This window comes from Neobacillus phoenicis (genome assembly GCF_047302305.1).
In the GTDB taxonomy this organism is placed as follows: Bacteria; Bacillota; Bacilli; order Bacillales; family Cytobacillaceae; genus Neobacillus.
In genome coordinates, this window is the sequence record NZ_CP154847.1 from 1,843,675 (window position 1) to 2,766,420 (window position 922,746).

Below are 922,746 nucleotides of genomic sequence, written 5' to 3' on the forward strand. Positions count from 1 at the left end.
ATAAGTGTCAATTGGTTTGTCTATATTTGGGCTGTAAATAGTGGTCATATGATTGAAGCGAGCTTAGGGTATTATATTAACCCACTGGTCAGTATTCTTTTAGGAATGGTGGTTTTAAAGGAGAAATTAACGATTTATCAATATATCTCCTTTGTGCTGGCTGCCGTTGGGGTTGTTATATTAACGGTAGCGCACGGTGCATTTCCTTGGATTGCGATTACCTTGGCCGTATCCTTTGGTTTGTATGGTTTAGCGAAGAAGCTGATTAACGTCGATTCTGCAGTTGGATTGACTTTAGAAACCATGGTGGTAGCTCCAATTGCTGCTATTTATATGATGATTTTATTCAGTCAAGGTGCGAATACACTTCTCTCTTCAACTTTGGGAACGGATTTACTATTAATTGGGGCAGGAGCAGCAACGGCTGTGCCTTTGCTTTATTTTGCAAAAGGAGCTCAGAAAATCCCATTGTCCCTATTGGGATTTTTACAATATATTGCGCCTACCCTTACTTTGCTTTTAGGTGTTTTTGTATATAATGAGCATTTCTCGAAAGTTCAGCTTTTGTCATTTATGTTTATTTGGTCAGCGTTAACAATTTATTCTTTATCTAAAACAAAACTCTTATCGGAAAAGGGCTTGAAGTGGCGAAGTGAAAAGAGAACAAGTATGTAATAAAAGAGGCAGACTCCATTCAAAATGAGTCTGCCTTTTATTCTTATAAATAGGTTCTCTTTACTTTTTCCCAGAAGGAGTTGTCTTTTAGTTTTAATGTTTTTAGCTTTTTATCGCGGAGTTTTACTTGAATTTTATCAACATGGCGGATGCTTAAGGCTTCGTTATCCATGCCCATTGTTGGATGATCATTTCCTTCAGAAATGACTTTAAGTGTCAGGGTACGCTCACTTCCTAAAATAAAGGAAGCGCCGAGTGTCCGGTAGCGGTTGGTATTCACTGATGCAACCTCGCTTACTTGCATACAAGATAATAGTGGATCGACAACAGAACCGTTAACTGATTTATTATAGGCTGTACTTCCCGTTGGTGTTGCAACGATTAAACCATCTCCACGAAAGGTTTCGAAATGGAGTTGGTCAACAAATACATCTATAACAAGTGTTTTAATGATAGAAGATCGAATGCTGAATTCATTCAAACATGGGAACGTCCCTTGACCGTCGACGGTTACTTCAATGGTTGGATAACGACGGACTTCTATATGTTCATTTGTTGTAATTGCTTCTATCATCTTTGAAGTATCACTGATTCGAAAATCACAATACATACTTAAACTATTTTTAGTGGAAATCCCCATGTAAAGACAATCATCACGAAAGCCTGTTTTTCTAACAGCTTGCAGAAAGGTTCCATCATCGCCGATGCTGGCAATAATATTCGCTTTCCGATAATCATATACCATGGTAAAACCGTAGCGGTCAGCCAATTCAAAAAGTGGAGCTGCTTTTGAGAGCATGTCCGCATCACGCTTATGATAAAAATAGATGTTGCGTCTTAATTCCATATATTGAGCCTCCTGTAAGATGTTGGTGAAAAAATATTTAATAAAAATTAAACTCTGATAAAATTAGGTTAGTCTGAAATTAGTTTAGCATTTTATAGAGACAATATGAAAGCAGTTACATCCTTTTAGATAAAAGAAAGTGGGGGGAAAATATTGAATGGTAAACGCTGGGCCGCACTTGGAATAGCCGCGGCATTATTTTTTGTTTCAATCGTGATAAATTTTTTATCAGCCTATGCCTTTAAGGGAATTAAAACGGATTTAGGCGACCTGATGGCTGCTTCTGAACAGTCATTTACAGAAGAAGTGGTTGAAGATGGCAGTGAACTTAAGAAAATTGTCATTCTCGATATAAATGGGGTAATACAGGATTCTGGTGAATCAGGACTTCTACAGGCTGCAGGATATAATCACCAGGATTTTATGAAAAAGTTAAACTATATCAATGACGATGATTCGGTAAAAGGGGTCATTATTAAAGTCAATTCACCAGGCGGTGGGGTTGTCGAAAGTGCTGAGATTCACGATAAGCTAAAGGAAATTCAGAAGAATAGTAAAAAACCAGTCTATATTTCAATGGGCTCGATGGCAGCTTCTGGCGGATATTATATATCAACTGCAGCGAAGAAGATCTTTGCAAGCCCTGAGACGTTAACGGGCAGTCTTGGAGTTATCATGGAAGGAATTAACTATGAAGGATTAGCTGATAAATATGGCGTAGACTTTGTTACGATTAAAAGTGGCCAATATAAAGACATTATGAGCCCAACAAGAAAAATGACCGAAGAAGAGCGGCAAATCTTACAATCCATGATTAATAATTCATATGAGGGGTTTGTTAAGGTCATTTCAGAAGGACGAAATCTGTCAGTGGAACAGGTCAAGAAAATAGCTGATGGTAGGGTTTATGATGGTCGACAAGCGAAGGATTTGCATCTTATTGATGATTTTGGCTATTTGGATGATGTAATCGCTAAAATGAAAAAAGATGAAAAGCTAAAGGGTGCGAAGGTAGTCCGCTATGCAGATGATCTTGGATTCGGATCATTATTTACGGTGCAGGCAAAAAAATTAATGGGGGACAACGGGGAGTTAGCGGGACTCATGAAAGTCCTATCCAAGCCTAATTCACCTCGCCTCATGTATTTGTATGCGGAATAGGGGTGAGAGAGTGGAAGGACAAGAATATCAAGAAAGCTGTAAGGATAATAATCACCAGTGGCCTATTCGATATGCTGGTTTTTGGATGCGTTTTTGGGCATACCTTTTAGATTTAATTGTTGTTGGAAGCGTAGAAAGGATTATTATTAAACCCCTTTTTCGGGTGCTGGACATTTCTTTATCAGAATTTAATATGTTTGCACCAATCTCCATTGCCACCGCCATAATCTTTTATCTATATTTTGTTCTAATGACAAAGTACTTCGGTCAAACGCTAGGCAAAATGGTATTTGGCTTAAAGGTTGTGGATTTGAACAAGGAAGAGTTAACCTGGGGAACAATTTTATTTCGAGAGTGGATTGGTCGTTTTATTTCAGCCACTATTATTATTGGATATATTATTGTAGCATTTTTACCTAAAAAGCAGGGTCTGCATGATATCTTTTCCGATACAACCGTTATCCACGTAGAGCGTTAAACACAGCATATGAAACAAATAAATGACCTGTCAACAAAAAGTTGGCAGGTTTATTTTTTTACGATAAGCGAATAATAATAGGCTGAAAGGTGGTGAAGGAGTTTGGTTTGGGTCCTGATCATTGTGTCATTTCTAATGCTCTTATTTGTCCTACTTATTTTTTCTAAATTAACGATTCTTTTAAATTACTACCATTTTAATGACAATGATGATTTGAAGGTAGAGTTTCGGTTATGGTTCGGATTAATTAAATACAAAATAGATGTTCCCTTAATAAAGATTGATGATAATTCCCCTAGCATAATTGTTGAAAGGAAGAAGAAAAAGGGGAATGAAAAAACGAAAAAAGACAATGTATCAGTGAACCAGATTGATAAAAGTGATGTTATGACAAGTTTCAATAATACAAAAGAACTGCTCGAGCATGTGTTTAAGTTGCATCAGATTGTTAGGAAGTTTTTTAAAAAGGTATCTATTAAAAAGCTTGAATGGCATACGATGGTTGGAGTTGGTGATGCAGCCTTTACGGGTATCATAACTGGGGGCCTATGGGCAATTAAAGGAAGTATTATAGGGCTACTTAGTCATTATCTTGCCATGAAACAAATTCCGGAGTTATCGGTCACCCCTCATTTCCAAGCTGCTGTGATTCAAACAAGATTTACAGGTATTTTTCAGTTCCGAATCGGGCATGCTATTCTCGCAGGATTAAAGCTGATTAAATTCTGGAAGGGCGGGAAACCGCACTTAAAAAGTAAAGCAAAGTATGAAAATGAAAAAACTAATTCTGTTTGAAATAGGAGGAAAGATCCATGTCCGACCATCCAATTCAAGGTTTGATGACAACTGCAATGGAAAGTTTAAAAGAAATGATTGATGTTAATACCATTATTGGTGATCCGGTTGAAACCCCAGATGGAAGTGTTATTTTAACAGTTTCTAAGGTAGGGTTTGGGTTTGCTGCGGGTGGTAGTGAGTTTAAATTAGACAGCGGCCAGTCTCAAGGGCAGAGTCAAGGTCAAGGCCAAGGTCAAGGCCAAGGCCAGGGCCAAGGGCAGCCGAAGCTTCCGTTTGGTGGAGGAAGTGGGGGTGGTGTATCCATTACTCCAATCGCTTTTTTAATTGTTAACTCTCATGGGGTTAAGATGCTTCACCTGGATGAAAGCACTCACTTATATGAGAAAATCTTAGAGCTTGCTCCACAAGCAGTCGATAAGATCCAGCAAATGTTCTCGAAGAAAGATGAGAACAAACAACAGCAACAAAATCATCAACAGAGCCAACAGTCACAGCAACCAAAACAAGAGCTTGAGTTTTAAATGAATGGGTTAATCTTCTCTGAAGGGAAGGTTAACTTTTTTCATGATGCTCAATAATTGCAAAACATGCTTTGAAAAGATATATTTACACTGTACATATTAAAGCAAATTCATCTTTTTCATGTATTGCTTTAAAACGACAAAGGAGGATGTAAGGATGGCAAATGTAACTTTTAAGGGTAATGCAGTAACATTATTAGGTAATGAAGTGAAAGTAGGAGATAAGGCTCCAAATTTCACAGTATTAGCAAATGACATGTCACAAGTGACTTTAGACGATACGAAGGGACAGGTTCGTTTAATTAGTGCAGTACCTTCTCTAGATACCGGTGTATGTGATGCGGAAACACGCCGTTTCAACGAAGAAGCTAATAGTTTAGGGAATGTAAAAATACTAACTGTAAGTGTGGACCTTCCATTTGCTCAAAAGCGCTGGTGTGCAGCTGCAGGAATTGAAAATGTTCAAACTCTTTCTGATCACCGCGACCTATCATTTGGTGAAGCATATGGTGTTGTAATTCAAGAATTAAGACTATTAACTCGCGCAGTGTTTGTAGTAGATTCCACAGACACAGTGACATACGTAGAATATGTGAGTGAAGCAACGAACCATCCAAACTATGAAGCAGCACTTGAAGCTGCTAGAAACGCAAAATAAAATTGAAATAACAAGGCCTCGGCATTATGGCGAGGCCTTTATACTTGTTTAAAAAATACATACTCGTATAAAATGAATAAGGAAAATCAGTAACGGAGGGGAATAGATGAAAATTTCTCCAATAGAACAATTATTTACAGTATTTAATGAAACGGCACTTGTTTTACAAGAAGAATTATCTTGTAGTTATTTGGAGGCATTAGCCGAAACAGGTGAAAATATGTTCCAAGGTACGATTCTTCAGGAAGAGTTAAGTGAACTAACCACAAAAAGGTTAAAAAAGCAGTATGAAGAAATCCATTTGGACCAGTATTCCAAGGAAGATATTCGTAAAGCCTACCAGCTAGTTATTTTAAAAGGGATGAAGGAAAATGTTCAGCCCAATCACCAAATGACTCCTGACTCAATTGGATTACTTGTAGGGTATTTACTTGACCGTTTTGTAAAACAATCTACGTATAGGCTTCTCGATCCGGCGGTAGGAACAGGCAATTTACTAACGACTGTTTTAAATCATGTGCCTAAAGAGATAACCTCAATAGGAGTAGACGTGGATGATATTCTCATTAAACTTGCCTATGTAAATGCAAATTTACAGGAACATCCCATTCAGTTGTTTAATCAAGACGCCTTAGAACCTTTATTTATTGATCCAGTGGATGCTGTAATTGCAGATTTACCTGTTGGATTTTATCCAAATGATGTACGAGCAGCAGATTATCAATTAAAGGCAAATACTGGACACTCGTATTCACATCACTTATTTATTGAGCAAAGTGTTAGACATACAGTACCTGGAGGATATTTGTTCTTTCTTGTTCCAAGTGGGCTTTTTGAAAGTGAACAAGCTGCAGAGCTTCGTGAATTTATAAAGGAACATGTAATCATTCAGGGGCTTCTACAATTGCCTGAAACGATGTTTAAAAATAAAAGTTCGGCAAAGAGTATTTTTATTTTGCAAAAAAAGGGCGAGGGAATTCAGCCTCCGAAGCAGGCCTTGCTCGTGAACTTACCGAGTCTGTCAAAGCAGCAGGAAATGGACCGTATCTTATCACAAATTGAAAAATGGTTCCAAGAAAATAAAGGATAAAATCGGTGAAAAATCCCGGTTTTATCCTTTTTTGTTGTTTAGGAAATTATAAAAAGGTCTGAGTGTGGATAACTGAACTAGTTGTCTGAATCTAGCTCCAGCGCCTAGCCCCTCGGGTCAAATAACCTTCGGCAAGAAAAGTCAAAGGCGGACTTTTCCCGCCGAAGAACATTTGCCTGTCGGGGCTGTACGAGGCGCTTCCGCCTTTTGTTCTTTTTAGTTAAAAATAGAGAAAAATTAGAATATAATTACATTTACTCTGTAACCGTTGTCAAGCAATTTATTCCTTGAAATGTCCTATATTCAGTGATTAAATGAGGAATTGAGGGAAATAAACAATGACAGTTTGTGCAAAATAAAGGTGTACTAAACCCAAAATTTCATATTCAGGACGTTGTTATATAAAAGGAGCGGTTAGGTAAATGGCAAAAATTATTGCAATCAATGCAGGGAGTTCTTCCTTAAAGTTTCAATTATTTGAAATGCCAAGTGAAGAAGTAATTACAAAAGGTCTTATCGAAAGAATTGGATTAAACGATTCAATTTTTAATATTACAGTAAATGGTGAAAAAATCCAAGAAGTAACAGATATTCCGGATCATGAAATAGCAGTAAAAATGCTATTAGATAAATTAACTACACTAGGTATCATTCAATCATTGCATGAAATTGAAGGAATTGGTCATCGTGTTGTACACGGTGGAGAAGCATTTAATGACTCTGTACTGATCACAGATGAAGTATTAGATAAAATTGAAGAACTTTCGGAGCTTGCTCCCCTTCATAATCCAGCAAACTTAACTGGAATCCGTGCATTCCAAAGTGTACTTCCAAACGTACCAGCGATTGCTGTGTTTGATACAGCTTTCCATCAAACAATGCCGGAGAGTTCCTTCCTTTATAGTCTTCCATATGAATACTACAAAGAATATGGTATTCGTAAGTATGGCTTCCACGGAACTTCACATAAATATGTTTCACAACGTGCAGCAGAATTACTAGGTCGTCCAATTGAACAGCTTCGTTTAATTTCTTGTCACTTAGGAAATGGTGCTAGTATCGCTGCAATTGAAGGCGGAAAATCAATTGATACATCTATGGGCTTTACACCACTTGCAGGTGTAACGATGGGTACACGTTCAGGTAATATTGACCCTGCGTTAATTCCATACATCATGGAAAAAACAAACCAGACTGCAGATGAAGTTCTAGATGTATTAAATAAGAAGAGCGGTATGTTAGCTGTTTCTGGGTTCTCAAGTGACCTAAGGGATATTGAAATCGAAGCTAAGAAAGGCAATGAGCGTGCACAGCTAGCATTAGATGTATTTGCCAACAGAATTCATAAATATATTGGTTCATACGCATCCCGTATGTATGGTGTAGATGCGATTATCTTTACTGCAGGTATCGGAGAAAACAGTGATACCATTCGTGAAAATGTACTAAAAGGTCTAGAATTTATGGGTGTATATTGGGATCCTGCTCTTAACAAAGTAAGAGGAGAAGAAGCTTTCATCAACTATCCTCATTCACCAGTTAAAGTTATTATTATTCCAACTAATGAAGAAGTAATGATTGCGCGCGACGTTGTTCGCTTAGCACAATAAATCCTCAATTAAAATCTCCATAGAGGCAAAAGCTATCAATAAATGGCTTTTGCCTTTTTATCGTTCTCTTCCTTTGTGCTATACTGAAAGGAGAAGCATGTCGGAGGAGGTTCATACAATGCCATTTACAGACCGGGAAACAAAAGTATGGAATGAAATAAACGAATGGGAAAAGAATCTATTCAATTACGAACCAAATGACTTTCAATTAACATATGAAAAATATTTAGAGCGTTCTTTTTCCTTATTGCCTGAAACGGTTCAGAAACAATTTTTTTCCCTTGTTGATACTTGGCTGTTCCATTTACATGGTATGATTCAAGGCTCTCAGCTTCAAATGGACGCAAAAGAAAGAATTCTATCATCTGGTAGGGTTTTTATTCCTGATATAGAAAATATATCCGACTTAAAAAATTTGGATATTAATCAATTACAATACATAGCAGAACAGCACATTGCCAGGCATCGCCTTTATTCCTTAGCTCAAGGAGGTTTAGCGGGAACGGGAAGCTCCTTGCTTCTGGGGATGGATATCCCAGCAATGGCCGTAATAAATTTGAGGGTTGTCCAATTAATCGCCATGACTTATGGATATGAAGTTAACACTCCTTATGAAATGATGACATCCCTTAAGGTATTCCATATAGGTACCTTACCTCCAAGAATACAAAAAGAAGGCTGGATCTTGTTAAAAGATGAACTAGAAAAACACGAAAATCCGTATTTTTACGAAGGTACTGAAGAAATAACAGATATCACCTGGCTCGAACAACCCTTGCAACAATTATTTAAAGCAATGGTTATTGCCTTGTTTCGGAAAAAAATGATTCAAGGAATGCCGCTCATCAGCATAGCCATTGGTGCAGGAGCAAATTATCAATTAACGAGGAAAGTAACGGAATTAGCTCATAAATATTATCAATACCGCTATCTAAAAGAAAAAGAGGAGTTTCAAATATGAGCACGCAGGAACATAAAAGGGAAGCCCCTAAAAGTATTAGTTGTAAAATCATTACAGTCAGTGATACAAGAAATATGGACTCAGACAAAAGTGGTAAGTTGATGATTGAATTGCTTGAGCAGTCTGGACATCAAATTACCGATTACGTGATTGTAAAGGATGAAGCAATCCCAATTCAAGATGAGATTTTAAAAGGATGTAACCGGGAAGATATTGATGCTATTCTTATTAATGGAGGAACAGGAATAGCCAAGCGGGATGTTACAATTGAAACGATAAAAAGCCTGCTTGATAAAGAGATTGTTGGCTTTGGAGAATTGTTTAGAATGTTGAGTTATCAAGAAGATATCGGTTCTGCTGCAATCCTTTCAAGAGCGATTGCCGGCGTAGTAAAGGACAAGGCGGTCTTTTCTACCCCAGGTTCAACAGGTGCGGTAAAGCTTGCGATGAATAAATTAATCTTGCCTGAATTAGGGCATGTGGTAAGAGAAATAAAGAAAGATTTGTAATAGAGAAAGAGGATGACGATTTAATGTCATCCTCTTTTTAGTGATGAGCTTTTGTAGAAAGTGTTTGGTTTGCCCTATACCAGAGCCATAAGTCATTGATGATGGAGGCCAGTTCTGCAATTTCTTTGTTCAGTTGACATGAACGAATGAAGTCACTTTCATCGGAAAGCTCTGCTTGTTTATGATTAATTTGATCTTCGAGGTCTGCAATTCGGTCAGGGATTGAGCCGCGTATTTGTTCCCAATTAAAAAGAATATCTTGTTGAGTTTCTTTGCTATGTTGATCCCAATCAACGGTTAAGTCAGGAAGAAAGATACCTAGTCGCTGATCGAAAGAAAAGTGGTCCTTCATTTGGGTGCCTCCAAGTTGTGTAATAATTTTTATTTTACTACAAATTGTGGTTTCCTTCCTATCAATAACTCTTTCCATATGTAAAAAGTAAAAAAGGACATGCAGTAAAATGCTGCATGCCCCTGTATTTTTTATTCTTTTTCAGTCCGGACTACTAGAACATCACATGGTGCATATCGTGTAATATGTTCTGATACACTACCGATAAAGAATCTTTCTACTACATTCATTCCAGTGGCACCACAAATAATTAAGTCAACATTATGTTTTTTTGCCACATCTCTAGGGATTCGAACCTTAGGAGAACCGAATTCAATTTCATATTGAACCTCTTTTACACCTGCATCAAAAGCTTGTTTTTGATAGTTATCTAGCATATCTTTTGCCAGCTTTTCTGCTCGTTCACCAATAAAAGTGTCATAAGCTTCGATTAATGCGAATGACCGAGTATCTATTACATGAACTAAAAGTAAGGCAGCATCATTTCTTTTTGCGATTTCTATACCCTTTCTTAAGGCCCAATCTGCTTCTTTCGATCCATCAATAGCGACTAAAATATTTTGATATTTGAGTCCCATGATTATCATCTCCTTACCTAAATTATACATTATTTAACAACGAATAACTGTTGCAATTTTTCGAACAATAATGGAGTAGTAGCTTAGAATGAAGGGAGATTTTTGTGATGGAAAAAAGGGATCCAAATAACCAATATTCATTTGAATTCGATGAAAAAGGTTCGAATGAAGTAAGTCAACAGATAATGAATTCTTATAATAGCGGTTATATAGGAGAGGGAGCGGAAGTAGCCGTCCAAGGTGATTTTAACGCTGCCATTGCATCAGCAGATAGTGACGGGTACACAGAAAGTTAACCATTAAGATGTTCGAAGGAAAGGGCTGTCCATAACAGGATGGCCCTTTCCTTTGTGGCAAAAGGTATTTCGTAGACATATATCTCGAAAACTTCTTATATTAGGGCATCTACCCAAGAATTTAGCTTCAGAAATGCATATTGTTTAGTGTGTGAAGTAAATAAAATGAGGAGGAATATATATTGACTACTGAAATTTATGGAGTGCCTACACTGAACCAAGCGGATGAAAGGATTCGCCCTGGTTTTGGTGGCTTTGGACATTTTGGCGGTGGCTTTGGCCGTCCGGGCTTTGGGTTTGGCGGCTTCGGTCGTCCAGGATTTGGATTCGGTGGATTTGGACGTCCAGGATTTGGCTTTGGTTTTGGTCGTCCATGGGGATGGGGCTTTGGTGGATTTGGTTTGCCATTCTTGGGTGGATTAGCTGCAGGGGCATTATTAGCAGCACCATACGGATATGGCTATGGCTATGGCTACCCTTATTATGGCTACCCTTATGGTTATCCTTACCCATACTGGTAATAAAAATAAATAATAAGAGCTTTGGTTTTTCAGCAAAGCTCTTTTCCACAATAAATAAAAAATGATTAGGTATCACAGGATTTTTTTGGTAAAATGGAATTGCTTTCACTTGTAATCAGTATTCTTCTATCTATTTACTACTGCTTATATTAATTGGAGGTATGGACATGCGAATCGGAATACCTAAAGAGATAAAAAACAATGAAAACCGTGTAGCAATGACACCTGCTGGAGTGGTCAATCTTGTTAAGTTTGGCCATGAGGTCTTTATTGAAATTGGCGCTGGTTTAGGCTCTGGATTTTCAGATGAAGATTATAGAGATGCGGGAGCAAAGTTGGTAGAAAAACCTGATGAAGCATGGTCCATGGAAATGGTCATGAAAGTAAAAGAACCACTTCCAAGTGAATATCAATATTTTCGTGAGGGATTAATCTTATTTACATATTTACATTTAGCGCCGGAACCTGAACTGACTAAAGCATTAATAGATAGAAAGGTAGTAGGAATTGCTTATGAGACGGTTCAGCTTCCTAATCGAAGCCTGCCATTATTAACACCAATGAGTGAAGTGGCTGGGAGAATGGCTGCACAAATTGGTGCCCAATTCCTTGAAAAAGTTCACGGAGGGATGGGAATTCTTCTTTCAGGGGTTCCCGGTGTACAAAGAGGGACTGTAACGATTATTGGTGGTGGGGTAGCAGGTACCAATGCAGCCAAAATGGCAATTGGGTTAGGGGCTAAAGTAAGTATTATAGATTTAAATCCAGATCGCCTTCGTCAATTGGATGATATTTTCGGATCTGATGTGACAACATTAATGTCAAATCCTTATAATATTGCAGAAGCAGTGAAAGAATCTGACCTAGTCATTGGAGCGGTATTAATTCCAGGTGCAAAGGCACCAAAGCTTGTTTCTGAAGAAATGATTAAGACGATGAAGTCAGGGAGCGTTGTTGTTGATATTGCCATAGATCAAGGTGGTATTTTTGAAACCACCGATCGTATAACTACTCATGATAATCCAACATATGTAAAGCACGGTGTCGTCCACTATGCAGTGGCAAATATGCCTGGAGCAGTACCGCGAACATCAACTATTGCATTAACAAATGTAACAGTTCCTTATGCGGTTCAAATTGCGAACAAGGGTTATCGTAAGGCATGTTTAGATAATGAAGCATTGCTGAAAGGAATCAACACATTAAACGGCTATGTGACTTATGAAGCAGTCGCAGAAGCACACGGCCTTGAATTCTCAGATACAAAAGCATTGTTAGAGAAACAATAATAAGTTATGTTGCGTAAGAGGTGGGCCATAAGCTCGCCTCTTTTTTGGTATAAAACAGGTGGAATCTTTACAGAAAGTTTTTCCTACGTTACCAAAAAATGCAGTATTAAAAGTGACCCGGTCACGTAGGAGCGTTCTACGTTCCCCAAAAGGTTGAAAGGAAGGGAGTTCGGTCACGTAGGAGCGTTCTACGTTCCCCAAAAGGTTGAAAGGAAGGGAGTTCGGTCACGTAGGAGCGTTCTGCGTTCCCCAAAAGGTTGAAAGGAAGGGAGTTCGGTCACGTAGGAGCGTTCTACGTTCCCCAAAAGGTTGAAAGGAAGGGAGTTCGGTCACGTAGGAGCGTTCTACGTTCCTCAAAAGGTTGAAAGGAAGGGAGTTCGGTCACGTAGGAGCGTTCTACGTTCCTCAATAGGTTGAAAGGAAGGGAGTTCGGTCACGTAGGAGTGCCCTACGTTCCTCAAAAGGTTGAAAGGAAGGGAGTTCAGTCACGTAGGAGCTTTCTTTCTACGTTACTCAAAAGGCTGAAAGTAAGGGAATCGGGTCACATAGGAACAGACAAAATAATCAGACAAAACAAGGAATAGAGCTAAATATATGCAAAAAAACCAGCTTCTAGTCAGAAACTGGTTTTGAGTGCTAAGTATGTAGCCGCCATTGCCGTAAGAAATATAAGAAAGTTTTAAACCACCACTCCTCAAAGTGGGTGTTTTCAGAAGCTTTTCTGCGTGTCCTCCATGTCGTATAGACAGAGGCTTGTCATTCCAGCTTCAATGGTTAAACTCCCTGTTACAGCTTAAAGGTTAAAACTTTATTATGATTACGTACAACGCAGCTTGTATTAGTATATTACCTCAATTATAACGAAATTACAATGCCAAAAGCATCCAAATCTGCTACTTAATAATTTGCAGTTCTTTTGGGAATTTGGTTAATATCTTCGCTCCATCAGCAGTAATAAACACATCATCCTCAATACGCACTCCGGCAACATCAGGGACATAGATTCCTGGTTCAATGGTATAAACCATTCCTTCTTCAATAATCAGCTGATTTGTCTCGGTTAAGGATGGATATTCATGAACACTAATTCCCAGTCCATGACCAAGACGGTGTGGGAAATACTCACCGTAACCGGCATCAGCGATGATTCGACGGGCAGTAAGATCAACTTCTGCTGCGCTAACACCAGGCTTACTTGCTTCTATCGCTGCCAATTGGGCTTTTAATACTGTATCATATATTTCTTTTTGCTTGTCGTTAATGTCGCCATATGCAACAGTTCTTGTGATATCTGAACAATAACGATCCACAACCACACCCAAATCAAATAAAACTAAATCACCTTTTTGAATTTTGGTATTGCCTGGATTCCCATGAGGGGAAGCAGCATTCGCACCGGTCAGAACCATAGTTGAAAAAGACATTTCTGTCACGCCTTTTTGTTTTAAAGCAAACTCTAATGCATTAAGAATCTCTAGCTCTGTTTTCCCTTCCTTGATTTCATTAACCCCGAATTCAACGGCATAATCCGCAAGTGCACAAGCCTCTTCGATAATTTTTAATTCGGAAGCATCTTTTACCATTCGGAGGAGTCTTAGTTTTTCCTCACCTGAAACAAAAGTGGAATGAGGGAATAATCGCAAGAGCTGTTCATACCGTTCTACATTCATATGCTCTTTCTCGATAGCAACCTTTGACACGCGATCCATTCTTTTATTGATAGAATTCAAGATCATTTCCCATGGATTATCAATGTCACTATAGCCGATTAGTTCATGATCCCATCCAGATCGTTTCGCATCATGTACTTCCATCCCTGGGCAAACGAGGAATGGCTCTTCCTCTTGAAAAACAGCGAGGGCAAGTAAGCGTTCATGTGGATCGGTATAGTAGCCGCTTAAATAAAATACATTTTCGGAAGAAGTAACAAAACTAACTTCAATGTCATTCTCCTTCATCCATGCTTGCAGTTTGTTCAATCTTTGATTCATCATTTCTCCCCCTAATTTCAAATCCAATTTGAGAGTAACAATATAAATTTGAATTGTAAACTATCTGAGGTTATCTTGTGCTAAAACAAGTGGTTTATGGGTATAAATTGGAAAAGGGATTTCTATATTTTTGTGGAAGTACTATTAATCAAATATTTGGGGGGATTTAAGAAGATGAAAGTGTCATATCATGGTCATTCAGTTGTCCAAATTCAAACCAATGGAAAAACAATTATCATTGACCCGTTTATTACGGGCAACAGTTTAACAGATTTAACAGTAGACGATGTAAAACCGGATGTTATTATTCTCTCACATGGTCACGGAGATCACGTAGGTGATACGGTGGAGCTTGCTAAAAGAAATGATGCGCTAGTTATTGCAAATGCAGATTTATGCGCATTTTTAAGCTTTCAAGGGGTAAAGACCCATGCCATGCATATCGGAGGGGCCTACCAATTTGATTTTGGAAAGGTAAAGCTGACACAGGCATTCCATGGATCGGGCTATGTCATTGATGGCAGCCAAGAGATTATTTATTGCGGAATGCCCGCTGGTATTCTTTTTATGAATGAAGGCAAAACCATTTACCATGCGGGTGATACGGGGCTCTTCTCAGACATGAAATTAATAGGTGAACGGCATCCGATTGACTTGGCTTTTTTACCAATAGGAGATAATTTTACCATGGGACCGGAAGACGCGGCCTATGCAGCCAAACTGTTAGCAGCCAAAACGGTTGTGCCGATTCATTACAATACATTCCCGCCAATTAAGCAGGATCCAAATAAGTTTTTAGAAATGCTTGATGATAAAAACGGTAAAATCCTTCAACCTGGAGAATCCATCGAAATTTAATCATCTTCTTATGGAATCACAGACTTTTTTTCTCCTCGCTTGCATAAAGATGGAACAAGCAGTCTTTTTATAGGGAGGAAATGAAAGATGAAAAAGAACCGATACTTACTTTGCCTGCTTCTATGTGGCCTTATGCTTTATTTTGCTGTTCCTAGATTATCAATTCATGCAGATGGTCTTCAAGGTATATTCTCATTAGCTTGGCTTGCCTTTGCATTGATGGTCATTGCTGGTAACCTAACAGGGTTGCTTTATAGTCCAAAAAGACAAATACAAAAGCCTCAAGCTGGCCGATTAAAGAAAAAGTCAAGGTCTTTTCTCTGAGAATTAGACAACAATGTGAGAAACCGCATTGAATCAAGGCTTTTAACACTTTATAATAAAATTTAGACTAATCTGGTAGTGTTGCTACCAGATAATGGGAATTCAAATATAAAGGGTGAAGGTCTTGGCTACAAAGCACGAACAAATTTTGCAATATATTGATGGACTTCCTGTGGGGGAAAAAATTTCAGTGCGCCAAATCGCCAAGGCGATGACCGTAAGTGAAGGTACAGCCTATCGAGCGATTAAGGAAGCTGAAAATAAAGGATACGTCAGCACCATTGAAAGAGTAGGAACAATTAGAATTGAGCGTAAGAAGAAAGAAAATATTGAAAAGCTTACCTTTGCGGAAGTAGTAAATATCGTTGATGGGCAGGTCTTAGGCGGAAGAACGGGCTTGCACAAAACACTGAATAAATTTGTTATTGGTGCCATGAAACTTGAAGCTATGATGCGTTATACGGAGGCAGGGAACCTGTTAATTGTCGGTAACCGTACACAAGCGCACGAGTTAGCATTAAAAGCAGGGGCTGCTGTACTGATTACAGGTGGATTTGATTCTGAAGAGCATGTGAAAAAGCTTGCTGATAGTCTTGAGCTGCCTGTGATTTCAACCAGCTACGATACTTTTACTGTGGCTACAATGATTAACCGGGCGATTTATGACCAACTAATCAAAAAGGAAATTATCTTAGTTGAAGATATTTTAACTCCCATAACTGAGACCTATTATTTAAAAACATCAGATAAGGTTTCTAAATGGCATGAGTTTAATCAAGAAACAAAGCACAGTCGCTATCCTGTAGTCGATCAAAATATGAAAATTCAAGGGATGGTAACAAGTAAGGATATTTTAGGACAGGATTTAGACACGTCGATTGATAAGATTATGACGAAGCAGCCAATGACGGTGAATGGAAAAACGAGTGTTGCTTCTACTGCTCATACGATGGTATGGGAGGGAATAGAAGTACTTCCAGTTGCGGACGACTCCAATCGATTAGAAGGAATCATAAGCAGGCAGGACGTATTAAAGGCATTGCAAATGAATCAAAGACAGCCACAGGTTGGAGAAACAATCGATGATATTGTAACAAACCAAATGGTCCTCATTCAGGGTAAGGCAAAAGGAGAAGAAGTATATTCCTGTGAAGTAACCCCTCAAATGACCAACCATCTTGGAACCATTTCATATGGTGTATTTACAACCATTGTGTCTGAAGCCGCTAACCGTGTCCTACGAAGCTACAAAAAGGGAGACCTGGTAGTTGAAAATATGACCATCTACTTTATTAAGCCCGTTCAAATGGAGAGTACCTTAGAAGTATATCCGAAGATACTTGAAGTCGGACGGAAATTCGGAAAGGTAGATGTCGAAGTATTCAACGATGGTATATTGGTTGGAAAAGCGATGATGATGTGTCAATTAATTGATCGTCAATAACAAAAAAGAGGTTGACTCAAGGAGTCGGCCTCTTCGTTTTTTATTTTTGAGCTTCGTAGAGCTTAGCTTCCTCAATCGCAAATGGAAGGTAATGTTTATACTTTTTGAAACCGATCCAGCTGAATACGGCTCCATAGGCGATAAACACGATGGCAACTATATAAGTTAATGTGGTTTCAGCTATAAATATCAGGTGGTTTACACCGAAAAGAAAGACAAAAAGCCCTAGTGCTATATTTGATTTCGCAGAAAGCCACTTCTTTTCTACTTCACGGTTGCTTCTAAAGTATTTTGTCTTATAAAATAAGTAGAAAGCAAATAATATGACAATTAAGACAGCAAATGCAAACATGATTGGTTCCTCCAAGTTTTGAAAATCATTATTATTTTACCTTTTTTTTTATAAAAATGCCATGATTGGTTCTAAGGAGTAATGTTTATGATTAAGCAAATTCTAGAGACAATAGAACAATATGAAACCATCATTGTTCATCGACATGTCCGACCTGACCCGGATGCCTATGGTTCACAGGGTGGACTGGTAGCTATTTTACAAGAGTCTTATCCAGATAAAAAGATTTACGCAGTGGGCCAAGAGGAACCAACTCTTCATTTTATGCGCAGACTGGATGTGATTGAGGATGAGCTATACAAGGGTGCCTTAGTCATTGTTTGTGATACAGCAAATGCAGCAAGAATTTGTGATGACCGATACAAATTAGGTGATAAGCTTATAAAAATTGATCATCATCCAAATGAAGATCCATATGGTGATTTATTATGGGTAGACACAAGTGCCAGTTCCTGCAGTGAGATGATTTATGAGTTTTATTTAACCGGTAAAGAAAAAGGGTTAAAGATGAATGATGAAGCAGCAAGACTGCTATTCGCTGGTATTGTCGGTGATACAGGAAGATTTCTTTTTCCGAGCACTACAGAGAAAACCTTTGCTTATGCAGGAGAACTAATCCATTATCATTTCTCCCGTACGGAAGTATTCGATAAGATGTATGAGTTGGATGCACATATCATCAAGTTAAACGGCTATATCCTTCAGAACTTTGAACTTCAGGAAAACGGAGTCGCATCCGTTATGCTTACGAAGGAATTGTTAAAGGAATATGGAGCAAGACCAGCAGAGGCTTCATTACTAGTGGGGATTTTAGGAAATGTAAAAGGAATTAAAGCATGGGTCTTTTTTATTGAAGAGGAAGACCAAATTAGGGTTCGTCTTCGTTCAAAGGGACCAGTTATCAATGGTGTAGCTAGGAAGTTTAATGGTGGAGGGCACCCTCTTGCATCAGGAGCTTCCATTTATTCCTGGGATGAAGTAGATCATGTTTTAAAAGAACTAGATGAGGTTTGCCGGAATTATACAAAATAGGATGAATGCTAAAAAGAAGGGCTGACCTAAAAAGGGTCAGCCTTAATCTTACTCAAATTGAATCTCAAGTTGTATAGATAAGTTGGTGTAAATTACCATTTCTTTCACTTTAAGTTTGTATCGTTTATCATTGATTTTAATTGGTTTATTTTCAATTATTTTTTTCAGGAGATCCTTACTTTTATAGACAGTATCTAGATCCTTTGCAAGCATCATACTGATATCATCTTTTACGGAGTCTTCTGTCTCTGAAACACTGAGTAAATCTAGCTTATATTTTTCCCAGTTTGTAATCTTTATATTTATTTTTTGGACTGTCAGCTGTTCGATATTCCGCTTATTCATTTCCTTATATTCTTCCTGCCAAATTTTTTTTTCTTCGTTTAGATCAATAATCTTCTGTTGCTGTATCCGTAATAATTCTGTGTTTTCTTCCTGCCATACCCCGTAAATATATAGAAAGATACACCAGCTTATTGCACCGCCTACTGCGGCACCTGCAAAAAAACGCTGCCAGGAGGGTCTTCGATAATAGGGTGGAATCCTCATGATGAAATATGCTCCTGTGTTAACCAATTGATGATTAGGGCACCTGTTTGTGCGCCGCCTAATGCGGAAAGTATTAATAAAAATTGTTTAAAAATATCTTTAGTATCTGCATTAAATAAGCCCCGTTCAAAGGTATAAACCGTATCGAATGTACCTCCTATTGCTGCTACGATTGCCCAAATTCTGAGTGCTGCAGATAAGCGATAGACGGTTGTCAGAGGAGGTTGTCCCGTTAAAAAAGAAGCAATTCCGCCAATAAGTGACCCCCCAAGTACAACTCCTAAAGCAATAAAGTAGCTTTCTATAAATGTAGGAAAAAAACCAATTTCTTTCATCCCTTCAACCGCCTCTTAACATTATAAAGACTCATATATCATTTATATGGACATGTATGTACATTTATGTTTTTTGATTACTTTAATGTTAAGAATGAGAACATATTTTCTTTTTTTGAGATTAAGTTTTATAATAATTAATAGATTAAGTTAAGGAACGGTGTAGCATTATGTCTTTTATTCACCTTCATGTATATAGTGCCTATAGTTTGTTGACGAGTACAGCCTCTGTCCCAGAGTTAATTAATACTGCACAAAAAAATGGGTTTACTGCGCTTGCTTTAACCGACAGAAATGTGATGTACGGTGCAATTGAGTTTTATAAATTGTGTAAGAAGAAAAATATAAAACCAATATTGGGATTAACTGTAGATGTGGAAAGTGAAATTACTGCGAACGAATCCTATCCTCTCGTTTTACTTGCAGAAAATGAAATAGGCTTTAAAAATCTGTTGAAAATATCCAGTGCTGTTCAAACAAAATCAAATCACGGGATCCCACAAAAATGGTTAAAACATTATGCGGAAGGGATTATTGCCTTAACACCTGGAACAGAGGGTGAAATTGAACAATCAATCATTCATGGCAACGTTGAATCAGCTAGGAATCTAACTAAAAAATTAGCTGCTATTTTCGGTAACGGGAACTTTTTTCTCTCCATCCAGAATCATGAGTTAGAGCAAGAAGCTGTAGTTAACAACCAATTGAGACAAATAAGTAACGAGTTAAATATTCCTCTCGTTGCTACCAATCAAGTACATTACTTAGAAAGAGAAGATATGTTTGCCCATGAATGCCTGTTAGCTATTAAAAATGGAGATAAGCTACAGGACGATCATCGAGAAAAATTAAATGGTGACCAATATTTTTTGAAAACGGCAGCGGAAATGGTAAATACCTTTTCTGAGATACCTGATGCTTTGGAGAATACACTGCACATTGCCAATCGGTGTAATGTAAACATTGAACTAAACAAAACCTACTTACCTTCATTTCCAACCGAAAACAATACGCCTGCAGATGAATATTTAGAAATGTTATGTAAGCAGGGATTAAGTGAGCGGGTCTCTTCACTTGAAAAGGATTATTTTGAACGGCTATCCTATGAACTTTCTGTTATTAAACGGATGAATTTTAGCAATTACTTTTTAATTGTTTGGGATTTTATGAGGTATGCACGGGAAAATGGAATTTTAACAGGACCAGGAAGGGGATCAGCTGCCGGTTCACTTGTTGCTTATGTTTTGTACATTACCGATGTGAATCCAATTGAACATCAGCTTCTTTTTGAACGATTTTTAAATCCTGAACGCATTTCTATGCCCGATATTGATATCGATTTTCCTGATCATCGTCGTGAAGAGGTCATTGAATATGTTGCCGAGAAATATGGAAAGCTGCATGTTGCTCAGATTGTTACCTTTGGAACGCTCGCTGCCAAAGCAGCGCTTCGAGATGTAGGAAGAGTTTTTGGATTAAATTCGAAAGAATTAGAGCAGTTATCAAGATTTGTTCCGTCCCGATTAGGAATAGACTTACAATCTACCTATAAAGAATCTGAACCGTTTAGAAGATTTGTCAATGAAAGTCCAATGAACCAAAAGCTTTTTCATGTTGCTGTGAAGCTTGAGGGGCTTCCACGCCACACATCCACACATGCGGCAGGTGTGGTCATTAGCGAGAAACCCCTAATAGAATTGATTCCTATTCAACAAGGATCGTCTGATGTTTATTTAACACAATACTCGATGGAATACCTTGAGGAAATCGGCCTGCTTAAGATGGATTTTCTTGGTTTGCGAAATTTATCTTTAATTGAATCAATTTTGACTTCAATTTATCGCAGCACCAAACGGCGAATCGATATAGGTTCCATTCCTCTAAATGACCCCGAGACCTTTCAATTATTAGCTAGGGGTGAGACAACAGGAATTTTCCAACTAGAATCAGAAGGGATGAGGAAGGTATTAACTCGTCTAAAGCCTTCCAGGTTTGAAGATATTGTTGCGGTTAATGCATTATACCGACCTGGTCCAATGGAAAATATCCCGCTATTTATTGAACGGAAACATGGCGTTAAAACCGTGGAATACCCCCACCCAAATTTGAAGCCGATTCTTGAGAATACTTATGGTGTTATTGTGTACCAAGAACAAATCATGCAGATTGCCTCCACAATGGCAGGGTTCTCTCTAGGGGAAGCAGATCTTTTAAGAAGAGCGGTTGGGAAAAAGCAAAAAGAGGTGCTAGACAAAGAGAGAAATCATTTTGTTCAAGGAGCACTTCAAAAGGGATATAACCAGTCCCTAGCAAATGAGATTTACGATTTGATTGTGCGCTTTGCCAATTATGGATTTAACAGAAGCCATGCGGTTGCCTACAGTATGATTGCCTATCAGTTGGCCTATTTAAAAGCCAACTATCCTATGTTTTTTATGGCAGGTCTGCTTACCTCTGTTATTGGTAACGAAACAAAAATAGCTCAATACATTATGGAAACAAAACAAAAGGAAATGACCATTTTGCCTCCATCCATTAATTATAGTGTATTCTCCTTCCAAGTAGAGAAAGCGGGAATTCGTTACAGCCTGGCAGCTATTAAAGGCGTAGGGGCTGCTGCCTTAAAGGAAATCTTTCAAGCAAGGAAGCAGAAAAAATTTGATGACCTCTTTGATTTTTGCATCCGAGTTTCTTCGAAGGCCATTAATCGAAAAACACTAGAGTATCTTGTTCACTCAGGCTGTTTTGATGAGTTTGGTGAGGACCGTGCAGTTCTTCTCGCTAGTTTAGATGTTGCAATCGAGCATGCACAAATTTTTAAACCTGATGATTCAAGCCAATTTGACTTGTTTGAAGATGAATTTATGCTTAAGCCAAAATATGTTCAAGTCGATCCTATCAGTCTTGAGCACAAACTGGTTTTTGAGAAAGAGGCACTGGGTTTTTACCTTTCTGATCATCCTATCTCGATTTATGAAAAAGAGCTTAAAAGACGAGGAGCCACGGTGTTATTTAATTTAAGAAATGATGATAAAAGGGTTTCATCGGGTGTGTATATTTCAGCAATGAAGGCAATCCGGACGAAAAAAGGAGATTCGATGGCCTTTTTAACTGTGAGCGATGGAAGCGGAGAAATGGAAGCAGTGGCATTTCCAAATGTATATAAAAAGTACCAAGCCTATTTAGGACAAGGGAATTTCGTATTAATAGAAGGTAAAATAGAGGATCGAGAAGGAAAGTTGCAATTTATAATTCAACAAGTGTTTGATCTAGAACAATGGCTACAAACACAGTCTCTAAAACAACCAATATTATATTTGAAAATTTCTACAGAATTGCAAGATGAGAACATTCTAAATAAGATAAAACAGCTTTTGACGGAATACAAAGGGGACGCATCCGTTATTTTACATGATGAAGCGACTCGAAAAACCGTTAAATTAGGCGCTGAAAATCAGGTTCAACCAACCCCGGAATTACAGCAAAAATTAAGAATGATCCTTGGGGAAAAAAATGTGGTGCTGAGAGTTTAATCTTTACAACTATGGCAGATATGTTATAGTGATAATGAGACAAGTGTGGTCTGACCACTATTGATGAACTTAATTTTAATGAACTTATTTATCTATTGTAATCATTTTAAGGGGTGACATATTTTGACTTTACGTGAAGAAGCATTACACATGCATCGCATTAATAAAGGAAAATTAGAGTCAAAATCAAAAGTTCCTGTGCGGAATGCTCAGGATTTAAGTTTGGCATATTCTCCAGGTGTGGCAGAGCCATGTAAAGATATATATGAAAAGCCAGAGATGGTTTACGAGTATACAATGAAAGGAAACATGGTGGCTGTTGTTTCCGATGGTACAGCAGTATTAGGTCTAGGCAATATTGGACCAGAAGCAGCCCTGCCGGTTATGGAAGGGAAAGCCGTATTATTTAAAAGCTTTGCTGGTGTAGATGCATTTCCAATCTGTTTAAACACGACTGATGTAGATAAGATTGTTGAAACGGTCAAGCTTCTTGAACCAACCTTCGGGGGCGTAAATCTTGAAGATATCGCTGCTCCAAATTGTTTTGTTATTGAAGAAAGACTAAAAAAAGAAACAAATATCCCAATTTTTCATGACGATCAGCATGGAACAGCCATTGTTACTGTGGCCGGCCTCGTTAATGCATTAAAATTAGTTGGCAAGAAGATGACTGAAATTAAAGTAGTCGCAAACGGTGCAGGTGCTGCAGGAATTGCGATTATTAAATTACTATATAGCTATGGTGTACGAGACATTATTATGTGTGATACAAAGGGAGCCATTTATGAAGGTCGCCCACAGGGAATGAATGCAGTTAAAGCAGAAGTAGCAAAGTATACCAATCGTGATAGCTTATCGGGCAGTCTTGCGGATGTTATTAAAGGCGCAGATGTTTTTATTGGTGTATCTGTGGCGGGTGCTTTAACGAAGGAAATGGTTGCATCAATGAATCCTGATTCCATTATTTTTGCCATGGCTAATCCAGTCCCTGAAATCATGCCGGAAGAAGCAAAAGAGGCTGGAGCAAAGGTAGTTGGGACAGGCCGTTCTGATTTTCCAAACCAAGTAAACAATGTTCTTGCCTTTCCTGGCATTTTCCGTGGTGCACTTGATGTTCGTGCTACACATATTAACGAAAAAATGAAAGTGGCGGCTGTTGAAGCGATTGCGAACTTAATCAATGAGGACGAGCTCAATGCAGACTATGTGATTCCAGCACCTTTCGACCCAAGAGTTGCCCCTGATGTAGCAGCTGCGGTAGCGAAAGCGGCAATGGAAACAGGTGTTGCCCGCCTAAAGGTTGACCCAGAGGATGTAAAAGAAAAAACACAGAGGCTCGCTATTATTGGTAAAAGTGAGTGATTAAGTAAGTGACAAATACAAAAGTATATATAGAGATTGTAAAGCAACTTCGAGAAATGATTACAATGGATGGTCTAAAAACCGGAGATAAAATTCCTTCTGAACGTGAATTGTCTGAGCGCCTGAATTTCGGGCGCTCTTCCGTTCGAGAAGCCTTACGAGCATTGGAATTACTTGGATTAATTGAAACACGTAGAGGTGAAGGGACTTTTATTCGAGATTTTCGCGGACATCAGCTAGTACAGCTCCTCAGCACATTCATTCTGCAGGATGAAAAAGCAATACGAGATGTGTATGAGACAAAAAATTATATTGAGATGGACTGTCTCCGACTAGCTATCCAGCGAATGGACAATCTAACGATTGATCATATGAAAGAATGGGTAAATAAATCAGATTGTGTACAAGATGATGAATTTTTTTATCAAATCATAGAGATGGCTGATAACCATCTATTTTTAAGATTGTGGGGAATATTAAAGGAATATTATTATTCTTTAGATTTTCCACACAGGGATTATAAGAAAGAAAACTATTTACTAATACTTGAAGCATTAGCTACAAAAGATGAATCAAAAACAGTTGCTGCTTATTATGAGCTTCGAAATTTGTCATGTTTTAACGACAAAAACTAACAGATTTTGAATTCTATTTATTTTATAGTGAAATGATACAGGCCCTCTTATCAAGGGTATTTTTTACCGGATGGTGGTCTGACCACTTATGACGGATAGGTATGAAGTTGATGTAGGATAGAAAGACTTCTAGATAGAATTAGATGGAGAATCTTGCTAAATGGCAGGAGCTTTCACAAGGGAGGTTTCATTTTGGCGCTTAAAGATCTTTTTTCAAAAAATCACACGAAGAAGAAGAAATATGCAACAATTCCAACAGAAACAGCTAAAAATGACGTACCTGAAGGGATTATGACAAAGTGTACTTCATGTAAAAAAATCATGTACACAAAGGAATTAGTAAAAAACTTTAAAGTTTGTTTACATTGTGGTTTTCATTTTCAAATGAACTCATCTGAGCGGATTAACAGCTTTTTAGATGAAGGAAGCTTTGAAGAAATTAATGAGGACATGATCTCTGAGAACCCACTTGGTTTTCCGGATTATCTGGAGAAGCTAGAAAAAGACCGACAAAAAAGTAAGTTGAATGAGGCTGTTGTAACAGGTGTAGGAACCGTAAATGGCCATAAAATTGTATTGGCAATAATGGATGCCTCTTTCCGCATGGGAAGTATGGGTTCTGTCGTGGGTGAAAAAATCACCCGTGCAATTGAAAAAGCCGACGAACTATCCCTGCCTTTTATTATTTTTACCGCTTCTGGTGGTGCCAGAATGCAGGAGGGTGCATTGAGTTTAATGCAAATGGCAAAAACAAGTGTCGCGTTAAAGAGGTTTAGTGAAAATGGTGGTCTAATTATATCTATCATGACACATCCTACGACTGGCGGGGTATCAGCGAGTTTTGCTTCATTAGGTGATTTTAATTTTGCTGAACCAGGAGCACTCATTGCCTTTGCAGGACGACGCGTAATTGAACAATCCATAAGAGAAGAATTACCTGAAGATTTTCAAACAGCGGAGTTCCTATTAAAGCACGGGCAGCTAGATGCGATTATTTCACGTGAGGACTTAGTAGAGAAGATCACAAACATATTAGAAATTCATCAACCTGGAGGTGAGCTCAAATGGTAGGCGAATTAGAATTTGAACGTCCAATAGTGGAGTTAAGAAGAAAAATTACCGAACTAAAAGAGTTCACTAAAACAGCAGATGTCGATCTAAGTTCGGAAATTATTAAGTTAGAAGCTCGACTTGAAAAGTTGGAGCAGGATATATATGAAAATATTAAACCATGGGATCGTGTACAGATTGCCCGTCATCCAAATAGACCCACAACGCTTGATTATATTTCTTATCTTTTTGAGGATTTCTTTGAGTTACATGGCGATCGGACCTTTGCAGATGACGAAGCCATCGTAGGAGGAGTTGCCAAGTTTAAGGGATTGCCCGTAACGGTTATTGGTCACCAACGAGGAAAAGACACGAAAGAAAATATCCGCAGAAACTTTGGAATGCCGCACCCTGAAGGATATCGAAAAGCACTTCGTCTCATGAAGCAGGCTGATAAATTTAACCGGCCAATTATCTGTTTTATTGATACGAAGGGAGCATATCCAGGTAAGGCTGCCGAAGAAAGAGGCCAGAGTGAAGCCATTGCACGAAATTTATTTGAAATGGCGGGCCTTCGCGTTCCTGTGATTTGTATTGTTATTGGAGAAGGCGGAAGTGGTGGTGCTCTTGCACTTGGAGTGGGTAACCGAATCCACATGCTGGAAAACTCTACCTACTCGGTTATTTCCCCGGAAGGAGCGGCAGCTATTCTATGGAAGGATGCATCCTTAGCTAAAAATGCTGCGGAAACAATGAAAATCACTGCTCCCGATTTGAAAGAACTGGGAGTAATCGATGAAATTATCCCTGAAATTAAAGGCGGGGCACATAAGGATGTTAAACAGCAATCAAAAGAAATTGAAAAATGTCTGGTGTCGTCGCTTAAACAACTTCTTAAGCTATCAGAGGATGAATTAATTGCAGATCGATATAACCGCTTTAGGACAATTGGCGAATACACAATAGTTAATGATTACATTGGTGCTAAATAAAAAAATCGTGCTCCTAGGGGCACGATTTTTTCGTTGTTTAGGAAATTGTAAATAGGTCCGAGTGTGGATAACTGAACTAGTTGTCCGAATCTAGCTCCAGCGCCTAGCCCCTCGGGGCAAATAACCTTCGGCAAGAAAAGTCAAAAGGCGGACTTTTCCCGCCGAAGAACATTTGCCTGTCGGAGCTGAACGAGGCGCTTCCGCATTTTGTTCCGTTCACATAATGTTCAAGGAAATTTCTATGAAAAGTTAATGATGACGCTTTCAATTGCAAATAAAACGCTTTCAGTTCACTAATTATTCCGTCTATTATAATTACTAATATGAATCGGTTGTTAAGGTGATTTCTTCGTGTTATTTTATAAATATTCGTAGGTTTTATGTTAATAATAAAGGAAGTACATCCTGATATAATCTATTGTTATTAACATTCGTATACAGAGGGTTTCTTAATCATTGATTGAGGTGATAGGTGTGAAAAGAATTGGAGTACTAACGAGCGGTGGAGATTCGCCAGGGATGAATCCGGCCATTCGTGCCGTTGTGCGAAAAGCAATTTATCATAATGTAGAGGTTTACGGTATTTATGGCGGTTATGCAGGATTAATTTCTGGTAATATAAAAAAGCTTGAGCTAGGTTCAGTTGGTGATATCATTCACCGTGGCGGTACCATGTTGCATTCAGCTCGCTGTTTAGAATTTAAAACAAAAGAAGGACAGCAGCAAGGAATAGACCAAATGAAAGCTCATGGAATTGAAGGGCTTGTCGTTATCGGTGGGGATGGTTCCTATCGTGGAGCAAAAGCATTAACAGAACAAGGCTTTCCTTGTGTCGGTGTACCTGGCACGATTGATAACGATATTCCAGGTACAGAGCTTACAATAGGCTTTGATACCGCGTTAAATACAGTAATTGATGCAGTAGATAAAATTCGTGATACAGCTACCTCCCATGAAAGAACGTTTGTAATTGAAGTAATGGGACGCGATGCGGGCGATATTGCTTTATGGGCGGGTCTAGCTGGTGGAGCAGAAACCATCTTAATTCCTGAAGAAAACTATGATATGAATGAAATTGCCGAAAGACTTCGCAAAGGGCAAGAGCGTGGTAAAAAGCATAGTATCATTATTGTGGCTGAAGGAGTCTGCAGTGGAGTTGAATTCGCTAAGCAGCTGTCAGAAGCAACTAGCTTTGATACTAGAGTTTCAGTGTTAGGCCATATCCAGCGTGGGGGTTCTCCAACTGCAGCTGACCGAGTACTTGCCAGCCGCTTAGGTGCAAGGGCAGTAGAACTTTTAATCGAAGGAAAAGGCGGCCGTGCAGTAGGTATTGAAAAGAATCAACTTGTTGATTATGACATCATTGAAGCTTTAGGAAGAAAACATACATTGGATCTTGAACTTTTCAAATTGTCAAAGGAATTATCAATTTAAAGAATAGCGTTTGTCTTTTCTAAAATGGGAGGAAATAAAGCATGCTACGAAAAACAAAAATCGTTTGTACGATTGGTCCTGCTAGTGAAAGTGTTGAAAAGTTAACTCAATTAATAAATTCGGGGATGAACGTTGCTCGTTTGAACTTTTCTCACGGTGATTTTGAAGAGCATGGTGCTCGAATCAGAAATATTCGTGAAGCAGCAAAAGCAACTGGTAAAACAGTAGCGATTCTACTTGATACAAAAGGTCCGGAAATCCGCACAAACAATATGGTAAACGGTGCAATTGAGCTTAAGGCAGGAGAAAATGTGATTGTTTCAATGACAGAAGTCGAAGGAACAACTGAAAAGTTCTCTGTTACATATCAAGGTTTAATTGAAGATGTACATGTTGGTTCAAAGATTCTCTTAGATGACGGCTTAATCGGTCTTGAAGTAATGGAAGTGAATAAAGCCGCAAATGAAATCCATACAAAGATTTTAAACAGCGGTACATTAAAAAATAAAAAAGGTGTAAATGTTCCTGGTGTGTCAGTAAACCTTCCAGGAATCACGGAGAAGGATACAAAAGATATACTGTTCGGTATAGAACAAGGAATTGATTTCATCGCTGCTTCCTTCGTCCGCCGTGCGAAAGATGTCTTAGAAATCCGTCAACTTTTAGAGGAAAACAAAGCAACACATATCCATATTATCCCTAAAATTGAAAATCAAGAAGGCGTTGATAACATCGATGAAATCCTTGAGATTTCTGATGGCTTGATGGTTGCACGTGGTGACCTTGGTGTGGAAATTCCTGCTGAAGAGGTTCCTCTTGTTCAAAAAATGTTAATTAAGAAATGTAATGCCCTTGGTAAACCAGTTATTACTGCAACCCAAATGCTTGATTCTATGCAACGTAATCCTAGACCTACGCGTGCAGAAGCTAGTGACGTAGCCAATGCTATTTTTGATGGCACGGATGCCATTATGCTTTCAGGTGAAACAGCAGCTGGAATATATCCAGTTGAAGCGGTCCAAACCATGCACAATATTGCTTCTCGAGCAGAACAGGCATTAGATCATAAAGAAATTTTATCTACTCGAAGCAAAGACACTGGTCATAATCTTACAGATGCGATTGGTCAGTCTGTTGCCCATACGGCTTTAAATTTAGAAGTTAATGCCATCATTACGCCAACAGAAAGCGGTCATACTGCTAGAATGATTTCTAAGTATCGTCCGAAGGCACCAATCGTAGCTGTTGCAGCAAATGACAAGGTTTCTCGACAATTATCCCTTGTATGGGGTGTCTATTCACGTATCACGTCCATGTGCTCAACTACCGACGAAATGCTTGAAATTTCTGTTCAAGAAAGTTTAAGCAGTGGTATCGTAAAACACGGTGATTTAGTAGTTATTACTGCAGGGGTTCCTGTAGGTGAAGCTGGTACAACGAATTTGATGAAGATTCATGTTGTAGGCGATATTATTGCTAAGGCACAAGGAATTGGTCGTAAGTCTGCATTCGGAAAAGTAGTACTTGCTCATGATGCCAAGGAAGCCCTAGATAAGGTAAAGCAAGGTTCTATTCTTGTGACCCTGGGTACCGATCGTGATATGGTTCCTGCACTAGAAAAATGTGCTGCTCTTATCACACAAGAAGGCGGATTAACAAGCCATGCGGCTGTAGTAGGTCTAAACCTTGGAATTCCTGTCATTGTTGGAGTCGACAATGCATTAGAATTATTTAAAGAAGGTCAAGAAATCACTGTTGATTCATCGAGAGGTGTTATTTACAACGGCCACGCTAGTGTCCTATAGGAAAAAAAAGAAAAGAAGGGGAAACCCTTCTTTTTCTACATAATAAAACTATTTCGTCACCAATCGTAATATAATGGAAACAAGCCGATTGGAAGGGGACAAAACATGCGGTATTTATTTTTATTGATTATTGTGATTCCCGCTGTCGATATTGGAATTTTACTCTTGTCAGGAAAAACGATAGGTGTATGGCCAACTATAGCCATCATTATTTTAACGGGAGTTATTGGGGCCTATTTGGCAAAAAGAGAGGGGCTTCAGACCATCCGTAGGGCTGGAGAGCAGCTCCGGTATGGGGAGATTCCTAGTGAAGCGGTTTTGGACGGTATTTGTATAATCATTGGTGGAACTCTTTTGATTACTCCAGGTTTCGTAACTGATATAACTGGATTTCTATTACTATTTCCAGTAACCAGAAGGCCATTTAAATATCTAATTAAAAAAATGTGGAGAAGTAGAATTGATAAAGGAAACATAAAAATCATAAAATAGAAAAACGTCAGCTGCTACAAACAGGCTGACGTATTTTTATTAATATCTGTTAAACAAGTCTGTTGATTTCCGCTCCAGGCGCTTCGCTTTCCGCGGGCGTGCCGGGGAGCCTCCTCGTCGCTTCGCTCCTGCGGGGTCTCCCCTGCCCCGTACTCCCGCAGGAGTCTTCGCGCCTTCCGCTCCAATTAACATTGTGCCAAGGCATTTTTGATTATTTATCTGACCTTTATTATGCTTCTTTTCCTTTAATGAATGTCCATAGATCATGAAAGACATTTGCTCTGTAAAGCGTGCTGATTATAACTAAAGTAACAGGACCGACAATTAAGCCTAAAAAGCCTATGGTTTTAAATCCAACAAATAAGGCGATTAATGTGGCTAATGGGTCTAGACCGATACTAGAAGAGAGGATTTTCGGTTCCATTATCTGCCTTTGAACAAGGACAATGATATAAAGTACACCTAAACCGATAGCAAGGCCCATATTCCCTGAAATAGCAGAGTAAATGATCCAAGGTACGAAAACTGCTCCAGTTCCAAGGTAAGGGATGATATCGACAATTCCTGTTAACAGCGCTATGGTTATGGCATAATCAACCCTTAGGATAAGCAAGCCAATTAGAATGATAACGGTAGTAATAGAAATCAGTGTTAACTGTGCTTTAATAAAACCAAATAAAGCCTTTTTTAAGTCAATAAACACCTTTTGCCCGCTTGATTTTGCTTTTTCAGGTAAAATCCTTCCACCCAGTAAGGATAATCGATACCAGTCCTTGCTGATAAAGAATGTAGCTAATAATGAGAAAATAAGGACAGTGGCTGCGTTAGGAAACCATGATAAGATATTTGGAATATTTCCGAACAAACCTTGTATAAACGATCCAACGGTTGTTCCGATCTTTTGACCAACATTTTGAATGTTTCCAATGATCGTATCCTGTTGACCAGCATCGAGCTTATTGAATACACTTGTTAACTGATTATAAAGAGGAATAATCTGACCAGTAAAGTAATTCTCAATATATTCTATTAATGTATCAAGGTGTTCAGGAACGACTTTAGCTAAATAAGCTGCCCCAGAAACGATTTCAGCTACTAAAAGTGTGACTAAACCTGCAAAAAAAGCAAAGATAATAATGAGTGCAATTAAGACCGCAAGCGATCGAGGCATTTTTGCTTTGCGTTCGAAAAAATTGACGAGGGGGTTAATTAAAAAGGCGATTGCAAGAGCAATTAAAAATGGATACGTGACTTTTGATAAATAAAAAAAAGAGTACAGGGCCAAAACAACGGCTCCAATGACAAGAAGAAATCTAATTGACCGATTTATGTACTTTGAATTCAAAGACAACCCTCCTTAAAATATAATTTATAGTATAAGTTTAACATTTTATGAATAAAACTGCATAATTTTCCAAAAATGCATAGACTGTGTAATACATTACTACGGAATTAAAATAGGAAAGGTTTCAGATATTGATACAGAATTTATCCCCCATTTTTACTCCATGAAGTTATTATGGTACGATAATTTGGATAAAGGATGGTGAACAAATGGTTAGTGAGTCGTTGCTTTTTCTTTTATTGCTTCTAATCATTGGATTTATTGCTAAGAATAGCTCGTTAATCGTGGCTGTTGGGATATTACTTATATTAAAAGCCGGCGGACTAGACGCCAAGTCCTTTTCCTTTTTGCAGTCTAAAGGAATCAACTGGGGAGTGACGATTATTACGGTTGCTGTACTAGCACCCATTGCAAGTGGAGACATAGGTTTTAAGGATTTAACCGGTGCATTTAAGTCCTCTTATGCTTGGATTGCACTCATTTCGGGAATGGCTGTGGCATTACTCGCAAAAGGTGGAGTAAAATTACTAGCTGATGACCCACAAATTACAACTGCACTAGTATTGGGAACCATACTATCTGTATCTCTTTTCAAAGGGGTAGCGGTAGGTCCGTTAATTGGTGCAGGTATTGCCTATGCAGCGATGAAAGTTTTTAGTTTTTTTAGCTAGATTTTTTTTGGAATAATATTTTTTTCGATTTTTCGACGCCTTTTCATTCACAAAAATCTGATAATTGTTTATAATAGGCTTGTAAGCGTATCCTTTTCTACATAAACCATATATATATGCTGAATTACTTGTAAAATAGTTTTTTTATTGTGATTGAAAGGGCATACATCTTTTTGTGACTATCCCGAGCAATCGCTCAGTCATTTTTTACGAATGAAGCAATAGGTAGAGTATTATACTCAGATAATACCATTTGTCATTTATTACATCCGAGTTAATCAGTAAAGGGGTTTTATTTCTCTGTGTTTGTTTTTCAATGGGGATATTAAGAATGTGAGGAGAGATTTATTATGACAGTAACACGCGGTCTTGAAGGGGTAGTGGCAACAACTTCTTCCATCAGCTCTATTATTGATGACACGCTAACATATGTTGGCTATGACATCGATGATTTAGCAAAAAACGCAAGCTTTGAGGAAGTCATTTATTTATTATGGCACCGCCAACTGCCCAATGCTGAACAATTAGCAGAACTAAAACAGCAGCTTGCAGAAAATGCTGCGCTTCCACAGGAAGTGCTTGAGCATTTTAAAATGTACCCTATTAATAAAGTACATCCTATGGCAGCGCTTCGTTCAGCAGTTTCCTTGTTAGGTTTATATGATGAAGAAGCAGATTTAATGGATTCTGAAGCCAATTATCGTAAAGCAGTACGACTGCAGGCAAAAATGCCAGCAATTGTTACTACTTTTGCCCGAGTTAGAAAGGGTCTTGATCCAATTGCTCCAAGACAGGATCTAAGCTTCGCAGCGAACTTCCTTTACATGTTATCTGGGAAAGTACCTGAGCCAATTGCTGTTGAAGCAATTGATAAAGCGCTTGTCTTACATGCGGACCATGAGTTGAATGCTTCTACATTTACAGCACGTGTTTGTGTAGCTACACTTTCTGATGTTTACTCTGGAGTAACGGCTGCAATTGGTGCACTTAAAGGGCCTTTACACGGTGGTGCAAATGAAGCAGTAATGAAGATGCTTACGGAAATTGGCACAATTGAAAATGTTGAGCCATATGTTCGCGGTAAACTTGAAAAGAAAGAGAAAATTATGGGCTTTGGACACAGAGTATACCGTCAAGGTGATCCACGTGCGAAGCACTTAAAAGAAATGTCTAAGAAATTAACAGAACTTACTGGTGAGCCGCACTGGTATGATATGTCTGTTAAAATTGAAGGAATCGTAACGGGTGAGAAGAAGCTTCCACCAAACGTTGATTTCTATTCTGCTTCTGTTTATCACAGCTTAGGAATTGACCACGATTTAATGACGCCAATCTTCGCTGTAAGCCGTGTTTCAGGCTGGTTAGCTCATATTTTAGAACAATATGAAAACAATCGTTTAATCCGTCCAAGAGCAGAATATACTGGACCTGGAATGCAAAAATATGTACCAGTCGACCAAAGAGTTTAATATTTTACTTTTTTTCAAAAAATTGATTCAATATGATAGAATGAATCAAAGGTTAGAGGTAAACTCTCTAACCTTTGATTCAGCATCGTGAACGAACAAAGTTCAAAGTTTTTTACATAACTAGGAGGGAGAACAACTATGCAAGGCGAAAAAATTACTGTTACAAATGGTGTATTAAATGTACCAAATAATCCAATTATCCCATTTATTGAAGGGGACGGTATCGGACCAGATATTTGGGCTGCTTCAGAGCGAGTATTAAATGCAGCAGTTGAAAAGGCTTATAAAGGCGAGCGTAAATTAGTATGGAAAGAAGTTCTAGCTGGAGAAAAAGCTTTCAACCAAACAGGTGAATGGCTTCCATCAGAAACACTAGATGTAATCAATGAATACTTAATTGCTATCAAAGGTCCATTAACAACTCCTGTTGGCGGTGGGATCCGTTCCTTGAACGTTGCTTTACGCCAAGAGTTAGACCTTTTTGTATGCTTACGTCCAGTAAGATGGTTTGAAGGTGTTCCTTCACCAGTCAAGCGTCCACAAGATACAGATATGGTAATCTTCCGTGAAAATACTGAAGATATTTATGCAGGAATCGAGTATGAAAAAGGTTCTGAAGCGGTTAAAAAAGTAATCGACTTCCTTCAAAATGAAATGGGAGTAAATAAAATCAGATTCCCTGAAACTTCAGGTATCGGTATTAAACCTGTGTCTGAAGAAGGGACAACTCGTCTAGTACGTGCAGCTATTAATTATGCAATTAAAGAGGGCCGCAAATCGGTTACACTCGTGCATAAAGGAAATATCATGAAATTTACTGAAGGCGCGTTTAAAAACTGGGGTTATGAGCTTGCAGAAAAAGAATTTGGTGATAAAGTCTTTACATGGGCTCAATATGACCGCATTAAGGCTGAGCAAGGTGGAGAAGCTGCAAACAAGGCACAATCCGATGCAGAAGCTGCAGGCAAGATCATTGTAAAAGATGCTATTGCTGATATCTTCTTGCAACAAATCCTTACACGCCCACGTGAGTTCGATGTAGTTGCTACAATGAACTTAAACGGTGACTTCATTTCTGATGCACTTGCAGCACAGGTTGGTGGAATTGGTATTGCTCCAGGAGCAAACATCAACTATGAAACAGGACATGCTATCTTTGAAGCAACACATGGTACTGCTCCTAAGTACGCTGGTCTTGATAAAGTAAATCCTTCATCAGTCATTTTATCAGGTGTATTAATGCTTGAGCACTTAGGCTGGAACGAAGCAGCTGATATGGTAATTAAATCAGTTGAAAAAACCATAGCGTCTAAAGTTGTAACGTATGACTTCGCACGTTTAATGGAAGGTGCAACTGAAGTTAAAACATCTGAATTCGGTGATGAATTAATTAAAAATATGGAATAAGCTAACTGGAATAGGCATAAACAAGAATAGTTGCAGGGGCTGTATTTTACAGCCCTTTAAATTAAATAATCCTACATAAAAGGGGAGAGTCACATGTCATTAAAACGTAAAAAGGTTTCAGTAATTGGCGGCGGATTCACAGGCGCGACTACATCATTTTTACTTGCACAAAAAGAACTTGGTGATGTAGTTTTAGTTGATATTCCTCAAATGGAGAACCCAACTAAAGGTAAAGCATTAGATATGCTTGAAGCAAGCCCTGTTCAAGGGTTCGACTCAAACATTACTGGTACATCTAATTACGAAGACACACGCGATTCTGATATTGTAGTTATTACTGCGGGTATTGCACGTAAACCAGGCATGAGCCGTGACGATTTAGTGCAAACAAACCAAAAAGTAATGAAAAGTGTAACGCAGGAGATTGTGAAATATTCTCCAAACTGTACTATTCTTGTCTTAACTAACCCAGTAGATGCCATGACATACACAGTATTCAAAGAATCTGGTTTCCCTAAAAACCGTGTAATCGGTCAATCAGGAGTCCTTGATACTGCTCGTTTCCGTACGTTTGTTGCTCAAGAATTAAATCTTTCTGTAAAAGATGTCACTGGATTTGTTTTAGGCGGCCACGGAGATGACATGGTTCCACTCGTTCGTTATTCTTATGCTGGTGGTATTCCATTAGAAACATTAATTCCTAAAGATCGTTTAGAAGCCATTGTGGAGCGCACTAGAAAAGGCGGCGGTGAAATCGTTAACCTGCTTGGAAACGGAAGTGCATACTATGCTCCAGCTGCCTCACTCGTTGAAATGTGTGAAGCAATTCTTAAGGATCAACGTCGTGTATTACCTTCTATTGCTTACCTTGAAGGCGAGTTTGGTTACGAAGGCATTTACCTAGGCGTTCCAACTATCCTCGGTGCAAATGGTATTGAAAAGGTGATCGAACTTGACCTTACTGCTGAGGAAAAAGCAGCATTAGATAAGTCCGCTGAATCAGTTCGTAATGTAATGAATGTATTAGTATAATAGAAAGAATAAATTCGGGGTGCATGCCCCGAATTTTCTCTATATCTATGTGAAATCGTTTACAACGGAGGTGCGATGGGTGCTTTTAGGGAAGAAAAGAAAGTTAGGCCGAAAGATTGAAGAAATAACAGTTGGTGAAAAACTAGCATTAACAGAAAAAATTGAAGACAAGGATATCCTTCTATATTTAGGATTAACTGATGACGCAAACCCTTTATACATACAGCATGATTATGCATCACAAACTCCATTTGAAAAACCGATTGTACCTAACATCATGTTAACAGGCGTAATCACTTCGGCTATCTCAAAATATTTGCCCGGCCCAGGAAGTCATATTTTAAGTCAAGAACTTGACTTTCCAAAGCCTGTCTATCATTATGGAACAGTCGAATGCCTATTTGAAGTGATTGATGTAAAAAGGAAAGAACATACGATCTTAATCAGTGTAGTGGGAACCAATGAAAAAAATGAGACAGTAATTCAGGGAAAAGTTAAAGTCTGCCCTCCACATCGGTTAGAAGATATACACGGAAAAGCTTTAGAGAATTTCTAATAAAGGCTATTTTATAAAACATTGTTGATTGGAGCGGAAGGCGCGAAGACTCCTGCGGGAAAAGCGTATCAGGGGAGACCCCGCAGGAGCAAAGCGACGAGGAGGCTCCCCGACCGCCCGCGGAAAGCGAAGCGCCTGGATCGGAAATCAACAGACAAGGTTAAAAGAGCCTTAATATACGTATGAAAAGGAATGTGTTTAGCATTCCTTTTTGCTTTTTTTATAAAAGATACATATATACTTTGTTAATTTTTTGTAAAGATAATAAATGAAGAAGATGTATCTCTAGGAAATACCTGTTCTTTATTATTATAATGAAGGTATCTTGATATAGCGGGGGATATTATGAAAAACAAAGTACTTGTTGTAGATGATGAACAATCGATTGTGACATTACTCCAATATAATTTAGAACAGGCGGGCTTTGAGGTTTTAACAGCTATGGATGGCCAAGAGGGGAAGGAAATAGCAGAAACAGAATCGCCTGATATTATCGTGTTAGATTTAATGCTGCCAAAATTAGATGGAATGGAAGTATGCAAACAGCTCCGTCAAAAGAATATCATGATTCCTATTCTTATGTTAACAGCGAAAGATGATGAATTAGATAAAATAATTGGTTTAGAGCTCGGTGCAGACGACTATATGGTCAAACCATTTAGCCCAAGAGAAGTAATTGCTCGTGTGAAAGCCATATTAAGAAGAACACAGATTCAAACTGAGGTTCCAGACGAAGCAGAAAAGAATAACGATGAGCTAATTCAAATTGGTAAGTTAAAAATTTATCCTGAGAAATATGAAGCTTATTTTCAAGAGGAACTCCTTGAATTAACCTTAAAAGAGTTTGAATTACTTCTTTATTTGGCACAGAATAAAGGTCGGGTACTAACAAGGGATCAGTTATTAAGTGCTGTTTGGAATTATGAGTTTGCTGGCGATACTAGAATAGTTGATGTACATATCTCTCACCTTAGGGAAAAAATTGAAGAAGAAACGAAGAGGCCTGTTTATATTAAGACACTTCGTGGTCTAGGTTATAAGCTGGAGGGACCAAAAAAAGAATGAAAAAATCTCGTACAAGGCTGTTAATTGCACTAGTTTCCACTATTATTACAGTGTTGATTGCGATTGGAATATGGTTGACCCATTTATTTAGAAATGAGGTTTTTGAATTACTGAAGGGTCAATATAAAATTGAAATATTACTCATACTCTTCCTTATTCTTGTGATAGTCTTAATTGTCATCAGTTTCTTTTGCATTAGAACTACTTCGAGGTATTCTAAGCAAATAGAAGCAGCAACTGATGTTGCCATTCAATTGGCAAACGGCAATTACCGTGCCAGGACTTCAGTAGATATGCTAGATGGTACAGGTATGTTGGGATCTTCTATTAACATGCTGGCTGAAAATCTGCAGGAATTAGCCAAGTCACAAGAAATGCAGCAGGATCGCTTAGGTGCGTTGATAGAAAATATGGGCTCGGGGTTAGTATTAATTGATAGCCGAGGATATATCAGTCTCATAAACAAAGGCTTTGTGGAAATATTTCAAATGGATCCTACTAATTACTTAAATAAACTTTATTATGAAGTAGTTGATTCTGAAGAAATATGCCAATTGGTAGCCGAAGTGTTTCGAACCGAGCAGAAGGTAAGTAAGCAATTATCTATTCCATTATTGATAGAAAGAAAATTTTTTATGGTTTATGGTGTGCCTATTATTGGGAAAAACAATGTTTGGAAAGGGGTATTACTTGTTTTTCACGATATTACGGAAATAAAAAAGCTGGAACAAATTCGCAAGGATTTCGTGGCAAATGTATCTCATGAATTAAAAACGCCTGTTACGTCTATTAAGGGATTTACTGAAACCCTTTTAGATGGTGCGATGAATAATAAAGAAACGTTAGAATCTTTTTTATCCATTATCTTAAAAGAAAGTGATCGTCTCCAATCCCTGATTCAGGACCTATTGGAGCTTTCGAAAATTGAGCAGCAAGGATTCCAACTTATCTTAAAAGAAGTAGATTTAAAGCTGTTGCTGGAAGAGGTAATAACTCTTTTAAGTGGAAAGGCAGAAGCTAAGAACATACGCCTTGAATTTTATTATAAGCAGGAAAAGGTACAAATCATTGGTGATGTAGATCGATTAAAACAAGTGTGTATTAATTTAATCGGTAATGCCATTTCCTATACACCTCCTGGAGGCGATGTGAAAATCATCCTCTTAGAACACAATGAAAAAGTCCGAATCCATGTGAAGGACTCTGGGGTTGGTATAAAAAAAGAAGAGATTCCAAGAATTTTTGAACGTTTTTACCGGGTGGATCGTGCAAGAAGCCGTAACTCTGGTGGAACAGGTCTAGGTTTAGCGATTGTTAAACATTTAGTGGAGGCTCATCATGGGCAGATCAGTGTTAGAAGCAAATTAGGGGAAGGCAGCGAATTTATCCTAGAGCTTCAAAAATATTTGAAATGATTTTGGATGGTGAAGAAGATGGAAAAGAAGAAGCTTGTGCTGATTGACGGAAATAGTATAGCTTATCGTGCTTTTTTCGCACTACCGCTCCTTAATAATGATAAGGGGATTCATACGAATGCAGTTTATGGTTTTACGATGATGTTAATGAAAATTTTGGAGGATGAAAAACCAACGCATATGCTTGTTGCTTTTGATGCGGGAAAAACGACCTTCAGACATAAAACCTTTGGAGAGTACAAGGGAGGGAGACAAAAAACGCCTCCAGAGTTATCTGAGCAATTTCCGTTTATTCGTGATTTATTAGATGCCTATGGGATTTCAAGGTATGAGCTAGAAAATTATGAGGCTGATGATATAATTGGAACTCTTTCCTTAACTGCTGAAAAGGATGGGTATGAAGTCAAAGTTATTTCTGGAGATAAAGATTTAACCCAGCTTTCTTCGCCACATACCACTGTAGGAATCACTAGAAAAGGAATTACGGATATAGAAGAATATACTCCCGAGCATGTAGCTGAAAAATATGGTCTTACACCAGAACAGATTATCGATATGAAAGGTCTTATGGGGGATGCATCGGATAATATTCCTGGTGTGCCTGGAGTAGGTGAAAAGACTGCCATTAAGCTGTTAAAAGAATTTACAACCCTCGAAAAGTTGCTTCAATCGATTGATCAAGTAAGCGGGAATAAGCTCAAGGAAAAATTAGAGGAATTTAAGGATCAGGCATTAATGAGTAAAGAGCTGGCAACGATTGAAAGGCAGGCACCCGTAGAAGTCGATTTAGAAACAATCGCCTTTGAGGGCTATATTAGAGAGAAGTTAGTGCCGCTCTTTAAAGAATTAGGCTTTCATTCATTATTAGACAAGCTGGGGGAAGATACAACCGTACATAACAATCAGGAACTTTTGGATATTGAATATGTAATTCCTTCCGAAATAACCGAAGCTATTTTTGCTGAAAATAATTATTTTTATGTAGAACTTCTTGATGATAATTATCATTATGCAGAGATTATTGGGTTTTCCCTTGTCAATGAAAAAGGACACTTTTACCTGCCAACGGAACTAGCCTTGAAATCAGAGGCGTTTAAAAACTGGGCAGAAGATGAAGGGAAAAAGAAAACTGTTTATGATGCGAAACGTTCGGAGGTTTCATTAAGAAGGCAAAATATCCATCTTAAAGGTACAGACTTTGATATTTTAATGGCCTCCTATTTAATTAATCCTTCGGAAACCCAAGAAGATCTTGCTGCGATTGCACAAAAATATCACTTTCATAACATCCAAGCGGATGATTCCTTTTATGGGAAAGGAGCCAAACGAAAAGTCCCTGAAGAGTCAAGGCTAGCAGAACATCTTGTACGTAAAGGTCTTGCCATGGCTGAAATAAAGGATAAGTTGGAAGATGAATTAAGAACAAATGAACAATATGAATTATTTAATGATCTTGAGATGCCACTTTCACTTATTTTAGCTGATATGGAATCGTGTGGTATAAAGGTAGAACGGGAACGTCTGCAGACAATGGGCAAAGAACTAAATGAACGACTAGTGGAAATAGAAGAGAAGATTTGTGAGCTTGCGGGAGAAAAATTTAATATTAATTCTCCAAAACAATTAGGTGTCATTCTATTTGAAAAGTTAGGCCTTCAAGCATTAAAGAAAACAAAGACCGGTTATTCTACTTCGGCTGATGTTTTGGAAAAGTTAGCAGAAGATCATGAAATTATTGAGCATATTCTACTGTATCGACAATTAGGCAAACTACAATCCACCTATATTGAAGGTTTATTAAAGGTGATTGATCCAAAAACAGAAAAAGTGCATACTAGGTACCAGCAAACCTTAACCGCAACAGGACGATTAAGCTCCATCGACCCGAACCTGCAAAATATTCCGATCCGACTGGAAGAAGGAAGGAAAATTCGCCAGGCGTTTGTACCCTCTGAGGAAGGATGGGTGATTTTTGCAGCCGATTACTCTCAAATAGAGCTTCGGGTTCTTGCCCATATTGCTGGAGACGAAAAATTAATTCAAGCGTTCAAAGATGATCTTGATATTCACACTAAAACGGCAATGGAGGTTTTCCATGTGTCGGAAGATGAAGTAACCTCTAATATGAGACGTCAGGCAAAGGCTGTTAACTTTGGAATTGTTTACGGGATCAGTGACTATGGACTTTCACAGTCCTTAGGGATAACCCGTAAGGAGGCTGGACGTTTCATCGAGAGATATTTAGATACTTACCCTGGTGTAAAAGAATATATGGATGATATTATTCATTCTGCAAAGCAAAAAGGCTATGTTTCCACATTAATGCAGCGAAGACGTTATCTCCCTGAAATCACGGCCAGAAACTTTAATTTGAGAAGCTTTGCGGAACGTACAGCCATGAATACGCCTATTCAAGGCAGTGCAGCAGATATTATCAAGAAAGCAATGATAGATATGGATGAGGCACTAAAGGATAAAGGGTTGAAGACACGCTTATTGCTTCAGGTGCATGATGAATTGATTTTTGAGGCACCGGAGGATGAAGTGGCGATTCTTCAAGAATTGGTTCCAAGTGTCATGGAAAATGCTCTTGAATTGAAGGTGCCATTAAAAGTGGACTATTCCTACGGTCCAACTTGGTTCGATGCTAAATAAAAGGAGAATCTATATTGCCAGAGCTTCCAGAAGTTGAAACAGTACGAAAGACGTTAAAAAAATTGGTTCTTAATAAGATGATTGAAGAGATAACCGTCTATTGGCCAAAAATAATAAAAAATCCTGTAGAGATTGAACAGTTTATTGATGCCTTAAAAAAAGAAACCATTGTTGATGTTGGACGAAGAGGGAAGTTTCTTATCATATATACAAATCACTATGCGCTAGTATCACATTTACGGATGGAAGGAAAGTATGGACTTCATCCGAAGGAAATTCCATTTGATAAACATACACATGTCATTTTTCATTTTACTGACGGTACTGAATTACGGTATAGAGATGTTCGGAAGTTTGGAACGATGCATTTATATAAAAAGGGAGAAGAATTTACAAAACCTCCATTGATAGAGCTGGGTCCTGAACCCTTTTCAGAAGAGTTTACTCAAGAATACCTGTCTCGGAAACTGAATAAAACCAATAGGAAAGTAAAGCCTGCCTTACTCGATCAAAAATTACTAGTAGGGCTTGGCAACATTTACGTGGATGAGGCCCTTTTCCGCGCTGGAATACATCCAGAACGGCTTGCTAGTACTTTAACTGAGGACGAGGTTAGCCTTCTTCACAGTGAAATTGTTGCTACTCTAGGAGAAGCGGTGAAAAAGGGAGGGAGTACGATTCGTTCGTATGTTAATTCTCAGGGGGAAATTGGTATGTTCCAGCTTGAATTATATGCATATGGGCGAAAAGGAGAACCATGTAAGAATTGTGGAACCCCTCTTGAAAAAACAACAGTCGGAGGAAGAGGCACCCATTATTGCCCAAGCTGTCAGAAACTATAAAGTAAGCAATATGAATTTGAAAACAACAATTCAATAACAATGGATGGGCTCCTACCATATACTATCGTAGTGATTTTCAGGAAGGAGTCCTAGACGTCATGGTTCAGTTGTTCTCACTTCTCATATTAGCATTTGCCCTTAGTCTTGATAGCTTTAGTGTAGGGTTTACCTATGGATTAAGGAAAATGGTCATGCCGATCAAATCTGTTCTCGTTATTGCGACCTGTTCGGCAGCCTCTTTAATGATTGCTGTGTCAATTGGGCATGGCTTAGAAAAAGTAATATCACCGAATATTACGGCAAAACTAGGGGGATTCATTCTGATTGCCCTAGGTGCCTGGGTATTGTACCAATTTTTTCGGCCGGAAAAAGAAAAAGAATTAGTAGAACATGAAAAAACAATCGTCAACCTTGAGATACGCTCCCTGGGATTAGCTATTAGTATATTAAAAAAACCCATGTCTGCTGACTTTGACCAGTCAGGTACCATTACTGGGATCGAAGCATTAATGTTGGGCTTTGCCTTGTCATTAGATGCCTTTGGGGCTGGGATTGGAGCAGCTATGCTTGGATTTCCTCCACTATATTTAGCTCTTACTGTTGCAGTCATGAGCTCATTATTTGTCCTGTTAGGAATAAAAAGTGGCGCATTTTTCCATAAATTCGATTGGATTCAAAAGTTCACTTTTTTACCTGGGGTTTTATTAATCATTATTGGTATTTGGAAATTATGATACCTGAAAGGAAAAAAGCATGTCATTAGTTATCGGTTTAACTGGCGGAATTGCCAGTGGAAAAAGTACTGTATCAACAATGTTTAAAGAAATGAATATACCAGTAGTCGATGCAGATGTGGAGGCTCGTCTTGCTGTGAAAAAAGGTGAAGCAGCCTACTTTCAAATAATTGATACGTTTGGAAAGGACATATTATTGGAGGATGGGGAGATTGATCGGCAAAAATTAGGTTCGATTATTTTCCATCAAGAAGAGAAACGAAGGCTTTTAAATGAAATTGTTCATCCGCAAGTTAGAAAGAGAATGATGGGGCAGGTTGAAGCTGCCCGGCAGAGCGGGGCAGAAGTCATTGTCCTGGATATCCCTCTATTATTTGAAAGCAAGCTAACCTATATGGTCGAGAAGACGATTCTTGTATACGTTGATTATGACATACAATTAGAAAGACTTATGAAGCGAAATAACCTCTCGGCTGACGATGCAAAGGCACGTATACAGTCCCAAATGCCACTAAACGAAAAAATAAAATTAGCAGATGCAGTAATTGATAACAATGGATCAATAGAAAAAACAAACAAACAGCTCATCAACGTATTAACCCAATTTGGTATTAGAACAAATCAATAATGGAATAGGAGAAGGAGATAGCCTCCTTCTCTTTTTTGTGTAGACTAAGTTTTGACACTCTGTTGATTGGAGCGGAAGGCACGAAGACTCCTGCGGGAGTACGGGGCTGGGGAGACCCCGCAGGAGCGCAGCGACGAGGAGGCTCCCCGGCACGCCCGCGGAAAGCGAAGTGCCTGGAGCGGAGATCAACATAAAAGTAGAAAAAAAACTAATAAGTTATCAGAATTATAAAACATTTAAAAATCCGCAATTTATTCATCACAATAATACCTATATATGTTATACTAATTACAAGAATACAACTCAAAAGTATAACATTAATACGGAAGGGGCCGTAAAATGAAGTCACGAATTGCAATAAATGGGTTTGGGAGAATTGGAAGGATGGTTTTTCGAAAAGCAATCCTTGAAAAAAAGCTTGATGTAGTTGCAATAAATGCGAGCTACCCGGCTGAAACATTAGCACATCTACTTAAATATGATACAAATCATGGACCTTTTCAGGGAGAAGTGATCCCTTTAGATAACGAATTAATTGTAAATGGTAAAAGAATTAAGCTGCTAAGTGACCGTAACCCGGAGCAGCTTCCATGGAAAGAACTAGGGATTGATATCGTAATCGAAGCAACTGGAAAATTTAACTCCAGAGAAAAAGCTGCTCTTCATCTTACAGCAGGTGCTAAAAAAGTGATTTTAACTGCACCAGGTAAAAATGAAGACGTTACCATCGTTATGGGTGTTAATGATGAAATGCTTGATATTAATCAGCATGATATTATTTCAAACGCATCCTGCACAACGAATTGCCTTGCACCAGTTGCAAAGGTACTAGATGAGAAGTTTGGAATTGAAAGTGGATTGATGACAACAATTCATGCCTATACAAATGACCAAAAAAATATCGATAACCCTCATAAAGATCTACGGAGAGCGCGTGCCTGTGGACAATCTATTATCCCGACAACAACGGGTGCGGCTAAAGCACTATCACTGGTATTGCCACAATTGAAAGGCAAATTACATGGGATGGCATTACGAGTACCAACTCCAAATGTTTCACTTGTTGATTTAGTGGTTGACCTACACCAAGATGTAACGGTTGATGATATTAATAATGCCTTTATGGAAGCTGCACATGGCAGATTAAGAGGAATTTTAGATTTAACAATGGAACCGCTCGTATCAGTAGACTTTAATACAAACGAGAATTCAGCTATCATTGATGGACTTTCAACCATGGTAATGGGGACAAGAAAGGTTAAGGTTTTAGCTTGGTATGACAATGAGTGGGGATATTCGTCTCGTGTCGTAGACTTGGCTTTATATGTGTCAGAGCAAATAGCAAAATCCTCACAGGTGAAGGTAGGCTAGATCAGAATAAAAAGGTAAAAAAATGCTGTCGATTGACAGCATTTTTTTTGTCCTAGCCTGTTCCAGTATGGGACAGTTTAGCATAAAATGCTTTTGAACTAATGTTTTTTTTATTATTAAATATAGAGGAATATGCCCACCTAGCCTAGTTACAAAAATATCTTATGAAAATTTTATATTGATAGGTTGCAAAAAAAATATAAACAAAGTATACTAGTCATCGTGAACTTCTTGAAATTAGGTACCTATTAATTACTTAAAGGGTTAGGACCTCTCTGGACTAACTTTCCCCCGTGGTAGTTATAAGATACCGTCAATAACCGGATTTCAGGAAACCATCATAAAAGGTTAGAGGGGGAAAAAAGAATATGGAAACAATGGGACGACACGTAATCTCTGAACTTTGGGGATGCGACTTTGAAAAATTAAATGATATGGATTTTATTGAAACAACTTTTGTAGAAGCAGCACTTAAATCTGGTGCAGAAATTCGCGAAGTAGCTTTTCATAAATTTGCTCCACAAGGCGTAAGCGGTGTTGTAATTATTTCTGAATCACATCTTACAATTCACAGCTTCCCAGAGCATGGATATGCAAGCATTGATGTATATACTTGTGGTGATTTAAACCCTAATGTAGCTGCTGATTATATTGCTGAGGCTTTAAATGCTCAAACACGTGAAAATATTGAAATCCCACGTGGTATGGGTCCAGTAAATGTTAAGCAAGCAAAGGTACTTTAATCCGAAAAAAAATGATCGAAGGGGTGTACGAACTATGTACACTCCTTTTTATATTTTCCGCATTATGTTGTAAACTAATTAGAAAAGCGGAAGCGCCTTGGTCAGCCCCGACAGGCAAATGTTCTTCGGTAAAAAAAGTCCGCCTTTTGACTTTTATTGCCGAAGGTTATTTGACCCGAGGGGCTAGGCGCTGGAGCTGGACAATTCTCGAAGTCGCATTTTATACTTTCTTATAATGATGAAAAGGAAGAATTTTTGGAGGGTACTATTTAAATGAGTTTATTCGGACGCTTTAGAAGTCAAATTGAAACATCTGATCAAAATAAGGATGCTTCTTTAAATACTCATTACTATAAGGGCAACTTTAATAAGATATTTGAATCAGTTGAAAAGGTATTTCATGAAGATGCTGACTGTCGCATCTTAACGGTCTCAAAAGAACATGGGGAGATTGCGGTAGAAATCACTAAGCCTTTCTCTTGTTTCCTGATTGTGACAGTTGTTTCTGTTAAACCATTAGAAACCGCTGTAGACTTTAACCTTTCAACCGAAAGATTTTCAATCTTAGGCAATTATCCTGAACTAAAAAAGCGAATTATTGCTTATTACGAACGGATGAATCAAATACATACTTTGATTAAAGGAAAACAAAACTCCTAATACTTGTACTTGTACAAAGGTCTGCTTTTTTATAAGATAAAAGTAGGAAATTGTTCGGATTTAGTGAGATTTGGAGTTGATTAAAAATGAAATGCCCTTCATGTCAAAATTATGGTACACGCGTGCTTGATTCTCGGCCTGTTGATGAAGGACGTGCAACACGGCGAAGACGCGAATGTGAGGAGTGCGGATATCGCTTTACTACATTTGAAAAAATTGAAGAGATTCCCTTAATAGTGGTGAAGAAGGAAGGTACACGGGAAGAATTCAGCCGTGATAAAATACTCAGGGGCTTGATTAAGGCGTGTGAAAAACGGCCTGTTGCCTTAAAGGAGTTAGAAGATATTACACACGGTGTGGAAAAGGACCTTCGAAGTCAGGGGATTTCTGAAATTAAAAGTGAAGCTGTTGGCGAAATGGTAATGGATCGGCTTGCCCATGTTGATGAAGTCGCATATGTAAGATTTGCTTCCGTATACCGCCAATTTAAAGACATAAATGTATTTATCGATGAATTAAAAGAACTGATAAAAAAAGAAAAATCGTAATGAGCTAAAGGAACGTCTTTGGCTCTTTTTTCACTATTGAAGGAGAGGTTGGGATTATATGGCGCAGCATTGGCAGGAAATCCTTCCTATCGACCGTTATATTGTAGCATCCGATGGGCTGCTCCATGAGTATGACCGGAAAGTGCTGACGTTTCTATACCAGCCCTTGATCGGGTCAACTTGTTTAAGCTTGTATATGACACTTTGGGCGGAACTGGAGGAAAATAGACTTTGGTCTGATTCATCTACGCACCATCTGTTAATGAACATGCTAGGGTTAAATTTAAAGGATATTTATGAAGCGCGTCTAAAGCTAGAGGGAATAGGGTTATTAAAAACCTTTGTTAAAACAGATGAGGAGGGAGATCGGTCCTTTATTTACGAACTGATCCCACCTTTAACGCCTGAACAATTCTTTTTGGATGGAATGTTGAATATTTTTCTTTATCGGAAAATTGGAAAAAACCACTTTGCCCGTCTAAAACGGTTTTTCTCTGACCAGCAAATGCCAAAGGAAAAAGAATATCAGGATGTAACCAGGGCCTTTCAAGATGTATTTGCTTCAGCTACGCCTGGTAGTCTTCAATATCTTCAAGGATTGTCTGAGGAAATGGAGCCAGAGGTGGACCACCATTTTATTGGTCGTAATAACTCGAAACCAATACAAATTGAATTAAGTACATTTGATTTTGACTTATTGATGGCAGGGTTAAATGAATCTCTTGTACCTAAAAAATCTCTAACCCAAAAGGTAAAAGAGATGATAAGCAATCTAGCCTTCCTGTACAATATTGACCCTATTCAGATGAAAAATATTGTCCTAAGTGCAGTCGATGAATCAAGTGAAATAGATTTGGAAGAATTGCGTAAGGGGGCTCGTGATTGGTATCAGTATGTCAATCAGGATCAGCTACCAAGTTTAATTGAACGAACGCAGCCTGCGGCCCAACAGGTTCAAAAAGATGAGCCAAAAACACAGGAAGAAAAACTCATACGTTATTTAGAAACCACTTCTCCATTAAGAGTCTTAAAGGATGTTTCTGGCGGCGGAGAGCCATCGAAGTCAGATCTGCAGATTATTGAGGAAGTGATGTTTAAGCAGAAGCTTCTTCCAGGTGTAATAAATGTACTTATTCAGTTTGTAATGCTTAAAACAGATATGAAACTTACCAAAGGGTATGTTGAAAAGATAGCAGGCCACTGGGCGAGGAAGCAAATCAAAACAGTGAAAGAAGCAATGGACTTAGCAAAGAACGAACATCGTACGTATATCGGTTGGACAGATAACAAAAAGGCTGGAAGGCCAACGAAGCAAAAAACTATACGTAAAGAGCTCATTCCAGAGTGGTTTGAGGAAAGTCCGGAAGAAGGAAAACCTGCTATCCAAACGAACAAATCAGAAGAGGATGAAGCGAAAAAGCGGGCAATAGAAGAAAAATTAAAGGCGTTTAGAAAGTAGGGGGTGAATGATATGGAAAGGATTAATAGAACATTACAAAGGCTGGCATCAAATGAAAGCTTTAAAAAACGGTATGAAAAACAGCGCCAGGAGGTTCTTGAGAATCGTGACATAAAATCGTTTTTAGCTCGGCATCAGGATAAAATTACTCCAGAGATGATTGATAAAAGCATGAGTAAGCTTTACGAGTATACAAAGCAAAGTCAGGATTGTGAACGCTGTGAAAGCCTTGGGAAATGCATTAACTTTATGCCAGGTTACCACCCTGAACTCGTTTTATCTTTGAATTCAATTGATGTGATTTATAAGCGCTGCCCTAGAAAAGTGATGGCAGATGAGAAGAAGAAAAACGAAAAGCTAATTAAAAGTCTTTATGTACCTAAAGATATATTGGAAGCTACCTTTGAGGATTTTGAAGGGGACACCGGGCGACTGGATGCAGTGGACAAAGCTGCGACCTTCTTAATGAATTATGAGCAGGGCAAAAAACAAAAAGGATTATATCTTTACGGGAAATTTGGTGTTGGGAAGTCCTTTTTGTTAGGTGCGATAGCAAATGAACTCGCTAAAAAACAGATCTCATCAATGATTGTTTATGTTCCTGAATTACTGAGAGAAATGAAAAGCTCTATTGCAGACTCCACACTAAACGAAAAAATAGAGGCATTAAAAAAAGAACCAGTATTAATGTTGGATGACATTGGGGCCGAAGCAATGTCAAGCTGGACAAGAGATGAAGTATTAGGTCCAATCTTACAATTTAGGATGCTTGAAAGTCTTCCGACATTCTTCACCTCGAATTTTGATTTTCAAGGTTTAGAGCATCATTTAACCTACAGCCAGCGTGGTGAAGAGGAAAAGATGAAGGCCATGCGAATCATGGAGCGAATTCGCACCTTAAGCGAACCAGTTCTAGTTAGTGGTCCTAATAGGCGTTAGTGTATAAATAGAAGGTGTTTTTATGGGATTACCGGATTACCCGGTAGTCCTTTTTACATTTAAAGTATAAAATTCGACTTCGAAAATTGTCCAGCTCCAGCGCCTAGCCCCTCGGGTCAAATAACCTTCGGCAATAAAAGTCAAAAGGCGGACTTTTCTTGCCGAAGAACATTTGCCTGTCGGGGCTGAACAAGGCGCTTACGCTTTTCTTAATTATTATATTAAAACTGAGGCTATCTAACTTCTATTTTGGCCAAGTCCCCCATATATATTAAACAGACAATGCCTCAAAGGGGGGATTTGGTTGGCGGAAATCATCTTCCAAAGCAAGCTGGATGCACAAAAGTTTTATAACCACTTGCTGAAGTATGTACCATATAATCCAATGAATGAAACTATTCTTCTTTTAGAAGATCGACATATAGTAAAAATAGTTGATATTTGCTTTTCTACGGATTTGTTTGACAAGGTGAAATCGGCATTTTATCAGTTTATAACGATTACGAAACGGGATCATTGGTTTCGAGAGATAGTAAGTGATCACTATTATTATACCGACATTGAAGAACAGCAGCAGATTATTGATATTATCTATTCCATACTGGACGGGCAAAGAGAGGACCTTGCTGTTTTACTTAAAGAAATAAATGAAGAGCCTAATCTAATTAGGACAGCTATTGAGGAGATTCTTCATGAAAATGTCACCTTCTCTTTTGACTCTTTTGTTAAATTTCGCCTGCGTTCCTATCTGCAAACGTTAGAAAGCTATGTTGAGATAGCCATTGATGAATACAAAATGGAGCAGGAATATCAAATGTTTGTGCACATGCTAAGAGACTTTTTGGTGAACCGTGAGCCCAAAATGGATACGCTTCATTTATTGTTCGATGAAGAAATTACTTTTTTTAATGAGGATTTTATTGAAATTAAAAGAGGCGAATTAACAAGATTGATTGATAGAAGGTTATTGGTGAATCATCCTGTTTATGTTGACTCCGCTTCCATTGCACCGCTATTGTCACTTGCACCAACGTCTATTTTTATTTATACAAAAGACCCTGATGAGCCGTTGGTTAGAACCATCAAGAATATATTTGAGGAAAGAGTAACCCTTAAGGAGTATGGCGCACTTCGTGAGATTAAAAAATGGATTCCTGAAGAAAATTCTTCTGAAAATCATGCATAAAAAATAAAATAATGTCAATATTTAGTTTTATGCACCTTGCAATTTTAAAAGTAAATCATTATAATAACGTACATAGCAAATATGTAGTAAAAGTAATGATAAGGACAACAGTATTTTATTTACGGTTTCTAGAGAGGAAGACCAGCGGCTGAAAGTCTTCTAACACGGGATAAATACTTACCACCTTTAAACTTCAGCAGTGAACATTTCCTGTTTTATGGAATTAGTAATTGTTGACGGCAACAGCCGTTACCTGACCAAAGTCATGATCAATTGTTTGAATTGAACATGAAAAATTGGGTGGAACCACGTGTTAATCAAAACTCGTCCCTATTCCAGGGACGGGTTTTTTTATTTTTTTAAAAGCGATTGACGGTTCTTTTCAGAGCCCTGAAACGCTCAAAATCAAAGGAGGAATTACCATGTCAGACGTTGTTAAGATTTCGTTTCCAGATGGGGCAGTAAAGGAGTTTCCACGAGGAACAACAACGGAAGATATTGCCGCTTCCATTAGCCCTGGCCTTAAGAAAAAAGCTATAGCTGGTAAATGGAATGGACAGATGTTCGATCTTCGTCGTCCAATTATGGAGGACGGTTCTATAGAAATCGTTGTTCCTGAATCAAGTGATGCCTTAGAGGTATTGCGTCATAGTACAGCTCACTTAATGGCTCAAGCTGTAAGAAGATTGTATCCAAATGTAAACCTTGGGGTAGGTCCAGTAATCGAGGGTGGATTTTATTATGATATGGACCTTGACGTCTCATTAACACCAGAGGACCTTCCGAAGATCGAAAAAGAAATGGCTAAAATCGTTAATGAAAATATTGAGATTGTTCGCAAGGAAGTAAGCCGTGCTGACGCTGTTCAATTATTTAAAGAGGCAGGCGACCCTTACAAACTTGAACTAATTGAAGCTATTCCTGATGAAGAAACAGTGACTATCTATGAGCAAGGTGATTTTTTTGACCTTTGCCGTGGGGTTCATGTTCCTTCAACTGGGAAAATTAAAGAATTCAAGCTTTTAAGCATTGCGGGTGCCTACTGGCGCGGTGACAGCAACAATAAGATGCTACAGCGTGTGTATGGAACAGCGTTCTTTAAGAAAGAGGACTTGGCTGAACACCTTCGCCTTCTTGAAGAAGCAAAAGAGCGTGACCATCGTAAAATTGGTAAAGAGTTGAGTTTATTTACAACTAATCAATTGGTTGGTCAAGGTTTACCATTATGGCTTCCAAAAGGAGCTACTATCCGCCGTGTAATCGAACGTTATATTGTTGATAAAGAACAACGTTTAGGTTATAACCATGTGTATACTCCTGTAATGGGTAGTGTGGATTTATATAAAACGTCTGGTCACTGGGACCACTATCAAGAAGATATGTTCCCGGTTATGGAGATGGATAATGAGCAATTAGTTCTTCGTCCAATGAACTGTCCGCATCATATGATGGTTTACAAAAACAGCATTCACAGTTATCGTGAGCTACCGATTCGTATTGCTGAGCTTGGTACACAGCATCGTTATGAAATGTCTGGTGCCCTTTCTGGTCTGCAACGTGTGCGGGGAATGACTCTAAATGATGCGCACATTTTTGTTCGCCCTGATCAAATTAAAGAGGAATTCAAACGCGTAGTTAACCTTATTTTAGCGGTCTATAAAGACTTCAATCTGAATGAGTATTCTTTCCGTCTTTCCTATCGTGACCCTCAGGACACTGAAAAATATTTTGATGATGATGCAATGTGGGAAAAAGCACAGGGGATGTTGAAGGAAGCTATGGACGAACTTGGACTTAATTATTATGAGGCTGAAGGCGAAGCTGCTTTCTATGGTCCGAAGCTTGATGTTCAAGTTAGAACAGCTTTAGGTAAAGATGAAACCCTGTCCACTGTTCAACTTGACTTCTTACTTCCAGAGCGATTTGACTTAACTTATGTGGGTGAAGATGGTAAGCAGCATCGTCCTGTTGTTATCCATCGTGGTGTCGTATCAACAATGGAACGTTTTGTTGCCTTCTTAATTGAAGAGTATAAAGGAGCATTCCCAACTTGGTTGGCACCAGTTCAAGTTCAAGTGATTCCTGTTTCTCCAGGTGTTCACTACGATTATGCAAAGCAAGTACAGGAACAGCTTCAAAATGAAGGCTTCCGTGTAGAATTAGATGGCCGTGATGAAAAGATTGGTTATAAAATTCGTGAAGCACAAATGCAAAAAATACCATATATGCTCGTTGTCGGTGACAAAGAAGTGGAAGATCATGCAGTTAACGTTCGTAAATATGGAGAGCAAAACTCAGAAACAAAGCCGTTTGCTGACTTCCTAGCCGAAATAAAAGCGGATGTGCAAAGAGGATAAATTTTTCAGAAGAGAGGGTCATTCCTCTCTTTCTTTTTGTTTTTGAAAAAAATATATTGAATAATTTTGGGTTTCTTGCTACAATAAATTTCGTTGTCATGAATAAATAGTTCGTTTGACAATACGTCTTTGTTTATGTTATAGTTACAAAGGTTAAATTGAATATGATTTTGGGAAAAGAAGAAGCACCCGCTTCTCACCTGATTGACGCATACGGCAGTTGGCAGGTTTTACGTGAACTTTTTGTTTATTTACTTATGTTTCGTAAAGTGTGGGTGTATTCATCCGCACTTTTTTGTTTGTGTACTTAAGAAATAGCACTTATAAAAAGTTTTATACCTGTCGATTCCAACTAAGGTGTTTAATAATAAGGTGAATCATCCTTTACCCAGACGTTGTATTCGTGAAAAAACCTTGGAGGTGGCTAATTATTAGCAAAGACATGTTGTTAAATGAGGGCATCCGCGCTCGCGAAGTTCGTCTGATTGACCAAAATGGCGAACAGTTAGGGATCAAATCCAAAAACGAAGCGTTGGAGATTGCCGGACGAGTAAATCTTGATTTGGTACTTGTAGCACCAAATGCAAAGCCTCCGGTAGCCCGGATTATGGACTATGGCAAATTCAAATTCGAGAATCAAAAGAAAGAAAAAGAAGCTCGTAAGAATCAAAAGATTATTACTACTAAAGAAGTTCGTCTAAGCCCAACGATAGATGAGCATGACTTTAATACAAAGCTTCGTAATGCTATTAAGTTTTTGGAAAAAGGCGACAAAGTAAAAGCTTCCATCCGTTTCAAGGGTCGGGCGATTACACATAAAGAAATTGGTCAACGCGTATTAGACCGTTTCTCTGAAGCATGCAAGGAAGTAGCGACTATTGAGTCACATCCAAAAATGGATGGCCGAAGCATGTTCTTGGTTTTAGCACCTAAAGCTGATAAGTAATAAGGAGGATATTCCAATGCCAAAAATGAAAACTCACCGCGGCGCTGCAAAGCGTTTCAAAAAGACTGGTTCTGGTCAACTTAAGCGTGACCATGCTTATACAAGCCATTTATTCGCGAACAAATCTACAAAAGCTAAGCGTAAACTTCGCAAAGGATCTCTTGTTTCTAAAGGCGATTTCAAACGCATTCGTCAATTATTAACTTACGTTAAGTAATCTCGGACAGATTGATTTATTATAGGAGGGAAATTACATGCCACGTGTAAAAGGCGGTACAGTTACTCGCAAACGTCGTAAAAAAGTTCTTAAATTAGCAAAAGGTTATTACGGTTCAAAACATACATTATATAAAGTTGCTAACCAACAGGTTATGAAATCTTTAATGTATGCGTTCCGCGATCGTCGTCAAAAGAAGCGCGACTTCCGCAAACTTTGGATTACTCGTATCAATGCAGCAGCTCGTATGAACGGTCTTTCTTACAGCCGTTTAATGCATGGCTTAAAGCTTGCTGGTATCGAAGTAAACCGCAAGATGCTTGCTGAATTAGCAGTAAGCGATGCTAACGCATTTGCTGAATTAGCAAACCAAGCTAAACAACAACAAAAATAATTAAAGATATAAAGCCATTCTCTCTTGAGGATGGCTTTTTCTATAAGGGGGATACTGCGGTGGATAGTAAAGTGGTTTTACTAATGGGTTATATCATAATGAGCCTAATAGGACTTATTATTATGGGAGAAGATAAAAAGCGTGCCAGGAAGCATCAATATCGAATTTCTGAGCGGACATTATGGCTGGTAGCATTATTCGGCGGTGCAATTGGAACGACTGCAGGAATGCAGATTTACCGTCATAAAACAAAGCATTTAGCATTTCAAATCGGCTTTCCCTTTCTAGCAGGAGTCGAACTGATACTTTTAATAAAGGCTTGGTGGTAATCATATGCAACTTAAAAAACTATTTGAGATGCAAAAGGCATTGGACTCACATATAGAAGAAAAACATCAACTGCAAAATGAGGCTTTATTTGATCGCAAAGTTCTTGCTTTGCTTGTGGAAATTGGAGAATTGGCAAATGAAACTCGTTGTTTTAAGTTTTGGAGTGTCAAGCCTTCCTCAGATAAAGCAGTGATTCTTGAAGAGTTTGTGGACGGAATCCATTTCATATTGTCATTAGGGATTGAGTGTGGTTTTAATGACATGGAAATTAATTTAAAGGTGAATCAAACAAGTTCGGATGTGACCGAACAATTCCTTATAGTATATGAGACAATCAGTTTGTTTCAAAAGAGCAAAGAGTTTAATGTTTACATTAGGGTTTTTGAAGCTTATTTGCAGCTGGCTTCCTTGCTTGGATTCAACGAGAAAGAAATGGAGCAGGCATATTTTCTTAAAAACGAAGTAAATTATCAAAGACAACAAAATAACTATTAGCAGAAAATTTGTAAATTTACAGTTTTTTTATGTATAATGAAGGTCGGATATACATAATTAGGGGGGCTAAATAAGTGGCAAAACTTGATGAAACATTATTGATGTTAAAAGACTTAACTGATGCCAAAGGGATTCCCGGCAATGAGCGTGAAGTACGTGAAGTAATGAAAAAATACATAACTCCATTGGCTGATGAAGTAACTACTGACGGTCTTGGCAGTTTAATTGCTAAGAAGGTTGGTAAAGAAGGCGGCCCAAAAATTATGGTTGCGGGTCATTTAGATGAAGTTGGCTTCATGATTACACAAATCGACGATAAAGGATTCCTGCGTTTTCAACCAGTTGGCGGTTGGTGGGGACAAGTTATGCTTGCACAGCGCGTTACTATCGTTACAAGAAAAGGCGATGTGACAGGTATTATTGGTTCAAAACCACCACATGTTTTATCAGCTGAAGCTCGTAAGAAACCAGTTGAAATTAAAGATATGTTCATTGATATCGGTGCATCCAGCCGTGATGAAGCACGTGAGTGGGGCGTCCGTCCAGGAGATATGGTTGTTCCATACTTTGAGTTTACAGTGATGAACAATGAAAAGATGCTTTTGGCTAAAGCTTGGGACAACCGCATTGGCTGTGCCATTGCGATTGATGTATTACGACAGCTACAAGGCACTGACCATCCGAACGTTGTTTATGGTGTTGGAGCCGTTCAAGAGGAAGTAGGGCTACGCGGGGCGAAGACAGCCGCTGCAAAAATCCAACCGGATATTGGTTTTGCTGTTGATGTCGGTATTGCTGGTGATACGCCTGGAATCACAGAAAAAGAAGCAATGAGCAAAATGGGCAAAGGCCCACAAGTGGTTATTTATGATGCTTCCTTAGTGGCACATAAAGGGCTTCGTGATTTCGTGACAGATACAGCAGAAGAGCTAAACATTCCATTCCAATACGAGTCTATCCCTGGTGGCGGTACGGATGCTGGTTCGATCCATCTAACACATAACGGGGTACCTGCATTAGCGATTACGATTGCGACCCGTTATATCCATTCACATGCAGCGATGCTTCATCGTGATGATTATGAAAATGCGGTTAAGTTGATTGTTGAAGTGATTAAGCGCCTAGACCGTGAGGCTGTTGATAAACTTACATTTGAGTAATAAAACGGAAATCCCCGGTTGAAGTTGCCGGGGATTTTTTTGCAGAAAAAAACTGCCGAGTTCATATCGGCAGCTACACGAAAATTACTTTAACCCGTTTTCAAGTGTTTCAAGCATTTCTTTCTTCTCTTCTTCAGAAGAATTCTTCCAGATGATTTCGAATAATACACCAAGGCCAGGAAGCATTTTTTCCTCTCCATTTTGAATAGCATCTACAATTGTATCTTCTAATTGATCCTGCGTATTACCAGAGACATTGTGAATAATCGCATTTCGCAAATTTAAGTTCATAAACACACACTCCTTTTTATAACATTCATTCATTTATAGCATTTCTACTATTTGGTTTTATTATGTATACTTTTTAGGCTATAATGAGAAAATCAGAAGAGTTATGTTAAAGGAGAACCCGTTTTGAAACATATTGAATCTATAAATAATCCTAAGGTAAAACAATGGAAAAAGCTTTTAACGAAAAAAGAGCGGGATAAATCTGAATCATTTATCGTAGAAGGCTTCCATTTAGTAGAAGAAGCATTAAAGCAGGGAGAACAGGTATTAGAAATAATTGTTTCTGAGAAAGTAGGCTTACCGTCACGTTGGGATGTTAATTCTACTCCAGTTACTCTTGTTACGGAGGAAATTTCTGATCTGTTAACAGAAACGGAAGCACCGCAAGGTATATATGCAGTGTGCAGAATGCCAAGTAAGAGGACGGAGGCTCAGGCAGAAGAGGGTCAAACCTTCTTGATGATTGATGCGGTTCAGGATCCAGGAAATCTTGGCACGATGATTCGCACAGCTGATGCAGCAGGGATTGACGCAGTAATCGTCGGACGTGGGAGTGTGGATATTTATAACTCCAAGGTTTTAAGAGCTGCACAAGGAAGCCACTTTCACCTTCCAATCCTACGAGCAGACCTTCATGAATGGGTAGATAAGCTCCAGGAAAGGAATATACCGGTATACGGGACAGCGCTTGAAGGAGCAGCAGTCTACACAGAAATTGCAAGTGGAGATACCTTTGCTCTAATAGTGGGTAACGAAGGCAGTGGTGTTGATAAAGATTTGCTTTCTACCACAACGAAGAATCTTTATATCCCGATTTACGGAAAAAGCGAATCATTAAACGTAGCAGTGGCCACAGGGGTTCTACTTTATTATTTAGGCAGAGTTAAAGGATAATGTTTATTTTATAATTATGTTGATTGGAGCGGAAGGCGCGAAGACTCCTGCGGGAGTACGGGGCAGGGGAGACCCCGCAGGAGCGTAGCGACGAGGAGGCTCCCCGGCACGCCCGCGAACCGCTCGCGCCTGGAGCGGAAATCAACAAGAGACATTATTTAAAATATAGGCGAAAACTAGTTTGACCTTAAAAGGAAAATTATTATATAATAATGCAATATTGAATAGTAAAGACGATGACGGAGAAAAGTATCTGATTAAGAACCATTTAGGGAGAAAGTGTCGTGACTGAAAACACTTTTATGGAAAAGTTCAGAGAAGTTCACCTCCTGAGTTGGCATCGGGACCACTAAAAGGCGCTCGTCCTTAAAGTGTAAAGATGCACCGGCCTAAGCCGTTATCCCAATGAAGCGAACACATGTGTTTCTACATACCGTGTTTACAAGGGTGGTACCGCGAATAACAAACCTCGTCCCTTTCCAGGGATGGGGTTTTTTTGTTTGTTTTGGCAGGCCACAAACATAATAACAATTTTTAAGGAGGAATAGACATGCAAGAACGTTTAAAGGAATTGCAAGAAGAGGCTATTCAAAAAGTGGAACAGTCCACAAGCTTAAAAGAATTAAATGACATTCGTGTTGCCTATTTAGGCAAAAAAGGCCCAATTACAGAAGTGCTGCGCGGAATGGGGAAGCTTTCAGCTGAAGAGCGACCAGTCATGGGGGCTCTTGCGAATGAAGTACGGGAAGCCATTGCAGTTAAAATTGAAGAGAAACAAAAGGGATTAGAAGAAGCGGCTGTTTTAGAAAAATTAGCTTCTGAAAGCATTGATGTTACCCTTCCAGGCCGCCCTGTAAAGGTTGGAAACCACCACCCACTAACAAGAATCATTGAAGAAATTGAAGATTTATTTATTGGAATGGGCTATCAAGTAGCGGAAGGTCCGGAAGTGGAGCAGGATTATTATAACTTTGAAGCTCTTAACTTACCGAAAGGGCACCCAGCCCGTGATATGCAGGATTCTTTCTATATTACGGAGGAAATCCTTCTTCGTACCCATACATCACCCGTACAAGCGCGGACGATGGAAAAGCATCAAGGAAAAGGTCCAATTAAGATTATCTGCCCTGGTAAAGTGTACCGCCGCGATAATGATGATGCGACACACTCCCATCAATTCATGCAAATTGAAGGTCTTGTTGTCGGCGAAAACATCCGTATGAGCGATCTAAAAGGAACCTTAGAGGTATTTGCGAAGAAAATGTTTGGGGATGACCGTGAAATCCGTCTACGCCCTAGTTTCTTCCCTTTCACAGAACCGTCTGTTGAAATGGATATCTCTTGTAAAATTTGCGGTGGCCACGGCTGTAACGTGTGTAAGCAAACGGGCTGGATTGAAATTCTTGGAGCAGGTATGGTTCATCCGAATGTTCTTGAAATGGCTGGCTACGATTCTAAGAAATACACTGGATTTGCATTCGGTATGGGACCAGAACGGATTGCGATGTTGAAATACGGTGTGGATGATATTAGACACTTCTATACCAATGATGTACGTTTCTTAAAACAATTTTCAAAACATGAATAGGAGGTTACGACATGTTCGTTTCATATAAATGGCTTCAGGATTACATTGATTTAACTGGAGTAACAGCTGATGAGCTAGCTGAAAAAATTACGAAGAGCGGAATTGAAGTTGAAGGAGTAGACATTCTTAACGAAGGCATTAAAGGAGTGGTGGTTGGTCATGTTCTAGAACGCGAGCAACATCCAAATGCCGACAAATTAAGTAAATGCCTTGTTGATGTGGGTGAAGAGCAGCCTGTACAAATTATCTGTGGGGCACCAAACGTAGCACAAGGACAAAAGGTAGCAGTGGCAACGGTCGGAGCGGTTCTTCCAGGTAATTTTAAAATTAAACGTGCGAAGCTTCGTGGAGAAGAATCAAACGGCATGATTTGCTCTCTTACTGAGCTTGGTATGGAAGGAAAAGTAGTTCCAAAAGAATACTCTGAAGGAATCTTTGTTTTTCCAGCGGATGCAGAGGTAGGCGTAGATGCACTTGAACTATTAAATCGTGATGACGAAGTTCTAGAGCTTAGCTTAACACCAAACCGTGCGGATTGCTTGAGCATGCTTGGTGTTGCATATGAAGTGGCAGCGATTCTTGGTAGAGAAGTGAAACTTCCAGAAACGAGCTTGGAACCAACTAGTGAAAAAGCATCTGATTACGTTAAGGTAGTTGTTCAAGCGAAGGACGATAACCCGCTTTATGTGGCTAAAATCGTTAAAAATGTAAAAATTGGTCCATCCCCACTTTGGATGCAAACACGATTAATGTCTGCGGGAATTCGTCCGCACAATAACGTTGTCGATATTACCAACTATATTTTATTAGAATACGGTCAGCCATTACATGCGTTCGATTATGATCGTTTAGGTTCAAAAGAGATCCTTGTTCGCCGTGCTAACGATGGGGAAAAGTTTGTCACACTAGATGATGTAGAACGGACATTGTCATCCGAGCATCTTGTGATTACCAATGGTACGGAGCCTGTTGCACTTGCAGGTGTAATGGGGGGTGCCAATTCTGAGGTAACTTCAGACACAACAACGGTTTTATTAGAGGCTGCTTATTTTAATGGTGGGACTGTTAGAAAGGCATCTAAGGATCATGGTTTAAGAAGTGAGGCAAGTGCCCGCTTTGAAAAAGGCGTGGATCCAAACCGTGTCCGTGCAGCTGGTGAACGTGCAGCTTATTTGATGGCAAAATACGCTGGCGGAGAAGTGTTAGAGGGTGTTTCAGAAGTTGATACACTTACTGTCGAACCAGCAGTGGTATCGATTACTCTTGAAAAAATCAATCGTGTCCTTGGCACAGAGCTTCAAATGAGCGATGTAAAGGATATTTTTGACCGTCTTCAATTCCAAGTAAGTGTAGAACAGGATACGATTACTGTTACGGCACCAACACGCCGGGGCGATATCCGAATCGAAGAAGATTTAGTAGAAGAAGTGGCTCGTCTATACGGCTATGATAACATTCCAAAGACATTACCAATCGGTTCTACGACTCCTGGAAAGCTGTCAGAGTATCAAAAGAAACGTCGTGTGGTTCGTCAATATCTTGAAGGAGCAGGACTATATCAAGCTGTAACTTATTCTTTAACAAGTGAGGAGAAAGCGGCACAATTTGCTCTTGAAAAGCGCGATACCATCCGTTTAGCGATGCCGATGAGTGAGGAACGCAGCATCCTTCGTTTGAGCATCATGCCACAGCTTTTAGAAGTAGTAAAATACAATAGTGCTCGTCAAAACGATAGCTTAGCTGTATACGAAACGGGTGCCGTATTCTTAGCAAATGGCGAAGCTACTCTTCCGACTGAGAAAGAGCATGTTGCAGGTGCTGTAACTGGCCTTTGGCACAGCCATTCATGGCAAGGTGAGAAGAAGGCAGTAGACTTCTTCGTTGTAAAAGGTATTTTAGAAGGCATGTTTGCGAAACTTGGTCTGTCTGACAAGGTTCAATATGTTCAAGCACAGGTAGAAGGAATGCATCCTGGACGTACAGCGGAAGTTCTCTTAAATGGTGAGAAGATTGGTTTCGTCGGTCAAGTACATCCAAACGTTCAGAAAGAGCTTGACTTAAAAGATACTTACGTATTTGAGCTATCTTTACAAGCAATCCTTGAAGCAGACGCACCGGTATTACAATACGAAGCGATTCCACGCTTCCCATCTATTACAAGAGACATTGCCCTTGTGGTAAACAGAGAAACAGTGTCAGGCACCTTGAAGGAAATTATTTTAACAGCAGGTGCACCGCTTCTTAAAGAGGTTTATGTGTTTGACCTATATGAAGGCGACAAGATGGAAGAAGGCAAAAAGTCTATCGCGTTCTCATTAAAATATGCAGATCCAGAACGTACATTGACTGATGAAGAAGTAACAAAGGTCCACAGCAGCGTTCTTGGAGCGTTAGAAGAAAAAGCAGGCGCGGTTTTACGAGGATAATCGTTTTAAGAATAGAGAGAGGCCGGCCCGGAAAAATTTTTCGGGCTGGTTTTTTTATTGACTTTTTCTAATGAAGTTCTTATGTTTGTAACAAATTTCGCTAAAATTCAGCAGGGATTTTGAAATTCTTTTAGAAAAACATTATTAAATTGAAAGGAGTGAAAATGATTGGTTGTTAAAGAAAGGAATATTCCATTAGTAATGCTTATTTTAGAGGCTTTGTCTAGAAGGCTACCCTTAAATTATCCTAAATACCAGCAGGTTTTAGAGGAATTAGGCAGGAGGCAAGCTGGTTACAAAGGCGAGGTAAGTCTTGATTATTTTTTACGTTTACTCCCAATGGATAAGTACACAATACTCCACGATTTAAACCTTCCAGATGGTGACTACAACTGTCAAATTGACACTCTCCTCCTAACAGAAGAATTCGCCCTTATTATTGAAGTGAAAAATATGGCTGGCAAACTAATTTTTGATACAGAAAATGAACAGTTTATGCAAGTAAATAATGAGAAGGAAAAAGGTTATCCCTATCCTATCGCTCAGGCAGAAAGGCATCGAGATCACCTTGAGAAACTGATGGCAGAATATAAATTTCCTGTTGTTCCTATTTTATACCTTGTGGTTATCAGCAATGGTTATTCTTCTTACGTAATCACCGGAAAAAATTCTCATAAAGTAAAGGCACAAGTATGTAAAGCTGATGTTTTACTGAAAAGAATTTCTACTATAGAAAATCAGTATTCTAAACCTATCCTAAATACTAAAGAAATACGAAAGCTTAGTCGTCTGCTCATTAAACTAAATACAATTCCAACCAATTATATTTTTAAAAAATATCAAATCAATAAAGCGGATTTGTTAACTGGTGTCTTTTGCCCTTCCTGCAATCATGTTCCACTAATTCGTAAGAAAAAGAAATGGTACTGTACTTCATGTACCATATATTCAAAAGACGCTCACGTAACCGCCCTTAAGGATTATTTTTTGCTAATAGATTTAAAAATTACGAATCAGCAATTTCGAGTATTTGCTCAATTGGATTCAATTGATACAGCAGGAAGAATGTTACGATCTGAAAAAAATTTAATAGCAGATGGGACTAATAAGATGCGTGTGTATATTCCAGTTAATTTTCCTTGAATTGTACGAACGCAAATTAAACTAGATTTATCGCAAATAAACATAGTCTTTTCGCAAATAAAACTGGTACTTACGCAAATAAAAGCCCATTTTTCGCAAATAAACCTACCAAAACTCGATTAGAAAGCATAAAAAGAGGAAGTCTCTAAGTAAATTTGTAGAGACTTCCTCTTATTTTCTATTTTTCTTTATATTTTTCATAAAAATCATCATATTTCCCCGCCAAATCCACATCCAAATCAGTCAATCCGCCGGCATTCCACGAAGTGAGCCGCAAAGTGACTAATTTGTAGTCGATCGCGATAAATGGATGATGGTTGACTTCTTCAGACAACTCAGCAATTTCATTCACGAATGCGACCCCTTTTAAAAATTCACGAAAACGATATTTTTTCACGATGAATTTACCGTCGAGTTTCCAACCAGGTAGCCCAGCAAGAAATTGATCAATCTCTGTTAAACTAAGTCTATTTGCCACGATATCCCCTCCTACAATAAGTGTATTCGCCACACTTACTAGAACTTCCTTTTATTTACTAGTGCCATTGCCTTATCCGTGTTAGCAAAGTGGAGCTTCACAAAGGAGGGGAGAATATCCCGCCCTTTACTCACAATCAGCTTGGCCGCAGCTACATCTACCTGTGCCCCTGCACCCTTTGGAATCTTAAAACCTGCAGCGTCACTAAGCTTGTCTATATATTGGACGAAAGCGTAGCGAGCTAGGATACTAGCGGCAGCAACAGCTAAATGAATTCCTTCTGCTTTTGTGCTAAAACAAACATTTTCTTTAGCAATCGCTTTTTGACCTTTCAGATGCTGAAAATAAGTACTCGGCTGTACAAATTGATCAATGAGGATTGCTTCAGGTTGATCGGGCGCAATCTTCTCCAGAACATTTAATATTGCCTGATTATGAAGAATCGCCTTCATTTTGCCTTGTGACATGCCCGACTGTTGCAACTTATTATATTTGTCATTTTTCAATGTCATTAAGCTAAAGGGAACAACATCCTTGATAACCTTGGCAATCGCAATAATTTTTTCATCGTTTAAGTCTTTTGAATCCCGCACACCTAACTCTTTTAAAAGAGGAATATGTTCTTTTTTCACATAGGCTGCCACAACGGTAATCGGACCGAAAAAGTCTCCGGTCCCCACTTCATCGGATCCAATAGCTGACATTTGGCTGATTCCCGGAGGCAAATCCCCCTTAGCAGAAGTAGCTACCTTTTTAGTGCCGCCACCAACCCCAGCAGCTGATAAATCAACACTGCCCCACTTACCAGCTTCCTTTTCACTATCATTTCCCTGAAATAGCACCTTACCAGAATTGTATGCCGTAATGACACAACCAGGGGTCTTGGCCGAAAACACGCTTCCAGGTGGATTTTTTTCCAAAAGCTGCTTCGAGTAATACTTCCGCATTTCTGTAATTTCATTTATTCCTAATTTAATTACCACATTTCCCAAGTGAAAAACACCACATTTCCATTTATTATAATCTCTAAAACTCGAGCCAGCTCTTACTTTTTAAGTAGTTTGACTTTTCCAGTTCTAATAGTTCATGTTATGATAGAGAGTAGGATTCTTTGATTGGAGGCATTTGCGTTGTCAAACACACAAAAACACAGAACAACCGTAGATATTTACGGTCAGCAATACGTTATTATGGGTACGGAAAGCCCAAGTCATATTAGGCTTGTAGCATCTTTAGTTGACGATAAAATGCGGGAAATCAGTTCTAAGAATCCATCTCTGGACGTTAGTAAGCTTGCCGTTTTAACAGCCGTAAACGCAGTAAATGATTATATTAAAATTAAGGATCAATTGGACAGGCTGCAAACAGAACTACTAAAGGAAAAGGACTAATTTATCATGTTAGATTTAGCTATTATTATTCTCTTAATTATTGGATTCTTTGTTGGCCTTAAAAGAGGCTTTATACTGCAACTTGTGCATTTAACCAGTTTTATTATTGCATATGTAGTCGCTACTATATACTATGAAGAGCTGGCGCCAAAGTTGACCCTGTGGATTCCCTATCCCAACCTGGGTGAAGGAACAACCCTAAAACTATTAACGGATAGCGCCAATATGGAGACCGCTTTTTACCGTGCCATCTCATTTGTACTTATCTTTTTTGCGGTGAAAATTCTCTTACAAATCATCGGCTCCATGCTCGATTTCATTGCTCATCTGCCTATTCTTCGCCAGTTAAATGTATGGGCAGGAGGAATCTTCGGTTTCTTGGAAGTCTATCTCATTATATTTATTTTATTATATATTGCTGCGTTGATTCCAATAGAATTTTTACAAAATCCGTTGGACAATTCATTTATGGCAAAAGCAATTGTGAACCACACCCCTATCCTTTCACAGCAAATAAAGAGCTTGTGGATTGAATATACAGCTGCTTGAACTTCTCTGTAGCAGAGAAGTTTTTCTATTCTGCCATAAAGTAGGATAAAATGAAAATGCTAAATAAGAGGCGGTGAACGTAATGGAAGTAAATAAAAAAGATTTAATTCGTTTATTAGAAATGATTGCAATTTATATGGAACTAAAAGGAGAGAACCCGTTTAAGGTATCTGCTTTCCGGAAGGCTGCTAATGCACTGGAAACCGATGAACGTACCCTAACTGAAATTGAAGACTTTACAGCCATTTCGGGAATTGGAAAAGGGACTGCTGCTGTTGTTGAGGAGTACATAAAAGAGGGCACATCTTCTGTGCTGGCAGAACTTAAGGAAGAGGTCCCAACCGGGCTCATTCCGTTACTTCAGTTGCCAGGTCTTGGCGGAAAGAAAATTGCCAAGCTATACAAGGAATTAGGTGTCGTAGACGTTACTAGCTTAAAAGAAGCCTGTCAAACAGGAAAAGTGCAGGCGCTTGCTGGATTTGGCAAGAAGACGGAAGAGAAAATCTTAAGTGCTATTGCGAATGTGGGAACAAGACCTGAGCGTCTTCCGCTTGCCTATATGCTTCCAATTGCGGAGCAGATTGAAGAAAACCTAGCTGGAATTTCTGAAATAGACCGTTTCTCAAGGGCAGGAAGCCTGCGAAGAATGAGGGAAACAATTAAAGATTTAGACTTTATTATTGCAACCACTCAACCAGAGAGCGTTCGTCAATCTCTATTAGAATGGCCAAATATTAAAGAAGTCATTGGTGCGGGTGATACGAAAGTATCTTTAGTTTTTGCCTTTGATTATGATGTCTCTGTCGATTTTCGTTTGGTGAAGCCGGAGGAATTTATCACGACCTTGCATCATTTTACAGGTTCAAAGGATCACAATGTCCGTATGAGGCAGCTTGCTAAAGAACGCGGAGAAAAGATTAGTGAGTATGGAGTGGAGAATGTTGAGACCGGCGAAATACTTACATTCTCATCTGAAGAACAATTTTTCAAACATTTTGATCTTCCGTTTATCCCTCCTGAAATTAGGGAGGACGGCAGAGAAGTAGATACATTCACAGCTCAGGAAGAACTAATTGAACTTGAAGATATTAAAGGGGATCTCCACATGCATTCCACGTGGAGTGATGGGGCTCATTCCATTGAGGAAATGGCGGATGCGTGTCGTGCAAGAGGGTATCAGTATATGGCAATTACCGACCATTCTCAGTATTTAAAGGTTGCTAATGGGCTGACGCCTGAACGACTGTTGAAGCAGCGGGAAGAGATTAAGAAATTAAATGAGAAGTACGATGATTTTCTTATCCTTTCTGGTGTAGAAATGGATATTCTTCCTGACGGCACTTTGGATTACGAGGATGACATCCTTTCAGAAATGGATTTTGTTATTGCCTCTATTCATTCAGCCTTTTCTCAGCCAAGGGAAAAAATTATGGAGCGTCTAAAAACCGCATTAACCAATCACCATGTGGATTTAATCGCCCACCCAACAGGTAGAAAAATTGGCCGTCGTGAAGGGTATGACGTAGATATTGATATGCTGATTGAATTAGCGAAAGAGACAAACACAGCTTTAGAATTGAATGCGAATCCAAATCGGCTTGATTTGGCCTCAGAATATTTAAGAAAAGCACAGGAATCAGGAGTAAAGATTCTCATCAATACAGATGCACATAAAATGGATACATTAAAGCATATGGAAATAGGTGTGTCCACAGCTAAAAAGGGCTGGATTAAGAAATCTTCAGTGATAAATGCACTTGATAAGAATGAACTGCTTGAATTCCTGCACAATCGAGACTAAGGAGGATATACTCCATGCAAGAAAGAGCATTAAAGGTATTAGAATTCACCAAAGTGAAGGAACAGCTGTTAAGCCATGCCGCTTCTTCACTTGGTATGGAAAAAATAAAGAACTTGATGCCATCAACTGATTTTGATGAAGTGGTTGCACTTCAAGCTGAAACAGATGAGGCTGCCACTGTTTTACGTATAAAAGGAAATGTCCCGCTATCAGGGGTTTATGATATTCGTGCTCATGTTAAACGGTCGGTCATTGGGGGTGTTCTTAGCCCGCATGAGTTGATCCAAATTGCCAGCACCATTCATGCCAGTCGACAGATGAAACGTTTTATTGAGGAGCTTGCTGCTGAGCGAACAGAGCTTCCGATTTTATCCGAACAAGTTGAGCGAATCATCCCGCTTACAAACCTTGAGCAGGCTATCAAATATGCCATCGATGAAAGTGGAGAAGTATTAGATGGAGCAAGTGAGCTTTTACGTTCCTTAAGACATCAGCTTCGCTCGAATGAAGCGCGCGTTCGAGAAAAATTAGAAAGTATGATTCGTTCCTCCAATGCGAGTAAAATGCTTTCCGATGCGATTGTTACGATTCGTAATGACCGGTTTGTTATTCCTGTTAAGCAGGAATACCGTGGTCATTACGGCGGGATTATTCACGATCAAAGTTCATCCGGGCAAACCTTATTCATTGAGCCCCAAGTGATCGTGCAGTTAAATAATCAATTGCAGGATATTCGAGTGAAAGAGCAACTTGAAATTGAACGGATCCTTTCCGAACTTTCATCACAAGCAGCCGAGCATGAAAGCGAACTGCAGGTAATTGTAGCCGTGTTAGCAAATTTGGATTTCATTTTTGCAAAAGCTAGATACGGAAAACAAATGAAAGCTTCCATGCCGATTATGAATAATGAGGGGAGAATTGCCTTATTTAAGGCGAGACATCCATTAATTCCAATCGATGAAGTGGTTGCCAATGACATTATGCTTGGGAAAGACTACACGACAATTGTCATTACTGGGCCAAATACAGGCGGAAAGACGGTAACTTTAAAGACGCTAGGATTGTGTTCCTTAATGGCTCAGGCGGGATTACAGGTGCCTGCCTATGACGGATCGGAATTGGCTGTCTTTGATGCGATTTATGCGGATATTGGTGATGAACAATCGATCGAACAAAGCCTAAGTACATTTTCATCGCATATGGTCAATATTGTCGACATTTTAAATAAAGTGGACTTTAACAGCCTAGTTTTGTTTGATGAGCTTGGAGCGGGAACGGATCCTCAGGAAGGTGCGGCTCTGGCCATCTCTATATTAGATGAAGTGCATCGAAGAGGTGCGAGAGTAATCGCAACGACACACTACCCTGAATTAAAAGCATATGGCTACAACCGGGAAGGCGTACTAAACGCCAGTGTGGAGTTTGATGTAGAAACGTTAAGTCCAACGTATAAATTACTTTTAGGTGTACCAGGGAGAAGTAATGCCTTTGAGATTTCGAAGCGGTTAGGACTTAATGACCGGGTCATACAATCGGCACGCTCACATGTAAGCGAAGATACGAATCAAATCGATAAAATGATTGCTTCCTTAGAGGAAAGCAAACGTCAAGCAGAGAAAGAACAAGAGGAAGCCCGCGATTTCTTGAAGCAGGCAGAGATGCTGCATAAAGACTTGCAAAAGCAAATGATGGAATTTTACGAGAAGAAAGACTCCATGCTGGAAAAAGCGGCTGAAAAAGCGGAAGAGATTGTAGAAGAGGCTAAAACGGAGGCTGAAAAGGTTATTCGTGATCTCCGCAAGATGAGAACTGAAAAGCATGCAGACATAAAAGAGCATGAATTAATTAATGCGAAAAAGCGTCTTGAAGAAGCAGCCCCAGAGATTAAGAAATCAGCGAAGCTAATGAATAAGAAAAATAAGACGCATACCTATATGCCTGGAGATGAAGTAAAAGTCCTTACCTTTGACCAAAAAGGCACGCTAGTCGAACGTGTGTCAGCCAATGAATGGCAGGTTCAGATTGGGATTTTGAAGATGAAGGTCAAGGAGAAGGATATGGAGTATATGAGCACCCCGAAGCAAGTGGAGACAAAACCAATTGCTATTGTAAAAGGGCGGGACTCATATGTTAAACTAGAATTAGACCTTCGTGGTGAGCGATATGAAGATGCTTTACTTAAAGTAGAAAAGTATATTGATGATGCCCTTCTATCAAGTTATCCCCGTGTATCCATCATTCATGGGAAAGGGACTGGTGCCTTAAGGCAGGGAGTTCAGGAGTATTTAAGAAATCATCGTTCCGTTAAAAAAATTCGCTTTGGAGAAGCTGGGGAAGGCGGATCTGGCGTTACCATAGTAGAATTTAAATAATGACCGGGGAGATTAAGCTATGGACCAGTTTTGGGAGAACGAATACATTCAAATAGCTGCCTATTATAGTGTTGTTATTTTATGTATGATTGTTTTTTTAGCCATATTTGAAGTAGTAACGAAGTATAAAAATTGGGTTGAAATAAAAAATGGGAATATTTCTGTTGCGATGGCTACTGGCGGGAAAATATTTGGTGTAGCTAATATTTTTCGCCATACTATTGAGGCACATAATTCCTTACTTAATATGATTGGTTGGGGAATTTATGGGTTTACGCTTTTATTAATTGGCTACTTTATTTTTGAATTTTTAACTCCAAAATTCAGGATTGACGAAGAAATTCAAAAGGACAATCGTGCTGTGGGGCTGATTTCAATGGTCATTTCAATTGGATTATCCTATGTCATTGGCGCAGGAATTTAGTTAGGGGAGAAAAGAGTGGAGACATTAGCTAAAATCCTTCTTGGATTATGTGGCTTATTTTTGCTAATCGGAATTATATATATGGTGTTTTTTGCATAAAGAACTACTAAACAGGTGAAAGAGGCTGACTCCAATCAGCCTCTTTTTTCTGTACTATTATTCAGGGGTTTCGTTGTTAATTGTCACATACTGTACTATAATAGATAGTGAAATTAGAATTTTTATAATTATCTATACAAAAAGGGAGGTTTATTATGTTAGAGTCTAAACCGTGGTTGGACATTTATCCGAAAGACATTCCCGCTACACTGCACTACTCCCAAGATCCTGTTCAGAGTTATTTGCAAAAAACAGCGGAGAGGTTTCCTGAGAAGATTGGGATTCATTTCATGGGAAAAGAGTTAACCTATAAGAAACTTTATGAAGAATCCTTGAATTTTGCAGGGTATTTACAGGATATAGGTATCTCAAAAGATGACAGAATTGCCATCATGCTCCCAAATACTCCTCAGGCTGTCATCAGTTATTTTGGTATTTTGATAGCAGGCGGGATTGTTGTACAGACCAATCCTTTATATACGGAACGTGAGCTTGAATACCAAATGAAGGATTCCGGCGCAAAGGCCATTATCACCTTAGATATCCTCTACCCCCGTGTATCAAAAGTCATGCCGCAGACAGATTTACAACATATTATTGTAACCGCTATCAAAGATTACCTGCCATTTCCGAAAAATCTTGCCTATCCTTTCATCCAGAAAAAACAATATGGAATTGTCGTAAAAGTAAAACATGAAGGAAGTACCCATCTGTTTTCAGAGATTGTAAAAATGAAACCGAAGAAATTAACCACGTATGAAGTCAATCCTGAAGAGGACATTGCGTTACTTCAATATACAGGGGGAACAACCGGTTCTCCGAAGGGTGTCATGCTTACCCACAAAAACTTAATATCAAATACAGCCATGAGTGAAGCCTGGTTATACAAAGCGAAAATGGGTGAAGAATCCATGCTCGGAATTGTCCCATTTTTCCATGTCTATGGAATGACAGTTTGCATGATTTTATCAATAAAGATGGCATGTAAAATGATTTTATTACCTAAATTTGATGCTGTAACCACTTTAAAAACGATTCACAAACAGCGTCCAACCTTATTTCCTGGGGCACCAACCATTTATATTGGTTTATTAAACCATCCGGATTTGAAGAAATATGATCTTTCTTCCATTGAAGCCTGTATCAGTGGCTCAGCACCACTTCCACTCGAGGTTCAGGAGAAATTTGAAGAAGTTACAGGTGGTAAGCTTGTAGAGGGGTATGGCTTATCAGAAGCCTCTCCAGTGACCCATTCCAACTTTATGTGGGATGTAGAACGAGTGAAGGGAAGCATTGGGGTACCTTATCCTGATACGGATGTCAAAATCCTTTCAGTCGAGACAGGTGAGCCCGTACCAATAAAAGAAATAGGCGAAATTGTGATCAAGGGACCGCAAGTTATGAAAGGCTACTGGAATCGTCCAGCGGAAACCGAGGAAGTCTTAAAGGATGGCTGGCTATATACTGGTGACCTCGGATATATGGACGAAAAGGGTTATTTTTACGTGGTTGACCGTAAAAAAGATATGATCATAGCAGGGGGATATAATATTTATCCAAGAGAAATCGAAGAAGTTTTATATGAACATCCAGATGTGCTTGAGGCAGTTGCGGCCGGGGTGCCAGACCCATACCGTGGAGAAACAGTCAAAGCCTACATCGTTTTAAAAGATGGTTCATCTGTGACAGAAGAAGAAATGAATCAATTTGCAAGAAAATATTTGGCGGCGTATAAAGCACCAAGGCTATATGAATTTAGAAAAGAATTGCCTAAAACAGCCGTTGGAAAAATTTTAAGAAGAATGCTTGTAGAAGAAGAGTTGAGAAAAATAGAAGAAGAAAGTACTAAGCATGCCTAACAGCAATAGCCCAGCTTTTTTTTTGAATTCATAGGCTTGTCTATAAAAAGAAATCATACTATCATTAAGTTGTTCAACAGTATTTCTTGACAGAAATACATATAATCACTATTATTAAAATATGAATGATGATTCATTCATATTTTATTTTTGGGTAAAGCTTCAAAGGAGGGTTAGACATGAAAAAGAGTAAGCCAAAATATATGCAGATTATAGATGCAGCTGTGATTGCCATAGCTGAAAATGGCTACCATCAAGCACAAGTTTCAAAAATTGCGAAACAGGCTGGGGTGGCAGATGGCACCATTTATCTGTATTTTAAGAACAAAGAAGACATCCTAATCTCTCTCTTTGAAGAAAAAATGGGAAATTTCATTGAAAAAATAGATAACATGATTGCAGGAAAAGGGACGGCGGCAGAGAAATTATCAAAGATGATAGAAGCTCATTTCAGTATGCTCTATGAGGATCATCACTTAGCAATTGTCACACAGCTAGAGCTCCGGCAATCCAATAAGGAATTGAGACTCCGCATCAACAACGTTCTAAAAGGGTATTTAAAGGTAATTGATAAGGTGCTAATTGAAGGCAAAGAAACCGGTGAGTTTTCAAATGACCTTGATATTCGCCTTGCCCGGCAAATGATTTTTGGAACGATTGATGAAACGGCAACATCATGGGTAATGAATGAAGAAAAGTATGATTTACTTGCCTTGGCCTCACCAGTCCATCGACTTTTAATCAATGGACTTGGAGGCCGGTAAAGTTTAGATAGGAGGAGAAATTATTGGAATACTTAAAGTGGTCTAATCAAGATCGTATTGCTACCATTACGATTCAACGTCCTCCGGCAAACGCCCTTTCATCAGGTTTATTAAGGGAACTGTCGGCGGTACTTGACGAAATTGAACCGAACCGTGATATACGTGTTATTGTTATTCATGGTGAAGGACGCTTTTTCTCAGCAGGTGCCGATATTAAAGAATTTACGACAGTTACTTCTTCAGAAGGCTTTGCTAACCTTGGGAAGTTCGGACAAGATTTATTTGAACGCATGGAGAAATTTCCTAAACCAATTATCGCAGCTATTCATGGGGCCGCTCTTGGCGGTGGATTAGAGCTTGCAATGGCATGCCATATCCGCCTTGTCAGTGAGAATGCAAAGCTTGGCCTACCTGAATTGCAACTGGGGCTAATTCCAGGATTCGCAGGAACACAGCGTCTTCCTAAATATGTAGGTGTGGCACGGGCAGCTGAAATGCTGTTCACGTCTGAGCCTATTACAGGTGTAGAGGCAGTCCAATATGGTCTAGCTAATCATGCGTATCCAGAAAGTGAAGTATTAGAGCAGGCTTACATACTAGCAGGAAAAATTGCTAAGAAAAGTCCTGGTTCCGTTAGTGCAACCATTGAATTATTAAATTATGCTAAAACGGAAGAGTTTTTTGAAGGCTCACAAAGAGAAGCAGAGTTGTTTGGGGAGGTCTTTGTATCTAATGATGCTAAAGAAGGAATCCAAGCCTTTCTTGAAAAAAGAGAGCCACATTTTAAAGGTGAATAAAGCTTCTTAAGCGTTTGCTTAAGAAGTTTTTATAAAAAATTTTTTTCTATAAAATTTTCTCAATCTTTAGAACTGAAAAAATGTTTGAATTTTCTTAGGAGGCGAAACCATGAACATTTATGTATTAATGAAAAGAACCTTTGATACAGAGGAAAAGATTACGATTTCAGGTGGCAGAATCAATGAAGACGGGGCAGAATTTATTATCAATCCATACGACGAATATGCGATTGAAGAAGCGATTCAAGTCCGTGATGCAAAGGGTGGAGAAGTGACTGTTATTTCTGTAGGGAATGAAGAAACAGAAAAACAATTGCGTACAGCCCTTGCTATGGGTGCAGATAAAGCTGTTCTAATAAATACTGAAGATGATGTGGAAAACGGTGACCAATTTACAACTGCTAAAATCCTTGCCGAATATTTAAAGGATAAAGAAGTTGATTTAATTATTGGTGGAAATGTGGCTATTGACGGTGGAACAGGACAAGTAGGACCAAGAGTGGCTGAACTCCTCAATATTCCGTATGTAACTACCATTACGAAACTCGAGATCGATGGGACAAATGTAACTGTTACTCGTGACGTTGAAGGGGATTCAGAAGTCATTGAAACAAGCCTTCCACTTTTAGTTACAGCACAACAAGGGCTTAATGAGCCGCGCTACCCATCTTTACCTGGAATTATGAAAGCGAAGAAAAAGCCGCTTGAGGAATTAGAATTAGATGATCTTGATCTTGAAGAAGAGGATGTAGAAGCAAAAACAAAAACAATTGAAATTTATTTGCCGCCTAAAAAAGAGCCTGGAAAGGTCTTAGCTGGCGATTTAAATGATCAGGTTAAAGAACTTGTTCAACTTCTTCATACTGAAGCAAAAGTAATCTAATCGTAACTTCATAAAAATTGTTTTCAGGAGGTAAATGAAATGACTAGAAAAGTATTGGTATTAGGAGAAGTTCGTGACGGATCATTACGTAATGTATCTTTCGAAGCTGTTGCAGCAGCAAAAACAGTTGCAGAGGGCGGAGAAGTTGTTGGTGTATTGGTGGGCGAATCTGTAAGCGCTTTAGGTACGGAGTTAGTTCAATACGGAGCTGACCGTGTAGTGGTAGTGGAGCATGCGAATTTAAAACAATATTCCTCTGATGGTTATGCTCAAGCTTTATTGGCTGTAATTGATCAAGAGAAGCCTGAAGGATTAGTGCTCGGCCATACTGCATTAGGAAAAGATCTATCACCAAGAATTGCAGGTAAGCTCTCTTCAGGTCTAATCTCAGATGCAACGGCAGTAGAAGCAGCAGGAGGAAACATTGTATTTACTAGACCTATTTATTCTGGTAAAGCATTTGAAAAGAAAATTGTAACAGACGGCTTAATTTTTGCTACCGTACGTCCGAATAATATTGCCCCATTAGCAAAAGAAGAAAGCAGAAGCGGTGAGGTTTCCTCACTATCTGTGGACATTAAAGACCTTCGTGCAATTATTAAAGAAGTAGTAAGAAAAGCAAGTGAAGGTGTGGACCTAAGTGAGGCAAAGGTAGTAATTTCTGGCGGACGCGGTGTGAAAAGTGCAGAAGGATTCAAACCGCTGAAAGAACTTGCTGAAGTATTAGGGGGAGCAGTTGGTGCTTCTCGTGGTGCATGTGATGCCGACTATTGTGATTATTCCTTACAAATTGGGCAAACAGGAAAGGTTGTAACTCCAGACCTATACATTGCCTGCGGTATTTCAGGAGCAATCCAGCATTTAGCTGGTATGTCCAACTCAAAAGTAATTGTTGCCATCAACAAAGACCCTGAAGCGAACATCTTCAAAGTAGCTGATTACGGTATTGTTGGTGACCTTTTCGAAGTTGTCCCATTATTAACAGAAGAGTTTAAAAAACTTAAAGTTCACTCATAATAATAAAGTGAGGAGCGAGCGGTCAAAATCCGCTCGCTTTTATCTTTTGAAAATGTTAAGCACAATGTTGAATTTGCACTAGTTGATTGGAACGGAAGGCGCGAAGACTCCTGCGGGAGTAGCTGGTCATGGGAGACCCCGCAGGAGCAAAGCGACGAGGAGGCTCACAGACCGCCCCGCGGAAAGCGAAGCGCCTGGAGTGGAAATCAACGGCAAATTACAGATCCTTAACATTAAATTTAAAGAATACTTATTGCTTTATGGGGTAAATTAGTTGCGAAACATATTATTAGCTTGATTTTCTAAACGATGGTATACTTTCGGTAGTAATTCAGTATTTAATAGGAGGGCAATATATAATGGCTATTTCACATTTAACAGATCAAACTTTCTCATCAGAAACAGGTTCAGGTACAGTACTTGTAGACTTTTGGGCACCATGGTGCGGACCTTGTAAAATGATCGCTCCAGTTCTTGAAGAACTTGATGCAGAAATGGGAGACAAAGTAAAAATCACTAAATTAGATGTAGATGATAACCCACAAACAGCAGCTAATTTCGGTGTAATGAGCATCCCAACTTTATTAGTTTTCAAAAACGGTGAAGTTGTAGATAAAGTAGTCGGCTTCCAACCAAAAGATGCATTAGCAAGTGTACTACAAAAACACGTATAAACTGATACAATAAAAAAACCTTAGCTGGACACAATCTGGCTAAGGTTTTTTTATTATATAGTTAGTTAAAGTTGATGGTTGATTGACTATGTTTATTGGAGCGGAAGGCGCGAAGACTCCTGCGGGAAATGCGTGTCAGGGGAAGACCCCGCAGGAGCGAAGCGACGAGGAGGCTCCCCGACCGCCCGCGGAAAGCGAAGCGCCTGGAGCGGAAAACATGCAAATATAGCAGAACTTTTTATTATTACAGAACCTCCCACTTTCCTTTATGAACAGATGTGATAAAATTTTAAGGATAGAATAAAAGACGGAGGAGTGGCCGGAGTGAATGAAAATATTAAACAAAAATTAACCCTGCTGCCTGACCAGCCTGGCTGCTACTTAATGAAAGACCGTCAGGGGACAATTATTTATGTGGGGAAGGCAAAAATATTAAAGAACCGAGTACGTTCTTATTTTACCGGCTCACACGACGGAAAGACGTTAAGACTTGTTAATGAAATCGAAGACTTTGAGTACATTGTTACCTCATCCAATATAGAAGCATTGATACTTGAACTTAATCTCATCAAAAAATATGATCCAAAATACAATATCATGCTGAAGGATGACAAAAGCTATCCGTTTATTAAACTGACAGCAGAGAGACATCCTAAACTGATTATTACGAGAAAAGTAAAAAAGGATAAGGGTAAATATTTTGGTCCTTACCCGAATGTCGGGGCGGCCAACGAAACCAAAAAGCTTTTAGACCGGATTTATCCGTTACGCAAATGTGCTACACTACCAGATCGAGTCTGCTTATATTACCATTTAGGGCAATGTCTTGCTCCATGCGTTAATGAAGTATCTGAAGAACAATATAAACAAATGACGGATGAAATTTCTCGGTTTTTAAATGGCGGATATAAGGATATTAAAAAAGAATTAACCGAAAAAATGACAGCAGCGGCAGAAGAATTGGATTTTGAAAGAGCAAAGGAATTCCGTGATAAAATCGTTCACATTGAAACCATCATGGAAAAGCAAAAGATCACCATGACGGATTTCACGGATCGTGATGTGTTTGGTTATGCTGTTGACAAAGGCTGGATGTGTGTACAGGTCTTTTTTGTGCGCCAAGGAAAGCTGATTGAACGGGATGTTTCCATGTTTCCTATTTACAATGAGCCAGAAGAAGAAATCCTTACGTTTTTAGGACAATTTTACCAAAAGGCCAACCACTTTAAGCCAAAGGAAATTCTGATTCAAGATGAAATTGATTTGAATATGACTGCACAGCTTCTAGAAGTAAAGGTTCTTCAACCGAAAAAGGGACAAAAGAAGGATCTTGTTAACCTTGCGATTAAAAATGCAAAAATCGCTTTGAATGAAAAGTTTTCTTTAATTGAGAAGGATGAAGAACGTACCATTAAGGCAGTTGAAAACCTTGGAAAGTTACTTGGAATCTACACGCCGCATCGGATTGAGTCCTTCGATAATTCAAATATACAAGGGACAGATCCCGTTTCAGCAATGGTTGTGTTTACAGATGGGAAAGCGAATAAGAGAGAATATCGAAAGTATAAAATCAAGTCTGTAAAGGGACCGGATGATTATGAATCAATGAGGGAAGTAACCAGAAGAAGGTACTCAAGAGCATTAAAAGAAAATCTTCCTCTACCGGATCTTATTATAATTGATGGTGGAAAAGGACATGTGGAAGCGGTTAGGGACGTTTTAGAAAATGAATTAGGATTAGATATTCCACTTTCGGGTCTTGTAAAGGATGAAAAACACCGTACGTCACAATTGTTATACGGTAATCCTTTAGAAATTGTTCCACTTGAACGAAACAGTCAGGAGTTTTATTTGCTGCAACGTATTCAAGATGAAGTTCACCGCTTTGCTATTACCTTTCACCGCCAAATACGTGGAAAGAGCGCCTTTCAATCCTTATTGGATGATATTCCTGGCATTGGGGAAAAACGTAAAAAGTTATTGCTTAAACAGTTTGGATCTGTGAAAAAAATGAAAGAAGCGACTATGGAGGAATTTACCGACATTGGTATTCCATTAAATGTGGCAGAAGAGTTAATGAAAAAACTTCAAGAATAGTTATTGTCAGAATAAATTGACCATGCTATAATTAGTGAAAATTTAAATTACTATCACTTTATAGTACTAAAGTGAAGGTAGAGGTGCGAGCTTCAAGAGTAGTGATTCTGAGAAGGATGAGCTTCAAGGAAGAATCATGAAAGGGAATGTTCGCCGAAGTAAGGAAAGTCTCATTTCTTTCTTTGCTGGTCCTGTATTGAATAAATGCCGGATTGTCAAGACGCGTGTCTTGGAGAGCTATCTTACGTTATTTGTACAGGAATTTATTTTTCGTGTTCAAAAAGCAATGAGATGCCTCTCATTGCTTTTTTATTTATGTTTTTGTAGCAAAATAGGTAGAGCATAACTGAAAGAAGGGGAAATGATGGGTTTAGTTGTTCAAAAATTTGGGGGAACCTCCGTTGGCAGTGTAGAAAGAATTTTAAATGTAGCAGCCTGTGTAAAAGAGGAAACAGATAGAGGCAATAATGTTGTTGTCGTTGTTTCTGCCATGGGGAAATCAACGGATCAGCTCGTTGGTCTAGCAAAGGAAATTTCCAAACAGCCAAATAAACGGGATATGGATATGCTCCTATCGACAGGCGAGCAGGTAACGATCGCTTTATTATCCATGGCCCTAAATCAACAAGGTCTACCAGCGGTTTCCTATACAGGGTGGCAGGCAGGAATTGTAACAGAGCCGGTCCATGGAAACGCACGAATTTCTAATATCAAAACAGAATCCATTAAAAACCAACTTGCAGAAGGCAAGGTTGTTATTGTAGCCGGATTCCAAGGGATAACTGAAGAAGGGGAAATCACCACTCTTGGTCGAGGGGGTTCTGATACGACAGCGGTTGCCCTGGCAGCAGCGTTAAAAGCAGATAAATGTGATATTTACACGGATGTAACGGGTGTATTTACAACAGATCCGAGATATGTGAAAGATGCCCGTAAGTTATTATCCGTTTCCTATGATGAAATGCTGGAGCTTGCTAATCTAGGTGCAGGTGTACTGCATCCAAGAGCGGTAGAATTTGCTAAAAATTATCAAGTAAGACTTGAAGTTCGTTCAAGCATGGAGAAAATCGAAGGAACAGTCATTGAGGGGGAAGCAACAATGGAACAAAATTTAGTTGTACGTGGTGTTGCATTTGAAGATGAGATTACAAAGGTTACCGTTTTGGGGTTAACTAATTCCTTAACCAGTTTATCAACCATTTTTACAACTCTTGCTCAAAATCATATCAACGTTGATATTATTATTCAAAGCACAACAGAAGGGGGAACGGCTAATTTATCATTCTCCATACATACCAATGATCTGTTAGAGACATTAAAGGTATTAGAAGACAATAAGGCTGTACTTGGTTATGAACAACTTGATGCAGAAAATAAACTAGCGAAGGTTTCCATTGTGGGGTCAGGAATGATTTCTAATCCGGGTGTGGCTGCGAAAATGTTTGAAGTGCTAGCCTCAAACGACATCCAAATTAAAATGGTCAGCACATCTGAAATCAAGGTGTCTGCTGTTTTAGAAGAAAAGAAAATGTTAAAAGCAGTTGAACTCCTACACAGCGCATTTGAGCTTGGAAATTAATAAGAAAAGGCTGACTCGTTCAATTCGAGTCAGCCTCTTTGCGATGATCAAGGAAAGTATAAATTCGACTTCGAGAATTGTCCAGCTCCAGCGCCTAGCCCCTCGGGTCAAATAACCTTCGGCAATAAAAGTCAAAGTGCGGACGTTTCTTGCCGAAGAACATTTGCCTGTCGGGGCTGGTCAAGGCGCTTGCGCTTTTCTTACTAAATTACATCTTTACGATCCCATTTAACAGTAAATTGGACTTTGTTTGCTTTTTTTACAGGGTGTTCAAACGCTTCTGCAATCACTTCTTTTTGCAGTTCAATTTGTTGGGCAAGGAAGCCGGCTTCGAGTTGGAAGAAGTGTTCTGCTTTTGATTTTACACGAGAAACAATAAGTGGACTTATTAGTTCAAATTCGATTTCATTTTTCGTCTCTTTTATGATTTCAAGCTGTCCCCAAGAAGCATTAGTAAAAAACTCAACTAATGTTTCGTGGTCAGGTAATGGGAACTTTCGTGCAAGACGTTTTCCTGCCCAGTATAAGATTTCAGGGGTGTCTTTGCCTAGAATCTCTGGCAAAAGGTATTCCCTAATGATTTCATACCCAAACATTGAAATGGTTCTTGGTTCTGGCTCTTCATAATTCAAATGTTGATTAACGGCTGTACTTTCTTTCACAAGCTTCCCCTCTTTCTATCATTCTATTATATACAATTTGATTTATTTTTCAGTACTGATTTGCTGAAAATGTGAATAAATCCTTATGTGAATGATATATTATTTCGGAATATCTTATCTTATTTATCATCATAATTATCTTATCCGTTTGAGAGGAAATACCAACCGTAAGATGTTGGTAATTAAATGTAATAATATGGGTTGTGTGGGGAACTGAAGCAGCTGTTTTTATTAAATAGGTACTATCCTATTATAATATCAATATATTTTAAAAATTTTATTTTTTGATAAAGATTGTGTATCCGTTTTCTTGACGCTCTATGTCGATGGGAGTAAAATGGACATGTCACATTATTGTCACAGTGGTATTGGGTTAAGTTTCTTTAAGGGGTACATAAGAAGAAAGAGCTTAACATCATTTTTTAAAAATTAAGGGGGGTAAATGTATGGCGGGGAATCGAGAGTTTGCTAATCGCAGATTACATTCGCTGCTAGGGGTCATTCCAATTGGAGTGTTTCTTACACAGCATCTTGTAGTCAACCATTTTATCACTGGAGGTCCAGAGTCTTTCAATAAGGCAGCAGGCTTCATGGGAAGTCTACCATTCCGCATTGTCTTAGAAACTGTAATTATTTATTTACCATTACTATTTCATGCAATCTATGGACTTTATATTGCTTTTACCGCTAAAAGTAATGTAAAAAGATTTGGTTTCTTTAGGAACTGGATGTTCATGCTTCAACGTGTATCGGGTGTAATCACGCTCATCTTTATTACGTGGCACGTTTGGCAAACACGTGTAGCAGCGGCGTTTGGTGCGGAAGTATCCTATGATATGATGCATAATATTTTGACATCTCCATTTATGTTTGTTTTCTATTTAGTAGGGATCCTTTCGGCGATTTTCCACTTTGCAAACGGACTTTGGTCCTTCTTTGTTAGCTGGGGGATCACAGTATCACCTCGCTCACAGGTTATTTCTACATACGTGACTGTTGGTGTATTTATTGTTCTTTCTTTCATCGGAATTCAAACACTTATCGCATTTGTTCAATAACCATTTAATAGTCGGTAGAATATAGTATTTTTTGGATTAAGGGAGTGAGTCACGAATGAGTAAAGGTAAAGTGATCGTAGTCGGCGGCGGCTTAGCTGGCTTAATGGCTACCATCAAGGCTGCAGAATCAGGAACTCCGGTAGAGCTTTTTTCTCTTGTTCCGGTTAAACGTTCTCACTCTGTTTGTGCCCAAGGGGGTATTAATGGAGCAGTTAATACAAAAGGTGAAGGGGATTCCCCATGGATTCACTTTGACGATACGATTTATGGCGGAGACTTTTTAGCAAATCAGCCTCCAGTTAAAGCAATGTGTGATGCAGCACCTGGTATTATCAATTTATTTGACCGGATGGGTGTTATGTTTAATCGTACACCAGAAGGTTTATTAGATTTCCGTCGTTTCGGAGGAACACAGCATCACCGTACAGCATTTGCTGGTGCGACAACTGGACAACAATTGCTATATGCATTAGATGAGCAGGTTCGCCGCCATGAAGTGGACGGATTAGTTACGAAGTATGAGGGATGGGAATTCCTCGGTGCGGTTGTTGACGATGAAGGTATCTGTCGCGGAATCGTTGCTCAGGACCTAAAAACTATGGAAATCAGATCATTTGCTGCTGATGCAGTCATTATGGCAACTGGTGGACCTGGTATTATTTTTGGTAAATCAACAAACTCTGTCATCAATACAGGCTCCGCTGCTTCTATTGTTTATCAGCAAGGTGCATATTATGCAAACGGTGAAATGATTCAAATTCACCCAACAGCTATTCCTGGAGATGATAAGCTTCGCTTAATGAGTGAATCAGCACGTGGTGAAGGCGGCCGTATTTGGACATACAAAGATGGTAAACCGTGGTATTTCCTAGAGGAGAAATATCCTGCTTATGGAAACCTCGTTCCACGTGATATTGCAACACGTGAAATCTTCGATGTCTGTGTTCGTCAAAAGCTTGGTGTTAATGGCGAAAACATGGTATTCCTTGATTTATCTCATAAGGATCCGCATGAGTTGGACGTAAAACTAGGCGGAATCATTGAAATTTATGAAAAGTTCATGGGAGATAACCCACGTAAAGTACCGATGAAAATCTTCCCTGCTGTTCACTATTCAATGGGTGGATTATGGGTTGATTATGACCAAATGACTAGCATTCCAGGTCTTTTTGCTGCTGGTGAGTGTGATTATTCACAACACGGTGCCAATCGACTAGGTGCAAACTCATTGCTTTCTGCTGTATATGGTGGAATGGTTGCTGGTCCAAATGCAGTGAAATATATCAATGGTCTTGAGAAGAGCTCTGAGGCTGTTTCTTCTTCTGTTTTTGATCGTCATGTTAAGGAACAAGAAGAAAAATGGAATTCAATTATGTCTTTAAGCGGTACAGAAAATGCATACGTCCTTCACAAGGAACTTGGTGAATGGATGACAGATAACGTTACAGTTGTTCGTTACAACGATAAGTTACAGCAAACTGATGAAAAGATTCAGGAGCTATTAGAACGCTACCAGAACATCAATATCAACGATACATCTAAGTGGAGCAACCAAGGGGCAGCATTCACTAGACAATTACAAAATATGCTTCAATTAGCACGTGTTATTACAATCGGAGCATTAAACCGTAATGAGAGCCGCGGTGCTCACTATAAGCCTGAATTCCCTGAACGTAATGATGAAGAATTCATGAAAACAACAATGGCGAAGTTTGTGGATGCAAATTCAGCACCTGCCTTCCATTATGAAGACATCGATGTCTCTTTAATTAAGCCACGAAAACGAGATTACACTACAAAGCATTAATAGAAAGGGGAGTGGGTAATAATGTCTGAAAATAAAACAGTTAAGTTTCTAGTTATGCGTCAGGATACACCGGATTCTACTCCTTACGAGGAGGAATTTGAGGTTCCGTATCGACCAAATATGAACGTCATTTCCGCTTTGATGGAAATTCGTAAGAATCCTGTGAACGCAAAGGGACAAGCCTCTACCCCAATCACTTGGGAAATGAACTGTCTCGAAGAAGTCTGTGGTGCTTGTTCAATGGTTATTAATGGTAAGCCTCGTCAATCCTGTTCGGCACTGATTGATCAATTAGAGCAGCCTATCCGTTTAGAGCCTATGAGAACATTCCCAGTTGTGAGGGACCTTGCGGTTGACCGTAGCAGAATGTTTGATGCTTTAAAGAAAGTGAAGGCTTGGATTCCTATTGATGGAACTTACGACTTAGGACCAGGACCTCGTATGCCGGAGAAAAAACGTCAGTGGGCGTATGAACTCTCGAAGTGTATGACATGTGGTGTTTGCCTAGAGGCATGTCCGAATGTGAACAGTAAATCTGATTTTATCGGGCCGCAGCCGCTTTCTCAGGTTCGCCTATTTAACGCACATCCAACAGGGGAAATGAATAAGGCTGAGCGTTTAGAAGCAATTATGGGTGAGGGTGGTCTTGCCAACTGTGGTAACTCGCAAAACTGTGTTCAATCTTGTCCAAAAGGTATTCCGTTGACTACTTCTATTGCTGCATTGAACCGTGACACCACTTTCCAAGCGTTTAGAAACTTCTTCGGAAGTGACCATAGTTAATAAATCAAAGGCTTTTGCGCCTGTGATGTCATTCTTAAAACCTTCTTTTCTAGTAAGAAAAGGAGGTTTTTTTAAGTATGTTTATTACTAGAAATAATTTAAGTAGTCGTGTGTTCGGGCCTTTGGTATACTATTTTCATAATAATCGTTTAAAGAGGATGGTATAAATATTGAAATCAAAATTTCCGCTCCTTATTATTTTAGTAGGCGTAATTGTTTTAGGAATAGGAATTTGGCAAATTTTTAATGTGAAAATGCAAACCGATGCATCGCTTCAGAAAGCAAAAGCAATTGTTGCAAAGAATAATGGAGATTTCCCTGATAAGATAAAAAAGAATCTTCCTCCTCCGCAAACTGGTGATACCGTTGGGCTTTTGGAGATACCGAAAATTGATGCAGAGTTAGCAATTGTGGAAGGAACGGACCCCGATGACCTTGAAAAGGGTGTCGGACATTATAAAGGTTCATACTACCCTGGTGATCAAGGGCAAATTGTTTTATCAGGACATCGAGATACGGTATTTCGGCATTTAGGAGAGCTGAAAATTGGAGATTCACTGAAGATGCAAATGCCCTATGGTAATTTCACCTATGAAATTACTCACACTAAAATTGTTAAGTCAAATGACACAAGCATTATCACCTTACAAAAGCAGAAGGAAGAACTTATTGTTACTACCTGTTATCCATTTCGTTATATAGGAAATGCACCGAAACGATATATTATTTATGCAAAGCTTACAGGTTCCTAATTATTAGGGCCTTTTTTTTATTTTCTTATAAGAAAAAAAGTCACTACATTTGTATCGTTCACATAAGATATGGTGACTAAATATATACCCACCCCGTGTTCATAACTGGCGAAGGCAAGGAGGGTTACATTACTTGAAGGAGAATGATTATAATCACAAGCCGTTACTCACCAAACGCGAAAGAGAAGTATTTGAATTACTAGTACAAGACAAAACAACGAAAGAAATCGCTGGTGAATTATTTATAAGCGAAAAAACGGTTCGAAATCACATATCGAATGCCATGCAAAAGCTTGGTGTTAAGGGGCGTTCACAAGCAGTTGTAGAGCTCCTTCGAATGGGAGAGCTTGAACTTTAAATATGACCGGCGTCCGTTTAGGAGGCCGGTTCATATGTCTCATACCATAAAAGAGCTGTAGTTATTACCAATTGTTTGATGAATGGTTGGTAATGTAAAATTTATTTTAAGTAAATGGAAAAATGTTCAAAATAGATTGAAAAAATAATCAGTTAAATTTACAATAAAATTAGGATAAAAGATTCAATGCTATTATCTTAATTAGGGGCAGATTGCAATTTTAACTAGATAAAGATTGATTGTTCTTTTCAGCTTTAAAAGCATAAGGGTGGACTTGAATTAGACCAAAACTATTGTTCTAAACGCAAGCCAAGATGGGAATAAATCCATCTTGGCTTTTTATATAATGACAGGTAACTGCGGGAAAGGAACTGATAAAGAGAGATGAATGGTTCTATAGAAGCAATTAAGAGTGAAAAGAAACTGTTATTAAAGCATTTTTTAGAGAAAAATCTTAGCAGATTTGAAACCTTGTTTGCTTGTAATCCGGATAGTATTTTTACCATGGATTTAGAAGGGCATCTTGTTCATGTGAATCCTGCATTTGAAAACTTAACAGAATTCTCAGCGGAAGAGTCTCTGCGATTGAAACTCCAATTTCTTTTTCCCATCGAAGATATAAATAAAATATTTCACCATTTTCATAAAGCTTCTTTCGGAGAATTTCAAAATTTTGATTGTAGGATACAAAATAAAGCAGGAAAGCTCATTGATTTGAATGTCACACAAATCCCTATTAGTGTTGATAACCAAATAGTAGGCGTTTGTGCGGTTGCAAAAGATATAACCCAATTGAAAAGAAAAAAAGAAGAAGCTAGAAAAGTAGAAGTCATGCATCAGATATTAACTGATAATGTACTCGATATCATTATTAGTACCAATTTATCGGGCGAAATTCTTTATGTTTCCCCTTCTAGTGAACATATTCTAGGTTATTCAACTGAAGAATTATACAGAGAAAATATTTTTTCAATCATACATAAGGATGACACTGTTCGTGCTTTTCAGGATCGTAAAAGTGTTTTGAATGATCATGTAAATGGAAGAGGCTCCTATCGTGTTGCCAAAAAGAATGGAGAGTATATTTGGGTCGAAATGCTTTGCAAACCAGTCATTGATCCAGATACCCAACTTGTTTTAGAAATAGTAAGTGTCATAAGAGATATAACAGAGCAAATTAATACAAGAGAGCTTTTACTAAACTCAGAAAAATTAAGTGTCGCAGGACAGTTGGCTGCGGGGATTGCACACGAGGTTCGGAATCCACTTACCGCAATTAAAGGCTTTCTACAGCTAATGGAAAATCAATTAGATAATAAGACATACTTTGCTATTATCCAATCTGAAATCGATCGGATTGAGCTCATTTTAAGCGAATTATTGGTCCTTGCTAAGCCTCAGGAATTGAAATTCGAAGTAGAAAATATTGTTACACTTATGGAAAGCGTAAAGACCCTGATTAATACGCAGGCCATTATGAATGGAGTTCAAATAGAAACCATTTATAATAGTGATAGCTTTACCATTCGCTGTGATAGAAACCAGTTAAAACAAGTGTTTATTAATATTTTGAAGAATTCTATTGATGCTATGCCAACTGGTGGGGTAATTACAGTTGAAATGAAAATGCACAGTGAAGGTAAAGTAAAGATTCTCTTTAAGGATACAGGATGTGGCATGCCACATCATATCTTAAAGAGAATTGGAGAACCCTTCTTTACTACTAAAGATAGCGGCACAGGCTTAGGAATAATGATTTCAAAGCAAATTGTTGAAAATCATCATGGCAGTGTTCATTTTTGGAGTGATAAAAAGGGAACAATGGTGGAACTCATTCTGCCTGTGGAAAGCTAGTTTCCAACTCGGAAGCTGCTTTTCTTACTTAAGTCTTGAAATTTTTACGAAAAAAGTAGAAAATAAGTACAAGCTTGAGACGTTCAGCGTGGCATAAGGGCTTTAATGAAAAGTCTTGAGGAGAAGCCTATTAATAGGAGTGTATGAATAGATGAAACTCGAAAATTCACAAAAAGTGAATGGGGACGTAGTAGCGAACATTGAAAAGGATTTAAGGTATATTTCCGGTATTATTAAACAAAAAGGAAGAGAAATGCTGGGTAATTATAAGATTACGCCACCCCAATTTGTTGCATTGCAATGGCTCTTTGAAGACGGTGATATGACCATCGGCGAGCTTTCTAATAAAATGTATTTGGCATGCAGTACAACCACGGATTTGGTCGATCGTATGGAGAAGAATTTGCTTGTGGAACGAGTAAAGGACCCAAGTGACCGCCGCGTGGTTAGAATTCATTTACTAGAAGAAGGAAAGCGGATTATCGATGAGGTAATTAAAAAACGTCAGGTATATCTAGAGGAAATTTTAATTGATTTCACCTCTGAAGAAATCCTTCTTCTTCAAGACAGCTTAAAGAAATTACATCAAGAAATGCGTTAAGAATGAGGCGAGAAGTTTGAAACAACCAATAGGTGTCATTGATTCAGGTGTCGGAGGATTAACCGTTGCCAAAGAGGTAATGAGGCAGCTTCCAAATGAAAAAATCATCTATCTAGGTGATACCGCACGCTGCCCCTATGGTCCAAGGACAACAAAAGAAGTAAAGAGATTTACATGGGAGATGACCCGTTTCTTATTAGAAAAAAACATCAAAATGCTGGTTATTGCTTGTAATACCGCAACTGCTGCAGCTCTTGATGACATTCGTAAGGAACTTTCCATTCCTGTCCTCGGAGTCATTAATCCAGGAGCACGTGCTGCCATTAAAAAAACGAAGAATTATCGAGTTGGTATGATCGGTACAGAAGTAACGGTTAAGAGCGGTGCATATGAAAAGGCGTTAAAATCTTTGAATAGCCGGATATTTGTAAAAGGGCATGCATGTCCAAAATTTGTCCCGCTTGTTGAAAGTGGGGAATATGATGGCCCGATTGCTGAAAAAATTGTGAACGAGTCGTTAAAACCCATGTTGCAGCAAAACTTAGATACACTTATTTTAGGCTGTACGCACTATCCATTACTTGAACCACTCATTAAAAAGACGATGGGGACGGAAGTGAATGTGATTAGTTCTGGTGATGAAACGGCACGGGAAATCAGTGCTATCCTCGAATATAATGGTTTGCTTGAACCGAGTGAGGAAGAGCCTGAACATGAGTTTTACACGACGGGTTCAAGAAGGATTTTCTCGAAGATTGCTTCACAGTGGCTGGGATTTCCTATTAATCCTGTAAATAAAATTAAACTCTAAATAGAAGAGGTTGTCTCAAAAGGCAACCTCTTCTATTTTTGTAGGCTGTGTTAAACTTGAATGCTGATTTCCGTTCCAGGCACTTCGCTTTCCGCGGGCGTGCCGGGGAGCCTCCTCGTCGCTTGCGCTCCTGCGGGGTCTCCCCTGCCCCGTACTCCCGCAGGAGTCTTCGCGCCTTCCACTCCAATCAACATTGTTTGTTAAAACAACAGGGACCTTTAACACAGCCTTTTTATAAAAAAAAAATTTAATAGAAAAGTTCTATTTTTCTTTCATAAGGCGGTCTAAATTCTTACAAGGCTCGTATACATGTTAGTACAAACTGTCTTAGGGGGGAATTTTTGATGTCTAATAATAAAGCAAAGATCATTGGTTTAACAGTTCTTACTTCAACCGTTCTACTTTCCGGCTGTGGTTTATTTGGGACCGAAACACAAAAGAAAATCGATCCGCCAAAAACTGTAGTGGAAAACAAGACAAGTAAGGAAACAACTGCAGCTAAAAAAGAAAATGCGGAAAATGTCGTAAAGACAGAATTGTATTTAATTGATAAAAATGGCTATGTGGTACCACAGACCTTAGCTCTGCCGAAAACATCTTCCGTAGCAAAACAAGCATTAGAATACTTAGTGGCCAATGGACCTGTCTCAGAACTGCTTCCTAATGATTTTAGAGCTGTCCTGCCAGAGGATACCGAGCTATCTGTTGATATTAATAAAGAAGGTGTCGCTACAGTCAACTTCTCGAAGGAATTTAAAAATTATCAACCAGAGGATGAGATGAAAATCCTCCAATCCGTTACATGGACATTGACCCAATTTGATAATGTGAAATCAGTCAAACTTAAGATGAATGGTCATGACTTAACGGAAATGCCTGTTAATGGAACACCAATCAGTGAAAATCTTTCAAGAGCAACGGGTATTAACTACGATACAACGGATGTAGTAGATATCACGAATACGAAGCCTGTCACCGTCTATTATATTGGTGGAGAAGAGGGCTCTTATTACTATGTTCCAGTTACTCGACGGGTGAGTACAAAAGAGACAAATAATATCGTTGCAGTGGTGGATGAGTTAATAAAAGGACCTAGTGAAAAATCAAACCTTGTTTCAGATTTTATGTCTGATGTAAAACTACTTGAGGCTCCTAAATATGAGGACGGTAAGGTTACCTTAAACTTCAATGAAAATATATATGGAAGCTTCGATAAGAAGGTCATCTCTCAAAGTTTATTAGATGCACTTGTTCTATCCTTAACGGAACAAACAGGCGTCGAGAAGGTTGCTGTACAAGTTAAAGGAAAAGCTGAGTTGAAAAATGATAAAGGGAAAAAATTAACTGAGCCGGTAACTCGACCAGAAAAAGTAAACACAGGTAGTTTTTAAAAAAAAGTTTTTTGTTATACTATATAGTGACAATGAAAGAGGTTGGCTTGAAGGCCGCCTCTTCTTTATTTGGAATAATTGACATAATGCAAAGTTTTACGAAATGAAGGAGGAAGTACAAGTGCGCGTGGATGGAAGAGAACCATTACAACTAAGACCAATACATATTGAAACAAATTATTTAATGCATCCTGAAGGTTCTGTCCTAATTTCTGTTGGCAATACAAAGGTGATTTGTACAGCCAGTATTGAAGAGAGAGTCCCTCATTTTATGAGAGGGGAAGGAAAGGGCTGGATTACCGCAGAGTACTCAATGCTTCCTAGAGCGACAGAGACTAGAAACATTCGAGAATCATCAAAAGGAAAAGTGTCCGGCCGTACGATGGAGATTCAGCGCTTAATAGGCCGTGCATTGAGAGCTATTGTAGATCTTTCAGCGCTAGGAGAAAGAACTGTTTGGATAGATTGTGACGTGATTCAAGCAGATGGAGGCACACGTACAGCCTCCATTACTGGTGCGTTTGTCGCGATGACGATTGCTCTTAACAAACTGGCAGAGAAAAAGTCACTTTCAAAGTTCCCGATTACTGATTATTTGGCGGCAACTAGTGTAGGAATCTTGCAAAATAAACAAATTGTGCTGGACTTAAACTACGCGGAAGATTCCAAAGCTGAAGTGGATATGAATGTTGTCATGACAGGTGCCGGTGAATTTGTAGAATTACAAGGAACGGGAGAGGAATCCACATTCTCCTATGAACAGCTTCAAGGACTGCTTTCAGCGGCTCAGGAAGGGCTGATGGAGCTATTTGAACAGCAAAAAGCTGCCTTGGGTGAGAACATTACAAAGAAAATTGAAGCACGTAGAAAAAAATAAGAGGGGAACCATGATGAAAGAAGTTATTATTGCTACTAAAAACCCTGGGAAGGCCAGAGAATTTGAACATATTTTTGCATCAAGAGGGATGGAAGTCAAAACATTGCTAGATTTTCCAGAGATACCAGAGGTGGAAGAAACCGGCACTACGTTTGAAGAAAACGCCATTCTTAAAGCCGAGGCAGTCTCTAAAGCCTTAAATAAAATGGTCATTGGTGATGATTCTGGTTTAATAGTCGACGCTTTAGAGGGAAGACCAGGAATTTATTCAGCGCGATACGCAGGTGAACCGAAGAATGATCAGAACAATACAGAAAAAGTGTTAGTAGAATTGAAAAATGTCCCTGAGGAAAACAGAACAGCCAGATTTTACTGTGCATTGGCTGTTGCCGTACCAGGTCAGACAACGCTGACGGTGTCTGGTACATGTGAAGGTCTTATATTAAATGAACCAAGAGGAGTAAATGGATTTGGATATGATCCGGTGTTCTATGTGCCGGAGAAAGGTCTTGCTATGGCGGAGTTATCTGCTGATGTGAAAAATAAGATCAGCCACCGTGCAAATGCATTGAAAAAGCTGGATGTATTGCTAGATTCTATTTTAGAAAGTCCTGAACAGTCATGAGCAAGGTTTTAATTGTCAGTGACAGTCACGGGTTAACCAAAGAGCTCGAAGTCATTAGAGAAAGGCATTTAAATGACGTAGATGTTATGATTCACTGCGGAGATTCACAGTTAATGCCTGATGAGCGGGCGATAACCGGATATGTAACGGTGATGGGAAATTGTGATTTTGGTGGAGGCTTTCCGTTAGAGACGGTCTTAGAGATTTCTGGACATAAATTTTTTGTTACACATGGGCATCGATACGCTGTCAAAACTTCATTGATGAGTTTAAAGTACAAAGCACAAGAAATGGATGCGGACATCGTCTGTTTTGGTCATTCACATGTATTAGGTGCGGAGGAAATCGGTGGAACGTTATTTTTAAATCCAGGAAGCATACGCCTCCCTCGAGAGCGGTTGGAAAAAACCTATGTGATTCTAGATTTAATTGATGAGAAAGTGAAAATGTCCGTTTATGAGGTTAATGGTCTGGAATTGACAGATTTAGCTTGTGAATTTATTCTACGAAGATAAGGGGGAATCTTTCCCCCGAATTATTTTATAGGCCCTGTTATTATTGATTGTTGATTTCGTGTAGGTAGGAGAATCCATAGGCGGAGAATTTCCGTCTATTGTATAAAAAGGAAGCTTAAGAAACCGAAATAAGCGGAGAATTTCCGCTTAACTGCTCTAAAGTAGGACAAAATCCAACCATTTGGAGCATATAAACGGAAAATCTACCCTTATTTTTAGGGAAATAAGGGTATTTCCCAATATAAGCGGAATTTTTCCGTTTATTTTTCAAACACTGTGAAATCAATATTCAGTTTTAACACAGCCAAAAAATAAAAAGAAGAGTGTTGACTTTTTGATAGTAGGATAATATAATAAATCTTGTCTTAAAGAACAATTAATATGTCCCAGTAGCTCAGCCGGATAGAGCATACGCCTTCTAAGCGTACGGTCGGGAGTTCGAATCTCTCCTGGGACGCCATTTTCTTGTAAGATGTAAACTACATACCAATTATATCACTCACCCGCGCTGGTGAGTTTTTTTTGTCTAGGAAATTATAAAAAGGTCTGAGTGTGGATAACTGAACTAGTTGTCTGAATCTAGCTCCAGCGCCTAGCCCCTCGGGTCAAATAACCTTCGGCAGGAAAAGTCAAAAGGCGGACTTTTCCTGCCGAAGAACATTTGCCTGTCGGGGCTGAACGAGGCGCTTCCGCCTTTTGTTCTTGTTTACAAATTATGCTACACTAATGTCCAACAATATTCTGAAGGACGGTATACTATGAAAAAACGGGAACAAGCCAAAAGAAAAGATAATGTCATATACTTTCCCGGACTAGAAAAAAGGTTAACTGATAAAGGGTTGGAAAGCCTTGAAAAGAAAAAATTCAAAGAAGCAATCACTCTGTTAGAAGAAGCTAGAGAACTAGACCCGGATAACGATCATATATTAATTGGGCTAGTGCTTGCTTACTTTGAAGCAGGTTCTTTCAAGAACGCCAAGGTACTTGCGAAAGATATGCTGCTTAAGGGGATTGGTGACTATTTTCAGTTAGTTGATTTGTATTTAACCGTGTTAATTCAGCTGCATGAATACCATGAAATTGTCTCTACAATTGAAGCTCTCTTTGAAGAAAAAGAAATTCCGCCAGAAAAACATGATCACTTCTTAACCATCCTTCAATTCAGCCAAAGGATGGCGGAAAATCGTCAGGCGCCAGAAGAAAAAAGCGTTTCCGAGGAAACTATTGCCAAAGAGCTAAACCTATTAAAAATCAATAATTTAAACGAGCAGCTACTTCTTATTTCAGGCTTAGCGGAAAAAAACATTCGCCCCTATATACCTGAAATTGCTGATTATTTAAAAGCAGAAGCAGGGCATCCGTTTCTTAAAACCATGCTATTAACTCTATTAAAAGAGCAAGAAATAGATAAAGAATTTGTGGTAAAGAAATTTACGAGTGAAGAAAGCTTTCACCCAGTCAACCTGCCGGAAGTAAGGGTTTACCCAAAATTGAAAAAGGTAAAGGAACTACTAGAAGCCCAGTTAGAGAGCAATAATCCTGTTCTATTTGAACACACCATCGGAATGGTAGAACGAACTTTCTTTATCACTTATCCATTTGATTTCCAACCGGAAAAGCCAGCAGCTTGGGCTGCAGCCTTTCATTCTCTAGCTGAAGCTTATTTAGGGATGGATGGAAAAGTAGAGCGGCTATTGAGCAATTATCAAATTACAATGGAAGAAATTGAGCAGGCGAGGGCTCAAATAGAGGAAATTGAGAAAATTTCTTATCCTAATATATAGGCTTCGCTGTTGAAAGAAAACAATCCTGTGTTATAATGTAGGGGTTGCATTGTGTAAAAAACTATATTTTACATTTAAAAATGGAAGATTGGCTTGATGGACAAGACAATTTCCGACTCAATTCGTTACGAATGATATGAGAATAGATTTGTTGGAGGGAAAAAGGTATGACAGTAAAATGGGAAAAGTTAGAAGGAAACCAAGGCGTCCTTACAGTTGAAGTAAGTGCTGAAGAGGTAACAAAGGGTCTAGACGCAGCGTTCCAAAAGGTTGTAAAACAAGTAAGCGTTCCAGGCTTCCGTAAAGGTAAAATGCCACGTGGCATGTTTGAAAAGCGCTTTGGCGTAGAATCACTTTACCAAGATGCATTAGATTTCATTCTTCCAGAAGCATATGGAAAAGCAATCGATGAAACTGGAATCGAGCCAGTTGATCGTCCTGAAATCGATATCGAGCAAATGGAAAAAGGCAAAGAGCTTATCTTCAAGGCAACTGTTACAGTGAAGCCAGAAGTAAAATTAGGCGAATACAAAGGCCTTGAAGTTGAAGAATTAGATACTAACGTAACAGACGAAGACGTTGCGAACGAATTAAAAACTCTTCAAGAGCGTCAAGCTGAGTTAGTAGTGAAAGAAGAAGGAACTGCTGAAAATGGTGATACAGTTGTTCTTGATTTCGAAGGATTCGTTGATGGCGAAGCTTTCGAAGGCGGAAAAGCTGAAAACCACTCATTAGAATTAGGTTCAGGATCTTTCATCCCTGGCTTTGAAGAGCAATTAGTTGGAGTAAAAGCTGGCGAATCTAAAGATGTAGAAGTTACATTCCCTGAAGAATACCATGCTGCTGAGCTTGCTGGTAAGCCTGCTGTATTCAAAGTGACTGTTCACGAAATTAAAGGAAAAGAACTTCCTGCATTAGATGACGAATTTGCTAAAGATGTAGACGATGAAGTTGAAACTTTAGATGCTCTTAAAGAAAAAATCCAAACTCGTTTAGTAGATAGCAAAAAGCATGAAGCAGAACACCACCTACGTGATACTGTAGTTGAAAAAGCTGCTGCAAATGCTGAAGTTGAAATTCCAGAAGTTATGGTTACAAATGAAGTAAACCGTATGCTTCAAGAGTTTGAACAACGTTTACAAATGCAAGGTATGAACCTTGAGCTTTACTTCCAATTCTCTGGTCAAGATGAGAATGCACTTCGTGAGCAAATGAAGGAAGAAGCACAAACTCGCGTAAAAGTTAACTTAACTCTTGAAGCGATTGCTAAAGCTGAAAACCTTGAAGTAACTGACGAAGATGTAGAAGCTGAGCTAGAAAAAATGGCTGGTATGTACAACATGACAGTAGATATGATTAAACAAGCTCTTGGCGGTTCTGAAGGTGTTAAATCAGACCTTAAACTTAAAAAAGCTGTTGACTTTCTTGTTGAAAACAAGAAATAAATTTTAACTATTTAAAAACAAGGTGCGATTTTTATCGTGCCTTGTTTTATACATTTTTCTCATTACATATTATAATAAGGACAGGGAAACCTGTTTATTAACCAGCTATAAGAAAGTATAAAAATCGACTTCGAGAATTGTCCAGCTCCAGCGCCTAGCCCCTCGGGTCAAATAACCTTCTGCAATAAAAGTCAAAGAGCGACTTTTCTTGCAGAAGAACATTTGCCTGTCGGGGCTGATCAAGGCGCTTGCGCTTTTCTTATTGGCAGGAGTTTTATTTTTATTTTCAATGGGCAGGAAATTGAGCAAATAAAAGCGAATAATTAATTTCCAAATAGTTTTAAGACTTAATTTTAAAAAATATGGTTAAGATTAATGAGTACATAAGTTTTCCATCGACTTACACAAACAAAAAGAGTAAAGAAAAAACATAATTGCATAATGCGTTTTATTTCCAGTCCATTGGCTTCATGTGTTACAATGCAAAATACATACCAACTGAATAGTTATAAAAAATATAGACTTTTGTTTGTGTAAATCACTGCTTCAAATAGGGTACTTACAACGTTTTAAGGGGTGAAAGGTTTGTTTAAATTTAATGATGAAAAAGGGCAGTTAAAGTGTTCCTTCTGTGGCAAAACACAGGATCAAGTTCGTAAATTAGTTGCCGGGCCAGGAGTTTATATATGCGATGAATGTATCGAGCTTTGCACAGAAATCGTGGAAGAAGAGCTGGGAACGGAAGAAGAAGTAGAATTTAAAGACGTTCCAAAACCAAAGGAAATCTGTGAAATTCTTAATGAATACGTCATTGGCCAGGATCAGGCGAAAAAATCTCTATCAGTAGCGGTTTACAATCACTATAAGCGGATCAATTCGAACAGTAAAATTGATGACGTAGAGCTTTCAAAGAGTAATATTTGTATGATTGGACCAACTGGTAGCGGTAAAACATTATTAGCCCAAACATTGGCGCGGATTTTGAATGTTCCATTTGCCATTGCTGATGCCACTTCTTTAACAGAGGCAGGATATGTTGGGGAAGACGTAGAAAATATCTTATTAAAATTGATTCAAGCTGCTGATTATGATGTTGAAAAAGCAGAAAAAGGAATCATTTATATTGATGAAATTGATAAAATCGCCCGTAAGTCAGAGAACCCATCTATTACACGTGATGTTTCTGGTGAGGGTGTTCAGCAGGCATTATTAAAAATTCTTGAGGGTACGGTTGCAAGCGTTCCGCCACAAGGGGGAAGAAAGCATCCACATCAGGAGTTTATCCAAATTGATACTACAAATATTTTATTTATCTGTGGTGGAGCATTTGATGGAATCGAGCCAATTATTAAACGCCGTTTAGGCCAAAAGGTAATTGGATTTGGGTCAGATGTAAAGCAGGTGGATGTTTCTCAAAAAGAGCTTCTTTCAAAAGTATTGCCTGAAGACTTACTTCGTTTTGGACTAATTCCAGAATTCATTGGTCGTCTTCCGGTGATTGCGAGCCTTGAACAGTTAGACGAGGCGGCGTTGATTGAAATCTTAACAAAACCGAAAAATGCGCTTGTTAAACAATATCAAAAAATGCTCGAAATCGATGATGTAGAGCTGCAATTTGAAGAGGGCGCATTAGAGGAAATCGCGAAGAAAGCAATTGAACGGAAAACGGGTGCCCGTGGTCTTCGTTCAATTATTGAAGGAATCATGCTTGATGTCATGTTTGACCTTCCTTCACGCGAAGATATCACTAAATGTATCATTACGAAGGAAACTATCTTAGAAAACAGTGTTCCGAAATTAGTGTTAGAAGATGGAACGGTTGTTGCAGAAGAAAAATCTGCATAATCATATCAAAGACCTGGCTCTCTGCCAGGTCTTTTTACTTTTTGTGGTTTATTCCTTCATCCTACAGGAAATACTTATTAATATATTGTGAGTATGTAGTAGGAGGGAAATGTATGAGTTGGACGGGGATTGCCTTATTTATACAGCTATTTTTCGGAATCATCATTGGGCTGTATTTTTGGAATTTGTTGAGAAATCAGCGTACGCAAAAAGTGTCCATTGACCGGGAATCCCGTAAAGAAATGGAGCAACTTCGCAAAATGAGGTCCATTTCATTGACTGAACCATTAGCTGAAAAAGTTCGCCCTACAAGCTTTAAAGATATTGTAGGCCAAGAAGATGGGATTAAATCATTAAAAGCAGCCCTTTGCGGACCGAATCCGCAGCATGTCATTATTTATGGACCACCGGGAGTTGGAAAAACGGCTGCTGCCCGCCTCGTTCTAGAAGAGGCTAAAAAGAATCAAAAGTCACCATTTAAAGCATCCTCTGTGTTTATTGAATTAGACGCCACAACAGCACGGTTTGACGAAAGAGGAATCGCAGACCCTTTAATTGGTTCTGTCCATGATCCGATATATCAAGGTGCGGGAGCAATGGGGCAGGCAGGTATACCGCAGCCAAAGCAAGGTGCTGTTACAAATGCTCATGGTGGAGTACTCTTTATTGATGAGATTGGCGAATTACATCCAATCCAAATGAATAAACTTCTGAAAGTATTAGAGGATCGAAAGGTCTTTTTGGAAAGTGCCTATTATCATGAGGAAAATACGCAAATACCAACGCACATTCATGATATTTTTAAAAATGGACTACCAGCTGATTTTCGTTTAATTGGTGCCACAACTAGGACTCCGAGTGAAATTCCTCCGGCGATTCGTTCCCGCTGTATGGAGGTGTTCTTCCGCGATTTAAATCAGGAGGAAATTGTAGAAGTTGCTAGGAAAGCGGCTGAAAAAGTAAATTTAATAATTAACGAGACAGGTGTGAATACCTTATCTACATATGCAAGAAATGGCCGTGAAACGGTTAATATGATCCAGATTGCAGCTGGACTTGCCATTACTGAGGACCGTAATTATATCAAGGATGAAGATATTGAGTGGGTCATTCATTCTAGCCAAATGACTCCAAGAATGGAAAGAAAGATAAATGATATTTCACATGTAGGTCTGGTGAATGGACTAGCTGTGTATGGGCCAAATTCTGGCGCCCTACTTGAAATTGAAGTAACGGTCATTCCGGCAAAAGAAAAGGGATCAATCAACATAACTGGTATTGTTGAAGAAGAAAGTATTGGCGGTCAAGGGAAATCCATCCGACGGAAGAGTATGGCACGTGGTTCGATTGAAAATGTAATTACGGTTCTCCGTTCAATGGGAGTACCCGCTAATGACTACGATATTCATGTTAATTTTCCTGGCGGTGTCCCAATCGATGGGCCTTCTGCAGGTATTGCTATGGCGACAGGAATTTATTCCGCCATTTACAAAATTCCAATTGATAACACGGTTGCAATGACTGGTGAGATTAGTATTCATGGCAATGTAAAGCCAATTGGCGGCGTGTATCCTAAGGTAAAGGCAGCTAAAAAGGCAGGAGCCAAAACGGTTATCATTCCAGAGGAAAACATGCAAACCATCCTCAATGATATTGACGGAATCAACATCGTTCCTGTAACCCATCTACATGAAGTATTCGAGATTGCCCTAGTCCAATCATTTGGTAAGCATGAAGCAATCCCAGCCTCAATTGAACTAACAAAGAAAGAATCGATTTAATCGAAAAGCTATGCAAGATTTTTAAACTAAGTTGATTGAAGCGCCAGGAGCGGAAATAAACAGTAGTATAGAACTTCGGTTTGTAGAAAAATCAAACCGGAGTTTTTTTATTGCTTATTTTTCAAAACAAATCCAAAATGAAACTAGGAAGATTTCCTTACGTTTGGGGAAAATATAAATTATATTGAAAAAGAGATCCCAAATCTCTAAAAATAGACACCAAATTATAAATACGTTAGAATTGTACAAAGACTAATCTGCTATTAGTAGTAGGAAAACTAGGATTGCATGTGGAGGTGCATTTTATGGCGGAAAAGAACGAATTGATCGTCCCCCTCCTGCCGCTTCGAGGATTGCTTGTTTACCCGACAATGGTCCTGCATTTAGATGTAGGCCGTGAAAGATCTGTACAAGCACTCGAAAAAGCAATGGTAGATGACCACTTAATTTTTCTAACAACTCAAAAAGATGTATCAATTGATGATCCATCTGAAGAGGATATATACAAAATTGGTACGTTAACAAAAGTGAAGCAAATGCTAAAACTGCCTAACGGTACCATAAGGGTATTGGTAGAAGGCTTAAACCGAGCGGAAATAGTTTCATTTTATGAGGAAGATGAGTACTATTCGGTAAGCGTGGTCACGTATGATGATCCTGATACGAAGGATGTTGAAGACCAAGCCCTGATGAGAACAATGCTTGACTATTTTGAGCAATACATAAAACTCTCTAAAAAAATCTCGGCAGAAACCTATGCTTCTGTTGCTGATATTGAAGAACCTGGTAGAATGGCGGATATCATCGCATCTCATTTGCCACTCAAGCTAAAGGAAAAGCAAGAAATCCTTGAGACCATTGATGTAAAGAGCCGTGTAAATCGTGTAATTGATACCATTCATAATGAAAAAGAAGTACTTAATTTGGAAAAGAAAATTGGCCAACGAGTAAAACGCTCGATGGAACGGACGCAAAAAGAGTACTATCTTCGTGAACAAATGAAGGCCATTCAAAAAGAATTAGGCGACAAAGAAGGCAAAACAGGTGAAATTGCGGAACTGACCAAGAAAATTGAGCAGGCTGAAATGCCAGAGCATGCGAAAAAGGCGGCTCTTAAGGAATTAGATCGTTATGAAAAAGTGCCATCTAGTTCGGCAGAAAGTGCAGTTATTCGTAATTATATCGAATGGTTGATTACGATTCCGTGGTCAAAAAAGACAGAGGATGATATTGATATCCTCCGTGCCGAAAAGATATTAAATCAAGACCATTACGGATTGGAAAAGGTTAAGGAACGTGTACTCGAATATTTGGCGGTACAGAAGCTGACGAATTCTTTAAAAGGTCCTATTCTTTGCCTAGCAGGACCACCTGGTGTGGGGAAGACGAGCCTTGCTCGCTCTATTGCGACATCATTAAATCGTAACTTTGTTCGAGTGTCTCTTGGCGGGGTACGCGATGAATCTGAAATTCGCGGCCATAGGAGAACCTATGTAGGAGCCATGCCTGGACGCATTATTCAAGGAATGAAAAAAGCAGGAACGATCAACCCTGTCTTTTTGCTTGATGAAATTGATAAAATGTCTAATGATTTCCGTGGAGATCCATCTTCAGCTATGCTGGAAGTATTAGACCCAGAACAAAACCATAATTTTAGTGACCATTATATTGAAGAAACCTACGATTTATCTAAGGTTATGTTCATTGCGACAGCTAATAATTTGTCCACCATTCCTGGTCCATTGTTAGACAGAATGGAAATCATTACGATAGCAGGCTATACGGAGCTTGAAAAAGTACACATTTGCAGAGACCATTTACTGCCAAAGCAAATTAAAGAAAATGGTTTAACGAAGGGGATCCTTCAGGTTCGTGATGAAGCGATACTGAAAGTAGTACGTTATTATACTCGCGAAGCAGGGGTACGGAGCTTAGAGCGTCAAATGGCGACTATCTGTAGGAAGACAGCGAAAATCATTGTTTCCGGTGAAAAGAAGCGGGTGATTATCACTGAGAAGAATGTAGAAGAATTCTTAGGAAAGCCAAGATTCCACTATGGAATGGCGGAAACAGAAGATCAGGTGGGTGTTGCAACTGGTTTGGCTTATACGACAGTTGGAGGCGACACCTTGCAAATAGAGGTTTCACTATCGCCTGGGAAAGGAAAGCTTGTTCTAACAGGTAAGCTTGGCGATGTGATGAAGGAATCTGCACAGGCTGCATTTAGTTATATTCGCTCCAAGGCGACTGAACTGGGCATCGAAGAAGATTTCCATGAAAAATATGATATTCATATCCACGTACCTGAAGGTGCTGTTCCGAAGGATGGACCTTCTGCAGGAATTACAATGGCAACGGCACTCGTTTCGGCTTTAACTGGCAAACCGATTCGTAGAGAGGTTGGAATGACTGGGGAGATTACACTAAGAGGAAGAGTGCTGCCGATTGGTGGTTTAAAGGAAAAAACCTTAAGTGCCCATCGCGCAGGTCTGACGAAAGTCATTCTACCAAAGGACAATGTTAAGGATATTGATGATATTCCAGAAAGTGTAAGGAATGAACTAGAATTTGTACCAGTCTCACATGTGGATGAAGTTCTAAGACATGCCCTTTTAGAAGGTGAAACTCAATGAAGGTAGTAAGTTCAGACATTGTCATCAGTGCGGTTAAGCCAGAGCAGTATCCAGAAACAGATTTGCCTGAATTTGCTCTTGCGGGACGTTCCAACGTAGGTAAGTCATCTTTTATTAATAAAATGCTCAATCGTAAAGGATTAGCAAGAATTTCGTCAAAGCCAGGTAAAACGCAAACGTTAAATTTTTTCCTAATCAATGAGATCCTTCACTTTGTCGATGTTCCTGGTTATGGTTATGCCAAGGTATCGAAAACAGAAAGGGCCGCATGGGGAAAGATGATTGAAACGTATTTTACCACTCGTGAGCAATTACGGGCTGTCGTCTTAATCGTTGATTTACGCCATCCGCCAACAGCGGATGATGTAATGATGTATGATTTCTTAAAACACTATGAAATCCCATGCATTGTTATCGCAACGAAGGCAGATAAAATCCCAAAGGGAAAATGGCAGAAGCATCTTAAGGTCACAAGGGAAACATTAGACCTTGATAAAAATGACCACATGGTTGTTTTCTCCTCTGAAACGGGAGAGGGGAAAGACAAAGCATGGTCCTTGCTACAGAGTTATATGTAATAAAGGACATAGAAAAACGCCTGGCAGTTATGTGCTAGGCGTTTTTCATATGTAAAAATGGAAAATTTCACTGTTATTTTTTCTTTTTTAGTAGAAAATAAATACCAACAACAATTAACAGAGCGGGCCAGAATTTCCAAATAAAACTCATGCCATTTTGTAATAAGCCAAGATAGCCGGCAATTTTATCATAAAATAGCAGCAATACCGCTAAAATGAGAAAGAGGAATGCTTGAAACAAGCCTGTATTTGTTTTTTGAAAACGAAGGAAAAAACCAACTGATATAATAAGAATTAACATGCCAATGGTATGGCTTGGCCAAAAAGCCACATGACCGACTAGATGAAAATGAAGTCCGAATCCAGTCATGATGACTCCAGGAAGTATGGCTTCATGTTCCTTAGCTGAATAGCCCTGACCTAAAAAAGCAATTCCAACGATCATTAATAGGGTAGGCCATGTATAAAATTGTTGAAAAAAAGATATTCCTGTTTGTTGGAGTAAAAAGTATGCTCCAAAACCAATAAGAATAATTCCGGGAAAGATTCGCTGATTTTTCATTAAAAAACACCACTTCCAATAAGGTTCACTTGAATCTATTCTATTTTTTTGATACTGTACTTAAGGAAGTAATAGATAAAACTAAGTCCTATTATTTTTTTATCATAACATATCTTTCGTTTTCTGTTCACATTTTCCGAGCAAAAGTCGAAATTGCTCATGATATAATTATACTAGTTACTACTGCTAATGTACTATTAAGTGGGGGTGTACGAAACAAATGCATATTTTAGTAATCGGTCTTAACTATAAAACTGCCCCTGTAGAAATCCGTGAGCGGTTGACATTTAATGATACCGAACTTATGGATGCCATAAAAAAGTTAAACACTAAAAAAAGCATCCTGGAAAACATCATCTTGTCTACATGTAATCGTACGGAAATTTATGCGGTTGTCGATCAACTCCATACGGGCCGCTATTATATAAAAGAATTTCTGTCCGAATGGTTCGGCGTGGAGCAAACGGAATTCTCTCCATTCTTATTTATTTATGAAGACGATGGAGCCGTAGAGCATTTGTTTAATGTTACATGCGGACTCAATTCCATGGTTTTAGGGGAAACACAAATACTTGGGCAGGTACGTACTAGCTTTATGCTGGCACAACAAGAGGAAACGACTGGTTCCGTGTTCAATCACTTGTTTAAACAAGCGATTACGGTTGCCAAGCGTGGACATTCAGAAACAGATATTGGTGCTAATGCCGTTTCTGTAAGCTATGCTGCGGTTGAATTAGCAAAGAAAATCTTTGGTACTCTTGCGAATAAACATGTATTGATTTTCGGTGCGGGAAAAATGGGTGAATTAGCAGCCCAAAACCTGCACGGTAACGGTGTGAAAAAGGTAACAGTGATCAATCGTACGTACGATAAGGCAAAATCCCTTGCCAGCCGTTTTAATGGCGAAGCGAAAACGTTGGCTGACCTACAGCAGTCACTTATTGAAGCCGATATTTTAATTAGCTCAACGGGTGCAAAAGACTTTGTCATCACAAAAGAAATGATGGCTAAAGTTGAGAAAAAGCGTAAGGGTAAACCATTATTTATGGTAGATATTGCTGTACCTCGTGATTTAGACCCAAGAATTTCAGAGCTTGAGAATGTCTTTTTATACGATATTGACGACTTAGAAGGCATTGTTGAAGCAAACTTGCAAGAACGCCAAAAAGCGGCAGCCAAAATCAGACTGATGATTGAAAAAGAAATCGTTGAGTTCAAGCAATGGCTTGGAATGCTCGGTGTAGTACCTGTCATTTCGGCTCTTCGCGAAAAAGCTTTAGCGATTCAAGCTGAGACAATGGTCAGTTTGGAAAGAAAATTGCCAAATCTATCAGATCGTGATCTGAAAGTATTAAACAAACATACAAAGAGCATTATCAACCAGCTTTTAAAGGATCCGATATTACAAGCGAAGGAACTGGCTGCTAGACCAGATTCCGAACAGGCGATGGATTTATTTATGAAAATATTCAATATTGAAGAGCTTGTTGAAGAACAACATTCGAGAGCAGCCGAAGTTAATTCATCACCGGTTCTTAAACCACAGGCTTCCTTTCAGTCATAAGGGGTATTTTCTATGTTTGACGTCTTTATGACTAGGCTTCATGAATTAACGGTTGTTCTTTATGCCTTCAGTGTGTTGTTATATTTCTTTGATTTCATTCACCATAACCGGAAGGCAAACCGAATTGCCTTCTGGTTACTTGCATTTGTATGGGTTTTACAAACGGTTTTCCTATTTTTCTATATGACAAAAACGGGAAGGTTCCCTGTACTAACGATCTTTGAGGGACTCTATTTTTATGCCTGGGTATTAGTAACATTGTCAATTGGGATAAATCATTTACTGCGAGTCGATTTTATCGTCTTTTTTACGAATATACTTGGTTTTACCGTTATGGCGATTCATACCTTCGCCCCAATGCAATACCATTCTCATATCATGGCCAAACAGCTGGTATCGGAACTACTGTTAATCCATATTACAATGGCGATTCTTTCATACGGGGCATTTTCCCTGTCGTTTGTATTTTCAGCCCTGTACCTGCTTCAATATGACCTATTGAAACGGAAAAAATGGGGAACAAGATTGGTGCGTCTGGCAGATTTAGATAAACTTGAAAGATCATCTTACATATTGGCTGTCATTGGTGTTCCGATGCTCCTGCTCAGCCTTATATTAGGCTTACAGTGGGCATTTCTAAAGGTTCCTGGAATGCCGTGGTACGATATGAAAATTATTGGGTCGTTTTTGTTGCTAACGGCCTACAGCATCTATTTATATCTCCGGATCGGAAAAAACCTATCTGGCAGAAAGTTAGCAATGTGGAATACGGCTTCATTTTTAATAGTATTAATTAACTTTTTCTTATTTGGTCGATTATCATCTTTCCATTTATGGTACGCATAACCTTAGGAGGCAGTCATGAGAAAAATTATAGTTGGTTCTAGACGAAGCAAGTTGGCATTAACACAAACCAATTGGGTAATTGAACAGTTGAAGAAGCTGGACCCTCGTTTTGAGTTTGAAGTAAAAGAAATCGTAACAAAAGGTGATAAAATCCTCGATGTCACACTTTCAAAAGTGGGCGGAAAAGGGTTATTCGTGAAGGAAATAGAGCAAGCTATGCTTGATAAAGAGATTGATATGGCCGTTCATAGTATGAAAGACATGCCAGCTGTATTACCTGAGGGTCTTACAATCGGCTGTATTCCTTTCCGTGAAGACCACCGTGATGCTCTTATTTCAACTGATCATGTCAAGTTGAAAGATTTAAAGCCAGGCGCTATTGTAGGGACGAGTAGCCTTCGCCGCAGTGCTCAGCTATTAGTTCAACGCCCAGACTTAGAGATTAAATGGATTCGCGGTAATGTCGATACAAGACTAGCAAAATTACAGGAAGAAGAATATGATGCCATCATTTTAGCAGCAGCAGGACTTTCCCGCCTTGGCTGGGCTTCTGACGTTGTAACAGAATTTATTGATGCCGATATTTGTATTCCGGCTGTTGGGCAAGGTGCACTATCCATTGAATGCCGCGAAGATGATAAAGAATTATTAGAACTATTTGAGAAATTCACTTGCAAGAAAACAGAAAGAGCGGTTCGTGCCGAACGTGCTTTTCTTCAAAAAATGGAGGGTGGATGTCAGGTACCAATAGCCGGCTTTGCCCGAGTAGAAGAAAATGATGAAGTCGTATTAAATGTACTTGTTGCTTCTCCAGAAGGTCAGGAGATCTTTAAAGAGGAACTAAGAGGACAAAATCCGGAAGAGCTTGGTGTTCAGGCTGCTGATTTATTAATTAAAAAAGGAGCCAAGGACCTGATTGAAAAGGTGAAACGGGAGCTGGAAGGTCAATGATCCAATCATTGCCCTTGCTTGATAAAAAAATCCTTGTTCCTAGAGGCGAAAATCAAGCAAAATCCTTTTCTCAGCTTGTAGAAAGGGAGGGAGGGATTCCAATTGAAATCCCTCTCATTGCCTTTCGACCTATTGAAAAAGTCGATCGCCTTCAAGATTCTTTGAAGGCCCTTGATACATATGATTGGATTATTTTTACTAGCAATGTAACGGTAGAGACCTTTTTTTCTTTTTACAAAAAGGTAGAGTTGGATGAAGGATTTCCTAAAATCGCAGTGATTGGGAAAAAGACGGCAGAGTGCTTGGCGGAAAAAGGGCTAACTGCTGCATTTGTCCCATCTGCCTATGTGGCTGAGGTATTTGTTGAGGAGTTTTTGCCCTATATCCAAAGTGGTATGAGGGTTTTGCTTCCAAAAGGAAACCTCGCTCGGGAATTTATCTCAAGTGCCCTATCAGAAGCTGGAGCTACGGTTGATGAAATCGTCATTTACGAAACCTATCTGCCTGATGAAAGCCGGGAAAAGCTGGCTAGAATGCTGGCAGACGAGCAGCTGGATATTCTGCTTTTTACCAGTCCTTCCACGGTAGATCATTTGATGGAGGTTGTCAAAGATTACGGCCTTGAAACACAGCTAAACAAGTGTATCATCGGTTGTATCGGACCTGTAACAGAGAAAAAGCTTGTAGAACATGGGCTCACCGTTCATGCTTCACCAGAGGAATATACCGTAAGAGAAATGATTAAAAGCATTATTGCTTATTTAGATATGGAGGAATCATAAATGGAACTTCAATTCAAACGTCATCGCCGCCTGCGTTCTAGCGCCAGCATGCGCGCACTTGTTAGAGAAAATCACTTGAAAGCGGAGGACTTTATTTATCCGCTGTTTATTTATGAAGGGGAAAACATCCGTAACGAAGTGTCATCTATGCCAGGTGTATTCCAGGTATCGATCGACCATCTCCATGCAGAAATGGAAGATATCGTTGCTCACGGGATTAAGTCCGTACTGTTATTCGGTATTCCTGCAACGAAGGATGCGTGCGGTGAACAAGCCTATCATGATCACGGTATTGTTCAGGTAGCTACTCGTTTTATTAAAGAACACTTCCCAGAAATCATCGTCGTAGCAGATACTTGCTTATGCGAATATACAAGCCACGGCCACTGTGGTGTGGTTGAAGGGGAGAAAATCCTAAATGATGAGTCATTAGATCTTCTTGTAAAAACAGCAGTAGCACAAGCTCAAGCTGGGGCGGACATTATTGCTCCATCTAACATGATGGACGGATTTGTTGCAGCTATTCGTGCCGGTCTTGATGAAGCTGGATTTACAGAGATTCCAATTATGTCTTATGCAGTTAAGTATGCTTCTGCATTCTACGGACCGTTCCGTGAGGCAGCAGAAGGCGCGCCACAATTCGGTGACCGTAAAACCTATCAAATGGATCCTGCTAACCGCATGGAAGCATTTAGAGAAGCAGAATCGGATGTGGCAGAGGGTGCGGATTTCTTAATTGTTAAACCGGGTATGCCATACCTTGACATCGTTCGTGATATGAAAAATACCTTTAACCTGCCTATTGTTATTTATAACGTAAGCGGTGAGTATTCCATGATTAAGGCAGCTTCTGCAAACGGCTGGATTGACGAGAAAAACACCGTTCTTGAAATGTTAATGGGCATGAAGCGTGCCGGTGCTGACTTGATCATCACGTATGCAGCAAAAGATGCGATTCGCTGGTTAAAAGAAGACCAATAAACATTTTGGAAAAGAGGGAAAAGGATGCGCTCATATACAAAATCGATTGAAGCATTTAAAGAAGCCCAAACCCTTATGCCTGGCGGCGTAAACAGTCCAGTTCGTGCCTTTAAATCAGTCAATATGGACCCGATTTTTATGGAAAGAGGAAAAGGGTCTAAAATTTATGACATCGACGGTAATGAATACATTGACTATGTACTTTCATGGGGACCACTGATCCTTGGACACACCAATGACCGTGTCGTGGAAGCAATGAAAAAAGTAGCTGAGCTTGGTACAAGCTATGGTGCTCCTACACTGATGGAAAATGAGCTCGCAAAGCTTGTCATTGAACGTGTGCCATCAATTGAAGTGGTACGGATGGTATCATCCGGTACGGAAGCAACGATGAGTGCCCTTCGTTTAGCGCGTGGGTATACAGGCCGTAATAAGATTTTGAAGTTCGAAGGCTGCTATCATGGCCATGGGGATTCTCTATTAATTAAAGCCGGTTCAGGTGTGGCTACACTAGGCCTTCCTGACAGCCCAGGAGTACCTCAAGGTGTAGCGTCCAACACGATTACTGTGGCATATAATGACCTTGAAGGCGTTAGGTATGCATTTGAGCAATTCGGCGATGATATCGCTTGTATCATTGTTGAGCCGGTGGCTGGGAATATGGGTCTTGTTCCTCCGCTTCCAGGATTCTTGGAAGGGCTACGCGAGATTACTTCGGCAAACGGCGCATTGCTCATTTTTGACGAGGTTATGACAGGTTTCCGTGTAGGCTACAATTGTGCACAGGGCTTTTTTAATGTAACGCCTGACATTACTTGTCTTGGAAAGGTAATCGGTGGTGGACTTCCTGTAGGAGCATACGGCGGTAAAGCTGAAATCATGCGACAAATCGCTCCAAGCGGACCGATTTACCAAGCTGGAACTCTTTCTGGTAATCCACTTGCGATGACAGCAGGTTATGAAACATTGAGACAGTTATCGCCAGAACATTACGAGGAGTTTATCCGTAAGGGAGATCTTCTTGAAAAAGGCTTTAAGGCGGCTGCTGAAAAGTACGAAATTCCAATTACATTCAACCGTGCTGGTTCCATGATTGGTTTCTTCTTTACGAATGAAGATGTTATTAACTTTGAAAAAGCAAAGACATCTAATTTAGACTTCTTTGCAGAGTACTACCGTGAAATGGCAGAGCAAGGTATCTTTTTACCACCTTCACAATTCGAAGGATTATTCCTATCGACTGCCCACACGGATGAAGACATTGAAAAGACCATTCAAGCAGCGGAAATTGCATTTTCGAAGCTTAAATAAATTTGTTTTGGAGGCACTCACCTATTTGGTGGGTGCTTTTTTGTTGGGTGTTTATGGGTAAATATGGTAAAAATGCCGATTATCCTGAAAAATGATCCAATCCCTTCCGAAAATAAGCCAATTGTTGGTTAGATTTAGCCAATAATGATAAATTTTGAGCCAATCATTAATACTCTACAATAAAATAATTTGAATTACTCTTCGTAAACATCAAAAAAGCATTGTGTTTGGTGTAAAATTACACTAAATTAAGCTAATGAAATGATTTATCAGCGAATTTTGAGCCTTTTTCAGCGAATTTACCCAATATATCGGCGAATTTCCGATTTTATCAGCGAATCGAACCTTTTTATCAGCGAATCACGTTTCTCCTAATTCTTTTCCCGCTGCAATAATGTTTTTTATCATAAATAAATCCCATTGTTCATAGAGTGTAAGTGACATAGTGATTTTGCGTGAAGGATACGAAAGGAGGAGTCGCTTTGTCCCAAGAGAATCAATCGTGCCTACGATTTTCTTTGGAGGAATCTTTGTGGTTTAGAAAAGGACAGGAAGTCGAGGAACTTCTATCGATCTCTCTAGACCCGGATATTACCATCCAGGAAAACGATCAGTACGTAACCATACGTGGTTCGTTGGAGCTTACCGGCGAATATAAAAGTTACGAGCCTAGCAGTGAGGGTGGCGAAGAGGAATTTACGTCCCAAAAGTTTGTAGAGAGGGTGGCTGAACGTGAGGAGGGCACATGTGAATTTTCACACCGCTTCCCAGTTGATATCACCATCCCGAACAATCGGATCCAAAGCATCTATGATATTGATGTCCTGGTAGAATCATTCGATTATGCTACACCAGAGCGCAGCTGTCTCAAACTATCTGCAGAACTGACCATCAGTGGTTTATATGCTGCAGAGCAACAGGAACAAGAAGAACCTGAGTATGAAGTACTTAACCGTTACGAAATAGAAGAGGCTGAGGAAGAAGTAGCCATTGAACAAGGGGCAGTTCAAAGCACATACGAAAACAACTTCTTATTTGAAGCGGAGGCAAGAAAACAACAGGAAGAGGAAGAAGTAGAAGTATTACCGAAGTTCCCAACCTTTAACTACCAGCCTTCAGCAGAAGAACAAGAAGAATTTGAGCCGGCATGGGCCAGAAACGAAGGCGGCCAACCGGTCGAGATGGAAGAAGAGGAAGTCGGTGTTCAAGAACAAGCGGCACCACAACCAGAGGTTATTTTTGAAGAGGAAGTAGTGCATGTAGAAGAAAGCTCATCATCCCCTGAGGAAGCACCGAAGGTTAAGAAGAAAAAGGCAGCCAAGAAGAAGAGTATGACACTTACCGAATTTTTTGCAAGGAAAGACGAAAACTCCGCCCAAACCAGTTTAAGAGTTTGCATAGTACAAAAAGGGGACACAGTAAATACCCTCGCAGATCGTTATGATATTACGGTTCAAAATCTGCTACGCGAAAATAATTTGGACCTTAATCAAGATGTTTATGAGGGGCAGGTACTATACATCCCTAGTGCTTTTGCAAAAAAATAACTATTCACAAGTGTTGAGCGGGTTTTCTTTAACCTGCTCAGCTTCTTTTAAATACTATTTCGGCTTTTCCATTGAAAGAAGGTCGAGTTGACATGAATGAGTCAAATCGGATAGAAATGTTAGCGCCTGTATTAAAAAATTATTATATTGAGCCTCATTTTGTAGAAGATTTCGGCACCGTACAAAAGATTTATTCCAATAAAGGTACGTTTGCCTTAAAGAAAATCAATCCCTCTATTGGGACTGATTTCATTCGCCATGTGCATCTACTGTACCAAAAAGGGTTTAATCGCATCGTCCCAATTTATCCAACAATGGATGGCAGGTATGCTGTGCTGCACGAAAATGACCTGTACTATCTTATGCCTTGGATGCCAAATGATCTAAAAGATAACCGCGAGCAAACCAATATGCAGTTATTTCGCGAATTAGCGAGACTTCACACCCTTTCTGCAAAAGAAATCACTGTCAACAAAGAAGAACGAACAGAGCATTATGAAAAAACCATTCAAGAAATGGAAAAACAGCAGGAATTTCTGGATGGTTTCATCGATCAATGCGAAAAAAAGACATACATGTCTCCGTTTGAATTATTGTATTGTATGTATTATAACGAAGTTAGCCAAGCACTAAAATTTTCAAAAACAAAATTTGAAGAATGGTATGAAAATACAAAGGAAACCGAAAAGGCACGAATGGTAATAACCCACGGGAAACTAGCTTCTGAGCATTTTTTGTATGATGATCGAGGATACGGCTATTTTATTAACTTTGAAAATGCACGTTATGGGTCTCCGATACATGATTTGCTCCCCTATCTTTCTCGTGCAATTAATACCAGGCCGAAGCGGAGTGATACGGCGATCGACTGGGTGTACCATTATTTCAAATACTTCCCCTTTAAACCAGATGAGAAGCTATTATTTTTCAGCTATTTAGCTCTTCCCATTCCAATCATTCAGGTAGCGGAGAGCTATTATCGAAAGCAGGGGCGAAAAAATGAGTTGAAATATGTAAGCCAACTGCAGCACCGTTACTGGCATTTAAAGAATTCGGAGTATATTGTAATGAAAATGACGGAAATCGAAAACGCACAAAAAGCAAAAGAAGGAGCCCAGCAGCAGTCATAACTCTGCGAGATGGGCTCCTTAAATAATGTCAAAATAAATAGAAACGGCAAGAACGAGAAAACAGGTTAATAGTAATACATCAAATACGGTTGGTAAAAGCAGCGTGCGGATAAATTGAAAAATACTAAATGGAATTATCAATTGGGCAGCAAACCTACGGCACATAATGAACCATGGTTTGTATTTGTATTTATGAAAATTCCTCTTCATCCCAGAACCTCCCCATTGGGATTTGACTTTTATTTATATATATATTCCAAATGCCTATAGAAGTTCTCCATTACATACATACAGTATAAAAAATAAAAAAATTGGTTATCATGATTGACGTCAAACCCTTTTTTTCGGTAGTATTACAATATAATTTAAAAAACTAAGCAACGATAGGGAAGAGTACGATGCCAGCCTACTTGTAGAGAGGGAAATCATTAGCTGAAAGATTTCCTAAGAGGAACATCAGAAGGTCGCCCAGGAGCTTCTTCTGCGAAAAGGTCAAATGATCTGATTAGTTGAAGACGGATGAAATCCGTTATCCCATTAAGTGCCAATCATATTTTTTTGATTGGAAAAAAGGTGGTACCGCGAAGCAAACTCCATTCGTCCTTTTATGACGAATGGGGTTTTTTATGTTTCTGTGGAAACAGTAGTTTAAGAAGGAGGAAATTTTAATGGAAACAAAAGAATTAACGATGCCAACGAAATACGACCCGCAATCGATTGAAAAAGGTCGTTATGACTGGTGGCTGCAAGGTAAGTATTTTGAAGCAAAGGATGACGAGGGAAAACAGCCTTATACTGTTGTTATTCCACCGCCAAACGTAACAGGTAAGCTTCATCTAGGTCATGCATGGGATACAACCCTTCAAGATATCGTTACACGAATGAAACGGATGCAAGGCTATGATGTTCTATGGCTTCCTGGTATGGACCATGCGGGAATTGCCACACAGGCAAAGGTAGAACAGAAGCTACGCAGTGAAGGCAAAAGCCGTTACGATTTAGGCCGTGAAAAGTTCGTTGAAGAAACATGGAAGTGGAAGGAAGAATATGCTTCCCACATCCGTCAGCAATGGTCGAAGCTAGGTTTAGGCTTAGATTACAGCCGTGAGCGTTTTACTTTGGATGAAGGGTTATCAGATGCCGTTCGTGAAGTATTCGTTACTCTATACAATAAAGGCTTGATTTACCGTGGTGAATATATCATTAACTGGGATCCGTCTACGAAAACAGCCCTATCTGACATTGAAGTAATCTATAAAGATGTTCAGGGTGCTTTTTACCATCTGAGATATCCTTTAGCTGATGGTTCTGGATCAATCGAAGTTGCGACAACACGTCCGGAAACGATGCTGGGAGATACAGCCGTTGCGGTTCATCCGGAAGACGAGCGCTACAAGCATTTGATTGGCAAATCGGTTATTCTGCCAATCGTTGGCCGTGAAATTCCAATCGTTGCTGATGATTATGTAGATATGGAATTCGGTTCTGGGGCAGTTAAAATTACCCCGGCACATGACCCGAACGACTTTGAACTAGGGAACCGTCATAATCTTGAGCGTATCCTTGTGATGAATGAAGACGGCTCTATGAACGATAAAGCAGGAAAATATAAAGGCATGGATCGCTTCGATTGCCGCAAGCAAATTGTAAAGGACCTTCAAGAACAAGGCGTTCTTTTCAAAATTGAGGAGCATCTTCATTCAGTTGGACACTCCGAGCGTAGTGGTGCAGTTGTTGAACCTTACCTATCTACTCAATGGTTCGTTAAGATGCAGCCACTGGCAGATGAAGCGATTGCCCTTCAAAATAAAGAAAACAAAGTAAACTTTGTTCCTGATCGCTTTGAAAAAACATATCTACGCTGGATGGAAAATATTCGTGACTGGTGTATATCCCGTCAGCTTTGGTGGGGACATCGTATTCCAGCTTGGTACCACAAAGAAACAGGTGAAGTATATGTTGGTCACGAGGCACCTGCAGACGCTGAAAACTGGGAACAGGACAAAGACGTATTAGATACGTGGTTCAGCTCCGCATTATGGCCGTTCTCAACCATGGGCTGGCCGAACAAGGAAGCAGCAGATTTTAAACGTTACTTCCCAACAGACGTTCTAGTAACAGGTTACGATATCATCTTCTTCTGGGTATCCCGAATGATTTTCCAAAGCATTGAATTTACGGGAGAGCGTCCATTTAAAGATGTTCTGATTCACGGACTTGTTCGTGACGAACAAGGTCGCAAAATGAGTAAATCTCTTGGTAACGGTGTAGATCCAATGGATGTTATTGACCAATATGGAGCTGACTCCTTACGTTACTTCCTTTCTACAGGCACATCACCAGGTCAGGATTTACGTTATAGCACCGAAAAAGTTGAAGCTACATGGAACTTTGCGAATAAAATTTGGAATGCTTCCCGCTTTGCCTTAATGAATATGGACGGCATGACTTATGAAGAAATTGATTTCAGCGGTGAAAAGTCCGTTGCCGATAAGTGGATCTTAACGAGACTAAATGAAACGATTGACCATGTTACTAAGCTTTCTGACCGCTATGAATTCGGTGAAGTAGGCCGTGCGTTATACAACTTCATTTGGGATGACTTCTGTGACTGGTACATTGAAATGGCAAAACTTCCATTATATGGTGAAGACGAAGCAGCGAAGAAAACAACTCGTTCAATCCTTGCTTATGTATTAGATCAAACGATGCGCCTATTACATCCGTTTATGCCATTCATTACCGAGGAAATTTGGCAAAACCTCCCACATGCAGGTGAGTCCATTACAACAGCTGCATGGCCAGAGGTAAAACCTGAGCTTTCTGATGAACAAGCTGCACAAGATATGAAGCTACTTATGGAAATGATTCGCGCGGTACGTAACATTCGTGCAGAAGTAAATACGCCAATGAGTAAGAAAATTAAAATGCTGGTGAAAGCGAAGGACGAATCAATCCTGAAGGCGATTGAAACAAACCGCACTTATATTGAGCGCTTCTGTAACCCAGAGGAATTACAAATGGGCATCGATATTGAATCACCTGAAAAAGCGATGTCAGCTGTTATTACCGGCTTAGAAATCATTCTTCCGCTTGAAGGCTTAATTAACATTGATGAAGAAATTGCTCGGCTTGAGAAGGAATATGAGAAGTTAAATAAAGAAGTAGAGCGCGTTCAAAAGAAATTAGGCAATGAAGGATTTATGAAAAAAGCACCTGAAAGTGTTATTGCTGAAGAGCGTGCAAAGGAAAATGACTATCTTGAAAAAAGAAGCATCGTGGAAGCACGTATTAAAGAATTAAGAGGGTAACCTTTATTAAAAGGGGTCAGCCCCCACTAATATATCTGTGGGGTTAGACCCCTTTTTCTTATTAATCAAAATGGACGGGGTGTCACGAAATGTTTACTTCATACAAAGAAGCCCTAGACTGGATTCACGGGAGATTACGGCTTGGGATTAAGCCTGGTTTAAAACGTATGGAATGGATGATGGACAAGCTGGGTTCCCCTGAAAAGAAAATCCAAACCATCCATGTGGGGGGGACTAATGGGAAAGGATCGACCGTCACCTACCTTCGAAATATTTTACAAGCAGCAGGCTATACGGTTGGTACCTTTACCTCACCCTATATCGAGCAATTTAATGAGCGTATTAGTGTCAATGGAAAACCGATTACGGATGAAGAGCTTTTACACCTGGCCAATGTCATTCGACCATTAGCAGATGAATTGGAAGAAACAGAGCTTGGCGGACCGACTGAGTTTGAAGTGATCACCGCTATGTCGTTTTATTATTTTGCAGAAATAGGAAGTGTGGACGTGGTTGTTTATGAAGTGGGATTAGGAGGACGATTTGACTCCACCAACATTCTTCATCCATTAGCTTCTATTATTACAAATATCGGATTGGACCACACGAACATTCTCGGAAACACGTATGAGGAAATCGCTTTTGAAAAAGCAGGAATCATCAAGGAGCAAACTCCAATTTTTACGGCGGTTAAACATCCAGGAGCTCTTAACGTAATAGAGAATCAAGCGAAAAAAATGAAGGCACGTATTTACCGACTGAACCAGGAATTTTCAATTTCTGAGCACCAATCATTGGGTAAAGGTGAAAAGTTTACCTTAACCACACCATCAAAAGCCTTCAGTGATTTCGAAATCAGTATGATCGGTCAGCATCAAACGGAAAATGCGGCTCTTGCAGTCTGTGCAGCACTATACTTAAATCAAGAGGGTTCGTTTCCTATCAGTGAGAAAGCGATTAGAGAAGGCTTGAAACAGGCATACTGGCCTGGCAGATTTGAAATTCTATCTGAAAATCCATTAGTCATCATCGATGGGGCTCACAATGAGGAAGGGATTACAGCACTTGTCCAAGAATTATCAACGAGATATAGAGAACGGCACATCCATATTGTGTTTGCTGCATTAAAGGATAAGAAGCTGGATGAAATGATTTCTAAGCTAGATAAAATAGCGAATCAACTCTCATTTGTTAGCTTTGACTTTCCGCGAGCAGCTTCAGCAGAAGAATTAGTAAACATCAGCCAATCGGCTAATAAAGTGGCTGTAAACAACTGGGAGTCCTATCTGATGGATGAAATTCAAGACCTTGATTCAAAAAGTATGTTGGTCATAACTGGTTCACTATATTTCATTTCTGTAGCAAAGCCAGAAATATGTAAATATTTGAAAAATACGACGATTTCTTTGTGACAAGCTATTGTAAAAGTGGTAAAATGTTTTTATCTTGAATTAATGATAATTAGGGGAGGTGGGGCAAAATGGATGTAAAGCCACAAACAAAACAAGCCATTTTTCTTGTATGGTTTTTATTAGTTCCTGCAGGGCTGTGGTTTACCTATCATACGTATCCTCCTAAAATTAACGGGCATTGGATAGATCTATTAGCCTTTTTGCTATTAACCTCAGTCGTTGCCTCCATGCCTATTGTCATTAACGAAATGTTTATCTTTTTAATTCAATGGGTGGCACTGGCTACCTTTTTGCGGTTTGGTTTATTCGTGGAAATCATCTTTGCTCAAATTGCCGTCGTAGTGTTAGTTCTTAAGCTGAGGATTCTCCGTAAGGGCGAATTGTTCCGCTTACCGCTAAATTTGATTATGTTCTTTTTCGTTTCTTTTTTAAGTGGTGGTTTGTATTATTTACTAGGCGGACATACAGGACCCAAATTACAAATAAATGCGGACTTCTTATTGCTGGCAGTCTTGTACGCAGTACTAAGCTATACATTAAATCAAGTGATTCTAGCGTTTAATCTATATGTGATTTATAAAAGTAAAGATCCGTATTTTGGGAAAGAATTCTTTGTCGAGACAATCACAACGTTAATAACCTTCCCAATCGGATTCATCTTGTACATTCTCTATAATCAAGTGGGCTTATTAGCCCTTTTGTTTGTAGGAGTACCGTTTGTCAGCTTATCTACAATCTTTAATCTCTATTATTCTAGTGAAAAAATAAATGAATACCTGCAAAAGGCAGCAGAAATTGGCCATCAAATGGCTGAACGCTTATTTATTGATGATGTCGTTGACCTTTTTATTAAGAAATTAAGTGAAATGCTGCCGGTGGATTATGCTTATATCCTTGAGGCCAGCGGCGACGAACTGAAATTGATTCGCCGGATTGAATCAGGACAAGTGTTACCAAATGATCAGCAGTTTATGAGTATACATGAAGGAATCAGTGGAATGGTTTGGGCAAACCGAAAGTCCTTCCTATTCAAAACAAAGAAGGATTGGATTGAGTATTCGAATGGCTACATCCCGAAGGATGCCGAAAGTATTCTGGGTGTTCCCATCATTAGGAGTAAAAAGTTAATCGGTGTCTTACTGTTAGCTTCAAGAAGAAAACGAGCCTATGAAAAATCACAGTTAATGATTATTGATATCCTTTGTTCTCATTTTGCTATCGCAATTGAAAATGCACGCCATTATGAGCAAACCAAGAGACAGAGTGAGCGTTGTGCCTTAACGAATCTATATAATTATCGTTACTTTGAGAATATGTTAACAGAGGAATTTGAAAAACTTACCCGTTTCGAACGTAAAATGCTTTCATTAATTATTCTTGACATTGACCATTTTAAAAACGTGAATGATACGTATGGCCATCAAAGTGGAAATGAAATTTTGTGCGAACTGGCTAGTAGGTTAGGTAAGCTGGTCGGAGTCAGAGGAATAGTTGCCCGTTATGGCGGCGAGGAATTTGTGGTCCTTTTACCGGATGTATCAAAAGAAGAGGCCTATCAAATGGCTGAACTCATCCGTCAATCCATCGCAAACTGGCCGTTCAGCATAAGCCAGTCGCTGGACCAAAAGCATCAGCAGGTCAGAATCACCGCTTCCATCGGGGTGGCAACCGCACCAGAAGATGCCGAAGATTCATTAGCATTGATCCGCCATGCAGACCGTGCTCTTTATGTAGGGGCTAAGCGGGCAGGACGGAACCGGGTGGCGGAATACTCTTCGTGTTAAATAGAATAATACAAAAAACCGCAGGTTCCACTTTGGGACCTGCGGTTTTCTTAGTATTTAACTTTTGTTCCTTTGTCCTCATTAAAAATCCACTCACTAACTGCAGGAGTATAACAAGTATTTTTTGCAATTGGGTAGTCAACTAGTTTAAAATTGGAATCTAGCCTGTATGTTTTACCTGTAATACAAACCCCATATGCTTCCCCAATATTTACAATGTTGTTTGCAAAAATAGCATCTCCATATATATTAATACTTGCTGACCCTTGCAAGGTTAATTTAGTAATGTATGCATCCCCTTTAACTGTTACAGATCGTTTACCTTCAATAACGATATTATTACTAAAATATGTTGAATAATCATAAGGTTTATCTTTATTTTTATCTTTGGAGCTATTCAGCAATAAAACTTGTTGTGTTTCATTCGTTTTATAATAGGATGGTGCTGGTTTTGGCTGTCCTACTTTATTCGTTTGTGAAATTTTATCGATTGTGATTAAACCATTAACTGTTGCGGGTTCACCTGAAGCAGTTCCTTTACTCTCAAAGTTAATAATGATCTTATTTGAAACAGTATTAGAATTAGGAGGATCAATGTTTTTAAAGGTGATTTCAAATTTATTGTTAGCAGTGTCAACTTCTACAGGGGCTATACTATTCCTTAAAGATGTTAATAATGCTTCATGGAAATAATAGTCATAGGACTTAGTATTAGTTGAGATAGCTTTTTTTGCTGTAGCAGTTGCCTTTGCTGTGGTAACTAAATTAGATACTATGCGCTGATAATAGGTTATACCCATTTCTGCTAGGTCCGTAGCTTTGTTATGAAAATCAGTTTTTTTTACTTGAATTCTAGCGTTTAATGCTGCTCCACTTAGCGCTAAACCCAAAATCATGACTACTGTCATAATAATCATAACAAGAATTAACGTGTAACCTTTCTCGCTCTTTATAATAATCACCCCCTAATACTGTTTTATAACTGTGTTTACCTCATATGACTGCCCTTTTTGGTTAAAAACCTTTAAATAAATAGTCAGTGCTTCTGATGGATATATAACCTTTTCACCAGTAAATTCAACCTCATCAATTTTAATGTTTATACTCAATTCTTCATTTTTCATTGGAACGAGATCTGTGGATGATTTACCGATATATACGTGTTCACTATCAACATATTTAATCAAATAATACTCTTTTGAATTAACATCTAGGGAATGTAACGATTCTTTTTGATGGTAATTCTTTATAGTAGCTAATATTAAATTAGCTTCTTGGTTTAAATTTACTTTTCTTGAAATATTATTGTAGTTATTTTTCGAACTAATTAGTACTCCATACATGACTGAAGAAATAATTAACAGAATTGAAAGGGCTGCTAAAACTTCTACTAACGTGATTCCCTTTTGATTTTTCATGTCTCACCTTCGAATATAAGTGTATGTTTCAGATTTATTACCGGCACTTGTAGGATCTTGGACAATGATTTTAAACAAAAGTAGATTTTGGGGGCTATTTTTTGATATTTCCACTTTTACATCATACCTTGGATCTATAGTATCATCTATTAATCCTTCTAATTCAGTTTTTGTTAAAGATGTTTTTATTACCTGCTCCAACGAATTGATAATTAAATTGTCAATTAAATCTTGTTTTGTAATTTCTATTTCAACTAAGTTAACAATTTTTTGTGCAGTTTGCATAGTATCTAATTTTTGGTCGTTACTCTTGGTAAATAATGCTGACTGGCTAAAAAAGCTTATAAAAGATGTTAGAATAATTGCCAGCAATACAATAGAAACAAGGACTTCTACCAATGTTAGTCCTTTTTGACTATGGAATCTGTCCTCCATAAAAATTCCCGCCTTCTGCTTTAAAAATATTTAATAGTATTATACAATATTTATTAAGCTATTTTGTCTGATTTTTGATTAATAGAACGAATTGAGTCAGGTATTGTCAAAGAATTACTATGATAAAAGAACTAATAAGAGTGGGTGTGAATAGATGACTTTAATTTTATGGGCCTTTATCACCATGCTTGTTTTAATGTTAATATTATTCATAATCCCATTAAGACTGACGGTTAAAGGCAAACTTCTCATTGCTTTAACATGTTTCCTTTTTGCAATAAGCGGTCTTTTTTTAGTTGCTTTATTCCCACTGTGGGAAACAACATTAATGCTTTTAACACTCATCTTTTTAACAGCATACTTTATGGCTACACGAATAGGGATGTGGATCATTAACAATCCTCCTGTGTTCAAAACAGAACTTAACAAGGAATCTATTTATCAAGTTAACTTTCAAGTAAGTACAATAAATGAAAGTACTTCTTTAGAATCGAAGGAGTTAAATAAAGGCTTTTCTAAGCCAACAATTAATTTTGAAGAGGAAATAAAAATACAGAACATACCATATAAAGATAATTTAATAGACGCTGATATTTCATTCTTACTAGAGCGAAATTTTGAAATTCAAGCTGATGTGCAACGAGAGGCACATGAGAAAGAGAAGAGTTCTTTATTAGAAATAGAGGGTTTGCTAGTTGAGAAGTCCATCGGAAAGGGAAATTCTTCAAATCTCTATTGGCTTGATGATATGGACGATTTACTAGAACCCCAAGACTCTACTATGGATAAATTCGTAGTGACAAAAGAAAAGAAAGAATTATTTCAAAAATAAGTTGGGAAGTGGCTGATAAATTGAATAAAAATCAGCAAATTATCAAGTTGTTTGTTGTTTTGTTATTTGGTACAGGATTTATTTTTAGCTTCTCCTATTATGGTGCAAAAGCGTTTGATAATTCGACAAGGACAGACGGAAAGTTTTCTAATGGTACAACCATTGGGAATCTTGATGTCTCAGGAAAAACAAAAGAAGAAGCGATTAGACAATTGGAACAGAAGTATGTTGATTGGCTGAAGGAAGAATCTATTAAACTGCAATACGGAGAAATGACAGCCTCCATTGATTTAAATTTATTTCAGTTAGATGCCCAGCAAACTGTCGACTCTGTTAAAGATGGTCAAAAAAACGCAGCTATCCTTACGATTAAAAAGCAAAAGGTAATAGACCAACTTGGATCTCTTTTTCCAGAGTTGAAAAGTAATAATCTTGATTTAGACAAGCTCACTGCTAGTCTAAACAAAACAGCTTCTCTTTTCGAAACAGGTAACCAAACCTTTAACCTATATAATGAGTACCTAATAGCCAGTCAAAAAAAAGATTCAGTATTAAATACAACGGTCATAAATTTAAATGAAATTCCTAACGAATTGCAAACTTTCATTGAAAAAAATCCTGCGATTGAGCTTAAAAAGGAAACAGCATTTTCACTACTTGAATTGGCTAAGAAACATAATATGAAAGACGCCTACACATTAGATGTATTAGCCACCGGAATTTATCAAACTGTCCTTCCTACTAATATTTCAGTAGAGGAAAGAAACATCAGTATTTCTCTTCCTGATTATGCAGCGTTAGGATTTGAGGCAAAGGTAAATCAAAGTAGGAATGCTGATTTAGTGCTAGTTAACCCTAATAAAGAAAAATATATTCTTGAAATAAAATTAGGAAATAAAAAATTATTGGTTACTCTTAAAGGTCTAAAGTTTGCCTACAATTATAAAATCAGCACAAAAGACGAACAGAAGTTAACTCCTAAAACAGTTGTTAAATATAGTCCATTGCTCGTTCCTGGAAAAACGATGGTACAGACAAAAGGAATTAACGGTCTATTGATTAAGGTATATAGAGATGTTTATCAAGGTGAATCATTTATTAAAAGAGAGATAATCTCTGAGGATTACTATCCTCCAACCTATCAGGTAGAGATTCATGGCCTAGCTGGAAATGAGCAGGGAACTACGAATGACTCTACAACGACAGGCACTCAGACGACTGAATCAACTACTTCAAGTGTTACCCAAACACTAACAACAAGAGATAGAAACCAACCAGATTCAAATGACAGTGACTTATGGGGAATACCGAATGAACAACCTAAATAAAAGCAGGGATCAAAAATGAGACAAGCTCGTAAACGACTTGGGGATTTATTAATGGAAGTTGGGCTAATAACCTCTGAACAACTCCGAATAACATTGGAAGAAAAATCAAATAATCAAAAAATTGGGGAGGCCTTTCTTCAAAGAGGCTTTATTACAGAACAACAATTAATTGAAGTGCTCGAATTTCAGTTAGGCATTCCACACATTAGCTTATTTAACTATCCTTTTGATACAAACCTTTTTTCACTTATACCTAAGGAAACAGCCAGAAGAAATCTAATCATTCCTCTAAAAAAAGAGGGGAATAAACTTTTCATCGCGATGGCAGACCCAATGGATTATATCATGATAGACGACTTACGCTTATCAACTGGTTTTCAAATTCAACCCGTAATCGCTACAAAAGATGATATTCTTAGAACAATTAATAAATTTTATAACATCGATGATGGATTTGAAGAACTGCTTGGAGAATTTCAACAAAAAGAAAATGGGCGGATTGACGATGTAACCGATTTAGATTCTCCCATTGTACGCTTAGTGAATCAACTGCTTTCTGCGGCTGTCCTACAAAGGGCAAGTGATATTCATATTGACCCCCAAGAAACGAAGGTCGTAGTCCGTTATCGTATAGATGGATTATTACGTGTTGAGAGGGTACTTCCGCGCCATATGCAGGGTGTATTAACTGCAAGAATTAAAATTATGTCCAACCTCGATATTACTGAACAGAGGATTCCTCAGGATGGACGTATAAAACTAAATCTAGATTTTCATCCAGTTGATCTTCGGGTTTCTACTTTGCCCACTGTTTATGGCGAAAAAATAGCCATGCGATTGCTTGATATGAGCTCAACTTTAAATGATTTAAGTAAACTTGGATTTAATTCACTAAATATGAAGAGATTTAATGAGTTAATTGAAAAACCAACAGGAATAGTCTTGATTACGGGGCCAACTGGTTCAGGAAAATCTGCGACTTTATATGCGGCATTAAATAAATTAAATAGTGAAAATGTTAATATTATTACAATTGAAGATCCAGTTGAATATCAGTTAGAAGGCATTAACCAAATCCAAGTGAATACAAATGTTGGAATGTCTTTTGCAACTGGGCTGCGCTCCATCCTTCGTCAAGATCCTAACATTATTATGGTTGGGGAAATTCGTGATAAAGAGACGGCGGAGGTGGCGATCCGTGCATCATTAACTGGTCATTTAGTGTTAAGCACACTTCATACTAATGACTCAATCGGAACAGTAACTAGACTTATAGATATGGGGATAGAACCTTTTTTACTTGCATCTTCCTTAAGTGGGGTTGTGGCCCAGAGACTTGTTAGAAAGGTGTGCCGCGATTGTGTTGAAATACATGAGCCTTCAAAAAGGGAAATTGAGATTTTTTCAAAGCGGGGGATAAAGATAGAAAGAATCTCCAGGGGGAAAGGCTGTTCCTCTTGTAATATGACGGGTTATAAAGGTAGAATTGCCCTTCATGAAGTATTAATCATCAATGATGAGTTAAGTAGAGCAATGATGAATGGTGAGTCTTTTCAAAAGCTAAAGGAATTAGCAAATATAAATAAAACCATCTTTTTAATTGATGATGGGTTGTTAAAAATTAAACAAGGGTTAACAACTACAGAAGAGGTTTTACGTGTAGCCATTCTGGAATAGGAGTAACTGGACATGAAAGAAAAACTAGATTCTATCTTGAAGGCTGCCATTGAATATAAGGCCTCTGATGTTCATTTTACCGTAGGAGTACCACCAGTTATGCGTATTAATGGTGACTTAAAAAGGTATGGATCAGATACTTTGTTGCCAGCTGATACAGAAGCAATGGCACAAGCTATAATTCCAGATAATATGTGGGACCACTTTAAGGATAAGGGAGAACTTGATTTTTCTTATGGTGTTGCCGGCAGCTCGCGATTTCGGGTTAATGCCTATCACCAACGTAAAAGTGTATCATTGGCCCTAAGAGTGGTTGCCTCAAAAGTTCCATCTATCGAAGATCTAGATTTACCTGAAATTATCCCTAGGTTAGTAGAGAAACCTCATGGACTTATTCTTGTAACGGGTCCAACAGGTAGCGGAAAATCCACCACACTTGCTTCAATGATAGATTATATGAATCGCACGATGCGGAAGCATATTATTACTTTGGAAGATCCAATTGAATTTTTACATCGACATGGTAATTCCATTATTGATCAAAGAGAAGTGGGATTTGATACAATCAATTACGCCAGCGGATTAAAGTCAGCTCTTAGACAAGATCCAGATGTTATACTTGTCGGAGAGATGCGTGATCTAGAAACGATGTCTATTGCAATTACAGCGGCTGAGACAGGGCATCTAGTTCTTGGTACACTTCATACATCAAGTGCACCTACTACTATTAATCGGATTATTGATGTTTATCCATCCACACAGCAGCCACAAATACGTGTTCAGCTAGCTTCTGTGTTAGTTGGGGTTATTTCACAACGATTATTTCCGACAACAGATAGAAAAGGAAGAAAAGCCGCAACAGAAATTCTGGTTAATAATCCTGCAATTGCTAATTTAATCAGAAATGAAAAAATCCATCAAATTCAAAGTGCAATGCAAACTTCCCGTGCGCAAGGGATGCAAACACTTGAGATGAGTATAAGAGAACTTATTGACCGAAATCTGATTCATAAGGAAGCAGCAGCACAATATTTACAAGAAAAGATGATGATGAATGGCTAGATTTAAATATTCTGGTCGGGATCGAAATGGTAAAAGTCAAGGAAGCATTTCAGCGGCTTCCAAACGAGAAGCAATGATGAAACTAAGGGATAATGGAATCAGAGTTATTGAAATAAAGGAATTACCTGAAACTCTTTTAACAAAGGAAATAACAATAGGAAAACCTGTTAAGCTACAGGATTTTGTTATTTATCTAAGGCAGTTTTCAACCTTAATAAAAGCTGGGGTTACGATTGTAGAAGCAACATCTATTCTTGCATTTCAAACTGAAAGTAAAGCTTTGAAAAAAGCCTTGCTTAATGTGGAACAAGAGTTAAGGGAGGGCAATCCTTTATCGGAAGCTGTTTCGAATCACAAAAAAATTTTTTTACCGATGTTTATTAATATGGTTCGAGCGGGTGAAGTTAGTGGGGATTTAGATGAAACCCTTGAACGCTTGGCAGACCATTTTGAAAAACAGCATTTTACAAGGCAAAAGATTGTCTCTGCACTAGCATATCCACTAGTAGTTGGAATAATAGCGATAATGGTAGTCATATTTTTACTTGTTGCAGTTGTTCCCACATTTGTAACAATGTTTGCTGACATGGGCGGTGAATTGCCAGCTATAACTAGATTCGTTCTAGCTTTAAGTGGTTTCATGCAATCATTTTGGTGGCTTGTTCTTATTATTGGTACTCTATTTATTGTTTTCATTACTGTCCTGAATAATAACAAAGGAACTAAATATTATTTAGATGTCTTTTTGTTAAAAATGCCAATTTTCGGGAACCTATTACAAAAAGCAGCATTGGCACGTATGGTTCGTACTTTAAGTTCATTATTCTCTAGCTCTGTACCTATCCTTCAAGCTATGTCTATTGTTGAGAAGGTAGTTGAAAATGAAGTTATTGCCAGAGTTATTCAGGAATCTAGGGATTCTCTTGAAAAGGGTCGCTCAATGACAGAGCCAATGCAAAAGCATTGGGCATTTCCTCCGTTAGTTACCCAGATGATTGCAATTGGCGAGGAAACAGGTGCACTGGACGCTATGTTATCAAAAATTGCAGAGTTCTATGAGAAAGAGGTAGAAGCTGGGACTGACCGATTAAAATCATTAATTGAGCCCTTAATGATTGTGGTTTTAGCTGGCCTTGTCGGAACCATCGTATTGGCCATAATGGTTCCAATGTTTAGTATGTTTGACCAATTTCAACAAATGAATCAATAATTGACAAAAAAGTTAAGTAAATGAGCAGGAATGACAAAATACCAAATAATTCACTTTTCATATATCAGTCAATTACAGTATACTACAAGAGACAATATCACTAGGTTTATAGGCCTATAGAGGAGATGAAAGTATGTTACAAAAGTTAAAAAACAAGCTAAAAGATCAGCGTGGTTTAACATTAATTGAATTACTAGCAGTCATTGTTATATTAGGTATTATTTCTGCAATTGCAGTACCAAGTATTTTAGGAATAATTGATAAAAGCAAAAAAGATGCTAAGGTTGCAGAAGCAGTGCAAATTATTAATTCTGCTAAACTATATGTAACTACTAATCCTAATGCAACTATAATAAAAAAAGCAGATTTGACTCAGTACTTAGATAATGTTAAAGATACAAATGATTTCGTGGTAAAAGTTGTAAAAAGTGGAAATAAATTTATTTATACTCTGGGTAATCACGATGCTGCTGGAATTGTTCCGAATGAAAGTAGTGATAAGATCGATGCAGTAACGGATGTTACAGCTGAAATTGCAGGTTCAAAAACAGTAACAGAGGATGAACTCCAAAATTATACCAATGCAAAATAATCTTGTTTTAATTTATTTATTTTTAATTGGCTTAACTTTTGGGTCTTTCTTCAATGTTGTTGGACTGCGGGTTCCATTGAAAAAATCAATTGTAGCTCCAGGCTCTGCTTGTCCAACTTGTGGGCATCAATTGAGAGCATACGAATTAATTCCAGTTTTATCGTACATGATTCAAAAGGGGAAATGCCGCGGCTGTCAGTCGCGGATTTCACCTATATATCCAACTATGGAACTAATTACAGGTATCCTGTTTGCAACAGCACCTTTAGTGGTTGGTTGGTCTAGTGAATTAGTCCTAGCGCTAACACTAATTTCTATGTTTATCATTATCATAGTTTCAGATATTCACTATATGATCATCCCTGATAAAATTCTCATTTGGTTTGCAGGGATTTTTTTGTTGGAACGGATTATTTGGCCGTTAAACCCATGGTGGGATAACCTTATAGGTGCATGTGCAGGATTTACACTCCTACTCATTATCGCTCTTGTTAGCAAAGGCGGTATGGGCTTTGGTGACGTTAAACTGTATGCATTGCTAGGATTCGTTTTGGGTTTTAAATTAGTACTTATATCCTTCTTTCTTTCGACATTATACGGTGCAGTTCTCGGTGGATTAGCAATGTTGTTAAGAATTGTCAAAAGGCGTCAGCCGATACCTTTTGGACCTTTTATTGCAGCGGGAACCCTGTCAGCTTATTATTGGGGATCGGAAATGATCGAACTTTATATACGTTTTCTTAATCAAGGATTTTAACTAAGGGGTTTTTTACATGGCTTTTTCCCTCTTCTCATCCAAAAATCGAATAGTTAATATAGTGCTAAATGACCACTCCATTCGCTATTTGGAACTAAAGCATGCGAATCCTCCGACAGCTCAGAAATGGGGAGAGCGTTTTTTACCACCAGGAATTATTTGCGACGGTAAAATTGCAGATATGGATTCGTTAGTGAATATTTTGGATGAGTGCATTGATGAATGGAAAATTCAACGGCGCCAAATCCGCTTTGTTGTTCCAGATCAACTGGTCATCATCCGAAAGGTTTCCGTTCCTGCAGAAATTCAAGAGGATGAAATGAAGGGTTATTTATATTTGGAGCTCGGATCTAGTATTCATTTACCGTTTGAAGAACCCATATTTGATTATTACCTGCTTTCACAAAATGAAAAAACAAAGGATCTTCTTTTATTTGCTGCTCCGGAACAGTATGTAATGGAATATGCAAATCTATTTTCCAGTAAAAAGCTGACACCAGTTGCTGCGGATATTTCTCCGTTAGCACTATACCGTTTATACCAACAGCTTGGTTTTGGAAAAGAGAATGAGATTCTTTTTATGATTCAGTTTGATTTAACAAGTGTTAATTTATGTGTTTTTGAAGGTACAGTCCCTGTGGTTATGCGTCCATTTGCCCTCCTCTTTAATTTAGAAAATTGGGAAATACAACGTTACTCGATAGGAACTATGGATATTAAATATACAGGTGAAGCGGATGAACTGGTTATTCAGTTTGAAGACATTATTAATGAAATTAATAAATTAATGGATTTTTATCGTTATTCTCTTAACAAAGAGAAAAATGGCATATCTAAGTTTTTGCTTACTGGGGATCATCCAATGCTTCGTGCTGTATTTGATGAAATGAAAGAGAGATTTGAAGTTCATGTTGAACAGTTGTCAGTAGTTACCGGCTCCAATGGAAAGTCAGGAAGTATCCCGGCAAGTCTTTTACTAACACTAGGTCTCGCTTTAAAAGGGGTGAAATAATGCTAGTAGATATTAATTTGCTTCCACAAAATGACCCCAAAAAAATAAATATTATTCTTATTAGCTTAGGCTTACTTGCATTATTTATTCTCATTAGTGGTTATTATTTTTGGCAAACTCAAACGATAAAGGATAAAATAACATCTTTGGATAAAAAAATCACCATAATTAAAGACATTACTGATAAAGAACAGCAAAATAGTGAAATAGGTTCATCTGCTAATTCAGTAAGCCTATTAAAAAGTGCCATTGCTTGGGCAAGTGACTACCCACTCCAAACTGTACCAGTCATGCAACACTTAACTTCATTATTACCAGAACGCGGATTTATCCTATCCTTTGCATATACTGAGGCCGGAACGGTTACGCTTACGGTTCAATTTGATAGTGCTAGAGAGGCAGCCTACTTTTTAGATAGTCTCCATGAATCTAAGTGGATAGAAGAGGCGAGTCTAAATTCACTTTCAACCACTCAGCCTGAAACAGAAACCAATGCTGCTTTTAATACGGCAGCTTCGAATAGCCAAGTGACTACTTCGGGTACGACAACAAGTGCTAACCAAACGACAACCGATCCAAATACGGTTGACTATCAGAACAATACAACAGATAGTACAACAAAAACTAATCAGACGAATCAAAGTAACACGACAACTACAGCTAATCAATCAAATGTTAATACAGCTCCATCTAGTTCAACCATAAAGAAGTCAACAAATTATCTTCCACGATATACTGGGCAATTTGAGATTAAGTTTAACAAGGAAGAAATTAAGAAAAGTACGAAGAAGAACAAAACGCATGTGGACGGAGTGGAGGGCTCATGAAGCTTCATTTCTCTAAGAGAGACAAATTAATTGTAGCTGTCGGTGCTCTTTTGCTAGTATTACTCATCGTCTACGCACAATTCTTTTCGTTAACACCATTAAAGTCTGACTTACGTATTAAGCAGCAGGAATTAGAGTCAGAGCAAAAGCTGTTGGATATTGTCAGTCATAAAAAGGCGGCTTCCACCAAAACGACAACGGTTGACACTAAGGAGCTCCAGAAAAAGCTTCCTGTTGGTCCGCTTCAGGAACAGTTTATTCTAGACCTTGAAAAAGCAGAGAATGTATCGAACAGTCAGATTACATCCATGGGCTTTAGTAAGGATGCAGATGTTGCGGTTACAAGCGACCAAACAGCTGCCCAAACAACAACGACAAACACTGCACAAACAACCACGGCAGATCCAAATGCAGCGCAAACTCAACAGCCGGTAACTCCTGTACCTGCAGGTTTGAAGAAAATGACTGTCCAGTTAAGCGTGGAATCACAGAAATATGAGGATCTTGAAAAATTTATCGAAACGTTGGAATCCTTACAGCGATTAGTAGTAGTTGAGGCCATTACCTATTCAGGTGGACAAGAGATTACTAGTCTGAACCAAGAAGACGCACCTATTAGCTATAGCCTTACAGTTTCAGCTTTTTATATGCCAACTCTAGCTGATCTAGCTGCAGAACAACCAACCATCGATGCACCGGCACCGGCGGGGAAGGATAACCCATTAAGTCAGTTTCCTTCGACCGCACAAACACAGCCGTAATTAACAACACTGCGAACTTACAAATAATTTGACGAAAGTCTACGATAACAAGACGACAAAAGTCTTGTTATTTTTTTTTGCCTGTATGTTAGGATGAAACCAATGAGCTAGCGGAAGAGAGGAGTACGAATAGTGGACAAGCCTAACAAAGGCAATACAATTAAGATAAAATTAAATGGTGAAAATACAAATTTTGAGGAAGAAGCTTCAAAAAAGGAGCCAGAATTCAGCACCAACTCATCGACAAGAGTGATCAAGATAAACACAACCCCAACAGAATCGGACGGCTATTTAGAGACAGCTGCTGCACAGGAATCTGTTGATGAGAGTTTTGACTGGATTATACCTGAATCCTCTGACAATGATCTTGTGGAATATAAAATTGCCACGACTACCAATTCAAAGAAAAGCGGTCCAAAAAAAAACAAGTCCATTCCTTTAGACAGCATAAAGAAGAACGGTAGGCCGTTAGGCTCTTTCTTTGTTTCTGCGACCTTTGCCATCCTCATCGGACTAACGATTGGCATTTTTATGCTTAAGATGGTTACAGAACCTAGTAAGAAGGTGGTGACTGAACCCACAGTGGTCAAACAAACAGGTCGAACGGAAACGACGACATCTACTGGCAAAACAACGACAGCTGTTGTCGAGCAACTAACAACCAATGTCATTCAAGGAGGAGTTTTTTCTTCGAAGGATGGTGCCAAAGAGACAGCTGATCAAATTACTGCTAAGGGAATACCCTCGCAATTAGTGGAAATGGACGGTAAGCAATTTTTATTTATGGGTGTAGCAGATACCATTACTACTGCAAAAACGTTAGGTATCCAGTACAAAGAAAATGGAGTCAAAGAGGTATTTGCGAAGCCGATATTAATAGATGAGAAGAAGGTGGCCGATGTATCTGAAAAGGAGAAAGCCTTTTTAGAAGCGGCACCGACTATGTACCAGGCATTATCTATTGTGACTTCGAGTGCACTTGTTACTAAGTCCATTCCTGAAGAATCCAACAAGACATTAACAGCTTTAGGTGAGCAGTTAAAGGTAAGTGGATTGAAAAATGAGAATGTAAAAAAGCTACATGCTGAATTAGCTGGTGCGGACGCTAAAATTAAGGAGTTTCAAAAATCAAAAGACGAAAAAAGCTTAAGTGCAGCCCAACAGCACTTATTAAACTTTTTATCAGTCTACTATGCCATGTAATCGACAAAAAACCATATTTTCCGGGAAATGAATAATAACATAAAGCCTGTCCAAATAGGGGAGGCTTTTCATCGTCATAATAAGTGATAGAATTCAAATTCACATGCATAATTTGACAGATTTCTTCAAAATTTAGTTATATAAAAATTGTTTGCTTCTACAATTTCTGATAGGATTGAATTGTATCTCCCTAATGAAGCAAAAAAGGTAAGGTGATTGAATGCAGAACCTCATTTTAGCCTCTTCTTCTCCACGGCGAAAAGAACTTCTAGAAAATCTCCGCTTAACATTCGCAGTCTCAAGCAGTGATGTAGACGAAAGCTTTGACCCCACACTCTCCCCAGAGGAGGTAGTAATGGAGTTAGCCGAGCGAAAGGCACAGGCTGTTTTTAAGGACAATCAAGAAGCCTTTGTCCTCGGTTCGGACACGATTGTTGTTGCGAATAATCAAATTTTAGGAAAGCCAGCTGATGAAGCAGAAGCCGTTCGTATGCTGAAAACTCTTTCAGGTAGTCAGCATGAAGTATTTACTGGTGTTTCAATAGTGTCTCCAACGAGCAAGACCCGTTTCTACGAAAAAACAGAAGTATGGTTTTGGGAGTTAACGGAGGACGAAATCCGTTCATATGTGCAAAGTGGTGAACCGCTTGATAAAGCAGGTGCCTATGGTATTCAACAGCTCGGAAGTATGCTTGTCAAAAAAATAAATGGAGATTATTTTGCGGTTGTCGGTCTGCCAGTAGCGAGGACAATCAGAGAACTAAGAAAGGCAGGCTACCAGTTACCGTATTAACTTTTTTGTGCCTTAGCTCCCGAAAAAAATGGGAGGAAAAAAATGTCAACTGATACATTGATGATTCGTGATTTTCCACAAGACGAAAGGCCAAGGGAACGGTTTATTCAACAAGGACCACAAAGTTTATCTAATCATGAACTAATTGCGATTCTGCTTCGGACAGGAACAAAGGATGAATCCGTCCTGCAATTATCGAATCGTCTGCTGAACCATTTTGAAGGGTTACGGCTATTAAAAGGAGCTACGTTAGAAGAAATAACCGAAATCAAAGGAATTGGCTCTGCAAAGGCCATTCAAATTTTAGCAGCGGTTGAAATCGGCAGACGTATTTCTAACTTATCATTTAATGACCGTTATGTGATCCGCTCCCCTGAAGATGGAGCAAAGTATGTCATGAATGATATGCGCTTTCTATCGCAGGAACATTTCGTTTGTTTATATTTGAATACAAAAAATCAGGTCATCCATAAACAAACGGTGTTTATCGGTAGCTTAAATGCCTCAATAGTCCACCCGAGGGAAGTCTACCGCGAAGCATTAAAGCGCTCTGCAGCAAGCATCATAGCCCTTCATAACCATCCTTCCGGAGACCCGACACCGAGCCGCGAGGATATTGAAGTAACAAAGAGATTGGTCGAGTGTGGAAAAATAATTGGGATTGACCTCCTTGACCATCTAATCATCGGTGAAAATAAGTTTGTTAGTTTAAAGGAAAAAGGGTATTTATAACACTATTGTTTTATTTGACGATACGATATAATATTAGTTATGATTTTTTAGGACTGCCCTGTGAAAGGGCCAATAATAAATTAAGAAATAGACATGATAAGTAAGGCGATTACCTGCCTATTGCTATTTTGCATTTTGTATGTGTAGAAAGGGAGATACAACACTATGTTTGGAATTAGATCGAGAGACCTTGGAATTGACTTGGGTACTGCCAACACCCTCGTATATGTGAAAGGAAAAGGCATTGTTTTGCGTGAGCCTTCAGTAGTTGCCATGCAGACTGAAACAAAGAATATCGTAGCAGTTGGAAATGATGCGAAAAATATGATCGGGCGTACACCGGGAAATGTGGTTGCCCTTAGACCGATGAAGGACGGGGTAATTGCTGATTTCGAAACAACGGCATCAATGATGAAGCACCATATTCGTCAGGCTCAGAAGAGTAACAATCCTTTTTCAGGCAAGCCATATGTCATGGTTTGTGTGCCTTCAGGTATAACAGCGGTTGAGGAGCGGGCAGTGATTGACGCGACAAGACAAGCTGGTGCGAAGGATGCTTACACCATTGAAGAACCATTCGCAGCTGCGATTGGTGCGAACCTACCTGTTTGGGAGCCAACTGGTAGTATGGTCGTTGATATTGGTGGAGGTACCACTGAAGTTGCGATTATTTCTCTAGGAGGAATCGTAACAAGCCAGTCGATTCGCGTGGCTGGAGACGAAATGGATGATAGCATTATTTCATATATCCGCAAGAATTATAATTTAATGATTGGGGAGCGTACTGCGGAGTCCATTAAAATGGAAATTGGTTCTGCCGGAACACCGGATGGAATCGACAACATGGAGATTCGCGGACGTGATTTATTAACGGGTCTGCCGAAAACCATTGAAATCACAGCAAAAGAAATTGCCACTGCACTAAATGACACAGTCTACGCGATTGTTGAGGCTGTAAAGAATACATTAGAAAAAACACCACCTGAACTTGCAGCGGATATTATGGACCGCGGTATTGTATTAACGGGTGGAGGCGCGCTTCTGCGCAATCTGGACAGGGTGATTAGTGAAGAGACAAAGATGCCGGTCCTTATTGCTGAAAATCCACTCGATTGCGTTGCGATTGGGACAGGAAAAGCGTTAGACCACATTCATTTATTTAAAAACAAAGCGAAAGACTCAAGATAATAAGAGGAAGCTTCTTTTTAGGCGACGTTATTTTATCTAGAAAAATAGAGGTGTATAATCATGCCACAGTTCTTCTTGAATAAACGACTGATTATTTTGCTTGTCAGCATAATTGTTCTCGTGGCATTGATTGGGTTTTCTTTAAGGGAGAGAGAGAAGCTTACCTGGCCGGAACAATTTATTAAAGATACAGCCGGCTGGGTTCAATCCCTGGTTTCAAAGCCTACCAACTATGTTGCCGGCTTTTTTGAAAATCTCCAGGACTTATCAAATACATATGAAGAGAATAAAGAATTAAAATCACGGATTGAAAATCTTGTCAGCCTTGAAGCAGAAGTTCAAGAACTGAAAAAAGACAACAAAGAATTGCGTGACGTTCTCGGTGAAAAAGAGACCCTGAGAGATTTGAAACCATTACCAGCTACAGTTATTGGTAGAAATCCTGATCGTTGGCATGAAATGATTATTATTGACAAAGGTAGTTTACAAGGAGTCAAGAAAAATATGGCTGTTGTTACGGCAAGCGGGTTGATTGGAAAAGTTAAGAGTGTAACTCAATTCAGTTCAACCGTACAGCTGTTAAGTGCAATGGATCCTAAGAACCGGATTTCCGCAATTGTTCAAGGAACTACAGATGTGTATGGACTTGTTGAAGGCTATGACAAAGAGAAAAAACTACTCAAGGTGAAGGCAATACCTTCTGGCGAGAAGATCGAAAAAGGCCAGACAGTTATTACTTCTGGTTTAGGTGGGATTTTCCCAAAAGGATTAATGATAGGGAAAGTCGTAGAAGTAAATCCGGACCAGTATGGATTAAACCAAACTGCACTTGTCAAACCAGGAGCTGATTTCTATGACATCAAGTCAGTGATGGTAACGAAGAGGCTTATGGCCGAGCCAGATCAAAATGATTTAACCGGTGGGAAGGAGGAAGGATCGTGAAAAAATTCCTTCTTCCTCTTTTGTTTCTATTTTTGTTGATTTTTGAAAGTATCTTTGTTCAATACCTACCTGATGGCTTATTAGGTAAGGATCGCATCCTTGTACCGCACTTTCTTTTTGTAGCACTGTTGTTTTTAACGATTTTTGTGGGTAAAAAGAAAGGTGTCATTTATGCAGCTATTTTTGGGCTGTTGTTTGATGTTGTCTACGTAGAAATCATTGGAATTTATTTATTTCTCTATCCATTCATTTCATATCTTGTTTCTAAAATCATGCACATCTTGCAGGCGAATTTTATCATTGCCTTCCTCGTATCCCTTTTCGCTGTTGCATTATTAGAAGTGGGTGTCTATGAAATGGATTATTTAATCCATGTCACAAACCTTGATTTTATGAGTTTTCTTAATTTGCGTTTTTATCCAACCCTTATATTAAATGCGGCTTTTATTATCCTAGCGGGTTATCCTTTAAAGAGATTGTTTGAAAAGCATTTGGATTCATTACGAGATGAATAATGAGTTTCTGGTCTCCACTTTTAGGTTCCTTGATACTGTAAGTTTTCATTTAAAAAAAGAGGTGAATGGACGCATCATGTCGAATTATTATCAGATAGTCTGTACTTTCGATTCAGAACTAGCGTAAGGGCGTGCAAAATCTATTGAAATTTAGGGGAATTGCACGTTCCTAGACGGCTTTCTTAATTATGAGGTGAAAATTCTCCATGAAAAAACGGCAAAATGTTACAATAAAAGGAACGAAGGAAGGCCTTGTCCTTCATCTTGATGATAAGTGTTCTTACGACGATTTAAAAAAAGAGCTGGATCAGAAGCTTTCGGCAAATTCAAGAACACAGGATGACCGCCACTTAATTTCTGTTAAAGTTGAAATTGGGAATCGGTTTATTACGGAAGAACAACGAGAAGAGCTAAAGCACTTAATTCGACAGAAAAAGAATTTAGTTGTGGATGATATTATTTCAAATGTCATCACCAAAACGGAAGCAGAACGATTAAAAGCAGAAGCCGGGATTATGACCGTGTCTAGAATCATTCGTTCGGGCCAAGTTCTTGAAACTTCAGGGGATCTGCTGTTGATTGGTGATGTGAATCCTGGTGGGACAGTCGTTGCGGGCGGTAATATCTTCATTTTGGGGACCTTGAAGGGTGTGGCTCATGCCGGCTTTTTCGGAAATGAACAAGCCGTGATAGCTGCTTCAAGCATGAAACCATCACAGCTTAGAATTAGCGATTGCATTAACCGTTCGCCTGATTCCGCAAAATCTAGCGAAAATCGCGAAATGGAATGTGCTTACATAGATGATAATCGACAAATTATCGTTGATAGATTACAAGCTTTAATTCATTTAAGGCCAAATTTAACTAGATTAGAAGGGGGACATTAAAGTGGGAGAAGCAATAGTAATTACTTCTGGCAAGGGCGGCGTTGGTAAAACAACGACATCCGCAAATATTGGGACGTCTTTGGCCCTTCAAGGAAAAAAAGTATGCTTAGTGGATACAGACATCGGTCTTCGAAACTTAGATGTCGTAATGGGGCTTGAAAACAGAATCATTTATGATCTAGTCGATGTAGTTGAAAAAAGATGTAAAATTCATCAGGCGTTAGTAAAGGACAAACGATTTGATGGATTATTATATTTGCTTCCAGCTGCGCAAACCGTTGATAAATCGGCGGTTACACCAGAACAAATGAAAGAGCTTATTTCTGAATTAAAGCAGGACTATGATTATATTATTATTGATTGCCCGGCTGGTATCGAGCAAGGATTCCAGAATGCGGTGGCAGGAGCAGACAAGGCGATTGTTGTCACAACACCAGAAGTATCTGCCGTACGTGACGCGGACCGTATTATTGGTCTCTTAGAAAAACAAAGAAACATGGAGCCTCCAAAATTAGTGGTCAACCGTATCCGAAATCATATGATGAAGAGCGGGGACATGTTGGAGATTGATGAAATTACCCAGCATCTATCTATAGAGTTGATTGGGATTGTTGCGGATGATGAAGAGGTAATTAAAGCATCAAATCACGGTGAACCGATTGCCCTGAATCCAAACAGCAAAGCATCGATTGCATATCGAAATATCGCAAGAAGAATCTTAGGCGAATCGATTCCATTGCAGCCATTAGAAGAAGCAAACAAAGGTGTCTTCACCAAACTTAAGAAATTCTTCGGAGTAAGATAAATAGGAGCCTGTTCACGATCAAAAGTGGACAGGCTTTTTTTGTAAATTAAATTCAGTCATACTCTCAAAAATTCTCTCATAGACTTGTACAAAAAAGTGGGAAAAGGGTTGATGGGAATGGCGCGGTCTACACCGGAGGAAATACGGCGACGAATCGCTAAAAGAAAAAAAGAAATGGGTTCAACAACAACAAAAAGTCCAGAACGTCCAGAACGTCAAATCGCTTGGCCTGGTGATGATGATGACAAATACGGCATTAATTATATGAGCAGCTCCAAGAGTGGTGAAGGAGGAGATGACGGACATCCATTATTTAAAAAAGAAGTGTTCTTCTTCAAAATATTAGCATCCATCCTCCTGTTCTTAGTGGTAGCCATTCTGTTTCGCAATCAGACAGCGACCTTTGATCCAGTAAGAGATTATGTGACCAGTGCAATGGACAAGGACTTTAAATTTGCCACTGTTTCAAATTGGTATGAAGATAAGTTCGGCAAACCCTTGGCGCTTCTGCCATTCTCTGAGGGAGATAAAACAGACAAAAAGGAAGAAGTGGTCCAAACAGAATTTTCTGTCCCTGCCATGGGGAAAATCCTCGAAAACTTTGAAAAAAATGGCCAAGGCATCATGATTGAAACTGGTAAAGGAGCGCCAGTCCAATCCATTAATGGTGGTGTAGTCACCTTTGCAGGAGTAAAAGAGGGAATTGGAAAAACTGTTATCATCCAGCATTCAGATGAAACGGAAACATGGTATGGAAACTTAGACGAAATTAAAGTAAACCTTTACGAATATATCGAAAAGAGGACCGTCGTTGGAACAGTTTCCACATCAACAGGAGAAGATAAAACTAAAGGGAAATATTACTTTGCCATTAAAAAAGGCGATAATTTTATTGACCCGATTCAGGTGATTCGTTTTGAATAGAGCCATTTCATTACTCAGACAGGTTCATATCCACCCCTTGCTGTGGATTATCATTGCGATATCTATTGCAACCGCACATTTCTTGGAAGTTTGCTTGCTGCTAGGGATCATTTTTATACATGAAATGGGGCATGCAGCGGCAGCTTCTTTTTTTTCATGGAGAATCAAAAAAATTTCCCTGCTTCCGTTTGGCGGGGTTGCTGAAATGGATGAGCACGGCAACCGTCCGTTAAAGGAAGAATTAATTGTGGTGGTTGCTGGACCGCTTCAGCATCTTTGGATGATAGGAGCAGCGTACCTCTTACTATCGTTCTCGTTAATCTCTGAAGACCTATTTCAGCTCTTTATCAACTACAACTTAATGATTTTTATATTTAATCTTTTTCCAGTTTGGCCGCTTGATGGGGGTAAGCTGGTATTTTTACTGCTTTCATTAAAACACTCCTTTCCGAGTGCCCACCGGCTGACACTTATCCTTTCCTTTTTAAGTTTGGCCCTTTTTTCACTCGTAATCTTACTTATTGCGCCATCACATATAAACGTATGGGTGATTATCGCCTTTCTAGCCTTTTCTCTTTACCATGAATGGAAACAGCGACGCTTTATTTTTATGAGATTTTTATTAGAACGCTATTATGGAAAAAAATCAAATCCGAGTGCCTTAAAGCCGATCCAGGCTGACGAACACGAGTTATTGATCCATGTTCTAGAGAAATTTCAGCGGGGCTGTAAACATCCCATTATTGTGGAAGCCGAAGGCAAAGAAAAAGGAACATTAGATGAAAATGAACTTTTACATGCCTATTTTACAGAAAAACGATTAACTGATAAAATCAGCGACCTTCTATTTTTATATTGATTATGGTTATAATGAAGGCATCTATGAAAAAGGCTATGTTTAAGAAACATTATTGATTATTATACCCTGTTGATTGGAGCGGAGGACGCGAAGACTCCTGTGGGAGTACGGTTCAGGGGAGACCCCGCAGGCGCAAGCGCCGAGGAGGCTCGCCGAAACGCCCACGGAAAGCGAAGCGTCTGGAGCGGAAATCAACAGGAAATTTTAAAAGAACCTTGAAAAAAGTGAGGAAGCTGGATTGGAAACATTACTTGTCAACTACACAACGCGGGAAAAGAGGTTGGCTTATCTCAGAAATAACCGTGTTGAAAATATCGTTATTGACCGACCAGGCAATCAATCGCTGGTCGGTAATATTTATTTTGGGACTATTACGAAGGTACTCCCGGGCATGAATGCCGTGTTCATCGATATAGGTGAGGAGAAAAATGCCTATTTGCACCGGGATCAGCTGCCTTCTTATGTACAGTCCGCTGAAAAACACCAGAACGTCACCGCATTTGTTCACCAGGGAGAGAAACTGCTCGTTCAGGTAGAAAAGGATGCAACAGGCACAAAAGGACCTAAAGTAACGGGGATTATTGAAATCCATGGAAACTATCTGATTTATATGCCAAAAGGACGCTATGTGGCAGTTAGTAAAAAAATTGCAGATGAAAAGCAAAACATTACCCTCCGAAAAATAGGCGGCAGCCTGAAAACGGAGGAAGAGGGGATTATTTTTCGGACGTCCAGCATGACCTGTACAAAGGCGGAGATTGAAGAGGAATTGATGGTACTACGTCAACAACACCAGGAATTGCTCCAGCAAGCATCACACCTTAAGAAGCCAAGTCTCATATCCCAGAAAGATACCTTTATGGAAATGGTCCTAGACCGCGTGGCTGCCATGGAGACGGGTGAAGTAATGGTGGACGATTTGAACGTTAAGAAGATGCTTGAACAGAACAACCATCACCTTAAAATTACTTTTTACAATGGAAAAGAAAATATTTTCTCCGTCAATAAGGTAGAGCATGAAATTGACAAAGCACTCAAACGGATTGTTTGGCTGGATCATGGTTCCTATCTTATTTTTGACGAAACCGAAGCTCTAACCATTGTTGATGTGAACACAGGAAAGTTTTCTGGAAAAACGGATTATCAAGATACCGTGTTAAAAACGAATCAGCTCGCTGCTAAAGAAATTGTTAGACAGCTGCGGCTTCGTGATATCGGTGGAATTGTGCTAATCGATTTTATTGATATGAAACGTGAAAAGGACAAGCAATCGATACTTTCCTTGATGGAATCAGAGCTGTCAAGGGATGAAAAAAGAACAAAGATGATCGGATTTACTCCACTTGGCATTCTTCAAATCACTAGGAAGAAGACGAAGGTAAGTATTTCTGAGGCATTACAAGTGAAATGTCCGGTTTGTGAAGGGACGGGGCGAATCTTAAGCGCTGAAACGATGGCTTTCCGATTAGAAAGAGAACTGTTAGAGCACCGTCATGCTGATTTCGAAGCCATTCTAGTTGAGACAACGCAAGAGGTGAAGGACGCCCTCTTAGGCAGAAATGAGGCGCATAGAGAAGTGTTAGAAGACCTACTGCGGGTTACATTGTATTTTTCTATACAGCCTTCTGAAAGGCATTCTTATCAATTAAAGCAGTTCGGTACGATTCAGGAGATTTCCCAACGAGCAATGGATTATTCGTAAGGAAACTAAATAATAGGTTGACACTTTCGATTAAATTATGTATGATTTTAATGTTATGTTTGTAGCGCACCCGTGCTACAACCGCACAGAACAGGTATTAAGATTTCTGCAGATTTGCAGGAGCGCCTGTATATGGCGAGTCTGAGTTTATAAGGAGGTGCAGTTCATGTACGCAATTATCGAAACTGGCGGTAAGCAATTGAAAGTCGAAGAAGGCCAAGCTATCTACATCGAGAAATTAGATGTTGAAGCTGGTGAGACTGTTACTTTTGACAAAGTTCTTTTCGTTGGCGGTGAAACTGTAAAAGTTGGAAGTCCTGTTGTTGCAGGCGCTACTGTTACAGCTAAAGTTGAAAAACAAGGCCGTGCGAAGAAAATCATTGTTTTCAAGTACAAAGCGAAGAAAAACAACCGTAAGAAGCAAGGTCATCGTCAACCTTACACTAAAGTAATCATCGAAAAAATCAACGCGTAAGGTGTTGAAAAAAGATGATTGGTATTACGATTTATCGTACTGAATCCGGACAAATTCAATCATTCGAACTAAGCGGTCATGCCTTGTTCGCGGATCGTGGAAAAGATATCGTCTGTGCAGGCGTATCCGCTGTGTCTATTGGTGCTATCAATGCAGTGCACGAACTTACCGGCGTTACTCCAGACCTTGAACATCGGGCAGATGGCTTTCTCCGCTGCGTTATCCCGGAAGAACTTCCGGAGGACGTATATGAGAAAATCCAGATTCTTCTCGAAGGAATGGCTGTCTCATTACGATCGATTGAAGAAACGTACGGAGAGCACATAAAAATTACCTTCAAAAAGCAGGAGGTGGAATAAATGTTATTAAAATTAGATCTTCAGTTGTTTGCATCTAAAAAGGGAGTAGGTTCTACAAAGAACGGACGTGACTCTATCGCAAAGCGCCTTGGTGCTAAGCGTGCAGACGGACAATTTGTAACTGGTGGTTCAATTCTTTACCGTCAACGCGGTACAAAGATTTACCCAGGTGAAAACGTTGGCCGTGGAGGCGACGATACTCTTTTTGCAAAAGTTGACGGCGTTGTGAAATTTGAACGTTTCGGTCGTGATCGCAAAAAAGTGAGCGTTTATCCAGTAGCTCAAGAAGCTTAAGGATTACTTTGAAAACTCTAACCTGTTTGGTTAGAGTTTTCTTTTTGCTGCGAAAGTACACCTTCCATCAAAACTCTTCAAGGAAACTACTTCGTTAAGCGCATTTTTTACCACAAACTAAATCATTCAGATAAAAATGCTTACTCTTGGAAATTTTTTTGATATACTAACAGCAAACAATGTTCCGTGTTTATGTAGGAGTGTGCGTATGGAGAGAGAATGGGATATCGTTGAAGTGCTGCGGCACTCACGACACGATTGGTTAAACAAACTGCAATTAATAAAGGGAAACTTGGATTTAAATCGAATGGACCGAGTAAAAGCAGTAATTGATGAAATTGTGATTGAGGCACAGCATGAGACAAAGCTTTCAAATTTACATATGCCTTTGTTTGCTTCCTTACTATTAAAATCCAATTGGGTGAACCCTTCATTTAAATTGGAATATGAGGTCTTTCAAGACTCAGAATCAACAAAAATTGATGACGTTATGATTACAAGTTGGACAAATTCCTTTTTTTCATGTTTAAATAAGGCAATTGAAGCATTTCAGGAAAATCATTTATCAATAACAATTGAACCGCAATCAGATGGAGTTCGTTTCTTTTTTGATTTTAGCGGGATAATACTAAAAAGGGAACTGATTGAAGAATGCCTTTCTAACCATAAGAAGCCATTAGAGCTAGAGGTGAAGGAATTCACTGAAAACGAACTCTCTGTAGAAATATTTATGCCTGCTTTATAAGGGGTTGAAGGCGTTTTCGTAAGATATCAGTTTGTTTAAAAGTGTAAGTCGGGAGGAATAAGATGTTTGTCGATCAAACGAAGATATATGTAAAAGGTGGAGACGGTGGCAACGGGATTGTCGCTTATCGCCGTGAAAAATATGTACCAAAAGGCGGTCCAGCTGGCGGTGATGGCGGTAAAGGGGCAGATGTGATCTTTGAAGTAAATGAAGGACTCCGTACCTTAATGGATTTCCGCTACCAACGTCATTTCAAGGCGCCACGTGGTGAACATGGAATGTCAAAAAATCAGCACGGTAGAAACGCGAAGGATATGCTTGTTAAAGTTCCACCGGGTACGGTAATCATTGATGCTGAGACAAAAGAAGTTCTAGCCGATCTTGTTGAACATGGTCAGCGTGCAATTATTGCTAAAGGTGGTCGCGGAGGTAGAGGTAATTCTCGATTCGCTACCCCGTCAAATCCGGCTCCAGAGATCGCTGAAAATGGTGAACCTGGACAGGAGCGCGAAGTAATATTAGAACTAAAGCTTCTTGCTGATGTTGGTCTTGTAGGCTATCCAAGTGTAGGGAAATCAACCTTATTATCAGTGGTTTCATCCGCAAGACCAAAAATTGCTGAATATCATTTTACAACGATTGTTCCTAATCTTGGTATGGTTGAAACAGAAGATAATCGAAGCTTTGTTATGGCAGACCTTCCAGGCTTAATTGAAGGTGCACATGAAGGCGTAGGTCTAGGACATCAATTTTTACGACATATTGAACGGACAAGGGTCATTGTTCATGTCATCGATATGGCAGCAACCGAAGGCCGGGATCCATTTGAAGATTATTTGAGTATTAATAAAGAGTTAGAAGAATATAACCTCCGACTAACAGAGCGTCCGCAAATTATTGTTGCGAATAAAATGGACATTCCTGAAGCGGAAGAAAATTTACAAAAATTCAAAGAACGTCTCGAAGAGGATTATCCAATATTCCCAATTTCAGCAATTACTAGAAAGGGACTAAGGGAGCTTTTATTCTCTATTGCAGATAAGATTGAGCAAACTCCAGAGTTCCCGCTTGACCATGAAGAAGAGGATACAGGCGTACATCGTGTTCTTTATAAGCACGAAGCAGACCCAGAGGCTTTTTATATTACGAGAGAGCCAGATGGTTCGTTTGTTATTTCTGGTGAAAAGATTGAAAAAATGTTTAAAATGACTAATTTTCAAACAGAAGAATCTGTTCGCCGTTTCTCACGCCAGCTTCGTACTCTTGGTGTAGATGAAGCATTAAGACAAAGAGGAGCAAAAGACGGGGATATCGTTAAGTTGATGGAATTTGAATTTGAGTTTATTGATTAGTTTCTGTAAGAGATCGAGGTAGAGAGATGAAGATGGATAACGTTGATAAAAAATTTTATCTGGTCCGTGAAGATGTGTTGCCTGAAGCGATGAAAAAAACCATAGATGTGAAGGATATGCTTGAACGTGGCAAAGCAGAATCGGTGGCAGATGCTGTTCAAAAGGTTGATTTAAGCAGAAGCGCCTATTATAAATACAGAGATACGGTCTTTCCTTTTTCAACGATTACAAAGGAAAAGCTTATCACCCTATTTTTCCATTTAGAGGATCGCTCCGGCACTCTCTCCAAACTTTTAGGAGTAGTTGCATCGTCTGGCTGTAATGTCTTAACTATTCATCAAACGATTCCACTTCAGGGCAGAGCTAACGTGACGTTGTCGTTAAACACATCGAACTTGACTTTGGGATTCGATGAAGTGCTTTCTGAGTTAAGAAAGCTTGAATTTGTCGAGAAAGTAGAAGTGCTGGGAACAGGTGCATAAATGAACTGATTGTTCATTATGCTTGGCTGTTTTCAGCCTTCTTTTTATATTCTTGGGGGTGGAGAAGAATGAAGGTTGGTTTTTTAGGACCAAAAGCTACGTTTACAGAACTCGCAGTAAAGAAGGTCTTTCCTGGATTTGATCTTATGCCGTATCGCACCATTCCTGAAAGTATGGATGCCTTAGTAGCAAAGGAGGTAGACCTTGCAGTGGTACCGATTGAAAATGCCCTTGAAGGGTCCGTTAATATTACGCTTGATTATTTAACACATATGGTTCAGGTGCCGATTGTTGGGGAAATTACGTTACCAATTAAGCAGCATCTTATGGTCCATCCATCTAATGCAGAAAATTGGATGGAGGTCTCCAAAATCTACAGTCATTCTCATGCCATTGCTCAATGCCATAAATTCTTACATAATCAATTTAAAGGCATCCCATCTGAGGCTGTATCTTCCACGGCAGCGGCTGCTCAGTTTGTTATGGAACGTCCTGAATTAAAATGTGCTGCGATTGCGAATGAACTGGCTGCAAACGAATATGGGCTGGCCATTGTCAAAAGGAACATTCATGATTTTGACTACAACCATACTCGTTTTGTGGTTTTAAATGAAGCGGATTTTGATTTTTCAACATTAAGTGGATCGTCTCATTATAAAACAACATTGATGGTGACGCTTCCAGCAGATGACCAAGCCGGGGCGCTTCATCAAGTGTTATCTGCCTTTGCGTGGAGAAAATTAAACCTTTCAAAAATTGAATCAAGACCGATGAAGACAGGAATAGGCAATTACTTTTTCATTATTGACATTGAAATGAAACTTGATGAAGTTTTAATCCCGGGCGCTATGGCAGAGTTAGAAGCATTAGGCTGCGGCGTAACATTATTAGGCAGCTATCCATCAATCATGGTAAAACTAGATTAAAAGATATGGCTGTGTTAATGGTTAATTTTGTATGTTGATTGGAGTGGAAGGCACGTAGACTCCTGCGGGAGTACGGGGCAGGGGAGACCCCGCAGGAGCGAAGCGACGAGGAGGCTCCCCGGCACGCCCGCGAATCGCTCGTGCCTGGAACGGAAATCAACATACAATCATAAAAAAGGACCCGCTGGCATAAGCGAGTCCTTTTTTATGATTCCATTAAGTAGCCTTCTTCTTTTAACGCGGCTTCGGCTTTATCTAATACATCAATACTAGAGGCTGAAATGGTATGGAGGTGGATTCCATCTGTTAACTGAGATAATAACGAAGCCCCTGTATTCTGGATATTTTGCATAAACCGTTTGACCTCTTGGCGATTAGAAACCATAATCGATGCAGTTAAATCTCCGTAAACCGTGTGTTCGATCTTGACATCTTTCACTAATACACCATGATCAACAAGCAAATTAAGCTCCTTTTCAGTATCTTCAGGTGAATGTCTGCACGCAATCGTCCTTTCAAACGTACTGTTATTGGAGTTTTGTTGTAAATATATATAACCTTGGCTGGTTGCAATAATAGGTTCATTTTTTGCCTTAAGCAGTGTGATATCCCCTACAATCACCTGTCTGCTTACATTTGTTCTACTAGCTAACTCGCTACCTGTCAACGGTTTTGGGCTGTCCTTTAACTGTTGAAGAATGAGGGACCTCCTTTCCTCTCCCAATATTTTCTTTTGCTCTACCATATAATTCCTCCTATATCTAATGCTGTTTTACTATTCTAGCACAGTTTAGTTTAATTTAATAAGGGTACAACTTAAAATGTCTTTACAATAGTAACAATCGTTTTCCCAAGACGGACAACATCTTCAAGGCTCGTGCTTTGACCAAAAGAGATACGTATAAACTCCTTTGCTTCCTCCCTATTTAACCCGAGTGCCTGAGTGACTTTTGCTTGATGTTGCATTCCAATCTGACAAGCGCTTCCTGTCGATATAGCAAAGCCTAATCGATTACACTCAAGCATCAACCATTGTCCCTGGATACCGCTGATTCCAAGTCCAATGATAGAAGGAAGCTGAGACTCCCCACCAGCCTGGTAAAGCTTAATTCTGTCTTTTATGGGACCAAGTGTCTCGATAAAATGACTCCTCAACGATTGAAAGTGAATGGTATCCTCACTGAGCCTTGCGTGAATTTTCTGTGCGGCTACTGTCATTGCAGCTATGGCTGGTATATTTAACGTTCCAGGGCGGAATCCCTTTTCATGAGAGGCTCCTGGAAAAAATGGTTCCCACTTAATTCGGGGATCGACATATGCTCCCCCAATCCCTTTTGGCCCATAAATTTTATGACCGGAAAAAGATAAACTACTTACATAAGGTGCGATGGGTGTAACATCTATTTTACCAAAGGATTGAACAATATCGCTGTGCAGATGGATGTGGTTAACGTTACATACTTTAGCTATTTCTTCGATAGGTTGGATGGTTCCAATCTCGGAATTCACATGTTGTAGGATCATCAAAATCGTATCAGATTTTATTGCATGCAATAGCTGTTCTTGATCAATCAGCCCCACTGAATTAAACGGTACCAAAGTGATGTCATATCCAGACTTATTTAACCGGTTAAGCGTTCCATGGACAGATGAATGCTCGGCTATTCCAGCAATAATATGTTTCCCTTCTTTTTTAGGGGAGGACAACAAGGCCTCAATCGCTAAAAAATTCGCTTCAGATCCACCACTGGTAAAATAAAGACCACTTTTATCAATCCCGATAAGATTGGCTAGTTCTTCTCGACAATTTTCAAGTAATGAATGTGAAAGTCCACCGATATCATGGAGACTGCTGGAATTGCCATAGTATTCTGTTGCAACTTTCGTATATACCTGTGCTACTTCTGGATCCATAGGCGTTGTGGCTGCAAAATCACAATATATCATGAAACTTCTCCCATACTCAATTTTTGATAAAATCCTTAGAATCTAGAGCTCTAGTTAACTGTCCATCTATTTTTCTATTAAAGTACTTGTTTTTAGTTTAATTGTATGTAAATATATATGTCAAGACACCTGTTATGTCAGGAGGGTCAAGAACATGACCAAAGATGATGTATTAATCATTGGAAGTGGAGTTGCGGCATTGCAGCTTGCCAATCAATTAAAGCTGGATTTAAATGTGAGGATACTCACAAAAGAAAAGATAAGAACCGCAAATTCCTATCTTGCCCAAGGTGGGATTGCTGCAGCGTTGGGGGTAAATGACCATCCAACAAAACATATGGTCGATACCCTGGAGGCAGGCAGGTTTCACAATAATTCAGATGTGGTCCAACAAGTCATTCATGCCGCACCTTTGCTTATAAAGCAGATAGCTCAGCAAGGCGAAATTTTTGATAAAAATCAACAGGGCGAACTTTTTCTTGGGATGGAAGGGGCACATAGCGAGAAGAGGATTGTTCATGGCGGTGGTGATGCTACTGGTAAAAATGTCATGGAGCATTTGATCAGTCGGCTTCCCGGCAATGTCATCGTAGAAGAGAATGTCTTCGCCTATGAATTACTCCTAAATTCAAAAAAAAATCGCTGTATCGGGGTTAAAGCTAAAGACTTAGATGGGTCAATCAGAAGTTTCTATGGCACCAATGTCATTATTGCTTCTGGTGGCTGCGGTCAACTATATAGCTACACATCAAACGCCAAAACGGTAAGTGGTGATGGGATTGCGATGGCCTATTTAGCAGGAGCGGAAATCGTGGATATGGAATTTATTCAATTTCACCCTACACTCTTGTATGTAAACGGTGAAACAAAAGGCTTAATATCGGAAGCTGTTAGAGGAGAAGGGGCAATCCTTATAACGGAGGACGGGACACCTATTATGGAGGGCGTTCATCCTTTAAAAGATCTAGGCCCAAGACACGTTGTCTCACAAAGAATATATGAATGTCTGAAAAAAGGGTACCAGGTTTATTTAGATATCAGTAAAATTGCTGAATTTGAAAAAAGATTTCCTTCGGTTACAACGATTTGCAAGGAAAATGGAATCCGTATTTCGGATGGAAAAATTCCTGTTGCTCCAGGCAGCCATTTTTTAATGGGAGGAATTAAAACAGACTTAATCGGCAGGTCTTCCATTATGGGACTGTATGCGATTGGAGAAGCCTCCTGCACGGGATTGCATGGTGCCAATCGTTTAGCCAGCAACTCCCTTTTAGAAGGATTATATCAAGGCGACCAATTATCAAAATGGATTAATGAAGGCAGAAAAGAAACTCAATCTTTAGATTCGAAGCCATACTATACTCCTCTTAAGAAAGTTATCTTGGATCTCCCAGATGTCCAACAGATAAGGGATTTAATGATGGATCGGGTTGGAATTGTTAGAAATGAAGGTAATCTTATGAAGCAGTTAGCCTGGATTGACCAATACAAGTCGGAAGAAATCAATTTTGATGATTATTCTTCAGCAGAAATGACAAAGGTCTTTATGCTGATTATTTCCAAGTTGATTACAGAATCCGCATTAAAGAGGACCGAAAGCAGGGGTGGTCACTTTAGGAGTGATTATCCAATGGAAGACGACAAAATGTGGTTAAGGAAATCAATTATTCACAAATATAGACATGGAGTGGAGAAACCCAATGAACACACTAAAACTGCGCTCGCTACTTGAGCAATATTTTATTGAAGACATCGGCGAACAAGATATTACAACAGATTTAATTTTTACAGAAGATACAAATGGGGAGATTGTTTTTCTGGCAAAAGAAGCTGGAATTTTTTGCGGTGAGGAGATTATTAAAACGGGGTTCCAGCTATTAAATACTACTATTTCAACACAGGTATTTGTAAAAGATGGCCAGACATTCGAAATTGGACAAGAGCTTGCACACGTTTCAGGGAAAATTGCTGATTTACTAAAGGGAGAGAGAGTTATCCTAAATCTTGTCCAACGGATGAGTGGGATTGCCACATTAACTCGAAAAACAGTTAATACTCTTGACAGTGGTCATACGAAAATCTGTGACACACGGAAGACGACGCCAGGCCTGCGTATGCTTGAAAAATATGCTGTACGCTGTGGAGGCGGTTTTAATCATCGTTTTGGATTATACGATGGAGTCATGATTAAAGACAATCACATCTCCTTCGCCGGTTCCATTACCAAAGCAGTAGAAGCGATCAGAAAAAATGCTGGTCACATGGTTAAGGTGGAAGTTGAAGTTGAGTCGAAAGAACAAGTGCTTGAAGCAGTAAATGCAGGCGCAGATGTCATTATGTTTGATAACCGTACACCTGATGAAATTAAGGAATTGATTAAATTAGTCCCATCTTCTATCATCACCGAAGCTTCAGGTGGAATCCAATTAACAAATATCGCCGATTACCGGGATACCGGTGTTGATTTTATATCGCTTGGCTACTTAACTCATTCTTATAACGCATTAGACATAAGTGTAAAAGTCCGATGGAACAAAGGAGTGGAGTAAAGTGAATTTTTTAGCAGCGTTAGAAAAAAATAATATAATTCCTGAAAAATATAAGCAAATGACACGTGAAGAGCTCGAAACCCTGGTAATGGAGATAAAGAACCACCTGGGGTCCCGCTTGTTTATTCCAGGGCATCATTATCAAAAAGATGAAGTCGTTCAGTTTGCTGATGCGACGGGTGATTCTCTACAGCTTGCACAATTATCAGCGAAAAATGCCGAGGCAGAATTTATTGTTTTCTGTGGCGTTCATTTCATGGCTGAAACAGCTGATATTTTAACATCTGAAAAGCAAAAGGTAATCTTGCCAGATATGCGAGCAGGATGTTCAATGGCTGATATGGCGGATATCCAGCAAACAGAACGAGCCTGGGAACGGCTTCAGGAACTTTTTGACGACACGATTCTTCCTTTAACCTACGTGAATTCAACAGCAGCCATCAAAGGGTTTGTCGGTGCCCATGGAGGAGCAACTGTAACCTCTTCGAATGCTGAGAGAATGGTAAAATGGGCATTTGAGCAAAAAGAACGAATCCTTTTCCTGCCTGATCAGCATTTGGGCAGAAATACTGCGGCTGATTTAGGTATAGGATTAGACGAGATGGCCATTTGGAATCCAATAACCAATGAGTTGGAGTTTGATGGTGATATTGCAGCAATTAAAGTCATTTTATGGAAAGGGCATTGCTCGGTTCATGAGAATTTTACTGTTCAAAATGTTATTGATACTAGATACCAATACCCCAATATGAAAATCATTGTTCATCCGGAATGCCGCCGAGAAGTAGTCGAGTTAGCGGATATGGCGGGCTCAACTAGTTATATAATAAATGCTATTGAGAATGCTGAGTCTGGAACAGCTTGGGCGATTGGAACAGAAATGAATCTTGTTAATCGATTAATAAAAAATCATCCAGATAAAAAAATCATTTCATTAAATCCACATATGTGCCCGTGCCTTACTATGAACCGGATTGATCTGCCCCATTTAGTTTGGAGCCTGGAGACTTTGGAAGAAACACAAAATATTATTAAAGTTAGTCCGGAAATTTCAAAAAATGCAAAACTGGCATTAGAAAGAATGCTGCAAAATTCATAATCCCGTAAAAAAAGGTGTCATTTTCTCTAAATGACATCTTTTTTAGTTGTACAGCACTGTCTGTCCTTTCTTTCGACCTTATACATATTTTTCTGAAAATCAGCATAAGTTTTTTTGAAGAATGATAGCACTTTGCCCATTTTCACATACACTATATGGACTTATGCATAGGAGGGAAATCAGAGTGAAGATCCATATCGTACAGAAAGGGGATACTCTTTGGAAGATCGCCAAGAAGTACGGCGTGAATTTTGAAGAGCTGAAGAAGCTGAATTCACAGCTCAGCAACCCTGATATGATTATGCCCGGTATGAAAATAAAAGTTCCAACAACAGGAGGAAGCATAAAGAAAGAGACCCCTATGGGAACGAAACCGGAAACTACAATCAATTTAGGTGTAAAGAAAGAAAAGCCGATTGCTGAGCAACCGTTCGCCAAAGAGAAACCTGTGCCAATGCCGATGGTAGAAGCACCAATTGTAAAAGAGGCACCAAAAAAAGAAGTCCCAATTGTCAAAGAAAAACCTATTGTAAAAGAAGTACCAAAAACACCTTATACTCCAAAAATGCCACTACAAATCGTCCCAGAGATTGATATTAACAATTATTATATGATGAATATGCAAAATATGACGGTTCAGCAACCCCAGCTGCCGCCTAAACCAGCCAATATCCTTCCAGAAGTAAAAGAGGTACCGAAGAAAGAAGTGCCAATAAAAGAAGTGCCTATGAAAGAAGTGCCAATAAAAGAAATGCCAGTGAAAGAGAACTTTGTTCCTGCACCGCCACCAGTTGAAGCCCCAGTTGCGGAAATGCCGGTTCAAGAACAATGTGTTCCTATGACGCCGGTTATGCCAGGTCCAGGTTTTTGCCCACCGTTTGGTGGATTCCCAATGATGCCAATGATGCCTTATCCGCAAATGCAGGGAATAGGTATGCCTGCTCCAGGTATGGTTCCGGGAAATCCAGGCGTAGCTCCAATGACAGCTGCTGCACCTGGTATGACAGGCCCGTACTTCCATGATGATGAATCATCATCCTTTATGCCACAATTACCGGTCATGAATCCGGCATACAACCCAGGAACAATGATGGGTGCCCAAAACCCAGGATTCCAGCAGCAGATGCAAAATCCTTACATGGACCCAGCAGCATTTGGTCAAATGCCAGCGGGATATGGCCAAATGCCATCGGGCTACGGTCAGATGCCGTCGGGAATGGGCGAAATGCCAGCAGGTTATGGTCAAGTGCCAACAGGAATGGGCCAAATGCCAATGGACTATGGTCAGATGCCAACAGGAATAGGTCAAATGCCAATGGACTATGGTCAGATGCCAACAGGAATGGGTCAAATGCCAATGGGCTACGGCCAGATGCCAGCGGGCTATGGTCAAATGCCAATGGGCGCCGCTCCAACAACAATGCCATCACAGCACCCGGGAGAATCCATGCAAGCTGCTCCAATGATGCCTGGAACGATGTACGGAAACCCAGGAATGACAAACCCTTATGGTATGGGTGGCCAAATGCCATACGGATATCCACAAATGGGCGGTATGAACCCATATGGGGGGACAGATTTTGAATCGCCAGAAATGATGATGCCTGTTGCAGGCAGTCAAATGCCTTATATGCAAAACCCTTATCCAACTGGGGGGCTTCCAGTAGGTACAGGTGCAATGGGTGACTGTGGTTGTGGTGGTCCTGTGCCAACACCTTATATGGGTGCCATGCCAGCGGCTGAAAGTGCTCCTGCTGCAATGCCATCAACCTTTATACCACCGACTCCACCCATTTACAGTGCGCCTTATACAGGGCCAATGAATGTCGCTCAGCCACCATATATGAATCCATATGGAATGGGAGTAGCAGGAAGCACTCCTTACGGTATGCCAGGTTACCGTGATGAAAGCAATTAATAGGTCAGCTAACAAAAAAGGAGACGATGATTATTACAATCGTCTCTTCTCTTATTTTCAGTCCCAGTTTTATGAAAAAATTATCCAGTTTGTACCGCTGCGAAAAACCGTTATTTTTTTGAGAACGGAGCAAAATACTTACATTATTAAAGGCTATTCCACCAATAGCAGACTTAAACTTCAAGAAGTCTTTACTGATACACTCAAAAAGGAAGGATTTACAAAAACGTATTCCTATTTAACCCCTTTGGTCAAGGATCAGCTATTTTTTGAAGGGACTTATTTTGGATGTATCGAATATCTGATTCCACATAAAACAGCCTTTTCTTTCCATACTGAAAAAAATCGTCAAGAAGGATTGGAGCTTCTAGAACAATTTCATCAAACCACGAGTCTCTTTGAGGCCAGATATCGTACCTTGCTTCCTAAAGGACATCTACTTGAAAAGTGGACAGATCGGTTAAATATGTTCACTGCTAATTTTCCCTTTATAAAGTATTTTATCAATGAGTTGGTCTTAGCGGATATGGTTTCTTGGGCCAAATGGGCTCTTGCTGGAATGGAAAAAAAGTATCGTCATTTTTTCAAGGACCCCTTGGTGATTTTACACGGTGATGTGGCGCATCATAATTTTTTACGTGATCACATGGGGAGTTTGCATTTAATTGATTTTGATTTAATCTGTATCGGTCCACCTGCTTTTGATTATTTACAATATGCAAACCGAATTCTTCCCTCAATAGATTGGTCATTTGAAAAGCTTATCAAGCATAACCAAATGAAGAAATATGCTCATGAAGAGGCTTTTCTGTATGCACTAGCCTATCCAGCCGATATTTTTCGGGAATGGAACCGGTTAATAAGAGAAAAATCGTATACTGATTCTGTAAAATTAAAGCAAGTAACCGATTTATCGATTAAACAGTATTACGCGAGAAAAAGGTTTGTTGACCATTTACAGGAAATAGTAAAATGATTTTGCCAGAATGAAATCCCCTATAAAATAACACCCTATAAAAGAGATGGACTCAGAAAAAAGGGTCAATCTCAGGATGTTATTTTAGGGGGTTTTTCGCTTGAACAAGAAACAGTGGATAATTCCTCTTTCAGCCATCATGACAATTGGGCTGGCAGGATGTAATGGAGATAATAATAATCGAGCAGGGGTTAATGGGAAAAATAACGTAGCACAGCCTATGGGATACTACTCAAATGAAAATCATTCATCACAAGATAATCTATTTGGTGATAATGATGGTGGGATAACAGAAATAATGGATCATACGGTTGGGAATGAAGACCAGCTGACAACTGAGCATAACAGAAGAATCCTTCAAAATAGGGATGAAAATGGCAATCCGACCAATCCAACGAAACCTTTGGCAACAAAAGACCGAAATTTCTTTCAACATGATAATCGATTCAGTACCAGTGATATGAATTATCACGGTCATTTAAGTAAAAACACTGGAAATACTGGTGTTGCTACCGATTCTGATTTCCAAGATAATGTTACAGCAAAAATCAGAAGGAAGGTCGCATCCGTTAAAAATGTGCAGGATGTACGGTCAGTGGCTTATGGGAATAGCGTGATTGTTTCAGTGAAGTTAGCAGATAACAGCAAGGCAGCTGAAACAAAAAGGGCCATTAAGAATGCCGTTATGCCTTATACTAAGGGAAGAAATGTTACCGTGTTAACAGATGAGGGAACCATGGGGCGTGATCGCAACAAGCATAACGATAGTCAACCACATAAATGGGGACAATAAATGAAAGAGCAAAGCTTCAGGCTTTGCTCTTTTTAAGTGAAAAAGTATAGGAGGGATAAAAAGGCAATGAAAGGCTAAACTAGGAATGTAGATTATGTTCAATTTTAACAATAAGAGGTGAGGAGCATGAGGTTCACTTTGATAGCAATGTACCGGTTTGGATTAGCCGTTTTTGCTGTTACTCTCTTCATGTTTAGTGGCTGGGCACCGGGAATCACAGGCTCCGCTGCACAACAAGTACCCCCACAAAATCAACAGAAGAAAGAACCACTGCACATGACGGTGATTTTAGAAAGAGTCTATTTAGATGGAGAGATTAGTCAAGAGGTAGTTCACGAGACTTGCTGGTCAATGGAGAACTTTTGGGCAAAATATGAGCAGTGGCAGATGGTTGATATGGATGAGTCCACAATGGTATTTAGAAGACAAGTAGATGATATCTCCCCTCTTTTGAAAGCAAATGGCTTCTTTGGAATCACTGAAGACGGGGTATTGACTATTTTCAATGGTAGACCAGATCGTTCAAAAATCATACAATCCTTTTTTCAAATAGATATTAAGAAGCTAGAAAGTAAAACCCAAGAAGATTTGATACAAGGAATACCTATTAAATCAAAGGATCATTATGTTGAAGTGTTAGAAACCTTTAAGCCGTATTCTATAAAAAAAGAATAGTTCTTTTTCAATCAGACTGAGTGGCATTCAGCCTGATTTTTTCTTTCTCTGACCTATTTTCTTCAATTCAGTTTCATACTTATGTTAAAATGAAAGACAGTGCATATGAGAGCAACAGGAAACTAGAGGAGAGAATGGTATTGTATGAATTTATAAAAGGGACTGTTGAATTTATTAGTCCAGAATATATTGTGGTGGAAAACAATGGGATTGGCTATCAAATCTCCACACCCAATCCGTTTATTTATTCTGGTAAATTGGAGACAATGGTTACTGTCTACACGTATCATTATGTACGCGAAGATATTATGGCCCTTTACGGGTTTGAAACAAGAGAAGAAAAAAGGCTGTTTACTAAATTATTAAATGTATCAGGGATCGGGCCCAAGGGAGCACTTGCCATTCTTGCGTCTGGTGAAGTACAGCAGGTGGTTACAGCAATTGAAAATGAAGACGAAGGTTTCCTTGTTAAATTTCCAGGGGTAGGGAAAAAGACAGCCCGACAAATGATTCTTGATTTAAAAGGAAAATTACAGGACATTGTCCCGGATTTCTTCCCTAACTTATTTAATGCAGATCAACTTTCTTTACATACTCAAGAAACCAATTCTGCTTTTGAAGAAGCGGTTCTTGCTTTAAAGGCTCTCGGATATTCAGAAAAAGAAATCAAAAAGATTTCACCTGAATTAAGAAAAGAACAACTGTCAACAGACCAATACATTAAAAATGCACTAAAGCGGCTTTTAAAATAGGTGGTGATGATGGATGGAAGAGCGGATTATTTCAAGTGAAGTGAATGAGAGTGAAAAAAGTATTGAACTAAGCTTGAGGCCACAAACCTTAAGGCAATATATTGGGCAGAATCAGGTAAAGGAAAACCTAGAAATTTTTATTAAGGCAGCCAAGCTTCGAAAGGAAACCTTAGACCATGTTCTCCTTTATGGACCTCCAGGTTTAGGGAAGACGACACTGGCCGTGATTATTGCCAATGAGATGGGCGTAAACATTCGAACCACTGCAGGACCTGCCATCGAGAGACCTGGAGACCTTGCAGCCATTCTAACAGCACTTGAGCCTGGGGATGTGCTTTTTATAGATGAAATCCATCGACTGCCGCGGACGATTGAAGAGGTTTTATATCCGGCGATGGAGGATTTCTGCCTTGATATCGTTATTGGGAAAGGTCCTAGTGCACGCTCTGTTCGCCTTGATCTTCCACCTTTTACCTTGGTGGGGGCGACAACAAGGGCGGGGTCGTTATCGGCTCCATTACGCGATCGATTTGGAGTTTTAAGCAGGCTCGAGTATTATAAGGAAGACCAGCTAAAAAACATTGTTTTACGTACAGCTGAGTTGTTCGAAACAGAAATAGACGAGGCTTCTGCAGCAGAAATTGCTAGAAGATCAAGAGGAACCCCAAGGATTGCGAACCGCCTCCTTAGAAGGGTGCGGGATTTTGCTCAAGTAAAGGGTAATGGTACAATAAACCTACTTCTTGCTAGAGAAGCATTGGAGCTGCTGCAGGTAGATAGGCTTGGCCTTGATCATATAGACCACAAATTACTAAAAGGAATTATCGAAAAGTTTCGCGGAGGTCCAGTCGGTCTTGATACCATAGCTGCTTCGATTGGTGAAGAATCAGAAACCATAGAAGACGTCTATGAACCATACTTGCTACAAATAGGCTTCTTACAGAGAACCCCAAGAGGAAGAATGGTCACACCAGCAGTCTATCAGCACTTCGGTATGGAAGTACCCTCTCAACAATAGGTAACTCATTTTATACAGATTAGGGATGTCATAATATGAAAGTAGATTTATTTGATTTTTATTTGCCAGAAGAATTAATCGCACAAGTTCCATTATTAAATCGGACAGACAGCCGATTAATGGTCTTAAATAAGCAAACAGGCGAAATTAAGCATGAAGTTTTCAAAAATATTACGGAGTATTTGCGTGAAGGGGATTGCCTTGTCTTAAATGATACAAGGGTATTGCCTGCACGCCTTTTTGGTGTTAAAACAGACACTGGCGCTAAAATTGAAGTCCTCCTGTTAAAACAACTGGAAGGTGACCGGTGGGAAACACTAGTAAAACCGGCGAAAAGAGTAAAAGAAGGAACAGTTATCGACTTTGGTGACGGTCTTCTTACTGCTGTTTGTACAGCTACCTCTGAACATGGTGGAAGAGTATTGGAATTCAAATACGAAGGAATATTTTACGAGGTTCTTGATCAATTGGGTGAAATGCCGCTGCCACCATACATAAAAGAACAGCTAGATGATAGGGAAAGATATCAAACGGTATTTGCCCGTGAACCTGGATCGGCAGCAGCCCCAACAGCTGGCCTTCATTTTACAGAAAGCTTATTGGACGAAATAAGAGAAAAAGGTGTCCACATTGCGTTTATTACGCTTCATGTCGGACTTGGTACCTTCCGTCCTGTAAATGTCGAGGATGTGTTGGAGCATGATATGCATTCTGAATTTTACATGATGACAGATGGAACGGCACGATTACTAAATGAAGTAAGAAACAACGGGGGAAGGATTATATCAGTCGGAACTACCTCAACAAGGACACTGGAGACCATCGCTTCTGCAAATGATGGACAGTTTGTTGATGGCAGCGGATGGACCAATATTTTTATTTACCCAGGCTATACCTTTAAGGCCATTGATGGAATGATTACTAACTTCCATCTGCCAAAATCAACCTTGATTATGCTTGTCAGTGCATTAGCTGGGAGAGAGAACGTTTTGCATGCCTATGAGACAGCAGTTCAAGAACGATATCGCTTTTTCAGTTTTGGCGATGCCATGTTACTCATCTAAGCTTACGTACACGGAAGGAGAAAAAAATTTGACTGCAATTCGTTATGAGTTAATTAAAACATGTAAACAAACGGGAGCCCGCCTAGGACGGGTGCACACACCGCACGGGTCGTTTGATACACCAGCTTTTATGCCGGTGGGAACACTTGCGACCGTGAAAACCATGTCACCTGAAGATCTAAAAGAAATGGGTGCTGGGATTATTTTAAGTAATACCTATCACCTTTGGTTAAGACCAGGACATGAAATCATTAGGGAGGCTGGCGGTCTTCATAAGTTTATGAACTGGGACCGGGCTATTTTAACAGATTCCGGAGGTTTTCAAGTTTTCAGTTTAAGTGAGTTCCGAAAGATTGAAGAAGAAGGGGTTCATTTTAGGAATCATATGAGCGGGGAAAAGCTATTCCTTTCGCCTGAAAAAGCTATGGAAATCCAAAATGCCCTAGGCTCAGATATTATGATGGCATTTGATGAATGCCCACCATATCCTGCAAGCTTTGAATATATGAAGAAATCAGTGGAACGCACGTCACGATGGGCTGAGCGTTGTTTAACTGCTCACCAACGCCCTCAAGACCAAGGACTTTTTGGAATTGTCCAAGGAGGAGAATACGAGGAACTTCGTAAACAAAGTGCAAAGGACCTTGTCTCTCTTGATTTCCCTGGATATGCCGTTGGAGGCTTATCCGTTGGCGAACCTAAGGACGTAATGAATCGTGTGCTTGAGTTCACTACACCACTGTTACCAAACAATAAACCAAGATATTTAATGGGTGTAGGTTCTCCAGATTCTTTAATTGATGGAGCAATCCGTGGAATTGATATGTTTGACTGTGTATTGCCCACTCGTATTGCTAGAAATGGAACCTTAATGACAAGTACGGGTAGATTGGTAGTAAAAAATGCACAGTATGCAAGAGACTTCGGTCCTCTTGATGAAAATTGCGATTGCTATACTTGCCGAAATTATAGTAGAGCCTATATTCGTCATTTGATTAAATGTGATGAAACATTCGGAATTCGTTTAACGTCTTACCATAATCTATATTTTCTGTTAAGATTAATGGAGAAAGTCAGACAAGCTATTATGGAAGACAGGCTTGGTGATTTCCGCGAAGAGTTTTTTGAACGTTATGGTTTTAATAAACCGAACGCGAAAAATTTCTAATAGAACTTTTTTGAAAGGAGGGAAACAAGATGCAAGGAATTAGTACAATCATTCCATTGATTTTAATGTTTGTGTTATTTTACTTCTTACTGATCCGCCCGCAGCAAAAACGCCAAAAAGCGGTTGCGAACATGCAAAACGAATTGAAAAAAGGTGATAAAATCGTTACGATCGGTGGATTACACGGTTTTATTGACTCAATCGATGATAATAAAGTAGTCATTAAGTGTGGAGACGGCAGCCGTCTTACATATGATCGTTCTGCTATTCGTGAAGTCACTGAAGCTGGTGAAGGAAGCGTTAGCTTAACGAAGTAATCGTACACAAAAAGGAAGCCGTTTATAAAATGGCTTCCTTTTTCATTCATGTGGTTACGCTGATCTGGTATTGCCTGTTGAAATATTAACCCCAAGAATTCCACCCATCATGGCGATGAGTGTATAGCAGGTATGATATATGACTTGCTCTGCGCTAAAGAGGTGATCGTAGCCTAGATATTGGAATAAGAAAACCACAATGGAGTAAATCAGCCCAGTTAATCCCCCAATTAGCCAGCCCTTTTCTTTCCGCTTCCCTCCAGAAAGGAATCCTCCACCAAAAAGCCCGATAAAAGATAAAGCCGTAATTACATATTGAAGTGATCCTTCTTTAGCAGAGGTATACCTTAGAATAAACGCAAAAATAAGGCTTGAAATTACGGCAAAGGCAAAGATAAAAATTAATCCGTACAAAATTGATGTACCAAAGCTTTTCGATTCGATTTTAGCTCTCCTCCTTCAGTTGCCTTAGGCCAGACTCTCTAGTTTGTTAAAGTCTAAGGCCTTAGAAACAGTTTTTTACCTAGTACAAGCGTATTCGTGAAAGAAGGAAAGTAGAATTAAAATTTTATGATTTTCCTTATTTTAAAAGCGTTGGAAAATAATTCTCCTTATTTTTTTTTCCAAAACTGTAAACAATGAATACGAATGGAAAAAAGGGGCGACATTTGTGGAAGATTTTATAACGATTGTGGTTCGAACAATATTTTTTTATTTCCTGATTTTGGTCATTTTTCGCTTCATGGGAAAGAGAGAAATTGGGGAGCTAAGTATCCTCGATCTTGTCGTTTTTATCATGATTGGTGAACTAGCAGTAGTTGCTATCGAGAGGCCAAATGTTCGTATTTTTCATGCGATTTTACCGATGGTACTCCTTATGTTTATCCAAATTATCCTTGCATTGATTTCTTTAAAAAGTAAAAGATTCCGGGATCTTGTAGATGGCCAGCCCAGCATTATAATTAATCGAGGGAAAATTGATGAAAAAGCAATGCGGAAGCAACGTTACAATTTTGATGATTTAATGACCCAATTAAGGGAGAAGGATATTCGCAGCATTGCGGATGTGGAATTTGCGATATTGGAATCCTCAGGTAGCTTGTCGGTAATTGAAAAATTAAAGAATAGTAATGAACCGCAAAAGCAGGGGGATATTACCGTTCCGTTAATCTTAGATGGGTCCATTGAAGAAGAAAACTTGAAAAGAATTAATAAGACTAATTTATGGCTGCGCCAAGAACTGAAGAAAAAAGGATACCGTGATGTGAAGAAAATTTCATTTTGTAGCTATGAGAATGGTGAATTCTACATTGACCTACAGGATGAAGACTAAGAAGAGGCTGACCCTTTATTGGGTCAACCTTTTCTGTTTTTATACGGTAATAAACTTTCCAATCCAAGGAATTCGTTTAAGCTCCTCCTTTTTGATTAAACCAAAAAGGAGGAGAAGGATTGAATAGGTTAGGGTCATGAAAAAGGCTGAGTTAGCGACACGGATCACCAAATGTGTCTCTAATAGAATATTTTCAAAGAGCCAGTAGCCGCACCAAGCGGCTACTCCCATTGCTATGAACCCCTTTACATAGTCCCGGATATAAAAGGAAAATGACACCTTCTTTAGAACCGTCGCAAAATGTAGACCTGTAACAAGGACAAAGCCAACGATAATTCCTAGTGCTGCCCCGGTAATGCCAAAGGCAGGCTGGGAAGCGAGTAGAAAAATGACGGCTGTTTTAACCACCGCTCCAATTAAACTATTAATCATTGCTGCTCGTGCAAGATTTAGCGCTTGGAGTACGGCTTGCAGTGGCCCTTGATAATAATAAAAAAGAAAAAATGGTGCCATAATCTGAATGAAGTAAGATCCCTTCGCAGAACCGTACATAAGCTGCATGAGCGGGTCAGCGAGTACGTATAGTACAATGACTGCCAGTCCTCCTGTTAAAAAGACAAACCTCAATGCTTGCTGGAGGCGATACTCGATTAATTTATGGTTATTTTTCGAATTTGCCTCACTGATTGCCGGAACAAGGGAAGTAGCTAATGAAAAGGTAACAAATGATGGAAGCATTAATAACGGCATGGCATAGCCGGTTAAGGCACCGTATTGTTTCGTTGCATTCACGGCAACCACCCCTGCAAGAGCTAAACTATGTGCTACCACAATCGGTTCAAAGAACCATGCAATCGACCCAATCATTCGACTTCCCATTGTAGGAATGGCAATCTCCATTAACTCATTAAAAGTTCGTTTTCCCTTATGGATAAATTGAAAGAAATTCTTTCTGAGCTTGAATCGCTTTTTTAATTTAAACATAGTTAATAGATAAATTAGTGAAAGTAATTCCCCTAAAACAGAAGCCCCCATAGCTGCTGCTGCAGCGTATTCAACCCCATAAGGAAGGAATGTTTTTGTTGCTGTTGCAATGATGGTGATTCTTACAAATTGTTCTAATACTTGAGAGATAGCTGAAGGGCGCATGTTCTGGCGTCCCTGAAAGTATCCTCGTAAAACAGATGAGACCGCAATAATAGGCAGTGCTGGCGCAATCGCCATTAGTGGATAATACGTTCTTTGATCAGTGAAAAGCGTAGTAGATAAAAATGGAGCCAGTAATATCAAAGCAGGCGTAATAATGATTGATAATCCAATAGTTATGGCAAGAGAGACTACGAGTATTTTTTTTATTTCTGCATAATCCCGTCTCGCCTCTGCCTCTGCGATGTTTTTAGAGATAGCTACCGGAAGCCCAAGCTGTGTAATCGTGACCACAAGAATAAATGTGGGATATGCCATCATATATAAACCGACGCCTTCCTCACCAATACTGCGCGCTAGAACGATTCGATAAATAAAACCAAGTACTCTTGTAATTAATCCTGCAATTAATAGGATAAACGTCCCTTTTAAAAACTTCGACATGCTGATTCCCACCTTCTCAAAAAAGAAGAATTCATATACAATTAACTATATGCCTAAGGGTGGACAAAGCATGACAAGTAGTAAGAGCTTTTTGTAAGGTTCGATTAATCAGGGGTTTTCCCCAGGGGGGCAGTTTGAATGGATAATAGCCACGTATACGATCATTTTCGTATCCAAGTACAACCCGCATTAGCAAGTAAACTTTCAGAATTTCACTTGCTTGGATATGATTCAGTATCGGAGAATGAGCTTTGGAATTTTTTAATTAAGAAAAAGTGGAGAAAATTAAAGGATGAAATGAAGCTATACGAGATTATCCAAGAAATTCTTTCTGTGAGAGTAAGTGATTATATGAGCTATGCAACCATTGAGGCATATAAAACTGTTGAGTTTTCTTTTGATGATGAAAATGAATTGAAAGAGTTATTGAAATAATCCCACGTTTTTCAAATTGACAGCTTTTCTTAGTTATTCCATAATGGTAGCAGTGACTTTATTGTTATTTTTATATAAGGCTTGTAACGGTTTTTATGTAATAGTGCGAATGCACATGCACTAAGGAGGAACAATACATAATGGTAAAACGTAGTAGAATTATTGCTTTCTTTCTTGTGGTCCTTATTATAGGAAGCACAATGGGAGTAACAGCAAAGAACATTTTAAACAATATTAAGCTTGGACTGGACCTTCAAGGTGGATTTGAGGTATTGTACGAGGTTAAGCCAGCGAAAAAAGGTCAAAAGATTGACAAGGAAGTATTGGCTAGTACCGCTGAAGCGCTGGACAAGCGTATTAATGTTCTGGGTGTAAGTGAACCAAGCATTCAAATTGAAGGAAATAACCGGATTCGTGTTCAGCTTGCGGGCGTTAAGGATCAAAACAAGGCACGTGAAATCCTGTCAACACAAGCGAATCTAACCTTCCGTGATGCCAATGATCGTCTAATGATGGACGGTTCAGACTTAAAGCAAGGTGGAGCTAAGCAGACATTTGACGAAAACGGAGCACCAAGTGTTTCACTATCATTAAAGAGCGCAGACAAGTTCCGAAAAGTATCGGAAGAAATTATGAATATGGCTCCAAATAACGTCCTAGTTATTTGGCTGGATTTTCAAGAAGGAAAAGATTCCTTTAAAAATGAAGTAACAAAACCAAATCCAACATATTTGTCAGCTCCAACAGTAAAACAAATATTTAACCAAGATTCAGTTTCCATTGTCGGCAGCTTCACCGCTGATGAAGCTAAAACATTAGCCTCACTATTAAATGCAGGTTCATTACCGGTAAAGCTTAAGGAAGTGTATTCCACTTCTGTAGGAGCAAAGTTTGGTGAACAGGCGTTAAATGATACGATTTTAGCAGGAATCATTGGTATTGCAATTATTTACCTATTCATGATTTTCTACTATCGTTTCCCAGGTTTCATCGCTACTGTTACATTATCCATTTATATTTATTTAGTTTTATTAATTTTTGATTGGATGAATGGTGTGCTAACCCTGCCGGGGATTGCCGCGATTATTCTCGGGGTGGGTATGGCCGTCGATGCCAATATCATTACCTATGAGCGAATCAAGGAAGAGATTAAGGTTGGTAAGTCCATTAAATCTGCTTTCCAAGCTGGTGAAAAAAATGCATTTACATCCATTCTTGACTCAAACCTGACTACCATTCTTACAGCCGGAGTGCTTTTCTTCTATGGGACAAGCTCAGTAAAAGGCTTTGCGACGATGTTAATTGTCAGTATCTTAATGAGCTTCTTAACGGCCGTTTATGGTTCACGGTTATTCCTAGGTCTATGGGTTCACAGTGGAATATTCAAAAAGAAGGCTAGCTGGTTTGGTGTAAAACAGTCTGAAATTAAAAACATCGCTGAAAACTATGATACGTTAGACCTTCCTACTCGATTTGATAAAATCGATTTTGTAAAAAACCGTAAGAAGTTTTTCGTTTTATCAGGCGTTCTTATTACGGCAGGTATAATCGTACTATTAATCTTCCGTTTGAATCTGTCCATTGACTTTTCAAGTGGGACACGCGTGGAGGTTCTTTCAGACAAACCTTTAACTATAGAAAAAGTAGAAAGTGCTTTTGAAAAACATGACATGAAACCAGATGATATCGTCATTTCTGGCGACAATAAGGAAATTGGTGCGGCTAGAATGATTGGTGTCTTATCCAAAGATGAAATTGCCAAGTTAAAAACAGATTTTAAAAAGGAATTTGGTTCCGAGCCGAATGTTAGTACAGTTTCTCCTACAGTCGGTAAGGAATTGGCTAAAAATGCACTTATTGCCCTGCTAATAGCATCAATAGGGATTATCATTTATGTAAGTATTCGTTTTGAACTTGCGATGGCTATTGCTGCGATTGCATCGTTACTGCATGATGCGTTCTTTATGGTTGCATTCTTCAGTATTACGAGACTTGAAGTGGATTTAACGTTTATCGCCGCTGTTCTAACGATAGTGGGTTACTCGATCAATGATACCATCGTTACCTTTGACCGGATGCGTGAAAATATGCGTAAGAAAAAGCGTCTTAAAACATTTGAAGATATTGCTGACGTAGTCAATTTAAGTATCCGTCAAACGTTAACCCGTTCTGTAAATACAGTAATGACTGTTTTAATCACAGTTGTTGCCATGATGATTTTTGGAGGAGAATCCATTCGTAACTTCAATATTGCCTTGTTTGTAGGGTTAATTGTAGGTGTATATTCATCTATCTTTGTAGCAGCCTCACTATGGGTTGTGTTTAAAGCAAGAGAATTGAATAAAAAAGGCGTCATTAAAACCGTAAAAGAAAAGAGAAAATACTCTGATCAACCACAGGTTTAATCATTTAAAAACCGCAGACCATCTGCGGTTTTTTCTTTTGATTGAAAGAGTGTTGTTCCTCCTGTATAATAGTAAAGTCTGAGGGGTGAACACACGTATGTTAAAGTCGAAAACAAGATGGATTGTTCGCAAATCTGATAACCATCTAGTTAAACAACTGGAAAATGAATTGAAGATAACACCTCTAGTTGCGTCACTTCTTGTCAATCGTGGTTTAGATACCGTAGATTCAGCACGGTATTTTTTATTTGGTAAGGAAGAATTTCATGATCCTTTTCTCTTAAAAGGAATGGATATCGCGGTTAATAGAATTCGTGATGCGATTGAAAAACAAGAGCCTATTCTCATTTTCGGCGACTATGACGCGGATGGTGTTAGCAGCACATCGGTGTTAATGTTGACACTGCGTGACCTTGGTGCAAATGTGCAGTTTTATATCCCGAATCGTTTTACAGAGGGATATGGACCGAATGAACGTGCATTCCGTCATGCTGCGGAATCTGGAATAAACTTAATTATAACTGTGGATACAGGAATATCAGCTGTACATGAAGCATCGATAGCAAAAGAGCTTGGTATGGACCTAATTATTACGGATCACCATGAGCCGGGGCCTGTTCTACCAGAAGCCCTCGCAATCATTCATCCAAAGTTGCCTGGTAGCATCTATCCTTTCCGGGAACTGGCCGGTGTGGGGGTTGCATTTAAACTTGCCCATGCATTGTATGGTGAAGTGCCAGAGCATTTACTTGAAATTGCCGTCATCGGTACAATTGCCGACTTAGTATCCTTAACAGATGAAAACCGCCTCATTGCTAAAAAGGGCTTAGAAAAGCTGAAAGTAACAAAAAATGTTGGACTTAAAGCTATTTTTAAATTAGCTGGAGTAGACCCTTCAGCTATTAATGAGGAAACCATAGGTTTTACACTTGCCCCAAGGATTAATGCGGTTGGGCGATTAGAAGATGCCGATATGGCGGTTCAACTGATTCTGACAGATGATCCAGAAGAAGCGCAACAGCTAGCGGAAGAAATGGATGTCTTGAATAAGACAAGGCAATCCATAGTAAATGAAATTACTGCTGAAGCGATTGAAATCGTTGAAAACAACTACCCAATTGACACCAATAAGGTTCTTGTCATTGGGAAGGAAGGCTGGAATGCAGGCGTAGTAGGAATAGTTGCATCCAGACTGGTTGATAAGTATTATCGTCCAACCATCATTTTAAGCTTTGACTCAGAAAAGGGCATTGCTAAAGGTTCAGCCCGTAGTATAGAAGGCTTTGACCTATTTAAAAATTTATCGACATGTAGAGATATTCTGCCTCATTTCGGTGGACATCCCATGGCTGCTGGAATGACTTTGGAACTTGAAAATGTGGCTGACCTTCGAGGGCGGCTTAATAGCCTTGCAGAAGACCAGCTAACAGATGAGCAGCTTATCCCGGTAACCTATTTAGACGAAGAGGTTCGTCTTGAAGATGTTCATCTATCTTCATTAGATGAAATGAACTTGCTTTCTCCTTTTGGTATGGACAACCCCAAACCAAAAGTTTTAATAAATAATGTTGATATTGCCAGTATGAGAAAAATTGGCAGTGAACAAAATCATCTCAAGGTTTTGGTAAATGAGGATGGTTCCAATCTAGATGGGATTGGCTTTGGTTTAGGAGCTTTAGTAGATCAAATCTCTCCTGCCTCAAAAATTTCATTAATTGGAGAATTATCTGTTAATGAATGGAACAATATACGTAAACCACAAATCTTTATCCACGATCTCGCTGTTGAATCGTGGCAGTTATTTGACTATCGCGGGCAAAAGCGAATCAACCATATCGCCCAATCGGTACCTACCGAAAACAGAAAGCTTATTGTGTTCAATAAGGAGCATCTTGATAAAATAAATGCAAGCTTCCAGCCGGACATCACCATCATTCAAACAAAAGAAGAGGCGGAAGCCTTTGACGGACATCATGCAAATATCGTCCTGGTGGACTTCCCACCATCAAAGGAAATTCTATCTGATTTGTTCAAAGGGAAACAGCCGGCAAGGATTTATGCATATTTTTATAAAGAATCCAGTGATTTTTTCAGTACTGTACCGACTCGTGAGCATTTTAAATGGTTTTATGCATACTTGTTAAAAAAAGGGCCATTAGACCTTAATCGTCACGGCGATGTCATTGCAAAGCACCGCGGTTGGTCGCAGGAAACAATTATCTTTATGTCAAAGGTGTTTTCTGAACTGGATTTTGTTACAATAAACAATGGATTTATCACTTTGAATAATCAAGCGCAGAAGCGTGAATTAACTGACTCAAGAACTTATCAAATCAAACAGAAACAGTACGCTCTTGAAAAGGATTTATTGTTTTCATCCTTCAAGGAATTAAAAAACTGGTTCGATCAAATGATTCATGAGTCAGTTGAGACTGAGGAGGCAATTAAAGAATGGATTTAAAGGAATTTATTACAATTGTGCCTGATTGGCCTAAGCCGGGAATTAAATTTAAGGATATCACTCCTTTAATGAATAATGGTGATGCATATAGATATGCAACAGACAAAATCGTTGAATATGCAAAAGAAAGACAAATCGACCTGATTGTAGGACCTGAAGCCCGTGGATTCATTATCGGTTGTCCTGTGGCTTATTCACTTGGTGTGGGCTTTGCTCCTGTTCGTAAAGAGGGTAAATTACCTAGGGAAACAATAAAAGTAAGCTATGGCCTTGAATATGGTAAAGATGTTTTAACGATCCATCAAGACGCTATTAAACCTGGTCAGCGCGTATTAATCACAGATGATTTACTAGCAACTGGCGGCACGATTGAAGCTACCATTCAATTAGTGGAACAGCTTGGAGGCGTTGTTGCTGGTATCGCTTTCTTAGTTGAGTTAAGTTACTTAGATGGGCGTAAAAAACTCGACGGTTATGATATATTAACACTAATGCACTATTAAACATGCTAGAGGGCACTCCGAAAACGAGTGCTCTCTTTATATAATTTCGGAGCTTTCGCATCGATTTTTTCGACATATTTCTTTAAATTTTGGAAAAAAGCTTTCAATCTCTTTACATCTTCGTGATTTTTTCTGATAATAGAAACAATCATTCTAATTTAGTAACAATTTTATACGAATAACATTGAATAAATAAAATGAGATGAAAATAAAGGTGATTTCATGGCGAATGATCAAGTGTTAACAGCCGACCAAGTCATCGACAAGACCCGCAACTATTTAAATGAGGAGCATGTTGCGTTAGTTAGGAAGGCGTATGAATTCGCCAAACATGCTCACCGTGAACAATATAGAAAATCAGGGGAACCGTACATTATTCATCCGATCCAAGTAGCCGGAATATTAGCTGACCTGGAGATGGATCCTGCAACGGTAGCAGCGGGTTTTCTTCATGACGTTGTTGAAGATACAAATGTTTCTTTAAAGGATATAGAAGCAGCTTTCAACGGCGAAGTGGCGATGCTTGTCGACGGTGTAACAAAATTAGGGAAAATTAAATATAAATCGCACGAGGAACAGCAGGCCGAAAACCACCGGAAAATGTTTGTAGCTATGGCTCAAGACATCCGTGTCATTCTAATTAAGCTGGCTGACCGTTTGCATAATATGCGGACTCTAAAGCATCTTCCTCTGGAAAAACAACGTCGGATTTCAAATGAAACACTTGAAATTTTTGCACCTTTAGCACATCGTCTTGGTATTTCTAAGATTAAGTGGGAGTTGGAGGATACCGCATTAAGATATTTAAATCCGCAGCAATATTATCGGATTGTTAACTTGATGAAAAAGAAACGTGCGGAACGGGAGCAATATTTAGAGGATGTTATTGATGAAGTAAAGAGTCGAATGGGTGAAGTTTCGATTAAAGCAGAGTTGTCAGGCAGGCCGAAGCATATTTACAGCATATATCGTAAGATGGCTTTGCAAAATAAGCAATTCAGCGAGATCTATGATTTACTTGCCGTTCGAATCGTAGTCAATAGCATTAAGGATTGTTACGCGGTCCTAGGGATTATTCACACGTGCTGGAAACCTATGCCAGGTCGCTTTAAAGACTATATTGCGATGCCAAAGCCAAATATGTATCAATCACTGCATACAACGGTCATTGGTCCAAAGGGTGATCCGCTTGAAGTCCAAATCAGAACGTATGAGATGCACCGTATTGCCGAGTTCGGGGTTGCGGCCCACTGGGCTTATAAAGAAGGAAAAGCGATTAGTGATAGCTCCACTTTTGAGCAAAAGTTAACATGGTTTAGGGAGATTCTTGAATTCCAGAACGATACGGCAAATGCTGAAGAGTTTATGGAATCATTAAAGATTGACCTATTCTCAGATATGGTTTTTGTGTTTACGCCAAAAGGGGATGTCATTGAATTGCCTTCAGGCTCTGTTCCGATTGATTTTGCCTATCGGATACATTCTGAAATTGGGAATAAAACGATTGGGGCAAAAGTAAACGGTAAGATGGTCACCTTGGATTACCGTCTAAAAACAGGTGATATCATTGAAATTCTTACCTCCAAACATTCTTATGGGCCAAGTCAGGATTGGTTGAAGCTTGCGCAAACCTCTCAAGCAAAAAATAAGATTCGTGCTTTCTTTAAGAAACAGCGCCGCGATGAAAATGTTGACAAAGGTAAAGAGCTCGTCGAAAAGGAAATCCGTAACATGGAGTTTGATATTAAAGAAATCTTAACTCCGGATAACCTGAAAAAGGTCGCAGAGAAATTTAATTTTTCCAATGAAGAGGATATGTATGCTGCTGTGGGTTATAACGGTGTCACTGCTTTACAAGTGGCAAACCGTTTAACTGAGAAATGGCGTAAAAAGCGTGACAAGGAACAGTCGGCAAGCATTGCCAATGCGATTACGGATTTAAAAGCTTTTCCTTCAACAAAAAAACGTGAATCAGGCGTTCGAGTCCAAGGAATTGACAATTTATTAATCCGTTTGTCCAGATGCTGTAATCCAGTACCTGGCGATGAAATTGTTGGCTTTATTACAAAAGGGCGTGGTGTTTCAGTCCACCGCTCAGATTGTACGAACATAGATTCCAATGATGCCCAGTCTAGATTAATTCCGGTAGAGTGGGAATCATCCTTGAATGACCGGAAGGAATATAATGTAGACATTGAAATTAGTGGATATGATCGTAGAGGTCTACTGAATGAAGTCCTACAAGCTGTTAATGAGACAAAAACAAATATCTCAGCAGTAACAGGGAAATCAGACCGCAATAAAATGGCTACCATTATTATGTCTATTGCGATTCACAATGTCAGCCACCTGCAAAAAGTAGTTGACCGAATCAAGCAAATCCCAGATATTTATTCGGTTCGCCGAATTATGAATTAAGGAGTAGATCATGAGAGTAGTTGTTCAACGGAGCAAAGCGGCTAAGGTCACCGTTGAAGGAAAAGTGACGGGACAAATCACAAAAGGGCTGGTTCTGCTAGTAGGTTTTACACATGACGACAAGCCTGAGGATGCTGCCTACTTAGCTGACAAAATTGCAAACCTTAGAATATTTGAAGATGCAGATGAAAAGATGAATTATTCTTTATTAGATGTTGGGGGAGAGATTCTTTCTGTTTCGCAATTTACCTTATATGGAGATTGCCGAAAGGGCAGAAGACCTAACTTTATGGATGCTGCAAAACCAGAACAGGCAGTTGAGCTTTACGAATCATTTAACAGCATGCTCCGTGAAAAGGGTATCCAAGTAGAAACAGGTGTATTTGGGGCCATGATGGATGTAGAATTAATAAATGATGGTCCGGTAACATTGATTGTTGAAAGTAAAGCATAAGAAAAGCTTGGCACAAATTCTGTGCCAAGCTTTTTCTAATTTTCTTTGAAAAATCTAGCCAGGCCATTAAATAAACCCGATGCTGCATTTTCTTGGAATACACCTGATTTTACAGTCATTTCTTCCTCAGGATTACTTAAATATCCCAACTCCATTAACACAGCTTTTTGTTTATTCTCACGAACAACATGGAAATCACCAAATCGTACTCCACGATCCTTTAGTTTTGTTTGTGCAACTGTGGACGAATAAAGAGTGTCAGCAAGTGATTTTTGATAGTTATGATAATAATAGCCAGTCATTCCACGAACACTTCGATCTAAATTACTGTCGTAATGCAGGCTGATAAAAGCATCGGCATTGTAGGATTGGGCCGCACTTACACGAGAGGGAAGAGGAATAAAGGAATCACTATTCCTGGTTAAATAGACATGTGCGCCTGCAGCTCTTAATTTATCATACAACAATCGAGCAGTCCGAAGTGTCAGTTCCTTCTCTAGAGTGCCGCTTGCTCCTGTAGTGCCGTTATCACCGCCGCCATGTCCAGGGTCTAAAACAATTGTTTTATTTTTTAAATACCCTTCTCCACCCGATTTCTCAATCTGTGTTTTGGAATTGTTGATGGAAACAATCCAACCTGCAATAAATCCTTTTTTACCATTCTTCAATTTAATTTCATACCAATCATTCACAACGTTTAGAACAGGATAGGAACTACCTTCATTTGCCAGTTCGATTACATCGGATTGTACATTTGCTGATGCTCGGATATTTGTTCCATTATGTAAGATGGTAACGTTACGATCCTTGACCGCTTGTCCAGTTTGGGTGACCGTTTTAGATTTCTCAAGGTACCATCCCGCAACCCATCCGAATTTACCGGATTTAAATTCTATTTTTGCCCAATTGTTATTCTCTTCTAGGATCGGAAAGCTTTGTCCCCCTGTAACAGTTCCAATAATGACTGCATTTAAGGATGATCCTGAGCGGACACTTAAACTGTTGGCAGTGACTGTACCATTCATGCCGATTGGTTCATTCTTAGCTGTATCCTTACCTGCTTTTGCATCAGTATCAACAAATTCTGCACTTACCCAGCCTTTTAAATTGGCAAATCCAATTTCAAGCCAATTCTTTTCTTTAGAATAGATGGATACATTAGTTCCTTTCGTTAGCTTTCCAATAACAGTTCCACTTGCAGACGGTTCTTTTCGGATATTAAGGGTGTCTGCATTTACTATGCCGGAACTGGTTTGTTTATTGGTAGCTTTAGGTTGATTCACAGGTTCGTTTTTCAAGATTAAAAAATCCCTTGTAACCCAACCTTCACCAAATGTGGAGGAAACTTTGTACCAGTTTTCATTTTGGTCCAGTACGCTCACTTCTTGCCCTCTATTTAAGAAACCGACAATACGGAAGCTTGTCCCAGGACCTGAACGGATTCTTAACTGATCGGTGTTAGCCTTTGCAATCGTTCCTTTTGAACCACTGGATCTAATCGCACTGGATGGGTTTTGCAAGTTTTCCTTTGTAACCAGCCAATTAACGACCCAGCCAGTATGACCAAAAGACAACTCAATTTCAATCCAATCGCCTTTTTCTTTTACAATTGAAAATTTCTCGCCTCTCTTGGCAACCTTTACAAGAGGATAGCTTAATCCAGGGCCGCCTCGAACATTCACCGAATCAGATGAAACGGTTACCGTTCCGGTTGCAGCAATACTTTTTCCTTGTGGCAGGAAGGCTCCGAAAATAAGAATGATAGATAATAGCAGGAAACTAAACTTCTTAACCATCCACACCCTCCTTTTCTAGTGTCAAATTATATTTTATCGTAAGTAGAACTGAAAATCATTCCTTATTTACTAAAATTGACCAGTAAATGTGTGAATTTGCTTTCATCGATGCAAGTTTTTCATTAATAGTGGAGATAATAGGAATATTGAAGAATAGGCAGGGGGGACAAGAATATGAGATCAAGTGAAAAAGGAATGAACATCCAATCCATGGAGGGCAGGATTTTCGGGGTTGATTTTCATGATTTTATCCAAAAAGAACAGCACGCCACTTCGTTTGAGCTTGCATCAGAATTTGGATTAACGATCGGAGATGTCAGAAAGTTAAAGAAACATTTAGAGAGATCCTAAAACTCTCTTGACATTACTATCAATGCTCCGTATTATTATATAAATATAAAACACATACATGGTATAACCAATGATGGAGCATAGTAATTAAGAATACCCATGAAAAGAGAGGAAATGCCTTAGGCTGAAAGCATTTCTACATGAGCCTTAATGAATGAACACTCCGTAGGCTTCTCTCTGAAAAAAGTACTTCTAGTAGGAGATGAACGTTACAGGCGTTAACTGTAAAAGAGGAAGGGCATGGAATAGGATTCTTTGCACTTCAACTAGGGTGGCACCGCGGGATACAAACTCTCGTCCCTTGTATATTTTGTATACAAGGGACGAGAGTTTTTTTGTTTTGTTAAGAGGAAAAAAATTACATACATGTGAAATGTGAAGAGGAGGTAATCCACTATGTCTATAAGCATCCCTAGAGGAACCCAGGATATTTTGCCTGGTGAAGTAGAGAAGTGGCAGCTAATTGAAGAGAAGGCAAGAGAGCTTTGTGAAAAATATCAATATCAAGAGATTCGTACTCCGATCTTTGAACATACCGATCTTTTTTCAAGAGGTGTGGGGGATAGTACGGATATCGTTCAAAAAGAAATGTATACATTTGAAGATCGTGGAAAACGCAGTATCACACTAAGACCAGAAGGAACTGCGGCAGTGGTTCGGTCCTTTGTTGAGAAGAAGATGTTTGGTTACGCGAATCAGCCCGTAAAGCTTTATTATATGGGGCCAATGTTCCGCTATGAACGCCCGCAGGCTGGTCGTTTCCGTCAGTTTGTCCAATTTGGGGTGGAAGCGTTAGGAAGTAACGATCCTGCCATTGATGCAGAAGTCATTTCCTTAGCGATGAACTTGTATAAAGAAATGGGCCTAAAACAGCTGAAATTGATCATTAACAGCCTTGGTGACAAGGAGAGCCGAACTGCCCATCGTGAAGCGTTAGTAAACCACTTTAAACCAAGAATCGGTGAATTTTGCCACGACTGTCAAAATCGTCTTGAGAAAAATCCATTAAGAATCCTGGATTGTAAACAGGACCGTGACCACGAATTAATGAAAACGGCACCTTCCATCTTGGAATATCTCAATGATTATTCAAAGTCTTATTTTGAAAAATTACAACAATACCTAACACAACTCGATATTCCATTTGAAGTCGATGCCAATCTAGTTAGGGGGCTGGATTATTATAATCACACGGCTTTTGAAATTATGAGCAATGCCGAGGGATTTGGAGCCATTACTACCTTATGCGGGGGCGGACGCTACAATGGACTCGCTGAACAAATCGGGGGTCCTGAAACGCCAGGAATTGGATTTGCCTTAAGTATTGAGCGGTTTATCGCTGCCCTTCAGGCTGAAGGAATTGAACTAGAAGTGAATCAAGGAATCGATTGTTATCTAGCTGCATTAGGTGACGAAGCAAAGGATTACACAGTAGGACTTCTACAGCAGCTTCGAATGGCTGGTTTTTCGGCAGAGAGAGACTATCTAGACCGCAAAATCAAAGCGCAATTTAAGTCGGCTGACCGTCTTCAAGCAAAGTTTGTTGCTATTCTCGGAGATGAGGAATTAAAAAATAATAAAATCAATGTGAAAAACATGGCTACAGGTGAACAGGTAGAATTAGACTTACATTCTTTCATTACACAATTTAAAGAATTGCAAGCTTAAAGGGGGATATTTTCAATGTATGGCAGATCGTATTTTTGTGGTGACGTTCCAGAAACAGCTGTTGGAGAAAAGGTAACATTAAAAGGATGGGTTCAAAAAAGACGTGACCTAGGTGGCTTAATCTTTATCGATCTTCGAGACCGCTCTGGGATTGTTCAGGTTGTGTTTAACCCGGATTTATCATCCGATGCACTACAAACAGCTGAAAAGATTCGTAATGAATATGTTCTCGATATTGTTGGAACAGTTGTCAGCCGTGAAGCAGGAACAATTAATGAGAACCTAAAAACAGGTAAAATTGAAGTACAGGCTGAAAAAGTAACGATTATCAATGAGGCAAAGACACCTCCATTTATGATTTCTGATAAAACAGATGCATCTGAGGATGTCCGTTTAAAATACCGTTACTTAGATTTCCGTAGACCGGTTATTTTTGAAACCTTAAAAATGCGTCATCAGGTAACAAAACAAATTAGAGATTTCTTAGACTCTGAAGGATTCTTAGATATTGAAACACCAATCTTAACCAAAAGTACTCCTGAAGGAGCACGTGACTATTTAGTACCAAGCCGTGTTCACCCTGGTGAATTCTATGCACTGCCACAATCACCACAGCTTTTTAAACAATTGCTGATGGTGGGTGGAGTGGAGCGTTATTATCAAATTGCCCGTTGTTTCCGTGATGAAGATTTACGTGCAGACCGTCAACCTGAATTTACTCAAATTGATATTGAAACAAGCTTCCTAGGCCAAGAGGATATCATGGAAATGATGGAAACAATGATGTCGAAGCTTATGAAAGAAGTAAAAGGCTTAGACATTCCAACAGCCTTTCCACGTATGACTTATGATGAAGCGATGAGTCGTTACGGTTCCGATAAGCCAGATACACGCTTTGGGCTGGAACTTGTTGACCTTTCTGAGATCGTGAAGGATTCCGGCTTTAAAGTATTTGCTGCAGCTGTTGCCAATGGCGGACAAGTAAAAGCAATTAATGTTAAAGGTGCGGCAGAAAAATATTCACGTAAAGACATTGATGCCTTAACTGAGTTCGTAGCTGTATATGGTGCAAAAGGCTTGGCTTGGCTAAAAGTGGATGCTGAAGGACTAAAAGGTCCGATTGCGAAATTCTTCTCTGAGGAAGACGTTCAAGCACTAACAGCAAGTCTTGAAGCATCTGAAGGTGATTTACTCTTGTTTGTTGCTGATAAAAAAAGTGTAGTTGCTGATTCTTTAGGGGCGCTTCGCTTGAAACTTGGAAAAGAGTTAAATCTAATTGATCAAAGTGTGTTCAATTTCTTATGGATCACAGACTGGCCATTGTTAGAGTACGATGAAGAAGAAGGCCGTTATTATGCTGCCCACCATCCATTTACAATGCCATTTAGGGAAGACCTTGAATTGTTAGACTCTGACCCTGGAAAAGTACGTGCGCAAGCATATGACCTTGTGTTAAATGGATACGAGCTTGGAGGCGGTTCACTGAGAATTTTTGAACGTGATATTCAAGAGAAGATGTTCAGCATCCTTGGATTTACTCCTGAAGAAGCAAAGGAACAATTCGGTTTCCTATTGAATGCATTTGAATACGGTACACCTCCACATGGTGGTATTGCATTAGGTCTTGACCGTTTAGTAATGCTTCTTGCTGGTAGCTCGAATTTACGTGATACTATTGCCTTTCCAAAGACTGCTAGTGCAAGTTGCTTGTTAACAAATGCACCAGGTGAGGTTTCAGATGCACAATTAAAGGAACTAAATTTGTCATTAAATGTTAATAAATAGCAGGAATTCGCTTTCATGATTCCTTGAAGCAAACTTCTAAATGTGTTATGATTAAGTCAATCGAGAAGAGTCCTGAAATGTACGTTGTGTTACCTGAAGTTTTGACCGAACATTATTTATTCGGGAATCCGGAGTTTTTCTGATTGCGTAAATGCCTCACCCTTTGACGGGTTTGGGGACTTACAATACCGGGAACAGGACACCCACCTGCTGAGTGCGGGTTTCAAAACGAAGGACATAAGCGACGGCATCATTGGGACTCTTCTATTTATTTTTTAACAACAACCTCCAGCAAAATGCCATGGAGGTTTTCTTATGCCTAATATCTTTATAATTCCTATCTAAATACTTGTTTTTATATGATTGTATGTTATATTTTTTAGGGTAAAAGATAATAAAAGATAAAAATGAAAATTATTTTGGAGGAACATCATGCTGCATCAATTTTCTCGTAATGAGCTTGCCATTGGTAAAGAAGGCCTCGATATCATGAAAAATAGTACGGTTGCTGTTTTGGGAATCGGGGGTGTCGGTTCGTTTGCTGCTGAAGCTCTTGCCCGTTCTGGCGTTGGCCGTTTAGTCTTAATTGATAAGGACGATGTGGATATTACGAACGTTAACCGCCAGCTAATTGCCCTGCTTTCAACTGTAGGTAGACCAAAAGTAGAGATTATGCAGGAACGGATTAAAGATATTAATCCAGACTGTGAAGTCATTGCCCTTAAGATGTTCTACACAGAGGAAACGTATGAAGAGATTTTTGGCTACAATTTGGATTTTGTTGTAGATGCTTCCGATACGATTATGTATAAGATTCATTTAATGAAGGAATGTTTAAAGCGAAATATTCCGATCATCTCAAGTATGGGTGCTGCCAATAAGATGGACCCAACGCGGTTCCAAATTGCGGATATTTCTAAAACGCATACGGATCCAATTGCAAAGGTAATTCGTACGAAGCTTCGTAAGGAACGTATTCACAAAGGGATTCCAGTTGTATTTTCAGATGAAAGCCCAATTGTTGTTCGTGAAGATGTTGTAAAAGTTGTGGGAAAAGAAAATGCGCCAATACGTAAGGCGAAAATGCCGCCTGCATCGAATGCTTTCGTCCCATCAGCAGCAGGTCTGATCATGGCGAGCTACGTTGTTCGTGAGTTGTTAAAAGATATTAAAATTACACGTGTATCTGATGAAAAATAAATGATATATGTTGGCCCTAATCATGATCTTTGGTTAGGGCCTTTTGTGTTGGGTTGAGTGCATGAATGTGTTGTGGTTACGGAAACGTATAAGCGTCTACGTGTCCGAACCCATGAAGAAAAGAAGGAATGGGTAACGAGGAAGGCTCTACGTGCCCGACTCCATGAAGAAAAAAAGGATTGGGAAACGTATAAAGGTTCTACGTGCCCGAACCCAGTATGAAAAGAGGAGTTGGGTAACGTAGAAAGGTTCTACGTGCCCGACTCCATGAAGAAAAGAAGGAATGGGTAACGTAGGAAGACTCTACGTGCCCGAGTCCATGAAGAAAAGAAGAAATGGGTAAGGTAGGAAGGCTCTACGTGCCCGAATCCAATATGAAAAGAGGAGTTGGGTAACGTAGGAAGGCTCTACGTGTCCGAACCCATGAAAAATAGAAGGAATGGGTAACTTAAGAAGGTCCTATGTGCCCAAAACCATGAAAAACAGAATGATAGGGTAACATAGAAAGCCCAAAGCCATAATCAATAGAAGTGTAGAAAATTAAAATAGTTTTTTACCCCAGAAAACAATCAAAAACTACTCAAAAAATACCCACCGGCCATACCCATTTGCCATTAAATTCTCCATTAGTATACGTCTTAATAACTTTTTAGAATGAATCACATGACACCACTCATGGATTATAGTAGTTGTAATCTTTAATTCAGGAAAAAGAAGTCTCAGCTCCTCTACACTCCTTAAAATACCTGTTTCAAGTTCTTCCTCATATCCACAATCTACACACACCAGTTTCTTATCATCTTTACAAATTAAAAAGGAATTAGATTCAGGACAAATAATTCCTTTTTGCATTTGGTCATATCTATATGGTGGAAAACGGGAATAGGGGGATTTATTTTGATGCATCGTGATTAAGGTTTCTGCAAGTTCCCTGTGTTTGGAAGATAATTTTGAAGGAAGCTGGTTTAATTTTTTCATATAGGAATTCAGTTGAGTTGAATAAATAATTGGTTTGTTCAGAGGGGCCTGATATAAGGTGAACTCGGGGTTAATGAAGGTCACATTTCCTTCTATCGGTAAATGAAAACCAATATTTTTGATTAGCTGGCGTAAAAGAGTTGAACTTCGCTTTAATTGATCTAATGGATTCTGTACTTCGTCCCTGGATAAAGTAAAAAAACTATCTTTTTCATAGAAATAGTTCCCCTCAAAATTTTTTACTTCAAAAGGAAAAATGGTATTTTGAGAAATGGTTAAGGTATCAATTTGAAAATTGGCATTGTTAAAATCAATGCATAAATCGTTTATAAAATACAAATCATTTTGTAATTTACTAGTATATTGGTCAAACATCACCTCGCCTTGGTATCCTTTTTCGCGTTTTAAATAGTATTTTTGATCCTTTGGTGACAAATTAGTTCTCATGTATAGTGATTTCATAATGATGAGTTCATTCGACTTATACCGCGGTTTTAAGAGCATGACACACATCCTTTTTTTTTTAACACGTACAACCCTATTTTATAAAAAAATTACTAAAAACCCACTTAATTGTGTGAATGTTTTGTTAACAATTTACGAAACCATGCCCTGAAAAACAGGAAAATTCTTCTAAGATAATGTACACTAGAGTGGACGACATACGAGAGGAGAGGGAGATTGGAAACGATTATTGAGTTAAAAGACGTAACTAAAGTGATTAAAGGAAGAACTATAATCGATAATATTAGTTTTAAAGTGAATAAAGGCGAAGTTTTCGGCTTCCTTGGGCCGAATGGTGCAGGGAAAACGACAACTATTCGAATGATTGTCGGTTTAATGGGGATTACCTCAGGAGATATCCTTATCGGAGGGTCGAGCATCAAAACTGATTTTGAAAATGCTGTGGGACATGTAGGGGCTATCGTCGAAAATCCGGAAATGTATAAGTTTTTAACAGGTTACCAAAACCTCGTCCATTATTCGCGGATGGCAAAAGGGATTACAAAAGAAAAAATCACTGAAACAGTGGAACTGGTTGGGTTAACGGAACGCATTCATGATAAGGTCAAAACCTATTCGCTTGGTATGAGACAAAGATTGGGGTTAGCTCAATGTCTGTTACATGATCCAGAGGTGTTAATACTAGATGAGCCTACCAATGGTTTAGATCCTGCTGGAATACGAGAAATCCGTGACTATATTCGTCTGCTTGCACGTGAAAAAAGTATGGCAGTCATCGTTTCAAGCCACTTGCTATCTGAAATGGAAATGATGTGCGACAGGATTGGGATTATACAAAACGGGCAGTTGATCGATGTTCAACTTGTACAAGAATTTGTCCATGGAACGGAAACCACATATGAGCTGGAAGTAGTTCCTTCTGACATAGCTCTGTCATTAATCGAGACTAATTTCCCGAATATACGTGTCACTCGTTCAAGAAATGGCCTTTCGGTAGAACTTGCAAAGGATGACATTCCAAATCTAGTAAAAGTACTGGTTAAGAATAATGTTCTTGTTTACGGAATCAAAGAAGTAGCGAAAACATTAGAAGATCGCTTCCTAGAAGTAACGGCTGAAAAGGAGGCGGTAACTCGTGGGTAATTTAATCAAGAATGAATGGATGAAAATTTTTAGGCGACCTGGAACCTATGTGATGATTGCTATCCTGGTTATATCCATAGCAGTGGTTGGGATGGTAACTAAGTATCAACAAAATGGCATGGATTTAACGGAAGATAAAAACTGGGAACAAGTATTACAAGAAGAAAACAATGCTCTAAAGCAGCAGATGGAACAAAGCCAGAGCAAGATAGAAAAACAATTTTTTAAAAAAGAAATAGCTATTAATGATTATCGGATTAAGCACCATCTTTCAACAAAAGAAAAATACTCTGTTTGGTCATTCGTCAAAGATTCCTCACAGTTGATCGTCCTGGCTGGGTTATTCATTATTATTGTAGCGGCTGGGATCGTGGCCAGCGAGTTTAATTGGGGAACCATAAAGCTATTATTAATCCGGCCCATTAACCGAACGAAAATTTTATTATCTAAATATTTGACGGTATTGCTGTATGCTCTATTTATGTTGGGCATTCTCTTTGTTTTCTCAACTGTACTCGGTGCCATTTTGTTCGACATGCCAGATAAAGCAGTTCCCTATTTAAATTATAGTAATGGTCATGTAACTGAGCAAAATATCGTTGTTCATTTATTAATCTATTATGGTTTAAGTTCCATTGATACGATTATGCTCGTTACCATGGCATTTATGATTTCATCTGTTTTCCGCAATAGCTCTTTGGCCATCGGGCTATCACTATTTTTATTATTTACAGGTGCGCAGCTTACCGTCCTGTTATCCATGAAATTTACGTGGGCAAAATACATACTGTTTGCGAATACTGATCTCATGCAATATGTAGAAGGAACGCCGATGGTAGAAGGGATGACAATGTCATTTTCTATACTCATGCTCCTGATTTACTTTGCCCTTTTCCAATTTCTCGCCTTTTTTGTCTTCAAAAAACGAGATGTTGCAGCATAAGAAAAGCGGAAGCGCCTTGGTCAGCCCCGACAGGCAAATGTTCTTCGGCAAGAAAAGTCCGCCTTTTGACTTTTATTGCCGAAGGTTATTTGACCCGAGGGGCTAGGCGCTGGAGCTAGACAATTCTCGAAGTCGAAATTTAAACAATCTTATAATGTAGAAAAAGGTGTCAGGCACGATTAACAATGGTGCCTGACACCTTTTTTAGCTTTTTCGTAATAGTTTTTCATAGACTACCGCAAGTGCCTGTTCGAATTTGCCGGTTTTCTTCGGCTGGTAGTATTGTTTGTTTTTTATGCGGTTCGGCAAGTATTGTTGCGGAACCCAGCCATTTTCATAGTTGTGTGGATATAAATATTCGATTCCTCTGCCAAGCTCTTTTGCCCCCTTATAATGGGCATCTTTTAAATGATCAGGAATTTCACCAACAATCCCTTTTCGGATATCTTCAAGAGCGGTATCGATAGCTAAAATAGCAGAGTTCGATTTAGGTGATAAGCATAGTTCAATTACGGCATTGGCAAGCGGGATTCTTGCCTCAGGAAAGCCTAGTCGTTCAGCTGTTTCAATCGCTGCCAACGTCCGTGGTCCTGCTTGTGGATTGGCGAGCCCAATATCCTCATAAGCAATAACGATTAATCTGCGGCTGATACTGACAAGGTCACCTGCTTCAATTAGTCTGCCAAGATAGTGCAGGGCAGCATTGGCGTCACTGCCACGGATGGACTTTTGAAAGGCCGATAAGACATCATAGTGACCGTCCCCGTCTTTATCCGCAGCTATGCTTTTCTTCTGTAGACATTCCTCGGCCGTTTCTACATCAATTGTAATAAAGCCATTTTCATCTTCGTCAGTAGATAGAACGGCTAATTCGAGGGCGTTTAAGGAGCTTCTTACATCTCCGTTCGAGGCATTGGCGAAATGTTCTAAGGCTTCGTCAGTCATATTCACATTTAATTTGCCCAGTCCACGATCGTCGTCTTCAATTGCACGGAGCAATGCCTGCTTCACCTCATCAGGTGTCAGTGGTTTAAGTTCAAAAATTTGACAACGACTCCGAATCGCAGGATTAATCGCATGGTAGGGGTTACTTGTTGTTGCGCCGATTAGCGTGATCATTCCATTTTCTAAATAGGGAAGCAAAAAATCTTGTTTTCCTTTGTCCAATCGATGGACTTCATCAAGAAGAAGAATCACTTTTCCTGACATTTTTGCCTCAGCAGCAACAATTTCCATATCTTTTTTATTATTTGTTACTGCATTTAAGGTTCGAAAGGCATATTTGGTACTTCCAGCAATGGCACTTGCAATCGATGTTTTGCCAATTCCAGGTGGTCCATATAAAATCATGGATGTAAGCTGTTTTGCTTTCACCATTCTAGCAATTATTTTTCCATCACCAACCAAATGCTGCTGGCCTACGACTTCGTCGATCGTTCTTGGCCTCATCCGAAAGGCCAAAGGCTTTTGCTGCATAATCATCTCTCCAAAAGGTATTTCAATTTATTCGTGCTTTTATTTACGATAAGAACAGTAGAATTCGACTTCGAGAACTGTCCAGCTCCAGCGCCTAGCCCCTCGGGTCAAATAACCTTTGGCAATAAAAGTCAAAAGGCGGACTTTTCTTGCCGAAGAACATTTGCCTGTCGGGGCTGACCAAGGCGCTTGCGCTTTTCTTATACGATACCACTTTCTTGGGAAAAAAGCATATTAAAGGAGAATGTGTTATAATTTCTAATGCCTATCAATTTACTGAGGAATTACGTATTTAATATATATAGATTTTGAATAGAGGTGCTTAGTAGTGAAGATTTCTACAAAGGGAAGATATGGTCTTACGATTATGATTGAGCTTGCTAAAAAATATGGTGAAGGGCCGACGTCATTAAAAGCCATCGCTCAAGCAAATGATTTATCAGAGCATTATTTAGAGCAATTGATTGCTCCGTTACGTAATGCTGGTTTAGTTAAGAGTATTAGAGGAGCATATGGTGGTTATATTCTTACAAATGTTCCATCTAAAATTACTGCGGGAGATGTAATACGTGTTCTTGAGGGGCCGATTACGCCTGTTGAAGGAATTGAAGATGAAGAGCCGGCAAAGAGAGAGCTATGGATTAGAATTAGAGATGCCATTAAAGGCGTATTAGACAATACTACATTAGAAGATTTGGCAAATCACAGCGAAGATAATGATACAGAAGGTTATATGTTTTATATATAAGGTAAAGAGTATTAACATAGAATTATTTTGATTGAAGGTGTAAGGATGGAACGAATTTATCTCGACCACGCAGCAACCACACCCATGCATCCAAAAGTGATTGGTAAAATGGTCGAAGCTATGAATATGATTTTTGGGAACCCTTCAAGTATTCATTCATTCGGAAGGGAAGCCCGTCATCAAATTGATAGAGCAAGGGCTGGGCTTGCGCGCAGCATTGGTGCAAAGGAAAATGAGATTATTTTTACAAGCGGTGGTACGGAAGCCGATAACATGGCGTTGTTTGGTGTGGCCGAAAGTTATCAGAATAAAGGCAAGCACATTATTACTACTACGGTGGAACATCATGCTGTCTTACATGCCTGTAAAAAGTTAGAGAAGATGGGCTATGAGGTTACCTATTTACCTGTGGATGAAACAGGGATGATCTCCATCTCTGAGTTCCAAGAAGCATTAAGAGAGGACACGATCTTAGTATCCATCATGTACGGTAACAATGAAGTTGGCACGATTCAGCCAATTACAGAAATCGGCCACTTACTAAAAGATCACCAAGCGATCTTTCATACCGATGCGGTACAAGCCTATGGAATAGAAAAAATTGATGTAAACGAAAGCCATATTGATTTATTATCTGTTTCTGCTCATAAAATCAATGGTCCAAAAGGAACAGGTTTTCTTTTTGCGCGTTCAAATGTGAAGCTTTCTCCTCGCTCATTTGGCGGGGACCAAGAAAGAAAGAGACGAGCTGGCACGGAAAATGTTGCTTCTATTGTTGGTTTTCATGAAGCCGTTCTAATAGCAAATGATGAAAGAATGTCTAATAGAGAAAAGTATATAGATTTTAAAGAAGTAATGTTAGAAAAATTGCGTGAATTAGATATCGAATTTCACGTGAACGGATTGCTTGAAAATTCACTGCCACATGTATTAAACTTAAGCTTTCCGGGAACGAGTGTGGAGGCGATGCTAGTCAATCTCGATTTGGCAGGCATTGCTGTTTCGAGCGGATCAGCATGTACGGCTGGTTCCATAGAACCTTCTCATGTCCTGGTTGCCATGTTTGGTAAACAATCAGAGCGCTTGATCAATTCGATCCGTTTTAGTTTTGGCTTGAACAATACGACAGAGGACGTCGTGAAAGCTGCTGAAGAGACGGCAAAGGTTGTTATGCGTCTGAAAAAATAAATGTAACATCTAGTACGGTTAAAAGAGAGGTGAAAGAGAAATGGAGAAAAAAGATCCAAAGGATATCCGTGTTGTAGTTGGAATGTCCGGTGGTGTAGACTCCTCTGTAGCTGCACTCCTATTAAAGCAGCAAGGCTATGACGTAATAGGAATTTTTATGAAGAATTGGGATGACACAGACGAAAATGGTGTGTGTACAGCCACTGAAGACTACGAGGATGTCATTCGAGTATGCAATCAAATTGGCATTCCTTATTATGCTGTCAATTTTGAAAAACAATATTGGGATAAGGTATTTTCCTATTTCCTTGAAGAGTATAAGGCTGGTAGAACACCAAACCCAGATGTGATGTGTAATAAGGAAATTAAATTTAAGGCATTCCTCGAGCATGCACTTAAATTAGGCGCTGATTACTTAGCAACGGGTCATTATGCAAGAGTTGAATTCCGCGATGGCGAATATAAAATGCTCCGTGGTCTTGATGAAAATAAGGACCAAACGTATTTCTTAAATCAATTGACACAGGAACAACTGAGTAAAGTCATGTTCCCAATTGGAAACTTAGAGAAATCTAGAGTAAGGGAAATTGCGAAGGAAGCAGAACTTGCTACGGCCACCAAAAAGGACAGTACGGGTATTTGCTTTATCGGTGAGCGGAATTTTAAGGACTTCCTAGGTCAATATCTACCTGCTCAACCAGGTAATATGGAGACATTTGAAGGTGAGATTAAAGGGAAACATGAAGGCCTTATGTATCATACAATTGGCCAGCGTCATGGTTTAGGTATTGGCGGATCAGGTGAACCTTGGTTTGCCATTGGAAAGGACTTAAAAAGAAATGTCCTTTATGTTGGACAAGGTTTCCACAATGAAAAACTTTATTCCAACTCGATTATTGCAACTAACGTTAGCTGGGTATCGAACAAAGATAAACAGGATGAATTTGAATGTACGGCCAAGTTCCGCTATCGCCAAGAAGATAATAGCGTGATAGTACGTTTGTTAGATGACAATCGAGCAGAAGTCATTTTCAAGGAGCCTATTCGTGCGGTTACCCCAGGACAGGCGGTTGTTTTCTACAATGGCGATGAATGTCTTGGCGGCGGTACCATTGATGAAGTGTACAAAAATGGTGAACGTTTAACTTATGTAGGATAATCCGTCCAAACCCTGATTCCTAAAGGAGTCAGGGTTATTTAATGTTTTTGGCTCTTTTCTAAGACATTGTTGCTTTTATCTACCTTTTTTTAATGGTCATTCTAATAAATAGACGGAGGAATTCCGCTTATTTGGGAAACTGGTTGTAAATTGGCTCAAATAGACGGAGATATTCCGCTTATTTGATTTTAAAACGCAAAAATGGGGCACTTTTCTTTGAATAAGCGGAAAAACTCCGCTTATTTACTCCGAAATGAGCTCGATTTTGAAAATAAACGGAAAAACTCCGCTTATTGGTTACTCTTCTAAGGCTGGCTGGCAATCCAATTAGCAAGCTTTTTCGCAGTGTAGCTTTGATTCTAAATGAATAAACCTCCGCTTATCTTCCATAACAACAATGTTTACGTAAACAGCCTATTTTTTTTACGAAATATGATATACTTTCCCTTAGGATTGGAGCTGAAAAAATGGATAAAAACCAATTAGGTGTACAATACATGCAGGAAGGCAACTACGAGGAAGCAGCTAAAGCTTTTCATGCAGCGATAGAAGAAAATCCCAAAGACCCAGTAGCTTATATAAATTTCGGCAATGTTCTTTCAGCTGTGGGCGATGATGAAAAAGCCATTAAATTTTATCAAAAGGCACTTGAAATAGATGAAAACGCGGCAGCAGCTTACTATAGTATCGGTAACATAATGTTCACCCATGATCAGTTTGACGAGGCGAAAAACATGTTTGAAACAGCCATGAAAAAGGGGCTGGAGTCTGCTGATAATTACTTTATGTTAGGATTAACGCTTGTACAATTAGACAAGAGCCGCTTCGCTCTTCCCTACCTGCAGAGAAGTGTAGAACTGAATGAAGAAGATGCGGAAGCAAGGTTTCAATATGGTCTATGTCTAGCACAACTAGAATTCATTGATGAATCTATGGTTCAATTTGAAAAGTGTATTGAACTCGATCCAGGACACTCGGATGCTTATTATAATTTAGGGGTTTCTTATGCTTTTAAAGAAAATGCTACTAAAGCAATTGAAATGTTTGATAAAGCCCTGGAAAATCAGCCAGATCATTTACTTGCTGGACATGCAAAAAAACTAATTGAAAATATGCAATAGGTTGATGCCGATCTTTTTGAAAGGAGGGAGACACGAGTGGAGAAACAGGACGCGCTGGATTTATTTGCCGAGCAAGGAAAATTTGTAAAGGGAAGACCCATCGTTACCATTTTTCATAATGAACAGAATCTTTATACGGTTTTACGGATACGAGTGGATGAAACAAATCATTCTTATGATGACAAAGAAGCAGTAGTAACCGGCTACTTTCCGAAGGTACATGAGCAGGAAACCTATATCTTTTACGGAGATTTTAAAGATCATCCTAAGTTTGGTCTGCAATTTCATACAAATCATTACAGAAAAGATATGCCGCAGACAAAACAAGGGGTTATTGCTTATTTGTCAGGTGAACTGTTCAAAGGAATTGGTAAGAAGACAGCGGAAAATATCGTGGAAACGCTGGGGGAAAACGCCATTTCAAAAATACTTAACAAGCCGTCACTGTTAGATTCCATTCCTAAGCTACCTCCCGATAAGGCAAAATTACTGTATGACACACTTATGGAGCACCAAGGACTCGAGCAGGTCATGGTAGCTTTAAATCAATATGGATTCGGACCGCAGATCTCCATGCGAATATATCAGGCATATAAAGAGGAGACCCTTGGTATTATTCAAAAGAATCCTTACCAATTAGTTGAGGATATTGAGGGAGTTGGTTTCGGTCGTGCAGATGAGCTTGGCTATCAGCTTGGGATATCAGGTAGCCATCCTGATCGCATCAAAGCAGCCTGTCTGTATACGCTAGAAAATGAAAGCATGCAGACCGGTCATGTATACATACATGCTGAGCAATTACTCGAACAAGTAAAAAATCTGTTGGAAGAAAATAAGCGAGACCAAATTGAGTTTTTGGATATTTCAAATGAAGTCATTAAGCTGGAGGAAGAGGGGAAATTAATTGGTGAAGAAAAAAGAATTTACCTGCCATCCCTATATTTTGCAGAAAAAGGTTTAGTGACTAACATACACCGCATCTTGCAGCAAACTGAATATAAGGATCAATTTCCTGAATCTGAATTCCTGCTTGCTTTGGGAGGCTTGGAAGAACGCCTTGGGGTACAATATGCACCAACCCAAAGAGAGGCCATTCAAACGGCATTAATGTCACCTATGCTTATTTTAACAGGTGGACCTGGAACAGGTAAGACAACGGTTATAAAAGGGATTGTTGAGCTCTATGCTGAACTCCATGGCTGTTCGTTGGAGCCGAAGGATTATCACAAAAAAGGTGAGCCGTTTCCGTTTTTGCTTGCGGCACCTACAGGTAGAGCAGCTAAAAGAATGAGTGAATCCACCGGCCTTCCTGCGGTAACTATTCATCGATTACTTGGGCTAAATGGGATGGAAGGCATCGACCATGAGGATTCAAATACGCTTGAAGGAAAAATATTAATCGTTGATGAAACTTCTATGCTTGATATCTGGCTTGCTAATCAGTTGTTTAAGGCTCTGCCTGACAATATCCAAGTTATACTTGTTGGGGACGAAGATCAGCTGCCATCGGTTGGTCCTGGTCAGGTTTTAAAGGACTTGTTAGATTCTGAACGAATTCCGACGGTTCGATTAACTGATATTTACCGTCAGGCCGAAGGGTCATCAATCATCGAACTGGCACATGATATAAAAAAAGGCTATCTTCCCCCGGATGTAACACAAAAGAAGCCTGACCGTTCGTTTATCAGATGTTCTACAGCGCAGGTGGCTCAAGTCGTGGAAAAAGTAGCGCAAAACGCCAAAAACAAAGGTTATTCTGCAAAGGATATCCAGGTGCTGGCGCCTATGTATAGAGGCCCTGCAGGGATTGATCGGTTAAATGTGCTGCTTCAGGAGATTTTTAATCCAAACCCTGATGGTAAACGAAAAGAAATTACCTTTGGAGAAGTAAAGTACCGAATTGGAGATAAGGTGCTTCAACTTGTAAATCAACCCGAGAATAATGTGTTCAACGGTGATATTGGCGAAATTATTTCGATTATCTATGCCAAAGAAAATACGGAAAAACAAGATATGATTTATATTTCCTTTGAAGGGAATGAAGTGGAATATACAAGGCAAGATTTGAATCAAATCACCCATGCCTATTGTTGTTCTGTCCATAAATCCCAGGGCAGTGAATTTCCTATTGTTATTCTTCCGGTAACGAGAAGTTATTACCGGATGTTGCGACGAAATTTAATTTATACCGCTATCACAAGAAGTAAACAATCGTTGATTCTATGTGGTGAAGAAGATGCATTAAGGATGGGAGTAGAAAGAGCAGACGAACTTTCAAGACAGACCACTCTTCGTCAAAAACTTAAAGAAACCATTTTAGGACAGCTTCAGACTCTTCAAAATGATACAGAACCAGTCAAAGGCTTATCCTATGAGGAAGAATTAATGCAAGTTAATCCAATGGTTGGAATGGAAAACGTTACACCTTATGATTTTATGCTAAATGACTGAAACTATAAATGTTCGGGGAGGTGGGACACTCTTTGCGGACATTTTCATTATTAAAAGGACAACCAGTTTTTGAAATGAGCAGCGGAACAAAAATTGGTGATATCAGTGACCTATGTATCTCAAGCAATGGTATCGTCAAAGGCCTATTGATTAAAAAAGGCGTTTTCTTCAAACAATCGTACTTTCTGGATATTCAAAAAGTGACTACCTTCGGCTGGGATGGGGTTATGATTGAAGATAGCGGATGTTTGGAAAAGTTAGGAGATAACCCTGAATATACCTTGACACACCAGCATTCCTTAAATGGAATGATGATGCTTTCAAAAAGTGGAGATTCACTCGGTTTGTTAAAGGATGTATATTTTCAGGAAGAAGTGGGCACAATCGTAGGGTATGAAATTACGGATGGCTTCTTTTCGGATATCACGGAAGGTAAACAAGTCATTCAATCCGGTAAGCCCTTAGCGATCGGAAAGGATGCCATTATCGTAGATGTAGATAATACGTGAGGTGTCTTTTCATGTTAAAGTGTCCTAACTGTCAAAGCAAAGATATCGGCAAAATTGGTATCAACCAATATTATTGCTGGAACTGTTTTATTGAGCTATCTGTTAACAAAGGTCTAATTAACACCCATCAGGTGGAGGAAGACGGTTCACTTAGTTCCTTGGACGATTTGTTTGAAGAAGAAGAGCGTCGTTACACCCTATAATTATTATAAGAGGTGAAACGCATGAATAAAATGATGACGTCGATGATTGCTTTTGGTGCGGGGATGGCCATATATAATATGGCTCAACGAAATAATATGATGTCCACCCGCAATATGAAAAGAATACAAAAAAAGGTAAAACGAGCAATGTTTTAATGCAAATCCCCCTTGGGCTCCTAGGGGGATTTTTACGTACGTGAATATTTACCCTTCTTGTCTCTAACACTAACAAGAGGGAGGATTGCTCGTGGATATTCGTATGAAATGGCTGTATCGGATTGGTTTTATACTCCTTTTATTAGTTGCCCTTTACGTTTTTCTTAAAATTAGATTTGTTTGGATGCCAGTTGTTAGGCTTATCATAATTATCATCTTACCATTTCTTATAGCAGGGTTTATAACTTATCTCCTTCATCCTATTGTTGAAAAATTGCATGAAAAAGGATTCCACCGAGGTTTGGCCATTTTCTTGATTTATTTTATTTTTTTTGGCGGCATTGGGTTTGCACTATATAAGGGTATACCAGCCATCATTGATCAATTAAAAGACTTATCTGAAAGTGCACCGTTCTTTGCAGAACAATATCGAAGCTGGATTGATGAGCTCCAAACCCATACAAGGGCTTGGCCAGATGGTTTGCAAGCAAAAATAGATGACGGGATCAACACTTTTGAAAAGAAGATGGATACCCTTTTAACTATTATTGTCAATGTCTTAATGGACTTTTTAAATTCAGCCCTACTTTTGATGATTATTCCGTTTATTGCCTTTTATATGTTAAAGGATTTTCCTTTGTTAAAACGGACGGCATGGTATTTGACCCCTAAGAAATGGCGGAAAAAAGCTACTCTATTTTTAAGAGATGTTGACGAATCACTCGGAAGTTATATTAGAGGACAGCTATTAGTTTGTGTGATCATCGGAAGTATCTCTGCCTTGTTATTTTGGGTGTTCCATTTAAGATATCCTTTGTTACTAGGACTTATCGTTGGTGCGACAAATGTGATTCCTTATTTTGGACCGATTATCGGGGCAATTCCAGCTGTCATTATTGCTGCAACCACTTCGGTTAAGTTGGTCATCATTACGGTTGTTATTGTTTTTGGTTTACAATTCCTTGAGGGAAATATCTTATCGCCTTATATCGTCGGGAAGAGTCTTCATATGCATCCATTATTAATTATGATTGCTTTAACATCGGGTGGTGAAATAGGGGGAATCTTAGGGTTGATTTTAGCTGTCCCTGTTCTAGTGATATTGAAGGTAGGAATCATTCATGCGAAAAATCACTTTATACAAGGCAAAGCAAATGATTCTTCTTCTTAAAGTGTTTGGCCAATTGACAAACGTTTTTTGGGTGGATATAATTCGACATATAGAATATGAATGAAAATGTTGAAGGGTCGAGTATGTTGTAGTCCATCTGTAACGCTTTATTGCGCAGAAGAGAGGAGCTTTCATGGCTGAAAGAAGCTCCAGATGAAGGATGACAGAACGCTAATCCGGAGTGCAGCTAACCACTGCCGTATACCTGCGTTAAGGGTTTTTTGAGAGATGAATACAGAATGTTTGTATTCATAATCAGGGTGGTACCGCGAGGCTTGCTCTCGTCCCTGTTTGGGATGAGGGCTTTTTTGTATGCTTTTTTAAAAATAAGGAGGTCAATACATATGAAAAATTTAACTGGTTCACAGATTCGTTCAATGTTTTTACAGTTTTTTAAAGAAGAAAAAGGACACGCAGTGGAGCCGAGTGCATCGCTTGTTCCTCATGATGATCCATCTTTATTATGGATTAACAGTGGTGTTGCAACCCTAAAGAAATACTTTGATGGCCGTGTGGTTCCTCAAAACCCAAGAATTACTAATGCTCAAAAATCCATCCGGACAAATGACATTGAGAATGTTGGGAAGACTGCGCGTCACCATACTTTCTTTGAAATGCTAGGAAACTTTTCAATTGGTGAGTACTTTAAAAATGAAGCAATCGAATGGGCATGGGAGTTTCTAACGGACAAAAAATGGATGGGATTTGATCCAGAGCTATTATCCGTTACTGTGCATCCAGAAGACAATGAAGCATATGAAATTTGGAATAAAACAATTGGCATTCCAGAGGAACGCATTATTCGACTGGAAGGGAATTTCTGGGATATTGGAGAAGGACCAAGTGGACCGAATACTGAAATCTTCTATGACCGTGGTCCAGAGTATGGTGATGATTCAAATGACCCAGAATTATATCCAGGTGGAGAAAACGAACGATATCTGGAAGTTTGGAACCTAGTGTTCTCCCAATTTAACCATAATCCTGATGGCACCTACACACCACTACCAAAGAAAAATATTGATACAGGTATGGGATTAGAACGTATGGCATCTGTTGTTCAGAATGTCCCAACCAATTTTGACACTGATTTATTTATCCCTATTATCCGTGCGACAGAAGAGATCTCTGGGGAGAAATATGGAGTGAATAAAGAAACAGATGTAGCTTTCAAGGTTATTGCTGACCACATTCGTACCGTTGCATTTGCTGTAGGTGATGGTGCACTTCCATCGAATGAAGGACGTGGCTATGTTCTACGCCGGTTGCTTCGCCGTGCTGTCCGCTATGCAAAGCAGATTAACATTAATCGTCCATTTATGTTTGAACTAGTTCCAGTCGTTGGCGAAATCATGAACGATTTCTATCCAGAAGTGAAAGAAAAGACTGAATTTATTCAAAAGGTTATTAAGAATGAAGAAGAACGTTTCCACGAAACACTTCATGATGGGTTGGCAATCCTTGCAAGCGTGATTAAGAAGGAAAAAGAAAAGGGCAGTGACACCATTTCTGGTGCAGATGTTTTCCGTTTATATGATACCTATGGTTTCCCAGTTGAGCTGACTGAGGAATATGCTGAAGAAGAAGGTATGAAGGTTGACCATGAAGGCTTTGAAGTAGAAATGGAGCAACAGCGTGAACGTGCACGTGCAGCTCGTCATGATGTTGATTCCATGCAGGTACAGAGCGGTGTTCTTAGAGATGTGAAGGTAGAAAGTCAGTTTGTCGGCTATGATCAGCTTGAAACAAGCTCCACAGTGGCAGCTATTGTGAAGAATGGTGAACTAATTGATCAGGCTTCATCTGGTGACGAAGTACAGGTTATTCTTGACGTGACGCCTTTTTATGCTGAAAGTGGTGGACAAATTGCGGACCACGGCGTGATGGAAGGTTCAGGGGTATCCTTATTTGTTAAAGACGTTCAAAAGGCACCGAATGGTCAAAACCTTCATCAAGTAGTGGTTAAGAGCGGCACGCTCAAAACGAACCTACAGGTGACTGCAAAGGTGGATGCAGAAAACCGGGTTAAAATTATTAAAAACCATACAGCGACTCACTTGCTGCATCAAGCATTAAAGGATGTACTTGGCGAGCACGTTAACCAAGCTGGTTCCCTCGTTGAACCAGATCGTCTACGCTTTGACTTCTCCCACTTTGGTCAAATTAAACCAGAAGAGTTAGAGCAAATTGAAAAAATCGTAAACGAAAAAATTTGGAGAAACATTGAAGTAAACATTAGCTTAAAACCAATTGCTGAAGCAAAAGCAATGGGTGCTATGGCTCTTTTCGGTGAGAAGTATGGTGATATTGTTCGTGTGGTACAGGTTGGAGATTACAGCCTAGAACTATGCGGCGGTTGCCATGTTCCAAATACCTCTGTCATTGGTTTGTTCAAAATTGTTTCAGAAGGAGGAATTGGCGCAGGAACAAGAAGAATTGAGGCTGTAACAGGTGAGGCTGCTTATAAATCATTAAATGATCAAGTAGGCTTATTAAAAAAAGCGGCAGACAAATTAAAATCAAATCCAAAGGATATCGTCACACGGATCGATAGTCTGATGAACGAAATGAAACAGCTTCAACGTGAAAATGAGTCACTTGCAGCTAAACTTGGTAATATTGAAGCAGGTAACCTTGTTTCACAAGCAAAAGAAATTGACGGAGTAACCGTATTAGCTGCAAAGGTGCAGGCTGCTGATATGAATAACTTAAGAAATATGGCGGATGACTTAAGGCAAAAACTGGGCTCTGTGGTATTAGTACTAGGAAGTGCTCATGAAGGCAAAGTAAACATTATCGCAGCAGTTACAAAGGATTTAATCGACAAAGGCTACCATGCTGGGAAACTGGTTAAAGAAGTTGCTACCCGCTGTGGTGGAAGTGGCGGAGGACGTCCAGATATGGCTCAAGCTGGAGGAAAAGATCCTGAAAAAATAGATTCTGCACTTCAATTCGTTGAAGAATGGGTAAAATCGGTTTGATAATAGGACAAAGTAGTGTAAAATGTAGGTAATTAGTACAATTTCTCTCGTCTATAAAAAATGCGAGGTGCGTGAAATGAGTTCATTTGACAAAACGATGAGATTTAACTTTCCTGAAGAGCCCTTTGAACATGACGTCAATGACGTTCTTTTACAAGTGTATGAAGCATTGCAGGAAAAAGGATATAATCCGATCAATCAAATAGTCGGCTACCTATTATCAGGAGATCCAGCCTATATTCCACGTCATCGAGATGCCCGTAACATTATCCGCAAGCTGGAACGGGACGAAATAATTGAAGAACTAGTTAAATCCTATCTAAAACAACAACGAGAGGTTAAGTAATGCGCGTATTGGGTTTAGATGTAGGCTCTAAGACAGTTGGTATTGCCCTAAGTGATGAAATGGGGTGGACTGCGCAGGGTCTTAAAACACTCAAAATCAATGAAGAAAGACAAGAGTTTGGTTTTGAGGAAATTGGTCAAATAATAAAAGAGTACCAAGTGGATACAGTTGTCATTGGCTTACCCAAGAATATGAACGGGACGATTGGACCACGTGGTGAAGCCAGTCAGCAATATGCCAATGAAGTGGAAAGCAGATTTGCTGTGCAGACTGTATTGTGGGACGAGCGTTTGACTACAATGGCTGCAGAACGTGTATTGCTTGAAGCCGATGTAAGTCGCAAAAAGCGAAAGAAAGTTATCGATAAGATGGCCGCAATGATGATCCTGCAAGGGTATCTTGATAGCAAAAATTAATGAGGTGAATGAAATGGAACACAATCATGAGCATGAAGAAGATCGTTTTATTACATTAGTAGATGAAAATGGAGACGAACAACTTTTTGAAATACTTTTCACATTCGATTCAGATGAGTTTGAAAGATCATATGTTTTCTTCTATCCAGTAGGGGCAAATGAGGATGACGAAGAAGAAGTCGATATCCTAACGTATGCTTATATCCCAACAGAAGATGGCGGTTTCGGCGAATTAATGGAAATCGAAACGGATGAAGAATGGGATATGGTTGAAGAAGTATTCAACACATTCAACGAAGACCAAGAAGAAGAATAAGTTGAAATTGATAGGAACCAGCCATAAAACATGGCTGGTTCTTTTTAATATTGAACAGGAAAAAATTTATAAGGTGATTTCGCACCCTGTTGATTGGAGCGGAAGGCGCGAAGACTCCTGCGGGAGTACGGGGCAGGGGAGACCCCGCAGGAGCGCAGCGACGAGGAGGCTCCCCGGCACGCCCGCGAACCGCTCGTGCCTGGAGCGGAAATCAACAGGCAAGTTTCTGAGCATTTATTTTAACTAGGATAATTCTGACAAATTAATTGATAAATTGACATTTTTCTTACTATATGCTGAAATTATTACGAAAGGGGGAAAAGAATGACAACTGATGAAAAAGACCCGAAGAAAGATTTGATACGGGAAAAAATGCTTGAACACCACCGTGAAGCAAAAGTAGTTAGAAAAATTGTCATGGTGATCTCGATCTTATTGCTATTATTAATTGTTGTTATCGGCGGCGGAGGATATCTATACATACAGTCAGCATTAAAGCCTGTTGACTCTGATAGTAAGAAACAAAAAACAGTTGAAATTCCAATTGGTTCATCTGTAACGGGTATTGCAGAAAAGTTAGAAGCAAATGGAATTATTAAAAACGCAAAGGTATTTAAGTACTATGTAAAGCTTAAAAACGAAGGCGGTTTTATGGCTGGGGAATACCAACTGAGTCCTTCTATGGATGTAGCGGAAATTGTCAGCCGATTAAAAACTGGAAAGGTGCTGGCAAAAGCTAGCTTTAAAATTACCATTCCAGAAGGGAAGCAGTTAACAGAAATTGCTGTGATAATGGCAAAAGCGACTAACCAAAATGAAGCGAATGTTCTTGCAAAATTAAATGATAAAGAATTTATCAAACTGTTAATGGAGAAATACCCAGATTTATTAACAGATGAAATCTTAGATACGAAAATAAAGTATCCGCTTGAAGGATATTTATTTCCTGCTACGTATCCATTTTATAAACCGAATCCAACCGTGGAAGAAATGGTTTATGCCATGCTGGATAAAACGAGGTCGATTGTCTCTTCCTATGCGGAAGAAAGTGAAGAATCGAAGCTATCTGTTCATAAATTACTTACTATGGCCTCATTAGTTGAAGAGGAAGCGACTGAAAAAACCGAACGTAAAAGAATTGCTAGCGTTTTTTATAACCGTTTGGAAAAGGATATGAAATTGCAAACCGATCCTACGGTATTATACGCACAAGGAAAACACAAAGAACGCGTCTTATATGAGGATTTAGAAGTGAATTCTCCTTATAATACGTACAAACATACAGGACTCCCGCCTGGCCCAATCGCCAATGCTGGAAAAATGTCTATTGAAGCTGCACTCGAGCCGGAGAAAACAGACTTTTATTATTTCTTAGCTGCTGAGGATGGAAGCATATACTACTCAAAGACATTAGAAGAGCATAATAAGTTAAAAGCAAAGTATATTTCCAATAAAAAATAATGTACTATTTTGGGGGAAGCATTAGCATTCCCCCTGCTTTTGTGATAAAATAGTTCAAGTGTTTTAATACGTAATCTATAGCGTAACTCACAGTAAGGTAATTTACGGCAGTATTGCCTTAAAACGTCCTGAGTCAAATTTACTAACTTTTGACGTCCGTACCTGTGAACGCTATTTTTTCATGTCTAAAGAGGATTATTTATAGATAAACTAAAAGTATTTTACTTTGAAATAAAATGCTTTTAAAGCGAGGTGACGCAGCTTGTTAGATGAGAAGCTGCATTCATATATTGAAGGTCTTATTTTAGAGCGTAATCCATTGTTAAAAGAAATGGAGGACTATGCTCATGAACATAATGTTCCGATCATGGAACTAGAAGGTATTGAAACGATGCTTCAATTACTTCGAATTCAGGGAACTAAAAATATACTTGAGGTAGGAACAGCAATAGGATACTCCGCCATGAGAATGGTAGAAGCGCTTCCAGATGCTCAAATTGTTACGATTGAGCGGGATGATGAAAGAGCTGAATTAGCTGTCGGATTTATTGAGCGCTCACCTTACAGAGAACAGATTACCTTAATTAAAGGCGACGCGTTAGAGGTTGAAGAACAGATAAGTGGACATGCTCCATTTGATGCTATTTTTATTGATGCAGCGAAGGGGCAATATAAAAAATTTTTTGAAATGTATTCAAATTATCTTAGTTCGGACGGAATGATCATTACTGATAATGTCCTTTTTAAAGGTTTAGTAGCTGAAACAGAAATTGAATCAAAGAGAACCCGTAATCTTGTTAAAAAGATTGATGATTTTAACAAATGGTTAATGAAGCATCCAGAGTATATTTCCATTATTCTTCCTGTGGGAGACGGGGTTGCCATTAGCAAAAGAAGAGGTGAGAACAAATGAAAAAACCAGAATTGCTTGTAACACCGTTAACGGTTAACGATATCTTGCCATTAATAGAAGCTGGTGCAGATGCGTTTGTTGTCGGTGAACAAAGATATGGATTAAGACTTGCAGGTGAATTTAATCGTGACGATGTCAAAAAGGCGATTGAACTTGCTCACAGCAAGGGGAAAAAGGTCTATGTTGCAATGAATGCTATTTTTCATAATGAAAAAATAGATGAGTTGAGCGATTATATCCAATTTGTTGCAAACGTCAAAGCGGATGCCATTATTTTTGGTGATCCTGCTGTTTTAATGACTGCAAGAGAAGTGGCTCCGGAAATGAAGCTACATTGGGGAACAGAAACGACAGGAACGAACTGGTACACATGTAACTATTGGGGTAAGAAGGGTGCGAAAAGAGCTGTTCTTGCACGTGAAATCAATATGGATGCCATCGTCGAAACGAAGGAAAATGCAGAAATAGAAATTGAAGTGCAGGTTCATGGGATGAGCTGTATGTTCCAATCCAAGCGTACACTTCTTGGTAATTACTATGAATATCAAGGGAAAGTCATGGAAATTGAAAACCGCAAGATGGAAAAGAATATGTTCTTGCATGATAAAGAACGTGAAAATAAATATCCAATCTTTGAAGATGAAAATGGAACTCATATTATGAGTCCAAATGATATTTGTATCATTGATGAGTTGCAAGAGATGATTGAAGCTGGTGTTGATTCTTTTAAAATTGATGGCATTTTAAAAAGCCCAGAATATATTCTTGCCGTTACGAAAGCTTATCGTGAGGCAATCGATTTATTCATAGAAGATCCTGATGCATATGAGGATAAAAAAGACGAGCTATTAGCTGCATTGGAAGACATTCAGCCTACTAACCGTCCATTAGACACAGGATTCTTCTTTAAAGAAACAGTATATTAAAAGGAGGAGTTCAACCATGAATACAGTAAAAGATAATATTTCTGAAATAATCAATGGTAAACGTGTCATTGTGAAGAAACCAGAACTCCTTGCTCCTGCTGGTAATCTTGAGAAATTGAAAATTGCCGTGCAATATGGTGCAGATGCCGTATTTATCGGAGGTCAAGAGTATGGTCTTCGTTCAAACGCTGACAACTTTACCTTTGAAGAAATGAAGGAAGGCGTAGAGTTCGCCAAACGTTTCGGTTCGAAAATTTATGTTACAACTAATATTTTTGCTCACAACGAAAATATTGGTGGCTTAGAAGATTATATTCTAAATTTAAAAGAGACAGGAATTGCAGGAATAATTGTTGCAGACCCACTAATTATTGAAACATGTCAGCGTCTTGCACCGGAAATTGAGATTCATATCAGCACACAGCAGTCACTTTCAAACTGGAAAGCTGCACAGTTTTGGAAAGAAGCCGGGGCTGAGCGGGTCGTATTAGCTCGTGAAGTAAGTGCGGAGGAAATCAGAGAAATGAAGGAGAAGGTCGATGTTGAGATCGAAACCTTTATTCATGGGGCCATGTGTATTGCTTATTCCGGCCGTTGTACTCTAAGTAATCATATGACTGCTAGAGACTCAAACCGCGGTGGTTGCTGTCAGTCCTGCCGCTGGGATTATGACCTTTACCAGTTAGAAGGAAACGATCAAGAAGCAGCTCTCTTCGAAGAGGGAGATGCTCCTTTTGCAATGAGTCCCAAAGACTTAAATTTAATTCAAGCGATCCCACAGATGATTGAGCTTGGAATTGACAGCTTGAAAATTGAAGGTCGAATGAAATCCATTCACTACATTGCGACAGTGGTTAGTGTGTACCGAAAAGTGATTGATGCGTATTGCGCGGACCCTGAGAACTTTGTTATTCAGAGAGAATGGCTTGAGGAATTGGACAAATGTGCCAACCGTGAAACAGCTCCTGCGTTTTTTGAAGGTGTTCCAGGGTATAAAGAGCAAATGTTTGGTAATCATAGCAAGAAGACAAAGTTTGAGTTTGTAGGTCTTGTGTTGGATTATAATCCAGAAACACAAATCGTTACATTACAACAAAGAAATCATTTTAAACCTGGGGAAGAGGTAGAGTTCTTCGGACCAGAAATTCACAATTTTACTCATGTGATTGATAAAATTTGGGATGAAAAAGGTAATGAACTGGATGCAGCTAGACATCCGCTTCAAATTGTACAATTTAAATTGGACAAACCGGTATACCCTAACAACATGATGCGAAAGGAGAACTAGCATGATGCGCAAGCCAGTTGTTATTGGTGTAACCGGCGGCTCCGGCTCCGGAAAGACCAGTGTAACAAAAGCCATTTATGAAAGTTTAAAAGATCATTCCATTTTAGTACTTGAACAGGACTATTATTATAAGGATCAGAGTGAACTGCCATTTGAAGAGCGTTTAAAAACAAATTATGATCACCCGCTTGCTTTTGACAATGATTTACTCATTGAACATATTGAAAAGCTTTTAAGATATGAACCGATTGAAAAGCCTGTATATGATTATGCAATCCATACCCGTTCAGAGAAAGTCATTCCTGTTGAGCCTAAAGATGTAATTATTCTCGAGGGAATTCTTGTCCTTGAAGACGAGCGTCTACGTGATTTGATGGATATTAAATTGTATGTAGACACAGATGCTGATTTACGGATTATCCGTCGTATGACACGTGATATTAGTGAGCGTGGACGTACTTTTGATTCTGTTGTAAATCAATACCTAAATGTGGTTCGTCCCATGCATAACCAGTTTATTGAGCCAACTAAACGTTATGCAGATGTGATCATACCAGAAGGCGGCCATAACTATGTTGCCATCGATATAATGGTCACAAAAATTCAAACAATTCTTGAACAAAAGACGATTTTATGAAACAATAGCAAAAGAACTATCTAAAAATCCGTTTGGATAAATATCTTTAATGCGCGCCCTTTTCTATAAGGACGCGCTGCTATGTATTATGCGATTGGCATAATATCTACATACATTACATACACAATTCTAATGGGGGATTGTGAAGACTAGAAGGAGTGAGGGTTTTGGCTACAGAGAAAGTATTTCCAATGACACAAGCAGGTAAAGATAAGCTTGTACAAGAAGTAGAGTTTTTAAAATCAGTTAAACGTAAAGAAGTTGTAGAAAGAATTAAAATCGCAAGAAGCTTCGGTGATTTATCTGAAAACTCTGAGTATGATTCTGCGAAAGAAGAGCAAGCCTTTGTTGAAGGTAGAATTACGACCTTAGAAAATATGATTCGCAATGCAAAGATTATTGCTGAAGGTGAAATGGCAAGCGACTCCGTTACATTAGGAAGCTCCGTTACTTTTGTTGAACTTCCTGATGGTGAAGAAGAAACATATACAATTGTTGGTAGTGCTGAAGCGGATCCGTTTGAAGGAAAGATTTCTAATGATTCTCCAATTGCAAAAAGCCTATTAGGCAAGAAGGTTGGAGAACAGGTTTCTGTTCAAACTCCTGGCGGCGAAATGAGTGTACGTATCGTTTCTATTAAATAATGTTTGAAATAAGAAAACCTCGTCAAAACTTTTGACGAGGTGTTTTTTATGTGGAGAAAACGAGCCATTGGCTGGCTGGTCATTTGTATAACAGGTTTAGTACTTCTCTTAGTACGTTTAATGCAAATTCAATTAATTGAGACAGAAACCTTTTCAAAGCATAATGTGAACTTACTTGAGGAAAGTGTGAATCAACGAACACAGGAATTAGTGATTGATAATGGCAGGGGAAATTTTCTTGATCGGAATGGGACGATGCTAACACATAAAAAGGTGTCCGTGCTTGTCTTATTTCCATTTTTAAAGAAGACAGATTGGAACATCGAAAATGTTTCGGCTATTTCCGGAATATCAGTTAATTCACTGAAATTTGCAGTAGAGGCTGCAAAAAAACCATTTGCCTTCGGAGACCCAGAGCCTATTGAATTAACAAGCTCACAAATGAAAAGAATTAATGAATTAAAAATACCAGGTGTATTTGCTATTGAAAAGAAGTTTGAACGTTCTTCCATTCCAGCTGAGCAACTGATTGGACTAACGGGTGAGAACGCCAAGGAATTAAAGAAACGGTATCCAAGTAAAGAGCTATCGGAAAAGACGCTGCTGGGCGTATCAGGCCTTGAAGAGAGCTTTGATGAATTCCTGCTCCCAGAGGGTAAGTCAAAGCTTGTTTACCATGTTGATGGCGGGGGAGCCCCGCTTTTTGGAATAAATGTAAAATATGTGGACCCTGCTAACCCGTTTTATCCGGTGAATATTCGGACAACGATTGATAAAGGCCTACAGCAAAAGGCCGAGGATTTAGCCGATCAGTATCAGATTAAAAAGGGTGGACTCGTCCTCCTAAATATTGAGGATAATAGTGTGTTAGCAATGGTTTCACGCCCGGCTATCAATAAAAATGACCCCTATAATGGAGCAGGAATTACTAATTTGATGGTAAAGCAGCAGATTATGGGATCCGTTTTTAAGACGGTGGTTGCTGCAGCTGCAATGGATCATAACTTAGATGACCCAAACCGGCTTTTTGATTGCAGTAAAAAGATAAATGGAAAACCAGAATCAAAATATAATTATGGTATGTTGAACTTTACAAATAGTTTTGCAAGAAGCTGTAATCGAACGTTCGGAGAGCTTGCAAAGGAATTGCAAAAACAGGATCCGCATTTACTCGAGGATTATGCAGATAAATTATCTCTAACTGGTTCGGTGGGCTGGCAAGGTGAAGTGTATCATACCAGTGACTTCAAGCAGCTAGCTGATGAAGATAAAGGGAGGGTGTTTTTGTCTGATGAGGCAAGAAAGGATCCTAATTTTATTGCTATGTCAGGTATCGGGCAGCATGAGGTTCGAGCAACTCCATTAGCTGTTGCTAACATGATGGCGACTATTGCAAGGGGCGGTAAAAAGGAAATGGTAAGAGCAGTTTCAAAAATAGAATATAAAAATGGGACAACAATGGTCGATTTCCCAGAGGAAAGCTTAAAGGGGGATTCAATCTCACCCTATACAGCAATGAAACTGCAAAAATTGCTACGCGAAGTAATTACGAATCCAAATGGGACTGGAAGATGGTTTAAAGATCTTCCATATGAAGTTGCAGGTAAATCAGGTACGGCCGAAACAGGTAAGTTTAAAGAAGGGAAGCAATTGCATAATAAATGGTTTGCTGGTTATTTTCCATTTCAATCGCCTAAATATGCGTTAGTAGCAGTCAATTTGGATGTGATAGATTCGGAAGGCGGAGTAAATTTATTGTTCGCAGATATGGTGAAAGCACTCTATGAAAAAGATACCGAAAAAGAGTAGTGAGACCATTTTCGCTTCATGTTCTGTTAAAATCATGTTAGAATATTGAGAGCCTTTATTTTAGGAGGAAATAGTATGACTAATGATTTTAATTCTAACTCGCGGTCTGGATACCGAGCGAAAAGAAAAAAAACGAACCTCGTCTTAAATAGTTTAATCATCATTGTACTTTTACTAATATTATTCGTGGCATACAATATTTTTGCTTCAGGAAATGATCATGCAGCACCTAAGAAAGAAAGTACAAAAACAGAGCAAAAAGAAACTCAACATACAGAGAAGCAAGCGGAGAAAAAAGAGAAAACTGAGGCAGACGATGAGAGTTCATCTGATCAAGTATCTGAAGAAGAACAACAAAGTGAGGAAGCTTCGACATCTGAAAAGGCAGATGAATCACAGGAAGTGGTTACTGATGGAGGAAGTTCTTCAAATGTACTAAAGACGATTGAAAATCCCAGCTGGAAGCCTGTAGGAACAACACAATCTGGTGAGCATACCGCTGTATATGATACAAATTCAGTCGATTGGCAGGAAATGCTGGAGGCGGTATCCTATGCCACTGGATTAGATGGTAGCAACATGACTGTATATTGGCTGGGAAGAGATAAATCCACACAAAATGGCTCGTTTGCTACCGTTGCTTCAAAAGATAAGCAACAAAAATATAATGTATATCTTCAGTGGGTAGACGGTGAAGGCTGGATGCCAACACGAGTTGAGGAATTAGCGGAAATTGTAAAATAATAATTGAAACGAGGTTGACTAAAGAGTCAGCCTCGTTTATTTTTTCTTAAAATGCACCACTGCCGTGAAATAGGTTTGTCCATTTTCATTCACATGCATTTGATGGGAAACGGAGTGGACTCCCAGCATAATTGCCCGGTTCTCATCAATTTGTGACTCAATTTTTTTCTGCAGTGTTTTAAGGTTAGTTGCTTCGAAAAACTCCACTTTATCTTCGATTAAATCAAATTGAAAATTCATAAAATCATTCCTTTCATCTCTTATTTTAATTATTTATTTTTCAGCTAGCAACGAATTGTTGAATTAAAGTGAGTACTATGATAACATGTTGTTGATTAATTCATAGTATACTTATAGGAATTATAAGTTAAAATAGAGGTGTGAATTATGGGCAGAGAATTTTTAGATATATTTGAGCAGTGGGCAGATTCCTACGATGATACAGTCGTCGGACATGATCCTGAATATAAAGATGTATTTTTAAGGTATGAAGATATATTAAAAACTGTTGCCGAAAAGTCATTTGGGCATGTGGTCGAATTCGGAGTGGGTACAGGAAATCTGTCACAAAAACTATTGGCAATGGGTCTTAAAGTAACAGGAATAGAACCTTCCTCTTCCATGAGAAAAATTGCGCTAGAAAAACTAAACGGAAAAGTTGACTTACTAGATGGAGATTTTCTTCATTTTCCAAAATTAAACGCGATTAATACCCTAGTTAGTACCTATGCATTTCATCATCTAACCGATGAAGAAAAGGCAGAAGCTGTTGATAACTATGGCAAGCTCCTTTCAAAAGGTGGTAGAATAGTCTTTGCGGATACGATGTTTGAATCAGAGGAAGATTATAAGCAACAAATCGTTAAAGCAAAACATGAAGGCTTTCATAACCTGGCAAATGATTTGGAAACTGAATATTATACAACGATTCCTTATTTAAGAAATATTTTTGAAAAGAATAGTTTTAGCGTTACATTTACGCGCTTCAACGATTTTGTCTGGGTAATGGAAGGCGTAAAACAATAAGAAAGAGGTCTAAGTATGAAAATCGCAATCATCGGAGCAATGGAAGAGGAAGTAACCTTATTAAGAGATCATATTGAAAATAAAACACAAGAAACAGTGGCTGGCTGTGAATTTACATTTGGAACCATGCACGGTGTAGAGGTAATTCTGCTTCGTTCAGGAATTGGAAAGGTAAACGCAGCCATGTCAACAACCATCTTACTTGAAAAATATAAGCCTGATTATATTATCAACACTGGTTCGGCTGGTGGGTTCAACCCTGCTCTTAATGTGGGTGATGCTGTCATATCAACTGAAGTTCGTCATCATGATGTAGATGTAACAGCATTTGGATATGAATACGGGCAGGTTCCACAGCTTCCAGCTGCATTTTTAGCAGATGAGAAGTTAATTACAGTCGCTGAAAAAGCATCAAAGGAACTGGAAAAGTTTCAAATTGTCAAAGGCTTGATTGTTACTGGTGATTCCTTTATGGAAGACCCTGCAAGAGTCGAATTTGTCCGTTCGAAATTTAATGATTTACAAGCAGTTGAAATGGAGGCAGCAGCGATTGCACAAGTAGCCCATCGGTTTGAAGTTCCTTTCGTTATCATTCGTTCACTTTCTGATATTGCTGGTAAAGAGTCAGAAGTATCCTTTGATCAATTTATTGATAAAGCTGCAACTAATTCTGCTACGTTGGTTATGCATATGGTGGCGGCGTTAAAATAGTTAACAGGAGTGGAGAAATGAAGGTCTACAAAAATGTTCATGAACTAATTGGGCACACACCAATGGTAGAAATCACACAATTCCATTTGCCCGAAGGTGTTCGCATCTTTGCAAAGCTGGAATTTATGAACCCGGGAGGTAGTGTCAAAGACCGGCTTGGAATGGAGTTGCTAGAAGAGGCATTTTCTAGTGGAAAGCTACGTAAAGGTGGAACAGTAATAGAGCCAACCGCAGGAAATACGGGAATCGGTTTAGCTCTAGCGGCATTAAACAAAGGTATTAAGGTTATTTTATGTGTTCCTGAAAAATTCAGTATAGAAAAGCAGGATTTAATGAAAGCACTTGGCGCTACAATAGTTCATACCCCTACCGAAAAGGGAATGAAGGGGGCTATTGCTAGGGCAAAGGAACTCGTTAACGAGATTCCAGGGTCCTATTGCCCACAGCAATTCGGCAACCCTGCAAATCCAGAAACGTACTATAAAACACTTGGTCCAGAAATTTGGGAGCAGCTTGAGGGACAATTGCATGTATTTGTCGCTGGTGCGGGTACGGGAGGAACATTCATGGGTACAGCCCGTTACTTAAAAGAACAGAGCACTAAAGTAAAGACCGTCATTGTTGAACCTGAAGGATCCATCTTAAACGGTGGTGAATCAGGGCCGCACAAGACAGAGGGTATTGGGATGGAATTTTTACCGGAATATATGGATACGGATTACTTTGATGCTATTTATACCGTGACGGATCAACATGCTTTCGGTCTTGTAAAAGAATTAGCTGCAAAGGAAGGTCTTCTTGTTGGAAGTTCATCTGGTGCAGCCTTTCATGCTGCGTTAAAAGAAGCCGAAATTTCGTCGAGTGGAACTAACATTGTCGTCATTTTCCCAGACGGAAGCGAACGATATTTGAGTAAAAAGATTTATGAAGGAGGAATTTAAGTTGAAACGAAAAACTAAATTAATTCACGGTGGAATAAGTCAAGATCCAGCAACAGGAGCTGTATCCTTTCCTATATACCAAGTGAGTACCTATAAGCAGGAAGGAGTAGGCGGTCACAAGGGGTTTGAATATTCAAGAACTGGAAACCCTACAAGGAATGCACTTGAGGTGTTAATTAAAGATATTGAGGGCGGTACAGCAGGATATGCCTTTGGTTCAGGTATGGCAGCAATCACTGCAGTTATCATGTTATTTAATAGCGGCGATCACGTTATTCTAACTGATGATGTCTATGGTGGAACATTCCGAGTGATGACAAAGGTATTAAGCCGATTTGGAATCGACTCTACTTTTGTTGATACTAGTAATTTAGACAATATTAAGAGTGAAATCAGACCGAATACAAAGGCGATTTATTTAGAGACGCCAACTAACCCATTACTAAAAATTACGGATATTGAAGCAGCTGCAAAGCTTGCAAAAGAACATCAGCTATTGACCATCGTAGATAATACCTTCTCCACACCTTATTGGCAAAATCCAATCGAGCTAGGAGCCCATATTGTCCTGCACAGTGCGACAAAATACATTGGTGGACATAGTGATGTGGTGGCTGGTCTAGTGGTTGTAAATAGTGAAAAATTAGCTGAAGATCTACACTTTGTGCAAAACTCTACTGGTGGTGTACTCGGTCCACAGGATTCATGGTTATTAATCCGTGGGATCAAAACTTTAGGTATTCGTATGGAAGAAACCGAAGCAAATACCGCAGAGATTGTGAAGTTTCTACAATTACATCCAAAGGTAAAAAAGGTATTTTACCCAGGTATTGAATCACATCCAAATCATGAGATTGCTAAAAAACAAGCAAGAGGTTTTGGCGGAATGGTCTCCTTTGATGTAGGAAGTGCTGAAAATGCAGATCAATTATTAAGTAAGATTAAATATTTTACTTTGGCAGAAAGCCTTGGTGCTGTCGAAAGCTTAATATCTGTACCAGCCCGAATGACACATGCCTCTATACCGGCAGAGCGTCGTGCAGAATTAGGTATTACCGATGGATTAGTACGTATATCTGTTGGACTAGAAGATGTTGAGGACCTCATTGAGGACTTAACACAAGCATTAGAATAATATAAATTATCCAGGCACCAGGTGTCCCCCTGGTGTCTGTGCTTTTCTTTTACTAATATTTACATCCTCTTTCATGCTTAGTTTTATGTTAAAGTAGGTTAGTAGATTAAAAGAAAAGCAGGTGATAAGTAGTGAAGCAACAAGCGAGAAGACTTTATGAAAAAATGGTTGATTTTAAACGTTTTGCCACGATCTTATTGGCTGTTGGTGTATTTTTCTATTTAGGTGTAATTATTCCATCCGATACGAAAAGCGAGATGGATGTTAATATAATGGTTCTAGCTTCATTGTCTTTCCTTGCTTTGTCCATTTTGTTTTTTATACATTCAAAACAATGCCAAATGAAGCTATCAGAGACAGAAGAAGGGCAGGATTATCTCATGAAAAAATAAGCGACTCCCATTAGCGGAGCGCTTATTTTTTTTACCGAACAAAGGGCGTTTTAATTAATTTTTAAAAAAATTACTTCCAAAAGGTTTACAAATACCAGGTGAGTGGATATAATTACCGTAGCAAGTAAATTATTCCAAAAGGAGGTCGAAGAAAATGAATTTAATTGTAGCCTGCACACAAACAGTATATTTGAATATCACGCATTCGACCAGACTGGAATGGATTGCTTAAGTAATTAAGTGACATTACATATCCATGCCGCAGGGAGAATGACGCCTTGCGGTATTTTTGTGCCTAAAACGCTTGCCGCAAGGGATAACTTCTTGCGGCCTTTTTGTGCCCTTTTTATTCGCCAGATGGATATGTTATGCATAAATTAAAAATGTTGTTGGAACAAGAAGAAATTAGCTCTTTAAAGGAGGTGTGATACATGACTCTGAATATATTATTTTTCTCCATCACAATAAAAAAACGGAAAGCGGATCTTAAAAAAGCGGCTCAACAGGAGATGGTTGAGAAACTTTATGATCAAAACAAAGATCGTCAAATTTCCATGCATCATTTCATGTAATTAATACACATGTACTAAAAAAGGAAGTGAAAAAAATGACCCTCAATATTTTATTTTTAACCATAACTATTAACAAACGTCGAATAAGCCTTGAAGAAGCTGCTCATCAAGAAATGGTTGATAAGCTTTATGAGAAAAATAGAGATCGTCAGGTCTCCATGCACCGTTTTATGTAATAAGTAAGTATAAAACCAAAATAGAGAAAGGTGGTTGTTAATATGTTGTTTTTTCTAATGCAAGGTCGAGGAAATAGTTTCTGGGGTATGAAAGATACCACCTAGCCGTGTGAAAGAATGAAAATAGGAGGTAACCAATATGCCGCTTCATATTTTGTTATTATCATTACTCTTTAAATCAAAGAAAAAATCATAATCCTTCAAGGGTTTGTTAACAGAATGTTCATATTTCCTGAAGTTAGATACTGTGAAAATGTGTTAAATTCAAAGTAGAAAATAGCAGTCTCTAACTAAGGGGTGGGGAATATGTTTTTGGTTGTGATGGCTTTCGTCATTACTGGGGCGATCGGTTGTGTAATTTCAGCTGAACTAAGTGTTGAAGTATAATATTAGAAAGCATCGGCCAAAAGTTTTGGCCGATGCTTTTTTATTGTCCAGCTCCAGCGCCTAGCCCCTCGGGTCAAATAACCTTCTGCAATAAAAGTCAAAGAACGACTTTTATTGCAGAAGAACATTTGCCTGTCGGGGCTGACCAAGGCGCTTCCGCTTTTCTTATTTCTTTACAGTTAACTTCAGGAATTCATCAATGTCATCCAGACAAATATGAACAGCTTTTTCCCAGAATTCTTTTTTCGTTAGATCTACCTGTAGGTGTTTTTGCGCTAAATCTTCAACGGACATGGAAGCCGTATCTCTTAACAAAGCAATGTATTTTTCTTCATACCCCTTGCCTTCCTCGAGAGCCTGAGCATAGATACCTAATGAGAAAAGATAACCAAACGTATATGGGAAGTTATAAAATGGTACACCAGTTATAAAGAAGTGAAGCTTAGAGGCCCAAAATAATGGATGATATTCTTCTAAGGCATCACAATAGGCTTCTTTTTGTGCAGCCAGCATCAGCTCATTCAGCCGTTCTGCATTCACAGGGCCTTGCTTTCTTTCTTCATAAAAACGTGTTTCAAATAAGAAGCGTGCATGTATATTCATTAAAAGGGCAACAGTTCTTTGGACCTTATCATCAAGAAGAACTAGTTTTTCTTCTTCATCTTTTGCATTTTTAACTGCTGCATCTGCAACAATCATTTCAGCGAAGGTAGAGGCTGTTTCTGCCACGTTCATGGCATAATTACGGTTGAGATGTTGAACACCCTTCATCGCGAATGTGTGGAAACCATGACCAAGCTCATGTGCCAGAGTTGAAACGTTTGATGGTGTTCCAGAGTAGGTCATAAAAATTCGTGATTGGTCGCTTTCAGGAAAGAAAGTACAGAAGCCACCAGATGCCTTACCAGGTCGGTCTTCTCCTTCAATCCATTGCTCCTCAAATGCTTTACGTGCAAACGAAGCCATCTTTTCACCAAATACAGCGAAGTTTTGTTCGATAAACTCGGCCCCTTCTTGATAGGAAACCTTTGATTCTGTTTTACCAAAAGGAGCATCTAGATCATACCAGCTTAATTTATTTACCCCAAGGAGTTCAGCTTTTCGCTCTAGATACGTAACCAGCTTTTGTTTATTTTCGGATATGACTGCCCACATGGTTTCAAGCGTCTCTTTTTCCATACGATTAATGCTAAGAGGTTCTTTTAATACATCTTCCCAGCCTCTTTTTTGATACACATTTAAACGGAAACCGGATAGGTGATTGAGGGTTTTTGCAAGAAAGTCAGCCTGTTCTCCCCATGCCTTCTCCCAGTTTCTGAAAGTGGTTTCTCGTACGTTGCGGTCGGGGCTTGAGAACTTATTAAATGCCTGACCGACAGATAGGAGCTTTTCCTCGCCGTTTTCTTGTAAAGGTACTTTTATTTTTCCGACAATTAAATCGTATAATTGTCCCCAACTATGATAGCCATCGACACCAAGTGCACTGATTAATGCTTCTTCTTCTTTAGAAAGCTTTTCTTTTGCTCGATTACGTCTTTCTGTTAAAACAAAAGAAAGGACCTGTAACTGATCATCCTTTAATAACTCTGTCCAAATCTCATCATTAAATGAAGATAATAGGCTGTCAAAGGTACTTAGAGCTGTTTGGAAGGCTGCACTTAAACTCGTAACCTTTGAATCAAGAGTATAGGCTTTTTTATCATCTGTGTTTTGTGCCTGCAAACAACTAACAAATGCCCCTGCTTGACGAAGTTTTTTTGCAGCATTTTCAAAGTCTTCAAGTAATTCTTTTAAAAATGTTTGATCCTCTTGTGAATTCAACGGAGTCCAGTTGTTTACCTTTGTATGGAAACGATCTATTAAGGCTGCTGTAAGATCTAAATGGTTTGCGAATTCTAATGAATCGCTTCCGCCCTGAAAGAAAACATCAAGGTTCCAAACATCTGAATATGTAGTCGCTGTCATTCTTGTACTCCTCCTTAAAAGAAAAAACCTCAATCATGGTTGATTATTGTCTAAAAATTATTACTTTCGTTTTTCATTATAATTTACTTTTTCTAAAAATTCTATATTATTGGTTTTTGCAGAAAAAGAGACTGAATTTCTTAGAGAAAGTCAGCCTCTTATAAAAATTTTTAACAAACTCGTGTATACCACCACCAGCCTCCGAAGAGTAACAAAAGTATAAATAAGACAATGACGACTGCAATCCAAAAACCACTGCCTGCAGCATATGGAACTGGATAAGCTGGATATGGGGCCGGGTATCCATAAAAACCATAAGGACTAGGATAACCAAAAGGCATCTAGATTCCCCCCTTTATCCTTTTTTAATAGGGTATGAGCCCTTGTTTAAGCTTGTATAGGCGAACGTGTATGTCCCATCAATTCAACAAATATTTCACACCTGACTGAATCCAACCTATAGTATAATTTTACCTAGATTGAAACTGGGAGAGGAAAACCATTGAAAAAAATACTGCTTATTGACGATGAAACACGGATGTTAGACTTACTTTCCCTTTATTTCACACCAAAAGGTTATGATTGTATCAAAATGACTTCCGCTTTCCAAGCGGTTAATTACCTTGCTGAAGCGACTGTTGACCTTATCTTATTAGATATAATGATGCCAGAAATGGATGGTTGGCAAGCCTGTAAGGAAATTAGAAAATTGGGAGATACCCTGATTGTCATGCTTACTGCTCGCAGCGAAAAAATGGATATTGTTAAAGGGCTGAAACTGGGTGCAGATGATTATGTTTCAAAGCCTTTTGATGAAGAAGAGCTGATTGCACGAATAGAAGCAATTCTTAGAAGGAATAAAGGCCCCTCAAGTAAAATAGCCTTTAATGGTCTATCCCTAAATGAAGAGTCTTTCGAGGTTTCCTATCAAGGAAATCCTGTATTTGTTACTCCCAAGGAATTTTCTTTACTGACCCTTTTATTAAAAAATCGAAATAAAGTATTTACCCGTGAGCATTTGTTGACTACCATCTGGGGGTATGCAGTTGCAACAGAGGATCGGACTATAGATTCCTATGTGAGGAATTTACGAGACAAATTGCAAAAATCAGGTTTCTCTGTAGACGATTATTTGACAACAGTATGGGGACTAGGGTATAAGTGGATGGATAAGGATTCGTAAACGAAAACCTCATAGTTTAAGATAATGTTCAGGAGGTAACAAGGTGAAAGTTCAAATAAAAGTGATATTGGCTATGGTAATAGGAATATTACTTATTGCAACGGGTTGTACAAACAATAGTGAGGACCAAGAAAAGAGTCTTCAGGAGAAAAAGGCTGAAACAAAAGCTACATTTGAAATAGTCGAGTCGAGTTCACTCAATGTAAAAAATATCCGTGGCATTGGTTATCCAGGAAATGATCAAGCACTGTATGTTGCCACAAATGCCGGATTAAAATTCTACAAAGATTCAAAGTGGTATGAATCAACCACGAATCAACATGATTTTATAGGATTTCAAGCAGTGGAAGATGGTTTTTTAGGGAGTGGGCACCCTCAAAAGGGGACAGGGTTAAAAGACCCTCTTGGTGTAGTGCACAGTGTTGACCAAGGAAAGACACTTGATCAGTTGGCATTCTATGGGAAGAGAAACTTTCACTTTATGGCTGCAAGTTATACAGGCAAAGGGCTTTATGTAATTAGTGAAACACCTGAAGATGGTTTAAGCTATGGTGTCAACTATTCTACAACCAATGGTGATAGTTGGACAAAGAGCGCATTTAAGGGGTTTAATGCTGACTCATTAGGAATGATAGCAGTTCACCCTACTAATGGTGATATTGTGGCAATGTCTACACGGACGGGTATTTATTATTCATCTGACAATGGAAATACGATGAAGTTAATTACCAATCCCATTATGGTGACGGCTCTGACGTTTAGCGGGGATACTATCCTATTTTCAAGTGTGGAGAACGATAAAATTTTATTAAAAACGTTAAATCCTGTAACTGGCGAGCAAGGGGCATTGGCTTTTCCCTTCTTAGATTATGATAATCCAATTACCTATTTAGCGGTTAATCAAAAGGATCAGAATCAAATCGCCTTTACTACTTATAAAAATGATATTTATCAGTCTAAAGACGGCGGAAAGAATTGGAGCGTTCTTCTTAAAGACGGAAAAAAAGAGCAGGAGTAACTGCTCTTTTTTCAATGCGTGTTTCTTCAATTTTTTTTCTTCCGTTCTTTTTCAGCCCGATAGAATTCATGGAACATTTTCATTAAAGCACGCTTTTCTATTCTCGAGACATAACTTCTTGATATTCCTAATTCCTTTGCAATTTCTCTTTGGGTCTTTTCCTTTTGTAGGTCCAGGCCAAACCGCCCCACAATCACTTCTTTTTCCCGATCATCCAACACCTCTATATACTTTTTTATTTTCTCCAGCTCCATATTAAGCTGAATGGTATCGATAACGTCCTCAGATTCCGATTTGAGGACATCAATCAGTGAAATCTCATTGCCTTCCTTATCCTGACCGATTGGGTCATGTAATGAAACATCTTTTTTTGTTTTTTTAAGTGCTCGTAAATGCATCAGAATTTCATTTTCTATACACCGTGCAGCATAAGTTGCAAGTTTTGTGCCCTTACCTTCGGAATAGCTTTCGATTGCTTTTATTAAACCAATTGTTCCAATTGAGATTAGGTCCTCAGAATCCTCCCCGGTATTTTCAAATTTTTTAACTATGTGCGCGACTAATCGTAAATTGTGTTCAATTAACATGTTTCGCGCATGCGAATCCCCTTCCGCCATTAACCTTAAGTATTTTCTTTCATCAGCAGCTGATAGGGGCTGAGGAAAAGCATTATTCTTAACGTACGAAACAAGAAATAAAAATTCTTTCATTAAATATCCGAGAGCTGTTAAGATTCCAGACATCCACATCCACCCCCGTGCTTTCTTTTTTTGGGCTAGGGCCTATTACTAATTCCTATGAAAAAATCAGGAAATTGTGTCTGTCCATTCAAACTTTAATTTTTATTTTATAAAAAAGAAAAGCACCAACCATAAAAGTGGTTGATGCTTATTGTTGATTATTAGACTTTTTTCAGTTTAAATGAACTTACCATAAGGAATGATAGAATGATGATAATGAATAAGAACGTTTGAGCTGGCACGTAAGGAATGATTAGAAAGCTTAAGGTTGCCAAACATCCTGCTGCTGTAATAGGTAAACCAGTAAAATATCCATTACTCTCAGTAATGTTGAATCTAGCTAGTCTAAAAGCACCACAGCCGATATAAAAAACAGTAAAAAATGACCCTGGTCCGCCGAATTCATGTAAAATTCCTTGGTATAGTAATAGTGCTGGAGCCACTCCGAATGATATAATATCACTCATGGAATCTAATTGTTTTCCAAGCTCTGATTCAATATTAAACTTTCGTGCAATCATACCATCAAAACGGTCGGCTAAGGCTGCAATAAAAATTAGCAGTAAGCTTAGTCGTAAATTTCCATGAAGTCCGAATACAATCGCAAATCCGCCTAGTGATAAATTGGCAAGCGTTATTACATTGGCTGTTTGAGATTTTAATTTCTTTATTGTTTGGTCCAATACGTCCAACAAAAACATTTCTCCTCATCACTCCTTTTTTTAGCAAAAGGAAAATCAATTTTTTAGTTTATTCTATAATATTTAATTTTAAGCTTTTTATGACAGTTCGTAAAGAGTATTTTTACACTATTTGGGGGTAGATTGATGATACAAGGTTTATATCGTCTCATGATTGAATTAACGAATGGAAAGTGGACATCCAGTATTTTAAGAAGGTTTGCCCGTTCACGTGCAAGCCGTTTTGTTGTACCGTCCTTCGCAAGAATTTATCAGTTGAATGTGGATGAAATGGAAAAGTCGGTCTCGGAGTATCCTACTCTTCATGATTTATTTGTTAGAACATTGAAAAACGAATCTCGAGTTATTGACCGAAGTGTAGACTCAGTGGTAAGTCCCGTTGATGCAGTTATAGAGGATATTGGACCGATAAAAGAAACAAGTGAAATTGTAGTAAAAGGTAAAACATATTCGATTGAAGAAATGCTGGGTGATCATGAAGTCTTATCCAAATACTTAAATGGTACATACATGATTCTCTATTTAAGTCCAAGTCATTACCATAGAATACACAGTCCTGTAAATGGCACAGTTACGAAGCAATGGACACTAGGGTCTAAATCTTATCCAGTAAATAAGCTAGGGTTAAAATATGGAGTGCGTACCCTAGCAAAGAATTATAGGGTAATAACTGAAGTAAAAACATCATTTGGGCATGTGGCTATTGTAAAGGTTGGAGCGATGTTTGTTAATTCAATTGAAACAACGCATAAAGGATCAGAGCTTGAAAAAGGTGGAGAAATGGCCTATTTCAGTTTTGGTTCAACGGTGGTGCTGTTATTTGAAAAGAACACCTTCAAAGTGGAAGCATCTATTCAAACACCAAAAGATATTAAGGTTGGTGAAAAAATAGGTGTATTAAACAAATAAGGCAGGAGGTTTCTGCCTTAGAAATAGTCTTATAAAAAAAGAAAAGCCCATAATAGGGCGGTGTAAAGGTTTTAGGAAGAGAGTTTTATTTTATTATATAAGGAACGTCGGTGAATTTCGGACTCAATGAGACCGATAAAATCCGGGCTTAAGTTTAATTCCTTTGCTTTAAAATATGACTCAATTAATAATTCATCTGACAGTTTTCTCATGTCAGAATCCACCTCCGATTATTAATAAATTGTTCTATTTGATGAAAACTAAACATAAAATAGTACGTTCAATTGGTGTACCCTAAATCTACCAAATTTATCCCTATAGAACAATCGTTCTATTTATCCACAACTTATGGTGGATAAGTTGTGGTTAATTTGTTTATAAACTAAGGAAACTCAAAGAGTTCAATGGGTATAATGTTAATAAGGTTATCCACAGGACGAAAAAAAGTAGATGTTTGTCGAAAAATATTTTTTATTTTTCTTAAAAAGATGTCACATCCATTGAAAATAGCTGTTTTTCAGTTCGAGTAGAATTAGAAGTGGTCGAAATTTGTTGAAAATACATTGATTATTTTTCTTTTGAAACAAAGGGTATTTTTGGTTATGATTGTACAAGTACAGATGAAAGAGCTTTTTATATTAAGAATTATAATGAGGTGTAAGCTTAGTGTTAAAACAATTTTTACCAGATGAACATGTGAAAAGCATTCTGGATATTTCGCCTGAACAATTAAAGGAAAAAGGGATAAAAGGGATTATAACTGATTTGGATAATACATTAGTGGAATGGGATCGTCCGAATGCCACTCCTCAATTAATTAAATGGTTTGATGAAATTAGAAAACATCATATTCTTGTAACCATTGTTTCTAATAACAATGAGGAACGTGTAAAGGCCTTTTCTGATCCTTTGAACCTTCCGTTTATCTTTCGTGCACGGAAGCCGCTTGGACCTGCATTTAACAAAGCAGTTAGGCAAATGGGTATAAGAAAAGAAGAGACCGTCGTTATAGGGGACCAATTATTAACGGATGTACTTGGTGGAAACCGTAGTGGGTTTCACACCATTTTGGTTGTACCGGTTGCCCAAACCGATGGCTTCTTTACAAAGTTCAATCGTTTTGCTGAGAGAAGGATCTTAAACTGGTTCAGAAAAAAAGGAATGCTTCAATGGGAGGATTAATTTGTGAGTGAACAACATATATGTATAGGCTGTGGTGTAAAAGTCCAAACGGAAAATCCGGAATTAATAGGCTATGCACCATCTTCTGCTTTAGAAAAGGAAATAATCGTTTGTCAAAGGTGTTTCCGGCTCAAGCATTACAATGAGGTTCAAGATGTTAATCTTACCGATGATGACTTTTTAAAGATTTTAAACGAAATGGGAAAAACCGATGCCCTTATTGTGATGATTGTTGATATTTTTGATTTCAATGGAAGTTGGTTGCCGGGATTACACAGATTTGTTGGGAATAACAAGGTACTGCTTGTAGGTAATAAGGTGGACCTGTTACCTAAATCAGTTAAACACAACAAATTAATTAACTGGATGAAGAATGAAGCAAAGGATCTGGGATTACGAGCAGAAGATGTATTTCTTGTTAGTGCAGCCAAAGGTCAGTTTATTAAAGAAACAGCCGCAGCTATTGATGAGATGCGAAATGGAAAGAATGTCTATGTAGTTGGCTGTACGAATGTAGGAAAATCAACCTTTATTAATAGAATAATTAAGGATGTTACAGGCGAAGCGGACCTCATTACTACCTCGCATTTTCCTGGGACTACGTTGGATATTATCAAAATCCCGCTTGACGATGGAAAGTATTTAATTGATTCTCCTGGTATTATCAATCACCATCAAATGGCTCATTTTGTAGATAAAAGGGATCTAAAAGTGATTACTCCTAAAAAGGAGATTAAACCAAAAGTATTCCAACTGAATGAGGGTCAAACCTTATTCTTTGGTGGCTTGGCACGATTTGATTATATAAGTGGAGGTAGGAGGTCATTTGTTTGTTATGTATCCAATGAATTAACTATTCATAGGACGAAAACAGAAAATGCTACTGAGCTTTATGACAAGCATGTTGGGGAAATGCTGACACCTCCACAGCCGGAACAAGTTGATTCTTTTCCTGAATTAGTTAGACAAGAATTTGTGGTGAAGGAAGCTAAAACAGATATCGTTTTTTCAGGGTTAGGCTGGATTACGGTCAACGAACCTGGGGCAAAAGTGGCTGCTTATGTTCCTAAGGGTGTTCAAACGTTAATACGAAAATCATTAATTTAATTCATACGTAAAACAAGCCATACAAAGTCATAAATTGGGTGAGGAGAAGTAAGGTGAAAAAGCTTTTTGCTGTTTTAGGCGATCCAATAGGGCACTCGATGTCGCCAGTCATGCACAATGATTTATTCTCTTTTTATAATATGGATGCCTATTATCTTCCCTTTCAAGTAAAATCAGATGATCTACAGGATGCAGTTAAGGGATTAAAGGCAATTGGTGCAGGTGGATTTAATGTCACCGTTCCTCATAAAAGCAAAATTATCCCCTTTTTAGATGAGGTAGATGAATTAGCTGCCAGTATAGGAGCAGTAAATACAGTCGTGAATGACGGTGGGAAATTAATTGGCTACAATACAGATGGACCAGGATTTTTAAGTGGACTCCAAACCAGTCTTTCTTCTTTGGAGGGAAAGAGTGTCTTAATCATTGGTGCAGGTGGTGCAGCAAGGGGCATCTATTTTACCTTGGCAAAGGAACGGCCTGCTGTTATTGACATTACTAATCGTACTTTGGAGAAAGCCCAAAGCTTGATTGAAGCATGTCCATATACAATCTCGTCTACGGCAAAATCTATTGTCGAAGCCGGTAAACAAATAGAGGAATATGATTTAATCATACAAACAACTATGGTAGGAATGTCACCACGACTAGATGAAAAGCCTTTAGATTTAATTAATCTAAGGAAAGAGTCAATGGTTTGTGATATAATTTACAATCCGCTTACAACTCAATTTTTACATGATGCAAATGAACAAGGGGCACGAACGCAAAATGGAATTGAGATGTTTGTTTATCAAGGAGCACTTGCCTTTGAAAAGTGGACAGGAATACTACCGGATATCCAACGAATGAGAGAGAATGTGTTGAAACAATTAGGAGGAAAAACATGTTAACAGGTAAACAAAAACGTTTTTTGCGATCAAAAGCACATCATTTAGATCCAATTTTTCAAGTAGGAAAAGGTGGAGTCAATGAAAATATGATTAAACAAATAGCTGATGCACTCGAAGCGAGGGAGCTATTTAAAATTAGTGTTCTGCAAAATTGTGAGGAAGATAAAACAGAAGTTGCAGAACAGCTAGCTGAAGGAACAGGTGCTGAAATCGTCCAAATCATCGGTAACACGATTGTCCTGTATAAAGAGTCTGTTGAAAAGAAAACGATCACACTTCCATAAACCAATGTAGTAAAGGATGGCGAATGCATGAAGAAGGTTGGGATTTTGGGTGGAACATTTGATCCTCCACATTATGGTCATCTGATGATTGCTAATGAGGTTCTTTATACACTTGAACTGGATGAGATTTGGTTCATGCCAAACCAGGAGCCTCCCCATAAGAAAAAGACAGGTTCTGTTAAAAATGAAGATCGTCTTCGGATGCTTGAGCTTGCAACTCAAGGAAATTCAGCTTTTAAAATAGAAACCATTGAATTAGAAAGAGAGGGTCCTTCTTATACCATTGATACTATGAAAATGATCAATGACAAGTATACAGGATATCGATTTTTCTTTATCATTGGGGCTGATATGATTGAATATTTACCGAAATGGCAACAAATTGATGAGCTTGTTAAGCTCGTTCAATTTGTTGGTGTACATAGGCCAGCCTATAGCCATCAAACCAATTATCCTGTTCTTTATGTAGAGGTACCGGGCATGGATGTTTCATCAAGTATGATAAGAAATCGTGTAGAGAGTGGAAAGACTATTCGCTATTTATTGCCTGATGCTGTCATTGAATATATTGAGGAGAAGCACCTATATGGAACGTGAAAAAGCATTACAACTTGTTAAGGAGCAGTTAACAGAGCACCGGTATCAGCATACAATCGGGGTGATGGAAACAGCCTTAACATTAGCCAAGCTATACGGAGCAGATGAGAAAAAAGCTGAGCTAGCAGCCATCTTTCATGATTATGCTAAGTTTCGTCCAAAAGATGAAATGAAGGAAATCATTACTTCGCAAGGATATCCTCAGGATTTATTGGAATATAATGCGGAATTATGGCATGCCCCTACGGGTGCCTATTTAGTTGAGAAAGAAGCAGGGATTACTGACCGGGAGATTCTTGATGCTATCCGTTACCATACATCTGGAAGAGCCGGAATGACTTTGTTGGAAATGGTGATTTATTTGGCAGATTATATTGAACCGGGTCGTCACTTTCCAGGTGTAGAAGAAGTAAGAGAGCTTGCTAAAGAGAATTTAAATCGTGCATTAGTTAAATCTGTGCAAAATACTATATTATTTTTATTAAAAAAGAATCAAAAGGTGTACCCTGATACATTTTATACTTACAATGACCTTGTCAATAAACTGGAGGATTGATGAATGAATAATCAAGAACTACTAAAAATTGCTGTAAAAGCAGCTGATGATAAACGTGCGGAAGATATTTTGGCCCTTAATATGAAAGGGATTTCTCTAATTGCAGACTACTTTATTATTTGCCACGGTAATTCCGATAAGCAAGTTCAAGCGATTGCGAGAGAGATTAAGGAAAAAGCCCATGAGAGCGGCCATGATGTAAAAAGAATGGAAGGCTTTGATGAAGCAAGATGGGTATTGATTGATTTAGGTGACGTAGTAGCGCATGTATTCCATCGTGAGGAAAGAAGCTATTACAATTTGGAACGTCTATGGGGCGATGCACCGCTTGAAGATATCCATAGTGAGTTAAATTCATGAGTTATGAACAATTTGCCTATTTGTATGATGAGTTGATGAAGGATGCTCCATATAACGAATGGGTAAGGTTTGTTAAAGAGAAACTTGTTAAATATGAGGTTACTGGAATTCGCCTGCTTGATTTAGCCTGTGGTACGGGGGAGCTCTCCATTCGTTTTGCGGATGAAGGCTTTCAAGTAACGGGAGTCGACCTATCTTCCGATATGCTTGCTGTTGCACAGGCAAAGGCAGAGTCAAAAGGAGTTCATATTCCTTTTTTTGAGCAGAATATGATTGATTTGGAAGGTCAGGGCCAATTTGATCTGATTGGAATTTTCTGCGATTCACTCAATTATTTGCAAACAGAAGAGGAAGTTAAAGAAACGTTTTCTTCTGTTTGCCAGCATGTAACCCCTAATGGACTATTTATGTTTGACGTGCATTCCATTTATAAGATTGCCCATGGTTTTATTGATCAAACCTTTGCGTTAAATGATGAGCGCCTTTGTTATATTTGGAATAGTTTCTCTGGAGAAAATAAGTATAGTGTGGAACATGATTTAAGTTTTTTTGTCTTGGATGAATTGTCGGGTAAATATGACCGATATGATGAATTTCATTACCAACGAACCTATCCTGTTGAGCAATATTCAAACTGGTTAATTGAGGCTGGTTTTGAATTGTTAGAGGTGTGTGCCGATTTTAAATCCATATTACCCGAGCCGGAATCCGAACGGATCTTTTTTGTAGCTCGAAAAAAATAAAAAACTGCCATCTTTTCATGAAAAGATGGCAGTTTTTTATTTTTTAAGAAGGAATTTGTCTACTGTTATCGAATATTAGTTAGAGTATTGTATTTCTACCTTATCAAGGTCTTCTTTAAATTTAGCATGGGTTGCCTGAAACACATGTTCAAACACGTTCCCCAGTTCATTTTCCAAAACCTTTATTCCTTCACCCGTTATTCCACCTTTAACACAAACCTTTTCTTGCAGGGATGGTAAAGTATAATGACCTTGTTTTAACAATTCTCCTAAGCCTACAATCATCTCACTTGCAAAAATGGTAGCAGAGTCCTGGTCGATATCTGTTTCTTTGACTGCCGCTTGAATGAAACGTTGAAGAAGATAGCTAAAAAAGGCTGGACCGCAGCTCACAATATCAGAGGCTACCCTCGTATTTTTCTCGTCGATACAAACAGGTACAGATATCTTCGCAATTAAGGTTTCAATTTTTTCTCTCCAAATGTCACTACAATTTTCTCCATAGGTAAGTAAGGACACGCCGGACAATGCTCGATTCGTTATACTTGGGATCACTCGAATCACCGAACATGTTACCTTTTTTTCGATTTGACTGACACTGACTGGACTTGTTATGGAAATAAGACATTTTTCCTTGCTTAAATGTGGTTGAATGTTCTCCAATATTTTGTAAATGTCTAAGGGTTTTACACAAATGAATAACAAATCGGATTGAGCCGCCACCTCTTCAGGAGTTGCCCCAACCCTAATTTCCCTATATTTATCTTTAAGCAGCATGGCTTTAGATTTCGTTCTATTTGTAATGATCATTGAAGAAGGGGATATGGCCTTACTATCAATCAAGGCCTCCACCAAAATTCTCCCCATATTACCGGTACCGATGATACCTAGATTCATTTTCCGACCCTCCTTCGCATGCAATATTCTTTTATAACCATATGAAAAGTAAATGTGAAATATACCTTTATTTGAAAGGATGGATTCTTATGAAAGACTGGTTGTTGGAACACAAGTTTTACATGGTAGTTGCTTTATTTATTGGTTTAAGTGGTTTTTATTATTTTTCCTTCATTCAAACAGACCCTGTACCAACGGAAGCAATTTCCATGGCAAGTACGCTGAAAGAAGAAGGGCAGGAAAACACGAAGAATAATCAACCTGAACAAAAGGAAAAGATTGATAAAATTATGGTTGATGTAAAGGGACAAATCAAGCAGCCTGGGGTATATCAAGTAAGTACAGGCGATCGAGTCATTGATGTCATCAGCCGCGCTGGTGGATTAACGGAGCAAGCTGACCAAGCCCAAGTTAATTTTGCTGCGCATGTTGTAGATGAAATGGTTGTCTATGTGCCAGCCAAGGGTGAGGAAACAGCTGCTGTTGTAGCTGGTTCCATTGATGGAAGCTCCACCGGAATAGCTAGTACTAGTGATGGTCAGGCTAAAATTAATATTAATAAAGCAGATGAAAACGAACTGCAAAATCTTCCTGGAATAGGTCCAGCGAAGGCAGTTGCCATTCTGGAGTATCGGAACACAAACGGACCATTTAAGGTAGTAGATGACCTTAAGAATATTAGTGGGATTGGAGATAAGACATTTGAAAAATTAAAGGATTTAATTGTGGTCCATTGAATCATAGATTGACCTAAATGTACAAGTACCCTTACACTTAATATAAAACTTTTTATTCTAGGGAGTGGGGAATCGTGAATCGACTATCTTGGGATCAATATTTTATGGCACAAAGCCACTTGCTGGCACTAAGAAGCACGTGCACAAGGCTTACAGTAGGTGCAACCATTGTTAGGGATAAGCGTATTATTGCGGGAGGCTACAACGGTTCAATTGCAGGGGGCGACCATTGTATTGATAAAGGATGCTATGTGATTGATCACCACTGTGTAAGAACTATCCATGCAGAAATGAATGCCTTACTGCAATGTGCTAAATTCGGTGTACCTACTGCAGATGCTGAAATCTATGTGACTCATTTTCCTTGCCTCCAATGCTGTAAAGCCATTATTCAAGCGGGTATTAAGACGGTTTATTACGCGGAGGATTATAAAAATCATCCATATGCCATCGAATTATTTGAACAAGCGAATGTAAAACTTGAAAAGGTAGAACTGACGGAACAAGTCATTGACTTTAGAAAGATAACGCAATAGCTTTTTTCATGGCGCCGGTATTATCAGGCGCCATCCCTCTCAATCCCCTAAAAAATCAACCCACAAATTGGAGAAATAAAATGAATGGAAAGTATATATATATTGCCATTTCTACTTTGCTATGCGTACTTTGCGCTATTGTAACGTTTTTCCCTTACTTTCTACTTATGATTATTTATATGTATTTCCTTTATCAATACAAACGATTTTCAAAGGAACAAATAGCCCTACTTGTTGTTATTTTTACCTTCTCTCTGTTAATAGGGATGAAGGGAGAAAAAATGAATCACTCTCTAATACCTGAATCGACTACAGCCTTTACTTTGGAATATATTGAAAGTCCCAAAATTGATGGTGACTTATTACAGGTAGAGGTCAAGGAGAAATTCCACAATGAGAATCTCATCTTACGTTACAAATTAAAAAAAGAGAATGAAAAAAAATACCTTCAGAATAAAAGTTTTTTCAGTCGTGTTTGCAAGGTATCGGGTTCTTTGAAAAAACCGGTGGTTGCCAAAAATCCAAATGGATTTGATTACCGTAGCTATCTCTCAAATAAGCGTATTTACTGGATACTTGAAACCAGTGAAAATCCACTCCAACAATGTACTCCCATTCGGCCTTCCTTACTGGTTATGGTAAAACAACTTCGTTTTACGGGTACACGTTATCTTACCGACCATTTTCCTATTGAAATTGCTTCATTGTCCGCAGCATTAATTTTTGGCGATAGGAGTTTACTAAATCCAGACTTGCTTGGCAATTATCAAAAGACTGGCATCGTCCATTTATTAGCTATTTCTGGACTTCATGTTTCCTTGTTAATTGGAGTTGTTTTTTATTTGGGACTTCGGTGTGGAGTCACAAGGCAGTGGATGACAAATGTTCTTTTGGTGGCTATTCCTGTCTATGTAATCCTTACAGGGAGTTCTCCATCCGTGATTAGGGCTGGACTAATGATATTCTTAGTCCTGGTAACAACAAAATGGAAAAATCGACTTAAACTTCTACCGATTGACGCCATATGTTTGGCTTTTATCGTCTTTTTGTTCTTTGATCCACTAATTATTTTTGATGTTGGCTTTCAACTTTCTTTTTCCGTAAGCGTAGCTATTATTATGTCTGCAAGCACCATTTATTCTTTTTATCAGCACAGTTTAGTACGGATGCTAGTTACGTCTGTTATTTCTCAATTAGCAGCTTTTCCATTTTTGCTTTATCATTATTTTGAGCTCTCATTAGTCGGCATAATAGCAAACATGCTCTATATTCCTCTCTTTTCTTTTGTGTATCTTCCGGGTTTATACTTCCTCTTTGTTGTTCAACTGCTATTTAGTAACACTCCATCCATTCTTATAAATATTTTTATTAAGATCATTTCCTTTTTTAATGAACTCATCGATTATGCAGCAAAAATCCCTTTTGGGAGCTTTATACCAGGTAGACCCACTCTTATTTTTCTAATTATGGATACACTAATTATTTTGGCTATCTTTTGTAATTGGGAACATATTACTTCCTCCAAAGGGAAAAGACGTCTTATTTTGTTGAGTATCCTGCTGTTCACCCTTCAAATGGGCTCCAACAGGTTCAATCCGTATGGGGAGGTGACTATGATTGACGTCGGGCAGGGGGACTGTATATTAATTCAACTTCCATTCCGTAAAGGCACCATTCTGATCGATACAGGGGGAACGATGCAATATCCAGTGGAAGAATGGAGGCAACGAGCCAATCCTTTTGAGGTGGGGAAGGATGTTGTAGTACCTTATTTGAAAGGAAAAGGTATTACAAAAATTGATAAACTGATTTTAACACATGGAGACATAGATCATATTGGAGGTTCTTTTTCTATTTTAAATGAGCTTAAAGTAAAACAAATTTTAATACCCTCTGTCATTGACCCGTCTGATACAGAGCTTGATATCATTAAGATAGCTAAAAAGAAAGGGATACCTGTTATAAAGGTTGCGGCTGGTGATTATTGGAATATGGGAGGGTTTGAATTCTATATCCTTTCTCCCGAAAGAAATTTTGCAGGTGAAAGAAATAGTGGATCAATTGCCTTTTTCAGCAGAATAGGAGGGAGGAATTGGTTTTTCGGAGGAGACCTTGACAAGGAAGGAGAAGAGAAAATAATAAAAAGATATCCACATTTAACCATTGATGTACTTAAGGCGGGACATCATGGGAGTAAGACATCAAGTGCTGAACTATTTATTCAACAAGTTAAACCAAAGACAGTTTTAATTTCTGCCGGAGAAAAAAATCGTTTTGGGCATCCACACCAAGAAGTGCTTGATCGGTTAAAAGAAGTCAATGCCACCATTTACCGAACAGATTTACAAGGAGCAATTACCTATCGTTTTTATAAACAGAAAGGAACCTTTTCAACCTTTTTACCATAAGATAAAGCATCCAATAAGGAAATAAAAAAAGACTGCAAACTAGCAGTCCTTGATTACGATATGTAAGCCCTCATTATGAACCGATTAACTTAATAACAGTTGCGATAATGAACAATAAAGCAAAGAAGCCAAAAGAAACCCCAAATCCTACTCCAGAATCGATAGCATCGTTACGTTTGCTTTGCACGTTTTTTTCAAATTGATTCACAATCTACCCCTCCTATTTTCAAAATATAGTATAAGCTATTTGGCTGAAAAAATCCAGCCTCCCTTTATCGTTTTCCTGTAATGACAAGAGTTGTCAAAATAGTATGATTCACTTAAGGCTACACTATTATTAGGATAGGAACTCCGCCACGCAATTACAGAACCTAGGGCTGAAAATTGCAGGCGTTCATTATAGATCGGGAATTGGCACTTATTAGTTAATTGCTAATTCCCTTTAAGTACTTGTCAAATCGTCCAAGCTTCATTACGATAAGATGTGAGTGAAATGAAGGGGAGCGCTGGACAATGGTATTGGATATTTGGAGGAGAATCAAAAAAAAAGAAATTGCTCCTATCTATTTATTATATGGAACAGAGGCATTTTTAATCAATGAAACGAAGCAATTACTTCTTAATCATATATTAGATGAGGAAGAGAAGGATTTTAACTTTTCTGCCTATGATTTAGAGGAAACCCCCATTGATGTGGCATTGGAGGATGCAGAAACATTTCCTTTTCTAGGTGAAAGAAAAGTTGTTTTTTTACATAATCCCGTATTTTTAACTGCAGAGAAAACGAAGGAAAAGGTTATTCACGATTTAACGAAACTTGAAGCCTACTTGAAAGAACCAGCCCCGTATACGGTGATGGTTATTTCAGCGCCATATGAAAAATTAGATGAGCGAAAGAAAATTACGAAAGAACTGAAGAGAAACGCAGAACTAGTTGAAGCAAAAAAGTTAAATGAACATGAGTTGAAAAACTGGGTGAAGGATCGTGCCGCGGGGAATGGGATTGAAATTGAGGCTAATGCTATTGATCAATTACTGGCCTTAGTTGGAACAAATATGTTTATGCTAACTACAGAAGTGGATAAGTTAGCTTTGTATGCAGCAGATCATAAAAGAATTGATGTGGAATTAGTTGAAAAATTAGTGGCCCGTTCTCTTGAACAGAATATTTTTACCTTAATTGAAAAAGTGGTTCAACGAAAGTTGGATGAGGCGCTACGAATTTATTATGATTTGCTAAAGCAAAACGAAGAGCCCATTAAAATCCTGGCCTTACTAGCAGGGCAATTTCGCTTAATTTATCAAGTCAAGGAACTCTCTAGAAGAGGATATGGTCAACAGCAAATTGCAGGGTACTTAAAAACCCACCCGTTCCGCGTCAAATTAGCAAGTGGACAGGCAAATAAATTTACAGATGAAGAATTAGCTAAACTAATGGAATGGCTTGCGGAAGCTGACTACCAAATGAAAACAGGTGGTATGAACAAATCCCTGCTGATTGAGATGCTATTGTTCCGGTTGAAAAAATAAATTTAAACATAAAAAAACGATTCCTGTGTGGAATCGTTTTTTTATTGCGCTATATTATAGAGCGTTTGATTTTTTCATTAGACGTGATTTTTTACGAGCAGCAGCATTTTTGTGGATAAGACCTTTTGCAGCAGCCTTGTCTAATTTACTAGCAGCAGTTACTAATGCTTCTTTTGTAGCAGCAGCGTCGTTTGTTGAAACAGCAGCTTCTACTTTTTTAACAGCCGTACGCATTGCAGATTTAGCAGTTGTATTTTGAGCATTACGAGCTTCAGTTGTTTTAACACGCTTAATAGCAGATTTAATGTTAGGCATTACATTCACCTCCTACAAAGAATCGAGACTATATGAACTCGACTTTACATTCATCAATAATAATTCAGAACAAGAAGTATTTTATCAAACGATAGCCTATATTGCAATACACAAATGAAAAGTGATAATTATTTAACTTTGCATGTTTTGATTTGAAGAGGGTAAAAATAGGGAATAGTTTCTATTTGCTGGAAAACATGAGAGGAGTGAAATGCGCATGAGCATGAGTGATTCAATCGACTTAAGCCAATACTCGGTTAGAACCGATCTGGCCATTGAAGCAAGGGAAATGGTGATTGCCGGTAGAAAGGGGACTGTCGAACAAGAGGAAGACCTTTCACAAATTGAAGGAGTAATAATTAAGGAAAAAGATGTTGATGATATAAAAATTTCTTTGGTTGAGGTAACAAAACAAGGAGAGCAGCAGCTCGGGAAAAAAGCAGGAAGATATTTAACGGTTGAGGTGCAGGGAATCCGTCAGCAAAATACAGATACACAGAAAAAGGTAGAGGAAATATTCGCTAGGGAATTTGCTCACTTTCTAGAAGGGTCTGGAATTAAGAAAACAGACTCGTGCCTTGTGGTGGGCCTTGGAAATTGGAATGTAACGCCAGATGCATTAGGACCGATGGTATGTGAAAACCTTTTAATTACAAGACATCTCTTTCAGCTTCAACCTGAAAATGTGGAGGAAGGGTATCGATCTGTAAGCGCCTTGGCACCTGGAGTGATGGGACTAACAGGGATTGAAACAAGTGATATTATTTTTGGTGTGGTAGAAAATACAAAACCAGACTTTGTAATCGCTATCGACGCCTTGGCATCTAGGTCAATCGAAAGGGTTAATTCCACCATCCAAATCTCTGATACAGGTATTCACCCTGGTTCGGGTGTAGGCAATAAAAGAAAAGAACTTAGCAAAGAAACGTTAGGAATTCCAGTCATTGCTATTGGTGTTCCTACAGTGGTGGACGCAGTTTCCATAACTAGTGATACAATTGATTTCATCCTTAAGCACTTTGGAAAAGAATTGAAGGAAGGTAATCGCCCTTCAAGAGCGCTGGCACCTGCAGGCATGAGTTTCGGTGAAAAGAGAAAGTTAACTGAGGAAGATTTACCTGAAGAAAAGCATCGAAAAACGTTCCTTGGAATTGTCGGGACCCTGCCAGATGATGAAAAAAGAAAGTTGATTTATGAGGTACTTGCACCAATTGGCCATAACTTAATGGTTACTCCAAAGGAAGTGGATGTCTTTATTGAGGATATGGCTAACCTCATTGCAAATGGTCTAAACTCTTCACTTCATTCTGCGGTTGATCAGGAAAATGCAGGATACTATACAAAATAATAATCTCTTCTTAGGGGCTTGGTTTGTAACCGTTAGCCCCTTTTTCGAACGCCTAAAGCTGTTATTTGTGGTTCTACCAATTCTAGTAATGTCATAAGATTTACTAGAATCGTTTAAGCGGGGTGGAACTATGAAAAATGCTAGAACATCTGGAACGTTTTTTATCGTCCAAGGGACAAGCTTATTTAAAATAATCGCTGCTCTGTTACTCTTTATCATATTGATTTTTTCTATAAGCGGCCTTTTAACGTCACTCAAGCCACAATATAGGCTGATGTCATCTTCTGTAAACCAAGCTGCCACAAATGTGAATGGAGAACTCCTCTACCAACTGATGGGTTGGGAAAATCACCATTTTCTAAAGGTGGAAAATAATTGGGCTGCAACACCTACTCTGACCAATTTGGTATTTAAACTATCTAGTAATATTAATTTGAATGACCCACGAAGTCTACTTGGAAGAGAGCTACCGGGGTTCTATCAATTTGATGGGAAAATTCTTGTAGCAGGAGAAGGCACTAATTATACCAATATGCCAATTGAATCGGCGCCGCCCATTGAAATCATGAAGGCAGAACGGGAGGCGGCATTACAAAATCTTGAGGGATTAGATAAGCCAACAAATGAGAATCCTTCTACAACGCCAGGGCAAACGACAGGAAATCGACAGGTTGTCTATGTTTACTTCTCGCATAATCGGGAATCCTATTTACCATATCTTAAGGGTGTAACCAATCCAAATCTGGCTTATCATTCTCAAATTAATGTTACTAAAATTGGTGACCAACTTAAGACAAGCCTTAGCGATAGAGGAATCGGAAGCTTTATAGACAAAACAGATATCCAAGCAAACCTAAATAAAAAGGGTTGGAATTTTGCGAAGTCCTATGAAGAATCACGTTCTGTTGTTCAAACAGCCATGGCCTCTAATAAAGATTTGCACTATTTTATTGATATTCATCGAGATTCGCAACGAAAAGACAAAACAACTGTATCGATTAATGGAAAACCGTATGCTAAGCTGGCGTTTATTATTGGAGGTAAAAACCCCAATTATGAAAAAAATGCAAAGCTAGCAACAGAACTGCACAATCTTTTACAGAAAAAATATAAGGGTTTAAGCAGAGGCGTTATGGTGAAAAATGCAGCCGGGTCAAATAGTATCTATAACCAAAATTTATCATCTAATGCCATTCTTATTGAGTTTGGCGGGGTAGATAATACGTTTGAAGAATTAAACCGTTCTGCAGATGCTCTCGCTGAAGTATTTAGTGAGTACTACTGGCAGGCTGAAAAGGTGAATCAGGATGTTAAACAGTCGACCGACAAACAATAAGTGTAAGGGAGCAGTTGTATGAAGTTATTTATGCTTAAAAGCGTTGGTATTGCCGCTCTCATGCTAATCTCTGTTTTAACAGGCATGCAATTAGCTAATAACGGAATTCATAAAATGAAAGGTTATGACGATCCAAACTTTCATCAGGCTGTTAGCTTAAATGAAACCGATAATCACATAAGTGCTTCCATATTAGGAAATAATATTTCTAGTCATGATATTGAGGCGAAGAAGAAGAAGCTTGAGGAGATTAGCGCTTATAATTTCTTTTCCTCAATGGGGAAGAAAATGTCTGATGGGATTTCAAATGCCTCTGAAAATTTGATTCATAAAATAACAAAATAAAACAAAAGCGGTGCCTCACAAGGTGCCGCTTTTCGAATTTAATTGAATCTCGAATGCTCTACTGATATAATCAAAAATAGTGTACATGTGCGAGTATAGTAGGAGTGAAAGACCATGAACAGAGAAGAAAAACTCAAACGACAATCAAAGATTAGAAATTTTTCCATTATCGCTCATATCGACCATGGAAAATCAACATTGGCTGATCGTATTTTGGAAAAAACGAATGCATTATCATCGCGTGAGATGAAAGACCAGCTATTGGATTCCATGGATCTTGAAAGGGAACGCGGGATTACCATTAAGTTAAATGCTGTACAGTTAAAATATAAAGCGAAAGATGGAGAAGAGTATATTTTCCATTTAATTGATACACCAGGGCATGTCGATTTTACGTATGAAGTATCAAGGAGTCTTGCTGCTTGTGAAGGGGCTGTATTAGTCGTCGACGCAGCACAAGGAATTGAAGCACAGACACTAGCAAACGTATATCTTGCCTTGGATAACAATCTTGAAATTTTACCTGTTATTAATAAAATTGACTTACCAAGTGCCGAGCCGGAAAGAGTTCGGAATGAAATTGAAGAGGTTATTGGTCTAGATGCATCTGAGGCCGTTTTAGCTTCGGCAAAAGCCGGAATCGGAATAGAAGATATTCTTGAACAAGTAGTGAAAACAGTTCCAGCTCCAACAGGAGACCCGGAAGCGCCATTAAAAGCCCTGATTTTTGACTCGTTATATGACGCATATCGTGGCGTTGTTGCCTATATTCGTGTAGTAGAAGGGTCAGTAAAAGTGGGCGACAAAATTAGAATGATGGCAACAGGAAAAGAATTCGAAGTTAACGAAGTGGGAGTTTTCACTCCAAAAGCTACGCAGCTTAACGAATTAACAGTTGGAGATGTTGGCTTTTTAACTGCATCTATTAAAAATGTCGGCGACACTCGTGTTGGTGATACCATTACAAATGCAAAAAATGGAACAACAGAGCCGCTCCCTGGTTACCGAAAGTTAAACCCGATGGTCTATTGCGGACTTTATCCAATTGATACAGCTAAGTTTAATGATCTTCGTGAAGCACTTGAAAAGCTTCAGTTGAATGATTCTGCTCTACAATTTGAACCAGAAACATCACAGGCACTTGGTTTTGGTTTCCGCTGTGGATTCCTTGGACTTCTTCATATGGAAATCATTCAAGAACGGATTGAACGGGAATTCAAAATTGATTTAATCACAACTGCTCCGAGTGTTATCTACCATGTCTACATGACAGATGGTACACTTGTAAATGTAGATAACCCTTCCAACATGCCTGAACCACAGAAAATTGATCGAGTAGAAGAGCCATATGTTAAAGCGACAATGATGGCTCCAAATGATTATGTTGGTGCAATCATGGAACTTTGTCAGTTAAAGCGCGGGAATTTTATTGATATGCAATATCAAGGCGAGAACCGGGTAAGTATCGTTTATGAAATTCCGTTAGCGGAAATCGTCTATGATTTCTTCGATCAGTTGAAATCTAGCACAAGGGGCTACGCTTCTTTTGACTATGAGCTGATTGGATACAAACCATCTAGTCTGGTTAAAATGGATATATTACTAAATGCAGAACAAGTCGATGCATTAAGTTTTATTGTTCATAAAGATTTTGCTTATGATCGTGGTAAGGTTATTGTTGAGAAGCTGAAGGAATTGATTCCAAGACAACAATTTGAGGTTCCTATTCAGGCGGCCATTGGTCAAAAAATTGTTGCTCGTTCTACGATTAAAGCGATGCGCAAAAACGTTTTAGCAAAATGTTACGGGGGAGATATTTCCCGAAAACGTAAATTACTTGAAAAGCAAAAAGAAGGTAAAAAACGAATGAAACAAGTAGGGTCTGTTGAGGTACCGCAGGAAGCGTTTATGGCTGTACTAAAAATGGATGACAATAATACAAAAAAATAATAACTATTTGGAGGTTAGGACATGCCTGTAGCAGGCATTCTAGCCTCTTTTTGTTACTAGCATAAGGAAGTGTTAAAAATGATAAAAGCTGCCTATCTTCATATCCCTTTTTGTGAGCATATTTGTCATTATTGTGATTTTAATAAAGTTTTTCTAAAGGGGCAGCCAGTGGAGGACTATTTAAAAGCACTTGATCAAGAAATGAAAATAACTCTTGCAAAGTATCCAACCAATCAATTAGATACTATTTTTGTTGGAGGAGGAACACCTACCTCATTAAATGAACAACAGCTCTCTACATTTTGTGAGAGCATAAATAAAAACCTTCCTAAAAGTAATGTTGTTGAATTTACTTTTGAAGCAAATCCGGGTGATTTATCCATTGAGAAATTACAAATATTAAAGGATGCTGGGGTAAACAGAATCAGCTTGGGTGTTCAAACCTTTAACGAGGAACTTTTGAAAAAAATCGGTCGTGTCCATAAAGCGAAGGATGTCTATCAAACCATTGAAAGTGCCAAAAGAATTGGTTTTGAAAATATCAGCATTGATCTAATCTTCAGTCTGCCTTCCCAGACGGTAGATGACTTTAAAGAGTCATTAACAGAAGCTTTTTCGCTTGATATTAATCATTACTCTGCTTATTCCTTAATCATTGAACCAAAGACTGTTTTCTATAATCTATTAAAAAAAGGGAAGCTTCCAACACCTGGGGAGGATATAGAAGCAAAAATGTATGAGGTATTAATGGATGAAATGGAGAAGCATGGATTCCATCAGTATGAAATAAGTAATTTTTCTAAGCCTGGTTTTGAGAGTAAGCATAATCTGACGTATTGGAATAACGAATATTATTACGGGTTTGGTGCTGGGGCACATAGCTATGTGAATGGGTATCGACGCTCGAATTCAGGACCATTAAAAAAATACATGGACCAAGTGAATAGCGGATCGCTTCCAGTTTTGGATGATCATCAAGTAACAAAAGCTGAACAAATGGAAGAAGAAATGTTCCTTGGATTGCGTAAAACTGAAGGAGTTTCCATTTCTCATTTTATTGAAAAATTTGCTCAGGATCCCTTACAGATATTTAAAAAAGAATTGACTGAATTAATGAGTAAGCAATGGATAGAAGTGAAAAACGATAATATATATTTAACTAAAACGGGTCGTTTTTTAGGAAATGAGGTCTTCCAGGCCTTTTTGGGAGTGGTCTAGTTAATCTGTCACAAATATGGGCTTTCTTTTTAATTGACACCATCCCCCCTTTTTTGATAATTTATTAATATAATTAGCACTCGGTAACTATGAGTGCTAACAGAGGTGATGAATGTTGCTATCAGATCGTCAATTGTTGATTCTTCAGGTTATTGTTGATGACTTTATTCGATCTGCTCAACCAATCGGCTCAAGAAGCTTGTCGAAAAAAGAGGAAATTTCCTTTAGCTCAGCTACGATTCGCAATGAAATGGCCGACCTTGAAGAGTTGGGGTATATTGAAAAAACTCATACCTCCTCAGGAAGAGTTCCGTCTGAAAAGGGTTATCGGTATTATGTAGATCATTTACTCTCGCCAAAGGCACTAAATCAGCAGGATGTATCCATTATTCAATCGATTTTTGCCGAAAAAATTTATGAGTTTGAAAAAATTATTCAAAGGTCTGCAAAGATACTCTCTGAATTAACCAACTACACATCGATTGTTCTTGGACCAGCCGCTAGTATTAATAAACTGAAGAGAATTCAGATTATACCTTTGAATAAAGAAACAGCGGTAGCCATCTTTGTTACAGATACAGGTCATGTTGAAAACAGAACCTTTTCCTTACCTGCCACAATTGATGCTAGTGATCTGGAGAAAACAGTAAATATCCTAAATGATCGTCTTGCAGGTGTACCACTTGAAGATTTGAATGACAAAATTTACAAAGAAGTTGCCATGCTGCTTAGGCAGCATATTCATAATTATGATTTGATGTTGCATACTGTAGCAGATTCACTAAAAATGCCAGTCACTGAAAAACTTTTCTTTGGTGGAAAAACCAATATGTTAAGCCAGCCTGAATTCCATGATATTAGCAAAATCCGTAGTTTACTAACCATGATTGACCAAGAAGAGTGGATTTACAATTTGATTCGAAAAGATTCAGCTGGTATTCATGTCAAAATAGGAACAGAAAATAATATCAGTGCTATGGATAATTGTAGTTTGATTACTGCTACTTATTCTGTTGGAGTTGAAAAGTTAGGTACGATTGCCATTCTTGGCCCTACCCGAATGGAATATTCACGTGTCATTGGCCTGCTCCAACTGTTAAGTAACGACTTGACGGCGGTTTTGACAAGACTGTATCAAACCAAGTAGCACTGGCAATATTGAGTAAGGGTGAAATTCCTTATGTTTCACCCCCTTTTCTATGAGAAATAATTTGACTATAAATAGTAGATGCTTTAAGGGAGGTGAGTAAGTTGACAAATGAAAAAACCAATTCATTGAATGAAGAAGTAGAAATCGAGAGTGCTGACCAAGTGGAACTTACCGAGGATCAAGCGGTTTTAAATGAAGAACAAGTTTCAGAAGAAACGGTGGTAGACCCTGGTGAGGAGTATGTAAAACAAATCCAAGTGCTTAAGGATAAGTTAGAGGAAGCAGATAATCGATATTTACGTCTTCAAGCCGATTTTGATAATTTCCGTCGTCGCACTAGATTAGATTTAGAAGCGAGCGAAAAATATAGAGCACAAAAACTTATTACTGATTTACTACCTGCATTAGACAATTTTGAAAGAGCCATGCAGGTTGAGGCAGACAATGAACAAACAAAAGCATTACTTCAAGGGATGGATATGGTATACCGAAGTTTGGTAGATGCCTTGAAAAAGGAAGGTGTAGAACCAATTGAAGCCGTGGGTAAAGAGTTTGACCCACATCAGCACCAAGCAGTTATGCAAGGGGATGATGAAAACTTTGGTTCTAACATTGTTACTGATGAATTTCAAAAAGGTTATTTGCTAAAGGATCGAGTGATTCGACCATCCATGGTAAAAGTAAATCAATAAAGACTACATATTATTTTTTAGGAGGAAAAGGCAATGAGTAAAATTATTGGTATTGACCTTGGAACAACAAACTCTTGTGTGTCTGTACTTGAAGGCGGAGAGCCAAAGGTTATTCCTAATCCAGAAGGTAATCGCACAACTCCATCTGTTATTGCGTTTAAAAATGGCGAGCGTCAGGTTGGGGAAGTAGCAAAGCGTCAAGCTATCACAAACCCAAATACAATCATGTCCATTAAGCGTCATATGGGTACAAACTATAAAGTAGGAATTGAAGGCAAGGATTATACACCACAAGAACTTTCTGCTATCATTCTTCAATATTTAAAATCATATGCTGAAGACTATCTTGGCGAACCTGTTACAAAGGCTGTTATTACAGTACCAGCTTACTTTAACGATGCGGAGCGTCAAGCAACAAAGGATGCTGGAAGAATTGCTGGTCTAGAAGTAGAGCGTATTATCAATGAGCCTACAGCAGCTGCACTTGCATATGGTTTGGATAAGACGGACCAAGATCAAACCATTTTAGTTTACGACCTTGGTGGCGGTACATTCGACGTTTCTATCCTTGAATTAGGAGACGGAGTATTCGAAGTAAAATCTACAGCAGGTGACAATCGTCTTGGTGGGGATGATTTTGACCAAGTTATAATTGATTACCTTGTTGACCAGTTCAAAAAAGAGAATGGCATTGATCTTTCACAAGATAAAATGGCATTACAGCGTTTAAAAGATGCGGCTGAAAAAGCGAAAAAAGATCTTTCTGGTGTAACATCCACACAAATTTCTTTACCATTTATCACAGCTGGGGCTGCTGGTCCACTTCACCTTGAAGTGACTATGTCTAGAGCGAAATTTGATGAATTATCCGCTCCTCTTGTTGAACGGACAATGGGTCCTACTCGTCAAGCATTAAGCGATGCAGGATTAACCGCTTCACAAATTGATAAAGTAATCCTTGTTGGTGGATCAACACGTATTCCAGCTGTCCAAGAAGCAATTAAAAAGGCTACAGGACAAGAGCCTCATCGTGGAGTGAACCCAGATGAAGTAGTAGCGATGGGTGCTGCTATTCAAGGTGGAGTTATTACGGGAGATGTAAAAGACGTAGTATTACTTGACGTAACTCCACTTTCACTAGGTATTGAAACAATGGGTGGTGTGTTCACGAAGTTAATCGATCGTAATACAACAATTCCAACATCTAAATCACAAGTATTCTCGACTGCTGCGGATAACCAAACAGCTGTTGATATCCATGTCCTTCAAGGGGAACGCCCAATGGCAGCCAACAACAAAACGCTTGGTCGATTCCAGTTATCGGATATCCCACCAGCACCACGTGGTATTCCACAAATCGAGGTTACTTTCGATATTGATAAAAACGGTATTGTAAATGTTCGTGCGAAAGACCTTGGCACAAATAAAGAACAACAAATTACAATTAAATCATCCACAGGACTTTCTGATGAAGAAATCCAAAAAATGGTTAGAGAAGCGGAAGAAAACGCAGAAGCAGATAAGCAGCGTAAGGAAGAAGTGGAGCTGCGTAATGAAGCAGACCAGTTAGTATTCCAAACTGAAAAAACTTTAAAAGATCTTGAAGGTAAGGTTGACGCTGCAGAAGTTGCTAAAGCAAACGAAGCTAAGGATGAATTAAAGCAAGCAATCGAGAAAAACGAACTTAATGAAATTCGTTCTAAGAAGGATGCACTTCAAGAAATCGTTCAAGCCTTAACTGTGAAGCTTTATGAGCAAGCGGCACAAGCTCAACAACAAGCTGGCCAAGAAGCAGGTAATGCTGGTGGCAAAGACGATGTGGTCGATGCGGAATTTGAAGAAGTTAAAGACGACAAATAAGATGTTGGCTAACTAGCAAGAGAAAAAGTCAAAGTCAGTCTATGGGCTTTGGCTTTTTCTCTGTACAAAGGAAAAGTATTTTATTGCAATCTACATCTTATGGGTGATAGAATAATCTTTATGTGAAAGATTCGGGAGTGGTAATCATGAGTAAACGGGATTACTATGAAGTACTTGGAGTCAGTAAGAGTGCTTCAAAGGATGAGATAAAAAAAGCCTATCGTAAGCTCTCTAAACAATATCATCCTGATATTAATAAAGAGCCTGATGCGGCAGATAAATTTAAGGAAATTGCAGAAGCATATGAAGTATTAAGCGATGATCAAAAAAAGGCGCATTATGATCAATTTGGTCATACGGATCCTAATCAAGGATTCGGGGGCGGCGCTGATTTTGGCGGCGGCTTTGGTGGATTTGAGGATATCTTTAATACTTTCTTCGGAGGGGGCGGCGGTTCAAGAAGACGTGACCCGAATGCACCTAGACAAGGTGCGGACCTCCAGTATACAATGACTGTTTCTTTTGAAGAAGCAGCTTTTGGAAAAGAAACTGATATTGAAATTCCACGTGAAGAAACATGCGAAACATGTAGTGGTTCAGGTGCTAAGCCTGGTACTAATCCTGAAACATGTCAGCACTGCCATGGCTCTGGTCAGTTAAATGTGGAACAAAACACTCCGTTTGGCAGGATTGTGAATCGCCGTACATGTCATTATTGTAATGGTACTGGAAAAGAAATCAAACACAAATGTTCAACCTGCGGTGGTACGGGTAAGGTTAAGAAACGCAAGAAAATTCACGTCAAAATTCCTGCTGGTATAGATGATGGTCAGCAGCTTAGAGTATCTGGCCAGGGAGAAGCGGGAATGAATGGGGGACCAGCTGGAGATCTTTATGTAGTATTCCATGTCCGTCCACATGAGTTTTTTGAAAGAGATGGCGATGATATTTACTGTGAAATGCCCATCACCTTCGTTCAAGCATCATTAGGCGATGAAATTGAAGTACCTACCCTTCATGGGAAAGTCAAACTGAAGGTCCCTGCTGGTACACAGACAGGTAAAAAATTCCGTCTTAAGGGTAAGGGTGTTCCAAATGTCCGTGGCTATGGTGTAGGTGATCAGTACATTATCGTGCGTATTATCACCCCAACTAAGCTATCAGACAAACAAAAGCAGCTTCTTAAAGAATTTGCGGAGCTTAGCGGCACTTCACCAATTGGTGAACACGAAGAAAGCTTCTTTTCAAAAGTAAAACGTGCATTTAAAAGCGAGTAAGGATTGGAGTTGGTAGATGTGAAATGGTCTGAAATCAGTATTCACACAACAAATGAGGCGATTGAACCTATTTCTCATATTTTGCATGAAGCTGGTGCGAGCGGTGTAATCATTGAGGATCCATTTGAGTTGACTAAAGAAAGGGAAGATCAATTCGGAGAAATCTACCAACTAAATCCCGATGATTATCCCGAGGAAGGGGTTATCGTCAAGGCTTATTTACCAGTTAACAGCTTCCTTGGTGAAACCGTTGACGCCATTAAAGAATCGATAAATAACTTAATTATTTATAATATTGATATCGGCTTAAACAAAGTTACTATTAGTGAAGTGAATGAAGAAGAATGGGCAACAGCTTGGAAGAAATATTACAACCCTGTAAAAATATCCGAAAAATTTACGATCGTTCCTACATGGGAGGAATATACTCCAGTCAGCAGTGATGAACTAATTATTGAGCTGGACCCAGGTATGGCCTTCGGTACTGGTACACACCCAACCACCGTAATGTGTATTCAAGCGATTGAAAGGACCGTTAAGCCGGGGGACCGAGTAATTGATGTTGGTACAGGATCTGGTGTATTGAGTATAGCAGCGGCCATGCTAGGTGCAGAAGATGTTAGGGCCTTCGATCTAGATGAAGTAGCAGTAACGCAGGCGAGGCTAAATATTAAGCTAAATAAAGTGCACCAGTCGGTTACGATTTCCCAAAATAACCTGCTGGACAATGTTGAAGAAAATTCAGCAGATGTTATTGTTGCCAATATTTTAGCTGAAGTTATTTTACGGTTTACTGATGACGCAGCCCGTGTGATTAAGCCGGGTAGTGCATTTATTACATCAGGTATTATTAAACAGAAAAAAGACCAAGTAAAAGAAGCATTAGTGAACTCAGGGTTTGAAATTTTGGAAACAATCTTAATGGAAGATTGGGTTGCCATTATTGCGAAAAGAATATAGTGTAGAAAAAGTGGCATTTGTTCCCCTCAAGGCTGTCGAAAAACTCTCGGCAGCCTATTTTTTATCTAAATTCTTTAATGGTTAACGCGTTAATTTATTATAATAATATAAGGTATTGTTTTCCAATTTGTCTGTTGTTTGGCGCTCCAGGCACTTCGCTTTCCGCTACGAAAAAATTAAACGTAGCTCGCAGACTAAAAAGAGCTGCATGGGCTTTGCTAATACCGGTTACTGGATTAATGAATGTAACCAGTTCTCTTATTGAAACCTGCCAAAAAGTTAAAAGATTGCAACATACTTAACAAAGTTAGAAAAAATGTGTTGCAATGTTTTAGATTGTTTCCCCCCTGTTGATTGGAGCGGAGGGCACTCGACTCCTGCGGGAAGAAGAGGTCACTGGAGACCCCGCAGGAGCGAAAGCGACGAGGAGGCTCCAGGACCTCCCCGCGGAAAGCGAGTGCCCGGAGCGGAAATCAACAGGCCAGGTAGCAGGGAATAAAACAAATCAAAATTTTGATAAACAAAATAAAAAATTGCCGAGAAAAATACCCTTTCTCTACAGTCTGAGGAGATTTGTTCCCCTTTTTTTCATTTCCGCCTTTTAAATTGATCGCTTCTTTAGTAAAATAAAGAGTAAAATGTTTTAGAGAGGGTGCATTGTGTGCAACGGTACTTTGTTAAACAACGAGCAAATGATGATCGTTTTTTTATTGATGAGGTAGATCGTCATCATATCGTAAAGGTTATGCGCATGCAAATAGGCGACCAAATCATTTGTGTTGACATAGAAGGGAAACAGGCTGTTTGCAAGCTTGCAGAAATTACCGATGAAAGAGTCGTTGCAGACGTTGTACAATGGAAAGAAGAGTCTCCTGAACTACCGATAACAATAACGATTGCTAGCGGACTGCCTAAGGGGGACAAGCTTGAATGGATTATACAAAAAGGAACTGAGTTAGGCGCCCATCAGTTTCTCCCATTTTCTGCTGCTCGTTCAGTGGTGAAATGGGATGAAAAAAAAGCAGCAAAAAAAATAGAGAGATGGCAGAAAATAGCCAAAGAAGCTGCTGAGCAATCCCATCGTGCGGTAATGCCCGACATCATTAGCCCGATGACATTTAAAGCTTTATTGGGAAAAAGTAAGGAATATCAATATAAATTAGCTGCCTTTGAAGAGGAAAGTAGAAAAGGGGAAGCGTCACTTTTTGCTTCTACGCTAAAGCAAATGAAAAAAGGGGAAGCTCTTCTTCTAGTTTTCGGACCAGAGGGCGGTTTAGCCGATGAAGAAGTACAATTATTAAAGGATCATGGGTTTGGACTTTGTGGGCTAGGCCCGCGTATTTTAAGAACGGAAACAGCTCCGCTGTATACACTTGCGGCTATTTCCTATCATTTTGAATTATTGAGGTGAGGTTCCAATGGCAACAGTCGCGTTTCATACCCTTGGATGCAAGGTGAACCACTATGAGACTGAAGCAATTTGGCAGTTGTTTAAACAAGAAGGCTACGAGAGAGTGGAGTTTGAATCCATCTCCGACGTATATATTATTAATACATGTACAGTAACCAATACTGGCGATAAGAAAAGTCGTCAGGTGATTCGTCGTGCTGTAAGAAAGAATCCTGATGCTGTAATTTGTGTTACAGGTTGTTATGCTCAGACATCCCCTGCAGAAATCATGGCAATACCTGGTGTTGATATTGTTGTGGGTACACAGGACCGTGTTAAAATGCTTGAGTATATCGAGCAATACAAGGCAGAGCGCCAACCTATTAATGGTGTAGGGAATATTATGAAGAATCGTGTGTATGAAGAGCTGGATGTTCCTTCTTTTACTGATCGAACACGTGCTTCATTAAAGATTCAAGAAGGCTGTAATAATTTCTGTACCTTCTGTATTATTCCTTGGGCAAGAGGGTTGATGAGATCACGTGATCCAAAGGAAGTAATACGTCAAGCGCAGCAGCTAGTGGATGCTGGATATAAAGAAATCGTGTTAACAGGTATTCATACTGGCGGTTACGGAGAAGACATGAAGGATTATAACCTTGCTATGCTGCTCCGTGAGTTAGAGGCTCAAGTGAAAGGAATTGAGCGTCTTCGAATCTCTTCAATCGAAGCTAGTCAGATTACGGATGAAGTGATTGAAGTCATTAAACATTCAAATATCGTTGTACGTCATTTACACATTCCATTGCAATCCGGTTCTAATTCTGTCTTAAAAAGAATGCGACGTAAATATACTATGGAGTTCTTTGGAGAAAGACTGGAACGATTAAAAGAAGTACTTCCAGGACTTGCGGTTACTTCAGATGTTATTGTTGGATTCCCGGGTGAAACAGAAGAAGAATTTAAGGAAACATTTAATTTTATTAAAGATCATAAATTCTCAGAGTTACACGTATTCCCTTATTCTAAACGTACGGGAACACCAGCTGCACGTATGGAAGACCAAGTAGATGAAGAAGTGAAAAATGAGCGTGTTCACCGTTTGATTTCCCTTTCTGATCAGCTGGCTAAGGAATATGCTTCACAATTTGAGGGCGAGGTATTAGAAGTTATTCCTGAAGAGGAATACAAAGATGAAGGAATTTCTGGCATGTATGTTGGTTATACCGATAATTATCTAAAAGTAGTATTCCCTGCTACAGAAGATATGGTTGGTAAAATTGTAAAAGTAAAAATTACTAAAGCTGGTTACCCGTATAATGAGGGGCAATTTGTCCGAGTAATTGAAGATACGGTATCAGTGAAGGAAGAAGTTTTTACTAAAGAAGAAGCTGCTATTTAAGGACCCATTTGGGTTCTTTTTTTTATTTTAAGTAGGGCATACTACTTTTAGTAGCAAAAAATTTCTTTCTGAACCACGTATGAGTGTTTTCATTTCGAATTGAAATCGGAGGGAATATAGCATATGGCTACGTCGAATGTTGCTGCAATGATTGACCACACTTTACTAAAACCAGAAGCAACGAAAGAACAAATAGAGAAATTGTGCCAAGAGGCGATAGAAAATAAATTCTTTTCGGTATGTGTAAATCCAGTGTGGGTCCGTACATCGAAGGAATTAGTAAAAAACAGTGGAGTAAAAGTATGTACTGTTATTGGCTTCCCATTAGGGGCATCAACACCAGAAACCAAAGCATTTGAAACCAAAAATGCAATTGAAAATGGGGCAGATGAAGTTGATATGGTTATCAATATTGGTGCACTCAAGGACCAAGACGATTCCTTGGTAGAAAGTGATATCAGAGCTGTTGTCGACGCAGCAAAAGGGAAGGCATTGACTAAAGTGATTATTGAAACAAGCCTCCTTACGAAGGAAGAAAAAATTCGCGCTTGTGAGTTATCAGTAAAAGCAGGTGCAGATTATGTAAAAACCTCTACAGGATTTTCAACGGGTGGTGCAACGTTCGATGACATTGCCCTTATGAGAAAAACGGTAGGGCCTACGATTGGAGTCAAGGCATCTGGTGGTGTAAGAAGCACGGATGATGCTCAAAAAATGATTGAAGCAGGCGCAACTAGAATAGGTGCAAGTTCAAGTGTGGACATAATAAAAGGACTTACAGTAACCTCAGGTTACTAAAAAAGACGGCTTAACCGCCGTCTTTTCTTTATACTTTTTTTGGATGTCTGTCATGAAAAAATAGAATCATTTTCCCAAATTTCTCCGCAAAAGGTAAGACGAGTAACGATGTGGCAATATTAAAAATTACACTTATATGTGCTAACTGAACCTCGATGCGACTTGCCAGCAGGTTTGCATTCTCATTAAGCATAGGAATTAGCGGAATAAACAGCAAGACCCCGAAGACATTTAACCAAACATGTGCAAATGCTGCTAATCGAGATTCTTTACCTCCACCTATTGAAGCAATCACCGCTGTAATACAGGTGCCAATATTAGCACCAAGCACAATCGCGATTCCAGCATCAAGCTGTAACAAACCTGCTGTTAAAAATCCCATGGCAATCCCAGTCATGGCTGTACTTGATTGGATAATAGCTGTGATGATGGTTCCTGTTAATAAACTTAAAAAGATATGATCATTAATAGATAAAATAAAGTTATGGATGATGTTCATAGACGTTAATGGTTGTGCCAGTAGTTCAAAGCCCTTCATGGCAGTAAACACAGAAGCAATCCCAAAAAGAAGCATCCCAATACTTCGGGCTTTTTTGTTTTTAAATAAAATTAGGAATGCCCCACTTACTGCTAGCGGTACCAAAGCGGCATCAATATTAAAGGTAATCAGTTCTGTCTTAAAGGTAGTCCCAATATTGGTTCCAAGAATAATTCCGATTGACTGAGGAAAGGTCATGATCCTTGTTGAAATTAATCCAATCGTAATAACCATTACCGCTGAGCTGCTTTGTAAAAGGGCCGTTATAAATGTTCCTGTCAGCATACCTTTTAATGGTGTACTGGTTAACTTGGTTAGCCACGATTTTAGTTTGTTAGCTGATAAATTGAATAAGCCGAATCTTATTATTGTCATTCCAAAAATAAATATTAAAATACAAAGAACAAATAATAATATGTATAGCATGTCTTAGGCCCCCCTCAACATCATTGTATGGTCATAGCCAAAGGGACATGCCACTTTTCAATGGAAAATGGGACATACCTTCATCAATATCTTAAAAATTTAAAAAAGCATGTTCTATCCATGCGAAATTCAGTTGACCTTGTTTCAAGGTTATATTATAATTGCAAGGTACATGGATTGAATGTAAGTGTGTTGTGTTTCGGAGGGAGGGAAAGAGAATGTCTAAAACCGTCGTTCGTAAAAACGAATCGCTTGAAGATGCTCTTCGTCGCTTCAAACGTACAGTATCAAAAACTGGTACTTTGCAAGAGGCAAGAAAGCGCGAATTTTATGAAAAGCCAAGTGTTAAACGTAAGAAAAAGTCTGAAGCAGCTAGAAAACGTAAGTTTTAAGAGAGGGTGTAATACATGAGTCTTCTCGAGCGTTTAAATAATGATATGAAACAAGCGATGAAAAACAAGGAAAAAGACAAACTCTCAGTTATTCGGATGGTTAAAGCTTCGTTGCAAAATGAAGCGATTAAGCTTGGAACAGAGCTTACCGAAGATGCAGAGTTAACAGTCCTTTCTCGCGAAGTAAAACAACGCAAAGACTCCCTCCATGAATTTGATAAGGCTGGTCGTGAAGATCTAGTTGAGAAATTGCGTACAGAGTTGGCGGTTGTCGAACTGTATTTACCGAAGCAGCTTTCAGAAGAAGAGCTGTCTGAGATTGTAACAGAAACAATTTCAGAAGTCGGTGCAAAATCAAAAGCGGAAATGGGAAAAGTGATGGCTGCTATCATGCCTAAAGTTAAAGGTAAAGCAGACGGATCGCTTGTAAATAAACTTGTACAACAACACCTTTCATAGTATTCTGACATAAAGATCGATGGCGTTCAGCTATCGGTCTTTTTACATATGTTCGAAAAATTTCTATGAAACTTTTTACATGTTAAAACGTAATAAGTAGAGTCAGGATGAAAGGGAGAGAGGGGGATATAGATGATCGCATTTCTTACTGACCCAATTGTTGTAACGGTTCTGTTAACGATTGCCGGAGTTGGAATCGTCTTAGAACTATTTTCACCGAAATTTGGTATCGCTGGTTTCATTGGGGTAGCTGCACTATTGCTATTCTTTTATGGGCATTTTCAAGCAGGGCTGGCTGGATACGGGACATTAACCCTATTTGTAGCAGGAGTCCTTCTCATCTTCTTAGAGTTCTTTCTACCGGGGGCTGTCTCAGGTACGCTTGGAGTTGCTGCCTTGATTTTAAGCCTCTTTTTAGCTGGGGAAGATGCCCTCCAAATAGGAGTCTCCATTTTAATTGCCTTGTTCGTTTCTATAAGTGTGTTCTTTATTATGATAAAGGTACTTAACAAAAAGCTTGTTCTCTTTAATAAAATGGTTCTGTTTGAAACCGCTAGGAAAGAAGATGGTTATGTTTCCAACGTGAACCGCACAGACTTGTTAGGAATGGAGGGTAAGGCATTGACCATCCTTCGACCAGCAGGGACTGTTATCATTAATAATGAAAGAATAGATGTTGTAAGTGAAGGCGGGTTCATCGAGCAGAATGCGAAAGTAACTGTAATTAAAGTAGAGGGAGCTCGTATTATTGTAAGAGAAGTAAAATAAATAGAGGGGGTTTAATCATGGATGTTGGAAGTGGAACAATTTTTATTATTGCAGTTGTAATCATTGCACTAATCTTTTTAGGGATATTATTATCCTTTGTACCAGTCATGCTATGGATTTCAGCACTGGCTGCTGGCGTAAGAATTAGTATTTTTACATTAATTGGGATGAGGCTTAGAAGGGTAACTCCCAGCAGAGTGGTAAATCCACTAATTAAAGCACATAAAGCAGGTCTTAATGTAACTACTAATCAGCTAGAAAGTCACTATCTTGCTGGGGGGAATGTAGATAGGGTGGTAAATGCTTTAATTGCAGCACATCGGGCTAATATCGAACTTTCCTTCGAGCGCTGTGCAGCCATTGACCTAGCTGGTCGTGACGTACTAGAGGCAGTTCAAATGAGTGTTAACCCTAAAGTTATTGAAACACCGTTTATTGCGGGTGTCGCAATGAATGGTATTGAAGTGAAGGCAAAGGCTCGAATTACTGTTCGGGCAAATATTGATCGCCTGGTTGGGGGCGCTGGTGAAGAAACGATCGTAGCTCGGGTCGGTGAAGGGGTTGTTTCGACAATCGGTTCATCAGATAGCCATAGTAAAGTGCTTGAGAACCCTGATCTTATTTCACAGACGGTTCTTTCTAAGGGACTAGATGCGGGTACAGCCTTTGAAATCCTATCTATTGATATTGCTGACGTTGATATCGGTAAAAATATCGGTGCAGAACTCCAAACAGAACAGGCAGAAGCTGATAAGAAGATTGCCCAGGCTAAGGCAGAAGAGCGCAGGGCAATGGCAGTAGCTCAAGAACAAGAAATGAAAGCAAAGGTTCAGGAAATGAGAGCGAAGGTTGTGGAAGCAGAAGCAGAAGTTCCACTCGCTATGGCAGAAGCGCTTAAGTCTGGAAACATTGGCATCATGGATTATATGAACATAAAGAACATTTCGGCTGATACGGAAATGAGAGGTTCAATTGGAAAAATATCCGATGATAAGAAAGACCGTCAGTAACCCACTTTGTTTATTAAAGGAGGGTAGGCTATGGAAACAATACTTTTCATGATTATTGTAGGAATCATTTCAACCATTGTTGGTAAATCAAAAAGCAATCAAGGAAAGCCCAGAAGTAAGCCTTTCTCAGTGGAACCTATGAAGGATGTACGTACACTATTGGATGAGTTTATAAATAAAAAACCTAGAGAAACATTTTCCGTAGAAACAAAAACGGATAGTAAGCAAAGTCCTTTAGACAATTTTGAAAAAGAATATGAACAAGTCAGACAAGAATCAGAATCTAGTCGTACAAGAATGGCGGCAGCACGGAAGCAAGCTGAAAAAATAATAGTACCTTCAAAGGTGGATAATCACCAACAGGCTGAATCTTCTAGTTTAGAGCATCCAGATTTAAACACTTTAGTGAATGGGATTATTTGGTCAGAAATTCTAGGTGAACCGCGCGCAAAAAGACCTTATTTTTCAAAAAGAAGATAAATGGATTAGTTTAAAGCAACATATGGATCTAAATAGAAAAAAATGTGCTAGAACCCCCTTTCTTTTCATAAATATGAGATGAAAGGGGGTTCTTTTTTTATGGCAAAAAAATGGGCCGGGCGGGTTCGAAACTGGATGGCTAATAAAATGGATCTTCCTCAAGATGTCATGATGGATTTACCGCGAATTACGATGATAGGACAAATTCATATTTATATAGAAAACCATCGCGGCCTTCTGGCATTTTCTGATAAAGAACTCCGATTGTTGTTAAAGCAAGGTCAATTATTAATAAAAGGCAAATCTTTTGTTATTAAAACGATTTTACCTGAAGAAATTTTACTTCAAGGAAAAATTGATCAGGTGACTTATATAACTGATAACCCGGGAGGTACAAAATGAAGAACCAGTGGATAGAATTTTTTTATGGCAGGGTTACCGTTAGAGTTTCAGGAAAGGGGCTCGAGCGGTTTATAAATGTGTTAATAAGAAATGGTCTACATATTTGGAATGTAAAACGACATGGTACTGAGACCATGACATTTAAGATGAGACTTCAGGATGCTCTCCGAATCAGAAAATATGCCAGGAAAAGTGAATGTACTATCTCCTTTTTACAGCGAAATGGTGCGCCGTTTCTATTACGGAGATTGTTAAAGAATAGCGGCTTTTTAATTGGAGCAGTTACTTTTTTACTCCTTATATTTCTTCTTTCAAATGTTATTTGGGGAATTGAAATTAAGGGGGCAAAACCAGCGACGGAGTATCAAATTCGGAAAGAATTGGACAAGATGGGGGTGAAAATTGGCAAGGTCCAATTTTTTGTAGATAATGTGGAAGGGATTCAAAGAAAGTTAACGAATAATATTGGTGCGCTAACATGGGTCGGTGTGGAACTAAAAGGGACAACCTATCATCTTCAGGTAGTAGAAAAAAATGAGCCCAAAAAACCTGAAGTTTTATCACCCCAAAACTTAATTGCTAAAAAGAAGGCTATCATTGTAAAAATGTTTATTGAAGAAGGTCAAAAGGTTGTAGATATTCATGATCATGTGGAAGCTGGGCAACTACTCGTTTCTGGTGCATTTGGACAGGAAGGGAGTCCTGAATTGGTAGCGGCAAAAGGGGAGGTTTGGGGTGAAACCTGGTATAAGAGCCACGTTGAATTGCCTCTTGTTAGTAACTTTAAAGTATATAATGGGAAGGAGAAACAAAAACATTCCCTATTGCTTTGGAATACGAAAGTGCCTATTTGGGGTTTCGGTAAGCCGGAGTTTAGAGAATATGAAACAGAGGAGAATACTCATAAAATACATTTTTTAAAATGGGAATTACCGATTTCTTACGTAAATACAACGTTGCGAGAACGCGAAGAAATTACTAGAACCTATACGGTTAAACAAGCGGAGGAAATTGCGTTAGAAATGGCAAAAAAAGAAATAAAAAGCCACTTAGATGAAGATGCTATTATTAAAGATGAAAAAATTTTACACAAGGCAAATGAAAATGGTAAAGTTATACTAGATATCCATTTTAAGATAATTGAAAACATTGCGGTCGGACAACCAATTTCCAAGGAGACTCCTGAATGACAGAAAAATTAACAACAATAAATGTTCAGCTAGAAAACCCGGCAGAGGCCATCACGCTTCTCGGTAATTCAGACCAAAATTTAAAAACCATTGAACAAGAGCTTGGTGTATCCATTATAACTAGAGGAGAATCTGTAAGCTTGTCAGGTGATGAAGAGAAAGTCACGATGGCGGGAGAAATTATCGACAGATTAATCTTTGTTATTCGAAAAGGAATTAACATTAGCCAAAGAGATGTGCTATATGCCATACAAATGGCAAACAAGGGAACGCTTGATTACTTTGTTAATTTATATGAAGAAGAGATTGGGAAAAACGTTAAAGGTAAAACTATAAGAATAAAAACGCTTGGACAAAGACAATATGTACATGCTATTAAGAAAAATGACCTTGTCTTTGGAATTGGACCAGCTGGGACTGGAAAAACCTATTTAGCCGTAGTTATGGCTGTCAACGCGCTTCGAAATGGTAACGTCAATAAAATCATCCTAACAAGACCTGCTGTTGAGGCAGGGGAAAGTCTGGGCTTCCTACCTGGGGACTTAAAGGAAAAGGTCGACCCTTATTTAAGACCCTTGTACGATGCGCTTAATGATATATTAGGCGTGGAACATACCCAGAGATTAATTGAACGTGGAACCATTGAAATAGCCCCATTAGCGTACATGAGGGGCCGTACATTGGATGATGCATTTGTTATTTTGGATGAAGCGCAAAATACAACACATGCACAAATGAAGATGTTTTTGACTAGACTTGGTTTTGGTTCCAAAATGGTCATTACAGGCGATCAAACCCAAATTGACTTGCCAAAGGGCGCTAAATCTGGCCTAATTGTCGCTGAAGAGATACTACAAAATGTAAATGGTATTTCCTTTGTGTTTTTAGAACAAAGTGACGTTGTTCGCCATCCGTTAGTTGGTAAGATCATTCAAGCCTATGAAAAGATAGCCAATCAAAAGTAAGCTAGGGGGTAAACCATAGGGTTTATCCTCTTTTTTTTCAATAAACGTGAAAGTTGCCAGAAAAACTGTTATCATTTTACATAAAGCACACGTGAAGTAGTAATTTGTATTTTCTTGTGGAATCACAAAGATTTTTTATGGCGTGGTCGGGGGGAGTTAATTGGACAAACTACAGCAACACTTTATTCGTATCCGAAAGCTGCTCGATATTACTTTTTTTCGCTTACTTTTTTTCTTTGTATTAGGCTCTGTCCTTTTTTCAGCAATGTACAGTAATGTAAAGCCTGAAAAATTAGAATTAAGCTTATTTTCTGTTGCTGAAAAAACCATCCGTTCCCCTGGGACAGTTGAGGACAAGAAAAGTACCGACAATAAACGCAAAGATGCACTAGATCAGGTACAGGACGTTTATACATTAAAAAAAGAATATACTCAAAATAGAGTGGATTTAATTACCTCCATTTTTCAATCTGCAATTGATATAAATAATGAAATGAAAGAGGAATTGAAGAAGCTGGCTGAACAGGCAACTGAAGAGACGCCCATTAAAGAAGAGCCGAGTACGGAGGATAAGGTAACGAGATTAAAAGCAAAACTAACGTCTAGCGCTTCAAAGGATCTCTCTACTCAAGTTCTAACGGCATTAGTACAAGCGAATAATGATGATCTATCTATTGCAAGAGATATGACTGTTACAGCAATTAACAATGTAATGACTAAAAGGATCTCGGCAGATGAAGTTGAAAATGCAAAAAAGAGAGTTGAAGAGGAGTTAAAATATACCACACTTAGTGAAAATCTAAGAATGGCCGCGATTGAGCTTGGTAGATATGCTATTATTCAAAATGAATTTTATGACCCAACAGCAACTGAAGAACTGCGAAATCAAGCTGTGGAAAGTGTAGAACCTGTAAAGATTTTACAAGGTCAGGTTATTGTTGAAGAAGGGGAATTAATTACGCAAGATATCTATCGACAACTTAAGCTTGCAGGACTTTTAAGCACGGAAAAATCGTTTAAACCGTTTATCGGATTGATCGTGCTAGTCACTATTATTCTTTCTGCCATTTACTATTATTTTTATCAAATGAAATCGTTGCCTGGAAAAAGACAGACCTACCTTCTGTTATTTGGGATAATCTTTATCCTCTCCATCTTTATTATGAAAATAATAAGCATGCTGCAAATATTTAATTTTGCTGGTATTGGCTATATATTTCCTGCAGCGATGGGGGGCATGCTAATAAAGATCCTAATTGACGAGAAGCTAGCGATTTTTATGTCCATTATTATGGCTATTTGTGGCAGCATACTGTTTAATGAGGGAATGGCAGGAACACTAAACTTTTCTGAAGGCATTTACATTTTGTTTAGTGCTATTGCGGGGATCTTATTTTTAAGTAAAAAAAATCAACGTTCGAAAATTTTACAAGCAGGTACCTTTGCTGCACTAGTCAACCTTCTAACCATTTTGGCGTTAATGTTTCTGCCCAATGGTCAGTATTCTGGGGTTGAATATGGGTATTACTTCATTACAGCTCTTGTTTCAGGAATTGGTTCTGCAGTATTAACAATAGGACTATTACCTTTTTTTGAAGCTAGTTTTGGAATTTTATCAACAATGAGGCTGATTGAGCTATCTAATCCCAATCATCCACTGCTCAGGAAAATCTTAATGGAAGCCCCTGGTACCTATCATCATAGTGTGATGGTGGCCAACTTAGCTGAATCGGCCTGTGAGGCGATAGGAGCGAATGGGCTTTTAGCAAGAGTTGGAAGTTATTATCATGATATCGGTAAGACGAAACGACCTAACTTTTTCATAGAAAATCAGATGCATTTAGAAAATCCTCATGACCGTCTACCGCCGGATAAAAGTGCAAATATTATTATTGCTCATGTCACTGATGGCTCTCATATACTGAGAAAATATCATATGCCAAAAGAAATTGTTGATATCGCTGAACAGCACCATGGGACAACACTATTGAAATTCTTTTATCATAAGGCACTTCAAGATGAGACAACTATAAAGGAAGATGATTTCCGTTATCCTGGACCGAAGGCACAAACAAAGGAATCTGCGGTTGTAGGGATTGCTGATAGTGTAGAGGCCGCTGTTCGTTCATTGTCCAAGCCTACGCCAGAATTAATTGAATCACTCGTTAAGAAAATTGTTGCGGACAGGCTTCAAGATGGTCAGTTAAATGAATGTGATCTTACGTTAAAAGAAATTGAGACAGTCTCCCATACGTTATGTGAAACACTTAAAGGGATCTTTCACTCGAGGATTGAATATCCAGAAATGACGAAGAAGAAGGTGAAACAAGCATGACTTTACTAATTGATTGTGCTGACGAGACAAACGAATTGACTGAAGAACAAATGCTTGAGGTTGAAAGGATCTTAGCGTTTGCCGCTAAGAAACTAAATGTTGAAGAACATAGTGAAGTATCTGTAACATACGTTACAAATGAAAGAATTCATGAAATAAACCGAGAGTACCGCGATAAGGACACTCCAACAGACGTTATTTCTTTTGCTATGGAAGAACTAGGTGAAGGCGAAGTGGAACTAAAGGGTGTTGATATGCCTCGTATCTTAGGAGATATCATCATTTCTGTTCCTAAAACAAGGGAACAGGCGGAGGAGTATGGTCATTCATTTCAAAGAGAGCTAGGTTTTTTAGCGATACATGGTTTTTTGCACCTTTTAGGCTATGATCATATGACTGAAGAAGAAGAAAAAGAAATGTTTACATTGCAAAAGGAAATTTTTAATGATTATGGGCTTAAAAGGTAAAGGAAAGGCACATCCACTGCTGGGGTCATTTTCATATGCTGCTACAGGGATCTTTACCGCTCTTCTTTCAGAGAGGAATATGAGGATTCATTTAATCAGCTCGATCGTGGTCTTTCTCTTTTCCATATACTTTTCTATTACAAAAATGGAATGGATGTTTATCCTATTAGCTATTGGCGGTATGTTCTCCTTAGAGTTAATTAACACCGCTATTGAACGGGTGGTGGATCTCGTAACGAAGGAATACCACCCTCTAGCAAAACAAGCAAAGGATATAGCAGCAGGGGCTGTATTCGTTTATGCATTTCTTTCAGTAATCATTGGAAGTATAATTTTTATTCCATACATAATTAAGCTATTCAAGTAGGGTTTAATTAAACATTTTAATTGGATTTGAAATGGTGCAGGGAATTCGGTAAAATGAATTACCAACTTTCATTACTAGACAAGTTGAGTTATGAGAAAATTCTAATTTTTAAAAATTTTATATTACTTTTTCGCTACAAGTAATGATTTTCTCTCGTTTTTAAGGTAAAATAAAGAAACAGCAGAAACCTGCTGGAAGGGAAGAAGAGCAAGTGAACATCGCACAATTAATTGAAGAAGCAAAAAAAGCAAGAGATAAAGCTTATGTTCCATATTCCAAATTTGGAGTTGGAGCAGCCTTATTAACAACAGATGGAAAAGTATATCATGGTTGTAATATTGAAAATGCTGCTTATAGCATGTGCAACTGCGCAGAGCGCACAGCTTTATTTAAAGCCTATTCCGAAGGTGATCGGAATTTCCAACTGCTCGCGGTTGTTGCAGATACTGAACGACCTTGTTCTCCTTGTGGAGCTTGTAGACAAGTGATTTCAGAACTTTGTCCAAGAGACATGAAAGTTGTATTAACCAACCTAAAAGGGGATATTCAGGAAATTACAGTGGAAGAATTATTGCCTGGTGCCTTTTCTCCGGAGGATTTACATGCAGAATAATGGGAATGGAAACGGATACAAGTCAGGATTTATCTCCATTATTGGGCGACCTAATGTTGGGAAATCAACCTTTCTGAATCGAGTGATTGGACAAAAAATAGCTATAATGAGTGATAAGCCTCAAACCACACGGAACAAGATTCAAGGTGTACTATCGCTTAATGACGCTCAAATGATTTTTATTGATACACCGGGGATCCATAAACCCAAACATAAATTAGGCGACTTTATGATGAAGGTTGCACAAAATACACTCAAAGAAGTAGATTTAATTTTATTTATGGTGAACGCCGAAGAAGGTTTTGGCAGGGGTGAAGAATTTATTCTTGAAAAATTCCAAACAGTTAATACTCCAATTTTTCTTGTAATAAATAAAATTGACCAAATTCATCCAGATAATTTATTGCCAATTATTCAGTCTTATCAAGAAAAGTATGCGTTCAAAGAAATTGTCCCAATATCGGCTCTTGAAGGAAATAATGTAGAGCGCCTTCTTGATCAAATAAAATCCTTCTTACCAGAGGGACCACAGTACTATCCTGCAGACCAAGTAACAGATCATCCGGAACGGTTTATCATAACAGAGCTCATTAGGGAAAAAGCACTTCATTTAACGAGAGAAGAAATCCCTCACTCTTTAGCCGTTGTATTAGACAAAATGGAGCGCAAAGAGGGCAAGGATATCATTCATGTTATGGCAACTGTAATTGTGGAGAGAGATTCACAAAAAGGTATTGTTATTGGAAAACAAGGAAGTATGTTAAAAGAAATTGGAAAGCGAGCCAGGGTAGATATTGAAAATCTTCTAGGTTCAAAGGTTTTCCTAGAGTTATGGGTAAAAGTTCAAAAAGATTGGCGTAACAAAATGTCCCAGCTTCGTGATTATGGCTTTAACGAGGACGAATATTGAGTCAGTAACCCTAACTAAAATATTACGATATAGATCAGATTATGCATGGACAACATTAACAATTTTTTCGTCTTATGATTTTTGCGCAGGCAGGCTATGATAAATGTAAGGTTTGGGATTGAATTAAAGCTAGTCTAAATATTGAAAGGTGGGGTTTTCGATGATGGATTTTACGTGGAAAGTATTCCTCCAAACAGGTAATATTGACACATATCTTCTCTTCAAAGAGCTTGAGAAGGAAAACCAAGAAATACCCGGAAATCTGAATGATGAGCTAGCACAAATCGATTTTCCCGTTTCATAAGTTTGTCTTCGTACTACTTTAGAAGGTGACATTTATGCTTCAAAAGTGTGAAGGCATCGTCATTAGAACAACTGATTATGGTGAAACCAATAAAATAATAACATTATTTACAAGGGAATGGGGGAAGGTAGGTGTTATGGCTCGAGGAGCAAAAAAGCCCAACAGCCGCCTTTCTTCCGTAACCCAGCTTTTTACACATGGTTATTTTTTGGTACAAAGAGGATCTGGATTAGGCAGTCTCCAGCAGGGGGAGATTGCTACTTCTTTAAGGTCAATTGGTGAAGATATATTCTTAACTGCATATGCGAGTTATATTGTTGAATTAACTGATAAATGCACCGAAGAAAAAAAACCAAACCCTTTTCATTTTGAATTGCTTTTACAAACATTGAACTACATGAACGAAGGTTATGAACCTGATATTCTGATGAATATCTATGAAATGAAAATGTTAAATGTCATGGGATTATATCCAGTCTTGAATCAATGTTCCGTTTGCGGCAGTACAGACGGACATTTTTCTTTTTCCATTCGGGAAGGCGGATTCATTTGCCATAGATGTTTAGAAAAAGATCCGTACCATTTTAAATTATCACCAGCTACCGTTAAATTATTAAGGCTATTTTATTATTTTGATCTTTCTAGACTAGGAAATATATCTGTAAAAGCAGAAACAAAGGCTGAACTAAAAAATGTGATTAACGCTTATTATGAAGAGTACTCAGGACTGCACTTAAAAACAAAGAAATTTCTTAACTCCATGGATCAATTTCGTAATCTTTTATGATAGCTATGTTGACAATAGCAGAAGTTTTGGTTAATATTTTGGATAATAAAATATTTGCATTGACGGAAAAGAGTAATTAGATTTCTCTCTATAAAAGCGAACCTAGGGTGGTGAGAGCTAGGGTATAGGGTACTAATGAAGGCGTTCCTGAGCAATTAAGTGTTGATAAAGCACATTTAAGGAGGCTGCTTTTACAAGCAGCAAATAGGGTGGAACCGCGGGTAACTCTCGTCCCTATGCTAATAAGCATAGAGGCGGGAGTTTTTTTATTGCTTGAAGGCTCCCCTGTTTTAAAGGCGCTAAGGCTAGATATTTTTTAGAGAAGGAGCAATAAAAATGAGTAATGTTACGATGGAGCAGATTGTTGCACATGCAAAGCACAGAGGATTTATTTTTCCAGGATCAGAAATTTATGGTGGTCTTGCAAACACTTGGGATTACGGTCCATTAGGCGTTGAATTTAAAAACAATATCAAACAGGCATGGTGGAAGAAGTTTGTTCAGGAGTCTCCTTACAATGTAGGCTTAGACGCGAGTATCCTGATGAATCCTAGAACATGGGAAGCGTCTGGACACATTGGGAACTTTAATGATCCAATGATTGATTGTAAAAACTGTAAAGCTCGTCACCGCGCTGATAAATTAATTGAAAATGCTCTTGATGAAAAAGGTATTGAAATGGTTGTTGATGGCTTACCGTTTGAGAAAATGGAAGAGCTTGTTAAAGAGCATAATATAGCATGTCCGGATTGTGGAAGTCATAATTTCACAGGCATCCGTCAGTTTAATCTTATGTTTAAAACCTTCCAAGGGGTTACTGAGTCAAGCACCAATGAAATTTTCCTAAGACCTGAAACAGCTCAAGGGATTTTTGTAAACTTTAAAAATGTGCAACGTACCATGAGAAAGAAATTACCATTTGGTATTGCTCAAATCGGTAAAAGCTTCCGTAACGAAATTACACCAGGTAATTTTACTTTCCGTACACGTGAGTTCGAACAAATGGAGCTTGAATTTTTCTGTAAACCAGGTGATGAGCTCACGTGGTTTGATTATTGGAAGAACTTCGCAGAGGGATGGTTAGATTCACTAGGACTTACAAAAGAAAATTTAAGATTGCGTGACCATTCTGAAGATGAACTTTCTCACTATAGTAATGCAACAACTGATTTTGAATATAAGTTTCCATTTGGCTGGGGTGAGCTTTGGGGCGTTGCTTCAAGAACAGATTATGATTTGAAACAGCATATGGAATTTTCGGGTGAGGATTTCCATTACCTTGATCCGGAAACGAATGAAAAGTATATTCCTTACTGTATCGAACCATCACTCGGTGCGGACCGCGTTACATTGGCATTTTTAATTGATGCATATGAAGAAGAAGAGCTTGAAGATGGTACTTCAAGAACAGTTATGCATTTTCATCCTGCACTAGCACCGTTTAAGGCAGCCATTCTTCCGTTATCCAAGAAGTTATCTGATGAGGCAAAGGAAGTTTTTGCTACATTATCTAAATACTTTACTGTTGATTATGACGAGGCTGGTTCTATCGGTAAACGCTACCGCCGCCATGATGAAATTGGGACACCGTTCTGTATTACCTATGATTTTGACTCAAAAGAAGATCAAATGGTAACAGTAAGAGACCGCGATACCATGGAGCAAACAAGAATCCCAATCGCGGACCTAGTCAGCTTCCTTCAGGAGAAAATGGTATTTTAAAATATGCAATAAATAAAGGTGTGGGAAACCACACCTTTTTGTCATTAAAGGGATGCTTCCGCCTTTAAGATAATTAGTATATAATATTTCTATTAAAGTATAACGTTATCATAGGAATAGGGTTCATTAGGAATCTATACTAAGGGTGGTGAGGACAATCGAACTGACAAAACGCCAGGAACATATTCTACAAATAGTAAAGGAAAATGGGCCGATAACAGGAGAGCATATCGCGGATCAATTAAGTTTGACCAGAGCAACCTTAAGACCTGATCTTGCCATACTAACGATGGCTGGTTTCCTTGATGCCAGACCACGTGTTGGATATTTTTATACGGGAAAATCAGGAGCCCAATTATTAACAGAAAACCTTCAAAAAATCTATGTGAAGGATTATCAATCCATTCCTGTTGTAGTGAATGAGAATGTTTCGGTCTACGACGCTATTTGTACAATGTTTCTTGAAGATGTGGGAACATTATTTGTAGTTGATCAAAGCACTCTTTTAGTAGGTGTTCTTTCAAGAAAGGACTTGCTAAGAGCGAGTATTGGGAAGCAGGAACTTACAAGTATACCTGTTAATATTATTATGACCAGGATGCCTAATATTACAATGTGTGAGCGGGAAGATTTACTGATTGATATTGCCAAGAAATTAATTGAAAAACAAATCGATGCACTTCCGGTGGTTAAAAGAACTGAAAAGGGTTTTGAAGTAATTGGCAGAATAACGAAAACGAATATAACTAAAGCTTTTGTTGCTTTAGGGGATGAATGACGTTAGATAATTTGAATAGAGGAGCTGTTGGGGGAGAATGAGTTTACCAATTATTTATGTAGTGTCTGATTCGGTTGGAGAAACAGCAGAATTAGTGACCAAAGCGGCAATAACCCAATTTAATGGGTCTGGTATGACATTAAAAAGATTTCCCTACGTGGAAGACAAGGAACATATTGATGAAGTCCTATCACTTGTTTCTCTTGATAAGGGAATGATTGCCTTTACATTAGTCAAACCGGATATGCGTACATATATGAAGGAACGTGCGGAAAAGGAAGGAATCATTGCTGTTGATCTTATTGGACCGATTATGGATCAAATTCAACTTTACAGTGGAAAAACTCCATTGTGTGAGCCTGGCCTTGTCAGAAAACTGGACGAGGATTATTTTAAAAAAATTGAGGCTATTGAATTCGCCGTTAAATATGACGATGGCCGTGACCCAAGAGGGATTTTAAAGGCTGATATAGTATTAATTGGTGTTTCTAGAACCTCTAAAACTCCTCTATCTCAGTACTTGGCACATAAACGTTTAAAAGTGGCAAATGTTCCACTTGTACCTGAGGTCGATCCGCCAGAAGAACTTTTTAAGGTTCCTATTGAGAAGTGCTTTGGATTAAAAATAAGCCCTGAAAAGCTAAATAATATTAGACGTGAACGATTACGTTCACTAGGATTAAATGACCAGGCTAGTTATGCGAATATTGAACGGATCAAAGAGGAATTAACTTTTTTTGAAAAATTAGTTTCTAAAATTAACTGCCCTGTTATTGATGTGACCAATAAAGCTGTTGAAGAAACAGCGAATGTTATTTTAAATTATATTCAAAAAGGTAGACCGTAAGCACATAATCAAATGATTATGTGCTTTTTCATGAAAAAAACTCAAAAATTAATACAAAATAGTTATGGTAAAATGATAATGATTGTACTATAATAAAAAATTGTGATAAAAATATATCTTTTTAGGTTTAGAGTTGCATGTGAACGAATAAACTATTTATTGTTAGATGTCAAGGCAACCCCCTAAAAAAAATTCGACATAAATCCTTTTTGTAAAAGTTATCACTTTAAGAAGGAATATGCGGAGAGATGTAGAATTAATACTTATGCAAAAGCATTCCACGATTTAAGTGGATAAGATTCATGCCTGGTTAATGAGGAAATTGTCGAAATAGCTTCCGATTTTTCAGAAGAAGTTTTACTTGTTGCTTCCTATAATCACCATGACACGAACTATTCTACATAATTTTATCTCCAAAGGGAGTGTTAGTTAAGAAGAATGCTGTACAAAGTTTTTACGGCAGAATTAACAAAAATTTTGTCGAAATTTGCAGGAATTTAATAATTGCCTGCCGAATACCTGTTAGTACAAATGGAGATGTTCACATGGCAGACCGTATTGCCGAAGAAAAGATAGATCAAGTTCGTCAAGCAGTTGATATTGTTGAAATAATCAGCGATTATGTTCAACTGAAAAAGCAGGGGCGAAATTACTTCGGATTATGTCCTTTCCATGGTGAAAGCACCCCTTCATTTTCAGTTTCGCCTGATAAACAAATTTATCATTGTTTTGGCTGTGGAGCAGGTGGAAATGTTTTTTCTTTCTTAATGGAACTTGATGGCATGTCGTTCCAGGAAGCAGCCATTAAACTTGCAGCGAGAGTTAATATTGATCTCGATATTAAAATGTCTTCGGTTTCTGGAGAGAAGAAGGTTTCCAAAGAATTTCAAGCCATGCTCGATGCCCATGAGTTATTAAGGAAATTTTACCATCACTTATTAGTAAATACAAAAGAAGGTCAGCATGCATTAGAGTATTTATTAGATAGAGGTTTTTCAAGGGAATCGATTGATAAGTTTCAAATTGGGTATTCATTAAATTCATGGGATTTTGTTTATAAATTCCTATCTAAAAGGGATTTTTCGCCTGAATGGATGGAAAAAGCCGGACTTATTATCCAGCGAGAAAGAGACGGGACATATTTTGATCGATTTAGGGACCGAATTATGTTTCCAATTTCCGACCGAAATGGTAATACGATTGCATTTTCAGGGAGATCACTTGGGGCCGATGAGCCCAAATATTTAAATAGTCCCGAAACCGCAATCTTTAATAAAAGTAAAATTCTATATAATTATCATTTAGCTAAATCAAGTATAAAAAAGTTGCAACATGCTGTTTTGTTTGAGGGATTTGCCGATTGTATTGCAGCAGATCGTTCTGGTATTGAGAATGGTATTGCCACAATGGGGACATCTTTGACGAATGAACATATAGCACTTTTACGTCAAAGCGTTCAATCCATAACTATTTGCTATGATTCTGATAAGCCTGGGATTGAAGCTGCCTATCGAGCAGGTAGTCACTTAAATGATGCGGGCTTCCAAATCAAGGTGGCTATGATGCCAGATGGAATGGATCCTGATGAATATATAAAAAAAAATGGCTCTGAAAAATTTCGCAATGAAGTAATTGGTGCAAGCCTAACCTGGATGGGTTTTAAATTTCTTTATTTTAGAAGAGGAAAAAATCTTCAAATTGAAGGAGATCGGCTTGCGTATATCGAACAAATAATTAAAGAAATAAGCAAATTAAATAAGGCTGTTGAAAGAGATCATTACTTGCGACAGCTCGCTGGTGAATTTTCTCTATCATTGGATGCTTTAAAACAACAACTAAAGCAAATCTTCTTCGAAGAAAAAAGAAATTCCAATGGAAAGACTGAATCTAATAATAAACCACCATTGAAAATTGTTAAGCAGGTGAACGAGTTAAAGCCAGCACATTATACAGCTGAGAGGCGTTTAATTGCACATATGCTAAAAAATCGTGATGTTGCTTACAAGGTTCAGGATTTATTACAACAAAATACGTTTAATATTGATGAACATCAGGCAATAATAACATATCTGTTAGGATTTTACGAAGATCACTTAGAACCTGACTCCAGTGCGTTTTTAACCTATATTCAAGATGAAAATCTTAGAAGAATGGTTGCAAATATTGAAATGATGTCCATTAATGATGAATTAAGTGACCAAGAATTAACTGATTATATCAAACAGGTGTTGAATTATCAAAAAATGCTAAAGATAAAAGAAAAAGAAGTGGAACAAAAAGAAGCAGAGCGACAGGGTGAATTTAGTAGAGCTGCTGCAATTGGTATTGAAATTATTCAATTGCGTAAATCGTTATAGATTCCATTTTAGTGTCTTTGATTCTAGAAGGAGGGGGACATATGGCTGCTGAAAAATCAGCCCGTTCAAAAGAGGCCGAGAATGAACTGACCTTTGAACAAGTAAAAGATCAGTTAACTGAATTAGGAAAAAAAGTTGGTGTCCTTGCCTATGATGACATTGCCGAAAAGATGGCTAATTTTGATTTAGAATCTGATCAAATGGATGAGTTTTATGAATTCCTGGGAGATCAAGGAATCGAATTAGTCGGCGACAGTGAGGAAGCTCCAAACAGTAAACAATTATCAAAAGAGGATGACGAAGAATTTGATTTAAATGATCTTAGCGTTCCTCCAGGTGTTAAGATTAATGACCCAGTTCGTATGTATTTAAAAGAGATTGGTCGCGTTGACTTACTTTCTGGTGAAGAAGAGATTAAACTCGCCAACCGTATCGAAGAAGGTGACGAGGAAGCGAAGCGTCGTTTGGCAGAAGCAAACCTACGGCTTGTTGTAAGTATAGCAAAGCGCTATGTAGGTCGCGGAATGCTATTTCTAGATCTGATTCAAGAAGGAAATATGGGTCTAATTAAGGCTGTTGAAAAATTTGATTATCGCAAAGGTTTTAAATTTAGTACCTATGCAACATGGTGGATCCGCCAAGCCATTACAAGGGCAATTGCGGACCAAGCGAGAACCATTCGAATCCCTGTTCATATGGTTGAAACAATTAACAAACTAATTCGTGTTCAACGTCAATTACTTCAGGATCTAGGGCGTGAACCAACACCAGAAGAAATTGGTGAAGATATGGATTTAACCCCGGATAAAGTTAGGGAAATTCTAAAGATTGCTCAAGAGCCTGTTTCGTTGGAAACACCAATTGGTGAAGAAGATGATTCACATCTTGGTGATTTCATAGAAGACCAGGATGCAACGTCTCCTTCTGAACATGCTGCATATGAATTATTAAAAGAGCAATTAGAAGACGTTCTCGATACTTTAACAGACAGAGAAGAGAATGTCCTTCGCCTGCGTTTTGGATTGGATGATGGTCGGACCCGTACACTAGAAGAAGTAGGGAAAGTCTTTGGAGTAACCCGCGAGCGTATTCGTCAAATTGAAGCGAAAGCATTGCGGAAATTACGTCACCCAAGCCGTAGCAAACGGTTAAAAGATTTCTTAGAATAAATTTATTTAAAATTATTGGTTTACTCTTTAAGGGAGTAAACCTTTTTTGTTTTTTCTTTTTCTCAAAAATTTACATTGAAAGCACTTTCTCCATTTGAGTTTATTTTACTGAATTGTCTCTCATTTTGCAAATAGCCACATTGATTTATTCAATCGTTTTTATGAATTTTATTTTTTTGAAAAAGGGATAAACATGTTTTTCTATCTTATTCTCTATGTTAAAAGTGTAAATTCATCGCTTGAAAATTTATAGCGCTATTATTTTTATTATTTTTAAATAATTAATTATTTTATAAAATTTTTAAATGTTGTGAAATTTCGGTTGTTTCTTTTATAATATAAAAAGAAAGCGCATACAAAGTTGTTTCAAGGGGGATAAAAATGAATTTCGATTTAACCGCTGAACAAGATATGATTAAAAGGACCATTCGCCAATTTGCGGATGAAGAGGTAGCACCTGGTGCCATTGAAAGGGATAAAACTAAACAATTTCCAGTAGAGATTTTCAAGAAACTTTCTGAAATGGGGATTATGGGGCTTCCATTCCCTGAAGAATTTGGTGGGGCTGGAGCAGATACAATCAGCTTTGCTATTGTAACTGAAGAATTAAGTAGAGCATGTGCTTCGACAGGGATTACCTATTCTGCTCATATTTCATTAGGTGGGGCTCCACTTTATTTATTTGGCACTGAAGAACAAAAGCAAAAATATTTAACTCCTATTTGTACTGGTGAATCATTTGGTGCATTTGGTTTAACGGAACCTAATGCTGGTTCAGATGCAGGCGGTACCAGGACTTCTGCTAGAGAAGTGAATGGTGAATTTATTATTAATGGGAATAAGTGTTTCATTACCAACGCAAGCTTCGCAAAGCATTTAGCCTTAACCGCAATAACTGGTGAAAATAACGGAAAGAAAGAGATTAGTGCAATTATCGTTCCTACTAATTCTGAAGGTTTTACAGTCATTGATAATTATGAAAAGATGGGGTTGAATGCCTCAAATACCACAGAGCTTGTTTTAGAGGACGTTAGAGTTCCTTCAGAAAACCTTTTAGGCAAACGTGGAGAGGGATTTAGACAGTTTTTGATTACGCTTGATGGTGGCCGAATTGGTATTGGGGCTATGGCAGTGGGGATTGCTCAGGGTGCTTATGAGAAGGCACTTGCCTATGCAAAGGAACGGAAACAATTTGGAAAATCCATTTCCTCCTTCCAAGCCATACAATTTAAATTAGCTGATATGGCAATGAAAATTGAATTGGCCCGGAATATGGTGTATAAGGCTGCTTGGTTAAAAGATCAAGGTAGAGCGTTCTCAAAAGAAGCGGCTATGTGTAAACTATATGCTTCTGAAATCTGCATGGAAGTAACCAATCAGGCTGTACAGATACATGGTGGCTACGGTTATATGAAAGAGTATCATGTGGAAAGAATGATGCGTGATGCAAAACTGCTTGAAATTGGTGAAGGGACATCTGAAGTTCAACGAATGGTTATTTCTCGATTAATTGGTTGTTAAAAATAAATATGGGAAAGCTAAGGGAGGTAAATTAATTATTTTTCGTTAATTTCCTTCTTTTTTCATTTTTACAAAGATTATAGTGATAAAATAAGTTTAGGGCTTTTCCTTCTGTTCATTTTCAAGTAAAATAGTAATTGTTTGTAGACTATTTATTTATTAACAGATGTTTGTACATAAGGGAGGTTATTTTCATGAAACGTAATCCAGTAATTCCTTTTATTCTTATCATGGTTTTTGGACTAGTACTTGTATTTGTCATGTCTTTCAAAGGCCTTGGAGATATGAAAGAAGTCGCTAGTGAGAAGGGTGAAGGAAAAGGCAGTGAAAAGACAGAAGTTGCTGCATCTAATCCAGAAGACATTTATAAGCAAACATGTATTGCTTGTCACGGCGATCAGTACCAAGGGGTAGTTGGTCCTACGCTAAAAGGTGTTGGAAGCAAGTATTCTAAGGAACAATTAGTGGAAATCGTAACAAAAGGTAAAGGTAACATGCCTGCTGGTCTAGTTACACCAGATAAAGCGGGAGCAATGGCAGATTGGTTAAAAACTATCAAATAATTTAACGATTTAAATGAAGTCCTTTGCATAAGTGAAGGACTTTTTTTTATAATGAGAAAAGCGACTTAAAATGTTATTATAATTTGTAAAGTGGTGGTATTTTGAATACAGATAAATTGTCAATGCGTTTGGAAACAGTTGCTAAATATGTCCCTGCAGGGGCAAGGATTGCCGATATTGGATCCGATCATGCGTATTTACCTTGCTATTTAGCCAAAAATACAGGAATCTCTTTTGCTGTAGCAGGAGAGGTTGCAGCAGGTCCATACCATTTGGCTGAAAGAAATGTTCACTCAGAAGGTTTATCGTCTACTATTTCTGTGAGAATGGGCAATGGTCTAGAAGTTATTCAACCTGGAGAAGTGGATTATATTACTATAGCAGGAATGGGTGGCTCCTTAATCACAAGTATATTAGAAAATGGAAAAGAAAAGCTTGAGTCGGTTAAGCGGTTAATATTACAGCCAAATATAAGTGCGATTTCTATAAGAAGATGGTTTATGGAGAATAACTGGGAACTTGTTGCAGAAGAAATTATGGAAGAAGACGGGAAGATTTACGAGGTTCTTGTTGGTGAAAAAGGTGATCCTTCTAAACCATATCAGGACCAGTTCGAAAGCGGTCTTTTATTAGGTCCATTTTTAAGCAGAAAACAAGAACCAGCCTTTCAAAAGAAATGGACCATGGAAATAAAAAATTGGAAGCGGATAGTGGAGCAGTTAGAGGATGCAGGCGAAACAGCTGAGACATTAGAGAAAAAGCAAGAGCTATTGAACAAGATTAAGCTAGTTAAGGAGGTACTGAAATATGAAGAATCCTAACGGGCATGAGATTATTCAGCTATTTGAACAGTTTTCACCGAAATCGTTTGCGATGGAAGGCGATAAAATTGGCTTGCAAATTGGACGGTTGAACAAAAAAATTGAACGAATCATGATTGCACTTGATGTGCTAGAAAATGTTATTGATGAAGCCATAGAAAAAAATGTACAACTCATTATTGCACATCATCCAATAATTTTTCGTCCATTAAAAAATGTACTAACAGATACAACACAAGGAAGAATGGTTGAAAAGCTTTTAAAACACGATATTGCAGTATATGCGGCACACACCAATTTAGACGTTGCAAAGGGAGGAGTAAACGACCTCTTGGCTGCTGCATTAGAATTACAGGAACCAGAAGTACTTGTACCTACATTTGATACAAAACTAAAAAAATTAGTAGTGTTTGTACCAGTAAGCCATGCAGAAGAAATTAGGAAAGTACTCGGCAAAGCAGGTGCTGGCTATATAGGGAAATACAGTCATTGTACCTTCTCTACAAGTGGGACCGGGCGTTTTCTACCTGGTGAGAATACAAATCCCTTTGTGGGGCAACCTGGTCAGTTAGAAGAGGTAGATGAAATTCGAATTGAGACTATAGTTCCAGAACCGCTTCTGAAAAAAGTTATTACTGCGATGATTAAAGCACATCCTTATGAAGAGGTAGCTTATGATGTATATCCTACTGAAAATAAAGGGGAAGTGCTTGGTCTAGGTAGGATAGGAAAAATTAGTGAAATGACTCTAGGAGAGTTTGCAGAAAAAGTAAAAACGGCTTTTGATGTGCAACAGGTCCGAATAGTGGGTGACCTTAATACTAAAGTTAGAAAAGTGGCTGTTTTAGGTGGCGATGGAAATAAATATTTCATGAATGCCAAGTTTAAAGGGGCCGATGTCTATGTTACGGGTGATATATATTATCACACTGCACATGATGCTATGATGCATGGCCTTAATATGATTGATCCAGGGCATAATGTTGAAAAGGTCATGAAAAAAGGATTGACAGCAGCGTTGCAGAAGATGTGTAGTGAAGAAGGTTACGAAGTAGAGATTTTCCCTTCTGTAGTTAATACAGATCCTTTTCAATTCATTTAAAAAGAGGTCTGTGTTAAAGACCAGTGTTGATGTATACACCCTGTTGATTGGAGCGGAAGGCACGAAGACTCCTGCGGGAGTACGGGGCAGGGGAGACCCCGCAGAAGCGAAGCGACGAGGAGGCTCCCCGGCACGCCCGCGGAAAGCGAAGTGCCTGGAGCGGAAATCAACAGGCAAGTTTAACAGAGTCAAAAAGAAAAAGAACCGGTCTAACGTTAGACCGGTTCTTTTCAAATTACTCGTTTTCAGCCTTTTTAACCTTCGGTAATATTCTACTCAATTGAACTTTTTTTCTTCGTTCCCAAGTGAATTCATTGTTCGGGTCAAATTGTTCTAAGAACGTAATGACTTCCTTTGTAATTGGAGTTGGTGTGGAGGCTCCGGATGTAACAGCAACCGTCTTAGCATCCTTAATCCAATCAATTTCTAACTCGGTTATATCGGCAATACGATATGCTCTTGTACCAGCGATTTCTTCTGATACCTGTGCAAGGCGATTAGAATTATTACTTTTTGGGTCACCTACAACAATAGTAACGTCAGCTTCAGTGGCCTGATCGGCAACTGCCTCTTGACGTATTTGGGTTGCATGGCAAATTTCATTATAAACCTCAACATGAGGAAATTTTTGTTGAACCATTTTCATCGTATCTGAGACATCCCATTGACTCATAGTCGTTTGGTTTGTTACGAGAAGTTTCTCACAATCGATGGATAATGCTTCAACATCACTCGGCGTTTCCACCAGATGAACCATGCCAGGAGCAACACCTACAGCACCTTCTGGTTCTGGATGCCCTTTTTTTCCGATGTAAATGACCTGATACCCTTGTTTGGTTTTTTCTTCAATGAGGTCATGTGTTCTTGTCACGTCAGGACATGTTGCATCAATGGTTACAAGGCCTTTCTTTTTTGCAAGCTCACGTACTTCTGGAGAAATTCCGTGGGCTGTAAAAATAACTGTCCCTGTCTCTACCTTATCAAGAATATCTTTTCTGTTTTTCCCATCTAGTGTGATAATTCCTTCTTCCTCGAAGGCATCCGTTACATGTTTATTATGAACAATCATACCTAAAATGTAGATAGGACGTGGTAAAGATTTATCTAATGCGGCGTTTCTGGCAATGACCATAGCGTCGACCACACCGTAACAGTATCCGCGTGGAGATATCTTAATGATTTGCATATATGAAGTCCTCCTAAAAGACATTGTTTAATAGACTATGTATTTATTATATAAAACTAATAGATAGATTACAAAGATACATTTTTCCTTTTGGAATAGCGAGAAATAAAAAGAATGCTGTTTCCAGCACTCTTAGGTTAGATGTACATTTTCGGAATGGAATTTCCTCTTGGTTGTTGGCCGGTACTCTTAGAAGGCTTTTGCTGCTTTTTTCGACTAGATTGTTTCCCTGTACGACGATTTTCAGTTTGCTCATTCGTTGAAGATTCATCATCCATAACGCCTACTGATTGATTACTTTTATCATCCGTTGTTTCTTCCGTACTCTTAGATGCATTTTTAAATCCTTTATAGAGCTTCCACATGGCCGGGAGATTCTTGACCATTGGACCATATTGTTGAATCATTGGGCCTATGGATTGTGCTGTTCTTAATACCTGTTGAGTATTATTAAGCATATTGGATAATCCACCTGGGTTACTTAAGGATTGGAGTAATCCACCAGCTCCACCTGAAGCGGCTCTGCTGGCTCCTTGAGCGCCCATAAGTCCGCCTGCACCACCTGCTTGATTTCCTCTACCGAGTATTTTTGAGAGCAGCCCGCCACCACCATTCATTTGTCTTCCCATCGAACCCATCATCGGATTTCTTCCCCCAAATGGATTGGCAGTTGGCCCCATCATTGGGTTTCCTCCTCCAAAGGGGGGGACACCAGGTCCCATCATTGGGCTTCTTCCAGCAAAAGGATTGTTCCCAGCTCCCATCATTGGATTTCTGCCTCCAAACATACCTGGGCCCATTCCGCCCTGCATAGGTAATCTTGGTCTTGGTTGCATACCATGACCTCCTTTCGTTCCCTCATGCTTTAAAATATGCATTTACCCCAAATTGGTTTAGGTATTCTACACAAGTAATTAACTAAATTTCATTTTAAAAACCGGATAAAATGTAAAAGATGAGAAATATATAAATAGTTAGCTGGTGATTTAAGAGAAACTTTAATATAATAACATGATGGAATGAAAAGTGTAGGCACATGCTGATAAATAAACTACATAATAACCATTGGATATTTTTTAGAATAAGGAGCCCTTATATGAAAGTAAATAAATTTGATCGTTTTAAGTTTCAACCTTTTATTATAGATTCACTGAATAAGTTTGGTTTTTATAGTCCAACCGAAATTCAGGAACGGATGATTCCATTAGTTCTTAAAGGGGAAAGTGCTATTGGTCAATCCCAAACAGGTACAGGTAAAACATTCGCATATGTATTACCTATCCTTGAAAAGATTGATCCAAAGCGTCAAGAGGTACAAGCAGTTATTACTGCACCGACAAGAGAATTAGCCTCACAAATTTATCATCAAATCTTAAAAGTAACAGAAAACTGCAGTCCCGATCGTCCAATCATGACAAGATGCTATATTGGTGGAACAGATAAACAGCGGACCATCGAAAAATTAAAGGTGCAGCCTCAAATCGTTGTGGGTACACCGGGACGAATAAAGGATTTAATGGTTGAGCAAGCACTCTTCATTCATACATCAGAAATCCTAGTTGTTGATGAAGCAGACATGATGTTAGATATGGGATTTATTGAAGATGTGGATCAGGTAGCTGCAAAGATGCCGGAAAACTTACAAATGCTGGTCTTTTCTGCGACCATTCCTGAAAAATTAAAACCTTTTTTAAAAAAGTATATGGAGAATCCAAAAACGGTTCATATTGATGCGAAAAATAAAGCTGCTGAAAATTTAGAGCATGCTCTTTTACCATCCAGACATCGTAGTAAGAAGCAGCTTGTGCATGATGCCTTACTTGCCTACAATCCTTATTTAGCGATTGTTTTTACGAATACTAAAAAAATGGCTGAAGAGGTAGCCTACTTCTTAAATGAAAAAGGGCTAAAGGTTGGCCGTGTTCATGGAGACTTAAATCCACGGGAACGTAAAAAAATGATGAAGCAAATTCAGGATTTGGAGTTCCAATATATCGTGGCAACTGACCTCGCTTCAAGGGGCATCGATATTGAAGGAGTAAGCCATGTTATTAACTATGAACTTCCAACAGATTTGGATTTTTATATCCATAGGGTGGGAAGAACAGCGAGAGCTGGCAATACAGGGATTGCCCTTACCATTTATGAGAATTCCGATGAAGATGCTTTAAATAAGTTAGAAAAAATGGGTATTCAGTTTAAACATGTGGATCTTAAAAAAGATGGTTTTGTTGAAATAGATGAACGAAATAAGAGAAAGACAAGAGTTAGAAAAGAAGATGAAGCAGCTAAAACAGCTAAAACCCTAGTAAAGAAGCCGCAAAAGGTTAAGCCAGGCTATAAAAAGAAAATGCAATGGGAAATGGACAAAATAAAGAAACGTCAGCGGAAATTGAACCAGAAAAAGAAATAAGAGATTGAATGGAGAGGAACGAGATGTTGAAGATCGGGTCACACGTGTCAATGAGCGGAAAAGATATGCTGCTTGCAGCAAGTAAAGAAGCAGTATCTTATGGTGCAAATACGTTTATGATCTATACAGGTGCTCCACAAAATACGAGAAGAAAGAAAATAGAAGACCTGAACATTGAAGCAGGAAGAAAGCATATGGAGGAGAATGGAATCTCGGAAATTATTGTCCATGCTCCTTATATCATTAATATTGGGAATACCACAAATCCAGACACCTTTGAGTTAGGTGTAAGATTCCTCCGCAGTGAAATAGAAAGAACAGAAGCGCTTGGAGCAAAACAAATTGTCCTTCATCCTGGTGCCCATGTGAGCGCAGGGACAGAGGCAGGAATTAAGAAGATTATTGAAGGATTAAATGAGGTTCTGACTGGTAAGGAACAACTGCAAATTGCGTTAGAGACCATGGCTGGAAAAGGATCTGAGTGTGGGAAATCTTTTGAAGAAATTGCAATGATTATGGATGGGGTTAATTATAGTGATAAATTATCCGTCTGTTTCGATACATGCCATACTCATGATGCCGGCTATAACATTGTGGAGGACTTTGATGGTGTCTTAAATGAATTTGATAAAATTATTGGCCTGGAAAAGCTTAAGGTACTTCATATCAATGATAGTAAAAATGCACTTGGTATGAGGAAGGACCGCCATGAAAATATTGGCTTTGGTCATATTGGCTTTAAGGCCCTCAATTATATTGTTCACCATCCCCAATTGAAGGATGTTCCTAAGATTCTTGAAACTCCTTTTGTTGGAGAAGATAAGAACAATAAAAAAGCACCGTATAAACATGAAATTGAGATGCTGCGCAATCAAACATTTAATGAGAATCTATTAGATGTAATCATGCAATCATAAGGAAAAAGCTGTGCAAGTGAGCACAGCTTTTTTGATTTTTTACCATGTTGATTGGAACGGAAGGCGCGAGACTCCTGCGGGAAAAGCGTGTCAGGGGAAACCCCGCAGGAGCGAAGCGACGAGGAGGCTCCCCGCCCGCGGAAAGCGAAGCGTCTGGAGTGGAAATCAACAGGCAAGTCTATTGCTTAGTAAACTGCATTAATAATTTATTGACTTCTCGAGCTGTTTCCGGACCTGCTGCCCTCGCAATTTCTTTTACTAATTTACTTCGTTGTGTATCATCAAAAATGTTTATATTTTTACCACGTAAGTATTCTGCAATCTTCCTAGCCTGTTGCTGGTTTACTTTGATATTAAATTGATTGGCATATTTGACTAACTCTTCAGCAGTAATCGTGTTGATCTTATGATTAATGATGTTTTCAAATATTTTCACCCTCATCACTCCTCCATGCTAATGTATGAAAAACAAAGGGGAGTGTGACAAAGGATTTAAAAAGTGGATGGCACCAGCCTTGTTGCTGTATGCTTTACATTCGGAATATCGTATTGTATACTACACTAAGTTAAATCGGAATGATTCTTATAATTAGGCTGTGTTAATGAACATTTTTGATTTTTATACCCTGTTGATTGGAGTGGAAGGCGCGAAGACTCCTGTGGGAGTACGGTTCAGGAGAGACCCCGCAGGCGCAAGCGCCGAGGAGGCTCGCCGAAACGCCCACGAACCGCTCGCGCCTGGAGCGGAAATCAACAGGCAAGTTTAACAGAGCATATAATTAAAAAGTGAGAGTGCAAATCATGCAATCAATAATTGATATTCAACATTTATTTTATCGATATGAAAAGGATACAGTCTTAGAGGATATTAACATGTCCATTCCTGACGGTTCATTTTTAGCTATTGTGGGCCCGAATGGGTCCGGTAAATCAACATTGCTAAAATTGATATTAGGGTTATTAAAGCCCCAAAAAGGCGAGATCACTATTTTTGGTCAGGAAATCTCAAAATTTAAAGATTGGCAGAAGATCGGTTATGTGTCACAAAAGGCTAATTCCTTTAATACAGGTTTCCCTGCAACCGTTTTTGAAGTAGTGGCGAGCGGGCTAACAAAAAAGCTCGGTTTGTTTACATTCTTTAAAAAGGAACATTCGTTGAAGGTATTTGAAGCATTAGAAGCAGTAGGGATGAGAGAATTCAGTAACAGAAATATTGGAGAACTCTCTGGGGGTCAGCAGCAAAGAGTGTTTATTGCCCGAGCATTAGTCAGTGAGCCCAAATTGCTGATTCTTGACGAACCAACGGTAGGAGTGGATGCTGAAAATGTAAATTCCTTCTATCAAATGCTCGGTGATTTAAATAAAAATCGTGCGATTACTTTGCTGTTGGTTACACACGATATTGGCACTATTTCGGATAAGGTCACCCATGTTGCTTGCTTAAATAAACATTTACATTTTCATGGTGAAACAAAAGAATTTGAAGAGTTGAGAGGGGAAGGAATGTCTGAATTTTATGGCCATGACGTTCATTTACTCGCCCATCACCATGAACACGGAGGCGCCAGAAAATGATACAAGGAATTTTTCATTATGAATTTTTACAAAATGCCTTCTTAACTGGAATTATGATCGGGATACTGGCTCCATTGCTCGGTGTTTTTATCGTTGTGAGAAGATTATCTTTAATTGCTGATGCACTTAGCCATGTAACACTTGCGGGCATTGCAGCGAGTTTATTTATCGAAAAGCAATTTGCCATCATGGCAGGCTTAAACCCTCTATATTTAGGTATGGTTTTTTCAGTAGGTGGATCATTATTTATTGAAAAACTAAGAGGGGTATATAAACACTATCAGGAACTTGCCATTCCTATTATTTTATCAAGCGGAATTGGACTGGGAGTTATCTTTATTTCACTTGCAAATGGATTTAATACAGACTTGTTCAGTTATTTGTTTGGAAGTGTTTCTGCTGTAAGTCGTACAGACCTATGGGTTATTCTTATCATAAGTATTTTGGTTATTCTGGTTATTATTTTCTTATATAAAGAGTTGTTTTTACTGTCTTTTGATGAAGAGCATGCGAAAGCATCAGGGATTGCTGCTAAAAGTATTCATTTCATCTTTATTGTTATGGTTGCTTTGGTTATTGCAGCTTCTATGAGAATTGTTGGAATTCTACTGGTATCCTCTTTAATGACGTTGCCAGTTGCAGCAAGTATTCGAATCGCAAAGGGATTTAAACAAACTATTTTCTTATCCGTTCTTTTTGGTGAATTAGCAGTATTGGGCGGCCTTTTTATTGCTTACTATTTAGATTTGGCTCCAGGTGGGACAATTGTTATGCTTTCTGTTCTAATTCTTGTATGTTCTATTTTCTACAAAAAATTAACTGGTGCATTTGGAGGTGGTGCTAAATGAACGTAAACGAAGCAATCCAATACCTAAAGGAAAATGGTTTTAAGCAAACAGGAAAAAGAGAAGATATGCTTCAATTGTTTGCTGATAGCGATAAATATTTAACTGCTAAGGATGTCCTCGACGAGTTAAAGGATGATTATCCAGGTCTAAGCTTTGATACGATATATCGCAACTTATCCTTATTTGTTAATATGGGGATTTTAGAAATGACAGAGTTGTCGGGGGAAAAACATTTCCGTTTCACCTGTTCAAGCAGCCACCATCATCACCATTTTATTTGTTTAGACTGTGGTAAAACCAAGAAAATTGAAACTTGTCCTATGAATGGTCTAAGTGAAAATTTGAAAGGCTACGACGTCTCAGGGCATAAATTTGAAATATATGGACGATGTCCGGAATGTCTAAATTAGAGAAAAAACAGCTTGTGGGAGCACAAGCTGTTTTTATTATCCTATAAATGGGAACTGGTCATTTGAGGATTGACCCCTTGCTGTCTTAACCATTCTTCCACCCAATCATTTGCTTCAAACCAGTTATTTACCCGTATAACCCCATTTGGAATAGGATCTTGATTGTACGGGGTATCAAATAAAATAACCGGTATCTTACATTCTTCATGAATCATTATCGCATTATCATGTTTATCCTCGAAGAAGATTTCCACTTTATGCTTTTTTACTGTTTCCACTTTATCGTGGGAACCAATTAATTCTATATGGTCAAAGATTAATCCTTGGTCAAAAAACCAATTCTCAGTGACTTCAAGTAAATGGGAGCCCCTAGCACTAATAAAGTACAGTTCATGTTTATTTTTCCACTTGTTAAGGACTTTTTTTGCACCTGTTGCAAGGGGAGATTCTTTATAGATAAGTGGTTCATTCTTGGCAAACCATTGTGCAAATTCTTTCTCCGATACATTAACAAATGGCGTCAAGTCATATTGATTCACATCTTCATACATGATTTCCATTCCAAATGCTTTGTTGATAAATGGCAGTATTGATTTAGGGCAAGTTACTGTTCCATCGATGTCAATTCCAAATCTTCTTCTCATTAGGCTCACCTTCAAATTGCAATAGACTATCTTTATTTTACCAAAGACAGCTTAACAATAAAGTATTTATTTATAAGTAAATTTTTTCGGTAAATGAAATAAAAAACTAATGGAGTTAAACATTAACATATTAAAAATTTGAAGGAAGCTAACAATAATAAATGCTCCTATTACTGAAAGTGAGGGATTAGGATGGCAGACGAAAGAGACACAAGAGTGCAGGAAGCCCTTCGTAGTTCAATTATAGGCGAGGATATCCCCAATTCGCCATCTGAATTTAGGGAAGAAGTAGCATCAGAAGTTGCCGAGCCTATCAAAACTCGCTACTCATTGAAAAAAGACGATCCTGTTCCTGAAATTGGTGCATCAGTTCCAATCCACTCTCATGGATACAGGGAAGAAACAGCAGCTGAAATAGCAGCCCCAGTACCTGTAGTTCCAAGAGATGTGCGTACAGGGGATAGGGAGAGAGCAGAGGGAGGGACCGGAATAGGTACCCTTGCAATTGCCCTTTCTATTTTGTCCCTGTTTGTCATGCCAATTCTTTTTGGTGCTGCCGGTATTGTGTTAGGATTTGTTGCTAGAAGAAGAGGTGCTGAGGCTCTAGGTGCCTGGGCAATAGGTATTGGTGCCATCTCGATCATTCTTGGTATGTTTATTCTTCCGTTCTTTTAACATGAACAGCCTAGGAGCAAAAAGAAACCCGGTAGCAGATACCGGGTTTCTTACTATTATTTACTAACTTTCTCTTCCTCAGCTTTTTTACGGAAATATTCTGCCGCAACTTGGTCAATTTCCTTTTTCAATTCTTCGACCATTTGGGCCTCGGGAACTTTACGGACGATTTCACCTTTTCTAAAAAGTAAACCTTCACCGCGAGCACCTGCGATTCCTATATCAGCTTCACGAGCTTCACCAGGACCATTCACAGCACATCCTAAAACGGAAACCTTAATAGGTGCTTTGATGTTTTGGATATATTCTTCGACTTCATTTGCAATACTGATAAGGTCAATTTCGATTCGACCACAAGTAGGACATGAAATTAATGTGGCTGCATTAGAAGAAAGACCGAAAACCTTCAATAATTCTCTCGCTACCTTCACTTCTTCAACCGGGTCTGCACTTAAAGAAATACGAAGGGTGTTACCGATTCCTTTACTAATGATAGCGCCTAACCCTGCAGCACTCTTTACAGTTCCAGAGAATAGTGTACCGGATTCTGTAATTCCTAAATGTAATGGATAGTCAAAAGCACGTGCAGCTTTTTCATAAGCTTCAATCGCCAAATTAACATCTGATGCTTTCATGGAAACTATGATGTCGTGGAAATCTAAATCCTCAAGAATTTTAATATGATGAAGGGCACTCTCAACCATTCCATCTGCAGTCGGATAACCGTACTTTTCAAGAATCTTTTTCTCGAGTGAACCAGCGTTTACTCCGATTCGAATAGGGATTCCACGTTCTTTAGCAGCCTTAACAACAGCTTCTACTTTTTCACGTTTTCCGATGTTTCCAGGATTAATTCTGATTTTGTCTGCTCCGCCTTCAATGGCTTTAAGAGCTAATTTATAATCAAAATGAATATCTACTACAAGAGGAATATTAATTCGTTTTTTGATTTCTGCAATAGCATTTGCAGCTCGCTCATCTGGACATGCCACACGAACAATTTGACAACCTGCTTCCTCAAGACGTTTAATCTCTGCAACAGTTGCTTCAACATCATGAGTCTTTGTTGTAGTCATACTTTGGATAATTAATTCATTATTCCCGCCAATTGTTAAATTGCCCACTTTAACTGGCCGGGTTTTTGTGCGATGTATAATTTCACTCACGTGGAATTCGCTCCTTTAAAATTGGAATTCGAATAAGGGTCTAAAATCAATTCGACTTTATTTTATCAGTCTACCACTATTCTTGACAAGAAGAAGCGATTATCCTCATTTTTTTGAGTAATCTGGAAAAACGTAGGTGGAGCCAATCTGAATTTTCTCAGGAGCTTTTCCTGGATTGAGCTTCTTAAAATCTTCAATAAGCTTGGTTATTGAAACAGGTAGAGATTTATCTAACTCATTTTCAACGATTGAAATAACTGTATCGCCAGGTTTTACCTTTGCTTCAAATGCAGGGATATCTGTTTTAGGTTTATTATTCTTTTCTTTAGTGATATCCTCCACCTGTGCATCTACATGTTGAGGAGCTGAAGTGGGTAGTGTGCCAACAGTTAAATCAAAATATATAACATATATAATTAAAACAGATAATAACAAACCGAAAAGTTTTTTCATCGGACAAGCCTCCAGGATAGAGAGTTTGTACATACCTATGCTTGTCCTACTAAAAAAAGAACTGAATAAAAAAGTGCACTTTAAAGTGTATATTTTCCAGATTGTCGAGAAAGATTGTATCTGGGCAATTTTTCATTTTATCCGACCTAAAATACTGATTTATTATTATAAGATTGTCCATGCTAGCAGGGACTTATTTTTATTAATTATTAGTTGAATGGAAGGTTTTAATTGAATACGCACTGTTGATTGGAGCGAAGCCGCCTGGAGCGGAAATCAACATACTTATTGGAAGCTCTTTATAATAATAGTATTACGTGTAATTAATGCGGTGAATCGTTAAAGGATTCATATGAAATAAAGGCTATCGAAAGTTTTTCGACAGCCTAAATAAAAGATGCATCTTAAGGTACATCTTTTTTTATTGTTTTTGGTCTTGGAACTTCCTTAATAGCTAAGTATAAAACGATGATGACAACAAACCAATTAATTAGAGCACTGTTCGGTACAGTGGTTTTAATGGCTGCCATAATCGTAAAAAATAGCGTAGGCAACGTTTCACTGTATGCAGCCATTCTCCATAATTGACGATAATTTAGCTTCCTTCCTAATAGGTTCTTTAACATTAGACCTATTAATGCTAAAACGGACACTTCAATAAAGCTGGCTGCACTAGAGAAGAGGTAAATAAAAAGAGAAACCACAGGTATTATAACACCCTTTACTCCAGCTATTGTATCGATATATTTAAGCATTTTATCTTTTGTTAGACCGTCAAACATGGAATAGGGTGATGTGTCAGTACGTCCTCCTGCAGTAAGGACGAATTCATCCTTTAGTAAGGCAAAAGCATTTCCTTCGCTCTCCACATCGGTTTCAGTCATAGTGCCAGTTGGATCAATGATTATCGTGAAGTTCTCACGATTAATTACAACAGGTACATCGGTTTTTGCGGATAGTTGTCCATTTTTTATCGTAAAGTCTGGCGATTCATTCTTCAAAATCGTCTCAGCTGTATCGATTCCAGTGGTTAATGCAGTACTAAAATAAATGACGGCAGGTAGAACAGAGATCAATGTTAGAAAGAAAACATAAAGAATAGTTTTTCCGATCCCTTGGAAACGAAATAAGGAAATATCTTTTGGGGAGTAGATACTTTTATAAAATTGTTTAAAAATATTCATAGTGACCACCTTTATACAGATTCCATTCTATTGTATCTTTTGTATCCCTTATATACAAGAATGACTAATGAAACCATTTTGATTCTCATTCGTAAGAATTACTAAAGAAAGGACTGAAAAGATGGAAATAGTGTATTGGGCATTAATAGCCATTTTATTTATTGTAGCTTTTGTTGGATTGGTATACCCCATCATTCCAAGCGTCATATTTTTGATTGCAGGTTTTCTACTATATGGCGTTTTTTTTAGTTTCGAACCTTTTCATTGGTTATTCTGGGTAATTCAAGGATTGTTTGTCATATTATTGTTTGTGGCAGATTATATCGCAAATATGATTGGCATAAAAAAATATGGGGGTTCCAAAGCTGGTATTTGGGGAAGTACCATAGGACTTATCCTTGGACCATTTTTAATCCCGGTGTTGGGTATTTTACTTGGGCCATTTATTGGCGCAATAGGGGCAGAGTTAATCTTCAATAAAAGAAACTTTACGGATAGTATAAAAATTGGATTCGGTTCTGTAATAGGCTTTATAAGCAGTGTCGTAACAAAAACCATCATTCAAGCAATAATGATTGGATACTTTCTAATTGTTGTTTTAAATTAAAAAAGCCACCTCGGTGGCTTTTTTAATTTAAACCGCAAATTTCGAAGGAACAATTTTGGCAATCTACTTCTTGCTTTAAGCAACTTATCTTTTTAACAGTGATTTTTTGATTATCATATGAAATGATATCCTTTTCTCTAAGCTCTTTTAAAGAACGTTGGATTACCTCTCGTGTTCCAAAGGTTAAGTTAGCTAGCTCCTGATGTGTTAGAGGAAGGTCAATCAGGATCCCATCATCTGTCTTCACACCATATGAACTACACAAACGGATCAAAATGGAATACAGGCCTCCTTTTTTACCATTCATTATTAAGTCCTGGCATTTCATCTGTGCTTTAAGATAACCGGTGCTTAGCCAGTAAACGAGAGCATTCATTGCTTCTGGGTCAGTTAGGACAAATTCTTCAAAATGCTCCCTTTTGACAAGCAGCATTTCACAATCAGTTAATGTTTTCGCATAAAATTGATAATGGGGATTTGCTTTAAACAACTGATACTCAACAATTAGCTCTTGGTTATTCAATACTTTTAAAATAAACTCTTTTCCTTTTAAATGGACTCTCCCTAGTGCAATACTTCCTTTAAGTAATAAGTAAACATACTCTACTGAATCTTTCTCTTGAAACAGGACCGAACCAGATTTAATCTTTTGGATTGGTTCTTTTTTTTGAAAAAATTGAACCATTAAACTATATATTGAAACCATATAATTTTCCATCATATTCACTCCCTATACCTTACAGCTTAACAGAATAAGGGGTGGAAAAATTATGACACTTTTTCGAAAAATGATAGAGTATGAATAAAAATTTTTTAACAGGGTATTGTATCTATGTTAGTATAAGCATTATATTTGAAACTCTTTACCATCTTTGGTAATCTTAAGCTACGAAGCTTAAGAAAATTCGAAAAATCGTTGGATTTTTTGATTGACTTTGGCCAAAAAATAATATGAATACATAGGAGGAATTTTTCATGGCTTTTGAATTACCACAATTACCTTATGCAGAAGATGCACTTGAACCACACATTGATAAGGAAACTATGAATATTCACCACACTAGACATCACAACACTTATGTAACAAATCTTAACGCTGCATTACAAGGCAACGAAGAACTACTTTCTAAATCTGTTGAAGAAGTAATTGCAAACTTAGATGCGGTTCCAGAAGCAGTACGTACAGCTGTACGTAACAATGGTGGTGGACATGCAAACCACTCTTTATTCTGGCAAATCCTTTCACCAAATGGTGGCGGTGCACCAACTGGTGAATTAGCAGATGCAATTAACAGCAAATTTGGAAGCTTCGAAAGCTTCAAAGAAGAGTTTGCAAAGGCTGCAACTACTCGTTTCGGTTCTGGTTGGGCATGGTTATCAGTGTCAAACGGCGAACTAGAATTAACAAGCACTCCAAATCAAGATTCTCCATTAATGGAAGGTAAAACTCCTATTCTTGGTCTAGATGTATGGGAGCATGCTTACTACTTAAAATATCAAAACAAACGCCCAGACTATATTGGTGCGTTCTGGAACGTTGTAAACTGGGATGAAGTTTCTAAACGTTACAACGAAGCAAAGTAATACCGTAATGAGAAAAAGACAGCTGTTTTTTTTAGCAGCTGTCTTTTTGTTTGTTCCGAAACCCGAAAAATTTGAATAGAAACCACTCACTTGTTAAAGACTACCCTTAAGATAAAGGGGAGTTTTAATGGTGAAAAAATCAAAAATTTTAGGTGATGTAGAATTAACAAAAGATTTAACACTTTTGTTAGTTATTGGGGGGTTATATTCATTAAGTGTTGCTCTTTCCAATACATTTGTGAATATATATCTATGGAAACAAACAGGAAGTTATTCAGATCTTGCACTTTATAATCTTTCGATTGTCGTCCTACAGCTGTTAACGTTTATTTTAGCAGGACGGTGGGCAAAGAAAATCGACAGGGTTATTGTACTTAGAATCGGTGTGATTTTCTTGGCGGTCTTTTATCTAATGGTACTAATTACTGGGACAAAGGCTTCCTCCTTTTTATTGCTTTTGGGCAGTCTCCTTGGAATAGGATATGGTTTTTATTGGCTAGCCTACAATGTTTTAACCTTTGAAATTACAGAACCAGAAACCAGAGATTTTTTTAACGGATTTTTAGGAATCCTAAGTTCAGCAGGGGGAATGATTGGTCCATTAGCTGCTGGATTCATCATCACTAGATTTGAAAAATTCACCGGATATACGTTTGTTTTTGGATTATCCTTAGCTTTATTTGCACTTGCTGTGTTCATCAGTTTTTCTTTAAAGCCAAGACCTGCTGCAGGAAGATATTGTTTTAGACGTATTTTGGAAGAAAGAAAACTAAATGAAAATTGGCGTCTCGTTACCAATGCCCATTTTTTTCAGGGACTTAGAGAAGGGACGTTTTTATTTGTTATCTCCGTGTTTGTTTATATTTCAACTGGAAGTGAAATGGCTCTAGGTACATTTGGTTTGATTAACTCGGGCATTTCCTTTGTTGCGTATTACCTTGCATCCCGCTTAATTAAAAAGAACAATCGGAAAAAAGCAATTCTAATTGGTGGTCTAATCCTATATGCCGCAGTCTTAATCATTGTCTGGGATGTAAATTTCGTAAAATTGTTAATTTATGCAGCCATGATTGCCTTGGCTTATCCACTCTTGCTTGTTCCGTATATGTCAACTACCTATGATGTAATAGGAAACGGGTGGAAAGCTGCAGAAATGAGAATCGAGTATATCGTAGTAAGAGAAATCTTTTTAAACTTAGGTCGAATCGTTTCTATCCTTGCCTTTATTGCCGCAGTCACATGGTTTAATGAGGATAAAAGTATTCCTGTATTATTGTTAATATTAGGTGCAGGTCATTCTTTGATTTATTTGTTTATAAAAAGGGTTCAATTACCTGTAGCGTAATGAGGCTGGCAAATCAGCCTCATTTTCCATTTTGAAGAGGATTCGATAGAAAATGTCGAAAAACGCAAAATTGGTAAGGGTTATTCATAGAAAAAAAGCTCATTTTCTTATAAAATAGAGGATGTTGAGTTTAGCCTTGGAAAAAGGAAGTGTGTAAGAACCTTGAATAAAATGAAAAAAAAGAAGACGCATGTACCGTTCCGTTTAAATATGTTATTTTTTGTGGTCTTTGTTTTGTTTTCCGTTCTCGTCCTCCGCTTGGGTGAATTACAAATTGTATTTGGTGATGATTTTAAACGGGAAATAGAACGTACAGAGGATATCACCGTAAATAACCCTGTCCCAAGAGGGAAAATGTATGATCGAAATGGGAAAGTAATTGTTGATAATTCCCCTTTAAATGCTATTACTTATACGAAGAATCAAAGTACTACGCAAGAAGAAATGGTGAAAACAGCAGAAAAGTTGGCAAAATTTATTGAAATGGACACAAAAAAAATACCAGTAAGAGATAAAAAAGATTTTTGGATTATGAAGTATCCTGAAAAAGCAAAGGATTTAATTACTAAAAAAGAATGGGATAAATATAAACAAAAAAAATTAACAGATAAAGAAATCTATCAAATGCAAATTGACAGAATTGATACTAAAGATCTTGAGAATCTTGAAAAAGATAACGAGGCAATGCAGGTTCTGGCAATTTATAGGAAATTCAATAGCGGTTATGCACTAACACCACAAATTGTAAAAAATAAAAATGTAAAACCTGAAGAATTTGCGATTGTTAGTGAAAATTTAGAAAATCTACCAGGTGTTGATACAACCACTGACTGGGACCGAACTTATCCGTTTGGTGATACATTAGGGTCCATTTTAGGTAATGTTTCATCCTCTGAAGCAGGGATACCAAAAGAACAGTTAAGTAAATATCTTGCTCGAGACTATAGCAGGAATGATCGCGTGGGACAAAGTTATATTGAATTAAAGTATGAGGATGTCCTTCATGGTCAAAAAGCTAAAGTGAAAAATGTAACAGATAAATCTGGAAAAGTTCTTTCTACTGAAGTTGTTTCTGAAGGTAAAAGGGGTAAAGACCTTGTTTTAACCATTGATATGGATTTACAGAAGCAGGTAGAAAAAATTATTGAAGATGAGATGTGGGATGCGAAGAGAAAGCCAAATACTGCATTATTGGATCGTGCTTTTGTAGTAGTCATGAATCCTAAAACAGGAGAAATTTTGTCTCTAGCAGGTAAGCAAATTGGTAAAGACAAAGATGGTAAGACTGTTATGAAAGACTTTGCTGGAGGAAATATTACGTCCTCCTATAACGTCGGGTCCGCTGTTAAAGGGGCAACCATCCTAACGGGTTATAAAACGGGAGCGATAAGTCCTGGAGACACTCAATTGGATGAACCGTTAGTTATTAAAGGAACACAGGTGAAAAAATCTTGGAAGACTTTTGGAAGAATTAATGACCTAAGAGCACTTCAAGTCTCTTCTAACGTCTATATGTGGAAAACCGTTATTGAGATGGCCCATGGACGTTATGTCCCTAACGGACCATTAATTTTAGATACAGAAAAGACTTTTAATACTATGAGACAATCCTTTAGTCAATTTGGACTTGGTACCCGGACGGGGATTGACCTGCCAAACGAAGCGAGTGGTTTTCCAGGTTCAGAAAAGAAACCAGGTTTGCTTCTTGACTTTGCCATTGGTCAATATGATACCTATACACCGATTCAGCTTGCGCAGTATGTTTCTACGATTGCTAACGGCGGTTATCGTGTGCAGCCACATATCGTTAAGGAAATACGCGAGCCAATAATGGAAATTAATGAATTAGGTCCTATTATTGAAGAAATGCAACCTAAGGTATTAAATCGTGTGGATATGAAAGAAGAATGGATCAAGCGAGTACAAGAAGGGTTCCGCATGGTTATGCAGGAGGGCGACGGGACAGCTACAAGCTACTTTAGAAGTTCTCCGTACCACCCAGCCGGTAAAACAGGAACGGCACAGGCTTTTTATTACGGGTCTGATAAATCTAAATATGGTACACCAGTCATGAACTTAAGTCTTGTTAGCTTTGCACCATCAGACAATCCTGAAGTAGCTTTGGCTGTTATGGTACCATGGGCATACCAAGGAAATAGTGGGCCGAGTGTGAATAACTTAATTGGCCGAAAAGTATTGGATGCTTACTTTGAGTTAAAGAAGACCCGTGGTAGTACGGGAGATTCTTCAGCAACTGAACAACAGCAAACTGAAAGTACTTCTGATACAAATCTAAACAACCAACAATCTGGTCAATAACCATAAAAAACTGTCTCCAATTTCGGAGGCAGTTTTTTTTATATTAATTCTTAAATTTGTGCAACATAATCTTGCATACTAGAATTGGAGAAAGGGAAGTGCAAAAGAAATTTGTCGTGTGATTTACAAAACAACAATATAAATTTACAAAACCTTTACACTCCATTAAAACACAGTTTACAGTAGAGGTTTATTATTAGGAATGTAAGGGAGACAAAACATTATAACCTACAAAACTCTTAGGGGGATCAAAGAAATGAAAAATTTGAAAAAATTAAGCTTACTTACATTACTTGCAGCGTTAATGGTATTTATGGCTGCATGTGGAGGCGGAGCTTCTAAAGATAAGAATGAAGGTGCCGGCAAGACTACTGAAGAAAAGAAAGAGCTTTCTGGTTCATTAGTTATTTCAGGTTCATCTGCAATGCAGCCATTAGTTGCAGCTGCAGCAGAAGAGTTTATGGCAGACAATCCTAATGTTGACATTCAAGTAAATGCTGGAGGTTCTGGTACAGGCTTATCACAAGTGGCTGAAGGATCTGTACAAATCGGAAACTCAGACGTTTTTGCTGAAGAAAAAGAAGGAATTCCTGCTGATCAGCTTGTTGACCATAAAGTAGCTGTTGTTGGAATTACTGCTGCGGTTAACCCTAAAGTAGGTATTAAAGATATTTCAAAAGAAGATTTAATTAAAGTTTTTACTGGAAAAGTGACGAACTGGAAAGAAGTTGGCGGTAAGGATCAAAAAATCGTATTAGTAAACCGTCCGGATTCATCAGGTACTCGTGCAGTGTTTAATAAATTTGGTTTAGATGGTGCAACACCTGCAGAAGGAATTACTGAAGACTCATCAAACACAGTTAAGAAAATTATCAATGAAACAGATGGAGCAGTTGGTTATCTTGCATTCTCTTATTTCACAGATGATAAAGTTACTCCACTTTCAATCGACGGAGTAGAACCTACTGATGAGAACGTTCAATCAGGTAAATTCCCAGTTTGGGCATATGAGCATTCATATACGAAAGGTGAGCCTGATGGCCTTGCAAAAGCGTTCCTTGACTATTTAATGTCAGATGATATTCAAAACAATCTGTTAAAAGAACAAGGATACCTTCCTGTTACAAAAATGAAGGTTGAACGTGATGCAGAAGGAAATCAGAAAAACCTATAAGCAGTAAATCTTTTAAAAGTAAAGGGTAAATGCAGGATGCATTTACCCTCTTATGACGTATTCATAGGGGTGTTTGGATTTATATGGAAAAAACAATTCCTGCAAGTGAAAGATTATTGAAATCTAAAAAGAGTTTAATGAATGGAGAACTACGTGGTAGGGTTCTTGTAATATTGTGTGCTGTAATAATGATTTCGGCTACCATTTCAATCACCATTTTTCTTGGTACAAAAGGTTTACAATCATTTATTAATAATGGTGTAAGTCTCATTGAGTTCATAACCAGTACGCATTGGAATCCTACAAATAAAGCTAATCCAGAATATGGTGCTTTACCGTTTATCTTTGGATCTTTTGCGGTAACTTTCCTTGCGGCGCTTGTTGCAGCTCCATTAGGAATTGGTGGTGCCATCTTTATGACTGAAATAGCACCATCTTGGGGAAGGAAAATATTACAGCCTGTAATTGAGCTATTGGTCGGAATTCCGTCTGTTGTTTATGGTTTCATCGGGCTTACAGTGTTAGTTCCTTTTATTAGAGAAAATGTAGGTGGACTTGGTTTTAGTTTACTATCAGGGACAATCGTGCTTTCTATCATGATTTTGCCAACAATAACAACAATTGCTACAGATGCAATGAGTTCATTGCCTAAGAATCTTCGTGAAGGTTCATATGCCTTAGGAGCAACTCGTTGGCAGACCATTCGTAAAGTATTAATTCCTGCAGCACTACCTACTCTATTAACAGCAGTTGTTCTTGGGATGGCAAGGGCATTTGGAGAAGCTTTGGCGGTACAAATGGTTATCGGTAATGTTCGGGATTTACCATCAAGCATTTTAGATGCTTCAGCAACCTTAACGACAATTATTACTCTTAACATGGGCCATACAACATATGGAAGTGTTGAAAATAACACTCTTTGGTCAATGGGATTAATCTTATTAGTCATGTCGTTTGCGTTTATTCTCCTTATTCGCTATTTATCTTCTAGGAGGAAAATGTAATGAACAGCAAAACAGCGGATCGTATTGCAACTGGAGTGTTTATTGCCATTGCAATCATAATTGTATCTATTTTAGTCGGCCTATTTTATTATATTTTGGTTAATGGTCTTAAGCATATTTCCTTAGATTTTTTAACAACCCCATCTAGCAACGTGCGTGCTGGCGGTGGTATAAGAGATCAACTTTTTAATTCCTTTTATATATTAGTTATTACAATGTTAATTGCCGTTCCGCTAGGAGTGGGCGGTGGTATCTATATGGCTGAATATGCGAAGCCCGGAAAAGTGACAGATATTATTCGTTCTTGTATCGAGGTATTGGCATCTCTTCCATCTATCGTCATCGGAATGTTTGGTTTATTAATGTTTGTTAATGTAACTGGGTGGGGCTACACTATTTTAGGTGGAGCACTTGCACTAACAGTATTTAATTTACCTGTAATAGTAAGGGTTAGTGAGGATGCGCTTCGCTCAGTACCACGCGATTTAAAAGAAGCGAGTCTAGCCCTAGGTATTACTCATTGGCATACAATTAAAACAGTTTTATTACCAAGTGCATTCCCATCCATTTTAACAGGGGCAATACTTGCTTCAGGACGTGTGTTTGGTGAAGCGGCAGCACTATTATTTACTGCAGGTCTCTCCACACCAAGGTTAGATTATGCAAATTGGAATCCATTTTCACCCCAATCGCCATTAAATATTTTCCGTCCTGCGGAAACACTGGCTGTTCATATATGGTCAGTAAACACACAAGGGTTAATTCCAGATGTTGAAGAAGTTTCTAATGGGTCTGCAGCTGTTCTAGTTATATCCGTACTAATTTTTAACTTATTAGCCCGGTGGATTGGAAGTTTGATTCATAAGAAAATCACAGCAACTAAATAAAGGCAGGGGAGTTATGATGGTTACTGCTAACATGGAAGATAAATCAACTGAACAAGCTGTTCAGTCGAACAGTAAAATACAAAAAGAACTTGTTTTAAAGGTCAAGAATCTAGAGATATTCTACGGGGAAAAGCGTGCAGTTAATGGAATATCATTGGACATTGAAAAAAATGGAGTAACAGCACTTATTGGTCCTTCAGGATGTGGTAAATCAACCTTTCTGAGAAGTATTAATCGGATGAATGACTTAATTCCGGGAGCAAGGGCAGAGGGTGAGATCCTTTATGAAGATATTAATATTTTGTCTGACGACGTAAATGTTGTAGCTTTACGTAAAGAAATCGGAATGGTTTTTCAAAAGCCAAACCCTTTTCCTAAATCGATATACGAAAATATTACCCATGCACTAAAATTTGCAGGGGTCAGGAAGAAAAAAGAGCTGGATGAAATTGTCGAGGAGAGCCTTCAAAAAGCAGCACTATGGGATGAAGTAAAGGATCGCCTTCATAAATCAGCACTCTCACTTTCAGGAGGGCAGCAGCAACGTCTTTGTATCGCAAGGACAATTGCAATGAAACCCACTGTTATGCTCCTAGATGAACCCTCTTCGGCATTAGATCCAATTTCTAATGCTAAGGTTGAAGATTTGATTGTTGATTTAAAGAAGGATTATTCAATTATTATTGTCACCCATAATATGCAGCAAGCATCTCGTATTTCAGACAAAACTGCCTTCTTTTTAAACGGTGATTTGGTTGAATATGACAACACGGAAACAATCTTTACAAATCCATCTGTTAAAAAGACCGAAGAATATATTTCTGGTAGGTTTGGATAAGGAGGAAGCGTTGTGGCAATTCCAGCATTAACTAGAGAAGTTTTTAACGTGAAAGACCTTAATTTATGGTATGGAGAGCATCATGCCTTAAAGAATATCAATTTTCCTATTAATAAAAAAGAGGTTACAGCTATTATCGGTCCATCTGGTTGTGGGAAATCAACATTCATTAAAACTCTAAATTTGATGATCAATATGGTCCCCAATGTAAAAATGACCGGTGAAATTAATTATGATGGACAAAATATATTAGATGAGAAAATGGATCTTGTTGAACTGCGTAAGCATGTGGGCATGGTATTTCAAAAGGGTAATCCATTTCCACAATCGATTTATGATAATATTGCCTACGGTCCAAGAATTCATGGAATTAAGAAAAAGGTTCATTTAGACGAAGTTGTCACAAAATCTTTAATGGATGTGGCACTATGGGATGAAGTAAAGGATCGTTTACATGCACCTGCTTTAGGACTCTCAGGTGGGCAACAGCAAAGGTTATGTATAGCAAGGGCACTTGCAACTAAACCTGAGGTTTTGCTAATGGATGAGCCAACCTCTGCACTCGATCCTATTTCTACTTTGAAGATAGAGGAATTAATTCTAGAGTTAAAGGAAAAATATACGATTGTTATTGTTACCCATAACATGCAGCAAGCCGCACGGGTTTCAGATAAAACAGCTTTCTTCTTAATGGGGGAATTAATCGAATTAGATTCCACTTCTGCAATTTTTTCAAATCCTAAAAGTTCACAAACTGAAGGCTATATTACAGGAAGATTCGGATGATGAGGTGACTAGATTGAGTACAAGGTCGAATTTTGATAATAATTTAAATCAGTTAAAGGAAATGCTTTTACAAATGGCTAAAAAAGCTGAGTTTGCCATTAAGGAAGCGATGATTGCCTTGATAAACCAAGACTTGGAAAAGGCCAAGCTTGTGATCGAGGGGGACAATGAAATTAATGATTTAGAACATGAGATCAATGATAAAGCATTATTGTTAATTGCAAGAGAATCACCTGTAGCAACTGATTTAAGGCAAATCAATGTTGCCCTAAAAGTATCATCAGAGGTAGAGCGGATGGCTGATATGGCTGTGAATATTGCTAAATCTGCGGTTCATATCGGGAATGAAAAACATATAAAAGAAATGGTTGATATTCCAAATATGATGGAAATGGCTTTAGATATGGTGTCTGATTCTATCAAAGCATTTTATTCTGAGGATATTACTCTTGCTAAAAGATGTGCTGAAAGAGATGATCAAGTAGATAAAATGTTTGGAAGCCTAATTCAGGAACTTTTAGGTTATATACCTAAAAATCCTAATTCTACAAACCAAATTATCCAATTAGCATTCGTGTGTAGATTTATTGAAAGAATAGCTGACCATTCCACAAACATTGCTGAGAATGTTATCTATTTAGTAACGGGAAAACGAATTGATTTGAACGCCTAACAAAATATGTATGTATCAAAGATGAAGCAGATGATGAGTGCTTCGTCTTTTTTTTATTCACAAAGTAGGGTTTTGTCGAAAAGGAAGCAAGATACGACAAATTGCGTTTATTGTGTGCCTATTAATCTGATGATACCATTAAATTATAAGAATAATATGGATTTATATGCATATAATGATTGTTTGCAGAAATGGAGGACAAAACATGATTGAGGAAATAATTAAATTACGAGGGGACGGGCTATCGTTTCGAAGAATTGCCTTAGTGCTTAATACAACGGTTGGTAAAGTTCAGTATAGATGGAATAAATGGATAGATAACACGGATGAAATAAATTCAAATGTCCAAAAAACCACTGGTAAGAAGTCCGCTAATAGCCAAATTGCACCTGATCAAATTCCTCTTAAGGGTGAATTGAAGGCAAAACTTGTTTCCCCTCGAAAAATGATTCTTTTCTGGGAAGTTTCCGAAATACCGAAGAAAATAATTGAACTATTTTTCAAGAAAAGGTTTGAGGAGCTCGTCACGGTTATCCGTGTATATGATGTAACAGAAATTACGTTTAATGGGAAAAATGCACACCATGTTTATGAAATTCCCGCTTCTTATCAAAGTGGGCACTGGATAATAAAAGGTCTAATAGCCAATAGGAATTATGTTGCAGAATTAGGAACTTATTTTTCAAATCAAAATTTTTTCCCTCTTCTTCGGTCTAATTGCATTCAAACCCCTAATTCCCAGATAGCAAGTGGGTATGAAGGGAACTCTGACCTTTACATGAAGGTTCAAGAATATGAAGAGAAACCGCCAAAGTGGACGGAACATGTAAGTACGTATAGTTATTATGTTGAAACAACAAACAACTTGGAGGAGAAAAATGAATAAGGCATTTTCTCAACAAGATGAGGCTAATAAGCCCGCAAATAATTGGCAATTAAAAATCTTAATGCTGTGCTGGGAGTATCCACCGAATATTGTTGGCGGACTTTCGAGGCATGTAGCTGGTTTAACGGCTGAATTGGCAGCACTTGGTCATGAAGTTCATGTATTAACTGCTGGAACGGACCAACTACCTGGGTTTGAAACCATGAATGGTGTGCATGTTCATCGAGTTCAACCCATTAATAATCGTGATGAGCATTTTTTTTCCTGGATAGGCGGCTTAAATTTAGCTATGGCCTTTGAGGCTGAAAGATTATCAGAAGAGATTACATTTGATTTACTACATGCACATGATTGGCTTGTGGGGGCATCAGCCATTGTTTTAAAGGAAACCCTTAGTGCCCCATTATTAACAACCATACATGCGACTGAGCATGGGAGAAATAATGGGATTTATAATGAAATGCAGCAATTTATACATGAGAAGGAACTACAGTTAATTTCTGAATCTGATCATATTATTGTTTGCAGTGAATACATGAAGGATGAACTCCTTTCTATATTTAAAGAGACATTTGTGAATATAGCGGTTATTCCAAATGGGATTGAGTTTGTGGCACCAAAACAAGGTTTAAATGAGATTTTTCCGGAACTAAAACACAAAAAATATATATTTTCTTTAGGGAGAATCGTAAAAGAAAAGGGTTTCGAAACCATCATTGAGGCAGCCGCAATAGCCAAAGATGAAGGATTAGATTATCGATTTATTATTGCTGGAAAGGGGCCAATGCTTGAGACATATCGCCAGCATATTTCAGCCCAGCAATTAGAAAGCCATGTCCAATTCATTGGCTACATTACAGATGAACAAAGAAATGCCTTTATTAAGGAAAGTGAATTGGCTGTGATACCAAGTTTATATGAACCTTTTGGTATTGTTGCATTGGAAACAATGATTTTTGGTAAACCAACGATTGTTTCCAATACTGGAGGCATGAAAGGAATAGTTAAGCACCTCCAAACAGGGTTATTGACGGTTCCAGGAGATGCACGAAGCTTAATGGAGCAAATTAATTTTTTACATAATAACCCTAAGAAAGCACAAGAAATTGGAGAAAAGGGACGGCAAATCGTAAAGAGCTTGTATGGTTGGAAACGAATTGCCTCAGAAACTAGTAGAGTAATGGAAGATCTATTGTTAAATAAGCGCATTAATAAGAGTGAGGAAGAAGGACAGGAAAGGCAAATAATTCGTAAATAAGGTGTAAGCGATGATGAATTTAATTGAAAAAAACAATATTGAACAGACTTCCGACCGTCAACAGTCATTTGAATCATTACAATTTATTCCTGGGGTATGGGTGAACGGGAAGCACTATTGGCTACAAGACTGTACGGAAAAAGTCATTTATGATGAAGAGATGACAATTAGAGTAAAACAGGAACAAGTACATTCTAAAATCCGAATGTCCAGTATTTTCGTAAGTAATCACGGGAATCAGGAGAAAGAGATTAAAGTGTTAGCTATGCACCATTTTTCAAATGTCGGGAAAGATAATTTAACCTTTGTTTCTCCCTTAGATAATCGCATCTTTCATCATACCAATAAACAGGTTCATTTAGTTAATGCTCATTACCAAAGGATAGGGTTAACTGAATATACAGCTATGCCTCTTTGGAATGTCTATACAGACCAAATTTGGAGCTCTCTTCAAACCGGAACTTTAAAATACCAGCCAATGGCTAAGGGGCCTGCTGCAAGTGTGTTCGCTTTGAAAATGGCGATTCAACCACATGAAACAGGCAAAATGGTTACTTGGAGTATTAATGGATCGAACAAAAATGAATTAATTGCTATGGAAGATGCTCTAATAAAAAATATACACTAGCATTTCCTTTTGAAAAATGATATTATAGAAAAGTCGTATGAACGAACTAGCTTAATCGTTTGGAGGGAAATTGACATGCGTGTAAATATTACGTTAGCTTGCACTGAGTGTGGAGACCGTAACTATATTTCAACAAAAAATAAACGTAACAACCCAGACCGTCTTGAGCTTAAGAAATATTGCCCAAGAGAAAAGCGTACAACAGCACACCGTGAAACAAAATAAGCAGTAGGGCTTCCTGCTGCTTTTTTTGTTGTCCAAAAGTTATGTATGGAGGTTTCGATTGAATGAATGATAAACATTCACTACGTAAATTAATAAAAGATTCTCTCTCAGAACTAACTAGACCCCTCTATGAAGATTACTCCTATAAAATAGCAACCAGGTTGTTTGATGATCATGACTGGAAACAAGCAAATGTCATTGGAATCACTATTTCAAAGTGTCCTGAAGTTGATACATATCAAATTATTAGAAAAGCATGGGAACAAGGCAAACAAGTGGTGGTACCCAAGTGTAGCCCTAAGGACAAGAGATTGGTATTTCGAACATTAAAGGAATTTTCACAACTTGAGTCCGTGTTTTATGGGCTTTATGAACCAATCGAAGACCAAACAGCTAAGGTCGAAGCAGACGATATCGATCTTTTAATTGTTCCTGGCCTTGCATATACGAGGACAGGATACCGCGTGGGCTTTGGGGGGGGATATTATGATCGGTATTTAACCTCTTATAAAGGGAAAACCCTTTCACTTGCCTTTGAAAATCAAATAGTTGAGGAATTCCAAGTTGAATCGCATGATTTACCTGTATCAAAAATTATTACAAATGATGAGGTTATTCATATAAAATGATGGAAGCGTTAATCGTTTTTATAGGTATTCTATTGACAGGTTTAGCAGGTTATTCTCTTAAATCGTTGACTGTCTCAGGTGCACTTGCAGCTATTATTACTGGGCTTACTGTATATGTGGGTTTTGGAATAAACGGATTGGTCCTTCTTGGTGTCTTCTTTGCCTCTTCGAGCATATGGTCAAAATATAAGAGCTCCGCAAAGAGTAGTATTGAAGAAAAATTGGCAAAAGGGGCAACAAGGGATTGGCGGCAAGTGTTTGCTAATGGAGGAGCAGCCGGATTTTTTAGTATTGTTCATTATTATCATCCTAATCAGATTTGGTTAATAGGGTTTGCTGTTTGTCTCGCAAGTGCGAACTCAGATACGTGGGCATCTGAAATTGGAAGCCTTAGCCGTAAGAATCCCATTTACATACGTACATTTAAGCGGATTGAGAAAGGGGACTTCAGGTGCAATAAGTATGTTAGGCAGCACAGCAGCACTAGCTGGCTCGCTTCTTATTTCTATTTTTAGTTATTGGCTTTTTCCGTTAAGCTTTGGATTAGCTTTCCTCATTTTTTTATTCGGTTTTATCGGTAACGTGATTGATACGATTATAGGGGCTTTTTATCAACTGGTATATATTTGTCAGAAGTGTGGGATTGAGACTGAAAAAAAAGAACATTGTCATATACAGACAACTAGAATAAAGGGTTCTCCATTAGTAGATAATGATATGGTGAATTTTCTTTCAGGTGTCCTTTCTGCAATGTTAGCAATTTTAGTCATTCAATTAACAAGTTAAAAAAAACAACAAACGCACTTGTAACAAAATTGACTAATAGATAACGGTTTCATGTGGAATTTATAGCGATAAAAGATTGTGAAATAGTGTACAATCTAATTGTAGGTAAGATATAAATGACAAGTGATTAGCGCACCTTAAACTACCTATAGGAGGAATGAACCATGTTAAATCGAGTGAATAGAGTAGCATTAATTGGTACAGGATTTGTTGGTTCTAGCTATGCATTTGCCCTATTAAATCAAGGTATAACTGAAGAACTTGTACTAATTGACTTAAATAAAGAAAAAGCAGAAGGAGATGCAATGGACTTAAATCATGGACTTCCATTCGCTCCATCTCGTACAAAAATTTGGTATGGTGATTACAAGGATTGTGGTGAGGCAGATCTTGTTGTTATTACTGCAGGGGCCAACCAAAAACCAGGTGAAACACGACTTGACTTAGTTGAAAAAAACACAAAAATATTTAAAGGAATTGTTGAACAAATTATGGCTAGTGGGTTTGATGGAATATTTGTAGTAGCTACAAACCCAGTTGACATTCTAACCTATGCAGTTTGGAAATTCTCAGGACTTCCTAAAGAGCGCGTTATTGGCTCAGGTACAATCCTTGATACAGCAAGATTCCGTTTCTTACTTGGTGACTATTTCGATGTAGATACCCGAAATGTTCACGCTTATATTATTGGTGAACATGGTGATACTGAGCTTCCTGTTTGGAGCCACGCTGATATAGCTGGTACTTCTATTTCTGAATGGACAAAAAATAAAGCAGGTTTCAATCAGGATGATTTAAATCAAATCTTTCTAAATGTTCGTGATGCGGCCTACCATATCATCGAAAGAAAGGGTGCCACTTATTATGGAATTGCCATGGGCTTAGTTCGATTGACCAAGGCAATCTTACGAAACGAAAACTCTGTTCTTACAGTATCTGCATACCTTGATGGAGAATATGGACAAAATGATATTTATATTGGGGTTCCTGCTGTTGTGAATCGCAACGGAATAAGAGAAATCGTCGAGCTCGACTTAAGTGAGGAAGAAAAAGGAAAGTTTACAAACTCAGTTAATGTTCTAAAGAAAACAATGGAACCAGTATTTAAGAATATATAGAATGACAATAAGAGGCTGACTGCAAATGGGTCAGTCTTTTTTTACGGGAATTTTGGATAATATGTAAACCATTATCACAAAATAACAACAGGAGGGATGAGAATGTCACGTATGTTAACATCCATTTTAATGATTGGTTCAATTGGATATTTTGCTTATCGATACAGATATCGATTAATCAATGTGCTACTTGGTTCCGGTTGGATGCGCAGGTTAGCTGTTGGTTCTATTATGAGCTTTCCTGGTGTGAAAAATAAAATGATGCAATCAGTATTCGGAGGACCATCTGAGCGGTGAAAAGCCACAGATGGTTTTTTTGTTTATTTTATTAATAAAAGAAATGTGTAAAACGTCTATATAATTTTTATGTTAAGTTGATTGGAACGGAAGGTGCGAAGACTCCTGCGGGAGTACGGGGCAGGGGAGACCCCGCAGGAGCGCAGCGACGAGGAGGCTCCCCGGCACGCCCGCGAACCGCTCGCACCTGGAGTGGAGATCAACATCTAAGTTTCTAATATTTCATTGTTTAATTAGGGTGACTTTAGTAATTCGTTTATAATGAAAGTAATGAGGTAAAAATGATTGAAAATGTCTCTAATTGCGACTTATTCTGATATAGAAAGTAGGGTGGAAGTTGAATTATAGAGAGGACTATGTATTTTGGAGGTTGGCATATTTTTTTATATCTGAGCAGGGCTATAGAATTATTCAACTATTCGATAATCAAAAAGAGCTTTGGTTAGAAAAACTTGAAAGTAAAGGTGCTCCGATTGTTCGTTTGCTTCGCCAAGACATTGACTGGAGCAACTCCATACAAAAAGATATTGTGTTTTGTGCATCTAATGGAGAGAGAGTCCGTAGACAAGTTCGTCGTGGGGAACTAAATTTATTAAATATATATGTAAGTCAATTTCCACCTGTTGATGAATATGAGTATCGACTGGCTAAGCCATTTGTTTATCCAGAAGGAAAGAAAACTATAGTGAACTCGGTTTTGATAACCAGCAAGAACTACGATGAAGGTTTTCAACTTCTTTCAGAGCGGTATGGAAAGGAAATTACTTTTTCAATAAACGATGAATACTCAGAACAAGATGCTACAAAGTTAAAGAATACTGCTTTAGACTATGCAATAAAAAAAGTGAAATCTGAAAGAGCTATATTTACTAGCGGTAAACCGTTGTTTACCTATGTATTTATGATCATTCAAATTGCCGTTTTTTTCTGGTTAGAGACACATGGTGGAAGTACGAATAACCAGAATCTGATTAAGTATGGAGCAAAGTTTAATCCATACATTCAAGATGGTGAATGGTGGCGCTTTCTTACACCAGTGTTTCTTCATAGTGGATTTACCCATTTAGCTATGAACTCACTATCCTTATATTTTATAGGTACAGCAGTTGAAAGAATGTACGGTAGTGTCCGCTTTATATTTATCTATTTATTTTCAGGAATAACTGGGTTCATTGCTAGCTTTATATTTGTTGATAACGTTTCGGTAGGAGCAAGTGGAGCTATTGCGGGGTGCTTTGGAGCCTTACTTTACTTCGGTGTAATCTACCCGAAATTATTTGCAAGGACACTTGGAACGTACGTTATCGCTATCTTTTTAGTAAACATTGCTTTTGGTTTTTCACAAAATGGAATAGATAATGCGGGACATTTAGGTGGGCTGATTGGAGGATTTTTGGCATCCGGAATGATGCATTTTCCAAAGAAGAAAAAACCACTATTACAATTACTTTTTTTACTTCTATCAATTATGGCAGTTGTGATTTCTTTATCCTTCGGTTTTAGTGATACATCAAAATCAAAAGATGAAAATTCAAATCTCATATTAGCTCAAGAATATATAAACCATGAGAATTATAAGCAGGCATATGAAGTTCTTAAGGGGGTCGAGGAGAGGTCAGAAAACCCTTCGGCTCAAATTTATTTCCTTTTATCCTTTACTGAGATTAAGCAAAACATGCTAACAGAGGCAAAAACACATTTGCAAAAGGCTTTAAAATTGGAACCTGGTTTTCCTGAAGCCAACTATAATCTAGCTCTTATTTACTTAGAAGAAAACGACCTAATACAAGGGAAAAAATACGCCGAAAGAGCAGCCAAACTAAGTCCGGATAAAAAGGAATACTCGGCCTTAGTTCGGGAAATTGATCAACTTATTCAATCATCTGGCGGAGGAGAATAGGCTCACCATTTACTGTCTCAGTTAAAACTAATAAATGTGATTTATTCTTTGCTAGTAAAATGAGCGGAAGGGTACTGCCAATGGGGGATACAATGGTGCCATCGGCTTTTTTTATACCAAGGAAGTAATTTTTATAAAGACCTTCCCATAATTGACCTACTATTTGAGCGGAAGCTGCTTTTGAAAATCCAGATAAACTAGACTTTGCATTTTTGCTAAAAAGAGTCAGTGGGATTACTTGATAGTCATCTAAATGTATAGTAAAGTGCCTAATCCCTTTATTCCAGCTGTATTGCAGCATTCTTTCTGTTTGTTCATCTAGTTTTTGTTTCCACTCCGTTTGTTCTTTTGTTTTAGGACTGTGGAAGGATCGATTAGTGTTGTCTTGGTGAATGACGTATAAATAATCATCTGATAATGCTTGTGAACTATATATTGGGGTGTCATTTTCATGGAGTTCTCCCTGGTGAAAAGTAATTGCTTGAAAAAGAGAAGAATCCTTAATAGGGATAGGCTTCTCTTGTAAGAGCCTTGATGTATTTTGTTTCCAATTCCCAAGTTCTCCGATCAGCCTTCCATTGGAGTATAAAAATCCTGCATCCTGCCGTAAATATGCTTTTCGGTCAAGAGTGGAATCTATCGTCCAGAGTAAGGAACTAGGTTTGATTAAAGATAAAGAGGTCCTGGCAGATGTAAAGTTAACATTAGGAGCAATTGGGAAATAAGTAATACTTTCTTCTGCAACAGGTGATTTTACTTGTGAGTAAACGTAAGCAGTGATACCGAGTATTAGAATTCCAACCATGATATATATTTTTTTCACAATTTTTCTTCCTTCCGTGGTTAAAATTACACTTTGTTTGTCCTGTTACTGTTATATGGCAACATAATCATGGAAATGCCAATAAATTGGACATGTATGAATGCAGAAGGATTTTTAAAGAATAATTGAATTATTGCCTTGAGGTGGAATTTTGCTTAGGTTATACTTTTTGTTGTGAAACTAATTGTTCTCTCCATATTAAAATTTAAGGAGATCATGATGAAAACGATTTATGAAATTCAGCAATTCTTAAAGCAATTCGGAACGTTTATCTATGTAGGGGATAGAGTTTCAGATCTTGAATTAATGGAGTCGGAATTAAAGGAGTTGTATCAGGCACAGTTAGTTGAAACAAGAGAATTCCAAACGGCATTGTTAATATTAAGACACGAAATTCAATTAGAGAAAGAAAAATCAAAATAACAAACAAAGATAGGTGAATATACATTGTCAGAAAAATGGATTGCAGGCGTTGATTTAGGGGGAACCACTACTAAAATAGCCTTTATCACGATGGATGGAGAAATCGTTGAAAAATGGGAAGTGCCTACCGATAACACCAATGAAGGTCAAAATATAACATCAAATATTTCAAAAGCCATTGATGAAAAATTAATCGAATTAGGTCAGATGAAGGACAAATTAATAGGAATTGGAATGGGTGCTCCTGGGCCTGTAGATTACGAAAAAGGAATCATTTTAAACGTGGTAAATTTAGGCTGGAGAGATAACTACCCATTAAAAGCGAGTCTCGAAAAGACCACCATGCTTCCTGCTACAATTGAAAATGATGCTAACTGTGCAGCCTTGGGCGAGATGTGGAAGGGTGCTGGAAATGGAGCTAAAGATCTTGTTTGCATCACGTTAGGAACAGGTGTTGGCGGTGGCGTGATTGCTAATGGGAATATCGTTCAAGGTGTGAATGGAGCAGCCGGGGAAATTGGCCATATTACTGCTATTCCTTTCGATGGAGCACCATGTAATTGTGGTAAGACGGGGTGTCTTGAAACAGTGGCATCAGCTACAGGTATTGTTCGCTTGGCGATGGAAGAGTTGAATAAAAGCGAAACAACCGGTGAACTTAGGAAGATCTTAAACGCTTACGGAAAAATAACGGCTAAAGATGTGTTCGATACAGCCAAAAATGGGGATGTATTAGCTCTAGAAGTTTTAGATGTGGTGTCCTTTCACTTAGGTTTTGTTGCCGCTAATATTGCCAACACACTAAATCCAAGTATGATTGTCCTAGGTGGTGGAGTCTCGAAGGCTGGGAGCTTTCTATTAGAAAAGGTAAAGGGGTATTTTGTCAAATTCGCTTTTACGGCTGTCAGAGAATCCACAACCTTATCTTTAGCAACATTAGGAAATGATGCTGGTGTCCTTGGGGCCGCATGGCTTATAAAGAATAAATTAAACCAATAGTAATCATTCATTTGGAAAGTCTGCAATCATGCAGGCTTTTTCTTTTCATACAATCATTCATTTCTCTCAGGCATCCAACATATTTATTTATGATGGGAGGAGGGGAAGTATGGAAATAACAATACGATCCGGAGATACATTATCTTTTTTTAGTAGCTTATTTAAGTTACCACTCAGCCTCATAGAAGATTCAAACCCTAATAAAAGCCTAAATAACCTAAAATTGCGAGAAAAGGTTAAAATACCAGGATATATATCTATCCCCTATTCAATACAAGAAGGGGAAACTCTAGTGGACCTTGCTGCGGCTGCCGATTTACATGTGGATGCATTTCTTATCCTTAATCCAAGGATAGACTCCGAACGTATGCAAATGGGTGATACTATATATGTACCAGAGAGGATTACCACTCCATTTACTACAGTGAAATCTGCTTGTAATTATACCAGTCTAATAAAAACAATTCATTCCCTTAAGAAAGCTTATCCTTTTATTTCAGTTAATATAATAGGTGAGAGTGTCCTTGGGAATTCCATTCATGAAATTAGAATCGGCCGGGGGAAAAAGAAAATACATATGAACGCCTCGTTCCATGCTAATGAATGGATTACAACTATGGTTTTAATGAACTTGGTTAATAATTATCTTCTCTCATTAACAAATGGATCTATGATAAGAGGAGAAAAGGCTTTTCATTCATATGAAGAAATAGAGTTATCTATTGTACCTATGGTGAATCCTGATGGAGTAGACCTCGTTTTAAATGGGCCTCCTAGAGAGTTGAGGGAGGATGTAATTGAATTGAATGAAGGAAGCGATGAATTTGTACATTGGAAGGCAAATATTAGAGGGATTGACCTAAATAATCAGTTTCCTGCAAACTGGGACGTTTGTAAAAGAAATAAGAAACCAAAATCCCCGGCACCTAGGGATTTCCCGGGTGATTCACCATTAACTGAACCGGAAGCGATTGCGATGGCGAATTTAGTAAAAAATAACTCTTTTGATTATATTATTGCCTTCCACACACAGGGAGAGGAATTTTATTGGGGCTATGAAGGTCTTGAGCCAGCAGTATCGGAAGAAATGGCCAAAGAGTTTGAAAGAGTAAGCGGATACCGAGCCATACGTTATGTAAATAGTCATGCAGGATTTAAAGATTGGTTTATCCAGGAGTTCAAACGTCCAGGTTTTACTATGGAGTTAGGAAAAGGGATCAATCCTCTTCCCCTATCGCAATTTCAAAAAATACTAAAGCCATCAGAGGAAATTTTTAAGGCTGCTCTTACTTTTTCATTTTTATAGATACTATATACTTGTTTTATCAATCCATACTGATTAAAATAAATTATCAACAATAAGACATTACGTTTAAAAAGCCGGGTATACGGCTTTTTTCCTATTTTGTCTTATAAGTAAGAAAACTTGAAACATTTTTGTGAAAAAAACGTACTAACATATGAGATGCATAGAGGGAGGGGGCAGTAGAATTAAATTGGACCAACTGAATAATAAGAAACATCTATTCTTTGTATTACTATTAATTTTCTTGACCCTTCTATCAACTGCCTGTGCTGATAAGCAGCAACCAAAACAAAAAACGAATGTAACAAAAGAGACGCAAAAAGAAACGACTCCGCCCGAGGGAGCTGATTGGAAATTACCAATCTCGATACCAAAAGGCGAGTTTTACATGCTTGGTGGATGGCTTTCTGACACGGAAGTTCTTTATATTACAAATCTGGAGCAAACATCAAGCGTATATAGATATGACCTTATATCTGGGAAAAGCAAGTTAATCTATAAAAGTGAGTACCCTATCGTTACTGTAAAAATAAGTCCTTCTAAGAAGAATATTTTAATTCATTCCTCCCCTTCTTCATACGAAGGGATGGTAACCATTATAGATAAAAATGGTAGTGAACAAATGAAGCAGTCATTTGCCTCCTATGAATTAGACTTTGAGTGGAATCTCTTTAATGAATCACAAATTCTTGTAACAAAATTTGATGAGGATTGGAACTTTCATTTATCGTTATTAGATATAAGTAAATCAAAAACAGTAGAGCTGGCCTTACCACAGCCTTTTATTAAGTGGATTGATGAAAAGAACGTTGCCTATTTAAATTGGGATAAAAATACTCCAACCTTATTTGCTCCACTTATTTTCAGAAGTATAGAAACTGGAAAGGAAAAAACAGTATTACCAGAAGTAATACAATTTTCGACTTTTCCCAATCTGTTAATGACAGTTTCTATTAAGAATGACGATTCATCCATGGCGGCTTATACATTTTTTGATGAAAAAATGAAAGAGGTCTTTGCATTTTCAATCCCACAGCTAACAAAGTTCTCAGATTGGTTAGTTCCATTTTATGATTATGCTGAGAATAGAGGGCAATTTATTACTTTTAAACCTCTTAACTCAGGTGAGGTTGATTCCTATAAAGAGGGTTTTGAACTCGTTTCTTATAATATTAAGAAGAAAAAGAGTGACCTAATTATGGAGGACCTGGATAACGAACCCATTCTTTTTTCTCCTTCAGGTAATGCCTTGCTTTACGGGAATCGTCTTGAAAAAATAATTGATTTAAAAACAAAAGAAATTTATGAATTGATTAAAGAATGACACACGTATAGTCATTCTTTTTGTTTTTTTAAGCAATGTGATAAAATCACGTTGTTATGAAATATGAAATCTAGGAAAAGAAGGTGCTTGACCATGGCCATTGTAGATGTGACTGTTATTCCATTAGGCACGGAAACTCCAAGTGTCAGTAAGTATGTTGCAAGTGTGCAAAAAGTTTTAAAGAAGTATGAGCGTGCTGGGAAAATTCGATTTCAACTTACACCGATGAATACTATTATTGAGGGTGAACTACCAGTTCTATTTGAAGTAATCCAAGCCATGCACGAGGTTCCATTTGCAGAAGGAATACAGAGGGTGGCTACAACGATTCGCATAGATGATCGGAGAGATGTGAAACGAACAATGGAATATAAAGTAGACCGGGTTACAAGCCTCCTAAATGAGGAATAAAAAAAGACTGTCAGCAGACAGTCTTTTTTTCAGGCCTGTATAAGGCATTAGGTGTTTTTAGTGAGTTCCAGTAGGAAAACCATGTTCTAATACTGTCATTACTGTAAACCATCCAAAAACGAGAAAAGAAGCGATACCCCAAAATGCACCTAAGAAATTTTTATTCTTTAGCGCGCTATATCCACCATATGCAGCAAGCAGGGTTACGATAGCGAAAATAATAACTAAACCCATGAAAAGTCCCCCCCTTTTTGGTAAAATGAGGCAATATGCCTAACTCTTTAAAGAAAATTATGTAACAATATTATATACATTCGTTTCCTATTTTATATTTTTTTCTTTCATTTGTCGAGAGCAAAAACAGCAATGAGTTTGCTGCAATTTTTCTCTCTTTATTAAATAGTGTAAAATAATTATATCGTATTGATTGGAGGAACTAGAAATGAAATGGCAGCAACTTCCTTTAGGAATTATACAAACAAACTGTTACATTGTTGAAAATCCAGACAAGTCATGCTTAATCGTTGACCCAGGTGGTGAAGGAAAGAAACTACTTCATTTACTGCACCAAAGAAAACTGAAACCTAGTGCTATCCTATTAACGCACGCACATTTTGATCATATAGGGGCCGTAGATGATGTGAGACAAGCATTCAATATTCCTGTTTATCTACATAAACAGGAAGAAAAATGGCTCGGAGATCCCGCATTAAATGGTTCTCAGTTTTTTATTCAGGTTGAGTCGATTAAGGTCGCTCCTGCTGACCACCTCATTAAGGATGAGGGGACACTGAAGATAGGTGATTTTGAGTTTGTCGTTTTTCATACTCCTGGCCATTCACCGGGAAGTGTCTCTTACTTTTTTGAAAAAGAAGGAATTGTTATTTCGGGTGATGCTTTATTTCAAGGTAGTATCGGCCGTACGGATTTGCAAGGGGGCAATCAGGCACAGTTGTTAAAAAGCATACATGACAAGCTTCTGAGTTTACCTGAAGACACGTATGTTCTTTCTGGTCATGGACCTGTGACAACTATTTTAGAAGAAATGGATAGTAACCCTTTCTTGAATGGTTTTTAGTTAGAGAGTGGATAAAATAAAGAAAAACCCTTCTCGAAGGAGAAGGGTTTTTCTGGGGGATGTTCTTTTCATATAACGGGAGGGGATATTGTTAAGCTACTAACCTAACAATATAATAACTTTAACACTATGTCAATAGTGATAACCTAAAAGGAGTCTTTATGATTAGCTATTTACAACAATTAATTTCAACAGAACCAAAGAATTTAATTTCCTATGCCGATTATATTTCAACTGTCCTTTACCACCCTGAATTCGGCTATTATATGAAAGACAAACAGAAAATTGGGCGGGACGGAGACTTCATAACCACAAGTAATATTTCTGATATATATGGCAGATTAATTGCTAAATGGTTCTCTCAGGTCTGTGAGAGAAATGTAATCAACCCTGTATTCTGTGAAATTGGTGCTGGTAATGGGCGTTTTGCCAGGGCTTTTTTAGAGGAATGGAACAAATCCATCCAAACACCAATCGAGTATTTTATTGTGGAAAGTAGTCCCTACCACCGCAAATTACAGAGGGAACTGCTAAGTGAAGATTTTTCCATTACCCAAGTAGAAAACCTTAATGAACTAGAGGCATTTGAAGGAATGGTCTTTTCAAATGAGCTTTTTGATGCACTTCCTGTTCATGTAATTGAAAAAGTTAATGGAGAGCTATTTGAGTTGATGATTGGCTATCAAAATGAAAAATTGTTTGAGAAAAGAGTCCCATTAACCAATAAAGCCATTTATTCTTTTTTAGAGGACAATCAACTGTATTTAAATGAAAACCAACGGCTAGAAGTTCCGTTAATAATGGAGAATATGCTGAAGGGAATTTCAAAAACTTTACTAAAGGGACTCGTCGTTACCGCTGATTATGGCTATTCCAATGCAGAATGGATGGAACCGCAAAGGGCAAGGGGGAGTTTACGAGGCTACTATCAACATCAGATGATTGATGATGTGTTACTGAATCCAGGGGAGATGGATATAACAACTCATATCCATTTTGATGCACTAATTCGAAAAGGTGAAGATGTGAATCTGAAGTTGTTAACCAAGGTAAGACAGGATCAATTTTTATTAAAAGCTGGGATTCTTAAGGATTTAGAAAATCATTACGACCCTAATCCTTTCTCAGAGGTCAGCAAACGAAATCGAGCCATTCGAAGTTTAATTATGCCTTCTGGAATAAGTACTTATTTTCAAATCGTGATTCAGCAAAAATCTCTAAATCTTACGGAGAATGAATTGTTTAGTGAATAAAAAAACGCCGGGGTTTCCGGCGTTTTCACTTCTTAATGTCCTCCGCCAAGCGGCATCATGAACGTTGTCCAATATGTAAAGCCGACGAAGAAAACTGTTAAATATGCTCCGAACACATACATATACATACGCTCAGATAGTTTTAGATAGCTAAGCAGAACGAAGAATCCTGTTTGAGCTAAGAAAAGCATTGCCGTCTTATCCAAATCACCTAGATAAAACATTACAGTAAAAATACCAGTCCAGAAACCACAAACTCTGAACATGCGATCCATATGTACCCCTCCTTTTACCCTACGATACCATCATTACAATATTATAAAGTAAAAGGCGGTATAATGTAAATAATGGTTTCGAATTAGTTTGTGACAAGTGCCTGATAAGAACATGTTTCACAGCCAGAAATCATATTTTCTTTTTCAACTAATTCAACCGAATTAAACAATGCGCCGAACATTCCTTTTAAGAATTCATGGTGCATACTGCAAACAGTTTCTGTATGTTCTTCAGCTACTTCCTTAAAAGGACAGTTGAAAATTTGAAAATAGATCTTGGTCTTTTCTCCATTTGCTTCAAATTCAGGATAAAAACCTGCAAGTGTAGCGGCACTTTTTAATATGTTTAGCTTTTGATCGAATTCTAATTCCTCACCAAGCGATTTTTTTGCCATTTCCTGTTCAATAATTTCCGTACCAAATCGCTTTCCTGTTAAGAAGAGTGCCTGTTTACCAGCTTCCCCTAATGAAATCATCGTTTGAATAGCCACTTTAGATAAAAGCATGTAATCGCGATAAGGGAAGTGCAGTTGAATCACATCATCTGATAGACGATATAGCCTGCTTGGCCTGCCACCCTTACCTGTTTTCTTTGTTTCAGATGCTAACATATTTACATCTTCTAATTTAGATAGGTGCAGTCTTGCTACATTTGGATGAATATTAAAATTTTCTGCTACCTCTTGGACAGTTACTTCTTGGTGACGTTTGGTAATGTATTGATAAATGTAATATCGTGTTGGATCTGACAAAACGTTTGTTATCTTCAATGTTTGTTCCATCTCTATTCACCTCGGACCCCCATAATTTATTCCATTATAATACAGTCATTATTACATGGGAATGAGGTTAACAATGTTAACACTATATGTTTAGAAAATGTTCACAATTATCGACTTTATATTGTAACATTATTAGAATATTTTTGTAGTTTTTAAAAAAAATTAAAAATAAAGAAGGAAGAGATAGAATCTTGTCGAATGTTAGTTAGGAGAAAATAAAAAGGTGGTGGTATTCATTGCCAGTTCAATTGAATTATTAGCTAATCGGATCATCTCAGATGCTGCTAGAAATCAGGCAACAGATATTCACATTATTCCAAGAAAAAAAGACACACTCGTCCAAATACGTTTGACCAACAAACTCATTCCTCGACTCTCTCTTCCAAAAGAAGAATGCGACAGATTAGTTTCCCATTTTAAATTTACAGCCAATATGGATATCGGAGAAAGAAGGCGTCCGCAGAGCGGTGCTATTTTTTGTGAGGTAGACGGACATGTGATGGGCCTCAGGCTTTCCACTCTACCATCAAATAACAGAGAGAGCCTCGTCATCAGGTTTTTACCCCAACAAGAACAGATTCCCTTTCATCAACTCTCATTATTTCCTTCAATGACTAGAAAGCTGTTAGCCCTTCTCAAACACGCTCATGGATTAATTATCTTCACAGGTCCCACGGGATCTGGAAAAACGACAACACTCTACTCTTTACTAAATGAAACAGCTCATTTATTCCATCGAAATGTGATTACACTTGAAGATCCTATTGAAAAAAATTATGATTCTGTTCTTCAGGTTCAGGTCAATGAAAAAGCAGGAGTCACATATGCTGCAGGACTAAAGGCCATTTTGCGCCATGACCCAGACATTATTATGGTTGGCGAAATTCGGGATGCTGAAACCGCCAAGATAGCTGTTCGTGCTTCTTTAACAGGACACTTAGTGCTTTCAACCATGCATACACGAGATGCTAAAGGGGCTGTATACCGTCTTCGAGAATTTGGTGTGAATTGGTTGGAGGTGGAACAGACACTAATTGCTGTTACTGCCCAACGACTTGTAGAACTTACTTGTCCATTTTGCGAGGGTGAGTGTTCTCCAAATTGTTATTCGTATGGAAGATGGAAACGAGCAAGTGTATTTGAACTTTTGTCAGGAAGGAATTTACATGCCGTTATGAAAGCGGCAAGGGGAGAGGTGATGATTCCTAGGTACCGAACCATTAAGGATGTTATTAATAAAGGTATTGCCTTAGGATATATTCAAGAATCTGAATATGAACGACTGGTGTATGAAGATGAAACCTCGTAAATGGTCGGTAAATGAACAAGCCAGTTTTCTAAAGAGAACGGGGGAATTACTAGCAAGGGGATACCCAATTGCAGAAGCAACCGCATTTACAGATACTGAAGAGAAAATGCTGATATATCAATGTTTTAACCGCTGAAAATATTTATCAAAAGGGGTTTTAAGATGTATCACTTTAGGATGCGTGGAACAATTAAGGATAATGATTACGATAAGGATAAGGTGTGTGAAGTTCTATATAATAACGGTAAACTGACAGGAAATAAATTGCTAGTACAGAAGGTTAAATCTCAATCTAAGATACATAATACAGGAATGGATGCAACGGCGGTAATGTTACTGATGAGAAACATCTGTACTAATGTTGAGATATGGGGAGAGTATCCAAATATTTATTATTAATAAACAAAAATAGAAGCCCTATAACAATTCGACAAGGTAATCATACGACTAGCTTAATCTAATTTCGTTATAGGGCTTCTCACAAGCATTATTCAGCTTTCAAATGGATTTCTAAGTGGATTCCTAACAGGTACATTAAGTTCATATCTAGTGACTAAGAAACAGGCTGTAAAAAGGGCTACAGTGTACAGCATCTTAACCTAAGTCCTTCAGTGAAGAATGGCTACGTAAATATTTGTAATCAGTTTCAGAGAAGTTCCCACTGACAAACCGCTGTACTTCCTGAATAGATAACGGTAGATAAGTACGTCCATCATTAGTATTAGTAGCTGTAGACTTCACGTTAGAATCCACAAAAACACCATTCTTTCTACCAGCCTGTACTAAGATTTCCTGTATCTTATAATCAAGGCTAGTTAATTCCTTCAGCTTTCCACCTTCTTCAATCATGGTATCAATTAGCTGTTTCTTGTAATACATCATCTTGCTGTAATGCTTCTTTTCCTGTATTTGCTTCTCACTTCGATATAGCCTGTCCAGTTCCACTAGCTTTTCACCAGCTTTAATCTGATGCTGTTTAATTGCATGGTTAAGGACTAGTAAGGCTTCCTGTTTCATTTCTAATTCATCCTTATAACGCTGTAAGGACTTTTTCAGTTTATTAACGTGGGAATCATCAGTTCCTTCTAATACAGCCTTAGCAGAAGCGGACGGGATTTCCTTTTCAGTTAGGAAGCGTATTTCTAGCTGTAAGTACTCTATACGTTCTGAAGTGTCCTGTAGCCTTGTACGGAGTTCTGTTTGCTTCTGATTGTATTCCTCTATAAAGGATTCTACTTGTTGTTTAACTGTCATCTTACTTTTCCTCCTTAGTGTCGTGAATGATAAATGGACTGTTTTCATATCTAAACTTATGCACATCTTCAGGCTTAACCCATGCGATGCCGTCTACAAATTTGTAACCAAATCTCGTATCGTTAAATCTATAGGTTACAGTCCCTTTAGTTGTTACAGACCTGAACGGTTTTACCTCCACCTTTACTAGTTGATTGCTGAAGTAGTTCTGAAGGTACTGTAGTCTTTCTGTTTGAGTGGTCATTTTCATTTCCCCCTAATTTAAAAATTTCCACGTTAGGATTCCAGTACTGAAGCTGGTTGCGATGGATGTATCCTTGAATATTTACTCTGATAGTACGGTGTAGGCTACTGAAGTAAAGCTTATTTTTAAGTAAGAAGTTTACCTTTGAGGTGTAAGCTTTCTTGTTTGTAGTAGCTATCAGGTTGCTGATGCCTATAATAGCTTTGTACCTTGTCTTAGATAATAGGCTGTTTAAGGAATCCTTAGCCTTATCTGAAGCCAAATCTAACGGCTGGAGGTAGTTGATTTCTATCCTTTCAATACGGCTGATAAGTAATTCCAGCTTGATATTCAATTCCTCTTTAGTGATTTCTTCCTGGTACCATTCTTTGCTGTAGTCGATAAGTTCCTGACAGATAGAGTTAATCTCATTCATGTATTCCACATCCTTTTCTTAGCTGTATTTACCATCCTGTTTATGAGAATCAGTTCTGTGATTTCTAGTCCATATTGCTGAAGTATTTCTAGTACTATCTGAAGTTCGTAGTCCTTCCAGCTGTCAGTCTGTTGTTTATATGTGATATTAGCTTTTGTACAGCGTAGCCTAACAGCTATAGACGAATATTTGATGTTATACAGCTTGAATAAAGCTGATAGCGTAGCCGTATCTAAAAGGTTTAGAATATCGTGGTTATTCATTTAGTCACATCCTTTAGTTAAATAAGTCCACAAAAAAGAAACAGGCTTCCCAAAAGGAAACCTGTTCGTCTTTTCAGTTGTTGGAAGGGTATATAAAGTAAGTCTTTAACAAGATGGAAGTAGCTGAAGGATAAAACAGAAAGGGTAAAAACAAATATCCTACAGCTAGTTCCTACTCTTATAGGTGGTTGAAGGGGTGTAAATACTACACTAATCCTGTGTCCATTCTGTGAAACTTTTAACAGTCTAGTAGGCTGTTTTTTTTTATGTCTGTTATTAGCGTTACTTTGCTACGACTTCGGTGAACAGGGCTTTGCCACTGTATCACCTACGTCTAAGCATCCATTAAACAAAAAATCTATATCTGATACTAACACTAATACAGGTCTGGCTATCATGTGTTAGTGTCCTTTTACAGTGTATTTGAAGGTTACTAGTATATAGAAGATGTAGCCCTTTAGGGCGTACAGATTCTAGTACTAGGTCGGGGTATAGGGGTTGACAAACCCCATACGCTAATAAGTCTTAAATTACTATTCATTTCGTTATTTGGTTAGGAGGTTGATTAAGCTACAGTTCTTATCAGTATCTTATAGACTAGAGAAACAAAATGCCTTGAAAATTAGCTTCATCCCTACAGCCACAAGGGATACAGCAATTTTTTTCAACGTAGGTTTTGTGGACAATCTTGCAGTTTCAACGTAGGTTTTGTGGACATTTTTGCATGACCTACAAATAAGCAGCTATCCATACTTTTGTAAGCTGAATGTAGAACTTTGGCATACCCAACCGCCTTTATATGTACAGAAAACTATTTCCTGTCTTTTTGTAAGCTTGGGAATAGCTTCTGAATCACACATAAAAGGAGAAGCTGAAGAAGATGAAAGCTAATGATATTGAATTGTTTAGACATATAACTGAAGATGGTGAAATACAGGAAAAGCTAATTATTCATAATCCTGAAGGTTATGTAGTAGAGGATAAAGATGCCAAAGTAAGAAAGCAAAAGTACTATTTCAATCAAAAGAATTATGAACTTTTTACTGACGTAGTAGGGGGGTTTACTTTCATGTTAGTAGATACATTGAAGGCACTACACAAGGATGCACGTTTTAACGATATGGAAAAGGCTAGAATTATGTTTCTAGGTACTTATGTTTCCTATGATGATAAGGGAAGTTACCTAATGACTAACAACAATAGATTCCTTCTAAAGAAGGATTTAAAGGGGTTACTTGAAATCAGTAACGAAAAGGAATTTTATAAGTTTTATAACAAGATGATTGAAACAGGAATCCTAGAGGAAGAAGTATTAGGACGTTTTGAAATCAGGTTGAAATGGAGTAGTAAATACCACTTTAAAGGGAAGGCATCTAAAGGGGTAGCTGGTGGAACTGAAACAGTTAAAGCCTATGATAGACAGATTCAAGCGTTATATCAGGAAAAGGATACAAAGGGTAAATCAGTTAATACACCTAAGAATCTGTACATCTTATTCATGGTACTTCCTTTTATTAATGTTGAATCAGGTGTACTTTGTCATCAGCAACAGAATCCTATAGAAGATGAATGTCAGCCTATAGAATTAAATGAACTAGCTAAGATGTTCGATTATGCTAAACCTTCAACGCTGAAGAATAAACTTTTAGGATGTAAGCTTTATAGTACCAATGTTTTCTTTATCGGTGAAGGGATGAAGGGTAGAAAGAAATATACTCGTATTTTCGTAAATCCTTACGTTGCTAGTAGAAGCGGTAGAGTGCCTAATGAATCATTAAAAGCAATGTTCCCTAATACTGAAAAGGCAATTGTAGAGAAACTACAGGATAAGCGGAAAAGTAAGTAAATGATACTTTCCTCACTGGTTTATTAACTTCGCAGGTGGGGATTTTTTCGGTTGTTTCAGGGGAGACTTGAATTAGTCTTTTAGGCGGATTCTAATTAACGTATAATGAATTTGATAGGGGGCTAATATGAAAAAATTATTATTTTATGCAGGGTGCTTAATGTTTATTGTGGGATGTTCTTCACAAGCATCACAGTCTTCACCTGAAGAGACACAGAAAAAGATAGATAAGGCATTTGCTGAAGAAGAACATTTTAATAGAAGTAGGGCTAGAGAGTTTACTCAGAAGGTAGAAGAAATAAAAGGGTATGTTGGTAATGAAGTTTATGGAACTTATGATGAAGTAACCACCAGTTTCCTTCCATGGTCTGAAACAATAGATAAGGGTAATGACACCTATGAAATTAAGGGGATTAATTTTGATGATTCAGTAATAGTTAAATTTGATGATAAAGATATTCTGAAAGAAGTTATTTATGAAGAGAAAAATTAACCTTGGATATTATCTTTTTAACATTTTAAGGTGTAAGTGAATAAACGAGAAATCCTTTACTAAGGAATTCTTATTTCTTGTACAGCTGTCAGTTCACCCTGATAGCTGTATTTTTTTTACATTGATATATTCATAATGTTGTTGAAATAGAATGGTATATATAGGAAAATTATACTATTAGATTGTTCCTGCGTAGGGGGAGTATATATGATTAGTCAGAAAAGGCTATTAAGCACTTTGCTAATTGGCATCTTAATGGCTTTATTAAGTGGTTGTGGTAGTGAAACAACGGCAAGCAGCGTTGTAGAAGCTTTAAAGGATGAAGATTACGATAAGGCTACACAAATTTTTGATGATGCTGTTTACGAATCAGATGAACCATACGAGATACATGAAGCAACTTCACAGGCAATACGAGAATACCTAGATGAAATTTACGGTAATTATTATGATACGAGTGATGAAGATTCTTTCTATACTCTTTTAGATAACATTGAAAATATAGGGATAGATGATGAAGAACTATCTGATGCTATATCTGAATTTAGGGGATTTAAGGACGGAAGAGACAGTGTAGACGATAGTTATACAAATGATGACGAAAGTTATGATGAAGATGAAAGTAATTATGACGATAGCTACGATGACGAAGAATACACCGAAGATGATGAGTATTACGAGGAAGAAGAAGTTTCATCAGAAAATCCTTACACTGCTACAAGTATAGACCACGATTGTACTGACTTTGCAACACAAGAAGATGCACAACTTTTCTACGAGGCTAATGGTGGTCCTGAGTATGACCCACATGATTTAGATAGAGATAATGATGGAATGGCTTGTGATTGGAATTAAGCTGGATGTTTGGAGATGGGGAAATGAATAGACAAAAAGTCGATATGTTATACGAGTTTTTAGAGTTTAATGCAATACAACCGAATTTGCCTAAAGAACAAGCCTATTTAATCAATCAGTGTTCTAACTGTAAAAAAAGTGATGTTTTTCCTTCTGTTATGCCATTAGGATTTTGTGGTTTATCTGATTTTGATAATATAGATTTAAGCTGGGGGAGAATAAATCTCTCTAACGCTAATATTTTTGGGATTTGTGTTGATTGCCTTAAAAGAATAGAGGAAGAAAGAAAAGGTTTTAACGTGTTTTATACACTTCCAAAAAGTTTTGAATTTTTACCTCAGACACCTGAAAATGCTAACTTTTTTTTCGGTGTTGAAACACTAGCAAGTAATCCTATTCATCATGGATTAATATCCGAAGATATTTTTACATTTTCTGAAGAAGAAACAATGTACCAGCGGATAAAGGAAAATGCAGAGTTTACGGCTAAACAATTATTAGTTGAAAATAGATTATTATCAAATAAGATTAATAACATTGAAGCACTACATAAAAAAGAGTTAAAAAAGAAAATTAACTGGACTATATTCTTTACTGCTATTGTGGCAGGTGGTTTTATGGCTTGGTTTAATCATTAAGTAACAGCTGTTAATTCAGCTGTCTTTTTTTATACAGCAGAAAGTAACTGGAAGCAAGGTGATACCAAAAGGCGACACCGTAGGGCATGATTTCAAATAACTTCTAATTGATAATCGTTATCAGTAAAGGCTTTAAGCTGGATGGGGTGGGCATATTCTGACTTTGATACGATTACATCAGCTTCTTAACAGGATACAAAAACACGTTTATTAAGGTATACCTTTAAGGATAATGTAAAGATGCTTTAGTTAGTGTTTATAAAACGCCTAAAATATATTTATAAACGTTTATAAAATATTGTTTACCTTTATAAACGTTGAGTGTATTATTAAATCAATAAATATATTGTTAGGGGTTGCTAATATGAGTAATAAGACATTCGCTTACATACGTGTATCCAGTAAGGAACAGAACATCGACAGACAGCTTCAGGAAATGCTGAAATTAGGCATTAATGAGAGGGATATATTCATTGATAGGGAAAGCGGTAAAGACTTCAACAGAAGCCAATACCAAGCCCTAAAACAGTGTTTACGTGAAGGGGATTTACTTTATATTAAGTCTATTGATAGATTCGGTAGGAACTCACAGGATATTAAGAAAGAGTGGGAATGTATCACAAAAGATATTAAAGCTGATATTAAAGTGTTAGATATGCCCTTATTAGATACCACGCATGAAAAAGATAAGCTGGGTACATTCGTTTCTGACTTAGTGCTACAGGTACTGTCCTTTGTAGCTGATAGGGAACGTGATAACATAAGACAGCGACAGTCTGAAGGGATAGCTGTAGCTAAAGCTAAAGGGAAGCATCTAGGACGTCCACAGCTTAATTTACAAACACTAAGTAAGGATACAAAGGATACACTAGCACAGAACTATAAAGAGTGGATTAATAAAGAGATTACAGCCGTGGAGTTTATGGGATTATTAGGGCTAAAAAAGAATACCTTTTATAAAATCATCAAGGAATATGAAATGGAAATAAACTAGCTTAATGGCTGGTTTATTTTTTTATATAATGATTGATTATTAATAAACAAAAGTATGAAAGAAGCATGGGGTATGGGTATAGGGTGGAAGGGGTAGGTGTGACTTCCGAAAAAGAGTGTTGAAAAATTTTTCGCTATAAAAAATAACCAGTGAATAAATCTCTGGCTTTATTTATCTTCTTCTAGTCTTTTTCTAAGTTTTAAAATAGATTCTTCTAGTATTTTTAATTCTGATTTAGCACTCTTTTTATTGGTAAATGAAAAAAAATCAATTTTTTTAGTGATATTTTCATCTACTTCTTTTGGCTTTATTACTCTAATAATTTGGTCATCAATATTACTCATATAATCACCTCCAATTCAACAGTACACTCCTAAGCCAACAGCTTACAACAGTATTCATTCCAAAAGTGAATATTTTATCTACGCATATTATCCTTCAATGCTGTTTGCACTAGTTACTCTTTGAATATCCAACAAAAAAATATTAAGCTAAGTCTGAAATTAATATCCATCCCGTTATTTAAGTGTGAGACAAAAACAAAATAAAAAGGATGGATGAATATAATGAATAACTTAGAGACTCAAAAGTGGATTGAAAGACAAAATAAAACATGGAAAAAAGAGGGAAGTGTACTAAGGAAGAAGAGAAAAGATTTAGAAGTTAAGGTAAAAGATATCGCTTCATTATTATGTGTTTCTGAATCCCGTTTTTACAGCTTAGAAGTAGGGAGACCTGTTAGTGATGCTGTTCTTCTTCGTAACTCATATAATATGGCATTAGAAAAACTAACAGGGATGGAAAACATGCAATCAGAAGCTAACTATGTTTACAAAGAGGAAAATACATTTACTTTAAAGGTTTTGAAAAACAAGTTACAGGAGTGGATTAAAATTTCTTAAAAAGAAGAAACCGCTGTTTGATTACAGCGGTTTTTTTTTAATGAAGAAGAAAAGGTGACTATACTGGATTACTTCTATAGAAAACAAAATAAAAATTAGTTATAGTTCTGATTAATAACAGAAGAATTTGCAAGGTTGAAAATGTTTCTATAAATAAAAATGTGTTTACTAGTAATGTGACATTAAAGAAGTGGAGAATAAACCCAACAAAGAATATGAAAATTAGTAGAAACAACTGTATAAAAAGTACGTAGACTAGGTTAATAAGCAAGAGTTGATACAAGCTTATGGTGTCATTTCCAATTTTTCTGTTATTAGTCAGTGTTGCTTTCATCCTGTTAATGTTTTGATTATCGCTTGCAATTAAAACAGTCAATGAAGTGATTGTAAAACCAATAAGAATAGCTAGTGTGTTAGGTAAAATATCTCTTAGTTTGCTGATTGCTTTAACTGAATCACCGAGAATTAAGAATGTGATTATAACTAATGTGGATGCAAGCAGTGGTACAATCCACTCAAAGTAAACTTCTTTTCTTTTAATTGTTCTAAAATAATCGATAATTGGAATCAGCCATTCCGCGTATAATAACCTACCCAACCTCATTAAAACTAACTCCCAGTAATTCAGCCATCTTATCCAACACATCCCTTGAATTTACTGTTCCGTTGTCCTCTAGTTCCGCACGCACGTATTCTAATTTTTTCATTACCTCACTATCTAATCTTATGCTGTTTCGGTTTTCATCTTGCCCAAAAATTCTAATTCTTGTTATTTCTGAACCATCTCCAGTGAGTGATTCATAAAATCTTTTAAACATAGTTTTGCCTAATGATTCACCTTTTTTAGCTTTCATTGTAAGGATTACATTCTCTTGCATAGATAAATCTTCTCGTTGAAGTAAGCCCATTGCTTCAGAACCTAATATTCTCTTATGTTTATAAATCTCTCCTACTTTGACCTTTGTCATTCCATTTAGGCTAGAAAGGAAGTCCTCAGAAGGGATAATTCCAAAGGATATTCGGAAGTTAATAGGAAGTCCAATATTTCTTAAATATTCCTTTAGACAATGGTTTAGATACTTTCCTAATTCATTAATGGTAACTCCACTTCTTCTTTCTTCTAAAATTAATTCTGCTTCATGACTATCCAATTTTAAACATAGGTGGGTAAGTTCTTTATCTCCTTCATGTAGTTTTTTGTCGGAGTCTCTAGTAGTCCCATCAACGCTGGACATATAATCAGGAGAATGATTGTATTTACAAGATTTAATAATCATCTTTGCTAAATCAAGATAATTTATTTGTTCCACGATAGTTCTTTCAATTGAAATAGCTTTGTTACTTTTATTAATCTTCATTAAAAAACCAAAGTTATCTACGAAATTAATGAAATTTAAGAAGAATTGTTTGTCAAAAAACTTCTCATTATTACCGTACTTTTCAAAGATGACCGTATAATAGCCTATTTTTCTATCAGCAATACTCAATATAAAAACCTCCAAATTCTCCTAATTTACTACATTTATTTTATAATAGTTTCATAGAGTAAATAAAGGATGAATTGGAATTATATAACAAAAAGTTGAGTGTGTGACCATAAGAAAAGGCACCTAATTCAAAAACTAGCTGCCTTTTTGTACATTAAGCTATTTCATCGATGGAACTAAAATTAACCACAAATCCTTTATTTACCGATTCCCACAAATAAAGTGATGCTAGGGTTAAATGGGGTTTCCATTGATTTAATTTAAGTTCAAGAAGTTTCTTTCCTTCAGTATTGCTTTCTAAATTATATAACCATTTACAAGAACGTTGCAAACCAACGTCACTTAAGGATAAAACATCTGTTCTGCCCAAAGTGAAAATTAAAAACATCTCAGCAGTCCAATTCCCAATACCTTTTACTCGTGACAACTTTTGGATTACTTCTGCATTACTATCCATATGAAGTTGTAACAAATCTAAATCACCCAATAAAACCTTTGTGCTTAAGTCCTTAAGGTAGGTTACTTTCTTTGATGATACTCCAAGATTTCTTAAATCAATATCAGGAATAGATAGAATTGTTTCAGGTTTTACTTCGATACATAGCTTTTTTACTTTTTCATAAATAGTTTTCGCTGGTTTTGGGGAAAGTTGTTGTCCTATAATTGATTTAATCAGGTTCTCATACTCGTGGTGCTTTGTAGGTACTGGTATTGTTAAAGGGCCTATTACATTAATTAGCTTGCCGAGTGTTTTGTCAGAACATCGTAATGTGTTTATCTGTTTAGTGAATGAATTGGATTCAATAAAGGAACTCATCGATATCACCTATTTAGAAATTGAAGTTATTTTGTACTATGTTTTTCTTTATCAAAATATAGTATAATTTATGTCCTACTGAGTATCAAATTAAAGGTGGTAATAAAATTTGTGGAATAACATATTTCGCTTAACTGATTTCAATCATATGGCAAATGAATATAGTTTTGTTGGTGAAGGAGATTCATTAGAATTATTAAAAAAAATTAATGATGAATCTGTTGATATGATATTTGCAGACCCTCCATACAATATTGGAAAAGATTTTGGCAACAATCTTGATAAATGGAAAAATGTAAATGATTATGTTGATTGGTGTAAAAAGTGGATAGATGAATGCTTTAGAGTTTTAAAGCCAACTGGAACATTTTACTTCATGACAGCTACTCAACATATGCCTTATTTAGATATTTACGTTAGTGAAAATTACAACGTTCTTTCACGAATTGTCTGGACGTATGATAGTTCTGGAGTACAATCCAAAAAAATGTATGGTTCACTTTATGAACCAATATTAATGGCTAATAAAAGTGACAAAGCAAGCTATACGTTTAATTATGAAGATATATTAGTTGAGGCAAAGACTGGGGCTACAAGGAAATTAATCGATTATCGTAAAACTCCTCCTCAGCCCTATAATACTAAAAAGGTCCCTGGGAATGTATGGGAGTTTCCGCGAGTAAGGTTTAAAATGGAAGAATACGAAAATCACCCTACTCAAAAACCTGAAGCATTATTAGAACGTATTATCCTAGCTTCAAGTAATATTGGTGATGTTATACTAGACCCATTCTCAGGTTCTTTTTCTACATCATCGGTTGCAGTGAAGAACGGAAGAAAAGCAATTGGGTTTGATGTTAATATAGACTTTTTTAAGATTGGTCTAAGAAGAACAGGGGTTACTACTGTTTTTGATGGGGAACAATTAGTAAAGGATAAAAGTCGAAAAACAAATAATAAGTCCAAAAAGGACCATAGTAAAGACAAAGTTGAACAATTAGAGGCATCTTTTTAGGATGCCTCTTTCTTTTTAATATTAATCAATGTTGTACTCAACTTTACATTGTATTATTAATTCTGTAAGTAATTTTTCAAGTAATTCCTGTTTAATAATTACTTGTAAATACTCTTTTAATGTTTCGATAGTTATTATTTCTTCAAAGCCTGCAAGATAACGTTTATAAACAGACTGGTCAGGATATTCTGCTTTAGCTTGTTCTATTATCTTTTCCATGACTTCTTCAGGGGACATGTTTGTTTTAATCACAAAGGTAATTGGAAATTGGTTCAACTTTTCAATATCTAAAAAATATTTTCTGAAATCAAGCACCTCTGTAACCTGAAAAACTCTACCTAAAGGCTTCATAATAAAATCAATTCCACCATCATTTGCATTGGTTCTCCCTGTTTTATATAAGGTTAGTGGTATTCTTCTTAAGGTTTTTTCTGATTCCCCATAAAAAATAACTCTATCATGATAAGCATATTTTGTAATGCAAAATGATACTATTTCGAAGATTCTTGCATCTACGTTTAGGTCTAATAAACTTAAAATAAATTCTTCAGCTTTATCAGGAAACTTTCTATAATTTTCTTTGTGATGAAGGCAAGTTTCAAAGAAGGTATTGAATCCTTCTCTTTTTAAATTAACGTATGTATCAATAATATTAATAACATCTTCAGAAATATTAATATCACCAACTAATAAAAGTTTTTCATTAATCCAATACCTTTTTGTATCCAAATTGCGAATTATTGGTACTTCATTTAAAGCAGTAAAAAATTTACGAAACTCATCATTACATCTACTATTTAAAGCGTGATTTTGTAAACTTTGACCAAAGGGTAATTCTCTCTGTCTTTTAAAAGCATCTTTAAACATCATCCCGTCATAGTTTTTATACTGTTTACTAACCAAAAATCCTTTTTGTATATAGTCTTCAATTAGGACATACAATGCGTAAAGGTTAGCAAAGGAACCGCGTGCTTTACTAGATGCGTTTACTGATGTTGTTTTTCTGACAAGATATTGAATAAGTGGTGCATTATAAACTTTTTTTGAATATCTAGGGCTATACTTTTCTTCAATTATTTCCTTAATAAAATCACTCATTTTCCTTAGTCTCCTTATTATTATCAAATTCATTAAAAAGATTTGATGAGAAAAACTCTTCTAGAGTTACCTCAAGTGAGTCTGTTATTTTTTTTAAGGTTCCAATCGATATATTTCTTCTTCCATTTTCAACTGAATTTATATAAGTTCTATCTAAGTTACTCAAAAGGGAAAGCCTTAACTGACTTATATCGTTTTTATTTCTTAACTCTTTAATACGTTTACCAACATGAATCTGTAATTTGTCCAAAGGTAGAATCCTCCCATATTTATCAAGTTAGATTTAATATGCACTACTTGCAACGGACTATAAGTCACGTATAGAGTGGGTGATTAATGTGTACAATTTAATGAGGTGGATTTTATGGAAAATAAAATAGTTTGTTTTAGTGCATCTAGTAAAAACGCATCTAAAAATCACTATAAGACAGTAGAAAGCAACGTAATGGTAAGTGATATCTTAAAGTACATTGAACAGATGGATGAAAGTCTAGAAGGAATTAAAAATCTGAGTATGGTCTCAATTTGGGCACTTGGAGATAGTAAAAAGAAGTTTTCTCAATGGTCTAAGTTAAGATGCGGGGACTTAGCGGTGTTTTATTCAAATAAAAAATTCATTTCATATGGAGAGATAATTGGACTAATTGCGAATAATAAAATTGCCAAATTCTTATGGGATGATGAAACATACAAATACATAGTAATAATGAAACCAAATACAATAATTAATAGTTCTAGGGAAAGGTTATGGGGGAAATTCGGTTATTCGAATAAAGCAACAATTCAAGGAATGATGATACCCAATATAAAAAGGCAGAATGATTTTTTGAAAGACTATAATGACCTTTATAGTTTTATGAGGGATATAATGTAGTAAGTGAAATTTGGTATAATTGGGGACAATCACTCATGACATGTAGAAGCGATAGGACAAAAATAAGCCACCGTCTTAATAACGGTGGCTACACGTATTATCTAGTTATAAACCATACATTTACGAATACACCTTTTTCTACTTCTACATTTCCTTCTTCATCTACCCACGTATGAATATCATCACGTCTATAGTAAATTTTATCAATGACTAGCTTTAGTAAACGATTTACTTCAGGATAATCTTCAGGTTGTATCACTGGAATCTTATCTTCGCCTACACGTCTTGTAAGCTTTCCTTTTCGCTTTCCAGCGATTCTTCTTACTTCAGTTATCCAGCGTAATCTATCTTCATACTTCTTCACTACTGTAGCTGTATCCACTGCTGTTAAACGCTTATTTAATTCTACGATGTTAGTTTCTATTTCCTTTATTTCTTTTTCACTTTTATTTTTGACTAGCAACCATTCTTCTTTAGTAAATTCCTCATCTAAGTATTTTTCCCTTGCCTTATCTACCCTGTTTTTCAGCTTTTTCTTGGTGGAATTTAAGTTATCAATCTGTGTTTTTATCTCATTCGCTGTATCTTCTGAAGAAGTATCTAAAGCCTTTTCCCATTCTTTTCGGAATTTCTTTTCTACAGATATCAATTCATTCCAAAAGTATTCCATAAAATTCTTTTCAAGGATTCCACGCATACCACAGCGACACTTCTTAACGATTAATTGCCTTCTTGATGGATTCCATTGAAAGTTCATCTTATAGCCACACTGACAATATATTAAATCTTTAAGAATAGTCCTTACTTCACCCCTAGAACGATTCCTAACCTCATTGTCACCGCTTGTCCGTTCCTTAATGGCATCCTGTACCTTTAACCACTGTTCCATAGAAACGATGGAAGTGAAGGCATCAGGGACTTCTATATCATCAGTGATTTTCCCTTTCTTATCAGAAAGCTTAAATAACAGCGTACCAGTATATTGCTTGTTTTTTAGGATGTTCTGTACTGATTTAAAGGCAAATTTACCTCCATTACTGCTTTTCAAACCTCTTAGATTTAATTCTGATACTATTTGTTTCATGCTAAAGCCTTTTTCTGCTAGGTCGTAACATAGTTTAACTGTAGGTGCATCATTATTAGGCTTTAATGTACGGATTTTATTAACTATGCTTACATCATAACCATATGGTGCTTTAGCTGACACGTATTCACCACGTTTTGCCTTTAAAATCATACCAGTTCGCATTTGGTCTTTAATTGTTCTAAATTCACTACTATTAACCGCAGATTGTATATCATACAATGTTCTTTGTGCATTGATGTTAAGGTCAAATGTTCCTTCTTTTACAGTTATGAGTAGTACATTATTTTCAGCGAGAGTATCAGCTATAATATGACTATTTACTCCACTTCTTGCAAGTCGGGATATTTTAACAGTAACTACAGCATCATACATACCTTTTTCAATATTTTCTAATAAACGCTTCAGTTCTTTTCTTTCTTCAAACTTACTAGCACCTGAAATTATTTCTTCATATTCATCATAGGTATATCCTTTTTCTTCACATAACCTTCTTGTAATTTGTCTGTGGTTACGGAGTGTTTCATCTGTATCTCCTTCACTTCGGCTTTTACGGTTAAAGATTGCTACATGATATTGCTTTGTCATTGATATAGTACCCCGCCTTTTCTTGTAAGCATGTGGCTTGTGACTTTAATATAGATTTATTAGGTAAGGGTATTATATCAACTGGTATACATAAATGCAATTGCAGAAGCAATTGAATCTATAGCATTGCAATTACCTGCAAAACGAAAGGAGGAATTATATGATTGTTTAATTGAGTTAAAAAAAGGATTACCATTTCATGAATCATTAGACAATCTTGGATTTCACAAGGATTTAATTGGTTATGTTTATTATGCTGAGCAACATGGCAGCTTTTCCGATGCGCTCTTAGAAGGCAGTAGTCTAGCTTTAATGAAGGGTAAAGATCTGCATAAGCTTTTGAAATTACTTCAATATCCGCTGGTATTAATCTTTATAACAGGTGTCCTTTTTATTTTCGTGGAAAACACTCTACTCCCTAGATTTACCACTCTTTTTTCATCTCTTGGCCTTGAAGAAAACTTTTTTACAAAGGTTATCTTCATGTTTGATCAATACTTCCCCATTGTTATCGGTAGTCTGCTTTTGACCTTACTCCTAACATTTGTTTATTATTTTCTCATTTTTCGTAAATTCTCCATCTTGAAGCAAAGGTCGATACTTGTTCAAATTCCAATTGCTGGCAAGCTCCTCAAATTACTGTATACCCATTACTTTTCCATCCAGTTAAGCTTTTTATTATCTGGTGGCTTATCTGTATCAGAAGCCTTGCTACTATTTGAGAATAACCTAAGTCAGCCTTTTTATAGTCAAATCGCGGGAACAATTAAAGAAAACCTAGTAACAGGTGAAAAATTGGAGACTATCTTAACGTCCTTTACATTTTTTGAAATGGAATTCTCTATGATCGTCAAACATGGACAAGAAAATGGGAAATTAGAGCAGGAATTACTCTTTTTTAGTAAACATTGTCTCAACAATATGGAAGAAATAATTGAAAAAAGCTTGAAGACGATTCAGCCAATATTATATTTATTTATCGGATTTTTAGTTGTTTCAATGTATTTGGCTATACTTTTACCTATGTTTCATCTATTAGATGGTATCTAAAAATGGAGGTTTATATGATGAATAATGAAAAAGGGTTTACACTTATTGAAATGATGATTGTTATGCTGGTTATTTCCATCCTGTTGATTATTACAATTCCAAACGTAGCAAAACATAATACAAATATTAATAATAAGGGGTGCGAGGCTTATGTAAAAATGGTTCAAGCCCAAGTTCAGGCCTATGAAATGGATAAAAACAAGGTGCCCACACTCCAAGACCTTAAAACTGAAGAGTATATAAAGGATGATGCAAAAGGTTGTCCGAACGGAAAAACAGTAAATATAGATTCAAATGGGAATGTCACAGCTGTAGTAGCACCTTAATGAACTGGTGTCAAAAAGGATTCACGTTGATTGAATCACTTCTGGTCCTTTCCATTTTTATGATTATTTCCTCAGTCACTGTCTTCACCTTAAGACCTCAGCACTCTTTTATTGAAAAGGATTCCTTTTTCACCCAACTAAAAGCTGACTTGTATTATGCCCAACAGTATGCCATATCGCATCAACATGAAGTAACAGTTCAAATTGTGCCTAAAGAATACATGTATTTTATGATATGCAGTGCAGAGGAAAGACCAATTATTGAAAGAGACTTCTCACATAATGTAAATTTCACTGAAGGTACGATGCCCTTTAATTTTAAGTTTCTTCCAGATGGAAATATAAATAAGTTTGGTAGCTTCATACTGTACTATCGAAATAAAATATATCGTTTGACCTTTTTAATTGGAGAGGGACGGTTTTATGTTTCCGAATAGTAAAGGATTTTTCTTACTGGAATTACTCCTATCACTGTCTGCGTTGTTAGTGATAAGTATGTTTTTACTACCCATTTATATTCAAGTAAGAGAGCAATCACATCAAGTTGAAATAGAAAATATTGCACGAAAGTTTATGTATGAAGAATTACAGGCGAGGATGATGGATCACAATAATTTTAACAATTACTCGCTTGTTCAAGATGGAATAGAATATCAAATTTTTTGGAAAAATTCCCTTGAAAATAGCGGAAAGGTGGTATGTGTGAAAGTTGAAAGGAATCCCTTTATACATGGATCTGAAACATGTGGAATATTCGAATGAAAAGGCATTTACACTTATTGAAGTACTAATCGCTTTTTCGGTCTTTAGTATCATTGTCTTTTTTATGATGCCTATTTTTCAAATAACTCTCAATAATAATGATACGCAAGAGCGATTGCGGGCTATGGAATGGGAGGTCTTTTGCAGTCAAATAAAAAAAGAAATGCGCTACTCTAGTAATGCTCAAGTGTTATCAGGCCGCTTAATCCTAACCAAAGATACAGAGACAGTCCAATTTGAAAAATACGGTACGAACCTACGGAGACGAGTGAATTCCACAGGGAACGAAATTATACTTCAAAACGTGGCACAGTTTTCTCTAACACTGCTAAACAACGCTGTTAAAATTACGGTTGTTGACCTTTCAGGAAAAATACACACCGTAACCATTTTTTCTTTGGTCAATTGGAACAAGGGATCATGATAAATAGGGAGAATGGATTTACTTACCCACTGACACTTTGTTTGCTTCTGGTTTTTTTAGTATTCCTCACCATGCAGGTTGATCAATTACTTATGGAAAGGAAACTAGCACATGAATCAGCAACTATTCAACAGGAGGAATACTATTTTCTCTCTTCGATAAAAAAGGTGGAAGCCTTATATCAAACAGTAGAAACCATTCCATTAAAAGGTGGTTGGACATTTAGCAATGGAACGATGGAGTACCAAGCAGAAGCACCTACAGGTGGCGTTCAAAAGGTGACCTTTAATTTGGTATTAAATACCGGAATAGCAGTTACCGGCCGAGGTTCTTTTGATGTCGTTACTAAAAAACTAACTAAATGGACTGAAGTAAAATAAATTGTTTGAAAAAAGTAATCCTGGACATACTTGTAACTGAGAACGGAAGTGACCGTCTAGGGAAAGGCAGGTGCGTCCATGAAAACAAATGATTATGTCAAATACATGACCCAAACAATTGTAAAATATGCTGATCAACCAAGGGATGAAAGAAAAAGGCTCCGTGATGAGCGGAAGCAAGGACGAGCATCTTTTTGGTATCGGTGGTTTGGAATCCTACCGTATATCCTTTATTTTCAAATGAAAAAGAGACGAAAATTTTAGGAATATAATAATTGAAATCTAAAAGGCTGACTCAATTGTAAGAGTCAGCCTTTTATTCTTTATATTGCTTGATCAGTTAGATAAAACAGACCGCCATTGATAAAGGAAATATTAATCTTCGGTTCGTATTGCTCTTGAAGTGCTTTTTTTTCGGTCTCGTAATTTTCATTTTCTTCTTCTATTTCTTCATAAAAATGCTCCAACAATCTTAAATCTTGGTCCCACCGCTTTCGGGCTTCCTCAGCCCATGAATGATCATCCTCATTAATCAGCGATGTTATATAGTTTTCTATCCTTAGCATTCCACTTTTTGGTTTTACCAATGGTGATAAAGTAAAAGAGTAATCTGGGATTTTAGGTGTTAATGGTATTTGTTCTAGACGATCATGGAAATTTTCAACCATTTGACCATTTATTAGCTGTAAACCTATGGATTTATAAATATCCCGCTTACGATCACATTGATAAGAAATCTTAACATTCATACACAGCCAGGGTAATAGCGGTGTTTGGTTATGAATCTGATTATGTTTTTCGTAAAGACGAATATAACTGGCCAAATTTTTGGTGGATTGAAAAATTTGGTGAAGCCTAGGTGATCCGAAATGTATAATCTCACCCTTTATATGGTCTGGAGCGATATCTTTGTTTGTAATGAAGGTGAGTTGCATTGGATTAGGAATTCCACCTGTTTTTTCCAGGTAGTGCCAGTAAAAGGGGCGGTTCATTAATTCTTTATCCAGTTCAATCGTTAATTGTACGGTTAAGTATCCCGGTTTATTCTCGATAATTGGGCAATCATTCGCCACAAAGTAACTGATAAGAAAGTTATGAATTTCCTGCTGCTGCATGTGCCTCACCTTCCTTAATAGTTTGTGCAAATTCGATCATAGATGATAAATTTTCCATTTTAATTCTCATTTCACCTTCTGAAGCAGATTGTCCAAATATATCAATTAAATGATCCTCAATATTGCCAAATTCTAACTTCGTTAATATATCGTCCAATTCGCCAATGACCTTTTCAAACAGATTAATTTTTTCATAAAGAAGCTTTAAAATATGTTCCTCAACTGTATTTTTGATGGCGAAGTTATAAATCATGACGTCCTTTTCTTGGCCTAATCGATGAATACGTCCAATCCGTTGCTCCAGCCTCATAGGGTTCCATGGCAAATCAAAATTAATTATATGATTACAAAATTGCAGGTTAATCCCTTCACCGCCAGCTTCTGTAGCAATAAGTACTTGTGCTTGCTTTTGAAATAGCTCACGCATCCAGTCCTTCTTCCCCCGTTTAAATCCGCCTCGAAATGGAACGGAGGAAATGCCATGTTGCTTTAAATACCACTGTAGGTACATTTGAGTAGCACGATATTCTGTAAAGATAATGACTTTATCATTAACCTTTTGAATTAACTCAAGGGCCTTTTCAGCTTTTGAATTTTTTTGTACCGCTTCCACTTTACTAATCAAAAAGTTAATTTGTTCTTCGAAGGCGGGAGTGGGATCCTCCTTTTTTTGCAGCATGTTTTTTAGGGTGTAAAATACAGATTCCCTGCTGCTACATGCTTCCCTCTGCAGAGTCATGATAGAGAAGGCACTCGTTGGAAGCCAATCACTTTCACTTTTTAAATTAGTAATTGAATCATATAAGTCCTTTTCTTGCGGAGAAAAGTCAATGGGGATGGTTTCTACGTGCCTCTTAGTCCATTCAATTCCTGTATCAGCACGTCGATTACGAATCATCACCTTGTTAACTAATTCTTTTAAATGCTCATCATCATTTAAGGAACGTGCATCCCGTTTGTATTTTTCGTAGAATGCGGTTTCGCTGCCTAAATGTCCCGGTTTTAAAAGTGAAACGAGGTTAAAGATTTCCTCAATTCTGTTTTGAATGGGAGTTGCAGTTAATAATAAACAAAATTTCTTTTTAAGATTTTGAACAAACTCGTAGTTTTTTGTTTTATTATTTTTAAGTTTATGTGCTTCATCAATAATGATTAGGTCATAATCCAGCTTAGAAATAATATCTCGATGAGGGTTTCTCTTGGCTGTATCAATCGATGAGACAACCACATCACATTGTTCCCATACATAGCTTTTCCTTTGTGTAATAGCAGGGATGAAGAACTTGCTGTTTAATTCAATTGCCCATTGTGTAACTAAAGAAGCGGGTACAAGAATAAGTACCTTTTTCACTAATCCACGAATCATGTATTCTTTTAAAATCAAGCCTGCTTCAATCGTCTTTCCAAGTCCCACTTCATCTGCAAGGATGGCTTTCCCATTCATGTTCTCAATCACTTGCTTAGCTGTTTCAAGCTGGTGAGGTAGCGGTGTTAAATTGGGAAGGTGCTTTGGAGCCTGCAAGCCTTCAAATCCAGGTATGACAAGATGTTTTTCAACCCCAATCGCTAGTTTAAATAGCTCCCAATTCCCCCAAGGCCCATCGTTATCAATTCTATGTAAAAAATCATCCTGCCAAGAGGAATCAAATTCAATTTTGACAGACATTTTTTCAGCTCCTTTTGTTGTAAAAAAGACTATTGCCCAATGTATTGTTTTAATGGTAGGATGAAAATAGCTTTGAATGTTTTAAATATTTTAATAAGGTAATTTATTTTAGTAGTATAATTAGTATGACCAAATAGGAAAATATTATAATTGCGAATGACAACAAGGGGAGAGACTACCTTGGTAGCGCCGAAGGAGCAAGCAGAAAACTGTGAATCTCTCAGGCAAAAGAACTCTTGTTTGACGCAACTCTGGAGAGTGCTACCTAACTAGTGTAGCCACCAAAGGGGAAAGCCTTTTTTCGGTAAACTTTCAGGTGCAAGGACAGAGACCTTCTTATGTTTTAGGGGAGGTTTCTGTCCTTTTTTATGTTTTTAAATTAAAGGGGGATTAAAAATGACTGAGTTAAAACGTACTCCGCTTTTTGAAGTGTATAAGGAATTCGGTGGGAAAACCATCGATTTTGGTGGCTGGGAACTACCGGTTCAATTCTCTAGCATTAAAGAAGAACATGAAGCCGTCCGCAATCGTGCCGGATTGTTTGATGTTTCTCACATGGGAGAAATCGAAATAAAAGGCTCTGAAAGTCTAAACTATTTACAAAAAATGATGACGAATGATATTTCAAAAATTAAAGATGGCGGTGCCCAGTATACAGCCATGTGCTACGAAAATGGCGGAACGGTTGATGACTTGCTTGTTTATAAAATTGAGGATCATCATTACCTGCTAGTTGTTAATGCATCAAATATTGATAAGGATTTCAAATGGCTTGAGGACCATCTATCAGGGGATGTAAGCATTGAAAATCTGTCTGAAAAAACAGCTCAGCTTGCCATACAGGGACCTCTTGCTGAACAAGTTTTACAAAAGCTTACTGAAACAGATTTAAGTGGAATTGGCTTCTTTAAATTCCAGCAGGAAGTTAGCTTAGATGGTAAAAAAGCTCTTGTATCAAGAACTGGATACACAGGTGAAGATGGCTTCGAAGTGTACTGTGATGCCGTAGATGCTGAACAGCTTTGGAAAGACATATTAGAAGCAGGAAAAGAAGAGGGTGTTCTTCCATGTGGGTTAGGCGCACGCGATACTCTTCGTTTTGAATCCGTTTTAGCTCTTTATGGGCAGGAGTTATCACCAGAAATCTCTCCACTTGAAGCTGGAATTGGCTTTGCTGTCAAACTTAACAAAGAGTCTGATTTTATTGGTAAAGAAGCTTTAAAGTTGCAAAAAGAGAAGGGTCTCCCAAGAAAAATAGTGGGGATTGAAATGATTGATCGTGGAATCCCACGTCATGGCTATCCTGTTTATAAAGGGGATGTACTAATTGGGGTAGTAACAACTGGTACACAATCACCTACATTAAAGAGAAATATCGGGCTTGCCCTTATTTCTACTGAGTTTACTGGGCTAGACACTGAGGTTGAAGTAGAAATTCGCGGTAAACGCTTAAAAGCCACAGTTGTTCCAACACCTTTTTATAAAAAAGAAAAGAAATAACAGGAGGGAGCTAGGTTTATGAAACATCGCTATTTACCTATGACTGAACAAGATAAGAAGGCTATGCTCGAAACCATTGGTGTTACTTCAATTGATGATTTGTTTAGCGATATCCCTGAGAAAGTGAAATTCAAGGGTGAATACAATATTAAACCGGCAAAGTCTGAAACAGCATTAATGAAAGAGCTATTTCAAATGGCCAGCCGTAATGCAGACTTAAAAAGAAATGTCTCTTTTCTTGGTGCAGGAGTTTATGATCATTATATGCCTGTCATTGTAGATCATGTGATTTCTCGTTCCGAATTTTATACTGCATATACACCATACCAGCCAGAAATTTCTCAAGGTGAATTACAAGCCATTTTTGAATTTCAAACAATGATTTGTGAATTAACAGGCATGGATGTAGCCAACTCTTCTATGTATGATGGTGGTACAGCACTGGCTGAGGCTGCGATGCTAAGTGCAGGTCATACAAAACGAAAAACTATTTTAGTGTCAAGTGCCGTTCATCCAGAGTCTCGTGAAGTTCTTAAAACATATGCAAAAGGTCAATACCTTGATGTCGTTGAAGTACCAGTAACAGATGGTGTAACAGATGTTGACGCTTTAAAAGGACTTGTCAATGCTGATGTTGCAGCTGTCATTGTTCAGTACCCTAACTTTTTCGGCAGAATTGAACCGTTAAAAGAGCTTGAAGAAATAATCCATGAGAATAAATCAATGTTTGTTGTTTCCAGCAACCCATTATCCCTAGGTGTGTTAACACCTCCAGGAAAATTTGGTGCTGATATTGTTATTGGTGATGCGCAACCTTTTGGTATTCCAACAGCATTCGGTGGACCACACTGCGGATATTTTGCAGTTACAACTAAATTAATGCGTAAGGTACCAGGACGTCTTGTTGGACAAACAACAGATGATCAAGGAAGACGTGGTTTTGTTTTAACCCTTCAAGCTCGTGAACAGCATATTCGTCGTGATAAAGCGACATCGAATATTTGCTCTAACCAAGCATTGAATGCATTAGCTGCTTCGGTTGCAATGACTGCACTTGGAAAAAAAGGTGTACGTGAAATGGCAGCAGCAAATTTACAAAAGACTCATTATGCAAAAACCGCATTTAAAGAGGCTGGATTTGATATTGCTTATGATGGCCATTCATTTAATGAATTTATCGTGAAATTCAATCAACCAGTTAAAGAATTAAACCAAAAGTTGTTACAAAAAGGAATCATTGGCGGTTATGATTTAGGTCGTGACTATGCTGATCTTGCTAATCATATGTTGATTGCCGTTACAGAACAAAGATCTAAGGAAGAAATTGATACTTTAGTGAAAGAATTGGGGGATTTGCATGCATAATCAAGACCAGGCACTTATTTTTGAACTTAGTACACCGGGTCGAATCGGTTTCAGCCTGCCGGAAGTGGATGTACCTGAATTAGACCTTAGTAGTCTTCTTCCTGAAGGTTACGTTCGCGAAGAAGATCCTGAACTTCCAGAAGTATCTGAGCTTGATATCATGCGCCATTATACCGCGCTTTCTAGAAGAAATCATGGTGTGGATTCAGGTTTTTATCCATTAGGTTCTTGTACGATGAAATATAATCCAAAAATTAATGAAAATGTGGCTCGATTTAATGGTTTTGCACATGTGCACCCATTACAAGACGAAAGTTCTGTTCAAGGAGCACTTGAGCTATTATACGACCTGCAGCAACATTTAATTGAGATTACTGGAATGGATGAAGTGACACTTCAACCAGCCGCTGGTGCTCACGGAGAATGGACTGGATTAATGCTCATTCGTGCCTACCATGAGGCAAACGGCGATATGAAGCGTACAAAGGTCATCGTACCAGATTCTGCTCATGGTACAAACCCAGCATCCGCAACCATTGCTGGATTGGAGACAATTACAGTTAAATCAAATGAAAATGGTCTTGTTGATTTAGAAGACCTTAGAAGAGTAGTTGGCGAAGACACGGCTGCATTGATGTTAACAAATCCAAACACACTTGGACTTTTTGAGGAAAATATTCTTGAAATGGCAGAGATTGTCCATGGAGTAGGTGGAAAGCTGTATTATGATGGAGCAAACTTAAATGCTGTTCTATCAAAAGCTAGACCAGGGGATATGGGATTTGACGTAGTTCACTTAAACCTTCATAAAACCTTCACTGGCCCGCATGGCGGCGGTGGTCCTGGATCAGGTCCGGTTGGTGTTAAAGCAGATTTAATTCCGTATCTTCCAAAACCAATTATCGCTAAACGCGGTGAAGAGTACGTCCTAGATTATGATCGTCCGCAATCTATTGGACGTGTGAAGCCTTACTACGGCAACTTTGGAATCAATGTTCGTGCTTACACTTATATCCGCTCAATGGGCCCTGACGGCTTAAAGGCAGTAACGGAGTATGCGGTATTAAACGCGAACTATATGATGAGAAGGCTTGCTGAATACTATGATCTACCATTTGATAGACATTGTAAGCACGAGTTTGTTCTTAGCGGAAGACGCCAGAAGAAATTAGGTGTCCGTACACTCGATATTGCGAAACGTCTGCTTGATTTTGGTTACCATCCACCAACCATCTACTTCCCATTAAATGTGGAAGAGTGTATCATGATTGAGCCAACTGAAACAGAATCAAAAGAGACTCTCGATTCATTTATCGATATCATGATCCAAATTGCGAAAGAGGCTGAGGTTAACCCAGAGATCGTTCAAGAGGCCCCACACACAACTGTTGTAGGTCGTATGGATGAAACAACAGCTGCGCGTAAACCTATTTTAAAATATCAAAGAGATTAATTAAAAGAAAGGTCAGATTCCTTAAGTGGGATCTGACCTTTCTTATTTAAAAAAATTGGCTCTACCCTGAATAACTGTGGATAACTTTTAGCAGTTATTTCATTCATTGATGTGCAAATTCTTTTGCATGGATGTCTGTTAAACTTGTCTGTTGATTTCCGCTCCAGGCGTCTTCGCTTTCCGCGGGCGTGCCGGGGAGCCTCCTCGTCGCTTCACTCCTGCGGGGTCTCCCCTGCCCCGTACTCCCGCAGGAGTCTTCGCGCCTTCGGCTCCAATCAACAGGGTTAAAAATCAACAATGTTCTTTAACACAGCCAAAAAATTAAAGGTTCCGGAATTGCTCCGGAACCATGAGTTTATATTATTTTTTTGCTTTTACTTTACCAGACCATTTTTTAAATCCACCTTGCAGCTGGGTAAGGTCTCTATAGCCTTTACGATGTAAGAATTGAGCAGCACGTGCACTGCGCATTCCGCTTTGGCAATATAAGTAAACAGGCATATCCTGACGAATCTCTTTCATTCGCATTTTCATTTGTGACATTGGAATATTACGTGCACCTAAGATATGTCCGCCCTCGAATTCGTTTGGCTCACGAACATCTATAAGCTGTGCCTTCCTGTAGCCTGCACGGAAATCTTCTTCTGTTACCGTTTTAACAATTCTTTTCTGATAGAAATAAGTAAAAACGGAGTAGATAATAACTGCTGCAATAATGATTAATAAGGTATAAAGTGAATTCAACTTCTTTTTGCTCCTTTCAAGCTTTCCTGCACTAGTTTTTATTATATAAGTCATTCCACTAAAGATAAAGATGCATGGGAAAAAATCTTTAATTTTTCTCATACAATTATACCAGAAACATCTTATTTTGAATTCATATCAGATTTTGGTAGACTTAAGAACGAAATAATTTTATAAAATGAGGTTTTTTACATGGAAAAAGAAGTATGGCGTTTTATCGATACAGGTAATAGTTCTCCTTCATTTAACATGGCTTTGGATGAAGCTCTGCTTGATTGGCACAGTGAAGGGAAATTTCCCCCGGTGATTCGGTTTTATGGATGGAATCCTCCGACGTTATCCGTAGGATATTTTCAGAAGGTTGAAAAGGAAATTGATATGGATGCTGTAAAAGCTCATAATCTTGGTTTTGTGAGAAGACCAACAGGTGGCCGTGGTGTGCTGCATGAACATGAGCTTACATATAGTGTAATCGTTTCAGAAGACCATCCAGAAATGCCAAGTTCAGTTACTGAGGCTTATCGAGTTATTTCAGAAGGTATTTTAAAAGGGTTTCATCATTTAGGGCTAGAAGCTTATTTTGCTGTCCCAAAAACATCTGAAGAACGTGATGCGTTGAAGAATCCACGCTCTGCAGTATGTTTTGATGCTCCAAGCTGGTATGAGCTTGTTGTGGAGGGAAGAAAGGTAGCAGGTAGTGCGCAAACAAGACAAAAGGGTGTTATTCTTCAGCACGGATCGATTCTTTTAGATTTAGACGAAGAGAAGCTGTTTAGTCTTTTTAAATATCCGAATGATCGGGTAAAAGACCGGATGAAGAAGGCGTTTAAGGATAAAGCGGTGGCAATTAATGCGATTAGTCCAAGAAGAATTACGCTAGAAGAAGCGAAGGAAGCGTTTTATAAAGGGTTTGCTGAAGGGTTAAATATTGAACTTGAATCCTATCAATTAACAGACGAAGAGCTCGCTTACGTCCAAAAGATTGCAACTGAACGATATGAAAACGATGAATGGAACTTTAAACGATAATTTGAGGAAAGCGGCGATTGCCGCTTTTTTCCTTTTTTATAATACCTTTTAAAAAAAGTAGCAAGCCTCGAATTTTGTTAAAATTCCCTGTTTTAAGACGAAAATCGTAGAAAATCTTTCATTATCTCTTAAATCTAGTTATTTTTATGTTTGACAAAATAATTGTTTTTTGCCTGTTATACAACATGTAGTAGTACCGAAAATATTTTCGGTACTATATATAGATTTTTTAGTTGATTATTCCGGTCGAGCTGTGATACCTTATTTATATAAGACAACTAGATATAGCAAAAGCAATCTAGATTAGACACAATAGGTAGATTTTATTTGAAGGAGTTGTTCTCATGTCTGTAGTTTTTAGACAAAAAATGAATATTGATTTTGAAAGGTTGAATGAGGATATCCACCTTTTCCCCCAGGTTCACCCAGTAACCCCAGATATGAAAATAACTCACAAGGGTGTTTCGCGTTTGGTAATGTTGGACCGCTACACCTTTAAAGACACAGAAAAAATTACTCTCACAAACGGCGACTTTGTTGTTCTCACCATAAAAGAGGATCCAAAATTTCCAGCAAGAGGTCTTGGGTACATCCAGGAGATTGATTGGGAAAATAAAAAAGCAAAAGTATTAGTTGAAGAGGAATTTAGAGGAGTGCTAGATGACCCACAAGAAGCTAGTACAGGGGTAATTGTCCGTTCGTTAGACGTGATTGAAAAGCCACTGGAACTATTTTATGAGCAAATTGCCAAACGAAATGCAACTGGTCTAGCCTCGGTTGAAGAAACGGATGAAAAGCGACAAGAATGGTATGAAAAGTTCTACCAAGAGCTTGTTTCAATGAATTTTATCCCTGCAGGTCGTGTGCTGTATGGTGCAGGTGCGAATACAGATGTGACATTTTTTAATTGCTACGTCATGCCGTTTGTACCAGACTCACGTGAAGGGATCTCTGACCACCGTAAACAGGTAATGGAGATCATGAGTCGCGGCGGCGGTGTTGGAACGAATGGGTCGACTTTAAGACCGAGGAATACACTAGCAAGAGGTGTAAATGGAAAATCATCGGGTTCGGTATCTTGGTTGGACGACATCGCTAAATTGACGCACTTAGTAGAACAAGGCGGGTCCAGACGTGGTGCCCAGATGATCATGCTTTCGGACTGGCACCCAGATATTATTGAATTTATTATTTCTAAGATGCAAAATCCTAGGATTCTACGATTCTTAATTGAAAATACAAATGATGAAACAATTAAGAAATATGCAAAGGATAAGCTTAAGTTCACACCACTAACATTGCAGGAAACAGCGATGTATCAAGGTATTGTGAATTATAAAAACATACCAGGCTATGGTGGTTTTGATGAGAAAATCATTGCTGACGCAGAAGAAAAATTAGTTACAGGTGGTAATTACACTGTCCATAACTCAGAGTTCTTGACTGGTGCAAATATTTCCGTATGTCTAACAAAAGAATTTATGGAAGCTGTCGAAAATGATAGTGAATATGAACTTCGTTTCCCATATGTTGAGCACTATGACCAAAATGAAATGAAAATTTATAATGAAGAATGGCATAATGTCGGTGACGTGCGCGAGTGGGAAAGAATGGGCCACAAAGTTCGTGTGTACAAAAAAATCAAAGCAAAAGAACTTTGGAACCTAATCAATATTTGTGCGACTTACTCGGCAGAACCGGGTATCTTCTTTATTGATAATGCCAACGATATGACAAATGCTAAAGCATATGGTCAACAAGTAGTTGCAACGAATCCGTGTGGGGAACAACCACTTGCACCTTTTTCTGTGTGTAACCTTGCTGCAGTAAATCTTGCTGAGATGGCAGATAAGGATACTAAAACAGTTGATTTTGAAAAGTTAAAGAAAACTGTAGCGATAGGGGTAAGGATGCAAGATAACGTTATTAATGCAACACCTTACTTCCTTGAAGAAAACAAGAAGCAGGCTCTAGGTGAGCGTCGGGTTGGTCTAGGAGTAATGGGCTTACACGATTTATTAATCTATTGTGAAACCGAGTACGGCTCACCAGAAGGTAATGAATTAGTTGATAAAGTGTTTGAAACCATCGCTACAACCGCCTATAGAACATCAGTTGAAATAGCAACAGAGAAGGGAAGTTTCCCGTTCTTAAATGGTGAAACTACTGAAGAGACAAATCGATTAAGACAGGCATTTATTAATACAGGATTTTTGAAAAAAATGCCTGAGGATGTCCGCCAAGCGATAATGGAAAAAGGAATAAGAAATTCACATTTGCTTACTGTTGCTCCTACGGGGTCCACTGGGACCATGGTTGGCGTGAGTACCGGACTTGAGCCTTATTTCTCATTCTCTTATTTCCGGAGTGGACGTCTTGGTAAATTTATTGAAGTAAATGCTGATATCGTTCAGGAGTATTTGGAACAACATCCTGAGGCAGATGATAATAATCTTCCGAAATGGTTCATCACTGCAATGGAATTAGCACCAGAGGCACATGCTGATGTCCAATGCGTCATCCAACGCTGGATCGACAGCTCCATCAGTAAAACCGTTAATGCGCCGAAAGGCTATAGTGTAGAACAAGTAGAAAAAGTATACGAACGATTATATAGCGGCGGTGCTAAAGGTGGAACTGTTTATGTAGATGGTTCCCGGGATTCTCAAGTACTAACCCTTAAAGCAGAAGAAAATACAAATGAGCAGTTATCGATGTTTGATGAAAAGCCAAAGCAGCATGTTGTTCTAGTTGACACCATCAGTGACCTGCGTTCAACAGACGTAACAATTGGTTCTGAGGTTGGCAATACGTGCCCAGTTTGCCGAAAAGGAAAAGTCAAAGAAATCGGCGGCTGTAATACATGTACAAACTGTAATGCTCAATTAAAATGTGGATTATAAAAAGTATTAAAGAGAGAGGGTGGATAGCAATATTTCCATCCTTTTTCAATAAATTAAATTATATTAGAATAACTTTGCAATCAAATCGTAATATTGCTGTGAAGTCCTTGTTATTATTTCCTTGTATACTGTGATTATCAAATACATCACTCCAGGGAGGACAACATTATGCTAAAAAAACTAATCTCTGTTCTTGCGATTACAATTGGTCTTAGCTCAGTGTTTGCTACTACGGGTGATAAAGCAGAAGCGGCATACTATCATACAAAAGCAATTTCAGTTGCCAAGGCTAACCTTGGTGTTCCATATAGATGGGGTGGGATTACTCCAAGTGGTTTCGACTGTTCCGGATTAGTAAAGTATTCTTACTCTAAGGCTGGTAAAGTGCTGCCTAGAACGGCAGCGGATATGTTTTACACTAAAGGATATCGTGTAAGTTACTTACAGCCTGGAGATTTATTGTTTTATGCACCAACAAAAGCTAGCAGACCCACACATGTCGCAATGTATATTGGTGCAGGGAAAATGATTATGGCTTCATCATCAAAAGGAGTTATTGTTACCTATACAAGTAATACCTATTGGAAACCAAAATATATTGGTGCAAAACGAATCTAAATAAAATATATCCCTAGAGTATCGGCATAAGTCGGTACTCATTTTTTATGTATGGAAATAATTGTTCCAGCGGTTTCTTTTTAACTTTTTCTCGGTAGCTAATACTACATAAAAAGCATCTGAGAAAAGAGGGAGACCATGGAACCGTTTATGCCACAGTTAGTTTACATTGAACCGAAAGCATTAGAATACCCACTAGGCAGGGAACTAAAAGAAAAATTTACAAAAATGGGACTTGAGATAAGAGAAACCACTTCACATAACCAGGTAAGAGGAATACCTGGAGACAATGAATTACAGCAATATCGAAATGCAAAATCTACACTGGTGGTTGGAATCAGAAGAACATTAAAATTTGATACATCGAAACCTTCTGCAGAGTATGCCATTCCATTGGCTACAGGCTGTATGGGACATTGCCACTACTGTTACTTACAAACAACACTTGGTAGTAAACCATATATTCGGACATATGTTAATTTAGATGAAATTTTTGCACAGGCAGAGAAGTATATGGAAGAGAGAAAACCTGAAATTACCCGATTTGAAGCAGCCTGTACATCGGATATTGTTGGCTTAGATCACTTAACACATTCTCTTAAGAAAACCATTGAATTTATCGGACAAACAGAGTTCGGAGAACTACGCTTTGTGACCAAGTTTCATCATGTTGATCACCTTTTAGACGCGAAACACAATGGAAGAACTCGGTTTCGGTTTAGTGTAAATTCACGCTATGTCATAAAAAATTTTGAACCTGGAACATCCTCATTTGAAGACCGCCTAAAGGCGGCTAGAAAGGTTGCTAACGCTGGTTATCCCTTAGGGTTTATTATAGCTCCCATCTACATGCATGATGATTGGAAAGAAGGATATCGTGAATTATTCGAAAGATTAAGTGATGAGTTAGCGGGACTGGAAATACCCAACCTTACATTTGAGCTCATTCAGCATAGATATACAAAACCGGCAAAAAACGTGATAGCCAAGCGGTACCCAAAAACCAAGCTCGAAATGGATGAAGGGAAACGAAAATATAAATGGGGCCGTTATGGAATAGGAAAATATGTTTATCCAGATGAAGCTGCAAAGGATTTGGAGAGCACCATCCGTCAGTATGTGGCAGAATTTTTTCCTAACGCAGAAGTCCAATATTTCACCTAAAAAAATTTTGTTCTTGTCCGCCGTACTATTTCTACATGTTCGCGCTTAAAGATGTAACAATGAGTTCATCTTTAGGAGTGGCTGCCAATGAAAATAGACGGCGTTTTTTCTGGAGGGGGCATAAAAGGGTTTGCATTAATTGGAGCATACGAAGAAATTGAAAGTAGAGGACTGGAGTTTGTGAGAGTAGCGGGCACAAGTGCAGGGTCGATTGTTGCTGCCTTAATCGCTGCTGGCTACACGAGTAAAGAATTATATCAATTAATGGATGAACTTGATTTAACACAATTACTCGATCCTCGAAAATTAGTCATTCCTTTTCCATTTGCAAAATGGTTGTTAGTTTATTGGAAGTTAGGACTTTATAAAGGAAATGAACTTGAGAAATGGTTGAAAGAGAAGCTCGAAGCCAAAGGGTTAAGAACCTTTTCAGACCTACCACCAGATACACTTAGAGTGATAGCCTCGGATCTCTCAAATGGGCAAATGGTAGTCCTTCCAAATGATTTGCAAAAATACGGGATATCCCCAGGTTCATTTTCCATTGCAAAAGCAATTAGAATGAGCTGTAGTGTTCCTTATTTTTTTGAACCCGTTCGATTACGATCAATGGATGGAGTAAACATCTTGGTAGATGGAGGAGTCTTAAGCAATTTTCCTATGTGGCTATTCGACCAGGAAAATGTTCAAAAGATGAGGCCTGTTCTTGGTATTAAGTTAAGTGTTAGCGATTATGAGCACGAGAAGCATAAAATAAAAAACGGGATTCAATTATTTAGTGCATTATTTGAGACGATGAAGGATGCACATGATTCAAGATACATCTCCAAAAAACATGTGAAGAACATTATCTTTATTCCTGCTGAAGGCGTTTTTTTAACTGAATTTCATCTTACTGAGGAAAAAAAGCGGAAATTAATTGATGTTGGTAGGGAGCAGGCAAAGAAATTTTTGGATAAGTGGTGTTATTAATTAATACAGAAAGATAAAAATCGAGTGTCTAAAAGGACGCTCGATTTTTCTTTTTCCCCTTTTTACCGTCGATGACGGTTAAATGAGCAGGAGATTTCTTTTTTGTCTTGTTGCTTTTCTTTAATGTTGTTAACGTCCCAAGAGAAGAGCTTTTCATCGTAGAGTCTCCGCTCTTTTGCTGTAATCGTTTTTTGGATTTTTTTGCTGCTTTAAGAAATGCCCGCTGCTCTTTTTTCTGAGGGCTCGAAATTGAAAATTTACGAACAAGAAAATAAATAGCTAAACCGATCAATGCGATGATAGCAATTCTCTGAATGAAACCGGCAGGGTTAGCTGTAAATGAACCGAGTAGGCCAACCAGAGCTAGAATGACAAGTCCACCAATGACAAAAAATGATGTCCGATTTTTCAAGAAAGCCACCTCCCTAAGAGCATCTTAAGCATTTTTTTCCTCTTTTAAACACTGTAGAATAAAAGATTTAGACAATTTCCTCACTTTTCATATCATATTCAGATTCTTTTTCTCTTTTTAATAATTCTTTAAAGGAAAGAATCGCAACTTCCACTTGGTCATCGTTTGGTTCTTTAGTCGTTAATAGTTGTAGCCAAAGACCTGGAAGACCTAAGTATTTTAAAACAGGAATATCTCTTAATTTGTTTGTAATTTGTAAGACTTCAAAAGCAATACCTAAAACCACAGGTATCAAAAGAAGACGATCCACAACCCTTAACCAAAGTGGTGTTGTAGGTACAAACATGTAAACAAATACCCCAACAATGACTGTAAATAAGATGAAACTACTGCCACAGCGGTAATGGAGGCGGGAGTGTGCCTGAACATTTTCAACCGTTAACTTTACACCTGCTTCGAAGGTATTAATTACTTTATGCTCTGCACCATGATATTGAAACACCCTCTTGATAAGAGGTGTAAGTGAAACGAAATATATATAACAAAGCAGCAGCAATAGCTTAAAGAACCCTTCTACAAGGACTTGGGCAAAATCGGATGGGAAAATTGGCTTGGTTAGTACAGCTAAAAATACAGGTATTAATGTAAAAGCAAATTTTCCAAATAAGAATGAAAGGACCCCAATAACTGCTACCCCAAGATACATGGATAACTTAGAGACTTCTTTTTCCTTTATGGTCTCGTCGTCCTTTGGATCAACATCATATCTCTCAGTGGAAAAATTTAAGTGCTTTGACCCATTTGCACTTGCTTCAATAATTGCGATAATCCCACGAATAAATGGAATCTTTTTTAAGCTTGTTAGGTAAGGGTTTTCCTTACGAGGTAAATGAAAATATTCTACAGAACGATCTTTTCTGCGAACTGCAGTAACATAATGATGTTTACCGCCAAACATTACGCCTTCCACGACCGCTTGGCCGCCATAAACCGGTTTTTGAGATTTAGACATGGTTATTAACACCAACCTATAACAAAGTTGCACAATAGCAGAAAAAGATAAATCTGTTTGTACTTAAATGTATTCTACTAGAAAAATGAAAAAACCTCTAGGAATGACATAATTTTTACATTTAAATTCCGTAAAAAATTATTTTCATGCAAGGATTGGAATTCTAAAGGACATAATAATGAAGGAATTTCAGCTATCTATTTATAAAGGAATATGAAGAAGCGTGTAATTTGATGAGAATACAATTCCAATTAACAAAAAATGTACGGGGGTTGACACAATGGTTAAAGAAATAAAGAAGTCAGATTATCCAAAACCCATGTCTTTTGTTGCACTGGTTTTTTGGACAGGTTTATTTGGCGGGGTCTTTTGGGGTACAATTGGTTATATTAGCTACTTTTTTAATTTTACAGATGTTGCCCCTAATGCCATATTGGAACCTTGGACATTGGGTGAATGGAAAAAAGGGTGGATGGGAACTGTTATTTCCATTTTTCTCATGGGAGTATTATCAATAATTGCTGCTTATGTTTATTACTTTACCCTGAGAAAAGTTAAAGGTATATGGTTTGGATGGGGTTACGGGATTGTTTTATTCTTATTAGTATTTTTTGTTCTTAATCCTATCATTCCCAGTATAAAACCACTTTTTGAATTAAGCAGGGACACGATTATTACTTCAGTATGTTTATTCAGCATCTATGGAATTTTTATTGGATATTCCATCAATTATGAGTATGAACTTAGTAAAGTACAAGAGAAAGAGGCCACAACGTAAGTTTCGATTAGTCGGATTTGGTAGGTTGTGATAAAATATTTTTGTCCTCATTGAACAAAAGGAGAGTGGAGAGTAATGGAGAAAATAGAAAAACTAAGATCTTATTTTTCAACACATGGTATTGATGGGTTAGTAATAACCAGCCCATTTAATCGCCGCTACATATCCAATTTTACAGGCTCAGCTGGTGTGGTTTTAATCAGTGCGGAAAAAGCTTTGTTTATTACAGATTTCCGCTATACTGAACAGGCTTCTAAGCAATGCGAAGGTTTCGAGATTATTAAATTTTCTGGTTCCATTCCAGAGGAAGTCGCACAACAAGCAAAGAACTTAGGCATTCAAAAGCTTGGATTTGAAGAGGATTTTCTAACTTACTCTTCCTTTAAATTATATGATAAAGAAATCGAAGCTGAACTTGTTCCGATTTCTGGTGTAATTGAAAAGTTACGCTTGATTAAGACTGATGCAGAGATTAAGATATTAAAGGTAGCAGCAGATATTGCTGATGCGGCTTTTAAACATATTTTAGACTTCATTCGTCCTGGAAAAACTGAATTAGAGGTATCGAATGAACTAGAGTTCTTTATGAGAAGAGCTGGTGCAACTTCTTCATCTTTTGATACGATCGTTGCTTCCGGGCATCGTTCAGCGCTTCCACATGGTGTTGCTAGCAACAAAGTGATTGAGGCTGGAGATTTTGTTACACTAGACTATGGTGCGTATTACGATGGATATGTTTCTGATATAACTAGGACAATTGCTGTTGGAGAACCTGATGCAAAGCTAAAAGAAATTTATGAAATTGTCTTTGAAGCACAGGCTCGAGGTATGGCTGGAATTAAACCTGGCATGACTGGTAAGCAAGCAGATGCACTAACAAGAGACTACATAACAGAAAAAGGTTATGGGGAATATTTTGGGCACTCAACTGGACACGGTATAGGTCTTGAGATACATGAAGGCCCTGGTCTTTCATCAAAATCAGATATTGTTTTAGAACCAGGAATGGTTGTAACCTGTGAACCGGGTATATATATCCCAGGCCTTGGCGGTGTTCGGATTGAGGATGATACATTGATTACTGCTACTCACAATGAGGCTCTTACTCACTCAACAAAAGAACTAATTATTTTGTAATGAATTTTAGGAGGAACTTACATGATTTCTGTTAACGATTTTAAAACAGGATTAACAATTGAAGTGGATAACGGTCTATGGAGAGTTATTGATTTCCAACACGTAAAGCCAGGTAAAGGTGCGGCTTTTGTCCGTTCTAAACTACGTAACCTTCGTAATGGAGCTATTCAAGAAAAAACATTCCGTGCTGGTGAGAAAGTTGAAAAAGCACAAATCGATAATCGCAAAATGCAATACCTTTATGCTAGCGGTGACCAACACGTATTTATGGATATGGAATCCTACGAACAAGTGGAACTACCTGCTAGCAACATTGAGTATGAATTGAAGTTCTTAAAAGAAAACATGGAAGTTCACATCATGATGTTTGGTCATGAAACACTTGGCGTGGAATTGCCAAACACGGTTGTTTTAGAAGTTACTGAAACTGAACCAGGAATTAAAGGTGACACAGCTTCAGGCGGAACAAAGCCTGCTATCCTTGAAACAGGACTAAGCGTTCAAGTTCCATTCTTTATTAACCAAGGGGATAAATTAATTATCAATACAACTGAAGCATCATATGTATCAAGAGCATAATAACATAAAATTCGAAAGCCTTAGTCCGAAAAATCGGATTAAGGCTTTTTTATTCATAGCTAGGTTAATGCATTATGTTGATTTGACACACCTGTTGATTGGAGCGGAAGGCGCGAAGACTCCTGCGGGAGTACGGGGCAGGGGAGGCCCCGCAGGAGCGAGCGACGAGGAGGCTCCCCGGCACGCCCGCGGAAAGCGAAGTGCCTGGAGCGGAAATCAACAGACAATTTTAACAGAAAATCTTTAACAATTTCTCCATAGTTTCTGCTAAGTTTCTGCACATTTATTTTTTACATTAATGGTGTAGACAAAATAAAGGAGAAGATGATCATGAACATGACGCATTATATGGGGTTATTAGCAGACAATCAACCATGGAATTTAATTATCTTTATGGCCATTCCAGTTATATGTGCTGAAACTATAGCCATCACAGAACTCGGTATACTTTTAAATCCAGCCCTTCCATTCACTATTTATTGTTAATGGAATATAGGCTGTCTTCATTAAGTAAAGGAAAATTCCTTTGAAATATAAACCTGCAAATATACCTACTACCTTATTTACTTTTCTTAAGGTACCACCTAAATTCCTTGTACTTTTACTATCATAAAAACTTCACTAAATAGTAAGAAATTACATCCGTTCTACCAATTACGCTTTGCTAAAATAAACTAGTAAATATATTCATGGAAGGGGTGAACTGATTATGAAACGAATCACATCTTTTTTGTTCCTCTTCATTTTAATTGCGATCGTAGCAGCGGGTTGTAGTTCAAAAATGGAAGACGTTACCCTTGATAAAAAGCATAAACCTTTACCTGATTATGTATTGAATTCTTCAGAAAAGATTCAAGAGACATATGTTTTGGCAGCAACATATCCAGAGGTAATAGCACAGGTACCTTGCTATTGTGGATGTTTTGCCCAAGATGGTCATAAAAGTAATCTAGATTGTTATATTAATGAAATGGGTCCAGATAATGCTGTTAAAGAATGGGACTCCATGAGTATATCGTGAGACGTCTGTATAGATATCGCCCGGGAGGCGATCGAAATGCATCTTGACGGTAAAAGTCCTAAGAAGATTTATCAGTTGATTACAGAAAAATATAAAGACTTTGGGGAACCAACTCCAACACCTGAGCCCAAGTAAGGAGTAACCCATGAAAAAGATATTAATCGGAAGTTATATTTTGATTATTATTGGAATTATTGTCTGCATAAATAATAGTCACTTGTTTGAAGGTAATAGCTCAAAAGCTGTTGCTGCGGGCGAAAAACTGTATAAAAAAAACTGTCTTGTTTGTCATGGTGACACCGGTAAAGGTGAAGGGGCAAACGCAGGGACAGCCATTAACAGTCAGAAATTCTTAAGTTCGGTTTCTGATAAAGACTTATATAATTATGTTAAATACGGACGAGAAGGTACAGGCATGCCTGCTTATGGACCTAGATTGTCAGAAAAAGAGTTAACCAATCTAGTTGCTTTTATGAGAGATTGGCAAACGGAAGAACTGAAGTTTGATGTTCCTATAACCTTTGCAGGGGACCCGGAACGTGGAAAAGCTCAATATAATTTATATTGTCTTAACTGCCATGGGGAAGCGGGAGCTGGAAAATTAAAAATGGGAACGGCTTTAGCCAATCCACAGTATTTAAAATATACAACCGACAAGCAAATTTGGATCAGCACCGCTTACGGCAGAGAGGAAACACGTATGGGTCCTTCATTAAAGGGACTTGAAGGAGCTCGTCAACTTAAAAAAGAGGATATAACGGATATCGTTACATATATTCGATCCCTAGAAAAAAATAAGTAATGTAAAACCCTGAATCCAGATTGGATACAGGGTTTTATTTTTGAAGAGGATTAAAAATCATAAATCCCTTAAATGTGAACAATTTGTGGTGGTTTTTTGACGAAATCGCAACGATTTATAACGGTTAACAAAATGTTCAAGAGTGCTTCAACAACTAGGTATAGATAACGATTATATTTATTTCAAAGAGGACTATAGTGGAAAATAGTGCTACATCGTAATAAAGATTCCACTTCAAGGAGGATAAATATGCTTAAGAAAAAATTACTAGCATTTTTCGTCGTTGTATCGTTTGTATCAAGTTATATGACCCCAAAAGCAAGTGCGGAAACGACATTTCAAGCAGAAAAGTTTCCATTTAAAGAGATGCAAATTCAAGTTATGCCTGAGTTTGATTACCCTGAGGGTTGGTCGAGAGATATACCATCCTTATTAGTAGGCCAATACGGAACCATAACAAATAGTAGCGGTCAAGATTATGACGGAAAAATAGAAATCCCAGTACCAGCAATGGAAAAAGGATTTGAGGCTTATTTAGTAGCAGAATTCCCAGAAGAAAATAAACCGGAAGTACAGAGCCCCTATGATGTAAATAAGGAAAAAGGAATCATTTCGTGGAAACCAGCAAAAGCCATTAAAAAGAACGAAACTTATAAATTTGTTATTGAATACTATACAAAATCGGTAGTGGTTAAAGATAAAAAAAGTTTTACATATGAATTGATTCACAATGCTGATATTGAACTACTAGATGTCATCTTTTATGCTCCTATGAATGCAAAAGAAATCCAACTTGAGCCAAAAGCAGAAAATAATTCAAAAAGTGAGTACGGAGAGGAACTCTATTACTACCAATATAAAAATGTAAAAGCAGGAGATAGCTTAAAATATTCCTTCTCATATAAAAAAGACGGAACGGAATCTACCATGGAGGCCGTCAACAAAGCGGAACCACCTAATGATGAAAACCACAGTGGTGTGACAGCAACTGACCAGGTGAAAAATGGAGGAACAGATAACTCAACACGACCAATCATCGGTGTTGGAGGAGCATCGATTATTGGAATTGCGATAATTATTGCTGGTCTCTTTGTTTTCTTAGGTTTAAAGGGAAATAAACAGTCCACCAAAGCAGCAGCTAAGGGTTCAAAACATACGAAACAACAACCAAAGAAAACATCTATCAAAAAGGAAGATAAGTCAACAAATGCTGAAGAAAAGAAAGAGCTACGAAAAAAACTTTTAACTGGAAAAATAGACCAGGAGATGTACGAAGAAGAAATGAAAAAACTTATCTAATGAGGTGAGAGGGAATGAAGAAAAATACGATTGTTATGCTTGGCGGTTTTGTTATCGCTGCTGCCATCGTTTTCTTGCTTATGGCAGCAACTCCAGGGTCAAGTGGCGTTGAACTAACGATGAAGGAGCTATTGGCAACCCAGAATCAACATAAAGATGATTTTGTTACGGTAGAAGGGCTATTAATGGAAGACACCATTAAGTGGAACCCAGACAAAATCGAACTTAAGTTTGATGTAAAGGACAACGACGGCAATATAATGCATGTTATTCATAACGGTCCTAAACCAGATAACTTTTCTGAAGGTGTGATAACCATTCTTCAGGGAGCGCCAACAAAAAAGGATACCTTTGAAGCAGAAACAGTAAAAACGAGATGTCCTTCTAAATACGAAGGAAAAGATATGAAGGATTATGATCCTGAATCACATAAAGAAAAGTTAAATCAACCACCGAAAGAAAAATAACAGGCTGAAGTAAGAAGGTGACGAAATGTATTTATTCGCTAACGCAACAATCTATATAGGTTTAGCTATTGCCATCTATACACTACTCATTCTCACATTGGGGATTAGTACAAAGAATCAAAGGTTTGTGAATAGTGGTAAAGGTGGAGTGATTGCATTACTTGTTTGTTCATCGCTAGCAATGTTGTCCTTGTTCTACCTTTTAGCAACTTCACAGTTTCAGTACGAATATGTTCACGATTATACAAGTAGTGAACTTCCGATTATTTACAAACTTACCGCCCTATGGGCAGGTAATGCTGGTTCATTGTTACTTTGGACATTTTTCTTAACGCTTTACACAGTAATGATTGTCTTTTCAAGGAAGATGAAAGGAAACCCGATGGTTCCCTATATCTCAGCCATTCTCATGGCAAATGCAGTTTTCTTCTTCTTTATCCTTGGATTTGTAGCAAAACCATTCGTTTTATTAAATGAACTTCCGATTGAAGGTAAAGGTTTAAATCCAATGCTTCAAAACCCTGGAATGATTATACACCCAGTAACGCTTTATCTTGGGTATGTGGGTCTTGCCATTCCATTCGCATTTGCAATGGCTGCATTAATTTTAAAGAATGTTGATGATTTTTGGATTAAAATGACAAGACGTTGGACGATCATTGCCTGGTTATTCTTAAGTCTTGGTAATATTTTTGGCGGGCAATGGGCGTATGTGGAACTTGGTTGGGGTGGTTACTGGGCATGGGATCCAGTAGAAAATGCATCCTTTATGCCATGGTTAACGGCCACTGCCTTCCTTCATTCAGTAATGATTCAAGAACGAAAAAACATGCTGAAAATATGGAATATCAGCTTAATCATTGTTTCTTATGCGCTTACTCTATTTGGAACATTCTTAGTCAGAAGTGGAGTTCTGACATCCGTTCATGCATTTGCCAATTCAAATCTAGGATTATATTTCTTAATCTTCATGGGTATCGCAGTTATTCTAGCTCTTTATGTATTAATGAGTCGTTATAACCTATTAAAGCGCAGTGCAGGGGAATTTAATTCTTTTGTTTCAAAAGAAAGTAGTTTCCTAGTGAATAACTTATTACTTGTAGGTGCAGCCTTTGCTGTATTCTGGGGAACCATTTTCCCATTAGTATCAGAAGCGGTTCGAGGAACTAAAGTTACAGTAGGTCTTCCATTTTTTAATAAGGTGGAGGCACCGATTCTATTATCGATGATGTTTGTAATGGCAGTTTGCCCAATGCTTGCTTGGCAACGCTCTACTGTGAAAAACCTAAAGAAAAACTTCCTGATTCCTTCCATCCTTGCGGTTGTTGGAATGGTGCTAATGGTTGTATTAGGTATCCAAAAAGCCTGGGCTGTCATTGGATATGGAGTAATTATTCTATTACTGATCACTCATTACTTAGAGTTTTATAGAGGAGTTAAGGCTAGACGGAAGATGACCAAAGAAGCTCCTCTTGTTGCTCTTTACCGATTAATGATACGAAACCGCCGTAGATACGGGGGATATATCGTTCACCTTGGTATTGCATTTATTACAATGGGGATCATTGGATCGCAAAACTATGATTTAGAGACAATGAAAACAGTAGCATTGGGACAGTCTATTGAACTAAAAGATTATCGAATAAACTATGAGCGCCTAGACCAGAAAAAAGAAGGAATTAACGATATTGTCTATGCAGACGTTACTGTGTTTAGGAATGGCAAGAAGCTTGGCACATTCCAACCGGAAAAAGTATTTTATGGTAACTGGGAGCAGCCATCTTCTGAGGTAGCTATTATTTCATCGGTTAAGGAAGATTTATATATCGTACTTAGTGCTTGGGAAGATGATGGAAAGGCTACTTTTGTTGTAAAAGTAAACCCAATGATGAACTGGTTATGGTTTGGTTCATTCATGATTGTCATTGGCGCACTATTCGCCATTTGGAATGGAAAATATCAAAATGTCACTCCAAGATACACAGGAGTACGAAGAGAGGTGTCTTAATATGAGAAACAAACTTTATATAGGGCTCCTCATCCTTGCGTTTATCTTCCAAGGTTCATTCATCAGAGTGGAAGCGGCAAAACAAATTGACTATAAATCTGCAGAATTTAAAGCAGTTGCCCAGCAATTTGCCTGTACATGCGGCTGTGGGCAGGACCATTACGAGTGTGACCCCAACACTTGCAATCTCACTACCGAGTTTAAAAAAGACTTAGTAGAGATGATGAACAAGGGCTGGGATAAGGATAAAATACGTGATTATTATGTCAATATTTACGGTGAAGAGATCTTGACGTCACCTGAAAAAAGCGGATTTAGCTTAACTGCTTGGGTTCTACCCTTTGTTGTGTTAGGAGCAGCAGCTATCGCAGTATTTATAATCATTCGTAAATGGGTGAAAAAAAGAGGAACTGAAGAAATTGTCTCTGAATACGAGGACACAAAGGATGAAGTTGAAGGAGAAATCCTTTCTTCCATGATCGATGAAGAACGCAAAAAGTATCTTTAGGATGTGAACAAAATGCAGGATATCTCAATCATTTCAATGGTTTTTACGGCCGCAATGGCACTTACTTGTTTGTTTTTAATATTGTCACCATTATTTAAATGGGATGCCTATTTACATGCTAATGTAAATACTCAAGATTTAGCTAGTACTAAAGAAGCTCTATTGACCACTCTAAATGAGATAGAATTTGAATACAAAATGGATAAAATATCTCACGCAGATTATAAGGTTTTAAAGAAACAATATGAAACTGAAGTAGCTGGCATTATGAAGGAAGAAGAACAAATGATTGATAAAAGTATTGATGAGGATTTAATGGCAGAAGTAGAAAAAGAAATAGAGGCACAAATGCAAAGCTATAAAAATAAAAAGGGGGAAGGAAAGTGATCAAGAAAATCACAGTCTTCTTCCTTGGACTAATGTTGCTAATTCCGTTGCACGGCTTAGCAGCCACTGATTCAAAGATTTCTGTCGATATGCATTATATTGTAGTAAGTCCAGCTGAAGATGGCTCAACCAATATGATGAATATGGTTAATTATTTTAATACTTCCGGTGAGGAATATAAAGGGAACGGGGAAGGCAAGGCAGTGTTGAGTGTTGCCATTCCTAAAGGGGCAAAAGATCTTAATTTCTTAGATAATAAAATTGCTTTTAAAGAGGTTGAAAACGGCTTTATTACAACCACTCCGGTTCCCGCAAATCAAACAACGGTCCTTCCATATAGCTATAGAATGCCTAAAGGCGAGGAAATCAATATAACGTTAGATTATCCCGTCCAAACGATGCAGATACTTGTACCGGAGGGCATGGGGAGTATAGAGGTGAAGGGGGTAGAAGCAACTAGTCAAGGACTTTTTCCCTTTGATGACCAAAATTACTTTGGATATAGCATTGAAGATTTAAAAGCCAACCAGACTTTTACGCTAGTCTATAACAAAGATGTCCAGCCTCCATCAGATTCAACAACTAAAAGTCAAAATGCAAGCGCAAACGCAAACAATAGTTCAGTTACACACACGGCACCTGCATTTCATAATCCAGGTCATTTAAGGATGTGGGCTCAGTCTCCTTTACATCGGTTTAATCCGCACGTCTTTCTAATTATTATTGGTGCCATTCTTATTGCGGGCATTTCTTATTATGCTTACTTTAGAAGAAAAGCGAGGTTAGAAGAGGAAAGACTAGGAGCCGATAAAGAAGAAAAAGCATTTAAGCAGCTAATGGCAAAGCAAAAGGCTATTCTAGATAAGATTATTGAGTTAGAAGAAACTTTTGGTGATGGAAATCTATCAGAGGAAGATTATCATGCTAAGCTTGCTGCGTATAAGCAGCATCTTGTCCAAGTAAAATTAAATTTACGAAGCTATGTTGAGTAACAGCTGGAATGGGAGGGACCGCAATTGATTGACATAAAGAAGCTAACGAAGCAAGCTGACAATAAACTGATCTTACGTGGGATAGACCTCTCGATAAAAAAAGGAGAAACAGTTGCCATACTAGGTCCTAACGGTGCTGGTAAAAGTACGCTTTTAAAGGTGCTGGCAACATTAATAAAACCAACATCTGGATTGGTTAAAATAAATGGTTTAGATCTCAAAAAGGACCATATCGAGATAAAAAAAGTATTGGGTTATTTACCCCATTCCAGTCTGTTATACGATCATTATTCTCCTCTTGAAAATTTAGTTTTCTTTGGGAATATTTACGGAGTTAAGAATGTGGAGGAGAAAGCCATTCAACTTGTTAAAGAAGTGGGATTATCCTTCTTTTTGAATGAGCCGGTCAAGAACTTTTCCCGCGGTATGATACAAAGGATTGCCATCGCACGAGCCATTGTTCATGACCCAGAAGTTCTCCTGTTAGATGAACCACACACAGGGTTAGATCAAGGGGCTATAACAATTCTTAATAATGTAATCCTTTCTATGAAGGATCAAGGTGCGACCACATTAATGGTTACGCATGATTTTAAACAAGCAGCCGAGATTTGTGATCGAATTATTATTATTAAAAATGGGAAAATCGTCGATGACTTTAAAATGGAGAGACATAATTTAGGGTACGTTTCCGAAAAATACGAGCTTCAAGTGGAGGGAGTTTCATGAACTTATTTCGTACAGCCCTCTTACTAGCAAAAAAAGATTTATATTCCGAATTAAAAACAAAGCAAATACTAGTAACACAAATAATATTTGCGGGACTTGTGATTGTCGTTTTCAGCTTTGCCTTTGATCCTGCTAATAACACAACCAAGGCGGTCATTCCTGGGGTGGTTTGGGTCATTATCGTATTTGCCGGTATTTTGGGTCTTAACCGGTCCTTTATCTCCGAGCAGCGAAATGATACGATTCAAGGATTATTTGTTGCACCGATGGAAGCCGCAAGTATTTATTTAGGGAAGTTTCTTGCAAATTTCATCATGATCCTTGTGGTTGAACTAGTTTCTATACCGTTTCTATTTTTATTATTTGATTTTAAATTCTTTGGAAGTATTCCATATTTCATTTTAGTAGTTTTCCTAGGAAGCTTCGGGTTTATAGCAATCGGCACCTTCTTGGCTGCACTTTCTGCCAATTCAAAAAGCAGTGAAATGCTGCTGCCATTACTCTTATTCCCGATTACTACTCCGATATTGATTGGTGTGGTTCAAGCAACTCGAATTATCTTAACGAATATGGAGAAGTTTTCAAGCGCTTTAGCGTGGATCCAATTGGTTACCGCGTATGATGTGATATTCTTTGTGATTTGTATATTATTAATCGATTATGTTCTGGAGGTTTAAATGATGAGTATGAATCTCGAACGAGAGAAAGCTGGACTTACCGGGGCTCAGTTTGCTGATACTAAGAAACTTAATGTATCCCGTATTTTGTTTGTTGGCACAGTGATCTCCATGTTAGTTTCCCTATATTTTATTTTTATTTTTGCAGCAGAAGAAACAACCATGCATGCAGCTCAAAAAATCTTTTATTTTCATGTAAGTTCAGCATGGCTAGCCTTTATGGCGTTTTTTGTGACATTCATGTTCAGTATTTTGTTTTTAATCAAGCGAAAAAGAATTTTTGATACTTACGCCTATGTTTCTGCAGAGATTGGTGTTGTTTTCACCATTATTGTATTGACAACAGGACCAATTTGGGCAAGATCAGCCTGGAACACTTGGTGGGTGTGGGAACCAAGATTAATTACGACCTTAATCCTATTTTTTATCTATATTGCCTATATTATGATTCGACAAATGGATGGAGTGTGGGATAAAAAAGCACGACTAGCATCTGTATTTGGAATCATAGGATTCGCTGATGTTCCAATCGTATTCTTTGCTATTCGCTGGTGGCAAACGAAATTTCACCCAATTGTTTTTGGTGAGGGACCTTCCCAAAAAGGTGGTGGAATTGAAGATAGTATGCTTGTAGCGTTGCTAATCACAATTACTGGTTTCACTATTTTTTATGCCTACCTTCTTCATAAAGGTGTTTCATTTGAAAATATGAAAATCAAAGTAGAACGTTATAAAGAAAAGTTAAGAGAACAATTAGAAAACTAGGAGGAATCTAAAATGAACTATGAATATATGTTGGGTGCGTATTCCGTAGCATGGGTTGTAATTTTTGCGTATATGCTTATTGTTGGTCAAAGACATACAAAGTTGAAGAAGGAAATAGAATTCTTAAAACAACTAGAAAAATAAGCAAGGGGAGCAGGAGGAAATAAGATGAACAAACGAGTCATCAAATTGCTCGTCATGATTCTAATTGTTGGCATGTTTGCTTTCTTTGCTTATAGTCTTGTCACAAAAGGGAAACACACCGATGTAGGCGATAAGGCTTATAATTTTGAACTTCCAAACCTAGATGGCAGCAATACCAAGCTAGCGGATTATAAGGGTGAAGTAGTTATTTTAAATTATTTTGCCAGCTGGTGTGCTCCTTGTAAAGACGAATTCCCAGAGTTAGAAGCTTTCCAAAAAGATTATGGTGATCAATATAATCTTCTTATGATTAATCGTGGAGAGACAAAGGATAAAATTAATAAAGTAACTGAAAACAATAAAGCAGGAATGAATTACCTATTTGATTATAATGCTAAAGTGTCAAAATTATATAATGTAACTGGGCAGCCTGAGACGTTTGTTATTGATAAACAGGGAGTAATCAGAGAGCACTTTAACGGACCTGTTACAGAAATGCAATTGTATAACTGGGCAAAGAAATATAATAAGTAAAGAGAGGATTGACCCATCAGATGATGGTGTCATCCTCTTTTTTATATATTTCGATAGTGAAAATCTGCTGATATGTTTGCTTTTATTTTTATTTGTCCAGGTTCTAACGGAGTGGTGCTCATTGCTTTAACCATTGTTTCCGGCTGATATGAGTAGGGGTGAATCGAACTACTGTTTTCCACAATTAAACTAGGAGTGGGTATTAGTGTGACGTTTATCGAGTCGGCAATTGTTTGGGCTTTCCCGATTGCATTATTTACAGCCAGAACCAAGGCATGTTGATAATATGGCTCTTTATTTTTTACTGTGAATTGAATGTTTGAAACGTAATTTACCCCATTTTGGACAGCATTGTCTACCACTTTTCCCATCATAGTTAAATCTTCCATTTTCACCTGCAATATATGAGTTACTTTATATCCTCTAAAAATTTGTTTCCCTTGTTCATAATCGTAATCAGATTCTATTCGGTAATCAAATGTTTGTATATGTGTTTGGGGAATTCCAAGTTCCACTAAAGTTTGAATGACCTTTGTACTATGAATGGCATTTTGCTGCTGCGCTGGTATCAGTTCTTTGCCTTCCGTAATAACTCCTAAGTTTACAGTAGCTAAGTCGGGCTGGACCGACATATCGCCCTCCCCAGTTACTTTTATTAAATGCTGCCCTTTAGGATGGCCTCCACTTCGGTTAGGCTGTTGATAATGATACATATTAATTCTCCCCTTAACATAACGATTTTTCTATAAAATACTCCTTCCTCTTCAGATATGTTCCTATTTAGTAGGGAAATCACTCGGATTCAATGAAATCAGTTCTAGTAAACCTAGCAAAAAAATAGAATGAATTGACAGATTTGAAAGTCATAATGTGTCCAAGCAGGCATACATTTTAAATAATGAGAAAGGCAAATCAAGGAGGAACCAGTCATGGAAGGAATCCTAAATTTTTTACCAAAAAATATTGCAGATCTAATTAACCAAATCCCTCCTGAGCAAAAAGAAGAACTTGAAGAAATTCGCATTCGAATAAATAGACCAATCGAAATGACCTTAAAGGGAGCACCCAAATTTCTATCCTACATTATTCAACCTGAAGATGCATTTCACCTGATGAATAAAATAAGCCATTTTTCAATTTATACACTTGAGGAAGAACTAAAACGGGGTTATATAACTGTTTCTGGGGGGCACCGAATTGGGTTGGCTGGAAAGGTCATTCTTGAGGAGGGAAAGGTAAAGGCGATTAGAGATATCTCCTCTTTTAACATTAGGGTTGCAAGAGAAAAGGTAGGTATTGCTGAACCAATTGTGCCTTTTCTTTTTAAAAACAGCTGGATGCATACCATGATTATAGGACCCCCTCAGACAGGGAAAACGACACTGCTGCGTGATCTAGCAAGAATCATATCATCTGGTTATTGGTCAAAGGGAATACAGGCTAGCAAGGTTGGGATTGTTGATGAACGTAGTGAGATTGCCGGATGTGTAAATGGAGTACCACAATTAACCTTTGGTCACCGGCTTGATGTATTGGATGCCTGTCCAAAGGCTGAAGGAATGATGATGCTCATTCGTTCAATGAGTCCAGATGTATTAATTGTAGACGAAATCGGCCGCAAAGAAGATGCTGAAGCGATCCAGGAGGCTGTGCATGCCGGAATTAGACTAATCATGACCACTCACGGGACGAGCATTGAGGAGATTAGAAAACGCCCCTCTTTAAAGGAAATCATTGATCAGGACATTTTTCAACGATTTATTGTCCTTAGTAGAGCATCTGGACCAGGTACGATTACCCATATTTTAGATTCTAATGGGAAAGAATTGACGCAAAAAGTGAGAGTGACATAAATGATTAAGCTATTAGGGGCTATTATCATAATTGTTGCCACAACTTGGACAGGGTTTGAAGCGGCAAAGCATTTAAGTGAGCGTCCGAGACAGCTTCGCCTACTAAGATCGGCGCTGCAGTCACTTGAAGCAGAGATCATGTATGGACACACACCATTGCATGAAGCATCCAGAAGACTAGCTGAGCAACTTACTAATCCACTTGCCACTTTTTTTGACTCATTTGCCAAGAAACTTACAGACACAGAAACAACTGTCAAAGAAGCATGGGAAACAAGTTTAAAAGAGGTCTGGAAGGCGACAGCTTTAAAACAGGGAGAATTTGAAATTATGAAGCAGTTTGGGGAAACCCTTGGTCGTCATGATCGCTTTTCCCAACAAAAACATATTATGCTGACTCTTTCGCATCTTGAAAGAGAAGAAGCGGATGCCATCGATCGGCAATCAAAATATGAAAAAATGGTAAAGAGCCTAGGATTTTTGTCGGGATTATTACTAATTATTTTATTATTTTAGGGGGAAAAGCAATGGGTTTAGAAGTGGATATTATTTTTAAAATAGCAGGTGTGGGGATCGTAGTTGCCTTCTTGCATACCGTGCTTGATCAGGTGGGTAAGAAAGAATATGCGCAATGGGTTACCTTATTTGGTTTTATTTATATTTTATTTCAGGTGGCATCTATTGTGGATGACTTGTTCCAGAAAATAAAATCGGTTTTCTTGTTTCAATAGAGAGGGGGGCTTTGCTATTGAGATCATTAAAATTGTCGGAGTAGCTCTCATTGCCACCTTTCTAGCTCTAATCATAAAGGAGCAAAAGCCAAACTTTGCCTTCCTTTTAATTGTGTTTGTAGGCTGTGTCATTTTTCTTTTTTTAGTTGATAAAATCTATGAAATCATTCATATGCTTGAAAAATTAGCTGTGAATGCACGTGTAAATCTTGTTTATGTTGAAACCATTCTAAAGATCATTGGTATTGCTTATATTGCAGAATTTGCTACTCAAATAACAAAGGATGCGGGTCAAGGAGCAATCGCCTCTAAGATTGAATTAGCAGGAAAAGTAATCATACTCGCGATGGCGATTCCGATATTAACCGTTTTAATTGAAACCATTATTAAATTAATTCCGAGCTAATCACACTCTTTTAATGAGGTGTTTATAAAATGAAGCAGAGGCTGCAGATTATTCCTATTATCATTCTTGTATTCTTTTTTTTACTCACTCCAAGTGTCCAAGCTGCTGAAGAGCAGAAAGCTAACACTTCCTCTCTTTCTCCACAGGAACTCGTTGATGCTCAACTGGAAACATTAGATTTAGATGAATTAAAACAATTTTGGGAAGACATTACCGATAAGTATGGTGGGTTTCTCCCAGAAAGTCAGAAGGGAAGCTTGTATGATTTCATAAAAGGAGATAAGAAATTCTCCTTTAAGCAATGGGGTCAGGGGATTCTGAAATTTGCCTTTCATGAATTTGTGGCAAATGGAAAATTGCTTGGTTCGTTAATTATGTTAACCATATTTAGTATGTTCCTGCAATCTATGCAAAATGCGTTTGAGAAAAGTGCGATCAGTAAGGTTGCCTATTCCATTGTATATATGGTTCTTATCATCCTTGCGCTTAATAGTTTTCATATTGCTATCAGCTACACAAATGAAGCGATCGGGACGATGACTTCCTTTATCCTGGCACTTGTTCCTCTTCTGCTAGCATTAATTGCTGCATCTGGAGGACTAATATCGGCGGCATTTTTCCATCCTGTGATCTTATTTCTAATGAATATGAGTGGTTTATTCATGCAATATATTATTCTTCCACTTCTATTCTTAGCAACATTGTTAAGTATTGTAAGTACAATGTCCGAGCAATACAAAGTTTCGCAGTTAGCTCAATTACTGAGGAATTGGAGTATCGGTTTAATGGGTCTGTTCTTAACCGTGTTTTTGGGTGTAATCTCGGTCCAAGGTGCATCTGCTGCAGTTACGGATGGAGTAACCATAAGGACAGCAAAATTTGTTACCGGTAATTTCATTCCCGTTATTGGCAGAATGTTTACGGATGCAACAGATACGGTTGTAAGTGCTTCTGTTCTATTAAAAAATACGGTTGGTATCGCAGGAGTAGCTATTTTACTAATTATCGTTGCCTTCCCTGCAATAAAAATATTAATGATTGCTTTCATTTATAAATTTGCAGCTGCCATTCTTCAACCATTAGGCGGTGGCCCAATCATTAAATGCTTGGATATTATCAGTAAAAGCGTTATTTATGTTTTTGCTGCATTGGGAATTGTTTCACTGATGTTCTTTTTAAGTATTACAGTAATCGTCGCTGCTGGAAATCTGACAATGATGATGAGATAGGGGGGATCAATAATGGAGTTTTTAACAGAGTGGGTAACGAATATTATTTTATTTATCTTGTTAGCAACGGTAATAGATATGTTGCTTCCTAATTCAAGCCTGCAAAAATATACGAAGATGGTTACAGGCCTACTCTTAATTGCTATTATTCTCACCCCCATCTTTAAATTAATCTCCAAAGACTTTGAAACAACACTGGCATCAATCCCTTCATATCAAGCACCAGGTGAAAAAAACATGAAAAATTTAATAGATTTAAAGAAAAAAGAAATACAAGCTTCCCAACATGCATATATTTTAGAAGAAATGGCTGTCCAGCTAAAAAAGGACGTTAAGGAGGAGTTGATGGAACAATACGGATTGGAGATAGCAAAAGTTGATATAGCAATAAATGAAGAAAGCGACCAAGCATTCCCTGAAAACCTCCAAAAGGTTATGGTTCTTCTGAGACAACCGGAAAATGGCGTACAGTCAGTCGAAGCGATTAAACAAATAGAAATAAACACAGAAAAACCTCTTCCATCAAAAGGATCAACAGAAGAAACAGAAAAAATTACCTCATTTCTTTCGCAGAAGTGGAATGTAACTGAAGAAACAGTAGAAGTTTCGATTGAAGGGGGGATAAAAAAGAAAAATGGATAACAAACAAGGACCATTTTCATGGCTCAAAAAAATACTTAAATTAGATGAAAAAACAGAAAAGAAACCAAGTAAATACCAATATATGCTTCTCGTTCTATGTATTGGTGCAGCGTTTATGCTTGTGGGGAACATTGTATTCAAAACCGATACAAGTCCTACAGATATTCCAGCCTCAACAAATACAAAGGCAGAGGCAGAGGATGTCCCTGCATTTGGCTTGAAAAAGAGCTCAGGAAATAAGGCCATTGCTGAGTATGAAGAAAAGTATGAGGATCAGCTAAAGAAGGCACTTCAGGATATGTTAGGTGTGAATGATGTTACTGTCGTTGTGAATATTGATTCAACAGATAAAAAGGTTTTAGAGAAAAATAAAGTCTCAAAATCGCAAACAACGGAAGAAACGGATCGTGAAGGTGGACAACGGAAAGTACAGGAATCTTCAACCGATGAACAACTCGTTATTGTAAGAGCTGGGGAAAATGAGGGACCAATCGTTGTGGAAACGAAAAAACCTGAAATTCGAGGGGTATTGGTAGTTGCAAAAGGCGCTGACAATATTCAGGTGAAAAAATGGATTGTAGAAGCAGTTACAAGGGCGTTAGGAGTGCCAAGCCACCGTGTCGCCGTTATGCCTAAAAAATAAGAGGGGGATTTTATATGTTATTAAAGAAACAAACAGTTTGGTTATTAACAATGTTAAGCTTAGTGGTTGTCCTTTCAGTGTATTACATTACTTCACCGGAGCAAAAGTCTAATGATCTTGCGGCTGTTCAGCAAAATGCCAAAGATCAAATGGATCAAAAGCAGGCTAATTCAAAAACTGAGGCTAAGGGTGGAAAAACAATTGTATCAACTGTAGCAGGTGATGATGCATTTGAGGAACTTCGTATGAAGCTTGATGACCTAAGAAGCCAAATGCAAGAAGATTTAACGACTCAATTAGCTTCCACTAATCTTCCAGCAGATGAGCGTAGTAAGGTGAAGGATCAAATGGATCGATTAAACCAAACTGCTCAAAAAGAAGAAATTCTTGAAACATTAATCAGAACAATGGGTTATGAAGATGCTTTGGTTAGAGCTGATGGCGAGCAAGTAAGAGTAACAGTAAAATCTAAGAAAAAGCCTTCAGCATCTGAAGCAAATAAAATTATTCAACAGGTAAAGAAAGAAATTGGAGAAACCAATTACGTAGCAGTGGAATTCCAGCCATCAAAATAGTAGATAGACTTTAAAAGGAAAGTCCATGGCTTTCCTTTTTTATTGTTTATTTATTAATAATTAGGGAAAAATACTCATTTGAGGATAATCAAATTGTTAAAATTCCCTTTTTCATATAAAAAGATTAAGATAAAAGATGAAAGGGAATGAGTGAAATGTTTCAAGGAAATGATTTAGCTTATTGAACTTTTACTAAGAATTATCGTATAGTATTAGTAGCTAGTCCTAATTAAAGTGTTACAAGGGGTGTTACTCAAATGTTAAAAGTACAAGAAATTCGTGAATTAATTAAATTGGTAGACCAGTCTAGCATTGATGAATTTGTATATGAGAATGAAGGCGCCAAAATTCAAATGAAGAAAAATGCTGCTGCGGTGGTAACGACAGTTCAACCCGTTTTACAAGCTACGCCTGCACCTGTTCAAGCAGCAGCAGCTCCAGTCTCTGCACCTGCTGCATTAGCAGAAACAAAACAAGAAGCACCGAAAGTGGAAGCGACAAACCAAGCTGATACATCCAATCTACATAAAATTACATCACCAATGGTTGGAACTTTTTATGCTTCGCCAACACCTGATGCAGATGTTTATGTAAAAGCAGGAGATAAGGTATCAAAGGATTCGATTGTATGTATTGTTGAAGCGATGAAATTATTTAATGAAATTGAAGCTGAAGTAAATGGCGAAATTGTAGAAGTACTAGTTAAAAATGGTCAATTAGTAGAATACGGACAGCCTTTATTTTTAGTAAAGCCTGAATAAGGAGCGATAACAGGATGATAAAAAAACTGTTAATTGCAAACAGAGGAGAAATTGCAGTAAGAATCATTCGGGCCTGCCGAGAAATGGGTATTGAATCAGTTGCTGTTTTCTCAGAAGCAGACCGTGAAGCATTACATGTTCAATTGGCAGATGAAGCCTATTGCATTGGACCTAAAGCATCAAAAGATAGTTATTTGAACGTAACAAATCTTATTAGTGTAGCAAAACTGACTGCCTGCGATGCGATCCACCCAGGCTATGGATTCCTGGCGGAAAATGCAGATTTTGCAGAGCTTTGCAGAGAATGCAACATCATTTTTGTCGGGCCAAGTCCAGAGGCAATTAACAAAATGGGAACGAAGGATATTGCAAGGGAAACTATGCGAGAAGCTGGAGTACCAATCGTTCCAGGGTCAACTGGAATAATTAATGAGATTGAGGAAGCTCTTGAACTTGTCGAGAGAATTCAATATCCAGTTATAATTAAAGCAACAGCCGGTGGAGGCGGTAAAGGAATCCGTGTCGCCAAAAACGAACAAGAGTTAATTAAAGGCATTTCGATTACCCAACAGGAAGCAATGACAGCTTTCGGTAATCCAGGTGTTTATATTGAAAAATATATTGAGGATTTCCGCCATGTAGAAATTCAAGTTCTAGCTGATACCTACGGCAACACGATCCATCTAGGTGAACGCGACTGCACAATCCAACGGAGACTGCAAAAACTTCTTGAAGAATCACCTTCACCAGCACTTGATGGTGAAATTCGTGAAGAAATGGGTAATGCAGCAGTAAAAGCTGCGAAAGCAGTTGATTATTCGGGTGCTGGCACGGTAGAATTTATATATGACTACCGCAATCGTAAGTTTTATTTTATGGAAATGAACACGAGGATTCAGGTTGAGCATCCCGTAACAGAAATGGTCACTGGAATAGACCTTATTAAAGAACAAATTCGTGTGGCACAAGGCGAGAAGCTAACAGTAAATCAACAGGATGTTACATTTACTGGCTGGGCAATTGAGTGCCGGATTAATGCAGAAAATCCGGAAAAGAACTTTATGCCTTCTGCCGGTAAAATTAATATGTACCTACCGCCTGGCGGATTAGGTGTGCGTATTGATTCAGCGGCATATCCAGGATATACTATTCCGCCTTATTATGATTCCATGATTGCGAAAGTTATCACATATGGCAGCACTAGGGAAGAGGCAATTTCCAGAATGAAACGTGCATTGAGTGAGTTTGTTGTAGAGGGAATCCATACGACGATTCCATTCCACTTAAAGTTACTTGATCATGAAACATTCGTTGACGGACAATTCAATACGAAATTCCTAGAATTGTATGATGTGATGAAGACTATCTAATATCTGGAGGTGTTACGAATGAGCGAATTTAGTGTTTTAGAAATGGACCAAGGAAATAACGGTCATGGTAAAATTGAAATTGCTCCTGAAGTAATTGAAGTAATTGCCGGTATTGCTGCAGCTGAAGTAGAAGGTGTTGCGGGCATGAGGGGCAATTTTGCAACAGGCGTTGTAGAACGATTAGGCAAGAAAAATCACGGTAAAGGTGTTAAGGTCGAACTGACCGAAACAGGGATTAAAGTGGATGTATACTGCATGATGAAGTTTGGGGTATCTATCCCTTCTGTTGCTGGAAAAGTCCAAGACAATATTCGTCAAGCATTACTAAATATGACTGCTTTAGACGCTGAAGAAGTAAACATTCATGTAGTTGGAATTCAATTTGAAAACCAAAAGCATGAGCCAGAAGTAGATCAAGAAGTATAACCTAAGAAAACCAAAGGAGATATTCCTTTGGTTTTTTATTTATCTAACTATTCTAATAAAATGATGGAATAAGAAAAAAATGAACCTTACAGTGCGAATCTAATTTAGTTATGCTATTATCTTTTTATGTGAAAACTATCTTGAAGTTGAATTTCTATACTATGTATGAAAAATAGACAAAAATTATTTAATATATCTAAAGGAGTTAACGTTATAATGAAAAGAAGAACAGCAAGGGAAAAAGCGCTACAGGCTCTGTTTCAAATCGATGTAAGCAATACTGAACCATCATTAGCTATTGAACATGTATTAGAGGGGGAAGTGGGAGACGAGTATTTATCAAACCTAGTTTTAGGAGTGGTAGAACACAAAGAAGAAATTGACAAGCTAATAATTGAAAACCTTGAAAAGTGGTCTCTGGATCGTTTGGCAACAGTAGACCGAAACTTATTGAGAATTGCTGCATATGAATTAAAGTTTTATCAAAATGAAATTCCTGAAAATGTTATTTTAGATGAAGCCATTGAGATCGCTAAAATTTACGGGGATGACCAATCAAGCAAATTTATTAATGGAGTTCTTTCAAAGGTGAAACAAACGCTTCTTGCCAATTAATTGATTGTTTCACTCCTAGTATAGGGAGAGTTGAAAATGACAGCCACAATTATTAATGGAAAAGAGATCGCCGAGAAAAAAAGAGTTGAAATTGCTGAAGAGGTTAACAGGATAAAAGGGCAAGGGGTCACTCCAGGGTTAGCGGTTATCCTTGTAGGTAATGACCATGCTTCTCGAACATATGTAACAAACAAAGAAAAGGCTTGTAAACAATTAGGGATGAATTCACTATTAATTGAAATGCATGAGGAGGTTTCAGAAGAAGAACTTCTTCAAAGGATTAATGTGTTAAATGAAGATCCTGAGGTGCATGGAATCTTAGTTCAATTGCCACTACCTAGACATATCGATGAAAAAAAGGTGATTGAATCCATCTCCCCGTTAAAAGATGTGGATGGGTTTCATCCTATAAATATTGGCAGGATGATGACAGGACAGAATACTTTTCTTCCTTGTACACCATATGGGATTATGGTTTTACTTGAAGAATCGGGTATATCCATTCCAGGAAAGCATGTTGTGGTGGTAGGGCGGAGTAATATCGTAGGTAAGCCTGTAGGTCAATTATTCTTAAATCAGCATGCAACAGTCACATACTGTCATTCAAAAACCAGGGACTTAAAGTTACATACCAATCAAGCGGACATCCTTGTTGCTGCAGTTGGCATTCCAAACTTCATAAAGGCTGAACATGTCAAAGAAGGTGCGGTTGTTATCGATGTAGGAATTAACAGGAATGAGGAAGGTAAGCTTTGTGGGGATGTTGCTTTTGAAGAAGTAAGTAAAAAAGCAGGATATATTACTCCAGTTCCAAAGGGAGTAGGTCCCATGACGATTACCATGCTCATGTACAATACCTTAAAGTCAGCCGCTGAAAGTCTAAACCGTAATAAGTAGGTGCTTGTCCTTATCCATTATTCTTTTTGTTCTTTTTAAGTCAATCTTTCTGACAAAAAAAGAGCGAAATGTATAATGGATAAGGACAATTTCAGCTAATCAGCCGAAAAGAGGATTAGAAATGCAGGAACAAAGATATTTATCTGTGAATGCTTTAACCAAATATATAAAAAGGAAATTTGATGCGGATCCCCATTTACGAGATATGCATGTAAGGGGGGAGATTTCAAATTTTAAACAGCATTCGAGTGGACATATGTATTTTACATTAAAGGATGAGAAAGCTCGGATTCTTGCGGTGATGTTCTCCAGCCAATCCCGTCTTATGAAATTTTCTCCTGAAAATGGGATGAAGGTAATCGTTAAAGGGGATATTTCTGTTTACGAACCAAGCGGACAATATCAAATTTATATTAAGGAAATGCGTCCAGAAGGTATTGGTGAATTGTTTTTAGCCTACGAACAGTTAAAACAGCGTCTTGAATCAGAAGGGTTATTCGCAGCTGAAACCAAAAAGTCTATCCCGATGTTTCCAAGAACAGTTGGTGTAATCACTTCTCCAACAGGTGCGGCAATTAGAGATGTCATTACAACCATTAAACGACGCTATCCCATTGCTAATATTCTTGTCTTACCAGCACTTGTGCAAGGCGAAAATGCAGCTCCTTCGATTGTTAAGGCAATTGAAAAGGCAAATACCATGAACGAAATTGATGTATTAATAGTTGGACGTGGTGGAGGCTCAATTGAGGAGTTATGGGCGTTCAATGAGGAAATAACAGCACGTGCGATTTTTTTATCTAAAATCCCAATTATATCTGCTGTTGGTCATGAAACAGACTTTACAATTGCCGATTTTGTTGCTGATATGCGAGCTCCTACTCCTACAGGTGCTGCGGAGCTTGCGGTTCCACATATTGAAGAATTAATGGAAAGAATCCTTCAGCGGCAAACCCGTCTGCTTCGTGCTATGAAGGGGAAATTTCAATTTGAGCGTGAACGATTAAATCGTGCGAAAAAATCCTATGCATTTCGGTACCCACATCGTTTATATGAACAAAAATTGGAACAGGTTGACAAATTAACAGAGATGCTGGTTCGTGGGACCTCGAGGTTATCATTAATAAAAAAGGGTCAGCATGATGTCCTACATAAACGGTTACAACGTAACCATCCGAGAGAAATGATTACGGAATCAACCAATCGTTTGGAGCGTTCTCAAAAAGAAATGATCCGCTCTATGGCGCAAATACTAGCAAGGAAACAAAATGATTTTAACCGGGTGTTATCGACCTTACAAGCTTTAAGTCCATTAAAAATCATGGAACGTGGGTACAGTTTGGCTTATACAGAGGATAACCGATTGGTGAAGAGTGTTAACCAGGTAAGCGTGAATGAACAGGTACATATTCAATTAACTGATGGTAGCCTTTTCTGTAAAGTGGAGAACATAAAGGGGAGCGAAAAAAGTGACGAATGAAAAAAAGTTATCCTTTGAAGATGCAATGACAAAGTTAGAACAAATCGTAGATAAACTTGAAGAAGGGGATGTACCTTTGGAGGAAGCCATTCTTTTTTATAAAGAAGGAATGGAATTATCTAAGCTTTGTCATGATAAATTGAAAAGTGTGGAAGAACAACTTACTCAAATCATTACAGAGGATGGACGTAAAGAGAATTTTTCTATTGAAGAGGAGGAATAAGACTTGGAAACTAGGGCTTTAGAAACGTTTGCACAAGAGTATAAACAGCTGCTTGAAGATGAGCTTCGAAGGCTGGTTGAAAAGCTTAAGGCTCCTCCCATTATTAAAGAATCAATGATTTATTCTCTAGAAGCAGGAGGCAAAAGAATTCGCCCTTTATTATTGTTTGCTACCTTAGATGCGTTTGGAATGAATCCGAAAAATGGGTTATTTGCTGCCGCTGCAATTGAAATGATTCATACCTATTCCTTAATCCACGATGATCTTCCAAGTATGGATAATGATGACTTAAGAAGGGGTAAACCGACCAATCATAAAGTATTCGGCGACGCCATAGCGATTTTAGCTGGTGATGCATTATTAACTTATAGTTTTGAAGTAATAAGTCAGCTTCCGACCGACGTTTTCTCAGCTGAATCTAAGCTTAAATTAGTTGTTGAATTGGCAAAAGCTGCAGGAACGGAAGGGATGGTCGGTGGACAAGTAGCAGACATGGAAGGGGAAGCAAAATCACTTACTCTTCAAGAGCTGGAGTATATACATATTCATAAAACAGGTAAGCTCCTCGGTTTTAGTGTCTTGGCTGGTGGAATTATGGCAGGTGCTAATCAAGAACAACTTGATCACCTATCAGGGTTTGCTCATCATTTGGGACTTGCTTTTCAAATTCAAGACGATATCCTTGATTTGGTTGGGAATCAAGAAATAATCGGTAAACCTGTAGGAAGCGATACCACAAATCTAAAAAGTACATACCCTCAATTGTTAACCTTAGAAGGTGCACGAACAGCACTGAAAGAACAAATTGCCTCAGCGAAGGAAAATCTGGATAAGACAGGCTTAAATACCCACCTCCTAAGTGAAATCACTGATTTAGTAGCATCAAGGGATCATTAACAAAGGGTATTTGAGGCATTGAACTATGTGTGTTATAATTATTTTCAATGTAGAAAACGTTGACAATGCCGTTATCACTAAGTGTTAGCGGCTATTTTTTCAGAAAAAGTGTTATGATAAACAGTAAGAAATTTAAACAGATGTATAGATAGAAAAAGTATGAAAGTGAGTGGTCCAAAAATGGATCTGTTATCAATAAAAGACCCATCCTTTTTAAAAGGATTGACAAATAAAGAGTTGGAGGCTTTAAGTCAGGATATTCGTCAATTCTTGGTCGAAAAGCTGTCTGTAACTGGAGGCCATATTGGACCAAATTTAGGTGTAGTTGAACTAACAATTGCTTTACATAAATGTTTTGACAGTCCAAGGGACAAGATCCTCTGGGATGTAGGACATCAGTCTTATGTTCATAAAATCTTAACCGGCAGAGCATGTGAATTTGATACTTTGCGTCAATATAAAGGCCTTTGTGGGTTTCCAAAACGTATTGAAAGTGAACATGACGTTTGGGAGACAGGACATAGTTCAACCTCTCTATCTGCAGCTATGGGGATGGCGATTGCCAGGGATATAAAAAAGGAAAAGTCCTTTGTTATTCCAGTGATTGGAGATGGTGCCTTAACAGGTGGAATGGCATTAGAAGCTTTAAATCATATTGGCCATGAAAAAAAGGATATGATTGTTATTCTGAATGATAACGAAATGTCTATTGCGCCTAATGTTGGGGCATTACATAATATCCTTGGTCAATTGAGAACAGCTGGAAAATATCAATGGGTGAAAGATGAACTAGAAGTGATATTGAAAAAAGTTCCTGCTGTCGGTGGAGTTCTTGCAGCCACTGCTGAACGTGTAAAAGATAGCCTTAAATATTTATTTGTTTCTGGAATGTTTTTTGAAGAACTTGGTTTTACTTATTTAGGACCAATTGATGGTCATAATTTTGAGGACTTATTTGAAAACCTTGCCTATGCGAAAAAAACAGAAGGCCCTGTTCTCCTTCATGTGATTACTAAGAAGGGGAAAGGATATAAGCCTGCAGAAAGCGATAAGACGGGTACATGGCATGGTACAGGTCCATATAAAATGGAAACAGGTGATTTTGTAAAGCCGGTAAAAGCACAGCCACCAGCATGGAGCAGTTTGGTTAGTGAAACCGTTCGAAAACTCGCTCGCGAGGACGATAGAATTGTGGCAATTACTCCTGCAATGCCTGTTGGATCAAAGCTTGAAGGATTTGCCAGCGAGTTTCCTGATCGAATGTTTGACGTAGGGATTGCTGAGCAACATGCAGCTACGGTCGCTGCAGGATTGGCTACTCAAAATATGAAGCCTTTTCTAGCTATATATTCCACTTTCTTACAGCGAGCATACGACCAGGTTGTACATGATATATGTCGCCAAAACTTAAACGTATTCATTGGAATAGACCGTGCAGGTTTAGTAGGCGCAGATGGTGAAACACACCAAGGTGTATTTGATATTGCTTTTCTAAGGCACGTTCCTAATATCGTTTTAATGATGCCAAAGGACGAAAACGAAGGTCAACATATGGTATATACGGCGTTAAATTATGATGATGGACCAATTGCTATGAGATTTCCGCGTGGAAATGGTTTAGGAGTGTCGATGGATGAGAAATTTAAAAAGATTCCTATAGGCACATGGGAGGTCTTAAAAGAAGGGGAAGATGCGGCTATTCTAACTTTTGGAACAACGATTCCAATGGCGATGGAAGCGGCTGAGATCCTTGAAAAGCGAGGGATCTTTGTAAAGGTCATTAATGCTCGGTTCATTAAGCCTCTAGATGATAAAATGCTATTAGGATTGTTAGAAAAAAATATCCCTCTCCTTACTGTGGAAGAAGCGGTATTACAAGGTGGATTTGGAAGTTCTGTGCTTGAATTTGCGCATGACCGCGGCTATACACAGGCATTAATTGACCGAATTGGTATTCCAGACCAATTTATTGAACATGGTGATGTAGGGTCACTATTAGAAGAAATAGGATTAACTACTGAAGAAGTGGTCAAAAAAGTGTCCACAATGGCAAGGAAAAAACAGCAAAGGGCATAAATAATGAAAAATAAAGAACGATTAGATGTGTTACTCGTGGAGCGAGGTTTGATTGAGACACGAGAAAAAGCAAAAAGAGCGATTATGGCAGGGCTTGTATACACAAATGAAGAGCGGTTAGATAAACCCGGTGAAAAAGTGAAAGTGGACATTCCACTTAATATCAAAGGAAATATGCTGCCATATGTCAGTCGAGGCGGGTTAAAGCTTGAAAAAGCACTAAAAGTATTCGATGTAACCGTAACAGGCAAGGTTCTGCTTGATATCGGCGCTTCTACAGGCGGTTTTACAGATTGTGCTTTACAAAATGGGGCGAAAATGTCATATGCACTTGACGTAGGCTATAACCAGCTTGCTTGGAAACTAAGACAGGATGAGCGAGTTGTGGTTATGGAACGGACAAACTTTCGTTATGTAACTCCAGCAGATCTCGTTGGGGAAATGCCGGATTTTGCTTCTATTGACGTGTCTTTTATTTCCTTAACTCTGATTTTGCCAGTATTAAAAACATTACTGATTTCAGGTAGTGATATAATTGCACTTATTAAGCCTCAGTTTGAAGCAGGCCGTGATCAGGTTGGTAAAAAAGGAATTGTTCGTGACGAGAAGGTTCATTTACAAGTGATTGAAAAAATCATTCATTTTTCCGTTGAACAAGGATATATAGTAACTAATCTTTCCTATTCTCCAATTACAGGCGGCGATGGAAATATTGAATTCTTATTACACTTAAAATGGGAAGGTGAGCGCGAACTCGGTGAAAGTAATCTCCCTTTCGCCCCTATGGATATCGTAAAACAAGCTCATCTAGAATTTAAAACGAAACAGACTCCAGAAGGATAGGCAATTGCTTATCCTTTTATGTATATTAATGTATTTTTATAAAGGATTTTCATGTACAACTTTAGGAAAATGGGCTACCATATGAAGTATATACGACATTTTAGTACAAAATATTCTGATGTTTTTAAAGACTATGGGGTGAAAGAATGAATAAAGGTCAACGTCATATTAAAATTAGAGAAATTATTGCCAGCAACGATATTGAGACTCAGGATGATTTGGTTGATGAGCTTAAAAATGCTGGTTACAATGTGACACAAGCCACCGTTTCACGTGATATTAAAGAACTACATTTAGTAAAAGTTCCATTGATTGATGGTCGTTATAAATACAGCCTTCCAGCGGATCAGCGTTTTAATCCATTGCAAAAATTAAAAAGATCGTTAATTGATGCTTTTGTAAGGATTGATTCTGCGGGGCATTTACTAGTAATGAAATGTTTGCCAGGTAATGCAATGGCAATTGGTGCCCTCATTGACAATCTGGATTGGGAAGAAATATTAGGCACAATATGTGGAGACGATACCATGTTAATTATTTGTCGAACACCAGAAGATACAGAAGTAATTACAAATCGGTTCCTTGACATGCTTTAATTGGGGGAGAGTTCGTTGTTAGCAGAACTATCAATAAAAAACTTTGCGATAATTGAATCCCTTTCCGTGTCCTTCGAAAAGGGATTAACTGTATTAACGGGAGAGACAGGCGCAGGAAAGTCAATAATCATTGATGCTATCCATTTACTTGTAGGCGGTAGAGGATCTGCAGAATTTGTGCGTCACGGTGAGGAGAAGGCTGAAATTGAGGGGCTTTTTCAACTGGATGATCCAAATCATCCCATTATAATGAAATCATTAGAATTCGGTATTGATATTGAAGAAGGTATGGTGGTTCTACGAAGGGATATCTCTCGAACAGGAAAAAGTGTATGTCGAATCAATGGTAAGCTTGTTACAATATCAACCCTTCGAGAAATTGGTTCAACTTTAGTTGATATTCATGGGCAACATGAACATCAGGAGTTAATGGATGAAACAAGACATTTAACATTGCTCGATCAGTTTGGTTCTGATGAAATTGCAGGTTCACATGCAGAATACTTGGATGTCTTTCGAAGGTACGAGCAAACACTTCAAAAGCTAAAGTCATTAAGTGAGAATGATCAACAAACAGCACATCGGTTGGATTTAATTCAATTTCAATTAGACGAAATACAAAAAGCCAATCTAAAGATTCATGAAGATGAAGAGCTTTCAGAAGAAAGAAGAAAGTTAGGTAATTTTGAAAGAACATTTGAGGCGATTCAATCGAGTTATTCGGCCCTTCGCGGGGAGCAAAGAGGACTAGACTGGATAGGTATGGTCATGGGTTATCTTGAAGACGCTGCATCGCTTGACACAACGTATAAAGATATATTTGAATCTGTTTCGAATAGTTTTTACCAGCTGGAAGATGCAGCGAGAACATTACGAAATGAGTTGGATGTTTTAGAATACGATCCCCAAAGGTTAAATGAAATTGAGGATCGACTAAATGAAATTAACCAGCTCAAACGTAAATATGGTAAAACAATTAGTGATATTGTTGAATATGCAGCAAAGATTGAGGAAGAAATTGAAACCTTACAGAACAAAGAAACACATATATCGGAATTAGAAAAAGAATTATCTTCTATCAAAAAAGACCTAATTCTTGAGGCTAAACAATTATCTGAAATCCGTCATAAGTGGGCAGAAAGACTTACCAAGCTCATTCATAAAGAATTGAAAGAATTATACATGGCCAAGACTATATTTGAAATCCGATTTGAAACAGATATAGAACACTTTTCTAAAACTGGTGTTGATCATGTGGAATTTTATATTTCAACAAACCCTGGTGAACCACTGAAGCCTTTGTCAAAGGTTGCTTCAGGGGGAGAATTATCAAGGATTATGTTGGCACTTAAGAGCATTTTTTCTCAACACCAAGGTGTTACGTCAATAATATTTGATGAGGTCGATACCGGTGTGAGCGGAAGAGTAGCTCAATCGATTGCAGAAAAGATTTATAAGGTTGCATCTGGTTCACAAGTTTTATGTATTTCACATTTACCTCAAGTAGCTGCCATGGCAGATACTCATTTGTTTATTTCAAAGGTTATTACTGGAGGAAGAACAAAAACTTATGTAACACCGTTAAATGTAGAAGAGAAGATTAAAGAAATTGGCAGAATGATTTCTGGAGCGGAAATTACCGATCTTACAAAGAAACACGCTGAAGAATTATTATTTTTAGCGGGGGAAAATAAAAAAACTTGAAAAGCTATCCAATAAGGGTAGCTTTTTTATGTTGAACCGAGTTATAAATGCTTGTCAAGGAGGCAAAATTAAAGATGTAGCCATTTCTTCAAAGTAGTGAAAAGAAGCGAGGAGAGTGAAAAATTTGAAGTTAGACATAATTAGAAAGATTATTGGTGGAATTCTCCTTGTTTCATTAATTAGCTTTATCTTTTTTCAGCCTATACAGCAGTACCTTGCAATACCAAAAACCATTACAGTTTTTGAAGGCCAAGATTACACGTTTAAAAAGGCTGCCCCGGTATCAGCCGCTATACAATCTCACAATTCAAATATCACACTTGATCAGGAAAAGCATGCAGTTTCGGTAAAGGCAATGGAAAAAGGGAAAAACGAAATGCTTCTAGAATTTGCTGGTATCCCTATAAAAAAGGTCGATGTACATGTTTTAAAGGATTTTCGCGTCATTCCAGGTGGTCAATCAATTGGAGTAAAGCTAAATACAGTAGGTGTCTTAGTGGTCGGACACCATTTAATCAATACAGTAAATGGAAAAAAATCACCTGGTGAAATTGCTGGAATCAAGGTTGGAGACATTATCACAGAAATAAATGGGAACAAAATTGAAAAAATGACAGATGTCGCACCATTTGTCCAAACAGCCGGACAGGATGGAAAAGCTCTTGATATGGTTATTAGTAGAGAGAGTGGGAAATTTACGACAAAACTTACTCCTTTGAAAGATAAAGGAGAAGACACTTATAAACTTGGGCTATATATCAGGGATTCAGCAGCAGGAATTGGGACGATGACCTTTGTTCATCCACAATCTAAAAAGTATGGTGCCCTAGGACATGTCATTTCAGACATGGATACAAAAAAGCCAATTGTCGTTGAAGATGGGCAAATTGTCCGTTCTACCGTTACCTCTATTGAGAAGGGAAGTAATGGAGATCCAGGTGAAAAACTTGCACGTTTTTCTTCTGACCGTGAAATTGTAGGAAATATCCAAAAAAACAGTCCCTTTGGTATTTTTGGTGAGCTAAATAAAGATTTAAAAAATGGAATCATGGATAAACCGCTGCCAATAGCATTATCCCATCAGGTTAAAGAAGGACCTGCAAAAATTTTAACAGTTGTCAACGATGATCGAGTAGAAGAATTTAACATAGAGATAGTTAGTACAATTCCGCAAAAGTTTCCAGCTACAAAGGGCATGGTGATAAAAGTAACGGACCCTAAGCTTCTTGAAAAAACCGGAGGAATCGTGCAAGGAATGAGTGGAAGTCCGATTATTCAAGATGGAAAGCTTATTGGTGCCGTAACACATGTCTTTGTGAATGATCCTACCTCTGGATATGGAGTTCATATTGAGTGGATGCTAAATGAAGCTGGAATTAATATATACGAAACACCAAAGAATAAAGCAAGTTAAATTAGAAATATAATCGCATCTCATCCGCGATTTTATAAATAGTGTTACCCTACTTGAGCGAAATAGGTAATCCTCCTATTTTGCTTCTTCTTTTGTATAGAGATTTTTCGACAAAAATCTGTTATTTACTGGAAAAGATGCGAATTTAGTCGAATGAGTGAGAAAAACAGAGAAAAGATAAGATTTTATCACTATTTTAAGAAATATTAAAAAAATGAGAGGAATTTTTGTTGCATTGTCGAATTTGTAATTTAGAATAGAATTAAGAGACTACAGACATTAAGAAAAATGAAATAGAGAATTGAACAGATTGAGGGAGGAACTGGAATTGAAGAAAATCAAAGTTTGTGTCGTTGATGATAATAGGGAATTAGTTGGTTTATTAGAGGACTACATTTCGTCCCAAGATGATATGGAAGTTGAAGGAATCGCTCATAATGGACAAGAATGCTTGGAAATGTTAGCTTCTGCTGATCCAGATGTTCTTGTATTGGATATTATTATGCCGCATCTTGATGGGTTGGCTGTACTTGAACGCCTGCGTGAACTGAAAAAAGGAGCACTTCCAAATGTAATCATGCTTACTGCTTTTGGCCAAGAGGATGTAACGAAAAAAGCAGTTGAACTGGGAGCGTCCTATTTTATTTTGAAACCATTTGATATGGAGAACTTAGGGAGCCATATTCGTCAGGTTAGTGGTAATGCAAGTGCATTTACACGTAAGATGCCATCAACAAGTTACCGCTCTCATTCTGAGCAAAAGCCAAAGAATTTAGATGCAAGTATTACTAGTATTATTCATGAAATTGGAGTACCAGCTCATATTAAAGGATATTTATATTTGCGGGAAGCTATTTCCATGGTATATAACGATATCGAGTTATTAGGATCAATTACAAAAGTATTGTATCCAGACATCGCAAAAAAATATAACACAACAGCAAGCCGTGTTGAGCGTGCCATTCGTCATGCCATTGAAGTGGCATGGAGCCGAGGCAATATCGACTCTATTTCTTCATTGTTTGGCTACACAGTCAGTATGTCAAAGGCTAAGCCGACCAATAGTGAATTTATTGCTATGGTGGCAGATAAACTTCGTTTGGAGCATAAGGCTTCTTGAAAGGGTGAGGAATAACTTACCTAAGTCCAACCAAAAGAAAGACCAATGAATGTTCATTGGTCTTTTATTTATGGTTAGAAAGCACTCCCTAATTTTTTAAAAAATCTGATAATATAATGCGTGAACTAGTCTTCATTTTACATATGTATCGGTGCTGAAAGGATGTAAAACCTCTTGTTTGAAACATTACTGTTAAATTTCCTATTTATACTTTTACCAGTTGTCATTTTTTTAATCTTCTTTGAAAATAGGTCAAATTCGTTCAATAAAATAATCCTTATTTTTCTGTCAACAGTAACTATGGTTCTTTGTATGACTATCCCAATTAAATTGAATGTTGGATTTAATGTTGATTTGCGATACATTCCAGTTATTATTGTTGCCCTTTTTGGAGGTTACAAAAAGGTATTTCCGCTATATATAGTATTAAATATATACCGTTATTATTTAGGTGGAGATGGAATACTTCAATCATTTTTATATTCTACGGGAGTCATTATCCTTTTACCTGCTTTTAGTCAAAGGTTCAAGCAATTAAGTTCCAAAAGGAGAATTTCTACTGCCGACAATGCACCAAGTGGAAGTCCAATTCTGTTTTAATAACACACTAAAAAAGAGATATGATAAGAACCAAATACAGCAGTGTTTAATAAATTTATTAAAAAACGGAATAGAAGCTATGAAGGAAAAAGGCGGCACACTACTGATTGATATCTTTGAACAAAAGCAAAATATAGTATTTAAAATTCAGGATACTGGAGTTGGAATGACAAAAGAAGAAATTTTACGTTTAGGTAAACTGTATTATTCTACAAAAGAAGAAGGTACAGGTCTTGGGATGCTAATGGTATATAGTACCGTTAATAAGGTAAAGGGGAAAATTGAGATTGAAAGTGAGAAAGGGAGAGGTACAACTTTTCTCATAACGATACCAGTATAAGCCTTCATCCTATGATGAAGGTATTTAATTATTGGCTGTGTTAAAGAACATTGTTGATTTTTAACTCTGTTGATTGGAGCGGAAGGCGGCGAAGACTCCTGCGGGAGTACGGGGCAGGGGAGACCCCGCAGGAGCGAAGCGACGAGGAGGCTCCCCGGCACGCCCGCGGAAAGCGAAGCCGCCTGGAGCGGAAATCAACAGGCAAGTTTAACTGAGCCTAATTATTAATATGTTATAAAAGAAGTTCTACTTATTTTTCTTGTTTCTTTTCCAATTCCATTAGTTTTTGGATTAGAATATGTTGTGGCATATGCATAAGCTGTTCTAATGGAACGTTTAACTGCTTAGAAAGTTTGATGGCTGTTTCTGGCGATAATTGTAATGGTTTCATAATAAAGTTCCTCCATTTTTGAAGTTGGGAAGTGAAAAAATGACACAGATTTTTGCGCATCGTGGTTATTCGGCTTCTTTTGCTGAGAATACAATGGGCGCCTTTTATGAAGCGGAAAAGGCAGGAGCAGATGGTATAGAGCTTGATGTTCAATTAACAAAAGACGGCGAGATTGTCGTAATTCACGATGAAAAAGTTGATCGAACCACAAGTGGCACTGGGTTTGTTAAAGATTTTTTATTTAAAGAAATTAGAAACCTAAATGCTAATCATAAAGGTCTTAAAAAAGAACCGATTCCATCCTTAATTGAAGTACTGGAGTGGATGCGGACAAACAAGCTCTTATGCAACATTGAACTAAAGAATGGTTTGATTCCCTATGAAGGAATGGAAGAAAAAGTCGTTCAGCTTGTTCGTAGGTATGGATTAGCTGATCGAATTATTATTTCCTCCTTTAATCACTATAGTATAGTCTATAGTTACAGGATAGCCCCAGAAATTGAAACAGCACCTCTATTTATTGAAGGGATTTATATGCCATGGATTTATTCACAATCGATTAGAGCAAGAGGAATTCATCCAAAACATTCTTCGATGTCGGATAATATCATCATGAATACTATGGACAACGGAATTGCTGTTCGGCCGTATACGGTCAATAAGGACGGTGATATGCACCGTTTCTTTAATATTAATTGCACAGCTATTATTACTGATGATCCAGTAAAGGCGCTTCGAATAAGGAAACAATATGAAAAGAGACCGTAACGGCCTCTTTTTTATTTTTTAAATTTCGTTTGTACTTTATTTCTTTTACGATCTCTATGGAAGATAAAGCCAGCTACAAATCCTAGACCTCCAATAAAGAAAAGTAAGCCCACGATAAATTGTAGTAGTAAAAATGGAAAGGGGGCTTGGAGAATACCAAATGTCATATCACGCATTAATTTGATCCCTAAAGCGGCAAAAATTCCTGGAATGACTAAAATAGCAAGGGCGATAATCCGTTTCATACATAAATCCTTCCAACGTTTAATTTTATTTAATGTTCTACCTCAAGAAAATATTAGTACATAGATAAAATTTGTCAAGGCATCTTTTTGGTAATAAAATAAAACATGAAGAAAATTGCATGGGTTTGTTAAAATTAAATGAAAAAAATTTCTTTTTTTAAAGGGGTATTAGTCATGCAAAACGTGATGATTGTTGGCGCTGGAAAAGGCGGTACTGCAATCTTAAAATTTCTGAAAGAATCAGAGGTGCTGAGGGTTGCAGTAGTAATAGACCGTAACGAGGATGCACCGGGCATTTTATTAGCCAAAAAAGAGGGAATTCAAACAGGGACAAGCTGGAAGCCATTTATTACAGGGAATGTAGATATTATTATTGAAGTGACTGGAAATGACGTGGTCTTTCAAGAGTTACGAGATACAAAAAATAAGAAGACAGTATTGATTCCGGGGAGCGTGGCATTCCTAGTATCACAGCTAATGGAAGAAAAAGAAGAACTGGTGCAAAAACACCAAAATGAATCGTATCAACAGGAATTGATTTTCAATGCAACGAACGATGGGATGGTTGTTATTGATAATCATGGAAAAGTCATTTTGTTTAACAAGCGTGCAGAAGAAATAATGGGGGTGAAGAAAGAGCAGGCAATTGGCAGAAACGTAGTGGATGTAATCCCTACAACCCGCCTCCCTTTGATTCTTGATACTAGGAGAATAGAGGCAAACCAGGAGATGGTGTTAAGTAATGATAGAAAAATTATTACGACACGTATTCCAATTATTGAAGAGAATGGAACATTAATAGGGGCTTTCGCTGTTTTTAAAGACATAACAGAGGTGGTTAATCTAGCGGAAGAAATTACGGATTTAAAGGAAATTCAAACGATGCTTCAAGCTATTATTCACTCTAGTGACGATGCCATTTCCGTTGTTGATGAAAATGGACGAGGGATTCTTATCAATCCTGCATACACTCGTATTACTGGACTAACACAAGAGCAAGTCATTGGAAAACCTGCGACTGCAGACATTTCCGAAGGAGAAAGTATGCATATGAAGGTACTCCAAACCAGAAGAGCGGTCCGTGGTACCCCCATGAGAGTTGGCCCTAATAAGCGAGAAGTGATTGTAAATGTTGCCCCAATTATTGTTAAGGGAAAATTAAAGGGCAGCGTGGGCGTCATTCATGACATGTCAGAAATTAAATCTCTTAATCGGGAGTTAAATCGGGCTAGACAGTTGATCCGTAAATTGGAGGCAAAGTATACCTTCGAGGATATTATTGGTCAATCAGATGAAATGATGCTGGCGATTGAGCAAGCAAAGCTTGGAGCGAAAACACCTGCAACAGTCCTCCTTAGGGGAGAGTCGGGGACAGGAAAAGAATTATTCGCCCATGCTATACATAATGCAAGTGATCGAAAATACAATAAGTTTATTCGTGTTAACTGTGCTGCCATTTCTGAAACGTTATTGGAGAGCGAGTTATTTGGGTATGAAGAAGGTGCTTTTTCTGGGGCAATAAGAGGTGGAAAAAAAGGCTTTTTTGAAGAAGCGAATAATGGCAGTATTTTTCTTGATGAAATTGGGGAGCTTTCGGCCAATACACAGGCAAAACTATTAAGGGTACTGCAAGAAAATGAAATTACTCGTGTGGGTGGAACGAAGCCTATTTCTATTAATGTCAGAGTCATTGCTGCTACCCATGTTAATTTAGAAAAAGGTATTGCGAGTGGTTCCTTTAGGGAAGACTTATACTATCGGTTGAATCGAATGCCTATTCATATTCCGCCATTAAGAAAACGAAAGGAAGAAATTCCTGTTCTCTGTGCGAGGTTAATTCTAAAAATTAATCGTGATTATGGAAGGAATGTAGAAGGAGTTACTCCTGCAGCGTTATTCCAGTTAATGGGATATGATTGGCCGGGGAATGTTCGGGAAATAGAAAATATACTCGGTAGAGCTATTATTTTTATGAATTACAATGAGACATTAATTGATGTGCATCATTTACCTGAATTACAAAATAAAAAAGGTGCGGATCAATCCCAAACCAAGCCTAACGAACCTTTCACATTAGGGCAATCCCTATCGAATTTATTAGAGGATTATGAGGCGAAGATTATCCGACAAACACTTACCCGGTTGAATGGCAATAAAACTTTAACAGCAAAAACATTAGGTTTATCAGTAAGGAATTTATATTACAAGCTCGAAAAATACAATATTGAAAAAAATAGCATGCAATAATTTTCATACTATGAATTTTATTGCGCGCTGATCGTGTATGAAATGAAGCGTTTTCATATTTGAAAGTTGGCACGAAACTTGCATATTAATTAAACGGAGTTGCAGGAAAGGGAGAAAGGGTTGATAACAACTTGTTGCTAGACTCATTAATTGAAAAAGCAACCCGGGAAGGCACTAATACGGTTGCTGTTGCTGCCGCAGAGGATGTAGAGGTAATTGAAGCAATTTTAGATGCAGTCAATCGAAACCTCGCTCGTTTTATCCTGTTCGGCGACCAAAATAAAATAAAATCTTTACTAGAAATGAAAAAATATGATGATCGGGGAAATAACTTATTAAAAATCGTTCATACAAATTCAACAATTGATTCAGCTGAATTAGCTGTCAAGGCTGTCTTTCAAAAAGAAGCCGATGTTTTGATGAAAGGCAATCTTCCTACCAACTTCATTTTAAAAGCTGTCTTAAATAAGGAATTTGGTTTAAGAACGGGAAATGTGCTATCACATGTTGCTTTTTTTGAGGTTCCGGGATTCGAGCGGTTTACCATTGTTACTGATGCTGCTATGAATATTGCACCTGATCTGCAACAAAAAGCACAAATTATTAATAATGCTGTTTCTTTAGCAAAATGTATAGGGATTGAAACACCAAAGGTTGCTCCTTTAGCTGCTGTAGAAGTGGTAAATCCTGCGATGCAGGCAACAGTAGACGCGGCCTCACTAACCATGATGAATAAGCGCGGTCAAATTCCTGGTTGCATCGTTGATGGCCCTCTTGCCTTAGATAACGCAGTTTCGGCATTAGCGGCAGAGCATAAAGGGATTCAGAGTGAAGTAGCCGGCCAGGCAGATATTTTGTTAGTCCCGACTATTGATGTTGGAAATGTATTATATAAATCATTAATTTATTTTGCTAAAGCGAAGGTGGGGGCTGTTATTGCTGGGGCTAAGGCACCAATTGTTTTAACATCACGAGCAGACTCAGCAGAAAGTAAGCTTTATTCACTCGCATTAGCTTTATGTTGTGTTACAAAATAGAGATTTCTTAACATTCGAGGAGGAATATGAACATGGAAATTTTTAAGTATTTAGAGACTTATGATTATGAGCAAGTGGTATTTTGCCAAGATAAACAATCTGGTTTAAAAGCAATTATTGCTATTCATGATACTACACTTGGACCTGCTTTGGGTGGAACACGCATGTGGACATATGAGTCAGAAGATGCAGCAATTGAAGATGCACTTCGATTAGCAAAAGGAATGACTTATAAAAATGCTGCAGCAGGTTTAAATCTTGGTGGAGGAAAAACAGTTATCATTGGTGATCCTCGAAAAGATAAGAACGAAGAAATGTTCCGCGCATTTGGACGCTACATTCAAGGGCTAAATGGTAGATATATTACTGCCGAAGACGTAGGTACAACTGTTGCTGATATGGATTTAATTCATGAAGAGACAGATTATGTAACAGGTATCTCTCCTGCATTTGGTTCTTCAGGTAACCCATCTCCTGTAACTGCTTATGGTGTTTATAGAGGAATGAAAGCGGCAGCCAAAGCAGCTTTTGATTCAGATTCTCTTGAAGGAAAAGTAATTGCCGTTCAGGGCGTTGGAAATGTTGCTTACAACTTATGCCGCCACTTGCACGAAGAAGGGGCTAAGTTAATTGTAACTGATATTAACAAAGAAGCGGTTCAACGTGCCGTTGAAGAATTTGGAGCACGTGCCGTTGATCCTAATGAAATCTATAGTGTTGAATGTGATATTTATGCACCTTGTGCATTAGGTGCAACAATCAATGATGATACAATTCCACAATTGAAAGCGAAAGTAATTGCTGGAGCTGCAAACAATCAATTAAAAGAAACTCGTCATGGTGATCTTATTCATGAGATGGGCATTATTTATGCACCTGACTATGTAATCAATGCGGGTGGAGTTATTAACGTTGCGGATGAGCTTTATGGATATAACCGTGAACGGGCATTAAAGAAAGTTGAGCAGCTCTATACAAGTATTGAAAAGGTTATCGAAATCTCTAAACGTGATGGTATTCCAACCTATCTGGCTGCCGATCGTATGGTTGAAGAGAGAATTGAAAGAATGCGTAATTCAAGAAGCCAGTTCCTTCAGAACGGACATCACATTTTAAGTCGCAGAATCTCAAGATAAACACATTCTTGGAATAAGAGTAGGAGCAGAACGCTGAATACGATATTCAGCGTCTTTGCCTTTTGATAGATGTCTAAAATGGAGGTAACAACGTGCTAGATAAAGAATATCGAATTCTCATCATCAACCCAGGCTCAACATCCACTAAGATCGGAGTCTTCGATAATGAAGTTTCAATTTTTGAAAAAACCATTCGTCATGATGCAGAAGAAATTAATTCCTATGCCAATATCATTGATCAATATGAATTTAGAAAAAACACAATTTTGGAAACACTCGATAATGAAGGAATAAATATCTCTAAACTATCCGCTGTTTGTGGCCGTGGAGGTTTGCTTCGTCCAATTGAAGGGGGAACCTACGCTGTTAATGACATGATGTTAAATGACCTCCGATCTGGTTTTTCGGGCCAGCATGCATCGAATTTAGGCGGAATTATTGCTTATGAAATTGCATCAGGTCTAAATATTCAATCCTTTATTGTGGATCCTGTTGTAGTAGATGAACTTGAGCCTATTGCAAGAATTTCTGGATTTTCCTTAATTGAAAGAAAGAGTATCTTTCATGCATTAAATCAAAAAGCTGTCGCAAGAAGAGTTGCAAAGGACCTTGGAAAAATATACACCGATTTAAACCTAATCGTTACCCATATGGGAGGCGGAATTACGGTAGGCATACATAAAAAAGGTAGAGTTGTTGATGTAAACAACGGTCTGCATGGTGATGGACCATTTAGTCCAGAACGTGCCGGAACAGTACCTGCAGGTGATTTAGTTGCCCTTTGTTTCTCAGGAGAACATTATCGTGAAGAAATAATGAAAAAACTTGTTGGGCAGGGTGGGCTAGTAGGCTACCTCGGAACAAACGATGCAATTAAAGTAGAACAGCGAATTGAAGCTGGAGACCAAGAGGCTAAGCTAGTTTATGATGCCATGGCCTATCAAGTGGCAAAAGAGATTGGTGCCGCAAGTGCTGTATTATCAGGAAAAGTAGATGCGATTATTTTAACAGGCGGCCTTGCATATGGAAAAGGCTTTGTGAAATCTATCACCGATCGGATTAATTGGATTGCAGACGTCATTGTCCAACCAGGTGAGAATGAACTCCAAGCGCTTGCAGAAGGAGCCCTTCGAGTCCTTCGTGGGGAAGAAGAAGTGAAAACGTACCCAGGAAATTTTTCAACTGCAAAAATCTAAGGAAAATGGGGAGGAATTATAAGTGGCACAAGAATACGATTTAGTCATTCTTGGCGGGGGAACTGGCGGTTATGTAGCTGCCATTCGCGCCTCACAGCTCGGGCTTAAAACAGCAATAGTGGAAAAAGGGAAACTTGGTGGGACTTGTCTGCATCAAGGATGTATCCCTAGTAAGGCACTACTTCGAAGCGCAGAAGTCTTTGCTACAGCCAAACATAGTGAAAATTTTGGGGTAGTTACTGGCGAAGTGTCTGTTGATTTTGGAAGAGTACAGGAAAGAAAAAATAAAATTATTGATCAGCTTCATAAAGGTGTTCAACATCTAATGAAACAAGGCAAGATTGATGTTTTTCATGGAATTGGTCGTATCTTAGGTCCATCTATTTTTTCACCAATGCCTGGTACGATATCAGTTGAAATGAACAATGGTGACGATAATGAAATGTTAATTCCAAAAAACGTGATTGTAGCAACTGGTTCAAGACCTAGAACACTTCCTGGACTTGAAATTGATGGAGAATATGTGATGTCTTCAGATGAAGCGTTACAGCTTGAAGCGCTTCCAAGTTCAATTGTTATTGTCGGTGGAGGTGTCATCGGAATAGAATGGGCATCGATGCTTTCTGATTTCGGAGTAGAAGTGACGGTGATCGAGTATGCTGATCGAATTATACCGACTGAAGATAAAGAAATCTCCAAAGAGATGCAACGTTTAATGAAGAAAAAAGGAGTTAAACTGGTAACTAGCGCGAAGGTACTTCCAGAAACTCTCGTAAAGGATAATGGTGTGCGCATAAGTGCTGAAGTGAAAGGTGAACAGAAGGAATTTAAGGCGGAAAAGCTTCTTGTATCTGTGGGACGTCAAGCAAATACAGAAGGAATCGGACTTGAGAATACCGAAATACAAGTTGAAAAAGGCTTTGTTGTTACAAATGAATTTTTCCAAACGAAGGAATCACATATTTATGCCATTGGTGATGTAATTGGTGGTTTACAGCTAGCGCACGTTGCTTCCCATGAGGGTATTGTAGCTGTTGAGCATATTGCTGGCAAGGATCCGTCACCTTTTGACTATAATCTAGTTTCAAGGTGTATTTACAGTAATCCAGAGGTTTCTAGTGTAGGAATAACAGAGGAACAAGCAAAGGAAAATGGGCATAAAGTGAAAATTGGAAAGTTTTCCTTTAAGGCGATTGGAAAGGCACTTGTTTTTGGAGAATCAGATGGATTTGTGAAAATTGTTGCTGATGAAGAGACCAATGATATTCTAGGGGTGCATATGATTGGTCCACATGTGACAGATATGATTTCTGAGGCAGGACTCGCAATGGTATTAGATGCAACACCATGGGAAATTGCTCATACCATCCATCCACATCCAAGTCTTTCAGAGGCAATTGGTGAAGCCGCACTAGCGGTTGACGGGAAGGCAATACATTCATAAGTAAATTAAGGTTATTAGCGAACAAATGGGAGGTAAGAAATAAATGACTGAAAATCGTCATGAAGCTTTAGGATTAAGCGATGGGAAAGTTTTAGAAATGTATGAAACGATGCTTCTAGCCCGTCGTATTGATGAACGTATGTGGTTATTGAATCGTGCAGGTAAAATACCTTTTGTCATCTCATGTCAAGGACAGGAAGCAGCACAAGTAGGAGCTGCATTTGCACTAGATAGAGAAAAGGATTATGTTCTTCCATATTATCGTGATATGGGTGTTGTGTTAACGTTTGGTATGACACCAAGAGAACTAATGCTTTCAGGGTTTGCAAAAGCAGAAGATCCAAATTCAGGTGGACGACAAATGCCAGGTCACTTTGGGCAAAAGAAGAATCGAATTGTAACAGGATCTTCTCCCGTTACTACCCAGGTTCCACATGCAGTAGGAATTGCACTAGCAGGGAAAATGGAAAGAAAAGATCTAGTTACGTTTGTAACCTTTGGTGAAGGGTCATCGAACCAAGGTGACTTCCATGAGGGGGCTAACTTTGCAGGCGTGCATAAACTCCCGGTTATATTCATGTGTGAAAATAATAAATACGCTATTTCCGTTCCGATTGAAAAACAATTAGCATGTGAAAAGGTATCTGACCGTGCCATCGGGTACGGTATGCCAGGAATCACTGTTGACGGAAATGATCCATTAGAAGTTTATAAAGCAGTGAAAGAGGCTGCCGATCGTGGCCGTCGTGGTGAAGGACCAACGCTTGTTGAAACAGTTTCTTACCGTCTTACTCCACACTCATCTGATGATGACGACCGTTCTTACCGAGCGCCTGATGAAGTAGCAAAAGCAAAAACGCAAGATCCGATTATTACATTTGGTGCATATTTAAAGGAAACTGGTCTCATGAATGATGAGTTGGAAAAAGAAATAAACGACCGCGTGATGAAACTGGTGAATGAAGCTACAGATTATGCTGAAAATGCACAATATGCTGCACCAGAAGAAGCGTTGAAATATGTTTATGCACAGGAGTAAGGGGGATATAACATGGCGATTATTTCATATATTGATTCAATAACTATGGCCATTCGAGAAGAAATGGAACGGGATCCTAAGGTTTTTGTATTAGGCGAAGATGTTGGGGTAAAAGGCGGTGTGTTTAAAGCTACACAAGGCCTGTATGAACAATTTGGCGAGGAACGCGTTATAGATACACCTCTTGCTGAATCTGCCATTGCTGGGGTTGGAATTGGTGCAGCAATGTACGGTATGCGCCCAATTGCAGAAATGCAATTTGCTGATTTCATCATGCCTGCTGTCAATCAAATTATCTCAGAAGCAGCGAAAGTCCGTTATCGCTCGAATAATGATTGGAGCTGTCCAATCGTTATACGTGCTCCTTATGGCGGCGGCGTTCACGGAGCGTTATACCATTCTCAATCAGTTGAGGCTATATTTGCTAATCAACCGGGATTGAAAATTGTCATGCCGTCTACACCATATGATGCGAAAGGATTGTTAAAGGCAGCCATTCGTGATAATGATCCGGTTTTATTTTTCGAGCATAAAAGGGCTTATCGTTTAATTAAGGGAGAAGTTCCAACAGATGATTACACATTGCCAATTGGAAAAGCTGATGTAAAGCGTGACGGTGATGACATTACTGTTATTACCTACGGTCTTTGTGTACATTTTGCCCTTCAAGCGGCTGAAAAATTAGCGAAGGATGGAATCTCTGCACATATTCTTGATTTGAGAACCGTATACCCTCTTGATAAAGAAGCTATTATTGAAGCAGCTTCAAAAACAGGAAAAGTCTTACTTGTTACCGAAGATACAAAAGAAGGCAGTATTATGAGTGAAGTATCAGCTATTATTGCCGAAAATTGCTTGTTTGAATTGGATGCTCCAATAATGCGTCTAGCTGGACCTGATGTACCAGCCATGCCATATGCTCCAACGATGGAAAAATTCTTTATGGTAAACCCTGATAAAGTCGAAAAAGCAATGAGAGAACTTGCTGAGTACTAGGAGGTTTGAGTAGTGGTTATTGAACAAATTAAAATGCCTCAGCTTGGGGAGAGTGTTACTGAAGGTACGATCAGTAAGTGGTTAGTATCTGTTGGTGATAAAGTAAATAAATACGATCCCCTTGCAGAGGTTATGACAGATAAAGTAAATGCAGAAGTCCCATCCTCCTTTACAGGTGTGATTAAAGAACTAATTGCTAACGAAGAAGATACCCTAGCGGTTGGAGAAATCATTTGTACAATTGAAGTTGAGGGTGGCGAAAGTCCACAGGCTAAAACAGAAGCTGTAGCTCCAGCATCATCAAGCAGTGCGGAAACTACAACTCCAGTTGACCAAGGAAACAAAGCGCGTTATTCTCCAGCAGTTTTGAAAATATCTCAAGAACATGGAATTGACCTAACGCAGGTGTCAGGCACCGGTGCAGGTGGAAGGATTACAAGAAAAGACCTACTCAAATTAATTGAATCAGGAACCGTTCCAGTTGCAGGTCAAAAAGTAGAAGTAGCTAAAGAACAAACAGGAGTAGAGCCTGTACAACCTCCAAAGCAAGAGGTGACACAACCTATCTCTACAGCGACACCAAAACCAGCAGCACAGGCGGTTAATATTCCTGTCGCAGCTGGTGATATTGAAATTCCAGTTACTGGAATACGCAAAGCGATCGCTGCCAATATGCTTCGGAGCAAGCATGAAGCGCCACATGCTTGGACTATGATGGAAGTGGATGCAACCAATTTGGTTGACTACCGTAATTCTCTTAAAGATGAGTTTAAGAAAAAAGAAGGCTTCAATTTAACATTCTTTGCTTTCTTTGTGAAAGCAGTTGCACAAGCATTAAAAGAGTTCCCACAAATTAATTCTATGTGGGCTGGGGAAAAAATCATTCAGAAGAAAGACATTAATATTTCGATTGCCGTTGCAACAGATGATGCCTTATTCGTACCTGTAATCAAGAATGCGGATGAAAAAACAATAAAGGGAATTGCCCGTGAAATTTCCGAGCTTGCTGTCAAGGTAAGAACAGGAAAGTTAAAATCTGAAGATATGCAGGGTGGAACATTTACAGTGAACAACACTGGTTCATTTGGTTCTGTTCAATCCATGGGGATTATTAATTACCCGCAAGCAGCGATCCTTCAAGTGGAATCCATTGTTAAGCGACCTGTAGTAATGAATAATGGAATGATTGCTGTTCGTGACATGGTTAACTTATGTATGTCGCTAGACCACAGAGTGTTAGATGGACTTGTTTGCGGTCGTTTCTTACAACGTGTGAAGGAAATTCTAGAAAATACATCAAAATCAACAACTTCCATTTACTAAGAACAATAACCGCTGCCAAAATGATGGCGGCGGTTATTTGTTTAGTTGCCTGAATTCTGTTTGTACCATAAAATAGTACTTAGTAAAATTAATTGAATTTTATTTCAATTATGTATATGGAAGGGGGATGAGGAGTTTGGAAAAAATAAAGAATCAGTCTTTTCCTTTTATGTCAACAAATGAATGGAAAGAAAAAGCAGAAAAATCGTTAAAAGGCAAAACAGTTGAGTCCTTACAAACGGCTACATATGAAGGGATTATTTTGAAACCGCTTTATTCTCGAGAGGATGAACAGGCAGTTCCAGTTTTTCCAGGAGGCTCAGATTATAGAAGAGGGATTCACCCGCTTGGATATTTGACTAATGAATGGAAGGTAGCACAGCGTATATCCTATCAAACATTGGAAGAATTGAAAGAAAAGCTCAAGCAAAACTTTGATAAAGGGCAATCTGCCCTTTCTTTTGAAGTATCAAAGTCTTTGTTTGAAGAGGATGAGACGCTAGAAACTATTCTTGGAGAATCCTATCATCAATACCCTTTCTCCATTAACGCCAAGGGTCTCCACTCTGTATTACTTGCAGCTCTAGAAACAATTGGAGAGAAAAAAGAAACCAGCGACATAATTAGTGGTTATATAGGTTCTGATCCAGTCGCTCTTTTTGCTGAAGAAGGCAGAATTTCAGAAGAATTTTTCAATGATTGGATGACAACCATTGTCCAATCAAGCGTGAAAATACCTAACCTAAGAACCATTTTAATCAATACATCGCCATATCATAATGGTGGAGCAAATGCTGTTCAAGAGCTTGGAGTTGCATTGGCAGAAGGAATCTATTATCTTGAAAAGCTTCAGGAAGCTGGAATGGAACTGGAGGACATTTTTTCCAAAATGATCTTTCAATTCTCTATTGGCGGCCACTTCTTTATGGAAATGGCCAAACTCCGGGCAGCAAGAATTCTATGGAATCGTGTGGCCGAAGTTTATGGAATTCATGTAAATAATCGTGGGATGCATATCGCTGCAGAAACTTCTAGATTCACTAAAACTGTACAGGACCCGCATGTCAATCTTCTTCGTGCAGGTAATGAGGCTTTTGCAGCAGTTATTGGCGGCGTACAGTATTTACATGTGGATCCTTTCAATAATCTTTCGGGTTCCACTCCTGCTTCGGAAAGAATTGCAAGGAACACACAACTCTTACTAAAAGAAGAAGCTCAGTTAAAACAAGTAATTGATCCTGCTGGTGGTTCTTGGTATGTCGAAAAATTAACCAATGAACTTGCCGAGAAATCCTGGGAATTCTTTCAACAAATTGAAGCCCATGGCGGCATCGTTGAGGGATTAAAATCAAACTGGCTGCAGAAGGAAATAGCGGCAGTGTATGATAATAGAAATAAGGATTGTCAGACAAGGAAGCAAAGTATGATTGGCACGAATGTTTATGCCAATCTTGATGAAAATGTTCCTAATCTCAAATCTCAAAATAAAGATTCATATGTACAAGAAAAAGGAAATTCGTTATTAAATATCTGTGCAATTCCTCAACGCAGACTCTCAGAGCCATTTGAAGAATTGCGTATTAAGGCAAGGGACTTTGAAGAAACAGCAGGCTATAAGCCATCTCTAGGCTTAATTTGTCTTGGTGAGTTAAAAGAGCATAAGGCAAGGCTAGATTTTATGAAAGGTTTTCTAGCTGCCGGTGGGGTGAAAGCTGTTGAAAGTGCTCCAATTGTTTCTTTTGAGAATGCTAGATCATTTGTTTCTACTCTTCCTGTTACAAAATGTTTTTGCATCTGTGGTACAAATGAACAGTATGAAACAGCAGGTCATGAGATTTTAACTAGTCTAAGAACGGAATTCCCTGATCGAGTTTTTTACCTTGCTGGGCTCCCCGAAAAAGACATGCAGTCCCAGTGGACGGCTGAAGGAATTAAGCAGTTTATTCATATGAAAAGCAATTGTTATGAAACTCTCGATGCCATTTTTAAAGAGTTGGAGGTGAGCACGGTTGAAGAAACAAAAGCCTGATTTTCGTAACATTTCTTTATTCAGCAACCAAACATTCATGACTAAAGAAGAATGGCAGGAGAGCGCTCAAAAAGACATTGATGGCTCCATTGATGATTTACTCTTTGAGACAAATGAACAAATAAGTTTAAAGCCTCTCTATACAAAAGAAGATCGGAAAGACCTTGAACAAATTGGCCATCTGCCAGGGCTCCCTCCTTTCACAAGGGGACCCTATCCAACGATGTATGTCAATCGACCATGGACAGTCAGACAGTATGCAGGATTTTCAACTGCGGAGGAAAGTAATGCTTTTTACCGACGTAATTTGGCAATGGGACAAAAGGGGCTTTCGGTTGCATTTGATTTAGCCACCCACCGTGGCTATGATTCTGATCATCCACGTGTGGTTGGCGATGTAGGGAAAGCAGGGGTTGCAATTGATTCTATTCTGGATATGAAGACCCTTTTTGAGGGGATACCTCTAGACCAAATGTCTGTCTCCATGACCATGAACGGGGCTGTCTTGCCAATTCTCGCTTTTTTCATTGTAACAGCAGAAGAACAAGGTGTAAGTCAGGAGAAGCTTGCTGGAACCATTCAAAATGACATTTTAAAAGAATATATGGTCCGCAATACATATATATATCCGCCAGAAATGTCAATGAAGATTATAGCCGATATTTTCGAATATACGTCAAAATACATGCCAAAGTTTAATAGTATAAGTATTTCAGGTTACCATATGCAAGAAGCAGGAGCGCCTGCAGATCTGGAGTTAGCTTATACGCTGGCAGATGGATTGGAATATGTACGAACGGGCCTAAAATCTGGTATAGAAATTGATTCATTTGCTCCAAGGTTGTCCTTTTTCTGGGCCGTTGGGATGAATTATTTCATGGAAGTAGCCAAAATGAGGGCAGCGAGGTTAATTTGGGCAAAAATGATGAAATCATTCAATCCTAAAAATGAAAAATCTTTAGCACTAAGGACACATTCACAAACATCTGGTTGGAGTTTAACTGAGCAAGATCCGTTTAATAATGTTACTCGTACTCTAATTGAAGCCCATGCTGCAGCTATGGGTCATACTCAATCTCTGCATACAAACGCCTTGGATGAAGCAATTGCATTACCAACGGATTTTTCTGCACGAATCGCTCGTAATACCCAATTGTTCTTACAGGAAGAAACAGGAATAACACAGGTGATCGATCCATGGGCAGGTTCCTATTATGTTGAAAAGCTTACCGATGAATTAGTTAAACGTGCTTGGACACATATTGAAGAGATAGAACAACTTGGAGGGATGGCCAAAGCGATTGAAACGGGCTTACCGAAGATGCGAATTGAAGAAGCGGCAGCTAGAAGACAGGCTCAAATTGATTCAGGTAAGGAAACGATAATAGGTGTCAATCGCTACCGTCTTGAAAAGGAAGAAGCTATTGATATTTTAGATATTGATAATACGGCTGTTCGCCTAAAACAAATTGAAAAATTACAGGGATTAAAAGCAAGCCGTGATGACCATAAAGTGAAGGCAGCATTAGATGCGTTAACAATCGCAGCGGAAACAGGTGAACATAACCTATTAGAGCTAGCAGTAAAAGCAGCAAGGGTAAGAGCAACTCTAGGAGAAATCTCCGATGCTATTGAAAAGGTTGCGAGTCGACATAAAGCGGTGATTCGCTCAATTAGCGGAGTGTATAGTACTACCTTTAGCAATGAGGAAGAGATTGTAGAAGTTCAAAAAATGACAGATGAATTCCTTGAAAATGAAGGAAGACGGCCAAGAATACTGATTGCTAAAATGGGTCAAGATGGTCATGATCGTGGGGCCAAGGTAATCGCGACCGCCTTCGCTGACCTTGGTTTTGATGTCGATATTAGTCCATTATTCCAAACACCAGAAGAAACGGCAATTCAGGCAGTAGAAAATGATGTTCATGTGGTTGGAATGAGCTCACTTGCTGCAGGGCATAAAACGTTACTTCCTCAATTAGTGGAGGAGTTAAAAAAATTAGGAAGAGAAGATATTTTAGTGGTAATTGGCGGAGTCATTCCGGCTCAGGATTATCAATTTCTATATGATCATGGTGCTTCAGCCATCTTTGGTCCAGGTACCATTATTCCAGTGGCTGCTCAAAAGGTCATAAAGGAAATATATGCACAACTAGGTTATGAGGAAGTGTCACAATAATGACTTCTGATAAAAAACCGGAATGGAGCGATCCAAACGAACCTGATAAATGCTCAAGTATTGTAAGAAAAGGTCAAGAGCAGGAAGGTCAAATGGCATCCATTCAAAAAAATATCCGCTTTCAGAAACGCAAAATCTTAGAACTCTCAACGGATGAACTTTATGAAGGTGTAATAAAGGGTGACAGGAGTCTTTTAGCTAGAGCAATCACACTTGTTGAAAGTAATGCTGATCAGCATTTTCAAAAAGCCCAGGAGCTTCTGCAAAGGCTCCTGCCTAAAAGTGGGAAGTCTATTAGAATCGGAATCACAGGTGTCCCAGGGGCTGGGAAAAGCACATTTATTGAGTCCTTCGGCACGTATCTTTGTAATTTAGGACATCGAGTTGCCGTTTTAGCCATTGACCCAAGTTCAAAGTTAAGTGGTGGAAGCATTCTCGGAGATAAGACGAGGATGGAACACCTATCAAAAAACCCGAAGGCCTTTATCCGACCTTCACCTACAGCAGGGAAGCTAGGTGGTGTTCATCGAAAAACGAGAGAAGCCATGTTGCTTTGTGAGGCTGCCGGATTTGATGTGATCTTAATTGAAACTGTTGGGGTTGGCCAAAGCGAAGTCATTATTAGAGATATGGTGGATTTTTTCCTGCTGCTCGTCCTGACAGGTGCTGGGGATGAACTTCAAGGAATGAAAAAGGGAATTATGGAGCTTGCCGATGCGGTCATTGTGCATAAAGCAGATGGGGACAATAAACGAAGAGCAGAACAAACCAAACATGAATATAATCGGATTCTACACTTTCTACAGCCAGCTACTAAAGGTTGGGCAACAAAAGCTTATACTTGTTCATCGGTAAACGGGGAAGGCATTGATGAGATTTGGGGCGTGATTCAAAAGTTCGAAGAGACCGGAAAAGGTACAGGGGTATTTTCAGAACGAAGAAAGGGACAGCAAAGAGACTGGATCTATTCATTGATTTCTGATCAGCTTCATTACAGCTTCTTTCACCATCCGGTTGTAAAACAAAAACTCCCACAATTAGAGAATGAAGTTATGGCTGGAACAAAGACAGCAGCTTCCGCTGTGGGAACTTTATTTGATGTTTTCTTATCAGGTAAAGAATATAACTGAATCAATTATTGCAGTTCATTTGAAAAAAACATATTTTAACTGTTATGATGTAGTTATGTACTAACAAGAAGGAGTGATAGTAAATGAGTATGAATTTCAACTTTTTTATGAATGATGTTGTTAACCAGGCACGTCAAGAAATCGTGTCAGCTGGATATAAGGAATTAAAAACCCCTGAAGAAGTAGAAGAAGCGTTTGCACAAAAGGGAACAACTTTAGTGATGATTAATTCTGTTTGTGGTTGTGCAGGTGGAGTTGCTCGTCCAGCTGCTGCCCATGCCCTTCATTACGATAAGCGCCCGGATCATTTTGTGACAGTGTTTGCCGGTCAAGATAAGGAAGCAACCGAGACGGCTAGAAGCTATTTCACTGGCTACCCTCCTTCCTCTCCATCTTTTGCGCTATTAAAGGACGGGGAAATTATTACAATGGTAGAAAGACACCAAATTGAGGGCTTTGACCCTGCATCCGTCGTTGCAAAGCTTCAAAATGAATTTGAAAAGCATTGTGAAGAACTATAAGATACATTCGTTAAAAGGCCAATTCATTATGAGTTGGCTCTTTTTTATTGTCGAAATACAAGTTTTTGTGTATATTTATTAATTGAATCGTAACTTTAATCATTTTAAGAGGAGAGTTTTGACTATGAAGGAATTATTAAAAAACTATTTAGAAACTATTCAAAACAAGTTATGGGATATAAGTGACAAATTATATCATCACCCAGAGCTGGGTGATCAAGAATATGAATCAATGAAACTTTTAGTAGAGTTTTTGGAGGCGCACCATTTTACTGTTGAAAAAGGAGTTGTAAACCGACCTACAGCCTTTAAAGCTGTTTATGATAGTAAGAAAGAAGGTCCAACAATCGCCTATCTTTCTGAATATGATGCGTTGCCGGAGATTGGGCATGGATGTGGGCATAATTTAATTGGAACGATGAGTGCGGGAGCAGGGGTCCTCTTAAGTAAAGTAGTAGATGAGATTGGAGGCCGTGTGGTTGTTTTAGGCACACCAGCAGAAGAAACGAATGGAGCAAAGGTTCCGATGGCGGAACAAGGAGTTTTTGATGACATTGATGCTGCGATGATATTGCACCCGGCAGATGAATCTTATGAGAGCGGGGATTCTTTAGCTATGGATGCCATCCAATTTGACTTCCGTGGCAGAACAAGTCATGCTGCTGCATCTCCGGAAAAGGGCATCAATGCACTGGATGCTGTCATTCAATTATTCAATGGGATCAATGCTCTTCGTCAACATGTAACATCAGATGTAAGAATTCATGGAATTATTAAAGAGGGTGGGGTTGCAGCCAATATTGTCCCAGATAAAGCAATTGCTCAATTCTATGTTCGTGCAAAGAACCGCACCTATTTAAACGAAGTTGTTCAAAAGGTAATTAGTATTGCTAAAGGTGCATCTATGATGACTGGTGCAGAGGTGCATATTGAAAATTATGAATTGAGCTATGACAATATGGTCACGAATCATACTTTATCCCAGCTTTTTTCAAATAATCTGTTATCCACCGGTGTTAAGAAGATTGAGGAAGCGAAAGATTCTTACGGCTCCATTGACATGGGTAATGTGAGTCATGTGGTTCCAGCTATTCATCCTTACATTGGTCTCGATTCACCTGGGTTAATTGCTCATACAAGAGAATTTGCAGATTTAACCATCACAGAAAACACTCATCAGATTCTGGCAAGAGGTGCACTGGCTCTTGCTATGACGGGCTATGATTTAATCACCAATAAAGAGGCATTTGAAAAAATGAAAAATGAATTCCATCAAAATGTATTAAGATAAGTCTGACAAAAAAGTACTTCTTTTTGCTTAGAGGTACTTTTTTGTTTTTCTTTATTTTAAATTTTTTGAATATTTTTATATTAAAATAATATCTTTTCAAATGCATAAGCATGTGTTATTATTCGTTTTGTTGAATAAAAATTCAAATTCGAATCAAAAACATATGAAACTAAACAGGGGGAAAACAACATGAAAAAATCTATTTTATTCTTATCAATTATTTTTACATTAGTAGTTTTGTCTGCATGCGGTCAAAGCAATAAGGATGGGGCAACAAGCGGAGACAAAAAGGTACTTACAATGGCAACATCTGCTGACTTTGCACCATTTGAATCGAGAGATAAAGCAGGAAAAATTATTGGGTTCGATATTGATTTAGCAAAAGCGATTGCTGATGAATTAGGGTACAAGCTTGAAATTAAAGACATGAAATTTGATGGTTTAATCGGTGCATTACAAGCAAAGCGTGTAGATATGGTTCTTGCAGGTATGTCAGCTACAGAAAAACGCCAAAAGAATGTTGATTTCTCTACTGCTTATAACCACTCTGGTGAAATGTTTATTACGAAAAAAGACTCTACTGTTAAAACAGTCGATGACCTTAAAGGAAAAACAGTTGCAGTACAATTAGGTACCATTCAAGAAGAAGGTGCAAAAAAGCTTCAAGAAAAGGTAGATTTCACTCTTAAGCCATTAGATAACTCAACAACGTTAATTCAAGAGCTATTATCAGACCGTGTTCAAGTTGCTTACTTAGATAAATCAGTTGCAACTGGATATATTAAGGAACAAGGACTTGCAGGATTTGATGATCCAACATCAAGTTCACCTGGTATGGCTGTTGCATTCCCAAAAGGCAGCGATCTTAAAGATGATGTAAATAAAGCTCTTAAAAAGTTAGAAGAAAACGGAAAGCTTCAAGAATTAAAAGATAAGTGGTTAAAAGACCAACAGTAATTTTCACAACAGGAATGTATACAAAATATTGAAGTGAGGTGTAAGGCATGAATTTGGATTTTAGCCAAATTGTGCCTTATATTCCTTTTATCTTAGAAGGAATATGGGTAACATTAAAATTTGTTATTATATCTATTGTTTTTGGATTTGTCCTCGGGACAATTATAGCTTTACTTAAAATTTCACGTATAAAGGTATTAAATTGGTTCGGCGATTTTTATACATCTATTTTTCGTGGAACTCCTTTGATTCTACAATTAATGTTGATTTATTTTGCGATTCCACAATTAACAGGCTATGATATTTCACCATTTTTATCATCAATCTTAGCCTTTGGATTAAACTCTTCTGCCTATGTCTCTGAAATTATTCGGGCAGGAATCCAAGCGGTTGATAAAGGACAAACAGAAGCAGCCCAGGCACTTGGTGTTCCATATAGTCTGATGATGAAGGATCTTATTTTACCGCAAGCCTTAAAAAATATCTTACCAGCACTTATGAATGAATTTATTACTTTAACAAAAGAATCAGCTATCGTTTCAACCATTGGTTATTTAGATTTAATGCGACGTGCCCAAGTGGTGGGAGCGGATACGTATCGAAACTTCGAACCATTAATATTTGTTGGGTTAATTTATTGGGTATTAGTTATGGTGCTGACGTTAATTGGTAAGCGGGTTGAAAGGAGGATGAAATATAGTGATTAAAGTTGAAAACCTCCATAAAAAATTCGGGGAAAATGAAGTGTTAAAGAATATTTCTACTAATATCAATAGTGGGGAAGTAGTTTCTATTATTGGGCCATCAGGTTCTGGTAAATCCACTTTTCTTCGTTGCTTAAATTTGCTGGAAACTCCAACAAAAGGTAAAGTATGGATCAACGGCCAAGAGATTACCGATTCAAAAACAAACATCATGAAGGTTCGTGAACAAATCGGAATGGTTTTTCAGCACTTTTATTTGTTTCCGCATAAAACAGTGTTAGAGAACTTAACCTATGCTCCGATGAAAGTAAAAGGAGAAAGTCGAGAGACCGCAGAGAAAAAAGCTCGGGAACTGCTTGCAAAAGTGGGACTTAGTGAAAAAGAATCAGCTTATCCAAATAACCTTTCTGGCGGACAGAAGCAACGGGTTGCTATTGCGCGAGCTCTTGCAATGGAGCCACAATTAATGTTATTTGATGAGCCTACGTCAGCACTTGACCCAGAAATGGTTAAGGAAGTACTAAATGTAATGAAGGACCTTGCACAGTCAGGAATGACCATGGCAATCGTCACACACGAAATGGGATTTGCAAAAGAGGTTTCTGATCGGATCATGTTTCTTGATGAAGGGGTGCTCTTAGAGGAAGGCACGCCGGATGAATTCTTTACTAATCCTCGCACAGGCAGAGCAAAGGACTTTTTAGAAAAAGTTCTTTAGTGCTTAAAATGATGATTACTTGCAAAAAATGCTTAAATAGGGATATGTTAAAGATGGTCTAAAAGATCATCTTTATTTTTTTTAAGGAGAATAAGTATGAAATTTCGAATTGGTTACCGGACACTTAAAACTGCTGTTGGCACAGCTATTGCCATACTTATTGCTCAGCAGCTTGGTTTACATAATTTCGCTTCTGCAGGCATTCTAACGATTCTTTGTATCCAAGTAACAAAAAGGAGATCGCTTCGAACAGCATGGGATCGGTTTTTGGCCTGTGTATTAGCGATGCCCTTCTCTGCAGTTTTTTTTGAGGGAATTTCCTATCACCCGATAGTCATTGGTTTGATGCTGTTTTTCTTCATCCCTACTATTGTCATGTTAAGGGCGAAGGATGGTGTGGTTACAAGCAGTGTCATTATTTTACATATATATATGGCCCAAAAGATCTCTATGGATATTTTTTTAAATGAGCTTGGTGTGATTGTGATCGGAATAGGCGTGGCCCTCCTAATTAATCTATATATGCCTAGTGTTGATAGTAAGTTGATAAATTATCAAGTTAAAGTGGAGGAAAACTTTAAGATTATTCTTTGTGAAATGGTTCGATATTTACGTACGGGGGATAGTACTTGGGATGGAAAAGAAATTACCGAATGTTCCCAGCTGCTTGATGAGGCAAAAACGTTGGCATTTAGAGATGTGGAAAATCATTTTTTACGGGAAGATACTACGTATTTCCATTATTTTAAAATGAGAGAAAAACAGTTTGAAATTATTGAACGTGTGCTACCCATGGTAATCTCTTTAACCAAAACGATAAAACAAGGGAAAATGGTCGCCGATTTTCTTGAAGAGCTTTCTCTAAACATCCATCCTGGGAATACAGCTTATATTTATATCGAGAAACTAAGAGAAATGAAAAAAGAATTCGAAGAGATGGAACTGCCAAAAACGAGAGAAGAATTCGAAACACGTGCCGCATTGCTCCAACTAGTAAATGAGATGAATGAGTATCTTATCATCAAAAGTTCTTTTAAAGCAAAGAAAACCAAGATGCATGAAAGAAAGAAAATGGAAGCAAACTAGGTAAAAAAAGGCAGGTGGCTGTTTTGATTAAACTCTTATCGCCGATCCTGATTGCTTTTTTCATCTCACCCATTTGGCCATTAGGCCAAAATCCTATGCCAGGTGATCCTTTTGTTATTGTGAATAAAAGTAGCAATGAACTGGCCTTTATTAATGAGAATAAAGTCCAAACAGTGGTTAGTGTCGGGACAGGAAAGACACAGGAGTTAACCCCTGAGGGTCTTTTTACCATTACGGTTAAGGCAAAAGAACCTTATTTTCGAAAAGAGAATATCCAAGGTGGTGACCCTAAAAACCCACTGGGGGCCAGATGGATCGGCTTTGACGCTAAGGGGACTGATGGAAGGACCTATGGGATACATGGAACCAACCAGCCAGCTTCCATAGGCAAGTATGTCTCACAAGGCTGTATTCGTGCCCAAAATGAAGTGGTTTCCTCCTTATTTCCGTTAATTCCATTAGGAACAAAAATATTAGTTGTGTCCTCTAAAAAAACATTTGAGGCTCTAGCACAAGAGCAAGGTGCAATTAAATAGGTAAAGGGACTGTTCGTCTATGAACAGTCCCTTTTATATGTTTATGATAAGAAAGTGCCGATTCCTATTAGGAGGGTGGAAGCAAGCATCGCAAAGAGCATCAAATAAACAATAATTTTTCTTGTTTTCTTTTTAGTCAATTTAGGTACCTCCCTTATTACATTTGGCTATATTCCTATTTTACAGGGAAAAGCCCAAATGAACAACGGAACAACTAAGTAATTTAGGAAGGATTTATGAACTTTTTACCGAATAAGAGTAATTGTCGAATTTATTTTAATATTGGAACAGAGGGGTATATATGATTAAAAAAGTCGACCATATTGGAATTGCCGTGAAATCTCTTGAGAATACACTACCATTTTATACAGATGTATTAGAGCTCACATTATTAGGAATAGAAGAGGTTGAGACCCAAAAAGTAAAAGTTGCTTTTTTACAAGCAGGTGGAACCAAACTCGAACTCCTTGAGCCGACATCTGGGGAAAGTCCGATTGCTAAATTTATTGAAAAGCGTGGAGAAGGTATTCACCATGTGGCATTGGGAGTGGAATCAATTGAAGAAAGAATCATAGAAATGAAAGAAAAAGGCATTCAGATGATCGATCAACAGCCAAGACTAGGTGCAGGTGGCGCACATATAGCCTTTATGCATCCAAAATCGTCTACTGGTGTTTTGTATGAGTTATGCGAAAAGAAAGGGATGAAGGGGTAATATGTTAGACATCTACGAAAAAATTAGTGAATTATACGATAAACGCAGAGAAGTTGAGCTTGGTGGTGGGGATGAGCGGATTGACAAACAGCATGAAAAAGGAAAACTAACCGCAAGAGAACGAATTGAACTCTTAGTGGATAAAGGGTCGTTTGTCGAATTGAATCCGTTTATCGAACACCGCACGAATGACTTTGGTTTGGATGAGCAAAAAGGACCTGGTGATGGTGTTGTCACAGGGTTTGGTAAAGTGAACGGACGTCCCATTTATTTATTCTCCCAGGATTTCACGGTTTTTGGTGGTGCATTAGGGGAAATGCATGCGAAAAAAATTGCGAATGTCATGGATTTAGCTGCTAAAAATGGCACTCCATTTGTTGGACTAAATGACTCTGGTGGAGCAAGAATTCAAGAAGGTGTCGTTTCACTAGATGGGTATGGTCATATCTTTTACCGAAACGCAATTTATTCAGGTGTCATTCCGCAAATCTCTGTTATTATGGGACCGTGTGCTGGTGGTGCGGTTTATTCTCCAGCTATTACGGATTTCGTTTTTATGGTTGAAAAAACAAGCCAAATGTTTATTACCGGGCCAAAGGTCATTGAAACAGTAACAGGTGAGAAAATCTCTGCGGAAGATCTTGGGGGAGCAAATGTCCATAATTCCATTAGTGGAAATGCCCATTTCCAAGCGAATTCAGAAGAGGAAGTATTACAAAGTGTTCGCAAGCTATTAAGCTATCTCCCTCAAAATAATGAAGAAAAACCGCCAAAACAGGAAGTGGAGCATGAAAATGATTACCGTCCAGATTTAACGGATGTGATTCCTTTTGACGCGGTTCGCCCGTATGATGTTCGCAAAGTCATTGAACAAGTGACAGATGCGGACTCCTTTATGGAAATACAAAAGGATTTTGCTAAAAATATAGTCGTTGGCTTTGCGAGGATTAAAGGGGAGTCAGTAGGACTTGTTTGTAACCAGCCAAAGGTGATGGCGGGAGGTTTGGATATTGACTCATCAGATAAAGCAGCCCGCTTTATCAGGACCTGCGATTCTTTCAATATCCCAATCATAACGTTTGAGGATGTGACTGGCTTTTTCCCAGGAGTAAAACAGGAACATGGAGGAATTATCCGCCATGGTGCTAAGATTCTATATGCCTATTCAGAAGCAACTGTACCGAAGCTGACGGTAATCTTAAGAAAAGCATATGGCGGAGCATATGTGGCTTTAAATAGTAAGTCAATTGGTGCTGACTTAGTGTTTGCTTGGCCCAATGCTGAAATTGCGGTCATGGGTCCTCAAGGTGCAGCTAATATTATCTTTGCTAAGGAGATTAATAACAGCGAAAATCCTGAGCTGACACGCCAACAAAAAATCGATGAATACCGCGAAAAGTTTGCCAATCCATATGTTGCTGCCAGCAGGGGAATGGTGGATGATGTTATCGATCCTCGTGAAACTAGGATTAAAATTATTCAGGCTTTAGAGATGCTGAGAAATAAAAAAGAGTCACGTCCATATAAAAAACATGGAAATATCCCACTTTAAGATGAATCAGATGCTCTTTCATTTGATGATATCCGTAAGAAAGAGGTATACTGAAATAGAAAAAGTGTAAAGCGCCTTGCTAAGGCGCTTTCTCCTTGACGATTGTAAGTACATATATTGGAGGGTCAATCAAATGGTGAATCAAGAACGTCTTTTGAATGAATTTTTAGAGCTTGTGCAAATTGACTCAGAAACGAAATTTGAGACTGAAATTGCAAAGGTATTAAAACAAAAATTTTCTGATTTAGGTCTTGAAGTTTTTGAAGATGATACCATGTCTGTAACAGGACATGGAGCAGGGAACTTAGTTTGTACGCTTTCAGCAACTAAAGACGGCGTAGATCCAATTTATTTTACTTGCCATATGGACACAGTTACACCTGCTAAAGGGGTAAAGCCTTCTATTAAAGATGGTTACGTGGTTACTGATGGCACGACAATTCTTGGTGCAGACGATAAAACTGGTATTTCTGTTATGCTTGAAACCATCCGTCTTTTAAAAGAACAAAATTTACCGCACGGATTAATTCAATTCGTAATTACGGTAGGAGAAGAGTCCGGTTTAGTAGGGGCAAAAGCACTTGATCCTTCGTTAATGAAAGCGAAGTATGGTTATGCTCTTGATAGCGATGGTTTAGTTGGTAATGTGGTTGTTGCTGCTCCAACACAAGCAAAAGTGAAGACTGTAATTTATGGGAAAACAGCACATGCTGGTGTTGCTCCTGAAAAAGGTATTTCTGCCATTACGATTGCTGCAAAATCCATTGCTAAAATGCCGTTAGGCAGAATTGACCATGAAACCACTGCTAATATTGGCCGTTTTGAAGGCGGGCAGGCAACCAATATCGTTTGTGACCGCGTGGATATTTTAGCAGAAGCACGTTCACTTATACCTGAAAAAATGCAGGCACAGGTAAGCAAGATGAAGGAAGCATTTGAAACAGTTGCTGCTGAGATGGGCGGCAGAGCAGAAGTAGATGTGGAAGTTATGTATCCTGGCTTCAAATTTGGTGAAGGCGATCTTGTGGTTGAGATTGCTCGTAAAGCAGCAGCAAAAATTGGCCGCAGCTGTGAGCTTCAGCATAGTGGCGGCGGTAGTGATGCTAACGTTATTGCCGGGTTCGGAATTCCAACTGTAAACCTTGCTGTTGGCTATGAAGAAATCCATACAACAAATGAGCGCATGCCACTTGAGGAATTATACAAGCTGGCAGAAATGACGCTTGCTATAATTGATGAAGTAGCTAATCAATAAGAAAAGTTTAAAGGAGGGTCTTAGACTCTCCTTTTTGCTATACTAGACCTATAAATGGTTTAAGGATGATTAACATGAAGGAAATGTATCCAAAAAACGGCCGAGTCATTTTACATGTGGATATGAATAGCTTTTATGCGTCCGTTGAAATGGCCTTTGATCCTAATTTAAAAGGGAAGCCAGTAGCAATTGCAGGAAATGTGGAGGAGCGACGTGGTATTATTGTGACCTGCAGTTACGAAGCAAGAAAGTTTGGTGTAAAAACAACGATGCCGCTCTGGGAAGCAAAAAAACTATGTCCCCAGTTAATCGTAATGAAACCGAATTTTGAGAGGTACCGGGCAGCATCTATTGGGATGTTTGATATTCTGAGACAGTATACCGAAATGGTGGAACCCGTTTCAATAGACGAAGGCTATCTAGATATTACAGAGAGTTTTGAATTTGGCAGTCCTATTGACATTGCTAAAAGTATTCAAAAAAGAGTTCTTGAACAATTGGATTTGCCGTGCAGCATCGGCATTGCTCCGAATAAGTTTTTGGCTAAAATGGCTTCTGATATGAAAAAACCGATGGGCATTACGATTCTTCGTAAGCGTGATATTCCGAAGATTTTGTGGCCTTTAAATACAAATGAAATGCACGGTGTTGGGAAAAAAACAGCAGAAAAGTTAACGACAATTAGAATACACACGATTGGTGATTTAGCAAAAGGCAATGAAATTCAACTTAAATCACTCCTTGGTATTAATGGAATTAGGATTAAAGAAAGAGCCAATGGTATCGACAAAAGGCCTGTTGATCCCGGGGCCATTGAGGAGTTTAAAAGTATCGGTAATTCGACCACACTTCCTCGCGATGTAAGCAATCAGCATGAGCTTTATCTTGTGTTAGATTCACTTGCTGAAACCGTTTCAGTTAGGTTAAAGCGAAAAAACGTCCTTACAACTACTTTGGGTATTACGATTCGGTATAAGGACAGAAGAACGATTACAAGAAGTAAAAAACTTCCTAACCCAATAAATCATAAAGAGGACCTAGCTGTATTTGCAAAACAGCTCTTTTTAAAATCCTGGAATGGGGATCCTGTTCGTTTATTAGGGATAACAGGCAATGATTTGGTAGATCAAGATAACGCCTATAAACAGTTAGATTTATTCTCCTTTGAAAAGGATGCGAAAAAAGAACCCCTGCTTAAAACATTATCCAGCCTTCGTGAGAAATATGGTAAAGAGATTATTGAGAACGCTGGCTCCCATAAGGTAGATCCTTCACACAATGTAGGGACGGGGACAAGCTTTAATAAAGATTTCTTACGTTCATTTCCTATGAAAAATAAAGAAGAAGACTAAAAAGCTCCACTTTGCTTGGAAACAAAGCGGAGCTTTTTGACATTAGGTAAGTATAAAATTCGACTTTGAGAATTGTCCAGCTCCAGCGCCTAGCCCCTCGGGTCAAATAACCTTCTGCAATAAAAGTCAAAGAACGACTTTTCTTGCAGAAGAACATTTGCCTGTCGGGGCTGATCAAGGGGCTTCCGCTTTTCTATCCTTACTTACAATTATCTACGTCTAAATCTGTAACAGGCCACCAGAAGAAGCCATCCTTTTCCAATAGTTCCTCCGCAGCTTGTGGTCCCATTGAACCGGAAGCGTAATTTGGGAACTCAGCCTTGGTTCCTTCCCACACTTCCGAAATTTTATCTACAAAGGCCCAAGAATAGGCAACTTCATCCCAATGGGTAAAGTTGGTCGCATCACCGCGCATGCAATCATAAAGCAGCTTCTCATAGCCTTCAGGAGTGTTCATCGCATTAATTCCTGTGTTAGCAAAACTCAACTTAACTTCTTGAGCATCTAAATGTCCGCCAGCCTTTTTTGCATTAAGGTGAAGGGTAATTCCCTCTTCTGGCTGGATATGAATCACAAGGAGGTTTGGATTCAGCATTTTTTCTGTCTGATAATATAAATTCATTGGAATGTCTTTAAATTGAACGACAATCTTTGTTGATTTTGCTGCCATTCGTTTACCTGTTCGAATATAAAACGGAACGCCTGCCCAGCGGAAGTTATCGATCATCACTTTCCCTGCGACAAAGGTCTCTGTATTCGATTCCTTGTCTACCATTTGTTCATCACGATAGGCTGGAACACTCTTGTCAGCCATCATTCCCTCACCATATTGTCCGCGGACAAAGTAATCATTTACTTCGTCACCCACAACCGTTCTGAGTGAACGAAATACCCTTACTTTTTCGGAACGAATTTCATCCGTTGTCAATTTAATTGGAGGTTCCATCGCAAGCAAGGCTACCATTTGCATCATATGGTTTTGCAACATATCACGTAAAGCTCCGCTTGTTTCATAATAACGCCCTCGTTCTTCGACACCAAGTGTCTCACTAGACGTAATTTGGATATTGGAAATGTAACGGTTATTCCACAGCGGTTCGAAAATAGCATTAGCAAAACGGATTACTTCAATGTTACGTACCATTTCTTTACCTAGATAGTGGTCAATTCGATACACTTCTTCTTCAGAAAAGGCTGTTCTAATTTGTTTATTTAGCTCTTTGGCAGATTCTAAATCATGTCCAAACGGTTTTTCAATGACTAGGCGTTTGTAGCCTTTTACATTGGTTAAGCCATCTGATTTTAAATGAAGCGCGATTGGTCCGAAAAACTCTGGTGCCATCGCGAGGTAAAAGATGCGATTTCCTTCAAGTTGATAATTCTCATCAATCTCATGAGCTAATTTATTTAATTCTGCGTATGAGCTTGAATCGGCCACATCGTGTGATTGGTAATAGAAATGAGAAGCAAACTCATCAAGATTATCCTTGTTCCCTAAGGCTGCCAATACTGAATCCTTTACTGATTGCTGAAAATCATCATTAGACATGGATCTTCTTGCAACTCCAATGACAGCATATTTATTTAATCTCCCTCGCTCAAATAAACGGTATAGGGAAGGAAATAGCTTTCGATGTGCTAAATCCCCAGTTGCTCCGAAAATCATAATTAATGAAGTCATGTTTTTTTCCACGGGTTAAAGACCTCTTTCCTTGTAGCATAATTTACTTATGTAGTTTGAAGAAAAACCATTTCTTTATCCAAATATTAAATTTAGCTGTTTTCATTATCTTTCGCAAATATATTGATTTGCATGTAAGCAATATGTCTTTCTGTTATTGCTGAGATAAGAAGAAATCCAAACAAGTTTATGTTATATTATCAATATTGGCTAAGGAACGGTGAAAGGAGAATGGAACTTTGGATTTATTTTTTTTAGGAACGGGGGCAGGAATGCCGGCGAAACTCAGAAATGTCACATCTATAGCCTTGAAATTGCTCGAGGAACGGGGAGCAGTATGGTTATTTGATGTGGGTGAGGCGACGCAGCATCAAATTTTACACACATCCTTAAAACCGCGGCGGATTGAAAAAATCTTTATTACTCATTTACATGGTGATCATATTTATGGTTTACCTGGTTTGTTATCCAGTCGTTCGTTTCAAGGCGGGGAGTCAGAGGTTACGGTTTATGGACCAAAAGGAATTAAAGAATATATCGAGATGAGTCTGTCGTTAAGTCAGACCTATTTAAAATATCCCTTGAGCATCATCGAAATTAGCGAAGGAATTATTTTTGAAGATGACCAGTTTGCAGTGGAAGCTCGGCTGCTTGAACATGGGATTCCTTCGTATGGATATCGAATCATGGAGAAGGATAGACCGGGTACTTTGCATGCTGATAAGTTAATTAAAGCGGGTGTTCAACCTGGGCCACTCTTTAGACAAATAAAAAACGGTGAATCGGTTACTCTTGAAGATGGACGGGTGCTTGATCCGAATGAGTTCCTTGGCCCTGAACAAAAAGGAAGAGTAGTTACCATTCTTGGAGACACAAGATATTGTGAGAATGCGATGCTATTAGCTAAAGAGGCAGACCTTCTAATCCATGAAGCAACCTTCTCAAAAGGGGAGGAAACCTTAGCCTACGATTACTTTCATTCAACGACCTATCAGGCAGCAGATATTGCTAGAAAGGCTGGTTGCAAGCAATTATGTTTGACCCACATCAGTTCACGATATGATCGGAATGATTGGCGCGAGTTAGTGGCCGAGGCAATGGAAACCTTTCCTAATACAGACATCGCGGAGGATTTTAAAGAGATTCATATTCCGCTTAGGTAAAAAAAGCACTTACTGAAAAATCAGTAAGTGCTTTTCCTTTCTTATACCCAGCCACGTTCGTATTGTTTCGGTCCTTCAATGGTTACACCAAGTTCTTTGGCTGCTGTTCGCGGCCAGTATGGGTCACGCAGCAACTCACGTGCTAGGAAAACTAAATCTGCTCGATCATTCTGCAATATTTCCTCAGCCTGAATTCCCGTAGTGATTAGGCCAACCGCACCTGTTGGAATTTCAGCACCATTTTTAATCGTTTCAGAATACTTTACCTGATAACCTGGATACACATGAATATGTGCGGGTACCACAGCACCTGAGCTTACATCCACTAAGTCTACACCTTGTTCTTTCATCCAATCTGCGAACACTATGTAATCTTCAGGTGTTAATCCATCCTCGTGATAATCATGTGCAGAAACCCTTACAAACAAGGGACCTGACCAAACCGTTTTAACAGCAGCAATGACCTCACGCAGTAAGCGGTATCGGTTTTCAGCCGAGCCGCCATATTCGTCTGTACGTTTGTTGGAAAGGGGGGATAGAAATTCATTAATTAAATAACCATGTGCTCCGTGAATTTCAATTACATCAAAACCAGCCTCGGCCGCTCGGGCCGCCCCTTTTTTAAAAGCTTCAACGGTCTCTTTAATATCAGTGACTGTCATCTCTTTCGGAGTTTTCGATTTTTCATTAAACGCAATCGCTGAAGGTGCAATGATTTCACCTTCTAATACAGCTTTTCTACCAGCATGGGCAAGCTGTATGCCTGTTTTCGCCCCATGTTCTTTCATTAACCCCACAAGCTCTTTGAAGCTCTCAATATGCTCATCACTCCAAATACCTAAATCCTGTGGAGAAATTCGGCCTTGTGGAGTAACTGCTGTTGCTTCAACAATAATGAGACCAACCTGACCGACTGCTCTGCTTGTATAGTGGGTACGATGCCAGTTTTGAACATGCCCGTCTTCGTTATGGCTAGAGTACATGCACATTGGTGACATGACAATTCGGTTTTTTAATGTCACTCCCTTTATAGTAAGGGGAGAAAATAATTTTGTTGTCATCTAAAAGTCCCTCCTGTTTCTTTACTAACCACTTTAGTATAGCAAAAGGTATAAATTTAATGTAAAATCCTGCTTCAGTCGTGATCTCTTAGTTCACTTAATCGGTAAGTCGTTCCTCTCCAAACAATTCCACCACGTTTAAAGGTAAGCAAGCTTGCTCGAATAATCGAATAAATAAACAGTAAAGCAGTAATGGGAAAAACGAGAAACAGTACAGGCGAAAAGACCGTCATTCTTTTAATAATTAACAGATATAGAATTCCACTTGTAACAATATTACCTAAGCTTAGAAAGGCTATGGTTTTGTTTGTAGAAAAAATCGTCAGGAACGGAAGTACATTGGTGACAAAGACCCCGAAGATCGAAAAAAACACCATCCTGACTTGATAATTTAGGCCTGCAAACGTATTTTTCTCCAGACCGATAAATGCCTCCCTTAAACTTCCATACCATTCGACTTCAATTAGCCTCAGTGCGGTGACAATTCTTTGATGGTAGCCTGCCTTTTTCATTTTCATCCCCAGCTGTAAGTCATCGTCTGGTCGCATTTTTAGTCTTGCGTGTGTGCCAAATGATTCATAAGCCTCTTTAGAAACAAGATTAAATGCCCCAATTCCTGTTCCAATTTTTGATTTTGGATTATTTGCCATCCATGGCCGCTTAAAATAGGAAAAGCCAAACAGAAAAAAAGCAACAAAGGTTTTTAGCCAAAAATGATTCGCGCTTAAATTGGGTGCAGCTGTTAAATGATCGAGTTGGTGTTTTTCAACGTAATGGAGTGCCTTTGCAAATGCTTCCTTTCCATATTTCACATCGGCATCAGTGAATAGTAGCCATTTTCCCGATGTATGAAGTGATCCCTTGTATAAGGCATGATTTTTTCCAAGCCAACCTACAGGTAATTCCTTCACATGAATAACCTTGACCCGAGGATCTTCTTTCATCAATTCATCAAGAATTTTTCCAGTTTCATCCGTGGAGCGGTCATCTACTAAAATCCATTCCACATTTCTATAGGTTTGCTGCAGCTGGCTTAGGATACTCGCCTTTATTTGTTTTTCTTCGTTTCTAGCTGCTACGATCACCGATAACATGGGTCCTGTTTCTAAACTTTCTTCGTTTTCAAGCGAGTCTAATTGACGGAACCCGATCAGTGCATCAATTAGAAAAACAATCCAAACGAGAATTCCTAATGAGAATAATATTGTTAGCATGAACCACACTTCCTGGACCTTTTTCCCTAGTTTATAGCAAATGAATCGAACATCCAACTAGGAAGGCTGATCCGCTGTCTCAAGTTGTGAACGTAAGGCAGTCCCCATTTTTTTAGACTGGGCAGTCGCTGCCTTTATACAAGAAATGAACGCTTGCTGTACTCCGTTTTCTTCAAGGACTTTAATTCCAGCTTCTGTTGTTCCGCCAGGACTAGTTACTTCCTTGCGCAGTTGTGTAGAGGACTTACTCGATTTTTTGACCATCTCTGCTGCTCCCAGCAATGTTTGAACAATAAGCTCACTAGCCATTTCTTTTTCAAGACCAACTTCAACTGCACTTTTCTCCATTGCTTCGATTAGATAATAGATGTATGCTGGACCACTTCCAGATAGGCCTGTGACCGCATCCAACTGTACTTCTTCAACAAAAGTAGTTAATCCAACCGTACCAAAAAGGTTTCTTGTTTTTTCTATCTGCTCGTTGGTAACCCGCTGATTCATAGCGACCGCAGTTGCAGATTTGCCAACTGCGGCTGAAGTGTTTGGCATGGACCGTACAATCGAAAGGGGTTTTCTTGCCAAGGTTTCTATAGTACTCATGGATACACCTGCTAAGACGGAAACGACTAGCATGTGTTCAGTAAGCTGTTCGCGTATGGCTTGAATTGCTGTCGCTGCATCTTTTGGCTTCATCGCTAACATAACAATATCTGCACCATCGAAAAGAGCATTCAAATCATACGTGCTACTAACACCATACCGCTCCTTAAGACTATTTAGCCTTTCCTTATTTGAATTGTTTGTTACCCATACATTTTTTCTATCAATTAATTCATTCTCAAGAATTCCCGAAATGAATGCTTCAGCCATGGAACCTGCACCGATAATCGCTATTTTGTTCATTTTTTTTCCTCCTTTTTCTCCGTAAAATAAAATAGACCCTTCATCCGTAAAGGACGAAAGGTCTAACTTCCGTGGTACCACCTTCATTTACCCCCATTTAGCCAATTTTAATTTGGGGGTTCACTCGACTCCGATAACGCCGGACGTGCGTTAGGTTTTCCTAAGTGCTCGTAAGGTAGGTTCAATGATTAAGAGGGCGGTGAAGCCTTTCAGCCTATGGGCATCACTCTCTTTTGCCATTTCTCATTTACTGGCCTTAGTCATCGCTTTAACGTAGCAAATTTTAATTGTGATTATGCAAGAGAAATAGGTTGTCTGTCAAGTGAAATGTTGTAAGAATTTTTTATTTTTTCTAAAAAATTATGCAGAAATAATGACAATTAGGGAATAAATCGTTACACTTTATTTTATACATTTAATGACAATACTGTTCATATCTTTCTATTTTCATTTCTTTATTTAATGCTCTGTTAAACTTGTCTGTTGATTTCCGCTCCAGGCGCTTCGCTTTCCGTGGGCGTTTCGGCGAGCCTCCTCGGCGCTTGCGCCTGCGGGGTCTCTCCTGAACCGTACTCCCACAGGAGTCTTCGCGCCTTCCGCTCCAATCAACAGGGTATAAAATCAACAATGTTCTTTAACACAGCCTTATTTAACAATAATATTAAGGGGTTTTCATTATGACAGAATGGAAAAATGGAATTGCTAAAATTACCTTACCAACACCATTTCCTGTTGGAGATGTGAATGTTTTTTTGATTAAAGGAGAGAGGTTAACACTCGTTGACGTGGGAGTGAAAACAGAGGAATCTTGGAATTCATTAAAAGAACAGTTGGCAGAATTACATATACATCCGGATGATATTGAACAAGTGATCTTAACGCATCATCACCCCGACCATGCAGGAGGACTAGACTTTTTCCCTGCTTCTGTAGAGGTTTATGGTCATCTGTTGAATGAACGGTGGATCAACCCGACAGAAGCCTTTTTTCAAGAACAAGAGACTTTCTTTCGCTTATATTTTAAAGAATTTGGGCTTCCTGAGGAGTATTTTCCGTTCCTTTCTAAGCTTAGAAAAACGCTGAAGTATTCTTGTAATCGTTCCCTAACGGGACATCTTTCTGAGGGGATGAGGCCATTAGGGCTTAGTGAGTGGGAGGTCATTGAAACGCCTGGTCATGCTCAAAGTCAAATTGCTCTCTTCCGAGAAAAGGATGGAGTATTAATTGGTGGTGATTTAATTTTGGCTCATATTTCACCAAATCCATTGCTTGAGCCGCCTGCACCTGGTGAAACAGAAAGACCAAAGCCGCAGCTTCAGCATAACGATTCGATGAAAAACTTGTTGGCGTATCCTATTCAGTGTGTGTACACCGGGCACGGTGAAGAAGTGTATGAATTAGAAGCGCTTATTGAAAAACGACTCACAAGGCAGCATGAGCGGGCGATGACTGTTAAAAACTGGCTGCAAGAAGAGGAACTCTCTGTATTTGAAATTTGTCAACGCCTTTTTCCGACTGTCTATCAGCGTGAACTCATGCTAACCATATCAGAAACGGTCGCTCAACTTGACTATTTAGCCTCTATCGGCGAAATTAGTAGTAACGAAAAACAGCCCGTTCTCTACAAGGCGATCTGAAGATCGAGTAACGGGAGTAGCGAGTAGAGGTGTTCATGTGGGAAGGGAACTACTAAAAGAAAAAAATATTGTGATTACCGGTGCATCGGGAGGAATCGGTGCAGAAATCGCTAGGCTTTGTGCAGCAAGTGGTGCTAACCTTGTATTACTGGCAAGAAGTATAGATAAGCTTGAGAAGTTTAAAGTTGAACTGAAGGAAACCCATCAAGTTAACGTGAATGTTTTTCAGCTTGATGTATCTGACACGGTACAGGTAGAGAAGGTATTTAAGCAGATTTTTGAAACGATTGGTCAGGTTGATATCCTTGTCAATAATGCAGGCTTCGGCATTTTTCGTGAAGCGCATAAAGCAACAATGGATGAAATCAAGGGTATGTTCGATGTGAATGTAGTGGGGCTGATGGCGTGTACGAACATGGTGCTGCCGAAAATGCGGGAGAGACGTTCTGGTCATATCATCAATATTGCCTCGCAGGCAGGGAAGATTGCTACACCAAAATCAAGTGTATACTCAGCTACTAAACATGCCGTTCTTGGCTATACGAATGCACTAAGAATGGAACTTGCGGATTACAATGTGCTCGTAACAGCCGTTAATCCAGGACCAATCGCTACTAATTTTTTTGACATTGCAGATGAACAAGGGACATACGTAAAAAATGTGCAGCGATACATGCTTCAGCCTGAATATGTTGCAAGTAAGGTGGTTGACAGCATGCTGACGAAAACAAGAGAAATCAATTTGCCGCGCTGGATGAACATGGGAAGCGTGGTTTATGTTCTTTTTCCACGGTTGTTTGAGCGCCTTGGCAAGCGGGCGTTTAATTCAAAATAGTTTTAATTAATCGGCCTCTATTTTGAGGCTTTTTATTTTGCCTAGATTTCATCCAGCTAAGAAATCATAAACGGTGTCATTTATGATTTCATGTAAATCTGCTTTTGGTTCTTCTTCTTTTACTAGCAAAATTTTATTGAGCAGATTCTCCAAATCTTTTTCCCCAATGGGCATGGATTCAGTTGAATAATACTGTTTCAGACAGTTTAAAATCATTTTCTTAATCAGCTTTTTCTCCACAAAAATACACCTCACTCCTATTATAACGGTTTTTTAGCTAATCTCTATACGAAAACTTGTCAAAAAATTCCCATTGAATACGAACGCATATTCGCTTATGATTAGGAATATAATAATTAAGAACAGATGTTCGAATAATAAAGTGTGAGGGAAACTCCATGGTCGATTACAGTACGCTTCCGCAAAATAAAATTTTATGTGTGGACATGAAAAGCTTTTATGCAAGCTGCTCAGCTGTCATGCTTGGCCTCGACCCTTTGAATTGCTATTTAGCTGTTTGCGGTAACAAAGAACGTCAAGGGAGTATAGTACTTGCTGCTTCGCCGCGATTGAAAAAAGAATTCGGGATTAAAACGGGATCGCGAATGTTTGAGATTCCAAATGATCCAAGAATCCAAATTGTTGAGCCGAAAATGGCAACCTATTTACGTATTTCTACGGAAATTTCGCGCGTGTTTAACCGGTATGTACCAAAAGAGGCCATCCATACGTATAGTGTCGATGAAAGTTTCATTAAAGTCGATGGGGCTGATCATTTATGGGGAGATGCCCATACCATTGCTCAGAAAATAAAGGATGATATTGAGCGGGAATTTCAGCTGCCCTGTGCAGTGGGGATTGGTCCCAATATGTTAATGGCAAAGCTTTGTCTTGATCTTGATGCAAAGAAAAAAGGCGTGGCAGAGTGGACATACGAGGACGTCCAAACAAAGCTTTGGAAGGTATCACCGCTTAGAGAAATGTGGGGTATTGGCAGACGTGTGGAAAAAACATTAAATAGTATGGGGATTTTTACTGTCGGGCAGCTGGCCCGCTATGATTTGGAAACGCTGGAAAAGAAATTCGGAATTATGGGAAATCAGTTATATTATCATGCCTGGGGAGTGGATCTCTCTGATTTAGGAGCAACCATTATCCAAGGGCAAATCAGCTTCGGAAAAAGCCAAATTCTCTTAAGAGATTATAAAGAGGAAGAGGAGATTAAGGCTGTCATGTTAGAAATCTGTGAAGAGGTGGCACGAAGAGCAAGAACACATCGAAAGGCAGGGAGAACGATTAGTCTTGGAGTAGGATACAGTCAAGATGAATTTGGCGGCGGTTTTCATCGTTCAAGAACCATTCATCAGCCCACAAATGTAACGATGGAGCTTTACCGTGTCTGTCTGGAATTATTTCATGAGTACTATACGGGAAAGACAGTACGGCAAATTTCTATTTCTATCGGCAACATTGTTGATGACCGTGAGCTGCAACTCGATCTTTTTGACAGGGGTGCCTATAAGAGACGAGAGCTTGGCTATGTGGTGGATGCTGTCCGGAGACGCTTCGGTGCAGGATCTCTGTTGCGCGCAGTTTCTTATACAGCTGCAGGAACAGCCAAGCATCGTGCCACATTGGTTGGGGGACATAAAATGTAACGAAAGAAGGAGAGCGTATGATTCGCGACCGTGGGAGGATCAAGTGGACGTCGATGATGCTTCCCGAGCATGTGAAATTGCTTAGGGATTGGGTGAAGGAAGATGGATTTGAACAAAAACGGGAAATGGATGAACAGCAACTGGAGCTCATGAATGAGACTCTTTCGGAAGCAATCGAGTTCGACCAGTTCGTTACCGTTACTCACTATCGGAATCGAAACTATGAAATTGTCATTGGAAAAATCCATTACTGGGATGAACTGCTGCAAAGACTTCATATCGTTGACCGCTTTGAAGAGATACATCGCATTCCCATTATGGATATTGCCGATATCAGACTGACCGATTTGTGAAAAACAAAAAGCGGCCCCTGTTGAAGGCCGCCCATTATCCTAATCCTCTTTAGGAACACGAACTTGAGAGTCAAATTTCCCTTTATGTGAGCCGTCACAGTATGGCTTGTTGTTTGATAATCCACAGCGGCAGAGGGAAAAGGCTGGTTTTGATGGATATACATTACCTTCGCCATCAAGCAATTCTACATCACCTGTAATTCGTAATGAACCGTTATCATTTACTTTGATTTGTACTTTTGACATAGCAAACACCCCTTTTGGAATTTCGTATTAATCTTGAGAATAACTGGAATATAAGGAAAATGCAACAAAAGATGAGCAAAAATAATAAGAATCCCTTACAACCTATGCTACAATCACGATATGCTTAAAAAAGGGGAATTAATCATGCAAATCGATATAACAGCGGCAGCAATAGAGAAAATAAATGAAAGAACAGCGGACCGCAAAGGGTTTTTAAAATTAAAATACGATACAGATGGCTGCGGGTGCGCGGTAAATGGGGTAATCGCCCTGTGGTTTGTACCGGCAATAGATCAAGATGACGACTTGGCTATCGAAACAAATGATCGACCGGTATATGTAGAAAAAGCGAAAACTGTTTTTTTAGACGATGATATGAAAATTGACTTTTCTCAAACCGCTAATTGTTTTCAACTAAAAAGTCCACAGCAAATCTTAAATGGACGTATGAGTCTAATGATTAAAGAAAAAACAGACTGATCCCCAAGTGGACAGTCTGTTTTTTTAAATGGAGGGATGAACATATGTCTCCAAGAATTCATCGATAACTCGCTCATAATCGGCACGGTTTTCGTTAAAGGACTGTGCATGCCGTCCATTTTCAGCCAGGTATAACATTTTAGGGCCCTTTTTTTGCTCAAATAAGTCCTTTGACATGGTAGGGAGAATAAAATCGTCCTTTTGACTGTGAATGAACAGAACGGGGTGTTTAATATTTTCAATAACCGAAATGGGCGATACGTGTCGAATGGAATACTTGTCTCGAAAACGCAATAGAATATCACCAATCGGAAGTAACAGTCCGGGTAGTAGCTTAAAGTCTTTTTTTATGAGATAGGCAAGCTGCTCCTTAAAATCAGAAAATGGGCAATCTGCAATGTAAAAGTCAGCCCCATCCTCAAGGAGCCCCGCGTACAACAGCATGGTAGCGGCTCCCATGGATTCCCCGTGAATGCCAAGCTCAAGGTTCGGTCCTTTTTCTTTTTTTAGCCAATCTACAACCGTTTTTAGGTCAAATTTTTCATAGTGACCAAAGCTGGTTGTTTTTCCACCGGATTCTCCGTGACGGCGATGGTCGTAAATGAAGGCATTAAACCCTCTCTCTAGAAAGAGGTTCGCATATTTAATCGAATTAATTTTCGTTTCCGTTACGCCATGAGAAATAATGATATATCGGTTCGTCTTGTGTGGTTCAATAAGAAGTCCTTTAATCATGTAACCAAATGGTGAAGGAATATCAACGTCCTGTTTTGGCAAAGATTCGAATTCATCAGGCTTATATCGGCCAGCTTCCTTTTCGCGCCTTAAGATTAATTCTTCATCCTTTTTTTTCATATACATCAGACGGTTGGTAAAGTATAGAGCAAGAGATAACCAGAAAAATAACACAATAAACAAGGTCCGAAATGCCTTCCTCACAATTGGCACCCCCCGAAGTCATTACTATAAACTATGAAGGTCACGTTTGTAGTGCCCATAAATTAACAGTTTTAATTTTAGCATAAAAAAAGCCGCTCACACCAATAAGCGGCTTTGCTTATCACTATTGCTCTGCATTTTGCCTTTTTGTTGGATGTAGTGCTTTTTCGAGTTCCTCGGCAGCAATCATCCGTTTGCCGCCACCAGCTGAATCGGCATAATTTTTACCGCTTTGACTGTTACCTTTATCTCGTTTTTGGCTCATAAAATCTAGTCTCCCTTCATGGTGGTCTCAATAATTAAGATGGATTACCAGAAGACCGATTATTCACGAAAAAAGAGATTAGCTTCTAGACAGTTTGAGCATGAAGGCGATAATAACTGCTTTCGATGGGTCTTGAAAGATGTGGACGTACGATTTCAATAGCATCAAGGAGTTTATCCAGGCTTACACCTGTGTCAATTCCCATCCGTTCAAGCATATACACTACATCCTCCGTCGCGGCATTACCTGCAGCACCAGGAGCAAAAGGGCAGCCGCCAAGACCGCCAGCGGACGTATCAAACCGATCAATTCCTGCCTGAAGAGAAGCGAGAATGTTCGCAAGTGCCAGCTTCCGTGTGTCATGAAAATGGGCAGTTAGTATGGTTTCAGAAAACGCATTTTTTAACTGTGAAAACAAGGAATACGCTTCATTCGGTGCGGCCATGCCGATGGTATCGGCCACACTTAATTCATCTACTCCTGCCTCTACAAATTCAGAACATAGCTTAATTGTATCATTTTCATTCATTTTCCCTTCATACGGACAATAGAAGGCGGTCGAAATACAAGCGCGGACAAAATAGTTTTTTTCTTTTAGCTCCCGGATGATTGGTTTTAGTTCTGCCATACTATCCTGCGTAGTTTTGTTGATATTTTTTAGATTAAAACTGTTGCTAACACCAACAAATACGGCTACCGCTTTGCAATCAGTAGAATACACCCGATCAATTCCTTTACGGTTTGGAGCAAGGACAAAGTTTCTCGCGTTTCCATCAAGGCAATCTGCAACAATTTCTGGGGCGTCTCCCATTTGAGGCACCCATTTTGGAGACACAAACGAGGTCAGCTCCATTTCCTCAAGTCCAGCATTCCTCAGCCCAGAAATAAATTGTTTTTTGATATCAGTTGGTACAAATAACTTCTCATTCTGCAGTCCATCTCGAGGACCAACCTCGATAATCGTCACTTTTTTAGGTAAACTTAGCATCATTTTCCCTCCAAACAATTCATACTTTCATTGTAGAGGTGGTAAAATCAAAAAATCAAGAATAATAGAAATTTTGACAAAATAAGAGGAATTTCTGTATTTAACTAGAAATAGTAAATGAAAAGAGGTAGAGGGGAGAACGGAAATGAGCCAAACAGAAATAGTAATTGTCAGTGCTGTACGTACCGCATTAGGAAATTTTAATGGTAGTTTAAAAAATGTATCCGCACCTGAACTTGGCGCAACAGTTATTAAAGGGGCGCTTGAAGCAGCAGGAGTAAAGCCTGAACTAGTGGATGAAGTGATTATGGGAAATGTCCTTCAAGCAGGGCTAGGGCAAAACCCAGCAAGACAGGCAGCTATTCAAGCGGGAATTCCTGAAAGCGTTTCCTCGATGACGATTAATAAGGTTTGTGGTTCTGGCTTAAAGGCAGTTCACTTAGCAACTCAGGCAATTTTGGCAGGAGACGCTGACATTGTGGTTGCAGGTGGAATGGAAAATATGAGCCAGGCACCATTCCTATTAAAAAATGCCCGCGATGGCTTTAAAATGGGTGATCAAAAGCTAGTCGACACCTTGACCTCCGATGGTCTTACATGTGTGTTTAATGATTATCACATGGGGATAACAGCTGAGAATTTAGCGAGTAAATATTCCATTACAAGAGAAGAGCAGGATGAATTTTCTGCGTGGAGTCAGGCGAAGGCAGTGGAGGCCATTGAAGCAGGCAGATTTAAAGATGAAATCGTAAAGATTGTCATTCCGCAACGCAAAGGGGAACCTATTGTTTTTGACACAGATGAATACCCAAAAAAAGGAACCACTGCAGAGAAGTTGGCGGGATTACGTCCTGCTTTTAAAAAGGACGGCAGTGTAACGGCAGGGAATGCTTCTGGAATCAATGACGGAGCAGCGGCTGTTGTTGTAATGAGTAAGGAAAAGGCAGATGAGCTAGGGCTTAAACCTTTAGTAACAATAAAAGCCAATGCAAGTGCAGGGGTAGATCCAAGTATTATGGGAATTGGACCAGTAACAGCGGTGAGAAAGGCGCTTGAAAAAGCTTCCGTTTCAATGGAGGATTTGAACCTAATTGAGGCAAACGAAGCTTTTGCAGCCCAATCACTGGCTGTAGACAGGGAGCTTCATTTTAATAAAGAAATTTTAAACGTGAACGGCGGGGCTATTGCACTTGGACACCCAATTGGGGCAAGCGGTGCAAGAATTCTCGTCACCTTAATTCATGAGATGAAAAGAAGAAATGCGAAAAATGGATTAGCTACACTTTGTATTGGTGGGGGTCAAGGGGTAGCAACAATTGTAGAGTTAGCGTAAAACATTTGAGGGAGAGAGAGCAAAAATGAAGAAAATTTGTACATCCTTCCAGGATGCGGTTGCCGATATTCATGATGGAGCTACGTTAATGGTTGGAGGATTTGGCCTGTGTGGTATTCCGGAAAATCTCATTTTGGCCTTAGCTGAAAAAGGTGTGAAGGATTTAACGGTCATTTCTAACAACTGTGGGATTGATGAGTGGGGCTTGGGACTTCTTTTAAATAATAGACAAATCAAAAAAATGATTGGCTCCTATGTGGGAGAAAATAAAGAGTTTGAGAGACAAGTGTTAACAGGTGAACTTGAGGTAGAACTAACACCACAGGGAACCTTAGCTGAAAAAATTCGTGCGGGTGGTGCTGGTATCCCAGCATTCTATACTCCTGCCGGGGTAGGAACACCGATAGCTGATGGGAAAGAAACAAAGGTTTTTAACGGAAGAGAGTACCTATTAGAAGAAGCACTGACTGCGGATTTTAGCTTAGTCAGGGCATGGAAAGGGGACAAAATGGGGAATCTTGTTTACCACAAGACAGCACGAAACTTTAATCCGATGATCGCAGCAGCAGGTAAAGTGACGATCGCAGAAGTGGAAACCCTTTATGAGATTGGTGAATTGGATGCTAACTTCATTCATACCCCAAGTATTTATGTTCAAACAATTATTGAAGGAACTCAAGAAAAGCGAATAGAGAGACTAACCGTTAGGAACTAGAGTCGGTGAAGGGAGAGAACTTGAATGGCAAATGAAAAAGTCTCTGTCAGAGAGAGAATTGCGATTAGGGCAGAGAAAGAAATAGAAAATGGCTTTTATGTAAACCTAGGAATTGGAATGCCTACCCTTGTAGCCAATTATATGTCAGCGGATAAACAGGTTGTCCTGCAATCAGAAAATGGACTTCTTGGTATCGGTCCATATCCACATAAGGACGAGGTAGATCCTGATTTAATTAATGCAGGCAAGGAAACGGTAACGGCAATTGCTGGTTCAGCTTATTTTGACAGTGCTGAATCATTTGCAATGATCCGTGGTGGTCATGTCGATATAGCGATTCTTGGTGGTATGGAAGTATCTGAAACTGGGGACCTTGCAAACTGGATGATACCTGGAAAGATGATTAAAGGTATGGGTGGAGCCATGGACCTTGTTCATGGGGCTCGAAAGATTATCGTCATTATGGAGCATGTAAATAAAAAAGGTGAATCCAAAATTTTAAAACAGTGCACTCTTCCGTTAACGGGAAAAGGGGTAGTCAACCGGATAATTACTGAGCGCGCAGTCATGGATGTAACAGACTACGGATTAAGGCTCGTAGAGGTTGCCGAAGGTTTTACTGTTGAGGATGTTGTTAATTCAACAGAAGCCACCTTACATGTGGATGAAAATGTGAAACTAGAAGCTTATTAATTGTGAAAGCAGGTTGTTCAAACGGACAGCCTGCTTTTTTGTAGGGATTTAAAAAGTGATGATATACTATTACTAAATTAAATCTTAATTAAGGGGAAGTTAGAATGAAAAAGAAATCAAAGCAAACAAGACAAGCAGCTCCAAAAAAAGATGATTCAGCCGTAACATTAAAAGATCTAATCAATCCCAATTTAATAAAGCAACTAAAAGAACAGCAGGATCAGTTAAAGGCAGAGGAAGAAAAAAGAAAAGAAGCAGAAGAACAGCGGAAACGGGAAGAGCGAAGATTAAAGGAAAAAAACAAATCGTTCGAAGAACTTTTAAATGAGAGCGGGATGAATTGGAAAGAGTTTAAATAAAAGGGAGAGCGCATGCTCTCCCTTTTTCAGGCTGTCGAAAAACTATCGATAGCCTTTTATTTTATTTATTCGCTTTAGTAATCAAATGCGTTAATTAGTTGGGTAAATAGAATATGCTTTTTTAACAGGTGTATCAAATAAAGACTTCAACTTACATTAAATGATATAAATAAGGTAAATTCAATGTTTAAGCCAAAAAAGTGTAGCCAAAATGAATATAAAATTTTTTCTATTAATGAATTAGTTCCAGATGACTACCTTTTTTGTTAGATTAACAAATAACAAATAACAAATAACAAATAGATTGATTTCTCGTTTCTTGAAAAAGTTCGTCCTTATTATAGTGAGAATAATGGCCCCAACTGGTACCCATTCTTTTTTATTTGATGTTTACAAGGTACCTTTTGGGGTATGTTCAGAAAGACTAAAGGAGCACAAGAAAAGGTGTGTTGCTGAACTTTAGGTTGGATTGCCTCCCTGTTGATTGGAGCGGAGGGTACTCGACTCCTGCGGGATGAAGAGGTCACTGGAGACCCCGCAGGCGCCAAAGCGCCGAGGAGGCTCCAGGACCTCCCCGCGGAAAGCGAGTACCCGGAGCGGAAATCAACAGGCCAGTTAGCAGGGAGAAACATTATATAAATATCTGAGAAAAATTCACTTTTTTGACATGCTGCCTTTTAACGGTGTTCATTATAAATACTAGCTTTTGTTAGTTCTCTAATCATCCTTATTTCTTCATTTGTCAACGCTTGACTTCTAACTGCATTTGCATTTCTCTTAATCTGACCGGGGCTGCTGGCACCAGCCACAACAGAGGCAACTGCCGGGTTAGCTAGATTATACTGAAGGGCAACCTCCGTAAATGAACGGGATGAAGCCACCTTTTCCTTCAATAAAGGTAAAATGTCCTGTAGTTCTTCCAAAGAATAGTCTAAGTACCCTTTTTCAGAAGCTTTATCAAGTAGCTTATCGCTTAACAGTCCCTTTGCAAGAGGTCCGCGAGTGACGACGCTAATTCCATTCTCATGAAGAAGAGGTAATACTGTTTCTTCCGGTCTGCGGTCAAGTATGCTGTATTGCATCATTACAGACACGATACTAGACTTTTTTACGTATTCCCGTATGACATTCGGTCGAATGGATGATATGCCATAATATCGAATGAAGCCTTCTGCTTTTAATTCCTCAAATGCTTCAATGGTTTCATCAATCGGGTCATCAAGGGTACCGCCATGCAATTGATAGAGATCAATATAATCTGTACCTAAACGCTTTAGACTGTTTTTAACTTCTTCCTTTATATACGTCTTAGAAGGGTCCCATGACCAGCCAGTTCGCTCCTTGTGCCAGCGGTTACCAACCTTCGTCGCAATAATAACTTGTTCGCGGACATCTTTTAAAGCCTTGCCTACTATTTGTTCATTACTACCAAAATCATATAAGTCAGCAGTATCAAAATAATTAATGCCTTCTTCAAGTGCCGCTTCAATAATAGGTCGTGCAATCTTCTCCTCCATTCCAATGGACATACAGCCAAGACCTAGTTCAGTTACAAATAAATCAGATTTTCCTAACTGCCTTTTTTTCAAAAAAAATCACCCCGTCCTTTTCTATCATTTTAGTAAAGAAAAGGACAGACTACAAACGGCAGGTATTATTTTTGAGGAACATTTTTAACCCAGTCAGATACAGTGATGTATTCCTTGTTATACTCCTTTAGCTTTTGTACAATCTCCCAGCCTTTTCCAACAAGAATGATCCCCTTTTCATGCACATACACTTTCATCCCATACTCCCCCAATTAAAGTATGGTAAAATGTATGAGCAGAATATAGGAATAGAACAGGAGTGGCCTTTATGAGTAATCTCGAAGAAAAAACTCTCCATAGCGAAGAAATCTTTTCAGGAAAAGTCATCAGTCTTCATTTGCAGGATGTGGAGCTTCCGAACGGTAAGCAGAGCAAAAGAGAAATTATAAAACATCCAGGAGCGGTGGCAATACTAGCAATAACGGATGACAAGAAAGTAGTCATGGTTGAGCAATACCGGAAAGCATTAGAAAGAACCATTGTGGAAATTCCGGCAGGAAAGCTCGAAAAAGGAGAAGAACCCCCTATTTGTGCTCGTAGAGAATTAGAAGAAGAAACAGGGTATGAGTGTGAAAGCCTGGAGTTACTTACTTCCTTTTATACTTCGCCAGGATTTGCGGACGAAATTGTTCATGTATATCTTGCAACAGGTCTAACCAAAAAGGAAAATTCAGCTGCCCTTGACGAAGATGAGTTTGTTAATTTAGAAGAATTGACACTTGAAGAAGCGCAACAATATGTGCAAGAGCAAAAGATTTATGATGCAAAAACGATTTTTGCTGTCCAATATTTACAATTACAAGAGGCGTTGAAAAATAAATGAACTGCTACTATGTAGATCTACATATTCATATCGGGCGAACGTGGACGGGGAAGCCTGTTAAAATTACAGGTGCTAAATCGCTTACGTTTACGAATATCATTGAACATGCTAGACATGAAAAAGGGCTGAATATGATTGGAATTATTGATAGTCATTCACCCGAAGTAATTCTTGAAATGGAAAGTCTTATACAAAGTGGAGATGTGGTTGAACATCCGGATGGCGGCTTAGTATTTGGGGATTTAACTGTTATTCCTGGTTCAGAATTGGAGATTTATGATGAACAATGTAAGGGCCCCATTCACTTGCTTTGTTATTTTCCAAACCTTTCTGTCATGAGGGAGTTCTCTTCATGGCTATCTGGTCACTTGAAAAATATTCAGTTAAGTTCCCAACGAATATATGTATCAGGTCTTGTTTTGCAAAAGAAGGTAAAAGAGTTAGGTGGAATTTTTATTCCTGCTCATGTTTTTACGCCATTCAAAAGTCTATATGGTAAAGGAGTGACCCAATCATTAACAGAGGTGTTAGATTCCGAGTTGATCGATGGAATAGAACTGGGATTAAGCTCAGATACGAGCATGGCGGATCAATTAAAGGAATTACACCATTATACCTTTGTAACCAATTCTGATGCCCACTCGCTTTCCAAAATAGCACGTGAATATCAAGTAATCGCAATGGAGGAGCCCACTTTCAAAGAGTTGCACAAAGCATTAAAAGGAATCGACGGTCGGAAAATTGTTGCCAACTACGGCCTTGATCCATTACTTGGTAAATATCATAAAACAGTTTGCGTAGAATGTCTCAATTCTGCCAAAAGTGACGAACAACTTTGTTCACAATGTGGAAGTAATAAGTTTATCAAAGGAGTTGCTGATCGAATTCTTGAACTTAAAACTGCAGATGCAAGTCCAGTGTGGCGGCCTCCATATGTACATCAAGTACCGCTCGAATTTATTCCTGGTCTCGGGCCCCGGTTACTCGAGAAGCTAGTGAATCATTTTGGGAGTGAAATGGCGATTTTACATGAAGTTCCTTTCGTGGCTCTAAAAGAGATTGTCACGCCAAAAATCGCTGAGCTGATAATGAAAGCTAGAGAAGGAAAAATAAACCTAGCTGCCGGCGGAGGAGGAAAATACGGTAAAATTGCAGATTAACACGGTGAAACCCGTCAGCCAGTGGCTGTCGGGTTTTTACATTAAATCTATTAAATTTGGTCATAGAAATACTAGACTGGCATAGAATGTATTAATCGATTCAAGTAAAGTAGGAGGAACGCAGATGAAAAAACGATTGTACCAGTCCGATGCCGCTAGTTATTTCCGTGAGCACTCCTCAATCTTTTTATTTATTGTCATTTTGTTTCTAATGGGAGTTATCTTTGGAGCTATTGTTGTAAATAGCATGAGTATTACACAAAAGGAAGATTTATTCTATTATTTATCACAATTTTTTGGACAAGTCTCTGATGGAAAAGTATCTGAAGACAATGATTTATTTTTACAGAGCTTCTTTCATAACAGTAAGTTTATTGGGCTTATGTGGATATTAGGAATATCAATTATTGGACTACCGGTTATTCTCATTCTCTTATTTATTAAGGGGATGGTTGTTGGATTTACGGTTGGTTTTCTAGTTAGTCAAATGGGGTGGAATGGGTTTATGTTAGCCTTTGTTTCAATCCTGCCGCAGAATTTGATTATCATTCCAGTGTTTATCATGATGGCCGCTTTATCCGTGATTTTCTCACTTAGAATGATAAAAAAACAATTTATGAAAAAATATGCCCAGCCGATCATGCCGTTTTTTAAAAGATACATTATAGCCTTGATTGCAGCAGTCATCTTTATTTCCGCTGCCTCAGGAATTGAAGCCTTTTTATCTCCCTGGCTAATGAAAACTGTGGTTAGTTCTGGTATTTTAAAGTGATAATTATTTAATAATTATTATAAATTGTTGTTTATAATAATTTTATTTTGACTCTCTTTTCTCATCTGTTATAATGAGAATTAACAGTGGCGAGGGAGGACCTTCAGGATGGAAACTAGAATTGAGAGAATAAAGAAACAGTTGCATTCAGCGAGTTATAAATTAACACCTCAGCGTGAGTCAACCGTTCGAGTTTTGCTAGAAAATGAAGAGGATCATTTAAGTGCAGAAGATGTGTACCTCCTCGTAAAAGAAAAATCGCCTGAAATTGGTTTAGCAACTGTTTATCGAACACTCGAATTGCTAACTGAACTAAAAATTGTTGATAAAATTAATTTTGGTGACGGTGTTTCCCGCTATGATCTTCGTCAGGAAGGTGCGGCACATTTTCACCATCATCTTGTTTGTATTGAATGTGGAGCTGTTGATGAAATTCAAGAAGATCTATTAGAAGATGTGGAAGAGGTTGTAGAACGCAGATGGAATTTTAAAATTAAAGACCATCGACTGACCTTCCATGGAATCTGTTATCGATGCCAGGATAAAGAAAAAGAAGAGAAAACTGAATAACATAAAAAAGTCCTTTTTTACTGAAATGGGCTTTTTCTTTTTATAGAGGACTAAAAAGAAAAGATGAAATATTTCCCCCTATTAATAGAGAACAGGTATAAAACTTGTACATTCTGGCATAGCTTTTACTAGTAATCATTAATTGGGGGAAGTTAGATGTCTTTTATTAAAGTAGCACTACAAACAATAAAGGTTTTTATCCTTTTCACTGGGTGCACGATTCTCTTTTATTATGGTATCATGTGGGTATCTGAAGAATATCAAAATTATCATCGCTATGATGAACCGGAAGGATCTGCACTGAAAGTGTCGAATGCAGTAGAAGAAGAAAGTTCTTCCTTGTTAGATCGGCTGATGTTGTTTTATTTAAATGGGGAGTAATGTGATGGAAGATCAATTAAAGGATTTTATGCACTTTTTAATAGTGGAAAAAGGGCTGGCTAAGAATACGATTGTGTCTTATGAGCGGGATTTAAAAAGCTACCTTCATTATATAAAAAATGTTGAATCCGTCCTAACATTAAATGATGTACAACGTATTCATATAGTACATTTTTTAGGATTTTTAAAGGAACAAGGGAAATCCTCTAAGACTTTGGCAAGGCATATTGCCTCAGTCCGAGCTTTTCATCAATTTTTATTACGTGATAAGGCAACAGATCAGGATCCATCTGTATTAATCGAAACACCCAGGTTGGAGAAATCTTTGCCAAAGGTATTGAGTTTGCAGGAAGTAGAAGTTCTTCTAGAAACACCAAAGCAGAAAGACCACTATGGAATCAGAGATAAAGCGATGCTTGAGCTTTTATATGCAACGGGGATTCGTGTTAGTGAGTTAATTAATTTAGATATTGAAAATGTCCACTTAACAATGGGATTTGTTCGTTGTATTGGCAAAGGAAATAAGGAACGTATTATACCTATTGGGAGTACAGCTTCTGATGCCATTAAGCTTTATTTAGATAGGGGTAGACCACAGTTTGTTTCAAAAAAACACCGGGAGCAGGCTTTGTTTTTAAATCATCAGGGAAATCGGTTAACGAGACAAGGTTTTTGGAAAATATTAAAAAAGTTAACAAAAGAGGCAGGCATAGAAAAGGAACTGACTCCACACACACTCAGACATTCTTTTGCTACCCATCTCTTGGAAAATGGCGCAGATTTAAGAGCAGTCCAAGAAATGTTGGGGCATGCAGATATTTCCACGACCCAAATTTATACCCATGTAACAAAAACAAGACTGAAAGATGTATATAGTAAATTTCATCCTAGGGCTTAAAAGATTAATAGTATGTAAGTCACAAAAGTGTCAAAAAGCTGCCGAAATTTTCGGCAGCTTTTTCTTGTAATTTCCTAAACATCTAGTAAAATAGAGATGTCAGACTTCTGACGAATAGATTAGGTCTCATAATCCTAATTTAAAGAGGGAAACATAGTATTGTAATGTGACCATTTGCAAACGGTTTCTATGGATAAAAGGAGGAAGAATCGTATGGCTGCAAATACATATAAACGAATTTTTATTATTGTTATGGATTCAGTAGGTATTGGTGAAGCACCAGATGCTGAACGGTTTGGAGATAAAGGCTCTGATACGCTGGGCCATATTGCTGAGAGAATGAATGGACTTAACATGCCCAACATGGGTAAGTTAGGTTTAAGTAATATCCGTGAACTGAAAGGAATAGAGAAAGCGGAAAAACCGTTAGCATACTACACTAAAATGATGGAAGCTTCTAATGGAAAAGATACCATGACTGGTCACTGGGAAATAATGGGTTTAAATATTCAAACACCTTTCCGTGTGTTCCCTGAAGGTTTTCCGGATGAACTTGTTTCCGAATTGGAAAAACGCACGGGTAGAAAAATTATCGGGAATAAACCGGCAAGTGGAACAGAAATTCTAGATGAACTCGGTGAAGAACATATGAAAACAGGCGCCATAATCGTCTATACTTCTGCCGATTCAGTACTACAAATTGCGGCTCATGAGGATATTATTCCAATTGAAGAACAATATAAAATTTGTAAAATCGCTCGTGAATTGACACTTGATGAGAAATATATGGTTGGTCGTGTCATTGCCCGTCCGTTCTTAGGGGAACCAGGAAACTTTAAACGTACAGCAAACCGTCATGATTATGCTTTAAAACCATTTGACCGGACTGTAATGAGTGAATTGAAAGATGCGGGTCTAGATGTTATTGCAATCGGAAAAATTTCCGACATTTATGATGGAGAAGGAGTGACAAAGTCACTAAGAACTGTCTCTAATATGGACGGAATGGATAAGCTTGTTGAAACCTTTGACATGGATTTCACAGGCATCAGCTTTGTAAATCTAGTTGATTTCGATGCATTATATGGTCACCGCCGTGATCCAGAAGGCTATGGAAAAGCATTGGAAGAATACGATGCACGCCTGCCTGAAGTATTTGCAAAAATGAAAGAAGACGATTTACTAATGATCACAGCTGACCATGGAAACGACCCTGTTGCCCCAGGTACAGACCATACGCGTGAATATGTTCCACTTCTCGTATATTCAAAGAGTATGACTGACGGTAAAGAAATTCCATTGAGAGAAACCTTTGCTGATCTTGGAGCAACTGTTGCTGAAAACTTCAGTGTTAAGATGCCTAAGTATGGAAAAAGCTTTTTAAATGAATTGAAATAAATGAGATGTGTAAAAAAATAGCTATATTAAATAGCTTGAAAAGGAGTAAGAGAATGAACTTCGAAACAATCAATAATGCAGCTTCTTTTTTGAAGAGAAAATATGCAAATACACCGAAAATTGGATTAATCCTAGGTTCAGGTCTTGGTGTATTAGCAGATGAAATTGAGAATCCAGTTAAAATTCCTTACAATGAAATACCAGATTTTCCTATTTCCACAGTTGAAGGTCATGCTGGACAACTTGTATTTGGTTTATTAAGTGAAGTAGAGGTAGTAGCTATGCAGGGCCGTTTCCATTTCTATGAAGGATATAGTATGGATAAAGTGACATTCCCTGTTCGCGTAATGAAAGAATTAGGCGTGGAAATGCTCATTGTGACAAATGCAGCAGGTGGTGTAAACGAAAGCTTCTCTGCAGGCGATTTAATGATCATTACTGACCACATTAATAATATGGGGACAAACCCATTAATTGGACCAAATGATTCTAAGCTTGGTGTACGATTCCCAGATATGTCCGAAGCCTATTCAAAAGAATTACGTGCTGCAGCGAAAGAAATCGCTAGCCGTTTAAACATAAAGGTTCAAGAAGGGGTTTATCTTGGAAATCCAGGACCTGTTTATGAAACACCTGCAGAAATTCGGATGGCACGAGTGCTGGGCGGAGATGCAGTCGGAATGTCCACAGTTCCTGAGGTAATCGTAGCGCGTCATAGTGGAATGAAGGTTCTTGGTATTTCATGTATTTCGAATATGGCAGCAGGAATTCTTGATCAGCCGCTAACACATGATGAAGTAATTGAAACAACAGAAAGAGTGAAAGCTGATTTCCTTCGCTATATAAAAGAAATAGTAAAAGGTATGGCTAAATAAAAATAGATACTTTAAAGAAGTGGTGATTAACATGAGAATGGTTGACTTAATAGAGAAAAAAAGAGACGGTCATGAATTAACAACAGAAGAAATTAAATTTATTATAAACGGGTATACAGACGGTTCAATTCCTGATTATCAAGTAAGTGCATTAACGATGGCTATTTACTTTAAAGGAATGACTGAAAAGGAAAGAGCCGATTTAACTATGGCAATGGTTGAGTCAGGGGATCAAATCGACTTGTCCCAAATTGAGGGAATTAAAGTTGATAAACATTCTACTGGAGGTGTGGGCGATACAACTACTCTAGTTCTTGGACCACTTGTTGCTGCTCTAGGTGTACCAGTTGCTAAAATGTCTGGTCGTGGATTAGGACATACGGGTGGAACGATTGATAAATTAGAAGCAGTTGAAGGCTTCCATGTAGAAATTGAAAATCAAGAATTTATTGATCTTGTAAATAAAAACAAGATTGCGGTTATTGGTCAAAGTGGTAACTTAACACCTGCAGATAAAAAGTTATATGCTCTTAGAGATGTAACGGCAACTGTTGACAGCATTCCGCTTATTGCAAGTTCCATTATGAGTAAAAAAATTGCTGCTGGTGCGGATGCAATTGTCCTTGATGTTAAGACAGGTGCCGGTGCGTTTATGAAAACACTTGATGATTCAAGAGAACTAGCTAAAGCAATGGTCCGCATTGGAAACAATGTTGGTAGAAGAACAATGGCAGTAATTTCTGACATGAGTCAGCCTCTTGGGTATGCAATCGGAAATGCGCTTGAAGTAAAAGAAGCGATTGATACGTTAAAAGGGGAAGGCCCAGAAGACTTAACGGAGCTTTGCTTAACACTTGGCAGCCATATGGTTTATTTAGCTGAAAAAGCAAGTTCATTAGAAGAAGCACGTACCCTCCTAGAGAACGTCATAAAGGATGGTTCTGCTCTTGATAAATTAAAAGTATTCTTAAGTTCACAGGGTGGAGATGCCTCCATTGTTGATGATCCATCTAAGATGCCACAGGCTAAATATGTTATTGAATTAGAAGCAAAAGAAGATGGGTTTGTTTCTGAAATTGTTGCCGATGAGGTAGGAACGGCTGCGATGTTACTTGGAGCAGGAAGAGCTACGAAGGAATCAGTTATCGACCTTGCTGTTGGACTTGTTTTGCGAAAGAAAATTGGGGATCAAGTGAAAAAAGGTGAATCGTTAGTAACTATCTATAGTAATTTTGAAGATGTTAACGAAGTAAAAGAAAAACTTTATGAGAACATCACTATTTCATCTTCAAAGGTAGAAGCTCCAATTCTTGTACATGAAGAAATCACTCAATAAATAATTAATACAAATAGAGGCTGACTCGAAAAGAGCAGCCTCTATTTTTTTATTCAATTGAAGGCAAATATTGTATAAAGTAAGTTATTTTGGAAAAAATGGAGGCTATAAAGAATGGAGGGTTATGCGAATGAAACGATTTGTCTCTTTATTAGTGACATCTTTATTACTTACAAGTTTGTGGGGTCCATCAGCTTTTGCTGCTGAAGAAAAGAAAAGTACTGATATTGTTAGTAATGTTAAATCTGCTATATTAATTGAACGAGATACAGGTGCGGTCTTATATGAGAAAAATAGTAAGGATGAATTGCCACCTGCAAGTATGACTAAAGTTATGACAATGCTCTTAATTATGGAGGCCATTGATAAGGGAAAGTTGACATGGAATGAAAAAATTCGTGCAAGTGAATATGCCGCTTCAATGGGAGGTTCACAGATTTTCCTTGAACCTGGTGAAGAAATGACCACTAAGGAAATGTTAAGGGGTATAGCAATCGGTTCAGGAAATGATGCATCGGTCGCTATGGCTGAGAGGATTGCAGGTTCTGAAGAAGCATTTGTCGATATGATGAATGATAAGGCGAAAGAACTTGGATTAAAGCATACTTTCTTTAAAAATACAACGGGTCTTCCAGTGAGTGGTCATTACAGCACAGCTGCTGACATGGCAATCATGGCAAAGGAATTGCTCAAATATGAAGATATAACCAAGTTTACAGGAATGTATGAAGCGTATTTACGTGAGAATACAGATAAGAAATTTTGGCTTGTAAATACAAATAAATTAGTTCGGTTTTACCCAGGTGTAGATGGATTGAAAACAGGTTTTACGGCTGAAGCAAAGTATTGTTTAACCGCAACCGCACAGAAGGATGGAATGCGTGTGATAGCTGTTGTTTTTGGTGCCCCTACATCTAAGGAAAGAAATGCACAGGTAACGAAAATGCTAGATTATGCCTTTAGTCAATATAAAACACATCCAATGTTTAAACGTAATCAAATCATTGGTGAAGCAAAAATAAGTAAAGGAAAAGACAAGACGGTTGAAGCAGTTACAAGTGAACCACTTTCCTTACTGACAAAAAAAGGCGAAAAGACTGAAAATGTCAAACAAAAGGTTGTGATGGCAAAAAATCTTAAGGCGCCAATCGCCAAAGGGGATCAAGTAGGGACAATCCAATTGATTAAAGATGGAAAGGTCATTCTTGAAAGTCCTATAGTGGCAAAAAAGGCTGTAAAAGAAGCCGGATGGTGGACACTATACAAACGTTCCTTTGGAATGTTTACAAAAGCTGGTAAATAAAACCTGTTGTCGAAACAACCTATAATGTAACTACTTTTAGCGAAATACGACTAGTTTTGTAATTCGAGAAGGATATTACCTTCAAAAAAGCGAATTGACTCACTATACCAGATTAAGGAGGACGGGGATAGTGAGTCTTAACATTAATATGGAAACAAAACATGACGTATTATGCATTCGCTTAAGTGGTGAACTGGATCACCATACAGCAGATGACTTACGCGAACAAGCGACAGTGGTTATTGAAAAGAATAACATCCGTCATATTGTCTTAAATTTAGAACACCTCTCTTTTATGGATAGCTCTGGATTAGGAGTTATTCTAGGAAGATACAAACAAATTAAACAGGTGCACGGTGAAATGGTCGTTTGTGCAATTTCCCCTGCAATACAAAGATTATTCGATATGTCTGGTTTATTTAAAATTATCAAAATGGAACCGACTGAGGAATTTGCATTGCAAAGATTGGGGGTGGCCTGAGTGAAGAATGAGATGAATCTTCAATTCAGTGCTTTAAGTCAAAATGAATCGTTTGCCCGTGTAACTGTTGCGGCTTTTATTGCCCAGCTAGATCCGACAATGGATGAATTAACAGAAATAAAAACAGTTGTTTCTGAAGCCGTAACAAATGCAATTATCCATGGATATGAAAATGATCCGAATGGAACAGTAGTGATTCAAGTAATTATCGAAGATAGCTTGATTGATATGACCATAAAAGATAGTGGATTAGGTATTGTTGATGTGGAAGAAGCTCGTCAGCCATTATTTACAACAAAGCCGGACTTAGAACGCTCCGGTATGGGTTTTACCATCATGGAGAATTTCATGGATGAGGTAGAGGTTCATTCACAGCCAGGTCGAGGAACCGAGGTTAGATTACGAAAGCATTTACAATCCCGCAAAATGCTTTGCAATTAAGGAGACTTGCCGATGGATGTGGAGGTCAAGAACGATAAAAGTCAAACGTATTTAAAGGATCACGAAGTGAAAGAGCTCATTAAAAGGAGCCAGGATGGGGACCAAGAGGCAAGAGATTTAATTGTTGAAAAAAATATGCGTCTTGTTTGGTCAGTCGTCCAGAGGTTTCTTAATCGGGGATACGACCCAGATGACCTGTTTCAAATTGGGTGTATCGGTTTATTAAAATCAGTTGATAAGTTTGACCTTTCCTACGATGTTAAGTTTTCCACTTATGCTGTACCAATGATCATTGGTGAAATACAACGATTTATCCGCGATGATGGAACAGTAAAGGTCAGCCGTTCACTGAAGGAAATGGGAAACAAAATCCGTAAAGCCAAGGATGAATTATCTAAAATACTTGGTAGGATTCCAACGGTAAACGAAATTTCAGCCCATTTGGAGCTATCGCCGGAGGATGTCATCCTTGCTCAAGAGGCAAGCAGGACTCCTTCGTCCATTCATGAAACAGTGTATGAAAATGATGGTGACCCAATTACATTACTTGACCAAATTGATGACGGTAATGAAGGAAAATGGTTTGATAAAATAGCCTTAAAAGAAGCCATTCGCGAATTGGATGAACGTGAAAGACTTATTGTCTATTTAAGATACTATAAAGATCAAACACAGTCAGAAGTGGCACTGAGACTTGGAATATCACAGGTTCAGGTATCTAGACTTGAGAAAAAGATATTACAACAAATGAAAGACCGTATGGATCTATGATCCTACGGTCTTTTTATTTTTCTTAGAAGTGGTGCTTTTTGTCCATTCATACATGAAATGCTTGTTTCTTAACCATACTACACATACGAGGAAATAAATGTGTGGGAAGTGAATGTTTTGGATAAAACAATCTACATCCGCATGCGGAATCGTGTACAAGCCCAGCCTGATGGAAAAATATTATTAAAAGATGTAGCCCAAATAATCGCACCAGACACCTTACTTCCGGCTCTTAAATCTATGATGATCTATCAACTTACAGAAATGGACCGTAATATTGTTGTGATTGATGTAATGAAAGTTATCGATTTGATAACAAATAAGTTTGGAGCCCTGGAGGTCCAAACAATTGGACCAGCTCAAACCATCATAGAAGTAATGGTTAAGAAAAAGGGATTAAACATTCCATTCTTTCTTTTAATCTGGTTTCTTTTATTTTTTGGTTCAGCAATGGCAATCATGAATTTTCATGATGATGTAAGTATGAGAAGTGTACAAGAAAAGCTATATACCATTATTACAGGCAAAAAAGAAGCAAAACCATTATTATTTCAAATACCTTATTCCATTGGCTTAGGCCTTGGAATGATTCTTTTTTTTAATCATGTATTTAAGAAACGAATCAATGAGGAGCCCAGTCCTCTTGAAGTAGAAATGTTTAATTATCAAATGGATTTAGATAACTACGTGATTATTCATGAAAATAAAGAAAGTATGAAGCATCTCCATGATAACGATTAAAATTCTTGCAATATGTTTTTTAGGAATAGCAAGTGGATTAGCGGTTGGCTCAGGATTTGTTGCTTTCCTTACCGTATTAGGAGTCATTCCAAGGCTAACGCAGCTTACCAAAACGATGAAAATGATCCAACAATATGAATGGGCGGTAGTTATCGGTGCACTTACTGGAGTAATAGCCAGTCTCAGAGATCCAGTATTACATATTTGGCCTTATGTACTAATCTTCTTAGGAGTAAACGGTGGAGTGTTTGTTGGCATGTTAGCTGCTGCACTCACCGAAGTGTTAAATGTTTTTCCAATCCTTGTAAAAAGAATCCGTATGGATGGGGAATTAGTCATTTTAATAATGGCAATTGTACTGGGGAAAATTTTTGGGTCACTCTTTCAATGGCTTTATTTTGTACATCATTAATGATAATAAACTGTCAAGCATGAAGCCTAGCAGGTTGTATAAATGACTTGCTAGTTCCACGCTTTTCTAATGAAAGGACATCAAAGAATGAGTAATCGGAGACGAGTCATTCTAATAACGGACGGTGATGAATATGCAAAAAGAGCTATCGAGCATGTTGCGAATGAGATTGGTTGTCGCTGTATTTCCCGTTCCCAAGGAAATCCCTCTAGATTGTCAGGTCCTGAACTTGTCCGGTTAATAAAAAAGGCAGCACACGATCCAGTATTGGTTATGTTTGATGATAGTGGCATTGTAGGGGAAGGGGCTGGTGAGAAAGCATTAAAATATGTAGCCACCCATAAAGACATTGAAGTTCTCGGCATTATTGCAGTTGCTGCAAAATCGAGACACGAAGAATGGGCGAGGGTGGATGTAAGTATTGATCGTGATGGAGTGTTAACACCCTATGGAGTAGATAAATTTGGTATACCTGAACTTGAAATCGGCAGAATAAATGGAGATACAGTTTACTGTCTTGATGAGTTAGATGTGCCTATTATCGTAGGAGTGGGTGATATAGGGAAAATGGCAAGACACGACTCCTATAAACAAGGTTCCCCAATAACAAAGAAAGCAGTTGAACTTATACTAGAAAGGAGCGGCTTCCATGGCAAGAAGTAATGAGCAAAAATGGCCTATCCCTGAATCGGTCCATGAGACTGAAAATTATATGAAACAACGGGTGGGACTAGGAGTAAGTTTTGATTTAGGCGTCAGGAAACTAAAAGTCCTTAAGACAGATGTCCAAATTTATTTCTGTAATGGATTATGTGATACACGTTTCGTTATTGAGTTAATTGAAGAGCTAGTGCAACTCAATGACCATGAAAAACTCTCAACGGATATTTATAAACTCATTTATAATCGTCTCCTAAACCAATCTGTTCAACCGATTAAAACACTAAATGAATTGGTGGACTTTGTTTTATCTGGATTAATTGTTGTAGTAATCGATGGTGTAGATACAGCCCTTGCAGTTGATGTTAGAAGTTATCCAGGAAGGTCTCCTCAAGAACCTGACACAGAAAAAGTAGTTCGTGGTTCTCGTGATGGATTTGTAGAAAATATTATATTAAATACGGCATTAACAAGAAGAAGAATTCGTGATGAACGACTGCGCTTTGAAATGTTAAAGGTTGGAGAACGGTCGAAAACGGATGTGGCCTTAGGATACTTAGAGGATGTTGCCGATGCAGAACTACTAAATATTCTCAGAAAAGAAATCAACGCTATACAAATAGATGGCATTCCCTTGGCAGATAAAACGCTGGAAGAATTTATTGTAAAACAAGGGTGGAATCCCTTCCCAATGGTTCGATATACGGAGAGAGCGGATGTAGCTTCTGCTCATATTTTAGAAGGGCATATTGTCATTTATTGTGATACTTCTCCAAGTGTCATCATTACACCAGCGACCTATTTTCATCATGTGCAACATGCAGAAGAATTCCGGGAATCACCAGCAGCTGGGACCTTTGTACGGTGGACCCGTTTTTTAGGTGTATTAACATCAATTTTATTACTTCCATTATGGCTTTTATTTGTATTAGAGCCTTCTTTACTACCTGAAAAAATATCGTTTATTGGACCTAACGAACAAACCAATATTCCGGTTGTCGTGCAATTAATATTAGCGGATTTTGGGATTGAGTTTTTACGAATGGCAGCGATACATACACCAACCCCATTATCCACAGCAATGGGCTTAATTGCAGCAGTATTAATTGGTCAAATTGCCATTGATGTTGGTTTGTTTGTTCCTGAAGTCATTCTTTATGTTGCTGTCGCAGGCATTGGTTCATTTACCACACCAAGTTATGAGTTAGGTGTAGCTAATAAGATGCTCCGATTAACATTGACCATTTTAGTTGCCATCTTCCATACACCAGGTTTTATTATTGGTGCAAGTTTAATGTTTATTTTTCTAGTTAAGATGCGTGTCCTTAACACACCTTATCTATGGCCTTTTCTTCCGTTTGAGCCTAAAGGGTTTTTGCAGATTCTCGTTCGAAGAGCTATACCTGGGTCACTACTTAGACCAAGCATTGTTCATCCGCGAAACCGTTTCAGACAGCCACCTAAAGCTAACGAGAAATAATTGCGGTTTTATTTCAGTTATGCTAAAGTATTTTTAATTAAATAGAGTGATAAAGGATTATGAATAGGCAGTATCTTATGTAGATTCTGCCTATTTGTTTATATCTTTTAACATTGTCTACATAAAATATAGTGAGCTGTTATGGAGAGTGGGGAAGGAAATGTACTTTTATGGATCAACGGGAATTAATAAAAGCGGAAATTTAGAAATAGGTGGAGTCGATGCTATTGAATTGGCACAAGAATTTGGTACTCCTTTATATGTATATGATGTTGCGTTAATGCGAGAAAGAGCTCAGGGCTTTAAACGAACTTTTGAAGAGCAAAATATTAAAGCTCAAGTTGCGTATGCAAGTAAAGCATTTTCGACAGTTGCTATGATTCAGCTGGCAGAAGAGGAAGGGTTATCTCTTGATGTGGTTTCGGGCGGGGAGTTATATACCGCAATAGTTGCTGGATTCCCAGTCGAGAGAATTCATTTTCATGGGAATAATAAAAGCCGGGAAGAACTGGAGATGGCGTTGGAACACCAAATTGGCTGTATTGTTGTAGATAATTTCCATGAAATCGAACTTCTAAAATCTATTTGCCAGGAGAAAAATACAAAAGTTAATATTTTATTAAGAATAACCCCTGGGATTGAAGCGCATACCCATGATTACATTTTGACCGGGCAGGAGGATTCAAAATTCGGATTTGATCTTCAAAATGGTCAGGCGAAAAACGCATTAGAAACAGCACTTCATTTTGATTATTTTGATGTTCTCGGGCTACACTGCCACATCGGTTCGCAAATCTTTGAAACAACAGGATTTTTACTTGCTGCAAAGAAAATTGTTGAAAAGATGGCAGAGTGGGAAAATGAACTTTCATTTAAAGCTAAAGTTTTAAACCTAGGAGGCGGTTTTGGGATCCGTTATACGAAAGAGGATGAGCCAATTCCACCTGCACAATATGTTAGTGAAATCATTAAAGAAGTAAAAAAATTGACAGAGCATTACTCTATGCAAATGCCTGAAATCTGGATTGAACCAGGGCGTTCACTCGTAGGAGATGCAGGCATCACCCTCTATAAGGTAGGCTCTTCAAAAGAGGTCCCAGGTGTGAGAAAATATTTAGCAGTTGATGGAGGTATGAGTGATAATATTCGACCTGCTCTTTACAGTGCAAAATATGAGGCCGTTCTAGCTAATAGACCCTTAGCCAAATCAAAGGAAACCGTCTCCATTGCAGGGAAATGCTGTGAGTCGGGTGATATGTTAATTTGGGACTTACCTCTACCTGAAGCAGGGGAAGAAGATATTCTAGCTGTATTTTGTACAGGCGCTTATGGCTATTCCATGTCGAATAATTACAATCGTATTCCACGTCCAGCTGTTGTTTTTGTTGAAAACGGCAAAGCTACTCTTGTGGTTAAAAGAGAGACATACGAAGATCTAGTAAAACATGATTTACCATTAAAATAATAGAAAAATGATTGTCTATGCTAACTGGCCTGTTGATTGGTGCGGAAGGCACGAAGACTCCTGCGGAGTACGGGGCAGGGGAGACCCCGCAGGAGCGAAGCGACGAGGAGGCTCCCCGGCACGCCCGCGGAAAGCGAAGTGCCTGGAGCGCCAATCAACAGACTTGTTGTTAACGCGGTTAATTGTTAAAAAATGAATAAAATAAAAGGCTATCGGAAGTTTTCCGATAGCCTGGCTGCCACTAGAGGCAGCTTTTTTATTTATTAAGAGAAGATGGACTTAATAGCATCGATCAACCAAATGAAGAATTGCTTGACCTTTTCTAAGAATCCTTGACCTTCTTCCGATTCAAGGAATTTAGAAATCCTATCCTTTGCCTTATTCAGTTGGTCGCTCACTTGGTTCCAGTCGATATCTAAGTTCTTCAACTTATTAAATAAATCAATTAGACGCTGCATTTCTTCATCAGTAAGACTAACATTTAAATCTTTTGCAGCTTGTTCAATGATTTTTCGCAATTCTTCATCATTTTGCGGCTTATTCTTGGCTATTTCTTCTTTTACTTTCGCGATTAATGCCGCAGCATTTTTCTCTCCAATCGAATCACCAAGTTTGGCCGTTTCAACCATTTCTTGATTGGCTGCCTGCTTGACCTCTTCTGGTATAGCTTTATCCGCCGAGATTTCATATGCTTTTATGATTCCAGTTAAAGCAGCTGTCCCAGAAACAGAAATAGGAGCTGTGATATAGATGTTTGCATCCTTTACGCCGGCAGTAATTAATGCATTCACATACATTTCATCTGTAACCCAATTGATATTATTGGTTTTTACTGTGATGCCTGATCCCTTAGGAGCAATGGTGATGGCAGAAGAAGAGATAGCCTTTGTTCCGATAAGTGACTTTGCTACATATTTCCCTAAGTATTGGTGTTCTTCCTGATTGGATACGGTCACTATTTGTACATCCTGAGGGGCATCCATTTCTTTTAGAAGTTTATCCTTTTGATCCTCGGTAAGGTTTTCCCCTAAAGTGACAATCATATCCCCTTCAGCAAGATCTGCAAAGCTTCTGATCGGTTGAAAGAAAATTAAAGTTACTAATAATAAGGTGAAGAATTTTTTCATTATTTGCCTCCTTGAAGTTTAAGCAGTTAATAAATATATGCTCATTTATAATATAACCGAAACCTTAAATATAAACGAATAAATGCATTAAGAAGTTTCATAGTTTTAAAACTTTAGTGATAATACGTAATATTTGTAATAGGAAATAGATTATTTCCGTCATTTGGTGTAGAATGGGTGTCATGAATGAACTCTTTCGGAGGATGCTTTTATGAAAAGAAATTGGGTGTTATTTAGTATACTAATTGGAATTTCTGCCATTTGGGGAATAATCTACTGGCTATTTATTGGACCAAAGCAATAGGATTTAGTAATTTTTATCATTGATGATTGCCCATTAATTATGTATGATGGTCTTTAGTGAAACACTATAAATTTAATTACATATAATAAAATTAGGTTTATTAATGAGTTGTTTGGTAAAAATATACTATTGCTAAACCAAATTACCAATGGTTTATTTAATATAATGAGGGATCAAAATGTTAATTCGGTATAAGAAAACATTCGAAAAAATTGCCATGGGATTACTGTCTTTTATGCCAAATGAAAAGGACTTAAAAAAGCTACAGTTGACCATGAAGGAATACGAGACGGAAGAAAACTGGCAGCTTTTCTTATGGAAAGAGGAAGATATTATTGGACTGCTAGGAGTTCTTTATCATGATGAAAAAAACACTCTCGAGATCCAGCATATTTCTGTTAACCCTTCCCATCGGTACCAAGGTGTGGGGAAAAGAATGGTGAAAGCATTAAGAGAGATGTATTCAGATAAAGTAATTATTCCAAATGAAAACACTGCACCATTTATTGAAAAATGTGATGTTTGCTGAAATAACAAGAGGCTGACCCTTATAAGTCAGCCTCTTTTCTCATTTTTAAAGATTCATTTCTTTCTTGAATCACATTTGTTCGATCCCTTAATTTATGGCGTTGAATGAGGTTAATATTGGTCATATCACTATCTCTACCCCATTGGAATTTAAATTGCTCACAAGTAGCAAAACATAGTTCCAATAAACAGGGATCACTAATTGGTATATTAAAACTTTTATATAATTGTTCTGACGTAATGAGTTTTAAACGTTCTTCTACAATTTGAAGAAGTTGCACATAGTCCAACCCAAGTTTTTTAACACTATTTTCTTGTTTTATTAGAATGGTTAAGGCCTTTTTTAATGTTCTTAATGCTCCGTTAAAGTTTTTTCTCCGGTGATGATAAGTGGATACCGCCAATAAAATCAGACCTACCCAAATGGAATCTTTGTTTCTAGAGTCTGTCTTTTTCCAATATTCTTCAAGGACTTCGTGACACTCGAAATAATCACGATCCCCGTGAAAATGGATTAAAAATTGAATATATTCTCTAGGATACAAGATATCCCCCCTTTACAACGTACTATAGTAAGTTTATCACATTCAAAGTTAGACCTTCTTAAAAATGAATACAATCTAGAAAAAAGAAAAGACCCGTCAAAAATGACGGGCCAGTACTTCGGCTTATTTTAGCTGTGTTAAAGAACATTGTTAATTTTTACATCCTGTTGATTGGAGCGGAAGGCGCGAAGACTCCTGTGGGAGTACGGTTCAGGGGAGACCCCGCAGGCGCAAGCGCCGAGGAGACTCGCCGAAACGCCCACGGAAAGCGAAGCGTCTGGAGCGGAAATCAACAGGCAAGTTTAACATAGCTTATTTTTTAATAAACCCAGGAAGCACCAACAATAATTAACAAAATGAATAGAACGACGATTAATGCGAAACCAGTACCAAAGCAGCCATCAGACATATTCAAATACCTCCTAAAATGTTTTTGTTCTTTTCCTTGTCATCATATGTAGGATATTTGTCCATTGTTATGGGCAAACATCTATTTTGGATATAAAGCGCTTAAGGTTGAATTTTCTATTGGATAACAGAAATGAATACTCTATACTATTATTAGTCGTAATGACGGGTAACGAATTTATCTTTATAGAATTTTGGTGAAATATAAATGCCATACCAGGTGAAAATTGATGCGTTTGAAGGGCCGTTGGATTTACTTCTCCATTTAATTAACCGGCTCGAGATTGATATATACGATATTCCGGTTGCTCAAATCACTGAGCAATATCTTATGTATATTAAAACAATGACTGAACTTAAATTGGATGTAGCTAGTGAATTTTTAGTTATGGCCGCTACCTTACTTGCGATTAAGAGTAAAATGCTTTTGCCAAAACATGAAGAGTCCTACGTGGATGAGGACCCAGATATGTCTTTCGAAGAGGATCCTCGGGACGAGTTGGTTGAAAGGTTGATTGAATATCGGAAGTATAAAGAGGCAGCACAGGACCTTAAATCGATGGAAGAAGAACGAGGGCTTATGTTTACAAAGCCACCTAGTGACCTTTCTGACTTTGCAAAGGAAAAACACCCTGAAAGAACAGAGTTAAATGTTTCTTTGTATGATATGTTAGCTGCATTTCAAAAATTATTACGTAGAAAAAAGCTACAACGTCCAATGGCAACTAAAATTGCTAGACAAGAAATTTCTATTGAGACAAGAATGATAGAAATTATGACCGAATTAAAACAGCTTAAGGGAAGGAAAAACTTTAATGAGTTGTTTCCATATCCAGCTAAAGAACATATTGTGGTGACCTTTTTAGCAGTTTTAGAGCTAATTAAAAGAAACGAGATCGACGTGGAACAACAAGAAAATTTTGGTGAAATCTTTGTTGAGGCTGTCAAGGAAGGGGCATATTGAAGTGGATATTATTAATTGGACAAGCATTGTTGAAAGCCTTTTGTTTGCAGCAGGAGATGAGGGGCTTTCATTAAAGCAATTAGCTGAAGTACTAGATGTCGATGAATTGAAAGCGAATGAGGTCCTTGAGGACTTAAAGAAAGAATACGTACAAAACAATAATCGTGGAGTCATGATTGTTCAGTTGGCAGGGACCTATCAACTAGCTACCAAAAAGGAAAACGCGAATTATTTAAAAAAATTGGTTGATTCTCCACATACCTCCACTTTATCACAGGCTGCGTTAGAAACATTGGCTATTGTTGCCTATAAACAACCTATTACTAGGGCAGAAATAGAAGAAATCCGAGGGGTGAAAACAGAAAGGCCCCTGCATACATTAATGGCAAAGGTTTTAATTAAAGAGGTTGGCCGTGCAGAAGGAGCAGGAAGAGCCTATCTATATGGTACAACAAAGGAATTTCTTGATTATTTTGGACTTAAAAGTCTTAAGGAACTCCCTCAACTTCCGGAAAAAGTAGATGATGAATATATTCAAGAGGAAGCCGATTTGTTTTTTGAGAAATTTCAAGAAACGATTAACTCTTAAAATGGCTATCAAAATGACCAATTTATGCTAAAATAAATATACGTTTTCAAAATGATTTATCAGTTATACTTGGTATTAACTGAGCATTTCAACAAGGGGCGGGATTATCTTGCAGATTAAAGAGTGTAAAGGTATTGAATTAGAAAAAGAAAAATCAAATACTTCAGAGGATTTTTTTAACAGAAGTGAAGTAACCTTTATCGACAACGGGGAAGAAAAAACACTTCATGTTTTATACGTAAGGTATTTTGATGAGTTTCTCCAAGAGTTGACACCGTTTAAACAGGACCCCATTTTGGTTCAAAATGAAAATGAGATATTTTTTAGGGATATCGTAGCACTGTGTTGCCTTATTAAGAATCCAGGTCTGAGAAGCAGAAAACGTCTATATATTAATTCAAAGAATGAATTTGCTTCTTATTTTCAGGATATAAATTTTGAAAAATTACCTGAAGTCTTTCGTGCTCTTAAAGAAAAGAAGGGTTTCGAACTCCATTCACCACTTGAATTCATTTTGCAACCGCAATAAAGAAGGCTCGATGTTAAATTAGGGAGGTAACCATGGGAAACTCGTTGGTAAAATCACAACTAAATGATGTGAAAGAATTTTTAAGTAAGTCAATTGCAACTTTAGAAAACTTTCTAAATGAAACAACCCTCTCACAAATGAATGTAGAGAATGAAGAAGACAGTCAGTATAATAAATTAATTTTTTCTAGTTTAAGAAAGTTAATTGTCTATAGCGAGGAAAGTTTAGAAGCCTGCTCTATTATTTTACAAAGTGAACCGTTTCAAAAAGCGGCTGCGGAAAAAACACTCTACAAAATCTACCACCAATGCATTGAAGAGTTTTTCTCACCGAAAAATGATGCGTGGTACGAAGATAGTCGATCCGCCTATACGGGCAGAAATTCAATTAAATTCTACCGTAGTGTGTCAGAAAGCATCTTACAACTAGTCAAAAGTTTAGAAGGTGATTTCCAGCGGGTAAGGGAAGAACTTGAGTATTATGAAACAGATTACAGAACAAAGATGATTCAATCAAAGTAATAGGTAAATCAGGCTGCCCTTGTAAGGCAGCCTTTTTCTATCATTAATTTATCTCCCACCTCATACCATTTAGGTAACTACATGACACCACACGCAATTGTGGAAGTCAGAAATGAGGGATATAGTGGATCGGTTTAGCAAGTATGTTAGTGAATTGTTTAAATGGAATGAGCAAATGAAACATTTTCTCCAGTCAGAAAAGGTGGGGCAGGATTCTGAATTGTGGAATCAGCTGGATGCTTTTACTGAACTGATTGAGAGTACGAATCGCGAGTTGTCAAACGAAGAACTGCTTGCCCTCCAAACGAAAGCAGAGAATATCCATATTCAATTGGAAGATTACTTCAAAAGAAAACAGGAAATCGGTAATATATGGATAGTTGAAAAGAAACTATCACCAGGGGGACATTCTCTCCCTGATTTACCCTACCCTTATAATGGATTAGAACCTTATATCTCCGAGGAGATTATGAAACTGCACCATGATAAGCACCATCGCTCATATGTAGATGGGTTAAATCGAGCAGAACTCAATCTGAAAAAAGCCAGGGAGACTAACGATTTTTCTTTGATAAAGCATTGGTCAAGAGAGTTAGCGTTTCATGGATCTGGACATTATCTGCATACGATTTTTTGGAAAAATATGAGTCCGAATGGCGGTGGCAGCCCTCAAGGTCCACTAAAAGAGGAAATTGATAGTTATTTTGGTAGCTTCACAGCATTAAAAAAACAGTTCACCGAGGCGGCAAAGCAAGTAGAGGGAGTGGGCTGGGCTGTTTTGGTTTGGGCGCCGCGAGCAAGACATTTAGAAATTCTCCAATCAGAGCGACATATGCTATTAACACAGTGGGACACCATTCCCTTACTTGTATTGGATGTATGGGAGCATGCCTATTACCTCCAATACAAAAACAACAGAGCTGAATACGTGGAAAATTGGTGGAATATAGTGAATTGGCATGATGTGGAAATGAGATTTGAAAAAGCAGCAGATATTAAATGGCCCGCGTTTTAAGGGAATTACCAAGCATCCGGCATGGTCGGGTGCTTTTGCTTTGCTTAAAATTTATCATATTCATCCTTGTCCTGCATAAACTTGTACAAAGCTAAATAAGTAGAAGTTTAGAAGGAGACGAGGTTGATCTAATGAGAATGATTTTAAAACTAATAATTTTTTTCCTCTTGGTCTCACTGTTCATGACAAACATTCCTCAGAAGGTGGACGCATCCGTTTCCGTAAGTGCCACAAGTGCTGTGCTGATTGAACAGAAAACTGGTAGAGTCCTTTTTGAAAAAGATGCACATACAAAAAGAAGAATTGCAAGTATAACCAAGATTATGACGGCAATTCTAGCGATTGAATCGGGAAAAATGAATCAATACGTAACAGTCAGTGAAAAAGCGACTCATGCGGAGGGATCATCCGTTTATTTAAAACCTGGTGAGAAAATTAAACTAAATGATTTAGTTTATGGATTAATGCTGCGCTCAGGAAATGATACGGCTGTGGCTATAGCTGAATATGTTGGGGGCAGTGTAGAGGGTTTTGCATATCTGATGAATGAAAAGGCAAGGGAAATTGGAATGTATAATTCTCATTTCTCCAATCCACACGGTCTTGATGATCACGAAGATCATTATTCAACTGCCTATGATATGGCTATTTTGATGCGTTATGCTATGCAAAATAAAACTTTTAAAAAAATCTCTGGTACAAAGGTACATCGGGCACCGAATCCAACGGAGAAATGGGATCGAGTTTGGAAGAACAAGAATCGTTTGCTCTCAAAGTATAAGTTTTGCACCGGTGGGAAAACCGGTTATACAAAAAGAGCGAAAAGGACGCTGGTAACTACTGCGACAAAAGGGGACATGAATCTTATTGCTGTAACCCTAAATGGGCCGGATGATTGGAATGATCATATTTCCATGTATGAAGGCGGATTTAAAGGGTTTGATATGGCAGAAGTGGTACCTAAAGGAAAAATAGAGATTGAAAATAATAAAGATTACAAAGATAAATTGTATGTGAAAAAGTCAATTGTCTATCCGGCAACAAGCGAGGAAATGAACTTATTTTCAGTTAAATATAAGTTAAATAAGTCCAAGAGTTCCCAAAGTACGAAGAGTAAGGAACTAGTTGTTGGGAAGGCTGCCGTCTACTTAGATGGAAAAGTGGTACAAGAAACACCGATCTATTTTCAAAATTCGGTCAAGAAAAAGAAAGGTTTGTTTGATTTTATAAAAGAAATATTTCTCACTGCTATTGGTGTGAATGCTCATGGTTAATTATGTTTGGGTGCTTATGACTATTATTGGAATTGTCTTTGCATTATTCAATGGCACAATGGAGGCGGTCAACAAAGCTGTATTTGATGGTGCCAAAGAGGCAGTAACATTGTGTATTGGACTAATTAGTGTCCTTGTTTTCTGGCTTGGAATGATGCGGATTGCTGAAGAGTCAGGCCTTCTAGAACGTCTCTCAAGGCTGTTTCGTCCGCTTGTGAAAATTTTGTTTCCTGAGGTTCCTCCAAACCATCCAGCCATGGGATATATTTTGTCTAATATGATTTCTAATATGTTTGGATTAGGAAATGCTGCTACTCCACTGGGTATTAAAGCAATGGAGGAATTAAAAAAATTAAATGGTGGTAAAACTTCTGCTAGTCGGTCGATGGTTACTTTTTTAGCGATAAATACAGCCAGTATTACAATCATTCCCACAACTGTAATTGCGATTCGAATGAACTATCATTCCGTATCGCCTACAGAAATTGTTGTCCCAACTATCATTGCAACTATAATATCGGCAATCGGTGCAATTCTCATTGATCGGTACTTTTATTACCGTAGAAGCCGAAAAGGATGAGCATGTATGCAGCTAATCTCAGTTATTTCGTTAACATTTATTCCTTTACTTATTGGATTCATTCTTCTATACGGCACATTTAAACGTGTGCCCACGTATGAAAGTTTTGTTGAAGGTGGAAAAGAAGGCATCAAGATTGCCATTTCTATCATTCCCTTTTTAGTGGGTATGCTTGTTTCGATCTCGATATTTCGTGCTTCTGGTGCATTAGATGCATTAATGAATTGGATTCGCCCGTTTATGCAATCAATGGGAGTACCGGCTGAAATTGTACCATTATTAATAATAAGACCTATTTCTGGAACGGCGGCTCTAGGTATGACTAGTGACTTAATCGCTGTTTATGGACCTGATTCATTTATTGGAAGGCTTGCCTCAATATTACAGGGCAGTACAGATACCACCTTTTATGTGTTAACAGTGTATTTTGGTGCTGTTGGGATAAAAAAAATGGGGGATGCTTTAAAAGTAGGTCTCCTTGCTGATGTGTTTGGAATCATTGTTGCAATTGTTGTGGTAGTATTGATTTTCGGAACTAAATAGCTTTAAGTAGAAGGTGTGTTCTAATTGGAACACGCTTTTTTTATTTTTGTTAGACTTTAAAATCCGTTACTTTGAAAAGTGGAGAAATTGTGTCATAATTCATTAAGATGGACTTAGGATTGAGAAATTTGAGGTGGAAAAATGGAAAGATTACAAAAAGTTATCGCCCGAGCAGGCATAGCTTCAAGAAGGAAATCTGAAGAATTAATTAAAGAAGGCAGAGTTAAAGTGAATGGAAAGGTTGTTACTGAACTTGGTCTAAAGGTCACTTCTTCTGATCGAGTGGAAGTAAATGAAATACAAATTGAGAAAGAAGAACCTGTTTATTTCCTTTTATATAAACCAAGAGGGGTAATCTCTAGTGTAAGTGATGATAAAGGCAGAAAAGTGGTCACTGATTTCTTCCCCATGTTAAAAGAACGAATTTTTCCTGTAGGCCGACTGGATTATGATACATCAGGACTACTGTTAATAACTAATGATGGGGAATTTTCCAATCTGCTTACGCATCCAAAGAATGAGATTGATAAAGTGTATGTAGCAAAAGTAAAGGGAATTCCATTAAGGGAAGACCTAAGAAAATTAGAAAAAGGAATCAAACTTGAAGATGGTAAAACTGCACCAGCAAAAGTAAAATTTTTATCGGGAGATAAGAAAAAGCAAACCGCTATTGTTGAAATAACCATTCATGAAGGACGAAATAGACAGGTTAGACGAATGTTTGAAGCGATAGGCCATGAAGTACTAAAGCTAAAGCGTGAACGATATGCATTCTTAACACTAAACGGGTTAAAGGCAGGAGATGCACGAGAACTGACCCCTCATGAGGTAAAACAGCTAAGAGCATTTGCAATGGATTCATCTAAGAAAAATTCATAATATCGTCACAATTACTTTTCTGTATTAGCACTATGCGAGTGTTGGTAAATGCTATAATTAGACAAACTGTGTAATGGAGTAACTGGAGGTTTTTTTATGAAGAAACGGCGATTAGTGATGAGATCCCTTATTTTACTTGTTCTAGGTGCTGCCGTTGCCTATTCACTGTATGCGAATTTAACGAAAGATAATAAACAGAAAGTGGCGGTCGGAGATTTGGCTCCTGATTTTGCTTTGGTAGATATGCAAGGAAATAAACACCGCTTATCTGATTATAAGGGACAGGGAGTGTTCTTAAATTTTTGGGGAACCTGGTGTCCACCCTGTAAAAAAGAAATGCCATATATAAATAATCAATACCATCAGTATAAGGACCAAGGGGTTCAGGTTTTAACTGTAGATATTCAGGAACCCGAGCTTGCTGTCCAACAATTTGCTGAGCGCCTTAAGCTGGATTTTCCTATCATGATTGATACAGATAAAGAAGTCATGAGTACATATGGTATTGACCCTCTTCCTGCCACTTTTTTGATTGATAAAAATGGCAAGGTAGTTAAATACCATACAGGAGAACTAACCGAAAATAAAATTAGGGATTTTATGGAGAAAATAAAACCTTAAGGTTGTAGGGAGATTTTACAATGAAAGATGTTAAATGTGAGTGCGGCCATGTAAATCCACATGGTACCGTCCTATGTGAAGCTTGTGGAAAAGTGCTTGATGAGCAAGAGAATGATAAACAGCTTCTCGATATGCGCTATGAAGGAAGTGCACGCCGCTCACAAACCTATAATAAAACCTTTATTGACAAAATTTGGAATTTCTTCTCTTCTGTAAAGGTAGGAGTTTGGCTTATAATTATCACCTTAATTGCTTCAACACTAGGAACCATTCTTCCGCAGGAAATGTATATAAATCTGCCGCCGGAAGTCTATTATGAACAAGAGTATGGCTGGTTTGGAAAATTATATTACAATTTAGGTTTTCATGATTTATATGGATCTTGGTGGTACCTATTATTAATTGCTATGATTGGGATTTCTCTTGTAATTTGTAGTCTAGATAGGGTGGTGCCCTTATATAAGGCGTTAAAAGCCCAACGAGTTACACGACATGAGGGATTTTTAAAGCGTCAGAGGGTATTTGGTGTCAACGAAAACATTGATACAGATGATATAAATACAATTAAAAAGCATTTAAAAGAAAGAAGATATAATGTCCGTGAGGAAAATGGTGATTTATTGGCGGAAAAAGGCCGTTTTTCCCGTTGGGGGCCCTATATTAATCACGTAGGGTTAATTATCTTTTTATTTGGTGGGATGCTGCGGTTTATTCCTGGATTTTATGTAAATGAAGACTTATGGGTTCGTGAAGGAGAGACGGCTGTAGTACCAGAAACAAATGGACAATTTTTTATCAAAAACAACCAATTCATACTACAACACTATGATAAAAATAAAGACAAAACCTTTGAAAAAGCAATCAATCGTGCGGGTGAAGTGGTAAAGAATTATCAATCAAATGTTGTGTTATATAAACGGGTCGGAAAGAATCTTCCTGGTGAGAAACCAGAACTTAAAAAAGTAGAAGAATATAAAATACAAGTAAACAAACCGTTATCTTATGAAGGATACTCAATTTTTCAGGCTTCTTTTAGGTCTGAGATGAATTCAATGTCATTTTCATTAATTGATAAAAGCACAAACCAATCTTATGGTGACCTCAAAGTGGATCTTTTAGATCCAAAAGATAAATATGATTTAGGTAATGGTTATTCAGTTGAGATTCTTAACTTTTTCCCGGATTTTGAATTTGATAAAAACGGGGAACCTACAACAAAATCACGAGTACCCAATAATCCTGCTTTCGTTTTTCGTATGGTTACTCCCGATAAACCAAAGGGAGAAACGGCCTTTATTGCGATTAGACAAAACATTGAACCATTTGGTGATAATAAGTATAAGATCGCATTTAAGGGTATAGAAACAAAGAATGTCTCTGGATTTATTGTCCGAAAAGATTCGTCATTATGGGCCATTATTTTAGGTGGTATAATATTTATGATTGGTGTCATTCAGGGTGCATACTGGAACCACCGTCGAATCTGGGTACAAAACAAAAACGGACAAGTATGGATTGCCGCTCATACAAATAAAAATTGGTATGGAATAAAACGGGAAATTGAAACGATATTAGCAGATACCAAGGTTGGCATTCCAGATGACCAACTTCAAAAAGAAAATATAGATAAGGAGGGAGTCTAGTTGGCAGCACTAAGTAGTAATTTATTATTTGTTTCTTTTATTCTTTATTTAATAGCGACGTTGTTTTTCGGCGGCTCTATTAAATCAAAGAAAGAGTTTAATGAGAAGAAGGGAACCAACAGGTGGGGGCACATTGCTGTGTTTTTAACAATAGTTGGTTTTATTTCGCAGCTAGGTTATTTTATCACTAGATGGATTGCAGCTGGACACGCTCCAGTAAGTAATATGTTCGAGTTTACCACATTCTTCGGAATGGCGCTTGTTGGTGCATTTATTGTTATTTATTTTATCTATCGTACAACTTTACTTGGACTATTCACCATGCCTGTAGCTATATTGGTAATTGCCTATGCGAGTATGTTTCCAAGGGATATTACACCATTAATACCAGCACTACAAAGTTATTGGTTGCATATTCATGTGACCACTGCCGCAATCGGGGAAGCTATTTTGGCAATTAGCTTTGCAGCCGGGCTAATTTATTTAGTGAAGGCAATTGATCAAACAAAATCTAATAAACAAACCTTTTGGTTAGAAATGGTTATGTTTGCATTAATTACAGTACTTGGCTTTGTTACTGTATCATCTGTATTCTCAGGAACAGGCTATCATGAGAAATTTAATTGGATTGATAAGCATGATGCTGAGCAAGTTCTTGAATATACGATGCCTGCTCTTGTTGGTCCACATAAAGGGGAACTAGTAACAGAGAGTGGGTTTAAGCCTCTTATTGAAGTACCGGCTTTCATCAATGCGAAAAAATTTAATACGGTTATCTGGTCATTATTTGGTGGTCTGGTGCTTTATAGCTTAATAAGACTAATCATTAGAAAGCGAATTGCAGCCGCACTTAAGCCACTTGTCAAGAATATCAAACTTGATTTTGTGGATGAGATTAGCTATCGCTCAGTATTAATTGGTTTTCCTGTTTTTACATTAGGCGCGCTCATTTTTGCAATGATATGGGCACAAATGGCCTGGTCTCGTTTCTGGGGATGGGATCCAAAAGAGGTCTGGGCATTAATTACATGGCTTTTTTATGCGGCATTTTTACACCTTCGCCTTTCTAAAGGCTGGCATGGAGAGAAATCAGCTTGGCTGGCTGTTATCGGTTTCGTTATCATCATGTTTAACCTAGTTGCCGTTAACTTGGTAATTGCAGGACTCCATTCATATGCTGGGTAAAATAGTAAGACAAGACTTATACTAAATTTTATAGCCTTCACTTCAAAGTGAGGGCTTTTTTAAAATAATGCTATATTAGAGGTGTTTGTTGTTTTAAAGACAATTTTAATTGGAGCGGAAATCAACAACAAATCCTAAAAAAAATGGATTGTCAAATAATTGACACTTTTTAGAGGAGTATTTACTACGAAAAGATAGCAAAATACGATACCATTTTGTAAAATAAACCTCATGGGGGGATTAATAATGGATAATGACGTAAAAATTTTAGTCGTAGATGATGAAGAAAGAATTCGCCGATTATTAAAAATGTATTTAGAGCGTGAAGAATATAGTATTGATGAAGCAGAAGATGGTAACGAGGCATTGACAAAAGCCATTGCTAATGATTATGACGTTATTCTGCTCGATCTTATGATGCCTGGTAAAGATGGAATTGAAGTTTGCAGGGAACTTAGAGAGAAAAAGGCAACACCAGTCATTATGTTAACGGCAAAAGGTGAAGAAATCAATCGTGTCCAAGGCTTTGAAGTTGGCACAGATGATTATATTGTTAAACCCTTCAGCCCTAGGGAAGTGGTCTTACGAGTGAAGGCACTGCTTAGAAGGTCATCACAAACTAGTTATCTGCAGACTGAAACCACAACAAAAGACGTCATTGTATTTCCACACCTTACGATTGATAATGACGCTCATAGGGTAACTGCTGATGGTAAGGAAGTAAGCTTAACACCAAAAGAATACGAATTATTATATTTTCTATCAAAAGCACCAGATAAAGTCTTTGACCGCGAACAGTTGTTAAAAGAAGTTTGGCACTACGAATTTTTTGGTGATTTACGGACAGTTGATACGCATGTGAAACGTCTCCGTGAAAAGTTAAATAAGGTCTCTGAGCAAGCAGCAAGAATGATTGTAACAGTATGGGGAGTGGGCTACAAATTTGAGGTAATTAATGAATGACCTTTTTACGAAGTGTTGTAGGTAAGCTTTGGTTTACCATTCTTTTATTGGTTTCCTTTATTTTGTTTATCTTAACCGTCATGCTCCTAGAGTTTTTTCAAAACTACAACATTCATGAGACAAAAGATAACCTTACTAATACTGCTGAAAAAATCGCAAATGTTTTGGAAGAACATCCAAATGAGAAATTTCCACTAGGGTTAGAAATCTCATGGGAAATTATCGATGATGTTACTAAAGTGGTCATTGTAAAAAATGAGAATGAAATCTACTACTCTCCGAATACGGAAAAAGAAAAAAAACTAACACTGACATATATTAAAAATGACAATGAATTAGCAAAAGTCTTTCAAGAAAAGACGGTAGAAAAAATATCTGATCTTTCGGAAAAGACGGGAAGAAACGAATCGGATTATTCGATTATTGGTGTACCGTTGCATTTACCTGGCGATGAACATGGTGCTGTATTTATTTATCAATCATTACGGGTGATGCAGGAAACTACCCATTCCACAACAAAGTTTATCCTGCTTGTTGCAGGTGTCGCAATTATTTTAACAACTATCTTTGCTTTTTTTCTATCAACGAGAATTACAGCTCCATTAAGAAAAATGAGAGAAGCTGCTTTTGAAGTGGCAAGAGGGAAATTTGATACAAAGGTTCCCATTCTTACTCATGATGAAATTGGAGAACTGGCCACTGCCTTTAACCAGATGGGACGACAATTAAAGTTTAATATGAATGCTCTTAGTCAAGAAAAAGAACAGCTCGCCAGTATATTAAGCAGTATGGCTGATGGGGTCATTACCTTTAACCGCGATGGAACCATCTTAATTACCAATCCTCCTGCAGATCGATTCCTTCAATATTGGTATTATGAAAAAGGAGGAAATACTTCAGATGTTGAGGCCATTCCATCACAGGTAATGAATCTCTTTCAAAAAGCGGTAGATACTGAAAAGGAACAGGTGGGTGAAATCTCACTTCAAGGTCGACACTGGGTTATACTAGTGAGCCCGCTATACAGTAATCAATTTATTCGCGGAGCAGTTGCAGTTTTAAGAGATATGACGGAAGAAAGACAATTAGATAAGATGAGAAAAGATTTCATTGCTAATGTCTCACATGAACTTAGAACACCTATCTCCATGTTACAAGGTTATAGCGAAGCCATTGTTGATGACATTGCTGAATCCCAGGAAGAGAAAAAGGAAATGGCCAAGGTCATTTATGATGAATCATTAAGAATGGGACGTCTTGTTAATGAACTACTTGACCTTGCAAGAATGGAGGCGGGGCACCTTCAGTTAACTATTGAAGAAGTAGATCTTTCTTCATTTATCAATCGCATTATTCACAAATTTCAGGGATTGGCGAAGGATAATGAAATTCAATTGACAGTAGAAATTGGTAGTGGTATTGCAACCGTTTCCTTTGATCCTGATAGAATAGAACAAGTTTTAACCAATTTAATTGACAACGCGATCAGACATACTCCAAAAGGTGGATTGGTTAGGTTAACTGTTTCAAATGAAGAACAGGCAATAAAAATAGAAGTCAAAGACTCAGGCTCTGGAATCCCTGAAGAAGATTTACCGTTTGTTTTTGAACGTTTTTATAAAGCTGATAAAGCGAGAACAAGAGGAAGAGCGGGTACTGGTCTTGGCTTAGCAATTGCTAAAAATATTATCGATGCCCATCGAGGTCATATTTCTGTTCAAAGTAAGATGGGACTAGGAACGACATTTTCCTTCCTTCTCCCTCGAAAAAAGTAATATTTACAACTATCTTGCCGATTCATCTTGATTCACGGGAAACAATTATAGGAAAAACCTTTGCCAGATATATAAAAGATGCTCATCCATTGGATGAGCATCTTTTATATATTTTACGTGCTCCTATTTAAATGGAAGAATGATAAATGACTTGATAACAACTTCCATCAAATACCTTCCTTTTTACCAAAAAAAGGTCTATATTTATAAGGTGTAACCTTTTATACATATCTATCGACTAATATTATTGAACGGGGAGGGGAATTGATGGACTCCGTTTTCGATGAACTTTATCAAAAATATCATCATGACGTTTTTCAATTTCTATTTTATATGGTCAGAAATAAAGAACACGCTGAAGATCTTGTACAAGAGGTCTATATAAGGGTATTTAAGTCTTATAATCGCTTTGAAGGGAAAAGTAGCGAAAAGACTTGGCTATACTCAATTGCGAGAAATGTTGCCATCGACTTTTTTCGAAAGCAAAAAGGCTGGAAGGAAAGATTACTCGAAAAATTTGATTGGTCAACCAATCAAGTTAAAGACGAATTTCCAATACCAGAAGAAATTACGGTTCAACGAGAAGAAATCAAATGGGTATACAAATGTCTTGAACATTGCACGATTGACCAAAGGGCAGTTATTATTTTACGTTACCTACAGGATTTATCCATTTCAGAAACTGCCCAAGCATTGGGATGGTCGGAAAGTAAGGTTAAAACTACACAACACCGCTCCTTAAAGGTTTTAAAAAGGCATATGGAAATGTTTTATGATAAGGAGGGATTAATTAGTGAAAAAGTCAGAGTGGAGCGATAGAGAGCTCGAAGAATTATTAATGCAAATGCCAAAAATAAAGGATCATCGCAATCCTCGTGACATTTACCAAACTCTTTCTCTGAAAAGGCGAAAAACTAAAACGTGGCTGTTACCGGGTTTGGCGACTGCGGCTGCATTATTTCTATTTTTCATTTTAGTCCCTAAACTAATGGATGGAGCCAATTCATCTTCTGATAAAAAAGCAGAAATGACCTCGTTCAATACTGAAATAAAAGATGCCGCTCAAAAGAAAAATTCGACATTTGCCTTGGATAAAGGTGATTCTTCTTCAAAAGAAAATGCTATATCAGGAACTCCTAAAAATGAGGTTATGTCAACGAGTACTATAAAAACAGCTATATATTCAGATGATGTTGGTAATGGAAAGGTGTTAACGTATTGGATTCCAGACCCACAAGGACAGATACTAATACCAGTTTCTACGGTTATAGCAAAATCTGATAAGGAATCATGGCTGACCCTATTTAATGAGAATATGGCAAACTTAAAAGAGGAAGAATGGGGACTTACAGATTTTTATCCACTAAATGGAACGATGAGTATGAATTCAGATAACACTACCATTCAAGTCGATGTTCCTCTAAATCATCAGTACGGACAAGGATCAACTAATGAAACAAGCTTTATTAATGTGATAAATAAGGACATATCTTCGAACAGTGATATTAAAAAAGTGAAATTTTCAACGAACGGTGAACCGGGAATTGAGTTGGGTAATTTCGGTAATAAGCAGGAATTAGATATTAATGTGGCAAAGAAACATGGCTTCTTCTTTTATTTACCTACCGGAAGTGATGTTCCATTCCTGGCACCGTCAACTACTACCTATTCAGATATTAACAAAGCTTTAGATGCAATGAAAACGGATCAAACAGAATTAGGTCTAACAGGATCTCTCTCACCACTATTGCCGATTAGTAACGTTTCTATTACAGATAAAACGTTAGTTCTATCATTTAAGGGGAATACAAATTTACAGGATAACCAAATGACAGTATTTGCCTTTGAAGCTTTATTGCTAACTGCTAAAGATTTTGGTTTAGAAAAAGTAGTAGTTAAGGATTCACCAATCATGCAATTGGGTCCGTTCGATTTAACAAAGGAAAACCAAGTTCCAGTAGCTCCGAATCTACGTTTAATTCAATAAACAAAAAAATCAACCGTTTTAGGTTGATTTTTTTTGTATAAAATAACAGAGCTCTCCAAATTATAACAAGTATGTGCCATTCCCTCTTCAAAAACCATATATGTTCTAAATGGAAGGGTTTAAACATAGTGTGGAGAAGAGGAAAAGTTTAAGGAGGAAAAGAAAAAGAATGCGTGACTACATAAAGAGGTTTCTTATTGCCATAATTATGGCGCTTTGTGTCAGTTTGTTATTTTTAGGTGGACGACATACAGAGGCAGCAAGTGGATCTGCAACAGCTGAAATAAAAGAGCAATGGATTTGGCCGTCAGATGGAATTATATCTGATACATTTGGAACAAGAAAGGGAAAACATAAAGGAATTGATATTGCTGGTAACTTAGGTACCCCTATTCTTGCTGTTGATGATGGTGTGGTTATAAAATCCTATTTTTCTACTACATATGGTAATGTGGTATTTATTAAACACCCAAGTAACTTTGTAACAGTGTATGCACATTTAAACATGAGAAATGTTATGGTGGGACAAAATGTTAAGCAAGGTGATATGATCGGCAAAATGGGAAAAACAGGACAAGCTACAGGTACACATCTTCATTTTGAAACACATCAACTTGAGTGGAGATACGATAAGAAATTTGCGTTGGACCCGGAAGTTCTACTAGGGAAAGCAGACGTGGGTGAAACAGTTCAAGGGGGAGTGGCTAGTATAGGTGATCATATACTAGAGGCAAGTTCACATTTTAACACGAGTGATGATAATAGCAGGATTCAAACAACTGAACCGTCAGTAAATGACACTTATATCGTTAAACAAGGTGATACCTTGTACTCAATTTCAAGAAAGAGAAATACATCTGTTAATAAAATTAAAGAATTAAACCGGCTGACTTCTGATTTGATAAGACCAAAACAAATATTAATTATCGAAAAATAACAAGACTTGCAGATTTACATCTGCAGGTTTTTTCTGTATATGTTACAAAAAAGAAAAATAGCAATCCTTTTACTTAACAAAATCTTGGTCCTGCATTATAATTAAATTTGTAATTTAATAACGATCTATCTTCGGGGCAGGGTGAAATTCCCGATCGGCGGTATTGAGCATTGCTCTAAGCCCGCGAGCCTGTATAGGCAGGATTTGGTGTGATTCCAAAGCCGACAGTATAGTCTGGATGGGAGAAGATGGAGGTTCTGCAGACGTTCAAAAATGATATTTCAATGGACGTTTATTAAGCGTGCCTTTGTAAACTCCCTCAAGTTAACTGCTTGAGGGTATTTTTATTCTTGATGTCGTCTCTTTGCTGAACCTCTCTTCCTAACGTGATGGATCAAAAAAGGAGAGAGGAAGATGGAAAAAATGAAGAAAACGAAGAAAATTAATGTAAAGGCATATGTTTCAATTGGTATGCTGAGTAGTATTGCATATCTATTAATGCTACTAAACTTTCCGCTGCCGTTGTTTCCTAACTTTTTATTTGTTGATTTCAGCGATATTCCCGCTTTAATTGCTGCATTAATTTTTGGCCCAATTGCGGGTATATTGGTTGAGTTTTTCAAAAATGTGCTTAATTATCTTGCGACTGGAAGCCAAACAGGGATTCCTGTAGGACATATTGCTAATTTCCTAGCTGGTATTGTGTTTGTTCTTCCAACATATTATGTATACAACAAACTAAAAACAAAAAAAGGTATGACAATAGCTTTAGTGGTTGGAACTGTAACAATGGCTGTGGTTATGAGTATCCTTAATTACCTTATCATTTTGCCGGCATATACTGTATTAATGGGATTTCCAGATATGAGAAATCTAGTCGTTCCAGCTATACTGCCATTTAATATATTGAAGGGTGTCATGATGTCATTCATTTTCATGTTGTTATTTATTCGGATGCAGACATGGATCCATAAATTTTCAATAATAAAAGGGGCATAAAAAAACAAAGGTCCATTTGTGGACCTTTGTTTTTTGTTGTTGAAATGAAAAACCCCTCCTGTTTTAGAAGGGGTAGTAGCTTAAGAATATTTTATTAGCAAAATATTATTCAAATTTAGTTGCATTACCATCAAATGGTTCGTCTGCAACTTTAATTGAATCAGTTGGGCACCCTTCAAATGCATCCATCATATCATCGATTAATACATCTGGAATCTCAACGATACCTTCGTTATCATCAAGTGTTACAAATGCAATACCTTCATCATCGTAATCATAGATATCTGGTGCAGCTGCGCCGCATGCACCACAAGCGATACATGTTTCCTTGTCAACAATTGTGTACTTTGCCATGAAAAAAACCTCCCAGTAAATTAACAAAATATTCTTGCTAATTTCCATTGTAAAATGGAAACGCATAACTCATTTCTATTGTAAAACTGTATGGGCAACTTTTCAATAGAAAAATGTTATTATAGCCTTGCATCTGTAAATTGAATTTCTTAAAGTTACACAATTTTCAGCAACAAGTACCTCCATTTCATGTTAAAATAATAATAGAAAAAATGGATATTTTGTCGAATATAAACAAGAAAAAGTGGTGAGGTGGAATGAAGCAGATAGAATCCATTATTCTTTATTGCTTAAAACAACTAAATTGCGAGCGAACAGTTTATTCCATCTTTCATTTACTTAATGGAAAAAAGTCTTCACAAACGATTCAGGATGCCCACTTGTTCTCCTTGAAAAATTATTTTGGGATTTATGAACCCCTAACAAGAGAGGCTTTTGAAGAGATTATCCAATCCATGGTACACCAAAATCAAATCGCCTTTTATGGTGACCAGCGATACCATCTTACCACTCTTGGGAAGACACTCCTTGAAAACAATCCACCTACGTCTTATTTGGATGGGTGGAAATATCATTCATTTACTAATATATTTTGGGAAAGACTGTCGTTATTCGTTCAGGTTACTTCAAATCTTGTAAACGGAGAAAAAAGATATATTCCTATACAAAAAAACAAAGAACACCATCAATGGTTGAAAAGTGTATTAAAAGAGATAAAAGTCCAAAAGAAAGCAGTAGGTGAAATGGTTTTTGCTGAATTGGTGAGTTGTTTTGACCATTATAAAGGTGTGGACCCATCTATTTTTGTTTTTCGGCTGACTGGTTTTAAAAAGATTGGTTTAACGCCACAACAGACTGCTAGGAAGATGGAGATGGATTTGCATGATTACCACCTTGCTTTTATTCAAATACTTCATTATTTAATACAAAAGATTAGGCAGGAAGCAGATCAATTTAGCATTTTACCTTTACTTATTCGAGACCTTAAACAAACAGATGAATTAACTCTTTCATCTAGGAAAACATGGAATTTATTAAATCAGGGATACCCACTTGACCACATTGCCAATCTTAGACAGTTGAAAATGAGTACCATTGAAGATCATCTTGTTGAATTTGCTTTACATGTAAATGATTTTTCCATTGATACATATGTGAGCAAAAATCTACAAGAGGAGATTTTATCCATTGCTCGAAAATTGGAAACGAGACAATTAAAGCTGATTAGGGATGAATTAAATACAGCCACATATTTTCAAATAAGGTTAGTCTTAGCGAAATATGGTGATAAGTCATGGAACTAGAAATACTTTTAGAGCAATATTTTGGGTATCATTCATTTAAAACAGGACAAAAAGAAGTCATTACCTCCTTACTTGAAGGGAAACACACATTGGCCATGCTACCTACCGGTACGGGGAAATCTTTATGCTACCAGTTACCTGGTTATATCTTAAAGGGCCAGATTTTAATTGTTTCACCACTTTTATCCCTAATGCAAGATCAAGTAGAGCAAATGAATCGGTTTGGAGAAAAAAGGGTCGTGGCATTGAATTCCTTTCTTCCTGTAGAAGAAAGGAACAAAGTGCTGAATCGATTGAACAATTATAAATATATATTTATTTCACCTGAAATGATGGGGATTCCATTTATTTTAAGAAGACTTCAACAGCTTACCGTTTCATTGTTCGTGGTGGATGAGGCTCATTGTATTTCACAATGGGGCTATGATTTCCGACCAGATTATTCAAAACTAGGGGATATACGCCAAAAACTCGGAAATCCCTTAACATTAGCACTTACGGCTACTGCTACTAAGAAGGTAAGGGAAGATATTATTACATCCCTTGGATTAGAAGTAGTTAATAAAATTGAATCAACGATCGATCGTCCGAATATTTCTTTTTATGTTGAAGAATTGGCTGATTTCAATGAAAAGCAGAATCGTATAATTGAACTTGTATCTAAACTGAAGAAACCTGGAATCATTTATTTTTCAAGTAAAAAAATGGCCGAACAAATGGCATCTTTATTAGGTGAAAAAGGAATCTGTCAGGCTATGGCCTATCACGGGGGACTGGAACAGAATACAAGAATTCTGATCCAACAACAATTTATTCACGATCAACTAGATGTAATTTGTGCAACTAGTGCTTTTGGTATGGGAGTAAATAAGGAAAATATTCGTTTTATCATTCATTATCATATGCCAATGCAAATGGAATCTTATCTTCAGGAGATTGGAAGGGCAGGGCGTGATGGTAGTCCGAGTATTGCGATTCTCCTATATTCTCCCGGTGATGAACAATTACCAATCCAGCTTGCAGAGGGAGAGCTTCCATCGGTACAACAAATTGATTGGTTGTTCCAGCAAATTATGCAAATCCAACAGTTAGACGATGGTGGTATTAGTCTCCATAGTGACTTAAGAGATTTCGGAGGCTTTACTGAAGTACAGTGGAGAATAATTGTGGAACTTATACACCAGCGATATCAACCAGATATGAGTATTGACACTTTACGATATACAATCTCAGAGTTTGTTAATGAAAGAATAAGGATTAAAAAGAGTAATATATATCAAATGAAAAAATGGGTGGAATCAACGACGTGCCGCCGTGAATTTATTCTGAAACATTTCGAAGAAACACTCACCTCCAAGGTTTCATTATGCTGCGACAGATGTGGGATACATCTAGAGAATTATGAATCAAAAGGAAATCTTCAAATAAGAAGACCTAGTGATGGAGATTGGAAGGATTATTTAACCAAAATTTTATTAAATAGTGAGATGAGTGAATGAAGAAAAAGTATAACGAATTAATCGCCAGCTTAACAGACAAAGAACTACTTTCCCATTTATATTTAACACAGGTCATTCTTTTAATCATTTCTTTCATTTTAGGAATTCTTTTATTTGACCATTTTTCTTTTTTAAAGACTTTCAATTTGATGGATCGGAACATAATTGTAATAGGTATTCCTGCAGGTGTGGCAGTAGTTATCATAGATATTATATTAATGAGAATTCTGCCTTCATCTTTTTATGATGATGGGGGATTGAATGAAAGGATTTTTAAGAATAAATCGGTCTTTCATATCTTTATCATTGCGGCATTTGTAGCATTTAGTGAAGAATTACTTTTTAGAGGGATCATACAAACAAAGGTTGGACTACTATTTGCCAGTATTATTTTTGCTATTATCCATTATCGATACCTTTTTAATTGGTTCTTGTTTTTAAATATTATTGTCCTTAGCTTTTTAATCGGTAGCATTTATGCTTATACAAATAATTTAGTTGTTACAATCATTATGCATTTTGTCATTGATTTTCTTTTAGGTATATATATAAAATTTAAACGTTCACTAATTGATGTCCAACAAGAGGGGGGTCTCCATGAATAAAGAAGAACCATATAGGGACCAAGCGGAAAGGTTAAAACAACGGATCCAAAAAATAAATGAAAAAGTGGAGTACGGTGATGAATTACCTCCACGAGAACAAATCCATCGGCAAAAAAAGAAGAAAACAAAATGGAAGCTAAGATTTCCTGTGATACGATTATTAGTATTATGTTTTATCCTTTTACCAATTATTATCTTTAGTGTTATTTCATATCGTGATAGCGGTAAAAAAATCATAGGGACAGAAAAAACCTCAAGCGAATCTATCGGATATGAAACCATTAATCTTGACAATAATGAAGATGAAAGCAAGGCGGATTCTGAAAAAACTGAGGATAATATTCAAGACGATTCAAATGTGACTAGTCCCAAGGAGCAAAGTGAAATTCCTTTGGTAGAAGAAAAATCAACCGAAGATAGTAATCAGCTGAACACCGAGAGTGTGCCTGCTAGTTCTAATAATGCTCCGGCTGACCAACAGCAAACAGATAAAAACAGTAAAGCACAAACAGAAACTAAAAAAACAGTGCCCACTGTTAGAATAAAATATCATACGGTCCAACCTGGAGAGGGACTATACCGAATTGCAATGAATTATTACCAGTCTCAAAAGGGGATAGACATTATTAAAAAGGCTAACCATCTAACCAGTGAAAATATTTATGCTGGTCAAGTATTAAAAATCCCATTAAACAACTAACCGATCATCCTTTGGTCGGTTTTTTTTATGGAAAAAACATATTGTTCAGGACAAGTTCATAAATATATATGGAGAAATGGAGGGATAAAATGGATTCTCCAATCCAATTACTTGAACATACGGACCAAGCAACTAAACAAATGTTAGAAAACGTAAGAAAACGGAAAAAAAAGTTTGATGATACAAAATTTTGGCATTATATTTCGATATATGCGACCCTTTCCCTTGCGTTAATCTTTATTGCCTATTTTTATTTTACAATTTATCTGCATTTTTCTTATTCTTTTTTAGCTGCATTATCCGCAACTCTCAATGATTCAGTCAGTGTGTCGCTCTTAACAATTGTCCTTATTGGACTAGGGTCCATGAATGTGTTAAAACAACAAAAAGAGAAAAAGGAAAAGGAATATCAGGAACTAAGATGTGAAATTGTCGACCGGAGCAAAGATTTATGGAAAAAGGAAGAGGAATGGAAGAATCGTCATTTAGTGTTTGAGACTATGAAGAAAAAATACGATATTAACCTCTATCATGAAAAAAAATAAGAAGCAAAGACACTTCTGCTTCTTATTTAACTTTACAAGAGAGTATAAAATTCGACTTCGAGAATTGTCCAGCTCCAGCGCCTAGCCCCTCGGGTCAAATAACCTTCTGCAATAAAAGTCAAAGAGCGACTTTTCTTGCAGAAGAACATTTGCCTGTCGGGGCTGATCAAGGCGCTTGCGCTTTTCTTATTAAAAGTATTTTTTCTTGTCGCGTTCTTCCTTTAATATCTCCACAGCTTCACGGAAGCGAAGGGAGTGAACAATCTCACGTTCACGTAAAAAACGAAGACTATCATTAATATCCGGATCATCACTTATGTTTATTAACCATTGATAAGTAGCACGTGCCTTTTCTTCTGCAGCAATATCCTCGTATAAGTCAGCAATAGGATCACCTTTAGCCGTAATATATGTTGCTGTCCACGGTACTCCCGCAGCATTATGATAGTATAATGCACTGTCATGATCGACATAATGTTCACCTAGTCCTGCCGCTTTTAATTGCTCTGGTGTTGCATCTTTCGTTAATTTATAGACCATTGTAGCAATCATTTCGAGGTGAGCAAATTCTTCTGTTCCGATATCTGTAAGTAGCCCAATTACTTTATCGGGAATAGTATATCTTTGGTTTAAATACCGGAGGGCAGCAGCAAGTTCTCCATCTGCACCTCCATATTGCTCAATTAAATACTTTGCTAATGTTGGGTTACATGTGCTCACTCTTACGGGATATTGTAGTTTCTTTTCGTAAATCCACATGAATAATAATCCCTCCTTCTATTTATCTAGCTCCAGCGCCTAACCCCTCGGGTCAAATAACCTTCGTCAATAAAAGTCAAAAAAGCGGACTTTTCTTGCCGAAGAACATTTGCCTGTCGGGGCTGACCAAGGCGCTTCCGCTTTTAAACTTGCCATGGCCAAGGACTGTCGTCCCAATTCCATGGATAGCCTGAGTAACTGTTTCCATATTGTAATAACGGGCCAAATTGGCTTTCAAACGCTTTTTTTAATCGTTTTCTTTCTTTTGCATAATGATTGAATTGATTAATAGATTCAAGGTCGTCGTTATGTGTGTCTAAGTATAGGGTTAGCTCGACTAAAACAAAGTCAACGGCTTGGAGCTGTTCCATTAATTGATAATATTCAGCGGGTACCTGGTTCATGATGGTAGACCCCCTTGTGCTTTTTCAGAAGAATTAAAATAAGGATCATAAAGGTCCTTCCATAGTGTGCCAGCTCTAAGTGCATCAAGTGGAGAAAATTGTGGAAGATTCGGTGGTTGGAATCCCATATATAAATGAGGTGGAGTGGAATAGGTTTTTTCAAGTATTGGCTTACAAGGGTCAAACGGACTCGCGTAAGGATGATAGGTTTTAAAATGAGTATTCATTGTAGCCCTCCCTATATTCAACATCAATTAATCTTATGAAAAAATTACCGTTTCATGACATAAAACTTTAAGATATTAAAGGGATTTATTATCTGTTTGTAGAAGTATAATGAGAAGAATGGATTATTATTTTGAGGTGATGGGATTTGTTCGTAAAAAATATTATGATACCAAAGCATGAATGTTTTACTGCGCAGGAAGATGTAACGTTGAAAGATGCCCTGGATATGTTAGAAAAGTATCAAATTGATGGGTTACCTGTTTTACGTGGAGAGGTATATTTAGGAGTTGCGACTCGATATAATATCTATGAAAATTATTTTCACTCAAATAAAGATAAAGAGGAGTACTTAAACTCAACTTACGTGAAAGATGTCCTTTCTTATCAAGGGAAATTTTTACAAGGTGGAGAGATTTTTGAGAAAACGCTAATTGATCTAAAGGACTTCCCGTTGATGGCAGTAGTGGATTTAAATAAGCATTTCCTTGGAGTGGTTACACGTTCTGATGTAATCGGTTCTTTTGAAAGTGCTTTTGGTGTAAACCGTCCTGGTGTAAGAATTGCATTTACCTCAGTGGAAACGGAAGGCCGGATTGCCCGACTTTCTGAAATTGCCCATCACTTCCATGAACATATCATTTCACTAGTAACCTTTGATGAAACAGATAAGTTAGTAAGAAGAATTGTAATGAAGATTGAGAAGAAGGATAACATCGACAAGTTTACGAAGAAGCTGGAAGAACATGGATTTAGAATTCTAAGCATTCAAGAAGTGTAATAAACTAATCAGTAAAGAATCTTAATCCCTCTCATACATTTTATATGGGAGGGATTTTCATGTTTTTTAATGTAGGCATGCTGCTAGTCACTTTCTTATGCGGCTATTTAACAATTCAATGGATACCTATTACACATCCGTTTGTCCTATCTGACTTTTTTATTAGTCTTGTAGTCAATCCATTAAAGTTTTTTGCAGCTTCTATGGCTTTTTTTATCGGGATCATCTGTGCAGGAAGTGAGATTCGAGTGATCTTACATACAACCATAAGAACCTGGAAAAAGGACATTCATTTAAAGTTGTTATTTTACTTCAAGATTGGAGGACTCTTAGTAGTATTCTTTTTCCTTTTTCAATTGGGCTGGGAGCATACACTTGTTTTTTTTAGTTTAAGTATAGTTTATGGTATTATTTCCGTAAAACATTAAGACAGAAAAGGGGAAAGATGATAATGATTATTTTATTGGTAGCCCTTTGTATTCTTGGGGCATGCCTACTTGCATATATGTTATGGGAAGCTTTCAGAAATAAAGTTTTAGAACATAGGCTGGCCTTTCCAGACTTTCCGGAATCTTTGGGAAGTGTTTCACTATTTTTTATTTCAGATATACATAGAAGAGAGATTTCGGAAACCATTATTAATACGGTTAAGGGAAAGGCGGATTTTGTCGTGATCGGGGGCGACTTAACAGAAAAAGGTGTGCCGTTCGATAAGGTTAAAGCCAATTTGATGAAATTAAAGGGGATAGGTCCTGTATATTTTGTTTGGGGAAACAATGATTATGAAGTGGATTATCATGAATTAGATGCTATTTTGCTAGATGCAGGTGTTAAAGTGTTAGATAATACAGCAGTAACCTTTGAATCCAGATTGGGAGAGAAATTATGTTTATTGGGTGTTGATGATTTAAATCAAAATCGAGACCGACTTGATTACGCCCTCCAAGATGCTGAGGAAAGTAGTTTCAAAATCTTAGCATGCCACTATCCAAACATTACTGAGAAGATAGTACCAGAACACAGAATTCGATTAGTGTTAAGCGGACATACTCATGGGGGGCAAATACATATTTTGGGGTATAGCCCCTACAAAAGAGGCGGTATTAAAAAGTTAGCAAATACCATACTTCTCATTAGTAACGGATATGGGACGACAGCTCTTCCTTTAAGATTAGGGGCACCTGCTGAAACACACCTAATAACTTTATGCAGAGAGCAATAACAATAGGACCATGTAGACAATTCACCAATAACCCCTTGAGGCATAAACTGAAAATAAGAGTTATGTCACGGCAGGGGGCAAAAGCATGCGCTTAGAACGCTTAACGGCCAATAAAATAAAAATATTTTTAACCTCTGATGATTTATTTGAAAGAGGACTATCGAAAGAAGATATTTGGAAGGATTCAAGCAAATGGAATCAGCTCTTTCATGATATGCTTGAAGAGGCAAGTGAGGAGTTTGATGTAGATATACAAGGTTCAGTGGCAGTTGAAATTTTTTCCCTTCAAGCTCAAGGGATGATATTAATCATTACAGTTGACGATGTAAAAGATGATGAAGAGGATTTGTTGTATGATGGATTTATTGAAATGCAGGTTAGGCTTGAAGGCTGTGAAGATCTTTTATATGAATTTAAAGACTTTGAAGATATCATAGACCTTTCAAAAAGGTTGTCCATTGCAGATATAAGGGGAGGCAGTTTATATTCCCTAAATAACAGATATTATCTTCTGATGGACCAAGTGGAAACAACAAAAAAAGAAATAGCTGCCTGTATATTATCGGAATTCGGAAACCCATCGATTATTAGTACTTACGTTCTCGCTGAATATGGAAAAGTAATTGTTGAAAATAAAACAGTGGAAACCATACTTCTATATTTTAAGTGAAATATTATAGTAACATTTTTTTCGAGGGGGCTTCGGTCCCTTCTCTCTGTTTAATGGACTAAGAATAACAAAATTGGGAGTAGAAATTTTTCAGATTCCCTATTAAAATAGGGATGATAGCGTTTACATGTTTGTGAAATAAATTATCTACATGTGCATTTTTCTTCTTGCATAAATCATTTAAACGTGTATACTTGTCTCTGAAAGCGGACAACATTCGTAAAAGCGATTTCTTAGGAGGATTACAAATGGTAGCCGAAAAAGCTAATGAAAAGACTAATCAAGAGGGAAATCATGATGTGTTGAAATCAACACAGACAGTTATACATAAGGCCCTTGAAAAGTTAGGTTATCCAGAAGAAGTATATGAGCTCTTGAAAGAACCGTTGCGTATGATGACAGTTAAAATTCCAGTAAGAATGGATGACGGTTCTATTAAAATATTTACTGGCTACCGTGCACAGCATAACGATGCGGTTGGTCCAACAAAGGGTGGAATCCGTTTCCATCCAGGTGTAACTGAAACAGAAGTGAAAGCCCTTTCCATTTGGATGAGTTTAAAGTGTGGTATAGTTGACCTTCCATACGGTGGTGGTAAAGGTGGTATTGTTTGTGATCCACGTGATATGTCCTTTAGAGAGCTTGAGAGATTAAGCCGAGGATATGTACGAGCTATTAGCCAAATCGTTGGGCCAACGAAAGATATTCCGGCGCCAGACGTATTTACTAACTCACAAATCATGGCGTGGATGATGGATGAATATAGCCGGATAGATGAATTTAATTCTCCAGGTTTTATCACTGGTAAACCTCTTGTTCTAGGTGGATCACATGGACGTGAATCTGCAACTGCGAAAGGTGTAACCATTTGTATACGTGAAGCAGCTAAAAAGAAAGGCATTCAAATTGAAGGTGCCAAGGTAGTCGTCCAAGGGTTCGGAAACGCAGGAAGTTACTTATCAAAATTCATGCACGACGCAGGGGCTATCGTCGTGGGGATTTCTGATGCATATGGTGCCTTGTACGATCCGAATGGATTGGATATAGATTATCTATTAGATAGACGCGATAGTTTTGGTACGGTGACAAAATTATTTAATAATACCATCACCAATAAAGAATTGTTAGAGCTTGAATGTGATATACTTGTACCTGCTGCAATTGAAAATCAAATTACTGCAGAAAATGCTCATAACATTCGTGCAAGCATAGTAGTGGAAGCTGCAAACGGTCCAACCACTTTAGAGGCAACCGAAATTCTAACAGAACGTGGAATTTTACTTGTTCCAGATGTCCTTGCGTCGGCTGGCGGTGTAACAGTATCTTATTTTGAATGGGTTCAAAATAATCAAGGTTACTACTGGTCTGAGGAAGAAGTAGAGGAAAAACTTGAAAAAGTAATGGTTAAATCATTTAAAAGTATTTATGATACAGCTCAAACACGTCGCGTAGATATGCGCCTTGCAGCCTATATGGTTGGGGTTAGAAAAATGGCGGAAGCTAGTCGCTTTAGAGGCTGGATTTAAATAGTAACCTTTTGTTCTTGAAACACATAAGAAAATCTCCTATCATTATACGGTAGGAGATTTTTTTATGTGAAATTACAATCTACTTCATATATTTTAAATTTTGGCTATGTTATAGCATAAGGTTGATTTTTTGCACTCTGTTGATTGGAGCGGAAATCAACAGACTTGTTTAACAAAGCTTAAATTTTAAGGAGATGTACCAAGTTGGAAATTGAAGATGTAATTATCATAGGTGGGGGTCCCTGTGGATTAGCTGCAGCTATTTCATTACAACAAATTGGGAAAAAGCCTTTGATTATTGAAAAGGGAAATCTGGTTAATTCTATTTATCATTACCCGACACATCAAACCTTTTTTAGTACAAGTGAAAAATTGGAAATTGGTGAAGTACCTTTCATAACAGATAGCTACAAACCTAAAAGGAACCAAGCGCTAGTTTACTATAGAGAGGTAGCCAAACGAAAACAATTACGTATTCATTCATTTGAGACTGTTTCTAAAGTATCCAACAGCGGAGAAGTATTTCTAGTTGAAACAAATATGAGGACATATAATGCCAGGTATGTTGTTATAGCAACTGGCTATTATGACCATCCGAATTATATGAAAGTACCAGGGGAAGACCTGCCAAAGGTTTTTCACTATTTTAAGGAAGCTCACCCTTACTTTGATCAAGATGTGTGTGTAATTGGAGGGAAAAACTCTAGTGTGGATGCTGCAATAGAACTTGTTAAGGCAGGTGCAAGGGTGACTGTTCTTTATCGAGGGGAGAGATACTCTCCAAGTATTAAACCATGGATTCTTCCAGAATTTGATTCATTAGTTAAAAACGGTACTATTGTTATGGAATTTCAGGCTCATGTAAAAGAAATTTCAGAGGACCATCTTGTTTATGAAAAGGATGGAAATCTACACAAGATTGAAAATGATTTTGTCTTTGCTATGACGGGGTACCATCCAGATCATCAGTTTTTGAAAACAATGGGCGTTCAGATTGATGAGGAGACAGGAAGGCCATTTTATAATCCGGAAACAATGGAAACAAATATAGAGGGAATTTATATCGCAGGTGTTATTGCTGCAGGAAATAATGCAAATGAAATCTTTATTGAAAATGGTAGATTTCATGGTGGGCAAATTGCACAGTCAATAGTAGAAAAAGAAGCCAAAGGGTGAGTGCATATGAAAAAGGTTGTATTATTAACAACTGGTGGGACTATTGCCAGTAAACCTAATAAGGATTCAGGAAAATTAGCTTCAGGTGCTATCACAGGGGAAGAACTGGCATCTATGTGTAATTTACCAAATGATATTGAAGTGATAGTTGAATCTGTTTTTCAAAAAGCAAGTATTCATATTACATTTGATGATTTAATAGTCCTAAAGAATAAAATCGAAGAATACTTTAGAGATGAAGCTGTTTCAGGAGTGGTTGTTACACACGGGACGGATACAATGGAAGAAACAGCATATTTTCTTGATTTAACTATTAATGATTCCAGACCTATTGTTGTTACGGGCTCACAACGATCCCCTGAGGATCAAGGTAGTGACGTCTATATTAATATGCGACATGCCATTTATTCCGCTTGTTCTAGTGATTTGAATGACGTGGGAACAGTTGTTGTTTTTAATGAACGAATCTTTGCTGCTAGATATGTAAAAAAGGAACATGCATCAAATATACAAGGGTTTAATGCTTTTGGTTTTGGATATTTAGGAATTATTGACAATGATAAAGTACAGGTTTTTCAGAAACCAATTAAAAGAGAGTATTTTAACATCCAATCATCTATTCCGCAGGTTGAAATCATTAAATGCTACATCGGTGCTGATGGGAAATTTGTTAAGGCTGCTCGTGAAGCGGGTGTTTCGGGTATAGTGCTTGAAGGAGTTGGACGTGGTCAAGTTGCTCCGTTAATGATGGAAGAAATTGAAAAGTCGATAGCTGCAGGAATCATATTAGTGGTCACAACTAGTGCGGAAGAAGGAGCAGTTTATACGACCTATGATTATGAAGGAAGTGCCTATGACCTTTATAACAAAGGGGTAATTCTTGGTAGTGACAATGATTCCAAAAAGGCAAGGATTAAATTGGCAGTAGCCATGGCCAGTGGATTGAAGGATATTCATTTTTGAAAAATCAAACTTTCATTTTCTTTATAAAGGTTCCATGATACGATAAAGAAAACGGATTTGAAAAGAGGTTCATCATGCTTGGAATATTATCAGCCGGGATTGCCCCTGGACTGGCCCTGCTAAGTTATTTTTATTTAAAAGATGAATACGACTCAGAACCGATATCATTTGTTCTTCGGACATTTTTGTATGGAGCACTTCTTGTGTTTCCCATTATGTTTGTTCAACATGTGCTTGAAACGGAACATTTATTAAAATCTGATTTAATTAATGCGTTTCTTAGCTCAAGTCTTCTAGAGGAATTTTTTAAATGGTTTATTCTTTTTTATGCTGTTTACCAGCACGTAGAGTTTGATGAACCTTTTGATGGAATTGTATATGGAGTAGCTGTCTCTCTTGGATTTGCAACAGTTGAAAATATATTTTATCTTTTGGCTAATGGTATTGAACATGCAGTCACTCGTGCACTTTTACCTGTTTCAAGTCATGCCCTTTTTGGGGTCATTATGGGATTTTATATTGGAAAAGCCAAGTTTACTGAGGGGATGAAGGTAAAATGGGTGGTTCTTTCGTTATTGCTGCCTTTTCTTCTTCACGGATCATATGATTTCATATTAATATCACAAGAGCATTGGTTGTTTATTATTTTTCCGTTTATGATTTTCCTATGGTGGTTTGGCTTAAGGAAAGTAAAAAAGGCAAAAATTTTGAGTGCGACACATATGAAAAAACAATATTCCGTTCAAAAAACCCTTCATTCTTGAGGGGTTTTTTAATTATTTGTTTTAAATGGAATAAAAACACCAAGATAACAAAAAATAGGGTTACTGTTAAAAAGATTCATTATGGGGGTTATTATTCCATGTTAAAGAAAAAAATCCTATTCAAATGCTTCTTAGTTACCTTTTTCTTTACTATGCCATTTTCTTTTATGGGAAATCATGAGGCCCATGCTTTCTCCGGTCAGATCATTCAAAAAGGAGCTGTAGGAGATGATGTCATTGAGTTGCAGTCCAGACTTCAATATATAGGTTACTATAATGGGAAAATAGATGGAGTATTTGGGTGGAGTACATATTGGGCTTTAAGAAACTTTCAATATGAATTTGGATTACCCATTGATGGACTGGCAGGGACAGCAACAAAGGCTAAACTTGCCAAGGCTAGTAAATACAATGAACAGTTTGTAAAGAAACAAATCAACAATGGTAAAAAGTTTACCCATTATGGCGGAGTCGATCAAAGTAAACAAACAGCACCTAGTCCAAAAGTGCCAGCCCAAAAGGCTCCCGCTAACAAAACAGCACAAAAGTCGCCTGCACCTAAAGCGAAAGCGCCAGCAGCACCGGCACCTAAAGCAGCGGCAACTAAGAAACCAACTGCAGCTAACACACCAAATGGGTTTTCACAAAATGATATTCGATTAATTGCCAATGCTGTCCATGGTGAATCCAGAGGAGAGCCCTATATCGGTCAAGTTGCCGTAGCAGCTGTTATCCTAAATAGGGTGAATAGTTCAACGTTTCCTAATACCGTTTCTGGTGTCATATTTGAGCCTGGCGCATTCACTGCGGTGGCTGATGGACAAATTTGGTTAACACCAAATGAAAGTTCAAAGAAAGCGGTTATGGATGCGATAAATGGCTGGGATCCAACGGGTGAAGCGTTGTATTATTTTAACCCAGACACGGCCACTAGTGGTTGGATCTGGGGTAGACCTCAAATTAAACGAATCGGGAAACATATTTTTTGTAAGTAGAGAGGTGAATAGAATTGATTAGAGGAATATTAATTGGAATACTAGTCGTAGGCGTTGCAGGCACAGCTTATTGGGGGTACCAAGAGCACCAAGAGAAAAATGCTATTCTTTTAAACGCGGAAAATAGCTATCAACGAGCATTCCATGACCTTACCTATCAAGTTGATTTATTGCATGATAAAATCGGAACGACTTTGGCGATGAATTCTAGAAAATCACTTTCCCCATCATTAGCCGATGTATGGCGGATTACTTCACAAGCACATAGTGATGTTGGGCAACTTCCATTAACCTTACTACCGTTTAATAAAACGGAGGAATTCTTGGCGAAAATTGGTGATTTCAGTTATCGTACGGCTGTCAGGGATTTAGATAAGGAACCTTTATCGAAGGATGAATATGAGAAGTTAAAGGTATTATATAGTCAGTCAGGTGACATTCAGAACGAGTTACGAAATGTGCAGCATATGGTTTTAAAAAACAATCTTCGTTGGATGGATGTTGAACTTGCACTTGCTTCTGGTAAAGAGCAGACCGATAATACAATTATTGATGGTTTTAAAGCTGTTGAAAAAACCGTATCAGGGTATGATGAATCTGACCTAGGTCCTTCTTTTGCTAATATGCAATTAAAGGATGAAAACTTTAAAAAGATTAAAGGGAAAACTATTTCACGTGACGAGGCTGTTAAAATAGCTAAAAAATATATGAATTTCGATGGAAATGCAAAGGTCAAAGTAACGGAGAATGGAAAGGGTTCAAATTACGGATTTTACAGTGTATCTATTAAAAATAACCAAACAGGCCAGGAAGCAAGTATGGATATTACGAAAAAAGCTGGACACCCTATTTGGTTTATTAATAATAGAGATATTAAAAAACAGGATATCAGTTTAAATGAAGCTGATAATAAAGCTGCTGCCTTTTTAAAGGAAACAGGTTTTAAAGATTTAGAAGTGTTTGAAAGTACTCAATATGATAATATCGGCGTATTTAACTTTGTTACTAATGTTAATGGAGTTAGAATTTATCCTGAAGCAGTTAAAGTAAAAGTTGCTTTAGATAATGGAGATATTATTGGTGTATCCGCTGATGAATATTTAAAGTCCTTCCAAACTAGGGAAATAGGAAAACCATCAATTTCTGTGGAGCAGGCGCGTAGTAAGGTGAATCCCAACTTTAAGGTCATGGAAGACAGGCAAGCAATCATTGTTAATGACCTTAATAAAGAGGTGCTGTGCTACGAGTTCCTAGGAACGATTGGAAATGATACGTATCGGATATTTATCAATGCTGTAAGTGGAGTTGAAGAAGAAGTCGAGAAGCTTAATAATGCAGAGGCTGTTTACGAAGACGTGCTATGAGGAAAAGCTTTGCTTTTCCTCCTTTTCATTTAGAATAAAATGAAAAGATCGTTCCCATACTATTACTATATGTATTCTGGAGTGGTAAGTATGAAGAAGGTTGAGCGAATATTAATTAAAGTTGTTATCATTCAGTTTGTTTTTTTGTTTTTATCACAATTAATCTTTCATCAAATGGATGTATTTCCTCAAATTAAGCAATTAACTAAATACGAAGGTGTAAATGAAAATACATTCACAGAAATCCTCCAAACCTTCCAAGGAAAGTAAAAAAGCAGGCAACCCTGCTTTTTTTTAGGCTTTCGAAAAACTTTCGACAGCCATTATTTCACACGAATACTTTAACGGTTTTCCGCACTAACTAATAATAATTCTTTTATTATAAAGGACTTTTAATAAGTATGTTGATTTCCGCTCCAGGCGGCTTCGCTTTCCGCGGGCGTGCCGGGGAGCCTCCTCGTCGCTTCGCTCCTGCGGGGTCTCCCCTGCCCCGTACTCCCGCAGGAGTCTTCGCCGCCTTCCGCTCCAATCAACAGTGTGTATTCAATTAAAACCTCCCATTCAACTAATAAATAATAAAAATAAGATAAATGTATAAGCCCAAGAGTTTAACCTAAGTCCATGTGGATTTGTGTCTATTTCTGAATTAGATCATATCTAATTCAGAAAAACTGCTTTATAAATTTAGAAAGGAAAAAATGAAGATTTACATACTTGATAGAGCTTCATGGGCTCCTCTACTGTTGGTTACGGGGATTGAAGAATTGCACGTGAACAGGTTCCTTTTACGACAGCCTGCCAAAATATAAAATGATTGCAAAACAATTAGCTAGGTAAGATAAAGTGTGTTGCAATACTTCTGGTTGATTTCCCCCCTGTTGATTGGAGCGGAGGGTACTCGACTCCTGCGGGATGAAGAGGTCACTGGAGACCCCGCAGGCGCCAAAGCGCCGAGGAGGCTCCAGGACCTCCCCGCGGAAAGCGAGTGCCCGGAGCGGAAATCAACAGGCCCGTTAGCATGGACAATCTAATAATTATTTAGATCGGATAAGAATGAAAAATTGACGAGAAATATAATCTTTCTCGTCAATCTAGTAAAAAAGCAGGCAACCCTGCTTTTTTATTTTTATAAGATCAATTATTAAATAATTCATTTTAAAAATGTTAAAAAAAAGAGGCATTTCTTCATCTTGTGGTAAAATAAGTAGAAGAGAAACTAAGACGATCATGATGGCCATATAGGAGGATTTATGGAAAAGAAACTATCAATTGCAATTGACGGCCCTGCTGCAGCCGGAAAAAGTACCGTAGCAAAAATTGTAGCTGAAAAACTATCTTACATTTATATTGATACTGGGGCAATGTACCGATCATTAACATATAAAGCTATCGTGAACGATGTTAATTTAGAAGACGAGGCTTCTTTATTGGACACGTTATTATCAACTACAATTGATCTACAGCCCTCGGAAAAAGGGCAATTAGTGTTTTTAGACAATAAAGATGTAACAGACGAAATTCGGTCTGCAGAAGTAACGAACTCTGTATCTTATGTTGCAAAGCATGAGCAAGTTCGCAAAGAAATGGTTAGAAGGCAGCAGGCATTCGCTGTCGATGGTGGCGTAGTAATGGATGGCCGTGATATTGGTACTCACGTACTACCCAATGCTGAAGTAAAAGTATTCCTACTTGCAAGTGTAAATGAAAGAGCAGTGCGGCGTCATAATGAAAACTTGCAAAAAGGATACCCATCAGACTTAGAACAATTGAAGGAAGAAATTGCCAAAAGAGATAAAATTGATTCAGAAAGAGAAGTAGCACCTTTGAAAAAAGCGGATGATGCAATTGAAATTGATACAACCTCTTTAACCATTCCAGATGTGGTTGAAAAAATAATGGCTCTGGTGCTCGAAAGGATTGAATAAGTGTGACGTTTTATGATTTTGCAAAGTCGGTAGTTTCTGGGGTTTTTAAACCTTGGTACAGAATTGAAGCTATTGGGGTAGAGAACTTCCCTAAAGAAGGGGGAGTTCTACTTTGCTCTAACCATATTCATAATTTTGACCCTATAGTTGTAGGTATTATGGCACCACGGCCTGTTCACTATATGGCGAAGGAAGAGATTTTTCGAGTACCTGTTTTGGGGAACGTTGTAAGAAAATGTAATGCCTTCCCTGTAAAAAGAGGATTTGGCGATCGTGAAGCATTAAGGTCGGGATTAAAAGTCTTAAAGGAAGGGAATGTCTTCGGTCTATTTCCTGAGGGAACTAGAAGTAAGACAGGGGAATTAGGGAAAGGACTATCTGGGGCAGGTTTTTTTGCTTTAAGATCTGATGCTTTTGTGTTACCATGTGCAGTAATTGGTCCATATAAAAGTTTCAGTAAATTGAAAGTGGTATATGGGAAACCTATTGATATGAGTGAGATGAGAAGTGAAAAAGCTTCCGCTGATGAAGTGACCGAATTAATTATGTCAGAAATTCAAAAACTGATAAATGAGCATCAATAGGTTCTGCTTGACAAAATTGTCTATTTGTAAGAAGTTAATAAAAAGGGATTTTTTTTGAAAATTCTTTTCATTTAATTATGTTTTATATGTGGTGTATACTGCGTGGTATTCACCAGATCATATATAGACTTTTCAGTAAATGGATTAAGGAGGAATACATAATGTCTGAAGAACTAAATCAAGTAGAAGTTAAGAGCTTTGAAGTGGGTGACAAAGTAACCGGACAAGTTACTAAAGTCGAGGAAAAGCAAGTTCTAGTAGCTATTCAAGGCAGTAAACTTGATGGGATTATTCCTATTAGTGAGCTTTCAAGTCTGCATATTGAAAAAGCAACTGATGCAGTGGCAGAAGGCCAAGAATTAGAATTAGAAGTTCTAAAGGTAGAAGAAGAAGCATTAATTCTTTCCAAAAGAAAAGTAGATGCTGAAAAGGCATGGGAAAACTTAGAAAAACAATTCCAAAGTGGTGAAGTATTTGAAACTGAAGTGAAGGATGTTGTAAAGGGCGGCCTTGTAGTTGACCTAGGAGTCCGTGGTTTTGTACCTGCCTCCCTGGTGGAAACCCACTTTGTAGAGGATTTTAGCGATTATAAAGGACGTACACTTACTTTTAAAATTGTTGAACTCGATAAAGAAAAAAATCGTCTAATTCTATCACACCGAGCTGTTGTAGAAGAAGAAAAAGGAAGACAAAAACAAGACCGTATTGGAGCATTGCAAGTTGGCCAAGTAATCGAAGGTACGGTCCAAAGGATTACTGATTTTGGTGCTTTCGTCGATATTGGTGGTATTGATGGTCTTGTTCATATTTCTCAATTATCTTACGAACATGTTGATAAACCAACAGACGTTGTCCAAGAGGGTCAAAAAGTTCAAGTAAAAGTGCTAAGTGTTGATAGAGACAATGAAAGAATTTCCTTGTCAATCAAAGAAACTCTACCTGGACCATGGTCAAACATTTCTGAAAAGGCACCTAAAGGTAGTATTTTAGATGGTGTAGTAAAAAGATTGGTATCTTACGGTGCGTTCGTAGAAGTGTTCCCTGGCGTAGAAGGTCTTGTTCATATTTCTCAAATTGCACATAAGCACATTGGTACACCTCACGAGGTACTAAAAGAAGGTCAAGAAGTAAAAGTAAAAGTGCTTGATTCAAATGAAAAGGATCAAAGATTATCTTTAAGTATTAAAGAACTGCTCGAGAAAGAGGTAGAGGAAAACCTTGATTATGAGCTTCCGGAAGAGTCAAAAGGCTTCCAATTAGGTGAAATGATTGGCGATAAATTAAAGAATCTAGGAAAATAATGGTGATATTTAGTGTCTAGATCGGAACGGAAATGGGATCACATTCGCTTTGCCCTTCAAAAAAGGCAAAACAGCTTACCTTTTTTTGATGATATTAAATTTATTCATCAAAGCTTACCGGATATCAGTGTGTCCGATGTACGATTAGACCACAAAATTGGCGAACTTTCTTTAAGTTCGCCAATTTTTATCAATGCAATGACTGGTGGCGGCGGCGAAAAAACGTATCGAATTAACAAAGAATTGGCTATGGTAGCTAGCCAGATGGGACTAGCTATGGCAGTTGGCTCACAAATGTCAGCAATAAAAGATAAAAGTGAGCGGTTTACTTATGAGATCGTGCGAAAAGAAAATCCAAAGGGAATTCTAATTGCTAATCTCGGCAGTGAAGCAACAGTAGAAAATGCTAAAGCGGCAATTGATATGATCGAAGCGAATGCATTACAGATTCATTTAAATGTTATTCAAGAATTAACCATGCCTGAGGGAGACCGAGATTTTTCTGGTGCCTTAAAAAGAATAGAAACAATTGTCGAACATGTTCATGTACCTGTTATTGTTAAAGAGGTTGGTTTTGGTATGGCAAAAGAAACGGTCCAATCCCTTATTTCTGTAGGAGTAGCTGCAGTGGATGTGGGCGGGGCTGGGGGAACAAATTTTGCAGAGATAGAAAATAAACGCAGAGAAAAAGCTCTGCCGTTTTTCCAACAATGGGGTATTCCTACACCGGTATCTATCATAGAAGCCTCTACTGTTAAACAAGGTTCTATTATTGGCTCTGGTGGCTTTTTAACAGCTAGTGATATTGCAAAGGGTTTAGCCATCGGTGCGAACGCCATCGGATTTGCGGGACATTTTTTGCGTATTCTAGTAGAAAATGGAGTTGAATCCTTGAAAAACGAAGTGGAGACCCTTCACTACGAATTAAAATTAATTATGACTGCTTTAGGAGCGAAATCTATTTCAGATATACAAAATGCTCCTCTGATCATTTCAGGTGAAACATATCATTGGCTGAGCCAAAGGGATATAGATACAAAACACTACAGTCAGCGTTCGATTAAATAAAGCTCTCGCCACAGCGAGAGCTTTTCCTTTTTCTTGCTATCTTTTCCCATCGTTTAGTCCCCGTGCTTCTTCGGGAGTGGATAGTTTGGTTGCACCAGGATAATGTAATGCTTGGTCTCGGTCAGATTCAACTCTTCCACTTTCTCTTAATTTTTTTTCTTGGCGGTCTTTTCCCATGATTCACACCTCCTCTTAATAAGATGATACACATTGGAAATATTATTCGAGGAAGTATGAAAGTACATAAAGATTACCAATAATGAAAATAATAGGAGGTGTGTGAAATGGAAGGGGCAATGTTTTATTGGATAAGTTGGTCAATTTGGGTTTACCTGACATTCATATTAGAAAGACAAAATCCATATCGTTTAAAACTATCAGTATTGATTCTAATCCTAATAATTTTCTCATCTATCCATCTAATGTATGGGGAAGTTGAATTTTATGCTAGTGGTATTTATTTATTAATCATATCCTATGTGTTTATAAGCCAGGAAAAAAGAGGAGCTATCATTTATTTTTTTATTTGTTCGTGCATTGTCTCCATGGCGTATGTGACCTTTCACTTATTTGAGATTTTCGACCCAATTTGGATTATCTTTAAAAAGGAATGGTTGATGGGAATTTGTTTTGGCTATTTAGCAATACTATTGCAAAAAACATTAAAAGGACGATTAATTATTATCTTGACTGGAACAATAAATGGGGAGTTTTTATACGCGTATATCCTTAGTAAATATCAGTTTCCATACGCAATTGGCGCTTATGATTATTTGGATGTTTATGCATTAATTTCTGCACTTCTCATAGGTTGGAGTATGATTGAAAATGCGGGTGTACTTTTACAAAATCATTTTCCTTTTTTCGAAAAAGGAAAACAAAAATCATCATGAAATAGATTCATGGCAAGCTTTCCATTGCGGGAAAGGATTAACATTTGTTAAAATAATAAAGTTAGGCCCTTCTACATAACAGAAGGGTTTCTTTACTTAATAAGAACTCTATAAATGTTGCTAACATAATAATATATATTTTTAATATATGAAAAAGAAAGGATGGCGATCATAATGGTTAAACCTGTTATTGCCATTGTAGGGCGACCGAACGTTGGAAAATCAACCATTTTTAATCGAATCGTGGGTGAACGAGTTTCTATCGTAGAGGATATTCCAGGAGTAACAAGAGATCGTATTTATAGTTCTGGTGAGTGGTTAACACATGACTTTAATGTAATCGATACGGGTGGAATTGATATTGGTGATGAACCGTTTTTAGAGCAAATTCGACAGCAGGCAGAAGTGGCAATCGATGAGGCGGATGTCATTATCTTCTTAACAAATGGTAGAGAAGGAGTAACAGCCGCAGATGAGGAAGTAGCAAAAATTCTTTATAAGTCTAAAAAGCCAATTGTATTAGGTGTAAATAAAATCGATAATCCTGAGATGCGTGAGCAAATTTATGATTTTTATGCACTTGGATTCGGTGAGCCAATTCCAGTTTCTGGCTCACATGGCCTTGGGCTCGGGGATTTACTGGACGAAGCAGCTAAACACTTTCCGAAAAATAAACAAGGAGAATATGATGATGATGTCATTAAGTTTTCTTTAATAGGACGCCCGAATGTCGGAAAGTCTTCTCTTGTTAACGCCATATTAGGTGAAGAACGTGTTATTGTCAGCAATATTGCTGGGACAACTCGTGATGCTGTCGATTCACCATATACGTATAATGGAGATAAATATGTCATAATAGATACAGCAGGGATCAGAAAAAAAGGAAAAGTGTATGAAACTACGGAGAAGTACAGTGTGCTTCGGGCACTAAGGGCGATTGAACGTTCGGACGTGGTCTTGGTTGTTATTAATGCCGAAGAGGGTATTATTGAACAGGACAAGAAAATTGCAGGATACGCACATGAGGCTGGACGAGCTGTTGTTATTGTGGTTAATAAATGGGATGCGGTAGAAAAAGATGAGAAAACAATGAAGGAACTGGAACAAAAGATAAGAGAACATTTCTTATTTCTTAGCTATGCTCCAATTGTATTCTTATCTGCAAAGACTAAGAAGCGAATTCATACACTACTGCCAATGATTAACACAGCAAGTGAGAACCACTCCATGCGTGTAGAAACAAGCGTATTGAATGATGTTATTATGGATGCAATTGCTATGAATCCAACACCAACTGACAAAGGGAAACGCTTGAAGATTTATTATGCAACACAAGTTGCAGTAAAGCCTCCTACTTTTGTTGTTTTTGTCAATGAACCCGAATTATTGCATTTCTCCTATGAACGTTTCCTAGAAAACAGAATTAGAGATGCGTTTGGTTTCGAGGGAACCCCTATCAAAATTTATGCTAGAGAAAGAAAATAAAGATAAGGTGGGTGTAACATATGCAGGATCAGAAAGCAGCAGTGGCTGTTGTAGGCGCAGGAAGCTGGGGCACAGCACTTGCGATGGTTTTAGCCGATAACTCACATGAGGTACGTTTGTGGAGCCATAACGAACACCAGGTAAAGGAAATAAATGACTGCCATACAAACAAAAAATATTTACCTGAAATTGGTCTCCCAGATTTAATAGTTGGTTATTCATCCCTACGTGAAGCATTGGATGGAGTTGACACTGTCATCTTAGCAGTCCCAACCAAAGCAATTCGTGAGGTTCTAGGGAAAATACGTGAGGTCATTTCAAATCCAATTACCATTGCTCATGTTAGTAAAGGAATAGAGCCAGATACACTTTTACGTATATCAGAAATGATAAAAGAAGAAATGCCCAAAGAACTGCTGCGGGATGTTGTTGTTCTTTCTGGTCCAAGTCATGCGGAAGAGGTAAGCCTAAGACATCCTACAACTGTTACCGTTTCTTCTGAAAATATGGCTGCTGCTGAAAAAATTCAGGATCTTTTTATCAATCATAATTTCAGGGTATATACAAACTCAGATGTTATCGGAGTTGAAATTGGTGGTGCATTAAAGAATATTATTGCATTAGCTGCCGGGATTACTGATGGTTTAGGGTACGGAGATAATGCTAAAGCTGCATTGATGACTCGAGGATTGGCGGAAATTGCTCGTCTAGGCACCAGAATGGGTGCTAATCCGTTAACGTTTTCTGGTTTAACTGGAATTGGTGACCTTATTGTGACATGTACCAGTGTTCATTCGAGAAACTGGAGAGCGGGAAATTTGTTAGGTAAAGGGAAAACGTTGGATGAAGTCCTTGATAATATGGGTATGGTTGTAGAAGGTGTTAGAACAACAAAGGCAGCATATCAGTTAGCTAAAGAATACAATGTAAACATGCCAATTACAGCGGCCCTATATGATGTCTTATTTAATGGGAAAAACGCCAAGGACGCTGTTGATGTATTAATGGCGCGTGGTAAAACCCACGAAATGGAAGACTTAGTTAATGTTTTAGATGAACGAAATATATAGTCTATTCGAAGCCGTCTCAATAGTGACAGTTGACCTGTACTAATAGATAATTTTGGAATGATTTATTTTCTTGTGGAAAAATGTGCATTTTTATAAAGAAAATAGGCGTTCGATGATACGCTTTCTATGTAGATTGCATACAATGCAACGAAGCAACCTGGTAGTATGACGCAGGAGTTTGGGTTATTTAGTCTAATTGGCTGAAGTAAAGAATTCGCCCCTCTTTACTTCAGTTTTTTTCTGTCCGAAAGTTATTTAGAAAAGGACAAGGTATGTTATAATTAGTTTTTGAAAAAAGGGGGAATTAAAATTGTCACCAGCAATGATAAAGATGTGGATTTCAATTGCAGGAATGGGTTTGATGTTTCTTGCCATTATTACCATATATTTTAGCAGGTATAAGTTAAAAGGAGTTCTACGTGTTATAACAGCCATTTTTGCTTATTTATTTATGATTGTCGCGGGATTGACTTTGCTTATTGTTTTCTTTACTTGATATCCTATTACATAAATCTAAAGGTGATTTAATGAAAATGAAAATGTTAGGCCTCATACTTGTTATTATTGCTGCTCTTTTATCGGGGTGTATGTATCCTAAAGAGGAATTAACCCAAAATCAAGTACCATATAAAGATCAAGTTCAGGCAGTACAAACGGCCGTTGATGATTTTAAAAAGGACAATGGCGGTATTCTCCCGATAAAAACGAAGGAAGCTGAAACACCTATTTATCAAAAATATCCGATTGAGTTTAAGAAGATTTCTCCTAAGTATATGGCAGAGCCACCTGGAAATGCCTATGAAAGTGGAGGGATTTTTCAATACGTGCTTGTTGATGTGGAAACAAATCCAACTGTTAAGTTGATTGATTTAAGGATGACTGAAACGATACGTGAACTTAAATTAAGGCTGAAAACCAAGGGATACCCACCCTATAAAGAACAGATTGCAAGAAATGTATTTACTATCGATTACAAAAAGCTAGGATATAAGACTGCTCCGTTTGTTGCAAGCCCATATACCAATCAAAACCTCTCCTTAGTGGTAACGGGGAGTGCTGAGGTGTACGTAGATTATCGACCTGATTTATATCAAAAGTTAAAAAATAGCAAAATAGAGGTAAAACCAGGGGAGGACATTCGCTCTATTCTGGTCAGTGATTCCATGTTTGTACCTGCATATTCCTTACCGTACACGATTGATGAAAAAACCAAAGAACCTATTTTCTTAGAGGAATAATTGCTGTTTCTACTTAGATATTTGTCATAACCCTTTTCCTATGAAATATATTGTAGGAGAAGGGTTTTTTTGCTGAAAAAATCTATCGTGATATGGAAGTAACCTTTCATATCCGTGACAATAGTTAGAAACCCTCCATATCATTGACCGTTCTGAGAAATACAGATATCAGTACATCTAGTGAATTTTTAATAAGGGGGGTAAAAAATTTTAGAAAAGTGTCATAAGAATGTAGGACAACGTCATAAACATATACTGTCCAAAAATACCTAATATGGATGATATTATCCCACTTTACTCTATGATCGGGAGGGGATCACTTGGAAAAGGTAGATATTTTTAAAGATATTGCCGAAAGAACAGGAGGCGATATTTATTTAGGAGTAGTAGGAGCAGTTCGTACAGGAAAATCAACGTTTATCAAGAAATTCATGGAGCTTGTTGTCTTACCGAATATAAACAGTGAAGCTGAGAGATCACGGGCACAAGACGAGCTGCCACAGAGTGCAGCAGGTAAAACAATCATGACGACAGAACCTAAATTTGTGCCTAATCAGGCAGCTACGGTTCATGTCGATGAGGGATTAAATGTTAATATTAGACTCGTAGATTGTGTTGGCTACACAGTACCTGGCGCCAAGGGGTATGAGGATGAAAATGGTCCTAGAATGATTACAACACCTTGGTATGAAGAACCAATTCCGTTCCATGAGGCAGCAGAAATTGGAACGAGAAAGGTCATTCAAGAGCATTCAACAATCGGAGTTGTTGTGACAACAGATGGAACGATTGGAGAAATACCAAGAAGTAATTATATTGAAGCTGAGGAAAGAGTCATTAACGAACTTAAAGAAGTCGGTAAACCGTTTATTATGGTCGTTAATAGTGCTCAGCCATACCATCCAAGTACAGAAACACTTAGATCAAGTTTAGCTGAAAAATATGACATACCAGTCATTGCTATGAGTGTAGAAAGTATGCGCGACAGTGATGTACTAAATGTCCTTCGTGAAGCACTCTATGAGTTCCCGGTACTAGAAGTAAATGTAAATCTTCCAAGCTGGGTGATGGTATTACGTGAAAACCATTGGCTTCGTGAAAGTTATCAAGAGGCTGTCAAAGAGACAGTAAAAGATATCAAGAGATTAAGAGATGTAGATCGGGTAGTTCAACAATTCAGCGACTTTGACTTCATTGATAAGGCTGGGTTAGCTGGAATTGAAATGGGCTCAGGTGTGGCGGAAATTGATTTATTTGCTCCTGACGAATTATATGATGATATCTTAAAAGAGATTGTTGGGGTTGAAATCCGTGGAAAAGATCATCTGCTTGAATTAATGCAGGATTTTGCTCATGCAAAAGCAGAGTATGATCACATTGCAGATGCTTTGAAAATGGTAAAGCAGACTGGTTACGGAATTGCTTCACCAACTCTTTCCGATATGAGCCTTGAGGAACCAGAAATCATCCGCCAAGGAGCGAGATTTGGAGTAAGATTACGTGCTGTTGCACCATCTATTCATATGATTAAAGTAGATGTGGAATCAGAGTTTGCTCCAATTATCGGGACGGAAAAACAAAGTGAGGAGCTTGTACGCTACTTAATGCAAGACTTTGAGGATGATCCATTATCCATTTGGAATTCTGATATTTTTGGACGAAGCTTGAGTTCCATTGTTCGAGAAGGCATCCAAGCAAAGCTTTCCTTAATGCCAGAAAATGCAAGATATAAATTAAAAGAAACATTAGAGAGAATTATAAATGAAGGATCAGGCGGCTTGATTGCCATTATCCTTTAGCGCTGGACTCCCTTTTGGAGTCTTTTTTTTGTTAATCACTCAAAATTTGTAAGGGAAAAAGGTCCAATATAGTAGAAATTTGTTGAAACAAAGAAAAGATTACCATTATTTCATGAAATCTTCTTGATATGCGGAATTGATTGTGATAATCTTTTAACAGAATTACGTTATATACCTAATAAAACCGCGCTATGACGTATAGAAATTAGAAAAATTGTTTAGAAATGTAGATAAGTAATCTTATTTACGAATCTTGATAATTTCTTTGGGAGGAGGTGAAAGGCATGAACAAGACAGAACTTATTAATGCAGTTGCTGAAGCTAGCGAGCTTTCTAAAAAGGACGCTACTAAAGCAGTTGATGCTGTTTTTGATGCGATTTTAGATGCTTTGAAAAACGGTGATAAAGTACAATTAATCGGATTTGGAAACTTTGAAGTACGCGAGCGTGCAGCACGTAAAGGTCGTAACCCACAAACTGGTGAGGAAATCGAAATCGGTGCAAGCAAAGTTCCAGCTTTCAAACCAGGTAAAGCGCTTAAAGATGCAGTAAAATAATTACATAATTTATTGCTTTAAGCGATAGGCTAAAGCAAAAAGGTCATGGTAAACTCCATGGCCTTTTTTCTTTTTCCTAACGGATTAATTTGTTACTTAAAATACTTTGTTTTTGCTTGAACTGTAAATTGTGCTAATATGTATTTGTCATATATACTTAACAGATATACATTAGGAGGAATTTAGAATGTCACAAGTAAATCGTGCCCAAATCGAAGAGGCGGTACGTTTAATATTAGAAGCAATTGGTGATGATCCAAATAGGGAAGGCGTTCTTGATACACCTAAACGTGTGGCAAAAATGTATGAAGAGGTTTTTAGTGGTTTAAATGAAGATCCAAAACAGCATTTTGAAACCATTTTTAGTGAAGACCATGAAGAATTAGTATTAGTTAAAGATATCCCATTCTATTCTATGTGTGAACACCATTTGGTGCCGTTTTATGGAAAAGCTCATGTAGCGTATATACCTAAAGATGGTCGAGTCACTGGATTAAGTAAGTTAGCAAGAGCAGTAGAAGCTGTTGCAAAAAGACCTCAACTACAAGAGCGAATCACTTCAACAGTTGCTGATAGTATGATGGAGAAACTAGAGCCACATGGTGTCATGGTAGTTGTTGAAGCAGAGCATATGTGTATGACTATGCGCGGTGTGAAAAAACCTGGCTCGAAAACTGTTACAACTGCGGTCCGTGGAACTCTTGCCGATGATGCAATTGCTCGGTCTGAAGTGCTTTCCTTAATAAAATATTAAGGCGAATTATTTTTACTATTGGAGTGAAGAAAGTGGAAAAGCGCAATCCGCAAAATAACGAGTATGTGGTCATAAAAGCTATTGAAGATGGAGTAAGTGTAATTGGCTTAACAAGAGGCACTGATACTAGATTTCATCATTCAGAAAAGTTGGATAAGGGAGAAGTGCTTATTGCCCAATTCACTGAGCATACTTCAGCTATTAAAATTCGAGGAAATGCCCAAATTCTCACACAGTATGGTGAAGTGGAAAGTGAAATAAAGAAATAGATGTTTGAAAGTTATAATTGATTAAATGATTATTTTGTGAATTCCTGCCCATAAGATACCTTTTATGATATAATGGTGTCTGCCTTGTTTTTAAAGATATGAATAGGATCTTCTTTATTTTATGGGCATGAATTATCCTTTTTAATTAGGAAATAAGAATACATAAAGACATTACTTCGGGGAAGCAAGGGTGATTATATTGCAGGACATTCGACATAAATTTACAAATATTAGAGAGCAGGTCGAAAAAAAGGTTTTTGACTCATACCTGCTCGAATATATTGAGACGCCCATCATTGATGAAGATAAGCTCCTTATCCTTATTTCAATTATGGATCGTATCGAATTGTCTTATAGTAAAATGCAAGATTACACCATGTCAACAATGCTTATACAAATTGCCCTTGATACCCATGAACATATATCAAACTCTTCTAAAGATGAAAAGAGCCGTCAATTAACGGTTTTAGCTGGGGATTATTTTAGTGGACTATATTATAAGCTGCTTGCTGATTCGGAAGATATAACGCTTATTAAGGCGCTTTCTGAAGGAATCAAACAAGTGAATGAACAGAAAATCTCTGTTTATCAAAAGGAATCAGATGGTATCGAGAAGTTAATGACAAGTATTAAGTTAATTGAGAGTGCATTACTAATGAAACTTTCTGAGGTTTTTAAAGTAGAGTTGTGGAATGACTTTTTATCACATTTATTTTTATTCAAACGATTATTAAAAGAAAAAAACCAATTTATTCAGACAAAAAGTTCAGTATTATTCGAGGCACTGAAAAAAATTGTTTTTCCAATCAGTGAATACAGATTAAATGAGATTTCTAATGAACAACACAATCATTTACTAATGATATGTGATCAATACACTGAGCTATCAAGACAAATCATTGAAAAAGGATTAAACCAGCTTCCTTATTTAAATGATGCGCTAGAGGCCAGGATTTCTGCGTTATTAAAACAATATAAGCCATATGCAAAAACTTTTGTGGAAGAAGGGTAAAAACATGCAGCAATCGAAAGAACAGCGAGTTCACAATGTGTTTGAGAAAATTTCTGATAACTACGATAAAATGAACTCTGTCATTAGTTTTCAGCAGCATATCAAGTGGCGAAAAGACACCATGAAAAAAATGAATGTACAACCTGGTTCGAAAGCTCTGGATGTTTGTTGTGGAACAGCTGATTGGACGATTGCCTTAGCAGATGCTGTTGGACCTGACGGTAAAGTTGTTGGCTTAGATTTTAGTAAAAATATGCTTAAAGTAGGCGTTGAAAAGGTAAAAGAACTAGGATTAAAGCAGGTCGAACTCGTTCATGGGAATGCTATGGAGCTTCCTTTTCCAGATGATAGTTTCGACTATGTAACAATTGGTTTTGGTTTAAGAAATGTACCAGATTACCTACAAGTGTTAAAAGAAATGCGCCGAGTTGTAAAACCGGGTGGGATTGTTGTTTGCTTAGAAACATCGCAGCCAACCTTGATCGGATATAAACAGCTTTACTATTTTTACTTCCGTTTTATTATGCCGATGTTCGGTAAGTTACTCGCAAAGAGCTATAATGAATATGCATGGCTTCATGAATCAGCCAGGGATTTTCCAGGGATGAGGGAGCTCGCCCGAATGTTTGAACAAGCAGGCTTAACCGAGGTAAAATACAAGCCTTATAGTGGTGGGGCTGCAGCTGTTCATATTGGTAAAAAGAAATAATGGATTGAAATCGAAGACAGGATGAAAAGCAGGGTGAATACAATGAAATTAAAAATGATGTATTCATTTTTGAATTCGGATATTAACTTAATTGAAAAAAAGCTTGAAGAGACGATTCAAACTGAATCTCGTCTGCTTAAACAGGCTTCTATGCATACATTACAAGCCGGAGGAAAAAGGATTCGTCCTGTTTTTGTTTTGCTTGCAGGTAAATTTGGCCATTATGATATTCATGTGATGAAAAATGTTGCTGTAGCCCTTGAGCTTATTCACATGGCTTCACTTGTTCATGATGATGTGATTGACGATGCTGACCTTCGCCGCGGTCAACCCACCGTTAAATCCAAATGGGATAACAAAATTGCCATGTACACTGGTGACTTTGTTTTTGCTCTTGCATTAGAATTGATGACATATATTAAAAATCCCACTGCCCACAAAATACTAGCCAATACAATCGTAGAAGTGACTGTAGGAGAAATTCAGCAAATAAAAGATAAATATCGTTTTGATCAAAATCTCAGAGATTATCTCCGCAGAATTAAGAGAAAAACGGCCCTATTAATTGCTGTTAGTTGTCAACTAGGTGCAATAGCTGCTGATGTTGAAGATTCTGTTCATAAAAAACTGTATCGTTTCGGGTATTATGTGGGGATGTCATTCCAGATAACGGATGATATTTTAGATTTTACAGGTACAGAAAAAGAACTTGGAAAGCCTGCAGGAAGTGACCTTCTCCAAGGAAATATCACTGCACCAGCACTTTACGCAATGGAAAATGCTGCAATTCGCCAAGAAATCCTAAAGGTACATGCAGATATGAATCCTTCCGAAATCACTAAAATTATCTCACTAATTAAACAATCAGGTGCCATTGAGAAATCAATTGCCCTAAGTGACCGCTACTTAGATAAAGCTTTAGCTGTGCTTGAAGAATTACCTGCAAACAAAACACAAAAAACACTTCGAGATATTGCTAAGTTTATTGGGAGAAGAAAGTTTTAAATGCATTCATTTATTTATATCAACTTGCACAATATTCGAAAAAATGGTAACATTTTTCATGGATTGTTTTTGACTAACAATCATTATACATAATTAATTAGGAGTGGAATTCATGGAAAAAACATTTTTAATGGTAAAGCCTGACGGCGTACAGCGTAATTTAATCGGGGAAGTTGTTTCACGATTTGAAAGAAAGGGCTTCCAATTAGTTGGAGCAAAGTTAATGAACATTCCTACTGAACTTGCTGAGGAGCATTACGGAGAGCATAAAGAACGCCCTTTCTTTGGAGAGTTAGTAGACTTTATTACTTCCGGTCCTGTATTCGCAATGGTTTGGCAGGGTGAAAATGTAATTGCTACTGCACGCCAAATGATGGGATCAACTAATCCAAAGGATGCAGCGCCTGGAACAATCCGTGGAGACTTTGGTTTAACAGTTGGTAAAAATGTTATTCATGGATCTGATTCTCCTACTAGTGCTGAGCGTGAAATTGGCTTATTCTTTAAGGATACAGGAGTAGTTGAGTACACAAAATTAGTAAACGAATGGATTTACTAATCTAAATAATTTAAAGGCACTTGTATAGTTAATATACGAGTGCCTTTTTGTATACGATTACAAAATATTTTTCCATATTTTCTGAATAGTTATACTAGGTTTATTGAGCATGATATGTTATATTGATACATAATTCTTTAATGAGTTGAAGGGGGAAAGAGAATGGGGATTAGATACTTAACAGCGGGAGAATCTCATGGACCACAACTAACAACAATACTAGAAGGCTTTCCTGCTGGGATGCCATTATTAGCTGAGGATATTAATGAGGGACTAGCAAGACGTCAAAAGGGTCATGGACGTGGCAGAAGAATGCAAATCGAGAAAGATACGGCAGAAATCGTATCAGGTGTTCGACATGGACAAACACTCGGCTCACCAATAGCCCTTGTAGTTAAGAATAATGACTGGAAGCACTGGACGAATATTATGGGTGCTGAACCCTTGAAAGAAGGACAGGAAGACGAAATTAAGCGTAAAATAACGCGTGCTAGGCCGGGTCATGCTGATTTAAATGGAGCTATAAAATATGGCCATCGAGATATGAGAAATGTACTTGAACGTTCATCAGCTCGTGAGACAACGGTAAGGGTGGCAGCAGGTGCAGTTGCAAAGAAATTGTTGTCCTTAGTTGGAGTGGATGTCGTTGCTCACGTAGTAGAAATTGGCGGAGTGAAAGCCAAGGTTGACTCTTCGTTATCCATCATTGAACTGAAAGAAAGAGCAGAACAATCTCCTGTTCGTGTGGCAGATCCAAATGTGGAAGTAGAAATGATGGAAGCCATTGATGATGCAAAGAAAAATGGAGATTCAATTGGTGGGGTTGTAGAGGTTATTGTCACAGGCATGCCTGCCGGAGTAGGAAGTTATGTCCATTATGACCGGAAATTAGATGCAAAACTAGCAGGTGCAATTGTCAGCATAAATGCCTTTAAGGGTGTTGAATTTGGAATTGGCTTTGAGGCAGCAAGAAAGCCTGGAAGTGAAGTGCATGATGAAATTGCTTGGGATGAAGAGATGGGCTATTACCGCAAGACCAACCGGTTGGGTGGCTTTGAGGGAGGTATGACTACAGGAATGCCGATTGTTGTTAGGGGTGTGATGAAGCCGATACCAACTCTATATAAGCCTTTGATGAGCGTGGATATAGAGACGAAAGAGCCTTTTGCTGCAAGTATTGAACGTTCAGATAGCTGTGCAGTTCCTGCTGCGGCTGTAGTGGCAGAACATGTCATTGCTTGGGAACTGGCAAATTCACTAGTGGAACAATTTTCTAGTGATCGTTTTGATACATTTATGGATGAAATTAAAAGGCAGCATGAATATGCGAGGGAGTTTTAATGGAAACCATTCAAATTCACACGGCGTCAAAAAGTTATCCTGTCTTTGTTGGGGACGGTGTAAGAAAAGAATTAAATGATTATATAACCAATCATCTTACGGGCCTAACAAGAATATTAATTATTACGGATGAAACGGTTGCCACCCTCCACCTACAAGAACTACAAACTGTTCTAAGTGCATGGAATCCTATTGTTTTTATCGCACCAAGTGGTGAAAAGGCGAAAACCTTTGAAGTATATTATCAAGCTCTGTCTAAAGCACTCGAAAACGGTCTTGACCGAAAATCTCTCATTCTTTCTTTTGGTGGTGGAGCAGTAGGAGATTTATCAGGCTTTGTTGCAGCTTCTTATATGAGAGGGATTCCGTTTATCCAGATTCCGACTACCATATTAGCTCATGATAGTGCGGTAGGTGGCAAGGTAGCAATTAATCATCCTCTCGGGAAAAATATGATAGGAGCTTTTTATCAGCCAGAAGCTGTCTTTTACGACTTGGAATGGTTAAAAACGCTACCTGTGCAAGAAATTCGCTCTGGATTTGCAGAGGTTATTAAGCATGCACTTATTTCTGATCCTGACTTTTATTATTGGCTGCAATTACATGTTCGTGATATCCAATCAATTAACAATGAACGTTTAGCGGATTCGTTAATAAAGGGAATTAAAGTTAAAAATAAATTTGTATCTCAGGACGAAAGGGAAACAGGAGTACGAGCGTATTTAAATTTTGGTCATACATTAGGACATGCGATTGAATCAGAAATGGGATATGGGAACTTTACACATGGGGAAGCCGTGATGATTGGAATGGTTTATGCCCTAAAACTGAGCACTCAATTACTGAATTTATCGTTTAATGTAACCGAATTTGTTAAATGGGTGACAGAACTTGGATATGATACTAAATTGCCAAGTCATTTATCTATGGACCTTTTACTGAGTAAAATGAAACAGGATAAAAAGTCAGTTGGAGAATCCTATCGTTTTGTATTATTGCAACAAATTGGCCAGCCCAAACTACAGGAAGTATCTGAGAAGGTTTTGTTAGAAGAACTAAAAAGGTTATAAAAAGGGGGATTTTCATGATCAGAGGGGTAAGAGGAGCTACGACTGTTACTGAGAATTCAGAAGAGATCATCGTTTCTGCAACTGAAGAGCTTCTAACAAATATGATAGAAATGAATGAAATACATCCCGATTCTGTTGCATCTATATTCATTTCCACAACCGAAGATGTTAATGCAGCATTTCCGGCAAAGGCACTACGGAGGTTTCAAGGATGGACCTATGTGCCAGTTATGTGTATGCGCGAAATTCCAGTTCAAAACTCATTGGACATGTGTGTAAGAATAATGATGCATGTAAATACATCAAAATCTCAACAAGAAATCCAACATATCTATTTAAATGAAGCGAAATCACTAAGGCCTGACCTTGACAGTAAGTTATCATTATAAGAGAATCCTGTTAAAAGAAAGTTATTACCATAAACGATTGGAGTGGGGAAAATGAGATGGAAAGAACAATTATTAACACTGACTCCCTATCAACCAGGAAAATCAATTGAGGCAGTAAAGAAAGAGTTCAACTTGGATCAAATTATAAAATTAGCATCAAATGAAAATCCCTTTGGATGTTCCAAGCAGGCAATGGCTGCTCTTCAAGGCCATCAAACCAGTATGGCCATCTATCCAGATGGCTATGCGACTCATTTAAGAGAGACACTTGCTTCTTTTTTAAATGTTAATGAGGAAGAACTTATTTTAGGAAATGGGTCAGACAACCTCATTCAAATTATCTCTAGAGCACTATTACATCCCAATGCTAGTACGGTTATGGCAACACCAACCTTTTCCCAGTACAAGCATAATGCTGTCATTGAAGGTGCGGTTATTAAGGAAATTCCGCTTGTTGAAGGTGAACATGACTTAGATGCAATGCTTGAGGCTGTTGACGGACAAACCAATATTATTTGGGTATGCAGCCCAAATAACCCAACAGGTACATATATACCAGAATATAAATTAATTAATTTCCTTGATCGTGTTCCATCACATATTCTTGTTGTTCTTGATGAAGCGTACTATGAGTACGTTGTGGCGGATGATTACTATGATTCCATTAATCTAACACGAAAGTATGAAAATTTAATTGTCCTAAGAACTTTTTCGAAAGTTTACGGACTAGCAGCTTTAAGGGTTGGATATGGGGTAGCAAATCGAGCGATAATCAAAGCACTGGAACCTGCCAGAGAACCGTTTAATGTCAATACTTTAGGGCAATTAGCAGCAGCTGCTGCCGTTAAGGATCAAGGGTTTGTCGAAGAATGTAAAACAAAAAATAGACAGGGTCTTGAACAATTCTATTCATTTTGTGAGAAATTTGAACTAAGTTATTATCCTTCTCAGACAAACTTTATACTGATTGATTGTCAGACAGACGGGGACGAGGTTTTTCATTATTTACAAACAAAAGGTTATATCGTACGTTCTGGTAGACCTCTTGGCTTTCCAACTGCTGTTAGAATTACCGTTGGTTCTTTTGAGCAGAACGAAGGTGTATTAAACGCATTAAGCGAATTTCTAGCTGAAAAGTAACATGTTCTTGCGCTTTTCATAATAGGGGGAAAAATCAATGAAAGGCCGGGTTTTTGTTATTGGTTTAGGGTTGATTGGAGGATCATTAGCTTTATGTATCCAAAAAGAGCATAAAGCAACTATTATCGGATTTGATATTAACAGCGAACAAGTCCGTCTAGCCAAAATGTTGGGAGTAATTGATGAGGTAGCTGAAAGTATTATTGATGGTGCAATAAATGCAGATTTAATTATAATTGCTGCACCTGTTAATGAGACAAAACAAATTATTCAGTTGCTTTCAGAGTTACCATTAAATCCGAATGTCATTGTAACTGATACAGGTAGTACAAAAACGAAAATTGTAGAAAGTTCGGCTAGCTTAAAGGAGCAAGGTATCACTTTTATTGGTGGGCATCCGATGGCTGGCTCTCATAAAAGTGGTGTTTCTGCTGCGAAGGAAATTCTCTTTGAAAATGCATTTTATTTGCTAACGCCTGAAAGCCATATTGAGAATAGTAAGGTAAACCAATTGAAAAATTGGTTAAAAGGGACTAGTGCAAAATTTTTAATAATAACCCCCGAAACTCATGACTATCTTACCGGCATCGTTAGCCATTTTCCGCATATTATTGCGGCATCAATTGTTCGACAAACAGAAAAATTAGCAGAAGCTGAAAATCTAATTCCACGTTTGACTGCGGGCGGATTTAGGGATATTACACGTATTGCCTCTAGTAGTCCTGAGATGTGGAAAGATATTTTGCTTAATAATCGGGAGATTTTAATAAGTTTGCTAGAACAATGGCAGGATGAAATGAATGGGATTAAAACATTGCTTGAAAATCAAAATAGTGGAGCAATTTTCAATTATTTCAAACAAGCAAAGGAATTCCGTGATAGTCTTCCACAAAAGGAAAAAGGAGCTATTCCTGCCTTTTATGATTTATTTGTAGATGTACCAGATTACCCTGGCGTAATTTCTGAAATAACTGGCTACTTAGCAAAAGAAAACATTAGTATCACCAATATTAGAATTTTAGAAACAAGAGAAGATATAAATGGAGTTTTGGTTATCAGTTTTCAATCTGAGGAGGACCGGCAAAGAGCAGAACAATGTATTGGTACCTACTCATGCTATGCCACCTCCATTGGTTCCTAACAAAAAATGATTTAAAAAGGTGATTTTATGGCAGCATTAACACTTAAGACTGATATAGGTCGTTTAATTGGTGAGGTAACCATTCCTGGAGATAAATCAATCTCTCACCGATCGGTTATGTTTGGTTCCGTTGCACACGGTGTGACAACGGTAACTAACTTTCTAAAGGGTGATGATTGTTTAAGTACCATCTCCTGTTTCAGGAAACTCGGTGTAAGAATTGAAGAAAATAATGACCAAATACGTATTTACGGAAATGGGTTCGAAGGGTTATCAGAGCCCAATGAGCTATTGGATGTTGGCAACTCTGGGACGACTATTCGATTATTAATGGGTATATTGGCTGGAAGACCGTTTTTCTCATCGTTAATTGGTGATGAGTCAATTGGAAAAAGGCCAATGACAAGGGTAACAAATCCATTATCAAATATGGGGGCAAAAATAGATGGGAGACATAGTGGATCCTATACTCCGCTTTCTATTCGTGGGGGGCAATTAAAATCAATTAATTATACACTCCCTGTTGCAAGTGCACAGGTGAAATCAGCACTCATTCTAGCGGGTTTACAAGCGGATGGTGAGAGTCAGATAATAGAGCCTGCTGAAACTCGTGACCATACTGAAAGAATGATTCGTAGATTCGGTGGAGAAATCGAAAAAGATAACAAAGTAATAACGGTCAAAGGTGGTCAAAAGCTAACATCTGCTTCGATTCATGTTCCTGGTGACATTTCTTCAGCTGCCTTTTTCTTAGTTGCAGGAGCAATCATACCTGGGAGTGAAATTCACCTTAAAAATGTTGGCCTTAACTCAACTAGAACAGGGATTATAGAAGTATTGCAAAAAATGGGTGCTGATTTAGAAATTCATGAAAATCAGGACAATCAGTTTGAACCTACCGGAGACCTAATTATCAAGTCGTCATTTCTAAAGGGAACAATCATTGAAGGTGATTTGATTCCAAAATTAATTGACGAGATTCCAATTATTGCTCTTATGGCAACTCAGGCTGAAGGGGATACAATCATTAAAGATGCAGAAGAGCTAAAGGTAAAAGAAACCAATCGCATTGATACGGTGGTACTAGAACTAAAAAAAATAGGGGCATCCATAGAGGCGACTGAGGATGGGATGGTTATCCATGGAAAGTCTAAATTACATGGTGGAGTTGTTTCAAGTCACGGAGACCACCGCATTGGGATGATGCTGGCTGTAGCAGCCCTCCTGAGTAAGGGAGAGGTTCTCCTAGAAAAACCAGAAGCTATTTCTGTTTCATACCCGAACTTCTTTGAGCATTTAAATAACCTTATTCAATAAAGCTGCAATGACTGCGGCTTTATTTTTTTGGCCAAAACAATCTCGAAGTCATAGTTTTGTCTATTTGAGCATAGCTTGTCTTAAAGAGGAAAGCGGGTGGTGTGCTCTTGTATATCATTGAAAATGCCAATATCCTTAAAGGCGAGAGGTTAACTTCATGTTCAATTCTAGTCACAGAAGATCGCATAACTACAGTTCAAGGTAGTTTGCCTCATTATCGGTTAATGAAGATGGATGTTGAACCATTTTTTATGACCCCTACTTTTGTTCTTTTAAATTCAACCATCCCAAGTATACGGTCATTTCCAGACATGAAAAAATGTTTGATTGAACAATTCCTGTTAAAGGGCTGTACTACTTTATTTACCTATGCAAATGTGTTATATGAAAATGAATTAGAAGAAAAGATAAATGAAGTAAAAACCTCTTTAATTAGTTGCCCGATTGATTTTATTATTGGAGTGAAGATTCCTGCGCGCCTTATAACACCAAACTTTATTAGAAATTGTAAGAAAAATAAGCTGCCAGCTATATTCGTTGAGCTTACAAATCAAGATGAGTTAGAAAAAATACCTTGGGGATGGATAAGGGAAGCCTCTTTTTCCTTTCAATTGCCCACTTTTTCCAATAATTTCTCCTCCACTAAAGAAGGAACAAAAGGCAGTTCTGTCGAAATGGAAAGGTATCATGTTAAAAGAAAAAATACCTGCACACTACGAGGAAATTGATGAAAATCAACCTTTGCCAGTACCGTTATTAAATAAAATTGGTTTATATCCGCAAAAAGCTAGCCTAATGAGCGGAACCGAGTTAAGCTATAATTTGTATTTAAAAGGTAGAGAAATCAAGAAGGTTGATGAACTTCATTTATTTCATTATCATGGTGATAGACTTGCAGTTACAGTTCACAAAGGAAAGGTGATCCGTTCAGCGGGAAATGTTTTATTTAAACCTGGAAATGGAGAACATGTTAAGGTGCGAACCCCATCTTATTTTTCTTTGTAATATCAAGGGGGAGAAGAGGTATTATGCCAATGGACAGAGTAAATAAAATTATTAGCATGTTAGAAAACGGCCAACATAATGAGGCTTTAACTGAATATAATGTTGTATTAAATAGCGGCATGCCTGAAGAGAAATTTATACTTGGAGAAGAGTTATACCAATTTGGTTTCTTAGAGGAAGCTAAGGCTTTAATTGAAAATCTGTTAAAAATTTACCCTGAAGAGGGAGAGCTTCTTGTTTTGCTCGGTGAAATATTAGTTGAGACAGGAGAAGAAGAAGAAGCCATTTTAGTCCTAGAACAAATTTCAGAACAAGATGCTAATTATGGACAGTCATTATTATTGCTAGCAGATCTTTATCAAATCCAGGGGCTTTATGAGGTATGTGAAAGAAAACTTTTAAAGGCTAAAGAAATATTGCCCAATGAAGTAATTATTGATTTTGCTTTAGGTGAGCTATTTAGTGAACAAGGCGAAGTAACAAAGGCATTGAATGCTTATGAAGTGGTATTAAAGGAAGAACACGAAATTGCTGGGGTCAATATTCATCAAAGAATGGCTGACCTACTGAGTGCTTCGGGTGCTTTTGAGGACGCGTTGATGTACTATGATAAGGCACTGGATGAAAAGTTAGAGATTAATACATTGTTTGGTTATGCGTTTACCGCGCTCCAAGCTGGTTACAATCGGACTGCTATTGAAAAATTTAATGAACTAAAAGGACTTGATCCTGAATACCATTCACTTTATTTACATCTTGCAAAGGCATATGAGCGGGAAGAAGAACTAGAAAATAGCCTTGAGGCAATAAAAGATGGAATTAAACAAGACGAATTTAATAAAGAACTATTTTTTTATGGTGGTAAAATCGCTATCAAGCTAGGCAAGGTAAAAGAAGCAGAGGAATTATTTCGTGAGTCTCTCGCCTTAGACCCGGGGTTTACGGAAGCTGCACTTACCTTAAATAAACTATTTTTTCAACAAGAACGGTATGATGATGTTATTGATCTAATTTCTCAAATTGAGTATGTAGAGGATGAAGAACCTCAGCTTTTATGGGATTCTGCCCATGCATTTGAGAAGCTTGAAGAATATTCATACGCATTAGACAAATATGAAAGTGCATATACTTTTTTTAAGAATAATGAAGCCTTTTTACTTGATTTTGGATATTTTCTAATTGAGGAAGGAAAAAACGACCGAGCCGCCGAAATTTTTAAACAACTACTTATTGATGATCCAACAAATGTAGAGTACTTAGACTTACTCGACCGTTTAACCGAAATACAAGATTAAGAATGCTGACTATGCAGAGGAGGGAAACTATCATGGCAACCCCTGTTTCTGTCAACGAGAAGAAAGACTTTATTCGCTGGTTTTTAAATCACTACCAATTAAAGAGGAGAGAATGTGTTTGGATCTTAAACTATTTAATGAGCCACGATCAGTTAATGGAAAAGGTTCATTTTGTTGAGCAAGCACAGTACTGTCCAAGAGGATTAATTATGTCTACACACTGTGTAGATAAAGTACCATTTCGATTCTATAAGGAAAATGTCATGACAACCGATGCAGAAAAATCCTTTCATGATATCCGGCTTAATAGGGATGAGGATATATTTATCCAGCTAAACTTTCATGCTTCAAATCAAGCTCATCAATATGTTGCTGTTCTAGAAGAAAATCCCTTCGTTCCCAAACATTTACAAGTGAACGAAAAGGATGGAATAATTGCAGAACAACTCTTACAGGATAGTATAAAACGTTTTCAACGTGAGAAGTTACTTCAATTGATTGATGAAGCCCTTGACAAACAAGATCGCATGGCATTTGAAATGTTAACAGAAAAATTAAATAAACTAATGGCTGTTCAACAAAAGGGAAGTTTGCTCTAAGCATTCTTCTTTTTTTATTTTGCTTTTGTTGTAGTAAAAAATAATGATAATATATGGTTAGTAATCAAAAAGGTTGGTGTAAATATAATGAAATGGGTTCCACAAGATATTGAGACTTACATAACTGCGAAGGAATACGTAGATACTGCTATTATACCGCTTTATTCTGTTTCAGTTGGAGAGGATATGAAACAATCAGCCGCATCGGCAGAGTTTATTACTTTATTAACAAATCATTTAGAAAGGCAGTTTACAGGAAGAATATTATTATTCCCGCCTTTTACTTATCTCAAAAATGAGGAGAGAGAAAAAAGTGTAACAGCCTTACAGGAGTGGGAAAAGTCGATTTTACAAGGGTCATTTAAGCATTTGTTTTACATAACATCTGACATTGATTGGCGAAGTCGGGAAGAAGATCTAAATGGCTCAATAATATGGCTGCCAACTCTCCCGCTTGAACATATGAATAATTCTCAGAAAATGGAAATGATTGACAGCCAAGTTAAGCAACTTTTTATTCTTTTTACGCAAAAATGGCATGAAAATGAGTAAAACTATTCATATTATATGTTTTTAAAATAGTATGATATTGACCTTGCTTGCAGATTGATATATCATTGTTATGTCCTAGTTTTATATGTGTTTAATTTATTGTCCGCTGGACTTAACTTCGTGAATAGAGGGGGGATAATCATGAGTAAAGAGCGCGTTTCAAGACGTCAATTTTTAAGCTACACATTAACTGGTGTAGGCGGTTTCATGGCAGCCGGAATGTTAATGCCAATGGTTCGTTTTGCAGTAGATCCTGTATTAAAGGCTGAAGAAGGCGGAGACTTTATTGCAACAAAACAAAAAGTTTCTGAAATTACTAAAGAACCAGTTCGTGTTGACTTCACCTTCAAGCAAAAGGATGCTTGGTATGAGTCTGAAGTAACAAATACTGCTTGGGTTTACAAGGATGATGATGGTAAAATTGTTGCTTTATCACCTGTATGTAAGCATCTAGGCTGTACAGTTGGCTGGAATACTGATAAGAAATATCCAAACCAATTCTTCTGCCCATGCCATTATGGTCGATATGAGAAAAACGGTAAAAACATACCAGGAACACCACCGTTAGCACCACTTGATACGTATCCGAACAAAGAAAAAGACGGGTACCTTTATTTAGGAAAAGCTCAACCACGGAAGGAGGCGTAATCATTGTTAAACAAAATTTACGATTGGGTAGATGAACGTTTAGATATTACGCCTTTGTGGCGCGATATCGCAGACCATGAAGTACCAGAGCATGTTAATCCAGCGCATCATTTTTCTGCGTTTGTATATTGCTTTGGCGGTCTAACATTCTTCGTAACTGTCATTCAAATTTTATCTGGTATGTTTTTAACAATGTACTATGTACCAGATATTAAAAACGCTTGGGAATCTGTATATTATCTACAAAATGAAGTTGCTTTTGGACAAATCGTACGTGGAATGCATCACTGGGGTGCAAGTTTAGTACTTGTCATGATGTTTTTACATACACTTCGCGTCTTTTTCCAGGGTGCCTATAAAAAGCCTCGTGAATTGAACTGGGTTGTCGGAGTTCTTATTTTCTTCGTTATGCTTGGTTTAGGGTTTACAGGTTATTTATTACCATGGGATATGAAAGCGTTATTTGCAACTAAAGTAGGTCTTCAAATTGCTGAAGCCACTCCATTCATTGGAACTTATGTGAAGGTTTTACTTGCAGGTCATGAACACATCGTTGGTGCTCAGACATTAACTCGTTTCTTTGCAATCCACGTATTCTTCTTACCTGGTGCATTGCTTGGATTAATGGGAGCTCACTTTATCATGATTCGTAAGCAAGGTATTTCTGGCCCACTATAAAATTAATCTGACATAGTATATTTTTTCTAATCTCTACGGAAAAAGGAGGGGATTTCTCGATGCATAAAGGTAAAGGTATGAAGTTCGTAGGTGATTCTCGTGTGTTAGCACCTGAAGCACGTAAACAGATGCTTCCTAAAGATTATTCAGAATACCCTGGTAAAACAGAGGCATTTTGGCCGAACTTCCTTTTGAAAGAATGGATGGTAGGAGCTGTATTTCTAGTCGGGTATTTATGCTTAACAGTAGCACATCCAGCTCCGCTTGAAAGGATTGCTGATCCAACTGATACAGGATATATTCCATTACCAGACTGGTATTTCTTGTTCTTGTACCAATTATTAAAATACTCATTTGCATCTGGTCCATATACAGTTATTGGTGCAATGATTATGCCTGGACTTGCTTTTGGAGGACTATTATTGGCACCGTTCCTTGATCGTGGACCGGAACGCCGCCCAACAAAGCGTCCTCTTGCTACTGGATTTATGTTATTAGCGTTGGCTTCCATCGTGTTTTTAACGTGGGAATCCGTTGCTACTCATGACTGGGCCGCTGCAGAACGTCAAGGTAAGATTGTTCCTAAAGTGGAAATCGATAAGTCAAGTGAAGGTTACCAAATTGCTAGTAAAAACACTTGTATAACTTGTCATGGTGAAAATCTTCAAGGTGGTGCAGGCGCACCAACACTCATTGGAACTGGTTTATCAGCTGATGAGGTAGCAAAGATTGCTAAAGAAGGTAAAGGCGGTAAAATGCCTCCAGGTGTCTTTAAAGGTACTGATGAAGAGTTAAAGAAACTTTCAGAATTTATTTCTGGATTGGGTAAAGAATAATTAAATCGAGAAAAGCTGACGGGGAATCGTCAGCTTTTTTATTACATATCCTTAAAAATAGAAATTGAAAAGGGGAGATTTTGTGCGTTGGGTTTATCCTCTCTTGGCAAATCGTTCAATCCTTCAAATCTTACTTTTAATTAATATAGCAGGAACATTATATGGATATTATTGGTATGGGTGGCAATTAAAGGAGACACCAGCCATTTTTCTTTTATTTGTGCCAGATAGTCCAACTGCAAGTTTATTTTTTGTGTTTGTCCTTCTTGCATTTTTATTAAAGAGAAATTGGCCGATATTAGAAGCTTTAGCAATTGTCACACTTTTTAAGTATGGCATCTGGGCTGTTGTAATGAATATCCTTGTTTACTTTGTTCAAGGAGAATTAGATTGGATTGGCTACATGCTAATATTCTCCCATTTTGCGATGGCAGTTCAAGGACTATTATATGCGCCTTTTTACCGCTTTAAATGGTGGCATTTAATTGTTACGGCTATTTGGACTCTACATAATGATGTCATTGATTACGTATTTTTCATGTTACCTAGTTATCATATGCTCAATCGCTACACGCCACAGATTGGATACTTCACTTTCTGGCTCTCAATTGTTTCAATAGGACTTGCATATTATTTTGTTATTCGACCTGGAAGGTACACACTTGAAATAAAATAATCTAACATGGTCTAACCTTGTCCAGCTTTTCATACATTTTAATAGTGATGAAAGGGGGGACAAGGATTGAAAATGAAATGGTTATTTATATTTGCAATTGTCATTATGCTCACTCCCATAACTGTACATGCTGAACAGCAATCGCCAATGGAGAAGCTAGATGATATCTCTGATGAGGCTCTACAAATGGTGAAGTTTCATAGATATGAGGATGCAAAAAAATTACTTGATTACTTTTCAGATCAGTTTATAAGTATTACTGGGATGGAAAAGCCCTTAACAATGGATGAGGTTAGGATTGTTAATACCTCCCATGATGAAGCGATGGAAGCTGCTGTTAGTCCCAATATGAAATATGAGGAAAGATTAAATAAACTAACAAAATTCCGTCTTGTCATTGATGCAATCGCAACTAGTCATCAGCCTTTATGGACAGAAATGGAAGAGCAAATAATGACTGCGTTTCACCAAGCGAAGAATGCAGCAATAAATGGTGATACTGCCCATTTTCACTCAAACTTTAATACTTTTTTATCATTATATAATGTCATATATCCAAGTATGAAAATTGATGTACCAGTAGAAAATATACAAAGATTAGATGCACGAATTGATTTTATTAATGAGTATCGTTCCCAGGTTTTAACTAATACAGACAGTCAACAAGAGTTGACTGCACTTGATACAGATTTGAAAAATCTTTTTGCTAACATGGAAGAAGATGAAGCAGATCCATCACTGTGGTGGGTGATTATTTCAACAGGCAGTATTATTATCATGACATTATCTTATGTAGGCTGGCGCAAGTATCAGGGTGATAAAAATTTGAAGAAAAACCGCTCAAGAGACCTAAAAGATTGACGCATCTAATCAGCTTTACTAAAATGAATAGCATCAAGAGCTGATTGGGAGGATCAATATGTTATACCTTGTTTACTTTGCAGTTATTATTCTTATTCCACTTTGGGCCCAATTTAAAGTTAAAAATACCTTTTCAAAATATTCCCGGGTTTCTTCATCAACTTATGTTAGAGGGGCTGAAGTTGCAAGACAAATATTAAATTCTAATGGTCTCTTTAATGTAGCAGTTGAAGAGGGTAGAGGCTTTTTAAGTGACCACTATGACCCAAGGACGAAGACTGTACGTCTATCGCCAGAAAATTATCATGGTCACTCCATAGCAGCAGCTGCAGTAGCGGCACATGAATGTGGTCACGCACTTCAAGACTCTGAGGGTTATGCCTTCCTCCGTTTTAGACATGCCTTGGTCCCAGTTGCCAATATAGGGTCAAATTTTTCTTGGATTCTGATTATGATTGGAATATTTGCACACATGAGTGGTATGCTTTTACTTGGAATTATTTTTATGGCAGCAGCTGTTCTTTTTCAAGTTATCACCCTGCCTGTTGAATTTAATGCTTCCAACAGGGCGATGGATCAAGTAGTTTCTTTAGGCTTAGTAGGGAATGGCGAAGAAAGGGAAGCCAAAAAAGTATTAAATGCAGCAGCTTTAACTTATGTAGCAGCAGCAGCTGTCGCTGTACTTGAATTATTAAGACTGGTCCTTATCTTTACGGGTATGAATAGAAGTGATGATTAATATCAAAAGAAAAGGCTGACTCCTGTCAGCCTTTTTTCAATATTTCTCGGCAATTTTTCATTTTTATCCAACCTAAAATACTGATTATTATAAAATTGACCATGCTAACGGGCCTGTTGATTTCCGCTCCGGGCACTCGCTTTCCGCGGGGAGGTCCTGGAGCCTCCTCGGCGCTTTGGCGCCTTTGGTGTCTCGAGTGACCTCTATATCCCGCAGGAGTCGAGTACCCTCCGCTCCAATCAACAGGGGTAAATCAGCCTGAAGTATTGCAACACACCTTATCTAACCTTAAATGTGTTGCAAACTTTTTATATTTTGGCAGGCAACCGTAAGGAGAACCTGTTCACTTACATTCTTTCATCCCCGTAACCAACAGTAAAGAAGCCTATAAAGCTCTTTCGAGTATGCAATTCTTCGTTCATTTTTTTTATTCTAAATTTACAAAGCAATTTTTCTGATTTAGAAAAAAGAACTAATTCATCAATAGACACAAATCCATATTCACTTTGTCTAAACTCTTTGGCTTAAACAATTATTTCACCAATTATTATTATTTATTAGTTGAATGGAAGGTATATTTGAATACTCACTGTTGATTGGAGCGGAAGGCGGCGAAGACTCCTGCGGGAGTACGGGGCAGGGGAGACCCCGCAGGAGCGAAGCGACGAGGAGGCTCCCCGGAACGCCCGCGGGAAAGCGAAGCCGCCTGGAGCGGAAATCAACATACTTATTGAAAGCCCTATATAATATTAGTATCACAGTAAATTAATGCGGTGAATCATTAAAGAGCTCTTGTGAAAAAAAGGCTATCGAAAGTTTTTCGACAGCCTTTTTTAATCTCCTATTGGCATCTTATTTTCATCCAGTGTAAATCCTTCTCCATGAACATCATGAACCACTGAAATAGAAATAAATGCATGTGGATCAACCGAGGTAATTAAATTTTTTAGTCGGATTAACTCATTTTTAGCTACGACACAATATAAAACGTCACGTTCATTTTTAGTATAAGAACCATAACCTTTAAGAGCAGTAACTCCTCGATCCATTTCTTCCATAATTTTTTTGGCAATTTGTTCGTTCTTTTCAGAGATAATCATTGCTCCTCTTGCAGAGTATGCCCCTTCTTGCATGAAATCAATGACCCTTGCTCCTACAAAAACTGCCACTAACGTATACATAGCTTCTTTATAATTTAAGTATGTAATAAGTGAGAGTGTAATGACACAAGCATCAAAAAGAAACATCGTTTTGCCCATGCCCCAACCAAAGAACTTTTGGGCAAGCCTGGCGATAATATCAACTCCACCCGTTGTACCACCAAAACGAAAAATGATTCCTAGGCCAATACCAGCGAAAACACCTGCAAACAAGGCGGCTAACGTTAAATCACTCTTAAGGGGCATATCTACTGGATTGCGTTGAAGTATCCATAGAAAAATGGAAACACCAACTGTTCCGATGATTGTATATAAAAACGCATTTTTTCCTAGCATTTTCCATCCAATAAAAAATAGGGGGATATTCAATATTAAGTTTGTATAGGAAGGATTCCAGCCAAACAAGAAGTAAAGCAATAGTGTTATTCCAGTGAAACCACCTTCAGCAAGTTTATTCTGCATATTAAAATTAACTAGGCCGAATGAAAAAATGGCAGCGCCTAATAAAATGAAAAGAATATTTTTTATTTTAAGTCCAAATATCATGATCATGCCTCCTCTTCCATATATTTCTCTCTTATGGCGGTTCTTATTATAGCGAATTAATATGGTTAGAGCAATGCGAATGGGAAAAGTGCCTATTACAAACGAAAACATTTGTAAATCATCCTTAATTTAGCTAACATAAAAAATGATATACAGAGTGATTAAGTAAGTTTTACTAGTGTTGCGAAAAGAGGTGAAAATATATGGCTGCAAAGTCAATGAAAGAACTTCAAAAAGAGGTTGATACATACATTGGGCAATTTAAGGAAGGGTATTTTAGTCCTTTGGCTATGCTTGCTAGATTGACTGAAGAATTGGGAGAGTTAGCAAGAGAGATAAATCATTACTATGGTGAGAAACCAAAGAAATCAAGCGAAACCGAAAAGGCGATAGAGGAAGAGCTTGGCGATCTTTTTTTTGTAATCATCTGTTTAGCTAATTCCTTACAAATTGATTTAGAAGAGGCTCATGATATAGTCATGAATAAATTCAATACTAGGGACAAGGATCGCTGGACAAGAATTAATCAAGATAATATGGGGTGAAGAAGATGAGTAAAGTTAAGATAATTATTGCTGGCCCACGTGGACGTATGGGGAGTGAAGCTGTAAAGCTTGTAACAAATACAGAACAATTTGAACTAGTGGCGGTACTTGATCATAAATTTGATGGTATGATGCTTAGTGATATTGAGGGGTTCCAATCAATCTCAAGTGTGCCTGTATATACTGACATTGTGAAATGTCTTCAAAATATAGAGGCAGATGTGTTAATTGACTTAACCACTCCAGAGGTTGGTATGTACCATGCCAAAACTGCCCTAGAGTATAATATCCGCCCTGTCGTTGGTACAACAGGTTTTTCCAAAGGGAATTTAGATGAATTACAGCAAATTTGTGAAGAAAAGAATTTAGGTTGTATTATCGCACCAAATTTTGCAATCGGTGCGGTTTTAATGATGAAGTTTTCGCAGATGGCAGCTAAATACTTTAATGATGTCGAAATTATTGAAATGCATCATGATCAAAAACTTGATGCCCCTTCTGGTACGGCTGTAAAAACAGCTGAGATGATCTCTGCTGTAAGAGAGGCAAAGAAACAGGGACATCCTAATGAAAAGGAAACACTGTCTGGTGCACGTGGTGCAGAATTTAATGGAATGCACGTTCATTCTGTACGATTGCCTGGGTTGGTTGCACATCAGCAGGTTTTATTTGGTTCAGATGGTCAGACGTTAACGATTCGTCATGACTCTTACAACCGCAGCTCATTTATGTCAGGTGTAAAGGTAGCGGTAGAGTCAGTAATGAAGAATCCGTCCTTTGTTTATGGACTTGAAAATATTTTAGAATAGAGGTGAATTATGAACATTGCATTAATAGCGCATGATAATAAAAAAAATGATTTAGTACAATTTGTCACGGCATACCAAGTGATTTTTGGGAAACACACTCTATTTGCTACTGGGACCACAGGATTAAGAATTAATGAGGCCACCGGCTTACCAGTGACACGTTTTCAATCAGGTCCGCTTGGCGGTGATCAAGAAATCGGTGCATTGATTGCAAAAAATAAAATGGATGCCATCTTCTTCTTTCGAGACCCGCTAACAGCACAGCCTCATGAACCTGATGTGACGGCTCTGGTTAGATTATGTGATGTGTATGCTATCCCTCTAGCAACTAATATGGGTACAGCTGAATTACTGATTAGAGGTTTGGAGCTAGGGTTAATTGATTGGAGAAATATTGTAAAAAAGACTGGTGACGAAAATGAAGGGTGAACATTTACATATTCTTGCTTTTGGGGCACATGCTGATGATGTAGAAATTGGCATGGCCGGTACCCTTTCGAAGTTTTCTTTAGAAGGGAAAAGGGTAGGAATTTGCGATTTAACGGAAGCTGATCTTTCTTCTAATGGGAACGTTGAATTGAGAAAAGAAGAAGCTGCACATGCAGCAGAGATTTTAGGAGTATCGTACAGAGCTTCCCTTGCTATGCCTGATCGAGGATTATTCTTAAATGAAGACTACATAAAAAAAATAGTAAATGTCATCAGAACACATAAGCCCAAGATTGTATTTGCCCCCTATTTTGAAGATCGCCATCCGGATCATGGTAATTGTTCCCGTCTTGTAGAGGAGGCGGTTTTTTCTGCAGGGATAAAAAAATACCAGACAGGTATAGAAATGGAACCCCATCGGGTAGAGAAAGTATATTTCTATATGATTAATGGGTTTCATAAGCCTGACTTTACTATTGATATTTCTCCATTCATTGAAAAAAAACTCTCTGCCCTACGTGCTTACCGGAGCCAGTTTGAACAGAGTGATCAGAGTATTGATACTCCATTGGTAAATGGATATATTGAAACGGTAGAAGCAAGAGAAAGAATGTTTGGGAAATTGGTCGGTGTAAGCTATGCAGAAGGATTTAAAACAAAAGTGCCCGTACTATTGGATCGTGATTTGATAGGAGATTAACAATAATGAAACTTAAAATAGGTATAACTTGTTATCCAACTGTTGGAGGTTCGGGTGTAGTAGCAACCGAGTTGGGTAAAATGCTTGCAGAAAGAGGACATGAAATTCATTTCATTTCTTCGAGCATGCCGTTTCGGCTAAACAAAATGTATCACAATATTTATTACCATCAAGTTGAAGTTAATCAGTATTCAGTGTTTCAATACCCGCCCTATGATATTGCTCTAGCTAGTAAAATGGCAGAGGTTGCAAATCGAGAAAAACTAGATGTTCTTCATGTCCATTACGCAATCCCACATGCTGTTTGTGCGATTCTAGCCAAACAAATGTGTAATCGAGATATTAAGATTGTCACCACCTTACATGGGACAGATATTACTGTGCTGGGTTATGACCCATCCTTAACGGATGCGATTAAATTTGGAATTGAAAAATCTGATATTGTTACTGCTGTATCGAATGCACTAGTGAATCAAACGTATGAACTTATTCATCCTGATAAACAAATCGAAACAGTTTATAATTTTATAGATGAGCGAATTTACAAAAAGACTGGTTCTTCTTCATTGAAAGCTGAATTTGAAATAAAAGACAATGAGAAGGTTATTATTCACGTTTCGAATTTTCGGGCAGTTAAAAGAGTTAAGGATGTCGTGAAAACTTTTGCGAAAATATCTGCACTCATGCCTGCTAAACTATTATTAGTCGGTGATGGTCCTGAAATATCCATCGTGTGTAAGCTTGTTAAACAGCTAGCACTGGAAGACCAAGTCATTTTTCTTGGTAAACAAGAGAATCTTGAGGAATTGTATTCCATCAGTGATTTGAAGCTATTGTTGTCTGAAAAGGAAAGTTTCGGGCTCGTGGCTTTAGAAGCTATGGCATGTGGAGTTCCTTGCATTGGTACGAATGTTGGTGGTATACCAGAGGTCATACAACATGGTCAGAACGGGTTTATATGTGAAGTAGGAGATATAGAGGATATTTCCACTAAAGCAATATCATTGTTAAGTGATCCTAGACTTCATCTTGATTTTTCCAATCGCGCCCTGGAAACAGTAAAAACAAAATTTATGGCTGACAAAATTGTAGAACAATACGAACAAATATATTTTAAATTAATGAATTAAGGTGAAGTGTATGATAGAACCTTTCTTATCAGCTATTCCTGTACTAAAAATGCTAGAAGATGCTGGTTTTGAAGCCTATTTTGTTGGCGGGTCAGTTAGAGATTACCTATTAAATAAGCAAATTAGTGATGTGGATATTGCGACATCCGCAACGCCTGAAGAAGTGAAAAGAATTTTCTCAAAGACTGTTGATATTGGAATTGAACATGGAACAGTCCTTGTTCTGTTCAATAAAGGATCGTATGAAGTAACTACGTTTCGATCTGAAGCAGAGTATCAGGATTTTCGTAGACCGAAAGAGGTTTCTTTTATTCGTAATCTAAAAGAAGACCTACAAAGAAGAGATTTTTCGATGAATGCGATTGCAATGGACCGGAATGGAACTTTAATTGACCCTTTTAATGGTCAGTCGGCAATAAGGAGAAAAGTAATTCAGACGGTGGGCCTAGCAGAGGAGCGGTTTCACGAGGATGCCTTAAGAATGATGAGAGCGGTTCGCTTTGTAGGCCAGCTTTCCTTTTCAATTGAACAGGAAACATTGAATGCATTAAAAAAACATACACATTTACTTGAACATATAGCGATTGAACGGAAGAGAGTAGAATTTGAGAAACTGTTATCTGGTAAAAGTCGAAAGGAAGCTTTTCAACTTTTGCTCTCTACTGATTTGTATTCCTACTTGCCAGGAATGAGCAATAATAAAAAGCTCTTAGAAGAGTTGGTACACTATCAATGTGACCATTTAGGAAGTAAGGAAATGTGGTCCTTGCTAATCTATTGTTTAAAACTAGAAGGGAAGAAAGTCGAGTCATTTTTAAGAGACTGGCGCCTTCCGCTAAAAGAGATTAGGAATATCCAGCTCATTTTACAATTTACAAGATTCAGGCTAGAGAAAGAATGGACTCTAAGCCAGTTATTTTTTGCTGGTCGAGATGTTCTTATTTCTGTTGAAAAACTATACCAAGTAATAACGAACCAAATTTGTGATGACTCTGTTTGTTACTGGGTTGAACGCTATGAGAAGCTTCCAATTAAAGAACGCTCAGAAGTAACTGTAACGGGAACTGACATAATGAACTGGTTTAATAAAAGTGGAGGGCCATGGCTAAGAGAGACCATTTCTGAAATTGAGAATGCCATTTTAGAGGGAATAGTGGTTAACGATAAACAGAAGATTAAGGAGTGGCTTATAGAGTGCAGTCGGAAATAAGAAAAGAATTGCTTGATGCCTTTACGAATGCTCGTGAAGATTTTTTATCGGGACAACAGTTAGCTGAATTAATCGGCTGCTCAAGAACTGCTGTATGGAAGCATATTGAAGAATTACGTAAAGAAGGATTTGAATTAGAAGCTGTTAGAAAAAAGGGATATCGCATTATTAAAACACCTGAAAAAATCACAGCAGATGAGATAAGATTGGGTTTAACGACAAAATTCATAGGCCGTAACATCCATTATGAAGAAAGTGTCGAATCTACTCAAAAGATTGCTCATCGCTTGGCTGCTCAGGATGAACCAGAAGGAACTGTAATAATTGCGGAAGAACAACGTTCAGGAAAAGGGAGAATGAATCGGAAATGGCATTCACCTAAATATACTGGAATCTGGATGAGTCTCATCCTTCGTCCTAATATCCCGCTAACAAAAGCACCACAATTAACCCTCTTAACTGCTGTCGCAGCTGTTCAGGCCATTGAAGAGATGACTGGACTTAATCCAGAAATTAAGTGGCCTAACGATATTTTGCTAAATGGAAAAAAGATTACGGGAATATTAACAGAGTTGCAGGCAGAAGCAGATCGAATTCATTCCATCATCATTGGCATTGGTATAAATGTGAATCAGAAAAAAGAAGACTTCCCGGTAGATATTCAGGAAACAGCCAGTTCTCTTTTTATTGAAAAGGAAGAAGTTATCTCCCGAGCAAGTTTAATTAGAAGTTTTTTCAAGCACTTTGAAAAATTATACTTACTTTATTTGGATCAGGGCTTTTTCCCTGTAAAAATACTTTGGGAAAGTTATGCAATCAGTATTGGCAAGGTCTTAAAAGCAAGAACATTAACCTCTACAATTGTGGGAAGAGCATTAGGAATTACGGATGAGGGCGTGTTGAAATTGGAGGATGACACAGGTGTCATTCACCACATTTATTCGGCCGATATTGAACTATAAACAGCTGTAAGATAATACTTGCGCGAATCTAGTACTTTTTGTATGATAAACACAATGGGCAGTATCCTTGAGAACTGCACCGCTTAAATTATGAACTAACAATTTAAAAGGTTTCTGCCTAGATCCGTTATGCGGACCGGGACAGAGGGATGGAACATGCAAAAGAGTAACGGGATCCTCTGCCTTCAGAAGGATCTTTTTATTTGCTCTTCAAACTCGTTTTGTCGCCTCTCCCATATCTTAAGGAGGGAAAATGATGAAGCAAACAACAGATTTCATGAAAATGAAGGAAAATAATGAAAAGGTTGTCATGTTGACCGCCTATGATTATCCATCTGCTAAGCAAGCAGAGCAAGGTGGGGTTGACGTAATTTTAGTGGGTGACTCTCTTGGAATGGTTGTTCTTGGATATGATTCTACTATTCCTGTGACGATTGAGGATATGATTCATCACACAAAAGCTGTGAAACGAGGTGCCAAAGATACTTTTATTGTAGCAGACCTTCCATTTTTAACCTACCATTTATCTATCAGAGATACTTTAATAAACGCAGGTAGACTCATGCAGGAAGCGGGCGCACATGCTGTTAAACTGGAAGGTGCGGATGAGGTTATTGAAAATATTTCAGCATTAACCCGTGCAGGCATTCCTGTTTGTGGACATTTGGGCTTAACACCACAGTCTGTTGGAGTATTGGGCGGGTATAAAGTTCAAGGGAAAGATGCCCAGGCCGCAAGAAAACTAATAGAAGATGCTAGAAAAGTGGAGGAGGCAGGTGCCTTCGCACTAGTTCTTGAATGCGTTCCTAAGCAGCTTGCTGAAGAAGTTTCAAGAACCGTGGCTATTCCTGTTATTGGTATAGGGGCAGGAATGGATGTAGATGGGCAAGTTCTCGTTTACCATGATGTTTTGGGATACGGTGTCGAGCGTGTACCTAAGTTTGTGAAACAATACCATTCTGTCAATCCATTTATGATTGAATCCATTCGAGCGTATGTTTCGGATGTTAAGAAGGTACTGTTTCCTGAGGATAAGCATTCTTTCACAATGAAAGAACAGGAGCTCAAGGTACTTTATGGAGGTAAGGAATGAAGGTCATAGCAACTATTAAGGACATGCAGGCAGAAATTAAGAAACAAAAGGCATTATCTAAGACAATAGGCTTCGTTCCCACTATGGGATTTCTTCATGAAGGGCACTTAACACTTATTAAGCAAGCAAGACAGGAAAATGATATCGTCGTCTTAAGCATATTCGTGAATCCATTACAATTTGGACCAAAAGAAGATTTTTCATCCTATCCTCGAGATTTCGAACGGGACCGGGCGTTAGCTGAATGCGAGCAGGTGGACTATCTCTTTTATCCATCCGTAGAGGAAATGTATCCGAATGCCCCGTCTGTCAAAGTTGTCGTTCAGGAGCGAACAGACGTCTTATGCGGAAAATCCCGTCCAGGTCATTTTGATGGAGTTGCAACAGTGCTGACAAAGCTGTTTAACATCGTCATGCCAACGAGGGCCTATTTTGGTATAAAGGATGCTCAACAAGTTGCAGTTGTTGAGGGATTAATTGCCGATTTTAATTTTCCTATTGAGTTGGTTGCTGTAGACATCGTTCGTGAAGAGGATGGGCTTGCAAAAAGCTCTCGAAATGTAAACTTATTACCTGAAGAAAGACAACAGGCACCCGTTTTATTTAGAAGCCTACTGACAGCAAAAATTGCTATTGAAACTGGAGAACGTAATTTAGAAAGAGTAATAAAACAAATTACTGAAATGATTACTAGTGAATCCAACGGCTTGATTGATTATATTGAGATTTTTTCCTATCCACAGCTAAAGCCACTGGAAAAATTAGAGGGTACCATTATTGTAGCACTTGCAGTAAAATTCTCTAAGGTTCGATTAATAGACAATTTCATTATCCATATAGAAGACTAGATAAAGGCATCCATAGAGGAGGAATACAATGTTTCGTACCATGATGAGTGGCAAAATCCATCGGGCGACAGTTACAGAAGCAAATTTGAACTATGTTGGCAGTATTACTATTGATGAAGATATTCTAGATGCAGTTGGAATGACAGCCAATGAAAAAGTACAAATTGTTAACAATAATAATGGTGCAAGACTTGAAACCTATATTATTCCTGGTGAAAGAGGCAGTGGTGTTATATGTCTAAATGGTGCCGCCGCACGCCTTGTCCAGGTAGGGGATGTTGTTATCATTATTTCCTATGTCCTTGTACCAGACGAAAAGGTCAAGGATCATACACCTAAAGTTGCGATTATGGATGAAAATAATCACATTATAGAACTTCTACATGCAGAACCAGCACTCACTATTATGTAGCTAAATCCCCATTTTGGGGATTTTTCTTTTTAAAAATTGAATAATAATATTAAGTGGACAATAGTTTGTTTAAAGTAGAATTGTTTTCTTTTTAGTATTTTTGTGATACCGTTTAATGAACGAAGGTTTGGGGTGTTAATAACATGTTAAATAAATTCGTCGTTATTGATTTGGAAACGACAGGGAATCTTCCAAAAAAGGGCGATAAGATCATACAATTTGCTGCAGTTGTCATTGAAAACGGAACGATCACAGAGCAATTCTCATCACTTATTAATCCTCAAAAGGCCATCCCTGCTTTTATTGAAGAATTGACAGGAATAAATGATGAAATGGTGAAGGGAGCTCCCTTATTTTCTGAGATTACTGAAAAAATCCAATCATTATTGGAAGAAGCCTATTTTGTAGCTCATAATGTTTTATTTGATTTATCTTTTCTTCAAGAAGAGCTCATTCAAGCTGGACATGAGGGATTTTATGGTCCAGTTTTAGATACAGTTGAAATGGCAAGAATCCTTTATCCAACTGCTGATGGATATAAGCTTACTGATTTAGCAGAGAAAGAGAATTTGCGTCATGATCGTCCACATCAGGCTGATAGTGATGCCCAGGTTACTGCTGAATTATTTTTGATTCTATTGAAACGGTTGACAGCACTTCCATCACTAACACTAAGGCAGATCACACACCTTTCAGGGGGATTAAAGGGTGATTTGCAACAGCTTTTAGATGAATTGTTGATAAAAAGGGATAAAAGGAAACTAGATAATTTATCAGAAACTATTGAAATATTTCATGATATTGCCTTGAGAAAAAATCAGATTGAGCTCAAAGATGTAGCGACAGAGAGCGACTTTTCTTACCCAATAACTGAAGAGGAAAAATCGGATGTTGTTAAACAGGGATTTGACGTTTTTGAGAAAAGATCAGGCCAATTTAAAATGATGGATACCGTTTACCAGGCTTTACATTCAGAAAGGCATGCTCTGATTGAAGCCGGAACAGGTGTCGGGAAATCACTAGGCTATCTATTACCACTGGCTTATTTTACAAAAATACATAAACATCCAATTGTTGTAAGCACACATACCATTCAACTTCAGGAGCAAATCTTAAAAAAGGAAATTCCATTGCTGACTGCTATTCTCCCTTTTAAGATTCGAACTGTTTTATTGAAGGGGAGGAATCATTATTTAAGTCTAGAAAAGTTTTCCCAAACACTAACGGACGAAAATGATAATTATGATACCACCTTAACGAAGATGCAAATACTAGTGTGGCTGACTGAAACGGAAACCGGAGATAAGGATGAATTGAATCTTTCTTCTGGTGGTCTGATTTATTGGAATAAGATTAAAAACGAGGCAACCGTGTATTCCCAAAATCAGCAGTGGCAGGAAAAGGATTTTTATCTTAAAGCGAAAAGAGCTGCACATGATACAGATATCATTATTACTAATCATTCTTTATTACTAAGTGATATTAAGGGAGAAGGCTCTATCCTACCTAACTTTGAGTATGTTGTGATAGATGAAGGCCATCATCTTGAAAAAGTAGCGGGACAATTTTTTGGCCATTCCTTAGATTACTTATCTACACGGCTGCTTTTGGGCCAATTTGGCGTTTTTGAACAAAAACAGCTATTCTATGATCTAGAGAAATTGCTTTCTCAAACCACTGTTAAAAAGCTAAATTTCCAAACTTCAGAGATAAATCAACTTGTTATTGATATGAACTATGAAATGGATGAGTTTTTTAAAATGATAGCTTTGTTTGCGAAAACAAAGTTACCAAAGAATAAAGGATTCAATCGAGTTAAGGTCCGGTATACTCATTCAGATGGTGGCAAGGAAGGGAATGGGTTAAAGCATTGTGCAGAGAGATTTGCCTTTTTACTAAAAGATTTACACGCTAAAGTTATCGAACGTCTTGATTTGATTAATAACGAGATTCAAGCTTTATCAATAGAGCAGAAACATAAAATAGAAGAAATTAATCTGTTCTTAAAAGAACTTAGTGAACTTAGAGATACCATAATGAATTGTTTTATTAAAGAATCGAAAGACGTTAAATGGATTGAGATGGATACCCGTTCACCTCAAAACGTAACAACTTTTATTGCACAGCCTGCTTCAGTGGCTTCATCACTAAAGAAGTTCTTTTTTCAAAAGAAAAAGTCAGTTATCCTAACATCTGCAACGTTAACCGTTAATAACTCATTTGATTATATGATGAAGGAAATAGGGATGGATAACGACTCTCCGATTCAAATGATCATTCCATCACCATTTGAATATAACAAACAAGTTCAGCTATTTATTCCTGAGGATTTACCAGAAGTAAATACAGTAACGTTAGATGACTATGTGATAGCAATAACTGAACATATTATTACCATTGCAGAAGCCACAAAAGGAAGAATGCTGATTCTTTTCACTGCATATGACATGCTTAAGAAAACCTATGAGTTGATTAAGGAAAGTGGTTTTTTAGATGAATTTGTCTTAATAGCTCAAGGGATAACAAGCGGAAGCCGAACGCGTCTTACGAGAAATTTTCAACGATATGATAAAGCTATTCTTTTAGGGACGAGCAGTTTCTGGGAAGGAGTAGATATTCCCGGTGAGGATTTATCTTGCCTAGTGATTGTTAGATTGCCTTTTAGCCCACCAGATGAGCCATTAACTGAGGCAAAATGCCAATTAATTGTTCAGAATGGAGGTAACCCCTTCTCAGAGTACTCTCTGCCTGAAGCCATATTGCGTTTTAAACAAGGATTTGGACGATTGATTCGCACCGAGAATGATCGAGGGGTTATGTTTGTATTTGACAAAAGAATTATCACCACAAAATATGGAAAGTCATTTTTACAATCTATACCTTCAGTTCCAATAAAGAAGGGAACAATTGATGAGCTTGTTCTACAAATTCAGCCTTGGTTAAATTAGGAGAAGCTGATTTAAGCTGTATACAGCATAAAATTTGGAAAATTACACATTCTATTCATAATGGGAGGAATGTGTATGAGAACACTGCTCATTTTATTAGCCCTATTTATTCCTTGTACATTAATTAAGGCTGAGGAACCAAATGACAATCAAGTGGAAAATATCGATTTACACTTAAATGTTCATGAAGCTGCAGTCACTTTTTTGGGCCTTTCCGGAGGTGAAGCAGTTTTGCTTCAAGCCGCTAATGGTAAAAATATATTGTTCAATGTGGGTGGCAAAGGAACGAGGGCAGAGCTTGAAGAAGGGCTTTCTCTATATGATGTAAGGGAAATTTCAACTCTTTTTTTAACAACTGATGATGATGTATCGATAAATAAAATCAATCAGTTAATCTCTAGCTATAACATAAAGGAAATAATCACTACTTCAGAAATCTCTGCCCAGCTGACTAATGAATTAAAATCGATCAATCATATTCCAATCCTTGCGTGGGGAGTAGGAACTAAAAAGGAAATCCTTCCTGATTTGACAGCAGAAGTGGAATTTGTGGGAGAAGAATTAAATGAAGGTATGGATTTGAAATTGCAATTTTTTAACCATACTATTTTTTTGATGAGCTCTAATAGTCCCCGAGCAGAACAGGTCCTGATGAAGAAAAATTTAAGAAATATCAATGTTTTTAAGATTCCTAACGGCAATATGGAAGGACCTTTGTCGGATCAACTAATACAGTATCTTAATCCTGAGATATCCATTTTATTCGAAGGGAATAATAGTAAGGACACTAAAATCCTTCGTGATTTGAATGAAATTTGGTCAGAGGTCTATTCAACAAAAAAACATGGCACCGTAACTGTTAAGTTTACAGAAAATAATTATGAGGTCATTAGGATTCCAGTAAATTTAGAAGAATAATCTACCTCTAAAAAATTCAATTAATTTAATTATTATTAATAACACGGTTTCAATTTATCCTGTTATAATAGTTAGAAAGATTCTTAACAAGCAGAGTTTTGGTGGGAAAAGGAGAAATTTAGATGGAAAGTAAAATTGAAGTTATGTCTACAGTTAAAATTCAGTACAGTTCTGATTTATATAAAATTGTTGATGCCTTAAATCGAACCTTAAAGCAAAAAGATCTCATGTTTGGTCTTGCTCTAGATCATGATGATAAAAATAAAGCGATCTTTACAATATATCGTACATAAAGAAGTGAATTAAAAGTGAAAAAATGGATTCTATCAATTGTCATATTTTTTGTAGTACTTATTGGGATATTGATTAAGGTGTATTTGTCTGCAATGAATCCAGTAAGGGCTGCAGAAGAAAAAGCGGTCTTATTGGCAAGTAAAAAGGCACAGTTAACTGAAGTACAGGATTTTCATCTTTACAATGGCTTAGAGACAGTTAATGTCATTGAAGGGAAAAATAAAAAGGGTGACAAGATTATTGTTTGGATTCCTGAAAAAAGTAAAAAGGTTTTTGTGAAAAAAGCTAAAAATGGACTTTCTAAAGAAGAGGCTGTACAAAAACTGATGCAGGAAAAGAACCCTAAAAAGATTATATCCGTGCGCCTAGGAATGGAAAAAAATATCCCATTATGGGAAATTTATTACCGTTCTGAAAATAATTTAATAAATTATTATTATGTTCACTTTGAAACAGGTGAGTGGCTAAAGAAAATTGAAAACCTATAAATAGGGATGGAGAATGGAGGAAGTATTGGTAATGGAATTAGCACAAAGGGTGTTGGCACTCACACCTTCCACAACATTAGCTATTACGGCAAAGGCAAAGGAATTAAAGGAAAAAGGTGAAGATGTCATTGGATTAGGAGCGGGGGAGCCTGATTTTAATACTCCACAGCATATTTTAGACGCTGCAGTAATCTCAATGAATGAAGGATATACGAAATATACCCCTTCAGCAGGATTACCGGCGTTAAAACAGGCCATTATCAAAAAGTTTGCATCAGATCAAGGTCTATCATATAAGCCAAATGAAATTATTGTGGGCAATGGTGCAAAACATGTACTCTATACTTTATTTCAAGTTCTTTTAAATGATGGTGACGAGGTAATCATCCCGGCTCCCTATTGGGTAAGCTACCCTGAACAGGTTAAATTGGCAGGTGGCGTTCCTGTATATATTGACGGGTTAGAACAAAATCAATTTAAAATTACACCTGATCAATTAAAAAATAACATTACGAGCAAAACGAAAGCTGTCATTATCAATTCCCCAAGCAATCCTACAGGAGTATTATATACTTCTGAAGAACTTTTAGAATTAGGTAAGGTATGTCTTGAAGAAGACGTTCTTATCGTCTCAGATGAGATATACGAAAAGCTTGTTTATGGAAATCATAAACATGTTTCAATTGCAGAGCTATCTCCACAACTGAAAGATCAAACGATTGTCATCAATGGTGTTTCCAAGTCTCACTCTATGACAGGGTGGAGAATTGGCTATGCGGCGGGAAATCAGCAGATTATCGAAGCAATGACTAACTTAGCAAGTCATAGCACTTCAAACCCAACTACCACTGCCCAATATGCAGCAATTGCTGCATATAATGGGCCACAAGAGCCGGTGGAGGAAATGCGAAAAGCTTTTGAAGAGCGATTAGAGATTATTTTTGATAAGCTAACCTCTATTCCAGGATTCACTTGTGTAAAACCACAAGGTGCATTTTACTTGTATCCAAATGTGAAAAAAGCAGCACAGATGACAGGATTTAAGCACGTGGATGACTTTGTTGAAGCACTACTAGTTGAGGCAAAAGTCGCTGTCATTCCTGGTTCTGGTTTTGGAACCCCTGATAATATCAGACTCTCATATGCCACTTCATTGGAACAATTAGAAAAAGCTGTTGAAAGAATGAGACAGTTTGTCGAAAAGAAAGCTAAATTATAGCCATTCGATAAATAAATTTAGTAAACTTATAAAAAGTCTGCATTATGCAGGCTTTTTGTTTTTCCTTTCCAAAGCTGGATGCCTAATACTCTTACTAGGAATGATTGTTCGTGGTATACTAATCAAGAGGTGTCCAAAGATGAAAACAAATATTTTAGCATGGCTTCAAGAAGGAACAATAACCGTTCCTAGCTTATTATTTTCTGAATATCGAAATCTTAATTTAAACGAAACAGAACTTGTTCTTTTATTAAATATCTTAACCTTTTTAGAAAAAGGAAATGAATTTCCTACCCCAGAAGAACTTTCCGCTCGAATGACTATTTCCATTGCTGATTGTAATGAAATGTTAAGAAGATTGATTCAAAGAGGATTTATAGAAATTATTGATTCCTATTCAACTGAAGGTATACGTTATGAAACATACTCTGTCAATCCACTTTGGGAGAAACTTGTTGATCAATTCCTGATAAGCAAAAAAATGGTGAACAAACTGGAAAAAAAGACAGAAGAAACAGACCTATATACCTGCTTTGAAAAGGAGTTTGGCCGTCCCCTTTCACCATTTGAATGTGAGTCTCTTGGTATGTGGATGGATGACGACCACCATGATCCAATCATTATAAAAGCAGCACTTAGGGAAGCTGTTATGTCCGGAAAATTAAACTTTCGGTATATTGATAGAATTCTGTTTGAGTGGAAGAAAAATGGTATTCGAACCATTGACCAAGCGAAAAACCATGGACTTAAATTCAGGCAAAAGCAAGTACAAAAAGGAAACGTGAAAGAAGACACGCACCAACCATCCGTTCCTTTTTATAACTGGTTAGAGCAATAACAACAAACGAGAGAATCATCTCTCGTTTTTATTTAATATTTACAGGATAGGTGATCGTTTTGCTGAATAATACACAGATTCGATTTTGTTTAGACCAAATGGGAGCAATGTTTCCCGATGCACATTGTGAATTAAACCATTCCAATCCTTTTGAACTGGTTATTGCAGTAGCGCTATCCGCACAATGCACAGACGCACTGGTAAATAAAGTGACAAAGGATTTGTTTAATAAATATAAAACACCAGAGGATTACTTAAATGTTCCACTTGAAGAGCTTCAGAATGATATTCGTTCTATTGGCCTTTATCGAAACAAAGCTAAAAATATTCAAAGTCTATGCCGAATGGTCTTGAATGAGTATGGTGGAGAAATACCAAAAGACAGAGATGAGTTAACCAAGCTTCCTGGAGTGGGTAGGAAAACGGCAAACGTCGTTGTGTCAGTGGCCTATAATATCCCTGCTATTGCTGTCGATACACATGTTGAAAGAGTAAGTAAGCGATTAGGGATTTGTCGTTGGAAGGATTCGGTCTTAGAAGTGGAAAAAACATTGATGAAAAAAGTTCCAAAAGAGGAATGGGGCGTTACTCATCATCGGTTAATTTTTTTTGGCCGCTATCATTGTAAAGCCCAAAATCCACAGTGTCCAAGCTGCCCGCTGTTAGAGCTATGCAGGGAAGGTAGGAAAAGGATGAAGGGTAAGGTCGAATAACATGAATAAGCAAAGCGATGTAGCTTCTACGATTTTGAGTGAATGGAAACAAATAGACAAACAGCTTGAAATCCTTTTTTCTGAACGTGACGGAAAAAACTCAAAAGAATCGATGGAAAAGGGGATTAACTTATTCCTTCAATTTTTAATGGTCTCAAATGATACTGACTACAACAGCAGTGGTCCAATTCCATATGAAAGTTTCAAATATAAGCCGGTAAATGTTGTAGAAAGATTGGAGTTTATCCAATCAAGACCCACTTTGTTTCATTCATATCGTCAGTTGTCTGAACTAATGTTGGAACAACAAAAGCTTTATGCAAAGAAATTAATAAAAAAATCGTCTAAGCCATTAGCCTAGACGATTTTTTGTTGATTAAGTAATTGTAAAAAGATCTGAGTATGGATAATTGAACTAGTTGTCCGCATTCAGCTCCAGCGCCTAGCCCCTCGGGTCAAATAACCTTTGGCAAGAAAAGTCAAAAGGCGAACTTTTCCCGCCGAAGAACATTTGCCTGTCGGATCTGAACGAGACGCTTCCGCCTTTTATTCTTGGCTGTGTTATAACTGATTGTTGATTTCAAAGTGTTTAAAAAATAAAGGGAAAAATTCCGCTTAAATTGGGAAATACCCTCATTTCCTTAAAAATAAGGGTATTTTTTCCCTTTATTTGATCCAAATCGTTGGATTTTGTCTTATTTTAGAGCAGTTAAGGGGAATTTTTCCGCTTATTTCTGCTTATTAAGCTTACTTTTTATGCAATAGAGGGAATTTCTCCTCATATGATTTTCATACCTACAAGAAAATCAACAATGACTGATAACAGACATCCATGCAAAAGTATTTACAAATCAATGAATGAAATAACTGCTAAAAGTGATCCACAGTTATTCAGGGTAGAGCCTTATTCTTAATAAGGGTCACGCGAACCCGAACTTTGCCCATTTGAAGGAGTTACTGGAAGTGTAGCCGGAGGAGTGGTTCCACCTTGTTCTCCACCGGCATTCCCGTTGCCGCCTCCATTGTTGTTGCCATTCCCGTTTCCATTATTTCCATTTCCTTCACCGTTGTTGCCATTCCCATTGCCATTCCCATTCCCTTGGTCAACTTCAGGAATAGGAATCTCAATGGCAGTAGTAGCAGGGTCACTCCTTTTATTATCTACAATTGCAAGAATTGAGAAGGAATATTTTGCCCCTGGAATTGCTGGTAGCATGAATGTAGTTTCTGCTTGAGTGTATTTCTTCTGAGCAGAACCATCATTGACAGTAATTTCGAACGTAACTGGTAAGTTTTTAGGGTTGTTGTAATTCCATGTTAATGTAATGTTTTTAGTTCCTTCATCATATTTTGCAGCTGCGTTTGCCGGCGCCTCAAGTTTGGTATACTTCTCAGATACCTTTTTAGGAGCATGACCTTTTACAGCATATTCTGTAGTGATCTCACTATCCGGTGTATATTCACTAGCAAGTACAGGAGGCATAGATCCTTTTTCAATTCTAACCTTTTGCACACTGTTAGGAATCTTAAAATCCGGTGTTTCGATATCTTTTGAAACATAGGCCATAAGATTTTTGAAGATTAGCTGTGCAATTCTTTGATTGTCTCCGACAGCTGTAATTGGTGTTGAGCGATCCTTGTATCCTGTCCAAATCGATGCGGTGTAATTAGTCGTATATCCAGTAAACCATGCATCTGGGACGGAGCTACTGCTTTTAATATTCCAAAGTTTCATTTCTTCATCTGAATAGTTTGTCGTTCCTGTTTTTCCAGCGATTGGGAGTCCTGGTACCTTCGCTCTTGTTCCTGTTCCAGGTGAAACGAGAACACTTTTTAACATATCTGTAATCATAAAAGCGGTTGAATCCTTCATGACTACCTTCGGTTTAGGTTCTGAACTAATCATTGTACCATCACGCAATTTTATCTTTTTAATAGCATGTGGTTTAGTATACACACCATTATTTCCAAATGCACTATAGGCACCAGCCATTTCTATAGGAGAGACACCTACCGTTTTTCCACCAAATCCTCCAATAGCATAGGATTCATAAATTTCCTTTAGCGGGATTCCAAGACCTAATGCAAAATCCATTGCTTTATCTAATCCCACTTGTTGAAGAGCTTGGACGGCTGGTGTATTTCTTGATAATTGTAGGGCAGTTCTGATCGTCATTGGACCTTTATACTTCTGATCCCAGTTCCCAAATTTTTTACCAGAAGAATAAGTAATTGGTTTATCCTCAATCATTTCATATGTTCCCCAATTTAAATATTCAATCGCAGGACCGTAATCAAGGACAGGCTTTATTGTCGAACCTGGTTGGCGTTTTGCTTTGGTTGCGAAGTTAAATCCCCGTTTTACTTGTTGGTTCCGTCCGCCCCCAATGGCACGAATTTCTCCTGTTTTTGTATCTAAAAGTGCAACACCAGCTTGGAATTCTTCATCTGGGTATTTAATAATTCCTTCTTTGGAATTGAGGACTTTTTCGACATAATCTTGGGCATTCGTATCTAAGGTTGTATAAATCGTTAAACCATCTGTAAAAATATCAAAATCGGTAGTTGCTTTTACTTCATCAATGACAGTATCAACAAATGCACCATAAGGGTCTTCATCTAACTTACGTTGATCCGGTGGTAAGACAGTGGATGCAACAGAAACCTTTTTAGCGTCATCCATTTGCTCTTTTGTGATATATCCATGCTGATGCATTAAGGTTAAGACAATGTTCCGTCTTTTTTCAGCCAAGTCAGGGTGTGTAAATGGATTATAGTTATTAGGGCTTTGAGGCATCCCTGCAATTTGAGCTGCTTCAGATAACGTTAAATCCTTTAGTTCTTTGCCATAATAAATTTTGGCCGCTGTGGCAATTCCGTGACTGTTTTGCGATACGAACACCTTATTTACATACATCTCAAAAATTTGGTGTTTTGTATATTGTTGTTCAAGTTTATAGGAAAGCCATGCTTCTTGAACTTTTCGCTTTAATGTTTTTTCATGAGTTAAAAATGAGTTTTTAACTACCTGCTGGGTAATGGTACTACCGCCTTCTGCACCAAATCCGTGTTGGAGGTTTGCAATAACAGCTCCCCCAAGGCGAATGGGGTCAATCCCATGGTGCTTGTAAAAACGATAATCTTCAGTAGCTAAAATAGCATTTTCAACTTGCTTTGGTATGTCCTTATAATTAACATATTCGCGGTTTACGGCCCCTACTTCAGTAATCGGCTTGCCATCTTTATCTAATATCTTAGAAGGGATCGGATCTTTCAATAGTTTAGGGTCAAGTTTGGGAGCATCCTTTACTAAATAGGCGAAAGTCCCCACTCCAGCAATAATACCTACGATTCCAAGAACAACAAGGCTTAAAAATATTTTTTTAAAAAGTCCGCCTGATGTTTTCTTGGCTTTTGGTTTTCCTTTGGATTGGAGTTTCTTTCGGCGCTCCTCTCTTGATTGGTATTGTTCAGACATATGATAATTCCTTCCTTTCTAACTAACACTTTTCCATTGGTTGAAACTCTATAGTCTTTCTATTACTTTAATATAGTCAATTCTTGGCTGGAATCCAAGTGGAATGCGATGACCTTTTTCTTCAATTTCCTCTTTGGTAATTGATTTTCTTCCTCCGTTTTTCATTCGTTCCCAATATGTCAACAGATGTTTTGCTTCTAGCAAATAAACCAGTTCATATTTGGTAAAACGAAGAATAACGAAACAAATACCTCCCTGTGAAATGACCTCTTCCATATGATGAATTTGGTGCTCATGGAAGTTTTTCAAAGGAAAAGAGGTAGGGTTTTGTGTTTCCTTTGCTTCAAAATCAATATATTTCCCTTTATATACCCCATTATAGTCAGTAGTAGACGCAAGCTTAAAATAAGCTTCTTTAATAACCGCAGCACTTCGATTTGGATAGTCAACCTGAACGATTTGAACAGGTGTAGGCTTTTTGTGAATCACCGCTATTTTTCTTTCACGATAGTATTCATTCGTTTCATTTAAATCTTCCTCTAGTGTCATACCTCGATTACTATAAGAACTATTTTTCTTTATTTGGGTTGTATTTCCAGATTCCTGTTCCTTGGGTTTGTATTTTTTTCCATTTGGATAGTTAAAATTCATATATTTGCACCTCTCAAGCTAATCCCTATCATACCAAATCTTAGAGTAATTGAGGTGTATAAAATATAGTTGTTAACACACTCTAATAATAATTGTACCGTGAAAGGCATACATAATCATGATTCATTTTTCTTAAAAGGCGTCAATCCATAGGACTCATACTCTATTAAAAAATATAAGGGAAGATGAACAATGAATGTGAATCACCTTACGATACAGGAACAATCAATCATTCGTCAAATTATAAATGAAACGAATAAGAAAAACCTCGATAACGTATCAAGAACAGATGCCTATTTTATATATTTTAAAAAAAACCCCGATATCATTTGGTCGTTTCTTGCAAGTATGGTTTCAAGAAACGGCGGATGGAATATGTGTGACCTCGAGGGAACTATATTTCCTCATCTTTTAGCAGAAAAAGTAAGGAAACAGCTTTTTCTTACGTACGAGCGTGCTAACTGGCTTATTTTCCATGACGTTTTTCCACAATTGCTGCTTTACCAATATTCGACGAAAATAAATCGACCAATGTTTCATTTACTTCCCTATTTCAATGTATCTTCCTTTATACAAAAAGAGTGGGAAAGATACTGGATTAATAATGATAAGGAAAGGCTTACAAGAGCTTTAATAATTAATGAGCAAAATGTAATCCATACGCCTGTGATTGAACATCCTGTGTATAAGAAAAAGGTATTTCATTCTATGATTTTTTCTTTCCAAGACTGGCTCCATTTTAGCTGTGTGCTGTTTCCAACATGCGGGGGAGAAGTTTACGGTGCAAGTGTAAATGGATTTAAATCGCTTTCTAAGAGAATCAATCTAGGGAAAAGATTGGCGAGTATACTATTTCATCCAAGACTGTTTCCATACTTTTTGGAGTTTGCGGAGAAAACACCCCATTCTGGTTCAAGATTTGATTATGAACAGTATTTCAAAGTGAAAACAGTTAGAAGGACTCCTATACTAAGAGCAACCTTTCCAGTTATTGAACATCATCAGCGTGCTTACGATGACTGGAGTTTAGAGAGAAGAGTATCCCCAGTTTGGTTATATTTCCCTGCCCGGCATCGTCATCCCATTCATCTTACTGATTGGTACTTTAAGAAGTCTCACCAGCTTCAATTAATGCTGTCACTCCATCAAGTATTACAATTGAAAAAATGGGAATAGAAAAAGCAAGGTTCCCCTTGCTTTTTAAAGCTGTTTTTTTAAGTAGATGGACGATTTGGTCCATCAAGCTTTTTATCACCATAGCCTGCTTTTTTTCCTGCTTCTGATTGTGTTTGTTTAGTGTTTTGGTTTTTGTTTTGTGCCATTTAAAACACCTCCTATACTAGCTTGTGCGGTTTTTGATTTTTTCATGCGAATTTAAATAATGTCGAAAAGTTAAAGCTACTATGCAGTTTTGACACTATCTTTGACGAATTGCTTCTAGTTTTGTCATGCGAGAAGGAAGCCTATAAAAGAAGGAGAATTATACCTAATAGAATAATGCGAGGAGGATTTATTAATGAATAAGCCACTGTCCGAAAAGGAAAAATTGCTTACCATGCTGACAGAAATATACGATCAATTAGAAGAATTGGAGTCCGTTCTTGAAGCATCATTCTCCGACCTTCGCTACAGTTTAAATCAAGAGGAACAGGAAAAATTAACGATACCCGTCCAAAAACTTTCAGCTATAGAAAAGAAAATAGAAAACCCAAGTGTTACTCAAGGGATATTGGATGAGTACACAGAAAACAACCAAGTAGCAAAAGCTCTAAAACTTGAATTAGGCTTTTAATTACCGCTAAAATAATAGTACTTGTTAAAAGTAGCAATGTGAATCGGCTACTTTTTTATTTTGTATTAGTAGAAGGGAATAAAAGAAATGTTAGAAGAAGTTATCCATTTAACAGAAAAACTTTTGAATTATAACCAATTATTCATGAAATATTACCAGGAAGGTCGGAACACAGGCATAAAGTATGAATTTAACGATGTAATTAAACCGTTTTCAGATGAAGTGAAAAGCATAAATGAAGAGTGGAAAAAAGAAATGAAAAAATGGCTGACAATGAGCGATCATAAACATCTACATTTAAAGCAAATTGACACAACATCAGAACATATTGAGCAATTATCCATTCAGGCATTCTTTCCTGAAACTAGTAGAACAAGGTTTTTAAATGCACATCGTACAGTTGACTATTTTTTGCAGGAAGTAATAAAAGAAATAAAAAAATAGAAAAGAGATGCTGAGGCATCTCTTTAATAGGTGTTTATGAATTTTCGATGAGGGAGTTTTCGCTTTCTGTCTTAGGAATTACCGCACCTTGATTTTCAAGCTCACGGACAAGAAGGCGATATTCTTTAATGCTAATTTCGTTGTGAATATACGCCTTCTTAGCAAAATCCATTAATGCGTTAACGTCATCTGTTTGATAGTCCCGACTTTGAATAAATTTGCTTTTTAATTCGTGAATGTCCATATTTAGCTCCTCCTTCATCCTTTTTACTATCGTAACACGAAAAGAAAGGATTCCTAGTTTTTAAAATATTTAAACTTTAGACAAAATTCCTCTTTATTAGACAATGTCCTTTGCTAGAGGCTGTGTTAAAGAACAGTGTTGATTTTTATACCCTATTGATTGGAGCGGAAGGCGCGAAGACTCCTGTGGGAGTACGGTTCAGGGGAGACCCCGCAGGCGCAAGCGCCGAGGAGGCTCGCCAAAACGCCCACGGAAAGCGAAGCACCTGGAGCGGAAATCAACAGACTAGTTTTACAGAACAGTGCTATAAAATAATCACCTTTTTATTCTGTTCTTCATAAACTGTGTAATAGAGAAAGATAAAGAGGAGATGTTTGCCCATGATCGGTGGAAAAAGACCAAATCATTTCTTTAATTATGGATACTCGGGGCAAATGATGCACCAAGATCCGGTAAGCACTCAATGGCAGCAACCGTATATGAATCGAAACCAGCCATATCCTTACCAAACTCAAGCTCAAAATTATGAATGGAATCCATTTCAACAACAAAATCCATATTACCCGCAGACTTTTCAGCCATATAATCAAAACTATCAACCAGGCTATGTTCCACAAAATGCGACATACCAGAATCAACCATATTCTCAAAAGGATTCGCAATTTCTTTTCCAAAACCCTTTGCAGCCAAAGGAGGAAATGAATCCTCCTCAATCCTATATGCCTATGAATGGATACCCGGTAATGAATCCTTATCCAAAATCAAATATGATTCCTAAACAACCAGGTGGAGTACAATCATTATTAAATTCCTTTAAGTCACAAGATGGATCGGTAGATTTTACGAAAATGGTAAATACAGCAGGACAAATGATGAATGCAGTAAATCAAGTATCGTCGCTTGTAAAAGGATTTGGTGGAATTTTTAAAGTATGATAGAAGAGGCTGACTCATAGCTACTTGAGTCAGCCTCATTGCTTTTATTGCTTTTTAATCTTCAATTTCAATAATCTTTCCTTTTTCTTGCGGGATTTTAATTTGTAGTAAGCCGTCCTTGTAGGAGGCTTTTACCATTTTTTCATTGATTGCATGTGGAAGTGAAATGGTCCGGGATGATTGCTGTCGAGTAAATCTTTGGCGATATATTTTATTTATGTCGTCTTCCTCTGTTTCTAGCTCTTTATTTTCTACTGAAATGGTTAAGTAATTTCCCGTAATATTTAAATTGATTTGTTCTCTTTTTACCCCAGGAAGTTCAGCCGTGATGATATATTCTTTTCCTGTTTCAACCGTATCTACATGAAAACCAGATCCAACTGGAAAAGGAGTTTTAAAGAAATCATCAATTGTTTGTAAAAATCCCCTTACTGGTTTTTCGGTTAAGAAATCATTCATCGATTTAAACAAATCACGAAAAGGCTCGGGCAATGGTCTCTTTCCGTTATTTTTATCTTCTGGAAGCATAGATGACATAATAGTTCCCCCTCTTTCCAATATTTCACTCCATATTATATGCAGATGAAACTAGGTAGGTGTCGCCATAATATGGCTATAAACTTTTGAACGATTTATTACAACTTGAATTTCTGTGATATATATCACATTAATAATGAGTGTTTGTTTGTATGCTAGGCAGTAGTTTTAGGAAAGTGAGGAAAAAAAATAAATGTTCTGTTATCAATGTGAACAAACACCATCAGGTGGATGTAAAGTTATTGGAGTATGTGGGAAAGATGAAACCATTGCCAGTTTACAAGATACGATTATTTTTGGATTAAAAGGGATAGCAGCCTATCGCACACATGCTAATCAACTGGGATATACAGATGCTTTTGTAGATGCAACCACACATGAAGCATTATACTTAACGTTAACCAATTCTAACTTTAACGTGCAGGAACATATCGAAATGGCGATGAAAGTAGGGCAGGCAACTGTTCGTGTAATGGGAATGCTTGATGAAGCCCATACAAACCGTCTAGGAATACCTAAACCTATCCGTGTAAGTCAAAATAAAATTGAGGGTAAATGTATCGTTGTTACTGGACATAATCTTTTTGCATTAGAAGAGTTATTGAAACAAACAGAAGGTAAAGGCATAAATATTTATACTCACTCTGAAATGCTGCCTGCTCATGGTTATCCTGCATTAAAGAAATATACTCACTTAAAAGGTAATATCGGTAAAGCATGGTATGATCAGCGCCGTCTTTTTGAGGCATTTCCTGGTGCTATACTGGCAACTACTAACTGTGTTATGCCTATTAAAGGGACTTATGCGGATAGAATGTTTACATATGAAGTGGCCGGGCTAGAGCATGTAGAAAAAATTGTGAACGATGACTTTTCTCCTTTAATTGAGAGAGCATTAGAGCTTCCTGAAGCAGCAGTAGATTCAAATGAGACATTACTAACTGGGTTTCATCATGAAACTGTTTTAGGTTTAGCACCTGAGGTGATTGAAGCGGTAAAAACAGAGAAGATTAAGCGGTTCTTTGTTATTGCTGGATGTGATGCTCCTGGGCATGGAGGTGATTATTACCGTGAACTTGCAACATCCCTGCCACCAGAAGCAGTTATATTAACTACCTCTTGTGGAAAGTTCCGCTTTAATGATGTGGATTATGGGGTTGTGCCTGGGACTAATATTCCACGATACATCGATCTTGGTCAATGTAATAACTCCGGTTCAACAGTGAAAATTGCGATGGCATTAGCTGATGCTTTCGAATGTGAAATTAATGAGCTTCCAGTAAGTATAGTATTATCTTGGTTTGAACAAAAAGCGGTTGCTATTTTACTAGGACTTTTCAGTTTAGGCATACAAGATATTCGCATTGGACCTAAGCCGCCAGAATTTATTTCTGAAGGAGTTCTTCAGGTTCTTCAAGAAACATTTAATTTAAAGTTGATTGGTACTGCAAAAGAAGATATGGAAGAAATGCTTCAGCTTGCTGTAAAATAACAAAAAACCCGTCATTTTTGGCGGGTTTTTTGTTGATTCATTAGATTAAATGAATTTCTTCCATTAGTATCTCTAAGTCAAGGATCATATTGCCTTCTTCATCTACTTCGATTAATTCATCCTTTTTCATCTTAGTGAGTGTACGGCTGATGGTTTCGCGTGTAGTACCAATCATGTTGGCCAAGTCTTTGTTGGTGAATTCTGATTTTAATAGAATAGTTCCATCACCCTGTTCTTGACCGTGCTTTTGTGCAATACGTATGATCAGCTTAATAATCTGTTCATACGTATTATTTAAAATTTGTTCTTCTAATCGGTTTTGTAAATCTACAATTTTTTCACCTAGTACCTTAAATACTTTTATACATAGTTCAGGGTTTTCTATGAGCACGGATTCAAATTTTGATATTGGAACAGCAATTAGTGTGGATGGTTCGATAACTTCAGCATAAGCAGGGTAATCTCCTTTTCTAAAAAATCCAACATGAGGAAACATTTCTCCCTTTTTTGCTATTGCTACAATTTGTTCTTTGCCGTTAATATCACTTTTGTAAATTTTAATTTTGCCATCATAAATAAAGTAAACATTTTCAAGTGGGTCCCCTTGAAGGAAAACATGGCTCTGTTTTTTCCAATCTCGGGCAATTGCGATGTCAGTTATTTTTGTTAATTCCAGATCGTTTAATTCTCGAAAAAGCGAGAATTCAGAAAGAACTTTCTTAATTGCTTCTATTTTCATTCTATCACCTACAAAATTATTTCAGTTATCTTCTATTGTAACAAAAATTCCATCAATAGTTTATTTTTATGATATACTTTTTTTACGAACGTTCATTCGCTGGAATAGAAGTAACGAGGTGAAGAGCATGTATGGAAAGAAAAGTCTGCAAGAAATGTTAATAGATTTGAAATTAAAGGAAGATTTTAAAGAAAATATTGTTACTTGGCATACGATCCCGGAAAAAACCGCACAATCTGTTTCACTCCCAGACGAGCTGCACCCGGTGTTGATACAATCATTAAAAACAAAGGGAATAGAGCAGCTATATACCCATCAAAAATCAGCCTATGAGAAAGCTATGGCTGGGAAGAGTATCGTTGCTGTTACACCTACGGCTTCTGGGAAGACCCTTTGCTACAACCTCCCAGTTCTCCAATCGATTTTACAGGATCCTAATTCGAGAGCATTGTATTTATTCCCTACTAAAGCGCTCGCTCAGGACCAAAAAAGTGAAATTAATGAAATTATACAAGCTGCAGGGGTAGATATTAATAGTTATACGTATGACGGCGATACACCCGCTACTATTCGCCAAAGGGTAAGACAGGCAGGACATGTAGTAATTACAAATCCTGATATGCTTCACTCAGCGATCCTTCCGCATCACACTAAATGGGTGTCTCTTTTTGAAAACCTTAAATTCATTGTTATTGATGAACTCCATACGTATCGGGGAGTGTTTGGAAGTCATGTTGCCAATGTAATTAGAAGATTGAAGAGAATATGTCGTTACTACGGAAGTAACCCCGTTTTTATTTGTACATCTGCAACCATAGCAAATCCATTAGAACTTGCGGAGAAATTAACAGAAGATAAAATGTATCTAATTGATAACAACGGTGCACCCAGTGGAAGGAAGCATTTTCTATTTTATAATCCACCCATTGTAAACAAACCGTTAAATATTAGAAGAAGTGCAACGCTAGAGGTTCGAAAAATAGCCGGAGAATTGTTAAAAAATAAAATACAAACGATTATTTTCGCGAGAAGTAGAGTAAGAGTTGAGATCATCCTGACATATTTGCAGGAGTTGGTAAAGAATCAGTTAGGGGCAAAGTCCATAATGGGCTATCGAGGAGGATATCTTCCAACAGAGAGAAGAAAAATTGAGAAGGGGCTGCGCTCAGGTGATATATACGGTGTTGTTAGCACAAATGCACTTGAATTAGGAGTTGATATCGGCCAACTCCAGGTCTGCATTATGACTGGTTATCCAGGAACTATTTCCAGCGCTTGGCAGCAGGCTGGAAGGGCAGGAAGACGTCATGGTGAAGCTCTTGTTATAATGGTGGCTAGTTCAAGCCCACTAGATCAATATATCATTCAAAACCCTGCATATTTTTTGGAAAAGAGCCCCGAGACAGCAAGGATAAATCCAGATAACCTGATTATCTTGATTGACCATATGAAATGCGCTGCATACGAGCTGCCATTTAAAGCAGGAGAACAATTTGGATCTGTAGGAACGGAAGAACTATTGGAGTATTTAACAGAGGAAAGAATTCTATATCAGAATGGGGATAAATGGTTCTGGATGAATGATTCATTCCCTGCACATAACATTAGTTTGCGATCGGCATCTCAAGAGAATGTGATAATTGTTGATCAATCGGATGTGGCAAATGTGAAAGTCATTGGAGAAATGGACCGTTTCTCCGCAATGACACTCCTACATGATGAGGCCATCTATCTACATCAAGGTACCCAGTATCAAGTGGAAAAATTGGATTGGGAAGAAAAAAAGGCGTTCGTGAGGGAAGTGGACGTAGACTATTTTACAGATGCTAATTTAGCCGTTCAATTAAAGGTATTAGAAGTGGACAAACTTCTACCATTACAGGAGGCAGAAATAGGTTTTGGTGATGTAAGTGTAAGGGCTATGGCAACAATTTTTAAAAAAATTAAATTTGAAACACATGAAAATATCGGTTCCGGGCCCATCCATCTTCCAGAAGAGGAGCTTCATACCAATGCGGCTTGGATTTCACTAAATAGACCCCTTGGTGAAATGGGACATGAGCGGCTTGAACAGGGACTGATTGGTACGGCACATGCACTGAGGTCTATCGCACCTCTATTTGTAATGGCTGACCCTCAAGACATCCATGTGATCCCACAAGTAAAAGCGGATCATAATGAAAAGCCAACCATCTTTTTCTATGATCGCTATCCCGGTGGAATTGGTTTAAGTGAGAAATTATACACGGGTATGTCAATGGTGTTTATAGAAACAAAAAACATGATTAATCGTTGTCAATGTGAATCAGGATGTCCGTCATGTATTGGAACAGATACAGTAAGTGAGACAGCTAAAAAGGATGCCTTAAACATTCTTGAAGCATTTCTTCGTGTTTCGGAAATAGACAAGGATGTGGAGACATGTCTTTAAAAACTAAGTTAAATCGGCTAAAACCTCATTTATCAGCAGGAGTAACAGGAGAGGTTAAAAAACCTCTCCCAACGGACATCCCTGTCAAGGAAGTTCCTTACCTGAAACAATGGGAGCAAGAAGGTGTTTTCCCGTATTTTATGGATGAGGATTACTGTTTGATTAGAGAAGTTAAATACCCCCTTTCACAGAAGCATGGAAAATACTGTTTTGGTGATTTTCTTACAGCAGTAGATGTATGGAATAGACAGTCTATTAATCATCCCTTGTCAGCACAAGGACATCACGCAGAGGAATTATTCTTTTTTGACACAGAGACAACAGGTCTTGGTGGTGGAGTGGGGAATACGATCTTTTTGCTTGGGTATGCTAGTTTTTCGGGAGAAGAACTAATCTTGAGGCAGCATATTCTTCCCCATCCGGGAGCGGAGGTTCCGTTATACCAAAGCTTTTTGGAAAACGTCAACTATAAAACATTAGTGACCTATAATGGGAAATCGTTTGATTGGCCACAGGTGAAAACAAGACACATGCTTGTGAGAGAGCATGTGCCTAAGTTGCCAAAATTTGGTCACTTTGATTTATTCCATGCTGCAAGAAGGCTATGGAAGCACAAATTAGAGCGCTTAAAATTGTCTATTGTTGAAAAAGAGGTATTGAGTGTTGAAAGAATTGATGATATTCCAGGATTCTTAGCACCTATGATTTATTTTGATTTTATTGAAAGTAATCAACCTGATGGGATGCTTGGTATATTAAAACATAATGAAGTTGACATCCTTTCGCTCGTTACTTTGTATACCCATTTAACCTTTCAATTGTGTGGAATCGATAATAATCAGACAAGGGCTGAAACATATGAGGTGGGTCGTTGGTATTCCACATTAGGAGAGAAGCAGGAAGCTGAAAAAGTATTGACTAAGCTTACTACAGAGAGAGATGTTACGTCATTTCAGGCTAAGCTTACCCTTGCGTACCAATTTAAAAAAGAGAGGAATTGGGAGCAAGCACGGAAATTGTTCGAGGATGTTGTCGAATCGGATGAGGAAGAGATGATATTGATAGCTTGTGTAGAGGTAGCTAAAATTTTTGAACATAGACAGAAAGAGTACCGCCGTGCAATTGAATATTGTCAAAAAGCGATAACCCTCATAATTCAATCGAAAAATCACAAGTCTTTAAATGGACAAATCTCATTAGAACAGCTTAAAAACAGGTTAGAACGATTAAAACGAAAATTTGCGAAATTTCCCAGGTAAGCGCAAAATTCGTCAAAATCATTTGTTAATTATTAATTTTCGGCATGGTTCGATTGATTGCCACAAAATCTTAACAATTAATTTTAAAAAACCAGCAATTCCATATTGTCTATTGTAGTTGAACAAGGTAAAATGTGAAATTGGATTGAGAAAAAACGACTATAAAACTTATGGAGCTGGTAATTTTGTATAAAGCCATTTTATTCTTATTTTTTATTGTCGTATGTTTGACTGCTGTTGTTTTTACAAGCTTGAAAGATAGCTTTTATTCGATGTTATAGATTGCTTGTCCATTTTAACATTAATAAACAATTAGACTTCTTTGGATTCTCTGATTTGTAAAAAATAGGTGTTTTCCTTAGTACAAGAGTAACTCCTTTAACATAGGCTGTTAATGTAAACAGAATATCTGAAGGGAGAGCAATAAAATGTATTTAGGAACTAATTTTGCGCCGCCAGTCATTCATCCGACACAACAAATTGTGAACCACACATTTTCAACAACGGTGGTGCCACATATTCATCCAGTACACACTACAACGGTAAATCACCATATGTACCAACATAAACACTTCTGCCCACAAACAGCATCATGTTGCGAAGAGGTATGTAATCAGCATATTAACTGCTGTAATCCATGTGCACCAGGAGTGATGCCAGCTCCAAATGCCGTGCCAAATATGATGCCGGGCATGGGAGCACCAGGTTTTGCGCCAGGAGGCCCAGGCTTTGGACCAGGAGGCCCAGGCTTTGGACCAGGTGCACCAGGCTTCGCACCAGGACCATTCATGGGACCTCGTCCTTAAGAAGACTGTTCTAATTGCAAGGGCTTTTAGCCCTTGTTTTTTTTCTGTTTACTTTATTATATGCTTGCTTAATAAAAGTGTTTGTCCTAATTAAAAAATTTCTTATGAAAAGGAGAACATTCTTTGATAAAAGTGCTTGCGATTTCAGGATATAAACCATTTGAATTAGGAATTTTTAAGAAGGACCACCCATCTACTCAATATATTAAAGCTGCTTTTAAGAAGGCATTACTTCCTATGGTAGAACAGGGGTTAGAATGGGTCCTTATAAGCGGACAATTGGGAGCAGAATTGTGGGCAGCAGAAGTTTTGTTTGATTTAAAAACCGATTTTCCTGGGCTCAAACTGGCAGTCATCACCCCATTCCTTGACCAACAAGCATCCTGGAATGAAAATAACAAAGAATGGTACGAATCCGTTCTTGCTAGAGCAGATTTTATTGATTCTGTAACAAAAAAGGGGTATGAAAAGCCATGGCAATTTAGATTAAAAAATCAATTTTTTATTGAAAAGAGCGACGGTCTTCTCCTATTTTTTGATCTAGAAAAAGACGGAAGCCCAAAATACCTGTATGAAATGGCTTTACAATTTCAAAAAAATCATGAGTACCCTGTAGAGTTAATTACGTTTTACGATTTACAAATGATTGTCGATGAAGAACAATTAAAACAAATGGATTTTTAGGGTATGTTTACTACTCTAATTGCATATTTTTAGAATGTTTCATAAATCATTCATTACTCAAAACAAAAAGAAAATTGACAAAAGGACTTATTTTTGAAAAAATAATAGGTAATGATTGGCGAATACTGAGGTGATTTTAATGCTTTCCGATAAAGTAAAGTTAACGGCTAAGGATATTTTAGAAAAAGAGTTTAAGACTGGTGTACGTGGTTATAGACAAGAAGACGTTGATAAATTTTTAGATTTAATTATTAAGGATTATGAAACCTTTCATCAGGAAATCGAGGATTTACAGCAAGAAAATCTTAGACTGCGTAAACAAGTAGAAGATAGTTCGAAAAGACAGCCAGTGGCACAACCTGCTGGAACAACTAACTTCGATATTTTAAAGCGGTTATCTAACTTAGAAAAACATGTTTTTGGCAATAAACTCTACGATTAACAGATTGTACTGTCATTTCCTAATAATAACCATTGAATAAACAGCATGAATTACATATAATAATAAATGTCTTCATTAATGACGTTCGGGTAATCGCTGCAAGGTGCTTTTGCAACTTGTAGAGGAAAGTCCATGCTCGCACGAGCTGCGATGCTCGTAGTGTTCGTGCCTAGCGAAATCATAAGCTAGGGCAGCTGGGTCTAGCATCCAGTTGACGGCCGGGAAAATACCTAAGTCCTTTAGGATATGGTATGAATACCTATAAAAGTGCCACAGTGACGTAGCCTTTCCAGAAATGGAAAGGGTGGAACGGGTAAACCCCACGAGCGAGAAACCCAAATTATGGTAGGGGCGCTTTCTCTAAGGAATTGAACGAGGAGAAGGACAGATTCATTATGAATCTGTAGATAGATGATTACCACCTAAGTACGAGACTAAAAGTCGCTTGCAGTACTATGGTACAGAACATGGCTTACAGAACGTTATTAATGGGAAAGTATGCTGGATATTAACGGCTCTCCTGATAGGGGAGCTTTTTTATTATTTTACTAAGTAAGTTGCATTCGTTAAGAGCTTTTTGTCAATAATGATAGCGAATCATAGGTCAATTCTGTAAATTAAATAATACATACATGTAATAAGTTAAGGGTGAAAACATGGGAAAATATCAATTAATCGCCACTGCTGCGATGGGACTAGAAGCACTAGTTGCAAAAGAGGTTAGGTCGTTAGGGTACGACTGTGAGGTTGAGAATGGAAAGGTCATCTACACGGGAGATGAATCTGCGATTGCCCGCAGTAATTTATGGCTGCGATCAGCAGATAGAATAAAAATTAAAGTTGGGGAATTTAAGGCATTTACATTCGATGAATTATTCGAGAAGACAAAAGCGCTTCCTTGGGAAACATTCCTGCCAGAGGATGCGGAATTTCCTGTGATCGGTAAATCAGTCAAATCAAAGTTATTTAGTGTATCTGACTGCCAGGCAATTGTTAAAAAAGCTGTTGTCGAACGGCTGAAAAATCATTATAAGCGAAGTACCTGGTTTGAAGAAAATGGTGCTCTTTACCGTATTGAAGTTGCTTTGCTAAAGGATGTTGCTACCATTACGATTGATGCTAGCGGTCAGGGTCTTCATAAACGAGGTTACCGTATTGATCAAGGGGAGGCACCTTTAAAGGAGACGCTTGCAGCTGCCCTTGTTATGCTTACAAATTGGAAAGCTGACCGTCCGTTCATGGATCCATTTTGCGGCTCAGGAACGATTCCAATTGAGGCTGCCATGATTGGGCAAAATATAGCACCAGGCTTTAATAGAGAATTTGCTTCTGAAGGCTGGAATTGGATCCCTCAGAAGGTATGGGATGATGCACGGAATGAAGCAGAAGATTTGGCGAGGTATGACCAGCCTTTAGATATTTTAGGTACAGATATTGATCACCGAATGGTAAAAATCGCACAAGAAAACGCTTTTGAGGCTGGTTTTGGGGATCTCATTCAATTTAAGCAAATGCAAGTAAAAGATATTTCTACAACGAAGGAATATGGAGTAATTGTAGGAAATCCTCCTTACGGTGAAAGACTGGGGGAAAAGAAGGCTGTTGAACAAATGTATAAAGAAATGGGTCAAGCATTTAGCAAGCTTGATACATGGTCCATTTATATGCTGACTTCGAATGAGGAATTTGAGCAATTCTACGGAAAACCAGCTACAAAGAAAAGAAAGCTTTTCAATGGTTTTATTAGAACAGATCTTTATCAATACTGGGGAAAGCGTCCACCAAGACAAGAGGAATTGAAGTAATTAGCTATTATTAAATAGTAAAAAGAAGAATAGTTCTTTAGAACTAGGGTGTCTAATAGAGGCGCTCTTCTTTTTTTGGAGGGATATTATGCAAAATCGGATGCCGTTTGAAGTCTCAAAAACAGAATCCTTTTATGACAAATTAAGTGAATGGATCGGCGATTTATTTTATGATATTTTGCCAGAAGCCGGCTTTGAATTAAGGGATGAGCAAATTTTCATGGCTTTTCAACTTGAAAAAGCGTTCAAGGACAAAAAAATAATGTTTGCTGAAGCCGGTGTTGGAACAGGAAAAACGATTGTTTATTTACTTTACTCGATTATGTACGCTCGGTATACCAATAGACCTGCAATCATTGCTTGTGCTGATGAGACGTTAATTGAGCAACTTGTGAAAAAAGAGGGCGACATTGCGAAACTGGAAAAAGTCCTCAAATTAAATATCGATGTTCGGTTGGCAAAATCCAGGGATCAGTATTTATGTTTAAAAAAGCTGGATCAAGTAAGAAATAATGACTTTTCAGATGATATTTCTGAAATCTATGAGAAATTACCTGATTTTGTTCACTCAGGAAGCTCTATGCAAGCGTTCGAGAAATATGGTGACAGAAGGGAGTTTCCGAGTCTTTCTGATGACAAATGGAGTAATGTAAATTGGGATTCACTACAGGATTGTTTTTCCTGTGAGAAACGCCATCGATGTGGCCTGACATTACACAGGGAATATTATCGTCATTCTACAGATTTAATTATCTGTTCGCATGATTTTTATATGGAACATGTTTGGACGAAAGAAGCACGAAAACGGGAAGGGCAGCTCCCGCTATTACCTGAGCACTCATCTGTTGTTTTTGATGAAGGGCACTTACTTGAATATGCCGCACAAAAAGCATTAAGTTATCGCTTTACCGATTACACATTGGAAACACTGTTAACTAGGTTAATGGAAAACGAAGTACGTGAAAAGACACTGTATATGATTGATGAAGCTTTACTAGAAAATGAAGCATTTTTTAACACGATTTCACAATTTTCCTCTCAATCAGTAGGCTCAGAAAAACAAATAATTACTAAACATCCATTAGTAATGAAATCTTGCAGAAAACTGCTCTCGACTCTTCAAGCGTTAGAGGAAGAATTGGTATTTGAAAGTGAATTATATGTTATTAATGAATATGACCTAAGAATTGTAGAAGAGTATTTAGAACAAATTACGTATTCTTTATCGCTATTTCTACAAGAATTAAACGGAATTACTTGGTTTGAAGAGAACAGGGGCGAAAGGACACTTGTCATTATGCCGAAAATGGTCGAAGAAGTGATGAGAGAAGAGGTATTTTCCCAAAAGAAACCGTTTATTTTCTCTTCAGCAACACTGGCTAATCAAAAGTCCTTTGATTATATTGCTAAAAGTCTTGGTGTACAGAACTACCTGTCATTTTCGGTTTCATCTCCATTTGATTATGAAGAAAAAATGGAGATCTATCTTCCAAGATTTTCAACTGGAAATCTTATTGAAAAAACAAATTACCTTGTAAAAATGATCCACAAAACCGAGGGTCGCGCACTTATTCTTTTAAATAATAAAGAAGAACTGACCTACTTAAAAAGTAAATTAGTAGGGGAAGTTCCATATCCAATTTATTTTGAAGGTGATGAAGAAATAAGTACGCTTGTTTCCAGGTTCCAAAATGAAGAGCAGGCTATCCTATGTTCCATTCATCTATGGGAAGGTCTTGATATCCCTGGTAGGTCACTTGAAAACGTGTTTATCTATTCTCTGCCATATCCACCTAATGATCCTGTTTTTACTGCTAAAAGAGAAGGAGTGGCGAATCCATTTGAAGAGGTGGACTTACCTTATATGCTCCTTCGCCTGCGTCAGGGAATTGGACGCTTAATCAGAAGTGAAACCGACGAGGGAATGGTCCATATCCTTTTAGACGAAGACATAAATCCTGAAGTTTTACAAAAAGTTAACGACGCCTTACCTACCGAAGGCAAAGAAAATTAAACTTATAAAGCGGAAGCAGCCAATTAAGGTGCTTCCGCTATTCTTTAAACTCCCTAATAACTTTAGACCTTCAGTTGTCATTTTTTCTGGGGACCATGCTGGTTCCCAAACAAGATTAACTTCTACATTTCTTGTTTCTTCAAGTCCTTGAACACAATATCGGACCGAGGAGGCTCGCCGAAACACCCACGAACCGCTCGTGCCTGGAGCGGAAATCAACAGCCATGTTTAACATAGCCTATTTTTTAAATCCTCGCGCACATCCAGTTCAATAATCCGTTGTTACATTTAAAACACTCCTCTAATTTTAATAGAATAATTCCTGTTGTAGTGCCTCACGGTCGATTAAGTAAAATCCCTCATCGTCCTGTATTACGTATTCTTTCTTTTTCACTTGATTTATTGTGCGGCTTACGGTTTCCCTAGAAGTTCCAATCATATTGGCTAATTCTCGATTCGTAAATTGAGTAGTAAGCCGATATCGATCTCCAACCTTATCACCGTTAGATCCACACAATCTAATTAGTAATAAAATGATCTGTTCATATGTGTTATGAAGAACTTGCGCTTCTAATCTTCCTTGAAGGTCTACAATTTTTTCCCCTAACACTTTAAAAAGTTTAATGCAGAGCTCCGGATAGAAAATTAATATTTCTTCAAACTTATCTATAGGTATTACCACCAAATGAGCATCTTCCATAACTTCCGCATGTGCGGGGAAATTACCTTTTCTGAAGAATCCAGCATGTGGAAACATCTCTCCTGGTTCGAGAACCGATATAATTTGTTCCTTCCCAGCTTGGTCTGTCTTATAGATTTTAATTTTTCCACTATGAATAAAGAAGACTCTATCAAGTGGATCGTCTTGCATGAAAACATACATCTTATGTTTATAAAATCGGGTTTGTGCAATTTTTACGATGGGGTCAAGTTCTTCTGCACATAATTCCTTGAAGATCGGGACCTCGGATAGTCTTTTGATAATATCTGATTGCTTCATTTAACATCACCTTCATATTAGTAATTCAATTTAGCTACATTGTAGCAAGGATTTCACACTAGTTATGTGACCTCAGTCATAGCTAACAATCTTTTTGAAAATAATTCTCGGTTGCGTGATAAATATCACAGGGGTAGGATGAGGCGCTTCACTGTGTGAGATTGCTATCAAAGTTACAATACGAGTGTAAAGAAACATGAGAGGATGAAAGGGTATGGAAATTCAGCGGGGAACACCGGCAAAAAAAGTGGTAAAGGCAAATAAAAATGCCTTGTTGAAATCCACTTTAATTATTACCATTTTACTTAGTTTTACTGTTTTATTAGCTGGAGGCTATTGGATATTTAAGGAACAGGCCCCTAGACCATTAGAGGTTACAAATGAAAAAGGCGAGGTATTATTCACTAAAGACTCCATTATGGGAGGTCAGGCAGTTTTTCAAAAATATGGATTAATGGATTATGGAACTGTTTTAGGACACGGATCATATATGGGTCCAGACTATACGGCTGAAGCTCTAAAAATCTATACAGAAGGTATGCAGGATTTTAAAGCTAATGAAGAATATGGCAACGATTTTTTAAAATTAAATGCAGATGAAAAAGTCATTATTAAAAATAAAGTAATTAAAGAAATGCGCAAAAATAGATATGACAGCAGCAAAGATACAATGGAGCTAACAAATGCTCAAGCCTTTGGACTTGAAAAAGTGAGAGCTTATTATAAGGATATCTTTACAAAGGGTGACGGCTGGGGATTAAAGGCAAATCTTATTAAAGAAAAAGATATGCCTACTAAGGACCGTGCATATGTTGCCAGTGGTGATCAGATTACACAAATTTCAGATTTCTTCTTTTGGACGGCGTGGCTTTCAAGTACCGTTCGTGAAGGGGATAAAATCACCTATACAAATAACTGGCCATACTATGAAGACGCTGGAAATCAATTATCCTTCTCTGCTATTTGGTGGAGCGGTGCAAGTATAACAATCCTTATTTTAATGATCGGTATTATTCTTTATTTCTTCTACCGTTATCAGTTTGGTATGCAAGAGGCTTATAAAGAAGGCAAGTTTCCAAACATTGATTTACGTAAAATGCCAGTGACGAATTCTCAAGTAAAATCAGGGAAGTATTTTACCATCGTATCTGTATTATTCTTTGTTCAGTGTATGTTTGGTGCGTTACTAGCTCACTATTATATTGAACCTGATAGTTTCTTTGGAATTAAGTGGATCCATGACATTCTTCCATTTAATATTTCAAAGGGTTATCACTTACAGCTTGCTATTTTCTGGATTGCAACAGCATGGCTAGGTATGGGGATTTATGTAGCTCCATTAGTCGGCGGTTATGAGCCTAAGAAACAAGGCTTATTGGTAGATATTTTATTCTGGGCTCTAGTTGTCCTTGTGGGTGGCAGTATGATTGGAGAATGGCTTGGAGCAAATGGATACTTAGGAAATCAATGGTTCTTATTCGGTCACACTGGCTGGGAATATATTGAACTCGGTCGCGTGTGGCAGCTTATATTAATTGTTGGTATGTTGATTTGGTTGTTCATTGTATTTAGAGGTGTTAAAGCAGGTCTAAAGCGTGAGACAGATCGGGGTGGACTAATCCACCTATTGTTCTACTCAGCGATAGCTGTACCGGCATTCTATATCTTTGCATTATTTATCAATCCTGGTACTAGTTTCACATTCGCAGATTATTGGCGCTGGTGGATTATTCACTTATGGGTAGAAGGTATTTTTGAAGTTTTTGCAGTTGTTGTCATTGGTTTCTTAATGGTTCAATTAGGTCTTGTAACCAAGAAATCAACAGTAAGACAATTATACTTCCAATTAATTCTGCTATTAGGCAGCGGTGTAATCGGTATTGGTCACCACTATTATTATAATGGTTCTGCAGAAGTATGGTTAGGACTTGGCGCGGTATTCTCAGCCTTAGAAGTTATTCCATTAACCTTGTTAATCCTTGAAGCATACGAGCAATATAAAATGATGCGTGAGGGTGGAGTTAATTTCCCTTATAAAGGTACATTCTGGTTCTTGATCTCTGTCGCAGTTTGGAACTTGGTTGGTGCAGGTGTACTTGGATTCTTAATCAACTTACCAGCAGTAAGCTATTTTGAACACGGACAATTCTTAACACCAACACACGGCCATGCATCCATGATGGGTGTATACGGAATGTTTGCAGTAGCAGTTCTATTATATTCATTAAGAAACATTGTTAAGCCAGAGGCTTGGAATGATAAATTGATTAAAATTAGCTGTATTTTATTAAATATTGGTCTTGCAGGTATGGTATTCCTATCATTGCTACCAGTTGGTTTCATTCAAATTAAAGAAGCCTTCTATCATGGTTATGCAGCAAGCCGCTCTGCATCATTCCTTCAAAAGGATATCGTGCAAACTCTATTAACATGGCGTGCGGTTCCTGACACCATTTTCCTTATTGGTGTATTGATATTAGTATTATTCTGTATTAAAGCTCTCTTTAACTTACGTAAACCAACTCATAAAGAAGAAGAGAAGCTTCCTGTTAAAGATCTTTCAATAGACGAAGATTAATTATGGAATCCGCAAAGTTTAGCTTTGCGGATTTTCTGATTGTTGAGAAAGATTATATCTCTAGGTAATTTTCCATTTTTAGCATCCCTAAAATACTGATATTTCTTAAAAGATTGTCCATGCTAACAGGCCTGTTGATTTCCACTCCGGGCACTCGCTTTCCGCGGGGAGGTCCTGGAGCCTCCTCGGCGCTTTGGCGCCTTTGGTGTCTCGAGTGACCTCTACATCCCGCAGGATTCGAATACCCTCCGCACCAATCAACAGGGGTAAATAAACCTGGAGAATTGCACACACCCTTTTCTAACCTAGCTAAATCTGTTGCAATCTTTTTTATATTTTGGCATGCAGTAGTAAGGAGAGCCTATTCATTTCCATTTTTCAATCACCGTAACCGGCAGTGGCGAAGCACATGTAGCTCTTTCGATTCTGCAAAGCTTCGCTCAATTTTTTCCATTCTAAATTTATAAGGACGATCTTTTTCTAGAATGGAAGAAAAATCAAAATTTTCAATCAAGCGAAGAAGGTGGTCGTCTGGAACACAAATTCATATTCACTATGGCTAAACTCTTTTGCTAAAACATTGATTTCACCACTTATTTTTATTATGTATTAGTTTAATGGAAGGTTATAAGTGGATACACACTGTTGATTGGAGCGGAAGGCGGCGGAGACTCCTGCGGGAGTACGGGGCAGGGGAGACCCCGCAGGAGCGAAGCGACGAGGAGGCTCCCCGGCACGCCCGCGGAAAGCGAAGCCGCCTGGAGCGGAAATCAAAATACTTATTGAATGGCCCAATATATTAATAATATTAAAGTATGTTAATGCGGTAAATTGCTAATGAGTTCATATAAAATAAAAAGGCTATCGAAATTTTCTCGACAGCCTGTGAATCCGCAAAGTTTAGCTTTGCGGATTTTCTTTTTCCGGGAGATTTTTGTAACATTCAAAACAAAGTATCTCATTACTTTCTGTATGGATGCCGTTAAAAAACCCATCTAAACAGTATATTTCCTTGTTGCAGCTCTTGCATGATCCTACTAATTCCTTCAATTTTCTAACCCCCTAACTAAGAAAGAAGTATTAACAAAATCATTTCTTTGGTGTGATAATGTTGCAAACATATGTAAAGGTAATCAATGTGCCACACTATCCACCACGTGAAAAGCATCCAACAATCTTTAACGGATTTGATGAGTTATCATCAGGAGAAACTATGATGATTGTTAATGATCATGATCCGAGACCACTTTTATACTAATTCATGATGGAACGACCTGAGCAATTTTTTTGGGAATACCTTGAAGAGGGTCCTGAAATATGGAAAGTTGCAATCGGTAAAAAGTAAGTTGAGAATTTTTGTATTTGAATTTTCCAGGCTACTTAACTCTTTCTAATCATTTTACGTTTGAATATTTGTTTTCCAGTTTTTTCCCTATGAATATATTTTACAACAGAAAACTCTTTCTGTTTTTTTTTATTATTATTAATCTTAAAAAGCCAACTTTTCAGAATTATATGGTAAAATTTAAACGTTATGAAAGGGGGCAATGCTTTGAGTGCAAAGGATATTCAAATAGAAAATGAATTTTTGGATTATGTAAAAAAAATGACTGCCTATCATGAAGCACTTGGCGTTATTTATTGGGATTTAAGAACGGGAGCTCCCAAACAGGGGGTTGAACAGCGGTCAGAAGTAATTGGGATGCTATCTTCGGAAGTATTTAAAATGTCTACTTCTGAAGAAATGGCTGCATACATAGCAAATTTATCAAAAGCTGAAGTAGATGAAACAACAAAAAAAATTCTTGAAGAGTGCAAAAAAGAGTATGAACGTAATAAAAAAATTCCAGCAGAAGAATATAAAGAGTTTGTGATTATCCAATCCAAAGCAGAGAGTGTTTGGGAGGAAGCGAAAGAGAAAGCTGATTTTGCCATGTTTAGTCCGTATTTAGAAAAGCTGGTTGAGATGACAAGAAGGTTCATAAGTTACTGGGGGCATACGGAAAAGAGATATGATGTCTTGTTAGATATGTATGAACCAGGTATGACGACAGAGGTACTGGATGATGTATTTGGTAAACTCAGAGAGAGGATTGTTCCTTTAGTAAAGAAAATCTCTGAAGCAGATAATAAGCCAAATACAGATTTCTTATTTAAAACTTTTAAAAAGGAAAGTCAACGTGAATTCAGCTTAGAAATCCTGGCAAAGATGGGCTATAACTTTCAGGCTGGACGGCTGGATGAAACTGTTCATCCATTTGCGATTGGGCTGAATCCTGGGGATGTACGTGTCACTACAAAGTATGATGAAAATGACTTTCGGACAGCTATATTTGGTACCATTCATGAGGGTGGCCACGCCTTATACGAACAAAACTTTTCAAAAGAGTTAATCGGCACACCTCTATGTTCTGCTGCATCCATGGGTATTCATGAATCTCAATCCCTATTCTACGAAAATATTGTTGGTAGAAGCCTTCCATTTTGGAAAAATAACTTTGATTGCCTAAAAAAATACGCAAATGGGCAATTTGATCAAGTTGATATTGAAAGTTTTTACAGAGCTATTAATGAATCTAAACCATCCCTTATTAGGATTGAAGCAGACGAATTAACTTATCCTCTACATATCATTATTCGTTATGAAATAGAAAAAGGTCTGTTTGATGGATCCATGCAAGTGAAGGACCTTCCTCGGATTTGGAATGATATGTATGAACAGTACTTGGGAATTGTTCCGAAGAGTGATGCGGAGGGCATTCTCCAGGACGTTCATTGGGCAGGAGGAAGCTTTGGTTATTTCCCTTCTTATGCATTAGGATATATGTATGCAGCGCAATTTAAGCATAAGATGCAGGAGGAAATTCCCCATTTCAATGAATTGGTAGAAGAAGGGGATTTGCTGCCGATTAAAGAGTGGTTAACGAAAAATATTCATCAATATGGAAAATTAAAGAAACCACTTGAAATATTAAGAGATGTTACAGGTGAGGGCTTAAATGCAAATTATTTAATTGAGTATCTCATTGATAAATATCAAAAGGTTTATCAATTTCAGTGAAAAAGCTCCTTCCAATTATTCTCATTTCTTGTAGTGCTGCATTATGGGGGATTATTGCCATATTTGTTAGAAAGCTTACCGATTTAGGTTTTACACCGATGGAGATTGTCACATTAAGGGTAGTTACTGCAGCAGTATTGCTTGGAATCCTAGGTATCAGTAAATATTCGTCCCAGATGAAAATCAAATGGATGGATATTAAATTGTTTATAGGAACCGGAGTTTGCAGCATTGTGTTATTTAATTGGTGCTACTTTTCTGCAATTAATCAGATGAGTTTATCAATTGCTGTCATTCTATTATATACAGCCCCAGTTTTTGTTACAGCTTTATCCTTTCTATTTTTAAAAGAGAAAATGAATTCGATAAAATTACTTTCAGTCTTAGGGACTATTGCTGGGTGTGCAATGGTTGCCGGAGTAAGCTTTCATGCAACAAAATTTAGCTTTATCGGAATTCTAACAGGACTCGGTGCCGGCTTTGGATACGCCTTATATAGTATCTTTGGTAAATTTGCTTTAAAAAAATACCAACCCTTTACAGTCACTTTTTATACGTTTGTCATTGCATCCATCACATTACTGCCGTTAACAAATATTTGGGAAAAGGGTTCCTTACTTGTAAGTAAGGAGGTTCTTCTATACGGTATTGGTTTGGGGCTTTTTCCAACGGTATTGGCTTATTTACTTTATACAAAAGGACTTGAAAAGATAGACACTAGTAAAGCTGCTATTATTGCAACGGTTGAACCTGTAGTAGCTACTCTTTTAAGCGTTTTTCTTTATCGAGAAGGGTTTGGTGTTACACAGGCTATCGGTACTTCCTTAATTCTATTATCTGTATTAATAGTAAATCGGTCAAAAAATCATTCAAAACCAATATATGAAGAAAAGGCTTCAATCCAATGATTGAAGCCTTTTCTCTATTATTTAAACTACCATTTACTCCAAGTTTGGAAACCTTTCGATCCTGGTGGTGCATTTTGAATGATATCAATAAAAGGTATGGTGTAAGCAAAAAGAATTAAAGCAGCAGTAATACCAAGCCATAACTTCCAGTTTTCAAATACCATTGGCGCTTTTTCTTCCGGACGTTCTGCTTCACCAACTGGGAATTCTTCTTCTCCCTTTGGAGCAAAGAATGCTAGATTGATAAAGATAATTAGCACTAAGATAATTCCTAAGAAAAGAATTGAGCCACCAACTGCTTGAGCAATTTGGTAAGGGATCCACTCTGCCGCTTGCTTCGCACCACCATAGGTTGAGAAGGAAGAACGTCGTGGGCCACCAAGCAAACCTTGTGCATGCATGGAAGTTGACATGAAGGCCATTCCAATTGTCCATACCCAGCCTTGAATAATACCTAGTTTATTCATTGCTTTTGTTAATTTACGTCCTGTTAAATGCGGTACTAACCAATATGAGATTCCAAAAAATGTTAACGCAACAGATGTTGCTACCGTTAAGTGGAAATGTCCTGTTACCCATATAGTATTATGAACTACCTGGTCCATCTGGTTTGAAGCGTTAATAATACCACCAGCACCAGCTGGGATAAAGACGGCCATACCGATAAATGGAACGATAAAACGAGCATCACCCCATGGTAGAACTCTGAACCAACCAAAAAGACCAGTTGCACCTTTTGAACGGCCATATCTCTCAAAGGTTGCAAATAAAGAGAAGGCTGTCATTAATGAAGGAATAATAACCATGAAAGTCAAGATAACCTGTAAAAATTTCCATGCTGGATCAATTCCAGGTTCGGTTAATTGGTGGTGAAACCCTACCGGTATAGAGAAAAGCAAGAACAAAATAAAGGATAAACGAGCTAAGGAATCGGAGAAAATTTTTCCACCGATAATTTTTGGGATAATGGCATACCAACACATATAAGCTGGTAATAACCAAAAATAAACTAATGGGTGACCAAAATACCAGAACAATGTACGGCTGACTAAAACATCAACAGTATCCACTAAGCCAAGTGACCAAGGCAGTAATTGGAATAAAACGGTTGCAGCAACACCTAATGTAGCAACGATCCAAAGAACAGTATTCACTACAGCCATAAAGCTTAATAAAGGACTTGGTTGTCCTGGATTATTCTTACGCCATTTTGCATAAGTCAGAATCTGAGCAGAACCATCAATCCAGCTTCCGACAACTACAAAGGTTAAGCCCAAATAAAAAATCCAGTGTGCTTTTAGTGGAGCATAGAACGTATAAAGAACAGATGCTTCTTTAAGCAAAACCATTGTTGCAGCCATTAATGTACCTATCAACATGACCCAAAAACCAATCCAGCCGGTACGTCTTGCTCCTGGGGAATGTCCTCCAGTTGTTCTGCTTACTGCAGCGTATTGAAATCCCATAATAAAGAAAGTGGTTAAAACAAGTCCCATCAAAACTCCGTGGACAGTTAAAACTTGATAATAATCGATTCCCCACGGAAGCTCCCATTTACCAGAACGAACGAGGGTTTGGAGAAGTCCCATCAAACCACCAAGAGCAAGAGCGGAGAAGGCGACAAAAAAGTGTGCCATCGATAGCTTTGCATCACGTGGGTCAACTTTTACTATTACAGCTGTATTGTTAACCATTATTTTACCACCTCAATCTTTGAACTCATTAGATGGTGTCCAGCACCACAATATTCATTACAAACAATTAGATATTCGCCAGCCTTGTCAAAGGTTGTCGTATATTCACTGACATAACCAGGTTCAAGCATCATATTAATATTAGTTCCAGCTACTTCGAATCCATGAACAACGTCTGTTGTTGTTGCAATGACCCTTACTTTCGCACCTAGTGGCACTTCTACTTGCACAGGATTATATGAGAAGGCTGAAGCCACATACACTAATTCATAGTTCCATTCTTTCCCTTCAACTTTGTGAAGGCCTGGCTCAGTAAATGGTTTTGTTTGATTGACCTTCTCAGGATTAATAGTAGTTAAACAACTAGGTGGTTTGTTACCTAGATAAAAAGCACTAACGCCAATTGTGACCAAAAATACTACAAGGGCACCTATTCCAAATGCAAGCCATATTTTTTCAAATTTATGCATATGCATAACCTTTTCCCCCTTCAATCATTAAAAACGTTCTACAAATAGGTAATAGACACCTACCCAGGTGACCACAATGAAAAATCCTAAAAAGAAAACGGAAGCTAATGTTCCTTTGAGAGAAGAGCTGTCTTCGATCTCAGTTTTTTGTTTTGTTTTTAATTCCGCTTTTGCCATCCCCTTGCACTCCCTTCAAGAAAAGTAAAGATTAAATAATAAGTTCTCTTTCATAATACAAAACAATTGTGAAAGTAAACTATATAGTTTTGGAAGTTCACAAATTGTTCATTCCTTAGGTAACTACTATGTTAATGTTAAAAACTTGATATAACAGTGATTTATGTCACATTAACCAAGGGGTAAATGTGACATAAATGTGAACCATCACACTTTACCTGTGATAAAAGTAATTGAATAATATTTCACAAGCATAAAGTCCAGTTTTTGAAACCAAGTCACATTCCTGAAATAGCAAAAATAAGATAAATCATAATGAATAAGTTTAAGGCTGTGTTAAAGAACATTGTTGATTTTTATACCCTGTTGATTGGAGCGGAAGGCACGAAGACTCCTGTGGGAGTATGGTTCAGGGGAGACCCCGCAGGCGCAAGCGCCGAGGAGGCTCGCCGAAACACCCACGGAAAGCGAAGTGCCTGGAGCGGAAATCAACAGGCAAATTTAACAGAGCATAGTTAAAATTAGGAAGTGAGGGTTTTCTTTGGAAAAATATTATTGTGAACAATGTCGATTATTATATAACGCAGAACAATTTTGTGAAGTTTGCGGATTATTGGCAAATAAAAAAATAAAGATTGAAGTTCAAGCTCAACCAGAAAAACAATAAGCCACTAAAATTGGTAAAGATTATGTAATGAAGGAAAATTAAAATCGCGATATAATTTAAGAGCACAACAACAACCTTCAAAACGTTTGCTTCCCTGTCGTAGGGAGGCTTTTTTTTTGCCCAAGTAGTGACATAAACATTCGAATAATTCTCATGACTACTGGAAAAAATACCCGTACATAGAATGAAGGAGAATGTATGATGCCCACTATTCTTTCTGTTTCAGAAGTTATTCCTGCACATGAAATTAATCAAAATAAAGCAGTTGAGTTTGCGAGGGATCTTTTTGCTAACTCATTTAAGGATATTGAAAGACTCTTAAAAGCCTTTCAAAATGGACAAATCGAAAAAAGGCATTTTGTGAAAGGGCTAGAGTGGTTTAAAGGTAACCATACTTTTGAGGAGAAAAATAATGCTTACATAGATGCTGCTGTTACACTTGGTAGTGAGGCGATTACCAAATGCTTAAATAATACTCATTTTCTTGGAAAAACACTGCCTTATGAAGAAATTGACGCGATTTTTTTTATTTCAACTACAGGTGTGGCAACCCCAAGTATTGATGCGAGAATCATGAATCAACTGCCCTTTAGTCCACACACGAAGCGTGTACCTATTTGGGGACTAGGATGCGCAGGGGGGGCTGCGGGATTATCAAGAGCTTTTGAGTATTGCTTAGCATTTCCTGAAGCGAATGTTCTTGTCCTATCAATTGAACTTTGCAGTTTAACCTTTCAACGTAATGATCTGTCAAAGAGTAATTTAATAGGGGTCTCACTATTTGCAGATGGGGTTGCCTGTGCATTGATTTGTGGCGACTCTTCGAATACAAAGAATTATAGAAAAAAAGCGGCATATCCATCGATTATCGGGACACAATCAACACTTATGCCAAACTCATTGGACGTAATGGGTTGGGAGATTAAAAATTCAGGCTTGTACGTTGTATTCTCCAGAGATATACCTCGAATTATTGAAGAATGGTTAAAGCCCAATGTGAAGGAATTTCTAGATCAATATCATATGAACCTAAGTGAGATAGACTATTTTATTGCCCACCCTGGAGGTAAAAAAGTGTTAGATGCCTATGTTAAATCATTAGATATTCCTACTACCATGACAGATGTATCCTTTGAGGTCTTAAAGCAATTCGGAAATATGTCTTCGGTTACAATCCTTTATGTACTGAAACGCATCATGGAGAAGGATATTCCAAAGGATACTATCGGGCTTGGAACAGCTCTAGGTCCAGGGTTTAGTTCCGAACTGCTACTAATGAGGTGGGTGTAAATGAATAATTTTCTTCCATTCCTTGTTTTATTTGTAGTCATCATTACTCAAAGAGTAACGGAGCTTATTATTGCTAAAAGTAATGAAAAATGGATGAAGAAAAATGGAGCCATTGAGTTTGGAGTAAAGCATTATAGAGTTATAGTTGGCATGCATATTCTGTTTTTTGTTGCATTTTTCGGCGAAAAGGTCTGGCTGAATCGCGGTTTATCCTCAATATGGCCTTTATTGCTAATTGTTTTTATAGTTACTCAGTTAGTCAGATTATGGGCAATCACTTCGCTTGGAAGGTATTGGAATACGAAAATTCTTATCTTAGCCAATGCAAAGGTTATAAAGAAAGGACCCTATCGTTTTATAAGACATCCAAATTATTTTGTCGTAGCTATCGAGCTACTGGTTGTTCCATTGTTATTTTCTTCCTATTTAACGGCTATCTTGTTCACTATCTTTAATGCGATAATTTTGTCGCGTCGAATTCAGGAGGAAGAGAAGGCTCTTCAGGATTTAACTGAATATGTTGATGCCTTTCAAAATTGTAATCGTTTTCTCCCTAAGATTGTTAAATAATTGTGACAGTTGGAAAACGTTATTGAAAACGATTATCAGCTATGTTAAACTTATCTCAACGATGAAAATCATTCTCAATCAGAGCTCGATAAGGAAGGTGTTACATATGGCTTTTGCTTTTGTTGGAGGAACCGTAGTCATTTATGCATTTGTCATGAAGCACGTCTTACGAAATGTAACTCATTAAATGATATCAGTTAGAATACTTTCAAAAGCCATGGAGAAATCCTTGGCTTTTTTCTTTACGTTCAATAAGTGAAAAAACAAAATTTATTCTATAAAAGTTGTGTCAAGATAGGAAATGTTTGAATTATCGTATAAAATAAAAACATTACTAAGTTGCTAAGGGGAAAATGTAATGGTTAAAACCGCAAGTCAAATTGAAACTATTGAAACACTTAAAAATAAGATTGCTTCTTTATATAATTTTTTAACTGATGAGAATGATGAAGCACACGCTGAAAAAACGAAACAACTTGCAAAAAAATTAATGAATAAGGAGTTCCTCCTTGCCTTTTGCGGGCATTTTTCAGCGGGAAAATCAACAATGATCAATCGGGTGGTAGGTGAGAATTTATTACCCTCAAGTCCGATCCCGACTAGTGCAAACCTTGTTAGAGTAAAAGCAGGAGAGGAATATGCCAAAGTATATTTCAAACATGAAAAACCAAGGTTATATCTAGCACCCTATGATTATGGGTTAGTCAAAAATTATTGTAAGGATGGAGACAAAATTGAATCCATTGAAATCAGTCATAGGGATTCTCATTTACCAGAAAATACGGTAATTATGGATACACCTGGAATTGACTCTGCAGATGATGCTCATCGTATTGCAACTGAGTCAGCTCTGCATCTTGCAGACCTTATTTTTTATGTAATGGATTACAATCATGTCCAAGCAGAATTAAATTTCTTGTTTACAAAGGAATTAACGCAAGCAGGTAAAGAGGTTTATTTAGTCATTAATCAGATCGATAAACACAAAAATGACGAATTAAGTTTTACCGACTTTCAAAAAAGTGTGGTTGACTCTTTCGCTTCTTGGGGTGTAAGACCTGCAAGAATTTTTTACACATCATTAAAAGATGAAAATCATCCTTTCAATGATTTCTCAGAACTTCAACAGTTCATTCAATCTAAGTTGAATGATAAGGAACATTTATTAATCCCATCAGTGTTTAATTCTTTACGAAAAATTGCCCAGGATCATATCGATCAATCACATAAGAAAACAGATGAAGAGCTCATTCCTATCCTAAAAATATTAAATGAATTATCGGAGAAGGAAAGACAAGATTTAGAAGCATCCCATCAGAGAGTCTCTCGCGACCTCCAAAAGATAAGTGAAGGAACGGAAATTAAAGAAAAAAACTTTGATAATGAAATTTCACAAATCCTGAAAAATGCAATCATCATGCCATATCAGACAAGAGCATTAGCGGAAAGTTATTTAGAATCCTGTCAACCAGAATTTAAAGTGGGGTTCTTGTTTTCCAAACAAAAGACAAATGAAGAGAAAAATAAGAGATTAGAGAGTTTCTATCAAGATTTACTAGATAAAATAAAGTCACAGCTTGAATGGCATATTCGAGAATTTTTAATGCGAAGTATAAAGGAGTCTGAAATTGAAGATATCGAGCTGCAAGGTTTAGCTCAATCCTTCTCCATCCCTATTCCTATGCAAATATTAGAAGAGACCGTTAAGTCTGGAGCACGTGTATCAGGGGAATATGTTCTTCGTTATACTGAGGATGTTGCCAATGAAATAAAAAGAACCGCAAGAAATCAACTTACTGAATTTAAAAGTATGTTTGTAGAATGTATAACTATTCAAACATCCAAATTACAACAACAGTATGAAGAGGAATTTACAAAAATTAAGAGATATGTAAATGCGCTAACAGAATTGAAAAAGGCAGAACAAACCATCTTTATAAAAGATAAAAAGATTGATGAATTGTTTTCAAATCAAGAGATTCTTCAGGAGGATCGCAACCATCTTTTTAGTCAGCATGATGAAGAATATGATGTGATTAAAACTCAAGAAGGCTCTCAAGTTAGTACGAACCAAGATAAAAATTCTAAAAACATAGTGAATACAAAGATTGTTTCCATGGATGAAAGGGAGATTTTTGAGCAGTCAGATAATCATTTAAAGCAAACCGTTGAACGACTAAATCTTTCATCAAATCTGATAAAAGATTTAACCGGTTTCCAAAAACTTTCTAAAGAATTGGAAGAAAAGGCAAATCGATTGGAAAATAAAGGGTTCACTGTTGCTTTATTCGGGGCGTTTAGTGCGGGGAAGTCCTCATTTGCAAATGCTTTAATGGGGGAGAAGGTTTTACCAGTATCTCCAAACCCTACGACTGCGGCTATCAATAAAATTAAGCCTGTTACTGCTGAAAGGAAGCATGGAACGGTCCTTGTGAAGTTTAAAGATCTTGAGTCAATGCTTGAAGATGTAAATCGCTCCTTAAAGGTCTTTGATTTGCATATTGATGATTTAAACTATGCAGTGAAAATGATTGACCAGATTTTGCTTGAGAAAGGCCAAGAAGGTGTACTCGAAAAAACACATTTTGCCTTTTTACAGGCATTCAAAAAAGGGTTTGCTTCTCTAGTACCTATGCTTGGAACAACCAAGGAAACGGAAATAACTGAGTTTAATGAGTTTGTGGCAAGAGAGGAAAAATCCTGTTATGTAGAGTGGATTGAACTTTATTATGATTGTGAGCTAACAAGAAAAGGTATTACGCTTGTTGATACCCCTGGAGCAGACAGTATTAATGCACGACACACAGGGGTTGCATTTGATTATATAAAGAATTCAGATGCTATCTTATTTGTCACATATTATAATCATGCTTTTTCGAAAGCAGACCGAGAATTTTTAATTCAGCTGGGACGTGTAAAGGAATCCTTCCAGATGGATAAAATGTTCTTTATCATTAATGCAATTGATCTTGCTGAAAACGATGAAGAGAAAGAACTTGTGGCTGACTATGTGACGGACCAATTAATTAAATATGGAATTCGGAATCCACATTTGTATTCGTTATCAAGCTTGCTTGCATTAAACGAAAAACAAAATAAAACTCAAAGCCAGCAATCAGGAATGAACCATTTTGAGCAGTCATTTTATCAGTTTATTTCTAATGACTTAACGGAAATGGCTATATCTTCTGCCGATAAGGAACTGGGACGTTTAGTTGAATTAGTAAATAAGTTAATTCAAAGTTCACAGGAAGACAAAACAGTTAAGGAGCAGAAGCGAAAAGAGTTTGAATTAGAAAAGGCTAAAATAAAGGAGTTATTAGAAAACCAATCAAGGGAAAGCCTGCAAAATCGTTTATTACAGGAAGCGGAAGAATTAATTTACTACATTAAGCAAAGGGTGTTTCTACGGTTTGGAGACTTTTTTAAAGAGGCATTCAATCCGTCAACACTTAGGGACGACGGACGCAATTTGAAAAAAGCACTGCAAGCTGCACTTGATGAATTTCTAGAAAGTATTGGGTTTGATTTTGCACAGGAGATGAGGGCAACTACGGTAAGATTGGATCGGTTTATTGAAAAGATTCTTACAGACTATCATGGTCAACTAATTCGAAACCTTCTTGAAGTAAATCGGGATTTATCTTTTTCAGCCTTTGAAAAATCCAAGTATGAAAAGATTGATTTCTCATTAGCATTTAAGGATATAGATCAACAGCAATTTACTAAAGCATTGGGTCATTTTAAAAATCCAAAATCCTTTTTTGAAAAGAACGATAAGCAATACATGGTGGAAGAACTGAATCGAGTTCTAAGTGTTTTTGCTGACGATTACTTAAAGCAGTCAGGAGATCGTTTGAAAAGTCATTATGAATTTGAATTAGTAAAGGAAACAGATTGTTTGCTATCCAATTTACAGGAACAAGCTGATGATTTTTACTTAAGTCTTCTCTCTGCATTGGATGGAGGCGTTTCGCTTCAAAGGTTAATGGAGATTCAGCAAAAGCTACCAAAATAGATTGGTTTTGAGAAGGGGAGAACTTGGATGATGTTTGTGAAAGACAGGGAATGGCTGTTTAATAACTTGTATGATAGTAATATCATAATTGTCGATTGCCGATTTTCCTTAGCGGATCCGCAAAAAGGCAAAAAGGAATATCTTGAAAGCCATATCACAGGTGCATGTTACTTTGATTTGGAGAAGGATCTATCAGCCCCTGTTATGGAGCATGGCGGAAGACATCCCATGCCAAATTTGGAGGAATTGATTGGGAAACTTGAAAGCGCAAGTATCAATGAATGCAAAACAGTTATTGCTTATGATGATGGGGAGGGAGCTTATGCAGCCAGATTTTGGTGGCTCCTAAAATACCTAGGTCATAAAAATGTCTTTGTCCTTAACGGAGGATATAAACAATGGCTAGAAGCCGGCTACCCTGTGACAGCAGACATTCCTGCGCTTGAACCAGTAAAATTTCATGTTGAACTAAATCCTGGTGTACTAGCTACAACGAAGGAAGTCGAGGAGGTAGTTCAATATCGGCCAAAGGACTGTATTTTGATCGATTCGAGAGAAGAAAAACGATACCTTGGTTTGGAGGAACCAATCGATAAAAAAGCAGGACATATCCCTGGAGCTCTAAATAAGCCTTGGATGGATGGCTTACATTCAAACCAATATAAGACAGTCGAGGAACAAAAACAAAGGTTTTCAAATATCGACGTTAAAAGTAAAATTATTGTTTACTGCGGTTCAGGAGTAACAGCGGCTCCTAATTTCCTTGCTTTAAAAGAAGCTGGGTATGAGAAGGTAAAGCTTTATGTGGGGAGCTTTAGTGACTGGATTTCTTATGCTGGAAATAATATCGAATAAATGACAAGTCCAACCTATGATATAATGGAAAGCGTGTGATTAAAATAACGTTCAAAAGCAGGCAATTGAGTCTTTAGGATTTGCCGCTTAAATATAGGGGGACTTAGAAATTGACTAATCAAAAGCCTTCATTAATGCTTGTTGACGGGATGGCATTATTATTTCGAGCCTTTTACGCAACTGCAGTAACTGGACAATTTATGATTAATTCGAAAGGGATTCCAACCAATGGAATCCACGGATTTGTAAAACACTTATTCACAGCAGTTTCTTCTTTCAAACCAACTCACCTTGCCGTTTGCTGGGATATGGGAAGCAAAACCTTTAGGACGGAGTTATTCCCTGATTACAAAGGGAATCGTGGAGAAGCTCCTATAGAGCTTATTCCACAATTTGACTTGGTAAAGGAAGTAGTTGATGCATTCGATATTCCCAATATTGGATTAGCAGGCTATGAAGCAGATGATTGTATTGGGACAATTGCTCAGCATGCAAAGGATTTTGCTCATGTTTCTATCTTAACAGGTGACCAAGATATTCTTCAGTTACTTGACGAGAGTATATCAGTCATTCTGATGAAAAAAGGCTACGGAAATTATCTTGTACACACTCCTCAAACCTTTTTTGAGGAAAAAGGAATTACCCCAAGACAAATGGTTGATTTAAAAGCGCTCATGGGGGATCCAAGTGATAATTACCCTGGTGTTAAGGGGATTGGTGAAAAAACAGCGCTTAAGCTATTACAAGAATTTCACCATATTGAGGGGATTATTTCCAATTTAGATCGCTTATCAAAGTCTAATAAAACTAAGATTGAACAGGATTTAGAAATGCTGCACCTTTCAAGAAGGCTTGCAGAAATAAAATGTGATGTACCGATCACATATGTCTTAGAGGAAACAGGTCTCTTTATCGAAAAAGATAAAGCTTTAAATAAATTAATGGAAGTAGAGCTTCGTGGATTGCAGCGCCTGTTACCGCTTAATGAAGCAATTATTTCTTAAATTCAAAAAGGGAACTGGCTGTCTTACTTAAGGCAGCCAGTTTTTTTATGGTATATTATTTAGTGTTTTTTTTCTTTGCAGCATTTTCAAGCTTGCTTTTTGGTTCTTCAGCGAATTCAGCATCTTGTCCATACCCTTGAGGATTCACACCGGGTGCTTTAACCCCACGATTAGCATTATGTTTTTTACTCATGAATGTTCACCTCCCATTTAGTTAGTATTTCCACAAGGAATAAAAAAATTTTGATTTCTAACAATAAGGGTAGAGGTGATTGCATGAATAAAGGTGTTTATCTAGCACTTTTTAGCATAGGGTTAGCCCAAGGCATGAAGATTCCCATTCATTATGTTAAAAAGAAAGAATGGCGGCCCGAGCTGTTTTTTGGCACAGGTGGGATGCCTAGTTCACATTCGGCTGGGGTTTCAACACTTACCACATACATTGCCTTACAAAGAGGATTACCAACGTTTGACTTTGCCCTTTCACTAGTCTATGGATTGATTGTTATGTATGATGCTCAAGGTGTCCGCAGGCAAACAGGGGAGTTAACTTTAAAAGTAAACTCAATGAATGATTTAATTGAAAAAATCCAAAAAGACGAAAGTGTCGAGTTTAAACAAAAATCTCCGAAAAGACTTAAAGAGATGTTAGGTCATCAACCTGAAGAAGTCATTGGAGGAGCTATAATGGGTGTATTGGTAGGGGTCATTGGTCATCTCTGTACAAAAAAGAATAGAAAATCCTCCATTTTTGAGGTAAGATTTTAAAGGGATGTGTAAAGATTTGGGGGAGAGGATTGGTTAAGTCAGTGCGTACAGTGGAAGAGTATTTGCATTACTTGGAAGGAAAAGGATTTCAATTCCAAGATGATGCAATTGGTTTTATCTTCTTCGGGAAACATTATACAAATGCTACCGATGAAATGATTAACACAGCAATTGAACTGACATTAAAAGCACAGAAATGCTTTGATGGCAGTTTTTATGTTTCGTTATTGGAAACGCTTATATCAAACCAAATAGACACTAGGAAAGACGCTATAAAGTTTATCAAAGAAAAAGAATTATTAGCAATTTAAAGAAGAAAGAGGTTGACCTAGTCGACCTCTTTTTTGTACATTAATAATTTTTATTCAACCTTCTAGGCTTTTACTTTTTCTAAGTTTGGGGATCTTACTAGTTGGAAGTTCTGCAAATATCATCCCCATAAAAATAAGGATACAACCAAAAAAAGCACTTACAGACAATCGCTCATTTGCCCATGCATAACCCGCAATGGCAGCAAAAACAGGTTCCATCGCAAAAATTAATGCCACTCTTGTAGCTGAAGTGAATTTTTGGAAATTTGTTTGAATAAAGAACGCCATAGCTGTAGCAAAGACACTAGTGACGATTAAAGCAATTAGGACATCTTTAGACATAAGAATGTCTAATTGAAAGGATTTTTTTCCATTTTCAAAAATGAAAGATGAGCCAATTGATAATAAGGCTACTGTAGAAATCTGGATGACAGTCAATAAAAGTGTGGGATACTTACTACTGAATTTACCTGTTAAAATAATGTGTAAGGCGAAACTAATTGCGCAAACAAAAACGAACCCATCACCAATATTCAAGGAAGTTACATTCGTCATGGTTAGTAAAAACAGGCCGAGTGTAGCAGTTAGCACACCAGTTACGGCATTTTTGCTTGGAAATTGTTTAAGTAGTACCATTGAAAATAGTGGGACCAAGACTACACTTAGTCCAGTAATAAATCCGGCTTTCGATGTCGTTGTATATAAAAGACCAATCGTTTGGGTTACATAACCTAGATAAAGCCAGAAACCGATAATGATTCCTGAGGCAACTAGTTTGAAATTTAATTCCCTCAATTGTTTCCTTTGAAAAACTAGAAGACAAAAAATTAATAATACAGCCGCAATAGAAAAACGAATTCCGTTAAAGGCAAAAGGCTCTAAAAAATCAATCGCATTTTGGACAATAACAAAAGTGGTTCCCCAGATTAAAGTAACAAAAAGCAAACTCAAATCTGCAAATAATGGTCTTTTCATGTTGAATTAAAATGCTCCTTCACTTGAGTTTTTTTGTATAGCAAGCCTTGCCAGTTTATCTGCTACCTTGTTTTCGGCGCTTGGAATCCATTTCATAAAGAACAACTCCAATTTTCTTGATAATTTTAAGGCTTCGTCAAGTAAAGGCGAGTATTGTTTGTTTTTTACAAATTCCTTTTCCATTGCCCTATTAATTAATTCCGAATCTGTACGAAAAGACACAACTGTGTGGATCAATCCTTTTTCAAGGCATATTTTTAATGCATGAATAAAAGCATGGAATTCAGCTTCATGGTTTGACATCGTCCCAAGTGGTAAGGAATATTCTTCAGCCAAACCGTTCCCTTTAATAAAAATCCCAGCTCCACTTGGACCAGGGTTACCAGCACTTGCCCCATCAATATAGACTTCTATCATGCTGTTTTCCTCCATTTGTTAATTAATAAAGTTTATCATATTTTAACACAGTAAGGCAGGAAAATATTTTCTTCTGCTTAAGTGGGTATGATAATCATATATATTTAAGTAGAAAAACGTTTCACACCCAAAATGAGTATTTGAAATCATTCATGAGAGGCTGAATACAATGAATTATAGGTTAGAATGGAAATATAAATTGAAAAGTAACGAGAAAGTGCAATTATCATCTGAGTGGGTATCTGGTGAAATAGCCATACAAATAGGTGAAGAGCTTGAAGCTACTGGAAAAGTTACAGAACTTTATTTTTATGATGAAAAAGGGACATCATGGATTTTAAAAGAAATGAAGAAACTAATGACTGAAATAGAGGAAGAACCACATGATATTACGGTATATTTTGATGGAGGATATCAAAAGGAATCCAATCTCGCAGGACTAGGTACGGTTATTTTTTTTAAACAAGGAAAGAAGAAATACCGCATTCGGGCGAATGAACGCTTGGAGCAATTGGAGAACAACAATGAAGCTGAATACGCGGCATTTTATTATGCATTAAATATATTAGAGGATTTGGGTGTTCAGCAGTTGTCTTGCGAGTTTAAAGGAGACTCTCAGGGAGTATTAAAACAGCTGGACGGTGACTGGCCGTGTTATGAGGAAACACTCAATCGCTGGCTTGACCGAATTGAGGAAAAGATGAAAGCGCTTGGTCTTAACCCAAAATATACAGTTATATCAAGAAAAGATAACAAGGAAGCAGATCGCTTAGCTACCCAAGCCTTAGAAGGAAAAGAGATATTTGCGAAAACACTAATACTATAATCGAGGAGCGAGGTTGCTTAGTGAGAGACACTGGTAGAAAGGAATTGTTTAATCATTTAGAAAACGTAATGGTTCAATATTGTGATGGCTGCTTTTTGCATCTGCATGTAAAAAAAGAGGGTGGAAGAAGAGCAGCCCATCGTTTCTGTATCACACAATGTACTGTTGGAGAAAAACTCCAGGAATATGGAAAGAAACTTACGTAATTTGGATTATAGATAAAAAGGCTGACGATAAACGTCAGCCTTTGATTGGTTATTATTAATTAAGATTAAAGTTTTACTACGTTAGCAGCTTGTGGTCCGCGGTTTCCTTCAACGATTTCGAAAGAAACTTCTTGGCCTTCTTCTAATGATTTGAAGCCTTCACCTGTGATTGCGCTGAAGTGTACGAATACATCGTCTCCGCCTTCAACTTCGATAAAACCGAAACCTTTTTCATTGTTAAACCATTTAACTTTACCGTTTTGCATGTACTTCTTCCTCCTAAGCCTTTCAAGACACCCCTGGTGCCAAAGATAAATATTATCATGTAAAAAAACAGCAAAAATAAATTCGCATTTAATTGTTACATGATGCTTTAAATATACAATAAGGAAATTGGACAGTCAAGAAATGCAAACGTTTTTTTGGCTATTTTAACAACTTTCCTTGAAATTTAACATAATTAGAATTTTAAAGATAGAATAACATAAAATTCCAGTACACTCATATGTTAGATTAAAAATATTTGTTATAGAGGCGGGGATATCCATGTTTCGATTTTCAATCGCGGGTGAGGAATGGATTTTACGATTCTCACCACAAGTATTCATTGATGCGGCAGAAAAACAGGTAATCTTGATGTCGCTGCTTCATATTGGTGACGATTTAGCCAACTTTCCACATGGTAATGCCTTTATTATGTTCACAAAGAAAATAGGTGCTATTGTCTTTGATGTAGAAAGAATTCCATCTCTTATTTTAACTGTTTCTAATATAGTTCCTGAAGAAAATTGGTATTTACAAGAATCCGCTGTCAAAAAATTAAAGTAGAAATTATATATTCTTTGTAGGGTTACCTAAAACAGGTAACCTTTATTTAGTTTATTTTGATATAATTAATTTGGGATGCTTTGTAAAAAGGGAGCAATTTATATGAAATTAATTATTGCGGAAAAACCGGATCAAGGGTCAACATTAGCGTCAATTTTTAAGCACAAAAAGCAAAATGGATTTATTGAAATTTTTCCAAATGAAATATTTCAACAAGGAGCCTATGTTACTTGGGCAATTGGTCATATTTGTCAATTGGTTGCTCCAGAAAAGTATTCATCGGGATGGAAAAAATGGTCTTTAGATAATTTGCCGATTATACCGGACCAATTTGAATATGAAGTAACAAAAGATAAGGCGAAACAATTCCAAGTTATAAAACAGTTAGTGGCCAATCCTGCGGTTACGGAAATAATTCATGCAGGAGATGCAGGCCGTGAAGGTGAACTGATCATTCGAAATATACTTAGGCTAACTAAATGCAGAAAACCCATGAAAAGACTTTGGATCTCTTCGTTAACGCCGAATGCTATAAAAGACGGATTTAAAAAACTATTAGAGGAACATGATACACGAAATTTATATTTTGAAGCCTATACAAGGGCTTGTGCTGATTGGGTTGTTGGCATGAATGCGTCACGTTTGTATAGCTTACTACTTCAGAAGCAGGGGTTTTCTGATGTTTTTTCAGTTGGAAGAGTGCAAACACCAACGTTGGCATTAATTGTAAAACGGGAGCTGGAAATAGAGAATTTCAAGGCTGAACCCTTTTGGGAAGTTCTAGGTTTTTTTAAGATTAATGGAAAAAAATATCGCGGAAAATGGCAAAATGACGGGGAAACCCATGTGAAAACGAAGGAGTTAGCTGAAAAGGTAGCTGCTTTTTGCAGGGATAAACCTGCAGAGGTCAGTGAGGTACAATCTGAAAGAAAGGAATTTCTACCTCCTCTTCTATATAATCTGTCAGCACTCCAAGCAGAAGCGAATAAACGCTTTAAGTTCTCGCCTAAAAAAACACTTGATATCATGCAAAAGCTCTATCAAAAAGGAAATGTTTCCTATCCACGCTCAGACTCTCGATATGTAACCAAAGAAGAAGCCCATACTTTCCCGGATATCCTTAATAAATTAAGTCAGATAGAAGATTATGCTGCTTATTTTCCATTACCCAATCCATCTATTGCAGATAATAAACGATATGTAAATGAAAAGAAGGTTACGGATCACTATGCAATAATTCCGACAGAACAAATACCCAAAATTGAAAAGCTTAGTCCAGACGAGCGAAAAATATATGATTTAGTAGTTACTAGTTTAATTGCTGCCCATTATAATAAATCTATTGCAGAATATACAACGGTGACCACACTTGTAGATGGTCGTGCTTCTTTTGTTTCAAAAGGGAAAGTACAAATAGAAGAAGGCTGGAAAAGGGTAATAACTTCGAAAGAACGTGAAGATGAACCAGCACTACCATCCCTCCAAAAAGGGGAGATGGGAATAACTGAAAAGGTAGAAGTGAAAGAGAGTCAAACTCAGCCACCGAAGCGTTATACAGAAGGTCAACTAATTACATTAATGAAAACGGCTGGCAGACATATTGATGATAAGGAACTGGAGAGAATTCTATCAAGAACAGAGGGGTTAGGAACAGAGGCAACTAGAGCAGGCATTATTACAATGCTAAAGGATCGTTTATATATTGATGTCAAAAAGAACCTGGTATATGCAACTGCAAAGGCCAAAATATTAATTGAGGCGATTGGTCCTGAAATTCTGGCCTCACCAGAAATGACTGCTAAGTGGGAGCAAAAACTAAAAGAAATATCCGAGGGGTCGGCCGTACCGAAGCAATTCATGGAACAAACAAAAAAAATGGTAATCCATTTAATCTCATCAAGTCTAGAACAGGCACAAAAGTGGTCATTTTCGGAGGATGTTCGTGATCAATTTACTCCAGGTAAACAAAAAAATAAAAGACAATCGTATACTAAAATAGGCCCTTGTAAAAAATGTGATGGGACTATTGTTGATAAAGGAAGCTTTTACGGGTGTTCAAATTATCAAAAAAACAAGTGTGACTTTACCATTTCAAAAAAGATTCTTGGTAAAACTATTACCCAAAAAAATATCAAACTTCTGCTCTCCGAAGGGAAAACCGAAGTAATTGATGGATTTAAAAACAAAGAGAAAACCTTTAACGCTCGACTTTGTCTTGATGAGAAGGATAGGAAAGTAAGATTTTTGTTTCATGAGCCAGTTCCAAAATAATACAAGAATGTATGAATTAAGTGATAAAGAACCTTGTCACTTAATTTTTTCTATAGTAAACTTTTAATGATTCTTATCAATGGAGGGTACGGGATGCCAACACCAAGTATGGAAGATTATATCGAACAAATTTATATATTAATTGAAGAAAAAGGATACGCTCGGGTATCAGATATTGCCGAAGCGCTGTCTGTACATCCCTCCTCAGTAACAAAAATGGTACAAAAATTAGATAAAGATGAGTATCTAGTGTATGAAAAATATCGGGGACTTCGATTGACTTCAAAGGGGAATAAAATAGGAAAGCGCCTTGTTTTTAGACATGAATTGCTTGAACAATTCTTAAAAATTATTGGAGTAAAAGAAGAAAATATATATGTTGATGTTGAAGGGATTGAACATCATTTAAGTTGGGACTCAATTGATCGAATTGGTGATCTCGTTCAATTTTTTGAAGAAGACCAGAACAGAGTGGATGCATTAAAAGAAATTCAAAAACAAAATGAGCAAGTTGAATAAATAGAGAGAGGCTGTTACTATGACAGCCTCTCTTTTAGAATAGATTTGGATAATGGTCAAAGGTCTGATCCTGATCAGGCAGTAAGGAAACTCTTCCTTCCCCATCCTCAATGGCTTGTAGCCCCTGAATTAAACCATTTTCAGCCTCCACCAACGCTTTACGGGATGAAATAATTCGACCCTCCGAGGTCACAAAGCTGATGATTTCTCCAAAATGATTGCGGTGAAGTGCAACGATTGTTTCCACATGAATTACCCCCTTTCCGCACTAGTGTTTCTAAAAAAATTGAATAATAAACGAAAATGAACGGTAAATGCAAAAAAGAAGCCCTGGAGTGTTGTCCAGTGCTTCTTTGCTCACATAATAAGAAGGTTTAAAATTCGTCTTTGAGAATTGTCTAGCTCCAGCGCCTAGCCCCTCGGGTCAAATACCTTCTGCAATAAAAGTCAAAGAGCGACTTTTTTGCAGAAGAACATTTGCCTGTCGGGGCTGATCAAGGCGCTTCCGCTTTTCTTATTTGGTCCTACTCCCATGTATAAGGAGTTTCTTGATAAACATAATAATTAAGCCAATTTGAAAAAAATAAGTGACCGTGAGACCTCCAGCGGTTGATTGGTGGCTGAGTAGGGTCGTTGTTGGGAAAGTAATTTTCAGGCATATGGATTTCAAGCCCTTTATTTAAATCCCTTGAATATTCTTGTGCTAATGAATCAGATTCATATTCTAAATGACCAGTAATCATCACATGTTTTCTATCTCGTGAGGCAATTAATAATGCCCCGGCATCCTCTGAAGCAGCTAATAATTTTAAACGTGGATTACTTTTTATTGCTTCGATTGATACATCTGTGTAACGAGAATGGGGAGCATAAAAAAGATCATCAAAACCACGTAATAATATATCATTTTGTTCAAATATTCGATGTGCATAAATGCCAGAGCACTTTCGTTCTAATTCGAATTTGCCAATATCATATTGATAGTACAGAGCTGCCTGTGCACCCCAGCAAATATGTAAGGTAGAAGTGACATTGGTGTTTGTCCATTCCATGATTTCCGTTAACTCTGGCCAATACTTTACTTGGTCAAATTCTAGAAGCTCCACTGGGGCACCTGTAATAATCATTCCATCAAATTTTTGATTTTTAATTTGTGAGAAAGTAGTATAAAACTGTTCTAAATGTTGTTTGCTAGTATGTGTAGATTCATATGAATTTGTTTTTAAGAAGTTTACGTTAATCTGTAACGGTGTATTACCGAGTAACCGTAATAACTGTGTCTCCGCTTTTTCTTTTTCAGGCATCAAATTTAATATAAGAATATTTAATGGCCTGATGTCCTGAGTAGTTGCGCGTTCGTTGTCCATGATAAAAATATTTTCTTGTTCCAGCACTTCCCGAGCAGGTAATAGCTTTGGAATGTTAATAGGCAAGTGACCATCCCCTTTTTAATGTAGTTCCACATTTACTTTTGGCTGTGTTAAAGAATATGGTTGATTTTTATCCCCTGTTGATTGGAGCGGAAGGTGCGAAGACTCCTGTGGGAGTACGGTTCAGGGGAGACCCCGCAGGCGCAAGCGCCGAGGAGGCTCGCCGAAACGCCCACGGAAAGCGAAGCACCTGGAGCGGAAATCAACTGGCAAGTTTAACAGAGCCTAACTTTTATAAGTTAATCCATTAATACAACCGTAAGTAATACATGTCAATGAATATTTGAAAAATTCGATATTTACATTATAAACATTATTATAAATTCAGAAAAGATATTATTTTGTTCATAATTTTTATCGGAAAGAAACAGCTTATTTGATACAATTAGAGGGTAGTTTTATATTAATTGCTGAATGCGGGGGATTAATTTGGTTATGACAAAAGTAAAGTCAGACATTGAAATTGCACAAGAATCAAAGATGAAGCCGATTGTCGAAATCGCTGAAAAAATTGGTTTAGTAGAAGATGATCTTGAACTATACGGAAAATATAAAGCAAAAATCTCCAATGAAGTACTTTCCAAACTGAAAACGAAAGAGAGTGGGAAGATCATTCTTGTCACTTCGATAAATCCAACTCCTGCTGGTGAAGGGAAATCGACCGTTACTGTGGGGCTAGGGGATGCCTTCAATCGTATTGGAAAAAAAGCTATGATCGCGATGCGAGAACCATCCTTAGGACCGACTATGGGTATTAAAGGCGGAGCCACGGGGGGAGGATATTCTCAAGTTCTTCCAATGGAGGATATCAACCTGCATTTTACAGGTGATTTACATGCAATTACTACTGCAAACAATGCCCTCGCAGCATTAATAGATAATCATCTCCAACAGGGAAATGAACTGCAGATCGACCAGCGTCGAATTGTTTGGAAACGGGCCGTTGATTTAAATGATCGTGCCTTACGAAAGGTCATCATTGGCTTAGGTGGTCCACTTCAAGGTGTCCCACGTGAAGACGGTTTTGATATTACGGTAGCCTCTGAAATTATGGCTGTGTTATGCCTAGCAACTGATATAAAAGATTTAAAATTAAGATTATCTCGTATGGTCGTTGCTTATAATTATAATAAAGAACCTGTTACTGTTGGGGATCTAGGACTTGAAGGTGCACTAACCTTGTTGTTAAAAGAGGCAGTTAAGCCCAATTTAGTCCAAACAATTGAACATACTCCTGCGCTTATCCATGGCGGGCCTTTTGCTAATATTGCACACGGATGCAATAGTGTAATTGCAACAACTGCAGCAACCAAGTTAGCCGATTATGTCATTACAGAAGGCGGCTTTGGCGCTGATTTGGGTGCAGAGAAATTTTTACATATAAAATCTAGAAGTGCGGGTATTAAACCAGAAGCTGTAGTTATTGTTGCGACTATTCGTGCGCTTAAAATGCATGGAGGTGTAGCGAAAACTGAGCTAGCGAAGGAAAATGTTGCTTCATTAACACTTGGATTTGCTAATCTGCAAAAGCATATAGAAACTATAAAAAGCTTCGGGTTACCAGTTGTTGTTGCGATTAATAAATTTATCACCGATACAGATTTAGAGGTACAAACATTATTAGAATGGTGTGAACGAGAAAACGTGGCGGTTGCTTTGACAGAAGTGTGGGAAAAAGGTGGAGAAGGTGGCATAGAACTTGCTAAAAAGCTTTTATCGGTCATTGAAAAGGAAGAGAACAAATTCCATCCGTTATATGAATTGTCTGATTCACTTGAACAAAAAGTAAGAACCATTGTGCAAAAGGTGTACGGCGGAAAGGATGTTGAATTTTCACCAAAAGCGAAAAAGCAGTTGATTGACTTTGAAAAGTTCGGTTGGTCAAACTTGGCTATCTGTATGGCAAAATCACAATATTCATTATCTGATGATCCTGCTAAACTTGGTAGACCGACAGACTTTATTGTTACGGTAAGAGAGTTTAAACCATCAATTGGAGCTGGATTTATTGTTGCATTGACAGGAGAAGTAATGACCATGCCAGGTCTACCTAAAAAACCAGCTGCCTTAAATATGGATGTAGATGAAAACGGAAATGCAGTAGGTCTTTTCTAAAAGGAGTCGAATGATTAATGTTTGATCCAACAGCCTTTGATAATATGAAAGTAATTGTTGAAGGTGCACTATACGACAGGGACCTTAGTGGGGAGATTATCATTACCGATCGCAATGACATGGTCAATATGGCAAAAATGTCCCGTCATTTCAACATTAGCTTCTCCATTCCACAAGGAAAGCCAAAAGCTGTTTTAGGAAAAATAGAACTGGAATCCAAGCTTGTCCATTTATCAGCAGAGCTTCTTCCAAGCTCTCAGACTGAACAGCTTGTCGGCTGTTTAGTAAAGCTTTTTTTTACCTTTGATATAGAAGCGGTTGAAGTTGATTACCATGGACTAAATACGATTCTTTTGGGAATATGGGGAACTTCTAGGAAAATTACATTATCCATTCGACATGATCCGTTAGAGCCTAATAAAAAGAAAAAAGGGATTATAACAGTGGACTTTGAACGCTTAATAACTGAAGACCAGCTGGATGATTTAGTTGATATGACAGATGTCATGATTACCACCCAACAAAAAATAACAGAGTATCTAAATAAATAGAGGTTCTTCATGGTAAAAGGCTGTCTCATTTGAGAACAGCCTTTTATTTATGTTTAAATATTTACAATATTCAAATTAAAGGGTACGATATTATTACCTAGATAATATGACCTCATACTAATTATAAGGGGAGATCAGATTGGTCAAAACGGCTTGGGTTACGGATAGTACCGCATTTTTAGACGTGGAATTAAAAAATCATCCAGATTTATATACAGTACCATTAACCATTTTGCTAGATGGGGAGGAGTTTTCCGATGGAATTGACTTATCTCCCGCAGAACTATTTGAAAGATTAAAGCATTTGAATACCCCACCTAAAACATCACAGCCTTCTGTTGGTGCGTTTCAGGAACTATATGAACGGCTTGCAAAGGAATACGACCAAATTGTAACCGTCCTTCTTTCGGGTAAACTTAGTGGCACTGTGTCCTCTAGTGAGCAGGCGGCTAAACTTGTAGATGTCCCTGTCACTACTTTTGATTCGAAAATACTCACCTATCCCATGACGGCTATACTGAAAAAAGGAATGGAACTACTTAATAGTGGTAGCAATCTAGAATCCGTTCTTGATCACATGGGGAAAATAAGGGATACAAATGAGACCTATGTTCTTGTCGGTAGCTTAGAACAGTTGCATCGTGGCGGGAGGATGAATGGGGTACAATTTTTCTTGGGCAGTTTGCTTAACGTTAAGCCGATTATATCTATTGAAGACGGTGTATTAAATGTAAAAGAAAAAGTTCGCAGTGAGAAAAAGGCAAAGGAAAAAATCCTAGATTATTTTAAATCCTCCTACGAGAAGTATCAATTTAAAGAAGTTTATATTTTGTACGGTTTACATGAGGACCAGGCAAATAGCTGGAAGACTGAATTAGAGCAACAGTTTCCAGCATTAACAGTAATTTGCTGTCCATTAGGTGCTGTCATTGGCGTACACGCTGGAGAAAACACGCTTGGAATTAGCTGGCATAATGCGTTGAAATAACTTCTTCGTCTGAAGTGCATACTAATATCGCATTCAAAACAAAAAAAAGGAGATGCGTTATGAGTAAGCAAGGAAGGCAAAATGCAAATCAAACAAGAGCGCAAATTGAAAAACAGGATAGTAGAAACGATGTTGAACTTGGTAATGAGTTTCAAATCGGAAACTCAGGGTCTCAAAGTCAGAAGAAGAGCGGACGTCAAGTAAACAAAAAATAACTCCGATATGTCGGGGTTATTTTTTTGTCGTTTTTCATGTTAAAATAGCTAGGGGGAAAGTAGGTGCACATTGTGAAAAATCAAATCATTGAGAAAACAGAATTGTATGTCCGTAACGAACTAGGTGAAGATGTGACTGGACATGATTGGTATCATGTAGACCGTGTTCGAAAGAATGCTTTACATATATGTAAGGAAGAAAAGCAGGGAGATCCATTTATTATTGAAATGGCCGCTCTCCTTCATGATATTTCAGATGAAAAGCTAAATGAAAGTGTAGAGAAAGGAAAAGAAAAACTAGATTTCTTTCTTCAATCAATCACTCTTTCTAGTGAAGAACACTCTCATATCCTTCAAATAATCCACTCTATTTCATATAAAGGCGGCAGTAAAACAGATCTTGAATCTGTTGAAGCTAAAATAGTCCAGGATGCTGACCGATTAGATGCTATTGGAGCAATCGGAATTGCAAGGACGTTTGCATATGGCGGTAAAAAAGAGCAACAAATATACGACCCAAACATTCAGGTTAGGGAAATAATGAGCCTGGAAGAATATCGTAAAGGAAAGTCAACCAGTATCCATCATTTTTATGAAAAACTGTTAAAATTAAAAGATCTATTGAATACCAATGAAGCAAAAAGAATGGCTGAGAGTCGACACCATATGATGGTCCTATTTTTAGAACAGTTTTTCCAAGAATGGGAGGGACAAATATGAAAATGCTCACTGTAGAGAATGTTTCGAAAACGTATGGCGAGAAACAACTCTTTAATAATATTTCATTTACAATCAATGAAAAAGAGCGGGTTGGTTTAATCGGAATTAATGGAACCGGAAAATCCTCATTACTAAGTATTATCGCTGGTTTGGATCAGGCGGATGAAGGAAAGATTATAACTGGGAAAGATTATTCTATTTCGTTCTTAAATCAACAGCCAGACTTGGATGTAAGTAAAACAGTACTTGAGCAAGTATTTCATGGCGAAGCACCCATATTAAAGTTAATGCGTGAATATGAAAAAACTTTGTTGTTACTTGACAAAGCTCCTAACGACACGTCAATACAAGAAGAACTTTTTCAATTACAAAAACAAATGGATGCATTAAATGCATGGGATGCGAGTACGAATGCCAAGTCCATCTTAATGAAATTAGGAATTGAAGATTTCACTAAGAAAATTGGCGAGCTTTCCGGCGGACAAAAAAAGCGGGTTGCCTTAGCACAAGTACTAATTGAAGAGCCAGACTTACTAATATTAGATGAACCAACAAACCATCTCGATTTTGATTCCGTCAAATGGCTGGAAGATTATTTAAGCAGATATAGCGGATCCATCCTGTTGGTTACACATGATCGTTACTTTTTAGATCGTGTGGCTAATAGAATGTTTGAATTGGATGGTGGAAATCTATATAGCTATAAGGGCAATTATGCAGCATTTTTAGAAGCCAAGGCAATACGCGAAGAAAATGAAGCGGCAACATTTGAAAAGAGAAAGAATCTTTTCAGACGTGAGCTTGAATGGATGCGAAGAGGTGCCAAAGCAAGAACAACCAAGCAAAAGGCTAGGATACAACGTTTCGAAGAACTAGATGATAAACTGGCGAGTGGAAAACCAACAGGGGAAAAGGTTGATATTTCCTTACATGGTAGCAGACTTGGTAAACAGGTTTTTGAACTTAAGAACGCAACAAAGAGTTATACGGATAAAACAATCTTGAATCACTTTGATTTACTAGTTAAACCGGGTGATAGAATTGGGATTATTGGACGAAATGGTGCGGGTAAATCGACACTATTAAATATTCTAGCAAAAAAGATTCCTCTTGATGATGGGGAATTCATCATGGGGCAAACCGTGAAAATCGCTTACTATACACAAGAAAGCGAAGACATGGATGAAAATAAGCGGATGATTGAATACATTAAGGAAACGGCCGAAATTGTTGAAACATCGGATGGAAAGACGATTTCTGCCGCCCAAATGCTGGAACGTTTTCTATTCCCTCCTTATTCTCATGGAACACCCATTCGAAAGCTATCAGGTGGAGAAAAACGACGACTATATCTATTGAAGCTTTTAATGACAGCACCAAATGTTCTTTTGCTAGATGAACCAACAAATGATTTAGATACACAAACATTAACCGTTTTAGAAGATTATCTTGATGAATTTCCAGGAGTAGTTATTACGGTATCCCATGATCGTTACTTCCTGGATAAGGTGGCTGAAACACTGCTTGTGTTACGAGGTGAAGGGATTATTGATTCTTTCTATGGGAATTACACTGATTACATTGAAAAAGAAACTGCTTTAGAAGTCCAAAAAACGAATACTGTACAAACCCAACCTGTTAAAACTCCAGAAAAAGAAAAAAAGAAGAAAATGACCTATATGGAGAAAAAGGAATGGGGAGAAATAGATGAAGTAATCGCAAAAACAGAATCTCGCTTAGAAGAAGTAGCTGTTAAGATGGGGAATATAGGCAGTGATTTTACAAAAGCCCAGGAATTAATGAAGCAGGAAGCAGAATTAAACGAAAAACTAGAGCAATTAATAGAGCGCTGGTCGTACCTCTCAGAGCTTGCCGAAAACGAATGAGGTGATTGTGTTGAAAATTAAGGCGATTGAACCAACGCCAAGTCCAAATACAATGAAGATAATTTTAAATCAAGAACTCCCAATGGGAAAAAGTCATAACTATAAAAAAGAAAACGCAACTGATGCACCAATCATCATACAGGATATCTTACACATTGAGGGCATCAAGGGCGTCTATCATGTGGCAGATTTTCTTGCTGTTGAAAGGAACGCAAAATACGATTGGAAGGAATTATTGCCAAAGGTTCGATTAGCCTTTGGTGAACTAGAGGTAGAAGCAGCAGATTCGAAAAAAGTGGATGACCACTTTGGTGAAATAAAGGTTGAAATTCAAATCTTTAAAGATATTCCGTTACAAGTGAAGCTTTCAGATGGTAATGCTGAACGCAGATTCGGAATGCCAGAATACTTCTTAAAAGCAAGAGAAGAGGCCCAGCTTCCAGAAGATAATTATATTCTGCTTAGAAAATGGAAGAATCAAGGAGTTCGCTATGGGGATTTTGAACAAATTGGTCAAGATGTGGTAGAAGAATTAATTGCAGCCTATCCAATGGAACGCCTTGAAGAACTAGTCGAAAAAGCAAAGGCAAATGAACCAATCATGGAACAAAAGAGTAGGCCTATCCGAAAGAAAGTATCGACAGAGGATTTAAATCATCCTGATTGGCAAATACGTTACAAGGCTCTAGAACAAATGGAGGATCCTGATCTGAAGGATTTGCCAATCCTCGAAAAAGCTTTATTAGATGAGAAACCATCTATTCGAAGACTTGCCACTGTATACCTTGGTATGATTAAAGAAAAGGAAGTTTTACCTCTCCTATATAAAGCACTTAAAGATAAAACTGTAACAGTCAGACGAACAGCAGGCGATTGTTTATCTGATTTAGGCTTCCAAGAAGCACAAGAAGAGATGATGAAAGCACTGAAGGACCAAAGTAAATTAGTTCGCTGGCGGGCTGCGATGTTTTTATTTGAGGTTGGAGATGAAAATGCATTAGCTGCTTTAAAGGCTGCGGAGAATGATCAGGAATTTGAAGTGAGTATGCAAATTAAAATGGCTATCGAACGTATTGAAGGTGGAGAAGAAGCAAGAGGTTCTGTTTGGAAACAAATGACCGAAGCAAGAAAAAACGAGGAATAATAGTATTAAATTGCAAACTCTTGTTTGAGTATTGTATTCTAATATGGATAAAGAGAAACGGAGTGATCAATCATGTCAAATGCATATGAAGAATATATGAAACAAATGGTACTACCAATGCGCCAAGAGTTAACAAGAGCAGGGTTCACAGAACTGCAAACACCAGAAGAAGTTGAGCAGTTTATGGATAACGCAAATGGAACGACACTTGTTGTCGTGAATTCAGTATGTGGTTGTGCAGCTGGTTTAGCACGTCCAGCAGTAACTCAAGCTGTTTTAAATAGTGAAAAGAAACCTGACCATTTGGTTACTGTTTTTGCTGGACAGGATAAAGAAGCTACTGCTAGAATGCGTGAGTTCTTTGATGGGATTGAGCCATCTTCACCATCAATGGCCCTGCTCAAGGATAACAAGGTAGTTCATTTTATTCCAAGACATGATATTGAAGGTATGCCAATGGAAATGGTTATGCAAAATTTATTGAGTGCACTAGAGGCACATTGCTAGTAGGATGTCATTCGACGTCCTATTCTTTTTTAAATGAGTAAGTAGGATGATGATATGTTTATAACTACTGCAGGAAGAACAAATCAGCAAATGATTGAAAAAGCTATTCATACCGCAAAAACGTTAGAAGTACCCTATGTGCCAAGAAAAAAGAAGTCCATTCTTCTCTTGCAGCAAGAATGGGAAAGTGAGTGCCTTGTGGTAGGGAAAGAAAGATTTGAACTATATGAAAAAGGGAGCAATGAACCCTTTTTCTTTCATCCCAATTCAGCTATGTTTAGGATTAAGCGATTGTTACAAGGAGATCATGATCCTTTTGCAGATATTGCTCAGCTTTCAAAAGGGATGACCGTTTTGGATTGCACTCTTGGTCTTTCCTCTGATGCGATTGTAGCAAGCTTCCTCGTTGGGGAAGAAGGGAAGGTAATTGGAATAGAAGGACAAAAATATTTGGCCTTCATCGTTCAGAAGGGGCTTCAATCATGGGATGCTGGTTTGGAAAGTATGAATGAGGCAATGGAAAGAATTGAAGTGGTTCATTCCTCTTCACTTGATTATTTGAAGAAACAGCCCAATGTTTCTGTAGATTGTGTATATTTTGATCCAATGTTTGAGGAAAGTGTACTTGAGTCGGATGGAATAAAGGCGTTAGGCCAATTTGCTGTGTATGACGATTTAACAGAGGAATTGTTGCAGGAAGCAAATAGGGTAGCCAAAACTCGAATTATATTAAAGGATCATTATAAAAGCACCCGCTTTGAAAAATACGGTTTTCAAGTAGTTAGGAGAAAAACGTCTAAATTTCACTTTGGTGTGATTAATAAATAAAGAACTCTTTGGTTCCGTTCAGATTGTCGAGAAGATTCTTTTTCTCGGCAATTTTTCATATTAACCCACCCAAAATACTGATTTTTTATATTATAGATTGACCATGCTAACGGGCCTGTTGATTTCCGCGGGGAGGCTCCCCGTCACGCCCGCGGAAAGCGAAGCCGCCTGGAGCGGAAATCAACATACTTATCGAATGGCCTATATTAATATCATATAAGAAATTAACGCGGTGAATTGTTATAGGAATCGACAGCCAGAATTGAAGGATATTCGCTTCCGTTCTTTTTATAACAATATTAAAAATATTAAACTGGTTTTTTCCATTTTTCTAAAAAAAGAAGTATAATATCTTTTAAGATATTAAAAAATTCTAGTAAATATAACTTCGATAGAATAAGGTGTGAACTAGTGATGAACAAGTGGCTTCGTAAACCGTTATTTGTATTAATTTCTATTTTAACCTTTGGTCTTGTTACACCAACACAGCTAATGAATTCTGTAAATGCGGAGAACTTCAAGGACATAGATGCTTTTGAAGCGTCGGCAGATAGAAGTATTACTCAGCATAATGGATTTTTTGAAGAATCAGAGTTTAACCGGGAAGAGTTTATGGAACAATTAATAAAGCAGGCAGAAATTCAGTCTTACCAAAAGTTTGGAACAAAAATTAAACCAGTAATTGAAGATGAATTTCGCGAAGTTATTTTGCCTAACATTGAAATGGCCATTGCCCAAACGGCTGACCAATTCCCAGAAGAGGATCTGAAGAACCTTACAATTTCTGAACAGCCAGGTTCTGGTCTTTCAGAAAAAATATTTAATATTAAAAGCAGCTTAACAGGGAAAGATATTCTACGTTTCCATGTAAGACGTGACAATCCACCACAAGCAGGTTACTGGTTTAATTTTCATTATCATACCATTTATGATGACTATCAAAGCCATCATGAATTAGGATCAATCTTCTGGGCTAAAAACACGCCTCCTAAATGGATGAGTTAGGTTAGAATTGCGAATGAGAACGAAAAAAATTTTTATAATAAATGAAACCTTTTTATGAGAAACTCGTAAATAGACTATTACTTAAAATGGAGGAATGAAAAATGGCAGTAAGTTTATCAAAAGGTCAAAAAGTTGATTTAACAAAAACAAATCCAGGATTAACGAATGTAGTAGTTGGACTGGGATGGGATACCAATAAATATGACGGCGGAAATGACTTTGACTTGGATTCATCTGTTTTCCTTTTAGGGGATAACGGAAAAGTTACCAATGAAACTGATTTTGTTTTTTACAATAATCCGCAAGGAGCAAACGGAGCTGTTGTACATACTGGTGACAATCGCACAGGTGCTGGTGATGGTGATGATGAACAGGTGAAAATTAATTTAACAACTGTTCCAGCAAATATTCAGCGTATTGCATTTACAATTACAATCCATGAAGCTGACAGCAGAAACCAAAATTTTGGTCAAGTTTCAAATTCCTATGCGCGAATTTTTAATGAAGCTACAGGTGAAGAATTAATCCGCTATGACTTAGGGGAAGATTTCTCTATCGAAACTGCAATTGTTGTTGGCGAGTTGTATCGTCATAACGGTGAATGGAAATTTAGTGCAATCGGCAGTGGCTATCAAGGTGGATTAGCAGCGCTTGCTACTGATTTTGGTTTATCCGTAGGTTAATAAATGTGCTAGAAGAAGACCCAGTTATCAATGGGTCTTTTTACAAAATGTATGTTTTATTAAAACGCAGAGCTAAAGCGCCTGAGACCATTCTTTGACCCATGGCGCTTGTGCTTTTCTACTCTGGGAGGAATTTTTTTAATGTCAGTTTTAAATCATATCTTAGACACGTATTCTCAGTTTTTTAATTGGAGTATGTGGGCAGAAGTATTAACAAATCCTGTTAGCTGGGGCTTGATTGGTACACTGGTTATTCTGGAAGGCTTATTATCAGCTGATAACGCGCTTGTTCTAGCCGTAATGGTTAAGCACCTGCCACCTGAAAAACGGAAAAAAGCTCTATTCTATGGACTATTAGGTGCCTATGCTTTCCGTTTCATTGCAATCGGAATTGGTGTATTCCTGATTAAGCTTTGGTGGGTAAAAATATTGGGAGCGGGCTATCTTGCATGGTTATCAATCAAGTACTTTATTGATAAACGAAAAGGGTCCGAAGAGGGTGAAGAAGAGGCTGAGGGGTTAAATCAAAGTGGTTTACTAATCCGCTTATTTGGTACCTTCTGGGGAACCGTTGTAGCGGTTGAATTAATGGATATTGCCTTCTCTGTAGATAGTGTTCTTGCTGCCTTTGGTGTAAGTGAACAGGTTTGGGTATTACTAGTTGGAGGTATGCTTGGCGTATTAATGATGCGAGGAGTTGCAGGTGTATTCTTAACCTTGATAGACCGTGTACCTGAGCTTGAGACGACAGCATATATCTTAATTTTAATTATTGCCTTAAAGATGCTTCTTGCTGTTTTCCATATAGATATGGGACATTTAACGTTCTTTATTATCCTATTAGTGACATTTGGAGCTACATTTGTCGTTCACTTTATGAATAAAAAGAAGGAAGAAAGTAAAGGCAATTAATTTAATTTTATAACAATATTAAAAGGGGAGCTGACGAAAGTCTGTTTCCTTTATTTCATTATAAGGAAGTATAAATCAATCTCGACTTCGAGAATTGTCCAGCTCCAGCGCCTAGCCCCTCGGGTCAAATAACCTTCGGCAATAAAAGTCAAAGAGCGACTTTTCTTGCCGAAGAACATTAGCCTGTCGGGGCTGTTCAAGGCGCTTGCACTTTTCTTATTACCTTGAACTGAGGAGATAAAATGAATTTTTTTACCTATTTCTACGAGGAGGAACTTAATCGTTTCTTCTTTAAAAGACCACAAAGCTTCAATAAATACTCTAATCGTGAGCTGTTGTCATATGGATTGGGAGCAACCCTTTACATGCCGGCAACACGTCCAAATATCCACCAAGAGATTCTTTCAAAAAAGCATGAAGGATTAACCTCACTTGTTATTGATCTTGAAGATGCGGTGGGTGACAAAGAGGTTGATAGAGCTGAAATGTTGCTAATGACAGAATTACTTAAATTATATGGAGAATTGAATAAAGGATTTTTAAGTTTTGTAGACTTACCTTTGATGTTTATTAGGGTTCGAAATGTTGAGCAATTTAGGAGAGTAAATGAACAATTAGGAGAAGCGACAAAACTTCTTACAGGTGTGGTATTACCAAAGTTCACGGCAGAACGTGGTGAAGAGTTATTAACTGAAGTCCTAAAAATTCATTCAAATGAGCACCCTTTTTATGCAATGCCAATTCTTGAGACAGCAACAGTCATTCAAAAGGAAACTAGAATGGAAGAATTAATGAACATCAAGCAACTACTCGATCGTTATAAAGATAATATTCTGAATGTTCGAATAGGGGCGACTGACTTTTGTGGGTTATATGGGATAAGAAGGAGTGCTGACACAACAGTATACGATATTGCTGTATTAAGAGACTGCATCTCAGATATTATTAATGTTTTTCAGAGATTTGATTGCCCATATGTAGTCTCAGGGCCGGTATGGGAATACTTTTCAGCTAAAAAAAGAATGTTAAAGCCACAACTAAGGCAAACCCCTTTCCGTGAAAAATATGGTGATGAAGGGTTGAAATGGAGAGCCAAATTAATAGATGAGAATATAGATGGTTTCATTAGAGAAGTCCTTATGGATATCGCAAACGGTTTGACAGGAAAGACAATTATCCATCCATCACATATTAAAATAGTTCAAGCTCTTAATGTAGTTTCCTATGAGGAATATATAGATGCGAAAAATATAATCGAAGCTGCTACTGGAGACATTGGAGTGTTTAAAAGTGACTTTTCTAATAAAATGAACGAGATAAAGCCTCACTATTTTTGGGCAAAAAAAATGATCTTAAAATCGAAGCTTTACGGGGTGTTACATGAAGAATTCACAAACATTGACCTTATCAAAAAAGAAGTATACGTTTAATATCCTTGACGCGCTTGAAACGCAAATAGAAATAGAAAAAAATTTGTACAATCTACCGATTGATGAGCTTTTTACAATGGCGGCAAGAATCAATAAAAAGCGCTCGTTCCTATTCGTAAGCAAGGTATTAGGCAAGCATTTACCCATTCTCCCTAATAAAGGACTGCTAACTGCAGCATTATTAGCTGTTAAATACATGGAATCGGTTAAGGGGATACATTGTGAGCACAAAGATGAGTTATTGTCCTTATTTACTAGAGAGGGAGAAACATATTCCCATTTTCCCTTTGTCCCAAATTCAATCCAACCTGTTGTCATAGGGTTTGCAGAAACGGCGACTGCTCTCGGACACGCTTTTTTTGATTGTTTCCATTCCGCTGAATTCTTTCATACAACAAGGGAAGAAATGTGGGACCAAGACCCATGTGTCACCTTTGAGGAAGAACATTCACATGCAACCTCTCACAGGTGCTACATACCAAATAAAATGATTAATAACCGACGGGAAATTATTCTTGTAGACGATGAAATAACAACTGGGAAAACTGCATTAAATATCATCCAGTCCATTCATGCAAATTATCCAAGAGATGAATATACAGTTGTTTCCATATTGGATTGGCGTTCTCAAGAAAATAAAAATAGCTTTCAACAGCTTGAGAACGAACTGGGGATTACGATTCATGTAGTTAGTCTTGTAGCTGGCCATGTACAAATTAAGCAACACAAAGAAATTATTAGTCAAAATCAAGAAAAAAATGGGAATAATAAGGTGGATCAGTCAGTAGAAATTCTTCAATTGTCTTCTTTATTTACCCCAGTCCCATTTACTTCTAAGACGAATGGAAATAAGACCCCATATATCCTTGAAACGGGTCGTTTTGGTATCCATAGTTATGAAAATTCCTTTCATGAAAGGATGTCGGAGGCAGCTAGTTACTTAGAGCAGAATAGGACAAGTGAAAAAACGCTTTGTTTAGGTACGGGCGAGTTCATGTATCTTCCTATGAAACTTGCTTCCAAAATGGGAAAGGGTGTGTATTATCACTCCACCACTAGAAGTCCAATACATGTTGAAAACAAAAAGGGATACGGGGCTCAGTTCGGAGTAACATTTCCCAATCCTGAAGATTTAACTGTTATAAATTTTGTTTATAACATTCCACCAGATCATTATGATGAAATATTTATTTTTTTTGAGAGAGAAATAGAGTTAAAGAATCTTCAGCCCTTACTAAACGAACTTAAACGTATAGGGGTGCAATCAGTAAAGATTGTCTTTTTTTCAAAAAGTTAGAGGTGAAAGAAATGCAAAAAACAGTCAACAAGCCTTCAATAATGGGGACTTACCAAGAAGATGATGTGCTTTTCTTACTTAAAGATTTAAGTGAAATAAAGCTTGAGGACTCAACAGCAAACCGGGAATTGATGGTTCAATCAGGGATGCATTATAGCGAATCATTACCAATCGAGTATCAGCCTCCGGAAGAATATGTTGATTTATTCTGGAAGACATTGATGGAGTACAAACAAAAAGTGGCTTTATGTGTAGGAATTGTGGCGGAACAAATCTATCAATTAAAAGAGAATAAGACCGTTCTGGTTTCCTTAGCGAGAGCGGGAACTCCAGTAGGAATCTTGATTAAGAGATATCTTAAATACCGTTACAATGTATCTTTGCCCCATTACAGCATCTCTATTATCAGAGATCGGGGGATAGATGAAAATGCCCTAAAGTACATTTTCAGTAAGCATCCTGATGGTGCTATTCAATTTGTTGACGGCTGGACTGGAAAAGGCGCCATTTCGATTGAATTAACAAAAGCTTGTCAGCAATATGAACGAAAATACGGGGCCAAGCTTGATGATACACTTGCTGTTATTGCAGATCCAGGCTTCTGTACCACGCTATTTGGAACGAGGGAGGATTTCTTAATTCCGAGTGCATGTTTAAATTCAACTGTTTCCGGCCTTGTTAGCAGGACAGTACTAAATAAAACATACATTGGAAAAGAGGAGTTTCACGGGGCTAAGTTCTACCGGGAGTTGATCCCCGCTGATGTGTCCAATGAATTTATCCATCTTATCTCTAGTGAGTTTTCAATGATTTGGGAGGAAGCGGCCGAAATTTCATCTCAGAAGAAACAAGAAGATATAGAAACGGGATTTTTAGGGATGAAGGATGTAATGAAAATCCAAGCAGAATTTGCCATTGAGAGCACGCATTATATAAAACCTGGTGTAGGAGAAACGACGAGGGTTCTTCTGCGCAGGGTTCCATGGAAAATTCTCATGCGGGATCCTTCAAGCCCATTCGTAAAGCACATTCTTATGCTTGCAGAAGAAAAAGGGGTTGAGGTCGTGGAATATCCTGAGTTACGTTATTTATGCTGCGGCATAATTAAGTCGGTGAAGGAGAATAAAAAATGATATTTGCTTCTGACCTTGACCGAACCATCATTTATTCAAAAAGAGCTATGGATGACCTGGAAGAACATCCTGTTGGGCACCCGAAGCTGGTTGAAATAAAAGATGGTGAACAAGTTGCCTATATGACAAAAGCAGCCTTCCTTGCCCTTGAAGGGCTATCTCAGAAAAGTTTGTTTATTCCTGTTACAACAAGGACAACAGATCAGTTTAACAGATTATCCATTTTTAATAACGAGATTGAATGCAAATACGCCATCACTACTAATGGGGCTGTTATTTTAGAACATGGGAAGCCTATAGAGGAATGGACTAAGAATGTCAAAGATCGATTAAAAATGGAATCCGTTTTAGAAGAGGAGCTACTCTCCATTTTCCAAAGTGAAGGTATCCATTTTGATGGGCTAAAAAAACAGGCAGGGAAGCTATTTTTCTATTTTATTTTAAATAGCCTTCCATCAAAAATCGAAATGAATTTAATTCATAAATTGGTAAAAAAGGTTGGCTGGAGAATTTCACTACAGGGGCGAAAACTATATTTTATTCCGCTTGCAATTAGTAAAGGAAGTGCCCTTGAATTTCTTTGTCAAATAGAAGGGGCCAAAGCAATAGCAGGTGCAGGGGACTCCATTTTAGATTGGGATTTTCTTCGGAATTGTCAATATCGGTTCGTTCCTAACCATGGAGAGCTTGCTCAGGCGGCAGATACGAGTGAACTTATTTTTACTAAAAGTCGTGGGGTATGTGCGGGTGAAGAAATTCTCCAACAGTTTTTAGAACTGCTGCCTCTTAAAGTTTAACTCTTTTTCATTAACCTATTAAAAACAAAAAAGTATAGGCAGGCAAATAGACTGTAAAAAGCAAAAAAGAAAAGAATGGACATGAAAAGTGAGTGCATAACGGGGAATAGAAGCAGGGTAAAGATGATACTGAAAATAAATAAGTCCAAGTAAATAAATAAATCAGAAACCATTACTTCCATTACCGTATTTAATTCCTCTTGAATTTGCTCCATTCTTGGACGTTTATATAGAAATCTCATTCGAGTCACCTACTTTAGTATGAGTACTCAAATAGTATGTAAGGACAAGAAAAAAGGTGAAAAATGAGGAGATTGTTTAAATAACGAAACATTTTTGAGACACATTCGTATAAACAAATGAACAGATTAAATAACTGTGATATGATGATAAGGAAATCTTACATAATTTTCTATTATAATGCGGAAGTGCTAAAGTGCTGAAGCAGGACAAAGTATATAGATATCTTCTTTGGAAAATAAGCTTTCGCTACTAGAGGGAAGGGATTATGAATGTATCCACCATTAAATCAATTAAACGTCCGTCCTATATCCCTAACGTATGAAAATTGGTTGGATCTGTTAAAAAAAACCTTACCAGAACGACCCCATTTTTCATTAGAAAATGGAACTATCCAGATTGGGCAAGTACTAGGTAAATTTCTAGGGATTCCAATTGACACGGATGAATATTACAACCAGTTATTTGATTATGTAAACTCGAAGGAATGCGGGCTAAAGTTATTAAGTGAGGATTCACTTGATAAAACGATAAATAATTCGTACTTTCAGTCCATTCAAAAGGTAATTAATATTAATCAAGAGCAAAAGTTATCAATTAACCGCTTTGCAGCTTTTCTTGATGGGGAGCAGCTTTTGTTGAAGTCAAAAGTACCGGTCATTCACCGGAAATTAAGGGAAGCAATGATTGCCACCCTTGAATTGTACGCTACCCTTGAGAAGGATGGGCTAAAGAATCACGAACTAAGGCGAGTTCTTGTTGATTTGGTGAAGTGGTCAATCAATCATTTACAGCCAGAATTAGACCATGCGGATCCTGAGAGGGTCATGCCCAAATATCTGTGGTATGGCAATTTTAAGAAAAGTCACCAATATTTTTTATATTATTTAATAAAGCTTGGCTGTGATATCGTTGTTTTTGATCCAGAGGGTAAAGATACACTAGCAGGTTTCGTTTCTGAACCGGTTTTCACTCATCACTATCCAAATAAACTCCCTGCAGAGACTTTTCCTAAGGAAAGAAGGAACAGGAAATCAACGGTTGCCTATCGAGCCTCAAAAGAGATTGAAACGATTTTAAACCAAGAAGGATCCGGTCTTTATAAACCATGGCAGTTAAGGGAGTATACCCCATCTTCCATTACGTTAAAAACTACATATGATGAGCTATTTATCCTTTGTAAAGAGATAGCAATGATTCGTCCGGATTTCGCGGTTGGTGAGGGACAAGTTAAGATTCCCTCTATTTTTGCTAAGGTCCAGGGTGTGAGTAAGAATCGTAAAGAATATTGGGACCGCCTTCAATCTCTTAGTCAGTTGGAATACAGTTACCTCATTCGACAACTGCCATTTACGATGCAGAGCACCAGTGATTTTCGTTTCCATTACCGAAATGCCCTTGGGAAGGATGGGTTGCTAGTCCCTGAAAAAATGATGCAGGCTCACTATTGGCCCTATTCATTCTTAGCAACTGGATTACAAAAGGGAATCGCTCATGCGATTAGGAAAATCTGTGAGAAACCAGGTTTAAAGTCTTTGCCGATGGAAAGTTTAGAAGATGTGAAAATGTATTTGTTTACTCAAGCTCTATTTATGCCAAAAAGAATTATTCAATTGCTTGAGAGATTTGATTATTCCCAACAGGTTCCTAAATTGATTATCTTTAATAATGAGTTATCCGGAATCCTTTCAAGGTCGGATGCAGCATTGCTTCTGCTACTAAATCAATTTGGAATAGATATCATCCTTTATAATCCACCAGGCCATAATGACATTGAAAATTATATCGATGAACGATTATTCGATAAACACTGGCTTGAGGAAATGGTCTTTGATTTGGAATATAAAGAGCCTTCTGTTTTTAAAAAGGGACTTTTTCAAGGAATTCTAAAAAACTTAAGGGGAGATTAAGTAGTGACATTACCTTCAAATCAATCTAGCGGCATGATGCCAATAAGCGATAATGATAATTTATTAGAGACAAAAGCTTCTGATATCAAGCTAGCACTCCGGAAAGAACCAGAAGTTCAAAATTTAGTAAGTACGATCGATGAGCGAGACCAAATTCAAGTTTTGGAATTTGGGAAAGAACCAGCGGTGCAAATTTCTCGCTTTTCCGATCAGATTCTCAGCAATATGCGGACAACGAAAGTAGAAGATTCTGGTGAACTTCTGAAGCAACTTGGACGCATCATGGATAAATTTGATGCTAAGGACTTTCAAAAGACATCTGGTGGTATTTTCGGAAAGCTATTTAAAAAGGGCGAAAAAATGGTAGAAAAGCTTTTTGGAAAATATCAGACGATGGGCTCTGAAATCGACAAGATTTATGTCGAAATCTCCAAATATCAGCATGAGATGGTTGATTCAACCAATATGCTTGAACAAATGTATGAGCAAAACTACCAATACTATTTGACACTTGAAAAGTACATTGTTGCGGGTGAAATGAAAGTAGAGGAGCTGAAGAATAATCAGCTGCCACAGCTTGAGTCTCGGGTTGCATCAGGGGATCAATTGGCATCCATGCAGTTAGATTCATTAAAAAATGCCATCGAGCTACTTGAACAGCGAATATATGACTTAGAAATGGCGAAAATGGTATCGTTACAGACAGCACCGCAAATACGTTTATTACAAAGAGGGAACACAAAGCTGATAGGAAAAATTAATTCAGCGTTTGTGACGACGATTCCTATCTTTAAAAATGGCTTAATTCAAGCAGTTGCAGCAAAGCGTCAAAAGCTTGTTGCGGATTCTATGAGTGAACTTGACCGCAGAACCAACGAAATGCTGCTTAAAAATGCTCAGAATATTTCACAACAGAGCACTGACATTGCAAGGCTGGCAGGCGGTCCTAGCATAAAAATTGAAACAATCGAAGAATCCTGGAATATCATCATCAAGGGTATGCAGGAAACAAAGGCAATAGAAGAAGAAAATAAACGTTTACGTGTTGAAGGTACAAAACGTTTAGAGCAATTACAGGAAAACTTTAAAAGATTGAAACAATCATAATTATTTCATTGTGATAATCTAAAAAATCTAATTTGAGGTGAATGATATGGCTATTAATTTGCAAAAAGGTCAGCGAGTGGATTTAACGAAAGGAAATCCAGGACTAACTAAAATCCTGGTAGGATTAGGTTGGGATCCAGTTCAAAGTGGAGGGGGCGGCGGCTTGTTTGGCGGTTTGTTCGGCGGCGGCGGTGCTCCAAATGTTGACTGTGATGCGTCTGTTATTATGCTTGGTGCGAATGATAAGCTTCAAAATAATAAAGATGTTATCTATTTTGGTAATTTAAGAAGCAATGATGGCAGTGTTCAACACTCCGGAGACAACCTGACTGGGGACGGAGACGGTGATGACGAGCAGGTAATGATTGACCTAAGTAGAGTTCCGTCAAACATACAGAAACTTGTATTCGTTGTTAATATTTATGACTGTGTTAAAAGAAAACAGCACTTTGGAATGATTCGAAATGCATTCATAAGGGTAGTCAATCCTTCTAATAATCAGGAATTAATCCATTACAATCTAACTGACAATTACAGTGGATTAACTTGTCTTGTGACAGGTGAACTCTACCGACATGGAAATGAGTGGAAGTTCGCAGCGATCGGCAGTGGTACAAATGCAGCCAGCCTAAGTGAAGTGGTACGTTCTTATAGTTAATTTGTTATTATTGTCAAAACGAGGTGATACGATTGGGAATTAATTTATCAAAAGGACAAAGAATTGATTTAACCAAAACAAATCCCGGATTAACGAAGGTCATCATCGGTCTTGGCTGGGATACAAATCGCTATCATGGCGGACAGGATTTTGACCTTGATGCTTCTGCATTTTTAACTGATGCCAACAGCAGGGTGACGGAAGATCTCGACTTTATTTTTTACAATAACTTGGTTCATGCTACAGGTGCCATTGAACATACTGGTGACAACCGCACGGGTGAGGGTGACGGGGATGACGAGCAAATTAAGATTGATTTTAGTAAGGTTCCATCCCATGTTAGTCGGATAGCCATTACGGTAACCATCCATGATGCTGAAGCGAGAAACCAGAATTTTGGCCAAGTCAGTAATGCCTTTGCTCGGGTAGTCGACGAAGAAACGAATCGTGAAATCCTAAGATTTGACCTGGGTGAAGACTTTTCTGTTGAAACTGCTGTAGTGATTTGTGAGCTTTATCGTCACAATGGTGATTGGAAGTTCAATGCAGTAGGTAGTGGTTTTGCAGGAGGCTTGGCTGCCCTTTGTAGAAACTTTGGATTGGAAGTATAGTTATTTAGAAAGAAGAGGCTAGTATTGAGCTAGCCTCTTTAACGTGTAATCCCAAATGTTACCTTAATCCTATTGGACCTTACAGACTATTACCCATGTTATAATTCTATTAATCAATTTGAAAATGGGGTAATAGTATGCGGAAATGGGTCGTTTTCATTATCATAGCTGGACTGTCCCTATCTATCATCACAACATCTCAAGCCTCTTTCGATGGGATAAGCCTCAAAGTGTACCCCAAAAATTCTATACTCTACCAATCTCTTAAAGATCAACCTTCATTATCGCTTCTGAAACAAATCATAATTTTACCAAAGCAGATGTTTGATCAAACTGAAGCAGCAGCCATCATAACTAGAATTGATGCTATACCGACTTCGCTATTGGAAAAAACAAAAAAACAGGGAATAAACGTTAAGCTCTTCACTGGAAAGCTAACAGACAATGTAACAGCAAGACATTTAGCAGGACAGGTTCCAAGAGGGTACGACTCTGCTATAACGTGGGACGAGGTACCTGGCATTGGAGGGTCTAAAGTAGTACTTGTAAAGATTGGCTATAGTGAAAAGGGGAAAGGGCATGGTTCAGTGAATTTAGAATTACATGAACTGGCACATTCGATAGACAGGTATGTATTTAGTGAGATCAGTCAATCGAATGAATTCAGTCAAATATGGAAAGAGGAGCATGAGTCAATGTTTCCTAATAACAGTTATTTCTTTTATCAGGAAGAATATTTTGCAGAAACCTTCGCCATGTTCTATTTAAATAATGAAACAAAGGAACTATTACAGACCAAGGCACCGAAGACATTTCTATTTATTAGCCATCTTCACTAAATAACATGTGAATGTTAAAATGAAAAAATATGAATGGCAGGAAGGGGAATGGACGAAGTGAAGCAATATTTAGAGTTATGTGAGCATGTATTAAAAAATGGTACCGTAAAAGGTGACCGAACGGGGACAGGAACAATTAGTACATTTGGGTATCAAATGAGATTTAATTTAGAAGAAGGATTTCCACTAGTAACTACAAAAAAACTACATCTAAAATCTATTATTATCGAATTGCTTTGGTTTTTAAAAGGCGATACTAATGTTCGTTACCTTCAGGAAAATGGGGTACGAATCTGGAATGAATGGGCAGATGAAAATGGGGAGTTAGGACCTGTTTATGGACACCAATGGCGGTCATGGACAGGCGCAGACGGAAAAACAGTGGATCAGATTAGTGAGCTAATCCATCAAATAAAAACAAACCCAAACTCAAGAAGACTATTGGTGAATGCCTGGAATGTAGCTGAAATCGACAATATGGCATTACCGCCTTGTCATTGTATGTTCCAATTTTATGTTGCTGATGGAAAGTTATCGTGTCAGTTATATCAACGCTCAGCGGATGTATTTCTTGGAGTACCATTTAATATTGCTTCCTACGCACTTTTAACCTGTATGATTGCGCAAGTTTGTGATTTAAAGCCTGGTGAATTTATTCATACCTTTGGGGATGTACATATTTATCAAAATCATCTTGAACAAATCAAACTGCAATTAGGAAGAGAGCCAAAGAGCCTGCCAACTCTGAAAATTAATCCACATGTTAAGGATATATTCTCTTTTGAGTATGATGATTTTACATTAGAGGGTTATGAAGCACACCCACACATTAAAGGAGTTGTCAGTGTATGATTTCTTTTATCGTTGCAATGGATGAAAAAAGAACGATAGGAAGAGAAAATCAATTACCCTGGCATTTACCAGAAGACTTAAAATTTTTTAAGAGGGTGACAATGGGCCACCCAATTGCAATGGGGAGAAAAACGCACGAGTCAATTGGGCGTGTCCTACCAGGCAGGGAGAATATCGTGATTACCCGTCAGGAAGGCTACCAAAGCGAAGGATGTACGATGTTTTACTCGATGGAGGAGTTTGTGAAATATAGCCGAGATGTGGACGATGAAATATTCGTCATTGGTGGGGCAGAAATTTTCCGTGAGGCATTTCCCTATGTTGACTGCTTATATCTTACGCTAATACATGAAACATTTGAAGGAGATACATTCTTTCCTCCATTTGACATAAGTCAGTGGGAGCTTACATCCTGTGAAAAAGGACCAAGAAACGAAAAGAATCCATATGATTATGAATTTAGAATTTATAAAAGGAAGCTTTAGATAATTGAATCCTCGGTTTCAATCATAAAAAATAAGCATCAGCAAATTTGCTGGTGCTTTCTTTTCATTCTATTAAAAATAGGAACCATTCACTTCGTATTCTGCTAATTTTGCAAGCATACCTCTAAATTCATGTGGATGGCAAAATTCATCTTCATGAAAGTGCTTTTTCACCCAAGCAATTAATTCATTTGGGCTATTAAAATATTCCCCACTTCGATCACTTTTTCGAATGGTGTATCTGCCATTGTCATCATCGATAGTTACCTCAACAGGGAGAGCTCCATCAAAACTGCATAGTGAAAATTCCATCCTCATCACATCCATTCCATATAATTTCCTTTAGTATATGTCCTTATGGTTCAAATTATATGCAAAAAAAGTATAGTTGTCAAAATATTTTAAAAATTCTATCATAAAAATGGTCATTGACTTAAATAGAGGTAATTGTTAAATTGTCTATAGTGTTATAAAACAAAGTTGGAAATGCTAAAAATCACTCTGCTGTTAGTTTTACACGATTTTGTGAATTTACTATGAATTTTGTTGGATATTTAACGCAAATTGTTTTTTCAATACTATAATCATAGTAGAAATATACAACACTTGAAGGGGATGTAAATCCATGTTTTCAAATATCGGAGTACCCGGACTAATTTTGATCTTAACTCTTGCTCTTATCATTTTCGGACCAAAGAAGCTTCCGGAAATTGGACGTGCATTTGGACAAACACTAAAAGAATTTAAAAAGTCTACACGCGAACTTACTGACGATGTAATGAAGGATATTGACGAAGAAAAGAAAAACTTGACAAAATAAGGTGTAAGATTTCGTGTCTTGCACCTTTTCTTCTCGGAATTTTAACTATAAATACATGCGAAAGCTTGTTAATTAATGCAGAAAAAGAAACATTTTCAACCTTTGAAATTGGTAGGGGAAGTACATGGAAGATAAAGAATTAAATTTAGTTGATCACTTGGAAGAACTACGTAAACGTATTATTATTTCCGCACTCGCTTTTATCGTCTTTTTTGCCATCGGATTTATTTATGTGGATGATATTTATAAATGGTTCGTTCGCGACCTTGAAGTGAAATTAATGGTACTTGGACCAAGTGACATTATTTGGATTTATTTTATGTTAGCTACAGTTGTAGCAGTTGCTGGGACGATACCCGTTCTCGCATTGCAAATATGGTTGTTTGTAAAACCAGCTTTAAGACCAGTAGAAAGAAGAATTACGCTTTCATACGTACCAGCCTTATTCTTTTTATTTTTAATTGGTCTATCATTTGGTTATTTTGTTATTTTTCCAATGGTTCTTAAATTCTTAGTGAATATTGGCGGTGATATGTTTGTTACCAATTTCACTGCTGATCGATATTTTAGTTTTATTATGAACATGACATTACCATTTGGAGTGTTATTTGAACTCCCGGTTGTTGTTATGTTTTTAACCTCACTTGGAATTATTAACCCGTTTGTATTGGCAAAAATTCGGAAGTATGCCTACTTTGTTCTAATTATTATTGCTGTGGTAATTACACCTCCAGACTTTATGTCTGACTTTGTTGTTACCCTGCCGCTCTTGTTGCTTTATGAAATCAGTATTAATCTTTCCAAGTTTGTTTATCGTAAACGATTAAAAAAACAACAAGAAGATGAATTAATAGAAGCATAGGAAAATGCAAAGACCTTAAGGGATGATTTCTCTTAAGGTCTTTTTTTATTTGCTTTGATAAATTGTCTGTTGATTTCCACTCCAGGTGCTTCGCTTTCCGCGGGCGTTCCGGGAGCCTCCTCGTCGCTCACTCCTGCGGGGTCTCCCGTGACCGCTACTCCCGCAGGAGTCTTCGCGCCTTCCGCTCCAATCAACAGGTGTATCAAATCATCATAATGCATTAACATAACCATTTTGTTGGATGTATTTTCCTGTATTTTCAACTTATTAAAAGAAAATATTGTAAAAATGCAGTTAAGGATACTTTGTGTACTTTTTTGAAAATTCAAGACGAATGGCCTAGTGTTATACTACAATTTCTTTGAAATCAAGTAAAATTTATTTTCATGATAAGTGGAGGGGAAAGCGGATGAAGAGACAGAAAACAGTATACGAAGCCGCGATCGACCATGGCTTTAGCAGGCGTGATTTTCTAAAAATGTGTACTGCACTTGCTGCAACATTAGGTCTAGAATTCACGCAGTCTGATCAAGTTGTGAAAGCCATGGAAACAAAAACAAGAGTACCAGTTGTATGGCTACAATTCCAGGATTGCACAGGTTGTTCCGAATCATTCATACGATCATCACAACCAAAGACTGAAAGCGTTTTACTGGAGATGATTTCACTGGAATATTCGGAAGTTCTTTCTGCAGCTTCAGGGCATCAGGTAGAAGCTTCCATGAAACAAGTATTAAAGGATTATAAAGGGGAGTACATTCTAGCTGTTGAAGGAAGTATCCCTACTGATGATGCGTTCTTAACTGTTGCAGGACAATCGGCAAAAGAAACCTTCCTAGAAATGGCAGCAGGGGCAAAGGCGATTGTCGCTTATGGTTCTTGTTCGTCATGGGGAGGAATTGCTGGCTGCACATCCAAATCCAACGGGTGCCAAGCCAGTTACAAGCTTTGTAAAAGATACTCCAACTATTCTTGTACCGGGATGTCCGCCCATTTCCGAAGTAATGACAGGAGTGATTGCTCACTTTATTACATTTGGAAAATTACCAGAATTGGATCAGTTCGGACGTCCAAAAGCTTTCTATCGTCACCGTATACATGACAAATGCAATAGACGAGCCTATTTCGATGCGGGATTATTTGTGGAATCGTTCGACGATGAAGGGGCCAAACAAGGTTATTGCTTATATAAGGTAGGCTGTAAAGGTCCAACCACTTATAACTCTTGTGCAGAGATGCGATGGAATGGCGGGGTTAGCTATCCTATTCAATCTGGTAACCCTTGCTTTGGATGTTCAGAAAAAGATTTTTGGGATAATGGCCCATTCTATACAAGAAGAGCGAAAATACCTGGAACGCAAACAACAATTGAACCTGATGAGATCGGGTTAGCAGCCATTGGATTAACAGCAGCTGGTATTGCTGTTCATGCAACTGGAACGGTAATAAAGAAGAAGAGAGACGACAAACGGGGTGAGGAAGAATGAGTGAACGAATCGTAGTAGACCCAATAACAAGAATAGAAGGTCACCTTCGTGTAGAAGTAGATGTAGATGAAAAAGGTGTTATTAAAGAAGCGTATAGTTCAGGAACTGCCGTCCGGGGTCTTGAGTTGATTGTAAAAGACCGTGACCCGAGAGATGTCTGGGCCTATGTGCAGCGTATTTGTGGAGTTTGTACTACCGTACATGCATTGGCATCCATTCGTTCTGTTGAAGATGCCTTAAAAATAAAGATTCCGAGAAATGCCCATTTAATAAGAGACATAATGAATGAAGCATTATTTGTTCATGACCATGTCGTCCATTTCTATCATCTTCATGCATTGGATTGGGTAGATGTTGTAAGTGCGATAAGTGCCAATCCTGCAGAGACATCCAAGCTAGCTCAATCCATTTCTAGCTGGCCAAAATCGTCGCCTGGTTACTTTACAGATGTACAAAATAAAGTAAAAAAACTAGTTGAAAGTGGGCAATTAGGTATTTTTGCAAATGGGTATTGGGGGCACAAGGCCTATAAACTTCCACCTGAAGTAAATTTATTGGCTGTTGCTCACTACCTAGAAGCATTAGATTGGCAGAAGGAAATCGTTAAAATTCATACAATCTTTGGAGGCAAGAATCCTCATCCGCATTATGTCGTTGGTGGAATGGCGACACCGTTAGATATTGAGAGTGATAATGGAGTTCATGCCGAACGACTCATGCATGTTTCACAATTAATTGATCAAGCCCGCGAATTTGTGAACCAAGTATATATTCCTGATTTACTCGCTATCGGCTCCTTTTATAAGGATTGGACATATGGCGGAGGGTTAAATAATTACCTTTGCTATGGAGATTTCTCTACAGGAGATATCTATGATACAAAGCTATATCGCATGCCAAGAGGAATCGTGTTAAATGGCAATTTGAATGAAGTGTTGGATGTTGATTTAAAGGATCCTAAACATGTTCAGGAGTTTATTGACCACTCCTGGTATACCTACGATGGAAATGAGGGCGGAAAAGGTAAGCATCCATTTGAAGGAGAAACGACCTTTAATTACACAGGACCGAAAGCACCGTTTAAAACATTGGATACCGACAAACAGTATAGCTGGCTAAAGGCACCGCGCTGGAAAGAGCATCCAATGGAAACAGGACCACTTGCAAGGATGATTGTAGGTTATGCGGCAGGAAAAGAAGAGATTGTAAATATCGTAGATGAAACATTGAAAAAGCTGGGTTTACCAATCACGGCCTTGCAATCAGCATTAGGACGTACCGTTACCAGGGGACTTGAAACGGTATTAATTTCCGGATGGTTGCGTAATGACATGGATGAATTATTAAAAAATGTGAAGAGCGGAAACCAAACCACTTTTGATCGGACAAAATGGGAACCAAGTACTTGGCCGGAACGTGCCAAAGGTGTTGGCTGGATGGAAGCACCACGCGGGGCATTGGGCCATTGGATTGATATCAAGGATGGGAAAACACATAACTACCAGGCCGTTGTACCTTCCACCTGGAATGCCTCACCTCGTGACCATAAAAACAATATCGGGGCATATGAGGCAGCACTTAAAGGAACACCGATGTTGAATAAGGAACAGCCATTAGAAATTATGAGGATTATCCATTCCTTTGACCCTTGTCTTGCCTGTGCTGTCCACTTAACCGATTTGGAAACTAATAATACGACCGAAATTCGATTAGGTTAGGAGTGAAACAAATGGCTGCGCCAAAATTACCGACTCAAACGCCGGGTCCGTACCCTGATAAACCGGGGATCAACAGCGAGAATTCGTTTCACACAGAAAGACCAATTGTCTATAAAGCAGTTAAAAATGAAGTCAGAGCCTATGTTTGGGAATTACCTGTGAGGATTTTTCACTGGTTAAATATGTTCGCCATCTTTGTATTAATGGGAACGGGGATATACATTGGTAAACCGTTTGCATCGGCGGGAATACCTGAAGAGGCTTACTATTCAAATCTAATGGGCTGGATGCGCTATATTCACTTTTTCGCCGCCTTCCTGTTTGTAGTAAATCTACTATTCCGTTTGTACTGGGTTGCAGTAGGGAATAAGTTTGCCACCTCTAACCCACTCAGATGGATGTTTTGGAAGGAAGTATTTGAAACAATTAAATTCTATTTGTTTTTGAAAAATAATAAGCCCCATTATGTTGGGCATAACCCGCTGGCACAATTAAGTTATTGGATTTTTATTGGCCTAGGTTCCTGGATTGTCATGTTGACAGGATTTTATATGTACTTTGAACCGCAGCAAGAGACTTTCTGGGCAAAATTGTTTGTTTGGGTGCCATATTTATTTGGTGGCGAGAGTTATACGCTTCGTTCGTGGCATCATCTAGCAGCATGGGGCTTTATGTTATTTACTCTTATACATGTTTATATGGCTTTCCGTGATGACTATCTTGAGCGAAATGGATCCATCTCATCAATGATTACAGGCTACAAAACAACCATGAAGAAATCAGTAGGTGAAAAGGATGACAAATAGAAAAGTAGAATCAAAGATTACAATTCTTGGAATTGGCAACACCCTCTTCTCTGACGAGGGTGTTGGAATCCACCTTTTGCCTTTATTAGAGGAAGCACTTAAGGAAGTTGAGCATATCGAAATTATTGAGGGGTTAACAGATGGCATGAGACTTCTGGGTCCTGTGGAGGAAGCCGAAAATCTTATTATCATTGATGCCATCAATGCGGGGAAAGAGGGTGGCACGATTATCTCACTTGTTGGGGAGGAAATTCCTGCATATTTCGGTATTAAGATGTCCATTCACCAATTAGGCTTCCAGGAGGTATTGTTAGCGGCCAAAATGAGGGATCGTTATCCCAAGCAAATTGTCATGTTCGGCATGCAGCCAACGTCACTTGAACTAGGAGTAGAGTTAACGGAAACTAACCGACAGAAACTGGGTGAACTGGCAAATGCCGTAATTGAGCAGGTGCATAACTGGAGAAATGTCTCATGAGACGAGGTGATTTCTTAAAGGAAATGGGCAGCAGTCTTTTCCAAACGGTGAAATCTGTTTATGAGCCTTTTATTAGTGAGGATTTGGAAAAAGTAGAGTCAGCAGCAGATCGTGCACTTGGGATTAGATGGGTTCCATTTATTAAAGAAAGTGAGCTTTTTTCGGAGCTAGAATTGAAGTTTATAGGTGGGAGACCCGTAATAGTAATTTGGAATGGAACGAACATGCAGGCAATGGATGGAGTGTGTCCTGTATGTTCGAATATTATTATTCTAACAACACTATATTCAAGTGGAAAATGTTTGAATTGTCAAAAAGAATACAATTTTAAGACACAGACAGGTGAGTTACAGCTTGCTTCCTTTCAAATAAAACAGAAGGAAGATTTATATTATATCGGTTTTCAGAAGAATGAGAAGAAATCGGGTGGTAGCCATGCATGAAATGTCATTGATGGGAGATATTCTTCAACTGGTGCAGGAGGATGCATTCAATAAGGGAATTCAAAAAATTGAAAAGGTGGAATTAATCGTCGGAGAAATCACAAATGCCATGCCAGATGCCTTAAGGATGGCTTTTGATATTCTTAGAGAACAAAATCTACAACTTTTCTCGGAGACTGCTGAGCTAGTAATACATCTAGAAGAGGCACAAGCTAGTTGTGTCATTTGTGGCATGGAATATAAACCAGAACAAAAGATTGTTCTTTGTCCAAATTGCCTCATTCCATCTGGAAAAGTATTAAGTGGGGAAACGTTTCAGGTATTATCATACGAAGGGAGTAATCCACAATGATGGTTACTTTAAGAACGGACGTATTAACAAATAACAATAGGGCTGCTGAATTCAACCGAGAGCTATTCCATAAAACCAAAACCTTGGTCATTAATTTAATGAGTTCTCCTGGTGCAGGGAAGACCACATTATTAGAGGAAACTGTCAGAGCATTATCTAAAAACTATCGGATCGCCGTTATCGAAGGCGATTTGGCAACGGAAAGAGATGCGGACCGAATTCGTGCAATGGGTGCAAAAGCTATTCAAATCAACACCCATGGTGGCTGTCACTTAGATGCACGTATGGTTGCGGCAACTCTAGGCGAATTTGATTTAGATGAAATTGATATTCTCTTTATTGAAAATGTCGGTAATCTCGTTTGCCCTTCAGGCTACGACTTAGGACAGCACCATAAAGTGGCGGTTTTAAGTGTACCAGAAGGTAACGACAAAATACCGAAATACCCACAAATGTTTATGAGAACAGAACTTGTGCTTTTAAATAAAATTGATTTGCTACCATATTTGGACTTCAGTGTGGAAGAAGCAAGAAAAGATTTATCGGAAATAAACCCGGAATCAATTTTAATTTCTCTCTCAGCCAGGACACAAGAAGGACTGCATGAATGGTTCTCTTGGATTGTAGGAGCATACGAGCGATGCGCACAGCAGTAAAAATTGCCGTCCGTGGCAGAGTGCAGGGAGTTGGTTTCAGACCGTTCGTTTTTCAACTAGCCGAGAAATATCAGTTAAGTGGGACCGTCCAAAATAATATGGATGGGGTGAAAATTTATCTTGAAGGAGAAGCCGGTCCTATTAAGGCATTTCTATGTGCATTAAAAAATAACGCGCCACGGCTATCAAAAATAAATGAGATTTTAGTAGATGAAGCAGTAGCGCAGAACATTGCAAACTTTACGATTATCCCAAGTGAACGTAGTGGGACATCAATGCTGGTCATTCCAATTGATTCAGCAGTTTGTGAGGATTGTCTCGATGAAATGAATGATCCGAATGATTTTCGCTACCAATACCCGTTCATTAACTGTACCCAATGCGGACCTCGTTACACGATTATTGATGAGCTACCATATGACCGCCCCTATACCTCGATGAAAAACTTTCCTATGTGTGAGGATTGTCGGAGGGAATATGAGGATCCAACAAACCGGCGGCATCATGCTCAGCCGATTGCTTGTCCCCAATGTGGTCCTAGAGTCTGGTTACTTGACCAAAGGGGAAAGCAAGTAGAGGTAGAGAATCCATTGGTAGAAACAGCGAAGTTTTTAAAAGAAGGAAGGATTGTAGCCATTAAAGGGATAGGAGGCTACCATCTTTGCTGTGATGCAAGTAATGGGAAAGCGGTAGCCGAATTACGAAGACGAAAAAACAGGCCTTTACGGCCATTGGCAGTTATGGCTTCTTCTTTGAAAGCCGTTGAAAAACTTGTAAAGCCGAATGAAGCCGAACGAAAGCTTTTGCAAAGTCCGGAATCTCCCATTGTCGTGTTAAAGAAAAGCGTACAGTATCAACTGGCTGAGAGTGTTGCACCACGTATGAACACGATTGGGGTGATGCTTCCGTATACACCATTGCATCACTTGTTATTTACTGATCCCGAACTACCATTTCTCGTGATGACAAGCGCCAATCCATCTGGAATGCCAATCCTTTATAAAGATGATGAAGCCATCCGATACTTGGAGGGAATTGCTGATTATTACCTTGTACATAATCGAGAAATTTTACATCCAGTAGATGATTCAGTGGTCCAGTTCAATGATGGGAAACTGGACTTCCTGCGAAGATCACGAGGGTATGTTCCAGACCCTTTTTCAACAACTCAAGATGTGACAGGAATCGTCAGTTTTGGCGGCCAACAAAAATCTACCTTTACGATTGGTCGAAATGAGCAAATTTTTGTCGGACCCCATATCGGTGACTTAGAAAACATCGAAACAATCGACCATTACAAACAAGAATTAAATCATCTTTTAAAATGGATTGATACCCCTAAAAAGCTGGCTGTAATTGATGCACATCCAGGCTATCATGTTCAGAAGTTAGTACAAGAATATCTGTTCGAAGAAGTGTCTGAGGTACAGCACCATCATGCCCACATGGCTGCCTGTATGGAAGAGCACCAATTGAAGGGTAAAGCTTATGGAATCATTTTGGATGGAACCGGTTATGGTCTCGATGGAAACATCTGGGGATTTGAGTTTCTCTATGGGGATGCTCTAAGTTGTCAACGTTTGGCCCATTTACACTATACTCCTCTTCCTGGAGGTGAAAAGTGTATTCGTGAGCCGTGGAGAAACGCAGCGGCTATGTTAATTTCTCTTCTTGGTGAAGAGGGGAATATTCTGGCGAAAACTATCTTCGCAGATAAAAAAGCAGAGATTGATACCTTTAAAAAGATGATTGATAGAAATATAAATACGGTTTACGCTGGCACATGCGGTAGGCTCTTTGATGCGGTAAGTGCCTTATGTGGAGTGACTAAAATATCTAGTTATGACGGGGAAGCCGCCATCCAATTGGCAGAATTAGCTGATGAAGACAACATTTATGAGCCTTATTTATTTGATTTAGGTGAACAGGATGTACTTACCATTGATTTTTCAAAAATGTTGAAAGAGATCGCACTCGAAGTTATAGCAGAAAGAGAAGTTTCGTCCATTAGTGGAAGATTTCATGAAACAGTTGTACGGGCTACGGTAGAAGTGATGGAGAGGCTGCATGCTTCAACCTCAAATGCGAATAATCAGGTTGTCCTATCAGGTGGCAGTTTCCATAATCGGTTCTTAAGAAAGAGGTTGACTGCAGAATTGATAAAAAGAGGATTTACTGTATTCGTACCAGAGAAGGTTCCGTGCAATGACGGTGGTTTATCATTTGGGCAAGTAGCAATTGCTAGTGCAAAAAGGAGTGCTTTGCAATGTGTGTAGGGGTACCAGCTAGAGTAGTGAAGAAAATGGAATACAGTGCAGTCGTGGATGTCATGGGTTCGCAGACGACCGTTGGAACGATATTTGTTCCCGAATTGGATATTGGCGATTATGTCATCGTACATGCCGGTCAGGCCATGAGTATTGTTGATGAAACGTACGCAAGACAGAGTGTGGAGGAGTGGAGGAAACTTGTCGATGCTCGAAATTCTGAAACAAACTAATAACCCGGAAATTTGCAAACCACTTGTCGCGGCCGTTATCGAAAAAGCAAAGGAATTTCAGCAAAAGTTTGGACGCAAGCCTGCATTTATGGAAGTGTGCGGTTCGCACACCATGTCTTTAGCAAGAACAGGAGTGAAGCCATGTCTTAAGGATGTGGTTAATCTTATATCCGGACCAGGCTGTCCTGTGTGTGTCACTGACCAACGTTCGATAGATGCCATGATTGCACTGGCAGAAGGCGAAAACCGAATCATCTGTACCTTCGGCGATATGATGAGAGTTCCTGGCTCTAATAAAACATTGCTAGATTCAAAAATTGCAGGTAAAGATATTCGTGTTCTCTATTCCCCAGTGGATGCTGTAAAGGTGGCTGAAGAAAATCCCAAGAAAGAAGTCGTCTTTCTTGGGGTGGGTTTTGAGACGACGATTCCGATCCTCACACTAATGGTGGGCGAAGCGGAAAAGCGCGGAATCGAGAATTTTTCAATTTGGATGACTACTAAGCTTGTAGAACCAGTTCTCCGCTACTTACTTGATGCGGGAGAAGTTCATTTGGATGGATTTTTGCTACCAGGCCATGTCTCGATTGTATTAGGTGAAGCTTCCTATCAGTATTTAGTCGATAAATATCATATTTCAGGTGTGATTACTGGTTTTGAAACGGCAGAATTGCTGTCTGGAATTTACAAAAGCATTGATTTGGCATTACAAGGAGAAACAGCCATAATCAATAACCACCCCTCTGTTGTCAGTAAAACGGGAAATCAAGTGATTCATCAGTGGATGGATCGGTACTTAATCAAGTGTGATGAAACATGGCGGGGAATAGGGGTTATTCCAAATAGCGGGTTGGACTTAAAACCTGAGTTCGATAAGTATAACGCGAAAAAGAGGTTTACGGTGGAGGTTGGAGAACCAAGAAAAACGAAATGTCGCTGTGGCGAAGTCATTCGTGGATTAACTACGCCAAATGAATGTCCGCTTTTTGGTAAAGTATGTAACCCAATGAAGCCAATCGGCCCGTGTATGGTTTCTGCTGAAGGAAGCTGTGCTGCATATTATCAATACATGAGGGAGAGCTTTTAATGGATCATTTTATCAGCCTAGCACATGGTGATGGTGGTGAGTTAAGCCACCGATTAATCAAAGATGTCTTCATCGAAGCTTTTGGTGATGGGAACTCCGCTTTATTTGATTCTGCTTCAGTAGACATACCAATTGGCAAAATTGCTGTGACAACAGACTCGTTTGTTATTAAGCCCATTTTCTTTCCGGGTGGCTCAATTGGTAAACTAGCAGTAGCAGGTACCATTAATGATTTAGCAGTTAGTGGAGCGAAGCCTGTATATCTTACCTGTGGCTTTGTAATTGAGGAAGGGTTCCCTATTATTGATTTAAAAAAAATAGTTAGTGACATGGCTAATGAGGCGCTTAAGACAGGCGTTACCATTATAGCCGGTGATACAAAAGTGGTAGAACGTGGAAGTGCGGATGGAGTGTACATTAACACAACAGGGATTGGAATCTATGAGCCTAACAAAGGATGCAGCCTTGAATTTAAAGAAGACGATGCCATTATTGTGTCAGGCACGATTGGAGATCATGGCATCGCTGTATTGGCCGCAAGAGGAGAGTTAGGGATATCTTCGCCAGTAAATAGTGACTGTGCTAGCTTAAATACAATGTTAGCGGAAGTTCTAAACTCTACTTCAGTTGTACGAATCATGCGGGATCCAACCAGAGGGGGACTAGCCACCACACTCGTTGAGATTGCAGAAGACTTTCATTTGACAATGAAAATTAATGAACTTGACCTTCCCGTAAAAGAAGAAGTACACGGGGTTTGTGATTTATTAGGCTTCGATCCACTGTACTTGGCCAATGAAGGAAAAGCCATTCTTATCGTTGCCGACCAAGAAAAGGATAAAGTCATTGATATTTTACGAGAATTCCCTGAGGGTCGAGATGCAGTTGTCATCGGTTCCATTATTGGTAAACAAAAAGGCCAGTTACTACTTGAAACCCCTCTTGGCTCCAAAAGAATATTAACTAGATTATCAGGAACGATGTTTCCGAGAATATGCTGAAGATGCCCCCATACATTATTGTGTGGGGGATTTTTTATATAACATATTTTAAATTTGCAAAAATAGAAATTTATATCTTCATTTGTTCTTTATTAAGTTATATAATGTAAGTAATAGTTCTTTATAAAGATCAAATAAACTGATAGGAGCCTGTGCTATGTACAAAAAAAACTGTCCAATATGCAATAAATCATCTTTCAGTAGTTGTGATTCTGGAACATGGATCTGCCCAAACTGCAACAATGATCTTACGTATATCAATCTTCAAGAATCAGAGTCCCTCATACAAAGCAAACCGCGATTATTTCTAATTAAAAACAACTTTCTACAAGAAAACCCACAAATAGATGCCCAAATTAAACCCTTCACTTTTAAATCATTGGACTAAAAACAGGACATCTAAAAGGTCCTGTTTTTTACTGTGATTTTTCACAAATATTTTTCTAGTAAGCAAAATTAGACACTTTTCGAGGCGGAAAAGGTGTATAATATAGTCAAACGGGTGAAAAAGAGGATTGATATTTTGTTATTCAAAAGCCTAGAGTTCAAAAATGTTGTTGGACAGAAGGTTAAAGTCATGGAAATTCCTGTATTGGAGGAAGATAGTACTTATAAATTTATGATCCAAGTCCGTTTACAGACGTTTTTAACGTCCATTAATCAGGAAAGCAAACCTAAGAGATGCTACTCCTTTAAAGATTACTTGAAAAAGGTCATGAAGTGGCCGGATTATGAACAACTATTTAAAGTTGGAGAATTAAAGAATAATGCATAGTTTCATTCGAGCATCGGAAACGGTGCTCTTTTATTTTTGCAGAAATTTATGAAAACAGTGTTTAATAGTAGAAAAGCTCCAGTTTTAGTTTCTTTCAATAGTTGAAACCTGTATAATACTAAACAGTAAGTGTAGGGATGTGACTGAATGAGTAAAATTAAAATTGTAACTGATTCAACCTTAGATATTTCACAAGAAATGGCTAAGCAACTAGGTATTATTGTTGTACCTTTATCCGTTACGATAAATGGTGAAACCTATTTAGACCGGGTGGATATAGATCCGGCTGAATTTATTGATAAAATGAGCAAGGAAAAGGAATTACCTAAAAGTTCCCAACCTGCCGCTGGTGTTTTTCTAGAGGTTTACGACGAGCTTGGGAAAGAAGGGTATGAAGTATTATCCATACATATGACAGGAAAAATGAGCGGTACAGTGCGGTCAGCTGAAAGTGCAGCACAAATGACAGATACCAAGGTAACTGTAGTCGATTCAAAGTTTATTTCTACAGCTCTTGCTTTTCAAGTGAAGGAAGCTGCTATTATGGCAGAGCAAGGGAAGGAAATGAATGAAATTTTATCCCGATTAGAAACAATCCAGGAACATACCAAACTTTATATCATGGTTGATACATTAGAAAACCTCGTTAAGGGTGGTAGAATCGGAAAAGGAAAGGCATTCATAGGTTCTCTATTAAATATCAAACCGATTGCGTCACTTGAAGGGGCAGAATATACTCCGGTTACAAAAGTTCGCAGCCATTCTCAGGTCGTTAAATTTTTGGCCAAGCAGTTTGCGGAAGACGTGAAGGGGAAAACGATCCGAGGTGTTGGTCTAGTCCATTCTGGTGCCCATGAACTATCAGTAAAAGTAAAAGAGAGCATCTTCGATTTAACCGGTTTCCGAGATATCCCAATTGATTATACGGGTCCAACAATTAGTACGCACACCGGTCCTGGTACAATAGCCCTCATGTATTATTATGAATAGAGGATTAAATAACAGGATGGTGCCTGACACCAACCTGTTATTTTTTACTGACTAGCTCGAGAGAAGACTCCTCAACTGTATAGCCTAGGCGGTGCAGATGCTTTCGAATTCCTCCACGTTCCCAGGTTTTAAGTATCGAGTTTTGCAGCATTTTCTTTGGATAAAAGATACCGATATTCGTCAGTTCCTCAAAGTTCATGCCCTGTTTTATATATTGATCAATTACGTGGTCTCTTCTGTCGATGATGGCAAGGAATGTTTCCATCGCTTGATGAAACTCTTTTTTATTGAAAATACCTTTTTGATGTCCGGTTATGTACGTATCGGCATCAAGGGAAAGTAATCGTTTACCAGAGGCAATAAAATCCTCAATATTTCCGTCACTACCGTTATACCACGGACCAAAAGACGTCATGTCATAATCCCCAGCGAATACCACACCCAATTCAGGAAAGTAAGGGCAAGATAAACCCATCGTATGCCCAGGGGTATGTAGAAATTGTACTTTTACATCTCCAAAAATATAGTTCGTTTCATATTCATAGGTTCCCGAAATCTCGCCAAGGTTTTTAACCCATTCCTGTGGAAGGGTTTTTTTCCACTGCTCGACGCCTTCAGCGCCCCATTCTTGATAGACTCCATTGACACTTGCTACCCCCTCAATTGTTAATGAGGTCTCGTACTCAATGGGATTAATTAGTTTTGTAGCATCCCTAAACAAATGATTATGGAGAGTATGGTCAGGGTGGTAGTGGGTGTTTATGATTAGCTCCACACCATATTCCCTATCAAGTTCTAACAGCTGATGTGCATCGGCCCCACTATCGATTAACACTTTTTCAGGACAATCTATAAAAAGACTTCTTGAAAAAGGGACCTTGCTATAATTTGGACCTTCTAGTATCATAATCGGACCAATTCGCTCCATTAAAATCACCTCTTAAAGTAGAAATCTGTATGATTGTTCAAACAGATACAATGAATGAATACTCATTCATTGTACCATATTGTTTTTTGCAAGGAAACCACTATGCAAATATAGGTATCCTTTTAACATGGGTAAAAATTGAATTTTTGGTAAACCTAAAAAAAATAGTATTAAAAAAGGTGCTGACAATGTTTAAGCGAAAATCCAAAAATAATCAGTCAGATGAATGTAAAAAGCATAGTTTTGATGTAGATGAACTTAAAGATCAGTTAAACAGTGAACTGGGAGCATGTTCAGATATTAACTTTCGAACCTTAAAAAAAGATGGAAAAAAGATTCTTTTTTGTTTCCTAAGTAGCTTGATTGATAAGACGAGTTTAGATGAGTTTATTTTATTACCTGTTCAACAGCAAAAAGATTCAATGGATTGGACAACAGAAAATCTAGCACAAATTTTACCTATTGCTGAACTGCAAGCAGCCAATCAATTAAACGAGGTCGTATCCTCTTTAATTGAGGGCTATGCCTATATATATATTGACGGTGAGCCATTCGGAATCCTCGCGAATATCGGTACAACAGTAGAGAGATCTTTAGAAAAAGCGGAAACAGAATCATTAGTTTATGGACCGAAGATTTCTTTTACCGAGTCCCTAATAGGAAATTTAAATATTATTAGAAGTAATCTTAAGGATAAAGAATTATGTATGGAAGATATAAGTATTGGGAGCAGGGTTAAAACACCTGGAAAGATTGTTTATATAAGAGATATTGCAGATGAAGAAAATGTAAATACCTTTAAGCAAAGAATTAATGACTTAGAGTTTGATTATATTCCAGATACAACCGTATTAGGGCAGTTGATTGAGGATAATAGTTGGACTGTATTTCCACAAATTATGTCCTCCGAGCTTCCAGACCGTGTATCCCTTTCATTAATGAGAGGGAAAGTTGCAGTCTTAATGGACCGGTCACCTGCGGCGATATATGGACCAACCCCTTTTTTAAGCTTTTTTGAATCCACTGAAGACGTTTATATGCGCTGGAACATGGGAATGTTCTTAAGATTGCTGAGGATTATAGCTATTTTTTTATCTGTCTTATTAACTCCAGCATATGTGGCGGTTTTGACCTATCATTATGAGGTAATCCCGTCTCCCTTGCTTGTATCATTAGGGCAATCCAGGGCAAATGTTCCGTTCCCTCCGGTATTTGAAGCATTGTTATTAGAATTTGTTATTGAACTCTTAAGAGAGGCTGGTGCTAGACTACCAACAAAAGTGGGGCAAACCATGGGTATCGTAGGCGGTATTGTCATCGGACAGGCTGCCGTTCAAGCTGGTTTTACCAGTAATATCTTAATAATCATTATTGCCCTCAGTGCACTTGGGTCGTTTACTTCTCCAAGTTATATCATGGGTACCGCCATTCGAATGATTCGGTTTCCTATTATACTGGTAGCGGGTATATGGGGTGGTATTGGTATCATGCTGTCATTTTGTTTTTTTCTTATTCATTTGCTGAAACTGACTTCCTTAGGGAGTCCGTATTTTATGCCAGTCTATCCGTTTCGTTGGAGGGACTTAGGTTACAGTATCATTAAATTTCCCGTTCAATACTTGTCATTTAGGCCAGTAACCAATCATCCAGTTGATAATAGTCGATTTAAAGAGAAAAAAGCGATGAAAAAGAAGGATGTAGATGAATAGGAGCGGTCAAGATGAAAGTGAATTTACATCCGAAAGAGGGACTGTTATTTGAAGCATTTCTTGTCTTGTTTATTGTCCATGCCATCCAAACGGGAGTAGGTATAGTAGGACTTCCGAGAGTTGTTTATATGGAAGCAAAGCATGATGCATGGCTCGCTGTCCTTCTTGGGGGGCTTTTTACTGCATTTGTATTAGTCATGATGGTACATATGCTTGGTAAATATGACAGTGCCGATTTGTACGGTATCCATGTTGATGTTTTTGGTAAATGGATAGGTCATGCATTAAGTATTTTCTATATGCTGTATTTAAGCCTTAGTTTTTTTATTATCCTTATGAATTATATTGAAATTATCCAAGTTTGGATTTTTCCAGATCTCCCCACCTGGCAAATTTCTTTAGTTTTAATCCTTCTAACTATTTATGCTGTAACTGGTGGTGTTCGTGTAATTGTAGGAGTGGCCTTCCTATCAGTATTGGGGACCTTTTGGCTCAACTTTTTCATCACTGTACCTATTAGGTATTCCGATTTCAAACATCTACTTCCCATTATGAACATTAATATGATGCAGCTAGTGAAGGGAATGTACAAAACCACTCTCTCCCTCATGGGATTTGAATTAATTATGTTTTTTTATCCTTATGTAAAAAACAAAAAGAGAATGTTGTTATACACGCAAATAGGAAATCTTTATACAACAGCAATATTTACATTGATTACTTTAGTTTGTATTGCTTTTTTTTCTGAAAATGGATTAGCACGAACCATTTGGCCGGTATTATCGATGTTTAAGATTGTGAAACTGCCAAACTTAGAACGATTTGAATTTATTGCTGTTTCCTTTTGGATGTTAATTATTTTACCAAACATGTGCGGTTATTTATGGGCTGCATCCAAAGGCCTTAACCGAATCTTTCAAATGAAACAGAAAAGGGGGATTTGGATCGTTGGGCTTTTGGTTTGGATAGGAACTTTTTTTATTAAGGCACGATACCAAATGAATGTAGTAACTGATTACACAGCTAAGCTCGGATTCGTTGCAGCGTTCTGTTATCCAATACTCCTTTCAATGATTGTTTCTATGAAAAAGTGGCTTCAAAGGAGGAAGAAATCGAATGCAGAAGTGTAGCAGAAGTAAATTATTAGTATTATTCGCTTCTTGCATGTTTATCATGGCAGGATGTGTGGAACAAAAGCCACTTGAAAAATTGGGTCTTATTACTTCTGCCGGATACGATTTAGTAGGCAAGGAGCAAATTAAAGGAATTGTCGTCGTGCAAAAGTTTGATCCCATGGCAAAATCAGTAACAAAGGTTATAAGCGCTATTTCAAAAACAAGCAAAGGATTAAGGCAAGCAGAAAATCTTAAATCCAATCAAAAACTGGTCTCAGGACAGCTTCGGTCGGTTGTTTATAGTAGAGAACTAGCTGAAAGAGGTATTATTCAATTAGTTGATACCTTAAACCGTGATGCAGCTATTGGGAACATGGTCTATTTAACAATTGCAGACCAAACGGCTGAGGAGATTATGAAAATTGACCAAAGTAAAACAAATATTAACCTTGGCACATATATCTATAATTTAATCAAACAGAATGTCGAAGGAGAGCAGATTATCTCACCCACCTTACAAGAATTTAATCATAATTACTATGATATTGGAAAAGATCCCGTTCTTCCCATTTTAAAATTGCAAGGTGGGGATGTGGTTATTTCAGGTGTAGGCCTATTTAAAGAGGATCGATTGGTGGATGAACTGAAGCAATCACAGCTATTCTTTTTGAAGATTTTAGTTGATAAATATAAAGCCGGAACACTCGAAATAGGATTCAAAAAAGAGGAACTTCAAGATATTATGTTAAAAGGTTTAGTACCAAGCCCTTTGTATAATAAAGTGTACCTCACCATTGATAATATAAGGAGCAAGTCTAAAATAAAATTGATTGACAAGCAGAACCTCAAATTCAAAGTGGAAATAAAATTAGATTCAAGATTATTAGAGATGACAGAGCCACTAGATTTGGCCAAACCGGCTACGGTAAAGCTACTAGAGAAAAAAATGAATAAAGCAATGGAAAAGCAAGTAGAGGATTTACTTTATCATCTAAGGGAACTAGATATTGATCCTATCGGCTTTGGCAACGAGTATGAAGTACATTACAGGGGCCAGCAAATATCCAAAGAGAAATGGAGAGAACTATACAAAAAGGCTGAGTTTGATGTTCAAGTGAAAAATCGGATTGAAAAAACAGGTGTTATTGATTGATTACTACTGTTTCTCTTTTCACTTTTGTCTTTCTTTGTTAAACTATTCACGAAATGAATAGAAAAGGTTGCAGGTGATTAAATGAAGATTCGGTTTTTGTTGTATTGTGTTATCGTTGGTATGCTTTTATTAGCTGGATGTGGAAAAAATGAAATAGAAAATGCTGTTAATTGGCCTATTAAAGATTTTACAGCAACTAGTCAGGAGCATAAGACGGTTGGATTAAAAGATTTAAAAGGTAAGGTTTGGATTTCAGATTTTATTTTTACAAGCTGTGCCGATGTCTGCCCGCCAATGACAGCTAATATGGCTAAATTACAAAAAAAGGTAAAAGATGAAGGGTTAGAAAACGTAGAATTTGTTTCCTTCAGTGTCGATCCTACAGTGGATACTCCTGAAGCATTAAAAAATTATGCTACGCAGTTCGGAGCCGATCTAAAAAATTGGACGTTATTAACCGGATATTCTCAAGCGTTTATTGAAAAATTCGCGTTAAAAAACTATAAGGCACTTGTAAAAAAACCGGAAGAAGGAAATCAAGTGGTTCATGGAACCTCTATCTATTTAGTCGACCAGAATGGGAATATAAAAAAGTCCTATAATGGATACAAGGATGTCCCCTTTGAAGAAATAATTTCTGATATTAAATCGTTACAATAGACCAATGAAATGGTCTATTTTTTTTGCCAAGAATAGGATATAGTGTATATTTGTTTTGAATGATTTGGGTCGTGGTATAATAAAATTAGTTTAGAAAGCAGGTGAATAAAGATGAAAATGTTTTTCACCGCTCTAATTCTCCCGTTATTATTTTTAAGTTCATGTAGTCAATCTAACCCTTTAGAGTTTCATCAAGAAAAGAAGGTAGCAGCACAGGTTTTTGAGCAAATTCCAGCGGATTTTTATCCGCGCAAGCTAACGGTTGTTTCAGCAGGTGATTCCTTAACCAAAGGTATAGGGGATAGTACTGGTAGCGGCGGATACTTACCCTATTTAGAGTCTATGTTAGAAAAGGAAAAAGGGATTCAGGAAGTGGACTTTTATAATTTTGGTGTAAAAGGTAATCGAACCACTCAACTTTTAAAAAGACTTCAATCGCCGGAAATGAAAATAGCAATAAAGAAGGCTGATTTAGTAATACTGACAATTGGCGGCAATGATATTATGAAAGTGGTAAAGGATCATTTCTCTAATCTTCAGGTTTCTGACTTTATGAAGGAAAGAGAAAACTACAAAGACCATTTAACTCAAATAATGGAGGCTATTGTTCAAGAAAATCCGGATGCATCCATCGTTTTAGTTGGTCTATATAATCCATTCTCCAAATGGTTTTCAGATATTAAAGAGATGGATCAAATTGTTGCCGATTGGAACCAAACTGGTCAAATGGTCATTGCCAATTATCCTCATGCCTATTTTGTCCCAATTGAGGATGTATTCTTAAATGCAGCTGAAGACCTATTGTATACAGATAATTTCCATCCAAATAATAAAGGATATGAACTGATTGCACAAAGGTTGAATCAAACACTAGGAGAAAGTGTATTACCTGATTTGGAGAGAAACTCCTATACCGTCAGTACAAAGGAGAATTAGAAATTTATGAAAAACAAGTGGAAGATGGGGTTCCTTCTCTTGTTAGGAATCAACCTATTAATCGCTATTATCGTCTTCTCTCTAATAATGATGCCAGCGAGTAATAAGGAAAGTAGCAAACAAAAAGATTTAAAGGAGGATCATGTATCCTTCCATGTAAAATCAAATAAGAATGATCTTAATCGGCTAATCAACCATTACTTGAAGGAAGAAGCTGCAGATTCACCAATAGAGTACAAAGTCGTACTTGGGGATGAAGTGGAACTATATGGAACATTACCGTTTTTTAGTGAAGAACTAAATATGAAACTTACTTTTGTACCTGAAGCGTTAAAAAATGGCGATTTGGTTCTAAAACAAAAATCAATGGCGATTGGCCGATTACATCTACCAATTGCTTACGTTTTATCATTTATAAGTGACAATTACAAGCTCCCTAGGGGAGTGGATATTCGACCGAACGATCACTTGGTTTACGTTCACATGCAGCAATTGAAGTTGAAAAGTGATTTGAAAATCCAAGCAGAAAAGTTTGACTTAAAGAAAGATGATATTGCTTTTACCATATTAGTTCCAGTGAAATAGGGGGGCTGACTCATAGTCAGCCACTCTATTTTTTTAATCCTTCACGGTAATATAATGGATTTCAGGTTTCTCTTTTACTAATCCTAAAAATATAATTGTGTAGCTTTCATTGGGTTTAAAAGAGACACTTGGCAAAGAAAGAACCACTTCTTTACTGCCCGCCTCCCTTGCTTCAAGATCAACTGTCATTGGAGTTAAGCCTAAATATTCTGTTGCTTGTTTATAAGAGACTTTAGGGAAGATTACATCTCGGTCTTTTACGGCAATATCTAGTGGAGGAGCATCTGGTGATAAGTGGATAAAGCGCACCTTTGCTTCATTCAATGGTGTTGAAGGCTCATTTTGAAATACTAGAAGGCGTAATTTTTTTACAGAGTCTATAGCCGTTAATGTATAGGACTTTCCTGGCTCGACTGTTATTTTTTTATTTAAAACACTATCTACCATGTTCCCTGCAGGATAAATATCAATATGATATTTCCCCGCCTTTAAAGAAAGTTCATTACTTACCTGTTTAAATGGTAAGTCTCTGATTACTCGCTTCCCGTTAATATAGATATCTACATTGGGTGCGTCAGGAGAGGTATGAAGGATGCGAATTTTCGCCTCAGTTTGAGATAGTGGGGGAGGGGTTCGCATAAACTGCAGGGCTTTATTCATGTATTTTAAATGTTTGCCATAATAGTGCATGTGCAGATTTGGGAGTGAATATTTATAGTATTGTGCCAACAAATCATACATTGCCGCTCTTTGTAGATAATCGGTATAAGTTCTTTTTTCAGACATTCGTTTCAACTCCTATCTATTGGTTTACATGATAATTTATTCATGCTTATTTAGGTAGGTGTCTACCATCTCTTGTTGAATGTTGAAAATTTTTCATTTTTTGTTTACAAATGGATAATTTAAACATATACTTAAAATAATTACGATTGAAAGCGGGTGAAGTGCAATGTTAATTGAAAATGTTGGTGGAACTTATTATCTGAATATTGTTTGCACAGCCCAAAGAGGTTCAATTTAGGGAGATTCTACCCTTTATTCCAATACGCGAGTAAAACCATGGGCTGTGCGTGCCTATGGTTTTTTGTTATGTAAAAAATACATTCTCGCTGGAGGAATTAAGATGAATTTAGTCACAATGGGAGTAACAGATAAAATATTAAAGGATTTTGAAAATGTTAAAACAAGTGAAGAATTTGTTCTTGGGCGTGTAGCACTTGAGCATAAGCACTTGTATCGAGTATGGACGGAGCAAGGTGAGCTGCTTTGTGAAGTATCAGGGAAATTTAGCTTTCAAGCTCAAAACCGTGAGGATTTCCCTGCTGTAGGAGATTGGGTCTGTTTGAAGCCAAGATATTCAGAAGAAAAGGGCACAATTTTGACCATATTGCCACGAAAAAGTAAATTCTCAAGAAAATCTGCAGGTGACACTGCAGAGGAGCAGATCGTTGCTACAAATGTGGATACGGTATTTTTAGTTAATTCATTAAATGAGGATCTAAATCTAAGAAGAATTGAACGATATTTATTGTTATCGTGGGAAAGTGGGGCAACACCGGTAATTGTTTTAAGCAAAGCTGATCTTTGTTCAGATATCCTTGAAAAACTTAATGAAGTGGAAGCTATTGCAATGGGCGCTGTTCCTGTTATACCAATCAGCTCGGAAACGAGTATTGGTCTAGGAAGCTTAGAGCCATACCTGAAACCAGGAAAAACAATTGCCCTGCTTGGGTCATCAGGAGTGGGGAAATCGACATTAACTAACAGGTTATTAGGGAAAGAAAAGCAACTTGTAAAGGAAATAAGGTTGGGTGATGATAAAGGAAGACATACGACAACCCATAGGGAGATGATCCTTTTACCGAATGGCTGTGTACTCATTGATACTCCTGGAATGAGAGAATTACAGCTATGGGAAAGTTCAGAAGGATTAGCTGAAACCTTCTCGGAAATTGAGAATTTGGCTGAACAATGCCGCTTCCGTGATTGTCAACATAAAGATGAACCAGGCTGTGCTGTAGTAAGGGCCATTAAAGATGGGGACGTTTCGATTGAAAGGTTAACGAGCTATAATAAGCTTCAAAAAGAGCTGGCTTATATTGAAAGAAAAACGGATAAACGAGCACAGGCAGAAGTACGAAAACAATGGAAAAACATTAATAAACAAATTAAGCAACGAAAGAGCAGATAGAAACAAAGAGGCTGATAATCAGCCTTTTTTTGCAGATTGTCGAGAAAGATTATATCTATTTTTCATTTTTAACCTACCTATAATACTGATTATTATTAAAAGATTGTCCATGCTAACAGGCCGGTTGATTTCTGCTCCGGTATTCGCTTGTTATCATTCATTTTTGATTTTCGTGTAGGTATGAGAATCATAAGGGGAGAAATTCCTGCTATTGTATAAAAAGTAAGCTTAATAAGCAGAAATAAGTGGAAAAATTCCCCTTAACTACTCTAAAATAAGACTAAATCCAACGATTTGGATCAAATAAAGGGAAAAAATACCCTTATTTTTAAGGAAATAAGGGTATTTCCCAATTTAAGCGGAATTTTTCCCTTTATTTTTCAAACACTGTGAAATCAATATTCAGTTATAACACAGCCTTATTATTAAATAGTTAAATGGAAGGTTTTAATTGAATACACACTGTTGATAGGAGCGCAAGGCGGCGAAGACTCCTGTGGGAGTACGGGGCAGAGGAGACCCCGCAGGAGCGAAGCGACGAGGAGGCTCCCCGGCACGCCCGCGGAAAGCGAAGCCGCCTGGAGCGGAAATCAACATACTTATAGGAAGCCCTAAATAATAATAGTATAATAGAGAATTAATGCGGTGAATCAATAAAGGATATATTAGAAAATCAGGCTATCGAAAGTTTTTCGACAGCTTTTTCTCGTATCAAACAGCAGATTTTATTTTTAATTTAACTTTCTATATACTTGTATTACAAACTAAAAGCATCAGAAGGGGTGGGATATATGGACAACAAATTTGAACTTGCTACATTTGCGGGAGGCTGTTTTTGGTGTATGGTAAAACCCTTTGACGAACAGCCTGGTATTATAAGTGTTATTTCCGGGTATACGGGAGGATCAGTAGAATATCCTACGTATCAGCAGGTATGCGCGGATACAACAGGCCATTATGAAGCTGTACAAATAACCTTCGATCCCGATGTTTTTCCATATGAAAAATTACTCGAATTATTTTGGCAGCAAATTGATCCAACAGATGCGGGCGGTCAATTTTATGACCGCGGACAATCGTATCAAACGGCGATTTTTTACCATAATGAAATGCAAAAAAGACTGGCTGAAGAATCCAAGGGAGCATTACAGGAAAGTGGTAGGTTTAGTAAACCAATTGTTACTCCAATATTGCCCGCCAAGATCTTTTATCCAGCTGAGGATTACCATCAGCAGTATTATAAGAAAAATCGTGCCCATTATGAGTCCTATCATATAGGGTCGGGTAGGGCAGGATTTATCAATAAGCATTGGGGCGATGAAAAGTGATAAATAAGGATAAGTTAAAACAGGAATTAACTCCAATACAATATGAAGTAACACAAAATAATGGGACAGAGCCTCCTTTCAGAAATGAGTATTGGAATGAGACTAGAGATGGTATTTATGTTGACCTTGTCTCTGGTAAGCCTCTATTTAGTTCGTTGGATAAATTTGATGCTGGATGTGGCTGGCCAAGTTTTACGAAGCCGATCCAAGAGGAAGAAGTCGTAGAAAAATCTGATTTCAGCCATTTTATGGTTCGGACGGAGGTCAGAAGCAAAACCGCTGACTCCCATTTAGGCCATGTGTTTGATGACGGACCTCATCCAACTGGCTTACGGTACTGTATTAACTCGGCCGCTTTAAGGTTTATTCCAAAGGAAAAACTTGAAGAGGAAGGGTACGGGGAATTCGCAAAACTATTTGAAGTAAAGTAAGAAAAGCGAAAGCGCCTTGATCAGCCCCGACAGGCAAATGTTCTTCGGCTAGAAAAGTCCGCCTTTTGACTTTTATTGCCGAAGGTTATTTGACCCGAGGGGCTAGGCGCTGGAGCTGGACAATTCTCGAAGTCGAATTTTATGCTTTCCTATAAAAAAAAGCCGCTCAGCAAGCGGTTTTTTTTTTACCCTTATCCCTTTTGTTTCGATGTTGAAGTCATACCTCCAGAGAGAACAAACTTCATTGCATCCTCAGGCTTAACATCGATAATCTCTACCTGGTCCTTCGGGATAAGGAAAGTAAATCCAGCTACCTGGAAGGTTTGTGGAATATAGACTGCCACATGATCCTTTAGGGGACTATAAAAATCTTCTACCTGTTCGGACGTTATAAAACCCATACTCCGCATATCAGTTCCAGGAATGACCACTAGTGCAACCTTTGAGAAAGCTTTCTTTTCACCTAGAAAGGATTGGACGGTATCTTTTATGACTGAATAAATAGTTTTAACAATTGGTATTCTTTCCAGTAGATGGTCAATCAGTTTGATTATCTTGCTCGTTATAAATTTTGTTGAAAGCCATCCTAAAATTGTAATTAAGACGATGGTGGTGAGTAGACCGAAACCTGGGATATAATCTTCCTTTAAAAAAGGTTTCAAGCTATTGCCAAGCAAGCCGTCTAAAAAGAGAAAGGTCTTATAAATAACATAGAAAACGAGAATAATTGGAACAATCGTTAAGATTCCATTAATAAAACTTTTTATTATTGATTTCATGGTTTCACCTGCAATTTTTATCATTGTCTTTCATAATATAGGCGAATGCACATACAGGTCAAGTATCTAGTTCATAAAGTAAGAGTGAAAAGAAACAAATTATCGAGGAGTGAATGTTTATGTATCATGGATACGGATATGGTGGGTTTGATGGGTGCTGTGGTTATCCAGCATACCCTGCTGCTGGATGTGGAGTTGGCTTTGGTTTTGGAGGATTCGCGTTAATTGTTGTATTGTTCATCTTGTTAATTATCATCGGAGCAAGCTGGAACTTTTGCTAAAAAGAAAAGTCTGACTCATGGATATTCTCCATGAGTCATTTTTCATGCGTGTATTTTCTGAAAATGAACCAAAAGACGAACATTAAACTTTATTACTAAAATATAGTTCGTTTTTAGTGTTGACGGTGCCCATCCATTCTGATATATTTACCAGTGGATGAGTAAAATGACTTTGGAGGTATTGGACAATGAATACGAAATATGATGTGATTGTAGTGGGTGCTGGACCCGCAGGGATTTTTACCTGCTATGAACTTACACTGAAAATGCCGAACGCAAAGGTGCTATTAGTGGATAAAGGACATGATATTTATCGGAGAAATTGCCCAATCTTACAGAAAAAAATAGAAAAATGCCCGCCTGCTGCCGGAAGAAAAGAATTTGCGGGCTGTTTGCCAGCCTGCTCAATTACCAATGGTTTTGGTGGTGCCGGCGCGTACTCTGATGGGAAGTTTAATATTACCAGTGAATTTGGTGGCTGGATGACTGATTATCTTTCGGATTCTCAAGTAGTTGAGTTAATTCGTTACGTTGATGAGATTAATTTAAAGCATGGTGCAACTGAAAGTATTACAGATCCATTAACGGATGAAGTAAGGGATATTGAACGCCGTGGTTATGCTGCGGGGCTAAAACTATTGCGTGCCCAAGTTCGTCATCTTGGTACGGAGCAAAATCTAGAAATCTTAAAAAGCATTTTTGAGTACTTAACAACAAAGATTGAGATGTCATTTAAAACAGAAGTTGAGGATTTAATTACAGAGAAAACAGTAAATGGGCATATTGTAAAAGGTATAAAACTCAAATCGGACAAAAATATTTATGCAGATAAAGTTGTTATTACCCCTGGAAGAGATGGTTCGAAATGGCTTTCTGATCTATTAAAATCTCGTAGACTTCGGATGAGTAGTAACCAAGTGGATATCGGTGTTAGAGTGGAGACTTCCAACATTGTCATGCAGGAAATAAATGAGCATTTGTATGAAGGAAAGTTTGTGTTTAACACATCGGTGGGAACGAGAGTTCGAACTTTTTGCAGCAATCCTTCGGGACATGTAGTTGTGGAAAATCATTCGGGGATTATGTTAGCAAATGGGCATGCATATAAAGATCCAAAGCTTGGAAGTCCGAACACCAATTTTGCTTTATTAGTCTCCCATACATTCTCCGAACCATTTGATAAGCCGAATGAATATGCACATGAAATTTCTCGACTTGCCAATACCCTTTCAAACGGTGGCTTAATTGTTCAAAAGTACGGGGATATTTTAAAAGGCAGAAGATCGACTGAAAAGAGGATTAAGGAAGGATTCCTTGAGCCGACTTTGAAGGAAGCGGTCCCTGGAGATCTTGGTTTAGTCCTACCATATAATACATTAAAAAGCTTGATTGAGATGACTGAGGCTCTAAATCAGGTTACTCCTGGCCTTGCGTCTGAGCATACTTTATTTTACGGTGTGGAAGCGAAATTTTACTCAGCAAGACCAAAGTTAAACGACCGATTCGAGTCTGAAATAAGCGGCCTTTATGTTGGTGGTGATGGAGCAGGAATTACTCGCGGTCTGGCGCAGGCTAGTGCTTGTGGGATTTGGATCGCTAGGGATATTATTGAAAAAGCACCAACAGAACAAAAACAAGTAACAATAATGGCTTAACCCGCAGCTTTCTGCGAGTTTTAAATACAAAACGAGGAGGTGATTTAATACCTCCTCGTTTTGTATTAAGCTTAACCAATGGTTACTTTTTCCTTCGGATAATTGAACTTTTCCTTGCTGCCTTTTCCTCGTAAAATAAGCAAACAAGTAACGATTCCAACTCTTCCAATAAACATTAAAATAATGATTAAAACCTCACCAAATGTAGTTAATCTGGGTGTTAGCCCCATTGACAGTCCGTTTGTACCAAAAGCAGAGGAAACTTCAAAAATGACTTCCATTACAGTCCCTTTTTCTGTAATCGTTAAAACTAATATAGAAAAGAAACAAAGGAACGCACCGGTTGTAATCACGATAAATGATTTGAGAATATCTTCGCTAAGTAATTCCCGTCTGAATATTTTAACCGTACTTTTCCCTCGTGCGTAAAAAACGATAGCTAATATGGCTATAGAAAAGGTCGTGGTTCGTATTCCTCCGCTTGCACTGCTAGGTGAGCCGCCGATAAACATTAAAATAGAAAGGAAAAGTTGATTGTTAGGGGTGAATTCATTGATATCCATAGTAGCTAACCCTGCACTTTTGGTTGTTGCTGAATGGAATAGTGAATAAAAAAAGGCTTCATGCCATTCTTTGTTGACAAAAAAGTTTCGGCTATCAAATATGTAAATGAACAACGCTCCAACTACTGTGAGGATGATAAATGTAGCTGTTGTTAACTTAGTGAAAAGAGTAAAATGAAACTTTTTCTTCTCCTTACGACTTAAAAAGAATTCTAAAACTTCCACGATTACAGGAAATCCAATTGCCCCTACAATCATTAAAATAATAATAGTTGTTTGAATAAAGTAGTCATTGTTAAAAGGATTAAGGGACTCTCCAGTAATATCAAATCCTGCATTAGTGGTTGCACTAATGGATGAAAAGAAACCATGTTTAAACGCAGATGTGGGGTTATCGAAATATTTCAAAAATCGTATTCCCAAAATAATTCCGCCAATAAATTCAAAAGTAATAATGATAATAAATATTCTTTTTGCCAGCTGAACCAATCCAGATAGGTTAGATTGGTTTTGATCAATCATGATTAACTGCCTTTCTTTAAGGCCCACTTTTTTCCCCAACATGATCCATAAAAATGTGCTTAAAGACATAACCCCTAATCCACCCAGCTGTAAAATGATGCATAAGAGAAATATTCCGAAGTTATTAAATGTGTCTTTTATTGAAATAACACTTAGTCCAGTCACACTAATCGCGCTTGCAGAAGTGAACATGGCATCAATAAAACTTAATGATACATTTTCACGATGTGCAAATGGAATTTTTAATAATAATGTAGAAATAATTAACGCAGTGAAATAAAAGATAACAATTAATTGAATAGTGGAGATTTCTTTGGATTTTGTTTGGATTTTTTTAATTGTGTTCATATAATCATTTCCTTCAGCAGTCTAAATGTAATTCTATAATATTACCCATAAAAAGTAAAAGACAGGCTCAAAAGCCTGTTTTTTTTCTGTCATCTCAACACATGGAAATAGAATGAAAAATCACTTCATACAATTATATAAGTGGTTTACTTATTTCGTAAAAGAAAGTGGTGTCCAAGTGGAAAATTCATTTCTAATTAAACCAATGTTGGATGAAATATATCCTGTTATTGATTATGGCAAGGGCATATATCTATTTGATATGGACGGAAAAAAATATTTGGATGCTGCCTCAGGTGCAGTAACTGCCAATATTGGTCATGGGACAGAGGAAATCATTGAAGCCATGCAAGAACAAGCTAAAAAAGTTTCCTTTGTCTATCGATCTCAATTTACAAGTGAACCAGCGGAGAAGCTTGCCAAAAAAATTGCCGAATTAACCCCAGGTGACCTTAACTGGAGCTTCTTTGTAAATAGCGGCTCAGAGGCCACTGAGACAGCAATGAAAATGGCCATTCAATACTGGCAAGAAAAAGGGATTCAAACCAAAAACAAAGTGTTATCAAGATGGGTTAGTTATCACGGGATTACGCTTGGCGCGCTTTCCATGTCTGGACACACGGGGAGAAGAGCTAGATTTGTTCCACTTCTAGAAGAATTCCCAGTGATTAATCCTCCTTATTGCTATCGTTGTCCCTATAATCTTGAGGCTCCATCCTGTCAGTTTCTTTGTGCTCAAGAACTCGAAACAGCTATCTTGAGAATAGGAGCCGAACAAATAGCTGCTTTTATTGCTGAACCAGTTATTGGTGCTGCGGGGGGAGCTATTGCCCCTCCTAAGGATTATTTTAGAAAGATTAAAGAGATATGCGAAAAACATGACATTCTATTTATTGCTGATGAAGTGATGACAGGTTTTGGACGGACAGGAACCATGCTTGCTTGTGAGTATTGGGGAGTAATCCCCGATATTGTAGCTTTTGGCAAAGGGATGGGGGCTGGATATGCCCCTATTGCAGCAGCTGTAGCGAGTGAAAAGGTGATGGAACCTATCTTGGCCGGATCAAAATCAGTGATGAGTGGACATACATTAAGTGCAAATCCCCAATCATGTGCTGTGTCCTTAGCCGTTCTAGAATACTTGGAAAAATACAAGATTATTAGTGAAGTAGAAAATAAGGGGATTTATTTAAAAAATCAAATTGAAAAGCTAAAAGGGCTATTTCCATTTATCGGGGATGTCCGAGGGAAGGGGCTACTACTTGGTATAGAATTTGTTGAAAGCCAAATTGATAAAACACCATATCCTAGAAAAGCATTAATTACACAGAAGATGGTAGCTTTAGCTAAGGAAAAAGGCTTGATCGTTTACCCTGCAGGTGCAGGGATTGATGGGATGAACGGTGACTCTATTATTATTTCACCACCATTAATCATTACAAAAAGAGAGATTGAAGAGTTAGTGGGTTTACTTAAAGAAACTTTTACAGCCTTTTTAAATGAAAGAAATGCTGAAATGGTTGGTGATGTGTGAATGGAGAATTCTTTCGGGAAAATTACTACATTAGAGACTGTTTTGAGATTTTTTCATGATGAAATGACCATCATGTTTGGGGGATTTGGCGGAGTCGGATCACCCCCGACATTAATTGACGGTATTCTGGAAAAGGAAATCCGTGAGCTCACCTTAATCGGAAATGATACAGGTTTCCCACATATAGGAATAGGAAAAATAGTGAGTCGTGGCAGAGCTAAAAAGGTCATTGCTTCCCATATCGGTTCTAACCCCATAGCAGGAGAGCTTATGCATAAAGGAAAGCTTGAAGTAGAGTTTTCCCCTCAGGGTATTTTGGCAGAAAGAATCCGCGCTGGAGGTGTTGGATTAGCAGCAATTTTATCTGATATTGGGATGGACAATGACATGGTCTCTAAAAATAAACCGCGTATTCATCTTAATGGCAAGGACTATCTGATAGAGACTGCTTTAACGGCAGAGGTTTCTATTGTTTATGCCAAGAAGGCTGATGAGTACGGAAATTTAATATATGACAAAAGCGCTCGCAATACGAATCCACTTGTCGCAATGGCAGGAGATTTAACGATTGCTGAAGTAGAAGAAATTGTTCCAATGGGAAGCCTTAACCCTGAAGAAATAATTACTCCAGGAGTATTTGTTGATTATGTCATTCCAACTAAGGGGGTGAATTGGAAATGGGCATGGGAATAGATCTTAGAGATAAACTTGCAAAAAGAGCTGCCGAAGAAATCCTAAATGGGATGGTCGTTAACCTTGGTATTGGTATTCCCTCATTAGTACCGAACCACTTAACCAAGGAAACAATGGTTATGTTCCATGCCGAAAACGGGATTACTGGAATGGGACCAAGCCCAACCAAAGGAGAAGAGGATGAAAACCTATGTAACGCAGGGGGATTTCCCGTTACATTGAACAAGGGCGGCTCCTATTGTGATAGTTCTATTGCTTTTGGAATGATCCGAAAAGGGAGAGTGGATATTACCATTCTTGGTTCACTACAGGTAAGTCAAAAAGGTGATTTGGCAAACTGGATTGTCCCCGGAAAGAAGGTACCAGGCATGGGAGGTGCAATGGAACTTGCTCATAAGGCAAGAAAAGTCATTGTTGTTATGAACCATTGTGATAAAAATGGAAAACCCAAAATTGTTGAAACTTGCTCCCTACCATTAACATCGGCAGGTTGTGTGGACCTAATCATCACAGAATTAGCTGTTTTCAAGGTTAATGAAGAGGGGTTACTTTTGACAGAACTGTTTGCGCCATACAATTTAGCTGATGTGAAAAGTAAAACTGGATGTCATTTCAAAATAGAAGAACAAATCCGCAAAATTCCGTATTAATCCGGATGCAGGTCGAAGGAGTGAGTGATTTGCAAAACTATGAAAGCCGTATCAAGCATTGGTTAAAGGAAAATCGAGCGAGAGGGGCAAGACTTTTACAAATCCTTGTACAGGAGAATAGCACTAGGGGGAATGAAAGTAGTACACAGGCCATTGTTATTGAAAAATGCCGTCAGATGGGTTTGATTCTTGATATATGGGAAATTGGCGGTGAAGAACTAAAAAACCATCCAGCCTACTGCTGTGACCGTCAGAGCTTTGAAGGGAATCCAAATTTAGTTGCCGTTCTAAAAGGAGCAGGCGGAGGGAAATCAATTATTTTAAACGGTCATATTGATGTTGTGCCTGTTGGGGATGAATCAAATTGGAGACATGATCCATTTAGTGGAGTAATTGAGTGCGGTAAGCTTTATGGAAGAGGAGCTACTGATATGAAAGGTGGAAATGTGGCTCTTTTAATGGCAATTGAATCCTTAATTGCAAACGGAATTAAATTAAAAGGGGACGTAATTTTTCAAAGTGTCATAGAAGAAGAGAGTGGTGGAGCAGGAACGCTAGCTGCCGTCTTGCGAGGATACAGGGCAGATGGAGCAATCATAACAGAACCTACCAATATGAAACTATTTCCAAAACAACAGGGCTCAATGTGGTTCAGAATCACGGTCAAGGGAAGGGCAGCACATGGTGGAACTAGATACGAAGGGGTAAGTGCGATTGAAAAATCAATGCTTGTCATAAAGAGATTACAACAATTAGAGAAAGATAGAAATGCTAAGATAAACGATCCTCTCTTTGAAAAAATACCTATTCCCATTCCTATCAATATTGGAAAGATTAAAAGTGGAGAATGGCCTTCTTCGGTGCCAGACACCGCCATTATTGAGGGAAGAATGGGTGTGTCACCAGAAGAAACGATTCAATCCGCCAAATTAGAAATGGAGTCATGCCTACAGGAATTGAATGAAGCAGATGAATGGTTACAGGGAAATCCTCTTCAAATTGAGTGGTTTGGAGGCAGGTGGCTGCCAGGATGCTTAGATAGTGATCACCCGTTAATGGATGAACTATCTAAGAGTTTTATAGAGGTGAAAGGGAACCGACCAATCGTTGAGGCGAGTCCTTGGGGAACAGATGGCGGTATTATTTCGACTGTAGGTAATACACCAGTTGTGGTGTTCGGACCGGGAATTACCGAAACAGCTCATGATGCGAATGAGCATATTGATCTGGAGGATTTGTATGCGGCAAGTGAGATTATTGCTCTAACCTTGATGAAATGGTGTGAAGTTAGTGAATAAAAGAGGGGGAAGCCAATGGGATCGATCCAACTTAGAACAAAGATTCCTGGTCCAAAAGCGGTAGAATTACTTAACAGGAAAGCACAGAATGTACCGAAAGGCCCGTTTAATACAATCCATACGTTTGCTAGTAAGGGAGAAGGGGCACTTATTACGGATGTGGATGGTAATACCTTTATTGATTTTGCAGGTGCAATTGGTTCGTTAAATGTGGGTCACTGCCCCCCGGGTGTGGTTGCAGCACTGCATCAGCAAATAGATGCCTACCTTCATCCCTGCTTCCATGTCATGATGTATGAGCCATATGTTAAATTAGCGGAAACACTTAATCGGATTTCTCCGGGTAACCATCAAAAGAAAACATTCTTCTTAAATAGTGGTGCAGAAGCTGTCGAGAATGCCGTGAAAATTGCAAGAAAATATACTGGGAGAAAAGCAATCATTTCTTTTGAAAGAGGCTTTCACGGACGTACCTACATGGCAATGTCGTTAACGAGCAAAGTAAAACCCTATAAATATGAATTTGGGCCATTCGTACCGGAAACGTATAAATGGGGTTATCCCTATTATTATCGTTCCGAATTCGAAACGCCTGAACAATTAGATACAATCATATTACAGCGCTTTGAAACCTTCTTCCAAAGTGAGGTTCCACCTGAAGAAATTGCTGCAGTAATCATGGAGCCGATTCAAGGGGAAGGCGGTTTTGTCATTCCGTCAAAGCAGTTTGTAAAAGGGGTTAAGGAGCTTTGTGAAAAACACGGAATTTTATTTATCGCTGATGAGGTTCAAACTGGCTTTGGCAGAACAGGGAAAATGTTTGCTATAGAACATTTTGATGTTGTGCCTGACTTAATGACTATGTCAAAGTCACTGGGTGCAGGTCTCCCAATTAGTGCCGTAACAGGTAGAGCAGAAATTATGGACTCACCGAATGTAGGAGAAATTGGAGGAACCTATGGGGGTAGTCCGCTCGGTTGCGTGGCTGCACTTGAGGTGATAAAAGCAATCGAGGAAGGGGAACTATTAAATCGGGCCAAACATATAGGGGAGGTCTTTCAAAAACGGTTTTCTGCTCTTAAGAAACAATTTCCTCAGATTGGTGATGTTCGTTATATTGGCGCTATGTGTGCCATCGAATTTGTAAAAGATTCAAAATCAAAAACACCAAATAAAGAACTAGTTCAACAAATTATCCATATTGCACATCAAAATGGACTTATTATTATGACAGCGGGATTGTTCGGAAACATCATCCGACTGCTAACTCCGCTTGTCATCACAAATGACCAATTAGAAGAAGGTTTGAATGTTCTAGAAGATGCCATCGGAGTATGTTGTAGAGATTAGCAATCTGATTTACATGCAAAAAGATTGGAGGATGTCTTTTGAAACAATCACTTTGGATTGGCGGTGAATATCGACCAACCCTAACTTATATAAAATTAAAAAATCCATATAACCTTGAGAAAATAGCTGATATTGCGGTCGCTGAACAGGAAGATGTTGTGGCAGCCATCACGGCAGCGCATCAGGCTGCTAGGGAAATGAAAGAAATTCCTGCATATAAACGTGCCGAGATATTAGAAAAAGTAGCTGGTCATATAAAAAGCGAAAGAGAAGAGTGTGCAAGGCTGATTTCCGATGAATCAGCGAAACCACTTAAAGCTGCTAGAGCTGAAGTGGACCGGACTATCATGACTTACACATTCGCTGCCCATGAGGCTAGAAGAATACACGGAGAAACGGTACCGATGGATGCGGCCCCCGGTGGGGAAGGCAGACTTGCTTTTACGATTAGGGATCCCCTTGGAGTAATTGTAGCCATTACACCATTTAACTTTCCTATGAATCTCGTAGCACATAAGGTTGGTCCGGCCATTGCTGCAGGAAATACAATTGTCTTAAAACCAGCGAGCCAGACACCATTATCCGCTTATAAAATTGCTGAATATTTTCATCGTGCCGGATTGCCATCAGGTGCATTAAATGTGGTTACAGGAAGCGGCCGTGTGGTGGGAGATATATTGATGAAAGACGAGAGAATTAAGATGATTACCTTCACAGGAAGTCCCGAGGTGGGTAAATATATTCGTGAAAATTCAGGGCTAAAGAAGGTAACCCTTGAATTAGGTTCCAACTCTGCTGTAATTGTCGATGAAGGGGTAAGTTTAGAAAAAATCATCCCAAGAATTGTTACAGGGGCATTTTCCTATCAAGGTCAAGTATGTATAAGTATTCAACGTGTATTTGTACATGAAAAGTTGATAGATCAGTTTGTTGAACAGTTTATTGAAGAAACGAAGAAATTAAAAGCGGGTCATCCACTTGATGAACAAACAGACATATCCGCACTTATAACTAGAGCGGATGTAGAGCGCATAAAAGAATGGGTTGATGAGGCAATTGCCAACGGGGCAGTTCTTAAAATAGGTGGAAATTTTAATGATGGAATCTTTCAACCTACTGTTCTAGTAGATGTTCCGGTTAATGAGAAGATCTCTTGTGAAGAAGTCTTTGCTCCAGTTGTTCATATTAACCGCTTCAATTCAATGGAGGAAGCGATTAACTTTGTAAATGACTCAAAATACGGTCTACAGGCAGGGATCTTCACAAATGATATACATTCTGGGTTGAGGGCAGCTAAAAAACTTGAAGTAGGCGGGGTTATGATTAACGAAATCCCTACCTTCCGTGTGGATCACATGCCATATGGTGGAGTAAAGCTTAGTGGAATGGGGAGGGAAGGAATTAAATATGCGGTTGAAGAAATGACAGAATTAAAATTAATTAGCTTTAAGATGGAGTAATTTATTAAATGTCTGGCTACTTTCAAAGCCAGGCATTTTTTCAAAAGAAGATAGTGAAGGAGTGAGAAAAATGAATCAGACTGCATCCACTATTTATATAGAGGAAAGCAGCTTTTTTATTGAAGTCTATCTTGATCCTTTTAACAAAAGGATTCGAGTTGATGATTATCTCGGGAATATACAATTGGTTCTTAAGAGGGTTGAGGAACTAGTGCAGGATCAACATGCAGAAAAGCTCATTGTAAAGGGACGGAGCAATGATTATATGGAATTAATGGAAAATGGACTACAGCCTGAAGCAGTGGTAGATAGATATTTTTTAGGTTCAGATGCTTTTTTCTTTTCAAAGTTTTACACACCGGATCGTAAGAACAACGATCATTGGATAACCGAGGATGGTATGATTCATAGTATTTATCAATTAGACCCCTCCATGGAAAAAAACTTCCCTCCTAAGGAATATGTCTTGAAGAAAGCAGATGAAAATTGTGCTGCGGAATTATCTTCGTTGTATCGTCAAGTCTTTCAGGTGTATCCAACACCGTTACATGATCCTGAATATGTAAAAAAAACGATGGAAGATGGGACGATTTACTATGTTTATTTTCATCAAGGAAATATTGTCAGTGCAGCCTCCGCTGAAATTAATTTTTTCTATAAGAATGCAGAATTAACAGATTGTGCCACCTTATCCGAACATAGGAAGTATGGATTAATGAAGATGATCCTTCAAGAGCTTGAGAGTGAATTGAAAAAGAATGGCATCTTTTGTTCTTATTCAATTGCCAGGTCGTTATCATTTGGTATGAATGCCGTTTTATTCCAGCTTGGATATTCTTATCGTGGAAGATTAATGAATAATTGTTATATTTATGATAAGTTAGAAAATATGAATATGTGGGTAAAAAATCTGGCAACCTGCTAAAAATTCGGCTGCATATGCCGAATTTTTGGCACCTTTAAAAATGGCAAGAAGGGCAGGTGATGTAATGGTTCAATTAACAGCTTTAACAGAAGAAGTTTTATCAGCTATTCTAAAAAGTATAGATGAAGGTATTCATGTTGTTAATACAGAAGGAAAAACAATCTTTTATAATGATGTGGCAGCTAAGCATGATGGCATGGAAGTAAAGGAAGTACAAGGGAAGCATTTAATTGATGCATTTCCCTCCCTGACAGAGGAATCTAGTACTCTTTTAAAAGTGATAAAAACAGGTAAGCCTATTTACAACCAAACACAGGTTTATCTAAATGTCCATGGAACAAGAATTGATACCATTAATACCACTTTACCCATTTTTTTAGGAAAAGAGATTATCGGTGCAGTTGAAATTGCAAAAGATTATTCGAGGATGAAGCTCCTTGCAGAAAGGCTATTAGATCTACAAAAAGGGGTAAATAGGACAACCAAGAAAAAGGTAATAAAGCAAGTAAATTATACATTTGCGGATTTGAAAACAGTAAACCCCATTTTTATCAGTACGAAAGAGGAAGGGAAGAAACTCGCAAAATCTGATTCTCCAATTCTTGTATATGGAGAATCAGGTACGGGCAAGGAATTATTTGTACAGGGGATTCATCACGAATCCATCCGTTCTGGTGGCGCATTTATAGCTCAAAATTGTGCAGCTATTCCAGAAACTTTATTAGAAAGTATTCTTTTTGGTACAGCTAAAGGAAGCTATACTGGTGCCGTGGACCGTAAAGGATTATTTGAACTTGCGGATGGGGGAACATTATTTTTAGATGAATTACATACGATGCCCATTGAACTACAAGCAAAGCTATTAAGGGTGTTAGAGGATGGGATTATTAGAAGGGTAGGAAGTTCGCAAAACATTTCTGTAGATGTACGCGTAATTGCAGCAATGAATGTGCATCCAAGTATTGCACTTCAAGACCAAAAACTTCGATCCGATCTCTATTATCGGTTAAATGTGTTCACTTTTTCTCTTCTCCCCTTGAGAGAAAGAAAAGATGATATTTTATTTTTAACAAACAACTTTATGAAGGAATTTAACCGTAAACTGGGGAAAAATATTTATGGTTTGGAAAAGAAACTTGAGTTGTTTTTTATTGAATATCAGTGGCCTGGAAATGTCAGAGAACTAAAACATACGCTTGAATACATGATGAATGTTTGTGAAGGGACACAGTTAAGAGTTGAAGAATTGCCGATGATGCTGAAACATCATGCTACCCCATTAAAGGACAAAAGTATTAACCAGTTTGAAAATTTGTCGTTAAGGAAAAATATGGACGATATAGAAAGAGAGCTTATTAAAAATGCTCTTGAATTGAGTGAAGGTAATGTGAACCAAGCGGCAAAACTTTTAGAGATTCCCAGACAAACGCTGCAATACAAAATGAAGAAGTGGATGGATTAAAAAAGTGCCGATTTTTCGGCATTTTTTTATGCTTTAAAAACTGAAATTTAAGAAATTTTAGAAAAAAGTACTTCCTTTACTGGTTTATAACGTTGGCACGAAACTTGCATATTATTTAATAAAGCCAGTTAGGGGGAAATGAATATGAAGCAATTCCTATATAAACCAAGCAGATATTGGAAGGATATAGAACTTTGGAAAGATGTAACTGAAGAGCAATGGAATGATTGGCTCTGGCAACTAACTAACACGATTCGTACTTTAGATGACCTTAAGAAAGTAATTAATTTAACTCCAGAAGAAGAAGAGGGGGTACGGATTTCAACAAAAACAATCCCCTTAAATATTACACCTTACTATGCATCATTAATGAACCCAGATGATCCACGTTGTCCAATCAGAATGCAATCAGTACCTATATCAAAAGAGATATATAAGACAAAATATGACCTGGAAGACCCTTTGTATGAAGATGAAGATTCACCTGTCCCTGGATTAACTCACCGTTATCCCGATCGTGTTCTCTTTCTTGTCACCAATCAATGTTCGATGTATTGCCGCTATTGTACTAGGAGGCGATTTTCAGGACAAATTGGAATGGGTGTTCCCAAAAAACAGTTGGATGCTGCCATTAACTATATTAGGCAAACACCAGAGGTACGTGATGTGTTAATATCCGGCGGTGATGGGTTATTAATAAATGATAATATTTTAGAATATATCCTCAAGAATTTACGAGAAATTGACCATGTAGAAATAATTAGAATAGGGACTCGTGCACCTGTTGTTTTCCCACAACGAATTACTGAGAACCTCTGCAATATTCTAAAAAAATATCATCCAATTTGGTTGAATACCCATTTTAATACTTCGATTGAGATTACAGAGGATTCTAAGAGAGCTTGTGAAATGCTTGCCAATGCAGGTGTACCGGTAGGAAACCAGTCTGTCATTTTAGCAGGCATAAATGACAGTGTTCCAATCATGAAGAGACTCATGCATGACCTTGTAAAAATCCGAGTACGCCCATACTATATTTATCAATGTGATCTTTCAGAGGGTATTGGACACTTCCGGGCACCTGTATCTAAAGGGCTTGAGATTATTGAGGGACTCCGTGGTCATACGTCAGGATACGCAGTACCAACTTTTGTTGTTGATGCACCTGGCGGAGGCGGGAAAATTGCTTTACAGCCCAATTATTTAATTTCTCAAAGTCCTGAAAAGGTCGTCCTTCGTAATTTTGAGGGTGTAATTACTTCCTATCCCGAGCCCGAAAACTACATCCCTGGGAGAGCGGAAGGCTATTTTAAAGAAATATATCCTGAAATGGAAGAAAAAAGGTCTGTTGCGGGTATTGCTGGTATTATGAATGACCAGCATTTTAATCTTGTTCCAGAAGGTCTAACAAGGCTTAACCGACGTAAAGATTACAATCAAGATCCTACACATACTTCATTAAAGGATAAGCGGAGTAAACGAGATGAATTAAAAGAAAAAAAATTCAAAGCGGTTACCCAGAAGGAGACGGGAACCACCGAAACACAACCAAGCGTAGATGCTATGAAAGATTAAGAGGTGGGAGTATGAAAATTGAATGTGAATGGTGTGCTAGTCCAAACGTAGATAGAATTGTTGACTCGGTATACTGGGAATTACCAGATGGGACGCGAGCAATCGAGATCTCACAAACTCCTACCTATTGCTGTAGAGATTGTTCTATGACTTACCAAAGTGAGGTAATAGTAAAGGAAATAGAAAATCACTTATTCTTAATTGATTGTAAACAGGTTTCTAAAGTAATTACCTTTGAGGATTTGATGAAAATACCAAGGTTGTTGAAAAGGAATTACTTTGACTTTTCCTCTTAAATATATAAGCTGGACGATACTGTGAGTATTCGTTATCATATATCACATAAGTGAATTTCAATAGGAAGGCGTTTGTGTGATGAGTAAATCCTTTTATCATTTTTTAATGAAATATAGACATCCAGCACCAAAAGATCGCATTAGTTTATTTGCAAACCATGCCTATATGGACCATAGCTTTCCGAAATCCTCAAAGGATTACCAGGAACTCAGTTCCTACTTAGAACTAAATGGTCAATATTTAGAGTCAATGTCTACTTTTGATGAGGCATGGCAGCTATATATTAATGCTGAAAGCAAAAATTAAATAGGTGAAAGAAATCGCTTCTTGATGGAGGCGATTTTTTCATTTTACAAATGGTATGCGCGATATCGATTCTCATGCATATACTATTGTAATCAAAATTCACGACTTAGCATTTGAGGGGATGGGAGGAAATGGCAAAACGGAGAAAACCGAAGTATAAGATCGGTGATACGGTCGTGATTACAATTTATGGTACTGTTGGCAGGGTAACAGATGTTAAATGGTTAGATGGGAAATATGTTTATGAAGTGAATAAAAGTGATGGTTTATTTTTGGAATCGGCCTTACAAATGCTATCAGAATATGAAGGTACTGTTGTGGAGCAGGAGCAAATTGATATTGAATATAAGTTTTTTTTCGGTGATTTAGTTCAGGTAAGCGGTTATGGTGCTGATTTATTTAAAGTTGTCGGCTTTCGGACAGAAATTTGGCGCTACAAAGAAGATGCCTGGGAAGATGTTATTTATGAGCTTTCAAGGGTAAGTGACGGAGAATGGCTGGAAGCAGGCGAAGAGGAATTAACACTAGTAGCGGACGCTGAAAGTGCAGATACATTTATACAAAAATTAGGTCTTTTATACTTAGTAAATAAACAGGATCAAGCAGTAAAAAATACAAACTTAAAAAATTTAATAAGGAAAGCAGAGTTTGAAGAAATAGAAAGAAAAAAAGAAAAGAAAGAACTCATTGATAATCTCTTAGATATATTTAATGATTATCGGATCCTATATGAATTGTTTCATGACCAAGAATACTACCAAGTTATGCGGGTCATTCTTAGGAAATTAGAAAGTCTTGTAAATAATGATGGTAAAAGTCCTGTATAATCCTACCATCTGGCAATCTCAAATAATAAATACAAAACAAATGGAATTCCGCCCCACTTAATTAGGAAAAACATCGTTTCCAATATTTTCTCAAAAAGTTGGAGGGTAAGACTATCCTCCTGATTAACATCTTCAACCCATGCCTCTAACATCAATTGGAATTTAGACATTGTTTTCACCCCATCGCTTTCTTTTTACTAATCCTATGCTTGTCCAAGCGATAAAAGACATGTTTTTTCATTGAAATCTCTCTTTATTTAATTTCAGTGAAGAAAAGTGGTTTATAGGCAATTGCTTTCCAAAGTAAATAGCATGAAAAGGCCATGTACATCATACATTCTGTAAAAAGGGGGCGATGCTATGAGAGAAATTGAAGTATTTATTGATACTGAAGAAATTGCCGAATTTTTCTTTCATGAGCTTGTAAAAAGGGGATACGTTCCTAGTGAAGAGGAATTAGAGGAATTAGCCGATATTACTTTTGAATATTTAATTGAAAAGAGTATTATCGATGAGGAAGTACAGGATGATTAGTAATGAATAATTCCGGGAGAAATAAGATGTTTTCTTCCTTTAAGATAAAATAAAGACGAAAGCCGAGCATAGGTTGCTCGCTTTTTGTTTTTTACAGACTTATTGAAAAATTATTTGCCATCGTGAAACCTTGTTGGGGTTTCATCGTATTAAGAAGTATGAAGAAAAGGAGGAGGATTTAATGTTAAAAAAAATCCTTAAATCAATCTTAAAAAGTAAGATGACTCACAAGTACGGCTCCTCAAGCGATGCATGGAAGAAGCATAAACACCATAAGCATAGCCATTTAGGACATCATCACTATAAGAAGAAATATAAGAGCAGAAGTTCTATATCTAGTTTTTTTAGCAGCTAGTAAGGTGATTGGATATGCTTAGGAAATTAACATTATTTATTTCTAATATTATGGAGAAACCACTACCTACTGATGAGGTTTTTGCTAACCGTTATAAGGTATTGGAGTATCTCGGAAGCGGCAGCTACGGACATAGTTATTTAGTTTTTGATTTCTTAAGCAAACAGAATAAAGTATTAAAATCCCTTCGGTATCATAAGAGAATAACCCATTCTGGAAGGAAGGGATTTGAACTAGAAAAAGAATTATTACGATCGATTAAACATCCTGGATTTCCTAAATATTTTGAGGGCGGCACCTTTAAAAGCATTCCCTATTATACAATGGAATTTATTAATGGTAAGAATTTTGAACAGCTTATTTTTAACGAAGGTAAGAAAATCACTGAAACAGAAGCTTTTAAGTTTGCAGATGAATTACTTCAGTACATTGAATTCTTGCATATTCAAAACATTATTCATAGAGACATTCGCATCCCTAACGTAATTTTTGATGGTACTAGAATTCGTCTGATAGATTTAGGATTAGGTAGGTATCTTACAAAGAAAGATAGATACCTAGAAAAGAAAAATGAAGATGTAAGGAAACAATTTAACTACCAAGCTGACTTTTACGGGCTAGGCCACTTTCTTTTGTTTCTCCTATATTCGAACTTTACTTTCGATGATGACAGGAAAGAAAAAAGCTGGGAAGAAGAACTAGATATTTCAGTAGAAGCCAAACAAATTATTAGGAGGCTCTTGCAGATAGATTCAGCGTATGAACAATGCGCACAAATAAGAGCTGATTTAAAAAAATTTCACTTAATTTAGGAGGAGAATGTTATGTCTTTCTTTGACAAAGTATTTGCAAGCGTGGGTATTGGTGCTGCATCAGTGGACACAAAGCTAGAAAAAGACACTTACATGCCTGGGGAAACAGTACAAGGGGTTGTTGAAATTAAGGGTGGAAAGGTTGAACAGCAAATAGATGAAATTTATCTTTCACTCAATACAACTTATTTAAAAGAGTCAGATGATCGAAAATATAACGTAACTGCTACCATTGATCGTTTTCGTCTAACTACACCTTTTACAATCAGGTCAAACGAAAGAAAAGAAATCCCGTTTACTTTCCAGTTACCGTATGATACACCATTATCTATTGGCAGATCAAAAGTCTGGGTAACAACAGGACTGGACATAAAAGGCGGGGTAGACCCAAGTGATAAGGATTATTTAAAGGTAATTCCTAATCAATTAATGACCGCTGTTTTTAACGCGGTAGATAATTTAGGCTTCAGAATTAGAGAAGCGGACTGTGAAGAAGCACCACGTCGCATACGAGGCCGGTTACCCTTCGTTCAAGAATTTGAATTTGTCCCAACATCAGGTCTATTTCGCGGTAAATTAGATGAGTTAGAAGTGGTGTTTTTATCTTCAGGTAATGGCACTCTAGATCTGATGTTCCAAGTGGACCGACGTGCGAAAGGACTTTCAGGATTATTCTCAGAAGCGATGGGAATGGATGAAACGAATGTAAGATTAACGGTATCTAATGCAGATCTTCCTAATTTACAACAAAAAATTCAGAATGTAATACAAAGATATTCATAATAAGCAAAAAAAAGCCTACTCGACAAAAAAAGTTAGTATTCTACAGAGGATTCGACAAGGTCTACATCTAATTATTAGAATAGAAAATAAATTCTATTAATTGGAGGTACAAGATGATCAGAGTATTAACGAGAAAGCCCTGTATCCAATATGATGTGACGATCTTTCAAACTCCAAAGTACCGTGAAAATAAAGGCTATAAACAGGTCTATAGAACGACCATTCCTGCTGCAGGCCGCGAACAATGCTTGCAAGAAACCTTTAGCCGCTTTAATGTAACTGACAGAATACCTTCAAATTACAAAGGGAGATTCCTCTCAACAGGTGACATTATATTAATTGATGAGGGACGCGGCGGACAGCATTATTATCAGTTACAGACTGGCGGATGGGTCCCTATTAATAGAATAATGATACGTTAATAAACCTAAGGGATATTTCCTTAGGTTTACTTTATTATTGCATTATCGTTATTGTTTTCTTCCACCATCAGCTCTATTTTCTTTTGCGTGTGCTTCATGCTCTGCCACAATAGCCTCAGCAGGAATGTGATTATTTTTCTTTTGACCATTGATGCGGCTTCTATGTTTTTTTCCCATTATCTATTCCTCCTTTACGTCTAAAGATAGCTTTCCACAAATCAGAAAAAACATAACTATTTCTCTGAACGGTTTCTCAATAAAAACTGTTTATGATATATTGTTTATGGTACGAAGTGTAACGTACTTATTTGATTGGAGGTTTATTTATGAGCGTACATATTGGTGCAAAAGAAAATGAAATTGCAGAAACGGTCTTGCTGCCTGGAGATCCGCTGAGAGCGAAATACATTGCAGAAACTTTTTTAGAGGATGCTAAATGTTATAACGAAGTAAGAAATATGTTTGGATACACCGGAACTTACAAAGGAAAAAGGATTTCAGTTCAAGGAACAGGAATGGGTGTTCCGTCTATTTCTATTTATGTAAATGAGCTTATGCAAAGCTATAATGTGCAGAACTTAATAAGAGTTGGTACATGCGGCGCAATCCAAAAGGATGTAAAAGTCCGAGATGTTATTCTAGCTATGACAAGTTCTACAGACTCGAACATGAATCGACTAACTTTTGGACATGTTGATTTTGCACCTTGTGCAGATTTTGACTTACTTAAAAAGGCGTATGATGCAGGTGTCGAAAAGGGACTTAATTTAAAAGTTGGAAATATCTTTACTGCAGATTCATTCTATAATGATAATGCAGAACTTGAAAAATGGGCCAAGTATCAGATTTTAGCCATTGAAATGGAAACGACAGCATTATATACGTTAGCAGCCAAGTTTAACCGTAAAGCTCTTTCTGTTCTAACTGTTAGTGATCATATTCTAACAGGTGAAGAAACTACAGCAGAAGAAAGACAATTAACTTTTAATGATATGATTGAGGTAGCTTTAGAAGCTGCCACTAAGGAATAAAGAAATATACTGCCTCTTCCAACTAGGAAGAGGTTTTTTCTGTAACGGAAAGGAACTTGGCACCATGATGGAGAATTAAATTGTAAAATAAAAAGGCAAATATGTGACTAATTAAATGATTTTATTGATAAAAATAGGGTGCAGGGGTATAGTACAAATGAGGTGAACGAAATGAAAGAGCAACTCAAAGTTGATATTACGGGAATGACCTGTGCAGCTTGTTCAGCTAGGATTGAAAAGGTTTTAAATAAGCTAAATGGTGTTGAAGCAAATGTCAACTTGGCTATGGAAAACGCATCCATTACATATGATAAAGAATTAGTTTCAAGTAATGAAATCATTACAAAAATTGAAAAACTCGGCTATGGAGCACGTTTAGAAGTGGATCAAAGAGAAACAAAGCAGCAATATAGAGAAGAAGAGATAAGACATAAGAAGCGTATGTTTTCCCTTTCTGTTATCTTGTCATTGCCACTTTTATACACTATGCTTGCCCATATGCCAATGGATACTGGCTTGCCTATGCCTAGGGTGATGATGAACCCGTGGTTTCAATTGTTGTTAGCCACACCAGTGCAATTTTATATTGGAGGACCCTTTTATATGGGTGCTTACAAGGCACTTAAAAATAAGAGTGCTAACATGGATGTCCTTGTAGCTTTAGGTACATCTGCAGCCTATTTCTACAGTCTTGCAGAAGGTATTAAAACCATCAACAATCCTTATTATTTTCCGCATCTATATTTTGAAACTAGCGCAGTTCTTATTACTCTAATATTGTTAGGAAAGTTATTTGAAACATTAGCAAAAGGTAGAACGACCATCGCCATTTCAAAATTATTAAGTCTTCAAGCAAAAGAAGCAACCGTTATTAGAGAGGGTTCGGAATATCAAATCCCAATTGAAGAAGTGCTGGTTTCGGATCGATTACTAGTGAAGCCTGGAGAAAAAATTCCAGTAGATGGACAAGTATTATTAGGACAATCCTCTGTTGACGAATCAATGATAACTGGGGAATCGATCCCAGTAGAAAAATCTGTGGGAGATCGTTTAATCGGTTCCACTATTAATAAAAATGGAACGATAACAATGAAAGCTACAAAGGTGGGAAAGGATACAGCTCTAGCGGGAATTGTAAAGATTGTAGAAGAAGCACAAGGATCAAAGGCACCCATTCAACGTATTGCTGATGTCATTTCTGGCTATTTTGTACCAGTTGTTGTTTTTATTTCATTCGTTACCTTCTTGATTTGGTATTTTATAGAGAATCCCGGCGATTTTCCAACTTCTTTGGAAACGGCTATTGCTGTTCTTGTGATTGCCTGTCCATGTGCACTAGGGCTGGCAACACCCACATCTATAATGGTAGGAACAGGAAAAGGTGCAGAGATGGGAATCCTTTTTAAGGGTGGAGAGCATTTAGAAATTGCACATAGGATAAACGCCATAGTCCTTGATAAAACAGGAACTTTAACAAAAGGTCAACCAGTTGTTACTGATTTCATTGCCTATAGAGAGGAAAAGAAGGTCCTTCAATATTTAGTGTCTGCTGAGAAATCATCAGAACATCCGCTGGCTGAAGCTATTGTTAGATATGGTATGGAAAGACGATCTAGTACACTACCAGTTAAACGCTTTAAAGCTATTCCAGGTTATGGGATCGAGGCGAAAATTGGCGATGATGAAATATATGTAGGAACTCGGAAGCTAATGGATTTAAAAGCTATTTCTTATACGGAAAAAGAAAAAGAATTACTTCAATTTGAAAACGAAGGTAAGACAGCCATGTATATTGCAATAAATTCGACCATCATGGGGCTTGTTGCGGTAGCTGATACAGTAAAAGATACAGCTATGCAGGCAGTTTCTCAACTAAGCGAATTAGGCATCGAAGTGTATATGCTTACTGGTGATAATGAACGGACAGCAAAAGCCATTGCTTCTCAGGTGGGAATTACGAATGTTATTGCTGAGGTTCTCCCGGAAGAAAAGGCAAATCATGTAAGAGAACTGCAGCATAAAGGAATGAAGGTTGCAATGGTGGGGGATGGAATAAATGATGCACCCGCTCTTGCGGTTGCTGATATCGGTATTGCCATTGGTTCAGGTACAGATGTCGCTATTGAAGCAGCGGATATCACTATTCTTGGTGGAGAACTGTCATTGATTCCTAAAGCCATTTCTTTAAGTAAAAAGACAATGCAAAACATTCGTCAAAACTTATTCTGGGCTTTGATCTACAACACTGCAGGCATTCCAATCGCTGCTTTAGGATTATTAGCACCATGGGTAGCCGGAGCGGCAATGGCATTTAGTTCTGTATCTGTCGTGACTAACTCACTTCGTTTGAAGCGGGTTAAGATATAAAAATCTTATAATAACTGAAGAGGCTGACCATCAGCCTCTTTTTTTTGTATGAGAGATTTCTCAATTATTTTATTTCTTATTAATTTCATTAACTTTTCTTTGTTAATTTTAATAAAAAGATGTTATTCTAATCACTAAGGGTTTGCTTTTTGCTTCAAACATTTGTTAAGACTAGCTAGTACATATCTTATTTTTATGGTAAATGAAAGTGGTGAAAGCTTTGGAAGGAAAGAACATTGAGCAAGAAAAACTTGAAGGAGAGAAAGTTGAACAGGAGCAAGTTACTGAGAACAGATCCGGATATATCCGATTAAAGAAGTTTCACTTTATTATGCTGTTGTTTTTGATGGTTTTCTTATCAGCAGGAATTACAACAATTGCCTTTGCATTTGGTAAAGAAAAAGTGGTAACAGTTGGAACGGAAAGGTCAGAATTCAATAAGCTTTATGAAGCATTCGATACCTTGAAAAATGGCTACTTTAAAGAAGTAGATCAGAAAAAACTTATTAATGGTGCGATTAATGGAATGGTGGAATCACTTGACGATCCATATTCTGATTATATGAGTAATGAGGAAGCAAAAAGCTTTCATAGTAGTATTTCTTCTTCGTTTGAGGGGATTGGCGCAGAAATCCAAGAAAAGGATGGACATATTGTTATTGTTTCGCCAATCAAAGGTTCTCCTGCTGAAAAAGCAGGGTTAAAACCAAATGACATGATTATATCAGTAGATAGCAAAAGTCTTCAGGGGATGAACTCTACTGAAGCAGTTACTTTAATCAGGGGTAAAAAGGGAACGAAAGTAGAATTAACTATTCAAAGACCGGGAACAGAAGCTCCAATGACCGTTCCTATTATCAGAGATACGATTCCAATTGAGACTGTCTACGGAGAAATGGTAGATGATTCAATTGCAAAGGTACAAATCACAAGTTTTTCAAGTAACACTTCAAAAGAATTAGTTACCACTTTAAATGATTTACAAAAGAAGGGTATGAAAGGTTTAGTATTAGACCTTCGACAAAACCCTGGTGGATTATTAGATCAGGCAGTAAGTATTACAAGTATGTTTGTACCTAAAGGAAAAATTATCGTCAAAGAAGAAGATAGAAACGGAAAGATTAAGGAAATTGCTTCTCAAAATCAAGGTAATCCTGACTTACCGTTAGTTGTATTGATTGATAAGGGCAGTGCAAGTGCATCAGAAATTTTTGCTGCTGCTGTAAAGGAATCCGCAGGAATCCCACTAGTAGGTGAGAAATCCTTCGGTAAAGGTACTGTACAAACGGCAGAAGATTTTAAAGATGGTTCTAACCTAAAATATACAATCGCCAAATGGTTAACTCCAAATGGTAATTGGATTCACAAAAAGGGAATTGAGCCAGATGTAGCAGTAGCTCTTCCTGAATTTGCTACATTACCGATTATTGATCCAGAAAAAGAGCTGGCCTTTTCTAATTCTTCAACAGAAATTCAAACAGCACAGAAGATGTTAAAAGCTATTGGCTATGATCCGGGTCGTGAAGATGGGTTCTTTGATGAAAAAACAAAACAAGCTGTCATTGCTTTCCAAACGGCACAAAAGCTCCCTGCAAACGGAGTATTAAAAGGTGAATCCACCTTGAAATTGATGGAACTATTAAGAGATAAAATTAAAACAAGTGATACACAATTGCAAAAGGCTATTGAGGTTTTAAAAGGGAGAATGAAATAAAAATATGATAAACTCAGCTCACAAAAGAGCTGAGTTTATTTTTTTGTGAAAAGAAGTTAATGTGTATATTTATCACCCATCTTTCCGAGAATGGACAATAATATATAGAATGGGTGGTTAGATAAATTGAGAAAGCTTTGTATTGTTGTGATTGCATTTTCTTTCTTAGGTTTTGGTCCCTTGAAATCATTTTTTCAAAATGATTTAAAAACAGATGGTAAAGAAATTGGTGAAAATTCTTTTATCCAAAAATTGAAAGAAACAACTAAAATTCTTCCCTTAAGTGGAGAAGACTCAAAAGTAGAAACTTTTTTAATAACGGAAAATGAAATTAATAATAATTCTTTAAGTCCAAATCTAGCTATGATTATCAGTCGTGACGCTTCTAACAATAAATTTTCTTATGGAACTGTTCAAATTCCTCCCTTAAATGACGAGGGGGACTTTGACACTCTAAAAGAAATAGTTGAAAAAAACTATCACATACCAATCGACTATTGTTTTATTATTGATTCTTCCGGTGCAGCTAGAATGATTGATTTACTAGCTCCTAATGGAATTACTAGTCCATTTGCTGCTGACCATGATCTGACAGATCCAGAAATATTGAAAGGAAAAGAAATTGTCGACCTTATTAATCAGTTGCGTGATATACCTAATAGGGAGGAATACCTAGTGGGTGTCATTTCAGAGATAAGTAATGAAGTGAATAAGAATCAATCTGCAAACCAATGGTTTTCAATGGTCCCAGCACTCCTTAATGAGGCTCAACATAGTGTAAAGACTGATATTGCTAAGGGCGAGTTATTGCAGATAGGTCTCTCAGCCTTTATGAACCCTATAACTAAATTTGAAAAAATTCAAATGAACGAAGATCACTCAAAGGCAGTGAATGGTGATGTCCAGGTGGATAATCAAAAACCAATGATTAATTAACGCCTAATCCAATTATTCATATATAATAAAGGGGAGAAGATAGAAGAAGGGATAGGAAGATGAAAAAAGCAGAAATTTATATTTTATCAGGATTTTTAGGGAGTGGAAAAACAACCTTATTAAAACGATTATTAGAGGATGAACGGAGCCTAGGTAGGAAAGTAGCTGTCGTGATGAATGAATTAGGACAAGTTTCGATTGACTCAGATGCAATAGATGATGACGTCGAATTGAAAGAGTTACTTGGGGGATGTATATGCTGCTCAATTCAAGATAAGCTTGAATCCCAGCTTCAAGGCTTAATTGTAGAAGAAAAACCGGATGTTATTTACATAGAAACAACTGGAGCGGCACATCCTGTGGAAGTATTAGATGCCATCCTTTCTCCATTATTTGCAGATAAGTTATCAGTTAAGGGAATTATTACGACGATAGATGGTACGAGGTGGAAAGATCGAAAGGCATTAAGTCCACAGTTGCAACAGTTAATATTAGAGCAAGTAAGACATGCGGATTTTATTATTGTAAATAAAACAAATGAATTAAATGAGAAAGATCAAGCAAGTATGACCTTTGAAATTCAATCCATTAATTCGAATGCAAGATGTCTTCTTACAAACTATTCACAGGTTGCCATAGGGGATATTCGGAAGCTCGCTGTTTCATTTGAGGAAGCTGCTAAAAAAGATTCGCAACGAATACAATTGAACCTGACAACATTCGTTTATCAGTTTAAAAGCGCAGTCAGTCACTCTGATTTTGAATTGTTTTTAAAGCAACTTCCTGAAACAATTTATCGAATAAAAGGTTATGTAAAGTTTAGTTTATCTGATTTTCCAACTTTATTTCAATTTTCATATGGTATGCCATTATACATGAAGGAAAATATGAATTTACCCTTAAACCTTGTGTTTATTGGTGAGAATATCGATTGGAATAAGTTACAACAACAGCTCAATGTACTTGAAAAAAATAAAGAATAATGAAACTTTAGTGAATGATAAATGTCTCTTCAGGTAACTCTTTTAATGTAGTCAAAAACCATTAAAAGGGGGAATGCATTTGAAGAAGGCAGCTAGTATTTTAGTATTACTCTTTATCCTCTTTAATGGACAATGTGTTCTTGCTCAGTCTGATATTGACTATAAAATAGAAATGTTAAATTGGGATGAAGTCAATCAAATCTTACCAAAGTACTCAAAATTTATTGTCCTGGATGTAGAGACGGGAAAGCAATTTCATGTGCAAAGGCGGGCAGGTAGTCACCATGCGGATGTACAGCCGCTAACCCCAAAAGATACAAAAATAATGAAAAAAATATACGGGGGTAAATGGAGTTGGAAACGACGGGCGATCATTGTTATTCACAAGAATCAGTGGATCGGAGCATCAATGCATGGAATGCCACATGGAGCAGGTGCGCTTAAAAATAATTTTCCTGGTCATTTTTGTATTCACTTTTACGGTAGTACAACTCATCGAACAAATACCATGGACTTATCACATATGCTGATGGTCTTAAAAGCATCTGGAAAATTAAATGAATACTTAAGTAAAGCAAGTCCTTATGACGTAATAGACGCGTATATCGCAGGTATCAAACAACATGATACAAGAATTACTTCACAAATTTCACTGCAAAAGAATAAGTGGAGATCAGTATTTAGATTGGTTGAAAATATTCGTTTAGGTCGAATGGAACGATTGCCAGCAGAGGATTTAACAAGCGAAATAAGTTTGGATGTTCCAGTTGAAGTTGATTGGTACATAAAAAATAGAGGCAGACAGACCTATAGTGATACGATTCATTTAGTTCGCTTTTCACCATCAGATGCCTGGAAAGTGGATTCGGAGCATTTTTTAAATAAGAACAATCTTCCATAGAAAAAAACACCTTTAAATGAGGATTGCCTCAAATAAAGGTGTTTTCTATTGTGCGAAAATTATCTAGGTTGTTCACCAAACTTAATGAAAGTTCGCTCATCTTCAATTAAACCACAAGCTCCGCATTGAACTCGATATTCTGGGCCATTGTATGGGAGATGAAATGGTTCTAGAGTGTTTTCCTCGTATTCACGAACCACTTCACCAGACTGAGGATCTAGTTTTACAGAATGGGATACTTGCTGAATGATATTAAATCGACTTCGATTGGTTTTGCAATTAGGGCATTTATATGGGGTTGTCATTGTTTTTCTCCTTTCAATAAATTGTTAAAATTTATTTTTTGCAATAATGTTGGTAAATATGTAACAATGCAATTGAAGGATAAAGGAGGAATTGAGTTGCAGCAAGGAAAGCTCGATGGATTATTAGAGGAGTATCGTTCGATTTGGAATAACCGATTATTACATAAAGGAGACTGTAATAGCGAAGAAATATTAACCGAAGCAATCAAACGTGAGCTATTAGATGAAAACTCACATCCGAGAATCAGAAAAAGTAAGTATGAAAAATATTTTTTTGCAATAAAAAGGATAATAAATTCTTCAGTCTCAGAACAAACAAAAATTGCATTAATAAAAATTCATATGGAAATTATGGAAACAATCAGTTAGGGGGAGAAAGATGAAGAAGCTCATATTTGTTTTTATATCAATTTTAATTTTAAGCCTTATGGCATCCTGTAGTAATCAGCATGAAAATCATCCAGAACAGCCCCAAATGTTAGATGTAGACTTATCTGTTAACCCTGAAAAAGGGGAAATAAACGAACCAATTACATTCAATGCAAAAGTTACACAAGGCACGGAAAAGGTAAATGACGCAGATGAAGTCATCTTTGAGATTTGGCGTTCAAAAGATGAAAAACATGAAAAAGTAGAAATTAAAAACCCGAAAGATGGTGTCTATAGCCTAAAGAAGGACTTCCAGCAAGAGGGGACTTATTATATTATCTCTCATGTCACCGCAAGAGATATGCATAATATGCCTAAAAAGGAATTTATCGTTGGAACACCGAGTGAACCAGAAGATGCAGATGTAAAAGATTCGATGGATGGAATGGAAATGGATCAGAAGGAACAAGAAAATCATAATTAAAAAACAGCCTCTTGGCTGTTTTTTTATGAAGGTTCCTCTTTTTTGGCTCTTACATTCACTTTAGCTGTTCTCCCAAGCTTTTCATTTAGTTTTTCATTTACCTTCTCACTTATTTTATCTGTAAGTTCTCCCTCATAGTTTGTTCCAATATTTAATCTCCCTGATAATTCTTTAATTCCTAACTGCCCGAAATTATTGGCGTAATCTACATGGTGAATGACTATTTGATCTACTTTTAATTGCTCAATTAAAATGTTTGGAGGGCTTTCTCGTTCCTTTGGGTCAGTAGGTTGACACTTGCTTTCTGGTTCTGCCATATGCTGAAATTCATTCATTGTCGCTTCTAAGGAAGAGATTTTCTTTTCCAATTCTGCTATTTTCATTGATAATATTTTATTAACTTTAAATAAGCGAAAGAAGAATCGCATATAAACCCTCTATTCAGAATTGGAATATGAAAGGTAAAATGTTAGGGCACCTACTTTCATCATATTTAACTTTATAAGAAACATGCAAAAAAAAAGACGTTTACAAAATTTCTGTGACGTCGATTTGTGAATACTGCATATCAATATTTTTAGGGATTTTTACTTCAAGCATATTATCTTTATAGTTAGCAGTTGCTCCTTTCTTTTTCACAATGGCTGGCAGGGTAATGACATGCTTATCCTCATGCTGTGGGATATGTTCAACAATCAGCTGGTTTGATGTATGATAAATACGTAGATTTTTTATCCATTCATCATTCTTAATCGGTATACGAACGAAAACAAAATCATGTGTTTCGAAGGCTGTAGAATTCAATCCTCCCGTTGCTGTTGGTTGTTGAACGGATGATTGAACCCCACTAAAAAAGTCTTGAGGATTCATCCCACGCATGTTTGATGGCATGATCTTCCCCAATAAATCCTGAACATAGTTATCAATTTCCTCAGGCTTCATTTTCTGCATTTTGTCCTTCATATCTTTATTAAAAGGGAAAATATTCCAAGGGAACATTACATTTCATCCTTTCAGTTTGTTAAAATTGATTTGTAATTGGTGAGGAAGGGTTCAGAATTTGGTCTTGATCACTTACATCTGTATCGGCGACTCCATTTGTAGAGAAAGAAGTGCTTGGGGAGAAATCTCCAAGTGCCATGTTTGTTCCTACCCATTTTGTATTTGCAGTATGGCTATTATGGACTGCTGGCCCTAAAGAGATATTGGCATTATTATTTATGGAATTAGTTTTGATATTAAAAATATTTATTTGAAAAGGCATGGATTTTCAGTCCTTTTACATTTGATTGGAAACAACGTTTGCCGGATTTGCAATATCCCCCATATCATTTACATCCGGATCAATAAATACATTTTCCATGGCTGCAGTAGGAGGGGCAAAATCTCCAAAGGATGCATTTTGTCCTTGTGATTTCTGATTGGCAGTATGTGCGTTATGAAGGGCTTCCCCGATGTTGACAGACCCGTTGTTAGAAACACTGTTTATTTTCAGGCTAAAAATATTTATTACAGTCTGCATCCTGTCACATCCTTTATTAGTTTTCCATTGGAGCACAATCTTTCGCGGCTCCGCTTTGGTTGTTACCTCATACTATGCAATTGATTGCCCATCCGTTATTACTTCTTATGATAATCCCATCTAGCAAGCAGGTACCTTTCTCCAAAGTTTATTATTTGCATATATAATTGAATCTTTTTAACATATAGTATAGAGAAGGATTCTAAAATAGAGAGGTAATGTTCGTGAAAAAGAAAACGGCTTTGATTACAGGAGGAGCTTCTGGCATTGGCAAAAAAACCGCAGAGCATCTTGCGGAAAATGGATATCAGCTTGTGATCAACTACCGAAATAGTGAATCAGATGCTCTATCTTTAGTGAAGCATCTGAACGAAAGCTATGGGACAAAGAATTTAGCGGTTCAGGGGGATGTTGCTAAAGAAGAGGATTGTCATCATATCGTAAGTGAAGCTTTTTCCGCCTTTTCATCCATTGATGTATTAATACATAATGCTGGACCCTACATACATGAAAGAAAAAAGCTGACTGAATACTCATCTGAAGAATGGAATTATCTATTAAATGGGAACTTAACGGCAGTTTTCTGTTTGTCGAAATTAGTTATTCCTTCAATGCGTGTACAAAGATGGGGAAGAATTGTTACTTTAGGTTATGATCGAGTTGAAACAACACCTGGATGGGTCTATCGTTCTGCTTTTGCGGCAGCAAAGGCAGGATTGGCCTCGTTAACCAGGACAATTGCAATCGAGGAAGCAGAATTCGGAATAACTGCTAATATGGTTTGTCCTGGAGATATTACAAGTGAGTGGAAAGTAAGCAGTATTAAAGAGTCTCTTGATGCTAATAATGGATTGATTGGCAGACAGGGAACTGGAGAGGACATTGCAAGAGTCATTGCCTTTTTAACGGATGAAAAGTCCGATTTTATTACAGGGAGTATTATTCCAGTCACAGGTGGAGTAGATGTATTAGGTAAGGTATCAAAATCATAAATCCATGATAACCAAATTTTTAGAACAATTTGATTTTCCCGAATGAAAACAATTCCTTTTGTGGATAATAGATAGTAATCATCCATGAAAGGAGCAAAGAATATGAGTTTTAATATGAATAGAATTAATCCAAATCAAACACAAGTATTTTTTCATGATGGCCGCTTTGAAACGTTAACAAATGAGGAATTAGAAGATTTTTTGCTCCAGATGGGTCTAACTGATATGAATGAATCGATAGAGCAAAACGTAACGGATTAATATAGTTAATATATAAGTAAAAAAGCAATCGGTATTGAACCGATTGCTTTTATGCCTCCAATAATTGTTGGTCGTCTGTTTGTGATAAACCATTTCGCATGAGATATAAAGTGTATAAATCCTTTGGAATCTCGTATAAATCATATATGTCGCCACTAGCATTTAATTGTTCATAAACCGTTTTTCTTGTTTCGTTGGCTTTGACTACATAAGGAAGTTTTTCGGCAGCTTTTATGGAGCGAATATTTACCTTTCGAATGCGCATAAAAACAGTTTCAATTCCTACTTCGTAAAAAAGCTCATTGAAAAAGGCGTCTTTAGCAGGGCTATTGTATCCTTTGCCATGGTAAGGCTTCCCAAGCCAGGTGCCTAAAAACCCGGCGTTATCTTCAATATCAAATAAATTAATGGTACCAATTGGCGCGCCCCATTCATCAAGAATCGTTCTTGAGATTAATTCACCGCGCTCTTCAGCCTCAATCGTCTGTTTGGTAATAAATAAGAACTCTTCATATGAAGCAGCTTTATGACGTACAAAAGGGAAGACATCTGGGTGCGTCAATAATTCGTATAATGTGTGGCTGTCATGAAGATCACGTTTCTTAAGCATGAATATCCCTCCAGTAGGGCATACCGATCCCATGTCAAAAGAAGAAGCGGCCCACCCTCGAAATTTTTTATAAAGTTACTTAAAAAATTTCGGGGTGGGAATCGAACCCACTAGAACCAGTAAAACTGGTGGCGCACCATTTGCCTTCCCTATATCATTTTTTTTGTTAATGGATTTAGAAAAACCCCCAAAATTCTTCAGTCCTAAATGGACTCACTTAGAGTATGATACAAGAAAAATAGAAAAAAAGGAATAGTTTTTTTGGTGGAAATTCGATAATATTTTTTACCAATTTTCAACAAAATTCTACGTTTCTGAATACACCATTTCTCCACCAATCATCGTCCATTTCGGCTTTGCTAAGTAATGGAAAGGGTGATGACTCCAAAGTACTAAATCCGCATCCTTCCCTTCTTCGATACTCCCCACATTTTGGTCTATTTTTAAGTTTTTTGCTGGCAGAATAGTGATACCTTCAAGGGCTTTTTGCTCAGATAGACCTTCCCGTACAGCAATTCCAGCACAAATATTTAGATATTGTATAGGTGTATAGGGATGGTCTGTTGTAATGGATACCTCGACACCGTGGTTGGTTAATTCTTGATATGTTTTCCAGGTCTTGTTCTTTAATTCAACCTTAGACCTACGGGTTAAAGTTGGCCCCACTGATACTTTTAAATTTAAATTGGATAGCTCATTAGCAATTAAATGTCCTTCTGTGCAATGTTCTATCCGTAAGTCCAAATTAAACTCCTCAGCAAAGCGAAGGGCAGAAATAATATCATCGGCGCGGTGGGCATGAATTCTTACAGGAATCTCCCGTTTAAGTGCCATAACAATGGGAGCCGTTCTTAAATCTTCTGGAGTATCGGAATGATAAGCTTTATAAAAAGCCTCTCTAAGCATCCCCATAATACCCATTCTAGTAATGGAATCATTATTACCTTGACTGTGGATCCGCTTTGGATTTTCTCCTAAAGCAATTTTTAATCCTGCTACTTGCTGTACAATCATTTTCTTAATATTTTTACCTGTTGTTTTAATTACAGAGGTAGTCCCGCCAATGACGTTTGCACTTCCTGGCATGACATGTACTGTTGTTATTCCGCTTTTAACTGCATCGGTAAATGCCTGATCTAATGGATATACCCCATCCATAGCCCTAATATGGGGTGTTAAAGCTTCAGCTGTTTCATTTGCATCATTTCCAGCCCAGCCGGTGCCTTCATCATATAGACCCAAATGGGTATGCACATCAATAAACCCAGGAAAAAGATAGTGCTGCTGACAATCAATAACTTTTACAGAATGATCTGTAATGATACTCGAACCTACTTTTTTAATTTTACCGTTCTCAATCAGCACATCCCCTGATGAAATAGGTGTGGTGGTAATTGGATAAATAGTTGCGTTTTTTAATAGTATTTTCGTCATAATAGAACCTTTCTTCTAGGTGATAATGTATTTTATCTATTTTAGCAACTTATGTGCCTAAGGAAAAGCTTGAAATAGTTCGAATCCTTATATTTTTCCAATTTCTTATGATTTTTGAAACATTTAGAAGGATGGTGCGTAAATAATAAGGTAAGATTAAATATTTCCGATTGGGGGAAAAGAAAATGGCTCAAAGTGAAGAGAGATTGTTGGCTGCTGGTATCTATGTATTAAGTTTATTTTTTCCAGTTTTGGCTCCATTAATCATTTGGTTGTTAAAGAAGGATCAGTCATCATTTATTGATTATCATGGTAAAGAATATTTTAACTTCTTCATATCTTATACAGTTTACTTTATTATTAGTGGATTATTAATGATTGTCCTTGTAGGATTTGTGACTACTCCGGTCTTAGGAATAATGCTATTGGTATATACAATTATTGCAGCGATAAAAGCATATGAAGGAAATGATTACCGGTTCCCACTAATATTCAGATTAATTAAATAAAATGCCTGCCCGGCAAAATTTGTTGTCGGGTTTATATTGTGTTTATAGTACAATAGTCTTAGATAATAAAGAAACTATGGAAGGGGGAAATAAGAATGGATTCTATCGTAAGTAATCTTCCGATAATTGCACCAATCTTGATTATCCAACTTATTTTAATTGTTGTTGCAATCATAGATTTGGTTAGGATCGATCAAACCAAGGGACCGAAATGGTTATGGGTAATTATCATCTTATTCGTAAATATAATTGGACCAATTCTTTATTTTGTGATTGGAAGGAGAAATAATTGATGACTCTCGTCCAAATTAGTGGATTGAAAAAGAGTTTCCAAGGGACGGAAGTAATAAAAGGGCTGAATTTCACATTAGAAAAAGGGAAATGTATTGCCTTATTAGGTCCAAACGGGGCTGGGAAAACTACGACACTTAGGATGCTTTCGGGGTTAATGAGCCCAACAGAGGGATCGATTTTCTTTAGTGATGCAAAAAAAGGAGAAGACATACGTCATTTAATTGGTTATTTACCGCAGTTTCCAGTGTTTTACGAATGGATGACTGGATTAGAATTTTTGTCATATACAGGAAAATTGGCAGGGTTAACAGGTAAAGAAGCCAAGGAACGGTCACTAGAGCTTTTAGAACTTGTAGGAATAGTAGAAGCGAAAAATAGAAGAGTAGGTAAATATTCTGGAGGGATGAAGCAAAGGCTCGGAATTGCTCAGGCTTTAATCCATCGCCCTCAGCTCATCATGCTGGATGAACCTGTTTCTGCATTGGATCCGATCGGTAGGAGAGAAGTATTAGATCTTATCGAAGGTTTAAGAAAAGAAACCACCATTCTATTTTCTACCCATATATTAAGTGATGCTGAAGAAGTGTGTGACGAAATTCTGTTTTTACATAAAGGGGAAATTGTGGAATCTGGCTCCATGTCGGAATTACGTGAACGTTATCAGCAAACTAAAATTGATTTGTATTTCAAAGGTAAAGCAGAGGAATATGCATCGTTCTTTTCAACCCTTGAGGTAACACAATCTGTAATGAACGAAGGCAATCGGATGAGCATTTATGTTGAAAATCTTGTTCTTGCGAGGTCGGCATTTTTAAAAGTAATTTCTGATCATAATTTACCACTCGAAAAGTTTGAGATTAGTAGTATGACCCTCGAAGATGTGTTTATGAAGGTGGTAGGAAAATGAACCAATGGATGATTTTACTACAAAAAGAATTGCTGGAAATGTGGAGAAATTTTAAATGGATATGGGTACCGATAACTTTTATTCTACTTGGCGTTCAAAAACCGTTAACGTCTTATTATATGGAGCAAATTCTGGACTCATTTGGGGGCCTTCCTGAGGGAGCTAAGGTCGTGATTCCCACACCTTCTGCACCTGAGGTATTAATTCAAAGCCTTGGAGAATACTCGTCTCTTGGTGTATTAATTATTGTTTTGACTAGTATGGGAATAATTGCTGCAGAAAGAAAAAGTGGAGTCGCTGCTATGATTCTAGTGAAACCTGTTTCTTATCTATCCTTTATAACGTCCAAATGGATGGGTGCACTACTTTTAATATGGTTTTCATTCTTCATGGGATACTTGGCGACTTGGTATTATACTGGTATTTTGTTTGACTGGATTCCATTTGCGAGCTTTTTCCAATCGTTTTTATTATACGGTTTATGGCTTACAGTAGTTATAACAGTTACGTTGTTCTTTAGTGCTTTACTTTTAACACCAGGGATTGCTGCTTTTAGTTCATTAGCAAGTGTCATTGTAATAAGTCTAGTTAGCAGTACCTTATCTAATCGTTTGGAATGGAGTCCTGCTCAACTCACAAGCTATGCAAATGAGATACTTATTCAAAAAGGATTATCAGATAATACTTTGCCAGCAAGTTTGACTACCGCCGCTTGTATCCTTATTTTATTATTTTTAAGTGTATATGTTTTCAGGAAAAAAGAGCTTGCCGTATAGCGGTTAGCTCTCCTTGGCATTTATATTCTTAACCCTTTTGGGAGAAGTCTTTTCGTTAGGCAAAAGTTCTATAATGGTCTATAATGACTATTATTAAATTTGCAAAGGTAAAGAGAAAGGACGAAGCAACCATGTTCAATCAAGTCGGCTTGGTTTTAGAAGGTGGCGGGATGCGTGGTGTTTATACCGCTGGGATCCTTGAATATTTCTTAGAACAAGAATTATTTTTCCCATATGTTATTGGAGTTTCAGCTGGTGCTTGTAATGCGGCCTCTTATTTGTCAAAGCAAAGAGGGAGAAATAAAACCGTAACGATAAAGTATGCAGCTGACCCTAGGTATATTTCATGGCAAAATTATTTTAAAAACCGTCAATTTTTTGGAATGGATTTTATTTTTGATGAGATTCCTAATAAACATGTTCCATACCATTATGATGAATTTTACAATAATCCTTCTGAATTTGTAGTAGGGACGACAGATTGTCTAACGGGAGAGCCTGTCTATTTTAAGAAGCAGGATTATGATAAGGATCTTCTTACCGTATTACGGGCATCAAGCTCCTTGCCATTCATTGCCCCTGAAGTGCGGTTTAAAGACAAGATCCTGCTTGATGGCGGAATAAGTGACCCTATTCCTATTAAAAAAGCTCAACAGGATGGTTTTAAAAAGAATATTGTCATCCTTACAAGAAATGAAGGATATATCAAAAAACCTTCCAAGTTTCATTTTCTTGTAAATCGTAAGTATCCTGAATATAAAGGCTTACAACAATCCTTAAGAAATCGATATCAAATTTACAATGAAACCCTCTCCTATTTAGAAAAAGAGGAGAAAGCTGGGAACGTCCTTATCATTCGACCTTTACAGCCATTAAAGGTAGGGAGAATGGAAAGAAACCCTAATAGGTTAGAAGAGTTGTATCATCAGGGGTATGAGGACGCCAAAGCATCTATGTCTTCCATACATCAATATATTGAAATGTAAGAGAAGTGTCCTTAAAAGGTACTTCTCTTTTCTCATTTTATAAGAAAACTCCTATCATTTTTTTGCAGTCTAGTAAATAAACTAGTATAAGAGAACGGATAAGGAGTTATCTTAATGAAAATATATGAATATTACCGAGATACAGCCAATATAAACTTAAATGGTAGTATTGCAGCTCTAGTACCAGCCATCATAATCGTGGTAGGCAATCTCTATTTTTTTAAAAGTAATGAAGTTATGTTATTAACCATTCCATTTCTTATTTATAGTTTGATCTTATTTCAATTCTGTCTATTTAGACTAAGGCAGTCCATATCAATTAGCAGAAATATGGGAGAAGCTAAGAATAGCTATTTTTCTTTAGCTTCTGCGCGGAATCTTCTAGTTTTTTACATGAGTACACCTACAGTACGCATATATCTTTATTTTCCGGATGGCTACTTAGCAGGTGTTCTAAAAAAACATGATGGTAAGTGGTTAGATAGGCTTAAGTTTAGAAAAATGTATGTGCTTTACAATTCTGAGGAAGAACCCATTGGATTCTATAAAGTAAAGGGTGGTAGCGTCCTAAAGATAGAAGTATATAATAAAGAGCTAACATATTTGGGCTGTTATAAAAGAGAAAGCAACGGTTTTCTAAAAGATAAAAAGGAATTTTTAGATCAAACTGGAAAACCTATTGGCTTTATACAAGGATCAACTACTTTTATGGATGAAAAGGTTTTAGATCATAGTCATCATCAGCTAGGTAGACTTCGAAGAGGTTGGATGCCAATATCATGGAGTCCATTATTCCCAGAGCCCAATACTCCTGTACTGTCCTTTAGAGAGGTCCTTTTAGAAAAGGACAAGCTGCTAGAAATGTCGTTATTAATTAATGAATACTTTATTGAGAGATAAAGGAGTTAGATGGTTTCCCTCATTACTAATGTTTGATATGATATATTAAATAAATTTACATATTCAAATGGGGGATATACAGTGCAGTTTGAACTAATAAAAGGTCATGGGTCAGGTAATGATTTCCTAATTATTGATGAGATATCAAATGAGTATTCTTTTACTGAAAGTGAACGAGCTAAAATGGCCCAGGTGCTTTGTGATAGAAATACTAATTTAGGTGCAGATGGAATACTTTTTGTTATGAAGAGCGACCATGCTGATGGGAGAATGCGTGTATTTAACGCGGATGGTTCGGAAGCATCGATGTGCGGCAATGGATTAAGGCTTGTTGCGAGATATATTTGTGAATTACTTGGTTTACATGAAGCAGTAATAGAAACCATGAAAGCAAATTTAAGGGTTAGTAAACAAGATGATTTATTTCCAAATATCCACACCTATCAAGTGGAAATTTCCCCTGTATTGTTCAATTTAACAGCTTTACCGTTAAATTTAGCTAAACCAACTCTTTTTAATGAGAGGATAGAAGAACTTTCTGATGAGTTGAGGTTTACTGCCCTTGCGGTTCCTAACCCACATTTAATTACAATCGTAGAAACAGAACAAATACGAGGGGACATGCAAAAGAACCTAAGTGAGAGAGTAAACAATCCAAATCATTTGTTTCCAGACGGAGTAAATGTCAGTTTTGTCAAATCCTTGGAGCCGGGTTCCATTTATGTTAGAACATACGAACGTGGTGTGGGATTTACAAATGCGTGTGGTACTGCTATGTCTGCTTCCTCACTTGTGACATGTTTAACAGGATTAAATAAATTAGAAGAGGTTATACAGGTCTATAATAATGGTGGTAAGGTCCATTGTGTTGTCCATGAACTGGAAGGAAAATACACTATTGATTTAATAGGTAATGCAACGTATCTTTATAAGACTGAGGTTACAGTTGATCTTGGTAATGAATTATTTTCAACCAAAAATCGGAATGAATTTTCCGAACAAAGGATTTATGAGAAGCTTCAAATACAAGCGCAACAATTTATAGAACATAACATGAAAGGATAAGGGCTCCCTTATCCTTTTTTCGCTATTCCTTTTTTTAAAATATCAAGCACCGGTCCAAACGGTTGAAGTAGTTTAGTTCGGAAGTAATCATTAAATGGATCTCCTTGCTCTCGTATCCGTTTTAGGGCATTTTCCATGTTAAAGGAAATCAGCTGTAGATTTTCATCTACTTCGTCCCAGTAAAGTGGTGTCGCTACACCAGCATGCTCATTTCCTCTCATAGAATATGGAGCAACAATGGTCTTGCCCTCACTATGCTGAACATAGTCTACATAGAGGCGATTTCCTCGATTTTTCTTCATTCTCTCAATGGTAAAGGAATCGGGATCTTTAGATATTAAGTAGTCTGCAATAAAGCTGGTAAAGAGTCTCGTATCCTCATAGGAATATGTGTTCTCTGGCAAGGGAAGGTAAATTTGTAAACCTTTATTTCCAGAGGTCTTAATGAAGCCAATTAAGTTTAATTGATCCAGAACTTCTTTTATAAAAAGTGCTGCTTTAATAGCCAAATGGAAGTAGTCCTTTGAAGGTGGGTCTAAATCGAATACTATTTCACTTGGTCCCCTGCTATTGATTGTTTGAAAAGGGATATGGAATTCAATGGCGAGCTGGTTACCAAGCCAAACAAGAGTCTTTAAATCATTGCAAAGTATGTAGTCAATTCCTTCTGAACTAAAGGTTTTTACAAATTTAGGAGCATACTCAGGACAGTTTTTTTGATAAAAGGCTTCACCGAACATTCCGTGTGGGTACCGAATGACTGTTAACAAACGATTTTTTAAAAATGGCAGCATATACGGAGAAATTTCACGTAAGTACAGGATATAATCTGCTTTTTGAATCTCAAGCTTCTCCCAGAGAGGTTTATCTGGGTGTGTAATCTCCAGGTCTGCTGGTAGGTTCTTTTGTGCAAAAATAAATCGTTCATATGTGCAAGAAGATGGCTCAATTTCAAAGCGAAAACGGTCAAAATGGGGCTCACGCAACTGGCTTTCGTATAGCTCCAAATACTTCACTTCAAGACAGATAGCCGGTTCAACATACATAGATTGCGCATCTTCACGTATCATATTTTGTTTAATCGTTTGTTGCAGTGCATTTTTTTCCTCCGGTTTAAATCCGAATAGGACTTGACCTACACTATAAACCTTTTTATCCTTATATACACCAACATTAAAGTATCCATTTGTTTTATCATAAGAGGTGATGAAACAGCTGACATATTTCCAATTTTTGTACTTTAACCATTGTAAGGATCGTTTTCCTTCCTCCCATTGGCTTTTTTTATATTTAGCAATAATCCCTTCACCGTCATATAAGATAATTTTCTCCCAAAGTTCACTAAAATCTTCATGCGCATTTACAAATTGAAGTAATTGCTCATTATACGGGTCGGAATCTAAGTCGAATCCTATACTGAGAAATAATTTCCTTAATTCCTCTTTTCGTTTTTCAAATGGTTGAATAGTAAAAGGCTTACTGTTTAAGAGCAATAAATCAAAAACCATTAGGCGGCAAGGAAAGATTTTTGCTTGGTCATTGATTTTTTTTTCAGATTTTAATCGACCTCGAACTTGAATAGCCGAGAAATTGGCTTTGTACATATTTTCTAGTGAAACAAGCTCACCATCTAAACGAAGAGGGAGAAATGGTTTAAATTGTTCTTCATACTTCAATAAAAACTCCTTTATCTCAGGAAATTGAGGTAAAAGGGTTTTTCCATTTCTGCTTGTTAGCTCGATCCCATTGGAGGTCCAGTCTAAAATGGCCCGAAACCCATCGTATTTAATCTCATACACCCAATCGGGACGAATGGGAAGGTCGAAAGTCAAACTAGGCAGCATCGGCTTCATGGCATAACGCCCCTTCTTTTTTTATTATCTTGTTACATTATTTGTTTCCTCATCCATTTCCAATTGTTTTTATGAATGTAGAAGAGGAAGAAACACAAAATAAAAACAAAAAGAATGGAGAATTATTTATGCATACGATGTGGAAGGGTAGTATTAGTTTTGGACTTGTAAATATCCCCATCAAGCTCCATACGGCAACAGAAGATAAAGACATAAAGCTTCGCACCTTGCATAACAAATGTCATGCCCCAATTAAATATGAAAAAATTTGCTCAGTTTGTGAAGAAGAAGTGAAACCGGAGGATATTGTAAAGGCATATGAATACACAAAGGGGAAATTTGTTGTTCTTGATCAAGAGGAACTTGAAAAATTAAGAAAAGAAAACGAGGAAAAGGCAGTAGAAATTATTGATTTTGTAAAAATAGAAGAAATTGACCCCATTTATTTTGATAGAAGCTATTACATGTCTCCTAATGAAGGAGGAGGTAAGGCATATTCCTTGTTACGAAAGGCACTGCAAGAATCACAAAAAGTAGGGTTGGCCAAAATTATTATTCGTTCAAAAGAACAGCTTGCGGTTATCCGTGTATATGAAAATACATTAGTGATGGAAACTATTCATTATCCTGATGAAGTTCGTAAAACAGGTGATGTGCCGAATGTTCCTTCAGAGGATAAAGTGACCCAAAAAGAACTAGATACAGCTATATTATTAATTGATCAGTTGACTTCTGCTTTCGAACCTGAAAAATATACAGATGAATATCGAACGGCACTTCTTGAATTAATCGAATCAAAACGGACGGGTAAAGAGACCGTTACTACAGCGGCAAAGGAAGCACCTTCTAATGTGACAGATTTAATGGCAGCTTTACAAGCGTCAATTGATCGAACGAAACCTAACAAAGTAATGACATCTAAGAAAAAAGCAGCAACAAAAGCAACGAAGGCAACAAAAGTACCACCAAAAGTAAAAAAGGAAGCATAATTAAATAATTCATAAAAACTGATTCTAATTGTAAGAGTCAGTTTTTTCTTGGCTTATCCATGTTCTTTCAATTCTTTTTTTAGCATAGGTAATAAAAATCAGCATCTAATTGGAGGAGAGACAATGGCTTATAATGTGCTTTTGTTTGCAGATCCCGGAGTAGATGATTCATTTGCAATAATGTATGCTTTACTTAATCCGAAAATAAATTTAGTTGGAGTGGTAAGCGGATATGGGAATACACCAAAGGAGCAGTCAATCAAAAATACCGCATATCTTTTAAGTCTAGCTGGGAGAGAAGATATTCCAATAATTGGCGGGGCGGCGGGTCCGTTATCAGGAGAACTCGTACAATACTACCCTGAAATACATGGGAAGGAAGGATTAGGCCCCATTAAACCTCCTGATACATTAAAAAAGGTAAAGGTATTTGATTTTAACAAGATTCTTGAAATTGTAAATCAATATAAAGGAAATCTTATTATTGTCTCTGTAGGTAGATTGACAGAATTGTCCTTGATGTTTATCCTCTATGGAGATAATGTTTTAAAAGATGTCTCTGCATTTTATATAATGGGTGGGGCATTTTTGGTACCAGGAAATATCACTTCAGAAGCGGAAGCTAATTTTTTTGTGGACCCAATTGCTGCTTATACTGTCATGGAAAAAGCGCATAATATATACCTACATCCATTGAATATCACAAATAAAGCAATTATTACACCAGAAATCATTAATTACCTCTCGGAAAATAGTCCTACTCCATTTAAACCACTAATTAAACCGGCCTTTGATTACTATTTTAATGCGTATCAAACAAATGTTCCTGGAATTAAAGGAGCTCCCCTTCATGATGTGGTCCCTCTTATGGCCTTGACTAATCCTGAACTAGTAAAGTATATCCCAAGACGTGTAAGAGTAGAGCAATTTGGTAATGCCAAAGGAAAAAGTATTGCAGATTTTCGCCCAAAACCTGACAAAGAACCAATTGAAAGTTTAGACTACATTGGAATGGAAGCAGATATACAGAAATTTGCCGAAAATTTTACAGACACATTTTTGCGTGGTGAATTTCAAAAAGAATGAAACTCTTTTAGGGTTTCATTTTCTTTATGTAAAGGGTAGTTTTCCCATGTTCAGGATTAGGAAAAAAGGAATTTTTCAATTGAACGGTGAATATTAAAAAAAGAATGGAAAGGGGGAATAGAGAAATGAAACAAGTGCTGGTTTTAGGGGGAACCCAATTTTTCGGGAAGTTACTTGTGGAAAAGCTGCTTAACGAAAATATTGCTGTGACAATAGCGACAAGAGGGCAATCGAAAGATCCTTTTGGTGAGAAAGTAGAAAGATTAATTATTGATCGTGAGGATCGGCCTTCACTTATTAATGCATTTAGTAAAAGAAATTGGGATGTGGTTTATGACCAATCATGTCTTTCGCCGCAAGAAGCAAAGGATGCTGCGGATGCACTGAAGGGGAAGGTAAAGAGGTATATCTTTACCTCAACTATGGCTGTTTATGAGTATGGGGATAAGCATATTGAAGAAGATTTTGACCCATTCAGCTTTAGCTTTCAATTTAAAACAAGAAGGGAATATCCAGGGTATTTGGGATATCAGGAGGCTAAAAGGGCTGCTGAAGCTTATTTATTTCAAGAAACCGATTTTGATGTAGTGGCTGTTCGTTTTCCACTTGTAATAGGGAATGACGATTATACCAATCGACTAAAGTTTCATGTAGAAAGGGTATTGAAGAGGGAGCCAATAGGCATTAAATTTCCGGATGCGAAATACAGTTTTATTACATCAGATGAAGCGGCTAAATTCCTTTTACATATGGGCCGTGATGTGTATACAGGAGCTATTAATCCAGGGTGTAAGTCCGATATTTCCTTAAGGGATTTTCTTGGGAAAATAGAGGAAGTTACTGGAGAAACAGCAATCATAACTTCAGAATTAACAAAGGAAAATGTCTCACCATATAGTATGGATGGTTCTTGGTCTATTAAAACTGACAGGGCGAATCAATTAGGATATCAATTTGCTGATTTATATGAGGTATTGGATGAATTAATTCAGTATTTTATGAGTGTTAAAATTAATTGACTATTAGTGTAAATTGTAATAAACTTAAATTACGCTTATAAGTTCGTTAAATATTTATTCGTTTAAGTAGTCGTAACTGCACGAAAATGTGGGTGATGTCTATTGCCCCAAACGTGTCAGTACGTCTTTTTTATTATTTTGTAAATGTTCAGCTTAAACTTAAAGTGAACAAAATCTTGGAGGTTATATTAATGAATAACGGTAAAGTAAAATGGTTTAATGCAGAAAAAGGTTTTGGATTTATTGAAGCAGAAGGCGGTCAAGATGTATTTGTTCACTTTTCAGCTATCCAATCAGAAGGCTTTAAAACATTAGAAGAGGGCCAATCAGTTTCTTTTGAAATCGTGGAAGGCGCTCGTGGACCACAAGCTTCTAACGTAAAAACAGCTTAATCTTTAGAAAATAAAAGGGTGATGCATACGACTAAAGCATCACCTTTTTATCTATATTTTTTCACTAGAAAAATAGCTTTAGAGCTAACAAACAAAGTGTTCATACCATTTATTAACTAAGTACAAGGGGTGATCGTTTTGGCATTTGGTAGAAAAAATGACGAAGAAATTAAATTAGAAGAAACGAAAATTTGGGAATGTACTTCTGATACTTGTAAATGTTGGATTCGCGACAATTTTAAGAGTACTGAGGTACCCCTCTGTCCTATTTGTAAAAGTGAAATGAGACAAACGACGAAAGAACTACAGGTAATTCATAACCATAGTAAAAATTTTATGTGATTTTTTAAAACAGGGAGCTAGACTCCCTGTTTTTTTTACACTATAGGAAAGTATAAAATTCGACTTCGAGAATTGTCCAGCTCAAGCGCCTAGCCCCTCGGGTCAAATAACCTTCGGCAACAAAAGTCAAAAGGCAGACTTTTCTTGCCGAAGAACATTTGCCTGTCGGGGCTGACCAAGGCGCTTGCGCTTTTCTTATTCTACAATGTTTTCTTTACAATAGGCTAAGACAAGCTCTTCTTCGTCCTCTTCCAGAGCAAAATCAAGAACTTTTTCACTTCCGCGCTCATAGAAATAATAGTTAGTAATCTTGTCTCTATTTTCATCAGAAACGTAAATTACTTTTATACCTATACCTTTCTCTGAATAAAGTTCGTCCTCTTCATCCACATCAAGCTCTAGAAAAAATTCATATCGGTCACCTGAAAGTAAACCAAATGGATCTTCAAGTTTTTCAACTTCATGACCAGTAATATTCAAGGGAATCATCCTTTTCTTTTTATTCGGCTTTATTATTATACACATTTTTTGTCATAACAGAAAAAGATGTGTATAAATTATTAACAACCTAAAAAAATTACTTCAAGGAATTTGAAATTAATGTGAATTATTGCGCAAAGTTAATCAAACTAAAGAAGTTTAAGGTAAGATATAACATATAAGGAAAAAAAAAAATTAGTGAAAAAATTTTACGTTATTTTGTGAAATATTTCACAAACAAGGAGAGGGTTTAATGGCTACGGCCACATCAGTACATATGGAGTTACAGTCACTATTAAAGTCTAGGAAGAATTTTTATCAACTGCTCCGTTTATTATTTCAAATGCCCACTAGGAATAATCAATATTCTGAGATTCTTACAAATTGCAATTTACAAGAATTAGAAGAAATACATGTGGGTGGAAAAATATTAAGTGGTTTTTTTCAACATCTATCCAACGACTCCCTCAAGAATGAGCGAGAAGAATATCAACGCCTTTTCCTTGGGCCTGGACCATTAGCTGCCCCTCCATGGGAGTCATATTATCGGAGTAAAGAGCAACTACTATTTGAGGAGTGGACCTATCAGGTTAGAGAACAATATCATCAATTTGGTCTTAAATATATGAGGGAAAATAATGAGCCAGATGATCATTTATTACTAGAATTGGAGTTTATGATTAATCTCATTGATTTAACATTGCTGGAAACTAAGCCTGATCGGTTTATCGAATTAATTTCTAGTCAACAACTTTTTCTTGAAAAACACTTAACAGTTTGGATTCCATACTTTTGTAAAAGAGTAATTCAATCCACTAGTAGTCCATTATTTTTAGGTGCAGCCATGCTCCTTGATGATTTTATCAATGATGACTTAACAACTTTATATGAGGTGAAGGAGGCATTAGCCGATGTCTGAAAATGGCCCGATTAACAAACTTCTAAAAAATAAAATGCAGAGAAGAACATTTTTAAAATGGTCTAGTGCAATTGGAATACCTGTTATAGCTGGAGGAGTGGGCACCAAGTTGTTGGTGGACCGCCAACAAAAAGAGGGAGTAGCAAGTGCAAAAGTAGAAGAAAAGATTATTTCTACCTGCAGTATTAATAATTGCGGTGGACGCTGCGTAATTAAGGCGCATGTGAAAGATGGCGTAGTTGTTAGGGTCAGTACGGATACGCAGGAAAGTGGTGACTTGTCCACCCCTCCATTACGGGCTTGCGTTAGGGGAAGAAATTATCGAAGTTTGCTTTACCATCCTGACCGTTTAAAATATCCGATGAAGCGAGTTGGAAAAAGAGGAGAAGGAAAATTTGAAAGAATCTCCTGGGAGGAAGCAATCGAAATCATAGCAACAGAAGTGAAACGAATTGGCGATCATTACGGGCCTGAGTCAAGATATGTAAACTATGCATCCGGGCAGAGCTGGGGGTTACATGGGGGTAAAAATGCAGCTAGAAAACTTTTGTCACTTACTGGCGGCTTTTTAAATTACCGTAATGATTATAGTTCAGGTGCAGGAAATGTGGCTACCCCTTATACGTATGGGACAAACAATTCCGGCAGCAGTTTTGATTCACTATTGCACTCCAAATATATTATTTTGTGGGGACAAAATCCTTCGGAAATGATATTTTCAACACCTTACAGGGAGTATTTGATGCAGGCAAAGAAAAATGGGGCAAAAATTATTGTTATTGATCCTAGATATACAGATACTGCTATAGCGTTCGCGGATGAGTGGATTCCCATTCTCCCTACAACTGATAATGCCATGATGGATGCAATGGGGTATGTAATAATAACCGAAAACCTACATGATCAAGAGTTTTTAGATAAATATTGTATTGGTTTTGATGACAGTCACATGCCTGATGGAATTCCTAAAGAGGAATCATTAAAGAATTACCTGTTAGGTCTGAAAGATGGTGTACCTAAAACACCGGAGTGGGCAGAAAGGATATGCGGTGTACCTGCCGAAAAAATCAGAGAAATTGCTCGTAACTATGTGAACATAAAGCCTGCAGCACTTATTCAAGGTTGGGCAGCACAACGACAGGCATATGGTGAACAGTTTATGAGGGGCGGAGCACAGCTTGCTTGCTTAACTGGAAATGTCGGTAAGCTAGGTGGTTGGGCTGCAGGAACGGGGTATTGGAGTCGATCGGATATTGTTTATCCCTTTTCATTTGAGAATCCAGTAAAAGCATCCATTCCCTGTTTCTTATGGACAAAGGCAGTTGAAAATGGAATTGAAATGACAGCAGAGGATGGATTGGAAGGTGTTGAGCGGCTAACGTCCAACATCAAATGTATCTTTAACATGGCTGGAAATATGTTAATCAATCAACATTCGGATATTAACAAAACCCGTACTTTATTAGAAGACGATAGCAAAGTGGAATTTATTGTTGTGAGTGATCTATTTATGACTCCAAGTGCTAAGTTCGCTGATATTTTATTACCAGGAACCACCTTTTTTGAACGTTGGGATATTGGTGTCCCATGGTGTTTTGGAGATTATGTAGTCCTTGGTGAAAAGACAATCGATCCTTTATACGAATGTCGTGATGAATATGATGTATTTGCCGAAGTGGCAGAAAAGTTAGGAATCAAAGATAAATTCACCGAGGGAAAAACTACTTTTGATCTAGTGAAGGAAAGTGTTGAGAGAACAAAAAAAGAGCTAGATCCAAATTTTCCTAGTTTTGAAGAGTTTAGAGATAAAGGAGTGTATCACTTTAGGTTTGAGGAACCACTAGTTGCCTTCAAAGACCAAATTGAAGACATTGAAAAAATGCCCTTTGAAACTCCTTCAGGAAAAATTGAATTATTTTCAAAGTCATTATGGGACATGAATCAGCACGATGAGATTCCGGCCATAGCAAAATATATTCCTTCATGGGAAGGTCCAGAAGATTCATTAACAGAAAAGTATCCTTTACAGCTAATCGGCTGGCATTATAAACGAAGATGCCACTCCACTTATGATAACCAATCATGGCTAGAGGAAGCAGCGAAGCAGGAAATGTGGATGAATCCTATGGATGCGGAGAAACGTGGAATAATAAATGGGGACCGTGCAAAGGTGTTCAATGAGCGGGGGACCTTGGAAATTGTTGTAAAGGTTACTCCACGTATAACTCCAGGTGTAGTAGGAATTCCACAAGGGGCATGGTACACACCTGATAAAGATGGATTGGATCAACGGGGTTCATTAAATGTTCTTACATCTCAGAGGCCAACACCACTTGCAAAAGCAAACCCACAACAAACCAACCTTGTTGAAGTGAAGAAAGCATAAGGAGTGAGGTAGTTTGGCTCAATTAGGATTTTATATAAATCAAAGTCTTTGTACGGGATGTAAAGCCTGTAGTGTCTCCTGTAAGGATAAAAATAAACATGACGTTGGTATTAACTTCCGAAGAGTATACTCCTATGAAAATGGCACTTTTATACAACAGCAAAGAAATGGGTTGGTTCAAAACGTACAAGCCTATTATTATTCTATTGCTTGTAATCATTGTACTAATCCAAAGTGCATTCCAAGCTGTCCTACGGGGGCCATTGCGAAGAATAAAGATACTGGTGTTGTAACGATTAATCAAAAGGTTTGTCAAGGGGCTCAATTATGTGTAAAAGCATGCCCATATGGAGCTCCACAATATAATCCAAAAGAATTTAAATCTGATAAATGTGATTTTTGTATCAATCTTCAAGAAAAAGGTGAGGAACCGGTTTGTGTTTCCACTTGTCCGATGAGAGCTATTGAATTTGGTCCCGTAGAAAAGCTACGGAAAAAGTATGGAAGTACAAGTCAAATAAAAGGCATGCCAAAAGCTTCAATTACACATCCAAATATTGTGATAACACCCCACAAGGATGCAAAATTGTAGGTGATATTATGTCTCTATTCATAAATTTGCTTGAAAATATGCATATAGATTTGAAGATAACAGAGAATTGTTCAAGGCAAAGTAATCTTCACTCAACCTGCACTTTTTGTGTAGAGGCATGTAAAAAGGGGGCACTATCTCTTAATCAAAAATCTAAAGAAATAATTCATGAAGGATGCAACTCCTGTGGAGATTGTGTGATTGCTTGTCCATTGTCTGCAATAGAAGGAATTGTCGATTCAAGAGAATTTCGAAATGGGTCACTACTATATGACGAGAGTTATATTCCAAACGTAAAAGAATTATTAATATATATAAAAAGGGGAATAAAGAGCATACAGACTCAAAACTTACCACTAAATGACCCGTGGAAAAAGGTTCTAACAGAAACAAATTTAGTACTAAAAGTTGTGGGTGAACCTATATTAGAGGTCATACGAAAGGAACATAAGGAAGAAAAATTATCGAGAAGGTCCTTTTTAGCCTCTTTGCAAAGAGATGGGAAACAGTTAGCGAAAAGTATGGCACCAGCATCTTGGAAACTGGAAGCGAATCACTGGAACCTTGCAAATTATTACCCTGAATATCAATTTTACACGATCCAGATAGATAGACAAAAATGTACACTTTGCCAAGCATGTATGAGGTTTTGTACCCAAGAGGCATTCCAAATTGTTAATCGAATGCTGCAGATCAATCATCAAAAATGTGTAGGATGTACAGCATGTAGAGATATTTGTTCGGAGGATGCTATTCAGATTAAAGCAGAAGTAAAGAAATTAGACAAGGAGTATGTAGGGCTTAATTCAAAAAGCTGTATAAATTGTGGAAAGTCATTTGTTACCTTTCACCCGGAAACCTTGAAATGCCATGTGTGTAAGGATAGGGACCCTTCATGGTTAAGTCCAAATTAATAATACAAGTAGAAACGCCAGAATATGGATTCTGGCGTTTTTTATTAGTGATTTCACTTTCTTTTTATATAAAAACACCTATTGGGAAGAATACAATCTGATTTAAAAAATAATTATGACATTAATTTTCTGAAAACGTTCAAAAACATCCAAAATTTTATTGTTTTTGAAAGAAAATGATTGATTTATGGAATCGTTTTCAGTATGATAATAACAAATATACAAGTTGAAGGTGATTGAAGTGTTAACACCAGAACGGCATCGAATTATTCTTCAATTATTAAAAGAAAAAAGCATTGTTAAAATTCAAGAGGTAATGGATCTGACGAAGTCCTCCGAATCAACTATCCGAAGAGATCTTTCTCAGCTAGAAGAACAACGGTTCCTAAAGAGAATCCATGGTGGAGCCTCAAGATTACAAGGCAAGCTTCAAGAGCCAAGTATGATTGAGAAATCTTCCAAAAACCTTCAAGAAAAACGACAGATTGCGAAATATGCAGCTGGTTTAGTCGAAGAAGGGGACACTATTTATCTGGATGCTGGATCAACTGTAATGGAAATGATTGAATTTTTACCTAATAAAAATATTGTCGTAGTAACAAACGGACTAATGCACTTACCACCGTTACTAAATAAAGGTATTTCTACTTACTTGATTGGTGGATTAATAAAGCCAAACACCAATGCGTTTATTGGAAGAGGTGCTTTAGCGAGTCTTAATCTTTATCGCTTTGATAAATGCTTTATGGGGGTTAATGGTATACACCCACAGCTTGGCTTTACCACACCTGACCAAGAAGAGGCAATGGTAAAGCAAAAGGCAGTATCACTTTCAAGAGAGGCCTATATTTTAGCAGATAATACAAAGTTTGCTGAAATATCGTTTGCAAAAATTGCTGATATACATGAAGCCGCCATTATTACCAATGATTTAGAAGATGAAACTCAGGAGCAATATCGAAATAAAACATCAATAAAGGTAGTGACAGCATGATTTACACATTAACTTTAAATCCATCGGTTGACTATATTGTTCAACTTGAAAGCTTTCAACTAGGTGAATTAAACCGAACAGTTAGTGAAGCTAAGTTTCCAGGTGGGAAGGGAATAAATGTTTCTAGGGTTTTAAAACAATTTGAGACAAAAAGTAAGGCGCTAGGTTTTATTGGTGGATTTACTGGTACGTATATTAACCAATTTCTTCAAAGTGAAGATATTGAAACAGATTTTGTTGAGGTTTCAGAAGATACTCGAATCAATATTAAACTAAAGACAGGAAAAGAATCAGAAATCAATGCAAAAGGACCTAACATTTCTGAAGATGCTTTCGAACTATTAAAATCCCAAATCGGAAAGCTAGATTCAAACGATCTGTTAGTATTGGCAGGAAGCATCCCTTCATCTTTACCAGAAACTACATATGAAGAGCTTGTGAAAATATGTAAGGAAAATGGAACTTCATTTGTAGTTGATGCGGAGGGAGCCCTATTAAAAAAAGTTTTACCTTACCAACCATTCTTTATAAAACCTAATCATCACGAGTTAGGCGAACTGTTTAATACAGATATTTCTAGTGCGGAAGAAGCCGTACCCTATGCTGAAAAACTGGTAGAGATGGGTGCGAAAAATGTAATCGTATCACTTGCAGGAGATGGTGCAGTTTTGATCAATAAGGATACTGTATTATTTGCAGAGGTACCAAAAGGGATTGTGAAGAACTCAGTTGGTGCCGGGGATTCCATGGTGGCAGGATTTTTAGCCGCCTACCAATCTACTTCAAATATTGAAGAGGCATTTCGTTATAGTATTGCTTCAGGAAGTGCAACAGCATTTTCATTAGGACTTTGTACAAAGGAAAAAGTAGAAGAACTGCTTCCACAAGTTTGTTTAAGAGAGATAAAGATGGGGGAGGGTAAATAATGAAAATTACAGAATTATTATCAAAGAATACGATTCTATTAAATATTGAGGGAAATCATAAAGAAGAAACGATAAATCAGCTTGTTGATACTTTATTAAAAGCTGATAAAATATCAGACGCTTCAGAATTTAAAGCAGCTATTTTAAAACGGGAAGAGCAAAGCACCACAGGAATTGGTGATGGTATTGCCATTCCGCATGCCAAAACTAAAGTTGTGAAGGAAGCAGCTATTGTATTTGGTAAATCAGCTTCCGGTGTAAATTATGAATCACTTGATGGTAAACCAGCACATTTATTCTTTATGATTGCTGCCCCTGAAGGTGCAAATAATACACATTTAGAAGCATTAGCAAAGCTTTCAGGATTATTAATGAAAGCTGAAGTGCGTTACGAGCTTCTAAAGGCAACAACACCAGAAGAAATTATTGAAACCATTAATCGATATGATAAAGAGGAAAAGAAAGAAACAAGCGCCCCTAATAAGAAGAACTTCATTGTAGCTGTTACGGGCTGCCCAACAGGGATTGCCCATACGTATATGGCAGCCGATTCATTAAAAGCAAAAGCTGCGGAAATGGGTATAGATATTAAAGTTGAAACCAATGGTTCTGGCGGAGCGAAAAATATCCTTACTAGGGAGGAAATTAAACAGGCTACGGCTGTCATTATTGCTGCAGATATCAATGTTGAAATGGAACGTTTTAAAGGTAAGCACGTTATCCAAGCCGCTGTTGCTGAGGGTATCCGTCGTCCACAGCAATTAATTGATCAGGCCATAAAAGAAGATGCACCAATTTACCATGGAAATGGGAATAATAGTAATCAAGAATCTGAGAAAAAAGGTTCACGTACTGGATTTTATAAGCACCTAATGAACGGTGTTTCTAATATGCTACCATTTGTTGTGGGTGGTGGGATATTAATTGCCATCTGTTTCATGTTTGGGTATAACTCATTTAAGCCAGATGATCCATCATATAACCAGATTTCTGAGGCATTAATGACCATTGGTGGTGGTAATGCCTTTGGGCTAATAGTCCCTGTCCTTGCAGGATTTATTGCACTTAGCATAGCTGATCGTCCTGGCTTTGCTCCAGGTATGGTCGGCGGAATGATGGCTGCAAGTGGGGGAGCAGGTTTTCTAGGAGGCTTAGTAGCAGGTTTCCTAGCAGGTTATGTCGTACTTCTTCTTAAGAAAATATTTGCCGGGCTTCCACGTTCATTAGAAGGCATAAAAAGTATTCTGCTTTACCCACTTTTTGGTATTGCGATTACAGGGTTTATCATGCTGTATGTCGTAAATAAGCCAGTTGCATGGTTAAATGGTACGATTGCAGATTGGTTAACAGGTCTAGGAACAGGAAATGCAGTTTTATTAGGGATTGTCCTGGGGCTAATGATGTCCTTTGATATGGGAGGCCCAGTTAATAAAGCAGCATATGTTTTTGGAACTGGTTTATTGGCAAGTGGTGTTTATGGGCCAATGGCAGCAATAATGGCAGCTGGAATGGTGCCACCACTAGCGATTGCCATTGCAACGACATTATTTAAAAATAAATTTAATGACCAAGATAGAGACGCTGGAAAAGCATGTTATGTTATGGGATTATCTTTCATTACTGAAGGAGCTATTCCATTTGCAGCGGCTGATCCGCTTCGAGTCATCCCTTCAGTTATGGCTGGTTCAGCCATCGCAGGTGCGCTTTCAATGGCTTTTGGTATAGGACTACGTGCACCACACGGAGGAATATTCGTTGTCCCATTGGTTGAGGGTGGCGCCCTCCTTTATGCACTTGCTATTTTTATTGGGTCAATTGTAGCTGCACTATTGATCGGTTTCCTTAAAAAACCAATTAAATAACTTTAAGAATGCGGACTCCCATATTGAGTCCGCTTCTTTGTTATCAACTCTGAGCTTCTGATTGAGGCTTAATGAACATTAAAGCAGCAATTGCAGCCAAAATACTTAAGCTGCTTAATAATATAAATATCCAATGACTTGATTGCTTTAACAATAACGCAATAATTGGGGGACCAGCAGCGACTCCAATAAACCTCATTGAACTGTAAATCGAGGAAATCGTACCCCGTTCTTCTTTTTCAATGCCTTCAGTAATTAGAGCATCGAGACAAGGGAGACTGACTCCAATTCCAATTCCACTTATTAAGAACATAGAGAGCATATACCATAGGTTTATTGAAAACCATAACGCTGCAATGGAAAATGCTGAAGCTATAATCCCGATAAAGGTCAGCCACTTCATTAAAACTTTATTTTTTTTAATTACCTTCCCGCTAATAAACGATGACAAACAAAGAGCCCCAAGGGGCAAGGCTAAAAAAAAGCCCTTTTTAACATCCTTAATGTCATACTCCTTTTCAAAGACTTCTGATAGATAAAATAAGATCCCGAAAAGAACGAGCATAAGGATCCCTCCAATAAAAAAGATGGCATAAAGCCAACGACCTTTCTCTGTAAAGGTTTTTTTTACATTGATAAAGAATTGTTTGAAGGGTATCGGTTTCTCTGTAGTCTTAGGACATTTAACTAGTAATAACATCATAATAACAGATATAGCACAAAATACTGGGATGGAGAAGAAGGGAAGAAACCAAATAAAGCCAGCAAGAAATGCTCCTAGAATGGGACTAAGTACCTTACCAAAGGTATTAGCGGTTTCAATAAGTCCTAAACAACTACTTACATCATCCTCGTTTTTAAACATATCTCCAACAAGGGGGAGTACGATTGGTGCTGCTCCAGCTGCTCCAGCTCCTTGAAGTGCACGTCCAAGTAAAATTAACCAATAGGCAGAATCTAATTTCCAAGCAGCCCAGCCAGAAATAATACCGCCAATTCCCGCAATAATTAGGCTCGGTATGATTACTTTTTTTCTTCCAATATGATCAGATAAATAACCTGCAACAGGAATTAAAAAAATCGCCACAATAGAGTAGACCGTGATGATCATACTTGTTTGAAAGGACGAAATTGATAATTTTTTTTCCATTGAAGGTAATACAGGAATCAACATTGAATTTCCTAAGGTCATAACCAAAGGAATAGACGACAATGAGATAATTGCCCACTTTTGGTTTGATACCTCACTGGATCCCTTTTTTCCAGTAGCTGATTTCTTCTTTGCAGCCGTTGGATTCTGGCATAAATGTTCAATATGTTCCATTTATCATCTATCCCGCCTTAAATTATTTTCTACCGTTAATATTCTCACTTTTAAATTAAAAAAACTCCAAACTAAAATCCTTTTAATGGAAGGTTAATTTAGTGAATAAAGTTTATATTTCGAAATTTTTTTTAATAATATTCTTGACATAAGATGTAGATGTATAATAATATAATAAACAATAAAATGAATGAAGGGCATTGACGAAGAGTAGTAACTTTTACGGATTCCATAGAGAGCTGATGGTTGGTGCAAATCAGTGAAGACGTACAAGTGAATGGACTTCTGAGCCTCCAAACCGAACTCCTATATGGTCAGTAGGCTTTGGCGAAAATCTCGTCGTTACAAGAGACAGATATTCAAGCATTTGCTTCGATATCGGTAAAGCGAGCTAATTTATTAGCTAATGAAGGTGGCACCACGGGTCTCCCGTCCTTTTTGGATGGGGGGCCCTTTTTGTATTCAAAAAATTAAATAATGTAAATCGTTGAGCAAGAGGAGTACACATGTTTTTCTTCTTTTCAGAGAGTCGGGGGAGGTGAGAGCCCGATAAGAATAAACTTGTGGAATGGACTTGTAAGAGGCATCTTGAACAATAAAGTAGGGATGAACGGAGTTCCACCGTTAAAAGGATAGGGTATCGAATCATTCTGTACCCGAAAAGAGGAAGTGGAATATGTACATCCACTTCAAGGGAGGTGGCACCGCGGTCTTAGAATCGTCCTCTATATGCGTAATTCGTTACGCATATAGAGGACGATTTTTTTTATTTCATGGAAAGGGGTTTATTCATTTATGAAAACAAAAACAAATCTTATTATAAAAGAAATCAAGGGGGACACCCATACACCCATTTCTATTCTACAGAAAATTAAGGGTACGAAGAAATTCTTACTGGAAAGCTCACATAAATATAATGACTCGGGGCGCTATTCGTTTATTGGTGTAGACCCAGCCTATGAACTTATTTCTAGGGGAGATCATAATGAAATCAAACAACGAAACGGCCAAAATGAGGTTGTAAGAGGAAATCCTCTTCGAGTACTACAGGATTTGCTCCCAGCAAAAACATATGAGGAATTTCCCTTTCCGTTTATTGGGGGAGCTATAGGTTATGTAGGATATGACATCATCAGGCAGTTTGAAATCATAGGTGAGGAATACCCGAATGGTATGGAAATGCCGGATGTTCATTTAATGATTTATGAGGAAATTATCGTATTTGATCACTTGGAAGAAAAGATATTGATTTGCGGCTTTCCACTTTCACCTAATGGTGATTTAAGAAATATAGAAAAAAGGGTAGCACAAAGAATTGAGGAGATCAAACAACCTACCTTTTATCAAGATGATGAGCCATATCATTTGTCTGATTTTGTTTCAGAAATATCAAAAGATGAATTTATTAAAAATGTTGAAAGGGCAAAGGAGCATATTCTAGCAGGTGATATTTTTCAGGTAGTGCTATCAAGGCGAATGAGGTCACCATTTAACGGAAATCCTTTATCCCTTTATCGTGCACATCGAGCCCACAATCCCACTCCGTATATGTTCTATATTGAATTCGATAGTTATACGGTAATTGGCTCGTCCCCTGAAAGCCTTATTAAAACAAAAGGGAGGAAAGTAATTTCCAATCCAATTGCAGGTACTAAAAAACGAGGAAAAAACAGTAAGGAAGATCAATTAATTGAACTGGAATTACAACAGGATGAAAAAGAACTTGCGGAACATAAGATGCTGGTTGATCTTGGGAGAAATGATTTAGGGAAAGTTTGTGAATTTGGATCCATCCATGTAAATAAGTATATGGCTGTTGAAAAATATCGCCATGTCATGCATCTAGTCTCTGAAGTAACCGGTAATCTGCTTCCAGAGAAATCAGCCATTGATGCACTTGCCGCTTGCCTTCCTGCTGGTACTGTATCTGGTGCCCCAAAGGTTAGAGCAATGGAAATAATAAATGAATTGGAAAAATCAAAACGCGGTCTCTATTCAGGAGCGGTTGGTTATCTATCTGCAAATGGAAACATGGATTTTGCTCTTGCGATCCGAACCTTAATTCTAAAAGAAGGAACGGCTTACATCCAAGCTGGTGCAGGGATTGTTTTTGATTCAAATCCAGAGTCAGAATATCAAGAGACATTGAATAAACTAAATTCTTTCCTGGAGGGCGAGAAATGATTTTATTGATTGATAACTTCGATTCATTCACGTTTAATCTTTATCAGTACTTCGGTGAGTTAGGTAAGGAAATTCTTGTTTATAGAAATAATCAGCTGAATATTGAACAAGTCAAAGAATTAAACCCTACAGCGATTATTTTATCTCCTGGCCCAGGAAAGCCCGAGAATGCAGGAATTTGTATGGAAGTAGTTAGAAACTTTTATAAAGATATACCGATTTTAGGTATCTGTCTTGGCCACCAAGCTATTGGAGCCGCCTTTGGTGGGATCATCCAACGGGCAAATGTCATTAAACACGGGAAAACATCAATGGTTACACATAATGGTGGAGAACTATTTCATGACCTGCCTGCCCCAATAGAAGTCATGCGCTATCATTCACTGATCATTGATAAGGACAGTCTACCAGAACAACTGCAATGTATTGCATTATCAAGTGACGACGAAGTAGTGATGGCAATAAAGCATAAACAATATCCTGTTTACGGATTGCAATTCCATCCAGAATCCATTGGAACACCATCTGGGAAAAAAATATTAAAAAACTTCTTACATGAAATAGAAAGGATGAATGGAAATGAAAAATTTCTTACTCCAATTAGCTGAAAGAGAGTCATTCTCAGAAAATCAAATGCAAGAAGCTGTAGACTTTATTTTAGGTGAAGAGGTTTCTGAATCAGAAATTGCTGCCTTCTTAATGGGGTTGAAATCAAAAGGCGAAACAGTGGAAGAAATTACAGGTATTGTAAAAGCAATGAAAGCAAATACTTTGACGTTTAAGAAGAAATTCTCAGGTGTACTAGATAATTGCGGAACCGGAGGAGATGGCTCCTCTAGCTTTAATATCAGTACGACTTCTGCTTTTGTTATTGCTAGTGCAGGTATTCCGGTTGCAAAACATGGAAATAGAAGTGTTTCAAGCAAGACGGGGAGTGCGGATGTTCTAGAGTATCTAGGTATAAATTTGAATTTGTCACCAGAAAGGACGGAAGAAGTCCTTCAGGAAATTGGTGTATCGTTTTTATTTGCTCCGAATGTGCATCCGAAATTGAAAAAAGTCATGACTGTAAGAAAACAATTAAAAATCCCAACAGTTTTTAATTTTATTGGACCACTTACAAATCCTATGGAATTAGACTATCAATTACTTGGCGTGTATCGAAGAGATTTACTACCAGTGTTTGCAGAAGTTCTAAATAAGCTTGGGCGTAAGCGTGCTTCAGTCATAAATGGAGCAGGGTTTATGGATGAAGCCTCTCTTCAAGGAGAGAACTACATCACCTTATTAGAGGAAGGAAGCATTACCAACCAGACACTTACTCCAGAAGATGTTAACCTTCCACAATACGATAATAATTGTATTAAGGGTGGAGATTCAAAAGAAAATGCTGAACTTCTGCTGAAAGTGTTAAAAGGAGAAAAGGGTGCTCACCGGGACACGGTGTTACTTAATTCTGGCATCGGAATCTTTACAGCGGGTAAAGCAGACACCATTAACAAGGGGATTGAAATAGCTAGAGAAATGATTGATACAGGTGCTGCATATGAAAAACTGACCAACTTGATCGTAAAGACCAAAGCTGCAGGACAGAAGGAGGCAATTTAAATGGAAACCATTTTAGATAAAATTATTGAACAGAAAAAGAAAGAAATTCTTATTCTTCGTGAAGGAAATCGTCCATTACGGGATCCGAGACAGAAGAAAAGATCACTTATTAAAACACTGCAGACTGCGGATGAAGTATCGATAATTGCTGAATTTAAACGCGCATCACCTTCTAAAGGAATCATTAATAATACTACACTTCCTTCAGACCAGGCATTATTATATGAGGATTATGGGGCTTCAGCCATCTCTGTATTAACAGATGAAACGTTTTTTAAGGGTTCATTTTCCGATTTAACTTCAGTCCGTAAGACCGTTGATCTGCCAATTCTATGTAAGGACTTTATCATTGATCCCATTCAAATTGATCATGCCTCAGCAAATGGTGCAGATATTATTTTATTAATTGTTGCAGCTTTAAGTAATGAAAGACTAGTTGAGCTTTATCAATATGCTACTGATTTAGGCTTAGAGGTATTGGTTGAGGTTCATAACCAAGTAGAACTGGAACAAGCGCTTAAGACAGGAGCAAAACTAATTGGAATAAATAATCGGGACTTAAAGACCTTTCATGTCTCCCTAGAGGTAACAGAAAAGTTGGCATCTGCTGTCAAAAGCTCTGGAGCCTTTCTGATAAGTGAAAGTGGAATCTTCCTTCAAGAGGATGTTGAGAGAGTTAGGGATTCAGGAGCAAACGGCATCTTAGTGGGTGAGGCGTTAATGAAAAGCCTGGATGTGAAACAATCATTTTTAAACTTCCGTTTGCCCTTATTAAAAGAGGTTAGAAAATGAAAGTTAAGATTTGTGGGATAACAGATGAATTTACTGGAATGGCTGCTGTTCAATTTGGTGCAGATGCATTAGGGCTTGTATTTGCTGAAAGTAAAAGAAGGATCTCAGTAGAAAAGGCAAAAGAAATTGTTTTGAAACTACCCGAACAAGTTTATAAGGTAGGTGTATTTGTAAATGAAACAAAAGAGCAAATAGAAAAAATAGCTGCTTCTGTTGGCCTTACTCATATTCAATTACACGGTGACGAAACAGCTGCTTTTTCTAAAACACTATCCTTACCTGTTATTAAATCATTTAGTTTTCAAAACAACGAGAGTTTGGAAAATATGGCTAATTTTCCTAGTGACTATATTCTCCTCGACAGTCCAAAAGGTAAATATAGAGGTGGAAATGGAACTACATTTGAATGGGATAAAGTGAATCAAACATTAATTGACGGAAAAAAAGTAATCCTTGCAGGTGGACTAAATATCGAAAATGTTGAACGGGCAATCCACATCATCAAACCGGTTATGGTAGATGTAAGCTCTGGAGTAGAAACGAATGGAATGAAGGATCTGACTAAAATGAAAGCCTTTATTGATAAGGTAAAAGGCAGTTTAATGGGAGGAAAAGAAAATGAACACATATACATTACCGAATGAAAAAGGACATTATGGAAAATTTGGAGGGAGATTTGTTCCGGAAACACTCATGAAAGCAGTGATTGAACTCGATGAAGCTTATAGGAAGGTAAAAAGTGATCCGAGCTTCCAAGAAGAGATTAATCGATTATTAAAGGACTATGTCGGCAGAGAAACGCCCTTATATTTTGCTGAAAATCTTACAAAATATGCTGGTGGAGCCAAGATTTACTTAAAAAGAGAAGATTTAAACCATACAGGTGCCCATAAAATTAATAACGCTATTGGTCAGGCATTACTTGCAGTACGAATGGGAAAAAGAAAAATAGTGGCTGAAACGGGAGCGGGGCAGCATGGTGTAGCAACGGCAACTGTGTGTGCACTATTAAACCTAGATTGCATTATCTTCATGGGGGAGGAAGATATCAAAAGGCAGGCGTTAAATGTTTTTCGGATGGAATTACTCGGTGCAAAGGTTATTAGTGTTACATCAGGTAGTGCAACATTAAAGGATGCCGTTAATGAAGCCCTAAGATACTGGGTGGCAAATGTGGATGATACCCATTATTTATTAGGATCAGTTATGGGACCTCACCCATTTCCTCAGATGGTAAGAGACTTTCAGAGTGTTATTGGTAACGAAACCAAGGAGCAATTTTTACAATCCCAAGGTGTCCTTCCGGATGCCGTGGTAGCATGTATCGGTGGAGGAAGTAATGCAGCCGGGATGTTCTATCCATTTATAGAGGATGAAAGGGTTAGTCTCTATGGAGTAGAAGCAGCAGGACAGGGAGTGGATACAGAATATCATGCAGCTTCTCTAACAAAGGGGAAACCAGGAGTGTTACATGGTGCATTAATGTATTTACTGCAAGATCAAAATGGTCAAATTCAAGAAGCGCACTCGATATCTGCTGGTCTTGATTATCCAGGTGTTGGACCAGAGCATAGCTATTTAAAGGACATCGGTAGAGCAAACTATCATTCTATTACTGATAATGAAGCACTTGACGCTTTTCGTCTTCTATCGAAGCTAGAAGGAATTATCCCAGCTTTAGAAAGTTCACATGCTGTAGCTTTTGCTGTAAAACTTGCAGCTGAAATGCAAGTTACAGAAAATATTGTCGTTTGTTTATCAGGACGTGGAGATAAAGATGTTGATACTGTGAAAAATAGGATTGAAGGGGAGAAATAAAATGAATCGATTACAACATACCTTTTCTTTATTAAAAAGAAATAATAGAAAGGCGTTCGTTCCCTACATAATGGCTGGGGATGGAGGATTAGATAATTTAGTTAATAGGATGGTAGTATTAGAGAAATTTGGAGCAACTGCAATTGAACTAGGTGTACCATTTTCAGATCCAGTGGCTGACGGGCCAACCATTCAACGGGCTGGGATAAGAGCACTAGAAAGTGGTACCTCATTAAAAGGAATTATTTCAGAAGTGGCAAAGGCACGTAGGGTTGTATCTATACCTATTATACTAATGACCTACTTAAATCCAATATATTCTTTTGGGATTGAGGCTTTTGTTAAAGAGATAAGTGATGCAGGTGTCGACGGATGCATTATTCCAGATCTTCCGATTGAAGAGGAGGACATAATTGCACCAAATCTAGAGAATGTTGAAGTGGAGTTAATTCGCTTAGTCACTCCAACTACTCCAATGGAGCGAATCAAATTAATATCCAGTAAGGGTAATGGATTTTTATATGCCGTAACCGTGAAGGGAATAACGGGGGTAAGGAATGAATATGATGCTGAATTATATCAATTTCTAAAGGCGGTACAAGAAATTAGTCTAATACCGGTGCTTGCTGGTTTTGGAATTTCCAGTGGAGAGCAAATAAATGAGTTAACCAAACACTGTGATGGAGTAATCGTAGGGAGTAAAATTGTTGATTTATTTGAGACAAACAATCTGAACGAAATGGAAGGGCTGATGTCCAGCTTTAAACAAGAATCGAAGATTATCTAGTAAAAAAAGTCTATTCTTTTTTTAAGAGTAGACTTTTTTGTTCGTGTCATTTGTTACAGCAGGGAGAAGCTATTTTTACTATAATTTGGTTGATGATTTTATTAGAATGTTAGCCTTATTATAAGGATGGGGAATAATGAAGGTTTATGAAACGGTCCTGTCAATTCATCCAGATAAAAGTCCCATTTTCTTGATTGCTACGCAAGAGGGCATATGTGGAATTTCTTATCAGGTACGTGTTAATTTTGAAAAAAAAGATTTGCCTCATTAGAATGGAAATCCAATAGGTATGGTCAGCCATTTTCAAATATTAATATGGCTAAACCAGGAAGTTTAGATGTATTCAAAAGAGAGATCTTTTCGATCAATCTATGGGATTGGAAACCTTGTTATCATAAAGAGACAGGTATTATCCTCGGAGGAAAGTACTGGTCCGTTAAATTAAAAACTAAGGGAAAAATTTACGAAAGTGAAGGGGTAGAATACTATCCAGCAAATTGGGATAAGTTCTGTCAGGTAGTTGAAAGGCTAACAGGTACACCATTTCGATAATTGGAGTGTAATGCTACGATAGGCATATTCTACTTCTTGATAGTGAAATCTAACTCCTATATAATATTGTTATATAGTTAAACTCATTTAGAAATTCGTTCGATAGGTCTTTTTATGTTTGAAACTTCCCGTTGTGGAAGTTTTGTTTGTTTCTAAACAAATATTTTATGGGCTTGACCCATTATACTCTAGGAGTGCAATATAGATGAAAGAAATTACAGTTGAAGATCTTTTTACGCTAAAGAACCCAATTATAGTTGATATACGTTCGCCGATTGAATTTAAAGACGGTGCGATACCTGGAGCAATTAATGTGCCATTGTTTTCAGATGAAGAGCGGCATGAGATTGGTATTATTTATAAGCATGAAGGTCAGGCAGCAGCCAAGTGGAGAGCAATGGAACTTGTCTCACCTAAAATCCCTGAATTGTTACATACAATTAAAGACCATCATACCAATGGAGAATTAGTCATCCATTGTTGGCGTGGTGGGATGCGAAGTAATGCAGTTGTGACTTTTTTGGAGTTTGCTGGGATATATGCATGGCGTTTAGTCGGTGGTTATAAAGCATATAGACACCACATACTTGAAAAAATACCGACAATAATTCCCCAAAATGCAGTAGTAATCCATGGAATGACAGGTGTTGGAAAAACAGAGGTGCTAAAGATTCTGAAACAAAGGAGTTATCCAATTTTAGATCTTGAAGAAATGGCTGGGCATCGTGGGTCAATTTTTGGCACCATTGGTCTAGGTGAGGGCCATAATCAAAAAACATTTGACTCACTCTTATTTAAAGGGCTTCAGGAAATACAAGGATCAGATTATTTTCTTGTTGAGGCTGAAAGTAAACGAATTGGAAAAGCTGTACAACCTGAAGAGCTAATGGATACCAAGTTTAAAGGCATTAATATTTACATTCATTCTCCGCTTGAACAAAGAGTGAAGCAACTTATTTCTGAATATGTTCTGCCATATGAGAATGAACCATGGTATGAGAGTAAAATATTTAGTAATTTGGAGAAGGTATTAAAGCGAGTCAGGGATTTGGAAGTAAGAAGCAAACTAATGGACTATTTAGATGAAAAAAACTATCACGAATTGATTCGAATTTTACTGGAATATTATTACGACCCTCGTTATGATCATGCAAGACAAGAATACGAAGGAGATTTCTACGATATTTTTGCCGATAACCCGGTTGATGCAGCTGAAAAAGTTGAAAATAAGCTTAATGAACTATCCTTCCGACCGCAATTGGAAACAAATAAATTCATGTAATTTTTTAAGCGCGGTTAAGTAGAGGTTGACTCATAAAATGGGTCAGCCTTTTTCTTATTTCGTTTATTTTCTAAGAAAATTCTAATCTCCTTCTCATCAAGGTCTCCTTTCAAAAAAGTAAAATAATATTATTAATCCTACAACTACACCTACTTCTTCACTATCAAATATTCCATGTTTATGTTTCAAAATGTATAGTAAGGAGGAATGTTACATGTTATGGGTTAGACTAATTATGGTTGGATTTTTCTCTTTAACAGCACTTTCTCTCATATCATATCAATCAGTTGAAATTCTTCATGCATTTATTGATTTTTTTAAAGACAAACATCAGTTAAAATAGTAAGCAAAAATGAATTGAGAGCGTGGAAATATGCAAAATATACTAATTATTGAAGACGAAAAGAATTTAGCTAGATTTATTGAGCTTGAACTGAATCATGAAGGTTATAATACCACAGTCACAGCAGATGGAAGAAGTGGATTAGAATCGGCTCTTTCCCAAAATTGGGATGCCATTTTACTTGATTTAATGCTTCCAGAATTAAATGGTATGGAGGTGTGCCGTAGAATTAGGCAGGCGAATAAAACGATTCCGATTATTATGATAACTGCAAGAGACAGTGTACTCGATCGTGTTTCTGGATTAGATAGCGGAGCGGATGATTATATAGTTAAGCCATTTGCAATTGAAGAGTTATTAGCTAGATTACGGTCCTTGTTTCGAAGAATCGATGCAATCAATTCAAATGAATTAACAACGCTCACCTTTAAAGATTTAGAAGTTGAACTTGAATCATGTATTGTAAAAAAGCAAGGAAAAATTATTGGTCTTACTAAGCGAGAGTTCGACTTATTAGTCATTTTTATGAGTAATATTAACATTGTGTTAACAAGAGAAGTTCTATTAAATAAAGTCTGGGGTTACAGTACTGGTGTTGAAACAAATGTAGTAGATGTTTATGTCCGTTATTTAAGAAACAAAATAGATGACCAGGTTAATGAAAGTTACATCCGTACAGTACGCGGTACAGGATATGTAATGAGATGATTAATAAAATAACACTAATGTTTAATAGATTGCCATGGCAAACCAAACTGGTGCTAAGTGGTTCTTCAGCTATTTTTCTTACGTTCTTTCTGTTTAGTTTCTTAGAATATCATACAGTTTCGAAATGGATGATGAATCGCGAGGAAATTGCTATTAATCGGACGATTACAGATATTGCTACCTTTTATAAGGCAAAGGCAGAAACGTTAACACGGACTGATATTATTGATACTGAAGAATTTTTAAGGAACATGAATGATAAAGACCAATTAATTCGAGTTTATGACAGTAAAGGTAATATTCTTGTTTCTGATAAAAACGGTAACTTTCCTGTACTGGAGCCCGTTCCTACGAGAGTTAGTACAACAGATAGGATATCAATTGAAGGAAAAGAGGCTTTTGTAGCCAGATACCCAATCAATGGAGACAAATTTAAGGGGACATTAGAGGTTGTCCGTCATTTAAATAATTATCATAAAATGATGAGCAATCTCTTTTGGGTAATGACTATTTTTGGAGTTGCAGCAATTCTTTTTAGTGCCATTAGCGGCCTATTCCTTGCTAAACAGTTGCTGCAACCTGTTAGAAGGTTAGCAAGAGGAATGAAAAAAATAAAGGAAGATGGCTTTCAGGGAAGAGTGGAAGTCTATAAACAAAAGGATGATTTAACTGAACTTACAAATGTGTTTAATGAGATGATGGATGAAATAGAAAAATCCTTTCAAGCCCAAAAACAATTTGTAGAGGATGCCTCTCATGAACTTAGGACACCTGTTTCTATTCTTGAGGGTCACCTATCCTTATTAAATCGCTGGGGGAAAAAAGATCCTGTTATACTAGAAGAATCATTAGATGCTTCATTACAAGAGCTATCAAGACTAAAAAAGTTAATTAACGACCTTTTAGTATTAACACGTGCAGAAAATCAAAGGATTGTTACTGTTGAAAAAACAGATATAGTTGATCTTGCTCTAAAAATAATTAGTAAATTAGAAATCATTCATCCAGATTATCAGTTTGAAATTAAAATGGAAAAGAATTTACCGATGATTAATATGGCAGAGCATCATTTTGAACAAATATTAATCATTTTATTAGATAACTCAATAAAGTACTCTAATGAGGATAAAACAATCTCTATCTCCGCAGTCCGAGATGAGGGTGAGGTAATTGTATCTGTTTCAGATCATGGGATTGGAATCGCTAATGAGGATATCCCAGACGTGTTTAACCGATTTTATCGAGTAGATAAAGCGCGTATTCGTGAAAACGGTGGTACAGGGTTAGGCCTTTCCATTGCTAAGCAGCTAGTAATAAAATACAATGGGTCAATATTAATTGAAAGTAAAGAAGGAATTGGAACAAAAGTGAGTATATCTATACCAACCGCCACTCATAACAGGAAATCTTGATTCCAAGGTGAATATGATAAAAGACCGCTGATACATGTTTCAGCGGTCTTTCAATGCAAAAAAATTAACGTTTTTTAAACGGCCTTAGTCCACGACGTTGAATCTCATCTTTTAAAATTTTAATCCATTCCTTTTCCTTACCTGACTTTAATGCATCCCGATACGAAACGACCAATTGCTCGTTACTCATAATTTTCAAGTTAAGAAGGCCTCCTTGGAAAGTGGATTGAATATTCAGTTTTTATTATTGTAATGGTTTTCATCCACTTTGAGAACCCTTATTTATCATTTTTTTTAAGGATCACACACTTGTAAAAAAAGGGAAAATATATTTTAAAAATATTGAATATTCTTATAAATGTGGTAACATACTTTTGAAAGCGTTTTAATTTGTCGCTTGGTTTACTTGTACTGAGGGGGATGAAGAAATGACAGCTTTATTGAATTGTACTATTGGGAAATTATTAGAAGAAAAAGCAGAATTACATCCAGACCATACAGCAGTAATCTATTCAGACCGAAATTTAAGATGGAGCTATCGTGAATTTGACAGTATTTGTAGAAAAGCGGCTAAGGGCTTTATGAAGCTTGGTATAGAAAAAGGGGAACAATTAGCAGCGTGGTCGAGTAACACTCCTGAATGGCTTGTAACCCAATTTGCTACAGGTAAAATGGGGGCTGTTTTGGTTACTGTGAATACAAACTATCGTACAGCTGAACTCGAGTATTTATTAAAACAATCTGATTCTACTACCATTCTTTTAATGGATATTTGGAAGGATTCATCATATATAGATATGATTTATGAAATTGTTCCTGAATTGAAGACCGCAGAACCTGGGAAGGTAAAAAGCAGCAGACTTCCTTTTCTAAAGAATGTAATTGTTCTTGGTGATAAGAAGTATCCAGGTGCCTTTTCCTGGGAGGATATCATGCTATTGGGTGAAGAGGTCACCGATGAAGAATTAAACCGACGGATGGACTCCCTAGAGCCTGATGATGTGATTAATATGCAGTATACCTCAGGGACTACTGGATTTCCAAAAGGTGTTATGCTCACACATTACAACATCGTCAATAATGGATTTAATATAGCTAATTGTATGAAACTGACTGTTGAAGACAGGCTTTGTATCCCTGTTCCTTTTTTTCATTGCTTTGGTTGTGTCCTTGGTACGATGGCATGTGTTTCTGTCGGTGCAACAATGGTCCCAGTTCAAGATTTTAATCCAAAAAAAGTGCTTCAAACGGTTCAAGACGAAAAGTGTACCGGGCTCCATGGTGTGCCAACGATGTTTATCGCAGAACTGAATGAGCCGGATTTTGATAATTATGACCTATCAACGTTACGAACGGGTATTATGGCAGGATCCAACTGTCCGATTGAGGTAATGAAGGCTGTCATTGAAAAAATGGGTGTTAGGGAAATAACGATTGCTTATGGACAAACAGAGTCTTCACCAGTCATTACCCAAACCAGGACTGACGATCCAATTGAATTACGAGTCGAATCCGTTGGGAAAGCACTTCCAAACGTTGAGGTGAAAATTGTTGAACCTGGATCAAACCGAGAAGTGCAACGAGGTGTGCAGGGGGAATTATGTACAAGAGGTTACCATGTGATGAAAGGATATTATAAAAATTTAGCAGCAACAAATGATGCAATAGATCAGGATGGATGGTTACATACAGGTGATTTAGCTATTATGGATGAAAATGGATATTGCAAGGTTACAGGTCGTTTGAAGGATATGATTATCAGAGGAGGAGAAAATATTTATCCCCGTGAAATTGAAGAGTTTCTCTATTCCCATCCGAAAATACTCGATATTCAAGTAATAGGTGTTGCAGACGAAGTGTACGGTGAGGAAGTTATGGCATGGATAATATTAAAAGAGGGAGAAAAAGCATCTGCAGAGGAGATTAAGGAATATTGTATGGGTAAGATTTCTAAGCATAAAATCCCTTACTACATTGAGTTTACAGAGGCATTTCCAATGACAGCATCAGGAAAAATTCAAAAATACCGCCTACGAGAGAATGCTAGAAATGTAGTGGCAAAGCATTAATTTTTTTGAAGGGTAGATGAATGGATATTGTTGCGTATCAAGGGTTGTATTGATTATACTAATAATTGGACAAAGACGGAAAGGAACGATGGCAACAATGATTCATTTATCATGGCGTGAGCGGGAAACCGTTAAGAAAGTAAAATGCGTTCATACAGATGCGGAGAAATACCTGGTCAACAATGCACTGACAGCTGGGAAAATTTATGAAGTGAAAAATGAAACAGAAGAATTTTATTATATCATTGATAATACTGGCAAAGTCGGTGGCTTTTACAAGGATTACTTTCAAGATGTATAATTAAGTTCATGAGGACTGTGAGGCATTGCCTACGGTCTTTTTTATTACCATGGGTATTGAAAAGATAGATGTTTTAGAAGGGTGTGGAGAAACAAAATGACATTATGGGGTGAACTCTTTTCACTAGAAGGTGAAACAGTACGGCTAATTCCAATTAGTTTGGACCATTTAGATGGTTTGTGGGAAGCGGCAAAACCGGTGGAAATTTGGTCTTTTACAGCTAGTAAGATCCGTTCAAAAGAAGAAATGGAGCAAATGATTAAATTAGCAATAAAAGATAGGGAAGCTGGTACCCAATACACATTTACTGTTTTTGATAATGATCATCATATTATTGGCAGTACTCGGTTCCTGGATATTTTACCAGCGCATAAAAGTGTGGAAATAGGATCAACTTGGTACCACCCAAACGTATGGCGAACGAAAGTTAATTCAGAATGTAAATTTTTACTACTAACTCATGCCTTTGAAAAATGGAACATGACACGTGTTCAGTTAAAGACAGACTCCCGAAATAGTAGATCACAGCATGCAATCGCTCGGTTAGGTGCTGTAAAAGAGGGTGTCCTCCGTAAAGATCGTATCATTGCTGATGGTTATGTTAGAGATACTGTATATTTCAGTATCCTAACCGAAGAATGGCCAAAAATAAAAACTGATTTAATCATGAAACTGCAAAAATAAAAAGATGCCTGGTACTTATACCAGGCATCTTTTTGTTATTTTTATTTTTGTTTAACCTGTACTTCAGGTTTTTTGCTTTGATAAAGGCTACGACTAATATAGGTTTGAACAATTAAAAATGTTCCCCCGACAACCCAATAAAGAGGGAGAGCGGCAGGTGCATTAAAGGAAAACATGACAATCATTAATGGAGAAAGCAAGCCCATATATTTCATTTGTTCCTGCTGTTGAGTGGGCATATTGGATTGGGATACTTTAAATTGAAAATAATAAATTAGCCCAGCAATAATGGTAATAACGATATCAGGATGCCCAAGACTAAACCATAAAAATTCGTGTGTCTTAATCTCCTCCGAACCTCTAATCGCATAATAGAAGCCGGTTAAGATAGGCATCTGGATGAGAATAGGTAAACAGCCCATATTTAGTGGATTGACACCATGCTTTTGATAAAGGCCCATCATTTCTGCTTGAAGTTCTTGTTTTTTCTTTGGATCTTTTTCGGACTTCATTTTCTTTTGAATAACATCCATCTCAGGTTTTAGTACATCCATTTTTTCTTTCATAGCCATTTGGTTCTTATATTGTTTTAACATTAATGGCATTAGGACAAGTCTAATAATCAAGGTTACAAGAATAATCGCTAAGCCGTAATTCCCACCAAAAAAATCTGCTACTGAATGAATAGTAAATGAAAATGGATTTACAAAATAAGTATGAAAAAATCCGTCATTTTTACCGCTTTGAGTCTGAGCTGAGCAAGCAGATAATAAGAATGTAGTAATAGTCAGAATAGAGATAATTATAAGTGAAGAACGTTTCGTTTTCATATTTCCTCCTAAAGTGTAAGTGTTTTTTTTATGAATATAGGAAGGAAATAGGTTCTTCAGAGTCATCCTTAGAACATTCTTTTCTACGAATATATTTAACAATTCTATTTAAAATCATATTGCCATTTAAACAGCTTTTTTTTCGGTAAAAAAACAAAGGCTGGATCATTTTTGTGTCAGCAGGATTTGTTTGAGAACCACTAAATGAATATTCAACGCCCCATGCCCATAAAAATTTTAATGTTATACCTACATATATACTGACGTATAGCGCGTTTAAGGCATGAATATCTGAATGGTCGATGAGTAATTGAAACAAAAATAATCACCTCTTTTAAATGCCAATGATATGAGTATAAAGGAGAATAGGTAAAGAATCAATTTATTGTTTGCCAAAATACCAGTTTATGAAGAGTTTGCTAAAGTTTTATCAACCTTATTAAGAGTCTGTTGTTTAAGTTTTGATTTATTGTAAATATTAAATAGGATTATACTTCACTTTTTTATAAATAGAGTAAGGTGGTGTCACGTGGAGCATCTAGATTTGCATCACATCTTTGTTATGTCTTTATTTCTAGTTATGATAGCGGCGGGTATTACAGCAATTGCCAAGAAATTTAAGCAACCATACCCTATTGCTTTAGTGATAGTAGGGGCTTTGATTGGTTTAATGAATTTTCCTGCTTTAGAACCATTAAAATACTTTATTACACAAGGAGAAGTATTCCATTTTGTTATTGTCACTTTGTTTTTACCAGCTCTGTTAGGTGAAGCATCATTAAAACTACCTTTTGGTGAGTTAAAGACCAATAAGATACCTATTATCTCTCTGGCATTTGGTGGAACATTATTGTCGTTTCTTATTGTTGGTTTATCAACCTTTTATCTTTTGGGATTAACTATTACAGCGGCCTTTGTATTTGGAGCATTGATGAGTGCTACAGACCCGGTAAGTGTTTTAAGTATTTTTAAAAGCATTGGTGTAAATAAAAAATTGGCAATTGTCGTGGAAGGAGAAAGCTTATTCAACGATGGAATGGCGGTAGTACTTTTTCAACTTTCTGCGTTTTATTTATTAACCTATATAGACTTAGGGTGGGAGGGGTTAGGTCTAGGAGCATGGACTTTTGTGAAAGTTATATTCCTTGGCTTAATAATCGGCGGTGCACTTGGATATGGATTTTCGATCTTAACAAAGTTCTATGATGATTATCCTCTTGAGATTATTTTCAGTATTATTTTATTTTATGGTTCTTATCTTTTAGCAGAAAGTATACATGCATCCGGAGTAATAGCTGTTGTTGTCGCAGCTATGATTTTCGGGAATTTTGGAGCTAAAATTGGAATGACGCCTACTACTAAACTAAATATCGGGAATTTTTGGGATGTTGCTGCTTTACTAGCGAATTCAATTGTTTTTTTAATGGTAGGACTCGAAATAACAAGAATTGGGATTTTTAATAAATGGGGAATAATTTTTGCAGCAATAGTCATTGTTTTGGTAGCGAGAAGTGTGGCAGTCTATGCAAGTTTAGCATTCATCAAAAATTTTCCTCATTCCTGGAAACATATCATTAATTGGGGTGGACTAAAGGGGTCATTATCAATTGCACTTGCATTAAGCCTTCCTTACGATTTCAAAGGAAGAGACGAGTTACTAGTTTTAACCTTTTTCGTGGTTTTCTTCTCCCTAGTCGTTCAAGGCTTATCTGTTAAAACACTAATCAAATTCCTTGGTGTAAATCCAAAAGTAGAAGCGGCCAGTGAATATGAGTATTTAATAACCAAAATTCATCAATATGAAGCTGCAATTGAAGAAATTCACAAAGTGAGGAAGAGGCTTTTTATCACAGAATCACTTTCTAATGAGCTTGTTAAGGAGTATAAAGATAAAAAGGAATCCGTTGAAAAGCAAATTCAAAAATTATATCAGGATCATACTGAATTAAAAGAAAATCAAAAAAATATACTCTTAAGGCAGGCATTATATGCTGAATACGAGGCGATTAGTGATTTAACTAAGGAGGATGTTATCTCAAATGATGTAGCAGACAAAGAACATGCCAAAATTATGGATGTACTGGTGAATCTAGATAAAGAACATTAATATCAAAAAGACTGACACCTTATAAGACGGGGTCAGTCTTTTATGATAGAATCAGCCTCGTTAAACGTTATTTTTTCTCTATTGGAGCCCTCCAATGAGCTGTTAGCATCTGATAGGCAGATTCTACTTTAGCCTCTGCTGGTGGTTCTATATGCTTGAGAGGATATTCAAGTCCAAGTGTTTCCCATTTATAAACCCCAAGTTTATGGTAAGGAAGAATTTCAACCTTCTGAACATTTACAAGGGTTCCGATGAATTCTCCGAGTTTCTGCAGATCATCTTGATCATCTGTAACTGTTGGGACAAGAACGTGTCTCACCCAGATTGGTATTTTTCGTTCAGATAAAAATTTCGCAAACTCAAGAATGTGATCATTTGCCATTCCTGTAAGCAGAATATGTTTCTTCCGGTTAATATGCTTCAAGTCTAGAAGGACGAGATCTGTGTAAAGCAATAGCTCTTCAAGCTGTTCGATGAAAAGCTTAGAATGGGAGAAACAGCCTCCGGAAGAATCTATAGTGGTATGAATCCCTTTCTTTTTGCACTCCTTGAATAGTGCAGTAAGGAAAGGAATTTGTAATAAGGGTTCACCACCACTAACAGTAATACCGCCACCTGAAGCCTGAATGAAGGGGAGATAACTCATGAGATCTTCCATTATGTCAGGAACAGTCATTTGCTTACCTGAGCCGATTTCCCAAGTATCTGCGTTATGACAGAATTGGCACCGTAATAAGCAGCCTTGTGTAAAAATCACGAATCTTATTCCAGGTCCGTCAACTGTTCCTAAAGTTTCAATGGAATGTACATTTCCAATCATGATAATATCCCCTTTCATTTTTCAGGGAGGCTGACTCATTTGTATTTGAATTGGCCTCAGTTTGCTTTTTTATAATGACTCATGGAAAGTCCGATTAATAACGTCAAGCTGTTGTTCTTTAGTTAATTTAATAAAGTTTACCGCATAACCAGAAACACGAATGGTTAATTGTGGATACAGCTCAGGATGTTCCATTGCGTCGATTAAAGTTTCTCTATTAAAGACGTTAACATTTAGATGATGTCCAGATTTAATGGCATAGCCATCTAATATAGAAACAAGGTTGCGAATTTGATTCTCTTCTTCTTTTCCTAGTGCTTTTGGTACAATGGAGAAAGTGTTGGAAATTCCATCCATCGCATAACTGTATGGAATTTTTGCAACAGATGATAAAGATGCCAAAGTTCCTTTTGTATCACGACCATGCATTGGATTGGCACCAGGAGCAAAAGGTTCTCCCGCACGGCGTCCATCAGGAGTGTTACCAGTTTTCTTTCCATAGACCACGTTTGAAGTGATGGTTAAAACAGATAAGGTATGAAATGAATCGCGATAGGTTGCATGTTTGCGTAATTTCTTCATAAAGGTCTCAACAATTTCAACTGCTATACTATCAACAAGATCATCATTGTTTCCGTATTTAGGGAAATCCCCCTTAATTTCAAAGTCAACTGCAATACCATTTTCATCACGGATTACTTTCACTTCACCATATTTAATGGCACTTAATGAGTCAGCGACTACACTCAAGCCAGCAATTCCAGTTGCCATAGTACGAAGTATTTTTGTATCGTGTAAAGCCATTTCAATGCGTTCATAGCTGTATTTATCATGCATATAATGGATAACATTTAGAGTATTAATATATAAACCTGCTAACCATTCCATCATTTGGTCAAAGCGTTGCATAACTTCTTTATAGTCCAGTACTTCTGCTGTAATTGGCATATACTGTGGACCAACTTGAATCTTTAATTTTTCATCCACACCACCGTTGATGGAGTAAAGAAGAGCTTTTGCTAAATTCGCTCGCGCACCGAAGAACTGCATTTGCTTTCCAATTTCCATCGCGGACACACAGCAGGCGATTCCATAATCATCGCCGTATTCAGGACGCATTAAATCATCGTTTTCATATTGAATAGAACTTGTTTTAATCGACATTTTTGCACAATACTTTTTGAAGTTTTCAGGTAGCTGTGGAGACCATAGAACGGTTAAATTTGGCTCCGGAGCTGGTCCTAAGTTATCTAGTGAATGAAGGAAACGGTAGGAGTTTTTTGTAACAAGAGAGCGACCGTCCTGTGCAATTCCTCCTATAGACTCTGTTACCCATGTAGGGTCACCGCTAAATAATTCATTATAATCAGGAGTACGGGCAAATTTCACTAAGCGAAGCTTCATAATAAAGTGATCTACGATTTCTTGTGCTTCCTCTTCTGTGATTGTGCCAGCCTGTAAATCTCTCTCAATATAAATATCTAAAAATGTTGATACTCGTCCAAGACTCATTGCTGCACCGTTTTGTTCCTTAATGGCTGCAAGGTATCCGAGATATAGCCACTGGAATGCTTCTTGTGTGTTAGCAGCAGGTCGAGACAGATCGAAACCATAGCTAGTACCTAATTCCTTTAGTTCATGTAAAGCACGTATTTGCTCTGCAATTTCTTCACGTATACGCATATTGTCTTCGGTCATTACCGTACTTGTATTTTTTTTATCTAGTTGCTTTTGCTGGATTAGAAAGTCTACACCATATAAAGCTACACGACGGTAGTCACCGATAATACGTCCACGACCGTATGCGTCTGGAAGTCCGGTAATAATCGCTGCTTTACGAGCAAGCATCATTTCATCAGTATAGGCATCGAAAACACCCTGATTGTGAGTTTTACGGTATTCTGTAAAAATTCTTTCAATTTCAGGATTCAATTGGTAACCGTATGCTTCACATGCGCTTTTAGCCATCCGTATTCCGCCGAAGGGCTGTAATGAACGATTAAATGGTTTGTCAGTTTGTACTCCAACTACTTTTTCCAGGTCTTCATTAAGGTAACCCGGCCCATGTGAAGTAATTGTAGAAACAGTTTCTGTGTCCATATCAAGGACACCACCGTTTTCACGCTCTTGCTTTGTTAATTCCATTACCTGGTCCCAAAGGTTTTTTGTAGCTTCAGTTGCATCAGCTAAAAAAGAATCATTTCCTTCAAAAGGCTTATAATTTCTAAGTATAAAATCTCGAACATTGACTTCTTTCGTCCAAGTTCCTTTATCAAACCCTTGCCATTGTTCCATCATTTTTCACCTCTTCAATTTATAGAAAACATTAAACTGTTTTACTGTTTATATCTTACATTTAGTATAACAGTTTAAAAGTGATAAATGTCACCTGAAAAACGGGTAAATGTTAAGATATTGTGAAGTCTGGATTTTTAGGGTTTTATTGTGTTGTATTTTGAACTTTTTATGAACGGAAAAAGAGAGGATTGTAAACTGTACTATAAAAAAATGTTAAAAAATAAAATCTGTTATACAAGAAGAATTCAATAATAACAACGTATTTATAGTGGAAACCCATGAAACAGAATAAAGGAAAAAAAGAAATAAGCAGGAGTTTGGATCCTGCTTTTAATCTACTACTATATAAGCAATCATTGGGCCATTATGTACTCTATCCTGATGAACTTCACATATGAGACGATACGTACCTTCTTTTTTAAACTGTAGGGGAACAATTGTATCTTCTCCTTTTTTTACTTTACCTTTAATGGCCGTCCCTTCAATATAAAATGGGTGCTCTTCGCCGTTGATTCCACTAATAATTAAACGGACCTTCTCTCCTTTTTCTAATAATATTGTTCCGGGATCCCAACGGTATGCCTCTATTTCTTTTCCATCTTTCATTTTAGTTTTGAATTCACCTGTTACCATATGGATTTCTCGGATATTCTTATCTGTCTTTTGATTAAATACAGTGGTATCTCCTGCTTTTACCATTAACCATGCAGAAATACTGGCTATTACGACACCTAAGGCTAAAAAAAAGAGAAGAGTCTCTTTCTTAAACACTACAAACTTCATTAATAACCGCCTCCTAAATTTGTCCTATTTAATACTTATGCATAATAGGTTAGAAAACTTGTCTTCTTTTTAAAACTTTTCATCTTACTAAATACTAGGACAAAAGGATGCATACTATTGAATTACAGAGAAAACGGTTGAACGTAAAAGAAAATGTCTACAATGAAGAATAATAAATCATCTATAACAAAATATATTTCTTTGTTTTTATTGTTGAAAAGTTTATATTTAAGTCAGGAAAAAAATAATAGGTGGTCATATTGTTGGGAATAAAGAAAGAAAAGATAGTTAAAGTAATTAAATTTATCTTTCCGCTATTATTATTAATTTTTGCAATTATAGAAATGAAAAGGTTTACTGGAGATCTGAATGTTGAGCTGCTTAAGAACGAAATCAATCAGTTAAATATATGGGTCTTATTGCTGATATTAATGATCACGTTTATTGCTGTTTTACCTATGTTGCTTTACGACGTTATACTTGTACGAATTTTAAAGTTAAAGGTAGTTAGTAGGGAACTCCTGGAACAATCGTTTATTGCAAATTCATTTTCTAATTTAATAGGATTCGGTGGTCTGGTTGGGGCCATGCTAAGAACCTACTTTTTTCATAAACTTGAACTGGACAAACGCAAGCTTCTTGGTGTAATTGCTTCAGTTTCCCTTTTTTATTTAACAGGTATATCTGTGCTTGCATGGATTGTAACCATTGGCTTTCGTCATTTTCCGCTGTTTGTTGATACAAAATGGCTATATTTTGCGGTATTAGGTGTTGGCTTGTACCTACCCATTTTCGTTAGTGTTCACATGATGAAATCAAGGAAGGAGTCATTGATTACGGCTAAAGTAGGTATAGAACTGGTCATTGTATCGATCATAGAATGGCTGGCTGTGTTTGTTGCCATTTTACTATTGAGCCGGTTATTAGGAATCCCAGTAGGAGCAAAGGATTTGTTTCCAGTCTATATTGTGGCTGCTTGTGCCGGTATTATTAGTATGATTCCAGGGGGATTAGGTTCCTTTGATTTAATATTTTTATGGGGAATGCAAGAGTTACACGTACCGGATGAAAAGGTACTAGTATTGTTGTTATTTTACCGCTTGGGCTATTACTTTGTCCCATTTTTTATTAGCCTTGTTTTTTTTGTAAAGCTTTATTGGGAGAAATGGAATCAATCATGGAATCAACTTCCAAAAGCGATAATCCAAGGGTTAAGTCACGTGATATTAACGATGCTGGTTTTTCTGTCTGGCTTAATTCTTCTCTTGTCTGCGAGTGTTCCGGGTATTATGTCAAGACTTAAGATTGCTCAGGAGTTGTTGTCATTCCCAATAATTAATGTATCCCATCAATTATCAGTTGCTGCTGGGTTTTTGTTATTAGGTTTGTCTCGCGGTATTGAATACAGTGTAAAAAGAGCATATGAGTTAACCATGCTTGCTTTAATACTTGCTGCTTTGTTCTCTATATTTAAAGGGATAGATTACGAAGAAGCTACTTTTTTAATCATAGTAGCGCTTTTACTTAGAATTTCTAAGGGGCAGTTCTACCGTGAAAGTTATGTTTTGACATGGGGGAAAACAATATTTGATGTTACGGTGATACTAGTTATCACTTCAATGTATATCTTAATCGGTTATTTAAATTTACCAATCTCGAAATTAACCATACCTGACAAATTTCTGCCATATGTTATCTTGGATTATCGTGATTTGTTTACTAGTGCAATTATTGGACTTGTCATTGCTATGATGATTTTATTTACAGGTTATTTAATTAGTTTGCCGAAGAAATGGAAGCTAGAAAAATCAATAGATCATGAAAAGGAAATTTACAATCATTTAAAAAAATATCATGGAAGGGTTTTATCTCATCTTATTTTTTTGCATGATAAATATATTTTTTGGAACAGCAAAAAGAATGTGTTAATTCCTTTTCAGAAATATGCTGATAAACTAGTCATTCTCGGCGATCCTATTGGTGAACAAAGTGAAATTTCTAATGCAATCGAGGAATTTCAAGAAATAGCTGATCTGTATGGTTTTACTCCTGTTTTCTACCAGGTTAGTGATGAAATGCTCCCATATTTACATGGACATGGCTTTGCTTTTTTTAAGCTTGGAGAAGAGGCCTTTGTAGACCTAAAAACATTCTCACTATTTGGTAACAAACAGAAAGGTCTAAGAGCTTTAAAAAATAAATTCAATCGAGAAAGTTTTGTTTTTGAACTTATTAAACCACCATACACTAACGAATTTATTGAAGAATTACGAGAGGTCTCGAATGAGTGGTTACAAGGTAGAAGAGAGAAAGGTTTTTCTCTAGGTTTTTTTGATGAAGAGTATCTAAATAAAGCTCCAATTGCAATAGTTAGAGATGAAGAAAAGAAGATTCTAGGTTTTATGAGTCTTATGTATGTATATGATAATAAACAAACCATCTCTGTAGACTTAATGAGATTTAGACCTAATTCACCAGCTGGAATGATCGATTTTCTCTTTCTCTCATTAATTGATTGGGCTAAAGAACAAGGGTATGAACGGTTTAATATGGGAATGGCCCCATTAGCTAATGTCGGTTTATCTCGATTTGCTTTTTTAAGTGAGAAGATCGCTGCACAATTATTCTTACATGGCCACTTTATATATCACTTTCAAGGTTTAAGGCAATTCAAACAGAAGTATACCAATATATGGGAACCTAAATATCTTGCTTACAGAAGAAAATCTTCATTACCATTTATTATGGCTCAAATAACATTATTGATTTCTAAAAAAAGAACATAGCGTCAACCGGTTGCTTTTAAGCAGCCGGTTTTTCAATTATTTTTATAATATTTTGTAATACTTCCAATTCATAACATTTTCTCGCAAAACTATTTATTTATTCAAAAAATCTGTTAAAATCAAATAGGGATTAAATGTAAAAGTAAGGGTGTAAAGATGAAAAAAATTTTTTCGTACCTCATATTGATTGTTTTACTCTTATTTTCCTATCAGTCCAATGTTTTCGCAGCGGAAACGCAAGAGCAATTGGATTTGAAAAGTGAAGGAGCTGTTTTATTAGATACTGAAACGAATGCTGTACTTTATGCAAAAAATGCAAATGAGAGAATGTACCCTGCTAGTCTTACAAAAATTGCTACAGCAATCTATGCTATTGATAAAGGGAATTTAGATAGCCTTGTTACGGTAAGTGCAAATGCAGTTAGGCAGGATGGTACGAGGGTTTATTTAAATGAAGGGGAACAAGTGCCTTTAAAGAAGCTTATTCAAGGGATGCTTGTTAACTCAGGGAACGATGCAGCTGTCGCGATCGCAGAGTTTTTGGATGGCAATGTAGAAAACTTTTCTGAGAACCTTAACGAATACCTTAAAACAAAAATTGGTGTAACTAATACCCACTTCACTAATCCGAATGGATTGCATGAGGAAAATCATTATACAACAGCAATGGACATGGCATTAATGACAAATTACGCTATGAAAAATCCTATTTTTGCTGAAATTTTCGGGACAAAAATTCTCGATTGGCAGGGGCAATCTTGGAAGACAAAAATATTAACCCATCATCGTATGCTCAAAGGAGAGCTGCCGTATCCTGGAATTTCAGGAGGGAAAACAGGGTACACAACCGAAGCAAAACAAACGTTGGCAACGACCGCAGGTAATGGAACCTTAAAGTTAACAGCTGTTGTTCTTAAATCGGATTTTAAAAACGATAAATATCATGATACCGCAACATTGTTTGATTATGGTTTTAAAGGTTATCAGCATGAAATGATTAAGCAAGGGGAATTATTTAAGGTAGACAATAAGGAATTTTACCCTGAAAATGCTATTCTGATCACAGAGAACATTAGTGGTAATAAAAAGAAGATAAATAATGAAGGGCTATTATCTATTGAAAATAATAATGGTCAGGTGATTCAATCGGTTCAATTAAAATTAAAAGAACCTCCTAAGCCCAAGAAAGCACCTGTAATAAGTAAGAAGGTTAACAAAAAAGAATCACCGCTTGTACTTATTAATACGTTAATTGGTATATTCATTATTCTATGTACGGCGACTTTAATTGGAATGCGAAGGCGCAAAGTATTTACTAGAAACTTTTAAAAATTATAAAAAAGCCATGGAGGGCACAGAACCTCCATGGCTATTTTTGTGTAATTGTTGTGAGTAACAAGAAAGAAAAGGAGATAAAAACCATTGTTGCAACTAAAAACCAGGCTAAATTCATATTTCCAGATTCCATTGCAATATAAATTGCTGTAGGAGCCGTTTGAGTTTTTCCAGGTATATTTCCGGCAAACATAAAGGTAGCACCAAACTCCCCTAGTGCTCGTGCAAAACTTAGAATTAACCCTGCAAATATTGATTTAATAGATAAAGGGAGAGTGATATATAAAAACACTTTAATTTCGCCTGCACCATCTACCCTTGCTGCTTCTTCGATGCCTCTATCAACTGCCTGAAAACCTATCTTGACTGTTTGATACATTAATGGAAAGGCAACAACGGTTGATGCAATTACTGCTGCCGTTGGTGTGAAAATAATTGGTTGGGCAAATATTTTTTCTAAGATTATTCCAAATGGACTATTTATTCCAAACAGGTATATTAATAAGAACCCAATAACAGTTGGAGGCAAGACAATTGGAAGAAGAAGAAAAGTTTCAAGTAAAATTTTCCCCTTGAATTGCTTTCTTGCGAATAATCTGCCAAGTAAAATACCGAGGAAAAATACTATAGTTATTGAACTAGCTGCTACTTTTATAGATAACACTATAGGTGTCCAAAATTCATCATGAAACAAGGTCATCAATCCAATACTGTAAAACCATATTTTTTGAAGATTTCTTTAGCTGTGTTGCTTTGAAGAAATTCATAGAAGTGGATGGCGGCATCTTTCTTTTTAGATGCTTGAATAATCCCTGCTGCATAAATGATTGGTTCATGGAAGCCTTCCTCGGATATGGCCACTACTTTTACCTTATTTGATATACTTACATCCGTCTTATAAACTATACCCGCATCAACGCTTCGCGTTTCAACATAGGTCAGTACTTGTCTAACATCTTTTGTCTGAACCAATTTAGGTTGCAACGCATCCCAAATCTGATATTTTTTTAAAGCTTGCTTAGCATACATGCCTGCGGGTACAGATTCAGGTGTGCCGATAGCTACTTTATGTATCTCATTTTTATCAAGATCCTCAAACTTATTTATTGGTATTTTATTGTTTTTATTAGTTATTAAGACTAACTGATTACTAAGTAGATCCACATGTTCTTTTGAGTCTATTAAATGCTTTGTCGTTAATTCATCAAATTGTTCCTTAGAAGCTGAGATAAAAACATCTACGGGAGCTCCCTGAATAATTTGTTGTTGTAAGGCCCCTGAACCACCTAAATTGAAAAGTGGGATAATTTGTTTGTTTTCTCTTTGATACTCAGTTTTTATTTCCATTAATGCATCTTTTAGGCTTGCAGCAGCAGAGATGGTGATTTCTACCTGATTTGGTTTACTGTTCTTCTCAGTATTATCAGTGGTTGAACATGCTGAAACGAGAAAAATAGAGAAAAACATCAACCAAGGTATTATTTTTTTGTACATTCAATACGCCCTCTCAATAACAATCACATATTCCACATTATTATAGCTAAATGTGATGGAATGTTAAAGATGAGAATATAAAAAACTGCCTAGGCAGTTTTCGGTGTGACGATTATTCCTGCCAAGAGGTCCATATTCAGGGGCAATCATTCTCATAATGAAGTGGGCGGGCATTAAAGGAGGATGGGGAGTCGATTTGATCTTTGTCATCGACAAAACTTCTAGTTCCGACAAAATCACTTTTATCTCCAAAATTTTGTCCAAAGCCTTGATTTTTCTTATCGGAATTATGCCATTCAGCCAAGAGGTTTTGACCAATATTTACAGCAGAAGCATTTTCGAAGGAATTAATTTTAATCATAAATATATTAATATTTATATATGGAGCTGGTACCGGCATTTATATCTCCTCCTTTTCCTTGTTTATTAATATATGTCTTTTGTGTCTGTTTATGAAGGAAGAGTAATATCTGGATTAAATTATAAATATCGTTAGTAAGATAATAGTAATAAATATCCTCTATTGTGTAAAACACGAAGTAGGAGGTGGGATTAGATGGACATGGATAAATTAAAGCAATGGATGGAAGTAGCTAAAAATATGAATGGAGGAGATTTTTGGAACAATATATTTGATCAGGACTTTGCTAAGCAATTTATGAATGAACAGCCTTATACAGCTCCAAATTCAAGTACTACTAAACAATCTGCAAGGGAAGAAAAAAACACTCCCCCATTCCCTGCTATCGATATATTGGAAGGTGAAAGTGAAGTCCTAGTTGTAATTGAGGTTCCTGGAATGAAAAAAGAAAATCTTGAATTAGGGCTGAACGGAAATTCCTTAACGATTAAAGGAAAGGCCTTATTAAATCATTCTGAATTGAAGCTTACCTATTCAGAAAGATTTTATGGAGATTTTCAGAGACAAATTAGATTGCCTGATACTGTTAGTCCTAATCAATTGAGTGCTAAATTTTGGAATGGATTATTATTTGTTAGTTATCAACGAATCGTTGAAAAAGGAGAAATCATTCCAATTGATTAGGTAGTGCTGAAAATTGAGATAAAGATCAATTTTAGATCGTCCTTTTAATAGTGGACATGTTAGACTAAATTTCCCATATATATGAAAGTAAGGTGAAAAATAAGGGAGCGTTTGTGAGCATGTCATTAAAAGATTTATTTCTAATCTTTAGCAAAAGTGATTATGAAAAGGATTTAAAGAAAAAGTTAACATCCTTAGAACTAAACATAGAGGAATTAAAGAAGTCGCTACAAACCCTCCAACAACACCCCCCAAAAGAAGAGACAGGCAAAACAAAAGATCCGCCAATTATCATTGAGAAGATAAATATTGAAAAAATCATTTTAGATAAATACGAACTAAATAATAATTTTGGTCAACTTGGAATTAAAGAACTTAAAGGGAAATTAAATATTGGTGCAACTTATGGTAGTGAATTCCAACCTAATTTAGAAAATGAAGGGGAAGGGAAGCAACAAAAGAATAATTTCAAAAGTTCTTCTTCTCAAAAGAGTCCTAAAATAAATTTCCAATCAAATAAAAAAGACTAAAGTTAATCCTTTAGTCTTTTGAAAATGTGTTATTGAAGTCTGCTTTCCACCTGTTGACATACCTCATCAGCGGACATCCCGTTTGCATCAATTACCGCACCTTTTGTAACTGTATCCTGCATACCCATCACGTTTGAATCGAGCCCAGTTACAACACAGCAATCGCAATTTTGTGCATCTGATTCCTGCTTAAGTTCAACTACATCGTATCCTTTTTCGCGTAGTGCTTGTTGAATGTTTGTAAGAGATTGTTCTACTCCAACTTTTGCCATACAAAACACCTCCTCCTGTAGATTATCATGCCTAAGTTTACCTTAAATATTCGGTATAAGTAGCAATAATCTTCCAAAAGCTATTAGGGGAGGTGTAATGATGGGTAAACGGAGTAAAAAGAAAGCAGATCCTTCGACAATTGGACTAAGTTCACCCCAAGTAGAGGGGCAAGGGACAACAACTACAGAAACAGGATCAAGAGCTGAGCCTTCTTCACGAAGAAAACAAAAACAAATGTAAGGTTAAAAAGAAGAGGCTGCCCTAACATTGAATCTAGGACAGCCTCTTATAGTTTATTTATACATTTCTGCTACTTGTTTTTGAACCTCATCATTTTCTAGATATTCATCGTAGGACATTTGTTTATCAACCAATCCTTTAGGTGTTAATTCAAAAATTCGATTTGCAATTGTTTGAATGAACTGATGATCGTGTGATGAAAAAATCAATGAGCCCTTGAAATTAATTAAACCATTATTGAGTGCTGTAATTGATTCTAAGTCCAAGTGGTTCGTTGGCTCATCTAACAGTAAAACGTTGGCACCATTTAACATCATTTTTGAGAGCATACAACGAACTTTTTCTCCTCCGGAAAGTACGCTAGCCTTCTTTAATACTTCTTCGCCGGAAAATAACATTCTTCCTAAGAATCCGCGTAAGAAGCTTTCACTTTCGTCTTTCGGAGAGAATTGGCGCAACCAGTCCACTAAATTAAGCTCGGAGTTTTCAAAGTACTCAGAGTTATCCTTAGGGAAATATGCTTGTGAAGTGGTAATTCCCCATTTAAAGGTACCGCTGTCTGGTTCCATTTCCCCCATTAAAATTTTGAAAAGTGTGGTTTTCGCAATCTCGTTAGTTCCTACAAGAGCAATTTTATCGTTCTTATTCATAAAGAAACTAACATTATCCAGGACTTTTACACCATCAATCGTTTTTGTTAATCCCTCAACTCTTAGTAAATCGTTCCCGATTTCACGGTCCGGTGTAAATCCAACAAATGGATAACGGCGAGAGGAAGGTTTAATGTCATCGAGTGTTATTTTATCCAATAGCTTCTTACGAGAAGTAGCCTGTTTGGATTTAGATGCATTTGCACTAAACCGGGCAATAAAGGCTTGTAGTTCCTTTATTTTCTCTTCTTTTTTCTTGTTAGCGTCAGAGGTTAATCTTGATGCTAACTGGCTTGATTCATACCAAAAATCGTAGTTACCCACATAAATTTGAATTTTTCCATAGTCTAAGTCAGCAATATGGGTACAAACTTTATTTAGGAAGTGACGATCATGGGATACAACAATAACAGTATTTTCAAAGTTGATTAAGAATTCTTCTAGCCACTGAATGGCTTTAATATCTAAGTGGTTAGTAGGCTCGTCCAGCAGCAACACATCGGGTCTGCCAAACAATGCTTGTGCAAGTAGAACCTTTACTTTTTCAGAACCTGTTAATTCAGCCATGGTCTTATAATGAAGGTCATCACCAATTCCAAGGCCCTTTAAGAGGATGGCTGCTTCAGGTTCAGCTTCCCATCCGTTTAATTCAGCGAATTCACCTTCAAGTTCAGCAGCTTTCATGCCATCTTCGTCAGTAAAGTTTTCTTTCATATAGATTGCGTCTTTTTCCTGCATAACTTCGTAAAGTCTTGCATGACCCATGATAACCGTTTTTAAGACTTCATATTCCTCGTACTCAAAGTGGTTTTGTTTTAATACAGCCATTCGTTCATTTGGTCCAAGTTGTACAGTACCGGTTTGGGATTCAATTTCCCCAGATAGAATCTTTAAAAATGTTGACTTACCAGCACCGTTTGCGCCGATTAGACCATAGCAATTACCTGGTGTAAATTTAATGTTTACATCTTCAAATAATTTCCGGTCACCATATCTTAAACTTACATTACTTACTGTAATCATATACAATATCCTCCAAAACAAAATATCTATTAATTATATCACTAAAGCAGTGGAAGAGCGAACTCTTTCATTAGGCTGAGTAGAAAGAAAATTTTTCTAAAAAATTTTTTCATTTTCACACTTTATTCATAATTTTGTTGTAGAATTGGATTAAGAAGTTTTAAAGAAGGTGAGAAGTATGGCGAAAAAACAGCTTACTGAACTCGTAAATAAATTAAAAAAGGCTGGAATAAAAGCTAGCTTAACTAAGCCCAAGTCCAATTACCTTTTATCTTTGCAGCAAATTAAAAAATATCCTTCATCTGTGAATTAGTGAATTAAATAGGAAAAATTGGTATTGAAAAGCGGTTAATCCTTAGGACTAACCGCTTTTTTTATTTTTTATAAGTAAACATATGTGAACTAATCAAGCTTATCCATAATTGTTTCATATACTTCATTTTTATTAAAGTCATTTCCCATAGGAAACTTTGCTATAAAGTTATTATCTTGATTGACTAAGTACGTAAAGGTGGAATGAACGAATTGTCCATTTCCGGGGTCTTTATATTGAAATTGCAAAGCATCAGTTACTTTTTGAATTTGCTCTTGGTCTTTTTTAATATTTTGTTTGTCTCCTGTTAAAAATATCCATTTTTTATCGTTTTTTATTCCAAATCCTTGCATATACCCTTGCAATATCTCAGGAGTATCACGATAGGGGTCAATAGTAATGGTAATGAATTCAATTTTCTTGCCGTATACGCCGCTCTTCTCTAAATCTTTCTTCAAATCGACCATCTTTTGTGTGGTGGTAGGACATATATCAGGGCAATGGGTATAGATAAATTCAATTAGTTTCAATTTTGTATTGTCCTTACCAAAATTATATGTAGTACCATTTTGATTGATCAAACTTACTTCTGCTGGTATTTCCGCATTTGCGTCTCTAATGAGAAAGAACGAGATTCCACCTGCAATTCCCAAAAATATAGCTAGACCGCAAATGAGATAGATTTTTTTCATAACTATCCCTCCTAACAATAAGATAATGAAGTTCGCAGAAAAAAGATATGGATATTTTGTGAACAAAATATCCATATTAATCAATATTACATATGGAAACAGGGCAATTCTCGCAGTCGTTTTGTAACCTTAGAAACTCTATATTATGAATTATGATTTTTTTGTGGTCGATAGATATAATTTTATTTCTTTTTAATTCGGCAAGCATCCTACTTACGATTTTTCTTTGAATTTTTTACTCGTTCAGCTGATTGACAAATAATTTTAATTGTCGTATTCTTTAGAAGAAATTAACTTTTTCTTATAAAAAGGAGTATGTTTTATGTTAGGTGTCGTTCTTAACTAATCCAATCAATTGGATATTTTCATTCTATATTAACCGCAATGACCTTTTAGTTTAAGTGACAAAGGAAGGTTTATTTAAGTGTGGTTAAGGAGTGAAGTTAAGAACAATGGGCAAACATAAGCATGCATTCTTTTACCAATGTAGCCTGTGTACACTCGTGTAGACAGTTTTTATTTTGGTTAAATTTATGTATGAAAAAATGAGTAAAAAGCTACTCATATCACTTAGCCGCGATGACATTGTTCATTGCGGCTATTTTTATTATTAGGAGGTTATTAAGTTGAACCATCATACTTTCCAAGTATTAGAATTTGAAAAAATTAAAGAAACGATTGCAAGTTTCGCGTTGACTAAGGAGGGAAAAGCAAAAATCGGCAGCCTTAGACCGTCAACCAATCAAAAGCAAATTGAAGCCTGGCTTGATGAAGTGTCAGAGGCGGTTGAAATATTAAAAAAGAGTGCAAGTGTACCTGTTCACGGGTTAGAAGGAATGGAACAACTCATGAATAACATGAACAAGGGTGTATCTTTAAGACCTGATCAGTTAATGAAGCTTTATGACTTTTTAGATTGCTGTGGGAAAATGCGAAGGTATATGAAGGATAAGGAGTATTACGCTCCAAGGGTGTCTTCATACGTGGATGCGATTGATGAACTGCCTGATCTCGCAAGTGAGATTAATCGTTGCATCCGTAATGGCAGGGTGGATGATTACGCAAGTAAGGAGTTGTTAAAGGTAAGAAAGCAAATTGCCATTCAAGAAGAACGTCTAAAAGAAAAAACACTCCAGCTAATCCGTTCAAATAAATACAAATCTTATTTACAGGAAAATGTCGTAAGTCAGAGAAATGGAAGATATGTCATTCCGATTAAGAAGGAATTTCGGAATAAACTTAAGGGAAGTGTGCTAGATACGTCCGCTTCAGGCTCCACTCTCTTTATTGAGCCTGAGGAAATTGCCGTTTACCAAGATCAATTAACGTGGTTGTTTGCCGATGAAGAGGTAGAGATTCAAAAGGTTCTTAGTTATTTAACAGGATTGGTGGAAGAAAAGGAACAACAAATTCTTATTGCAATTGAGACCATGGTTCATTATGATTTTTTGTTTGCTAAAGCTAAGTATTGTCACTCAATAAATGGAATGAAGGTTGGAATTAATGAATCAGAAGAAATGGAATTAATTCAAGCTAGACATCCGCTATTAGGTGAAAAGGCTGTACCGTTATCATTTAAATTGGGTAGAGAGCAGCATGCATTAGTTATTACCGGTCCAAATACTGGCGGAAAAACGGTAACAATAAAAACAGTCGGACTTTTAACGTTAATGGTTCAATGTGGACTTCATATTCCTGCTGCTAAAGAGAGTAATATTTGTATCTTTGATCGTATTTTAGTTGATATAGGGGATGGGCAAAGTATTGCTGAAAATTTAAGTACCTTCAGTTCAAGAATAGTAAATATCATTGATATCTTAAAGGAAACTAACAATCGAACATTGGTCTTATTAGATGAACTTGGTTCTGGAACTGACCCGGGAGAAGGAATGGGGCTTGCAACAGCTATACTAGAAACTTTATACGAAAAGGGGGCAGTCATCCTTGCTACCACACATTATAGTGAGATAAAGGATTTTGCTGAGAACCATGAAGGTTTTTTAAATGGATCGATGGAATTTGACTTAGCAACATTAAGCCCGACCTACCGCTTAACCATTGGGCGTGGAGGAGAGAGTCAAGCGTTTGCCATTGCTTTGAAACTAGGTATTCATCCGAAAATTATTGAAAGAGCTCACACAATTACCTATAAGGAAGCAAAGGAGTATACAACGGAAATCTCAGATAATTGGAAACTGAGAGAACTTGAAAAACAGGTAATTGTAAATAAACATCGTAGTGTAAAAAAAGCTCCAAAAACCGAAATGAAAGTTACACTCTACCAACAAGGAGATAATGTAAAGCTTTCCCCATCAAATGAATTTGGTATTATCTATAAAGGTCCAGACCAATATGGAAATTATATTGTCCAGGTGAAAGGAGAGAAAGTGTCAATTAATCATAAAAGGATTGACCTTTATATTCCAGCTAGTGAGTTATATCCTGATGATTATGATTTTGATATTATCTTTCAATCAAAGGAAAACAGAAAGAAAAGTAAAATGCTTTCTAAAGGACACGAAGAACATCTTACAATTGACTATACGGAATAAAAAAACGTCAGCTAGGATAATAACACTAGCTGACGTTTTTCTTCATTTTATATAATTCTGCATAATCCAATCTAGTACAACGCCTCCGAAATAGACACCAAACACACCTAATACGGCAGAGAATACGGGAGGAGCTGGTAGGGGCAGCTTTAAAAATCGAAACAAGATTCCAACAGCCATCCCGGCAATTAAGCTTAAGACTAACTCTTTCATTTGGTTCCCTCATCACCTAGTTTTAGTTGCATTTACAAAGCTCTTTTTCTAAGTATTAGTTATTTTTTATTTCTTATTCGGATATGAACAAATTGTTTTCTTCCTCATGATTATGTAGCTCAAAAACTACAAGTAAAGCATCGAAATATGGGATACTGCAAGCATGTGTACAAACAAATGAAGACATGCTAAGAAAGCAAAAGGCTTCGTAGGGGGACTGAATGATGTCGTTTTTTCAAAATTTCTTTTAGGTATCTTTCCCATATATCATGTTGACGATGTTCGTGGTGGGGCATTTATATCGATATAATGTTGATCAGTTTGGTTGGTCAGCAAAGTCAAGTGAGTTTCTTGAGAAAAAGCAGTTGAAATGGGGAAGTATTCTATTTCACTATGGGATTGTCTTCGTTTTCTTTGGACATGTAGCAGGCATACTCGTTCAAAAGGCATTTTATGAAACAATCGGAGTTACAGATCATATGTATCATTTTGGGGCAGTATGGATTGGTGGTATCTGCCCTTTTACTTTTTGGCATTTGGCTTTTTACCAGATTAGTTCATGTATGGAGTTTACCTTTAGAGTATATAAGCCGAAAATTTATTGTATATCGTTCCATTTTTGGAAGGCGCCCAATCGCGATGTCAACAAACCGTTCGAAAAATAAAATGGACTAAATACTGAAAGTTAGTATTTTTCAGATATTTATTAAATGTTTCTCCTTGCTAATTGGCCTGTTGATTTCCGCTCCGGGTACTCGCTTTCCGCGGGGAGGTCCTGGAGCCTCCTCGGCGCTTTGACGCCTGCGGAAAGCTAAGCGCTGGAGCTTCAATCAACAGACCTGTTAAAAAAGCATATTCTATTTACGCGACTAATTAACTCGTTTGATTACTAAAGAGATTAAATAAAATAAAAGGCTATCGATTATTTTTCGACAGCCTGAAAATGGAACCTAAGTTGGTTCCGCTTCATTATTTATTCTGAAGATATTTTAAAGCGAGCAATTTTTTCACTTCATTATAACTTAAGCCTGATTGGCTATTTAATCTTTTTACCTCTGCAATATTAGTGCCAACTTTGGTGTAACCACTGTGTTTATTGCCATCCATGGCTTAGAACCTCCTTAGAAAAGGGAATTTTGTGAAATGAAAAGTACAATTTTTGTCCATACTAACTATTAAAGGAGGCGGTTCCAATATTTTACGGTAAACGAGCAAAAGAAGAAGAAATTGAGACAATAATGGTGGATACCGAAATCTATTCCTGTCTGGATGACTCATGTATCGGATGGATGAGAAAAGAATTTGTTGCAGATGATTTATTATGTCCAATGTGCGGCAATGAAATGATACAGGAAATGAGAGAGCTTCCCAAAATTTAATAAAAATTGATGAAAAAAGACTGTCACATCAATGGGACAGTCTTTTATTCATCATAGGGACTAAAGAAATGATTATCATAGGCTTGTTGTGCTGATTCAGAGGTTGAGAAAATCGCGTCATCATCTTCAATGACATGGAACGTATCATTTAAAAATAAAGCCAATGCATTAGGGTCTTTTGGATGCTGAACAATTTCGGCAGCCTTTACATTTGCTACCGAAGGAACATGTGGATTTCGATATATGACGTAGACTTCATCGCCTGGTTTTGCATTGTTAATATCGATATAACTCATTTAAAATAACCGCCCTTTAAAGATTTTCATTTTGCTGCCGAATTTCATCACCAGTTATAACAATGTTTGCTTCTTCTAAGTATGCGTGCTCATCCACCGATTCCCCAGCTACATATTTTTTTTTTGGTATTATCCAACCATTAGTTTTGTTTGAAGCTGTTAAATGATCTTCATATTTGGCCATTGACATCATCTCCTTTAAATAAAGCATTTGCTATGTTATAACAGATTATCCCTGCCTAATTATTTACGAAACGGAAACAAATAAAAAACTCTCCAATTATTGGAGAGTTTTACAACTACTCTTCTTTTTTCGCTAAACAGTGGTCACATTCCATAAAATAACTTTCAGCCTGTTCCTCCATATGCTGACCACACTCTGAACATTCCTTCTTAGGTAAATTACGGAAAAACTCAACCGGACTCATTAACATATAAAACTCCTCCTTTATTAGTACAGTTTATTAATAACCATCTTGTTATAGTACAGTATAAACAAAAAATAATAATTTGTGTAGACTTATTTTAAAAAAAAAGAAAATTTTTAAAAAATAAGTCTTTTATCACAAGTCCTTTCCAAAGGAGGAATAGTAAATGGTCATTTAGAAGAAATTAACGGTTAAAATAAGGAGAAACGGTTCTTGATTAATAATTAAAGCTTCCATAACTTTATTGTTTACATTACAATCATAGTAGAAATAACTGTAGAAATTGGGGGAGATGCTGGTTAATGAATGCGATGATTGGAACTTTTCATCCTTATTTTATTATTATTGCTATCGGGTTAACCATAATGGCATCATATTCAGCTTTAGATATGTTCACCTTAATTAGGTCGACTGACCAAAATAAAAGACTGCTTTTTCTAGGTGGAACATTTTCCATGGGGATTGGAATATGGATTATGAATTTTATTGGACATATTTCTGCTGATACAAATAGATTTGCTAGTTACCATATTCCACTTACTATTCTTTCTATTTTTATCGGGATAGCATTTACAGGAATGGCCTTCTTTTCGTTTTTTGGAAAATCAATTGGATTCTACCATCTAGTTGTTGGGAGTACATTTTTGACGTTTGCTGTGCTGGCAGTCCAGGTCATAAGTTTATATGCTATGAATGTGACCATTAAATATAATTTTTTACTATACTTGTTTTCTGTTTTGTTAATATTTGGATTATTTTTATTTTCTTTTTGGATTCTTTACTCCACAAAAAGCTATAACATCAGTAACCAGGTTTGGTTAAAACCAATTAGTGCAATCATTATGTCCGCGGCCATTGCTCAAGGTCATTTTCTATTAAAAAGGGCTACGATTACCACTAGTGAAGTAGTTAGAGGATCAAGTACCGATAGTCCATTTTTTATTTATTTAGTATTATTTGTTGCGGTTCTAATCATTGGAGGACTCATAATTTCAAGTGCATTAATAAGTAAACAATTAGCTGCAACAGATACTAACCTAAAGGATATTAAAGCAGCACTTGACGCTGCAGCCATTGTTGCAATTACTGATCCACACGGAACCATTATTTATGTGAATGATAAATTCGAAGAGATTTCTAAGTACAATAAGGAAGAGATTCTAGGGAAAAATCACCGTATTTTAAATTCAGGATATCATTCAAAGGATTTCTTCAAAGATTTATGGAAAACCATTCATTTAGGACAAATTTGGCGAGGAGAAATTCGTAATAAAGCAAAGGATGGTACTTTCTATTGGGTTGATACGACTATTGTTCCGTTCCTGAACTCAAAAGGGAAACCAGTTCAATATATAGCGATTAGATCTGATATCTCCAATAGAAAAAAAGCTGAAGAGCATCTAAAAGAAACAATTAAAGAAATTAATGATATAAAATTTGCTTTGGATCAATCCTCCATTGTAGCCTTTACGGACGCAAAAGGAATCATTACAAGTGTCAATGATAAATTCTGTGAAATATCTAAATATAGCCGTGAAGAAATTATTGGGAAGGACCATAATATCCTGAATTCTGGATACCACGCTAAAGATTTCTTTAAAAATCTTTGGAAAACTATTGGTGAAGGGAAAGTATGGAAGGGCGAAATTAGGAATAAAGCGAAAGATGGGTCCTATTATTGGGTGGACACAACTATTGTTCCGTTTTTAAATGAACATGGCAAGCCCTATCAGTATCTTGCGATTCGAAACGACATTACTGAGCGAAAGAAGACGGAAGAAGTTCTTCACCGACAGGATAAGCTCGCTGCAGTGGGTCAATTGGCTGCTGGAGTTGCACATGAAATTCGAAATCCACTCACATCCATGAAAGGATATGCTGAGTTCTTACAATTAGATGAGAAAGACACTGAGCGAATGGAATTTCTGAATATTATTCTTGATGAAATTGAAAGGGTTAATACCATTGTTGAAGATTTCATGGTTTTAGCAAAACCAAAGGCAGTAGAATTAGAAGAAAAGAATGTGGTTCCTGTAATAAAAAATGTGGTATCTTTACTTGAATTCGAAGCTAGAAAGAAAAATGTCCGCTTGTCCTTTGACTGTAATCAGGAGATTATTCAAATTGAATGTGATGAGAATCGGTTAAAGCAAGTGTTCTTAAATTTTATTAAAAATGGAATTGAAGCCATGCCGAATGGTGGAGACCTGCACGTTAAGACCACCATTCATGAAAATAATGTACAAATATCGATTCAAGATTCAGGGGTTGGAATTCCTAAAGAAAAATTAAAGAAGCTAGGGGAGCCATTTTTTACTACAAAAAAGAATGGTAACGGCTTAGGCTTGATGGTAAGTTTTAAGATTATTGAAAGCCATAACGGTAAGGTGTTTGTTGAAAGTGAGCCTAATAAAGGAACAACCTTTAATATATTTTTACCAGCAAAAACTGCTTAAAACGAGAGTACGCCTCTCGTTTTTTTATTTCATTTGATTCCGTCGAAAAAATGCCATAATTTTTGTGAAAAAGGAAGCTACAAATGTAATAAATAGATTAAGATAGTTATATAGGTATTAATGATTGTAAGGGAGGAAAGAACGTGGGGGAACCAAACTTTGTTAAAACAATATGCGGTTATTGTGGTACAGGTTGTGGCTTAGTTCTAGAAGTTCAAGACAATAAAATAATGAAAATAAGAGGTGACAAGGAAGCGCCTGTAAATAAAGGGCAAACATGTGTAAAAGGAGCGTTTGCCTATGAATATGTTCAAGCTAAGAATAGGTTAACATCTCCACTCATCCGTAAAGCGGGTAAACTGGTGGAAACAACATGGGAAGAAGCCTATCAATATATTGCTAAGAACCTTAATCAGATCAAGAGTACTTGGGGCTCTAATGCTATTAGCATGTTTGCCTGTGCAAGAAGTACAAATGAATCCAATTTCATAACTCAAAAATTTATGAGGACAGTTATTAATAGTAACAATATAGATGGTTGTAACCGAACGTGACATGCTCCTAGCGTTGCCGGTCTGGCAACTGTTTTTGGAAGCGGTTTCCCTACGAATACACTTGAAGACTTTGATAAAGCAGAAGTACTACTCTTAATGGGTTCAAATACAACAGAAGCACATCCTATTATCGCCAATCGAATCAAGAAAGCAGCAAAGTCGGGATTAAAAATAATTGTTATAGATCCAAGGAAAATAGATATGGTAAAAGTGGCACATCGCCATTTACAAATAAATGTAGGTTCTGACATTGCGCTTATTAATTCCTTCATACGAGTTATTTTGGAAGAAAGTCTATTTGATCCAACGTTTATTGAACAATTTACTGTTGACTTTGAAAAATTAAAAAAACAGGTAGATCCGTACACTCCTGAATATGCTGCTGCAATAACCGGCGTAAAAGCTGAGGAAATTATAGCAACCGCTAGAGAATATGCTGCATCGAGTGGTTCTATGATTGCATATACCTTGGGCATTACTGAACATCATTGTGGGGTAAATAATGTATTTGATATTGCCAATTTAGCATTATTAACTGGTAATATAGGTAAACAAGGTGCAGGAATCATGCCACTAAGAGGGCAAAATAATGTCCAGGGTGCAGGTGACATGGGATGTTTACCGAACCAGTTGACTGGAGCATTGAGCCTGGCAAATGATGAATTCAGAGCACGTTTTGAGAAGGAATGGAATGTGGTCCTTAATCCACAGGCTGGTGACACGCAAACACGTACCTTTGATCGTTTAGAGATGGGTGAGCTAAAGGCACTCTATGTCATTGGAGAAAATCCAATCCTAGCCGATGTCCATATGAACCATACAAAAGAAATATTTAAAAAGCTTGATTTATTAATTGTGCAAGATATTTTCTTAACAGAAACAGCTAAATTAGCTGATGTTGTATTACCTGCCCGATCCTGGGGAGAAGTAGAAGGGACCTATACAAATACAGATAGAAGAATTCAACGCGTTCGAAAAGCTGTTGAGGCACACCCTAATACGAAAGAAGACTGGGAAATCCTTTGTGAACTGTCTACCCTAATGGGCTATTCTATGCACTATGAAAATAGTGAGGAAATTTGGAATGAAATAAGAAGGCTAGCATGGGAAATGTACGGTGGAATTTCTTATGAGAGACTCGAGAAAGAGTATAGTCTTCATTATCCTTGTCCTGATGAAGTCCATCCAGGCACATTTGTTATGCATGAGAGGTTCCATCAACAGGACACTGTAGTGAAAAAAGCGCCTTTTGTACCTGTGGACTATACAGAGCCTCTAGAGCTGCCGGATCGTGAATATCCTTTCATGTTGACGACTGGACGGCGCTATGAGTCCTATAATACACATACACAAACACGCCATTATGCAGCAGGAGTTAAGGTGAAACAAACAGAAGAGACAGTTGATATTCATCCTGAAGACGCTAGTAAACTAGGAATTTCTGATGGAGAGATCGTTCAGGTCCGATCTCGGAGAGGTGAGCTCAAAGTTAAAGCGAAAGTAACAGATCAAGTTGTTCCAGGTCTTGTTTTTATGAGTTTTCACTGGAGTGAAACACCTACGAATGTCTTAACATTAAATGAGTATGATCCAATATCCGGGACAGCGGAATACAAAGCATGCGCTGTTGCAATATCGAGAACTTAAAAAGAATATTTTTGTAAAATAGTGAAGGGTCAAACCTACACTATTTTTTTTTATCTATTATGTACAATAATTACCACTGTAGGAAATGATTTCATTAAACTTCTATAATACAGCTGTTCAGAAATGTTATTGTAATATAACTGCCATGCTTGTAAACGAATTAACATGCCCCTGTTCTTTGTTTCAGAAATTTTCATGTTAAGATGAATAAAGTTAGCTGCGAAAGAACATGGGAGGTAAAAAAATGATAAAAAAAATCAAAACTTTTATAGCAGTTGTTGCACTCTCAGGAACTGTAGGTGCTAATGTAAAAGCGGCAGAGTTAACTGTACAGGATGGAGATACTTTATGGGATCTTTCTCGTGTACATAATACATCTGTTGAAAACATTCAAAAGTGGAATCACCTTTCCACTGACCTTATTCATCCTGGAGATGTATTAACGATAGCAACTGAAAAGCAATACACAGTGGTAAAGGATGATACACTCTGGGATATTGCAAAGGAATATCAAGTATCGGTTGCAATGATTAAAGAATGGAATAAATTAAATACTGATCTGATTCATCCAGGGTTACAATTAGTGATCTATGATGAAATAAATAACTTTTCTTCTGGGAAGATGGTTGAAACAGCAAAAACTCCAGTAGTCTCTAAAGCTCCGGAGGTTTCTACTAAAGAATCAAATACTTCAAAGAGCGAGGAGACAAAAGTAGAGGCAGCTCCAACAAGTGTTGCTAGTAAACCTGAAGTTCCAGTAACAACAAAAGTCGAGGAAACTTCAAAGGAAATCACCGTTAAGGCTACTGCATATACTGCATCTTGTGAAGGGTGCAGCGGAACTACTGCAACAGGACTCGATTTAAATGCTAACCCTGGTGCTAAGGTAATTGCAGTTGACCCCTCTGTCATTCCACTAGGAAGTAAAGTGCTGGTTGAGGGATATGGTGAAGCAATCGCTTCAGATACAGGTGGAGCAATCAAAGGAAACCGAATTGACGTGTTTATCCCTTCAGAAGAAAAAGCACTTGAATGGGGTAAGAAGGAAATAAAAGTTAAAATATTAGATTAACACAATAAACTGCCGAAATTTGGCAGTTTTTTTATTGTAAAAAACAAGCCGGATTAACCGGCTTGTTTTGCAAGTGTTTTGGCTGCGACTGTTTTTCTTTGATAAAAGAACCAGTTCAAACCAAATGAGATAACATAGAATCCAATAAAGAAGTAGAACGCAGTTACAGGTGTTCCAGTCGCCTTAACAGACCATCCAAATAATTTAGGAATAAAGAATGAACCATATGCTGCAAATGCTGCAGAAAATCCGATTACAGGTGCTGCCTCTTTTGGAATAAAGATGTTTGGAATCATTTGGAACGTTGAGCCTGAACCGATTCCAGATGCAAGGAAAAGAACTAAGAAAGCAATTAAGAATCCAGCAAATTGCTTGCCATTTAAGAAGTAAATTACACCTGCTGCACCAATTCCCATTAGTACTAAAACATAAGCCGTTACTTTTGCGCCGCCAATTTTGTCGGCCATCCAGCCTCCCACAGGTCTTGCTGCAGCAGCCACTAATGCACCAAGGAAGGCAAGTGAAATGTGTTCAGGAAATTGAGACTTTAATAAAAGTGGGAATGCAGCTGAGTAACCAATGAATGAACCAAAGGTAGCTACATAAAGTGCTGTCATAATCCAAGTGTGTTTCCGTTTTACAACCGCAAATTGATCAGCAACGGATTGCTTTGCTCCTGGAACATTATCCATTTTAAAGATTGCTAAAAGTGTCATAATGACAATGGGAATGACCCAGATAAACGCAGCGTTTTGTAACCATACTTCTTGACCATTTGCTAAAACTTGTTTATCGCCAACCAGTGCAAAAGTTCCTGATGTAATAATTAATGGTGTTACAAACTGTACGACAGAAACACCCATATTTCCTAGGCCGCCATTAATTCCAAGTGCAGTTCCTTTTTCCTTTTTCGGAAAGAAGAAGCTTATGTTTGCTGATGATGATGAAAAACTTCCTCCGCCTAGACCACAAAGGGCTGCTAGGAGAAGCATGATTGAAAATGGTGTATCAGGATTTTGGACTGCAAAACCTATACCAATTGCTGGTATGGCTAATATTGCTGTTGAAATCGCAGTCCAGTTTTTACCACCAAAAGACCCAACTGCAAATGTATATACAAAGCGAAGTGTCGCACCAACAAGACCTGGTATAGCAGCGAGTGTAAATAATTGTTCTTCTGTAAAATGGAAACCAATATCGTTAAGTCTGACGGCTACAACTGACCATATTTGCCATACGATAAATGCTAGCATCAAAGATGGGACTGAAATCCATAAATTTCTTTTTGCATGTTTTTTTCCTTCTGCATTCCAGAATTTTTCATCTTCTGGATTCCAATAATTAATTCGAGCCATGTTTTTTTCCTCCTATATATGGAATCTAATTTAATAACTAATCACATGTTGTTCCTTGTGTTATTACTATAAGACACATGGTATCATGATTTTTGTGACGTTCGTCACAAAAATAGTGAAGGAACTGTGAACTCAGCTCGTTTGACAAAAAGTTGTAAAATTTATCACCCAAAACAAAAGAGACCTTCATTTTTGAAGATCTCTTTGCTTATCACATATAGTTTAGTTACGAATCTTTCTCTTCATTGAACATACCTACGTAATTTTTTGTTTCCCCGACATCATCTTTAATGGCTGTAATAGTTAACCATTCTTTATAAATCTCAGTATTTTTGCGTTTATTCCAAATATACCCTTCCCAAAATCCTTCTGTTTTTAAACGATCCCACATTTGCTTATAAAATTCATTGTCATGTTCGCCAGATTGAAGGACACTAGGTGTTTTCCCAACTACTTCGTCCTCACTAAAACCAGTAATTCTTGTGAAAGCTGGATTTACGCTCTGAATAATCCCATTTAAATCTGTAACGCAAATACCGTCAACAGCATGGTTTACGATTTTTGCTGAAATATCAAGTTTATCCTGATAGTATAGCCAAACAACAATGACTAAACTTGCAAGTGAAAATTCGGAAAGGGACATAAATCCAATTGCGTAATGACCGGTCCAATCAAATAGAATAGTCAAAATGATTGGAGGGAAGAAACCCCCTAATCCTCCCATAGCTGCAACAATCCCATTTACTATGCCTGCCTGCTTTGAAAAATATAATGGTACAAGTTTAAAAATCGCACCACTACCTATGCCGGCAAAGAAGGCAACTAATAAACACCCAAATGAATAAATAGGTAAGGATGGGGTAAAAGACAGTAGAAATCCTGCAAAGGTTAAACTGAAAAAAACCGCCATTAGGATTAGAAAAGGATTAATTTTATCTCCTAGCCATCCTCCTACTGGTCTAAAAATGGTTGCAAGTGCTATAAATCCAGCTGTACGTAAACCCGCGTCAACTTTATCTAGTTCAAAATGATTAACTAAGAAGGACGGTAAGTAGATCGTGAACGCCACGAAAGAACCAAACGTTATAAAATAAAATAAACTTAAAAACCAAAGTTTAGGGTTTTTATAAACCTCTTTCACTTGGTTAGTTAAGGAATTGTTTACTCTCTTTTCTTTCCTATCTCCAAATAAAAAATTGATAACTGTAAATATTAACATGATAACTAAAAAAATCTTTACGGTAGTTCTCCATCCATACATGTTGGCTAGTACAGGTGCTGAAAAGGAGGTAATAGCTGTGCCAATGTTTCCTGCTCCATAAATTCCATTTATGAAACCATGTTTAGCTTTTTCATAATATTTAGGAAGAGAAGTAACACCAATGGAAAACACTGCTCCACCGATCCCAAGCATAAAACCACCGAGTATTAACATGAATAATGAATTTGCGTAACTAATAATTGCAATAGGAATCAGTAAAATGATAAAGCTATTTGTAAATAGTATTCGTGCTCCATACCGATTGGTCCAATAACCAATTGGAACCCTAAGGAGTGACCCAAGTATAACCGGTATCGCTGTTGCCCAAGCGATTTCCGTGGATGAGAGTGGTATATCTGCCTTTATATGAGGCATAAGCGAAGATATGAGCACCCAAACCATAAATCCTGCGACAAGACTTCCCGTTTGAATAAAAAGTTGTTTTGTTCCTTGATTCATTTTTATCCCCCTTAACTCCCGTAACATTTTATTATTGCTAAAACATATTGTCTTACTTACAAAGTCTTCAGGTATGGAAAAATTTTCTTCAGTATTATAGAACACTTTTTTAAATAATACAGTGAGGTATGACACATGATGTGCATTTGATAAATAAAATTTATATTGTCATTTTTTGTGTATCCTGTGAACAAAGAGCTAAATAATTTATTCTTCCGAGGGTAAAAGTAGTATAAATAACCCACCTTCTTTTTGTTCTAAGGTTGGGTACAAGGAGGGACTTGAAAATGGCTAATCAATACGCGGTTATTGGTCTAGGTAGATTTGGAATAAGTATTGCCCAAAAGTTATTTGAATCTGGACAAGAAGTGTTAGGTGTCGATGTAAATGAGGAACGAGTGGAAGATTCGCATTCTTTTGTTACTCATGCTGTTATTGCGGACTCAACAGATGCAGAAGCATTAAAATCTATCGGGATACGAAATTTTGATACCGTCGTTGTGGCTATAGGAAACGATATTCAAGCAAGTATTCTAACCGTTTTACTTTTAAAGGAACTGGGAGTAAAAAGGGTAATTGCTAAAGCCTTAAATAAGCTTCATGGACAGGTTTTAGATAAGGTAGGGGCCGATTGGGTTGTATTTCCTGAGAGAGATATGGGTATGCGAGTTGCCCACCAGTTACTTTCACCCAAAGTACTAAATTTCATTGAAATTTCAAAAAACTATAGTGTTGAAGAAGTGAAAATACCTGAATCCATGATTGAAAAAACTCTAAGAGAGCTAGACTTAAGGGCTAGGTTTAATTTAAGTGTAATTGCTATCAGGCATGAAGATGAGATTAATATATCACCATCACCAGATAAGATCATAAATCATGGCGATGTATTAGTAGTGATAGGAGAAAACCGTTATTTGGAGAAATTTGCAAATATAGAATAATTTTTTTATAAAAACATTGATATAGAATAAATTTATCCCTGGAGTGTAACTTTTAATGGCCAAATTTCGCCTTATGCATTGAAAGGGGGCGAAATTTTTGCCAGGTCAATTTGAGAAGCTTTATGAAAAATATCATCAGGACCTATTTTCTTTTCTATTTTATTTGGTTAATAACAGAGAACAAGCTGAAGACCTCTTACAGGAAGTATATATACGAATATTCAAATCATATGGGACTTTTCAAGGCAAGAGCAGTGAAAAAACTTGGCTATTCTCTATTGCCCGGCATGTTGCCATTGATTCCTTTCGTAAGAATTCAGGCTGGAAAAAAAGAATAATTAGTTCGTTCGATTGGAATAAAAATGAATTTAAAGATTTATCACCATTACCTGAGGAAATTTCCCTTCAAAATGAACAATTCCATACCCTTTATTCTTGTTTAGATAAATGTTCTATTGATTATCGATTGGTATTAATTTTGAGATATATCCATTCAATGTCCATTAGTGAAACGGCTTCAGCACTCGAATGGTCAGAGAGCAAAGTAAAGACCACCCAACATCGTGCATTGAAAAAGATAAAAAAACTAATGGAGGAAGTAACGATAGAGGAAAAAGAATTTAGTGACAAACATAAATATATTTCCTAAAAAAGCACTCACGTGATTGCTTTTTTATTTTTTTGTATCTACCAAAGAGCCCAAGGAGAATTTTATGGTAATGTAAAGATAAATATATATTTTTTAAAATAGAATTGGGAGGGAATGGCGTGGACTTTCGAGCGGTTGAGACAATGGAAAAGCGATTGGAGCTCATGAGAAATCTTTCAAAAAAGTTTCTAACAAGGGCACATCAGGTGGATGTAGAAGGAAGTTTTCCATATGAAAACATCCAAGAATTAAAAGATGCGGGCTACACAACTCTAACAATTCCAACTAAATATGAGGGAAAGGAAATATCTCTTTATGAATTTATTCGCTTACAGGAAATAATAGCAGAGGGTGACGGTGCCACTGCGCTTTCCATCGGATGGCACATGGGGATAATATTGAATCTACATGAAAAGAACTCATGGAACGAGAGCATGTTTAAATATCTATGCGAACGTGTAAAAAGTGGTGCTTTAATAAACAGCGCTGCAACTGAACCAAAGACAGGGAGTCCGACCCGAGGAGGTAAACCAGAAACTAGGGCAGAAAAAAGAGATCAAAACTGGGTCATTAATGGAAGAAAAACTTTTACCACTATGTCGCCTGTTCTTGATTATTTTATAGTTTCTGCTGCCATAAATGATTCCGATGACATAGGAAATTTTCTAATCCCCCGAGGTACAAATGGAGTGAAAATTGATGAAACGTGGGACAGTATATCCCTTAGGGGAACAGGAAGTCATGATTTAATTCTTGAAGATGTAGTTGTACCAAAAGAGTTTCTTGTGGAAACATTGGTCATGGAAGGGAAGAGGGCAAACGGGTGGCTTCTCCATATCCCTGCCTGTTACCTTGGCATCGCCAAAGCAGCCAAGCGTTATGCGATTGAATTTGCAAAAAATTATGCTCCAAACAGTATAACTGGGGCAATTATAGAATTACCAAACATACAACAAAAAATAGGTGAAATAGAATTACAGTTAATGCAGGCAGAATATTTTCTATATGGAGTAGCTAAACAATGGGATCTTTCAAATGAAGTAGAAAGGAGCAAGATGGGTCCAGCATTAGGAGCAGCAAAATTAACCGTTACTAATACAGCTATTTCAGTGGTAGATTTAGCTATGAGAATAGTTGGTGCCAAAAGCTTGTCAATCAGTAATCCGTTACAAAGGTATTACCGTGATGTTAGAGCAGGAATTCATAATCCGCCTATGGACGATGCAACAATTCAATTACTTGCAAAATACAGTACTGTCAATTAGTAATAAAACCAGCCGTTCATCCAGCGGCTGGTTATTTTACAAGTCTACGATACATATTCATGCACTAACTTTTTTCTTGTTTTCTTCAAATAATTTATATAAATCCTTCATCGGAAGTGGCGCAGAGAATAAATATCCTTGAGCATAACCACAATCGAAGGATTTTAATAATTCTAATTGTTCTTCTGTCTCAACACCCTCTGCTATTACATTAAAACCGAAGCTTTTTGCTAAGGAGATGACACTTTCTACTAATGCCCTGTCTTTTTTGTTATTTAACATATTTTGTACAAAGGAACGATCAATTTTTAATGTATTTACAGGAAGATATTTCAAATAACTGATAGAAGAATACCCCGTACCAAAATCATCAATTGAGATGCTAATACCCATTTCTTTTAATGAATTTAGTTTGGCAATAACCAGGTCGATATTATCCATAGAAACAGTTTCAGTTATCTCAAGTTCAAGCTGAAATGGTGGAAGTTTTGTTTCTGATAGTACATGCTGAACAATTTCTACAAAGTTTTCTTCTTGGAATTGTTTTGAAGAAATATTTACAGCAATTTGAATAGGCTCCCGGCATATTTTAGAGAAAGTTTTTGCTTTTATACATGCTTCTTTCAATACCCATTCACCAAGCTGACTAATCATACCAATTTCTTCAGCGAGAGAGATAAAGTCTGAGGGTGGAATTATGCCTAAATCGGCATTGTTCCATCGAATGAGTGCTTCAAATCCAAATATCCTTCCATCCTTAATATCGACTAAGGGCTGATAGTTTAAAGTGAACTCGTTTTGTTTTAATGCCTTCCTAAGTTGCGTTTCGATCTTAACCATATTATGGATTTCTTGTTGCATATCACTGTTATACCATTGATAGCCATTACCGCCATTTTCTTTAGCAATATACATGGCGATATCTGCCTGCTGAATTAAATCATCCCATACAGACCCATTAGTTGGATAAATACTTATCCCAATACTGGAGGAAATAAAATATTCCTGCCTTCTAATTTTAAAAGGCAGTTGTATGGACTGATGGATGGATGAGACAATAGATTCAATCTCTTTTTTAGTGGAGCAACCCGTTAAAAATAAAATGAATTCATCTCCACCTTGACGTGCAAGACAATCCTCTTCCTTAATTGTGAGCTGAATCCTCTTTGAAACGTCCTTTAATAATTGATCTCCTACAGCGTGCCCTAAACTATCATTAATTAATTTAAATCTGTCTAGATCGAGGAAAAGAACAGCAACTAATGAATTTGTCCTAGACGCCTTCTCTAAGGCAGTTTTTAAATTCATCTCAAAATTCCATCGATTGGGTAATCCAGTTAAATAATCGTGATAAGCCATATACTCCATCTTAGCAATTACTTTTTGTAAGGAGAGTTGTTCGGATTTTAATTGATCGACTAGCCTTCCAATGGTAATCGCTACTGTGATATTTACAAGGGTTAGTATGGTTATACTCCAAATATCTTTCATTGAATAAGCATCATGTTTGTAAACGATTTCAATAAACTCGTTTATTCCATGAATCAATGTTCCAATAAATGCAGCATGTAATCCACCTTTTAAGCCGTAAAAGAAGGCAAGCCATACAGCAGGGAAAATATAGATAAGCCAAATTAGTTCCTCAGATTGATTGGTTTGATCTAAGAAAAGGGGAATTAGGTAAATGAGGATAATGGTAAACCACCGCTTATTAATTGTCATATTTCGACATGCACTCCCATAAACTTCCTTTTAAATTATATTTTAATAATAGAACTAGTTCATTTCATATGACAATAAATATACGTAAAAGTTCATATAATCTTAAAAAATACAGGCTAAAGAAAAAAGTTTCGAGGGTAAAATTCATTAAAATGGACAAATTAACGGAAAGGAGTGAGGAATCATGCCTAGAGGAAAAGAATTAGAACAGTTGCCAGTGGCAAACATTGCTCCAACGACTGGTAAAGATGTTGACAGGTATAATAAAGAAGTTCTTGGGGGTATTGTCCCCAATGACCAACCGCAACCAAGTGATATTGATAAAGAAAACGAAGATATGGTTTAAGGAATAGGATTGTTTCCCTTACTATAATAAACATAAAACTGCCACCTATACAGTAGGTGGCAGTTTTATGTTACTCTTCTACTAATTCACCAATTTCAACTGTTGATCTCTCTTCAAGTGGTCCTCTTAAGTGAACGGTAGCCGTTCTACCATCTTCATTTAACTGATCAATCCAAACTGAGGCACCATTATATTTAACCTCAATATCTGCAGAAGATGATAAGATTTGTTTGACACGATTAACATTCATGGAAATCACTCCTAAATAATTGTTTAATATGAAAAAAGATTTCTTACAAAATTAAGATTTTTAAAAGTTGGTGTAACCGCTTTCTTCTATTATATATATTGTATGACAGTATGAGGGTCTCCTTTTAAGGAATTAATGATTATATGGATAATCAATTTGAATCCCATTTATTGTTCCTGGCTCATCTACATCCTCTAAACCGGACAAATAATTCGCTAATTCCACTTTCAATTCCTTTGGAGCACCCGGCTTTAAATGCCAATTTCCAGGTTCATCAACAAAATAAGGACTTTTTGTAAATTCAGGCCTAATTCTAGGCATGTTTCAATCCCCCTAAAAAGATAAGTCTAAATTCATATTGCTTACACACCCGTTTGAGGTTTATTATATGTAGAAATGATTCCTCTTAATCGTACAAACCAAGAAACAATTTTAAAGAAATCGAAAAAATGTGAAACCATTAACAGTTTCATTCGTCATATATAGATGATAAATGAAAAAGAGTCATGTCCAACATGAGACTAACATAAAGATAAAAGGGAAAATCAAATAAAGGTTATAACCCAAGGCTGTAAGATTGAAATTGTCGAAATCGTAAAAATAATGGCATAAGTTATTGCGTTAATTTATACATAAAATGGCATAATTTATGTTTTTATTTTTATTAAAAGTATGATATAGTAATTGAGGTTCGTTTACCGGAGCATGATTGGTAAGTGAGAGGAGAGTAGAAAAATGAATAAAATAAGACTGCCTTTAAAAATAAAAAATAGCCATATTACATTTTTTGCTATTGCTGTAGTATTATTTTGGATTAAAACTTATGCAGCTTATCAAATTGAATTTAACCTAGGAATAGATAATAGCCTACAGAAATTTTTATTACTGATAAACCCACTTAGTTCGGCGCTTTTCTTCTTTGGAATTGCACTTTTATTTAAGAAAAGGACAAAGCTTGTCATGATTATCACAAACTTTCTTTTGTCCTTTTTATTATATGCAAATATTGCATATTATCGTTTTTTTAATGACTTCATAACAGTACCTGTATTAATGCAAACTAAAACAAATGCTGGGCAGCTAGGTGATAGTGCGCTATCATTAATGTCTCCATTTGATATCTTTTATTTCACTGATATGTTTATTTTAATTGCACTTGCGTTAACGCTTTTCAAGAACGTTAAAGTGTCAAACCGTAAATCATTTAAAATTGTTCTTTTATTTTCGATAACAACCTTCTTATTTAACTTAGGTTTAGCAGAGAAAGATCGCCCACAATTGCTTACACGATCTTTTGACCGTAACTATTTAGTTAAGTATTTAGGTGCATATAACTTTACGATTTATGATGTGATTCAAAACATTAAGTCTTCATCACAGCGTGCATTAGCAGACAGCAGTGATATTACTGAAGTGGAGAACTACCGAAAAGCAAATTATGCAGCGCCAAATCCAGCTTATTTTGGTAAGGCAAAAGGAATGAACGTTATTTATATTTCAATGGAGTCATTCCAAAGCTTTATGATTGATTATAAAATGCCTGATGGTCAGGAAGTAACACCGTTCTTGAACTCTTTAGCGCATGATAACAATACTTTTTATTTTGAAAATTTCTTCCATCAAACAGGACAAGGAAAAACATCAGATGCTGAATTCTTGATGGAAAATTCATTATATCCAATGGCTCAAGGGGCTGTGTTTGTAAATAAAGCTCAGAATACTTTTCAAGCCACTCCGGCTATTTTAAAAGGATATGGATATAATTCAGCTGTATTCCACGGTAATTATAAAACTTTCTGGAATCGAAATGTCATGTATAAAGCATTGGGATATGATCAATTCTACGATGCTGAGTACTATAGCATGTCAGATGAAAATACTAAGAATTATGGTATGAAGGATAAGCCTTTCTTTAAGGAATCGATGCCAATTCTTGAAAATATGAAACAGCCGTTTTACACGAAGTTTATCTCTTTGTCAAACCACTTTCCATTCGAAATGGATCCAGAAGATACTGATTTCCCAGCAGGAGATTACGGTGATACAGTTGTTAACCAGTATTTCCAATCTGCACATTATATGGACCAATCTTTTGAGCAGTTCTTTAATGATTTAAAAGCATCTGGTCTATATGATAATACTGTAATCGTTATGTATGGAGATCACTACGGTATTTCTGAAAACCACAATGATGCAATGGCAAAAGTACTTGGAGTCGATGAAATTACTCCAGCAATTAATGCTAAATTACAGCGTGTACCATTGTTTATTCATGTCCCTGGTGTTAAGGGTGGAGTTCAAAAGCAAATCGGTGGTGAAGTAGACGTTCGTCCAACGCTTCTTCATTTACTAGGAATAGATACCAAGGATTACATGGAGTTTGGTTCTGATTTGTTATCGAAGGAACACCGTAATTGGGCTACATTTAGAAATGGTGACTTTGTTTCATCAAATGCCATTCAAATCAATGAAAAGTGTTATTCATTTGAAACGGGTGACCTGTTAGATAACAATGATGCTTGTAAGGACATTGGTGATAAAGTGAATACAGAACTTCAAATGTCCGATGAGATCGTTTATAAAGACCTATTACGCTTTTATAAACCACAGGGTTATACACCAATCAATCCTAATGACTACGAATATCTAGGGCCAAAAGGAAGCAAAACGGTAAAAACATCTGAAAATAATTAATCTAAGAGAGAAGAAACTTTTCTTCTCTCTTTTTTTATAAAAATATAATGAATTTGTTGATTCTCATACACTAATTAAAATATACTATATTGCAAAAGTAAGGAGAGATTGCATGAGAGACGTCACCCTATTAGATATATTTAACCATCATATCGCCCAAAAATATTTGAATCGATCAGGGCTTGCCCATGCAATTGCAGTAGCCTATCATGCATTCCATTTAGCAAAAGAGCATCAACAGGATGTGGATATTGCTGTAAAAGCAGGACTACTCCATGATATGGGTCATTATACTTGGTATAAAAATGGAAAATGGGATTATGATTTGTATAAACAAAATGATATTCATGCCATAAAGGGGGCAGAAAGAGCTCATAAGCTTTTGATTCGGCTTGGGGAAAACCCGATAAAGGCGAAAGCCATTGCACTTGCAATATTATTTCATACTGATTCTTTTTTGCCTTCAAACGATATTGTGCGAACTCCACTACAGCAGATTGTAAAATGGGCAGATGAAAAGGATGAAGAAGAAGGCGGTCTCCATCATTATCGAACTATTGATTACGAACGTGCAAGACAAAGTATTATCCGGTTAGATCAAATGATTGATAAGGAAAGTGATTAAAAAAGGTCTGTGCTTAAATGTCCAAGCACAGACCTGAGTTCATTCTTTTATCCTCTACGTGAAAAGCCTTCTTCCTTCAAAAATTCTACGGCTTCCTCATATGTATCAAAGCTGTTATCAAGATTCAACCCAAAATAAATATTCCAGGCATCATTTTCATTTATCACTATTAGCTGATTATTTTCACTGTCTACCCAGCGCTCCTCATCATTTGAATCCCCTATAATTGCTTCTTCAAATTCAATTTTTTCATTTGGTGATAAGCCTTGTATAGAATCTTTTATAAGATCACGCAGTTGATCACCAGTAAAATCTCGAATATTGACTAATCCTTTTTCATCCGTATCATATTGACCTAAATGTCCTGCATATATAAAGCCATTCCCATTTGGATGTAAATGATAAACAATATTCTTCTTATCAGAAATACTATTTGGATACTGAAAGTTGATTCTTCCTAAAGAAACATTCTTTCTTTCTAGTTCTGGGAAAGATTCGATAATCGCTAATTTTTCATTAAAAGTAAGCATGCTATTCCTCCATCAGTTAATTCACATATTCTTTAATCATACAGATTTATTGGTTAAAGGTAAAACTATTTTATTATTTAACGATACATTTTATTTTTAGAGAATATATTGGAAAATATTCAAAAAGTAGTGTAAAATTACACTATAGGAAAAAATATCCATTCCTATATAATGATGTTGTTTATACGATGTTGAAATGGGGGGGAGTCAATGGTACCTAATACAAGAGATGAAAAAAGAAAAATATTTAGACAAGAGCTATTCACTTTAAAAGAGGAGGGGTATTTATCAGATGCCATTGTGGACACAGTGGCAAAAGCCCATCATCAATATCATTTGGATTTGTTAGAATCAGAGGCTATTCAGCAAGAGTCAGAAATAAGTATACCTATTCAACCTAAAGTAGCTGCCAACCCACCAAAAGTGAAAAAGTCACTAACACCAGAAGAGATTCGTGAAAGGAATATTACCTGGTCCTTAAATATAGGTGTAATCTTTCTGTTAATTGGAGGTTTGTTTGTCGCCACGAGTAACTGGGAGTCAATGACAAGCTTTATGAAGAGTGGGTCAATTGCTATTGTTGCGCTAGTTTTTTATGGGATTGCTTTCTTAGCGAAAAGAATCTTACATATAGATAAAACAGCCTTTGCCTTTATTGTCTTAGGCAGCTTGTTTTTACCGATCTTTATTCTTTCTCTGGGATGGTTTGGCCTTCTAGGTTCCTATTTATCCATTTATGGAGAAGGGCGATTTCTTCTAGGAATGCTTGGAAGCTTTTTACCTATTATTATTTACATAATCTTTGCGAAGAACTTAAGCTCAAGATTGTTTGTGTGGTTTACATATGTATCCTTTTCTGCAGGGATGGCATTTTTATTAGCAGGTGTGAAGTTAGAAATTGATTTTTTCTATCTTGGTATGATGATATTTAATGGTGTCCTTATACTTGTATACCATCGCATAAAGAAAACAATTTCCTTAGAATTATTTACAAAAGAATTTGTTCCATATGTACAGGTTAATCTTGTTATTTGTACACTTTTTATGCTTCTTTTCTTTAATAATGAAGTTATTTATAGCTTTAATCTACTTCTGACAGGAATCATCTATTTATCAATGATGTATGTCAGTGGAAAAAAGGAATATCATTTTATTTTCAGTGTATTGATTGTTTATGGGGCATATCAGTTAATTGAGCATAGCTTCCTTACCTATTTTGGAGAGATTGTCTACGCTTTGGTTGGTTTTGGTATAATGTTTGTTCCAAATGCTCTAGATGGGAAATTTAAGTTAGAAAAAGTCTTTCAATATACAAGTGCGGTGATATCAGGGTTCGCCTTTATTTATATTAGTTTAGAAGGAATCCTACTTAGAGCTGGAGAAGCTTCTATTGTACTTATGCTCGCCTATTTTATTATTGCAGCCAATTTTGTTTATCTTTCCTATAATAGTCCAAGATGGTTATTTCCTTATTTAAGTTCAGTTTTTGTTGCTACAGGTATTTACGAGGCTATTTCATTTTTCACTCAATGGCTGTTCACGATCAATGTTTCGTTAGCTCTTTCAGTTACAGGCTTCATTATATTGACCGTTTTTGGGCTTACACCATTATCAAAGTATTTAACAATCATCCAAAATGCTTGTAGAGATGTAGGATTAGCCATTATGGGGGTTGCCATGTTGGTCGCATTAGCTCTCTTTTTCTGGTGGGAATTAGGGGTCATTCTCCTCCTGCTTGTGGTAGCCTCCTATTTCCTATATAAAAAGGAAAAAAGAATACTATTACAGGGATTTTCTGTATGGATATTACCATCCTCACTTGGTTTGTCAGTTGTCGCTTTTGGTGAGGAGTTATGTTCTAACTCTACGCTTTATTATGAAGAATACGGTTATGCAGTAAATTTTGCTGCTGGTGCATTTCTTGTTTTATTGTCCAGATTTGTGTGGAATAGTATTGGTGAAATGGAAATAAACATAAAATCTCTTTACGTTGCAACAGTCCTTTATACGATTGCCATTTTCCATGCATTTATCAATCCTATTAATGAATTATGGGTACAGCCTCTAGTATTAGTAGCGGGAATTGGTATGTATGGCTATCTCTATAAAAAGGTTCAAACAAACTGGATTCCATATACAATCAGTGTGACAACATTACTTGCCTATTTTTCAATTATTCATGCCATTAATGAAAGTATTTCATTTTCTATTGTTGTCGATTCTTTAATCCCGTCAATCAGTTCTGTCCTCCTGTTGGTCATTGCCTATCTTTGCAGAATAAAGGACCGGAACTTAGCAAGTGCGTTTTTTTTGACCGGGCATATTTTGTTTCCATTGACCCTTGGCTTTACTTTGATTGCATATCAATCTGATGCAAGTTTCAGTTTTATGGTGGCTACCTTGGTGTATGCACTAAGTACCAGAGTTGCTTTGAGGGAATGGGTTATCAAAGTATCTCTTTATGCGTGTTTCCTATCCTTGTTTATTGTTGTTTCAACAGGATTAAACACCGTCTTAAATCACAATTATGGGTTGTATGAATTCCCCATTACTAGCGGAATCATCTTCATTTTCATACTTCTCACTAATGAACTATATAAAAAGCGTACTATGTATTTTTTCGTCCCGTTCTCCATTATTGGAGTTACAGGTATGCTATCGACCTACCCGTTTGACTTGGTTCCTTTTCTAGTAACGTGTGTCTATGTAATTTTACTAGTATTTTATTTACACAAGATTCAGTGGGATATTTTAGGCGCTATACCACTATTTTTAGCTTTTGTAGCAACTGTGGAATTTGTTTTCCTTACTGAAATGGATGTATGGTTTAAAATGCTAGTAGTATGCGTGTTAGGAATACTCATGAATTTTTGTGGTCAAATGATATATAAAAAGCTATTCGAATACGGTAAAACAATCCAAATAATAAAGTTAGATGGATACACACTCGTATCTTTATTATATTTTGGGTGTATGTATTTTTTGGAGAATCAGTTTTTTTGGGGTGATGCTTTACCTGGAATTCTAATTGCGCTAACGCTTTGGATACAAAGGAGAAGAGTCCCATCATCTGTGTCCTATGTGATGTCAATTCTTGGGGGCATATATTTACTTCAACCATATTACGCAATAATAGACGAATTAAATATTACTCCTCTATGGGATCGAGAGGTGCATGTACTTCCTTTTATTGTTTTGGTCATTTTTATTCGGAAGACTTTAAAAGGGCGCTTTTCAGATATAACAAAAATAATACAATGGGCAGTATTAATTATTGTGTCAATTTTATTAATACAAGATGGTTTGACGAGCAATACAATTTATGACGCGATCATTATTGGCTCCCTTTCCTTACTATCAATGATCGCTGGAATGTTCCTTCAAATAAAATCTTATTTCTTTGTTGGAGCAGGGGTCCTGCTTTTAAATGTATTTCTCCAAACTAGACCGTATTGGGGCAATATGCCATGGTGGTTCTATTTACTAATCACCGGACTAATTTTAATAACGATAGCAAGCTTTAATGAATGGCATAAACAAAAAGTTCAAAAAGGAGAATCAACCTTTATTACCTTCTTGAAGAAAAGGGTAATTGATAAAATTAAGCAATGGGATTAAGTAGGTTGATTAAAATAAAAAAGTTTGATATAATGAAATCAATTAAATAAATGAAGTACTTGGAGGAGTCTGTCACCAAGGGATATCTATGTCCTTTGGTTGGCAGACCTTTTTGTGTTTTAAGGAAAGAGTCTGTTTATTGAATAAACAGACTCTTTTTAATTTTCAGAAAAGGAAAGGTGATATTATGGAATTAATTTTTGAATTAGCAATTATTCTACTTGCCTCTAAATTAGCAGGGGACATTAGTGTAAAATTAGGTCAACCTTCCGTTTTAGGAAAGCTGTTAATCGGAATCCTTTTAGGTCCGGCCGTGCTAGGACTTGTCTCAGAAACAAAAACATTAGAAGAAATAAGTCAAATAGGTGTCATTTTATTAATGTTTATAGCTGGACTGGAGACAGATGTTAAAGAATTCAAACGATCTGGGAAAGCTTCGACATTAGTAGGTGTCAGTGGGATAGTTGTACCCTTGTTTGTAGGTTATATAGCAGGAATCATAATGAACATGACGAACATTGAGGCCATGTTTTTAGGCTTATTGCTTTCAGCTACAAGTGTAAGTATCTCTGTTCAAGCCCTTAAAGAGTTAAATATGATGCAGTCAAAAGAAGGAACAATCATTTTGGGTGCAGCTGTAATCGATGATGTTCTTGTCATTATTGCATTAGCGTTTTTAATGAGTATGGCAGGTGGAGACGTAAACTTAAGTATGGTGATAATTAAAAAGGTACTATTCTTTGGAGGAGCAATTTTAGTAGCTTGGAAGATTGTTCCTTGGGTCCTTAAGAAATTTGCTCCGTTAAAAGTAACCGAATCACTCATTTCAGCTGCATTAATTATTTGCTTTTTGTATGCCTATGTAGCAGAATTAACTGGTGTTGCTGCAATTATAGGAGCATATATTGCCGGAGTAGCTATAAGCGTGACCAATTACAAGCAAGAAATTTTTGAAAAGGTTGAGACAATTGGCTATTCTATTTTCGTCCCAGTTTTCTTTACCTCTATTGGCGTAAAGGCAAGCTTTGATGGAATCACACAACATATTGGTCTTATTATTGGGCTAAGTATACTAGCAATTTTAACTAAATTGATTGGATCGGCTGTAGGCGCAAGAATGGCAAAATTCCCACTGAGGAGCTCACTTGGGATTGGAGCTGCAATGGTCTCACGTGGAGAAGTCGCTTTAATAATTGCGACAATCGGGCTTGAAACTAAGTTAATTAGCCAAGAACTTTTTGCAATCTTAGTAATTGTAGTCCTGATAACTACCATAGTTACTCCACCAATGATGAAACACTTTTTTACTACTCGTTCTGATGTGAGAGAAATGAAGCCATCTGCTTGAGGACAATAACAAATCCAGCCAGAGTCTATTGGCTGGATTTGTTATTCCTTTTTAGGAGGCTGATTTTGAAATTTTGATGTCAGTTTGCTTACCAACCGTTTTTAATCCATTGAAAAATCTAATGGTAAAAATAATTGAAGCTATAATGACAAAGACACCACAAAGGGCTCCCACTTGGTCAGAACCCGTCCATTCTGGTAAATGTTCAGCCCACCGCCGTGGGGCGCTTATTTTTCCTGCGTAAAGAAACGAGCCAGCAATTCCAGTAAAGAAAAAGAAATAAATTGAAATCGCAAATTTATCAAGCCCAGTTTGCTTTTGTGTACCTTCTGTTTTATTAAAGTAATACATAAATCCGAAAATCATGGCAACTACACCCATGCCCATGTATGTGTGGAAATGTCCAGGAACCCATTTAGTATTATGCATGACGTGGTTTACAACTATAGTCGCATCAATAATGGCAGGAACCGCACCAGCAACCCATCCAAACATTGCTAAAAACATCATACTAGATGCAAAATCCCATTTAACAGCAGATCGAAATACGATCATTAACGCACCATATGCGGTAACGACCATTACTGGTAAACCATTTGCATATGAAAAAACTTGACCGATGATTAACATCCATTTTGGTACTGCAAAATCCATTAACAAATGATGAGTATATATCATTAATGTGAATAACGTTGAGAAGTTCCATGCAATCAAAAAGGCTTTATTTGATTTCCAAGGACGTCCTGTATACTCTGATAAGATTTCATAGACTGCAATAACCGCCATATAGATGGTGCAATTGGCAAAAATATGACCGAAAGCATAGGTTAGATGCTTGGCTAACATCGGATCAAAGGTGAAATTAGGATTTAAAATATTTAAAATTGATTCTACCAATGCAGTAGCTCCTGCAAGAATGCCAGTAGAATTCGCGATTATGACCATTGTTGTCGCCACCACTGCAGCAGGTGGTCCGTATCCTTTTTTTTCTCTGAAAATATAATCCCAACCTAGTGATTTTCCTAAACCTCCGTATTCTTTTATGAGTTTAGCGGCTAAGTAAAAATACATGACCAAATATCCAACACCTAAAATTAATAGACCAAAAAGAAATAATAAAGCCCCAGTTGTTCCATTAATCTTCGCTGAAAAGGATGGAAGTGGGTAAAGAAAGGTCCAACCATCAGAAAAATTAAAGACAAAAATGGCTGTAAGAATCATTACGACACCGATTAAAGATAAGATCATGTTTGCAAAAAACACCTTATGATTTAAGCGAATATACTTTGATAAAAAATACCACATGATGGCACTTCCACCTAAAGCGGCAATACCAACCATTCCCGTTCCGTGTACTGTCATGATTTTATAAAATAACTGTGATGAAATTTCAAATACATTTCCTTGATTTAATAACATCATGACGCCAAAAGTCATCATAAGTACCAGTATGACCGAGGTGACTAATAAGGATAATGACACGCCTTTTTTAATGTAATTTCTAGACGAATTCTCCATTTTATTTACCTCCTTTCGGTTTAACGATGATATCCTTCATCATCACATGATGACCCGTACTGCAATACTCTAAGCATAGGATTTTATATGTTCCTGGCTTTTCAAATGTAATCGAAACAGTATTAGTATAATCTGGCATAGCTTGTGTTTGTCCGATTAGCTTAAGATCACTATCATAAAGTCCAAAACCATGTGTTACATCTTTACTTGTCACACGAAACTGTATAGGCTCTCCAACTACAAAGTCTTCATTGCTTAAATTCCAGCTAAACTGCATACCTGTCACATCAACAACTTTACCATTCTCCTCAGCATGTGCATGCTGATCATGGTAAGGAAGTTTGCTTAGTGACATCGCTGAAGCAAAACCCATTAAAGCTAGTAACCCAAGAAAGTAGAACTTACGTATCTTGTAGCCTTTTTCTTGAATTGGTCCATACTCTTTAAATTTTCTCGATTCCCCGTACACAAAAGAAAAAGCAAGTGCTAATAGGAAAACGAAAAATAAGGTAGCATACCACGCAATAGATTGGTACATAAAAACCCCTCCCGTTATATGAATATCAAACAAGAAGTCCCCCAACTACTTGTCTGATTCCAAATCCCATTGTAAACCCCTTTTTGTGAAAAAATAGTGAAATTTATCATACCTTACTAGTAATCTTTAAAAAAACTTATTCATAGGGAGTTTTGTTTTTTTAGAAAACGACCCCCATGTTTAATAGAGAAAAGACGAATCCTTTGGTAAAGGGACCATTGATAGGTTCAAAACAAAATTCTATGGAGGTTAGATATGGGAATCGTTATTATTGATATCGACAAATTACTAGAAGCTACTTCGGGTCTAACATCTGAGAAAAATGGATACAAAGTACACACTGTTGAGATTGATCAATTACTTGAGAATACTCGCGATTGGTAATACACATATTTTTGTTACTCCACTCATAATCTTATATATATTCACTAAAGCCTTCTATTTAGATAGAAGGCATTTTTTGTTTTCAACTCAAAAATGTTCGCACTAACTTGGTATGCCGCTTTAAAGTGAAAAAATATTTTTCGTATTTCTATTGCTTTTGTTCAAAAAAAATACTAGAATAATTTTTAATATAAAAAATTTTTAGAAAATTAATATTAACGACATTAAGGGGGATCTAAATGAAGAAAAAAGTTCGAGCATTTTCCTTTGCATTAGCAGGAATGCTGATGCTTGCGGGTTGTGGCAGTAAGGAATCCTCAGGAGAAGCTGGAAAGGGTGGGGCAGAGAAAGAATTTAAAATTGGCATTACCCAGTTTGCTCCTCATCCATCTTTAGATGCTGCAACAGAAGGCTTTAAAAAAGCATTGAAGGACAAGGGGATAAAAGCTAAATTCGATGAACAAAATGCACAAGCAGATATGAATAACACCCAAACCATTGCCAATAACTTTGTTGGAGATAAAGTTGATTTAATTTTTGCAAATGCTACTCCGAGTGCGACAGCCGCATTGAATGCGACGAAGGAAATTCCTATCATTTTCACTTCTGTAACAGACCCTGTAGGAGCGGGATTAGTAGAAGCATTTGATAAACCAGGTAAAAATATTACCGGTACCACTGATAACCATCCTGATGCAACGAAAAAAACAATTAACTTTATTACAGAAGAAGTGAAAGCCAAAAAGGTAGGAGTCATCTACAACTCAGGAGAACAAAATTCTGTTGTTCAGGTGAAAGAAGTGAAGAAGCTGGCAGAAGCGAAGGGAGCAAAACTTGTAGAAGTTTCCGTGTCTACTACTGCAGAAGTAAAACAGGCTGCTGAATCTCTTGTAGGGCGTGTGGATGCAATCTACATACCAACAGATAATACGGTTGTTACTGCCCTTGATTCTGTTATATCGATTGCAAATAGCAAAAAGATTCCATTGTTCGTGGGTGAACTGGATTCGATGAAAAAAGGTGCCGTTGCTGCAAGTGGTTTTAGTTACTTTGATCTTGGCTATCAATCTGGTTTAATGGCAGCAGAAATTTTATCCGGAAAGAAAAAGCCATCTGAAATACCAGTTGAACTTCCAAGCAGTTTAAAACTTGTTATTAATAAGTCTGCTGCAGAAGCACAAGGATTAAAGGTTAATGATGATTGGAAGAAGCTAGGAGAGTTTTACGAAGGAAAATAAGATTGACACTATTTCAAGGAGGAGAACATTTTGTTGTTCTCTCCTTGATTTATACATAGGTTAGTAAAGAAATGGTGTTTTTTTATGTAAATAAAAAATAGCCATAAAGAAGGGATGATTTCAATGTTTACAGCCATATTTGGATCTTTTGAGGCAGGTATCATCTATGCGATTATGGCGCTGGGCGTCTATCTTTCCTTTCGCATTTTAGATTTTCCTGATTTAACAGTGGATGGAAGTTTTGTAACGGGAGCAGCGATTTCGGCTGTCATGATCGCAAATGGAACAAATCCGTTTTTAGCGACAATTATGGCTTTATTTGCCGGATTTGCAGCAGGCTGCATGACAGGCCTTTTACATACATTTGGAAGAATTAATAACCTGCTTTCAGGTATCCTTATGATGATTGCTCTTTATTCTATTAACCTTAGAATTATGGGTCGTTCAAATATACCATTATTAAATACGGATACGGCTTTTACAAAAATAAGTAGTTTATTTGAAAAGACTGGGATTGATTCATTATTTAATAGTATTTTGTCACTGATTGGTCTAGGTGATAGTCTTCCTGAAACATGGGGGATATTGATTTTTATGATTATTGTTACCTTGTTGATTAAATTCTTAACGGATGTATTCTTACAAACAGAAATTGGTCTTGCTGTAAGGGCAACAGGTGATAATAAACGAATGATTCGAAGCCTTTCAGCCAATACCAACCTTCTTGTTGTTCTTGGATTAGGCCTGTCTAATGCTTTAGTTGCATTCTCAGGTGCACTTATTGCCCAACAAGGTGGTTTTGCGGATGTTGGAATGGGAATAGGAATGATTGTCATTGGATTAGCATCGGTAATAATCGGTGAAGCTTTATTTGGTACAAGGACGATTGCGAGAACTACACTCGCAGTTATTGGGGGATCGATTATATATCGGATTGTCGTTACCTTAGCTTTACGAGTTGAATTCTTAGATCCGGGAGATATGAAGCTAATTACTGCACTCATTGTTATTATTGCATTAACTGCACCGAAAATTATAGAAGGTTCAAGAGAGAGAAAGCGGAAAGCGAAGAGACGAAACGAAAGAATTAACATCGTACAGTCACCCGCAGTGGCAAAGGGGGAAAATCATGCTGCACTTAAGTCAGATTCATAAAATCTTTAATGAGGGAACACCCGATGAAAAAATTGCCATTGACCATATTAACCTTACTCTTGATCCTGGAGATTTTGTCACAGTGATTGGCAGTAATGGGGCAGGTAAGTCAACACTAATGAATATTATCTCGGGTGTACTATTTCCGGATATTGGCGAAGTTCATATTGGTGGTAAAAATGTGACACATATGTCTGAATTCAATCGTTCAAAAATGATTGGCCGTGTTTTTCAAGACCCTATGGCTGGAACAGCTCCTAGTATGACCATTGAAGAAAATTTGGCAATGGCTTACTCAAGAAATAAAACTAGAACACTTAGGTGGGGTGTAACCAAAAAAAGACGTGAATATTTCCGTGAAGTTCTGGAATCTTTGCACCTAGGCTTAGAAAATCGTCTCAATGCAAAGGTTGGTTTATTGTCAGGTGGGGAACGGCAGGCTTTATCCTTATTGATGGCCACCTTTACTGAGCCTTCAATCCTGTTATTAGATGAACATACAGCAGCTCTTGATCCATCGAGGGCCGAGCTTATAACCGCACTGACGAAGGAAATTGTTGATAAATACAAACTGACAACACTAATGGTCACACATAATATGCAGCAGGCTATTGACCTGGGGAACAGATTAATCATGATGGATAAAGGTCAAGTGATCTTAGAGGTCAATGAAGAGAATAAAAAGCATCTTACAATTGAAAGTTTATTAAGTGAGTTTAAGAGAATTCGTGGGGCACAAATGGCGAATGATCGGGCTATTCTGTCATAGAAAAAAATTTTTCAAATTTATTTTTGTGTAGCCTCCTCCTAAACGAATATTTCCAACTTGTATATATTGCAAACTACCTGTGTATTCAGGTAGTTTCTTTTGTTTTTCTAAGGGAAATAACTGATTTAAATAAAATTTCTTTAATGCCTAAAAGCGGTATTGCTTTACTTTCTACTCTTGAATGGACAAGACAACTTCATATAAAATTAATTCTGAATATTATTACATTATTTAATGGAGGTTTCTCGATGAAAGAAAATAGATTAACAGCAGAACAACTTGTAGATGATTTTTTTCCTGTAAGAGATGTGGATTATATTGAAATTTACACTGGAAATGCTAAGCAGGCTTGTCACTTTTTTAGCACTGCTTTTGGGTTTCAACCCGTTGCTTATTCTGGTCTTGAAACGGGAAATCGTGAAAGCGTTTCCTATTGTTTAAAACAACGAAATATTCGTCTTGTTATTACTGGCACATATAAAGAGGACAGCAGGGTTGCACAGTTTGTGAAAAAACATGGTGATGGTGTGAAAGACGTAGCGTTATTGGTTGATAATGTAGAAAAAGCATTCGAGGAAGCTGTAAATAGAGGGGCAATTGCTATCGCACCCCCATTTGAACTGAAAGACAGTCATGGGACGATTAAGAAAGCCGTTCTTGGTACATATGGTGACACGATCCATACGTTAATTGAACGGAAAAACTACCAAGGTGCTTTTTTACCAGGATTTGAACCTTATTCAGTTGCATTGCCAATTGAGGATGCAGGATTAATCGGTATTGATCACGTGGTTGGCAACGTGGAAAGCATGGAGGAGTGGGTGGAGTACTACTCAAAAGTAATGGGTTTCAAGGAAATGAAGCATTTCTCTGACAAGGACATTACCACGGAATATTCTGCTCTAATGTCGAAGGTTATGCACAATGGTGGTCGAATTAAGTTTCCTATCAATGAACCTGCGGAAGGGAAGCGAAAATCACAAATTCAAGAGTATCTAGAATTCTATAATGGGCCAGGAGTACAGCACTTAGCGATTTTAACTGAAGATATCGTTTCAACAGTAACCACTTTAAAGAAGAATGGTGTGGAGTTCCTCAAGACTCCTGCTACTTATTATGAATCATTAGGTGAGCGGATTGGAAAAATTGATGAGGAGATAGAAAAGCTTAGGGAATTAAATATCTTAGTAGATCGTGATGATGAGGGATACTTACTGCAGATTTTTACGAAGCCAATCGTAGATCGCCCTACATTATTTATTGAAATCATTCAACGTAAAGGAGCTAGAGGCTTTGGGGAAGGAAACTTCAAGGCACTGTTTGAATCGATTGAGCGTGAACAGGAACGACGCGGCAATCTATAACACTGGAAAAATATAAGATAGTTATTGAAGAAATATTATCAGAGCAAGGGAGACGTGTTCTCCCTTGTGGACCTAATTGGTTACTTGAAAGAGTGGTGGACAGTAGTTGGAAATCTCACCAGAAACACTTGAATGGAAAGATGCATATAAGCTTTTAGTCGGATCGATTTTGCCACGTCCCATTGCCTTTGTATCAACAATAGATGCAAATGGCATCGCAAATGCAGCACCCTTCAGTTTTTTCACCGCTATTTGCGCGGACCCCATGCTCATCTGTTTTTCCCCTATGAGGAGGGGAACAGATGGGGCGAAGAAAGATACATTAGTCAATATTGAAAGTACAGGTCAATTTGTGATTAATATTGTCAGTGAAAGTATGGCAGCACAAATGAACGATTGTGCCATTGAGTTTGCTTCCTCTGTGGATGAAATAGAGGAAGTGAATCTAACAAAGGAACAAAGTATTAAAGTGAAAGTACCTCGAATCAAAGAATCACTCGTTCACTTAGAATGTGAGCTCTATCAAGTATTGCATTTTGGCGATAAGCCTGGTGCGGGCAGTCTTGTGATTGGAAAAGTAATACATGTCCATGTAAACGATGAGCTTTATGATAAAGGGAGAATTGATACATTAAAATTACAGCCGATAGGCAGAATGGCTGGTAACACCTTTACTAACCCATTGGCAAAAACGTTTGATATGATTCGAAAATAGATAATAGGTGAGTGCCATGAAATTTGTAACCTTTGAAAAAGCAGACAAAACAATCAGATCTGGGTGGCTGGATGGTGACTTTGTAGTGGATATGTACGAGGTTTCTGATGGCAAACTGCCTAAAAGCCTGCTGGAGTTTTTAGATAATAGCGAAGAAAATATGAAAATGGTGATGAATCTCGCTCCAGTAACTAGTGAACAACAAAAAGGAAGGTATCCATTAAGTGAAATTCGGTTAAAAGCACCTCTTCCTATGCCCAGGAGCTTTCGTGATTTTTATGCATTTGAACAGCATGTTAAAACAGCAAGGGAAAACCGGGGCCTTGAGATGATTCCGGAATGGTACGACATCCCTGTTTTTTATTTTTCTAATCATCTAGCATTTAAGGGTCCAGATGATGCTATCATGATGCCAAATGAATGTGAATGGCTAGATTACGAGTTGGAAATTGGCTGTATTATTGGGAAAAAGGGTAAAAACATTAGAGCGGAAGACGCCGATAAATATGTTTTTGGTTATTGTATATTAAATGATTGGAGCGCAAGGGACCTTCAAAGGAAAGAAATGAAGGTAGGTCTTGGTCCGGCAAAGGGGAAGGATTTTTCAACTTCTATTGGTCCATGGATTGTTACGAAAGAAGAGTTGGAGTCGCTTAGGGCTGATAAGGGTTATGATCTACAGATGAGGGCGCGTGTGAATGGTACTTTGCTTTCAAATGGAAATATGAAGGAACTTCATTATTCCTTTGGTGAGATGATTGCGAGAGCCTCAGCGGGTGTTATACTTTACCCTGGAGAAATAATTGGTTCAGGAACAGTTGGTACAGGTTGTATTCTCGAACTTGGCCAAAAGGTCCACAGATGGCTTTTACCAGGTGACCTAGTAGAATTAGAAGTTGAACATCTCGGTATTCTTTGTAATAAAATTACGGATGGAAATGAGGTGAAATAATGTATTACCGTCAAATGGGAAAAATCCCGCATAAACGGCATACGATGTTTAAGAAAGAAGATGGGAGCCTGTATCGTGAACAGGTAATGGGGACGAGAGGGTTCTCAGGAACCCAATCTATTCTTTACCATCAGTACATGCCAACGGAAGTATTAAAGTCAGAATTAATCGGTACTTATTTGCCTGAATATGAGGAACAGCAGTCTTTGAAGCATCGGCACTTTTTTAGTAGTAAGACGGATAAGCAAGGGGACGGTCTAACTGCTCGAAATTATCTTTTAGGAAATCAGGACTTACTAATTGGAACGGCAAATGTGACTACGCCAATGAAGAACTTCTATCGAAACGGTGATGGGGATGAAATGCTGTTTATTCATCATGGTACTGGAAAGTTAGAGACAATGTTTGGTACCATATCTTATCGACCAGGGGATTACCTTATTGTACCTATTGGAACGATTTACCGTGTAGTTCCTAATGAAAATGAAATAACAAAAATGTTATTTGTGGAGTCCTTTAGTCAAATTACTACCCCTAGACGTTATCGGAATGAATATGGTCAGCTCCTTGAACATAGCCCGTTTTGTGAGCGGGATATACGTGGACCTGAAACACTTGTAACTTATGATAAAAAGGGAGAATTTGAGGTATTAACGAAATCAAGAGGGGTCATTTCTTCACATATACTTGGACATCATCCACTTGATGTCATTGGCTGGGATGGGTATTTATATCCTTGGGCCTTTAATATAGAGGATTTTGAACCTATTACAGGGAGGGTCCATCAGCCCCCTCCAGTCCATCAGACATTTGAAGGAAATAATTTTGTTGTTTGTTCTTTTGTACCACGCCTGTATGACTATCATCCGGAAGCCATTCCAGCACCGTATTATCACAGTAATGTGAATAGTGACGAGCTCCTCTATTATGTGGAAGGTAATTTTATGAGCCGTAAGGGAGTTCAGGAGGGTTCAATTACACTCCATCCAGGTGGTATACCCCATGGGCCACATCCTGGTAAAACAGAGGCGAGTATTGGAAAAAAAGAAACGCTAGAACTAGCTGTTATGATCGACACCTTCCACCCTCTTAAAATTGTAAAAACTGCACAAGAGTTAGAAGATCCCGGCTATATGTTTACTTGGAATGAGAATTAATGATGAGGCTGACTCAGGGTTTTTGAGTTGGCCTTATTTTTTTGTCCTGTATACGCAAATAAAAAGCGCTTATACTTATAAAAATGGTATGGTAGAAATATCTATATAGTCTAAAATGAATCGAGGTGTACTCATGGAGCTTGAAAAAATAATAAACAAACTAACAAATCATACTCCAACTATTTTAGGGAGTGAGAAATTTTCAAAATATGCAGTCATGCTGCCGCTTATACAAAAAGACGATGAAATTCATGTATTATTTGAAGTGCGGTCTCTGGAATTAAGAAGGCAGCCAGGGGAAATATGTTTCCCAGGAGGAAGGATAGATTTACAGGATACAGATGAAAAGGGGGCAGCCATTCGAGAGACGGTTGAAGAATTAGGAATTAGAAGAGAAGAAATAACTAACATATTTCCACTTGATTATATGATTTCCCCATTTGGAATGATTGTTTATCCGTTTGTTGGATTGATTACTAATCCTGAGGACATACAACCAAATCCGTCAGAGGTTGGGGAGGTCTTTACAGTCCCTATATCTTTTTTTATCCATCATTCTCCATCCATTTACCACATTAACTTTAAAGCGGAGCCAGAAGAAAATTTTCCATATGAGCTAATAGCGGGTGGAGAGAACTATAATTGGCGGACGAGAGACCTGGAAGAATATTTTTATCTTTATCATGATAAAGTAATTTGGGGGTTAACTGCCAAAATCCTCTCCCATTTTATTGAAATGGTTCGCTAGATAATTAAATTAATAATAATAAACAGTGAGACTAGTTTGCTATTCTCACTGTTTTTTTTTGTTTTGTTTTTCTAGAGTGGACAAGTGTGCGTGTAGAAAGGAAAAAAACACTTGATTATTTTCAGAATTGGAATAAAATTAAGATTATATTTTCAGAGGATAGGGAGATGTAACATGAAAGTAGTTAAGTTTGGAGGTTCCTCATTGGCTTCCGGAAAACAAATGGAGAAAGTATACCAAATTATTATATCAGACCTTGAGCGAAAAATTGTAGTTGTTTCTGCACCTGGAAAACGATTTCCTAATGATGAAAAGGTCACAGACTTATTAATACAGTGTGCTGAGGCAGCTTTACAGAACCATAAAACAATGAAAAAGGTTGATGCGGTGATTGAGCGATATGCTTATATTGCTGAGGAACTTTCCCTACCTGATACTGTTATTAGAGAGATTCGTGATGATTTAATGGGAAGACTCCTAGCTGACAAAGAAAAACCAGATCGATTTTTGGACCGGGTAAAAGCAAGTGGGGAAGATAACCAAGCTAAACTAACAGCCGCCTATTTTCGGAAACAGGGCCTTGAAGCCCATTATGTTGACCCTCTTGAAGCGGGGCTCCTTGTCAGTGATGAACCAGGGAATGCTCAAGTACTATCAGAGGCTTATGAAAATTTGTACTCACTCAGAAATCGTTCGGGGATTTTAATCTTTCCAGGGTTTTTTGGTTACAGCAAGGAGGGGGAAGTGTTCACATTTTCCCGCAGTGGATCTGATATTACGGGCTCTATCTTAGCCAATGCAGTAAAAGCCGACTTATATGAAAATTTTACTGATGTGGATGCAGTCTATTCTGTTAACCCAAATATTGTGAGTAAGCCAAGAGAAATTAAGGAATTAACATACCGTGAAATGAGAGAACTATCATATGCAGGGTTTACCGTATTGCATGATGAAGCACTGGTTCCGGCCTTTCGAGCTGGAATACCTGTTCAGATTAAAAATACGAATAATCCAGCAGCTCCTGGTACAAGGATTGTTAATGAGCGGCATAACTCAAATGGTCCTGTAATTGGAATAGCGAGTGACAAAGGATTCTGCAGCATTTACGTAAGCAAGTATTTAATGAACAGAGAAATTGGCTTTGGGCGGAAACTATTGGGTGTGTTAGAGGACTTTGGACTTTCATACGAACACACACCTTCAGGGATAGATGATATATCAGTTATTATGAGAGAGAATCAACTAAATACAAGCCTAGAAAAAAAGATTCTCCATCGTATTAAGACAGAATTGCAGGCTGACTTGGTAAAAGTTGAACATAGCTTAGCACTCATTATGGTTGTCGGTGAAGGGATGCGGCATAATGTCGGTACGATGGCGAGAGCATCTAAGGCATTAGCAAGGCATAGTGTTAATATCGAAATGATTAATCAAGGATCGTCAGAGGTTAGCATGATGTTTGGAGTTAAGGAAGTGGATGAGAAACGAGCAGTTCAAGCTCTTTATGAAGAGTTTTTTGTTCCTGTTACAGTTTAATGGAGATGAAATTAGAGGCTGACTCTTTTACTTGGAGTCAGCCTTCATATATATTCTTCTTCAACTTCGCGCGAGTTTTGATTCCCGCCACAATTGCTATTACAAGACCACCTATAGTATCTGCGATTAAATCAGTCATGGTGTCTTTGTTACCCCCACCTTGTAGGGTCATATTAAAAAATTGATCAGAGCTAAATTCATAAACTTCCCACAAAACTCCTCCAAATGCGGCAAATGATAATGTAAATAAAAAAACAAACCAAGGGGAAATCTCATCTCCAGCATTTCTATGGATTAAGCGTTCGTATAAGGCAATTCCTGAAAAAGCAAGGATGGCTCCACTGACAAAGTGCATAAATGTATCCCACCAGCCTAGTCCGTACCAACCTAGGATTGAGCCAAAATATTGGGAGCCTACCAAAAAAATTAAATAAGAAATAACGATTGGCAAATTAAATTGAAGTTTGGTAAACAATGCTAAAAATAGTGGTACCGCACCACAAACAACTCCGCCAATAGCAACGGTTCCCTTAAAGCTCACACCATTTGTAAAATAATATACAGCTAATGCAGCCATAAATAGAACATAAAGTAAACTTAAAATAATAACCAGCTTTCGGTTCATATCTTTACCTCACATTATACGTTTTGTTTTCTTACTATGGAATAAATGGCTATTATTAGACCTCCTGCTAACCCAAAGAGCAAGTCTAACATGGTATCCGTATTTCCTCCACGCTGCATGGTGTGTGTAATTGGAGTCAAGTCACCTAAAAATTCATAAACCTCCCAAATGACACTTGCTAAAGCAGCAAGTGAAAGTACAAACAAAAAAAGAATCCATTTTGAGAGTTCATCGCGTACCTTTTCAGGGATACAAATTTTATACAAAGTAATGCCGGCAAGAGCAACATATAGCCCTTTATAGAAATGAAGGGTAGAATCCCACCATTTATAGTGAAGATAAAAACTAGATATCGATCCGAGAAATAAAGAACAAAAAATGAAGAGATAATATCCCAATATTAGTGGGACATTAAAAGGAATGTTTTTTTTGAATAACAGTAGAAGCGGAATGGCACTTACGAAAATGCCTCCAAGTGATACCTGCCATCTGGATGTATCTCCTTTTAATAAGTAGAAAACTACCAGAAAAACCATAAAAATAATAAATACTACACTTAACACTACAATTAATTTTCGTTTCATGTGCTCACCTCATAATAAAACGCTCTTTACAATTATGTCCAATTAATAAATTTGATATCATTGATTTATTTCTCGCATCCACATCTATAAAGAGGTATATTGAATGAGACGATAGAAACAAGTGTGTAGAATAAATAGGTGGAGGTTTCTATGCAAAAAGCACAAATACCAACATACGAGCGGATTGCAATTGATTTAGCCAGTAGAATATACGATGGAAAGTTTAAAGTTGGAGAAAAGATTCATGGAAGGTCGACTTTAGCGAGCGAATATAAAGTATCTCCCGAAACAGTTCGAAGAGCGATAAAGATATTGGAGGATGTGGACATCGTCCAATCCACAAAAGGCAGTGGGATTGTTATCTCCTCTAGAGAGAATGCCTATAAATATATTCATCGTTTTTCGAATTTAGAGAGTATTAAAGATCTTGAGAAACAAATGAACTCATTAATAGAGGAAAGAGATAAACTGGATGAGCAGCTATTTGAAACATTAAGAAAAATTATGGATTACTCAGGAAAACTTCGTCATACGAATCCATTAGCCCCTATTGAGATAGAGGTTTTCCCAGGTTGTTCTCATATTGGTCAAACAATTTCTGAGACAAAGTTTTGGCAAAATACTGGGGGAACTGTCATTGGTATGAAACGAAAGGGTGAATTGATTATTTCACCAGGGCCCTACGCATTAATTATGGAGGGAGATACACTCCTAATTATAGGTGATGATCAAACCTATGATAGGGTGCTTCATTTTTTACACGACTAGTTCTAAAAAGAAGAGGCAACCTCATAAGGGTCTGCCTCTTCTAAATAGTAGGAATGAAAATCTATTCAAGTAAACCTTCTTTGTTCAGGAATTCTTTGGCTACTTTTGCAGGTGACTGTTTGAGACTATCAACCTTATAATTCAACTCACGCATTTTTTCGTCTGTCAGTTTCCCTGATAGAGAATTTAATACTTTTTTAAGCTCTGGATGTTCCTTTAAGGTTTCTTCCTTAATTATAGGAACTGCGTAATATGGAGGGAAGAAGTGTTTATCATCTTCTAATACTTTTAATTGGAAGGCTTCAAGTAAGCCATCTGTAGAAAACGCATCAATTACATCACTCTTATGGTTCTTGAGAGCGGTATAGCGTAGTCCACCGTCTACTGCTTTCACATCTTTAAATGTCATATTATAAGTCTTAGAAAGACCGATTAACCCATCTTCACGATTAGGAAACTCTATTGTTGGACCCATAATCAGGCCGTTGCTCACTCTAGCAAGGTCGGAAATGGTGTTTAAATTATATTGTTTAGCTGTGTCCTGTCTCACTGCCAAAGCATAGGTATTATTAAATCCAATTGGTTTTAATAATTCAATATCATATTTTTTCTTAAATTCTTTTTGAACATAATTATAGACTTGATCGGGATTACTTTGTGGAGGCTGGTTTAAAATATTAACCAAGCCAGTTCCGGTATATTCAACATATAAATCAATATCCCCGTTTTTAAGGGCACTAAAGGCTACCTGACTACCGCCAAGATTCAACTTTCTCTCAACTTGGATATCTGTCTTATTTTCGATTAAATCGGCTAGCATGTTTCCTAATATTAATTGTTCACTGAAGTTTTTCGAACCAATGACAATCTTTTCTTTTGCATTTGCTGTTGAATAAACTTTAAAGGCGCCAGCAGCTACCAATAATAAGGACGCAATGGCAATCATAACTTTTTTTGCCATTTTACCTTTTTTAACAGAATTCGTGGACCTGCTTTTCTTGCTAGTATAAGAAAGTGAAGCTTCAAGTTTTCCGACAACAAAGTCAATCAAGAGCGCTAAAATACACGCTGGTATTGCTCCAGCTAAAATCATGTTGTTATCAACAGTCTGTACTCCGGAGAATACTAAATAACCAAGCCCACCTGCACCTACGAAGGCTGCAATCGTCATTAGACCAACAGCAGTAACTGCTGAAATTCTGATACCCGCCATAATCATCGGGAAGGCAAGTGGTAACTGCACCTTTCTCATCGTTTGACTTTTGGTCAGACCGATGCCTTTGGCGGCTTCCAGAATGTCTCCATCAATGTTTGTTAAACCCGTATACGTATTCTTTACAATAGGGAGGAGAGAATATAGCACGACCATTACAATTGCCGGGTTACTCCCAATTCCAATAAATGGTATAAGAAAGCCGAGTAAAGCTAAGCTGGGAACAGCTTGAATAACATTTGTAGTTCCAATTATAGGTTTTGAAAGCTTTGGTTCATTTGAAATTAAGATTCCTAGTGGAATACCGATAATAATAGCAATGAGTACAGAAATGATGCTTAAATAAAGATGCTGTCCTAATAAGTCAGTAATTTGTTCATAGTTTGAAGTTACATAGTTCCAAAAATTACTCATCAAAATGCCACCTCCAAGTCAATTAGTTGGCTACTTAAAGCGGATAATATACTGCTTCTTGTAATAAGACCAGTTAATTGGTTAGTCTGATTAACAACAGGTAAATATCCAATTTTATGTTCATTCATCATCGCTAAGACAGAGATTAAATTGGCATCTTGTGATACAGATAATACATTTTTCTCCATGATATGTTCGATTGAAGTATTCCTGTTAAGCAACTGGATGCTTTTTAAAGTAACTAGCCCCTGAAGGACGTTGCTTCTGTCAGTTACCATTAAACTATCCACTTTATTTTCTTTCATGATTTCAATCGCCTGCAAGACGTTTCGCATCGCATTAATCTTAATTGGATGATGAATCATAATATCCTCTGCCAATAATAATTCAGGATTGTTCCAAACTCTTCTTTTTCCAATAAAATCTTCTACAAAGTCATTAGCAGGATTTTTAAGAATATTTTCCGGTGTGTCATATTGTAGAATGTCTCCATCTTTTAAAATACAAATTTTGTCTGCTATTTTAATAGCTTCATCCATGTCATGTGTGACAAAGATAATAGTTTTATTAAGTTCCTTTTGCATTTGGAAAAGTTCATCCTGCAGAGAGCTTCTTGTAACTGGGTCTAGTGCGCTGAAGGGTTCATCCATTAAGATGATATCGGAGTTTGTTGAGAAGGCTCTTGCTACACCAACTCTTTGCTGTTGACCACCACTTAACTCTTTTGGAAAGCGTTGTAGGTATTCTTTTGGTTCTAAACCTACCAATGTGAGTAATTCCTTTGTTTTATTAGCAATTGCCTTAGGATCTTCTCCCTTGAGTTTAGGAATTAATTCTAAGTTCTCTTTAATGGTCATATGTGGAAACAGCCCGGTGTTTTGAATAACATACCCAATATTCCTGCGAAGTTCTATTGGATTCATTGTTGAAATATCTGTTCCATTAACAAATATATTTCCAGCGGTAGGTTGAATCAATTTATTAATCATTTTAAGCAATGTTGTTTTACCACAACCACTCGGACCAATAAAGACAACTAATTGACCAGCCTCTATTTCCAATGAGAATGGATTAATGATTGTTTTGTTGCGATATTTTTTTACTATGTTCTTAAACTCTATCAAGTTCATTCCCCCTTAAGAAATGTATTACCCAGTTAACTAACAACTTAATCATAACACAAAGGTTGTTGGTTTGTCGAACCTTGTGGTGCACTGCTTATTTGTGAGAGTGTTAGTTTAGTTGTTTTTACAGAAAAATGTTAAAATGAATTTAATATTATTTTTAGATGAGGGGGATTGTTATGGGCATTATTCGTGATAAGTTGAGCACAAAATTTTTTCTTTTTCTCTTGTTGGCTTTTTTATTAATTCATGTACCTCTTTTTGGAAATTATATAAAAATAATCAATACCCTCATCCATGAATCAGGCCACGCATTGATTGCTTTATTCGGAGGGAAAGTAGAGCGGATTTCTTTATTTATGAACGCAGAAGGAGTTACGTATAGTAGCCAGTCGACATGGATCGGTAGTTTCGTGACAAGTCTTGCTGGGTATATATTTGCTTCATTTATGGCATTTTTATCTTTTTTACTGATTGGTAAAAATAAACATACAATATTAATTGATATTTTATTAGGATTTGTCTTTTTAAATCTAATTTTTTGGGTACGAAATCCTTATGGGATATTTTGGCTTTGTTCTTTCGCTGTTGGTTTTCTTTTCCTACTCATTAAAGGAAGTCAAAATGTAAGAGAGTATTCATTATTGTTAATAGCATCAATTTTACTTGTTGACTCGGTTAAAAGTGCTTTTGAAATTCTGTATCTAAGTTTTCTTCAACCTCCTGTAGCAGGGGATGCAGCAAATCTTGCACGTCTAACAGTGATTATCCCTCCACAAATCTGGGGAATCTTCTTCTTCCTTCAAGCTATTTGGTTTTGTTATTTTGGATTAAAAAGAGGTTATTATAGACTAGGTAAATAAGGGGATAGCTGACCCTAATGAAGGTTCTGGCTTTATGAGTCAGCTAATTAAGTAATTATTTCCCTAAGTCTTTTTTGGTCATCTCACTTCGAATACTTGTTTCCTTAGAGAATTCGGTATCTTGTTTCTTATTGTTTGGATATTTATTTTTACGTTCACGGTTATCGTTACGATTGGTCATGATTGTTACCTCCCTTCTGCGTCTTCTTAAATTATTTTTAGCAGCGAGTGCTTTTTTACTCAAATTTTTATTTTGTAACTTAAAGGAAAAGCTCGACCATATCAAAGTGATACGGTCGAGCCTTAGTTATCAAAGTGATAATATTGAATCCACTTGTACGGAACGATACTCTTCTGTAAGATTGTCAATAATTTTTTGGACCGGAAGGATGTCTTTGATTTCATCCACTCTGGCTCCAGCAAACACAAGCCCATTTTCAACATCCCCTGAAACGGATGTTAGTAATGAATCTAGGGTGCAAAATCGGTATGAGCAATTTTTTAAACAATCATGGCATTTCGCGATTTTAAGTTTATTTGAACCACTAATTAATTTAGTAAACTTGTTATTTATTGCTCTGCCTTGTAAACCCACGGTGGTTTTCACTAGGACTAAATCTTCTTTCTTTGCTTTTACATACTTTTCCTTAAAAGCAAATGGAGCATCACATTCCTCACTCGCTACAAATCTCGTCCCCATTTGTACTCCAGATGCACCCATGGAAAGTGCTTTTGCAATATCATAACCATTCATGATTCCACCAGCTGCAATAACTGGTATAGATACGGCATCAACAATTTCTGGTAGGATTTCGAACATCGGACGGTCTGTTCCAAGATGTCCTCCAGCCTCAAAACCTTCTACGACCACTGCCGCTGCTCCGAGCCGTTCAGAAATTTTTGCTAGTTTTGCTGAAGAGACAATGGAAATAACAGGTATTCCAGCTTGTTTACCCCAAGAATACATATCTCTAGAAATTCCAGCTCCGGAAATAATAAAATCAACCTTCTCTTCTAAAGCGGCTTTCATTTTTTCAGCAAAGTCATTCATAGCAAAAAGAACATTTACGCCAATGTATCCTGAACCCTTAATATGATCCTTGGCTTTCCGGATATGTGCTCGTAACTCATCTACGGTTATTCCAGTACCAGAAATAATCCCAATCCCACCTGCATTTGCGACAGCCGAAGCTAGCTTGCTTAGTGAAATACCTACACCCATGCCACCCTGTATAATCGGAACCTTTGGCATCATATGACCAATTTTTAACTGCGGAAAATTCAATTTAATACCTCATTTCATGTTTTAGTTATTTCTCCTGCATCATAACATTCGGATGTATTCATGTCTGTGATTACTATCACCTGGTCATATAAGTAGGTTTTATACTTTGAAATTTTATTTGGATAAGAGTAATCTTAAGGTTACAAACTACTAAACGTTATGAATAGAGATTGGAAGGTGTAGGTATGGTCAAGCTTTTTACAGATATTGATTTAGATGGTCTGGGGTGTGGACTGATTGCAAAAATAGCTTTTGGAGATAAGGTCAATGTATACTATTCTTCATATCGAAATCTAAATCAAAGAGTTGAGTCAGTAATCACAAATCCAGAGAATGCAGAGGAAGAAATCTATATTACAGATTTAGCAGTAAATGAGCTTATTGAGAAGAAACTCGAAGAACGGTACCAGCGGGGGAAACATGTACAAATGATTGATCATCATGTAACTGCCATGCATTTTAACCAATATAAATGGGGTTTTGTAAAAACAGAATATGAAACAGGAAATCTAACTTGTGCAACCTCTTTGTACTATGATTACTTAATTGAGAATCAAATAATAGAGCGAAATAAGGCTTTAGAGGAGTTTATTGAATTAGTTCGACAGTATGATACTTGGGAATGGGATCAAAACAATAATGTCACAGCAAAACGGTTAAATGATTTGTTTTATATTTTGAATCGGGAAAAGTTCGAGGAAGAAATGCTAAAGAGGTTAACCGAAAATAAAGAATCATTTATGTTAAATGAGACAGAAAATTTGCTCCTCGATATTGAAGAGCAGAAAATTAGTCGCTATATTCATTCTAAAAGTAGGCAAATGATTCAAACCTTTGTAGATGATTACTGCATAGGAGTTGTGCATGCAGAGCAGTATTTGTCAGAACTCGGAAATGCCTTAAACAATCTTTATCCCCATTTGGATATGATTGTCTTATTAAATGTGGGTGGTAAGAAAATGGGCTTCCGAACCATTCATGATGAGGTCAATGTGGCTCAATTCGCCAAAAAGTATGGGGGAGGGGGGCACCCTAAAGCATCTGGTTCAGAAATGACAAGTGAAGCCTTTAAATTATTTATTGAGAATATATTTGAATTCATGCCACTTAAACCAGATTCAGATCGAAATGAATTCAACGTAAAAAATTCACCATTCGTTACTAGTTATCAAAACCAACAGGGTGAAAATTTTTATGTCCTGCGATTTGCAGAGGATAACCATTTTAGCATTTTACATAATGGAAAGAAATTGGAGGGAAGCTTTAAAACATTTGCCGAGGCAGAAAGGTTTCTTAAACGAAATAATTCATGTTGGCTTCGTCCAGATAATGAATATCTTAGGTTTCTCTCAAACGTTCTTCGGGAACCCCTTGAAGTGATAAAGGAAAATTACGATGAGATAATGAGCAACAGAATAATGGATATTATTGACCATTGAGGAAGAGAGCTTAGTTTATTAAGCTCTCTTTTTATTTTGGTAAATTTATCGTGGGTAATTCGGATTACTATTTCAGAATTGTAATTGATATGCAATAAAAAGTAAATTGAACAACATAATTCTGTAATCTTAGCAGGGTAGAATAATGATTAGACCAGTATGCTTAACAAATTTAGGGCTACCTTTATCGGGAAAAAGTTATTTGTATACCTTTTTGGGTCAATTATACACAACGGGGTGATAAAATGGCTTCCACTTCAAAAAGGAGTAAATATTTTGATAACGCAAAATTTATTTTGATATTTCTCGTGGTTTTTGGACATCTCATTAGTCCATTAAAAGAACAGGATGGATTTCTTTTTACTTTATATACAGTTATATTTCTTTTTCATATGCCAGCTTTTATCATGATTTCAGGGTATTTTGCAAAAGGATTTAATAAGAAAGGCTATTTATCCAAATCAGTACAAAAAATATTAATACCTTACTTTATATTCCAAATTATGTATTCCATTTATTATTACTTTAATGGTCAAGAGGAAAGGCTTAGTTTTGATTTTTTACATCCTCATTGGACGCTTTGGTTTTTACTAAGCTTGTTTTGTTGGAATTTGTTATTATATCTATTTGCAAAATTAAAATGGATGGGATTTGCCCTAGCAATAATGTTAGGAATTTGTATAGGTTATGTTGACCAAGTGGGAAGTTTTTTAAGTATATCTAGAACATTTGTATTTTTTCCATATTTCTTATTAGGCTATCTGTTAAAAGAAAATCAGCTTAGAACTTTAATTCGTACAAAGTATTCACTTCCAATAGGATTAATCATCATTGCAGGAACACTGATATACTTTGGGACTGCCTTTCCAAAAGATGCTGTTCCGTGGCTCTTAGGAGATACTTCATATGCAAATATGGGTGGAAAGAACATTTCAGATGGTTTAATAAGAGGGATTCAATATGTATTAACCTTAATCGTAATCTATGGATTTATGGTTTTAATTCCATCAGCCCACTTTAAGGTTACAAAAATAGGAGAAAGAACTCTCTATGTCTATTTGTTCCATGGATTTATTATTAAATCAGTTCAGATGTTTATGCTCGATGACAATATACATCCTATTTTAGGAAATTACCTTTTTCTATTTATCTTCTCATTTATTATCTGTTTAATTCTTGGTAGTTATTTAATTAAAAAATATACACGGCCACTTGTTGAACTACGAATATAAATTTTTGTAAATACCACAATTGGAAAATATTAACTTGATAAAACCAAGTAATAAAGAGGTAGCCACTTCAGGTTACCTCTTTACTCATTTCTAATTAGTAAGTTAATTGATTAAAAACCAAATATAGAACTAACGATATTTTTCTTTTTCCTTTTTACCTTTCCTGAATTAAGAACAAGTGGTTGATCTAATTGTGCAATTCTTTTCATTTCATTAAATTTTTCATCAAGGTCACTTAGCTGTTTAGTTAAGTGTTTTACTTGATTTTGTAAATCCTCTATTTCTTGACGATGTTGAAGAAGTTGATAAGATGCAACAGAATCTGCCTTTGTATTTACACTTACCTCTAAGTTATTAACTTTCTGTATAATCTTCTCCAAAATCTCATCCTTTTCAATTGCAGTTACTACTCCTTTTCGAACACTCTTCCTTGCTTTAACCGGAGTAATTTCTTGTAGAAGGATACCATTTTGAAGCTGTTCATGAATTGTTTTTAGTTGATTAATATCTTCCTTAGTAAAGTGATAATGCCCACGGTCATTTTTTTCCATCGGAAGCTCGAGCTGTTTCACCCATCTTTGAATGGTACTTGCAGATACCCCTAATGATTTTGCTACTTCGCTTGTATTCATGTCAAAACCTCCTAGTAATTAAATAACCCCAAACCATGAGTGACGATAGGCTAAGAAAAACGATTATGAATAAAAGGAGCTTTTAACATTTAATGAATGATCCTTAATTAGCCCAAAATTTCCACCATTTCTTTTCTTTAGCAGCAGCTACATCTCTAAAACTTGTAAGCATTTGTTGGAAAGCTAATTCTCTTTGGGTAACTTCATGACGGTATTGATTGCGCTCCTCAATGAAAAATTCCCTGTCTTTAGTAATAGCTTCGGTAAGACCTGAAATTTCGGTATTTGTTACATCAACATAATGTGCTAATTCCTCAGTTGTCTCAGATAATTGCTTTGAAAGAGTGAAAATCTCTTCTGAAGTATCTATGGAAACGTTAGCAATGCTTTTGGAAAGGTATTGTAATGATTGTGAGGTATTCTCTGATGTTCTTTCAAGTGACTCCGATAATTCTTGTATATCAGCTTTTGTTGTTGCTGAGGATTTATAGATGGAGTCAGAAATAGACTTAACTGTATGATAAGTTCCTTTATATATTTCTTTTTTTACTTCTTCAACAACTTCCTTCCGAACTACATTCCGAATTTCTTCCTTTACTTCATTTAGGAAGTTTTTCTTATAGTTCTCCATGGCTTCAAAAAATAGTTCTGTGTTATTAAATACGTCATCATGAACAGCAACAGGAGTTAGAGAATCAGCAATTACTTCTAATGGTACCTCACTTACAATAGTCTCACTTTCAGGTTCTTGTTCTTGTGTTTGCTCTAATTGTGTTTCACTAGGCGTTACCTCGGCTGGAATTGTCTCGATTTCAGCTTCCGGTCCTTTAAGCAATTGTTCACGAATTAAAACCTTGCTTAATTTTTTTGAAGCCATTTGTTTTATTTCTAGTAAGAAATCAATTTCTACGTCAGTGTAAATTCTTGCACCTTGTTTTGAACGGGGAATTTCTAATAAATCTTCAAATTCCTTCTCCCATTGGCGTAAGATTCCAGGCGCAACATTTATTTTTTTTGACACTTCTTTTAAGGTATAGGTCTTCATATAAAATCTTTCCTTTCTTTTTGTATCTAGGAAATATTTCTTCATAAATAAACTATTCACCATTAGGCATCCAATTTTCCTGCTACCTGACAAAAGCTATCAAAACAATACTGAAAACTTGGAAAACCAACATATTTTTGCAAAAGGTGCGCTTTGTTGTGGAAATATTAAAAAAGTGGTTGAGCAATGAAAAAAAGAGGTTTAATATGGGAAAGTAAATGATGAAGAGAGAAGGATTTACATGTGGATTGCAGCTGCATTTGTAACAATGGTTAGCTTCGGAGCTAATAATACTATTTTTAAGTGGAGTACTGGACGGGGTCTATCAAAAGTACATATTCAATTCTTTTTCTATTTTGTCGCCTTTATAGTAACTCTTGGTTTTGGAATGGTTAATGACTCTTTGCATATGAATCTAATAACCATTTTACTTGGCTCATTGATAGGGATATTAAATGCAAACGGGAATATCCAAATGTCAAAAGCATTTGAAAAGGGACCTGCCAGTTTAACATCTCCCTTAATTGGCATAAATGCCATATTTCCTATACTTTGTGCTGGTCTTATTTTTCATGAGCATATCACTGTTATCCAGTGGATAGGAATACTTATTATGCTTGGGTCTGCCATGATTATCCAGTATTCATCTGATAAGAATAGAAATATAAATTATATTCCATGGATTATTCGTGTTGGGCTAGCGATTGCATCTTTTGGTTTACTAGGAATCTTAATGAAAACGACATCTTATTTACATATTCAGTCATTGGAAATTTTAATCTCCATGTATGGTGGGGGAAGTATATATTTAGCAATTAGTAGTATTACAATGAAGGAAAAGTGGCAAGGTTTAGAAATAAATGTAGGAGCCGTCGTTGGCCTGATAAGTATTTTAGGCTATAGCAGTTATTTTTTTGCTTTAAGAACTGGTACAGCCAGTATTGTATTCCCGATTGTAAGTTTAAATTGTTTAGTGGTTGTCTTTGCAGGCTATTTAATTTATAAAGAAAAATTAAAAAGATATCAGATCATAGGTGTATTGTCAGCATTACTTGGGATTATTTTTACGAAATTGTAGTTCAAAAAGAGGTTGACCCTTTTGTGTAGAGTCAACCTCTTTTGATTGATAACTATCCTCTCAATTATTTCACTAGCTGAAGCCTTTTTAACCCATTATATATACCAGAGTTAGTCACATCTGTGGTTTTATGTTTTGCATATTGAAATAGTTCTGGATGACCATTCCCCATAGCAAAACTCTCTCCAACATTTTGAAGCATTTCCTTATCATTCATTCCATCACCAAAGGCAATAGAACATTCTTTATTCAAGCCAAGACGCTTTAAAACCATTTGAACCCCATAGCCTTTGTTTACTTTGTCTCTAATTACATCATAACAATGCCTCATTCCTTCAACATTGACTTGGGATAAATGGATGCCCTCCTCACTGTTATAAAGAGATGCCTCATTTTCTTGGAGATTGACCAATGTCATCCCTAATACAATGCTGTTAATAGAAGGAGAATAGGTTTCATTTTTATGTAAATGGAATTTTTTTATAAACTCATTCATCATTTCTGAGTTTAAATCTGTATAGTAGTTTTTTTCATGCGTATACAGCACTGCCTGATGCTGGTTTGCAGCCGCAATTTCTAGAAAATGTCTCACAGTTTCACTGTTCATCGGTTCTTGAAATATATCTTGTCCTTGATAAATTGCGTATGCCCCGTTATAGCCAATAAAAGAGTTAATATTCAATTCCATCGCAATGTCATCAATTTCGTGAAGCGGTCTCCCGGTTGCTAGAAATACCTCTATTCCTTTTTTCTTAATCTGTGAAATGGCTTCTTTGGTTGAATCTTCAATCGTATCCTCCGGGGTAACTAGTGTTCCATCGATATCTAAAAATAAGATTTTGTAATCAGTCATGAATGGTCTCCTTTTTGTAATCATACAATTAGTTTACCACTTATTTCATAGATATTTCACTCAACCGTGGATGAAAGATAGTTAGAAAAATTTTTCACTATGAAAATTTTATTTTTATGGTATAGTTAGTAGCGGAAAATAAAAATAAAATTCGCTTTTTGCTAAAGAGGTTCTAGCACCCCTCTCAAAAAAAACTAAGAGAAACAGCACTGCTTTCTTAGTAGTGCTGTTTTTCCTATTTAAGGAGAATGAAGGATATGAAAAACAGCAAAGCGTTAGTTGTCTTTAGTGGTGGTCAGGATAGTACTACTTGTTTATTTTGGGCATTAAAGAACTTTAATGAAGTTGAGGTAGTGACTTTTGATTATAACCAGCGTCATAGTCTTGAAATCGAGTGTGCAAAAAGTATTGCAAATGAACTTGGTGTCAGGCACCACATTTTAGACATGGCCCTTTTAAACCAATTAGCTCCTAGTGCGTTGACACGGGATGATATAGATGTTAAGGATGGAGAAGAGGGTGGATTGCCATCTTCATTTGTTCCTGGAAGAAATCTAGTGTTTTTAACGTTTGCGGGGATTTTAGCGAGTCAAATTGGCGCTAAACACATTGTGACTGGTGTATGTGAAACGGACTTTAGTGGTTATCCGGACTGTCGAGATATTTTTGTTAAATCGTTAAATGTAACACTTAACTTATCAATGGATTCACAATTTGTCATTCATACTCCACTTATGTGGATCGATAAAGCAGAAACTTGGAAATTAGCTGATGAACTTGGAGCGTTAGATTTTGTCAGAAAAAAGACACTAACTTGCTATAACGGCGTAATTGCTGATGGTTGCGGGGAATGTCCTGCCTGTAAGCTAAGAAAAAGAGGCTTGGACGAATACCTTAAAGTAAGAAAGGAGTTTTAACCCCATGTATGGCTTTCGAATTGTTGATAAACTCCAAAAGATTGATGAAGATATTAAAAAAGAACAGCTGAAATATCATCATAAGCGAGTATTAGTAAGTAAGGAATTTACTTTTGATTCTGCACATCATTTACATTGCTACGAGGGAAAATGTAAGAATTTGCACGGTCATACTTATAAAGTAGTCTTCGGATTAAGCGGTTTTGTCGATGACCGTGGTTTAATGATGGACTTTGGCGATATTAAAGAGATATGGAAAGATGAAATTGAAATTTATCTTGACCATAAATATTTGAATGAAACACTCCCCCCTATGAATACAACCGCAGAAAATATTGTTGTTTGGATTTATGAAAAAATGGCAGAGGCTCTCCTTAAAGAAGAAAGACAGCAGCAATACCTTGGTGCAAGAGTAGAATTTGTTCGCTTATTTGAAACACCTACTAGCTATGCTGAAGCTAGAAGGGAGTGGATGGAAGTTGAGTAAAATACCTGTAATGGAAATCTTCGGTCCAACTATTCAAGGGGAAGGAATGGTCATCGGTCAGAAAACGATGTTTGTGAGAACGGCTGGCTGTGATTATTCATGCAGCTGGTGTGATTCCTCTTTTACATGGGATGGGACCGGTAAAGATGATACAAAGATGATGATGCCAGAAGAAATATGGGAAGAGCTAAGAAATCTTGGTGGAGCTGGATTTTCCCATGTTACCATATCAGGTGGTAATCCTGCTTTATTAAAGAATTTATCTAACTTAATCACTCTTTTAAAGAAAAACGATATTAAAATCTGTCTTGAAACTCAGGGGAGTAAATGGCAAGATTGGTTTTTAGAAATTGATGAATTAACCATATCTCCAAAGCCACCAAGCTCAACAATGGTTACAGACTTCACGATTCTAGATTCGATTATAAAGAAGTTGGAAGGGAAGAATTCGTCCAACCGTGTTAGCTTAAAAGTAGTCATATTTGATGAGCATGATTATGAATATGCAAAAGGTGTGTTCCTCCGATATCCGACGATTCCTTTTTATCTACAGGTTGGTAATGATGATATCACAACATCGGATAATCAGGAACTGATAAGCCGTCTATTAAGCAAATATGATTGGCTAATTAATAAGGTGATGGAGGATCAAGATTTTACCAATGTAAGAGTGCTACCACAATTGCATACCTATTTGTGGGGGAACAAAAGAGGAGTATAGTAATTGAAAGCTGCAGCATGCAGCTTTTTTTTATAGAATTTTTCACATGGAGAATACTATCAAAAAAGAAAAAGTGAGGAATCCAATGAAAAAGTTACTATTTCTAATCCTATTTTTTTATTTTTTCGGACATGAGGAAAGGACGTTTGCAGAGAAAAAAGTGCCAATCTTAGTTTATCATTCTATTGCAGAATACAATGGGCATGGATCAAAGGAACTGTATGTAACCCCTGAAAATTTTGAAAAACAAATGGTTTTTTTACGAGATCATGGGTACACTCTTTTAACATTTGAACGGTGGCAAGAAGTCAACCATATAACTAAGCCCATTTTTATTACTTTTGACGATGGGTATAAAAATAACTTAAATGCCTATGCAATTTTTCAAAAATTAAGAACCCAGCACTTTAAACCGATGGGAACTATATTCGTGATTTCTGATTTTATCGGTAGGTCAAACCGTCTTTCAAACTCAGATTTAAAAAGGATGGCGGATTCAGGATTGTTTTCAATTCAATCACATACAGTTACACACCCTGATTTAACGAAGGCAGAAAATGTAGGTTATGAATTAAAGAATTCTAAGGAGCAAGTCCAGAAAATTACAGGAAAACCGGTTTTTGTTCTTTCTTATCCTTATGGAAATACCAATGAAAAAGTAATTTCAGAGGTAAAAAAATATTATAGATTTGCTCTTACCACCACGCCAGAAGTTTTTTCCCCGTCTGGAATAAAAAATGAACTTTATTTATTACCAAGAATATATGTTAAGTATTCAACGACTTTAGATGAATTCAATAATTTAGTAAAGTAACATGATATAGTCGAAGCTCCTCTTGAATATGATTTTTAGAGGGGGGAAAGCGATGACTGCAATTAATGTATGGGAAGAGCATTTATTTTGGTTGGAGATATTACAGGATCATGCGATTTTTGTTCGTGACCATTTGTCAGTTGAAGAACAAAAGGAAATATCAATTGCTGAAAGATTTATTCAATCATTTGGTATAGTACTTAATAACCTTAGACAACTTCATCCTGGGATTGAATTTTCATCTGAAGAACAAATAGCATTGGCAAAGCAAGCGTATTCAGTAGCATATGAATATTACCGATATGAAGGCCATATACAGAACCTTAGAATCCAAAATCAAATTAACCTAAACTTGTCTCCAACGTATTTAAATGGGACATTGAATGAAAATCAAGAGTATTTACGTTTATTATCTTACTTAGTAAATGGTCAAATTCCAGAGCCGCTAATGCTTGACCAACTCTTAGATTTATGGCTGGAGGATCAGTTAGGGCATATCATATTATTAAGAAATGTACTAGACCCTATTGAACTAGCGATAGAAAGACAATCGGAGGCATTCGCACAGAAGTTCCAAATGTTTATCTTGCAAAACCATCATATAAAAGGATATTTACGATTTACCGAACAGGGTTTCCCACGACAAAAAGAACTTGCATTAGAGGTAGGTAGAGCTGTTATTGAAATGAATTTGTTTGTTAGGTCGTCCGTAGAGAAATATAAAGGCGATCGAATATTAAATAAAACTACTTTACGGTTTATAGAACACCACTTTCCTGAAACTTGTTATTTCATAAAAAAACTGGCCGATTTTGCCCCAGAACTTCATTCAGAGGGTTCTCACTGTTCATTAAGAAAACCATCATTTAGTTAAAAAAATGCACCTTAAAAATGGTGCATTTTTTTAACAAGTGCATTTTACACTACTAAATCTATTAATTGTTATTATTTTAAGTGATTGATAAAATCTTGTAAACTGCCCGACATCTCTATGTAACCAAATATTATTATAATAGTGTAAACGTTATGTAGACTTTAGAAGGCAGGTGTTAATATGGAAGAGACCATAGCAAAATCATATTTGCAGAAGTCACTCGACGAGTGGAAGGATGATATTTCATTAGTCTTAAATGAAATAGCTAATGAATATGATGAAGTTGCGCAGGAATTGAAGGTTTATTCATATAAATATGGAATTACGAAGCAAGTAATACAATCAACGGTTAATGAAGAAATAATAGAAAATATTCGCCAAATGTACCATAAACCATTTGAAGAAAGTTATAATCAGCTGAAGGAATACATAAAAGATTTAGAGGAAAAAAGAAGAGTTTTTCAAATGTTCATTCAAAAAATTGAAGAAGTAACAAGAAAAGAAACTGCTAAAATTACTACATTTTAAGATAAAGTATCTTTTCATTAATCCACTAACAACCCAATCATGCCTTGATTGGGTTTTTTTGTCTTTAATTAGATTTGTAAGATTTAAGTAAGAATTGATTAATAAAAAAGAAAAGATTGCTGACTAAAATAAGTGATAAATAAAGGTGCTAAGCACTAATAACAATTAAGGATGGGATTAAAAATGAAAAAATTTTTTGTATTGTCAGTCGTTATGTTTTCATTTCTTGTAACAGGATGTTCTGTTGAAATTGACACTGGTTCATCGAAAATTACTTCACAATCAACTGAATTAGAGGCCAAGTCAGAAGCGATACAGGATCAATTTAATGAGGCAATGGATATGGCCACTGAACTTGAAGGCAAAAATACACTTACAACGAATGACCAAAAAAGATTGGCGAATCAAATTGAAGATGTCCTCTCAGTCATAACTGAATTCAAGGAAGTAAACACCCCGCTGATAGGAAAGAAAATAAAAAATATTGCTGGGAAAAATTTAGAGAACAGAGAAGAAATACTAAGGCGTATACAAGAAAAAGCTGAAGAGGGAAAAGCCACGAAAGAAGATGTACACAAAATGAAGAAAGCTCTTTCCGATGATGTGAACATTAAGCTATTTAATTAAAGAGTTAAATACACAAAGTCGCCAACCAATTTGGCGGCTTTTTTATGAACAAGTGGTTTAGTGTCATGCATATATTGAATAACAGAATTTTATTGTGAGGTGTGAAACAAATGATCACAGCATCCATTGGAAGTAAAACCTACAGAATACCAGATAACCTCGAACAGTATTTTCAAATGTTTCGCTCACATGTCATAGGGATGGATCAGGAGTTTGAAGCTCCCTTTGGAAACAAGAAAATCATTTATGCAGATTGGACGGCTAGTGGAAGACTTTATCGTCCTATTGAACAAAAAATCTCTGAGGTATTCGGACCTTACATGGCTAATACACATACTGAATCAAATATTACTAGTTTGATGATGACAGGGATCTATAAGCATTCTAGGAAAATTATAAAGGAACATGTTAATGGGGATAACCATGATGCGGTTATCCTGGATGGCTTTGGAATGACATCAGTAATCAATAAGTTGCAGCGTTTGTTAGGTATTCGAGTACATGAGAAATGGAAGCATCGGTTGAACCTATCCGAAAATGAGCGACCAATTATCTTTCTAACCCATATGGAACATCATTCAAATCAAACATCCTGGCTTGAAACAGTTGGAGACGTGGTTATATTAAATCCCGATAAAGATGGTGGAGTGGATGTGCAGCAGCTCGAACAGCTGCTTTATCAGTATAAGGATAGACCGCTAAAAATCGGTTCATTTACGGCATGCTCAAATGTGACGGGGATACAAACCCCATATCACCAATTAGCCAAAATCATGCATCAACATGGAGGTGTTTGTTTTGTTGATTTCGCTGCTTCTGCACCATATGTAAGGATTAATATGCATCCGAAGGATCCATTGGAGAAGCTTGATGCGGTCTTTTTCTCTCCTCATAAATTTTTAGGGGGACCTGGAACGAGTGGTGTGTTAGTTTTTGATTCAAGATTATATTTCAATCAGGTTCCTGATCATCCTGGTGGCGGGACAGTAACCTGGACAAATCCATGGGGGAAACACCAGTATTTTAAAGACATTGAACTGCGGGAAGACGGAGGGACGCCAGGAATATTACAAGCAATTCGAACGGCTCTTTGTATTAACTTGAAAAATCAAATGGGGATACCTAATATACTCAAAAGAGAAAAAGAACAACTTGATATTTTACTTCCTCAATTAGCAGAAATTCCTGGACTACATGTTTTAGATGGTCATATAACAAACCGTTTAGGGATTGTTTCATTTTACATGGACAATATTCACTACAATTTAATGGTTCGCCTACTGAATGATCGATATGGAATACAAGTACGGGGCGGATGCTCTTGTGCAGGAACCTATGGTCATTATCTGTTTGAAATTGATCAGAAGTCATCAAAAGAGATTACTGAAAAAATAAATCTTGGAGATTTATCAGATAAACCTGGTTGGGTGCGTTTCTCCTTACATCCTATTATGACAAATGATGAAATAAATATTTTTGTAAAAGCAGTAAAGGAAATTACCTTAAACATAAATGAATGGAAAAAGGACTATATCTACGATTCATCCAGCAACGATTACTTCTTTATTCATCACAAGCGGGAAGATATGGGGAATTTCTTTCGAATGGAATAATTTTTCAAAAAAATGGTCTATTTATGACCATTTTTTGAACCTTTACCTATACCCCTATATGTAATAAAAGTTTGTGCTATACTTCACATATAGTATTAATTAACTATTTATTCGAAAGAAGGTAATCATAGATGTCTAAGAAAATTGTTATTGTTGGTGGAGTAGCAGGAGGAGCAAACACAGCGGCGAGATTGAGACGTTTGGATGAGCAAGCTAAAATTGTAATGTTTGAAAGAGGGGAATACATTTCTTTCGCAAACTGCGGTTTACCATATTATATTGGTGGAACGATTTCAGAAAGAGACAAGCTGTTAGTTCAAACAGTTGAGGGTATGTCTAAAAAATTCAACCTGGATATTCGTAACTTAAGTGAAGTAACAAAAATTAATCGAGAGAGAAAAACAGTAAAAATCAGGCATGTAAGAACGGGTAAAATATACGAGGAATCATACGACATTCTTGTTTTATCACCAGGCGCAAGTCCTATTAAACCACCTATCGCTGGAATTGAAACAGCGGAATCACTGTTTACTTTAAGAAATATTCCAGATACAGATAAAATAAAGTCCTATGTTGAAACAAACAAACCGAAGAAAGCTATAGTTGTCGGCGGAGGATTCATCGGAATTGAAATGGCAGAGAACCTATGGGATTTAGGGATTGAAGTAACTTTAATTGAAATGTCTAACCAAATTATGGCTCCAATTGATTTTGAAATGGCTACTATTTTACATGGTCACCTTCGTGAAAAAGGAGTGAATTTAATCCTTGAGGATGGTGTAGAAGCATTCGAACAAAATGGTAAAATCGTAAAGTTAACTAGTGGTCAAAAAATTGATACGGACATGATTATCCTAGCTATAGGAGTTAAACCAGAAAATCAATTAGCGATCGGTGCAGGTCTAAAGATAGGCTCGCGCGGTGGGATTCTGGTGAATGAATACCTTCAAACAGAAGATCCAAGTATATATGCGATTGGGGATGCCATTGAAGTCAAGGATTATATCAATGGCCAACCAACTCAAATTCCATTAGCCTGGCCAGCTAACCGCCAGGGAAGAATTGTAGCAGACCATATCAATGGAATAGCTGCTCGCTACAAAGGAACTCTGGGAACATCGATAGCAAAGGTCTTTGATATGACAGTTGCCTCAACAGGAAATAACGAAAAGACGTTAAAACGCTTAGGAATTCCTTATGAGGTTGTACACGTACACCCAGGCTCACATGCAGGCTACTACCCAGGTGCTTTTCCAATAGCATTAAAGTTAATTTTTGAAAAAGAAACAGGAAGAATATTTGGCGCACAAGCTGTGTCCTATGATGGAGCAGATAAGAGAATCGATGTCATTGCAACTGCCATTAAAGGCGGGTTAACTATTTTTGATTTGCCTGATTTAGAACTTGCCTACGCACCACCATTCTCATCTGCAAAGGATCCCGTTAACATGGCGGGCTATGCAGCGAGTAATATAGCTGAAGGAAGAGTGGAAACAGTTCAATGGTATGAAATTGATGAAATTGTACAAAAAGGCGGGTTATTGATTGACGTTCGTGAACCGATTGAACGTGAAATGGGATATATCGAGGGATCCATTAATATACCTCTTGGAGAGTTAAGGGATCGATTAGAGGAACTGCCTAAGAATCAAACCATCTATTTAACTTGTCAAGTTGGTCTACGTGGTTATTTAGGTGCTCGTATCCTTTCACAAAATGGATTTAAAGTAAAGAATCTTGACGGCGGATTTAAGACCTATTCAAGTGTGTTTGAAAATTATCAAAAAAATAATGAGGTTAAAATCATTGATTCTGGCAAGATCGAGGGGATAAAAGTGAATAAGATAAATGTTGAACCTGTTGATACTATTTTAATTGATGCCTGTGGTTTACAATGCCCTGGGCCAATTATGAAGGTATACCAATCAATTGATGGTATGAATGATGGTGAGATATTGGAAGTTCATGCAACAGACCCTGGGTTTGCAAAAGATATTCAATCTTGGTCCCGTAAAACTGGAAATACGTTACTAAATAGTAAATATGAAGATAAGAAATTTAAGGCATATATTCAAAAAGGAACGAAGGAAACGATGAACCCTGTACAGGGAGCAGCTGTGCCGACAGCAAAAGATGGAACTACGATGGTAGTATTTAGTGGTGATCTTGATAAAACAATTGCCTCCTTTATTATTGCTTGCGGTGCTGCTGCTATGGGTAAAAAAGTGACCATGTTCTTTACCTTCTGGGGTTTAAATGTTCTGAGACGTAAAGATGCCCCTCCTGTACAAAAAGATTTAGTAGAGAAAATGTTTGGTATGATGATGCCCAAAGGTGCTAGTGAGCTTCCTCTTTCTAAAATGAATATGGGCGGTATGGGTGCCAAAATGATTAATCATGCAATGGAACGAAAGAACGTTGATAGCTTAGCAACTTTAATGAAAAGTGCAATGGATACAGGGGTAAAACTTGTAGCTTGCTCCATGTCTATGGACATTATGGGGATAAAGCAAGAAGAATTAATCGACGGCGTTAATATTGGAGGGGTGGCTTCTTACCTAGGTGATGCCGAGGATTCTGGATTGAATTTGTTTATTTAATGGCTATGTTAAAGAACATTGTTGGTTTTATATCCTGTTGATTGGAGCGGAAGGCGCGAAGACTCCTGTGGGAGTACGGTTCAGGGGAGACCCCGCAGGCGCAAGCGCCGAGTAGGCTCGCCGAAACGCCCACGGAAAGCGAAGCGCCTGGAGAGGAAATCAACAGACAAATTTAACAAAGCCTATTTAATAAGTATTTCGATAGACTTCTGTGGGATTATCGCTTAAAATCTATACAACAGAGGTGAGTATAATGATCTACGATGATAAGGCAATTAATCGTTTGAAACGGGCTGAAGGACAAATAAAAGGCATCTTGAGAATGATAGAGGAAGGTAAGGAATGTAAAGAAGTGATTACCCAGCTATCTGCTGCAAGATCTGCGATTGACAGGACAATCGCTGTTATTGTTAGTTCTAATCTCGAACATTGCATTCGTGAGTCCATTGAAGCTGGTAATGAAGATTCTTCAAAGCTTGTTGAAGAGGCAGTTAATATGCTAGTGAAGAGTAGGTAAAAAGGGAAACGTCTATCAAAATTTGATAGGCGTTTTTCATTTAAAACAAGGCAGGCAACTAGCAACTGGTATGGTCATATGCTATCAGAAGAAAGGTGGGATAGCATGATCCATATCGTTAAGCCCGGTGAAACGTTGAGCATAATATCAGCTAATTACCGAGTAAGTCTCCGCCGCCTTTATGCTGCAAATCCAGGGGTAGGGCATTTACAGGTGGGGCAGCATATTCAGATTCCTGGTTTGCCGGAGCCAAGCAGCATTCCCTATTCAATTCAAATATCTGTTGGGAAACGAAGACTTACATTATTCAACAACGGAAGGCTTGTTAAAATTTTTCCGATTGCCGTTGGGAAAATGTTAACACAGACCCCATCGGGTGATTACGTCATTGTTAATCGTCAGTATAATCCAGGTGGGCCATTCGGAGTATTGTGGATGTCATTATCCAAACAAGGGTACGGGATTCACGGAACCAATGATCCAAGCTCCATTGGAAAAGCTGTTTCACATGGATGTGTAAGAATGTATAATCGCGATGTGATTCAACTCGCAGATATGGTCCCCAATGGTACTCGGGTAATGATTCGTCCATAAACATAAAAAAGGCCGATTTCTAATCAGCCTTTTTTAATTCTCAACTACAGTGCCAAGCTTATTTCTTTCAGAGGAAAGATTCATACGTATCGTCCAAAGGAAATAAATAACCCCAAGGCTAAGATAAAAAACTCCTCCCATTAATCCCATTATTCGAGGTGAGATATATTCGAGTAATACTCCGGTCATAAACATGGAAATCCCTATACAGGTATTAGCGATAGTTGCGGATAATCCAAAATAAACTCCATGGTATTTAGAAGGAATCGTCTGCATAACAGCTGTATCTAAAAGAGTATTTCCTATGCCGCTAAAAATTGTTAATATCCCGAACAAAATAACAACCATAACAAAAGAGTTTGATTGGCTGATGCTAGATAGGACAACACCTTCCATAAACATACAAATAAACGCAATTGAAAGAAATCTTCCTGTAATCCATCTTGTTAAAATCGGACTTATCAAAAACCCTGTTCCAAGTACACTATATAAAATACCAACACCGAGATCTCCAGCATGGAAGATCTTAACAGCGTACACACTCAACAATACATTTTCAATCCCATTTACCAATGGAACAAGGACATCAAATGTAAGGAGCATGAATAAGAAGGACGATACCATGACAAGGGGAAGAAATTTCCCGGATGGTCTTTTCTCTTTATCCATTTCTAGTATATCTTGAGTAGGATCTAGATTTGGAATGGTACGAATAATAGATCCTGCTAGTATGAATGATAGAATATTTACGAAAAAAGCTGCTTTTGCGCCAAAAAGAAAGGAGATAATCCCTCCACTAAGTGCTCCAACTATCAATACAAACCCAAGTGAGACTTGCTCCCAGGAGTTGATTTCTTTAATATGGTCTGATTGGACAATGGCAGGAATACAAGATTTTCGTGTAGGGCCGTATAAGGCTTCTCCGCTTGCAAGAAGGAAGGAGCCAATGTAGACGATCCATAAATCACCTGACGATTGAACAAATAAGAAGGAAAGAGCAATAAATGATCTTGAAAAGTCTGTGAAAACCAGAACGCTTTTTCGAGACCACTTTTCCGCAACCTTACTGCTAAGTGGACCAAATAGAAGGAAGGGGAGCATTCGTAAAGCCATTGTGATTCCAACGGACAAGCCTGAACCGGTTAGGTGTAAAAGTAGTGCAAGTAACGCCACCTGGCTAAAGCGGTCTCCCACACCATTAATAATCCCAGCAAAAAATAATTTTCGATAGGATTTTTCTATTTTTATAATTTGAAACATCTCTCCATCCTCCAAATAAGATTATCATCTAATTAGATATACTTCTAATTAGATGATAATTTAAATTATTGAAAAAGGAAAGCTGTTTTTGTCAAAATTATAAAAAAATCCCACCTTCTAGAGTAAGAGGGTGGGACAGTTAAATTATTTATAGATTACAATTGAACCAACGGATTTATCTTTGGATTGGCCGTTAACACGAACTTTTAAACCGTAGTTATCGATATCTCGACCTGCATCTGGCATAAATGGATTTTCGAAAGATTTACTGTCATCAAAAAGTGAAACTGCTTTTTGACTTGGTGCAAATAATGTTTGTGTTGTGTAGTCTAGATTTAGCCCAGATGTAGGGTTTAATCCAAAGGCAGCGTCAGCGATATGATAGCGAGTGGTTGCTTCAACACCAGTACTCCATAAAAGGTCATTACCAAGGTGGGCATCAACTACTCCAAGGAAACCACTTCCAGGGTGAACGCCGGTCCAGTTTTCAGTAAAGCTATCATCCACATACCAAACAACTAGTCCACCATCATAACTCATTAGGGAGTTTCCGCGTTTAATATTCTTAAGACCAAGGTCAACTCCATTATGGTTACGCCATTCAAGCAAATAGTAATGATCAGTTAGTTTATTTCCGTCCATCTTAGTAAAACCATTTAAAGTAAATGAAGAAGTTGAATTCTCTGCTCCATCATCAAATAGAGTTTGTCCATCGGCAACTACTTTGATATTATCAGCAAAGAAACCGATATTTGATGTACCCCAATCCGTTGCATAACGAATGCGTAGTTTAATTTTTTGCCCTTTATACTCAGATAAATCAAACGACTGAGCTTGCCAGCCATTAGACTTACCTGTAAACCCAGGCATTGAATTCAAGATTGTTGGATAACCTTCAGGAACTACGTCGGAGCGTGTGTTCGCATTTCCTAACGATTTCCAATCCGTACCACCATCAGTAGAAACTTGAACAAAAGCAAAATCCCATTGCTCTTCTGTATCATACCATGCATCAAAAGTTAATGTTGAAGAGGTTTTTCCAGTTAAATCTACATCTGTTACCATGTTAGTATCCATTTCATCCCTTTGACCGCCCCAGTATTCATAGCTTCCTGCAGCTGGCGTGTTAACAGGGGTTTTCTTTTTAGGTAGATTAACTCTAACTGCTTGATTGTTTTGACCAAGTGGTGAATTTGATTGATCAAGTAAGAAATGTGTTCCTTTAGTAGAAACATCCTCCCAATTGACAACAGTTGGAGCTGTCCATTTACCACCAAGAGTGGATTGGAAGTATTGTTTTGCCCAAGGAGAGAATCCAGTTGGTTCTGAACCTGGTATTTTACCAGCCCAAGAGCCACTTGCCATAATAGACCAATATCCAACTGCTTCACCTGTTCCAGAATAAATGGTATCATACTCATCAGGAAGACCGAGATCATGTCCATACTCATGGGCAAATACACCAGTTGCTCCGTCTTCAGGCATCATCGTATAGTCATAGAATCCTGGTTTTCCAGTTCCAAGTCCATCTGAGTCTACAAATTTTGCGGAACGATGCGACCAGATGGCGTTATCACCTAAGGAACCACCACCAGCCTCTTGACCCATACCAGAGTGGATAATTTGAAGGTGATCGACAAGTCCATCTGGCTCCCAGAAGTTACCGTCACCATCTAAATCATGGGGATCTTCTAAATCGTAATCCTCTAATGGAATACCTGCTGCTAGTGCAGCATTATAAGTATCGATAACTAATTGTTTTGAGCCACCGGGAGTAACATTATCGTGACCTCCTGTTGATTTGTCTGACCCATAATATTTAGCAGTACCAGGAACCTTTAACCAACCGTAAGCATTGCCTTCAATTATGTAAGTTCCACCTGATTGCTCTTCATAGTATTCCTTTTGAGAAACCAATTCTTCTCCCTTAGGACCTTTAAACACGCCTTTATCTCCAAAAATCATATCTTCATAATGTTCGGGAGTATAATCCGGATAATAGTTATCAGTTTCTTCGGGTTTAATATTATTGTGAGCGAAATCAGAGTACTCTACCATTAAAGTTAAAAGTTTCCCTCTTTTCTGTATGCCTGGAGATGTACCTTCTTGTACAGGATCCGGATTCCCCTTTAACTGTCCGTATTTGTTACCTTTACCTTTCAATAAACCATTATTAAAATCTTTAAATTTCCTCTGCTTTTCAGCTTCTGCAGCTTTAACCTTTGAAGCTAAAGGATCATAGGTTGTTGATTTATCTTGCTTTCCTTTTATCACTAAGTAATTATGTAGAGCTTTTTGTTTCTCAGCAGTTGAAGCATTTTTTGAAATAACGCCACGTTTAATGAGGGCGTCTAGTAATTTGTCCTCGTTCACAACAGCCATATCTAATGAACCATAAGAATGTGAAACTGTAGTTGGTTTCTTTAGGACATCACTAGAAGTACTAGCGTAGTTGCCAGGAAAGCCGGCAAACAATGTTCCAGCTAGGACTGCAGTGGAAAGCCCTGTTTTTAATAGTTTCTTCATGAAACTCCCCCTTAAATATATTGGCTTGCTTTTCAATAATATTTTGAAAATTAGGACAAGACAATAGGAGGTTTTCCTTAATTTTCTGTAAATTCAATAAATTATAGTGAATTAGACTCATTTTTCAAGTAAGTATAAAATTTATTTTATTTTTTTCTCCACTTCACAAACCGACCATAGAAATCTAAAATAAAAAAAGGATTTAGGAAAACTTAAGGATAAAATACATATAGGGGTCTGCACGAGGGGAGATTTTCTTTTTGAAAAAAGTTCATATTATCCATGAAAATAGTGAATGGACACAGCATTTAACAAAGCGCCTAGATGAAATTGGGGTGCCTTACGAGGAGTGGCATTTAGATAGCGGTCGTCTCGACCTTTCAAAGGAACCTCCAGAAGGAGTGTTTTATAATCGAATGAGTGCGTCTTCCCATACGAGGGGACACCGTTTTGCACCGGAATTTACAGCTCAAGTACTTGCCTGGTTGGAAGCGCACGGTAGGAAGGTTATAAATGGTACACGTGCTCTTCAGCTAGAAATCAGCAAAGTGATTCAATATTTAGAGCTAAACAAATTTGACATCCAGACACCCCGAACAATAGCTGCAGTGGGGAAGGAGCAAATCCTAGAGGCTGCTGTTGAATTCTTAGATACCCCTTTTATTACGAAACATAACCGTGTAGGGAAGGGGTTAGGTGTTCAACTATTTCAAACTTATGATGGCCTGAAGAGTTATATCGAAGGTCCAGGGTTTGAGGAACCAGTTGATGGTATTACTTTAATACAAGAGTATATACAAGCACCTGAAAGTTATATTACCCGCTGTGAATTTGTAGGTGGGAAGTTCGTTTATGCAGTAAAGGTAGATACTTCGGAAGGCTTCCAATTATGTCCTGCGGATGCTTGTCAAATAGGTGATCTATTCTGTCCTGTAGGGGAAGAAAAAGAAGAAAAACCAAAGTTTGAAATCATTGAAGGTTTTTCAGATTCTATTATTAATAAGTATGAGAAGGTACTAGCTGCCAATCATATTCAAGTGGCCGGCATTGAATTTATTCGCAATGCAGCGGGTGAAATATATACGTATGATATTAATACAAATACAAACTACAATTCAGATGCAGAAGCTAAGGCGCAGAAATTTGGTATGCTAGAACTGGCCAAATTTTTGAAGTCACAACTTTAAATTGTTGTAATATCATTCATATGGAAAAAGAGGCTGCCAAAAGGGCAGCCTCTTTGGTGTCTTATAATTATTCAGCTTTAGCTGCTTGGATTTGTAGATTGATTTTTACCTTATCTCCAACTAAAACACCGCCAGTTTCAAGTGCTGCATTCCAAACTAAACCGTAGTCAGAACGATTGATTGAGCCTGATGCGCTGAAACCTACTTTTTCATTGCCCCATGGATCTTTTCCTTGACCTTCAAATGTAACAACGAACGTTTCAGGCTTCGTTACCCCACGAAGAGTTAAATCGCCAGATACATTGTATTCACCTTCGTCTGTTTTTTCAATCTTTGTTGCACGGAAGTTCATTGTTGGATGATTTTCGACATCAAAGAAATCTGCAGAAACTAAATGACCATCACGATCTTGATTACGAGTATCTACACTACCAGTCTCGATTGAAAATTCAATCGTTGCATTTGTTAAGTCAGTTGGATCTGCTTCAATAGTTGCGTTAAATGTATTAAAGCTTCCTTTTACGTTTGCAATCATCATATGACGAACTGAAAAATCTACGCTGCTGTGTGCAGTATCAAGTGCCCATTTTGTTTTTGTCATTAATATATCTCTCCCTTTTTTGTTTTGAAATCGTTTATCTTGAAATTGAAATAACTTAATTCAAGATAAATTATATGATGGGATTGAATTAAATGTCAAATGTTTTTTTATAATGATTTTTAGATTTTATCTAATACTACCTATATACCTAATTTTTGGGGGAATGAAGTTGAATGAAAAAAGTAAAAGGAGTAAAAGGAATGAGCTTTCCTTTTTTAGCCTTATGTTTAATCCATATTTGCCTACTCGGAATAACTTTCTATAAGAACAAGAATAGAAAAAATATATTTGTTTTACTTGTATCCAATATGGGATTTGCTTATCTGTTTGAGTACTTTGTTTTTAACGTTTTCAAAGGATATAAATATAAACCAAATATAGTTAGAAATAAATTTTTCGATAGTATTTTTGGTGCAGTGTTATCTCAGGCGATTTTTGTTCCATTTACCTCTGTTTTTCTTACAGCCACAAACTCAGGATGGTTAAAGAAGTTATTAGCCAGTGTTTACTTTTCATTAGTAGAGCTTTTATTTTTACGATTAGGTGTCTACAAACATACATGGTGGAAGACAATCTATACTTTTATAATGATTCCTGTGTATTTTAAATTAAGTGATATCTGGTACCACTTCATTCTTAAGAAGAATAAAATAGTTCAATTTATTTCCTTTTTTTTAATGATCATGGTGACAGAGACGAATTTATTTTTACCATTAGCACTTTTTCGTAAGTTTCGATTTGGATCGGGTAGGTATCATACATGGAGAGAACACTTTATATTATCTCCGCTGTATTCTATTTTGGTTTCATTATTTACAGCTTTTTCGCTTAGAAAAAATAATAATCTTAGTGTAAAGGTGAGGGTAATACTATTTTCAGTCTTTATAAATCGTTTTTTTGTTAGACTTAAGTTTTTAAAAAACAATCTTACATTTATTCAATATTTATTAATAAGATTTGTAATGGGTGTTGTTTATGGTCGGTATAGGGAGTGGGTGTACGGAGAAGTAGAGGAAAAGCCAATAATAAATAATCACCAATAAAAAAACGCCCTAAGTGGCGTTTGCTTTTTGTGGATAAAGAATCCTTGAAAATATTATAAGGGAATGGTAAAATAAAATTTGGTATAAAAGAGTAAAATTTTAAAATGTAAAGATAACCTATAATAACATTAACACAAATATTATTGGTTGTCAAGAAAAAAGAATAAACTATTATCTGGAGTGTGGTTAAATGAGCGATTTACAAAACAAGGACTGGCAACTAGAACAAGAAAGAGTTAGTGCAGTCGTAGAGGAAATCGACCAAAAGGTAGCGAATCTATTGGGCAATACCAGTAAGGTTACCTCAGACGTTCTAGAACTTCGTAAGACCTTTTGGGAAGATGTAACCGTAAATTTCGATGAACCAGATGATATTATCGAGACCGCAGCGAGTATTAAGCAACAGGCTGAATTGCTATCTGAACGTGAACGAACACATAAACAATTGGATCAACAACTTAAGATCTTAGCTAAATTAAAATATTCCCCGTACTTTGGTCGAATTGATTTTTTTGAAGAAGGAGAAAAGTCCTCCGACCAAGTGTATTTAGGGATTGCATCATTAATGGACCAACATGATGAAAACTTTATAATTTATGACTGGCGTGCTCCCATCTCTAGCCTTTATTATGATTATGCTCCAGGACCTGCTGAATATAAAACCCCTGAAGGAGACATTAAAGGGGAAATGTTATTGAAGCGGCAATTCATTATTAGGGCTTCAAAAATTAAAGGTATGTTTGATACAGGTGTTACCATTGGTGATGAAATGCTTCAAGAAGTCCTTGGGAACAATGCAAGCACTCAAATGAAAAGTATTGTAGCAACTATTCAACGAGAGCAAAATGAAATTATTCGAAACGAGAGAAGTAAGATTCTTATCGTTCAAGGTGCTGCAGGAAGTGGTAAAACATCCGCAGCATTGCAGCGAGTTGCCTACTTGTTATATCGCTATCGTGGAATTGTAAATGCAGAAAATATTATGCTTTTTTCACCTAATCCGTTATTTAATAGTTATGTGGCAACGGTATTACCTGAGCTTGGTGAAGAAAACATGCAACAATCCACCTTCCAAGAATACTTAACTCATAGACTAGGGAAGGAATTCGAGGTAGAAGATCCCTTTTCACAGATGGAATATTTACTTAATGCAATAGGAGATCGTGAATATGAAAGAAGAGTTCAAGGAATTCGTTATAAAGCAAGTCTTGAGTTTAAGAAAAAAATTGATGAGTATGCAAAAGAGCTATCCAAAAAGGGCTTAATTTTTAAGGATTTAACTTTTAGAGGAGATGTCTTGATTTCCAAAGAAGAAATTCAGAATCAATTTTATTCTTTGCCGGCTAGTTATTCTATTCCAAACCGAATTCAGCTTGTAAAGGATTTGATATTGAAAGAATTAAAACGTGCAATGAAACGTGAGCGTACTAGAAGCTGGGTAGAGGATGAATTGCAATACCTTGAGAAAGAAGATTTTATGGAGGCATTCAAAAAGCTGCAGGAGAAAGATCGTTTTTCAGAGAATACATTTGATGATTTTGAACGGGAGCAAAAATTATTAGCAGAAATGGTGGTCAAAGAAAAATTCAAGCCCTTATTTTCACGGGTGAAAAGTTTAAAATTTATTAATATGCCTGAAATTTATCTTCAATTGTTTAAGGGGTTGGATATCCTTACAGAAACACAACCGCCTAATTGGGAACAGATTTGCAGTCTCACAATAGATAAATTAAATAATATGGAAATTGCCTATGAAGATACAACACCCTATGTGTACCTCCAGGATCTAATCGAAGGAAGAAAATCAAATACTGCCATTCGTCATATTTTTATTGATGAAGCGCAGGATTATTCACCGTTCCAGTTTGCATTTATTCAAAAGCTTTTTCCTTATAGTAAGATAACTCTTCTGGGTGATTTCAATCAGGCTATCTTCTCTGGAGCAACAGGTTCCAAAACAGTGTTAACAGAATTGGACATCAAGGGAGAGGAAATTGAAAGGTTTGTATTAACAAAAACGTACCGTTCAACAAGAGAAATTGTTCACTTTACTAGTGGTTTGCTTACAGATGGTGAAAAAATCGTCCCCTTTAATCGGAAAGGGAGGAAGCCTGTTATAGAAATGGTTAATCACGAACAAATTAATCATTCGGTTCTTGAAAAAATTAAAGAATGGGAAGCAGATGGACATCGAACGATTGCAGTAATTTGTAGGACGGCAGAAGAAAGTAAAAATGTTTTTGAAGCACTTAAAAAAGATGTTTCACTACACTTAATCGAGAAGGGGACAGTTTCTTATGAACGCGGAAACCTTGTCATTCCATCATATTTGGCTAAAGGTATAGAATTCGATGCGGTAATTCTATATGATTGTTCCCCTTATATAAGGGAAAGTGAACGGAAACTATTCTACACCGTCTGTACTCGAGCTATGCATGAACTGCATATATTTGCCACAGGACAGGTTTCACCTCTTTTGGAGGTTGTACCAAGGGATGCATACGAGTTAGTTTAAACTATTTGAAAAAGCTGTAAGATAATCTAGTGAATCTTGCAGCTTTTTACATATACTATAGTCCTATAATGACTGAAAATGGGGAGTCACAATGTTAAAGGAACATCGATTTTTGATTGTTTTTTTGCTACTTTTTTCTACAGTACTTATATGGTCAGCCATACACCCCTTTGATCGTTTTACCTGGTGGTTGGAGGTCATCCCAGCATTAATAGGTGTGTTAATTTTGCTCTTCACTTATCGTTTCTTCACCTTTTCAACACTGGTCTATTTTTTGGTTCTTATCCATTCGTCGATTTTATTTATTGGCGGACATTATACATATGCAGAAATGCCATTGTTTAATTGGTTTAAGGATATTTGGGGATTGGACCGTAATTATTATGATCGACTTGGTCACTTTGCACAAGGGTTTATACCAGCCATCATTATTAGAGAATTATTAATACGAACCTCTCCGTTAAAAAATTCAAAATGGCTGCCTGTTACAGTGGTGTCCATGTGTTTAGCGATAAGTGCTGTTTATGAATTAGTTGAATTTTTTGTAGCTATCTTAACTGGCGAAGCTGCCGAAGCGTTTCTTGGTACGCAAGGAGATGTATGGGATACTCAGTGGGATATGCTATTAGCTTTTATTGGGGCGATTATTTCCTATCTAACACTGTCTAAAACTCATTCACAACAGCTAATGAAAATGAAAAAATAAAAACAGCCGCCGGCTGTTTTATTTTTTCCATTGCTTTTGTACTTGTTCATACGCAAGGCGGAGTATCTCTTCATTAGAAGTTTCAGGATTTGTAATGACGTTGGTTAAATAGCTTTTTCCTTCGAATGTAATGGTTACTTCAATTTGTAGCATAGGTTATCACCTTTCTTTTTTCAGATAGTTATTGTTTTATTGTTTGGATAAAAAATAGACAACATTTCAGTGTATGATTGTTGCCTTATGCGTATGACAAAAAGTATTAGCAGGACATGGAATTTGGTATAATTGTTCCATAAAGTGAGTTGTAGGGAGAGTAATTATGTCAATGTATTTTGAAGAAATAACAAAAGAAACGCTGTATATTGCTTTAGAGATGGTAAATTCAAATCCAGAATATAATGTATTTGAGAATGGAAACGAGGTACGCACACTAGAAGAAGTAGAGGAGGAGTTCTTAAGTCCTCATTCAACGAGTGCATTTATTAAGCTTGATGATACGTATATTGGAGTAATTGATTACTTGATGGAAAATCCAAAAGATCAACATCCATGGTTAGGACTATTAATGATTCATGGCGATTATCAGGGTTATGGCTTTGGCGTACAGGCATATTCATTCTATGAAAATGAGATGCTAAAACGAGGTGTCAATAAAGTTCGTATCGGTGTTTTGAGTGAAAATAAAAAAGCGATTGGCTTTTGGGAATCATTAGGATTTGACTATTATAATACAGTCATTGCACAAAATGGAAGTGGAATTTTATGTTATCAAAAACGATTGGGCTAAAAAAAACTTCCAAATGGAAGCTCTAAACTTCAATTACCATAAATTCTTCTGCAAACAACTGAACATCATTTTTATTTATTTTATTCTTCTTTAGTAATGATTCTGCCAAAACAATGTGGGCTTGAATGGAAATATTTCTTTTTAAATCACGAATTGATACCTCGCCATTCAATAATTGAATGGCTTTTTCTTTGATGTCTTGATTCTTAGATGATTTGTAAAGAAGATAAGCAATACAAGTGACCTTGTCCACAAAATAACCTCCTATCAAGAATCGAGTATCTATTGTTTTTACATATTCGACGAGAAGCCCACTTTTTCCTTCTACGAGTCTTAAGGATTATTGAAAATTCCGACAAAAATAAAATAAATATCTCGGACCAAAGTTGTAGAAAGAATCAAGCTTCTTTACGAGGAGAAAAAATCAACGATTTCTTAAGATAAAAGCATAGAACATAAATTAATCTTAAGGAGTTTTGAAAATGGAAAACAAACCAGTTGTCATGATTACAGGAGCATCGAAAGGGCTTGGTAGAGAGTTGACTATGGCCTTCGCACAAAATGGAGCTAATTTAGCCATATGTGCAAGAGGTGAAAAGAACTTATTAGAAATAAAAAAAGAAGCAGAAAGTAATGGAGCCTCAAATGTGCTTGCTGTGACAGCAGATGTATCGAAATCTCGTGATGTAGAGAGATTTGTTGCTTTGACAGAAGAATTATACGGGAAAGTAGATGTCTTAATAAACAATGCGTCAATACTTGGTCCAAGTCCAATGCCGCTGTTACTGGATTATCCTGAAGAAGATTTTTTTGAGGTATTAAAAGTTAATACAGTGAGCCCATTTTTAGTGACGAAAAGAATTCTTCCGGGAATGATTCTAAAAAATAAAGGGTCAATAATTAATGTCACATCTGAGGCTGGGAACACAGGTTATGCTGGATGGGGGGCATACGGGATATCAAAATTTGCACTAGAAGGCTTAACAGAAACATGGGCAGATGAGCTTAAGGAAACAGGAGTTAGAGTAAATATGGTAGATCCAGGTGAGATGGATACAGAAATGCATCAGTTAGCAGTTCCAGACTGCGATTATGAACTGGCAAATCCAAAAGATGTAATTAATGTTTTTCTGTATCTAGCTTCCGATTCTTCCAACCATATTAATGGTCAGAGATTTCAGGCACAGGAATTTACGGGAAGGGAGCAGTAAGTATGCACATAGAAACACTTAACTTTGAAATCCCGCCTTTCTTAAATGCCAAAATGCCGCCTGAAAGAAGGGGTGTTCGAAGAGACCATGTTAAGTTAATGATTCAGGATCGACAAACAGGGCAAACCAATCATGATATTTTTTTCAATATTGATCGTTATTTATCAAGTGGAGATGTAGTTGTACTAAACAGTAGTAGAACTGTTCCAGCAATATTAATAGCAGACTTATATCGTGAGAAAAATTGTATCCAAAAAGGAATAGAAGTCCGCCTAGCAAGGCGGAAAAATAATCACACTTGGGAAGCAATAGCCGTTTTTGCTGGAATGAAAAACGGAGATCTTCTAGTCTTATCTACAACACTTCATGGGGTTGTATCACGCGCTTCAACGAATACCCCTTTTATTACCATTCAATTCTCAAAGCAAGGAACAGCCTTGTATGATGAAATATACTCTCTTGGAGAACCTGTTCGGTATGAATATATTAACAATCCTTGGGAACTAAACTATTATCAGACTGTCTTTGGTACCCAGCCTGGTTCTGTAGAAATGCCGTCCGCAGGAAGGGCCTTCAGTTGGGAGCTATTATTTAAGCTCAAAAAAAAGGGGATTAAACTTGTATTCATTCAACTTCATACGGGGCTTAGCTATTTATTGGACGATAAGTGGGACCACTCCCCGACAGAAAACTATGAGGAATATAACATTCCAGAGGAAGCCTGGGATACAATTATTCGGGCAAAAGTCGAGGGGAGAAGAGTGATTGCAGTGGGAACAACAGTGGTGCGTGCCATGGAAACTGTAGCATTGGATGGCAGTCTAATGGGGTGGACCAATCTTTATATAAAGCCAACATACAACCTAAAAATTGCAGATGGGATTATTACAGGAATGCATGAACCAGAAGCTAGTCATCTTGATATGCTCTCAGCCTTTATTGAAAAAAATCTTTTACACAGTGCCTATCAAGAAGCGCTAAATGAAGGGTATTTATGGCATGAGTTTGGTGATATGAATCTCATTTTATAACAGGAGGCACTATGTTAAAAATCCACCATTATGCAATGGAAGTATTTGATATAAATAAAGTAAGTAATTTTTATAAAGACCTATTAGATTTTGTAGAAGATGAAAAGGTCGAATTTCCAGGAGAAGTTATTATATTCCTGCGAAATGGGGAAGCACAATTAGAATTAATAGAATCAAAACAAGAGAGTATGCTATCTAGAAATGTCCATTTGTGCTTAGAAACAGTAAATATACAAAAAGTAATTGAACGTTTTTTGGGAGCAGGAGTACCTATAGTGGAGGGCCCCTTAATGTTGAAGAATGGTTGGAAGACTGTCTTTTTTTTAGGTCCTGCAGGAGAAATGATAGAATTTCTTGAACCTTGACTCTACGGTCAAGGTTTTTAATTCGTCTATCTCCATGGTAAAATAGGTGGGGGGTTGGTGAAAATAGGTCGATTTTATAGTAAGTTTGTACCGCTCGCTTGGAATGCAATCTACAAAAATTAAAATTTGCTAATATGATAGTCTATTTTACAGAAAATTCAAATAAATTAATTTTAAAGATTCTTCTTGGAGGCGGTGTACAATGTTTCATTTCAAAGAAGAACATTTAACAGGTTTTGAAGTTAGGAAGTCGATTATAAAAGAAGAATATTCTATTAGTGAAGTTTATTTTGAAAGCACTTACAAAAAGCACTTGCAAGCCTTTTTAATTGTGCCTAATCAAACAAGTTCTCATCCTGCTGTGGTTTTTATGCATCCTGGTTTGGAAAATAGAATGAGTTTTTATAAGGAAGCGCAAATGCTTGCTGAAAAGGGGTTTGTTTCGCTAATTATTGAATCTTCGTTTTTGGGAGGCTATCATCAAGAAGGGATACAGCAAAAGAAATTCATTCAAACCATAGAACCGTTGGTGGATATTCAAAATTACACTCGAATGTTAATGGATATAAGGCGGGGAATTACTCTTCTTAGTAAGCAAGAATTTGTAGATGCAAATCGAATGGCCTATGTCGGACACGGCTTCGGCTCAACTTGGGGAGGAGTACTTGCAGGGATTGAAAACCGAATTAAGACTTTTGTTCTAATAGCAGGTGCCTCCAAAACCTCAGCCTGGCATATGACGAGTGAACATCCAATGGCTGTTTTAATTCGGAATTTTTTACCACCAGAACGGTTTGATATTTTTATTTCAAATATACGAAAATTCGATGCCGCTCAGTATATAAAAAATGCTGCACCCGCTTCAATTTATTTTCAATTTGCCAAAAATGATGAGTATGTTGATGATGACCAGGCAACTTCTTTTTACTCTGCAGCCAGCTCTCCGAAAGAAATAAGTTGGTATCAAACAGACCATGGATTTTCAGGGTGTGAAGAAGCCTTTTTAGATCGTACTAATTGGCTTCTTGATAAGATTGGACTACCTACAGACATCTTTGTAACCGAATAAACAGTAAACGAAAATTAATTCGCTTACAAACGGGAATTTTGTTGAAAATTGCTTCATTGAATGGTATTTTATATAATATTGAAGGGATAAAAGAAAAACGAGGATAGTCAGTGAATTTTACCTTTCGTCCCAATAGGGATGGGAGGTTTTTTATTTCGTTACCTATTGGCGAAGGTGGAGTACAATAACACTGGCTGATTAATGAACCTTATACATATGATTTAGGAGGAACCACTATGAAACAGGCCTTAATCAAGGATTTGTACAGAAACACAGAAAGTTATGTGGAACAAAAGGTGCAATTATCAGGATGGATTCGTACTATCCGTGATTCTAAAACGTTTGGTTTTATTGAATTAAATGATGGGAGCTTCTTTAAAGGAGTTCAAATCGTTTTTGACGAACAACTAAATAATTTTAAAGAAATAACTAAGCTTCCGTTAAGTTCAACAATTAAAGTAGAAGGAGATTTTATTTATACTCCTCAAGCAAAGCAACCATTTGAGATTAAAGCAACTGAGATTACTATTGAAGGTACTTCAAATGTAGATTATCCGTTACAAAAGAAAAGACATACATTTGAATACCTTAGAACGATTGCCCATTTAAGACCTAGAACGAACACATTTGCGGCAGTCTTTCGGGTGAGATCAATAGCAGCATATGCCATCCATAAATTCTTCCAAGATAAAGGATTTGTCTACGTCCACTCACCGATTATCACTGGAAGTGATACGGAGGGTGCGGGAGAAATGTTCCGTGTGACCACATTAGATTTGGAGAATCTTCCGAAAAATGAAGAAGGAAATACAGATACAACAAAGGATTTCTTTGGTAAAGAATCTAACTTAACTGTAAGTGGACAGCTTTCAGGAGAAGCATTTGCTTTAGCTTTCCGTAATGTATATACCTTTGGTCCAACCTTTAGAGCTGAGAATTCTAACACCGCTCGTCACGCAGCGGAGTTTTGGATGATTGAACCAGAAGTTGCTTTTGCGGAGCTTCCTGATATTATGGATCTTGCTGAAGAAATGGTTAAGTATGTTATTGGTTATGTAATTGAACAAGCACCAGAGGAAATGAACTTCTTCAATAGTTTCGTTGAAAAGGGCTTATTAGATCGCTTAAATAACGCATTTACGGCAGATTTCGGCAGAGTGACATATACAGAAGCCATTAATCTGTTAAAAGATTCAGGTGAAAATTTTGCATATCCGGTTGAATGGGGAGCGGACCTACAAACAGAGCACGAACGTTATCTGTGCGAAAAAGTGTTCCAAAAGCCTGTATTTGTTACTGATTATCCAAAAGAAATTAAAGCCTTCTATATGAGATTGAACGAAGATAATAAAACAGTTGCTGCAACCGACTTACTAGTACCAGGAATTGGAGAGTTAATTGGAGGCAGCCAGCGTGAAGAGCGTGAAGATATTTTGGCTGGGAAAATTAATGAACTTGGTATGAATGAGGAAGATTACTGGTGGTACTTAGAGCTAAGAAAATACGGTGCAACTAAACATTCTGGTTATGGCCTAGGATTTGAACGTTTGATTATGTACTTAACTGGTATGACAAACATTAGAGATGTTATACCATTTCCAAGAACTCCAGGAAATGCAGAATTTTAAGCCAAAAAGACCAATTCATTCAGTGAATTGGTCTTTTTTTGATTTTTCACATTATAAACAAGCATAAAATTCGACTTCGAGAATTGTCCAGCTCCAGCGCCTAGCCCCTCGGGTCAAATAACCTTCGGCAATAAAAGTCAAAAGGCGGACTTTTCTTGCCGAAGAACATTTGCCTATCGGGGCTGACCAAGGCACTTGCGCTTTTCTTACTGTAATTCTTCTTCAAAATAAAACGTACCTGGGTGCTCTTTAACGGTATAGGAGTATCTCTTCATATTTTTTACATACTGCCACTTTAAAATGGTGACCATTTCACCAGTTTCTTTAATGTTTACAGTTTGACCGCTACTATAACGGTTATTTGAATTCTTCATTTAATTACACCCCTTCTATATTACAACTTAAGTATAACACAAATTAATTTATTCTATTTGTCCTTCCTTTAGGTTATACTTTAAAGTTAAAAACTGGGAGGGATTCCTTTTCCTTTCATTTTTAATGCCCCTATGCTATGATAGATGAAAGTGAGGTGTCATTTTGACAAATTATAAAGCAAAAAAGAGTAACCTCAAGGCCTTATTATCTAAAAACGGCATGGATTTGGATAGTTTGGAAAAGAACACCAGTATACCTAGAACTCAACTCAATGACTATTTATCCAAGAAAGTAATGAGTTTAAATTCTGCAATGACTATTTCCAAAGAATTGAATTGCAAGATTGAAGACTTATATGTATGGACTGCGGAAGAAGCATAAACGCAAATAAAAAACAGACTCTTGTGTGAGTCTGTTTTTTATTTGCGTTTTAGTTTGATAAATCACATTTATCTAAAGGAATTAATTTAGTTTTCTTGGTGAATTTATATCCCATCCATAAGATAAGGAAAAGCGGTAACCCTATATAAGATACCAATACACCATTCCAATCGATACTGCTTCCAATAAAGGCAGAATAGTTTTGTCCTAAAACAACGAATCCACAAACAGCAAAGGCGAAAAAAGGACCGAAGGGGAAGAATTTTGATTTATATGGTAATAAACTTAAGTCCTTGCCTTGCGCGATAAAAGCTTTTCTGAATCGATAGTGACAGACTGCAATTCCGAGCCAAGCAATAAATCCGGACATACCAGATGCATTTAATAACCAAACATACACCGTTCCATCTCCGAAGAAAGAAGCAAGAAAGGCCAAGGTGCCGACTAAAGTTGTTGCGATAAGAGCATTGACAGGAACGCCATTTTTATTTAGTTTCCCTAGAAACTTTGGAGCTTTGCCTTCACGTGCTAAGTCCCATAGCATTCGAGTAGAAGCATACATACCGGAATTACCCGCTGATAACACAGCTGTTAAAATAACTGCATTCATGACAGAAGCAGCAAAAGCAATTCCTGCTTTTTGAAAAACAAGAGTAAAGGGGCTAACCGTAACATCACCATTTGCTAAGTTTTCATTTGTATAGGGAATAAGAAGACCGATTACTAAAATAGCTAAAACATAAAATAAAAGAATCCGCCAAAATACTTGTTTGACCGCTCGTGGAATTGCTTTCTTTGGATCCTCCGTTTCACCTGCAGCAACACCTAAAAGCTCTGTTCCTTGAAAGGAGAATCCTGCGGCCATAAAAATTCCTAACATTGCCATGAAACCACCGTGGAAAGGGGCGTCACCAACTGTGAAATTTTTGATGCCGATTGCTTCATCTCCCATGATACCGACAATCATTAGCGTACCAGTTATGATAAAGACAATAACCGTTACCACCTTTACTAATGAAAACCAGTATTCTGCTTCACCAAACCCTTTAACAGAAAGATAATTTAATAGAAACATAATGACTAAAAAGATTCCGCTCCAAATGAATGATGGTGTATGTGGAAACCAGAATTTCATAATCATTGTTACGGCAGCTAACTCAGCTGCAATGGTGATGGCCCAGTTATACCAGTAATTCCAACCTAGTGCAAAACCTAGGGAAGGATCGACGAATTTAGTTGCATACGTACTAAAGCTTCCGGCAACAGGCATATAGGCTCCCATTTCTGCTAAACCTTGCATCAAAAAGTAAACCATTAAACCAATAATGATATAGGAGAGAATGGCCCCGCCTGGTCCAGCTGAGTGTATGGCTCCTCCACTAGCAAGGAATAAACCAGTACCAATGGTTCCTCCAAGTGAAATCATGGTAAGGTGTCGAGATTTAAGGCTTCGTCTTAACTCAGAGGGTTCTTTTTTAGGTGATAAACCACCATTATATTCATTTTCTTTTAATACTCTTGCTGTTTGCATAATCTTTACTCCTTTTTTGATTTCTTTCTTTTTTTCGAGAAGGAGTTTGGAATAAAAAATGCCATCGAAGTAGAATCGATGGCATTATCAATACCCCGCATCATACCTTCCGAAAGATAGCTCAACACGAATGGCTGGTAGGTCCATTCGTGACAGTTCTGTTCCTATTTGGAGACAGCCCCAGCATGCTTTTTCAGAGAATAAAGCACACTTCGGCAGTTTTTCCTTTCAAACGGAGTCAAAAATGTCTCAGCATCTCATCCGCCATACTAATAAAAACCGCGACCTCTACCTCATCGGTTTGATGAGGATTTAGCTTATAAAATTATTATATTTCTAAAGTATAAATAATATCGTACATTTGTCAATATATTTTACTCCAATAACTTTTTTGCTATTACAACCTTATGCTAATTAACAGATAATTAAATCTTTTGGAAAAAAACTATTAAATTTACTTTAAAAATGATAATCGGTATTATTTTTAAATATAAATGATGGCAGTGTTCGGAGGTATTTTCCATGCGGATTTTTGGAATTATTACGGGATCACTAATTGTTGTACTGGCATTTAACCTTTTTTTAATACCTCACGAAGTGTTAAGCAGTGGACTGAGTGGTATTTCCATGATATTAGGTATGGTTACGCCTCTTAATACTGGTTTAGCAAATTTCCTTTTGAATTTTCCGTTACTGGTTATTGGGTACAAAATGTTAGGCAAAAAATTTATTATGAACTCGATCTTTTCAGTGCTCATCATATCTGTTGGGCTCTATGTTGTACCTGTCTATGAAATTGCAAATGATAGGATATTGTCTTCCATCTTTGGTGGTGCTTTAACAGGTCTTGGGGTAGGCATTGTTTTCCGAAGTTCAGGTTCTACAGGCGGATTTGATATTATTGGTATGATTGTTTCAAGAAAAAAGGACTTTCCAATAGGCACACTTCTATCAGGGATGAACGCAGTTGTTATTTTGATAAGTGGATTTTTGTTTAATTGGGATGCTGCACTGAATACCTTAGTATCTATATTTGTAACAGGTAAAGTAGTTGATTCCATCTATACGGACCATGCTAAACTAACGATAATGATAATAACAGATAAAGGTGAAGAAATGAGGTCACATCTGTTAACCAATCTGTACCGAGGATTGACAATTATGGATGGGGTTGGCGGTTACTCAAATAATAAACGAAATGTCTTAATAACAGTAATATCACGATATGAACTGAATGAGATAAAAAATCTTATTGTTGAGGTAGATCCTACTGCATTTGTCAATATTACTGAAACGATTGAAGTAATGGGACTGTTTCATCGTCCTAGTCCCTCTTAATAAAAATGGGCCGCACTATCTAATAGTGCGGCCCATTTTTTATTAATTATTAATGTATTTTTCAAATACATACCCAAAATCTTTCACACAATACTGTTTTTTACTATCATCTAGCCATTGAAAAGCCGCTTGGTTCAGCATTTTAAATTGAACAACTAAATTGCTATCCGGACTTGTTATTCGACCTAGAGTAGTAGAGGCAACATCAAGGCTTTGTTTTGCAAATTGAAGGCTGATTTCATTTTCATGAGATATTTCGGAAATTTTTATTAAAGCTTTATATAAATCCTTTACTTCCTCAATATGTTTCTTATGAACGTCAATTGAGAAAGGCTGTGAGCCAATTTTGAACTTAATTTCAACATCAAGGTCCACGGTCCCAGCTGTTTCAAGTTTAACATCAGAAATCCGATTGGTTGCATAGCTGTATCGATGCAGCATTCGCTTCTTGCTTGTAGCACTTGTACCATCAAGGTGAATTAGGGCATTATTTGTAAAACAATATTCATCCGATTTTGACTTAATTAAAAAATAAATTTTCTCATTATCTTCGTGCATGACATAATCATCAGCATCGACCTTATCGTAATTCTCCGGTTTAATGACAGAACCAACATCACTTAATCCTAAAATATCAGCAGCTACTTTTCCAAACATTCTCTCAACCTCACTTTTTAAGAATCTTGACATACATTATGTACGAACGAAGATTCATAAAGTTTCAGTTAATTATTTTTTTAGTTGAAAATCACTTGATGGTTTTCTTTTTTTAATAGAGAATACAATATATAATTTTATTTGAATTTTTAGTAAAAGGGGGTATAGGACATTGCGGCCTATCATTTTAGGTGTTTTTGCAGCTTTCTTTTTTGCATTTACATTTATATTAAACAGATCAATGGACTTGGCTGGTGGAAGCTGGATTTGGAGTGCATCACTCAGGTATTTTTTTATGGTACCCTTTCTTTTCTTGATTGTTATTAGTAGGAAGAACCTTAAACCATTGCTTGTAGAGATGAAAAGTCGTCCAACTTCATGGATAATTTGGAGTACAGTGGGGTTCGGATTGTTCTATGGACCTATTTGTTTTTCAGCTGCCTATGCACCAGGTTGGTTAATCGCGGCTACTTGGCAAGTAACCATCATTTCTGGTTCACTACTTGCCCCGCTTTTTTATGAAACAATCCTAACTAAAAAGGGCCCTATAAAAATTAGAGGGAAAATTCCTTATAAAGGCTTACTCATGTCAATGATTATATTACTTGGAATCATTCTCATACAGCTTGAACAAGCTAATCATTTATCATTTCTTACAGTAAGCTTAGGTGTTGTTCCTGTTTTAATTGCATCGTTTGCCTATCCATTAGGAAATAGGAAAATGATGGAGGTATGTGGTGGTCGTCTTGATGTTTTTCAACGCGTGTTAGGAATGACAATAGCCAGTCTACCTTTATGGATTATCTTATCCATTTATGGAGTGATAGATGGTGGATTGCCAAGCATGGGGCAAACCATTCAGTCTGGGCTGGTTGCTATTACCTCTGGAGTCATTGCAACAATACTATTCTTTCAAGCAACAGACCTGGTGAGAGGTAATATGCAAAGGCTTGCCGCTGTGGAGGCCACACAATCTATGGAGGTTTTATTTGCACTTCTTGGAGAGGTGTACATACTAAATTCAGAACTTCCAACGATGTTATCGTGGATTGGCATTCTGTTAGTCATGGGTGGAATGTTACTTCACAGCTATGTGTCACAAAGAAAAGAATTATCTAAAGACCAAGCCGTTAGTGCATAAGTTAGTATGACCCCTAAAAATCCTTATCAATATGAATTGATAAGGATTTTTAGGGGTCACTGCCATTAACCGTTAAGATAGGGGGTGAGTTTATCAATTGTGGCTTGTAAGAGAGCTGCATTTTTTTTGTACATTGCTTTTGATTTTGTACAATTAGTTTCAAGTGAAAAGATTTCTAAATCTGCCTGTGCTTTTTTTAAGGTTGCCAGTAATAAAGGACGCTGGGCAGGTTCTGGCACTTGTATCTTATCATCATATAGATCAACAGTCAGTTCACCGTAGGAATCCACCTGACCAACAAAAACATTATCAAGAGTCACACCTAGTTTTTCTAACTCGGTATATAACCAGCCTCTGCCTTTCCCTGCACATCTTAAAGGTTCATCAACAATATTCCCGTCCATAATGACTGTTTGTGGTTCTTTTTCATTTGGCATTTTCATTTGTAAATCTTTAGGTGTCAAAGGTCGGTTTTCTCGTTTTAATAAAGTGCTTAAATTTCCTCGTGGTTCTAGAACGGCAAATTCAACATCAGCAATTTTAAAAATATCCTTTTGTCGAAGTAGAGCAGATAATTCATCAATGGTGTATTTCTCTTTTTTTAGATTTTCCTCTAAGATCTTTCCATCCTTAATTACGACAGTGCCTTTACCTTCTGCAAAATCACTGAATTTTTTACTTTTTATTGCCAAATAATTCACTAAAAAGGTAACAAATCCAAAAACAATGAGTGCCAATACACCATGAAACATGTTACTTTCAAGTCCAGTAACTACTTCACCAGCAATACTTCCAATTGTAATACCAGCAACATACTCAAAGAAAGAAAGCTCAGATATTTGCTTCTTTCCAAGTACTTTTGTAGTGATAAATAAAAGCAGCAAGAAGAATAATGAGCGACCAATAATAAAAATCCAATCTGGCATAATTCTCACCTCAAATATTAGGAACCGCTATATTGGGGCTCCAGTCGTTCAAGTTCCAAAACACGATATTGAAGATCTTTCCTTATCTCACCCAAAGTTAACGTAGCTTCATGAAAAATAACTTGTGCTTCTTTTTCAAGTGAATTTAACGCCATGGAAGATAATTGTGCCTCAATTCCTTTCATGGTTGAAAGACATTGTTTAACGTTTGAAGCTATGGTCACATGAACAACTTCCTTTCAGAAATCAAAAAATGAAAAAGGGGTTGGCAGATATGCCAACCTTTTCTACCTTATTGATTGTATTGCGGCTCTTCAGTAAGAATCTCTTGAAGGCGTGGTTCTAGACTGTCAAGGACTGATTGTGTTTGTTGAGCTGCTTGTTGATATAGCTGCTTTGCATTTTGGTTATCTGTAGCTAATGCAAAGGTTTCAAAGCTTGCCTGAGCACTTTTTAACCCTGCCAATGCTTGTTTTACTTGTGTTCCTACTGTCATTTTTAATCCTTCTTTCGTGTTGTAATTGAATTACAGAAATAGTATGTGAGTTTTTGTATTGCTTATGTATTTTAAGTTAGTAACATGAGACTTAAAAATTTTCCAATTGATGAAAAGTACTTATGACTTCTGCATATAGTTGTAACATTAATAATTTCAATAGTGAGGGGTGAATTGCTTGAGACAAAGTAGCAAAGATGATTTTGTGCAAGGATTTGTGGCTAATCATAATCACGGATCAGTAGATTATACTGGGGTAAGCTCTGGTCATGTTCATCAATGTTTAGATGTCACATCACCACCTATAATGACCCAAGACGGAGGACACGTGCATTTTACTGAGGGGTATGTGTTATTTGAAAATGGTCACACACATCACTATCGTGCATACTCAGGTCCAGCCATTCCAGTAGGAAATGGTATGCATGTCCATTACTATGATTTTCATACAACAGAAGATAATGGTCATAGCCATCATGTAAAAGGAGTCGACCAGCCTGCTCCAGGATCGAAATAGTTTAAAAAAACCAATCTTTCATTTAGGTTGGTTTTTTTTGAGGATTTTTTCTAAAAAATGTAAGTATAAGATACAAATTGTAAGAATTTTGAGGTAAAATTACAGTAAACTTTATTTTGGAGGGATTTGGTGATTTTATCAAAAAAGAAAATGGATGATGAACAAAGTCAAGCAAAACTTGTTGCGTACACAATTATTTTATACATTTGTAGTTTCATCGCACCATTTGTTATAGTTTCTACTTATCAAAGTATGGTTTATTTTTCACGTACGTATTGGTTTTTTTCAACCCCTTTCTCAGCTTACATAACTTTTATGGGTGGGATGCTTTACATAGCAATTATTATCACACTTTATCTAATTTTTAGACAGAAGTGGGAGGGAGTTAAGTTTAAATGGATTACTGTTTTTTTACTTCTTGTCAGTATTCCTGCCTTTATTTGCAGTTTAACCAATTATTATTATTTGGATGATGCAGGTATTCATTACAATGCTTTAAATGGAATAGAGGAAAAGGAGTATAGTTGGGGAAAGATAGAAAAGGTTCATATTGTTTACAGGAATCATTCAGGTACAATAGGGCTATTTCAATATAAATTTGAAATGTCAGACGGAACTATGGTTACGATTCCTTATGATGATAAGCTTGCGGAACATAAATTTAAAATAGAGGAAATAATTGAAAATAATAAAATCACTGTAGTGGATAATTTTAAAAATCCAATAATAGATTAAAGGAAAGGTCATCTCACTTGGAAAGTAGGATGACCTTTTTGATTTTATATATTAGTTGGCTCTAGAACTAGTGGATGCAAGGCATTCGTTTGGTCAATAAAAATAAATGAGTCGTATCTCTGTCCCATATTCGAGGGAACATAATTCCCGAAATGCTCGTATTCGGGTCGATAAACAACACCAATTGCTCTTTGACCAATTGTCGTAGTGAATTCCTGGCGATTCTCGTCTGTAAATATCAAATATTTATTCACAGGATCACTTTTATGCATTAAGGATTCCCAGCTTCCATATTGGGCTGGAGGCACATTCATTATTTGAAAATCTTTTCCCCATTCTGTGGAGGCAATTACCGTTCCACTATAGGTCCCAAACCCGACAATATAAACAGAATCGTGAGCGTTTGCCTCTCTAATTAATTGACCGACATTAACCATACCATCATCCTTCATGTCTGTTGCTCGTGCATCCCCAATATGAGTGTTATGCTCCCATATGATTACCTTAGCATTATCACCATAAAACCTCATTATTGCATTAAGAGCTTCGACCATGTGTTTGTCGCGAATATTCCAAGATTCTGAGTCACTAGTCACCATTGTACGATAATAATCCTCAGCATTTGCTGTAACAAGAGCATTTACTTCCATATTCAAGCTGCTTTCAGGTTCGGCATCAAATGTCCATTTATTTTTTCTAATAGATGCAAGGAGGTCAAGTGCTTCTTTTATGCAGTTTTCAGATAAGTAACCAGCAGAAACAGCATAGGATTCATGATTGCGGTTATATGGCTCAAAACAGGCGAATGCTTTTTTTGCTACAGCTAGTTCAGTTGAATTCGTTTTTTCTAAATAGTTAACTATTTCATCCATACTTTCAAAAAGGCTATATACATCTATTCCATAAAAGCCCACTTTTTGCTTGGTGAGATTTTGCAGGTTATAATCCTTTAACCATTCAATCAGACCAGTGATTTCCTGATTTGACCACATCCATGTTGGCCATCGATTAAAAGCCTCAAGTACTTCTTTAACATCTTTAACTTGATGATTAAAGCCCTTTATATATTGGTTAATATTCTGACATGATGGCCAATCACTTTCAACTGCTATAAATGAAAATCCTTTTTCCATAATTAATCGTTTTGATATTTCGGCACGAAGTGAGTAATATTCAGAAGTTCCATGTGAAGATTCACCAAGTAGAACATATTTTGCATCTCCAATTTCATCTATTAAGGGATTTAGATCATCAACCGATTCGAAAGGTTTAGCATATTTTTTTATTGATTTAAGCATTTATGGCACCCTTTTCTTTGATAACTGATTTCAGATAATATTCCCTTTTTAAACTGGTTATAGTCCAATGAAAATTCAATAAAAAATCCCCTAACTGGGGATTTTTAAATTACTTATGCATTGTCCACATACCAATATCCTTAAAACCAAGTCTTTTATATATACGCCCGGCCTCTGGATTATCATAAAAAAGACAGAGGACCTTGCCCTCAGCAATTACATCTTTAAAAAGTTTTTTCATAATAGCTGTAGCAAGGCCTTTTCGTCGGTAATCATTTCTTGTGCATACCCCTACAATCATGGCAGAATGTGAATTTTCTGCAGTGGTTGATACACACGAAGTAAAAACTCCATTTTCCTCAGTATAATAGGTTCTAGCAGTTTTAGTTTCCATTGATTTTACTAGCATATCTCGTGCGTCACTTCTAATATGAAATTCCTTAATTGTAGAGCGAAGATCAATTATTTGGTCTACAACGTCTATACCAGCTTTATTTACTTCTAACTCAACGGTGTTTAAGTTTAGATGGATGTCTGAACGGCACTCAGCAAAATAGGTTATTTTTTTTTCTCCAAGGTTAAGTTCCTCAAACTGTTCAAATTTTTCTACAATGTCGGATTTTCCAGAGAGAAAAATAGGTTGGGAATAACTTTTTATGATAGAAACAAAGCCATTGACATCGAATTCTCCTTTTGCGTACGGTATAAAGGATTGATAAAAACGAAGAAGGACGGCTTTAATTCTTCCATCATAATCAAATTCCCCCCAAAGTTCTTGAAAATCGGTTTCATAGCCAAATGCCTCTATATCACCTAGAATAAATAAATTAATTGAAGGTTCTACACTTAAAAAGGCGAGGACCAGTTTTTCATCATTTTTAGTAAGCTTTCTAATCATATGTATCCCCCTTGTTTTTACCTAGATTAATGAAATGATTAATGAATTTCAAGACTTTTTTAAATAATCGTAAATGTTTTCGTTATTGAGTAAAACTTAACTTCTTCTATAAACTTTAACTCTCAAAGGTTCACGAGTTCGTCACAATGTTTCGGTAAATTCTAAATATTCTATGTTATAATCGAATTGTAAAGAAAATACAAGATAACATCTTAGGAGACTCAACCATACGTGTTCGTTCCGTTTGCGAACGAGTAGTAAGGTTATTCCAATTCAATCAATTGGTAGGTGGAGCGAAAGGATCTTAAGAAGAAAAAGCTAAATCATAACTTACGTTAAACCATTAGAATTAAAGAGCAATTGTTATAGGTTCTGGAAATGAGAAACATTTTTCTACTTATTTATAAGTACGTAGAAAAACTGCTCACACCAAAATGTATTCTTCCGAAAAAAGAATCAATAACCCAGTAACACTAAACAAATAGTTGATTTAATGACTTTTAAGCTCCTTAATTCATGGGGGACTCTTTCTAAATGAAAGATGTTAAGATTTAAAAAATGTATAACTGATTAATCAGGTACATTAATGAAGCTTTTCCCTTTTTAAGAGCTATTGCCATGAGGCCGTAATTTAATTGAGAGAATAATGAATAATGAGTCCCGTCGGTATAAAACCGACAATTTGTTTCATTTTAGGAATTTGAATTCCATTACATTACATGTGAATTAATTCCTTCAACGGAACAAACACACATTGGCTTACTCTTCAAATTTCCTTAGCTCAATAAAATGAGTAGAAGGAAATGATAAATCGAGGTAGTTTTGCTAATGTCATGGTTGGGTCCCCTAAGGTGTTATTCACATTAAGGAGTTGCTTCAAAAGGAGGCAGCTTCTTTTTAATTTTTTTGTTATTTAAAATTGGAGAGAAAATTAACTCCATGAATAACAGTAAATAAATGAAGAATATTATAGGAGATATTTGGGAAAATAGTTTCGAAAAGGAGTTGAGTTTATATGACTAATAAGAAGGAACCTACCGTTGCTCCGGGGATGGATGATCAAGAGGAATTAGAACAAAGCGCTTCAGAGAAAGAAGTAGAAGCAGGGGAGTACACAAGTGTTACAACTCTTTCATACGATGAAGTAGACCCTAGTTGAGAATGTAAACTGCCTGAACTCAGGCAGTTTTCCTGTTTTCATAATGTAAAATATGAGGAAAAAAGGCAGTAAAATATAATTAGTGGAGGAAATTCGTTATAATGTAAATAGAAAATAAAATCTGAAAGGGGAGAGATAATGTCAGGTATTCAAGAATTGAATATTATTGAACAACAAGAAGCGATAATGGCAAAAATTGAACACCGAAGATTAACCAAAAGAAAAATTTTTCAACGAATTCTACTAATCACACTTGGTGCTGCTTTAATGGCAGTAGGTCTAGAAATATTTCTGGTACCCAATAATGTAATTGACGGTGGAATTACGGGTATTTCCATCATGCTGTCTTATATTACTGGATGGAAACTAGGGGTATTCATCTTTATTCTTAACATCCCTTTCTTCTTTATAGGCTATAAACAAATTGGAAAAACCTTCGCTTTGTCCACTCTTTATGGGATAATAGTCCTTTCTATTGGAACAACCCTGCTTCATCCGGTTCCAGCGTTCACACAAGATATCCTCCTTGCTACAGTATTTGGTGGGATTGTACTTGGTATCGGAGTAGGAATGGTTATACGATACGGCGGCTCGCTGGATGGCACAGAAATTCTTGCCATTCTCTTTAATAATAAACTCCCATTTTCCGTTGGTGAAATTATTATGTTCTTTAATCTCTTTATCTTGGGGTGTGCAGGTTTTGTGTTTTCTTGGGATCGTGCTATGTACTCTCTTATTGCCTATTTTGTTGCATACAAGACTATTGATATTACTATTACAGGACTCGATGAATCTAAATCGGTATGGATTATTAGTGACAACGCAAAGCAAATTGGCGATGCCATCTTGAATCGACTTGGTCGTGGAGTAACCTATATCAATGGTGAAGGCGCTTATTCTGGGGATGATAAAAAAGTTATCTTTTGTGTGATTAATCGGCTTGAAGAAGCAAAATTAAAAGAAATTGTCACCGAAAATGATGATAGTGCCTTCTTGGCAGTAGCTGATATTGCGGAGGTTAGGGGTGGACGATTTAAGAAAAGAGACATTCACTAACGAAATGAGTTATCGTTATAATCAAATTTTGTCGCATATAGGAAGCTGAATAGAGAATCAATGATCGACCGATGTAGTTTTTATGTTTTTCTTGTCGGTTATTAGGGAAAAGGTTCTTTTTGAAGTTTATGTTTTTGTCGTACTATGCGCTTACCTAGGAAATAGTTGCGCGAAAAATGAAATATTTCCTAAAAAGATGGCAGAGTTTTCTGCCACCTTTTTTACTAATTATAATAATAATTCAAAAACCTCGTTTAATTGGGAAGCTCTTTTTTCGTCCTGCTCTTCTTTGGCATAGTTAATTTCTTTTGGAAGCATCTTATTTAAAAAAGCAATCTCCCTTTGACTTAAAGCTTGAACAAAAGAACCTTCAGATCGAAAATTACCTTCCATGAGTTTACGGTAAATATGTCTTCCCTCTGAATGGTCGTCTGTATAATTCGATAATATTTCTCTTAGGTACGCTAAAGTTTGATCCATGTATTCATCCATCCCTTCACACCTATATTTTTTGATGTATCGCTAATAATATACGTTATAAAAAGGAAGCAAATAAAAAGAACCTCACACTTCAGTGTACTGAGGTCCTACTGGATTTTTATTTTGTACAACTAATAATCCGATAACTCAAAATATTTTGGTATTTAATAACTATGTTTCCATGTTCATTTAGAATTTGAAACAGTTCAGGCTCAAAGTTTGCTGAAAAATTAAATTCTGGTGCATGGTTTCCGTGACTAAGAGGCTGTTTTTGCGTTTTTAATAAGATATTTTTAAAATTTGCGGCTTCTAATAATTTTTTCCAGTCATTTTCTAATAATAATGAATCTATTGCATAAAACTTTTTAATTTCAGATTCTTCCTGCTGACTTAATTTTGAGTTAATGGTCATTTCATTTGCAATTAAGCGACCATCTTTTTTTAATACTCTATAGAATTCCTTTAAGGCTTTAGGTTTATTGACAAAGGCTAAAACTGATTCAGATAATATAAAATCAAAGGAATTATCTTCAAAGGGGATTTCTTCAATGGACCCTTGAATTAACTGAATAGGAAGCTTTAAAGACTGAAAACGGCTTTTGGCTTTTTCAACCATTATTGGATTGATTTCCAATCCAAAAACCATAGCATTGTATTGCTGATATAAATAGGCAGCCGTTTGGCCAGTACCACATCCAGCATCTAAAATATATGAGTTTTTCGTAATATTTTCTCCAGAAAGTATATCTTTTGTTAAAAGGATTCCTCCAGGATGGGCTCCTCCAACGCCAAATTTAGCTAAAAAATCAAAATATGTTAAGCCTCTCATAGACACCACCCAAATTATCTTTTTTGCATTGTATGTAAAAAAGCGGATAGAGGTTCTTTAGCCTTATCATGCCAAGAAATGACAAAGAACGTATTGTTTCCTAGGCATATTCAAATTTATTAAGCACAAATTAAGTAAATGGAGGGGAGATATTTACCTTCCATACCATGCTTAAGGAGTGCTATTAATGAGAAAAATGAATAAAGTGCCTTTTCTAAATTTGTTCATGCCTAAACGGAAGAGTAGAGGAACCATGTGGGCCTCACTTTTAGGATTAGGAATAAGTGCTGCTGTTTTGGGAGTGAAAAGAGGAAAACGTAGAAGCATTACAAGTCCGATTCAAAATGCTGTAAGAAATTTTACACCTCAGACAAACATTAATTTAATGGACAATGCGGCTCTTACTGAATTTTCTGAGGAATTACTAACAAATGCATTAAATAATAATAAGGAATAAGAAAAAGTCCGCTAATCATGCGGACTTTTTTAATTTCTTAATACGGAGGGGCTGGTACTTTGCGTGGGATGTATTGGATATTTTCAGACGAATATAGTTTAATGACCAACATATGCCCCAATGTTCTTGCCTGAATTAAAATAGGTTGGTTATACAAGTTCTTAAATTCGAAGTCAGGACCATACCAACTAACGGTGGCATCTCTACCAGGTGGGATATAGGGAACCTTTTTACTATGAGAAAAACGCTGAACAATTTTTAAACCAGCGTTATCAACAGCATTAAATAAAGTGGAGGATACTTGGCAGATTCCTCCTCCAATATCTTCCGAGTATTCTCCTCTGATAATCACAGGGGCTCGTAAATAGCCTTTTGCAACAGTCCGTTTACCAACCACTTTGTTAAAAGAAAAGGTTTCCCCAGGAAAAACAACAGTATTATTAATTGCTTTTACGGCTAACTGAATATTAGTGGTTCTCGTTTTGTTACTAGGATTAAAGGATGTTACATACCTTCCAATACGTAAACTTCGAAGCTCTCCAAGTAATTCACTATCCACTTTCGCATAGATGGGGAGCATAGGAATTTCTAATGTACCATGCCGATGTGAAAAAAAGTATGAATAAAATTGTTCTGTAAAGGCTTGGCGGTTAATACGAGAACCTACTTGTTCTGAAATAATGGTTCCGTGTTGATTTATGTATGCATTTTTAGGCTGTGTAGAAATTTGTTTATCGAGTTGATCTAAAAACTGATTGTATTTTGCAGTATCAATTAAGGGTAAATCAATATTAGGATTGGAAAAATCCATCCTGTTTAATGTAGTAATATTGTAGCCATCCTTCGTAATTTCTAAGTGGTCTGGGGTAACTACTGATTGAGCCACCATCAATACACCAAATATCCAAGACAACATCATATCGTAACCTCCTCATTATAATATAAGTAGAAGATTGCCAATTCATGTAAAAGAAGAAAATAAATCGAAAAGGTAAAAAAGGAAAATTTTCATTAATTTTCCTTTTTGGTATTTACAAATAATGGAGTATGCATTATTATCATTATTGATAATGATAATAAAACAGGAGAAAAAACTAATGACAAAAGAATCTACAGTTGATGTGATCCTACATCCAGTACGGATGAGAATAATTCAATCCTTAATAAACCAACAACTAACAGCACAGCAAATAAAGGATTTACTTTCTGATATTCCACAAGCATCCTTGTATCGGCATATAAAGAAGCTTGTTGAAGCAGAACTTATTCACATAATTAATGAAATACCAAACCGAGGTACGGTTGAAAAGGTGTATTCAATCAATGACCCAAACAAGATGACTTTAGGTATAGAGGAATTTAACAAACTTTCGAAGGATGAACATATGGGTCTATTTATTAAATTCATGGCGAATTTAATGGGAGAATATGATAGATATTTAAAACAAGAAAAAATTGATTTAGCTGTTGATGGTGTATCTTTTCGGCAAACCTCAGTTTATTTAACTGATGAGGAGTTTGCTGATTTTATAAAGGAACTTGTTTCAGTCTATTCAAAGGTTTCTCAAAATACGCCAGAAACGGGTAGGCGAAGAAGAACGCTTGCAACAATTATTATTCCAGAACAATCAAATGGACAATAGGGGGATTAAATTATGAAAACTATAGAAAAAGAAATTACCATTCAAAGCAAAGTAGCGCTGAAGGGAACTTTAAGCATGCCAGAAACAAGATCAGATAAAAGTCCTGCGATTCTAATTATAGTGGGTTCAGGCAAATTAGACCGTAATGGAAAAGTAAACAAAAAATTAGATCTAAAGCTCTATCGTCAATTAGCTGAATTTTTAACATCAATTGGATATATTACCCTTAGATATGATAAACGTGGTGTTGCGGAAAGTGAAGGAGACTATTTAATAACAGGATTATGGGATTTAGTGGATGACGCACAGGCCGCTGTTCAGTTTTTGAAAAGTCTCCCTGAAGTAGACTCGAAAAGTGTTATAGTCCTAGGGCATAGCGAAGGCTGTATTATTGGAACTGCTGTTGCAGCTCGGGAAGATCTTGGCGGGTTGATTCTACTTTCAGGTGCTGTTGAAAGAATAAGTGAAGCATTAAAACGGCAGAGGGATCTTGCAGTTGAAGACATCAAAAATGCAAAGGGGCTGAAAGGATTTTTATTACGTCTATTTGGTACACATAATAAAGTGGAACAACAGGCGCAAAAAGCCATTAATAAGCTACTTCAGTCAACTGATGATGTGATGAAAGCTACCTTTGTAAAAACAAATGCGAAATGGTTGCGAGAACATTTTAATTATAATGTTAGAGAGGATTTATCTAAAGTAACGTGTCCAGTTCTTGCCATAACTGGGTCACGCGACGTTCAAGCGAATCCAGCAGCCCTTAACGATCTACCTCTTTACGTTAAAGTTGATGCACAATTTAAGGTGATTGAAAATATGGCACACTCTTGTAAACTTGTCACATATAACTCAACTATTTTTACGATGAAAAAAGACATTGTGGCACAAGGAGACCTTCCAATCCATCCTGAATTAAAGAATCAGCTAGAAACATGGCTTCAGAATCTCTTTGTTAACAAGGATTCAATACATTCAGATATCATATAGTAATAAAAATTAATTAGACATGTCTATTAAAGCATGATCTAGTTTTGAGTAGGAAGTACTGGGTGAACCAGTACTTTTTATATTTTTGTGAAAGTAATGAAAAATTTGTAGAAATATAGTATAGTAGCAGTGTTGTAACATGTAGAAAATTGCTAGCAATGAGATAACAGTTTTATAGGAGATGCTAACATGACTGAAAACGAAAGAATTCAATTAAATGTAAGAATCACCAAAGAAACCTCAGGAAAACTTGATGAAATTGTCGAGTATTATCAACAAGGACTGAAGCTTGGTAGAATTTATAAGGGTGATGTGTTAACAGATATAATCGAAAAATCGTATGAAGTGATGAATAAGCAGAAAAAATCTTTTAAGAGATATTAATGGAAAAAGGTTCGAGAACTTCTCGGCCTTTTTTTTATAACAAGATTATTAAATTGATTGTATACGTATATTAAATTTATTAGAATATTTAGAAAAGAATTTGAATATTTAAGTTTTGAGAGTATAATTAAACTTATAACATACTAACTGGTTAGTATGGAGAAGGGAGTGGAGAGATTGGATTTTTCATATTCTCAAAAGGTTAAAGATTTGCAAGAAAAGTTAACAGCATTCATGGGGGCTTATGTTTACCCAAATGAATCTGTGTACGAACAGCAATTAAATGAACAGGAGAGTCGTTGGAGTGCAGTCCCCCCAATCATGGAGGAACTAAAGGAAAAGGCAAAAGCAGAGGGTTTATGGAATTTGTTTTTACCTGAAAGTGAATTTGGTGCAGGTCTAACCAATTTGGAATATGCTCCTCTTTGCGAAATAATGGGGCGTTCGTTAATTGGACCAGAAGTGTTTAATTGTAGTGCACCTGATACAGGTAATATGGAAGTAATTGTTCGGTATGGTAAGGAACAACATAAGGAGGAATGGTTGAAGCCCCTTCTAGCAGGTGAAATTAGGTCCTGTTTCTCGATGACAGAACCAGCAGTTGCCTCTTCTGATGCGACCAACATTGAAGCACGAATTGAACGCGATGGTGATGAATACGTCATTAATGGACGTAAATGGTGGTCATCAGGTGCTGGTGATCCTCGCTGTAAAATTGCGATTGTAATGGGAAAAACAGATCCGAATGCTAACCGTCATGAACAACAATCTATGATTCTAGTTCCTCTTGATACCCCTGGGGTAAAGATTGAACGGATGCTTCCTGTATTTGGGTACGACCATGCTCCACATGGACATGGTGAGATTACGTATGAAAATGTAAGAGTTCCAGTCGACAATATCCTTTGGGGAGAAGGAAAGGGATTTGCTATTGCTCAAGGTAGATTGGGACCTGGAAGAATCCATCACTGCATGAGATTAATCGGTGCAGCTGAGCGAGCACTTGAGGAATTGTGTAAGCGTGTTCAAAGTCGAACCGCTTTTGGAAAGCCACTTTCTCGTCAAGGTGTAATTGGAGAGTGGATTGCTGATTCAAGGATTGAAATTGAACAAGCTAGGTTGCTAACTTTAAAAGCTGCTTACATGATGGATACTGTAGGTAATAAAGAAGCAAAAACAGAAATTGCCATGATTAAGGTGGTTGCACCATCGATGGCATTGCGTGTGATTGACCGTGCAATTCAAGCATTAGGTGCGGCGGGGGTATCTAATGATTTTACATTGGCAGCTCAATGGGGAAATGCAAGGACTTTGAGGTTGGCTGACGGTCCTGATGAAGTCCATCGTGCTCAGCTGGCAAAGCTCGAACTACGAAAATATCAATAAACAATTATTGCTTATTTGTGAACTAGATAGAGAAGGGCTGGTACCTATGAGATTAAATAAAAAGATTGCAATTGTAACTGGCGGTGGTAGTGGCATCGGACGTGCAGCGGCCGTCCTTTTGGCCAAAGAAGGAGCAAAGGTTGCGGTAGCAGACATTGATCCTATACTTGGTGAAGAGACAGTCAGCCTCTTAAAAGAGGACGGGGTAGAGGCTATTTTTGTTAAAACGGACGTGGCCGATTCAGAACAAATCAAGCAGTTAATTCAGATTACATCCAATACATTTGGCGGCTTACATATTATGTTCAACAATGCGGGTATTGGAAATTCAGAAGTACGGAGTGTGGATTTGGCGGAAGAGGAATGGGACCGTGTAGTTGATATTAACTTGAAAGGGGTATTTCTTGGAATTAAATATGCTGTCCCAGAGATATCAAAATCAGGCGGCGGTTCAATTATTAATACCTCTAGCTTACTTGGACTTAAGGGTCAAAAGTATATGTCTGCCTACAATGCCTCTAAAGCAGGAGTAGTTGTACTGACAAAGAACGCTGCACTAGAGTATGGAAAATACAATATTAGGGTGAATGCAATTGCTCCAGGAGTAATTGATACTAAAATAATTGAAAACTGGAGACAAAATGAGCGTAAGTGGCCAATCATTTCTCGTGCCAATGCACTCGGAAGAATTGGAACACCAGATGAGGTAGCAAATGCTGTTTTATTCTTAGCATCAGATGAGGCTTCATTTATAACAGGAACCACTCTTTCAGTTGACGGCGGAGGACTTACATTTTAATAATAGGGCTGTGTAAAAGGTCACTTTTGTTTTTCTAAACAATGTTGATTGGAGCGGAAGGCGCGAAGACTCCTGCGGGAGTACGGGGCTGGGGAGTCCCCGCAGGAGCGCAAGCGACGAGGAGGCTCCCCGGCACGCCCGCGGAAAGCGAAGTGCCTGGAGCGGAAATCAACATTCAAGTTTAACATAGCCAATAATTTATGATTACCACATGGAGGGGAACGGATGATCAAGAACAAAGCCTGGTTGGCACATTATCCTGAAACAATAGAAAAAAATGTTACCATTCCGAATAAACCAATGGGACAAATTCTTCATGACACAGCCTCAAAATTCCCTAACAATTTTGCCCTATCTTTTTATGGGAAAAAGTTCACCTACGGTCAACTGCAAGACTTAGCAAATGCGTTCACCTCAGCCCTCCAACAAAATGAGGTTCAAAAAGGGGACCGAGTGGCGATCATGCTTCCGAATTGCCCGCAATATGTCATTTCCTATTATGGAATTCTTAATGCTGGGGGAATTGTTACCCAGGTGAACCCTATGTCAGTTGAAAGAGAACTTGAGTATATCCTAAATGATTCAGGTACTGAAACTATTGTGGTTCTTGATGCATTGTATCCAAGGGTGAAAAGTGTTCAATCTCAAACAAATTTGAAGAATATTATTGTTGTTAGCTTACAGTCCTCAGGACAAAACTTTGCGCCGGATAGGAGCTTTGAAGACTTCCTAACAGAAGGTAACGGGAATGTGGTCCCAATTGAATTTGAACCGGAACATGATGTAGCTGTGCTTCAATATACTGGAGGCACTACAGGTCGGTCTAAGGGTGCTATGCTGACCCACCGAAATGTGCTAGCAAATGTGATCCAGTGTTCTGAATTTTTTAAACATGAATTAAATGTTGGAAAAGAAAAATGTTTAACCGTAATTCCACTCTTCCATGTATTTGGAATGAGTTCTTGCATGAATCTTTCTATATACACGGCAGGGGAATCAATCATGCTTCCTCGTTTTGATTTAGAAGAAGTCCTTAATACGATAAAAAATGAACAGCCTACTATGTTCCCAGGAGTTCCAACCATGTATGTGGCGATTACAAGTCACCCTAAGGCAGAGGATTATGGAATAAATTGTATTCGAACCTGTAACAGTGGTAGTGCACCAATGCCAGTGGAGCTACTCCGTAGTTTTGAAAGAAAAACAGGTTCAAAGATTTTAGAAGGCTATGGTCTGTCTGAAGCTTCACCAACCACACATTGTAATCCTCCATTTGCAGAGAGGAAACCTGGTAGTGTAGGTATTGGAATGCCTTCTACAGAGTATAAAATTGTCGATTTAGCAACTGGTAAGGAAGAGGTAGCTATAGGTGAACTTGGGGAAGTCATCATTAAAGGTCCGCAAATTATGAAAGGCTATTGGAATATGCCTGAAGAAACTGCTAATACATTACGGGATGGTTGGCTTTATACTGGGGATATTGCTAAGGTGGATGAAGATGGATATTTATACATCGTCGATCGAAAAAAGGATATGATTATTGCCAGTGGCTTCAATATTTATCCTCGCGACATCGAAGAGGTGTTATATGAACATCCTGCTGTTCAAGAAGCTGTTTGCATTGGTGTTCCTGACCCATACAGGGGAGAAGATGTGAAGGCGGTTATTGTCTTGAAGGCTGGAAAAACCGCAACTGATGAGGACATAATTCAATACTGTAGGCAGAATCTTGCAGCATACAAGGTGCCACGTTTGGTTGAATTTCGTGATCAATTACCTAAAACCGGGGTGGGGAAAATCCTTCGCCGTGCCTTGAGAGACGAAGTCAAACGATAGATGACGCTATATTGAGAGAGTGAAAAGCAAAATGGACAAATATTTATTCATTCATTAAAGGAGCGTTCGATAGTATGGTATAATTTCAATTAGACATTTTTTACAGATTGCGGGGACAGAACGGTGAAGGAAAAAATCACAGGACAAAGCATCCAGTTATTTGAAAAGAAGGGTTTTAGTGAAACCTCGATTCAGGATATCGTGGATTCTCTAGGTGTAACTAAGGGGACTTTTTATTATTACTTTTCAAGTAAAGAGGAATTGCTCATGGACATCCATCTAGGGTATATCAACGAGCTGCTTGTCCACCAGGAACAAATATTATATGATACATCAAAAAACTGTAAACAAAAATTATTTGAGATTGTGAATATGCTTATAACGAATATTCAACGGCAAGGCGCTGCAGCAAAGATTTTCTTTAGAGAAATGAAAAATCTAAGCTCAGAGCGTCTGGCGTTGATTGTTCCTAAACGGGATCAATTTCGTTTAAATATTGAAGCACTTATTAATGAAGGCATTACCAAAAAGGAGTTTCGACAGGGTCTAAATGCACGCATTGTTACTATGGGGATTCTAGGTATTACCAATTGGAGCTATCAATGGTTTAATCCAAATGGCATGGTTTCTGATCGTGAAGTCGCAGAGATTTTTGTCGAAATGATTTTAAAGGGAATTCAAGAAAATTGAAGAAAAAATGAGAGAGGGTATATTCAAAATACACACCCCCTCTTTTTTTAAAACATAAATACCAACCGGTTAGTATTAAAAACATATAAAATCTACATTGTTGAGTGAGGTGGATATCATCAAGATGCATGAAATACGTGTAATTGTAAGATTCGGGGAAACTGATGCGTTGGGCCATATTAATAACACAAGTTACTTCATTTATTTAGAGGAAGCACGGATTCGCTTTATTGAAGCCTTAGGTTATAAGATGGATATTGGGAAATGGAATTTTATTCTTGCCTCAACTAAATGCGATTTTATCAGTCAAGGCTATTTTGATCAAAGGCTCTTGATTAAAACATATGTGTCTAAAATAGGGAACAAGAGTTTTCAATTAGAACATGATATTATCTGTTCTAAAACAAACCAACTTATAGCTAAGGGAAATGCAATCATGGTTTACTTTGACTTTGAAAAACAAAAAAGTGAACTGCTGCCTAACTTGTTAAAAGAAGAACTTCAAAGCTTTCTTGTTCATTCTTAGACATGACAGTTATATTTTAAATAAACTGAATTTTTTGAATCGAAAGGAGGATTCATATGCCGCGCCAAATGAATAAGGATACAATTCCTGTACGAACCGGAGAAGAATTGAATTTAAATGTATTGGAAAAGTTCTTACGTGAAACGATTGATACGTTGCCAGCGGGTCCACTTGAAATTTTACAATTCTCCGCTGGTCATTCGAATTTAACCTATCAATTAAAAATGGGTGAGTGGGAAGCGGTATTAAGACGTCCTCCGCTTGGACCAGTTGCTCCAAAGGCTCATGATATGGAAAGGGAATATAAAATACTTTCCGAATTAAATCCAATTTTTCCTGTGGCGCCAAAGCCAATCCTTTTTTCAGATAACCTTGAAATTGTAGGAAGCCCATTTTTCCTCATGGAAAGAAAAAATGGTACCGTGGTAGATACATCATTCCCAGAGGGTACTAAAGTAACTAAAGAACTTTGTCGCCACCTTTCTGAACTTATGGTCGAAAAATTGGTAGAACTACATGCCATTGACTACAAACAAACAGGTCTATCATTAATTAGCAAGCCTCAGGGCTTTATGGAAAGACAGGTGCATGGGTGGATCAACAGGTATGAAAGGGCAAAAACAGATGAAATCACTTCTGTGGAAACCTTGAAAAAATGGCTTATAGACCATATTCCAAAAGAGCACGAATCCACGATCATTCATTATGATTATAAATTTAACAATGCCATGTTTAATGAACAATTTACAGACATGGTTGGATTATTTGATTGGGAGATGACTACAGTTGGTGACCCGTTGGCAGACCTTGGCGTTGCTATGGGTTATTGGAACCAAAGCGATGATTCCAATCTCATAATTAAAGGATTAGGAAGGGAACCTGTTACGGCAGTATATGATGGATTTTTAACCAGAAACCAATTTATTGAACTTTACGCCAAAAAAAGCGGACGCGATATCTCCAACTTTAATTTCTATTTGACCTTTGCTTACTTTAAGCTGGCTGTGATAGGACAACAAATCTATTATCGCTTTAAAAAGGGTCAAACGAATGATATGCGTTTTGCTAACTTTAACCATTTTGTAAAAAATCTCATCCTCCACGCATCGCATGTGGCTGAAGAAAAGCTTTAAAGAGGAGATGAAAGAGCATGACAAAAGTTCACCTTCTCATGAAGAAAGAAGATATTAAAGAAGAGAAATTAGCAGAAGGAAATAAAATTGCAGTTGTTTTAGATGTACTTTTGGCTACATCAACAATCGTTTCCGCATTAAAAGATGGTGCGAAGGAAGTTATTCCCGTTTTAAACAGCAATGAAGCCTTAGAATTAGCAAGAAGGTATAGAAAAGATGAATATGTTCTAGCGGGTGAGCTAGACGCAAAGCCCATTAAAGGGTTTGTTTATCCAAGTCCAACGTTAATTGGTGAAACCATCAATGGAAAGGCATTAATATTATCTACTACAAATGGAACTGTGGCACTAAGGAAATCACTATTGGCGGATAAAATATATATCGCCTCAATACTAAATAATCCTGCTGTCGCCAGCGCCGTTCAAAAATGTAACGAGGAGCAAACTATTCTTGTTATTTGTTCAGGGAATTCAGGAGAAATCAGCATGGAGGATTTTTATGGTGCGGGACATTTTATTGATTGCTTATTGAAAAATGGTAGTTATGACTTAACAGATGCAGCCAAGACGGCTTTGTATTTCTATAGGGGCCAGGGAGATTCCTATGAAATATTGTTAGATTCTTATGTTGGTAAACTCCTAGAAAAGTATAATCAACAGGCTGACTTGATGTTAGCGGCATCAAAAGGAATCACTTCAATTGTTCCCGTATTAAAGGATGGAAAAGTGGTAATCGAATCCATTTTAGTATGAAGATAACTTCATGACTGAAGGAAATATTTTTATGGGGGCGTGGAAGATGAGGTTTTTGCAAACAATTGCTGTAGTAACTGGTGCTGGCAGTGGAATTGGAAGAGCAGCTGCCATTCGCCTTGCAAATGAAGGAGCCAAGGTAATCTTAGTTGGACGAACAAGGAAAAAACTAGAGGAAACAGCAGAAGAAATCAATCGAATGAATAAGATTCCAATGGCAGAAATTTTCACAGCTGACTGTACAGATGTAGAAGATATAGCTGAATTAGCAGAGTATGTTAAACAGCATTATGGTGACCTTCATGTGCTCGTAAACAATGCCGGAGGTTCAAGACATTCTAAAATTTTGGAGATTACTGAACAAGAATGGGACTATGTGCAGGAAGTGAATTTGAAAAGTGTATTTTTAGTTTCAAAGGCGCTAGGAAAAATCATGATAGAAGGGGCACAGCGTGAAGAACGTAGCCGTGCAATTGTCAACGTTGCCTCGTTATCAGGGCATCAGGCGGGTGCAGAAATTCCTCATTATAGTGCTGCTAAAGCGGGGGTCATTAATTTCACACGGTCACTTGCTTTAGAATTAGCACCTTATGGCATTCGAGTCAATTCAGTCTCGCCCGGATTTGTTGAAACTCCTCTAACCGAACAGGGCTTGAAAAATGATCGATTCGTAAGAGCAATACAAAGGAACACGGCATTACAGCGTGTGGGTAATCCTGAAGAAATTGCCAGTGTCATCGCTTTTGCGGCATCACCTGAAGCATCATATATGACTGGAGCGGATCTTTTAGTTGACGGTGGTTGGCTCATTAAATAAACGTGATAAGAAACCATTTAACTATATTATTTGAAATGAAAGGAAGATGTATATGAATCAAGAACATTTAATTGTTGAAAAATTAGGACCTGTACTTTCTTTAACCTTAAATCGACCAGAAAGCCTAAACGCCTTTAGTCCGGAAATGATAGGGGGATTAAAGGATGCGCTTTATAATGCCCAACAGGATGAAGACGTGCAGGTCATTGTTTTATCAGGAGCTGGCCGTGCTTTTAGTGCGGGTGGCGATGTTAAAACCATGGGGCAGGCAAAGGGAGTTCAAGTATACGACCACATCGGCAAGCTAAATGAACTTATCTTACTAATGAAAGAGACGGAAAAACCAATTATTGCGGCTGTACATGGGTTTGCGGCTGGGGCTGGTGTAAACTTAGCCCTCGCTTGTGATTTAATTGTGGCGGCGGAAGAAAGTAAATTTGCTTTAAGCTTTTCACAGGTGGGGCTGATTTCTGATGGGGGCGGTTCTTATTTACTACCAAGGTTGATTGGGCCACATTTGGCAAAGCAATTCTTTTTTACAGCAGAACCAATTCCAGCAGAACGATTATATCAGCTGGGGGTCATAAATTACCTTGTTCCTGTAGAAAAGCTTCAAGAGGAAACAACGAAATTTGCTCTTAAATTAGCACATGGTCCTGGAAAAGCATATGGAAAGCAAAAGAAGTTAATTGATCAAGCATTCACCTCCTCACTAGAGGACATTCTTGAACAGGAGCGTCTGATACAAACACTGATGGTGCAGACAGAGGACCACCAAGAAGGCATTGCAGCATTTAAAGAAAAGAGAAAACCAGCATTTAAAGGGAAGTAGGAGATGAATGTTATGAAAGCAGTACAATTAAATGAATATGGCGGACCAGAAGTATTAAATCTAGTGGATATTGAAAAACCTGTTCCAAAAGGTCACGAAGTACTTATAGAAATCAAGGCAATTGGGGTGAACTATGCAGATACAGCACGAAGAGAAGGACAATATGTGGTAAAAACACCTCTTCCTTTTATTCCCGGTGCTGAGATTGCGGGTATAGTCGCTGAAGTAGGAGAAAAAGTAACAAAAGTAAAGCCGGGGACAAGAATTGTGACGTTAATTGAATCGGGAGGATATGCTGAATTCGCCCTTGCGGATGAACGTGCTTTAATCTCCATCCCTGAACAATTAGATTTTCAAACCGCAGTTGCACTGCCGCTCCAAGGTTTAAGTGCGTATCATATTTTAAAAACAATGGGCCGACTAGAAAAGGGTGAGAGTGTCCTCGTTCATGCGGCTGCGGGCGGCGTAGGTACCATTGCTGTACAGCTTGCGAAATTGTTCGGTGCTGGAAAAGTAATTGCTACTGCAAGTTCTGATGAAAAATTAGCGCTAGCTCGTGAAATGGGAGCAGATGTGCTGATCAATTATACTGAGCCTGACTGGGAACAACAGGTTCTCGAAGCAACAGATGGTAGAGGAGTAAACGTTGCCCTTGAAATGGTCGGGGGAGAAGTCTTCAATAAAACCGTCAGATGTCTTGCCACATTTGGTCGCCTTGTTATTTTTGGGGCAGCAAGTGGGGAACAAAGTCGTTTCTACCCATCCTCACTAATGGCAAGGAATCAATCCGTAATAGGATTCTTCCTGCCACAAATTATGAGAAAACAAGAATTATTGCAACCTAGTTTAGTAGAGCTCCTTACCTATTTAGGTGAAGGGAAACTAAAACTTACAATAGGCGGGGTTTTCCCATTAGAGGAGGCAGCACAAGTCCATACACTTTTACAATCTCGGAAAACACAAGGAAAACTTATTTTAGAACCGTAAACAGTTAGCACCTAGTCTACCCATACGAATCTAGCCATTTTTCTTATTTGTAGTAGAAAATCGAAAGGGTGAACCAATTTATGAAAAATGTTGAAACAGTTACAGGTCCAATTCCCGTTGATAAGCTTGGAAAGACACTTATTCATGAACACTTTATTTTTGGATACCCAGGATTCCAAGGAGATGTAACACTAGGTCCTTTTAAGGAAGAAGAGTTCTTAGAAGCAGCTATTGCTGTAGCAAGACAAATGCAGAGTTTTGGTGTACAAACGGTTGTTGACCCGACTCCAAATGAATGTGGTAGAGATCCATTATTCTTAAAAAAAGTTTCAGAAGCAACTGGATTACAAATTATTTGTGCGACCGGATACTATTATGAAGGGGAGGGGGCTCCTCCATACTTCAAGTTCAGACAGGCATTAGGTACTGCTGAAGAAGAAATTTATGAAATGTTTAAAAAAGAGATTTCAGAAGGAATTGCCGGAACAGGAATTAAACCAGGCATTATTAAGTTAGCATCCAGCAAAGACCAGATTACTGAATATGAAAAAATGTTCTTCCGTGCTGCTGCAAGAGTACAAAAAGAAACGGGCATCGTGATCTTAACTCATACGCAGGAAGGAACAATGGGGCCTGATCAGGCAAGAATGTTAATTGAACTTGGTGCTGACCCAAGTAAGATTATTATTGGTCATATGTGCGGCAATACTAACCCTGAATATCATAAGGATGTCATGGACCAGGGAGTCAGAATTGGATTTGACCGTTTCGGAATCCAAGGAATGGTTGGTGCCCCTTTCGATCAAGAAAGAGTGGCAACTTTAATGGATTTATTGGATGCAGGTTACGAAGATCAAATTTTACTAGCTCACGATTCCGTAAATATATGGCTAGGACGACCTCCAATTATGAACGAGCAAGTGATGCAAATAATGGAGAATTGGCACCCTGGCCATATCTTTGAAAACATCCTACCAACGCTTAGAGCGAATGGCGTAACAGAGACACAAATCGATAAAATGTTAGGCAGGAACGCTGAGGCATTGTTTACTGGAGCACCATTAAAAGTTTTATAATACTTTCCAAAAAGAGGACTTGAATATCCATTCAAGTCTCTTTTTTATGCTTTTAAATGAAAATATTAAAAAACTATGAACAAAGTATTAATTAGTAGGGAAGAATGCTCTTAATTGTTGATATGCTCAAAATTTGAGATAAACTAAAAAGTAAGTATCAATTATGTATATTAAATGGATTGCAACTCGAGAAATGGTGAAGATTCCTAAACAAGGTACTTCCACATTTCTACTTAGGAGATGAGCATTTTGAGAATATTAGTGATTGAAGATAGTAAAAGTGTTTGTTCGATGATTGAAATGTTTTTTGCCAAAGAAGGAATCGAGGGTGAGTTTGTAAATGATGGTCTAGAAGGTTATAACCGCTTTAAAAGTGGTACTTGGGATGCGTTAATTGTTGATTGGATGCTACCAAGTATGGATGGAGTAACTATTTGCAGAAAGATTCGTGAAGAGAAGTTTACTGTTCCGATTATTATGTTAACTGCAAAGGATAGTGAATCTGATCAAGTGTTAGGTTTAGAAATGGGTGCAGATGATTATGTGACAAAGCCTTTTAGTCCGCTTACACTTATGGCAAGAATTAAGGCGGTAACGCGAAGATTCCAAACGCAGATTCCAATGGAGCAGAAAAATATGGTTCAAACAGAGTACTTTAAGGTTAATAAAGATACTAGAGAAGTGATTGTTGATGGTACACCAATAACTAACTTAACACCAAAAGAATTTGATCTTTTGTACTTTATGGTGGAACATCCGCGGCAAGTTTTTTCTAGAGAGCAGCTGCTTGAAAGTGTATGGGGATATCAGTTTTACGGCGATGAAAGAACTGTTGATGTTCATATTAAAAGGCTTCGGAAGAAGGTTGAGACCACTTCACAGCCATTTTTTCATACTGTTTGGGGAGTAGGGTATAAATTTGATGAGTCCATCAAAACCGATCAAGTTTAGATATTTCTATCAGCAGTTTTTTAGTCATATTAGTATTATTATTGTTGCCTTTTTAATTCTAAGTCTCTTGTTTGCTCATTACGTGGAAAATTTAGTTTATCAGAATAAGGCAGATGAACTTATTTCGTATGGTAAAGCTATTTTAACAGATATGAAAGAAACTCCTTTCGCGACTAAAGAAATTATGAATCAATATAGTACGGTATTATCATCACGAAAAATGAGTTTTAGTATGTTTGACGAGGATGGAAATCTGTATTTAGTTGGGAAGCGCGGACCAGCTATTAAAGGGTTATCTGATAAGGAATGGAAGAAAATTACCGAAGGACAAACACTCATAGTACAAAGTGACTTTAAAAGGTTTGGTCAAGAGGGGGTAACATTTGTTGTTCTGCCCTATCATGATAATGGGAGATTTGTTGGTGGAATTTTGTTAACTTCCCCTATCAGTGGTTCTAGTGATATGATTCGTCAAATTAATAAATTTTTACTCTATACGATATTAATTGCCTCCGCTGTTTCGTTTTTATTAAGTTGGTTTTTATCAAGAATACATGTAAATCGCATTAAACGTCTTCGTGAAGCGACATCACTTGTATCAGCAGGAAATTATCATGTTAATGTTAAATCTTCCAATTTTGATGAGATTGGTGAATTAGCAAATGATTTTAACCACATGGTGGATAAAATTAATACCTCAATGGAGGAAATCGAAAGCCTGGAAAACAGAAGAAGACAATTCATGGCCGATGTTTCACATGAGATGAGGACGCCTTTAACGACCATCAGTGGCGTGATTGAGGGATTAAGAAATAACATGATTCCTGAGAAGGACAAAGAAAAGGGTATCAATCTTGTAAGTCATGAAGCTAAACGATTGATTCGGCTTGTTAATGAAAATCTTGATTTTGAGAAAATTCGTTCCAATCAAATCCAATTATTTAGAGAAGATATTCAGCTCTTAGAAGTATTGGAAATCATTCAAGAACAATTAATGCTACAGGCAGAAGAGAAAAGTAATATGCTCATTGTCGATGTTGAACCGGACATCATGGTGAATGCTGACTATGACCGCCTTGTTCAAATCTTGATCAACATTACCAAAAATAGCATTCAATTTACTACCCATGGGACCATTTGGTTAAGAGGAAAAGAGGACGTGAATTGGGTTATTATTGAAGTGGAGGATACGGGGATTGGAATAGATCCAAATGAACTAGAAAATATCTGGCGTCGCTTTTACAAAGCAGATATCTCAAGAACAAGCAATCCTTATGGAGAATTTGGTTTAGGTCTTTCGATTGTAAAGCAATTGGTATTGTTGCATAATGGAGAAATTGAAGTGTTTAGTGAAAAAGGAAAAGGGACCAAATTTGTAATTCGGTTTCAAAAAATACACTGATGAGAGTTGCAGATCATGTCTGCAGCTCTTTTTAATGAAATTCATTTTTCTTTCTTACAAATTTTCAAAACCCGTTACAGATTGTTAATAATTTCTTAAGATTTGTCGGCTAAAGTATAGACAAGTAAAAAGAAATTTGTATTCGAAAAGGAGATCGATTGTAATGGATCGTTTGAATGAAAATGAATTTGAAAGAAATGAATCTAACCCATCTGAGATGACTGAAAATGCAAACACTAGTGATCCTACAGAATTTGAAAATATAGAAGGAAATTCGAATGCGGTTGACGCGATTTTTGGCACGGTGAGTAACGAATACGAGAAGAAAAATGCACAATCAAAAGAATCTGAAAAAAAAGCAGAAGAAGCCTTTGCCGTGATTAACGAGCAGGCTACCACTCAATCAAGAGGAGAAAATCGTAAAAAACGAAATGTAAAAGGTTTTGCTTCTACTCTGGCAGCTGGAATAATTGGATCTGTGTTGACCTTGGCTGTTCTGCCACATACAGATTACTTAAAAAACCTATATTCTAAAGAAGAAAATCAGCAAGTAAACACTTTTGAGCAGAGTGGGAATACTGCTTCATCAGTAAAACCAGTAACGGCACAACCTACTGCTGCTTCATCAAATTCCGTAGCAGATACAGTTGAAAAGATTTCAAAAGCGATTGTCGGTATTGTCAATTTCCAGCAGCAGCAGAACAACTTTTACGAAAATCAAAATTCGACGCAAAGTGTGGAAAGTGGATCCGGTTCGGGTGTTATTTTTCAAAAAAATAAAGACACCGCCTATATCGTTACAAATAATCACGTAGTTGAAGGGGCGTCAAAGCTTGAAATTTCATTGTATGATGGAGAAAAGACAACAGCAGAAGTAGTTGGAACAGATGCTCTTACAGATCTTGCAGTATTAAAAATTGATGCCAAATATGTCACTTCAACAGCAGACTTCGGAGATTCATCTACTCTACGACCAGGGGATCAGGTATATGCGATTGGAAATCCGCTTGGCTTAAATCTATCTAGAACTGTTACTCAAGGAATTGTTAGTGCAACTAACCGGAGTATTTCTGTCACTACTTCGGCAGGAAATTGGGATACAAATGTTATTCAGACCGATGCAGCGATCAATCCTGGAAACAGTGGTGGTGCATTAATCAACCCACAAGGACAAGTAATTGGCATAAATAGCTTAAAAATCTCCGAGAGCGGAGTAGAAGGGTTGGGGTTTGCTATACCTAGTAATGATCTCATCCCAATTGTGAATCAATTAATTAAAAATGGTAAGATTGATCGACCGTATCTAGGGATAGGACTTGCTGATTTAGATGAAGTACCACAAATGTATTGGCAAAACCTTCCAAGTGCTGTAAAAAAAGGTGTTATGGTTATGAATATTGATCCAAGTTCTGCTTCAGCAAAGGCGGGATTCCAACCAAAAGATATCATTGTATCAATGAATGGAAATGCTATTGCTAATTCATCTGATTTAAGAAAATATCTGTATTCAAAGGTTCACACAGGTGATTCAATTAAATTTGAAGTATATCGTAATGGGAAGCTTATCACGTTAAATGCAAAATTAGTCAATAATAGTGGTGCATAATTAGAGGTAAAATAAGACCAATAAAAGGGTCTTGAGGTGAAAACATGAATAGGGTCGGGAAATACGCGATTAGTGAAGTAGTCGATGATTTAGAGCTAATGAATATGGTTTTTGAACTACCTGAAAAGGATAAAATGATTATGTGGTCGGAAGGCTATATCGATCATGTTATCGATAAATTGCCTGAATATGCCCGTGACATCTTAGAGAATCGAAAAGAAAAGTGGGAAGACACGAAAGAATTTTTTGAAAAGAAGCTAGAAGAAATTGTAAACCGAAATGAGTTTAAACAAATGCTAAAGGGCGAACGGAAGGAGTTCGCCCTTTTCGTAAAGGAACAATATCCAGAGTACCAATCATTGTTATTCTTAATTTACGATAGAAACTTAAAGGACGATGACTTAAGAAAGTTTGTATACCGGAGAAGGTTTGGAGCAAATAAAAGGTATCTACATTAGGAGTTTCGCGGAATAGTCTGAAAAAATAGGCTTGCAATTATAAGAGGGAAAATTTACAATAAATATAACTTGATTGGATATGGAGGTGGGTAGAGATGAAACGTTCTATTTTTGTTCGCGTGCAATGGCTTGAAGCTCTCTATATTTGTCGCGCGATTTTTCATGATGTGGTTTTCAAAGGGGGAAGTATGCCCTTTTTTAGAAACTGCATAATGAATTTAGAACGATAACACATCTCTTTACCCACAATAAATAGGTATTTGAGAGTGCATCGCCCGCACTCTTTTTTCATGCTTATTTTTAGGTCGCGGGAAGGTTAGATGCCCGTGGCCTTTTTATATAAAGAGAGTGTTCATCTAATTATCAATTTAAAGGAGAATGAACATGATCATTTGTAGCGTAAATCATATAGCAAAATCCTATGGTGGAAACCTAATTTTTAAAGACATATCATTAGAGATTCTTGAAGGAAGCCGAATTGGACTGGTCGGCCGTAATGGTGGCGGAAAAACAACTTTAATGAAGTTATTAGCTAACCAAGAAACAGTGGATGAAGGTGTCATTCATTGGAAAAAAGGGTTGAAAATTGGATATTTGGCACAGATTCCTGACTATAAAAACCTAAAGGTTAAGGAAGTTTTAAAAACGGCATTTGCCCAATTAATAGATGTTGAAACAAAACTTCAGCAACTAGAAATAGAAATGGGGCAGGAAATCTCCTCAAATCAGTTGCAAAGATTAATGGATCAGTATGGAAAGCTTCAGGATGATTTTATAGTAAATGGCGGATATGAAATGGACGCTCAATTGGAGCGGATTGCAAACGGTCTCAATATTACCGGCCTCCTTTACAAAGACTTCTCATCTTTAAGCGGCGGCGAGAAAACGAAGGTAGGTCTTGGTTTAAGCTTACTAATTAATCCGGATCTCCTTTTACTCGATGAACCAACCAACCATTTAGATCTAAAGGCAATTGAATGGCTCGGGACATTCCTTAATGAATTCAAGGGAACGATTGTTCTAATCTCGCATGACCGTTACTTTTTAGATGAAGTAGTTAATAAAGTGCTGGAAATGGAAGATGGAGAAGTTGATTTGTATCATACGAATTTCAGTGGTTATGTAAAGGAGAAAGAAGAGCGGTTATTAAGAGAATTTCAGGAGTATCAGGAACAACAACGAAAAATTAAGAAAATGAAAGAAGCGATTAAGCGGCTTCGCGATTGGGCCAATCGATCCAATCCTCCAAGCGCTGCCCTTCATAAACGTGCCACCAATATGCAAAGGGCACTTGACCGAATCGAAAAACTAGAACGTCCGAAGATTGATGTGAAGAAAATGGCGATTGACTTTGAGGCCCATGACCGTAGCGGAAAAGATGTAATCGTAATAGAGGATGTTTCAAAAGCTTTTGGGGACCGAGTTTTATTCGAACATGTCAATATGCACGTTCAATATAAGGACCGAGTGGCGATTGTCGGTGAAAATGGAACGGGAAAATCGACACTATTAAAAATGATTCTAAAGCAAATGGAAGCAGACAAAGGAATTGTCAAAGTAGGAAGCAATGTTAAATTGGGCTATTTATCACAACATGTCTTTGAGGATATTGGTGATGAATCGTTAATTAACGTATTTCGGTCTGAAGTTGTGGTAAACGAAGGAGAGGCCCGTCATATTTTAGCCCGTTTCTTGTTTTACGGACCTGCTGTATTTCGGAAAGTAAATCAGCTTAGCGGCGGTGAGAGAATGCGGCTAAGGCTGGCACAGTTGATGTATCAGGATATCAATCTTCTAATATTGGATGAACCAACGAACCATTTGGATATAGATTCGTGTGAAGTGCTTGAAGAAGCACTTGAACAATTTAACGGTACGATTTTAGCTGTTTCCCATGACCGATATTTCCTTAATAAATTATTTAATAAAATTTATTGGCTTCAAAATGGTACAGTTCACTTTTTTGATGGGAATTACGACTGGGCAAAAGATAAATTGAGGGAATTTGAAACTAAACAAGTTTATAAAACACCCACGATCACTTCAAAACCATCTCTTCTAGGAACAAAAGGAGAAGAGAAGGTTAAAATGAAGGTTGTTGACATCGAGGAGAAAATAGAGAAAATTGAATCTGAGCTACACCAGCTTAAAAAAATGCTTGAGGAAGAAAGCGAGCTCGAGTTACTGCAAACAATTTATTTGGAAATAGAAAATAGGGAAAATGAACGAGATCAACTATACACCTTGCTAGATGAAGTTGTGTAACCTTTTTGTATGTTTGGGGCCGCTAATTTATGCGGCTCTATTTTTTTGTGAGGGACTTTTCGATTGCCGAAATTTTTCTTATAATTAGTAATGTTATTTATATGAAGGCGGTGGGATTATCGAATCTAAATTTACTGTCACGCAAGTATTGTTACTACTTATTGTAACAATATCAGGGGTCATCTGGTCTGTCAGTTTTCATCACCCTCTTGTTGCTGGTTTTTTTCCGGGGTATGTAATATTAGTTTTACTTGCAAGAAAAAAATATAATTCTTTAAGAGTTACACTTCGAATTAGTGTAACAGGAATTCAAAAAACAAAAATTGTCATTATTATACTCTCTTTAGTTAGTCTTTTATTACCTTCATGGTATTTAGCAGGAACGATTGATCAAATGGTTAAGATTGCACTATACCTAATTAATCCACACCATTTCATTATTCTGTCATTTTTGGTTTCCGTGTTTTTCTCGATGCTTCTTGGTACAACAGTTGGTACCTTAAGTGCGATAGGCATCCCTATTTTAGGCACTGCTGCAGTCCTTCACCTTCCAATAGAGATAGTCGCAGGAGCATTGGTGTCTGGTGCTTTTGTTGGTGATCGAACATCGCCGTTTTCAAGCAGTCATCAATTATTATCACATACAGTTGAAGTCCCGGTAAAAAAACAGTGGAAAGCTATGCTATTGACTACGATTATAGCAATAGGAATTTGTTTTAGTATATATGGACTTTTGGACTTTTTTTATTCAAATAAAATAGTAATAAAATCAAATACATTTGCTTGGGGTGATCTTTCAGTGATTACATTTATTCCACCCCTTGTGTTAATTGGATTTGTGGTTTGTCGATTAAGTATCATTTATGCATTTCTTTCTAGTATTCTATCAGCTGCAATGATTGCTTTAGCAAAAGGAATAATCTTTTCAAAAATAAGCGCAGCCATTTGGTTTGGAATTGATGGTCTTGGAGGAGGGTTCGTACATATGTATGAGCTGCTCCTATTCCTTGCCTTGGCGGGTGCCTATAATGGTTTATTAGAAGAGTTGAATATCATTCAGCCTTATTTAGATCAATGGCTCCAATCTTCACGTTCCTTATTTGGTGATACGATGAAAACTCTATTAGCCACGTTACTTATTAGCGTCATAGCGGCAAATCAAACTTTGCCAATTATCTTAACAGGGAGATCCTTTCTTCCACATTGGTCTAAAAAATATGGGAACGAAGAATTGGCTAGAGTGATGGGTGATTCAACGATGTTATTTCCAGGGATGGTCCCATGGAGCGTCCTTGCCATCATGTGCAGTACGATTGTGGGGTTACCCCTGATTGATTATCTACCTTTTGCATTCTTTTTATGGGGTTTGCCGTTTATTACGATTCTTTCTTCCTTAATAAAACAACAATTAGTAACAAGGAAAAATAAACGTGTAACAGTTGTATAAAAGCGAAGTCATTACGGCTTCGTTTTTTCATTGATCATAGTGTGAATCTGATTGAATGATTTCCTAATTATTATCATATAAGTGATAGTAAAGTATTTGGACAAGGAATGATCTAATGCTAAAAAAATTGGCTATTATCGGATTCGGCAGCACCATGTTAGGAATTGGAATTAACGGTTTTATTCTTCCCTTTCATTTAATTAATGGGGGGATATTTGGAATTAGTCTACTGATAAAGTATTTAATAGGTTTTAAAGCAGGAATGACCTTTATTCTTCTCAACATCCCCATTTATTTGTTTGCTTACAAATCAGATCGAATGTATTTTTATAACGGATTGATTGGTGCAGTGCTATCTGGCTTTATGATTGAATTATTACTTCCCTTAAACGGAAGATTCCATTTATCCATTCTAAACAGTGTAATAGTTGGTTCGATCATCATCGGGATTGGTGTTGGGGTGATGTTAAGAAATCATATTAGTCCTGGTGGTATGGATTTACTTGCTTTATTAATCTCTAAATGGTCTAAAATAAATGTGGGAGTCATTATGGTTGTAATGGATGGCATGATCATTCTTCTTGGGCTGGTCCTCCTTCAAAATGCGAGACTATTATATTCACTGTTAGTCATTTCAATAGTAGGTCTCCTTGCAACGATTATTACCTCTTATCCTCGTGTGCATTCTAATACAGTATAATGACAAATAATTGTGGTAAAATGGGGAAGTCTACCGATGATAGTTATATAAGGAGATTTATATGAAACCAGTTAGTGACCACTTAATAGAAGATTTAATCATACTATTTGTAGGCTTTAACCCGAGTATCCGCTCTAGTGAGGTAGGTCATCACTATGCTAATCCAAATAACCGGTTTTGGAGAATATTATTCGAAGCAGGGATTACCCCTCGGAAATTTGAGGCAGAAGAAGATGCAGAGCTGTTAGAGTTAGGGTTTGGATTTACAAATATCGTCCAACGTCCTACGAAAGCAGCGGATGAAATTACGAAGGAAGAGTACAAAGAGGGAAGAGAAATTTTAAAAAGGAAAATTGTAGAATATAAGCCTAAACTAGTTTGCTTTGTTGGAAAGGGTGTATACCAGCAGTATAGCGGTTGTAAGGCCGTTCCATGGGGGGTTCAAAAGGTGTCTATAGTACCAGGAACAATTGATTTTGTAGCTCCATCTTCGAGCGGGCTAGTTAGAATGAAAATGGATGAGATTGTAGAGATCTATAAACAGTTGAATAAATTAATGAATAAATAAAAACATCGACGGAAACAGTTTACCGTCGATGTTTTATTTTTAGGTGCCAAATTTTTTATGATAGTGTGACAGGGCTAAGAGTGGGAAAATATACCGATAACTATGGTAGTGAATATAAAAACTACCGGCCATTCCTTGTCCTTTTGGATAAGAAGTAGTCCAATCTTCTTTTTCGAGTGATTCAAGTAAGTAGTTGATACCTCTTTTTATATCAGATGTTGGTTTTTTTGAGGCAGAAATTAATGCGTCTAGTGCCCAGGAAGTATGTGTTAATGTGCTCGCATTTAATGGGATATACGTTTTCTTGCTATCACTATGGCATGATTCTCCCCAGCCCCCATCCGTATTTTGAATCTCACGTAACCAAGTGACAGCCTTTACAATAGATGAATGATTGGATGGAACCCCTGCGGGTAATAACCCTGTAACTGCTGCCCACGTTCCGTAAATGTAACAAATCCCCCATCTACCATACCAGGAGCCATCCTTTTCTTGATTTCGTAGCAGCCATTGAACTCCTTGCTTGATAGAAGTGTGGTCATTTGAGAGGTTAGTATAATTTCCGAAAAATTCAAGTGTACGACCAGTTAGATCGGCACTTGAAGGGTCAGCAATCAAAAACTCTGCTTTTTCTATCGGTAGAAACTGAAGTAGTTTTAAATTGGTGTTCCTTTCAAAGGCTGGCCAGCCGCCATCATCATTGTGCATGGACAAGACCCAATTAATTCCTCGGTCCCAGGCCGCTGTTTCAGCGGGCAGCATTCTAGATAGTGAGCGTAAAGAAGCTGTTGTATCATCGACATCTGGATGAATTGTATTTACATCTGAAAAACCCCATCCCCCTGGCATCGTTCTAGGGTTATGGACCACCCAATCTCCAAATTTATGGTGTTGTCGTTCAAGAAGATATTGATTGGCTTTCTGAACCATTTCGTCGCTTGTAGCAACCCCAGCAGACTGCAAGCTATAGCTAATTAATGAAGTGTTCCACAGATTGGCAGTAGTATATTGCATATGAGGCTTGCCATTAATTTCGCACTGCATGGACTTTATTCCAGCTATTGCCTTTGTAATAATTGGGTCACTCTTTTTGTATCCAAGAGACAATAGAGCGAAAATCATTAAAAAAGTACTGCTGTAATAGCTATTAAAGGTACCATCTGGCTCAATCCGGTCAAGCATATACTTTTTCGCTCGATCAATGGCCAATTGGTGCAGCTGTTCAGGTAAACCGAGTAAACTTTTTACTCCTTCTTCAATAAACGAGTATAAGGAACGATAGTCTCGGGAGCGGCTCCATTCGTTTTTACTATTTCGTTGTAGATATAAATGAGATAGGTCGGGACTGTAAGGCGTTTTTATTGAAAACTGCTTATCTGTTAATATCAAGATTGGAGTAAGGTTGGCCCTGCCAAAAATAGAAAAGGAATAGTAATTAATAGGAAAGTTTAAGGGTAGGAGGATTACTTCAATGGGTAGTAGAGAAAAGGCAGGCCACTTGTATTGACCCGTTATCGCGAGCATTATTTTTGTGAACATACTAACTTCTTCTAAACCGCCTTTAGATAAAATAAATTTCTGAGCTGCCATAAGCCGTTTATCCTCTTTATCAATCAATCCCGAATAAACACAAGCATAGTAGGCCTCAACCGTTGCAGATAGGTTTCCATCGCCTTCATCATAAAAAAGTTTCCAGGCTCCATTTTTTTCTTGTTTGTTAATAATTCTCTTTACCAAACCCTGAATTAAATCTTCATCATTTATTGAGAGTGTCCGTAATAAAATGATGGTATAAGCATCAGTTGAAATACCTGTCTCAAAAGGGTAATTCCATGAGCCATTGGGAGATTGATCTTGTCTAAGCTGTCTAATAATCAAATCTATACCCTTACTTATATCAGTCATTACTGATTCTCATTCCTCTCCCTAAAATTTTTATAATTTATACATATTCTCATCTAGTCAAGAGAATTCGTAAGGGAGGTAATGTGTATTTTATTTACAAGAAATAGAGAGAAATCAGTGATAGAAAGCATAACCCATGAATTAAAAAAGAAAAAGCATCTTCCGTACGCTACGTCTAAGCTAATAAAAAGCGATCACGCCCTCTTAGAAAAAATTAGAATCAAAACACAAGAAATGAATGTTAACAATGTGACAAGAACAAAGGCCTATCTTGACTTTTATCTTACACATCCTGAAATACATTGGGCGTTCCTCGGCCACATGGTATCGCGTAATGGTGGGTGGAATATGACGGACCTACAAGGGGAATTTCTACCTCGGTTGATGCAAAAAAAAGAAAGAGATGTGTTTTTTAATTTTCTAGAAAGGGGCAATTGGCTTATTTTTCAAGACGCTTATCCGCAATTTTTGCTTTACGAGGAAGGTTTGAAACAAAATAAGCCTTTGTTTCATTTGTTTTCTTATTTGAATATTTCCATTTTCATGGAAACGATTTGGAATAATTTTTGGAGAACCAAAGAAACCTCGACACTTACTATTGCAATGGTTATAAACGAACAAAGCTATCTAGAAAAAAGAGTAGTTCAAAACCCATACTATCAGAAAAGTGTTTTAAATAAGCTTGAATTTTTTTTGCAGGACTGGTTTTCCTTTAACCACATTCTCTTTCCGTATGGAAAAAGAAATTTATTGGGACATACCCTTCATCAGTTCGAATCACTGAATGAACGGATTTTACTTGGAAAAAGATTATATTCACTCCTCTTTAGGAATGAACAGACTTTAAACCAGACAGTTGAATGGGCGAAAAATCATCCGCATACAGGTTCAAGAAAAGATTATTGGCCTCATATCTTTAATAATGTAAATGAGGGGATACCTGGATTTGCCTATCAACTTCGCTTAAAATCCTGCCAACTCAAATCGAAGGAGAGGAAAATTTATAGCCCTTCTTTAGAAAATTCGTGGAAAAATGTAAACCATGAGGAATCGGAAAAGGGTGATTGGTTTACAGATTGGCGAGTGGTCGATTATTTAACGGAAAAAGATGAAATGATTAACGGGGAGATTAAAGATGAATACTGTAAAACACTTGAACGGCTCGAGCTTGCAGCCCTTGCCAAAAAAGCGATACACTTTTTGGAGTAAGCAATATGTTGCATGCATAGTGTTTGCCTCTTTGCTTGGATCCTATATGGATTTATTTTTTGTTGGAAAGCAGTTGTATAAATTTCCAATAAGACCATTCCCAGAAATTTTTCCAATCAATATTGTATTTACGTTAGTTGGTTTACCTATCCTTGTATATATTTTTTTACAATCTATCTCAAAGGTAAATAAATGGGGGAGAGCGGGAATCATTCTTTTTGTAAGTTTGTTGATGTCTATATTTGAAAAATTAGCTGAAGTATTAGGTTTATTCGTCCATTCGGCAAGGTGGGAACACCTTTACACATTTTTCGGTTATATGTTTTTCTTATCTGTAATTTCTTTCTATCATGATTGGATAGAAAAAACTAAAGATTAAATACAAAGGCCGGAACATTTGTCCCGGCCTTTCTGATGCCGACAAATGTGGCACCAGCCCCTTCCGTCCGTACAGTGGTTAAGTGTCCCGCAACAAGCGAATGTTCGGAAGGGGTAAAGATATTTTAACACAAAGTTAGTGAAAATATAAATAGGCGATGCAAAAATGAAGTACCAAACTTTCTTTTATTTTTCAAAAAGTGTATGATAAAAATGATTTTTACATAAAGGAGTGTTTTTAATGGCTAAAAAAGGATACATATTGATGGAAAATGGAGAAAAGATTGAATTTGATTTATTCCCGAACGAAGCTCCTGGCACAGTAGCTAACTTTGAAAAATTAGCAAACGAAGGCTTTTACAATGATGTAGTCTTTCACCGAGTTATTCCTGGTTTCGTAAGTCAGGGAGGAGACCCAACTGGTACTGGTATGGGCGGTCCTGGTTACACAATCAACTGTGAAACAGAAGGAAATCCGCACAAGCATGTTCCAGGTTCTTTATCAATGGCTCATGCAGGTAGAAATACAGGTGGAAGTCAATTCTTTATCGTTCATGAATCTCAGCCGCATTTAAATGGTGTTCACACAGTATTTGGTCAAGTGACATCAGGTCTTGAAACAGCAAAGGCAATGAGAAATGGCGACAAAATGGTAGAAGTTAAGGTATATGACGAAGAATAAACAACAATGAAGGAGGACTATTAAAGTCCTCTTTTTTTTTAGTCTAAATCTAAGAGTATGAAAAATTTCTTAATTTGTGGTAAGGAGACAAATGAACGGGCAAATTAACTTCAAAGTTCTATTTTGGGGGTTGCCATGAAAAAGTTTGCTCTAGTTCTTATCCCAGCCATATTTCTAACGTTTCACTCAAATGCCCTAGCGGAAAATAACGAACCATCGAAACAATTAAAGGCGTCAATTATTATTGACGATTTTGGCGGAGGCACTGGTGGTGTACGGGATTTCTTAGAAGGGGAGATTCCAATAACCGCTGCAGTCATGCCATTCACTGAAAACTCAAAACTACATGCTGAATGGGCTCATAAAAATGGTTTTGAAGTGATGATTCATTTACCTATGGAACCGAAAAGAGGAAAAAGGTCTTGGCTTGGTCCAAAGCCAATTACGGTCGATCTTTCTCCTAAAGAGGTACGAAAGCGGGTTATAGAGGCGACTAAGAGTGTACCGTATGCAGTAGGTCTCAATAATCATATGGGCTCGCTCGCAGTTGAAAATGAAGAAATAGTCCGTGCGATAGTTGAAGTAGCGAAAGAAAGGAAACTGTATATAATCGATAGCGGTACAAGCCCGAAATCGAAATTTCCAGAAATTGCAAAGGAACTTGGTGTTCCGCTTCTAAAAAGAGATGTATTTTTAGATGACATTTCTTCATCTTCATATGTGCATAAACAAATGATTCGATTGGCTAGGGTTACCGAATTCCAAGGTAAAGGCATTGCCATTGGTCACGTTGGGGTAACGGGGAAAGTATGTTCTGTTGGTGTTTTCAGTTCTGTTGAGGAATTTAAAAAACGAAATATAAAAATAGTTCCTGTATCTGAGTTGTTTTCAAATAAATTAACTGAACAGTATTTAGTACCATGATTAAAGGCACCCTTGAAAGGTGCCTTCTTATATTTCAAAACGTAGTTCTTTCCCTAAGCACCTCAAGCTGGTAAAATGACATCTACAAAGAATGTCATAAAGCCAGTGAGGGAGAAGGAATCATAAATGAAATTAGTTTCTTGGAATGTGAATGGGTTAAGAGCCTGTGTCAAAAAAGGATTTTTGGATTATTTTCAGGAAGTAGATGCAGATATCTTCTGTGTGCAGGAAACAAAACTTCAAGAAGGCCAAATTAACCTTGAGTTAGAAGGATACCATCAATACTGGAATTATGCGATAAAAAAAGGGTATTCAGGTACAGCGGTGTTTACTAAAAGGGAACCCTTGACAGTAAGATACGGGGTAGGTTCTGATGAAGGTGAAGGGGAAGGAAGAATACTTACCTTGGAGTTTGATAATTTCTTCTTGGTTAATGTATATACACCAAACTCACAAAGAGATCTTGCGAGAATTTCTTATCGTTTAGATTGGGAGGACTGCATTTTTCAATACTTGAAGGAATTGAACGAAGTGAAACCGGTTATTTTATGTGGAGATTTGAACGTTGCTCATCAAGAGATTGACTTACGCAATCCAAAATCAAACATTGGCAACTCTGGATTTACAGATGAAGAACGAGGGAAAATGACTGCATTACTTCAAGCGGGCTTTGTAGATAGCTACCGCCATTTTTATCCCGATCAAGAGGGGGCTTATACATGGTGGTCGTACATGAATAAAGTCCGTGAAAGGAATATAGGATGGAGAATCGATTACTTTATCGTATCTGACACATTACGAGAGAGGTTAAAGCTGGCTGATATTCATTCAGATATTATGGGAAGTGACCATTGTCCCGTAATATTAGAAATACATTAATAGTCATAACAATTTCTTATTGCAAATCATAAAATAACCGTTATTTTCTTTATAGAGTATGTGTTTTATAGTCTATTTAAGAAGGAAATGACGGAGGGATAAAAATGGATACTAAAAAAGATGTGCAACAGCAGTTTGGCAAAAGTGCCGACTCTTATGTAAGCAGCCCAATTCACAAAGAGGGTAAAGACTTGCAAAAACTATTGCAAATGGTGACCGCCACAGGGGAAGAAGAACTACTTGACGTAGCGACAGGTGGTGGACACACTGCAAATGCCTTTGCTTCGATAGTAAAAAATATTACTGCAATTGATCTGACATCAGAGATGCTGGTTGCTGCGGAAAATTTTATAAAGGGAAATGGTCATCATAACGTTCGGTTCATACAAGCGGATGCGGAGAACCTTCCATTTTCAAATGAAGCATTTGATATTGTAACCTGTCGGATAGCACCGCACCATTTTCCAAATGTAAATCAGTTTATTAAAGAAGTGTACCGTGTACTTAAACCAAATGGGCAATTTTTACTCGATGATAATGTAGTTCCGGAAGAAGATCTCTTAGATCATTTCTATAATGCTATTGAAAAAAGAAGAGATTACAGTCATTTCAGAGCTTGGAAGAAAAGTGAGTGGCTCCGCATGCTTGAATTAGCAGGTTTTGAAATAAATGAATGGCACCGGTTTGATAAAACATTTCGGTTTGATCCTTGGTGCAATCGGATGAATTTATCACAGGGTGAAAAAGAGAAACTTACTGAATACATTAAAGGATCAGATTCAAAAGTGAAAAATAAATTTCGGATTATCATTGAGGAAAATCAAGTTGTTTCTTTTCAAGGGGAAGCAATCGTTTTAAAAGCAATTAAAAGGTAATAAAAAAGCCCTTTGCAAGCTTTTGACCTTGGAAAGGGTTTTTAAATGGTTAAATGTCGTTAAGTGCTGTTCCGATTACATCAAATTCAGGTAACTTTTCACCGTGAGTTGAGTTCTCTAATGAACCTTGGTCTAAAGAATTCGTAAGACCACTTTCTTCTTCTTTTTTATGAGAATACGTACTCATTATAGAAACACTCCTTTACGACATGATTTACTAAATATTTTTTCCTATAAATAATTTTCTAACCATGATAGAAAAATATTATTGACTAGAATGCTCTAGGATAGTAATATAGTCATTGTCGCTGCAACGAATTGTTTAGATTACTTAACTAATGATAAAAAACAATTCGAAAGAAGTTGACATCCTAGTATTCATTATGCTAAAATAATGAATGTCGCTGATTGATAGATTAATAGATAAAGGCGAAATTGTTCTTTGAAAACTAAACAAACAAAAGCGTCAACAAACAATAATATTTTGTTTCTTAATTGAAACAAAGCCAACGTAACAAAATGAGCTAATCAACTTTCTTGGAGAGTTTGATCCTGGCTCAGGACGAACGCTGGCGGCGTGCCTAATACATGCAAGTCGAGCGAACCACTTCGGTGGTTAGCGGCGGACGGGTGAGTAACACGTGGGCAACCTGCCTGTAAGACTGGGATAACTTCGGGAAACCGGAGCTAATACCGGATAATCCTTTTCCTCTCATGAGGAAAAGCTGAAAGACGGTTTCGGCTGTCACTTACAGATGGGCCCGCGGCGCATTAGCTAGTTGGTGAGGTAACGGCTCACCAAGGCGACGATGCGTAGCCGACCTGAGAGGGTGATCGGCCACACTGGGACTGAGACACGGCCCAGACTCCTACGGGAGGCAGCAGTAGGGAATCTTCCACAATGGACGAAAGTCTGATGGAGCAACGCCGCGTGAGCGATGAAGGCCTTCGGGTCGTAAAGCTCTGTTGTTAGGGAAGAACAAGTACCGGAGTAACTGCCGGTACCTTGACGGTACCTAACCAGAAAGCCACGGCTAACTACGTGCCAGCAGCCGCGGTAATACGTAGGTGGCAAGCGTTGTCCGGAATTATTGGGCGTAAAGCGCGCGCAGGCGGTCCTTTAAGTCTGATGTGAAAGCCCACGGCTCAACCGTGGAGGGTCATTGGAAACTGGGGGACTTGAGTGCAGAAGAGGAAAGCGGAATTCCACGTGTAGCGGTGAAATGCGTAGAGATGTGGAGGAACACCAGTGGCGAAGGCGGCTTTCTGGTCTGTAACTGACGCTGAGGCGCGAAAGCGTGGGGAGCAAACAGGATTAGATACCCTGGTAGTCCACGCCGTAAACGATGAGTGCTAAGTGTTAGGGGGTTTCCGCCCCTTAGTGCTGCAGCTAACGCATTAAGCACTCCGCCTGGGGAGTACGGCCGCAAGGCTGAAACTCAAAGGAATTGACGGGGGCCCGCACAAGCGGTGGAGCATGTGGTTTAATTCGAAGCAACGCGAAGAACCTTACCAGGTCTTGACATCCTCTGACACTCCTAGAGATAGGACGTTCCCCTTCGGGGGACAGAGTGACAGGTGGTGCATGGTTGTCGTCAGCTCGTGTCGTGAGATGTTGGGTTAAGTCCCGCAACGAGCGCAACCCTTGATCTTAGTTGCCAGCATTCAGTTGGGCACTCTAAGGTGACTGCCGGTGACAAACCGGAGGAAGGTGGGGATGACGTCAAATCATCATGCCCCTTATGACCTGGGCTACACACGTGCTACAATGGATGGTACAAAGGGCTGCAAGACCGCGAGGTTTAGCCAATCCCATAAAACCATTCTCAGTTCGGATTGTAGGCTGCAACTCGCCTACATGAAGCCGGAATCGCTAGTAATCGCGGATCAGCATGCCGCGGTGAATACGTTCCCGGGCCTTGTACACACCGCCCGTCACACCACGAGAGTTTGTAACACCCGAAGTCGGTGGGGTAACCGTAAGGAGCCAGCCGCCTAAGGTGGGACAGATGATTGGGGTGAAGTCGTAACAAGGTAGCCGTATCGGAAGGTGCGGCTGGATCACCTCCTTTCTAAGGATATAAGCTGGACATATGAGCCAGACAAAACATGTTTGTTTGATTGTTTCTTGTTTGTTTAGTTTTGAGAGTGCAATTTTCTCTCAAAACATCGTTCTTTGAAAACTAGATAATCGTAATGAAGAAGTCAAGTAAAACATCGAGTAATCGCCATTTTAGTTTTCTCTCTATTAATTTAGTGAAACAAACCTTTTAGGTTAAGTTAGAAAGGGCGCACGGTGAATGCCTTGGCACTAGGAGCCGATGAAGGACGGGACTAACACCGATATGCTTCGGGGAGCTGTAAGTAAGCTTTGATCCGGAGATTTCCGAATGGGGGAACCCACTGTTCGTAATGGAACAGTATCTTTACCTGAATACATAGGGTATTGAAGGCATACCCGGGGAACTGAAACATCTAAGTACCCGGAGGAAGAGAAAGCAAACGCGATTCCCTGAGTAGCGGCGAGCGAAACGGGACATAGCCCAAACCAAGAGGCTTGCCTCTTGGGGTTGTAGGACACTCAACATGGAGTTACAAAGGAACGGGGTAGATGAAGCGGCCTGGAAAGGCCCGTCAGAGAAGGTAAAAACCCTGTAGTCGAAACTTCGTTCCCTCCTGAGTGGATCCTGAGTACGGCCGGACACGTGAAATCCGGTCGGAAGCAGGGAGGACCATCTCCCAAGGCTAAATACTCCCTAGTGACCGATAGTGAACCAGTACCGTGAGGGAAAGGTGAAAAGCACCCCGGAAGGGGAGTGAAATAGTTCCTGAAACCGTGTGCCTACAAGTAGTTAGAGCCCGTTAATGGGTGATAGCGTGCCTTTTGTAGAATGAACCGGCGAGTTACGATCCCATGCAAGGTTAAGTTGAAGAGACGGAGCCGCAGCGAAAGCGAGTCTGAATAGGGCGAATGAGTATGTGGTCGTAGACCCGAAACCAGGTGATCTACCCATGTCCAGGGTGAAGTCCAGGTAACACTGGATGGAGGCCCGAACCCACGCACGTTGAAAAGTGCGGGGATGAGGTGTGGGTAGCGGAGAAATTCCAATCGAACTTGGAGATAGCTGGTTCTCTCCGAAATAGCTTTAGGGCTAGCCTCACGTAGTTAGAGTCTTGGAGGTAGAGCACTGTTTGGACTAGGGGCCCTCATCGGGTTACCGAATTCAGACAAACTCCGAATGCCAAAGACTTATCCGTGGGAGTCAGACTGCGAGTGATAAGATCCGTAGTCAAAAGGGAAACAGCCCAGACCACCAGCTAAGGTCCCAAAGTTTACGTTAAGTGGAAAAGGATGTGGAGTTGCTTAGACAACCAGGATGTTGGCTTAGAAGCAGCCACCATTTAAAGAGTGCGTAATAGCTCACTGGTCGAGTGACTCTGCGCCGAAAATGTACCGGGGCTAAACGTAACACCGAAGCTGTGGATTGACATCTTAGATGTCAGTGGTAGGAGAGCGTTCTAAGGGCGTTGAAGCTAGACCGTAAGGACTGGTGGAGCGCTTAGAAGTGAGAATGCCGGTATGAGTAGCGAAAGATGAGTGAGAATCTCATCCACCGTATGCCTAAGGTTTCCTGAGGAAGGCTCGTCCGCTCAGGGTTAGTCGGGACCTAAGCCGAGGCCGAAAGGCGTAGGCGATGGACAACAGGTTGATATTCCTGTACCACCTCTTTATCGTTTGAGTGATGGGGGGACGCAGGAGGATAGGGTAAGCGCGCTGTTGGATATGCGCGTCTAAGCAGTTAGGCTGGAAAGTAGGAAAATCCGCTTTCCGTGAAGGCTGAGCTGTGATAGCGAGGGAAATTTAGTACCGAAGTTCCTGATTCCACACTGCCAAGAAAAGCCTCTAGCGAGATAAAAGGTGCCCGTACCGCAAACCGACACAGGTAGGCGAGGAGAGAATCCTAAGGTGAGCGAGAGAACTCTCGTTAAGGAACTCGGCAAAATGACCCCGTAACTTCGGGAGAAGGGGTGCTTTTTGAGGTGAATAGCCTCGAAGAGCCGCAGTGAATAGGCCCAGGCGACTGTTTAGCAAAAACACAGGTCTCTGCGAAGCCGCAAGGCGAAGTATAGGGGCTGACGCCTGCCCGGTGCTGGAAGGTTAAGAGGAGGGGTTAGCCTTAAAAGCGAAGCTCTGAATCGAAGCCCCAGTAAACGGCGGCCGTAACTATAACGGTCCTAAGGTAGCGAAATTCCTTGTCGGGTAAGTTCCGACCCGCACGAAAGGCGTAACGATCTGGGCACTGTCTCAACGAGAGACTCGGTGAAATTATAGTACCTGTGAAGATGCAGGTTACCCGCGACAGGACGGAAAGACCCCGTGGAGCTTTACTGTAGCCTGATATTGAATTTTGGTACAGCTTGTACAGGATAGGTAGGAGCCGTAGAAACCGGAGCGCTAGCTTCGGTGGAGGCGTCGGTGGGATACTACCCTGGCTGTATTGAAATTCTAACCCGCACCCCTTATCGGGGTGGGAGACAGTGTCAGGTGGGCAGTTTGACTGGGGCGGTCGCCTCCTAAAGAGTAACGGAGGCGCCCAAAGGTTCCCTCAGAATGGTTGGAAATCATTCGTAGAGTGTAAAGGCACAAGGGAGCTTGACTGCGAGACCTACAAGTCGAGCAGGGACGAAAGTCGGGCTTAGTGATCCGGTGGTTCCGCATGGAAGGGCCATCGCTCAACGGATAAAAGCTACCCCGGGGATAACAGGCTTATCTCCCCCAAGAGTCCACATCGACGGGGAGGTTTGGCACCTCGATGTCGGCTCATCGCATCCTGGGGCTGTAGTCGGTCCCAAGGGTTGGGCTGTTCGCCCATTAAAGCGGTACGCGAGCTGGGTTCAGAACGTCGTGAGACAGTTCGGTCCCTATCCGTCGTGGGCGCAGGAAATTTGAGAGGAGCTGTCCTTAGTACGAGAGGACCGGGATGGACGCACCGCTGGTGTACCAGTTGTCTTGCCAAAGGCATCGCTGGGTAGCTATGTGCGGACGGGATAAGTGCTGAAAGCATCTAAGCATGAAGCCCCCCTCAAGATGAGATTTCCCATAGCGTCAAGCTAGTAAGAACCCTGAAAGATGATCAGGTTGATAGGTCAGAGGTGGAAGCGTGGTAACATGTGGAGCTGACTGATACTAATCGTTCGAGGACTTAACCAAGATTTAAGCGAACTCATTTTTTACAAACACTTCTTCTACATTATCTAGTTTTGAGGGAATGATACCTCAAAGTAAATAGTCTGGTAGCAATGGCGAGAAGGTCACACCCGTTCCCATACCGAACACGGAAGTTAAGCTTCTCAGCGCCGATGGTAGTTGGGACGAAAGTCCCTGTGAGAGTAGGACGTTGCCAGGCTATATATTATGGAGGATTAGCTCAGCTGGGAGAGCATCTGCCTTACAAGCAGAGGGTCGGCGGTTCGATCCCGTCATCCTCCACCATATATTCTTAATATTTACGCTGTTTTATCTCTATTTGTAGATTTAGAAAGCGTATACAAACTTATCTATTTTCCGAACTAATGCCGGTGTAGCTCAATTGGTAGAGCACGATCGAATAAGCTTCATGAATTAACTTCAGCATACTGACCGAGCTGCAGCTTGAATAAGCTTAATGAGGTCAGGATGACGATAATTAAGACAGCGTGTACAATCTAATATTTATTCTAAACCTATGCCGGGGTAGCTCAATTGGTAGAGCAACTGACTTGTAATCAGTAGGTTGGGGGTTCAAGTCCTCTCGCCGGCACCATGCTTCTTACTTCTTTGAATAAGATTAGCGGAAGCAAATCAAACTATATGTTTTTTTTTGTAACTTTATTTGCGGGTGTGGCGGAATTGGCAGACGCACCAGACTTAGGATCTGGCGCCGCAAGGCGTGGGGGTTCGACTCCCTTCACCCGCACCATTTCACTTTTATGCGGAAGTAGTTCAGTGGTAGAACACCACCTTGCCAAGGTGGGGGTCGCGGGTTCGAATCCCGTCTTCCGCTCCATAAGTGCCGGGGTGGCGGAACTGGCAGACGCACAGGACTTAAAATCCTGCGGTAGGTGACTACCGTACCGGTTCGATTCCGGTCCTCGGCACCACTTATATTTTTAACGGGAAGTAGCTCAGCTTGGTAGAGCACTTGGTTTGGGACCAAGGGGTCGCAGGTTCGAATCCTGTCTTCCCGACCATTCATATTTTGGGGCCTTAGCTCAGCTGGGAGAGCGCCTGCTTTGCACGCAGGAGGTCAGCGGTTCGATCCCGCTAGGCTCCACTTAAATTATATAACTGATTTGGCGGTGTAGCTCAGCTGGCTAGAGCGTACGGTTCATACCCGTAAGGTCGGGGGTTCGATCCCCTCCGCCGCTACTAAAATACTTATATAATTTTATTTGAAAAAATGGAGGAATACCCAAGTCCGGCTGAAGGGATCGGTCTTGAAAACCGACAGGCGGGTTAAACCGCGCGGGGGTTCGAATCCCTCTTCCTCCGCCATTTTCTTTTATTTATATGTGGAGGGGTAGCGAAGTGGCTAAACGCGGCGGACTGTAAATCCGCTCCCTCCGGGTTCGGCGGTTCGAATCCGTCCCCCTCCACCATTTATAGGGGCATAGTTTAAAGGTAGAACTAAGGTCTCCAAAACCTTCAGTGTGGGTTCGATTCCTACTGCCCCTGTCGAAAATACTATGTAAAAATCCAAGGTCATTCCTTGGATTTTTTTTTTATTAAGAATCTGTTATTCATTGTTGATTTTCGTGTATGTATGAGAATTCATAGGCGGAGAATTTCCGGCTATTGTATATAGAGGTAGCTTGAGAGGCAAAAATAAGCGGAAAAATTCCCGCTATTGTATAAAAAGTGAGCTTAAGAAGAAGAAATAAGCGGAGAATTTCCCTTTAACTGCTCTAAAATAAGACAAAATCCAACGATTTTGATCATATAACCGGAAAAACTCCCCTTATTTATAAGGAAATAAGGGTATTTCCCAATTTAAGCGGAATTTTTCCGGTTATTTTTTCAAACACAGTGAAATCAACATTCAGGTATAACAAAGCCTTTATTAAAAGGACTTTCAACTTATTGGTTGGAGGTCTTTTTTTTATAAGATTCTAATATTTCTAAAAAGCTATACTCACTCAATTCTTTTTCAGATGAAGGTGCAGTACTAAGCACAATGACTATAATGATTCATTTTATATTAACTATTTGGGAAACCTATGTGCACGAATACAATTATATGGAAGGAGTTATTCAATGCCAGAGCTTCCAGAGATGGAAACCTATAAGATCCTTTTAAATCAAAAAATAGCTGGTCAAGTCATTTCAGATATTCAGATCAATAGAGAAAAATCCATTAACCTTAATTCAGAGCTCTTCAAAAGAACAGTTCTTCTTCAAAAAGTAACAAATGTTTATAGAAGAGGAAAGCACCTACTATTCCATCTCCAAAATGGTCAAGTAATGCTGTTGCATTTAATGTTAGGGGGATGGATGTTCTACGGTCTTGAGTCGGAAAAACCTAAACGTACTATCCAAGTCCAAATCTCTTTTGGAGAATATCATCTTTACTTTATCGGACTTCGACTTGGATATCTTCATCTATATAGTCAACAAGAAGCGGAGGAGAAACTCTCCAATTTAGGCCCTGAACCATTGAGTAGCGATTTCTCTTTAAATCATTTTTTAGGAATAATTAGTCAAAAGCATGGTCGATTAAAAACCACTTTACTTGATCAAGAGATTATTGCTGGAATAGGAAATTGCTATTCAGCTGAAATTTGTTTTCATGCTGGAATTTTGCCTACTAAAGACATTGATCAAATAGTTGAATCAAAACGATCCCAACTATATCATTCAATGAGGACAGTTCTTCAGGACGGAATAAAGCATGGTGGTTATATGGAAAATCCTTTATTTAAGGGAGATACCTTAACGGGGGGATTTAATGAGAGATGTAATGTTTATGACCGGGAAGGCAAGAACTGTAATCGTTGTGGGGCCATTATTATAAATGAAATGGTTTCTTCTAGAAAGACATTTTACTGTCCTAATTGTCAAAAGTAACCTAAAACCTGCTGCAATGGCGGGTTTTTATTTTTGATAAAAAAAGTGAAAGTAATTGTTTCGTATTTCACACAAATGTAATATACTATATACAAATAAGTATAACACATTTATAATTAAGCTAACGAATATAACATATTTATTATAAAAAAGGGGGTGGTAATGATTAAACTAACTAAACGTCAGGATGAAATCCTTGAGATTGTGAAACAAAATGGACCGATTACAGGAAAAGAAATTGCAGAAAAGCTTTCGTTAACTAGGGCAGCTTTAAGACCAGATCTTGCCATCTTAACCATGTCGGGAAACTTGGATGCCAGACCGCGTGTGGGGTATTACTTTAATGATAATTTTGAAGTTAAACAGCAAGCGAAAAGGTTTATTCACCAAAAAGTAAATGATTATAAGGCTCACCCAATTGTAGTCGAAAAATCCACTTCCGTTTACGATGCTATTGTTCAGTTGTTTTTAGAAGATGTAGGTACACTTTATGCGGTTGATACGGAAGGGCTTTTAGCAGGAGTGATATCGAGGAAAGACTTACTTAGGGCCTCACTTGGCAATAAGAATCTAAATGACTTACCAGTAAGTGTCATTATGACTAGAATGCCTAATATCATCACCATTGAACCAGAGGAGACATTGTTAGAAGCTGCAAAAAAAATGATTCACAATCACATTGATTCTCTACCAGTAGTCAAGATAGAAGACCAACAGAAAAATACATATTTGCTTGTGGGAAGAATCACAAAAACCACGATTACAAGGGCATATCTAGAAATTATGGGGGAAAAAACAGACTAAGAGGAGTGGCTGTTATTTTGGTACAGAAAGAAGTGGTTTATGTAGTTTCTGACTCAGTGGGGGAAACTGCTGAGTTTGTAGTAAAAGCAGTCGCAACACAATTTAATGGAGGTAATGTGGATATTCGCAGAAGTTCATATGTAGAGGATTTTGAAGATATTGAAGATGTCCTTTTACTAGCGAAAAGAGGCAATTCCATCATTGCTTATACGATTGTTGTTCCTACTTTAAAACTATATTTAGATAGTAGAGCCTTAGAAGAGGGTATATTAGCAGTAGACTTACTTGGTCCATTGATGAATGCGTTCGTAACTCGATTTAATAAGCAACCACATCATCAACCAGGCTTGATGAGAAAGCTGGATGAAGAATATTTCAGAAAAATTGAAGCTATTGAGTTCGCTGTGAAATATGATGATGGTCGTGACCCAAGAGGTATTACAAAGGCTGATATTGTTTTAGTTGGGGTATCCAGAACATCAAAAACGCCATTATCTATGTATCTAGCACATCAGCGCTTTAAGGTGGCCAATGTTCCGTTAGTCCCGGAAGTGCAGCCACCAGATGAATTATTTCAAATTCCAAGAAAAAATTGTATTGGATTAATTATTTCACCAAATAAATTAAACGAAATTCGGACAGAACGTCTGAAGGCTTTAGGGTTAGCTTCGAAAGCAAATTATGCGAGCTTTGAGAGAATATTAGAGGAACTAGACCATGCTGAAAAAATTATGAAGCGTGTTGGCTGCCCTGTTATTGATGTATCTAATAAGGCTGTAGAAGAAACGGCAGGCTTAATATTAGAAGTGTTAAAAAAAGAGAGGAGCTTTTAATCATGGACAAATTCGTTTATTTATTTCATGAAGGAAATGGCAATATGAAAGAATTGCTCGGAGGAAAGGGAGCGAATCTAGCAGAAATGACTAGAATTGGCTTACCTGTTCCATATGGTTTTACCATCACGACTCAGGCTTGCAATGCATACTATGAAGCTAGTAAAACCATTCCAACTATTGTAGAAAAGCAAATGCTAGAAGCACTTGTCTGTTTAGAAGAGAAAATGGGTAAAAAATTAGGCGACCCGGAAAATCCTCTCCTTGTCTCAGTACGTTCAGGTTCCGTTTTTTCCATGCCTGGTATGATGGATACCATCTTGAACTTAGGAATGAATGATGAAACGGTTGTTGGTATGGCAAAGCTGACGAATAACCCTCGTTTTGCTTATGACTCTTACAGAAGATTCATCCAAATGTTCAGTAACGTGGTCCTTGAGATTGATACGTATTACTTTGAACAATTATTAGAAGAAACACGCGAGCAAAAGGGATACTCCACTGACCCAGAGTTAACTGCAGAAGACTGGCAAGAGGTAATCAAGGGGTATAAAGGAATTGTTAAAAAGCATACAAGAAAAGACTTCCCACAGGAACCAAAAGAGCAATTGTTCCTTGCAATTAATGCCGTCTTTAATTCTTGGAATAATCAACGTGCCATTGTTTATCGCCGTTTAAATAAAATCCCTGATCATTTAGGAACTGCTGTCAATATTCAAAGTATGGTGTTCGGAAATATGGGGAACGATTCTGGAACGGGTGTGGCGTTTACAAGAAACCCATCTACTGGGGAACATGTTCTCTACGGTGAGTACTTAATCAATGCTCAAGGCGAAGATGTGGTTGCTGGAATCCGTACACCTCAGGCAATCGCTACATTAGCGGATGAAATGCCAGGTGTATATAAACAATTTGCTGAAACGTGCAAACGGTTGGAACAGCACTATCAAGAAATGCAGGATATTGAATTCACTGTGGAACGCGGTAAGCTTTTCATCCTACAAACACGTAATGGAAAGCGTACGGCACAAGCGGCGATCCGCATTGCCGTTGAAATGGTAGAAGAAGGAATCATCGACAAAAAGACAGCTCTTTTACGTGTCGATCCAGATCAATTAAACCAATTGCTCCACCGACGTATTGATGATGCATTTGAGAAACGAATTTTGGCAAAAGGGCTCCCAGCTTCACCTGGTGCTGCAACAGGTCAAGTAGTTTTTGATGCGGATGAAGCAGAACAATTAGGAAATGATGGCAAAAAAGTGATTCTGGTACGCCCAGAAACTACACCTGATGATATCCACGGGATTGTGGCTTCCCAAGCAATATTAACAAGCCGTGGTGGAATGACCAGCCATGCAGCTGTTGTTGCACGTGGGATGGGAAAAGCTTGTATATGTGGATGTGAAGCCTTAAAGATTGATTTGAAAGCGAAACAATTCGCAGTGGGAAGTACCCTTGTTAATTATGGAGACATTATTACCATTGATGGTTCGACTGGTGAAATCATGCTTGGCGAAATTCCAATGATTGATCCTGAACTTTCAGATGAGTTCCAGCTATTACTTGCATGGGCCGACCAAGAGCGGAAAATTGGTGTCCGAGCAAATGCTGATAACCCTGAAGATGCGAAAAAAGCATTTGAATTTGGGGCAGGTGGAATTGGCTTATGCCGTACAGAACATATGTTTATGGATTTAAAACGTATTCCAATAGTACAAAAAATGATTCTTGCTGATAATTATGGGGAGCGAATGGAAGCTTTAAATCAACTGTTACCAATGCAGCAGGGTGATTTTGAAGGTATTTTTGAAGCAATGCAAGGGTTCCCTGTCACTATACGTTTACTAGACCCGCCGCTTCATGAATTTTTACCAGATAAAGAGGAGCTTTTAGTAGAGGTAACTAAACTTCAACTGACTGACCCTCAATCAGGGGAATTAAAGCAAAAAGAAAAATTACTTAAAAAGATTCGTCAACTAGATGAATTTAACCCAATGCTTGGCCACCGCGGCTGCCGTCTTGGAATGATTTATCCGGAAATTTATGAAATGCAGGCAAAAGCAATCTTTTACGCAGCAGCAGCACTAGCAGAAAAGGGAATGGTAGTTGAGCCAGAGATCATGATTCCTCTAGTAGGCCATGTAAATGAATTAAAACAAATGCGTCAGCTTGTGGTCGAAGCCGCATTACGTATCCAAGAAGAGACAGGGAAGAATTTCGAATATACCATTGGAACAATGATTGAGATACCACGCGCAGCATTAACGGCAGACCAAATAGCAGAGGAAGCTGATTTCTTCTCATTTGGTACAAATGATTTAACACAAACAACTTTCGGCTATAGCCGAGATGATGCGGAAGGGAAATTCCTGCAGGCCTATATCGAAAATAAAGTGCTTCCAGAAAACCCCTTCGCTGTCCTTGACCAAAATGGGGTAGGTAAGCTCGTTGAAATGGGAGTACAGCTAGGGCGTTCAACAAAACCTTCATTAAAAACAGGTATTTGCGGTGAACATGGCGGCGAAAAGAGCTCGATTGATTTCTGCTACCGAACAGGATTAGATTATGTGAGCTGTTCTCCATACCGTGTACCATTAGCCAGATTGGCTGCTGCACAGGCAACTATTCGTCATGAATTAAATAAAGAAGAAGTGTTTACAACAGCATAATTATGAAGAGAGGATGTGTGCCTTGTGCAGCATCCTCTTATTTTTGAAAATGTAATCATGATTAGTCTATTTTTGCAAATAATATAAAAAATACTATCAAAGGGGTTAGAATATGGGGGCCATTGAGCGGAATGGGTATCGATTTGTACCAGAATACAGTGTGATTCAACAGAATGGGGCCATACATGTCTATAAACGAGAGGATTTTATTGAAGAAATCCAATTTAAGTTTTCGGGTAAATTCCCAGAACTGGATCAAATAGAGGACCTAGTAGATAAGTACTGTGATTTACATAATATTTAAAGAACGCTTGTTCGGTATATTGTTTAATGATATAATTGAAAATGCAATAGTATAGTTTTCTCAAGGGTGGACGGCACACTCTCCTATCGAAAGGGGGTGATGCTTTTTGACAGTTTTTCAAGCATTGACGTTAGCTATATCGTTTGCTAGTCTCATTGTCACTGTTCTGTCTTTCCACAAAAAAAAATAACCCACCCTTGAGCCGGCAAGCAGAAGTGGTGGATTATGCCCTTTATGCCGATCCCCTGTAAGGGAATCAACTATTGCATGACCGAGCGTGTCTCAGGACTCTCGGTCTTTTTTACTATATGATTATCTATACTCACATTATACATAACTTTAAGTAAAAAGGAAAATCAAAATATATATAGGAGGGGTCATATTGAGTAAATTACTTACCATTTACCCTCAAGCAATTGAACATACAAAACTAAAGATACAAGAAGGTATGGATCGTTATTTAGAAATGAAGGAATTATTGCCTTCCTTTGAAGACTATTTAGCTGATCGTGGCCACTATATGGAACAAATTTGGGTCAATGTATGGTTAAATAAATCAACAAATGATGTACCGAAAAATGAAAAAAAGAATTATTTAAGTGAAAAAGGATATGAGGTGCAAGGGATTGACCGAAAGTTCTTAAATAAGTTATTTCGTGATGAAATGAGAACGTATCATCCCTTTGATGCACTTGAATGGGTTAATAATACATTTGCAGGGCAAGAAGAGGAGTGGGAGAAACGATACCTTAATGCAAAGGAAAACTATAAAAAGCAACAAGTGCAGAAACAGCTTGATGAGCAGAAACAAGTAATACGAATGGATATAGAAGAGGAAGCCAGCAACATTATTGAGAACAATTACGGATCATTCTACTTACATGTTCGATTCTTTGTTGCTACCCAATTAAGGGCAGATCTCGAGAATAATACGAAGTTTCAATCGATTGACAAATTGGCACTTGAGGAAAAGTTGGTTGATGAGGGTCCGTTTAATCCAGCTACCTATACTACTGTTGCCACTTTCTTCGAAGAACTGACAGGTGATATTCATAAAACTCTTCATTGGGGACGGAGCTTCTACGAATACCAAACCTACTTCTTTGTGTATGAAAGTTTAATTTCTGATTATGTGTCAGAGCTTATACCGCAAGAAGTATTAGAACAGCTTCCAGCTGATTTAAAAGTGAATTTTTTTGATACTTTTCATGAACCGCTTTCCGCATCTTTCGTTAAAGGCAGTATTGCACAGCTTCTTTATGAGGTTGAGGACTATTTTATCGAAGACATCCAAGAGGAATATCTTTCAGACTTAGTCAAACTAGCTGAACTTCCTTTTGATCTTACTGTACACAAGGAAGTTTTTGATAAAGATTTACAGGAACGGGAAAAAAAGCAGCTAGAAGAACAGGAAGAGTTAGAACGGAAAAAGGAAGCAGTAGAGCGAATGATGAAGGATATATTTGGTACAGAATATGATCCTTCACTCAAGAGAAGTATCCGGTATGTTCTTCACATTGGGGAGACTAATACAGGAAAAACCCATCATGCATTAGAAAAAATGAAAGAGGCGGGCAGTGGATTATATTTAGCACCACTACGGTTATTAGCATTAGAGGTGTTTGATAAGTTAAATGTAGAAGGGACACCATGTTCTTTAAAAACAGGAGAAGAGGAAAAAATCGTTCCCAATGCAAGCCATATTTCCTGTACGGTAGAAATGTTTCATGAAAAAGAGTTTTATGAAGTTGTAGTAATTGATGAAGCACAAATGATTACAGATAAGGACCGTGGTTTTTCTTGGTATAAAGCCATCACGAAAGCAAATGCACAGGAAGTTCACATCATAGGGAGCAGAAATTCGAAATCCATGCTGCTCCAGTTATTAGGTGATTCAAATATTGAAATAAATGAGTATTCACGTGATACGCCGTTAGAAGTGGAGAAAAAAGAATTTCATATTAAACATGTGAAAAAAGGGGATGCCCTTATTTGTTTTTCAAGAAGGCGTGTCCTAGAAACAGCCTCAAGATTGCAAAATGATGGTCACACGGTTAGTATGATTTACGGCAGTATGCCTCCTGAAACCCGAAAAAAACAAATTGAACAGTTCAATAAAGGGAGAACCAAAGTGATTGTGGCAACAGACGCAATTGGTATGGGTTTAAATCTTCCTATTCGCCGCATTGTTTTTTTAGAAAATGAAAAGTTTGATGGAACAAGAAGGCGGCTGCTTACTTCACAAGAAGTAAAACAAATTGCTGGACGTGCTGGTCGTAAAGGAATCTATGATGTCGGTAAAGTGGCATTTACAGCTGATATTAAAAAAATGAGAAATTTGCTTTTACAAGAGGATGAGCCTGTCCATACGTTTGCAATTGCCCCTACTAATTCAGTTTTCGAACGCTTTCAGCGCTATTATCATGACCTCGGAACATTTTTTGAATTATGGGGGAAATTTGAAAGTCCCAAAGGTACAAAAAAAGCTTCACTATCAGAAGAAAAGACGCTATACCAATTGATTGCAGGTACGGAAATTGAAGGAAGGCTATCATTAATGGACTTGTATGGATTTTTACATCTTCCTTTTTCCAAAAATGAGTCAGCATTAACGAGACAATGGGAGGAAACGATGTACTGTATCATTCAAGGAAAAGAACTTCCTGAACCCATTGTAAAGGAGCGAAGTTTAGAAGAACTGGAACTAAGCTACAAAGCCATTGGACTTCATCTCTTATTTTTATATCGTTTGGGTGAAAAAACGGAAGCCATCTATTGGGAGCGACTCCGAGAAGAAGTGAGTGATCGAGTACAGGAACGGTTAAAAACGGATATAAAAAAGTTTGTTAAGAAATGTAAAAATTGCGGCAAAAAACTCCCTTGGGACCATTCGTTTCCAACATGTGATGCCTGTCATAGGGCTAAATTTAGAAGATACGATAATGGCGGGTTTGAACAATTTTAAAAAAAGTGTATAAAACAAATCCACCAAGCAAATGTTTTGGTGGATTTTCTATAATCGAGAAACTAAATAGAAATTATTATTACTATTTCCAATTATTCCATAATCAGCAAAAAATTGATAATATAAACTATAACCTTTTTTAGGAAAGTGATGTGTCAAGATGCAGCTCTCTTTAACAGTTAGGGGACCTGGTGCAGAAGCGGTCTCCTATTTATTAGCCAAAAATCCCAATAATCTTTTTGAACGAGGTGAAAAAGGGCTTACAGTTCGCCTTGTTTATACAATGTTTTCAAAAGAAGAAGTCCAGTTTCTTATTTATGTGAAAACAGACCCAATTGAATTAGTGATTTATGGAATCGATTATTTACAGCCTGAGAATTTAGTTAGGCTGAAACAGCGTAATGCCGGTAAAAAACAACGGAATGCATTGAAGGAATTTGCGTTGGGGGTAGAAGCAGTCAACCGCTTTGTGAGAAGAGAATCAATAGAACGGTATCATGAATGGCTTTAGAATCCGCCCCGATTGACCCGCGATTATAGATTGAAGGAAGACGAACTTGTCGAGAGGCTAGTTCGTTTTTTTGTTTGTAAAGAGCGTATATTCACTTTTTAGGACCATATGATGGTAAATAAGGGAGCGTGATGTTATGGCTGTTCATGTGGTAGCTGCTGGAGAAAACTTGTGGACCATTTCAACCTTATATGGTGTTTCGATACAAACGATAGTAGAGCTTAATGGACTGCCATCCGCTACTTCTATTGTACCTGGCCTTGCCCTTTATCTTCCAGATAGGCTGTTGCCAATCCGTTCCTATCGAATAAAAGCTGGCGATCACATTTGGCAGCTTGCGCAACAATATCAAACAACTATAGCAAGTATTTTGGCCGCAAATCCAGGCTTGAACCCGAATCGTCTCACCATCGGGCAGGTGATTATTATCCCTTCACTGGTAAAATTAGAAATAGCTACTCTTGGTTTTCTTGTGCCTTCGGCTGAAGGTGCTAATTTGATGACCCTTAATGCTTTGGCAGGACAACTAACATATGTAGCGGTTGTGGCTTATTCTTTCACAGAGGAAGGGTTTGCTTTTAATCAGGTAGAAGATGCTAAGATTGTGACACGGTGTAAAGAATTGGGGATTGTCCCATTATTGATGATTAGAAATTATACTGGAAATGAATTCAGTGCTGAGTTGGCGGGGAAGGTGTTAAAAGATCCTGTTTTCAGAACAAACTTGGTTAAAAGTATATTCAATCTAACTGTTCAGAGGGGATTTGGCGGTGTCAGTATAGACTTTGAATTTATACCACCTGCCCAGCGAAATGATTTTACTAGTTTCTTAACAGAGTTAAAGCTTGCCCTAGGCGATTTTATTTTGCAGGTGAATGTACATGCAAAGATAGCTGATATCCCGACTAACCGCATTATTGGTGCATACGATTATGCGGCAATTGGAAAAGTCGCCGACATTATGGCTGTGATGACGATTGACTATGGGTACCCAGGAGGACCGCCTGATCCAATTGCTCCGATTAATTGGATGGAACAGGTCATTCAATATTCCATCACCCAGGTTGAATCTCGTAAGCTCCAAATTGCCATGCCGTTATATGGTTACGACAAAGTGGTTCTTACCCATGTTACTCGTGCTCTATCTGTACTTGCAGCCCAGAATCAAGCAATTGCAAAGGGGTCGGTGATTGAATTCAATAATATGGCTAAATCACCTTGGTTTCTCTATTATCAGGGAGTTGAAGAGCATATTGTTTGGTTCGAGGATATTCGTAGTTATATAGAAAAGTATCGGTTGATGGACCTGTACAAGTTAGCAGGGACAACTTTTTGGCAAATAAGCCTGCCTGCTCCTCAAAATTGGGCGTATTTGAGTAAGAATATTACAGTTTTGTAGGGGAAAGTGTAATAATACTCTGTTTGCTGGCCTTGAGTATAAGGTGATTTGGCATTTGTGCCATTTTGGGGTGGTTTTGTGCCATTTGTGCTTGGTTTTGTGCTGATTTTTTAGGTGTTTTGTTCCAAATTTACCTTGTTTTGTGCCATTTTTAAGGTGTTTTGTATAATTAGCCATTATCTGGGAAAAGTAGCCGCCATTTACTGAATCCAACATACAAATGATGCTATTTGGACAAACTCAAGGAAAAAGGGAAGGCTGGATTACGCTTGAAATTAAAATTGAAAATCGTAATATTCATCATCATATTGCTTTGGGCAACGGGTCCTTACATACATGTAAATGCCACGAGCCCTCCTGCTAACATCACTGTACAGCTCAATCAACTATTGATGAAAGAGCCAGCATTACAAGGAGCCATCGCAGGAATTAGTGTTCGGTCTGCAACGAGCGGGCAAGTCATCTATGATTATCAAGGCAGTGTTCGGTTACGTCCTGCTTCTAATATGAAACTCTTAACGGCTGCAGCGGCTCTAAATGTTTTGGGTGAGGATTTTACTTTTGCAACGGAAGTATTTGCAGATGGTCCGATAAAAAAGAACATCCTTGAAGGAGATCTATACATAAAAGGAAAAGGCGACCCAACCCTATTAAAAACAGATTTTGATCAAATGGCCGAGAACATTCAAAAGCAAGGAATCAAAAAAATAAAAGGAAATCTAATCGGTGACGATTCGTGGTATGATAACGTCCGTTATTCATTAGATTTGCCTTGGAGTGACGAAACAGAGCATTATGGTGCACAAATATCTGCACTTACCGCATCTCCAACCGTAGATTTTGACGCAGGGTCAGTCAAAATTGAAGTGAAACCGAGTCTAAAAGCAGGGGACAAGCCGACGGTGAAAATGACCCCGAAAACAAATTATGTAAAAATCGTAAACCTTGCTGAAACAGTCGCTGAGGATGGAATAAAGGAAATGACGATCGAACGGGAGCATGCTAAAAATACAATTACGATTGAGGGGACTATTCCTGTAAAAGCAAAACCAGAAAAAGAATGGGTGGGGGTATGGGACCCAACCCTATATGCCGTGACCCTTTTAAAACAGTCATTAGCCAAACAAGGGATTTCCGTAATGGGTAAAATGAAAACAGGTACGGTGTCTGACACCGCCAAACTGTTAACCACCCATCGTTCTATGACCTTGTCCCAACTGTTGGTTCCTTTCATGAAGCTGAGTAACAACGGTCATGCCGAAATTTTAGTAAAGGAAATGGGCAAAGTGGTTAAAGGTGAAGGCAGTTGGGAAAAAGGATTACAAGTTTTAAATGCAGAGATGCCGAAATTCGGAGTTAACCCTAAAACATTGGTTCTCCGAGACGGGTCGGGAGTTTCTCATGTCGACTTAATTCCAGCGAATCAACTCTCACAGCTCTTATTTTCAGTTCAAAAGGAGAAATGGTTTCCTAGTTATATAAATGCTTTACCAGTAGCAGGTGTCCGTGACAAAATGGTCGGAGGCTCTTTAAGGTACCGAATGAAAGGTCCGAATACCCTTGGAAAAGTGAAAGCCAAAACAGGGACCATTTCAACTGTAAGTTCGCTTTCTGGATATGTAATAACCAAAAGCGGGCAAACTCTTATTTTTTCAATCCTATTGAACAATATGATAGATGATGTGAAGGGGAAGAAAATCGAGGATCAGATTGTGACCATTTTGGCAAATCAATAATTTAAAGACGAATAAAAAGGAATGTCCCAACAAACCCTAACCTATCATTAAGAAATGGTACGGATGGCGATTTCATTATGATATTTGGGAGTCACGTTAGTATAAGGAACGGCTATTTAGGAGCAGCAAAACAAGCGGTTGCAAACAATGCATCCGCTTTTCAATATTTTCCGAAAAATCCAAGGAGTCTTTCCATTAAGGATTTCAATCAAGAAGATGCAAAAAGCTGCAGAGAATTTTGTTTGGAGCATCAACTTCAATCTGTTGCACATACGCCTTATTCAACCAGTTTAACGCCAACAGAAGAGAAGCAAGAACTAACGATAGCTTCCCTCCTTAATGATTTAGAAATTGCCAATGCCTGCGGTTCAATAGGTGTCGTAGTTCATTTCGGTAGTCAAATCAGCAAGACGGACCCACTTGCCAGCTATCATTTGATGTTATATATGTTAAATAACGTACTAAGTAAGTGGGAGGGAGAATGCCTGCTCTTGCTTGAAAATAATGCAGGAACGAAGGGGGCGCTTGGTACAACCTTTGAGGAGCTAGTGCAAATAAGGAATTTATGTGAGTATCCAGAAAAAATTGTTTTTTGCCAGGACACTTGCCATGCGTTTGCAAGTGGACTTTGGAATGGAGAAAACACAGAGGAGTTAATCGCAAAAGGTGAAAGCTTAGGCTATTTTAATCATCTAAAGGTCATTCATTTAAACAATTCTAAATATCCGACAGGCTCAAAAAAAGATCGTCATGCAAATATTTTTCAAAACAAAGGGCTTATTGAGGCAAAGCAATTAGAAAGATTGGTACAATCGTCTGTTTTAAAGGATATTCCTTTGATACTTGAGACACCAGATGATGAAGGGATTACTCATCAAGAGGAAATTCAAATGTTGATGGAAAAATGGGGTATGTAATTTTCTTGAAAATTACAAGTATTGATTTTACTATAAAAATAGTGGATAAATAATATAAAAAAGCAACGTAAATAGTAAAAAGAAGCGAAAGCTAGAGGGTGTAATAATCACTGAGAACGGGAAAGAAGATGAGGCACCGCTTGGAATTATTCCATCATGGGATCTTATTGAAATCGATTATACAGTTGATTAAGGAAAAGGGGCATACCACAGAGGCATGCTCCTCCTTTATTATCAAAAATCAAACTCGCTTAACTGGTCCATATGGCTGGCGATCATTGCAATAATGGTACTTGCTTCTTCTTTACTAAAAATAAAATGAGATTCGTCTTTAATCAACTCTTCCTCAGTTGTCCAAATCCGGTTAATTCGTTTGAGGACACCATCTCCGGTTTCTTGTACTACCCCAAATTGATAGGTAACTTCGACTTCATCCTCATGCTTAAAAGCAGTTACCTCTGGTGTGGACCATTCCACATCGATTTCTTCAAAAATATCATCTTCGTTAAGTTGCTCTGCTTCGTAGTATTCATCGTTGTTATCTTCATCAATGGTTTGGTATATTACTCCGCTTTCATACTCATCATCATCACATTCTTCAGAAGTGTTGAGATATACTCCATCATCTGTATAGTGATCATCATCGTTCATATAATCATGAAGGCTCTCATGAACCTCTTGAATGATTTCCTCAATATCAGAAAGGATGATCTTTGCTGTATGCCCACTGTCAACGTCGAAAGTATCAATATAAAATTCCTCGTTTTGCGGGTCAAAGAACAAGGTGCAGAAAAAATCACGATCAAGTTCTTCGGTATCAACATCTGCCGTATCGACGAAAAACTCGATTCTTGGATGTTTGGCAGCTCTTTCAATTGTCATTTGACCAACTTGATCATATTCATCACAAATAGACTCAAGATGATCCTGTAATTCCCCACATACTCTGTCAAACCATTCTAATGACATCAAACATCCCATCCTTTCAATCTTTATCGAGGTTATTATTGCCAAATATATAAAATATATTTACTAAAATCATAATCACTTTTTTAAACTTCCAAATAAATAAAAGCATCGGTTAGAAATTAACCGATGCTTAAGAAAATAAATATTGCCTCATTTCACCACATGCGTTGAAACCCAGTTTCTCATAAAGCCGTTTTCCAGCATGCGTAGAGTGAAGAATAGCCGTTTTGTATCCATCCAGTTTTGCTTTAAGTAAGATGGTTGTCATCATTTCTACCCCGATCCCTTTACCTTGGAATTCAGGTAAGGTTCCTACATTATAAATACCAGCAATACCATTGTGATAAAATATGGTGGAAATAGATACTGGAGTCCCAATGAGATAGCCTACATAATTGGCAATATTTTGGTCCTGTTTAGACATCACTTCTGCCACAGTAGCAGTTAATTCATCTGGAATTCTGAAAGCACTTGACGTGCAGCCTGCAAAAGCTTTACCATCCTGTAGATTGCTTACCTTTTTAATGGTCAGCTCGGGGTAGGTCTCTGTCAATGGGTGAAAGGCTTGTAAATCTATTGCCATTAAAGTGGTACTGGGAATTTGTTGCCCGCCATTTTCTATTAAGGTTTCACCAATGTTGTTGGGCATATCATGATCCCAAACCCGCCATAGAAAGGGGACATTTCGTTCTCGATAATCATTTATGATGTGCTTTACTGATTCGGTAACATTTTTATTAATCGTTGTCTTTATCACGTTATTAAACAAGGGGTGGGGAATGGGAGACTTCACGAGAGACCCATTCTCATTCTCGACCATATTGAATGCAGAAGAACGGTTATTCCAAAATCTCATAAGTTCAACCATATTTTCTTGGGTAATCATAACCACTTCATGATTTTCTAATTCATTTATTGACTGCTTCAAAAAAATCCCCCCCACATTCATATAATTATGAATATGAACTAAATAAGTCTATAGAACGACTAACACTTGCAATTAAACAATAAAATATTAGCTATTTTACACTCCTTATAATGATATATAATATATTTACATAATACTAGTTAAAGCCAGGGGGTAAATGGATGACGCAAGACGAAATAAATGTAGTGTATTCCCTGTGTAAAATACATACAGATCTCTCAGACGATGACATTCAAAAGATAAATGATGTGGTACAAAATCTATCATTAATTGCTGATTTAAATCAAGCAAATGTCTTTATTGATTGTCCAACTAGTGAAAGAAAACATGCGATCGTCGTAGCGGAAGCTTCACCAACAACAGCTAAATCAGTATACAAAAATCCTGTTGTGGGAAAGTTTGCCTACGAAACGTTTGAACCAGCTGTTTTTTATGCGCTTCGAACAGGAAAACCCATCTTCTTGAATCGTGCATTAACACAAGAAGGGAAAAAAGTAGAGCAGAGTGTGGTGCCTATTGAAGGCATTAATAACCGGGTGATTGGGACTTTAATCATGGAAAAGGATATTAGTGATAAGCTTCAAAATCAAGATAAATTGAAAGCGTTAACAGAGGCAAATGAGACACTAAGTGAGCTTCTGCTTGGAATTGCTGAAAATAGTCCGTTTATCCATGAAGTGATTGAAGAGTCATTGTTTATCATAGACTCTGAGTTAAGAATTCAATATGCAAACCCGTCTGCTATGAATCTATTGTTCGAAATGTGTTCCAAAGAGTATAAAAATGGCACTTCCTTTATAGAATGTTTTCCTAACTTACGCGAGGTTTGTTTGCTTCCTGACGAATTACTCATTCAAGAAGTAACTATAAAGAATAAAGTGTTTCAATTGAAAAAGATCGGCCTGGTTCAAAATGATAATAATAGTGGTTCCTTCATTATTTTTCGTGACCTGACTGAGCTCCGGGAAAAGGAACGAGAACTAACTGTTAAGACTGTTGCTATTCGCGAAATCCATCACCGTGTGAAAAATAACCTCCAAACTGTTGCAAGCCTATTGCGGCTTCAAATGAGGAGAGGGGTTCCAGAAGAAAGCAAGGCTCATTTTATTGAAAGCCTTAATCGGATATTAAGCATTGCCTCTGTTTACGAAATTATCCTATCAAATTCTAGTATTGATGATGTTGAGATTTTTAGTTTAATTAAAAAAATAGGCAATATGTTGGTCTTTAGTGATGACCATGATAGTAAAAATATTACAATCACATTTTCAGGGCCTAAACTTTTAATAAAATCAAATGTTGCTGTCTCTGTTGCATTGGTCATTAATGAACTTATTCAGAATTGTGTAAAACATGCTTTTACTGGATTAAATGAAGGTATAATTGCTGTAACCATACAAAATCATACACCTTTGATCAAAGTGCAGGTTCAGGATAATGGTATAGGGTGCCCGACTACCATAAAGCCGTCTTTAGGGTTGGAAATTGTAAAGATGATGATAGAACATGATTTATCAGGTCAATTTAACATCATTGGAACAAGTAAGGGTACAATCGCCACAGTTGAATTTCCCTTAGAAAGGGAGTATTAATCTTGAAAAAAAGAATTATGGTAGTAGAAGACGAGTCAATCGTTCGCTTGGACGTTTCGCTCATGTTAAAGGATGCGGGGTATGAGGTTGTTGCCGAAGCAGCAGATGGGGAAAAAGCTGTTGAATTAGCTTATCAACTTAAACCCGATTTAATCATCATGGATATAAAAATGCCAAAGTTGAATGGGCTGAAAGCAAGTGAAATTATTTCAAATAAATTTGATATACCTATTCTCCTTTTAACTGCATATAGCCAAAAGGAATATATTGAAAAAGCTAAACAGGCCAATATTTTAGGTTATTTAGTGAAACCCATTTCTGAAGCCAATTTAATCCCTGCGGTTGAGATCGCTCTAAGGCAGGCAGAAAACACAAGCCTTTATAAAGAAAAAGTAGAAGAAATGAATAAAGAACTGGATAATCGCAAACTGATTGAAAAAGCAAAAGGAATTTTAATGAAACAATTGAATTTACCAGAAGAAACAGCTTACAATAAGATGAGAAACATCAGTATGAAAAAACAGCTCCCAATGGAAAAGGTAGCTAAGTATATTCTCTTGAAATACCCGAGCTAGACTGATTGATTACAAGTAAATAAACGAAAGCAATGGTGCTTAATAGATTTTATTTTTTAACAAATAAGGTCTATTAAGCATTTTTGTCTTATTGAAAAAAATAGAGAGGTGTTCTCATGAGTGAAGAGAAAAAGAGATTTATTCAAGAATTTGTCCCTGGTAAACAAGTAACATTAAGTCATTTAATTGCTAATCCAGATCCAGATATGTTTGAGAAATTGGGAATCCAGGAAGCTGGTGCATTAGGAATTCTAACATTAACACCGAGTGAAACGGTTATTATTGCCGGGGATTTAGCAACAAAGGCTGCAAATGTAAAATTAGGTTTCCTCGATCGCTTTACAGGCAGCTTAGTTATTGTTGGGAATGTATCAGAAGTAGATATGGCCATGAGGGAAATCAATCGGTTTCTTGCGGATAATCTTCACTATACACCTGCGCAGATTACAAAGTCTTAATTTCTGAATAAGGAGAATACAAATGAAGAACAGGGCAATGCTAATCGGATCCATTGGTGCAGGAAAAACCACCTTAACCAATGCTCTCCTTGGCCGAGAAGTAAAGGCAGTAAAAACACAATCCCTCCTATATTATGATTGGATTGTCGATACTCCTGGTGAATATAGTGAAAACCCATTTTTTTATAAAAATATCATGGCAACTTCACTTGAGGTTACTCATGTCCTGTATATACAGGATAGTACGAAGAAAAAAATGATCTTCCCTCATGGGTTTAGTACAGGGATAAATAAACTTCCGATTGGTGTCGTCACAAAGAGTGATTCTGAAAAGGCGGATATCGAGTTAGCTGTCTCTTTATTAAAAAAGGTAATGGTGAACGGAGGGCCCATTGTCATTACATCTTCCCTTAAAAATGAGGGGATAGAGGAAATTAAAATGCTTATAAGAATGAATTCAATACAGGAAATGAAGGAGTATATCGACAATCATCCTTCCCCATTTATATTTTTTAAATGAAAGCCTTTACAGTATTCAGAAAATAATTTATATTATGGTTAAACAAATGAATTTACAGGCAAAGGCGCCTCTTTTAAACCATCTAATCTTGGATGGTTTAAAAGGGGCGTCTTTGTTTTTGGGGAGATGGGATATGAAATTTATTAGCCCACATAAAGAAGAAATGATCAGTGCTGGAATTGATATCGGAACGAGTACAACTAAAGTAGTGATTAGTAAGTTTACATTGATGAATATGGCGGGAGGGGCACATGTCCCTCGCATCGAGATTATTGATAAACAGGTCGTTTATCGCAGTCCCATTTATCGAACACCACTTCTTTCTCCAACATCAATCGATATCGGGAAAATAGAAGCTTTAGTAAAAGATGAATATAAAAAAGCAGGGGTTGAGCCTAAAGATATTAAAACCGGGGCTGTCATCATCACGGGAGAAACAGCAACGAAGACAAATGCAGAAGTAATGATCCACCAGCTATCTGATCATGCCGGTGAATTTTTGGTAGCCACGGCTGGACCAGATTTAGAAGGGATCATTGCTGCAAAGGGCTCTGGTGCCTATGAGTATTCGAAATCTTCAGGCAAAATCACTGCCAATATTGATATTGGAGGAGGAACAACAAATATTGCAGTTTATAAATCAGGCCGTCTTTGTGGTACTTGTACACTGCATATTGGCGGTAGGCTTATAGAATTTCTTGACTCAAAAATCAAAAGTATTTCACCGCCTGTGAAGAGTCTGCTTAATCATTGGGGGACAGTCATAAATGAGGGACAGTCCATAAGAGTGAATGAAATAAAGAAAATTACTGATTTTATGGCTAATGTGATTGGAAGGATGCTACAAAAGTCGCTTACGAAAGAAGACCAATTTCTTTTATTGGGTCATGAACCTAATTGGCAGGAAGATGTAGAGGCGATTATGTTTTCAGGAGGAGTTAGTGAATGTATATATCGTTATGAAGACGAGTTTGCTAACCCAGCACAATATGATGATATCGGCATGGTACTGGCTGAGTCCTTGAAAGAAAACGAAGTCTTACATAAATGGTCATGGATCAAACCGGAGGAAACTGTAAGGGCAACAGTCTTAGGTGCAGGGTTGCAAACAACGGAAATCAGCGGGGCGACCATTGAGGTAGATAGTAGCCAATTACCACTTAAGAATTTACCGGTTTATCAAATCCGATTTGAAAAGGAGTTTAACCAGGTAGTGGAATCTATTTCGAAAAAAGTGACAGAAGCTATTGATCTATATGATCCCCAGATGGAAGGTCAGAATTTTGCCCTTTATTTTTCGAATATTCCCTATTTGCGCTTTCGAGAAATCGACGAATGGACAGAATGCATCCTTCAGGGGTTAAAACAAAAACCTAATCATTCACAGCCAGTGGTCCTTGTTTTAGATAGAGATTATGCAAAAGTACTTGGACAAACGATTAATCGGAAAGATCCTTCGCAGTCGGTCATCTGCATAGATCAAATTACCGTTGAAAATGGTGACTATTTAGACATTGGGCGTGTACTAGAATCCGATGTCGTTCCAGTCATCATAAAAACCTTAACATTCCAGAATGAAGAAAGGAGGACTTTCAGGTGAGATTAAAAACGAATTATTTCGGCACAGTCTACCAATTTTCCTCATTAAAGGACTTATTTGCAAAAGCAAACGAAGAAAAATCAGGTGACCGCTTAGCAGGTCTTTCAGCAGAAACCGTACAAGAGCGAATTGCTGCAAAGGAAGTATTAAGCAACCTAACACTACATGATATTAGGGAGAATCCACTACTTTCTCCTGATGAAGATGAAGTCTCACGCATTATTGAAGGTCAAATCAATGAACCTATCTATCAATCCATTAAAAATTGGTCCGTTTCCGAGCTCAGGGAGTATATCCTAAATGATTCAACCACTGGTGAGGACTTAAAGCGGTTAAGCAGAGGCTTAAATAGTGAGATGATTGCTGCAGTTGCAAAAATCATGTCCAATTTAGACTTAGTTCATGCAGCAAATAAGATAGAGATTCTATCAAAATGTAATATTACGATTGGTCAAAAAGGAGTGCTTGCTTCAAGACTACAGCCTAATCATCCAACAGATAATGTTGAGGGAATGATGGCGTCAATGAAAGAAGGTCTATCCTATGGAATTGGTGATGCCGTAATTGGAATCAACCCCGTGGATGATTCAGTAGAGAGTGTAAAGAGACTGTTGCATGCTACCCATGACTTTATTCAAAGATGGGAAATACCGACACAAAACTGTGTGCTTGCACATGTCACTGCTCAAATGAAAGCACTTCAGCAAGGAGCTCCTGCAGATATGATTTTCCAAAGCATTGCAGGAACCGAAGCCGCTAACCGTTCATTTGGTATTACTGCTTCCCTTCTAGAAGAAGCTAATGAAATGGCTAAGGTATATGGAACTGGAACGGGTCCACAGCGTATGTATTTTGAAACCGGTCAAGGCTCTGAGTTATCGGCAGAGGCACATTATGGCATCGACCAGATGACCTTAGAATCACGAAATTATGGTTTTGCTCGATACTTTGATCCATATATCGTAAACACAGTGGTTGGCTTTATTGGGCCTGAATATTTGTACAACAATAAACAGGTAATCCGAGCAGGGTTAGAAGACCACTTTATGGGCAAGATGCATGGGATTCCGATGGGAGTAGATATTTGTTATACAAACCATATTAAAGCAGACCAAAATGATATTGAGGATTTAGGAGTGCTTTTAACCGCTGCTGGAGTGAATTTTATCATTGCTGCACCGATGGGTGATGACTGCATGTTGAATTACCAGTCCTTAAGTTATCACGATGTGGCAACCTTAAGACAAACGTTGAATAAGCGCCCTGCTCCATTATTCGAAGAGTGGCTTGAAAAGATGGGGATTTTTGAAAATGGAAAGTTAAGTAAAAAAGCAGGAGATCCAACTATTTTTTCGAGGGTAGGAGGTGTATAGAATGAATCCCGAGTTAGTTGAACAAATTACCAAATTAATCTATGAAAAATTACAATCTCAAACCGTGGTGACCGATGAACAGAGGTCATCAGAAGTAGAGGTGAAGTTTTGGAACCATATTGCAGGTGGTCAACAACATCATTCAGAGAGTGATAACTTTCAAACAATTGAAGAAAAAACGCACCAAACTCTACATGATGTAATTGAAGAGATTAACATAGAATCAAATCCAGTAATTGGAATTGAATCCCCCTTTGATAAAGAGGAGTTAGCATCTTTGATTAGTAAAACGCCTGCAAGAATTGGAGTGGGGAGAGCGGGGCTAAGACCTAAAACGAATACCTGGTTGAAGTTTCGGTACGACCATGCAGCAGCAGTGGATGCTGTGTATGGTAATGTAAATCCTAGTTTGTTAGAAAGTTTATCGCTGTTTAAAGTTAACACAAAGGTCGCTGACAAAGAAGTGTATGTAAGACGTCCTGATTTTGGGCGCAAGCTTTCTGAAGAAGCTAAGCAACTGATCACACAAAAATGCAAAAAATCTCCGACCGTTCAAATCATTGTATCAGATGGTTTAAGTTCAAAGGCGATTGATGAAAACTTAGAGGATGTTTATTTATCTCTTAATCAGGCGCTACAAGGTTTAGGCCTTGATGTTGGGACACCTTTTTTCATTGAAAAAGGAAGAGTAGCTGCCATGGATGATGTGGGAGAGCTGTTAAAGCCAAAAGTTATTGTGTACTTGATTGGGGAGCGTCCAGGTCTTGTGAGTGCGGAATCTCTTAGTGCCTATCTATGCTATGAACCTCGGATAGGGACAATTGAGGCGGACCGAATGGTTGTATCGAATATTCATAAAGGTGGAATCCCGCCGGTTGAAGCTGGTGCCTACCTTGGTACGGTCATTCAAAAAATATTAAAATATCAAGCTAGTGGAGTTTCACTAGTTCAAAAAGAACAATAAGGGAGGACTTGTTTGTGACGTTAGAGCGAATTCATGCAGAAATTTTAGCTGTCCGAATTATCCCAAACGTAGACTCCGCCCTGGCCGAGCAGTTTCAACTGCAACCGTATCATCGAAGCCTGGCCATTTTTACTTCCAGCATCGATGATGTTGGATATACAGCATTAGATGAGGCTACAAAAAGAGCGGATGTAGAGGTTGTTTATGCTCGCTCGTTCTATGCGGGCTCAGCACATGCCTCTGGACCATTATCAGGTGAAATGATCGGCATCCTAGCTGGTCCAACTCCAGATGAAGTGAAAAGTGGAATGGAGGCGGTCATCCAGACAGCAGAAAACGATGCTTTTTTCGAAGCGGTAAATGAGGATAAAAGCCATGCGTTGTATGCCCATGTTGTTGCAAGGACGGGAAGCTATTTATCGAAAGAAGCTGGAATTAAGCAAGGGGAAGCACTTGCATACTTGATTGCTCCGCCACTCGAGGCGGTTTATGGAATTGATGCAGCGTTAAAGGCAGCAGATGTAAAATTAGTTAAATTTTTTGGCCCGCCATCAGAAACGAACTTTGGAGGGGGACTTCTGACCGGTTCGCAATCAGCATGTCAGGCAGCAGCCGATGCATTCCGTGAGGTCATTCTTGATATCAGCAGAAATCCAAGACAAATGTAACTAACTACTATTTTAAAAGAAAGGTGTGTATCCCAGGTGCAGTTTGATCATGATTTACAATCAATCCAAGAAATGCGGGATGCCCTTCACAAAGCAAAGGAAGCGCAACAGAAGTACATGGCGTTTTCACAAGAGCAAGTCGACGCAATCGTGAAGCGGGTAGCGGAGGCTGCTTTTGCTAAATCATTGGAATTAGCAAAGTTTGCGGTTGAAGAAACTAGAATGGGTATTGTTGAACACAAACGTATGAAAAATGATGTCGGTTCAATGGCTGTATACCAATCTATCAAGAATGAAAAGACTGTTGGCATTATTAACGAGGATAATGTTAACAAAGTAATGGAAGTGGCGGCACCATTTGGAGTAATCGCTGGTATTATACCGACAACCAATCCAACTTCAACGGCTATTTTCAAAGCTTTAATTAGCTTGAAAACAAGAAATGGAATAGTATTTAGCCCACACCCAAGAGCAGTTAAATGTACGATAGCGGCATTGGAAATTTGCTTGAGGGCTGCTAAAGAAGCAGGAGCACCAGATGGAATTATTGGCTGGATCTCTAAACCAACAATGGCGGCAACTACTGAATTAATGAAACATCGTGACATTGACTTAATCCTCGCAACAGGTGGGAAAGATTTAGTCCGGGCAGCTTATAGTTCAGGAAAGCCAGCGTATGGAGTAGGCCCTGGAAATGTACCAGTATATGTAGAAAAAACCGCTGACATTGCAAAATCAGTGAAAATGATTGTGGAAAGCAAATCATTTGATCATGGTACGATATGTGCAACAGAACAGGCCATGGTAGTTGATCGTAATGTACAGCAATTGGCAATACGAGAACTTAAGAAAAATGGGGCATATCTGCTAAATGAACAAGAAAAAACTATTTTAGAAAAGGTGATATCCCCGCTTCCTGGAAAATTAAATCCTAATATCGTTGGACAAAGTGCATTGAAAATTGCTGAAATAGCAGGAATCTCTGTTCCTACAGATACAAGGATTTTAGTGGCTGAAGAAACAAGAGTTGGCAAGAATGTACCTTTCTCTATAGAAAAACTTTCACCTATCCTAGCCCTTTACACAGCGGATAGTTATAATCAGGCAAAAGAAATATGCTTAAGCTTGCTAAACCTTGGCGGTAGAGGACATAGTTTATCCCTGCACACGAATGATGACAAGGTAGCAAGGGAATTTGCCCTAGAAATGCCAGTCTCAAGGTTGATGGTAAATACGCTTTCCTCGATTGGGGCGGTAGGTGCTACAACTGGACTCGTGCCATCACTGACACTCGGCTGCGGATCTTTTGGAGGCAATATTACTTCAGACAATGTATCTGCCAAGCATTTAATCAATATAAAAAGACTGGCATATGGAACGAAAGAGGTCATCATTCCAAAGCCAGGCAATCAACCTAGTCAAACAAAATCAGAATCAAAGGAAAATGTATCTGAAATTGTTGAACAGGTTTTAAAACAAGTAAATCTCGCTGGAAATGTAGATCCAAATTTGATTTCTGAAATGGTGAATCAAGTTTTAAAAAAATATCAAATGAACTAATAGGAGGAATGAACAATGGCAAGAGAGTTAACAGCATTAGGAATGGTTGAAACAAAAGGGTTAGTAGCGTCAATAGAGGCAGCTGACGCAATGGTAAAAGCGGCAAACGTTAACCTTATTGGAAAAGTTCAGGTTGGAGGAGGCCTTGTAACTGTATTTGTACGTGGGGACGTAGGTGCGGTTAAGGCAGCAACAGATGCTGGTGCGGCAGCTGCACAACGAGTTGGGGAACTTTTATCTGTACACGTCATTCCACGTCCACACAATGAATTGGAAAGTATTCTACCTAAATTACAAGTTGAACTATAATTTTGAGCTTACTAGGTTAGGAGCATAAATGATGAACAAACAAGCCATTCAAATGATCGTAGAAGAAGTCATTCAGCAAATTTTGAAAAAAAATGTGATGACTCGCAACATTCCGATGGCTATTTCTGCCCGCCACTGTCATGTAAGTCAAAGTGATCTTGATGTGTTATTTGGTAAAGGCTATGAATTAAGTAAAAAGGCTGATTTATCTCAACCTGGTCAGTTTGCTGCAAATGAAACGGTGATGATTGTCGGACCAAGGGGTTCTATTGATAAGGTCAGGATTCTTGGGCCCACCCGTTCGCTTACTCAGGTAGAAGTAAGTAAAACTGACTCGGTTAAATTGGGGGTAAAACCCCCGATTCGTGAATCTGGAAACATTAAAGAATCTGCTTCTATTACACTAGTAGGCCCAAAAGGAAGTATTTTTAAAAAAGAAGGTCTTATCATTGCACAAGCACACATCCATATGAAACCTGAAGATGCTCGGTACTTTGGAGTGGAGAATGGAGAATATGTAAGAATTAAAACGGGTGGTGAACGTCCTTTATCCTTTGAGAGAGTACTCATTCGTGTGTCTGCAAGATATAAGTTGGAGATGCACATTGATACGGATGAAGCAAATGCAGCTTTGATTACAAGCGGAGATATGGGCACTCTAGAGAAATATGAGGAAATGGACGAGGTAAAGAAGGGAAGTTTTGTTAAACAACCCGTAAATCAGACGGCTATTGGGCAACTTAATGAACTAGTCGTTTTTGAGAATAAGCTTTTAACACAGAGAGAAGTACAAACATGGAAGGAACACACAATTACAATATATAAACGTACAATTGTAACCCCTTTAGCACGTGATACCGCAAGAGAGTTAGGGAAAACCATCAAGATAATTGACTAATGATGGGGGATGATTTTTTTGCAAGTAGGTACAGTAATCGGAAATGTATGGGCGACTAGAAAGGAAGACCATTTAACTGGATTGAAATTTTTATTTGTGCAGCCAGAGCTTCCTAACGGAGCGCCAATTCAAACACCCTTTATTGCTGTAGACCGAATAGGTGCAGGGGTTGGGGACAAAGTGATGGTAACTTTAGGTAGTGCTGCAACGAATATGACAGCAGAGACTAGTCTACCTATCGATGCCCTTATTATCGGTATAATTGATTCGATAGACGTTACGGGAGGTGCAGAGCATGGCGAAGGCATTAGGAATGATTGAAACGAGAGGGTTAATTGCCTCCATCGTGGCTGCAGATGCAATGGTAAAAGCAGCCGATGTCAGACTCATAAAGAAAGAAAAGGTAGATGCAGGTCTTGTGGCTGTTTTAGTGGAAGGCGATGTAGGTGCCGTGCAAGCTGCCGTTGATGCAGGCAAGTATGCAGCAGCAAAGGCAGGAGTGCTGGTTTCCGCACATGTGATTCCACGTCCTGATGATAGTGTAGGAGTGATTCTTGCAGAGCAGCCAAAAGAAATTCAAGAAATATCGAAAACAAGTAAAAAGGTAAAGAAAACTTCTATAAAAATTGATACGACACAGGAAGAACCTCCAAGCAACTAAACTATTAATCTAAAAAGCTACTATGATGATAGAAAATGGGGGAGAGAAAATTGGCTTTCAAACGGAGAAAAATAGCTGTAATCGGAGCAGGATTTACTGGCGCAACTGCAGCTTTGATGCTTGCTCAAAAAGAATTAGGGGACGTAGTTCTAGTAGATATTCCATCTCAAAGTGATCCAACCAAGGGGAAAGCACTTGATATGTTAGAAGCAAGTCCTGTTCAAGGCTTTAATTCGAATATTACAGGAACGTCCAATTACGAGGATATCCAAGATGCTGACTTAGTATTAATTACTGCAGGGATTCCTCGTAAGCCAGGAATGAGCCGTGATGATTTAGTTTCTACAAATGCTAAAATAATCGAGCAAGTATCAGAAAACGTGAAAAAGTTTGCGCCTAATAGTTACATTATAGTTCTAAGTAATCCGGTGGATGCAATGACATATGTATGCTATAAAACGACTGGGTTTCCAAAGAATCGTGTAATTGGTCAATCAGGTGTATTAGATACAGCCCGATTTAACACATTTGTAGCCCAGGAATTGAATGTATCAGTTGAGGACATTTCTGGGTTTGTACTTGGTGGTCACGGGGATGATATGGTACCTTTAGTGCGCTTTTCCTATGCTGGAGGAATCCCACTGGATAAAATTCTCCCACCGCATCGGATTGAAGCAATTGTAGAAAGAACGCGTAAGGGCGGCAGTGAGATCGTCAATTTACTTGGACAAGGAAGTGCCTATTATGCACCTGCCGCATCCATGGTTCAAATGTCTGAGGCAATTCTGAAAGACAAGAAACGAATTTTACCTTCTATTGCCTTTTTAGAAGGAGAGTATGGCTATCATGATCTTTATTTAGGGGTACCGACCATTCTTGGTGGAGATGGGATTGAAAGTATTATTGAGATTCCGCTAACTTCTGAAGAGAAAGCAGCATTAGATAAATCTGCACAATCCGTCCAAAATGTAATGACTATTTTTAACAAGTAGTTCAAGTCTATAAATATTGTAAAATAAGGTTTACATTCTCCTAAGTATATTTTTTCAGAAAAAGACCTAACAGTAGTGTAAGCATTAAATTCAAAAATGCTCTTAAAAGGGGACGATGTTATTGGAGAAGGAAAAGAACCATTTGCATAAAAGTCTCACACCTATCCATTTATGGGGTATTGCAGTGGGTATGGTTATTTCTGGTCAGTATTTTGGTTGGAATTACGGGTTCGAACAAGGGGGAACCATTGGCCTTGCCATTGCAGCACTTATAATTACAGTATTCTATACCACATTTATTTTTAGTTATTCTGAGTTATCAACCTCAATTCCACATGCTGGTGGGCCTTCTGCTTATGCGAGAAAGGCAATGGGGCCGTTTATGGGGTTCGTTACAGGTTTAGCTTGTTTACTAGAATTTGTATTTGCTCCACCAGCAATAGCTGTTTCAGTGGGTGCCTACATTAATTTCTTGGTCCCTAGTATTAATGCTGTTTATGCAACAGTTGGAATGTTTATTTTATTTATTTTAGTCAATCTAATTGGGGTAAAGGGAGCTGCGATCATAGAATTGGTGGCCACCATTATGGCACTTATCGGATTAGCTATCTATTATGTGGCAGGGATACCACATGTTCAAACATCAAACATTTTCAATGAAATAGCCTTCTCTAATGGTTGGTCTGGGGTTATGGCTGCAATTCCTTTTGCTATTTGGTTCTTCTTAGCTATTGAAGGCGGTGCGATGGCTGCTGAAGAAGTCCGTGATCCTAAGAAAGATATTCCAAAAGGATTCATATCAGGTATTTTAACACTGGGTGTTGCCACGGTGTTAACATTATTCGTAACGGCTGGTCTCGGTGGAGGTACTGGAAAACCAGCGGATTATCCGCTCCCTCAGGCATTATCAAGTGTGTATGGTGAAGGCAGTATTATTCCTATTACAGTCGCGATTATTGGACTCTTCGGTTTAATTGCCAGTTTACATGGAATTATTATTGGGTTCTCCCGCCAGACGTTTGCCTTGGCAAGAGCAGGTTATTTACCGAAATTCCTATCTAACCTTTCAAAAAGAGGTGTGCCGCACTGGGGTCTGATTGTACCAGGTGCTATTGGCGTAATTGCGGCTGGTTCTGCTAATTTTGCAAATGCCCTAATTATCCTTTCGGTTTTTGGTGCAATTACCATGTATTGTTTAAGTATGGTTTCATTATTTGTGTTAAGAAAGAAAGAACCAAATATGGAGAGACCATTCAAAGTTAGTTATCCAGTTGTACCGGCGATTGCACTTGTTTTAGGAGTGTTTTCTTTCTTCTGTGTTGTTAAATACAGTGTACTAACAACATCTTTACCATTGTTTGGAGTAGAAATTCCTCTAGGGTATGTTATTTTATCCATCTTTGGAGTAGCACTTGTCTACTATTTCTTAGTAGGTTCGAAAAACCTACGACCAATGTCTGAAGAATTTGTATCTATAGAAGACATCACTTCACATGAAGAATTAAAGGATGTTGCAAACAGATAAAATGATTAAAAATTAGCTTAGATTGAGCAGTCTCTATGGGGACTGCTTTTCTATTCTATGAATTTCAGTGAATATAATTGAATTTTTCAGAATACTTATAGTAATAACTTGACCCATTTAGGTCTTTGTTTATTCCTTGTTTAAGGAGGTGACTGTGGATGGAGGTCTTCATTGGTATCGCTTTAGTCATCATTACACTTGCAGTTGGTTCGGCTATTGGCCTGAGAGCAAATAAAAATGTAAGAGCTTTTAAAGAGGAAGAACATGAGATTTTCGTAGGAAGTGATGAAAAAGTCTAAGCATGAAAGGAGATGTATCTATGAAAAATAAAGATCAACAAATGCTGGCTGATAAAAAACAGTTGAATCGCTATGGATATGCACAAGAACTACTTCGCGATATGGGTGGATTTTCAAACTTTGCCATTTCATTTTCAATCATTTCTATTTTAACTGGTGCAGTTTCTTTATATGGTCATGGATTACTGTATGGTGGACCTGGAATGATGGGATTCGGCTGGACCATCGTTGCCTTCTTTGTACTATTAATTGCGGCCTCTTTATCTGAGCTCGCTTCAGCGATTCCGACAGCAGGGGCCTTATATCACTGGGCTGCTGCCTTAAAAGGTACGAGAATTGGCTGGTATACTGCCTGGATCAATTTAATTGGTCAAATCGGAATCGTAGCAGGGATTGATTATTCTGTCGCCTTATTCGCTGATCCACTCCTAGCAACCATCTTCAATTATTCTTCTACCGATACTACTATTCTAATTGTTTTTGGCATCGTTCTCCTCTTACACGGAATCCTAAATCACGTGGGCATTAAAATCGTTGCAAAATTAAATGACTTTTCGGCTTGGTATCATATGGTTGTTGTTGCCATATTAGTTGTAAGTCTTGCCTTTTTTACAAAAGATGGGCTGCAGCCAATTGATTATTTATTCCAAGTTGGAACAACCTTCTCAGATAAACCCTATTTTCTTGCCTTTTTAATCGGATTATTGCAAGCACAATGGACTTTTACAGGCTATGATGCATCTGCTCATACGATTGAAGAGACTGTTCACCCAAGGGTAAGGGCACCCTGGGGAATCTTTAACTCAGTTGCATTTTCGTTTGTCTTTGGTTTTATCATGCTCTCATTTGTTACTCTTTCAATTCATGATGCGAATGGCGCGGTGAACTCTGATAATGCCTTTATCTATGTCATCAGCCAAGCATTAGGAGGCACATTTGGAAATATCGTTCTTTGGCTCGTTACTTTTGCCATGTTCTTCTGCGGTCTCTCTTCAATTACCTCGTTTTCACGCATGATGTATGCTTTTTCACGAGATAAGGGAATGCCGTTTAGCAGGCACTGGGCAGAAATTAGTCGAAAGTACCGGACACCAGCCAAAGCAATCTGGCTATCGGTTATTCTTTCTTTTGTCTTAGCTTTAATCGATTACATTACGAAGTTAATCAATCCCAATGTAGGGTATTCTACAATCGCATTTTTAACTGCAGTGAGTGTAGTTGGTTTATATGTGGCTTACGGAATTCCTATCTTTCTGAAATTAAGGGCCGAATCAAAAGGGATCTTCTTACCTAAACATTATGGTCCGTGGAGTTTAGGGAAATGGAGTAAACCAATTAATGTTATTAGCTTATTATGGATTCTCTTTATATGTATAATCATGGTGATTCCACCAAATCAAATGGCTGCCTACGCACTAGGAGGCATGTTTGTCATTCTAATCATCATGGACTTAGGTTATTACAAAAAGCACTTTAAAGGACCTCAAGCAGCATTAGAAAAATCAGTTGAAGAAATTAAAAGACTGGAAGAAGAATTCGAACATGAAAATCAGTAGAATAATGAAAAGAAGTGCCCTATTTGGTGTAGGGCACTTCTTTTTGCTTTAGCGAAATTGTGCTTGGTTTTTATATACATAGATTTTCTCTGCGATAAAGCTGAGGAAAATTCCAATAATAAACGGAACTAAAGAGCCTGTTTCAACGGAGAAACCATTTGCATTTTCCTCATATATATGATGAAACATTAACCATTCTACCTTAAAAAGATGTCCAATCGCATATAAAAAGACAGTTACTATAACAAACGTAGAAAAACCAACTAAAAATTTCTTAAAATTCATATTTTCCCTCCATATTGTTTATGAAAAATAAATGCTATTCAAGTGCTTTGTTAACCGCAGCAACAGCATGAATAGATGTAGTATCAAATAATGGTACAGTACAATTTTCTTGTTTTACCAATAAACCAATTTCGGTACAGCCTAGGATGATTCCTTCGGCTCCGTTTTCAATTAGATGATCAATAACTCTATTAAATGAAGATCTTGAGGGGGGAAGAATTTTCCCTAAGCATAATTCATTATAGATTATGGTATTTATCATGTCTCTTTCCAGGTCAGTGGGTATAAGAACCTTTAATCCTTGGTCTTCTAACCGTGATTTGTAAAAATCCTGCTCCATCGTATACTTGGTGCCGAGCAAGCCAATTGTTTTCAACCCATGCTTTTTAATTTGGTTAGCAGTTGCATCAGCAATATGTAAGATAGGGATATTTATGTTTCTTTGGATGGTATCTATAACTTTATGCATGGTGTTGGTACAAATGATAATGAAGTCGGCGCCGCTTTTTTCTAGGCTTTTTGCTGCATCAGCTAAAATTTTTCCGGCTCTAACCCAATCACCTTCAGATTGACACTTCTCAATCTCAGCGAAATTAACACTGTACAAGATACACTGAGCTGAATGCAATCCACCTAATCTCTTCTTAACTTCCTCGTTAATGATACGATAATACTCGATAGAAGATTCCCAACTCATTCCGCCAATTAAGCCGATGATTTTCATATGTTCCTCCTTTATATTTTCCTTTTAAAATGAAGACGATGAATGGAGAATAAAGTTTCAGCTTATTGTGAAAAGGTTATTTTTCTATTCTTCATATTAGACACGGGGGTCGTATAGAATTTTATTGTACAAACTTCCACTACAGGCATGATTACATTTACTGGGGCGTGAACGCCTACAAACTCTAAGTCGCCAACGTAAAATTGTGTGCAAAACATGATCATCCAAAACCCAAAGCCAATCAAAAAGCTAAATTCTTTTTCCAGCCTGGATGAAATACCATTCCCAATCCTTTTAATCCATCTAATCCAACCCATTTAGAAATATAGAAAGCTAACGGAAAGAAGAGTAGAGTGGACCCAAATTGAAGATATGGATTTCCAAGCTGAGCGGGAATTAAATTAAAATATAAATCTAAAATAAGAAAACCAATTATGCCTTGTAAAAAGTTTTTAATTAAAATACACCTCCGTGAAAAAGTAGTGAACTAGTTAATTTTACCTTTTTTAAAGGTAAAATCAACCAGTTTTTAATCCCTTTTGGTCAGATTGAATATTCTTTATTAGTGTTCATCCTAACTTGTAAGCACATTTTATTCGTTTTCAATCATCATATGTTACTATAGGACGTAATCGAAGAAAACGAGGTGTTGACATGAAAATTGAGGTTTGGTCAGATTATGTATGTCCGTTTTGTTATATTGGGAAGCGCAGATTAGAAGAAGCGTTAAACCAATTTCCACATAGAGATCAAGTTGAAGTTGAATTCAAAAGCTTTGAGCTAGATTCAAACTCACCAGAATATAGTGGTCAAAATATACATGAAGTGTTAGCAAAAAAATACGGTATGAGTATAGATCAAGCGAAACAAGCTAACAATGGAGTTGGACAACAGGCAGCAACAGTTGGATTAACTTTCAATTTTGAGGAAATGAAGCCAACGAATACGTTTGATGCACATCGCTTGGCAAAATTGGCGAAAGTAAAAGGGAAGGAACCACTGGTTTCTGAAAAGCTTCTTCAAGCTTATTTTACTGAAGGAAAAAATATCGGGGATTTCGACGCCTTGATTGCGATAGCTGAGGATGCAGGCATAGACCGAGAAGAAGTCTTACGCGTTTTGAATGACAAAAATGCATATGCCAGCGAAGTTCGTTCAGATGAATCGCTTGCCCAACAATATGGTGTACGCGGGGTTCCGTATTTTGTACTAAATTCAAAGTACGCGATATCTGGGGCACAGCCACTTGAAACATTCAAGGGTGCCTTGCAAAAAGTTTGGGAAGAAGAATCACCTAAACCTGTGTTTCAGGACTTATCGACAGCGGAAGATGTAAGCTGTGTAGATGGCAGTTGTGCAATTCCTGATAAGGATTAAACTAAAAAAGAAGCAGAGGGGAATCCATGCATGGAGTCACCCTCTTTTCTTTATAATAGACGTTTTATCGTCTTCGTACTCTTAATTTCCACATGTTTCCATTATCCCAATAGCATTTCTTTTGATGATTGCTGCTGTGGCTGCTCTGCCAACCAGATTTTATTTTAAAGCATTTGGTTGGATATCTTCTTGTCGTACAGCGCTTAGCAGATGTATGCCTTCTGGTTGTGTGTCTACTTGAATGCCGAGTAGTATTTCGACTAGAAGATGAAGTGCGACGATTACGGCTTGGTCCTCTAAACATGAAGTCTCCGAAACCACCACGACTTACCTCATCTGCAGCCCTTTGTATTTCCTCTGATGAAAATTCACTCATTTTAGCACCTCCTTTAAATATAGAAAAGGGAGTACGTTTGCTGATTATACATATACCTATAAACCTCACTCTTCTTTTACCAATTTACGTTTGTTAAGATATTTTTGAATGAGAAAAAAGCCTATAAAAGGAAAAATTGCTATCCAATCGTGACCACTACTCCTTTTTTTTCATACGAATAAATGAAGGAGGAATAAAAATGGACGAGGTGACAAAGGTACCTGAGTATAAACTTTTTATTAATCCCAATGACCTCAAGGAACTAAAGCGGGATATATGGAATGATGAACCTGTACCTGGACAGTTAACCATTGAAGGTAAGCGACTAGAGATTGATTTATGTTATCGAGGATCTCATATCAGAGACTTGGAGAAGAAATCCTATCAGATAGCATTCTATAAACCTAATCAATTTAGGGGTTCAAAAATTATTCATTTAAATGCAGAATATATGGATCCCTCACTCATTCGCAATAAATTATCCTTTGATTTCTTTTCAGACATTGGTGTTTTATCACCAAAATCTAGACATGTTTTTTTTACACAAAACGGTAAATCGGAAGGAGTTTACTTGGAAATTGAGTCAGTGGATGAAGATTTCTTGCGAAAAAGAAAGTTACCAAAAGGCAGCATTTTTTATGCCCTAGATGGGGACGCGAATTTTTCCCTGATGAGTGAATTAGACAAAAAAACCAAAAAATCCTTACGGTTGGGTTATGAAAAAAAATGTGGAGACAGACAAGAGGATTATTACTTAGAAGAAATGATCTTTAATATTAATACAATACCTAATAGTGAATTCGAAAGTGGAATACAAAAATTTATAAATATAGATAAATATCTTCGTTGGATTGCTGGAGTAATCTTTACCTCGAACTATGATGGATTTGTTCATAACTACGCTTTGTATCGAAACGGAGAGACTTGCCTTTTCGAAATTATTCCTTGGGATTATGATGCAACCTGGGGAAGGGATGTGAACGGAAAACCGATGGAAGCGAATTATGTTCCAATAGATGGGTTTAATACATTAACGGCAAGAATTTTGGGCGTAGATTCTTTCCGAAAACAGTATGTAAAATTGCTTAAAGAAATTATGACACAGCAATTCACATTAGACTATATGGTTCCAAGGGTGGAACGGTTGCTTGAATTGATTAGACCATATATCTTGAAGGATCCTTATAAAAATAAAGAAATAGAACAATTCGATAAAGAAATGGATGTAATAAAGGATTATATAATTGGAAGAAGGAATTACCTAAAAAGGATGATGGTAAGTTTAGAATAAAAATGTATTTTATCTATTAAAAAGGGACAGTCCCCCGCTGCTTTAAAGCGCTGGGGGACTGTCCCCATTTTTTACTTTAATTCCTTATGAAACGTGAAGTCATTTGCATTAAGGGAGTATGTTGGGCTTTGCTCTTTCATTTTTTTCTTCTTCTTTGATTTTTTCTTTTTGGACAGAATGCCTACGGAGTTAATGTCTAATGCCTCATCTAATTCTTTCTTAATCATGTTAATTATGAGGATTAAGATAAAGTAACAAGCGAGCGGGAAAAGCACTACCCAAGGCGACATATAGAATTCACGGTAATTCTGTCCAACTAGACCGGCCCATTCCTTAGATATGGAATTCAGAAGGGGCAATCCACGGACCTCTTCCTTTGAAACTCCCCCTATATATACCTGAAATGCACCTAAATACATCATAAGTAAAAGTGTACCAAGAAGCTGCTGAATAACCATTAAAAGTCCATATGAAGTCAAATAGGGCTTAATCTGAGTTTTTAACACATGTAAATGATTCCCCCCCATTAAATACGAACACTGGATAAACGTTTTCTTTTTTAATTCATCAACAATGTCTACAGTCATAAACAGTACAGAAGGAATCCCCATAATCACAAGAATGATAATCTGATAGATCATTACACTATAAATTGAATCTTTAATATAGTTTGTAGAAACAGGATACATCAACACTAAAGTAATAAGGATAGGTGGTACTAAATTGAAGACAACAAGAAAATCCTTTACAAGCGGAAGCAAACGTTTCAACCATAAGGAAAATAATAAACCGAGAACGCTCCCTATTAACACTCGAAAAAGGGTAACACCAAACGCAGTTAGTAGTGTGAATTTTGCCCCGTAAATCATCATATAAAGAATATCTGCACCATTCCGATCAGAGCCTAAAAGGTAATGAAAGGAAGGTGGTATAGGAGGGACTCCGATTAAATTTCCTTTTTTATCATATAGGTAACTCACCTTATTAAAATCCGCAGGTCCATAGTATGGATATAGTAAACTGGCAATAAGAATGATACTTAGAATAGACAATCCAACAATGGTCTTTTTATATTTTTGAAGTTTCATATACTGCTAGTTCCTTTTCTATTTTTTGACAACATCACAATTTTGGCAATGATATTAGCGATAATAACAGGGACAGCAAAAAGGAGGAAACCAAAAACAAATGAGATCGCTTTTGTTCCATACATGGAACGTAACACATCCACATACCCGTGTATGTTAAATAGGTATTCAACTACAATAATACTTGATAATAGAAACCAAATAATGGTTCTTAAGTGGATGAGTAATAAAGGAATAATGTTGCGGATGATATGTTTCATGTAAATGGTTTTTAATGGTGTCCCTTTCGCTCTTGCAAATAATACATAATCTTGTTGTTCTTCATTCGCAAACTCTCTTAATAAAAATTGGACTAAGAAAATAGTAGGTACAAAACTAACAATAACAATTGGCATGAAATATGGCTCGGTATAATTCCCACCGTATAATTGAAATAGCTTTATGTGAAAAGTTTTATATAAAAATATCACTAGATATTGAAGTAAGAAGACAATAAGTAAGTCTGGTGCTGTCGTTGTAAAATCGATAAAACCACTTAGCCGCTTCCGAAAAGATAAGGGCATCAACATAATGGTGGTGGCCACAAACATCCCAATCAGTATGACTATGAGAAGTGAAACGGATAATATGGTCATTGTATAAAAATACTTGTCCATACCATCGCCTTCAAAAAACCTTAATATGGAAGGGTATTCATCAACATGAATCAACCATGTTAAGTTATTCAAAACATATTCCTTATATTGGCTAAAGTGAAATTCAATGCTCTTTTGATATACATTGAATACTAATAGAAATGGAATGTTTAATAAACAAATAAAGCCAGCAAGCATGGCAATCAATCTCACTGGAAGATAGGCTACTTTTTTTATCAACCCACTCAAACCTTTCTAACTATTTTTAATTGCAAGAATAAATATATCCTACATTCAGACTAATTTCCACAATGTTGTAAAAAAAGAGTGGCAGGCACATTGGCGACTGTCACTCTTTCTGAAGGACGCTAGCTCATTTCTCTTTGTAATGTAAAGTCAGTAGCAACAATCGTAGTTTTGCCCTGGTCTTGTTTTTGTTGAACTTTTTTGATTTTTTTCTTTTTAAGTTTAAAACCTAATGAGTTAATATCCATCGTTTCTTCAAGTTCTTTCTTAATCATAGTAACAATAAGAATGAGAATGAAGTAGCAAATTAGTGGGATATAGACAAGGTAGGGTGCACGATAAAATTCATCAAAGTTTTGGCCTATAAGCCCGGCCCATTCTTTTGAGTTTGAATTAAAGGTTTCCACCCCCCGAACATTGTCCTTTGATACTCCACCAATATAAATTTTAAATACTCCAAGATACATGATAAGGATAAAGGTATTCAGTAATTGTTGAACTGCGATCAATACTCCGTAGGAAGAAAGAAACGGCTTAATCTGTTTTTTTAATACATGAAAATGACTTCCCCCCATCAAATATGATGTAAGGATAAACGATTTCTTAGTAAGTTCCTCGATGATTTCTGAGGTTGTGACTATGACAGAAGGAATTCCAACAATTGCTAAGATGACAATCTGGTATAACATAATCCCATAAATAGCATCTTTCATATAAAAAGAAACTCTTGCCATTAGGACTAGGGTAATAATAATGGGTGGAACTATTTTATAAACGATTAAAAAATCCTTAACGACGGGAAGGAGCGGTTTCAACCAAAAGGAAAAAATTATTCCAATTAGACCTCCAAACAAAACTCTTAGTATAGTAACACCTATGGCTATTAAAATGGTAAATTTAGCACCATATAAGATCATTAGCAGTAAACTCGATCCATTCCGATCTGTTCCTAAAAGGTAAAAGGAGGAAGGAGGTATGGGGGGAACACCCACTAAATCCCCTTTATTGTCATATAAGAAAAAAACTTTGTCGAAATCCGCCGGGCCGTATAGTGGGTACATAAGACTAATAATTAGGACAATCAATAAAAAAGATAAACCGAAAAACGTCTTTTTGTATTTTTTCATATACTAGTGGTTTCCTTTCTTTTCATTAAGATTTTCACCACATATCCTACTGCACTTACAATTACAAGTGGTAGAGAGAAAAGGAGAAGTCCTACTACAAAAAGAACGACCCTTGTTCCATACATGTAAGTGAGAGCTGCACTATAGCCCTTGATATTAAGAATTCGTTCTATTACATAAATACTTGAGAGCATAAACCAGACTATGTATTTTAAATGTATGAGTATTAATGGGATAATGTTTCGAAAAATATGTTTGAGATAAATCGTCCGTAATGGCAGGCCCTTAGCTCTTGCAAACAGTACATAATTCTGGTGTTCTTCTGTTGAATACTCTTTTAAAATGAGCTGAGTTAAAAAGATTGTGGGAACAAAAATAATAATGAAGATCGGTATAAAATAGGGTTCAGTTTCCACTCCTCCATATAGTCGGAAAATTTTTAGATGATAGGTCCTGTTCATGTAAAACACAAGGTACATCAGGAGGGCGATAATAAGTAAGTCAGGAATTGTAGTGGTGAAATCAATAAAACCTTTGAACCTCTTTTGAACGGACAAAGGTAAAAGCATAATTCCTGTTGCGATAGTCAAACTTAGTATGATGACAATGAGTAGAGAAGCCCCAAGAATCGTCATGGAATATAGATATTTATGAAAACCATCCCCTTCAAAAAAACGTAAGATCCAAGGGTACTCGTCTAGGTGTGTAAACCAAGTTTGGTTACTTACAACATATTCCTTAAAAAAACTAAACCTAATATCAATTTTTATCTGATATGGATTAAATGTTAAAAGGATAGGTAAATTCACAGCTGAAATAAAACCTACTAGAATAACTATTAATCTTATTGGTAAAAAAAATTTCTTACTATACAAGGTCACCAGCCCTTTCTTCCAATGATTTCTCGTATTTACAAATATATCGCAGGAAAATAAGAAATTCCACAATTTAGAAAATTTTATAAATATATCCTCAAACCCTGTAACTATCTAACTGAATCTTTCGTCTATTAGGAATGCGAAAGAACTCAAATACTTTTACAGAGGATGATGTTATGAAAGGTATAAATATGGTTAAAAGATTGTTCTTACTCATTGTTCAGTGTCTTGTCGGGGTTGAAGTACTAATATTAATTGCTGTTTTCCCAGAGTTATTTAAAAATTTAACCTTTAACGGTTCTCAATATCTGCAAGCTGTTTATGATTTAAATATAAAGTTATTTACGTTTGGGGATTTCTTATTATGGGACCAGAAGAATTCTGTATTTCCGGTTATTTTTTATAAATACATGGATTCGATGAAAATGTTAGGTTTAAGCTTTTTAACAGCCTGTTTGATTGCCTTCATAATTGCGTATGTGGGTCTTATATTTTTCAAAAGTAAATTAAAGTATATTAAAAGCTTCCTAGAGATTCTCGAGTCTATACCTGACCTAATGATTATTTTGTTACTTCAATTTGCAGTTATCATAGTTTATAAGAAAACTGGTATTAAGCTTGCCCAAGTTGTTACCGTAAGAGAAGAAGCGATTCTTCTCCCAGTCATCAGTTTAAGTGTCCCTATCAGTCTATACATAACAAAAGTACTAATTCATTATATTGAAGAAGTATTAGAGAAACATTATGTCATGCTGGCTAAAGCAAAAGGCTTTACCTTTTCCTATATCCTAAATGTCCATGTACTAAGAAATATTGCTGATGGTATGTTCGGAACATCAAAAATGATATTCTGGTCTATGCTTTCAACTCTATTAGTGATTGATTACTTGTTTAATATGAATGGCCTGCTTCGAGTGATGTTAACTGCTGCAGATCCATTTATTATCGGATGCATCCTCATCTTCATCCCATTTTTTGTAGTTTATCGGATTTATGAATGGGTAAGTTTTGAAAACAGAAAGGATACACAATAATATGCTAGTTTTTTTGTTGAAAAGGAAAAGGTTCCTATTCAGTGCCCTGTTTCTTATCGTACTATTTACTGGGAGTATTATTCATACTGTATTTAATGACGGAGAAATCAGCCAAGTAAAATTTCACACTGATAAGAAGGGAAATATAATAGATTCACCACCATATCCTCCATTAACTGAGTTCTTCTTTGGTTCGGAAAGATACGGATATGATCTTGGTCAAATTGTGCTGGAAGGAGCAAAATGGACGATTGGTGTTACTTTCATTGTAGTTATTTTCAGAATGGTAATTTCCATTTTTTTAAGTTCATTCATTTATTCATTAAATAATAGAATGTATAACGGATTGAAAACTATATTTGAGCCATTTTCAGTTGTTCCACAAACTATCATTGCTTACTTTATTCTTTATAGTGTGTTATGGATGCCGATAGACGGATTTCCTCAACCTTTTTGGCAACGTGCCATTTTTGAAACATTTATTCTTGTCATTATTGCCATTCCCAACTTGACCATCCATCTTTCTTCTGAGATGAGGTTGGTGAAACAAGAAACATTTATTGAGGCATCTAAAATTCTGGGTTCGAGTAAACTGTATATTTTCTTTAAACATATTATTCCACACGTTTATGAAAAATGGATCTTACTGTTTGGTCAGCAGTTTATCCAAACATTGCAGTTACTTGCACACCTAGGCTTTATGAAGCTTTTTTTCGGAGGGACATTTGTACCATATGGCGGCCCAATAGAGGAACCTCCACATTCAGTTTCGTATGAATGGTCTGGTTTAGTTGGTGGTAATATCAGCTACCTCTATAATGACCAATGGATAGTTTTAGTTCCTATTGTTTTCTTTATAACTACCGCCATTTGTGTTGCATTGGTCAATGATTCATTTAAAGACTACTTTCAAAATAAGAATGTTATTCAATTAAAGAAAAACGTAAAATAAAGCCTTGTTCATGTGGTTAAGAAGGCAAGATAGAAAAAAGAAAGGATAACCGCTATGATCTTTTTATTAAAAAGAAAGCGGTTCCTAATAAGTGTAATATTTCTAACTGCATTATTTACAGGGAGTATCCTAAACACCTTACTTAATGATGGGCAAATCAGACAGGTTAGATTTCATTCAGATGAAAAGGGAAATATTGTGGATCGTCCCCCGTATGCACCGTTAACAGAGTATATATTTGGTTCTGACCGATTCGGCTTTGATTTAGGTCATTTGTTGGTTGAAGGGGCAAAATGGACAATTGGCATTACTTTCACAATCGTCATTTTAAGGATGTTTAGTTCAATTGTATTGGCGTCCTTCATTTATCCTTTAAACAATAGGATTTATAAAGGTATAAAAACCATTTTTGAACCCTTTTTTGTCGTTCCTCAAACGATTATTGCTTACTTTATTTTGTTCAGTGTTTTATGGATGCCCCTAGACGGCTTCCATACACCTTTTTGGTTACGAGCATCCTTCCAAGTCTTTATACTGGTAATCATCGCCATTCCTAACTTAACGATTCACATTTCAAGTGAAATGCGGCATGTGGAAAAGGAAGATTTTATTGAAGTTTCAAGAACACTTGGTTCTAGTAAACCCAATATCTTTTTTAAACATATTATTCCTCATGTGTACGAAAAATGGATTATCTTATTTGGCCAACAATTTATTCAAGTATTGCAGCTTCTTGCCCATCTTGGATTTATGAAACTTTTTTTTGGAGGAACCCACTATCCGGACGATGACACACCTCCTCGGACAATTTCCTATGAATGGTCCGGTGTGATTGGTGGAGATATTAGTTATCTCTACTCACCGCAGCCGTGGATTGTCTTAGTGCCAATTGGGTTCTTTATTGTGACTGCCATATGTGTAGCACTAATTAATCAATCTATTCACGCTTATTTTGAACATAAAACGATGGTTCGTTTAAACAAAAGATAAAAAATTGAGGTAAATAGGAACATAGGAGAATAGGTTATATAAAAAGGGGGGGGAAAATGCTACGAAATGTTATCATGGTGAGGGATGATGAAGAAAGCGTGAAACAAGCCATAAGAGAAATCCTGCGTTCAAAAAATAAGGGTCATGAGGTGGCACTTGATTTAACGAGAATCAAAGATAAAGCAAGGAAGACGGAAATTATGAAGCGGTTAACAAAATATTAAAGGAGGTTATCTTAATAAAGATGCCTCTATTTTTTTTGAATAAGAGTGGGTATTTTGAACTATTCTTAAATTTTGCAAATATTATTAAAAATTTATTGTTATAGAAGCATAATTTCATTATACTTTAGTAAACCGAATTATTCTTACAATATTATACATAGTTACATTTATTAAAGTTTATTAATATATTATTGTATAAATATGGTATTTATTGGGCTACAGGGGGTTTTTTGTGAATGATGGAGGAGATTTCCTTTGGCATCTTAGATGTGTTTTTTATTTTCTTATTATGTATTGTAGTTGTTTTTTGCATTATTACCTCCAAAAGGTTCTCTAAGCAGAAAAAACAACTTCAATTAAATGAGCAGTACTATAAATCTTTGTTTGAACAAAACCCAGACGTAGTGATTACCTTTGACTTAAATGGAATGTTTATTAGTGCGAATAAAGCTGTATCTTCCATATTTGGCTATTCACTTGATGACTTGATTAATAAACCATTTACCCCCCTTATTGTTCCCAATGACTTGGAAAGAGCATTATTACAATTTAATACATCGGTAAATGGCAAATCTACTAATTATGAATGTTCCGTTTTTGATAAAAGTGGAAAGCTAAGGAAGATAAACGTAACCAATATACCCATTTATTTAAATAAAAAAATTACAGGTGTCTATTCTATTATTAAAGACATAACTGAACATAATAGTGCACAAATTAATTTAATAGAAGCAGAAGCAAAATATAGGAGTCTTGTAGAAAATTCACAGGTTGGGGTTTACATTTTACAAGGCGGTAAGATTGTTTATGTGAATCCACGATTATGTGAGATGACAGGCTATGCGTACAATGAATTCATTGGATTCAATTTAACAAACTTAATTTTACCAGAGGATTTACCATCGGTTCAGGAAAATGTTCAAAAGTTGTTTACCAATGAAAGGATAAGTATGACTGATCAATTTAGAATAATTTGTAAGGATAAAAGAATTGTTTCTCTAGAAGTATTCGGATCAAAAATTGAATATGAAGGAAAAGATGCAATAATTGGAACCATTATTGATATCACTGATCGAAAAAATACCGAACAAATGATAAAACATATGGCTTACCATGATCAGTTAACTGACCTTCCCAATCGATATCTGTTAAAGGAAAAGATGGATGAATTAATTAGAGAATCAAGTGAAAATAATAACGTATTTGCTTTATTGTTTCTCGATTTAGATCGTTTTAAAATTGTCAATGATACAATGGGCCATGAAATAGGCGATAAATTACTTATTGAGGTCTCAGCTAGATTAAGAGATTGCTTAGATGAAAAAGATATTATATCTAGATATGGAGGGGATGAATTTACGATTCTTCTTCCAATGTCTAATGTCGACCGAGCTCGGGAAGTAGCAAAAAGTATCTTAATTAGCTTATCTAACCCGCTGCAACTAAATTATCACGAAGTCTTTGTTACTCCTAGTATAGGAATCAGCATGTTTCCTGACCATGGGTTTACATACGATATGCTCATTAAACATGCAGACTTAGCAATGTACTTTGCAAAAAGCTTAGGGAAAAATAATTATCAATTTTACACCAATGATTTAATAGATCAATCACAATACGAGTTAGATTTGGAAATCAAATTGAGGAAGGGACTGGAACGGAATGAATTCATTTTATACTACCAGCCACAATTCAATCTACATACCAATCAGATCATAGGAGCGGAAGCGTTGATTCGTTGGGACCACCCAGAAAAGGGGCTGATTTCCCCCGCAGAGTTTATCCCAGTAGCTGAGGAAACCGGTCTTATTATTCAATTAGGTGAATGGGCATTAAGGACAGCTTGCTACCAAAACAAGAAATGGCAGGATGAGGGATTGCCACCTATCACGATCGCAGTAAACATATCGGCTAAACAATTTTTTCAATCAAACTTAGCTGAAATCGTCGAGAAGATACTTTTTGAAACAGATCTTGAAGCAAAGTATTTAGAGCTTGAAATAACAGAAAGTATGACAATGGACGTTGAACGCGCTATAACAACACTGGTTGAATTAAAGAAAATTGGTGTGAAAGTAAGTATGGATGACTTTGGCACAGGGTACAGTTCGCTTAATTATCTTAAACGGTTTCCAATTGATAAACTAAAAGTAGATCAATCCTTCATACGTGATAGTACAACAGACCCGAATGATGAGACCATTGTAAAAACGATCATTGCGATGGCTCACAACTTAAAACTACAGGTTATCGCGGAGGGCGTGGAAACAAAAGAACATGTCTATTTTCTACTTGAACAAAAATGCACCGAAGCACAAGGGTATTTTTTCAGCAAACCAGTATCCACTGAAGAATTTGAAAAATTTTATATTATAGCGGAAAATCAAAGGTAAGATTAAATCTACATAGTAAAAGGCAATGATTTCAAGTATTGGAATCATTGCCTTTTTTTACTATTTTTTCTACTATTGCGTCAAACGTTCGAGTACTTTTTCTACAAAGTTTGCATGATTGATATCTAAATCCAATATTTCATTTCTAAAAGATTTAAAACGCCCATTCGCTACTTCCAGTGTAAAGTACCCTCTTGGACTTAGTAGGTTAATATCACCAATAATATTTTTCCCACGTTCAGGATCAAATAAATGTACTAAGTTAGGATTGCTTGGATGTGGTCTGAACATACACCCCTGTTCCACGCAAACTCTTACGATATTACGTACCTTCGGATGAGTGATACTCTCAATTTTCTTATTAACTTCAATGCTGACCATATTGTATCCTCCTTTCCCATCTTAAAACAATATGAGGGTAGAGGGTGTTACATTCCTGTTAATGCATTTAATTGTCAGAAACTTTAGTCTTCATGTGCGAGGGATTTAATGATAAACTATTAAAAAATCATAAATCGAAACGAGGACAAAAATGATAAAAGCCATTTTTTTTGATTTAGATGATACGCTACTTTGGGACCAAAAAAGTGTAAAAGAAGCCTTTGCATCAACATGTAGATTAGCAGAGGAGAGGTATGCCATTTCTGCAGATCAACTTGAGGAAGCTGTTCGTGAAGCAGCTAGGAACTTATATTCTTCCTATGAAACGTTTCCGTTTACACAAATGATTGGTATTAATCCTTTTGAAGGGTTATGGGGGAATTTTTTAGATGATACGGAAGAGTTTAAGAAAATGAAAGAAATTGTACCCACCTATCGAAAAGATGCGTGGACATTAGGATTATCAGCAATGGGTATCGATGATTCTGAATTTGGGGTTGAGTTAGCAGAACGGTTCCCCCAGGAGCGGCGTAACCTACCATTTGTCTATGATGAAACGTTTAAAATTCTAGATGGATTAAAGGGAAACTATCAACTTCTTCTATTAACAAACGGATCCCCTGATCTTCAAAATACAAAACTAGCTATAACACCTGAGTTAGTTCCATATTTTGATCATATTGTTATTTCCGGTGATTTCGGTCGAGGTAAGCCGGATCCTTCAATATTCGAGCATGCCTTATCACGTATGTCTTTGAAAAAGGACGAAGTTATAATGGTTGGTGATAACCTAATGACCGATATTCTTGGCGCAAACCGTGCAGGGATAAAAACAGTTTGGATTAACCGTCATGAAAAACAACGAAATGAAGTCATTCCTACTTTTGAAATTAAACATTTGGAAGAACTTTATCCTGTTTTAGAAGAATTAAAATGAAGCTAAAAAATATTTATTTAAAAGGACACTGCCATATATGTGAGCAGTGTCTTTTATTATCAGGATAATCACGAGCTATGTTCTTAAAGTTTTCACATTTATAACTATAACAATGATGTTAATCACTTTCAGCTTAATATCTAAATGCTAAGTTATTAATGCGATACCTTTAACAACAGTATTTAGCAACAGTGAAGGAGAGTCCTGAAATGAGTGAAATTATTAATAATCGTGAACAACTAATGACTAAAAATACAGACCGTCTTACCATATTAATAGGAATCTTCCAAGATCTTCATAACGGAAGAAATTTAGATGAAGTAAAAGCTCATTTTGATGCATTGATAGGGAAAATTACATTGGATGAAATCACACAGCTCCAACATGAATTTTCAGAAGAGGGAAGTATTCCAAAAGCTGAGTTAAAGCGTATTTATCAGGAACATAGTGCCCTATTTCATGGATCAATTGAAAGAGAAAATAATTTGGAAAAGCCAGAGGATCTACCAGGGCATCCAGTTCATACGTTTAAACTGGAAAATAGAGAAATTGAAAAACTGCTTCAACAACAAGTTCAAGTCCATGTGGATGAGTTTGTAAGATACGATTCATCCGAAAACATTTACCATCTGCTGCAGGATTTGAATCTCTTATTAGACATTGATAAGCACTACAGTCGTAAAGAGAACTTACTATTTCCTTATTTAGAAAAGTTCGGAATCTTTGGACCGACTACAAATATGTGGAAAATTGATGATTTTATTCGCGATGCAATTAAAGAAGCAAAACAAAAATTAGCCAGTTATCAAGGTGAAAGGCAGGAGGTCCTTGGGGTCCTGAATTTTATCATAGAAGAAGTAACTGGAATGATTTATAAGGAAGAGAACATCCTTTTTCCAATGGCTTTAAAAAATTTATCTGAGGATGAGTGGATAAAAATTGCTCATGAAAGTGATGAGATAGGCTTTTGTTTAACAGGACCTGCGGAAGAATGGAAGCCAGAGAGAAAAGCCTTAGCCGAGAATGCTATAACCGAAGGCTATATTATGATGGAAACAGGAATTTTATCTTTAAAGCAATTAGAACTGCTATTAAACCACTTACCAGTTGATATTACATTTATTGATCATGAAGATGTCGTTCGTTATTTTTCCCACGGAAAAGAAAGAATTTTCGCCCGTACAAAAGCTGTCATCGGACGTACAGTTCAGAATTGTCATCCACCAAGAAGTGTGCATGTGGTAGAAGAATTATTGGCAGATTTTAAAGCGGGGATAAAAGACAGTGAGGATTTCTGTATCAAGTTCCTAGATAAATATGTATATATACGTTATTTTGCTGTACGGGATGAGAAAGGAAGCTACATCGGTACACTAGAATTTACACAGAATATTGATCCGATAAAAGCCATTGATGGTGAAAAACGAATCCTCTCCTAAATACAACAATTTAAGAAAGTAAGAAAGGTCCCATCAGCTAATGATGGGACCTTTCTTACTTTAAAGTTGATAAATAATATGGTGAATAAACACAATTTAGTCTAGAAGTGTAACTTTATTCCTATTTTAAGCGACTATAGTGCTGATAACAAAAACATGTTAAATAAGGGGATAAGAAAATGGCAAACAAAAAAATATATTTTGTCATAAGCACCGCTATAGTATTCGGACTTTTAACAGGCTGTGGCACAAGTACACAAACGAATGGTACCAATGGTGGAACGAAAACGGAAAATCAAAAGCAAGAAAAAGTGACGGCAAAATTTATTCCTTCACTTGAAATAAAAGAGGATAACCATGACATGATTGTCAAGTATGCAGTTAAAAATATATCCGGCAAAAAACAGACACTAACTTTTTCTAGTGGATTTAAGGCTGACTTTATTGTATACGATCAGAATGGGAAAAAAGTTAAACAATATTCAGAGGAAGTTTCCGTAACACAAGCTACGGAAGAAATCTCATTAGATAATAAAAAAGAAATGGAACAAAAATTTACAATATCTGATCTTCCGAACGGTCAATATAAATTGGAAGTTTTTCTAACTTCAAAAGAGGAAGAGGCACAGACAGACGCAGAGTTTATAGTAACGAATTCTATTTATACTAATGGTTCAGGTCAGTATGTAGGACAAATGGATCCACATACAATAGAAGTAAACGTTGATGGAAATAAAACTGCCTTTCAATTATCAGATGAAGCGATCAAACAATTAACATCGATAAAAGAAGGTGACAAGATTTCGTATACCTATTCAGAAAAGGAAAACGGACAAAAAACAATTGAAAAGTTTAACATAAAAGATTAGATAAGTATTAATCCATCAATCCATCAAGTTCCCCATTTTCAATGAAAAAGAGGTTTTTTAGATAACAAAAGGGTCAGAACCAATTATGGTCTGACCCTTTTGTTATTTAAATTTATTGAATTATCAGAAAGATAGGATTAAAGACTTATATATAGTGGATATAAAAAGTAGGAAAGGCCTATTCTTATGGAAATGTTGGAGATGAGATAATACCATTAAGTAAGCGTTTTCTATTCCGTTTTGTGCAAACGTTTGCCTTATTTTATCATATTTTGGGGAGGAAAAAGCATGAAAGGTAGATCACGGAAGTTAATCAGTTATTTAGCACTTTTAGCGTTAATTGTGCAAACGATTGCAGGTACTGCTTTTTTTCATCCGTTGCCTACAAAGGCTGACGGAAGAGTAATAACACTTGTCGGTAACCTACAAGATGAACTGGGCGGTTCAGTGGAATGGAACCCAGAAGATCCTGCGACACAAATGACGCTGCAAGAGAATGGGAAGTACTTGTTAACAGGTACACTGCCCGCAGGAAGCTATGAATATAAAATTGCCATAAATGGTTCATGGGATGAAAACTATGGAGTGAATGGAATTCCTGGGGGAGATAACTACAAGCTTTCTCTAGATAAGGAACAGAAGGTTACGTTCCTCTATGATGATAGCAACCATCGTGTAACGATACCGATTGAATTGCCGGATGATCAAAAACCTAGAATAGTAGGCGATATACAGCCAGAACTTAATGCAGGTGGAGAGTGGCAACCAGCTGAGTCAACTGCTATTTTACAAGATGATGACCATGACAATGTATACACATATACAGCTCAAGTTCCAAAGGGTAAGCATGAATTTAAGGTTGTACTAGGGAACAACTGGGATGCGCCTGCATATCCAGATAATAACTTTGTGTTAAATGTCCTAAAAGATGAAACGGTTACGTTCTTTTACAATCATGATACAAACCAAGTATATACCGATTATGATCCAGGTTTACCTGATGGCAGTGTCCAAGGGGACAAGCTTTTTCACAACACATGGGATTCTGCTTTCCGATCACCATTTGGTGCAGTAAAAGCAGGAGATACAGTCAAACTCCGTCTTCAGGCAAAAAAAGGAGACTTAACTGGGACAAAGGTCCAGCTAAAAAACTATAATACTGGTAATACGGTTACTGTGGATATGGAGTATGCCGGTTGGATGGACCAAAAAGGTACAGAGGTCGAGTTTTGGGAAGCAGATGTTAAACCAGAGGTTAAGGGTGTTTATGGTTATAAGTTTATTGCTCGTGATGGAGAAGGACAGAAGGAGTACGGAGAAGACGTTCAAGAAGGTGGAAAAGGAACGGCGACGGATTCAAATGCATCTTTATTCCAGTTAACTGTATATGATCCTTCCTATAAAACACCGGATTGGATGAAGGAAGCGGTAGTTTATCAAATTTTCCCTGATCGATTTAACAATGGGAACAAAAAGAATGATGGTGCTAAGAAAAATGCTCGTGGTCCTGAACCAATAGAGCAACAGGCTTGGAATGATTTACCTGATAATCCTCGTCTAGAAGGGACAGAAGGATATGAAGGAGATGCCATATTTTCTAATGATTTCTTCGGTGGAGATATTGCTGGAATTCAAAAGAAATTGGATTATATCCAGTCATTAGGAGTAAACACTCTTTATTTAAATCCGATTGCAGAAGCAGCATCGAATCATAAATATGATGCGGCCGACTACAAGAACGTTGACCCGATGTTTGGTACACCTGAAGAATTTAAAGCCTTTACAAAAGAATTAAAGAAACGGAAAATGCACTTAATTTTAGATGGTGTATTTAACCATGTTGGGGACGATTCCATTTATTTTGACCGATATAGTAAATATCCAACGGTTGGTGCTTATGAGTACTGGTCAGCTATCTATGATCTCGTTAATAAAGGAGTATCAGAAGCTGATGCAAAAAAGCAAGTAAGAGATAAATTTATCGATGATGGACAAACGTTTAGCCCATACGGCTTTGAAAATTGGTTTAACATTCAAAATGAAAAAGTTGACGGTGTTTATAAATACCAGTGCTGGTGGGGCTATGATTCCCTTCCAGAAATTAAATCAGTGCCTGGTGAAGCGGTAGATTATCCATCAGAGTTAAATAATAAGTCCTTTGCAAATTACATTATGTATGATAAAGACTCAGTGGCAAAGTCATGGATTAACAACGGTTCTTCCGGTTGGCGTTTAGACGTGGCAAACGAAGTAGATCCTGAGTTTTGGCGTGAGTTCCGTAAAGAACTTAAAACAGGAAAAAAAGATGACCCATTAATCCTAGGCGAAATTTGGGATGACGCTTCAGAGTATTTTCTCGGTGACCTATATGATTCAGTCATGAACTATCGTTTCCGTGGTGCGATGATTGATTACTTAAAGTCCGGAAATACTGAAGGTGCCGAAAATCAGCTCAATGCTGTCTATGAGGACTACCCAAAAGAAGCATTTTATTCCCTTATGAACTTAATGGGCTCACATGATACAGCACGTGCAGCGTTTGTTTTAGGTAATGGGACAGACTCATATGAAAGAGCTGAGTTTGATAAGAACTATAATCCTGAACTAGGAATTAAACGCTTAAAGCTCGCTGCTATCCTACAAATGGGTTATGCTGGTGCACCAACTATTTACTATGGCGATGAAGCTGGTGTTACTGGTTCAAAAGACCCTGATGACCGCAGGACCTATCCATGGGGTAATGAAAACAAAGATTTAATCAAACATTATCAAACAATTGGTAAAGTAAGAAATGACTATCATGATTTATTTAGTTATGGAGATTTAAATCATCTTTATGCTAAGGGTGATGTGCTTGCTTTTTCTCGTTCAGATAAAAAGAATTTTGCTGTAGTGCTAACTAATCGTGGTAAAGAAGATAAAACGGTTGAATTGAATATAGAAGATTTATTGATTAATGGTATTCAGTTTAAAGATCAATTAGATAAAAAATATACAACTGTAACTAAAGATGGAAAGTTGAGTGTGACAATACCTGCCATGAGCGGACGGATGCTTGTATCCAATAAGGGACAGAACTTAAAACGTCCAGCTGTGGTGACAAACTTAAGTGTTAAAGAAGGAAGTCATTCTGCAACGCTTAAATGGGAAGGCGATGCGAAAAAGTATGCCATTTACCAAACAACAATTTCTGGAGCTTTTTATCAAAAAGTAAAAGAAACTACTAATAGTACAGTATCAATTGACGGTTTAGACAATGGCCGAAAATATTATTTTGCTGTTGTAGCGCTTGATAAAAACGGAAATGGATCCAAAAAGGTAGAGACTAAGGACGCTGTTATTCCACATGTATCGCTAACTTTTGATAATTATAAGATTGATCATGTGACAGCTCTTGAACCAGGAATTATTGATCTCTCCAAGCCTGAAACTGTTACTGCCAATATTTTTGTAAAAGGTGAAACTGAGTTAGAACAAATGGAAGGCTTGCAAGCGAAGCTTGAAGTTAAACAGCCAGGAAGTGAAAAGTGGGCCCCAATTAAGGCTGCATACGTAAATCAGCAGGAAACATCAAATGTATTTAGTTCAAGCTTCCTTCCATTTAATGTGGGAACTTATGAGTATCGTTTTGCATTCTCAAATGATTTAGGTCGCAGTTGGGTGACAAGCGAAACAAAGTCAGTTAGCTTTACCAAAGGTGACGATACTACTGCCCCCGCAGATAAGGTAATTCTTGAACAGCCGCAGCAGGAATCTGGTCAGGTCAATCTTTCCTGGAAGGTGGAGGGGGCAATTGACCCATATATGGTAGCAATTGTTCGTGATGGTGAAATAATCGATCAGTTATTGGATCTATCAAAAAACACCTTTAGGGATATTAATGTGACCAACGGAAAAATGTATACGTACGAAGTTCGGATATATGATAAGGCAGGAAATATGGTGAAATCCAACACTGTTACTATCACGCCTGAGCTAGTTACAGTAAAAGTAACCTTTAAAGTAAATGCACCAGCCTATACTCCGCAAGGTATTTACATTACTATGCCGGGAAGCAAAAACGGGTGGAATACAGGTGCATGGCAGATGACTCGTGCCGGAGCAGTTACGAATGATTATGAATATACGGTGGAAGCACAAGAAGGAGAAGTTCTTACTTACAAATATGTGAAAAATGGTACGTGGGATCAAGAAGGGTTACCGGACCATACTGCAGCAAACCAAACCGACGACGATGCCAGTTATTATGGCTATGGAGCACAAGGAACTGACCTTTCAGTAGTCGTGACTAACCAAGGCGGTAACCAAATGGTGGTTCAAGATAGAATCATTCGCTGGATTGACCTTCCGGTGGTGGTTACATCCCATACAGACGGGCAGACGGTATCAACTGATAGTATTACTTTACAAGGAAATGCCATTAAGGATGGTGTCCTAACAATTAATGGAGATCCAGTAACCATCAATAGTGATATGACTTTTTCCCATTCAATTAAACTAAGTGCTGGTGAGAACAAGTTAAGCATTCATATCGAACCATCAGAGAATAATAAGGCAACAATCTTTAAAAATGATGGCGGTGCAATTTCAAAAGCGACTAAAACAATCAATTTTACCATTAATAAGAAATAACAGAGGGCCTCTTTCCTAGTGATAGGATCGAGGCCTTTTCCTGTTAAGATTTTTCTCTTATTACTAAGCATACCAATAAAAATAATTATCATAGAAATAATTAATATTCATTTCTTAATTGGTTCATATTACAAAGAGAGTTTATAGATAAAAAAAGAGGATGAATCAAGTGGAGACTTTAATTATTGCCGTACTCCGAACGTGTTTTTCATTTTTAATATTATTGACAGTTTCGATATGGATTGGAAAACAAGTAAATTCTCATAACAATCACTATAATTTTGCATTATCTGTAACGCTGGGTTCATTTATTGCAAATATGGGATTTGATACAAATTTAAAATTCACCCCAATGGTTGCTTCTTTTATTGCACTTATTTTCATGTATTTAATTAGTTCACTTATATCTAATAAAAATAGACGTTTTCGGTTGTGGCTTTCAGGGGAGCCGACCGTCGTTATTGAGAATGGCAAGCTGTTAGACGGTAACATGAAAAAAATACGGTATACGCTTGATGATTTAAACCAGCAGCTAAGAGAACAAGGGATTTTTGATTTAATTGAAGTGGAGTTTGCTTTATTAGAAGTTAGTGGTAAGTTATCTGTTCTAAAAAAAACAAACTATCAAAGTGTAACAAAAAATGAAATTGTTACAACCAATACTAGTGTAGATATCCATCTCCCTATAGAAATGGTCATGGACGGAAAGGTAGTTGAGAAAAACCTTACCGCACAATACTCAAGCGCTTGGCTCAATCAGGAGTTGCAATCTCGAAACCTGCAACTAAAAGATATTCAATACGCAGTTATTTCATCAAATAGTTCTCTTTTTATTGATCTATATAATGATCATTTAAAATCTCCTTTGGATCAGGAGTAGTAAAGGTTAGTCCCAAAACAGTAGAGGGATTAGCCTTTATGAATTATTTTTTTAAAATAACTTTTATTCATTAGTTAAATTTTCACCAGTTTAACGAATAATAGCTAATTCTTAAAAAAATAGTAAACTTTTGTCATTTTGTAATTATCAAATAAATCATTAAAATAGGTTGAATTTCGAGTGTTTGAATAGTAATATTATTCACGGAATAATATTTGAAATTACTAATCTATTAATATGAGTATTGGAATTCTAAGGTGGGAGCATTTTTTTATGCAAAATAAATTAAGTTTTTCAAGGTATTTCATCATTGGTGTGATGTTGTTTGCCTTGTTTTTCGGCGCAGGAAATTTAATTTTTCCAGCATCGCTTGGTCAAAAAGCAGGATCAAACATTTGGCTGGCGGTTGGAGGATTTTTAATAACGGGGATTGGCTTACCGTTCCTCGGAATCTTGGCAATGGGTGTTTCGGGAAGTAAGAATTTACAGGAGCTTGCTAGCCGTATTCATCCCGTCTTTGGAGTGGTCTTTACATCTCTTCTATATCTAACCATAGGTCCATTTTTTGCAGCTCCTAGAACGGGAGCCGTTGCGTTTGATATTGGAATTGCACCTCTTGTGAATGAAAACAATGGTCATGCTGGGCTGATTATATTTACCCTATTATTTTTTGTAGTCACTCTTTGGTTTTCTCTAAACCCTGCAAAAATAGTCGATAATGTGGGGAAAATATTATCTCCTGGCATTATCATCCTTATTTTTGTGTTACTGTTCATGATTATAGTAAAACCAGTAGGTACGATTGAAGCACCACAGGCATCTTATACAAACGGCGCATTTATGAAAGGTTTGATGGAAGGCTATAATACAATGGATGCACTCGCTTCGCTTGTATTTGGCATTATTGTCATTAACGCGATTCGTTCCATGGGTATAACCTCATCCCGTGGTATCCTTTTAGCATCAGCTAAATCAGGAATTGTCGCAACATTTTTTCTTGGAATCATCTATGTTGGTATTGCCTACCTAGGGGCAACAAGTACGGAAGCGTTCGGCCTATTTGATACAGGGGGACCTGTCCTTGGAAAGGCAGCATCATATTTTTTTGGTTCGTTCGGAACGATTATGTTATCCATAATAATCATACTAGCTTGTCTCACAACCAGTATCGGGCTTATGACAGCTTGTGGTGAATACTTTCATACTTTAATGCCTAGATTCAGTTATAAAATGTGGGTTGTGTTCTTCTCCTTGGTTTCGTTAATTATAGCAAATTTTGGATTATCAAACATTATTACATTCTCCATTCCTGTGTTAATGTTTCTCTATCCACTTGCAATTGCTTTAATGTTGCTGGCCTTTGTATCAAAGCTATATAACCATTCGCAAATGGTATATGTTACTGCTATTGCTGTCACATTTTGCATAAGCATCATTGATGGATTTAAAACCTTATGCAGTTTGTTAGAAATAGATTATTTTGACTGGCTGGCTCCGATCGTTTCGTTTTATGAGCGAGTGTTACCTCTATACAAGGATGGACTTGGTTGGTTGCTTCCTGTTTTGGCTGCGATTATTATTACATCATTGTTTGTACGGTTGCAGAAAGTTACTGCAGTCCGTGTTAAAAATAAAACAGAGAGCGTTTTGTAAGTATTCATACATCTCCCTACAATAAGGGAGATGTTTTGTTTATTTAAATTCTTTTTTATAATAGGCTATGTTGAAAGTTACTGTTGATTTTATAGATAATGTTGATTGGAGCGGAAGGCGCGAAGACTCCTGCGGGAGTACGGGGCAGGGGAGACCCCGCAGGAGCGCAGCGACGAGGAGGCTCCCCGGCACGCCCGCGGAAAGCGAAGTGCCTGGAGCGGAAGTCAACTTCCAAGGTTAGCACAGCCTTATAAAAATTTGTTACTGAAAATCGAGGTGTTTTCATTGGAATTACGGCAGTTAAGATTATTTATTGAGGTTGCAAAACATAAAAGCATTACAAAAGCAGCGGAGAATATGCATATTTCTCAGCCAGCCTTAAGCAAGTCAATAATGGCTCTAGAGGATGAGCTGGGAATGACATTAATCATTCGGACCAACAAGACAAGCGACCTTACAGATGCGGGGAAAGTTGTCCTCGAATATGCTATAAGAATGACCGTGTTAGTAGATGAAATGAAGACCACTTTAATTGATATGACGAATTTATCAAGAGGTCAAATTAACATTGGATTACCGCCTTTTATTGGAAGCTTGTTTTTTCCAAGGGTCATGGCCAAATTTCATCATGCCTTTCCGAATATAGAATTAAATATTACAGAGTATGGTGGTGCAAGAGTCGTAAAAAGTGTGGAAGAAGGTGAGTTTGAATTGGGTGTTGCTGTATTACCGATAGATGAACAGCAATTTTCGGTTTATCCCATCGTAGAGGAAGAGATGAGGCTAGTGGTTTACAAAGATCATCGCTTATCAGATCGTGAAGAAGTGGAGTTAAAGGAATTAAAGGACGAAGAATTTATTTTTTATCATGAGGAATTTGCTTTAAATCAAATAATGAGAAACCATTTCATTGCTGCTGGCTTTGAACCTAAAATTTTATTCAAGAGTTCTCAATGGGACCTGATGACGGAGATGGTTGCAGCAAACCTAGGTATTACCATCCTTCCACAATCGATTTGCAACCGGGCTTTTAATTCGGATTTAAAGGTAATCAAACTTCAGGACGATATAATGTGGAGACTAGCTGTTATTACAAAAAAGGACCGCTACATTTCTAACGCGGGGAGAACCTTTATTGATTTCATTCTAAAAGAACCATTATAACTTTGAGTTATGAAAAACATTCTATATATGTATTTTACGAATGGTAAATATCGCTGTACTATTACTAATAGTTAATTCAAGGAACAAAAGGGAGTCTAATTGCTCTCTTTTTCTTATTTAGAAAGGAAATACACAATGAAACTAGGAGTAATAGTGATACAAGTTTTAATTTTACATGTTTTCTTATTTCTTGGAGTGGCACTGAAGGAATTGATTCCTCTTCCAATTCCCGCTTCTATGTTCGGATTAGCTCTGCTTTTTCTAGCGCTTTATTTCAAAATTATTAAACTGGAATGGGTGGAAAAAGGGGCTAGTTGGCTGATGGCTGAGTTGCTGTTATTTTTTATTCCATCCGCAGTTGGAATAGTAAATTATGATGAAATTATTAGCCTTCAAGGTGCGGAAATTGTTGTTTTAATTGCCATTAGTACAGCGATAGTTATGGGAATGACTGCAGTTATTGCTGAAAAAATATCGGTTCGAAAAAGGGGTGAGCAGCATTGATGACGATATTATTTACGGTTATAACGTATCTAATCTATCGGTTTGCAAAAAAAACCTATACAAATATAACTCTTCCGTTTTTTCATCCGTTACTACTGGCACCTATTTTACTAATAGTTCTAATATCTATAACTCATGTTTCGGCTACCCAATACTTGGAGGCATCAAAGTGGCTAACCCATCTATTAGGTCCGGCAACAGTTGCCTTTGCGGTACCCATTTACAAAAATTTATCGATTATTAAAAAGTATATTGGTACTATTATCATTAGTATTACATCAGGTACGCTCGTTGCAATTTTTTCAACCTTAGGACTGTCAAAATTAATTCACTTAAATTATGATTTTGTTACTTCCATCCTTCCAAGGTCTATCACGACTCCTATTGCGATTGAGGTGTCTAAAGAAATTGGTGGATTGCCAACCTTGACGACTGTTTTTGTCATTTTAACCGGTGTAATTGGCGGTGTTGTCGGTCCGATGGTTCTTAAATATCTTTCAATCAAAACCCCAATTGCCAAAGGGTTAGCTTTAGGTATGGGGGCACATGGAGCTGGGACTAATAAAGCGTTAGAGTACGGTGAACAGGAAGCAACGTTTTCATCCTTAGCGATGATTTTTGCCGCATTCATTACCCTTATCTGGGCTGCGCTGCTCATTCCTGCATTGATAAATATCCCACATTTATTTTAATACCAACTAAAATAGACCATTTTGGTCTTTTTTTGTTATACCTAACATTTGCAGTGGGAAATAACATTTTATATCATGGGTTGTAAAGATATATTTTAAAGGAGGCACTTAAGATGACAAAAGAAGTAGGCTTTATCGGTCTTGGTAATATGGGACAACCAATGGTATTGAATCTTTTAAAAGCAGGATATACGGTAAAGGTGTATAACCGTACACCTAGTAAAGCAGTTGCTGTAGTGGAAGCAGGGGCTCAGCAGGTGAATAAAATAGTTGATGCAGTTACCACTGGTGGAATCGTGATCACCATGGTGTCGAACGACCAGGCACTGGAGGAGATTGTCTTGGGACCTGATGGATTTGCTGAAAAGTTAGGTGCTGGTGGTATTCACTTATCAATGAGCACCGTATCTCCTGAGACATCAAAGAAACTAGCAGCATCTCATCAACAGCATGGCAGTTATTACGTAGCATCCCCTGTTTTTGGTCGACCCGAGGCAGCAACAGCTCAAAAACTAAATATCCTCTCATCTGGTCCAAATGAAGCTAAAGAGCGTGTCAAGCCAGTGCAAGAAGCTCTAGGGCAGCGGATTTTTGATATTGGTGAAGAACCGGGTACTGCCAATGTGATAAAGCTGGGTGGAAACTTTATGATTATGGCTGCCATGGAGGCGATGGCAGAGTCCTTTAATTTAGCAGAGAAAAATGGAATTGATCGAGAGCTAGCTGCAGAGGTATATGCGTCTACCTTATTTAACTGTACAGTCTATCAAGGATACGGTCAGATGATTGCTAAGAAAAGGTTTGAACCCGCTGGTTTTCAACTATCACTTGGTCTAAAAGATTGTAATCTTGTCCTGGATGAAGCAAACGCATCAAAAACCCCGATGCCACTTGCTAACTTAGTACATAATCGTCTCCTTGCTTCTGTAGCAAAGGGCCGAGAGAATCAAGACTGGTCAGCCTTAACTAGAATTTCGATGGAAGAGGCCAGACTAGACTAAATTATGTAAGGAATAGGAGCACCCATTTAACCATTAAGTTTTTCATAACATTATTATGTAAACTAATATTTCCATATTTAAATACAAGCCACCTTATAGGCAGCTTGTATTTTTTATACATATTAAAATACCAATTCTTCTTTATCAGTGTGTATTAATTGTAATAGATGACGTACAGCATATGCAAAACCATCTTCATCATTAGTCTTTGTAACGAAATCGGCTTTTTGTTGAACATGGAAAGGGGCATTTCCCATTGCTACAGATGTGTTTGCCACCTCAAACTGTGCCAAATCGTTGCCGCCATCACCAAATGCAATAATATCTTCAAACGAGAGGTTCATCATCTGTTGGTAACGTAATAATGCCTTTCCTTTATGTGCTTCATTTGAGGTAATCTCAACATTATTTGGAAAAGATGATGCCATGGATATTGGAAATTTGCCAGCTAATGCAGTTTTAATTTCGTCTACACGTTCTTGTTGCTCAGGATGAACCAAAGCAATTACTTTATAGATTTTTAATTGCTCCTTTTCCAAAATTTCATCATAATTGAATTCTTGAAAAAGTATATTTAGTTCTTCTTTACTTTTTCCATGTAAAGGAGGCAAGGTAGACGGAAAACCACCATAATTGGTATAAACGAGAATTCCTACCTCTAGCCCCTTTAAGATCGTAAATATTTCTTGATAGATGGAAACAGGAAGAATTGCTTCATACATTACTTCTCTCGATGCAGAATATAAAACCGAACCATTGATACAAAAGATAGGAACCTCCATATTTTGTACTGCAGGTAATTTAATCACATCTGCGTAAGCACGGCCCGTATTTAAGATTACGCAATGACCTCGTTCTTGCAATTCGGTTAATGCTTTCACATTCTCTTCAGTTATTTCATGCTTGGAATTTAATAATGTACCATCTAAATCTATTGATAAACATTTCATGGTTGTCAAAATCCTTTCCTTTCTTCTCTATAAACTACTATATCAGAATTTATTCAAAAAGTGGGTTGCCAAAATTTATGCTCCCTAAAAGCATAAGTTGAAAAAAGTTATTAATACTAATACCGAATAACACAGATAAAATGGAGCAAAAAACCATGAAAAAGAAAATAAATAACTATTACAATCATTTTTTTCTTGCGCTGATCAGCATGTGCTTTCTTGTACTATCAGTTAATAAATATTTTCTAATAATCCAGATGAAGCAACGAGTGATTACCCTTCAGATGGTGAAAGATTGGATGGTTGCCTTGCAATTTTTTCTTATTTTATTAATCCGGAAATTCCTGAATGGGTTAATGCAAAACTTTTAATTATGTTCTATTATCTTAAAGTGTTAGAAGAATTTTCTGATCTGGTTGATAACGATGGTTCCGATAAGTGAAATAAAGCCATCTTAAAAAAATAAAAATGCTTTTATTAGTTAGGAATTGACTAAAAACTAAACATAAAAATAGTGATTCCAAGAAAAAACTATATTAATCGTTGAACAGGTTAATAATCTTTTGACTAACGTGGCGATAGTTAAAGTTGATGATCGCTGCGGCGGTCCTTTTTCTTGTTGAACTAATGGAGCAGGATAGTTGAATAATAAATTTATGGGAATATAATGGTTCCAAATTTTTGGTAAACCCCCAATAATGGATTTGGCTTCGATTTGCTTTCATTATTTTGAAGCATACTATACTAAGCACTGTGATTTAATTAACGTTTAAGATGAAAAAGGGGATGGTGTATGATGAAAAAGCAGCTTCCACCTGGCCAATTCGAAACAGAAAAATGGCCAATATTGCATAAAGGGGATGTTCCCGAGTTTAATGAAATCACTTGGAATTTCAGGCTTTTTGGTGAGGTGAAGGAAGAAAAGTCCTTAACCTATAAGAAAATCATGGAGCTTCCAAAGACCATATCAACCGTTAACATGCATTGTGTTACCACCTGGACTAAATTTGATACAACTTTTGAAGGAATTGCACTTAAAGAGTTATTGAAATTTGTTGAAATTAATGAAGGTGTAAAATACATTAAAATTTACGGTTACTACAATGGGGACAGATTTGGTTATTCTGCAAACCTGCCGCTGGAGCCTTTATTAGGGGACGATTCTTTGTTTGTATACCGTTGGAAGGATAAAAATACTGATTGGCATGATATTGATCAAAAACACGGTTATCCACTACGGTATATTCCACCAGAAGTATTTTATCTATGGAAAGGCACAAAGTGGGTTTCAGGGATTGAGTTTATGAAAGAAGACAAGGCTGGTTTTTGGGAAGAGCTTGGCTATTCGATGACAGCAAATCCATTTAAAGAAGAGCGGTACCGTTAACACAGGCTAAGAAACAAAAAGAAGGGTGTGAAGTACTTAAACATTTGATACTTTGCTTCCAAAAAAAAGCAAGGCCATTTATTTGTAACGGTGCAGTTTAATGGAAGACAAAATGGATTCCAACTATTCCTAAATGGAAGAACGAGAAAAACGAAAACAGAAAGAAAAACCGTAGTATTTTTCTCATTGAAGATCTCTTTACATTGTTAGTACAGACTAATTCAAAGTATACAGTGGACAGAAGTTGAAAGAAAAAACTCATTTTGGTCACAAACGGGTGCAATAATGTAAAATGAGCGATACTTAGAGGATCGCTTTTTTTAATTCGCTACGATTCGGTTTAGTTGAATAAATGGAATAAAAGATCACAAGCTATTCGAAAAAAGGTTGAGTAAGAGAGATTTGGCAAATCATAAGTAAAAAGTGGGATTTGAAATGAAATTCACTATTCGTATTTTCTTCAGGGAAAACTTTATTAATTCAATATTTGAAAGAGAGCTAAAAAAATCCTAAGAGGACATTCGTGTATCTGTTACAAGTATTAATTTTAATCAATTTGAAGAAAAATACATACATAATAAAAGGAATATTATTGAGATAAATGTTGAAGTTAAAGTGGACTTTATCGATTATAGAACTGTTTTCGGTTGTGTATTTTTAGTATTAGATGAACTTTCTTTAAATTTATCTGGATTAGATATAAATGAATAATAGGCTTTTTTCTAAGCGCTATTGTATTTCCAAATTTTCCTGATAAAAAATTTGTTTTTAAGGAGGAAATTATGAAAGAATTTATTATTTCATTTATAGAAGATAATGAAATTGGTGTCCATAAAAAGGAAATCCTCGTTGTGGGCAAAGACTTTCAATCATGTTATGAAGAGCATATTAATAAATATCCAACCATGGTAGGTATTGTTCAGCAATTTAATAACGAGCACGAAATTATAAATTTTCTCCGCTCCAACAATATTCAAATAGAAAAAGATACTGACGAATTATTCGAGGAAGAAGAGAAAAAAAGAGAAGTTTATGATGGATGATATATATCCATTTTTCAGACTGAAGTGTTGACCATTTTTGTCAATGCTGCAAAATTCATAGCTAAAATTATCGAAAATCAGGCTGCTAAATTTGGTGGCTTTTCTGAGGTGTATAAAAATACGAACATAGAGCAGATTTATGAGAAACTATTTGGTTTGTATAAACAACTATTTTCTTATTGGTCCGAGAATATACTTTTTAAGACACAGTGGTGGATAACCTTTGAGGTTGTTAATAATTCCATGGATAATTGTAGGCGGATTGATTGTTATTCCAATATCTTAGAAAATACTCATGACTCAGGTACGATTAAACGTTTTATACTATTAATGCGATCAATAATTTTTTGCAACTTATCTTTTGGAACTTTATTTTCCATGTAGATTATCACAGTAGTAGTCTTTGATTCAGATTGGATTTTTTTAAAGTGTATTTTCAAGTTGGTACTGGGTGGCCTACTGCGAATCATGGCAACATTCGTTTTTATAAATTCAATAGACCCTCTATGGGCCACTTATAACCACTTCAGATTGTGGTTCTCCCACTTGCCTAAAAGTCTTAATAGAGTAACAGATTATTCCTGCTTTATTCTTGTTACGAATTACGATGATACAAAAACCGTATAGTAAGTACGACAATATATCCTCAATTTTATCTGAAAAAAAATGATGCTGTGGGAAACACATTTTCTAATATTGTGATATCGATAACATCGTTTCCGTGAGGATAATTTTTGACAACTTTTTCAAGCAAGGATTCGTATAATAATGTTTCGTCAAAAATAATTTCACAATACATAAAAATAAATTGCTTCCCTCTAATATTTCGAAGGTTTAGAATTTAAAATCTATATCCTCACAATGTGTAAGTTTATCTTAGAAAAATTTATAACTTTTCTCTATAGAATAGGTTAATTTTTCCATAAAATTCTTCTTTTTTATTATTTACACTATTGGATTCAGTATATAATTATTTAATTGACCTACTAGATACTGGTGGTTCATTTAACCAACCTTTTTTAACCAATAATTTAAACCCTTTTTCTGAAAAACTTTGGACCTGTTCCATTAATTCACTTAGTATTTTGATATGATTCTTCTTATAACTGGATACAGCAGCGCTTTGTAAATTTATTATTCCAATTGGATTTAAAAACATTATTAGGTTCGTCATTAACTTATCTGAAAATGGAGATTCAGGGACCCTATGAACGAAGCTCTCTAGTCCAGTTGTAGTACTAATTCCGTTTTCCCTGAAAATATCCGATAAAGTAGCAGCTTGATGAAATGCTATTTTCTTGCCATCAATAAATAATTGCTTTGACTCTTCATCTTTTACAACATCAGCAAAAGCAGCGCATAAAGCAACACCAACATTATTGCATTGAAGTGCACTGTACATATGTCCCAATTCTACCGCATTAAGTGGTCTCAATTGTGTAGATACAACCTTAAACAGTTTACTCTCTCTTTCATGTGCTTTCATGTATAAAAATGGACTGTTTTGTAACAAGTTCTTTTCTTTTAATAAACCTAAAAGAGATTCATCAATTTGAATAATCTTAGTAAGGATTTCACTAAAGAATTTCTTTACATTCATATCCACTAGTTCTGAATATTGAGAAGCGAGGACCCGCATCCCATTTCCGGTAATATGCTTAAGAATTTCAATGATTAATTGATCGGTAAAAAGCTTTACTGAGGAGTTATATAAATCAACTTCACTGAAAAATGGCGTTTCATTATAACCGCTGTCATTTAATATCTTTGTAGCCTCTCTTTCTTGAAATGTAGATAATGAATTGATTTCATCTAGAACACTTCTCAAATCTTTATCTTCAGCAGTGTCAATTAGATTTTTTAAAAAAATATTAACCATATTCGAACTTGATTGTAGATACCAAAGAAAGCCGAACTCATTTACGTTCATACAAAAGGCTCCTTCATTATTTATTTTCTCTTATTTAGAATGACAAAAATATTGGTAATTATTCAGGGGATATTTCTAATTAATACATTTAGTCTCAATCTCAAACTTAATTATTGTACATTATAATTTAATTAGAGTTAAAATACTTCGCTTTCACCATGAAGTGCGACCTTAACTGGTTGCACCTTTATTAAAGTTATAGACATAAGTATGTTTTGTTAACTAACGAATGCGAGAGTTTAATAAAGAGTCGCTGTGGCGACTCTTTTCTTGTTCCACTAACGGGCAGGATACTTTAATTAGAAAATAGAATAACTATTAGTGAAAGTGAATGTTAGACTTCTATCAATGGGGGAGAAGGTGAATAATCATATAAAGCAAGAATTGTTTTTTATGTCCATCTATTTATCAATTGTAATAGTGGCAGTGTTCCTAGCTTGGTTGTTATTTTTTAAAGACTTTTATAGTTCAAGAACCGTTGTAAGAGTGAGTGAAATTGAAGAAATTGATAAAAATGAAGCAATGATAACGGTTGAAAGCCCGTCATTTAATTGAGCAATGTAAAATAAAGAGCATTATACATCCTCTCTTAGCTGATCATGTTTTCCAGGAAGCTGATAGGTTCTTAGAAATCATTGATATGTTCGACGCGCATTTAACAGGTGGTACCCGATAATCTAATCTATTTAAGAGTTGTTATTCATAATAAAGTTCCCTCTCGATTGAGAAGGGTTATTTATTTTTACAACACAACTTCTTATTAAGCTACGGGCAGGCTAGTAGAGGAAGCTTAACCTTGTCAAGAAAAAGACGATAGAAAATTAGACCAAATATAAATCCTAATAATTACATTCTTACTAATTGGAAAAATGCAGTTAAATTAACTACTATAAAAAGAGCAATAGGATGCACTGACGAGTTTTGCGTGATAGTCAAATTACAGGTTTTGTCCACCTGATACTTCAAGACTAATCCCATTTATCCAGCCCATTTCTTCCGTGTACAAGGACGCGACAACTCCTCCGATAGGTCTGCTTCACCGAACCCACCTAAAGCAGTATTTGCGGCAACAGATTTATTCATTTGAGGATTGTCCCTTACTGTACCACCACCGAAATCTGTAGTAATGGCTCCCGGGGCTACCAAGTTAACCCGAATACCTCTTGTTCCCCATTCTTTGGTCATGTATTTTGTCAAGGTTTCAATCGCACCCTTCATGGCTGCGTAGACTCCAAAGCCCTCAATGACAAAACGAGTCAAGCCAGTGGAAGTATTAATAATCCTTCCATTGTTAGCAATCATCGGAAACAGTTTTTGGGTGAGGATAAATACACCTTTAAACTGTACATTCATTAATCGATCGAATTGTTCCTCTGTTGTTTCGTTGATTGAAGTGTGTATCCCAAAACCTGCATTATTGATTAAAAAGTCAAATTGTTCTCGATTCCAGTTTTCTTTTAGTACGTCAGAAAGTCGAGAGGAAAATCTTCAAAGGAAGATACAACACCTGTATCTAGCTGTATCGCAACTGATTTTTGTCCATTATTTTTAATTTCTTGAACAACTGCTTCTGCGTCTTCCTTCCTTCTATGATACGTGATGATAACGTCGATTCCTTTTCGGGACAACGTTATGGCCGCATTTTTTCCTAATCCTGGGCTACCTCATCCTATAAGTGCTATTTTTTGAGTTGAATTCATAATTCTTCTCCTCCTCTTATCATTGTGTCTACCACTTGGTAATTGATGAATTGATGAATTGTGGTTAATAGCGAGTATAGACCCTCGAGTAAACTCTAGGACAAGAGGGAAATAGAAAAATATAAAATTCTGTTTGGGATTCATATATGTAAGACAGCCTCCATTAGAATTTCTAGCCAATTGATAACTTACTAATTGAAGTTCATAATGGTTATAACCCTCGAGGTAACTCTAGGATAAAAATGGAGGATAAAAGTATGAGTTATACAATTAATGAGGTCTCCAAGAAATTTGGCCTGTCCATCCACACGTTACGTTACTATGATAAAGAGGGGCTAATGCCGTTTATTATGAGGGACAAAACTGGCAACCGAATCTTTAAAGAAGAAGATCTTAACTGGATTGCCATGATTTGCCGTCTAAAAAATACTGGAATGCCCATCAAAGAAATGAAAAAGTATGCAGACTGGTGTGCAGGGGGGATGCAAACGATTAATGAAAGGAAAGAAATGCTCACCGATCATCGCAGGAAAGTCATTAAACAGATTGAGGACTTGAAGAAAGACCTTATTCTCATTGATTCGAAGATAGAAATTTACGATAACCCGGAATTAGAACAAAGACTGTACGGTGGTCTTGTAAAACAAGGGGGAACGAGATGAAAATATCTTCAATGATTTTCTTGTGTTTTTGTCTGTTAATTGGTTGTCGACACCACGAGGATATCAAGCATACAAGTCATAAGTCCAATCAATCTCCGGCCAATGTAAAGCATGATAATCCCAATTTAGACGAAAATAAGGGAAGTCAAAGTACTCATCAGCCACAAACCAAGGTGATCGTTCAGCAGATTGTTTCTTTAGCTTCCACCGGTCATGTGATGAATAATCCTTTTGCTGCCCATCAATCAACGATTACAGAAGTGAAAAAAGACTGGGGTGAGCCTGATAAGGTAGACCAAGTCGGGAACGGGTATTACGCAACCTATTCTAAAAAGTTTGGTGTATTTGGCTATACTCGTGAGGGTCAGATTTATGATGTACGTTCCAATGACCCTTCTATTCAAAACTTGACTCTAGCTGATATAAAAAAAGTGATGGGAAACCCAACAAGTACCACTTCTATTCAAAGTGATAAAATCTATATCTATAACCTAAATAAGCTTTATCAATTAAAATGGATTATTCCTACTGCCACAAATAAAGTGGACCATATTTCAGTATATAGCCAGGTTGAACCTCCTACTATATCTGAGAGCTATATTCTTTCTATAAAAGGAACTTCCAAAAATCTTTCCGCTTCGGCTTGGGATAGTATGCAGAAATGGCGCCAATCGATACTCACTTTCCCTAAAAATTACCCTTATGATGTCTTTGTCAATGGACCAAATAAAAAGAGGGTGGCGTTGACCTTTGATGACGGGCCAGATCGAATCAATACTCCTAAAATTATTGCTGCATTAAAACAAGAGAACGTGAAAGGCACCTTTTTCTTCATTGGACAGAAGGTTCAGCAAAATCCAGATATCGTGAAATCCGCATTTGATAATGGAAATGTAATTGGGAGTCATAGCTATCTCCATCATGAATTAACGAAAGAAAGTGCAGAAGACATCAGACAAGATTTAAACCAATCATCCGAGGCTATTCGTAAAATTCTCGGAAAGTCACCTGCTCTTTTACGACCACCGTATGGAGATACCGATGCAAAGGTTATCAATATTGCCAAAGAACAGCACTATAAAGTGATTATTTGGTCTCTAGATACCTTAGATTGGTCCCAAAAAGAACAGGCACATATCCAAAAGAACATTTTTGATAACGTACGGAACGGGGATATCATCCTGATGCACAGCGATGATGACAAAACAGAAACGGCCAAAACAGTTCCGATGATTATAAAAGAACTAAAAAGAAGGGGATTTGAAATAGTAGATGTTGCGACCTTACTAAATACCAATCCCTATCAATAAATCGGGATGGCAGAAACATACGTATTCATTCAACGTTACAAACCTCTCATAAATTGCTCTTAAAAAAGCAATTACATGAGAGGTTTGTTTGTTTTCAGACATTACTATTTGAAAAAAATTTCCGTGTATCTTCACGTAATTTTTCGGGTAAGACACGGTTAAGTTCTTCATTTAACCAGGCAAGTGATTTACTACGCAAGTAATTACGCATCTTTTCTTCAGCAGAAAGCAAATTAAAGAAGATCTTCAATTAATAAAAAAACGTTTTTAGGAGGAATTAAATTGGAGCAACGAATTGATTATTACAATGTAGTAACAGAAGCACTTAAAATCATGATGGAAATGGAAAGGTATACGAAAACTACAGGTATAGAGCGGAATCTTCGTGAACTTATAAAAATACGAGCTTCCCAAGTCTTAACATGCATACAGCTGATGCTAGAAAAATGGGAGAAATGGAACAACGTATATATTGTATTAGTGCTTGGAGTGAGTGCACATTTTACACAGATGCAGAAAAAGTAGCTCTTGAATTGACAGAATATGTGACGTTAATCCCTACAAAACGTGTACCTGATGAACTTTATCAGAGAGTACGTGCACATTTTGACGAGAGACAATATGTTGACCTTATACTAATAATCAATCAAATAAACAATTGGAATAGAATCTCCATATCAATGGGTAATATAGCAACTGAAAAATAACTAATATCAACAAACAACTATATCACTAATTGTAACGGTAGGCGGCGGTGATTGCCCCCGATCTCTTACAACACCGCACTACCTTTAGATATAGGGCGGTTTAAATATGTTTGAAGGGGAAATCAAATTTTCCTTGATTCTTCCTGATAAAAGTTGTATAGGCTTGGTCACATATTGAAAATTCAATTAGGAAAGTAGAAGCAGCTCCTGAGAAGTTTGATAATTAGGAGGAATAAAATGATTAAACCAAAATTATGGACAAAAAATTTCATTAGTAGTGCAATCGCAAATTTTCTTACCTTTACAACTTTTTACTTTCTATTAGTTTCTGTAGCGAGATACGGTTTGCAAGAATTAAATAGTAACGCGTCTGAAGTTGGATTCATCGTTACATTTTTTTAATTACAGCTATTATTACACGTCCATTCGCGGGCAAATGGATCGAAATGGTATGACCGTTATGGAGCAAATAACATTATCTATCTATCAATTCTACTATTTGCTGTTGGAACATATTTACTTAGCATATCACCATCATTCCCTATTTCTTCTTTCAGGTGCCCTTATTGGTTTAGGATGGGGCACAATCTTTCCAAGTCTTCAAACCGTTGCCATTGAAATTGCTCCAGTGGATAAAAGGACCTTGGCTACTGCTACCTATCTATCAACTGCAAAAAAGGTTTATTGCTGGGGGGATGAATGAAAACAAGCAATCGACTATATCATCAAAAAAGAAGATATGAACCCTGGTTAAGCGAAAGATTATTTGACTGCTTTTTTCAGAATGTTGCAGGGAGAGAAATATATAAGAACTATTTGTTTAAAAGCTTACCAATATTATTTAGAAAGAATTCGTAAGGACTTGATTATTAATAATAAGTAACTTTTTTATCAGTAACTGGCATGGCTAGCATAAGAATGGCTCCTGTTTACAAATATTTACTAAAAAGTATAACGAAAAAAGAAGTACGTGAAGAGCGAATGTTAGAAGATATCCCTCATATGAGAGCAAATATGGAAGTTGAAAAAGCCGCTTGGGCTGGTGATATAAAAACAGCTGACACGAACGAAGAACACCTTATCCATATGGGCGAAATACTAACTGATGGGATCGTAAAACAGTTTCCAAATAAGTTTAAGTAAACATGAAAGTAAAATACACACGAGATTTGTTAAAACACTTCTCGTGTGTATTTTTTTGGAAAAAGATATAATATAGTAACAAATTTAAGAATAAAATCTTGTAGATAAGTTTAGGGGGAGAGTTTTTGCAACAAAATTTTATTAAAATGAACCAAGGAAAAAATAATTGGAAAAGGTATTTATTATCATTTGTTATTATAATATTTTTCATTTTCTTAGGGTCTATTATGTACATGTTTGCTTTAAGTGTATTTGCTGAGGCAGATGGTGATCCAAATTCTTATTTCGATAGAATTGAGTTTGTAGGTGTTCATGTTAATCCGCTATATGATTTTGTTTTGACACATATTAATTATGTTTTTTGGGTGCTAGGTTTTGTTATTACCATAAGGCTGATTCATAAACGATCATTCAAAACTCTTATAACTCCTAACCAAAAAATAAACTGGAGGAGAATTTTTTGGGGATTCAGCATATTTTTTTGCTTAGTTTCCGGAACGACATTAATTGATTTTATTTTAAATCCAGGAGATTATTCATTCAATAATATTAAATTCGAGGACTTTCTTCAGCTGTTTTTCTTTGTTTTAATCTTAACACCATTGCAAACTACGGCGGAAGAGGTGTTTTTTAGGAGCTACCTAATGCAGTGGTTTGGGCGAAAGATTAATCATTCTCTATTATTATCAATAATTGTTGGCTCTATTTTTGGTATGCTTCATTTCAGTAACCCGGAAATGAACTATTCAGCTTTTTTTGTCGGTAGTGATTATGTACTTTCTGGTATCGTATGGTGTTACATAACTGCGAAAACTAATAGTGCAGAAATAACGATTGGTGCTCATGCGGCAAATAATATGTTTCTTGGTTGGTTTTTAACCATGGATGATGCAGTCTTTGGAAAAATTCCATCCTTATTTGTTGTAAGTGATATTAATCCACAAATCTCCTTGTTATGGACTATAATTACTCTATTCGTTTTTACGACTTTTGCAATTAAAAAATATGGAACATTTTAGTGGATTAAATTTTATTTGGGAGAAGTATGAGAGAACAAATCATTGCCCAAGAAGAAAAGCTGACTCGAAACAGTCAGCTTTTCTTCTTGGTTAAATAGTTACTACGTGTCAGCTTACCCGCGTCTTCCGCCTCGGCCACCACGTTTTGTTTCTGTGTTACGTTTAAGTGAAGATAAATTTTCTTCACTAGACTTTAAAAACTTAGCCATTTTATCTTCGAATGATTCTTTAGGTTTGAAATTGCCTTTTGGACGAAAGTCTTTAGAGCGGTTGTCTGATCTTCCTTGCCTTGCTGGGCGCTGTGAATAAGAAGAGGTTTGACTTTCTGGTCTATCGATTGCTTTTTTGATGGATAAGGCAGTTTTTCCGTCTTTCTCACTAATTACTTTTACTTCAACCATGTCGCCTACTTTAAGATGGTCATTAATATCCTTTACATAGCTTTCAGCAACTTCACTGATATGCACAAGACCTGTTGTGCCGCCAGGCAATTCTACGAATGCTCCAAAATTAGTGATTCCTGTTACTTTCCCTTGTACTTTGCTGCCTATTTCAACTGACATAGAAATATATTTCCCCCTCAATAATGTTAAAACCACTTCATTATAACAAATATTTCACAGGAATAAAATATTTTTGCTGAATTAGGAAAAATATTGAAAACGTTTAATAAATGTTAAAGAACCGTTCACAAGAATAAGGAGTAAAGTGCGATAAAATAAAAGTATGTTAAAAACATCACAAAATAAAAGAATTATATTAAAAAAGGAGTAACACCCTATGGCCTACAGTAAACCAGACAAAATTATGGAAATAACCATAGAGAATGGTACAAAGAAAACTACATACTCTCCATTGCAGACGGTAATTTTAGGTTTTGAAGCAGGTGCATTTATTGCGCTAGGTTATTTACTTTGCATACGTGTAACAGCAAGCTTATCAATCAATTTGGAAGGATTAAGCAGCTTGATTGGCGCAACTGTCTTTCCTATTGGGTTAATTCTTACATTACTTGCAGGAGGAGAGTTATTAACAGGTAATATGATGGCCGTACCGCTTGCAAGGATGGCAAAAAAGGTGACTACAAGTATGGTTATCTATAATTGGATTCTTGTTACAATTAGTAACTTTCTAGGAGCTGTATTTGTGGCCTATTTCTTTGGGCATATTGTTGGTCTTACTGAAACGGGTCCTTACTTAGAAAAAACGGTTAGTATTGCAGAGCATAAACTTGAGGCTTCATTTCACCAAGCCTTTATTTCAGGTATTGGTTGTAACTGGTTGGTTGCTTCCGCAGTTTGGCTTTCGTATGGAGCCAACGACATGACTGGTAAAATAGCTGGAATTTGGTTTCCTACGATGGCTTTTGTTGCCATTGGTTTTCAACACGTAGTTGCTAATATGTTTGTTATACCTGCTGCGATTTTTGCAGGTCATTTTTCCTGGTTGCAGTATTTTAACAATTTTGTTCCAGTTTTCTTAGGAAATGCAGTAGGAGGAACAGTATTTATTGCGATGGCCTATTGGCATGCTTATAGAAAAAAAAATGTACCATATCAAGAGCCAAAGATCGTTCAATCAATTATAAAAACGTTATTCGATAGATTTTTGTATTCGTAATCAAGATTACTGTATTAAAAATAATATTTTAAAGGGTCCTATCTCTTGGATCCTTTTTTAATTTCAACATTCGGACAAAAACAGTCATAATACGAACCATTTTCTTAGGAGGGTGTCGATGAAAAAACGAGAACTTTTCACAGAGATGTCACATGTAAACCGCAGAAATGGAAAAATCAGGTGATAATAAAAGTATAAACAAATGAAAAACAAATAAAAGGAGGAGAACAATGAGTAAACCAAATTGGATAGCCATGCTGTGAGCGGGAGGTAGGGGGGACAAGACTTAATCTACTTACAAAAACAATCGTAAAGCCAGCGGTGCCGTTTGGTGGTAAGTATCGTATCATTGATTTTGCCTTAAGTAATTGCAAAAACTCAGGGATAGAAACTGTAGGTATTTTAACTCAATATATGCCCCCTGGTATTACATTCTCATATTGGTCAATGTAATCAATGTAATCAATGGAAGCTTGCGGACAGATTGGGTGATAAGTGGTTCAGTTGAAAGGGCAGTAATATTTAGTGGTGTGAAAATTGGAAAGGGGGCTCATATAAAAAATTCGGTAATCTTACCTCATACCATAATAGAAGATAATGTTTGGCTGGAAAATTCTGTAGTAGGAAGTCAATCTCTTATAAAGAAAGGTGTGATTATTGGGTCAAAAACACCAGAAAAGTATTTAATGGTAGTAGGAAATCAGGTTACCGTTGACCCGGCTATTGAAGAGGTTCAATTTAAAAATAGTGTTAAATCAGTTTTATCTTAGGTAATAGACAAAGAAGAGGTTGACCCATTCTATAGAGTCAACCTCTTTTTCTATATATGAATAGTTTTTATAACGTTAATGTTATCCGCGTCTTCCGCCTCGGCCACCACGTTTTGTTTCTGTGTTGCGCTTAAGTGAAGATAAATTTTCTTCACTAGACTTTAAGAACTTAGCCATTTTATCTTCAAATGTTTCTTTAGGTTTAAAATTACCTTTTGGACGGAAGTCTTTTGAACGGTTATCAGATCTTCCCTGCCGTGGCGGGCGTTGTGAATAAGATGATGTTTCAGGTTTTTCTATCGCTTTTTTAATGGATAGGGCAGTTTTACCATCCTTTTCACTAATTACTTTAACTTCAACCATGTCGCCTACTTTTAGATGGTCATTAATATCTTTTACATAGCTTTCTGCAACTTCGCTAATATGCACTAGACCTGTTGTACCTCCAGGTAATTCGACGAATGCTCCAAAATTAGTGATTCCTGTTACTTTTCCTTGGACTTTGCTGCCTACTTCAACTGACATGAAATCTTTTTCCCCCTCAATAGTGTTAAAACTACTTAATTATAACAAATTTTCAAGGGAAATAGAATCAATCGAATAGATTTTTCTAACTTTTTTTTGAAATATCTTCTATTGAAATATTCATTAATAAAAATATTTTCTCTATTAACTGAATACCTTTAGTAAACTGATTGGAAGGCTATTCTGTAATGTTTGTTGTTCTACATCCGTTAATGGGACAAGTGGTAATCGTACACCACCTACAGGTACACCAATCATTTTTAATGCTGCTTTTACTGGTGTTGGGCTTGGTGCTGCAAACAATGCTCTCATTACTGGAAGGAGGTTACGATGTGCTGTTGCTGCCTCCTTAAGATTACCATTATTAAAATTATTGATCATTTCTTGCATTTCATTTCCAATGATATGCGAAGCAACAGAGACAACTCCTGTGCCACCAATTGCTAAAACAGGTAATGTTAATCCGTCATCCCCACTATAAAGTGTAAAGTCACTAGAAGTGTGGCTAATGATGTCGGACATGGCATCAAGGTTTCCGCTTGCTTCTTTGACAGCAACAATATTATTAATCTTGGATAAACGGACGATTGTTTCGACAGTCATATTAACCACACTTCGTCCTGGGATATTATATAGCATGACCGGGAGTGATGTAGATTCGGCGATTGCTTTAAAGTGTTGAAATAATCCTTCTTGAGATGGTTTATTGTAGTAGGGAGCAACCAGCATAATTCCATCAACACCAGCATCCTCAGCTTGCTTTGTTAAGCTAATAGAGGCTCTTGTGTTATTGGAACCAGTTCCTGCAATGACAGGAACTCTGCTATCAACAACATCTACAACAAATTTAAATAGGTCCACTTTTTCTTCAGTCGTTAATGTGGGAGATTCACCCGTTGTTCCAGCTATAACTAATCCATCAGAACCATTAGCGATTAAATAATTAATGAGTTCTTTTGTTGCAATATAATCAATGTCCCCCTGTTGATTAAATGGCGTAACCATCGCAGTTAAAACTTGGCCAAAATTCATCTTTCTCACCCTTTAAATATTTTTTTTAATTAGAGCGGGGAAGGCAGCTTAATAGTCAACGCAAAAAAGCAACAGCGAGGGTTCGCTGCTGCAATAGAAACATGATTTAATAATTGTTCCCATGCGTGAGATAGCCCTCCATATAGTTACCTATATGACAGTTCTGTATTTATTCAATAGCAGAACCAGCTTCAAGATATATGAGTTTCTTTCAGCTTCGGCAAATTCCCCTTTTCACAATTGTCAGTGGATCTCATTCTCCTCGAATTGAGTACTCATGGTTTTTGCGCCTCTATCCTCACTTCAAATGGTATTGAAGTAAGAAATATTTAATTGACTGTTACTATAACAGAATTTCTATTATTATACAAGTTATTTGGAAGGTTTATAAAAAAAAGAGGCCAATCAAGAGTTGATAAGAAGTAATATTAATCTATGAAAATGTTAAATAATAGTAAATGTCATATAGAACATAAACAGAGTGGATGTGTTATTTTGATCGAAGAATTAGTAAAAAATCATTTAAAAGAACACTACGGTGATTTTACACTTGTCCGATTAACAGGAGGATATACAAATGAAACCTTCTTATTAAAGGGGACTCAGCCTTCATTGGTTGTAAAAGTAGCGAAGACAAATAATAAAGATTTCGAAAATGAAATCAATAGTTTAAATTTTTTGCAAGAAACAGAGGTAGTACCGAAAATATATAACTTAGTAGAAACAAATCAATTTAAACTTGTGGTCATGGAGTATAGACAAGGATTACACGGTCAATCAATCATAGAGAATCATGATATTGAGACAACAAAAGTACTGTTTAAAAGCTTAGGAGAAACACTTGCAAATAGGATCCATATTAAGAAACATCCTATAACTTCAAAAGGAATTAGAAAATGTACTATAAATGAAATGAACTTAAATTTGGACTTTGTTCCTGAAATTCTTATTTCAAGATCAAGGGACATATTACAACACATTAATGAGTCAAAGAAAGATTGGGTTTTAACGCATGGTGATTATGGTGTACATAATGTCTTATTTTCAGCTGAATCCGGTCTTACAGTATTAGATTGGGAATGGTCTGAATGGGCTGATCCATTAACAGATATAATCTGGGTCTGCTGGTTTACAAAGCTTCATTATCCTGAACAGGCAGATTTATTAAATCGTTTGTTTTTAGAAGAATACAAGAAGTATAATCAAGTCAAACTTTCCCCTGAAAAAGTAAAGGCTTACAGTTTATATAAAGTTTGGAAGGTCTTACAAAAAGTTGAACAAGCGCCACAAGCAGTTCAGGAGGAATGGATTCGCAGATTAAAATGGACGATTGACACAGAATTAGTAAGCTCATCAATGTATTATTAGCAATTTCAAAAAAAGAGGGGGTTTAATTATGTATCTAATGTCTCACAAAATGAATGAACAATATGCTAAAGAAGTATTGGGGTGGAAATATAACCAGCCATATGATTTTTATGATAATGAATTAACAAATGAATCCCTTCAAGAATTATTGAATGGCAGTTATTATGCTGTAGTTAATGCTGAAAATAAATTAATAGGTTTTTTTTGCGTGGGAGAGTCTGCCCAGGTTCCAACAGGTCACCAGTTTGGAGCCTACCTTGATGGTTTTATTGATTTTGGACTTGGTATGCATCCCGGAGAAACTGGAAAAGGAAATGGCTATGAATACTGTACATTTATCCTTGACCTGATCAAAGAAAAATATAAAAACTTTCCTATCCGCTTAACTGTGGCCAATTTTAATAAAAGGGCCATTCATCTTTATGAAAAAATGGGATTTGTTAAGAGTAAAGAATTTAATTCAAATGATTATTCCTTTTCAATAATGGTTAAAGCATGAGTCTTTAAATATTAAGGCTGTGTTAAACATGAATGTTGATTTCCGCTCCAGGTGCTTCGCTTTCCGCGGGAGTGCCGGGGAGCCTCCTCGTCGCTTCGCTCCAATCAACATTTTCTATAAAAACAACATTAACTTTTAACACAGCCAATATTTAAAAGAAGCTTGAGGATGTTCCGAATCTCAAGCTTCCTTGGGTGATAAAGTATTAATTATATTCTTTTACTAAATCTTTTGTGCTTCTAACTGTATCAATAGGACGAATCATTTTTTCAATTTGACCACGTTTTGTTTCTAAGAATGGAGGCAAAGATAGTTTTTCACCGAGTGTTTCATAGGGCTCATCCCCCATAAATCCAGGACCATCTGTAGCGAACTCAAATAAGATTTGAGGTGCTACTCTTACATATAATGACCCAAAAAAGTAGCGGTCAACAAAACCAGAGGTACCAAAGCCGAACCCTTCAATACGAGTCATCCATTCTTCCAAAACCGTACGATCCTCCACACGAAATGCTGCATGATGGACAGTACCAAAGCCTTGTTGCGATGGGGGCAGTACTGCATTGTATTCGACAACTACTTGGGCACCATTACCGCCTTCTCCTACTTCAAATAAGTGAAAAGCATCCTCTTGTGCAATTTCTTTAAACATAAGAACTTTTTCCATCATTTCTTTAAAGTAATCAAAATTGGCCACACGAACAAAGATTGGTCCTAATCCAGTGATGGCGTATTCTAAAGGGATTGGACCCTTTTGCCAAGGTGTACCGCTAAGAACTCCTTTATTTTTTTCATCAGAAATTAATTGGTAGTGTTGGTCATCGAAATCAACAAATGATAAAGTTTTCTTACCAAAAAACTCCTTGACTCCTGAGTGCTTCACATGTAAACGATCAAATCGTTTTACCCAGTACTCTATCGCTGTATCATTAGGTACTCGGAAGGAGGTTTTTGAAATCTCATTCGTCCCGTGCACTCCTTTTGGAATGCCAGGAAAATCAAAAAATGTCATATCTGTACCTGGGCTACCCTTATCATCGGCAAAAAATAAATGATAGGTTTGAATATCATCTTGATTGACTGTTTTCTTTACTAAACGCATCCCTAAAACATAGGTGAAAAATTCATAATTTTTTTCTGCACTACTTGTAATAGCTGTTACATGGTGAATTCCTTTTAATCCGTTCATATTAAACCCTCCAATTATTTAAATTTGGGTATGTCTATAGTATGCCAGGTGAAGTAATTACTACTTAATAAGATTGAACTTCTGACTAAGAAGTATCCTTAATTAAAATATCTCTAATTCGAGATAAATATAACATGTTCCTTCTATGCTGTCAATGAAGTGGAAACCTCTAATAAAGGAATGAACATGTTGATTCCGTTTAATAATAAATATCAAAAAGGAGGTAGCCGCATTGGATGGAAAGTATAATACAAACGATGATGCAACTGTTGAATTAAAAAAAGCACTAAATAAAACTACACCAAGAAAAAATCCAAACATGAGTGAAGCAGAAATGAAGATGAAGTTTCAAGGAAAGAAGAGTTAGGAGAATAGATACGAAAATAATTTGAGGTGAATGAAATGTCTGGAAAACATCCAATTGAGTATAAGGGGAATGTTTTGGATCAAAGAAATGACCTTACTGGGCCTGATGATGGTAAAGGTACGTATCCAGAACGTCCAAAACATGTAACTATACAGCAGCAAAGTAGTACCAAGAATAAATAGATTTAATTGAAAAATTATTTTGTTGATTAACAACATTAGGGAAAATGTAAGAGGGGGGATGACCTCCTCTTTTTCATGAATAGTAAGCATTTAAGTTTGTTTCCTGTGTTCCTATTGATAGTATAGTAATATATTTTCAAAATGAAAGGACAAATTTAATATGGCATCAATTCAAATACCAGTTTCTGTTTTAAATTTAGCACCGATTCGAGAGGGACAAACATCGAAAGAAGCAATTGAATCAATGGTGGACCTTGCCCAAGCAGTAGAAGAGATGGGGTATAAACGCTACTGGATTGCTGAACATCATAATACTCCCACCCTTGTTAGTTCAGCGACATCTATTCTAATCAAACATACATTAGAACATACCAATACCATACATGTGGGGTCTGGCGGGATTATGCTTCCTAACCATGCACCATTAGTGGTAGCTGAACAATTTGGTACCATGGAGACAATATACCCAGGACGAGTAGAATTGGGACTTGGTCGTGCTCCTGGTACAGATATGATGACGGCTAATGCCTTAAGACGCTCTAAGAATGACTCGGTCTATACCTTTCCAGAAGATGTTAAGGCACTGCTAACATTCTTTGGTCCAGAGGATCAACAAAGCTATGTGAAAGCCTATCCTGGCGTGGGGACAAATATTCCACTCTATATTCTTGGTTCTTCCACAGATTCAGCTTATTTAGCAGCAAGTTTAGGTCTTCCCTATGTTTTTGCTTCGCACTTTGCACCTAGATATATGGAAGAAGCAATTAAGATATATCGTAGCCGTTTCCAGCCTTCGATGTATTTGGATAAACCATATATGATTGTTTGTTTAAATGTGATTGCTGCTGAGACTGATGATGAAGCCGAATGGTTGTCTACAACCATGCAGCAATTCTTCTTAAATGTAGTTCGGGGTTCTAGGAATCCATTACGACCGCCAGTTGAAAACATGGATCAGATTTGGAATCCAATGGAAAAAGAAATGGCTACCTCTATGTCCAGTGTTACATTATTAGGAAGCAAAGAGACCATCCGACATCAGTTGACTTCATTCCAAAATTACTATGAAGTAGATGAAATCATGGCTGTATCGTATATCTATGATCCAGAAAAGCAAAAACGATCTTATGAAATCTTGAAAGAAGTAGTAGACGGAAAATAAATAAAGAGGGGACAGTCCCTCACCGCTTTAAAGCGGTGGGGGACTGTCCCCAAAATGGTTATACTATTAAGCTCAGTAAGAGTACAAATCCTAACCCGACTACCGAAATAATCGTCTCAAGTAGTGTCCAAGTTGCGAATGTTTCTTTCATGCTTAAACCAAAATACTCTTTAAACATCCAGAAACCAGCATCATTGACGTGTGAAGCAATTAAGCTTCCAGCACCCGTTGCAAGTACAACTAAAGCTAGATTTACATCAGATTGACCCAACATTGGAATAACTAAACCAGCAGTTGTTAAGGCTGCAACTGTCGCAGAACCTAATGAAATACGTAAGATGGCTGCAATAATCCAAGCTAGTAGAATCGGTGAAATGTTCGTTCCTTTAAATAACTCAGCTACATAGTCACCTACATGACCATTAATTAATACTTGTTTGAAGGCACCGCCGCCCCCAATGATTAAGAGCATCATGCCAATGTGTGAAATCGCTTCTGTACAAGAATCCATTACCGTTTTGATCGGTATCTTTCTCGCCAATCCCATTGTATAAATAGCAACTAATAAAGAGATCACCATGGCAGGAGATGCGCCACCAACAAAACGGATAATAGCTAGGAAAGTATTATCTGCAAATCCCATAGTTTTTTGAAGCAAAGTTAAAATTGTAGCGATTGACATTAGGATGACAGGAAGCATTGCCGTAAAAACACTGATTCCAAATCCTGGTGTATCTTCAAGTTTAAATGTTTTGATTTCACCTAAAGAGGCAATATCACCCGTTTTTGTAAATGATGCAGGAACCAATTTTTTAGCTAGCTTTGTAAATAAAGGTCCAGCGATAATGACAGTTGGAACAGCAATAATAAAACCGTAAAGTAATACTTGGCCAAGATCGGCACCAAATTCACCTGCAATAGTAGTTGGTCCAGGATGCGGCGGTAAAAATCCATGTGTTACAGATAATGCTGCACCCATTGGAATACCTAGATAAAGGATAGAAACCTTTAATTGTTTTGAAATGGCAAATACGATTGGAATCAATAAAACTAATCCTACTTCAAAGAATAAAGCAATACCGATAATGAATGAAGCAGCCACTACAGCCCACTGAATATTCTTTTCGCCAAATTTATTAACAAGAGTCATCGCAATTCGCTGCGCGCCGCCTGAATCGGCAATTAATTTACCCAGCATGGCACCAAGTCCGAAGATAAGTGCTATATGTCCAAGAGTTCCACCTAAACCTGCTTCGATTGTTGCGATAATTTCGTCTAACTTCATTCCAAGTGCGATGGCTACACCGAATGAGACAATGATAAGTGAAACAAATGTGTTTAATTTAAAGCCCATAATTAAAATAAGTAAAGCTATAATACCAATTGCTACTATTACTAATGGCATTGTCATTTCCCCCTATGATGTTTTTATTTTTATAAATTCCGCTTTAACGGAGGTAGTACCCAAAATGAACATTTTTTCAGTTATCCACACCAAAATATTTGCTGGTAAGCGCTGTCAAATAACTGAAATGTGTATACCATCAGCGGGGATGAGTGATAAATCCCCGCTTAGGCATGTATTACTTTATTAAGCTTCTTTGATAATTGGCAATCCGCGTATAGTCCTCTTCTAATGCTCTAGACAAATTAATAAAGATGGGGACTAGTTGTCGATATTCTTTTGCAGCCTCTTCTTTAGGTGCATGTTTGTGGGTGCTGCCAATCATTTCAGAAACTACTTCAAATGAATCAATTTTTCCTGTTGCATAAAGCCCAAGGATACAAGCTCCCAAACAGGAACTTTCATAACTTTCTGGTACCACAACTTCCAAATCAAAGATATCAGACATCATTTGTCTCCAAACATCTGATCTGGCAAACCCACCAGTTGCTTGGATTCGTGTAACAGGGCCTTCCATACATTCAATAAGTGCTAAGAATACAGTATATAAATTGAAGATAACGCCTTCAAGGGCTGCGCGTATCATATGTTCTTTCTTATGCGACAATGTAAGCCCGAAAAATGAACCGCGTACATCAGGATTCCATAATGGTGCTCGTTCACCTGCAAGGAATGGATGGAAGAGTAAACCATCAGCTCCAGGCCTTACGCGTTCAGCAATTTTAGTTAATACATCATATGGATCAATCCCAAGTCTTTTCGCTGTTTCAACTTCAGATGCAGCAAATTCATCTCTTATCCAGCGAAGTACCATCCCACCATTATTAACAGGACCGCCAATGACCCAATGATTGTCTGTTAATGCGTAACAAAAAATACGTCCTTTTTCATCAGTCTGCGGTTGATTAATAATGGTTCGAATGGCACCGCTTGTCCCTATTGTCACAGCAATCTCGCCTTTTCCAATCGCATTTACCCCAAGATTAGAAAGTACGCCATCACTTGCACCAATTACAAAAGGAGTTTGTGGGTCAATTCCCAATTGTTTTGCCAATTCAGGATTACAATTTGTAAAAATCTCCGTTGTTGGCACGAGCTTTGATAACTGATCTCGTGTAATACCGGCAATCATTAAAGCTTCCTCGTCCCAATCGAGTTTTTTGAGATTCATCATTCCCATTGCAGAAGCGAGAGAATAGTCAACCACATATTGATCAAAGAACTTTTTAAAAACATATTCTTTAATTCCAATATACTTTTTAGCCTTGGTAGCGATTTCAGGTCGGTCATTCACAATCCATGTGATTTTACTTAATGGTGACATAGGATGAATAGGTGTTCCGGTTCGTTTGTAAACTTCATGCCCGTTTAATTCATCTTTAATTTTATGTGCCCAGGCCTCACTTCGATTATCTGCCCAGGTAATGCATGGTGTAAGTGGTTCATCATTTTCATCAATTGCAATAAGACTATGCATCGCACTACTAAAAGAAACAAACGATATATTTTTGTGAGATTGATGTTTCATAATTTTAGTAATGGCAGTAATCACAGCATTAAAAATCTCTTCAGGGTCTTGTTCAGCAGTCGAAATATCAGGTGTGTAAAGAGGGTAACCAATATTTTCTTGCTGAATCACTTCGCCTTGTTCGCTAAATAATACTGCTTTAGTACTTGTCGTACCAATATCAATACCTAACATATAATTAGTCATTTTCTCTCACTACTCCTTTAGATAGCATTTGTTGCGACATCCAAAGGTCTTCTACTTTACCTTGAACATCATCAAAGTTTTGGTGTAAAGATTGAATCATGAGGTTTCTATTCTTAGTTTTGATGGCTTCAATATAGAGCTGGTGATTTTCAATAATTCGTGAGAAGTCTTCGTATTTCTCTTTTAAACGTACGCGCATTGATAAAAGAATGAAGGCTTCCATAACAGGTTTTGCATTATTCCAAATCATTAAGATATAAGAATGATTAATTGCCCGAATGATCGTTTCATGGAATAAGACATCCTGATAGGAAAACTCGTCAGCATCTTTATATTTTATGGCAATCTTCATCATTTCAAGGATTTTACTTAATTCCTGAACTAATTCAGTTGTATCTTGGTTGACAAGACGTTCAAATACAAACGTTTCTATCAATAGTCGAACATCATATATTTCTTCTATTTCCTTCTCAGTTAAACCAATAACAACTGCACCCATTCTTTCTAATCGAATCATATTCTCGGAAGCCAGTACTTTTAGTGCTTCACGAATGGGTGAACGGCTCACATTAAAATCTGCTGCTAACTTATTTTCCGATAATATGGTACCGCTTTCAATCAACCCGGAAATAATGCGCATTCTTAGTTCAGAAGTTATGCGATCACCTGTGGATGCTTTTGAAAGCCATTTTTGAGGATAGAGTGATTCCTGTCCTTGCAACATTTTGTCACCTTCTATTAAATCAAGTATACTTGTATACAAGTATTATAAAACAGTTTTTAAAAAATGCAAGCGTTTTATTTTTAAGAGTTTACCCTTACAAGCTTTTGGATATTATAAATTTGAGGTGATGGAATGGCTACTGCTAAAATTGGCGATGTAATTTCCTTTAAACGAGATGGGAAAGATCTTGAAGGAGAGGTTTCCGCAATAAGAGAAAATTCCGTAATGGTTAATTACGGCTTTTCAAAAGATAAAGGAGAACCCCTTATTACGGTTGTAAATCATAAAAATTATAAAATTAAAAAGTCTTAAATGAAATTGTATTAGGCATCATCAGAAATTAGATGGTGCTTTTTTTGTTGATCTGAAGTGGGGAAACCGAATGTGGAATCAGCCCAAGAGTCTGAATGGTCCATATAATAATGTATAGTTTATGTAAGTTAACCTGTTGATTCAATTGGTCTATTAGGGAGTGGGGCGAGCTACTTGATGATAAATGAATGATATCAAATAGCCCTTTATCATTAATAATAAAAAGGATAGGAAGCCCCAGGCGGTCTCCACGATGGGTTTCCGTAATATCCAAAACTTGTCCCTGGTTGTTGAATAGATTGCACTAAGGGGTTGTGAGAAGTAAAGGGATTATGAGAAGGATTATGGGTAGATTGTTGAAGAGTAGAATGGTTGTATTTCGCCAAACACGCACCAGGTTGTCCAGGATGTGAGCCAGTTGTAATCGTATAAGACAATTGTAACACCTCTTTCAAAAAGTTTTCCTTATATAATATGTACGATAGTTTTTTACGTTCCCTAGAACTCTCATAAATGTACTTTACAAAATTGCGCATTACAGAAAAATAAGGGCCGCAGGAATTGATGTTGTTTAAGAGAGAATTTCTCTCCCCACGGTCATAATGGCAAGTATACTCAGTCAACCTAGATATTTTCTAATATGGTGAGGAAAATTTCTACCACTATAAGAATAACAATAATCCATTCAACGAACAGTCCTCGGATTGAATGACTAATGGTAGAAAAACCATCCATAATGTTATATAAAATATCAGTTTTGCTTTTCAAAATTTTATAACGGTCGTTTAATTCAAAGAATTCAGTCATTCGATCATAAAATTCGTTTGCCGTACTGTTAGTCCATGTCATATCTGGTTTATCCAAAATCATAATATAGGCAAGTGTATTATACTCATGACGTACTATTTTCGCAGTGGTCCTTGCTAATTCCTTGTTACCAATTCGGAGTCGGCCTTTTTCCAGCCGGTCAATCATCGTCTCAAGCTTATCGTGAATCTTTCCCAGCTGTTCCTCTGTTTTCTCTAGAGCTACTGATTTTGCAAGTACAGTGGATATCAACTCAGGATAAAAACTTTCGTATACAGGAACAACCACATATTCATCAGTCAATTCGACAGGTTGGGCTTCTTTAATGTGGAGGCTATAATCATCTGTATATTTTTCTAAATTTTTTAAATCAATGTCAGGTTCGAAAGAATAAAGGAAGTTTAAAACTTTTGTAATTTCTACTACTTGAGAATGATTAATAAATACAATACTTCCAAAGGAAAAAACAAGTACCATTTGCGTTTCATTGATCTTTTTATCAAGGATGGATTCTAGGATTTGTCCTCTAAGAAATAAAGGTTGTTCCCATGTGAATTTTTTAGGAATCCCACAATGAATAGCGATCTGGTTTAAATCGATCTCGTTTGTAATTGCAAATGCTTTAAAGGAAATAGCTTCCATGGTTATCACTCTTTTCAGCGAAGTTTCAGCTGCATTTACTTTTTAAATACATGGTGACCAATCATTAGAGTGGTTGCTCTAGAATCAAGCCAGCGGCTGGTAGCTATTGCGGGATTATAGAAGAATAGGGATCCGGCAGCCACATTTCTTTTCTCTTTTAACGCTTCTTTTACAGCCTTAATTGAATCTATATCAGCCGGTTTATTGATTTCTCCATTTTGAACAGGCTGAAATTGTCCTTTTTGATAAATGACTTCTTTTATCGTGTTTGGAAAGGCGGAGCTGTCCACTCTGTTTAGAACCACACATGCCACGGCAACTTTTCCTTGATATGGCTCACTTTCTGCTTCTGCTCTTACTAATCTAGCTAACAAGTCTATTTCATACTCAGAGTAACCCACTATGATCTCGGGTTGTGCTTGTTCCTTTTTATCAGGAGCAACTACCACTTCAGGCGACTCAATTGCATCCACTGATTTACTAGTATTAACAGTTTGTCCAACATATATTAAATCAATATTTTTAATTTGTGGGTTAAGCCGTGAGAGTTCTTGTAAGCTAATATGGTGGTCCTTGGCAATTTGTGTCATGGTATCTCCGCTTTTTACAGTGTGTGCAAAAGCGGGTGAAGCAAATAAGAGTGAAGCTACTACAGTTAGTGCTGAGATTAGTTTTTTCATCTTTCTTTTCCCTCCTAGTTGATTTCACATGATTCTCTTATTAGTTTCTATTTCTATGAAATAGAACAATAGATTAGTATTACAGTTTCGTGACAAGGCGAAAGAGAGATATTTTAGAAGGGAAATTTCTTTTTTAGTAGAATCATTAAGGATCTTTAAACTAGCAGACCAAAAGAGATGAAATCCTAGCCTTCAGCTTAAAAAATGGTATGATTTAGTATACTTAACTTGATAGAGTGTTTAAGGAGTTTTCACATGATTACGAACCAAATGATTCAAGGGCTTATAACATCAGAAAATATTAAAAAGGCGTCAATACAACCTATAAAACCAGGACAATTACTGTACGGAAGAGTGGAGAAGTTCCTACCGAATGAAAAGGCTCTTATCCAAATTGGAAACGGAAGAGTTATTGCTCAGTTACAGACCACTTTATTATCCGAGGAATATTACTGGTTCGAAGTTAGTTCTGCAACTAATGAAGGAATACAGCTCAAAATAGTAGAAGTGAAGGGACAAAATGGGTCAGCAAATAACTTTCTTGAGCTGATGAATCTACCAAAAACAAAATTAAACGAACAATTGTGGCAGTTTTTTTTATCCAAAAATCTACCATTTACTACAGAGCAATTTCGTCTCGCTTCATCCTTTATTAGTCATCCATTAATGACAAAAGAATGTACAGCCCTTGAATGGATGCTAAAAAGAGAATTCCCTTTCACAAAATTAACCTTTCAATCGTTAGTTGCGGTTCAAGACTCCCAACCTTTTTCTATGCAATTAGAGCAGTTAGGAAAATATTTAGATCATCCTAAATTTGCAGAACTAAAATCGATTGGATCATTAAAACAATTAATCACTACGATCCTATCCAAGCAAACCAGCTATGAATTAGAAAATGGTTCTGAAGTAAAACAATTGCTACAATCTCTCGTTCATTCAATGGGACTTGATTATGAACTTGAAGTCGGTTTATGGGCAAAAAACAAGAAGCCCCATTTAGAAGTGACTCCTACCTTAAAATCCGTAGTATTGAGAGTAATTAGTGAACTTGGGTCAGACGTTCAGGAGTTAGAATTCATTATCAATCGTTTGACCGGGATGCAACTCCTTTCCCAAGACGTAACGAATGCCATGCAACCAATTCTTATGCAACTTCCTATATCCTTAGAAGGTAAACGGTCAGATATTACCCTACAATGGAATGGGCGTAAAACAAGAAGTGGAGAAATTGACCCTGACTATTGTCAAATCCTATTTTATTTAGAGTTGAAAACCCTTAAGGAAACTGTAATAGAAATGCAAATCCAAAATAAGGTAGTCCATGTTTCGGTCTTGAATGATTCTTATAATATTCAACCAATAATAGAAGTCATGACACCATTTTTGAAAGAAAAATTAACCAGTCTTGGTTACCATTTGTCATATATTAAACTGAATCCAACTAGCGGTATTTCAAGTCAGTTGAGTACTGAATCCTTAATGGGGAAATATCAAAGACTGGATATTAAAATATGAAAAGAGACTCTAAAGAATTACAAGCAATAGCTCTTTCCTATGAAGCTAGTAAACATGCTGCTCCAAAAGTTGTAGCTAAGGGGAAAGGAAGTGTAGCGGCTGCCATCATCGAAAAAGCCAAACAACACGACGTTCCTATTCAAGAGGATTCATCCTTGGTTGACTTATTAAGTCAACTTCAAATTAATGAGACAATCCCAGAACAGCTGTATCAAGCTGTAGCGGAGGTTTTTGCCTTTATTTACAGAGTGGACAAGGAATATTCAAATAGAACAGGAGTGGTACAAAAAAATCACCCTCTCTAAAAGTGAGAGGGTGATTTTTTTAGTTATTTTTTGTTTGGAAATCGATCATAAACTCACTGAATGCCTTGCATGCCTCAATTGGCACAGCATTATATGCAGATACGCGACATCCACCGATGGAACGATGACCGTTTACTCCTACAAAACCTTCTTCTTTTGCTTGTTTTAAAAACTTCTTTTCTAGTTCCTCTGTTTTTAGATTAAAGGTAAGATTCATAAGTGATCGACTGTCCTGATCAGCATGACCAAAATAGAAATCATTACTAGAGTCGATGGCATCATATATAAGTTTAGCTTTTTGCTCATTTTGTTCAGAAATAGCAGTCAATCCACCTAACTCACTCACCCAGTTAAGCACCTCCCCGAGCATGTAGATGCCAAAGGTTGGCGGTGTGTTATACAGTGAATTGTTTTTGGCATGAGTGCTGTATTTTAACATCGTTGGAATAGAAGTATTGGCTTGCTCTAAAAGGTCTTTACGAATAATGACTACTGTTACGCCTGAAGGACCCAAATTTTTCTGTGCTCCTGCGTATATGAGGGCAAACTTATTTACATCAATCGGCTTTGAAAGAATATCACTCGACATGTCTGCGATTAGAGGAACATTTCCACTATCAGGGAAGTTTTTCCACTGAGTACCGTAAATGGTATTGTTGGAAGTAAGATGTAAATAAGAATCTTCAGGATGGTACTGTAATTGTTCAACCTTTGGAATACTTCGGTAATTTCCTTCCTTCGTGGAAGCTGCATGATAGACATCTCCAAATAATTTAGCCTCTGAGAAGGCCTTTTCAGACCAAGACCCTGTCATAATATAACTTGCTTTTTTCCCTTGAGTTAAGAAGTTCATGGGAATCATTGAAAATTGAAGACTTGCTCCACCTTGGAGGAAGAGAATTTCATAGGAATCAGGGATTGATAACAATTCTTTCAAGCTGCTGATTGCTTGATTATGTACCTCTTCATAGGTATGGCTTCGATGGCTTAGCTCCATGACAGACATTCCTGTACCACGAAAATCAATCAGTTCTGCTTGCGCTTTTTCTAAAACAGAACACGGTAAAGCGGACGGACCTGCATTAAAATTATAGGTACGGTGTACTTGCAATTTCATTTACCTCACTCCATTTTTCGTTTATTTGACTATAACATATTTTTGAAAAATTTAAATAATAAAAATTTTAATGCTTTAAAGAAAATATGTAAATAAAGAAATAGAAATATAAAAGCTCACAAATTCTCTATTTACTAATAGAGGATTTGTGAGCTTTTTATTCAAAAGGTCGTGCAGTTGGTGTTATTACTATTGAAGCATATAAACCTCAGTATATGGTGGCTGTTCTAGCTTTGATGTTTTTAAACGGCCTTCAGCAACTAAACTCTTTAAACCGTTTTCAACCTCGGTACGAGGTACTCCAAGTAAATCAGCCACTTTTACGGTTGAAATAGACATGTATTTTGGTCGGTGTGTTGATGAATTAATCATGGATTGGACATATTTATATAGACCCTCTTGTTCCAAAATGAAACCTCCTTAAATTTTCTCTCTTAAAATTAGTTCTTAATAAAATCCCCAAAAAAGTAAATATTAATTCTTGAATCCAATGAGGAGGAACTGAGACATGGCATTCCTTAAACCGTATGAAATTGCTGAAGTTGCAATTGATGCAGGAACAAAAAAAGCAAAGCTTCCAGTAAATAAGGTGTTCATATTAGGAATTCTAGGAGGTGCTTTTATCTCAATTGGTTTTCTTCTAGATATTCGTGTAACAGCGAATCTCCCGAAGGATTGGGGGAGCTTCGGATCGTTTTTAGGAGCAGCGGTGTTCCCCTTGGGTCTTATCTTAATACTTTTAGCAGGCGGCGAATTGTTAACAGGAAATATGATGGCGGTCGCCATGAGCTTTTTCGCGAAAAAAGTATCCCTAGGAAGACTTATTTACAATTGGTTTTGGATTACAGTTAGTAATTTTGTTGGTGCTATTTTTGTAGCTTATATTTTTGGTCATGTAGTGGGGCTAACAAATGAAGGTCCATTTCTGGACAAAACTGTTGCTATTGCACAAGCAAAATTAGATGAAGGGTTTTGGGCCTGTTTTTTCTCTGCCATTGGCTGCAATTGGTTAGTAGGGCTCGCTTGTTGGCTATCCTATGGATCCCAGGAAATGAGCGGTAAGATTTTATCCATTTGGTTTCCAATAATGGGCTTTGTAGCAATTGGATTCCAGCATGTTGTAGCAAACATGTTTCTTATACCAGCAGCCATATTTGCACACCATTTTACATGGTCGGATTTTCTTAGGAATTTTATCCCCGTTATTATTGGAAATGCAGTAGGAGGAAGTATCTTTGTGTCACTTGCCTATTGGTTATCGTATAAAGATTACATAAAAAAAGAAACTGTATCGAAAACCGAAAACTAATAGATAAAAAGGATTGAGAAGAAGGAGGTACTAACATGGAAGAGACAACTTTT

At 37.6% G+C, this 922,746-nt stretch carries 956 protein-coding genes, 12 tRNA genes, 3 rRNA genes, 3 other RNA genes, 12 pseudogenes, 5 riboswitches and 8 other annotated features (2 of these 999 cut by a window edge); of the genes and pseudogenes, 787 read left to right on the plus strand and 199 right to left on the minus strand.

The window, feature by feature from the left end:
* Positions 1–675 carry the 3' portion of an EamA family transporter RarD gene (gene rarD / locus AA0X95_RS09470; protein ID WP_413308259.1) on the plus strand. The gene continues 258 nt to the left of window position 1, outside the view, so 675 of the gene's 933 nt are visible here — the last part of the coding sequence; the start codon falls outside the window, past its left edge; it ends in the stop codon at positions 673–675.
* A gap of 43 nt (positions 676–718) precedes the next feature.
* On the opposite strand, the gene AA0X95_RS09475 is transcribed toward rarD, so the two are convergent.
* Positions 719–1,522 (minus strand): NAD kinase, encoded by an 804-nt coding sequence (locus AA0X95_RS09475; protein WP_413308261.1) that lies wholly within the window; start codon positions 1,520–1,522, stop codon positions 719–721.
* A gap of 153 nt (positions 1,523–1,675) precedes the next feature.
* On the opposite strand from AA0X95_RS09475, the gene sppA reads away from it, so the two are divergent.
* The 9 genes from sppA (at position 1,676) to AA0X95_RS09520 (ending at position 9,308) form a co-directional block, all read left to right on the plus strand.
* The gene (gene sppA / locus AA0X95_RS09480; RefSeq protein WP_413308263.1) at positions 1,676–2,683 is read left to right on the plus strand and encodes a signal peptide peptidase SppA; all 1,008 of its coding nucleotides are present in this window, start codon (positions 1,676–1,678) and stop codon (positions 2,681–2,683) included.
* A gap of 10 nt (positions 2,684–2,693) precedes the next feature.
* Positions 2,694–3,161 (plus strand): RDD family protein, encoded by a 468-nt coding sequence (locus AA0X95_RS09485; protein ID WP_413308265.1) that lies wholly within the window; start codon positions 2,694–2,696, stop codon positions 3,159–3,161.
* Between the two features lie 102 nt (positions 3,162–3,263).
* Positions 3,264–3,956 carry a DUF2953 domain-containing protein gene (locus AA0X95_RS09490; RefSeq protein ID WP_413308267.1) on the plus strand — a complete coding sequence of 231 codons (693 nt, stop codon included), beginning with the start codon at positions 3,264–3,266 and terminating at the stop codon, positions 3,954–3,956.
* 17 nt (positions 3,957–3,973) lie between these two features.
* Positions 3,974–4,480 (plus strand): GerW family sporulation protein, encoded by a 507-nt coding sequence (gene ytfJ, locus AA0X95_RS09495; RefSeq protein WP_413308269.1) that lies wholly within the window; start codon positions 3,974–3,976, stop codon positions 4,478–4,480.
* Positions 4,481–4,637: 157 nt separating this feature from the next.
* Positions 4,638–5,138 (plus strand): thiol peroxidase, encoded by a 501-nt coding sequence (gene tpx, locus AA0X95_RS09500; protein WP_413308271.1) that lies wholly within the window; start codon positions 4,638–4,640, stop codon positions 5,136–5,138.
* A gap of 106 nt (positions 5,139–5,244) precedes the next feature.
* Positions 5,245–6,228 (plus strand): class I SAM-dependent methyltransferase, encoded by a 984-nt coding sequence (locus AA0X95_RS09505; protein ID WP_413308273.1) that lies wholly within the window; start codon positions 5,245–5,247, stop codon positions 6,226–6,228.
* A 422-nt stretch (positions 6,229–6,650) separates the two neighbouring features.
* Positions 6,651–7,838 carry an acetate kinase gene (locus AA0X95_RS09510; RefSeq protein WP_413308275.1) on the plus strand — a complete coding sequence of 396 codons (1,188 nt, stop codon included), beginning with the start codon at positions 6,651–6,653 and terminating at the stop codon, positions 7,836–7,838.
* Positions 7,839–7,956: 118 nt separating this feature from the next.
* Positions 7,957–8,799: an EcsC family protein gene (locus AA0X95_RS09515; RefSeq protein WP_413308277.1), complete on the plus strand. Its 843-nt coding sequence runs from the start codon at positions 7,957–7,959 to the stop codon at positions 8,797–8,799.
* Positions 8,796–9,308 carry a MogA/MoaB family molybdenum cofactor biosynthesis protein gene (locus tag AA0X95_RS09520; protein WP_413308279.1) on the plus strand — a complete coding sequence of 171 codons (513 nt, stop codon included), beginning with the start codon at positions 8,796–8,798 and terminating at the stop codon, positions 9,306–9,308. Before AA0X95_RS09515 ends, AA0X95_RS09520 begins: the two co-directional genes overlap by 4 nt.
* Before the next feature lie 37 nt (positions 9,309–9,345).
* Here AA0X95_RS09520 and AA0X95_RS09525 read toward each other — a convergent pair whose 3' ends face one another.
* Positions 9,346–9,660 (minus strand): hypothetical protein, encoded by a 315-nt coding sequence (locus AA0X95_RS09525; RefSeq protein WP_413308281.1) that lies wholly within the window; start codon positions 9,658–9,660, stop codon positions 9,346–9,348.
* 131 nt (positions 9,661–9,791) lie between these two features.
* Positions 9,792–10,238 carry a universal stress protein gene (locus tag AA0X95_RS09530; RefSeq protein ID WP_413308283.1) on the minus strand — a complete coding sequence of 149 codons (447 nt, stop codon included), beginning with the start codon at positions 10,236–10,238 and terminating at the stop codon, positions 9,792–9,794.
* Between the two features lie 107 nt (positions 10,239–10,345).
* Between AA0X95_RS09530 and AA0X95_RS09535 the strand changes: the two genes are divergently transcribed.
* From AA0X95_RS09535 to ald, 3 genes are all read left to right on the plus strand, one after another.
* The gene (locus AA0X95_RS09535; protein WP_413308285.1) at positions 10,346–10,534 is read left to right on the plus strand and encodes a hypothetical protein; all 189 of its coding nucleotides are present in this window, start codon (positions 10,346–10,348) and stop codon (positions 10,532–10,534) included.
* 182 nt (positions 10,535–10,716) lie between these two features.
* A complete protein-coding gene (locus tag AA0X95_RS09540; protein WP_413308287.1) occupies positions 10,717–11,055 on the plus strand; it encodes a hypothetical protein in 339 nt (112 codons plus the stop codon).
* Between the two features lie 167 nt (positions 11,056–11,222).
* Entirely contained in the window at positions 11,223–12,344 is a 1,122-nt protein-coding gene (gene ald / locus AA0X95_RS09545; protein WP_413308289.1) for an alanine dehydrogenase, read from the plus strand.
* A gap of 641 nt (positions 12,345–12,985) precedes the next feature.
* Here the strand turns inward: ald and ssrS (AA0X95_RS09550) are convergent.
* Positions 12,986–13,182: non-coding RNA, 6S RNA (ssrS, locus tag AA0X95_RS09550), on the minus strand.
* 55 nt (positions 13,183–13,237) lie between these two features.
* Positions 13,238–14,335, minus strand: a complete 1,098-nt coding sequence (locus AA0X95_RS09555) for a M24 family metallopeptidase (protein WP_413309928.1) — start codon at positions 14,333–14,335, stop codon at positions 13,238–13,240.
* 174 nt (positions 14,336–14,509) lie between these two features.
* Between AA0X95_RS09555 and AA0X95_RS09560 the strand changes: the two genes are divergently transcribed.
* From AA0X95_RS09560 to AA0X95_RS09570, 3 genes are all read left to right on the plus strand, one after another.
* Positions 14,510–15,193: a metal-dependent hydrolase gene (locus AA0X95_RS09560; RefSeq protein ID WP_413308291.1), complete on the plus strand. Its 684-nt coding sequence runs from the start codon at positions 14,510–14,512 to the stop codon at positions 15,191–15,193.
* Positions 15,194–15,280: 87 nt separating this feature from the next.
* Positions 15,281–15,517, plus strand: a complete 237-nt coding sequence (locus tag AA0X95_RS09565; RefSeq protein ID WP_413308293.1) for a hypothetical protein — start codon at positions 15,281–15,283, stop codon at positions 15,515–15,517.
* 124 nt (positions 15,518–15,641) lie between these two features.
* On the plus strand, positions 15,642–16,961 hold the full coding sequence (locus AA0X95_RS09570; RefSeq protein WP_413308295.1) for a DRTGG domain-containing protein: 1,320 nt from the start codon (positions 15,642–15,644) through the stop codon (positions 16,959–16,961).
* A gap of 40 nt (positions 16,962–17,001) precedes the next feature.
* Here AA0X95_RS09570 and AA0X95_RS09575 read toward each other — a convergent pair whose 3' ends face one another.
* On the minus strand, positions 17,002–17,313 hold the full coding sequence (locus AA0X95_RS09575; protein ID WP_413308297.1) for a YtpI family protein: 312 nt from the start codon (positions 17,311–17,313) through the stop codon (positions 17,002–17,004).
* A gap of 87 nt (positions 17,314–17,400) precedes the next feature.
* Here AA0X95_RS09575 and AA0X95_RS09580 point away from each other — a divergent pair, with 87 nt between their 5' ends.
* Positions 17,401–18,345 carry a DHH family phosphoesterase gene (locus AA0X95_RS09580; protein WP_413308299.1) on the plus strand — a complete coding sequence of 315 codons (945 nt, stop codon included), beginning with the start codon at positions 17,401–17,403 and terminating at the stop codon, positions 18,343–18,345.
* Between the two features lie 48 nt (positions 18,346–18,393).
* Here the strand turns inward: AA0X95_RS09580 and ytrI are convergent, their stop codons facing one another.
* Both ytrI and AA0X95_RS09590 read right to left on the minus strand, forming a co-directional pair.
* Complete coding sequence (gene ytrI, locus AA0X95_RS09585; protein ID WP_309860169.1) at positions 18,394–18,894, minus strand: sporulation membrane protein YtrI; 501 nt, start codon at positions 18,892–18,894, stop codon at positions 18,394–18,396.
* Positions 18,891–19,229: a YtrH family sporulation protein gene (locus tag AA0X95_RS09590; protein ID WP_308082916.1), complete on the minus strand. Its 339-nt coding sequence runs from the start codon at positions 19,227–19,229 to the stop codon at positions 18,891–18,893. Before AA0X95_RS09590 ends, ytrI begins: the two co-directional genes overlap by 4 nt.
* A 170-nt stretch (positions 19,230–19,399) precedes the next feature.
* Here AA0X95_RS09590 and dnaE point away from each other — a divergent pair, with 170 nt between their 5' ends.
* From dnaE to AA0X95_RS09630, 8 genes are all read left to right on the plus strand, one after another.
* Positions 19,400–22,762, plus strand: coding sequence for a DNA polymerase III subunit alpha (gene dnaE, locus AA0X95_RS09595; protein WP_413308302.1), 3,363 nt, complete (start codon positions 19,400–19,402; stop codon positions 22,760–22,762).
* Positions 22,763–22,885: 123 nt separating this feature from the next.
* Positions 22,886–24,124, plus strand: a complete 1,239-nt coding sequence (locus tag AA0X95_RS09600) for an NAD(P)-dependent malic enzyme (RefSeq protein WP_413308304.1) — start codon at positions 22,886–22,888, stop codon at positions 24,122–24,124.
* An 8-nt stretch (positions 24,125–24,132) separates the two neighbouring features.
* The gene (locus AA0X95_RS09605; RefSeq protein WP_413308306.1) at positions 24,133–24,759 is read left to right on the plus strand and encodes a FadR/GntR family transcriptional regulator; all 627 of its coding nucleotides are present in this window, start codon (positions 24,133–24,135) and stop codon (positions 24,757–24,759) included.
* Positions 24,760–24,951: 192 nt separating this feature from the next.
* Positions 24,952–25,830 carry an acetyl-CoA carboxylase, carboxyltransferase subunit beta gene (gene accD, locus AA0X95_RS09610; RefSeq protein ID WP_413308308.1) on the plus strand — a complete coding sequence of 293 codons (879 nt, stop codon included), beginning with the start codon at positions 24,952–24,954 and terminating at the stop codon, positions 25,828–25,830.
* A complete protein-coding gene (gene accA, locus AA0X95_RS09615) occupies positions 25,824–26,801 on the plus strand; it encodes an acetyl-CoA carboxylase carboxyl transferase subunit alpha (protein WP_413308310.1) in 978 nt (325 codons plus the stop codon). The genes accD and accA overlap by 7 nt, the downstream gene beginning before the upstream one ends.
* A 474-nt stretch (positions 26,802–27,275) precedes the next feature.
* Positions 27,276–28,235 carry a 6-phosphofructokinase gene (gene pfkA / locus AA0X95_RS09620; RefSeq protein ID WP_413308312.1) on the plus strand — a complete coding sequence of 320 codons (960 nt, stop codon included), beginning with the start codon at positions 27,276–27,278 and terminating at the stop codon, positions 28,233–28,235.
* Positions 28,236–28,276: 41 nt separating this feature from the next.
* Positions 28,277–30,040: a pyruvate kinase gene (gene pyk / locus AA0X95_RS09625; RefSeq protein WP_413308314.1), complete on the plus strand. Its 1,764-nt coding sequence runs from the start codon at positions 28,277–28,279 to the stop codon at positions 30,038–30,040.
* A 105-nt stretch (positions 30,041–30,145) separates the two neighbouring features.
* Positions 30,146–30,532, plus strand: coding sequence for an FxsA family protein (locus AA0X95_RS09630; protein WP_413308316.1), 387 nt, complete (start codon positions 30,146–30,148; stop codon positions 30,530–30,532).
* Positions 30,533–30,761: 229 nt separating this feature from the next.
* On the opposite strand, the gene ytvI is transcribed toward AA0X95_RS09630, so the two are convergent.
* A complete protein-coding gene (gene ytvI / locus AA0X95_RS09635) occupies positions 30,762–31,877 on the minus strand; it encodes a sporulation integral membrane protein YtvI (RefSeq protein ID WP_413308318.1) in 1,116 nt (371 codons plus the stop codon).
* Positions 31,878–32,086: 209 nt separating this feature from the next.
* On the opposite strand from ytvI, the gene AA0X95_RS09640 reads away from it, so the two are divergent.
* The 25 genes from AA0X95_RS09640 (at position 32,087) to AA0X95_RS09760 (ending at position 57,156) form a co-directional block, all read left to right on the plus strand.
* Complete coding sequence (locus tag AA0X95_RS09640) at positions 32,087–32,548, plus strand: DUF441 domain-containing protein (protein WP_413308320.1); 462 nt, start codon at positions 32,087–32,089, stop codon at positions 32,546–32,548.
* A 350-nt stretch (positions 32,549–32,898) separates the two neighbouring features.
* Entirely contained in the window at positions 32,899–34,017 is a 1,119-nt protein-coding gene (citZ, locus tag AA0X95_RS09645; protein ID WP_413308322.1) for a citrate synthase, read from the plus strand.
* Positions 34,018–34,155: 138 nt separating this feature from the next.
* Entirely contained in the window at positions 34,156–35,424 is a 1,269-nt protein-coding gene (gene icd / locus AA0X95_RS09650; RefSeq protein WP_413308324.1) for an NADP-dependent isocitrate dehydrogenase, read from the plus strand.
* 93 nt (positions 35,425–35,517) lie between these two features.
* Positions 35,518–36,456 (plus strand): malate dehydrogenase, encoded by a 939-nt coding sequence (mdh, locus tag AA0X95_RS09655; RefSeq protein WP_413308326.1) that lies wholly within the window; start codon positions 35,518–35,520, stop codon positions 36,454–36,456.
* Positions 36,457–36,535: 79 nt separating this feature from the next.
* Positions 36,536–37,012 (plus strand): MaoC/PaaZ C-terminal domain-containing protein, encoded by a 477-nt coding sequence (locus AA0X95_RS09660; protein WP_413308328.1) that lies wholly within the window; start codon positions 36,536–36,538, stop codon positions 37,010–37,012.
* Positions 37,013–37,357: 345 nt separating this feature from the next.
* Positions 37,358–38,077, plus strand: a complete 720-nt coding sequence (locus tag AA0X95_RS09665; protein ID WP_413308330.1) for a response regulator — start codon at positions 37,358–37,360, stop codon at positions 38,075–38,077.
* Entirely contained in the window at positions 38,074–39,492 is a 1,419-nt protein-coding gene (gene pnpS / locus AA0X95_RS09670; RefSeq protein ID WP_413308332.1) for a two-component system histidine kinase PnpS, read from the plus strand. Before AA0X95_RS09665 ends, pnpS begins: the two co-directional genes overlap by 4 nt.
* Before the next feature lie 18 nt (positions 39,493–39,510).
* Complete coding sequence (polA, locus tag AA0X95_RS09675) at positions 39,511–42,147, plus strand: DNA polymerase I (RefSeq protein WP_413308334.1); 2,637 nt, start codon at positions 39,511–39,513, stop codon at positions 42,145–42,147.
* A gap of 14 nt (positions 42,148–42,161) precedes the next feature.
* Positions 42,162–42,989 (plus strand): DNA-formamidopyrimidine glycosylase, encoded by an 828-nt coding sequence (mutM, locus tag AA0X95_RS09680; RefSeq protein ID WP_413308336.1) that lies wholly within the window; start codon positions 42,162–42,164, stop codon positions 42,987–42,989.
* A 98-nt stretch (positions 42,990–43,087) separates the two neighbouring features.
* Complete coding sequence (gene ytaF / locus AA0X95_RS09685) at positions 43,088–43,723, plus strand: sporulation membrane protein YtaF (RefSeq protein ID WP_335533966.1); 636 nt, start codon at positions 43,088–43,090, stop codon at positions 43,721–43,723.
* A 19-nt stretch (positions 43,724–43,742) separates the two neighbouring features.
* The gene (coaE, locus tag AA0X95_RS09690) at positions 43,743–44,351 is read left to right on the plus strand and encodes a dephospho-CoA kinase (RefSeq protein ID WP_413308338.1); all 609 of its coding nucleotides are present in this window, start codon (positions 43,743–43,745) and stop codon (positions 44,349–44,351) included.
* A gap of 339 nt (positions 44,352–44,690) precedes the next feature.
* The gene (locus AA0X95_RS09695; protein ID WP_413308340.1) at positions 44,691–45,722 is read left to right on the plus strand and encodes a glyceraldehyde-3-phosphate dehydrogenase; all 1,032 of its coding nucleotides are present in this window, start codon (positions 44,691–44,693) and stop codon (positions 45,720–45,722) included.
* 368 nt (positions 45,723–46,090) lie between these two features.
* Complete coding sequence (speD, locus tag AA0X95_RS09700) at positions 46,091–46,465, plus strand: adenosylmethionine decarboxylase (RefSeq protein WP_307290748.1); 375 nt, start codon at positions 46,091–46,093, stop codon at positions 46,463–46,465.
* Between the two features lie 273 nt (positions 46,466–46,738).
* Positions 46,739–47,125 (plus strand): hypothetical protein, encoded by a 387-nt coding sequence (locus AA0X95_RS09705; RefSeq protein WP_413308343.1) that lies wholly within the window; start codon positions 46,739–46,741, stop codon positions 47,123–47,125.
* 86 nt (positions 47,126–47,211) lie between these two features.
* A complete protein-coding gene (gene nrdR / locus AA0X95_RS09710) occupies positions 47,212–47,673 on the plus strand; it encodes a transcriptional regulator NrdR (RefSeq protein ID WP_144564449.1) in 462 nt (153 codons plus the stop codon).
* Positions 47,674–47,731: 58 nt separating this feature from the next.
* A complete protein-coding gene (locus AA0X95_RS09715) occupies positions 47,732–49,132 on the plus strand; it encodes a replication initiation and membrane attachment family protein (protein ID WP_413308345.1) in 1,401 nt (466 codons plus the stop codon).
* A 12-nt stretch (positions 49,133–49,144) separates the two neighbouring features.
* Complete coding sequence (gene dnaI, locus AA0X95_RS09720; RefSeq protein ID WP_413308347.1) at positions 49,145–50,071, plus strand: primosomal protein DnaI; 927 nt, start codon at positions 49,145–49,147, stop codon at positions 50,069–50,071.
* A 304-nt stretch (positions 50,072–50,375) separates the two neighbouring features.
* Positions 50,376–51,257 (plus strand): putative sporulation protein YtxC, encoded by an 882-nt coding sequence (gene ytxC, locus AA0X95_RS09725; protein ID WP_413308349.1) that lies wholly within the window; start codon positions 50,376–50,378, stop codon positions 51,255–51,257.
* Positions 51,258–51,679: 422 nt separating this feature from the next.
* Positions 51,680–53,614 (plus strand): threonine--tRNA ligase, encoded by a 1,935-nt coding sequence (thrS, locus tag AA0X95_RS09730; RefSeq protein WP_413308351.1) that lies wholly within the window; start codon positions 51,680–51,682, stop codon positions 53,612–53,614.
* Between the two features lie 171 nt (positions 53,615–53,785).
* Positions 53,786–53,917, plus strand: a sequence feature (ribosomal protein L20 leader region).
* A 124-nt stretch (positions 53,918–54,041) separates the two neighbouring features.
* Complete coding sequence (infC, locus tag AA0X95_RS09735; protein WP_307290749.1) at positions 54,042–54,560, plus strand: translation initiation factor IF-3; 519 nt, start codon at positions 54,042–54,044, stop codon at positions 54,558–54,560.
* Between the two features lie 16 nt (positions 54,561–54,576).
* Positions 54,577–54,777, plus strand: coding sequence for a 50S ribosomal protein L35 (rpmI, locus tag AA0X95_RS09740; RefSeq protein ID WP_308082943.1), 201 nt, complete (start codon positions 54,577–54,579; stop codon positions 54,775–54,777).
* 37 nt (positions 54,778–54,814) lie between these two features.
* Positions 54,815–55,171, plus strand: a complete 357-nt coding sequence (rplT, locus tag AA0X95_RS09745; protein ID WP_308082944.1) for a 50S ribosomal protein L20 — start codon at positions 54,815–54,817, stop codon at positions 55,169–55,171.
* Positions 55,172–55,230: 59 nt separating this feature from the next.
* The gene (locus AA0X95_RS09750) at positions 55,231–55,500 is read left to right on the plus strand and encodes a DUF1294 domain-containing protein (protein WP_413308354.1); all 270 of its coding nucleotides are present in this window, start codon (positions 55,231–55,233) and stop codon (positions 55,498–55,500) included.
* 4 nt (positions 55,501–55,504) lie between these two features.
* Positions 55,505–55,996, plus strand: a complete 492-nt coding sequence (locus tag AA0X95_RS09755) for a dUTP diphosphatase (RefSeq protein WP_413308356.1) — start codon at positions 55,505–55,507, stop codon at positions 55,994–55,996.
* A gap of 74 nt (positions 55,997–56,070) precedes the next feature.
* Entirely contained in the window at positions 56,071–57,156 is a 1,086-nt protein-coding gene (locus tag AA0X95_RS09760) for a M42 family metallopeptidase (protein ID WP_413308358.1), read from the plus strand.
* 84 nt (positions 57,157–57,240) lie between these two features.
* Here AA0X95_RS09760 and sspI read toward each other — a convergent pair whose 3' ends face one another.
* A complete protein-coding gene (gene sspI, locus AA0X95_RS09765) occupies positions 57,241–57,447 on the minus strand; it encodes a small acid-soluble spore protein SspI (RefSeq protein ID WP_413308360.1) in 207 nt (68 codons plus the stop codon).
* A 123-nt stretch (positions 57,448–57,570) separates the two neighbouring features.
* Between sspI and AA0X95_RS09770 the strand changes: the two genes are divergently transcribed.
* From AA0X95_RS09770 to AA0X95_RS09785, 4 genes are all read left to right on the plus strand, one after another.
* Positions 57,571–58,341: a TrmH family RNA methyltransferase gene (locus AA0X95_RS09770; protein WP_413308362.1), complete on the plus strand. Its 771-nt coding sequence runs from the start codon at positions 57,571–57,573 to the stop codon at positions 58,339–58,341.
* Between the two features lie 227 nt (positions 58,342–58,568).
* Positions 58,569–58,821: a binding site (T-box leader), on the plus strand.
* Between the two features lie 70 nt (positions 58,822–58,891).
* The gene (gene pheS / locus AA0X95_RS09775) at positions 58,892–59,929 is read left to right on the plus strand and encodes a phenylalanine--tRNA ligase subunit alpha (protein ID WP_413308364.1); all 1,038 of its coding nucleotides are present in this window, start codon (positions 58,892–58,894) and stop codon (positions 59,927–59,929) included.
* 11 nt (positions 59,930–59,940) lie between these two features.
* Positions 59,941–62,355, plus strand: coding sequence for a phenylalanine--tRNA ligase subunit beta (gene pheT, locus AA0X95_RS09780; protein WP_413308366.1), 2,415 nt, complete (start codon positions 59,941–59,943; stop codon positions 62,353–62,355).
* A gap of 168 nt (positions 62,356–62,523) precedes the next feature.
* Positions 62,524–63,498, plus strand: coding sequence for a nuclease-related domain-containing protein (locus AA0X95_RS09785; RefSeq protein ID WP_413308368.1), 975 nt, complete (start codon positions 62,524–62,526; stop codon positions 63,496–63,498).
* A gap of 178 nt (positions 63,499–63,676) precedes the next feature.
* On the opposite strand, the gene AA0X95_RS09790 is transcribed toward AA0X95_RS09785, so the two are convergent.
* Both AA0X95_RS09790 and rnhC read right to left on the minus strand, forming a co-directional pair.
* The gene (locus AA0X95_RS09790) at positions 63,677–63,976 is read right to left on the minus strand and encodes a 4a-hydroxytetrahydrobiopterin dehydratase (RefSeq protein ID WP_413308370.1); all 300 of its coding nucleotides are present in this window, start codon (positions 63,974–63,976) and stop codon (positions 63,677–63,679) included.
* A gap of 38 nt (positions 63,977–64,014) precedes the next feature.
* On the minus strand, positions 64,015–64,968 hold the full coding sequence (gene rnhC / locus AA0X95_RS09795) for a ribonuclease HIII (protein ID WP_413308372.1): 954 nt from the start codon (positions 64,966–64,968) through the stop codon (positions 64,015–64,017).
* Between the two features lie 138 nt (positions 64,969–65,106).
* Here rnhC and zapA point away from each other — a divergent pair, with 138 nt between their 5' ends.
* The 13 genes from zapA to AA0X95_RS09860 all read left to right on the plus strand — a co-directional run bounded on the left by zapA (position 65,107) and on the right by AA0X95_RS09860 (position 80,282).
* Positions 65,107–65,367, plus strand: a complete 261-nt coding sequence (gene zapA, locus AA0X95_RS09800) for a cell division protein ZapA (RefSeq protein WP_307286280.1) — start codon at positions 65,107–65,109, stop codon at positions 65,365–65,367.
* 6 nt (positions 65,368–65,373) lie between these two features.
* Positions 65,374–65,916, plus strand: a complete 543-nt coding sequence (locus tag AA0X95_RS09805) for a CvpA family protein (protein ID WP_413308375.1) — start codon at positions 65,374–65,376, stop codon at positions 65,914–65,916.
* An 82-nt stretch (positions 65,917–65,998) separates the two neighbouring features.
* Positions 65,999–67,717, plus strand: coding sequence for a DNA polymerase/3'-5' exonuclease PolX (gene polX, locus AA0X95_RS09810; protein ID WP_413308377.1), 1,719 nt, complete (start codon positions 65,999–66,001; stop codon positions 67,715–67,717).
* A gap of 14 nt (positions 67,718–67,731) precedes the next feature.
* Positions 67,732–70,089, plus strand: coding sequence for an endonuclease MutS2 (locus tag AA0X95_RS09815; RefSeq protein ID WP_413308379.1), 2,358 nt, complete (start codon positions 67,732–67,734; stop codon positions 70,087–70,089).
* Between the two features lie 19 nt (positions 70,090–70,108).
* Complete coding sequence (locus tag AA0X95_RS09820) at positions 70,109–70,513, plus strand: DUF350 domain-containing protein (RefSeq protein WP_413308381.1); 405 nt, start codon at positions 70,109–70,111, stop codon at positions 70,511–70,513.
* A gap of 254 nt (positions 70,514–70,767) precedes the next feature.
* The gene (locus tag AA0X95_RS09825; RefSeq protein ID WP_413308383.1) at positions 70,768–72,471 is read left to right on the plus strand and encodes an AMP-binding protein; all 1,704 of its coding nucleotides are present in this window, start codon (positions 70,768–70,770) and stop codon (positions 72,469–72,471) included.
* Between the two features lie 179 nt (positions 72,472–72,650).
* Positions 72,651–73,235 (plus strand): TetR/AcrR family transcriptional regulator, encoded by a 585-nt coding sequence (locus AA0X95_RS09830; protein WP_413308385.1) that lies wholly within the window; start codon positions 72,651–72,653, stop codon positions 73,233–73,235.
* A 23-nt stretch (positions 73,236–73,258) separates the two neighbouring features.
* A complete protein-coding gene (locus AA0X95_RS09835; protein WP_413308387.1) occupies positions 73,259–74,032 on the plus strand; it encodes an enoyl-CoA hydratase in 774 nt (257 codons plus the stop codon).
* 109 nt (positions 74,033–74,141) lie between these two features.
* Positions 74,142–74,915, plus strand: coding sequence for an electron transfer flavoprotein subunit beta/FixA family protein (locus AA0X95_RS09840; protein WP_413308389.1), 774 nt, complete (start codon positions 74,142–74,144; stop codon positions 74,913–74,915).
* Positions 74,916–74,954: 39 nt separating this feature from the next.
* Positions 74,955–75,932 (plus strand): electron transfer flavoprotein subunit alpha/FixB family protein, encoded by a 978-nt coding sequence (locus tag AA0X95_RS09845; protein WP_413308391.1) that lies wholly within the window; start codon positions 74,955–74,957, stop codon positions 75,930–75,932.
* Between the two features lie 359 nt (positions 75,933–76,291).
* On the plus strand, positions 76,292–76,606 hold the full coding sequence (gene trxA, locus AA0X95_RS09850; RefSeq protein ID WP_413308393.1) for a thioredoxin: 315 nt from the start codon (positions 76,292–76,294) through the stop codon (positions 76,604–76,606).
* A gap of 324 nt (positions 76,607–76,930) precedes the next feature.
* Positions 76,931–78,703, plus strand: a complete 1,773-nt coding sequence (gene uvrC / locus AA0X95_RS09855; RefSeq protein ID WP_413308395.1) for an excinuclease ABC subunit UvrC — start codon at positions 76,931–76,933, stop codon at positions 78,701–78,703.
* A 70-nt stretch (positions 78,704–78,773) separates the two neighbouring features.
* Positions 78,774–78,951: riboswitch (Lysine riboswitch) on the plus strand.
* Positions 78,952–79,067: 116 nt separating this feature from the next.
* Positions 79,068–80,282, plus strand: coding sequence for an aspartate kinase (locus AA0X95_RS09860; RefSeq protein WP_413309931.1), 1,215 nt, complete (start codon positions 79,068–79,070; stop codon positions 80,280–80,282).
* 203 nt (positions 80,283–80,485) lie between these two features.
* On the opposite strand, the gene AA0X95_RS09865 is transcribed toward AA0X95_RS09860, so the two are convergent.
* Entirely contained in the window at positions 80,486–80,944 is a 459-nt protein-coding gene (locus tag AA0X95_RS09865) for a YslB family protein (protein ID WP_413308397.1), read from the minus strand.
* A 446-nt stretch (positions 80,945–81,390) separates the two neighbouring features.
* Here AA0X95_RS09865 and AA0X95_RS09870 point away from each other — a divergent pair, with 446 nt between their 5' ends.
* The 19 genes from AA0X95_RS09870 (at position 81,391) to yihA (ending at position 102,442) form a co-directional block, all read left to right on the plus strand.
* Positions 81,391–82,002, plus strand: coding sequence for a succinate dehydrogenase cytochrome b558 subunit (locus AA0X95_RS09870; protein WP_413308399.1), 612 nt, complete (start codon positions 81,391–81,393; stop codon positions 82,000–82,002).
* 55 nt (positions 82,003–82,057) lie between these two features.
* A complete protein-coding gene (sdhA, locus tag AA0X95_RS09875; protein ID WP_413308401.1) occupies positions 82,058–83,809 on the plus strand; it encodes a succinate dehydrogenase flavoprotein subunit in 1,752 nt (583 codons plus the stop codon).
* A gap of 21 nt (positions 83,810–83,830) precedes the next feature.
* Positions 83,831–84,592, plus strand: a complete 762-nt coding sequence (gene sdhB, locus AA0X95_RS09880; protein WP_413308403.1) for a succinate dehydrogenase iron-sulfur subunit — start codon at positions 83,831–83,833, stop codon at positions 84,590–84,592.
* A gap of 170 nt (positions 84,593–84,762) precedes the next feature.
* Positions 84,763–85,344 carry a class D sortase gene (locus AA0X95_RS09885; protein ID WP_413308405.1) on the plus strand — a complete coding sequence of 194 codons (582 nt, stop codon included), beginning with the start codon at positions 84,763–84,765 and terminating at the stop codon, positions 85,342–85,344.
* Between the two features lie 133 nt (positions 85,345–85,477).
* Positions 85,478–85,702 (plus strand): spore germination transcription factor GerE, encoded by a 225-nt coding sequence (gene gerE / locus AA0X95_RS09890; protein ID WP_007087335.1) that lies wholly within the window; start codon positions 85,478–85,480, stop codon positions 85,700–85,702.
* A gap of 384 nt (positions 85,703–86,086) precedes the next feature.
* Positions 86,087–87,556 carry a PAS domain S-box protein gene (locus AA0X95_RS09895; RefSeq protein ID WP_413308407.1) on the plus strand — a complete coding sequence of 490 codons (1,470 nt, stop codon included), beginning with the start codon at positions 86,087–86,089 and terminating at the stop codon, positions 87,554–87,556.
* Positions 87,557–87,707: 151 nt separating this feature from the next.
* Positions 87,708–88,157 carry a MarR family transcriptional regulator gene (locus AA0X95_RS09900; RefSeq protein WP_309860273.1) on the plus strand — a complete coding sequence of 150 codons (450 nt, stop codon included), beginning with the start codon at positions 87,708–87,710 and terminating at the stop codon, positions 88,155–88,157.
* Between the two features lie 16 nt (positions 88,158–88,173).
* Positions 88,174–88,968, plus strand: a complete 795-nt coding sequence (gene racE / locus AA0X95_RS09905; RefSeq protein ID WP_413308409.1) for a glutamate racemase — start codon at positions 88,174–88,176, stop codon at positions 88,966–88,968.
* 344 nt (positions 88,969–89,312) lie between these two features.
* Complete coding sequence (locus AA0X95_RS09910) at positions 89,313–90,359, plus strand: GerMN domain-containing protein (RefSeq protein WP_413308411.1); 1,047 nt, start codon at positions 89,313–89,315, stop codon at positions 90,357–90,359.
* 121 nt (positions 90,360–90,480) lie between these two features.
* Entirely contained in the window at positions 90,481–91,236 is a 756-nt protein-coding gene (gene rph, locus AA0X95_RS09915; protein ID WP_413308413.1) for a ribonuclease PH, read from the plus strand.
* A 13-nt stretch (positions 91,237–91,249) separates the two neighbouring features.
* Positions 91,250–91,861, plus strand: a complete 612-nt coding sequence (locus tag AA0X95_RS09920) for an XTP/dITP diphosphatase (protein ID WP_413309934.1) — start codon at positions 91,250–91,252, stop codon at positions 91,859–91,861.
* Positions 91,858–92,376, plus strand: a complete 519-nt coding sequence (locus AA0X95_RS09925; protein ID WP_413308415.1) for a metallophosphoesterase — start codon at positions 91,858–91,860, stop codon at positions 92,374–92,376. The genes AA0X95_RS09920 and AA0X95_RS09925 overlap by 4 nt, the downstream gene beginning before the upstream one ends.
* 383 nt (positions 92,377–92,759) lie before the next feature.
* Positions 92,760–92,836: transfer RNA gene (locus AA0X95_RS09930), tRNA-Arg, on the plus strand.
* A 298-nt stretch (positions 92,837–93,134) separates the two neighbouring features.
* On the plus strand, positions 93,135–94,160 hold the full coding sequence (locus AA0X95_RS09935; RefSeq protein WP_413308417.1) for a tetratricopeptide repeat protein: 1,026 nt from the start codon (positions 93,135–93,137) through the stop codon (positions 94,158–94,160).
* A 167-nt stretch (positions 94,161–94,327) separates the two neighbouring features.
* On the plus strand, positions 94,328–95,605 hold the full coding sequence (gene tig, locus AA0X95_RS09940) for a trigger factor (protein ID WP_413308419.1): 1,278 nt from the start codon (positions 94,328–94,330) through the stop codon (positions 95,603–95,605).
* Positions 95,606–96,190: 585 nt separating this feature from the next.
* Complete coding sequence (clpX, locus tag AA0X95_RS09945) at positions 96,191–97,450, plus strand: ATP-dependent protease ATP-binding subunit ClpX (RefSeq protein ID WP_413308421.1); 1,260 nt, start codon at positions 96,191–96,193, stop codon at positions 97,448–97,450.
* 113 nt (positions 97,451–97,563) lie between these two features.
* On the plus strand, positions 97,564–99,231 hold the full coding sequence (lonB, locus tag AA0X95_RS09950) for an ATP-dependent protease LonB (RefSeq protein WP_413308423.1): 1,668 nt from the start codon (positions 97,564–97,566) through the stop codon (positions 99,229–99,231).
* A 305-nt stretch (positions 99,232–99,536) separates the two neighbouring features.
* A complete protein-coding gene (gene lon / locus AA0X95_RS09955; protein WP_413308425.1) occupies positions 99,537–101,864 on the plus strand; it encodes an endopeptidase La in 2,328 nt (775 codons plus the stop codon).
* Entirely contained in the window at positions 101,861–102,442 is a 582-nt protein-coding gene (yihA, locus tag AA0X95_RS09960) for a ribosome biogenesis GTP-binding protein YihA/YsxC (RefSeq protein WP_413308427.1), read from the plus strand. Before lon ends, yihA begins: the two co-directional genes overlap by 4 nt.
* Before the next feature lie 73 nt (positions 102,443–102,515).
* Here yihA and AA0X95_RS09965 read toward each other — a convergent pair whose 3' ends face one another.
* Positions 102,516–103,004, minus strand: a complete 489-nt coding sequence (locus AA0X95_RS09965; protein ID WP_413308429.1) for a LiaF transmembrane domain-containing protein — start codon at positions 103,002–103,004, stop codon at positions 102,516–102,518.
* Between the two features lie 220 nt (positions 103,005–103,224).
* Here AA0X95_RS09965 and hemA point away from each other — a divergent pair, with 220 nt between their 5' ends.
* The 8 genes from hemA (at position 103,225) to ysxE (ending at position 112,116) form a co-directional block, all read left to right on the plus strand.
* Positions 103,225–104,568 (plus strand): glutamyl-tRNA reductase, encoded by a 1,344-nt coding sequence (gene hemA, locus AA0X95_RS09970; RefSeq protein WP_413308431.1) that lies wholly within the window; start codon positions 103,225–103,227, stop codon positions 104,566–104,568.
* Positions 104,569–104,580: 12 nt separating this feature from the next.
* Positions 104,581–105,414: a cytochrome c biogenesis protein CcsA gene (gene ccsA / locus AA0X95_RS09975; RefSeq protein ID WP_413308433.1), complete on the plus strand. Its 834-nt coding sequence runs from the start codon at positions 104,581–104,583 to the stop codon at positions 105,412–105,414.
* 15 nt (positions 105,415–105,429) lie between these two features.
* Entirely contained in the window at positions 105,430–106,365 is a 936-nt protein-coding gene (gene hemC / locus AA0X95_RS09980; protein ID WP_413308435.1) for a hydroxymethylbilane synthase, read from the plus strand.
* On the plus strand, positions 106,362–107,147 hold the full coding sequence (locus tag AA0X95_RS09985; protein ID WP_413308437.1) for a uroporphyrinogen-III synthase: 786 nt from the start codon (positions 106,362–106,364) through the stop codon (positions 107,145–107,147). Before hemC ends, AA0X95_RS09985 begins: the two co-directional genes overlap by 4 nt.
* Positions 107,148–108,128, plus strand: coding sequence for a porphobilinogen synthase (gene hemB, locus AA0X95_RS09990; RefSeq protein WP_413308439.1), 981 nt, complete (start codon positions 107,148–107,150; stop codon positions 108,126–108,128). It begins immediately after the preceding gene.
* A 24-nt stretch (positions 108,129–108,152) separates the two neighbouring features.
* Positions 108,153–109,439: a glutamate-1-semialdehyde 2,1-aminomutase gene (hemL, locus tag AA0X95_RS09995; RefSeq protein WP_413308441.1), complete on the plus strand. Its 1,287-nt coding sequence runs from the start codon at positions 108,153–108,155 to the stop codon at positions 109,437–109,439.
* A gap of 455 nt (positions 109,440–109,894) precedes the next feature.
* Positions 109,895–110,986 (plus strand): stage VI sporulation protein D, encoded by a 1,092-nt coding sequence (spoVID, locus tag AA0X95_RS10000; RefSeq protein WP_413308443.1) that lies wholly within the window; start codon positions 109,895–109,897, stop codon positions 110,984–110,986.
* A 92-nt stretch (positions 110,987–111,078) separates the two neighbouring features.
* Positions 111,079–112,116, plus strand: a complete 1,038-nt coding sequence (gene ysxE, locus AA0X95_RS10005; RefSeq protein WP_413308445.1) for a spore coat protein YsxE — start codon at positions 111,079–111,081, stop codon at positions 112,114–112,116.
* An 18-nt stretch (positions 112,117–112,134) separates the two neighbouring features.
* Here the strand turns inward: ysxE and AA0X95_RS10010 are convergent, their stop codons facing one another.
* Positions 112,135–112,326, minus strand: coding sequence for a hypothetical protein (locus AA0X95_RS10010; protein WP_308082994.1), 192 nt, complete (start codon positions 112,324–112,326; stop codon positions 112,135–112,137).
* A 161-nt stretch (positions 112,327–112,487) separates the two neighbouring features.
* Positions 112,488–112,724: a binding site (T-box leader), on the plus strand.
* A gap of 60 nt (positions 112,725–112,784) precedes the next feature.
* Here AA0X95_RS10010 and AA0X95_RS10015 point away from each other — a divergent pair.
* The 3 genes from AA0X95_RS10015 (at position 112,785) to AA0X95_RS10025 (ending at position 118,623) form a co-directional block, all read left to right on the plus strand.
* Entirely contained in the window at positions 112,785–115,427 is a 2,643-nt protein-coding gene (locus tag AA0X95_RS10015; RefSeq protein WP_413308448.1) for a valine--tRNA ligase, read from the plus strand.
* A gap of 89 nt (positions 115,428–115,516) precedes the next feature.
* The gene (locus tag AA0X95_RS10020; protein WP_413308450.1) at positions 115,517–116,839 is read left to right on the plus strand and encodes a bifunctional folylpolyglutamate synthase/dihydrofolate synthase; all 1,323 of its coding nucleotides are present in this window, start codon (positions 115,517–115,519) and stop codon (positions 116,837–116,839) included.
* 68 nt (positions 116,840–116,907) lie between these two features.
* A complete protein-coding gene (locus AA0X95_RS10025) occupies positions 116,908–118,623 on the plus strand; it encodes a sensor domain-containing diguanylate cyclase (RefSeq protein WP_413308452.1) in 1,716 nt (571 codons plus the stop codon).
* A 50-nt stretch (positions 118,624–118,673) separates the two neighbouring features.
* Here the strand turns inward: AA0X95_RS10025 and AA0X95_RS10030 are convergent, their stop codons facing one another.
* The 3 genes from AA0X95_RS10030 to AA0X95_RS10040 form a co-directional block, all read right to left on the minus strand.
* Positions 118,674–119,513: a hypothetical protein gene (locus AA0X95_RS10030; RefSeq protein ID WP_413308454.1), complete on the minus strand. Its 840-nt coding sequence runs from the start codon at positions 119,511–119,513 to the stop codon at positions 118,674–118,676.
* Positions 119,514–119,588: 75 nt separating this feature from the next.
* Positions 119,589–120,041, minus strand: a complete 453-nt coding sequence (locus tag AA0X95_RS10035; RefSeq protein ID WP_413308456.1) for a PilW family protein — start codon at positions 120,039–120,041, stop codon at positions 119,589–119,591.
* A gap of 3 nt (positions 120,042–120,044) precedes the next feature.
* Positions 120,045–120,476 carry a type II secretion system protein J gene (locus AA0X95_RS10040; RefSeq protein ID WP_413308458.1) on the minus strand — a complete coding sequence of 144 codons (432 nt, stop codon included), beginning with the start codon at positions 120,474–120,476 and terminating at the stop codon, positions 120,045–120,047.
* A gap of 154 nt (positions 120,477–120,630) precedes the next feature.
* Here AA0X95_RS10040 and AA0X95_RS10045 point away from each other — a divergent pair, with 154 nt between their 5' ends.
* From AA0X95_RS10045 to pheA, 28 genes are all read left to right on the plus strand, one after another.
* Positions 120,631–121,308, plus strand: coding sequence for a hypothetical protein (locus AA0X95_RS10045; protein ID WP_413308460.1), 678 nt, complete (start codon positions 120,631–120,633; stop codon positions 121,306–121,308).
* Between the two features lie 20 nt (positions 121,309–121,328).
* Positions 121,329–122,636 carry a G5 domain-containing protein gene (locus AA0X95_RS10050; protein ID WP_413308462.1) on the plus strand — a complete coding sequence of 436 codons (1,308 nt, stop codon included), beginning with the start codon at positions 121,329–121,331 and terminating at the stop codon, positions 122,634–122,636.
* Between the two features lie 15 nt (positions 122,637–122,651).
* Positions 122,652–124,313 (plus strand): GspE/PulE family protein, encoded by a 1,662-nt coding sequence (locus tag AA0X95_RS10055; protein WP_413308464.1) that lies wholly within the window; start codon positions 122,652–122,654, stop codon positions 124,311–124,313.
* Between the two features lie 12 nt (positions 124,314–124,325).
* Complete coding sequence (locus tag AA0X95_RS10060) at positions 124,326–125,375, plus strand: type IV pilus twitching motility protein PilT (RefSeq protein WP_413308466.1); 1,050 nt, start codon at positions 124,326–124,328, stop codon at positions 125,373–125,375.
* The gene (locus tag AA0X95_RS10065) at positions 125,368–126,585 is read left to right on the plus strand and encodes a type II secretion system F family protein (protein WP_413308468.1); all 1,218 of its coding nucleotides are present in this window, start codon (positions 125,368–125,370) and stop codon (positions 126,583–126,585) included. The genes AA0X95_RS10060 and AA0X95_RS10065 overlap by 8 nt, the downstream gene beginning before the upstream one ends.
* 133 nt (positions 126,586–126,718) lie before the next feature.
* Positions 126,719–127,177: a type II secretion system protein gene (locus AA0X95_RS10070; RefSeq protein WP_413308470.1), complete on the plus strand. Its 459-nt coding sequence runs from the start codon at positions 126,719–126,721 to the stop codon at positions 127,175–127,177.
* The gene (locus AA0X95_RS10075; protein WP_413308472.1) at positions 127,146–127,934 is read left to right on the plus strand and encodes a prepilin peptidase; all 789 of its coding nucleotides are present in this window, start codon (positions 127,146–127,148) and stop codon (positions 127,932–127,934) included. The genes AA0X95_RS10070 and AA0X95_RS10075 overlap by 32 nt, the downstream gene beginning before the upstream one ends.
* Positions 127,935–127,950: 16 nt before the next feature.
* The gene (pilM, locus tag AA0X95_RS10080; protein ID WP_413308474.1) at positions 127,951–128,946 is read left to right on the plus strand and encodes a type IV pilus biogenesis protein PilM; all 996 of its coding nucleotides are present in this window, start codon (positions 127,951–127,953) and stop codon (positions 128,944–128,946) included.
* Complete coding sequence (locus tag AA0X95_RS10085; protein ID WP_413308476.1) at positions 128,946–129,773, plus strand: PilN domain-containing protein; 828 nt, start codon at positions 128,946–128,948, stop codon at positions 129,771–129,773. Before pilM ends, AA0X95_RS10085 begins: the two co-directional genes overlap by 1 nt.
* Positions 129,770–130,534: a hypothetical protein gene (locus AA0X95_RS10090; RefSeq protein WP_413308478.1), complete on the plus strand. Its 765-nt coding sequence runs from the start codon at positions 129,770–129,772 to the stop codon at positions 130,532–130,534. The genes AA0X95_RS10085 and AA0X95_RS10090 overlap by 4 nt, the downstream gene beginning before the upstream one ends.
* 132 nt (positions 130,535–130,666) lie before the next feature.
* A complete protein-coding gene (locus tag AA0X95_RS10095; RefSeq protein WP_413308480.1) occupies positions 130,667–131,737 on the plus strand; it encodes a hypothetical protein in 1,071 nt (356 codons plus the stop codon).
* 220 nt (positions 131,738–131,957) lie between these two features.
* Positions 131,958–132,530, plus strand: a complete 573-nt coding sequence (locus AA0X95_RS10100; protein ID WP_413308482.1) for a Maf family protein — start codon at positions 131,958–131,960, stop codon at positions 132,528–132,530.
* Positions 132,531–132,572: 42 nt separating this feature from the next.
* The gene (gene radC / locus AA0X95_RS10105) at positions 132,573–133,262 is read left to right on the plus strand and encodes a RadC family protein (protein ID WP_413308484.1); all 690 of its coding nucleotides are present in this window, start codon (positions 132,573–132,575) and stop codon (positions 133,260–133,262) included.
* Positions 133,263–133,427: 165 nt separating this feature from the next.
* Positions 133,428–134,450: a rod shape-determining protein gene (locus AA0X95_RS10110; RefSeq protein WP_413308486.1), complete on the plus strand. Its 1,023-nt coding sequence runs from the start codon at positions 133,428–133,430 to the stop codon at positions 134,448–134,450.
* A 60-nt stretch (positions 134,451–134,510) separates the two neighbouring features.
* Positions 134,511–135,392 (plus strand): rod shape-determining protein MreC, encoded by an 882-nt coding sequence (mreC, locus tag AA0X95_RS10115; protein WP_413308488.1) that lies wholly within the window; start codon positions 134,511–134,513, stop codon positions 135,390–135,392.
* Positions 135,389–135,907 carry a rod shape-determining protein MreD gene (mreD, locus tag AA0X95_RS10120; protein WP_413308490.1) on the plus strand — a complete coding sequence of 173 codons (519 nt, stop codon included), beginning with the start codon at positions 135,389–135,391 and terminating at the stop codon, positions 135,905–135,907. Before mreC ends, mreD begins: the two co-directional genes overlap by 4 nt.
* A gap of 206 nt (positions 135,908–136,113) precedes the next feature.
* Complete coding sequence (gene minC / locus AA0X95_RS10125) at positions 136,114–136,794, plus strand: septum site-determining protein MinC (RefSeq protein WP_413308492.1); 681 nt, start codon at positions 136,114–136,116, stop codon at positions 136,792–136,794.
* A 1-nt stretch (position 136,795) separates the two neighbouring features.
* Positions 136,796–137,599: a septum site-determining protein MinD gene (gene minD, locus AA0X95_RS10130; RefSeq protein WP_413308494.1), complete on the plus strand. Its 804-nt coding sequence runs from the start codon at positions 136,796–136,798 to the stop codon at positions 137,597–137,599.
* A gap of 117 nt (positions 137,600–137,716) precedes the next feature.
* Positions 137,717–138,523: a peptidoglycan DD-metalloendopeptidase family protein gene (locus tag AA0X95_RS10135; RefSeq protein ID WP_413308496.1), complete on the plus strand. Its 807-nt coding sequence runs from the start codon at positions 137,717–137,719 to the stop codon at positions 138,521–138,523.
* The gene (locus AA0X95_RS10140; protein WP_413308498.1) at positions 138,516–139,382 is read left to right on the plus strand and encodes a M50 family metallopeptidase; all 867 of its coding nucleotides are present in this window, start codon (positions 138,516–138,518) and stop codon (positions 139,380–139,382) included. Before AA0X95_RS10135 ends, AA0X95_RS10140 begins: the two co-directional genes overlap by 8 nt.
* 238 nt (positions 139,383–139,620) lie before the next feature.
* Entirely contained in the window at positions 139,621–141,084 is a 1,464-nt protein-coding gene (locus AA0X95_RS10145) for an Rne/Rng family ribonuclease (protein WP_413308500.1), read from the plus strand.
* A 69-nt stretch (positions 141,085–141,153) separates the two neighbouring features.
* Positions 141,154–141,237: a sequence feature (ribosomal protein L21 leader region), on the plus strand.
* Between the two features lie 13 nt (positions 141,238–141,250).
* Positions 141,251–141,559, plus strand: a complete 309-nt coding sequence (gene rplU / locus AA0X95_RS10150) for a 50S ribosomal protein L21 (RefSeq protein WP_283919673.1) — start codon at positions 141,251–141,253, stop codon at positions 141,557–141,559.
* A gap of 14 nt (positions 141,560–141,573) precedes the next feature.
* The gene (locus tag AA0X95_RS10155) at positions 141,574–141,918 is read left to right on the plus strand and encodes a ribosomal-processing cysteine protease Prp (RefSeq protein ID WP_413308502.1); all 345 of its coding nucleotides are present in this window, start codon (positions 141,574–141,576) and stop codon (positions 141,916–141,918) included.
* Positions 141,919–142,212, plus strand: a complete 294-nt coding sequence (rpmA, locus tag AA0X95_RS10160; protein ID WP_191269736.1) for a 50S ribosomal protein L27 — start codon at positions 141,919–141,921, stop codon at positions 142,210–142,212.
* Positions 142,213–142,420: 208 nt separating this feature from the next.
* Positions 142,421–142,957 carry a Spo0B C-terminal domain-containing protein gene (locus AA0X95_RS10165; protein WP_413308505.1) on the plus strand — a complete coding sequence of 179 codons (537 nt, stop codon included), beginning with the start codon at positions 142,421–142,423 and terminating at the stop codon, positions 142,955–142,957.
* 62 nt (positions 142,958–143,019) lie between these two features.
* Complete coding sequence (gene obgE, locus AA0X95_RS10170) at positions 143,020–144,309, plus strand: GTPase ObgE (RefSeq protein ID WP_309860369.1); 1,290 nt, start codon at positions 143,020–143,022, stop codon at positions 144,307–144,309.
* Positions 144,310–144,335: 26 nt separating this feature from the next.
* Complete coding sequence (locus AA0X95_RS10175) at positions 144,336–144,791, plus strand: ACT domain-containing protein (protein WP_309860371.1); 456 nt, start codon at positions 144,336–144,338, stop codon at positions 144,789–144,791.
* Between the two features lie 68 nt (positions 144,792–144,859).
* Positions 144,860–145,717: a prephenate dehydratase gene (gene pheA, locus AA0X95_RS10180; protein WP_413308507.1), complete on the plus strand. Its 858-nt coding sequence runs from the start codon at positions 144,860–144,862 to the stop codon at positions 145,715–145,717.
* A gap of 205 nt (positions 145,718–145,922) precedes the next feature.
* Here the strand turns inward: pheA and AA0X95_RS10185 are convergent, their stop codons facing one another.
* Together AA0X95_RS10185 and AA0X95_RS10190 are read right to left on the minus strand one after the other, a co-directional pair.
* Complete coding sequence (locus tag AA0X95_RS10185; protein WP_413308509.1) at positions 145,923–146,462, minus strand: transcription repressor NadR; 540 nt, start codon at positions 146,460–146,462, stop codon at positions 145,923–145,925.
* 71 nt (positions 146,463–146,533) lie between these two features.
* A complete protein-coding gene (locus AA0X95_RS10190) occupies positions 146,534–147,664 on the minus strand; it encodes an IscS subfamily cysteine desulfurase (protein ID WP_413308511.1) in 1,131 nt (376 codons plus the stop codon).
* A gap of 154 nt (positions 147,665–147,818) precedes the next feature.
* Here AA0X95_RS10190 and nadB point away from each other — a divergent pair, with 154 nt between their 5' ends.
* The 12 genes from nadB (at position 147,819) to yajC (ending at position 159,993) form a co-directional block, all read left to right on the plus strand.
* Positions 147,819–149,396 carry an L-aspartate oxidase gene (gene nadB / locus AA0X95_RS10195; protein WP_413308513.1) on the plus strand — a complete coding sequence of 526 codons (1,578 nt, stop codon included), beginning with the start codon at positions 147,819–147,821 and terminating at the stop codon, positions 149,394–149,396.
* Positions 149,365–150,213, plus strand: coding sequence for a carboxylating nicotinate-nucleotide diphosphorylase (gene nadC, locus AA0X95_RS10200; RefSeq protein WP_413308515.1), 849 nt, complete (start codon positions 149,365–149,367; stop codon positions 150,211–150,213). Before nadB ends, nadC begins: the two co-directional genes overlap by 32 nt.
* Before the next feature lies 1 nt (position 150,214).
* Positions 150,215–151,312: a quinolinate synthase NadA gene (nadA, locus tag AA0X95_RS10205; RefSeq protein WP_413308517.1), complete on the plus strand. Its 1,098-nt coding sequence runs from the start codon at positions 150,215–150,217 to the stop codon at positions 151,310–151,312.
* Positions 151,313–151,496: 184 nt separating this feature from the next.
* On the plus strand, positions 151,497–153,230 hold the full coding sequence (safA, locus tag AA0X95_RS10210) for a SafA/ExsA family spore coat assembly protein (RefSeq protein ID WP_413308519.1): 1,734 nt from the start codon (positions 151,497–151,499) through the stop codon (positions 153,228–153,230).
* A complete protein-coding gene (locus AA0X95_RS10215) occupies positions 153,217–154,206 on the plus strand; it encodes a phosphotransferase (protein WP_413308521.1) in 990 nt (329 codons plus the stop codon). The genes safA and AA0X95_RS10215 overlap by 14 nt, the downstream gene beginning before the upstream one ends.
* Before the next feature lie 100 nt (positions 154,207–154,306).
* Positions 154,307–154,999 carry a YhcN/YlaJ family sporulation lipoprotein gene (locus AA0X95_RS10220; RefSeq protein WP_413308523.1) on the plus strand — a complete coding sequence of 231 codons (693 nt, stop codon included), beginning with the start codon at positions 154,307–154,309 and terminating at the stop codon, positions 154,997–154,999.
* A gap of 126 nt (positions 155,000–155,125) precedes the next feature.
* Positions 155,126–155,674 (plus strand): BofC C-terminal domain-containing protein, encoded by a 549-nt coding sequence (locus AA0X95_RS10225; RefSeq protein WP_413308525.1) that lies wholly within the window; start codon positions 155,126–155,128, stop codon positions 155,672–155,674.
* A 140-nt stretch (positions 155,675–155,814) separates the two neighbouring features.
* Positions 155,815–156,426, plus strand: a complete 612-nt coding sequence (ruvA, locus tag AA0X95_RS10230) for a Holliday junction branch migration protein RuvA (RefSeq protein WP_413308527.1) — start codon at positions 155,815–155,817, stop codon at positions 156,424–156,426.
* Between the two features lie 13 nt (positions 156,427–156,439).
* Positions 156,440–157,444 carry a Holliday junction branch migration DNA helicase RuvB gene (gene ruvB / locus AA0X95_RS10235; RefSeq protein ID WP_413308529.1) on the plus strand — a complete coding sequence of 335 codons (1,005 nt, stop codon included), beginning with the start codon at positions 156,440–156,442 and terminating at the stop codon, positions 157,442–157,444.
* A 35-nt stretch (positions 157,445–157,479) separates the two neighbouring features.
* Positions 157,480–158,508 (plus strand): tRNA preQ1(34) S-adenosylmethionine ribosyltransferase-isomerase QueA, encoded by a 1,029-nt coding sequence (gene queA, locus AA0X95_RS10240; protein ID WP_413308531.1) that lies wholly within the window; start codon positions 157,480–157,482, stop codon positions 158,506–158,508.
* The gene (tgt, locus tag AA0X95_RS10245; RefSeq protein ID WP_413309938.1) at positions 158,489–159,676 is read left to right on the plus strand and encodes a tRNA guanosine(34) transglycosylase Tgt; all 1,188 of its coding nucleotides are present in this window, start codon (positions 158,489–158,491) and stop codon (positions 159,674–159,676) included. Before queA ends, tgt begins: the two co-directional genes overlap by 20 nt.
* Before the next feature lie 29 nt (positions 159,677–159,705).
* Positions 159,706–159,993: a preprotein translocase subunit YajC gene (yajC, locus tag AA0X95_RS10250; protein WP_413308533.1), complete on the plus strand. Its 288-nt coding sequence runs from the start codon at positions 159,706–159,708 to the stop codon at positions 159,991–159,993.
* A 54-nt stretch (positions 159,994–160,047) separates the two neighbouring features.
* Here the strand turns inward: yajC and AA0X95_RS10255 are convergent, their stop codons facing one another.
* The gene (locus AA0X95_RS10255) at positions 160,048–160,407 is read right to left on the minus strand and encodes a TIGR04086 family membrane protein (RefSeq protein WP_413308535.1); all 360 of its coding nucleotides are present in this window, start codon (positions 160,405–160,407) and stop codon (positions 160,048–160,050) included.
* A gap of 256 nt (positions 160,408–160,663) precedes the next feature.
* Between AA0X95_RS10255 and AA0X95_RS10260 the strand changes: the two genes are divergently transcribed.
* Entirely contained in the window at positions 160,664–161,326 is a 663-nt protein-coding gene (locus AA0X95_RS10260) for a DUF421 domain-containing protein (RefSeq protein ID WP_413308537.1), read from the plus strand.
* Between the two features lie 39 nt (positions 161,327–161,365).
* Here the strand turns inward: AA0X95_RS10260 and spoVB are convergent, their stop codons facing one another.
* Entirely contained in the window at positions 161,366–162,916 is a 1,551-nt protein-coding gene (gene spoVB, locus AA0X95_RS10265; protein ID WP_413308539.1) for a stage V sporulation protein B, read from the minus strand.
* 138 nt (positions 162,917–163,054) lie between these two features.
* On the opposite strand from spoVB, the gene AA0X95_RS10270 reads away from it, so the two are divergent.
* The 6 genes from AA0X95_RS10270 to dtd all read left to right on the plus strand — a co-directional run bounded on the left by AA0X95_RS10270 (position 163,055) and on the right by dtd (position 171,592).
* Positions 163,055–163,351, plus strand: a complete 297-nt coding sequence (locus AA0X95_RS10270; RefSeq protein WP_413308541.1) for a post-transcriptional regulator — start codon at positions 163,055–163,057, stop codon at positions 163,349–163,351.
* Positions 163,352–163,491: 140 nt separating this feature from the next.
* The gene (gene secDF / locus AA0X95_RS10275; protein ID WP_413308543.1) at positions 163,492–165,756 is read left to right on the plus strand and encodes a protein translocase subunit SecDF; all 2,265 of its coding nucleotides are present in this window, start codon (positions 163,492–163,494) and stop codon (positions 165,754–165,756) included.
* A 97-nt stretch (positions 165,757–165,853) separates the two neighbouring features.
* The gene (recJ, locus tag AA0X95_RS10280; protein ID WP_413308545.1) at positions 165,854–168,217 is read left to right on the plus strand and encodes a single-stranded-DNA-specific exonuclease RecJ; all 2,364 of its coding nucleotides are present in this window, start codon (positions 165,854–165,856) and stop codon (positions 168,215–168,217) included.
* The gene (locus tag AA0X95_RS10285) at positions 168,208–168,720 is read left to right on the plus strand and encodes an adenine phosphoribosyltransferase (RefSeq protein ID WP_413308546.1); all 513 of its coding nucleotides are present in this window, start codon (positions 168,208–168,210) and stop codon (positions 168,718–168,720) included. Before recJ ends, AA0X95_RS10285 begins: the two co-directional genes overlap by 10 nt.
* Positions 168,721–168,942: 222 nt before the next feature.
* A complete protein-coding gene (locus tag AA0X95_RS10290) occupies positions 168,943–171,138 on the plus strand; it encodes a RelA/SpoT family protein (protein WP_413308547.1) in 2,196 nt (731 codons plus the stop codon).
* Positions 171,139–171,148: 10 nt separating this feature from the next.
* Positions 171,149–171,592 (plus strand): D-aminoacyl-tRNA deacylase, encoded by a 444-nt coding sequence (gene dtd, locus AA0X95_RS10295; RefSeq protein WP_413308548.1) that lies wholly within the window; start codon positions 171,149–171,151, stop codon positions 171,590–171,592.
* 35 nt (positions 171,593–171,627) lie between these two features.
* Here the strand turns inward: dtd and AA0X95_RS10300 are convergent, their stop codons facing one another.
* On the minus strand, positions 171,628–173,388 hold the full coding sequence (locus AA0X95_RS10300; protein ID WP_413308550.1) for an SH3 domain-containing protein: 1,761 nt from the start codon (positions 173,386–173,388) through the stop codon (positions 171,628–171,630).
* A 174-nt stretch (positions 173,389–173,562) separates the two neighbouring features.
* Between AA0X95_RS10300 and AA0X95_RS10305 the strand changes: the two genes are divergently transcribed.
* The 5 genes from AA0X95_RS10305 (at position 173,563) to AA0X95_RS10325 (ending at position 178,392) form a co-directional block, all read left to right on the plus strand.
* Positions 173,563–173,739, plus strand: coding sequence for a hypothetical protein (locus AA0X95_RS10305; RefSeq protein ID WP_309860420.1), 177 nt, complete (start codon positions 173,563–173,565; stop codon positions 173,737–173,739).
* A gap of 61 nt (positions 173,740–173,800) precedes the next feature.
* Positions 173,801–174,044 (plus strand) — a binding site (T-box leader).
* Between the two features lie 91 nt (positions 174,045–174,135).
* Entirely contained in the window at positions 174,136–175,407 is a 1,272-nt protein-coding gene (gene hisS / locus AA0X95_RS10310; RefSeq protein WP_413308552.1) for a histidine--tRNA ligase, read from the plus strand.
* A 15-nt stretch (positions 175,408–175,422) separates the two neighbouring features.
* The gene (gene aspS / locus AA0X95_RS10315; protein ID WP_413308554.1) at positions 175,423–177,192 is read left to right on the plus strand and encodes an aspartate--tRNA ligase; all 1,770 of its coding nucleotides are present in this window, start codon (positions 175,423–175,425) and stop codon (positions 177,190–177,192) included.
* 66 nt (positions 177,193–177,258) lie between these two features.
* Positions 177,259–177,456, plus strand: a non-coding RNA gene (gene ssrS / locus AA0X95_RS10320) — 6S RNA.
* Between the two features lie 168 nt (positions 177,457–177,624).
* Complete coding sequence (locus AA0X95_RS10325; RefSeq protein ID WP_413308556.1) at positions 177,625–178,392, plus strand: ThiF family adenylyltransferase; 768 nt, start codon at positions 177,625–177,627, stop codon at positions 178,390–178,392.
* 576 nt (positions 178,393–178,968) lie between these two features.
* On the opposite strand, the gene AA0X95_RS10330 is transcribed toward AA0X95_RS10325, so the two are convergent.
* Positions 178,969–179,874 (minus strand): NERD domain-containing protein, encoded by a 906-nt coding sequence (locus tag AA0X95_RS10330; protein WP_413308558.1) that lies wholly within the window; start codon positions 179,872–179,874, stop codon positions 178,969–178,971.
* A gap of 177 nt (positions 179,875–180,051) precedes the next feature.
* On the opposite strand from AA0X95_RS10330, the gene AA0X95_RS10335 reads away from it, so the two are divergent.
* On the plus strand, positions 180,052–180,978 hold the full coding sequence (locus AA0X95_RS10335) for an ABC transporter ATP-binding protein (protein ID WP_413308560.1): 927 nt from the start codon (positions 180,052–180,054) through the stop codon (positions 180,976–180,978).
* Positions 180,971–181,921, plus strand: a complete 951-nt coding sequence (locus AA0X95_RS10340) for an ABC transporter permease (RefSeq protein ID WP_413308562.1) — start codon at positions 180,971–180,973, stop codon at positions 181,919–181,921. Before AA0X95_RS10335 ends, AA0X95_RS10340 begins: the two co-directional genes overlap by 8 nt.
* 204 nt (positions 181,922–182,125) lie before the next feature.
* On the opposite strand, the gene AA0X95_RS10345 is transcribed toward AA0X95_RS10340, so the two are convergent.
* Entirely contained in the window at positions 182,126–183,397 is a 1,272-nt protein-coding gene (locus AA0X95_RS10345) for a replication-associated recombination protein A (RefSeq protein ID WP_413308564.1), read from the minus strand.
* Positions 183,398–183,725: 328 nt separating this feature from the next.
* On the opposite strand from AA0X95_RS10345, the gene cymR reads away from it, so the two are divergent.
* From cymR to AA0X95_RS10450, 21 genes are all read left to right on the plus strand, one after another.
* Positions 183,726–184,145 (plus strand): cysteine metabolism transcriptional regulator CymR, encoded by a 420-nt coding sequence (cymR, locus tag AA0X95_RS10350; RefSeq protein WP_413308566.1) that lies wholly within the window; start codon positions 183,726–183,728, stop codon positions 184,143–184,145.
* Positions 184,146–184,190: 45 nt separating this feature from the next.
* Positions 184,191–185,333 carry a cysteine desulfurase family protein gene (locus AA0X95_RS10355; protein ID WP_413308568.1) on the plus strand — a complete coding sequence of 381 codons (1,143 nt, stop codon included), beginning with the start codon at positions 184,191–184,193 and terminating at the stop codon, positions 185,331–185,333.
* A 40-nt stretch (positions 185,334–185,373) separates the two neighbouring features.
* Positions 185,374–186,492: a tRNA 2-thiouridine(34) synthase MnmA gene (gene mnmA, locus AA0X95_RS10360; protein ID WP_413308570.1), complete on the plus strand. Its 1,119-nt coding sequence runs from the start codon at positions 185,374–185,376 to the stop codon at positions 186,490–186,492.
* A gap of 467 nt (positions 186,493–186,959) precedes the next feature.
* Positions 186,960–187,613: a tetratricopeptide repeat protein gene (locus AA0X95_RS10365; RefSeq protein WP_413308572.1), complete on the plus strand. Its 654-nt coding sequence runs from the start codon at positions 186,960–186,962 to the stop codon at positions 187,611–187,613.
* A gap of 36 nt (positions 187,614–187,649) precedes the next feature.
* Complete coding sequence (locus AA0X95_RS10370) at positions 187,650–190,064, plus strand: ATP-dependent RecD-like DNA helicase (protein ID WP_413308574.1); 2,415 nt, start codon at positions 187,650–187,652, stop codon at positions 190,062–190,064.
* A 32-nt stretch (positions 190,065–190,096) separates the two neighbouring features.
* A complete protein-coding gene (locus AA0X95_RS10375) occupies positions 190,097–190,573 on the plus strand; it encodes a PRC-barrel domain-containing protein (RefSeq protein ID WP_413308576.1) in 477 nt (158 codons plus the stop codon).
* An 11-nt stretch (positions 190,574–190,584) separates the two neighbouring features.
* The gene (locus AA0X95_RS10380; RefSeq protein ID WP_026563482.1) at positions 190,585–190,776 is read left to right on the plus strand and encodes a hypothetical protein; all 192 of its coding nucleotides are present in this window, start codon (positions 190,585–190,587) and stop codon (positions 190,774–190,776) included.
* Positions 190,777–190,797: 21 nt separating this feature from the next.
* Positions 190,798–190,932: a YrzQ family protein gene (locus tag AA0X95_RS10385; RefSeq protein ID WP_308083070.1), complete on the plus strand. Its 135-nt coding sequence runs from the start codon at positions 190,798–190,800 to the stop codon at positions 190,930–190,932.
* A 91-nt stretch (positions 190,933–191,023) separates the two neighbouring features.
* Entirely contained in the window at positions 191,024–192,103 is a 1,080-nt protein-coding gene (locus AA0X95_RS10390; RefSeq protein ID WP_413308578.1) for an AI-2E family transporter, read from the plus strand.
* 344 nt (positions 192,104–192,447) lie between these two features.
* The gene (alaS, locus tag AA0X95_RS10395; protein ID WP_413308580.1) at positions 192,448–195,084 is read left to right on the plus strand and encodes an alanine--tRNA ligase; all 2,637 of its coding nucleotides are present in this window, start codon (positions 192,448–192,450) and stop codon (positions 195,082–195,084) included.
* A gap of 76 nt (positions 195,085–195,160) precedes the next feature.
* Positions 195,161–195,430, plus strand: coding sequence for an IreB family regulatory phosphoprotein (locus tag AA0X95_RS10400; RefSeq protein WP_308083073.1), 270 nt, complete (start codon positions 195,161–195,163; stop codon positions 195,428–195,430).
* Positions 195,430–195,846, plus strand: a complete 417-nt coding sequence (gene ruvX, locus AA0X95_RS10405) for a Holliday junction resolvase RuvX (protein WP_413308582.1) — start codon at positions 195,430–195,432, stop codon at positions 195,844–195,846. Before AA0X95_RS10400 ends, ruvX begins: the two co-directional genes overlap by 1 nt.
* Positions 195,847–195,859: 13 nt before the next feature.
* Positions 195,860–196,162, plus strand: a complete 303-nt coding sequence (locus AA0X95_RS10410; RefSeq protein WP_309860457.1) for a DUF1292 domain-containing protein — start codon at positions 195,860–195,862, stop codon at positions 196,160–196,162.
* Between the two features lie 324 nt (positions 196,163–196,486).
* Positions 196,487–197,623: an endolytic transglycosylase MltG gene (gene mltG, locus AA0X95_RS10415; protein ID WP_413308584.1), complete on the plus strand. Its 1,137-nt coding sequence runs from the start codon at positions 196,487–196,489 to the stop codon at positions 197,621–197,623.
* A 262-nt stretch (positions 197,624–197,885) separates the two neighbouring features.
* Positions 197,886–198,536 carry an O-methyltransferase gene (locus tag AA0X95_RS10420; RefSeq protein WP_413308586.1) on the plus strand — a complete coding sequence of 217 codons (651 nt, stop codon included), beginning with the start codon at positions 197,886–197,888 and terminating at the stop codon, positions 198,534–198,536.
* On the plus strand, positions 198,533–199,462 hold the full coding sequence (locus tag AA0X95_RS10425; RefSeq protein ID WP_413308588.1) for a peptidase U32 family protein: 930 nt from the start codon (positions 198,533–198,535) through the stop codon (positions 199,460–199,462). Before AA0X95_RS10420 ends, AA0X95_RS10425 begins: the two co-directional genes overlap by 4 nt.
* Before the next feature lie 16 nt (positions 199,463–199,478).
* The gene (locus AA0X95_RS10430; protein WP_413308590.1) at positions 199,479–200,750 is read left to right on the plus strand and encodes a peptidase U32 family protein; all 1,272 of its coding nucleotides are present in this window, start codon (positions 199,479–199,481) and stop codon (positions 200,748–200,750) included.
* Between the two features lies 1 nt (position 200,751).
* A complete protein-coding gene (gene udk, locus AA0X95_RS10435; RefSeq protein WP_413308592.1) occupies positions 200,752–201,387 on the plus strand; it encodes a uridine kinase in 636 nt (211 codons plus the stop codon).
* Between the two features lie 167 nt (positions 201,388–201,554).
* Positions 201,555–202,031, plus strand: a complete 477-nt coding sequence (gene greA, locus AA0X95_RS10440; RefSeq protein WP_413308594.1) for a transcription elongation factor GreA — start codon at positions 201,555–201,557, stop codon at positions 202,029–202,031.
* Between the two features lie 48 nt (positions 202,032–202,079).
* Positions 202,080–203,840, plus strand: coding sequence for a peptidoglycan D,D-transpeptidase FtsI family protein (locus AA0X95_RS10445; RefSeq protein ID WP_413308596.1), 1,761 nt, complete (start codon positions 202,080–202,082; stop codon positions 203,838–203,840).
* Positions 203,841–203,915: 75 nt separating this feature from the next.
* Positions 203,916–204,584 carry a YrrS family protein gene (locus AA0X95_RS10450; RefSeq protein ID WP_413308598.1) on the plus strand — a complete coding sequence of 223 codons (669 nt, stop codon included), beginning with the start codon at positions 203,916–203,918 and terminating at the stop codon, positions 204,582–204,584.
* A gap of 36 nt (positions 204,585–204,620) precedes the next feature.
* Here the strand turns inward: AA0X95_RS10450 and AA0X95_RS10455 are convergent, their stop codons facing one another.
* On the minus strand, positions 204,621–204,824 hold the full coding sequence (locus AA0X95_RS10455) for a DUF2536 family protein (RefSeq protein ID WP_413308600.1): 204 nt from the start codon (positions 204,822–204,824) through the stop codon (positions 204,621–204,623).
* A gap of 147 nt (positions 204,825–204,971) precedes the next feature.
* On the opposite strand from AA0X95_RS10455, the gene AA0X95_RS10460 reads away from it, so the two are divergent.
* From AA0X95_RS10460 to AA0X95_RS10490, 7 genes are all read left to right on the plus strand, one after another.
* Positions 204,972–205,610, plus strand: a complete 639-nt coding sequence (locus AA0X95_RS10460; protein ID WP_413308602.1) for a class I SAM-dependent DNA methyltransferase — start codon at positions 204,972–204,974, stop codon at positions 205,608–205,610.
* A 15-nt stretch (positions 205,611–205,625) separates the two neighbouring features.
* Positions 205,626–206,321 (plus strand): 5'-methylthioadenosine/S-adenosylhomocysteine nucleosidase, encoded by a 696-nt coding sequence (mtnN, locus tag AA0X95_RS10465; RefSeq protein ID WP_413308604.1) that lies wholly within the window; start codon positions 205,626–205,628, stop codon positions 206,319–206,321.
* A 17-nt stretch (positions 206,322–206,338) separates the two neighbouring features.
* Positions 206,339–207,262, plus strand: coding sequence for a PLP-dependent cysteine synthase family protein (locus AA0X95_RS10470; protein WP_413308606.1), 924 nt, complete (start codon positions 206,339–206,341; stop codon positions 207,260–207,262).
* Position 207,263: 1 nt separating this feature from the next.
* Complete coding sequence (locus AA0X95_RS10475) at positions 207,264–208,397, plus strand: bifunctional cystathionine gamma-lyase/homocysteine desulfhydrase (RefSeq protein WP_413308608.1); 1,134 nt, start codon at positions 207,264–207,266, stop codon at positions 208,395–208,397.
* A gap of 131 nt (positions 208,398–208,528) precedes the next feature.
* The gene (locus tag AA0X95_RS10480; protein ID WP_413308610.1) at positions 208,529–208,789 is read left to right on the plus strand and encodes a YrhC family protein; all 261 of its coding nucleotides are present in this window, start codon (positions 208,529–208,531) and stop codon (positions 208,787–208,789) included.
* A gap of 431 nt (positions 208,790–209,220) precedes the next feature.
* Positions 209,221–209,361 carry a YrzI family small protein gene (locus AA0X95_RS10485; protein ID WP_413308612.1) on the plus strand — a complete coding sequence of 47 codons (141 nt, stop codon included), beginning with the start codon at positions 209,221–209,223 and terminating at the stop codon, positions 209,359–209,361.
* A gap of 35 nt (positions 209,362–209,396) precedes the next feature.
* Entirely contained in the window at positions 209,397–209,537 is a 141-nt protein-coding gene (locus tag AA0X95_RS10490) for a YrzI family small protein (protein ID WP_413308614.1), read from the plus strand.
* A gap of 552 nt (positions 209,538–210,089) precedes the next feature.
* Here AA0X95_RS10490 and AA0X95_RS10495 read toward each other — a convergent pair.
* Positions 210,090–211,889 carry a M3 family oligoendopeptidase gene (locus AA0X95_RS10495; RefSeq protein ID WP_413308616.1) on the minus strand — a complete coding sequence of 600 codons (1,800 nt, stop codon included), beginning with the start codon at positions 211,887–211,889 and terminating at the stop codon, positions 210,090–210,092.
* A 170-nt stretch (positions 211,890–212,059) separates the two neighbouring features.
* Positions 212,060–212,230 (minus strand): hypothetical protein, encoded by a 171-nt coding sequence (locus AA0X95_RS10500; RefSeq protein ID WP_309860489.1) that lies wholly within the window; start codon positions 212,228–212,230, stop codon positions 212,060–212,062.
* 161 nt (positions 212,231–212,391) lie between these two features.
* On the opposite strand from AA0X95_RS10500, the gene AA0X95_RS10505 reads away from it, so the two are divergent.
* Both AA0X95_RS10505 and AA0X95_RS10510 read left to right on the plus strand, forming a co-directional pair.
* A complete protein-coding gene (locus tag AA0X95_RS10505) occupies positions 212,392–213,072 on the plus strand; it encodes a response regulator transcription factor (protein WP_413308619.1) in 681 nt (226 codons plus the stop codon).
* A 43-nt stretch (positions 213,073–213,115) separates the two neighbouring features.
* Entirely contained in the window at positions 213,116–214,090 is a 975-nt protein-coding gene (locus AA0X95_RS10510) for a F510_1955 family glycosylhydrolase (RefSeq protein WP_413308621.1), read from the plus strand.
* A gap of 26 nt (positions 214,091–214,116) precedes the next feature.
* Here AA0X95_RS10510 and sigK read toward each other — a convergent pair whose 3' ends face one another.
* Complete coding sequence (sigK, locus tag AA0X95_RS10515; protein WP_413308623.1) at positions 214,117–214,833, minus strand: RNA polymerase sporulation sigma factor SigK; 717 nt, start codon at positions 214,831–214,833, stop codon at positions 214,117–214,119.
* 158 nt (positions 214,834–214,991) lie between these two features.
* Positions 214,992–215,531 carry a CDP-diacylglycerol--serine O-phosphatidyltransferase gene (gene pssA / locus AA0X95_RS10520; RefSeq protein ID WP_413308625.1) on the minus strand — a complete coding sequence of 180 codons (540 nt, stop codon included), beginning with the start codon at positions 215,529–215,531 and terminating at the stop codon, positions 214,992–214,994.
* A gap of 126 nt (positions 215,532–215,657) precedes the next feature.
* Between pssA and AA0X95_RS10525 the strand changes: the two genes are divergently transcribed.
* Entirely contained in the window at positions 215,658–216,440 is a 783-nt protein-coding gene (locus AA0X95_RS10525) for a phosphatidylserine decarboxylase (protein ID WP_413308627.1), read from the plus strand.
* 71 nt (positions 216,441–216,511) lie between these two features.
* On the opposite strand, the gene AA0X95_RS10530 is transcribed toward AA0X95_RS10525, so the two are convergent.
* Positions 216,512–216,652, minus strand: a complete 141-nt coding sequence (locus AA0X95_RS10530) for a sporulation histidine kinase inhibitor Sda (protein ID WP_309860497.1) — start codon at positions 216,650–216,652, stop codon at positions 216,512–216,514.
* 454 nt (positions 216,653–217,106) lie between these two features.
* On the opposite strand from AA0X95_RS10530, the gene AA0X95_RS10535 reads away from it, so the two are divergent.
* The 8 genes from AA0X95_RS10535 to AA0X95_RS10570 are packed head-to-tail and all read left to right on the plus strand — an operon-like array spanning position 217,107 to position 222,162.
* A complete protein-coding gene (locus AA0X95_RS10535; RefSeq protein WP_413308630.1) occupies positions 217,107–217,622 on the plus strand; it encodes a YqeG family HAD IIIA-type phosphatase in 516 nt (171 codons plus the stop codon).
* A 3-nt stretch (positions 217,623–217,625) separates the two neighbouring features.
* The gene (yqeH, locus tag AA0X95_RS10540) at positions 217,626–218,729 is read left to right on the plus strand and encodes a ribosome biogenesis GTPase YqeH (protein ID WP_413308632.1); all 1,104 of its coding nucleotides are present in this window, start codon (positions 217,626–217,628) and stop codon (positions 218,727–218,729) included.
* A gap of 53 nt (positions 218,730–218,782) precedes the next feature.
* The gene (aroE, locus tag AA0X95_RS10545) at positions 218,783–219,622 is read left to right on the plus strand and encodes a shikimate dehydrogenase (protein ID WP_413308634.1); all 840 of its coding nucleotides are present in this window, start codon (positions 218,783–218,785) and stop codon (positions 219,620–219,622) included.
* Complete coding sequence (yhbY, locus tag AA0X95_RS10550) at positions 219,616–219,906, plus strand: ribosome assembly RNA-binding protein YhbY (protein WP_413308636.1); 291 nt, start codon at positions 219,616–219,618, stop codon at positions 219,904–219,906. Before aroE ends, yhbY begins: the two co-directional genes overlap by 7 nt.
* 27 nt (positions 219,907–219,933) lie before the next feature.
* Positions 219,934–220,503, plus strand: coding sequence for a nicotinate-nucleotide adenylyltransferase (locus tag AA0X95_RS10555; RefSeq protein ID WP_413308638.1), 570 nt, complete (start codon positions 219,934–219,936; stop codon positions 220,501–220,503).
* The gene (gene yqeK, locus AA0X95_RS10560; protein WP_413308640.1) at positions 220,493–221,059 is read left to right on the plus strand and encodes a bis(5'-nucleosyl)-tetraphosphatase (symmetrical) YqeK; all 567 of its coding nucleotides are present in this window, start codon (positions 220,493–220,495) and stop codon (positions 221,057–221,059) included. The genes AA0X95_RS10555 and yqeK overlap by 11 nt, the downstream gene beginning before the upstream one ends.
* Before the next feature lie 3 nt (positions 221,060–221,062).
* Complete coding sequence (gene rsfS / locus AA0X95_RS10565) at positions 221,063–221,419, plus strand: ribosome silencing factor (RefSeq protein ID WP_413308642.1); 357 nt, start codon at positions 221,063–221,065, stop codon at positions 221,417–221,419.
* Positions 221,416–222,162 (plus strand): class I SAM-dependent DNA methyltransferase, encoded by a 747-nt coding sequence (locus AA0X95_RS10570; RefSeq protein WP_413308644.1) that lies wholly within the window; start codon positions 221,416–221,418, stop codon positions 222,160–222,162. The genes rsfS and AA0X95_RS10570 overlap by 4 nt, the downstream gene beginning before the upstream one ends.
* Before the next feature lie 75 nt (positions 222,163–222,237).
* On the opposite strand, the gene comER is transcribed toward AA0X95_RS10570, so the two are convergent.
* Positions 222,238–223,059 carry a late competence protein ComER gene (comER, locus tag AA0X95_RS10575; RefSeq protein ID WP_413308646.1) on the minus strand — a complete coding sequence of 274 codons (822 nt, stop codon included), beginning with the start codon at positions 223,057–223,059 and terminating at the stop codon, positions 222,238–222,240.
* An 89-nt stretch (positions 223,060–223,148) separates the two neighbouring features.
* Here comER and AA0X95_RS10580 point away from each other — a divergent pair, with 89 nt between their 5' ends.
* From AA0X95_RS10580 to AA0X95_RS10590, 3 genes and pseudogenes are all read left to right on the plus strand, one after another.
* Complete coding sequence (locus tag AA0X95_RS10580) at positions 223,149–223,796, plus strand: helix-hairpin-helix domain-containing protein (RefSeq protein WP_413308648.1); 648 nt, start codon at positions 223,149–223,151, stop codon at positions 223,794–223,796.
* A 74-nt stretch (positions 223,797–223,870) separates the two neighbouring features.
* Positions 223,871–224,317, plus strand: a pseudogene (locus AA0X95_RS10585) (ComE operon protein 2); the annotation flags it as partial.
* A gap of 95 nt (positions 224,318–224,412) precedes the next feature.
* On the plus strand, positions 224,413–226,740 hold the full coding sequence (locus AA0X95_RS10590) for a DNA internalization-related competence protein ComEC/Rec2 (protein ID WP_413308650.1): 2,328 nt from the start codon (positions 224,413–224,415) through the stop codon (positions 226,738–226,740).
* Positions 226,741–226,813: 73 nt separating this feature from the next.
* Here the strand turns inward: AA0X95_RS10590 and AA0X95_RS10595 are convergent, their stop codons facing one another.
* Complete coding sequence (locus tag AA0X95_RS10595; protein WP_307286666.1) at positions 226,814–226,948, minus strand: YqzM family protein; 135 nt, start codon at positions 226,946–226,948, stop codon at positions 226,814–226,816.
* A gap of 305 nt (positions 226,949–227,253) precedes the next feature.
* Between AA0X95_RS10595 and holA the strand changes: the two genes are divergently transcribed.
* Complete coding sequence (holA, locus tag AA0X95_RS10600) at positions 227,254–228,270, plus strand: DNA polymerase III subunit delta (protein WP_413308652.1); 1,017 nt, start codon at positions 227,254–227,256, stop codon at positions 228,268–228,270.
* 54 nt (positions 228,271–228,324) lie between these two features.
* On the opposite strand, the gene rpsT is transcribed toward holA, so the two are convergent.
* A complete protein-coding gene (gene rpsT, locus AA0X95_RS10605; RefSeq protein WP_309860529.1) occupies positions 228,325–228,585 on the minus strand; it encodes a 30S ribosomal protein S20 in 261 nt (86 codons plus the stop codon).
* A 223-nt stretch (positions 228,586–228,808) separates the two neighbouring features.
* On the opposite strand from rpsT, the gene gpr reads away from it, so the two are divergent.
* The 13 genes from gpr (at position 228,809) to deoC (ending at position 244,311) form a co-directional block, all read left to right on the plus strand.
* On the plus strand, positions 228,809–229,933 hold the full coding sequence (gpr, locus tag AA0X95_RS10610; protein WP_413309940.1) for a GPR endopeptidase: 1,125 nt from the start codon (positions 228,809–228,811) through the stop codon (positions 229,931–229,933).
* A 130-nt stretch (positions 229,934–230,063) separates the two neighbouring features.
* Positions 230,064–231,269 carry a stage II sporulation protein P gene (gene spoIIP / locus AA0X95_RS10615; protein ID WP_413308655.1) on the plus strand — a complete coding sequence of 402 codons (1,206 nt, stop codon included), beginning with the start codon at positions 230,064–230,066 and terminating at the stop codon, positions 231,267–231,269.
* An 18-nt stretch (positions 231,270–231,287) separates the two neighbouring features.
* Positions 231,288–231,614: a YqxA family protein gene (locus AA0X95_RS10620; protein ID WP_413308657.1), complete on the plus strand. Its 327-nt coding sequence runs from the start codon at positions 231,288–231,290 to the stop codon at positions 231,612–231,614.
* A gap of 114 nt (positions 231,615–231,728) precedes the next feature.
* A complete protein-coding gene (gene lepA, locus AA0X95_RS10625) occupies positions 231,729–233,564 on the plus strand; it encodes a translation elongation factor 4 (RefSeq protein ID WP_413308659.1) in 1,836 nt (611 codons plus the stop codon).
* A 78-nt stretch (positions 233,565–233,642) separates the two neighbouring features.
* Complete coding sequence (hemW, locus tag AA0X95_RS10630; protein ID WP_413308661.1) at positions 233,643–234,782, plus strand: radical SAM family heme chaperone HemW; 1,140 nt, start codon at positions 233,643–233,645, stop codon at positions 234,780–234,782.
* A 115-nt stretch (positions 234,783–234,897) separates the two neighbouring features.
* Entirely contained in the window at positions 234,898–235,929 is a 1,032-nt protein-coding gene (gene hrcA, locus AA0X95_RS10635; RefSeq protein WP_413309942.1) for a heat-inducible transcriptional repressor HrcA, read from the plus strand.
* A gap of 104 nt (positions 235,930–236,033) precedes the next feature.
* Positions 236,034–236,624 carry a nucleotide exchange factor GrpE gene (gene grpE / locus AA0X95_RS10640; protein ID WP_413308663.1) on the plus strand — a complete coding sequence of 197 codons (591 nt, stop codon included), beginning with the start codon at positions 236,034–236,036 and terminating at the stop codon, positions 236,622–236,624.
* Positions 236,625–236,657: 33 nt separating this feature from the next.
* Positions 236,658–238,484, plus strand: coding sequence for a molecular chaperone DnaK (gene dnaK / locus AA0X95_RS10645; RefSeq protein WP_413308665.1), 1,827 nt, complete (start codon positions 236,658–236,660; stop codon positions 238,482–238,484).
* Between the two features lie 146 nt (positions 238,485–238,630).
* Complete coding sequence (gene dnaJ, locus AA0X95_RS10650) at positions 238,631–239,761, plus strand: molecular chaperone DnaJ (RefSeq protein ID WP_413308667.1); 1,131 nt, start codon at positions 238,631–238,633, stop codon at positions 239,759–239,761.
* Between the two features lie 18 nt (positions 239,762–239,779).
* Positions 239,780–240,721, plus strand: a complete 942-nt coding sequence (gene prmA / locus AA0X95_RS10655) for a 50S ribosomal protein L11 methyltransferase (protein ID WP_413308669.1) — start codon at positions 239,780–239,782, stop codon at positions 240,719–240,721.
* Positions 240,722–241,382: 661 nt separating this feature from the next.
* Positions 241,383–242,132, plus strand: a complete 750-nt coding sequence (locus AA0X95_RS10660; RefSeq protein WP_413308671.1) for a 16S rRNA (uracil(1498)-N(3))-methyltransferase — start codon at positions 241,383–241,385, stop codon at positions 242,130–242,132.
* A 7-nt stretch (positions 242,133–242,139) separates the two neighbouring features.
* Positions 242,140–243,513, plus strand: coding sequence for a tRNA (N(6)-L-threonylcarbamoyladenosine(37)-C(2))-methylthiotransferase MtaB (mtaB, locus tag AA0X95_RS10665; RefSeq protein WP_413308673.1), 1,374 nt, complete (start codon positions 242,140–242,142; stop codon positions 243,511–243,513).
* Positions 243,514–243,636: 123 nt separating this feature from the next.
* Positions 243,637–244,311, plus strand: coding sequence for a deoxyribose-phosphate aldolase (gene deoC / locus AA0X95_RS10670; protein WP_413308675.1), 675 nt, complete (start codon positions 243,637–243,639; stop codon positions 244,309–244,311).
* Positions 244,312–244,339: 28 nt separating this feature from the next.
* On the opposite strand, the gene AA0X95_RS10675 is transcribed toward deoC, so the two are convergent.
* Entirely contained in the window at positions 244,340–245,275 is a 936-nt protein-coding gene (locus tag AA0X95_RS10675; RefSeq protein WP_413308677.1) for a Na/Pi symporter, read from the minus strand.
* A 218-nt stretch (positions 245,276–245,493) separates the two neighbouring features.
* On the opposite strand from AA0X95_RS10675, the gene rpsU reads away from it, so the two are divergent.
* From rpsU to AA0X95_RS10795, 24 genes are all read left to right on the plus strand, one after another.
* Positions 245,494–245,667 carry a 30S ribosomal protein S21 gene (gene rpsU / locus AA0X95_RS10680; protein ID WP_007087607.1) on the plus strand — a complete coding sequence of 58 codons (174 nt, stop codon included), beginning with the start codon at positions 245,494–245,496 and terminating at the stop codon, positions 245,665–245,667.
* A gap of 15 nt (positions 245,668–245,682) precedes the next feature.
* Complete coding sequence (locus AA0X95_RS10685; RefSeq protein ID WP_413308680.1) at positions 245,683–246,126, plus strand: GatB/YqeY domain-containing protein; 444 nt, start codon at positions 245,683–245,685, stop codon at positions 246,124–246,126.
* A gap of 132 nt (positions 246,127–246,258) precedes the next feature.
* Positions 246,259–246,894, plus strand: a complete 636-nt coding sequence (locus AA0X95_RS10690; protein WP_413308682.1) for an NfeD family protein — start codon at positions 246,259–246,261, stop codon at positions 246,892–246,894.
* Between the two features lie 17 nt (positions 246,895–246,911).
* Positions 246,912–247,904 carry a flotillin-like protein FloA gene (floA, locus tag AA0X95_RS10695; protein WP_413308684.1) on the plus strand — a complete coding sequence of 331 codons (993 nt, stop codon included), beginning with the start codon at positions 246,912–246,914 and terminating at the stop codon, positions 247,902–247,904.
* Between the two features lie 30 nt (positions 247,905–247,934).
* Entirely contained in the window at positions 247,935–248,384 is a 450-nt protein-coding gene (locus tag AA0X95_RS10700; RefSeq protein WP_413308686.1) for a hypothetical protein, read from the plus strand.
* Positions 248,385–248,483: 99 nt separating this feature from the next.
* Positions 248,484–248,786 (plus strand): sporulation protein YqfC, encoded by a 303-nt coding sequence (gene yqfC, locus AA0X95_RS10705; protein ID WP_335544011.1) that lies wholly within the window; start codon positions 248,484–248,486, stop codon positions 248,784–248,786.
* Entirely contained in the window at positions 248,783–249,976 is a 1,194-nt protein-coding gene (gene yqfD, locus AA0X95_RS10710) for a sporulation protein YqfD (RefSeq protein ID WP_413308689.1), read from the plus strand. Before yqfC ends, yqfD begins: the two co-directional genes overlap by 4 nt.
* A complete protein-coding gene (locus AA0X95_RS10715; RefSeq protein WP_413308691.1) occupies positions 249,973–250,941 on the plus strand; it encodes a PhoH family protein in 969 nt (322 codons plus the stop codon). Before yqfD ends, AA0X95_RS10715 begins: the two co-directional genes overlap by 4 nt.
* A gap of 160 nt (positions 250,942–251,101) precedes the next feature.
* Complete coding sequence (locus AA0X95_RS10720) at positions 251,102–253,276, plus strand: HD family phosphohydrolase (protein ID WP_413308693.1); 2,175 nt, start codon at positions 251,102–251,104, stop codon at positions 253,274–253,276.
* Complete coding sequence (gene ybeY / locus AA0X95_RS10725) at positions 253,273–253,743, plus strand: rRNA maturation RNase YbeY (RefSeq protein WP_413308695.1); 471 nt, start codon at positions 253,273–253,275, stop codon at positions 253,741–253,743. Before AA0X95_RS10720 ends, ybeY begins: the two co-directional genes overlap by 4 nt.
* Positions 253,721–254,110, plus strand: a complete 390-nt coding sequence (locus AA0X95_RS10730; RefSeq protein WP_413308697.1) for a diacylglycerol kinase family protein — start codon at positions 253,721–253,723, stop codon at positions 254,108–254,110. Before ybeY ends, AA0X95_RS10730 begins: the two co-directional genes overlap by 23 nt.
* 211 nt (positions 254,111–254,321) lie before the next feature.
* Positions 254,322–254,723: a cytidine deaminase gene (locus tag AA0X95_RS10735; RefSeq protein ID WP_413308699.1), complete on the plus strand. Its 402-nt coding sequence runs from the start codon at positions 254,322–254,324 to the stop codon at positions 254,721–254,723.
* Entirely contained in the window at positions 254,713–255,633 is a 921-nt protein-coding gene (era, locus tag AA0X95_RS10740) for a GTPase Era (protein WP_413308701.1), read from the plus strand. The genes AA0X95_RS10735 and era overlap by 11 nt, the downstream gene beginning before the upstream one ends.
* 160 nt (positions 255,634–255,793) lie before the next feature.
* Positions 255,794–255,937, plus strand: a complete 144-nt coding sequence (locus AA0X95_RS10745) for a YqzL family protein (RefSeq protein WP_074432770.1) — start codon at positions 255,794–255,796, stop codon at positions 255,935–255,937.
* Positions 255,938–255,971: 34 nt separating this feature from the next.
* On the plus strand, positions 255,972–256,724 hold the full coding sequence (gene recO / locus AA0X95_RS10750; RefSeq protein ID WP_413308704.1) for a DNA repair protein RecO: 753 nt from the start codon (positions 255,972–255,974) through the stop codon (positions 256,722–256,724).
* Positions 256,725–256,774: 50 nt separating this feature from the next.
* Positions 256,775–256,963: a binding site (T-box leader), on the plus strand.
* Positions 256,964–257,060: 97 nt separating this feature from the next.
* Positions 257,061–258,446, plus strand: a complete 1,386-nt coding sequence (locus AA0X95_RS10755; RefSeq protein ID WP_413308706.1) for a glycine--tRNA ligase — start codon at positions 257,061–257,063, stop codon at positions 258,444–258,446.
* A gap of 148 nt (positions 258,447–258,594) precedes the next feature.
* Positions 258,595–259,224 (plus strand): helix-turn-helix transcriptional regulator, encoded by a 630-nt coding sequence (locus AA0X95_RS10760; protein ID WP_413308708.1) that lies wholly within the window; start codon positions 258,595–258,597, stop codon positions 259,222–259,224.
* A gap of 37 nt (positions 259,225–259,261) precedes the next feature.
* Entirely contained in the window at positions 259,262–260,071 is an 810-nt protein-coding gene (locus tag AA0X95_RS10765; RefSeq protein ID WP_413308710.1) for a pyruvate, water dikinase regulatory protein, read from the plus strand.
* Between the two features lie 545 nt (positions 260,072–260,616).
* Positions 260,617–262,428: a DNA primase gene (gene dnaG, locus AA0X95_RS10770; RefSeq protein ID WP_413308712.1), complete on the plus strand. Its 1,812-nt coding sequence runs from the start codon at positions 260,617–260,619 to the stop codon at positions 262,426–262,428.
* A gap of 41 nt (positions 262,429–262,469) precedes the next feature.
* Positions 262,470–263,597 (plus strand): RNA polymerase sigma factor RpoD, encoded by a 1,128-nt coding sequence (gene rpoD / locus AA0X95_RS10775; protein ID WP_413308714.1) that lies wholly within the window; start codon positions 262,470–262,472, stop codon positions 263,595–263,597.
* Positions 263,598–263,978: 381 nt separating this feature from the next.
* Positions 263,979–265,118, plus strand: a complete 1,140-nt coding sequence (locus AA0X95_RS10780) for an acyl-CoA dehydrogenase family protein (protein ID WP_413308716.1) — start codon at positions 263,979–263,981, stop codon at positions 265,116–265,118.
* Positions 265,119–265,312: 194 nt separating this feature from the next.
* A complete protein-coding gene (cccA, locus tag AA0X95_RS10785; protein ID WP_413308718.1) occupies positions 265,313–265,681 on the plus strand; it encodes a cytochrome c550 in 369 nt (122 codons plus the stop codon).
* Positions 265,682–265,782: 101 nt separating this feature from the next.
* Positions 265,783–266,502 carry a tRNA (adenine(22)-N(1))-methyltransferase gene (locus AA0X95_RS10790; RefSeq protein ID WP_413308720.1) on the plus strand — a complete coding sequence of 240 codons (720 nt, stop codon included), beginning with the start codon at positions 265,783–265,785 and terminating at the stop codon, positions 266,500–266,502.
* A complete protein-coding gene (locus tag AA0X95_RS10795; RefSeq protein WP_413308722.1) occupies positions 266,489–267,604 on the plus strand; it encodes a Nif3-like dinuclear metal center hexameric protein in 1,116 nt (371 codons plus the stop codon). Before AA0X95_RS10790 ends, AA0X95_RS10795 begins: the two co-directional genes overlap by 14 nt.
* A gap of 235 nt (positions 267,605–267,839) precedes the next feature.
* Here the strand turns inward: AA0X95_RS10795 and AA0X95_RS10800 are convergent, their stop codons facing one another.
* The gene (locus AA0X95_RS10800) at positions 267,840–268,790 is read right to left on the minus strand and encodes a 4-hydroxy-3-methylbut-2-enyl diphosphate reductase (RefSeq protein WP_413308724.1); all 951 of its coding nucleotides are present in this window, start codon (positions 268,788–268,790) and stop codon (positions 267,840–267,842) included.
* A gap of 137 nt (positions 268,791–268,927) precedes the next feature.
* A complete protein-coding gene (gene vrrA / locus AA0X95_RS10805) occupies positions 268,928–269,626 on the minus strand; it encodes a VrrA/YqfQ family protein (RefSeq protein WP_413308726.1) in 699 nt (232 codons plus the stop codon).
* Positions 269,627–269,886: 260 nt separating this feature from the next.
* On the opposite strand from vrrA, the gene AA0X95_RS10810 reads away from it, so the two are divergent.
* Together AA0X95_RS10810 and AA0X95_RS10815 are read left to right on the plus strand one after the other, a co-directional pair.
* A complete protein-coding gene (locus tag AA0X95_RS10810) occupies positions 269,887–271,203 on the plus strand; it encodes a DEAD/DEAH box helicase (RefSeq protein WP_413308728.1) in 1,317 nt (438 codons plus the stop codon).
* A 23-nt stretch (positions 271,204–271,226) separates the two neighbouring features.
* Positions 271,227–272,120, plus strand: coding sequence for a deoxyribonuclease IV (locus AA0X95_RS10815; RefSeq protein ID WP_413308730.1), 894 nt, complete (start codon positions 271,227–271,229; stop codon positions 272,118–272,120).
* A 178-nt stretch (positions 272,121–272,298) separates the two neighbouring features.
* Here AA0X95_RS10815 and AA0X95_RS10820 read toward each other — a convergent pair whose 3' ends face one another.
* Positions 272,299–272,556, minus strand: coding sequence for a DUF2624 domain-containing protein (locus AA0X95_RS10820; protein WP_413308732.1), 258 nt, complete (start codon positions 272,554–272,556; stop codon positions 272,299–272,301).
* A 365-nt stretch (positions 272,557–272,921) separates the two neighbouring features.
* On the opposite strand from AA0X95_RS10820, the gene AA0X95_RS10825 reads away from it, so the two are divergent.
* Genes AA0X95_RS10825 through AA0X95_RS10835 form a run of 3 tightly spaced genes read left to right on the plus strand, consistent with a single transcriptional unit; the run spans position 272,922 to position 274,953 of the window.
* On the plus strand, positions 272,922–273,695 hold the full coding sequence (locus AA0X95_RS10825; protein WP_413308734.1) for a metal ABC transporter ATP-binding protein: 774 nt from the start codon (positions 272,922–272,924) through the stop codon (positions 273,693–273,695).
* Positions 273,692–274,543: a metal ABC transporter permease gene (locus AA0X95_RS10830; protein ID WP_413308736.1), complete on the plus strand. Its 852-nt coding sequence runs from the start codon at positions 273,692–273,694 to the stop codon at positions 274,541–274,543. The genes AA0X95_RS10825 and AA0X95_RS10830 overlap by 4 nt, the downstream gene beginning before the upstream one ends.
* Positions 274,540–274,953 carry a Fur family transcriptional regulator gene (locus AA0X95_RS10835; protein WP_413308739.1) on the plus strand — a complete coding sequence of 138 codons (414 nt, stop codon included), beginning with the start codon at positions 274,540–274,542 and terminating at the stop codon, positions 274,951–274,953. Before AA0X95_RS10830 ends, AA0X95_RS10835 begins: the two co-directional genes overlap by 4 nt.
* A gap of 41 nt (positions 274,954–274,994) precedes the next feature.
* Here the strand turns inward: AA0X95_RS10835 and AA0X95_RS10840 are convergent, their stop codons facing one another.
* Positions 274,995–275,597, minus strand: coding sequence for a 5' nucleotidase, NT5C type (locus tag AA0X95_RS10840; RefSeq protein WP_413308741.1), 603 nt, complete (start codon positions 275,595–275,597; stop codon positions 274,995–274,997).
* 192 nt (positions 275,598–275,789) lie between these two features.
* Between AA0X95_RS10840 and AA0X95_RS10845 the strand changes: the two genes are divergently transcribed.
* Positions 275,790–276,272 carry a hypothetical protein gene (locus AA0X95_RS10845; protein WP_413308743.1) on the plus strand — a complete coding sequence of 161 codons (483 nt, stop codon included), beginning with the start codon at positions 275,790–275,792 and terminating at the stop codon, positions 276,270–276,272.
* A gap of 56 nt (positions 276,273–276,328) precedes the next feature.
* On the opposite strand, the gene ispG is transcribed toward AA0X95_RS10845, so the two are convergent.
* From ispG to AA0X95_RS10860, 3 genes are all read right to left on the minus strand, one after another.
* Positions 276,329–277,429, minus strand: coding sequence for a flavodoxin-dependent (E)-4-hydroxy-3-methylbut-2-enyl-diphosphate synthase (gene ispG, locus AA0X95_RS10850; protein WP_413309945.1), 1,101 nt, complete (start codon positions 277,427–277,429; stop codon positions 276,329–276,331).
* Between the two features lie 114 nt (positions 277,430–277,543).
* A complete protein-coding gene (locus tag AA0X95_RS10855) occupies positions 277,544–277,891 on the minus strand; it encodes a LysM peptidoglycan-binding domain-containing protein (protein WP_413308745.1) in 348 nt (115 codons plus the stop codon).
* Positions 277,892–278,295: 404 nt separating this feature from the next.
* On the minus strand, positions 278,296–279,075 hold the full coding sequence (locus AA0X95_RS10860; protein WP_413308747.1) for a DUF1189 domain-containing protein: 780 nt from the start codon (positions 279,073–279,075) through the stop codon (positions 278,296–278,298).
* Between the two features lie 121 nt (positions 279,076–279,196).
* Between AA0X95_RS10860 and AA0X95_RS10865 the strand changes: the two genes are divergently transcribed.
* Positions 279,197–279,682 (plus strand): DUF456 domain-containing protein, encoded by a 486-nt coding sequence (locus AA0X95_RS10865; RefSeq protein WP_413308749.1) that lies wholly within the window; start codon positions 279,197–279,199, stop codon positions 279,680–279,682.
* Between the two features lie 22 nt (positions 279,683–279,704).
* Here the strand turns inward: AA0X95_RS10865 and AA0X95_RS10870 are convergent, their stop codons facing one another.
* The gene (locus tag AA0X95_RS10870) at positions 279,705–280,403 is read right to left on the minus strand and encodes a Crp/Fnr family transcriptional regulator (protein WP_413308750.1); all 699 of its coding nucleotides are present in this window, start codon (positions 280,401–280,403) and stop codon (positions 279,705–279,707) included.
* A gap of 254 nt (positions 280,404–280,657) precedes the next feature.
* Between AA0X95_RS10870 and AA0X95_RS10875 the strand changes: the two genes are divergently transcribed.
* The 19 genes from AA0X95_RS10875 to AA0X95_RS10965 all read left to right on the plus strand — a co-directional run bounded on the left by AA0X95_RS10875 (position 280,658) and on the right by AA0X95_RS10965 (position 298,019).
* On the plus strand, positions 280,658–281,266 hold the full coding sequence (locus tag AA0X95_RS10875; RefSeq protein WP_413308752.1) for a superoxide dismutase: 609 nt from the start codon (positions 280,658–280,660) through the stop codon (positions 281,264–281,266).
* A 127-nt stretch (positions 281,267–281,393) separates the two neighbouring features.
* Entirely contained in the window at positions 281,394–282,611 is a 1,218-nt protein-coding gene (locus tag AA0X95_RS10880; protein WP_413308754.1) for an MFS transporter, read from the plus strand.
* A gap of 171 nt (positions 282,612–282,782) precedes the next feature.
* Positions 282,783–284,930, plus strand: a complete 2,148-nt coding sequence (locus AA0X95_RS10885) for a peptidoglycan D,D-transpeptidase FtsI family protein (protein WP_413309948.1) — start codon at positions 282,783–282,785, stop codon at positions 284,928–284,930.
* Between the two features lie 256 nt (positions 284,931–285,186).
* On the plus strand, positions 285,187–286,104 hold the full coding sequence (locus AA0X95_RS10890; protein ID WP_413308756.1) for a phosphate ABC transporter substrate-binding protein: 918 nt from the start codon (positions 285,187–285,189) through the stop codon (positions 286,102–286,104).
* Positions 286,105–286,187: 83 nt separating this feature from the next.
* Positions 286,188–287,108, plus strand: coding sequence for a phosphate ABC transporter permease subunit PstC (pstC, locus tag AA0X95_RS10895; RefSeq protein ID WP_413308758.1), 921 nt, complete (start codon positions 286,188–286,190; stop codon positions 287,106–287,108).
* Positions 287,108–287,995 (plus strand): phosphate ABC transporter permease PstA, encoded by an 888-nt coding sequence (pstA, locus tag AA0X95_RS10900; protein WP_413308760.1) that lies wholly within the window; start codon positions 287,108–287,110, stop codon positions 287,993–287,995. Before pstC ends, pstA begins: the two co-directional genes overlap by 1 nt.
* A 31-nt stretch (positions 287,996–288,026) precedes the next feature.
* Positions 288,027–288,833, plus strand: coding sequence for a phosphate ABC transporter ATP-binding protein PstB (gene pstB, locus AA0X95_RS10905; protein WP_413309951.1), 807 nt, complete (start codon positions 288,027–288,029; stop codon positions 288,831–288,833).
* 12 nt (positions 288,834–288,845) lie between these two features.
* Positions 288,846–289,619: a phosphate ABC transporter ATP-binding protein PstB gene (pstB, locus tag AA0X95_RS10910; protein WP_413308762.1), complete on the plus strand. Its 774-nt coding sequence runs from the start codon at positions 288,846–288,848 to the stop codon at positions 289,617–289,619.
* A 4-nt stretch (positions 289,620–289,623) separates the two neighbouring features.
* On the plus strand, positions 289,624–290,292 hold the full coding sequence (gene phoU / locus AA0X95_RS10915; protein ID WP_413308764.1) for a phosphate signaling complex protein PhoU: 669 nt from the start codon (positions 289,624–289,626) through the stop codon (positions 290,290–290,292).
* Positions 290,293–290,497: 205 nt separating this feature from the next.
* On the plus strand, positions 290,498–291,178 hold the full coding sequence (locus tag AA0X95_RS10920; protein ID WP_413308766.1) for a DUF4912 domain-containing protein: 681 nt from the start codon (positions 290,498–290,500) through the stop codon (positions 291,176–291,178).
* Entirely contained in the window at positions 291,171–292,436 is a 1,266-nt protein-coding gene (locus AA0X95_RS10925) for a glycosyltransferase family 4 protein (RefSeq protein ID WP_413308768.1), read from the plus strand. The genes AA0X95_RS10920 and AA0X95_RS10925 overlap by 8 nt, the downstream gene beginning before the upstream one ends.
* Before the next feature lie 10 nt (positions 292,437–292,446).
* Entirely contained in the window at positions 292,447–293,064 is a 618-nt protein-coding gene (locus AA0X95_RS10930; protein ID WP_413308770.1) for a hypothetical protein, read from the plus strand.
* 75 nt (positions 293,065–293,139) lie between these two features.
* On the plus strand, positions 293,140–293,289 hold the full coding sequence (rpmG, locus tag AA0X95_RS10935) for a 50S ribosomal protein L33 (protein ID WP_015594975.1): 150 nt from the start codon (positions 293,140–293,142) through the stop codon (positions 293,287–293,289).
* 62 nt (positions 293,290–293,351) lie between these two features.
* A complete protein-coding gene (locus AA0X95_RS10940) occupies positions 293,352–293,918 on the plus strand; it encodes a 5-formyltetrahydrofolate cyclo-ligase (protein ID WP_413308773.1) in 567 nt (188 codons plus the stop codon).
* On the plus strand, positions 293,915–294,433 hold the full coding sequence (locus tag AA0X95_RS10945; RefSeq protein WP_413308775.1) for a DUF92 domain-containing protein: 519 nt from the start codon (positions 293,915–293,917) through the stop codon (positions 294,431–294,433). Before AA0X95_RS10940 ends, AA0X95_RS10945 begins: the two co-directional genes overlap by 4 nt.
* The gene (locus tag AA0X95_RS10950; protein WP_413308777.1) at positions 294,381–294,704 is read left to right on the plus strand and encodes a DUF92 domain-containing protein; all 324 of its coding nucleotides are present in this window, start codon (positions 294,381–294,383) and stop codon (positions 294,702–294,704) included. Before AA0X95_RS10945 ends, AA0X95_RS10950 begins: the two co-directional genes overlap by 53 nt.
* A 164-nt stretch (positions 294,705–294,868) precedes the next feature.
* Positions 294,869–295,822, plus strand: a complete 954-nt coding sequence (locus AA0X95_RS10955) for an L-lactate dehydrogenase (protein ID WP_413308779.1) — start codon at positions 294,869–294,871, stop codon at positions 295,820–295,822.
* A gap of 102 nt (positions 295,823–295,924) precedes the next feature.
* Positions 295,925–296,119: a hypothetical protein gene (locus tag AA0X95_RS10960; RefSeq protein WP_413308781.1), complete on the plus strand. Its 195-nt coding sequence runs from the start codon at positions 295,925–295,927 to the stop codon at positions 296,117–296,119.
* 370 nt (positions 296,120–296,489) lie between these two features.
* The gene (locus AA0X95_RS10965; RefSeq protein WP_413308783.1) at positions 296,490–298,019 is read left to right on the plus strand and encodes a rhomboid family intramembrane serine protease; all 1,530 of its coding nucleotides are present in this window, start codon (positions 296,490–296,492) and stop codon (positions 298,017–298,019) included.
* On the opposite strand, the gene AA0X95_RS10970 is transcribed toward AA0X95_RS10965, so the two are convergent.
* Positions 297,991–298,842 (minus strand): hypothetical protein, encoded by an 852-nt coding sequence (locus tag AA0X95_RS10970; protein WP_413308785.1) that lies wholly within the window; start codon positions 298,840–298,842, stop codon positions 297,991–297,993. The genes AA0X95_RS10965 and AA0X95_RS10970 overlap by 29 nt on opposite strands.
* Before the next feature lie 219 nt (positions 298,843–299,061).
* Here AA0X95_RS10970 and AA0X95_RS10975 point away from each other — a divergent pair, with 219 nt between their 5' ends.
* The 5 genes from AA0X95_RS10975 to AA0X95_RS10995 all read left to right on the plus strand — a co-directional run bounded on the left by AA0X95_RS10975 (position 299,062) and on the right by AA0X95_RS10995 (position 303,305).
* Positions 299,062–299,265, plus strand: coding sequence for a YqgQ family protein (locus AA0X95_RS10975; protein ID WP_413309954.1), 204 nt, complete (start codon positions 299,062–299,064; stop codon positions 299,263–299,265).
* A gap of 24 nt (positions 299,266–299,289) precedes the next feature.
* Positions 299,290–300,264 carry an ROK family glucokinase gene (locus tag AA0X95_RS10980; RefSeq protein ID WP_413308787.1) on the plus strand — a complete coding sequence of 325 codons (975 nt, stop codon included), beginning with the start codon at positions 299,290–299,292 and terminating at the stop codon, positions 300,262–300,264.
* 109 nt (positions 300,265–300,373) lie between these two features.
* Positions 300,374–301,570, plus strand: coding sequence for a M14 family metallopeptidase (locus AA0X95_RS10985; RefSeq protein ID WP_413308789.1), 1,197 nt, complete (start codon positions 300,374–300,376; stop codon positions 301,568–301,570).
* A 190-nt stretch (positions 301,571–301,760) separates the two neighbouring features.
* On the plus strand, positions 301,761–302,894 hold the full coding sequence (locus tag AA0X95_RS10990) for a hypothetical protein (protein WP_413308791.1): 1,134 nt from the start codon (positions 301,761–301,763) through the stop codon (positions 302,892–302,894).
* Positions 302,895–302,987: 93 nt separating this feature from the next.
* Complete coding sequence (locus AA0X95_RS10995; RefSeq protein WP_413308793.1) at positions 302,988–303,305, plus strand: MTH1187 family thiamine-binding protein; 318 nt, start codon at positions 302,988–302,990, stop codon at positions 303,303–303,305.
* Positions 303,306–303,362: 57 nt separating this feature from the next.
* Here AA0X95_RS10995 and AA0X95_RS11000 read toward each other — a convergent pair whose 3' ends face one another.
* Positions 303,363–303,539 carry a DUF2759 domain-containing protein gene (locus AA0X95_RS11000; protein WP_413308795.1) on the minus strand — a complete coding sequence of 59 codons (177 nt, stop codon included), beginning with the start codon at positions 303,537–303,539 and terminating at the stop codon, positions 303,363–303,365.
* Positions 303,540–303,747: 208 nt separating this feature from the next.
* Between AA0X95_RS11000 and AA0X95_RS11005 the strand changes: the two genes are divergently transcribed.
* Together AA0X95_RS11005 and AA0X95_RS11010 are read left to right on the plus strand one after the other, a co-directional pair.
* A complete protein-coding gene (locus AA0X95_RS11005; RefSeq protein WP_413308797.1) occupies positions 303,748–304,383 on the plus strand; it encodes an MBL fold metallo-hydrolase in 636 nt (211 codons plus the stop codon).
* 161 nt (positions 304,384–304,544) lie between these two features.
* Positions 304,545–305,636: a class I SAM-dependent methyltransferase gene (locus tag AA0X95_RS11010; protein ID WP_413308799.1), complete on the plus strand. Its 1,092-nt coding sequence runs from the start codon at positions 304,545–304,547 to the stop codon at positions 305,634–305,636.
* 32 nt (positions 305,637–305,668) lie between these two features.
* Here the strand turns inward: AA0X95_RS11010 and AA0X95_RS11015 are convergent, their stop codons facing one another.
* Both AA0X95_RS11015 and AA0X95_RS11020 read right to left on the minus strand, forming a co-directional pair.
* Positions 305,669–305,911: a DUF2626 domain-containing protein gene (locus AA0X95_RS11015; RefSeq protein ID WP_413308801.1), complete on the minus strand. Its 243-nt coding sequence runs from the start codon at positions 305,909–305,911 to the stop codon at positions 305,669–305,671.
* Positions 305,912–305,994: 83 nt separating this feature from the next.
* On the minus strand, positions 305,995–306,693 hold the full coding sequence (locus tag AA0X95_RS11020; protein WP_413308803.1) for a helix-turn-helix transcriptional regulator: 699 nt from the start codon (positions 306,691–306,693) through the stop codon (positions 305,995–305,997).
* A gap of 223 nt (positions 306,694–306,916) precedes the next feature.
* Here AA0X95_RS11020 and comGA point away from each other — a divergent pair, with 223 nt between their 5' ends.
* From comGA to AA0X95_RS11035, 3 genes are read left to right on the plus strand one after another with little or no spacing between them, the layout of a single operon-like run.
* Positions 306,917–308,002, plus strand: a complete 1,086-nt coding sequence (gene comGA, locus AA0X95_RS11025; RefSeq protein WP_413308805.1) for a competence type IV pilus ATPase ComGA — start codon at positions 306,917–306,919, stop codon at positions 308,000–308,002.
* A complete protein-coding gene (locus tag AA0X95_RS11030) occupies positions 307,989–308,138 on the plus strand; it encodes a hypothetical protein (RefSeq protein ID WP_413308807.1) in 150 nt (49 codons plus the stop codon). Before comGA ends, AA0X95_RS11030 begins: the two co-directional genes overlap by 14 nt.
* A gap of 26 nt (positions 308,139–308,164) precedes the next feature.
* Positions 308,165–308,401, plus strand: a complete 237-nt coding sequence (locus AA0X95_RS11035; protein ID WP_413308809.1) for a hypothetical protein — start codon at positions 308,165–308,167, stop codon at positions 308,399–308,401.
* A gap of 195 nt (positions 308,402–308,596) precedes the next feature.
* Here AA0X95_RS11035 and AA0X95_RS11040 read toward each other — a convergent pair whose 3' ends face one another.
* The 3 genes from AA0X95_RS11040 to AA0X95_RS11050 all read right to left on the minus strand — a co-directional run bounded on the left by AA0X95_RS11040 (position 308,597) and on the right by AA0X95_RS11050 (position 310,178).
* The gene (locus AA0X95_RS11040) at positions 308,597–309,256 is read right to left on the minus strand and encodes a hypothetical protein (protein WP_413308811.1); all 660 of its coding nucleotides are present in this window, start codon (positions 309,254–309,256) and stop codon (positions 308,597–308,599) included.
* 146 nt (positions 309,257–309,402) lie between these two features.
* The gene (locus AA0X95_RS11045; RefSeq protein ID WP_413308813.1) at positions 309,403–309,915 is read right to left on the minus strand and encodes a hypothetical protein; all 513 of its coding nucleotides are present in this window, start codon (positions 309,913–309,915) and stop codon (positions 309,403–309,405) included.
* Positions 309,912–310,178 (minus strand): hypothetical protein, encoded by a 267-nt coding sequence (locus tag AA0X95_RS11050; RefSeq protein WP_413308815.1) that lies wholly within the window; start codon positions 310,176–310,178, stop codon positions 309,912–309,914. Before AA0X95_RS11050 ends, AA0X95_RS11045 begins: the two co-directional genes overlap by 4 nt.
* An 880-nt stretch (positions 310,179–311,058) precedes the next feature.
* Between AA0X95_RS11050 and AA0X95_RS11055 the strand changes: the two genes are divergently transcribed.
* From AA0X95_RS11055 to AA0X95_RS11075, 5 genes are all read left to right on the plus strand, one after another.
* Positions 311,059–312,024, plus strand: a complete 966-nt coding sequence (locus AA0X95_RS11055; protein ID WP_413308817.1) for a hypothetical protein — start codon at positions 311,059–311,061, stop codon at positions 312,022–312,024.
* Positions 312,025–312,151: 127 nt separating this feature from the next.
* Entirely contained in the window at positions 312,152–312,517 is a 366-nt protein-coding gene (locus tag AA0X95_RS11060) for a hypothetical protein (protein ID WP_413308819.1), read from the plus strand.
* A gap of 207 nt (positions 312,518–312,724) precedes the next feature.
* Complete coding sequence (locus AA0X95_RS11065) at positions 312,725–313,372, plus strand: excalibur calcium-binding domain-containing protein (RefSeq protein WP_413308821.1); 648 nt, start codon at positions 312,725–312,727, stop codon at positions 313,370–313,372.
* A 23-nt stretch (positions 313,373–313,395) separates the two neighbouring features.
* The gene (locus tag AA0X95_RS11070; RefSeq protein WP_413308823.1) at positions 313,396–314,010 is read left to right on the plus strand and encodes a hypothetical protein; all 615 of its coding nucleotides are present in this window, start codon (positions 313,396–313,398) and stop codon (positions 314,008–314,010) included.
* Between the two features lie 364 nt (positions 314,011–314,374).
* On the plus strand, positions 314,375–315,004 hold the full coding sequence (locus AA0X95_RS11075) for a recombinase family protein (RefSeq protein WP_413308825.1): 630 nt from the start codon (positions 314,375–314,377) through the stop codon (positions 315,002–315,004).
* A gap of 167 nt (positions 315,005–315,171) precedes the next feature.
* Here AA0X95_RS11075 and AA0X95_RS11080 read toward each other — a convergent pair whose 3' ends face one another.
* Entirely contained in the window at positions 315,172–315,348 is a 177-nt protein-coding gene (locus tag AA0X95_RS11080) for a hypothetical protein (protein WP_413308828.1), read from the minus strand.
* Between the two features lie 222 nt (positions 315,349–315,570).
* Between AA0X95_RS11080 and AA0X95_RS11085 the strand changes: the two genes are divergently transcribed.
* Complete coding sequence (locus tag AA0X95_RS11085) at positions 315,571–315,906, plus strand: hypothetical protein (RefSeq protein ID WP_413308830.1); 336 nt, start codon at positions 315,571–315,573, stop codon at positions 315,904–315,906.
* Positions 315,907–315,964: 58 nt separating this feature from the next.
* On the opposite strand, the gene AA0X95_RS11090 is transcribed toward AA0X95_RS11085, so the two are convergent.
* The 3 genes from AA0X95_RS11090 to AA0X95_RS11100 all read right to left on the minus strand — a co-directional run bounded on the left by AA0X95_RS11090 (position 315,965) and on the right by AA0X95_RS11100 (position 318,210).
* A complete protein-coding gene (locus AA0X95_RS11090) occupies positions 315,965–316,510 on the minus strand; it encodes a hypothetical protein (protein ID WP_413308832.1) in 546 nt (181 codons plus the stop codon).
* On the minus strand, positions 316,497–317,393 hold the full coding sequence (locus AA0X95_RS11095; RefSeq protein WP_413308834.1) for a hypothetical protein: 897 nt from the start codon (positions 317,391–317,393) through the stop codon (positions 316,497–316,499). Before AA0X95_RS11095 ends, AA0X95_RS11090 begins: the two co-directional genes overlap by 14 nt.
* 154 nt (positions 317,394–317,547) lie before the next feature.
* Entirely contained in the window at positions 317,548–318,210 is a 663-nt protein-coding gene (locus AA0X95_RS11100; RefSeq protein ID WP_413308836.1) for a DNA-3-methyladenine glycosylase family protein, read from the minus strand.
* A 109-nt stretch (positions 318,211–318,319) separates the two neighbouring features.
* On the opposite strand from AA0X95_RS11100, the gene yhdJ reads away from it, so the two are divergent.
* Complete coding sequence (gene yhdJ, locus AA0X95_RS11105) at positions 318,320–319,225, plus strand: adenine-specific DNA-methyltransferase (protein ID WP_413308838.1); 906 nt, start codon at positions 318,320–318,322, stop codon at positions 319,223–319,225.
* A 21-nt stretch (positions 319,226–319,246) separates the two neighbouring features.
* Here the strand turns inward: yhdJ and AA0X95_RS11110 are convergent, their stop codons facing one another.
* Complete coding sequence (locus AA0X95_RS11110) at positions 319,247–320,323, minus strand: hypothetical protein (RefSeq protein ID WP_413308840.1); 1,077 nt, start codon at positions 320,321–320,323, stop codon at positions 319,247–319,249.
* Entirely contained in the window at positions 320,316–320,573 is a 258-nt protein-coding gene (locus AA0X95_RS11115; protein ID WP_413308842.1) for a helix-turn-helix domain-containing protein, read from the minus strand. Before AA0X95_RS11115 ends, AA0X95_RS11110 begins: the two co-directional genes overlap by 8 nt.
* A gap of 114 nt (positions 320,574–320,687) precedes the next feature.
* Between AA0X95_RS11115 and AA0X95_RS11120 the strand changes: the two genes are divergently transcribed.
* Positions 320,688–321,197 (plus strand): hypothetical protein, encoded by a 510-nt coding sequence (locus tag AA0X95_RS11120; RefSeq protein WP_413308844.1) that lies wholly within the window; start codon positions 320,688–320,690, stop codon positions 321,195–321,197.
* Between the two features lie 97 nt (positions 321,198–321,294).
* On the opposite strand, the gene AA0X95_RS11125 is transcribed toward AA0X95_RS11120, so the two are convergent.
* Positions 321,295–322,869 carry a recombinase family protein gene (locus AA0X95_RS11125; RefSeq protein ID WP_413308846.1) on the minus strand — a complete coding sequence of 525 codons (1,575 nt, stop codon included), beginning with the start codon at positions 322,867–322,869 and terminating at the stop codon, positions 321,295–321,297.
* A gap of 111 nt (positions 322,870–322,980) precedes the next feature.
* On the opposite strand from AA0X95_RS11125, the gene comGB reads away from it, so the two are divergent.
* From comGB to AA0X95_RS11160, 7 genes are all read left to right on the plus strand, one after another.
* Positions 322,981–323,919, plus strand: a complete 939-nt coding sequence (gene comGB / locus AA0X95_RS11130) for a competence type IV pilus assembly protein ComGB (protein ID WP_413309957.1) — start codon at positions 322,981–322,983, stop codon at positions 323,917–323,919.
* 17 nt (positions 323,920–323,936) lie between these two features.
* A complete protein-coding gene (comGC, locus tag AA0X95_RS11135; protein WP_413309959.1) occupies positions 323,937–324,245 on the plus strand; it encodes a competence type IV pilus major pilin ComGC in 309 nt (102 codons plus the stop codon).
* Entirely contained in the window at positions 324,245–324,682 is a 438-nt protein-coding gene (gene comGD, locus AA0X95_RS11140) for a competence type IV pilus minor pilin ComGD (RefSeq protein WP_413308848.1), read from the plus strand. Before comGC ends, comGD begins: the two co-directional genes overlap by 1 nt.
* Positions 324,669–325,007: a competence type IV pilus minor pilin ComGE gene (comGE, locus tag AA0X95_RS11145; protein ID WP_413308850.1), complete on the plus strand. Its 339-nt coding sequence runs from the start codon at positions 324,669–324,671 to the stop codon at positions 325,005–325,007. Before comGD ends, comGE begins: the two co-directional genes overlap by 14 nt.
* Positions 324,976–325,431: a competence type IV pilus minor pilin ComGF gene (comGF, locus tag AA0X95_RS11150; RefSeq protein ID WP_413308852.1), complete on the plus strand. Its 456-nt coding sequence runs from the start codon at positions 324,976–324,978 to the stop codon at positions 325,429–325,431. The genes comGE and comGF overlap by 32 nt, the downstream gene beginning before the upstream one ends.
* Positions 325,428–325,811 (plus strand): competence type IV pilus minor pilin ComGG, encoded by a 384-nt coding sequence (gene comGG / locus AA0X95_RS11155; RefSeq protein WP_413308854.1) that lies wholly within the window; start codon positions 325,428–325,430, stop codon positions 325,809–325,811. Before comGF ends, comGG begins: the two co-directional genes overlap by 4 nt.
* A 78-nt stretch (positions 325,812–325,889) precedes the next feature.
* Positions 325,890–326,075 (plus strand): YqzE family protein, encoded by a 186-nt coding sequence (locus AA0X95_RS11160; protein ID WP_413308856.1) that lies wholly within the window; start codon positions 325,890–325,892, stop codon positions 326,073–326,075.
* A gap of 59 nt (positions 326,076–326,134) precedes the next feature.
* Here the strand turns inward: AA0X95_RS11160 and AA0X95_RS11165 are convergent, their stop codons facing one another.
* A complete protein-coding gene (locus AA0X95_RS11165) occupies positions 326,135–326,926 on the minus strand; it encodes a YqhG family protein (RefSeq protein WP_413308858.1) in 792 nt (263 codons plus the stop codon).
* Complete coding sequence (locus AA0X95_RS11170; RefSeq protein WP_413308860.1) at positions 326,904–328,592, minus strand: DEAD/DEAH box helicase; 1,689 nt, start codon at positions 328,590–328,592, stop codon at positions 326,904–326,906. Before AA0X95_RS11170 ends, AA0X95_RS11165 begins: the two co-directional genes overlap by 23 nt.
* Before the next feature lie 156 nt (positions 328,593–328,748).
* A riboswitch (glycine riboswitch) is annotated at positions 328,749–328,838 on the plus strand.
* Between the two features lie 150 nt (positions 328,839–328,988).
* On the opposite strand from AA0X95_RS11170, the gene gcvT reads away from it, so the two are divergent.
* From gcvT to gcvPB, 3 genes are read left to right on the plus strand one after another with little or no spacing between them, the layout of a single operon-like run.
* On the plus strand, positions 328,989–330,092 hold the full coding sequence (gcvT, locus tag AA0X95_RS11175) for a glycine cleavage system aminomethyltransferase GcvT (RefSeq protein ID WP_413308862.1): 1,104 nt from the start codon (positions 328,989–328,991) through the stop codon (positions 330,090–330,092).
* 18 nt (positions 330,093–330,110) lie between these two features.
* Positions 330,111–331,457 (plus strand): aminomethyl-transferring glycine dehydrogenase subunit GcvPA, encoded by a 1,347-nt coding sequence (gene gcvPA / locus AA0X95_RS11180; RefSeq protein WP_413308864.1) that lies wholly within the window; start codon positions 330,111–330,113, stop codon positions 331,455–331,457.
* Positions 331,450–332,910 carry an aminomethyl-transferring glycine dehydrogenase subunit GcvPB gene (gene gcvPB, locus AA0X95_RS11185; protein ID WP_413308866.1) on the plus strand — a complete coding sequence of 487 codons (1,461 nt, stop codon included), beginning with the start codon at positions 331,450–331,452 and terminating at the stop codon, positions 332,908–332,910. Before gcvPA ends, gcvPB begins: the two co-directional genes overlap by 8 nt.
* Before the next feature lie 360 nt (positions 332,911–333,270).
* Here gcvPB and AA0X95_RS11190 read toward each other — a convergent pair whose 3' ends face one another.
* On the minus strand, positions 333,271–333,654 hold the full coding sequence (locus AA0X95_RS11190; RefSeq protein WP_413308868.1) for a rhodanese-like domain-containing protein: 384 nt from the start codon (positions 333,652–333,654) through the stop codon (positions 333,271–333,273).
* A 192-nt stretch (positions 333,655–333,846) separates the two neighbouring features.
* Between AA0X95_RS11190 and AA0X95_RS11195 the strand changes: the two genes are divergently transcribed.
* The 5 genes from AA0X95_RS11195 (at position 333,847) to AA0X95_RS11215 (ending at position 340,340) form a co-directional block, all read left to right on the plus strand.
* Complete coding sequence (locus AA0X95_RS11195) at positions 333,847–334,683, plus strand: biotin/lipoate A/B protein ligase family protein (RefSeq protein WP_413308870.1); 837 nt, start codon at positions 333,847–333,849, stop codon at positions 334,681–334,683.
* Between the two features lie 344 nt (positions 334,684–335,027).
* Complete coding sequence (locus AA0X95_RS11200) at positions 335,028–337,586, plus strand: vitamin B12-dependent ribonucleotide reductase (RefSeq protein WP_413308872.1); 2,559 nt, start codon at positions 335,028–335,030, stop codon at positions 337,584–337,586.
* A 168-nt stretch (positions 337,587–337,754) separates the two neighbouring features.
* Complete coding sequence (locus AA0X95_RS11205) at positions 337,755–338,204, plus strand: C40 family peptidase (RefSeq protein ID WP_335529368.1); 450 nt, start codon at positions 337,755–337,757, stop codon at positions 338,202–338,204.
* A gap of 138 nt (positions 338,205–338,342) precedes the next feature.
* The gene (gene splB, locus AA0X95_RS11210) at positions 338,343–339,368 is read left to right on the plus strand and encodes a spore photoproduct lyase (protein WP_413308874.1); all 1,026 of its coding nucleotides are present in this window, start codon (positions 338,343–338,345) and stop codon (positions 339,366–339,368) included.
* An 87-nt stretch (positions 339,369–339,455) separates the two neighbouring features.
* Positions 339,456–340,340 carry a patatin-like phospholipase family protein gene (locus AA0X95_RS11215; protein ID WP_413308876.1) on the plus strand — a complete coding sequence of 295 codons (885 nt, stop codon included), beginning with the start codon at positions 339,456–339,458 and terminating at the stop codon, positions 340,338–340,340.
* A gap of 28 nt (positions 340,341–340,368) precedes the next feature.
* On the opposite strand, the gene AA0X95_RS11220 is transcribed toward AA0X95_RS11215, so the two are convergent.
* Both AA0X95_RS11220 and AA0X95_RS11225 read right to left on the minus strand, forming a co-directional pair.
* The gene (locus AA0X95_RS11220) at positions 340,369–340,761 is read right to left on the minus strand and encodes an SA1362 family protein (protein ID WP_413308878.1); all 393 of its coding nucleotides are present in this window, start codon (positions 340,759–340,761) and stop codon (positions 340,369–340,371) included.
* Positions 340,762–340,819: 58 nt separating this feature from the next.
* Positions 340,820–341,764, minus strand: coding sequence for a DUF1385 domain-containing protein (locus AA0X95_RS11225; protein WP_413308880.1), 945 nt, complete (start codon positions 341,762–341,764; stop codon positions 340,820–340,822).
* Positions 341,765–342,044: 280 nt separating this feature from the next.
* Here AA0X95_RS11225 and AA0X95_RS11230 point away from each other — a divergent pair, with 280 nt between their 5' ends.
* The 4 genes and pseudogenes from AA0X95_RS11230 to AA0X95_RS11245 all read left to right on the plus strand — a co-directional run.
* Positions 342,045–342,542, plus strand: a complete 498-nt coding sequence (locus AA0X95_RS11230; RefSeq protein WP_413308882.1) for a YqhR family membrane protein — start codon at positions 342,045–342,047, stop codon at positions 342,540–342,542.
* Between the two features lie 75 nt (positions 342,543–342,617).
* Entirely contained in the window at positions 342,618–343,679 is a 1,062-nt protein-coding gene (locus tag AA0X95_RS11235; protein WP_413308884.1) for a M24 family metallopeptidase, read from the plus strand.
* A gap of 21 nt (positions 343,680–343,700) precedes the next feature.
* On the plus strand, positions 343,701–344,258 hold the full coding sequence (gene efp, locus AA0X95_RS11240) for an elongation factor P (protein WP_309860715.1): 558 nt from the start codon (positions 343,701–343,703) through the stop codon (positions 344,256–344,258).
* 330 nt (positions 344,259–344,588) lie between these two features.
* Positions 344,589–344,708 (plus strand): annotated as a pseudogene (locus tag AA0X95_RS11245) (DUF6803 family protein); the annotation flags it as partial.
* Here the strand turns inward: AA0X95_RS11245 and AA0X95_RS11250 are convergent.
* Positions 344,709–344,807: a DUF6803 family protein gene (locus AA0X95_RS11250; RefSeq protein WP_413309962.1), complete on the minus strand. Its 99-nt coding sequence runs from the start codon at positions 344,805–344,807 to the stop codon at positions 344,709–344,711. It lies immediately after the preceding pseudogene.
* A gap of 232 nt (positions 344,808–345,039) precedes the next feature.
* On the opposite strand from AA0X95_RS11250, the pseudogene AA0X95_RS11255 reads away from it, so the two are divergent.
* A pseudogene (locus AA0X95_RS11255) lies at positions 345,040–345,348 on the plus strand (PCYCGC motif-containing (lipo)protein); the annotation flags it as partial.
* Here the strand turns inward: AA0X95_RS11255 and AA0X95_RS11260 are convergent.
* Positions 345,286–345,426, minus strand: a pseudogene (locus AA0X95_RS11260) (hypothetical protein); the annotation flags it as partial. The pseudogenes AA0X95_RS11255 and AA0X95_RS11260 sit on opposite strands and share 63 nt — an antisense overlap.
* Between AA0X95_RS11260 and AA0X95_RS11265 the strand changes: the two are divergent.
* The 12 genes from AA0X95_RS11265 (at position 345,425) to AA0X95_RS11320 (ending at position 354,591) form a co-directional block, all read left to right on the plus strand.
* A complete protein-coding gene (locus tag AA0X95_RS11265; RefSeq protein ID WP_413308887.1) occupies positions 345,425–346,081 on the plus strand; it encodes a c-type cytochrome in 657 nt (218 codons plus the stop codon). The pseudogene AA0X95_RS11260 and the gene AA0X95_RS11265 sit on opposite strands and share 2 nt — an antisense overlap.
* Positions 346,082–346,330: 249 nt before the next feature.
* On the plus strand, positions 346,331–347,380 hold the full coding sequence (locus tag AA0X95_RS11270; protein WP_413308889.1) for a hypothetical protein: 1,050 nt from the start codon (positions 346,331–346,333) through the stop codon (positions 347,378–347,380).
* Between the two features lie 14 nt (positions 347,381–347,394).
* Entirely contained in the window at positions 347,395–347,847 is a 453-nt protein-coding gene (locus tag AA0X95_RS11275; protein WP_413308891.1) for a cytochrome c maturation protein CcmE, read from the plus strand.
* 25 nt (positions 347,848–347,872) lie between these two features.
* A complete protein-coding gene (locus AA0X95_RS11280; protein ID WP_413308894.1) occupies positions 347,873–349,855 on the plus strand; it encodes a heme lyase CcmF/NrfE family subunit in 1,983 nt (660 codons plus the stop codon).
* A 1-nt stretch (position 349,856) separates the two neighbouring features.
* Positions 349,857–350,363: a cytochrome c-type biogenesis protein CcmH gene (locus AA0X95_RS11285; protein WP_413308896.1), complete on the plus strand. Its 507-nt coding sequence runs from the start codon at positions 349,857–349,859 to the stop codon at positions 350,361–350,363.
* Positions 350,364–350,375: 12 nt separating this feature from the next.
* Positions 350,376–350,750 carry a hypothetical protein gene (locus tag AA0X95_RS11290; protein WP_413308898.1) on the plus strand — a complete coding sequence of 125 codons (375 nt, stop codon included), beginning with the start codon at positions 350,376–350,378 and terminating at the stop codon, positions 350,748–350,750.
* Positions 350,747–351,742 carry a hypothetical protein gene (locus AA0X95_RS11295; RefSeq protein ID WP_413308900.1) on the plus strand — a complete coding sequence of 332 codons (996 nt, stop codon included), beginning with the start codon at positions 350,747–350,749 and terminating at the stop codon, positions 351,740–351,742. The genes AA0X95_RS11290 and AA0X95_RS11295 overlap by 4 nt, the downstream gene beginning before the upstream one ends.
* A 24-nt stretch (positions 351,743–351,766) precedes the next feature.
* Positions 351,767–352,471: an ABC transporter ATP-binding protein gene (locus AA0X95_RS11300; protein WP_413308902.1), complete on the plus strand. Its 705-nt coding sequence runs from the start codon at positions 351,767–351,769 to the stop codon at positions 352,469–352,471.
* Positions 352,468–353,148, plus strand: coding sequence for a heme exporter protein CcmB (locus AA0X95_RS11305; protein ID WP_308083224.1), 681 nt, complete (start codon positions 352,468–352,470; stop codon positions 353,146–353,148). The genes AA0X95_RS11300 and AA0X95_RS11305 overlap by 4 nt, the downstream gene beginning before the upstream one ends.
* On the plus strand, positions 353,149–353,913 hold the full coding sequence (locus AA0X95_RS11310) for a cytochrome c biogenesis protein (protein ID WP_413308905.1): 765 nt from the start codon (positions 353,149–353,151) through the stop codon (positions 353,911–353,913). It begins immediately after the preceding gene.
* 12 nt (positions 353,914–353,925) lie between these two features.
* A complete protein-coding gene (locus tag AA0X95_RS11315; protein WP_413308907.1) occupies positions 353,926–354,057 on the plus strand; it encodes a CcmD family protein in 132 nt (43 codons plus the stop codon).
* A 24-nt stretch (positions 354,058–354,081) separates the two neighbouring features.
* Positions 354,082–354,591, plus strand: coding sequence for a TlpA family protein disulfide reductase (locus tag AA0X95_RS11320; protein ID WP_413308909.1), 510 nt, complete (start codon positions 354,082–354,084; stop codon positions 354,589–354,591).
* Positions 354,592–354,632: 41 nt separating this feature from the next.
* Here the strand turns inward: AA0X95_RS11320 and AA0X95_RS11325 are convergent, their stop codons facing one another.
* Positions 354,633–355,304 carry an SIMPL domain-containing protein gene (locus AA0X95_RS11325; RefSeq protein WP_413308911.1) on the minus strand — a complete coding sequence of 224 codons (672 nt, stop codon included), beginning with the start codon at positions 355,302–355,304 and terminating at the stop codon, positions 354,633–354,635.
* 216 nt (positions 355,305–355,520) lie between these two features.
* On the opposite strand from AA0X95_RS11325, the gene spoIIIAA reads away from it, so the two are divergent.
* The 24 genes and pseudogenes from spoIIIAA (at position 355,521) to AA0X95_RS11445 (ending at position 376,032) form a co-directional block, all read left to right on the plus strand.
* Entirely contained in the window at positions 355,521–356,444 is a 924-nt protein-coding gene (gene spoIIIAA, locus AA0X95_RS11330; protein ID WP_413308913.1) for a stage III sporulation protein AA, read from the plus strand.
* Positions 356,445–356,960 carry a stage III sporulation protein SpoIIIAB gene (spoIIIAB, locus tag AA0X95_RS11335; RefSeq protein WP_413308915.1) on the plus strand — a complete coding sequence of 172 codons (516 nt, stop codon included), beginning with the start codon at positions 356,445–356,447 and terminating at the stop codon, positions 356,958–356,960.
* Between the two features lie 11 nt (positions 356,961–356,971).
* Positions 356,972–357,175: a stage III sporulation protein AC gene (spoIIIAC, locus tag AA0X95_RS11340; RefSeq protein WP_007084610.1), complete on the plus strand. Its 204-nt coding sequence runs from the start codon at positions 356,972–356,974 to the stop codon at positions 357,173–357,175.
* A gap of 16 nt (positions 357,176–357,191) precedes the next feature.
* Complete coding sequence (gene spoIIIAD, locus AA0X95_RS11345; RefSeq protein WP_309867770.1) at positions 357,192–357,581, plus strand: stage III sporulation protein AD; 390 nt, start codon at positions 357,192–357,194, stop codon at positions 357,579–357,581.
* Positions 357,582–357,610: 29 nt separating this feature from the next.
* Positions 357,611–358,810, plus strand: a complete 1,200-nt coding sequence (gene spoIIIAE, locus AA0X95_RS11350) for a stage III sporulation protein AE (RefSeq protein WP_413308918.1) — start codon at positions 357,611–357,613, stop codon at positions 358,808–358,810.
* 12 nt (positions 358,811–358,822) lie between these two features.
* The gene (gene spoIIIAF / locus AA0X95_RS11355; RefSeq protein WP_413308920.1) at positions 358,823–359,452 is read left to right on the plus strand and encodes a stage III sporulation protein AF; all 630 of its coding nucleotides are present in this window, start codon (positions 358,823–358,825) and stop codon (positions 359,450–359,452) included.
* On the plus strand, positions 359,445–360,095 hold the full coding sequence (spoIIIAG, locus tag AA0X95_RS11360) for a stage III sporulation protein AG (protein WP_413308922.1): 651 nt from the start codon (positions 359,445–359,447) through the stop codon (positions 360,093–360,095). Before spoIIIAF ends, spoIIIAG begins: the two co-directional genes overlap by 8 nt.
* Before the next feature lie 14 nt (positions 360,096–360,109).
* Positions 360,110–360,670, plus strand: coding sequence for a SpoIIIAH-like family protein (locus AA0X95_RS11365; RefSeq protein WP_413308924.1), 561 nt, complete (start codon positions 360,110–360,112; stop codon positions 360,668–360,670).
* A 257-nt stretch (positions 360,671–360,927) separates the two neighbouring features.
* Positions 360,928–361,431 carry an acetyl-CoA carboxylase biotin carboxyl carrier protein gene (gene accB / locus AA0X95_RS11370; RefSeq protein ID WP_413308926.1) on the plus strand — a complete coding sequence of 168 codons (504 nt, stop codon included), beginning with the start codon at positions 360,928–360,930 and terminating at the stop codon, positions 361,429–361,431.
* 14 nt (positions 361,432–361,445) lie between these two features.
* Positions 361,446–362,801, plus strand: a complete 1,356-nt coding sequence (accC, locus tag AA0X95_RS11375; protein ID WP_413308928.1) for an acetyl-CoA carboxylase biotin carboxylase subunit — start codon at positions 361,446–361,448, stop codon at positions 362,799–362,801.
* 18 nt (positions 362,802–362,819) lie between these two features.
* The gene (locus tag AA0X95_RS11380) at positions 362,820–363,227 is read left to right on the plus strand and encodes an Asp23/Gls24 family envelope stress response protein (RefSeq protein WP_308083236.1); all 408 of its coding nucleotides are present in this window, start codon (positions 362,820–362,822) and stop codon (positions 363,225–363,227) included.
* 216 nt (positions 363,228–363,443) lie between these two features.
* Positions 363,444–363,842, plus strand: a complete 399-nt coding sequence (gene nusB, locus AA0X95_RS11385; protein ID WP_413308930.1) for a transcription antitermination factor NusB — start codon at positions 363,444–363,446, stop codon at positions 363,840–363,842.
* Between the two features lie 36 nt (positions 363,843–363,878).
* A complete protein-coding gene (gene folD, locus AA0X95_RS11390) occupies positions 363,879–364,739 on the plus strand; it encodes a bifunctional methylenetetrahydrofolate dehydrogenase/methenyltetrahydrofolate cyclohydrolase FolD (protein ID WP_413308932.1) in 861 nt (286 codons plus the stop codon).
* A 121-nt stretch (positions 364,740–364,860) separates the two neighbouring features.
* Positions 364,861–366,219 carry an exodeoxyribonuclease VII large subunit gene (gene xseA / locus AA0X95_RS11395; protein ID WP_413308934.1) on the plus strand — a complete coding sequence of 453 codons (1,359 nt, stop codon included), beginning with the start codon at positions 364,861–364,863 and terminating at the stop codon, positions 366,217–366,219.
* The gene (locus tag AA0X95_RS11400; protein ID WP_413308936.1) at positions 366,209–366,442 is read left to right on the plus strand and encodes an exodeoxyribonuclease VII small subunit; all 234 of its coding nucleotides are present in this window, start codon (positions 366,209–366,211) and stop codon (positions 366,440–366,442) included. The genes xseA and AA0X95_RS11400 overlap by 11 nt, the downstream gene beginning before the upstream one ends.
* A 3-nt stretch (positions 366,443–366,445) precedes the next feature.
* Positions 366,446–367,339: a polyprenyl synthetase family protein gene (locus AA0X95_RS11405; RefSeq protein WP_413308938.1), complete on the plus strand. Its 894-nt coding sequence runs from the start codon at positions 366,446–366,448 to the stop codon at positions 367,337–367,339.
* A gap of 180 nt (positions 367,340–367,519) precedes the next feature.
* Positions 367,520–369,429, plus strand: a pseudogene (dxs, locus tag AA0X95_RS11410) (1-deoxy-D-xylulose-5-phosphate synthase).
* A complete protein-coding gene (locus tag AA0X95_RS11415; RefSeq protein ID WP_413308940.1) occupies positions 369,419–370,258 on the plus strand; it encodes a TlyA family RNA methyltransferase in 840 nt (279 codons plus the stop codon). Before dxs ends, AA0X95_RS11415 begins: the two are co-directional and overlap by 11 nt.
* Positions 370,259–370,404: 146 nt before the next feature.
* Positions 370,405–370,854, plus strand: a complete 450-nt coding sequence (ahrC, locus tag AA0X95_RS11420; protein ID WP_307286860.1) for a transcriptional regulator AhrC/ArgR — start codon at positions 370,405–370,407, stop codon at positions 370,852–370,854.
* Between the two features lie 15 nt (positions 370,855–370,869).
* On the plus strand, positions 370,870–372,558 hold the full coding sequence (recN, locus tag AA0X95_RS11425) for a DNA repair protein RecN (protein ID WP_413308943.1): 1,689 nt from the start codon (positions 370,870–370,872) through the stop codon (positions 372,556–372,558).
* Positions 372,559–372,682: 124 nt separating this feature from the next.
* A complete protein-coding gene (spoIVB, locus tag AA0X95_RS11430; protein WP_413308945.1) occupies positions 372,683–373,972 on the plus strand; it encodes a SpoIVB peptidase in 1,290 nt (429 codons plus the stop codon).
* 328 nt (positions 373,973–374,300) lie between these two features.
* Positions 374,301–375,092, plus strand: coding sequence for a sporulation transcription factor Spo0A (gene spo0A / locus AA0X95_RS11435; RefSeq protein WP_413308947.1), 792 nt, complete (start codon positions 374,301–374,303; stop codon positions 375,090–375,092).
* Between the two features lie 174 nt (positions 375,093–375,266).
* Positions 375,267–375,692: a LytS/YhcK type 5TM receptor domain-containing protein gene (locus AA0X95_RS11440; protein ID WP_413308949.1), complete on the plus strand. Its 426-nt coding sequence runs from the start codon at positions 375,267–375,269 to the stop codon at positions 375,690–375,692.
* A gap of 79 nt (positions 375,693–375,771) precedes the next feature.
* Positions 375,772–376,032, plus strand: a complete 261-nt coding sequence (locus AA0X95_RS11445; RefSeq protein ID WP_413308951.1) for an ATP-binding protein — start codon at positions 375,772–375,774, stop codon at positions 376,030–376,032.
* Positions 376,033–376,282: 250 nt separating this feature from the next.
* On the opposite strand, the gene AA0X95_RS11450 is transcribed toward AA0X95_RS11445, so the two are convergent.
* Positions 376,283–376,423 (minus strand): YycC family protein, encoded by a 141-nt coding sequence (locus AA0X95_RS11450; protein ID WP_309860805.1) that lies wholly within the window; start codon positions 376,421–376,423, stop codon positions 376,283–376,285.
* Between the two features lie 39 nt (positions 376,424–376,462).
* Here AA0X95_RS11450 and AA0X95_RS11455 point away from each other — a divergent pair, with 39 nt between their 5' ends.
* Positions 376,463–377,191: a glycerophosphodiester phosphodiesterase gene (locus AA0X95_RS11455; protein WP_413308953.1), complete on the plus strand. Its 729-nt coding sequence runs from the start codon at positions 376,463–376,465 to the stop codon at positions 377,189–377,191.
* 11 nt (positions 377,192–377,202) lie between these two features.
* On the opposite strand, the gene AA0X95_RS11460 is transcribed toward AA0X95_RS11455, so the two are convergent.
* A complete protein-coding gene (locus AA0X95_RS11460; protein ID WP_309860810.1) occupies positions 377,203–377,436 on the minus strand; it encodes a DUF2627 domain-containing protein in 234 nt (77 codons plus the stop codon).
* Between the two features lie 174 nt (positions 377,437–377,610).
* On the opposite strand from AA0X95_RS11460, the gene AA0X95_RS11465 reads away from it, so the two are divergent.
* From AA0X95_RS11465 to AA0X95_RS11550, 18 genes are all read left to right on the plus strand, one after another.
* Positions 377,611–379,683 carry a sigma 54-interacting transcriptional regulator gene (locus AA0X95_RS11465; protein WP_413308956.1) on the plus strand — a complete coding sequence of 691 codons (2,073 nt, stop codon included), beginning with the start codon at positions 377,611–377,613 and terminating at the stop codon, positions 379,681–379,683.
* 131 nt (positions 379,684–379,814) lie between these two features.
* A complete protein-coding gene (yqiS, locus tag AA0X95_RS11470) occupies positions 379,815–380,720 on the plus strand; it encodes a phosphate butyryltransferase (protein WP_413308958.1) in 906 nt (301 codons plus the stop codon).
* 32 nt (positions 380,721–380,752) lie between these two features.
* Entirely contained in the window at positions 380,753–381,856 is a 1,104-nt protein-coding gene (bcd, locus tag AA0X95_RS11475; protein WP_307286867.1) for a branched-chain amino acid dehydrogenase, read from the plus strand.
* A gap of 92 nt (positions 381,857–381,948) precedes the next feature.
* Entirely contained in the window at positions 381,949–383,052 is a 1,104-nt protein-coding gene (gene buk, locus AA0X95_RS11480) for a butyrate kinase (protein WP_413308960.1), read from the plus strand.
* A 22-nt stretch (positions 383,053–383,074) separates the two neighbouring features.
* Positions 383,075–384,496 carry a dihydrolipoyl dehydrogenase gene (lpdA, locus tag AA0X95_RS11485; RefSeq protein WP_413308962.1) on the plus strand — a complete coding sequence of 474 codons (1,422 nt, stop codon included), beginning with the start codon at positions 383,075–383,077 and terminating at the stop codon, positions 384,494–384,496.
* 43 nt (positions 384,497–384,539) lie between these two features.
* Positions 384,540–385,535, plus strand: coding sequence for a thiamine pyrophosphate-dependent dehydrogenase E1 component subunit alpha (locus AA0X95_RS11490; protein ID WP_413308964.1), 996 nt, complete (start codon positions 384,540–384,542; stop codon positions 385,533–385,535).
* Positions 385,536–385,547: 12 nt separating this feature from the next.
* A complete protein-coding gene (locus tag AA0X95_RS11495; RefSeq protein ID WP_413308966.1) occupies positions 385,548–386,531 on the plus strand; it encodes an alpha-ketoacid dehydrogenase subunit beta in 984 nt (327 codons plus the stop codon).
* A gap of 12 nt (positions 386,532–386,543) precedes the next feature.
* Positions 386,544–387,854 (plus strand): dihydrolipoamide acetyltransferase family protein, encoded by a 1,311-nt coding sequence (locus AA0X95_RS11500; protein WP_413308968.1) that lies wholly within the window; start codon positions 386,544–386,546, stop codon positions 387,852–387,854.
* A 127-nt stretch (positions 387,855–387,981) separates the two neighbouring features.
* Entirely contained in the window at positions 387,982–389,883 is a 1,902-nt protein-coding gene (locus AA0X95_RS11505) for a methylmalonyl-CoA mutase subunit beta (protein ID WP_413308970.1), read from the plus strand.
* A 37-nt stretch (positions 389,884–389,920) separates the two neighbouring features.
* A complete protein-coding gene (scpA, locus tag AA0X95_RS11510) occupies positions 389,921–392,062 on the plus strand; it encodes a methylmalonyl-CoA mutase (protein WP_413309966.1) in 2,142 nt (713 codons plus the stop codon).
* The gene (meaB, locus tag AA0X95_RS11515; RefSeq protein WP_413308972.1) at positions 392,062–393,192 is read left to right on the plus strand and encodes a methylmalonyl Co-A mutase-associated GTPase MeaB; all 1,131 of its coding nucleotides are present in this window, start codon (positions 392,062–392,064) and stop codon (positions 393,190–393,192) included. Before scpA ends, meaB begins: the two co-directional genes overlap by 1 nt.
* Positions 393,193–393,275: 83 nt before the next feature.
* Positions 393,276–393,713, plus strand: coding sequence for a BrxA/BrxB family bacilliredoxin (locus tag AA0X95_RS11520; protein ID WP_413308974.1), 438 nt, complete (start codon positions 393,276–393,278; stop codon positions 393,711–393,713).
* A gap of 124 nt (positions 393,714–393,837) precedes the next feature.
* Positions 393,838–395,004, plus strand: coding sequence for a M20 family metallopeptidase (locus AA0X95_RS11525; RefSeq protein ID WP_413308976.1), 1,167 nt, complete (start codon positions 393,838–393,840; stop codon positions 395,002–395,004).
* A gap of 189 nt (positions 395,005–395,193) precedes the next feature.
* Positions 395,194–395,961, plus strand: coding sequence for an ABC transporter substrate-binding protein (locus tag AA0X95_RS11530; protein ID WP_413308978.1), 768 nt, complete (start codon positions 395,194–395,196; stop codon positions 395,959–395,961).
* A gap of 47 nt (positions 395,962–396,008) precedes the next feature.
* Positions 396,009–396,668: an amino acid ABC transporter permease gene (locus tag AA0X95_RS11535; RefSeq protein ID WP_308083267.1), complete on the plus strand. Its 660-nt coding sequence runs from the start codon at positions 396,009–396,011 to the stop codon at positions 396,666–396,668.
* Positions 396,661–397,383: an amino acid ABC transporter ATP-binding protein gene (locus tag AA0X95_RS11540; protein ID WP_413308980.1), complete on the plus strand. Its 723-nt coding sequence runs from the start codon at positions 396,661–396,663 to the stop codon at positions 397,381–397,383. Before AA0X95_RS11535 ends, AA0X95_RS11540 begins: the two co-directional genes overlap by 8 nt.
* 96 nt (positions 397,384–397,479) lie before the next feature.
* A complete protein-coding gene (locus AA0X95_RS11545; RefSeq protein WP_413308983.1) occupies positions 397,480–398,469 on the plus strand; it encodes an aromatic acid exporter family protein in 990 nt (329 codons plus the stop codon).
* A gap of 23 nt (positions 398,470–398,492) precedes the next feature.
* On the plus strand, positions 398,493–399,005 hold the full coding sequence (locus AA0X95_RS11550) for a L,D-transpeptidase (RefSeq protein ID WP_413308985.1): 513 nt from the start codon (positions 398,493–398,495) through the stop codon (positions 399,003–399,005).
* A gap of 41 nt (positions 399,006–399,046) precedes the next feature.
* On the opposite strand, the gene prli42 is transcribed toward AA0X95_RS11550, so the two are convergent.
* On the minus strand, positions 399,047–399,145 hold the full coding sequence (gene prli42, locus AA0X95_RS11555) for a stressosome-associated protein Prli42 (protein ID WP_308083271.1): 99 nt from the start codon (positions 399,143–399,145) through the stop codon (positions 399,047–399,049).
* A 161-nt stretch (positions 399,146–399,306) separates the two neighbouring features.
* On the opposite strand from prli42, the gene mce reads away from it, so the two are divergent.
* The 4 genes from mce (at position 399,307) to AA0X95_RS11575 (ending at position 403,879) form a co-directional block, all read left to right on the plus strand.
* A complete protein-coding gene (mce, locus tag AA0X95_RS11560) occupies positions 399,307–399,720 on the plus strand; it encodes a methylmalonyl-CoA epimerase (protein WP_413308987.1) in 414 nt (137 codons plus the stop codon).
* Between the two features lies 1 nt (position 399,721).
* Entirely contained in the window at positions 399,722–401,272 is a 1,551-nt protein-coding gene (locus AA0X95_RS11565) for an acyl-CoA carboxylase subunit beta (RefSeq protein ID WP_413308989.1), read from the plus strand.
* Between the two features lie 133 nt (positions 401,273–401,405).
* Positions 401,406–402,527 (plus strand): tripeptidase T, encoded by a 1,122-nt coding sequence (locus AA0X95_RS11570; protein ID WP_413308991.1) that lies wholly within the window; start codon positions 401,406–401,408, stop codon positions 402,525–402,527.
* A gap of 74 nt (positions 402,528–402,601) precedes the next feature.
* A complete protein-coding gene (locus AA0X95_RS11575; RefSeq protein ID WP_413308993.1) occupies positions 402,602–403,879 on the plus strand; it encodes a DNA polymerase IV in 1,278 nt (425 codons plus the stop codon).
* A gap of 199 nt (positions 403,880–404,078) precedes the next feature.
* Here the strand turns inward: AA0X95_RS11575 and zwf are convergent, their stop codons facing one another.
* Entirely contained in the window at positions 404,079–405,560 is a 1,482-nt protein-coding gene (zwf, locus tag AA0X95_RS11580) for a glucose-6-phosphate dehydrogenase (RefSeq protein WP_413309969.1), read from the minus strand.
* 239 nt (positions 405,561–405,799) lie between these two features.
* Here zwf and rnz point away from each other — a divergent pair, with 239 nt between their 5' ends.
* On the plus strand, positions 405,800–406,723 hold the full coding sequence (gene rnz, locus AA0X95_RS11585) for a ribonuclease Z (protein WP_413308995.1): 924 nt from the start codon (positions 405,800–405,802) through the stop codon (positions 406,721–406,723).
* Between the two features lie 41 nt (positions 406,724–406,764).
* Here rnz and namA read toward each other — a convergent pair whose 3' ends face one another.
* From namA to proC, 3 genes are all read right to left on the minus strand, one after another.
* Positions 406,765–407,784, minus strand: a complete 1,020-nt coding sequence (gene namA, locus AA0X95_RS11590; protein WP_413308997.1) for an NADPH dehydrogenase NamA — start codon at positions 407,782–407,784, stop codon at positions 406,765–406,767.
* Between the two features lie 74 nt (positions 407,785–407,858).
* On the minus strand, positions 407,859–408,998 hold the full coding sequence (locus AA0X95_RS11595) for a glycosyltransferase (RefSeq protein WP_413308999.1): 1,140 nt from the start codon (positions 408,996–408,998) through the stop codon (positions 407,859–407,861).
* A gap of 57 nt (positions 408,999–409,055) precedes the next feature.
* Positions 409,056–409,901, minus strand: a complete 846-nt coding sequence (proC, locus tag AA0X95_RS11600) for a pyrroline-5-carboxylate reductase (RefSeq protein WP_413309001.1) — start codon at positions 409,899–409,901, stop codon at positions 409,056–409,058.
* 677 nt (positions 409,902–410,578) lie between these two features.
* On the opposite strand from proC, the gene AA0X95_RS11605 reads away from it, so the two are divergent.
* Together AA0X95_RS11605 and AA0X95_RS11610 are read left to right on the plus strand one after the other, a co-directional pair.
* Complete coding sequence (locus tag AA0X95_RS11605; protein ID WP_413309003.1) at positions 410,579–411,538, plus strand: MBL fold metallo-hydrolase; 960 nt, start codon at positions 410,579–410,581, stop codon at positions 411,536–411,538.
* Between the two features lie 37 nt (positions 411,539–411,575).
* Positions 411,576–412,373 carry an SDR family NAD(P)-dependent oxidoreductase gene (locus AA0X95_RS11610; protein WP_413309005.1) on the plus strand — a complete coding sequence of 266 codons (798 nt, stop codon included), beginning with the start codon at positions 411,576–411,578 and terminating at the stop codon, positions 412,371–412,373.
* Between the two features lie 48 nt (positions 412,374–412,421).
* Here AA0X95_RS11610 and AA0X95_RS11615 read toward each other — a convergent pair whose 3' ends face one another.
* Positions 412,422–412,613 carry a YqzH family protein gene (locus tag AA0X95_RS11615; protein ID WP_413309007.1) on the minus strand — a complete coding sequence of 64 codons (192 nt, stop codon included), beginning with the start codon at positions 412,611–412,613 and terminating at the stop codon, positions 412,422–412,424.
* Positions 412,614–412,771: 158 nt separating this feature from the next.
* Here AA0X95_RS11615 and AA0X95_RS11620 point away from each other — a divergent pair, with 158 nt between their 5' ends.
* Positions 412,772–414,031 (plus strand): DNA polymerase thumb domain-containing protein, encoded by a 1,260-nt coding sequence (locus tag AA0X95_RS11620; RefSeq protein WP_413309009.1) that lies wholly within the window; start codon positions 412,772–412,774, stop codon positions 414,029–414,031.
* A gap of 17 nt (positions 414,032–414,048) precedes the next feature.
* Complete coding sequence (locus tag AA0X95_RS11625; protein ID WP_413309011.1) at positions 414,049–414,384, plus strand: YolD-like family protein; 336 nt, start codon at positions 414,049–414,051, stop codon at positions 414,382–414,384.
* Positions 414,385–414,423: 39 nt separating this feature from the next.
* Here the strand turns inward: AA0X95_RS11625 and AA0X95_RS11630 are convergent, their stop codons facing one another.
* Positions 414,424–414,630: a CDGSH iron-sulfur domain-containing protein gene (locus AA0X95_RS11630; RefSeq protein ID WP_413309013.1), complete on the minus strand. Its 207-nt coding sequence runs from the start codon at positions 414,628–414,630 to the stop codon at positions 414,424–414,426.
* Between the two features lie 144 nt (positions 414,631–414,774).
* Here AA0X95_RS11630 and AA0X95_RS11635 point away from each other — a divergent pair, with 144 nt between their 5' ends.
* On the plus strand, positions 414,775–415,110 hold the full coding sequence (locus AA0X95_RS11635) for an iron-sulfur cluster biosynthesis family protein (RefSeq protein ID WP_413309015.1): 336 nt from the start codon (positions 414,775–414,777) through the stop codon (positions 415,108–415,110).
* Between the two features lie 24 nt (positions 415,111–415,134).
* On the opposite strand, the gene AA0X95_RS11640 is transcribed toward AA0X95_RS11635, so the two are convergent.
* The 3 genes from AA0X95_RS11640 to AA0X95_RS11650 all read right to left on the minus strand — a co-directional run bounded on the left by AA0X95_RS11640 (position 415,135) and on the right by AA0X95_RS11650 (position 417,305).
* Positions 415,135–416,049, minus strand: coding sequence for an alpha/beta hydrolase (locus AA0X95_RS11640; protein ID WP_413309017.1), 915 nt, complete (start codon positions 416,047–416,049; stop codon positions 415,135–415,137).
* 124 nt (positions 416,050–416,173) lie between these two features.
* Positions 416,174–416,314: a hypothetical protein gene (locus AA0X95_RS11645; RefSeq protein ID WP_413309019.1), complete on the minus strand. Its 141-nt coding sequence runs from the start codon at positions 416,312–416,314 to the stop codon at positions 416,174–416,176.
* An 85-nt stretch (positions 416,315–416,399) separates the two neighbouring features.
* Positions 416,400–417,305, minus strand: a complete 906-nt coding sequence (locus AA0X95_RS11650; protein ID WP_413309021.1) for a hydroxymethylglutaryl-CoA lyase — start codon at positions 417,303–417,305, stop codon at positions 416,400–416,402.
* Positions 417,306–417,447: 142 nt separating this feature from the next.
* Between AA0X95_RS11650 and AA0X95_RS11655 the strand changes: the two genes are divergently transcribed.
* From AA0X95_RS11655 to AA0X95_RS11670, 4 genes are all read left to right on the plus strand, one after another.
* The gene (locus AA0X95_RS11655; protein WP_413309024.1) at positions 417,448–418,635 is read left to right on the plus strand and encodes an acetyl-CoA C-acetyltransferase; all 1,188 of its coding nucleotides are present in this window, start codon (positions 417,448–417,450) and stop codon (positions 418,633–418,635) included.
* 25 nt (positions 418,636–418,660) lie between these two features.
* Complete coding sequence (locus AA0X95_RS11660) at positions 418,661–419,350, plus strand: CoA transferase subunit A (protein WP_308083295.1); 690 nt, start codon at positions 418,661–418,663, stop codon at positions 419,348–419,350.
* Between the two features lie 24 nt (positions 419,351–419,374).
* Positions 419,375–420,043: a 3-oxoacid CoA-transferase subunit B gene (locus AA0X95_RS11665; protein WP_413309026.1), complete on the plus strand. Its 669-nt coding sequence runs from the start codon at positions 419,375–419,377 to the stop codon at positions 420,041–420,043.
* 104 nt (positions 420,044–420,147) lie between these two features.
* Positions 420,148–420,402 (plus strand): YqkE family protein, encoded by a 255-nt coding sequence (locus AA0X95_RS11670; protein WP_335529150.1) that lies wholly within the window; start codon positions 420,148–420,150, stop codon positions 420,400–420,402.
* 677 nt (positions 420,403–421,079) lie between these two features.
* On the opposite strand, the gene AA0X95_RS11675 is transcribed toward AA0X95_RS11670, so the two are convergent.
* Positions 421,080–421,991, minus strand: a complete 912-nt coding sequence (locus tag AA0X95_RS11675) for an aldo/keto reductase (protein WP_413309028.1) — start codon at positions 421,989–421,991, stop codon at positions 421,080–421,082.
* 65 nt (positions 421,992–422,056) lie between these two features.
* Positions 422,057–422,188 carry a Z-ring formation inhibitor MciZ gene (mciZ, locus tag AA0X95_RS11680; protein ID WP_335529142.1) on the minus strand — a complete coding sequence of 44 codons (132 nt, stop codon included), beginning with the start codon at positions 422,186–422,188 and terminating at the stop codon, positions 422,057–422,059.
* 71 nt (positions 422,189–422,259) lie between these two features.
* Here mciZ and AA0X95_RS11685 point away from each other — a divergent pair, with 71 nt between their 5' ends.
* The 18 genes from AA0X95_RS11685 (at position 422,260) to lysA (ending at position 437,958) form a co-directional block, all read left to right on the plus strand.
* Positions 422,260–422,814: an NUDIX hydrolase gene (locus tag AA0X95_RS11685; RefSeq protein ID WP_413309031.1), complete on the plus strand. Its 555-nt coding sequence runs from the start codon at positions 422,260–422,262 to the stop codon at positions 422,812–422,814.
* Positions 422,811–423,974, plus strand: a complete 1,164-nt coding sequence (locus tag AA0X95_RS11690; protein ID WP_413309033.1) for an endonuclease Q family protein — start codon at positions 422,811–422,813, stop codon at positions 423,972–423,974. The genes AA0X95_RS11685 and AA0X95_RS11690 overlap by 4 nt, the downstream gene beginning before the upstream one ends.
* Positions 423,975–424,098: 124 nt before the next feature.
* Positions 424,099–424,746: a stage II sporulation protein M gene (gene spoIIM, locus AA0X95_RS11695; protein ID WP_308083303.1), complete on the plus strand. Its 648-nt coding sequence runs from the start codon at positions 424,099–424,101 to the stop codon at positions 424,744–424,746.
* 108 nt (positions 424,747–424,854) lie between these two features.
* A complete protein-coding gene (locus AA0X95_RS11700; RefSeq protein ID WP_308083304.1) occupies positions 424,855–425,316 on the plus strand; it encodes a Fur family transcriptional regulator in 462 nt (153 codons plus the stop codon).
* Positions 425,317–425,472: 156 nt separating this feature from the next.
* Positions 425,473–425,697, plus strand: a complete 225-nt coding sequence (locus AA0X95_RS11705) for a YqzK family protein (RefSeq protein WP_308083305.1) — start codon at positions 425,473–425,475, stop codon at positions 425,695–425,697.
* Positions 425,698–425,701: 4 nt separating this feature from the next.
* Positions 425,702–426,595 (plus strand): site-specific tyrosine recombinase XerD, encoded by an 894-nt coding sequence (xerD, locus tag AA0X95_RS11710; RefSeq protein ID WP_413309036.1) that lies wholly within the window; start codon positions 425,702–425,704, stop codon positions 426,593–426,595.
* 213 nt (positions 426,596–426,808) lie between these two features.
* Positions 426,809–427,993, plus strand: a complete 1,185-nt coding sequence (gene deoB / locus AA0X95_RS11715) for a phosphopentomutase (protein WP_413309038.1) — start codon at positions 426,809–426,811, stop codon at positions 427,991–427,993.
* A gap of 53 nt (positions 427,994–428,046) precedes the next feature.
* Positions 428,047–428,868 carry a purine-nucleoside phosphorylase gene (locus tag AA0X95_RS11720; RefSeq protein WP_413309040.1) on the plus strand — a complete coding sequence of 274 codons (822 nt, stop codon included), beginning with the start codon at positions 428,047–428,049 and terminating at the stop codon, positions 428,866–428,868.
* 31 nt (positions 428,869–428,899) lie between these two features.
* On the plus strand, positions 428,900–430,204 hold the full coding sequence (locus tag AA0X95_RS11725) for a pyrimidine-nucleoside phosphorylase (protein ID WP_413309042.1): 1,305 nt from the start codon (positions 428,900–428,902) through the stop codon (positions 430,202–430,204).
* A gap of 130 nt (positions 430,205–430,334) precedes the next feature.
* On the plus strand, positions 430,335–431,507 hold the full coding sequence (locus tag AA0X95_RS11730) for a D-alanyl-D-alanine carboxypeptidase family protein (protein ID WP_413309044.1): 1,173 nt from the start codon (positions 430,335–430,337) through the stop codon (positions 431,505–431,507).
* A 130-nt stretch (positions 431,508–431,637) separates the two neighbouring features.
* A complete protein-coding gene (spoIIAA, locus tag AA0X95_RS11735) occupies positions 431,638–431,988 on the plus strand; it encodes an anti-sigma F factor antagonist (protein WP_413309046.1) in 351 nt (116 codons plus the stop codon).
* Positions 431,989–432,429, plus strand: a complete 441-nt coding sequence (gene spoIIAB, locus AA0X95_RS11740; protein ID WP_335529115.1) for an anti-sigma F factor — start codon at positions 431,989–431,991, stop codon at positions 432,427–432,429.
* A gap of 12 nt (positions 432,430–432,441) precedes the next feature.
* Positions 432,442–433,200 carry an RNA polymerase sporulation sigma factor SigF gene (sigF, locus tag AA0X95_RS11745; protein ID WP_413309048.1) on the plus strand — a complete coding sequence of 253 codons (759 nt, stop codon included), beginning with the start codon at positions 432,442–432,444 and terminating at the stop codon, positions 433,198–433,200.
* 117 nt (positions 433,201–433,317) lie between these two features.
* Positions 433,318–433,941, plus strand: a complete 624-nt coding sequence (locus AA0X95_RS11750; protein ID WP_413309050.1) for a stage V sporulation protein AA — start codon at positions 433,318–433,320, stop codon at positions 433,939–433,941.
* On the plus strand, positions 433,931–434,353 hold the full coding sequence (locus AA0X95_RS11755) for a stage V sporulation protein AB (protein ID WP_413309972.1): 423 nt from the start codon (positions 433,931–433,933) through the stop codon (positions 434,351–434,353). The genes AA0X95_RS11750 and AA0X95_RS11755 overlap by 11 nt, the downstream gene beginning before the upstream one ends.
* 87 nt (positions 434,354–434,440) lie before the next feature.
* Positions 434,441–435,016, plus strand: coding sequence for a stage V sporulation protein AE (locus tag AA0X95_RS11760; RefSeq protein ID WP_413309052.1), 576 nt, complete (start codon positions 434,441–434,443; stop codon positions 435,014–435,016).
* Positions 435,003–436,493 (plus strand): spore germination protein, encoded by a 1,491-nt coding sequence (locus AA0X95_RS11765; RefSeq protein WP_413309054.1) that lies wholly within the window; start codon positions 435,003–435,005, stop codon positions 436,491–436,493. The genes AA0X95_RS11760 and AA0X95_RS11765 overlap by 14 nt, the downstream gene beginning before the upstream one ends.
* 160 nt (positions 436,494–436,653) lie before the next feature.
* Entirely contained in the window at positions 436,654–437,958 is a 1,305-nt protein-coding gene (gene lysA, locus AA0X95_RS11770) for a diaminopimelate decarboxylase (protein WP_413309056.1), read from the plus strand.
* Between the two features lie 263 nt (positions 437,959–438,221).
* On the opposite strand, the gene AA0X95_RS11775 is transcribed toward lysA, so the two are convergent.
* The gene (locus AA0X95_RS11775) at positions 438,222–439,088 is read right to left on the minus strand and encodes a DUF1002 domain-containing protein (protein WP_413309975.1); all 867 of its coding nucleotides are present in this window, start codon (positions 439,086–439,088) and stop codon (positions 438,222–438,224) included.
* Positions 439,089–439,567: 479 nt separating this feature from the next.
* On the opposite strand from AA0X95_RS11775, the gene AA0X95_RS11780 reads away from it, so the two are divergent.
* Complete coding sequence (locus AA0X95_RS11780) at positions 439,568–439,918, plus strand: GNAT family N-acetyltransferase (RefSeq protein ID WP_413309058.1); 351 nt, start codon at positions 439,568–439,570, stop codon at positions 439,916–439,918.
* Positions 439,919–439,937: 19 nt separating this feature from the next.
* Here the strand turns inward: AA0X95_RS11780 and AA0X95_RS11785 are convergent, their stop codons facing one another.
* Together AA0X95_RS11785 and AA0X95_RS11790 are read right to left on the minus strand one after the other, a co-directional pair.
* A complete protein-coding gene (locus tag AA0X95_RS11785; RefSeq protein ID WP_413309060.1) occupies positions 439,938–440,462 on the minus strand; it encodes a DUF309 domain-containing protein in 525 nt (174 codons plus the stop codon).
* 319 nt (positions 440,463–440,781) lie between these two features.
* Positions 440,782–440,871, minus strand: coding sequence for a YjcZ family sporulation protein (locus tag AA0X95_RS11790; protein WP_413309062.1), 90 nt, complete (start codon positions 440,869–440,871; stop codon positions 440,782–440,784).
* Positions 440,872–441,078: 207 nt separating this feature from the next.
* Here AA0X95_RS11790 and AA0X95_RS11795 point away from each other — a divergent pair, with 207 nt between their 5' ends.
* The 18 genes from AA0X95_RS11795 to AA0X95_RS11880 all read left to right on the plus strand — a co-directional run bounded on the left by AA0X95_RS11795 (position 441,079) and on the right by AA0X95_RS11880 (position 457,874).
* On the plus strand, positions 441,079–441,834 hold the full coding sequence (locus AA0X95_RS11795; protein WP_413309064.1) for a segregation/condensation protein A: 756 nt from the start codon (positions 441,079–441,081) through the stop codon (positions 441,832–441,834).
* 1 nt (position 441,835) lies between these two features.
* Positions 441,836–442,423 (plus strand): SMC-Scp complex subunit ScpB, encoded by a 588-nt coding sequence (gene scpB / locus AA0X95_RS11800; protein ID WP_413309066.1) that lies wholly within the window; start codon positions 441,836–441,838, stop codon positions 442,421–442,423.
* 109 nt (positions 442,424–442,532) lie between these two features.
* Positions 442,533–442,952, plus strand: a complete 420-nt coding sequence (locus AA0X95_RS11805; protein WP_413309068.1) for a hypothetical protein — start codon at positions 442,533–442,535, stop codon at positions 442,950–442,952.
* A gap of 32 nt (positions 442,953–442,984) precedes the next feature.
* Positions 442,985–443,473 (plus strand): YpuI family protein, encoded by a 489-nt coding sequence (locus tag AA0X95_RS11810; protein ID WP_413309070.1) that lies wholly within the window; start codon positions 442,985–442,987, stop codon positions 443,471–443,473.
* Between the two features lie 124 nt (positions 443,474–443,597).
* Positions 443,598–444,488 carry a superoxide dismutase gene (locus AA0X95_RS11815; protein WP_413309978.1) on the plus strand — a complete coding sequence of 297 codons (891 nt, stop codon included), beginning with the start codon at positions 443,598–443,600 and terminating at the stop codon, positions 444,486–444,488.
* 131 nt (positions 444,489–444,619) lie between these two features.
* Entirely contained in the window at positions 444,620–445,762 is a 1,143-nt protein-coding gene (locus AA0X95_RS11820) for a D-alanyl-D-alanine carboxypeptidase family protein (protein ID WP_413309072.1), read from the plus strand.
* Complete coding sequence (locus tag AA0X95_RS11825; protein ID WP_413309074.1) at positions 445,755–446,342, plus strand: nucleoside recognition domain-containing protein; 588 nt, start codon at positions 445,755–445,757, stop codon at positions 446,340–446,342. The genes AA0X95_RS11820 and AA0X95_RS11825 overlap by 8 nt, the downstream gene beginning before the upstream one ends.
* 6 nt (positions 446,343–446,348) lie before the next feature.
* Positions 446,349–446,885: a spore maturation protein gene (locus AA0X95_RS11830; protein ID WP_413309076.1), complete on the plus strand. Its 537-nt coding sequence runs from the start codon at positions 446,349–446,351 to the stop codon at positions 446,883–446,885.
* A gap of 141 nt (positions 446,886–447,026) precedes the next feature.
* A complete protein-coding gene (rluB, locus tag AA0X95_RS11835) occupies positions 447,027–447,764 on the plus strand; it encodes a 23S rRNA pseudouridine(2605) synthase RluB (protein WP_413309078.1) in 738 nt (245 codons plus the stop codon).
* A 96-nt stretch (positions 447,765–447,860) separates the two neighbouring features.
* On the plus strand, positions 447,861–448,385 hold the full coding sequence (resA, locus tag AA0X95_RS11840; RefSeq protein ID WP_413309080.1) for a thiol-disulfide oxidoreductase ResA: 525 nt from the start codon (positions 447,861–447,863) through the stop codon (positions 448,383–448,385).
* Between the two features lie 20 nt (positions 448,386–448,405).
* Entirely contained in the window at positions 448,406–450,028 is a 1,623-nt protein-coding gene (locus tag AA0X95_RS11845) for a cytochrome c biogenesis protein ResB (RefSeq protein ID WP_413309082.1), read from the plus strand.
* Positions 450,029–451,213 (plus strand): c-type cytochrome biogenesis protein CcsB, encoded by a 1,185-nt coding sequence (ccsB, locus tag AA0X95_RS11850; protein WP_413309084.1) that lies wholly within the window; start codon positions 450,029–450,031, stop codon positions 451,211–451,213.
* A gap of 246 nt (positions 451,214–451,459) precedes the next feature.
* Complete coding sequence (locus AA0X95_RS11855) at positions 451,460–452,176, plus strand: response regulator transcription factor (RefSeq protein ID WP_413309086.1); 717 nt, start codon at positions 451,460–451,462, stop codon at positions 452,174–452,176.
* A complete protein-coding gene (locus tag AA0X95_RS11860) occupies positions 452,173–453,951 on the plus strand; it encodes an ATP-binding protein (protein ID WP_413309088.1) in 1,779 nt (592 codons plus the stop codon). The genes AA0X95_RS11855 and AA0X95_RS11860 overlap by 4 nt, the downstream gene beginning before the upstream one ends.
* 267 nt (positions 453,952–454,218) lie before the next feature.
* Entirely contained in the window at positions 454,219–454,770 is a 552-nt protein-coding gene (gene sigX / locus AA0X95_RS11865; RefSeq protein WP_413309090.1) for an RNA polymerase sigma factor SigX, read from the plus strand.
* Positions 454,745–455,938, plus strand: coding sequence for a hypothetical protein (locus tag AA0X95_RS11870; RefSeq protein WP_413309092.1), 1,194 nt, complete (start codon positions 454,745–454,747; stop codon positions 455,936–455,938). Before sigX (AA0X95_RS11865) ends, AA0X95_RS11870 begins: the two co-directional genes overlap by 26 nt.
* Before the next feature lie 169 nt (positions 455,939–456,107).
* Entirely contained in the window at positions 456,108–456,875 is a 768-nt protein-coding gene (locus tag AA0X95_RS11875) for a peptidoglycan DD-metalloendopeptidase family protein (RefSeq protein ID WP_413309094.1), read from the plus strand.
* Between the two features lie 123 nt (positions 456,876–456,998).
* A riboswitch (FMN riboswitch) is annotated at positions 456,999–457,129 on the plus strand.
* Between the two features lie 160 nt (positions 457,130–457,289).
* The gene (locus AA0X95_RS11880) at positions 457,290–457,874 is read left to right on the plus strand and encodes an ECF transporter S component (protein ID WP_413309096.1); all 585 of its coding nucleotides are present in this window, start codon (positions 457,290–457,292) and stop codon (positions 457,872–457,874) included.
* Positions 457,875–457,979: 105 nt separating this feature from the next.
* On the opposite strand, the gene AA0X95_RS11885 is transcribed toward AA0X95_RS11880, so the two are convergent.
* Positions 457,980–458,228: a ferredoxin gene (locus AA0X95_RS11885; protein WP_063251244.1), complete on the minus strand. Its 249-nt coding sequence runs from the start codon at positions 458,226–458,228 to the stop codon at positions 457,980–457,982.
* Between the two features lie 257 nt (positions 458,229–458,485).
* Between AA0X95_RS11885 and AA0X95_RS11890 the strand changes: the two genes are divergently transcribed.
* From AA0X95_RS11890 to AA0X95_RS11910, 5 genes are all read left to right on the plus strand, one after another.
* Positions 458,486–459,532, plus strand: coding sequence for a helix-turn-helix domain-containing protein (locus AA0X95_RS11890; protein WP_413309098.1), 1,047 nt, complete (start codon positions 458,486–458,488; stop codon positions 459,530–459,532).
* Positions 459,523–461,031, plus strand: coding sequence for a RecQ family ATP-dependent DNA helicase (locus tag AA0X95_RS11895; protein ID WP_413309100.1), 1,509 nt, complete (start codon positions 459,523–459,525; stop codon positions 461,029–461,031). The genes AA0X95_RS11890 and AA0X95_RS11895 overlap by 10 nt, the downstream gene beginning before the upstream one ends.
* Entirely contained in the window at positions 461,028–461,636 is a 609-nt protein-coding gene (locus tag AA0X95_RS11900) for a CPBP family intramembrane glutamic endopeptidase (RefSeq protein ID WP_413309103.1), read from the plus strand. Before AA0X95_RS11895 ends, AA0X95_RS11900 begins: the two co-directional genes overlap by 4 nt.
* A complete protein-coding gene (locus AA0X95_RS11905; protein ID WP_413309105.1) occupies positions 461,629–462,336 on the plus strand; it encodes a LysM peptidoglycan-binding domain-containing protein in 708 nt (235 codons plus the stop codon). Before AA0X95_RS11900 ends, AA0X95_RS11905 begins: the two co-directional genes overlap by 8 nt.
* Positions 462,337–462,425: 89 nt before the next feature.
* On the plus strand, positions 462,426–462,881 hold the full coding sequence (locus tag AA0X95_RS11910) for a DUF2663 family protein (RefSeq protein WP_413309107.1): 456 nt from the start codon (positions 462,426–462,428) through the stop codon (positions 462,879–462,881).
* Between the two features lie 189 nt (positions 462,882–463,070).
* Here AA0X95_RS11910 and cotJC read toward each other — a convergent pair whose 3' ends face one another.
* The 3 genes from cotJC to AA0X95_RS11925 form a co-directional block, all read right to left on the minus strand.
* Positions 463,071–463,640 carry a spore coat protein CotJC gene (cotJC, locus tag AA0X95_RS11915; RefSeq protein WP_413309109.1) on the minus strand — a complete coding sequence of 190 codons (570 nt, stop codon included), beginning with the start codon at positions 463,638–463,640 and terminating at the stop codon, positions 463,071–463,073.
* Positions 463,641–463,783: 143 nt separating this feature from the next.
* Positions 463,784–464,044, minus strand: a complete 261-nt coding sequence (locus AA0X95_RS11920; RefSeq protein WP_413309111.1) for a spore coat protein CotJB — start codon at positions 464,042–464,044, stop codon at positions 463,784–463,786.
* Entirely contained in the window at positions 464,041–464,271 is a 231-nt protein-coding gene (locus tag AA0X95_RS11925) for a spore coat associated protein CotJA (protein ID WP_413309113.1), read from the minus strand. The genes AA0X95_RS11920 and AA0X95_RS11925 overlap by 4 nt, the downstream gene beginning before the upstream one ends.
* A 146-nt stretch (positions 464,272–464,417) precedes the next feature.
* Between AA0X95_RS11925 and AA0X95_RS11930 the strand changes: the two genes are divergently transcribed.
* The 15 genes from AA0X95_RS11930 (at position 464,418) to fni (ending at position 478,611) form a co-directional block, all read left to right on the plus strand.
* Positions 464,418–465,050: an HPP family protein gene (locus AA0X95_RS11930; RefSeq protein ID WP_413309115.1), complete on the plus strand. Its 633-nt coding sequence runs from the start codon at positions 464,418–464,420 to the stop codon at positions 465,048–465,050.
* Between the two features lie 59 nt (positions 465,051–465,109).
* Entirely contained in the window at positions 465,110–465,478 is a 369-nt protein-coding gene (locus tag AA0X95_RS11935) for a hypothetical protein (RefSeq protein WP_413309117.1), read from the plus strand.
* A 17-nt stretch (positions 465,479–465,495) separates the two neighbouring features.
* On the plus strand, positions 465,496–466,272 hold the full coding sequence (locus tag AA0X95_RS11940) for a metallophosphoesterase (RefSeq protein WP_413309119.1): 777 nt from the start codon (positions 465,496–465,498) through the stop codon (positions 466,270–466,272).
* Positions 466,273–466,357: 85 nt separating this feature from the next.
* On the plus strand, positions 466,358–466,942 hold the full coding sequence (locus AA0X95_RS11945) for a genetic competence negative regulator (protein WP_413309121.1): 585 nt from the start codon (positions 466,358–466,360) through the stop codon (positions 466,940–466,942).
* Positions 466,943–467,190: 248 nt separating this feature from the next.
* Positions 467,191–468,468, plus strand: a complete 1,278-nt coding sequence (locus tag AA0X95_RS11950) for a Glu/Leu/Phe/Val family dehydrogenase (protein ID WP_413309123.1) — start codon at positions 467,191–467,193, stop codon at positions 468,466–468,468.
* 207 nt (positions 468,469–468,675) lie between these two features.
* Complete coding sequence (locus tag AA0X95_RS11955) at positions 468,676–469,647, plus strand: YpdA family putative bacillithiol disulfide reductase (protein ID WP_413309125.1); 972 nt, start codon at positions 468,676–468,678, stop codon at positions 469,645–469,647.
* 6 nt (positions 469,648–469,653) lie between these two features.
* Positions 469,654–470,610: an asparaginase gene (locus AA0X95_RS11960; RefSeq protein WP_413309127.1), complete on the plus strand. Its 957-nt coding sequence runs from the start codon at positions 469,654–469,656 to the stop codon at positions 470,608–470,610.
* A gap of 74 nt (positions 470,611–470,684) precedes the next feature.
* Complete coding sequence (gene prsW / locus AA0X95_RS11965; RefSeq protein WP_413309129.1) at positions 470,685–471,374, plus strand: glutamic-type intramembrane protease PrsW; 690 nt, start codon at positions 470,685–470,687, stop codon at positions 471,372–471,374.
* A gap of 98 nt (positions 471,375–471,472) precedes the next feature.
* Positions 471,473–472,369, plus strand: a complete 897-nt coding sequence (gene sleB / locus AA0X95_RS11970) for a spore cortex-lytic enzyme (protein ID WP_413309131.1) — start codon at positions 471,473–471,475, stop codon at positions 472,367–472,369.
* 14 nt (positions 472,370–472,383) lie between these two features.
* Entirely contained in the window at positions 472,384–473,733 is a 1,350-nt protein-coding gene (gene ypeB, locus AA0X95_RS11975) for a germination protein YpeB (protein WP_413309133.1), read from the plus strand.
* A 90-nt stretch (positions 473,734–473,823) separates the two neighbouring features.
* Positions 473,824–474,003 carry a YpfB family protein gene (locus AA0X95_RS11980; protein ID WP_413309135.1) on the plus strand — a complete coding sequence of 60 codons (180 nt, stop codon included), beginning with the start codon at positions 473,824–473,826 and terminating at the stop codon, positions 474,001–474,003.
* A gap of 980 nt (positions 474,004–474,983) precedes the next feature.
* Positions 474,984–475,658: a (d)CMP kinase gene (gene cmk, locus AA0X95_RS11985; RefSeq protein ID WP_413309137.1), complete on the plus strand. Its 675-nt coding sequence runs from the start codon at positions 474,984–474,986 to the stop codon at positions 475,656–475,658.
* Positions 475,659–475,660: 2 nt separating this feature from the next.
* Complete coding sequence (locus AA0X95_RS11990; RefSeq protein ID WP_413309139.1) at positions 475,661–476,242, plus strand: lysophospholipid acyltransferase family protein; 582 nt, start codon at positions 475,661–475,663, stop codon at positions 476,240–476,242.
* A gap of 161 nt (positions 476,243–476,403) precedes the next feature.
* Positions 476,404–477,543 carry a 30S ribosomal protein S1 gene (gene rpsA, locus AA0X95_RS11995; protein WP_413309141.1) on the plus strand — a complete coding sequence of 380 codons (1,140 nt, stop codon included), beginning with the start codon at positions 476,404–476,406 and terminating at the stop codon, positions 477,541–477,543.
* Between the two features lie 12 nt (positions 477,544–477,555).
* Entirely contained in the window at positions 477,556–478,611 is a 1,056-nt protein-coding gene (gene fni / locus AA0X95_RS12000) for a type 2 isopentenyl-diphosphate Delta-isomerase (RefSeq protein ID WP_413309143.1), read from the plus strand.
* A 36-nt stretch (positions 478,612–478,647) separates the two neighbouring features.
* On the opposite strand, the gene AA0X95_RS12005 is transcribed toward fni, so the two are convergent.
* Positions 478,648–478,788 (minus strand): YpzI family protein, encoded by a 141-nt coding sequence (locus AA0X95_RS12005; protein ID WP_308083365.1) that lies wholly within the window; start codon positions 478,786–478,788, stop codon positions 478,648–478,650.
* A gap of 107 nt (positions 478,789–478,895) precedes the next feature.
* On the opposite strand from AA0X95_RS12005, the gene AA0X95_RS12010 reads away from it, so the two are divergent.
* The 30 genes from AA0X95_RS12010 (at position 478,896) to AA0X95_RS12155 (ending at position 504,248) form a co-directional block, all read left to right on the plus strand.
* Positions 478,896–479,504: a hypothetical protein gene (locus tag AA0X95_RS12010; RefSeq protein ID WP_413309145.1), complete on the plus strand. Its 609-nt coding sequence runs from the start codon at positions 478,896–478,898 to the stop codon at positions 479,502–479,504.
* A 174-nt stretch (positions 479,505–479,678) separates the two neighbouring features.
* Positions 479,679–480,989, plus strand: coding sequence for a ribosome biogenesis GTPase Der (der, locus tag AA0X95_RS12015; protein ID WP_413309147.1), 1,311 nt, complete (start codon positions 479,679–479,681; stop codon positions 480,987–480,989).
* 20 nt (positions 480,990–481,009) lie between these two features.
* Entirely contained in the window at positions 481,010–482,059 is a 1,050-nt protein-coding gene (locus AA0X95_RS12020) for an NAD(P)H-dependent glycerol-3-phosphate dehydrogenase (RefSeq protein ID WP_413309149.1), read from the plus strand.
* A gap of 310 nt (positions 482,060–482,369) precedes the next feature.
* Positions 482,370–482,555 (plus strand): DUF2768 domain-containing protein, encoded by a 186-nt coding sequence (locus tag AA0X95_RS12025; RefSeq protein WP_413309151.1) that lies wholly within the window; start codon positions 482,370–482,372, stop codon positions 482,553–482,555.
* 31 nt (positions 482,556–482,586) lie between these two features.
* Positions 482,587–483,297, plus strand: coding sequence for a hypothetical protein (locus AA0X95_RS12030; protein WP_413309153.1), 711 nt, complete (start codon positions 482,587–482,589; stop codon positions 483,295–483,297).
* 320 nt (positions 483,298–483,617) lie between these two features.
* Positions 483,618–485,096 (plus strand): stage IV sporulation protein A, encoded by a 1,479-nt coding sequence (spoIVA, locus tag AA0X95_RS12035; protein WP_308083371.1) that lies wholly within the window; start codon positions 483,618–483,620, stop codon positions 485,094–485,096.
* A 284-nt stretch (positions 485,097–485,380) separates the two neighbouring features.
* Positions 485,381–485,653 (plus strand): non-specific DNA-binding protein Hbs, encoded by a 273-nt coding sequence (gene hbs, locus AA0X95_RS12040; protein ID WP_066060959.1) that lies wholly within the window; start codon positions 485,381–485,383, stop codon positions 485,651–485,653.
* Positions 485,654–485,840: 187 nt separating this feature from the next.
* Positions 485,841–486,407: a GTP cyclohydrolase I FolE gene (gene folE / locus AA0X95_RS12045; protein ID WP_413309155.1), complete on the plus strand. Its 567-nt coding sequence runs from the start codon at positions 485,841–485,843 to the stop codon at positions 486,405–486,407.
* A 32-nt stretch (positions 486,408–486,439) separates the two neighbouring features.
* Positions 486,440–486,676: a trp RNA-binding attenuation protein MtrB gene (gene mtrB / locus AA0X95_RS12050; RefSeq protein WP_309861094.1), complete on the plus strand. Its 237-nt coding sequence runs from the start codon at positions 486,440–486,442 to the stop codon at positions 486,674–486,676.
* Between the two features lie 190 nt (positions 486,677–486,866).
* A complete protein-coding gene (locus AA0X95_RS12055; RefSeq protein WP_413309157.1) occupies positions 486,867–487,688 on the plus strand; it encodes a heptaprenyl diphosphate synthase component 1 in 822 nt (273 codons plus the stop codon).
* A 4-nt stretch (positions 487,689–487,692) separates the two neighbouring features.
* Positions 487,693–488,397 carry a demethylmenaquinone methyltransferase gene (locus tag AA0X95_RS12060; RefSeq protein ID WP_413309159.1) on the plus strand — a complete coding sequence of 235 codons (705 nt, stop codon included), beginning with the start codon at positions 487,693–487,695 and terminating at the stop codon, positions 488,395–488,397.
* A 42-nt stretch (positions 488,398–488,439) separates the two neighbouring features.
* Positions 488,440–489,402, plus strand: a complete 963-nt coding sequence (gene hepT / locus AA0X95_RS12065; protein ID WP_413309981.1) for a heptaprenyl diphosphate synthase component II — start codon at positions 488,440–488,442, stop codon at positions 489,400–489,402.
* 112 nt (positions 489,403–489,514) lie between these two features.
* The gene (gene ndk / locus AA0X95_RS12070) at positions 489,515–489,961 is read left to right on the plus strand and encodes a nucleoside-diphosphate kinase (protein WP_413309161.1); all 447 of its coding nucleotides are present in this window, start codon (positions 489,515–489,517) and stop codon (positions 489,959–489,961) included.
* A 168-nt stretch (positions 489,962–490,129) separates the two neighbouring features.
* Entirely contained in the window at positions 490,130–491,302 is a 1,173-nt protein-coding gene (aroC, locus tag AA0X95_RS12075) for a chorismate synthase (RefSeq protein ID WP_413309983.1), read from the plus strand.
* Complete coding sequence (gene aroB, locus AA0X95_RS12080; protein ID WP_413309163.1) at positions 491,302–492,372, plus strand: 3-dehydroquinate synthase; 1,071 nt, start codon at positions 491,302–491,304, stop codon at positions 492,370–492,372. Before aroC ends, aroB begins: the two co-directional genes overlap by 1 nt.
* 14 nt (positions 492,373–492,386) lie before the next feature.
* Entirely contained in the window at positions 492,387–492,761 is a 375-nt protein-coding gene (gene aroH, locus AA0X95_RS12085; RefSeq protein WP_413309165.1) for a chorismate mutase, read from the plus strand.
* Between the two features lie 51 nt (positions 492,762–492,812).
* Positions 492,813–493,901 (plus strand): histidinol-phosphate transaminase, encoded by a 1,089-nt coding sequence (hisC, locus tag AA0X95_RS12090; protein ID WP_413309167.1) that lies wholly within the window; start codon positions 492,813–492,815, stop codon positions 493,899–493,901.
* A gap of 37 nt (positions 493,902–493,938) precedes the next feature.
* Positions 493,939–495,042, plus strand: coding sequence for a prephenate dehydrogenase (locus AA0X95_RS12095; protein WP_413309169.1), 1,104 nt, complete (start codon positions 493,939–493,941; stop codon positions 495,040–495,042).
* A 27-nt stretch (positions 495,043–495,069) separates the two neighbouring features.
* Positions 495,070–496,359 carry a 3-phosphoshikimate 1-carboxyvinyltransferase gene (gene aroA, locus AA0X95_RS12100; protein WP_413309171.1) on the plus strand — a complete coding sequence of 430 codons (1,290 nt, stop codon included), beginning with the start codon at positions 495,070–495,072 and terminating at the stop codon, positions 496,357–496,359.
* 107 nt (positions 496,360–496,466) lie between these two features.
* Entirely contained in the window at positions 496,467–497,087 is a 621-nt protein-coding gene (locus tag AA0X95_RS12105; protein WP_413309173.1) for a hypothetical protein, read from the plus strand.
* Positions 497,047–497,364 (plus strand): hypothetical protein, encoded by a 318-nt coding sequence (locus AA0X95_RS12110; protein WP_413309175.1) that lies wholly within the window; start codon positions 497,047–497,049, stop codon positions 497,362–497,364. Before AA0X95_RS12105 ends, AA0X95_RS12110 begins: the two co-directional genes overlap by 41 nt.
* Positions 497,365–497,393: 29 nt before the next feature.
* Positions 497,394–498,659 (plus strand): tetratricopeptide repeat protein, encoded by a 1,266-nt coding sequence (locus AA0X95_RS12115; RefSeq protein WP_413309985.1) that lies wholly within the window; start codon positions 497,394–497,396, stop codon positions 498,657–498,659.
* Between the two features lie 32 nt (positions 498,660–498,691).
* On the plus strand, positions 498,692–499,258 hold the full coding sequence (locus AA0X95_RS12120; protein WP_413309177.1) for a ReoY family proteolytic degradation factor: 567 nt from the start codon (positions 498,692–498,694) through the stop codon (positions 499,256–499,258).
* 87 nt (positions 499,259–499,345) lie between these two features.
* On the plus strand, positions 499,346–499,810 hold the full coding sequence (locus tag AA0X95_RS12125) for a YpiF family protein (protein WP_413309179.1): 465 nt from the start codon (positions 499,346–499,348) through the stop codon (positions 499,808–499,810).
* 141 nt (positions 499,811–499,951) lie between these two features.
* Positions 499,952–500,458 carry a ubiquinol-cytochrome c reductase iron-sulfur subunit gene (locus AA0X95_RS12130; protein WP_413309181.1) on the plus strand — a complete coding sequence of 169 codons (507 nt, stop codon included), beginning with the start codon at positions 499,952–499,954 and terminating at the stop codon, positions 500,456–500,458.
* A gap of 3 nt (positions 500,459–500,461) precedes the next feature.
* Positions 500,462–501,136: a menaquinol-cytochrome c reductase cytochrome b subunit gene (qcrB, locus tag AA0X95_RS12135; protein WP_308083387.1), complete on the plus strand. Its 675-nt coding sequence runs from the start codon at positions 500,462–500,464 to the stop codon at positions 501,134–501,136.
* 59 nt (positions 501,137–501,195) lie between these two features.
* Entirely contained in the window at positions 501,196–501,972 is a 777-nt protein-coding gene (locus AA0X95_RS12140; protein WP_413309183.1) for a c-type cytochrome, read from the plus strand.
* Between the two features lie 82 nt (positions 501,973–502,054).
* Positions 502,055–502,648, plus strand: coding sequence for a DUF1405 domain-containing protein (locus AA0X95_RS12145; RefSeq protein WP_413309185.1), 594 nt, complete (start codon positions 502,055–502,057; stop codon positions 502,646–502,648).
* A 72-nt stretch (positions 502,649–502,720) separates the two neighbouring features.
* The gene (ypjB, locus tag AA0X95_RS12150) at positions 502,721–503,509 is read left to right on the plus strand and encodes a sporulation protein YpjB (RefSeq protein WP_413309987.1); all 789 of its coding nucleotides are present in this window, start codon (positions 502,721–502,723) and stop codon (positions 503,507–503,509) included.
* Between the two features lie 58 nt (positions 503,510–503,567).
* A complete protein-coding gene (locus AA0X95_RS12155) occupies positions 503,568–504,248 on the plus strand; it encodes a zinc metallopeptidase (RefSeq protein ID WP_413309187.1) in 681 nt (226 codons plus the stop codon).
* A gap of 833 nt (positions 504,249–505,081) precedes the next feature.
* On the opposite strand, the gene AA0X95_RS12160 is transcribed toward AA0X95_RS12155, so the two are convergent.
* A complete protein-coding gene (locus tag AA0X95_RS12160; RefSeq protein WP_413309189.1) occupies positions 505,082–505,954 on the minus strand; it encodes a YitT family protein in 873 nt (290 codons plus the stop codon).
* A gap of 203 nt (positions 505,955–506,157) precedes the next feature.
* Between AA0X95_RS12160 and AA0X95_RS12165 the strand changes: the two genes are divergently transcribed.
* The 18 genes from AA0X95_RS12165 (at position 506,158) to AA0X95_RS12250 (ending at position 521,871) form a co-directional block, all read left to right on the plus strand.
* Positions 506,158–506,499, plus strand: a complete 342-nt coding sequence (locus AA0X95_RS12165) for a nucleotide pyrophosphohydrolase (RefSeq protein ID WP_413309191.1) — start codon at positions 506,158–506,160, stop codon at positions 506,497–506,499.
* Positions 506,500–506,504: 5 nt separating this feature from the next.
* On the plus strand, positions 506,505–507,308 hold the full coding sequence (gene dapB, locus AA0X95_RS12170) for a 4-hydroxy-tetrahydrodipicolinate reductase (RefSeq protein WP_413309193.1): 804 nt from the start codon (positions 506,505–506,507) through the stop codon (positions 507,306–507,308).
* Between the two features lie 9 nt (positions 507,309–507,317).
* Positions 507,318–507,737, plus strand: a complete 420-nt coding sequence (mgsA, locus tag AA0X95_RS12175) for a methylglyoxal synthase (protein ID WP_413309195.1) — start codon at positions 507,318–507,320, stop codon at positions 507,735–507,737.
* Positions 507,727–508,437 (plus strand): bacillithiol biosynthesis deacetylase BshB1, encoded by a 711-nt coding sequence (bshB1, locus tag AA0X95_RS12180; RefSeq protein WP_413309197.1) that lies wholly within the window; start codon positions 507,727–507,729, stop codon positions 508,435–508,437. The genes mgsA and bshB1 overlap by 11 nt, the downstream gene beginning before the upstream one ends.
* A 5-nt stretch (positions 508,438–508,442) precedes the next feature.
* A complete protein-coding gene (gene bshA, locus AA0X95_RS12185) occupies positions 508,443–509,567 on the plus strand; it encodes an N-acetyl-alpha-D-glucosaminyl L-malate synthase BshA (RefSeq protein ID WP_413309199.1) in 1,125 nt (374 codons plus the stop codon).
* Positions 509,568–509,577: 10 nt separating this feature from the next.
* The gene (locus AA0X95_RS12190) at positions 509,578–510,777 is read left to right on the plus strand and encodes a CCA tRNA nucleotidyltransferase (RefSeq protein ID WP_413309201.1); all 1,200 of its coding nucleotides are present in this window, start codon (positions 509,578–509,580) and stop codon (positions 510,775–510,777) included.
* Positions 510,762–511,739, plus strand: a complete 978-nt coding sequence (locus tag AA0X95_RS12195; RefSeq protein WP_413309203.1) for a biotin--[acetyl-CoA-carboxylase] ligase — start codon at positions 510,762–510,764, stop codon at positions 511,737–511,739. The genes AA0X95_RS12190 and AA0X95_RS12195 overlap by 16 nt, the downstream gene beginning before the upstream one ends.
* A 256-nt stretch (positions 511,740–511,995) precedes the next feature.
* On the plus strand, positions 511,996–512,832 hold the full coding sequence (panB, locus tag AA0X95_RS12200; RefSeq protein ID WP_413309990.1) for a 3-methyl-2-oxobutanoate hydroxymethyltransferase: 837 nt from the start codon (positions 511,996–511,998) through the stop codon (positions 512,830–512,832).
* Positions 512,829–513,680 carry a pantoate--beta-alanine ligase gene (panC, locus tag AA0X95_RS12205; protein ID WP_413309205.1) on the plus strand — a complete coding sequence of 284 codons (852 nt, stop codon included), beginning with the start codon at positions 512,829–512,831 and terminating at the stop codon, positions 513,678–513,680. The genes panB and panC overlap by 4 nt, the downstream gene beginning before the upstream one ends.
* Before the next feature lie 28 nt (positions 513,681–513,708).
* Positions 513,709–514,092: an aspartate 1-decarboxylase gene (gene panD / locus AA0X95_RS12210; RefSeq protein ID WP_413309207.1), complete on the plus strand. Its 384-nt coding sequence runs from the start codon at positions 513,709–513,711 to the stop codon at positions 514,090–514,092.
* 143 nt (positions 514,093–514,235) lie between these two features.
* Positions 514,236–517,040, plus strand: coding sequence for an ATP-dependent DNA helicase DinG (dinG, locus tag AA0X95_RS12215; protein ID WP_413309209.1), 2,805 nt, complete (start codon positions 514,236–514,238; stop codon positions 517,038–517,040).
* Between the two features lie 75 nt (positions 517,041–517,115).
* Positions 517,116–517,958, plus strand: coding sequence for a hypothetical protein (locus AA0X95_RS12220; protein ID WP_413309211.1), 843 nt, complete (start codon positions 517,116–517,118; stop codon positions 517,956–517,958).
* A gap of 122 nt (positions 517,959–518,080) precedes the next feature.
* Positions 518,081–518,251, plus strand: a complete 171-nt coding sequence (locus AA0X95_RS12225) for a YpmA family protein (RefSeq protein ID WP_413309213.1) — start codon at positions 518,081–518,083, stop codon at positions 518,249–518,251.
* Between the two features lie 15 nt (positions 518,252–518,266).
* Positions 518,267–518,740: a DUF5590 domain-containing protein gene (locus AA0X95_RS12230; protein WP_413309215.1), complete on the plus strand. Its 474-nt coding sequence runs from the start codon at positions 518,267–518,269 to the stop codon at positions 518,738–518,740.
* A 31-nt stretch (positions 518,741–518,771) separates the two neighbouring features.
* On the plus strand, positions 518,772–519,959 hold the full coding sequence (locus tag AA0X95_RS12235; RefSeq protein ID WP_413309217.1) for a pyridoxal phosphate-dependent aminotransferase: 1,188 nt from the start codon (positions 518,772–518,774) through the stop codon (positions 519,957–519,959).
* A gap of 139 nt (positions 519,960–520,098) precedes the next feature.
* A complete protein-coding gene (locus AA0X95_RS12240; protein ID WP_413309219.1) occupies positions 520,099–520,797 on the plus strand; it encodes a DnaD domain protein in 699 nt (232 codons plus the stop codon).
* A gap of 59 nt (positions 520,798–520,856) precedes the next feature.
* The gene (gene nth, locus AA0X95_RS12245; protein ID WP_413309221.1) at positions 520,857–521,510 is read left to right on the plus strand and encodes an endonuclease III; all 654 of its coding nucleotides are present in this window, start codon (positions 520,857–520,859) and stop codon (positions 521,508–521,510) included.
* Position 521,511: 1 nt separating this feature from the next.
* A complete protein-coding gene (locus tag AA0X95_RS12250; RefSeq protein ID WP_413309223.1) occupies positions 521,512–521,871 on the plus strand; it encodes a YpoC family protein in 360 nt (119 codons plus the stop codon).
* Positions 521,872–522,420: 549 nt separating this feature from the next.
* On the opposite strand, the gene AA0X95_RS12255 is transcribed toward AA0X95_RS12250, so the two are convergent.
* Positions 522,421–524,988, minus strand: coding sequence for a transglycosylase domain-containing protein (locus AA0X95_RS12255; RefSeq protein WP_413309225.1), 2,568 nt, complete (start codon positions 524,986–524,988; stop codon positions 522,421–522,423).
* Between the two features lie 48 nt (positions 524,989–525,036).
* On the minus strand, positions 525,037–525,639 hold the full coding sequence (gene recU, locus AA0X95_RS12260; RefSeq protein ID WP_413309227.1) for a Holliday junction resolvase RecU: 603 nt from the start codon (positions 525,637–525,639) through the stop codon (positions 525,037–525,039).
* Positions 525,640–525,831: 192 nt separating this feature from the next.
* Between recU and AA0X95_RS12265 the strand changes: the two genes are divergently transcribed.
* The 3 genes from AA0X95_RS12265 (at position 525,832) to AA0X95_RS12275 (ending at position 527,875) form a co-directional block, all read left to right on the plus strand.
* On the plus strand, positions 525,832–526,815 hold the full coding sequence (locus AA0X95_RS12265; protein ID WP_413309229.1) for a DUF2515 family protein: 984 nt from the start codon (positions 525,832–525,834) through the stop codon (positions 526,813–526,815).
* A 340-nt stretch (positions 526,816–527,155) separates the two neighbouring features.
* Positions 527,156–527,431 carry a hypothetical protein gene (locus tag AA0X95_RS12270; RefSeq protein WP_413309231.1) on the plus strand — a complete coding sequence of 92 codons (276 nt, stop codon included), beginning with the start codon at positions 527,156–527,158 and terminating at the stop codon, positions 527,429–527,431.
* Positions 527,432–527,518: 87 nt separating this feature from the next.
* Positions 527,519–527,875, plus strand: a complete 357-nt coding sequence (locus AA0X95_RS12275; RefSeq protein WP_413309233.1) for a DUF1798 family protein — start codon at positions 527,519–527,521, stop codon at positions 527,873–527,875.
* A gap of 34 nt (positions 527,876–527,909) precedes the next feature.
* Here AA0X95_RS12275 and AA0X95_RS12280 read toward each other — a convergent pair whose 3' ends face one another.
* On the minus strand, positions 527,910–528,119 hold the full coding sequence (locus AA0X95_RS12280) for a YppF family protein (protein WP_309861200.1): 210 nt from the start codon (positions 528,117–528,119) through the stop codon (positions 527,910–527,912).
* 479 nt (positions 528,120–528,598) lie between these two features.
* Here AA0X95_RS12280 and AA0X95_RS12285 point away from each other — a divergent pair, with 479 nt between their 5' ends.
* The gene (locus tag AA0X95_RS12285) at positions 528,599–529,054 is read left to right on the plus strand and encodes a YppG family protein (protein WP_413309992.1); all 456 of its coding nucleotides are present in this window, start codon (positions 528,599–528,601) and stop codon (positions 529,052–529,054) included.
* 54 nt (positions 529,055–529,108) lie between these two features.
* On the opposite strand, the gene AA0X95_RS12290 is transcribed toward AA0X95_RS12285, so the two are convergent.
* Positions 529,109–529,591 (minus strand): Hsp20/alpha crystallin family protein, encoded by a 483-nt coding sequence (locus AA0X95_RS12290; RefSeq protein WP_413309235.1) that lies wholly within the window; start codon positions 529,589–529,591, stop codon positions 529,109–529,111.
* 193 nt (positions 529,592–529,784) lie between these two features.
* Between AA0X95_RS12290 and hcp the strand changes: the two genes are divergently transcribed.
* Positions 529,785–531,083 carry a hydroxylamine reductase gene (gene hcp, locus AA0X95_RS12295; RefSeq protein ID WP_413309236.1) on the plus strand — a complete coding sequence of 433 codons (1,299 nt, stop codon included), beginning with the start codon at positions 529,785–529,787 and terminating at the stop codon, positions 531,081–531,083.
* Between the two features lie 40 nt (positions 531,084–531,123).
* On the opposite strand, the gene AA0X95_RS12300 is transcribed toward hcp, so the two are convergent.
* Positions 531,124–531,822 carry a Crp/Fnr family transcriptional regulator gene (locus tag AA0X95_RS12300; protein ID WP_413309238.1) on the minus strand — a complete coding sequence of 233 codons (699 nt, stop codon included), beginning with the start codon at positions 531,820–531,822 and terminating at the stop codon, positions 531,124–531,126.
* Positions 531,823–531,949: 127 nt separating this feature from the next.
* Between AA0X95_RS12300 and AA0X95_RS12305 the strand changes: the two genes are divergently transcribed.
* From AA0X95_RS12305 to AA0X95_RS12340, 8 genes are all read left to right on the plus strand, one after another.
* Positions 531,950–534,253 carry a DEAD/DEAH box helicase gene (locus AA0X95_RS12305; protein WP_413309240.1) on the plus strand — a complete coding sequence of 768 codons (2,304 nt, stop codon included), beginning with the start codon at positions 531,950–531,952 and terminating at the stop codon, positions 534,251–534,253.
* Positions 534,244–535,512: a ribonuclease H-like domain-containing protein gene (locus AA0X95_RS12310; protein WP_413309242.1), complete on the plus strand. Its 1,269-nt coding sequence runs from the start codon at positions 534,244–534,246 to the stop codon at positions 535,510–535,512. The genes AA0X95_RS12305 and AA0X95_RS12310 overlap by 10 nt, the downstream gene beginning before the upstream one ends.
* A 428-nt stretch (positions 535,513–535,940) precedes the next feature.
* Positions 535,941–536,318 carry a CotD family spore coat protein gene (locus AA0X95_RS12315; RefSeq protein WP_413309244.1) on the plus strand — a complete coding sequence of 126 codons (378 nt, stop codon included), beginning with the start codon at positions 535,941–535,943 and terminating at the stop codon, positions 536,316–536,318.
* Positions 536,319–536,444: 126 nt separating this feature from the next.
* Positions 536,445–537,002 (plus strand): DUF1273 domain-containing protein, encoded by a 558-nt coding sequence (locus AA0X95_RS12320; RefSeq protein ID WP_413309994.1) that lies wholly within the window; start codon positions 536,445–536,447, stop codon positions 537,000–537,002.
* Positions 537,003–537,141: 139 nt separating this feature from the next.
* A complete protein-coding gene (gene gpsB / locus AA0X95_RS12325; protein WP_413309245.1) occupies positions 537,142–537,444 on the plus strand; it encodes a cell division regulator GpsB in 303 nt (100 codons plus the stop codon).
* Positions 537,445–537,525: 81 nt separating this feature from the next.
* Positions 537,526–537,924, plus strand: an RNA gene (gene rnpB, locus AA0X95_RS12330) — RNase P RNA component class B.
* Positions 537,925–538,100: 176 nt separating this feature from the next.
* Complete coding sequence (locus AA0X95_RS12335) at positions 538,101–539,249, plus strand: THUMP domain-containing class I SAM-dependent RNA methyltransferase (protein WP_413309246.1); 1,149 nt, start codon at positions 538,101–538,103, stop codon at positions 539,247–539,249.
* 88 nt (positions 539,250–539,337) lie between these two features.
* Positions 539,338–541,263, plus strand: a complete 1,926-nt coding sequence (locus tag AA0X95_RS12340) for an ATP-dependent DNA helicase (RefSeq protein ID WP_413309247.1) — start codon at positions 539,338–539,340, stop codon at positions 541,261–541,263.
* Between the two features lie 307 nt (positions 541,264–541,570).
* On the opposite strand, the gene AA0X95_RS12345 is transcribed toward AA0X95_RS12340, so the two are convergent.
* Positions 541,571–542,263 carry a Crp/Fnr family transcriptional regulator gene (locus AA0X95_RS12345; protein WP_413309249.1) on the minus strand — a complete coding sequence of 231 codons (693 nt, stop codon included), beginning with the start codon at positions 542,261–542,263 and terminating at the stop codon, positions 541,571–541,573.
* 214 nt (positions 542,264–542,477) lie between these two features.
* Between AA0X95_RS12345 and AA0X95_RS12350 the strand changes: the two genes are divergently transcribed.
* The 4 genes and pseudogenes from AA0X95_RS12350 (at position 542,478) to AA0X95_RS12365 (ending at position 548,810) form a co-directional block, all read left to right on the plus strand.
* Positions 542,478–544,841: a nitric-oxide reductase large subunit gene (locus AA0X95_RS12350; RefSeq protein ID WP_413309251.1), complete on the plus strand. Its 2,364-nt coding sequence runs from the start codon at positions 542,478–542,480 to the stop codon at positions 544,839–544,841.
* 1,108 nt (positions 544,842–545,949) lie between these two features.
* Positions 545,950–546,186: pseudogene (locus tag AA0X95_RS12355) on the plus strand (DUF2249 domain-containing protein).
* Positions 546,187–546,393: 207 nt separating this feature from the next.
* A complete protein-coding gene (locus AA0X95_RS12360; RefSeq protein WP_413309252.1) occupies positions 546,394–547,902 on the plus strand; it encodes a carboxypeptidase M32 in 1,509 nt (502 codons plus the stop codon).
* Entirely contained in the window at positions 547,899–548,810 is a 912-nt protein-coding gene (locus AA0X95_RS12365; RefSeq protein WP_413309253.1) for a DMT family transporter, read from the plus strand. Before AA0X95_RS12360 ends, AA0X95_RS12365 begins: the two co-directional genes overlap by 4 nt.
* A 26-nt stretch (positions 548,811–548,836) precedes the next feature.
* Here AA0X95_RS12365 and AA0X95_RS12370 read toward each other — a convergent pair whose 3' ends face one another.
* From AA0X95_RS12370 to AA0X95_RS12380, 3 genes are read right to left on the minus strand one after another with little or no spacing between them, the layout of a single operon-like run.
* Positions 548,837–550,504, minus strand: a complete 1,668-nt coding sequence (locus AA0X95_RS12370; protein WP_413309254.1) for a b(o/a)3-type cytochrome-c oxidase subunit 1 — start codon at positions 550,502–550,504, stop codon at positions 548,837–548,839.
* Positions 550,504–550,980: a cytochrome c oxidase subunit II gene (locus AA0X95_RS12375; RefSeq protein WP_413309256.1), complete on the minus strand. Its 477-nt coding sequence runs from the start codon at positions 550,978–550,980 to the stop codon at positions 550,504–550,506. Before AA0X95_RS12375 ends, AA0X95_RS12370 begins: the two co-directional genes overlap by 1 nt.
* Positions 550,981–551,001: 21 nt before the next feature.
* On the minus strand, positions 551,002–551,151 hold the full coding sequence (locus AA0X95_RS12380; protein ID WP_413309257.1) for a cytochrome c oxidase subunit 2A: 150 nt from the start codon (positions 551,149–551,151) through the stop codon (positions 551,002–551,004).
* 868 nt (positions 551,152–552,019) lie between these two features.
* Here AA0X95_RS12380 and AA0X95_RS12385 point away from each other — a divergent pair.
* The 6 genes from AA0X95_RS12385 to AA0X95_RS12410 all read left to right on the plus strand — a co-directional run bounded on the left by AA0X95_RS12385 (position 552,020) and on the right by AA0X95_RS12410 (position 559,555).
* A complete protein-coding gene (locus tag AA0X95_RS12385) occupies positions 552,020–553,108 on the plus strand; it encodes a type III polyketide synthase (protein WP_413309996.1) in 1,089 nt (362 codons plus the stop codon).
* Positions 553,109–553,678, plus strand: a complete 570-nt coding sequence (locus tag AA0X95_RS12390; protein ID WP_413309258.1) for an isoprenylcysteine carboxyl methyltransferase family protein — start codon at positions 553,109–553,111, stop codon at positions 553,676–553,678.
* A 22-nt stretch (positions 553,679–553,700) separates the two neighbouring features.
* Positions 553,701–553,865 (plus strand): hypothetical protein, encoded by a 165-nt coding sequence (locus AA0X95_RS12395; RefSeq protein ID WP_413309259.1) that lies wholly within the window; start codon positions 553,701–553,703, stop codon positions 553,863–553,865.
* 171 nt (positions 553,866–554,036) lie between these two features.
* The gene (locus AA0X95_RS12400) at positions 554,037–557,696 is read left to right on the plus strand and encodes a dynamin family protein (RefSeq protein WP_413309260.1); all 3,660 of its coding nucleotides are present in this window, start codon (positions 554,037–554,039) and stop codon (positions 557,694–557,696) included.
* Between the two features lie 27 nt (positions 557,697–557,723).
* Positions 557,724–558,551, plus strand: a complete 828-nt coding sequence (locus AA0X95_RS12405) for a sulfurtransferase (protein ID WP_413309261.1) — start codon at positions 557,724–557,726, stop codon at positions 558,549–558,551.
* Between the two features lie 110 nt (positions 558,552–558,661).
* Positions 558,662–559,555, plus strand: coding sequence for a 5'-3' exonuclease (locus AA0X95_RS12410; RefSeq protein WP_413309262.1), 894 nt, complete (start codon positions 558,662–558,664; stop codon positions 559,553–559,555).
* A 55-nt stretch (positions 559,556–559,610) separates the two neighbouring features.
* Here the strand turns inward: AA0X95_RS12410 and sspL are convergent, their stop codons facing one another.
* Complete coding sequence (gene sspL / locus AA0X95_RS12415; protein ID WP_307287041.1) at positions 559,611–559,748, minus strand: small, acid-soluble spore protein L; 138 nt, start codon at positions 559,746–559,748, stop codon at positions 559,611–559,613.
* Between the two features lie 83 nt (positions 559,749–559,831).
* On the opposite strand from sspL, the gene AA0X95_RS12420 reads away from it, so the two are divergent.
* Complete coding sequence (locus tag AA0X95_RS12420; protein WP_413309263.1) at positions 559,832–560,323, plus strand: divergent PAP2 family protein; 492 nt, start codon at positions 559,832–559,834, stop codon at positions 560,321–560,323.
* Positions 560,324–560,364: 41 nt separating this feature from the next.
* Entirely contained in the window at positions 560,365–560,634 is a 270-nt protein-coding gene (locus tag AA0X95_RS12425; RefSeq protein ID WP_309867824.1) for a DUF6123 family protein, read from the plus strand.
* A gap of 54 nt (positions 560,635–560,688) precedes the next feature.
* Here AA0X95_RS12425 and AA0X95_RS12430 read toward each other — a convergent pair whose 3' ends face one another.
* Together AA0X95_RS12430 and AA0X95_RS12435 are read right to left on the minus strand one after the other, a co-directional pair.
* Positions 560,689–561,609 carry a DMT family transporter gene (locus AA0X95_RS12430; protein ID WP_413309264.1) on the minus strand — a complete coding sequence of 307 codons (921 nt, stop codon included), beginning with the start codon at positions 561,607–561,609 and terminating at the stop codon, positions 560,689–560,691.
* Between the two features lie 6 nt (positions 561,610–561,615).
* Entirely contained in the window at positions 561,616–562,026 is a 411-nt protein-coding gene (locus tag AA0X95_RS12435) for a reverse transcriptase-like protein (RefSeq protein WP_413309266.1), read from the minus strand.
* 169 nt (positions 562,027–562,195) lie between these two features.
* Here AA0X95_RS12435 and AA0X95_RS12440 point away from each other — a divergent pair, with 169 nt between their 5' ends.
* Positions 562,196–562,852, plus strand: a complete 657-nt coding sequence (locus AA0X95_RS12440; RefSeq protein ID WP_413309267.1) for a reverse transcriptase-like protein — start codon at positions 562,196–562,198, stop codon at positions 562,850–562,852.
* Between the two features lie 20 nt (positions 562,853–562,872).
* Positions 562,873–563,058, plus strand: coding sequence for a zinc-finger domain-containing protein (locus tag AA0X95_RS12445; RefSeq protein ID WP_413309268.1), 186 nt, complete (start codon positions 562,873–562,875; stop codon positions 563,056–563,058).
* Positions 563,059–563,123: 65 nt separating this feature from the next.
* Here the strand turns inward: AA0X95_RS12445 and cspD (AA0X95_RS12450) are convergent, their stop codons facing one another.
* Positions 563,124–563,324 (minus strand): cold-shock protein CspD, encoded by a 201-nt coding sequence (cspD, locus tag AA0X95_RS12450; protein ID WP_026563856.1) that lies wholly within the window; start codon positions 563,322–563,324, stop codon positions 563,124–563,126.
* Positions 563,325–563,604: 280 nt separating this feature from the next.
* Between cspD (AA0X95_RS12450) and AA0X95_RS12455 the strand changes: the two genes are divergently transcribed.
* The 3 genes from AA0X95_RS12455 (at position 563,605) to mntR (ending at position 566,676) form a co-directional block, all read left to right on the plus strand.
* Positions 563,605–563,886, plus strand: a complete 282-nt coding sequence (locus AA0X95_RS12455; protein WP_308083445.1) for a hypothetical protein — start codon at positions 563,605–563,607, stop codon at positions 563,884–563,886.
* A gap of 102 nt (positions 563,887–563,988) precedes the next feature.
* The gene (locus AA0X95_RS12460) at positions 563,989–566,157 is read left to right on the plus strand and encodes a DNA topoisomerase III (RefSeq protein ID WP_413309269.1); all 2,169 of its coding nucleotides are present in this window, start codon (positions 563,989–563,991) and stop codon (positions 566,155–566,157) included.
* Between the two features lie 93 nt (positions 566,158–566,250).
* Positions 566,251–566,676 (plus strand): transcriptional regulator MntR, encoded by a 426-nt coding sequence (gene mntR / locus AA0X95_RS12465; RefSeq protein WP_413309271.1) that lies wholly within the window; start codon positions 566,251–566,253, stop codon positions 566,674–566,676.
* A gap of 34 nt (positions 566,677–566,710) precedes the next feature.
* Here mntR and AA0X95_RS12470 read toward each other — a convergent pair whose 3' ends face one another.
* Together AA0X95_RS12470 and metA are read right to left on the minus strand one after the other, a co-directional pair.
* Complete coding sequence (locus AA0X95_RS12470; protein WP_413309272.1) at positions 566,711–566,923, minus strand: hypothetical protein; 213 nt, start codon at positions 566,921–566,923, stop codon at positions 566,711–566,713.
* Positions 566,924–567,200: 277 nt separating this feature from the next.
* Positions 567,201–568,109: a homoserine O-acetyltransferase MetA gene (gene metA, locus AA0X95_RS12475; RefSeq protein WP_413309273.1), complete on the minus strand. Its 909-nt coding sequence runs from the start codon at positions 568,107–568,109 to the stop codon at positions 567,201–567,203.
* Positions 568,110–568,541: 432 nt separating this feature from the next.
* Between metA and AA0X95_RS12480 the strand changes: the two genes are divergently transcribed.
* The 16 genes from AA0X95_RS12480 to AA0X95_RS12555 all read left to right on the plus strand — a co-directional run bounded on the left by AA0X95_RS12480 (position 568,542) and on the right by AA0X95_RS12555 (position 584,317).
* A complete protein-coding gene (locus tag AA0X95_RS12480; protein WP_413309275.1) occupies positions 568,542–570,221 on the plus strand; it encodes a formate--tetrahydrofolate ligase in 1,680 nt (559 codons plus the stop codon).
* 17 nt (positions 570,222–570,238) lie between these two features.
* On the plus strand, positions 570,239–570,772 hold the full coding sequence (locus tag AA0X95_RS12485; RefSeq protein ID WP_413309277.1) for a hypothetical protein: 534 nt from the start codon (positions 570,239–570,241) through the stop codon (positions 570,770–570,772).
* A gap of 139 nt (positions 570,773–570,911) precedes the next feature.
* Positions 570,912–571,760 carry a DegV family protein gene (locus AA0X95_RS12490; protein WP_413309278.1) on the plus strand — a complete coding sequence of 283 codons (849 nt, stop codon included), beginning with the start codon at positions 570,912–570,914 and terminating at the stop codon, positions 571,758–571,760.
* 59 nt (positions 571,761–571,819) lie between these two features.
* A complete protein-coding gene (locus tag AA0X95_RS12495) occupies positions 571,820–571,975 on the plus strand; it encodes a hypothetical protein (protein ID WP_413309279.1) in 156 nt (51 codons plus the stop codon).
* Between the two features lie 69 nt (positions 571,976–572,044).
* The gene (locus tag AA0X95_RS12500; protein ID WP_413310001.1) at positions 572,045–572,695 is read left to right on the plus strand and encodes an HD domain-containing protein; all 651 of its coding nucleotides are present in this window, start codon (positions 572,045–572,047) and stop codon (positions 572,693–572,695) included.
* Positions 572,692–574,581 (plus strand): ABC-F family ATP-binding cassette domain-containing protein, encoded by a 1,890-nt coding sequence (locus AA0X95_RS12505; RefSeq protein WP_413309280.1) that lies wholly within the window; start codon positions 572,692–572,694, stop codon positions 574,579–574,581. The genes AA0X95_RS12500 and AA0X95_RS12505 overlap by 4 nt, the downstream gene beginning before the upstream one ends.
* Before the next feature lie 10 nt (positions 574,582–574,591).
* Positions 574,592–575,725: a conserved virulence factor C family protein gene (locus AA0X95_RS12510; protein WP_413310003.1), complete on the plus strand. Its 1,134-nt coding sequence runs from the start codon at positions 574,592–574,594 to the stop codon at positions 575,723–575,725.
* Between the two features lie 72 nt (positions 575,726–575,797).
* Entirely contained in the window at positions 575,798–576,232 is a 435-nt protein-coding gene (locus AA0X95_RS12515; RefSeq protein WP_413309282.1) for a BrxA/BrxB family bacilliredoxin, read from the plus strand.
* A 54-nt stretch (positions 576,233–576,286) separates the two neighbouring features.
* The gene (locus AA0X95_RS12520) at positions 576,287–577,060 is read left to right on the plus strand and encodes a class I SAM-dependent methyltransferase (RefSeq protein WP_413309284.1); all 774 of its coding nucleotides are present in this window, start codon (positions 576,287–576,289) and stop codon (positions 577,058–577,060) included.
* Positions 577,061–577,474: 414 nt separating this feature from the next.
* Positions 577,475–578,065 carry a YpjP family protein gene (locus tag AA0X95_RS12525; protein ID WP_413309286.1) on the plus strand — a complete coding sequence of 197 codons (591 nt, stop codon included), beginning with the start codon at positions 577,475–577,477 and terminating at the stop codon, positions 578,063–578,065.
* A 101-nt stretch (positions 578,066–578,166) separates the two neighbouring features.
* Positions 578,167–578,748 carry a TerD family protein gene (locus tag AA0X95_RS12530; protein WP_413309288.1) on the plus strand — a complete coding sequence of 194 codons (582 nt, stop codon included), beginning with the start codon at positions 578,167–578,169 and terminating at the stop codon, positions 578,746–578,748.
* A 141-nt stretch (positions 578,749–578,889) separates the two neighbouring features.
* Positions 578,890–579,660, plus strand: coding sequence for a TerC family protein (locus tag AA0X95_RS12535; RefSeq protein WP_413309290.1), 771 nt, complete (start codon positions 578,890–578,892; stop codon positions 579,658–579,660).
* A 242-nt stretch (positions 579,661–579,902) separates the two neighbouring features.
* Positions 579,903–581,090: an HpcH/HpaI aldolase/citrate lyase family protein gene (locus AA0X95_RS12540; RefSeq protein WP_413309292.1), complete on the plus strand. Its 1,188-nt coding sequence runs from the start codon at positions 579,903–579,905 to the stop codon at positions 581,088–581,090.
* A complete protein-coding gene (locus tag AA0X95_RS12545) occupies positions 581,041–582,387 on the plus strand; it encodes a phosphoribosyltransferase family protein (protein ID WP_413309294.1) in 1,347 nt (448 codons plus the stop codon). The genes AA0X95_RS12540 and AA0X95_RS12545 overlap by 50 nt, the downstream gene beginning before the upstream one ends.
* Before the next feature lie 11 nt (positions 582,388–582,398).
* A complete protein-coding gene (locus AA0X95_RS12550) occupies positions 582,399–583,520 on the plus strand; it encodes a cysteine protease StiP family protein (RefSeq protein WP_413309296.1) in 1,122 nt (373 codons plus the stop codon).
* Complete coding sequence (locus AA0X95_RS12555; RefSeq protein WP_413309298.1) at positions 583,517–584,317, plus strand: hypothetical protein; 801 nt, start codon at positions 583,517–583,519, stop codon at positions 584,315–584,317. Before AA0X95_RS12550 ends, AA0X95_RS12555 begins: the two co-directional genes overlap by 4 nt.
* Here the strand turns inward: AA0X95_RS12555 and AA0X95_RS12560 are convergent.
* On the minus strand, positions 584,314–584,559 hold the full coding sequence (locus AA0X95_RS12560) for a hypothetical protein (protein ID WP_413309300.1): 246 nt from the start codon (positions 584,557–584,559) through the stop codon (positions 584,314–584,316). The genes AA0X95_RS12555 and AA0X95_RS12560 overlap by 4 nt on opposite strands.
* A gap of 270 nt (positions 584,560–584,829) precedes the next feature.
* Between AA0X95_RS12560 and AA0X95_RS12565 the strand changes: the two genes are divergently transcribed.
* The 7 genes from AA0X95_RS12565 to AA0X95_RS12595 all read left to right on the plus strand — a co-directional run bounded on the left by AA0X95_RS12565 (position 584,830) and on the right by AA0X95_RS12595 (position 591,019).
* Entirely contained in the window at positions 584,830–586,467 is a 1,638-nt protein-coding gene (locus AA0X95_RS12565) for a YceG family protein (RefSeq protein WP_413309302.1), read from the plus strand.
* A gap of 33 nt (positions 586,468–586,500) precedes the next feature.
* The gene (locus AA0X95_RS12570) at positions 586,501–587,574 is read left to right on the plus strand and encodes a toxic anion resistance protein (protein ID WP_413310006.1); all 1,074 of its coding nucleotides are present in this window, start codon (positions 586,501–586,503) and stop codon (positions 587,572–587,574) included.
* A 46-nt stretch (positions 587,575–587,620) separates the two neighbouring features.
* Positions 587,621–588,232, plus strand: coding sequence for a TerD family protein (locus tag AA0X95_RS12575; protein ID WP_413309304.1), 612 nt, complete (start codon positions 587,621–587,623; stop codon positions 588,230–588,232).
* 32 nt (positions 588,233–588,264) lie between these two features.
* Entirely contained in the window at positions 588,265–588,843 is a 579-nt protein-coding gene (locus tag AA0X95_RS12580) for a TerD family protein (protein WP_413309305.1), read from the plus strand.
* A gap of 137 nt (positions 588,844–588,980) precedes the next feature.
* Positions 588,981–589,682, plus strand: a complete 702-nt coding sequence (locus AA0X95_RS12585) for an anthrax toxin lethal factor-related metalloendopeptidase (RefSeq protein WP_413309307.1) — start codon at positions 588,981–588,983, stop codon at positions 589,680–589,682.
* Between the two features lie 57 nt (positions 589,683–589,739).
* A complete protein-coding gene (locus tag AA0X95_RS12590) occupies positions 589,740–590,534 on the plus strand; it encodes a thymidylate synthase (protein ID WP_413309309.1) in 795 nt (264 codons plus the stop codon).
* Entirely contained in the window at positions 590,531–591,019 is a 489-nt protein-coding gene (locus tag AA0X95_RS12595; protein ID WP_413309311.1) for a dihydrofolate reductase, read from the plus strand. The genes AA0X95_RS12590 and AA0X95_RS12595 overlap by 4 nt, the downstream gene beginning before the upstream one ends.
* 72 nt (positions 591,020–591,091) lie before the next feature.
* Here AA0X95_RS12595 and AA0X95_RS12600 read toward each other — a convergent pair whose 3' ends face one another.
* Positions 591,092–591,331, minus strand: coding sequence for a hypothetical protein (locus AA0X95_RS12600; protein WP_413309313.1), 240 nt, complete (start codon positions 591,329–591,331; stop codon positions 591,092–591,094).
* A gap of 313 nt (positions 591,332–591,644) precedes the next feature.
* On the opposite strand from AA0X95_RS12600, the gene AA0X95_RS12605 reads away from it, so the two are divergent.
* From AA0X95_RS12605 to AA0X95_RS12680, 16 genes and pseudogenes are all read left to right on the plus strand, one after another.
* Complete coding sequence (locus tag AA0X95_RS12605; protein ID WP_066256906.1) at positions 591,645–591,839, plus strand: twin-arginine translocase TatA/TatE family subunit; 195 nt, start codon at positions 591,645–591,647, stop codon at positions 591,837–591,839.
* A gap of 124 nt (positions 591,840–591,963) precedes the next feature.
* Positions 591,964–592,701 carry a twin-arginine translocase subunit TatC gene (tatC, locus tag AA0X95_RS12610; protein ID WP_307287074.1) on the plus strand — a complete coding sequence of 246 codons (738 nt, stop codon included), beginning with the start codon at positions 591,964–591,966 and terminating at the stop codon, positions 592,699–592,701.
* A gap of 409 nt (positions 592,702–593,110) precedes the next feature.
* A pseudogene (locus tag AA0X95_RS12615) lies at positions 593,111–594,188 on the plus strand (hydrogenase small subunit).
* Positions 594,185–595,906 (plus strand): nickel-dependent hydrogenase large subunit, encoded by a 1,722-nt coding sequence (locus tag AA0X95_RS12620; protein WP_413309316.1) that lies wholly within the window; start codon positions 594,185–594,187, stop codon positions 595,904–595,906. Before AA0X95_RS12615 ends, AA0X95_RS12620 begins: the two are co-directional and overlap by 4 nt.
* A gap of 11 nt (positions 595,907–595,917) precedes the next feature.
* Positions 595,918–596,712 (plus strand): Ni/Fe-hydrogenase, b-type cytochrome subunit, encoded by a 795-nt coding sequence (gene cybH / locus AA0X95_RS12625; protein ID WP_413309318.1) that lies wholly within the window; start codon positions 595,918–595,920, stop codon positions 596,710–596,712.
* A complete protein-coding gene (locus AA0X95_RS12630) occupies positions 596,702–597,190 on the plus strand; it encodes a HyaD/HybD family hydrogenase maturation endopeptidase (RefSeq protein ID WP_413309320.1) in 489 nt (162 codons plus the stop codon). Before cybH ends, AA0X95_RS12630 begins: the two co-directional genes overlap by 11 nt.
* Positions 597,187–597,633 carry a hypothetical protein gene (locus AA0X95_RS12635; protein WP_413309322.1) on the plus strand — a complete coding sequence of 149 codons (447 nt, stop codon included), beginning with the start codon at positions 597,187–597,189 and terminating at the stop codon, positions 597,631–597,633. Before AA0X95_RS12630 ends, AA0X95_RS12635 begins: the two co-directional genes overlap by 4 nt.
* Positions 597,626–597,985 (plus strand): hydrogenase maturation nickel metallochaperone HypA, encoded by a 360-nt coding sequence (locus AA0X95_RS12640; RefSeq protein ID WP_413309324.1) that lies wholly within the window; start codon positions 597,626–597,628, stop codon positions 597,983–597,985. The genes AA0X95_RS12635 and AA0X95_RS12640 overlap by 8 nt, the downstream gene beginning before the upstream one ends.
* Entirely contained in the window at positions 597,982–598,641 is a 660-nt protein-coding gene (gene hypB, locus AA0X95_RS12645) for a hydrogenase nickel incorporation protein HypB (protein ID WP_413309326.1), read from the plus strand. The genes AA0X95_RS12640 and hypB overlap by 4 nt, the downstream gene beginning before the upstream one ends.
* Positions 598,626–600,917, plus strand: coding sequence for a carbamoyltransferase HypF (hypF, locus tag AA0X95_RS12650; protein ID WP_413309328.1), 2,292 nt, complete (start codon positions 598,626–598,628; stop codon positions 600,915–600,917). Before hypB ends, hypF begins: the two co-directional genes overlap by 16 nt.
* On the plus strand, positions 600,908–601,141 hold the full coding sequence (locus tag AA0X95_RS12655) for a HypC/HybG/HupF family hydrogenase formation chaperone (RefSeq protein WP_413309330.1): 234 nt from the start codon (positions 600,908–600,910) through the stop codon (positions 601,139–601,141). Before hypF ends, AA0X95_RS12655 begins: the two co-directional genes overlap by 10 nt.
* A complete protein-coding gene (hypD, locus tag AA0X95_RS12660) occupies positions 601,116–602,228 on the plus strand; it encodes a hydrogenase formation protein HypD (protein ID WP_413309332.1) in 1,113 nt (370 codons plus the stop codon). Before AA0X95_RS12655 ends, hypD begins: the two co-directional genes overlap by 26 nt.
* Complete coding sequence (hypE, locus tag AA0X95_RS12665) at positions 602,228–603,229, plus strand: hydrogenase expression/formation protein HypE (RefSeq protein ID WP_413309334.1); 1,002 nt, start codon at positions 602,228–602,230, stop codon at positions 603,227–603,229. Before hypD ends, hypE begins: the two co-directional genes overlap by 1 nt.
* Positions 603,230–603,386: 157 nt before the next feature.
* Complete coding sequence (locus AA0X95_RS12670; protein ID WP_413309336.1) at positions 603,387–603,617, plus strand: hypothetical protein; 231 nt, start codon at positions 603,387–603,389, stop codon at positions 603,615–603,617.
* A 135-nt stretch (positions 603,618–603,752) separates the two neighbouring features.
* Positions 603,753–604,004: a DUF2535 family protein gene (locus AA0X95_RS12675; protein WP_308083488.1), complete on the plus strand. Its 252-nt coding sequence runs from the start codon at positions 603,753–603,755 to the stop codon at positions 604,002–604,004.
* A gap of 147 nt (positions 604,005–604,151) precedes the next feature.
* Complete coding sequence (locus tag AA0X95_RS12680; protein ID WP_413309339.1) at positions 604,152–604,994, plus strand: DegV family protein; 843 nt, start codon at positions 604,152–604,154, stop codon at positions 604,992–604,994.
* Between the two features lie 37 nt (positions 604,995–605,031).
* On the opposite strand, the gene AA0X95_RS12685 is transcribed toward AA0X95_RS12680, so the two are convergent.
* A complete protein-coding gene (locus AA0X95_RS12685) occupies positions 605,032–605,922 on the minus strand; it encodes an MBL fold metallo-hydrolase (protein ID WP_413309341.1) in 891 nt (296 codons plus the stop codon).
* Positions 605,923–606,110: 188 nt separating this feature from the next.
* On the opposite strand from AA0X95_RS12685, the gene AA0X95_RS12690 reads away from it, so the two are divergent.
* From AA0X95_RS12690 to AA0X95_RS12715, 6 genes are all read left to right on the plus strand, one after another.
* Positions 606,111–607,631 carry a spore germination protein gene (locus AA0X95_RS12690; RefSeq protein WP_413310008.1) on the plus strand — a complete coding sequence of 507 codons (1,521 nt, stop codon included), beginning with the start codon at positions 606,111–606,113 and terminating at the stop codon, positions 607,629–607,631.
* Between the two features lie 11 nt (positions 607,632–607,642).
* Positions 607,643–608,761 (plus strand): GerAB/ArcD/ProY family transporter, encoded by a 1,119-nt coding sequence (locus tag AA0X95_RS12695; protein ID WP_413309343.1) that lies wholly within the window; start codon positions 607,643–607,645, stop codon positions 608,759–608,761.
* The gene (locus AA0X95_RS12700) at positions 608,748–609,899 is read left to right on the plus strand and encodes a Ger(x)C family spore germination protein (RefSeq protein WP_413309345.1); all 1,152 of its coding nucleotides are present in this window, start codon (positions 608,748–608,750) and stop codon (positions 609,897–609,899) included. Before AA0X95_RS12695 ends, AA0X95_RS12700 begins: the two co-directional genes overlap by 14 nt.
* A gap of 81 nt (positions 609,900–609,980) precedes the next feature.
* Positions 609,981–610,559 carry an SCO family protein gene (locus AA0X95_RS12705; RefSeq protein WP_413309347.1) on the plus strand — a complete coding sequence of 193 codons (579 nt, stop codon included), beginning with the start codon at positions 609,981–609,983 and terminating at the stop codon, positions 610,557–610,559.
* A gap of 111 nt (positions 610,560–610,670) precedes the next feature.
* Entirely contained in the window at positions 610,671–611,495 is an 825-nt protein-coding gene (locus AA0X95_RS12710) for an SGNH/GDSL hydrolase family protein (protein ID WP_413309349.1), read from the plus strand.
* A gap of 6 nt (positions 611,496–611,501) precedes the next feature.
* Positions 611,502–612,080, plus strand: coding sequence for a YpmS family protein (locus AA0X95_RS12715; RefSeq protein ID WP_413309351.1), 579 nt, complete (start codon positions 611,502–611,504; stop codon positions 612,078–612,080).
* A 33-nt stretch (positions 612,081–612,113) separates the two neighbouring features.
* Here AA0X95_RS12715 and AA0X95_RS12720 read toward each other — a convergent pair whose 3' ends face one another.
* The gene (locus tag AA0X95_RS12720) at positions 612,114–612,866 is read right to left on the minus strand and encodes a DUF4397 domain-containing protein (protein ID WP_413309353.1); all 753 of its coding nucleotides are present in this window, start codon (positions 612,864–612,866) and stop codon (positions 612,114–612,116) included.
* Between the two features lie 340 nt (positions 612,867–613,206).
* Here AA0X95_RS12720 and rsgA point away from each other — a divergent pair, with 340 nt between their 5' ends.
* The 3 genes from rsgA to msrB all read left to right on the plus strand — a co-directional run bounded on the left by rsgA (position 613,207) and on the right by msrB (position 616,033).
* Entirely contained in the window at positions 613,207–614,274 is a 1,068-nt protein-coding gene (gene rsgA / locus AA0X95_RS12725) for a ribosome small subunit-dependent GTPase A (RefSeq protein ID WP_413309355.1), read from the plus strand.
* A gap of 791 nt (positions 614,275–615,065) precedes the next feature.
* A complete protein-coding gene (gene msrA, locus AA0X95_RS12730; RefSeq protein ID WP_413309357.1) occupies positions 615,066–615,602 on the plus strand; it encodes a peptide-methionine (S)-S-oxide reductase MsrA in 537 nt (178 codons plus the stop codon).
* Entirely contained in the window at positions 615,599–616,033 is a 435-nt protein-coding gene (msrB, locus tag AA0X95_RS12735) for a peptide-methionine (R)-S-oxide reductase MsrB (protein ID WP_413309359.1), read from the plus strand. Before msrA ends, msrB begins: the two co-directional genes overlap by 4 nt.
* 191 nt (positions 616,034–616,224) lie before the next feature.
* Here the strand turns inward: msrB and AA0X95_RS12740 are convergent, their stop codons facing one another.
* Complete coding sequence (locus AA0X95_RS12740; protein ID WP_413309361.1) at positions 616,225–616,812, minus strand: DUF502 domain-containing protein; 588 nt, start codon at positions 616,810–616,812, stop codon at positions 616,225–616,227.
* 119 nt (positions 616,813–616,931) lie between these two features.
* On the opposite strand from AA0X95_RS12740, the gene AA0X95_RS12745 reads away from it, so the two are divergent.
* Entirely contained in the window at positions 616,932–617,093 is a 162-nt protein-coding gene (locus AA0X95_RS12745; RefSeq protein WP_413309363.1) for a YjcZ family sporulation protein, read from the plus strand.
* Positions 617,094–617,281: 188 nt separating this feature from the next.
* Complete coding sequence (locus tag AA0X95_RS12750) at positions 617,282–618,748, plus strand: NAD(P)/FAD-dependent oxidoreductase (protein WP_413309365.1); 1,467 nt, start codon at positions 617,282–617,284, stop codon at positions 618,746–618,748.
* A gap of 71 nt (positions 618,749–618,819) precedes the next feature.
* Here AA0X95_RS12750 and AA0X95_RS12755 read toward each other — a convergent pair whose 3' ends face one another.
* Positions 618,820–620,181, minus strand: coding sequence for a TrkH family potassium uptake protein (locus AA0X95_RS12755; RefSeq protein WP_413309367.1), 1,362 nt, complete (start codon positions 620,179–620,181; stop codon positions 618,820–618,822).
* 178 nt (positions 620,182–620,359) lie between these two features.
* Between AA0X95_RS12755 and AA0X95_RS12760 the strand changes: the two genes are divergently transcribed.
* The 12 genes from AA0X95_RS12760 to AA0X95_RS12815 all read left to right on the plus strand — a co-directional run bounded on the left by AA0X95_RS12760 (position 620,360) and on the right by AA0X95_RS12815 (position 632,558).
* A complete protein-coding gene (locus AA0X95_RS12760; RefSeq protein WP_413309369.1) occupies positions 620,360–621,715 on the plus strand; it encodes an aspartate aminotransferase family protein in 1,356 nt (451 codons plus the stop codon).
* On the plus strand, positions 621,716–622,408 hold the full coding sequence (locus AA0X95_RS12765) for a CoA transferase subunit A (protein ID WP_413309371.1): 693 nt from the start codon (positions 621,716–621,718) through the stop codon (positions 622,406–622,408).
* Positions 622,393–623,058: a 3-oxoacid CoA-transferase subunit B gene (locus AA0X95_RS12770; RefSeq protein WP_413309373.1), complete on the plus strand. Its 666-nt coding sequence runs from the start codon at positions 622,393–622,395 to the stop codon at positions 623,056–623,058. Before AA0X95_RS12765 ends, AA0X95_RS12770 begins: the two co-directional genes overlap by 16 nt.
* Positions 623,059–623,063: 5 nt before the next feature.
* The gene (locus tag AA0X95_RS12775) at positions 623,064–624,356 is read left to right on the plus strand and encodes a peptidase (RefSeq protein ID WP_413310011.1); all 1,293 of its coding nucleotides are present in this window, start codon (positions 623,064–623,066) and stop codon (positions 624,354–624,356) included.
* A 15-nt stretch (positions 624,357–624,371) separates the two neighbouring features.
* Positions 624,372–625,706, plus strand: coding sequence for a 4-aminobutyrate--2-oxoglutarate transaminase (gene gabT, locus AA0X95_RS12780; RefSeq protein WP_413309375.1), 1,335 nt, complete (start codon positions 624,372–624,374; stop codon positions 625,704–625,706).
* A 38-nt stretch (positions 625,707–625,744) separates the two neighbouring features.
* Positions 625,745–627,166 carry an aldehyde dehydrogenase family protein gene (locus tag AA0X95_RS12785; RefSeq protein WP_413309377.1) on the plus strand — a complete coding sequence of 474 codons (1,422 nt, stop codon included), beginning with the start codon at positions 625,745–625,747 and terminating at the stop codon, positions 627,164–627,166.
* A 70-nt stretch (positions 627,167–627,236) separates the two neighbouring features.
* The gene (gene ablB / locus AA0X95_RS12790; RefSeq protein WP_413309379.1) at positions 627,237–628,091 is read left to right on the plus strand and encodes a putative beta-lysine N-acetyltransferase; all 855 of its coding nucleotides are present in this window, start codon (positions 627,237–627,239) and stop codon (positions 628,089–628,091) included.
* 64 nt (positions 628,092–628,155) lie between these two features.
* Complete coding sequence (locus AA0X95_RS12795) at positions 628,156–629,553, plus strand: sigma-54 interaction domain-containing protein (protein ID WP_413309381.1); 1,398 nt, start codon at positions 628,156–628,158, stop codon at positions 629,551–629,553.
* A 144-nt stretch (positions 629,554–629,697) separates the two neighbouring features.
* Positions 629,698–631,128, plus strand: coding sequence for a lysine 2,3-aminomutase (gene ablA / locus AA0X95_RS12800; RefSeq protein WP_413309383.1), 1,431 nt, complete (start codon positions 629,698–629,700; stop codon positions 631,126–631,128).
* 11 nt (positions 631,129–631,139) lie between these two features.
* On the plus strand, positions 631,140–631,424 hold the full coding sequence (locus AA0X95_RS12805; protein WP_413309385.1) for a YokU family protein: 285 nt from the start codon (positions 631,140–631,142) through the stop codon (positions 631,422–631,424).
* Positions 631,425–631,503: 79 nt separating this feature from the next.
* Complete coding sequence (locus tag AA0X95_RS12810; RefSeq protein ID WP_413309387.1) at positions 631,504–631,731, plus strand: YozE family protein; 228 nt, start codon at positions 631,504–631,506, stop codon at positions 631,729–631,731.
* A 131-nt stretch (positions 631,732–631,862) separates the two neighbouring features.
* The gene (locus tag AA0X95_RS12815; protein WP_413309388.1) at positions 631,863–632,558 is read left to right on the plus strand and encodes a hypothetical protein; all 696 of its coding nucleotides are present in this window, start codon (positions 631,863–631,865) and stop codon (positions 632,556–632,558) included.
* Positions 632,559–632,560: 2 nt separating this feature from the next.
* On the opposite strand, the gene AA0X95_RS12820 is transcribed toward AA0X95_RS12815, so the two are convergent.
* Entirely contained in the window at positions 632,561–632,728 is a 168-nt protein-coding gene (locus tag AA0X95_RS12820; protein ID WP_413309390.1) for a hypothetical protein, read from the minus strand.
* Positions 632,729–632,918: 190 nt separating this feature from the next.
* Between AA0X95_RS12820 and AA0X95_RS12825 the strand changes: the two genes are divergently transcribed.
* The 4 genes from AA0X95_RS12825 (at position 632,919) to AA0X95_RS12840 (ending at position 635,464) form a co-directional block, all read left to right on the plus strand.
* Positions 632,919–633,092 carry a YozD family protein gene (locus AA0X95_RS12825; RefSeq protein ID WP_074432829.1) on the plus strand — a complete coding sequence of 58 codons (174 nt, stop codon included), beginning with the start codon at positions 632,919–632,921 and terminating at the stop codon, positions 633,090–633,092.
* A gap of 369 nt (positions 633,093–633,461) precedes the next feature.
* A complete protein-coding gene (locus tag AA0X95_RS12830) occupies positions 633,462–634,259 on the plus strand; it encodes a serine/threonine-protein kinase (RefSeq protein ID WP_413309392.1) in 798 nt (265 codons plus the stop codon).
* Between the two features lie 12 nt (positions 634,260–634,271).
* Positions 634,272–635,042, plus strand: a complete 771-nt coding sequence (locus tag AA0X95_RS12835; protein ID WP_413309394.1) for a sporulation protein — start codon at positions 634,272–634,274, stop codon at positions 635,040–635,042.
* Between the two features lie 113 nt (positions 635,043–635,155).
* Positions 635,156–635,464, plus strand: coding sequence for a YodL domain-containing protein (locus AA0X95_RS12840; protein WP_413309396.1), 309 nt, complete (start codon positions 635,156–635,158; stop codon positions 635,462–635,464).
* Between the two features lie 48 nt (positions 635,465–635,512).
* Here the strand turns inward: AA0X95_RS12840 and AA0X95_RS12845 are convergent, their stop codons facing one another.
* On the minus strand, positions 635,513–635,641 hold the full coding sequence (locus AA0X95_RS12845) for a hypothetical protein (protein ID WP_413309398.1): 129 nt from the start codon (positions 635,639–635,641) through the stop codon (positions 635,513–635,515).
* Positions 635,642–635,790: 149 nt separating this feature from the next.
* Here AA0X95_RS12845 and deoD point away from each other — a divergent pair, with 149 nt between their 5' ends.
* The 6 genes from deoD to AA0X95_RS12875 all read left to right on the plus strand — a co-directional run bounded on the left by deoD (position 635,791) and on the right by AA0X95_RS12875 (position 643,396).
* Positions 635,791–636,495: a purine-nucleoside phosphorylase gene (gene deoD / locus AA0X95_RS12850; protein ID WP_413309400.1), complete on the plus strand. Its 705-nt coding sequence runs from the start codon at positions 635,791–635,793 to the stop codon at positions 636,493–636,495.
* A 171-nt stretch (positions 636,496–636,666) separates the two neighbouring features.
* Entirely contained in the window at positions 636,667–638,862 is a 2,196-nt protein-coding gene (locus AA0X95_RS12855) for a heavy metal translocating P-type ATPase (RefSeq protein WP_413309402.1), read from the plus strand.
* Positions 638,863–639,064: 202 nt separating this feature from the next.
* On the plus strand, positions 639,065–640,576 hold the full coding sequence (locus AA0X95_RS12860; protein ID WP_413309404.1) for a S41 family peptidase: 1,512 nt from the start codon (positions 639,065–639,067) through the stop codon (positions 640,574–640,576).
* 126 nt (positions 640,577–640,702) lie between these two features.
* Entirely contained in the window at positions 640,703–641,512 is an 810-nt protein-coding gene (locus AA0X95_RS12865; RefSeq protein ID WP_413309406.1) for a hypothetical protein, read from the plus strand.
* Positions 641,513–641,571: 59 nt separating this feature from the next.
* On the plus strand, positions 641,572–642,495 hold the full coding sequence (locus AA0X95_RS12870) for a CobW family GTP-binding protein (protein WP_413309408.1): 924 nt from the start codon (positions 641,572–641,574) through the stop codon (positions 642,493–642,495).
* Positions 642,496–642,568: 73 nt separating this feature from the next.
* Entirely contained in the window at positions 642,569–643,396 is an 828-nt protein-coding gene (locus AA0X95_RS12875; protein ID WP_413309410.1) for a hypothetical protein, read from the plus strand.
* Between the two features lie 59 nt (positions 643,397–643,455).
* On the opposite strand, the gene AA0X95_RS12880 is transcribed toward AA0X95_RS12875, so the two are convergent.
* Complete coding sequence (locus tag AA0X95_RS12880) at positions 643,456–643,701, minus strand: DNA alkylation repair protein (protein ID WP_413309412.1); 246 nt, start codon at positions 643,699–643,701, stop codon at positions 643,456–643,458.
* Between the two features lie 96 nt (positions 643,702–643,797).
* Here AA0X95_RS12880 and AA0X95_RS12885 point away from each other — a divergent pair, with 96 nt between their 5' ends.
* Positions 643,798–644,070 (plus strand): hypothetical protein, encoded by a 273-nt coding sequence (locus AA0X95_RS12885; RefSeq protein WP_413309414.1) that lies wholly within the window; start codon positions 643,798–643,800, stop codon positions 644,068–644,070.
* A gap of 10 nt (positions 644,071–644,080) precedes the next feature.
* Positions 644,081–644,554 carry a FixH family protein gene (locus AA0X95_RS12890; protein ID WP_413309416.1) on the plus strand — a complete coding sequence of 158 codons (474 nt, stop codon included), beginning with the start codon at positions 644,081–644,083 and terminating at the stop codon, positions 644,552–644,554.
* Positions 644,555–644,577: 23 nt separating this feature from the next.
* On the opposite strand, the gene AA0X95_RS12895 is transcribed toward AA0X95_RS12890, so the two are convergent.
* From AA0X95_RS12895 to AA0X95_RS12910, 4 genes are all read right to left on the minus strand, one after another.
* Positions 644,578–644,982, minus strand: coding sequence for a hypothetical protein (locus tag AA0X95_RS12895; RefSeq protein ID WP_413309418.1), 405 nt, complete (start codon positions 644,980–644,982; stop codon positions 644,578–644,580).
* 100 nt (positions 644,983–645,082) lie between these two features.
* Positions 645,083–645,553, minus strand: coding sequence for an Hsp20/alpha crystallin family protein (locus AA0X95_RS12900; RefSeq protein WP_413309420.1), 471 nt, complete (start codon positions 645,551–645,553; stop codon positions 645,083–645,085).
* A 22-nt stretch (positions 645,554–645,575) separates the two neighbouring features.
* Positions 645,576–645,818, minus strand: a complete 243-nt coding sequence (locus AA0X95_RS12905; RefSeq protein ID WP_413309422.1) for a spore germination protein — start codon at positions 645,816–645,818, stop codon at positions 645,576–645,578.
* Between the two features lie 15 nt (positions 645,819–645,833).
* Positions 645,834–646,076: a spore germination protein gene (locus tag AA0X95_RS12910; RefSeq protein ID WP_307287127.1), complete on the minus strand. Its 243-nt coding sequence runs from the start codon at positions 646,074–646,076 to the stop codon at positions 645,834–645,836.
* A 224-nt stretch (positions 646,077–646,300) separates the two neighbouring features.
* Between AA0X95_RS12910 and AA0X95_RS12915 the strand changes: the two genes are divergently transcribed.
* Together AA0X95_RS12915 and AA0X95_RS12920 are read left to right on the plus strand one after the other, a co-directional pair.
* Complete coding sequence (locus tag AA0X95_RS12915) at positions 646,301–647,068, plus strand: SDR family oxidoreductase (protein ID WP_413309424.1); 768 nt, start codon at positions 646,301–646,303, stop codon at positions 647,066–647,068.
* Positions 647,069–647,170: 102 nt separating this feature from the next.
* Positions 647,171–647,329 carry a hypothetical protein gene (locus tag AA0X95_RS12920; RefSeq protein ID WP_413309426.1) on the plus strand — a complete coding sequence of 53 codons (159 nt, stop codon included), beginning with the start codon at positions 647,171–647,173 and terminating at the stop codon, positions 647,327–647,329.
* 49 nt (positions 647,330–647,378) lie between these two features.
* Here the strand turns inward: AA0X95_RS12920 and AA0X95_RS12925 are convergent, their stop codons facing one another.
* Positions 647,379–647,939 carry a GNAT family N-acetyltransferase gene (locus tag AA0X95_RS12925; RefSeq protein ID WP_413309428.1) on the minus strand — a complete coding sequence of 187 codons (561 nt, stop codon included), beginning with the start codon at positions 647,937–647,939 and terminating at the stop codon, positions 647,379–647,381.
* A gap of 306 nt (positions 647,940–648,245) precedes the next feature.
* A complete protein-coding gene (locus tag AA0X95_RS12930) occupies positions 648,246–649,373 on the minus strand; it encodes an amidohydrolase (RefSeq protein ID WP_413309430.1) in 1,128 nt (375 codons plus the stop codon).
* Between the two features lie 185 nt (positions 649,374–649,558).
* On the opposite strand from AA0X95_RS12930, the gene AA0X95_RS12935 reads away from it, so the two are divergent.
* The 7 genes from AA0X95_RS12935 (at position 649,559) to dapF (ending at position 654,810) form a co-directional block, all read left to right on the plus strand.
* The gene (locus AA0X95_RS12935; RefSeq protein WP_413309432.1) at positions 649,559–649,882 is read left to right on the plus strand and encodes a DUF4870 domain-containing protein; all 324 of its coding nucleotides are present in this window, start codon (positions 649,559–649,561) and stop codon (positions 649,880–649,882) included.
* Between the two features lie 95 nt (positions 649,883–649,977).
* Entirely contained in the window at positions 649,978–650,175 is a 198-nt protein-coding gene (locus tag AA0X95_RS12940) for a PLD nuclease N-terminal domain-containing protein (RefSeq protein WP_309861524.1), read from the plus strand.
* Positions 650,175–651,083, plus strand: a complete 909-nt coding sequence (locus AA0X95_RS12945; RefSeq protein ID WP_413309434.1) for an ATP-binding cassette domain-containing protein — start codon at positions 650,175–650,177, stop codon at positions 651,081–651,083. Before AA0X95_RS12940 ends, AA0X95_RS12945 begins: the two co-directional genes overlap by 1 nt.
* The gene (locus AA0X95_RS12950) at positions 651,080–651,859 is read left to right on the plus strand and encodes an ABC transporter permease (RefSeq protein WP_413309436.1); all 780 of its coding nucleotides are present in this window, start codon (positions 651,080–651,082) and stop codon (positions 651,857–651,859) included. The genes AA0X95_RS12945 and AA0X95_RS12950 overlap by 4 nt, the downstream gene beginning before the upstream one ends.
* A gap of 131 nt (positions 651,860–651,990) precedes the next feature.
* Positions 651,991–652,845: a patatin-like phospholipase family protein gene (locus AA0X95_RS12955; RefSeq protein WP_413310014.1), complete on the plus strand. Its 855-nt coding sequence runs from the start codon at positions 651,991–651,993 to the stop codon at positions 652,843–652,845.
* A gap of 114 nt (positions 652,846–652,959) precedes the next feature.
* Positions 652,960–653,745, plus strand: coding sequence for a hypothetical protein (locus AA0X95_RS12960; protein WP_413309439.1), 786 nt, complete (start codon positions 652,960–652,962; stop codon positions 653,743–653,745).
* Positions 653,746–653,826: 81 nt separating this feature from the next.
* On the plus strand, positions 653,827–654,810 hold the full coding sequence (dapF, locus tag AA0X95_RS12965; protein WP_413309441.1) for a diaminopimelate epimerase: 984 nt from the start codon (positions 653,827–653,829) through the stop codon (positions 654,808–654,810).
* A gap of 8 nt (positions 654,811–654,818) precedes the next feature.
* Here dapF and AA0X95_RS12970 read toward each other — a convergent pair whose 3' ends face one another.
* Positions 654,819–656,663 carry a DNA ligase D gene (locus AA0X95_RS12970; protein ID WP_413309443.1) on the minus strand — a complete coding sequence of 615 codons (1,845 nt, stop codon included), beginning with the start codon at positions 656,661–656,663 and terminating at the stop codon, positions 654,819–654,821.
* A gap of 128 nt (positions 656,664–656,791) precedes the next feature.
* Between AA0X95_RS12970 and AA0X95_RS12975 the strand changes: the two genes are divergently transcribed.
* From AA0X95_RS12975 to AA0X95_RS12995, 5 genes are all read left to right on the plus strand, one after another.
* Positions 656,792–657,652 (plus strand): Ku protein, encoded by an 861-nt coding sequence (locus tag AA0X95_RS12975; RefSeq protein WP_413309445.1) that lies wholly within the window; start codon positions 656,792–656,794, stop codon positions 657,650–657,652.
* 123 nt (positions 657,653–657,775) lie between these two features.
* Entirely contained in the window at positions 657,776–658,738 is a 963-nt protein-coding gene (locus AA0X95_RS12980) for a nucleoside hydrolase (RefSeq protein WP_413309447.1), read from the plus strand.
* Between the two features lie 125 nt (positions 658,739–658,863).
* Positions 658,864–659,757, plus strand: coding sequence for an NAD-dependent epimerase/dehydratase family protein (locus AA0X95_RS12985; RefSeq protein WP_413309449.1), 894 nt, complete (start codon positions 658,864–658,866; stop codon positions 659,755–659,757).
* Between the two features lie 191 nt (positions 659,758–659,948).
* Positions 659,949–660,149, plus strand: a complete 201-nt coding sequence (gene cspD, locus AA0X95_RS12990; RefSeq protein ID WP_413309451.1) for a cold-shock protein CspD — start codon at positions 659,949–659,951, stop codon at positions 660,147–660,149.
* A gap of 138 nt (positions 660,150–660,287) precedes the next feature.
* Positions 660,288–660,491, plus strand: coding sequence for a cold-shock protein (locus AA0X95_RS12995; RefSeq protein ID WP_335528524.1), 204 nt, complete (start codon positions 660,288–660,290; stop codon positions 660,489–660,491).
* 195 nt (positions 660,492–660,686) lie between these two features.
* Here AA0X95_RS12995 and AA0X95_RS13000 read toward each other — a convergent pair whose 3' ends face one another.
* The gene (locus AA0X95_RS13000; RefSeq protein WP_413309453.1) at positions 660,687–660,980 is read right to left on the minus strand and encodes a DUF6509 family protein; all 294 of its coding nucleotides are present in this window, start codon (positions 660,978–660,980) and stop codon (positions 660,687–660,689) included.
* 244 nt (positions 660,981–661,224) lie between these two features.
* On the opposite strand from AA0X95_RS13000, the gene AA0X95_RS13005 reads away from it, so the two are divergent.
* From AA0X95_RS13005 to AA0X95_RS13035, 7 genes are all read left to right on the plus strand, one after another.
* Positions 661,225–661,890, plus strand: coding sequence for a molecular chaperone (locus tag AA0X95_RS13005; protein ID WP_413309455.1), 666 nt, complete (start codon positions 661,225–661,227; stop codon positions 661,888–661,890).
* Positions 661,883–664,276 (plus strand): DMSO/selenate family reductase complex A subunit, encoded by a 2,394-nt coding sequence (locus AA0X95_RS13010; protein WP_413309457.1) that lies wholly within the window; start codon positions 661,883–661,885, stop codon positions 664,274–664,276. The genes AA0X95_RS13005 and AA0X95_RS13010 overlap by 8 nt, the downstream gene beginning before the upstream one ends.
* A gap of 13 nt (positions 664,277–664,289) precedes the next feature.
* Positions 664,290–664,868 carry a DMSO/selenate family reductase complex B subunit gene (locus AA0X95_RS13015; RefSeq protein ID WP_413309459.1) on the plus strand — a complete coding sequence of 193 codons (579 nt, stop codon included), beginning with the start codon at positions 664,290–664,292 and terminating at the stop codon, positions 664,866–664,868.
* Positions 664,869–664,876: 8 nt separating this feature from the next.
* Positions 664,877–665,782 (plus strand): 4Fe-4S dicluster domain-containing protein, encoded by a 906-nt coding sequence (locus tag AA0X95_RS13020; RefSeq protein ID WP_413309461.1) that lies wholly within the window; start codon positions 664,877–664,879, stop codon positions 665,780–665,782.
* Between the two features lie 241 nt (positions 665,783–666,023).
* Positions 666,024–666,776: a DeoR/GlpR family DNA-binding transcription regulator gene (locus tag AA0X95_RS13025; protein WP_413309463.1), complete on the plus strand. Its 753-nt coding sequence runs from the start codon at positions 666,024–666,026 to the stop codon at positions 666,774–666,776.
* Complete coding sequence (gene pfkB, locus AA0X95_RS13030; protein WP_413309465.1) at positions 666,773–667,702, plus strand: 1-phosphofructokinase; 930 nt, start codon at positions 666,773–666,775, stop codon at positions 667,700–667,702. The genes AA0X95_RS13025 and pfkB overlap by 4 nt, the downstream gene beginning before the upstream one ends.
* Positions 667,702–669,564, plus strand: coding sequence for a fructose-specific PTS transporter subunit EIIC (locus AA0X95_RS13035; RefSeq protein WP_413309467.1), 1,863 nt, complete (start codon positions 667,702–667,704; stop codon positions 669,562–669,564). The genes pfkB and AA0X95_RS13035 overlap by 1 nt, the downstream gene beginning before the upstream one ends.
* Before the next feature lie 43 nt (positions 669,565–669,607).
* Here the strand turns inward: AA0X95_RS13035 and AA0X95_RS13040 are convergent, their stop codons facing one another.
* Positions 669,608–670,888 carry an MFS transporter gene (locus AA0X95_RS13040; protein WP_413309469.1) on the minus strand — a complete coding sequence of 427 codons (1,281 nt, stop codon included), beginning with the start codon at positions 670,886–670,888 and terminating at the stop codon, positions 669,608–669,610.
* A gap of 191 nt (positions 670,889–671,079) precedes the next feature.
* Positions 671,080–671,328: a binding site (T-box leader), on the plus strand.
* Between the two features lie 38 nt (positions 671,329–671,366).
* Positions 671,367–671,617, plus strand: a binding site (T-box leader).
* Between the two features lie 66 nt (positions 671,618–671,683).
* Between AA0X95_RS13040 and trpE the strand changes: the two genes are divergently transcribed.
* The 11 genes from trpE (at position 671,684) to AA0X95_RS13095 (ending at position 682,374) form a co-directional block, all read left to right on the plus strand.
* The gene (gene trpE, locus AA0X95_RS13045; RefSeq protein WP_413309471.1) at positions 671,684–673,072 is read left to right on the plus strand and encodes an anthranilate synthase component I; all 1,389 of its coding nucleotides are present in this window, start codon (positions 671,684–671,686) and stop codon (positions 673,070–673,072) included.
* Positions 673,069–673,680, plus strand: a complete 612-nt coding sequence (locus AA0X95_RS13050) for an anthranilate synthase component II (protein ID WP_413309473.1) — start codon at positions 673,069–673,071, stop codon at positions 673,678–673,680. Before trpE ends, AA0X95_RS13050 begins: the two co-directional genes overlap by 4 nt.
* Positions 673,652–674,680, plus strand: a complete 1,029-nt coding sequence (trpD, locus tag AA0X95_RS13055; protein WP_413309475.1) for an anthranilate phosphoribosyltransferase — start codon at positions 673,652–673,654, stop codon at positions 674,678–674,680. The genes AA0X95_RS13050 and trpD overlap by 29 nt, the downstream gene beginning before the upstream one ends.
* Positions 674,681–675,472 (plus strand): indole-3-glycerol phosphate synthase TrpC, encoded by a 792-nt coding sequence (trpC, locus tag AA0X95_RS13060; RefSeq protein ID WP_413309477.1) that lies wholly within the window; start codon positions 674,681–674,683, stop codon positions 675,470–675,472.
* On the plus strand, positions 675,469–676,116 hold the full coding sequence (locus AA0X95_RS13065; RefSeq protein WP_413309479.1) for a phosphoribosylanthranilate isomerase: 648 nt from the start codon (positions 675,469–675,471) through the stop codon (positions 676,114–676,116). Before trpC ends, AA0X95_RS13065 begins: the two co-directional genes overlap by 4 nt.
* A complete protein-coding gene (gene trpB, locus AA0X95_RS13070) occupies positions 676,091–677,290 on the plus strand; it encodes a tryptophan synthase subunit beta (RefSeq protein ID WP_413309481.1) in 1,200 nt (399 codons plus the stop codon). Before AA0X95_RS13065 ends, trpB begins: the two co-directional genes overlap by 26 nt.
* A gap of 1 nt (position 677,291) precedes the next feature.
* The gene (trpA, locus tag AA0X95_RS13075; RefSeq protein ID WP_413309483.1) at positions 677,292–678,077 is read left to right on the plus strand and encodes a tryptophan synthase subunit alpha; all 786 of its coding nucleotides are present in this window, start codon (positions 677,292–677,294) and stop codon (positions 678,075–678,077) included.
* 757 nt (positions 678,078–678,834) lie between these two features.
* A complete protein-coding gene (mnmH, locus tag AA0X95_RS13080) occupies positions 678,835–679,911 on the plus strand; it encodes a tRNA 2-selenouridine(34) synthase MnmH (protein ID WP_413309486.1) in 1,077 nt (358 codons plus the stop codon).
* 214 nt (positions 679,912–680,125) lie between these two features.
* Positions 680,126–680,254, plus strand: a complete 129-nt coding sequence (locus AA0X95_RS13085; protein ID WP_413309488.1) for a hypothetical protein — start codon at positions 680,126–680,128, stop codon at positions 680,252–680,254.
* Between the two features lie 30 nt (positions 680,255–680,284).
* Complete coding sequence (locus AA0X95_RS13090; protein ID WP_413309490.1) at positions 680,285–680,962, plus strand: response regulator transcription factor; 678 nt, start codon at positions 680,285–680,287, stop codon at positions 680,960–680,962.
* Positions 680,959–682,374, plus strand: a complete 1,416-nt coding sequence (locus tag AA0X95_RS13095) for an ATP-binding protein (protein WP_413309492.1) — start codon at positions 680,959–680,961, stop codon at positions 682,372–682,374. The genes AA0X95_RS13090 and AA0X95_RS13095 overlap by 4 nt, the downstream gene beginning before the upstream one ends.
* A 64-nt stretch (positions 682,375–682,438) precedes the next feature.
* Here the strand turns inward: AA0X95_RS13095 and sda are convergent, their stop codons facing one another.
* Positions 682,439–682,564: a sporulation histidine kinase inhibitor Sda gene (gene sda, locus AA0X95_RS13100; protein WP_413310016.1), complete on the minus strand. Its 126-nt coding sequence runs from the start codon at positions 682,562–682,564 to the stop codon at positions 682,439–682,441.
* A gap of 238 nt (positions 682,565–682,802) precedes the next feature.
* Between sda and AA0X95_RS13105 the strand changes: the two genes are divergently transcribed.
* From AA0X95_RS13105 to AA0X95_RS13115, 3 genes are all read left to right on the plus strand, one after another.
* Positions 682,803–684,443: an AMP-binding protein gene (locus AA0X95_RS13105; RefSeq protein WP_413309494.1), complete on the plus strand. Its 1,641-nt coding sequence runs from the start codon at positions 682,803–682,805 to the stop codon at positions 684,441–684,443.
* 97 nt (positions 684,444–684,540) lie between these two features.
* A complete protein-coding gene (locus AA0X95_RS13110; RefSeq protein ID WP_413310018.1) occupies positions 684,541–684,744 on the plus strand; it encodes a DUF6501 family protein in 204 nt (67 codons plus the stop codon).
* A 96-nt stretch (positions 684,745–684,840) separates the two neighbouring features.
* Complete coding sequence (locus AA0X95_RS13115) at positions 684,841–685,428, plus strand: GNAT family N-acetyltransferase (RefSeq protein WP_413309496.1); 588 nt, start codon at positions 684,841–684,843, stop codon at positions 685,426–685,428.
* Positions 685,429–685,469: 41 nt separating this feature from the next.
* Here AA0X95_RS13115 and yidC read toward each other — a convergent pair whose 3' ends face one another.
* Complete coding sequence (yidC, locus tag AA0X95_RS13120; protein WP_413309498.1) at positions 685,470–686,258, minus strand: membrane protein insertase YidC; 789 nt, start codon at positions 686,256–686,258, stop codon at positions 685,470–685,472.
* A gap of 28 nt (positions 686,259–686,286) precedes the next feature.
* The gene (locus AA0X95_RS13125; RefSeq protein ID WP_413309500.1) at positions 686,287–686,577 is read right to left on the minus strand and encodes a hypothetical protein; all 291 of its coding nucleotides are present in this window, start codon (positions 686,575–686,577) and stop codon (positions 686,287–686,289) included.
* Positions 686,578–686,787: 210 nt separating this feature from the next.
* On the opposite strand from AA0X95_RS13125, the gene AA0X95_RS13130 reads away from it, so the two are divergent.
* A complete protein-coding gene (locus AA0X95_RS13130) occupies positions 686,788–688,365 on the plus strand; it encodes a cation:proton antiporter (RefSeq protein WP_413309502.1) in 1,578 nt (525 codons plus the stop codon).
* Positions 688,366–688,432: 67 nt separating this feature from the next.
* On the opposite strand, the gene pflA is transcribed toward AA0X95_RS13130, so the two are convergent.
* The 3 genes from pflA to AA0X95_RS13145 form a co-directional block, all read right to left on the minus strand.
* Positions 688,433–689,185, minus strand: a complete 753-nt coding sequence (gene pflA / locus AA0X95_RS13135) for a pyruvate formate-lyase-activating protein (protein WP_413309504.1) — start codon at positions 689,183–689,185, stop codon at positions 688,433–688,435.
* Between the two features lie 69 nt (positions 689,186–689,254).
* Entirely contained in the window at positions 689,255–691,480 is a 2,226-nt protein-coding gene (gene pflB / locus AA0X95_RS13140) for a formate C-acetyltransferase (RefSeq protein ID WP_413310020.1), read from the minus strand.
* A 333-nt stretch (positions 691,481–691,813) separates the two neighbouring features.
* Positions 691,814–692,266 carry a cupredoxin domain-containing protein gene (locus AA0X95_RS13145; protein WP_413309506.1) on the minus strand — a complete coding sequence of 151 codons (453 nt, stop codon included), beginning with the start codon at positions 692,264–692,266 and terminating at the stop codon, positions 691,814–691,816.
* 263 nt (positions 692,267–692,529) lie between these two features.
* On the opposite strand from AA0X95_RS13145, the gene mprF reads away from it, so the two are divergent.
* Both mprF and AA0X95_RS13155 read left to right on the plus strand, forming a co-directional pair.
* Entirely contained in the window at positions 692,530–695,052 is a 2,523-nt protein-coding gene (mprF, locus tag AA0X95_RS13150) for a bifunctional lysylphosphatidylglycerol flippase/synthetase MprF (RefSeq protein WP_413309508.1), read from the plus strand.
* A 156-nt stretch (positions 695,053–695,208) separates the two neighbouring features.
* Complete coding sequence (locus tag AA0X95_RS13155) at positions 695,209–696,381, plus strand: D-alanyl-D-alanine carboxypeptidase family protein (RefSeq protein ID WP_413309510.1); 1,173 nt, start codon at positions 695,209–695,211, stop codon at positions 696,379–696,381.
* A gap of 40 nt (positions 696,382–696,421) precedes the next feature.
* Here the strand turns inward: AA0X95_RS13155 and modB are convergent, their stop codons facing one another.
* The 3 genes from modB to AA0X95_RS13170 form a co-directional block, all read right to left on the minus strand.
* Entirely contained in the window at positions 696,422–697,087 is a 666-nt protein-coding gene (modB, locus tag AA0X95_RS13160; protein WP_413309512.1) for a molybdate ABC transporter permease subunit, read from the minus strand.
* Positions 697,087–697,881 (minus strand): molybdate ABC transporter substrate-binding protein, encoded by a 795-nt coding sequence (gene modA / locus AA0X95_RS13165; RefSeq protein ID WP_413309514.1) that lies wholly within the window; start codon positions 697,879–697,881, stop codon positions 697,087–697,089. Before modA ends, modB begins: the two co-directional genes overlap by 1 nt.
* 136 nt (positions 697,882–698,017) lie before the next feature.
* Complete coding sequence (locus AA0X95_RS13170) at positions 698,018–698,281, minus strand: hypothetical protein (protein ID WP_413309516.1); 264 nt, start codon at positions 698,279–698,281, stop codon at positions 698,018–698,020.
* Positions 698,282–698,437: 156 nt separating this feature from the next.
* On the opposite strand from AA0X95_RS13170, the gene AA0X95_RS13175 reads away from it, so the two are divergent.
* Together AA0X95_RS13175 and AA0X95_RS13180 are read left to right on the plus strand one after the other, a co-directional pair.
* Positions 698,438–698,926: an Hsp20/alpha crystallin family protein gene (locus AA0X95_RS13175; protein WP_413309518.1), complete on the plus strand. Its 489-nt coding sequence runs from the start codon at positions 698,438–698,440 to the stop codon at positions 698,924–698,926.
* A gap of 119 nt (positions 698,927–699,045) precedes the next feature.
* Positions 699,046–699,456: a hypothetical protein gene (locus tag AA0X95_RS13180; protein ID WP_413309520.1), complete on the plus strand. Its 411-nt coding sequence runs from the start codon at positions 699,046–699,048 to the stop codon at positions 699,454–699,456.
* Between the two features lie 29 nt (positions 699,457–699,485).
* Here AA0X95_RS13180 and AA0X95_RS13185 read toward each other — a convergent pair whose 3' ends face one another.
* Entirely contained in the window at positions 699,486–699,728 is a 243-nt protein-coding gene (locus AA0X95_RS13185) for a YkuS family protein (RefSeq protein ID WP_308083584.1), read from the minus strand.
* A gap of 100 nt (positions 699,729–699,828) precedes the next feature.
* Here AA0X95_RS13185 and AA0X95_RS13190 point away from each other — a divergent pair, with 100 nt between their 5' ends.
* Positions 699,829–699,969, plus strand: a complete 141-nt coding sequence (locus AA0X95_RS13190) for a YuzL family protein (RefSeq protein WP_413310022.1) — start codon at positions 699,829–699,831, stop codon at positions 699,967–699,969.
* A gap of 53 nt (positions 699,970–700,022) precedes the next feature.
* On the opposite strand, the gene AA0X95_RS13195 is transcribed toward AA0X95_RS13190, so the two are convergent.
* Positions 700,023–701,642 carry an ABC-F family ATP-binding cassette domain-containing protein gene (locus tag AA0X95_RS13195; RefSeq protein WP_413309523.1) on the minus strand — a complete coding sequence of 540 codons (1,620 nt, stop codon included), beginning with the start codon at positions 701,640–701,642 and terminating at the stop codon, positions 700,023–700,025.
* A gap of 178 nt (positions 701,643–701,820) precedes the next feature.
* Here AA0X95_RS13195 and AA0X95_RS13200 point away from each other — a divergent pair, with 178 nt between their 5' ends.
* Positions 701,821–701,955, plus strand: a complete 135-nt coding sequence (locus AA0X95_RS13200; RefSeq protein WP_264760442.1) for a hypothetical protein — start codon at positions 701,821–701,823, stop codon at positions 701,953–701,955.
* Positions 701,956–702,044: 89 nt separating this feature from the next.
* Here AA0X95_RS13200 and AA0X95_RS13205 read toward each other — a convergent pair whose 3' ends face one another.
* The gene (locus tag AA0X95_RS13205) at positions 702,045–702,647 is read right to left on the minus strand and encodes an SCO family protein (RefSeq protein WP_413309526.1); all 603 of its coding nucleotides are present in this window, start codon (positions 702,645–702,647) and stop codon (positions 702,045–702,047) included.
* A gap of 626 nt (positions 702,648–703,273) precedes the next feature.
* On the opposite strand from AA0X95_RS13205, the gene AA0X95_RS13210 reads away from it, so the two are divergent.
* The gene (locus AA0X95_RS13210; protein WP_413309528.1) at positions 703,274–705,199 is read left to right on the plus strand and encodes an endonuclease MutS2; all 1,926 of its coding nucleotides are present in this window, start codon (positions 703,274–703,276) and stop codon (positions 705,197–705,199) included.
* Between the two features lie 42 nt (positions 705,200–705,241).
* On the opposite strand, the gene AA0X95_RS13215 is transcribed toward AA0X95_RS13210, so the two are convergent.
* Positions 705,242–705,412, minus strand: coding sequence for a XapX domain-containing protein (locus AA0X95_RS13215; protein WP_413309530.1), 171 nt, complete (start codon positions 705,410–705,412; stop codon positions 705,242–705,244).
* A 278-nt stretch (positions 705,413–705,690) separates the two neighbouring features.
* On the opposite strand from AA0X95_RS13215, the pseudogene AA0X95_RS13220 reads away from it, so the two are divergent.
* Both AA0X95_RS13220 and AA0X95_RS13225 read left to right on the plus strand, forming a co-directional pair.
* Positions 705,691–705,859, plus strand: a pseudogene (locus tag AA0X95_RS13220) (respiratory nitrate reductase subunit gamma); the annotation flags it as partial.
* Between the two features lie 6 nt (positions 705,860–705,865).
* Positions 705,866–706,087, plus strand: coding sequence for a respiratory nitrate reductase subunit gamma (locus AA0X95_RS13225; protein ID WP_413310024.1), 222 nt, complete (start codon positions 705,866–705,868; stop codon positions 706,085–706,087).
* 294 nt (positions 706,088–706,381) lie between these two features.
* On the opposite strand, the gene AA0X95_RS13230 is transcribed toward AA0X95_RS13225, so the two are convergent.
* Positions 706,382–706,519, minus strand: a complete 138-nt coding sequence (locus AA0X95_RS13230; protein ID WP_413309532.1) for a hypothetical protein — start codon at positions 706,517–706,519, stop codon at positions 706,382–706,384.
* 86 nt (positions 706,520–706,605) lie between these two features.
* Between AA0X95_RS13230 and AA0X95_RS13235 the strand changes: the two genes are divergently transcribed.
* Positions 706,606–706,791: a cold-inducible protein YdjO-related protein gene (locus tag AA0X95_RS13235; RefSeq protein WP_413310026.1), complete on the plus strand. Its 186-nt coding sequence runs from the start codon at positions 706,606–706,608 to the stop codon at positions 706,789–706,791.
* A gap of 44 nt (positions 706,792–706,835) precedes the next feature.
* Here the strand turns inward: AA0X95_RS13235 and AA0X95_RS13240 are convergent, their stop codons facing one another.
* The 3 genes from AA0X95_RS13240 to yhfH form a co-directional block, all read right to left on the minus strand.
* Positions 706,836–707,087: a transcriptional regulator SplA domain-containing protein gene (locus AA0X95_RS13240; RefSeq protein WP_413309534.1), complete on the minus strand. Its 252-nt coding sequence runs from the start codon at positions 707,085–707,087 to the stop codon at positions 706,836–706,838.
* Positions 707,088–707,103: 16 nt separating this feature from the next.
* A complete protein-coding gene (locus AA0X95_RS13245; protein WP_413309536.1) occupies positions 707,104–707,271 on the minus strand; it encodes a hypothetical protein in 168 nt (55 codons plus the stop codon).
* A 115-nt stretch (positions 707,272–707,386) separates the two neighbouring features.
* A complete protein-coding gene (yhfH, locus tag AA0X95_RS13250; protein ID WP_307287180.1) occupies positions 707,387–707,521 on the minus strand; it encodes a protein YhfH in 135 nt (44 codons plus the stop codon).
* 296 nt (positions 707,522–707,817) lie between these two features.
* On the opposite strand from yhfH, the gene AA0X95_RS13255 reads away from it, so the two are divergent.
* From AA0X95_RS13255 to AA0X95_RS13265, 3 genes are all read left to right on the plus strand, one after another.
* Entirely contained in the window at positions 707,818–709,971 is a 2,154-nt protein-coding gene (locus AA0X95_RS13255; protein WP_413309539.1) for a PAS domain-containing protein, read from the plus strand.
* Between the two features lie 143 nt (positions 709,972–710,114).
* Positions 710,115–712,172, plus strand: coding sequence for a formate dehydrogenase subunit alpha (gene fdhF, locus AA0X95_RS13260; RefSeq protein WP_413309541.1), 2,058 nt, complete (start codon positions 710,115–710,117; stop codon positions 712,170–712,172).
* Between the two features lie 244 nt (positions 712,173–712,416).
* Complete coding sequence (locus AA0X95_RS13265) at positions 712,417–713,244, plus strand: LysM peptidoglycan-binding domain-containing protein (protein ID WP_413309543.1); 828 nt, start codon at positions 712,417–712,419, stop codon at positions 713,242–713,244.
* A gap of 53 nt (positions 713,245–713,297) precedes the next feature.
* Here AA0X95_RS13265 and AA0X95_RS13270 read toward each other — a convergent pair whose 3' ends face one another.
* Both AA0X95_RS13270 and AA0X95_RS13275 read right to left on the minus strand, forming a co-directional pair.
* On the minus strand, positions 713,298–714,599 hold the full coding sequence (locus AA0X95_RS13270; RefSeq protein ID WP_413309545.1) for a NarK family nitrate/nitrite MFS transporter: 1,302 nt from the start codon (positions 714,597–714,599) through the stop codon (positions 713,298–713,300).
* 226 nt (positions 714,600–714,825) lie between these two features.
* Complete coding sequence (locus AA0X95_RS13275; RefSeq protein ID WP_413309547.1) at positions 714,826–716,319, minus strand: MFS transporter; 1,494 nt, start codon at positions 716,317–716,319, stop codon at positions 714,826–714,828.
* A 287-nt stretch (positions 716,320–716,606) separates the two neighbouring features.
* Between AA0X95_RS13275 and AA0X95_RS13280 the strand changes: the two genes are divergently transcribed.
* The 3 genes from AA0X95_RS13280 to AA0X95_RS13290 all read left to right on the plus strand — a co-directional run bounded on the left by AA0X95_RS13280 (position 716,607) and on the right by AA0X95_RS13290 (position 719,174).
* Positions 716,607–717,260, plus strand: coding sequence for a potassium channel family protein (locus AA0X95_RS13280; RefSeq protein WP_413309549.1), 654 nt, complete (start codon positions 716,607–716,609; stop codon positions 717,258–717,260).
* A gap of 97 nt (positions 717,261–717,357) precedes the next feature.
* Positions 717,358–717,909 carry an RNA polymerase sigma factor SigX gene (sigX, locus tag AA0X95_RS13285; RefSeq protein ID WP_413309551.1) on the plus strand — a complete coding sequence of 184 codons (552 nt, stop codon included), beginning with the start codon at positions 717,358–717,360 and terminating at the stop codon, positions 717,907–717,909.
* Between the two features lie 143 nt (positions 717,910–718,052).
* The gene (locus tag AA0X95_RS13290; RefSeq protein WP_413310028.1) at positions 718,053–719,174 is read left to right on the plus strand and encodes an acyl-CoA dehydrogenase family protein; all 1,122 of its coding nucleotides are present in this window, start codon (positions 718,053–718,055) and stop codon (positions 719,172–719,174) included.
* Positions 719,175–719,231: 57 nt separating this feature from the next.
* Here the strand turns inward: AA0X95_RS13290 and AA0X95_RS13295 are convergent, their stop codons facing one another.
* Complete coding sequence (locus AA0X95_RS13295) at positions 719,232–720,896, minus strand: putative bifunctional diguanylate cyclase/phosphodiesterase (RefSeq protein WP_413309553.1); 1,665 nt, start codon at positions 720,894–720,896, stop codon at positions 719,232–719,234.
* A gap of 184 nt (positions 720,897–721,080) precedes the next feature.
* Between AA0X95_RS13295 and AA0X95_RS13300 the strand changes: the two genes are divergently transcribed.
* On the plus strand, positions 721,081–721,242 hold the full coding sequence (locus AA0X95_RS13300; RefSeq protein ID WP_413309555.1) for a hypothetical protein: 162 nt from the start codon (positions 721,081–721,083) through the stop codon (positions 721,240–721,242).
* A 70-nt stretch (positions 721,243–721,312) separates the two neighbouring features.
* Here AA0X95_RS13300 and AA0X95_RS13305 read toward each other — a convergent pair whose 3' ends face one another.
* Positions 721,313–721,492, minus strand: coding sequence for a small, acid-soluble spore protein, H family (locus tag AA0X95_RS13305; protein ID WP_413309557.1), 180 nt, complete (start codon positions 721,490–721,492; stop codon positions 721,313–721,315).
* Between the two features lie 132 nt (positions 721,493–721,624).
* Positions 721,625–721,813 carry a hypothetical protein gene (locus AA0X95_RS13310; RefSeq protein ID WP_413309559.1) on the minus strand — a complete coding sequence of 63 codons (189 nt, stop codon included), beginning with the start codon at positions 721,811–721,813 and terminating at the stop codon, positions 721,625–721,627.
* A gap of 414 nt (positions 721,814–722,227) precedes the next feature.
* On the opposite strand from AA0X95_RS13310, the gene AA0X95_RS13315 reads away from it, so the two are divergent.
* Positions 722,228–724,186, plus strand: a complete 1,959-nt coding sequence (locus AA0X95_RS13315) for an LTA synthase family protein (RefSeq protein ID WP_413309561.1) — start codon at positions 722,228–722,230, stop codon at positions 724,184–724,186.
* Between the two features lie 112 nt (positions 724,187–724,298).
* Positions 724,299–724,811, plus strand: coding sequence for an HD domain-containing protein (locus AA0X95_RS13320; RefSeq protein ID WP_413309563.1), 513 nt, complete (start codon positions 724,299–724,301; stop codon positions 724,809–724,811).
* Positions 724,812–724,858: 47 nt separating this feature from the next.
* Here the strand turns inward: AA0X95_RS13320 and AA0X95_RS13325 are convergent, their stop codons facing one another.
* On the minus strand, positions 724,859–725,341 hold the full coding sequence (locus tag AA0X95_RS13325) for a hypothetical protein (protein ID WP_413309565.1): 483 nt from the start codon (positions 725,339–725,341) through the stop codon (positions 724,859–724,861).
* A 210-nt stretch (positions 725,342–725,551) separates the two neighbouring features.
* Here AA0X95_RS13325 and AA0X95_RS13330 point away from each other — a divergent pair, with 210 nt between their 5' ends.
* Entirely contained in the window at positions 725,552–728,959 is a 3,408-nt protein-coding gene (locus tag AA0X95_RS13330; RefSeq protein ID WP_413309567.1) for a hypothetical protein, read from the plus strand.
* Between the two features lie 187 nt (positions 728,960–729,146).
* On the plus strand, positions 729,147–730,307 hold the full coding sequence (locus AA0X95_RS13335) for a cation:proton antiporter (RefSeq protein ID WP_413309569.1): 1,161 nt from the start codon (positions 729,147–729,149) through the stop codon (positions 730,305–730,307).
* Between the two features lie 51 nt (positions 730,308–730,358).
* Here the strand turns inward: AA0X95_RS13335 and AA0X95_RS13340 are convergent, their stop codons facing one another.
* Both AA0X95_RS13340 and AA0X95_RS13345 read right to left on the minus strand, forming a co-directional pair.
* Complete coding sequence (locus tag AA0X95_RS13340; protein WP_413309571.1) at positions 730,359–731,825, minus strand: cbb3-type cytochrome c oxidase subunit I; 1,467 nt, start codon at positions 731,823–731,825, stop codon at positions 730,359–730,361.
* A 1-nt stretch (position 731,826) separates the two neighbouring features.
* Positions 731,827–732,363 (minus strand): cytochrome c oxidase subunit II, encoded by a 537-nt coding sequence (locus AA0X95_RS13345; protein ID WP_413309573.1) that lies wholly within the window; start codon positions 732,361–732,363, stop codon positions 731,827–731,829.
* 255 nt (positions 732,364–732,618) lie between these two features.
* Here AA0X95_RS13345 and AA0X95_RS13350 point away from each other — a divergent pair, with 255 nt between their 5' ends.
* The 10 genes from AA0X95_RS13350 (at position 732,619) to AA0X95_RS13395 (ending at position 742,381) form a co-directional block, all read left to right on the plus strand.
* On the plus strand, positions 732,619–732,747 hold the full coding sequence (locus AA0X95_RS13350; RefSeq protein ID WP_413309575.1) for a hypothetical protein: 129 nt from the start codon (positions 732,619–732,621) through the stop codon (positions 732,745–732,747).
* 239 nt (positions 732,748–732,986) lie between these two features.
* The gene (locus AA0X95_RS13355; RefSeq protein ID WP_413309577.1) at positions 732,987–733,985 is read left to right on the plus strand and encodes an ABC transporter substrate binding protein; all 999 of its coding nucleotides are present in this window, start codon (positions 732,987–732,989) and stop codon (positions 733,983–733,985) included.
* A gap of 123 nt (positions 733,986–734,108) precedes the next feature.
* The gene (locus tag AA0X95_RS13360; RefSeq protein WP_413309579.1) at positions 734,109–735,140 is read left to right on the plus strand and encodes an ABC transporter permease; all 1,032 of its coding nucleotides are present in this window, start codon (positions 734,109–734,111) and stop codon (positions 735,138–735,140) included.
* Positions 735,115–735,909: an ABC transporter ATP-binding protein gene (locus AA0X95_RS13365; protein ID WP_413309581.1), complete on the plus strand. Its 795-nt coding sequence runs from the start codon at positions 735,115–735,117 to the stop codon at positions 735,907–735,909. Before AA0X95_RS13360 ends, AA0X95_RS13365 begins: the two co-directional genes overlap by 26 nt.
* 248 nt (positions 735,910–736,157) lie before the next feature.
* A complete protein-coding gene (gene hppD, locus AA0X95_RS13370; protein WP_413309583.1) occupies positions 736,158–737,273 on the plus strand; it encodes a 4-hydroxyphenylpyruvate dioxygenase in 1,116 nt (371 codons plus the stop codon).
* A 106-nt stretch (positions 737,274–737,379) separates the two neighbouring features.
* A complete protein-coding gene (locus AA0X95_RS13375) occupies positions 737,380–737,988 on the plus strand; it encodes a flavin reductase family protein (RefSeq protein WP_413309585.1) in 609 nt (202 codons plus the stop codon).
* A 16-nt stretch (positions 737,989–738,004) separates the two neighbouring features.
* Positions 738,005–738,940, plus strand: coding sequence for a fumarylacetoacetate hydrolase family protein (locus AA0X95_RS13380; protein WP_413309587.1), 936 nt, complete (start codon positions 738,005–738,007; stop codon positions 738,938–738,940).
* Positions 738,940–740,097, plus strand: a complete 1,158-nt coding sequence (locus AA0X95_RS13385) for a homogentisate 1,2-dioxygenase (RefSeq protein WP_413309589.1) — start codon at positions 738,940–738,942, stop codon at positions 740,095–740,097. Before AA0X95_RS13380 ends, AA0X95_RS13385 begins: the two co-directional genes overlap by 1 nt.
* Before the next feature lie 133 nt (positions 740,098–740,230).
* Positions 740,231–740,845: an NUDIX hydrolase gene (locus AA0X95_RS13390; protein WP_413309591.1), complete on the plus strand. Its 615-nt coding sequence runs from the start codon at positions 740,231–740,233 to the stop codon at positions 740,843–740,845.
* Positions 740,846–741,019: 174 nt separating this feature from the next.
* A complete protein-coding gene (locus AA0X95_RS13395; RefSeq protein WP_413309593.1) occupies positions 741,020–742,381 on the plus strand; it encodes an aspartate kinase in 1,362 nt (453 codons plus the stop codon).
* A gap of 37 nt (positions 742,382–742,418) precedes the next feature.
* On the opposite strand, the gene AA0X95_RS13400 is transcribed toward AA0X95_RS13395, so the two are convergent.
* Positions 742,419–743,006: a hypothetical protein gene (locus tag AA0X95_RS13400; protein ID WP_413309595.1), complete on the minus strand. Its 588-nt coding sequence runs from the start codon at positions 743,004–743,006 to the stop codon at positions 742,419–742,421.
* Positions 743,007–743,020: 14 nt separating this feature from the next.
* Positions 743,021–743,590 (minus strand): membrane-spanning protein, encoded by a 570-nt coding sequence (locus tag AA0X95_RS13405; RefSeq protein ID WP_413309597.1) that lies wholly within the window; start codon positions 743,588–743,590, stop codon positions 743,021–743,023.
* Positions 743,591–743,740: 150 nt separating this feature from the next.
* Between AA0X95_RS13405 and AA0X95_RS13410 the strand changes: the two genes are divergently transcribed.
* The gene (locus tag AA0X95_RS13410) at positions 743,741–744,358 is read left to right on the plus strand and encodes a TrkA C-terminal domain-containing protein (protein ID WP_413309599.1); all 618 of its coding nucleotides are present in this window, start codon (positions 743,741–743,743) and stop codon (positions 744,356–744,358) included.
* 61 nt (positions 744,359–744,419) lie between these two features.
* On the opposite strand, the gene AA0X95_RS13415 is transcribed toward AA0X95_RS13410, so the two are convergent.
* Positions 744,420–745,985 carry a glycine betaine ABC transporter substrate-binding protein gene (locus tag AA0X95_RS13415; RefSeq protein ID WP_413309601.1) on the minus strand — a complete coding sequence of 522 codons (1,566 nt, stop codon included), beginning with the start codon at positions 745,983–745,985 and terminating at the stop codon, positions 744,420–744,422.
* Complete coding sequence (locus AA0X95_RS13420) at positions 745,985–747,109, minus strand: ABC transporter ATP-binding protein (protein ID WP_413309603.1); 1,125 nt, start codon at positions 747,107–747,109, stop codon at positions 745,985–745,987. The genes AA0X95_RS13415 and AA0X95_RS13420 overlap by 1 nt, the downstream gene beginning before the upstream one ends.
* Positions 747,110–747,288: 179 nt before the next feature.
* Here AA0X95_RS13420 and AA0X95_RS13425 point away from each other — a divergent pair, with 179 nt between their 5' ends.
* On the plus strand, positions 747,289–747,972 hold the full coding sequence (locus AA0X95_RS13425; protein WP_413309605.1) for a M50 family metallopeptidase: 684 nt from the start codon (positions 747,289–747,291) through the stop codon (positions 747,970–747,972).
* A 55-nt stretch (positions 747,973–748,027) separates the two neighbouring features.
* Here the strand turns inward: AA0X95_RS13425 and AA0X95_RS13430 are convergent, their stop codons facing one another.
* Both AA0X95_RS13430 and AA0X95_RS13435 read right to left on the minus strand, forming a co-directional pair.
* Positions 748,028–748,153: a hypothetical protein gene (locus AA0X95_RS13430; protein WP_308083633.1), complete on the minus strand. Its 126-nt coding sequence runs from the start codon at positions 748,151–748,153 to the stop codon at positions 748,028–748,030.
* Positions 748,154–748,282: 129 nt separating this feature from the next.
* Positions 748,283–749,227: an NAD(P)H-dependent flavin oxidoreductase gene (locus tag AA0X95_RS13435; RefSeq protein WP_413310030.1), complete on the minus strand. Its 945-nt coding sequence runs from the start codon at positions 749,225–749,227 to the stop codon at positions 748,283–748,285.
* A 215-nt stretch (positions 749,228–749,442) separates the two neighbouring features.
* Between AA0X95_RS13435 and AA0X95_RS13440 the strand changes: the two genes are divergently transcribed.
* Together AA0X95_RS13440 and AA0X95_RS13445 are read left to right on the plus strand one after the other, a co-directional pair.
* Complete coding sequence (locus AA0X95_RS13440; protein WP_413309607.1) at positions 749,443–750,696, plus strand: DHH family phosphoesterase; 1,254 nt, start codon at positions 749,443–749,445, stop codon at positions 750,694–750,696.
* A 245-nt stretch (positions 750,697–750,941) separates the two neighbouring features.
* Positions 750,942–751,928, plus strand: coding sequence for an acyltransferase family protein (locus AA0X95_RS13445; RefSeq protein WP_413309609.1), 987 nt, complete (start codon positions 750,942–750,944; stop codon positions 751,926–751,928).
* Between the two features lie 110 nt (positions 751,929–752,038).
* On the opposite strand, the gene AA0X95_RS13450 is transcribed toward AA0X95_RS13445, so the two are convergent.
* Together AA0X95_RS13450 and AA0X95_RS13455 are read right to left on the minus strand one after the other, a co-directional pair.
* Positions 752,039–752,560, minus strand: coding sequence for a MerR family transcriptional regulator (locus AA0X95_RS13450; RefSeq protein ID WP_413309611.1), 522 nt, complete (start codon positions 752,558–752,560; stop codon positions 752,039–752,041).
* Between the two features lie 103 nt (positions 752,561–752,663).
* A complete protein-coding gene (locus AA0X95_RS13455) occupies positions 752,664–753,605 on the minus strand; it encodes a MerR family transcriptional regulator (protein WP_413309613.1) in 942 nt (313 codons plus the stop codon).
* 241 nt (positions 753,606–753,846) lie between these two features.
* On the opposite strand from AA0X95_RS13455, the gene AA0X95_RS13460 reads away from it, so the two are divergent.
* On the plus strand, positions 753,847–754,683 hold the full coding sequence (locus AA0X95_RS13460) for an EamA family transporter (protein ID WP_413309615.1): 837 nt from the start codon (positions 753,847–753,849) through the stop codon (positions 754,681–754,683).
* A 64-nt stretch (positions 754,684–754,747) separates the two neighbouring features.
* On the opposite strand, the gene AA0X95_RS13465 is transcribed toward AA0X95_RS13460, so the two are convergent.
* Entirely contained in the window at positions 754,748–755,536 is a 789-nt protein-coding gene (locus AA0X95_RS13465; RefSeq protein WP_413309617.1) for an HAD family hydrolase, read from the minus strand.
* Positions 755,537–755,793: 257 nt separating this feature from the next.
* Between AA0X95_RS13465 and queC the strand changes: the two genes are divergently transcribed.
* From queC to AA0X95_RS13520, 11 genes are all read left to right on the plus strand, one after another.
* On the plus strand, positions 755,794–756,453 hold the full coding sequence (gene queC / locus AA0X95_RS13470; protein ID WP_413309619.1) for a 7-cyano-7-deazaguanine synthase QueC: 660 nt from the start codon (positions 755,794–755,796) through the stop codon (positions 756,451–756,453).
* Positions 756,454–756,457: 4 nt separating this feature from the next.
* A complete protein-coding gene (gene queD / locus AA0X95_RS13475; RefSeq protein ID WP_413309621.1) occupies positions 756,458–756,940 on the plus strand; it encodes a 6-carboxytetrahydropterin synthase QueD in 483 nt (160 codons plus the stop codon).
* Positions 756,933–757,661 (plus strand): 7-carboxy-7-deazaguanine synthase QueE, encoded by a 729-nt coding sequence (gene queE, locus AA0X95_RS13480; RefSeq protein WP_413309623.1) that lies wholly within the window; start codon positions 756,933–756,935, stop codon positions 757,659–757,661. Before queD ends, queE begins: the two co-directional genes overlap by 8 nt.
* A gap of 85 nt (positions 757,662–757,746) precedes the next feature.
* The gene (locus tag AA0X95_RS13485) at positions 757,747–758,475 is read left to right on the plus strand and encodes a polysaccharide deacetylase family protein (RefSeq protein WP_413309625.1); all 729 of its coding nucleotides are present in this window, start codon (positions 757,747–757,749) and stop codon (positions 758,473–758,475) included.
* 52 nt (positions 758,476–758,527) lie between these two features.
* Positions 758,528–759,349: a DUF2935 domain-containing protein gene (locus tag AA0X95_RS13490; protein WP_413309627.1), complete on the plus strand. Its 822-nt coding sequence runs from the start codon at positions 758,528–758,530 to the stop codon at positions 759,347–759,349.
* A 180-nt stretch (positions 759,350–759,529) separates the two neighbouring features.
* Positions 759,530–759,877 carry a hypothetical protein gene (locus AA0X95_RS13495; RefSeq protein ID WP_413309629.1) on the plus strand — a complete coding sequence of 116 codons (348 nt, stop codon included), beginning with the start codon at positions 759,530–759,532 and terminating at the stop codon, positions 759,875–759,877.
* Positions 759,878–760,060: 183 nt separating this feature from the next.
* Positions 760,061–760,504 carry a hypothetical protein gene (locus tag AA0X95_RS13500; RefSeq protein WP_413309631.1) on the plus strand — a complete coding sequence of 148 codons (444 nt, stop codon included), beginning with the start codon at positions 760,061–760,063 and terminating at the stop codon, positions 760,502–760,504.
* Between the two features lie 110 nt (positions 760,505–760,614).
* The gene (locus tag AA0X95_RS13505; protein WP_413309633.1) at positions 760,615–762,117 is read left to right on the plus strand and encodes an aminotransferase class V-fold PLP-dependent enzyme; all 1,503 of its coding nucleotides are present in this window, start codon (positions 760,615–760,617) and stop codon (positions 762,115–762,117) included.
* Positions 762,118–762,248: 131 nt separating this feature from the next.
* On the plus strand, positions 762,249–764,717 hold the full coding sequence (locus AA0X95_RS13510; protein ID WP_413309635.1) for a CoA-disulfide reductase: 2,469 nt from the start codon (positions 762,249–762,251) through the stop codon (positions 764,715–764,717).
* 253 nt (positions 764,718–764,970) lie between these two features.
* The gene (locus AA0X95_RS13515; RefSeq protein ID WP_413309637.1) at positions 764,971–765,234 is read left to right on the plus strand and encodes a metal-sensitive transcriptional regulator; all 264 of its coding nucleotides are present in this window, start codon (positions 764,971–764,973) and stop codon (positions 765,232–765,234) included.
* 105 nt (positions 765,235–765,339) lie between these two features.
* Positions 765,340–765,828, plus strand: a complete 489-nt coding sequence (locus AA0X95_RS13520; RefSeq protein WP_413309639.1) for a L,D-transpeptidase family protein — start codon at positions 765,340–765,342, stop codon at positions 765,826–765,828.
* 33 nt (positions 765,829–765,861) lie between these two features.
* On the opposite strand, the gene AA0X95_RS13525 is transcribed toward AA0X95_RS13520, so the two are convergent.
* Together AA0X95_RS13525 and AA0X95_RS13530 are read right to left on the minus strand one after the other, a co-directional pair.
* The gene (locus AA0X95_RS13525; protein WP_413309641.1) at positions 765,862–767,088 is read right to left on the minus strand and encodes an MFS transporter; all 1,227 of its coding nucleotides are present in this window, start codon (positions 767,086–767,088) and stop codon (positions 765,862–765,864) included.
* Positions 767,089–767,232: 144 nt separating this feature from the next.
* The gene (locus tag AA0X95_RS13530) at positions 767,233–769,614 is read right to left on the minus strand and encodes an immune inhibitor A domain-containing protein (protein WP_413309644.1); all 2,382 of its coding nucleotides are present in this window, start codon (positions 769,612–769,614) and stop codon (positions 767,233–767,235) included.
* A gap of 260 nt (positions 769,615–769,874) precedes the next feature.
* Between AA0X95_RS13530 and AA0X95_RS13535 the strand changes: the two genes are divergently transcribed.
* Positions 769,875–770,801, plus strand: a complete 927-nt coding sequence (locus tag AA0X95_RS13535) for an ATP-grasp domain-containing protein (protein ID WP_413309646.1) — start codon at positions 769,875–769,877, stop codon at positions 770,799–770,801.
* A 67-nt stretch (positions 770,802–770,868) separates the two neighbouring features.
* Here the strand turns inward: AA0X95_RS13535 and AA0X95_RS13540 are convergent, their stop codons facing one another.
* Positions 770,869–771,402: a YceI family protein gene (locus tag AA0X95_RS13540; protein ID WP_413309648.1), complete on the minus strand. Its 534-nt coding sequence runs from the start codon at positions 771,400–771,402 to the stop codon at positions 770,869–770,871.
* Positions 771,403–771,575: 173 nt separating this feature from the next.
* On the opposite strand from AA0X95_RS13540, the gene AA0X95_RS13545 reads away from it, so the two are divergent.
* The 3 genes from AA0X95_RS13545 to AA0X95_RS13555 all read left to right on the plus strand — a co-directional run bounded on the left by AA0X95_RS13545 (position 771,576) and on the right by AA0X95_RS13555 (position 775,666).
* Positions 771,576–772,445, plus strand: a complete 870-nt coding sequence (locus AA0X95_RS13545) for a hypothetical protein (protein WP_413309650.1) — start codon at positions 771,576–771,578, stop codon at positions 772,443–772,445.
* Positions 772,446–772,635: 190 nt separating this feature from the next.
* Positions 772,636–774,960 carry an RNA polymerase recycling motor HelD gene (gene helD, locus AA0X95_RS13550; protein ID WP_413309652.1) on the plus strand — a complete coding sequence of 775 codons (2,325 nt, stop codon included), beginning with the start codon at positions 772,636–772,638 and terminating at the stop codon, positions 774,958–774,960.
* A gap of 91 nt (positions 774,961–775,051) precedes the next feature.
* Positions 775,052–775,666 (plus strand): DUF2238 domain-containing protein, encoded by a 615-nt coding sequence (locus AA0X95_RS13555; RefSeq protein ID WP_413309654.1) that lies wholly within the window; start codon positions 775,052–775,054, stop codon positions 775,664–775,666.
* An 18-nt stretch (positions 775,667–775,684) separates the two neighbouring features.
* On the opposite strand, the gene AA0X95_RS13560 is transcribed toward AA0X95_RS13555, so the two are convergent.
* The gene (locus AA0X95_RS13560; protein ID WP_413309656.1) at positions 775,685–775,819 is read right to left on the minus strand and encodes a BA3454 family stress response protein; all 135 of its coding nucleotides are present in this window, start codon (positions 775,817–775,819) and stop codon (positions 775,685–775,687) included.
* A 166-nt stretch (positions 775,820–775,985) separates the two neighbouring features.
* Here AA0X95_RS13560 and AA0X95_RS13565 point away from each other — a divergent pair, with 166 nt between their 5' ends.
* On the plus strand, positions 775,986–776,453 hold the full coding sequence (locus AA0X95_RS13565) for a GNAT family N-acetyltransferase (RefSeq protein ID WP_413309658.1): 468 nt from the start codon (positions 775,986–775,988) through the stop codon (positions 776,451–776,453).
* A 22-nt stretch (positions 776,454–776,475) separates the two neighbouring features.
* Here AA0X95_RS13565 and AA0X95_RS13570 read toward each other — a convergent pair whose 3' ends face one another.
* Entirely contained in the window at positions 776,476–776,706 is a 231-nt protein-coding gene (locus AA0X95_RS13570) for a hypothetical protein (RefSeq protein ID WP_413309660.1), read from the minus strand.
* A 229-nt stretch (positions 776,707–776,935) separates the two neighbouring features.
* Between AA0X95_RS13570 and AA0X95_RS13575 the strand changes: the two genes are divergently transcribed.
* The 5 genes from AA0X95_RS13575 (at position 776,936) to asnS (ending at position 781,757) form a co-directional block, all read left to right on the plus strand.
* Positions 776,936–777,664, plus strand: coding sequence for an SDR family oxidoreductase (locus tag AA0X95_RS13575; protein WP_413309662.1), 729 nt, complete (start codon positions 776,936–776,938; stop codon positions 777,662–777,664).
* Between the two features lie 2 nt (positions 777,665–777,666).
* Positions 777,667–778,695: an S-adenosylmethionine:tRNA ribosyltransferase-isomerase gene (locus AA0X95_RS13580; protein ID WP_413309664.1), complete on the plus strand. Its 1,029-nt coding sequence runs from the start codon at positions 777,667–777,669 to the stop codon at positions 778,693–778,695.
* Between the two features lie 11 nt (positions 778,696–778,706).
* Positions 778,707–779,060 carry a VOC family protein gene (locus AA0X95_RS13585; protein ID WP_413309666.1) on the plus strand — a complete coding sequence of 118 codons (354 nt, stop codon included), beginning with the start codon at positions 778,707–778,709 and terminating at the stop codon, positions 779,058–779,060.
* Between the two features lie 202 nt (positions 779,061–779,262).
* Complete coding sequence (locus tag AA0X95_RS13590; protein WP_413309668.1) at positions 779,263–780,129, plus strand: alpha/beta hydrolase; 867 nt, start codon at positions 779,263–779,265, stop codon at positions 780,127–780,129.
* A 236-nt stretch (positions 780,130–780,365) separates the two neighbouring features.
* A complete protein-coding gene (gene asnS / locus AA0X95_RS13595; protein WP_413309670.1) occupies positions 780,366–781,757 on the plus strand; it encodes an asparagine--tRNA ligase in 1,392 nt (463 codons plus the stop codon).
* A gap of 206 nt (positions 781,758–781,963) precedes the next feature.
* Here asnS and AA0X95_RS13600 read toward each other — a convergent pair whose 3' ends face one another.
* A complete protein-coding gene (locus AA0X95_RS13600) occupies positions 781,964–782,131 on the minus strand; it encodes a hypothetical protein (RefSeq protein WP_309861839.1) in 168 nt (55 codons plus the stop codon).
* A 163-nt stretch (positions 782,132–782,294) separates the two neighbouring features.
* On the opposite strand from AA0X95_RS13600, the gene AA0X95_RS13605 reads away from it, so the two are divergent.
* Positions 782,295–782,513 carry a helix-turn-helix domain-containing protein gene (locus AA0X95_RS13605; protein WP_413309673.1) on the plus strand — a complete coding sequence of 73 codons (219 nt, stop codon included), beginning with the start codon at positions 782,295–782,297 and terminating at the stop codon, positions 782,511–782,513.
* A 49-nt stretch (positions 782,514–782,562) separates the two neighbouring features.
* On the opposite strand, the gene AA0X95_RS13610 is transcribed toward AA0X95_RS13605, so the two are convergent.
* Positions 782,563–784,044: an amino acid permease gene (locus tag AA0X95_RS13610; protein WP_413309675.1), complete on the minus strand. Its 1,482-nt coding sequence runs from the start codon at positions 784,042–784,044 to the stop codon at positions 782,563–782,565.
* A gap of 109 nt (positions 784,045–784,153) precedes the next feature.
* Positions 784,154–784,343, minus strand: a riboswitch (Lysine riboswitch).
* Positions 784,344–784,566: 223 nt separating this feature from the next.
* Here AA0X95_RS13610 and AA0X95_RS13615 point away from each other — a divergent pair.
* Positions 784,567–785,382 (plus strand): YitT family protein, encoded by an 816-nt coding sequence (locus AA0X95_RS13615; protein ID WP_413309677.1) that lies wholly within the window; start codon positions 784,567–784,569, stop codon positions 785,380–785,382.
* A 42-nt stretch (positions 785,383–785,424) separates the two neighbouring features.
* Here the strand turns inward: AA0X95_RS13615 and AA0X95_RS13620 are convergent, their stop codons facing one another.
* Positions 785,425–786,039 carry a PH domain-containing protein gene (locus AA0X95_RS13620; RefSeq protein WP_413309679.1) on the minus strand — a complete coding sequence of 205 codons (615 nt, stop codon included), beginning with the start codon at positions 786,037–786,039 and terminating at the stop codon, positions 785,425–785,427.
* A gap of 172 nt (positions 786,040–786,211) precedes the next feature.
* On the opposite strand from AA0X95_RS13620, the gene AA0X95_RS13625 reads away from it, so the two are divergent.
* Positions 786,212–787,180, plus strand: coding sequence for a multidrug resistance efflux transporter family protein (locus tag AA0X95_RS13625; RefSeq protein ID WP_413309681.1), 969 nt, complete (start codon positions 786,212–786,214; stop codon positions 787,178–787,180).
* A gap of 65 nt (positions 787,181–787,245) precedes the next feature.
* On the opposite strand, the gene AA0X95_RS13630 is transcribed toward AA0X95_RS13625, so the two are convergent.
* The 3 genes from AA0X95_RS13630 to AA0X95_RS13640 all read right to left on the minus strand — a co-directional run bounded on the left by AA0X95_RS13630 (position 787,246) and on the right by AA0X95_RS13640 (position 788,602).
* The gene (locus tag AA0X95_RS13630; protein WP_413309683.1) at positions 787,246–788,106 is read right to left on the minus strand and encodes a DUF421 domain-containing protein; all 861 of its coding nucleotides are present in this window, start codon (positions 788,104–788,106) and stop codon (positions 787,246–787,248) included.
* Between the two features lie 17 nt (positions 788,107–788,123).
* Positions 788,124–788,330, minus strand: a complete 207-nt coding sequence (locus tag AA0X95_RS13635) for a DUF1657 domain-containing protein (RefSeq protein ID WP_413309685.1) — start codon at positions 788,328–788,330, stop codon at positions 788,124–788,126.
* 68 nt (positions 788,331–788,398) lie between these two features.
* Positions 788,399–788,602, minus strand: coding sequence for a DUF1657 domain-containing protein (locus AA0X95_RS13640; protein ID WP_413309688.1), 204 nt, complete (start codon positions 788,600–788,602; stop codon positions 788,399–788,401).
* Positions 788,603–788,780: 178 nt separating this feature from the next.
* On the opposite strand from AA0X95_RS13640, the gene AA0X95_RS13645 reads away from it, so the two are divergent.
* Both AA0X95_RS13645 and AA0X95_RS13650 read left to right on the plus strand, forming a co-directional pair.
* Positions 788,781–789,119 (plus strand): YmaF family protein, encoded by a 339-nt coding sequence (locus AA0X95_RS13645; RefSeq protein WP_413309690.1) that lies wholly within the window; start codon positions 788,781–788,783, stop codon positions 789,117–789,119.
* A gap of 129 nt (positions 789,120–789,248) precedes the next feature.
* Positions 789,249–789,854, plus strand: coding sequence for a hypothetical protein (locus AA0X95_RS13650; RefSeq protein WP_413309692.1), 606 nt, complete (start codon positions 789,249–789,251; stop codon positions 789,852–789,854).
* A 44-nt stretch (positions 789,855–789,898) separates the two neighbouring features.
* On the opposite strand, the gene AA0X95_RS13655 is transcribed toward AA0X95_RS13650, so the two are convergent.
* Together AA0X95_RS13655 and AA0X95_RS13660 are read right to left on the minus strand one after the other, a co-directional pair.
* Positions 789,899–791,152, minus strand: coding sequence for an erythromycin esterase family protein (locus tag AA0X95_RS13655; protein ID WP_413309694.1), 1,254 nt, complete (start codon positions 791,150–791,152; stop codon positions 789,899–789,901).
* A 109-nt stretch (positions 791,153–791,261) separates the two neighbouring features.
* Entirely contained in the window at positions 791,262–792,050 is a 789-nt protein-coding gene (locus AA0X95_RS13660; RefSeq protein WP_413309696.1) for a GNAT family N-acetyltransferase, read from the minus strand.
* 1,015 nt (positions 792,051–793,065) lie between these two features.
* Here AA0X95_RS13660 and AA0X95_RS13665 point away from each other — a divergent pair.
* Both AA0X95_RS13665 and AA0X95_RS13670 read left to right on the plus strand, forming a co-directional pair.
* A complete protein-coding gene (locus AA0X95_RS13665; protein ID WP_413309698.1) occupies positions 793,066–793,209 on the plus strand; it encodes a hypothetical protein in 144 nt (47 codons plus the stop codon).
* Positions 793,210–793,395: 186 nt separating this feature from the next.
* A complete protein-coding gene (locus tag AA0X95_RS13670; protein WP_413310032.1) occupies positions 793,396–794,265 on the plus strand; it encodes a YitT family protein in 870 nt (289 codons plus the stop codon).
* A 228-nt stretch (positions 794,266–794,493) separates the two neighbouring features.
* Here the strand turns inward: AA0X95_RS13670 and AA0X95_RS13675 are convergent, their stop codons facing one another.
* Both AA0X95_RS13675 and AA0X95_RS13680 read right to left on the minus strand, forming a co-directional pair.
* Positions 794,494–794,745: a sigma-G-dependent sporulation-specific acid-soluble spore protein CsgA gene (locus tag AA0X95_RS13675; RefSeq protein WP_413310034.1), complete on the minus strand. Its 252-nt coding sequence runs from the start codon at positions 794,743–794,745 to the stop codon at positions 794,494–794,496.
* Between the two features lie 118 nt (positions 794,746–794,863).
* The gene (locus AA0X95_RS13680; protein WP_413309700.1) at positions 794,864–795,574 is read right to left on the minus strand and encodes a class I SAM-dependent methyltransferase; all 711 of its coding nucleotides are present in this window, start codon (positions 795,572–795,574) and stop codon (positions 794,864–794,866) included.
* Between the two features lie 187 nt (positions 795,575–795,761).
* Between AA0X95_RS13680 and AA0X95_RS13685 the strand changes: the two genes are divergently transcribed.
* On the plus strand, positions 795,762–796,031 hold the full coding sequence (locus tag AA0X95_RS13685) for a hypothetical protein (RefSeq protein WP_413309702.1): 270 nt from the start codon (positions 795,762–795,764) through the stop codon (positions 796,029–796,031).
* A gap of 37 nt (positions 796,032–796,068) precedes the next feature.
* Here AA0X95_RS13685 and AA0X95_RS13690 read toward each other — a convergent pair whose 3' ends face one another.
* Positions 796,069–796,950 carry a VanW family protein gene (locus AA0X95_RS13690; protein WP_413309704.1) on the minus strand — a complete coding sequence of 294 codons (882 nt, stop codon included), beginning with the start codon at positions 796,948–796,950 and terminating at the stop codon, positions 796,069–796,071.
* A gap of 178 nt (positions 796,951–797,128) precedes the next feature.
* Here AA0X95_RS13690 and AA0X95_RS13695 point away from each other — a divergent pair, with 178 nt between their 5' ends.
* The 23 genes from AA0X95_RS13695 (at position 797,129) to AA0X95_RS13805 (ending at position 819,279) form a co-directional block, all read left to right on the plus strand.
* On the plus strand, positions 797,129–797,674 hold the full coding sequence (locus AA0X95_RS13695; RefSeq protein ID WP_413309705.1) for a helix-turn-helix domain-containing protein: 546 nt from the start codon (positions 797,129–797,131) through the stop codon (positions 797,672–797,674).
* Positions 797,675–797,686: 12 nt separating this feature from the next.
* Positions 797,687–798,664: an alpha/beta hydrolase gene (locus tag AA0X95_RS13700; RefSeq protein ID WP_413309707.1), complete on the plus strand. Its 978-nt coding sequence runs from the start codon at positions 797,687–797,689 to the stop codon at positions 798,662–798,664.
* A gap of 189 nt (positions 798,665–798,853) precedes the next feature.
* Complete coding sequence (locus AA0X95_RS13705) at positions 798,854–799,048, plus strand: hypothetical protein (RefSeq protein WP_308083686.1); 195 nt, start codon at positions 798,854–798,856, stop codon at positions 799,046–799,048.
* A gap of 177 nt (positions 799,049–799,225) precedes the next feature.
* Positions 799,226–800,434, plus strand: a complete 1,209-nt coding sequence (locus tag AA0X95_RS13710; protein ID WP_413309709.1) for an acyl-CoA dehydrogenase — start codon at positions 799,226–799,228, stop codon at positions 800,432–800,434.
* Between the two features lie 46 nt (positions 800,435–800,480).
* Positions 800,481–801,233 (plus strand): SDR family NAD(P)-dependent oxidoreductase, encoded by a 753-nt coding sequence (locus tag AA0X95_RS13715; RefSeq protein ID WP_413309711.1) that lies wholly within the window; start codon positions 800,481–800,483, stop codon positions 801,231–801,233.
* Positions 801,234–801,458: 225 nt separating this feature from the next.
* Complete coding sequence (locus tag AA0X95_RS13720) at positions 801,459–803,069, plus strand: long-chain-fatty-acid--CoA ligase (protein WP_413309713.1); 1,611 nt, start codon at positions 801,459–801,461, stop codon at positions 803,067–803,069.
* Between the two features lie 123 nt (positions 803,070–803,192).
* On the plus strand, positions 803,193–803,759 hold the full coding sequence (locus tag AA0X95_RS13725) for a TetR/AcrR family transcriptional regulator (protein ID WP_413309716.1): 567 nt from the start codon (positions 803,193–803,195) through the stop codon (positions 803,757–803,759).
* Between the two features lie 124 nt (positions 803,760–803,883).
* On the plus strand, positions 803,884–804,285 hold the full coding sequence (locus AA0X95_RS13730) for an acyl-CoA thioesterase (protein WP_413309718.1): 402 nt from the start codon (positions 803,884–803,886) through the stop codon (positions 804,283–804,285).
* 56 nt (positions 804,286–804,341) lie between these two features.
* The gene (locus tag AA0X95_RS13735; RefSeq protein ID WP_413309720.1) at positions 804,342–805,418 is read left to right on the plus strand and encodes a phosphotransferase family protein; all 1,077 of its coding nucleotides are present in this window, start codon (positions 804,342–804,344) and stop codon (positions 805,416–805,418) included.
* A gap of 17 nt (positions 805,419–805,435) precedes the next feature.
* Positions 805,436–806,170, plus strand: coding sequence for a 2-phosphosulfolactate phosphatase (locus AA0X95_RS13740; protein WP_413309722.1), 735 nt, complete (start codon positions 805,436–805,438; stop codon positions 806,168–806,170).
* A 46-nt stretch (positions 806,171–806,216) separates the two neighbouring features.
* Entirely contained in the window at positions 806,217–806,987 is a 771-nt protein-coding gene (locus AA0X95_RS13745) for an SDR family NAD(P)-dependent oxidoreductase (protein WP_413309724.1), read from the plus strand.
* A 52-nt stretch (positions 806,988–807,039) separates the two neighbouring features.
* Entirely contained in the window at positions 807,040–807,819 is a 780-nt protein-coding gene (locus AA0X95_RS13750; protein WP_413309726.1) for an enoyl-CoA hydratase/isomerase family protein, read from the plus strand.
* Positions 807,820–807,831: 12 nt separating this feature from the next.
* Positions 807,832–808,806 carry a quinone oxidoreductase family protein gene (locus AA0X95_RS13755; RefSeq protein WP_413309728.1) on the plus strand — a complete coding sequence of 325 codons (975 nt, stop codon included), beginning with the start codon at positions 807,832–807,834 and terminating at the stop codon, positions 808,804–808,806.
* A gap of 80 nt (positions 808,807–808,886) precedes the next feature.
* Complete coding sequence (locus AA0X95_RS13760) at positions 808,887–809,882, plus strand: phosphotriesterase (protein WP_413309730.1); 996 nt, start codon at positions 808,887–808,889, stop codon at positions 809,880–809,882.
* Positions 809,883–810,131: 249 nt separating this feature from the next.
* The gene (locus AA0X95_RS13765; protein ID WP_335531660.1) at positions 810,132–810,833 is read left to right on the plus strand and encodes a response regulator transcription factor; all 702 of its coding nucleotides are present in this window, start codon (positions 810,132–810,134) and stop codon (positions 810,831–810,833) included.
* On the plus strand, positions 810,805–812,235 hold the full coding sequence (locus tag AA0X95_RS13770) for an ATP-binding protein (RefSeq protein WP_413309732.1): 1,431 nt from the start codon (positions 810,805–810,807) through the stop codon (positions 812,233–812,235). The genes AA0X95_RS13765 and AA0X95_RS13770 overlap by 29 nt, the downstream gene beginning before the upstream one ends.
* A gap of 163 nt (positions 812,236–812,398) precedes the next feature.
* Entirely contained in the window at positions 812,399–813,841 is a 1,443-nt protein-coding gene (locus AA0X95_RS13775; protein WP_413309734.1) for a S1C family serine protease, read from the plus strand.
* 44 nt (positions 813,842–813,885) lie between these two features.
* Positions 813,886–814,299 (plus strand): hypothetical protein, encoded by a 414-nt coding sequence (locus AA0X95_RS13780; protein ID WP_413309736.1) that lies wholly within the window; start codon positions 813,886–813,888, stop codon positions 814,297–814,299.
* Positions 814,300–814,394: 95 nt separating this feature from the next.
* Positions 814,395–814,529 carry an RAxF-45 family protein gene (locus tag AA0X95_RS13785; RefSeq protein WP_413309738.1) on the plus strand — a complete coding sequence of 45 codons (135 nt, stop codon included), beginning with the start codon at positions 814,395–814,397 and terminating at the stop codon, positions 814,527–814,529.
* Positions 814,530–814,683: 154 nt separating this feature from the next.
* Positions 814,684–816,564 (plus strand): ribosomal protection-like ABC-F family protein, encoded by a 1,881-nt coding sequence (gene abc-f, locus AA0X95_RS13790; protein WP_413309740.1) that lies wholly within the window; start codon positions 814,684–814,686, stop codon positions 816,562–816,564.
* A gap of 148 nt (positions 816,565–816,712) precedes the next feature.
* The gene (locus AA0X95_RS13795; RefSeq protein ID WP_413309742.1) at positions 816,713–818,011 is read left to right on the plus strand and encodes a Na+/H+ antiporter NhaC family protein; all 1,299 of its coding nucleotides are present in this window, start codon (positions 816,713–816,715) and stop codon (positions 818,009–818,011) included.
* Positions 818,012–818,126: 115 nt separating this feature from the next.
* Positions 818,127–818,711: a YitT family protein gene (locus AA0X95_RS13800; RefSeq protein ID WP_413309744.1), complete on the plus strand. Its 585-nt coding sequence runs from the start codon at positions 818,127–818,129 to the stop codon at positions 818,709–818,711.
* Positions 818,712–818,772: 61 nt separating this feature from the next.
* Positions 818,773–819,279, plus strand: coding sequence for a mismatch-specific DNA-glycosylase (locus AA0X95_RS13805; protein WP_413309746.1), 507 nt, complete (start codon positions 818,773–818,775; stop codon positions 819,277–819,279).
* 39 nt (positions 819,280–819,318) lie between these two features.
* On the opposite strand, the gene shc is transcribed toward AA0X95_RS13805, so the two are convergent.
* Positions 819,319–821,184, minus strand: a complete 1,866-nt coding sequence (gene shc / locus AA0X95_RS13810; RefSeq protein ID WP_413309748.1) for a squalene--hopene cyclase — start codon at positions 821,182–821,184, stop codon at positions 819,319–819,321.
* Positions 821,185–821,265: 81 nt separating this feature from the next.
* On the opposite strand from shc, the gene AA0X95_RS13815 reads away from it, so the two are divergent.
* The 6 genes from AA0X95_RS13815 (at position 821,266) to AA0X95_RS13840 (ending at position 826,131) form a co-directional block, all read left to right on the plus strand.
* Complete coding sequence (locus AA0X95_RS13815) at positions 821,266–822,393, plus strand: DUF2515 family protein (protein WP_413309750.1); 1,128 nt, start codon at positions 821,266–821,268, stop codon at positions 822,391–822,393.
* The gene (locus tag AA0X95_RS13820) at positions 822,320–822,772 is read left to right on the plus strand and encodes a CBO0543 family protein (RefSeq protein ID WP_413309752.1); all 453 of its coding nucleotides are present in this window, start codon (positions 822,320–822,322) and stop codon (positions 822,770–822,772) included. Before AA0X95_RS13815 ends, AA0X95_RS13820 begins: the two co-directional genes overlap by 74 nt.
* Positions 822,773–823,012: 240 nt before the next feature.
* Positions 823,013–823,453, plus strand: a complete 441-nt coding sequence (locus tag AA0X95_RS13825; protein ID WP_309861928.1) for a peptidylprolyl isomerase — start codon at positions 823,013–823,015, stop codon at positions 823,451–823,453.
* Positions 823,454–823,588: 135 nt separating this feature from the next.
* Complete coding sequence (locus AA0X95_RS13830; RefSeq protein WP_413309755.1) at positions 823,589–824,377, plus strand: divergent polysaccharide deacetylase family protein; 789 nt, start codon at positions 823,589–823,591, stop codon at positions 824,375–824,377.
* Positions 824,378–824,503: 126 nt separating this feature from the next.
* Positions 824,504–825,256, plus strand: coding sequence for an exodeoxyribonuclease III (locus tag AA0X95_RS13835; RefSeq protein WP_413309757.1), 753 nt, complete (start codon positions 824,504–824,506; stop codon positions 825,254–825,256).
* 104 nt (positions 825,257–825,360) lie between these two features.
* The gene (locus AA0X95_RS13840) at positions 825,361–826,131 is read left to right on the plus strand and encodes a class I SAM-dependent methyltransferase (RefSeq protein WP_413309759.1); all 771 of its coding nucleotides are present in this window, start codon (positions 825,361–825,363) and stop codon (positions 826,129–826,131) included.
* A 49-nt stretch (positions 826,132–826,180) separates the two neighbouring features.
* Here the strand turns inward: AA0X95_RS13840 and AA0X95_RS13845 are convergent, their stop codons facing one another.
* Entirely contained in the window at positions 826,181–826,318 is a 138-nt protein-coding gene (locus AA0X95_RS13845; RefSeq protein WP_413309761.1) for a hypothetical protein, read from the minus strand.
* Between the two features lie 347 nt (positions 826,319–826,665).
* On the opposite strand from AA0X95_RS13845, the gene AA0X95_RS13850 reads away from it, so the two are divergent.
* The 25 genes from AA0X95_RS13850 (at position 826,666) to AA0X95_RS13970 (ending at position 846,376) form a co-directional block, all read left to right on the plus strand.
* Positions 826,666–828,203: ribosomal RNA gene (locus tag AA0X95_RS13850) — 16S ribosomal RNA — on the plus strand.
* 201 nt (positions 828,204–828,404) lie between these two features.
* Positions 828,405–831,343: ribosomal RNA gene (locus AA0X95_RS13855) — 23S ribosomal RNA — on the plus strand.
* A 79-nt stretch (positions 831,344–831,422) separates the two neighbouring features.
* Positions 831,423–831,539 (plus strand): 5S ribosomal RNA (gene rrf, locus AA0X95_RS13860).
* Together the 16S, 23S and 5S rRNA genes with 11 tRNA genes alongside form the textbook arrangement of a ribosomal RNA operon.
* A gap of 10 nt (positions 831,540–831,549) precedes the next feature.
* Positions 831,550–831,625 (plus strand) — tRNA-Val (locus tag AA0X95_RS13865).
* Between the two features lie 234 nt (positions 831,626–831,859).
* Positions 831,860–831,935: transfer RNA gene (locus tag AA0X95_RS13870), tRNA-Thr, on the plus strand.
* 71 nt (positions 831,936–832,006) lie between these two features.
* A tRNA-Leu gene (locus AA0X95_RS13875) sits at positions 832,007–832,091 on the plus strand.
* Positions 832,092–832,103: 12 nt separating this feature from the next.
* A tRNA-Gly gene (locus AA0X95_RS13880) sits at positions 832,104–832,178 on the plus strand.
* Positions 832,179–832,183: 5 nt separating this feature from the next.
* Positions 832,184–832,272 (plus strand) — tRNA-Leu (locus AA0X95_RS13885).
* A gap of 13 nt (positions 832,273–832,285) precedes the next feature.
* Positions 832,286–832,362 (plus strand) — tRNA-Pro (locus AA0X95_RS13890).
* Positions 832,363–832,372: 10 nt separating this feature from the next.
* Positions 832,373–832,445: transfer RNA gene (locus tag AA0X95_RS13895), tRNA-Ala, on the plus strand.
* A gap of 21 nt (positions 832,446–832,466) precedes the next feature.
* Positions 832,467–832,540: transfer RNA gene (locus AA0X95_RS13900), tRNA-Met, on the plus strand.
* Between the two features lie 33 nt (positions 832,541–832,573).
* Positions 832,574–832,666, plus strand: a tRNA-Ser gene (locus tag AA0X95_RS13905).
* 19 nt (positions 832,667–832,685) lie between these two features.
* A tRNA-Tyr gene (locus AA0X95_RS13910) sits at positions 832,686–832,770 on the plus strand.
* Between the two features lie 5 nt (positions 832,771–832,775).
* Positions 832,776–832,846: transfer RNA gene (locus tag AA0X95_RS13915), tRNA-Trp, on the plus strand.
* 579 nt (positions 832,847–833,425) lie between these two features.
* The gene (locus AA0X95_RS13920; protein ID WP_413309763.1) at positions 833,426–834,235 is read left to right on the plus strand and encodes an Fpg/Nei family DNA glycosylase; all 810 of its coding nucleotides are present in this window, start codon (positions 833,426–833,428) and stop codon (positions 834,233–834,235) included.
* 162 nt (positions 834,236–834,397) lie between these two features.
* Entirely contained in the window at positions 834,398–835,039 is a 642-nt protein-coding gene (locus AA0X95_RS13925) for a helix-turn-helix transcriptional regulator (RefSeq protein WP_413309765.1), read from the plus strand.
* Between the two features lie 17 nt (positions 835,040–835,056).
* Positions 835,057–835,872, plus strand: coding sequence for a pyruvate, water dikinase regulatory protein (locus tag AA0X95_RS13930; protein ID WP_413309767.1), 816 nt, complete (start codon positions 835,057–835,059; stop codon positions 835,870–835,872).
* 2 nt (positions 835,873–835,874) lie between these two features.
* Complete coding sequence (gene ppdK, locus AA0X95_RS13935) at positions 835,875–838,544, plus strand: pyruvate, phosphate dikinase (RefSeq protein WP_413298756.1); 2,670 nt, start codon at positions 835,875–835,877, stop codon at positions 838,542–838,544.
* Between the two features lie 112 nt (positions 838,545–838,656).
* Positions 838,657–838,848, plus strand: a complete 192-nt coding sequence (locus tag AA0X95_RS13940; RefSeq protein WP_413298758.1) for a YbxH family protein — start codon at positions 838,657–838,659, stop codon at positions 838,846–838,848.
* 106 nt (positions 838,849–838,954) lie between these two features.
* On the plus strand, positions 838,955–839,038 hold the full coding sequence (locus AA0X95_RS13945) for a putative holin-like toxin (protein ID WP_374121074.1): 84 nt from the start codon (positions 838,955–838,957) through the stop codon (positions 839,036–839,038).
* A 192-nt stretch (positions 839,039–839,230) separates the two neighbouring features.
* Positions 839,231–841,813, plus strand: coding sequence for a DEAD/DEAH box helicase (locus AA0X95_RS13950; protein WP_413298760.1), 2,583 nt, complete (start codon positions 839,231–839,233; stop codon positions 841,811–841,813).
* A gap of 160 nt (positions 841,814–841,973) precedes the next feature.
* Entirely contained in the window at positions 841,974–842,324 is a 351-nt protein-coding gene (locus tag AA0X95_RS13955; protein WP_413298762.1) for a hypothetical protein, read from the plus strand.
* A 136-nt stretch (positions 842,325–842,460) separates the two neighbouring features.
* Positions 842,461–843,723: a LysM peptidoglycan-binding domain-containing protein gene (locus tag AA0X95_RS13960; protein ID WP_413298764.1), complete on the plus strand. Its 1,263-nt coding sequence runs from the start codon at positions 842,461–842,463 to the stop codon at positions 843,721–843,723.
* 269 nt (positions 843,724–843,992) lie between these two features.
* Positions 843,993–845,459, plus strand: coding sequence for a D-alanyl-D-alanine carboxypeptidase/D-alanyl-D-alanine-endopeptidase (dacB, locus tag AA0X95_RS13965; RefSeq protein WP_413298766.1), 1,467 nt, complete (start codon positions 843,993–843,995; stop codon positions 845,457–845,459).
* Between the two features lie 77 nt (positions 845,460–845,536).
* A complete protein-coding gene (locus AA0X95_RS13970; protein WP_413298768.1) occupies positions 845,537–846,376 on the plus strand; it encodes a deoxyribonuclease IV in 840 nt (279 codons plus the stop codon).
* A gap of 234 nt (positions 846,377–846,610) precedes the next feature.
* Here the strand turns inward: AA0X95_RS13970 and AA0X95_RS13975 are convergent, their stop codons facing one another.
* Together AA0X95_RS13975 and AA0X95_RS13980 are read right to left on the minus strand one after the other, a co-directional pair.
* Positions 846,611–847,345, minus strand: coding sequence for a hypothetical protein (locus tag AA0X95_RS13975; protein ID WP_413298770.1), 735 nt, complete (start codon positions 847,343–847,345; stop codon positions 846,611–846,613).
* Between the two features lie 130 nt (positions 847,346–847,475).
* Entirely contained in the window at positions 847,476–848,273 is a 798-nt protein-coding gene (locus tag AA0X95_RS13980; RefSeq protein WP_413298772.1) for a GNAT family N-acetyltransferase, read from the minus strand.
* A 161-nt stretch (positions 848,274–848,434) separates the two neighbouring features.
* Here AA0X95_RS13980 and AA0X95_RS13985 point away from each other — a divergent pair, with 161 nt between their 5' ends.
* The 17 genes and pseudogenes from AA0X95_RS13985 (at position 848,435) to AA0X95_RS14065 (ending at position 863,823) form a co-directional block, all read left to right on the plus strand.
* The gene (locus tag AA0X95_RS13985) at positions 848,435–849,865 is read left to right on the plus strand and encodes a histidine kinase N-terminal domain-containing protein (protein ID WP_413298774.1); all 1,431 of its coding nucleotides are present in this window, start codon (positions 848,435–848,437) and stop codon (positions 849,863–849,865) included.
* Between the two features lie 2 nt (positions 849,866–849,867).
* Positions 849,868–850,440, plus strand: coding sequence for an ANTAR domain-containing response regulator (locus tag AA0X95_RS13990; RefSeq protein ID WP_413298776.1), 573 nt, complete (start codon positions 849,868–849,870; stop codon positions 850,438–850,440).
* A gap of 116 nt (positions 850,441–850,556) precedes the next feature.
* On the plus strand, positions 850,557–850,898 hold the full coding sequence (gene eutS, locus AA0X95_RS13995; RefSeq protein ID WP_413298778.1) for an ethanolamine utilization microcompartment protein EutS: 342 nt from the start codon (positions 850,557–850,559) through the stop codon (positions 850,896–850,898).
* A gap of 22 nt (positions 850,899–850,920) precedes the next feature.
* Positions 850,921–851,418, plus strand: a complete 498-nt coding sequence (locus AA0X95_RS14000; protein WP_413298780.1) for a EutP/PduV family microcompartment system protein — start codon at positions 850,921–850,923, stop codon at positions 851,416–851,418.
* Between the two features lie 133 nt (positions 851,419–851,551).
* Complete coding sequence (locus AA0X95_RS14005) at positions 851,552–853,018, plus strand: ethanolamine ammonia-lyase reactivating factor EutA (RefSeq protein ID WP_413298781.1); 1,467 nt, start codon at positions 851,552–851,554, stop codon at positions 853,016–853,018.
* Entirely contained in the window at positions 853,015–854,391 is a 1,377-nt protein-coding gene (locus AA0X95_RS14010) for an ethanolamine ammonia-lyase subunit EutB (protein ID WP_413298782.1), read from the plus strand. Before AA0X95_RS14005 ends, AA0X95_RS14010 begins: the two co-directional genes overlap by 4 nt.
* A 1-nt stretch (position 854,392) precedes the next feature.
* Positions 854,393–855,355: an ethanolamine ammonia-lyase subunit EutC gene (gene eutC, locus AA0X95_RS14015; protein ID WP_413298783.1), complete on the plus strand. Its 963-nt coding sequence runs from the start codon at positions 854,393–854,395 to the stop codon at positions 855,353–855,355.
* Positions 855,356–855,369: 14 nt separating this feature from the next.
* On the plus strand, positions 855,370–856,023 hold the full coding sequence (eutL, locus tag AA0X95_RS14020) for an ethanolamine utilization microcompartment protein EutL (protein WP_413298784.1): 654 nt from the start codon (positions 855,370–855,372) through the stop codon (positions 856,021–856,023).
* A 36-nt stretch (positions 856,024–856,059) separates the two neighbouring features.
* Positions 856,060–857,583 carry an aldehyde dehydrogenase family protein gene (locus tag AA0X95_RS14025; protein WP_413298785.1) on the plus strand — a complete coding sequence of 508 codons (1,524 nt, stop codon included), beginning with the start codon at positions 856,060–856,062 and terminating at the stop codon, positions 857,581–857,583.
* Between the two features lie 15 nt (positions 857,584–857,598).
* Positions 857,599–857,892, plus strand: a complete 294-nt coding sequence (gene eutM, locus AA0X95_RS14030) for an ethanolamine utilization microcompartment protein EutM (RefSeq protein ID WP_413298786.1) — start codon at positions 857,599–857,601, stop codon at positions 857,890–857,892.
* A 31-nt stretch (positions 857,893–857,923) separates the two neighbouring features.
* Positions 857,924–858,568 (plus strand): annotated as a pseudogene (locus AA0X95_RS14035) (phosphate propanoyltransferase); the annotation flags it as partial.
* 240 nt (positions 858,569–858,808) lie between these two features.
* The gene (locus AA0X95_RS14040; protein ID WP_413298787.1) at positions 858,809–859,111 is read left to right on the plus strand and encodes a EutN/CcmL family microcompartment protein; all 303 of its coding nucleotides are present in this window, start codon (positions 858,809–858,811) and stop codon (positions 859,109–859,111) included.
* On the plus strand, positions 859,086–859,451 hold the full coding sequence (locus AA0X95_RS14045) for a BMC domain-containing protein (RefSeq protein ID WP_413298788.1): 366 nt from the start codon (positions 859,086–859,088) through the stop codon (positions 859,449–859,451). Before AA0X95_RS14040 ends, AA0X95_RS14045 begins: the two co-directional genes overlap by 26 nt.
* A gap of 50 nt (positions 859,452–859,501) precedes the next feature.
* A complete protein-coding gene (gene mdh / locus AA0X95_RS14050) occupies positions 859,502–860,443 on the plus strand; it encodes a malate dehydrogenase (RefSeq protein ID WP_413298789.1) in 942 nt (313 codons plus the stop codon).
* Positions 860,444–860,564: 121 nt separating this feature from the next.
* The gene (eat, locus tag AA0X95_RS14055; RefSeq protein WP_413298790.1) at positions 860,565–861,968 is read left to right on the plus strand and encodes an ethanolamine permease; all 1,404 of its coding nucleotides are present in this window, start codon (positions 860,565–860,567) and stop codon (positions 861,966–861,968) included.
* A gap of 158 nt (positions 861,969–862,126) precedes the next feature.
* Complete coding sequence (locus tag AA0X95_RS14060; protein ID WP_413298792.1) at positions 862,127–862,267, plus strand: hypothetical protein; 141 nt, start codon at positions 862,127–862,129, stop codon at positions 862,265–862,267.
* Positions 862,268–862,287: 20 nt separating this feature from the next.
* Positions 862,288–863,823: an amino acid permease gene (locus AA0X95_RS14065; protein ID WP_413298794.1), complete on the plus strand. Its 1,536-nt coding sequence runs from the start codon at positions 862,288–862,290 to the stop codon at positions 863,821–863,823.
* A gap of 48 nt (positions 863,824–863,871) precedes the next feature.
* On the opposite strand, the gene AA0X95_RS14070 is transcribed toward AA0X95_RS14065, so the two are convergent.
* Positions 863,872–864,108, minus strand: coding sequence for a hypothetical protein (locus AA0X95_RS14070; RefSeq protein ID WP_413298796.1), 237 nt, complete (start codon positions 864,106–864,108; stop codon positions 863,872–863,874).
* A 34-nt stretch (positions 864,109–864,142) separates the two neighbouring features.
* The gene (locus AA0X95_RS14075) at positions 864,143–864,832 is read right to left on the minus strand and encodes an aspartate/glutamate racemase family protein (protein ID WP_413298798.1); all 690 of its coding nucleotides are present in this window, start codon (positions 864,830–864,832) and stop codon (positions 864,143–864,145) included.
* 654 nt (positions 864,833–865,486) lie between these two features.
* On the opposite strand from AA0X95_RS14075, the gene AA0X95_RS14080 reads away from it, so the two are divergent.
* Entirely contained in the window at positions 865,487–866,209 is a 723-nt protein-coding gene (locus AA0X95_RS14080; protein WP_413298800.1) for a DsbA family oxidoreductase, read from the plus strand.
* Between the two features lie 64 nt (positions 866,210–866,273).
* On the opposite strand, the gene AA0X95_RS14085 is transcribed toward AA0X95_RS14080, so the two are convergent.
* Entirely contained in the window at positions 866,274–866,585 is a 312-nt protein-coding gene (locus tag AA0X95_RS14085; RefSeq protein WP_413298802.1) for a CotG/ExsB N-terminal domain-containing protein, read from the minus strand.
* A 199-nt stretch (positions 866,586–866,784) separates the two neighbouring features.
* Between AA0X95_RS14085 and AA0X95_RS14090 the strand changes: the two genes are divergently transcribed.
* The gene (locus AA0X95_RS14090) at positions 866,785–867,876 is read left to right on the plus strand and encodes a CotH kinase family protein (protein ID WP_413298804.1); all 1,092 of its coding nucleotides are present in this window, start codon (positions 866,785–866,787) and stop codon (positions 867,874–867,876) included.
* Between the two features lie 71 nt (positions 867,877–867,947).
* On the opposite strand, the gene AA0X95_RS14095 is transcribed toward AA0X95_RS14090, so the two are convergent.
* The 4 genes from AA0X95_RS14095 to AA0X95_RS14110 all read right to left on the minus strand — a co-directional run bounded on the left by AA0X95_RS14095 (position 867,948) and on the right by AA0X95_RS14110 (position 871,847).
* Positions 867,948–868,964 (minus strand): ABC transporter permease, encoded by a 1,017-nt coding sequence (locus AA0X95_RS14095; RefSeq protein WP_413298806.1) that lies wholly within the window; start codon positions 868,962–868,964, stop codon positions 867,948–867,950.
* A complete protein-coding gene (locus tag AA0X95_RS14100; RefSeq protein ID WP_413298808.1) occupies positions 868,961–869,839 on the minus strand; it encodes an ABC transporter permease subunit in 879 nt (292 codons plus the stop codon). The genes AA0X95_RS14095 and AA0X95_RS14100 overlap by 4 nt, the downstream gene beginning before the upstream one ends.
* Before the next feature lie 128 nt (positions 869,840–869,967).
* Positions 869,968–870,972, minus strand: coding sequence for a hypothetical protein (locus AA0X95_RS14105; protein ID WP_413298810.1), 1,005 nt, complete (start codon positions 870,970–870,972; stop codon positions 869,968–869,970).
* On the minus strand, positions 870,969–871,847 hold the full coding sequence (locus AA0X95_RS14110; RefSeq protein ID WP_413298811.1) for an ABC transporter permease subunit: 879 nt from the start codon (positions 871,845–871,847) through the stop codon (positions 870,969–870,971). The genes AA0X95_RS14105 and AA0X95_RS14110 overlap by 4 nt, the downstream gene beginning before the upstream one ends.
* 179 nt (positions 871,848–872,026) lie before the next feature.
* On the opposite strand from AA0X95_RS14110, the gene AA0X95_RS14115 reads away from it, so the two are divergent.
* The 5 genes from AA0X95_RS14115 to AA0X95_RS14135 all read left to right on the plus strand — a co-directional run bounded on the left by AA0X95_RS14115 (position 872,027) and on the right by AA0X95_RS14135 (position 877,443).
* Positions 872,027–872,884, plus strand: coding sequence for an ABC transporter permease subunit (locus tag AA0X95_RS14115; protein ID WP_413298813.1), 858 nt, complete (start codon positions 872,027–872,029; stop codon positions 872,882–872,884).
* 1 nt (position 872,885) lies between these two features.
* Positions 872,886–873,836, plus strand: a complete 951-nt coding sequence (locus AA0X95_RS14120) for an ABC transporter permease subunit (protein WP_413298815.1) — start codon at positions 872,886–872,888, stop codon at positions 873,834–873,836.
* Between the two features lie 54 nt (positions 873,837–873,890).
* The gene (locus tag AA0X95_RS14125) at positions 873,891–874,826 is read left to right on the plus strand and encodes an ABC transporter permease subunit (protein ID WP_413298817.1); all 936 of its coding nucleotides are present in this window, start codon (positions 873,891–873,893) and stop codon (positions 874,824–874,826) included.
* Positions 874,827–874,882: 56 nt separating this feature from the next.
* A complete protein-coding gene (locus AA0X95_RS14130; RefSeq protein ID WP_413298819.1) occupies positions 874,883–875,050 on the plus strand; it encodes a hypothetical protein in 168 nt (55 codons plus the stop codon).
* Positions 875,051–875,286: 236 nt separating this feature from the next.
* On the plus strand, positions 875,287–877,443 hold the full coding sequence (locus AA0X95_RS14135) for an EAL domain-containing protein (protein ID WP_413298821.1): 2,157 nt from the start codon (positions 875,287–875,289) through the stop codon (positions 877,441–877,443).
* A gap of 72 nt (positions 877,444–877,515) precedes the next feature.
* Here AA0X95_RS14135 and AA0X95_RS14140 read toward each other — a convergent pair whose 3' ends face one another.
* Positions 877,516–877,824, minus strand: coding sequence for a hypothetical protein (locus tag AA0X95_RS14140; protein WP_413298823.1), 309 nt, complete (start codon positions 877,822–877,824; stop codon positions 877,516–877,518).
* 151 nt (positions 877,825–877,975) lie between these two features.
* On the opposite strand from AA0X95_RS14140, the gene AA0X95_RS14145 reads away from it, so the two are divergent.
* From AA0X95_RS14145 to AA0X95_RS14190, 10 genes are all read left to right on the plus strand, one after another.
* A complete protein-coding gene (locus AA0X95_RS14145) occupies positions 877,976–878,761 on the plus strand; it encodes an HAD family hydrolase (protein WP_413298825.1) in 786 nt (261 codons plus the stop codon).
* Between the two features lie 209 nt (positions 878,762–878,970).
* Positions 878,971–880,200: a DUF438 domain-containing protein gene (locus AA0X95_RS14150; protein WP_413298827.1), complete on the plus strand. Its 1,230-nt coding sequence runs from the start codon at positions 878,971–878,973 to the stop codon at positions 880,198–880,200.
* Positions 880,201–880,379: 179 nt separating this feature from the next.
* Positions 880,380–881,069 carry a BsuPI-related putative proteinase inhibitor gene (locus tag AA0X95_RS14155; protein WP_413298829.1) on the plus strand — a complete coding sequence of 230 codons (690 nt, stop codon included), beginning with the start codon at positions 880,380–880,382 and terminating at the stop codon, positions 881,067–881,069.
* Positions 881,070–881,357: 288 nt separating this feature from the next.
* The gene (locus AA0X95_RS14160; RefSeq protein ID WP_413298831.1) at positions 881,358–885,701 is read left to right on the plus strand and encodes an alpha-amylase family glycosyl hydrolase; all 4,344 of its coding nucleotides are present in this window, start codon (positions 881,358–881,360) and stop codon (positions 885,699–885,701) included.
* 160 nt (positions 885,702–885,861) lie between these two features.
* Positions 885,862–886,581: a DUF421 domain-containing protein gene (locus tag AA0X95_RS14165; RefSeq protein ID WP_413298833.1), complete on the plus strand. Its 720-nt coding sequence runs from the start codon at positions 885,862–885,864 to the stop codon at positions 886,579–886,581.
* 273 nt (positions 886,582–886,854) lie between these two features.
* The gene (gene brnQ, locus AA0X95_RS14170) at positions 886,855–888,234 is read left to right on the plus strand and encodes a branched-chain amino acid transport system II carrier protein (protein ID WP_413298835.1); all 1,380 of its coding nucleotides are present in this window, start codon (positions 886,855–886,857) and stop codon (positions 888,232–888,234) included.
* Between the two features lie 285 nt (positions 888,235–888,519).
* On the plus strand, positions 888,520–889,398 hold the full coding sequence (locus AA0X95_RS14175; RefSeq protein WP_413298837.1) for a LysR family transcriptional regulator: 879 nt from the start codon (positions 888,520–888,522) through the stop codon (positions 889,396–889,398).
* Between the two features lie 153 nt (positions 889,399–889,551).
* Entirely contained in the window at positions 889,552–889,902 is a 351-nt protein-coding gene (locus AA0X95_RS14180) for a CidA/LrgA family protein (RefSeq protein ID WP_413298839.1), read from the plus strand.
* Positions 889,902–890,594: an LrgB family protein gene (locus AA0X95_RS14185; protein ID WP_413310037.1), complete on the plus strand. Its 693-nt coding sequence runs from the start codon at positions 889,902–889,904 to the stop codon at positions 890,592–890,594. Before AA0X95_RS14180 ends, AA0X95_RS14185 begins: the two co-directional genes overlap by 1 nt.
* Before the next feature lie 113 nt (positions 890,595–890,707).
* Positions 890,708–891,595 carry an NAD(P)-dependent oxidoreductase gene (locus AA0X95_RS14190; protein WP_413298841.1) on the plus strand — a complete coding sequence of 296 codons (888 nt, stop codon included), beginning with the start codon at positions 890,708–890,710 and terminating at the stop codon, positions 891,593–891,595.
* Between the two features lie 122 nt (positions 891,596–891,717).
* Here AA0X95_RS14190 and AA0X95_RS14195 read toward each other — a convergent pair whose 3' ends face one another.
* The gene (locus AA0X95_RS14195) at positions 891,718–892,545 is read right to left on the minus strand and encodes an HAD family hydrolase (protein ID WP_413298843.1); all 828 of its coding nucleotides are present in this window, start codon (positions 892,543–892,545) and stop codon (positions 891,718–891,720) included.
* 155 nt (positions 892,546–892,700) lie between these two features.
* Here AA0X95_RS14195 and AA0X95_RS14200 point away from each other — a divergent pair, with 155 nt between their 5' ends.
* The 3 genes from AA0X95_RS14200 to AA0X95_RS14210 all read left to right on the plus strand — a co-directional run bounded on the left by AA0X95_RS14200 (position 892,701) and on the right by AA0X95_RS14210 (position 894,975).
* Entirely contained in the window at positions 892,701–892,916 is a 216-nt protein-coding gene (locus AA0X95_RS14200; protein ID WP_413298845.1) for a hypothetical protein, read from the plus strand.
* 425 nt (positions 892,917–893,341) lie between these two features.
* On the plus strand, positions 893,342–893,932 hold the full coding sequence (locus tag AA0X95_RS14205) for a molybdopterin-dependent oxidoreductase (RefSeq protein ID WP_413310039.1): 591 nt from the start codon (positions 893,342–893,344) through the stop codon (positions 893,930–893,932).
* 782 nt (positions 893,933–894,714) lie between these two features.
* Entirely contained in the window at positions 894,715–894,975 is a 261-nt protein-coding gene (locus tag AA0X95_RS14210; RefSeq protein ID WP_413298847.1) for a hypothetical protein, read from the plus strand.
* A gap of 293 nt (positions 894,976–895,268) precedes the next feature.
* On the opposite strand, the gene AA0X95_RS14215 is transcribed toward AA0X95_RS14210, so the two are convergent.
* Together AA0X95_RS14215 and AA0X95_RS14220 are read right to left on the minus strand one after the other, a co-directional pair.
* Positions 895,269–895,490 carry a spore germination protein gene (locus AA0X95_RS14215; RefSeq protein WP_413298849.1) on the minus strand — a complete coding sequence of 74 codons (222 nt, stop codon included), beginning with the start codon at positions 895,488–895,490 and terminating at the stop codon, positions 895,269–895,271.
* A gap of 455 nt (positions 895,491–895,945) precedes the next feature.
* Positions 895,946–896,905: a DUF3231 family protein gene (locus tag AA0X95_RS14220; RefSeq protein ID WP_413298851.1), complete on the minus strand. Its 960-nt coding sequence runs from the start codon at positions 896,903–896,905 to the stop codon at positions 895,946–895,948.
* A 360-nt stretch (positions 896,906–897,265) separates the two neighbouring features.
* On the opposite strand from AA0X95_RS14220, the gene AA0X95_RS14225 reads away from it, so the two are divergent.
* Together AA0X95_RS14225 and AA0X95_RS14230 are read left to right on the plus strand one after the other, a co-directional pair.
* Positions 897,266–897,460 carry a hypothetical protein gene (locus tag AA0X95_RS14225; protein WP_413298853.1) on the plus strand — a complete coding sequence of 65 codons (195 nt, stop codon included), beginning with the start codon at positions 897,266–897,268 and terminating at the stop codon, positions 897,458–897,460.
* Positions 897,444–897,581, plus strand: a pseudogene (locus AA0X95_RS14230) (DUF2935 domain-containing protein); the annotation flags it as partial. The gene AA0X95_RS14225 and the pseudogene AA0X95_RS14230, both read left to right, overlap by 17 nt.
* Before the next feature lie 302 nt (positions 897,582–897,883).
* On the opposite strand, the gene AA0X95_RS14235 reads toward AA0X95_RS14230, so the two are convergent.
* Together AA0X95_RS14235 and AA0X95_RS14240 are read right to left on the minus strand one after the other, a co-directional pair.
* Complete coding sequence (locus AA0X95_RS14235) at positions 897,884–898,327, minus strand: SDR family NAD(P)-dependent oxidoreductase (protein ID WP_413310041.1); 444 nt, start codon at positions 898,325–898,327, stop codon at positions 897,884–897,886.
* Positions 898,328–898,362: 35 nt separating this feature from the next.
* Complete coding sequence (locus tag AA0X95_RS14240; protein WP_413298855.1) at positions 898,363–898,533, minus strand: hypothetical protein; 171 nt, start codon at positions 898,531–898,533, stop codon at positions 898,363–898,365.
* Positions 898,534–898,862: 329 nt separating this feature from the next.
* Here AA0X95_RS14240 and AA0X95_RS14245 point away from each other — a divergent pair, with 329 nt between their 5' ends.
* From AA0X95_RS14245 to AA0X95_RS14275, 7 genes and pseudogenes are all read left to right on the plus strand, one after another.
* On the plus strand, positions 898,863–899,267 hold the full coding sequence (locus AA0X95_RS14245) for a MerR family transcriptional regulator (RefSeq protein WP_413298857.1): 405 nt from the start codon (positions 898,863–898,865) through the stop codon (positions 899,265–899,267).
* The gene (locus tag AA0X95_RS14250) at positions 899,264–900,577 is read left to right on the plus strand and encodes a polysaccharide deacetylase family protein (RefSeq protein ID WP_413298859.1); all 1,314 of its coding nucleotides are present in this window, start codon (positions 899,264–899,266) and stop codon (positions 900,575–900,577) included. Before AA0X95_RS14245 ends, AA0X95_RS14250 begins: the two co-directional genes overlap by 4 nt.
* Before the next feature lie 282 nt (positions 900,578–900,859).
* Positions 900,860–901,284, plus strand: a pseudogene (locus AA0X95_RS14255) (carboxymuconolactone decarboxylase family protein).
* A gap of 237 nt (positions 901,285–901,521) precedes the next feature.
* Positions 901,522–901,686, plus strand: a complete 165-nt coding sequence (locus AA0X95_RS14260; RefSeq protein ID WP_413298861.1) for a hypothetical protein — start codon at positions 901,522–901,524, stop codon at positions 901,684–901,686.
* Positions 901,687–901,744: 58 nt separating this feature from the next.
* The gene (locus AA0X95_RS14265; RefSeq protein WP_413298862.1) at positions 901,745–901,987 is read left to right on the plus strand and encodes a hypothetical protein; all 243 of its coding nucleotides are present in this window, start codon (positions 901,745–901,747) and stop codon (positions 901,985–901,987) included.
* Positions 901,988–902,187: 200 nt separating this feature from the next.
* Positions 902,188–902,427, plus strand: a complete 240-nt coding sequence (locus tag AA0X95_RS14270) for a hypothetical protein (RefSeq protein ID WP_413298864.1) — start codon at positions 902,188–902,190, stop codon at positions 902,425–902,427.
* 125 nt (positions 902,428–902,552) lie between these two features.
* Entirely contained in the window at positions 902,553–903,446 is an 894-nt protein-coding gene (locus AA0X95_RS14275) for a CPBP family intramembrane glutamic endopeptidase (RefSeq protein ID WP_413298866.1), read from the plus strand.
* Positions 903,447–903,559: 113 nt separating this feature from the next.
* On the opposite strand, the gene AA0X95_RS14280 is transcribed toward AA0X95_RS14275, so the two are convergent.
* Positions 903,560–904,009: a S1 domain-containing RNA-binding protein gene (locus tag AA0X95_RS14280; protein WP_413298867.1), complete on the minus strand. Its 450-nt coding sequence runs from the start codon at positions 904,007–904,009 to the stop codon at positions 903,560–903,562.
* 217 nt (positions 904,010–904,226) lie between these two features.
* On the opposite strand from AA0X95_RS14280, the gene AA0X95_RS14285 reads away from it, so the two are divergent.
* The 3 genes and pseudogenes from AA0X95_RS14285 (at position 904,227) to AA0X95_RS14295 (ending at position 905,836) form a co-directional block, all read left to right on the plus strand.
* Positions 904,227–905,066 (plus strand): formate/nitrite transporter family protein, encoded by an 840-nt coding sequence (locus AA0X95_RS14285; protein WP_413298869.1) that lies wholly within the window; start codon positions 904,227–904,229, stop codon positions 905,064–905,066.
* 306 nt (positions 905,067–905,372) lie between these two features.
* Positions 905,373–905,486 (plus strand): annotated as a pseudogene (locus AA0X95_RS14290) (sugar phosphate nucleotidyltransferase); the annotation flags it as partial.
* A 68-nt stretch (positions 905,487–905,554) separates the two neighbouring features.
* Positions 905,555–905,836 carry a hypothetical protein gene (locus AA0X95_RS14295; RefSeq protein ID WP_413298872.1) on the plus strand — a complete coding sequence of 94 codons (282 nt, stop codon included), beginning with the start codon at positions 905,555–905,557 and terminating at the stop codon, positions 905,834–905,836.
* A gap of 81 nt (positions 905,837–905,917) precedes the next feature.
* Here AA0X95_RS14295 and AA0X95_RS14300 read toward each other — a convergent pair whose 3' ends face one another.
* Positions 905,918–906,361, minus strand: a complete 444-nt coding sequence (locus tag AA0X95_RS14300; protein ID WP_413298874.1) for a S1 domain-containing RNA-binding protein — start codon at positions 906,359–906,361, stop codon at positions 905,918–905,920.
* 144 nt (positions 906,362–906,505) lie between these two features.
* The gene (gene dapA, locus AA0X95_RS14305; protein ID WP_413298876.1) at positions 906,506–907,393 is read right to left on the minus strand and encodes a 4-hydroxy-tetrahydrodipicolinate synthase; all 888 of its coding nucleotides are present in this window, start codon (positions 907,391–907,393) and stop codon (positions 906,506–906,508) included.
* Between the two features lie 123 nt (positions 907,394–907,516).
* A riboswitch (Lysine riboswitch) is annotated at positions 907,517–907,696 on the minus strand.
* A gap of 192 nt (positions 907,697–907,888) precedes the next feature.
* Between dapA and AA0X95_RS14310 the strand changes: the two genes are divergently transcribed.
* Both AA0X95_RS14310 and AA0X95_RS14315 read left to right on the plus strand, forming a co-directional pair.
* Complete coding sequence (locus AA0X95_RS14310) at positions 907,889–908,761, plus strand: phosphotransferase (protein WP_413298878.1); 873 nt, start codon at positions 907,889–907,891, stop codon at positions 908,759–908,761.
* 28 nt (positions 908,762–908,789) lie between these two features.
* The gene (locus tag AA0X95_RS14315) at positions 908,790–909,260 is read left to right on the plus strand and encodes a GNAT family N-acetyltransferase (RefSeq protein ID WP_413298880.1); all 471 of its coding nucleotides are present in this window, start codon (positions 908,790–908,792) and stop codon (positions 909,258–909,260) included.
* Positions 909,261–909,465: 205 nt separating this feature from the next.
* Here AA0X95_RS14315 and AA0X95_RS14320 read toward each other — a convergent pair whose 3' ends face one another.
* Positions 909,466–910,449, minus strand: a complete 984-nt coding sequence (locus tag AA0X95_RS14320; protein ID WP_413298882.1) for a ring-cleaving dioxygenase — start codon at positions 910,447–910,449, stop codon at positions 909,466–909,468.
* Between the two features lie 232 nt (positions 910,450–910,681).
* On the opposite strand from AA0X95_RS14320, the gene AA0X95_RS14325 reads away from it, so the two are divergent.
* The 3 genes from AA0X95_RS14325 to AA0X95_RS14335 all read left to right on the plus strand — a co-directional run bounded on the left by AA0X95_RS14325 (position 910,682) and on the right by AA0X95_RS14335 (position 912,160).
* Positions 910,682–910,816, plus strand: a complete 135-nt coding sequence (locus AA0X95_RS14325) for a hypothetical protein (protein WP_413298884.1) — start codon at positions 910,682–910,684, stop codon at positions 910,814–910,816.
* Positions 910,817–910,851: 35 nt separating this feature from the next.
* Positions 910,852–910,998 (plus strand): hypothetical protein, encoded by a 147-nt coding sequence (locus tag AA0X95_RS14330; protein WP_413298886.1) that lies wholly within the window; start codon positions 910,852–910,854, stop codon positions 910,996–910,998.
* A gap of 160 nt (positions 910,999–911,158) precedes the next feature.
* Positions 911,159–912,160, plus strand: a complete 1,002-nt coding sequence (locus tag AA0X95_RS14335; protein ID WP_413298888.1) for an LLM class flavin-dependent oxidoreductase — start codon at positions 911,159–911,161, stop codon at positions 912,158–912,160.
* A gap of 58 nt (positions 912,161–912,218) precedes the next feature.
* Here AA0X95_RS14335 and AA0X95_RS14340 read toward each other — a convergent pair whose 3' ends face one another.
* From AA0X95_RS14340 to AA0X95_RS14350, 3 genes are all read right to left on the minus strand, one after another.
* Positions 912,219–913,565, minus strand: a complete 1,347-nt coding sequence (locus tag AA0X95_RS14340) for a GntP family permease (RefSeq protein ID WP_413298890.1) — start codon at positions 913,563–913,565, stop codon at positions 912,219–912,221.
* A gap of 178 nt (positions 913,566–913,743) precedes the next feature.
* A complete protein-coding gene (gene gntK / locus AA0X95_RS14345; RefSeq protein WP_413298892.1) occupies positions 913,744–915,279 on the minus strand; it encodes a gluconokinase in 1,536 nt (511 codons plus the stop codon).
* Positions 915,272–916,003 carry a GntR family transcriptional regulator gene (locus AA0X95_RS14350; RefSeq protein ID WP_413298894.1) on the minus strand — a complete coding sequence of 244 codons (732 nt, stop codon included), beginning with the start codon at positions 916,001–916,003 and terminating at the stop codon, positions 915,272–915,274. The genes gntK and AA0X95_RS14350 overlap by 8 nt, the downstream gene beginning before the upstream one ends.
* 132 nt (positions 916,004–916,135) lie before the next feature.
* Here AA0X95_RS14350 and AA0X95_RS14355 point away from each other — a divergent pair, with 132 nt between their 5' ends.
* Positions 916,136–916,315: a DUF2187 family protein gene (locus AA0X95_RS14355; RefSeq protein WP_308083792.1), complete on the plus strand. Its 180-nt coding sequence runs from the start codon at positions 916,136–916,138 to the stop codon at positions 916,313–916,315.
* Positions 916,316–916,939: 624 nt separating this feature from the next.
* Here the strand turns inward: AA0X95_RS14355 and AA0X95_RS14360 are convergent.
* Both AA0X95_RS14360 and AA0X95_RS14365 read right to left on the minus strand, forming a co-directional pair.
* Positions 916,940–917,764, minus strand: a complete 825-nt coding sequence (locus AA0X95_RS14360) for an RMD1 family protein (RefSeq protein ID WP_413298896.1) — start codon at positions 917,762–917,764, stop codon at positions 916,940–916,942.
* A gap of 35 nt (positions 917,765–917,799) precedes the next feature.
* On the minus strand, positions 917,800–918,444 hold the full coding sequence (locus tag AA0X95_RS14365) for a cell wall hydrolase (protein ID WP_413298898.1): 645 nt from the start codon (positions 918,442–918,444) through the stop codon (positions 917,800–917,802).
* Between the two features lie 255 nt (positions 918,445–918,699).
* Here AA0X95_RS14365 and AA0X95_RS14370 point away from each other — a divergent pair, with 255 nt between their 5' ends.
* Together AA0X95_RS14370 and AA0X95_RS14375 are read left to right on the plus strand one after the other, a co-directional pair.
* Positions 918,700–919,962: a hypothetical protein gene (locus AA0X95_RS14370; RefSeq protein ID WP_413298900.1), complete on the plus strand. Its 1,263-nt coding sequence runs from the start codon at positions 918,700–918,702 to the stop codon at positions 919,960–919,962.
* The gene (locus AA0X95_RS14375) at positions 919,959–920,267 is read left to right on the plus strand and encodes an EscU/YscU/HrcU family type III secretion system export apparatus switch protein (RefSeq protein WP_413298902.1); all 309 of its coding nucleotides are present in this window, start codon (positions 919,959–919,961) and stop codon (positions 920,265–920,267) included. The genes AA0X95_RS14370 and AA0X95_RS14375 overlap by 4 nt, the downstream gene beginning before the upstream one ends.
* 19 nt (positions 920,268–920,286) lie before the next feature.
* Here the strand turns inward: AA0X95_RS14375 and serC are convergent, their stop codons facing one another.
* Both serC and AA0X95_RS14385 read right to left on the minus strand, forming a co-directional pair.
* Positions 920,287–921,384 carry a 3-phosphoserine/phosphohydroxythreonine transaminase gene (gene serC, locus AA0X95_RS14380; protein ID WP_413298904.1) on the minus strand — a complete coding sequence of 366 codons (1,098 nt, stop codon included), beginning with the start codon at positions 921,382–921,384 and terminating at the stop codon, positions 920,287–920,289.
* Between the two features lie 189 nt (positions 921,385–921,573).
* Positions 921,574–921,792, minus strand: a complete 219-nt coding sequence (locus AA0X95_RS14385; RefSeq protein WP_413298906.1) for a hypothetical protein — start codon at positions 921,790–921,792, stop codon at positions 921,574–921,576.
* Between the two features lie 100 nt (positions 921,793–921,892).
* Here AA0X95_RS14385 and AA0X95_RS14390 point away from each other — a divergent pair, with 100 nt between their 5' ends.
* Together AA0X95_RS14390 and fdhF (AA0X95_RS14395) are read left to right on the plus strand one after the other, a co-directional pair.
* Positions 921,893–922,693, plus strand: a complete 801-nt coding sequence (locus tag AA0X95_RS14390; RefSeq protein ID WP_413298908.1) for a formate/nitrite transporter family protein — start codon at positions 921,893–921,895, stop codon at positions 922,691–922,693.
* Positions 922,694–922,728: 35 nt separating this feature from the next.
* Positions 922,729–922,746 carry the 5' portion of a formate dehydrogenase subunit alpha gene (gene fdhF, locus AA0X95_RS14395; protein ID WP_413298910.1) on the plus strand. The gene runs 2,964 nt beyond the window's last position, so 18 of the gene's 2,982 nt are visible here — the first part of the coding sequence; the start codon lies at positions 922,729–922,731; its stop codon lies off the right edge, out of view.

Excerpts from the sequence above, each read along its gene's own strand:
- AA0X95_RS09475 (WP_413308261.1), bottom strand. The coding sequence starts at position 1,522 with ATGGAATTAAGACGCAACATCTATTTTTATCATAAGCGTGATGCGGAC.
- ytfJ (WP_413308269.1), top strand. The coding sequence starts at position 3,974 with ATGTCCGACCATCCAATTCAAGGTTTGATGACAACTGCAATGGAAAGT.
- tpx (WP_413308271.1), top strand. The coding sequence starts at position 4,638 with ATGGCAAATGTAACTTTTAAGGGTAATGCAGTAACATTATTAGGTAAT.
- AA0X95_RS09505 (WP_413308273.1), top strand. The coding sequence starts at position 5,245 with ATGAAAATTTCTCCAATAGAACAATTATTTACAGTATTTAATGAAACG.
- AA0X95_RS09510 (WP_413308275.1), top strand. The coding sequence starts at position 6,651 with ATGGCAAAAATTATTGCAATCAATGCAGGGAGTTCTTCCTTAAAGTTT.
- AA0X95_RS09515 (WP_413308277.1), top strand. The coding sequence starts at position 7,957 with ATGCCATTTACAGACCGGGAAACAAAAGTATGGAATGAAATAAACGAA.
- AA0X95_RS09520 (WP_413308279.1), top strand. The coding sequence starts at position 8,796 with ATGAGCACGCAGGAACATAAAAGGGAAGCCCCTAAAAGTATTAGTTGT.
- AA0X95_RS09525 (WP_413308281.1), bottom strand. The coding sequence starts at position 9,660 with ATGAAGGACCACTTTTCTTTCGATCAGCGACTAGGTATCTTTCTTCCT.
- AA0X95_RS09530 (WP_413308283.1), bottom strand. The coding sequence starts at position 10,238 with ATGGGACTCAAATATCAAAATATTTTAGTCGCTATTGATGGATCGAAA.
- AA0X95_RS09535 (WP_413308285.1), top strand. The coding sequence starts at position 10,346 with ATGGAAAAAAGGGATCCAAATAACCAATATTCATTTGAATTCGATGAA.
- ald (WP_413308289.1), top strand. The coding sequence starts at position 11,223 with ATGCGAATCGGAATACCTAAAGAGATAAAAAACAATGAAAACCGTGTA.
- AA0X95_RS09555 (WP_413309928.1), bottom strand. The coding sequence starts at position 14,335 with ATGAATCAAAGATTGAACAAACTGCAAGCATGGATGAAGGAGAATGAC.
- AA0X95_RS09560 (WP_413308291.1), top strand. The coding sequence starts at position 14,510 with ATGAAAGTGTCATATCATGGTCATTCAGTTGTCCAAATTCAAACCAAT.
- AA0X95_RS09565 (WP_413308293.1), top strand. The coding sequence starts at position 15,281 with ATGAAAAAGAACCGATACTTACTTTGCCTGCTTCTATGTGGCCTTATG.
- AA0X95_RS09575 (WP_413308297.1), bottom strand. The coding sequence starts at position 17,313 with ATGTTTGCATTTGCTGTCTTAATTGTCATATTATTTGCTTTCTACTTA.
- AA0X95_RS09580 (WP_413308299.1), top strand. The coding sequence starts at position 17,401 with ATGATTAAGCAAATTCTAGAGACAATAGAACAATATGAAACCATCATT.
- ytrI (WP_309860169.1), bottom strand. The coding sequence starts at position 18,894 with ATGAGGATTCCACCCTATTATCGAAGACCCTCCTGGCAGCGTTTTTTT.
- AA0X95_RS09590 (WP_308082916.1), bottom strand. The coding sequence starts at position 19,229 with ATGAAAGAAATTGGTTTTTTTCCTACATTTATAGAAAGCTACTTTATT.
- dnaE (WP_413308302.1), top strand. The coding sequence starts at position 19,400 with ATGTCTTTTATTCACCTTCATGTATATAGTGCCTATAGTTTGTTGACG.
- accA (WP_413308310.1), top strand. The coding sequence starts at position 25,824 with ATGGTAGGCGAATTAGAATTTGAACGTCCAATAGTGGAGTTAAGAAGA.
- pyk (WP_413308314.1), top strand. The coding sequence starts at position 28,277 with ATGCTACGAAAAACAAAAATCGTTTGTACGATTGGTCCTGCTAGTGAA.
- AA0X95_RS09630 (WP_413308316.1), top strand. The coding sequence starts at position 30,146 with ATGCGGTATTTATTTTTATTGATTATTGTGATTCCCGCTGTCGATATT.
- AA0X95_RS09640 (WP_413308320.1), top strand. The coding sequence starts at position 32,087 with ATGGTTAGTGAGTCGTTGCTTTTTCTTTTATTGCTTCTAATCATTGGA.
- citZ (WP_413308322.1), top strand. The coding sequence starts at position 32,899 with ATGACAGTAACACGCGGTCTTGAAGGGGTAGTGGCAACAACTTCTTCC.
- icd (WP_413308324.1), top strand. The coding sequence starts at position 34,156 with ATGCAAGGCGAAAAAATTACTGTTACAAATGGTGTATTAAATGTACCA.
- mdh (WP_413308326.1), top strand. The coding sequence starts at position 35,518 with ATGTCATTAAAACGTAAAAAGGTTTCAGTAATTGGCGGCGGATTCACA.
- AA0X95_RS09665 (WP_413308330.1), top strand. The coding sequence starts at position 37,358 with ATGAAAAACAAAGTACTTGTTGTAGATGATGAACAATCGATTGTGACA.
- pnpS (WP_413308332.1), top strand. The coding sequence starts at position 38,074 with ATGAAAAAATCTCGTACAAGGCTGTTAATTGCACTAGTTTCCACTATT.
- polA (WP_413308334.1), top strand. The coding sequence starts at position 39,511 with ATGGAAAAGAAGAAGCTTGTGCTGATTGACGGAAATAGTATAGCTTAT.
- ytaF (WP_335533966.1), top strand. The coding sequence starts at position 43,088 with ATGGTTCAGTTGTTCTCACTTCTCATATTAGCATTTGCCCTTAGTCTT.
- coaE (WP_413308338.1), top strand. The coding sequence starts at position 43,743 with ATGTCATTAGTTATCGGTTTAACTGGCGGAATTGCCAGTGGAAAAAGT.
- AA0X95_RS09695 (WP_413308340.1), top strand. The coding sequence starts at position 44,691 with ATGAAGTCACGAATTGCAATAAATGGGTTTGGGAGAATTGGAAGGATG.
- speD (WP_307290748.1), top strand. The coding sequence starts at position 46,091 with ATGGAAACAATGGGACGACACGTAATCTCTGAACTTTGGGGATGCGAC.
- AA0X95_RS09705 (WP_413308343.1), top strand. The coding sequence starts at position 46,739 with ATGAGTTTATTCGGACGCTTTAGAAGTCAAATTGAAACATCTGATCAA.
- nrdR (WP_144564449.1), top strand. The coding sequence starts at position 47,212 with ATGAAATGCCCTTCATGTCAAAATTATGGTACACGCGTGCTTGATTCT.
- AA0X95_RS09715 (WP_413308345.1), top strand. The coding sequence starts at position 47,732 with ATGGCGCAGCATTGGCAGGAAATCCTTCCTATCGACCGTTATATTGTA.
- dnaI (WP_413308347.1), top strand. The coding sequence starts at position 49,145 with ATGGAAAGGATTAATAGAACATTACAAAGGCTGGCATCAAATGAAAGC.
- thrS (WP_413308351.1), top strand. The coding sequence starts at position 51,680 with ATGTCAGACGTTGTTAAGATTTCGTTTCCAGATGGGGCAGTAAAGGAG.
- rpmI (WP_308082943.1), top strand. The coding sequence starts at position 54,577 with ATGCCAAAAATGAAAACTCACCGCGGCGCTGCAAAGCGTTTCAAAAAG.
- rplT (WP_308082944.1), top strand. The coding sequence starts at position 54,815 with ATGCCACGTGTAAAAGGCGGTACAGTTACTCGCAAACGTCGTAAAAAA.
- AA0X95_RS09755 (WP_413308356.1), top strand. The coding sequence starts at position 55,505 with ATGCAACTTAAAAAACTATTTGAGATGCAAAAGGCATTGGACTCACAT.
- sspI (WP_413308360.1), bottom strand. The coding sequence starts at position 57,447 with ATGAACTTAAATTTGCGAAATGCGATTATTCACAATGTCTCTGGTAAT.
- pheS (WP_413308364.1), top strand. The coding sequence starts at position 58,892 with ATGCAAGAACGTTTAAAGGAATTGCAAGAAGAGGCTATTCAAAAAGTG.
- pheT (WP_413308366.1), top strand. The coding sequence starts at position 59,941 with ATGTTCGTTTCATATAAATGGCTTCAGGATTACATTGATTTAACTGGA.
- AA0X95_RS09805 (WP_413308375.1), top strand. The coding sequence starts at position 65,374 with ATGTTAGATTTAGCTATTATTATTCTCTTAATTATTGGATTCTTTGTT.
- polX (WP_413308377.1), top strand. The coding sequence starts at position 65,999 with ATGGAAGTAAATAAAAAAGATTTAATTCGTTTATTAGAAATGATTGCA.
- AA0X95_RS09815 (WP_413308379.1), top strand. The coding sequence starts at position 67,732 with ATGCAAGAAAGAGCATTAAAGGTATTAGAATTCACCAAAGTGAAGGAA.
- AA0X95_RS09820 (WP_413308381.1), top strand. The coding sequence starts at position 70,109 with ATGGACCAGTTTTGGGAGAACGAATACATTCAAATAGCTGCCTATTAT.
- AA0X95_RS09825 (WP_413308383.1), top strand. The coding sequence starts at position 70,768 with ATGTTAGAGTCTAAACCGTGGTTGGACATTTATCCGAAAGACATTCCC.
- AA0X95_RS09830 (WP_413308385.1), top strand. The coding sequence starts at position 72,651 with ATGAAAAAGAGTAAGCCAAAATATATGCAGATTATAGATGCAGCTGTG.
- AA0X95_RS09840 (WP_413308389.1), top strand. The coding sequence starts at position 74,142 with ATGAACATTTATGTATTAATGAAAAGAACCTTTGATACAGAGGAAAAG.
- AA0X95_RS09845 (WP_413308391.1), top strand. The coding sequence starts at position 74,955 with ATGACTAGAAAAGTATTGGTATTAGGAGAAGTTCGTGACGGATCATTA.
- trxA (WP_413308393.1), top strand. The coding sequence starts at position 76,292 with ATGGCTATTTCACATTTAACAGATCAAACTTTCTCATCAGAAACAGGT.
- AA0X95_RS09860 (WP_413309931.1), top strand. The coding sequence starts at position 79,068 with ATGGGTTTAGTTGTTCAAAAATTTGGGGGAACCTCCGTTGGCAGTGTA.
- AA0X95_RS09870 (WP_413308399.1), top strand. The coding sequence starts at position 81,391 with ATGGCGGGGAATCGAGAGTTTGCTAATCGCAGATTACATTCGCTGCTA.
- sdhA (WP_413308401.1), top strand. The coding sequence starts at position 82,058 with ATGAGTAAAGGTAAAGTGATCGTAGTCGGCGGCGGCTTAGCTGGCTTA.
- sdhB (WP_413308403.1), top strand. The coding sequence starts at position 83,831 with ATGTCTGAAAATAAAACAGTTAAGTTTCTAGTTATGCGTCAGGATACA.
- AA0X95_RS09895 (WP_413308407.1), top strand. The coding sequence starts at position 86,087 with ATGAATGGTTCTATAGAAGCAATTAAGAGTGAAAAGAAACTGTTATTA.
- AA0X95_RS09900 (WP_309860273.1), top strand. The coding sequence starts at position 87,708 with ATGAAACTCGAAAATTCACAAAAAGTGAATGGGGACGTAGTAGCGAAC.
- AA0X95_RS09910 (WP_413308411.1), top strand. The coding sequence starts at position 89,313 with ATGTCTAATAATAAAGCAAAGATCATTGGTTTAACAGTTCTTACTTCA.
- AA0X95_RS09920 (WP_413309934.1), top strand. The coding sequence starts at position 91,250 with ATGAAAGAAGTTATTATTGCTACTAAAAACCCTGGGAAGGCCAGAGAA.
- AA0X95_RS09925 (WP_413308415.1), top strand. The coding sequence starts at position 91,858 with ATGAGCAAGGTTTTAATTGTCAGTGACAGTCACGGGTTAACCAAAGAG.
- AA0X95_RS09935 (WP_413308417.1), top strand. The coding sequence starts at position 93,135 with ATGAAAAAACGGGAACAAGCCAAAAGAAAAGATAATGTCATATACTTT.
- tig (WP_413308419.1), top strand. The coding sequence starts at position 94,328 with ATGACAGTAAAATGGGAAAAGTTAGAAGGAAACCAAGGCGTCCTTACA.
- lonB (WP_413308423.1), top strand. The coding sequence starts at position 97,564 with ATGAGTTGGACGGGGATTGCCTTATTTATACAGCTATTTTTCGGAATC.
- lon (WP_413308425.1), top strand. The coding sequence starts at position 99,537 with ATGGCGGAAAAGAACGAATTGATCGTCCCCCTCCTGCCGCTTCGAGGA.
- yihA (WP_413308427.1), top strand. The coding sequence starts at position 101,861 with ATGAAGGTAGTAAGTTCAGACATTGTCATCAGTGCGGTTAAGCCAGAG.
- AA0X95_RS09965 (WP_413308429.1), bottom strand. The coding sequence starts at position 103,004 with ATGAAAAATCAGCGAATCTTTCCCGGAATTATTCTTATTGGTTTTGGA.
- hemA (WP_413308431.1), top strand. The coding sequence starts at position 103,225 with ATGCATATTTTAGTAATCGGTCTTAACTATAAAACTGCCCCTGTAGAA.
- ccsA (WP_413308433.1), top strand. The coding sequence starts at position 104,581 with ATGTTTGACGTCTTTATGACTAGGCTTCATGAATTAACGGTTGTTCTT.
- hemC (WP_413308435.1), top strand. The coding sequence starts at position 105,430 with ATGAGAAAAATTATAGTTGGTTCTAGACGAAGCAAGTTGGCATTAACA.
- AA0X95_RS09985 (WP_413308437.1), top strand. The coding sequence starts at position 106,362 with ATGATCCAATCATTGCCCTTGCTTGATAAAAAAATCCTTGTTCCTAGA.
- hemB (WP_413308439.1), top strand. The coding sequence starts at position 107,148 with ATGGAACTTCAATTCAAACGTCATCGCCGCCTGCGTTCTAGCGCCAGC.
- hemL (WP_413308441.1), top strand. The coding sequence starts at position 108,153 with ATGCGCTCATATACAAAATCGATTGAAGCATTTAAAGAAGCCCAAACC.
- ysxE (WP_413308445.1), top strand. The coding sequence starts at position 111,079 with ATGAATGAGTCAAATCGGATAGAAATGTTAGCGCCTGTATTAAAAAAT.
- AA0X95_RS10010 (WP_308082994.1), bottom strand. The coding sequence starts at position 112,326 with ATGAAGAGGAATTTTCATAAATACAAATACAAACCATGGTTCATTATG.
- AA0X95_RS10015 (WP_413308448.1), top strand. The coding sequence starts at position 112,785 with ATGGAAACAAAAGAATTAACGATGCCAACGAAATACGACCCGCAATCG.
- AA0X95_RS10020 (WP_413308450.1), top strand. The coding sequence starts at position 115,517 with ATGTTTACTTCATACAAAGAAGCCCTAGACTGGATTCACGGGAGATTA.
- AA0X95_RS10025 (WP_413308452.1), top strand. The coding sequence starts at position 116,908 with ATGGATGTAAAGCCACAAACAAAACAAGCCATTTTTCTTGTATGGTTT.
- AA0X95_RS10035 (WP_413308456.1), bottom strand. The coding sequence starts at position 120,041 with ATGAAAAATCAAAAGGGAATCACGTTAGTAGAAGTTTTAGCAGCCCTT.
- AA0X95_RS10040 (WP_413308458.1), bottom strand. The coding sequence starts at position 120,476 with ATGGAGGACAGATTCCATAGTCAAAAAGGACTAACATTGGTAGAAGTC.
- AA0X95_RS10045 (WP_413308460.1), top strand. The coding sequence starts at position 120,631 with ATGACTTTAATTTTATGGGCCTTTATCACCATGCTTGTTTTAATGTTA.
- AA0X95_RS10055 (WP_413308464.1), top strand. The coding sequence starts at position 122,652 with ATGAGACAAGCTCGTAAACGACTTGGGGATTTATTAATGGAAGTTGGG.
- AA0X95_RS10060 (WP_413308466.1), top strand. The coding sequence starts at position 124,326 with ATGAAAGAAAAACTAGATTCTATCTTGAAGGCTGCCATTGAATATAAG.
- AA0X95_RS10065 (WP_413308468.1), top strand. The coding sequence starts at position 125,368 with ATGGCTAGATTTAAATATTCTGGTCGGGATCGAAATGGTAAAAGTCAA.
- AA0X95_RS10070 (WP_413308470.1), top strand. The coding sequence starts at position 126,719 with ATGTTACAAAAGTTAAAAAACAAGCTAAAAGATCAGCGTGGTTTAACA.
- AA0X95_RS10075 (WP_413308472.1), top strand. The coding sequence starts at position 127,146 with ATGAACTCCAAAATTATACCAATGCAAAATAATCTTGTTTTAATTTAT.
- pilM (WP_413308474.1), top strand. The coding sequence starts at position 127,951 with ATGGCTTTTTCCCTCTTCTCATCCAAAAATCGAATAGTTAATATAGTG.
- AA0X95_RS10085 (WP_413308476.1), top strand. The coding sequence starts at position 128,946 with ATGCTAGTAGATATTAATTTGCTTCCACAAAATGACCCCAAAAAAATA.
- AA0X95_RS10090 (WP_413308478.1), top strand. The coding sequence starts at position 129,770 with ATGAAGCTTCATTTCTCTAAGAGAGACAAATTAATTGTAGCTGTCGGT.
- AA0X95_RS10100 (WP_413308482.1), top strand. The coding sequence starts at position 131,958 with ATGCAGAACCTCATTTTAGCCTCTTCTTCTCCACGGCGAAAAGAACTT.
- radC (WP_413308484.1), top strand. The coding sequence starts at position 132,573 with ATGTCAACTGATACATTGATGATTCGTGATTTTCCACAAGACGAAAGG.
- AA0X95_RS10110 (WP_413308486.1), top strand. The coding sequence starts at position 133,428 with ATGTTTGGAATTAGATCGAGAGACCTTGGAATTGACTTGGGTACTGCC.
- mreC (WP_413308488.1), top strand. The coding sequence starts at position 134,511 with ATGCCACAGTTCTTCTTGAATAAACGACTGATTATTTTGCTTGTCAGC.
- minC (WP_413308492.1), top strand. The coding sequence starts at position 136,114 with ATGAAAAAACGGCAAAATGTTACAATAAAAGGAACGAAGGAAGGCCTT.
- AA0X95_RS10135 (WP_413308496.1), top strand. The coding sequence starts at position 137,717 with ATGGCGCGGTCTACACCGGAGGAAATACGGCGACGAATCGCTAAAAGA.
- rplU (WP_283919673.1), top strand. The coding sequence starts at position 141,251 with ATGTACGCAATTATCGAAACTGGCGGTAAGCAATTGAAAGTCGAAGAA.
- AA0X95_RS10155 (WP_413308502.1), top strand. The coding sequence starts at position 141,574 with ATGATTGGTATTACGATTTATCGTACTGAATCCGGACAAATTCAATCA.
- rpmA (WP_191269736.1), top strand. The coding sequence starts at position 141,919 with ATGTTATTAAAATTAGATCTTCAGTTGTTTGCATCTAAAAAGGGAGTA.
- AA0X95_RS10165 (WP_413308505.1), top strand. The coding sequence starts at position 142,421 with ATGGAGAGAGAATGGGATATCGTTGAAGTGCTGCGGCACTCACGACAC.
- obgE (WP_309860369.1), top strand. The coding sequence starts at position 143,020 with ATGTTTGTCGATCAAACGAAGATATATGTAAAAGGTGGAGACGGTGGC.
- AA0X95_RS10175 (WP_309860371.1), top strand. The coding sequence starts at position 144,336 with ATGAAGATGGATAACGTTGATAAAAAATTTTATCTGGTCCGTGAAGAT.
- pheA (WP_413308507.1), top strand. The coding sequence starts at position 144,860 with ATGAAGGTTGGTTTTTTAGGACCAAAAGCTACGTTTACAGAACTCGCA.
- AA0X95_RS10185 (WP_413308509.1), bottom strand. The coding sequence starts at position 146,462 with ATGGTAGAGCAAAAGAAAATATTGGGAGAGGAAAGGAGGTCCCTCATT.
- AA0X95_RS10190 (WP_413308511.1), bottom strand. The coding sequence starts at position 147,664 with ATGATATATTGTGATTTTGCAGCCACAACGCCTATGGATCCAGAAGTA.
- nadB (WP_413308513.1), top strand. The coding sequence starts at position 147,819 with ATGACCAAAGATGATGTATTAATCATTGGAAGTGGAGTTGCGGCATTG.
- nadC (WP_413308515.1), top strand. The coding sequence starts at position 149,365 with ATGAACACACTAAAACTGCGCTCGCTACTTGAGCAATATTTTATTGAA.
- AA0X95_RS10215 (WP_413308521.1), top strand. The coding sequence starts at position 153,217 with ATGAAAGCAATTAATAGGTCAGCTAACAAAAAAGGAGACGATGATTAT.
- AA0X95_RS10225 (WP_413308525.1), top strand. The coding sequence starts at position 155,126 with ATGAGGTTCACTTTGATAGCAATGTACCGGTTTGGATTAGCCGTTTTT.
- ruvB (WP_413308529.1), top strand. The coding sequence starts at position 156,440 with ATGGAAGAGCGGATTATTTCAAGTGAAGTGAATGAGAGTGAAAAAAGT.
- queA (WP_413308531.1), top strand. The coding sequence starts at position 157,480 with ATGAAAGTAGATTTATTTGATTTTTATTTGCCAGAAGAATTAATCGCA.
- tgt (WP_413309938.1), top strand. The coding sequence starts at position 158,489 with ATGCCATGTTACTCATCTAAGCTTACGTACACGGAAGGAGAAAAAAAT.
- yajC (WP_413308533.1), top strand. The coding sequence starts at position 159,706 with ATGCAAGGAATTAGTACAATCATTCCATTGATTTTAATGTTTGTGTTA.
- spoVB (WP_413308539.1), bottom strand. The coding sequence starts at position 162,916 with ATGTCGAAGTTTTTAAAAGGGACGTTTATCCTATTAATTGCAGGATTA.
- AA0X95_RS10270 (WP_413308541.1), top strand. The coding sequence starts at position 163,055 with ATGGATAATAGCCACGTATACGATCATTTTCGTATCCAAGTACAACCC.
- secDF (WP_413308543.1), top strand. The coding sequence starts at position 163,492 with ATGGTAAAACGTAGTAGAATTATTGCTTTCTTTCTTGTGGTCCTTATT.
- recJ (WP_413308545.1), top strand. The coding sequence starts at position 165,854 with ATGTTAAAGTCGAAAACAAGATGGATTGTTCGCAAATCTGATAACCAT.
- AA0X95_RS10285 (WP_413308546.1), top strand. The coding sequence starts at position 168,208 with ATGGATTTAAAGGAATTTATTACAATTGTGCCTGATTGGCCTAAGCCG.
- AA0X95_RS10290 (WP_413308547.1), top strand. The coding sequence starts at position 168,943 with ATGGCGAATGATCAAGTGTTAACAGCCGACCAAGTCATCGACAAGACC.
- dtd (WP_413308548.1), top strand. The coding sequence starts at position 171,149 with ATGAGAGTAGTTGTTCAACGGAGCAAAGCGGCTAAGGTCACCGTTGAA.
- AA0X95_RS10300 (WP_413308550.1), bottom strand. The coding sequence starts at position 173,388 with ATGGTTAAGAAGTTTAGTTTCCTGCTATTATCTATCATTCTTATTTTC.
- AA0X95_RS10305 (WP_309860420.1), top strand. The coding sequence starts at position 173,563 with ATGAGATCAAGTGAAAAAGGAATGAACATCCAATCCATGGAGGGCAGG.
- hisS (WP_413308552.1), top strand. The coding sequence starts at position 174,136 with ATGTCTATAAGCATCCCTAGAGGAACCCAGGATATTTTGCCTGGTGAA.
- aspS (WP_413308554.1), top strand. The coding sequence starts at position 175,423 with ATGTATGGCAGATCGTATTTTTGTGGTGACGTTCCAGAAACAGCTGTT.
- AA0X95_RS10325 (WP_413308556.1), top strand. The coding sequence starts at position 177,625 with ATGCTGCATCAATTTTCTCGTAATGAGCTTGCCATTGGTAAAGAAGGC.
- AA0X95_RS10330 (WP_413308558.1), bottom strand. The coding sequence starts at position 179,874 with ATGCTCTTAAAACCGCGGTATAAGTCGAATGAACTCATCATTATGAAA.
- AA0X95_RS10345 (WP_413308564.1), bottom strand. The coding sequence starts at position 183,397 with ATGCAGCAAAAGCCTTTGGCCTTTCGGATGAGGCCAAGAACGATCGAC.
- AA0X95_RS10355 (WP_413308568.1), top strand. The coding sequence starts at position 184,191 with ATGGAACGAATTTATCTCGACCACGCAGCAACCACACCCATGCATCCA.
- mnmA (WP_413308570.1), top strand. The coding sequence starts at position 185,374 with ATGGAGAAAAAAGATCCAAAGGATATCCGTGTTGTAGTTGGAATGTCC.
- AA0X95_RS10365 (WP_413308572.1), top strand. The coding sequence starts at position 186,960 with ATGGATAAAAACCAATTAGGTGTACAATACATGCAGGAAGGCAACTAC.
- AA0X95_RS10380 (WP_026563482.1), top strand. The coding sequence starts at position 190,585 with ATGTTAAAGTGTCCTAACTGTCAAAGCAAAGATATCGGCAAAATTGGT.
- AA0X95_RS10385 (WP_308083070.1), top strand. The coding sequence starts at position 190,798 with ATGAATAAAATGATGACGTCGATGATTGCTTTTGGTGCGGGGATGGCC.
- alaS (WP_413308580.1), top strand. The coding sequence starts at position 192,448 with ATGAAAAATTTAACTGGTTCACAGATTCGTTCAATGTTTTTACAGTTT.
- AA0X95_RS10400 (WP_308083073.1), top strand. The coding sequence starts at position 195,161 with ATGAGTTCATTTGACAAAACGATGAGATTTAACTTTCCTGAAGAGCCC.
- ruvX (WP_413308582.1), top strand. The coding sequence starts at position 195,430 with ATGCGCGTATTGGGTTTAGATGTAGGCTCTAAGACAGTTGGTATTGCC.
- AA0X95_RS10410 (WP_309860457.1), top strand. The coding sequence starts at position 195,860 with ATGGAACACAATCATGAGCATGAAGAAGATCGTTTTATTACATTAGTA.
- mltG (WP_413308584.1), top strand. The coding sequence starts at position 196,487 with ATGACAACTGATGAAAAAGACCCGAAGAAAGATTTGATACGGGAAAAA.
- AA0X95_RS10425 (WP_413308588.1), top strand. The coding sequence starts at position 198,533 with ATGAAAAAACCAGAATTGCTTGTAACACCGTTAACGGTTAACGATATC.
- AA0X95_RS10430 (WP_413308590.1), top strand. The coding sequence starts at position 199,479 with ATGAATACAGTAAAAGATAATATTTCTGAAATAATCAATGGTAAACGT.
- udk (WP_413308592.1), top strand. The coding sequence starts at position 200,752 with ATGATGCGCAAGCCAGTTGTTATTGGTGTAACCGGCGGCTCCGGCTCC.
- AA0X95_RS10445 (WP_413308596.1), top strand. The coding sequence starts at position 202,080 with ATGTGGAGAAAACGAGCCATTGGCTGGCTGGTCATTTGTATAACAGGT.
- AA0X95_RS10450 (WP_413308598.1), top strand. The coding sequence starts at position 203,916 with ATGACTAATGATTTTAATTCTAACTCGCGGTCTGGATACCGAGCGAAA.
- AA0X95_RS10455 (WP_413308600.1), bottom strand. The coding sequence starts at position 204,824 with ATGAATTTTCAATTTGATTTAATCGAAGATAAAGTGGAGTTTTTCGAA.
- AA0X95_RS10460 (WP_413308602.1), top strand. The coding sequence starts at position 204,972 with ATGGGCAGAGAATTTTTAGATATATTTGAGCAGTGGGCAGATTCCTAC.
- mtnN (WP_413308604.1), top strand. The coding sequence starts at position 205,626 with ATGAAAATCGCAATCATCGGAGCAATGGAAGAGGAAGTAACCTTATTA.
- AA0X95_RS10470 (WP_413308606.1), top strand. The coding sequence starts at position 206,339 with ATGAAGGTCTACAAAAATGTTCATGAACTAATTGGGCACACACCAATG.
- AA0X95_RS10485 (WP_413308612.1), top strand. The coding sequence starts at position 209,221 with ATGACTCTGAATATATTATTTTTCTCCATCACAATAAAAAAACGGAAA.
- AA0X95_RS10490 (WP_413308614.1), top strand. The coding sequence starts at position 209,397 with ATGACCCTCAATATTTTATTTTTAACCATAACTATTAACAAACGTCGA.
- AA0X95_RS10495 (WP_413308616.1), bottom strand. The coding sequence starts at position 211,889 with ATGACAGCGACTACATATTCAGATGTTTGGAACCTTGATGTTTTCTTT.
- AA0X95_RS10500 (WP_309860489.1), bottom strand. The coding sequence starts at position 212,230 with ATGCCTTTTGGTTATCCTAGTCCTTATGGTTTTTATGGATACCCGGCC.
- sigK (WP_413308623.1), bottom strand. The coding sequence starts at position 214,833 with ATGTCTGGAATCTTAACAGCTCTCGGATATTTAATGAAAGAATTTTTA.
- pssA (WP_413308625.1), bottom strand. The coding sequence starts at position 215,531 with ATGTTTTTGTTGGACGTATTGGACCAAACAATAAAGAAATTAAAATCT.
- AA0X95_RS10525 (WP_413308627.1), top strand. The coding sequence starts at position 215,658 with ATGATACAAGGTTTATATCGTCTCATGATTGAATTAACGAATGGAAAG.
- AA0X95_RS10530 (WP_309860497.1), bottom strand. The coding sequence starts at position 216,652 with ATGAGAAAACTGTCAGATGAATTATTAATTGAGTCATATTTTAAAGCA.
- yhbY (WP_413308636.1), top strand. The coding sequence starts at position 219,616 with ATGTTAACAGGTAAACAAAAACGTTTTTTGCGATCAAAAGCACATCAT.
- AA0X95_RS10555 (WP_413308638.1), top strand. The coding sequence starts at position 219,934 with ATGAAGAAGGTTGGGATTTTGGGTGGAACATTTGATCCTCCACATTAT.
- yqeK (WP_413308640.1), top strand. The coding sequence starts at position 220,493 with ATGGAACGTGAAAAAGCATTACAACTTGTTAAGGAGCAGTTAACAGAG.
- rsfS (WP_413308642.1), top strand. The coding sequence starts at position 221,063 with ATGAATAATCAAGAACTACTAAAAATTGCTGTAAAAGCAGCTGATGAT.
- AA0X95_RS10570 (WP_413308644.1), top strand. The coding sequence starts at position 221,416 with ATGAGTTATGAACAATTTGCCTATTTGTATGATGAGTTGATGAAGGAT.
- comER (WP_413308646.1), bottom strand. The coding sequence starts at position 223,059 with ATGAATCTAGGTATCATCGGTACCGGTAATATGGGGAGAATTTTGGTG.
- AA0X95_RS10580 (WP_413308648.1), top strand. The coding sequence starts at position 223,149 with ATGAAAGACTGGTTGTTGGAACACAAGTTTTACATGGTAGTTGCTTTA.
- AA0X95_RS10590 (WP_413308650.1), top strand. The coding sequence starts at position 224,413 with ATGAATGGAAAGTATATATATATTGCCATTTCTACTTTGCTATGCGTA.
- holA (WP_413308652.1), top strand. The coding sequence starts at position 227,254 with ATGGTATTGGATATTTGGAGGAGAATCAAAAAAAAAGAAATTGCTCCT.
- rpsT (WP_309860529.1), bottom strand. The coding sequence starts at position 228,585 with ATGCCTAACATTAAATCTGCTATTAAGCGTGTTAAAACAACTGAAGCT.
- gpr (WP_413309940.1), top strand. The coding sequence starts at position 228,809 with ATGAGTGATTCAATCGACTTAAGCCAATACTCGGTTAGAACCGATCTG.
- spoIIP (WP_413308655.1), top strand. The coding sequence starts at position 230,064 with ATGAAAAATGCTAGAACATCTGGAACGTTTTTTATCGTCCAAGGGACA.
- AA0X95_RS10620 (WP_413308657.1), top strand. The coding sequence starts at position 231,288 with ATGAAGTTATTTATGCTTAAAAGCGTTGGTATTGCCGCTCTCATGCTA.
- lepA (WP_413308659.1), top strand. The coding sequence starts at position 231,729 with ATGAACAGAGAAGAAAAACTCAAACGACAATCAAAGATTAGAAATTTT.
- hemW (WP_413308661.1), top strand. The coding sequence starts at position 233,643 with ATGATAAAAGCTGCCTATCTTCATATCCCTTTTTGTGAGCATATTTGT.
- dnaK (WP_413308665.1), top strand. The coding sequence starts at position 236,658 with ATGAGTAAAATTATTGGTATTGACCTTGGAACAACAAACTCTTGTGTG.
- dnaJ (WP_413308667.1), top strand. The coding sequence starts at position 238,631 with ATGAGTAAACGGGATTACTATGAAGTACTTGGAGTCAGTAAGAGTGCT.
- mtaB (WP_413308673.1), top strand. The coding sequence starts at position 242,140 with ATGGCAACAGTCGCGTTTCATACCCTTGGATGCAAGGTGAACCACTAT.
- deoC (WP_413308675.1), top strand. The coding sequence starts at position 243,637 with ATGGCTACGTCGAATGTTGCTGCAATGATTGACCACACTTTACTAAAA.
- AA0X95_RS10675 (WP_413308677.1), bottom strand. The coding sequence starts at position 245,275 with ATGCTATACATATTATTATTTGTTCTTTGTATTTTAATATTTATTTTT.
- rpsU (WP_007087607.1), top strand. The coding sequence starts at position 245,494 with ATGTCTAAAACCGTCGTTCGTAAAAACGAATCGCTTGAAGATGCTCTT.
- AA0X95_RS10685 (WP_413308680.1), top strand. The coding sequence starts at position 245,683 with ATGAGTCTTCTCGAGCGTTTAAATAATGATATGAAACAAGCGATGAAA.
- AA0X95_RS10690 (WP_413308682.1), top strand. The coding sequence starts at position 246,259 with ATGATCGCATTTCTTACTGACCCAATTGTTGTAACGGTTCTGTTAACG.
- floA (WP_413308684.1), top strand. The coding sequence starts at position 246,912 with ATGGATGTTGGAAGTGGAACAATTTTTATTATTGCAGTTGTAATCATT.
- AA0X95_RS10700 (WP_413308686.1), top strand. The coding sequence starts at position 247,935 with ATGGAAACAATACTTTTCATGATTATTGTAGGAATCATTTCAACCATT.
- yqfC (WP_335544011.1), top strand. The coding sequence starts at position 248,484 with ATGGCAAAAAAATGGGCCGGGCGGGTTCGAAACTGGATGGCTAATAAA.
- yqfD (WP_413308689.1), top strand. The coding sequence starts at position 248,783 with ATGAAGAACCAGTGGATAGAATTTTTTTATGGCAGGGTTACCGTTAGA.
- AA0X95_RS10715 (WP_413308691.1), top strand. The coding sequence starts at position 249,973 with ATGACAGAAAAATTAACAACAATAAATGTTCAGCTAGAAAACCCGGCA.
- ybeY (WP_413308695.1), top strand. The coding sequence starts at position 253,273 with ATGACTTTACTAATTGATTGTGCTGACGAGACAAACGAATTGACTGAA.
- AA0X95_RS10730 (WP_413308697.1), top strand. The coding sequence starts at position 253,721 with ATGATTATGGGCTTAAAAGGTAAAGGAAAGGCACATCCACTGCTGGGG.
- era (WP_413308701.1), top strand. The coding sequence starts at position 254,713 with ATGCAGAATAATGGGAATGGAAACGGATACAAGTCAGGATTTATCTCC.
- AA0X95_RS10745 (WP_074432770.1), top strand. The coding sequence starts at position 255,794 with ATGATGGATTTTACGTGGAAAGTATTCCTCCAAACAGGTAATATTGAC.
- recO (WP_413308704.1), top strand. The coding sequence starts at position 255,972 with ATGCTTCAAAAGTGTGAAGGCATCGTCATTAGAACAACTGATTATGGT.
- AA0X95_RS10755 (WP_413308706.1), top strand. The coding sequence starts at position 257,061 with ATGAGTAATGTTACGATGGAGCAGATTGTTGCACATGCAAAGCACAGA.
- AA0X95_RS10765 (WP_413308710.1), top strand. The coding sequence starts at position 259,262 with ATGAGTTTACCAATTATTTATGTAGTGTCTGATTCGGTTGGAGAAACA.
- dnaG (WP_413308712.1), top strand. The coding sequence starts at position 260,617 with ATGGCAGACCGTATTGCCGAAGAAAAGATAGATCAAGTTCGTCAAGCA.
- rpoD (WP_413308714.1), top strand. The coding sequence starts at position 262,470 with ATGGCTGCTGAAAAATCAGCCCGTTCAAAAGAGGCCGAGAATGAACTG.
- AA0X95_RS10780 (WP_413308716.1), top strand. The coding sequence starts at position 263,979 with ATGAATTTCGATTTAACCGCTGAACAAGATATGATTAAAAGGACCATT.
- cccA (WP_413308718.1), top strand. The coding sequence starts at position 265,313 with ATGAAACGTAATCCAGTAATTCCTTTTATTCTTATCATGGTTTTTGGA.
- AA0X95_RS10795 (WP_413308722.1), top strand. The coding sequence starts at position 266,489 with ATGAAGAATCCTAACGGGCATGAGATTATTCAGCTATTTGAACAGTTT.
- AA0X95_RS10800 (WP_413308724.1), bottom strand. The coding sequence starts at position 268,790 with ATGCAAATCATTAAGATATCTCCACGCGGATACTGTTACGGTGTGGTC.
- vrrA (WP_413308726.1), bottom strand. The coding sequence starts at position 269,626 with ATGCAACCAAGACCAAGATTACCTATGCAGGGCGGAATGGGCCCAGGT.
- AA0X95_RS10810 (WP_413308728.1), top strand. The coding sequence starts at position 269,887 with ATGAAAGTAAATAAATTTGATCGTTTTAAGTTTCAACCTTTTATTATA.
- AA0X95_RS10815 (WP_413308730.1), top strand. The coding sequence starts at position 271,227 with ATGTTGAAGATCGGGTCACACGTGTCAATGAGCGGAAAAGATATGCTG.
- AA0X95_RS10825 (WP_413308734.1), top strand. The coding sequence starts at position 272,922 with ATGCAATCAATAATTGATATTCAACATTTATTTTATCGATATGAAAAG.
- AA0X95_RS10830 (WP_413308736.1), top strand. The coding sequence starts at position 273,692 with ATGATACAAGGAATTTTTCATTATGAATTTTTACAAAATGCCTTCTTA.
- AA0X95_RS10835 (WP_413308739.1), top strand. The coding sequence starts at position 274,540 with ATGAACGTAAACGAAGCAATCCAATACCTAAAGGAAAATGGTTTTAAG.
- AA0X95_RS10840 (WP_413308741.1), bottom strand. The coding sequence starts at position 275,597 with ATGAGAAGAAGATTTGGAATTGACATCGATGGAACAGTAACTTGCCCT.
- AA0X95_RS10845 (WP_413308743.1), top strand. The coding sequence starts at position 275,790 with ATGGCAGACGAAAGAGACACAAGAGTGCAGGAAGCCCTTCGTAGTTCA.
- AA0X95_RS10855 (WP_413308745.1), bottom strand. The coding sequence starts at position 277,891 with ATGAAAAAACTTTTCGGTTTGTTATTATCTGTTTTAATTATATATGTT.
- AA0X95_RS10860 (WP_413308747.1), bottom strand. The coding sequence starts at position 279,075 with ATGAATATTTTTAAACAATTTTATAAAAGTATCTACTCCCCAAAAGAT.
- AA0X95_RS10865 (WP_413308749.1), top strand. The coding sequence starts at position 279,197 with ATGGAAATAGTGTATTGGGCATTAATAGCCATTTTATTTATTGTAGCT.
- AA0X95_RS10870 (WP_413308750.1), bottom strand. The coding sequence starts at position 280,403 with ATGATGGAAAATTATATGGTTTCAATATATAGTTTAATGGTTCAATTT.
- AA0X95_RS10875 (WP_413308752.1), top strand. The coding sequence starts at position 280,658 with ATGGCTTTTGAATTACCACAATTACCTTATGCAGAAGATGCACTTGAA.
- AA0X95_RS10880 (WP_413308754.1), top strand. The coding sequence starts at position 281,394 with ATGGTGAAAAAATCAAAAATTTTAGGTGATGTAGAATTAACAAAAGAT.
- AA0X95_RS10885 (WP_413309948.1), top strand. The coding sequence starts at position 282,783 with ATGAAAAAAAAGAAGACGCATGTACCGTTCCGTTTAAATATGTTATTT.
- AA0X95_RS10890 (WP_413308756.1), top strand. The coding sequence starts at position 285,187 with ATGAAAAATTTGAAAAAATTAAGCTTACTTACATTACTTGCAGCGTTA.
- pstC (WP_413308758.1), top strand. The coding sequence starts at position 286,188 with ATGGAAAAAACAATTCCTGCAAGTGAAAGATTATTGAAATCTAAAAAG.
- pstA (WP_413308760.1), top strand. The coding sequence starts at position 287,108 with ATGAACAGCAAAACAGCGGATCGTATTGCAACTGGAGTGTTTATTGCC.
- pstB (WP_413309951.1), top strand. The coding sequence starts at position 288,027 with ATGGAAGATAAATCAACTGAACAAGCTGTTCAGTCGAACAGTAAAATA.
- AA0X95_RS10920 (WP_413308766.1), top strand. The coding sequence starts at position 290,498 with ATGATTGAGGAAATAATTAAATTACGAGGGGACGGGCTATCGTTTCGA.
- AA0X95_RS10925 (WP_413308768.1), top strand. The coding sequence starts at position 291,171 with ATGAATAAGGCATTTTCTCAACAAGATGAGGCTAATAAGCCCGCAAAT.
- AA0X95_RS10930 (WP_413308770.1), top strand. The coding sequence starts at position 292,447 with ATGATGAATTTAATTGAAAAAAACAATATTGAACAGACTTCCGACCGT.
- rpmG (WP_015594975.1), top strand. The coding sequence starts at position 293,140 with ATGCGTGTAAATATTACGTTAGCTTGCACTGAGTGTGGAGACCGTAAC.
- AA0X95_RS10940 (WP_413308773.1), top strand. The coding sequence starts at position 293,352 with ATGAATGATAAACATTCACTACGTAAATTAATAAAAGATTCTCTCTCA.
- AA0X95_RS10945 (WP_413308775.1), top strand. The coding sequence starts at position 293,915 with ATGATGGAAGCGTTAATCGTTTTTATAGGTATTCTATTGACAGGTTTA.
- AA0X95_RS10950 (WP_413308777.1), top strand. The coding sequence starts at position 294,381 with ATGTTAGGCAGCACAGCAGCACTAGCTGGCTCGCTTCTTATTTCTATT.
- AA0X95_RS10955 (WP_413308779.1), top strand. The coding sequence starts at position 294,869 with ATGTTAAATCGAGTGAATAGAGTAGCATTAATTGGTACAGGATTTGTT.
- AA0X95_RS10960 (WP_413308781.1), top strand. The coding sequence starts at position 295,925 with ATGTCACGTATGTTAACATCCATTTTAATGATTGGTTCAATTGGATAT.
- AA0X95_RS10975 (WP_413309954.1), top strand. The coding sequence starts at position 299,062 with ATGAAAACGATTTATGAAATTCAGCAATTCTTAAAGCAATTCGGAACG.
- AA0X95_RS10985 (WP_413308789.1), top strand. The coding sequence starts at position 300,374 with ATGGAAATAACAATACGATCCGGAGATACATTATCTTTTTTTAGTAGC.
- AA0X95_RS10995 (WP_413308793.1), top strand. The coding sequence starts at position 302,988 with ATGGCCATTGTAGATGTGACTGTTATTCCATTAGGCACGGAAACTCCA.
- AA0X95_RS11000 (WP_413308795.1), bottom strand. The coding sequence starts at position 303,539 with ATGGGTTTAGTTATTATTTTCGCTATCGTAACCCTGCTTGCTGCATAT.
- AA0X95_RS11005 (WP_413308797.1), top strand. The coding sequence starts at position 303,748 with ATGAAATGGCAGCAACTTCCTTTAGGAATTATACAAACAAACTGTTAC.
- AA0X95_RS11010 (WP_413308799.1), top strand. The coding sequence starts at position 304,545 with ATGATTAGCTATTTACAACAATTAATTTCAACAGAACCAAAGAATTTA.
- AA0X95_RS11015 (WP_413308801.1), bottom strand. The coding sequence starts at position 305,911 with ATGGATCGCATGTTCAGAGTTTGTGGTTTCTGGACTGGTATTTTTACT.
- AA0X95_RS11020 (WP_413308803.1), bottom strand. The coding sequence starts at position 306,693 with ATGGAACAAACATTGAAGATAACAAACGTTTTGTCAGATCCAACACGA.
- AA0X95_RS11030 (WP_413308807.1), top strand. The coding sequence starts at position 307,989 with ATGAAACCTCGTAAATGGTCGGTAAATGAACAAGCCAGTTTTCTAAAG.
- AA0X95_RS11035 (WP_413308809.1), top strand. The coding sequence starts at position 308,165 with ATGTATCACTTTAGGATGCGTGGAACAATTAAGGATAATGATTACGAT.
- AA0X95_RS11040 (WP_413308811.1), bottom strand. The coding sequence starts at position 309,256 with ATGACAGTTAAACAACAAGTAGAATCCTTTATAGAGGAATACAATCAG.
- AA0X95_RS11045 (WP_413308813.1), bottom strand. The coding sequence starts at position 309,915 with ATGAATGAGATTAACTCTATCTGTCAGGAACTTATCGACTACAGCAAA.
- AA0X95_RS11050 (WP_413308815.1), bottom strand. The coding sequence starts at position 310,178 with ATGAATAACCACGATATTCTAAACCTTTTAGATACGGCTACGCTATCA.
- AA0X95_RS11055 (WP_413308817.1), top strand. The coding sequence starts at position 311,059 with ATGAAAGCTAATGATATTGAATTGTTTAGACATATAACTGAAGATGGT.
- AA0X95_RS11060 (WP_413308819.1), top strand. The coding sequence starts at position 312,152 with ATGAAAAAATTATTATTTTATGCAGGGTGCTTAATGTTTATTGTGGGA.
- AA0X95_RS11065 (WP_413308821.1), top strand. The coding sequence starts at position 312,725 with ATGATTAGTCAGAAAAGGCTATTAAGCACTTTGCTAATTGGCATCTTA.
- AA0X95_RS11070 (WP_413308823.1), top strand. The coding sequence starts at position 313,396 with ATGAATAGACAAAAAGTCGATATGTTATACGAGTTTTTAGAGTTTAAT.
- AA0X95_RS11075 (WP_413308825.1), top strand. The coding sequence starts at position 314,375 with ATGAGTAATAAGACATTCGCTTACATACGTGTATCCAGTAAGGAACAG.
- AA0X95_RS11080 (WP_413308828.1), bottom strand. The coding sequence starts at position 315,348 with ATGAGTAATATTGATGACCAAATTATTAGAGTAATAAAGCCAAAAGAA.
- AA0X95_RS11085 (WP_413308830.1), top strand. The coding sequence starts at position 315,571 with ATGAATAACTTAGAGACTCAAAAGTGGATTGAAAGACAAAATAAAACA.
- AA0X95_RS11090 (WP_413308832.1), bottom strand. The coding sequence starts at position 316,510 with ATGAGGTTGGGTAGGTTATTATACGCGGAATGGCTGATTCCAATTATC.
- AA0X95_RS11100 (WP_413308836.1), bottom strand. The coding sequence starts at position 318,210 with ATGAGTTCCTTTATTGAATCCAATTCATTCACTAAACAGATAAACACA.
- AA0X95_RS11110 (WP_413308840.1), bottom strand. The coding sequence starts at position 320,323 with ATGAGTGATTTTATTAAGGAAATAATTGAAGAAAAGTATAGCCCTAGA.
- AA0X95_RS11120 (WP_413308844.1), top strand. The coding sequence starts at position 320,688 with ATGGAAAATAAAATAGTTTGTTTTAGTGCATCTAGTAAAAACGCATCT.
- AA0X95_RS11125 (WP_413308846.1), bottom strand. The coding sequence starts at position 322,869 with ATGACAAAGCAATATCATGTAGCAATCTTTAACCGTAAAAGCCGAAGT.
- comGC (WP_413309959.1), top strand. The coding sequence starts at position 323,937 with ATGAATAATGAAAAAGGGTTTACACTTATTGAAATGATGATTGTTATG.
- comGD (WP_413308848.1), top strand. The coding sequence starts at position 324,245 with ATGAACTGGTGTCAAAAAGGATTCACGTTGATTGAATCACTTCTGGTC.
- comGE (WP_413308850.1), top strand. The coding sequence starts at position 324,669 with ATGTTTCCGAATAGTAAAGGATTTTTCTTACTGGAATTACTCCTATCA.
- comGF (WP_413308852.1), top strand. The coding sequence starts at position 324,976 with ATGGATCTGAAACATGTGGAATATTCGAATGAAAAGGCATTTACACTT.
- comGG (WP_413308854.1), top strand. The coding sequence starts at position 325,428 with ATGATAAATAGGGAGAATGGATTTACTTACCCACTGACACTTTGTTTG.
- AA0X95_RS11160 (WP_413308856.1), top strand. The coding sequence starts at position 325,890 with ATGAAAACAAATGATTATGTCAAATACATGACCCAAACAATTGTAAAA.
- AA0X95_RS11165 (WP_413308858.1), bottom strand. The coding sequence starts at position 326,926 with ATGCAGCAGCAGGAAATTCATAACTTTCTTATCAGTTACTTTGTGGCG.
- AA0X95_RS11170 (WP_413308860.1), bottom strand. The coding sequence starts at position 328,592 with ATGTCTGTCAAAATTGAATTTGATTCCTCTTGGCAGGATGATTTTTTA.
- gcvT (WP_413308862.1), top strand. The coding sequence starts at position 328,989 with ATGACTGAGTTAAAACGTACTCCGCTTTTTGAAGTGTATAAGGAATTC.
- gcvPA (WP_413308864.1), top strand. The coding sequence starts at position 330,111 with ATGAAACATCGCTATTTACCTATGACTGAACAAGATAAGAAGGCTATG.
- gcvPB (WP_413308866.1), top strand. The coding sequence starts at position 331,450 with ATGCATAATCAAGACCAGGCACTTATTTTTGAACTTAGTACACCGGGT.
- AA0X95_RS11195 (WP_413308870.1), top strand. The coding sequence starts at position 333,847 with ATGGAAAAAGAAGTATGGCGTTTTATCGATACAGGTAATAGTTCTCCT.
- AA0X95_RS11200 (WP_413308872.1), top strand. The coding sequence starts at position 335,028 with ATGTCTGTAGTTTTTAGACAAAAAATGAATATTGATTTTGAAAGGTTG.
- AA0X95_RS11205 (WP_335529368.1), top strand. The coding sequence starts at position 337,755 with ATGCTAAAAAAACTAATCTCTGTTCTTGCGATTACAATTGGTCTTAGC.
- splB (WP_413308874.1), top strand. The coding sequence starts at position 338,343 with ATGGAACCGTTTATGCCACAGTTAGTTTACATTGAACCGAAAGCATTA.
- AA0X95_RS11215 (WP_413308876.1), top strand. The coding sequence starts at position 339,456 with ATGAAAATAGACGGCGTTTTTTCTGGAGGGGGCATAAAAGGGTTTGCA.
- AA0X95_RS11225 (WP_413308880.1), bottom strand. The coding sequence starts at position 341,764 with ATGTCTAAATCTCAAAAACCGGTTTATGGCGGCCAAGCGGTCGTGGAA.
- AA0X95_RS11230 (WP_413308882.1), top strand. The coding sequence starts at position 342,045 with ATGGTTAAAGAAATAAAGAAGTCAGATTATCCAAAACCCATGTCTTTT.
- AA0X95_RS11235 (WP_413308884.1), top strand. The coding sequence starts at position 342,618 with ATGGAGAAAATAGAAAAACTAAGATCTTATTTTTCAACACATGGTATT.
- efp (WP_309860715.1), top strand. The coding sequence starts at position 343,701 with ATGATTTCTGTTAACGATTTTAAAACAGGATTAACAATTGAAGTGGAT.
- AA0X95_RS11265 (WP_413308887.1), top strand. The coding sequence starts at position 345,425 with ATGAAAAAGATATTAATCGGAAGTTATATTTTGATTATTATTGGAATT.
- AA0X95_RS11270 (WP_413308889.1), top strand. The coding sequence starts at position 346,331 with ATGCTTAAGAAAAAATTACTAGCATTTTTCGTCGTTGTATCGTTTGTA.
- AA0X95_RS11275 (WP_413308891.1), top strand. The coding sequence starts at position 347,395 with ATGAAGAAAAATACGATTGTTATGCTTGGCGGTTTTGTTATCGCTGCT.
- AA0X95_RS11280 (WP_413308894.1), top strand. The coding sequence starts at position 347,873 with ATGTATTTATTCGCTAACGCAACAATCTATATAGGTTTAGCTATTGCC.
- AA0X95_RS11285 (WP_413308896.1), top strand. The coding sequence starts at position 349,857 with ATGAGAAACAAACTTTATATAGGGCTCCTCATCCTTGCGTTTATCTTC.
- AA0X95_RS11290 (WP_413308898.1), top strand. The coding sequence starts at position 350,376 with ATGCAGGATATCTCAATCATTTCAATGGTTTTTACGGCCGCAATGGCA.
- AA0X95_RS11305 (WP_308083224.1), top strand. The coding sequence starts at position 352,468 with ATGAACTTATTTCGTACAGCCCTCTTACTAGCAAAAAAAGATTTATAT.
- AA0X95_RS11310 (WP_413308905.1), top strand. The coding sequence starts at position 353,149 with ATGATGAGTATGAATCTCGAACGAGAGAAAGCTGGACTTACCGGGGCT.
- AA0X95_RS11315 (WP_413308907.1), top strand. The coding sequence starts at position 353,926 with ATGAACTATGAATATATGTTGGGTGCGTATTCCGTAGCATGGGTTGTA.
- AA0X95_RS11320 (WP_413308909.1), top strand. The coding sequence starts at position 354,082 with ATGAACAAACGAGTCATCAAATTGCTCGTCATGATTCTAATTGTTGGC.
- AA0X95_RS11325 (WP_413308911.1), bottom strand. The coding sequence starts at position 355,304 with ATGTATCATTATCAACAGCCTAACCGAAGTGGAGGCCATCCTAAAGGG.
- spoIIIAA (WP_413308913.1), top strand. The coding sequence starts at position 355,521 with ATGGAAGGAATCCTAAATTTTTTACCAAAAAATATTGCAGATCTAATT.
- spoIIIAB (WP_413308915.1), top strand. The coding sequence starts at position 356,445 with ATGATTAAGCTATTAGGGGCTATTATCATAATTGTTGCCACAACTTGG.
- spoIIIAC (WP_007084610.1), top strand. The coding sequence starts at position 356,972 with ATGGGTTTAGAAGTGGATATTATTTTTAAAATAGCAGGTGTGGGGATC.
- spoIIIAE (WP_413308918.1), top strand. The coding sequence starts at position 357,611 with ATGAAGCAGAGGCTGCAGATTATTCCTATTATCATTCTTGTATTCTTT.
- spoIIIAF (WP_413308920.1), top strand. The coding sequence starts at position 358,823 with ATGGAGTTTTTAACAGAGTGGGTAACGAATATTATTTTATTTATCTTG.
- spoIIIAG (WP_413308922.1), top strand. The coding sequence starts at position 359,445 with ATGGATAACAAACAAGGACCATTTTCATGGCTCAAAAAAATACTTAAA.
- AA0X95_RS11365 (WP_413308924.1), top strand. The coding sequence starts at position 360,110 with ATGTTATTAAAGAAACAAACAGTTTGGTTATTAACAATGTTAAGCTTA.
- accB (WP_413308926.1), top strand. The coding sequence starts at position 360,928 with ATGTTAAAAGTACAAGAAATTCGTGAATTAATTAAATTGGTAGACCAG.
- accC (WP_413308928.1), top strand. The coding sequence starts at position 361,446 with ATGATAAAAAAACTGTTAATTGCAAACAGAGGAGAAATTGCAGTAAGA.
- AA0X95_RS11380 (WP_308083236.1), top strand. The coding sequence starts at position 362,820 with ATGAGCGAATTTAGTGTTTTAGAAATGGACCAAGGAAATAACGGTCAT.
- nusB (WP_413308930.1), top strand. The coding sequence starts at position 363,444 with ATGAAAAGAAGAACAGCAAGGGAAAAAGCGCTACAGGCTCTGTTTCAA.
- folD (WP_413308932.1), top strand. The coding sequence starts at position 363,879 with ATGACAGCCACAATTATTAATGGAAAAGAGATCGCCGAGAAAAAAAGA.
- xseA (WP_413308934.1), top strand. The coding sequence starts at position 364,861 with ATGCAGGAACAAAGATATTTATCTGTGAATGCTTTAACCAAATATATA.
- AA0X95_RS11415 (WP_413308940.1), top strand. The coding sequence starts at position 369,419 with ATGAAAAATAAAGAACGATTAGATGTGTTACTCGTGGAGCGAGGTTTG.
- ahrC (WP_307286860.1), top strand. The coding sequence starts at position 370,405 with ATGAATAAAGGTCAACGTCATATTAAAATTAGAGAAATTATTGCCAGC.
- AA0X95_RS11445 (WP_413308951.1), top strand. The coding sequence starts at position 375,772 with ATGAAGGAAAAAGGCGGCACACTACTGATTGATATCTTTGAACAAAAG.
- AA0X95_RS11450 (WP_309860805.1), bottom strand. The coding sequence starts at position 376,423 with ATGAAACCATTACAATTATCGCCAGAAACAGCCATCAAACTTTCTAAG.
- AA0X95_RS11455 (WP_413308953.1), top strand. The coding sequence starts at position 376,463 with ATGACACAGATTTTTGCGCATCGTGGTTATTCGGCTTCTTTTGCTGAG.
- AA0X95_RS11460 (WP_309860810.1), bottom strand. The coding sequence starts at position 377,436 with ATGAAACGGATTATCGCCCTTGCTATTTTAGTCATTCCAGGAATTTTT.
- AA0X95_RS11465 (WP_413308956.1), top strand. The coding sequence starts at position 377,611 with ATGCAAAACGTGATGATTGTTGGCGCTGGAAAAGGCGGTACTGCAATC.
- bcd (WP_307286867.1), top strand. The coding sequence starts at position 380,753 with ATGGAAATTTTTAAGTATTTAGAGACTTATGATTATGAGCAAGTGGTA.
- AA0X95_RS11490 (WP_413308964.1), top strand. The coding sequence starts at position 384,540 with ATGACTGAAAATCGTCATGAAGCTTTAGGATTAAGCGATGGGAAAGTT.
- AA0X95_RS11495 (WP_413308966.1), top strand. The coding sequence starts at position 385,548 with ATGGCGATTATTTCATATATTGATTCAATAACTATGGCCATTCGAGAA.
- AA0X95_RS11505 (WP_413308970.1), top strand. The coding sequence starts at position 387,982 with ATGAGGAGTTTGGAAAAAATAAAGAATCAGTCTTTTCCTTTTATGTCA.
- scpA (WP_413309966.1), top strand. The coding sequence starts at position 389,921 with ATGACTAAAGAAGAATGGCAGGAGAGCGCTCAAAAAGACATTGATGGC.
- meaB (WP_413308972.1), top strand. The coding sequence starts at position 392,062 with ATGACTTCTGATAAAAAACCGGAATGGAGCGATCCAAACGAACCTGAT.
- AA0X95_RS11520 (WP_413308974.1), top strand. The coding sequence starts at position 393,276 with ATGAGTATGAATTTCAACTTTTTTATGAATGATGTTGTTAACCAGGCA.
- AA0X95_RS11525 (WP_413308976.1), top strand. The coding sequence starts at position 393,838 with ATGAAGGAATTATTAAAAAACTATTTAGAAACTATTCAAAACAAGTTA.
- AA0X95_RS11530 (WP_413308978.1), top strand. The coding sequence starts at position 395,194 with ATGAAAAAATCTATTTTATTCTTATCAATTATTTTTACATTAGTAGTT.
- AA0X95_RS11535 (WP_308083267.1), top strand. The coding sequence starts at position 396,009 with ATGAATTTGGATTTTAGCCAAATTGTGCCTTATATTCCTTTTATCTTA.
- AA0X95_RS11545 (WP_413308983.1), top strand. The coding sequence starts at position 397,480 with ATGAAATTTCGAATTGGTTACCGGACACTTAAAACTGCTGTTGGCACA.
- mce (WP_413308987.1), top strand. The coding sequence starts at position 399,307 with ATGATTAAAAAAGTCGACCATATTGGAATTGCCGTGAAATCTCTTGAG.
- AA0X95_RS11565 (WP_413308989.1), top strand. The coding sequence starts at position 399,722 with ATGTTAGACATCTACGAAAAAATTAGTGAATTATACGATAAACGCAGA.
- AA0X95_RS11570 (WP_413308991.1), top strand. The coding sequence starts at position 401,406 with ATGGTGAATCAAGAACGTCTTTTGAATGAATTTTTAGAGCTTGTGCAA.
- AA0X95_RS11575 (WP_413308993.1), top strand. The coding sequence starts at position 402,602 with ATGAAGGAAATGTATCCAAAAAACGGCCGAGTCATTTTACATGTGGAT.
- zwf (WP_413309969.1), bottom strand. The coding sequence starts at position 405,560 with ATGACTTCATTAATTATGATTTTCGGAGCAACTGGGGATTTAGCACAT.
- namA (WP_413308997.1), bottom strand. The coding sequence starts at position 407,784 with ATGACAACAAAATTATTTTCTCCCCTTACTATAAAGGGAGTGACATTA.
- AA0X95_RS11595 (WP_413308999.1), bottom strand. The coding sequence starts at position 408,998 with ATGCTAACAATATTATTCTCATTAGGAATTCTCGTTTGGATTGTTTTT.
- proC (WP_413309001.1), bottom strand. The coding sequence starts at position 409,901 with ATGAACAAAATAGCGATTATCGGTGCAGGTTCCATGGCTGAAGCATTC.
- AA0X95_RS11605 (WP_413309003.1), top strand. The coding sequence starts at position 410,579 with ATGACAGAATGGAAAAATGGAATTGCTAAAATTACCTTACCAACACCA.
- AA0X95_RS11620 (WP_413309009.1), top strand. The coding sequence starts at position 412,772 with ATGGTCGATTACAGTACGCTTCCGCAAAATAAAATTTTATGTGTGGAC.
- AA0X95_RS11625 (WP_413309011.1), top strand. The coding sequence starts at position 414,049 with ATGATTCGCGACCGTGGGAGGATCAAGTGGACGTCGATGATGCTTCCC.
- AA0X95_RS11630 (WP_413309013.1), bottom strand. The coding sequence starts at position 414,630 with ATGTCAAAAGTACAAATCAAAGTAAATGATAACGGTTCATTACGAATT.
- AA0X95_RS11635 (WP_413309015.1), top strand. The coding sequence starts at position 414,775 with ATGCAAATCGATATAACAGCGGCAGCAATAGAGAAAATAAATGAAAGA.
- AA0X95_RS11645 (WP_413309019.1), bottom strand. The coding sequence starts at position 416,314 with ATGAGCCAAAAACGAGATAAAGGTAACAGTCAAAGCGGTAAAAATTAT.
- AA0X95_RS11650 (WP_413309021.1), bottom strand. The coding sequence starts at position 417,305 with ATGATGCTAAGTTTACCTAAAAAAGTGACGATTATCGAGGTTGGTCCT.
- AA0X95_RS11655 (WP_413309024.1), top strand. The coding sequence starts at position 417,448 with ATGAGCCAAACAGAAATAGTAATTGTCAGTGCTGTACGTACCGCATTA.
- AA0X95_RS11660 (WP_308083295.1), top strand. The coding sequence starts at position 418,661 with ATGAAGAAAATTTGTACATCCTTCCAGGATGCGGTTGCCGATATTCAT.
- AA0X95_RS11665 (WP_413309026.1), top strand. The coding sequence starts at position 419,375 with ATGGCAAATGAAAAAGTCTCTGTCAGAGAGAGAATTGCGATTAGGGCA.
- AA0X95_RS11670 (WP_335529150.1), top strand. The coding sequence starts at position 420,148 with ATGAAAAAGAAATCAAAGCAAACAAGACAAGCAGCTCCAAAAAAAGAT.
- mciZ (WP_335529142.1), bottom strand. The coding sequence starts at position 422,188 with ATGAAAGTGTATGTGCATGAAAAGGGGATCATTCTTGTTGGAAAAGGC.
- AA0X95_RS11685 (WP_413309031.1), top strand. The coding sequence starts at position 422,260 with ATGAGTAATCTCGAAGAAAAAACTCTCCATAGCGAAGAAATCTTTTCA.
- AA0X95_RS11690 (WP_413309033.1), top strand. The coding sequence starts at position 422,811 with ATGAACTGCTACTATGTAGATCTACATATTCATATCGGGCGAACGTGG.
- spoIIM (WP_308083303.1), top strand. The coding sequence starts at position 424,099 with ATGAAAAAACGATTGTACCAGTCCGATGCCGCTAGTTATTTCCGTGAG.
- AA0X95_RS11700 (WP_308083304.1), top strand. The coding sequence starts at position 424,855 with ATGGAAACTAGAATTGAGAGAATAAAGAAACAGTTGCATTCAGCGAGT.
- AA0X95_RS11705 (WP_308083305.1), top strand. The coding sequence starts at position 425,473 with ATGTCTTTTATTAAAGTAGCACTACAAACAATAAAGGTTTTTATCCTT.
- xerD (WP_413309036.1), top strand. The coding sequence starts at position 425,702 with ATGGAAGATCAATTAAAGGATTTTATGCACTTTTTAATAGTGGAAAAA.
- deoB (WP_413309038.1), top strand. The coding sequence starts at position 426,809 with ATGGCTGCAAATACATATAAACGAATTTTTATTATTGTTATGGATTCA.
- AA0X95_RS11720 (WP_413309040.1), top strand. The coding sequence starts at position 428,047 with ATGAACTTCGAAACAATCAATAATGCAGCTTCTTTTTTGAAGAGAAAA.
- AA0X95_RS11725 (WP_413309042.1), top strand. The coding sequence starts at position 428,900 with ATGAGAATGGTTGACTTAATAGAGAAAAAAAGAGACGGTCATGAATTA.
- AA0X95_RS11730 (WP_413309044.1), top strand. The coding sequence starts at position 430,335 with ATGAAACGATTTGTCTCTTTATTAGTGACATCTTTATTACTTACAAGT.
- sigF (WP_413309048.1), top strand. The coding sequence starts at position 432,442 with ATGGATGTGGAGGTCAAGAACGATAAAAGTCAAACGTATTTAAAGGAT.
- AA0X95_RS11760 (WP_413309052.1), top strand. The coding sequence starts at position 434,441 with ATGAGTAATCGGAGACGAGTCATTCTAATAACGGACGGTGATGAATAT.
- AA0X95_RS11765 (WP_413309054.1), top strand. The coding sequence starts at position 435,003 with ATGGCAAGAAGTAATGAGCAAAAATGGCCTATCCCTGAATCGGTCCAT.
- lysA (WP_413309056.1), top strand. The coding sequence starts at position 436,654 with ATGTACTTTTATGGATCAACGGGAATTAATAAAAGCGGAAATTTAGAA.
- AA0X95_RS11780 (WP_413309058.1), top strand. The coding sequence starts at position 439,568 with ATGTTAATTCGGTATAAGAAAACATTCGAAAAAATTGCCATGGGATTA.
- AA0X95_RS11790 (WP_413309062.1), bottom strand. The coding sequence starts at position 440,871 with ATGTCTGATGGCTGCTTTGGTACTGGTTTCGCATTAATCGTCGTTCTA.
- AA0X95_RS11795 (WP_413309064.1), top strand. The coding sequence starts at position 441,079 with ATGCCATACCAGGTGAAAATTGATGCGTTTGAAGGGCCGTTGGATTTA.
- AA0X95_RS11810 (WP_413309070.1), top strand. The coding sequence starts at position 442,985 with ATGGGAAACTCGTTGGTAAAATCACAACTAAATGATGTGAAAGAATTT.
- AA0X95_RS11820 (WP_413309072.1), top strand. The coding sequence starts at position 444,620 with ATGAGAATGATTTTAAAACTAATAATTTTTTTCCTCTTGGTCTCACTG.
- AA0X95_RS11825 (WP_413309074.1), top strand. The coding sequence starts at position 445,755 with ATGGTTAATTATGTTTGGGTGCTTATGACTATTATTGGAATTGTCTTT.
- AA0X95_RS11830 (WP_413309076.1), top strand. The coding sequence starts at position 446,349 with ATGCAGCTAATCTCAGTTATTTCGTTAACATTTATTCCTTTACTTATT.
- rluB (WP_413309078.1), top strand. The coding sequence starts at position 447,027 with ATGGAAAGATTACAAAAAGTTATCGCCCGAGCAGGCATAGCTTCAAGA.
- resA (WP_413309080.1), top strand. The coding sequence starts at position 447,861 with ATGAAGAAACGGCGATTAGTGATGAGATCCCTTATTTTACTTGTTCTA.
- AA0X95_RS11845 (WP_413309082.1), top strand. The coding sequence starts at position 448,406 with ATGAAAGATGTTAAATGTGAGTGCGGCCATGTAAATCCACATGGTACC.
- AA0X95_RS11855 (WP_413309086.1), top strand. The coding sequence starts at position 451,460 with ATGGATAATGACGTAAAAATTTTAGTCGTAGATGATGAAGAAAGAATT.
- AA0X95_RS11860 (WP_413309088.1), top strand. The coding sequence starts at position 452,173 with ATGACCTTTTTACGAAGTGTTGTAGGTAAGCTTTGGTTTACCATTCTT.
- sigX (WP_413309090.1), top strand. The coding sequence starts at position 454,219 with ATGGACTCCGTTTTCGATGAACTTTATCAAAAATATCATCATGACGTT.
- AA0X95_RS11875 (WP_413309094.1), top strand. The coding sequence starts at position 456,108 with ATGCGTGACTACATAAAGAGGTTTCTTATTGCCATAATTATGGCGCTT.
- AA0X95_RS11880 (WP_413309096.1), top strand. The coding sequence starts at position 457,290 with ATGGAAAAAATGAAGAAAACGAAGAAAATTAATGTAAAGGCATATGTT.
- AA0X95_RS11885 (WP_063251244.1), bottom strand. The coding sequence starts at position 458,228 with ATGGCAAAGTACACAATTGTTGACAAGGAAACATGTATCGCTTGTGGT.
- AA0X95_RS11890 (WP_413309098.1), top strand. The coding sequence starts at position 458,486 with ATGAAGCAGATAGAATCCATTATTCTTTATTGCTTAAAACAACTAAAT.
- AA0X95_RS11895 (WP_413309100.1), top strand. The coding sequence starts at position 459,523 with ATGGAACTAGAAATACTTTTAGAGCAATATTTTGGGTATCATTCATTT.
- AA0X95_RS11900 (WP_413309103.1), top strand. The coding sequence starts at position 461,028 with ATGAAGAAAAAGTATAACGAATTAATCGCCAGCTTAACAGACAAAGAA.
- AA0X95_RS11905 (WP_413309105.1), top strand. The coding sequence starts at position 461,629 with ATGAATAAAGAAGAACCATATAGGGACCAAGCGGAAAGGTTAAAACAA.
- AA0X95_RS11910 (WP_413309107.1), top strand. The coding sequence starts at position 462,426 with ATGGATTCTCCAATCCAATTACTTGAACATACGGACCAAGCAACTAAA.
- cotJC (WP_413309109.1), bottom strand. The coding sequence starts at position 463,640 with ATGTGGATTTACGAAAAGAAACTACAATATCCCGTAAGAGTGAGCACA.
- AA0X95_RS11920 (WP_413309111.1), bottom strand. The coding sequence starts at position 464,044 with ATGAACCAGGTACCCGCTGAATATTATCAATTAATGGAACAGCTCCAA.
- AA0X95_RS11925 (WP_413309113.1), bottom strand. The coding sequence starts at position 464,271 with ATGAATACTCATTTTAAAACCTATCATCCTTACGCGAGTCCGTTTGAC.
- AA0X95_RS11935 (WP_413309117.1), top strand. The coding sequence starts at position 465,110 with ATGTTTTTTAATGTAGGCATGCTGCTAGTCACTTTCTTATGCGGCTAT.
- AA0X95_RS11940 (WP_413309119.1), top strand. The coding sequence starts at position 465,496 with ATGATAATGATTATTTTATTGGTAGCCCTTTGTATTCTTGGGGCATGC.
- AA0X95_RS11945 (WP_413309121.1), top strand. The coding sequence starts at position 466,358 with ATGCGCTTAGAACGCTTAACGGCCAATAAAATAAAAATATTTTTAACC.
- AA0X95_RS11950 (WP_413309123.1), top strand. The coding sequence starts at position 467,191 with ATGGTAGCCGAAAAAGCTAATGAAAAGACTAATCAAGAGGGAAATCAT.
- AA0X95_RS11960 (WP_413309127.1), top strand. The coding sequence starts at position 469,654 with ATGAAAAAGGTTGTATTATTAACAACTGGTGGGACTATTGCCAGTAAA.
- prsW (WP_413309129.1), top strand. The coding sequence starts at position 470,685 with ATGCTTGGAATATTATCAGCCGGGATTGCCCCTGGACTGGCCCTGCTA.
- sleB (WP_413309131.1), top strand. The coding sequence starts at position 471,473 with ATGTTAAAGAAAAAAATCCTATTCAAATGCTTCTTAGTTACCTTTTTC.
- AA0X95_RS11980 (WP_413309135.1), top strand. The coding sequence starts at position 473,824 with ATGAAGAAGGTTGAGCGAATATTAATTAAAGTTGTTATCATTCAGTTT.
- cmk (WP_413309137.1), top strand. The coding sequence starts at position 474,984 with ATGGAAAAGAAACTATCAATTGCAATTGACGGCCCTGCTGCAGCCGGA.
- rpsA (WP_413309141.1), top strand. The coding sequence starts at position 476,404 with ATGTCTGAAGAACTAAATCAAGTAGAAGTTAAGAGCTTTGAAGTGGGT.
- AA0X95_RS12005 (WP_308083365.1), bottom strand. The coding sequence starts at position 478,788 with ATGGGAAAAGACCGCCAAGAAAAAAAATTAAGAGAAAGTGGAAGAGTT.
- AA0X95_RS12010 (WP_413309145.1), top strand. The coding sequence starts at position 478,896 with ATGGAAGGGGCAATGTTTTATTGGATAAGTTGGTCAATTTGGGTTTAC.
- der (WP_413309147.1), top strand. The coding sequence starts at position 479,679 with ATGGTTAAACCTGTTATTGCCATTGTAGGGCGACCGAACGTTGGAAAA.
- AA0X95_RS12020 (WP_413309149.1), top strand. The coding sequence starts at position 481,010 with ATGCAGGATCAGAAAGCAGCAGTGGCTGTTGTAGGCGCAGGAAGCTGG.
- AA0X95_RS12030 (WP_413309153.1), top strand. The coding sequence starts at position 482,587 with ATGAAAATGAAAATGTTAGGCCTCATACTTGTTATTATTGCTGCTCTT.
- hbs (WP_066060959.1), top strand. The coding sequence starts at position 485,381 with ATGAACAAGACAGAACTTATTAATGCAGTTGCTGAAGCTAGCGAGCTT.
- folE (WP_413309155.1), top strand. The coding sequence starts at position 485,841 with ATGTCACAAGTAAATCGTGCCCAAATCGAAGAGGCGGTACGTTTAATA.
- AA0X95_RS12060 (WP_413309159.1), top strand. The coding sequence starts at position 487,693 with ATGCAGCAATCGAAAGAACAGCGAGTTCACAATGTGTTTGAGAAAATT.
- hepT (WP_413309981.1), top strand. The coding sequence starts at position 488,440 with ATGAAATTAAAAATGATGTATTCATTTTTGAATTCGGATATTAACTTA.
- ndk (WP_413309161.1), top strand. The coding sequence starts at position 489,515 with ATGGAAAAAACATTTTTAATGGTAAAGCCTGACGGCGTACAGCGTAAT.
- aroB (WP_413309163.1), top strand. The coding sequence starts at position 491,302 with ATGGAAACCATTCAAATTCACACGGCGTCAAAAAGTTATCCTGTCTTT.
- aroH (WP_413309165.1), top strand. The coding sequence starts at position 492,387 with ATGATCAGAGGGGTAAGAGGAGCTACGACTGTTACTGAGAATTCAGAA.
- hisC (WP_413309167.1), top strand. The coding sequence starts at position 492,813 with ATGAGATGGAAAGAACAATTATTAACACTGACTCCCTATCAACCAGGA.
- AA0X95_RS12095 (WP_413309169.1), top strand. The coding sequence starts at position 493,939 with ATGAAAGGCCGGGTTTTTGTTATTGGTTTAGGGTTGATTGGAGGATCA.
- aroA (WP_413309171.1), top strand. The coding sequence starts at position 495,070 with ATGGCAGCATTAACACTTAAGACTGATATAGGTCGTTTAATTGGTGAG.
- AA0X95_RS12110 (WP_413309175.1), top strand. The coding sequence starts at position 497,047 with ATGTTAAAAGAAAAAATACCTGCACACTACGAGGAAATTGATGAAAAT.
- AA0X95_RS12115 (WP_413309985.1), top strand. The coding sequence starts at position 497,394 with ATGGACAGAGTAAATAAAATTATTAGCATGTTAGAAAACGGCCAACAT.
- AA0X95_RS12120 (WP_413309177.1), top strand. The coding sequence starts at position 498,692 with ATGGCAACCCCTGTTTCTGTCAACGAGAAGAAAGACTTTATTCGCTGG.
- AA0X95_RS12125 (WP_413309179.1), top strand. The coding sequence starts at position 499,346 with ATGAAATGGGTTCCACAAGATATTGAGACTTACATAACTGCGAAGGAA.
- AA0X95_RS12130 (WP_413309181.1), top strand. The coding sequence starts at position 499,952 with ATGAGTAAAGAGCGCGTTTCAAGACGTCAATTTTTAAGCTACACATTA.
- AA0X95_RS12140 (WP_413309183.1), top strand. The coding sequence starts at position 501,196 with ATGCATAAAGGTAAAGGTATGAAGTTCGTAGGTGATTCTCGTGTGTTA.
- ypjB (WP_413309987.1), top strand. The coding sequence starts at position 502,721 with ATGAAATGGTTATTTATATTTGCAATTGTCATTATGCTCACTCCCATA.
- AA0X95_RS12155 (WP_413309187.1), top strand. The coding sequence starts at position 503,568 with ATGTTATACCTTGTTTACTTTGCAGTTATTATTCTTATTCCACTTTGG.
- AA0X95_RS12160 (WP_413309189.1), bottom strand. The coding sequence starts at position 505,954 with ATGATATTTGGACTTAAAATAAAAAATATTCTTTTCATTTTATTAGGC.
- AA0X95_RS12165 (WP_413309191.1), top strand. The coding sequence starts at position 506,158 with ATGGCTGCAAAGTCAATGAAAGAACTTCAAAAAGAGGTTGATACATAC.
- dapB (WP_413309193.1), top strand. The coding sequence starts at position 506,505 with ATGAGTAAAGTTAAGATAATTATTGCTGGCCCACGTGGACGTATGGGG.
- mgsA (WP_413309195.1), top strand. The coding sequence starts at position 507,318 with ATGAACATTGCATTAATAGCGCATGATAATAAAAAAAATGATTTAGTA.
- bshB1 (WP_413309197.1), top strand. The coding sequence starts at position 507,727 with ATGAAGGGTGAACATTTACATATTCTTGCTTTTGGGGCACATGCTGAT.
- bshA (WP_413309199.1), top strand. The coding sequence starts at position 508,443 with ATGAAACTTAAAATAGGTATAACTTGTTATCCAACTGTTGGAGGTTCG.
- AA0X95_RS12190 (WP_413309201.1), top strand. The coding sequence starts at position 509,578 with ATGATAGAACCTTTCTTATCAGCTATTCCTGTACTAAAAATGCTAGAA.
- panB (WP_413309990.1), top strand. The coding sequence starts at position 511,996 with ATGAAGCAAACAACAGATTTCATGAAAATGAAGGAAAATAATGAAAAG.
- panC (WP_413309205.1), top strand. The coding sequence starts at position 512,829 with ATGAAGGTCATAGCAACTATTAAGGACATGCAGGCAGAAATTAAGAAA.
- panD (WP_413309207.1), top strand. The coding sequence starts at position 513,709 with ATGTTTCGTACCATGATGAGTGGCAAAATCCATCGGGCGACAGTTACA.
- dinG (WP_413309209.1), top strand. The coding sequence starts at position 514,236 with ATGTTAAATAAATTCGTCGTTATTGATTTGGAAACGACAGGGAATCTT.
- AA0X95_RS12220 (WP_413309211.1), top strand. The coding sequence starts at position 517,116 with ATGAGAACACTGCTCATTTTATTAGCCCTATTTATTCCTTGTACATTA.
- AA0X95_RS12225 (WP_413309213.1), top strand. The coding sequence starts at position 518,081 with ATGGAAAGTAAAATTGAAGTTATGTCTACAGTTAAAATTCAGTACAGT.
- AA0X95_RS12235 (WP_413309217.1), top strand. The coding sequence starts at position 518,772 with ATGGAATTAGCACAAAGGGTGTTGGCACTCACACCTTCCACAACATTA.
- AA0X95_RS12240 (WP_413309219.1), top strand. The coding sequence starts at position 520,099 with ATGAAAACAAATATTTTAGCATGGCTTCAAGAAGGAACAATAACCGTT.
- AA0X95_RS12250 (WP_413309223.1), top strand. The coding sequence starts at position 521,512 with ATGAATAAGCAAAGCGATGTAGCTTCTACGATTTTGAGTGAATGGAAA.
- AA0X95_RS12255 (WP_413309225.1), bottom strand. The coding sequence starts at position 524,988 with ATGTCTGAACAATACCAATCAAGAGAGGAGCGCCGAAAGAAACTCCAA.
- recU (WP_413309227.1), bottom strand. The coding sequence starts at position 525,639 with ATGAATTTTAACTATCCAAATGGAAAAAAATACAAACCCAAGGAACAG.
- AA0X95_RS12265 (WP_413309229.1), top strand. The coding sequence starts at position 525,832 with ATGAATGTGAATCACCTTACGATACAGGAACAATCAATCATTCGTCAA.
- AA0X95_RS12270 (WP_413309231.1), top strand. The coding sequence starts at position 527,156 with ATGAATAAGCCACTGTCCGAAAAGGAAAAATTGCTTACCATGCTGACA.
- AA0X95_RS12275 (WP_413309233.1), top strand. The coding sequence starts at position 527,519 with ATGTTAGAAGAAGTTATCCATTTAACAGAAAAACTTTTGAATTATAAC.
- AA0X95_RS12280 (WP_309861200.1), bottom strand. The coding sequence starts at position 528,119 with ATGGACATTCACGAATTAAAAAGCAAATTTATTCAAAGTCGGGACTAT.
- AA0X95_RS12285 (WP_413309992.1), top strand. The coding sequence starts at position 528,599 with ATGAATCGAAACCAGCCATATCCTTACCAAACTCAAGCTCAAAATTAT.
- AA0X95_RS12290 (WP_413309235.1), bottom strand. The coding sequence starts at position 529,591 with ATGTCATCTATGCTTCCAGAAGATAAAAATAACGGAAAGAGACCATTG.
- hcp (WP_413309236.1), top strand. The coding sequence starts at position 529,785 with ATGTTCTGTTATCAATGTGAACAAACACCATCAGGTGGATGTAAAGTT.
- AA0X95_RS12300 (WP_413309238.1), bottom strand. The coding sequence starts at position 531,822 with ATGAAAATAGAAGCAATTAAGAAAGTTCTTTCTGAATTCTCGCTTTTT.
- AA0X95_RS12305 (WP_413309240.1), top strand. The coding sequence starts at position 531,950 with ATGTATGGAAAGAAAAGTCTGCAAGAAATGTTAATAGATTTGAAATTA.
- AA0X95_RS12310 (WP_413309242.1), top strand. The coding sequence starts at position 534,244 with ATGTCTTTAAAAACTAAGTTAAATCGGCTAAAACCTCATTTATCAGCA.
- AA0X95_RS12315 (WP_413309244.1), top strand. The coding sequence starts at position 535,941 with ATGTATTTAGGAACTAATTTTGCGCCGCCAGTCATTCATCCGACACAA.
- gpsB (WP_413309245.1), top strand. The coding sequence starts at position 537,142 with ATGCTTTCCGATAAAGTAAAGTTAACGGCTAAGGATATTTTAGAAAAA.
- AA0X95_RS12335 (WP_413309246.1), top strand. The coding sequence starts at position 538,101 with ATGGGAAAATATCAATTAATCGCCACTGCTGCGATGGGACTAGAAGCA.
- AA0X95_RS12340 (WP_413309247.1), top strand. The coding sequence starts at position 539,338 with ATGCAAAATCGGATGCCGTTTGAAGTCTCAAAAACAGAATCCTTTTAT.
- AA0X95_RS12345 (WP_413309249.1), bottom strand. The coding sequence starts at position 542,263 with ATGAAGCAATCAGATATTATCAAAAGACTATCCGAGGTCCCGATCTTC.
- AA0X95_RS12350 (WP_413309251.1), top strand. The coding sequence starts at position 542,478 with ATGGAAATTCAGCGGGGAACACCGGCAAAAAAAGTGGTAAAGGCAAAT.
- AA0X95_RS12370 (WP_413309254.1), bottom strand. The coding sequence starts at position 550,504 with ATGGTTAACAATACAGCTGTAATAGTAAAAGTTGACCCACGTGATGCA.
- AA0X95_RS12375 (WP_413309256.1), bottom strand. The coding sequence starts at position 550,980 with ATGCATATGCATAAATTTGAAAAAATATGGCTTGCATTTGGAATAGGT.
- AA0X95_RS12380 (WP_413309257.1), bottom strand. The coding sequence starts at position 551,151 with ATGGCAAAAGCGGAATTAAAAACAAAACAAAAAACTGAGATCGAAGAC.
- AA0X95_RS12385 (WP_413309996.1), top strand. The coding sequence starts at position 552,020 with ATGCCCACTATTCTTTCTGTTTCAGAAGTTATTCCTGCACATGAAATT.
- AA0X95_RS12390 (WP_413309258.1), top strand. The coding sequence starts at position 553,109 with ATGAATAATTTTCTTCCATTCCTTGTTTTATTTGTAGTCATCATTACT.
- AA0X95_RS12400 (WP_413309260.1), top strand. The coding sequence starts at position 554,037 with ATGGTTAAAACCGCAAGTCAAATTGAAACTATTGAAACACTTAAAAAT.
- AA0X95_RS12405 (WP_413309261.1), top strand. The coding sequence starts at position 557,724 with ATGATGTTTGTGAAAGACAGGGAATGGCTGTTTAATAACTTGTATGAT.
- sspL (WP_307287041.1), bottom strand. The coding sequence starts at position 559,748 with ATGAGTAAAAAACATAATGCTAATCGTGGGGTTAAAGCACCCGGTGTG.
- AA0X95_RS12420 (WP_413309263.1), top strand. The coding sequence starts at position 559,832 with ATGAATAAAGGTGTTTATCTAGCACTTTTTAGCATAGGGTTAGCCCAA.
- AA0X95_RS12430 (WP_413309264.1), bottom strand. The coding sequence starts at position 561,609 with ATGAAAAGACCATTATTTGCAGATTTGAGTTTGCTTTTTGTTACTTTA.
- AA0X95_RS12435 (WP_413309266.1), bottom strand. The coding sequence starts at position 562,026 with ATGATAGAAGTCTATATTGATGGGGCAAGTGCTGGTAACCCTGGTCCA.
- AA0X95_RS12440 (WP_413309267.1), top strand. The coding sequence starts at position 562,196 with ATGAATTATAGGTTAGAATGGAAATATAAATTGAAAAGTAACGAGAAA.
- cspD (WP_026563856.1), bottom strand. The coding sequence starts at position 563,324 with ATGCAAAACGGTAAAGTTAAATGGTTTAACAATGAAAAAGGTTTCGGT.
- AA0X95_RS12455 (WP_308083445.1), top strand. The coding sequence starts at position 563,605 with ATGTTTCGATTTTCAATCGCGGGTGAGGAATGGATTTTACGATTCTCA.
- AA0X95_RS12460 (WP_413309269.1), top strand. The coding sequence starts at position 563,989 with ATGAAATTAATTATTGCGGAAAAACCGGATCAAGGGTCAACATTAGCG.
- mntR (WP_413309271.1), top strand. The coding sequence starts at position 566,251 with ATGCCAACACCAAGTATGGAAGATTATATCGAACAAATTTATATATTA.
- AA0X95_RS12480 (WP_413309275.1), top strand. The coding sequence starts at position 568,542 with ATGACAAAAGTAAAGTCAGACATTGAAATTGCACAAGAATCAAAGATG.
- AA0X95_RS12485 (WP_413309277.1), top strand. The coding sequence starts at position 570,239 with ATGTTTGATCCAACAGCCTTTGATAATATGAAAGTAATTGTTGAAGGT.
- AA0X95_RS12495 (WP_413309279.1), top strand. The coding sequence starts at position 571,820 with ATGAGTAAGCAAGGAAGGCAAAATGCAAATCAAACAAGAGCGCAAATT.
- AA0X95_RS12505 (WP_413309280.1), top strand. The coding sequence starts at position 572,692 with ATGAAAATGCTCACTGTAGAGAATGTTTCGAAAACGTATGGCGAGAAA.
- AA0X95_RS12515 (WP_413309282.1), top strand. The coding sequence starts at position 575,798 with ATGTCAAATGCATATGAAGAATATATGAAACAAATGGTACTACCAATG.
- AA0X95_RS12520 (WP_413309284.1), top strand. The coding sequence starts at position 576,287 with ATGTTTATAACTACTGCAGGAAGAACAAATCAGCAAATGATTGAAAAA.
- AA0X95_RS12525 (WP_413309286.1), top strand. The coding sequence starts at position 577,475 with ATGAACAAGTGGCTTCGTAAACCGTTATTTGTATTAATTTCTATTTTA.
- AA0X95_RS12530 (WP_413309288.1), top strand. The coding sequence starts at position 578,167 with ATGGCAGTAAGTTTATCAAAAGGTCAAAAAGTTGATTTAACAAAAACA.
- AA0X95_RS12535 (WP_413309290.1), top strand. The coding sequence starts at position 578,890 with ATGTCAGTTTTAAATCATATCTTAGACACGTATTCTCAGTTTTTTAAT.
- AA0X95_RS12540 (WP_413309292.1), top strand. The coding sequence starts at position 579,903 with ATGAATTTTTTTACCTATTTCTACGAGGAGGAACTTAATCGTTTCTTC.
- AA0X95_RS12545 (WP_413309294.1), top strand. The coding sequence starts at position 581,041 with ATGAAGAATTCACAAACATTGACCTTATCAAAAAAGAAGTATACGTTT.
- AA0X95_RS12550 (WP_413309296.1), top strand. The coding sequence starts at position 582,399 with ATGCAAAAAACAGTCAACAAGCCTTCAATAATGGGGACTTACCAAGAA.
- AA0X95_RS12555 (WP_413309298.1), top strand. The coding sequence starts at position 583,517 with ATGATATTTGCTTCTGACCTTGACCGAACCATCATTTATTCAAAAAGA.
- AA0X95_RS12560 (WP_413309300.1), bottom strand. The coding sequence starts at position 584,559 with ATGAGATTTCTATATAAACGTCCAAGAATGGAGCAAATTCAAGAGGAA.
- AA0X95_RS12565 (WP_413309302.1), top strand. The coding sequence starts at position 584,830 with ATGTATCCACCATTAAATCAATTAAACGTCCGTCCTATATCCCTAACG.
- AA0X95_RS12570 (WP_413310006.1), top strand. The coding sequence starts at position 586,501 with ATGATGCCAATAAGCGATAATGATAATTTATTAGAGACAAAAGCTTCT.
- AA0X95_RS12575 (WP_413309304.1), top strand. The coding sequence starts at position 587,621 with ATGGCTATTAATTTGCAAAAAGGTCAGCGAGTGGATTTAACGAAAGGA.
- AA0X95_RS12585 (WP_413309307.1), top strand. The coding sequence starts at position 588,981 with ATGCGGAAATGGGTCGTTTTCATTATCATAGCTGGACTGTCCCTATCT.
- AA0X95_RS12595 (WP_413309311.1), top strand. The coding sequence starts at position 590,531 with ATGATTTCTTTTATCGTTGCAATGGATGAAAAAAGAACGATAGGAAGA.
- AA0X95_RS12600 (WP_413309313.1), bottom strand. The coding sequence starts at position 591,331 with ATGGAATTTTCACTATGCAGTTTTGATGGAGCTCTCCCTGTTGAGGTA.
- AA0X95_RS12605 (WP_066256906.1), top strand. The coding sequence starts at position 591,645 with ATGTTTTCAAATATCGGAGTACCCGGACTAATTTTGATCTTAACTCTT.
- tatC (WP_307287074.1), top strand. The coding sequence starts at position 591,964 with ATGGAAGATAAAGAATTAAATTTAGTTGATCACTTGGAAGAACTACGT.
- AA0X95_RS12620 (WP_413309316.1), top strand. The coding sequence starts at position 594,185 with ATGAGTGAACGAATCGTAGTAGACCCAATAACAAGAATAGAAGGTCAC.
- cybH (WP_413309318.1), top strand. The coding sequence starts at position 595,918 with ATGGCTGCGCCAAAATTACCGACTCAAACGCCGGGTCCGTACCCTGAT.
- AA0X95_RS12630 (WP_413309320.1), top strand. The coding sequence starts at position 596,702 with ATGACAAATAGAAAAGTAGAATCAAAGATTACAATTCTTGGAATTGGC.
- AA0X95_RS12635 (WP_413309322.1), top strand. The coding sequence starts at position 597,187 with ATGAGACGAGGTGATTTCTTAAAGGAAATGGGCAGCAGTCTTTTCCAA.
- AA0X95_RS12640 (WP_413309324.1), top strand. The coding sequence starts at position 597,626 with ATGCATGAAATGTCATTGATGGGAGATATTCTTCAACTGGTGCAGGAG.
- hypB (WP_413309326.1), top strand. The coding sequence starts at position 597,982 with ATGATGGTTACTTTAAGAACGGACGTATTAACAAATAACAATAGGGCT.
- hypF (WP_413309328.1), top strand. The coding sequence starts at position 598,626 with ATGCGCACAGCAGTAAAAATTGCCGTCCGTGGCAGAGTGCAGGGAGTT.
- AA0X95_RS12655 (WP_413309330.1), top strand. The coding sequence starts at position 600,908 with ATGTGTGTAGGGGTACCAGCTAGAGTAGTGAAGAAAATGGAATACAGT.
- hypD (WP_413309332.1), top strand. The coding sequence starts at position 601,116 with ATGCTCGAAATTCTGAAACAAACTAATAACCCGGAAATTTGCAAACCA.
- hypE (WP_413309334.1), top strand. The coding sequence starts at position 602,228 with ATGGATCATTTTATCAGCCTAGCACATGGTGATGGTGGTGAGTTAAGC.
- AA0X95_RS12670 (WP_413309336.1), top strand. The coding sequence starts at position 603,387 with ATGTACAAAAAAAACTGTCCAATATGCAATAAATCATCTTTCAGTAGT.
- AA0X95_RS12680 (WP_413309339.1), top strand. The coding sequence starts at position 604,152 with ATGAGTAAAATTAAAATTGTAACTGATTCAACCTTAGATATTTCACAA.
- AA0X95_RS12685 (WP_413309341.1), bottom strand. The coding sequence starts at position 605,922 with ATGGAGCGAATTGGTCCGATTATGATACTAGAAGGTCCAAATTATAGC.
- AA0X95_RS12690 (WP_413310008.1), top strand. The coding sequence starts at position 606,111 with ATGTTTAAGCGAAAATCCAAAAATAATCAGTCAGATGAATGTAAAAAG.
- AA0X95_RS12695 (WP_413309343.1), top strand. The coding sequence starts at position 607,643 with ATGAAAGTGAATTTACATCCGAAAGAGGGACTGTTATTTGAAGCATTT.
- AA0X95_RS12700 (WP_413309345.1), top strand. The coding sequence starts at position 608,748 with ATGCAGAAGTGTAGCAGAAGTAAATTATTAGTATTATTCGCTTCTTGC.
- AA0X95_RS12705 (WP_413309347.1), top strand. The coding sequence starts at position 609,981 with ATGAAGATTCGGTTTTTGTTGTATTGTGTTATCGTTGGTATGCTTTTA.
- AA0X95_RS12710 (WP_413309349.1), top strand. The coding sequence starts at position 610,671 with ATGAAAATGTTTTTCACCGCTCTAATTCTCCCGTTATTATTTTTAAGT.
- AA0X95_RS12715 (WP_413309351.1), top strand. The coding sequence starts at position 611,502 with ATGAAAAACAAGTGGAAGATGGGGTTCCTTCTCTTGTTAGGAATCAAC.
- AA0X95_RS12720 (WP_413309353.1), bottom strand. The coding sequence starts at position 612,866 with ATGTCTGAAAAAAGAACTTATACCGATTATCTACAAAGAGCGGCAATG.
- rsgA (WP_413309355.1), top strand. The coding sequence starts at position 613,207 with ATGAATTTAGTCACAATGGGAGTAACAGATAAAATATTAAAGGATTTT.
- msrA (WP_413309357.1), top strand. The coding sequence starts at position 615,066 with ATGGACAACAAATTTGAACTTGCTACATTTGCGGGAGGCTGTTTTTGG.
- AA0X95_RS12740 (WP_413309361.1), bottom strand. The coding sequence starts at position 616,812 with ATGAAATCAATAATAAAAAGTTTTATTAATGGAATCTTAACGATTGTT.
- AA0X95_RS12745 (WP_413309363.1), top strand. The coding sequence starts at position 616,932 with ATGTATCATGGATACGGATATGGTGGGTTTGATGGGTGCTGTGGTTAT.
- AA0X95_RS12750 (WP_413309365.1), top strand. The coding sequence starts at position 617,282 with ATGAATACGAAATATGATGTGATTGTAGTGGGTGCTGGACCCGCAGGG.
- AA0X95_RS12755 (WP_413309367.1), bottom strand. The coding sequence starts at position 620,181 with ATGAACACAATTAAAAAAATCCAAACAAAATCCAAAGAAATCTCCACT.
- AA0X95_RS12765 (WP_413309371.1), top strand. The coding sequence starts at position 621,716 with ATGGAGAATTCTTTCGGGAAAATTACTACATTAGAGACTGTTTTGAGA.
- AA0X95_RS12770 (WP_413309373.1), top strand. The coding sequence starts at position 622,393 with ATGGGCATGGGAATAGATCTTAGAGATAAACTTGCAAAAAGAGCTGCC.
- AA0X95_RS12775 (WP_413310011.1), top strand. The coding sequence starts at position 623,064 with ATGCAGGTCGAAGGAGTGAGTGATTTGCAAAACTATGAAAGCCGTATC.
- gabT (WP_413309375.1), top strand. The coding sequence starts at position 624,372 with ATGGGATCGATCCAACTTAGAACAAAGATTCCTGGTCCAAAAGCGGTA.
- ablB (WP_413309379.1), top strand. The coding sequence starts at position 627,237 with ATGAATCAGACTGCATCCACTATTTATATAGAGGAAAGCAGCTTTTTT.
- AA0X95_RS12795 (WP_413309381.1), top strand. The coding sequence starts at position 628,156 with ATGGTTCAATTAACAGCTTTAACAGAAGAAGTTTTATCAGCTATTCTA.
- ablA (WP_413309383.1), top strand. The coding sequence starts at position 629,698 with ATGAAGCAATTCCTATATAAACCAAGCAGATATTGGAAGGATATAGAA.
- AA0X95_RS12805 (WP_413309385.1), top strand. The coding sequence starts at position 631,140 with ATGAAAATTGAATGTGAATGGTGTGCTAGTCCAAACGTAGATAGAATT.
- AA0X95_RS12810 (WP_413309387.1), top strand. The coding sequence starts at position 631,504 with ATGAGTAAATCCTTTTATCATTTTTTAATGAAATATAGACATCCAGCA.
- AA0X95_RS12815 (WP_413309388.1), top strand. The coding sequence starts at position 631,863 with ATGGCAAAACGGAGAAAACCGAAGTATAAGATCGGTGATACGGTCGTG.
- AA0X95_RS12820 (WP_413309390.1), bottom strand. The coding sequence starts at position 632,728 with ATGTCTAAATTCCAATTGATGTTAGAGGCATGGGTTGAAGATGTTAAT.
- AA0X95_RS12825 (WP_074432829.1), top strand. The coding sequence starts at position 632,919 with ATGAGAGAAATTGAAGTATTTATTGATACTGAAGAAATTGCCGAATTT.
- AA0X95_RS12830 (WP_413309392.1), top strand. The coding sequence starts at position 633,462 with ATGCTTAGGAAATTAACATTATTTATTTCTAATATTATGGAGAAACCA.
- AA0X95_RS12835 (WP_413309394.1), top strand. The coding sequence starts at position 634,272 with ATGTCTTTCTTTGACAAAGTATTTGCAAGCGTGGGTATTGGTGCTGCA.
- AA0X95_RS12840 (WP_413309396.1), top strand. The coding sequence starts at position 635,156 with ATGATCAGAGTATTAACGAGAAAGCCCTGTATCCAATATGATGTGACG.
- AA0X95_RS12845 (WP_413309398.1), bottom strand. The coding sequence starts at position 635,641 with ATGGGAAAAAAACATAGAAGCCGCATCAATGGTCAAAAGAAAAATAAT.
- deoD (WP_413309400.1), top strand. The coding sequence starts at position 635,791 with ATGAGCGTACATATTGGTGCAAAAGAAAATGAAATTGCAGAAACGGTC.
- AA0X95_RS12855 (WP_413309402.1), top strand. The coding sequence starts at position 636,667 with ATGAAAGAGCAACTCAAAGTTGATATTACGGGAATGACCTGTGCAGCT.
- AA0X95_RS12860 (WP_413309404.1), top strand. The coding sequence starts at position 639,065 with ATGAAAGTGGTGAAAGCTTTGGAAGGAAAGAACATTGAGCAAGAAAAA.
- AA0X95_RS12870 (WP_413309408.1), top strand. The coding sequence starts at position 641,572 with ATGAAAAAAGCAGAAATTTATATTTTATCAGGATTTTTAGGGAGTGGA.
- AA0X95_RS12875 (WP_413309410.1), top strand. The coding sequence starts at position 642,569 with ATGCATTTGAAGAAGGCAGCTAGTATTTTAGTATTACTCTTTATCCTC.
- AA0X95_RS12880 (WP_413309412.1), bottom strand. The coding sequence starts at position 643,701 with ATGACAACCCCATATAAATGCCCTAATTGCAAAACCAATCGAAGTCGA.
- AA0X95_RS12890 (WP_413309416.1), top strand. The coding sequence starts at position 644,081 with ATGAAGAAGCTCATATTTGTTTTTATATCAATTTTAATTTTAAGCCTT.
- AA0X95_RS12895 (WP_413309418.1), bottom strand. The coding sequence starts at position 644,982 with ATGCGATTCTTCTTTCGCTTATTTAAAGTTAATAAAATATTATCAATG.
- AA0X95_RS12900 (WP_413309420.1), bottom strand. The coding sequence starts at position 645,553 with ATGTTCCCTTGGAATATTTTCCCTTTTAATAAAGATATGAAGGACAAA.
- AA0X95_RS12905 (WP_413309422.1), bottom strand. The coding sequence starts at position 645,818 with ATGCCTTTTCAAATAAATATTTTTAATATCAAAACTAATTCCATAAAT.
- AA0X95_RS12910 (WP_307287127.1), bottom strand. The coding sequence starts at position 646,076 with ATGCAGACTGTAATAAATATTTTTAGCCTGAAAATAAACAGTGTTTCT.
- AA0X95_RS12920 (WP_413309426.1), top strand. The coding sequence starts at position 647,171 with ATGAGTTTTAATATGAATAGAATTAATCCAAATCAAACACAAGTATTT.
- AA0X95_RS12925 (WP_413309428.1), bottom strand. The coding sequence starts at position 647,939 with ATGCTTAAGAAACGTGATCTTCATGACAGCCACACATTATACGAATTA.
- AA0X95_RS12930 (WP_413309430.1), bottom strand. The coding sequence starts at position 649,373 with ATGACGAAAATACTATTAAAAAACGCAACTATTTATCCAATTACCACC.
- AA0X95_RS12935 (WP_413309432.1), top strand. The coding sequence starts at position 649,559 with ATGGCTCAAAGTGAAGAGAGATTGTTGGCTGCTGGTATCTATGTATTA.
- AA0X95_RS12940 (WP_309861524.1), top strand. The coding sequence starts at position 649,978 with ATGGATTCTATCGTAAGTAATCTTCCGATAATTGCACCAATCTTGATT.
- AA0X95_RS12945 (WP_413309434.1), top strand. The coding sequence starts at position 650,175 with ATGACTCTCGTCCAAATTAGTGGATTGAAAAAGAGTTTCCAAGGGACG.
- AA0X95_RS12950 (WP_413309436.1), top strand. The coding sequence starts at position 651,080 with ATGAACCAATGGATGATTTTACTACAAAAAGAATTGCTGGAAATGTGG.
- AA0X95_RS12955 (WP_413310014.1), top strand. The coding sequence starts at position 651,991 with ATGTTCAATCAAGTCGGCTTGGTTTTAGAAGGTGGCGGGATGCGTGGT.
- AA0X95_RS12960 (WP_413309439.1), top strand. The coding sequence starts at position 652,960 with ATGAAAATATATGAATATTACCGAGATACAGCCAATATAAACTTAAAT.
- AA0X95_RS12970 (WP_413309443.1), bottom strand. The coding sequence starts at position 656,663 with ATGAAGCCGATGCTGCCTAGTTTGACTTTCGACCTTCCCATTCGTCCC.
- AA0X95_RS12975 (WP_413309445.1), top strand. The coding sequence starts at position 656,792 with ATGCATACGATGTGGAAGGGTAGTATTAGTTTTGGACTTGTAAATATC.
- AA0X95_RS12980 (WP_413309447.1), top strand. The coding sequence starts at position 657,776 with ATGGCTTATAATGTGCTTTTGTTTGCAGATCCCGGAGTAGATGATTCA.
- AA0X95_RS12985 (WP_413309449.1), top strand. The coding sequence starts at position 658,864 with ATGAAACAAGTGCTGGTTTTAGGGGGAACCCAATTTTTCGGGAAGTTA.
- cspD (WP_413309451.1), top strand. The coding sequence starts at position 659,949 with ATGAATAACGGTAAAGTAAAATGGTTTAATGCAGAAAAAGGTTTTGGA.
- AA0X95_RS13000 (WP_413309453.1), bottom strand. The coding sequence starts at position 660,980 with ATGATTCCCTTGAATATTACTGGTCATGAAGTTGAAAAACTTGAAGAT.
- AA0X95_RS13005 (WP_413309455.1), top strand. The coding sequence starts at position 661,225 with ATGGCTACGGCCACATCAGTACATATGGAGTTACAGTCACTATTAAAG.
- AA0X95_RS13010 (WP_413309457.1), top strand. The coding sequence starts at position 661,883 with ATGTCTGAAAATGGCCCGATTAACAAACTTCTAAAAAATAAAATGCAG.
- AA0X95_RS13020 (WP_413309461.1), top strand. The coding sequence starts at position 664,877 with ATGTCTCTATTCATAAATTTGCTTGAAAATATGCATATAGATTTGAAG.
- pfkB (WP_413309465.1), top strand. The coding sequence starts at position 666,773 with ATGATTTACACATTAACTTTAAATCCATCGGTTGACTATATTGTTCAA.
- AA0X95_RS13035 (WP_413309467.1), top strand. The coding sequence starts at position 667,702 with ATGAAAATTACAGAATTATTATCAAAGAATACGATTCTATTAAATATT.
- AA0X95_RS13040 (WP_413309469.1), bottom strand. The coding sequence starts at position 670,888 with ATGGAACATATTGAACATTTATGCCAGAATCCAACGGCTGCAAAGAAG.
- trpE (WP_413309471.1), top strand. The coding sequence starts at position 671,684 with ATGAAAACAAAAACAAATCTTATTATAAAAGAAATCAAGGGGGACACC.
- AA0X95_RS13050 (WP_413309473.1), top strand. The coding sequence starts at position 673,069 with ATGATTTTATTGATTGATAACTTCGATTCATTCACGTTTAATCTTTAT.
- trpD (WP_413309475.1), top strand. The coding sequence starts at position 673,652 with ATGAAAAATTTCTTACTCCAATTAGCTGAAAGAGAGTCATTCTCAGAA.
- trpC (WP_413309477.1), top strand. The coding sequence starts at position 674,681 with ATGGAAACCATTTTAGATAAAATTATTGAACAGAAAAAGAAAGAAATT.
- AA0X95_RS13065 (WP_413309479.1), top strand. The coding sequence starts at position 675,469 with ATGAAAGTTAAGATTTGTGGGATAACAGATGAATTTACTGGAATGGCT.
- trpB (WP_413309481.1), top strand. The coding sequence starts at position 676,091 with ATGAACACATATACATTACCGAATGAAAAAGGACATTATGGAAAATTT.
- trpA (WP_413309483.1), top strand. The coding sequence starts at position 677,292 with ATGAATCGATTACAACATACCTTTTCTTTATTAAAAAGAAATAATAGA.
- mnmH (WP_413309486.1), top strand. The coding sequence starts at position 678,835 with ATGAAAGAAATTACAGTTGAAGATCTTTTTACGCTAAAGAACCCAATT.
- AA0X95_RS13085 (WP_413309488.1), top strand. The coding sequence starts at position 680,126 with ATGTTATGGGTTAGACTAATTATGGTTGGATTTTTCTCTTTAACAGCA.
- AA0X95_RS13090 (WP_413309490.1), top strand. The coding sequence starts at position 680,285 with ATGCAAAATATACTAATTATTGAAGACGAAAAGAATTTAGCTAGATTT.
- AA0X95_RS13095 (WP_413309492.1), top strand. The coding sequence starts at position 680,959 with ATGATTAATAAAATAACACTAATGTTTAATAGATTGCCATGGCAAACC.
- sda (WP_413310016.1), bottom strand. The coding sequence starts at position 682,564 with ATGAGTAACGAGCAATTGGTCGTTTCGTATCGGGATGCATTAAAGTCA.
- AA0X95_RS13105 (WP_413309494.1), top strand. The coding sequence starts at position 682,803 with ATGACAGCTTTATTGAATTGTACTATTGGGAAATTATTAGAAGAAAAA.
- AA0X95_RS13110 (WP_413310018.1), top strand. The coding sequence starts at position 684,541 with ATGATTCATTTATCATGGCGTGAGCGGGAAACCGTTAAGAAAGTAAAA.
- AA0X95_RS13115 (WP_413309496.1), top strand. The coding sequence starts at position 684,841 with ATGACATTATGGGGTGAACTCTTTTCACTAGAAGGTGAAACAGTACGG.
- yidC (WP_413309498.1), bottom strand. The coding sequence starts at position 686,258 with ATGAAAACGAAACGTTCTTCACTTATAATTATCTCTATTCTGACTATT.
- pflA (WP_413309504.1), bottom strand. The coding sequence starts at position 689,185 with ATGATTGGAAATGTACATTCCATTGAAACTTTAGGAACAGTTGACGGA.
- pflB (WP_413310020.1), bottom strand. The coding sequence starts at position 691,480 with ATGGAACAATGGCAAGGGTTTGATAAAGGAACTTGGACGAAAGAAGTC.
- AA0X95_RS13145 (WP_413309506.1), bottom strand. The coding sequence starts at position 692,266 with ATGAAGTTTGTAGTGTTTAAGAAAGAGACTCTTCTCTTTTTTTTAGCC.
- AA0X95_RS13155 (WP_413309510.1), top strand. The coding sequence starts at position 695,209 with ATGAAAAAAATTTTTTCGTACCTCATATTGATTGTTTTACTCTTATTT.
- modB (WP_413309512.1), bottom strand. The coding sequence starts at position 697,087 with ATGACCTTGTTTCATGATGAATTTTGGACACCTATAGTGTTATCTATA.
- modA (WP_413309514.1), bottom strand. The coding sequence starts at position 697,881 with ATGTACAAAAAAATAATACCTTGGTTGATGTTTTTCTCTATTTTTCTC.
- AA0X95_RS13170 (WP_413309516.1), bottom strand. The coding sequence starts at position 698,281 with ATGCCGGTACCAGCTCCATATATAAATATTAATATATTTATGATTAAA.
- AA0X95_RS13175 (WP_413309518.1), top strand. The coding sequence starts at position 698,438 with ATGGACATGGATAAATTAAAGCAATGGATGGAAGTAGCTAAAAATATG.
- AA0X95_RS13180 (WP_413309520.1), top strand. The coding sequence starts at position 699,046 with ATGTCATTAAAAGATTTATTTCTAATCTTTAGCAAAAGTGATTATGAA.
- AA0X95_RS13185 (WP_308083584.1), bottom strand. The coding sequence starts at position 699,728 with ATGGCAAAAGTTGGAGTAGAACAATCTCTTACAAACATTCAACAAGCA.
- AA0X95_RS13190 (WP_413310022.1), top strand. The coding sequence starts at position 699,829 with ATGGGTAAACGGAGTAAAAAGAAAGCAGATCCTTCGACAATTGGACTA.
- AA0X95_RS13195 (WP_413309523.1), bottom strand. The coding sequence starts at position 701,642 with ATGATTACAGTAAGTAATGTAAGTTTAAGATATGGTGACCGGAAATTA.
- AA0X95_RS13200 (WP_264760442.1), top strand. The coding sequence starts at position 701,821 with ATGGCGAAAAAACAGCTTACTGAACTCGTAAATAAATTAAAAAAGGCT.
- AA0X95_RS13205 (WP_413309526.1), bottom strand. The coding sequence starts at position 702,647 with ATGAAAAAAATCTATCTCATTTGCGGTCTAGCTATATTTTTGGGAATT.
- AA0X95_RS13215 (WP_413309530.1), bottom strand. The coding sequence starts at position 705,412 with ATGAAAGAGTTAGTCTTAAGCTTAATTGCCGGGATGGCTGTTGGAATC.
- AA0X95_RS13225 (WP_413310024.1), top strand. The coding sequence starts at position 705,866 with ATGAAACAATCGGAGTTACAGATCATATGTATCATTTTGGGGCAGTAT.
- AA0X95_RS13230 (WP_413309532.1), bottom strand. The coding sequence starts at position 706,519 with ATGGATGGCAATAAACACAGTGGTTACACCAAAGTTGGCACTAATATT.
- AA0X95_RS13240 (WP_413309534.1), bottom strand. The coding sequence starts at position 707,087 with ATGAGTTATATCGATATTAACAATGCAAAACCAGGCGATGAAGTCTAC.
- AA0X95_RS13245 (WP_413309536.1), bottom strand. The coding sequence starts at position 707,271 with ATGGCCAAATATGAAGATCATTTAACAGCTTCAAACAAAACTAATGGT.
- yhfH (WP_307287180.1), bottom strand. The coding sequence starts at position 707,521 with ATGTTAATGAGTCCGGTTGAGTTTTTCCGTAATTTACCTAAGAAGGAA.
- AA0X95_RS13255 (WP_413309539.1), top strand. The coding sequence starts at position 707,818 with ATGAATGCGATGATTGGAACTTTTCATCCTTATTTTATTATTATTGCT.
- AA0X95_RS13265 (WP_413309543.1), top strand. The coding sequence starts at position 712,417 with ATGATAAAAAAAATCAAAACTTTTATAGCAGTTGTTGCACTCTCAGGA.
- AA0X95_RS13270 (WP_413309545.1), bottom strand. The coding sequence starts at position 714,599 with ATGGCTCGAATTAATTATTGGAATCCAGAAGATGAAAAATTCTGGAAT.
- AA0X95_RS13275 (WP_413309547.1), bottom strand. The coding sequence starts at position 716,319 with ATGAATCAAGGAACAAAACAACTTTTTATTCAAACGGGAAGTCTTGTC.
- AA0X95_RS13280 (WP_413309549.1), top strand. The coding sequence starts at position 716,607 with ATGGCTAATCAATACGCGGTTATTGGTCTAGGTAGATTTGGAATAAGT.
- AA0X95_RS13290 (WP_413310028.1), top strand. The coding sequence starts at position 718,053 with ATGGAAAAGCGATTGGAGCTCATGAGAAATCTTTCAAAAAAGTTTCTA.
- AA0X95_RS13295 (WP_413309553.1), bottom strand. The coding sequence starts at position 720,896 with ATGACAATTAATAAGCGGTGGTTTACCATTATCCTCATTTACCTAATT.
- AA0X95_RS13300 (WP_413309555.1), top strand. The coding sequence starts at position 721,081 with ATGCCTAGAGGAAAAGAATTAGAACAGTTGCCAGTGGCAAACATTGCT.
- AA0X95_RS13305 (WP_413309557.1), bottom strand. The coding sequence starts at position 721,492 with ATGAATGTTAATCGTGTCAAACAAATCTTATCATCTTCTGCAGATATT.
- AA0X95_RS13310 (WP_413309559.1), bottom strand. The coding sequence starts at position 721,813 with ATGCCTAGAATTAGGCCTGAATTTACAAAAAGTCCTTATTTTGTTGAT.
- AA0X95_RS13315 (WP_413309561.1), top strand. The coding sequence starts at position 722,228 with ATGAATAAAATAAGACTGCCTTTAAAAATAAAAAATAGCCATATTACA.
- AA0X95_RS13320 (WP_413309563.1), top strand. The coding sequence starts at position 724,299 with ATGAGAGACGTCACCCTATTAGATATATTTAACCATCATATCGCCCAA.
- AA0X95_RS13325 (WP_413309565.1), bottom strand. The coding sequence starts at position 725,341 with ATGCTTACTTTTAATGAAAAATTAGCGATTATCGAATCTTTCCCAGAA.
- AA0X95_RS13330 (WP_413309567.1), top strand. The coding sequence starts at position 725,552 with ATGGTACCTAATACAAGAGATGAAAAAAGAAAAATATTTAGACAAGAG.
- AA0X95_RS13335 (WP_413309569.1), top strand. The coding sequence starts at position 729,147 with ATGGAATTAATTTTTGAATTAGCAATTATTCTACTTGCCTCTAAATTA.
- AA0X95_RS13340 (WP_413309571.1), bottom strand. The coding sequence starts at position 731,825 with ATGGAGAATTCGTCTAGAAATTACATTAAAAAAGGCGTGTCATTATCC.
- AA0X95_RS13345 (WP_413309573.1), bottom strand. The coding sequence starts at position 732,363 with ATGTACCAATCTATTGCGTGGTATGCTACCTTATTTTTCGTTTTCCTA.
- AA0X95_RS13350 (WP_413309575.1), top strand. The coding sequence starts at position 732,619 with ATGGGAATCGTTATTATTGATATCGACAAATTACTAGAAGCTACTTCG.
- AA0X95_RS13355 (WP_413309577.1), top strand. The coding sequence starts at position 732,987 with ATGAAGAAAAAAGTTCGAGCATTTTCCTTTGCATTAGCAGGAATGCTG.
- AA0X95_RS13360 (WP_413309579.1), top strand. The coding sequence starts at position 734,109 with ATGTTTACAGCCATATTTGGATCTTTTGAGGCAGGTATCATCTATGCG.
- AA0X95_RS13365 (WP_413309581.1), top strand. The coding sequence starts at position 735,115 with ATGCTGCACTTAAGTCAGATTCATAAAATCTTTAATGAGGGAACACCC.
- hppD (WP_413309583.1), top strand. The coding sequence starts at position 736,158 with ATGAAAGAAAATAGATTAACAGCAGAACAACTTGTAGATGATTTTTTT.
- AA0X95_RS13380 (WP_413309587.1), top strand. The coding sequence starts at position 738,005 with ATGAAATTTGTAACCTTTGAAAAAGCAGACAAAACAATCAGATCTGGG.
- AA0X95_RS13385 (WP_413309589.1), top strand. The coding sequence starts at position 738,940 with ATGTATTACCGTCAAATGGGAAAAATCCCGCATAAACGGCATACGATG.
- AA0X95_RS13390 (WP_413309591.1), top strand. The coding sequence starts at position 740,231 with ATGGAGCTTGAAAAAATAATAAACAAACTAACAAATCATACTCCAACT.
- AA0X95_RS13395 (WP_413309593.1), top strand. The coding sequence starts at position 741,020 with ATGAAAGTAGTTAAGTTTGGAGGTTCCTCATTGGCTTCCGGAAAACAA.
- AA0X95_RS13400 (WP_413309595.1), bottom strand. The coding sequence starts at position 743,006 with ATGAACCGAAAGCTGGTTATTATTTTAAGTTTACTTTATGTTCTATTT.
- AA0X95_RS13405 (WP_413309597.1), bottom strand. The coding sequence starts at position 743,590 with ATGAAACGAAAATTAATTGTAGTGTTAAGTGTAGTATTTATTATTTTT.
- AA0X95_RS13410 (WP_413309599.1), top strand. The coding sequence starts at position 743,741 with ATGCAAAAAGCACAAATACCAACATACGAGCGGATTGCAATTGATTTA.
- AA0X95_RS13415 (WP_413309601.1), bottom strand. The coding sequence starts at position 745,985 with ATGAGTAATTTTTGGAACTATGTAACTTCAAACTATGAACAAATTACT.
- AA0X95_RS13425 (WP_413309605.1), top strand. The coding sequence starts at position 747,289 with ATGGGCATTATTCGTGATAAGTTGAGCACAAAATTTTTTCTTTTTCTC.
- AA0X95_RS13430 (WP_308083633.1), bottom strand. The coding sequence starts at position 748,153 with ATGACCAATCGTAACGATAACCGTGAACGTAAAAATAAATATCCAAAC.
- AA0X95_RS13435 (WP_413310030.1), bottom strand. The coding sequence starts at position 749,227 with ATGATGCCAAAGGTTCCGATTATACAGGGTGGCATGGGTGTAGGTATT.
- AA0X95_RS13440 (WP_413309607.1), top strand. The coding sequence starts at position 749,443 with ATGGTCAAGCTTTTTACAGATATTGATTTAGATGGTCTGGGGTGTGGA.
- AA0X95_RS13445 (WP_413309609.1), top strand. The coding sequence starts at position 750,942 with ATGGCTTCCACTTCAAAAAGGAGTAAATATTTTGATAACGCAAAATTT.
- AA0X95_RS13450 (WP_413309611.1), bottom strand. The coding sequence starts at position 752,560 with ATGAATACAAGCGAAGTAGCAAAATCATTAGGGGTATCTGCAAGTACC.
- AA0X95_RS13455 (WP_413309613.1), bottom strand. The coding sequence starts at position 753,605 with ATGAAGACCTATACCTTAAAAGAAGTGTCAAAAAAAATAAATGTTGCG.
- AA0X95_RS13460 (WP_413309615.1), top strand. The coding sequence starts at position 753,847 with ATGTGGATTGCAGCTGCATTTGTAACAATGGTTAGCTTCGGAGCTAAT.
- AA0X95_RS13465 (WP_413309617.1), bottom strand. The coding sequence starts at position 755,536 with ATGACTGATTACAAAATCTTATTTTTAGATATCGATGGAACACTAGTT.
- queC (WP_413309619.1), top strand. The coding sequence starts at position 755,794 with ATGAAAAACAGCAAAGCGTTAGTTGTCTTTAGTGGTGGTCAGGATAGT.
- queD (WP_413309621.1), top strand. The coding sequence starts at position 756,458 with ATGTATGGCTTTCGAATTGTTGATAAACTCCAAAAGATTGATGAAGAT.
- AA0X95_RS13485 (WP_413309625.1), top strand. The coding sequence starts at position 757,747 with ATGAAAAAGTTACTATTTCTAATCCTATTTTTTTATTTTTTCGGACAT.
- AA0X95_RS13490 (WP_413309627.1), top strand. The coding sequence starts at position 758,528 with ATGACTGCAATTAATGTATGGGAAGAGCATTTATTTTGGTTGGAGATA.
- AA0X95_RS13495 (WP_413309629.1), top strand. The coding sequence starts at position 759,530 with ATGGAAGAGACCATAGCAAAATCATATTTGCAGAAGTCACTCGACGAG.
- AA0X95_RS13500 (WP_413309631.1), top strand. The coding sequence starts at position 760,061 with ATGAAAAAATTTTTTGTATTGTCAGTCGTTATGTTTTCATTTCTTGTA.
- AA0X95_RS13505 (WP_413309633.1), top strand. The coding sequence starts at position 760,615 with ATGATCACAGCATCCATTGGAAGTAAAACCTACAGAATACCAGATAAC.
- AA0X95_RS13510 (WP_413309635.1), top strand. The coding sequence starts at position 762,249 with ATGTCTAAGAAAATTGTTATTGTTGGTGGAGTAGCAGGAGGAGCAAAC.
- AA0X95_RS13515 (WP_413309637.1), top strand. The coding sequence starts at position 764,971 with ATGATCTACGATGATAAGGCAATTAATCGTTTGAAACGGGCTGAAGGA.
- AA0X95_RS13520 (WP_413309639.1), top strand. The coding sequence starts at position 765,340 with ATGATCCATATCGTTAAGCCCGGTGAAACGTTGAGCATAATATCAGCT.
- AA0X95_RS13525 (WP_413309641.1), bottom strand. The coding sequence starts at position 767,088 with ATGTTTCAAATTATAAAAATAGAAAAATCCTATCGAAAATTATTTTTT.
- AA0X95_RS13530 (WP_413309644.1), bottom strand. The coding sequence starts at position 769,614 with ATGAAGAAACTATTAAAAACAGGGCTTTCCACTGCAGTCCTAGCTGGA.
- AA0X95_RS13540 (WP_413309648.1), bottom strand. The coding sequence starts at position 771,402 with ATGACAAAAACAAAATGGGCACTTGATACTGCACACAGCAGCGTAGAT.
- AA0X95_RS13545 (WP_413309650.1), top strand. The coding sequence starts at position 771,576 with ATGAAAAAAGTAAAAGGAGTAAAAGGAATGAGCTTTCCTTTTTTAGCC.
- helD (WP_413309652.1), top strand. The coding sequence starts at position 772,636 with ATGAGCGATTTACAAAACAAGGACTGGCAACTAGAACAAGAAAGAGTT.
- AA0X95_RS13555 (WP_413309654.1), top strand. The coding sequence starts at position 775,052 with ATGTTAAAGGAACATCGATTTTTGATTGTTTTTTTGCTACTTTTTTCT.
- AA0X95_RS13560 (WP_413309656.1), bottom strand. The coding sequence starts at position 775,819 with ATGCTACAAATTGAAGTAACCATTACATTCGAAGGAAAAAGCTATTTA.
- AA0X95_RS13565 (WP_413309658.1), top strand. The coding sequence starts at position 775,986 with ATGTCAATGTATTTTGAAGAAATAACAAAAGAAACGCTGTATATTGCT.
- AA0X95_RS13575 (WP_413309662.1), top strand. The coding sequence starts at position 776,936 with ATGGAAAACAAACCAGTTGTCATGATTACAGGAGCATCGAAAGGGCTT.
- AA0X95_RS13580 (WP_413309664.1), top strand. The coding sequence starts at position 777,667 with ATGCACATAGAAACACTTAACTTTGAAATCCCGCCTTTCTTAAATGCC.
- AA0X95_RS13585 (WP_413309666.1), top strand. The coding sequence starts at position 778,707 with ATGTTAAAAATCCACCATTATGCAATGGAAGTATTTGATATAAATAAA.
- AA0X95_RS13590 (WP_413309668.1), top strand. The coding sequence starts at position 779,263 with ATGTTTCATTTCAAAGAAGAACATTTAACAGGTTTTGAAGTTAGGAAG.
- asnS (WP_413309670.1), top strand. The coding sequence starts at position 780,366 with ATGAAACAGGCCTTAATCAAGGATTTGTACAGAAACACAGAAAGTTAT.
- AA0X95_RS13600 (WP_309861839.1), bottom strand. The coding sequence starts at position 782,131 with ATGAAGAATTCAAATAACCGTTATAGTAGCGGTCAAACTGTAAACATT.
- AA0X95_RS13610 (WP_413309675.1), bottom strand. The coding sequence starts at position 784,044 with ATGCAAACAGCAAGAGTATTAAAAGAAAATGAATATAATGGTGGTTTA.
- AA0X95_RS13615 (WP_413309677.1), top strand. The coding sequence starts at position 784,567 with ATGCGGATTTTTGGAATTATTACGGGATCACTAATTGTTGTACTGGCA.
- AA0X95_RS13620 (WP_413309679.1), bottom strand. The coding sequence starts at position 786,039 with ATGTTTGGAAAAGTAGCTGCTGATATTTTAGGATTAAGTGATGTTGGT.
- AA0X95_RS13630 (WP_413309683.1), bottom strand. The coding sequence starts at position 788,106 with ATGCCAGATTGGATTTTTATTATTGGTCGCTCATTATTCTTCTTGCTG.
- AA0X95_RS13640 (WP_413309688.1), bottom strand. The coding sequence starts at position 788,602 with ATGACAGTAGGAACACAAGTAAAACAAGCATTGGCAGGGTTAAAAAGT.
- AA0X95_RS13655 (WP_413309694.1), bottom strand. The coding sequence starts at position 791,152 with ATGCTTAAATCAATAAAAAAATATGCTAAACCTTTCGAATCGGTTGAT.
- AA0X95_RS13660 (WP_413309696.1), bottom strand. The coding sequence starts at position 792,050 with ATGATTAGAAAGCTTACTAAAAATGATGAAAAACTGGTCCTCGCCTTT.
- AA0X95_RS13665 (WP_413309698.1), top strand. The coding sequence starts at position 793,066 with ATGACTAATAAGAAGGAACCTACCGTTGCTCCGGGGATGGATGATCAA.
- AA0X95_RS13670 (WP_413310032.1), top strand. The coding sequence starts at position 793,396 with ATGGCAAAAATTGAACACCGAAGATTAACCAAAAGAAAAATTTTTCAA.
- AA0X95_RS13675 (WP_413310034.1), bottom strand. The coding sequence starts at position 794,745 with ATGGATCAAACTTTAGCGTACCTAAGAGAAATATTATCGAATTATACA.
- AA0X95_RS13680 (WP_413309700.1), bottom strand. The coding sequence starts at position 795,574 with ATGAGAGGCTTAACATATTTTGATTTTTTAGCTAAATTTGGCGTTGGA.
- AA0X95_RS13685 (WP_413309702.1), top strand. The coding sequence starts at position 795,762 with ATGAGAAAAATGAATAAAGTGCCTTTTCTAAATTTGTTCATGCCTAAA.
- AA0X95_RS13690 (WP_413309704.1), bottom strand. The coding sequence starts at position 796,950 with ATGATGTTGTCTTGGATATTTGGTGTATTGATGGTGGCTCAATCAGTA.
- AA0X95_RS13695 (WP_413309705.1), top strand. The coding sequence starts at position 797,129 with ATGACAAAAGAATCTACAGTTGATGTGATCCTACATCCAGTACGGATG.
- AA0X95_RS13700 (WP_413309707.1), top strand. The coding sequence starts at position 797,687 with ATGAAAACTATAGAAAAAGAAATTACCATTCAAAGCAAAGTAGCGCTG.
- AA0X95_RS13705 (WP_308083686.1), top strand. The coding sequence starts at position 798,854 with ATGACTGAAAACGAAAGAATTCAATTAAATGTAAGAATCACCAAAGAA.
- AA0X95_RS13715 (WP_413309711.1), top strand. The coding sequence starts at position 800,481 with ATGAGATTAAATAAAAAGATTGCAATTGTAACTGGCGGTGGTAGTGGC.
- AA0X95_RS13720 (WP_413309713.1), top strand. The coding sequence starts at position 801,459 with ATGATCAAGAACAAAGCCTGGTTGGCACATTATCCTGAAACAATAGAA.
- AA0X95_RS13730 (WP_413309718.1), top strand. The coding sequence starts at position 803,884 with ATGCATGAAATACGTGTAATTGTAAGATTCGGGGAAACTGATGCGTTG.
- AA0X95_RS13735 (WP_413309720.1), top strand. The coding sequence starts at position 804,342 with ATGCCGCGCCAAATGAATAAGGATACAATTCCTGTACGAACCGGAGAA.
- AA0X95_RS13740 (WP_413309722.1), top strand. The coding sequence starts at position 805,436 with ATGACAAAAGTTCACCTTCTCATGAAGAAAGAAGATATTAAAGAAGAG.
- AA0X95_RS13745 (WP_413309724.1), top strand. The coding sequence starts at position 806,217 with ATGAGGTTTTTGCAAACAATTGCTGTAGTAACTGGTGCTGGCAGTGGA.
- AA0X95_RS13750 (WP_413309726.1), top strand. The coding sequence starts at position 807,040 with ATGAATCAAGAACATTTAATTGTTGAAAAATTAGGACCTGTACTTTCT.
- AA0X95_RS13755 (WP_413309728.1), top strand. The coding sequence starts at position 807,832 with ATGAAAGCAGTACAATTAAATGAATATGGCGGACCAGAAGTATTAAAT.
- AA0X95_RS13760 (WP_413309730.1), top strand. The coding sequence starts at position 808,887 with ATGAAAAATGTTGAAACAGTTACAGGTCCAATTCCCGTTGATAAGCTT.
- AA0X95_RS13770 (WP_413309732.1), top strand. The coding sequence starts at position 810,805 with ATGAGTCCATCAAAACCGATCAAGTTTAGATATTTCTATCAGCAGTTT.
- AA0X95_RS13775 (WP_413309734.1), top strand. The coding sequence starts at position 812,399 with ATGGATCGTTTGAATGAAAATGAATTTGAAAGAAATGAATCTAACCCA.
- AA0X95_RS13780 (WP_413309736.1), top strand. The coding sequence starts at position 813,886 with ATGAATAGGGTCGGGAAATACGCGATTAGTGAAGTAGTCGATGATTTA.
- AA0X95_RS13785 (WP_413309738.1), top strand. The coding sequence starts at position 814,395 with ATGAAACGTTCTATTTTTGTTCGCGTGCAATGGCTTGAAGCTCTCTAT.
- abc-f (WP_413309740.1), top strand. The coding sequence starts at position 814,684 with ATGATCATTTGTAGCGTAAATCATATAGCAAAATCCTATGGTGGAAAC.
- AA0X95_RS13800 (WP_413309744.1), top strand. The coding sequence starts at position 818,127 with ATGCTAAAAAAATTGGCTATTATCGGATTCGGCAGCACCATGTTAGGA.
- AA0X95_RS13805 (WP_413309746.1), top strand. The coding sequence starts at position 818,773 with ATGAAACCAGTTAGTGACCACTTAATAGAAGATTTAATCATACTATTT.
- shc (WP_413309748.1), bottom strand. The coding sequence starts at position 821,184 with ATGACTGATATAAGTAAGGGTATAGATTTGATTATTAGACAGCTTAGA.
- AA0X95_RS13815 (WP_413309750.1), top strand. The coding sequence starts at position 821,266 with ATGTGTATTTTATTTACAAGAAATAGAGAGAAATCAGTGATAGAAAGC.
- AA0X95_RS13820 (WP_413309752.1), top strand. The coding sequence starts at position 822,320 with ATGAATACTGTAAAACACTTGAACGGCTCGAGCTTGCAGCCCTTGCCA.
- AA0X95_RS13825 (WP_309861928.1), top strand. The coding sequence starts at position 823,013 with ATGGCTAAAAAAGGATACATATTGATGGAAAATGGAGAAAAGATTGAA.
- AA0X95_RS13830 (WP_413309755.1), top strand. The coding sequence starts at position 823,589 with ATGAAAAAGTTTGCTCTAGTTCTTATCCCAGCCATATTTCTAACGTTT.
- AA0X95_RS13835 (WP_413309757.1), top strand. The coding sequence starts at position 824,504 with ATGAAATTAGTTTCTTGGAATGTGAATGGGTTAAGAGCCTGTGTCAAA.
- AA0X95_RS13840 (WP_413309759.1), top strand. The coding sequence starts at position 825,361 with ATGGATACTAAAAAAGATGTGCAACAGCAGTTTGGCAAAAGTGCCGAC.
- AA0X95_RS13845 (WP_413309761.1), bottom strand. The coding sequence starts at position 826,318 with ATGAGTACGTATTCTCATAAAAAAGAAGAAGAAAGTGGTCTTACGAAT.
- AA0X95_RS13920 (WP_413309763.1), top strand. The coding sequence starts at position 833,426 with ATGCCAGAGCTTCCAGAGATGGAAACCTATAAGATCCTTTTAAATCAA.
- AA0X95_RS13925 (WP_413309765.1), top strand. The coding sequence starts at position 834,398 with ATGATTAAACTAACTAAACGTCAGGATGAAATCCTTGAGATTGTGAAA.
- ppdK (WP_413298756.1), top strand. The coding sequence starts at position 835,875 with ATGGACAAATTCGTTTATTTATTTCATGAAGGAAATGGCAATATGAAA.
- AA0X95_RS13940 (WP_413298758.1), top strand. The coding sequence starts at position 838,657 with ATGGGGGCCATTGAGCGGAATGGGTATCGATTTGTACCAGAATACAGT.
- AA0X95_RS13955 (WP_413298762.1), top strand. The coding sequence starts at position 841,974 with ATGCAGCTCTCTTTAACAGTTAGGGGACCTGGTGCAGAAGCGGTCTCC.
- AA0X95_RS13960 (WP_413298764.1), top strand. The coding sequence starts at position 842,461 with ATGGCTGTTCATGTGGTAGCTGCTGGAGAAAACTTGTGGACCATTTCA.
- AA0X95_RS13970 (WP_413298768.1), top strand. The coding sequence starts at position 845,537 with ATGATATTTGGGAGTCACGTTAGTATAAGGAACGGCTATTTAGGAGCA.
- AA0X95_RS13975 (WP_413298770.1), bottom strand. The coding sequence starts at position 847,345 with ATGTCATTAGAATGGTTTGACAGAGTATGTGGGGAATTACAGGATCAT.
- AA0X95_RS13985 (WP_413298774.1), top strand. The coding sequence starts at position 848,435 with ATGACGCAAGACGAAATAAATGTAGTGTATTCCCTGTGTAAAATACAT.
- eutS (WP_413298778.1), top strand. The coding sequence starts at position 850,557 with ATGAGTGAAGAGAAAAAGAGATTTATTCAAGAATTTGTCCCTGGTAAA.
- AA0X95_RS14000 (WP_413298780.1), top strand. The coding sequence starts at position 850,921 with ATGAAGAACAGGGCAATGCTAATCGGATCCATTGGTGCAGGAAAAACC.
- AA0X95_RS14005 (WP_413298781.1), top strand. The coding sequence starts at position 851,552 with ATGAAATTTATTAGCCCACATAAAGAAGAAATGATCAGTGCTGGAATT.
- eutC (WP_413298783.1), top strand. The coding sequence starts at position 854,393 with ATGAATCCCGAGTTAGTTGAACAAATTACCAAATTAATCTATGAAAAA.
- eutM (WP_413298786.1), top strand. The coding sequence starts at position 857,599 with ATGGCAAGAGAGTTAACAGCATTAGGAATGGTTGAAACAAAAGGGTTA.
- AA0X95_RS14045 (WP_413298788.1), top strand. The coding sequence starts at position 859,086 with ATGGCGAAGGCATTAGGAATGATTGAAACGAGAGGGTTAATTGCCTCC.
- AA0X95_RS14060 (WP_413298792.1), top strand. The coding sequence starts at position 862,127 with ATGGAGGTCTTCATTGGTATCGCTTTAGTCATCATTACACTTGCAGTT.
- AA0X95_RS14065 (WP_413298794.1), top strand. The coding sequence starts at position 862,288 with ATGAAAAATAAAGATCAACAAATGCTGGCTGATAAAAAACAGTTGAAT.
- AA0X95_RS14070 (WP_413298796.1), bottom strand. The coding sequence starts at position 864,108 with ATGAATTTTAAGAAATTTTTAGTTGGTTTTTCTACGTTTGTTATAGTA.
- AA0X95_RS14075 (WP_413298798.1), bottom strand. The coding sequence starts at position 864,832 with ATGAAAATCATCGGCTTAATTGGCGGAATGAGTTGGGAATCTTCTATC.
- AA0X95_RS14080 (WP_413298800.1), top strand. The coding sequence starts at position 865,487 with ATGAAAATTGAGGTTTGGTCAGATTATGTATGTCCGTTTTGTTATATT.
- AA0X95_RS14085 (WP_413298802.1), bottom strand. The coding sequence starts at position 866,585 with ATGAGTGAATTTTCATCAGAGGAAATACAAAGGGCTGCAGATGAGGTA.
- AA0X95_RS14090 (WP_413298804.1), top strand. The coding sequence starts at position 866,785 with ATGGACGAGGTGACAAAGGTACCTGAGTATAAACTTTTTATTAATCCC.
- AA0X95_RS14095 (WP_413298806.1), bottom strand. The coding sequence starts at position 868,964 with ATGAAACTTCAAAAATATAAAAAGACCATTGTTGGATTGTCTATTCTA.
- AA0X95_RS14105 (WP_413298810.1), bottom strand. The coding sequence starts at position 870,972 with ATGAAAAAATACAAAAAGACGTTTTTCGGTTTATCTTTTTTATTGATT.
- AA0X95_RS14115 (WP_413298813.1), top strand. The coding sequence starts at position 872,027 with ATGAAAGGTATAAATATGGTTAAAAGATTGTTCTTACTCATTGTTCAG.
- AA0X95_RS14120 (WP_413298815.1), top strand. The coding sequence starts at position 872,886 with ATGCTAGTTTTTTTGTTGAAAAGGAAAAGGTTCCTATTCAGTGCCCTG.
- AA0X95_RS14125 (WP_413298817.1), top strand. The coding sequence starts at position 873,891 with ATGATCTTTTTATTAAAAAGAAAGCGGTTCCTAATAAGTGTAATATTT.
- AA0X95_RS14130 (WP_413298819.1), top strand. The coding sequence starts at position 874,883 with ATGCTACGAAATGTTATCATGGTGAGGGATGATGAAGAAAGCGTGAAA.
- AA0X95_RS14135 (WP_413298821.1), top strand. The coding sequence starts at position 875,287 with ATGATGGAGGAGATTTCCTTTGGCATCTTAGATGTGTTTTTTATTTTC.
- AA0X95_RS14140 (WP_413298823.1), bottom strand. The coding sequence starts at position 877,824 with ATGGTCAGCATTGAAGTTAATAAGAAAATTGAGAGTATCACTCATCCG.
- AA0X95_RS14145 (WP_413298825.1), top strand. The coding sequence starts at position 877,976 with ATGATAAAAGCCATTTTTTTTGATTTAGATGATACGCTACTTTGGGAC.
- AA0X95_RS14150 (WP_413298827.1), top strand. The coding sequence starts at position 878,971 with ATGAGTGAAATTATTAATAATCGTGAACAACTAATGACTAAAAATACA.
- AA0X95_RS14155 (WP_413298829.1), top strand. The coding sequence starts at position 880,380 with ATGGCAAACAAAAAAATATATTTTGTCATAAGCACCGCTATAGTATTC.
- AA0X95_RS14160 (WP_413298831.1), top strand. The coding sequence starts at position 881,358 with ATGAAAGGTAGATCACGGAAGTTAATCAGTTATTTAGCACTTTTAGCG.
- AA0X95_RS14165 (WP_413298833.1), top strand. The coding sequence starts at position 885,862 with ATGAATCAAGTGGAGACTTTAATTATTGCCGTACTCCGAACGTGTTTT.
- brnQ (WP_413298835.1), top strand. The coding sequence starts at position 886,855 with ATGCAAAATAAATTAAGTTTTTCAAGGTATTTCATCATTGGTGTGATG.
- AA0X95_RS14185 (WP_413310037.1), top strand. The coding sequence starts at position 889,902 with ATGACGATATTATTTACGGTTATAACGTATCTAATCTATCGGTTTGCA.
- AA0X95_RS14190 (WP_413298841.1), top strand. The coding sequence starts at position 890,708 with ATGACAAAAGAAGTAGGCTTTATCGGTCTTGGTAATATGGGACAACCA.
- AA0X95_RS14195 (WP_413298843.1), bottom strand. The coding sequence starts at position 892,545 with ATGAAATGTTTATCAATAGATTTAGATGGTACATTATTAAATTCCAAG.
- AA0X95_RS14200 (WP_413298845.1), top strand. The coding sequence starts at position 892,701 with ATGAAAAAGAAAATAAATAACTATTACAATCATTTTTTTCTTGCGCTG.
- AA0X95_RS14205 (WP_413310039.1), top strand. The coding sequence starts at position 893,342 with ATGAAAAAGCAGCTTCCACCTGGCCAATTCGAAACAGAAAAATGGCCA.
- AA0X95_RS14210 (WP_413298847.1), top strand. The coding sequence starts at position 894,715 with ATGAAAGAATTTATTATTTCATTTATAGAAGATAATGAAATTGGTGTC.
- AA0X95_RS14220 (WP_413298851.1), bottom strand. The coding sequence starts at position 896,905 with ATGAACGTAAATGAGTTCGGCTTTCTTTGGTATCTACAATCAAGTTCG.
- AA0X95_RS14245 (WP_413298857.1), top strand. The coding sequence starts at position 898,863 with ATGAGTTATACAATTAATGAGGTCTCCAAGAAATTTGGCCTGTCCATC.
- AA0X95_RS14250 (WP_413298859.1), top strand. The coding sequence starts at position 899,264 with ATGAAAATATCTTCAATGATTTTCTTGTGTTTTTGTCTGTTAATTGGT.
- AA0X95_RS14260 (WP_413298861.1), top strand. The coding sequence starts at position 901,522 with ATGATTAAACCAAAATTATGGACAAAAAATTTCATTAGTAGTGCAATC.
- AA0X95_RS14265 (WP_413298862.1), top strand. The coding sequence starts at position 901,745 with ATGGAGCAAATAACATTATCTATCTATCAATTCTACTATTTGCTGTTG.
- AA0X95_RS14270 (WP_413298864.1), top strand. The coding sequence starts at position 902,188 with ATGGCTAGCATAAGAATGGCTCCTGTTTACAAATATTTACTAAAAAGT.
- AA0X95_RS14280 (WP_413298867.1), bottom strand. The coding sequence starts at position 904,009 with ATGTCAGTTGAAATAGGCAGCAAAGTACAAGGGAAAGTAACAGGAATC.
- AA0X95_RS14285 (WP_413298869.1), top strand. The coding sequence starts at position 904,227 with ATGGCCTACAGTAAACCAGACAAAATTATGGAAATAACCATAGAGAAT.
- AA0X95_RS14300 (WP_413298874.1), bottom strand. The coding sequence starts at position 906,361 with ATGTCAGTTGAAGTAGGCAGCAAAGTCCAAGGAAAAGTAACAGGAATC.
- dapA (WP_413298876.1), bottom strand. The coding sequence starts at position 907,393 with ATGAATTTTGGCCAAGTTTTAACTGCGATGGTTACGCCATTTAATCAA.
- AA0X95_RS14315 (WP_413298880.1), top strand. The coding sequence starts at position 908,790 with ATGTATCTAATGTCTCACAAAATGAATGAACAATATGCTAAAGAAGTA.
- AA0X95_RS14320 (WP_413298882.1), bottom strand. The coding sequence starts at position 910,449 with ATGAACGGATTAAAAGGAATTCACCATGTAACAGCTATTACAAGTAGT.
- AA0X95_RS14330 (WP_413298886.1), top strand. The coding sequence starts at position 910,852 with ATGTCTGGAAAACATCCAATTGAGTATAAGGGGAATGTTTTGGATCAA.
- AA0X95_RS14335 (WP_413298888.1), top strand. The coding sequence starts at position 911,159 with ATGGCATCAATTCAAATACCAGTTTCTGTTTTAAATTTAGCACCGATT.
- AA0X95_RS14340 (WP_413298890.1), bottom strand. The coding sequence starts at position 913,565 with ATGCCATTAGTAATAGTAGCAATTGGTATTATAGCTTTACTTATTTTA.
- gntK (WP_413298892.1), bottom strand. The coding sequence starts at position 915,279 with ATGACTAATTATATGTTAGGTATTGATATTGGTACGACAAGTACTAAA.
- AA0X95_RS14350 (WP_413298894.1), bottom strand. The coding sequence starts at position 916,003 with ATGTTGCAAGGACAGGAATCACTCTATCCTCAAAAATGGCTTTCAAAA.
- AA0X95_RS14355 (WP_308083792.1), top strand. The coding sequence starts at position 916,136 with ATGGCTACTGCTAAAATTGGCGATGTAATTTCCTTTAAACGAGATGGG.
- AA0X95_RS14360 (WP_413298896.1), bottom strand. The coding sequence starts at position 917,764 with ATGGAAGCTATTTCCTTTAAAGCATTTGCAATTACAAACGAGATCGAT.
- AA0X95_RS14365 (WP_413298898.1), bottom strand. The coding sequence starts at position 918,444 with ATGAAAAAACTAATCTCAGCACTAACTGTAGTAGCTTCACTCTTATTT.
- AA0X95_RS14370 (WP_413298900.1), top strand. The coding sequence starts at position 918,700 with ATGATTACGAACCAAATGATTCAAGGGCTTATAACATCAGAAAATATT.
- AA0X95_RS14375 (WP_413298902.1), top strand. The coding sequence starts at position 919,959 with ATGAAAAGAGACTCTAAAGAATTACAAGCAATAGCTCTTTCCTATGAA.
- serC (WP_413298904.1), bottom strand. The coding sequence starts at position 921,384 with ATGAAATTGCAAGTACACCGTACCTATAATTTTAATGCAGGTCCGTCC.
- AA0X95_RS14390 (WP_413298908.1), top strand. The coding sequence starts at position 921,893 with ATGGCATTCCTTAAACCGTATGAAATTGCTGAAGTTGCAATTGATGCA.